Source organism: Halobacillus sp. ABD4_316, assembly GCF_056161385.1.
Map to the genome: position 1 here is coordinate 403402 of NZ_JBSWZA010000002.1, position 710648 is coordinate 1114049.

The following is a 710648-nucleotide window of genomic DNA, read 5'->3' on the forward strand; positions in this document are numbered from 1 at the left end:
GGAGTCGTTTTTTCCTTCCTTTATTCCGAAGGTCAATTTGAAGATCAACTACCGTAACCATAGGAAACTGGCAATCATTGATGGGAAGATCGGTTATACCGGTGGTTTTAATATTGGGGATGAATACCTTGGCTTTAATAAGCGGTTCGGCTACTGGCGCGATACTCATCTCCGTGTCGAGGGGGATGCGGTGAACAATATGCAGACGCGTTTCATTCTCGATTGGAACCATGCCTCCCGCAGAGACATCGTATATGAAGAGCGTTATTACAAAGCGGAGCCAAAGGGCGACGTCGCGATGCAGATTGTTTCAAGTGGACCGGATTCTGAATGGGAACAGATCAAACATGGTTATCTGAAGATGATTCTGTCTGCAAAAAAACATGTGTATATCCAGACACCGTATTTCATTCCCGATGACAGTCTTCTTGATGCTCTCCGTGTAGCTGTTCTTTCAGGTGTCGATGTTCGGATTATGATTCCGAATAAGCCGGATCACCCTTTTGTTTACTGGGCGACTTATTCCAATATCGGCGACATGCTGAAGGCCGGGGCAACGGTTTATATTTACCAGAAAGGATTCCTTCATGCCAAGACGATTGTCGTGGACGATACTATCGCTTCCGTCGGAACGGCCAATATCGATGTACGCAGCTTCCGGCTCAATTTTGAAGTCAATGCCTTTCTTTATCATCCGGATGCAGCGAAAGAGCTGTCTGACCGTTTTCATGAAGATATCGTAGATTCGACTGAGCTCACTCTGCCGCTTTATCAATCAAGGTCAACGTGGATCCGTTTCAAAGAAGCGATCTCCCGGCTGCTGTCGCCGATCTTATAACGTAAAAACCCCTGCCTGTCATAGGCAGGGGTTTTTGGACTGTAAATATAGGATTTGGAGATCCCCATATGTCTTATGAATGGTCACGTTCCGCTTATCGATGGATGCTTGCCGCGGGCACGGCCTCAGCTGACTTGGTCAAGAAGATTACTTGACCAAGTGGATCTTCAGCTCGTGCTGTTCCCGCAGGCGTCACCACCGAACGTTCCTTGTGAGCTCCATACATGACGAGGTGGGCATCGGGCTTTTAATCAAGATAAGGTTATCTCCCTTCGTATGGAAAAATCATAGACGGGAAAGAGCATGTTCACTATAAGATTTTTGATGGTTTTCTAATGGTGCTTGAAAAACACGATGCTTCTTCTCCTTTATATCTGAAAAAAACCCCTGCACACCGTGTGCAGGGGTTTTTTGAGAGAGGTTGATTTGGTTTTACTTCGATCATAGAAAGGACGGAGCGGCAGGCATCAAACAAACAGGATAGGAGGGGGGGATCTCAGCTGTTTGGTGACACCGGCCGGCCTGTCGTTTCTGTACCTGCCTCTGTTCTGAAAAAGGAGGTTAGTCTTTTTCGGAAGCAGAGGCTCCACTTTACTTTGGCTGGCTGCTGAAACGGCCGTGCCTGCTCATCGGCATAGGGGTTGGGTTCCGATGGACAAGGCCTGACTGTTCCGTGTTTTCTGTTCGTATCCGTATTCTTCATATCTGTTCAATACTTACTGAGAGGTCAGTGTGAGCTGGACGGTGGTTGGGGTCCCGTCCCGATACACTTCAAGCTCTACAGTATCTCCGTTCTGTGCTTGGCTGTAGAGATACTGCCGTAGACGGATGAGCGAGTCTACTTTATTCCCGTCGATGGCGGTGATGACATCGTAGCGTTCCAGTCCTGCTTTTTGAGCAGGGGAACCTTGCTCGACGCCCTGGACAAGGACGCCGTGGGTGATATCAGTTGGTAAACCCAGTTCGCTTTCCAGAACAGGATTTGGAATCTGGCTTACATCCTGCAGGGAAACACCCATATAGGGGCGCTGTACTTCCCCGTTGGTCTCTAAGTCTTCAATGACAGGTTTGGCGGCGTCCATAGGAATCGAAAAGCCAATGCCTTCGACTTCGGCCTGGGCGATCTTCATAGAATTGATACCAATGACTTCACCTTGTAGGTTAATCAGCGCACCACCACTGTTGCCCGGGTTAATGGCTGCATCTGTTTGTATGACTTCGGTCTGCCAGTCGGCCTGGTCGTCACCATTGATGTCCACCGGAATATTCCGGTTCAATCCACTGATGATTCCTTTAGTGGCCGACCCTGCGAATTCCATGCCCAGTGGGTTGCCGATGGCTATGGCTGTCTGGCCGATCTCTACGTCACCGGCATTTCCTAAATCGGCAACTTTCTCGACATGTTCGCTATCTATTTGTAAAACGGCCAGGTCTGTCAATGGGTCGCTGCCTTTTAATTCGGCTTCTGCTTTGGTCCCATCACTAAGGATGACCTCAAGGGCTGAAGCATTCTCAATAACATGATGGTTGGTGACGACAAATGCCTGATCACCTTCTTCTTTGTAAATGACCCCGGAACCTGTGCCGGCCTGTTGTGTTCCCTGAGCTGAACTTTGAATGTTGCTTATACCAACGACTGCCGGAGAAACCTCATTCACTGCTTGAGTGACATCTTCTTCGTTCTGTCCGATATTCACTTCATCAGCCTGTGCTGTCGGCTCTTCGGTGTTGATTTCAATAGAAATTCCTTTCCATTGAAAGACCGTCGTTACGATAAAAACAGCGATAATGGCACCGAGGACGCTGAAGGCCATCCCCGAACGTTTATACTGCTTTCTGCTTACATTCTTATCATCATCCAACATAGAGTAACGGCTGCCCCTTTCGTGAAGATCTGCTGGAATGTCTTTGGTGTTTCCCTCTGACAATTCTTATTATAGGCATGACTTATGGAATGACTTTGGAGAAAATGTGTAAAAAGTGTGTAATGGAAGAGGAAGTTCTGAAAATGTGAGAGAATAAAAGAAAAAACCAGGAGGAAACGTGATGAACCGACTTATTGGATTGGTGGAAGATGATCCAAACATCAGGGATATAGTAGAAGCCTACTTAAAGAAAGAAGGCTATCAAGTGATCAGCGTGGAAACGGCAGAAGAGGCCTGGGGAATATTCGAAGCGTCGTCTCCGGACCTCTGGGTGCTGGATATCATGCTGCCAGGCATGGATGGGTATGAATTCTGCAAGAAAATCCGACTGACTTCAGAAGTTCCGATTATCATCATTTCTGCCAAAGATGACGAAATCGATAAAATTCTCGGCCTTGAGCTCGGTGGTGACGATTATTTGACGAAACCCTTCAGTCCTCGGGAACTGGTCGCGAGGGTGAAACGACACTTGAAGCGGTGGGAAGCCATGAAGCCTCTTTCAGAAGAAAGGCTCGATGTGATCAAGGCCGGCGAGCTTGAACTGAGTGAAGCCGAAAGGCGGGCCTATTTCAAGGGAATGGAAGTGGAAGTCACGACAAAGGAGTTTGAAATGCTCCGCATTCTGGCTTCCCAGGAAAACCGGGCGTTCTCAAGAGAAGAGCTTCTTATTAAAGTATGGGGCGATGATTATTACGGCAGCGACAGAGCCGTCGATGATCTGGTCAAACGACTGCGGAAGAAGATGAAGGAACTGCCGATTGAAACCGTTTGGGGTCATGGCTACAGGTTGAGGGATCAGTCCTCATGAAGCTGCTCTATCAATTGAATGCAGCCTTCACTGCGTTAATCATCATCGTTATGTCCATTACAGCTTTTTTCGTTTATTCCTTATTAATGGATATGCTTATTCAGGATGAACAGCGCCAGTTGAAAGGCAGGGCGGAGCTCTTAATTGATTTGATTAATGACCAGGATGAAGACCGTACCCCGGAGTTATCCCAGTTGATTCAGGACCGCAATTATCCCATTTTATTGTTCGACAGCGACAATGGAGAAATCCTGTTCCGCACGATGCCGGCCGCTATTGCTGCTTCCTGGATGGAGCGGTATGAGGGAGAATTGGAAGGGGAGGAAGTGTGGGAGAGTGAAGGGGAGAAGTATGTGGTCTATGATTTCCCGGTCAATGCTGGAAACAGTCAGATTCTTGTGATGGCGACCCCGCTGAATGATCTCCAGGCGGTCCAGTCCGTATTTGCGATCCGGATGATCATGGTCTTTCTGATCGGCCTCCTTCTCGCCTTGATTGTCAGCTACATTTTAACGTGGAGGCTCGTTACACCGTTGACGAAGCTGAAGCAGGAAGTGAAAAAAATCGAGAAACGACGGTTCGATGATGTTAAACAGGTCCAGGCTTCCGGGGAGATCAAAGAAGTCGAGCAGAGCGTCCGGCACATGGCTGCGGAGCTTGCGCGTTACATCCATTCCCAGAAACAGTTTTTCCAGAATGCCTCCCATGAGCTGAAAACACCTCTCATGTCGATTCAAGGCTATGCAGAAGGAATACGGGACGGTATTTTCCAGGGAGAAGCGGCGGAAAAAGGATTGAACGTCATAGTCAGTGAAACGGAACGGCTGAAAAAGATCGTCAATGAAATGATTCTGCTTGCTAAGCTCGACAGCAGTGAAGATGTCTACCATCCTGAACAGACAAACATCACTGATGTAGTCATACAAGCGAAAGACAGACTCATTCCGCTTGCGAACGATAAGGATATGACCATTGACTTGAAAGGCGGCGATTCGTTTTATTCGTTTGTAGATCGAGAGCGTATACTCCAAGCAGTCATCAACATATTAAGTAATGCTGTCCGTCACGGAACCCATCATGTAACTGTAGAAATCGAAACGCAAGCCGAACAGATGCACGTTAAAATCAAAGATGATGGCACAGGGATTCCAGAGGCACTTCTCCCGCAGATGTTTGAGCGGTTCATCAAAGGGAAAGAAGGGGAAACAGGACTCGGTCTTGCTATCGCCCGGGCTATCATCGAGAGGAGCGGAGGGACCATCAAGGCCTATAACCGCGATGATCAACCAGGAGCCGTTTTTGAAATCCGTTTTCAAAGGAAAGACGAGCTTCTCTAACATGATATAATGTATCTCAGAGAACGATTCCACATGAAGGTGAGGAAAAAGATATGGATGCAAAACCTTGTATAGATTCACTGACCGTTAAAAATTCACATGTACTTCCTCCGGATACGAATACCCACGGAACCCTTTTCGGTGGAAAACTGATGGCTTACATTGATGATGTGGCTGCAATAGCTGCCGTCCGGCACTGCCGCAAACCGGTGGTCACCGCTTCCACTGACTCTGTCGACTTTCTTCAGCCGGTATTTGAAGGTGATACGATCTGCCTTGAAGCCTTTGTGACATGGGCGCATAATACATCCATGGAAGTATTCGTGAAAGCAACGACAGAAAACCTGCTGACAGGAGAACGGAAAGTATGCACTACCGCTTTTCTATCCATGGTGGCTGTTGATGAAAACAATGATCCGACACCAGTACCGCCGGTGTACCCGGAGACAGAGGAAGAACAGTGGCTTCATGATCACGCCCAGAAGCGTCATGAGCACCGGAAAAGCCGTCGGAAGGAATCCAAGGAACTTGCTGAGAAATTCGGCACGAGTCTTCCGTGGCTAAGGAATTCCTAATACTAGACCAGGAGAGGCAGCGCTTCTCCTGGTTTTTTAATACCCGCATATCCATAACTTCGGCGGCTCCTGAAAGATACCGGACTTTCGAAACAGAAACATCCTGCTGCGGGAGGGGATCCTTTCATCGGAAAGGCAGTAGTGGTGAAATCCAATTGTATGATAAAATAAAAAAGTTGAACTTATTCATGTTTTTTTCCTTTATGATAAGGGAATACGTGTGTTAAAACAGGAAAACATTTACATTTTATAGGAGTGATCAGTGTGCAGGAAGTCTTATCCTTTTTGAATGACTGGATGTGGGGGACCATTCTTGTCGCCGCCTTACTGGGTGTGGGCTTATGGTTTTCAATACGTCTGAAATTCGCACAGTTTCGTTACATACCCGAGATGTTCCGTGTCTTGTTCGATAAACGGTCGATCTCGGCAGAAGGAAAGAAAGGAACTTCTCCTTTCCAGGCCTTCGCTATTAGTACGGCATCCCGTGTCGGTACAGGAAACCTGGCAGGTGTCGCTGCGGCTATTACTGTCGGAGGACCTGGTGCGGTCTTCTGGATGTGGATTGTAGCTATCCTCGGAGGAGCTTCAAGCTTTATTGAAAGCACCCTGGCTCAGGTCTATAAGGTTCCGGATAAAAACCAATACCGAGGCGGACCGGCTTATTATATTGAAAAAGGATTAAAAAACCGGACGCTGGGGATTGTCTTTGCCGTTACCATCACTTTTACATACGGTCTTGTATTCAGTTCTGTGCAGTCCAATACGATCAGGCTTGCCTTTGAAAACTCCTTTGATGTTGATAAATGGCTGATTGGGGCCATCCTGACCGTTTTCGTAGCTTTAATTATCTTTGGTGGACTCAAGCGTATCGCCCAGGTGACGCAGTACATCATTCCGATAATGGCGATCTTCTATATCATTCTTGCCACCTACGTCCTGTTCGGCAATATTGCTCAAGTACCGGAAATGATCGGCCAGATTTTCGCAGGGGCGTTCGGCTTCCGTGAAATCGCTGGTGGAACCTTCGGCGGTATGATTCTGATTGGAATTAAGCGCGGCCTGTTTTCCAACGAAGCCGGTATGGGTAGTGCGCCGAACGCAGCGGCTACGTCAGAAGTGACCCACCCGGTCAAGCAGGGACTGATTCAGACCCTTGGTGTGTTCACGGATACGCTGCTTATCTGTAGTGCTACAGCTGTCATCATCTTGTTTGCCGGGGGTTATGAAAACACCTCCCTTGATGGCATCCAGCTGACTCAGGAAGCTTTCGAATCCCAGCTTGGATCATGGGCAGCGGTATTTATCGCTATTGCCATTCTTCTATTTGCCTTTAGTTCGATTGTTGGAAACTATTATTATGGAGAAACAAACATCGAATTTATTAAAACGAGTAAAAGCACCATTTTCATCTATCGTCTTGCGGTACTGGCTATGGTTATGTTCGGTGCTGTCGCTGAATTTGACCTTGTCTGGTCACTGGCGGATCTAACGATGGGAATCATGGCCTTAATCAACCTGTATGCCATTTTCCGGTTGTCATCGGTGGCCTATGCAGCTCTCAATGACTATGTGAAACAGAAAAAAGCTGGGAAAGACCCTGTCTTTTATCAGGATCACCTGCCTGGTGTAGACGGAATGGAATACTGGAGAAGAGACCAGTCCTCTGAGAAGGAAGACGCATAAATTGATACAAAAGCTGTGGACGGGCGATGCCCTGTCGACAGCTTTTTTCTTCCCTTCCCAGACCCTGTCCTCCACAGCAGAAGCGGCCGGTGTGATATGATGGGAGCAGATTCTTATTAAAGGAATGAGCGTAATGAGTGTAGTATCAGTCAATCAACTGAGTAAAAGTTATGGAGATAAAGATTTATTTGATGACCTATCCTTTACGATATCCAGCCAGCAGAGAATCGGCTTGATCGGTGTGAACGGGACCGGAAAATCGACCCTGCTGAAAATTCTGGCCGGTATGGAAACAGGGGATCAGGGCGATATGGATCATGCGAAGGATTTCACAGTGGAGTATCTGCCACAGGACCCTGAATTCAACCAAAGCCAGACGGTTCTGGAACATATTTATGACGGGGAAGCTGAAATTATGGTGCTGATGCGCAGGTACGAGCAGGTCATGCTGGAACTTGCTGAAAATCCGGAGGACACCGGCGTCCAGGAGCGGATGCTCGACCTGCAGCAGAGAATGGATGAAAAAGGGGCCTGGGAAGCGAGCACTGTAGCCAAGACCGTCCTTTCCAAGCTCGGCGTCACGTACTTTGATAAAAAAGTATCGGAGTTGTCGGGCGGTCAGAAAAAGCGGGTGGCCATCGCCAAGGCGCTTATTCAGCCGGCGGATCTTCTGCTGCTTGATGAACCGACCAACCATTTGGATAATGAAACGATCGAGTGGCTGGAGGAGCACCTTTCCTCCTACAAAGGGGCTCTTATGGTTGTGACGCACGACAGGTACTTCTTGAATAGAGTAACGAACCTGATCTATGAACTCGATCAAAGCAGTCTGTATACGTATGAGGGAAACTATGAAACCTTCCTTGAGAAAAAGGCTGAACGCGAAGCGTGGGAACTGCAGGCTGAACAAAAGCATAAAAATACCATGCGTAAGGAACTTGCCTGGCTGAAAGCTGGAGTGAAAGCGAGATCTACAAAGCAGAAAGCGCGTATTCAGCGGGTGGAAGCGATGAAAGAAGAGACCTTCCACACGAAAAAAGAAAATGTTGATATGGCTATCGGCTCATCAAGGCTTGGGAATCAGGTCATCGAACTACAGGGGGTCACCCACAGTTACGGCGGCCATAAACTGCTGGAGGACGTCGATTACTTAGTCGTCCCCGGAGAGCGGCTTGGGATCATCGGTCCCAACGGATCTGGAAAAACAACCCTCCTGAATATTATGGCGGAACGGATTACACCGGACGCAGGAAATGTTCACACAGGCCAAACCGTGAAGATCGGATATTACACACAGGATCACGGAGAGCTCGATGAAAGCTTGAAAGTGATTGAATACATTAAAGAAGTGGCAGAAGTCATTCGGACTGAAGACGGAACAGAGATTACCGCCGAGCAGATGCTCGAACGTTTCCTATTTCCACGACCGCAGCAGTGGACCTACATTAAGAGGCTCTCCGGTGGAGAACGCCGGCGCCTTTATTTGCTGCGCGTCCTGATGAGTGAACCGAACGTTTTGTTTCTTGATGAGCCGACGAACGATTTGGATACAGAAACCCTTGGCGTTTTGGAAGACTATCTGGAGCAGTTCCCCGGTGTCGTCATTACGGTTTCCCACGATCGTTATTTCCTTGACCGCGTCGTAAACCAGCTGCTTGCGTTTGAACAGCGTGGAAAACTGCGTCGTTTCTATGGAAATTATTCCGAGTACCTGGAAGCTGTCAAAGAGGAGCAGACGGTTTTGAAGGAAAATAAACAGCCGTCCGCCCAGGAGGAAACGAGAAGAGGGAACCGTAAGCGGAAACTTTCCTATAAGGAAAAACAGGAATGGGAGACCATTGAAGACGATATTGCCGCTTTGGAAGAGAAGATCGAAGAGTTAAATGACCAGCTGGCTCAAGAGGCTTCCAATTATGACAAGGTCAGGGAGCTTACCGCTCAACAGGAAGAAGCGGAGGCGGAGCTGGAGCAGAAAATGGAACGCTGGGAAGAGCTCTCCCTCATAGTTGAAGGGCTTGAATAATGTTCAGAGAAAAAGGATGGCACCTTGAAAGAACGTGCGCCTTCTTTTCCATATATGCAGGGCAGTGGTCCATCCGACCCTGTCCCGCTTCCTTTCATATGTTTTGTAGTCATCGTTTTTTTGTGGAATAATGAATACGGATACACTGTTTAAATATAGGAGGTAGACAGATGAAAATGCCAAGTATGGATAAACTCGAAAAATATGCAGAATTGGCGCTTCGTACAGGCGTCAATCTTCAAAACGATCAGCTTTTAATGATCAATTCCACCATTGAAGGGGCGGAATTCACTCGTATTGTCGCCCGTAAAGCGTTTGAAATGGGAGCCAAGGATGTACATATTAACTGGGGAGACGATGAGCTGACACGCATGGCTTATGAGCACGCGGATCAAGAAACACTCTCCCACGTACCGGAATGGCAGCAGGAAAAATACACGTATTTTGCAGAGCAGGGAGCAGCCATCCTATCCATCCGTTCCACGGACCCGGATCTTTTGAAAGGGATTGATGCTGGGAAAGTAGCTTCTGCTGCTAAAGCACGCTCAGAGGCGATGTCCACATTCCGTAACTACACGATGAACGACCGGATCCAATGGTCGATCATCAGTATTCCTCTTCCAAAGTGGGCGAAGAAGATTTTCCCAGGGGAAGAGGAAGATACAGCTGTGGAGAAATTGTGGGAGCAGATTTTCAGCATCGTCCGTGTGGATCAGGAAGATCCGGTGGACGCTTGGAAAAAGCATAATGATACGCTTATCACCGCCCGTGAATATTTGAATAAGAAACAGTATCAGAAGCTGATTTATAAAGCGCCGGGCACTGATCTTGAAGTGGCGCTTCCAAAAGGACATGTCTGGAAAGGCGGACCGGCCAAAACGGCAGAAGGTGATATTTCATTTAACCCGAACATGCCGACAGAGGAAGTTTTCACAGCTCCTCACAAATACGGTGTCGATGGGAAAGTGGCGAGCACGAAGCCGTTGAACTACGGTGGGAACGTCATCAATAACTTCTCTCTCACTTTCAAAGAAGGAAAAGTGGTGGACTTTACGGCGGAAGAAGGAAGCGAAACCCTTCAACACCTGCTGGATACGGACGAAGGCTCCCGTCACCTTGGTGAACTCGCTCTCGTGCCTCATGAGTCACCGATTTCTCAATCCGGACTGATTTTCTATAACACCCTTTATGATGAAAACGCATCTTGTCACCTTGCGCTTGGAAAAGCGTATCCGAATAACGTGCAGGGCGGTTCCGACATGAATGAGGAAGAATTAGATCAGAATGGTGTCAACCACAGCCTCACCCACGTGGACTTCATGATGGGATCCGGGGAACTGGATATCGACGGTGTGCTTGAAGACGGTACGACCGAAGCCGTCATGAGAAAAGGCAGCTGGGCGATTACGTTTGAATAATGAATAGGAAGACAGCCGGGGACGTCCCGGCTGTCTTTTTTTGTTTCTTCCTGTTCACAAATACCATCCATAATGTGTAAAAAGATTATCTTAGAATAACTTCTGATTCGGTAGTGATATTGAATCGGCTGCTTTCTTTTTAAACATCGGCCGATTAGGGGAATGAATAAAAAAAGGAGGTGGCCGATTTGATCTATGATGCTGCTGTTGTGGGTGCTGGTTTCGGGGGACTGGCAGCCGCTGCGGATTTAACCTATAGAGGGTATAAGGTCGTCGTATTTGAAGCGTCCAACGAACTGGGCGGAAGCGCGGGTAAATTCGAGAGGAACGGTTATCGTTTTCAATCCGGTGCTACCGTTGGGATGGGGTTTGAGCCCGGAGGTTTACTGGACAGCTTATTTGAACGGCTGGGGATTGAGAAACCGTCAATGAAAAAGCTGGATATTATTATGGATGTCCACCTTCCGGATCGCATCATTCATTATTACCGTGACCGGCATGACTGGTATAAAGAGATGGCCCGGGTTTTTGAAGGACCCGGGAGCACGTTTGAGAATTTCTATGATGAAGTGTTCAAAGTAGGACATCTGGTGGATCAGCTGACAGACAAGCTTCCGGTGTTTCCTCCAAGAACATGGGGAGACTATGCACAGCTTCTGACGCTTGTGAATGAAAATTCTCTCCGGCTGCTTCCCTATATGACACAAACCGTGGAGAACCGGCTTAAAAAACATGGGCTGGATCAGCATCGCATGTTTAGGACGTTTTTAAATGGTGAATTAATGGACAGTGTACAGACGAGTGTAGAAAAATGTCCTGCCTTTTTAGGTTTTGCTGCTCTTCAAACGTTTCATAAAGGTGCTTTTGCCGTCCACGGTGGTCTTGCTGAAGCTGCTGATAAACTGGCTGCCTATATTCGGGAGCATGACGGGTCCATTCTCATGAGGCATCCGGTTCACTCCATAGAAAAAGGAGAGGCAGGGTTTATCCTTCATTCCAAAAGGAATTCCACCTTTCAAGCCCGTCAGGTCATCCTGAACAATTCTGTTCACAACCTTCATGACACGTTAACAGAGGACCTCAGCTCACAGTCCTATATTCGTCCCCGGAAAGAAACAGCAAAGAAAGCCTGGGGGGCGTATATTATTCACGGCGGTGTAGACGCAGACGTATTCCAAAATACGGATGTGCTGTACCATCAGTTTATCGATCCCGATCATCCGGATGACCTCCATAATGGCGGACAGTTCTTATTGTCATTATCGGACCCGGAGGATCCTTTGATGGCCCCCGAAGGGAAGCGTTCGTTCACCCTGTCCACCCATACCGACATTTCTCCCTGGTGGGAGTCCGGCCATTATGAAGCCGAAAAGCGTTGGATGAAGGAGAAACTCATACGGACCGTGGAGCACTATTTTGAAGGGTTCACTGATCAGCTTGACCTTGTCCTGCCGGGTACACCCGTCACTTTTCAAAAATGGCTGCGCCGTAAAGATGGGAAGGTAGGCGGTTATGCACCTGCTGGAAAATACAGCTGGCTGTCCAGTTACTCGATAAGAACCGGCATCCCTGATTTGTATCAGTGCGGGGATACCGTTTTTCCGGGTGCCGGAACACTCGGCGTAACGCTTTCAGGGTTAATGGCAGCAAAACAGGCCGCAAAAGGACTAAAATGAAAAACGTTGGGAATACAAAGAACAGCATACGAAAAAGGAGAGGGTCCTATGGTGGGCGACGGATATGAGATGAACATCTTTGGAGCAAACCCCAACCGTCACGATGAATGCTCACGCTGTGGAAAGCCGCTCGTTTCCGGGGCAGAGGAAGACATCAATCTTTGCAGGGAATGTCAGCGCCGGCAGGAAGACCACAAAGTGGAGGTACGGGATTGAAAGGTCACAATAGTGACCTTTTCATCGGCCGGATAAAAGATTTTTCTTTACACCATAATAGGGGTAATGTTAGAGTCAGTTATTGTGCTTTCCTCCGAGAAAGTAACACCATTATCAAAAGGAGATCAAAATGGATAAACAATCGAAAGGCCGGATAGACTGGCCTGTATTTGCAATCAGTGGAGGTTTATTGACACTCTTCGTGATTATTGCTCTTATCGACATTTCGTTTATAGAAACAGTTGTAAGTGAAAGTTTTGCCTGGTCAGCCACTTATTTTGGTGCGTTCTGGCAGGTATTGATGCTGGCGACCTTCTTCGTCGGTATATGGCTTGGATTTTCTAAATATGGAAAAATAAAAATGGGTAATATGGATAAACCGGAAATCGGTTTGTATAAATGGCTTTCAATTATCATGGCTACACTACTGGCCGGCGGAGGCGTCTTCTGGGCTGCTGCTGAGCCGATGTGGCACTTCCTTACTGCACCGCCGTCTCAGTCCGGAGTAGAAGCGGGTACAGAAGCGGCAATTGATCCTGCTCTTGCTCAGAGCTTCATGCACTGGGGCTTTCTTGCTTGGGCGATTTTAGGTACGATCAGTGCTGTCGTTATGATGTACGGACACTATCAAAAAGGGATGCCTATGAAGCCGAGGACCCTGCTTTATCCAATCTTTGGTGAAAAGCTTCGGAGCAGCTTCTTCGGAACGATGATTGATGCGTTTGCTGTTATTGCCGTGGCAGCAGGAACAATCGGTCCGATCGGATTCCTTGGTCTGCAGGCCAGCTATGGACTGCAGGAAATCTTCGGAATTCCTAATACATTCAGTACGCAGTTTACAATCATCCTGGTTGTCGTTCTTGTCTCTACGATTTCAGCTGTGTCCGGACTTTATAAAGGGATTCAGATGCTGAGTAGTTTCAACGTCCGTCTTGCTCTTGGACTAATGATTTTCATCGTCATCTTTGGTCCCGGCGGCTTTATTATCAACCATTTCCTATCTGGATTTGGTTATTATGTGGATCAGTTCATTCCTATGAGTACGTACCGCGGGGATGAAGGCTGGTTATCTCTATGGACCGTCTTCTTCTGGGGCTGGTTTATCGGGTATGGTCCAATGATGGCCATTCTTGTCAGCCGGATTTCCAGAGGTCGTACGATCCGTGAAATTATCATAGCGGTGTCTGTATTCGCTCCGGTTATTTCAACGTTCTGGTTTACTGTCCTTGGTGGATCTGGAATATTCTTCGAAATGGAGAATCCGGGATCGGTTTCAAACGCTTTGAATGAGGCAGGAAACCCGGCAGCGATGTTTGCGATTACCGGACAGTTCCCACTGGCGGAAATCGTATCACCGCTCTTCTTGATTCTGACGATTCTATTCGTTGTGACAACGTCTGACTCCATGTCCTACACCATTGCTATGGCCGTGACAGGAGAAGGTAACCCGCAGACATGGCTCCGTGTATTCTGGGCTGTGCTTATGGGAGCGATTGCTGTCATTCTTCTGATTACAGGAGACAGCGGAATTACACAGCTGCAGAACTTTATTGTGGTGACTGCCGTTCCTGTGTCACTCCTTCTGCTTCCTATGATCTGGCTGGCGCCGAAAGTGGCGAAGATCATGGCTGTGGAACAACGGATTTCAAAAAAATAAAGATAAAAAAGGTGGACGTCTTTTGACGTCCACCTTTTTTACTGCAACATTACAGGTTTCTCAGCACCGCACGTACCGGACTGCCGTCTGCTTGAGTCATTTTCAACGGGAAGGCCATAAGCTCATAGATGCCCGGCTGGATGTTTTCCAGGACGAGACCCTCAAGAATGAGCAGATCATGGGCGCAGAGACTGTGATGGGCAGGGAGGTCTTTGCTCGTTTCTGGATCAACAGAAGGAGTATCGACGCCGATTAGATCAATGCCTTGTTCAGCAAGATAAGCAGCCAGGTCACTTCCGATCACTGAGTAGGAAGCAGGAAAAGCGGACCGATCAGGCCAGCTGTTTGTACGAAAGAGGATTTTATCCACTTCTGTCAAATCGATATCCATCACTTGTTCTTTATGAATGACTTCCGGTCGGTCCAAATGAACGACCACCGCTTTTCCTGCGAAACGGTCGACAGGCAGATCTGCTATCCGGGCCCCTGAGGGATCATAATGGAAAGGGGCATCGACATGTGTTCCGATGTGACAACTGCCTTTAAACTGCCCCACGTTGACAGATCCGGTGTCTTCCATTGCATAAGTGATTTCATACGTAAAAGGTTCATCCCCCGGCCATGGCGGGGTGCCTGCATCCAGTTTCATACTGATATCCATCCACTTCATCGGTATCCTCCTAAGCGATAATATCCCGCTCATTTTTAAATGATTTATGCTTTTCTTCCTGTACGATTTGTTTGATGGTCATGACAACCTTAAACACATCCTCGTAGGAAGTGTAGAAAGCGACAGGGGCGAGCCGTATGACATTCGGGGATCGATAATCGGGAATGACCCCTTCGCTTTTCAGTGCTTTACAGAGACTGGCCGCTTCTTCATGGACGAGGCAGACGTGACCGCCCCGGCGCTCCTTCTCCACAGGGTTACCCAGGGTGAACCCGAGGCCTTTCAATTCCTGATGAACTAAATCCATGAACAATTGGGTGAGGGCCAGTGACTTCTTTCTGATTCCCTCGATGCCTGCTTCCAAAAACATTTCCAGAGATCCGAGAAGCGGAGCAGAACTTAAAATATGCGGGGTTCCAATCTGGAAAGCACCGGCACTGGAAGAGGGAGTCAGATCGTGATCCATATCAAACTGCTTGTCTTTATCAGAACTGAACCAGCCGGCAAGTCCGGGATGAGTCCCGAGATGCCGGCGGTTTACGTACAATCCACCTGTACCACCGGGGCCGCTGTTCAAGTATTTGTACGTACACCATACAGCGAAATCCACCTCCCATTCATCCAGCTGATGCGGAACAGCGCCGATGGAATGGGCAAGATCAAACAATACAAGAATTCCATGCTTGTGAGCCTCGTGGGTGAGGGTTTTCATATCAAGAAGCTGCCCGCTTCTGTACAGAACGGAAGGCAGCAGGAGAAGAGCTACGTCATCCTTCATCTGGGCGATAATGTCCTCTTCTTTCAGTGTATACCCATCAGCGCTGGCGATTTGTATAAAATGCTCCTCAGGGTCAAGGTGGTGCAGAGCCATCTGACTTTTGACAGCATAAATATCGGAGGGGAAGTTTAGTTCGTCCCCGATAATTTTTGTCCGCCCTTTTTCCGGATTGTAAAAGGTCGCAAGCAGTTGATGGAGATTTGTCGTAATGGATCCTGTGTTGATGACCTGTTCCGGAGAAGCCCCAAGGAGAGGAGCCGTCATCCGTCCGAGTTTTTCCGACATGTAGTACCACGGTTCGTCAGCTTGTGTCCATCCTTCGATGCCGTGCGCTTTCCAGTCATTAAGAGATTGCTGCAGAGCAGATTCGGAACGCCTGGACAACAGTCCAAGAGAGTTGCCGTCCATGTAAATGCTGTCTTCTTTTAAAAAGAATTCCGATTTATATTCATTCAGTTCATCATCTGCGTCCCATTTTCTTACATCATCCAGGGTAATCATCCCATTCCTCCTTTTATCTGTTCAGGTAACGGTGTTTGATTAATACAGCTTTTATCATGGAATACGTAAACGTGTCCGGAAGCTCTTCTTTCAACGGCTTCAGCTTTTTCTCCTCGAGCTTGTGATAATGTTGAAGGACCTGCTCCTCTTGTTCTTCATCAAACCAGTAGTCCCACGAAATATCTTCTCCTTCCTGCACACAGCGGAACAGGTGGTTTTCAATCGTCTGCGGACTCATGCCGCGCTGATCTGCAATGTCCCGGATAGAGTGACTGCCGCTTTTCCACAGCTCAAACGTTACGATGTGGCTGGGCCTGTCATCAAAGGGATCTCTCGGTTCCGGCCGGCGTGACGGGATTGGGGCTGATTCGGTTTGTTCGGACCACGGCCGGATCACTTCCAGGAATGTCTCGCCGTACTGCTCGTACTTCCGCTCTCCCACCCCTTTCATCTGAAGCATCTCTTCTTTCGTCCGGGGCAGGTGATTGGAAAATTCTTTCAAGGTGGCATCAGAAAAGATGACGTATGGCGGAAGTCCGGCTTCATCAGCCAGCTGCTTCCTTAAGTGCCGCAGTTCTTCAAAATACTGCATATGATATTCACCTGACTGTTGGACGGCGGCAGTTTCCACGAGCATTTCTACAGGTTTATCCCCTTTGAGGACAGCTGCTGCTTCTGAGGTGAGCTGGAGGGAAGGGTATTTCCCTGATCCGGCCGTTAAATAACCTTCAGCCGTCAGGAAGTGAATAAACTGGGTTAATTCCTTCTCCGTAATTTTCGGCATGATCCCATAGGTGGAAAGCTCGTGAAAACCGAACTGCTTCACCTTTTGGTCGCGGGAGCCCTTCAGCACTTTGGCTGTCAGACCTGCCCCGAATCCGCCTCCCATGCGTTTCACACAGGACAGCACCATCTGGGCTTCTTTCGTGCGGTCTTCCACTTCTCCATTATGTGTACAGTTGGAGCACTTTCCGCAGCGTTCATAGGGGACAGGGTCGTTGAAGTACTCCAGAATATACTTCTGCAGGCACGTATGGGTGTGGCAGTAATTCGTCATCGCCTGCAGTTTGGCGTACTCTTCTTTCTTCTTTTCCTCAGAAGGCGACTGGTCGATCAGGAACTTCTGCAGATTAATGTCTTTACTCGCAAAAAGAAGGATACAGTCACCGGGTTCGCCATCCCTTCCTGCACGTCCCGCTTCCTGATAATAGGATTCTATATTCATCGGCATAGCGTAATGGATGACATAGCGGACGTTGGATTTATCGATGCCCATCCCGAACGCATTCGTGGCCACCATCACTTTGGTCTCGTCCTGTACAAAATCCATCTGTGCCTGTTTCCGCTGATGCTCTGTCATACCGGCATGGTACCTGCCTGCTGCGTAGCCCTTTTTCTCGAGAATATAGTGCAGCTGGTCGGCTTCTTTCCGGGTGGCGGTATAGATGATACCGGACTCATTGGGGAGCTGGCTCATGTATTCTGTAATAAACTCACGCTTATCTCTTCCTTTAACGATACGAAAAGCAAGGTTTTCCCTTGCGAACCCTGTGTTGATCACATGACCGTTTTCAACATGGATCAGCTGTTTGATGTCGGCCACGACTTCCTGGGTGGCTGTCGCTGTCAAAGCCATGAGTACAGGGAGGTTCGGAATTTTATTAAGCGTCGGGACGATGGAACGGTAGCTCGGTCGGAAATCGTGTCCCCACTGGGATATACAATGGGCCTCATCGAAAGCAATTAGAGAAAGAGGGATCCTGCTTACAGCGGAGAGAAAGGAAGGAGTCTCAAATCGTTCCGGTGCGACGTAAATAAAGGAGTAGCGCCCTTTTTCCATATCTCTCAGTCGTGTCCGCTGCTCTTCTGCCGTAAGGGAGCTGTTTATGTAGGTGGCAGCCACCCCGTAGGAAAGCAGGGCATCGACCTGATCTTTCATTAACGAAATCAATGGCGATATGACGACAGCCGTTCCTTCAAGCGCAAGTCCCGGGATCTGATAGCACAGCGACTTTCCGCCCCCGGTCGGCATGACGGCGAGGGTGTTCTGCCCGTTCATCACCTGTTCAATCGCTTCTTCCTGTCCCGGCCGGAAGGAAGAATATCCGTAATACTGCATTAAAATTTTTTCGGCCTGTTCCATCATGTGAATCATCCTTTAATGTAATCGTTCTCCTCACATCTTACCATGTTTCACGTGAAAATATAGGGGAAAACTAACCTGGATCAATCTTCAAAAAAGGAGTCGGTTTTATCATGAAAGCTGTCATCATTGAACAGTACGGAGGTCGGGAGCAGCTCGTTGAGAAAGAAGTTCCAAACCCTGTACCTGAGAACAAGCAGGTGGTCGTGGATGTCCGGGCGACCTCCATTAACCCGATTGATTGGAAATTGCGTGAAGGGTACTTGAAAGATGCGGTTCCTTTCGAATTTCCGATTATTCTTGGATGGGATGCCGCAGGGGTCATTACCGAAGTAGGAGAGGATGTGAAGGATTTTTCACCGGGGGACCGGGTATTCGCAAGACCGGATACGACAAGATTCGGAACATATGCCCAGTACACAACTGTGGATGAACATCTGCTGGCACCGCTGCCTGAGGGAGTGACTTTCGAAGAAGCGGCCGCTGTTCCTCTGGCCGGTCTTACAGCATGGCAGTGCCTCGTCGACTTTTCGGATATTAAAGAAGGGGATCGTGTACTTATCCATGCGGGATCAGGCGGAGTGGGCCATTACGCTGTCCAAATTGCCAAACATCTCGGAGCATATGTTGCGGCCACTGCGAGCGGCAAAAACCGGGAATGGGTAGAGAAGCTGGGAGTGGACCGCTTCATTGATTATAAAGAAGAGGATTTCTCTGAGGTCCTGCAGGATTTTGACATCGTTGTCGACACCCTTGGCGGAGACATTCAGGAAAAAAGCTTTCAGGTTCTGAAAGAAGGAGGGAAGCTTCCGTCAATCGTCCAGCCCCCTGATGAAACGAAGGCGGCCGAGAAAAACATCAAGACTGGTTTTGTCTGGCTGGAACCGAACGGAGAACAGCTCTCCAAGCTGGGTAAGATGATGGAAGAAGGCACATTGAAGTCTGTGATCGGCCATGAGCTGCCGTTCTCCCAGGAAGGACTTCGTAAAGCTCATGAAATCAGTGAAAGCCACCATGCCAAAGGTAAAATCGTCATTACAATGAAATAAGAGTGTGTCCCCAGGAAACCTCGAATTTTGAGGAATTCTGGGGCTTTTTGTTAAATGTACTAATTTTCTTACAATTTCGGCCTAATCTTTGTTAACTTAGGGTAAAGGATAGTGATTACATAGGAAACGGAGGAGAGGTCGTGTTAACCAATTATAAAACGGGTGTCTACTTTGATGAAATGATGAAGGAAGATGGACAGCCCAAAAGTCATTACCAATGGTTTTATCAATTGGTCCATCAATTTAATGAACGAGAGCTGATGAATAAACATGAAACCGCTCAGTTGAATTTTCTCAGGCAGGGGATCACCTTTACGGTTTACAGTCATACCGGAGGGACGGAACGAACGATGCCCTTTGACTTTGTGCCGATTATTATCCCGCGCGGAGATTGGGAAAAGATCGAGAAAGGCATGAAGCAGCGGATGACGGCGCTCAACCACTTTCTCGATGATATTTATCATGAACAGCGTATCGTGGAAGCCGGTGTGATTCCGAGGGATCTGATTGAAAACAACCCGTACTATTATGATAAGCAGATCGGCGGGGTGCGCGTGCCGCTGAACAATCATATCTTCCTTGCCGGGGTGGACCTGATCCGGGATGAGCATGGAGAGTACCGGGTGCTGGAGGATAACCTGCGCAATCCATCAGGCATGTCCTATGTTTTTCAAAACCGGTATGTCATGAGGCAGGTCTATCCGGAATTGTTCAATCAGCATTCTATTGAGACACTGGAACATCAATTATCTGAACTTCACCAGTCCTTGATCACACAGGTGCCGTTGAATGCCGAGCCCGGGAAGAAACCGACAGCTGTTCTGCTGACCCCGGGCATCTATAATTCTGCGTATTATGATCATGTCTTTCTTGCCCAGCAGATGGGGATCGAGCTTGTGGAAGGACGTGACCTGGTGGTGAAGGATGATATGGTGTATATGAAAACGACCCGCGGTCTGCAGAGAGTGGATATCATCTACCGCCGGATTGATGACGATTTTCTCGATCCTGAAGCCTTTCGCCCTGACTCCATGCTCGGTGTGAGCGGATTATTGAGAGCGTATAAGAAAGGGAATGTGTCGATTTTGAACGGGATCGGCAACGGCGTGGCTGATGATAAGGCCATGTATGTGTATGTTCCGGACATGATCCGCTTCTATCTCGATGAGGATCCGATCATTCCCAATGTGGAAACATATTTTCTCAGTGATCCGGAGCGTCTCGATTATGTACTGGAGAATATCGACCAGCTGGTGATTAAAAATGTCGGTGCTTCCGGTGGATACGATATGCTTATCGGTCCACAGTCCGATGAAAGCGAACAGGAAATCTTCAGGAAAAAGATCGTGGAGAATCCGAGCCGGTATATTGCCCAGCCGACCATTAAATTATCCAGAGCTCCTGCGTATCAGGAAGGACGCTTCTATCCCTGTCATGTGGACCTCCGCGTCTTTGTCATGAGTGGTGAGCAGATGAACGTCCTTCCAGGCGGACTTTCCAGAGTAGCCTTGAAGGAAGGATCGCTCGTCGTGAACTCTTCCCAGGGTGGAGGCGGCAAGGATACATGGATTCTTTCAGAAAGTGGTGATCAACATGCTTAGCCGGGTAGCGGATTCGCTGTATTGGATGTCAAGAAATATTGAGAGGGCTGAGAACAATGCCCGGGTATTGAAAGTACAGCTGATTCATATGCTGGAGGCTTCCAGCAAAGATGCGCTGGACAAGGAATGGGAGGAAATTCTGGAAGTCTGTGCTTCTACAGCGGATTACTACAGTTTTTATGAACGGATGGATCGGGAAACGATGATCCAGTATTTGACGATCAGTCCGCTCAACGTCAATTCCCTGATGCACACGATGAATTATGCCCGGGAAAACGCAAGGGCGACAAGGGACATCCTTCCCGAAGAATTATGGGAAGTGCTGAATCAGTTCCACCTCGATCAAAAAGACTGGCAGGAGCTTCCGAACACCAGGGATCATACCCAGCAGTATTTAAACCGGGTAATCCAGACATCCATGACCTCCCAGGGAGTGATTGAATCAAGCATGAGCCGTGGTACGCCTTATTCATTCATCAAAATCGGAAAATGGCTGGAGCGGGCTGAAAAAATGGCGCGCATCCTGAACGTTACCTGTGAGAAAAACCGTAAGGAAACCGACGGGGGCACTCATCATTATTACCACTGGCTGACGGCTCTCCATTTTCTGAATGGGTATGATGCCTATATTAAAGAACATCCACCGACGATGGAGCCGAAAAATGTGTTGAGCTTCCTTATTAAGGAACGGAATTTCCCGCGCTCGATTCAGTACTGTATGGATCATGTCCTTGAGGCTGTGACTAATTTGGAGGATGGGAAAGTCTCACACTACTCGGAAAACCTGTTTCAAATGCTGGAAGTGATTCAAAATGAAATCGAAGAATCATCGATTGAAGATATGGGCATGGAAGAACTGATGCAGTTCCTTGACCACTTCCAGGACCGCTGTATGACATTAAGCCGGATGTTTTCGGAAACCTACTACTTAATCGAACCTGTTCGGGTGAAATAGAAAACAATCAGGAGGAATACCCAGTGAAGTTTCAAATCGAACATACCAATACCTTCTATTATGATAATTTCGTGGACCAGAGCATGAATCACATCCGGCTTAAACCGAGAACCGATGAATGTCAGCGTCTGCTTGCCTACCGGACGGAAATTACGCCGTCCTCCATGACAAAGGAACATATCGATTTATGGGGAAACCATGTGGAAACATTTTTTATTCCGGAAAAACATGAACACCTTACTCTTAAAACGATTTCCACCGTCAGTATTCAAAAAAGTCCATTCATCCGTATGATTGAATGTTCGGATGAGATGCAGTCGATTTTCCATTCAGAATTGTTCCGGAATCATTACCTGGCTTATATTAATGAGACGCCCTATACTTTTTTATATAAAGAACAGATTGAAGAATTCAAGGATATTCTTGGGCCGATGCAGGACCCTGTCCGGTATTCCCTGCGGTTGATGGAGTACATTCACGAGTCGTTCCGTTATGATACAAGTACGACCCAGGTGAGTACGAAAGCGTATGAGTCCTGGCCGTTTCGTGCAGGTGTCTGCCAGGATTATGCCCATATTATGATTGGCGTCCTCCGTTCCCAGGGAATACCCGCCCGTTACGTAAGTGGGTATTTATACGTAGGGGAAGACTCTGCCTTAGTCGGAGATGCCGCTACACATGCCTGGGTGGAAGTCATGATTCCGGGTATCGGCTGGGTCGGTCTTGACCCGACCAATAATGTAGAAGCCCTTGAGCAGCATATCCGTATCGGTACGGGGAGGGACTATGCAGATGTCAGCCCGCTGCAGGGGGTTTATCGCGGGGGCGGACAGAACCTGGACGTGAAAGTCAGCGTCACGCTCATTGATCAGTAATAAAAAAAATCCCTCTTTCATGAAAGAGGGATTTTCTAATACTTAAGATTTCTGGTAACTCTCTGTCGTTCTCGTCTGCCCTTTGAAGGTTTGATACAGCCAGCCGGCAAGACCACCGATAATGGCCGGGAACAACCAGCTCAGGTTCAGCTCATAAAAGGGAAGGCGGCTGATAAGCGGGGTAATCGCGGAAACATCGGCTCCGAATGCTGCCAGTCCATCATAGAGCCCGATGAAAGCTGTCAGAATGATGGCTCCACGGTACACATAGGAAGAGTGGTTGAACAGCCGGCTCATGAATGTCAGACCAACAAGGACGATCGTAATAGGGTAGACGAACACTAAGACGGGTACAGAATAGGAAATGATCTGGTTTAACCCGATGTTGGAAATAGCGAGACTGACGATGGTCACGAGTACAATGACGGAATGATACGACAGCTTCCGGACACGCTTCGAGAAAAACTGTCCACAGGCGACGGTCAGTCCAACACAGGTGGTCAGACAGGCCAAACCGACAATAACACCGAGAAGGACGGTACCGGTATCTCCAAACATGATCTGGGCGGCCCCGGATAAGATCGCACTTCCGTTATCATACGTACCTTCTACCGCCATTTTAGCTCCAATCCAGCCGATAGCCACATAAACGGAAGTCAGACCGGCGGCTGTGACAAGCCCCGCTTTTAATGTGGAGAGCGTCACCTGCCTGGGCTCTGTAACACCGCGGTCCCTGAATGATGATACGACAAGGATTCCGAAAGCAAGGGATGCGATGGCATCCATGGTCAGGTACCCTTCCACAAAGCCGGTAAAGAATGGCTGGGCCGCATACTTTTCACCTGCCGGCTGTATGGGACCGTCAAGGGCGAAGAAGCTGCCGATTACAAGGGCGACAATAGCCAGAAACAGAGCAGGTGTTAAAAATTGACCGATACGATCCACTAATTTGGAAGGGTTGCGGCTCAATAAATACACGAGCAGGAAAAAGACGATGGTAAAGATAAAGAGCGTCAGGGATTCTCCGTTCACAAAAGGAGCTACGCCTGTTTCAAAGGCAACGTTGGCTGCCCTTGGTATGGCGAAGAAAGGTCCGATCACTAAATACACCATGGAAGTAAAAAGAATTCCGAACAGAGGGTGCACGCGTCCGGCCAGCTGGACCGCGCCGTTTTGAACAAGGGATATGGCAGCCACTGTGATGATGGGAATACCGACTCCCGTTATGACGAACCCTAGAATAGCAGGTGTATAAGACGTTCCTGATTCAATTCCTAATGTAACAGGGTAGATTAAATTGCCGGCGCCGAAAAATAAGGCAAATAGTGTAAATCCGATAAACAGCGTATCTCTGGCTCTCATAAAGCAGCTTCCTCCTCAAGGGTGTCTATATATTCTGCGTAAAAAAAATCGCTCCTATCCAGACATGAACACAGCTTGTCTGGAAGTGACGATAGGCGTGGGATCCATCAAAAATTTTAAGAAATTTCAATTAGCACCGGAGTAATGTTATCAGGGTGGGAATACCATGTCAACCCTTTTGTCTGAAAATTTAAACGGTTAAGATTACCAGGGAAAGAATGTCATGATATTTTTATAAAACTGATAAGATAAGTTAGTTTACAGAAGGAAAACCGGGTTATAGAATATGGCTATACATCAATCACGGCTGTTGATAAACATAGAAGATAAGGAGACTACTACATGATCGATTCGCTGTTACTGCAATTGACCCTGGTTGGCTTTCTCGGCGTCGGCTCTCAATGGGTGGCATGGCGCTTCCGTCTGCCGGCTATCGTAGTCATGTCCATAGCCGGACTGCTGGCTGGACCTGTATTTAACTTAATGAATCCGGAACAGGACTTTGGGGATCTTTATAAACCGATTATTTCCCTGGCTGTTGCGGTGATCTTGTTTGAGGGCAGTTTGAATCTTGACTTTAAGGAAGTTCGGGGACTGGGGAGGCCGGTGTTCCGGATTGTTACGTTCGGCGCATTCTTCAGCTGGATTCTCGGTTCCTTTGCTGCCCATTATGTTGCCGGGCTGTCCTGGGCAGTCGCCTTTACGATCGGCGGTTTATTTATTGTAACCGGACCAACCGTAATCCTCCCGCTGCTCAGGCAGGCGAAACTGAAACCCAGACCCGCCAAGATTCTTAAATGGGAAGGGATTATCGTCGATCCGATCGGAGCGCTTCTTGCGGTTTTCGCATTTGAAATCATTGTGTTTTTAACTGTCAATGACCCATCGGCCCTGCTTATGTTCTTTTTAGCTTCAGCTTTCGCAGTCTTTCTTGGCTGGCTGTGCGGAAAAGGCGTAGGGTGGATGTTCGAAACCGGCTACGTGCCGGAGTTTCTAAAGTCGCCTGTCGTATTCGCAGTGGTCATCGCCTGCTTTACAGGAGCGGATGAAGTCATGCATGAGACAGGTCTTCTCTCTGTTACTGCGATGGGGATGACCCTTGCCAACATGCATATTTCATCCATTGCGGACATGAGGCACTTTAAGGAAAATATCTCCCTGCTGTTAATTTCAACAATCTTTATCATGCTGACAGCTTCCTTAACGGTGGATACACTGGTGGAGATCTTTAATATCCGGATTATCGGTTTTGTCCTTCTGATGTTATTTATCGTTCGTCCGTTGTCGATCTTCCTGTCGACAATCGGGACCGATTTGTCAAAATCAGAAAAACTGCTCGTAGGCTGGATTGCTCCAAGGGGAATTGTGGCCCTTACGGTTGCCAGTTACTTTGCGAGTATCCTTCTTGAAGGTGGATATGAAGATGCATCCATACTGATCTCCCTCACCTTTGCCCTTGTCTTTACGACAGTTGTGGCTCATGGATTTTCCATCGGCTGGCTCGCTAAAAAACTGGGCTTGTCTATGGAAGGTCCGCCTGGGGTGTTGATTGCAGGAGGAAGTGCCTTCACAACAGGCCTGGCAAAAACGCTGGAAGACTTGAAAATCCCGGTACTTCTTACGGACTCTTCCTGGCAGCGCCTGTCACGGGCGCGTTCCAGAGGCATTGCCTCCTATCACGGGGAGATCCTTTCTGAACAGACGGAATATTATCTCGACATGACGCCTTATGAATACCTCGTGGCGGCAACAGAACTGGATTCCTACAATGCACTGGTCTGTACGACATTCGTGCCGGAATTTGGCCGGAACAACTCTTTCCAATTGAGCCTCTCCAATAAGGAAGGGGATAATTTGGAAGATCTTGTTCATACAATTGGAGGCCGTGTTCTGTTTGAAGAAGGAGCTTCGTGGGAAGAACTGAACGCCCGGGTTGAAAATGGGTATGTGTTCAGAAAAACAACCCTGACGGCTCAATATTCTTTTGAAGATTATCGGAAGAATATGGATGAACATGCGATGCTGCTATTCGCCAAACGGACCTCCGGTAAAGTTGAATTCTTTACACCGGGGATGGAATTCCGCCCTGAAAATGGAGATGTGATCGTTTCCTTAATGCCTCCGAGCAAGGAATTCGAAAAAATTCAGGAAAAGCTCGAAGGCCAGAGGAAGAACCAGGAAGAGAAAAAATCATAAAGCAGCAAACGAAAAGGAGAAGCCGGTACCGGCTTCTCCTTTGACTATGGAAAAAGTGGATGTAAGGTCGTGGAGAAAACAGCATTCCGCTTATCGGTGGATGCTTGCCGCGGGCACGGCCTCAGCTAACTTGGTCAAGGAAACCACTTGACCAAGTGGATCTTCGGCTCGTGCTGTTCCCGCAGGCGTCACCACCGAACGCTCCTCGCCGCCGGCATGGTCCGGTTCGGAATTATAAGCAGAAAACGATCTTAACAGTTATTAAAATGGTCCAAAAACCGTTCATGCACAGGTAATGGAGACCCTGCCAGGATACGAAAACTTTTATGGTTGCTTAAGTGAAGGTTCGTATTTTCGATTATGAAAGAACATTCCTCCGGAAAAACGGACGTCCATGAACCCGCATGGAGTTTTTTCTTGGGAGACTTAGACGTTCCTCCGGGAAACGGAATGGTCAGAATTTCTGAAGACAAGAGGATGCACTGGGATTCTATACAAAACAAGGAGAAGCCGGTACCGGCTTCTCCTTTTTATTATGCTTCTGCAAGCTTCTTATTTAATACTTTTAATTCTTCTTCCATCCGTGCGAGCTGCTGTTCAGCATTTTGGATGTTTCCACCGGCGGCTTCCAGTTTATCCAGATCGCCTTGGATTCGGACATAGTCTGATTTTAAGAAGGCGATTTGGTCACGAATTTCCTGTTCAGTCACAGGATCACTCCTTTTCATCTTGTTCTCCATTTATTGACAACGTATAATGGAAAAACGATCTTATATTCAGAATTTTAACAAAAAATAGTTTAGAGTTAAAGGGGAAGGGGAAAGAATTGATGATCATTCATAATGACGAAAGTCCTAAAGAGTTCTTGTCCAAGGTGGAACCACTCCTCTTGCAAAGAGAAGCTGAAAATAATCTGCCTTTAGGTGTACTGGAGCGTTTCGTGCTTGGCAGGGAAGAGGGCCCCTGTTACACCCTCCGCATCACGAAGGGGGAAAAGACGGAATACATGGCTTTACGCACACCCCCTCATCTGTGGATTCTGCCGAGCGTACGAGGAGATGCCACTCCTTACATTAAAGCAGCAGCCCGTCATCTATATAACCAGGAATGCGAAGTGCCGGGTGTCATCGGAGATGAAAAATCCACCGCCGCATTTGTAGAAGAATGGACGCAGCTGACTTCTGTCATCCCCCGGGTCCATGTGCAGCAGGGCGTCCATCGCCTCGATGAATTGAATGACATTCCTCAGAGCAGCGGTAAGCTCCAGGGCGCAGACATGTCCCACCACTCCATGGTGGTGGAATGGATGATCCAGTACGGAAAAGAAACAGATGAACCCCTTGTTGTTGAAAGGGCCGCGGAGCTTACAGAGAGTCTCATCCGGGATCAGCGCTTATTTCTATGGCTGGTGGATGGAATCCCGGTTTCGATGGCAGGTCGGGCCAGGACAACAAAAAACGGGGCAACCATCAACGCGGTTTTCACACCGGACTCCTTTAAAAAAAGGGGTTATGCCACCCAGGCGGTCTGGCACTTAACGAAGAATCTTCTTCAACAGGGATACACCTTCTGCTCGTTATACACAGATCTCGCCAATCCCACCTCAAACTCCATTTATAAAAAAATCGGTTATAAGAAAATCAGTGACTCCATCGTTTATCATTTTCATAAAAATTAGAAAATAAATCTGTTATATTTTGTAAATGTAAGCGGTAAACTGAAGGATTCTTTATCTAGAACGAGCTATCGGCACCATAATGGACTCTCACCCATCCATTTCCATCTGGCGGCTCCATTTGGTTAATTAGTACAAAATATTCTGTTCATACTGATTTGAGTGAATTTCGTGGTTCCGGTATGATGTTTAGTAATTGGCCTGAAAACTACTACATTCGATCTATTTAGGAGGATTACATACTTGAAGGTTTTTAAGGCAGTAGACAAAATCATATTAAAAATTGAAGAGTTTATATTAAGCTACGCGGTTATTATTATTGCTTTAATGGTCGTTGGAAAGGCGCTGAGCCGGGCGCTTTTCAGCTATTCGCCTCCGTTTGCTGATGAAGTCAGCCAGATTGCCATTGTCGTAGCAACCTTTATGGGGATCAGCTATGCCGCACGTAAAGGAAGACATATCAGCATGTCCGCCTTTTATGATCTGGCTCCCTTTAAGGTGAGGAAATTCCTTTCTATTCTCATTCCCTTTGGCACAGCAGCCGTGCTGTTTGTCCTGGCCTATTATTCGAGTCTTTATGTACAGGACGTGTATGAGTCAGGAAGAGTGACTTCAGCACTGGAAATGCCGGCCTATTACCTCTACATCTTCATTCCAATCGGTTTTTTGCTGGGAGGCATCCAGTTCCTTAGAAACATGTGGATCAACATTACGAACCGGGATGAAGTGTACTTGGGAACCGATGTCAAGGACTACAACGACGAAGATACAAATGATCTGGAAGGAACGCATTTATAAAAATCGGATACAAGAAAGGATAACGATATGATCGCGACTATGCTCATTATCATGGTGGTGCTTTTATTCTTAAACTTTCCCATGATGATTCCACTGATGGCAGCTCCATTAGTCATCATGTTTATCTATTTCCCAACATTGGACCCCATGATCCTCATGCAGCAATTCTCTACAGGAATCGAACCTTACGTATTACTAGCTGTACCTTTATTCATTTTCGCTGCCGATATTATGACTACAGGGAAGACATCAAACCGCCTGTTGGACTTCATCGGATCGTTCATCGGTCATATCCGGGGAGGCTACGCTGTAACAACAGCCGCTGCCTGTACGCTTTTTGGCGCGATATCAGGTTCAACCCAGGCTACAGTAGTCGCCATCGGTAAGCCGATGAGAGAGCGTCTTCTGAAAATCGGTTATAAAGATCCATCAGCCATCGCTTTAATTATCAATTCCAGTGACGTCGCACTCCTTGTGCCGCCAAGTATTGGAATGATCATATACGGCCTCGTTTCCGGCACCTCTGTCGGTGACTTGTTCATTGCTGGTATCATTCCCGGGATCATCGTATTCATCAGCTTTGCGGTCTACAGCATCATTTACGCTAAAATGGCCGATATTCCGCTGGCAGGAAAAGCGAGCTGGAGCGAACGGTGGACGATGACAAGAAAAGCGATTCTGCCACTCGGATTTCCAATTGTCGTTATCGGGGGTATTTATACAGGACTCTTCAGTCCTACGGAAGCAGCGGGGGTTTCAGTGCTCTATGCCTTTATTCTTGAGGTGTTCATCTATCGCTCCGTACATATTAAAGAGCTCCCGAAAATCGCCAGGTCTACAGGGCTTGTTACATCAGCCGTTTTTGTCCTTGTCGCCGGCGGGCAGGCTTTTACATGGGTCATTTCCTTTGCACGGATTCCTCAGATGATTACGGAAACTGTCCTTGGAACCGATCCTAGTGCCATTTACGTACTCTTGATGGTCACCATCTTCTTCTTTATCGGTTGTATGTTTGTAGACCCGATCGTCGTCATTCTTATCCTGACGCCGATTTTCTACCCGGCTGCGATGAGTGCTGGTATAGATCCGGTCCACCTCGGAGTCGTCATCACATTCCAGGCGGCTCTGGGATCAGCTACGCCGCCGTTTGGAGTAGATATCTTTACAGCCAGTGCGGTCTTCAATAAACCGTACCTGGAGGTTATCAAGGGCACACCGCCGTATATTCTCATTTTGTTTGCCATCTCAGGCTTACTCATATTTTTTGACGAACTGTCACTTTTCCTTCTTTAGGAAAAGGAGAGTTTAAATACAAAGGGAGGTCATTCTCATTCGAAAAAAGAATGGATTAGCAGTTCTTATTCTAGGGTTAATCAGTTTGGTGCTGGCTGCCTGTGGAGGCAGTGACGACAGCAGTGGTGACAGCGGGGGAGACGGACAGACGTATAATTGGAAGTTCGTAACAGAGGAAGTGGAAGGACAGGTCCAGTATGAATACGCCCAGGAGTTTGCCAAGCGTATGAATGAAAAATCCGACGGTGCTGTTAATATCGACGTGTATGAATTCGGAGGGCTCGGTAGTGAAACAAACCAGGTCGAGCAGCTGCAGAGCGGTACCGTGGAAATGGCTGTCATGTCTCCAGGGTTCACAGGGAATATGGTGAAAGAAGGACAAATCTTTGCGCTCCAATTCCTTTTTCCTGAAAGTGTAGAAAAGACACAGAATATCCTGAACGACAGCGAAGCTTTGAATACAGACCTTCGTAAGCTTTACGAGGAACACAGCATTTCGCCGCTTTCTTTCTGGTCTGAAGGCGCGATGCAGTGGACATCCAGTAAGGAGATTTCCGAACCTGCGGATTTCGAAAACTTCAAGATGCGTACACAGACGTCTCCGTTGATCCTGAAGTCCTATGAAGCATATGGAGCTGATCCGACACCAATGAGCTGGTCTGAGCTTTACACAGCCCTGGACCGTGGCACAGTGGAAGGACAGGAGAACCCGATCTTCTTCATCGGAGATGCTTCTTTCAACGAAGTACAGGACTACATGACAATGTCGAATCATAACAATTACGTGGCAATGACTACTGTGAACACTGACTGGTATGATGGCCTTGACGAAGAAATGAAAACGATGGTGGATGAAACCGTAACGGAGATGCAGGACTGGGTATTTGAAGAACAGAAGAAGCAGAACGAAGAATATTTAGAAACGATTAAGAACGATACGGAAAACCCGACAGAGATTGTAGAGCTGTCTGACGAACAGCGTGAAGCTTTTAAAGAAAAGGCTGAACCTGTCCGCGACTTCTACCGCAACGAAGTATCCACGGTAGATGGTGAAGTTCTTGATAAGCTGATTGAAGAAATCAATGCAGCCGAATAACGAAAAAGCCCCGCAGAGATGCGGGGCTTTTATTATTGAGGCGACTGCCACGGTTCGGTCTGCCTTTTTAAGTCGATGATCGTCAGCACCATGACGACTAAAAAGAGAAAACTGGATAGTTTAAACAGGGCAGCTGTGTTCACAAATTGATAGATAAACCCAAGGATGAGGGCACTCGCACCGATGCCGAGGTCAATAGAGGAGTAGTACATCCCGTTGGCAATCCCGCTTCGCTCGATGGAGGTCTTGGAGATGACCCAGGCCTGGAGTGCCGGCATCATGGATCCATAGCCGGCTCCGAATAAAGCTCCTGCGATAATAAGGTCCAGATTCGAATCCGCTGTTGCCAGCACCCACATGGCAATGAAAGATATGACGGAACAGACGATTATTAAGTTCCATGGTCCCCGCTTATCAAAGTACCGTCCTGTTATGGGACGTGACACAGTAGCAAGGACGGCATTAAAGAAATAAAAAAGAAACGTTCCGTCCAGTCCTTGTTCATTACCGAAGATGACAATGTAGGTAACAACCGCTCCGTAACCAAACGTGTTGAGAATCGTGACGAGAGCCGGGTACCAGCTTCTCTTTTCGATTAATGCATCCTTGAAGGAGAAGCGAGGCGGATTTTTTTGGTTTTCATACACCTGCTCAGGCGTGGTGAAGCGGGTGACAGAAAATAAAAGAAGCGCAATGATTCCGAGTGCTGCGGAAATCCATATGAGTAGAGAGAATGAATAGTTCTGATACAAGTAGATACCGAGACTTGGAGCCATAATCATTCCGACGGTAACGGATAAACCGAAATAGCCCATCCCCTCCCCTACACGGCGTCTTGGGACGATGTCAACAGCGGCGGTTCCGTTGACCGTCGTCGACCATCCCCACGCAAGGCCGTGGATGAAGCGGATGACCAGCAGGAAGAAGACCACCTGTGTCACAGGATACATCATCGTCAGGAGGAGCAGGGCCCCGGCACCGATGAGGATGAGCAGTTTCCGTGCCCGGGTCATCAGGAGGTGACCAATAAACGGACGAATCACGATCGCTGCAAAAGCGAAGGTGGTCGTAATCAATCCGACTTCAAGGGTGCTGCCGCCAATCGACTCGATATACGGAGGCAGGTTGGGAAGCAGCATCTGGAAGCTCATAAACGTAAATAAGTTGGCAAGAATGAGAAAGATAAAAGGCCGGGTCCATAATCTTGGTTTATGCATAAAAAATCCCTCGCTTCGGTGATATAGAATGAAAAAAGCAGACCCCCTATTGTAAACAATAGCGGGTCAGAGCGTTTGTATAATCAGCTGTGATCAGCTGTTCTCCGTTCAAGCCACTCCTGATAGAAGTGACGGACAATTGTCTTGATAACCGCATAGGTGGGAATAGCAAACAATAATCCGAGGAAGCCGGCAAGGCTTCCAGCTGCGAGAATCAAGGTAATGATGGTAAGCGGATGGATGCTCAATGCTTTACCCATGACGTTTGGCGAAACAAAATTCCCTTCCAGCTGCTGAGCGATAATGGTAATGACGGCCACCCACACAGCCAGGATGGGGTCTTCGAACAATCCGACAAGGATGGCTGGTACCACGGCCAGGAAGGGGCCGACGAATGGGATAACATTCATCACCATGGCAAATAAAGACAAGGTCAGAGCGTATGGAAGATCGATGATTAAATACCCGACAAGCAGCAGCAGACCGACAACGATACTGACCGTCAGCTGACCGAGAATGAAGGAATGAAGCGTATGATCGATATCGTGAGCCAGTTTAGCAAAGCTTTTTCCCGCTCTTTTTCCTAAGAACTGCCTGATGAACGGGATCAGTTTGTCACCATCCTTCAGCATGAAGAAAAGGAAAAACGGGATCAGGACAAGAGCGAACACAAAACTGATCAACTGGCTGACGACGTTGATGACCACCGTGGAGGCATCCTGAAGATATGTTTCCAGATTGTTGGCCACATTATCGATGGTCGCATTGAACTGACTTGGTATAATGTCCTGATTCTGCTGCCAGTATGTTACGCCTTCGCCAATCATTTCAGCCATATCCGGAATGTTATCTACGAGCCGGGTGAACTGCTCCTGGGCGATTGGAGCAATGAACTGGGTGATGATGTAACCGAGAACAATGAACAATAGGAAGATGATGACAATTCCGAGAATTCTCGGCACTTTGTAGTGTTCCAGAAGTTTTAGTAAGGGACGGGATAAATAAAACAGAATCCCACCACCGATTAAAGGAAAGGCGATGGCTCCGACATAGGTCATGATCGGATCGAAGAAAAACTGAATTTGATGCAGCAGTAAAATCAACAGAGCAAGTAGGATGGCAGTTACGATGGCTTGAAACCATTTTTTTTGGACCACAGATAAGACACACCTTTTTATGTAGAATGAAGAAAAGCTGGATGCTCCAGCTTTCAGACGTTCGTGCATATTCGTTATAATAAGGATACCAAATTTCGGGGGGGAAGCAATAGATTTACTTTTCCTGTATGAAAGTTTACCCGAAAGAGACATGGGAGGAGCATCAATGATGAAAAAAGAATTGTTGGAACGTTTAGTTTCCTATGCAAAAATGAATACTCAATCCGATGAAACTACCGGCCGTACCCCTTCAACGGAAGGGCAGTGGGAGCTTGCTCATAAGCTTGTCGAAGAACTTGAAGCTATCGGGATGAGTGAAGTCAGTGTGGATGACCATGCTTATGTGATGGCATCCCTTCCTGCAAATACGGAAAAAGAGGTGCCGGTAATCGGCTTTCTCGCTCATCTGGATACAGCCACCGATTTTACCGGCGAACATGTAAACCCTCAAATTGTTGAAAACTATGACGGAGGGGTGCTGCCTTTGAATGAAGAGGTGGAGCTTCGCCCGGAAGATTTCCCTGAACTTACCGCCTATAAAGGGCAGACGTTGATCACAACGGATGGAACGACCCTGCTCGGGGCCGATAATAAAGCAGGTATTGCTGAAATTATGACGGCTCTGAATCATCTTATTCAACATCCCGAAATCAAGCACGGAAAAATCCGTGTGGCGTTTACACCGGATGAAGAAATCGGCAGAGGCCCCCACAAATTTGACGTCGACCGTTTTGGTGCTTCCTACGCCTACACCGTTGATGGAGGTCCGCTCGGTGAACTTCAGTATGAAAGTTTTAATGCAGCAGGCGCCAAGCTCACCTTTAACGGAAACAGTGTGCATCCGGGGACGGCAAAAAATAAACTTGTCAACGCGGTAAAGCTTGCTCTGGAATTCCAAAATCAGCTTCCAGCCGAAGAAGCGCCTGAACATACAGAAGGGTATGAAGGTTTTTACCATCTCCTTGGCCTGCAAGGGAATGTGGATCGGGCTGAGCTTTCCTATATTGTGAGGGATCACGATAAAGAAAAATTTGAGGAGAAAAAGCAGCGGTTACATGGTCTGGCTGCTGACATGAATGAACGCCTTGGAGAAAAGCGGGTGGCTGTAGAAATGGAGGATCAGTACTACAACATGGGGGACAAAATCAAACCGGTCCGTCATATTGTTGATATCGTTGAAGAAGCGATGCAGAACAAAGGTGTGAAGCCCATCATTCAACCGATCCGCGGAGGAACGGATGGGTCACAGCTTTCCTACATGGGACTTCCTACGCCGAATATTTTCACCGGGGGAGAAAACTTCCACGGAAAGTATGAGTACATATCTCTGGAGAGTATGGAAAAAGCGGCTGAGGTCATCGTCGAAACCACCCGTTTATTTGAAGAGAAAGCCTGATGGACGCGTGTTATCCCGAATGGATCAAACGATTGATGAACGACGTATAAGGATTCCGTCCCGTCCCCATACTAAAGTGATTCCATAATGTGGGCGGGAATGATTGACAAAAAAAGGCTTCATGCTATGATTAAGAAAGATATAGCATTCCTAAAGGGGAGTAGCTGGTACAATAAAGTCGTCATTTCGGGAGTCATCCCCGGCTTTATTGGCAACGTACGTTGTTAGCGAGACCTTTACCCACAGTGGTAAAGGTCTATGTAATGGCCCGGACCACTTTGGTCGGGGCCATTTTTTAATGGCAGCTTGTATAAATGAGGAGAGTGAAACTGTGGATGTTCAATTGTTGATTGAGTATGGCTGGGTTTTGATTGTACTTGTCGGTCTGGAAGGTATTCTAGCCGCAGACAACGCTCTTGTTCTGGCCATTATGGTAAAGCACCTGCCGGAAGAAAAGCGTAAGAAAGCCCTGTTTTATGGACTGCTTGGTGCGTTCATTTTACGATTTGGTTCTTTATTCATTATATCTTTCCTTGTCGATGTCTGGCAGGTGCAGGCCCTTGGTGCCGCCTACCTCTTATTCATCTCGATCAAGCACCTCATTGATAAATGGAGGTCCGGCGGAGAGGAAGAGGAGGAAGAGGAAGATACCGGCTCCGAGCGGGGGAAAGGCTTCTGGATGACTGTGTTGAAAGTCGAACTTGCCGACCTCGCCTTTGCTGTCGACTCCATCTTAGCTGCTGTAGCTCTTGCTGTTGCTCTTCCAGAAACGGATCTTCCCAACGTCGGAAGTCTGGATGGAGGACAGTTCGGTGTCATCCTGGCAGGGGGGATGATCGGAATTATCATCATGCGTTTTGCGGCCAATGTGTTCGTCAATCTGCTTCAATCCCGTCCGGGTCTTGAAATCGCCGCCTTTGTCATTGTGGGATGGGTCGGTATCAAGCTTGTCGTATCCACGCTAGCCCACCCGAATATTCAAATTCTTGATGAACACTTTGCTCATTCGACAGTGTGGAAAATTATATTCTATTCTGTCCTTGTTTTAATTGCAGTGCTGGGCTGGTTCCTTTCCGGTAAAAAGGAAGAAAAGCAAGCCTGATTTTAAAGGGCAGAGCCCGGCATTGAGGAGAAAACCCGTACTATGATCGCACGTAGTACGGGTTTTCTTGTATCACTCAGCTGAAGCACGGCACATTCCGCACCCGTTCATGGCGCGTGAAAGTGCCGTTTGGTTTATTGAAAATAAAAGAAACGATACAATAGAGAAAAGGGGGAATGTACGGTGGGAAAAGCTGTAGAAAATACGTCCGATCAATTCCGTTATGTGAAAAACCGGATTGATATGCTGCATCAGGTTGTTGAGAGCATGGATCCAGAAGAACTCGATCGGGAAGATTTTCAGCGTGTCCATCAAATGGTGGAGCAGCTGCATATAAAAATGGACCGCTTCAAGAAAGACTGGGATGCGCGGGAGTCATAATGTCCATCACTTTTTCCCGGATGACCCAGCAGGAAGCCGAGGAAATGGCGGCGTGGCATTATCCTCCGCCGTATGATTTTTACGATATGACCGCCGATGAAGAAGATTATCGTGAGTTTATCGATCCTCATCGGAGAAGTCCGCATACGTACAGCGCCTATAGGGAAGGCGCGCTGATCGGTTTCTTCACCTTTCATCCGACTGTTGAAGAAACGGTGGATGTAGGTCTTGGACTCCGCCCGGATCTAACGGGAAAGGGGAAGGGAGATTCCTTTATGGAAGCTGGTTTGAGTTTTGCAGAGCGCCACTATGGGGCCCGTTTTTTTACATTGAGTGTTGCTGAGTTCAATCAGCGGGCGGTCGAAGTATACCGAAGAGCTGGATTTAAAGAAACCCACCGGTTTATGCAGAAGACCAATGGAGGTACGTATCCATTCATTGCTATGAAAAAATAAAAAGGAGGTTGTTCTGCTTTGGCATTACATCATTTTCATTTAAAGGCAGACTGGCCGGGCGGCCGCAACGAAGTCGGCCGGATCGAATCAGATAAATTGAAAACAGAAATCTCCATCCCTAAAGAAATGGATGGACCGGATGTAGGAACAAACCCGGATGAAATGCTTCTGGGGGCGGCGGCGACCTGTTACATCATTACGCTGGCCGCTATGATCGAAAGAGCGGATCTGCCGCTTCAGGAAATGGATATGACCTCGGAAGGTCAGGTCGATGTGACCGACGGAGTCTTCACCTATAAGAAAATCATTCACCGTCCCCGTGTCGTGTTGAAAAGTGAGGCAGAAGAGAAGGAGTTGGAAAAACTCCAGCGTCTTGTTGAAAAGGCGGAAAAGTCCTGCATGATCTCACGAGCAATTGCAGGAAATGTAGCGTTGGAGCTGGACTCAGATGTAACTATTGCTTCCTGACAGAAAGGGAAGAAAAAAGCGGCCTGTATGGCATGGCATACAGGCCGCTTTTCGTTTTTAAAGGACTCCGCCTTGGCAGGAAGAGAGAACCACTATAAACCAACCATGGTTTTACAAGCTTTCTTCGTTTACGTCTCCATAAGGTAAACGCGCGCTTCATAAGGCTTCAACGAGAAGCTGGATACGTTCTTATGATGGTTTACAATCGAATTGGACAACATCAGCTGACTGGAGCTGAGTGGCTCCTCCGACTGAAAGTCAGCTGCTTGATCGGTCAGATTGACGATGACGATGGCTTTTTTACTGTCCAGCGTCCTCGTATAAGCATAAATCTGCTCATCTTCCGGAAGAAGAAGATTATAGATGCCATACGTAAACACATCCTGCTCCTTTTTCATGGCAATCATTTTTTTGTAGTAGTTCAAGATGGAATGGGGGTCCTGTTCTTGATCAGCCACATTGATGGACGTATAGTTCGGGTTGATTTTCATCCACGGGTTTCCGGTTGTAAAACCAGCTTGTGCTTCACGGCTCCACTGCATCGGCGTACGGCTGTTGTCCCTGGATGTGTTCCAGAGAATGTTCATAATGTCCTTATGAGCCATGCCTTTTGCTTTTTTGTTCTGATATAAATTTTTCGCAGCCACATCATCATAATCTTCAATGGAAGGGAAGGCCATATTCGTCATGCCGATTTCCTGACCTTGATAAATGTAAGGCGTCCCCTGCATAAAGAAATACATCGTTGCAATCGCCGTCGCACTTTCGCGCCAGTAGACTTGATCATCCCCCCACGTCGAAACGACACGGGCCTTGTCATGGTTTTCTACAAACAAAGCGTTCCATCCATCCCCTTCAAGAGCTTTCTGCCATCGGGTCAGTACTTTTTTCAAACCCTTAATGTCAAGCTGCTGTTCAGCATCCTGATCCCAAAGGTCCAGGTGCTCGAATTGGAAGATCATATCCATTTTTCCGTTGTCGCCGACCCATTGATCCGCTTCATCGGCACTTACCCCGTTCGCTTCTCCGACCGTCATCACGTCATAATTATCGTATGTGCGGTCTTTGAATTCCTGAAGGTGGGTGTGGATCCCTTTTTGGTTCATATGCATATCAAAAGAGGACACATACGTTTCTTTTTCAGGGTTCGGCATATCTGGAAAGCCCGGCCGCTTTTTGATATGGCTGATGGCATCTATGCGGAAACCGTCGATTCCTTTATCCAGCCACCAGTTGACCATGCTGTATAGAGCTTCGCGGACGTCTTCGTTCTCCCAGTTCAAGTCCGGCTGCTTTCTGGAGAACACATGAAGGTAATACTGCCTTGTTTCCTCGTCATATTCCCATGCCGATCCTTCAAAGATACTCTCCCAGTTGTTCGGTTCGCGGCCGCCTCTGCCATCGCGCCAGATATACCAGTCCCTCTTGGGATTGTCCTTGGATTTCCGGGATTCCAAAAACCATGGATGTTCATCACTTGTATGGTTGAGGACGAGGTCGATGATCAACTTCATGTCACGTTTATGCACTTCCTTAAGCAGCTCGTCGAAATCCTCCATCGTTCCGAATTCATCCAGGATGTCCTGATAATCGGAAATGTCATAACCGTTATCATCCTTCGGGGATTTGTACATTGGGCAGATCCAAATGAAATCAATGCCCATATCCTTCAAATAGTCCAGACGGCTGATCATTCCCTGCAGATCGCCGATCCCATCTCCATTTGAATCCTGAAAACTTCTAGGGTAAACTTGATATCCTACCGCTTCTTTCCACCATACCCGTTCCATATACAGCCCCTCTTTCCTAATAAAATCATTCGTGATATGCAAACGTTTTCTCAGTGAGAATGATTGAATAAACAGCTTGTTTATTCAATAACCATAACCATGAAAATCTAAAAATATATCTTATTATGCAAACGTTTTCCTGATAAATCTATACTAGCTGATTTTCTTCTGCTTTACAATAGGAGGTTCGTGAAAAGAGCAGGCTTACACATCATTGGATTGTTAAAATCAGGTGGTGCATCTTCTGTTGAGGATGTTGAAAGGCTGTCATGAATCCTGTTGATTTCACAACAAAGCGGCGTGAATCCGGTGGACAGTTATCCGTGTGCCCATCATAAGGGCGGTCAGTTTTATGAGTACATAGCCTTAATGGGTGCTGTTTAAACCTTAAGGATTGCGGCAGATGGGGATTTCATATATATTTAAAGTAATTCAACTGAATATGGAAACCTTCGGGGTCGGGTGAAAGTCCCAGCCGGCGGTAATGAGCTTATGCTCTCAGCCCGCGACGGAGAATCAGTGTTAAGCACGGTTCTCCCTGATTTGGTGAAATTCCAAAGCCGACAGTTAAAGTCTGGATGGGAGAAGGTTGTGGAAACGTATCGGTACCGTTCATGCAACACGTGTACCCTTTGTTTGCTGTACGCAAAAAAATGACGTTTAAGACCCTGGAGAAGTATGTCTTCTTCAGGGTTATTTTTATGGAAAAAGAGCAGGTGATGAAGATGGAGCGTGATGAGCAGTACATGGCAATGGCTGTACAGATGGCCAGGGAAACGGTCGGCCAGACGAGTCCCAACCCTTCAGTAGCCGCCATTGTGGTCAAAGATAATCAAGTCGTCGGTATAGGCGTGCATGTGAAGGCTGGTGAACCTCATGCGGAAGTGCACGCACTACGGATGGCAGGAGAAAAAGCGGAAGGCGCGGACATCTATGTCACTCTTGAACCGTGCAGCCATCATGGACGGACACCTCCGTGTGCCGAAGCTGTCGTGAAGGCAGGCATCCGCCGGGCCGTTACGGCTTCATCGGATCCGAACCCTAAAGTTTCCGGCCGGGGCATTGAAATGATGAAGCGGCAGGGCGTGGAGGTCCGGACGGGTGTTTTGAAAGACGAGGCAGATGAACTGAATCGTGCCTTCTTTCATTACATTCAAACAGGTGAACCTTATGTCCGTTTAAAGACAGCGATGAGCCTTGACGGGAAGATTGCCACCGCCAGTGGAGAGAGTCAATGGATCACAGGAGAAGAGGCGCGGCAGGACGGACACCGCTATCGTCATCAATCGGACGCGATTCTAGTCGGGATCAATACGGTCATGATGGATAATCCGACATTGACGACAAGAATTCCGGGTGGCGGAAAGCATCCGATCCGTCTTGTCCTCGATACGCATCTTCGTATTCCGACTGCTTCGAATCTGATACAAAATAATGAATCTCCAACGTGGATTTTCACGTCAGCGGATATACCGGATGAAAAGCGTCTGATTCTTGAAGAGCATGCCCATGTCCACGTCATTCCGCTTGGCCGCACCATCGATCCTGGAGAAGTCCTGCGCTATTTAGGAAAGCACAAGGTCACCTCTCTCCTTGTTGAAGGAGGGGCCACCATTGCCGACGCTTTTGTCAGATCAGGAAAGGTGAATGAGACGATTACGTATATTGCTCCCAAATTGATCGGTGGAAAAGAAGCACTGACCCCGGTTGCCGGCCGCGGCATCCAACAGTTGAAACAGGTGACATCTTTTGAGTTTGTATCGACCGAACAGCTTGGAGAAGATATTAAAATTGTTTCGATAAGAAAAGGGGAATCCTAATGTTTACAGGAATTGTAGAAGAAATAGGAACACTGCAGTCCGTTAAAAGTAAAACGGAAGCTTTGGAGATAAAGATTGCTGCATCCAAAATTCTGGAAGATATCAAGCTTGGGGACAGTATTTCCATTAACGGTGTCTGTCTGACCGTGACAGATTATACGAAGGATACCGCATCCTTTGATGTGATGCCGGAAACATACCGCGCCACCAACATCCATGAATTAAAGCAGGGCAGCGATGTCAATCTTGAACGCGCGATGGCGGCAGATGGGCGGTTCGGCGGTCACCTTGTATCGGGTCATATTGACGGTACGGGCAGCATTGTATCAAAAAGGCCGGAGTCCAACGCCGTCTATTACGACATACAGCTTCCGTCCGACTTGGTTCCTTATTTTGTCTATAAAGGCTCGATAGCTGTTGATGGTACATCCCTGACTGTATTCGGAGTAGAAGAGGATCGTGTCACCATTTCTTTGATTCCGCACACGATGGAACATACCGTTCTCGGCAGGAAAGGTCCGGGAGACAAAGTTAATATCGAATGTGACATGATTGGAAAATATGTCGCTCACTTCCTGAGTGGGCAGAATCAAGAGCACCCGCAAACAGCCATCTCCAAAAAGATGCTGGCTGATAACGGGTTTGCATGAAGAGGGGGAAAGCATATGTTTGATTCGGTTGAAAAAGCGATTGATGTATTGAAGCAGGGAAAGCTTGTCATCGTTTGTGATGACGAGGACAGGGAAAATGAAGGGGACTTTATTGGAATTGCGGAGCATGCTTCCACGGAGATGATCAATTTTATGATCAAGCATGGGCGTGGGCTGGTTTGTGCCCCGATTACGAATGAAACAGCTGGAGCGCTCGAGCTGATGCCTATGGTCAATGATAATTCAGACCCTAATCAGACAGCGTTTACGGTCAGTGTGGATCATAAAGAGACAACAACTGGAATTTCAGCGGACGAACGGGCCCTGACCATCAGGGAAATGCTGAACCCGGAAAGTAAAGCTTCCGATTTCCAGCGGCCCGGTCATATTTTCCCGTTGATTGCCAAGGAAGGCGGTGTCCTGCGCAGAGCGGGTCATACGGAAGCGGCTGTCGACCTGGCACGTCTTGCGGGAGCCCGGCCGGCAGGTGTCATCTGTGAAATCATTAAAGATGATGGAACGATGGCCCGTGTGCCTGACCTGAAAGAAATGGCCGAGGCGTTTGACATTCCGATGATCACCATTGCGGATTTGATTTCATACCGCCATGAGCAGGAAAACCATGTGACCCGGGAAATCGAGGTGCAGATGCCTACAGAATACGGCGAATTCCGAGCGGTAGGCTTCAAGAATGATATCGATTTTAAAGATCACATCGCTCTTGTAAAAGGAGACATCAATCCGGAGGAGCCGACCCTTGTGCGGGTACACTCCGAATGTCTGACAGGGGATGTCTTCGGCTCCTACCGCTGTGACTGCGGTCCTCAGCTGCACAACGCTTTACGGCAGATTTCCGAAAATGGCAGCGGTGTTCTGCTGTACATGCGACAGGAAGGCCGCGGGATCGGGTTAATGAATAAATTGAAAGCCTATAAGCTTCAGGAAGAAGGCTATGACACGGTGGAAGCGAATGAGAAACTCGGCTTCGGGCCTGATTTAAGAGATTACGGTGTCGGTGCTCAAATCCTGAAGGACCTGGGCATTACAAAACTTCGTCTGCTGACGAATAACCCGAAGAAAATTTCCGGACTTGGTGGTTTTGGTCTTGAGGTTGTAGAGAGGGTGGCTATTCAGATGCCTTCCCGCAAAGAAAATGAAAGCTACTTGAAAACGAAACAGTCTAAAATGGGGCACTTATTCCACTACTAGAAAGGAAGAGACTTATGGTTAAAACATTTGAAGGTAATCTTGTAGGAACAGGACTGAAAATCGGTATTGTAACAGGAAGGTTCAACGATTTTATTACGAGTAAGCTGTATGAAGGAGCCGTAGATGCGCTGAAGCGTCACGGCGTCGATCTGAACGATGTAGAGGCTGCTTATGTGCCTGGAGCTTTTGAAATTCCACTGGCCGCTCAGAAGATGGCGGAAACCGGGAAGTACGATGCGGTTATCACCCTGGGAGCTGTCATCCGCGGCTCCACGCCGCATTTCGACTATGTTTGCGGCGAAGCAGCTAAAGGGGTTTCTCAGGCTTCCCAGAAGACTGGTATTCCAGTGATCTTTGGCGTCATTACCACAGACACCATTGAACAGGCCATCGAGCGTGCAGGTACGAAGGCCGGTAACAAAGGCTGGGAGGCAGCCACAGCAGCCATTGAAATGGCGACACTGATGAACGCGTTCAAATAAAAGAACCTATTTGGAAAAGTACGGTTTTACAGAGGTGGTATGTGCGGTCATCTTCCGCTTATCGGTGGATGCCTGCCGTGGGCCCGGTTTCAGCTGACCTGGGTTCGGTCCCGTAGGCCCCACCACCGAACACTTCTCGTAACTTCGCCAAAATAGTACAAAAAAGAGGGGTTCTGCTTAGCAGAACCCCTCTTTTGGCTGTAGAAAAAGCCTGTGTTAACCAGTTAGAGTTTTCCATTTGTCGTGGGAAGGGTCACTTTCCGCTTATCGGTGGATGAATGCCGCGGGTACGCCCTCCGCTGACTTGGTCAGGAAGGCCGCCTGCCCAAGTGGATCTTCGGCCCGTGCTGTTCCCGCGGGCATCACCACCGAACGCTCCTTGTGCCGACGTTAGAATATGAAGGAGAGAGATTGTGCATTACGCAGGTACGCAGATTCAAAAGAAAGGCATGGGCTGCGCTATTGCCGCTTGCGTGGAAAAGAGGAAGGGAAAGAACAGGTGCTGATGACGGCTGCCTGCCGGAAGATTTTCCTCCATCCAGCAAGAGTGAGCGGGGTGGAGGAGAGTCTTTGTCGATGTTAAAGAACCCCCAAGGAGCAGTGCCCCTTCCACTCCTGCGGAAGAACGAGTGGTCCGAGACCGCCCAGCTCGGGCGCTCGTCCGCGGAAAGGGAAGGGGCTCTGGTTTTTCGTGGAGCCTGTCCCCCCGGTTGGACAGGGTTTAAGTGAAGTAGGAAAAAGGAAGGATAAAGGGAAAGGGGGAACGGTGATGACAACAAGAGCCGTCTGGTTTAGAAGAGATTTACGGTTGAATGATCATACAGCACTTGCAAAAGCTGTTGAACATACAAAAGATGAGGACAGCCTCGTTTTGTTTTTTCATATTCACCCGGATTTGAACAAGTCATTCACAATGAGGCATGATTACTATTTTCAAACCCTTCAGGACTTCGTTTCACGTGCCGGGGATATGGGTGCGCCTGTCCATGTTATTGAAGGAGAAACCGAAGAGTCCTTTCAGACATTTGTAAAGGAACTGGATGTGGACATGGTCTACTTCAACCGGGATGAAACAGGATTTGGTAAGAAGCGGGATGATCATATGGTGGAGTATCTGGACTCGATTGATGTGGAAGTCTACCATTACATGGATCACCACCTGCACGGGGCGGAGGAAATCAAAAAACAGGATGGCGGCCATTATAAAGTATTCTCCCCATACTTAAAGAAGTGGAAGCAGCAGCAGAAACCCGGTATTCAACGGGTGAACCACGATAAACTGAAAAATGCGGCCGTGGATAAACGTTCTTCCTTTAAAGAAGGAGAAAAAGCGTACCAGTCGCTGATGGAAAAAATAGAAGCTGATTTTCCCGGGACAGGGGAAGAAGCTGCCGGTGAAAGGTTCAGCCTGTTTCTTGATGGAGCCATCTATGATTATGATGAGGAGCGGGATTTCCCGGCCGTTGATGGGACAAGTCTGATGTCCAGGTATCTGCGTACTGGTGCGGTTTCCGTCCGGACGCTGTATCATAGAATTCAGGACGAAGTAAACTTCAAAAAGGATACATCCGGAGTGGAAACCTATATTTCCGAGCTTGCGTGGCGCGATTTTTACAACATGATCTATTACTATTATCCTGAATCAGACGATAAAGAGCTTGTTGAAAAATACAGAGGTATTCCGTGGAATAATGATGAGGATCTTCTGGAAAAATGGAAGCAGGGGCAGACTGGTTTTCCGTTGATTGATGCAGCGATGAGACAGCTGAATGAAACCGGCTGGATGCATAACCGGCTCCGTATGGCTGTGGCCTCTTTTTTGACGAAGGATCTGCTGATGGATTGGCGCGAAGGAGAACGGTACTTTGCTGAGAGGCTGGTGGACTATGACCCTGCCTCGAATATCGGTGGCTGGCAGTGGGCGGCTTCCACCGGTACAGATCCTGTTCCTTATTTCCGCGTATTTAATCCAGTCAGGCAGTCCGAGCGCTTCGATCCTCACGGCCGTTTCATTAAGGAATGGGTGCCGGAGCTTGAAAATGTGGAGAAGAAGTATATCCATGATCCTTCGAAGATGCCGGAGAACGAACAGGAAAAGGCTGGATGTATGATCGGTGAAGACTATCCTGAGCCTGTGGTGGACCATAAAAAGATGCGGAAGCGGGCGATTGAAGTTTTTAAAGACAAAACATAAAAAGAGGGGTAACCATGACAATAAAGCGAAATGATTTAGAGAAGTATGCAGATCTGGCTTTGAAAAACGGAGTGAACCTGCAGCACAGGCAGGGGCTGATCATCAACGCCCCCATTGAAGCTGCCGATTTCGTCCGGATCGTAACCGCAAAGGCCTACGGGATGGGGGCGAAAAACGTTCATGTCGAATGGAACGACGAAATGCTCAGTTATATGAAAATGAAGCATGCACCGATGGCCGTCCTTAAGGATTTCCCTAAATGGAAAGCGGAAGGTCTTGAAGAAATGGTGGCGGACGGGTATGGGCTGTTAACCATTTACGGTCCGGACCCGGATTTAATGAAGAATGTAGATCAGGAACGGGTGGCTGCGGCCACGAAAGCGAGTGGCGAGGCTCTTTCCGGATACCGGGACTATTTAATGAATGATAAGACGACCTGGACCATTGTTGCCTATCCGCAGAAAGCATGGGCGCAGAAAGTGTTTCCGGATGCTTCTCCGGAAGAGGCACAGGAACAGCTGTGGAAGGAGATCTTCAGAATCACACGGGTGGACAAGGAAGATCCCGTTCAGGCATGGGAAGAGCATAATGAAGCTCTTCGGCAGGCGAGGGAATATTTGAACCAAAAGCAGTATAAAAAACTCCATTATTCCGGGCCAGGGACAAAGCTGACCATTGAGCTCGTTTCGAATCACATCTGGCATGGAGGAGCGGCGGAATCAGAAAAAGGAAGCACGTTCAACCCCAACATTCCGACCGAAGAAGTCTTTACTATGCCTCATAAGTACGGTGTGAATGGGAAGGTCTCCAGCACAAAGCCGTTGAGTTACGCGGGGAACTTGATTGAGAACTTCACCTTAACATTCAAGGATGGAAAAGTGGTGGATTACGCCGCGGAATCCGGGGAGGATATACTGAAGCATCTGGTTGAATCGGATGATGGCTCAGCCAGACTTGGAGAAGTCGCCCTCGTACCGCACGCTTCCCCGGTTTCCCAATCCGGTCACATCTTTTTCAACACGTTATATGATGAAAATGCTTCCTGTCACTTAGCTTTAGGAAAAGCATATCCCACCAACATAAAAGGCGGATCCTCCTTTAATAAGGAGCAGATGGAATCACACGGTGTCAATGATAGTCTCGTCCATGAAGACTTCATGATGGGGTCGGATGAATTGAACATCGACGGAGAAACGAAGGAAGGTCTGTATGAACCTATTTTCCGGAACGGTATGTGGGCCGTGGATTTTGAGGAAAGCGAAGAGACACCCTGATCCAGGGTGTCTTTTTGGCTTTAGAAAAAGCCTGTGTAAACCAGTTAGAGTTTACATTTGTCGTGGGCAGGGTCACTTTCCGCTTATCGGTGGATAAATGCCGCGGGCATCAACACCGAACGCTCCTTGTGCCAACGTTAGAATATAGAGGAGAGAGGTTGTGCACTAAGCAGGTTCGCATTTTCAAAAGAACGGCATGGGCTGCGCTGATGACGGCTGCCTGCCGGAATATGAAAAAGCCTCTCCTCCATCCAGCAGGGATGAGCTGGGTGAAGGAGAGGGTTTTTCGATGTTATAGAACTCCCAAGGAGCGGTGCCCCTTCCACTCCTGCGGAAGAACGAGTGGGCCGAGATCGCCGTGCGTGGGTGTTGCGAGGAAGCTCGTCCGCGGAAAGGGAAGGGGCTTTCGCTCCTGGCGGTAAGAAAGAAAAAGAGGTTTCTCTACAAGCTGAAAGACACCCTGATCCATGGTGTCTTTGTTCGTGGAAAGGTGACATTGTATCTTCTGAATTACATTATCATTACAGACGATTTAAATCTTCAAAAACCTGTCTACAATAAGGATAGATTGTGGTACATATGAAGTAGAATAGATTATCTTGAATCGAAGAAGGGTGATCCCATGAAGCGTGATGCTTTTTTTGATAATGCCAAAGTAGTCCTTATCTTTCTCGTCGTTTTCGGTCATATGATCCAGCCGTTTACCGATGGTTCCAAACCGATGTACACACTTTATACGTGGATTTATACCTTTCACATGCCGGCGTTCATTTTCCTTGCCGGGTTCTTTGCCAAAGGATCGGGGGAGAAGGATTACTTGATCCAGCTGGCTAAAAAGTTGATTCTGCCATACTTGATTTTTCAGCTCGTCTATACCGGGTATTACTTCTTCATCGGGAAAGGTGAAGGGTTTGACGGGATTTTTTATCCGCACTGGTCGTTATGGTTCTTGTTCAGTTTGTTCTGCTGGCACATTCTGTTGTACTGGTTTAAGAAAATCCCGCCGATGCTCGGTGTCGCCATCGCTGTTCAGATCGGTGTGCTCGTCGGATATTTCACAGATATCGGCCACCATTTCAGTCTATCCCGCACATTCGTTTTCTTCCCGTTTTTCCTTGCCGGGTACTGGCTGACGAAGGAGCATGTGCATAAGTGGAGAACACGCCGTGTCCGGGAAATCAGTATGGTCATTATGGCTGCAGCCGCAGGTGTGATTGCTGTCCTCCCTGAAATCAACTCCGGCTGGCTGCTCGGTTCGAAATCCTATGAGGTTCTCGGCAGTCCGGAAATGGGAGGACTGTTCCGACTGGCGGTATACGCTCTCGCGGGGATCATGGTTGTCAGTGTCCTTTCATGGATTCCGAATACAGAATATAAAATCACGTACCTTGGCGGAAAGACCTTGTACGTTTATCTGCTGCACGGCTTTTTCATCCAGTTCTTCCGGCAGGCCGACTTGTTCAAAGTGGATAACCTGTTTGATGTCATCGGGCTTGCGATCATCTCTGCCGCTATTGTCTACTTGTTATCGAGCAGCTTGATCCGCACGCTGACACAGCCGTTCATTGAGGGGCGTATCCAGCTCATCAAACGTTGGTGGCAGCGGACCTTTGACAAAGATTCCACGCTTCAATCATAAATAAATCCGCCTTTCCTGGTGGATGGAATAGAGCCTCCTTGTGAATAATACGTAAGAGATTCGCAAGGAGGTTTTTGTATGTCTAAAAAAATCTTGATGATTGTCACGAATGCTGATCACATGGATGGACATGAAACGGGGCTCTGGCTGTCTGAGTTTGTCGAACCGTCCGTGGAGTTCGGGGAAGCCGGTTATGAGGTGACCGCCGCAAGCCCGCGGGGAGGGCGCCCGCCGATTGATGAAAACAGTTACAGCAACCAGCTTCCTGATGTATGGGACGGGGTGATGGAGCCGATCAGCCGGACGGTGGCACTCGCAGAAGTGGATCCGACGTCGTATGACGCTGTCTTTTTATGCGGCGGGCACGGAACCATGGTCGATTTTCCTGAAAATGAACAGTTGGAAGAGCTTCTCCGTCACTTTCTTACCGAAGGAAAAGTCATGGCTTCCGTCTGTCACGGCCCCGCCGGATTCATTGGTGTCACGGATCACAATAAGCAGTCTCTTGTAAGTGGGAAAAAGCTGACAGGCTTTTCGAATGAAGAGGAAACGAAGGTTGGTCTTGAGGGACGTGTCCCGTTTTCACTGGAAGATCGTTTAATCGAAGAAGGGGCGGAATTCAGCAAAGGAAAGCCGGATGAAAGTCACGTCGTCGTTGATTTTCCCTTTGTGACCGGTCAGAATCCTTCGTCCAGTCTGGAAACCGCGCAAAAAGTGCTGGAACAATTAAAAGACCGCTGAGCCAAAGGCCCGGCGGTCTTTCTTTATGCATTCAGAACAATAGATGTGCCATCAGTGTAATGACTGGAAGGGTTATGATCGTACGCTCAAGGAAGATGATGAACAGGTCCTTCAGGTTAACCGGAACCTTGGAACCGAGCAGAAGACCACCGACTTCCGACATGTAAATCAACTGGGTTACAGAAAGAGCGGCAATAATGAACCGTGTCATTTCACTCTCGATAGAAGCTCCGATGATTGCAGGCAGGAACATGTCCGCAAACCCTACAAGAATGGTTTCAGAGGCTTCCGCAGCATAGGGCACCTGCATGAGTTCAAGAAGTGGAATGAACGGCATACCGATCCACGTGAAGAAAGGGGTGAATTCCGCAATGATTAGAGCAATCGTCCCGAGGGCCATGACAATCGGAGCAACCCCCATCCACATATCAAGGATATTCTGGGCGCCCTGCTTCATAAAGGCTCCGGGACCTATCGATTTGCTGCCGCGCTCAACCGCTTGGGCATATCCGTAGGTAAACACATTGTGGCCTTCGGGAATATCTTCATTCTGTTCTCCTGCTTCATCGGTTACATAGGTATCAGGCTTTCTGGACAGCGGCGGAATCCGCGGCATGATCAATGCTGCAACAAATCCGGCGAGCGCTACAGTTAGATAAAACGGCACGAACATATGGCCGAGCCCGACTTCCTGTATGACGACAAGACTGAAGGTAATGGAGACGATGGAGAAGGTGGTTCCGATTACGGCTGCTTCTCTTTTCGTGTAGTACCCTTCTTCATACTGCTTACTCGTCAAAAGGACTCCGATCGTTCCGTCCCCGAGCCAGGAAGCAAGGGAGTCAATAGACGAGCGTCCCGGCAGTTTGAAGAGCGGACGCATAATTTTCGTAAGGATGACTCCGAACAATTCCAACAGGCCGTAGTTCAACAGCAGGGGAAGGAACAGCCCTGCAAATAAAAAGACGGCGAACAGGACATGCAGCAGGGAATCCAGCAGCAGTCCGCCTGTATTTTCGGAAATGACCGCCTCCGGTCCAATCTGGAAGTAGACCATGATGGCGAAAATCATACCGAGAACACGGGTAACGACCCATACCGCGGGTACATTAAATAATGAATGGAAAAACGGAGATTTGGAACCATCCGATCTCAGCAGTTTAGCGGCAACAGTGGCAAGCGCTGTTATCGTAATAATGATGGTCATGATGAGAGACAGGGAGCCGGCCAGTCGTTCCTCGACCTCTCCTGCCAAAACGGCGATTGGAATGGTGACGGCTCCGTCATCACCACTGATAGGGAACATAAATAAGAAAATACCGATGAGGGACGGTATGATAAAACGCAGATGCGAAGAAGGTTTAAAATCTTTCGCTTTCATCCAAAATCTCTCCTGACTAATCTGTTTTATTTATAAACATCTCAGAATAAATATACAACATTATTTATTCTATTACGATTACTGCCAAAAACCAATAGGAAATTTGTAGAGAATCACAGACCCCGGGGTTTATCACAAAAGGACAACGGGGAACCTTTTGTATACATTGGAAACTGGAAATGGGGGAAAGGGAATGCAGTCATATGCGAAGCCTAGAGTCGTCGTAAGCCGGTGCCTTGAATTTGCAGAGGTGCGGTATAACGGAGCGGTCATACCAGATAAAGCAGTCGAACGAATGAAAGCGCATGTAGAATTTATTCCTGTCTGCCCGGAAGTGGAAATCGGACTGGGTGTACCAAGAGATGTCATCCGTCTCGTGGATGATGAGGAAAAACGTCTCGTTCAACCGAAAACGGGGGAAGATCTTACTGATAAAATGACTGGTTTTTCCAATACTTTTCTTGATCATCTTGATGATGTTGATGGATTTCTTTTGAAGAACCGTTCTCCGACCTGTGGGATGCATGATGTGAAGGTGTATCAGAGTGCGGAGAATTCCCAGGTGATCGGAAAGACATCCGGGGTGTTTGCCGCAGAGGTACTCAAGCGTCACAGCGGGCTGGCTGTGGAGGAGGAAGGGCGGTTGAAAAACTTCACCCTGCGCCATCATTTTTTGACGAAACTATTCACCCTGGCCTCCTTCCGGGAGATGAAGAAGGAAAGAAAGATGAAGGAGCTGCAGCAGTTTCATGCCCGGCATAAATATCTGTTTATGGCCTACCACCCGGGCCTGTTGAAGAAAATGGGGCAGACGACAGCCAACCATGACCATCGTGGAATCGGTGAGGTGCTTGAAACGTACGAAAATCTGCTTCATGAGCTGATGCGGGAGCCTGCGAAAACAAGCGCCCACGTCAACGTCTGTCAGCACATTGCCGGGTATTTTAAGAAGCAGCTGACGAGCGGAGAAAAACAAAGTTTTGCTGATCTTCTTCATCAATATAAAGAAGAAAAAATCCCCTTAAGTGCTGTTCTCAGTGTATTGAGTTCCTGGACCGCCCGTTTTCAAAGCGGGTATTTGAAGCAGCAGAGTTATTTCCAGCCCTACCCGGTCGATCTGGTGGAAATATCCGACTCAGGGAAGGGCCGGGCCTATTCCTGATGATCATTCTGCATAATGCTTAAGAATGCGGTCCACAGCGGGACCATAGCTTTCCCCGAACATGTTGAGATGGGCAAGCAGGTAAAAGAGCTGATACAGAGGTTTGATTTCCTCGTAATGTTCAGGCAGAGGGAGGACCTCTTGATAATGATTGTAAAAATCAGCTGGGAAGCCGCCGAAGACTTCTGTAAAGGCCAGTTCAAAAGCGTGATCCCCATAAAGAATGGAAGGGTCAATCAAAACCGGCTGTCCGTGCTCATCCATCATGTAATTGCCGCCCCATAGATCACCGTGGAGCAGAGAGGCTTCGGGATGAGCGGGGAGGTATTGGTCCAGTCTGTTCATCAATGCTTCCATCCGCTTTCTTCGTTTGTTCGTTATCCGTTTTTTGGAGATCCCAATATCAAGCTGTGCGCCCAGGCGGCACGTACGGTAATAGTCCACCCAGGAAGGGGCCCACGTATTTGGCTGATCGAGCTGTCCGACAAACGTCGGAGCCCCGTATCCATACGAATCCCTTGTGTGCTTGTGCATATGAGCAAGCTGACGGCCGAGGGCTGCATGATCGTTCCGGCTCCCGGGTTCAATCCATTCCATCACAAGCGCGGCAGGCTCCCTGTTTTCAGGCATGTCGTAATGATAGACGTTCGGGACACGGATGGTCTTTGTCTGTTGAATCGTCTGCAGCCCCTCGGCTTCCGCCTGGAAAAAGTGGGAGGGGACACCGGCGTTCGTCTTTATAAAGTACGCCTGTCTTTCGGTCTGTACGTAAAATGCCTGGTTGATGTCACCACCACTGACGGCGGTCTGCTTCTGTATCCGGCTTTCATCTCCAATGGTGCTCAATGTTTTTTCGATGATATCCATCAAAGGTCTCCTTTCCATTAATGAAGCGGAGCAGGTGGGGTCGGTGTGAAAATCTTCTGGTACGCATGTATTTCGTTCAGCTCCTGAAAACCGATGGCTTTGTATAACTGTTCAGCCTGAGGATTCAAGGAGCGGACAGATAGGGTGACCGCCTGCAGTTCGAGGGCGTAAAACGCATATTGCAGGGCATGTTCCATCAACTCTGTGCCGATGCCGGTGTTTTGATAGGAAGGATGAACATTCACAAAGCAGATTTCACCCTCTTCCCCTTCCGCGATCGTTTCAAAGTAGAGGTACCCGGCGAGCTCTCCCTCCTTCTCATATCCCCATAGATCGTTCCCCTGCTGTCGTGAAAGGTAAAACATTTCTTCTGTCGTATAATACGCCGCATCTGGATGCAGCTTGTCCAATCTTTCTTTATCCTGTTCCTGCAGCCGGAAGATTGACGGGGTCTTTGTGGACTCCGCAGCCTTGTAATGGGCTTGGAAGAGGACCAGTGTTTTTTCAACGTTATACAGTTCGAACGCATGGGTTTTAGCGAAAGCTTTCAACTCTTCGTTCGCCCCGTAGCAGGCTACTTTAACCGCATCAAAATGAAGCTGGGCAGTCAGAGAAGCTTTGTCCCATAAGCGTTCAATGACGTCGGATTCCTCTTTTACCGCAAAAGGCCCGAGGAGGCGGCAGAATTTCTGCTCGAAAAAAGGGACCATGCCTAAAAATCCTACGATTTCGGAACCTTCCCAAGCGACATAAGCTAAAGGCTCTGTGAACTGGGTTAACGTCCAGATCTGCTCGAAGATTTCATTTTTCTCAGAAGCCATCCAGGCCACATAATGGCGGTCCTGGCCATTCATCTGATACAGCCACTCGGCTGCCGTATGTAATTCCCTGACTTCCAGCTCGCGAATCTGAATCATGGCACTCATCCTTTCGTTATACATGAATTTTCACACAATAGTAGAGAAAAGTGCAAGCGCTGCCTTTCTGCGGGGCGGCTGTAAGTAGCTGAAGTCTGTGCGGGATCGTCGATTGACAGGGTTGACCTGTGGATTTGCGGGGAAAAGTAAGATACAGAAGTATGGAAAGGAGGCGGGACGCATGCATCAGCGGTTGAAATACATAGCCATTTACCGGATCACAGTTATTGTCTGGATGTCCGTCCGTTTTCTGCTCCGCATTTTCTGGTTCGAAAAGAGACACCGGATCTGGGATGAGCAGACGAAAAGGAAATGGGAGATGATGCTGGCAGATATGGCGGAAGAGTATCGGAGGAAGGCGGTCGCCCTCGGCGGGCTGCTGATAAAGTTCGGACAATTTCTCAGCTCCCGTGGGGATCTTCTTCCGCCGTCCTTCATTAAAGAACTGGAGGGACTTGTCGACCGTGTGAAGCCCGTCCCGTTTTCCTATTCCAGAGCAACGATTGAAGAAGACTGGAACGCCTCACTGGATGATCACCTGAATTCCATTGATGAAAAAGCGGTGGCCTCTGCATCCATTGGAGAAGTGTACAAAGCGTACCTGAAGGATGGGACGCCGGTGGCGGTTAAAGTGCAGCGCTACAGAGTCCGTGATACATTCCGGATGGACTTCAAGGCTTTGAAAATTGTATTCTGGCTCGTCAACCGGTTCACCGTTTATGGAAAAAAAGCGGATCTCCAGGCCCTTTATACGGAAGTCGTCCGGGTCATCAGCAACGAACTTGATTTTACGATGGAGCTGGAGAACGGACGGGCGTTTCAAAAGCGGTTCCGTGATTTTCAGGATGTAAGGGTGCCGCATTATTACGAAGACCTATCGACCAGACGCGTGCTCGTCATGGAGTGGGTGGAGGGGCACAAAATTACGGATGTCTCCTTTATGGACAGGCAGGGGATCGACCGGAGCCGTATTGCCTATATTTTGTTTGAACTGTGTATCGAACAATTTTTATATGCCGGGATGTTCCACTCTGATCCACACCCGGGCAACTTGATGATTAAAGAAGACGGTACAGTGGTCATTCTCGATTTCGGAATGGTCGGGGAAATCCGGAAAGAGGATGCCGATTCCATACGTAAAATGATTCAAGGGTTCATTCTGGACGACTACGACAGAGTAATTGAAGCCTTGCAGGAAATGAATTTCCTTCTGCCGGAAGCGGATACGGAAAAAGTGAAGAAACTGTTGAAGCAGACGACAGACATGTACCTGGAAGGGAACTTTGACAAGCTGGATGCACATATGATGAATGACATGCTGGAGGATCTGCAGCAGTTTGTCAAAGAACAGCCGATTCAGCTGCCTGCTGACTATGCGTTTCTTGGACGTGCGGCATCCATTGTCGTAGGTGTCCTGAGCACAATCTATCCTCAAGTGGATCTGATTGCCTGGGGACGGCCGGTCATTAAGGAGTGGGTATCCGGGAAGGATTCCACTTCATCCCTTTACACGGACGTGTTGAAGGAGACAGCGAGGCCGCTGCTCTCCCTCCCGCGGGCTTTGGTCGAATATTTGGAGGACGGGGACAAGGAAAGAGAGTGGAAAACGACTCAGCAGAAAAATCAGTTGTTCCACCAATATTATTTATTTATGACACTGCTTTCGTTTATCATCATGCTGATCGGAACCGCTGCTTTTTTTTATACAGGCGTTATTGAAGTCCTTCCCAGCTGGTGGATCGGTGGGGTCATCTTCGGGACTGGTGCAGCCGGATTTATTTTCAGCTCCATCAATCACGTGCATATGCTGCGGAAGCTTACTCATAATAGGAGGAATCGAACATGAATGACTTATTGAAAAAAGGGTTTCATTTAGGTCTTGGAGCCGCAGTCAGTGGAAAACAAAAGTTCGAGAAGCTTGTGAATGACATGGTCAGGCGCGGAGAGATCAGTCCTTCGCAGGCGAAGAGCATGGTGAATGAGCGGATGCAGGCGTGGATGGCCAAAGGTCAAACAAAGGATCAGCAGTGGAATGAACAGGTGAAGGCGAAATTCCAGGACCAAATGAACGAACTTGGCTTCGTTTCCCGTGAGGAATACGAGAGACTGGAAGCACGGATCCAGCGTCTTGAAAAAGAACGTGGGTACTAAAATAACAGCCCTGCTTCATGAGAGTGAAGCAGGGCTGTTTTATGTATGTCCGGGCCGGCCGGATATGCTATGCTTTTACCACATCATGGTAGAAAGGAAGGGTTTCTTTGAAGAAGATCAACTGTTTTCGGTGCCGGCACTTTCGCACGACATGGAACCCCGCTTTTCCGAGAGCCTGCAGTGCCTACGATTTCAAATCGAAGGAAATGCCCTCTCAGGTGGTGCTGCATTCCTCTGGCTCATCCTGTATGAAATTTGAAGAAAAACATCAGGAAAACGCTTCTCATGTCCAAGCGAAGCATACAAAGATCGATTTCAGGCTGTAAATTTTATGAAATTTCTGATTTTATATTATCTTTTCCCGAATCTATGATATTATGATGAATATTTATCAGAACATCATAGAAAGAGATGGAGAGGAGTTGAGGAAGAATGGTAAGAGAAAAGTGGGGGACGAAGCTTGGGTTTATGCTGGCGGCCATGGGTTCGGCCGTGGGCCTCGGGAACATTTGGAGGTTCTCCTTTGTAGCGGGAAATAATGGTGGAGGAGCCTTTCTGCTGTTGTACCTGGCCTTTGTCATTTTACTGGGGGTCCCGCTGCTGCTTGCTGAGGTGAGTATCGGTAGAAAAGCAGAGAGTGATGTTGTCGGTTCCTTTAAAAAGCTGGCACCAAATACACCATGGTATTTGACGGGATTTTTCGGCATTGCCAGTTCCTTTTTAATTTTGAGCTTTTACGCTGTCGTAGCCGGCTGGGCGATCTTTTATTTCTGGAATTATTTAAATGGATCTTATTTTACATCTCCGGAGGTCGGTTACGAAGGGGCATTCGGTCAGTTTATCAGTCATTCCTGGCATCCGATTGCCTGGACAGCCTTATTTATGATTCTTACGATTGTTATTGTTTTGAGCGGGGTGAAAAAAGGCATTGAGGCAGCCAACAAGGTCTTTATGCCGCTGCTTGCCCTCATTCTCATTGGACTCGCTTTCTTCAGCTTGTCCCTGGATGGGGCGTATGAAGGGGTGAAGTTCTTATTTCAGCCGGACTGGACCGCTCTAAGTGATCCGTCCATTTACATCGCCGCCCTCGGGCAGGCGTTCTTCTCTCTCAGTCTTGGTATGGGAGCGATGCTCACGTACGGAAGCTATTTGAGAAAAGAAAACAAACTGCCGAGTGCAGCCCTCGGCATTGGGATTATGGATACTTTCTTTGCAGTGATTTCAGGGCTCGTCATTTTCCCGGCGGTTTTTGCCTTCGGGATCGATCCAAGTTCAGGTCCGCCGCTCGTATTCATTACACTGCCGAGTATTTTTGAACAGATGCCGATGGGGGGAATTGTAGGGCTTGTCTTCTTCTTTGCCTTGATTCTTGCTTCTCTGTCTTCTTCGGTTTCTATACTGGAAGTGCCGACGGCCTATTTCATGAGAATTCTCGGATGGACACGGTTTGCTACAAGTGTTGTCATGGGAGCGGTCATGTTTGTCATGGGAATCGGGGTTTCTCTCGGTTTCGGAATCTGGTCAGGCGTCACCCCGATCGGTGACTTGAACATTCTGGATTCCATGGATTACATTGCATCCAACATTCTTCTGCCGCTGGGCGGTCTTTCCATGGCCCTTCTGATCGGATGGTATTTCTCTAAATCAGAAGCTCTGGAAGCTACAGACTTCACAGGATCCGGTATCGGGCAGATCTGGTACTACCTCGTGAAGTTCGTCGCACCGGTCATGATCCTCCTTATCTTCCTAAACAAATTAGGGGTTATTTGATCATCCTGACTAGAAACTGTTCTTCCGTTGTGTTTCCGGTCACGTTCCGCTTATCGGTGGATGCTTGCCGCGGGCACGACCTCAGCTGACTTGGTCAAGTGATCACTTGACCAAGTGGATCTTCGGCTCGCGCTGTTCCCGCAGGCGTCACCACTGAACGCTTCTCGTGACCGAACCAAGTCATGTGCAAAAAAAGAGGACTGCCTTTTGTTTAACAAAAGGCAGTCCTCTTTTATATACCGTCATGATGTGCGGGAGACCTTTCTTCATACAGCTATTCGGGCTAGGCGCGGACACCCTTTATCCATGGCTGTTCATCAACGTCTTTTTCTTGAGAAGGACTTAGATTCACAGAAGCAGCATCCCCCTTAATCGAGTTTGGATGGGAAAGGTTTTGAGGACGAGCGTATACATCTTTATGCATTTTAGTAAGAGAGGTTTGTATAGAAACGTTTTGGAACTTTGTTTGAACATTGGAAAGGGGATGGGACAGGAGGGGAAGAGACGTGTTAAACTACGACAGAGTCCCATTTTTATGTAAGTAAAGGAGTTTATAAAATGGCAGTAACCAACCATAGTGTTCTAAAAAGAATGGCCAATGAAATACAGGAAGCGATGCTTCAGCATGGAAATGAGCCGAAAGTAAGGGAGCATGTCCGTTCTGTGAAGCTTCTGGCGGAACTTCTGTTGGAGGAAGAGGACCGGGGAGGTCGTCCGGAACCTTCGGTGAATGAACCGACCGCAGAAGAAATAAGGAAAATGATGGGGGCGGACAAGGCACCTGTGAAACAGTCCCAGCCTGATACGGCCGTCGATCATGAAGAGGCCAACGGGCCGTCTATATTTGACTTCTAGGAAGGAAGGATCGATATGAAATTTTTACTGATCGCCGCAGTTATCAATGGTTTTTTGTCTGTAGCTCTGGGAGCATTCGGAGCTCATGGTCTGGAAGGGAAAGTATCGGAAAAAGGATTGGATCAGTGGGGCAAAGCCGTGGATTATCAAATGTTCCATACGATGGCTTTGTTTGGTACAGCATTATTGATGGGCAGAATCCAGGCTGGAATGATGACAGGCGCCGGCTGGTTCTTTTTGATCGGCATTCTCCTGTTCTCCGGCAGTCTCTATATCTATGCCGTTACAGAAATCAAGACGTTTGCCATGATTACGCCGCTCGGTGGTTTATCATTCCTGATTGGCTGGATTCTGCTTGGGTATGCCATCATTAAGCACCTGTAATCGTCAGAAATAAAGAATGGTTGCAAACACAAAAACGATAAAGGCACGCAGCAGCTGGATGATCATTTCGATCTGCAGCTGCTTTTTCATGGCTACAAGTCCTTCTAATACAAAACCGGCTGTCAGCACGTAGAATAAAAGAAGAACGAGCCACTGATGTTCCAGCTGAAACAAGGCCAGGACTGCCAGGACGACCGCAAGAAGGAGGGTTCCCAGCAAGGCCCGCTGGTAGTTCTCATAAGGAGGTCTCATCCGCTCACCTTTTCCTTTCATAGTGAAAAACCCGCTATCGAAATAGCGAGTTCAGGCTTAAGGGCGGGACTGGTAGTTGGCCATCCCCTGATTGGATCCGGAGCCGTATGGGTAGTTGTAGTTAATTTCCTCATCAAAGGTAATGTAGTCGAGGTAGACCATAAGCAGTAGATAACGTTTCCCAGTCTGTGGATCACTTAGAATGATGTGATCCCTGCCGGCGGCTTCAATGACTCCTTTGAAGATTTTTGCATTCCACTGGTCGTTGTTTTCAAAGGTCATGTACACTGTTGCCGGTTTGCCGGCATTGAGCCTGAGAATATTTTCAATATAGGATTCCTCAGAAGGAAGCATGTTCGGCGGATTCACTCCACCTTTGAACGTTCCCTGCTGCATAGGCGGAACCTGGAGACCGCCTCCTTGTTGTCCTTGAGGCATCCCCTGGTTGGAATAGGGGGCGCTGGGATACTGGTACATATAAGGGCTCTGACCATAATAAGGGGAGGACATCTGCCCGTACATCGGCTGTCCCTGGCCTCCGGATTGTGGTTTTTGTGCCAATTGAATCACTCCTTACAGGAATTTAATACACACTTGGACAGTCGGACCGGGTCGGAGAGTAGAAACAGTGCGATTTATAGCGGCCTGTATTCCACTGTCCGAACCATTGTTCAGGGCAGTCGCCGGAAGGCTTGAAAAACCAGAGGGAGTTGGAGGCAGGGTGGTAGCGCGTCCCTTTGATTGTTTTCCTGGCCAGGCGGATATCCTTTTCGCGCGCCCTCTGGTAAAAATAACCTTTCTGGGTGGCTTCGAATCCTCCTGGACTTTGATAGACCATATCGCGGATCGTGTTGATATCCGTGAAATCAATACAATCTCCGCGCACGCGGTTCACTCCTGTGTTCCCAACCATCAGCATCCCCAGCTCTCCGTCACCCTCGGCTTCCGCCCGCATCAGCCGTGCCAGTAACTTCACGTCAGCCTCAGTGGAAGGAATAACAGCCACGCTGTCACCTCGCTTTACGAAAGGCATGCTTGCATGCTCTTTATCACTATATGTACGGACCCTCCCTGGATATGAAAAAAATAAACCATGGTGCATTCATCGAACCTTAACACATCCGAAAAATCCGCTTCATAAAACAGAGGTACAATAAATGGGGGATATCATGGGAAATAAAAAAACTGCCCGGGTTTCCCCGGACAGTTTCTTGGATCTTAGATTTTCAGGAATTGATCAACAGCTTCCGGCTTCAGAAGGTTTCCGATATAGAAAGAGCCGAAGTCGCCGTAGCGTGATGTGACTTCATCGAATCTCATTTCATACACGAGTTTCTTGAATTGAAGGACATCGTGAGCAAACAAGGTGACGCCCCATTCCCAGTCATCAAAACCGATGGAACCGGTGATGATCTGGCGGATTTTTCCGGCATACTGCCGGCCGGTCATGCCGTGAGCATACATCAGCTTCGCACGCTCATCTTTTTCAAGTACGTACCAGTTGTCGTTTCCTTGTCTGCGCTTATCCATCGGATAGAAGCAGATGTGGTTCCACTTCGGAAGCTTCGGACGAAGGCGGGCCTGGATTTCAGGATCCTCTTCATTGGCGCTTCCCATATAATTGGAGAGCTCGACAACAGAAACGTAGGAATAGGCCGGAGTGGTGAATTCAGCCAGTTTCGTTTTGTTGAAGGCTGTTTCAATTTCGTTTAATTCTTCCATCGTCGGGCGGAGAATCATCATCATGAAATCAGCTTTCTGACCGACGATTGTGTAGAGGGCATGGCTGCCTTCCTTGTTTTCTTCCGTGTGTTCCCATTGTCCGATCAGCTCACGGAATTCGGAGACGGCCTGTCCACGCTCCTCCTCGGAGGCGTACTTCCAGGCTGTCCAGTCCAATGTGCGGAAATCATGAAGGCAATACCATCCATCCATCGTTACTACTGCTTCTGGCATAGGATCATTCGCTCCTTTGTATAGCAAGTCGTTAGTTAAAAAAATCACATTCCCAATATAACATATTTTGATCATTCGGCATTACGAAGGGCACCGATATCCTGTGACAATTAAATGAAGGAATGATGGATGACGTTTCCGGGTACAGATAAATGGGATAGAACCGTAGGGAAGGAGAAAATTTGAAGGGAATTCCTTTCATTTATACACAAAAGACTTTATCATATATAACAGAAATGAAAATTGGAGGGTTAAGCATGAGTAACCTATTTGATACTATGAAAGCTAAAATTGATGGAAAAGGTACGAAAATCGTACTTCCGGAAGCGATGGACGAGCGTATTCTGACAGCTGCCGGCCAATTAACTGCGGATGGTATGGTGACACCTGTACTAGTCGGAGATAAAGAAAAAGTAGAACAGAAAGCGAAAGAACTGGGTGTGGACATTTCCGGCGCTGAAGTGTTGAACCCGGCGGACTATCCTGAATATGATGACATGGTAGCAAGCTTCGTCGAACGCCGTAAAGGCAAGGCGACAGAGGAAAAAGCCCGTGAAATCCTCCAGGACGAAAACTACTTCGGTACAATGCTTGTTTATATGGGCAAAGCAGATGGTCTTGTCAGCGGTGCCGCTCATTCAACAGCGGATACGGTACGTCCAGCTCTTCAAATCATCAAAACGAAGCCGGGTATTAAGAAAACCTCCGGTGTTTTCGTCATGGTCCGTGAAGACGAGAAATATGTGTTTGCTGACTGTGCCATCAACATCAGCCCGGACAGCCAGGACCTTGCAGAAATTGCGCTGGCGAGTGCGGACACGGCTGCCTTATTCGATGTAGATCCAAAAGTAGCGATGCTCAGCTTCTCCACGAAAGGTTCTGCGAAATCCCCGGAAACGGAAAAAGTAGCTGAAGCACTGACGATTGCCAAAGAACAGAACCCTGATCTTGTCATCGACGGTGAATTCCAGTTCGACGCTGCTTTCGTTCCATCCGTAGCTGAGAAAAAAGCGCCGGATTCCCCGCTGAAAGGCGAAGCGAATACATTCGTATTCCCTAGTCTTGAAGCAGGTAACATCGGGTACAAAATTGCCCAGCGTCTTGGCGGTTTTGATGCGGTAGGTCCGGTTCTTCAAGGTCTGAACCAGCCGGTCAACGACCTTTCCCGCGGCTGCAGTGCAGATGATGTGTACAAGCTGGCCATTATTACAGCAGCTCAATCTCTATAATAGAATCGCAGAAAAGAGTGTCGGCCTGAAGGCCGGCAGTCTTTTTTTATAATGTTGGAGTAAAGCGTTTGCATTTGGAAATAGGAATAGGCTGAAAACGCTTGACTTTAGGCTGAATTCCATTAAAATAATAGCTGGAATGAAAATCATTATCATTTAAAATTTACATACAGGGGTGGACATGATGAGGAACAAATGGTTGATGTTAGGTTTAACGCTTCTTCTATCCGTATTCGTACTGGCTGCATGCGGAGGGGACGAACAGGAGGAAGGTACATCTTCTGATCAGGAAGCGGCAGACACAGAAGAAACAAGTGGAGAGAACGCTTCCGAGAAAACGGGTGGAGAAGTAAATCTTTACACCGGTCGTCATTACGATACAGATCAGGAGCTCTATGATACGTTTACAGAAGAAACGGGAATCGAGGTCAATGTCATTGAAGGGGATGATGACGAATTGATCGCCCGTCTTGATCGCGAGGGAGAGGCTTCTGAAGCCGACCTGCTGATCACCGCTGATGCCGGTCGTCTGCACCGTGCGAAATCGCAGGATCTGCTGCAATCATTGGAAAGTGACACGTTGAATGAAAACATCCCGGAGAAATTCCGTGATCCGGATAACAACTGGTTTGGTCTGACAAAACGTGCACGTGTCATTGCGTATCACAAAGAGCGTGTGGATGAAGAAACCCTTCAAACGTATATGGATTTAACAAACGAGGAGTTCCAGGACAAAGTCTTGATTCGTTCGTCCTCCAACATTTATAACCAGTCTCTTGTTGCTTCTATGATTGCCACAGATGGTGAAGATGCTGCCAAGGAATGGGCACAGGGAGTCGTAGATAACATGGCTCGTGATCCTCAAGGAGGAGATCGTGACCAGGCGAAAGCTGTCGCTGCCGGTGAAGGTGATGTGGCGGTTATGAACACGTACTACCTTGGAAAAATGCTGAACTCTGAAGATGAGGAAGAAGTGAAAGTGGCTGAACAGCTGGGAATCATCTTCCCGAACCAGGATTCTACAGGGACCCACGTGAACATCAGCGGTATTGGTGTGACAGCGAGCAGCCAGAACACTGAAAACGCTCAGAAATTCATTGAATTCCTGTCTGGAGAAGAAGCGCAGAAACAATTTGCTGAAGCGAATTACGAGTATCCGGTAAACCCTGATGTCGAAGCTTCTGAACTGCTTCAAAGCTGGGGTGAGTTCAAAGAGCAGGACATCTCTCTTAATGAACTTGGAGAAAACAACGATCGTGCCATTCAAATTATGAATGAAGTTGGCTGGAAATAAGCAAAAACCGCATCATGCCCGTCATGATGCGGTTTTTTTCTATACAAAACAGATGAGAACTGTTATCATTATTACGGACTCAACCTTGAATGAAGCAAGTCTTCAGGCTTTTTTCATTCAAGGCTGAGGGACTGGTAGAAAAGGACGTGTCCTCTTTGAATGTACGGCGAAGACTGCCTGCTTATAGAAATAGCTGGTCAATACTCAGTTTAATCATTGTCATCTTAATTCTCGTCCCCAACGTGACGATCTTATATAACTTCTTTACGAAAAAAGCAGAAAATTGGGAGCATATTACAGAATATATACTTCCGGATTTATTGAAAAACACATCCCTGCTTATCGTTTTCACCGGGCTGTTAACCATTATCATAGGCACAAGCCTCGCCTGGTTGATTTCTGCTTATGATTTCCCGTTGAAAAAGTTTTTTAAGTGGGCGCTTATCTTACCGCTCGCGATTCCTCCTTACATTGCCGGATACACGTACAATGGGATCTTGAATTACACAGGAGTGATCCAGACGACTTTGCGGAACACGTGGGGGATCGAAGTGGACCAGAAATACTTCGATATTCTGAATCTTCCGGGTGCTGTTTTTATTTTCACTCTTTTTCTATATCCGTACGTGTATACGATTACAAGAGCATTTCTCGCCAATCAGTCTGCATCTTTAATTGAAAATGCCCGGCTGCTTGGAGGATCGCCGCTGGAAGTGTTTTTCCGGGTGGTCCTGCCGATCTCCCGTGGAGCTGTCGTCGGGGGTGTCAGCCTTGTTCTCCTTGAGGTTCTGAATGATTACGGGGTGGTGCAGTACTTTGGTGTTCCTACATTCAGTACGGCCATCTTCCAAACATGGTTTGGTATGAATGACTTGAATTCAGCCATTAAATTATCAGCGACCCTGATGTTTATCGTCTTTTCTATTTTGATTTTGGAAAAATTGCTGCGCGGCCGGAAGAAATACGCGGCTACGACGGCAAAAGCCCGTCCGCTGCGTGCTGTTCAACTAAGCAGAGGACGTGGCTGGGCCGCCTTCAGTTATTGTCTGGCCATCTTCATGCTCGGGTTTCTTATCCCGTTGATCCAGCTTTTGGACTGGATGTTGTTAACCTTTGAAAAAGTAGCATCTCCTGAATTTTTAACGTTGATCTGGAATTCCCTGTTCGTATCCCTGGTTGGAGCTCTGTTGATTGTTCTTTTTGCTGTGATTATCGGCAACTTCGCCCGCACGCATCAGAGCCGGCTGTCGAAATCTGCAGCCAAAGTGACGATTCTCGGCTATTCCATTCCTGGAGCCGTCATTGCTGTCGGTATCAGCACGGTCTTTATTGAACTGGACAGTGGCCTCTCCCGTTTCTATGAATCCACAGGGATGGAAAGCCGGCTGTTTTTGAGCACAAGTTTAGTCATTCTGATTTCGTCCTATATCATTCGTTTTTTGGCGATTGGGTACAATTCCATCGAGTCCGGATTCGATAAAATCGGAAACAAGTATACGGAAGCCTCACGAATGCTTGGTATGAATATGACGAAGACCTTTTTCAAAGTGGATGTAAAAATGCTGCGGGCACCGCTGATCAGCGGGTTTCTACTTGCCTTTATTGAGATCATTAAAGAACTGCCGCTGACGTTGATTCTGCGTCCATTTAACTTCGGAACGCTTTCGACCAATGCTTTTAAATATGCCAGTGATGAGCAGATTCATGAAGCGGCGTTGTCTTCTCTCATCATAGTCGTCATTAGTGCAGCGGCTGTCTTTATTTTTCATCAGGTCTTAGAAAAGGAGTCGAATTGATATGTATGTTGAAATCAAAGATCTCTGTTTTGGGTATGCCAATTCCAAAGAACGAACCGTCCATGGTTTTAACCTGGATATTGAGCAGGGCGAAATCATTTCCATCCTGGGCGAGAGTGGCAGTGGGAAAAGTACCGTCCTCCGTCTCCTGTGCGGTTTGGAAATCCCTGAAAAAGGGACGATCCACATCGCAGGCCGTACGATGACAGATGACCGGACATTTGTAGCTCCTGAAAAAAGAGGCATCGGCATTGTCTTTCAGGATTATGCGCTGTTTCCGCATATGACGGTGTATGAGAATGTGAAGTTCGGGTTGAAAAAATGGAAGAGGAAGGACCGCAGCCGCAGAGTGCAGGAAGTGCTGGAGCTTGTGAACATGGGGGACTTTTCAAAACGGTACCCCCATGAACTGAGTGGAGGACAGCAGCAACGGATCGCTTTGGCCCGCTCTCTGGCACCCGCGCCGGAGCTGCTGTTGTTGGATGAACCATTCAGTAACCTTGATGCGGATCTGCAGGTAAAAATAAGAAATGAGCTCAAAGCCATCCTTAAGCAAACGGATACGACCTGCATCTTTGTGACGCACGACCGGGAGGATTCCCGCGCCCTTGCCGATCGTATGGTTACGATGAGAGACGGGGCATCTTATGACTGGGACTCCTTATGTACGACACGTGAAGAAGAAAGTCAGAAGCCTGAGCTGGTTCGGCTGAAATAGGTAAAAAGCGCTCGACATCCTCAGCGGAGGTGGTCGAGCGCTTTTTCATTGCGTTTGACGATTTGATCGAACCGTTTCTGGAACCATTCGATTTCCGTGTCATTCAGTGGATCGGTCACAATGTGGCCGGAAAGTTCGTACAGCTTCGTCAAGATCCTGTCCCGGACATCCGCTACAGTAAGGGGGGTGTCGAGCAGTTCGTTAAGAGAAGCCATGACAGACGGATCGATATCCGGGTAGGTGAATCGTGTTTCTTCATTCTTTTTTCCGATTTCATAAAAGTTCTTCAACAGGGAGGCTCTTTCAGCTCCGCTCCCCGTGACGTCCAGATAGATCTGCACAGCGGAACCGTTTTTTACCCGGCGTTGGGAAATGCCGGCAAATTTCTTCCCGTTGATGCTGAGGTCATAGGTGCCCGGACAGTAGGACCGCGTGATTTCATACGCTTCAATCTCATCGGTCACATCCTGGAACAGGTAGTGGATAAATGAAACCATCGCATCGTAGCCTTCATGGATGTTTACTTCCTTTGAGTCTGGGAAAATGAAGGAGAGGTTCATGACACCTTCATCCAACACGACGGCAAGGCCGCCGGAGTTACGGACGACAACCTGGTAGCCGCCGGCTTTCAAATATTCGATGGCTTCATCGATGTAGGGCAGACGGGCATCGGGAATCCCGAGGACGACGGTATGATGATGCACCCATAAGCGGGCCGTCGTCGGACTGATGCGCTCTCCGACGGAGATGGACAGAGTGTCGTCCATGGCGAACGACTGAAGAGCTGAAAACGAAGGTCCAAGACTGCTTTGATCGATGAAGCGGTAGGTATTGGTTTTTAATAAGGTATGGATTGTACTCATGCACATTCGAACTCCTTTACATACAGCACCATCTATTATAGCAAATATCGGTTGTTGCATGAATAAGTGAACCGTTGTAAAATCTCCGATGGGTTAAAAAAAGTCGTCGGTCAAAAGGGATAGGGACAGGGAAGAGACCTCACCCCTGTCATTTTTTGTCTGTCAAGACGTTTTTTTGTCGGATATAAAGGTATATAATAGTTAAAAATGTCGTCAGGAAAGGACAAGCGGATGGCTTATCGTGATGAGAAACTAAGTGAAGAAAAAGTATTTAAAGACCCGGTTCACCGTTATGTCCATGTACGGGAGCGGGTCATATGGGATTTGATCGGAACGTCTGAATTCCAGCGGCTGCGACGTGTGAAGCAGCTGGGAACTTCCTATTTGACGTTCCATGGAGCGGAGCACAGCCGCTTCAACCACTCGCTCGGTGTGTATGAAATCGTGAGACGGATCATTGAGAACTTCAAGGACCGGCCGCATTGGAACCAGGAGGAGCGGCTGCTTTGTCTTTGTGCGGCGCTTCTGCATGACCTCGGCCACGGCCCGTTTTCCCATTCCTTTGAGAAGGTGTACAAGCTGGATCATGAGGAATTCACCCAGGCCATTCTGCTTGGGGATACCGAGGTTAATCAGGTCCTCAGACGTGTAGAAAAAGGATTTCCGAAAAAGGTTGCCGATGTCATTAACAAAACGTATGAAAATAAGCTGGTCGTCAGTTTGATTTCCAGCCAGATTGACGCCGACCGGATGGATTACCTGCAGCGTGATGCTTACTTCACGGGGGTCAGCTATGGTCATTTCGATATGGAGCGGATTCTCAGAGTCATGCGTCCGATGGAAGATCAGGTCGTAGTGAAGGAAAGCGGCATGCATGCGGTTGAAGACTACATTATGAGCCGGTACCAGATGTACTGGCAGGTTTATTTCCACCCGGTCACCCGCAGTGCGGAAGTCATTTTGACAAAGATTCTGCACCGGGCAAAAGAGCTGTATGACGATGGCTATACATTCAAGCTGGAACCGGTCCATTTCCTTTCCTTTTTTGAAGGGAAACCGAGCTTGAAGGAGTATTTAGCTTTAGATGAAGCCGTTGTGCTTTATTATTTCCAGATGTGGATGGAAGAAGAGGACGATGTATTGAGTGATCTCTGCCAGCGGTTTGTGAACCGGCGGCTGTTCAAATACATCGAATTCAATCCGAATGCCCAGATGAATGAATGGATGGAGCTGTATAAGCTGTTCACCAAAGCGGGATTGAACCCGGATTATTACCTTGTCGTGGATTCCAGTTCCGACCTGCCTTATGATTTCTACCGCCCCGGCGAAGAGGGGGAGCGCCTGCCGATTCATCTGCTGCAGCCGAGCGGTGAATTGAAGGAGCTGTCCAGACTATCGGATATTGTCGAGTCGATTTCCGGGAAGAAACGGACGGATCATAAGCTGTATATTCCTCTCGACCGCCTTGAGGAAATGTCCAATCGAAGTAAAACGAAGAAGCGGATTATGGAAATATTGTTTGGATAAGGAGTGAACCTCCATGTTGGAGAATCATGCGAAGTTGATGCAGTTTTTTTCAAGCACGGAAGAAATCGTCGGAAGGAAGAAACTGCAGAAGATGATCTATATCTTGAAAAAGTGTGAAATCCCATTTGAGGAACGGTACCAATTCCATTTTTACGGCCCCTATTCAGAGGAACTGACGCTCCGGGTAGAGGAAATGTGCAACCTGGGATTTGTAACGGAAACGAGAGAAGAGAAGAAGAATTATTACCAGTACCGCTATCAGCTGACCGACAGCGGCCGCGATTTTCTCAAGCATTATGAAATGGACCTGCCGCCTCTGAATCAGCACATTGATCTGATGAATGAACGGAGCTCAAGGTTTTTAGAGCTCGTTTCAACGATGCTTTTCTTTGAGGACCTGCCGAAAGAAGAGGTCGCCGAAAAAGTGTTTACAGTCAAGAGTGCCCAGAAGTATTCAGACGAAGACATTGAAGAAGGCTGGACCTTCATCGAAACGATCCGCGGTATGCATTAGATAGGAATAAAAAGTACGTGTCCGTTGGAGTTGTCTTGTATGTCGTGTGGATGGTCACGCTCCGCATAGACGACGTGCGAAGGAAAATGGATGTATGGTTCGAGAAAAGAAAAAATAGAGCGCAGTTTCTCAGATTGGGAAGAACGATGTGGACTGCGTTACTGCCGTTAGATTGTCCTCCACCTGGCCCGAGCGTATGTGTGAAGGGCAATCTTTTTTATGCTCCTGGAGGAAAAGGCTTGCACAGAAGAACAGGACTGCCTGGGAAAGGATGAGAAAATGGCCATACCGTCGTTACATACCGAGCATTATCGTCTTCGGGGTCTGCGTGAAGGAGACGCCGTTTCTTTGTTCCCGTTCATGGGGGACGGCGGAACGATGAAGTATATCACGGCCCATCCGGTTCAGAATATCGAGGAGATGAGAAAACAAGTTGGAGCGTACTTGACGGTTTATGAGGAGAAGCGCGAAATCCCCTGGGTGATCGAAGACCCGAGTGGAGACGTTATTGGATTTTTCCGGTTTCATAAGCTTCATCACTGGCACAGGAAAGCGGAGATGGGAGTAGTCATCTCTCCCGGGTATCAGCGTTCAGGCGTCATGTCTGAATTGATGGCCGCCATTCTCCGGTATGGGTTTGAGGAGCTGCAGCTGAACAGAATCGTCGGAGATATATTTGCAGAAAATCAGGGGTCGAGGAAACTTCTTGAACGATATGGATTTCAGGAGGAAGGGACACTTCGTCAGACGGATTTTGATGGGGAGAGGTTTCAGGATACGGTTGTCTTCTCTATGCTGAAGGAAGAATACCTGGCCTTGAACAAACGTTTGACCAATAAGGAAGAGTGACCGCTGGCCTTTCACTCCACCATCCCGGTGGTTCTATGTTAAAATAGGGGCAAAACGTACGGGCTTGTAAAGGAGGTTCGCTGAATCATGAAAGAATTCGATCAGTTTAAGAAAAATAGTGACAGCAGTGATAAGAAGAAAAATCAATTTACGATCATCAAAGATGATGCGACAGACGGGCACGGCGGCTACGGGGTAGGCTCCATTAGTCTTGAGAATATGACCCCGGTCATCGTCGATCCCAATGAAGAAGAAGCTTATGTGGACATGGGGGCGCTTCATGCCCGCAGTAAAGTAGAGAAGCGGATCAAATTCATCACAGATAAAGACGTGGTGGCCAATGGCCTTCATTACTGGATTGCCTGGGTGACGGTGGATTACCGTGGAGGGAATCCCTGCTACTACGGAGTGGCTGCCAGTGAAATCATCGTCGATCGTTCCATCAAGCGAGGGTATAAGCTGATGCCGGAGCACGTGAATCATATGGACAAATCGTTAAAAGGACGCTTTGTTGTCGAGCATGTGGATGAAAAGAGCAGAAAAATCCTTGGAGAATATCTTCGTGAATTCAAACCGGAGCTCTGGGAAAATACGGCTCAGGAATTGAAGGCTGCGTTAGGCGTTTCATAAGAGGGAAGCCTGCCGGGACAACCGGCGGCTTTTTTTATGCCTCGTTTTTTCAGGTATTCTGGAGAAAGGGATCTTTTTTTCACTTCTCCTGTAACTTCCAGTTTACGCTGTCCTTTTTTATGATAGAATAAGAACAAATGTTCGTGATTGAGGAGGGGCATGATGGATAATCGTAATCGGGATCGAGGAACCATTAAGTGGACGTCTTTGATGCTGCCGGAACATGTGGAGATGGTGAAAAAGCTGTGGAAAGAGGATCAGCGCGTGGAAAAAGGCATCATTGATGAACAGAAGGCGGTCGAAATCGACTTTTTGCTGCAGAGGGCGGTGAAGGATGATTTAACCGTCCGTCTGAGGGTCCATAATGGATTTGATTATGAAGAATGTCTGCTGAAGGTCCAGGAGGTAAGCCGGTGGGAAAGAGTTGTCAAAGGGATCCACTGGGAAACGAAGGAACAGGTCCGCTTTCCCTTGGAGGATATCATTGATTTAACGATCGCCTGAGCTTGATTTACCGGAATGTTCATAAAATACGGATAGATCTCTGTGATTCGTATTGACGAACCTTTGACGTGGTAATATATTAAGTAATACATGGATCGTACATGTTTGACTAGGACAGAGAAAACGACCGGCTTGTGACCGGTCGTTTTCTCTGTCTTTTTTATTATCGCTCCAAATCCGACCATTCCTTTTTGCGAATGAACGTGATCATGGAGCAGACTGCATTATCTTAGAATCAAGGATCCCCTTCCGTTTCACAAAAGGTCAATCTTTTGTCCATCTCTCCATAGGGTAGGTCACGAGAAGCGTTCGGTGGTGACGCCTGCGGGAACAGCGCGAGCCGAAGATCCACTTGGGCAGGTGATTTTCCTACCCAAGTTAGCTGAGGCCGTGCCCGCGGCAAGCATCCACCGATAAGCGGAACGTGACCTCAGACACAACGTGCGTACAAGTACTGTGTGACAAGAGCTTTCTCCGTGCTTTTCTATTGCTGGTTGAAGATCGGACTTTTTTGGTTAGAAGAACCAGTCCACGACATCTTTAAACCATGGGTCGTCCTCGAATTCATCATTGATATCCTTTTCTTCACTGCCTCCGCATACTTTTTTCGGTATGTCCGCTTTTTCCATGTAGACGAGCCGCTCCTGAGGGCAGTCAGGTCCGGCAAGGTAGCCGGTATCAGGGTCAATGTAGACCCCCTTCACACCTGGTGGAGGTACGAAAGCCGCTGAAGGGAGAGCTTCGTGAATGCCCTCCATCGTATCCGCCCAGATGGACTTGGCATATCGGTGATCATTGAACGTTTCCAAAGGGCGCCCTCCTTCATCGTAGCCGATCCATACACCTGTAACGTATTGCGGACTGAAACCGATCATCCAGCTGTCCGTATCTGTAGTTCCTGATTTGCCTCCATACATCCGGGTCAGTTTTCCGTTAACAGGTGTGCCTGTCACAGAAGCGTAAGAGGCATCAAGGGCCGGATCGAACATCCCTGTCATCATATGGGTGACGGTAAAGGCCGTTTCCTGATTGACAGGGTCATCTTTCAAAAGGACCGGTTCATATTCATATAACACATGTTCATGCCGGTCGGTAATTTTTTCAATCGTATGCCCTTCGAGAGAGTCAGATCCTTTGACCATCTTTCCGTACGCCGTGATCATGTCGTACAAGGATATGGATGAATAGCCTAGGGCAAGAGAGGGGTGGGGTTCAAAAGCCCCCTCTAGACCAAACGTTTTCATCGTTTCGACAAGCTTTTCCGGACCGATATCCATATGGGTGGATACGGCATAAATGTTATCGGATACAGCAAGAGCTTGAGCCATTGTTATCGGCTTATCCGCATACTGATCGTTGAAATTGGCTGGAACATACGGGTCGCTCTTTCCTTCGACGGGGAATTCCACCGGCTTGCTTTCGCGCATCGTGACCGGCGATTCTCCGGCCTCCAGTGCACTGTAATAAAGCAGCGGCTTAATGGTGGATCCGATCGGCCGTTTTGCCTGAACCGCCCTGTTGAACGGACTTTCCTCATAATTTTTGCCCCCGATCAGTGCGGTGACAGCGCCGGTGCGGCTGTCCATAACGACTGCGGCCGTTTGGACGTCATGGCCGTCTGGAAGGTGCCGGGCGGCCATTTCTTCCAGTGTGTCCTGATGTTCTTCATTAAGAGTCGTATGGATGTGGTACCCACCAGTCTGGATGCTTTCTCTGTCCACGCCCAGCAGCCGGGCTGCTTCGGAAATGACCTCATCCTGAAAATAGGGAGCGGTTTCCTGTATCTTTTCATTCTGACCATCCGCATAATTCAAGCTGGCTTCCACAGCTTCCTCTTTTTCTGTCGAAGTAATATAGCCGTGGCGCTCCATCTCCGTTAAAATTTGCCCCTGCCTGGATACGGCTTTCTCTTCATTGTTCAGAGGAGAATAGTAGCTGGGCCCTTTCGGTATGCCGGCAAGCATGGAGGCTTCTGTGAGGGAAAGTTCCCCGGCATGCTTACTGAAATAGTGGCGGCTCGCTGCTTCAATGCCATAAGCCCCGTGGCCGTAATAAATAGTGTTCAGGTACCCCTCTAAAATTTCGTCTTTGTTATAGAAGATTTCCAGTCGCAGGGCATACATCGCCTCATAGAGTTTGCGTTTCCATGTTTTATCGTGCGAAAGATATAGGTTGCGGGCATACTGCTGGGTAATCGTGCTTGCTCCCTGGGCCATGCGCATCTGCTTTAAATCGGTTAAGGCAGCAGCGGCAATCCGTTTGAAATCGAAGCCGAAATGGTTGTAAAACCGCCGGTCTTCAATGGCAAGGGTTGCGTCCTTAATCGACTGGGGCATATCCTCAATCGCGATCCAATACCTTTCCTCGGCCCCTTTGTCCTCCCCGATCACCTCTCCACTGCTGCCGTAGATGAGTGTATTCTGTTCCGTCGTCAAGGACGGGGGGCCCTGGATAATCGCTGTCATGACTACAGCAATGACAGCGATCACGCCGAGGATGGCACCGGCTCCCGTCAGTTTAAGGCTGATGATCAGCCATTTGTAAGAAGTTTTGATAAATGACCACATCTTGTTTATACTCCCAACTATAAAGAGAAAATTTTGTGTTCACCGAATCGAAAGACTGCTATTATTATGGGAGAATTCGTAGTAAAATAAACTTCTTGTTTGCTTTTTAAATACCGGTATGGAGGGGGATCCCCGTCACCGGCGGATGTATAGATGAAAAGGAGAAATGCTTCATGGGTACATGGTTTACAGAAAAACAGACCGATCATTTCGGGATTACAGCGAAAGTGAATCGATCGCTTCATAAAGAGAAAACAGATTTTCAAGAGTTGGAAATGCTGGAGACAGAAGAATGGGGAAACATGCTCGTGCTTGATGATATGGTCATGACGACGGAGAAGGATGAATTCGTATATCACGAAATGATCGCCCATGTCCCTTTATTCACCCATCCCCGTCCTGAGAATGTGCTGGTTGTCGGCGGCGGAGACGGCGGTGTGATTAGAGAAGTCCTGAAGCATGAAAGTGTGAAGAAAGCCACTCTTGTGGAAATTGACGGGAAGGTCATCGAGTATTCGAAAAAGTACCTGCCATCCATCGCAGGAACGCTTGGAGACGAACGGGTCGAGGTCAAAGTGGATGATGGATTCATGCATATTGCACAAAGCCGGGACGAATACGATGTGATCATGGTTGATTCCACAGAACCGGTCGGACCTGCTGTGAATCTTTTTTCCAAGGGCTTTTACGAGGGCATTGCCAAAGCACTGAAGGCGGATGGCATCTTTGTCGCGCAAACAGACAACCCGTGGTTCAAAGCAGATCTGATCCGTCAGGTGTACGGGGATGTGAAAGAGACATTTCCGATTACCCACGTGTATACGGCCAATATTCCAACGTATCCAAGCGGACTATGGACATTCACGATGGGAAGCAAGACGCATCATCCCCTTCAGGTTCCTGAAGACCGTTTCACGGAACTGGATACGAAATACTATACCGAAGAAATCCATCAGGCCTGCTTTGCGCTGCCGAAATTTGTGAAAGACTTGACGAAGGAGTGACATTCATGAGGTTTGATGAAGCCTACTCTGGAAAAGTATTCATTATGAGCCGAGCTTCAGAAGAAGAAGCGGACGCTGTGATTTACGGCATGCCGATGGACTGGACGGTCAGCTTCCGTCCGGGCTCCCGATTTGGTCCGAACCGGATCAGGGAAGCTTCCATCGGCCTTGAGGAATACAGTCCTTATCTGGACCGTCATTTGGAAGAGGTCAGCTATCATGATGCAGGCGATCTGCTGCTGCCATTCGGAAATGCAGCCCGAAGCCTTGCTATTATTGAGGATTATATGGATGAACTGATGGAGAAAGGCAAGTTCCCGCTCGGGATGGGCGGGGAGCACCTTGTCTCCTGGCCGGTCATTCAGTCCGTTTACAAAAAATACCCGGACCTTGCCGTCATTCATATTGATGCCCATGCGGATCTTCGGGAGGAATACGAGGGAGAGGTGCTTTCCCATTCGACGCCGATCCGGAAGACGTGTGAGCTCATCGGAGCGGAAAATGTCTACTCCTTCGGTATCCGTTCCGGTATGAGGGAAGAGTTCCAATATGCTGCTGAATCCGGTATGCATTTGTACAAGTTCGATGTACTGGAGCCTTTGCAGAAGGTTCTTCCTGAACTGGCCGGTCGCCCGGTTTACGTCACGATTGATATTGATGTGCTGGACCCCGCCGGTGCACCAGGAACGGGGACGGCTGAAGCGGGCGGCATTTCTTCTAAGGAACTGCTTGCGGCCATTCATGCCATGGCAGGAAGTGAGATGAATATTGTAGGGGCTGACCTGGTGGAAGTAGCGCCGGCCTATGATCATTCGGAAAAAACGCAGATTGCTGCCAGCAAACTGATGCGTGAAATGCTTTTAGGGTTTGTTCAATAAATGATAGAATAGGAAAAGCCGCTGTGATGATCACGGTGGCTTTTCTATTTTCAGGCCCGGGGCCTGAAATCATGAATAAAGGAGCGTTTCATTTTGACGAAGAAAGGGATCGGTCTCATTTCGGCCTATGCATTGGTGATGGTGGCTCTCTTCACCGCCACTTTTGCAGGGGAATGGAACCCATCAAATTACAGCTATACATTGAATGAAAACACCCTGACGATTGAAGAAGGATTATGGAATAAAGAAGAAATGGAAGTGGAGAGGGAAGGGAACATCAACAATATCCTGCTCTTCCAGCTGGCGGTTTCTGAAGAAAGACAGCAATGGAGCGTGGACCTTGGTGTGATCGCTGTTCTTCTGCCTCTCTTGTTGTTTATCGCTGCTCCTGCACAGCGTCCGTTTAAGAAACATCTAGCCTTTAAGTGGTACGCGGCGGTTGTTTTGGCCATCCTTGTGGTATATACCGCATGGTCCGTTCCGGCACACGTTTCCTATGTGGATGATATAGAGAGGTATGTTCGTCTGCTGACAAGTTCCTGATACCAGCGCTTGCGTTTTTAAACTGAAATTTTTATAATGGATTAGTTATAACTCGTTCGTAAAACTGTTAAAGAAAAGGTGGAGAAACATGCCTGCAAATGCAAAAGACATCCAGGTCCAGCTTGTTACCGAAATCCAGGATCAAGATCGCAGAGAGACCATGGAAATCGAAGAGACCGGCCGTTTTTTAGTCCGCGGCAGTACGCAGGTGCTGACCTTTACGGAGCACCCGGAAGACGGTGAGCCTGTCCATACAATGGTGACGATCAAACCGGAGCATGTAAGCATCAAGCGTACCGGCGGTGTGGAAATGCGCCAGGTTTTTAAACCTTTGATGGAAACAGAGAATCTCTATCACCACACCTATGGTGATTTTCATATGAAAACCTACACGAAAGAATTGGACTACACCCCGCTGGAAGAATCCGTGCAGGGACGACTGTTTTTAAACTATACGATGACGTTAAATCACGAGGTGACGCAGAAGCACAGCCTGACGTTGACGTTTGAGGAGGAGAGCGATTCATGAATATCGTTGAACAAATGGAACAGAACCTGAAAGAAGAGATTGTGCGTTCTGTGCTGGCAGCGGGGCTTGCCGGAGAAGGAGAAATGCCGGAAGTGGTGCTTGAACAGCCGAAGGATAAAGCTCATGGGGACTATGCCACCAATATGGCCATGCAGCTGGCGCGTGTAGCGAAAAAGAACCCGCGTGCGATTGCAACTGAACTGGTGGAGCAGTTCGACCATTCGAAAGCATCCATTGAAAAAATTGAAATCGCAGGCCCGGGCTTCATTAACTTTTACATGAACAATCAGTATTTGACGGAGCTTGTGCCTTCTGTACTGTCAGCCGGCAGTGAATATGGGCGCACCAACAGCGCAGACGGTCATAAAATCCAGATTGAGTTCGTTTCGGCCAATCCGACGGGAACCCTTCACCTGGGACACGCCCGTGGAGCAGCTGTCGGTGATTCCTTGTGCAACGTATTGGATGCAGCCGGCTATGACGTCTCCCGTGAATACTACATCAATGATGCAGGGAACCAGATGATGAATCTGGCGAAGTCTCTCGAAGCCCGTTACATGCAGGCGCTCGGCCGTGACTGGGACATGCCGGAAGATGGCTATCACGGGAAAGATATTATCCAGCTGGGAGAAAATCTCGCGGAAGAGACCGGTGAAAAATGGGCGGAAGCCGAGCAGGAAGAGCGTCTTCAGTTCTGCCGTGAATATGGTTTGAAGTTCCTTTTAAACCGAATCAAGACCGATCTGGAAGAATTCCGTGTGCCATTTGATGAATGGTTCTCTGAAACCTCCCTGTATCAGGGTGACCAGATTACAGATGCCTTGAAAGTCCTTAAGGATCAAGGATACGTGTACGATAAAGATGATGCCACATGGTTTGAAACAACACAGTTCGGCGATGATAAAGATCGTGTCCTTATTAAAAACGACGGCACATACACGTACTTGACGCCGGATATTGCCTATCATAAAAACAAGCTGGACCGCGGCTTTGATACGCTCATCAACATTTGGGGAGCGGATCACCACGGCTACATCCCGCGTATGAAAGCAGCCATCCAGGCACTGGGTTATGAAAAAGATACGATGGAAGTGGAAATCATCCAGATGGTCAATTTGTTCCAGGACGGCGAAAAGGTGAAAATGAGTAAGCGTACCGGAAAAGCAGTCACACTTAGAGAACTGATGGAGGAAGTCGGTGTCGATGCGATGCGCTATTTCTTCTCCATGCGTTCCAGTGACTCCCACCTGGACTTTGATATGGATCTTGCCCGTTCTGAGTCCAATGAAAACCCTGTGTACTATGTGCAGTATGCGCACGCAAGAATCTGTACGATGTTGAAGCAGGCGGAAGAGAAAGGACTCATGAAAGAGAACTACGATAACAGCTGGTTAACGGCTGAGAAGGAAGAAGACCTGCTGAAGAAGCTTGGGGAATTCCCGCAGGTTGTAGCGGATGCGGCCGACAAACGTACCCCGCACCGGGTGACCCAGTATGCCTTTGATCTGGCTTCTGCCCTCCACAGCTTCTACAATGCGGTGAAAGTATTGGATGGCGACAATCCGGAGCGCACAGCGGCGAGGATTGCCTTAATGAAGGCTGTACGGATCACATTGAACAATGCGCTGAAACTTGTTGGTGTATCTGCACCAAATCAAATGTAATCTCATAGAGTAGGAAAAGGGCGTCTCTGCATAATCAGGCAGAGGCGTTCTTTTTTTATGGGCGCAGTCATAAGGAAAAGGGAATGATGAATGGAGTGGAGAAAGAAGTACATGATATACGAAAAGGACGGAAGAAGGAGGAATCCATGTGGGAAAAGAAGTGGTGCTGGCATTACTGACCGGTTTCGTTGTCGGGTTGTTATTTGCTGCTGTAAAACTGCCGATACCGGCGCCGCCCGCCTTTGCGGGAGTGGCCGGTATCATTGGCATTTATCTTGGGTTTAAAGTGTATGGATGGATCGGGCCAGTGTTCACAGAGCTGTTCAAATGACGTCTATAAAAACGGGCGGAGCAGAACAGCAATCTTTTGATTGATTCTCGTTCCGAGCGAGCGTTTTTTCAGCCAGCGGTCATCGAAAGGAACAGCGTCCGCGACATCCTCAAAATAGACATCTCTCAAGTCCTGAATGAAAGCTTCGTCATACACGTAGGTATTCACTTCCTTATTCAGGAAAAAGCTGCGCCGGTCAAAGTTCGCCGTTCCAATGTCGGCGAACTGACCGTCAATCATAATGACCTTTGAATGATAAAAGCCTGCATCAAAGAAACGTATGTCAGCACCAGCCTGCTTCAGTTCTTTTAAATATGGCACCGCTGCTTCCTTTACAAAGGCATGGTCCGCTTTCATCGGAATCATAATGTGCAGCGAGACGTCCCGCTTCAATGCTTTTTTCAAAGCCTCCTGAAGCGTAGGCGTAGGGATGAAGTAAGGCGAACCGATTAAAATTTCCTGCTCAGCCGAATCAATCATTTTCCTGAATTCCTTCTCAAGCTCTACGCCGTCACTCGCTACAACCCTCATTCGATACGGATGCTCGGTTTCTGAAGGAGGGAAGGGGGTATCTTGTTCCCCTGTTGCCAGATACCAGTCATCAAGAAAAATCGTATGGAGCTGATGAACGACCGGACCGTATGCTCGGATGTGGTAGTCCCGCCAATCCCCGAATTTTGACGATTCTCCAATGTACGCCTTTCCGACATTAAAGCCGCCAACATAGCCGATCTTTCCATCGATGACAGTGATTTTCCTATGGTTTCTTCGTTGAAGGCGGTAGAAGAAGTAAGGAAAGCCGGGTACTTCCGCAAAAGCGAAGCGCACCCCGGCCTCTTCAAGTTCGCTGCGGCGCTTTTTCGTTATTTTAAAGCTGGCCACACGGTCGCCCATCAGGCGGACAGGGACACCTTCGGCCGCTTTGTTTTTGAGCACCTGAAGGAAATTATCCGCGATATAATCATTTTCAATAAGAAAAAAATGCACATCCACCTGTTTTTCTGCTTCTGATATATCCCGGAAAAGCTGCTCATACAGCCTGGAACCGTTCTTAAATAAGTGATAGCTGCCCGTCGTTTCCTCCAATGGTATCGTACGGGCCTGTTTATGATGCCGGACTCTTCCTAATTTAAAATCTATATAAAGCAGGAAAATAAGAGCGGCTGCTAGTAATAGAATGATATAGAACATGATAGTATAGCCTCCTAAAAAACTCTTCCACATAGTTTCCCCGTTTTCGACTTTTTCAAAAGGAAAAATACAGAAAAAATGTTGACTGAATGCTCATTCATAATTTATAGTTAAGCTATAAGATTCAGAAAATTTCAAGTTTCTGATCGGAGAAAAGGGAAATCGCTTCGTGCGATGATAACAAAGAGGGGGAAAACCTATGAATCCACTGCTGGTCGCAAACTGGATTTTGTTCCTTGGTGTCCTGATCTATGGACTTTATTTATTTGTCCGTGTGGTTCAGACTCGTATCGCTTATATCAAACTGGGGAAAAAATTCGAGTATGACAAACAGCTGAAGTCACGGTTACGCAAAATCTGGATTTATGTATTCGGGCAGAAGAAACTGCTCAAGGATAAGAAATCCGGAATCATTCACGTTATGATGTTTTATGGATTTATTCTCGTGCAATTCGGAGCGATTGATTTTATCTATAAAGGACTTGTGCCGGATGCCCATCTTCCGCTCGGCCCTTTTTACGCCGGCTTTACGTTTTTCCAGGAGCTGGTGACGTTAACTATTCTGACCGCCGTTATCTGGGCGTTTCACCGCCGCTACATCGAAAAGCTTGTTCGTTTGAAGCGCGGATTTAAAGCCGGGCTTGTCCTGATTTTCATTGGAACACTGATGGTAACCGTCCTCGTTGGAAACGGCATGAGTATGATCTGGCATGCCCATGAAGGAGCATGGACAGAACCTGTTGCGAGCGTTATTGCAAGCGCTTTCGGATGGGTGCCGGAACCTGTAGCTGTTACGGTATTCTTTGTCATGTGGTGGATTCACCTATTGATCCTGCTTACCTTCCTTGTCTACGTGCCGCAGTCCAAGCACGCCCACCTTCTTGCTGCACCTGTGAACGTCTTTTTGAGTCGTGAGGAGCCGCCGGGGAAATTGAAGTCCATTGATTTTGAAATGGATGAAGATGCCGATGAAGATGACGTATCCTTCGGGGTAGGGAAGATCGAGGACTTCAATCAGCTTCAAATGATTGATTTTTACGCATGCGTTGAATGTGGACGGTGTACCAATGTATGTCCGGCGTCCGGTTCCGGAAAAATGCTGTCGCCGATGGATCTGATTGTGAAACTCCGCGACCACCTTACCGAAAAAGGAGCCGCTGTTACAGGAAAGTCCCCGTGGGTCCCAGCCTACGCTTTTTCCGGGACAGAAGGGAATACACTCGCTCAAATGGCCCGGAGCCATGGGACAGATGAGGCCGCAGCAACGCTCGAAGCGGTCCAGAACAAAAGCCTGATCGGGGATGTCATTACAGAAGAAGAACTGTGGGCTTGTACGACCTGCCGGAACTGTGAGGATGCCTGCCCGGTTATGAACGAGCATGTTGATAAAATCATCGACCTGCGCCGCTACCTCGTACTGACCGAAGGAAAAATGGATGCCGACGGCCAGCGTGCCATGATGAACATTGAGCGCCAGGGGAACCCATGGGGTCTTTCCAAGAAGGAAAGAGAAGACTGGAGAGAGCTGGATGAAGATGTTCATATTCCTACAGTGAAAGAGTTGAAGAAATCAGGGGAAGAGTTCGAATACTTATTCTGGGTCAGCTCTATGGGCTCTTACGATAACCGGAGCCAGAAAATCGCCATGGCGTTTGCGAAACTGATGAATGAAGCAGGCATCAAGTTTGCCATCCTGGGAAACAAAGAACAGAATTCCGGAGACACCGCCCGACGGATGGGGAATGAATTCCTTTTCCAGGAGCTGGCGGAGAAGAACATGAAGGAATTCGAGAAAAATGATGTGAAGAAGATCATTACCATTGATCCACATGCCTATAACATCTTTAAGAATGAGTATCCGGATTTCGGATTGGAAGCCGAAGTGTACCACCATACCGAGCTGCTGGCGGAATGGTTGAAAGAAGGACGCTTGAAACCGCAGGGAGTGGTGAAAGAAAAAATCACCTATCACGACAGCTGCTATCTTGGCCGCTACAACGAAGTCTATCAGCCGCCGCGAGAAGTTCTGGAGATGATTCCAGGTGTCGAGGTCGTGGAAATGAAGCGGAACCGTTCCAACGGAATGTGCTGTGGAGCCGGCGGAGGCATGATGTGGATGGAAGAAAAGTCAGGGAATCGTGTGAACGTAGCCAGGACCGAGCAGGCGCTGGAAGTGGAGCCGACAATGATTTCCAGCGGATGTCCATTCTGTCTGACGATGCTGTCAGACGGAACAAAAGCGAAGGAAGTGGAAGAAGAGGTCAGCACGATGGATATTGCAGAAATTCTGGCGAAGTCCATTTTTGAGAGCACAGAGGAGAAAACGGCTTAATTAAACGTTTGTTTAAAAAACGGAAAAATGACAGAATGATTGAAAAATTGTGGAAAGTGTACAGTATTTTATGTACACTTTCCTTATGGGACGATATTGAGCGAGCGTTCAATCGTCAATTTTGTAAGCGTTATCAAAAAAAGAGGAGGAATGACAATGCGTAAAACAGTCATCGTGGATGGAGCACGCACACCATTTGGGAAATTCGGAGGGGCTTTAGCACCACTGACGGCGGCACAGCTTGGTGGTATGGCGATTAAAGCAGCGTTGAAGAAGGCGAAGGTCCATGTGGAGGATGTGAACGAAGTGATTATGGGAAGCGTTCTTCAGGGAGGACAAGGGCAGCTCCCTTCCAGACAGGCAGCTCGTGAAGCTGGAATCCCCTGGGATGTGAAAACAGAAACCGTCAATAAAGTGTGTGCCTCCGGCATGCGCAGTGTCACGATGGGAGATCAGTTCATCCGCCTTGGAGAAGAAGAAATCATCGTCGCCGGCGGTATGGAAAGCATGAGCAATGCGCCATATTTCATGCCGAAAGCGCGCTGGGGTCTCCGGATGGGGGATGCGTCTGTGAAAGACATGATGGTGCATGACGGATTGACCTGTTCATTCGAGAACGTCCATATGGGCAATTACGGCAACCGGACAGCCGAACAGTATGAACTGACACGTGAAGCTCAGGATGAGTGGGCGTACCGCAGTCATCAGCGTGCCGTCCAGGCCACGGAAGAGGGAAAGCTGGGAGAAGAAATTACGCCAGTGGAAATTTCCCAGCGCAAAGGGGACCCTGTCATCGTGGATCAGGATGAAGCTCCTCGAAAGAGCACAACAATCGAAGCGTTGTCTAAACTGCGGCCGGTGTTCGACCAGACAGGAACGATTACGGCCGGAAATGCACCGGGTGTCAATGACGGGGCCTGTGCCATGGTTTTAATGTCGGAGGAAAAGGCTGAAGAAACCGGAGCATCTGTGCTGGCAGCAATTCTCGCCCATGATGAGATTGCTGTGGAGGCGCAGGATTTCCCGCAGACACCGGGACTTGTTATCAATAAGCTGTTGAAAAAATCCGGAAAAACCATCGATGAGATCGATCTGTTTGAAGTAAACGAGGCATTTGCCGCTGTATCCCTGGCCAGTGGGAAAATCGCCGGTCTGGATCCGGAAAAAGTGAATGTCAACGGTGGAGCCGTTGCTCTTGGCCATCCGATCGGGGCCAGCGGAGCCCGTATCCTTTTGACATTGGCTTATGAACTGAAACGCCGGGGCGGCGGCACAGGGATTGCAGCCATCTGCTCAGGCGGCGGCCAGGGGGATGCCGTTCTCATCGAAGTACCAAAACAATAAGGAGGACACAGGAATGTCAATAAATAAAGTCATGGTCATCGGCGCAGGCCAGATGGGCGCAGGGATTGCTCAAGTTTTTGCCCAGGCTGGTCTTCATGTGAAATTGAATGATCGAGAGAAGGAAGCATTGAATAAAGGGCAGGCCGGGATCGAAAAGCGCCTGGAAAGAGCTGTTGAGAAGGGTCGTATGACCGATGGCAAGCGTGAGGAGATGTTGGAGCGTCTGACAATTACGACCGATCTGCAGGAGGCCTCTGACTGCGATCTCGTCATTGAAGCCGTCGTGGAAAGTATGAAAGTGAAGGTCTATGTATTCCAGCAGCTGGATGAAATTACACCCCCTCATGCAATTTTGGCGACCAATACCTCTTCTCTTCCGATAACGGAAATCGCTGCAGCGACGAAGCGTCCGGACCAAGTAATCGGCATGCATTTTATGAATCCGGTCCCGGTCATGACGCTGGTGGAAATCATCAGAGCTATCCAAACGAGCGATGACACGTATGCGTCTGTGAAGGAAATGGCTGAAAAACTGCAGAAGACACCGGTAGAGGTAGAGGATTTTCCGGGATTTGTTTCCAATCGGATTTTGATGCCGATGATCAATGAAGCGATTTATACCGTCCATGAAGGCGTCGCCTCACCCGAAGATGTCGATGCGGTCATGAAACTTGGGATGAACCATCCGATGGGACCACTGACACTCGCTGATTTTATCGGACTGGATACATGCCTTTCTATCATGGAGGTCCTTCATGAAGGATTCGGCGACAGCAAATACCGGCCTTGCCCGCTTCTCCGTAAATACGTCAAAGCCGGATGGCTCGGGAAGAAATCCGGCCGCGGTTTTTACATCTATGAATAACTGATGAAAAGGGGAGATGACCGTGGAGCTTCAATGGACAGATGAACAGAAAATGATGCGCCGGATGGTACAGGATTTCGCGCAGAATGAGGTGGCACCGGCCGTTGAACGTATGGAGAAGGAAGACCGCTTCCCGGAAGAACTGATTCCTAAAATGGGGGAGCTCGGTTTAATGGGGATCCCGATCCCTGAAGCATACGGGGGAGCCGAGATGGATTATACCTCCTATATCATTGCGATTCATGAACTATCTAAAGTAAGTGCGACCCTTGGTGTCATATTATCTGTACACACATCAGTGGGGACCCACCCGATTTTATATTTCGGATCGGAAGAACAGAAATCCAAATACATCCCGAAACTCGCATCGGGTGAATATTTAGGTGCCTTCGCTTTGACGGAACCGAGCGCGGGCAGTGATGCCAGCAGCCTGAAGACGCGTGCTGAGAAAAAGGGAGATCGATACATCCTTAACGGCTCCAAGGTGTTCATTACGAATGGAGGCAGTGCAGATACCTTCATCGTTTTCGCGCGGACGAATCCCGAAGTGTCTCCGAGTAAAGGCTTGAGCGCTTTTATTGTGGAGCGCGGCACACCTGGGTTCTCGATTGGAAAAGCGGAAAGGAAAATGGGCATGCATGGGTCGAGTACGGTTTCTTTGAACTTTGATGCCTGTGAGCTACCAGCTTCCCAGCTCCTTGGTAAAGAAGGAGAAGGTTATAAAATCGCCCTCTCCAATTTGAATATCGGAAGAATCGGCATCGCCGCCCAGTCACTTGGTATTGCGGAAGCCGCTTTGGAGCATGCCGCCGCCTATGCAAAAGAGCGGGAGCAGTTCGGGCGCCCGATTGCCCATCTGCAGGGGGTTTCCTTCAAATTGGCAGACATGGCCACGGAAGTCGAAGCTTCCAAACTGCTGGTCTACAATGCAGCATCGATGCAGGCATTAGGAAAACCGTGTAGTAAAGAGGCATCGATCGCTAAGCTGATCGCTTCCCGTACAGCAGTTAAAGCAGCCATTGAAGCGGTTCAGGTCCATGGAGGCTACGGATACACAGAAGACTATGCGGTGGAACGGTTTTTCAGAGATGCAAAAGTGTGTGAAATCTACGAAGGAACAAGCGAAGTCCAGCGTGTCGTCATCGGCAATCATCTGGTGAGAGATTAGGAGGATGGAGAAATGAATTTCACATTAACAGAAGAGCAGGAAATGCTTAGAAAAATGGTTCGGGACTTTTCCAAGAATGAGGTGGAACCAACAGCGGCAGAGCGGGATGAAGAGGAGCGTTTTGATCGTGAAATTTTCGACAAAATGGCTGAACTCGGGCTGACGGGAATACCATGGCCGGAAGAATATGGCGGCATCGGTTCGGATTTCATCAGTTACGTGATTGCTGTGGAGGAGCTTTCCAGAGTGTGTGCTTCCACAGGCGTCACCCTTTCTGCGCATATTTCTCTGGCCAGCTGGCCGATTTATACATTTGGAACGGAAGAGCAGAAGAAGAAGTTTCTGGCTCCACTGGCTGCGGGTGAAAAGCTTGGCGCCTACGCTTTATCCGAACCGGGGGCAGGGAGTGATGTGTCTTCCATGCGCACACAGGCAAAGCTTGACGGTGACAGCTATGTACTGAATGGAAACAAAGTGTGGATCACCAATGGTGGTGTCGCTGATACGTATGTCGTCTTTGCTAAGACGAATCCGGATGAAGGGAACCGCGGCATCAGCGCCTTCATCGTAGAAAAAGACACACCGGGATTCTCCACAGGGAAAAAAGAGAAAAAACTCGGTATCCGCTCTTCTCCGACGACAGAGTTAATCTTTGAAGACTGCCGGATTCCTAAGGAAAACCTGCTTGGTGGAGAAGGCCAGGGCTTTAAAATCGCGATGATGACGCTGGACGGTGGTAGAAACGGCATCGCTGCCCAGGCTGTAGGAATTGCGCAGGGGGCGCTTGATGAGTCTGTCGCCTACGCCAAGGAGCGGGAGCAGTTCGGCAAGCCGATCGCTGCTTTACAGGGGATATCTTTCAAACTCGCGGATATGGCAGCTGAAATCGAAGCTTCCCGTCTGCTTACGTATCAAGCGGCCTATTTGGAATCTGAAGGTCTTCCGTATTCCAAGGCGTCGGCCATGGCGAAGTTGTTTGCCGGTGATACGGCGATGAAGGTAACCACAGAAGCGGTTCAAGTTCACGGCGGATATGGATATACGAAGGATTACCCGGTGGAACGGTACATGCGGGATGCGAAGATCACTCAGATCTATGAAGGGACCCAGGAGATTCAACGTCTCGTTATCGGCCGGATGGTAACGAAGTAGGAAGGTGATGGATGATGCACCCGCTGGCGGAACGAATACAAAATCAGGATATGAGGGCGCTTGCCCGTGCCATCACGCTCGTTGAAAATGAAGATCCGGAAAAGCTTCCACTGATGAGTGATATCTTTTCGATACAGAAAAAGGCACACTATATCGGCATCACAGGCTCCCCGGGGGCAGGGAAGAGCTCCTTGATCAACCACCTGCTGACGTTTTTAAGAAAGCAGGAGCTTACGGTCGCTGTTATTGCTGTCGATCCTACAAGTCCATTCAGTGGAGGGGCTCTCCTTGGGGATCGCACAAGAATGAACCAGCACTTTCTTGATCCTGGAATCTTCATCCGCAGTATGGCGACGAGAGGCAGTCTGGGAGGTTTGGCAAGAGCGACGAAGGACAGCATCCGGGTCTGTGATGCTTACGGATTTGATGTCGTACTTGTGGAAACCGTCGGGGTCGGTCAGTCGGAGCTGGATGTGATGAAGGTGGTGGATACCACAGGTCTTGTCCTGACACCGAACAGTGGCGATGTCCTTCAGATTTTCAAAGCCGGGATCATGGAAATTGCCGATCTCTTTCTTATTAATAAAGCAGACCTCCCCGGCGTGCGGAAGCTGAAATCGACCCTCGAGGAATATTTGATGATCATTCAGCCGGAAGGGTGGCAGCCGCCTATTGTTGAGACGGTGGCCACGGAATCCAAAGGAATGGCAGACGTCTGGGAAAAGGTGCAGGATCATCGTACGTATTTATACGAAACCGAGGCAGGGATGAAGCGGAGAAAAGACCAGCTGCAGCTGGAAGTCTATGATCTGATCCGTGAAGAAATATGGCGGAACGTAAAATCTTCGGTAGAGAAGGACCCGGAGAAAACACAGGCCTTCCAAAATCCCGACGCCGACCCCTATCAGCTGGCCCGATCATGGTTTCAGGAATGGGCTGGGAAGGATGAATGATGTGACAGATCAGCAGGTACCATCCACCATCAAAGACGAAGCATTGATTGTGAAGCGGCGGAATCAGATGATCAAGGGTGCCGTCACGCTGTTTATGGAAAAGGGATTTCATAAAACGACGACACGGGAGATCGCCAAAGCTTCCGGTTTCAGTATTGGAACCTTATACGAGTACATCCGCAAGAAGGAGGATGTATTGTTTCTTGTCTGTGATTCTATTTATCAGCGTGTAAAAGAAAGAATGGAAGCTTCGATCGACCCGGAACAGACAACCGTCAAAAGTCTGATTCAGGCGGTCCGATCGTATTTTCAATTGATGGACGATATGCAGGATGAGGTTCTGGTGATGTATCAGGAAGTGAAATCGCTGTCACGGGAAGCTCAGGAATATGTCCTGCAGAAAGAGCGTGACATGGTCGCCATGCTGGAGCAGGTCATCATCAACAGTCTCCCGGGCGAGTACGCGGAAGCGGAAGTACGCTTAATGGCCAACAATATTTTTGTGCAGGGACAGATGTGGGGATTCAGGCGTTGGATTCTGCAGCGTAATTTTACGATTGAAACGTATACCGATACCCAGATCCATCTGCTTCTAAGAGGACTGGGGAAAGAGACAGAAGGAATTACAGCCGGCTGACAGCGCGGGACATGCGTAGCAGCAGCTGAAAAAGAAAGGAAGAGCGGAAATGGAACAACCGATAATCTATAAGCCGAAAAATCCTGTTCGATTCGTAACGGCTTCCAGTCTTTTTGATGGTCATGATGCTTCCATAAATATCATGAGGAGAATTCTTCAATCGACCGGTGCGGAAGTGATCCATCTCGGTCATAACCGTTCTGTCGAAGATGTAGTCAACGCCGCCATCCAGGAAGACGCCCAGGGCATTGCCATCTCATCCTATCAAGGCGGACATGTAGAATATTTCAAATATATGGTCGACCTTTTGAATGAAAAAGGGGCGGGACACATCCGTGTCTATGGCGGAGGAGGCGGTGTGATTATTCCGAGAGAGATCAAGGAGCTTCACGAGTATGGTGTGGCCCGGGTATTTTCTCCAGAAGACGGCCGTTCACTCGGCCTGCAGGGGATGATCAATAAGATGATGGAGGAATGTGATTTTCTCCCGCCACTGGATGTGGAAAAAGGGGTGGCCGATTTATCTGAAGGGAGCCACCAGGCGATCGCCCGCTTCATTACCTACGTAGAAAACACATCCAAGGAAGAACGCGAGGCCGTAGCTGCCTTTGAAACAGCAGTTGAGAAAACGCAGGATAAAACGATCCCGGTTCTTGGAATCACCGGTACAGGGGGAGCAGGAAAAAGTTCGTTAACCGATGAACTGATCCGCCGCTTTATTCATGAAGTCCCGGAGAAGAAAATCGCTGTTCTGTCGGTCGACCCGACGAAGAAGAAAACAGGCGGCGCTCTGCTTGGGGACCGGATCCGGATGAATGCGATTTTCCATCCCCGTGTCTATATGAGGTCCATGGCGACAAGGGAGGCCCGTTCAGAATTGTCTACGGCAGTGGAAGAAGCCATCCAGGTCGTTAAAGCCGCTGGTGTAGACTTCATTATTGTCGAAACGAGCGGGATCGGACAGGGGGATGCCGCTGTAACAGATATTACGGACTTGTCCATGTATGTAATGACCGCGGAGTTCGGGGCACCTTCCCAGCTCGAAAAAATCGACATGATTGATTTTGCTGACTTCATCGTCATTAATAAGTTCGAGCAGAAGGGTTCGGAAGATGCTTTTAATCAGGTGAAAAAGCAGTATCAGCGCAGCCATATGCTGTTTCATGAAGATGACAGCCGCTTTCCTGTCTTTGGGACCATTGCCAGCCAGTTCAATGACCCGGGCACCAATACATTGTTCGCCGCTCTCCTTGAGACGTTGAACGAAACCTATGCCTGGGAGGATGAGACTTCTTATTCTTCACTGAACCAAAAAGCGGAAAAGCAGAATGTGATTATACCGAATGAAAGAAAGCAGTATCTGCGGGATATTTCCATGGCAGTCCGCCATTATCATAAGCGCACCGATACACAGGCGGAAGCGGCGAGTAAGCTTTATCAGCTTCAGGGAACCCTCGATATGGTGGAGGATGAGGGTGTGAGAGAGAACCTCCGCCGCTTAATGGAAGATTATGAACGGACCATCGACCGTCATGACCTCGGCAAACTGGAAGATTGGGATGGTCTTCATGAACGTTACAGCGGGGATACCTATACATTTAAAGTGAGAAACAAAGACATTACAATGGACCTCACAACCGAAAGTCTGAGCGGAACGAAAATCCCGAAAGTCGCCCTGCCGCACTACAAAGACTGGGGAGACCGGTTAACGTGGCTTCTTCAGGAAAATGTTCCAGGAGCTTTCCCATTTACAGCCGGCGTTTTCCCGTTCAAGCGGAAGGGAGAGGATCCGAAGCGCCAGTTTGCCGGAGAAGGAACGCCGGAGCGGACGAACCGCCGCTTTCATTATTTATCCGAAGGTGATGATGCGAAACGGCTGAGTACGGCCTTTGATTCTGTCACCCTTTACGGGGAGGACCCCGATGAACGGCCGGATATATACGGGAAAGTCGGCGAGAGCGGAGTGAATATCTGCACGCTTCAAGATATGAAAAAGCTTTATGACGGGTTTGACCTTGTCGATCCAACGACGTCGGTATCGATGACGATTAACGGACCGGCTCCGATTATTCTGGCGATGTTCTTCAACACAGCCGTTGACCAGCAGCTTGCCAAGTTTAAGAAGGAAGAAGAACGGGAGCCGACAGCTGAAGAAGCACAAAAGATAAAAGAGGAAACGATCCATGTCGTCCGCGGCACCGTGCAGGCAGATATTCTGAAAGAGGACCAGGGACAGAATACATGCATTTTCTCTACAGAATTTGCCTTGCGGATGATGGGGGATATTCAGCAGTATTTCATTGACCATCAAGTCCGCAACTATTATTCCGTTTCCATATCCGGCTATCATATTGCCGAAGCAGGGGCCAATCCGATTACACAGCTGGCCTTCACTCTTGCGAACGGCTTTACTTATGTGGAATATTATTTGAGCCGGGGGATGGACATCAACAAGTTCGCACCCAATTTATCCTTTTTCTTCTCCAATGGACTGGATCCGGAGTACACCGTACTTGGACGCGTAGCGAGACGGATCTGGGCAGTGGTGATGCGGGATAAATACGGTGCTGATGAGCGGAGTCAGAAGCTGAAGTATCACATTCAGACATCCGGACGCTCGCTCCATGCCCAGGAAATAGACTTTAATGACATCCGGACGACGCTACAGGCATTAATTGCGATTCAGGATAATTGTAATTCCCTGCACACCAACTCCTATGATGAAGCCATTACAACACCGACCGAAGAGTCGGTGAGAAGGGCCATGGCGATTCAAATGATCATCAGCAAGGAGTTCGGTCTCACGAAAAATGAAAACTCCCTGCAGGGGGCGTACATTATAAGGGAATTGACTGACCTTGTGGAAGAAGCAGTTCTCCAGGAGTTCGAACGGATCAACGACCGTGGTGGTGTGCTGGGTGCGATGGAGCGCCAGTATCAACGAGGGAAAATTCAGGAAGAGTCGTTGTATTATGAAGGGAAGAAGCATTCAGGTGAACTGCCGATCATCGGAGTGAACACGTACTTGAATCCAAATCCTCCTTCTGAAGAAGAAATCGATTCGATGGAGCTCGCCCGTGCTTCGAAAGAAGAGAAGAATCATCAGATTACAGAACTGCGCCGTTTCCAGCAGTCGAATGAACGGACGGCTGCTGAGGCTCTGCATCGGCTGAAGCAGACGGCCGCCGGCGGTGGAAACATTTTTGCTGAGCTGATGGAAACCGTCAAAGTGGCCAGCCTCGGCCAGATTACGAACGCCCTCTATGAAGTAGGGGGGCAGTATAGAAGGAACATGTAGGCCGTTCTGAAAGATAAAACCCGTCCTGTGATTTGGAAATCTCCTCACAGGACGGGTTTTACATAAGTTTAGACGCATCGTTTTAGTGGCCGCCCACCTGATCGTCATCGTGGGCCTGGTTCACTTCTGTCACATACGGTTTTTTCATGCCGTACCATTCATACGTAATGTTGTAGGTTCCTCCTTCTTCAAGGAGCATCCAAGTGCTCGTATCCTTGACAGATACTTTCTTCTCATCAATCGTGACATAATAGCCTTCATCATTATGGACTTTCTTCGTCACTTCTGCTTCCTCGAGGTGTTCGGAGTGGATGATTCCGAAGCTTGAGTAGAGCCAGACTCCAACAGCGGCAGCAGTCAGAATGATGGCTGTCCAGTTAAAAGGGCGGTTTTCCATTGATCGTCTCTCCTTATATAGAGCATTCTCGTTTTTATTTTAAAGGATATCTCCAGGAACACAAAGGCTTATGTTTGTTTTCTATTTTTCAGCACAAGGTTTACTTTCATGCAGCTTTGGCTAGAAAAGTAAAGAAGAGGCAGACTCTATTTGATTTTTGTACAGGCACCTCATATAATGGATGGTATGATTAAATGTGATTCGTATGCCCATGAAGTCATTAATTCTATTTTGTCTAGATAAAGGAGTGCTGAATCGTGAGCGTAAAAGAACTCAGCCCACAGAAGATTGAAGAAATTTCCATGATCGAACTGGCGACCATGATATTGGAAGAGGAGCGCGAAGCCATTGATTTCAATGAAATCTTTAACCGGATTTCAAAAATGAAAGGTTTCACAAAAGCGCAGAATGAAGAGTACATTTCCCAGTTCTACACAGATATGAACATTGACGGCCGTTTCATGACGATCGGGACGAACCGTTGGGGCTTGAAAAAGTGGTACCCTGTAGAGCAGATGGAAGAAGAAATCGCCAACCTGCCTCAGAAACGCAAAAAGAAGAAGAAAAAGAAAAAACCTTCCAAGGTGCTTGAAGATGAGCTTGGGCAGGATGGATACAACGATGAAGATGAGAATCTCGAGGATGATCTTGAGCTTACTGATGAAGACCTTGACCTTGATGATGACGATGATTACGATGGTGATTATGAAGAGGATGACCTGGATGAAGAAGAGGAAGAAATTGTGGAAGATGACCTCAGCTTCGTTGGAGATGACGATGAAGATAAATAAGGAGGTTGACTTTCAAAAGTCATATCAGTAAAATCTTATTTGGGCTCTTTAATTTCCTTGAACGGAATCCAAACGCTCCCCGGCAATGACGGGGAGCGTTTTTTGTTTTTACATCCCCTTATCAAATTGAAGCTTTAGTAAATAACTAATTAATACAAATAGAGAAAGAGGGATTTGACGTGGCAACAAAATACATTTTTGTAACAGGCGGAGTGGTGTCATCTCTAGGAAAAGGGATTACAGCTGCTTCATTAGGACGATTATTGAAAAACAGAGGCTTGAAAGTAACCATTCAGAAATTTGATCCATACATCAACGTAGACCCGGGTACGATGAGCCCGTACCAGCACGGGGAAGTTTTCGTTACAGATGACGGCGCTGAAACCGATTTGGACCTTGGTCACTACGAGCGCTTCATCGATATCAATTTGAATAAATTCAGTAACGTGACAACAGGGAAAGTCTACTCCACCGTTATTAAAAAAGAACGCCGCGGCGACTACCTCGGCGGAACCGTTCAGGTTATTCCGCACATTACGAATGAAATCAAAGACCGTGTATTCCGTGCCGGTCATGAGACGAATGCAGATGTCGTCATCACAGAAATCGGCGGAACCGTCGGGGATATCGAATCCCTGCCATTCCTTGAGGCGATCCGCCAGATCAAGAGCGATATCGGACGCGAGCACGTCATGTACCTGCATTGTACATTGGTACCCTACTTGAAAGCGGCCGGTGAAATGAAGACAAAACCGACCCAGCACAGTGTGAAAGAGCTGCGCTCTCTCGGCATTCAGCCGGATGCGATTGTCCTTCGTACAGAGATGGAAATTTCCGAAGATATGAAGGAGAAAATTGCCCTGTTCTGTGACATCAACAAGGAAGCGGTCATTGAAATGGCGGATGCTGATACGCTTTACAATGTTCCGATCAACCTTCAGGAGCAGAAACTTGACCAGCTGACATGCGACCACTTCGGTCTGGACTGTGCACCGGCCGATATGACCGAATGGAATAAGCTCATTGATCGTGTGAAAAACCTGCAGCACAAGACGACAATTGCGCTTGTCGGTAAGTATGTAGAACTTCCGGATGCGTATATTTCCGTTGTAGAGGCCCTGAAACACGCAGGATACAGCTACGATTCCGATGTCGAAGTGAAATGGGTCAATTCAGAAGGGCTGAATGCGGCCAACGTGGAAGCTGAACTGAACGGTGTAGACGGCATCCTTGTTCCAGGCGGATTCGGGGACCGTGGCATCGAAGGGAAAATTGATGCCATCCGGTATGCACGCGAAAACCGCATCCCATTCCTCGGCATTTGTCTGGGGATGCAGCTGGCAACGGTTGAATTTGCCCGTAACGTCCTCGGTCTTGAAGGAGCGCATTCGGCAGAAATCGATCCATCTACCGCGCATCCGATCATTGATCTTCTTCCTGAGCAGAAAGAGGTATCTGATCTTGGCGGGACGCTGAGACTGGGCATTTACCCGTCCCGCCTCAAAGAAGGGTCCAAAGCATTGGAAGCCTACGGGGAAGAAGTCGTCTATGAGCGTCACCGCCATCGTTTTGAGTTTAACAACCATTACCGTGAACAGATGGAAGCAGCCGGCTTCAAGTTCTCAGGAACAAGCCCTGACGGCCGTCTTGTTGAGATTATCGAAGTGGAAGATCATCCTTGGTTCGTGGCGAGCCAGTTCCACCCGGAATTCAAATCACGCCCGACTCGTCCGCAGGAGTTGTTCTACGGCTTTATCGGAGCAGCTATGAAAACTTACCAATAAAAGAGCTGGAAAGAAAGGCTGGAGCGGAGGACCGCGCCAGCCTTTCTTGTTCAAAAAACTTCTGACAGAAGAGGCTTTTTCATGTCAGGGAGAAGAATGATGTCGAATTCCAGTTTGATTCCAGAAAATATGACAACGCATCCATTTGTAGGCAGGAAATGACAGGGGGCGCCTCGAAACTAAAGGAATGAGAGAAAAAGTACACGATCATGGAAAGGGAGGGAGAAAGAATGACGAATAAAATCCTGATTGTCGATGATCAGCCGGGGATCCGGTTACTGCTTGAAGAAATCCTGAAAGCAGAAGGCCATGAGACCATTTCGGCTAAAACAGGTAAAGAAGCGTGCCAGGTGGTGAAGGAAGAGAACCTTGACCTTATCATCATGGATTATAATCTTCCTGTCATGCATGGAAGAGACGTTCTCCAATTTCTTGAGGAAATGAACGATTCTTCTCCAGTTATGATTATCACAGGGGATTCGGAGGAATCAGTAAGAAAGGACATCGATTTCCATTTTGTCACGCATATCATAACAAAACCTTTTGATATCCATAACTTGAAGGAAATGGTAAATGGGACGCTTGTTCACAGCCGTTCATGACTTTTTTCTTAATGTAAGCGTTATATAATCCTCCTATTGTTGCACCATAAGAAGGGTATTGGTATTCTATTACTGTAACCAAACTTGCATGGTGTGTTTTCGTATGGAAACAGACTTGTAAATAGGGAAAGCACGTTATTCAAAGGAGGATATCTTTCATGCCACTAGTATCAATGAAAGAAATGCTGGAAAAAGCGAAGGAAGAACGCTACGGTGTAGGTCAGTTCAACCTTAATAACCTAGAATATGCCCAGGCCATCCTGCAGGCTGCAGAAGAAGAGCAGTCTCCGGTCATCCTTGGTGTTTCTGAAGGTGCCGGACGTTACATGGGCGGCTTCAACGTAGTCGTTGACATGGTGAAGGCCCTTATGAAAGCCTACGGTACAACTGTACCGGTTGCGATTCACCTTGACCACGGTTCCAGCTTCGAAAAATGTGCAGAAGCGATCCACGCCGGATTTACTTCTGTCATGATCGATGCTTCTCACGATCCATTGGAAGAGAACATCGCTGTAACGCAAAAAGTTGTTGAGCTTGCTCACATCCACGGCGTATCTGTTGAAGCAGAACTTGGCCGTGTAGGTGGTCAGGAAGATGACTTGATCGTAGACGATGCTGAAGCTGCCTACGCGATCCCTTCTGAGTGTAAGCAATTGGTAGACGAAACAAATGTTGACGTATTTGCGCCGGCACTTGGTTCTGTCCACGGCCCTTACAAAGGTGAACCGAACCTTGGCTTTGACCGCATGGAAGAAATCATGGGACTTGTAGACAAGCCGCTTGTTCTTCACGGTGGTACAGGAATCCCGACGGCTGACATTAAGAAAGCTATTTCTTTCGGTACAGCTAAAATTAACGTGAACACTGAAAACCAGATCGCACAAGGGAAAGCCGTACGTCAAGTTCTTGCTGACCAGCCTGAACAGTACGACCCTCGTAAATATCTTGGACCAGGCCGTGACGCAATCAAAGAAACGGTTATCGGCAAGATGCGCGAATTCGGTTCTTCCAACAAAGCGTAAGAACCTCTGTATTAAGGAAGCCGCTACCCCTGTAGCGGTTTCCTTTTAAGCATGAATGAAAACGCAATCATTCGACATTTTTCATGGTTGAGCATCCAACACAAAGGGAAGAGGAGTGGAGATTATGAAATTTTTCATCGATACAGCCAATATTGAGGATATCCGCGAAGCCAATGCTCTCGGCATTCTTGCAGGTGTGACGACAAACCCGAGTCTCGTCGCCAAGGAAGGCGTTTCTTTTCACGACCGCTTAAGAGAGATTACGGCAGAAGTAGCCGGATCTGTCAGCGCGGAGGTCATTTCTGAAGACGCAGAAGGAATGATTGGGGAAGGGAAGGAACTTGCAGCCATTGCGCCGAATATTACCGTAAAGGTTCCCATGACAATGGAAGGGTTAAAAGCTGTAAAAGCATTCAGTGACTTGAATATCAAGACAAACGTCACGCTTGTGTTTTCAGCGAATCAGGCGCTGATGGCAGCCAGAGCAGGCGCTTCCTACGTTTCACCATTCCTCGGCCGTCTTGATGATATTGGCCAGAACGGCATGGAATTAGTCGCTCAAATCTCAGAAATCTTCGATCGTCATGCGATTGATACAGAAATCATCGCTGCTTCGGTCCGCCATCCGGTTCATATCACGGAAGCGGCCCTGCATGGTGCACACATTGCAACGGTTCCTTTTAAGGTTCTGAATCAAATCGTAAAGCATCCTTTGACGGATCAGGGAATCGAAAAATTCCTGAATGACTGGAACAACCAAAAATAATGTGTGATTTGGTAAAAATTGCACATAATAAGTGAAAATCTTGACCTTTAAAGCGAGGAGTTTTCCATGCGTAAACTATTAGTAAAAGGCGGGGCCCCGCTGCGGGGACAGGTAAGGGTGAGCGGCGCCAAAAACAGTGCGGTTGCTCTTCTTCCAGCTGCGATTTTAGCTGAATCCCCTGTAACGATTGAAGGCCTGCCGGATATATCGGATGTTGGTATTTTGGCTGATCTTCTGGAAGAGATCGGTGGCACGGTGGCAAAGGAAGGCAGAACCGTACATATCGATCCGTCCAATATGGTGGACATGCCGCTCCCGAACGGGAAGGTGAAAAAACTTCGGGCTTCCTATTATTTCATGGGAGCTATGCTCGGCCGTTTCAATAAAGCGGTCATCGGGCTTCCCGGCGGCTGTCACCTGGGCCCGCGTCCGATCGACCAGCACATCAAGGGTTTCGAGGCTCTTGGGGCGGAAGTGACGAACGAACAGGGCGCCATTTATCTAAGAGCGAAAGAACTTCGAGGCGCACGTATTTATCTCGATGTAGTCAGTGTTGGAGCGACTATCAATATTATGCTTGCTGCCGTCAGGGCAAAAGGGAAAACCGTCATTGAAAATGCCGCAAAAGAGCCGGAAATCATTGATGTGGCCACCCTGTTGACGAGCATGGGCGCCAAAATCAAAGGTGCGGGTACAGACGTCATCCGCATCGAAGGGGTGCAGGAACTGCAGGGATGTCTGCATACGATTATCCCCGACCGGATTGAGGCCGGTACCTACACCATTATGGCAGCAGCCCAGGGAGACGGGATGGTCATTGATAACGTCATTCCCCAGCATCTCGAGTCCCTGCTTGCCAAGCTCAGGGAAATGGGCGTGACCATTGAAGAAAATGATGAGCAGCTGTATGTACGTCCCGGGAAACAACTAAGAAGTGTGGATATCAAGACACTCGTTTATCCAGGGTTTGCGACAGACCTTCAACAGCCGTTCACTTCCCTGCTTACACAGACACAAGGGACGGGTGTTGTCACCGATACGATCTATCAGGCCCGCTTCAAGCACGTGGATGAGCTCAGACGAATGAATGCCTCCATAAAAGTGGAGGGGGGATCAGCGATTGTGACCGGTCCTTCCAAGCTTCAGGGCGCGAAGGTGAAAGCCACCGATCTAAGAGCTGGTGCCGCTCTAGTGATTGCCGGTTTAATGGCAGATGGAATTACAGAAATCACCGGAGTAGATCATATCGAACGAGGGTATGAAAATATAACCAATAAGCTGATTGATCTGGGCGCCGACGTTTGGTATGAGGAAATGTCGGAAGAGGAAATCGAACAGTTCCAAAACTCTTAAGTTTTCACCTGGGGCGTTATTCTCCAGAGGGACTGCAGGAGAACCGCCTCCCGTGTGTCGTACGCGCTGTGGGTGGGAAGGAGAGGAAGAGGGAGCCGGAAATGGCGGCTTCCTTTTCCTTTTCCTATCCTCACAGCATCTTCTGAAAAAATAACATTGAAACTCTTGAGTGACAGGAGTACAATGAATGTTGTTTATGAGTTAGAAGGATCATGTCACTTGCTTCTTTAGGCTTCTTTTTTTTACTTCACTTAACTTCTCCTTTTTCTTCTTTGCAAGTATTCACTTTGAGAAGTCGTTGACTCCGTTCACATTTAATTCCAAGAACCTATAAATTGGGTCCATCCATACCTTGATTGGGTTCAGGGTCGGAAAGGGCCTATTGATGCAGATGGTGACCCATGAACGCCCGGTCCTTTAGTGGGACAGGTACGTGTATCCAAGCGATAAGAAATGAAAAGAGTGGTGATTACGTGGCAGATTTAACAATCTCCAATTTAGAAACATTGACCTTAAAGGACCTTTATACAAAAGCCAGGCAGTATAAAGTTTCTTATTATGCAAAGCTGACGAAGCGTGAATTGATTTTTGCCATTCTGAAAGCTCAGGCAGAAAAAGACGGCTTTTTGTTTATGGATGGCATTCTGGAAATCATTCCTTCTGAAGGCTTCGGTTTCCTGCGTCCGATTAATTATTCTCCAAGTGCAGAGGACATTTATATTTCTGCCTCCCAGATCCGTCGTTTTGACCTGCGTAATGGGGATAAGGTGTCCGGAAAAGTCCGTCCGCCGAAAGAAAACGAAAGATATTATGGGCTGCTTCACGTAGATGCGGTCAACGGAGAGGACCCGGATTCCGCCAAGGAGCGTGTCCACTTCCCGGCATTGACACCGCTTTATCCTGACAGACATATGAAACTGGAGACGGAAACGAAAAAGCTTTCCACAAGAATTATGGATTTGATGGCTCCCGTAGGATATGGACAGCGTGGCTTAATTGTCGCTCCTCCTAAAGCAGGGAAAACGATGCTGCTGAAGCAGATGGCAAACAGTATTTCCACCAATCACCCCGATGCAAAGCTGATTATTCTGTTAGTCGATGAGCGTCCGGAAGAGGTGACGGATATCGAACGGTCCGTTGCCCCGGATGTGGATGTCGTCAGTTCGACCTTTGATGAAGTCCCGGAAAACCATATCAAAGTGTCGGAGCTGGTACTGGAAAGGGCGATGCGCCTTGTGGAACACAAGCGTGATGTGATTGTGCTGATGGACAGCATCACCCGTCTTGCCCGGGCGTACAACCTGGTCATCCCGCCAAGTGGCCGGACATTATCCGGTGGTATTGACCCGGCTGCCTTCCATCGTCCGAAGCGTTTCTTCGGCGCTGCCCGGAATATTGAAGAAGGTGGAAGTCTGACGATTCTAGCCACGGCGCTTGTTGATACAGGCTCCCGGATGGATGATGTCATTTATGAAGAGTTCAAGGGCACAGGGAACATGGAGCTGCATCTTGACCGCAGTCTGGCAGAACGCCGGATCTTCCCTGCCATTGATATTGTAAGGTCCGGTACGAGGAAAGAAGAGCTTCTTCTTCCGCAGACCCAGCTGGATAAAGTCTGGGCCATCCGGAAAACGATGTCTGATTCCCATGATTTTGCTGACCGGTTCCTCCGTCGACTTCGTGCGTCGAAAAACAACGACGAATTTTTCGATCTGATGGACAAGGATATGAAAGGCAAAGCTTCACCGGCGCGCCGCTGATCCCTCCGCCGGGCTTTTGGCGGGACTGTGGGTGGAAACAACACCTTCTCTGACCATTCATAAAAACTGGTTGTTGCATTGGGGTCTCCCCCCTGTTATAATCTTTCTATGTGAGTTTCAGTACAAGGTGTATGTTGAACCTTCGACGGCTCTTACAATAACTCTGTCTCTCAAGGATTCAGGGCAAAAAGGAGTGGAAGAACATGAAAGCAGGAATTCATCCAGAATACCGTAAAGTCGTATTCCTAGACACAAGTTCTAATTTCAAGTTTCTAACAGGATCTACTAAGACTTCTGAAGAAACGATCGAGTGGGAAGATGGAAACACTTACCCATTGATCCGTGTAGAGATTAGTTCTGCGTCTCACCCGTTCTACACAGGTAAGCAGAAAGCTGACAAAGCTGGCGGCCGTGTGGATCGCTTCAAGAAGAAATATAACCTTTCATAATTATGATCCACCTTCTACGGAAGGGGACATCATCATTTTGAACAAAAACAGGCAAATTGTCTCAAAGGTTTGCCTGTTTTTTTGTCAAAAAAATGCGGGAAAAGAGGTTCAAAAGACTGAACAGCTGATTCCCGGGGAAGTATGAATATTAGGGAGCTGTCCTTGGTGTTTGAGCCGCGGTGGGATCCGGGTCTGCCGAGGAAGCTCTTTTTTGATGAGATACAGGATAAACGAAACAATTTTGCTGGATTGAGCTTGATTGATGGAGAAGGGAGCGACAGTGGACGTGTATGTGATGAAACAGAGCGGATGGGTTGAACTGATCTGCGGAAGCATGTTCAGTGGAAAATCAGAAGAGCTGATCCGCAGGGTAAGACGGGCAACCTTTGGAAACTTGAATGTGCGCGTGTACAAACCTGCGATCGATGACCGTTATAAGGAAGATGCTGTAGTTTCCCATAATGGGACTTCAGTGACGGCGCGGCCGGTAAAAAACTCTTTGGATATTCTGCAGCAGGTCACGGATGAGATGGATGTTGTAGGAATTGACGAAGTACAGTTTTTTGACGAACATATCGTAGAAGTAGTCGAATGCCTCGCAGACAAAGGCATACGCGTCATCGTCGCTGGTTTGGATACGGACTTCAGGGGAGAACCTTTCGGTAAGATGCCTGAGCTGATGGCTCTGAGTGAAAGTGTGACAAAATTGAACGCGATCTGCCCGGTCTGCGGATCGCCCGCAAGCCGTACGCAGCGTTTGATTGATGGGGAACCGGCCTCATATGACGATCCGGTTATTCTGGTGGGAGCGTCAGAATCCTACGAGCCGCGCTGCCGTCATCATCATGAAGTGCCGAACAAACCCAGGCAGAAGGAAATAAAAGCCGCTTATGCGGAGTAACCTGTTTTAAAAACAGCCGGTCTTGGTGCCGGCTGTTTTTTTATGCTTGGCTCTGTTATTGCTTGGTGTTGTTATGTAACATGTGAGCTCAGATCACCCCTTTCTGTCATGGGATTTGTAGGAGGCGGCCTTGGGAATGACTCCCTTTCCACGGGGTACGTGAGCTTCCTCAAACTTCGTTCCCCGCGGAAAGCGGACTGTTTTCCCTGCCATCCCATGCTCTGAGTAAATAGCGGACCGGACCCCTGATTCCAGACGGAAACGATTTAGTAATCGATTAAAATATCAACAAAAGACTTTAACAGAGCTTTATGCTTAAAACGGACTGGGTGTGCTTCGATGTGCTGATGAAGGTTTTTCATCGGCGTGGATGTGGTATTCTATGGAAAAGCAGAGGATTCTTATCTTCTTTATCCCTCGGAAAAGGAGTGGAAAAAATGAAAACAAGCGCATATCTTATGGAGAAATCCAATTTGTTGGAAGAATCCATGAACGCCTATAAATATGCGGTGGAAGTGGTTCGAAAAAACAGTCCTTTGAGCCGCGATTTAGCTCAATCGTGTGCGGAAGTGTGCCGTTCCTGTGCCGACGAGTGTCTGAAACTCGGGGACAGCCGATCCGGCAGGACATATAAGATGTGCCTTGATTATGCGGAATTGTGTGAAGAGCTGGAATATCACATTCAGGAGGACCCCCGCCGGTTAAGGAAACTTGTGTAACAGCAGGCCATCGAGGTCCTGCTTGTTTCAGCATGTTGAAAGCTGCACGGAACCTTATTACATACCCTCACCTCTTCTGGTCATACTAGGCCTAAAAGGATAAGAGGTGATACCTTGAAACAGCACGTATTGATACCAGCCGCTGTGCTGTGCCTGCTTGCTGCCGGCTGTGGGACACAAGTGGAAAAATATCAGGGGCAGACGAGCCGTGACGATGTAGAGAATATGGGAATGAACAATGAAGTGACCATGGAAGATGAGAACCCGCGATCCGTAAATAAAGTCGGTCACACATGGGGACTGAAACAGGATCGCGAGTTGATCAAGACAGCCGCCCAGCAGCTGGAAGGGGTGGCGGTTAAACGTGTCATCATGGAGGCGGACCAGGTTTGGGTGACCGTTGATATAGCTGGTGAAGAGGACATGTCAGAGGAAGAACGGGAAGAGTGGAAAGACCAGGTTGGTGAAGCGGTTTACAAAGCAGTCCCCCGTTATGATATCCATGTCAAAATAAAGTGACGTCTGTGGACCGGCCCCGTATTGGTGCCGGTTTTGTTTGGTGGTTTTCCGGGGTTGTTGTATCTCCAGGCGCTCTATAATATAATTAGACTGTTATGGAGAAAGAGGTGCATACCATTGATCGAACGTTTACAAACATTAGAAGATCGTTATGAAAAATTGAATGAATTACTTAGTGATCCCGAAATAATTTCTGATACGAATAAACTGCGCGAGTATTCCAAAGAACAGTCCGGATTGCAGGATACCGTGACTGCCTATCGTGAATATAAAGAAGTGACCGAGCAGCTGGATGATGCAAAAGCGATGCTTGACGACAAAATGGATGCGGATATGGTGGAAATGGTCAAAGAAGAAATTCATGAACTTTCCACACGCAAACAAGATCTTGAAGAGCGCTTGAAAGTCCTTATGCTTCCGAAAGACCCGAACGATGACAAGAACGTTATCATGGAAGTGCGCGGCGCAGCCGGTGGGGATGAAGCGGCTCTATTTGCTGGTGACCTTTACCGCATGTACGCACGCTATGCAGAGGCTCAGGGGTGGAAGACAGAAGTCATTGAAGCAAATGCAAGTGATGTCGGCGGTTATAAAGAAATTATCTTTATGGTGTCCGGAAACATGGCCTTTTCAAAGCTGAAGTTCGAGAACGGCGCTCACCGCGTGCAGCGTGTACCTGAAACGGAATCAGGGGGACGTATTCATACTTCTACCGCGACTGTCGTAGTTATGCCTGAAGCAGAAGAAGTCGAAGTAGAGTTGCACGATAAAGATATCCGAGTCGATACGTTTGCTTCAAGTGGTCCAGGGGGGCAAAGTGTCAACACGACCATGTCCGCCGTACGTCTGACACACGAACCAACAGGAACTGTTGTATCTTGTCAGGATGAAAAATCACAAATCAAGAACAAAGAGAAGGCGATGAAGGTTCTTCGTGCTCGTGTTTATGATAAATTCCAACAGGAAGCACAAGCAGAATACGATGAAAACCGTAAATCTGCTGTAGGTACAGGAGACCGCTCCGAGCGTATCCGTACGTATAACTTCCCGCAAACACGTGTGACGGATCACCGCATCGGTTTGACGTTACAGAAGCTTGACCAGATTCTTCAGGGAAACATGGATGAAATCATTGATGCCCTGTTGATCGAAGAGCAGACGAAAAAAATGGAACAGCTTGGTGAATAGTATGCAGCCTACTTTTACGACGATTCGGGAAGCCCGCCGCTGGGCTTCTCTTTTTTTGCAGGAGCATGACAGAGAGACCCAGGCCGCGCAGCTTTTACTCGAAGGATATCTGGGATGGAGCTTTTCGAAAATGCTTGCCTATGAAGATGAACCACTGAATGAGGAAGTGAAAAAGAACTTCATCAATGCTGTCCGGGCGCATGCGGAGACCGGAGAGCCCGTTCAGCATCTGCTTGGTTCTGCTTCCTTTTTTGGCCGGGAGTTCCACGTGACGCCGGATGTTCTCATCCCACGCCCGGAAACGGAAGAACTTGTCCTTGGTGTCATGGAATGGGCACGTGCCGAAAAAATAGCATCGCCAAAGATTGTGGATCTTGGAACAGGAAGCGGGATCATTGCCATTACAGCTTCATTGGAAATACCGGGAAGTGATGTGACTGCTGTGGATATTTCCGAGGCAGCCCTGAGAGTGGCAGCAGCCAATGCGCGTCGCCACGAGGTGGATATCCAGTTTTACCAGGGTGATTTCCTATCCCCTGTACAGCATGAACCATTTGATATTCTCATTTCAAACCCTCCTTATATTTCTGAAGAAGAAAAAGCGTTGATGGATGATACCGTTCTTGATTTTGATCCTTCTCTGGCGTTATTTGCAGAAGAAGAAGGCCTGGCCGCCTACAAGCGTATTCTCACTCAGGTCGCGCATGCGGAACAGAAGCCTCTTCTCCTCGCCTTTGAAATTGGATGGCTTCAGGGAGAACAGGTCTCGTCTATGATTGAACAACTGCTGCCCGGCTTCCAGGCCGAGGTCAGAACAGATATCAACGGACGGGACCGGATGGTTTTTGCAAGCCGGAGGAAAACAGAATAAAAATCTGGTTTTTTTAATAGATTCATAGGTCAATGGTTTAAGATATTTCCTCCCTGCCCATACTAGCAACTAGTAAGGGACAGGGAGGAAGAGGACGATGAAAAACAGTGTACTGCTATTATTCAGTTTAATTATTCTTATGACCGTTCTGCCGTGGGGGCAGCGCTCAGAAGCCGGCATAGATTATCAAGTCATCCCGGATGAAGCGATTCGTCTCCGGATTCTTGCAGACAGCAATGACGGGGAGGATCAGCGTATCAAACGGAAGGTGCGCGACCAAGTGAATGCTGAAATTACTGAATGGGTGAAGGACCTCACATCTGTAGAATCCGCCAGGCAGTTAATTGAAGCTCGGCTGCCTGAATTGGAAGTCATCGTTGAAGAGACGTTGAAAGCCGAAGGGGAACGTTCCTCCTATACGGTGGATTACGGGGAAAACGTCCAGTTTCCAACAAAGCTTTACGGGTCTTATATTTATCCAGCCGGAGAGTATGAAGCGGTGTTGATTACGCTTGGAAGAGGGACTGGCGACAACTGGTGGTGTGTTTTGTTTCCTCCTTTATGCTTCCTTGATTTTTCAAACGGCACAAGTGTAGCTGAAGCTGAAGAAACACCTTCGGACAATGAGGAAGATGTGAAGGAAGAGAAGGAAGAGAAGGAAGAAAAAGAAGTGAAGTTTTTCGTTGTAGAGATATGGGAAAGTCTATTTTCCTAGCATAGAATCCACCCCTTTTTTCATAGAGTGAATCAAAGGGGTGGATTCTATCATGTTTATTAAACAAATAGACGATCAAAACTTCCAGTTGGTTAAGGAGAATAAGGTTGTAGGCTCTTTTTGTCTGACGCCTGTGTCCGCCGGTCGGAAAATGGAGAAACTGCATGTGCAGGCTGCGGTGACGCCTGGGACAATCCTGCAGATTTTTGAGCTGATCCAGGTTTATGTGCAAGATAAGAACCTGGGACCGCTTCACGTGGAGAGTCATTCCCAAACGCTGGACCTTCTTTTACAGCATCAGGGTTTCCGTCTGGAGGATGTCGAAAAAAGATTGTGGATATATGAAGGGTCACATGCGAAATTGTGAATAACTAAGGAACTTATTCACAATTGGCCTTTTTGTTGTTGATAACCTGTGCACAGTGGTGGATTTATCTTCCAAGTTACTAACGGATTCTTTGGATATGTGGGTATTTTTGTGGATAACTTGAGGACATCTTGTGAATAATGTCTAAATTTGCGATATATTGTAGAATTCATCATAATATATGTAGATATTTACCTAGAACAAAGGAGTACGGACCATGTGTATGCAAACGAAGATGTGGAAAAGATTGAATCATCCACAAAAAAACGATGAAGCTGTCAAGGAAGCGGCGGAGCTGCTTCTGAATCAGCAGGTGGTAGCTTTTCCGACGGAAACGGTATATGGACTGGGTGCTGATGCAACCAACAAAAAAGCCGTCCAGAAAATTTTTGAAGCCAAAGGACGTCCTTCAGATAATCCTTTGATTGTCCATGTATCGGACCGCGCCCAGGTGGAAAGTCTGGCCGTGGAAATTCCTCCGGTAGCAGCTGAACTTATGGATGCTTTCTGGCCGGGACCGCTCACCTTGATTGTTCAAAGCAATGGATCCGCAGCGGAAAATGTGACGGCTGGATTGTCGACGGTCGCTGTCCGTATGCCGGATCATCCATTGGCCCTGGCTCTTTTGGAGGCGGCCGATACACCGCTGGCCGCTCCGAGTGCCAATCGCTCCGGCCGTCCGAGCCCTACGACCGCTGCCCACGTCTATCAGGATCTGAATGAGCGGATTGCCGGTATCCTTGATGGCGGACCGACAGGAGTCGGTCTGGAATCAACGGTGCTGGATATTACTGCCGGGATTCCGGTCATTTTACGCCCCGGGGGAGTGACGAAGGAAGATTTAGAGACCGTGCTTCCACGCGTTGCCGTGGACCCGGCTTTGGCCGGCAGCGCCGAAGCTCCTAAGTCTCCCGGTATGAAATATAAGCATTATGCACCGGAAGCGCCACTCTGGCTTGTGGAAGGGGACGATTCCTTTTTTGCTGAAACGCTGGCTGCGTGTAAATCCCGTGGAGAACGGATCGGGATTATTGCAAGCCGGGAACTGGCGGATTCCCTGGATCACGACCGCATCATCCGCTGTGGATCCCGCCGCCGCCTTTCAGAAGTGGCGGAAGGTTTGTATGGTGCTCTTCGTGAATTCAAGGAAGCAGATGTTGATGTTATTTTGTGCGAATCCTTCCCTGAAACCGGGGTGGGTGCTGCTGTGATGAACCGTTTGAATAAAGCTGCTGAGAAAAAGGTCAAAGACCAATGACATAGCTCCCCCTCCCCGTGCATACGATGATACAGCATGTCCGGGGAGGGGGTTTTTCGTTGGAACAATTATCTTCACTGCTGCTGCTTTCCATCGCTTTGGGGCTGGATGCTTTCTCTGTGTCGTTAGGAATAGGGATGCAGGCGGTGCGTATGAGATATGTCCTGCTGACAGGGATCGCCATCGGGCTTTTTCATATTTTCATGCCTGGACTGGGAATGCTTCTCGGACAGTGGTTGTCTGCCGGCGCGAGCGAGTGGGCTGAAATGGCTGGAGGTTTTATGTTGTTCGGTCTTGGTGCCTACACTGTGTTTGCCTCGTTTACGGAAAAACACGCGGTCTCCTATCGTCTCAGCGGGGTCGGTTTCTGGCTGTTTGCATTAAGTGTCAGTATCGACAGCTTTCCTGTGGGCTTCAGTCTGGGGCTGCGGGAGGCGGATGTGGTGATGACGATTGCCTCTTTCGGCCTGTTCAGTATGCTGTTGACGTGGACGGGCTTTCTTATAGGAAGAAGGGCTGGAGCTTTCCTGGGGATTTACAGCGAGCTCCTGGGAGGCAGTATCCTGTGTGCCCTCGGCCTCTATGCTATATTTTGAGCATTCTTTCAGGAAGAGAATCCTCTGTGATATGATGGAATAAAACGGATTCTATATGAGGAGAAATTGGAAATGAATATCTTATTTGTATGTACAGGTAATACATGCCGAAGTCCGATGGCAGAAGCGCTTCTCAAATCAAAATACGATCAGGACAAGGTGCGTTCTGCCGGTATTTTTGCCGGAAAAGGAGAACCGCTCGCGGAAAACTCCAGCCTCGTTCTACGTGAAATCGACCTGTCACTGAACCACCAGACAAGCCCCGTTTCAGCTGAAACCCTTGAATGGGCAGACCTTGTTCTGACAATGACAGACCGCCATAAGCAGACGCTTGCGATTCAGTATCCTGACCATCAGGAGAAGTTCTTCACCCTGAAGGAGTACGTGCTCATTGATGAAAATCAGTGGGGGGAATTGAAGGAACTGTACAGCCATTTTGAAGAAAAGCGGACAAGCCTGCTCGCCAAATACCATCACCTCAATGATGAAGAACTCGAATCCAGACTCCGTGAAGAGCTGGACGATGAAATCAGCCGGATTGAACGGTTGGAAAAACAGCTCCCGGATGTGAATATTACGGATCCGTTCGGAGGAAGCCTGAATGTCTATCGGAGGACCAGGGATGAACTCAGCCGACACATCGATGTTCTCGTGGACAAGCTGAAGGATGAGCAGTCATAAAAAACGGACCCCTTCGGGGGGCGTGTGTACATAAGGATTTCCCTTCTTTCTATTCATTGACAGTCCTATAGGAAACTGGCACGATATAGTGGAATGTAGAAGAGGGGAGTGTGCGTAAATGAAAGTCATTCTTGCCTCCGATCACGGCGGTGTGAATTTGCGTAGAGAAGTAGCAGAGGTCCTGACAGAACTGGACGTGGCGTTTGAGGATGCCGGATGTGATTGTGAAGGATCGGTGGATTATCCGGATTATGCGATACCGGCAGCGGAGCGCGTAGCAGCCGGTGAATTTGATAAAGCCATTTTAATCTGCGGGACGGGTATCGGGATGTCCATTTCCGCAAACAAAGTGAAAGGTATCCGAGCTGCCCTGGTACATGATTTATTTACGGCAAAGGTCACACGTGAACATAATGACTCTAATGTCCTGTGCATGGGAGAGCGCGTCATCGGACCCGGCCTGGCGAGGGAAATTGCCAGAACGTGGGTATCTACAGATTTCGAGGCTGGTCGTCACGAAAGACGTGTAAGTAAGATTGCCGAATATGAAAATAAGTAATACAATGGGATATAGAAATGCGGAGGTCTTACAGCTTTCGCTGCGATAAAAAGGAGGAGCAGAATCAGCTTCTCCTTTTTTATCATAAAGCCTGTGTTACCGGTGTTCCGGGTACTTAACAAAGGAGGTGCGGGGAAATGGCGCAATGGAATCATGTGGAGAATGATATGAAGCAGCTGATAGATGAACTGCTTGAATCCGATATTCTGCAGAAGGGATTGTTTGTAGTCGGTTGTTCGACCAGTGAAATTGCCGGGGAACGTATCGGCACATCCGGCAGCGAGGCGATCGCTGAATCTGTTTTTCATGCTTTGCTGGACATTCAGTCTGTCGACGGTGTCGACCTGGCTTTTCAATGTTGTGAACATTTGAACAGGGCTCTGGTGGTGGAACGCTCCGTGCTTGAGCGTGAACGGCTGCAGGAAGTAGCGGCTGTTCCTGTTCCGAAGGCGGGAGGATCGATGGCTTCCTATGCCTTTAAGCATTTGAAGGATCCAGTCCTTGTTGAAGCTGTACAGGCAGCGGGAGGTCTCGATATCGGAGACACCCTGATCGGCATGCATTTGAAGCGGGTGGCTGTTCCTGTCCGATTGAAGCAGAAAACAGTGGGGCATGCCCATATGACAGCAGCTAAAACCCGTCCTCCGCTCATCGGGGGAGCACGGGCGGTGTATGAAAGGGATACAGAAGGAGCGTTTTGTGACTAAGAGCCATGAAAGGGGAACGAAATACGATGAATCATGTAAAAACAGCAGATGCAGAAATCTTTGCCGCGATGGAGAATGAAAGACAACGCCAACAGGATAATATTGAGCTGATTGCCTCTGAAAACTTTGTTTCTGAAGCCGTAATGGAAGCCATGGGTTCTGTACTCACCAACAAATATGCAGAAGGGTACCCAGGGCGCCGGTACTACGGCGGCTGTGAGCACGTAGACGTCGTGGAAAATCTTGCGCGCGATCGTGCCAAGGAATTGTTTGGAGCGGAGCACGTAAACGTACAGCCTCACTCCGGAGCCCAGGCAAATATGGCTGTTTACTTTACAGTATTGGACCACGGCGATACTGTACTCGGCATGAACCTCAGCCATGGCGGTCACTTAACACACGGCAGTCCAGTGAACTTCAGTGGGAAACTGTACAACTTTGAGGAGTACGGCGTTGATGAAAACGATCAGAAAATTGATTATGACGCTGTGCTCGCGAAAGCCAAAGAAGTGCAGCCGAAGCTGATTGTTGCGGGTGCCAGTGCCTATCCGAGAGAAATCGATTTTGCAAAATTCCGGGAGATTGCTGATGAAGTGGGTGCCTACCTGATGGTGGATATGGCTCACATTGCAGGACTTGTAGCATCCGGCCTTCATCCAAACCCTGTCCCTCATGCCCAGTTTGTAACAACAACGACCCACAAGACACTCCGTGGTCCTCGTGGTGGAATGATCCTCTGTGAAAAAGAGTTTGCGAAGAAAATTGATAAGAACGTCTTCCCTGGTATGCAGGGCGGCCCGCTTATGCACATCATCGCAGCGAAGGCGGTCTCCTTTAAAGAAGCGCTGCAGCCTGAATTCAAACAGTATTCCCGCCAGGTGATCGCTAATGCGAAGCATCTTGGAGAGGCTCTTGTAAATAAAGGAGTGGATATTGTTTCCGGCGGAACGGACAATCATCTGCTGTTACTGGACTTAAGAAGCAAGGAGTTAACCGGGAAAGTCGTTGAGAAATCCTTGGACGCCATCGGACTGACAACGAACAAAAATGCCATTCCGTTTGACCCCGAGAGTCCTTTCGTTACGAGCGGCATCCGGATTGGGACAGCTGCCGTTACAAGCCGCGGCTTCCAGGAAGCGGAAATGGAAGAAATCGCAGATCTGATTGCCTTCACGCTTGACCACCATGAAGACGAAGAGAAAATGAAAGAAGCAGAGAAGCGCGTTCGTGCTCTTACTTCCCGCTTCCCTCTATACCAGACGTTAAATTATTCATCCATCTGACACAAAAAGCCTTCCAATATAGAGTTGTCCATTAGTCGTGTGAAGGGCCACTTTCCGCATATCGATGGATGAATGCCGCGGGCATCGCCACCGATAAGCTCCTCGTCTGCGGAAAGGGAAGGGGCTTTCGCTCCTGGCGGCAAGAAAGAAAAAAGCTTATAAAGAAAGAGCTGCCTGTAGACAGGGAGCTCTTTCTTTATGGATTCTTTTCCTTTTCCATCCATCTGTGAATGATTCTTTTCTGCTGTTCATGAAGGAAATTAACATTTTGTAAGGAAATCGAAATGAAATCCGGGTTGCAGGAGAGAGGCTTTTTCAGTACAATTTAAAGGATGTAAATTTTGAGAAGGAGTGAATGGCAATGGCAAACGTTTATGTACTGGATCACCCTTTGATTCAACATAAGTTGACCTACATACGTAAAAAAGAGACGGGGACGAAAGACTTTCGTGAGCTCGTGGATGAAGTAGCTGCTCTTATGGCTTTTGAAATCACGCGTGATCTTCCATTGGAAGAAGTGGAAATCGATACGCCTGTCGTGGAACAGGCCAGAGCGAAAGTGCTGACAGGGAAGAAAATCGGCCTTGTTCCTATTTTACGTGCAGGCTTGGGTATGGTGGATGGAATTATACAACTGATTCCAGCTGCGAAAATCGGTCACGTTGGACTTTATCGTGATCCTGAGACGCTGAAGCCGGTGGAGTATTATGTCAAACTTCCAAGTGATATCGAAGAACGTGAACTGATTGTCATCGATCCGATGCTGGCCACAGGCGGATCTGCCAATGAAGCAATCCACTCCTTGAAGAAACGTGGAGCACGCCAAATCCGCCTGATGTGCCTTGTAGCGGCGCCTGAAGGTGTAGAAGCTGTTCAGGCAGAGCACCCGGATGTTGATATCTACCTGGCAGCCCTTGATGAAAAACTGAATGAAAAAGGCTATATTGTCCCTGGTCTCGGAGATGCCGGTGACCGCCTATATGGCACTAAGTAAACGTACGGCTACTATTCCTCAACAGAAGGAGGCAGCACCATGGCAGAGCGAATTAAAGTAATGACCATTTTTGGTACAAGGCCGGAAGCCATCAAAATGGCTCCGCTTGTATTGGAATTGAAAAAACGCAGTGACCAGTTTGAGCCGATTGTAACAGTCACCGCTCAGCACCGTGAAATGCTGGATCAGGTGCTCACGATTTTTGATATCACTCCTGATTTTGATCTGGATATTATGAAAGATCGACAGACACTGGCCCAGGTAACGACGAGGGCGCTGGAAGGTCTGGACAACGTCATGAAGGAGACGAAGCCGGATGTTGTTTTGGTGCACGGAGATACGACCACGACATTCGCTGCTTCCCTTGCGGCCTATTACAACCAGATTCCTGTCGGGCACGTGGAGGCTGGACTCCGCACGTGGAATAAGTACTCTCCGTTCCCGGAAGAAATGAACAGGCAGCTGACAGGGGTCATGGCAGATCTTCATTTTGCTCCGACGAACAAGTCCAGGGATAACCTGATCGCTGAGAATAAATCAGAGGACCATATTTTCGTAACCGGAAATACGGCCATCGATGCCCTGCAGACGACTGTCCGGGGTGATTATCAATCGGCTGTACTGGATGAAGTGGGTTCCAAGCGTCTTGTGTTAATGACGGCGCACCGCAGGGAAAACCTCGGTAACAATATGGAACAGATGTTCAGAGCGATTAAGCGCCTCGTTCAGGAACACGACGATATTGAAGTTGTCTATCCAGTTCACCTGAATCCAGTGGTTAAAGAAACGGCGGACAGCATTCTTGGTAATGATGACCGGATTAAATTGATCGATCCTCTCGACGTCATCGACTTTCATAACTTTGCTTCCCGTGCGCATTTGATTCTGACTGATTCCGGCGGCGTGCAGGAAGAGGCACCGTCTCTCGGTGTACCTGTCCTTGTTCTGCGTGATACGACCGAACGTCCAGAGGGGATTGAAGCAGGTACGTTAAAACTCGCCGGGACAGATGAAGACCACATTTTCCACCTTGCTCATGAGCTTCTATCTGAGGATGAGAAGCATGAACAGATGGCGAAGGCGTCCAACCCTTATGGAGATGGACAAGCATCTGCGCGCATTGCAGAAGCCATCCAATATTATTTCGGCCGCAGGCAGGAAAAGCCGGCAGCTTTTGAAATTGACGAATAAAAAGGAAGCTGAGCTCATTCGAGCTCAGCTTTCAGTCTGTAGAAAAAGTTCATCATAACCAGTTAGAGTTGTCCGTATGTCATGTTGAGAGGGCACGTTCCGCTTATCGGTGGATGCTTGCCGCGGGCACGGCCTCAGCTGACTTGGTCAAGAAAACCATGGGACCAAGTGGATCTTCGGCTCGCGCTGTTCCCGCAGGCGTCACCACCGAACGCTCCTCGTGCCGATGCCTGTGGGGAGACAGGATCCTATCCATAACCAAGTATTGGTGATCGATCCTTTGGAGTCACTAGAAAAAAGGTTTCTCTAAAAGCTGAGCTCATTCGAGCTCAGCTTTTTTTATGGAAGTATAATCGTTCTCTACTGGCAGAAGCTATCCTAAAAAGGAGCGCACCGTTATGAAACTTTTGGTTCCCATAATATCTGTCTTTCTGATGGTTTCAGGCTTTCGTGCTCCCGAGCCGGATGAAGAGGTCACCATCATCATAGAAGTGGAACAGCCTGTGGCAGAGTTTGTTGATGAGCTGGAGCGGAGGTTTCCGAGGCTTGAAGTGGTCGCCCGATATGACACGCTGTTGAATGCCGCAGCCGTGAAGGGCCGGGTGAATGAACTTGAACAAGCAGCGAGGATGGAAACGGTCAGGAATCAGCACGCTGTTACCCAGTATCAGGCCCTCGCCACAGATGAAATCCCCTACTCCACCCACACGCTCCGTAACGAGATGCAGAGTTCCTATACAGGGAAGGGCGTGAAAGTGGGGGTGATTGATACCGGTGTGGACTACACCCACCCTGATTTAACGAAAAATTATCAGGGAGGCTGCGACACCGTGGACTTTGATGATGACCCAATGGAAACAGAAGGAGAGGGTGCGACGATCCACGGCACGCATGTTGCCGGAGTCATTGCTGCGGATGGGGAGATGAAGGGGATGGCCCCTGATGCTGATTTGTATGCGTATCGAGCACTCGGTCCAGGGGGAATGGGGACATCGGTCCAGGTCATCGCCGCACTGGAAGAAGCTGTGGAAGATGGCATGGACGTCATCAACCTTTCACTGGGGAATGATGTGAACGGGCCGGATTGGCCAACGACGCATGCTGTCAACAAAGCCGTGGAAATGGGAGTTGTCGTAGTAGCTGCCGCAGGGAATTCAGGTCCGGATGCGTGGACAGTCGGTTCACCGGCCACTTCCAGCCTTGCCGTAACCGTCGGGGCCTCCTCTATGAAAACGAAAGTCCCAGCCCTGAAGATCCCTGGTGAAAAAGAGCGCATACACATCCAGACACTTTCAGGCTCTGTTCCCTGGTCGTTGGAAAAAAAGTACCCGGTCGTTTTTGCAGGGACAGGGGAGACAGAGGTTTCTGATGCCCGCGGGCATATCGTCTTGTTTGAGCGTGGAGGGCTGCCTTTTTTCGAAAAAGCCTTAAAGGCGTATCAAGCGGGAGCGGAGGCTGTGCTCATCTACAATCATGAAGAGGGTTCATTCAGTGGCGGGCTGAATGGAAGCAGGATTCCGATTCCGGCAGCCTCGCTGACGAAGAAGGAAGGGCTGTGGCTGAAGGAAAAGGCCGTCGAGCAGAATCAATGGGTCGAAACCGTCATGCTTGCGGAGGATGAGCAGGTGGCGCCATTCAGTTCACGGGGACCTGTCACAACAAACTGGGAGGTCAAACCTGATCTCCTGGCACCCGGTGTAGCCGTGTGGAGTACAGTCCCGGGCGGCTACACACCCCTGCAGGGCACGAGTATGGCTGCCCCGCACATTGCCGGTGCGGCGGCCTTGTTGAAAGAAGCACATCCGGACTGGACGCCGAAAGAGATCAAAAGTGCGTTGGTTAGTACAGCGGATGTGATGGAGGGAAAAGGAGAGACATTTCTCCCGACGGAACAGGGAGCCGGGGTATTCAATATGACGGAAGCTCTTCAACCACCCCTTCTTTTTCATCAGGAGGACATGGTTATTGGAAAAGTTGAGGGACGGCTGGAGCGGAAAAACCTTGCATTAACCTTGGAAAACCGAACTGACGAATCCGTAGAGGTCCGGTTTCAACAACCGGAAAGAAAACAGGGGGAGACATGGGAACTGCCACTGCCGTTCCGCCTTGAAGGAAATGAAACAAAGGAAGTAAGCATAGGACTTGGGTTGAATGGATCCTTCCTGGACGAGGGTGTGCAGGAAGGGTACGTGTCCTTTCAAGCAGGCGGTGTGTCTTACAATGTTCCTTATATGTACGTGAATCAGAAATCGACCTATGAATGGGTTTCCGGATTTGAGTTCACCCAAAGGTGGCCGGCTGGGGAAAAGGCCGACTACCGTTTTCACCTTTCTGATCCTGTGGATAGTATTGTTATTGACCTGTATCGTGCGGGGACGATGATGTGGACAGCCACCCTTGTGGAGCTGGAGGAACAGGAAGCCGGCATGGTGGAAGGTGAAGTCTCTGTCCGTAATCAGGAACTGGCAGGGATGTATACAGCAGTGGTGGAAATTGTGCATGGAAGGGAGAAGGCCAGCTATGCCTTTCCTGTATATATAGAAGGGAACCGATAAAAAAGCACCACAGAACGAGGTTCTGTGGTGCTTATCCGTGGCCTTGGAATCATGGTTATTTTTATGCAGGAAGATTGTGTCACAATTGTGACGGAAATGTGATCGAACGGTGTCAATCCTTTGTATTTTTAATCACAAACACATTGACATGAAACCACCCCTATTGTATTCTTACATAGTGTGGAATGATAAGGTTTTCATAGGTGACTTGCAGATGCCATCCTGAAAGTGGAAGGGAAGGAAATGATTGAAAAAATACGACCCTCCTTTTAAAGCGATGGCGCTGACCAGCAGTATCCTTTCCCAGCTTGCAGGCGGTCCGCTCGCAGGTGTTTTTTTAGGGAAATGGGTGGACAGTCACTATTCCACTGAACCCACATTCTTAATCATTGGATTATTCCTTGGGTTAGGTGCAGGTACATATGGAACCATTCATTTAGTACGGACGTATACGGGAGACGATTAACATGCAAGGATATCATCAGATGATTACCCGTCAGCGAAAATGGATGTTCTACCTTCTGGCATTATTTGTACTTGGTTGGGGGATTACCCCTTGGCAGCCAATTTTCCTTGGACTTCTGCTTGGAAGTGCATTGAGCTACTACAACCTCTGGCTCATGCAGAGAAAGATCCGCAAATTAGGAGAAGCTTCCTCAGACAACCGCTCCGTAAGAGGGATTGGCACATTTACGCGACTGGCTTCCGGCGCTTTAGCTGCAGTCATCGCCCTTCAATATGAAGAATATTTCCATTTAATTTCTGTAGTTCTGGGCTTAATGACAGCCTACATTGTCATTTTGATAGATTATCTGTTCAATAAATCAACAGTATAGCATGATGGAAGGCAGGTGAACAGTTTGAATCATGAAGCACCGATTTATGAGGATGCGTTTGGTATTGGTTGGCTGGATTTTAACTTATCAAACGTTCTGATGATGTTTGTCGCATCATTGATTGTTTTTATCCTCGGCGTAGCGGCAACACGTAACATGAAGCGTTATCCTAAAGGTTACCAAAACTTCATGGAATGGCTCATCGATTTCATTAAAGGGATCATAGGGTCCAACATGGACTGGAGGACAGGTAGGTTATTCCTGCCGCTTGGGTTGACATTATTTGCCTACATATTTGTGGCCAACATGCTTGGGGTCGTCACGAATGGTGTAGTAGGACACACTCTCTGGTGGAAATCTCCGACAGCCGATCCGGGTATCACATTAACCCTGGCTACGCTCGTCGTCGTATTGTCCCACTATTATGGCGTGAAATTGAGAGGCGGGAAGGAATATGCCAAAGGCTTTGTCCGTCCGCTGCCATTCTTATTGCCATTTAAGATTATTGAGGAGTTCTCCAACACGCTGACACTTGGTCTGCGTCTTTACGGGAACATCTATGCTGGTGAAATTCTGTTGAGCTTATTGGTTGGATTGGCAACAACAGGCGTCGGCGGTTTCCTTGGTGCCACGGTACCAATGGTTGCGTGGATGGGCTTTAGTACGTTTATTGGTTTCATCCAGGCGTTTATTTTCGTTATGTTAACGATGGTCTACTTGTCTCACAAAGTGAGCGAAGATCATTGATATAAAGCATCATAAACAAATTTTTTTAAAATATTGAGGAGGATTTTCATTATGGGTCTTTTAGCAGCTGCAATTGCAGTAGGTTTAGCAGCACTGGGTGCTGGTATTGGTAACGGTCTAATCGTAAGTCGTACAGTCGAAGGTATCGCGCGTCAGCCGGAACTCCGCAGTGCTCTTCAAACAACGATGTTTATCGGTGTTGCACTAGTCGAGGCGATTCCTATCATCGGCGTAGTTATTGCATTCATCGTAATGGGACAATAATCAGGACGAGTATATACGCTTATGGCGAAGTTCAACTCAATCGATCTTCGCCTTTCCTTTATACTTTATGAAAACTTTATACCCGCAAGTCACAGGAGGAAAACTTCGACGGAAGCTGTACAGCCAGCGGAAGCCGGGTTTTTCGCTTGTCTAGCCTCAGCCGGACTGGATGGGGACAGGCAGCGTTCGTGATGATTTGGTGTGGAGAGGAGTGAAAACTGTGCAAGGATTCGCAGCCAATCTGGTCCTCGGTGCTGAGGGAGGACTGTTAATCGGTGATATGATCGTTCAGCTTGTTTTCTTCCTTGGTCTTCTTGCCCTATTAGGGAAGTTTGCGTGGGGACCATTGATGAAAATGATGAAAGATCGTGAAGATTATGTAGCCAATGAAATAAATACGGCTGAAAAAAGCCGTGAAGAAGCTCACCGTATGCAGCGTGAAGCTTCAGATGAACTGAAGGCCACTCGTCAGGATGCACAGAAGATTATCGAAGATGCCCGCAAAACGGCGGGAGAGCAGGAACGTGATATTCTCGATTCTGCACGTTCGGAAGCTGAGCGCCTGAAAGAATCAGCGCGTCAGGAAATCGAGCAGGAGAAAGAAAAAGCCGTACAGGCTCTTAAAGATCAGGTGGCAGGCATGTCTGTCATGATCGCCTCCAAAGTGATTGAAAAAGAACTTTCTGAAAAAGATCAGGAAGCTTTGATCAACCAGTATATCGATGAGGCAGGCGAGAAGCGATGAGTCAGTCGATCATTGCCCACCGTTATGCCGATGCTCTTTTTCAGCTGGGACAGGAAAGATCCAAGCTGGAGAAGTTTGAAACGGAACTGCAGACGCTGAAAGAAGTATTCCGAAGCAGTGAAGAGATCATCTCTTTTCTTAAGCACCCTCGTTTCTCCATCGATCAAAAGAAAACAATGATTGCCGAGTCTTTTCAGTCCTTCTCTGAAGAGATCGTGAACTTATTGAAACTTTTGGTAGAGAGACACCGTGAGGATATTATTCTGGATATGATCCAGGATTACATTCGGATGATGAATGATGCCAAAGGAATTGCAGATGCGGATGTCTATTCTGTTCGTCAGCTTTCCGAAGCTGAAAAGCAGCGTATATCTGAATCTTTTGCACCGAAAGTCGGGAAGCAATCCTTGAACCTGACAAATATCGTAGACCCTTCCATTATCGGCGGCATACGCCTGCGTGTAGGGAATCGCATTTTTGATGGTTCTGTCAGTGGAAAACTGCGCCGTATAGAACGGAAGCTTCTTTCCACGAACAATAGATGATAGGGGTGAAATCGCATGAGCATCAAAGCTGAAGAAATCAGTGCGCTGATTAAACAGCAGATTGAAAACTATGAATCAGATATAGAAGTCAATGATGTGGGGACTGTTATCGAAGTGGGTGACGGTATTGCCCGTGCACATGGCCTTGATAATGTCATGGCTGGTGAGCTCGTTGAATTCTCAAACGGTGTCATGGGACTGGCACAGAACTTGGAAGAAAGTAACGTTGGTCTTGTCATTCTTGGACCATATACAGATATTAAAGAGGGCGATGAAGTACGCCGTACCGGTCGTATCATGCAGGTTCCAGTAGGTGAGGAACTGCTTGGCCGTGTCGTCAACCCGCTTGGCCAGCCGGTCGATGGTCTGGGTCCGATTGAAACTGGCAAAACCCGTCCAATCGAATCTCCTGCACCAGGAGTTATGGATCGTAAATCCGTAGATGAGCCGCTTCAAACAGGAATCAAGGCGATTGACGCCCTTGTACCTATTGGACGTGGCCAGCGTGAGTTGATCATCGGAGACCGTCAGACAGGTAAAACATCTGTAGCGATCGACGCGATCATTAACCAGCACGACCAGGATATGGTTTGTATTTATGTAGCCATCGGACAAAAAGAATCCACTGTCCGCGGAACAGTAGAAACACTGCGCCGCCATGGTGCTCTTGATTACACGATTGTCGTTACAGCAAGTGCTTCCCAGCCTGCACCACTCTTGTACCTTGCTCCTTATGCTGGTGTATCGATGGGTGAGGACTTCATGTACAACGGCAAGCACGTTCTTGTTGTTTATGATGACCTGTCCAAGCAGGCAGCCGCTTATCGTGAACTTTCCCTGCTTCTTCGCCGCCCGCCGGGTCGTGAAGCATTCCCGGGAGACGTTTTCTATCTGCACTCCCGTCTGCTTGAGCGTGCAGCTAAGCTTAGTGATGCCAAAGGCGGCGGCTCTTTGACAGCCCTTCCTTTCGTTGAAACTCAAGCCGGTGATATTTCGGCGTATATCCCGACGAACGTTATCTCCATCACGGATGGCCAGATTTTCCTTCAGTCGGACTTGTTCTTCTCAGGTGTACGTCCAGCCATCAACGCTGGTTTGTCCGTATCCCGTGTAGGTGGTTCAGCACAGATCAAAGCGATGAAGAAAGTAGCCGGTACCTTAAGGCTTGACCTTGCTTCCTTCCGTGAACTTGAGGCCTTCGCCCAGTTCGGATCTGATCTGGATAAATCCACACAGGCGAAGCTGAACCGCGGTGCCCGTACGGTAGAAGTTCTCAAACAGGGTCTTCACCAGCCACTGGCAGTTGAAAAGCAGGTTATGATCATTTATGCCCTGACAAAAGGTTTCTTGGATGAAATTCCAACCGAAGACATCACACGTTTTGAAGCGGAATTCCACAACTGGCTGGATAACAACCGCAAAGAACTGCTGAATCAGATCCGTGAAACAGGTAAGCTTGCGGAAGACGATGATATGAGCGGTGCTGTGAATGAATTCAAGAAAACATTCGTCGTTTCTGAATAAATGAATCATAGCAGGAAAGGGTGGTGAAACAGCGTGGCGTCCCTTAGAGATATTAAAGGCCGGATTACGTCTACCAAAAAGACGAAACAAATCACAAAGGCGATGGAAATGGTCTCTGCCTCTAAAATGAACCGTGCGGAACAGAATGCTAGAAATTATGTTCCGTACAGCGAAAAAATTGAGGAAGTTGTATCAAGCATCGCCCAGGGTGGTGGAGACGCAAGTCATCCAATGCTTGAAGCGCGTGATGTGAAGAAGACCGGTTACCTTGTCATCACATCGGACCGGGGACTCGCAGGTGCTTTTAACAGCAGCATTCTGCGCCGTGTCTACCAGCAGATCCGCAGTAAGCATACATCCGCTGATGAATATACGTTGATTACAATCGGACGTATTGGACGTGATTTCTTCCGTAAGCGTAATATGCCTGTCGATATGGATATTACAGGCGTGTCCGATCAGCCGGACTTTGCCGACATTAAGGACATTGCATCCAATACCGTTCAATTGTATACCGACGAACGGATTGATCAGCTCTACATCTTCTATAATCACTACGTCAGTGCGATCACTCAGGAAGTGACAGAGAAGAAAATTCTTCCATTGACGGATTTGAATACAGAAGGAAAAGCAGGCCGCAGCTCTTATGAATATGAGCCGAATCAGGAAGAAATTCTTGAAGTACTGCTTCCTCAGTATGCTGAGAGTTTAATTTACGGGGCTCTTCTTGATAGTAAAGCAAGTGAGCACGCAGCCCGTATGACAGCCATGAAGAGTGCGACAGACAATGCCGATGAGCTCATCGGGGATCTGACGCTCTCCTATAACCGTGCCCGTCAGGCTGCGATAACCCAGGAAATTACCGAGATAGTCGGCGGAGCCGCAGCCCTCGAGTAGGAACTCTCGGATTTTTAAAAGTAAGTTAGGAGGGAAAACGATGAGTAATGGACGCGTAACCCAGATTATGGGACCCGTTGTTGACGTAACGTTCGATGATGGACATCTCCCAGATATTAATAACGCGCTTCACGTTCGCTACGAAGCGAAAAATGAAAACGAAAAAAGCGTCGACCTTACTTTAGAGGTTGCCTTGCACTTAGGTGACAATACGGTTCGTACCGTTGCTATGTCATCAACGGATGGTGTCATGCGTGGAACGTCAGTAACAGATGCCGGTAAGCCGATTTCTGTACCTGTCGGAGAAGTAACTCTCGGTCGTGTATTTAACGTAGAGGGCGGAACTATCGATTTAGATGAGCCGCTTCCAGCTGATGTACGCCGTGATCCGATCCACCGTGAAGCTCCTAAGTTTGAAAACCTTGCCACTGAGACTGAGATTCTGGAAACAGGAATTAAAGTCGTTGACCTTCTTGCCCCTTACGTAAAAGGTGGTAAGATCGGCTTGTTTGGTGGAGCTGGTGTAGGGAAAACCGTATTGATTCAGGAACTGATCAACAACATCGCTCAAGAGCACGGCGGTATCTCCGTTTTCGCTGGTGTTGGAGAGCGTACCCGTGAAGGAAACGACCTTTACTGGGAAATGACAGATTCCGGAGTTATTAAGAAAACAGCCATGGTATTCGGACAGATGAACGAGCCGCCTGGTGCACGTATGCGTGTAGCCCTTTCCGGACTGACAATGGCCGAGTACTTCCGTGATGAGCAGGGACAGGACGTCTTGTTCTTCATTGATAATATCTTCCGCTTCACACAAGGTGGTCTTGAAGTGTCTGCCCTTCTTGGCCGTATGCCTTCAGCCGTAGGTTACCAGCCGACGCTGGCAACGGAAATGGGACAGCTTCAGGAGCGTATCACATCAACGGATAAAGGTTCTGTAACGTCCATCCAGGCGATTTATGTTCCTGCCGATGACTATACAGACCCGGCCCCTGCGACAACATTCGCCCACCTTGATGCGACGACGAACCTTGAGCGTAAGCTTTCCGAGCAGGGAATCTACCCGGCGGTGGATCCGCTTGCTTCTACTTCCCGCGCCCTTGATGCGGATATTGTGGGAGAAGAGCACTACAATGTAGCCCGTGAAGTTCAGCGTACGCTTCAGCGTTACAAAGAGCTTCAGGATATCATTGCGATCCTCGGTATGGATGAGCTTTCTGATGAAGATAAACAGACCGTGTCCCGTGCACGTCGTGTCCAGTTCTTCCTTTCTCAGAACTTCCACGTAGCCGAGCAGTTCACCGGACAGCAGGGGTCTTATGTCCCTGTTGCTGAAACGGTGAAAGGCTTCCAGGAAATCCTCGACGGTAAGTATGATGATATTCCTGAGGATGCCTTCCGACTAGTTGGACGCATCGAAGAAGTCGTTGAGAAATCAAAACAAATGCAATAAACAACTCTGAAGGTTAAGATGCTCCCCATGGAGCATCTTACACCCCTTCATGAGATCGCCAAGGAGGAATACGTATGAGCACACTAACGGTGAGTGTAGTCACTCCTGACGGCCCGGTGTTGGAAGATGCATTTGAAATGGTAAGCTGTAAGGCAGAGAGCGGCGAACTTGGAGTCCTTCCGGGACATATTCCAATGGTGGCGCCTTTGACCATCAGTGCTGTCCGTCTAAAAGGCGAAGGAAGATCTGAACGAATTGCTGTCAGCGGCGGTTTTTTAGAAGTGCGCCCGGATAAAGTGACCATCCTTGCGCAGTCTGCTGAAAAACCAACGGATATAGATGCCGATCGTGCCCGTATGGCTAAAGAACGTGCAGAACGACGCCTTCAGGATAAGCAGGCCGATATTGATTTCCAACGGGCTGAAATGGCCCTTAAGCGAGCCATTAATCGTTTAGACGTTATTGAAAACAATTTCTAACTGCTTTCATTATGAGAGCAGTTTTTTTGTGAAAAGCTTGAGGCAGTCAGATGAATTGTCATTCCCCTGTAACTATGATGGAATATAGGGGATATTCTCGATATTCCCCGGGAAATACAAAGGCTGCGGCTTTTTTGTCGTTATGCCCGTATGATTAAAGGACTGGTAGATGAAGGAGGGTGAACAGACATGGAACAATATTTTGCCGAAGAAGCACTGATGAGCATGACCTCCCATTTGATTTTCATCATTATTACATGGCGTGCTCTGCAGTCGGTTAACTTTGATGCGTTCTTCCGAAAAAACCGCGTCTTTGAAGCAAGAGCTCTCCTTATTATAATCACGATTGCCCTTGGGACGACTGTCAGTAATTTTTTCCTCGACTTTCTATCGTGGTCAAACAGTCTTGTGTACTTGTTTTAATGTCTAATGCTGTTAGGAATTGTATCGTATGATTGTGCCTGTCCCTGGTCAAACTGAAAGTAAGACGATGCTTGGGGAGGCATAAACATGTGGAAGAATATTTTGGCCGGTGTGCTGGCAGCTGCCATTGTAGGAACAGGTGCTTATCCACAGGAAATGACACAGGAGCAGGAACCACTGATGATGTTTGCGTCATTTGCTGAGGATAAGCAGCTCAACGTAGAAGAATGGACCATGATGATGAAACGGAAGGTTTCCGCAGAACGATCCGGAGAAATCATGGAAAGGATTTTAGAGCAGGGGCAGCATCAGGATGTTTCCCATGAGGAAACGGCACAGGCGGAAAAATGGATTGTCACAAACCGTCAAAAAAATAAAAAGATCGTCGAAACATATAGTATGATTTCTCCCAGAAATATGAAGAACAAGGTAGAATTGGTTTATTCTATTCAGGGAGAGGGAACATCTTCTCTGACACAGGACTTGTTTCTTAGTGTGGAAGATGTAAAAAGTCGATATTTCTCTAAATCTGCTACAATTTTCTCTTGTCTTAAGGCCGTAAGCAATGGTATTATAGACGATGTTTTAGTGTATGAAAAATTCAAAGAAACTTTCGACGTAGCAACAATAGATGAAATCGACGAGAATGGCTGGACGAGCAGATCCGGCTGGACAGAGAAATGGGCTCAGTCAATACCCTCAGGTAAACAATCAATGAATGTTCAATTCGCCACAAGAACTTTGGGCGGGGAGACAAACATCACTATTGGCACACCCATTATTACTGCTGAATATTAATAATAGTGAATATGGACGCGGAGGAGAATGAACCTTGGAAAAAATCATCGTCCGTGGTGGGAGGCAGCTGAATGGTACCGTTAAAGCTGAAGGTGCTAAGAATGCCGTACTGCCTGTCATCGCAGCAAGTATTATCGCAAGTGAAGGAAAAAGCGTACTACACGAAGTACCTACTCTAGCTGATGTATATACGATCAACGAAGTGATTCGACATATGAACGCAGATGTCAATATGGTGGGGAACACTGTCACTGTAGACGCCTCAGGTGAGCTGCTGACAGAAGCTCCGATCGAGTATGTAAGGAAAATGCGTGCTTCTGTTCTTGTACTGGGACCACTTTTGGCCCGCTATGGCCATGCTAAGGTAGCCATGCCTGGCGGCTGTGCTATCGGATCACGTCCTATCGACCAGCACCTCAAAGGCTTTGAAGCCATGGGAGCTGATGTTACTGTAGGAAACGGGTATGTCGAAGCGGAAGTAAAAGGCCGTCTCAAAGGTGCAAAAATCTATTTTGATGTTCCAAGTGTAGGGGCGACAGAAAACGTCATGATGGCGGCAGCTCTTGCAGAAGGAACGACTACTTTGGAAAACTGTGCCAAAGAACCTGAAATCGTTGACCTTGCCAACTACTTGAACAAAATGGGCGCCCACATTGTAGGCGCAGGTACGGAAACCATCCGTATCGAAGGTGTGGAAAAGCTTTACGGAGCCGAACACACCATTATTCCGGACCGTATCGAAGCAGGAACCTTCATGGTAGCTGCAGCGATTACCGGCGGAAACGTTCTAGTACAAGGTGCTATGCATGAACACCTGAGATCCCTTGTCGCCAAGATGGAGGAAATGGGTGTTATCATCGAAGAAGAGGATGAAGGTCTGCGTGTGATCGGCCCTGATATTTTGAAGGCGACGGATATCAAGACGATGCCGCACCCTGGATTCCCGACAGATATGCAGTCTCAAATGATGGCTTTAATGCTGAATGCTACTGGAACGAGTGTCATTACAGAAACTGTTTTTGAGAACCGTTTTATGCACGTGGAGGAATTCCGCCGCATGAACGCAAGTATCAAAATCGAAGGACGCAGTGTAATTATTGAAGGACCATCCTCACTGCAGGGCGCAGAAGTAGCTGCGACAGACCTGCGTGCAGGTGCAGCCCTGATTCTTGCGGGTCTTGTTTCTGAAGGATACACAAGAGTGACAGAGCTTAAGCACCTGGACCGTGGATATGTAGACTTCGCAGAAAAATTAGCTCAACTCGGCGCTGACATCGAACGCGTGAAAGAAGAAGATGCCTACAGCGAAGAGCACGAACCAAGTGAATCTGTATCGACCTTATAATATACATTTTTACAGCCTGCCTGTTTCAATATATTTGAAATAGGCAGGCATTTTTTGTTCTATCATCTTTCATTTCTGGATACATTTTTAGTAGAAGATTTTACTATGTGTACAGCCAGGAGGGTGCGGATGAAAAAAAACAATCGAACAGGTCTGATGGTTGTTCTCGGCTTAATGATCACCATACTTGTCCTACCGACTTTAATCGTTATCCCCTTCACGAGTCCTGCGGATACATCAGAGGTGGAAGAAGCAGAACCGAAGGAGAAACAGGGAGAGGAGGAGTCTCCATTCCTTGTGAAGGTTCTGCGTTCCCAGACAGACCAGGTGGAAGAAGTCCCATTGGAGACGTATGTAGCGAGGGTGGTGGCTTCAGAAATGCCGGTCAACTTTGAATTGGAAGCCTTGAAGGCTCAAGCGCTGGCAGCAAGGACGTACATCACCCGTCATATGATTGAAGGAGCTCAGGTGTCAGAAGCAGCCGATGTTACAGACACGGTCACCCACCAGGTATATAAGAATGAGGATGAGCTCAGAGGCCAGTGGCAGGATGCGTTTAACAGCAACATGGAAAAGATTGAACAGGCGGTAAAAGCCACTCAGGGGGAAATCATCACCTATGATCACAAACCGATTACGGCTTCTTTTTTTTCCACGAGTAATGGCTACACCGAAAATGCAGGCGATTACTGGGAGCACGACATCCCTTACCTGCAGAGCGTAGAAAGTCCGTGGGATGAAGATTCTCCGAAATTCGCTGATCAGAAAATTGTTTCCACAGCGGAACTGGAGCAGACGCTCGGCATAGCCATGGATGGATCGATTCAGACGTCCACGATGACCAAAACAGAAGGCAATCGGGTGGATGAAGTTCATTTCGGCAGCCAGACTTTCTCAGGAAGGGAAATCCGCGAGAAATTCGGCTTGTCTTCAAGTGATTTCACAATCGAACAAAAAGGCGATCATGTCATTTTCACAACCAAAGGATACGGTCACGGAGTGGGGATGAGTCAATACGGAGCCAACGGTATGGCGAAAACAGGGAAGAATTATAAAGACATCATCCACCATTATTACCAGGATACTGAAATCAGCCCCTTAAGCACCCAGACCGCCCTCCTCAGCTCAGCAGCCGAATAAGGATGAAGCAAAAAGCCGGATCCCCGGCTTTTTTTCTTTTTAAACTAAGCTCTGTTAAAGTCTGTTGCTGATATTTCAAACGATTACTAAATCGTCTCCGTCTGAATTTAGGGGTCCGGCCCGTTGTTTACTCAGAGCATGGGATGGCAGGGAAAACCGTCCGCTTTCCGCGGGGAATGATGAGCCCCACGGAAAGCGACTCCTTCCCAAACGCCCCTCATATACATCCAATTCTCGAAATCAGATATTCATGGACCGTCCTGTACAGTAAATCATCACCATGGTGGTTTTGCCTTCATCTGTAAAATTTTTCATCACCGATGTATAGATTGGACAAGATCTGTTCAGAATGGTTTTTGAGGTGATAAACATGAAAGATGAAGGTAAAAAAAGCGTAACTAAATTAAAGTTCAAACGCTTGATGCGCAAGAAGTGGTTGTATCCAGCTTTGTATTTGTCCGTAGCTGCTTTAGTCCTTGTCGGCGTATTCTGGTATCAACAGAGTGCCAATGATGTAGAAAACCAGATTGCTGACCAGCAGAAATCGCAGAGTCAGGATGAATTCCTTGTCAATGAAGATGGAGAGTCTGTACCCGTTATGGACCACCAGGAAAATCTGCAGATGCCTGTGGCTGACGAAAAGACAGCTTCCATCGTAACAAAATTCTACGACTACGAAGCTTCTGAGCAAGATCAAGAAAGTGCACTGGTCCTATACAACAATAAATACTACCAAAGTGAAGGCGTAGATATTACAAGAGAAGATGGAGAAGCCTTTGAAGTAACGGCTGCTCTATCAGGAACAGTGACTGAAGTGAAAGAAGATCCGCTGTACGGCAATGTTATTGAAGTTCAGCACGACGAGAATCTCTCTACCGTGTATGCTAGTTTAGAAAGTGTCGATGTACTGGCTGGATCGGATATCGCTCAAGGAGATGTCATTGGATCAGCAGGACGTAATTCCTTCGGACAGGCAAGCGGTGTCCATGTGCATTTCGAAGTCCGTAATGACGGTCAGCCGGTGAACCCGGAAGCATTCTTCGGTCAGCCGGTCAGCCAGATTGTGGAAAATGCAGAAAAAGAGCCCGCTGAAGCTGAGCAGACTGAAGAAGGAACTCCTTCCGACAGCCCTGAAGAAGAAAACGGGGAACCATCGGATGAACAACTGAATAATGAGGAAGACCCGGCAGAAACAGAAGGCGGAGAACAGGCGCCTGATGAAGAAAGCGCATCTTCCATCTCTACAACACAGGCATAACAGATAAGGCTGACAAGAACATTCTTGTCAGCCTTATTTTTTTATTTTTTCGGGCATAAAATTAAGAAATCCGAACATCATGCGCATGCGAAGGCATATCGGGGCGGTTTTATTAATACAATGAGATAACCGAGCACTCGGTAACATCCAGGGTGAAACACCATGAATAGACATCCAGAAGCAAGTACCCCCTCATGTTATAACGGACGCTTTCCTAAACGCCCTATCTCCTTGGATAGTCAATCACAGGAGGCGAGTGGAGTGCATGATTACATCAAAGAGAGGACCATCAAGATCGGAGAGCACATTATTGAAACGAAAAAAACGGTGAGAGTGATCGCCAAAGAGTTTGGCGTTTCAAAAAGTACGGTTCACAAGGATTTAACGGAGCGGCTCCCTGAGGTCAATCCGGAGCTGGCGAAGGAAGTCAAAAAAATCCTGGATCATCATAAGGAAATCCGACATCTCCGTGGTGGGGAAGCAACAAGGCGTAAGTATAAAACGCAGATCATTGAAGAGCAGCCGGTTCAGCCTCAATTGTGAACAGTCCCTCCTATTGTCAAAATCCCTCAAGACTTGGTAACTTTTTTCAACTCCCATGAGACGAATGTCGTAATTTTGTGATAGAATATAGAATTAGATGTGTGATCATTTCAACAAAATAGACTGACTCAAATAGGGAAAACATAAGTTATCGAGTATTTGTATGGCATTGCCTGACAGCATAACGGATAACGGCCATCCGTTATGTGTTTTGTGGTGAGGTAATGATGTTTTTACAATAGGGAGGATCTACAGGACATGTTTGCGAGAGATATAGGTATAGACCTGGGTACAGCCAATGTACTTATCCACGTAAAAGGTAAAGGTATCGTTTTGAATGAGCCATCGGTCGTTGCGATGGACCGGAATACAGGCAAAGTATTGGAAGTTGGAGAAGAAGCACGGCGGATGGTCGGACGGACACCGGGGAACATTGAAGCGATCCGTCCTCTTAAAGACGGCGTGATTGCTGATTTCGATGTGACAGAAGCGATGCTGAAGCATTTTATACAAAAAACGAATGTGAAAGGTTTCCTTTCGAAGCCGAGGATGTTGATCTGCTGCCCGACGAATATTACGAAAGTGGAGCAGAAAGCCATCAAGGAAGCAGCGGAAAAATCCGGTGGGAAGAAAGTATATCTTGAGGAAGAGCCTAAAGTAGCGGCGATTGGTGCCGGCATGGATATCTTCCAGCCGAGCGGTAATATGGTCGTTGATATCGGTGGCGGAACAACCGACGTTGCGGTGCTCTCCATGGGGGATATTGTAACAGCTTCCTCCATCAAGATGGCCGGTGATAAATTCGACCACGAAATCCTTCAGTATATTAAGAAGGAATACAAACTGTTGATTGGTGAACGGACAGCTGAAGATATTAAAATCAGTGTAGCCACGGTGTTCCCGGGTTCCAGAAGTGAGGAAATCGAAATCCGCGGACGCGATATGGTTTCCGGGCTTCCTAGAACCATTACGGTCAATTCCGAAGAAATCGAAAAATCTCTTCGTGAATCTGTCCAGATGATTGTTCAGGCTGCAAAGCAGGTGCTTGAACGCACACCACCTGAATTATCCGCAGACATTATTGACCGAGGGATCATCATGACCGGCGGCGGAGCCCTCCTTCATGGTATTGATCAGCTCCTTGCAGAAGAATTGAAGGTTCCTGTTCTTGTAGCCGAGTCCCCGATGGACTGTGTGGCTACAGGAACGGGAATTATGCTTGAAAACATAGACAAGCGTATCTCTACAAAGTTATAAAAGGCTGAGATATCCGGGAGGAGTGAACGGACGTTGTTAAGAGGTTTTTATACCGCTGCATCGGGGATGATGGCCAACCAGCGGATGCAGGAAATGTTATCGAACAACATATCGAACGTAGAAACGCCGGGGTATAAACAGACCCAGGGAAGTTTACGGGCTTTTCCCGAGCTGCTTTTGCAGCAGATGGGATCGAAAACACAGCCGACGTCAACGGCTCCTGTCGTTCCGGATCAAGGTGAGGTCGGATCTCTTCACACAGGTGTATATCTTCAGGAGACCACGCCTGACTTTTCCCAGGGGGCTCTTAAAGAAACCGGAGTCTCTACAGATATGGCACTTGTCGCAGATGAGCTGCCTGATGAAGACGGTGCTGTTCTTTTTCAAGTGGAGAACACCGATGGTGAAGCCCGTTACACGAGGAATGGGAGCTTTACGGTGGATGTGGAAGGATTTCTGACCACGAATACAGGGTACAGACTTCTTGATGAAAGCGGCAATCCAATCAATACCGCAGGACAAGCGTTTCTTGTGTCCAAAACCGGTATGCTCACGACAGACAATGGCAGCACTCAGCTGGCCGTTTCCTATACACCAGATGCCAATGGGCTTGTCCCGGAAGGCAGCGACCTTTACGGCCCCGGAGAAAATGCCCAGCCTTTAGGGAACGCTCTGGAAAACGAAGGTGTGAATTTTTCCGTGCACCAGAACTACATTGAACGGTCGAATGTAGATATGAACCAGACGATGACAGAAATGATGAACACCTATCGTTCGTTTGAAATGAACCAGCGTGTCCTGAAAGCTTATGATCAAAGTATGCAGCAGGCCGTATCTGAAATCGGCCGCATCCGCTGAGGGAGAGGATCTATATGATTAATCGGTCCATGATTCAGTCAGCTGCAACGATGGGGCAGCTGCAGCAGAAACTGGATATCATCGGGAACAATATGGCCAACAGCCAGACGACAGGATACAAAAGTACCGGAGCGGATTTTGCCTCCCTCCTCGTTCAACAGTTGAACAACCAATCCAATGGACAAGCCGAAACAGGGCGTTTGACTCCTGAAGGCATCCGGGTCGGGACAGGTGCTGTACTCGGAAGTACGCGCGTGGATAGCAGCGGGGGGAGCCTGAAGGAGACAGACAGAGCTCTGGATGCTGCCCTGCTGGAAGAAAATCAGTTGTTTGTCCTCGATGTCTCTGATCAGAATGGCGGCTCAGAAACCCAGTATACAAGAGCTGGTCACTTTTATCTGAACCCTTTGGGGAACAATCAAGTGATGCTTACAAACGCTGATGGGCATGCGGTCATCGGTGAAGATGGTAATCCAATCATGATCAAAGATACCTTTGACGGAATATCCATCGCTGATGATGGATCGCTGCTTGTCCAGCGAAACGGCACCCAGGAAGTGGAAGGACAGATCCAGGTTGTGGAAGCGTCCCGCCCTCACTTACTGGAGTCCGCAGGTGGAAGCCGGTTCCGGATCCCTGAGGGAAGCGGGGAGGCTGGACTCATCGAGGCGCTTGAAGCAGGAAACATCAAGCTGCAAGGAGGAGCATTGGAACAATCCAACGTGGATATCGGTGCTCAAATGACGGAAATGATGACAGCTCAAAGAGCCTATCAATTGAATGCTCAGTCTATTTCAACAGGAGACCAGATGATGGGACTGGTAAACCAGCTGAGATCATAAACGTAAGGAGTAGAACGACCATGGCGACAGATCCAAAATCAAAAGGTAAAAAACTGAATAAAAAACAAGAGAAAGAACCCAAACGCACAGAAACGGGTGAAAAAGCAGGAGCTCAAGCAGATAAGAAAGAAAAAAATCTCCAGGGGCGCCGGCGTATTCTGCCGATCTGGCTGCGTATTATTCTTGTTGTGCTGTTCAGTGCGGCCGCTTTGATCATTGGGTTGATGGTCGGTTACGGCGTTCTCGGAGATGGAAATCCTATGGATGCTCTTAAGCTGGATACATGGAAGCACATCCTGGATATTGTAATGAAAACTGAATAAAAGAAAGCTTGTACTCTAATCTTTATGCTTTCTTTCAGTAAAAAAGAACGGGCGCTGCAGCTCGTTCTTTTTTTATATTCCTTCCAGCTTTCCGGCCGATGAAAGATTTCTCCACCGGTTATGGGACGGACGCACTGCCCGGATTTGGATACCATGTTCTGGAATATCGTTGTCGTTTGAAAGGTTTTCAAGTTCCGAATTAGGGAAAGAAAACCATACGGACATGAATCACAACGGGGAGGGTGACAGGTGAAAGCAGAAGTGTTTATCGCAGGTGGCGGTGTCGGCGGACTGGCTCTTGCTGCCAAGCTCGCTTCAAGAGGTGTACACGTCGTTATCGCAGAACAATTAAAAAAAGAATCTCCTGCTTATAAAGGAGAACTTCTGCAGCCAAAGACGCTGGCGATACTGGAACGCCTCGGGGTGCTCGATGAAATAGAGGCGAACGGCCATGCTTTGGATGAACTTCGATTCCAGGAAGTCCACCGCCGGGAAGGGCAGCCTCCGGAAGAAATCAATCTGACTGAGCTGAGTTACAGTCGTGTGGCAACGACCTATGACCATTCCTTGATGGTCCCTCACGAAAAGACGAAGGAGATTCTCCGCAATAAGGGAATGGAATATGAAGAGTATTTTCATTATCTTCCGGGCGCACGCTTCTTAGGGTTTGAGAATGGGATGGCTAAAGTCAAACAGAAGAAGGAAATCCTCTACATCCAAGCCGGTGTGTACATAGGAGCTGAAGGCAGGAGCTCTCCTACACGGGATGCGATGAACGTGGAAGTGAACCGGAAAGACTATAACCATCACTTTCTCACAGTCACCATCCCCCGGCCGGAAAGCTTCACAAAAGGGAAAATCATCACGACCTCCAGCTGTTTCCTCGGCTTATTCCCACTTCCTGACCGCGAAGTCAGAACAGTGTTCCTGATTAAGGCGGGAGACTACAAAAAAATAAAAGAGCTGGGGCTTGAACATCTGTACAAAGCTTACAGTGAACTGGAGCCTGAACTTGCTGAAGGTGTCAGGGCCATTAAAGACTGGAAGACGGTCCAATTGATGATCCCTTTTACGTATCACGTGGACAAATACTACTCAGGCAACCTGGCGATCTTAGGTGATGCCGCTCACACGGTTCATCCGATGGCAGGAGAAGGAATGAACCTGGCTGTTCAGGACGCCGATGTGCTTGGTGAACTTTTGGCGTGGTGCTGGGAGGAAGGGAAATCCTACGCGGATCATCTGCATTATTACGAAGAGGTTCGAAAGCCGAGAGTCGAATTCCTGTTGAACCTCAGCCATATGTCCGCCCTCGTTTATTCATTTAGATATGAGTGGTGGAGGCGTTTCCGCATGAAGGCCGTCCAGCGGATTTTCGATGATGACCCTCTTCATGTCAAGCAAATGCTGAATATATCAGGATTGGGGAAATGGGATTTCACTTTCATTGACCGGGGCATCCAGGGAAATGTCCTGCCCGTGAGAAAGAAGAAAGTATCGGATCAGGAACAGCAGCGCTTCTTGTTTTCTGAAGCTGAGGATTATCCTTGGAAAAGACCAAAGAAAGGGAGATGACAATGAATGAGTGGGTCACAGCTATGCAGGCAAGAAAATGGATGAAGAATAATGAATCCTTTTTACCGGGCTGGCATGCGTATGTTGGAGCGGAGCTCGGGTTGTTCGATGAGTTCAGGACGGCAAGGACGGTGGAAGCGATCAGCGAGAAAACCGGCTATCCTTATGACCTGCTCTCATCCTGGGTGAAAGTCGGTGTCGCCGTCAAACATTTAAAAAAACGGCCGAACAACCGATTCAGGACTTCCAAACGGAAGTGTGGTGCTCTTATGGGAGATGATGCTTCTCCAGGTGTCAAAGCCCTGCTGAAAGAAATGATGGAGCTGCATATCCCGACGATGCTGAGGTATCCCGATATCATCAAATCTCAGGAGCGGGCGGAATTCGATCATGAACGTCACGGAGGAGTAGTGGCTGAGACTTCAGCCCTTCTTGAACATTTTGCGATTAAGAAAATCAAGAAGATGATCCGTGAAAAACAGGTCCATTCCATTGTCGACTTAGGCTGCGGCCATGGAGGATATTTGAGGAAGCTGGCTGCTGAATTTCCGGATGTGCAGATGATTGGTGTCGATATTAACCAGAAGGTCATTGATAAAGCCCGGGAAATGTCCGGCGATTATTCGAATGTCACCTTTCAAGTCGGAGACATCAATAGCTGGACTCCGGAGGATGAACACGTGGATGTGATTCTCCTTCACAATATTTTTCATTACATTCACCAGGATGACCGTCCGCCGCTGTTGGACCACCTTTACTCGTACGTGCGCGCCGAGGGGCTGATATCGGTCATTACGCCGATCAATGAAACCGAGCATGGAGAAGCCTTTTCCTCCGCATTCAACAGTTTCTTTGTGGCTCACTCCAACCTTTTCGCCCTTCCGACGAAAAAAGAACTGCAGGAAGTATCGCAGACATGTAAATTTGATCTATTCGACCTGAGTCCAATCGTTAAAGAAGGCTCGTGGTATACGTTCTGGCTGAGCCCGGCGAGCCCGGTAGAGGAAATCCACCAGACCGGATATTCAGGCGAATCGTCACGATCCCTGAAATCAAACGCCCGCAGCGCCGAATTGACCAGAAGTTCATAACCACCTTTTCAATGACAGAATCGTACAATTTCCGAAAAAATTTTGTTCCAGAGAGCTCCTGCCCTTATAATTAGAAAAGAACGCAGGAAAGGAGCTTTTAACATGTTGGACATTAACCAAATTAAAGAAATCATTCCCCACCGCTATCCCTTTCTTCTTATCGATCAAGTAGAAGAGCTTGTGGAGGGGGAGCGCGCGGTAGGCTATAAAAACGTAACGATGAACGAACCCTTCTTTCAAGGGCACTTTCCGGATTACCCGGTGATGCCGGGTGTTCTGATCACTGAAGCCCTGGCCCAGATGGGGGCAGTGGCGATGTTGAAGAAAGAAGAAAACCAGGGAAAACTGGCCTTTTTCACAGGTATTGACAAGTGCCGTTTCAAACGCCAGGTCAAACCAGGGGACCGTTTGAAGCTTGAAGTGGAAATTGTCCGCCTGAAAGGCCCTGTAGGTAAAGGGAAAGCGAAAGCCACCGTCGATGGTGAGCTTGCCTGCGAAGCGGAAATTATGTTCGCTTTAAAATAACTGATGAAAGACCCGTCTGAATGCGGGTCTTTTTTTATGGAAAAAGCTCTGTTAAAGCCTGGTGTTGATATTTTAAACGATTACTAAATCGTCTCCGTCTGGAATTAGGGGTCTGGTCCGTTGTTTACTCAGAGCATGGGATAGCAGGGAAAACCGTCCGCTTTCCGCGGCTCACGGTAGCCCACGGAAAGGGAGTCATTCCCAAGGCCGCCTCCTACAAATCCCATGACAGAAAGGAGTGATCTGAGCTCACATGTTAAACAACAACACCAAGCAATAACAGGGCCATGGAAAAAAAGCAGGGAGCATGGATGGATCTCCACCCGCTGGACATACTAACACTCAAGATGAGAAAAGGAGGAAATGAAATGAAATCCTTATTACTTAAGCTTATGACAGCTCTATTTGCCATCACATTACTCGGCGCTTGCGCTTCTGAAGAGGAGCCCGCAGAAGAGGAAAACGACACAGAAGAAAACATGCAGGAAGAAGAAGAGAATATGGACGAAGAAGAAAATATGGATGAAGAAATGAAAGAGGAAGAGAAGGAACAGGAAGACATGACAGACGAAAATGCTCCTGAAGATGAAGAAAATAACGAATAACCGAAAGCAGGGAGAGTTCTCTCCCTGCTTGAACTTTATCCTCTTAAATCTACACGATTACCAAGATCAGGGTGGGAAACCGACTGGTTCAGCATTTCCACCATCTGACTCCCTTTTGCCTCGGACTCATCTTTCACTTTGTCCATTAATGCAAGGTTGGTCTGCTGTTTGAGCTGCGTCTGACCAAGGACCATCGATAAAGCGGCAGTATCCATAATATCCCTCCTTTCGTATTACCATCGGCGCCTCCGGAGCAAAATGAAGAGAAAACAGGAGGAAGCCGTCTATCAATCGTTGAAAACCTTTGGAAAAAGCATGCGTGTTATGTAAAATGGAAGTATAAACGTTCATACAGACTTTACAAATACGTGTTTCCACGTTTGGGTTGTGTGGAATAAGCGAATTGAGGTGATTAATGATGAAGTATAGAACGGCGAACGACTTAAAAGACCTGCTGTTGGAAGACTATGAAAAAGTAGTGAACAACATCCCGCTCGAAAAACTGGATGTTTATGTTTACCTTCAAACCGTCTTCCATGATACTTATGTGCCGGACGACACCTTGTACCAATTCATCTTCCGCCATTTCTTCCGGCTCGATAATCCAAGCTTAACGAAGGAATTCGAGATTTTCTATTTTAAACTGATGGAAGAACAAAGGGGATATGAACGGCCGAATATCGTCCAGATCACCAGGGATTTATATGAAGTGAAGAATCATAAGGGAAACCCTACGATGCAGTTTCCTCTGGCGGCTTCCATGCTTCATACCATCAATCCGGGCTTTCCTTCCTATGACAGTGATATTGTGAAAGCCTTTGATTTCTCCTCTACTTATCACCTGTCCGGATTTGAGAAGAAAATGAAACGGTATATCGGACAGTATCAGCATACATTCAAAACGTATGAAGAGCTGATCCAGGATGAAGCCCTTGAACCGATGTTCAATCATTTCGATGAACGGTTCCCTGAATACGACCTGCCTAAGATTAAAAAATTGGATCTTATGGTTGCCCAGCTCGGCAACCTGCTTCAATGAAAAAAAGAACCTCCTGAAAAGGAAGGTTTCCGGCTGTCGAGAACAATCTCGGCAGCCTTTTTTTGATTTCTCTAAGGGAGAGGATGGAGCAGTTCCGACCGGTGTCAGTTGGAAAAAAGAACCCCTTTTTTTGAAGTCACCCCGGGGATGTCACGAGGAGTTTCCGATGGTGACGCCTGAGGCAGGCATCCACCGGTAAGCGGAACGCTGCCATTCCCAGCACTTATGGATGACCCCGGTGTATCACAAAGTCCCCTCTAATAGTGCTTGGACCTTTCACAATATTGTCATTTTCGCTAAAACACTACAAGTTGCAATACATTTCACACTTTAGTAACATAATTCATAATTGTGACTATTTGGTCACTCCCACAAAAACAGTGGGATTTTGTCGTATGTTTGCGGAAGGTATTAGGGAAAATATAGATAGGAAAATGATGGGATCTCGGAGTCTTACTACGGAAGGGAAGTCTTTAATGAAACGGTTGTTGCTACTACTTATACTACTTTTCTTTGTAACCGCTTGTATGCAGGAGGAAAGCTCGAAAGAGACAGAAGAACGGGTGACTCCGGTGAAGGTGGATGGTGTTCAAAACGAGGATTTCGTTATTGAACGAAAAATTACAGGACGCGCGGCCTCGCCTGATTCCTCCCCGGTGATGCCCGAGACGCCAGGGGAAGTGGCCACCTTGAATATCGCTAAAGGGGACCGTGTAGAAAAAGGGGAGACGATAGCCGTCGTCCGCCCCGGTGGGAATGTGGGGGATCAGGTAGAACTGCAGGAGATTGCTGTCCGACAGGCAGAAAAACAGCTTGAGAATGCCAGGATTTCTGAAGAGCAGGCGCAGCTTGGCGTTGAGAACGCAAAAGACCAGGTGGAATTGGCAGAACAGGCCTCTCAGTCGGAAGCCGGTCAGACTGCTCAAGCGGCAGAGGCGGCAGGTCAGCAGTATGAGCAGGCGCAGCAGATTGCCGATGAAACGAAAAAATTGGTGGATGAAGGCACCATTCCAGAAGCTCTCTACAGTCAGGCGCAGAGTAGAGCTGATCAAGCCCAGGCTCAGTATCAGCAGCTTCAAGGACAGAAGTCCCAGTCTTCTTCAGCCGTCGCTCAGGCGGAAGCTCAAGTCGATCAGGCGCAGCAGCAGCTCGATCAGGCAGAGGTGGCTGTCGATCAGGCGGAACTTCAAGTAGAACAGGCGAATGTGCAGCTGAACCAGGCGGAAGAACAGGCAGCGAATGAGGCGATTACAGCTCCTGTGACAGGTGAAGTCGCAAGTCTGAGTGCAGAAGAAGGGGACACGGTGACAAATCAGCAGCCCTTTGCAACAATCGTTCGTTTGAACCCGATGACTATTTCCGCTTCCATCACTCCTGAACAGCTGGATCTTTTTGAAAAGGGGCAGGAGCTCCAAGTCGATCTCCCTGCTTTGGAAAAAGAAGCAGCAGCAGTTATCGGTTACATCTCTTCTGTTCCCGACGATACCGGCCTTTATCCAGTTGAAGCGACGGTCGACAATGCCGGAGAGGAAATCAAGCCGGGGATGATGGCCTCCTTCCTGCTCCCCGAAAATGTCGTTGAGGACACGTTGATTATTCCTACGGACGGTCTTGTTGAACAAAATGATGAGACATTCATATATAAAGTCGAGGAAGAGAAGGCTGTCCGTGTGGATGTGGAAGTGATCGAATCACAGAGTGACTTCTCTGCCGTTTCTGGTGATCTTACGGCAGAGGATGAGGTTATTACTACAGGACAGCTGACCCTCTCAGATGGTGCGCAGGTGACCATCATGAAGGAGGATTCTGATGAAGCTCGTTAATCTGTCCGTCAAAAGACCTGTGGGTGTCATTATGATTGTGGCCGCCATCTTAGGCCTTGGATTCGTTTCATTAAGAAGTTTAACCATCGACTTATATCCTGAAATTGAGCTTCCGATTGCGGTCGTATCCACTTCATACGAGGGAGCGGCCCCCCAGGAGGTGGAGAAGCTGGTCAGCCGGCCGGTGGAATCGTCTGTCAGCAGTATTGAAGGATTGGAGGTGCTTCAGTCTCAATCACAGGCTGGAGCGTCTCTTGTCCTTCTTCAGTTTAATACAGGAGTCAATCTGGACAGCACGCTTTTACAGGTAAGAGAAAATGTGGATCAAATCACCGGGGTCCTTCCGGAAGGAGCCTCGGATCCAAGTGTGCTGCGATTTGATCCACAGCAGCTTCCTATTATGACCATCGGCCTTTCGGGAGATACCCCGGATGAATTACAGCAGGCAGCGGAAAACCGGATTGTTCCGTTTCTGGAAAGGCAGGAAGGGGTTGCTTCCGTCAGTATTGAAGGCGGTCAGATGAGTGAAATCCAGGTGCTTGTCGACCGTGCGCAGATGGCCCAGTATGGACTCGATTCACAAACGGTCATCCAGGCGCTCAATGCCTCCAACCAGTCCGCCTCTGCAGGAACGATCGAAAAAGGACAGAAGGACCTCCAGATCAGGGTGGACGGGGAGTTCAGCTCGATTGACGACGTGAAGAATACGAGAATTCAATCACAGACAGGTGCCCAGGTTACCCTTGATCAAATCGCAGATGTCAGTGAAACACTGACGAACTCTGATACGGTGAGTAAAGTAAACGGGGATTCATCGGTCGTTCTTTCTATTTTGAAAAAGTCGGAAGCCAACACAGTGGAAACGGCGGACAATGTCAGGGAAGCCCTTGATGAAGTGCAGGGAGACCTTCCAGAAGAAGTCGGCACGAATATCGTTCTGGATACATCGGAGTTTATTAAAATATCCATTAACAGTGTCGTTTTAAACATCATTCTCGGAGGAATCTTCTCCGTGCTCGTCCTGCTGCTATTTTTGAAAAGTATCCGGGCGACGCTTGTCATTGGTCTGTCCATTCCGATCGCCATCATTTCGACCTTCACATTAATGTACTTCACAGGAGAGACACTGAACGTGCTGACGATGGGAGGACTGGCTCTTGGGATCGGTATGATGGTGGACAGTTCCATTGTTATTTTGGAGAATATCGTCAGCTACCGTCAGCGGGGATACTCAATGGTGGAAGCAGCTAAACAGGGAGCTTCAGAGCTTGCTCCTGCTGTTGTTGCTTCGGCTACGACAACACTTGTTGTCTTTCTGCCGATCATTTTTGTAGAAGGGATTGCCTCGGAACTCTTTACTCCGCTTGCGCTGACAATCATGTTTGCTTTGATTGCCTCGCTGGCTGTATCGGTCACGTTAATTCCGATGCTGTCGTCGAAGCTGTTAACAAAGTCCTTGAAAGAAAGCGGACGACGGTATTGGTTCGACCGATTCCTCGATAAAGTGAACAATGGGTACCGATCGATGCTGCGCTGGGTATTGAAGTTCCGGAAAACGACGATCGCAATTACAGGAGCTCTAATCGTCGGAAGTGCTGCTCTGGTGCCTCTGATCGGCACGGAATTCATCCCTCCGTCTGACCAGGGTCAGGTGGAAATAAGGGTCAACATGCCGGCAGGGACCTCGCTGGATGAAACAGAGTCCGTGACCGCTCAGGTGGACGAGCAGCTGGATACTTTTGAAAATCTCGTGGATGTTCGTTACCTGTCTATCGGAGGAGGTAATATGGGCGGATTTGGAGCAAGCACCTCTGACTTTGCTTCCTACACCATTCAACTGGTCGAACCTGATCAACGGGAGAAAACGACCCAGACGGTGATGAAGGAAATGGACGAAGCCGTGTCTGATATTCCGGGAGCTGAAATCGAAGTCAGTGAACTGGATGCAGGACTGGGCACAGGAGCACCTCTTCAAGTACAGTTGAACGGTCCTGAATATGAAGTGCTTGATGAACTCGGCGGTCAGGTCGCCTACTTGATGAATGAAGTGGATGGTGTTCAGAACGCCGCTTCTTCGACCGATGAAGGACGCCCGCAGATGAATATTACCGTCAATGAAGCGAAAGCGTCTCAATATGGGCTGACCGAGCAGCAGGTGATCAGCCAGGTGCAGCTTGGATTCAATGGACAAGTCGCTACCCGGTACCGGGATGGTACGGATGAAAAAGACGTACGCTTCCTGCTTCCGGAGGAGGAGCGGCAGACGATTGCGGACTTAGAGGGCATGTCGGTTCAAACACCGAACGGAGCTATGGTTCCACTTGCGACGATTGCCGAGTTGAAGCAGGTCCAGGGACCGGTCTCACTGTTGAGAGAAAATCAGCAGCCTCAGGTGAACGTTGAAGCGGAAATCTCAGACATTGATCTGGGAACAGCGACCGAGGAGGTCCGGGCGGAATTGGATGCCTTGAATTTCCCGGATGGATACTCCTACACGATTGGCGGCCAGGCGCAGGATATGCAGGAAGCTTTCGGTGATTTATCCCTGGCCCTGCTATTCTCTGTGTTTCTCGTTTATGCGGTCATGGCTGTGCAGTTTGAGAACTTCCTTTTCCCATTCATCATCATGTTCTCTCTCCCTGCTACTATTATCGGGATCAGCGGTGGATTGTTCATGACAGGACTTCCATTCAGTCTGCCGGCCTTTGTCGGTATAATCATGCTGGCGGGGATTGTCGTGAACAACGCCATTGTTCTAGTGGATTATATAAATATACTCCGCAGGAAATCCTATGACAGGTATGAAGCCATTCTGGAGGCTGGACCAAGCCGCCTGCGTCCAATTCTAATGACGACGCTGACAACGGTTCTAGGCATGGTCCCTCTGGCCATCGGTATCGGACGTGGAGCTGAAGCCCAGCAGCCACTGGCCGTCACGATTATATTCGGACTTACCGTCTCCAGTTTCTTCACATTGGTCTTGATTCCGGTTGTCTATACGTATTTTGATGACCTGTCTGCAAAAATCACAGGATTCTTCCGAAAACGATCGGCGAAAGAATAAATGAAAAAGGGTCTTCTCTACGCAGGGAAGACCCTTTTTCATTGTATGATAACAGCCTGAATTCAAGTGATAAGAATAGGACTGGCACGTACAGAGTAGCGGCAGCGTTGGACTCCCGCTTTAGAAGGGACGAGGCGGGAGTCTGAAGGTCCTGACGGTTCCACCAGAGGAAAGCGGGCCGTTTTCCCCCACCCCTGCTGCCGCGTGTGCGCAGCCCACCGGATCTTTCCTGGATTTTTGAAAGGGGTGATGGAAAAAGGCGCATATAAAAAGCCTCCTTGTTAAGGAGACTTTGATTCTATTTGAGTCTTTTGATGTTCTGCCAGGGAATCTCCAAGCTTTTGAATGTTATTCTTCAAACGGTCCGGGTAATCAAAGACATGTAAACCACACGTTGTTTTCTCTTCATTGGTTTTCAGCCAGATGATCCGGCCTTCAAAGGTGAAGGTTTCCCCGTCCATCATAAACGAAATAATCACTTCATCTCTCATCGACAAATGAGGCTGCGGGGAGGAGGTAAAGCGCATGCCGTTCAGGCTGATGTCATTGACCTCAAGCGGCCCGGACACCTGTGGGCTGAATTTCTTGTTATAAAAACCAGGGAGAGGTGATTGGAATGGATATCTGAAAGGTTCTTGTCTTCTTTCGTGCAACGTCGGCCACCTCTTTCTTATATGGTCAGTTAAGTCCATCATATACTCCTGAATACATGGATTCAATCTTTAATCAGTTAAAATTCCGAATTACGAAATATCCTGTTCCCGCCTATCAACTTTAATCAAATCCCACGTGGTAACGATTCCCATAGGAAGGTCATCCGGTTGTCCTGTTTTCGTAAGAATGACCGCTTTCAGTTTCTTATCTTCATTCAGACTCTTCTCAAACCTTTCCTCTAAGTCGAATACTGAGGCGGTCGTGGAAAGAAATTGAACATTGGCATGTTTCTCATAGCCAAGAACATCGGCGGCCTGTGCGTGAAGGGCGGGAGGGTCTCCATGTTCAGCTGTCTGTGCAAGGAAACGGACAATGCCGTCATTAGTCAGGAGTCCGGCAAAGCGATGGCTGTCATCATAGATGGGGAACTGGGAAATCCCGTGCTTGCTGAATGCCTCCATAATATGAAGCAGATCCGTGCTCATCTTAAAGAACAGGACAGGACGCGTAGCGAAGGTCAGAGCTTCAGGTGGCTGCTCAAGAACCTTTTTAATGCTCTTCAAATGATGGACGACATCTTCATGCGGCGTGGCGATATAATAATCACCGCTGATCCGTTCATGGACAATGGCGTTTCTTAATTTGGCATATTGTTTAAGCTGGTCAAAATGAACACGGACGACACTGTGCTTCAGTTTGGAATGCTGAAGCAGCTCTACGAAATTGTCGTTTTTAGGATATCCGTTCAGTTCCTTCAGGTGCTGGTGGATTTGATTGAAGGTTATTTCAAACTCTTCTACAATATCATGCATGCAAATCACCTTTTTTTTGATTTGTTTATAGTATTTCTGTTTTTGATGGTATCAATTCCTGATCTGATGAAGAACAAAAAATTAAAGAATTTTTTGTCGAAGCCGATAATAATAGGTAGAATAAAAAACGGGGGAATGCGGCTTACTACTTTCGACACGTTTCAAAGTAAAAACGTGCTTTAAATAGAACGAAAACCGTAAGTATGCTATACTCGTAGTACATAGAAAGAAGGTGAAAATATGATCGGTGAACGCATACAGAAAATACGTAAAGACCGACATATGTCGCTGTCAGAACTGGCGGATAGAGCAGGGGTCGCAAAGTCTTATTTGAGCTCGATCGAGCGGAACATCCAGACGAATCCATCGATACAATTCCTGACAAAAATTTCTCAGGAACTTGATGTTTCCATTAATTTTCTCCTTCACGGCGAATCAGAGCCGATGGATGAAACACTGGATCAGGACTGGATGACACTTGTCCAGGAAGCCATGAATTCAGGGGTATCCAAAGAGCAGTTCCGTGAATTTTTAGAATTTAACAAATGGAGAATTCATCAGAATAAATAAGAACCTGACTGGATGCGCTCAGTCAGGTTTTTTTCTGGGAACACTCAGTTTGTTAGTAAAGATGGGAATTTATTTTTGACGTAGGACATGCTGATTTCAAGACTTTCCATCGGGGTCCGGCGGCTTTCGTCCTGCTCCACCACCCACCATTTCACACCGTTTTTCTCCCCGAGGGTGAAAATGGTATCCAGATCGACGCCTCCTGTACCCAGTTCCGCAAAAAACTGCTCCTCATCCAGTGTCATATCCTTTAAGTGGATGAGCGGTGTACGCCCCTGGTAACGGTCGATCCAGGCCGCAGGATCCCCACCAGCCTTTTGAATCCAGTAGATATCAAATTCCGCCTGTACGTCCTCTTCACCGGTTTCCTGAAAGATTTTTTCCAAAGGAACGGCTCCATCAGGAAGCGGAGTCAATTCAAAGTCGTGATTATGGTAGCACAATGTCAGGCCGTGGTCACGGCAGATAGCGCCGATGTTTTTCAAATCTTCAATCAGAACCTCGTAATCCCCGGGCTCCCTGTCCTCAATATAAGGACACACGATGTAAGGACTTCCGATGATTTTATGGTTTTCAATCACCTGGGTCAAATTTCCCCTCAGTTCTTCAAGAGGAACGTGACTGGAAGCTGCTTTCAGTCCCAGCTCGTCCAGAAGTGCGCTTACTTTCTCAGGGGAGAGTCCACCGAAACCGGCAAACTCAACGCCTTGGAAGCCTAATTCTGCTACTTTCCTTAACGTTCCTTCAAAATCCTTCTCTGTTTCGTTCCTTAATGTATAAAGCTGGACAGCGAATGGTATGGTGGTCATGATTTCATTCCCCTTTCTTTTTATATAGACACTTTTGCGTTTTACACTCCAAAATCCTTCCAAAAATGAAAAAACGATAAGCCAAAGGAAAAAAAGTAAACCGAATCTCCGTTGAATGACGATGAATCGGCGTTCGTCATCGTTGAAAAAATCCCCTATACTACAACCAACAGAAAGGAGTGATCCGGGTGACGACGGTTGAACATACTTTGAAAACCCTGAATGGATTCCGTTCCCTTTGCTGGAGCTGCAAGCAGGAACTGTTGGAAGAGGAAGTGGTCTTCAAGCAGGACGTTCACGTTTCTATACCCTTATGTTTCGATTGTTATAACATGGAGGTCGATGATTTCGGGGAGTGACACATTCCAGTGACGGGGGAATAGGATAGTCTAGAAAAGGTGAGGTGAATAGAAATGCCTGTATCCGTCGTCTTTAATCAGATTGCTGTTAATTCACTAAGCGAGAATGGCCTGATATCCACTGGTCAGAATAATCAGCCGGACTGGTCGTGGCAGGGCAAGAACAATAATGCAGCTGGTATTCCTGTCGGTTTTTTCATTGCCACCAATAATGTGAATACGATTTTTGATAATGACTTCACAGATACTCCGATCAATAACCCTACGGTGAATAACCCTCAACCGAACGTTCAAGTGTAGGAGGGACGCATATCGACATTCGTTTCGATTCTATTTATGTTAATCAGATTGTCGAGAACTCGGGCATCTTCGTCGGACCCAATACCCAGTCAAACTGGAGCAGTCATGAAAAACTAAATGCAGCGCTCGGCAGCGTGATTGGAGACGGCAACATTCTTTCGTGCAACATCAATGTGGTGTATGACAATGATCTGATCGATATGCCTGTCACCAGTTACAGTTCAGAGCATAAGAAAAAAGAGAAGCCCGGGAACTATTCAGCTTCCTGAGCCTCTCTCATTTTTTCTTCCATCATGTTTTGAATCCATTCCGGCAGTTCCGTGTCTTCTTGTTTGGACATGAAATCCAGCAGCGCCGAGTCGCTGAGGATGGATTTTAGTTCTTCCAATGTGTTTCCGTCCCCGTGAATGGTTCCGAACCCTTGGTTGAGTTTCTGATGTCCTTCAAAACCTGTGGGTACGTTATTCCCCATGTTCAGGCAGGAAGCATTTTCGATCGTTCCGATCCGGATACTTCCGATGAAGAAATTCGGTGATAAATAAGCCATCTTACTCCTCCTTGGAAGGGAAGGTGAATTTTAAGCCGTCATTGGTTTGTCTAAGCTTGGGTGCGGGGGAGGCCTTGGGTTTTACATGGACCCCGAAGTTATTCCCCATGTTCAATGCACCGCTCAGTTCCTCAATATCGAGTTGATCAAGCTGGAAGGTCAGCTGTTCCAGAGAAGGTTCCTTGATTGTTACATGGTCGATATGGATGTGGTATTCGATCGGACGTCCCTTGACCTGCTGCAGAGCTGCTTTTAATTCTTCAATCTGTTTTTCCAAGTCACCTGTTTTTTTATTGGAATCCCGCCGCTTTCGTGAAAAAAACATAGCGGTTAATCCCCATCGGCAGAAGGGCGTTTCATTATTAAGTGTTTATTATGGAGGAGGGAGTTGCGATGCCCGACGACTTTTCCATTCCCTTCATACACACGGGCGTGTGCCTTGAAGCCGGACTGGAAATTCGTACCTGAAAACACTCCTGAGGATTTGGAAACCTGGTGGATCGACAGCTGACCAAAATGGATGCGGCTCATGAAATCACCTCCTATGACTAATGTATGAAAGGGAAAGATAAGCATGATGGACTTTATGAAATGGTTCAATCCGGTTGGTGGTGAAGATGGCAGCTGGAACGGTCCCGTTCCCAACTGGATGAATGGCGATAAAATGAATGACTTTCTCCAACAGTCGATGAAGGAAGCTTTGTCTTCTACTCCTTTTCACCATGAATCACACCTGAGGAAAGAACAGGAGCTGGATCAGGTGAAGGTCGTGGAACTGATGAATGAAGTTGTGGTTACAGTATCCCTCAGTCATCCGGTGGATCCGGATATGATCAGACTGAGTGTCGGCAGCGGATATTTGTATGTGGAGGGAGTGGAAGCCGGCCGGATGACCATTAAACTTCCGGCGGCAACCAGCAGAAGAAACGTCTACGCCCAATATCGGGAAGGCCGGATTGAGATACGTCTGCAGAAAAAACAAACCGATGAAAAAGAAATTTTTCTGCATTATTAATCTTCAAAAATGACCTTCATCTCCTGACGATGCGGACGTTTGAAAATAGTAATAATCAACAGGCCCTCTTTATAGGAAGTGACAACATCCTCGAATGCAAAATGAAAAGGGATCGGAATGACTCTTTTGAACTTCCCTTTCATTCGTTCATTGTGATGGAGCTCTTCTACAGGTACTGGATAATGAGGTGTGATTTCGCCTTGAATAATGAGGTGTGTCCCTTGCTGGGAAAGATGGAGTGGATCATTTTTACTGAACCCGGGGAGTTCAACGACAACGACCCCCTGATCCTTTGTTTCGAATAAATCATACGATGGTCCGCGTTTCGGAATGACGTGATGCATATCATTCCAGAAGTCTTCTCCCAGAACTTTTTCAACATTTTCAGAGAAAGCTTCCCAGTTGATGGAATTGTTCTTTTTCTTCATATCGATCACCTCATTTCATTAGTTTATGTTGGGGACGGGCTTCCCATAACCGTGAAGGAAACGGTCTTTTGAAAGCGCTGCCCGTTTCAGGAATTATTTGAAAAATGGTGTTGTGTTTAAGACAGGCACATGTTATGATTTAATCAACTCAAGTGGTCATTGAATTTTATGCAAACGTATTCACATGAATATCAAGCACTCTTCTTTATATTCAATGGACAAGCCGGCGAGCTTTTTTTTAATATCATTTGTGCAAACGTATGCACGATTCGTTGCACAACACCGCCGGAATGGTTCTCTTTTTTTCATGTGATATGAAAGCGGATTCAATGATTAATAGAAAATAGGGGTGGATGTAATGAAAAAGAACAAACTTTATTCGGGTTTTGCTACTGCTGTACTCGCTTCAACTGTTGCTCTTGCAGGCTGTTCCTTCGGTTCTGACAGCAGCGGAGATTCAGGCTCCTCTGATAGTGCATCCGGCGATCAGACAACTGTAGATATTTTCCAGTTCAAAGTAGAATTCAAGGATCAATTTGAAGAGCTTGTTTCCATGTATGAAGAAGAAAACCCTGATGTAAATATCAACGTAAAAACAGTGGGTGGAGGAAATGATTACGGAGCTTCCTTGAAAACATCCTTCTCCTCCGGGGAAGAGCCTGACATCTTTAACGTAGGCGGACCAACAGATGTAGATGAATACGAGCAGTACCTTGCTGACTTATCTGATACAGAAGCCGCTGGAGCTGCATTGGAAGGAACCTTGACAGGCGTATCCCGCGATGATCAGGTTCTGGGACTTCCATTCAACCAGGAAGGCTACGGCATGCTTTATAACAAGGAAGTTTTTGAAGAAGCCGGAATCAACGCGGAAGAAATTACAACCTTTGATGCCTTTGAAGAAGCTTTGGAAACCCTTGATTCCAAGAAGGATGAGCTTGGCATCGAAGCACCGATCGCCTTCGCAGCAAAAGAGAAGTGGGTACTTGGGAACCACCTTTCCAACGCATACTTGGCGGATGAGTTCAATCACAGTGTGACGGAAGCCTATGAAGCCGATACAGTCGAATTCCAAATGGGTGATCAGATGAAACGTTTCACCGATCTCCAGAAAGAATATTCCGTCCAGCCTGTTTTGAGCCTTGATTATTCCCAGCAGGTGGAAGAAAACTTCTCCCTTGGAAAAGTAGCTATGATCCAGCAGGGGAACTGGGTATACAATACCGTTGAATCCATGGATGAAGAATTCGCTCAAAACAACGTAGGCATCCTGCCTATTCCGGTGGAAGGTTATGAAGGCAGCATTCCTGTCGGTGTGCCAAACTACTGGGTTGTGAACAAAGAGTCTGAAGATGAAGTGGTTCAAGCAAGTAAAGACTTCCTTGATTGGATGTACACATCTGAAGAAGGTAAGAAATTCGTAACGGAAGAGTTCAAATTCATTCCTGCTTACGAAGGGTACGAGGATCTTGAAATTGCCGATCCGATTTCCCAGCAGATCTACGAGTACGCAAGTGAAGGCAATACACTTGGATGGGTCTTCCTCGGCGCTCCTACAGGCTGGACAGAAGACGCGATGGGTGTAGCGATGCAGGAATACATTGCCGGCGATATCACTTGGGAAGAAGTGGAGCAGAGAGCAACAGAAGCCTGGGAGAAAGCCCGTCAGTAAATGGATGTTGGTGACCGGCGGCGGCCATGCCGCTGCCGGAACTATAAAACTCTCCTCTATTAGGATATTTGCTGAAGTAAGTATCCTAATAGATGGGATGTTTTGATCCTATTCTTTTATGAAATCGATACCATAACCAGCGGCATCTACCGCATCATGTATTGGAGGAGTTGTACATGCAGAACCGCAGCTTATCATTCTGGCTGTTTTTGACACCGGTTATTCTTGGTTTGGGGATTGTCGTCGTCATCCCATTCTTCTACGGTCTTTTCTATTCATTTACAGACTGGAATGGAATTACGGCTACAGCTTTTATCGGGTTTGAGAACTACATCAACCTGTTTCAGGAAAGTGAATTTGTGGATTCCATATGGTTCACTGTGAAATTTGCCCTCATTACGGTCGTCCTGCTTAATGTGATGGGACTGGGCCTGGCCCTGCTTGTGACACGGAATATTAAATCAAGCAGTCTTCTGCGGACCGTCTTCTTTATGCCGAACTTGATCGGTGGATTGATCCTCGGGTTTATCTGGCAGTTCATTTTCATCAGTGTGTTCGGTGATATTGCCGGAATTACAGGAATCGAAGGTTTTGAAGGCTGGTTGTCCACCACAAATACCGGCTTCTGGGGTCTTGTCATTCTGACAGCGTGGCAGATGGCTGGTTACATCATGATCATCTACATTGCTTACCTTGAAAACATTCCGAAAGAACTGATTGAAGCGGCGAAAATTGATGGAGCAAGCAGTTTCCAACGCTTCAAAAATATTACGTTCCCCCTGGTCGCACCAGCGTTTACGGTTAGTATGTTCCTTACATTGTCCATGGCTTTCAAGATCTACGACCAGAACTTGTCCCTGACCAACGGTGGACCATTCAACTCCACGCAGATGGTAGCGATGGAAATCGTACGTACAGCGTTCTCTGACAACGATATGGCCTATGCCCAGGCAAAAGCGGTTATTTTCTTCCTGATCGTTGCTGTGATTGCATTGACTCAGGTGTATTACAACAAGAAGCGGGAGGTTGAGATGTAATGAAGAAGAACAAAGAGAGAAGAAATTTACTATCGATAGAAATCCTCGGCCTTCTGCTTGGGTTGATCTGGATCTCGCCATTTTACCTGATGATTGTCAATGCGTTCAAAACGAAGCGGGACATTTTCAGCGGGGTACTCGGATTTCCGAGTGAACCGGTTTTTGAAAACTTCGTCGAAGCGTTTGTTGATCTTGAATTCCTGAAGTCTCTTTTCAACTCGCTCATGATTACAGGGTTCAGTATTGCGATCATCATCCTGTTTTCATCCATGGCCGGTTATGCGCTGGCGAGAAATAAAAGTAAGCTGAGCAGTGTGATTTTCTTCATCTTTGTGGCCGCGATGCTTATTCCGTTCCAGTCGGTCATGATTCCGCTTGTATCGATCTTTGGACAGGCTGACATGCTGAATGCCGGCGGATTGATTTTCATGTATCTCGGATTCGGCTGCAGTCTTTCCATCTTCCTTTATCACGGAGCGATGACAGGAGTATCGAAATCCCTGGATGAAGCGGCTATCATCGATGGAGCGAACCGCTTCCAGACATTCTGGTACATCATTTTCCCGCTGCTTAAACCGATTTCCGTTACGGTAGCTATATTGAATGTCATCTGGATCTGGAACGACTACCTGCTTCCATCCCTTGTTCTTAACGAATCCAACGCAACCATACCGTTGAAGATGTTTTATTTCTTCGGGCAATATACGAAACAGTGGCACCTGGCGCTGGCTGGACTTACCATTGCCATCCTGCCGGTCATCATCGGATACTTCTTCGCACAGAAGCAGATCATCAATGGTGTATCAGAGGGTGCTGTTAAATAAACGAAGAAGGGAGGTAGATGAACGTGTCCGTAACAATCAAGGATGTGGCCAAAAAGGCCGGCGTCGCGCCATCTACCGTATCCCGTGTCATCTCGGATAGTCCGAGAATCAGTGAAAAAACGAAGCGGAAAGTCCGGAAAGTCATGGATGAGCTTGGCTATCACCTGAACTACAACGGCCGTGTCCTTGTCAGCCAGTCCACGCAGACCATCGGCATCGTAACGAAAGTTTCTTCTGATCACTTTTTCGAAAATCCGTTTTTCTCCGAATTGTTACGGGGAATCAGTGATGCCTGCCATGAACGGGACTACAGCATGTACCTGACAACAGGGAATACAGAGGAAGCGATTTTTCAGGAAGTCGTCAAGATGGTCCAGGGAAAACGTGTGGACGGTGTGCTCGTGCTTTACTCCAGGGAAGACGATCAAGTCGTTCCGTTTTTAAGAGAATCCAGCTTTCCTTTTGTTGTGCTTGGAAAGCCTGTCGATCGACCGGGAGAGACGATGTATGTAGACAACGATAACGTAGAGGCCAGTAAGGAAATGACCCGGTACTTGATTGGACTTGGTCACGAAAGAATCGGATATGTCGGAGGCAACTCCCAATTTGAAGTCGCCCGCGACCGGTTGGAAGGATATCGCGCCGCCATGAAGGATCAGGGGCTGCCGGTTGATGAAAAATGGCTGAAAAATGATCCATCAGACAAACAGGATCCCGATCAGGTTGCTGAACAGCTCCTGGTCCTTGAAAAGATACCGACAGCTTTAATCTTCACTGACGAATACAATGCGCTCACAGTTATGCGGTCCTTGTCCCGCAGAGGAGTGTCTATTCCGGAACAGATGAGTATCGCCGCCTTTAACAATACGGTGGTGTCAAGACTCGCTGATCCCCCGCTGACGACGGTGGATACGCAGGCGATCCAGCTTGGACATGAGTCAGCCTCCAGCTTGATCGACCTGCTCAAACGTCCGGATATGGTCAAGAAAAGCATGATCATCCCTACAAGAATCGTGGAACGGGAGTCGTCCTGCAGGCCGGAGCGTAGCAGACAGAAAAAAGCATGATCCATAGAAAAATCAAACAGAGATAAAGGAAAAGGAGATGGAAAGAATGAATGTACTAGTATGGAACGAATATCGACATGAAAAAGAAAACCAGGTCGTTGCTGATGTTTATCCCGACGGCATTCACGGCGCAATTGCAGAATTTCTGGGCGAAGATCATGCCCAGGTGAAAACAGCCACCCTCGATGAAGAGGAGCATGGATTGACAGATGAAGTCCTTGCCGAAACAGATGTCCTCGTCTGGTGGGGCCATAAAGCCCACGACGAAGTCCAGGATGAGATTGCTGAGAAGGTGAAGCAGCGTGTCCTTGACGGGATGGGACTTGTCGTTCTTCATTCCGGCCATTTTTCCAAACCGTTTAAGAAATTGATGGGGACTTCCTGTGATCTGAAATGGCGGGAAGCCGATGAGAAAGAACGTCTATGGGTCGTCGATCCCACCCACCCGATCGCTGAAGGGATCGGGGAATACATCGAACTGGAAAAAGAAGAGATGTACGGAGAGCATTTTGATATTCCTGCGCCGGATGAGCTTGTCTTCCTCAGCTGGTTTGAAGGCGGCGAAGTGTTCCGCAGTGGTGCCACGTTCAAACGCGGACGCGGAAAGATTTTCTATTTCCGTCCAGGTCATGAAACGTATCCAACCTATTACAACAAAGAAATACAAAAAGTCATCCGCAACGGTGTGAACTACGTCCGTAACGCAGACACGCCGAAGCCGGTTTATGGAAATGCCCAGCCTTTAGAAAACATTACGAGTAAATCATAAAGGAGCTGTAACGATGACAATGCTGAAAGTTGCTGTAATCGGATGCGGAAGCATCGCCCAGAACCGTCACTTGCTGGAATATGAAGCGAATGAACATGTGGAAATCAAGGCGGTTTGTGATATCGCTGAGGAACGGGCCCGGAAAGTAGGGCAGCTGTATGGAGCTACAATCTATACGGATTATGAAGATCTTTTAGAAAAAGAAGATATAGATGCGGTGAGCGTCTGCCTGCCGAACTACCTGCACGCTCCTGTGTCCATCGCCGCTTTGAACAAGGGAGCGCACGTGCTCTGTGAAAAGCCGATGGCTACTTCAAGAGAGGAAGCGGAGGACATGATCGCTGCGGCAGAAAAGAATGGAAAGAAATTGATGATTGCCCACAACCAGCGTTTTGTGCCGTCCCATCAGAAAGCCAGGGAGCTGATTGAGTCCGGCAGCATCGGAAAAGTGTACAGCTTCCGTACGACTTTCGGGCACGGCGGTCCGGAAGGCTGGAGTGCCGAAGGGGAAGACAGCTGGTTCTTTAAGAAAGATCAGGCTTTCATCGGTGCCATGGGGGATTTAGGTGTACATAAAGCCGATCTGCTCCGCTACATCCTCGGACAGGAATTTGTCGAAGCGGCCGGCTTTGTCGAGAACAATGCGAAAAAAGATATCACGGTGGACGATAATGCGGTCTGTATCCTCCGCTCAGAAAACGGCATCGTCGGAACAATGACAGCAAGCTGGGCTTACAATACCCACGAGGATAACAGCACAGTCATATATGGAGAGAAGGGAACGCTGCGTCTGGAGGACGATCCTGTGTACTCCCTGATTGCCCAGTATACGAACGGGGACATCGTGAATTATCAGCTTGGGAAAATCCAGTCGAATGACGAAGGCGGTCAGACGAATACGCAGGTGATTGATCATTTTGTCGACAGCATCCTCAATGACACGGAACCACTCATTACTGGGGAAGAAGGTCTGAAATCACTTGAACTGATCCTTGCTGCGGTCCGTTCAGGGGAAACGAAGGAAATCAGTCGTATCGAGCGTGCTCTTCAATGACTCGGTTGAAAATGGGAATCATTGGAGCGGGGGGAATTGCCCAGGGGAGGCATATTCCCTCTTTCCTTGAATTAAGCGGAAAAGTAGAATTAACCGCCGTTCAGGATGTGAACCGTGACCGGGCGGAAGAGGCAGCGGAGACGTTCGATATCCCCTACGTCTTTTCTTATTATAAAGATATGTTCCAGGAAGTGGATGCTGTAACGATCTGTACGCCGAACAAGTTCCATGCAGAGATTGCGGTTGCAGCTCTGGAAGCCGGGGTCCATGTGCTCTGTGAGAAACCGATGGCCATGACAACGGCAGAGGGAGAGGCGATGATCGAGGCGGCAGAGCGGAATAACTGCATCCTTGACATTGCCTACCACTACCGGTTTACTCCAGAGGCGCAGCTGGCGAAGAAAGTTTTGTTGAACAATGAAATCGGGGAGGCCTTCGTGACGAGAGTCCAGGCTATGCGCCGCCGTAAAGTTCCCGGCTGGGGTGTATTCACAAATAAGGACCTCCAGGGTGGAGGAAGTCTGATCGACTTCGGCTGTCATCTCCTTGATCTTGCTCTCTGGCTTCTGGATGATCCGGAACCGGTTGAAGTGACGGGCCGGACTTATGACCGGCTGAGCAGGACACCGGGACTTGTCAATGACTGGGGCAGCTTTGATCATGAAACCTTTAACGTAGATGATCATGTAACAAGCTATATCACGTTTGAAAATGGCGAGTCGCTCCAGTTTGAGTGTTCATGGGCAGCGAACATTAAGGAAGACCATACAACCTTGACCATTTCAGGCACGGAAGGCGGCTTGAGTGTCTATCCGTTTGAATTATACCAGGCGAAATACGGTGCCTTGTTTGACAGCTCAGCGAAAATCCGTGAAGGAGAGCCGGAAGTCGGGGTTCTTCAAGCGGAGAATTTTATTGATGCGTGTCTCGGCCAGGCAGAGCTTGTCGTAAAACCGGAGCAGGCACTGAAAGTCACCAGGCTGATGGAAGCCATTTATGAAAGCAGTCAAACCGGAACAAGTGTTAAACTAAACCATAGAGCGGAGGATGCTGAATGAAACTAGGGGTATTTACCGTCCTTTTTTCTGATAAATCGTTTGAAGACATGCTCGATCATGCGAAAGAATCCGGCTTGAAGGCCGTTGAAATCGGGACAGGAGGCTATCCAGGCGATGCTCACTGCAACCTGGATGAACTGCTGGAAAGTGAAGACAAGCGTAAAGAATACCTTCAAAAAGTCCATGACAGAGGTTTGACGATCAGTGCCTTCAGCTGTCACGGCAACCCCATTTCTCCTGACAAAGCGTTTGCAGAGGAATGTCATGACACCTTTGTTAAAACCGTCAAACTGGCAGGCCTGATGGACGTACCTGTCGTCAATACGTTTTCCGGAACACCGGGAGGACACGAAAATGACACCGCTCCGAACTGGCCGGTGACTCCGTGGCCGCCGGAATATTCTGATATTCTTGAATGGCAGTGGGAGAAGAAGCTGATTCCATACTGGAAAGAGCAGGCTCGGCTCGCTGAGGAGCATGGCGTGAAAATCGGCCTGGAACTGCATGCCGGTTTTCTCGTCCACACGCCATACACGATGCTGAAGCTCCGCGAAGCTGCAGGAGAAGCCATTGGTGCAAACCTGGATCCGAGTCATTTGTGGTGGCAGGGCATCGACCCGGTCGCAGCGATAAAGATTCTGGGTCGTGAACAGGCGATTCACCACTTCCACGCCAAAGATACGTACATCGATCAGGAAAACGTGAACATGTATGGCCTGACGGATATGCAGAATTACGCAGCCGTGCAAACAAGAGCATGGAGCTTCCGTTCTGTCGGATACGGCCATGGGACGAAAGAATGGTCTGATATCATCAGTGCTCTAAGGACGTTCGGATATGACCATGTGGTGAGTATTGAACACGAAGATCCGATCATGTCCATTCAGGAAGGGTTCCAAGCTGCGGTGAAGAACTTAAAAGATGTGATGATAGAGGAACCGGCAACGGACATGTGGTGGGCCTGACGGCTGGCTGACATGGACAAATAAAGCCGCTGGAAAGGGGAAAAAACGATGGAACAGACATCAGGAGTAAGAGGAGGACTATATGCCGTAAGTGAATGGATCAGCCGGCTGGCCCTGGCCAATCTGTCCTGGACATTCTTCAACCTTCCCGTTGGACTGCTGCTGCTGAGTTTGCTGTACAGCTCGGGGTTGCAGGATCTATGGTATCTGCTTCCACCACTGGTGATTCTGCTTCCCGTCGTTTTTTTTCCGGCAACGACTGCGTTGTTTGCCCAGGCACGCGAGTGGGTCCGTAAAGATGAAGAGAAAGCATCCCGGCGTTCTTATTGGAGCTATTATAAGGAAAACTATAAAACCAGTGCGGCGGTTGGAACGTTCCTTACGGTTTTATGGGGACTGCTTGTGGCGGATCTGTACTATTTCTCTGCTGTGAACCAGCTTCTGATGAACGTTTTCCTTGTTCTCGGCATTCTCTTATTCGTGTATACCATCAACTGTTTTTCTGTGATGGTTCACTATGATATGAAAGCCCGGCACGTCATGAAGCAGGCGCTGCTGATTACCATTACAAGTCCTGTTCTGTTTGTGGCTGTTGCGGTAAGTGCAGGGTTTATGCTGATGGTCAGCTTGTATATTTTCCCGCTGATCATCCCGATTTTTACAGGTTCCATCATTGCGTTTCTATCATTTTCCGCCTTTTACCGGGTGTACAGGAAACTAAATACAGAGGACTGACCCGGATGACGCCATCCGGGTTTTCTTTTTTTTTCTGTAAGGTAAAATGGAGGAAGTAATACAAGGGTTCATATCAAACCATAAAGCGGAGGGATAGCATGAAGATTAGGAAACTGGAAAGCTCCGAATATGACCGGGTCCTTTCACACACGCACCAAATGATTTATGAAGGGACCATGCGTACGGTCAAGGTGGGGCAGGAGCAGGCGAAAACTTTCGTCCGGCCGGTTCTTGATGAAGGGGGAACGTACATCATCGCAGAGAACGATCAGGGACAGCTGCTTGGCTGGCTGCTGTCGGGAGAGAAAAGCGATACCTTTTCCGGAGAGAAGTTCGGGTTCATCTATGAGTTGTTTGTTCTTCCGGAATTCAGAGGCCGGGATGTCGGCCGGGCTCTTATGGAAGAAGGGATCAGCCGTCTTCAGCAGCAGTACCGGGAAATCCGCTTGAGCGTCTATGCGGGGAATGACGCATCTAAACTTTATGAATCGCTCGGTTTTCAGAAGAAGACCATAACGATGAGTCTTACGAAAGAAGAGAAAGGAAATGGGTAAGCCGATTTTCTTCCGTTCCATGACAGCTCAGGAGAAAAAAGGATGGAACAAAGGCATTTATGTCGGTTTTTATACGTACCTGATTGTTCTGTTCATCAACTTCTCTTACGAAACCTTTACTTCCGGATCTCTGTTTTCCGCTCAGATATTATTCTGGTCGGGAATCGCCGCCGCTTTCCTAACCGAACTGATCTATGTGTTTGTGCAGAAGCGGAGACACTCACAGGCCGACCATACATAAAAAATGATCCAGGAAATCGAAAGCGACTTCCTGGATTAGGATTGTATCTTTATAAGAAAACGGTTACAATTTATGCAGTGACTAGTGAATAGACGGAGATTGAAGAAAGGCGGTGATTTAGTGTGCCGCAACAGATTAAGATTGGTAAACTGGCTGTCCTGGCCGCCTCTTTGACAGAAGAAGAACGGTCTGTGTTTGCCGACAGTTTCAATCATGTCCGTTACTGTCAGGGAAAAGCCGGTTCCATGGATGTTCAGAAAATCATCGCTGCTGTAGAAACGGCGGCGAAGCGCAACGGCATCATCAAGGAACATGTCTACAGGGAAACCCATGCGTTGTATCATGCAATCCTTGAAGCACTGCACGGTGTCACCCGGGGGCAGATCGGCGTAGGTATGATGATGCGCACAGTAGGGCTCCGCTTTTCAGTCGTCCGCGGCCGCCCTTATGACCATCCTGGAGAAGGGGAATGGCTGGCCGTTGCGTTTTACGGGACGATCGGCGCTCCTGTAAAAGGTTTGGAGCATGAGACATGTGGACTTGGAATCAATCATATATAAAAGAATAGGTGGCCTGTAGTCATTAGATATGAGAAGGCGGCAATGGTAGGGATTTCGTGCCATTGCCGCCTTTTTTTAAGCCGATCCACCTGAACGATGGGAGAAGTCTGAAAGGGGGATGGCCATGGTCGAATTGGACGGAGATCATTTGACGCTGGAGGAAATGGAGAGGATCTGTGTACACAACGAGCAGGTTCGTGTGGCCCAGGCCAGTCTGATCCGTGTACGTGTGGGAAGAGAGACGGTGGAGAAGATTGTAGCGGACGGACATACGGTTTACGGAATCAATACTGGATTTGGCAAGCTGAGTGACGTCAGGATTGCCGCTGAAGACGTCGATACTTTGCAGCGGCATTTAATCCGGTCGCACGCCTGCGGGGTGGGAGAGCCCTTTCCTGAAGTGATCAGCCGGGCAATGCTTGTACTCAGGCTGAATACGCTTTTGAAAGGGTTCTCAGGGGTCCGGGAGGTCGTAGTTCAACGACTGCAGTTGTTGATTAATGAGGGGATTCATCCCGTTATTCCTTCGCAGGGATCTCTTGGCGCGTCGGGAGATCTCGCCCCTCTCGCCCATTTAGCGCTGGTGATCATGGGTGAAGGTGAAGTGTTTATTCGCGGCAAACCACGTGCGGCGGCGGATGTTTATACCGAGTTATCGATTCCACCGCTGTCATTAAAAGCGAAGGAAGGGCTGGCGTTGATCAACGGGACCCAGGCCATGACGGCTGTCGGCGTCACAGCCTGGCTTCGGGCGAGAAAATTAGCCGTACAGTGTGACTGGACTGCGGCCGTAACGCTGCAGGCGCTGGAAGGGGTCCGTGATGCCTTTCATCCGAGTATTCATGCTGCACGGGGCTATCCGGAGCAGGAGGCTGTCGCCAAGCGTATCCGGCACCTGACAGATGGAAGTCAGCTGATGACCTACCAAGGCGAAAAGCGGGTACAGGACGCTTATTCGTTACGGTGTATCCCACAGGTTCATGGAGCGACCTGGCAGACGCTTCACTACGTGAAAGAAAAACTGACCATCGAAATGAACGCAGCTACAGACAATCCGCTCCTTCTTGAAGGCGGGAGCGTCGTAGTATCCGGAGGGAATTTTCATGGACAGCCAATTGCCCTGGCGATGGACTTTTTGAAAATTGCGCTCAGTGAACTGGCTTCGATTTCCGAGCGGAGAATTGAAAGGCTCGTCAACCCGCAGTTGAATGATCTTCCCGCCTTTTTAAGTCCAGATCCAGGACTGCAGTCGGGGTTCATGATTGTTCAGTATGCGGCAGCCTCTCTTGTCTCAGAAAATAAAACGCTCGCTCATCCAGCCAGTGTGGATTCCATCCCCTCCTCGGCCAACCAGGAAGATCACGTCAGCATGGGAACGACAGCGGCCCGCCATGCCGCTCTTATTCTTGAGAATGTGGAGAAAGTTGCGGCCATCGAACTGATCTGCGGTCTGCAGGCACTCGAATGGCGCGGCATTGACCGGGCATCTCCACGGATCCGGAAGCTGTGGGAGAAAGCCCGGACCGTGGTTGCACCGCTGACGGAGGACAGAATTCTTTCTACAGATATTGAAAAAATGACGGCATGGATGAAAAGTGATTCGTTTGACTGGGAGGAGTGGCGGTCGATTCACGAAGGAGGAGATGCTTATGTCGACAAGCCGTAACATAAAAGCTGCAACTGGACAGACGCTTGAATGTAAGGGGTGGGAGCAGGAAGCTGTCCTGCGTATGCTCTCCAACAATCTTGATCCGGCGGTGGCCGAAAAGCCGGAGGAATTGGTCGTTTACGGTGGAATTGGGAAGGCAGCGAGGAACTGGGAGGCGTTTGATGCCATCGTCCGTGTGTTGAAACGGTTGGAAAATGACGAGACGCTCCTTATCCAATCCGGCAAACCGGTCGGTGTTTTCCGTACCCACCCGGCTGCCCCGCGTGTGCTGCTTTCTAATTCTGTTCTCGTTCCGAAGTGGGCGGACTGGCCCCATTTTCACGACTTGGACAAAAAAGGATTGATGATGTACGGCCAGATGACGGCTGGGAGCTGGATCTATATCGGCTCACAGGGAATTCTACAGGGCACTTACGAAACGTTCGCTTCCTTGGCAGAGAAGCATTTTGATGGCTCCTTAAAGGGAACCATCACCTTGACCGCAGGACTTGGCGGAATGGGAGGCGCGCAGCCGCTGGCCGTGACGATGAACGGCGGCGTCGTCATTGTTGTTGAAGTCGATCAGGACCGCATAGCGAAAAGGCTCTCATCCGGTTACTGTGACAGACGGGCATCAAGCCTCGAAGAAGCCCTTCATTGGGCAGAGGAGGCAAAGCATCAGGGGGAAGCGTTGTCCATCGCCTGCCTCGGCCATGCGGAAGACATTCATAAACAGATCATGGATCAAGGATTTCCGATTGATATTGTGACCGACCAAACATCCGCCCATGATCCGCTGAATGGGTACGTGCCAACAGATCTCTCCATGGACGAAGCGGATAAACTGAGAAAGCAGAACCCGGAATTATATGTGGAAAAGGCTTCCCATTCCATGGCGGAGCACGTCCGGATCTTGCTGGAGTTTCAGAAGCATGGAAGCATTGTTTTTGATTATGGCAACAACCTGCGCCAGGTGGCTTATGATGCCGGCGTCACCGAAGCCTTTGACTACCCGGGCTTTGTCCCCGCGTATATCCGGCCGTTATTCTGCGAAGGAAAAGGACCGTTCCGCTGGGCTGCCTTATCGGGGGATCCGGAAGATATTTACCGCACCGATCAGCTCGTACGCGACCTATTCCCGGATCAGGCCCCGCTCCTCCGCTGGATTGACAAGGCTCAGAAAAGAATCAAATTTCAGGGGCTTCCTTCAAGAATCTGCTGGCTCGGTTACGGGGACCGGTTGAAAATGGGGCTTGGCATCAATGAACTGGTACGGAAGGGAGAATTAAAAGCACCGGTCGTCATCGGCCGGGATCATCTGGACTGTGGTTCGGTAGCCTCTCCCAACCGTGAGACAGAAGCGATGAAGGACGGCAGTGATGCTGTCGGAGACTGGGCGGTATTGAACGCGCTGATCAACACGGCCGCCGGTGGTTCGTGGGTTTCCTTCCATCACGGCGGCGGGGTCGGCATGGGCTATTCGCTTCACGCTGGGATGGTTGCTGTGGCCGATGGGACGGATCTCGCAGAGGAACGTCTGAAACGGGTATTGACGACGGACCCCGGCATGGGCATCTTGCGCCATGCAGACGCCGGCTATGAAAAGGCCGAGCAGGAAGCACGAAGACACAATCTGGATATTCCGATGCTGGGGAGGGATAAGCATGATGGATGATCAAATCATTGAAAACATCGGTACCCTCCTCCTTCCAAGCGCAGGACCTTTGAAGGGGAAGGCGATGAAGGAGCTGCCTGTCCGTCATCAGGCGGCTATCGCCATAAGGGGAGAGAAAGTCGTCTGGATCGGTTCTTCGGAAGAGGCCCGTGCACGGCAGGCCCGTCAGCGTTTCAATGCTGAAGGCAGAGTCGTATCACCGGGGTTGGTGGACCCACACACCCACCTCGTTTTTGGAGGATCAAGAGAAGAAGAACTGGCGCTTAAACAAGCAGGTACAACGTATCTGGATATTTTGAAAAGTGGTGGAGGCATCCTTTCGACGGTACGTGCAACGCGGCAGGCGGATGAAAGTTCCTTGTATAGAAAAGCTCGTAGGTTTGCCAGTGGTATGGCGGCTTATGGAGTGACTTCGCTGGAAGCGAAAAGCGGCTACGGATTGGATGAGGAAACAGAGTTGAAGCAGCTGGCTGTCATTGACCGGCTGAACGACGAGGGGCTGCTTGATATCGCAGCCACCTTTCTCGGCCCTCATGCCATACCTCCCGAGTATAAAGGGCGGGAAGACGCTTTTCTTGACCAGATGATGGACCTGCTTCCGGTCATTAAACAAAAAACATCGGCGGTTTTTACGGATATATTCTGTGAGACAGGGGTGTTTACGACCGAACAGGGAGCCCGGTTCATGGAGGCTTCGCTGAGCCACGGGTTCCAGGTGAAAATCCATGCGGATGAAATCGACCCGCTGGGCGGCACAGAGCTGGCTGTTCAATACGGTGCGGTATCGGCCGACCACCTGGTGGCGGCATCATCCGAAGGCATCAAACGACTGGCAGCCTCTGACACGATTGCGGTCCTTCTTCCGGGTACAACCTTTTATTTAGGCAAAGACACCTATGCGGATGCAGGAAAGATGATACAAGAAGGGGCGGCCGTAGCCCTGGCGACGGATTTCAACCCGGGCAGCTGTGTTACCCATAATCTGCAGATGATCATGGCACTGGCCGCTTTGAAAATGAAAATGACGCCGGAAGAAATCTGGAACGCTGTGACCGTCAATGCGGCCCATGCGATCGGCATGGAGAAAGTGGCTGGAAGAATCACAGTGGGCGGGCAGGCTGACCTTGTCTTCTGGGACATTCCGAATTACAAGTACCTTCCTTATCATTACGGCGTGAATCATGCCCGTTCGGTATGGAAGCGGGGGCGGTTAATCTGGGAAAGGAGGGAGGCGGATGTCTTTCCAACACCTTAATCCCGGTCCGGCACGGGGGTTCAAAGACAGGTTCACGACGAAAGTGGAGGAAACGAAGCAGTGGTATGAAAAAGGAAAATCCGGAGATATCGGCCTGCTCGGTCTGCCTTACTCGAAATCATCCATCTCTGCCTCCCAGGCATCGGAAGCCCCGCAGAGCATCCGCCGGGCTCTGGGATTTTATACGACGTATTCCCATGAAAAAGAACAGGACTATACGGATGTGACGATGCTCGACTTCGGAGACGCTCCCGTCCATCCGACAGCTACGGAAAAAACGAACGATTTATTGAAGAAGAGTGTGAAGGAAATGCTTGAGGAAGAAGCCTGTACCCGTTACATCCTCCTCGGAGGAGATCACGGGGTCAGTTTTCCTTCTATCACTGCTTTTCATGAGCGTTGGGGCCGTGTCGGTGTGCTTCAATGGGACGCCCATCATGACGTAAGGAACACAGAGGACGGCGGACGGACGAACGGCACCCCCTTTCGCAGCCTGCTCGAATCCAGCATTGTAAGGGGAGAGGATTTGGTCCAGATCGGCATCCGGGACTATTCCAATGCTGAAGCCTATGCGGACTATTGTGCACGCCATGGGGTGGCTGTCTACACGATGGCAGATGTAGTGACGGAGGGCATTGTATCGATCGTGAAAAAAGAGATTCAGCGATTGAAGCAGCAGGTGGATATGATCTATTTATCTGTGGATATGGATGCCGTGGATCAGGCCGATGCTCCCGGATGTCCTGCCATCGGCCCTGGTGGATTGACGTCACGGGAACTGCTGATGAGTGTACAGGCGGCTTCCAAGGATCCTATCGTTACCGCCATGGATATTGTCGAGGTCGATCCATCCAAGGATTTCCGGGATATGACAAGCCGCCTCGCCGCGCACGTTATGATGCGGTACATGTATCAATAAAAGAGGATCATGAATAAGCAGGACCTGCCCCGGTCCTGTTTTTGATCTGTCCATAGTTCAGGGAAATGGTCACCTTCCGACCGAGGGCTTCTCGCGACCTGCCAAATGACGAGTTGGAAACAAGGAGGATATATATAAGACGGAGAACCCTCAAATGTTTACATACTGAAATAGGGAAGTCCCCTCCCGCAGTCAGTTTGCGGGAATGAGTGGAGGAGGGAGACAGGGGTTAAAAGAGTCGCTCAGCCCGTCTCACTTCTGCTGAAATGCGGACGCTGCGTGGAGCCCTGGTCTTTGTTTGTTAACCAATAATCATTTGTTCTTTTGGATAGCGGTATACATCTTGAATGTTCCGGCGTCTTAGAATGAACAGGAAGGAGAAGATGCCGATACGTCCGATGAACATCAATCCGATGATGATCAGCTTGCCGGCTGTGCCAAGCTCCGGGGTGATGCCCATGGACAAGCCGGTAGTCCCAAAGGCCGAGCAGGCTTCAAAAATCACTTCCATCAAAGTAAACTGCGGTTCGTAATAATTCAAAAGCACAATCGCCGCACCTGTAATGGCGATGGCGGTTGTAATCACGATAAAAGAGCGGAAAACATCGTCCTCGTGAATTTCCCTGCGGAACACACGTACATGATTTTTCCCACGGGCAAAGGAAAAGATGGTCAGCACCATAATGGCAAAGGTCGTCGTCCGGATCCCTCCACCTACACTGCTTGGAGAAGCTCCGATGAACATCAACAGACAGATCACCAACAAAGTCGGCGTGGAAAAATCAGCCACATCCATCGTTGCCAGTCCCCCGTTCCGTGTCGTGACGGATTGGAACAAAGCATAAAAGAGAGACTCGTGCCAGCTTTTCCCTGCAAAGAAGTGATTTCGGTCAAACCAATAGATAAGCAGAGTACCAGCAAGAACGAGGTGTCCGAACGTGACAGATGTCAATTTCGTAAACAAGGAAAAGTGAAACAATTCTTTCCTCCGATTGGTTACATAATCTTTGATTTCAATCAAAACAGGAAAACCGATGGCTCCGAGAGTCAGCAGCAGCATTGTGACGACCTGGACAAAATAGTCGTCCTGGAACATGACGAGGGAAGACCCGGTTATATCGAACCCGGCATTTGTCGTGGCACTCACGGAAGCGAAGGCCCCTTGGATGAAAGCTTCCTCCCAGCTGGGGAAATAACGGATATAATAGATACCGAGAACGACGGCCCCAACTCCTTCAATAAGCAGGATGATCAGGAGGATCTGTCGGATCAGCCGGACCATTCCGGAGAATGTGGAACGGTTTTGATCGGTTTTGATCAATTCGCGGCGCTTTAATCCGATTTTCTGACCGAGCAGAATCCAGATGAATGTGCCGAGCGTCATAACGCCGATGCCTCCGAACTGGAGGATAAACATCAGCGCAACGTACCCCGCTGTGTTGAAAGTATCCGGTGTGGAAACGACTCCCAGTCCTGTCACACTCACAGCGCTGACGGCAGTAAATAAGCTGTCGATCAAGCTTACGTTAACGCCTTTTTTATGAAGAAAAGGAAGACTGATCAGCAATGTAGCGATGAGGGAGGCGGAAAAGTAGAAGAAAACGATGATCTGAAAGGGGGAAAGGCGGTTGAAAAATCGATTGAATCGTGTCTGTTTCATCGTGTCATCCCTTTCTACTTCCTTTGATCAATGGTCTTATAATGGATTTTATAGCGGAACCGCGGAGGAAGCAATACTGGAATCAAAAGGGACTTACTGGAAAACAGCGGGTGTGATATAGTGAGAAAGAACTGAACCATTGATTTTTACAGGATAGGAGAAACATATGCCATGAAAGAAATCATTCTCTTGTTAGCAGAAGTCGTCAACCTATGGCATGACGTCATCGCAAAATTTTCCAGAATGATGGGATGGGAACTCTCAGATAAGGATCTGCATTTCTGGGTAATTGGAATTCTAGGAATCATCGGTCTTATTTTTATAGATGTTCTGTTTCATGCTCTTGCAAAATGGAGTATTACGGTTATTTCCTTTCTTTTCACATTTGCTATGGTGCTTGTCTTCGTTTTTGCGGTGGAAATCCAGCAGAAGATCACAGGCCGTGGCAACATGGAATTTGCGGACGCACTCGTCAGTGTGCTCGGCTTCTTTTTCTTTTGCAGCCTCTACATGATTTTCCGTTTGATTACCAAGGGAATCCAGCGGTACAGGAAGAATAAAGAAGATGAAACCGCCGCTTGAGCGTGCGGTTTTTTTACTCGATTAAAAACGCTGCAGCAGCGTCGTCAGGATGGAGTGGAGGAAGATGCTGAAACGCTTTTTCAGTTATTATCGTCCGCATAGAAAACTGTTTTTCATCGATTTTTTCTGTGCGGTTTTTGTTGGACTGCTTGAACTTGGGTTTCCGATCGCTGTTTCCTGGTTTATTGATGATCTGCTTCCCGAGGGGAACTGGGGAACGATTGTGGCGGTCAGTACCGGGCTGCTGCTTTTATATATGCTGAGTTCAAGTATGCAGTTTGTCGTCAACTACTGGGGGCATAAGCTTGGAATCAATATCGAGACAGATCTTCGCAGAGATTTGTTTCTGCACGTGCAGCGGCAGTCCTTCGGTTTCTTTGATAATACGAAGACCGGAAATATTATGAGCCGGATCACCAACGATCTCATGGACATCGGGGAACTTGCCCATCATGGTCCAGAGGACTTTTTTATAGCCATCATGACCTTTGTCGGTGCTTTCTGGATCATGCTGACCATCAATGTGAAGCTTGCGCTTGTCGCCATCATTATCGTCCCATTCCTCATCTGGCTCATCTATTTTTCCAACATCAAAATGAATGCAGCCTGGACGAAAATGTTCGGCAATATTGCAGAAGTGAATGCACGGGTCGAAGATAGTGTATCCGGGGCCCGTGTCGTGCAGTCATTTACAAATGAAGCGTATGAAATCAAACGCTTCAACACGAACAACCAAATGTTCCGAAAAGCGAAGCTGACCGCCTACAAGGTGATGAGTCTGAATTTGACGGGCATTTATCTGACAACGAGACTGATGACCATCACCATTCTCGTGTACGGCGCCTGGCTCAGTTTTTCCGGTGCTTTAAGCTACGGAGAGCTTGTGGCATTCATTTTGTATTTGAATATTTTATTTAAACCGATCGAAAAAATCAGTGCGCTGCTGGAGTTGTATCCAAAAGGGATGGCCGGCTTCAAGCGGTTTACCCAGTTGATGGATACCATTCCTGATATCCAAAACCGGAGGGGAGCCGTCGACGTTCCTCACCTGCACGGTGACATCCGTTTCCAGAAGGTCACGTTTGGCTATGACGAAAACCGGGAGATTCTAAAGGACTTGAGCTTGTCCGTAAAGACCGGCGAGACAATTGCTTTTGTCGGACCTTCCGGAGCTGGGAAATCGACGATCTGCTCGTTGATTCCTCGTTTTTATGACGTCAAGGATGGCGCGGTTACCATAGACGGCATCGATGTGCGTGACATGACGAAAGAATCGCTCCGTTCCCAGATCGGCATTGTCCAGCAGGATGTCTTTTTGTTCACCGGAACGATAAGGGAAAACATTGCGTACGGACGACTGGATGCCAGCCAGGAAGAAATTGAAGACGCTGTGGAGAAGGCCCATCTGAAAGAGATGATTGAAAACCTGGCCGATGGATATGATACGCAGATTGGAGAGCGGGGATTGAAGCTGTCCGGCGGTCAGAAGCAGCGGCTTGCCATCGCACGGATGTTCTTGAAAAACCCTTCCATTCTCATTTTGGATGAGGCAACATCCGCGCTGGATACTGAAACTGAAACCCAGATCCAAAAGGCGCTCACCGAGCTTTCCAAAGATCGGACGACCTTGATCATCGCCCACCGTCTTGGGACGATAAAAAAAGCCGACCGTATTCTCGTGATTACGGAAGAGGGAGTGGCTGAAGAAGGAAGTCATGAAGAGCTTCTCGGGCGGGAAGCCGGCCTCTTTGCCAAGCTGCACGCCCTCCAGCACTAAAGAAACCGTTCTAGTTAACTAGAACGGTTTTTTTCTTGCCGTCAGGAGCGGAAATCCCTTGAACTGGATATCACCGACTTTTACTGCGCCGCTTTTTCCTGATCCTCCCTGGAAGGACGTTTTTTTTCCGGCGAAACTTCCTGCTTATCCTTTTTCTCTCTCTGTTTCTTCGTTTCTTGTTTCCTGGCTGTTTCCGTTTCCTGATCTGTATCCGCATCTTTATAGCGCTGCTGCTGGCGGTAGCCGTAGGTGGAGGACAGCACGACTTCTTCATTTTCAAGGGCTGAGCCGAGCGCGCCGATAATGATGGATATGCTGGTAGCCGTCCAGGCGATGTAGAAATAATTATCGTAACCGACAGCGCCGGAAACTTCCGACTCCAACAGCCCCATTGGGATGAAGACGACAACGGCAACCGAAAACATTACAAAGAGGATGAAGTAATAGATGACAACGGTTACCCCGAGCGTAAGCAGCGTGGTCATATTGTACAGTTTCCGGAGATAGGGGGCCCGGTCTTTCCGTTGCTTTTCCCATAAATTGTGAGCAAGGATGATCCAGCCGACCATTAACGAAATGGACAGGATGGTAAGCAGAAGCATCCGCCAAGAACTGTAATTATTGCTCAACCGCCATAACGTCGGGAACACAAGGGCGTAGGAACCGGTGGCAAAGGCGAAGATGATGACCTTCATAAAGGCGGGGAAAATCGCCCATGGGCGGTTGGCCCGCACCATCCCGGTCAATACTCTTAACGCACCACTGATTCGGGACTGGACGATGAACCGCACGTCCATATACGTATCCTCTTCATCCGGTGTCACCCGTTTAATGGGGGAGAATCGGTCTATTCCACGTTTTTCCACAAGCCGTCGGGAGCCTTTTTTCTTTAAATTTTTATGTTCGCCATCTTCTTTTGACTGCAGCCTCTCCTGCGCCTTTTCTCTGTCTTCTTCACCGCTTCCATAGTACATTTCATTGACGAGCTGCAGAATCGACTGCCGGACACGTTTTAATAGAGGTGTGGATCCGAGCCCGGGGAGGGTAATGATGGCAATTTTGTCATTGGTTGATGCTTCAGCCATAATCGGCTTCCGATCATGAAAGAAAGGAAGATCGGTCAGACAGACGATATAATCCCAGTCTTCTTCTTCTTTCTTTTTTAAGCCGGCTTCAAATACTTCCTCCGGGTCTTCCGTGACGCCGGTCAAAGGATCGATTAAGGCTTCGACCTGCCATTCACAGTCGTCTTTCACGTAATATTTGAGCATGTCTGGAAGCTGTTCGCTGATTGTTTTACTGAGCTCCTTGGGGTAACCAGGCGGTGTGACAATCCCAAGCGATCGCTGATGTTCACTCATATATGGTCATCTCCTGTTTGTAGGTTGGGTTTGTACAATATGAAATACCCTTTGGATCCGCTTCCTATGCAGGATTTTCCTATAAATTATATAAAAATAATAAATAAAACGCGCGGACAAACGAACGTTAAAGGTGAAAATGAAACTCCCGTGAACGTACGTCCACGGGAGACTGGTGTGAAGATAGTGGTGATATGTATCTGCATAAGGATAAAAGGGGGATCTCCTTAAAAGGTATACCCCTCCCTTTAGAGCATAAACATCCAATTTTCATATAGGAACATAATAGAGAGAGTGAATGAACATGCTTTGAACTTTTTTCAAACGCACGCCAACCAATCGTCGTAAGTTGAACAATCACACCAATGACTGTGAATGCGAGGAGAGATTCAAAAGATTTTCAATGGATGTAAACATAATTAGGAAGGACCCGGAAGATTTCCCTCTCCGATATAAGCGGAAACGAGGTTTTCCAGAACGCCTGTTTCAGCCGGCGAAGGTATCCAGTAAAAAACCTCCGCCCCTATGGGCGGAGGTTTTAAGATTCAAAAGATTCCACAACAATTTTTCCGATGGCTTTCCCGGATTCAAGCTTCTCATGAGCTTTTTTCATGTTTGCGGCATGGATGGGAGAAAGGGTTTCATTCAACGTCGTCTGTATGTTCCCTTCATCAATAAGACCGGAAATCTCATTGAGGAGTTCATGCTGTTTGATCATATCATCGGTTTGATACATCGGACGTGTAAACATCAACTCCCACACAAATGTTGCACTTTTACTCTGCAGCATGGTTAAATCAACGGGTTCCGGCATCTCTACGATGGAACAGATTTTCCCTTGAGGAGCGATGGATTCTGCCATGTTACTCCAGTGCTGCTCTGTTGCATTCAGGCAGAAAATAAAGTCCACCGTTTCGATTTGGATTTCCTTCAGCTGAGAAGAAAAGTCGTGATAGTGATTGATTGTGAAATCAGCTCCCCGCTTCTTCGCCCATTCCTCTGTTTCCGGACGTGAGGCTGTGCCGACAACCGTAAGCCCGGCCCGCTTCGCCAGCTGGGTGGCAATGGATCCGACACCACCGGATGCACCGATAATCAGAATAGACTTCCCTTTATTATCTTCTGGATGATGACTGACTTTTAAACGATGAAACAGGGCTTCGTAGGCTGTAATCGTTGTTAATGGAAGAGCGGCGCTTTCTGCAAAGGATAAGGAAGCCGGTTTCTTTCCGACAATGCGTTCGTCTATGAGGTGGAATTCACTGTTCCCGCCTTGCCGGGTAATATCTCCGGCATAGTAGACGTGGTCGCCTTTTTTGAAGAGGCTGGTTTCAGCTCCGGTTTCCACGACAACGCCGGCAACGTCCCATCCGAGGACCTTGGCTTCTGTTTCCGTGTCACCATTCGCTCTTACTTTGTAGTCGACAGGGTTGACTCCGACGGCTTCCACGCGTACGAGTAAATCACGACCTTCGGCTTTCGGTTTGTCCAGTTCCAAGTCGATCAGGCTTTCCTCATGGTCGACAGGCAGATGTTTATATAATCCAACAGCTTTCATTTTACTCATCACTCCCACATCCTTTCTCAACATCCATAGCTTTCGGTGTTAGAGTTCCTGTTTTGATCGTAAAGGATTCTTTATATTTTTTGAAGTACGCACATTTTTGTGGGAAAGTATCAAAAAGGATACCTGCTGGGAAAGACTTCTGCTCCTCTTCACACATGAACTTATGGTATAGTGACAGTATATAAAAAGGGATTACAATTGAAATGTTTCCTATAGAACAGGGGAGGGGCCTCTATGAGTGCAGAAAAAAAAGATCAGACGGTTGGGAAACCTTTCTTGAACCAATATTCCTGTCCCGTAGAAGGAACGGTCCACGTCATCGGCGGGAAATGGAAAAGTGTCATCATTTTTCATCTGCTGGATGGAACGAAGCGGTTCAATGAGCTCAAAAGGCTGAACAGCGGCATTACCCAGCGGATGCTGACGCTGCAGTTGAGAGAGCTGGAGGCAGACGGGATTGTGCACAGAGAAGTGTATCCAGTTGTTCCTCCGAAAGTAGAATATTCCTTGACGGAGTTTGGTTTCTCCTTGAAGCCGATCGTCGTCATGATGCGGGAGTGGGGAACGGAGAACATGGAGAAGGTCCTTTCCCACAGGGAATCGTATCAGGAAATGGAAAAGAGGAATGGATGAAGATCCATTCCTCTTTTTCTATCCGTCCCCTCAAGTCCATACACCTGTTTTAACGGTCAGGAGCCGGCCGATCTGTTCAGCTGTCTCCGCCAGATTGTCCCGGGCTGTGTCCGGATTCAAAGCGTCCTGTAAGGAGGAAGGTCCTCTCATGATCGAAAAGCAGGCATCGATTCCTGCACCATGAAGTCCTTTTTCAACACCTGCAATGTCCCCGGCAAGAGCGATGACGGCTCTGCCCTGCTGTTTAGCACGTTCCGCTATGCCGGATGGAGCTTTTCCCATTGAACTCTGGGCATCAAGTTTTCCTTCTCCGGTAATGATGAGATCGGCTCCGGCTATGCGCTCATCCATCTTTATCTCATCGAGAATGAACTGGACACCAGACTGCAGGGAAGACTGGAGAAATCCTGAGAAGGCGGCTCCAAGTCCACCCGCCGCACCACTTCCTGCGGTGTCCTGAAGATCCAGCCCCAGCTGTTTTTGTACAATGTCAGCGAAATGCTTCAGCCCTTCATCAAGGAGAGAGACTTCCTCGGGGGATGCTCCTTTCTGCGGAGCAAAAATGTGAGCGGCCCCGTTCGGTCCATAAAGTGGATTGGAGACATCGCACATCGTGTGAATGACAACATCCTTCAGCCGGGGATGGACATGAGTCGTATCGATGTGAGCCAGTCGTGATAAATGACGGCCCCCATCACCGATACTCCGGCCATTCGCGTCCAGAAATTGAAAACCGAGGGCCCGGAGATCCCGGTGCCTCCGTCTGTCACTGCGCTTCCTCCAAGCCCGACGATCATTTCCCGGCAGCCCTTTTCAAGAGCTTCGACCATGAGCTCTCCGACGCCGTAGGAGGTAGCGGATAAGGCATTTCTTTCTTCTTCGTTGACAAGCGGAAGTCCGCACGCTTCCGCTACCTCAATGACAGCGGTGGTGTCCTGGTGGATGATTCCATAGGCTGCTTTGACCGGACGTCTGAGAGGACCGCAGACGTTTTTATAAACGACTTTTCCTCCTAGAGCAGATACAAGTGCATCCATAGTGCCTTCACCTCCATCTGCTACAGCGATGGTATCAACGCTGAATGAATCGGATGCGTTGATCAGTCCTTTCTGGACCGCTGCATTCGCTTCCCTTGAGGATAAGCTACCTTTAAAAGAATCCAAGGCTACTAAAATATTCATGGGGGATCCCTCCGATAGAATGATTAAAAAAACACGGTTTATGTCTGCTATAATAGATGCAACAAAATGAGGTGAACTGACATGAGATTTGAAGAACGTGTTCATAAATATGAATATAAGCTGAATGATACCGATGACCAGATCATTGACTACATCCTTCAATATAAAGAAGATGTGACCGGCGGATCCATCCAACTGCTTGCTTCACAGGCCTATACTGTCCCCAATACCATTACAAGGCTTTCGAAAAAACTCGGCTACGACGGATTCTCTCATATGAAGAACAGTCTGAAAGTAGAACTCGAAGAACCGTATGAAGTCCCGGATGACGATTCCTATTCCTTAATCCAGAAAACCTTTGAAATCCTTGATCAGGACCGGATGATGGAAGCGGCTCGTCAGCTTGCAGAGTCCAAACAGGTGCTTCTTTTCGGGCTTGGAGATTCTTCGGACCTCTGCGAAATGATGGCCAGAAACCTCCGGGTGGTCGGCAAGCCGACGAGCCATCACATTCACCGGCACGAAATCCTCCACAGTCTGGACCAGGCCAATCAGCAGAGCGTCCTTTTCTTAATCAGCCTTTCCGGAGAAACGCCGCTTGTCCTGGAGGCGGCCGAAAAAGCCTTAGAGAAAAAGATTCCTATTATATCCTTGACTCATTTTACGAAGAACCCGCTGCAGGCGATGGCGGCCATCAATCTCTATTGTTATGCACCGAAAAAAACGAAAAACGGCTACAACATAACGGGACGGACGCCGGTCATGGTTGTTTTAGAAACATTATCCCAGTATTTTTGGAAATCTTACTGAAGTTGTTTCCGCATACACAAGAAAACGCTTTAATAAGAAAAAGATGTGTAAAAATAAGAAGAATCCATCTTCTTATTTTTTTTTTGCTAAGATAAAGCCAAGTGATGAAAACACTTACAAAGCGGAGGTGGAACAGAATGGAATTAAGAAAATTGACCTCACCCCATTTGATAAGTACGAAAATACATCTTGCTTCGAAGCAGGAAGCCATTGAGTATTTAGTCAAACAGCTGGATGAGGAGGGAAAGCTTCATTCCAAGGACGAATTTTTGAAAGCGGTTCAAGACAGAGAAGAGCTGTCCCCGACTGGATTTGAAGGAGGCCTCGCAATCCCGCACGGGAAATCGACGGCCGTGAAGGAAGCGGCTTTCGCTGTAGCGACGGTTGAAAAACCACTGACGGACTGGGAGAGCATCGACCCTTCCAATCAGGTCGAACTCATTATCTTGTTAGCGATCCCGGATCAGGAAGCAGGATCCACGCACTTATCTTTATTATCTGAATTTGTCACCCGTTTATCAGACGACGCGTATAAACAAGGGCTTCTGAACGCTTCTTCAAGCGAAGAGCTATTTGAACGGCTTGATGCGGTAGGAGAGGAAGCAGAGGAAGCAGAGGAATCAGAGGAATCAGAGGAGAACGCAGAACAATCAGCGGAAAGCCGTCTCATTCTAGCCGTCACCGCCTGTCCAGCCGGAATTGCCCATACGTATATGGCCGCGGAAGCGTTGACGAAGGCAGGAAAAGAGATGGGTTATAGAGTTCTCGTAGAAAAACAGGGAGCCAACGGTATTGAAGACCGTCACACGAAACAGAACTTAAGAAAAGCGGATGCGGTCATTTTTGCTAATGACGTTGCTGTCAAAGATGAAGAGCGCTTTGCTCACCTGCCGAAAGTGAAAACGTCGGTAGCAGCGCCACTCCGGGATGCCCGCGGAATATTGGAAAAGGCGGAAGCAAAAGCAGCCGGTTATGTGAAGGATGAACAGGTTTCCGAAGCGGCTGCGGCTGATGATACGGAAGAGGAACAGGATGGAAAAGGGTTTAAAGCAGAAATCAAGGATTCCATCCTTACCGGGATTTCCTACATCATTCCGATCATCGTTGCCGGTGGGATGACGCTCGCTGCGGCTGTGTTAATCTCGCAGGCTTTCGATCTGCAAACGCTCTATGATACGGAAGGTTCATGGCTCTGGATGCTCCGTCAGCTCGGCGGTGGCCTTCTCGGTCAGCTGATGGTGCCGATTCTGGCCGCCTATATGGCCTACTCGATTGCAGATAAACCGGCGCTTGGACCTGGTTTTGCTGCTGGTGTAGCTGCCAACTTGATCGGCTCCGGGTTTCTCGGCGGGATGCTCGGTGGTTTCCTAGCCGGATTCTTCCTGAAATTCTTGAAAAACAAAATCAAGCCCAAAGGTACATTTGCCGGGTTCATCAGCTTCTGGGTCTATCCCGTCCTTGGTACGCTTGTGGTTGGATCGATTATGCTGTTCGTCATCGGAGAACCACTGGCCTGGATCAATAACGGTCTGATCAACTGGCTTGGAAGCTTATCGGGAGCCAACGCCCTGATTCTTGGAGCGATCCTTGGCGCTATGGTTTCCTTCGATCTGGGAGGACCTGTCAACAAAGCCGCCTATACGTTCTGTATCGGAGCGATGGCGAGCGGTAACTTTATTCCTTATGCAGCCTTTGCTTCGGTTAAAATGGTGTCCGCTTTTGCTGTCACTGGAGCTACGATTCTCGGGAAGAAATATTTCTCCCTTCAGGAACAGGAAATTGGAAAACAGACGTGGCTGCTCGGCCTTGCCGGCATTACGGAGGGAGCGATTCCATTTATGATCAATGATCCGCTTCGTGTCATTCCTTCCCTGGTAGCCGGTTCTGCGGTGACGGGAGCCATTGTCGCCTACTTTGACCTTGGATTGAATGTACCGGGCGCCGGCATCTTCTCCCTCGCTCTCCTTCAGGGACAGCCGATTCTGCTCGCTGCAAGTCTCTGGTTTGGCGCGGCTCTGCTCGGCGCATTGATTTCTATGGTTCTATTGATCGCAACAAGAAAAAGGAAAATAACGAAAGAAGCGGCTGCTGCCGCCTGATAGAGAAGTACGAATGAATAAGGAGGATATCGAAATGAAGCAGGCCCACATTGTACCGCATATGCACTGGGACAGAGAATGGTATTTTACAACAGAGGAGTCCCGTATCCTCTTGGTGAACAACATGGAAGAAATTATGGATAAGCTTGAGAACGATCCTGACTATCCCTATTATGTGCTCGATGGACAGACATCCATTTTGGAAGATTACTTTGCTGTAAAGCCGGAAAATAAAGAGCGGGTCCGAAAGCTCGTCCAGGAAGGGAAGCTGATCATCGGACCGTGGTATACGCAGACCGATGAAATGGTGGTCGGAGCTGAATCCATCGTCCGCAACCTGTTGTATGGCCATAAGGATTCAGAAGCCTTCGGGGCGCCGATGAAAATCGGCTACCTGCCGGATTCGTTCGGTCAGTCGGCTCAGATGCCTCAGATTTTCAACGGCTTTGACATCCAATATTCAATTTTCTGGCGCGGTACATCGGAGCGTCACGGCACGGATAAAACAGAATTCCACTGGGAAAGTGAGGACGGATCCAGCGTCCTCGTCCAGCTCTTCCCACTCGGCTATGCCATCGGGAAGTACCTGCCGGAGGATGAAGAAGCGCTCCAGAAGCGGATGGATAAGTATTTCCGTGTACTCGACCGCGGGGCTACGACCGATCACATCATCCTTCCCAATGGACATGACCAGATGCCGATTCAGGAAAACATTCACACGATCATTGAAAAGCTGCAGCGGCTTTACCCTGACCGGGAATTTTTCTTAAGCCGCTATGAAAATGTATTTGAGGAACTGGAGAAGAACGACGACCTGCCGTTGTTATCCGGAGAGTTTCTTGATGGAAAATATATGCGTGTACACCGCAGCATCTACTCCACAAGAAATGATATCAAAGCAGCGAATACACGCGTGGAAAATAAGCTGACCAACGTGTTGGAGCCGCTGGCGTCCATGGCCTATTCGCTCGGCTTCGAATACCATCACGGACTGATTGAATTGATCTGGAAGGAAATGATGAAAAACCATGCCCATGACAGTATCGGATGCTGCTGCTCTGATAAGGTGCACAGGGAAATCCTCAACCGCCTGTTTCTGGCTGAGGAAAAAACGGATCAGCTGATCGAATTTTATAAGCGTAAAATTACGGATGCGGTCCAAGCGGAGCATGATGTCGTTTCCGCCTTCAACTTCCTCCCTTATGAGCGCGGGGAAGTCATTACAGATAAAGTCGTGACGAAGCTGGAATCCTTCGTCATGGAGGGTCATGACGGCCGGGAAGTTCCTTTCGAAGTCCTGGAGAAAAACATTCTTGATCCAGGTCTCATTGACCGTCAGATTGTCCACTATGGCAACTATGATCCGTTTTATGAATATACCATTCAATGGAAGGACACCCTCCCTTCCATGGGGTACAAGACGTATGAAATCAAACCGGAAGAAGGAGCGCTTGCTGCTGCCGGCCCGCATCAATCAGATAAACGGGAAATCGAGACCGATCACTACCGGATTCAAGTGAACAGCAACGGTACACTCACCATTTACGACAAAAGGAACAACGTCGAAATCCAGGATGTTCTGCTTCTGGAAAACGGCGGTGATGATGGGGATGAATATGACTATTCCCCGCTTGAGAATGAGACGTTGATCTATAGTCGTTCGATGGAAGCAGACGTTCAAGTGTATGAAAATGATTACAGTGCCAGGCTGGATATCGCGTTGCAATTACCTGTACCCGCCAACTTGGAAAGCCGGAAAGCTGGGAAAATCGACAGCTTCGTATCTGTTCAATGGCACTTACACATTGCGAAGCATAAGCCGGTCATTGAGGTGAAAGCAGACATTAACAACCAGGCCGGGGATCACCGTCTGCGCGCCCTCATTCCAACACAGATTGCCTCCGCTTTCTCATGGTCGGATAATCAATTCGGCATGATCAAACGCGATGTCGTCGACAGCGCGATGGATTATTGGGAAGAGGAAGACTGGGATGAACGCCCGGATTCCATTTATCCGATGCTGTCCTATGTCGGTTTATCAGACGACAAACGCGGGGTCACGCTGCTTACGAACAGCGTTCGTGAATATGAAATCATCGGAGATTCCTTTGATACGATCGCAGTCACGCTGTTCAGGAGTGTCGGCGTATTAGGAAAAGAAGAGCTGGTGAGGCGTCCGGGACGTCCATCAGGAATAAAACTTCCGACACCGGACTCCCAGATGATCGGCCGTCTGGAACTTGACTTTGCACTGGTGCTTCATGAAGGATCACTCTCAGATGCCGGGGCAGGGAGAATCGCGAAAGAGTATACAACCCCTGTGGAGATTTATAATAGAATTCCTTACAATGCAATGAAACTGAATGAATCCGGCCTCGTGACCCCGGGATCGTATTCACTGCTGAAGGAAGGAAATGAAGGAGCCGTTCTAAGTACGCTCAAAAAAGCAGAAGATGAGGAACGTCTGCTGCTGCGCTTTTTCAATCCGAAAGAAGAGGAGCAGGAAGCAGAATTTCACCTTTCCTCCCATTCGGAGAACATCCAGGAGGCGAAATTGAACGAGGTGCCTCAGGAAACGTTGCTGCACCAACAAGGAAGAGTCTCTCTATCCTTGAAGCCGAATCAGGTGACATCCATCTTGTTTTAACATAAAGAAAGCCCCGTCTTCGTAAAGACGGGGCTTTCTTTATGGTTGATCAGGAACCGAAGTTCACAATCATATCATGGGTTTTCTGAATTTCAGCATCAGACATGAAAATCAGGTACATGCCGTTCACCATCTGTCCATCTCCGGACATTTGGTAGGTGGACGTGTTTTTACGGGCGCTGCTGTAGTTCGTCGCCAGACGCCTCATATCAGAGAACTGCATGTTCGTACTCACATTATCTCCAAGCACATCCATCACATTTCCCACCTTATTCACCGCATCAAGGCTTGCTCCTTTATCAATAATACCAGTGATAACCTCGCGCTGCCGCTCGTTACGGCCGAGGTCTCCATTTGGATCGTCTTTCCGCATCCGGACATAGGACAGAGCTTCCTGTCCATCAAGCTCAAGCTCGCCTTCTTCAAAGGTGTAATTGCCGGACGTAAAGGTCATATCGTTCTGAACCGTTACACCGTTGACAGCATCCACAACCTGGGACAGGCCTTCCATGTTCACACGAATATAATAGTCCAGGTCGATATCAAGGAAATTTTCCACCGTATTGACCGCCATGTCACTTCCGCCATAGGCGTAGGCATGGTTGATTCTCGTCACGCGGCCGTCATTGGCGATTTCCGCCCGTGTATCACGGGGAATGCTGACCATCTGCATCTGGTCATTGTTCGGATCAAGCGTCATCACAATCATCGTATCGGAACGACCGACGTCATTTTCGCGTTCGTCGACGCCCAGCAGAAGGATATTGATCGGGTCTTTATTGTCTACTTTCGCTTTCGTTTCGTCATTATCAATGGAAGCCACACTTTCGTGTAAATCTTCATTCACTGTTGTGCGGACATCCTGCAGGATCATATATGCATAAACTCCTCCTGCGACAAGGATCAGTGCCAGTGCAGCCAGGAGGATTCTCCAGCGTTTTTTCTTTCTGCGCTTTTTCTTCTTGGAACGTCTGCGCTCTTCCATACCCCCACCTCTTTCATTCAAACTACTTCTATTATACGATTTTTGTAGAACCTTGTAAAAATAATCCTGCATTTTGTCTTGGGAGAAAAGTCATTCTGATCATTCGTGGAAATGGGAAATTCATTTGTAGAGAAGGAAAATGGTGTCGCATAACGAAATGGTACCGTGGGTCTTTATCTACCAACCAAAGGAGGATTTGATGTTAAAACGAGCCATTCATGTATCCAACACACTCATGCAGCGTTACCTGCCCGATCCCTTTCTTTTCGTCATTCTATTAACGATGGTGGTCTTCGGGTTAGGGTTGATTTTTACACCAAGCACGCCTGTCCAGATGGTGCAGTACTGGGGGGAAGGGTTTTGGAACCTTTTATCGTTCTCCATGCAGATGGTGCTCGTACTTGTCACCGGCTTTGTTCTGGCGAGCAGCCCGGTGTTTAAAAGGGCGCTCGGACGACTGGCATCTACAGCCCGCACGCCGGGCCAGGCTGTTGTCATTGTGACGGTTGTTTCCCTGGCAGCCAGCTGGATCAACTGGGGGTTCGGACTTGTCATCGGAGCCTTATTCGCAAGAGAGCTTGCCAAAAGAGTGGAGCGGGTGGATTACCGGCTTTTAATTGCAAGCGCTTACTCAGGGTTCCTTGTCTGGCATGGGGGACTGGCCGGGTCTATACCACTGACGATCGCCACACCTGATCATTTCACAGCAGATTCCATCGGGATCATCCCCGCTTCAGAGACGATATTTGCCGGATTCAACCTTGCGATAACAGCGGCGTTATTCATCGCTGTACCACTTTTGAACAGGAGGATGTCACCAGCAGAGGAAGAAAGGTTTGTCATCGACCGGTCCCTGCTTGAGCAGCCTCGTCATCAGGAGGCAGCCGGGCTGGAGGCGGACGCCCTGACACCGGCCGTCCGCATGGAAAACAGCCGGATTCTTTCCATGATCATCGGAGGACTTGGCGTTGGATTTCTCGTGTACTATTTTGTTACGACCGGTTTTCAATTGAATCTGAACATCGTCAACTTTGCTTTCTTATTTATGGGGATCCTTTTCCACGGCACGCCCAGGCATTTTTTGGACGCTGTGAGCGATGCGGTGAAAGGGGCGGGAGGCATTATCATCCAATTTCCGTTTTATGCAGGAATTATGGGGATGATGGTCGCATCCGGATTGGCAGCGCTTATGTCAGAAGCGTTTGTGTCCATCTCCACCCCCTTTACGTTTCCCTTCTTTGCCTTTTTAAGTGCAGGGATCGTGAACTTTTTCGTTCCGTCCGGTGGAGGACAGTGGGCAGTGCAGGCACCCATTATGCTGGATGCCGCCCAGCACCTCGGAGTATCGATACCAAAAACAGCCATGGCAGTCGCCTGGGGAGACGCATGGACCAATATGATTCAACCCTTCTGGGCCCTGCCGGCACTTGCGATTGCAGGCTTGAAGGCGAAGGATATTATGGGCTTCTGTCTCATCGTCCTTTTTGTAAGCGGTATCATAATTTCACTCGGGTTACTGTTCTTATAAATAAAAAAGCTCTGCCGAAAAGGCAGAGCTTTTTTATGGTGCCTCCAGGAGAATAGCCCCTTTTCTTTGGGTGGACGAACCTCCGAGTGTCCACGGGTAAACTACCTTGTGGGGCCTGGACCATCTGCTTTCCGCAGGTGTGGAACGATCTGAGCTCCTTTCAAGAGAAGGTTAATGCCATAGTCAGTACCTGCATACGAATGGTACTGAATTCTCTTATAAGATATAAAGCTTGTTGTTCTAGATATATGAGCTTTAAGAAAACGCCTATTTTTTAGATCATCATTCGGTGAAGTCACGAGGAGCGTTCGGTGGTGACGCCTGCGGCAAGCATCCACCGATAAGCGGAACGTGACCACTCACACAACATACAGATAACTCTAATGGAACGTTTTTTACAGCCTGGCAGGGTGTGAAAGACAAAGCATTTTGTGAATTTACATCAAGTAAGTCCGGTGATCAGCCTGAACGAATCCACCGGCGGTGAAAGAGACAACACGATTCCGCCCCAGCTGTTTCGCCTGATATAACGACTGATCGGTCAAATCAATGATCTCCTGCCTGTCTTCCGTTGTAGATGGATACGTGCTCGCCCCGATGGAAACCGTTATCGGAATATGCGATGTGGCATTGATCCAGAAGGTATGGGCCATCACTTCGCTCCGGATCCGTTCGGCAATGGCACAGGCACAGGAATTGGAGCAGTCCGGAAGAATGACAGAAAACTCTTCCCCACCGTTCCTGGAAACGATATCTGAGTTTCTTGTATGTTCCTGAAGAAGACGTCCGAGCTGCTTGAGTACCTGATCTCCAGCCGGATGACCATACGTATCATTCACATCCTTGAAGTGGTCCACATCAATGATAAGAAGGGACAACTCCTTCTTTTTCTTTTCGCTCTCCTCAAGCTGCTGGTTCCAGTGGAAATCGAACTGCCTCACATTGTTCAATCCTGTCAGATGGTCGATGGAAGCTTTTTGCTCATAGCTCTTAAAAAGAGAGTGGGACCGGTCGAGGTATTGAATGAGATAAATGATCCCCACACCGCCAAGACAGCTGATCACCCAGTATACAGGGAGCAGAGTTTCAAGAAGATTCCAATCCCTTACGACCACAGAAAGCACAATGGAAAAGACGAGGTTGGAATAAAAAATCATGTAAAAGCCTGAAATATAGCGGGGCTGATGACTTTTTCTCATTCGATCAATCACGATGATGCCGGCAAGGGTCACGATCATGAAAATAATGGCCGCCAACGATGAAAGGTTGAAGCCATGAAGGAAACGTCCGGCAATAATGAGGATAGTGCCGATAACGGCCGGCCGGACACCGCTGATTAACAGAATCATAAGGACGGGAACATGCCGCAGGTCCACAATCGTCAAATCAGTCACCTGAATGGAATAATACATCATCAAGTTTCCCATTATACCGGCCGCGACTCCATCAATCAGGCAGATCACCTTTAGTGGCAGATGTTTTTCAAGGGTGTGCCATCTTAATTGAAGATAGGAGAAAAACAAAGCGGTCAGGATGCAGATATTGACAAAAAAATCGGATACCATGGAACATCAACTCCCCATTGTACAAAAAAATGTGAACGTTCGTTTAGTCGCATTGCGTCGAATAAAATACAGTAATCTTCCCTCTCATATTACCATGATATTCCTTTGCGAAGAGCGTCCGATGCGCTAAATAGGTCTTTACACCTATATAAAATCTATGTAGAATTATGGTAAATAATATAAAAGGGATCATTCGATGGAGGAGGCAGACAGATGAGAGAGAACTTAGATCACAAATGGCTGGATCTTGTTGAGAAAGCAATGGATGGACCGTGTTCCAAAGAGGAATTCCGCCGTTACCTGAACGAACAGAAAATCCTGAAGGCCGGACGTGAATATGGAGAAAAGAATGCCAGAGAGAGAAATGGGCATTTGACTTTAGTTACGCGCGGACAGTAGTTACCGAACGTTTAGTTACCTTCCTTTATTTTCTAAATACATGTGGATGACAACCGCTCATCCTCTGAAAGGGAAACAAAATGAATACGAAACAAACCATTCTTGAAAATGCCCTGCAATACTTTGCTTCCTATGGATATGACGGGGCTTCGATGTCATTGATTGCCCGCGAGACACAGATTACAAAAGCGGGGATTTATAGTTATTTCAAAAACAAGGAAGATCTGTACATAGCTGTACTCGACCATTTAGTAGTGTTTCACAAAGAATACTGGATGCAGAAAAAACAGCGGATGAAATCGGCGTCCAGCGAAAAAAAGTTGAGGGACAGCTTTATTATGTCGATCCAGACAGCCGTCAAAGAACCCGCATTGATTGCGTTCTGGCAGATGGCTCAGATTTCTCCGCCAAGGTCACTGGAACAGGTGGTAAGCGAAAAGATATCAGCATCCAGAAACTTTCTACTCGCCTATTTCGAAGAGATGTTCGAGGCTGGAAAAGCTGCCGGGGAAATTGAGACGCACCATTCGTCCCTGACCCTGGCTCATTCGTTCTACTGTCTGATGGAAGGGGCTTCCTTAAAGCATGTGAATGCAAATTTCCCTGATTACGAAGCAACGCTTCTTGCGATATTTGAATTGTTCTGGGACGGGTTGGAAGCTCGGGAAGCCGACGAATGGAAGATTGTTTGAACCGAAAACGAAATTCAGTTTAAAAAAAGTGCCCAAACCTCCGGAATGGAAGGTTTGGGCACTTCGTTTATGCGGCGCTTGTATCTTTCTGTTTTTCACTGCCGCGTTTTTTTGCGGCCAGTGCAAACGGTAGAGCCAGCAGCGCCAGGATGATGCCGACAACAACCACATTGGATTCTACAAGGTTGATCAAGTTGCCGAGGACGATCCCGACAACTCCGAAGTCCCCGTCACCAAATGTTGTTCCCTGGAAGCCTAAGGTTCCGAGAACAGGGAGAAGCAGCGCAGGAAGGAAGCTGATCATGACACCGTTGGCCATCGAACCGAAGATCGCACCTTTGCGTCCACCGGTCGCATTCCCGAACACGCCGGCGGCTGCTCCTGTAAAGAAGTGGGGGACGAGACCGGGAACGATGACTTTCAACCCGAGAAGGGGAAGGAACAGCATACTGATCAACCCGGCGGCAAAGCTGAAGAGAAATCCGATGATGACCGCATTTCCTGCAAACGGGAAAATAGCAGGACAGTCGAGCGCCGGTTTGGCGTTTGGTACGATCTTATCCGCAATCCCTTTGAACGCCGGCACAATTTCTCCAAGCAGCATACGCACACCAGCAAGAATGATGTAGACACCGGCAGCAAAAGTCAGTCCCTGCATGAAGGAAAACACCAGGAAGTTCTGACCTCCGCTTAACTCAGATTCTACAAAGCCGGGCCCCGCGGCTCCAGCGACGACGAAAAAGAGAATAACCATCGTCAGTGAGACAGACACAGAAGTATCTCTTAGGAAACTGAGGGATTTGGGGACTTTGATTTCTTCGGTGGACCTGGAGTCTTTGCCAACCACTTTTCCGATTGAAGCGGCAACAAGGTAGCCGACGGAACCGAAGTGTCCGACAGCAAAATCATCAGACCCCGTGACTTTTCTCGTATAGGGCTGAAGCATGGCTGGGAATAACACCATGATAGCTCCAAGGATGATGGAACCGAGAAGGATCATGCCTGCACCGGAAAAGCCCCCGGTCGTCAGAATGACAGAGATGAGACAGGCCATGAACATGGTGTGGTGCCCGGTTAAGAAGATATATTTAAAAGGGCTGATGCGGGCCAGGATAATGTTGACGACCATCCCGAACAGCATAATCATAGCCGTTTCTGTACCGAAGCTTTCCTGCGCCAGTGCAACGATCGCTTCGTTGTTGGGGATGACCCCTTCGACAGCAAAGGCTTCATCAAACATGCTGCTGAAGTTCCCGAGAGACTGGACGAGCACATTCGCCCCGGCTCCCAGGATGACAAATCCCATCACGGTCTTCAGCGTACCGGAGACGACATCTCCGGAATTTTTCTTTTGTACAAGGAGCCCGATGAGAGCGAATAATCCAACGAGGATGGCAGGGGTTCCCAAAATATCTTTCATGATCAAATCAACCATATAAGTCGCTCCTTTGTTTGATGGAATGGGTTAGGTTACAGGTTTTGTTCCAACGCGCTTCTCAACTCGTTCTTGTCCATCAGGTTCTGCAGTTTTACGACGTTCTTCTGCCCATCTTCCAGACTTTCTACAATATCCTCAGATCCGAGGAAGAGGTCGGCCTGCTCGGTTTTGGCCGTCGTCAAATCGGTGTGGGAGACTTCTGCTTCCTTCCCCATGTCCTGAAGGGCTGATTTCACATTCATTTCAACAATCATACTGCTTCCAAGTCCATTTCCACATACAACTAATACTTTTTTCATTTGAATACCTCCTCGTAATTTTACACTTCTATCGTTTGGTTGATCAGGTGAAGAATTTCGTCATGAGATGACGCTTCAATCATTCGATCGACGGCCTCTTCGTCAGAAAGCAGTTCCGTCAGCTGGGCAAGCGCTTTTAAATGGGTTTGATTATCAATGGCTGCCAGAATAATGATCAATTGCGCTCGATGCTTTTCCTTTTCAGAAAAAGCGACCGGTTCATTCAGTTTTAGGAGACTCATCCCGAGCTGCTCCACGCCACTTTCCGGACGGGCGTGAGGGATGGCGATCCTTGGGGCGATCACGATGTAAGGTCCCAGCTCTTTGACATTTGTAATCATAGCTTCAACGTATTCAGGGTGGATGGAAGATTTGTCGATTAACGGCTGGGCAGCCGTGCGGATCGCTTCTTCCCAATCCGGAGCCTGTTCTTGAAGCTGAATCGTATCCTTCGTCAATAACTCGTTAAGCATTGGCTTTCTCAGCTCCTTTCTATCGGTATGAAGGCGGTCCAACATCATAGTCATCTCTTTTTGAAGCCGTTCCTGCTGGTGGACGGTCGCATACTTTTGAATTGTTTCCATCAATGCGGCCGGCAGGCTTCTGTCTGCGGGTTCTGTTTCCAATTGTTGATTCATGATTTGGATGACCCGTTCTTTTTCAAAATTGTTCAAGATGGCCGGCACGTGGATCACCGGTACCTCGTCCGACTTCACATAATTGGTGGAGAATACGACGTCGGTGTCATGCTTGTTTTTCTGATACTCCCGTTTGGAAAGAATGGCAGTGATCCGAAGTCCGGCAATCAACTCTTCCAGCTGGGAACGAAGCATGTTGGATGTACCGATGCCGTTTTCACAGACGATGATGCCTCTGTACTTCGTTTCGACGGCTTTTTTTTCTTTGTTCAACCATCCCCCGAAATGAAGGGTGATATAAGCCGTTTCCTCCTCAGGCACCGGCCTGCCGATGAACAGCTCCAGGTGCTTCATGACGCGTTGGGTCAGATGATAAAGGTCGGCATAGGTTTCCTGAATGTTTTGAGACAGCTCGTTGGTGACTTTGACTCCATATTTAATCCGGTAATAGGCGGGTTTGATATGGGACAGCAGGTTCTCTTCCAGCCCTTTTCTGTCATCGAAGACGACAAATGAATAAATCTGAAAATCTTCGATCATCTGGTGGATCACCCGTCGCAGTCCTTCACTTTCCCTTTCTGAATACCGGCTGATGTCGTCGTGCTGCACTTTGGAACTAAGCAGGTTCATCGTCATAAAGCAGATTTCATCTTCCGGAAAAACCAGAGGCCATACGTTTTCCAGTTCCTTTGTAAGAACGGAAGCGGAACGATAGGCGTCGGTCTGTTTCAAAACTTCCTTTTCTTCCGGCTGTACGTGGACGAATTGGTTCATGTCGATCCGTTTGACCATCATCAGCATCTGAAGGGCCAGCAGATCGGCCATTTCGTCGGTAAATGTGGCCCCGAGCTGTTCCTCAACATCAAACAGGAGCCGTTTGATGATCCGGCTGCTTTCTCCGGACGGAAGGAAAGAGGGCAGGGCCATGTGTTGGATGTTGTTTTGAACCGTCACCCACTCAGGATGGGAATAGGCATCAACGACCAGGTTCAAGAGCATCAGCCTCTGGACACCCTCCGGTCCCTCCACCTGGTAGCCTGCTCCTTTTTGGTAATGGAGTCTCAACCCCGTCTGGTCAAATTCCTGTTTGAGTGATGCAATTGCTTTGGCGACCGTTCCTCTGCTCATATGGGTGAGATCCATAAAGGTATTCATCGATGCATGGGGCTGTAAAAGAATGTTTGCTTTAATCAACAGGGTGCGTTCTTTTATTGAAAGCTGGTAATGCCAGCCGTCAAAATGAAGGGAAGCCCCTTCCAGGTGATGTCTGGATGATTCAGGCAAGCAGAGTCCCTCTCCGTGTCTGGTCTCGAGCCGTTCCAGCTGCTGGCCGGCCAGCCAGTCGTTGATCTGTTCGACATCATAGTACACGGTGCGTGGAGAGACATTCATTTGGAAAGCGAGCTCTTGAACAGGGACAGGAGTTGTCGACTGATTCAAAATAGATATCAGGTGTGCACGCCTTTTATCTAAAACCATGGAGGGGCCCTCCTTTGTTTTTCTAGGAAATTCATGCAAGATTGTACGTTGTGATTGGGATGATCATCTTATGTTATGAGTATAGCCGTTTAATGACGGATATGTAAGGGGTTTCAATGTTCATAGTTTTTCATATGTAAATTTGCAAAATTATACGCATGGAAGGCTGATGAAGGGTTTCTGTGAAAATTTGAATGTCGGCCGTAGAAACGGGGGATATTTTCTATGGTCCTGCATATAGTGGTATAAGCTTTATAATGGAGGAATGGAAACGTGAGAAAGTGGCTGGGAACCTTCTTTGTTTTCCTAATCGTAGCCGGCTGCGGCGCAGGATCTTCGCAGCGGGCCATTCAGGAACTGACATCCACGATGGAACATGAACTTCATATCGTTTACTTTTATGAACAGGAACGTCCTACAGAAAAGCTGGAGGCTCAGCTGACGGGGATGAAAGTGTTTCTGGCGAGAAAAAATATACCAGCTTCCATCAGTTACAGGAAGATCAAGGACGATAAGGATTATGAAGAACTACTGGGAGTCAAAGACGGGCAGATCATTGTATTCGATTATAAAGGCATCCGCTTTAACGCCCGTAATATACACGTGCTGGAAGGCATGATCTTACAGCTTTCCAACCCATAAGCAGACAGAGACTTAGAAAAGTCTCTTTTATTTTTCTGTTTTTTCCAAATTTAGAAAAACCTCTTCCACGATATCCATGGATATGCTACCTTATACATAATAGATAATTGGAAGCGTTACCATTGAAGGTGGACCAGAAATGAACGCTTGGAAAACCAGGAGACAGTGATGGAGGAGGATGAATCATGATCGATGTATCGACCTGTCAAAAGACGACATTTAAAGGACTGAAAGCGGTTGTACTGGAGAATGAGTATGTACGCTCTGTCATCCTTCCTGACTACGGAGGAAAGATGGTCAGTTTTTATGACAAGACCATTCAATATGAGTGGCTGTATCAGGCACGGGAAGAGTCCCTCCGGATACCGCCGTACGGGGCGGATTTTTCGGCGTATGATTCCAGTGGGTTTGATGAAATGTTCCCCGGTATCGATCAGGGCCCTCATCCTGTAACGATGGACGAAATTCCCGATCACGGGGAAGTATGGGCCATGCCTTGGACATGGAAGGCCACCTGCGATGGAATGGAATTGACGGTGGAGAGTGATCGGTTTCCGTATCGGTTGATGAAACGGGTCAAGCTCGGGAAGAACGATGTGGAAATCACCTACAAGGCAGTCAATAAGGGATCGGTTCCATTTCCTTTTATATGGACACCACATGCGCTGCTCAATTATAACGACCAGACGGAAATCCAAGTACCAGAAGCGATGAAGGAAGTGATGAGTGTAGAAGCTTCCTCCACCCACTTAGGTGGTTGGGGCACAACGCACACCTATCCGGAAACCTCATCCGTTTCTACGGGGGAGCGGCTCGACCTGGCTAAGCTCGAGCCGTTGGAGGACGGCACGGCTGAAAAGTTTTATTTCACAAAGCCTCTCAGTGAAGGCTGGTGCGCCCTTGTACAACCGGACCTTGGAAGGAAATTGACTTACCATTTCCCTGAAGAAAAAGTTCCATACCTTGGCGTATGGAAAACCCGCGGGGGCTATAGAGGCGAGCATAACATCGCCCTTGAACCGTGTACTGGTGTCTATGATGATGTGTATGTAGCGGACAAAATCGGCCGGGCATCCTACATTCCCGCAAACGGCTCCTACACATGGAAGTTTAAGATGGAAACAGGCAGCAGTTTTTAAAAAAGATGAGAAGCCTGCGAATCATTACAATCCTGGAATGTCAGGAAAGAATGGGAGCTAGCATGTGGTCTCTGGTCACGTTCCGCATATCGGTGGATGCTTGCCGAGGGCACGGCCTCAGCTAACTTGGGCAGGAAAACCACCTGTCCAAGTGGATCTTCGGCTCGTGCTGTTCCCGCAGGTGTCACCACCGAACGCTCCTCGTGACCTTCCCTGATGATGCTCTATAAAAGGAAGATTTTCTGTTTAACAGAAGATCTTCCTTTTTTATGTCCAAATCATAGAAAAAAGCATGTGCCTTCTCTTTATCAATCTGTATGACGAAACCAAAAGACGTACAACTCATAATCGGTTGTCTGCTCGGGTGCTGTCCATGTCCTGAATCCTTCTCCCCTTATCCAACAGATAAAAGAATGGTCGGAACTTCTGGAGGGGGCTGGAAAGCAGAAGGTTTTATAATTTGTTGAGACTCCGACCATTCATCGGACTCTTTTTGTGTAAAAGATAAAACAGCAAAAAAGTGCAGAATTATGATGATTTTTGGAAATTCATGGTGAAGAGGCAGGAAGGTCAAGGCTTCTCCCGTCTCTAATCTGTCATAAAGATTCTCCTATTGTAAGCAAAAAAAGACAGAAAACGGCAGAATTTTTACCATTGAAACGCTTTCAGAAAGACCGCTAATATAGGAGTTACATAAAAAAGCGCATACATACATTTGGTTCCGCTTACACAAAGGAGAGGCATCTATGAATGCATTTACAGTCGTATCATTCTTATTTTTTACAGGTTTCGTTGCTCTCGTAGCCTGGTGGTTTACTAGAAAGGAAAAACTCGATACACAGGACGGCTATTTCCTTGGCGGGCGTAACTTGAGCGCCTGGGTCATTGCTGGTTCCCTGATGCTCACGAACCTATCAACCGAGCAGCTGGTCGGCCTGAACGCGCAGGGCTACTCGGATACCCTTGCCGTCATGGGCTGGGAAGTTGGATCGGCCATTTCATTGGTCATTGTAGCTTTCTTCCTGATGCCTCGCTATATGAAAGGCGGCATCACGACGATTCCCGATTTTCTGGAGGATCGTTATGATTTTAATACAAAACAGATTGTGACGATTCTTTTCTTATTCGGGTATGTATTCAACCTGCTGCCTCCTATTCTTTATTCCGGAGCTGTAGCGATCAACGGTTTGTTTGATATTCCGGGCGCACTCGGTGTAAGCCGTACGGTCGGAATATGGATCACCGTCTTTGCAATTGGTATTGTCGGTTCGATCTACGCGGTTTTCGGAGGATTGAAAGCGGTCGCCGTATCCGACACGATCAACGGCGTCGGTCTGTTGATCGGTGGTTTGATGATTCCGATTTTAGGTCTTTTCGCTCTTGGGGATGGATCGATGACAAATGGAATCCAGACAATTGTGCAGGATTCTCCGGAAAAATTGAATTCTGTCGGCGGACCGGACAGCCCTGTACCATTTGGAACGATGTTTACAGGGATGCTGCTTGTGAACCTGTTCTATTGGGGTACGGCCCAGCACATCATGCAGCGGGCGATTGCTGCCAAAAACTTAAAAGAGGGCCAGAAGGGTGTTTTAATTGCTGCATTTCTGAAGCTGCTCGGTCCTGTATTCCTGATCGTACCGGGAATCATCGCCTTCAATATGTTCGGTCCGGGTCTTGAACCGACCGACGCCTACCCCCGCCTCGTCGCGGAAGTGCTTCCGGCACCACTTGTGGGCTTCTTTGCGGCAGTCTTGTTCGGAGCAATTTTATCCTCCTTCAACTCAGCCCTGAACTCTTCGGTTACCTTGATTGCCTTGAACATTTACAAGCCGTATTTCAACCCGGATGCTCCGGATAAGGTAGTCGTAAGAAAAGGGAAATCTGTCGGTATCATTCTTGCTGTATTTGCGATGTGTATCGCTCCGCTTATCGATAAAGTGCCGCAGGGATTTTTCCAATACCTGCAGATCGTTAATGGGTTTTATAACGTACCAATCTTCACCATTCTCATTGTCGGGTATTTAACGAAACGGGTGCCGTCCATTGCAGCGAAAATATCATTGTTCGTCTTTATTTCCATCTACGCAACGACTCAGCTGGTCTGGGATACAGGCCTTCACTTCCTGCACATTCTCGGCATCCTGTTTGTCCTATGTACTGGATTGATGCTTTTGATCGGGAAGCTTCGTCCGAGGGATACCGACTTTGTACTGGAAGAAAAAGCGAAAGTGGATATGACGCCGTGGAAGCTCGTCTATCCTGTCGGCCTGGCCGCCACAGCTGCGATGGTCGTCATCTACCTGCTGCTCTCCCCAATCGGCATCTTATCCTGACTGATGTTCCCGCCTTCTTTTTGATATAATGAGAGTATTGTCAAAAGGAGTGAAAGGCGGGAAAAAGAATGGGAAAAGCCAGTCAGCCGATTGAGTCTTTTTATCATAAAGTGTACGAGAACGTGGATGCGTTCCATGAAGAAGCGCAGGAGCTTCAACGAGCAGAGTCCGGTGGCGATCCAGTGGATGACGAAAAGCTGGAGCGGACAGAATTTGCGCTCCAGCTGGCTAAGGACGTCCTCGAGAACTTCGTCGACGATGGCAAGAGCATGACCATCAACTACGATAAACGTTCGGTCACCATTGAAGTACCAAAACGCTGAAAAAGAGCTTGTCGAGAAACTCCGTGTTTCTCGACAAGCTCTTTCCATGTGTTCAGGCTTCCCTGCCATTTCCTTTCCCCACAAATGTCTATTCTTCACTGGAACTTGCACGAAGGAGACGTGACAGGTTGTTACTTCTCAGGGCTGGAATGCTTCTGCTTCAGTGGCTTTTCCTTAACTCAGCTACCTTTAAGGCTTTTAAAATCATCATTTGGTGAGGTCACGAGGAGCGTTCGGTGGTGACGCCTGCGGGAACAGCGCGAGCCGAAGATCCACTTGGACAGGTGGTTTTCCTGTCCAAGTTAGCTGAGGCCGTGCCCGCGGCAAGCATCCACCGATAAGCGGAGCGTGACCTCAAGAAAGGTGTTCCGACCATTCCGCTCCTGCGGAAAAACGGGCGGCCGAGACCCCGCAGGGCGTTCTCTCTGAGGAGGCTTGGACGTTCGTCCGCGGAAAGGGGCTTCTGGAGGCGCTGGTTCAACATAGAGCTGCTGGAAGCGTTGAAAGGACTGCCCTGACCGGGGCCGTCCTTTCTTATGTCTGATTCTACTGTTACAAATGTTTGTGAGATTCGCGGAATCTGCCGGGAGTGAGGCCGGCCTGCTTTTTAAAAACCTTCGTAAAATAATTGGCGTTTTTATAGCCGGCAAGGACGGCGATTTCCTCAGCCGAGTATTTCGTATTCGCCAGCAGTTCCTTCGCTTTGTTGATCCTGATCGACGTTAAGTACTGAATCGGCGTCTGACCGGTGGCGGCTTTGAACTGCCTCGTAAAATGATAGCGCGACATGCCGGAGGCTTCCGCCATATCATCCGGGCTGATTTCCTCGGTGTAGTGGTTTTTGGCATACATGCTTGCGGCGATGATGGCATCCGGCCACTGGACGAGTCCTTTTTCCAAGGTGGAGCAGTAATGAAACAGCTCCATCGTGAATTGATAAGCGTAGCCGGAAGCCTGATGGGCATTGGCGATCTCTTTATTGGCCGCTGATTCGAGCAACTGGTGGACGTAGGAGACGGGCGGCGCATCCGGAGGCATATGGAGGATTGCTCCGACATTCTCCTGAATCTGGTTCCAATAGGACTCCACCACATTTCCATACAGCGTCAAAAACATGAATTCCCATTTATCACTGTGATCGGGGAGATAATACCGGTAGTCCCCGGGGATGTTAACGATGAACGCCTGTCCCGGCGTCAGCTCATAGGTCGTTCCTTCAATATCGATGGCTCCTTTTCCTGCGGTCGTGTACTGGAAAATATACTTCCCGCGGTCGCGCCGGTTCTTTCCGTCCCAGTCATACAGCGTGGTCGTCTGTTCGTCCCAGCCGAGGGACCAGATCTGGGCAAGCTGCTGCAGGTCCGGATCGGAAAACCGGTAGCCGTAGGAGCCGTGTGTCAAAGAAGAAGGGGTCAAAGCAATTCTCCTTTCCTGGAAAAGCAAATATAAGCAGAATTTCATAATGGTTAAGTTTCTGTTTTCCCTCCATATCATAACAGCTAACCTGATCTGGTGGAATATCGATAAGCAAAAATGTGCAGAATGCGTCTTTTTATTTACCATTGATTGAAAAGGGGTTCATTTTTACAATAAAGCTAACAACTACTTGGAAGCGTTTGCGGAAAAGATTGGAGGAGGAAACATCTTGGCGATTCACATCACGGAAGACAGCCGGCAGTTTCACTTACAAGGAAAAAACATCAGTTACATTATACATGTCCTTAAAAACGGTCAGATCGGCCATCTTTATTATGGAAAGAAAGTAAGGGACAGGGACGATTTCAGTCATTTGTCCAAGGAGGAGTTCCGCGTCACTTCTTCCTATGTCTATGAGGAAGATCCAGCGTTTTCTCTGGATATGATTCCCCAGGACTACCCTGGGTATGGGACATCGGATTACCGGGAGCCGGCTTTTCACATCCGGCAGCCGGACGGTTCGAGAATATCGAACTTCGCTTACTCCTCCCACCGTGTCGCCCCGGGAAAGCCTTCGCTTGATGGGCTTCCAGCGACCTATGTGGAGGACGACGCAGAGGCGGAAACGCTGACCATCACTCTCTTGGACGACCATACCGGTATGAAGCTTGATTTAGTGTATACCGTCTATCATGACAAAGACGTTATCGTCCGCTCGGCAAGATTTACAAATGAAGGACCGGAACCGTACCAGCTGGACAGGGCGCTGAGTGCTTCCATGGACTTCCCGGACAGCGATTTTGAGTGGGTCCAGCTTTCCGGCGGATGGTCAAGGGAACGTCACATGCATACACAGCCGCTTCATCCGGGCATCCAGAAAATCCAGAGCACCCGGGGGACAAGCAGTGCCCAGCACAACCCTTTCATCGCTGTCCAGCGGCCGGGGACGACGGAGCATTCTGGAGAAGTCTATGGATTCAGTCTCGTATACAGTGGCAACTTCTTAGGGCAGATTGAAGTCGATCAATATGAGCAGGCACGGATCAGTATGGGGATCAATCCATTCGATTTCAGCTGGAAGCTGGAGCCGGGCGGATCGTTCCAGACACCGGAACTCGTCTCCGCTTTTTCATCGCATGGACGCAACGGTTTAAGCCATTTGTATCATGATTTGTATCAGAAGCGGCTTGCCCGCGGGCGCTGGAGGGATCAGGAGCGTCCGGTGCTCATCAACAACTGGGAAGCCACCTATTTCGACTTCGATGAACAGAAGCTTCAATCGATTGCCGAACAGTCCAGCCGGCTGGGTGTCGAGCTGTTCGTCCTCGATGACGGCTGGTTCGGCCAAAGGAATGACGATACAACGTCGCTTGGCGATTGGTTTGTAGATGAAGCGAAACTGCCGAATGGATTGAAACCGCTCGTTGAAAAAGTGAATGAGACAGGGATGACGTTCGGCCTATGGTTTGAACCGGAGATGGTATCCAAGCAAAGTGAGCTTTATGAAGCGCGTCCCGACTGGATTATCCAGGTGGCAGGAAGACACCCTTCTACAGGCAGGCATCAGCTGGTGCTCGATTTCTCCAACCCGGAAGTGGTGGACTACATCTATGATCGGATGAAAACCATTTTGTCAGAGGCCAACATCGAATATGTGAAATGGGATATGAACCGCTATATGACAGAAATCGGATCGGCACGTCTGGCTTCTGATCAGCAGATGGAAGTGCCTCACCGGTATATCCTCGGGGTTTATGATTTGTATGAGCGTCTTACCACAGCGTTTCCACACATTCTATTTGAATCGTGTGCAAGCGGAGGGGCGAGATTCGATCCGGGTATGCTGTATTACGCACCTCAAGGCTGGACGAGTGATGATACCGATGCCGTCGAGCGTCTGGCGATTCAATACGGAACCTCGATGGTGTATCCATTGAGCAGCATGGGCGCCCATATTTCCGCCGTTCCCAACCATCAGGTGAAACGGGTGACGAGTCTGAAAACGCGCGGCGATGTCGCCTTCTTCGGAGCGTTCGGTTATGAGCTGGATGTAACGAAAATGAACGAAGAAGAAAAAGAACGGATGAGTGAACAAATCACTTTTTATAAAAAGCATCGGGCTTTGTTCCAGTTCGGTACCTTTTACCGGCTGACGAGCCCGTTTGAAAAGGGCGGGAATGAAACGGCATGGATGGTCGTATCCGAGGACGGACAGCGGGCGGTCGCTGCCAGTTATCAAGTGCTGGCCCGCCCTAATCCAGGCTTCCGCCGGATCCAGCTGACCGGGCTGAATCCGGAGACGGAGTATAGGATTGAAGGCTTGGAGCGCACGTATTATGGAGATGAACTGATGCATGCCGGCCTGCAGCTGGAAAGCGGCTACGACGGATCACAGACAGGCGGACTGGAGGAGTCCGGCGACTTTACTTCCCAGTTGTTCGTCCTGACAGCCGTTACGAATTCTACAACAATGGATGAGGTGGAAAAATGAAGCAGATGATCAAGGCATTTCATGAACAGTTTGGAAACGGGGGAGACATTCACTCGTTTTTTGCGCCGGGGAGGGTAAACTTGATCGGCGAGCACACCGATTATAACGGAGGACACGTTTTTCCCTGCGCGCTGAGTGTCGGCACGTATGCGGCGGCCAGAAAGCGCAGCGATGCGAAGTTACGACTGTATTCGATGAATTTTCCTGAACTTGGTATGATAGAAGCGGACATGACTGCGCTCGTTTATGAAAAAGAGCAGGAGTGGGCCAATTACCCTAAAGGTGTCGCAGCGAAAATCCGGGAAGCGGGTTATCCGCTTTCCGAAGGGGCGGATATCGTCTATTACGGAAACATCCCGAACGGTGCCGGTCTTTCTTCATCAGCCTCCATTGAACTAGTCACAGGTGTCGTACTGGATGCCTTTGCCGGACTTGACATCGACCGGGTGGAGCTTGTGAAGCTTGCTCAAGCGGCGGAGAATGAGTTTGTCGGAGTCAACTGCGGCATCATGGATCAGTTTGCCATTGGCAAAGGCGAGAAGGATCATGCGCTCCTGTTGAACTGCCAGACGCTGGAGTATCAGAAAACACCGATCCACCTGGAAGACGAAACGCTTGTCATCGCCAATACGAACAAGCGCCGAGGACTGGCGGATTCAAAATACAACGAACGACGCCGGGAATGTGAAGAAGCTTTGGAGCAGTTGAAAACCGAACTGGAAGCCGACTTCCTCGGGGACATTTCTGTAGAAGATTTTGAGGCCTGTAAACACGTGATTGATGATCCTGTTACGCGAAAACGCGCCAAACACGTCATATATGAAAATGCACGTACGATTGAAGCGGTGGAAAAGCTGAATGCCGGGGATATCAGAGGTTTCGGCCGGCTGATGAATGATTCGCACCGTTCACTGCGGGAGGATTATGAAGTAACAGGAAAAGAACTGGATGCTTTAGTGGAAGCCGCCTGGGAAGAAGGAGCCGTTGGGTCGCGAATGACAGGCGCCGGGTTCGGAGGCTGCACCATCAGCATCGTTCCTAAAGCGGACATTGATACTTTTAAGGAAAACGTAGGAGAACAGTATTATAAGAAAACCGGTCTTGAAGCGGACTTCTACGTGGTGGAAATCGGCGACGGGGCGAAACGGTTGGAGGAGGAAGAGGAATGAGTGTACTAGTATGTGGAGGTGCCGGATACATCGGCAGCCACGCCGCAGCCCAGCTGCTGGACAGAGGCGAAAAAGTAATCATTGCAGACAACCTGCAGAAAGGTCATGAACAGGCCATTCTTGAGGGAGCGGTTTTATACAACGGGGACCTGAGAGATGAAGCATTCATGAACCGTGTGTTCGAGGAAAATGAGATTGATTCTGTCATTCATTTTGCGGCGGATTCCCTTGTAGGGGAAAGTGTCGAGGAGCCACTGAAATATTACGACAACAACGTATACGGAGCGGTCTGCCTGTTGAAGGCGATGGCTGCTCATAACGTGAACCGGATTGTCTTTTCCTCCACGGCGGCGGTTTACGGGGAACCGGATCAGGTGCCGATCCAGGAAGACGACCGCACCTTCCCGACCAACCCTTACGGAGAAACGAAGCTTGCCATTGAAAAGATGCTCAAATGGGCCGAACAGGCGCACGGCATCAAGCACGTGGTGCTCCGCTACTTTAACGTAGCCGGTGCTGATCCGGACGGACGCATCGGGGAAGATCACCGTCCAGAGACGCATCTCATCCCGATCGTGCTGCAGGTAGCTCAGGAGAAGCGTGAAAAGATCATGATCTTCGGCGATGACTATCCGACCGCAGATGGCACCTGCATCCGTGACTACATCCATGTGACAGACCTTGTGGATGCCCATCTGCTGGCGATCGACAAGCTGAAACGCACGGAAGAAAGCGGCATTTATAACCTTGGGAACGGACAGGGCTTCAGTGTCAAAGAAGTCATCGATACCGCCCGCCGTGTGACCGGACGGGAGATTCCTGCCGAAGTGGCTCCGCGCCGCGCCGGTGATCCTGCTCAACTCGTCGCATCCTCCGGGAAAGCGATGGAGGAGCTTGGCTGGACGCCGCAGTATGCTGAACTGGAAACGATGATTCAAACCGCATGGGACTGGTTCCAAAACCACCCTGCCGGTTACAACCAATAAATTGAAGGGCTGGTGACAGACGTGTCCATTTATCACACCATTGAACGACTGCTTCAATACGGATTAGCCAAAAAGATGATCTCCGTGTGGGATGTCGATTACACCCGCAACCGCCTGTTCCATTTGTTTCAACTGGAAGGGAAAAATCCAGAAGAAACACCGGAAGATCCGGTGCCGGGTACACCTGTAGACCTTTTGGAACCGATGCTTGATTATGCAGTGGAGCAGGGACTGATCGAAGACAACACAACGACAGAACGGGACTTGTTCGACCCGAAGATTATGGACTGTCTCGTTCCACGCCCGTCGGAAGTCATTCGTGATTTCTATCATGCCTTTGAAAAGCAGGGGCCGGAAGCGGCGACGGAAAAATTCTATCAGCTTTCCAAGGATGCGCATTACATCCGCACGGACAGGATCGCCAAAAACAAACACTGGTACAGCGAAACGGAATACGGCGACCTTGAAATTACGATCAACCTGTCCAAGCCGGAAAAAGACCCGAAGGCGATTGCCGCGGCGAAAAATAAAAAAGCCGACAGCTATCCGGACTGTCTGCTCTGTAAGGAGAATGTCGGCTATGCCGGACGTCTCGACCATCCAGCACGGGACAACCACCGGGTGATTCCTGTCGATTTGGAAGGCGAGCATTGGTTCCTGCAGTATTCCCCATATGTGTACTACAACGAACATGCCATCGTTTTATCAAGGGAACACCGTCCAATGAGCATCTCCAAAGAAGGGTTCGACCGGCTGCTTGATTTCGTCGATCAGCTGCCCCACTATTTCGTCGGCTCCAATGCGGATCTGCCGATTGTCGGCGGCTCGATTTTGAGCCATGACCACTTCCAGGGCGGACATCATGAATTCCCGATGGCGAAAGCGCCTGTGGAAGAAAGCATCCATATTCCGGGATATCAGGATGTGGAAGCTGGAATCGTCCGGTGGCCGATGTCAGTGCTGCGTCTCAAGAGCACCGACCGCACACGACTGGCTGAGCTTTCCGACCGCATTTTGACGAAGTGGCGCGCGTATAGTGATGCGTCGGCGGATATTTATGCCGAAACAAACGGAGAGCCGCATAACACGATTACTCCCATTGCCCGCTATCGAGACGGGGCGTTTGAAATGGATCTCGTTTTCCGCAACAACCGTACGAGTGACGAGCATCCGATGGGAATTTTCCATCCACATGAGGAAGTGCATCACATTAAGAAAGAAAACATCGGTCTCATCGAAGTGATGGGACTGGCTGTCCTGCCGGGACGCCTTATTGATGAGATGGAGGCGCTGGCGGGATACATCCAAGGCGGAGAGCTTCAAGGAAAAGCCCTTAAGGATGAAAAAACAGCCAAGCATGTCCCGTGGGCGGAAAGCATCCGCTGGGAAAAGGATGATGTATGGCCGCAGCTGCAGGATGAAATCGGCCGCCGTTTTTCAGTCGTGCTGGAGCACGCAGGCGTATTCAAGCGCACGGCAGAAGGACAGGACGCATTCCGCCGTTTTCTACAAACGATATAGATTGGAATCAGGAGGACCGCTATGACGTACTTAGGTGTAGATTATTACCCGGAGCACTGGCCGGAGGAAAAGATCGACGAAGATTTGGAAGGCATCAAACAGCTGGGGGCCAACATCGTACGAATCGGTGAATTCGCCTGGCATCTGATGGAACCCGAGGAAGGAAGATTTGATTTTTCCTACTTCGATCAAGTCATTGAAAAGCTGAAGCAGAAGGATTTCCATATCATGTTCGGCACGCCGACCGCGACGTTCCCGGCGTGGCTGGCGGACCAATACCCTGAGATTCTATCGGCCGATGAATACGGCCATCCGCGCGTTTTCGGAGGACGCCGGCAGTACTGCTTCAATTCCGACGTCTATCGTTCGTATGCGGCAGAGATTACAAGGAAGGTTGTCGAGCATTATAAGGATGAGCCGGCCATCATCGCCTGGCAGATTGATAACGAATTCGGTCATGAAGGCAGCGATATGTGCTGGTGTGGGTTGTGTGAAAAGAAATTCCAGACCTATCTGGCCGAGAAGTATGACAGCATCGCCCAGCTGAACGAGGAGTGGGGAACGATTTTCTGGGGCCAGACGTACAACGCCTTCTCAGAAATTCCTGCACCGAAACCGACGATTACAACGCATAACCCGAGCTTAAAGCTCGAGTGGGCGCGCTTCCGCTCTGACTCCCTGAACGGGTTTGCTCATGAAATGACGGAGATTGTAAAGGAAACAAAAGGCGCGCACCAGCAGGTCACGACGAACGTTTCCGGCGGGTTTTTCTCGAAATGGTTCGATCACGCAGAAAACCTCCGCCCGATGGACTTTGTCTCCTATGACAACTATCCGGTCTGGGGTGGACTGGAAGAGCCGATCGCACCGGAAGCGATTGCGATGATGCATGATTTCAACCGGGGGCTGCTGGATCAGAACTATTGGATCGTGGAAGAGCTGATGGGAGCGCAGGGCCATGATGTCATCGGATACCTGCCGCGTCCGAATCAGGCGAAAATGTGGTCGTACCAGGCTTTCGCCCACGGCTGCTCCAATCTGCTCTACTTCCGCTGGCGCGGGATGACGAAAGGGGCAGAGCAGTTCTGCTATGGTGTCGTCGATCATGATAATGTGTATGGCCGCAAATACAAAGAGGTCCAGTCGCTGTTCAGCGAAATGAAAGATTACGGCGAGCTGCTTGATGCACCCATCCAGGCAGATATAGCCGTTCTCTATGATTATGACAACATTTGGGCGTGGCGTTCCCAGATTCAGAGCCGCGACTTTGATTTTACCGATGAACTTGTCCGCCTCTACCGCCCATTTTACAACCAGAATGCAGCCATTGATGTCATACCGGCGGACCGTGATTTATCCAGCTATAAGGTTGTGGTCGTACCTGTGATGCACGTGATGGACGCGGCGCTTGCCGAGCGGCTGAGAGCGTTTGTACAGAACGGAGGGACCGTTCTCTTTTCCTACCGTACAGGGTTGAAAGGCAAAGACAACAACCTTCGTCTCGGTGAAGTTCAGCCGGGACTCGTCCGCGATCTTGTCGGCGCCCGGGTGGAGGAAGTCGAATCGCTCACCAAGGATCACCATCTCGAGCTGGAGGGTGAAGGACGCTTCTCAGAAGTTCCCGGCACCGTCAGCATCTGGCGTGATCTGCTCGTACCGGAAACAGCGGAAGCTCTGTACCAGTACACGGATGCGTTCTATGACAGCTACACAGCTGTCACGAAAAACAGCTTCGGAGAGGGGCATGTGTACTACATCGGCGGCGGGCTCAATGAAGAAGCTCTCGATCGGATTGGTGAGGAGATTACGGAACATCATCAGATTGAAACGATTTCTTCGGACCGCGGAGTTGAAGAGTACCGCCGCAGAAGTGGGAAGGACTCCTACTTGTTCGTGATGAACCACACCAGTGAAGAGCAGCGGTTCCAAGGAGAGTCGCTGGCACCATTTGAAAGCCGATTGATCCAGGAATAATATCGAAGGCCCTTCCATGTCCGGAAGGGCCTTTTTTTTGTATTTTCTGCGTGAGAGTAAAGATGGGAAAATGTCCTTCCATACATTCTTTTCAAAGGTGTACAGGGGACGTGCATGTTTCCTTGAAAAGAAAAGTTAGCTGAAAAATTCCCGGCACGGCGGTGTTTTTGTCGAAATGCGCAGTAAATCTGATCATTCTCCCAAAAAATAACTTTGATTTTAATATTCAGAACATTATAATGATTGGTATATTTATTTTCATTAAGGGGGAGAGGTATGAAACAAGAGCTTACGAATTTATGGAAAGACTGGCGTTTACATACGATTGTGCTCGCCATCGTCCTCCTGACAGAGGCGATCGGTACGCATTCCTTTACGGTCGGTCCCGGCGTAGTACTGCTGCTGCCGATGCTTTATGCCATCATCATTGGTCTTGGATTATTTTTTACACCGCTCATTAAGGACAAACAGTCGAAAAACGCCGAGCCGCTCATCGTTCTTGGTGTCACGCTGCTGATTGCCAAAATCGGCGTGATCATCGGTCCATCGCTTCCACAGATTATTGAAGCAGGTCCAGCTCTATTGCTGCAGGAATTCGGGAACCTTGGGACGATCTTCATCGCCCTGCCTGTCGCGATTATGCTCGGGCTGAAGCGGGAGAGTATCGGCATGACCCACTCGGTCGCCCGTGAGCCGAACGTCGGTCTCATTATGGACAAGTACGGGTTCAACTCACCGGAAGGACGCGGCGTCATGGCCATCTACATATTCGGTACGGTATTCGGTGCGGTTTTCATGGGCTTGATATCCGGTTTTCTGGCCACACTGACGCCGCTCAATCCGCTGTCCTTTGCCATGGCTTCGGGTATCGGAAGTGGAAGCATGATGGCTGCTGCCAGCGGCTCGCTCGTCGCCGCTTTCCCACAGATGGAGAACGATATCCTCGCTTTCGCCGGGGCAAGCAACCTGCTCTCCTTATCGACAGGTCTGTATATGAGTATTTTCATCGGTCTGCCGCTTACAGAGAAGCTTTATGAAATCATGACGCGCAGAAAGAGCACCAGCTCTCGCGTAGAAAAGGGGGCGTAAGCGATGCTGAAAAATATACAGGAATGGCTTCTCATGCTTGCGATTTTCGGAGTGACCGCCCTTTTGGGGAACTGGATCGGTTATGAGGTCATCGTCTGGGAGGCGGTGCCGGGCATGCTTGTGCTTATCGGCATCTGTCTCGTCGGTTTGATACTGGGAAAAGTGCTCCCGGGAAGCATCCCGAGTGTCGCTTATGTTGCGCTCGTCGGTGTGCTCGTGTCGATGCCGTGGATTCCGGGTTCCTCGTTTATCGTGGAGACGACGAGTGAAGTGAACCTGCTTGCGTTGACAACACCGATTCTTGCCTACGCCGGTATTGCCATCGGCCGCTCATGGGCGGATTTCGTCAAGCTTGGCTGGCGCAGCATCGTTGTTGCGATGTGTGTCATGCTCGGGACGTATATCGGTTCGGCATTGATCGCCGAAGTGATTTTACGCTTCCAGGGGATCATTTAAGGAAAAAGGCTGCAGCTCACTGGAGATGGTGACCGGCTGTTTATCGGTCCAAGTGGAACACCTATCAGTCTTTCCGCGCGGATATCGGTCGAAATGCTGATATATCGGTCAATCGAGCGTTTTATCGGTCAAAAAGCGGATAAATCGGTCTCCTGCTGGTTTCACACCTGAAATAAAAAAAGCTGCAGGATCATGTCCTGCAGCTTTTTCGTTATTCTTTTCCGGAAGGGACTTCACAGCCGTCTTCGGTGCAGGCCGCACCATTGTCTGTGGAAAGGTCTTCAAATGCTGGTTTGTTTTCTTCATCAAAGGCTTTCTGAAGGCCGTTGACGAATACTTCCGTCGGCTGCGCGCCGGACACAGCATACTTACGGTTGATAACGAAGAAAGGAACGCCCTGCACACCGATTTCATGCGCTTCTCGTTCTTCCATGCGTACCGCTTCTGTGTAAGCGTCACTGTTCAGGACGTCTTCCACTTCGCTGCGCTCGAGACCAGCATCAACAGCGAGGCGTGTAATCGTCCCATAATCACCGATATCCTCAGAATCCGTCAGCACGGCTTTGAAGAAGCGCTCCGCTGTTTCCTTGCCGAGGCCTTTTTCGTTGGCCAGCTGAGCCACACGGTGGGCGGCGAACGTGTTCGTTGGAATCATCGTATCAAAATGGAAATCAAGACCAACGCTTTTCGCCTGCTCGGTCATATTGGCTGTCATGCCGCGCGCCTCTTCCAGAGAGCGGCCGTATTTATGAGCCAGGTGCTCATGCATGACTGGTTCTGTGTTGCGCCCGGCATTCGGATCAAGCTCAAAACTCTTATATTCGACTTCTACCGTTTCGTTGGGGAACTGCTTCAACGCTTCCTCGAGACGGGCCTTTCCGATGTAGCAGAAAGGACAGACGAAATCGGACCATACTTCTATTTTCACAGGGATCACCTCTACTAATAATTTCTCTTCCCATTGTACGAGTGTTGGAGAACGAATGCCATTATTCTGTTTGTCAGGCATTTGGTTGATATATTCGGAATTTCGTTGATATATCTGAGAAATAATCGATATATCGAGAAAATAATGGATATATCCGCAAATAAATCGATATATGCGGAAAATCATTGATATCGCCTGTCCGCCCCATCTGTGAACAAAAAGTGAAAGCCGCCGCGGGTGATTGCATCTCCTTTCCAGAACCATTAAGATAGAACTAGTGAAAGCGCCATCCCAGGGCGGCGCCGCTGATTTTTTGCGATAAAGGAGACAGCGCATGCTTAAAACACCCATTGGTAAATTGCGAGTGATGGGATTCCTTGAGGGAATGTCCTTCCTGGTTCTGTTATTCATTTCAATGCCGCTGAAGTATATGTTTGATTATCCGGAGGCCGTTTCTGTCAACGGCGCCATCCACGGCGGGTTGTTCGTCATCTATATGGCTGCCGTCGCGTATGTGACCTTCACCGTCCGCTGGCCGCTCAAATGGGCCGCAGGGGCGTTTGTGGTTGCGTTTATTCCGTTCGGGAACTTCATCCTGGATCACCAGCTGAAGAAGAACTTCACAAGTCAGCCGGACAGTCTGACCGCTTAATAAGCCGATAGACACCGAATCCCTTTCTGCTTCGATTATAAAAGCAGGGAGGGATTTTTTTATGATTACATTGGAAACGTTAAAATCGCGGAGCAGGAACAATATGGGGAACGTCCATCCGGAAGTGCAGAAGAAAGTGGAGAAGCTGTTAACGGAAGCGTACGAGCGGAGACTGTTCGTCCAGATCTCCTCCGGCTACCGGACGTATGAGGAGCAGGCGGCTTTATATGGAAAAGGACGTCCCGGCTACACGTATAAAGGGAAAACGTATGGCAGAAGCGGGACGATCGTGACATATGCCGAACCGGGAGAGAGCAACCATCACAGCGGCCGCGCCGTCGATTTCTTTTTAGTCACCCCGGATGGACGGACAGCCCTTTGGACGGTTGATCATAACTGGCGCTGGGTGGCGGAACGGGCGAAGGAAATGGGTTTTTCCTGGGGAGGCGACTGGTCAAGCTTCAAGGATTATGCCCATCTTGAGCTGCCGATCGTCCATTACGTCCGGCGCGGCAGTCAGGGGAGCCTCGTCAATGACGTCCAGAAGAAGCTCCGGAACCTCGGCTATTACACGGGGGAGATCGACGGAAGCTTCGGCCCGCTGACAGAGGAGGCCGTCTTCACCTTTCAGAAAAAAGAAAGTCTCCATGTTGATGGGAGTGCCGGTCCGGAAACGCTGCAGCGGCTGGATATCCGGACGTACCCGGGTACACCGCTTAGAAAAGGGTCACGCGGGGAGGAAGTGAAGGCTGTTCAGAAAAAGACAGGCGCAGAAGCGGATGGGATTTTCGGAAGCCGGACAGAAACTGCTGTCCGCGCTTACCAGGACTCCCGCGGTCTTGAGGTCGATGGAATTGTAGGTCCGAAGACATGGAGGTCGCTGTTCGGGAGGTAAAGCACCCATTGCGGGTGCTTTTTTCGTTATGGTTCTTTTTGACTGGTTGACATTATTTGATATTTTTAGAATAATACAGGGTATAATATTCAGTTTTTTCTAATTATTAAAAATTTTTACAGCGTTATGGTAACGCTTACACAAGGAGGAGGTGACATCCAGGTGCTCATTCCGCTGCTTCTTGCATTCATAACCATCGTTTCTGTTGTGGCTGCGGTAAGAAAGAGAAAACCGGTGCTGTTTGCCCTGCCACTGGCCGCTTTATTTGCCGCCGCGCTGATCAAGGTGATCATGGTTCCGCTGCCGTTCTGGGAGACGGTCGTTTTTATTTTCAACTTAAAAGGATAGGGAGGAAAATACATGAAGAAGATGGATCCAGAGCAGGCGAGGGCGTATTTCCGGCTGAGAACGACACTGATTATGATTTACCTCGGTATTGGTCTGCTGGTGTCCTTTGGCATCGTTTTGTTTGCAGAAAGTCTTTCGTCCTTTACAGTGATGGGGATTCCGCTGCCCTACTACATGGGGTCCCAGGGAGCCATTTTAACGTTTATCGTCCTTCTTTTTTTCAATGCCGTCATCAGCGATTATGTGGATAAAAAATTCGGCCTCGTTCCAAAGGACAGCTCCAAGGAATCGGACCAGGCTGCCAATCAATAAGACAGGGGGAAAAGTATGGATGCTCAGTTTCTCGTTTCATTAGGATTAATTGTTGTGACGTTTGCCCTCTACATCGGCATCGCCATCTACAATAAGGCGAAAGAGACGTCGGACTTCTACGTCGCCGGCCGAGGGGTGCCGCCGGTGTTCAACGGCATGGCGATCGGTGCTGACTGGATGAGTGCCGCTTCCTTTATCGGTCTAGCCGGAACCGTGATGATTTTAGGCTATGATGGGCTTGCGTACATTATGGGATGGACGGGTGGTTATCTGCTGCTTACATTCCTGCTTGCCCCGCAGCTCCGGAAATACGGGCGTTACACAGTACCCGAATTTATCGGTGACCGCTATCGCAGCAACACCGCCCGGCTGATTGCCGCTGTTGCGACGATCATCATCAGCTTTACATACTCTGTCGGACAGCTGTCAGGTTCAGGAGTCGTCATCGGCCGGCTGCTTGAAGTGGATACGATGATCGGGACCCTCATCGGTGTCGTCCTGATCGCTTTTTATTCGGCGATGGGAGGCATGAAGGGGATTACGTGGACACAGGTGGCGCAGTACCTCGTCTTAATTGTTGCCTATTTAATACCTGTGATCTTCATGTCGATGCAGCTCACACAGAACCCTGTTCCTTGGCTCTCCTACGGGGAAGTCATATCGGAAATGCGCTCCATCGATCAGGAGCTCGGGATATCGGAATACATCGTTCCGTTCACAGAAGCCTCCAAATGGCAGTTCATGGCACTCATGTTTACGCTCATGGCCGGAACCGCCGGTCTGCCGCATGTGATTGTCCGCTTTTATACCGTAAAAACGATGAAAGCCGCCCGTTGGAGCGGAGCGTGGGCTCTATTGTTCATCGGCCTGCTGTATTTATCTGCTCCCGCCTATGCTGCTTTCTCCCGGTTCATTTTAATGACGGAAGTTGCCGGTTCCTCGCTCGGGAACCTGCCGGCGTGGACGCAGCCGTGGGTCGATACAGGCAAGCTGTCCCTTGCGGATGGCAATAGTGACGGCGTGCTCCAATGGGCCGAGCTTGCCATCAGTAATGATATCGTCGTCATGGCCACACCGGAAATCGCCAACCTCGGGATTTTCGTCATCGGTTTGATGGCGGCCGGTGCGATGGCAGCGGCCTTATCGACGGCCGGCGGTCTGATGATTGCCATATCGGCTGCCCTCTCACATGATATTTACTACCGGTCCATCAACCCGAACGCCAGTGAGAAGAAACGGCTGTCTGTCGGACGCTGGTCCATTGTCCTCGCAACGGTGGTGGCTGGTCTGATCGCCTTGAATCCGCCGGGGGCGATTACTCAGATTGTCGCCTGGGCCTTTGCGCTCGCTTCCGGCTCCTTCTTTCCGGCTCTGCTCCTTGGGGTATGGTGGCGCCGTGCCAACGGTCCAGGTGTCATCGCCGGTATGATCACAGGCCTCTCGGTTACGCTTGGTTATATTTTCGCAGCCAAGTACGGCGGGTTTACGATCCTTGGAATCATCGACACAGGGGCAGGCGTCTTCGGAGCCGCTGCCGCCATTATCGCCAACATCACCGTTTCACTGCTGACGGCTCCGCCGAGCAAACAGACGCAGGATGAAGTCACGGACCTCCGTTATCCGGAGCAGATCCAATACAAGAACGGCGAATATTATAAAAAGGATGCCCAGTAAAGGAACCTGATGGAAAAACGGAGGACAGACAAGAAAGAAACGCCTGCGGTATGGAGCGTCTCCACTGCCGCAGGCGTTTCTTTTCCCCGTAGGAGAGGAAACATGTTCCGTTTATGAAAATTCCCGGGTCCATCCGCCTTTGATTTTCGTGTCCCCTTCAAAGTACTGGACCGTAATCCGGCCGTCAGAAAATGAAAATTCGTCTTGAAGAAAATCGGCAAAGGCTTCGAAAATCTCTTCATCCCCATCCTCCGGTTCCCGGTTCAGATCGAGATAAATCGATGGAGCGGCCTCCACCTCACCGACACTCGGCGTATCTTCCGGCGTGTAGCGGTGCTGACTGCTCGTTGATTTTTCAAACTGGATATCGAGGTTTTCGAATCCTCCCAGCTGTTCGTCCAGATACGTCATGGACGTCTGTTTGACTTCGTCCTCCCATTTGGAGGACACATACGTATCGACCAGCTGGTTATCTTCATTCCGATAGACGAGAAATTCAATCCCGTCCTCCACATGCCTGACCTCGGCGGCGGCTTTGAACGGCTGATTGCCCATCGAATCATACATCACACCATATACTTCGGTTTCACCAGTAAATCGGTCCTCTGTATAGGCTTCGGCGTCTTCTTTTACCGCATCCTCATTGTTGCCGCTGGTGGCGATGAAAACCACCAGTACAGCGAGCAGGCCGACGGCAGCAAAAATCCCGGCACCGATGAGAAAGCGTCGCAGCGTTTTATTCATACGTCTAGCTCCTGTCCTTCGTATTCTTTTGTTATTATTTCAAAAAACCCCGTCGAGGGCAATGATGAGCTCCCGCTGACAGCCGTTTTAGAGCAGAAGCAGGACAACCTTCCCACATTTCTGATAGACTATTGAAGTTAACAGAAATGCTCGATAAAGGAGGGAGAGTATGGCGATATTCTTCCAAGTCGTTCTTCCGGTCATCCTCGTCTTCGTGGCCGGATATATCCTGCAGAAAAGTCTGCATCTGGAGATTAAATCACTGTCTACGGTTACGTTGTACTTGATGCTGCCCTGCCTTGTGTTCAAAACTTTCTATGAAGCGGATTTCAACCGGGATTACTATATGATGATCCTCTTTTCCCTGACGCTTTTACTAAGTATTCTGATTCTGAATAAAATCGGTGCCCGCCTGTTCCGTTACGGGACACCGACGGAAAGCGGCCTGATCTTGTCCACCGCTTTCATGAATGCCGGCAATTACGGAACTCCGATCGTGCTGTTCGCCTTCGGGGAGCAGGGGTTCGTCTATGCGGTGACATTCATGGTGCTTCAGCAGATCGTCATGAACTTTTTCGGTGTTTATTATGCCGCCAAAGGCACCGCCGGGTTCAGCATGGCTGTCCGCACGATTTTGAAAATGCCGCCGACCCACGCCGTCTGGATGGCCTTGTTGTTTAAAGCGGCCGACGTGAACATCCCGGATAATCTGTATTCCAGTATTGAACTCGTCGGCGATGCGACCGTTCCAAGCATCATGATTCTGCTCGGAATGCAGTTGGCGAACATTACCATCAAAAATCTCGACTGGAGCAAGGTTTCCTTTGCGGCATCCATCCGACTGGTCGCTTCTCCTCTGATCGCCTGGGGGCTGACGACTGTTCTTCCGATGAACGACCTGATGGCTTCGGTCCTTATTGTAGCAGCGGCGATGCCGTCCGCCGCAACGACGACGATGTACGCTGTCCAGTTCGACGCCAAGCCCGACCTCGTTTCCAGCATCACGCTGGTGACAACCATCCTGAGTGTGGTTACGCTTCCGCTTCTCCTGACTCTATTGACGTAGAATAAGTCCGCCGTTCGCCGAGGGACTTTAGATATTCATTGTTTCTGGGATGAAAAGGAGGGCACGAGCCGCTTATCGGTGGATGCTTGCCGCGGGCACGGCCTCAGCTAACTTGGACAGGAAGACCACCTGCCCAAGTGGATCTTCGGCTCTTGCTGTTCCCGCAGGCTTCACCACCGAACGCTCTTCGTGACGCGAACAGACTATTCCTGCCTTCATTTGCTTTGAAAGAAGGACTTCCCCTGTTGAGTAGCTGGCTTTTAGGAGAAAGGAGCGTTCCTCCGGGAGTGGTCATTCAGTAATTTATGACCTATTTCTCAAGTGAATCTTCGGTATTCCCAGGATGAAAAAGCAGAAGTTCCACTTTCAAAGGAAGAACAAAAAAGGCTGTCGGGAAAAGTTATCGACAGCCTGAGGCTCCGCCAGTTCCGGCGGAGCTTTTTTATTCACTTTTTGAAGCATTACGTTTTTCACGCCAGAACAAATAAAGATTCCCAAAGAAAAAAGCGACACTCAAAACGCCGCCGACTGCTGACATTTCCACCGTGTCGGTGAACCATCCAAGCAGCACATAAATGAGAAAAAATCCGGCAAATGCAAGATAAAGCATAATCTCTTCCTTTCCAAGTCAAACGTCCAACGTCAGTATAACATTCCTGGAAAGGTTATGCGGGGGGATACATATGGAAGCGGTAGACGGTGAATTGTTCCCCCATCTCGATGCTGTAGGATTCGATCGGGATGGCTTCGTAAAAAGTGCCGTCGATCTGCTCAATCGATATAGAAAGAACGTATTCCTTATTTTCCATAATCGGTATAGGGAAGGGGTTCACGATTTCAATCATCCATTCATACGCGAGCCGTTCCACAAAGGCGTGGGTGTAGGTCGTCGGTGCCTCGTCGAGCCAGATGCTGGCAAGGGGAGTCAGGGAGCGGGATGTCTCTTCCAAGGCAATTCCTCCGTTTAGTTGATATGATAGTCGTTTTCCCTGTATTTTACATGTATAAACGCGCAAGCTTCGTTCTTAAGATCCTGCGCCGCCGGTAAAAGGTCGAGGAGCTGATGTTCATCCGGGCCGCAATCTCCACATTTTTATAACCGTTAAGAAGGTCGGAGAGGAGGCGCTTTTCAAAAGGAGATAGAGTGGAGGTCGGAGCAGGATCTGCCGCTGGGAGGGGTTTTTCAAAGGAGGCGAACGTATACAGCCGGCTCTGGGCCGCTGTTCTTTTTAGGTCGTTGGAGACGAGGGTTTGGTAGTGATGTCGGAGTTTGGTGTGGAAATAGGTGGAGAACTGACTTTTCGCAGGATCATAGCGTGCCTTGGCCGCGTGATAGACGAGGTAGCTTTCCTGGAAATAATCATCGTACGGGGGTGGGAGGTGCAGGGTGTGCATCACCTTGTAAATGAGTTTTTCCAATTCGTGAAATTCCTGAATCTTTGACATGAGTCACTCCTTTCTACTTTTCTATTGTCCTACATTTGCCGCCGGCTTCCCAGCAGAAATTCCATTTTTCCTGATGGAAATTATATTTTTTGAAAAAAGATGACACGAAAACTTCCATTTTCTTCGATTATAGAGTGAAGGCAGAAAATGAGAAGGAGTGAAGTCATGGATACGGAACAAGATTTTGAACAGCTGCTGGCCGAATGGGAAAGGAGCATCCATTACCACATCCGTAAGCTGCACATCATCGATGCGAACGGTGACTTTTATGCCGAAGGATTGTTTGCCTTATGGCAGGCCCACCGCACGTACAATCCCGAGGCTGGAGAATTTTCCACCTATGCCCACTGGAAGATCCGCAACGCGCTCATTGACCAGATCCGCCGCGAAAACAACCGTCAGGACAGGGAAAACCGGTTTGTAGAAGAACTCATCCACAGCGAAGATTACATATGGGAGGACGAACCGGTTGATACATACTTCTGGGACCAGGTGAAGAACCTGCTGACACCCAACCAGTGGAAATGGGTATCCCACCGTGTGAAGCAGGGCCGTTCTGTTGCGGAAACGGCCCTGATCGAAGGCGTGACCCAGGATGCTGTGAAAAACTGGGGACGTCATGCCCGAAATAAACTGAAGTCCTGCAGACACCTTCTTTAATCCCCACTCTTCCATCCCCATAAAAAAGTCCGGCGCCTTCCAGAAAAGCGCCGGATGTTCCTCATCGATCGATGGTTATGTTAATTTTCGTCAGTCCCATAGCCCGGGCAGCCTTGATCATCTTGGCTGCTTCCTGTTCGGCATTCTGGATATGGATTTCGTTCCTGGATATACTCAAGGTTGTCCCGCCAGACAACACGGTTGGTTCTTCCGGAGTCTCCTGGGCCAAGGCCAGCAGGGACTGGGGCTGCTGCTGTTCCGCCTGGATTTCTTCCTGACGCATACGATTGACGCGTCCACGGATTTTACGACCATGATAAACGACACTAGCATAAGGGCATCCCGTTTCGGCCGCGATTTCGCGATAGTTTTTATCAGTCTCACCGATCAGACGCTTCACTTCGCCAAGGTCATAATCGTACTGCTTACTTTTCTTTGCCACTCTCGAATCCCCCTTTTTTTCTTTCCATAAGCAATTGTATACAAGATTACAATATTTTAATAGTAGGTCCTATGAATTTATGAAATTTTTTTTAATTCCTGATATTTATAGTAGACTATTCATATGTCTTTCAGCTATTTTATTTAGAAAGTGTGAATGATTTGTATAAAAGGTTAATCTTTACTATCCTCCCATTTGCAGTGATGGGCCTGATTTTTTACTTTTCCTCCCAGCCCTATGGAGAACAGGATATGCGTCCATCGTTATCGATGTATCTTCCGCTCGATCTGCTTCGGCCGCTGCTGGCGCCGGTTTCGTTTACCTACCACGGGGAAGAGGTCAGTCTGGCCAGCCACGGCATCGACGGCATGGTCGAATTTTTCATTCGGAAAGGGGCTCATATCAGCATCTTTTTCGTATTGATGATTACCGCGTATGGAGCTTTCCTTGTGAACACACCCTGGAAAAAAAGGACAGCAGCCGTCAGCGCTCTGGTTGTAACGGTGCTGTATGCATGTCTGGATGAATACCATCAATCCCTGACGCCGGACCGTACCCCGTACATCGGGGATATCGGACTCGACAGTGTGGGGGCCCTGATCGGCCTGATCCTTATTTTGGCAGGAAACAGAAGAAGAAAATAAAAGAACCAGCGGGAATGAGCCCGCTGGTTCTTCGTTATTCAGGATTCGGCAGCTGGAACTTCGTTTTTCTGGATGGTTGTGACTCCATCCAGTTCAACAGCAAGCGCTTCGACCGTGTAGGAGGAAAGCTTATTTTGAAGCCGTCGTTCCTTCTCCTTCGTCCATTCATCAAAAACAGCCACCATCGTCGGTCCGGCACCGCTGATGTAATACCCGAGCGACTGCTCCCCTTCAAGGACCTCCGTAACAGCATCGAAACCAGGAATCAGCATTTTCCGGTACGGCTGATGCCACTGGTCGTTCTTCATCATTTTTCCAGCGAGCGCCCAGTCTTTAGAGGCAAGAGCAGCCACAAGGACATTGGCTCTCGAACTGCTTCGGACGCCCTCCTTATAATCGATCTCCAATGGAAGAATGCTCCGCGCCTTTTCGGTTTCCAAATGATAATCAGGAACGACCGAAAGCCACGTCAAGGAATCCAGGTCCTCTGTAAAATGGACATAGTCAAGGTGCTCGCCGTCATAGTTCGAGACCATGATTCCTCCATAGACGGCAGGTCCGACGTTGTCGGGGTGTCCTTCGATATCACAGGCGATCTTGAACTTCTCGTACCGTGTCAGCTCTAGATCCAGCAGCTGATCGGCGAGTTCAATGCCACCGACAACCGCCGTCGAGGAGCTCCCCAGCCCGCGGGCGACCGGAACATCGTTCGTCAACGTCACATGGGTGGGAGGCAGAGAATCAAAGCCGCGCGTCTGAGCGGCGGCCAGTGCTGTTTGATAAATCAAGTTGCGCTTATCCGAAGGGATATGCGCCTGATCTTCTGCCGGAACAGAAAAATGCCACTCGTCCGCCGGCTCACAATCCAAGGTCACATATTTGGAAAGCGCAATGCCGACCGAATCAAATCCTGGTCCTAAATTGGCGGATGTTGCAGGCACCCGGATCTGGAACCGGCTCATGACTGTACTCCTGTGACGGCGGAAGCGAACACTTCATAGTTGTTTTCAATCCGTGCCGGTTTGACAGGGCTCGTTTCAATCGCTGTCGTTGGATCTTTCAACCCGTTACCAGTCAGGACGTGGACGACTTTGGAGCCTTGAGGAATCGTACCTTCCTTCACTTTTTTAATCATGCCGGCAAGCGAGGCGCAGGAAGCAGGCTCGGCAAAGATGCCCTCCTTCTGGGCCAGCAGTTGATAAGCTTCGACGATTTCTTCATCGGTCACTTCATCAATCAACCCTTCCGACTCGTCGCGGGCCTGGATGGCTTTATCCCAGCTCGCGGGGTTTCCAATACGGATGGCTGTCGCCAGTGTTTCCGGATCTTCAATGACTTGATTACGGACAATCGCCGCAGAACCGCTGGCTTCAAAGCCCATCATTTTCGGCAGGCCGGACTGGAAGCGGTCATGGTATTCCTTGAACCCTTTCCAGTAGGCTGTGATGTTCCCGGCATTTCCGACAGGGATGCTGAGGATGTCTGGTGCGGAACCGAGCGCGTCCACTACTTCAAAAGCGGCCGTTTTCTGGCCTTCAATCCGGTAAGGGTTCACAGAGTTCACCAATGTCACCGGTTCTGTTTTTGAAATTTTACGGACCATCTTCAACGCATCATCGAAGTTCCCTTTGATCGCAAAAATTTCAGCGCCGTACATGACGGCCTGGGCAAGCTTGCCTTCTGCGATTTTACCGTCCGGAATGACGACGATACAGCGGATGCCTGCACGTGCGGCAAAGGCGGCTGCGGCGGCGGACGTATTCCCTGTGGAAGCACAGATGACCGCTTCGGACCCTTCTTCAATCGCTTTGGCCATGGCCATCACCATGCCGCGGTCCTTAAAGGAACCGGTCGGATTGGCTCCTTCGAATTTCACATAGCCTTCGATTCCGAGGTCCTGGGAAATCGCCGGAATCGGAAGCAGCGGGGTGTTTCCTTCGTGTAGCGTCAGTTTTGGTGTACGTTCATTGATGGGAAGAAATTCCGCATATTCATGGATTAATCCTTGCCACATGGTCATTCTCCTCCTTCGACACGGAAAACGCTGTCGATTTTTCTGACGGAATCCAAGGTTTTCAGCTCTTGAAGTGCTTTTTCGAAGTCTTCTTCACTGACTTTATGTGTCACCATCATCAATTCACGCTCGCCTTCCTGATCGGTGGCTTTCTGGGTGAATTGATCGAAGGAAATCGAATACTCGGCAAAAATATTCGTCAATTCCTTCAGCATGCCGGATTGATCATCCACATGAAGACGGATGTACTTTTTCGTCAGTTTCTCGCTCTGGGCGCGCACCTGTTTCGGGAACTGTGGCTGGACGTAAGCGGTTCCCGTCGTGCCGAGTCGTATATTCTTCAAGACGGCAATCAAATCAGAAACAACGGCTGTGGCTGTCGGAAGTTTTCCGGCTCCAGGTCCGTAGAACATCGTTTCGCCGACTGCATCACCGTACACATACACCGCATTGAATTCATCGTTGACAGAAGATAATGGATGTTCAACCGGCAGCAGCGTCGGTTCGACACTGACGGATACACCGTTGGCATCGTTCTCTGCAATCCCGATCAGTTTGATGCGGTACCCGAGTTCTTCGGCATACGTAATGTCGTCAGAGGAAATGCCGCGGATGCCTTTCACATCAACATCCTCCAGACTGTACGGCATGGAGAAGCCGAGAATGGACAAAATCGTCATTTTACGAGCCGCATCAAGGCCATCCACATCAGCGGTCGGATCGGCTTCGGCAAAACCGAGGTCCTGCGCTTCTTTCAGCACGCTGTCGAAATCGACGCCGTCCTGGGCCATCTTCGTCATGATGTAGTTGGTCGTTCCGTTCACGATTCCCATCATTTTCGTAATGCGGTCGGAAGAAAGGCCGTCCATGATCGAGCGGATGATCGGGATACCACCAGCTACACTGGCTTCATAATAAAGGTCGCAGTTGTGCTTCTGGCAGGCTTCGAAAAGCTGCTCCCCGTGCTGGGCGACAAGGTCCTTGTTCGCCGTTACGATATGTTTGCCGTGCTCAATGGCTTCCAGCATGATCGTCAAGGTGTGATCGATCCCACCCATCACTTCCACGATGACATCAATGTCCGGATCTCTCGTAATGTCCTCGTAGCGGTCCGTCAGTTCCGTTTCAGCCGGAACCTCACGTTCTTTCGCCATGTCACTGACAAGCACCGATTTAATCGTGACATCGCACCCCGTTTTATGTTCAATGCGTTCTTTATGATCGCGCAGAATTTCAATGACACCTGATCCGACTGTTCCCAGACCGAGCAGTCCTACCGTAATGGATTTGTTCATTCTTCACACTCCTTCTCTCTGTCTCCTATATATACACAGAATTCTTTGTATAAAGGACATTGTAACGGAAAGGAAATTGAAGTACAAGAGTGAATTATCCGACGATTACAAAGGGCGGACTCCAAGGTTTACAGGAAATTAACAATCGTGTGAAAAAGCCCTTTTAATTGTCTTGGAAACCCGCTTTTTCCAAAAGGCTTATTAATATAGTAGAAAAACAGGTTTTTCAGAAAGAAAAGAGAAAAAACACAAACCTGGAATGCATAATGGGGCAGTTGACGTTTTCCAGAAGGTGGATTATAACTAAGTGTGAAAAAAGAACTAGGAGGTGAGAACTATGTATCGTGGAGGTCTGTTTTTCTCTGGACTTATGATTAAGTATGAAAAGTACTACAAGATTCTGCTGCTCGATCTTGGATTAAGCGGCAAAGAACATGAATTCGTTCAAGATGCGCAGGAAGTGGTTCAGGATATTCAGAGGAAACTTGAGACGGCAGCAAGCGATCAGGAGAAGTGCGCCCTGTTTTACTCGGCGCTGAGGAAACGGCTGGTCGACATCTATGGCGGAAATGGAAGCACCCCCGTTTAACACTGCATCCATTGAAAGGAATTCCCCCCTCATTTGAAAGGCCTCACGCATACAATCACCTCATCAATAGAAGAATCAGGCAGGGAAAATGGGAAAGTCACATAGAAAAAAAGACAGGGATTCGGAAGCGGAGAAATTCCATAAAAAACCTTGCCCGCTTCCCGTTCTGTCTGCAGGACTTATGATACAATACAGATAGAATCACTGGGAAATCAAGGAACTGATTCAATTTCTTTATCCGGATACATACACAAATTTTTGTCGTCTTGACAGGAACTTTCCCCGTTCATGACGAATGAAACGTTTAAGGCTTGACCAGTGAGCCGGAACTCTACATAACAGCGCGGAGCGGCCCGGCCGATCCGCCAAAAGACAAAGGAGTGTTGGACATGTGGAAAGACGAATACAAACGCTGGAAAGACTTTTCTGATCTTGATGAGAATCTGTCCGTCGAATTAGAAAAGATCGTAGAAGACGAGGCATCTTTAGAGGATGCTTTCTACAAGAACCTTGAGTTCGGTACTGGCGGTATGCGCGGGAAAATCGGTCCCGGTACAAACCGGATGAATATTTACACCGTTCGGAAAGCCGCTGAAGGTCTGGCTTCCTATGTCAATGACCAGGGGATGTCCAAGCGCGGCGTTGCCATTGCGTACGATTCCCGGTATATGTCGAAGGAATTCGCAGTTGAAACAGCGAAGGTTCTTGGACGCCACGGCATTCCTTCCTATGTATTTACATCCTTGCGGCCGACACCGGAGCTGTCTTTTGCGGTCCGTCACTTGAAGGCGGCGGCAGGTGTTGTCGTCACCGCCAGCCACAACCCTCCGGAATACAATGGCTTCAAAGCTTACAATGAAGACGGCGGACAGCTGCCTCCAGCCCAGGCGGAAGTGATGATCGACTTCGTCAACAAGGTCGAAAATGAGCTGAACGTAGAAGCAGCGGACCAAAAGCAGCTGGAACAGGACGGTCTGCTCCGCTGGGTGGACGAGGACGTCGATACCGCTTATATGGAAGCTTTGAAAACCGTAAGTGTTCGCGGCGACCTGCCGAAAGATCTTTCGGTCGTGTTCACACCGCTGCACGGAACTGCCCGCCACCTCGTGGAGCAGGGCTTGAAGCAGAACGGCTTCAACTCTGTGCACATCGTCGAAGAGCAGGCCACGCCGGATCCGGAATTTTCAACGGTGGCTTCACCGAACCCGGAAGAACACCAGGCCTTTGAAATGGCGATCGATCAAGGGAAAGCAGTGGGCGCGGACATCCTGATGGCTACAGATCCGGACGCAGACCGTCTCGGCGTTGCCGTGCCGGATGAGAACGGGGAGTACAAAGTGCTGACTGGTAACCAGACAGGGGCCCTGCTTCTTGATTATATTCTCGGCCAGAGCGCTTCCATTCCGGAAAACGGCCTGCTTGTGAAAACGATCGTAACGTCTGAATTCGGCCGTGTGATCGCTGATTCCTACGGGATTTCCTCTCTGGATACATTGACAGGCTTCAAATTTATCGGAGAGAAAATCCGCGAGTACGAACAGTCCGGCGAGTACAAGTTCCTCTTCGGCTACGAGGAAAGCTACGGCTATTTAGTGAAGGATTTCGCCCGTGATAAAGATGCCGTCCAGGCTGCTGTACTTGCCGCAGAGGCGGCGGCTTACTGGAAGAGCCAGGGGAAAACACTGGTGGAAGCCCTGGATACGCTGTATCAGAAGCACGGCTATTTCCTTGAAGACTTGAAGTCGGTCACATTGGAAGGAAAATCAGGAGCGGATACGATCGAGAAAATCATGAACGATTTCCGTGAGGCGGACATTCAGGAAGCCGGTGGAAAGAAAGTCATGGCGGTGGAGGATTACTCCACAACGGTCCGCCAGCTGGTACAGGAAGGAACCACAGAGGAAATCGATCTTCCGACCTCCAATGTCGTGAAGTTCATTCTTGAGGATGACTGCTGGTTCTGCCTGCGTCCATCCGGAACAGAGCCTAAAATCAAATTCTATTACGGAGTGAAGTCCACTACACGCCGTGAAAGTGAAGAACTGCTTGCGTCCGTCAAAGCTGCGGTCGACGAGCGTCTCCACGCCATCATCTAATCAAATGAAATCCGGTCTCCTTCTCAGGGGACCGGATTTTTAATTTCCTTCTTCCTCTCATAGAGGCGCCCCCCCCTTTTTGTAGGTGGGTGGTCACGTTCCGCTTATCGGTGGATGCTTGCCGCGGGCACGGCCTCAGCTAACTTGGACAGGAAGACCACCTGTCCAAGTGGATCTTCGGCTCGCGCTGTTCCCGCAGGCGTCACCACCGAACGCTCCACGAGACCTTACCCAGTAAGGATCGGAAAATCCTTTTCAATTCCGAAAGGAGCGCAGACCATTCAACTCCTGCGGAAAAACGGACGGCCGAGGCCCCGCAGGGCGGTCTCCCCGAGGAGACTTGGCCGTTCGTCCGCGGAAAGAGAATGGTTTGCGCTCCTGGAGGGCCTGGAGGATATCGGTTATGCCTGCATTCTGAAAATCCGGTCTCCTTATTCAAGGGTCCGGATTTGTTCCGCCTAACTTTGCGGATCCATCTAGAAAGGGCTTTCAATTGATTGACAAATGAGCGATAATAGAATAAAATACTGAAAATTCAGATATAACATAAAAAGGGGTGGGCCCATGTTGAACATAAAGATGTTGAAGCCATATTATGTTAAAGAAGATAAACGTTTTATTCGCATCGTCTTAGCCTACCAGTACTTTTCATTGTTTATTGATGACGAACTTTATCAGTTTATTCCAATGGAAGCAAGAGAAATAATCATCGACCGCAATCGTCAGAAGGTGCACAATGTCTTCGATATTTTCGTGTTTCAGCGCGGTAAAAATATGGTGTATGTATCCGTAGCGGATTTGCTGCAGCTGCCGGAATTTCTGACACACCTTCATTCGATTGTGTCGCCGTATTATGAAGAGGGGATTGACATCAGCCAGCAATCATCTAAAGAAGTGAGAGCCATTATCCGTGAATTGGAAAAAGAAAACCTCCGGCGCCTGATCGATCAGGCCATTGATGAGGACGATCAGGAAGCTTTCCAAGTGCTGACCGAGAAATGGAAAGCGATGCATTCATAGGTGCCGGGCTGATTATTTTGGCCCGGTTCTTTTTGTCTGATATACTATTCTACATAAAACCACAACGATTTTCCTAAAAATACTGAAATATAAGTGATAAATGTTAAAAACATATGAATTTTTTTCAAATGTGGTGGCGTATAATCCATTATAATAGGTTTATACTTACAGGATTAGGAAAAGAAGAACCGGGAAACGGGGAGGTTAACAAGATGAAAGCGATGCCTAAAGATCGTCTGCTGGATGATGAGTGGATCGACTTGATACAGGAAGCGAAAGCTTTAGGCCTGAGTAAGGAAGAAGTAGAAAATTTCCTGCGCGGCGGAACGGAACTGTATAAACTAGTATAACACCCTTTATTTTTTTCAAGGGTGTCTTTTTTTATGCCTCCCATTATAATGAGTATATAGTAGTAGTTGGAAGGAGGGTCGGCATGAAAAACTTTGAAATGATCAATCTGCTCAAAGATTGTGCCATTGCATTCAATATACCAGTCCATTTAATCGATCGAAAGAACACAGCCATCTTTCAATATCCTGACACTTTTCTTAAACCACCGGAAGAAATTCTGGAAACCCGCCATCCTTATCTTCAGGAAGCAAGGAAGATGCCCGGCACCCTGCACCTGTTAAAGGATCCTTTTAACCAGTATGCTTTTTTTTATGCGTATGAAAATCCACAGAAGGAAACCGTGGTCGCCCTGCTCGGTCCATTCCTCCATGAAATATCGGACTATAAAGAGGTCCAGCTGAGTTTGATTATGAATGATCTTTCCTCCTCTCTTGCAGAGGAATTTGCCGGATACCTGGATCATCTGCCGGTAAGGACGCCGAAGGAACTGGCATCCATCCAGCGCGTCTTACAGCATGTGCTGCCAGGGAAAAAGGAAAAAGCGAAGAAAGATCCAACAGAGCCTGATCTTCTGCACCATTATGAAGAATATGCGGCATCGCTTGAATCCTACCCGGATACGGTGGCGTCGAAGCAGGAATTCATGGAACGTTTCAAACGTGGGGAAAAACAGGCAGTGGAAGCGTATTATGCATTGATGGACAATAACCTCTCTCATATAAAAAATCATGTGCGTTCCTTTAAAAACCATCTGATCCGTCTGGTTACGGAATTGAGCCTTCTTTGTGTAGAAAAAGGAGCGCAGCCGGATGAAACAGGGTCATTAAGTGATTTCCATATCAGTTTTCTGGAGACGAAAGAGACCGTCGAGGAACTGGAAGGATTGGAATCTATCATTCTTCGTTCGTTCCTGGAAAGAATCCAGGGGGTGGGGAGGCAGTCCTTTTCTCCGTTGGTGGAGCGCGCACAGAAATATATTTTCCAAAACCTGACGAAAGATTTGACGTTAAAGGAAATTGCGGAAACATTGAACGTCAATCCGAATTATTTATCCGGCGTCTTCACAAAAGAAACCGGCGTATCGATCACCCAGTTCATCAATCAGCAGCGGATTACCGAAGCGAAAGAGCTCTTATGCATCACAGAGCATTCGCTTATGGATATCAGTATGCTGCTCGGCTACAACAGCCAGAGTTATTTCACAAGGGTTTTCAAAAGTGTGGAAGGGATCGGTCCGAAAGAATTCCGGCAGAAATATCGAATAAAGGAAAAGTAATCAGCTGATCCAGGTTCAGCTGATTTTTTGTGAGGAATTGTTCTTAAAAACGGACTATTTGTGAGTATACAGAAGATACAGGCAGGAATATGCGGGATATATGTTCTTTATAATGAAAAATGGTTGTTTATTTCCAATGGAACAGCGTTTATAATATTCTTAATAACGAACAAAAAGATAGGTTAATTATGTCAGGAGTCATCTGACGATGGAAGGTGAGGTAGGTGGAAGTGACGCCGATTGGTGAAAAAATCCGTATCCTGCGCACCGGCAGAGGTTTATCTGTCAACGAGTTTGCCAAACGTTCTGGTGTATCCAAATCGTATATCAGCAACATTGAAAGAGGGGTGCAGAAGAACCCTTCCTTAATCGTGATGGGAAAACTTGCCCGGACGCTGGAGGTACCGCTGGAAGAGTTATTAACGCATAAGTATGCCGAAGAAACGGGGAATGGACAGAGCCGATAGCGGACGAAAGGAGACGATCATATGGTGAAACAGGAGGAATACAGAGAATGGGTGACTCTGATCAAAGAAGCCAGACAGCTCGGTCTGAGTCTGGAGGAGGTCAAGGATTTCCTGGAGAATCCCCGGGTGCCGGAACTTCTCACCGAAGGGACGGGGGACTGTGAAGGGTAAAACCGTCTTCACGAGAGAAGCAGGCTGGCGCAATGTCACAGCGGTTTCCCCGCGTGTCACGGACAAACGCAGAGCCTGCACACTCTCTTCCATAGTGGATCAGTATTCCCAGCTGCTCATCAAGCCTGGATGGGATATCTTTGTGATCAACGGCAGGATAGGAGGGAGAAAGAAAGAAACGGTTCTATGGGAAGAATCGTTCATGAAGGCTGTGACGGGGGATGAGTCCCCGCTTTCCTACCTGCAGGCGTCCCTCTGTTATCACCATCTGCTGGAATATACGAACGAGACGTCCGGAGTCATCCCCCAGGCCGTCCTCGACGATAGGTATGCCCGTACACTTGATCTGTTCGGTGCTTGGCCGTTTGGAAAGCAGCTCCGCAGCTTCAATCCACTGTTCTTCTATGATTCTCTTTATCATCCGGCTGTCGTCTTTTTTACGTACCATCGTGAAGGTGGTGCGGTCATACAGAAACATGTCCATCGTTTCGCTCATGTAAGCTATGAGCTGAAGACATTGACGCGCAGGTGGGCAGCCATTTCTTAACCGGCCTTTATAAAAGGGCCGGTTTTTTTGCGATGTCGAAAGATCAACGGCCTTTTCTACCATTTTCTTCTTTTCATTCTGACAAAAATAGATTATGATGTAACAAAGTATTTTGAATTTTATTGACAGATCATTACGAGAAACGTAGAAAATACGGGGACGCTTATTCCAAGACGGCATACAGCAGGAAGGGTCCTTACATAATGACCGTCGGAAAAAGGCGTTTGATACCGAACCGTTAAGTAAATAGGAATATATAGGAACATCATGAATGAAAAGGTGGGTCGTATGGAGAATCTTAAAGAAGTGCTGGAGAACATCATCCAGCGGACGGAGAATTCCGAACTGTTATCATCTCAGGAAGTCATCAACCAGCTGATTCAGCAGCTGCAGGAATAGATCGTGTGGAGCATCGCTGAGGACTATGGCGGTGTTTTTCCATGTTCCGGGTTTTACATAAGCTGAGAAAAAAGGCTCACGGGAAAGATAACGGAATCTTCGCGTGCCTGTGATATACTAATACCGACAAGAGTAAACTTACCAAGTAAGCGAGGATTTCTATGAACATTACTGTTGAAATTATCGTAGCGCTGCTGCTGTCGATGGCGGTCAGCTATGCGCTTGTATTCCCTGTTATGAAGCTAGCTGTTAAATGGAAAATGATGGATTATCCGGAATTGCGGAAGATCCATAAAGAAATCACTCCGCGTATGGGCGGGCTGGCAATCTTTGGAGGAGCAGCCGCCGGCATGCTGTTTATCCGCCCGGATATGCCGTATATAGGACCGATCATCATCGGAGCGTTCATCATCGTCTTGACCGGATTATTGGACGACCGCTATCAGATCCGGCCGATCTTCAAGCTTGGCGGCCAGGTGGCTGCTGCGGCTGTTTTGATCTTTTCCGGTTTGAAAGTGGACGTGCTTAGTATTCCGTTCATCGGAATGGTCTCCCTGAGTGATCCGATCAGCATCATCTTTACGTTTCTATGGATCATCGGTATTACCAATGCCATCAACCTGATTGACGGCCTGGATGGACTGGCGGCCGGTGTATCGACTATATCCCTGATCAGCATCGCGGTGATGGCGCTTGCCATTGAACCGCAGATTTCCATTGTCTATTTATGTATAGTTCTGATCGGAAGCAACATCGGGTTCTTGTTCCACAACTTCAACCCTGCCTCGATTTACATGGGGGACACAGGATCCCTGTTTTTAGGTTATTCCATGGCCGTCATTTCCATGGTCGGTCTGTTCAAGAACGTGACATTGTTCAGCTTTGTCATTCCGATCATCGTCCTTGCTGTGCCGGTGTTTGATACGTTGTTCTCGATTTTGCGGAGAATGATCAACAAGCAGAAGATTATGATGCCGGATAACAAACACATCCATTATCAAATTCTTGCCGCCGGCTTCAGCCACAGAGCAACGGTTCTGATCATTTATGCCTTCAGTGCCTTATTCGGCCTGCTGGCGCTCTTATTTTCGCTGACATCCTTCGGGATATCGCTGATCATCACGTTCGTCCTTTTGTTTCTGCTTCATCTTTTTGCAGAAATGACAGGCGTCGTCTACCGCGGCAAGCGGCCGATCATCGGTTTGTTTTCGAAAAAGGAACGCGAAAAAAACAAAGAAAAAGAAAAAGCATAATAAAAAACAAGGCTGTCGAGACTTTATCGACAGCCTTGTTTTTTTCTGATTTCTTTTTTTTTTCACCTTGTTCATTTGTTATCCTATAAAAATTGTAATTATAGAAGAGCTTGTCCCGGAAAATCACTTACTCCGTCATAGGTTTCTCTTTTACCTCCCGAAAAAGTACGGCCCTGCTATTCTGAAGACAATGGACGTCCTTCCCTGGATCCTCTTGTATGATTCAAAATGATGTGCATCGGGTTATTTTATGGCATCCGTTCCGAACGTGAGTTTCAACGGCAGATTCAAAAAAACGGCTGCTTATGGATGATTCTTAAGGTTGAACTTCACGGACTCCTTCCACAATATGAAAGAATTTTTCCTCCATCCAGCAGAGGTGAGCGGGGTGAAGGAGAGTCTTTTTCGATGATAAAGAATTCCTAAGGAGCGGTGCCCCTTTCACTCCTGCGGAAGAACGAGTGGGCCGAGATCGCCGAGCGTGGGTTTTGCGAGGAAGCTCGGTCGCTCGTCCGCGGAAAGGGAAGGGGCTTTCGCTCCTGGCGGTAAGAAAAAAAGCTTGTAAAGAAACAGAGGTTTCTCTACAAGCTGAGGAGCAGCGGCTTCCCTTGCTTTCTTTAATAGGAATCGACATCTCCGGGTGTGATGAACCATTTATCCGGGTCATTCATGTCGGTATTGTCCGATTCGATTTCTTTTCCGACGAGCGGCATCGGACTGTCTTTATGGACGAATCCATTCTTTTTCATCAGGTGCGCCGGCATCATCGACGGCAGAGCCCATGACTGGACGACATCCGCTTCCCTCAGGACGTTGAGCGCTTCTTCAAGGAGAGCCCGCCAGGCGTCGTCATCGACCGCCAGCCAGTCGACGATCATCCCGTTACGGAAGCGTCCTTCTTTTTCATGCGTAATGACGAACCCTTGCAGCTGTCCATGCTTATAGAGGGCGGTCATCTTATAGGGATGGACAGGATGGTCGAAGTAGCGCCAGTTCAAGTACGCGGCATCACGGACGACGAGTCCGTCCGCCGTATGTTTCGTCTCTTCAGCCAGGTTATCGAACGCTTCGTCGCACCGGGTTATCCGTTTCACTTCATAGCCGTGCGGTGCTTTTTTCGACTGCCGGATCTTTCCGTACACACGATCCAGCGGCTTGAGGACTTTCAGTGGGGACAGCTTGGAAGCGAGCAGGCTGACAGGCTTCTGCACATACATCCAGCGTGGCATATCCGTCAGATGGCTCGCGCCGGTGTAGCGCAGGAATAATTCCTTCGCTTTCGGGGCAGGAAAACCATACAGGTATGTGATGCCGGCTTTGCGCCCTTCTTCGATCAAGGCGTCATTCAAGTGCTTGTAGATCCCCTTGCCGCGGGCATCGGGATCCACCATCGTGTCGACACGGACACCGACCGTTTCGACGCATCCTTTGATGTAGGCACTCATCAGCCATAAGCTGATGTGGCCGAGAATCTTTCCGTTTTCCTCGAAGACGAGGATGAAGGGTTCTTTATGTTTAGGGTTTTGTTTGAATTTCCATTCCCAGGCGTCAAGAGGACGCTCCTGGTGGAAGGTTTTTTGGAAAAGGGTCTGAATCTGGGATTCATCGCCTGGTTGATAACGGCGGACTGCCATAATGCTTCTTTCCTTTCCGTATAAAAAAATACTTCCCAAAGTATAACAAAGAACGCCCATGGTTGGCAGAAGGTCTCTGTTACAAGTTCGTGACGTTTCATTAAATCCCGATGGCATTCAAGCGACATTTTTATCTCAAGATAGAACTCTGTCATAAAATCAGCTATAATGGAAGGTAATGTCATGGAACGTTTGACCGTGTACGGCTGACGGGTATTAGATGATGTCGAAAGCATTGCATAAACAGGTTCTCACCCCTCTCCATCACCGGCAGACGTCATAAAGATAGGAAGTTGTCGAATGATATAAGGAGAAGGGCTGCGGAATCATTCAAAAAATACATGATAAAACAATAGATCTAAGGAACCGCATCTTGATTATGGATGGGCCAGAGAAAGGGAGTATTGTTGTATGAAGAAGTCACTATGTGTAGTCGGATTAGGATATATTGGTCTTCCTACATCCGTCATGTTCGCCATTCACGGGCACAAAGTGCATGGAGTTGATGTGAATCAGAAAGCTGTCGACATGATTAATGCCAAGCAGCTTCATATAGAAGAGAACGGTCTGCAGGAACGCCTGGAGGAAGCGGTTGACGCCGGTAACTTCAAAGCGGCGGTGGAGCCGGAAGAGGCCGATGTTTTCATCATCGCCGTCCCTTCCCCGATCCGCGAAGATAAAACCGCCAACCTCGATTATGTACGTAAAGCGACAGAGGCGATTGTCCCTTACGTACGCGAAGGCAACCTTGTCATTTTGGAATCCACCGTTCCTCCACGTACCGTCGAAGACGTGATGCTTCCGGTCCTTAAGGACACCGGTCTTGAAATCGGAACTGATTTGTTCGTTTCCCATTCCCCGGAGCGCGTCATTCCAGGGAAGGTCTTCCAGGAGCTGGTCGAAAACGACCGGATCGTCGGCGGAATCAATGAAAAATCCTCCGAAATGACGAAGGATCTTTACCGTTCTTTCGTTAAAGCGAATATCCACTTGACGGATGCGACAACAGCGGAAATGGCCAAGGTCATTGAAAATACGTACCGCGATGTGAACATTGCATTTGCCAATGAGCTCGCCTTGATCAGCGACCAGATCGGTGTCAACGCATGGGAAGCGATCAAGCTTGCCAACTATCACCCGCGTGTGAACATCCATACACCCGGCCCGGGTGTCGGCGGTCACTGTATAGCTGTGGATCCTTGGTTCCTTGCTGAAATCCAGCCGGATCTTTCCCAGATGATCCAGCTGTCCCGGAATACGAACGATAACATGCCGGTGTACACAGCCAATCAGATCGAGAAGCTGATGAAGGACCAGTTCATTCAGGATCCGAAAGTGGCCCTGTTCGGCTTGTCCTTTAAAGCGAACATCGATGACCAGCGTGAAAGTCCGTCCTTGAAAGTGATTCTTGAGCTCGTTGAAAAAGGAATCAGCTTCAAGACGTTCGATCCGCATATTAAAGAAAACGTCGCCTCCAACCAGACACAGGATATGGATGAAGCGCTTGAAGGAGCGGACATCCTTGTGATTCTGACGGATCACGATGAATTCAAGAAGCTCGACCCAGCCTACATCAAGAGTAAGATGAACAACCGCGTCGTTTATGATACGAAGAACGCCCTGAACCTCGATAACTGGACAGAAGCCGGTTTTATCGCCAAGCGTCTGGGTGACTCCAAAAACGGATAAAGATCAGGTGAAATCATGAAGGAAAAGTTCTTAGGTGTAGACGTCAGCAGCCACTCGTACGAGCAGCTGAAGCAGAATGTATTGGATGATATCAATGAAAAGCGCCAGTCTTTCATTGTGGCGATCAATCCGGAAAAGATTTTGAAAGCCCAGGAAGATCAGGATTTAAAGGCGCTTTTGAACAAAGCGACGTACCAGATTCCCGACGGTGTCGGCGTTCTTCTGGCTTCCAAGCTGAACAAAGGCGGCATCAAGGAACGTGTAACCGGGATTGATATGCTGCTTACCCTTTGCGAGCAGGCTGCAGACAACGAAAAGTCCGTCTTTCTTTACGGGGCGAAACCCGGCGTTGCAGCGGAAGCGAAGGAAAAGCTCATCGATCAGTATCCGAACCTCCACGTTGCCGGTGTACTGGACGGTTATGAAAAAGATGAACAGAAGGTCATCCAGACGATCAATGAGTCTGGTGCCGATATTCTATTTGTAGCCCTCGGCAGCCCCCGTCAGGAGTATTGGATCGTCGATCATATGAAAGAGCTCAATGTCAGCATTTTCCAAGGTGTCGGCGGCTCCTTCGATGTCATTTCCGGCCGCGTCAAGCGCGCCCCGGCGCTTTTCCAGCGTTTCGGTGTGGAATGGCTCTACCGGCTGATTTCTGAGCCGTGGCGGATTAAACGCCAGATCCGCCTTCCATTGTTTCTGCTGAAGGTATGGAGAGATAAGTAAAAAGAAAAAGCAGCGGTGCTTGCACCGCTGCTTTTTTATGTGGACGGATTTCGTGATGATGGAAGCTGGGGGCTTTCATCACCGTTAGAAAAAAGGGGAGGTGGAAGTAGTTCGATCCTTCTACGTGATTTCTGTTACTTTTGAACTTAAAAAGTTAAAATTGCGCAAAGATACGCCGAGGTATGTTGTTTGCCGTCGAATCCTCTTATATAATGAACATATTATTCTCGTAGAGGCTTATTTTGGAAATACATAGAGAATCATGTAGAAATTATTCGGAATTTCTTCCCGAATATTTAACCCTTTCGACAAATAAGCCGATATACAAACTACCGGCACGTATTCATCCATCGGATCGAATGACCATGAAAGTTTGCATCATTAGACACACTACTACCCTATTGACTATATACCCGACTAAACAAACCAGCAAACCTACCATTATATACGATTGAATCACACTTTTTATGGGATCAGAGCCAAAACAAAAGGAGGGGACTGCTCCGCTAAAATCGCTGCATGAAACCATATATCACTGTCCGTCCACTTTAGACTCTAGCTATCTATGATTCATATTATGCAGGAGGTTCATATGAAAAAAACACATATAGGCGGCTTCTTTTTGCTGTTCGCACTTTTTGTCATTTACCCGGCCCAGGCACAGGCTGAAAAAATAGTTATCCTTGATCCGGGTCATGGAGGAAGGTTCTCCGGAACGACCGGATATTCCGGTATATCCACGGGTTATTATGAGAAGCACTTCAATTTGGAAATGTCCAAAGAAATTAAGGAAGAGCTCGAGGATGCCGGCTACGACGTACATATGACACGCACAGATGACAGCCATTTTGCCTGGAATCTGCACGATGATCTGCAGGCGCGTCTGGATATCGCCCACGACGCGGTGAATGGAAACAATGATAACTCAATCTTTTTGTCTGTGCACTCGAATGCACTTCCATCCAACCCGTATATGAGAGGGTATGAAACCTATTTCTTTGATATTGATGAAGGGATTAACAAGACCTATCCGCCATCCGAGGAGCAGATCGAATATTCACCGGAAAGTAAGCGGCTGGCTTACACCGTCCATGAAAACATTCTTGATGGAGCCCCGTTGAAAGAAGGGCGCGGCCTTGTCCCATCCGACTTGTATGTTACACGGAACGCCCACATGCCGGCAGCTCTTTTAGAGTTCGGTTACATGTCCAACCCGGATGAAGAAGCCCTGATTAAAACATCGTCCTTCCAGCAGAAAGCAGCGGAGGCTGTCGTTGACGGTGTCAATGCCTATTTCCAAGTGTATGAAGTGTACGACATGGACGGCGAACGGCTTGAAATCTTTTATGATCAACAGGACGCGATCGATTACGCCAAAGACGAAGCCAACGTCTATGTTCTTGATAAGTACACGCAGGAAAAAGTCTATGATAATACGAAAAAACGGTATGGCGCTTATCATTCCAACCAGTCTTCTGTAACGAAGCTGTTCGTGAAAAAAGAAGACGCCATCGACTATGCCGATGACTGGAAGAATATGCGCGTCGTTGATAACGAAGAAGGCGAAGTCGTCTGGAGCAACTACTTGGACAAAAACTATGTCGTCGAGCATTCCAACAAAGGGGCCCTGTACGAATCCTACAACCTTGATGATGCTGTCACTTATGCGGTGAAGTGGAAAAACACATCTGTTTTGGATCAAGCCCAGGACGAAGTGATCTGGAGCAACTATCTGGATAAAGACTACACGGTTTCCCATTCTGACAAAGGTGATCTGAAATCCTTCTACCGCGAACAGGAAGCGGTCGCCTATGCCGAGCAGTGGAAGAACACGAAGGTAATGAACGATGGAGATGTGGTCTGGTCCAATATGGATGACAGCTACAACTATTCGTTTGAAACGACTGTACTTGCCGGTAAAGACCGGATGAAGACAGCGATTGAAGTGTCCAAGCAGCTGTATCCGAATGGGCTGGACGGAGAAAAAACGGTCGTCCTTGCGACAGCGTTTGAGTTCGCCGATGCCTTGTCTGCCGGTCCGCTCGCTGCTCAGTATGACAACGCTCCGATTCTGTTGAACCGTGACGATGAACTCAGTGACGATGTGAAACAGGAACTGCAGCGGCTGAATACGAAAAACGTCGTTATTCTGGGCGGGACGAACGCCATCTCTGAAGGCATTGAAAAAGAGCTGAAGCAGAGCTATAACGTCGACCGCATCTCAGGATCCACGCGTATCGAAACGAATCTTGAAATCAATGAAAATCTGAAAGGCGCAGAAGGTGTGTTTGTTGCATCAAGCACCAGCTTCCCCGATGCCCTGGAAGCCTCTTCTGTCGCAGCAGCCAATGGCTGGTCCATCGTTTTGACAGGAGAAGATGAAATCAGCAGCGACAGCTTGAAGTACTTGACCGGGAAAGAAGTCGTGATTCTCGGCGGAACCGCTGTAGTTTCGGAAGATGTTGAAAAACAGCTTGTCGAGGCGAACGGAGCGGATCGTGTGGAGCGTCTGTCCGGAGCGACCCGTTATGAAACCGTTGCGGCTACACTCAAGTACTTCCAGGATGACATGAATTCCGATACCGTCCTTGCGGCGACAGGTAAGAACTACCCGGATGCGTTAACAGCTTCGGCGCTGTCCGCGAGAACGTCCGCACCCCTCGTACTCGTTGGGGACAAGCTGAACCCTGAGCTTGAAAAACAACTCGATTTATACGGCGGGGAAAACGTCGTCGAACAGCTTCAAGTCATCGGAGCTGTCGTGGATGAGGACAGCCAGAAACAAATCGCTGACCACTTAAACTAAATCAATCAGTACTTTTTTGAACAAAGGAGAGGGATTGGATGAAGAAACTAAGCTTTATCGCCCTGTTCTTTGTTCTTCTGCTTTCAGCCTGTTCCGGCACCGATGTCGACCAGGCTGAACAGCTGGAAGAACCAGAGAACAGTGAAACGGAACCAACGGAAGAAGAGACACCATCAGAAGACACCTCGTCAGAAGAAACGCCTTCAGAAGATACGGAGGAAGAAGCAGAACCTTCTGAAAAGGAACAGATGGAAGAGGCTCCTGAGGAAGAAGCGCCTGCAAAGGAAGAAGCGCCGACCGAAGAGGAACCTGAAGTAGAAGAAGAGGATCCATCAGAGGAAACCGCTGCAGAGGAACCGACAGAAGAAGAACAGCCGGAAGAAACGACGGATGAAGACGAAGATACTGTCTCTTCCGCATCCGATGACTCGGAAGAAACTGAGGAAGCAGGCTCCTCCGCCGGTCTGAAGGCGTACATGCCGAAAGGGCCGATGACGAAAACATTCACACAGAACGAAGATTACAAAGTGAAACATGAAGTGGTGGATGTGAACGACCGCTTCGTCCAGCAGATTGTGACGTTCGGAGACATGGTGACCCTGCAGATTCTTGAATTCACAGAAGGCAGAATTGCTGTTGTCTACCAGGAGTCCAACCCGGAAGATACGTCCAGTCAGCTTGATTCATTTGAAGCGCATGAAACGATTGATGTTCTTGTTGATGCCACCGGCAGCTCCGAGAACTTCCAGATTCTTGATGAAGCTCAGACGACCGCTACACCCTATGGAGAATTTGAAAATGTGTTCGTTGTTCAACGAACGTCCGGTTCCAAGGTGACATCGATGTACCACTATGCCCCTGAGTACGGCCTGATCCGTGAAAAGGTCGAGGACAAAGGGGACAACGGCTATACGATGACATCAGAACTGACGGAGATTCAGGAATAAAAAACGATAAAAGGACGGATGAGTGTGAAGAGACTATTAACTTGCATTTCTGCTTTTCTATTGGCATACCTGACCGCCCCAGCCTTTGTTAGTGCAGAAGATTCCAACACATGGATCGTCGAGGAGAGCGAAGCTTCCTTTGAAATCAATGACTCTGTGACCGCTGACGTTGAAAACAAAGAACTTGAAACGAACCTTTCTGTAACCAAAGAAGGGAAAGAACTGCTTGAAGAAACGACACAGCTCAGCACGATTACGGATCTTATTCTTGTTGAAGAAACGCTCGTTGTCGTTTATCGCGCCGACGGGTCAGCTCAAAGTTTGTTCTTTGATGCGTACAACTTGTCTAATGGAAAGAAAGTGTTCGAATCCGAAGCCTATGACCGCTCGACATTCGAACTGTCCGGAGAAGAACTTATGATACAATATCCGATTCTTGATGAAGACAGCATCGATACAGAGCCGGAAGCCCTGGCGGAAGATGCGTTCACGATTGCCGGCGGTGACGTGACGAAAGGGAAAACAGAGGAAAAAATGTCTCTGCAGAACACGGTCACATCTCAAGCCGCGGTCAATGAAAAATATAAGAATCCGAGCTATGCCGAAATCAACCGCATCTTGACCGAAGAAGCCGAAAATTTCGATATTCCCCCGGAAATAGTCAAAGCGATTGCCTATCAGGAAAGTGGCTGGCAGCAGTACTGGGATCCGGGCCGCACGCCTGTCACCCATTATCAAAATTCCTGTACGCCTTCAAAAACACGAGGAATTGCCTGGGACGGAACGAACCTGAAGCTTGGTTATGACTGTATCGGAATCGGCATCATGCAGGTGTCCGACTACCGCTTCATTGAGAACGACCAGGAAAGAAAAGAAGAAGTGTACAAGCTTTCCACTGATATCCGCTACAACATTCGTGAAGGGCTGAAGATTCTTGAGTCCAAGTGGAACTATGCCAACTACGATCTTATTCCTACGGTCAATGACGGCGACCGTGATGTGATTGAAAACTGGTATTTCGCTATTTTAGCTTATAACGGCATTTCCGAGCGTAACAACCCGATTACGAACGGGTATATTGCCTATCAGGAAAAGATTTATGACCGCATGCGCAACTATGGATTGTTTAACGTCACCCCATTCCCGACGCACAAGCTGAACCCTTATCAAGACGGCATCATGCGTTTTGAAGAAAGCAACGTGGAAACAACCGGACCTCTTCATACGACGAAGCATGATTTCGGTACGGGGGAAAAAGTATACGTAACCGCAGGAAGTCTAAATGTGCGCAAAGCACCAAACAGTACAGTTGTCACAAGCCTGAAACGCGGCGAGCAGGTCACAGTGACCGGCGCCCCGGTCGGCTATGACAGCAACACCCAGCACTGGGCATGGTACCCGGTGAAAACGACAAGCGGGAAAACCGGCTATGTCGCCTCCAGCTACCTGTCTGCTACACAGGAGCCGGACAGCTACCGTCTTTCCGGGATCAACCGTTATGAAACAAGTACCGCCCTGTCCAATTACGGCTGGCACTGGAACGAACCGAATGTCGCAGTGATCGGACGCGGGGATCTGCCGATCGACTCCCTGACTGGAAGTGTACTGGCCGCTTATCACAACTCTCCGCTTCTTTTGACACAGACGGACCAGCTTCCAGCAACCGTGGAAAAAGAACTGGAACGTATGGACCCGACGAAGATTTACCTTCTTGGCAGTGAAGGAGCGGTTTCCGCTTCTGTTGAAAACCAGCTGAAGCAGAAATACGGCTCTTCGAATGTCGAGCGCTTGTCCGGAGCCAACCGCTTCGAAACCGCTTATGAAGTTGCCGACGAAGTAGCGGATGAAGTGAACGTCGATGAAATCTTCATCACAACCTCTGATGAAACATCAACGGACGCCCTTTCCATCGCCCCATATGCCGGCGATGAGAACACACCGATCCTTCTGACACTTCCGTACAAGCTTGAAGACAACGTCATCAATTTCATCCGTGAAAACGGCGTGGAAAAAGCGACGATTGTCGGCGGAACAGGGGCTGTCCACCAGACCGTTGAGAACCAGCTGAAAGGTATCGTCGACACGGTCGAGCGTGTGAGCGGACCTGACCGCTACAGCACAAGCGTGCAGATTGCCGAGAAGTACTTCAACGACCACCGCCTGGAAGAGGTGTTCTTCGCCCAAGGGGAGGAAGTCGTCGATGCTCTTGCCGGCTCACCGCTCGCCGCTTCCTACGAAGCACCGATTCTGTTGACGAGAAAAGACAACGTACCATCAACCGTGAAGAATTACTTGAACCATCTGCCGATCAGCCCGGAGAACTACTACCTGGGCGGAAATGCTGCCATTTCCGAAGAGGCCGAGGTGGAGCTGGAAAGTATCCGCCGCTGATATAATAGAAGAAAACCGGCTGTTCTCTTGAGGAGCAGCCGGTTTTTTTGCGTTGATGGTCAAGTTTGCGGCCGGATATCGGTCGGAGCGGTGGGTTTATCAGTCTTTCTGCGCGGATATCGGTCGAACCGCGGATACATCAGTCAAATCCGCATTATATCGGTCTTATTGCGAATATATCGGTCGCCACCCCTGCGCAGCCACCGCCCTTCATAGCACATATCAACGAAAATTCGCCGATATCAATGATTCTGCGGATATATCAATTATTCTCCGCATTTATCAATGATTATCCGCGTATATCGATTATTCCGCTCATATATCAACGAATCCCACAAAAGATCAACAACCCCCACATCCCCGCCAATCCACCCCAACCCCCACCCCACTCAGGTCGCATGAGCTTCTGCCCATATATGGAAAAGATATGACTAGACGATTACGATTCGTTTAAGGTTATGGTAAAATCAACAAGTATGGATTATAGTGTTACATAGCGAAATTTGTTTGATTTTAGCAAACGTGAAAGAGGTATTTGTGTGAAATCTAAATTAGGCTTAGCGAGCATACTGTTTATCGGCGCCACCCTGATCCTGAAGGTCTCCGGACTGATCCGGGACATGGTCATCGCCTACTACTTCGGGGCAAGCTACGTGGCGGATGCGTACCTGGCTGCCTTCATTATTCCGAATATGCTGATTTTATTCATGCAGAACGGGATGAAGAATGCGCTCGTTCCGAGTTATATCCAGGCGGCGGAGGAACAACGCGGCCGCTCCCATCTGGGACAGGTCTTCAAAGGAACGGCCGGACTTGCTCTTGTTCTTTCGATTATCGGAATGGCCATCGCACCAGTGCTGATTCCGCTCCTGTATCCGGATTTCAGTCCGGAAGCGAGTCAGATCGCCATCTGGGTGACGGTCATCTTCTTTGCGTGTATATCGTTCGTCGGCATGAACTCGGTGCTGGAGGCGTTCTTTGACGCGGAAAACAAGTTCTCCCTGTCGATCGTTTCTCAAATCATCGTCATTTTAAGCTCGATTGCCGGTGCATTCCTATTTGCCAACCAGATCGGGGTGTACTCGCTGGCGATCGGTTATGCGGTAGGTACCGTCCTATCCCTCATCTTCAAGGCGTTCATCGTCGTTCCTCAGAAGTCGTTGACGCTGAAGGAGAAGTTCGACTGGCCGGAAGTGCGCCAGTTTTACTGGATCTTCCTGCCTGTAGGACTGACGGTTATGGTCGGCCAGGTGAACCTGCTTGTCGGCTCGGTCTTTGCCAGCTACCAGGGCGAGGGAGCGGTCATGTACATCAATACGGCGAAGAACTTCGTGCACATGCCGCAGGCGATCTTCGGGGTGACGATTGCGACGATTATCTTCCCGTTATTATCTAAAGCGATTACAACGAACGATACCGGGCAGTTTAAAAAGGGTATCGAAAAAGGGCTCACAACGATGTACCTCGTGTTGATGCCGTCGATCATCGGCATGATGCTCTTGATGCCGAACTTGATCGAGCTGTTGTATGAAGGCGGGGCCTTTGATAACAAGGCGACTGAAGCCACGACTCAGGTTGCGTATTTCTACTTCGGTTCCGTCCTGTTCTTCAGTCTAAACAACATTATCAACAAAGGCTTTTATACTATGAAAAAGGGCCACCTGATCCTCATGATCAGTGTCGGTTCCATCTTATTGAACGTCGTCTTTAACTTCGTATTTGCCGAATGGCTCGGCTACCTCGGCATCCCGCTTGCGGCATCTGTGATGGCGCTCTTCTATACAGGGGCATGCCTCATCGTTTTCACAAAGCTTGTCGGAGGACTCAACTTCAAGTCCATCCTCATCGATTATTCGAAAATCACAGCCGCAGCCGCGCTTATGACGGGAGCCGTCCTGGCGGTCAAACCGCTGATTTCAGGACTGCCGAACCTGTTCATTATTATCATCGTCGCCGTTGTCGGCGCGGTTGTCTTTGTCGGAGCCGCTTTTGTTATGAAGTCGGACGCCTTTATGTTTCTACTCCATAATGTTACGAAACGGAAAAAGAAAGGAGCAACGTCATGAGTCGTAAAGAATTGTTCATGAACGCGGTGCGTCCGGTCAACGCACCGATGACGAAATTCATCCTCGGCCGTCACTATAACGCAGACCTGATGGCGCTGAAAAATGAACCGGTCCAGAAGGTGCTCGTCCTCGCCCCCCATATGGACGACGAAACGATCGGGCCGGGCGGTACCCTCCGCCAGCACGCCGATCAGGGAGCGGAGGTCCATTGTGTGTTCATCACGGATGGAGCGAGCAGCGTCTCGGAGATGAGTGCGGAGGAGCTGAATGCCAAGCGCCGCCAGGAAATTGACAAGGTCAAAGGCATCCTCGGACTGACGGACGTCGCCTACTTGAATCTTCCGGACGGCGGTGTATCAAGCACCCCGGATGCGATTCAATACTTGAAGGAAAGGATCGAAACCCTGAGCCCGGACATCATCTACACGACCCCGTTTATTGATGCGCATACCGATCACAGTGCCACCGCCAAACTGCTCAGCGATACGCTGAAGCGGATGGATAACGTACGCTCGAAAATCCGCATGTATGAAATCAACTGTGCCTTCCCGCCGGATTCGATCAACTGCCTCGTCGACACGTCCGAGCAGCATGAGAGGAAAGTGGAGGCGACGGAAGTGTTCGATTCCCAGGCCATCGCTTTTGACGGCTTCCTGGAGCTGAACCATTACAAAGGAAAACTGGCGTCTGATCCTGTAGAGACTGCGGAGGCGTTCATCGAATGGGACAAATCCAACTTCGTGAAACACGTCGATGTGCTCGATCAGATGGGCTATGATTTCCCGGAGAAGTTCAAGCAGGTCAACCGCACCGATACACTGCTGTGGGCGATTTTCAAAAACTACGCCATGAAGAAGGATTTGTACCGCAAAACCATCAACTAATCATCATAGAAAAGAGGTGTCCCCCATGCCTATCCCATGGAGAAAACTATACTTCGTGTTCGTCGCGCTTGCGCTTTTCTTCATCGGCGCAGCTCTCGATAACACGGTGATCGATCTACTGATCATGCTGTTCTTCGCCGGCTACGCGCTCTTCAAGCCGAAGAACTCGCTGCTGATCTTATTTACGTATTTCCCGATCCGCCCGTTTCTGCTGGAATTCAACCCGGCATTAAAAGGGATCGGCGACATCATCATCTTTGCGCTTTTATTCCGTGTCCTACTCATGTACCGCAAGGATTTAAAAAAGCTGTTCCAGTTCTACTGGTTTGAATACGCCTTTTTCGGCTTCCTTATTGTCGGAGCGGTATCGGCGTACCTGACCGGTGTATCCCTGACAGCGATCATCTTCCAGATCCGCGGCTTCCTGCTGTTTTACCTCGTGTTCTACATAGCAAGAAGGCTGCACATCACGAAGGAAGACATCAACAAGTTTATTCTCACGACGCTGATCATGACCTTCCTGATCTGTATCCACGGCATGGTTGAAAAGCTGTCCCTACGCGGCGTCTTTCTCCCGCAGAGCTGGCAGGATATGCCGCTGTCCGCAACGAATCGGATCCGTATTTACGGAATGACAGGAAACCCGAACGTGCTGGCGTATTACCTGTCCTTTTCCATCATCATCATCATGTACTTCCGCAACCGTTTTACAGGCAAATGGCTGTGGCTCACCTACGTTTCCCTTGCCTGTCTGTTCGGCGTCTGGAGTCTCACGTATTCACGTGGAACATGGATCGCGTTCGCGCTTGCGCTTGCGATTTACGTTGTTGTAGCAAGAAAGTGGAACTTCCTGAAGCCGCTGCTCATATCGCTCGCCGCCGGTGTAATTCTTATCGCTGTGCCGGTCAGTATCGGAACGTCGATCGTCGAGAACACCGACTTCGGAAAAGAGAAGAAAGAGAAGCAGTCGCAGTATGACGACAGTGAAGGAAGCTTCAAAGACCGACTCGGCTCAACGATCGATAAAGAAACACGTGAGCAGTCGAGCCAGTCCGGACGTATTTGGATTGTCAGCAAAGGCTTTGAAATTTATCTCGATCATCCGATCATCGGGACCGGCTTTGCTACGTTCGGGGACGGGGCGACATTGAGCTATGATTCACCGATCTACGATGACTACGGCATTGAACGGGAGTTCTTCTCGGACAACCAGTACATCCAGATCATCACCCAGACAGGGGCCGTCGGTGTCATTTTATTCGCCATCTTCCTGCTGAACATGCTGTACCACATTTGGAAAAAGCGGAACGAAACGCTGCTCGGTCCGGTGCTCCTCGCTGTTCTGCTTGCGGCCTATGCCGCCGGGATGGTGTACAACATCTGGGAAGGCGATTCGTTCACGATCTTCTACTTCGCCATGCTCGGCTACCTTTTGAATATGCGGCCGGAGCATGAATATGACCTCTAATCGAGGAGGGCGCTTATGAGTAAACGTGTGCTCGTCATCAGCAACATGTATCCGAGTCACCGCACACCGACGTACGGCATTTTTGTGAAAAATCAGGTGGAGGCCCTGAAGGAAAAAGGGATCTCCGTTGATACCGCCGTCAACCGTGATAACCGCGGAGGGAAAGGCAGCCTCATCCGCAAGTATGTGATTTGGCTTTTGAAAATCCTTGCCCGCTTCATTACGAAAGGGCGGTCGTATGATGTCGTGCATGCGCACTACATCTTCCCGAGCGGCCTGCCCGGACTGTTGTTCAAGAAGCTGTTCAAAACGAAGCTGATCGTCACCTCCCACGGCGGTGATCTCGATCAGATGGCGAAAAAAAGCGGCCTGATCAAGAAGCTGACGAAAAAGATCCTTCATGAAGCTGATCACGTCATCGTTGTGGGCAAGGCATTGAAATCGGAAGTGATCGACGGCTTTGGGGTCGCGGAAAACAAGGTGTCCCTCATTAATATGGGGGTCGACCGCCGTGTCTTCCAGCCGGTCGACAGTACCGAAGCGAAAAAAGAACTCGGGCTGAACCCGGATCATTTTCACATCCTGTTTGTCGGCAACCATATTAAGGCGAAAGGGCTCACCGAGCTTCTGGAAGCCGTACAGAACATCCAGAAGCAGAATAAACAAGTAGAGCTCCACCTCGTTGGAAGCGTCAAAGAAGAACGTTACCTCCAGGAATTGAAAGAGAGCGTCCAGCAGGAAAACAGCTCCCTCGTTCATTTTCACGGACCGAAAGACCAGCAGACGGTCGCCACATGGATGGCAGCGGCGGATGTGTTCACCCTGCCGTCCTACATCGAAGGCTTCGGTCTCGTCGCTCTTGAGGCGATGTCGTGCCACACCCCTGTGGTCGGGTCCGATGTCGGTGGTCTTTCCTACCTGCTGGCGGATGATCACGGTGTGCTCGTTGAGCCGAAGAGTGTGTCTTCCTTACAGGCCGGCCTGCAGCGGGTGATGGAGGATGAGCTCTTGCGTAAGCGGCTGATCGAGAACGGCGAACAGGCAGCCGAGGAAAGCGATACGGAGCGGCTGCTAAATGAAATCATTGATCTTTACAACCGTGCATAGCCTGCCGGTTTAGATGAACCATAAGGAAGGGAAGCGGACGACGGCTTCCCTTTTCTTTCACCTCGTTTAAGGTGGATTACTTACATAATCCTCTGACATGTTTTATACTATAGGCGGTGTAAATGAATCGTACAGAGAAACAGGAGGTAACAGGAAAATGGACGAACAAAGCAACCAAAGTCAGCTTGGAATCGATTCCGCTCAGCTTATGGATGATATGACTTTCGTATTATTCGGAGCCAGCGGCGATCTTGCCAAACGTAAAATCTATCCGGCTTTATACAATTTATATGTCGAAGGAAAAATGCCGTCCTCTCTATCTGTCGTAGGCTTAGGCCGCCGGCCGTATTCCCAGGAGGACTTCCGTGAAATCATCAAGGAGTCGCTGTCTACGTTCTCCCGTAGAGAAGCGGATCCCTCCCATATGGAAGAGTTTCTGGAAAGCTTCCGCTACTTCATCTTTGACGCAATGGAACCACAGTCGTACGCCGACTTGAAGGCTTTCATTGAAGAGCGTGAAACAGAGAAATCCATTCCACAGAACCGTCTGTTCTACTTATCTGTGGCGCCGAGCCTTGTCGAGCCGATTACGGCATCGCTTCAGAAGAGCGGCATCACAGAAACCGACGGCTGGAAAAAGCTGATCGTGGAGAAGCCGTTCGGCAGTGACCTGCATACCGCCCGTCACCTGAATGCTGAATTGAGAAAAGCGTTCGATGAAGAAGAAATCTTCCGCATCGACCACTACTTAGGCAAGCCGATGGTGCAGAACCTGGAATCGTTGATCCGTCCGAACCCGATTCTGAAATCCTTGTGGAACCATGACCAGATTGCCAACGTACAGATTACCGCCAGTGAAACCGTCGGTGTCGGTACACGTGCGGGTTATTACGATAAATCCGGAGCGATCCGCGATATGGTGCAGAACCATTTGTTACAATTAGTGATGATGACCGCTCTTCACCACCCGGAAAAGCTGTCCGCCAAGCAGATCGAAGAGAAGAAATCGGCGATCATGCAGGCACTGCGTCCGGTTGATGAGGGCAATATCCAGCAGGATATCGTCCGCGGTCAGTATGAAGCAGGCGAAGTGGACGCTCAGTCCGTTGTCGGCTATCACGAGGAAGATGGTGTCGAAGAAGGATCCAACAACGACACGTACTTCGCTGCCCGTCTGTACATCGATAACGAATACTGGAAAGGCATTCCATTCTACATTCGTACCGGAAAGCGTCTTAGCCAGAAATCGACCCGCATCATCATCGAGTTCAAGAACGAAGTCGAGGATGAGCCGGATTCCGAAGGCGCTACATCCAACCTGCTTCTTATTGAAATCAACCCGAACGAAAGCATCGGTCTGCGCGTCAACCTGAAGGATGACGGCAACGAGAAATTCGAACCAGCCTACGTCAACTTCACGAAAAACCTGGATGAGCAGCCGGAAGCGTATGAAAACCTGTTGAATGACGCCATGGCAGGAAACGCGACGTACTTTGCGCACTGGAACGAAGTGGAGCTTTCCTGGCAGTGGATTCAGCCGATTCTTGAGGCCTTCGAAGCCGACGAGCTTCCGCTTCACACGTACAACGCTGGATCCCACGGACCTGAAGCAGCCGAGAAACTGCTGAACGAAGACGGCTATACCTGGTGGGAAGTATAAATTACGGATAGAGAAGGGGACTGATTGAAACATGGAGAAACAGAACATCGGTGTCATTGGTTTAGGAGTCATGGGTGCGAACCTTGCCCTGAACATTCAAGATAACGGATATAAAGTATCAGTGTATGACTACTGGACAGACCGTGTCGATGAGCTCGTCCAAAACAAAGAAAACACCGGCAACGTCAGCGGAGCCTACAGTGCCGAGGAATTCGTGGCTTCTTTGGAATCCCCACGCAAAATCCTTATGATGGTCAAAGCCGGTGAAACGACCGACAAAGTGATCGAAAGCCTTGTGCCTCACCTTGATGAAGGCGACATGCTGATCGACGGCGGAAACACGTATTACGAAGATACCGAGCGCCGTGCCGCCTACTTAGAAGAAAAAGGCATCCACTTCATCGGAACCGGTTTCTCCGGCGGGGAGGAAGGCGCGCGCCGCGGTCCTTCCATCATGCCTGGCGGACCAATCGAAGCGTACAAAGAAGTGCAGCCGATCTTTGATGCGATTGCAGCGAACGTTGAAGGTACAGCATGTGCGGCCTACATGGGACTCGGCGGTGCCGGTCACTATGTGAAAATGGTGCACAACGGTATCGAGTACGGCGATATGCAGCTGATCTGTGAAGCGTACTTCATTATGAAGAACGTCCTCGGCCTGTCTGCTCAGGAGCTTCACGAAGTATTCAAGGAGTGGAACGAAGGCGAGCTGGACAGCTACCTGATCGAAATCACGGCCGACATCTTCACCAAAGTGGACGAAGAAACAGGCAAGCCGTTGGTTGAAGTGATCCTCGATACCGCCGGCCAAAAAGGAACCGGAAAATGGACGAGTAAGAGTGCCCTTGATTTAGGTGTACCACTTCCGATCATTACCGAGTCTGTATTCGCCCGCTTCATCTCTGCAATGAAGGAAGAGCGTGCGAAGGCAAGCAAGTACTTGACCGGTCCTGAAGTGAACTTCACCGGCAACAAGGAAGAAGCGATCGAATCGATCCGCAAAGCGTTGTACATGAGTAAAATCTGCTCCTACGCGCAAGGATTCGCTCAGATGCAGTCCATGAGTGAAGAAAAGGGCTGGGATCTTCAGTACGGCGATATCGCCATGAACTTCCGCGGCGGCTGCATCATCCGTGCGCAGTTCCTGCAGAAGATCAAGGAAGCGTATGACCGTGAAGACCACCTGTCCAACCTGCTGTTGGACCCGTACTTCACAGACATCGCAACAACGTATCAAAAAGAACTCCGCGAAACGATCGCACTTGCGATCCAGAACGGTGTTCCAGTACCGGCGTTCTCCAGTGCGCTTGCTTACTACGACAGCTACCGCACAGAGAAACTCCCTGCGAACCTGCTTCAGGCGCAGCGTGACTACTTCGGTGCCCACACGTACAAGCGTGTCGACAAAGAAGGAACGTTCCATACGGATTGGATGAATATCTAATAAACGAAAACCCAGGCCAAGCGCCTGGGTTTTTTTATGCTGTCGAGAAACTATTAGCAGTTTACGGCCACGTACCGCTTATCGGTGGGTGCCTGCCGCGGGCCCGGCCTCAGCTAACTTGGTCAGGAATCCCACCTGTCCAAGTGGATCTTCGGCTCGTGCTGTTCCCGCAGGCGTCACCACCGAAAGCTCAGCGTAGCATCAACGGCGCCCCATTTAAAAAGAGTGGTTTTCTTTTACTATGAAAAGAATACATAAAAGTGAGGGCTTCCATGTTAGACCGTCAATGATCCATACCTTTCACATATCCTTAGTTTTCAGTGCCCCGCCCGTCGTCGGGGTTTTGGTGTGTAAATGTGTAAAAATGCCATTTTGTGGTATAGAAGAACTATATAAACGTTGGGAGATGAGAGTATGAATGAAAAGATGCCTGCAGGGTTCGGGGTGAGGTTGGGTGCATTGGTTATTGACGGACTTTTAGTAGGTATTGTCATTGCTGCCCTGAATTTTATCGTTTTTCAAGGTTTTAGTCAGGACAATACTGCTTTTAACTCTATTGCAACCGTCTACTACGTCGTTCTGCCTGCGCTATGGGTCGGATACACAGTAGGCAAAAAGGCCGTCGGTATAAGGATTGTGAAAAAGGATGGCACAGATGTAGGATTCGGACGGATGATATTGAGAGAGTTTGTCGGTGGAATTGTCTACGCCGTGACTTTCGGCATTGGAGTCATTGTCAGTGCGTTCATGGTCGGAATCCGTGAAGACAAGCGCGCCATCCATGATCTCATCGGTGGCACGTATGTGACGCATCGTGAACCGGAAACATCAAGTGCAGGTCAGGCGGTTGAAAGCTCAAATATCTGAACATAAAAAAAGGAGACGACCTGAGGTCGTCTCCTTCTACTGTGGAAAAGTGTTATCTTATACGTGTTTTTATCATTATTCACGTTCCGCTTATCGATGGGTGCTTGCCGCGGGCACGGCCTCAGCTAACTTGGTCAGGAAGACCATCTGCCCAAGTGGATCTTCGGTCCGTGCTGTTCCCGCAGGCGTCACCACCGAACGCTCCTCGTGACTTCAACAGCCTGAGGTTCGTTCTAAAGCTGTTTTTTATTCCGATTCTGTTTCTGTGCTTTCGGATTCCTCAGCTTTCTTTGCAAACACGGCACTGACCTGTTTGTTGCGGTTCATCGTTACGGACGTGCTGGCGCTCGATCCTGTGACATCCCCTTCCCAGCGGACGAAGGTGTAGCCTTCATCTGGTACGGCCGTGACAGAAATGGACTGTCCCGCCTTCACCGTTTTATTGGACGCCTGAATCGTTCCTTCACCGATGACCGACATTGTCAAAGAGTATCTCTCTGGCTCAGGTTCCGGTTTTGGCTCCGGCTCAGGTTCAGGTTCAGGTGTTGGTTCGGGATCAGGTTCGGGTTCCGGCTGAGGCGCGGATTTTCTTTCAAAGTTCGCTGCCACAACCTTGTTGCGGTTCATCTTCAACGTGATGGAGGATGAGGAGGAACTGGCATCCCCGCTCCAGCCGGTGAAACGCCAGCCATCCGCTGGGATTGCAGATAAGCTTACGTTCGTTCCGTCTTCGAACTGGCTGCCAGACGCACTTTTCTGGATACGCCCCTGGCCGTTGATCGCCACATTCAAGGAATAGGTTTCTACAGCTTCTGTCTGTTCTTCTTCCTCTTCCTCGGGTTCCTCTTCGTCTGTTTCTTCATCCACTTGTGTAAAAACAGCACGGAGCGTTTTGTCTTCATTCATCGATACAACGATATCGGAGGTTTCTGCAGTGAGTGATCCTTCCCAGTGATCGAATTCCCAGCCGTCAGCGGCACGGGCACGAAGCGACACTTTAGCGAGGTGTTCAAAATCTGTTTCCAACGTGTCCCGGACGATTTCGCCTTCTCCGGTCTTAGCCAGCGTCAAGGTGTGTTTGACAGGCTCAAAGACAGCTGTCACATTCATATGGTCTTCCACTGTCAGGTTCACTGGATTCACTGCACCATCAAGATCATTTTCCCAGCGGACGAATTCATATCCTTGAGCCGGGTGAGCCTCTATCGTAATGTCTTCGCCGACACTATAGCTTTCCTGATCAGGATAGACCGTAACGGTTCCCTGACCCTGGGATTTTGTTTGAATGATTTTAGATGACCCTTCGACAAAAATGTCGATTTGTTCTTCAAAATCTTCGAAGCGGAAGGTCAGTACATCCTGACCTTCTTCTACTGCAGTCAAAGTGGCTGTCTGATCCTGCTGCACATCCAGTTCAAACAGCTGCTTTTCGATCGACCATTCGGGTTGGATGTTCATTTCTTCTCCGGCCGCATCATACCCGGTCACCGATAAGTCGAGGGTTTCTCCAACCGCGAGTGGTTCGATTTCTTCCGGTGTCACTTCAACCCGATCCAACAGTTGATCTACGACTTCCACTTCCATATCTTCCGTGTAGGATTCCCACTCGGCAGTAACCACTACCTTACCGAGTTCTTCTGCAGAAAAAGTCGTCCCTGTGACGCCTTCAACTGTGACCAGTTCACCAAGGCTGTCTTCTTCCTTCGTCCACTGCGCCTCAAGAGGAATGAACTTTCCTTCTTCACTCTTCCACGCTAACTGCAGATCACGTTCATAGCCTTTCTGGACACGGGGTCTTTCCGTTTGTATGGAAATTTGAGATTCCAACGTTTCCATGGCTTGTTTGACAGCATCTGCATCGTTTTCACTGTATTTGATACCTTTTTCTAACAAGCTGTACGCTTTTTCTACATCTTGCAGCTGAAGCTGGATGTCGGAGGATTTTGTATACAGCTTTCCTTCTTCCGGTGTTTCATAGATCCCGTCCGACAAAGTCTTTACAGCTTTTGAGGATTTCTTTACTGCGACAAAAGCATCCGCAAGTCCCAGTCTTGCATCTACAAATGCCGGGTCTTTCTCTAATACAGATTGATATAAGTCAATGGCTTCTTCATAGTTTTCCTCTTCCAGAGCCGCCTTGGCTTTTTCATATGTACTGTCCACAGAGTTTGCGCCAACGCCGTTCATAGTAAAAAAGACTCCCGCACCAACAGCGAGCACTGCGATGACAGCAATGATGAGCACTTTCTTGTTCAAATGGTTCCCCGCCTTTCCTTCATACATAGGTTAAATGTCTCTTCATTATACAGGAACAGATGAAAGATTTGGTAAATGTCCCGTTAATTTGTCTAATAGAGCAGAATAATAAACATTCAAATTAAGTGATTTGAACTAATTTCGACAAAATTCTAAATAATGGATAGCGTCATGCCGATACTTTAACAAGATGTGGTACAAGAGGTTTGTTAACATTTTGAAAAAATACGCAATCCTCCCTCTTTGAAAGAATAAGAGTGTGCTATAATGTTCCTATCTGTAAATTCGACAAATATTGGAGGTTTATTAATGGAAGAGACCATTTCCTTGAAAGAAATTTTCGAGGTGATCAAAAAAAGAGTGTGGCTGATTGTCGGCTTAGCAGCTGGAGCAGCGGTCATCAGTGCCTTAATTACATTGTTTGTTCTGACACCAACGTATGAATCATCGTCCCAGTTTATTGTGAACCAGTCCAGCAATCAAGACCAGAGTGCTGCTTACGATATCAATGAGATACGCTCGAACGTCGAACTTATCAATACATACAACGTTATCATTCAAAGTCCGAGAATTCTCGACCAGGTGGCCGATGAATTGAATCTTGATATGACAGCATCAACTCTATCTAACAAGATTTCTGTTTCAAATGCGGAACAGTCCCAGGTTGTGAACGTTACCGCTACGGATGAAAATGCGTTGTTGGCGGCTGATATTGCTAATACGACCGTAGAAGTATTTAAGCAGGAGATTCCGCAGTTGATGAACGGAGTAGATAACATTAATGTTCTGTCTACAGCTGAGGTGGGATCGAATCCAACACCGGTAAGCCCGAATACAGCTTTGAACATTGCGATTGCTTTAGTGGTTGGGTTAATGATTGGTGTCGGCCTTGCCTTCTTACTGGAGTACCTCGACAACTCGATCAAGTCTGAAACGGATATCGAAGATGCACTAGGCCTTCCGGTTATGGGTGTCGTTTCCACGATCACATCCGATGATACGGTGGATCTAGGGAAAGCACGGAAGTCAAAGAACCGCGTATCTGAAATGAGGGGTGAATCTGTTGGCACGTAAGAAGAAAGCAGCAACAGCGACAAATACAAGAGCGAAGAATCTAGTTACAAAGAACAATCCGAAATCTCCAATTGCCGAACAGTTCCGGACCATCCGGACGAACCTTCAGTTCACTTCTGTCGATAAAGACTTGGAAACAATGGTTGTCACATCAGCCAACCCTTCAGAAGGGAAGTCAGTCACAACAGCCAACGTGGCTGTTGTCTTTGCCCAGCAGGGGAAAAGGGTGCTATTGGTAGATGCAGATTTACGAAAACCTACCATTCACTATACGTTCCGTGTACCGAATACGATTGGTTTGAGCAACTATTTGATTGGTGCTCAGAAAGTATCTGAAATTGCGAGTCATACAGACTTAAATAAGCTTGATGTCATTACATGCGGCCCGATTCCACCAAACCCATCTGAACTGCTTGGTTCCAACAAAATGAGAGTATTCATTGAAGAAGCCAAACAGACATATGACATGATCATTTTTGATACACCACCGGTTCATGCCGTCACCGATTCCCAGGTGCTTGGAAACTTTGTTGATGGAGTCCTTCTCGTTGTACGCAGTAAACAGACAGAGAAAGATTCTGCGTTGAAGGCAAAAGAACAATTGGAACAGTCCCAGGCCAATATCCTCGGTGTTGTATTGAACGACCAGGATATTAAGTCGAGCAACTACTACTATTATTATGGGCAATAAAAAAGGGAGGGTCTAAGACCTTCTTTTTTTATTAGTCTCACCAGATATAACTTCAGTCACATAAATCTACAAAATTATAACAATTGTCATTACCTTGTTCTTCATATCCATGCTTATTCTTGATATAATCGGCGTTAGTTTATAAAAAACTAGTTTGATAGGTTGGAATAAGAAAGGGGAGTTTACCATGATTGATATTCACAGTCATATTCTGCCTGGTGTAGATGATGGTGCTCAAACGATAGAAGAAAGTATACAGATGGCCGAAGCAGCAGTCGCCGATGGAATTACAACGATTGTAGCGACGCCACACCATAAAAATGGTGCGTATGATAATTATAAACATGATATTTTGATTCAAGTGGCTGAACTGAACCGAACATTTCAGGAGCAGGGCATTGATTTAGAAGTGCTTCCCGGTCAGGAAAACCGTATCTATGGTGAAATGGTCCAAGGACTAGAAGCTGATGAAATCCTAGCTATAGATGATAAGACAAAGTACGTCCTGGTAGAATTCCCATCCAGTTCTGTTCCGCGTTATGCTGAACAGCTTTTCTTTGATCTTCAGGTAGCCGGGTACAGCCCTGTCATCGTCCATCCGGAGCGTAATAAACAGCTCATAGAAAATCCAGATCTTTTGTATTCTTTTGTGAAAAAGGGTGCCTATACTCAAGTCACCGCCGGCAGTCTCTGTGGAAATTTTGGGAAGAAAATCAAGAAGTTTTCAGAGCAGCTTCTGGAAGCTAATCTCGCTCATCTAATAGCCTCAGATGCTCATAATACAAAGACCCGGGGTTTCTGTATGAAAGAGGCGTATGAAGCGATTAATAAAAAGTTTGGAAATGATATGGTTTATTTATTAATGGAAAATGCAGAAGATGTGCTTGAAGGGAAAGTGTTAGCATCTGAGCCACCTAAGCATATTAAAAAATCTAAATTTTTAGGTGTATTTAACCGTTGATATAATGCAAAAAGGGCACATTGAACTATCTTACTTGTGTCCTTTTTCTTCTTTTGAATTATATCGAAAGCGCATTCATAACAAACTTTTACATTTTATATAAAAGTTATGTAAAAATCTGCGTCACAGGTCTTCTTTTGAATGGTGGAAAATGGTACAATCAAGTTTGTTACAAAAGAGTTACATTTGTGGGAATTATCAGGGTTGTATAACATTTATTAAAAAGATGGCCTTTGTTGAAAAAGCTTCTAATATCGATTAGGAAGACCATTTGGTATACCAAATATGAAACTAAAAAAAGTTATACAGCTTACATAGAGAACATGAAAAAGCCCTGACTCAAAGACAATTTAAAAAGGAGGAAGTTCATTGACCACAGCATATAAAAGAAGGCTTCTTTTATTGATATTGATAGATTCACTCATTGTTTCCTTCTCCATCTATATGTCCCATTTTTTCCTTAATCCATATGTGGCCGTTTTTGATGGAATTATGTTGGTGTTATCCTTATCGCTGTTAGTAAGTCATCATTTATTTTCCAGTATTTTTGGTATGTATAAGAAGAAATGGCGTTATGCAAGTACAGAGGAACTTATAGGTATTATATCTGTTGTTACTTTATCAATAATTACTGCTGCTTTCATTCAGCTAATTTCCTTCGGTGCTATTTATGAAAGAGCCCTTGTTGTTACTTGGATGTTACATATCTTACTTATTGGTGGAGTCCGGTTCGCGTGGCAATATTATAAGACCTACGGGTTTACAATCAATCCCAAATTTAAAAAGGCGCGAATTATTAAAAAGGACCCTAACCATCAACGGACTTTAATTATTGGAGCAGGCTCTGCGGGCAGAATGCTTGCTAGGCAGATGATGAATTCCAATGAAGTGGAAAATGAACTTGTAGGGTTTGTAGATGATGATTTCACGATGCATCACTTGACAGTTGCTACTCTTCCTGTGTTAGGGAGTACAAATGCAATCAAACAAATCTCAAGTGATTATCAAGTAAACCATATTGTCCTTGCTATGCCTTCTGTTGATAATAATCGAATTAAAGAAATCATTACGGAGTCAAAACAAGTGGTGAAGAATGTACAAACTTTACCGATGATTGAAGATATTGCCATGGGTAATGTGTCTGTTAATCAAATCCGAGACGTGCAGATCGAAGACCTTCTAGGTCGTGAGCCTGTCGAACTCGATATAAATTCCATCGAATCAGAAGTCAAAGGGCAGACCGTAATGGTCACAGGTGCCGGAGGTAGTATAGGTTCTGAAATATGTCGACAGCTTATTAAATTCGGGCCGGAACGCCTTATTTTACTCGGTCACGGTGAAAACAGCATTTATACAATCCATATGGAATTAAAACAGTACGATATTGATACAGAACTTGAGACCGTTATTGCAGATGTTCAGGATCGAGAGCGTATTTTCCAAATCGTACAAGACTACGCTCCATCTTATATTTATCACGCAGCCGCTCATAAACATGTACCACTAATGGAAGCTAACCCGAAAGAAGCGGTGAAGAACAACGTTATTGGCACAAAGAATGTTGCTGAAGCTGCTCATCAGGCAGGGGTGAAATCTTTTGTTCTCGTTTCCACAGACAAAGCAGTTAATCCGCCAAACGTGATGGGATCTACGAAGCGTATTGCAGAAATGGTTGTTCAGAACCTTGGAAGAAAAAGTAAGACAAAATTTGTTGCTGTACGATTCGGAAATGTACTTGGAAGTCGTGGAAGCGTTATTCCTCTCTTTAAAAAACAAATTGCTGCTGGGGGACCCGTCACTGTCACTCATCCTGATATGACCAGATATTTTATGACGATTCCAGAAGCATCAAGGTTAGTCCTGCAAGCAGGCGCTCTTGCTCGAGGTGGAGAAGTGTTTGTGCTCGACATGGGGGAACCCGTAAAAATTGTAGACCTTGCAAAAAATTTAATTCAGCTCTCCGGTTTCTCTGAGGGTCAGATTCCGGTTCAGTTTAATGGCATTCGTCCTGGCGAGAAGATGTATGAAGAGCTTTTGAGTGATAAGGAAGTTAATAAGAAACCGGTGTTTCCGAAAATCTTCATCGGAAAGACAGTCGAATTTGATTACCAGCTCGTTGAGTATTTGGTTGAGCACCATCTTGATAGCAGCGTTGAAGATTTAAAAGAATATGTGATTGACTTGGCTAATAATAAAATTCCAGCTAGTAAGAAAATTACGGAAGAAGTGTTATAAGGGGGAGTTTGGTATGAAGAAAGTAAAAAAAGCAATCATTCCAGCAGCAGGATTAGGTACTAGGTTTCTACCAGCAACCAAAGCTATGCCAAAAGAGATGTTGCCGATTGTCGATAAGCCTACAATACAATACATAGTGGAAGAGGCAATTGAATCTGGGATTGAGGATATTATCATTGTTACGGGAAAAGGGAAACGTGCTATTGAGGATCACTTTGATAAAAATTTTGAGCTTGAAGATAATTTAATGCAGAAAGAGAAGTTTGACCTACTTGAAAAGGTTAATGCGACATCCAATGTAGAAATTCATTTTATTCGCCAAAAAGAACCAAAAGGGCTCGGTCACGCAGTTTGGTGTGCTAGGAAATTTATTGGTGATGAACCGTTTGCTGTATTACTAGGTGATGACATCGTTCAAGCAGAAAAGCCCTGTCTAAGACAATTAATGGATCAATATGAAGATACTCTTTCTTCAGTTATTGGTGTGCAATCTGTTCCAGATGAGGAGACTCATAGATATGGAATTATTGATCCGCAAGAAAAGGAAGGTCGGCGTTATCAAGTAAATAAATTTGTTGAAAAGCCTAAGCAAGGAACAGCTCCCTCTAATTTAGCTATCATGGGTCGTTATATTCTAACACCCGAAATTTTTATGTTCCTTGATAAACAGGAAAAAGGAGCAGGTGGGGAAGTCCAACTGACTGATGCAATCCAAAACTTAAACCAGATACAACGCGTATTTTCATATGACTTTGAAGGTAAAAGATATGATGTTGGTGAAAAACTAGGTTTTGTCAAAACAACTTTAGAACTAGCACTTGACCGTGAGGACTTGAGAGATGACGTACTTGAATATATGAAAGAGCTAGTAGATGGTTCTATAGTTAAAAATTAAGAGTATTTGTGTAGCTTAATGCACTTATGTCACATATGACCTTATTTATTGTAGGGGCATCTCTTTAAAAAAACGAGATGCCTCTATAGTATACATTACCTTTTAAATTGAATGAAAAAAGGCCTTAATTACTTTACCTTGTATTAGTAAGATAGCTATTTAAGCCTTAAATGAAAATTATTATAACATTTCATTGTTATTCTATCTTACTATTTTAGAATTTAATTCAAGATAAAGGTTTAGCGTGAATTAAATCCTAAAATAGTAAACGATATATAAGGAGCACTCTAATTATGTATTTAAAAATAAAGAGATTAATTGATGTTTTTCTTTCACTAACTGGTCTTATTTTATTGTCTCCAATTCTAGTAATCCTTATTTTAAGTATAAAAATTGATTCTAGAGGGCCTGTATTATTTAAACAAAAACGTGTCGGCTTGAGTAAGAATCATTTTCATATTTTGAAATTTAGAACTATGAAAATAGATACACCTAAAGATACACCTACACATTTACTAAATGATCCAGAACAATACATAACTACGGTTGGAAAATTTCTCAGGAAGACCTCTTTGGATGAACTACCTCAAATATGGAACATATTAATAGGTCAAATGAGTATTATTGGTCCAAGACCCGCCCTATGGAATCAAGATGATTTAATATATGAACGGGATAAATATGGTGCAAATAATGTTCCTGCTGGTTTAACTGGTTGGGCCCAGATTAAAGGAAGAGATGAAATTTCTATTGAAGAAAAAGCCATGTTAGATGGTGAATACGCTAAGAATATAAGTTTTTCCATGGATGTAAAATGTTTTTTTGGAACTTTTATTAGTGTGGCAAAAAGTGAAGGCGTCAGAGAAGGAAGCATAAGTAACGAAAAGAAAACTGACGAAAAAAACTCTGGATCATAATAATTGAACCTTATTTAAATGGGGGAAAGATATGCTATTAGTTACTGGAATAACAGGTCACACAGGGGAATTTTTCCTAAGAGAACTTAAAAAAAATAATTATGAAGGGAAAATCCGTTGTATTGTTAGAGAAAATTCGAAGACTTCACTTTTAGATAATAGCGGACTAAACGTTGAAAAGGTTGTTGGAGATTTAGAAGACGAAGGATTTTTGGATAAATGTATGAAAGGAGTAGACACAATTGTCCACATCGTTAATATTAGATACACACTACATATATTAAATGCAGCTATTAGCAACAATGTCTCAAGAGCAATTTGTGTACATACGACAGGGATATATTCAAAGTTCAGAATAGCATCTGAAGAATACGAGATTATTGAAGAGAAAATCAGAGACATAGTATCCGAAAATAATATACAAATGACAATTTTGCGTCCTACCATGATATATGGAGATATATATGATAAGAATATGAGTAAATTCATAAAAATGGTAGATACGTTTAGAATTTTTCCTGTCATAAATCAAGGAAAGAGCCTTATACAACCTGTTAATGCTAGAGATCTTGGTAAAGCATACTATAAAATTCTGATGCTCCCCTCTGATAAAGCTAAAAACGAGTATATTTTATCAGGTGAAAAACCTATACAAATGATAGATGCCTTTAGGTTAATAAGTAAATTATTAAATAAGAAAACAAAATTTATTAGTTTCCCGTTAACGTTTGGTATATTACTTGCGAAAATTATAAAAGTAATCACTTTTGGTAAAATTGATTATGTTGAAAGGGTACAACGGATGAGTGAAGACCGTAGCTTTTCTCATAGTGAAGCAAGTTCGGATATTGATTTCACTCCAGAACCTTTTGAGCAAGGTATAGCAAGAGAAGTAACAGAATATCTTAACAAGCAGTAGGTGAATGTGAATTGGGGAAAAGAATACTGATACTTTCAAATCACTTTATTACCCTCTATAACTTTAGGAAAGAACTCATAAAAACCTTGATTTCAGATGGTAATGAAGTTATTATATCCATGCCAAAATCGAAAGATAATGTTTATTTTAGTAATATGGGATGTAAGATTATAGAGACACATGTTGATAGGCGCGGGATTAACCCTGTTAGCGACTCGAAATTACTGATAAAGTATGTAAAAATAATGAAGGAAGTGGATCCGGATTATGTTTTCTCGTATACGATAAAACCCAACATATATGGTTCTATTGCTTCCAATATAACTAGTAATAAACAGGTTAGTAATGTAACTGGTACGGGTGCTACATTTATGAAAGAAACCTTTTTAAGTATGATAGCTAAAATATTGTATAAGATATCTTTGAAAAGATCTTATAAAGTTTTTTTCCAAAATAAAGGTGATAGGGATTTCTTCGTTAATAATAAAATGGTGAAAGATAATTATTCCATGCTCCCTGGATCAGGTGTTAATTTAGACCAATATGAAGTGCATAACCTTCCTAGTGATGAAACAGTTAACTTTATATTTATTGGAAGAATCATGACATTAAAAGGTATAGATGAGTACTTGCAATGTGCTAAAAATATAAAGGCAATATATCCAAACACAAATTTTTATATAGCTGGTTTTATTGAAGAGGAAAAATATAAAGGAATCATAAATCATTACCATTCAAGTGGACTAATAAGGTATTTAGGGTTTCAGAAAGACATCCAGTCGTGGGTACAGAAGTGTCATTGTACTGTACTACCTTCTCACGGTGGTGAAGGAATTCCTAATGTTCTTTTAGAATCCGCAGCTACAGGAAGAATATGTTTAGCCTCAAATATAAACGGATCTAACGATGTGATTATAGAGAGTGAGACTGGTTATTTATTCGAGACAGGAAATGCTGATAATTTAACTGAAAAAGCTATGAAAGTAATAAATTTAAGCTTCGAAGAAAAACGATTAATGGGATTAGCTGGGAGAACCAGGGTAGCAAACAAATTTAATAGACAAATAGTTATTAAAGAGTATATGAATTTAATCCATGAGTAAAAAGGTGATCACAGGTGAATTACAAAAAGATATTCCAAAGTGAAAAACTTAGAATGAATATATTAGGTTTAACAGAATTTATTCCGGATAAGATGATGATTTATATCCAGTATTGGATTAAAACGGGTAGAAACTTAAAATTGAAAGAACCGAAAAGATTTAATGAGAAAATACAATGGTATAAATTATACTACCGGGATCCCTTAATGACTAAATGTGCGGATAAGTATGAGGTTAGAGATTACGTGGCTTCAAAAAATTTACAACATATATTAATCCCTTTACATGGAGTATATGAAAGTGCTGCAGAAATAAACTTCAAGGATTTACCGAATAAATTTATATTTAAAACTAATAATGGAAGTCATACGAATATTATATGCCATGATAAAAGTGCGCTTCAATTAGAAGATACAAAGAAAACATTGGATCACTGGATTACTAAACGAACCGCCAAAGCTGGAAGAGAATGGGCTTATTATGATATTAAGCCAAAAATAATCTGTGAAGAGTTTTTGGATGTACCTGACGGTAATGGTCTCATTGATTACAAATTTTATTGTTTTGATGGGAAGTGCTCATATATCAAAGTGGCTACGGATACATCATCCGGAGACCCTAAAAATGGAATTTTCAACATGAAGTTTGAGCAGCTTCCCTACTGCAGGAATGATGTAAATAAGATAACCACTGAAATAGAGAGGCCTGAAAATTTTGAATTAATGTGTGAAATAGCAGAAAAACTGTCTGCCGATTTCCCGCATGTGAGAGTGGACTTGTATAATATAAATGGGCAAATTTACTTTGGTGAGCTTACATTCTATGATACATCAGGCTACCAAGTGTTCGAGCCAGACGAATTTGATTATATTTTAGGTGAATTATTCCCTGTCAACAAAATGGTAGTATAGAGGAGTTAAGAAATGAGAGTTTTATTTTGCCATGATGGTCCTTTAAGAGTAGATAGCGATGAAAATTATTATGGGATAGCCCATAATGATGAAATGTTTAAAAGATATTATGCTATTGCTAATGAATTATCAGTAGCTATACGAACTAAAGGAGTTTCTATAAACCAAGCTGGGACAAAATTGTCTAAAATATCAATTTCTCCATTTCATGTTATAGATATCCCTAATATGTCAAGTGTTAAAGGAGCTATATTTAAAAAAAAAGAAAGTAGAAAAAAAATAAAAGAAGCAGTTGAAGTTTCAGATTTTATTGTTGTTAGATTTCCAAGTTTAATTGGTTTTATTGCATACGATGAAGCGAAAAAGCAAAATAAACCCTGTTTAGTAGAAGTTGTAGCATGCCCTTGGGATGCTTTTTGGAATCATAGTATCCTGGGTAAGTTTGTTGCACCTTTAATGTATTGGTCAACAAAAAAAAGAGTTTGGAATGCTAAGTATGTAGTATATGTTACAAATAACTTTTTACAGGATAGGTATCCTACTAAAGGTGAAAATGTGAATTGTTCTAATGTGGCATTAACAAAATTTGATGATGATATTCTTAAAAAAAGAAGAGAAAAAATACAAAGGAGAAGTAAAAACAGCAAACTCATAATCGGAACTACCGCATCTGTAAATATAAGATATAAAGGTCAACAATATATAATTAAAGCATTAGGTAAACTAAAGAAACAAGGGATTACAAACATTGAGTATCAACTTGTAGGAGCAGGAGATCAAACATATTTAAAATCCATCGCAAAAGAACATGATGTGCTTGATCAGGTTAAATTCTTAGGTCCAATGGTACATAAAGATGTATTCGGGTGGTTAGAAAAAATTGATTTGTATACTCAACCAAGTCGTCAAGAAGGCTTACCACGTGCACTAATTGAAGCGATGAGTAGAGGTGTGCCTGCTTTTGGGGCAAGGACGGCGGGGATACCTGAATTGTTAGAAGAAGGTTTTATATTTAGTAACACAAGTAATAATGTTTATGAAATATGCGAAATAATAAATAGTTTCACCGGAAAAACTATGGAATATCAATCTAAGCGAAATTATGAAGAAGCAAAAAAATACGATAAAACTATTATTGATGAGCGGAGAAGGTATTTCTTTCAAAGGTTTAAAGAAAATTCATAAAGACATAAACAGCAATCCATATCTTGTGGCGGATTACATTTATGTTTTTGAAATAAGGTGATAAATTGAATAAAAAAAAGATTATGATATTTATGTATTCGTTAGGTGGAGGTGGAGTACAAAGGTTTATTATTAATCTACTAAGTAAGTTGGATAGTGGTAAATTTGATATTTGTATAGCACTTGTTAACAAAAAAGGAATATACTTAAATGATTTGCCATCATATATTAAAGTAATTGATTTAAATGCTAAGAAAATACACTTTTCACTAACCCCATTAATTAAAGAAATTAGAAAAGAAAAACCTGATATTTTATTTTCCATTGATACTACTATAAATATAGTAGCGATATTAGCTAAGTTAATATGCAATAAAAACTTTAAGTTAGTAATAAGACAAGCCGTAGAAATAAATGAAAAGTCTACGGGGAAATTTAAGATTTTACTAGCAAAAAAATTATATCCTTTAACTGATAAATGTATAGTATTGACCAATGTTATGAAAGAAAATATCATTAATAAAATCAATATTCCAGAATATAAAGTGCAAGTCGTTTATAATTCAGTAGATTTAAATTTAATATCTAGAAAAAAAGTAGAAGAAATTAATGATAATTTTTCAAGTATTAAAGGACCGAAATTAATTGCAGTTGGCCGATTGACAAGACAGAAAAATCAACTTTTATTATTGGATTCATTTGAGCTTGTATTAAAAAGAAATGATGCAAATTTAATTTTAGTAGGTGATGGTGAGGACAGAGGTAAAATTGAAGCGAAAATCAAGGAAAAAAAATTGGAGAAAAAAGTAATGTTCCTTGGTTATCAAGATAATCCATATAAATATATTTATAATTCAGATATTTTCATACTTCCTTCTCTATATGAGGGGCTTAGTAATGCTTTATTAGAAGCTCTAGCTTGCGATATACCTATAATAACTACAGATAATCCTGATAATATTATAGAGGATAGAGTGAACGGCTTTTATGCCAGGCTTAATAAAGAAGATTTAGCCGAAAAGATCGATCATCTTATTTTTGACAGCGATTTACGTAAGGATATCATTATGAATAATAGGGAGTATGTAAAAACATTTGATTTAGTAGAAATGAAGAAAAAATATGAAAATATATTTAGTGAAATGTGATAGTAATATCAAGTATAATATGGGGTGAATTTTAGTAATGTTGAAAATTATAAAAAAAAACAAGGTTGCTTTAAATCTTTTTAAGCAAATAAGGTACCATTATTTTAAAAGGTTATCGAATAGGCAACTTATAGAGAAACGATTTAAATCTAGTTTAGGTAGGAGTGTTAACCTAGATTCACCTGTATTGTTTAATGATAAATTGCAGTGGTTAAAACTATATTGGCATGATTCTCATGCAGCATCTTGTGCAGATAAATATGAAGTTAGAGAATTTGTTAAGGATCGAATAGGTGAAGAATATCTTAATGAACTTTACGGTGTTTATGAATCTGTTGATGATATTGATATTAATGCTCTTCCAAAGTCATTTGTCTTAAAGGGAACCAATGGTTCGGGTGATAATATACTGTGTTCAGATAAAAATCAAGTTAATTGGTCCCGAACATCAAAAATAATGAAAAAGTGGTTTAAGCGAAATTTATATTGGACAACTCGAGAATGGGTATATAAAGATTTACAACCTAGGATTATATGTGAAAAATTTATGGTTGATGAAAAAGGGATCCCCCCTATGGATTACAAATTATTCTGTTTTAATGGGGAACCTAAATTAATACAGGTAGACATAGATAGATTCAAGGAGCATAAACAAAATTTTTATAGTGTTGATTGGGAACTTCAAGATATTACTATTGATGATATTCCAACTTCTAATAAGAATTGTCATATTGAAAAACCACAAACTTTAGAAAAAATGCTTGAATTAAGTAGAGAACTATCTAAGGGTTTTCCGCATGTTAGAGTAGATTTTTACAATGTCAAAAACCAAATTATTTTTGGTGAATTAACCTTCTTTCATAGAAGCGGATTGGGTAAATTCTCCTCACGAGGAGTAGAAAAAAAACTGGGTGACTATTTGAAACTACCATATGAATCCTAGTTCCCTTTTTTAATAAATATTATGACAAATAAGCATTAGTTATTGGATAAATATACTCTTTATATCCAAATGTGATTATTTAAGGGGAAGTGAAATGGGGATAATTCAAACTTATTTCTTGTATTTTTTTGTTTTAATTCTTACTACTGCATTAGTTTTCGTATCTGAAAAAGTAAGACCGAATTTACATAGCAAGTTTATTTTTTTTGGAGCTATTGTTATTCCAGTTGTAGTATCAGGGTGGAGATATGGAGTTGGAACTGATTATTTTGCATATGAGAACATATACTACAACTTAACAGGATTTAGTAGTATTCAAGAGGCTATTTTTGATACTAGATTCGAACCAGGGTGGGTATTACTTAATTACTTTATTAAATATACTTTTGATGATGTTAGATTTTTATTTGTTATATCCTCACTGCTAATATGGATTATAACTTTTAAGGCAGTATATAATTTCAAAGAGAAAATTAATTTAACCATAGCGGTTTTTATTTTAATGAGTACGATGTTTAACCCTAGTTTTAATATCATTAGACAATCTGTAGCGGTCGCGCTAGTTCTTTTATCGATTAGATCAATATATGATCGAAAACTTTTGAAGTTTATATTTACTGTATTACTTGCGAGTTGTTTTCATTACACAGCATTAGTGTTCATGCCAGTTTATTGGTTGTTAAACAGTAGATATAAAAGTATTGGTTTTCTTAAAAAATCGTTAGCTATTATTTTAACTTTACTATTAGTTATCAATGCAAATTATTTTCTTGGACTAATTACAAATCTTGAACTATTTTCAGCATATAGTCAATATGATTTGAATATAGGAAGCTTAGGCATAGGGAACTTAGTTATTAAACTCCCTATTATAATAATTATAGGGTATAATTTGCGAAGATTAAAATATAAATCTAACTTTGTATACCAAATGTCAATAGTGTATTATATGGGATTAATACTTGAATTTTATGGATATTTAGCAGATTATGTTGGTCGTATAGCACTATACTATGAGATTATACAAATTTTTATCCTTGCCACAATAATTGATTTACATGTTTCTAAAAATAATAAACTCTTTTACAATTTAATTATTATTATATACTTTTCAGGGTGGTTTGTTTATTATTACTTTATACAAAATAACCATGAAACGATCCCATATATGTGGTCTTAGACGCATAGCAAATAAACATCATAATTAATTAATTTCAAAATTAAATACAATATAAGTATACAAGGGAGTTGATATATTGGATGAATTAGTAAGTGTTGTAATTACAACTTATAAAAGGCCATTCAAATTACTAGAAAGAGCTATCCTTAGTGTTTTAAATCAAAGTTATAAAAACTTAGAGGTAATTGTGGTTAATGATAGTCCAAAAGAATACCTTTACAAAAAAGATATCGAACAAAATATTAATTTAATACGAGATAATCGTATTAAGTACATAGTCCATGAAGACAATATGGGAGCTTGCAAAGCAAGAAATACTGGAATAGAAAATTCTAGTGGAGGATATATAGCTTTTCTTGATGATGATGATGAATGGTTAACTAACAAAGTTGAATTACAAATGACAAGATTCACAGATGTTAATGTGGGGTTAGTATATTGTGATTCCTATACTGTTAGTCCAAAAGATGATAAATCTGAAAGTAAAGTTATAAGACAAAATAGAATAAAAGGTAGTGTCTATGATCGTTTAATTGAGCGAAACTTTATAGGATCTACATCTTTTGTAATGGTAAGAAAAGCAGCTTTGGACAATTGTGGTGTATTCAATAATAATATTAAATCATCTCAAGATTATGAGTTATGGCTAAGGATAGCGAAGAAATACAAGGTGGATTATGTTGATTCTCCCTTGGTAAATTATTATTTACATGAAGGGGAGAGGATTTCGGCAAATACTAGCAATAAAATACAAGGCATGGAAAAAGTTATAGATTTAAATATAGATTATTTAAGAGCAAATCCGAGGGTGTTTTGTAAACGAAGGTTAGATATTGTTCCTTTCTATCAATCTAGGGATGGTTTGAGAAAAGCCCTAGAAAAATGGTTTGAGGCTTTTAAAATACATCCTTTATATAGTAGAAATCTAAAATTTTTAGGTAAGATTATCAGGAATCAAATTCGGTACAGAATATGAAGAAAATTAGATATTTGTTGGCTAAGTGGAATAGTGGGGAGCCTAAATGAAATTGAATTTGAGAAAAGCTTTCCAATCATCATTTGTAAAAAATGTACTTATCATGGCTACTGGTGTGGCTGGCGCACAGGCAGTAACTGTTGCTTTATCACCAATAATAACAAGATTATATGGGCCAGAAGCATTTGGCATTATGGGAACATTTAATGCTATCACTAAAATTATTATACCGATAGCAGCACTTTCATACCCTGTAGCAATAGTGCTCCCGAAAAATGATAATAATGCTAAGGGTTTATTGAAATTATCATTGTATATAACTTTAATTATAGCAAGTATTTTCACAGTGATACTATTTTTATTCGATGAATCATTAGTATCTCTATTCAAATTGGAAGAGATTGCTCCCTTCTTATATCTAATTCCACTTGTAATTTTGTTTGCAGGTCTTATGCAAGTTTTACAACAATGGTTTATTAGAACTAAACAATTTAAAATAACTGCTAAAGTTAATTTTTATCAATCCATTATCACAAATTTTAGTAAAGTAGGGATAGGGCTGTTTTACCCTTTTGCCTCCGTTTTAGTAATTTTGCAAGTGACAGCGAACGGTCTTAAGGCTCTAATGATGATACTTCAGGCAAAGAAATCTAATCACAAAGCCACTGTTGTTTCTGAGGATAAATATAAAAAGGTTTCCATAAAGACCCTTGCTAAAACACATAGAGACTTTCCTTTGTACAGGGCTCCAGAAGAGTTTCTCAGTGCATTATCCCAAAGCTTACCTATCCTGTTATTAACTTCATTCTTTGGTCCTGCTGCAGCAGGTTTCTATAATATTGGCCGCACAGTATTAGCTTTGCCTTCTACTTTAATAGGTCAATCGATCGGGGACGTCTTTTATCCCCATATTACTGAAGCAGCGAATAAAGGAGAAGAAATAAAAAGTAAAGTATTAAAAGCTACATTAGTCTTAGCAGGTATTGGATTAGTTCCTTTTGGTATGGTTATCATTTTTGGGCCAACACTCTTTGAGTTTATTTTTGGTTCCGGCTGGAATGTTGCTGGTGAATACGCAAGATGGATTGCTTTAACTTCTTTCTCTACTTTTATTAATAAGCCTAGCGTAAGAACAATACCAGTATTATCTGCTCAAAGGTTTTACCTAATTTTCACCATAATTAGAATGTTACTGCTTACAACAGCACTTGTTCTAGGATTTGTAGTATTCAATTCTGATGTTGTAGCGATTGCATTGTTCGGAATTACAGGAGCATTATTAAATTTAATGTTAATTTGTATAGTTTTAACATTGAGTGGTAAATATCAAAAATGGAATTTACAGTGATATTCAAAACTGTATTACTTTAATTTAAATAAATAGTAGAAGGGAATAAATAATATGTACAAAATAGCAGTAGCTGGAACGGGATATGTTGGTTTAGTGGCAGGAGTTTGTTTTGCAGAGATGGGACATCATGTCACTTGCGTAGATATTGATGAGGAGAAAGTTAACCATATGAAAGCCGGTGTATCTCCTATATATGAAAAAGGTTTAGAAGAATTAATGCAGAAAAATTATGCTAACGGAAGAATTGATTACACGACTGATTACAAAGAAGCTTACAAAAATGCAGATGCTGTGTTTTTAGGAGTTGGAACACCCGAAAAACCTGATGGGTCAGCTGACTTATCTTATATTGCAACAGTTGCTAGACAAGTTGCAGAATCAGTTGAAAAAGATTGCTTAGTCGTTGTTAAATCAACAGTTCCTGTTGGAACAAATGATAAAGTTGAGCAATTTATTCAGGATTTCCTCGTAAATGATGTAAATGTTGAAGTTGCATCCAATCCAGAATTTCTTGCACAAGGGTCGGCTGTACACGATACGCTTCATGCTGAAAGAATCATTATAGGTACAGAGACCACTTGGGCAGAACAAATTCTTCAAGGAATATACAAGCCGTTCAATCTGCCAGTAGTCTCGGTAAACCGTAGATCAGCAGAAATGATAAAATACGCTTCTAATGATTTCTTAGCTTTAAAAATATCATATATGAACGATATAGCTAATCTTTGTGAGTTAGTAGGTGCAGATATTAAAGATGTGGCCGAAGGCATGAGTTATGATGGGCGTATTGGTTCCAAATTCTTAAATGCTGGGATTGGGTTTGGTGGTTCCTGTTTTCCAAAGGACACGCAAGCGCTTGATTATTTAGCCCAACAAAATGGATATGAGCTTAAGACCGTAAAAGCAGCCATTGATGTAAATAAGAGTCAGAAAACTTCTTTATATAAAAAAGCAAGTAATCGATTGATTACATTTAGTGGATTAAAGGTAGCTGTATTAGGTTTAACATTCAAACCAGGAACTGATGATCTGCGTGAAGCACCTTCATTAGATAACGTTCCACTACTATTAGACCAAGGCGCAGACATCTATGCATATGATCCTGTAGGGGTGGAAAACTTTTCAAAAATCTATCCGGAAGGTCCTAACCGACAAGGATCTATAACGTATGTTAATAACGTAGAGGAAGCATTAAACAATGCTAACGTTTGCTTTGTATTTACAGAATGGGGGGAGGTTAAAGCTGTTACTCCTGAGCTTTACCGTGGCTTAATGCGTACTCCGTTAGTTTATGATGGTAGAAATATATATGACATTGAAGAAATGAAAAAAGCTAAAGTAGAATACCACTCTGTCGGTCGAGAACCAGGGAGAGTAGAGGTAATGAGAGGAGAAGCATATGAGCTACAATCCAATTGACACTAGTAAAAAATATTTAATCACTGGCGCAGCTGGATTTATTGGCTACTATCTTTCCAAAAAGCTCTTGGGTCAAGGGTGTACAGTTATTGGATTAGATAATATAAATGAATATTATGATGTAGGACTAAAGGAAACTCGATTGAGCGGTCTTAAACCTTATAATAATTTCACCTTTCTTAAGGAAGATTTATCAAATCAAGATGCTATTAGTTCAATTTTCAAAGAGTTCAAACCAGATATTGTTGTGAATTTAGCTGCTCAAGCTGGTGTTCGATATTCTATTGAAAATCCAGGCGCGTATATGGAGAGTAATGTAGTAGGGTTTTATAATATATTAGAAGCTTGCCGGCATAATCCTGTTGATCATTTAGTATATGCATCTTCAAGTTCTGTCTATGGCGCAAATAAGAAAGTTCCATTCGAGGAAAAGGATTTTGTGGATACACCAGTTTCTTTATATGCGGCTACTAAAAAGACTAATGAACTAATGGCACATACTTATAGCCACTTGTATAACATTCCATCAACAGGTTTAAGGTTTTTTACAGTTTATGGTCCATTGGGGCGTCCTGATATGGCATACTTTGGTTTTACAGATAAATATTTCTCAGGTGAACCTATTAAGATATATAACAATGGCGACTTTCAGAACGATTTGTATCGTGATTTTACTTACATAGATGACATTGTAAGTGGTATTGAACGATTACTTAGTAATGAGCCTGGCACTGATCAAGGTGCTCCACACAAAGTATACAATATAGGAAACAACAGCCCTGAGAAATTAATGACTTTTATTGAAGCTTTAGAAAATGCATTAGGTAATGCCCTTGGTAAAGATATTGAGTTTAACAAGATTTATGAACCAATTAAACCAGGTGATGTACCTGCTACATATGCTTCCACTGATCAACTCCAAGAAGCGGTGGGTTTCAAGCCGGAAACGACTATTCAAGAGGGGCTTCAGAAATTTGCTGATTGGTATGTGAATTATTATCAATTAAAATAATTTTCTATTAGTAAAACTCCTTAAACATCTGAAAGTTTAAGGAGTTTTATGCTTACGCTGATGTTGGATTTAGCTGTAAGGAAATTTAGTTCATAGACCTAGAAGGCGGCTTAAAGTATGAAACTACACGATCTAGAAGTTATGTACACATATGTTAATGGAGAAAGAGTATATCAATCTGGACATAATTAAAAAGTAAATTTAGCAAAACAATAGAGGGAGATTGAATAATGGAGGAAAGACAAACTTTAAAGAAATCATTAAAGCCTCATTGGGTATGGGCAATCGCACTTGGTTCATCAATAGGGTGGGGGGCTTTTGTACAACCTACTAATTGGATTGAAACCGCTGGTCCTCTGGGAGCAATACTTGGATTTGCTATCGGTGGACTATTAATGATGTTAATTGCGGTTAGTTATGGTTTTCTTATTAAGAGCTTCCCAGTATCGGGAGGAGAATTCGCTTATGCATATATTAGTCTAGGGCGAACGCATGCATTTATCTGCGGATGGTTTTTAACTCTTGGATATATTTGTATTGTCGCATTGAATGCTTCAGCCTTCGCATTAATGTTTAAGTTTGTATTTCCACAGTTCATTGAAAGGCTTTATCTTTACCAAATTGCTGGTTGGAATATTTATGGTGTAGAAGTTATTTTGGCTACATTGGTATTATTGTTATTCGGTTGGTTCAATGTTAGAGGCGCTGCTTTATCAGGGAGGTTGCAATTCTATTTCTGTACAGTAATGGTATTAAGTGTTGTAGTTCTATCAATTTTAGTAGGTGGGCAACCAGATACTGGTTTATCCAATGTTCAGCCATTTTTCCCTATGGAAACAACAGCTTTTGCTGCAGTCATCGCAATTGTTGCAATTGCACCATGGGCTTATGTAGGGTTTGATAACGTTCCTCAACTTGCAGAGGAGTTCAATTTTTCATCTAAAAAAGCATTTAAATTAATTATCAGCGCACTTTTTTTTACTGCAATGCTATATATATTGATGATATTAGCTACGGCTATGGCTCGCCCTTGGGAAAGTTTGGTTTCCCAGAATTTCTTGTGGGGGACGGGAACTGTTGTGAAAAATCTATTAGGTACATTTGGTTTAGCCATATTAGTTATTGCAGTTTCTATGGGTGTCTTCACAGGTCTAAATGGATTTATGGTTTCTTCAAGCCGTCTATTATTTGCAATGTCTCGAGCTAAAATTATACCTGATATCTTTTCTAAATTACATCCCAAATACAACACGCCATATATTGGCTTTATTTTTACAGTCGCTATAGCCTTATTAGCACCATGGTTTGGGCGCCAAGTACTAATATGGGTAGTGGATATGTCTTCTATTGGTGTCACAATTGCCTATTTTTACACATGTTACACAGCATATAGTTTATTCAAATGGAACTTGAATTCGGATTTTAACCCTTCAATCAATGTGGTCTCTCCTTTGAAAAAAATTCTAGCTGGATTAGGTGTATTAACGAGTATTACATTTTTATCATTATTATTAATTCCTAGTTCCCCTGCATTTTTAGGTATAGAATCAAGGATAGCGCTCATAGTGTGGATAATATTAGGTGTTAGTTTTTATTTTGTTAAGCGTAAAGATCTTAATGAAATATCAGATAGTGAGATGAACTACTTAATATTAGGTACTGAAGAAGTCGTTGCGAATAATAAAAACGATAAAATCGGTGCTTAATACTGAATTCTAAAGTTGCTAAATAATTTTATATTTGCATTAAACAGTAACGTTTAAAAGTCTGCCAAATAGAACGGCAGACTTTTACTTTTGTATTATTCGTGCATGAGTTTTCATTTTTGTCGCTTGTCCTTCTCTCCCTTCATCCGTATTATCTTCAGTAGGTATTCAGTAGTAAGATAAAACAGCATGACAACCGTAGAACATATTGAAATATCGTAACGGGAATAGGTGGATTTCTGACCTAAAGAACTAATTCCATAATCCGTCAACTTATGGAGTCGGTTGTAGTGATTATTCGTAAGAGAGATATTTAGTATAGTCATATGGGACCGTTAATCATTTATTAGCGTGCCTGTGCCACCGATTGAAGAGATGAAAATGATAAGATTATGCAGGTTGATCTAGTTGCTGATATGTGGAGATCTTACTCAAATGCATCAATTGGCTTGCTCTAGTATTTCTCGACTGTTTTGGTTAGACCTAGTGAATATTAGAGGGTAGTGTGCAGGATAATATTATCCTCTTTAAAATTTACAAAATTAAATGCAGATTTATTTAGCAAATCCTGAATTCAAAATATATAAGGATCATTTTTAAGCATAGATAATATCTCTTGAATGGCTTCTGATTTCGTAGGGGCTTCCGCTTTAATATGGGTCTGTTTCCAAGTGGTCATGGCCATAATAGGATTTTGGCCGAGGAATTCAATACAGATGGAAGAAGTTGAGGTGGGGAGGAGTAGATACTCTTTCTTTATAGAATCAGTCATCGTTTTCCTCCCCTTTGTTGTCTAATGGAATGGATGGGATCAGTTGTTTAGGATGGACGTCCAACGCATGAGCTAAATAGTAGAAGTTCGTAATGGACGGGTTTCTTCGTCCACGTTCTATGCCGCTGATATACGTCGGGTGCATGCCAGCCCGGTACGCCAGCTCTTCCTGGGAAAGCCCCTGCGCTAACCGTAGATCCCTTAAGTGTTTTCCGACTGCTTTTTGGATGAGTGTATGAGGTATTGGTTTCATAAGAAAATCATCGTATGGATTGGAAGGAACAACCATAGACGATGAGTCAAGTTGCCGCTTTCTTCTAAGAAAGACTTATTTTTTAAGGTGAAAGTAGGAGAACGTGAAGACTCCGGTCAGGTTCAGTGAGAATGATGATGTCTTTCTTTACCTCATGAGTATTTAACATGAAAAGAAGCGTATCACCTTGGGATTCTACCAGAAGTGATACGCTTCTTTTATGGATTTTTTTCTTATATATGGAAGATTAACCGGATTTCTCCAGCACCAGATTCTCTTCTTTCGCTTTACCAGTCAGCACGCTCACAACCCCCATAATGATAAAGGCTGCAGCGGCACTGAAGAACATGGCAATAAAGATATTTCCGAATACGTTCAGCGTTGTAAAGGCGACATATAAGGAAGCACCCGTTACCACAGCGGCGATTGCGCCGTAGTGATTCGCCCGGTTCCAGAAATACCCGAGGGTGATCGGTGCGATGATCCCGGATATGATTGCGGAGAAGCTGAACTGGATCAGGAAGGCCAGCGACTCTGGTCGTTCCAGTGAGAAATAGAGGGACAGCAGTCCGACGACGATCAGGGAACCTTTGGCCACTTTCAATGACTTGTTGTCCAGCTCCTGGGCGGACATTTTCTTCGAGGACAGGATTGGTGCGACGACGTGGTACAAGTCGTTCCCGATGCTTGTCGTAATGCCTAGGTACAGGCTGTCTGTGCTCGATAAGATCGCGGAGATGATGCCGACGATCATGATGGCTGCGATGACACTCGGGAAGGCCTCGATGACATAGGTCGGAATCGCTGCATCGGCACTCTGCAGGCTCGGGAACAGGACGCGGGCGGCGAGTCCGCCGAGGACCATGAGCGTGGATATGATGCACAGCACCAGTCCTGCGGATAAGGTGAACGGAGCCAGGTCTTCCTCTTTTTCAATCGAGAGCACTTTGTTTAACAGGTGCGGCATTAATACGAAACTGAAAAGCAGGAACTGGACGGCCATGATGGCGAGCGCACTGTTATAGGGGCCGCTGTCGGCAATGGCGGCGGTCAGGTTCGGATCGATGCTGTGCAGGCGGTCGGTCAGCACACCGAAGACGTTCCACCCTCCACCGATTGTCCAGAAAAAGGATACGACGATGAAGGTGGAAGTGACGGCCATCAGAATGCCCTGGATGCCGTCGGTAATGATCTGTGCGAAGGCGCCGCCAAGGCCGATGTACAGAATCGTGATGGCGACACCGATGATGATGCCCCAGGAGTAGGGGATGCCGATGACGGTTTCAAAGATGGTCGCAAGCCCGACATTCTGCCCGACGATATAATACACATTGAATAAGATCAGTAAAGAGACGATCGCCTGCAGGGCTTTCGAGTTATAACGCTTCCCAAGCCACTCGGGAAGGGTCGACACGTGACCGAATTTTTTCCCGTACCGCCAGAACGTTTTGGCAAAGAGCAGCAGTCCCACCCAGCTGACGCCAAAGCAGCCGAGGGTGTACCAAAGGACGGCGGTGCCGTGTTCGTAGGCGAGTCCCGGCACACCGATGAACAGGTTGGCGCTGGCGTAACTGGTGGCGAAACTAGCTCCGACAAGCCAGGGGCTCACTTTTCCGCGGGCCGTTGCAAAGCCGGCCATCGACTGGCTGTGCGCCCGCCCTTTTTTACCGACCCACGTCACAGCGGCAAAGTATACAGCTAGTAAAATAATGACGGTCCATAGCAATACGCTGGAGCTTGTAAGCATCGGTTAACGTTCTCCTTTCTTCGTCGTGTAGAAATTCTTCCATAGGATTAATCCGAGCAGCCAGAATAGGGCTACTGCGATGAAGTACGTAAGGATCATGTGGTTACCTCCTGTTTTTTAAAGAATGGCAAGGGGTGCGGACCGACGTCCGTGATGTCGATTTCGACGTTCAGGTTATGAGTTAAGGCGTCTTCTTCTACCAAGACGTGCGTCAACAGCGAAGGTCCTTCCTCAAGGGCGACGACGCCGACGACATAAGGCGTGTGTTCCTGCCAGGCGGGATGCCCCGCGCGGTGGATGACGCTCCAAGTTTTCAATTTGCCTCGTCCGGATGCTTTTTTCCATGTTAACGAACCATGAAAACAGTGGGGACAGTGTGCGCGGGGATAGAAGACCCACTGCTCACACTTGTCACACTGCTGAAGGCTGAGATGTCCGTCCTGGATGCTCTCCCAAAAAGGCTGGCTGATGGGGGTGATCGTTGGACCGGGTAGTGAAATGTTTGGCTGCTGGCTCATTGTTCTCCTCCTAACACGAGGGCTGTTGTTTCGCTTAATGTAGCGCCGTTTCCTGTCACCAAGGCCTGTGCGGCATCCGGGATTTGACGGTTCCCGGCTTCGCCTCGCAATTGATGGACGGCTTCTACGACATGGGACATGCCGCCGGCCAGGTCGGCCTGGCCGAAGCCCAGCTGGCCTCCGTGGGTGTTTAATGGATAATCCCCGTCATGTCCGAAGCTGTGGTTTTTGACAAACTCTCCGAACTCCCCGGGCTTACACAATCCTGCACTCTCCAGGGTGATGGCGACGACGCTCGTATAGCAGTCGTACAGGGAGAAAAGGTCGATCTCTTCCACGTTGGTCCCGGCTTGTTCCAGCGCTCTTGGAATGGAAGCGTTGAACGGCAGGGCGTCCAGGGATGGTGCCTGGCTGACCGCACGGTGGGTGATTTTTTCCCCCGCTCCTTTCAAATAGACCGGCTTATGCTTCCCGTTCGCTGCTTTTTCCGGAGAAGTGACGACAACAGCTGCTCCCCCGGCCACCGGCATGACGATTTCCAGCATGTGAAGCGGATCGGAAATCATCGGAGAGGCGGAAATATCTTCAAGGTCGAGCGGTTTATTATAAAAAATGGCATCCGGGTTCAGCTGGGCATTTTTTCTGTGCCACCAAGCGATTCTTGCAAAGTCTTCCTGAGTGGATTCGTATTCTTCCATATGCTGACGTTTTAACAGGGCATAGGACGTATTCGCTCCGGAAGCCCCAAAAGGTACATCAAATTCACGGATCGGATTGCGGTTGGGGGAGCGTAGTGTTTCCCCTTTTTCATTTTTGTTCGCCAAAACACAGACGACGGTTTCACACATGCCTGCCTGGATGGCTGCGGCTGCTCTCCAGATCATCCCCGGTCCGGTCGCACCGCCGAGATCGACGGTGTTGGACATCGTGGGATCGATTCCTAAGTATTCGGAAACCGTCGCCGGCACATGCTGCGGCGTCTCCCCGACTTGAGGTCCGACGAGGAGGCCGTCGATGTCATCCTTGGAAAGGCCGGCATCCTGGACGGCGAGACGGACGGATTCTGCGATCAAGCTTAAGGTGGTTTTTCCTTCTGAGTAACGGACGGGCTTCAATTCACCGATGCCGGTGATCGCCCCTTTTATGAAGGTGGTCATTACACGAACGTCCTTTCTGAGAGCTGGCGGAAGGCCTGCAGACTGGATGGGTTGCGCAGAGAAGCTTCATTCTTCACTTCTTCTCCCAAAGCGGCTGTTTTCGCTGCTCCTTCGACTCTTTTTCCATTGATGGTATGGGGGATTTCCTCCACTTGATAAATCCGCTTCGGTACATGGCGTGGAGAAGCTTTCTTCCTGATCTGTCCGCGGATGTCTTTCGCCAAGTCTTCCGTCAGCTGCTCGGTCACGATGCAGAGGACGATTTCTTCATCATGATCCTTCAGGGATCCGAATACGACGCTGTCTTGAATGGCCTTGATATGATCCACGACCCCGTAGATTTCTGCCGTTCCGATCCGGACGCCGCCGGGATTCAAGGTCGTATCCGCCCGTCCGTAAATGATGAAGGACTGATCGATGGTTTGTTCAGCTAAGTCCCCGTGTGTCCAAATCCCCGGCCGCTTGGAGAAGTAACTCTTCCTGTAGCGTTCTTCGCCGCCTTCACCGAAGAAGGTGAGTGGCATACTTGGGAATGGTTTCGTACACACAAGGTCGCCTTTTTCTTCGTAGACCGATGCGCCGCGCTCATCCAAGACATCCACCGCCATCCCTAACGCTTTGCAGGCGATTTCGCCCTGCTTCAGAGGGTGGACCGGAGAGCCCATCACGAAACAGCCGATGATTTCCGTTCCGCCGGAAATGGAAGCGAGGAACAGATCCTCTTTGATGGTTTGATAGATCCAGGTGTACTGCTCGGGTGCCAGGGGAGCTCCGCACGACTGCACACTTTTCAAGGAGTGAAGCGAATGACTGCTTTTCAAATCCACTTCTTCTTTCATCAGTGTGTCTAAATATTTCGGGCTTGTGCCGAAATGGGTGATACCGGCTTCATCCGCAATGTCCCACAAATGGGTGAGGGAATCCTTTCTTACGGGAGAGCCGTCATACAACAGGATGGCCGCTTCACTGGCGAGTCCGGAAACGAGCCACGGATACATCATCCAGGCGGTGTTGGTGTACCAGAACAACACATCATCCTGCTGAACATCACAGTGGAGCTGGTGTTCTTTTACATGCTGCAGGAGGGTGCCTCCGACAGAATGGACGATCGCTTTCGGAAGACCCGTCGTTCCGGATGTATATAAAATATACAGGGGATGGTTAAAAGAAACGGGTTGAAACACTGGCTCTTCGGCTTCATTGCGGCACAATTCGTCCCAGGATAGAGTATGGATGTCTTCAATCGACGTTTCTCCTCCGAACGTGACGACCGCGGATAGTCCTTCCAGATGCTCGGTCGTCTGCTTAATTTTATCTTCGATATCGAAGGGCTTCTGCTTATATTGATAGGAGAGTGCCGCGATCAATACTTTCGGTTTCACCTGACCAATGCGGTCGACGATTCCTTTTGTTCCGAAGTCCGGGGAGCACGACGTCCAGGTGGCGCCTAAGGATGTCGTGGCAAGCAGGGCGACGAGTCCCTGGATATCGTTCGTCGTGATGCCGGCGACACAGTCACCTTCCTGGACACCTAATTGTTTTAACCCTTCCTGGGCTTTGGCAACGGATTGTTTCAGTTCCTGCAGCGTGATGCTTCGGGTGAGGCCTTCCTCATTCGCTTCATAGGCCGCGATCCGGTCAAGCGAACCGCGCAGCAGGTTTTCAGCGAAATTCAAGCGGGCCTCCGGAAACCATGCACTATCCGGCATCGAAGGACCGGGAACAAACACACGGTCTCCCTTTTCTCCAATGATCCCTGCGTAATCCCATACGGCTGACCAAAACTCGGAAAGGTGGGAAACGGACCAGCGGTGGAACCGTTCATAAGGGAAAAGCGCCTGATTGGTATAGTCAGCAAAAGCTTTGATATGCGACTGTTCGATGCGTTCGTTTGATGGTTCCCACAGGTAAGGGGAACGCTGAGCGGTAATGGGTGTATTCATGGGACTTGTCTCCTTTCGAATTATGAATGGGGAACGTCGATCAACAGGGCCATCCCCTGGCCGCCACCGCCGCAAAGGGAAGCGATGCCTTTCCCTCCGCCGCGTCGTTTCAGTTCATGGGCAAGCGTCAGAACGAGCCGGAATCCTGTCCCGCCTAAAGGGTGGCCGAGAGCGATCGCGCCGCCGTTCACATTGACGCGGTCATAATCAATTCCAAGTTCCTGGCAGCTGGCAATCACGACACTGGCAAAGGCTTCATTGATTTCAAACAAATCGATATCGTCCGTGGTCAACTGGTGTTTGTCTAACAGCTTCTGAATGGCCTGTGATGGTTTGGTTTGTAAGCTCGGATCCGGTCCGGCAATCTCTGACCAGTCGATGATTTCCGCCAGAGGCTGTTGACCGAGGGCTTCCGCTTTTTCCTTCGTGGTAACGATCCCAACGCTCGCGCCATCCGTCATTTGAGAGGCATTGCCTGCGGTGATCGTGCCTTCGCGTGAAAAGGCGGGAGAGAGATTTGATAATTTTTCGGTTGTCGTCCCTTTACGGATGCCTTCATCTTCTGCGAGTCGTTCAGTAAAAGGAGCGATTTCCGGATCCAGCCAGCCATTTTCCTGAGCGTCTGATGCCCGCTGCTGGGAAAGGGCGGCGTATTCATCTTGTTCCTCCCGGCTGATGTCGAAGGAGCGGTTTTTCTCATCGGTGAGAGCTCCCATCGATACATCGCTCAAGGCGCACCATAACCCGTCGTTCAGTAAGGTGTCCTTCAGCAGGCTGTGACCAAGTCCGGAGGAAGCTCGGACAGGAGCGGTATGAGGAGCGTTCGTCATCGAGTCGAATCCGCCGACAATGTACAGCTCTCCTTCCTTCAATTGCAGCCTGCGAGAGGCGTCGGTAACTGTAGCGATGCCTCCCAAACAGACATTGTTCAGTGTGATAGCGGGCGTACCGATATCCACCCCCGCCTGATAAGCGGCCTGTCTCGCAGGATTTTGGCCGCCTCCCGCCTGAATCACTAGGGCGAGCAGGACACCATCGGCTTGTTTCGCGATCGGATTTCTCTCTAATAGAGCGCTCAGCGCATGAGACCCAAGTTCTCCTGCGGATTTCTTTTTTAAAGCCCCTTTCCACTTACCGAAAGGGGTGCGGATGCCGTCTAGAAGTACTGTCGTCATATATGGAACAACTCCTGTTTTTATAATAGTAAGAGCCCTCTTCACAAAAATAAGAAGAGGGCTCTCGGCTCTTCTTATCTTCCAGGATCATCTCCTGCAGGAATTAGCACCTTTTCAAGCGTCTGCTTGCTGGTTGCCGGGCGTCAACGGGCCAGTCCCTCTGCCTCTCTGGATAAGAAATCGGTATTCAATTGGAAACATATAAAACCTCTCTATCAAAGATAGAGAGGTTAGAGATTGTAAGCATCTCTTATCTTCCTGAGCATTCACTCAGTAGGATTTGGCACCTTGCTATGCACATAGCGGTTGCCGGGTTTCACAGGGCCAGTCCCTCCACCTCTCTGGATAAGATGTTCTTCCTTTATTTGGTTAAGTGCCATGTTAGCAGGGGAAAGGATAGGTGTCAATGGATTTGATAGAAAAGTTAGAAAATTCATTTTGTTCTGTGACTGGTGGTGAACGTGTGAACCGCTTTAACATTAGGGCTTGCCGATTCTTTCAATTATGCGGGGCACTTCACGAGAAAAATGAAGGCATCTATCAATTCGTCCATCATCCATTCTCCGATGGTTCCTGCGGCTACATAACGTTTCACTGATTAGATGATACCTTACAGGTAGAGCTGCTTTTAGATCTATGAGCAGAGATTTTAATAACTTTCGATATTCATAAATGGATAATGATTCAGCCTCTTTTGTCTTTATGAGATAATGGGTATGGTAATTACTGATACTATTCAATAAAGGAGTTTTACTATGCCGGAATATGTTGGTTACATCGGTACGTACACCAAACAGGAAAGTAAAGGCGTCTATCAGTTCACCCTTGATACAGATGCTAAGGAACTGAAAAACGTTCAGTTGGCTGCAGAACTGCAGAACCCTACGTACGTTACAGTAAGTGACGATCAAAAAAATCTTTATGCGGTTTCTAAAGACGGGGAAAGCGGCGGCGTCACGTCCTTTTCCATCAATAAAGAAACGAGAGAACTCACAAAATTAAACGCTCAGACAGCTGCGGGCTCTCCGCCGTGTCACGTGAGCGTGGATCATTTGAATAACAATGTTGTCACGGCTAACTATCATACAAAAGAAGTGGTCTCCTACCTGACGAATGAAGATGGATCGTTGAATCCTGCAGTTTCAATCGTGGAGCATGAAGGTACCGGCCCTCATGAGCGTCAGGAAAAGCCGCACATGCACTATGCAGGCTTTACCCCTGATGAAAAATACGTGATAGCGATTGACCTTGGCAGCGATCGTGTTATTACTTACGCCGTAGACAATGGCGAGTTGAGCCAGGTGCAGGTGTTCAACACGAAACCGGGTTCCGGTCCGCGTCACATTACTTTCCACCCGAACAAAAAGTATGCCTACGTGATGACGGAGCTCAGCTCAGAAGTGCTTGTCCTTCATTATGATGAAAAGGACGGCAGCTTCACCGAGCAGCAGGCCATTGCGGCGATCCCTAAGGACTTTGATGAAACCAATGATGGCAGTGCCATTCATATTTCCTCGGATGGACAGTTTGTTTATGCCGGCAACCGCGGGCATAATTCCATCGCTGTTTATGAAGTTAACCAGGATACAGGGAAACTTACTTTTGTAGAGTGGACCTCGACAGAAGGGAACTGGCCGCGTGATTTCGTGATGGATCCTTCCGAGGAGTTCCTGATTGCGACGAACCAGAAGTCCAATACGATGACGTTGTTCGAGCGGGACAAATCAACCGGCAGGCTGACGCTTGTTCAGTCCGATGTATTCGTACCCGAGCCGGTCTGCGTGAAGTTTATAAAGTAAATAGACAAATAGGAAGAAGATGGCGTCCCATAGAGGGAAGTCCTCTTCTTTTTTATGGAAAAAGGGACAGTCATACACCCCCGGCCGTTTGAGTATAGTTAATTACTCCCCATTATATGGAACTAAATCAGGTGAAGGGAGGAAGGTACATAGCAGGCGGGGAAACACCTTCAAGGGCGAGGGAGGTCGCTGGATGGAAGTATGTAAACACTGCGATCATGAGATGGGCGGGGAAGAAACTTTCTGTACCGAATGTGGTGCACCCAAGGATGCTCCGCTGACCCGGTCGGAAGCAAAAGCGCCAAGACCACCGATGCCGCGGAAAAAGAAAATCACGCTGATCTCGATAGGGGCGGTTTTTGTTGTGCTGCTGACTGCTCATTTGATTTTGTCATCGATGCTTGACCCGACGACGAAGATTCGGGCGATGGATCGTGCGGTCACGAATAATGATGCGGCGGCTTTTGTAAGCGAGTTGTCCCTGGATGAAAAAGCATGGCTGAATGAGAAGGAATACCTGCAGTATTTGAAGGAAAACGACTGGGAGACCATCCGTGAGCAGATGCTGGATGCCGTCAGCGGACAACAGCGGTTCGATACCATCATCCGCGATGAATACGGCAGCCCGATTTTGTCTGTCAAAAAGACAGCCGTAATCCCTGGGATGTACAAGACGTATGAAATTGAAGCGGTTCCGACGGAGATCAGATTCTTAACGAACATGGACGAGGCTTCCTTTACAGTCGGCAAAGAAAAAATCACCGTGGAGAATGCTGGCGAGGACGAAGTCACGGTCAAAGCCTACCCTGGTCTGTATAAGGTGAAGGGGGAGGCATCGAACGTATATGGAAGTTCCAAAGAAACGTGGGAATACCAGGTGCTGGCGGAGGAATCGGATTATTATATGGAACTATATTTTGCAGGGACTACGTACGATGTCGATACCAACCAGCCGGAAGCGATTCTTTTTGTAAACGGAAAGAGTACGAAGAAGTCGCTGGATGAGCTTGGAGTCATCGGTCCTGTGCCGGACGGAAACAAGCTGGTCCTTCATGCGGAGTGGACAAACGATAAGAAAGAGGTGGTCAAGTCCGGACAGATCCGTACGGAGGATGGCGATTACTGGGGTGAGCTGAGTTTTTATTTTGAGGAAGAACTGGAGGAACCGGTCTTTGAATACGTACCGGAATCGGATGACTCTGAAGCGGCCGAGGCTCACGTGCTCGATTTCCGGGAGGTCTATGAAGAAGCGTTGAATGCGGAGGACTTCTCGATGATTGCTCCTTTCCTCGAGGATGGCAGTCAGGCTTCCGCTGAGTTTAAGGACTATTTGGACGGGATCTCCGGCAAAGGCTTCACCTATGCGTTCACGGAAAATAACATTGTGAAATCCACGGCCTATGGAGTGGATGGCTATGTGGTGACGACGGATGAAGCGTTCATCTTTACCGACTCGGAAGGAGAAAAAACGCACTACGAGCGGACGAAGGATTATACCGTAATCAAAGACGGGGACAGCTGGAAAATCGAAGAGGTAGCCATCAATGAGACCAATCGTTCAGACGGGTGACTTCTAATGAAGGGGATGGGATGTTATGCATTGTGCGACATGCGGAAATCCATTGAATGAAGACAGTAAATTCTGCGGAAAATGCGGGGCCTCTGTTCTTGCGGAGCATGCATCGCCATCGACGGTGGAAGCGGCTGCATCACCTCCGCAGAAGGATTATACAGAAACGGCTAAACAGACAGGGCGTCAGTTTTACCGTTTTGCCCTTCAAGCGCTGCAGGAACCGTTTCGGGCCAGTCAGCGGGCGGATGCTTCCCACCGGACCAATGGTCTGATTGCTCTGCTGCTGCTCGCTTTTCTCATGCCGTTCTTTTCGTACTTAGCGGCGAGAAACGCGGCGAGCGGCCTGTGGGCCTTCGGGGAGTCCGTACCGGATGTATTCTTTGGTGTGCTCGTTCTGCAGCCCTTTTTATATCAACTGCTCTTTTTAGCGGTGTTTATCGCGGTCAACCTTGGTGTAGGCAAATGGATGCGGGTGGAGATCACTTATATGAGCGTTCTGGCAAAATACGGATCGCTCGTCATCCTTCCTGTGACCGGACTTCTTGCCGCCAATCTGTTTATGCTGCTATCGATGAATACGGTTGGGACGTTTTTCTTTTTTGTCAGTATTGCGTTATACGTAACGGCAAGTACGGCCCTTTTATTCTCGATTTATTCGGGTGGGGAAGCTAAAGGATTGGATGTGTTTTACGGCGTCATAATGACGAATGTGGCGATGGCGTTTTTCTTTTTGATCGTGATGATGAGTATGATTGACCGGATGATAGGGGAAATGGGTGTGCCGTATGGATGGTAATAATCTTATTGTTCTTTTTAAAGTGGACTTGTTAAAACTCTAATAGATGTGTATTTTTTCGTTTTTCTTACTTTCATGTTATAAGTCATCTCTAAATGGCAAATAGTTTGCATGATGTTTCATTTTGAATAAGAAAAGAAAGCTATTGCTCACTCTATTAATGTTAGCTGTTTAATAATTGTTAACAAATATGATTAGCATAGTTGTGTTTATTCACGAAACATAAAAATATCACTAAATTAAAACAAGCACCCTCCTCAATTGTTAAGAAAGGATGGTGCTTGTTTTATGGGAAAGTCCCTATTAGTTTTTTAACTATTAGTGACTTTCGTTATGTAAGGGAGATAATTATTTACGCTTTGTAATCTGGATTTGATTGTTCGTATCCGGCATAAGTGTCTATATCTGTATTTCCATCCCCATCTCTCCAGTATCCCTCTATCCATTGGCCATCTCTCCAATGCCCTTCTACATAATGAGCATCTACATGATGAGTGTTCGGGTTTTCTATCGATGTCTTTTCTGTTGGATCGTATTCATTTGGGGTGCTGTCGAGAGAACTTACTTGATTGCTATGTATTCCACTTTCGCTGCCATTTATATCAATCACGTCTCCCGCATCAAGTATGCTAACACCTAAAACTCCAACAGCGGCAGTAGTAGTGACATTTTTCAAACCCTCCTTCCATCTTTTTTCATCACCCTCCACAACACCATTCGCTACTTCAGAAATATTAGTAGCTGTATGTTTGATAGTGTTTCCAACTCCTTGGAAGGTCTTTCCCACCCCGTCATTTAAATCTTTAAATGCATTAGCTTGATGTTTAGAATCTTGCTTTATTGTACTTTCAGCTAGTCCGTAAATGCCACTGGCCGTTTCCCCTATTCTCTCGCCTGCAAATTTTGTAGAGGTTTGGATCCCTTTTCCAACTCCACTAATCCACTCTCCAGCTTCTTTATTCCCTTTTTCAGATATTTTCTTACCAACCCACTTAACTGGCTCCCCTGTAACAGTACCTACAATGTCTCCAAGCCCTTTTCCAAGTTCTTTTAAAAATCCCATATAACTACCCCCCTTTTATGATTCTTTATGACTAAGTCTATAATACTATATAGGGGATGGCAACCTATTATGAGAAAATATTCTCATGTATATTTTTTATTCCCCTGTCTTTTTTACCGATATATATATTGTGGTTGTTAATTATGAGTAAATTATAAAAATATATATGTTTAATGAAAAACATTATAGGAGGATGTAATGAAGTTATTATCAGTTCTAATAAGTGTGATTTTATTCTTTATGATGCTAGTATCACCTAGGGTACATGCAGAAGAAAAAGACCGTCTGGCCGGATCCAACCGCTTCGAAACAGCTGTAGAAATCTCCAAGTCAGGCTGGAAAACAGCGGATACTGTGATCCTATCCACGGCATACAACTTTCCCGATGCGCTTGCAGGCGGACCTCTGGCAAAAGAAATCGACGCTCCCATTCTTTTGGTACAAAAAGATCGGCTGACTGACACGACCCGCGCTGAAATGGAGCGCTTGAAGGCATCCGAAGTTATCATTCTTGGAGGCAGGGGTGTCATTTCTGAATTAGTTGTAACAGAAGTAAAAGCAATGGGACTTACTATTGAGCGGATTGGCGGAAAAGACCGCTATGAAACAGCAGCAAAGATTGCAGAACGGATGGAGAAATCGGATACAGCATTTGTTGTCTACGGCGATAATTTTCCCGATGCTCTCTCCATTGCTCCCTATGCCGGCCAGGAAGGACACCCGATTTTGTTGACGCGTACCGCTTCCCTGCCGGAGGTTACCAGGGAAGCTCTCCGTTCTGTTGATCATTCCTTTGTGATCGGAGGTTCGTCGGTGGTCAGTGATGAAGTGATGAACGAATTGCCTGATGCCACGCGTGTCTCTGGAAATAACCGTTTTCGCACATCGGCTGAAATTATCCGAAGGTTTCAAATGGACGCAGACAATGTCTACATCGCCACCGGTTACAGCTTTCCGGATGCATTAACAGGATCGGTGCTCGCCGCAAAAAACAACGGGGCGGTCATTTTAACAAAAACAGACAGTCTTCCTGTAGAAATGAGCTATCTGCTGAATCAGAAGGTATTTGAAAGAGGGGTTGCCCTTGGAGGGACGAAGGCTGTTTCGGAGGAAGTCATATCTTTGGTAAAGATCATGATTGCAAGGCTGAATTTTTACAGTTGTCCAGTTTAGATTGATTAAAATTCAATTATATCCAGTTACCTGGAGGTATGGATGACTTAAATAGTTTATGAAGATCATGCGTTTTTCCTAATTTGGAAGACGCATTTTTTGCTGTTTTTCTAACTTCTAAATGAATGTGAATCAATGGTGGATTTAGTCTTATTAAGGGGATAATGTAGGTAGTTTTATCGAAATGATGTATTATACCATTCTATATAAAGAACGCACAAACATGAAAAATGTCCCTTTTATATGGTAAAAGGAGTAATTTATTGAAAAAATATGATTTGATGTTCTTTATCAAGAAATTAAGCCTTTTTCAGGGATTTCCATTTAGTATGTAAGGGCTATATAATCAGGTTACAAATTCTTTATAAAGAACGAAGCGTAGCTCGAAAGAACGACACGCTTCCAAAAAGGGGTGAAATCCTCTGCAGTCTAAAAGGGCTAAATTTAAAGAACAATGGAGAATGAAAGCATTGAAAAAAACGAAGCAGTTGACAGTAGGTGTGGCCGTCAGTTCTTTAATTGTTGGAGCAAGTTCTCATTTGGTGGGAAGTACCTTCGGAGCTTTTAACAGTAAAGATACATCTACCTCAGAAATTCAGGCATGCGAGGTGTTCCCTGCATACATAAATGAGCAGTTGCAGGAATTGAAAAAACTTGTAGATGAATATAATATCCATTTCGATGAAATTCCGAAAGTAAACAGTTATTCCGGTGACTTCAAGGATATCGATAATATTGATCAATATTCGGTCGATGAATTGCTTAATGAAAAAAAACGCATGAATAACTTTGTTGAAGATGTAGATAAAGCCATGGATGACCTTAAAAATTTAGAAAAAGAACTGGGAGATTCACGGAAAATTCTAGAAGCAGACAGTATGGCTGTATATGAGAGTTTAAAGGTGATTTCCAGCCTTCCTGAAAAAACGATATCTTCCTGCTTGCAAGGCTCTTACCCATCTGCAGGTCAGAATTTAGTAGAAGCTTTTAATGAACATGGTTTAGACGATAGACAAGTAAACGACCTCCTGAATTACTTTTCTCATAATCAATTTACACAGTCCGATACGCCGGTTATAGGGGAGTCGACACTTACAAACATGGAAAGTTCCTTTCAAGATAAGATTATTAGTTCTGAGGAAAAGATAGAAACCAGCAAAAAGGAAATGAATGCAAAAAAACAAGAAGTGAAGTCCTCTTTGGAGAATGTTGAAAAGGCAATTGAAAAATTGAAGAAAGAGGAAGAGGCTGAAGAAGCTGCCGCTAAAGCAGCTGAGGCAAAGGAAAAAGAATCTGAAGCAGCAGAAAAAGAACGTAAAGCCAATACAGAAACAGATGATCAAAAAGGGTCTTCTCAAAAAAAATCCGAGAAACCCCCTGAGGATAACCAGGAACCAACAGATACTCAATCAGAACCTAAGGATAATCAGCAAAATTCCAAGTCTTCAGAAACAGATATAAAAGAAGAAGATGACAATACCGCAACTTCAGAAGGAACCTCGAATCAATCAGTAGATTCTTCCACACCTGAAGAGAAAAAAAAGAAAAATGAAAAAGAAAGTGATTCAGAAGCTTCTGTGACGAGCCAGGAGCAGGAAACTGAAGAGAAGAAAAAGGCAAGTGATGTGGATGCAGCCGTGACCAAGGAAGATGTAGAAAAGTCCAGTCAAGACAGCGAAAAAGGGGATGCACATGAAAAGGATACTAAGTAATCTGGTGACTTTTGTACTCTATGGTGTACTAATTTTCATGGTGGTTATTGTCGGAATATCTAAGGTTTCCGGCGGCGAATCGACGTTTATGGGATATCAGTTGAAAACTGTTCTTTCCGGATCAATGGAACCTACTTTTCAAACGGGGTCCATCATCGCTGTTGAACCAACAGAAGATGGCACAGCTTATAAAGAAGGAGATATCATCACTTTCTTACGTGAGGAAAATGTCTTGGTTACTCACAGGGTTATGGAAGTGAAAGGATCCGGGGAAAACGTTTCTTATATAACTAAAGGCGACAACAACGACGGGGTCGATTTAGAACCTGTCCTGGCGCCAAATGTGATGGGTAAATATACAGGATTCACCATTCCTTATATCGGCTACATGATGGATTTTGCGAATTCAAAACTTGGATCACTGCTTCTACTGGTTGTACCGGGCATTGGGTTGTTTGGTTATGGCTGCATCTCAATCTGGCGTGAGCTTTCGAAGATTGAAGAAAAGAAGGAAGAATCAGAAGAAAAATCTGCAAAAGTTTGATCAATGGTTGTACTCCTTGTACATAAGCAAGGATTCAATATATCACATATTTTTCAAAGGGAGGAAGTTTGTATGGGTTTGAAAAAGAAATTAGGGTTGGGTGTAGCATCAGCAGCTTTGGGATTGTCTTTGGTCGGAGGGGGAACATTTGCCTACTTCAGTGATTCAGCAGAGGCTAGCGGATCCTTCGCGGCTGGTACATTGGATTTATCCGCTCAACCTACAACTGTCATTTCCGTAGATAATCTTAAGCCGGGAGACACGATGTTACGTTCATTTGATTTGGTGAACGGTGGAAGCTTGGATATCGGTTCTATTGAACTGGCTACAGATTATACAGTTAAGGGTGCTGGAAACAATAATGGAGATGATTTTGGTGATCATATTCGTGTTAACTTCCTGTTTAACGCGGACAAGCTGGACACTCCAATTTACTCTACCACTCTATCGGAGTTAAAGTCTATGAGTCCTGATGTTATTGAAGGTAACATCCTTGGAGCATGGCTTGCAGAACGTGGTGGGAAACTGGCTGCTAATACTTCTGACACGCTCTACGTTCAGTATGAGTTTGTAGATAATGGAGAAGACCAAAACCACTTCCAAGGGGACTCTCTATCTCTAGAATGGACATTCAATGGTATGCAATCTGAAGGCGAAGCACGCTAATACAATAGTCGGGGGATTTCCTCCCCCGGCTTTTATATTTTAAATTTAAGGAGAATACATATGAAAAATCCAAGTCTCTTCTTAAAAATCATTTCCATTTATAGTATCTTCATCTTACTCTTTGTCCTCTTTAACCCCGTGGGATCCACACAAGCTTTGGAGAATCAGTCCAGAATTAATATTTCTACTTCACAAGATCGAATGTTAAATATAAAAAACTTCAAACCCGGTGACTATGCCGTCCGGTCGTTCTCTTTAGCTAATGAAGGGACGGAGGCTGTACAGTATGCTATGACTTCTTATCTTAAACAAGGATCCGAAAAATTTTATGAGCAGCTGCAATTCATCCTGGAGATAAATGGTGAACAGACCTATGCCGGGCGTTTGTCGGATTTTCAAGACGTAACTTTAAAGAGTCTGGATGCCAATCACTTGGATGAAATGAAAGTTCGGATTGAATTTCCTTATGAATCAGGGAACGAATTTCAAGGATTGAAATCCGATGTCGTTTTCCAATTTTATGCTGAATCTTTCCTTCCATCACCAAACAGTGGAGAGGGTGGTGGATTACAGGAACCATTCATTGATAGATGGAAGGAAGAACTCCTTCCTCAAACAGGAGAGAATTCTCCTTGGGCGTATTATATAACAGGCGCAATCCTTATGATAACGGGAACTGTTTATTATATGTTGAGTCGAAAACGTAGACAGAACCATGAAGTTATGGGAGCAGAATCTTCTTAAGGTTTTGCTCTTTTTTTATAGGAGGGATTAAAGTGGCACGTGGTGCGGTGGTGCTTATCGTAATAGGTTTGAGTATTATGGTTTATCCGTGGTTGGAGGATCGTGCAGCCATTGTTAGGACAGACCGGTATGTACAACAGCTTGAAAATGGAGAATGGCCCCGGAAAGTCCATGCTCAACAGGAATATGAGTTAGAGGATGTAAGTGAGATGTTAGAGGTTGGCTTGAAAGAGGGGATTCCCGCTGGTGATGAGGATGGAGACATTATTGCACTTATTGAAATTCCTTCCATTGATTTGAAACTGCCTGTGTTCACGGGTGTCAGCGAATATAATTTAAACTACGGCGTCGGTTATATGAATGGGGAAAGAGAGTTTGACCATAATGGTAATGCGGCTTTAGCTGCTCATCGCGGATATGCTCACGGGAAATTATTCAACCGCTTAGATGAAGTGGAAAAAGGTGATCATATCCAAGTTAAAACAGAGAATAAGGACTATATTTATGAAGTACAACGTACTTTCCTAGTGGGACCTGATTACTTAGAGGTGTTGGAACCTATTGAAGGAGAAAGTTGGATTACCTTAATCACGTGTGATCCCATTCCAGATCCTACACATAGACTGATTGTACAAGGTGAATGGGTCAAATAAAACGAGAAGGAGTGGTTGAAATTGAAGAAGTGGAAGACGGGGCTGATCCTGGTCAGTGGAGTAACAGCGATCATTCTGCTTAATGAAACGACATCTTTTGGAGCGAAGATTCTGAGTAGTGGATCTGAGCCGGCAGTAGAAGTCAACGAAGAGGTGCCTTCTGGTAAACAGCTGATAGACAAGTCTTTGGGAGCCATGAGCAGCGTAGAAAGCTTCCATTTTCTAAGTGAAGAGTTGAAAGATTCAGGAGAAGTGGAAGTCATGATGGAAGGGTATTACTTAGCGGGTGATACGCCGAAGATTTACACGAAAACCACATCCATGCAAGGAAAAGAGCCACTTGAAATGTATGTGGAAGGGGAGCACCATTATATTCAAGCGGGAAGCGAATGGATCCAGCTTCCTTCAACTAGTAATAAAACTCTTTCTTTGAATAACCTTACAACCGATCCATTTGATGGATGGACTGATATGGAAAGTTTTGTTGTGAATATGGACAAAAATCATTATGTTTTATCCAAGGAAACAGATGTCTCCACTCATGAAAAGAAGAAGGAAGAAAATCCGAGTGATTTCAAAAGCGAATATCCTGTGGAAATGGTAATTGATAAGGATACTTATTTAGTAAAGGAATACAAAGTGGAAACAAGCGATGGGACGTTTATTCATACGCTTAGTTCTGTGAATCAAGTTGAGGAAAGTATTTTTCCTCAGGTAAAGGCTGAAGGTTCATATGATAGAAACGATGTTCAAAAATAAACAGAGGCTGCTGAAGTAAGGTTGGTTTTTACTTAGTTGGAAAAAGGTCTGGGTGCATACACCCAGACCTTTTTTTAGAAATTAAGCTTGTTGGACAGAAGGGGCAATGATGTCCTGCTGCTCAAGAATTTCACGGTCTCTCTGGTTCTTTGGTAGATAGCCTTTTTCAAGGAGTCCCTTGATGTAAATCTTATTATATACGAAAGAAAAAATGATACCTGGTATCCAAGCTCCAAATCCAAGAGTGAAAATACCTGCCAGTAAGGCTGTGATAAACATGATTGCAGACCATTTCAAGTCTCCTCTGATCAAGGCAGGGATGAATCCGAAAAAGAATGTCGTCCAACTGAACCCTACTTTGACTTCTTTTACAACCCCCGCATTGTTTTGTAAGCTGACTTCCATTATGTAACCCCCCTAAAATCGATTAGGTGACTATTATACTATAAAACTCATCTTTGTAACCATTAATTTGAAAAAATGCATGCGTAATGGAGGTGGTATATGGATGTTTATCAGATGGGAGAACAAAGTATAAGTTGTCGATAACATAGAATAAGTGTGTGAAATATAAAAAAGCCCATTTGATATTTATCAAATGGGCTTAGGTTAGTCTCACTATCACGATGCTTCGATTTCCTGTGATTTCCTCTCCTTTTTTCTAATCCATACATAAAGAACAAAAGCGAATAAGAAACCTAATGGGAACAGTCCAAGCCCGATGTAATAAATCGTTCGTAGCACAACGGAAAACGTCCCTTCTCCAGACTGATCCGTAATAAAGGCTGTCGAAACGCCATTAATGACCGTCTCCCCCCGCCTCTTGTCATCGCCGATCTCCATTTCCCAAAGCGGGTTGGGTGACTCGCGGAACAAGAGCGTTTTGCTTTCATTGGCATCATTGTCGAAGGTGAAGGTGCGTTTCATCGTATCCACCCGCTCCCAGGCGGTTGTATCTGTTTCACCTTGATCGGGAAGAAAGCTCGCCATAGAAGATCCTTCATATAAGAACAGCTGATCCACCAGCGTTAAATCGGAGTAGCGAACAATGGAGTAGTCCTCAAGTTCGAGGCTTCCTTCTTCCTCTTTATTGCCGCGTGCCCAGATGTGAAACTGCATGCGTACCGCTTCCTCGGGAGCCTGGACGATCTGTTCGTAATCGGTCCACTGATCCTTGTCCTTTTCCTCCACATCCTGGATAAAGGCAGTATCGATGATCCGGTCTTCTTCATCCAGGAAGAAAACCTTCATATGGCGTTTGACGACAGATTCAGATCGAGCCCTGATTCGGACAAGGTATTCGCCGTACGCCTCTACGTCGGTTTTTTTCGAAGCGTAAATGTACCAGTCACACGAGCAGGTCGGCTCGTAGGAAATGTCCATGCCGCCGTCATTTTTCACGCCGTTGTACATGCTCGGATTGATCGAGAGGCAGTCGGTACAGTCGTCATTGTAAGGGTCCGGAATTTCCTCTTCGATATTGACTTCATTCGGGTCGAACTTATGCAGGTCGTCTACGGTGCTGAGAAGCGGCGCTTCACTTTCAACATCAATGTTCAGCGTGTAGGTGCCCTCTGTAAGATTTATTTCCGGTGTGTTCAACGTGTGAAGGTTGTCATAATAGCCCTCCAGGTCCCGGTAAACGTAAGGGTGCTCGTTGAACTGCATGTAGTCAATGACGACATCGCTCCCTGTATCTGTGGACGTAAAGTCCTCATTACCGAATGTAAACGTCTGGACTTCGTTTTGTGAGTCTTCTGGTGTCAGCGTGATGGTCACGTCTCCGCCCTGCTCGGGAATGGCGTTGGCCGCAAGGGAAAAGGAGTAGGTGCCTGATTTTAAGATGTCTACCGTTTTTGAGAGCGTGCCTTCCGCGAGGCTGATGCCTTTTCCACTGCTCAATTCCGGGAAGGAGCGTTCTGTCTGGACATGTCCATCGACTTCAAAGTCCCGTTCACCTTCAAGGTTCATGAAGACCTTCGGTTCCTTCAGCGTTTCGGAAAGCTGCTCTTCCGTTTCGTTCAGGACGTCTTCCGGGACGAGTGCGAATACATTCACGGCATTGAAGCCGGACCGGTTGGTTACGTCGATGTCATAGGAGCCGCTTTCTAAGGAATACGTTCCGACTTTCATCCATTGGAACTGATTGAGAGAGGAGACAGAGGAGAGCGTCGCTGCTTCTCCATCCAGTTCAATTTCCAGGTCTCCACCTGTTTCACCGGTGAACGTCCGCATGTATAACGCATATTCTCCGGATTCCTGTACGTCTTTTGTCATTGTGAACGTATTTTCCTTGGTGTAGGCTTCATAACTGTGTATCTCGACATCATGAATCCACCAGTACGTTTTCTCTTCCGGCTGCTGATAGGTCAATAAATCAAGGCGCACTTGTTCCGTACCAGGCGGGGAGACGTATTCACCGGTGAAATTCAGCGCATCGAAGGATTCCTGATTTTCAGGAGAGACGACGTAGCTTACACCGATTTCCTCCCCTTGATCGTCATAGAAGCGCGCCTTTAAGTGAAGACGGTCGACCCCGCGTCCGGATATGAGCATGTTGAACGTGTACGGGGTGTTTTCTTCGGCGTCAATCATGCCGCTTTTGGCGACCTGCCAAATATTCTTTGGATCTGCAGCCGTGACATCTCCGGAAACGACAGGAAGGTTATTGTATTCATTCGTCGGGTTGGCCTGCACTTCAAACAGCTCTGGATTATCAGGGGTGAAAAAGATCTCTTTTCGAAGCAGACTGTCGAAGTCCTCGATCAGTTCGCCTTCCACCTGATCCTTTTCATAAGGAAGGATATCCAGCTCTGCCGAGGCAAAGGTGACACCGACGCCTGTGTCATAGGCAAAATCTCTCGAGTCGTCACGGATATCCTGGGATTGAAGGAACCAGTTCCATTCCGAGTTCTCGACAAGTGTTTTCCCCCATTTCATAAAGGCATTGGCCTGATCAATCGCATCGAATGGGTACAGGTAATACTCCTCAGGAATCTCTGATAGGAGAAGGTCTTCCTTTTTGTTCACTTCTACATAATCGTCCGCTGTGGCCTCAGATAGATGACTGTCCTGATTCAAGGATGTAAACAGGACCCCGTAATCTCTGAAATGAAAGGCATCAAATCCGTGATAGCTTTCGAGACGCGACAGGCCGTAAGGGGTGTAGATTCTGGATGGCACTTCATACAGATAGGGAAGCTGAAGCTCCTGCTTGAGTTCATAGAGTGTGAAAATGTCCCCTGTATGATGGGGATCTATCCCGTCCTGTATAGACAAAATCTTTTCGTTAAAGTTCTGCCTTTCCTCCTGGGACAGGTATTCCTTGTGATAGGCGAGCTCGTTGAGGCCAAACGTGCTGTATAAGCTGGACAGGTTGGAGGATCGGCCTGTATCTAAAAGATCCTGATAATAGTTCAAGGTCTGGGTTATGCTTTTTTTATTGCCTTCGTGGTGGAACAATGTATTCTTCGGTGATGAATAGACGTGGATATCCCCCGTTGCTTTCGGCATCGCCCCGTCCGCAGAGGCATCATTCCAGTAAGGTGTAGCAATTCCGGCATAGGGCTGGGTCATCTGGTCTGCGACAGGGATGTATAACACCCGGCTGTCAAACGCATCCGGTTCGATTAACTCTTCCTCCAGAGCGGCATATTCTTCCGGCTCTTCAACAGGGGAATAGTATCCTTCTACAAAATAATGACGCATCGGATCGGCATACAAGATCAGGCAGACCGTCACAGCAGCAAGAGAGAGGAACTGGACAATATACGATTTCCGTCCTTCCTGAGCTTTCATGAACTGCATCCACTGAATGACTCCTACAGATAGAAAGACAGAGAAGTTGACCGCCAAGAGGCCGATGAATTTGTTGGGGTCCCGGAAGACGCTTCCGATGACCGGTGTTTTGGTTACGAGCAGGACGAAGGATTCGGCAAACCATGAATAGTACACACCGGTGGCTCCCACAAGAAAGAACACAGTCAAAACGAAAAGATACAGGATGATGGCGTTCCTGTACGCCCGTGTCAGAATGGCGAATAGAATGAACAGGAATAAGAAGCCGCCGCCGGCATAAAACGTCCATGGAAGTTCGGTGAGCGGGAACATCGGCCACCAGTAGCTGATGAAATACAGGACGTTGACGAGACTGCTGTTTCTGCTGAACAGGGACAGCGTGTCTACAACGTTGATGTTGTGCTGACTGGCCTGGGCATCAAGCAGGATGCTGCCGCCGTACATGCTCAGCCAATAGAAGCTGAAGAAAAAGAACAGGAATCCGAACAGCAGGATCCGCAGAATGAAATGTGTCGTAATCGATCCCAGAATACGAAAGCCTGCGCTCCGGTGTTTCCAGTACGCTTTTACCAATAAAAGCACGCCGATGATGCCGAGATAGATCGCTCCGAAGAAAAAGTAATGAATCGCCGCTGCGGCTACCGAGAAGGTGAGGGCAAGCAGCACCGCATCAATGACGTTGCGCGTATACAGCCGCTTTTTCGTCACATCATACCCTGGAATCAGCTGGATCTGGAACTTTGGATCAAACAAGTTGAAAAACAGCATGATGATCAGAGGGAAGAGGCTGTATCCACAGAGCAGATAGATGTGCTGGACCCGGAAAAGCACCCACGGGTTGACCGCATAAAAGAGGGCACCCATGGATAAGCCCATGATCATAAAGAATGTAAAGTGTTTCGTAAAGTAAATACTGACGACACGTTTAATGAACAGGTACATTGTGACGGCAGACAGAAGGAGAAGGACGGTAATGAACCCTTTGATCAACAAAGGACCGCTCCCCTCAAAAACCTGGGCAAGTATGTAAAGCGGGAGGATGAACATCAGTCTTGGTACGTTGAATAAGGTGGACGTACTCCATCGTTCGTTCCAGCCACCGAAAATCTCTGACAAATACCGCTCTGCTGAAAAGCCGAAGGCAAGATCGCTGAAGACGACGTGCCCCGGGCCGTAGACCGGAAGCAGGTACAGAATGATAAAGGCGGTCATAAACGTGACAGCGATGGCATCATAACGATAAACCCAGAGAAGTTCCTTCATTCGTCTCCAGAAGCGTGCGGCTTTTTCTTTCATGCTTCTCCCCCCTTTTGTAACGTCTAAGGTGATGGAAAACTTACTTGAGCTGGTGGGACGGCGTGGTTCTCATAATGCAGCGCTCCTCGATTTCCGCCCATGTGTGGAAGTACATATCGATGTCGTCTGAGGACGTTGACTCTCCCAGCTGAACCTCGATGATTTCCATGTCCGTTTCTGCTTTGAGTGCGTGTTTTTTCTCTGGTGGAATCGTCAGCACGTCACCGGGCTTCACCTCCGTAATGATTTCATCCTGAGCGACCCAGCCGGTCCCCTGCACGATCGTCCAGATTTCTGTACGGAAGCGGTGGGCGTGATAGCTCAAGTTCTTCTGTTTATGAAGCCACAATTTGCTCGTAAGGACTTCCTGATTCTCCTCGTTCTTCCGAAAATCAAGAATGCGCTGGTGTCCCCATTGTCCTTCTTCGTACATCGGCCGGTGGCTCGTATCTTCGATTAAGCTCTTGATTTCTGCACTTTTTTCCTTATCTGCCACGAGCACTCCATCAGCCCCGATGGCAACGATGGCATCGTCTATGCCGTGGACGAAGACGGGAAGGTCGAGTTCGTTGAAGATATGGGTGTTGTGGCATTCGGAGGACAATGTGCCGCGTCCGACAATCTGGCTGCCGGATTCCTCTGTAAGCGTATTCCAAGTTCCAAGGTCTTTCCAGAAGCCGTCGAATTCCTCGACGATCATGGAGCTTTCCTGTTCCACGACGGCATAGTCGAAACTCGTTTTCGGTAGGGTATCGTACGTATCACGCAGTTCAAAGTAGTCAACGGGACAGCCGTGGTTTCTCAAATGGTCGATGAGGTAGCCGAGTTTAAAAACAAAGACACCGCCATTCCAGTATGCTCCGTCTTCGATCAACGCTTCGGCTCGTTCTGTTTCCGGTTTTTCTACGAAATGATCGACCCACGATACACCGTTCTCTTCCTTTGGAACGATGTAGCCGTACTTATTGGTCGGGTGGGAGGGCACAAGACCCAGCAGCCCGAGGCTGGCGTTCTGCTTTTCACATGTTTCAGCCAGTGTCGTTAGTTTATGGAAAAAGTCGGTGGAGGTAAACGAGTCACACGGGGTGACACCGACCCACGTATCCTCCGGACACCCTTCGACCGAGTAAAGATAGCTGCAGGCAAGCGCGATGGCCGGGTACGTATCTCGTCTTGAGGGTTCGAGAATCGTCGGGACATCGGCACCAAGCTGGCTTTTGATTAAATCTTTCTGCAGCCGGTTGGTAATGATGAAGGAATCTTCTCCGAAAGGGGTATCCTGCAGCTGGCGGTAGACCCGCTGAAGCATGGAAATCCGTCCGCGCTCCTCATCCGGAAGGACTTTCAAGAACTGTTTGGATCTTGAATCGTTGGATAACGGCCAGAGTCGTTTTCCAGAACCTCCGGACATCAGCATAAGCTTCATATTGTTTACCATAGAAACCGCTCCCTTATTTAAAAATTCAAACTTTTTCAGAGTGCTGTGTTACAATGGCCTCATTACAGCCTAAGGTGAGGTGACCGATATGGAAGGAACCATTTTGTTCGTGGATGACGATCCACTGGTTTTATCAATTATTAAACGTTCGCTTAAAGATACTCCTTATAAAGGGGTGTTTACCTCATCGTCCACCGCTGCTCTCGACATTCTGAACGAACAAGAGGTCGATGTCATTGTGACGAACCTCCGGATGCCGAAAGTAGACGGTGTCGAACTCTTGAAAAGTGTACGCGCGGCGTTCCCCTTTGTCACGCGCGTGGTTTTGACCGGCTATCTTCAGGTCCATTCCATCATGGCGGCCATCAACCACGGCGAGGTTTTCCGCTTTCTTACCAAGCCGCTGCCTGTGCATGGACACTTCATGAAGGTGCTTGAGGACGCGGTCCAGTACTCCAAAACACTGAAAGAGAAGTATAGTGTCATGCTGTCCATCATCCAGGACGTGTTCAGCTCCATTCAATATGAGTTCATCTGTGTGGATGAACACTACAATGTCTTAGAAAAAAGTCCAACGATAACGGAATATGAAAAAGGAGAAAACCTCTACTCAGACGTTGTTTTTCTGGACGATGATGAGGCGGTGGACCGAAAGAAAACGGTTCATCTAGCCGCCCTCGGTCCAATGACGTCCATCGGGAACACCAATCATTACGGGCAAATTTATTTCTTTTTCAGAGAGCTGTCATTTCGACAAGTTCTTCAGTAACTGGACACCGCCGCCGACACTTAAAGATACATACATAAACACAAGACCACCGGCTAAGTGTGGGCGGGCGGCGTACTTCTTCAGATTCTCCCTCTTGTACAAAATCGGACGGAAGAAATACCATCGCTGCAGCGCTTTTTTAATACCTTGATCCTCCGATTCCAGCGTTTTCGGCATGACCTCAAAGTAGTACATTTTTTTCTTCATCAACTCTTTATAACTGACATATTTTTCATCATGATAGACGGCTGTGAACACGGCTCGTTCTACACGTCCCCCCATGTCCATGTAGCGGATCGTCGGCTGGATTTCCTCGAAAGAGATCTGATTCACATTCATTCCACCGGTTTTCAAGTATTCCTCCACCTTCCAGAACCGGGCGGCTTCAATCGAGTTGCGGCCGATATCCGGGTCTGACACATGATAGAGGTTCCGCTCAAACACTTTCACACGGGAAAACAGATTCTTATGGCGGGAGTAGGCGACTTCAGGGATGACGAGGGCGCCGGTATCTCCTTGTTCCAGGTAGGCAGTACATTTCGACACGAGGGTTTTCTCGAGCATCATGTCGGAATCGATGATAAATAAGTAGTCCACGCCAAGTTCAAGGGCGTGATCGATGGCTGTTTTCCTGGCAATGCCGCGTTCCCCGTGGGGGAGCTGGATGAAATGGACGCGGCTGCTTAATGCCGCATACTTTTTTATGACCGCGGCCGTGTCATCTTCAGAGCCGTCGTCAACGACGACGATTTCGACATCCGGATGATCCTGGTAAATACAGCTTACCAGGCATTCTTTCACGTACGCTGCGCTGTTATAGGTGGAGAAAACGATTCCTGTTTTTCCGCTCATTTTTGGACCTCCTTTTGTTCAAGAAAAGCTGCAAAGGATTCCCCTGTGTGATCCCAGTGAAACCGGCCGGCAAATTCGTACGCCCGTTTCTGCATGAGGGCATAATGGACAGGGTCGTCGGTAACGAGCCGCATTTTTTCGAACAGTTGTCCCGGGGTGTTCTTCTTCACCATGTATCCTGCGTTTCCTTCATTAACGGCGTCCCGGATTCCTGGAGAGTTGTAGACGATACTCGGTGTGCCGACAGCGGCTGCTTCGGTCACAATCAATCCCCATCCTTCACGCAGGGACGGAAACATCAGGGCATGGGCCCGGCTCATCCGCTTCAGCTTTTCCTCTTCTGATACAAAGCCGAAGAATGTGACAGGCGCTTGATCCTCCTGATCACTCCAGGAGATGCCGGCCTTTTGTAAAAGCGGATAGATGTCCTTCTTCAGGTAGTCTTCGTTCTTCTTCCCGATGATCCAGAGTCTGCCGGATGGATGGGTTCTACGATACTGGATAAAGGCTTTCACAGCGGCGTCAATGCCTTTGTAATTGGCCATTCTTCCGACATAAATGAAGGTTTTCTCCGGCTCTTTCGGTCTCCATTCATCCTTCGACCACGGGTCAAAATCAATCCCTTCCGGCAGCACCCATACTTGATCTTCGGAGAACCCGGCTTTCACGAGATCCTGCTTGGTCGAAGAGGATACAGTGATCGTGGGATCCTTTTTATGAAGCTTGAGAAGAGGGGTCTCTGACAGATACCCGAAAAAGCTGTAAGGAAGGGAAAGGTTCCGAAACCAGATTTCCCTTGTCAGCTGATGGATGAAAAAAATCCGTTTGCCGCGTTCCACCCATAAAGGAGAAAAGAACTGGTGAGTATTGCACTGGTCGATCACGTAGGAGATTTCCTGTCTGTGCGTCCGGTAGAACCGGCGGGCATGGGAAATGACGGTTCGGATGTCTCCTTTTCGAACATACTGGACCCCGTCGATGTACTCTTCCGGTGCAAGACCTTCGTACTGCGGAGAAAAATGAATGATCCTCCAGCCTTTTTTAACGGCGCGTTTCGCCATTTCGTGCGTAAAGATTTCTGCACCCCCGCGTTTGGGGGAGTGTATATCCCTCCAGGATAAGAAAAACAGGACAGGGGCATTGGTTTCATTCGTTTTGATCAAAAGGCATCCTCCTCAATGAGCGTAGTGTATCGATGAAAATGAGTAGAAAAACAGCGGAATAGCAGATGAACTCAATCCAGAGAATCTGAGTGAGCGATGTATGGAACTGATTTAGTAAGGCTGCGAGAGTTATGGCGCCGCCTCCCATGTAAATCATGTACCGGTACCGTTCAAGGGCGATGTTGATATTCACAAAAACCATGATGAGGACAAAAATACAGTAGACGAGTGCACCAAGTCCGAGATACTGACCGGCTTCTATGTATTCATCTCCAAAGAACAAAGCGACGGTCTCGTCCAGAAATGTAAAATAAACAACAAGGGCGATTACCTCTACTGCAGCAATGAGGCCGACGAGCCGGGCTCCCATCTTGATGAACCCCTGACGGCTTTTCACACGCTCATTCAAGTAGGGAATAAACAGTGTAATCAGACTGAGAGCTACAAAAAGCAGCAGCTGGCTGTATTTCAAGACGACTGCAAAAGCCCCGGAAATCTCCGGCAGATGATAGTTGACGATAATCATATCAAAAGATGTAAAGAAGTAGAAAAAGAAATTGGCGCCCAGGATGAAAATATACACATTCCAGAAGGCGGGCTGAGTCTGGCGGTCGGCGTGTTCCGACGGTTTACGGTAAAGATGAAACGCCTGCCATACTGCTGTTCCGAGCGATAACAGCATGCCGGCCAGCACGCAGATGAGTGTCATGACAACGCTTGGGTATTTCGGAATGAATAGAAGAACAATCAATAGTTTCGTGAGGTTTTCGACATAGAGGCTGATATTGATGTAATAGAATTTCTTTCTTCCCTGGAAGATCCCTCTCAAGTAGGAGACGGCAATATGAATAAAGAAGATAGCGAGCAGCAGACTCCATTCCAGCAAGGACATGCGGAGAAGGTCGGTCATCCATGGTGAAAGAAAGGTTAATAGAATAAGAGAAAGGGTGCTGAGAGCAAGGATGTTCCCTCCACTCCAATTTCTCATCGCTCTCGTCCACTCCCGTTCAGACACCCGCTTGGCGACGAACGTCTGGATCGACATGCCGAGTACAAATAATACAGCAAGAATGGAGAGCGCAGCACTGAGACGGCCATAGTCCTGGGCGGCCAGGTACCAGCTCATGAAAATGTGGAAAAAATAGTTGGCCCCATTCAGTAATAGATCCAGAGAAAGGAAAAGGATTGACTGATAGCGGAGCATGAGATTCTTCAAAGGCACCACTCCTCTGATGGATGAGATAGGCAGATTTACCAATTACTTTTTGAGTTTTCCGACTTTTGGGAGTATAATATTGGTAACTATTATAATGAACACTTTGAGGGAGGTCCATAGATGCCATGGAAAAAATAGCCGTCTTCTCCACAACCAATCGCAGGATTCCTTTTAATGACATTATCCCTTATTTTTCTGTCGAGAGCAAAACAATTGAAGAGATTCCTACCATTTCTTCTCATAAACTCGTCATTCTGGATTTCAGAGACTGGCAGAAATGTCTGGACGTCAGTATTCAAATCAGGGAACAGCATGAAAGAATCCCACTTCTTCTGATTGCCTGTCCGACCGCAAGTGTCAATTACAGTCGCTTGAAGGAAATTCCGGGCTCCGGTCCTGTGAAAATTCTCCGTTGGCGCGGGAAATTTGAGGATGAATTATGGGAAGGCATCCAGTCGATTCTCCATCCGGAATACCCCTCCAAGCCGAAGAACATCGTTTTCGTCCTGCCTATTTTTAACGAAAGCGAGCGGTTCAATCATGTGAAGGACTTTCTTGGCCAGCTCCACCTTCTCCTTGAACTGGGCTACACGAACACGAGCGTCCATTTAATCAATGACGGCAGTGTCGACAACTCCCAGGAACTCATCCAGCAGTACTACGACTACTTCAATGAATCTTCAACCATCATTCCATCCGTACAGCTCGTGTCCTCCTCTGATCTGGATCGTAATACAAGAAAAGCCGGTACGTACATCGAAGGCATGAGAAAGATCGATGCCGAATACTACATCTTTGTTGATGCGGATAACAGTTTTAAAGTAGAGGACATCGTCCGGATGATCAACATTCTCCAGACAGGGTATTATGATATGGTCCTCGGTTCCAAGGACTTTTCTTCAGAAAAGCGCAGTCCTGTACGCCATCTCCTCAGCTTCGGCAAAAGAACACTGACACGGACCTTTTTACCAAATAAAGTGTACGATTCCCAAACCGGCTTGAAGATGCTGAACCGGACAGCGGTCGATACGCTGCTTCCCCACCTTCACATCGAGACTGGTCTTGCGATTGACTTGGAAATGCTTTACCTCGCTAAGAAAAAGCAGCTGCGCGTCCTGCAGATGCCTGTCGAATGCATTGACCGTGAGGGGTCACACATCAACGTGTGGAAGGATTCCCTTCAGTTCGTGAAGTCGATGGGAATGATCCTTCAGTTTCACAGGAAGGTATAGGAAAATAGATAGACAGGCGGATGGAACAACTTCAGCGTTCCATCCGCCTGTTTTTCTTCTTATTTAATAGGGAGGTTTTTGCTAGCTTGTGAATGTCCGTTTATATACACCGACCGTTACCATAAGTGTAACCACCGTCCAAATCGCAATAATGCCGGCCGGTACCCATGAGATACGCTGACCGAGGTCCTCAATAAACAGCTGGATTTGATAGTTTGGCAGGTACTCAAGAAACGAAAGGAATTCATAACTCGTCATCAACGGTTCAAAAGTAATGTTCATCCCAAACAAAAGTAAAATCGGCATAAGAACGACAGAGGTTTCAATTAACGTACGGGTCAGCAGGCCGATCAGTGTTCCGAGGGTAATGTAGAAAACAAGCAGCAGGAGAAGCATGCCGGTCATCCACACAGGTTCTTGAATGGAATAGCCGACGATCAACAAGCTGACAATCAGTGTGGCAAGCGTCATGACAAACGTGACGAGGCTTTTGCCGGCTAGAATATCCAAGGTGGAAGCGGGCGACATCATTAAACTTCTTAGTGTATTCTTCTCTTTTTCTTCCGCAATCATCGCAGACTGGACAAAGGTCCCAACAGCCGCAAAGCTCAGCGTAATCACTAAGGTGACGCTGGCTGTTGTGACACCTTCCGCCTGACTCATCATGAAAGCCATCATAATCGGAAGAATGATCGTGGAGGATACAAAGAGGTTCCGGTATAATTCCTTCAAATCTTTTTGGAAAATCGCATAAATCCGTTTCATTGAAAATGTCATACAAGATTCCTCCCTGTGACCTCTACGAAAATATCGCCGAGGGTTGGTGTATTCATCTCAATCGTTTCCACTTCGCTGTTCTTCATCCATTGGTAGATCTCCTCTGCACTTGCGGGTTCGTTCGGAAGCATGATTTCCCGGCCGTCTGTCAGTCCCACCATCAGATGTCCGTCACCGAACTGCTTTCTAAGCTTTTTCGGGCAGTCGAGCAGTTGGATACTTCCTTTATCCAGAAATGCGACGGTGCTGCAGAGCGTTTCCGCTTCATTCATATCGTGCGTCGTTAAGAAAATGGTCGTCCCCCGCTCATTTAAAGTCCGTAGACCGTGATGAATGTGCTGAGCGTTGGCCGGATCAAGAGCTCCTGTCGGCTCATCGAGGAAAAGGAGATCGGGCTGATGCAGAAGAGCACGGGCGAGCATCGTGCGCTGCTTCATCCCTTTGGAAAGCTTCGATACCCGCTTATTCTTTTCCGCTGTCAGATGAACGATTTCAAGGACCTCTTCGACTTGTGTAGAAGGCTGATCGTACAATTCGCAGAAAAGAAGGAGGTTGTCACGAATCGATAAGCGCTCGTATAAACCGCTCGAATCCGACATCACACCGATCCGCTTCAAATAATGGGGATGGTGCATATCTTTGGAAGGCACGCCAAAGACACGGGCTTCACCGGAAGTCGGGACCTGCTGGCCGGTCAGAATCTCAATGGTTGTCGTTTTTCCAGCTCCGCTTGGTCCGAGAAACCCAAAAATGTCTCCCTTTTTTACTGCGAAGGTTAAATCCCTCAAGGCCTGTTCTTTTCCGAATGTTTTTTGGACATGATTGACTTCAATAATGTGATCCATTTTCATTCCCCCGTTTCGCTTTGTTCTCCTTCAGATTACGGGAGATCAACGAAGCGCACAGCTGTTTTTGCGTAAACGGAGTCACCTGGGGCTGAACGGAGCTATTTGAGGCCCAGCAGTTCCTTTAGTTCAGCCATTTTACCTTTGGAAAGCGGGACTTCGGTTTTTTCTGCGTTATCGAGCTGGAGGCTGTAGCTGTTTTTGGTCCACGTAATGACTTTTCGGACCTTCTGAAGGTTCACGATATAAGACCGGTGGCAGCGGAAGAATCCGAACAGCTTCAATCTGGCTTCCAAATCATTCAGGGTGAACATTCCCTGGAAGGCTTCCCCGCGGATATGGACATATGACTGCCCCTGAATGCTTTCGATGTAATCGACTTCAGGCGGGTCAAATAAAATCATGTTTTCCTGCACTTTAGTCGGGATTTTATGGAAGGTGACGGTTGCACCATCTGCTTCAGGCTCAGCGGACTCTTCGTGCTCTCTTTCCACTTTATGTATACCGTCCTGATGGAGACGGTGGGTGTGATCGCCCATCATAATGGCGCTCTCCAGGTTACTGGTCAAGATCATCACAGTTTTACCTTCTTCTTTCAGTCGTTGTAAGATCTTCATCAACATCTGTTTCGTTTCGAGGTCTACATTTTGATCGGGTTCCTCCATGAGAAAGAATGGAGGGTCCTGTAAAATGAGACAGCCCAGCTGTACCCGTTTTTTCTCAGAGAAGGTCAGTTTTTTCACCTGGTGGTGCTTAAGGTCAGTCAGGTGCGTCCAATCCATGACTGATTCCAAGGAAACGCTGGATTGGTAAAGGTCTCTGTGAAAACGGAACAGCTCCTTCACCTTCAAGCGTTCATAAAGAGGGGCATACAGGCTGAGCAGTCCTAAAGGAATAGGAGAAGGGCGCCCATGGAAGGAAATACAGCCTCCAGATAACGTCTCGTCTCCAGTAAGAATATCAATCAGCCAGTGTCGGAGATCTGTATGAACGTAAACAGACACGACCTGTCCTGGTTCAATACGTAAATCAAATGGGGAAAAGATCGTCGTGCCGCCGCGGCTCTTTTCCGCCTGCGTAATCGTGAGACCGTCCATAATCAGTGCTCTCCTTTCTATGTAAGCCCTTTATTAGACATGATACAGCATATGGAAAAATTTAAGTAGGAAATTTCCCGGGAAATGATGGAGCTTGTCAAAATAGTGTTGATCCTAAGAAGATATAGAAGAGGAAATCCAGTGACAGGGGTCACTGGATTTTTCATGTTGAATGAAATCATTAGTTCAATGAACGAAAACATATCCATGTCACTGTTTCGTATGAGGTCCGTTTGATCTGCAGGTATAGGGATTGAGGGATATGCTTCTATTCCACAGGAGGGCTTACAACTTGTATCCTTTCCTGCTTTTAAATCGTTTCAGAATAATTGAACTATCCACTCGGGTGATGCCTTCTACGGAGTAGAGCTCATCATTGATAAAGGCTTCCAGCATTTTGAAATCCTCCACAAGCACGTGCATATGAAGGGTGCTCGGTCCGGTCATTTGGTAGATACTTGCCACACTCGGATTGTCTGCCAGATTCTGGGCCACTGCCTGTAGATTCATTGGCTCGACATCGACTTCGAAAAAGGCGGAAATGTTTTGACCGAACCGCTCAGAATTAATGACGGCTGTAAAGTTTTCAATGACGCCTTTATTGATCAGGCTGTTGATACGATCTTTGACGGCGACTCGGGAAATGCCGACTTTTTCAGCTAATTCCACATACGAAATTCGACCGTCCCTTACTAGTTCATCGACAATGGTACGATCCGTTTGATCAAACTCGTTACTTTTCATAGCAAACTCCTTCCACACTCATTATAGCAAACCACCAAGATGGAACAAACAGGTAATCATTTACTTTATGTAAGTTAATATAATCTAATTCAATCTTTTTGTAAGCAATTACACGGATTTATCTTTATTTTTGTTTGAAATTGTATTGACATAGGGACATGCTTTATCTAGTATATTATTTAATTCGAAATTATTTGAAAAATTAAAAATCAGAGGAGGAAGAGGAATGAAAAAAATGATGGGGGCACTTATTCTTGGCGGCAGCTTAGTTTTATCTGCGTGTAGTTCAGCAGGGGGTTCGACGGAAGCAGAAGGAGAAAGCTATCCGGAACAGCCGGTTCAGATTGTTGTTCCGTGGGATGCCGGGGGAGATACCGATGCCATTAACCGTGTCATCGCTGAGGAGCTGGAAAAGGAACTGGACCAGGATGTCATTGTTAAAAACATCTCAGGTGGGAGTGGTGTCATTGGAGCTCAGCAGACGCTTGATGCCAAGCCGGATGGTTATACGCTTCTTGCGATTCATGATTCCATGGCCATGTCCGAATTGATGGGGCAGGCAGATTTCGGCTATTTTGACTTCCAGCCTGTATCGCTTATGACATCGACCTATGATCTTGTCGCTACGCACCCGGAAAACCCGTGGGACAATATGGAAGACGTCGTAGCTGATGCAGAAGGAGATCCGGAAAGCATTACATATGCTGCTTCCATCGGCTCTACTTCCCAGCTTGAGCCGGCGTTGATCCAAACCGCTGCAGATATTCAATTCAACATTGTCGGGTATGAAGGAACAGCCAAACGGATGAAAGCGATTGTTGCTAATGATGTGCACTTAGGCAGTGTATCGATTGCTGCTGGTAAGGAGTATATGGCGGATGACCGGATGAAGCTGCTTGGGTACACAGGTGAAGAGCGCAGTGCTGAATTCCCGGATGTACCAACATTGAAAGAACAAGGCATTGACGTCACCTCTGCAGTAAGCCGTGGGATTGCAGCACCGAAAGATACGCCGGAGGCTATTGTAGAGAAGTTGAGTGATGCTCTTCAAAACGTAGCAGAAAGTGAGTCATTCCAGGAAAGAATGGAAGAGCTCGGAAGTGAAGTCTCCTACAAAAACACAGAAGAATACGTTCAGTTCCTGGAAGAAAATGAAGTGGAAATGAAAGAGTCCCTGGAAACAAGCGGGCTGCTTGAATAAGAGGAGGCGTCTGACATGATGACCGTTAAAAGAGATGCCATGAACGCTGTAATCCTCTTAGCCTTTTGCGGACTGGCTTTTTACGGATCCACATTAATCCCGGAAAGAAGCCTCGGCAAAACCGAAGGAGACTTCTTTCCAAATATAATCATTGGTATCCTTGCCGTCCTGAGCCTTCTTTTGCTCGTGAAAAGTGTGTATGCGTATGTAACATCAGAAAAACAGCAGCGCACAGAACCAAAGACAAGTTTGAAAGAGCGGTGGGCGGAAGGGAAGAAAGTGTGGTACACGTTCGCTTTGTTTGGTGCCTACATCTTTATCATGCCCTCAGCCGGGTACTTTCTATCTTCAGTTGCGTTTCTGTTCACGCTCTATCTGCTTCTATCATCCAACAGAAAGCGTCTCTGGCTTGTGCTGATCATTTCTATCGTTGTGACGTATGTCTTGAGTTATATCTTCCAAAAGTTCCTGCTAGTCTTTCTGCCATCAGGAGTTCTTTTTTAAAAAGGGGTTTGAATAATGGATAGTATTTTATTAAGTTTCGAATCCATATTGAATATACAGACGATCCTCATCCTGCTTGCGGGCGTCGTTGCCGGGATCATTGTAGGAAGCATCCCGGGCTTTACTATAACAATGGGGGTAGCCTTGACGCTGCCATTCAGCTTCAGCATGGATCCGGTCAACGGAATTGCGTTAATGATGGGCGTACAGGTAGGGGGAAGCGCCGGAGGTTTGATTACCTCCTGCCTGTTCGGGATTCCAGGGACTCCTTCGTCCGTCGCAACAACGTTCGACGGCTATCCGATGGTGAAAAACGGAGAAGCTGGAAAAGCGCTGGCCATTGGGTTGTGGTCATCGTTCATCGGTACAATCATCTCCGGTATCATACTTATTTTCACCGCTCCGATTCTTGCGGAATGGGCGCTGGAGTTTGGTCCTTGGGAAATGTTCGCTTTGATGCTGTTTGGCATCAGTGCCATTGCCAGCTTGAGTGATGGATCCTTAATTAAGGGATTGATTTCCGGAATGCTTGGTATATTGTTCGCCCTTGTCGGCTCTGATCCGCTGACCGCGATTCCACGTTTTACATTCGGAATGTCTGAGCTCATGTCAGGTTTCAACTTCCTGCCGGTGCTGATCGGATTGTTTGCCTTTTCCCAGCTGATGAGTGATATCAAAAGACCCCCTGCTCCTGTTCCGTTCAGTGAGGCGTCCAACGTCAGCTACCCACTCCCGAAGCTTTTAAAGGATATGTGGTCGTCCGGAACGAATGTGATAAGGTCGAGCTTTATCGGGACACTTGTCGGTATTCTCCCGGCAGCCGGCGGGAGTATTGCGAATATCTTAAGCTATGATATTGCGAAGAAGTTTTCCAGGAAGTCTCACGAATTTGGAAAAGGGACAAAGGAAGGGATTATTGCAGCAGAATCTGCGAATAACTCGTCCATTGGAGGGTCCTTCGTCCCGATGCTCGCCTTTGGGATCCCCGGCGATGCGGTGACGGCGATGATGCTTGGAGCCCTGCTGATTCACGGCATTCAGCCTGGACCGTTATTGATGGAAAACCAGCCGGTTCTTGTCTATGGAATCTTTATTTCTTTCTTCCTGGCGGCGTTCCTGATGCTGATTGTTCAGAGCCTTGGGATTAAAGTGTTTTTGAAGATCAATAACATTCCCCAGCATGTGTTGATCCCTGTGATTCTAATGCTTTGCGTGCTCGGAAGCTTTGCTGTGAACAACAGGATGTTTGATGTGTGGGTGCTGCTTGCCTTTGGTTTGATCGGGTATTGGATGAAAGCCAATCTATTTCCTCTGGCCCCCTTCATTCTTGGCATCATCCTTGGTCCGATGATTGAAGAAAACCTGCGTCAGGCGATTTCCGTAAGTCCCGATTTGACAACCTTCTTTACCAGACCGATTTCGGCTGTGCTTCTGGTGATGGCCGCCGCGTCCTTAACGTACGGGATCATCAGCAGTATGAAACAGAACAAACCGAATGAATATGAACAAGAGAATAAGGAGAGTGCTTGATTATGATATCATTTAACCACCATGCCCAGCCCTATCCGGTCTCACGCAAGGCCGTCTATGCCAAAAATGGAATGGTCTCAACATCCCAGCCGCTGGCGGCGCAGGCGGGCCTCGACATTTTAAAGAAAGGAGGCAACGCCATTGATGCGGCGATTGCTACGGCCGCCTGTCTCACGGTTGTCGAACCGACCTCCAACGGCATTGGCGGAGATGCCTTTGCGCTGGTTTGGACGAAAGGAAAGCTGCACGGACTGAATGCGAGCGGGCGCTCGCCGCAGTCGATTTCCATTGACCAGGTGAAGGCGGATGGTCATGAGGAGATTCCGAAATACGGCTGGGTGCCTGTCACTGTACCTGGAGCACCGAGTGCCTGGGCGGAACTCAGTGAAACGTTCGGAAAACTTCCATTAGAAGAGGTGCTTGCACCCGCTGTACAATACGCGGAAGAAGGCTTCCCTGTTTCACCGACCCTTGCGAAATATTGGAACAAGGCTGTCCAGACGTTTGAAAAGGAACTGGAGGAAGACGTATTTTCAGAATGGTTCCATACGTTCACACCAAAAGGACGGGCGCCGAAAGCAGGGGAGATCTGGTCGTCCCACGATCATGCAGAAACACTGCGCTCGATTGGTAAAACGAAGGCCGCCTCTTTTTATGAAGGAGAACTGGCGGAGAAGATCGCTGCTTTTTCAGAGAAGCACGGCGGATACATAACGAAGGAAGATTTGGCTCAGCACCGCTGTGAGTGGGTCGATCCGATCCACGTCAACTACCGCGGCTATGATGTGTGGGAAATCCCGCCGAACGGCCAGGGGCTGATAGCGCTGCAGGCGTTGAATATTTTGAAGGGCTTCGAGTTTCCGGCCAAGGATTCGGTGGATACGTATCATAAGCAGATGGAAGCGATGAAGCTTGCTTTTGCGGATGGACAGAAACATATTACCGAAACTTCCTATATGAGGCATACGGCAGAAGATCTGCTGAGTGAATCCTACGGGGAGGAGCGCCGGCAGCTCATCGGAGAAGAAGCGCGTCAGCCGGAAGCGGGTGAACCATCTTTGAGCGGGACCGTTTATTTAGCGGCCGCGGACGGGGAAGGTAATATGGTTTCCTTCATTCAAAGCAACTATATGGGCTTCGGTTCAGGTTTGGTCGTCCCGGGCACAGGCATTGCCCTGCAGAACCGCGGGCATAATTTTTCCATGGACCCTGACCATGTGAATGCTCTTGAGGGTGGAAAGCGGACGTATCATACAATCATTCCAGGATTTTTAACAAAAGGAAACACCCCCGTCGGCCCATTCGGTGTGATGGGTGGCTTCATGCAGCCGCAGGGACATGTGCAGGTCGTCATGAATACCATCGATTTCGGGTTGAATCCACAGGCGGCCCTTGATGCGCCGCGTTGGCAGTGGCTGAAGGATAAGCAGGTGGAAGTGGAACAGACCTTCCCCTCCCACATCGCCCAGCAGCTCGTGGATAAAGGCCATAACATCATGGTTCAGGTCGAGCCGAACAGCTTCGGCCGCGGGCAGATGATCTGGAGAGATCCGGAAAGCGGCGTCCTCGTCGGAGGCACGGAATCGCGTACAGATGGGATAACCGCGGGGTGGTAATTGAGGAGAAGGAGTTCTAAATCATGAGAACCTATTGGGATATCTTTATCGCCTTTTTCCGAGTCGGTATGCTCGGTTATGGCGGCGGCCCCGGGTCGATTCCATTGATTCATAAAGAAGTGGTGGACAAATACAAATGGGTAACCGCAGAGGAGTTCGGAGACATCCTGGCGCTCGGCAATACGCTCCCGGGCCCTATTGCAACAAAGCTCGCCGGCTATATCGGCCATCAGGTGAAGGGGATGACAGGGATGCTGATCGGGGTTCTGGCGACGATTATTCCGACCATCCTGCTGATCATCATTCTCTTAACCTCCCTGTCATCCATCAAGCAGTTTGACTGGGTGCAGGGGATGACAGCCGCCGTCATTCCCGTCGTTGGCGTAATGCTGGCGGTATTGACGTGGCAGTTCCTGGAGAAAGCAGGAAAAGGATTGGGGTGGCGGAACACGGTTATCGCTGCTGTAGTGCTGGTCATCCTGATGGAAGTGCTCTCGATCCACCCGGGCATCATTATCGGAGCCCTGTTAGTATTTGCCCTTGTGAAAAAAGATAAGCAGAAAGCGAAGGAGGCGGGAGCTTCATGATGATTTACTGGCAGCTTTTTCTCGCCTTCTTCATTCCCGGCATCCTCGGTTACGGCGGGGGTCCGGCTTCGATTCCGCTTGTGGAAAATGAAGTGGTCCAGAACTATGAGTGGATGGATGTGCAGGAGTTCAGTGAAGTACTTGCACTCGGGAATTCACTTCCCGGTCCGATTGCAACGAAGATGGCCGGTTATATCGGCTATGAAGTGGCCGGTGTGCCGGGTGCCTTTGTTGCGGTCTTTGCTACGGTGGCCCCGTCCTTGATTTTAATGATCATGCTGCTCGGCCTGTTGTTCAAGTATAAGGATTCACCAAAAGTGAAGCGGATGACGATGTATGTCCGTCCCGTGATTGCCGTACTGCTCGGCGTTATGGCGTGGAGCTTTTTCAAGGAGTCGTTTGAAGGTATCGGCTGGCTGCAGACGGCCATTCTGATCGTGGCCGGCTACGTGCTGATGGAGCGGGTAAAGGTGCATCCCGCTTTCGTGATCGCCGGAGCTTTAGCCTATGGAGGATTTTTCCTTTGAATAGCAATAGAGAGGCCCCTTTTAAGGGGCTTCTTTTCGTGTGCATAAATAAGTTGTCACGAGGAGCGTTCGGTGGTGACGCCTGCGGGAACAGCGCGAGCCGAAGATCCACTTGGGAAGGTGATTTTCCTGACCAAGTTAGCTGAGGCCGTGCCCGCGGCAAGCACCCACCGATAAGCGGAACGCGACCCAAACCACAAGGAAGCTCGGGGGCTCGTCCGCGGAAAAGATGGGGATTTCGCTCCCGGCGGTAAGAAAGAAAAAAGCTTGTAAAGAAACAGAGGTTTCTCTACAAGCTGAGAGGTCCTTTAGTAAGGAGCTCTCTTTTTTTATTTTGCCGTTGTTGTCAATTTAACTTCAATATTGTTGCGAGTCGCACGGGAGTACGGGCAGACCTGGTGGGCTTTTTCAACAAGCTCTTCTGCTTCTTCCTGGGAAACGCCTTCGATTTCCACTGCAAGTTCAACAGCAAGACCGAAGCCTTCTCCTTCTTTCCCGATGCTTACGTTGGCTGTAATCGCAGATGTGATTTTTTTCTTCGCCTGAGAGGCAACGAGTTGAAGAGCGCTGTCAAAGCATGCAGAGTAACCGGCTGCAAATAGCTGCTCGGGGTTCGTCGCTCCTTCTTTTCCTGAGCCGCCAAGTTCTTTAGGCATGGATAGATCAAGGTTCAAGGTACCATCACTGGACGTGACCGTACCTTGACGTCCTCCCTGTGCTGTTGCTGCTGCTGTATATAAAGCTTTTTCCATTTTTCTTCACTCCTCATTTGAATTGTGTATAATTAAGTTGTGCACAATTTAATTTATAGCAAAGAGATTAGTTTGTCAACCAGCGGAACTCAAAAACTGGTTTTGTTGTGACAAATGGATGGATTCGCTACACTGAGGGTATAAAGGAGAGATCGATATGGCTGAAGAGCATTTGAAATTGGAAAACCAGATTTGTTTTTCCATTTATGCAGCGGCGCGTGAAATGACGAAAATGTATAAACCCCTGCTTCAAAAGTTGGATGTCACCTATCCGCAGTACTTGGTGCTGCTTGTACTATGGGAAGAGGACAGCATGACGGTGAATGAGCTTGGCAGACGTCTGTATCTGGATTCCGGAACGCTCACACCGATGCTGAAGCGGATGGAAACATCAGGTCTGCTTGAACGGAAACGGTCGCCGGAGGATGAGCGACGGGTGATCGTCACGTTGACTGAGCAGGGAAGAAACGCGGAAAAGGATGCCCGTGACATCCCGTTTCAGGTGGTCGACCACCTCGCTATGGAGGAAGAAGAGCTGAAGCAGTTCAAAGCTTCGCTCGTGAAGGCTCTTGAACATCTGCATGAAAGAAATGAAACGTCATAAGAAAATCCCCGCTTTCTTAAAGAAGAGCGGGGATTTCTTTTTATACACCAATGAGGGACAAAATGTATGTCGTTACACAGACAACCACCAGTAGAATGAAGCTGTATTTCAGCGTCATCTTGAATAACGTGGACTCCTGGCCGGTCTGCTTAACCGCTGCTGTCGCAATTGCAATGGACTGTGGAGAGATTAGCTTGGCCATTACACCGCCGGCTGTATTCGCTGCCAGAAGCAGTGCCGGGTTCGCGGTGATCTGGTCAGCGGTGACTGCCTGTAAGTGACCGAATAAGGCGTTGTTGCTGACGACAGAACCCGTAATGAAAACGCCGATCCAGCCGAGCACAGGACTGACGAGTGGGAACAGGCTTCCCGTTTTGGATAAGGCGAGTCCGATGGTGGAGCTCAGCCCGGCAAAATTGGATAAGTTGGCAAAGCCCATGACGAAGCAGATGGTCAGGATAGGGATCCACAATTCCTGGATCGTCGCTTTCAAGTTTTTCATCCCTTCCGGAAGGGTGATCGCAGAGCTGAACCATCCAGTCAGAAGAACAGCCACCAATATCGCTGTGCCGGTCGCAGAAATAAAATCAAGTTTAAAAATGGCATCAAGCGCGGTTGTTTCCGGCGCAATCGGCGGGGCTTTCTGAATCTGCTGGTGCAGGTATGGAATCGATACCAACCGGGTCGTACCAGCAAGCAAGCCTCCATCATTGAACAGGGCTTTAAATGCAGGAAGACTCCAGATCGTAATGACGGCCGTTAAGATGTAGAACGGAGACCAGGCTTTAACTATTTCCTTCAGGCTGTACGTTTCGCCGGTCTGAACAGCGGGAGCATCCGCTTCTCTGTGGATCGTTTTTGGCTGCCATTTTCTTAAGAACAGCGCAAGACCAGCCATACTTAAGAGCGCAGCAAGGATGTTGGCAAGTTCAGGTCCGAGAAAAAGAATCGTAAACAGCTGGGTACCTGTGTAAATGCCGCTGACGACGAGCAGGGCAGGCAGGGTTTCTTTCACACCTTTCCATCCATTCAGCAAAAAGACGAGCACAAACGGAATGGCAAAGGAGATGGCAGGAAGCAGGTAAGCCAGTGTCCGGGAAAGCTCCATCGTTTCCAGGTTTCCCATCTGGGCACCGACGATGACAGGAATGCCGATCGCTCCGAAGGCACCGGAAGCAGCATTGGCGATCAAGCATAACGCTGCGGCTTTCAACGGGCGGAAGCCTAGTTCCACAAGCAGGGCGGCACTGATGGCAATCGGTACACCGAATCCTGCGGCCCCTTCAAGGAAAGCGTTGAAGCTGAAGCCGATCAGCAGAAGCTGCAGCCGCTGATCCTGGGAGATGTTCGCGATACTGGAACGGATGACCGTGAATTTCCCGGTATGTACAGCAATTTTGTATAACCAGACGGCCATAATGACGATGTAACCGATCGGCCATAGACCGTTCGCTATGCCGTGGAGGGCTGCGGCAAGCGCATTGCCCCATGGCATATCAAACAAGAACACAGCGATACCCAGACTCATGATGAGCGTGAGAAAGGCAGCAAGAATCCCTTTCATACGGAGTCGGGTTAATGCCAAAAAGAAGAAAAAGATGGGGAGAGCGGCTAAAAGCGCGCTCACGCCCAGATTACCAAAAGGATCATACTGTTGGAACCACATGGCAGATCATCTCTTTTCAAAAGAAGTTTAGTTCGTCTGTTTCACATCGAATTGTTCGCTTAGAATATCTTTCAAAACAGTGGCACTGTGATTCAGTTTCCCTTGTTCTTCTTCATTCAGGTTGATTTCCATCACATTACGGATCCCCGTGCGGTTGAGGACAGCTGGAACACCGATATACACGTCATCCACATTGTATTCCCCGTTCAAGTATGCACTGACGGTCATGATGCTGTTTTCGTTGTATAGGATCGCTTTCGTAATGCGGGTCAGACCCATCGCTATGCCGTAATAGGTGGCTCCTTTTTTCTCAATGATCTGATAGGCGGCATCGCGGACATTCACGAAAATTTCGTCGAGATCTTCTTTTGTATAGTTTTCGTGACGTTCGATCAATTCAAGGACTGGAACACCGCCGATGGTCGCGTGGCTCCATACAGGAAGTTCTGTATCGCCGTGTTCGCCGATAATGTTTGCGTGCACGCTGGATGGAGAAACATCGAAGTACTCTCCAAGCAGGTAACGGAACCGGCCGGAATCCAGGATCGTCCCACTTCCAATCACTCGTTCTTTAGGGAGGCCGCTGAATTTCCATGTGGCATAGGTGAGCACATCCACCGGATTGGTGGCCACAAGGAAAATGCCGTCAAATCCGTTGGCCATCACGTCATCTACGATGGATTTGAAAATGACCAGGTTCTTTTTGACGAGGTCGAGACGTGTTTCGCCAGGCTTTTGGTTCGCGCCTGCACAGATGCAGACGATGTCGGCATCACGGCAGTCTTCATACGTTCCATACCATGTTTTCGTCGGATTCGGGGCAAATACTTTTCCGTGGTTCAAATCCATCGCATCGCCCATCGCTTTGTCTTCATTCAGGTCAATGATCACGAATTCCTCGGCTACCGCCTGGTTCAACATCGCAAAAGCGTAGCTGCTTCCGACGGATCCTGCTCCAATTAAAGCGACACGGTTTACATTTTGTTTTGGCATATGAATTCCTCCCTAAAGATAATGAACAAGTTATTGTGAATCATTTCACATTTATATTGTCCAATATTTCCAACATGAAATCAATGAGTTTTGTGAAATAATTCACAATAGGCTTGCCCGGTTTTCATTAAAGCGTTTTCCTGTTCAAAAGTTGGACATATTTGTGTGAGGTCTTGGAGGGAAAGGGAGAGATGTTCCACCCTGCTTCCTATTATAAATGGAAGCAGGGTGGAAAACTATTGAATGGGTGTAAAATGGGCAGATGTGGTCAGTTCGATTTCGTCGCCTTCCAACGCCTCAAAGATATATTCGCTCTCATAGAAGCTTCCACTTCCAATCATGATATTGACTTTAGCTCCTTCATTCACAAAGAAGTTGCCGTTCCCATTCGGGGTTACTTTGTAGCGGGCGGCAGGAATGTCTTTCCCTACAGTGAAGAATCCGGCGGAGAGCGTTTTCGGTTCTTCTTTTAATTCAATGATTTTTCCGGTTACGATGGCCAGTTCTTCCTTCTTCGTATCTATTTCCGCTTCAACAGCATCCAATTCACTGTCCTTGGATTTCTTTGATTCTTCCAGCTTCTTGAGATCTGCCTGAAGTGTATCTTTTTCCGCCACCAGAGCTTCAGCCTCACTTAAATCCTTTTCCAATGCCTTGACCTGTTCATTTATTTCCTCTTTTTTTTCGTCGAGGAGCTCAACATCCTTCTCTAAATCCTTCTGGTCGCCTTGTTTTTGGATGAACCTTTTTTCAACTTTTTCTATTTCCATTGTTACTTCTTCGTACTTCAGCTTTTCTTCATTTAAAGAAATGGTACGGGTGTAGGAACCGATGAAAAATGCAGTAAAGAATATCACCAACGCAGCAGCCGTATGGATCCAGAACATTTTCCTCTTGAAAAATACCGGTTTTTGATCTTCTGTCATTCCATCATTCCTCCCAGAGTATCGTAAGACCACTATATAGGCCGAAAGAGGGGAATATGACCATCTCCTTCCTGGAATCTGTGCTAGGATGAATAATAAGAAGAACGACGGAGAGGGGAATGGGAATGCTGATCCCAAGAGAGGTAGCTCAATCGATTGTTCAGGAAACCGAACCGATCATGAACAAAAATATCAACTTTATGGATGAAAAGGCGAAAATCATCGCCAGTCTTGATAAAAAGCGGATCGGTGATTTTCACGAGGGGGCAGCCAAAGTGCTGGAAACCGGCCATACGTTAGTCATATCGTCGAAAGAAACGTATGAAGGAGCGAAAGCCGGGATCAATCTTCCTGTCCGTCTGCATAAACAGATCGTCGGGGTGATCGGGATCACCGGTGAACCGGAGGAGCTCAGTCAGCAGGGCGCGCTGCTTCAAAAAATGACGGAAATCCTCATTAAGGAAGCGTATCTTGATGAGCAGGTGGAGCTGGAGACGCAGGCAAGGGAAACGTTTGTGAACGAATGGATCCGCAATCAGTATCAGGATGAAAAGCTGTTTGCGACAAGGGGATGGATGTTCGGCATCAACATTTATAAACCCCGGGTGGCTGTGCTGCTGGAGCTCAGCGGTTTTCAGGATTACTGGTATGACAAATTGGGATCCCCTCTCGGAGATGTCAATGATGAAGTGCAGATGCAGCGGTACCGGAGAAACGTAGAAAAGCTGATCCACCGCCACTTTCCGGACTACAATGAACATGTACTGATCCCGGATGGCAGTTCCCGCTATATGATCCTGCTGTCTGTGAACGAACATAAAGATCCGCTCTACCAAAAATCAAGAGTCAGTGCACGGGTACGGGAAATCCAGGAAGCGCTGCTGAAGACGTATGAACAGGAGAGCTCTGGCGGTGTCGGCAGCCTGTGCCGGACCCCCGGTGCGATGTGGAAATCGGTGGAAGAGGCCGACCGTGCGCTCCGCTATGCATCTGATCACCATCAACCGCTTTATTTCTATGAAGATTTAGGCGTGGAGTCACTCATGTATGATGTGCCTGAATCCGTACGGCGTGATTTCATTATAAGAAAGCTCCAGCCCGAAGACCTCGGGTCCATTCCAGACTGGCAGCATACCCTGGAGACATTTTATCAACAAAAGGGTTCGATTAAAGCGACCTCAGAGGTACTTCACATTCATAAAAACACGCTTCAGTACCGGTTGAAGAAAATTAAGGATGTGACCGGTTACGATCCCCGTGATATCAATGATTCGACATTACTGCAGATGGCGCTTGCCTTCCATAAAATCACCTGAAAGAGAAGCGGATTGAGCTTCTCTTTTGTTCTATATACCAAAATAAATCTGTGAAAACGTTTGTATTATTGGTGTTTGTAACATGGAAAGCATCCCTTATTTCCCTTATGATAGCGTTAACATCATTTTTGGAGGGGACAAAATGACTCAAACGGCTGTCGATCAAATTAAACAGAACCTTTATGACGTATATGGAAAGGAAAAAGGAGAGCGTCTTTACAGGAAAACCCTTGATATTATAGATAATTATAAGCAGAAGCCCCAGGCGAAGGACTGGGTGGATGAACGCGATGTGATGTTGATTACGTACGGAGACTCCATCAAGCAGAAGGGGGAAAATCCGCTCACAACGCTGAAACAGTTTCTGCAGGAGTATGTCGGGCAGACCATCAATTCCGTACACATTCTCCCGTTTTACCCGTTCACATCGGATGACGGTTTTTCTGTCCAGGATTATCTGGAGGTCAACCCGGAGCTTGGTGACTGGGATAATGTGCACGAATTGTCCGAGGATTACGACTTGATGTTTGATGCGGTCATCAACCACATTTCAAGAAAAAGTAATTGGTTCCAAAATTACCTAAAAGGGGAAGAGGAATACCAGGATTACTTTGTGGAATCCGATCCTTCGCTTGATTATAGTTCGGTTGTCCGTCCGCGGGCTCTACCACTCTTAACAAAAGTGGAGCACGCCGAAGGGGCAAAATATGTCTGGACCACGTTCAGTGATGATCAGATCGATTTGAATTATGAGAGTGAGGCGTTATTCGCAGAAGTGCTTCAAATTCTTGCCGCATACGTCCAGCATGGCGCGCGCTATCTGCGTCTGGATGCGATCGGCTTTTTGTGGAAGCAGCTTGGCACAACGAGCATCCACCTTGAGGAAACGCACAAAATCGTTCAAGTGATGCGCCACGTCCTGGAGGAAATTTCCCCGGGTACGATCGTGATTACGGAAACCAATGTGCCGCACAAAGATAACATCAGCTACTTCGGGAGCGGACACAATGAAGCGCACATGGTCTATCAATTCCCACTGCCGCCATTGACGCTGCACTCGTTTGTTTCCGGAAATGCCCGCCATCTTTCCGAGTGGGCTGATGCGTTGGAAGACACGAGCGATCATACGTCATTCTTCAATTTCCTGGCTTCCCACGACGGCGTCGGACTTCGTCCTGTGGAAGGGATTTTAAATGATGGGGAAGTACAGAGTCTTGCTGATCGTGCGAAGGAACAGGGAGGATTCGTTTCCTACAAAGATAATGGAGACGGTACAAAGAGTCCATATGAACTGAATATCAACTATTTAAGTGCATTGACGAAGCCGGAAGAGACGCCTCACGATGCGGTCGACCGTTTCCTTGCTGCGCAGACGATCCTTCTTTCTGTCAAAGGTGTTCCCGGCATTTACGTGCACAGTCTGCTCGGGTCACTGAATGACTTGGCAGGAGTCGAAGCGACAGGAAGGAACCGTTCCATTAATCGTGAGAAGCTCGAGGCAGACAAGCTTAAGAAAGACCTCGATACGGAAGGGACTTTGCGAAACCGGGTATTCACGACGTTTATGGACAGAATCGAACTTCGCAAACAGCAGAAAGCCTTCCACCCGAACGCCAAGCAGGAAGTGCTGTTCCTGGATGACCGGTTGTTTACCATCATCCGCGGTGGTGAACTTGTTTCGATTGTGAACGTCTCTGAAGAAGCTGTTGAAGTGGATACGGAAGAGTTTCAGGCTCCATTGCAGTCAGAAGCGTTTGTTGATGCTTTAAGCGGAGTGTCCTACACGACGGAAGAAAAAATAACGGTCCAGCCTTACGGAGCGCTGTGGCTGAAGGCGGGAGGACAATGAAAATCATTGTAGCGCCGGATTCTTTTAAAGGATCGATGAGCAGTGCAGAAGCCTGCGAAGCGGTGAAGCAGGGACTTAAAGCAAGTGACTCTACGGTTGATGTTCAGTCCATTCCGATGGCGGACGGTGGTGAAGGGACCGTTGAAGCTTTGATGCAGATGTTTGACGGGGAACTGATTGAAGAGACGGTTCATGATCCATTAGGAAGAAAAATAACCGCCTCTTATGGATGGATTCCGGAGGAGCGGATGGCTGTGATTGAAACAGCTTCCGCTTCCGGTCTTCCTCTTTTGAATGACGAAGAAAAGAACCCTCTTCAAGCGTCCACCTACGGGACCGGGGAACTGGCGAAGGCGGCGATTGAAAAAGGAGCAGAAACGATCATCCTCGGCCTTGGCGGCAGTGCCACCGTTGATGCCGGAAGCGGATTTTTCCAGGCGTTAGGCGTTCAGTATGTCGATGAGGACGGAAATGAGCTGGACATGAATGGCAGGGAGCTTGGAAAAGTAGCGGACGTCAAGACAGACGCCTTCAAGCAGAGGGTGAAAGGTGTGGAATGGCGGATTGCCTCAGATGTCTCCAACCCGCTGCTTGGAAAAGAAGGAGCGGTGATGATTTTCGGCCCGCAGAAAGGTGCAGACGAATCGTGCCTGGCCGAACTCGAGGACAGCATGACGAGGTATGCAGCTGTGATCGAACAGCACACCGGAAGGATCGTCCGTGAAAAGGATGGGAGCGGTGCGGCCGGAGGCTTCGGTTTTTCTTTATTCAGTCTGTTGGATGATTACCATGTGGAGAGCGGATTTGAAATGATTGCAGAACTCGGAAAGCTGGAAGAGCAGATTGCCGGAGCGGATCTTGTCATCACCGGAGAAGGGAAAGTCGATGCCCAATCGCTGTACGGCAAAGGGCCGATCGGTCTTTCGAGACTGGCGAAAAAGCATCATGTGCCGTGTGTCGCTTTTGCGGGCATGATGGAAGGAGACTTGTCCGAAGCAGAGAAGGAAGGGCTTCTGGCCGTGCTTCCGATCGTCGACAAACCGATGACACTAAAGGACGCTGTTGGACAGGGACCTGAACTGTTGAAGCAGGCGGCCCGCCGGTTTATGGATGTCTATACGATAGATCAACGAAATGGGGAGAGGACAAAATGAGCAGTTTTACAGTCATTGATTACATCATTTTTGTCGTATATGTACTTGGAACCGCTTTTATTGGGGCGGCCTTCGGAAAAAACCAGAAGTCGACAAAAGATTATTTTCTTGGTGGGAGAAGCATCCCGTGGTGGGCGATCGGTCTGTCGGTCATGGCGACTCAGGCCAGTGCCATCACGTTTATCGGGGCCCCGGGATGGGGCTATGACGGAGGGCTGACGCGGATCATCACGTTCATCAACGTGCCGCTTGCCATGGCCTTCCTCATTGCGACGATCGTTCCGTTCTTCTATAAAACGGAAGTCTATACGGCTTATGAATATCTGGAACGCCGGTTTGATGTGAAAACGCGTACATTAACAGCTGGATTGTTCCTGATTGCCCGCGGTCTTGCTACAGGGGTCGTCCTATATGCGCCGGCGCTTGTGTTGTCGGTCATTACTGGTGTTGACGTCAACATCATGATCATCCTCATGGCCGTAATTGCTGTTTCCTATACCGTCCTTGGCGGTATCAGCGCCGTCATCTGGACGGACGTCATTCAGATGGTCGTTCTCTGGATCGGTGCCGGGCTGAGTGTCTTCATCATCTTCCAGGATGTTCCCGGAGGATGGGGAGAAGTCATGTCGACAGCGTCCCAGACGGGCATGCTGGAGTCGATCGATTTCTCTACAGATTTGAGTGTGGAATACAGCATATGGGCCGGAGTGATCGGTGGTTTCTTCCTGCATGCGGCCTACTTTGGTACCGATCAAAGTCAGATCCAGCGTGTGCTGACGAGTAAATCGATTCGTGAAAGTAAGCTGTCTCTTGTACTTAGTGGTGTCCTGTTGATTCCACAGATGCTGTTGTTCCTGCTCATTGGTGTACTGTTGTACATTTTCTATCAATATGCTGGAGATCCGAACATCAATAACTTGAACGAATTGTTCCCGCGTTTTGTTGTGAACGAGCTTCCGGTCGGGATTTCCGGATTGATCATTGCCGGTGTATTCGCTGCAGCGATGTCCAGTCTGGACTCTGCGCTGAATTCCTTGTCTGCTGTATCTGTGCGTGACTTTTACAGCAAATTCATGAAGAAAAACCAGTCCGAAGAACATTACTTGAAAGCGTCCCGTTATGCAACGGTATTCTGGGGCATTTATGCAACGATCTTCGCCTTCTTTGCCGGCAACCTCGGACCGGTAATTGAAGCGGTCAACCAGATTGGTTCCTACTTCTACGGAGCCCTGCTCGGTGTGTTCATCCTTGCGATCTTTACGAAGCGTGTCAATGGAACAGGCGCCTTTGCCGGTGTCATTGCCGGAATGCTTGCCGTCTGGGCCGTGAACGCTTTTGCGGAAATTTCCTGGCTGTACAATAACCTTGTCGGTGCGGTAATCGCAGTTGCGGCCGGTTATGCCGTCAGCCTGTTATCGAAAGCGCCTCCAAAGGAAAAGCTGGAAGGACTGACGATCGATCGGACAAAGAAAAACGTCCAGGAAACCCTGCAGGGACGGGCGGAAGCAGCCGCAGCCGTCGAGGAAATCGAGGAAGAGAAGAAAACGAAAAAATGGCCGATCTATCTTGTGGTATATTTCTTCGTCGTCTTTGCCTTCCTGATGTATCTGCAGAATTTATAAGGAGGACAATCCATGACTCACTACCTTCAACCTGTCATTGAAAAAGAGGAAGCCGTCAAAAAAATGGCCGGGCAGCTTCACACCGGTATATGGAAGAAACTCAGAAACACGAAACAGCTGACATCCATGGAGCAGGTATACATCCCCTTTTACTGCTTTGATTATAAGGCGGTCACTCACTCGCTTCCAGACGGTCTGGAAGGACGGATGGCAATCGAACCGTTAAGCCGCATGAGTGCTATTCTGCCTGTTGATCTTCCAGTGGAAGAAAGCAGCCAAAGCTTCTGGCGAGTGCAGGGGGATGTGTCGAAGCAGGAAGCACGTGAAGTGCTGTACTGGGAAATGTTCTCGAAAGAAAAGCGCCGTGAGAAAATTCATGTGGAAATCGTGAACCGCTTTGTCGTCTACGTGCCGTACTGGCTCGGTTATGTCAAAGATGGAAAAGGCTACGATGTGCTGGCTCTGGATGGGTTGAACGGGAAAGTGGATGTTCCGATTAAAGATACAGTGTTGAGCTATGTGTGTGGACAAGATGAAGTGAATTTGGGGTGAAGGAAAGGCAGCTCATGCAGAGCTGCCTTTTGTTTTCATTCTTTGGTTTGGATGTACTCTTGGACAACTTCATAGACGTAGTCCTGGTTGGATGCGGCGGTTTCTGGATTGTATTCGCCGCCGTTGGTTTTATTGTTGGAAAGGATGCGGATGCCGAGGTACGGGGTATCATACGCTTTGGCGATCTGTGCACCGGCGGCTCCTTCCATTTCTTCTACGCTGGATTCGAAGTTTTCGTGGAACCATTGAATGCGGTCGACTTCATTGTTCCAGACATCTGCGGAACCAATGGTACCTTCCACGACTTTCCCTTCCGTGTGCGTTTCCTTGACTGCTTTGGCTGCTTCCAGGAGGCCTTTGTCTCCTTCAAAGTAGCGGATGTTTTCGGCATCCGGATCTTCCCCGGCACTTCCTTCAGATGCCATCAAGTCCATCGGAATCCATTCCTTCGGTGCGATGCCTTCTCCTTCTGCACGGTTCCCTGTCTTCAAGGAACCGAGGTTGACCGTGCGCTCTCCAAGCACGATATCAAAAACATTCAATTCCGGATCGTGCCCGCCGGATGTGCCCTGATTGATGATGGCTGCCGGGTTGAACTTTTCGATGGCCAAGGCCGTTGCAGCCGCTGTATTTTCCATGCCTTTGCCTGTTTTCATGACAATGACAGGATAGTCATCCACCGTTCCTTTATAAAAAACAAACGTACCGGATTCTTCCTCTTCTACGTTTTCAAGGCGTTCCGCAAAGTTCTCCGCTTCTATCGGCATCGGCCCCTGGATAAGGATGGGCTGCTGTGTTTCTTCTTCTGCGCTGGTTTCTGCATCTGATTCATTGCTGCTGCACCCTGCTAATAAAAGGATGGAAAGAAGTGCAAATGTAAGTGTGCGTGCGAGATAAGACATATGTGAAAGCTCCTTTGATGTTGTTATCCACCTTAACGCCGCCTCAATATAAAAATGCCTGAAAGTAGAAAATGGGTCCTATCTTCAGACATTAAAGTTCACATATACAACAGGACTGTGCCAATGGGGACACAGATGTACACATGTAACTCGTAGTCCGGTTCTTAAATGGGAACCAGGTAGAGACGCTCAGACCGTATTACTGAAAATATACGAGTACGCTATGAAGTTGGATACGGGTTTACTATAACAGAGGACATCTTCTTGCACAACCTAATAAACGAACATTATTTTAATCATATTAAAAATTGTTCGTTTATTCATTCGTTTAAGTAGTATTACAGCTTTATTGGGATTTGTAATGATTTTTTTATTGGTTTGAAGGTTTTTATATGAAGATAGAGGGAAAACTTTAATGTGGATAATATTACCTTTTATAAAGTTATTCTGAACGAAAGGGGATGGAAATGTGCCGACACTTTTACTTACTGGTTTCGAACCGTTTCTCAACTTTCCAATCAATCCAACTGAACAAATCGTAAATCAGCTTCATGGCCGCCGGATCAACGGATATCACGTTGAGGGACGTATTCTCTCTGTCGATTATCATACGTCCGGAGAGGAAGTTCTATATCATGTCGAAGGTGTCCAGCCGGATCTGGTCATATCCCTCGGACTGGCAGCAGGAAGGCATACCATCACTCCGGAGCGGATTGCAGTCAACTGTAATGAGAGCAGGGAAAGAGATAATAAAGGAAACATGCCGGACGGGGAACCGATTCATGAGGGAGGACCTGATGGCCTGTTTTCATCGCTGCCGATTCATAGATTTGTGGAAGTTCTCCATGATAGCGGATATCCCGCGGAAATTTCGAACACGGCTGGGACGTATCTATGTAATCATGTGATGTATCAGGTGCTCTATCATTTTCAAAAGAAAGAAGAACAGGTTCCTGCCGGGTTCATTCACCTCCCTGCCTCACACGAACTGGCTGTACAGCACGGGAAGCTTCCGAGCTGGCCGCAGCGGGATTTAACGGAAGCGGTCGAATGCGTCATTCAATCGATAGACTCCTAGTTGAAAAGAGGGGGATGCTTCTTTCCTGCCAAAGAAGCATCCCCCTTTTAGAGGAAAAAAAGAAGGTTCAGATCCTTTTTTGTCAGGTATGGTTTATGTGAAATCAATACAGGAGATAGACAAGTACTGTTGATGACAGGAGGGAAGGGAAATGACGCTGCGGCGTTCTTTATTTTTCGTATTGTGGATGCTTTTTATCTTATACGCCGTCTTCATAGCTCCGGATGGGAACGAAGGTTATCTTACCCAGCTGATCCAAATGAATGATCCTGATCCGATGCTCCTTATGGTGTTCAGCTTTTTAGGGATTTACCCGATAACTTTTGCGGCTTTTCTACTTGGGGAGGATGACGACCGCGTACCTGTATGGCCTTTCGTCATCGGCTCCTTTATGCTGGGGGCTTTTGCTTTGATGCCTTATTTTTTCTTAGCCGGAAGGGGATCAGATCGAAAGGTAAGAACGCCCGCCTGGGTGGTAAAGGTGCTTCGTTCAAAGGTTCTCCTCGTAGTAATGACTCTTGGAACAGCAGCTCTTTTCTTCTACGGAGTTATTCTGGGCAGTCCGGCTGCATACGGAAACGCCTTTCAAGTGTCACAGTTTGTTCATGTGATGACGGTTGATTTCTTCGTCTTGACCGCACTGGCTGTGTACGTTATCTACCGGCGGGAGCGGAAGTATGGCAGGGAGAATCAGAGACATTGGATGGGATGTATTCCTATTATAGGGTTGCTGGCTTATTTGGTAAGCGTCCGTTTATATGAAAAATAAAGCTGTTCCTCTATTAAGAGGGACAGCTTTATTATTGAATTTTCTAATAATTATTGATATGAAGGAAAAAGTACGGTAGATTAATAGAAACGAAGGAAAAACTTCACACATTCTTAGAAAGGAGGAGGAAGATGGAGGAACCGATCCTTCAGACCATTAAGACGTATTATCCCTCTTTATCTCAGGGCCAGAAAAAAGTGGCTTCTTATTTGATTGAGCATAAAGAGGAAGGAGCCATTATAACTGCTTCACAGCTGGGGCGGAATGTCGGCGTCAGCGAAACGACGGTCATCCGTCTGGCCAATGTGCTTGGGTTCCGCGGGTATTCCCATATGCAGGACGCCATCCGCTCCAACTGGCTTCAGTCCTCTCAGTCTTCTCCGATGTCAGGGCAGGTAAAGGAAGAAGACCGGTTTTATCAAGTGGCGGAACAGGAAAAGAAAGTGTTTGCTCATATGATGGATCAGCTGAATCCGGAGGAAATCCTGCATGCAGCGGAGGTCATGATGAAAGCGGACCGGGTATTCATCGGGGGCTTCGGAGGTTCTTATGCAGCCGGGTATTGGTTTTACTATGCGCTGAGACAGCTGAGAGACCGCGTGTCCCTTTTCAGCGCTGAGGGACTGCTCCCTGAGGAAATGATAGATATCGATCAACGGTCCGCGGTCGTCATTTTTTCTTTCCCGAGGTATCGGATAGAAGGAAAAGAGCTGTCAGACGCTGCCGGGAAAGCAGGCGCATCCATCATCGCCTTCACAGATAAGCCTTTGTCACCGGTTGGCAGGGAAGCGGATGTGACGATTACGACAGAAGAGCGGATGGAGACGGACTATCATTCTATTGCGGGGGCCGTCAGCGTTTCTGAAATGGTTATCCAGACGGCAGCGGACAAGTACTCGGAACAGGTGAAAGCGAGGCAGCAGAAAATTGAACTGATGTATGCAGAGCGGGGGATGTTTTTAGAGTAGGGACCTATAAAAAAAGGAGTGGGGATTATGCAGGGAGAGTTTCAGACGTCGAATGTTACAGAGAAAACCTATACGAAGAAGGATTACTGGAAATTTATACTGCCGTCATTATTCGGTCTTTTATTTTTTATCGTTCCTATTCGTACAGAATCAGGCATGACTGTTCCAGTAGCCTATTTTGCCAACAGCATCAACGGTGCTCTTGGTGCATATATACCAGATTTTACCGTAGCGGTCATCACGCTTTCTGTTTTAGGTTCCATCCTGGCCAGAGGAATGAAGCCTGGCTGGATCATGAATTCTGCGTATATGAAAAATCTCTTCTATGTAAGTAACAACTGGCTCGTCACCCGGACAGCCGGGATGGTCTTCGGGTGGATGGTGCTGTTTGCTTTCGGTCCTGATTTTCTTGTATCGGATGTGACCGGTGGACTGCTCCTGAATGATCTGCTGCCTGTGTTGTTCACAACGTTTCTTCTGGCAGGATTCCTTCTGCCACTGCTTCTCAATTTTGGCCTGCTTGAATTCGTCGGGGCTCTGTTGATGAAAGTGATGCGCCCGTCTTTTACACTTCCGGGACGATCCTCGCTGGACTGTCTGGCTTCATGGGTGGGGGATGGAACGATCGGAGTGCTGCTGACTTCTAAACAGTACGAAGAAGGCTATTACACGAAGCGGGAGTCCGCCGTTGTAGCGACTACGTTTTCGATTGTTTCCATCACGTTTACGATTGTGGTCATCACTTATTTGAACATGGAGGCGTACTTCCTGCCTTATTATGCAACGATTATCATTGCCGGTCTGGCCGCTGCAATTATTATGCCGCGGATTCCACCGCTTTCAAGAAAATCGGATGATACGTACGAAGGCGCCGAACGAAGAACAGAGGAGCTGATTCCGTCCGGCGTATCTGTTGTCACATGGGGGAAAGGACAGGCCCTTGAAAAAGCACGCCACAGTGGCGGAACTAAGGCAACGATGAAAGAAGGGCTGCAAAACGTGCTGGATATGTGGATCGGTGTCATGCCGGTCGTCATGGCTATCGGTACGGCAGCTGTTGTCATTGCCGAATTCACCTCTTTCTTCACGATCATCGGCAAGCCGTTTGAATGGCTGCTTGTAGCGATGCAGGTGCCGGAAGCGTCGGCAGCCGGCCAGACGATGGTCGTTGGATTTGCTGATATGTTCCTTCCGGCTGTTATTGGAAGCGGCATCGAAAGTGAAATGACCCGGTTCATCATCGCTTCTGTTTCTGTCACCCAGCTTGTCTACATGTCGGAAATGGGCGGACTTCTGCTTGGGTCGAAGCTTCCGGTAAGCTTCAAAGATCTTGTTTTCATTTTTTTATTGCGTACCATCATTACACTGCCGATTGTTGTCGGTATAGCCCATCTCATTTTCTAAGGGGGAATGCATCGTGAATCAGCACCAGGATGACCTGATACAAACATACGAAGCGCTCCACGCGCTTGCGGAACCGAGCGGAAAAGAAGAAAAAACCTCCCATTATTTACAGAGCCGTCTGAAGGATGCCGGCTATCAAGTGCACAGCTTCGCCCGCCACTATGGATTTTACGTGGATTATCCGGGGGAGACAGAGGAAGTCATTGCGTTGAGGGCGGATATGGATGCGCTCGTTCAGGAGGTGGACGGGGAAGTGCGTCCGAATCACTCGTGTGGTCATGACGGCCATAGTACGATGGTGCTCCATACCGCATTAAAGCTTATGGAATCCGGTGAAAAGCCACATCATACGGTCCGATTCATCTTCCAGCCCGCGGAAGAAACGGCAGCCGGGGCGTTGCAGATGATGGAAAGCGGAGCCCTTGCGAATGTGAAATTCTTAGGCGGTATCCATCTGCGTCCGGAACAGGAAGTACCTGACGGCAAGGCCGCACCCGTGATTCTGCACGGGGCGATTATTACATTGAAGCTGACGATTAAAGGAGTACCCGCTCATGCTGCCCGTCCGGAACTCGCCAGAAACCCGATCGAAGCTGCGGGCCGCTTGATGGCTTCGCTAAAAGCTGTACATGTGGATACCGGCTATTCCTTGAAGCCGACAGAACTGCATTCCGGCGAAGCAGCGAACCTCATTCCGGAAACGGCGAGAATGACGTTCGATATCCGCTCCGTGTCCAACGACGGGCTGCAGCAGCTCATCGACCAGACGAAGGAAATCATCCAACAGATCGAGCAGGAAACAGGAACAGCAATCGGGAGCGAATGGGTGGAATTCTCGCCTGCCGCTGTCCCAAACGATAAGGCTGCAGGGCTGGCTGAACATGCGGTGGTGGAAGCCTGTTCCAAGGATGCCTTGGCACCGCCGTGTGTTTCACCGGGAGCGGAGGACTTTCATTTTTATACCTTCCACAACAGTGGACTGTCTGCGACGATGATCGGACTTGGGTGCGGGCTTACTCCAGGACTGCATCATCCAGCGATGAACTTTAACAAAAAGGCTCTGATTACCGGCCGGGATATTTTATATGAAATGCTGCGTCTGGCCGATCAAGTAGACTGGAAGGAGGGAACTCCGTGAATATCGAAAAAGTGATTCTCCGTCAGATTAAGATGGATCTTCTGCATCCATTTACGACCAGTGTCGGTACTGAATATGATAAGGACGTCATTCTTGTGGAAGTCCAGTCTGCCAACGGTCATTCCGGCTGGGCGGAGTCCGTATCCATCAACGAGCCGATTTATAATGAAGAAACGATTGATACCAACTGGCCGATGCTTCGGAAGTTTCTCCTGCCCGAACTGCTGAAAGCACCGATCGGTCATCCGAGTGAAGTTTCAGAGCGCTTTCAGTCCATACGGGGCCAATTCAACGCAAAAGCTGCTGTGGAGCAGGCGGTCTGGGACTTATACGCGAAGGAACAGGGACGTCCACTGGCCGAAGTGCTCGGTGGAACGAAAACGTCCATTGATGTGGGCGTCAGCATCGGAATTACGGAAAGTAAAGACGCCCTGCTTGAAAAAATAGCCGGCTATGTGAAGGAAGGATACAAGCGGATCAAAGTGAAAATCAAGCCCGGCTGGGATGTAGAGCTGCTTCGCGCCGTCCGCCGCCGGTTTCCTGATCTTGAAATGATGGCGGACGCCAACTGCGCCTACACGCTCGATGACATTCCCCGTCTGAAGCAGCTGGATGATCTGAACCTGATGATGATTGAACAGCCGCTGGCTCATGACGATATCATTGATCATGCGGAACTGCAGAAGCATTTGAATACACCGGTCTGTCTCGATGAGAGCCTGCACTCCTATGATGATGTCCGGAAAGCGATTGAGCTTGGCAGCTGCAGGATCGTCAATTTGAAGATCGGCCGTGTTGGAGGCCTGCAGGAAACGCTGAAGATTCATAAGCTCTGCCAGGACCACCATATTCCGATGTGGTGCGGCGGCATGCTGGAAACCGGCATCGGCCGGGCGCATAACATTGCTGTCACAGCCCTGCCTCAGTTCCTTTATCCAGGAGATACAGCTCCTTCCAGTCATTATTGGGAGCGTGACATCATTCATCCGGAAGTGCGGATGGACCGCGGTGAAATGAAAGTTCCGGACCAGCCGGGCATCGGTTTTGAGCCCGATATCGACTATATTGAACAATTAACGAGCCATAAAGAAACGTTTACACCAAAGGAAATGACTGCCGACAGCACGATTGGAAAGCAGGGATAGAATGATTGCCGAAGGGATATTACAGCATCAACCAACAGGACAGGAAAGGAAGTACAGCGTCCATGTTCTTTCTTTGGATGCCCTGAAAGAACTGCAGAGGATGCAGAAGGAAGTGGAGCAGCATGTTGATGATTCATCGACGCTGCAGCCGCTGAGCGAAGAAGAGTTCACGACTATTTTAACAGGCGGAGGGCTGCTGATCGGGGTTTATGTGCGGGATACCCTGGCTGCCTTCCGGGCATTATGGTATCCAGGAAAGCACATAGAGAATCTCGGCCGCGACGTCGGTCTTCCGGAAGCCGAGTGGGAGAAGGTCGTCCATCAGGAGATTTCATGCGTGCTTCCTGAATACAGAGGGAACCGTCTGCAGAAAAGCATGGGTGTTTGGATTATGGAGGCTTTCCACGCAGCTGACCACGGCAGGACTCATCTCTTTTGTACGGTTCACCCTGAAAATCCCGGAAGTTTAAAGGATAAGTTCTCTCAAGGGATGGTCATTGCTGCCGTCAAAGAAAAGTATGCCGGTATGCTCCGCTATATTTTCTATCGTCCGATTTCCAGCCCTGTGCTGTGGGATGAGTCTACCATTGTAACCGTTCAGCAGAAGGATTACGCTGAACAAAAATCTTTGATTGAACATGGGTACGTAGGCGTGCAGTGGCAGCCTTCCACGCTTCTCTTCGCTAAAAAACGATAAATAACAGAGAGGTGATAACGTTGTAGGCGTTGTCACCTTTTTGAGCTTTAGGATTGAAAAAAGTTCCATTCCTCTATAGGATGAGATCATTGGATACGCTACCATAGTGAGGAGAATACCTGTGCGCCATTGGTCGAATTATCTCTATTTATTCTACTCGTTTGTCTTTTTACTGAATATCCTTCATACGTTCTGGGCACATGAAACGCTGTACATAATCATTGGGGTCCTGGGGATGGTGATGACGGCCGTCAGTTTCCCCAGATCGGACCGCGTCTTTAAAATTTTAGGAACCGTGCTGCTGACAGCCGGCGGATTTTTCTACTTTTCCAGTGATGCGGTCCTCTCTGATATCCCTCAATTTTTTGCCGGGAATATCAGTCTGCTGCTGCTCATTTCCATGCTTCCGTGGATGAACAGTGTTGTGAAGGCCGGCAGATATAACAAGCTCCTCCAGTCGCTTATCGGAGGCGGGGATCAGAGCTTAAGCGGCTTGTATACGCGCAGTGAGGTTACGATGGTCTCTCTGGCGGCTTTCTTGAACCTTTCTTCCGCTGCGGTCTCTCAGGATCTGCTGAAGGAAAAATTGAAGCAGATGAACACGAAGATGAAGAATAACTTCATTCTGATGGTCACCCTGCGGGGCTATTCGCTCGCTCTTCTTTGGAGCCCGCTGGAGATTCTGCTGGCCACATCCATCTTTATTACGGGAGCCGACTACCTCCAAGTGCTGCCATGGATGCTTGCGATTTCCGTGATCGGCATTGCTCTTGATTCGTTTGCGGCAACATTCACGTACAGGGGTGAATCGATTCCAGAAAACGACCGCACAGGAGCAGCTCCATTGAACAAACGGAAGTTCATGCAGTTTATTGCTGCCCTGGTTTTATTTTTGTGCTTCGTTGTTTTTCTTGGAAATGTCGTCCAGCTTGATTTTCTATTTTCCGTGACGATTGCCATTTTTCCGTTTGCTTTTGTCTGGTCGCTGCTGATCAAGCGCAGGCGCAGTTTTATGAATATTGGGTGGCCGACATGGAAGTGGAAAACAAACCGGCTTGATAACTTTATCGTCCTGCTTCTGACCCTTTCGTTCTTAACGAAAACGCTGAATGCATCCCCTTATCTCCAATACTTACAGGATCCTCTCATCGCAATGGAAGGGCAGCCGATTTTCATCATGTTGTTCATCCAGGCCGCGTTTTTAGTGATGACCCTGCTCGGGGTCCATCCGATTGCTACGATGGGAATCTTTGGAGGGGTGAGCGGACTGTTGACCAGCGCCTTCCCGCCGGTGACCCTTACCATTCTGCTTTCGGTCTGTGCGATAGCCACCGTCCCGTCGGCGCCGTATGGATTGATTGTGACTTTAACGTCTGTGGCATTGAAGGTAAATCCTTACCAGATTGTGCTGCGGAATTTACCATACAGCATCGGGCTTGGTTTTGTAGGCATCGGAGTCGCTCTATTTTCGATGTGGATCTATTGATATTGTAAAAAACCTCCAAAAATTGGAGGTTTTTTACATGGTTCATTTCTGCAGCAATGGGGTATTTATCTTTTGTTGAAAGATTATAGTTGCAAAATTCGTCATTATTTAACATAATTTTTACAAAGTAACGTTTCTAGTAGTAGTTTGAGTCGACTGGTAAACAACTGAAAAGAAAGAGGGGACATTCTATGAGAGAAGATATGATCCGTGTGTTAGACCAAAGAGATATTCTTGTGAAGGAAAATGAGAAATTGCAGCAGCAGCTGGAAGAAGAGCGTGAGAAAGTATCCATGCTTCAGGAAAAGCTGCAGCAGGAGCAGCTGCTTTCTAAAAGTGGTGCTTAATGATCGTTGAGGAAAGAAAATCCCCGGGATGTTGTTAAACCCCCGGGGATTTTCTTCTTTACTTCATGATGGTAGAACCGCGCAGCAGCTCTGGTTTAGCCCCGAGAATGAGGAGGAAGAGCTTGGCATCTCCGACTTCCCTGTGCTTGTCGAGAAACGCCTGCACGACCGGGAAGTCCTCGTGGTTTTTCAAGCGGTTCACTTCCCTTTGGTAGACGGAGAGAATCGATCCTTTGATAAATTCAGGATGGCAGGATTCCAAGTCTTCCTCCATCAGGAGGGCTCCCATGTATCCGTACTTGATCTGGAGCTGACGTGTGAAGCTGACTACATGATTGAGAATGGCGTACACATCCGGGTAGCGGGTTCGGATGTCCTGGATATCTTCTTTTGCCTCATAGAGCTCACCCAAGCTTGCTAATTTGATCATGTTCATCCACTCCTTTTTCCCATGGTTTTTCTAATCCGATGATCCGTGTTAACTCAGCACTATGGTCGCGGCGGAATCGCCTGCGCTTGGCGCGTTCCTCCCCGGACTTATAAAGGAATTTCTCTTCTTCGGTTTCAGGGATGACGTTTGGAACTTTCACGGCACGTTTGTTTTCGTCCAGAGCTACAAACGTCAAGAAGGCGGTGGCAGCCATCCGCCGCTCCCCGGTAATCATATCCTCGGCAATCACCTTGCAGAAAATCTCCATCGATTTCGTTCCTGTATACGAAACAAAGGATTCCACACAAACCGAATCCGTCTGATGAATCGGGTGAAGGAAGTCGATAGAGTCTGTCGACGCTGTCACACATTCCTTGACTCTGGCGTGCCTTCTTGCAGAAAGGGTGGCATTGTTATCCAGCTTCTTCATCAACACCCCTCCGAACAATGTATTGTAGTTGTTCAAATCGTTTATCATCACTTGGTCTGTATTAATTACAAGGCTTTCTCTGGATCGTTTATCTGTCATTTTTCCGACTTCCTTTCTGTAAATAAAATCATTTCGAAGCGCTTATTCGTAAAGACATGTCCCTACAAAAAGGAGAACACCATCAGTGTAAGCCTGAAAAAAGAGAAAGTGAAATAGCAATCCGGCATTCCTACGATAGACAATATCTATGGAAATGCTTACAACCAGTAAAAAATGGCATGAAAAAATCAGCTTGGAAGTCCAAGCTGATTAATATTCAATGCTGTGCATGCGGTTTTGGGTGTATGCCAGCCACTCTTTGGCGGCAAAGGAGATGTATTGATCTTTCGGCCAGATGATAGCCAGTTCCCACGCCATGGAAGGCTGGGTCACTTTGATTCTGCGGACGTTGTCATTCAGTAGTTGGGAGACGCTTTTAGGAAGCAGGGAAATCCCGAAATTGGAAGCGACCATTTTGCCTATAAAGTTCCATTGAGAGCTCTCCGATACAATTTTCGGCAGGAATCCAGCTTCCTGACAGGCCGTCGAGATCCGGTCATTCAAGACGAAGTCCTTGTTGAATAATATAAAGGATTCCTCTTTCAGTTCCGTCAACTGGATTTCTTCCCGGCCGGCCAGCGGATGTTCCGGATGGAGGACGACTTCCAGTTCTTCCTTTAAGAGGAAAAAGTAATGGAATCGTGCTTCATCCGTCGGCAGTACAGTGATCCCCACATCCAGTTCCTCCTGGAGAATCTGTTCCTCGATCTTTTTTGCCCCGCTTTCGACCAGTTGGAAAGTAATGTGCGGATATTTTTTGTGAAAGCTTCCAAGTGTCTGGATAAACTCCTCGGCATCCATGATCGGCGGCAGGCCGATACGCAGGTGGCCTTTCTGCAGACCGAGCAGGTCATCCAGCTGAGTCGTCAGATTTTGAAAGGCTTTATCGATGGTTTTCGCCTGGGTAAGGATGAGCCGCCCCGCGTCTGTCAGGACGACCTTTTTCCTCCGCCGCTCGAAAAGCTCGACACCGAGGTCGTTTTCGAGGTTTTTAATCATTTTACTGATGGTTGGCTGGGAGATATAGAGGTGTTCAGCTGCTTTCGTGAAGCTTTGGAAGTGTGCGACTTCAATGAAATACTGCAGGTGGCGGATGTCCATGAATGAAATCTCCTTTGACGTTTTTTTCTCATCATAAAGGAGCAGGTTCGAGACATCAATCATGGACCGGATGCAGCAATCACTTGTTTTTGGACACCCGGATTGTGGTAAACACCGAAAAAGGATGAATTTTAGAAGGAGATGAGAAGATGGATAACAAAACAAAACTCGGTAAATCAGATTTGTATGTCAATCCCATTGGTCTTGGTACAAATGCCGTCGGAGGACACAACCTTTACCCGAACCTGGATGAGGAAGCCGGGAAGGACGTCGTCCGGACAGCACTGAACCACGGCATGAATTTTCTCGATACGGCCTTTATTTACGGACCGAAACGTTCTGAGGAACTTGTCGGACAAGTGATGAGCGAATATAAGCGTGATGATATCATCCTTGCGACTAAAGGTGCTCATGAATTCAAGGGTGAAGAGGTTGTGTTCAACAACTCCCCTGCTTTTTTAAAGCAGTCTGTTGAAGACAGTTTGAACCGTCTTCAAACCGATTATATCGACCTGTTTTATATCCACTTCCCTGATGAGGATACGCCGAAAGACGAAGCGGTCGGTGCCCTTAAAGAACTGAGAGACCAAGGGAAAATACGATCCATTGGTGTTTCCAACTTCTCTGTCGACCAGTTGAAAGAAGCCAACAAGGACGGATATGTGGATGTGATTCAAAGTGAATACAATCTGTTCAAACGTGGGGCGGAAGAAGATATGCTTCCTTACACAGCGGACAACCAAATCAGCTTTGTTCCATATTTCCCGTTTGCTTCCGGGCTGTTGGCTGGTAAGTATGATAAAAATACGACGTTCAACGATCTGCGTGCAGAAAACCCATTGTTCCAAGGGGAAGAGTTCAAGAAGAATCTGGATAAAGTTGAAAAACTGCGTCCAATCGCTGAACAAAAAGGCGTGGACATTCCTCATATTGTCCTGGCGTGGTATTTGAATCAGCCATCTATTGATGCGGTTATTCCCGGCGCAAAACGCACCGAGCAGGTCGTCGATAATCTGAAAACGCTGGATGTGAAGTTGAGCGATGATGAAATCTCCAAAATCGATCAAATCTTTTCCTGAAAGCCTGCCTTTGTGCAGGCTTTTTTTTCTGTGGCTAGAATAAGAAAGGTGGAAGGGGCCATCCTGGAAATAGAAAAGGAAAGAGGTGGAGGATGAAAATTCTTGGATACAGGTATGTTGATGTTTCTGAACACAGCGAGGCGATGGTGGATTTTTTTCAGAACAAACTGGGCATCGAGAATGCGTGGGAGGATACGGAGGAATACCGCGGTGGTATTTTTAAGACAGGAGACAGCTGGCTTGAATTCTGGCACAAAAATGAGTGTATGATGCCTGTGAAAATGCTGCAGCTGGTCGTGGATGATGCGGATGCTTTTGCGTCTCACGCTAAACAGCAGGGGGTTGAGGTTCACGGCCCCATTGAAGAACATGGGGAAAAGATGTATTCGACAACCGCTCCTGACGGGATGCCTGTGACCATCTTATCCTCTTTATAAAAACAAAAGCCCGGCAAATCAGCCGGGCTTTTGTTGTGGGCAGATGTCTATTCTTTTGATTGTAAACGGATACATATTATTTGTCTAATATTAATACTATTTACACAAATCAAACAACTATTGCTTTATAATGGGGGATGTTGGTGTATCGTGTCAATAAATATCGGGGAGGACCACAAATGAAAAAAAAAGGCCTCGTCAAAGGGGTAAGTTCAGTTGTTGTAAGTTCTATGGTGCTGGGGATGTTTGCCGGACCCGCTTATAATGTCAAAGCGGAAGCACCCACAGCAGATACGCTGTTGTTTTCGGAATATGTGGAAGGCGGTTCCTTTAATAAAGCGCTGGAACTGTTCAATGGGACAGAAAAGGATATAGACCTTAGTCAGTTTACGCTTGATCACCATAATGGGGGGAGCGGGGAACCTACCTATTCCTTCGAGCTTAAAGGCACACTGGCCGCCGGGGAAACGCATGTGATTGCGAATGAGAAAGCGTCACCGGATATTCTCGACGTAGCGGATGAAATAACCAAGGATCAGACGATGGGCTTCAATGGAAATGACACACTTGTTCTTAAAAAAGATGGAGTGGTCGTTGACTCCATCGGGCAGGTCGGGTTGAGTGATGATTTTGCTAAAGACGTTACACTCACCCGGAAAATGGATCAGCTTACTGGAGATACCGATCTATCAGACAGTTTTGATGTAGACGCTTCGTACAATACTTACCCGAAAGATACCTTGTCTTATTTAGGACAATATCCAGAAGATGTTGAACCGGAACCGGATGAGCCGGTGGAATTACAAACAATTGAAGCTGCGAGAAGTGTGGATGATGGGTCGACGGTCAAAGTTCAGGGGATTGTGACAGCATCGTTTGTAGAAGGCGGACAAACCAACATATACATACAGGATGATACGGCAGGCATTGTCGTCCGCGCCGCTGGTCTGGATGCTTCTATTGGGGATGAAGTAACTGCACAGGGATCTTTGACTGATTATTATGGCCTGCAACAGATTGAAACAAGTGCTGAACAGGTATCTGTGACAACTGAAAACAAAGGAATTCCGGATCCTCAGCTCGTGAAAAGTAAAGATTTCTCCTCTGATGAGGGAGAGAACTTCGAAGGTGAATATGTAAAGGTCAATAATATTACCGTTACAGAGAAGAATCAATACGGTGACTATATTGCTGAAGATGAAAAGGGCACTTTCCTGATCTCTCCTAAAACAGAAGTGGAAATGGAAGCCGGTAAAACGTATGAGTTGGTTGAAGGCGTTGTTACGTATGATTTTAATCAATACCGCCTTGTTCCAAGAGAAGAAGCCGATGTCGTTGAAACCATTTTCTCAGTAGCTGCCAGCCCGTCATCAGGCAGCGTAGTGAAAGGGTCCGAAATCAAACTTCGTACCGCCCAGCCGGATGCGTCGATCTACTACACGATGGATGGAAGTGACCCGACAAAAGAAAGTACTGCCTACACAGGTCCTATCACACTGAATGAAGATACAACGATCAAAGCTGTTGTTATCAAAGACAGTGGAGAGGTCAGTGAAACGGCGAGTTTCTCATATGAAGTCATGGCGCCGCTTGATCATGTAGATATTCATGACATTCAGGGTGCAGCTCACGAATCCCCTTATAAGGATATGAACGTGGAGAATGTAGACGGAGTGGTAACCGCCTTGGATGGGAGCAGCGGTTTCTATATGCAGGACCAGGATCCTGACAGCGAAGTGGCCACTTCTGAAGGTATTTATGTCTATTCCAGAAATTCAGGTGTGGCAGTCGGAGATGTCGTTAATGTCAATGGCCAGGTGAACGAATGGAGAGAAGACGGCTATGATGATGCGGACGATCTCTTGACAACGCAGATTAGTGCGGCTGCTGTGGAAGTGACTTCTTCTGATGAGACGCTGCCGGATACGACGATCATCGGTGAGGACCGCATCCAGCCGACCGAAAATATTGAGGATGACGGTCTGACCAGCTTTGATGCAGAGGAGGACGCCATCGACTTTTATGAAAGTCTGGAAGGAATGCGCGTGGAACTGAAAGATGCCACGGTTACAGGACCTCCAAAGTACGATGAAGTAGCCGTTTATGTAGATAAAAGTGAAAACCAGCGGATGACAAATGCCGGCGGGCTGCTCATTTCCCCTGATGACTACAACCCGGAGCGGGTTCTTGTGGATATCGATGGGTACGATGTTGATGTCACCGTAGGCGATCAGATGGACGGATCAATCACAGGTGTCGTCGGATATGATTACAGTAATTTTAAAATCCGGACAACCGGGGATTTCCCAACGGTTGAAGGTGGCGGGACGGAACGCGAAACGTCTGACCTGCAGGTGGAAGAAGATAAACTGAATGTGGCCACGTACAACATGGAGAACTTCTCTGCGGATACTCCTCAGGAAAAAGTGGACCGCATTGCCGAATCTATGGTAAACAACCTGAACCAGCCTGACATTATCGGACTTGTCGAAGTCCAGGACAATAACGGCCCGACGGATGACGGCACCGTAGAGGCTGATGAGTCCTACAAGAAGCTTATCCAAGCGATTGAGGATGCCGGCGGACCGTCGTATCAGTTCACAGATGTCGCTCCGCTGGATAAGACCGATGGCGGCCAGCCGGGAGGGAACATCCGTGTCGGATTTATCTACAACCCGGAGCGGGTTTCTCTTCCTGACAAAGAAAAAGGGGACGCTGTGACAGCGGTGGATGTGGATGAAAACGGCCTTACGCTGAACCCCGGACGGATTGACCCTGAAAATGAAGCGTTTGATGATTCCCGTAAGCCTTTAGCTGCTGAATTTGAGTTCAACGGGGAGAAAATCGTTGTCGTTACAAGTCATTTTAACTCCAAAGGCGGAGATGATGCCTTGTTTGGAGCCAGCCATCCGATTGAACTGGGCAGCGAAGTCCAGCGGATGAAGCAGGCGGAAGTCGTCAATGAATTCGTCCAGAAAGTCGTGGATCGTGTCAGTGATGCAAACGTCGTCGTGATGGGCGACTTGAATGATTTTGAATTCTCCAACCCGATTCATGCCCTTGAAGGCGATGTGATGACAAATATGGTGGAGAAGCTTCCGGTAGAAGAGCGTTATTCCTATAACTATCAAGGGAACTCCCAGGTGCTCGATCACATTTTAGTGACCAACAATCTTTCCGAACGCACGTCGATCGACAGTGTCAATATCAATGCTGACTTCTCAGAAGAAGCCGGACGCGCCAGTGACCATGACCCGATGCTTGCGCAGATTGATTTCGCGGATACCGCCGAGAGGATCTCCGGTTCAGACCGCTATCAAACAGCCATTGAAGTATCTAAAAAAGGCTGGGATCAGTCGGAAACGGTGGTCATTGCACGCGGGGATTCATTCCCAGACGCCCTGGCCGGAGCCCCGCTTGCGTATAAGCTGGATGCCCCGATTCTTTTGACGAAATCTAATAAACTATCATCCGAAGTGAAAACAGAGTTGAAACGTCTTGGTGCGGAAAAAGCGGTCATTCTGGGCGGCGACGGTGCGGTATCCGATTATGTCCGCTACCAGCTTGAGGGTCAGGGTCTTTCTGTTGAACGTATTGACGGAAAAGACCGCTATGAGACGGCTGCCAACATTGCCGCTCGTCTCGACGGCAGCCCGGAAAAAGCGATCGTAGCAGACGGAAGAAATTATCCGGACGCTCTGTCTGCGGCTTCCTTTGCTGCACAAAACGGCTATCCGATTCTATTGACCAAAACGAACGAACTGCCGTCTGAAACCGAGCGTGCCTTAAAGAATATGGAGAGCACGATTGTTACAGGTGGAACGAAAGCGGTCAGTGATGAAGTTTTGAATCAGCTTCCTGACGCTGTGCGCATCAGTGGAGCAGACCGCTACGCAACAGCAGCGAAGATTGCCGGCGAACTCTCCGGAAATTCTAAAGCCGCTTTCGTTTCTACAGGGCGTGACTTTGCCGACGCTCTGACCGGATCTGTCCTTGCTGCAAAATACGATGCGCCTATGCTTTTAGTGAAGCCGGACGATATTCCGGACAGCATTGATGATGTCATCGAAAGGAAGGACTACCGTAACTTTCATGTACTTGGTGGAACAAAAGCCGTAAGCGATGATGTGCTGAATGGTTTGCAGGACTGAAACGTTCCATCTATTCCTCCAGCATCGGATCTGCCCTTTCCCAGCAGAGGCGGGACAGAACTGATGCCGGAGACTTATAAAAGGGGAGAATGAAGAAAATGAAAAATCTGAATTTGAAAGTGTTGGCAACAGCCGCTGTCACAAGCGCCATTGCATTGGGGACTCTGGCCATTCCTGGAGGAGAAGTAAAAGCCGCTGAGGGCGATTTTGACTTGACGATTATGCACACGAACGATACGCATGCACACTTAGAGAACGTTCCCCGACGTGTGACCATCATTGATCAGATCCGTGCTGACCGTGACCATTCAATCCTTCTTGATGCCGGGGACGTGTTCTCAGGTACGCTTTTCTACAATCAGTACAAAGGACTTGCCGACGTCCAGTTCATGAATATGCTCGATTATGATGCGATGGTTCCAGGAAACCATGAATTTGATGACGGGCCGTCAGTGTTCGCTGATTTTATTGATCAAGCTGAATTCCCGATCGTCAGTGCCAACATTGACTACAGTCAGGATGAGCGCTTGAACGGATTGTTCAACGATGAAATCGGCATGCCTGGGGACAATGGAAATATCTATCCTGCTTCCGTCATCGATGTCGATGGTGAAAAAGTCGGGGTATTCGGTTTGACGACAGAAGAAACGAAGTTCCTTGCCAATCCCGGGGATACCATTGATTTCGAAAACTATCTCCAAAAGGCTGAAGATACAGTGAAGAGGCTTGAAGGAGAAGGCGTCGATAAGATTGTCGCTCTGACCCACCTTGGCGTTAACTATGACAAAACGCTTGCTCAGGAAGTGGAAGGGGTGGACGTTGTCGTTGGATCTCACAGCCATACAAAGCTGGAGGAGCCGCTTGTCTATAACGAAGAGGCTGAGCCGACACTTGTTGTCCAGGCATCAGAATATGGAGAGTACCTTGGAGACCTTCAAGTATCTTTTGATGGTGAAGGTGTACTTACGGAATGGGATGGAAAGTTAATCAATGTAGAAGAAAGTGATGTAGCACCTAATGCAGAAGCAGCCGAACTGCTTGCTGAACTGGAGAAGCCTCTTGATGAATTGAAGAAAGAAGTCGTTGGAGAAACGACGGTTGCCTTGAACGGAGAACGTAATGATGTAAGAAGTGGAGAAACGAATCTTGGAAACTTAATCACAGACAGTATGCTTGCCAAAGCTAAAGACAAAGTGCCGTCTACTTCAATTGCGATTCAGAATGGTGGGGGCATTCGTGCTTCCATTGATCAAGGACCAATCACGATGGGAGAAGTCCTTACAACGATGCCATTTGGTAACACCCTTGTCACTCTGGACCTAACAGGGCAGCAGGTGTGGGAGGCTCTTGAAAATGCAGTGAGCGACATTGAGAATACCGGCGGCCGTTTTGCTCATGTATCGGGAATGCAATATACGTTCGATCGCTCAAATGAAGCAGGAGACCGTATCGTTAATGTCAAAGTGAAAACAGACCATGGATATGAAGCGCTTGATCTGGACAAAGAATACACGGTGGCTACGAACGCCTTTATCGCCGCAGGTGGCGATGGATATGAAACATTCAAGGAAGCCAAGGATGCCGGTAAGATGACAGAATTATTCTTTGTAGACTATGAAGTATTCAATGAATATCTGGATGAACAGGGCACGGTTTCTCCTGATGAAGAATCCCGTATTGTTGAAAAAACGACAGAACGTGTGAGCGGAGAGGATCGTTACCAAACAGCCGTTGAGATTTCTAAAAAAGGCTGGGATTCTGCTGACACAGTCGTCATTGCCCGGGGAGATGAGTTTGCGGATGCTCTTGCCGGTGCTCCTCTTGCCTACAAGGAAGATGCGCCGATCCTTTTGACAAAGTCCGGAAACTTGAACAGTGAAGTAGCTGCGGAAATCAAGCGCCTGGGTGCTGAAAAAGCGATTATTCTTGGAGGGACCGGTGCCGTTTCTGAATATGTGAAGTACAAATTATCAGGAATGGGTGTCGACGTAGATCGCATCTCTGGGAAAACGCGCTTTGACACGGCAGCCAATATTGCCGCCCGCCTTGACGGAAACCCTGAGAATGTAGTTGTAGCAGATGGATTCAACTATCCGGATGCTCTGGCTGTGGCTCCTTATGCGGCGAAGGAAGGCTACCCGATTCTCCTTTCTAAAACAGATGAGCTGCCATCCATCACCAAAACAGCTCTTGCTGACTTTGAACAGAGCATTGTTGTAGGTGGAACGAATGCCATTTCTGAAGAGGTCGAAGCGATGCTTCCTGACGCTTCCCGTTACAGCGGTAAGACTCGTTATGAAACAGCCTCTACCATTGCAGAACAGCTGGGTGTGCAGGAAGGGAAGACATTCGTAGCGAATGGTCAGAACTTCGCTGACGCTTTAGCGGGCTCTGTTCTGGCTGCGAAGGAAGAAGCATCCATGCTCCTTGTTAAGCTGGATCAGCTTCCGGAATCCACAAAAGAGACGATTGGAAAGCTTGAAATCAACAACTTCCAGGTGCTCGGCGGTACAAATGCTGTCAGCGATGAAGTGGCAGAGCAATTGGAACAGAAATAAGCATATGAGTATGAGTGAAAAGCCTCTGGTTATGAACCAGGGGCTTTTCATTTGGATGGTATGAAGGATAGAATATTGAAAATAAATTGACAATTATGATTAAGACTAGTAGAGTTATAAAAAAATATCTTATCCAGAGAGGTGGAGGGACTGGCCCTTGGAAGCCTCAGCAGCAGGTCTTTGAGATACTGTGCTAATTCCAGCGGGTGAACAATCCTGATCGATAAGAGACTTCCATCTATTATTTGTCAGTTGACGCACTCATTCAAGGGTGCGTTTTTTAATTGTTTGCCCACCATCACAAGGGGGGAGACAAATGGAATATCAATTTAAGAGAGAAATGAAAACAAGACACCTGGTGATGCTTTCACTGGGAGGAGTTATCGGTACGGGACTGTTTTTAAGCTCAGGGTACACCATCCAGCAGGCCGGTCCGTTCGGGACAATCCTAGCCTATTTGATTGGTGCTTTGGTCGTGTATCTGGTGATGCTCTGTTTAGGAGAGCTGGCCGTTCATAACCCTGAAACAGGGGCTTTTCATACATACGCTCATAACTACATAGGGCCGGGGACAGGCTTTACTGTAGCATGGCTGTACTGGCTGACGTGGACGGTAGCTCTCGGGTCAGAATTTACAGCTGCCGGGCTCTTGATGCAGCGGTGGTTTCCCGATGTAAGTGTGTGGATTTGGAGTGCGTTGTTCGCCGCTCTTATTTTCGGATTCAATGCCTTTAGTGTGAAATTTTTTGCGGAGGCAGAATTTTGGTTTTCCTCTGTCAAAGTGGCAGCCATTGTCCTTTTTATCATTATCGGATTTGGGGCCGCCTTTGGGTGGATACAGCTGTCGGGGTCAGAACCGGCTCCATTCTTTTCAAATCTTACGAGTGAGGGCTTGTTTCCAAATGGTATAACGGCAATCTTCATGACGATGCTTGCTGTCAATTTTGCTTTTTCCGGTACAGAATTGATTGGGATTGCCGCAGGGGAAACGCAGGATCCAGCGAGAACCATCCCGACGGCAATTCGGACAACGGTGGCACGGTTGATCATTTTCTTCATTGGGACCATTGTCATTTTATCCATCTTTCTTCCAAGTGAGGCGGCAGGGGTTGTGGAAAGTCCGTTTGTCGCAGTCCTTGACCGCATCGGTATTCCTTATGCGGCCGATGTTATGAACTTTGTCATATTAACAGCCATCCTTTCCGCAGCCAACTCCGGATTATACGCGTCGGCCCGTATGCTGTGGTCACTGGCGGACAAGGATACCATCTCCCCGGTGTTTGCGAAGCTGACAAAAAAGGGAGTTCCTTTGACAGCGATCATCTTTAGTATGCTTGGCGGCGGTCTGGCGCTGCTATCCAGTATCATCGCCCCGGATACCGTTTACATCATTCTGGTATCGATCTCAGGGCTGGCTGTAGTCGTCGTCTGGATGAGCATCAGCGCTTCCCACTTCCTTTTCCGGCGGGCACACCGGCGGGCAGAAGGAAATGATAGTGGTTTATCCTACAAAGCCCCGTGGTACCCGGTGGTCCCGATTGCGGCTTTTCTTCTATGCCTGGCATCCTGTATCGGCATTGCCTTTGATCCGACACAGCGGATCGCCTTGTACTGTGGGGGTCCGTTCATTGCATTCTGCTATGCGGCTTATTATGTGAGAGAATCTATGAAAAAGAAAAGGGGAGTAAAACATGTCCAACAAACAAAATCTATCTAATCCCATTGAATCTCTTTTGGAAAAACAATCGATGGTTCTCCTGGACGGGGCTTTGGCAACGGAACTGGAATCATACGGATGCGATCTTGATGATCCTTTATGGTCCGCAAAAGTGCTGTTGGAAAAACCTGAAGCGATCAAAGATGTGCATGCCTCCTACTACAGAGCGGGAGCAGACATCAGCATCACCGCAAGCTACCAGGCGACGACTGATGGTTTTGCCCAAAGGGGCTTATCAGAAGAAGAGGCTGTCACTCTTATTAAAAAAACGGTCACGCTTGCCGGGGAAGCACGGGACGAAGTGTGGAGGGAAAATCTTGAGCGGCCAAGGCCGCTTACAGCTGCTTCTGTCGGACCCTATGGTGCCTATTTAGCGGATGGCTCGGAGTATTCCGGTCATTACGGCGTCACGGATCAGGTTTTATTTGATTTTCACCAACCACGTATTCAAGCACTTGTTGAAGCGGGTGCTGACGTTTTAGCGGTTGAAACGCTGCCTTCTCTGCAGGAAGCAAAGGTGATCGGTTCAATTTTACAGGAGTATCCATCTGCGTCTGCATGGATTTCATTTACGTTAAAAGATGGTCAATCGATCAGTGAGGGTACTCCGCTCAAGGAGGTCGCTTCAGCGTTGGAGGGTAATACACATGTGGCTGCTATAGGTGTGAACTGTGCGCCTCTGGAACATGCGGCGGAAGCTTTACAAGAGTTGAACCGCTGTTCGAGCAAGCCGCTGATCGTCTATCCAAACTCCGGGGAAGATTATGATCCGGAAACGAAGACGTGGCATGGGTCTGCCAGCCGGCTTGACTTTCATGAGCAGTCCAAACTCTGGTACGAGCATGGAGCAAGGATCATCGGTGGCTGCTGCAGAACGACGCCCGCCCATATAAAAAAGCTCGCAGACATGTGGAAATCAGAGTGAATAACAGAATCTTTTCAAGCGCTTTTTGAAGCCATGCTGATGAAGCGGCCTTATTCTATCTTATTTACATTAAGTTTACATAAACTTTACATTTGGGTAGAATAATAGAGAGGTGTTTATATGAAAGATTCGATGAAACGTTTACTAACCAGTTATTTCTTTTACTTTTTTATTATGATTTCCTTGAAGTTTATAATTTTGCGTTATCTGCTTCTTCAAGATACGAGTATTTGGGCAGGAATTTGGTATGATGCTTCGTTTATCTTGATTTTTATGGCTCTCATTGAGCTTGTCTTTAAGCGGGGCAAAGCGGCTGCCTATCTTGTTCTGGATTTGTTTTTGTCTCTTTTGTTTATTGGCATGTTGATTTACGAGCGTTACTTCGGAACCGTTCCTACATACTATGACCTATCCCAGCTTAATCAAGTTGGCAGTGTGAATGAAAGCATGTGGCTGCTCGTCAATGGCACAGACTTTCTGTTTCTCGCAGATCTGCTTCTGCTTGTTGTCATTTGGATTGTGGGCAGGACATGGACGTATCCAACGAAACAGACGTCCAATTTCGCTATGTCTGTCTTCCTTATTGCGGGTCTTGTAATCGCCATTTTCAATTTTCAAATGAATAAAGGAGAGCCCATTCTCGACAGCGCTCTTTTTGCTAAGGAAAACGGCTTATTCAATACGCAGTTTGTTCAGTATTACCAGGACCAGACAAACAGTGAAAAAGCCTTCGCTTTTTCCGGTGAAGATCAAAATGTCACGCAGCAGAAAATAGAAGAGCTGAAAGGCAATTCCTATACGCCGATGAGTGAGCATAATCATTTCGGAGTGGCGGAAGATCGGAACTTGATCGTCGTCCAGATTGAATCGCTTCAGGACTTCGTTATCGGTGAATCGATCGATGGCCAGGAAATCACACCGAACATAAATGAATGGCTGAACGATAGTATGTATTTCACGGATGTCTACCAACAGATCGGTTCAGGCAATACATCAGACGCAGAGTTCCTCATGAATACGTCAATTTATCCATTAGGGAAAAAAGCGACCACCGATCAAGTCGGCGGCATGGAACTTCCCTCTCTGCCGAGAATGCTTGATGAAAAGTCGTACCATAACGTGACCATGCATGCCGATGAGGTGGAGTACTGGAACAGGGACGAACTTTATCCAGCTCTTGGTTTTGATGATTATTATGATGATAAGTTTTACGGAGAGAAAGATACGGTCGGCTTCGGACCATCGGATGGATGGTTTTACCATCGCTCGATGGGTGCGATTGATGAAATCGACGAAGAGTATGACAAGTTCTATGCCCATGTGCTGTCGTTAACGAGTCATACACCGTTTGAAATGCCTGCAGACAAAGAAGGCCTGGAGCTTCCTCCTGAATACGAAGGAACTTTAACAGGGAACTATCTCCAGTCTGTTCATTATGCGGATCAGGCGCTTGGGGAGTTCTTCCAGGACTTGAAAGACCGCGGCCTCTGGGAGGAATCAGTCATTGCCCTCTACGGCGACCATTCCGGTCTTCACGGCAAACTGCTTAAAGACGAGGATCAGGATCTTCTTGCTGACTTTTTAGGGGAGCGGTATTCCTTGTTGAACCGTTTTAACATCCCGTTTATTGTAGGTGTCCCCGGTGAAGAGGAGCTGACAGGAACGAATGATCATACCGGCGGGCAGATTGATATGATGCCGACGCTCCTGAATCTGCTGGGTGTGGAACCGGAGTCCCTGTACTTTGGACATAACCTGCTTCATTATGAGAACAACCTGCTCGGTATGCGTTACTATGTTCCGACCAGCTCGTTCCTGAACAATGGAACGTTCTATATTGCACAGAACAGCCGCTTCGATGCACGTATATTGAATATGCAAACAAACGAGCGGATTGAAGATACGTATAAAGACCCGAATCATGCTTTTAAAGAGGAAAGAGAAGACATTCTACAATTGCTCCAATGGTCGGATGCCTACTTCGAAAGCCTGCGTTAAAATAAGAACTATACAGAACCTTGTCCTATATTGGGTAAGGTTCTTTTTTTCTGTCGGGAAATGATAGAATTATGAATTTTTAATGGAATGGTGTCCTTCTGTTTACAAATTGGAAGGATTTTGGTAGTTTATGAGTTGTGTCTTCTATGATTAGGTACATAGGACTATTGTGAACAAAAATTGTAAATCTACTATTATATTTTCCGCTGTCCATTATAAAAGTATTGTCGAACGATGAGGCTTATTCTATAATTATCTAGTCTATTGAAGAAATATGTTTAAGAGGAAGTGAGCTCATATGCTACTGATCCCTATTGTGCTGATCATCGTTCTAGCTGCTGGTATTTATGAATGGCAGCGTCATAAAAAGAACATCGATGCTCTGCCGATACGCGTCAACATCAACGGGGTACGTGGGAAATCCACGGTTACACGTCTTGTTACGGGGATTGTAAAAGAAGCGGGTTACAAAACAATTGGAAAGACAACAGGAACGTCTGCCCGGATGATTTTCTGGGATACACCGGAAGAACAGCCGATCAAACGGCGTCCGGAAGGTCCGAACATCAGGGAGCAGAGAATGGTTGTGAAGGAAGCCGTCGATCGTGGTGCAGAAGCCCTCATCAGTGAGTGCATGGCAGTGAATCCTGACTACCAGATCACGTTCCAGGAAAAGATGCTCCAGGCCAATATCGGAGTCATCGTAAACGTCCTGGAAGACCATATGGATGTTCTGGGTCCGACATTGGAAGAGGTGGCTGAATCCTTTACGGCTACGATTCCATACAACGGTCATTTAATTGTTTCAGAAAGTCCTTATGTAGAAATGTTTAAAGAGATTGCAGCGAAACGAAACACCGAGGTGATTGTTGCGGATAACAGCGGAATTTCCGATTCGTTTTTACTGCAATTTGAATATATGGTATTTCCTGAAAACGCTTCGTTAGCATTAGGCGTCGCTCAGGCCCTCGGTATCGATGAGGAAACAGCATACAGAGGAATGCTGAACGCTCAGCCGGACCCGGGAGCGATGAGGATCCTCCCGATGGGAGACCAAGAGAAACCATCTTACTTCGTGAACGGTTTTGCTGCGAATGATGCCGTTTCTACAATTAATATATGGAAACGTGTGGAGTTCCTCGGATATCCGACAGAGAATCCGATTGTGGTCATGAACTGCCGGGAAGACCGTGTGGATCGTACGGAACAGTTCGCCCGTGACGTTCTTCCTTACATTCCAACGGATACGCTTGTGTTAATCGGGGAAACGACCGAACCGATTGTCACGGCGGTTGACGAAGGAAAGATCAAAGTGGAAACGCTGCTTGATTTAGAAGGGAAGACGACGGATCAGATTATGGATGTCCTTTCAGAGATGTTCACGGACCGCGTCATTTATGGAGTTGGAAACATTCACGGAGCTGCAGAACCGATGATTGAACGAATGCAGGATTATAAGATTCAAACAAGCGTCAGCTGACGAGGGGGAAATGAAAGAAATGTTTGGTTCGGATTTATATATATCCCTTGTATTAGGGATCATTCTAAGCTTGATTTTTGCTGAGAAAACGGGTGTCCTGCCCGCAGGCCTCGTTGTACCCGGATATCTGGCTCTGGTCTTTGACCAGCCGATTTTTATTGCGGTTGTCTTTTTTATTAGTCTACTCACTTATGTCATTGTTACATTTGGAGTTTCAAAGTTTACAATTTTGTACGGACGCAGAAAGTTTGCAGCGATGCTGAGTGTAGGGATTGTACTCAAGCTGCTGTTTGATTTCCTCTACCCGGTTGTTCCATTTGAGATTATGGAATTCCGCGGCATCGGGGTTATTGTACCAGGGTTGATCGCTAATACGATGCAGAAGCAGGGCTTGGTTGTCACAACAGCAAGTACATTGCTGCTCAGCGGTCTGACTTTCTTGATCATGACGGTTTATTACCTGATTTAAGGTGGATATCACATGTCTAAACAATTAGATTTCAAAGAGAAACTGCTGAAGAGGATTAAACGTGATAAAAAGGCCACCCCAAAGCATGTATTCATCGCTTTGATTGTGACCTTCCTGTTTATCGCGGGATTTGAAATGTTTTATACCCAGCCTGTCCCGGAAGCTGAATCCAAGGAAGATTCTGAGTTCAGTGCCACATTCGTAGGCGATATGATGTTTGGGCGGCACGTGCTGGAGGTTACAGAGAATAAAGGGACCGACTTTCTTTTTGAAAATGTGGCCCCGTACTTCCAGAGTTCTGATTATGTGACAGGTAACTTTGAGAATGCGGTCACCCTTCAAGACGAAGAGAGTTACCAGAAGCTTGAAAAATCGATTCATTTAAGTTCAGATGCTTCACCTGTCCAATCACTGGCGAGGATGAACTTCACGAACATCAACCTTGCCAACAACCACACGATGGACTTCGGGGAGCAGGGGATGATTGAAACGATGGCATCCCTTACCGAAGCAGGACTTCCTTATGTGGGGGCAGGGGAAAACATTGAAGAAGCTCAGGAGATTGATTATCAGGAGATCAACGGTTTGAACGTTGCGACTCTTGGGTTTTCTGATGTTCCTGTAGCCGGTTCCGAGGCCCTGCAGTTCCGTGCAGGTGTGGCAGATGCCGATCCTGAACAGTTCCTGCCTTTAGTACAGGAAGCGAGTGAGAACTCGGATATGGTCTTTGTCCATATCCACTGGGGAGCCGAGTACGACAACGAACCGCACCCGAGACAGCGGAAACTGGCCGAGGCGATTGTGGATGCAGGAGCAGATGTCATCATCGGGCACCACCCACACGTCTTGTCACCGGTGGAAGTGTATAAGGATTCTGTAATCTTTTACAGTCTTGGAAACTTTATTTTTGACCAGGGATGGTCCAGAACACGCGATAGTGCTCTGGTCAATTACAACTTGATGGATGACGGGACAGGCCGTTTCGAAATCCTCCCGATGAGGATCAGGGAAGCGAGACCATCCTTGACGACCAATCCTTATAACCAGAAGAAAATCTTTCTGCAGTTGACTCGTGGAGAGCCACAGGAAAACTTCACAGAGGAGAACGGCAGATTAACGATAGAAGTCGATCATTCATCCATTTTAGAGCAGAAAAACAACAGCCAGTAATTGTATACCGGCGTTCTACATTAAAAAAGGAGTGCGTATGAAGATGAAAGTAGTTAAATCGGTGTTTCCATTTGTTTTGTTGTTCGGAGCTATGTTTTTTATGACGCAGTATAAGCAGCTGGAAACATTGTCTGCTACAGAGGCGTACCAAATTGATGTATTCCAGCAGGAAGCGGAGGCAGCAGCTGAGGAGCAGTCAGAACCTTTGACGGCATCAGCAGAAACGAGTGCCGGCATGGAGAGTGTCCAGTCCGAGCAGCCTCAGACGGAAGCTGCTGTAGAAAATGATTATGCTGTCACAAGTGATGGAAGTATTGTCCGTGTTTATAACAACTCCGGTGAGCAGGTCTATCAAACGACATTGACCGACTGGGAGCAGAACCGCGAACAGTACTATGAAAAGTATAAGCTTGGGTCATAATGTTGGAGCACATTCTTAGGAATGTGCTCTTTTTCAAAAGCATAGAGTATTTGTTGTTTGAAAGTTTTTATCATATAATAGAAATCGTTCTGAAAATACTAAAATTACATGGGAAATGTTATAGAGACATAAAGGACCAAAGATTTACGAAAGCTGTAATTCTTAAATCAATCATTTAAAAAGATGAAAGGTGCGTCGGGATGGATGGAGAATAAAGGGTTGTTTATTAGCCTCTTTATCATTGTGGTTGTAGGCGTCGGTATTGTGTACTACAGTCAAGGGAAGTTTCAAAGTGATGAAGTGGATTACGAAGTGGAGACGACGGATCCGATTGAAACGACGAATGGTTACGGGGTCAGTTCCACACACCCGCTTGCCGTTCAAGTAGGGATGGAAGTTTTGGAAAACGGGGGAAATGCTGTTGATGCAGCTGTAGCGGTTACATATACCCTTGGTGTGGTAGAGCCCTATGGCTCCGGAATCGGGGGCGGAGGGGAAATGCTGGTTCTTCCAAGTGACGCAGACACCCCGAAAAGTTACAACTACAAAGAGACCGCACCACTTTCCGGTGGCGATCCACAGTATAATTTCGCCATTCCAGGCATTGTTAAAGGAATGGAAGCCATTCATGAAGACTACGGTACGACAGATATAGCCGAGTTGATCGATCCTGCTGTCACTTATGCAGAGGAAGGTTTTACAACGGACAAGCATTTGACAGATCGTCTGCAGGGAGCGGCCTACCGGATGAACATGAGCCAGCTTCAAAACTTTTATCCACAAGGGCAGCCGGTTGAGCCGAACCAGACATTGAAGCAGCCGGAACTGGCTGAAACGCTCCGCAAAATCCAGGAGCAGGGATCTTCCGTTCTTTACTCCGGTGAAATTGCGGAACAGATTGCCGGAGAAGTCAACGGAGTGGAAGTCAGCGACTTCGGCGCTTATGAAGTTGTCGAGAGCGAACCGGTCCAAGGGGAATTTGCCGGCTTCGATGTGTATGCGTCTCCGCCGCCGCTTGCAGGGGCAACGACCATTCAGTCGCTGCAGATGGCTGAAATGCTTGATATTAAAAGTTCAGAGGGAACCTCTTCGGATTTCATCCATTTGATCGGGGAGATTTCTAAGCGGACCTATGATGATCGTCTGAGTGAAATCGCTGATCCTGATTTCCATAAGATCGAAACGGATAAAATCATGACGAAGGAATACTCTGAGGAAATGGCTTCTACGATTTCCATGGATAAACTATCGGAGAACTATGAAGTCGATGATTCGATTGCTGATATCGAAGATGATGATAATACGACCCACTTCGTCATTGTAGATAAAGACGGGATGATGGTGACAGCGACTCACTCCTTGAGTAACTTCTTCGGCTCTGGTAAGAATGTCGCCGGAATCTTCCTGAATGATACGATGAGAAACTTCAGTATGAATGGGTTGAAACCGAATGATAAGGAGCCTGGAAAACGCCCGCGCAGTTTTACTTCACCGACAATTTTAACGAGTGACGAGAAAAAGATTGGCATCGGTACACCGGGTGGGAAAAGGATCCCGCAGGTGCTGACACAGGTGTTGACCCGTAATCTCCTGTTTGATGAACCGATTGAAGAGGCTATCGCTGCTCCACGTTTTTACATCGAGGATGACAACATCTTTGTAGAAGAAGATTTTGACCCTGCGGTAAGGCAGGAACTGGAAGAACGAGGGTATACCGTATACCTGGAAGACTCTGCTTTCTACTACGGCGGAGTGCAGGCGCTTGTTGTTGATGAAGTCAACAGCACGATGTACGGCGGTAAGGATGACCGCCGCGATGGAGCCTGGCAGGTGAAAGACAGCGAATAATGTAAACAAATGAAGACTGCCGTCCGATATTAGGACTGCAGTCTTATTTTTTTGAGCTTATTTATAAAGCAGAGGAGAAGTGATGGTGAAACGATTTTTTTACGGGGTCTTGACGTTGATGGTTTGTACGGTTTTATTGTTGGATGAAAAGCTTGTGGATGCCGCTCTGACGTCCGTTGTGGAGGAAGCTGAGAAGCATGTAGGTGTTCCTTATCAATACGGTGGTGAATCTCCTGCAGAAGGATTCGACAGCTCAGGGTTCAGCCAGTATGTATACGAGGAAGGAGCCGGCATCGATCTGCCGCGGACCGTTCGCGATCAGGCGGCGTTTGGAGCTTCTGTACAGAACAATGAGCTTCAATCCGGGGATCTGCTCTTCTTTAGTAAAGATGAGACGAGCGGTGTGACCCATGTCGGTATCTATGCAGGGAATCAAACGATGATTCATGCTTCAGCATCCAAAGGCATTGAACTCATCAATTATGAAAACAGCAGCTATTGGTCTTCCCGTTATACGAAAGCCGTGCGGGTGAATGAAGAACCGGCCGGATCATCTGTTTCAACTTCCCACCCGATTGCCATGGAAGCCTTAACCCATGTAGGCGCGCCTTATGTCTACGGTGGAGAGCAGCCGGATGGTTTTGACAGCTCGGGATTTGTGCAGTATGTCATTCAGCAGGTCCTGAATTTTGATATGCCTCGGACGTTGGCCCAACAGATTGGTATGGGAGAGCCGGTGTCCAGGGAATCGATCCAGGAAGGGGACATCCTTTTCTTCAGCAAGGATGGAAGTAAGCCTACCCATACGGCTGTATATGCTGGCAGTGATCAAATCGTCCATCCTACTTTATCGAGCGGTGTAGAAGTGACCGCATTTGAAGGAAGCAGCTATTGGAGTGGGAGCTTTATGGAAGCCCGCAGAATCACAGAAGGTCCTCAAATCGCTGAAGATCATGATCTCGTAGCAGAGGCAATGAAATACTTAGGGGTCCCTTATGTCTTTGGTGGTGAATCACCGGAAACAGGCTTTGACTGTTCCGCCTTCACGCGGCATGTTTTTGAAAAGGCCGGGCAGATCTTCCTGCCTCGTTCCACGGATCAGCAATGGCAGGTAGGCGAAGATGTGGACCTTGCTGATATCCAGCCGGGGGACGTCGTCTTTTTCAGTGACACGTACAGAGAAGGGATTTCTCACAACGGGATTTATGTCGGAGACGGGCAGTTTATTCACGCCTCCCGCTCAGAACAGGTGACCATTTCCTACTTGAGCGAATCGTACTGGCAGAAGAAGTTCACCGGTGTAAAACGATTTGACGGTCTACAAATCCCGAAGGAGCATCCGGTCGTCTCAGCAGCGACCCAGTTCATCGGAGAAGTCCCTTATCAGTCCGGAGGCACGACACCGGAAGGATTTGATACGGCAGGATTCGTTCAATACGCGTTCCAGCAGGGAGCGGGGATTTCTCTGCCGCGTTATGCAGATGACCAGTGGAATACAGGGTCAGAAGTAGCGAAGGAAGACTTACAGCCTGGAGATATCGTCTTCTTTCAGGGAAGCTACTTGAACCCTGCAATTTATATCGGGAACGGCCAGGTGGTCCATGTGACGTTATCGGATGGGGTGAGAGTCACGAACATGCATACCAACAGTTACTGGGCTCCTAAATATTACGGCGCTAAAAGGATCAACTGAATGCTAGGAGGACCGCGCTTCCCTGGAGGCCACTGAAAATTCCTTCCTATCAAGAGAAGTGGTTGGAGGTGGTTGTTGTTTCTCACGAATCTCTTGTCGATGGATGCTTGCCGGGGGCACGGCCTCAGCTAACTTGGTCAAGAAGATCACTTGACCAAGTGGATCTTCGGCTCGCGCTGTTCCCGCAGGCGTCACCATCGAACGCTCATCGTGGAATCAACGGTGTCTTATCTAAAAGGCTCTGTTATTGCTTGGTGTTGTTATTTAACATATCAGCTCCTATCACCCCTTTCTGTCATGGAATTTGTAGGAGGCGGCCTTTGGAATGACTCCCTTTCCGTGGAGTACCGTGAGCCTCCTCAGGCAGTGCCTTCAGGGGTCTCACGATGTACCTTCATGCCACAGGGGTCCCGCCATTCCCAAGGCCGCCTCTTCAAAGAAGGGTAGTTAGAAAGGACATAACCGAAGTCCGAGGAGGCTTATCGTTCCTCGCGGAAAGCGGACGGTTTTCCCTGCCATCCCATGCTCTGAGTAACCAACGGACCGGACCCCTAATTCCAGACGGAGACGATTTAGTAATCGTTTAAAATATCAACAACAGACTTTAACAGAGCTATCTAAAAAAAGTGATTTTCTTTGATTTATAAAAGAAAATCACTCTTTTTTTCTTTTGAAACAGTAAGAATATCAAACAAAGGCCTAAAAAAAGGTATAAAATTGAAGCGGAGCATAGTGAATTAAAGCTCAGACACAAAGATGAGGTTGCCTCATCTTACATGGAATATTTTATCCATGCAATCCGCATTTTTACTTTACCTTTGACAAACCCTCAGTTTTTAAGAGGCCTTCTTCCCGGCGCGGTCTTTTTTTTATGGAACGTGAACTTCCGCAGCTTCCAGTGGACCACGGCCATCATGACAAGGACGCCGGTCCAGTCTTTAGCGATGTCGATCACGGAGAACGACCGGCCGGGGGTGAACCATTGGTGACACTCATCCACGACCCCGTACGTCATACTGAATATCCCGGCGGCGATGCTTGTCCATTGGGTCAATCTCCCATAAACACACAGGGCCGTGATGATCCATGCATATAATAGAGCGAACTCTATTACATGCATGGCTTCAAGAAGTGTCCCTAAGGTTACAGCCATGATAGGATCCATCCTTTCACAACGGATATCGAATAGCTGGACTGAATCCAAATAGCAGCCATATAGAGAATAGGAAGCAGGACGACGGTTATTTTTTTCAACAAGTAATCAACTCCTCCCTGCTAGCAGTTTCGGGGGAAAACAGGAGTTTTATACAAAAAGCAATTGTCATAATTGGTAGATTTTTTATATAATGGTTGTTAGATTGCTTGAAAAAATTGGAGGAACGAGAATGAGCCGCGTACAAGAAAAAAAGAAAAAGAGAGGCCGTTGGTGGAAAATCCCCCTGCTGTTTGTCAGTATCCTTATTGTAGCTGGAGGGGTTTATCTATTTACGGTCTATAATGGGGCCAAAGCGACGGTCGATAAAAAAATGAATGAAGAGGTCGCATCGATTGATCATGAATTGACGGAAAAGAAAGTCCAGGATAAAGAGCCGTTGAATATCCTTCTGCTCGGAGTAGATGAACGCTCTAATGATTCCGGTCGGTCCGACGCTTTAATGGTTCTTTCTCTTGATCCTGATAACAACCGAAGCCAGATTGTCAGTATTCCAAGAGATACACGGACAGAGATGGTCGGGGACTCCAGCCATAATGGAGAGCAGGATAAAATCAACCACGCCTACGCTTTTGGCGGGACGGATATGGCCATTCAGACGGTAGAGAATTTCCTCGACATCGATTTGGATTATTATGTTCGGATGAATATGGAAGGCCTTGCTGAAATGGTCGATGCTGTGGGCGGCATCACTGTCCAGAATTCCCTCGACTGGCAGGGGAGCAACGGTTACCATTATAAAAAAGGAGAGCTGAACCTGGACGGGGAGGAAACCCTCGGATATGTCCGCATGAGATATGAAGATCCACAAGGGGACGCCGGCCGTAACGAACGCCAGCGTGAAGTCATCCAGGGTGTGATTGAAAAAGGAGCAAGCTTTGGCTCTGTCAATAAAATCGGGGACATGCTTGATGTTCTTGGTGGGAATGTTACGACCAATATGGACTTTACGGTTATGAAGGATCTGATGTTGAATTACGGCAGCGCCCGCAAAAACATGACAACCTATCAGATGACCGGAAGTGGTACAAGAATAGACGGCATCTATTATCTGCTGGTTTCAGAGGATGAAGTGGATAAAGTCCGTTCACAGATTCAGGGATATCAATCCTAAATAAAAAAGCGCCCCTTTCCGGGGGCGCTTTTTTGCCTGTGAAAACAGGACCTGTCATTTAGTAAGTCTGTCCGATTTCAGGGTGGTCACATGCCGCATACACGCTGAAAAAGTTTATCCCTCGATACGCAGCTGCTGGCGGGCGAAGTCCTGATAAAGAGCATGTGTGGCGAAGAGCTCTTCGTGAGTGCCGACACCTGTAACTTCACCTTTTTCCAGAAAGACAATCCGGTCGGCATCAACAATGGTCGATAACCGGTGTGCAATCACAAGCGTTGTCCGGCCCTTCATCAAGTTTTTCAATGCGTGCTGCACCACGACTTCAGACTGACTGTCCAGGCTGGAGGTGGCTTCATCAAGCATTAAAATCTCCGGATCTCTCAGCAGGGCACGGGCAATGGCAATCCGTTGACGCTGGCCTCCGGATAATTTGATCCCACGCTCTCCGACTTCTGTATCATATCCATGGGCGAGTTCGTTGATAAAGGGATGGGCATAAGCCATTTCAGCGGCCTGGATCACTTTCTCCCGTGTCACTTCCTCCTCCAATCCGTAGGTGAGGTTCTCCATAATGGTTCCTGCATAAATCGGACTGTCCTGGGATACATAGCCGAGTTTTTTTCTCCACGATTTTAGTGCATAATGGCTGATCGATTCCCTTCCGTACAGGATTTCCCCGGACGCTGGCTTGTAAAATTGCTCAATCAGCGAAAACATCGTTGTTTTTCCACTCCCACTTGGACCCACGACTGCCGTTACTTGTCCTTTTTCAGCAGTGAAGGAGACCTCTTTTAAAATCGGTTCATCCGGCTGGTAGTGAAACGATACATGCCGGACAGCCAGGTTCTGGTGGTCAGGTACGTTACAAGTTCCTTTTTCCAGCTCTTCTTCATCCAGTTCAAGAATGGTCAGCACTTTCTCTGTCGCTCCAATCGTTTTCTGGAACTGGGTCACAAACACGACCATCTGGGTGATCGGCATAATAATCTGAAACAGGTAGATGAAAAAGGCAGCCAGTTCACCAGCTGTCATCGCTCCGGAACTCACTCTTATGCCGCCAAATCCGATAATCAAAACAAGCACGACAATAATTAACGAGGACACAAGAGGGGACATCAGAGCCTGGATAACGCCCTCGCGAACGCCGAGACGGTACAGCTTTCGAATATCCCTCCGGCCGTTGTTCCATTCCATCGTCTCTGCGTTCGATGCTTTCACAAGTCTGATTTCAGAAATCACCCGCGTGAGGTGGGCGGAAAATCCGGCGGTTTCTGCCTGCAGGTTCCGTGATATCTCGGCCATTTTCCGTCCGACAGGGATCAGAAACAGCAGGGATAAGGGAATAATGGAAAACATCACAAGGGTCAGAGGCCAGTCCAGGTAAAACAAAATTATGACAGCGCCAACGACTGAAATCACACCTGTAATAAAGCCGGTGAAATGCTCGGTAATCAGATTTTTTATGACACCGGTATCGTTGGTCATCCGGCTGACCGCATCCCCGGTTTCATGTTCATCATAATAACTGACGGGGAGCACAAGCAGTTTCTTCCACAATCGCTCCCGGAGCGAAGCAATGATGTGCTGCCCTACTTTTGCCAGTACATAAACAGAGACGCCGCCGGCCAGAGCCTGAATGAAGAAAGCAGCAATGATGCCGATGATGACGCCTGTACTCAGCTGACTGACATCAAAGTTGTCGATCAGCCGGCTGGCGAGCAGGGGAATGGCGAGGCTGGCCATCGTAGTCAGCAGACTGAGCCCTATTCCGATGCTGAATAACAGCCTTGGGGGCTGGGTGGTGCGGATGAGGGTGATGAGTTGTTTCCATTTTGGTTTCATATAAGAGAGTCCTTTCAAAACGTAGTCAGGCTTGTTTCATTATAAACGAAAGATCCCTTCTTTATAAAAAGGATGTCATGAATTTAAAGGAATTTTATTCCTGAAACGAGAATTATCGAATAATGGATAATAGTTCTGTCCGGAGGAGGAGTCATTTGAATAAGAAAACGGTTCTTATGGTTGTCGGTCTTTCATTTATTACAACGGTTGTCGTTTATTTGGCGATGATGTACATATTCTCCGGCTCTGCGGATCATGAAAGAAAAGGGTTCGTAAATGCAGCAGATTTTGGAGCGGTCGCCGGGGATGAAAAGGATGATGCCGGGTCTATTCAAAAAGCTGTGGATTACAGTGCTGAGCATAACATCAGCACGGTAAAAATCACAGGTGCAGAGCGTTACAGGGTAGAGAGTGGGATCACCATCAAACAAGGAGTCGAAATAGAGTTTGACCATCATACCATAGTGGAAGTGGCCGGCGATTATACGGTTTTCACGTTGGAGAAAAATGCTTCCATCACTAATGGGGTCATAGAAATTTCAGACCCTGCCTTCCGCTCGGATGTCCTTGCTCTGGATGGAAAAGAACAGTTTTGGTCCTGGGAGACGACAAAGGTCCAGGGGCTCACCCTGATCAATACAAGTGGTGAAAACTTAGGGACAGGGATCAACGTCACGGCGGATCAAACGGATGAATATGTGAGCTTTGTTGATTTTGATTCTGTGACCATTATAGGGTTTAACAGGGGTATTTACTTAAGAGCTGAGCCTTCGGATGAGGAACCCAACTTTGTAAACGGAAACCGGTTTACGGATATGACCCTGGAAGATTGTGTGGAATGTATCGTTATGGAAGGAGCTGTAACCGTTCCTAATGAGGTATCCGGCAACCAGTTCACCAATATGCAGATCCAGCCGACAGAGAAAACGGAGTCTATCATGATTGTGTCGGGAACGAACAACTATTTTCAAGGCATGATTTGGGATGTTCAACTGCTTTCCAGCAATCAACCGTTAACCCTTACCGATCAATCGAGCGGGAATACAATCAAGACGAATTTAGATGCCCCATATATCCTGGATGATGGCACGGAAAACATCTATGAATAATGAATCAAACGCTAAGAGAACGCCTGGTCCTCCCTTAATGGGATGAGCAGGTGTTTTTTTGTTCTCATTAAAGAACAAAAACAGAGATAATGGAAGATATAAACAGTAAAGAGCAGGTATATCCGTTTAAGTAGGAAATTTTAAAAGAATTTGCCGATTTATAAATTATAAAGAATGAATTATAATCAAGCCAAGTATTCTTAATAGAGAACAAAAAGTTCGTTATCGAATGAAAACAGGAAAAAAGGCAGGATGGGACGCGGTGTTTCTGAGACCACGAGGGTGAAGGAGGGGAAATCAGAGGGATAAAGGATAGGGAATAAAGCGACACATCTTTTTCTGGTGGAGGTCATTATGGAAGAAAACATGGATATTAAACGTTTCCTTGCTGTTCTTAAACGACGGATCGTGACGATTATTCTGGTAAGCAGCTGTTTGTTTCTTTTAGCCTGTGCGGTTACATTTTTCGTTATGAAGCCTACGTATGAATCGGTGGAAAACCTTGTTGTAGGGAAATTGAATAAGGAAGACTCGGAATACGGAGAATCCAAGGATTTGAGCATGCTTCTTGCTTCGACGATCGACATCGTCCAAAGTCCGAATGTTCTGAATGCGGTCAGTCGGGAATTCAATATTCCGTATGATGAATTGAAGGAACAGATTGTTGTGAAGAATTCCCAGGACTCTCAGGTTGTCAGTATTCTAGTGAGAGGCGAGGATCCGGAAGAGGTTAGTAAAATAGCTAACTATACGGCCTTGACCACCGTACAGAAAATGAATGATTTGTTTGAAGTGAAAGATATCCTCGTCCTCAATGAATCCTCCGGTGAAAACCGCGGGGAAGAGGTCGGAAGCCAGCTTGTTAATTTAGCTATCGGGCTTGTCGTTGGTTTGTTAGCAGGTATTGGAGGAGCGGTTGTGAAAGACCATCTGGATGGATCGATACAATCGGCTGCTCAAATAGAGAAGGAGATAGGCGTCAGGAGTCTCGGCGAGGTTAATCTCAGGAAAAAGATGCCGGGAAGAAAAATTCATAAGAAAAGAAGAGGGAAAGAGCCGCTGAGAGTCGTGGATGAAGAGAAAGCGAATAGAGGTGAAATGAGTGTTTAAAGCAGGTGAAAAAAACGCCAAGAACCTCTCAAAGGCTGTGTTGGAGGAGCGCTATGTCAGTACCGAACAGATTCGGATGATCCAGCTGCGTGTTCAACACTTCATGGGGAAAGACACCGTCAACATCATGGTGACTTCGGCTGATGATAAAGTGGAAAAATCACTGCTTGCCGTCAAATTGTCCATGGCGATGGCAGAGCAGGGGAAAAAGGTTCTCCTTGTCGATATGGATACGGGAAAACCGAGTATTCACCGATGGTTTGGGGAAAGCAACCGCTCCGGTTGGGCCGAGGCTGTCTACGGTGGTAAAAAAGCTGGCGGGTTGATACAGGATACTATCCAGCCCGGCCTTTACACCCTGATGGCAGGGAACGGCAGATACGCTCTGCAGGATGTGCTGCTCCTTGAAGAGGTGAAACGGACAGCAGCTGAATGCCGGAAGAATTTCGATTTAGTCATTTACCATGCGCCGTCGTACAGGTCCTCTGCGGATGCCCAGCTGGTCGTTCACGAGTGTGATGGTGTGATTGTTACGGCGAAGACCGGTAAAACGAAAGCGGCAGACCTCCTGTTAACGAGGAAGGAAATAGAGAAAGCAGGGAATCAGGTGTTTGGTGTTATTTTACAGACAGGCCGATAAATCGGAGAGGGGGATGGGCAGTGAATACAAAGAAAAATTCCATTATGACCAACATTGCGCACCTCTTTTACAGTACGATCCTGTCGAGTCTGTTGAATGCCGGAGCCCTTATAGTCCTTGCCTCCTATCTCCAATCCTATCATTATGGATTATTCAGTGTGACGCTGGCTTTCGCCATGATCATGGGATACTTCACGGATGCAGGTTTAAGCGGTGTTGTCCTTCGTGAAGGAGCAAAAGAAAAAGTGGATCAGAATGTTCTGGTGACCTCTTTTATCAAGCTGCGGATCCTTCTGTTGTTCCTTACTTTCCTGCTGGGGCTGACGATAGTCTACCTTATGAACAGGGATCATTCGGAGCTGCTGCTTACAGCAGTCGTTTTGATTCTGCCCATGGTGAGCGGTTTAGCCATGCAGAGTATCGGAACGACATTCTTCCAAATGAGAGAGAAAATGCATATGAGCGGTATGATCCGGATGACATCTGCCTTCTGCCTGGTGACCTCCATGAGCATCGGCATTTTGCTGGAACTTCCGCCTCTCTGGATGACGGCTCTTTACGGCAGCTCTTATTTAACGGCTGGACTGCTGAGTATCATTCTTGTCTTAAGGCATGTACGTATTCGATTTACCCTTCCCTTTCATAAAGGGTTGATGAAGAACTTAGGGGCCTTTACTTTGGGAGGATTGTTGTTCGTCATGCTTCCTCACCTGGGGCCGATCCTTTTGGAAAAGACGATTCCGCTCGCTGCCGTCGGCTTGTTTGCCGTCGCCTACCGGATTCCACAGGCTCTGCAGCAGGTGCCGTTTATCGTAGCGGGGGCCTATTATCCGGTGTTATTTAAAGCGTATCAAAGGAATAACGCGGGGGAACACCTGCATCTGCATGTGACGCAGATTAAAATTATGAGTCTCGCTGGAATGATGATGACGATCCCTTTCTTCTATCTATCTCCTTTTATCGTAGAGCTTTTGTTTGGTTCGCAATGGGCCGGCGCTGCGCTGCCGTTGAAGATTATGTCGTTGATGCTCACGGTGCAGGCGGTGAATATAGCTGTTGCCGATGGCTTGACGACGATGGAAAAACAGACCTCAAGGACCATTGTACAATTGATTGCCGTCCTCATTGGGGCAGGCTTATATACGGGTTTAAGCTTGTCCTTTGGTGTGACAGGAGCAGCCTGGGCCGGCGTCAGTATTGAAGTGGTGGCGTTGACGGGATTTTGGATTTGTTCACCGGTACGCGCTGTTATATTGAAAAAGTCTATTTTTCCGTATCTTTCCTACTTCATCGTCACGCTGGTGGTGCTTGAACGGCTGGCTTTACCTTCATTTTTCAACGCAGCCATTCATCTTCTTCTGGTCATGGCACTGCCTGTTATGGATGGCGATCTTCGCTCAAAGCTGGTCAAGATGGGCGGAAAGGTATGGAGTGGGTATACAAAAAGAAGGATGAAAGAGGAAGTGAATCATGGATCATAATCTGACGGAACCTTCCAAGGGGCATGTGAAGACCATATTCTTCCTCATTCTCTTTGTTACTTTTGCAAACTTTTATTTGTATATAGGTTTCGCCTTGAAACCTTATATGCTTTTCTGTTTTTTATATTTGGTTTTTTTCTTGAAATTCTTCCGTTTGTACCCGGTGCAGCTTTTTGAAAGTGCCCTCTTCTGTTTTTATCTGTGCTATGCCTTTTCTGGAGTGTTTGCATTATATCCGATGTCCAGCGTAAGAATATCTGTCGGCATATTCATCTATCTTGTATGCTATTTCATTATGAAATCCGTTCTGGGACGGGCGCAGACAGGGGCGGTCCATAAAGGATTGGCTTGGACCGGTGTCATCTTCAACCTATGCAGCCTTCTCTTCTATGTGGCCGGCATGCAGAAAGCAGGGTTCAATTTTGACAGGGAAGGAGAGAGGATTACCGCCTATGGCTTAATGATTGATCGGGACTACCCTCGTTTGATCGGTCTGCTGCAGGATCCCAATTTCTTTGTCTTTTATAATACGCTCTTTTTTGCTTTCTATTTGTGTAACCCCAGAGGGCTGCTCAATAAAACGGGTTTGCTATTGTGTATTACGGCCAACATTCTCACATTTTCGCGCGGGGGCCTGCTGGTTATGCTTGTCCTGTTCCTGATTTACGGGGTCATCCATCATCCGCTGAAGCAGTTGAAGATGATCCTCGGTGCGGGATTGTCCATGGCATTTCTCTCCTACGTGCTCGTTATTTACTTCAAATTCGATTTGTATGGAATCCTGGAATCCCGCATGGAAGATTTCGGCGAAGATGGCGGAAGCGGACGTTTTGAATTATGGGGTAAAGCGTGGGGGTATTTTGAGAATCATATCGTGACAGGGGTCGGCGCCTTTAATTTCCCGGACTACAATGCGTACGAGTACGGGGAAGCCTTATCTGTCCATAATACATTTCTGGATATAATATCAGAGTCCGGGCTGCCGGGCATCTTCCTGTATCTCCTGTTTATCCTTTTGCTGTTTTATCAACTCGTGCAGAAAAAGGTGTACAAAGACCGCCCCTATCTATTCCTGACGTTTATAGGACTGCTGCTTCAAATGGCCTTTTTATCCGTAATTATTAATGACATGTTCTTCTTATACCTGGCTTTGGTTTCCACTTATCTGCACAAAAGGACAAATGCAGCTGTAAATGAGCGAGGCGAGAGCCCTGTAAATCGGAGAGCTTCCTAAATGGAGGGATGGAAATGAACGTATTGTTGCTGACGGACAAGTTGATCGTTGGTGGAGCAGAAACCTACTTTTGTAAGCTGGAAAATCATTTAACTCACAGGAATCTGACCTTCTATTACGGAGCTGCGGGGGGAGAGCTTCAAAGCCGCCTCCTTCATCAAGATAAGTATGTAAAGTTGACAAGATACTCTCACAGGCGGAATTATAGGATACTTTCGCGCTTCATTAAGAAGCATTCGATCAAGGTCATCCACGCGAACAGTCTGCGCATGCTGGGATACGGGATCTTATTGAAGCATTTCTGTAAGTGGGATATCCAATTGATCTATACGAAACACAATGTCACCATTCTCGAAAAAAAGATGCCATTTCTTTTCAGAAAACTTTTAAACGCGTATGTAAAACGGATCATTACAGTAAGTCAGTTTGAAAGGGATTCGCTGGTTATGCTCGGGGTCAACCCTCAACGGATTCAGACGATCCATAACGGAGTTGATCTTCAACAGTTCCCTTTTAAAAAAGCCGGACAAGCATCCCCCATCCATGTAGGCATTCTTGCACGTCTATCAGATGAAAAGAACCACGAACTGTTCATTGAAATAGCAGAAAAAATGAAGGATGAAAAGCAGTTCCGTTTTTTCATCGGAGGTGACGGGCCTGGGAAGGACCATCTGCAGCAGTTGATTACCCGGAAACGTTTAGATGATCAGGTGGTCATGTGTGGAGAAATCGAGCATCCGGAAGCCTTCATTAAGGAGATGGATGTGATGCTGGTCACTTCGAAAAGAGAAGTCTTTCCAATGGTTGTGATTGAGTCGATGGCTGTCGGTACCCCGGTGGTATCCATCGACCGCGGTGGAATCAAGGAAGCGGTGACCGATGGTGTGACAGGTTACTTGATCCCACGGCACTCGGCGGACTTGTTCAAGGAAAAAATTACGCAGTTGTTTTCCAATCCCAGGCTGCAGAATCACATCGTAAAAAACTCAAGGGAGCGGGTGGAACAGGATTTTTCCCTTGACCAAATGGTTGAAAAAACACTCCGGGAATACTTGTTCATCACAGAAGGAACAAAAAAATTTTCGCCTGTCGTTCTTAATAAAGAATAAAAATTCTCTAAGGTGAAGGTGGGTAAAGCATGGATATCATGACTCAATATGGATGGTTCGTTACAGCGGTTTGCTTTAGTGCTGCCCTTCTCGTTTTCGGACTGGTGTTGTATATCAAGTCAGCGGTTTTCCAGGTGCCTCATGTCTTAAGGACTCTTCCTTTGAAGCCCATAGGACTGATCATGGGGGCTGTCGTTCTCTTCCTGTTAAATATAAGCGTATTAACGGAAGCTCCTTCTCTGTCGAACGTTCAACTCGTGCTGTTTACGCTCGTGCTCCAGACAGGTGTGCTTCTCCTGCTTCTTCCTGTTTTTGGATCGACAGGAAAGCCGAGAAAGCACACCCGTGTCCTCTTTATTGGCGAGGATCCCTTTTCAGCTGGACATTTCTTTCATGAAAACACCAGGAACGAACTGATTTATTTTTTGAAAGATGCTGATGAATCCTTTTTCAACCGTCAGAAGGACGGCTTTGACCGAGTGGTCATCGATCATATGATTCCCTCGAATCAGAAGGTGGCACTGACCAACCTTGCTTTGAAGTATGACAAAGATATTTTTATCATTCCTGAGCTTTATGACCTTGGCGTTCATCAGGCGAAGACAGGATATGCCGGTGATTTACTGGTTTTTACGATTAAACCCTTTCATATGACAACGCTCCAGAAGCTCTTGAAAAGGGGGATGGATCTCTTATTATCTGCATCCTTCCTTCTAATGACAAGCCCTGTCCTTGCGGTGTTGACCATCCTCATCCCGATCACTTCCAAAGGACCTGCTTTTTATAAGCAGGAAAGGCTGGGGATGAATGAAAGACCTTTTTCCATATATAAGTTCAGAAGTATGGTGGTGGATGCCGAGAAGCACAGCGGCCCGGTGCTTGCCCAGGATAAGGATCCACGGATTACACCAGTGGGGGCCTTTTTACGGGCGACCCGGCTGGATGAACTGCCTCAGCTTTTCAATGTGCTCAAAGGAGATATGAGTCTTATTGGTCCAAGGCCGGAGCGGGATTATTTCGTCAAACAGTTCAAGAAAGAAAACGAGGAGTATGGTTACCGTTTTAAAGTGAAGCCGGGAATAACCGGGCTGGCACAAGTGTATGGGAAGTACACGACCTCTCCTCTTAATAAGCTGCGCTTTGATCTGACCTACGTGAGGAAATACAGTATTCTGCTGGACATCAAGGTATTACTCCTGACAATCAGAGTCATTTTCCAGCGTGATCAAGCTCGAGGTGTGGAAGTCACAGACGCGAAAATGAAGCGCATTGAAAAAAAGCAAGCGATCCATTAATAGGAGGTTGAGACATGATGAGCAAGGATAGGGTTAGTATCATTACGCCTGCCTACCATGCTGCAGGGCATATTATGGAGACCATTCGAACGGTTCAGAAACAGACCTATACCGATTGGGAAATGATTATCGTCGATGACTGCTCCAAAGATGAGACTGTATCCATAGTGAAAAGAGAGCAGGAAAAAGACGATCGAATCCGGTTGATCTGCCTGCATGAAAACAAAGGCCCTGCCTACGCCAGGAATCGGGCGATTGAATCAGCCCGGGGAAGATATCTCGCTTTCTTAGACAGCGATGATTTATGGATGCCCGAGAAGTTGGAAAAGCAGCTTTCTTTTATGAAAGCCAAGCATGCCGCTTTTACCTTTACCGCCTATAAAATGATGAAGGAAAGCGGGGAAAAGACAAACCTTATTTTCAAGGCACCAATGGAAGTCCGCTACAAAGATCTTTTGAAAAACACTTCCATTGGAACACTGACGGTGATGCTGGACCGCCGCAGGTTCGGATCGATCCGTATGCCTCTTTACAGAGATTGCTCAGAAGATTACGGCTTATGGCTGATGCTGTTATCCTCAGGAGCAACGGCTTATGGATTCGATGAGCCACTCGCCTTCTACAGGAAGTGCAGCGATTCTTTGTCCAGCAACAAATGGAAGTCTGCAAAAAAGACGTGGAATACGTACAGGAAAGTGAAAGGGATCGATAGTGTGCGTTCACTCTGGTATTTTATAAATTATACGGTTCATGGAGTGAAAAAGCACTTTCGTCCTGTGTAAGCAGGCACCTCAGAGTAGGGAGATGGCAGACATGAAAAATCAAAGCAGACACAGACTGGGTTCTATATAGTTTTCCCGTGTCGCTGCCATTCTTTTTGTTGTCATCGGTCCCAGCACCCATTTTTTTATTCAGAGGCGGGATAGCAGTGGATGAATGGGGCTCTGTGGGAGCGGACAGGAGGAGTTGATTTCTTCTTTGTGGTTACAAGGTTTATGATCGAATACTTATATCATCGTAAAGCCGGCGGGATTTCGCAGGCCTGCATCTTTCTCATGAAAAGGCGGATCCGAGTTTTTCTGTTTTACGGGATATTTACAGCGACGGCTGTCATCTTTGCTTATTTTTTTCCTGGTTTCGACGTGGTTTATTCTTCAAAAGAAATCTCCTTTTCCTTCTCTTTACTCCCTTCCTTTATAATCCTGAATTTTTGAAGCTTCTTTTGATCCTGTATGTTTTCTTTACTTGTTCTTTAAGTTCCATGTGCTCCATCACACTCGAATGATCATGGTTATGACCTTCAGTATCCTCTCCTCCTGTATCGTATACAAATGGATGCAGTGGCCATTTTCCATAGTATGGAAGAATTATGTGCTGGACAGGAACAAGTCCACGTTTCCAGCAGTACCTGCTCATGTAGAAAGGGTGTCGAGAAAGTTCTCGACACCCTTTTTCCATCCTTGGTATTCCGAATGTCTACCGTTGAGTGACAATCAACACGACATACGTACAGCTTTACTCGTAAACGAATAGATAACAACTATCTGCGGTATAGGGGCTTGTCCGCCTTAAAGCCATCCGGTATGCTTAAGTTTTTCAACAGCCAGTAAAGGAACGAGGTTATCAAAAATGTGTGTGTTTCCATCATGAATGGAGTATCCCCCGCGGTAACTCACATGATTGGAACGGAACGCTGTCATACGATCATACGCCTGCATGGCTAATTCTTTGTCTTTCAATTCGATGGCGTACATGATTAAAAAGCCGTACACAGCTGGAGATTCATAGTCGACTACGGGCTCATAATCAGAAGGGTTGTATCTTCCATAAAGAACACCGTCCTGTTCCATTTCTTCCTTAATAAAAGAAATCAAGGTATTGGAAGGAATCCCCAGCTGCAGCCGGTTATTGGCGGTAATCATCTGGTCGATCATGTTGATTTCTTCATCATAGGCAAAAGACCCCTTCGCAATGTCGTAGGTCTTAGGGTAGAAGGAGTTCTTCGTTTCTGCCTTTTCAAGTACGTCGATGGTCGTATCATAGACGTCCTGAGTGATATGCCCTTGCTGCCGGAGAAGTTCTATCCCTTCCACATCAATATAAGAAAGCGTGAGGGAGTGGGCTGTTCCTCCGCTGGACTGATCTGAATAATCGACAAGGGTGGACTGATACGTTAAGGACCGGCTGACATAGTTTCCTGCCTGTGCTGCGGCTTCTATATATTTCGGTTTGTTCCATTGTTCTCCTGCAGCATAGAGGGCCTTTACGATTCTTAAATCATCCACTAGAGCATTCACAGGTACTTCAGGTTGTCCGGAAGAGTCAATCTTCCAATAGATCAACCCTTCCTCATCCATAAAGTAATCCAGAAGTAATTGAAACTGCTCTTCAAACAACGACTCATCCTCAGCTTCTACCGCATAGAGGAGAAGAAAACCCATCGACTCTGATAAGCTCTCCCTTCCCTGCACTTCGTCAGAATCAAGAGCTGTTTCCGGTTTCATATACGTGGCAGGTGTGTTGTTCTCGTTCGTTAAGGACGTCTTTAAAAAGGCAAGGGTATCCTGGTTGTCTTCATTTCCGTAAATGATTCTCCCTCCGATCATGACTAAGAGGATAACCAGCAGCCATACCGCTGCCTTTTTTCCTCCTGCTTTAAGATGCTGAACGGTTTTCATTGGTCTGCTTACCTTGGAATCGCTGTGTTTTATACCATTTCACTTCCTGTTTGAACAGAATACGTTTCGCCTCAAGGAAGGAGGCGTAGACGACGAGAATGATCCAGAGCTGGGAGTAGGTGAAATACATAAACAGGACGACCGCAAAGTTTTTCCACGTGAGCTGCTCTCTTTCAAAGCTGAGGCTGAGTGTCACCTCTGTGACAAAAAGGAGGAAGCCCAGGATGAGAAGGACATAAGAAACCATTCCCATAGACAAGTTCAAATCCCAGAAAAGATTCAAAATGAAAATCGAGTGGGAAATCATCACCCCTCCGAAGAATAATAGATAGGTGAACAGGAAATAGACGAGGTCAATCACAATCTTCTTTTTCTCCAGCTTGTGAAGCGAGAACAGGTATTTGAAAATGACATACTCATTGCCACGCGCCCAGCGTGTCCGCTGTTTCCACCATACTTTCAATACTTCCGGCTCCTGTTCCCAGGTGATCGCCGCTGGGAAGAAGCGGATGTGGTAGCCCAGATTGTAGACCCGGAAACTCAGCTCGGTATCTTCGGATAAGGCTTTCTCATCCCATCCGCCAAGTTTTTCAAGGATCGACCTGCGGATCGCAAAGTTTGTTCCGGGGATGGTGGCCATTTTGAACCAGAACCATCTTCCGGCCTGCGCCAGCCATTGGAAGGTAATGGTCTCAATATTGATCAGGCGGGTAAGCAGGTTTTTGTTTCCGTTCGTGACCCGGAACTTACCGACGACGGCCCCGGCTTTGGCATCGTTCTCAATGCCGAGCGCCAGGTAGCGGACCGCGTCCGGCTCGGGGGTATTATCGGCATCATACACGACAATCACATCGCCGGTCGATTTCTTTAAACCCTGGTTCAACGCACCGGATTTACCTTTGCCGGCGTGCGGGGGTTTCGTATGAACCGCCTTGATTCTCGGGTATTTTTTGACGTAGGTATCAACGATTTCCCCTGTGGCATCACTGGAATTATCATTGATGACGATGACTTCAATTTTGTCTTCTGGATAATTGAGGTTCAGCATCGCCTTCATCGTTTCTTCAATCACCATTTCTTCATTGTGAGCCGGAATCAGAACACTCACAGAAGGATAGTGGAAGGGTTTCTTTTCCCACCGCTCTTTTGTACGGCGGTATTCAATGGAATGCCTGTAGCCTCCCTGCATAAGGAACATATGGTAGAACAACATGGCCCATATGAGGAAAAGGGACGTGTAGAGAAGAATGTCAGCCAACTTGATCACTCCGTTCGTTTCGTATTAAGCGTCTGTAGGAAATGAAAGTGTAAAAACAAAACAGCAGGACACTGACAGAACTGACTCCGACCATCGCCCACGTCACTTTATCCGCGGTATTCTGCACAAAATAGTTAAACAGCGTTTTGGAGTCTCTGAATAATTGGAACGTATTCTTATCTACATGCACTTGTCCGTCAACAGTGGTGATGACTACTTCATCTGACTGGACCGTTGTGTCTTGTTCTTTCAAGTCAATCCAATCAATAGGCATTTCCTTCAGTCCACCCACCACTTCTTCCAGGCGCTCAGCTCCGAGGTAAGGGTGATAGAAGAAGGAGACCATGCCGTCTCTTACCAACAACTGCTGCTTTGCCTTCTGAACAATCTCTTCTGCTGCATGGTTGTTATCAGGTTCCACATAGCCTAATGTTTCGGGCAGAACCGTCATTCCATGAGTGAATGACGGGGAGGTGGTGTATGGAGCGCTGTCCATAACCTGCCAATTCTCGTCGGATAGCTGCATCTGCCCTACATACGTGGAAAAGAATTGGGAGGCTATTTCATATCCGTGCTGCGACATCGTGTAGTGAGGGGCCTCAAACGCAAGGGGGTACAGGCCGAATCCGGTGAGTTCCTGTATCCCTTTATTCAACTTAGTTTCTGTATACTCTTTTTCAAAAGCTTTCAGTTCTGCCATATAGTCTTGATAAGCTTCTCTTGTATGAAAATCATCTGGTCTTTTTATCGGGGTTGGATCACTGCCTTCTTTATAGACGGGGGTATTGTTCTCTACATCCCAAAATTCAAATCCTTCCCCTGTTTCAGAGGTACGGTACTGGTGGGTATACCCGTGAAGAACAACCGACCCACCATTCTCCTGCAGGTCTTTAATGACCTCAAGCGTTTCGGGATAATCTGAGAAGTGTGACCTTTTGCCTGTATCAGGATCCGTATATACAGGGATGACTGCCATCATAAAAGGAATATCGTTTTCAATGAGAACCTCGCCTGTTTCTTTTAATTTTTCAGGATCCACCAGCGGGTGAATATCTTCGAGGCGGATGTACCCTGGATGCTGTTCCTCGTAGGAGCTGTGATAGATTTCATGAAGGAGATCTCCGAACAGTGTAGAAACAGGGGAGATGACGTCAGGAGACGCCACAAAATAAGATCCATGCTCCTCCACTATTAATGGATGAGTTTTCTTTCCACCTTTTCCCCAGGCGAGCACCTGCATGTCTTTGGTCTCTGGAACGGTGAATAACGATTGAAGAGGGATCTTTATTTTATCTTTCTTATCTCCATCAAGGTACATATAGTTGAAGTTGGATAACTTCTTCGACGCTTCAAAGCTGAAATGATTGTTGAATTGCTTTTGATTATGACCGATCACAGTAAGGGTGCCATCGTAGGTGCCGATGGATTCCAGGAAGGAATCGGGAAGCTGTTCGCTCCGGCTGCCATAATAGAAGACGTGAGTGGTATCCTTCGTATCTTCCGGCTGGAAATCAGACACATGAACGAAATCGATGTTTTCTGTGAAATGACTCAAAAGCATGTCCAATTTGCGTTCGTCTTCGTCAATCTGACGGTTCAAGGATGAATAAACAACCAGTGTTTTTGTATCTTCTGCTTCAGCAGAAACCAGGCCTTTACTGGTGAACACCATCAGGAAAGCACATAAGACGATCAGGTATTTCTTCATGTTTGCACCTCTTTAAAGAATGTTTGTTTTTTATAAAGAACGAAAGGGTATATTAAAACTCATCTTCCCGTCGTTTTCTGATCGATATCATATACGACATACCGATGACTATACTTGAAAGACTGATCCCGGTAATAATGGGTAACCATTCCATAGTAAATGTAACCTCCCGTTTATTTAATGCAGGTGTTTCTGCGGGTTTTTCCACTTGCGGTTCTTTTTTGTCTTCCCCCAGCCACTCCTCTTCTTTTTGAGGATTCACCGGAAGCCCCTGCCACACGAGTCCAGGAATTGTGTTCAATTCCTGGATCATCTCCTTCAATCCGTCGACTCCCATATAAGGGTGGTAAAAAGCACTCATCACACTGTCTCTCGTAAACTGAAGGCGGGACGCCCGTTCCATCATATCGTCTATAGAAGAAGTGTTACCATCTTCCTGATATCGAAGAGTCTCTGGAATAAATGTCATGTTATTCAGCATATCAGGCTTGGTCAGTACCGGTGACTCTTCCATTACCATCCAATTGGAATCAGATAGCTGCACCTGTCCAATGTATATAGGGAAATAACGGGAAACCGTCCGATATCCCTCCTTCGTGAGGCTGTAGTGGGACGACTCAAATCCATAAGGGACCAGGTTGTGTGCAGCGAGTTGATGGATGCCTTTCTGCAGTTTATTGTTCAGCGTCTGTATGAGATTTTCTTCATTCATCTGCTCGTTTTCTTCTGGTGAAAACTCAAACCCGTCTCCGGACACTCCTTCCCCGTGTTGATCGGTATACCCATGCAGGACGATGACAGCTCCTTTATTCTGAATGGTCTGCAGAGCTTCAATAAGCTGGGGAGCATCCTCAAGGTAATAGGTTTCCCCTGCCTCCGGGTTTTTGTAAACGGGTGTGACCGATACCATAAAAGGGATATCCTGAGAGAATAAAAAATCGGCACAATCTATAAGCAGGGATGGATCGAGGGTCGGGTTAACATCTTCCAATCGTAGAAAACCAGGGTGGATCTCTGAATGGGGCATGCCGAAAATTTCATGAAACACTTCACTCAGTGCAATGGAATCTGAATAGGAGATATCGGTATCCCCGTAATAATAATGGGAGGATGCTTGAATGAGCAGGGGAAATGACGCCCCCTTGTATTCCCCATACAACCAGATTTTCTCGGCATCTGAAACCTCGATATCCAATACCTGCTGAGCTTCTGTAAGAGGGAGTTTCTCTTCTGTGAAGGGACCGGATAATTCGGTTGCCAACCGCTTACCCCCGGTATATTGATAAAAATCAAACCCTTCCAGCTGATCAGCATTATAGCCAAAAGCTGTCTTGATCCCATTGAATTGATCAATGGCTCTTCGAGTGGAGTTGGAAAGAGAACGCTGAACAGCTCCGAAATATAAAAGATGCGTTGTTTTTTCAAGATCTTCCGGTTTTAATTCTCCGGCATCCATCCATTCCTGCTTGGTTGTAAAATGACTGATGAGAAAATCAAGCTTCTGGATGTTCGGATCAGATTCCCCCTGATCTGACGAATAGACGACGGTTACAAAAGGCGGTTCTTTTATTCCTTGTTCCTCCTGGGCAGAGACAGCGAATGGAAATGCCAGGACTATCCATAGGAACAGGAGGATTTTTTGAGGCAATTCGACCTCCTCCCTCAGACATATTCTTTATAAAGAACGTACAACAAATTACAAAAGATTACAAGAAGTATATCTGAAGATGGAAGATACTCTGGAATAATGAACATTTAGACTCATATTATATGGCTGCAGGTTCGCTCGTCCACACTCCACAGGGAATTTGAAAGCTATGGGAGCAGTTTAATCCTTATTATATGTCGTTTTTTCTGTATAGATAATATCTCATATGTTCTCGATTGAGAAATAGGGATAAGAATACAGAACATATCTTTTTTTTGGAAATTCTATGAAATTTATCATTTCTACATTAAAACAAAAATGGAAGATATATAAAGTAATATAGAGATATAGACCTCTATAGTGGGGAAGATCCATAATTTAAGGAGAATGACGTTTAAAATAAAGCAAAATCCCCCTTTATTCCAGGAGGACGTCTGTATTATACTGGATATAGTTCTCAATAATGAACGTCCGGGGAAGCCTTCAGCTTCTTTTATTTTTTATCCATTTGTTTCCTTTAAAGAAGGATTCTTCTATAAAACGCAGAGAGGTGAGAGGTATGATTGATTTGAACTGCAAAATCCTTCCGGGTACTGGTGATGGACCGGAGTCGATGCAGGGGAGCCTGGCGATGGCCCAAAAAGCTGCTGAACAGGGTGTAGAAACAATTGTAGCCGCTCCAAGATTCCATCCTGAGCAGAGTCCAAGAGCAGTTAAAAACCAATGCGAAGAGTTAAACAGGGAATTGTTCGATCAAGGGATTGAACTCCATATACTCCCAGGACATGAGGTGAAGATCTACGGTGAACTTGTCGATGATCTTAAAAATGGTTCCATTCTCCCGATGAATGAAAAGACCCCATACATTTACGTGGTGTTCTCTAACAAGGACGTCCCACATTATGCCAAGCAGGTTCTGTATGATATGCAGATGGAAGGGTTTATTCCTGTCATCGTTCATCCTGAACAGAATCAGGTGTTCCAGCAGCAGCCGGATCTGCTGTACCAATTTGTGAAAAATGGTGCCGTGACCCAAATTTCAGCGGCAAGCTTAGCGAATAAACGGGGAAAACCTTCCCAGAAGCTTGCGATGCAGATGATCCGTCATAATTTGGCGCATGTGGTTGCTTCCCATGCTGTAGATGATAAGAAAAGAGGCTCTTTCTTAAGGCAGGCGTATGATAAGGTTCAGAAATCATTTGGTTCTGATGTGATGTATCAGTTTATGGAGAATGCGCATGTACTCCTTGATGGGGAGATGGTTTATACTGATCCACCGGAACGGATGAAAACGAAAAAGACACTTGGGATTTTCCCATTTCAATCGTAAACGCTGGGTATTTCAAATCCAGCGTTTTCTTTATGCCTGATCAACGTCAAGGTCCATAAGGATGGGTACAAAGTCAATATTTAAAAAAACTGCAGCCCCATGTAAACTAAAAGGAGGATACGGGCATCCGACTAGAACCAGTCCCGTATTCTCTACTACATAAAAAGGAGTACATATATGAACGGGAACTTCGTACGATCGATTATTGCAGCCGCAGTCTTCTTTATGATGTTCAGTTTAATGATTCCAGCGATCCATGCCGAGGAGGGAGAACAGGTTCACCTGATCGTAAAATATAAAGATAACGTCACCTCACAGTCAGGGGGGCAGTCTTTCCCGGTGGATGTAGTACCAGTTGATAAAGAACAAGTCGCTGAGAAACAAAAGGAACTGGCGAAGGATCCTGATGTGGAATACATTGAAACAGATGTAAAAGTGTATGCCCAGGGAGACATTCCTGACGATCCCTATTACCTTAATCAGAAAGAGACTTTTGATGCTGTGAATGCGGAAGAAGCCTGGACGACTTATGCAAAGGTAAGAGGAAAGGACCCGGTCGTTGCGGTCATTGATTCCGGAGTGAGCCTCAAGCACCCGGATCTAAAGGGCAGATTAGTCGAGGGGACGAATATCCTCGAACCATCAGAGGACCCGGAAGATACCTTCGGCCATGGAACCCATGTTGCCGGTTTGATCGGTGCGGCTACAAATAATAATCTCGGCGTTTCATCCTTATCCACGGGAGATGTACAGATGATGCCTGTGAAAGTGATGGAGGCTAAGTCCGGGAATTTGTCCGACGTAATTGAAGGAATTGACTACGCTGTAGAACAAGGCGTAGATATCATCAACCTAAGCCTTGGAACGTATGTCTACCGGACGGCACTGGCCGATGCCATTGCATTTGCTCAACAGGAAGGCGTCCTCGTCGTGGCTGCCGCTGGGAACGATGATCGCGAAAAAGCGTTGTACCCCGCGGCTTTGGATCCGGTGATTTCTGTCGGAAGTTATGACCTCGAAGAAAAAGAAAAAGCTTCTTTTTCCAATTATGGCCCTGAAGTTGATGTCATCACTCCGGGAACAGACCTTTATAGTACCTACCTGGACAATGGGTATACGAGCATGGGGGGAACAAGCATGTCCTCCGGTCATGTGAGTGGTCTTGCGGCCTTAGTTGAAAACCACGCTCCTTATTTAAAGGCTGGACAGGTGCAGCGGTTGATTGTCAATGCAGCAGAACCTGCTTCCAGTACGTACGAGCTTGGAGAAGGGATGATTGATGCCGGGAAAACGCTTGACCAGGTTCGGGATTATCGACGGATATCTGGAGCGACTTCCGTTGAAACGTCGACAGCCATTTCTGAAAAAGGATGGGACGCTCTACAAGAAGAGACGTTGACCATCGACGGAAAAAAGGAGCAGGGGAAATTCGTGATTCTCGCTACAGGAAAGGATTTTCCTGATAGTCTGGCTGCATCACCGCTTGCTTCTTATCTGGACAGCCCTGTTCTCTTAGAACGCCGCAGTGAACTCTCCCTGTCGATTAAAGATGAATTGAAGCGGTTGGACGCGACCGACGTCATCATTATCGGAGGAGAAGTGGCCGTTCCTTCTGGAGTGGAGGACGATGTTGAAAAATCAGGCTATGACGTCCACAGGATTAAGGGAGCGGACAGGTATGAGACGGCTGTAGCTGTCAATGAATCCATTCCTTATGATACAAACAAAGGTTTCGTTGTTTCAGGTCAGGAATTCCCTGATGCTTTATCGGCATCGGCGTACAGCGGAATAAAGCAGTATCCGATTTTATATGTGAAGCAGGGTGAAATTCCAGAGGCTGTCCAAACATATATGGAAGAAGAAGGCATTACAAAGAATTATATTGTCGGTGGGACCCAGCCAATTTCTGAAAAGGTCGCCACAGCCCTTCCCGATGCCAATCCACTAAGGGTTTCAGGAAAAAATCGATATGAGACGAACAAGGCGATGCATCAGACCTTTGGCTCTCCTTCTGCCGGTACGCTCTATTTTACAACTGGACAGAACTTCCCGGACGCGATGGCAGCTGCTCCTCTGGCCGTGAAAACGGAAAGTCCGGTTATTTTGACGAACGAGAGGTATGCACCTGTAACAGCTGAAAGCATCCGGAGGTTCGATGAACGTTCCAGTTATTACATGATTGGAGGGACGCAGCCTGTACCTGCAGAGCATGCGTGGGAAATCGATGATATTTTTCACCGGTAATTTATAATAGGAAGAAAGTCGGTTTTTCTTTGGAGGAATAAGTTCCTCCTGCAGTTTCTTTCGTAGGACAAAGGTACGGGAGGGAATTCGGAAATCTTCAGGAAAGGAGGTTTTGTATGGAAATCTCCTATGCTTCAACGACAGGGAACATCACCCGGGATGATCTGCAGACGTTATTCACCTCTGTGGAATGGGACTCAGGCAGCTATCCTGATGAACTGTTACAAGCGATTCAGGGATCACATTCCGTGATGACAGCCTGGGACGGCAGGCGGTTGATTGGTTTGGTGAATGCGTTGTCTGATGGTGCATTGACGGTTTATTTTCATTACATGCTGATCCATCCGGAGTACCAGGGCAGAGGTATTGGGAAAGTCATGATGGACCACATGCTGGGTCGATACCAAACATGCCGGACGAAGGTGCTGATTGCCTACCCGGACGTGATGGAGTTTTATGGAAAACTTGGTTTTCAAAAAGAAGAGGGAACCACCCCTCTGTTCATCTCGGACCTTATTTGACATGACTCGTTCATGTGCATGATTTTTCATAGGAAGAATGGCCGAACCCGGTGAAATCACCGGGTTTTTTATTTGTCACAAATATTCTAAATTGAGCGAATATTCATTGACGATATTCGGAGGATAACGTACAATCTAATTTGTAATATTTTGAAATATTTATGAAAAAAAAAGGAGGCATAGAAATTCTTATTGTTGGACCAATATCATAGGGAGGTCATTTACTTTGGTGGCTGAGAAAAACAAAAAGAACGTGAAGAAGAAAGCATTATCGGTGTTAGCCAGTGCAGCTATCGTTGCGTCTTCGTTTGCCGGGATTGGTACATATGGAACAACAGGGGTTCAGGCAGAAACAAAAGCTGCGAAATCTTTTAACACGTTAATGAATTATGATGAAGTCGTTTCCCTCGCTAACAGCTCGGAATCAAAACAAGAGCTGGTCATAATCGGTGACGGGAAAACGGATGCGACAAAACAGTTGGAGAAGCTGGGCGTCAAAGTCATCCAAAACCATAAAAACTATGGCTATCTGGCTGAAGTGCCGACCAATAAAATTCTGGATATCGTAAAGCTTGATTCGGTTCGTACGGTTGGGGAGAACCAAGAGCTTGAACTTGCACCGGTCAATCCTGATGAATTGAATACGGACGGCCAGGACCAGGTGGATAAAGATGCAGTTGTTGACCCGGATCAGCTGGAGACCCATCCATCTACAGGCGTTGATAGTTTCCACGATAAATTCAGCGGTGAAGGTGTCCGTATTGGAATCATCGACTCTGGTCCAGATCCAGGACACGAATCCTTCACAGATCTTCCGGAAGTTGATGAAGAGTCGGATGAAACTTCTGAGGAAGTATTTGAGGAAACGAGAAAATATGGGGATTCCCACATTACAGACGTCAGAGACTATACGATTTCCAACGAATTCATAGACCGTCCTTACGCCGCTGAGGAGCGTTATTCCAGCTACAAGGAATATACGGGTCAGAACGCCAATTATCTGGCGGAAGGGGATGTTCCTTTCTTTGATGAGTTTGAAGAAGGAGACACGATCTACGAAGGTATTTTCAAGACCGAGGGAATCGACTCTTCCGATGATAAGTTGTATTACGGAGAAACCTGGTTCGAAGCCAAGGCCGACCTTAACGGCGATGGTGAGTCTGGAGAAACCTTCGGCGACTGGTTCCCTGTCCTTCTAGCAGGGGATGAAGTCTATGTGGATACAGACTTTGACTTTGATTTTACAGATGAGACGGCCTATAAAGAAGGCGAAACGGGTACTTTTGATATCGACCCTACGGATGATGTAGCCGGTGCCAACTTCCGTGTGAACAATTTGGAAGAGCAAAAACTATTAAACAATGAAACTCAGGAATTCGATGCTGTGAAGAAGGTCAACTTGTTTACAGACTTCAACGGTCACGGTTCCCACGTTGCCGGAATTTCTGCAGCTAATGGGCCTCTGAAATCCAACGCTACAGGAGCGATCGCCGGTGAAGGTGTGGCTCCGGAAGCTGAGCTTGTCGGTCTTCGTGTGTTCAAAGAAGAAGGCGGAGCTTATACGTGGAGTATTCAACGCGCGATGATTGATGCTGCCCTGCCTGAATCAAAAGGTGGATACGGTGTCGATGTTGCCAACTTAAGCCTTGGCTCTCTGCCGGACTTGAATGATGGCGGCGGAAGTTACGGCGAGTTGATGACACTGCTCAGCGACCAATACGATATCGTTTTTGTTACATCTGCGGGGAACAGCGGACCTGGAATTGATACGGTCGGTTCACCTGGGGACGTAGCCAGCGTCATTTCTGTTGGTGCACATATTGATGAGCAGATGTGGGCGAAGGAATATGGTGCCTATCCTTATGGTAAAGATGAAGACGGCAATCCGCTTGAAGGGGATGGCCTCTGGTACTTCTCCTCTGTAGGACCGAATGAAGCCGGAGATCAGAAGCCGGATATCGTAGCGCCTGGTTCTGCCTATGCGGCTCAGCCTGTCCACCAATTCCCGGAAGGCCATGCTTATGATGTCCTCCAGGGAACGAGTATGTCAGCACCGCATGTAGCCGGGGCTGTAGCATTGCTGAAATCAGCTGCACAAAAAGACCGTCTGCCATTTGATTATGAACTGGCCCGCGAAGCACTCGTACAGACAGCGGATAAACTGGACGGTTACAACCGTGCTCAGGAAGGTCAGGGACTGATCAATGTTCCAGCTGCCTACGAGTACATGAGAGATAACTTTGTCAATGATGTGGAAAATGTCGATGTAACGGTCTTCCACGGGGAGAAAATCTCCGGCGGACCTGGATTGTATGTGCGCAACAAGGACATTCCAGAAACCGTGGAAGTGTTGATTGAAAACACTTCTGATCAAGCCAAGACTCTTGATGTTTCCGCCTCCCATGACTGGTTTACGCCATCGGTTGATGAAGTCAAACTCGGTGCAGGCGAATATGAGTATATCGATGTCGAGTACGATGCATCCAAGCTTGAAACGGGTGTGAACGCAGGGAACTTAATCATTGATGATGCTTCCACACCTTATGTCGAAGCTAGAAGTGCCCAGACGATCATCACGGGCTATGAGTTCACGAAAGAAAACAAACACCGCTTCAGAACGACAGACGAAGTGCAGTCTTCCCAGACGAAAGGCTACACCTTTGACGTTGATTCCGGTGTCAGTGAACTACGCTTCTCCTTGAACGCTCTGAAGGAAAGTGGAGAATTCCAGGGTCGTGTCCGTATGCTTGTGTTCAATCCAGATGGCACACAGGTGAATGATTATGTCGGATATGCCGGATACGGTGGGCTGGATGTGGAAGATGTGGTTGTTCCATCTCCGAAAGCCGGCGTATGGGAAGTCCATGTTTATGGAACGATTGCTCCTGAAGAAGGTAAGGAAATGAACAAGTATACCTTAGACGCTGTCGCCCAGGATGTTGTCAGCGAGCCGGGAAGCATCGATCTTGGTAAAGTCGGTTCTTCTGAAACCTTCGAAAAAGAAGTATCCTTTACCAACTACATGAAAGAAGCGGCTAACGTGAAGTTTGAAACGGTCGGCTTCAGCGGCCCTATTAACAAAACCATCGAAGGAACCGTCACTCAGGAAGTCGACGAAATCCCGAATGATGGTGATTTGATTGATGTTGAAATCAAAAACAATGTCTCCTTGAGCGTAGATGTGGCTCCTGCTGAGCCGGTGGATCTGGATCTGTTCCTATTCAATGAAGAAGGCGATGAGGTCGCATCCAGTGCTTCCAGCTCCAATGATGAAGCTTTCACGGTAACAGGTCTTCCTGATGGAAACTACCAGATTGCTGTGGATTACTTCGGTACAGGTTCTGCTTCTGTTGATTACACATTGAACATGACGGAAGAGAAACTTCTATCCTATAATTCTGATGAAAAAGGAGAGGGATCCGTTACAACAGATGCCAAAGCTACTAAACTAGGCGTCGGCGAAACGGTGGACGTTCCTCTTTCCATCACGACTCCAGAGCAGCCAATCAAAGGCTATGCCGGCTTGTACATGGTTGATGCCGATACAGATGAAGTGCTTGACCTTGTACCAGTTACAACGGATGCGGACGTCGTCAATGTCCTTTCCGGTAAAACACGTGAAGGTACAGCGCTTGATATTTCCCAGGACCTCTATCCGGATGGCGGTGCAGATACTGTTGTCGTAACGACCGCTTATAACTTCCCGGATGCCTTGTCTGCCGGACCGATGGCTTCTGCTGCAGAAGCACCGGTTATCCCTGTCAACAGAGATGGGAAGCTGAGCAAGGAAGCGCTGAAAGAAATTGAGCGCCTTGGTGCGGAAAACGTTTATCTTGTCGGTGGTGAAGGCGTCGTTTCCCCTGATGTCTTCGCTCAGTTGAATACGATCAGCATTGCTTCTGATCAAATTGAGCGGGTTTCCGGTGATACACGTTACAGCACAAACCTTGAGATTGTAGAAAAACTGCAGAACGACTTTGATTTTGAAGGAAACGGTGTATTCCTTGCCACAGGTAAAAACTATGCGGATGCTTTGAGTGCTGCTTCCATCGCAGGTGCTGAGGGCATGCCGATTGTACTGACGAACGGCAAGGGTCTATCCGACGAAGCTCTGGCTGTCCTTGAAAATGAAGACGTTTATGTAGTCGGTGGAACAGGCGTCATTTCTGATGAGGTCGCTGATCAGGCGAAGGAAGTCGCTGTTTCCGTGGAGCGCCTGTCCGGTGCGAACCGTTACGGCACCCTCGTCAGCATTTTGAAAGAGTTCGAGCCGAATGCAACCAATCTATTTGCCGCAAGCGGACGTAACTATCCGGATGCCCTTGCATCTGCACCGCTTGTAACAGGTAAAGATGGGATGCTCCTGCTTGTTCAGCCTGATGATCTTCCAAAAGAGGTGGATGCGTACTTAACGAAGTATGTGTACACTCATGATATCTCTTCTGTTACTGTTCTCGGCGGCGATGCTGCTGTAGGACCAGAAGCGAAGGAAGAACTTCAGAACAAAGTCACCAAATAAGCTGTTTTAAAAGAACCCTCCATACTGGAGGGTTCTTTTAATGGAAAAGCTCTGTTAAAGTCTGTTGTTTACATTCTAAATGATTACTAAATCGTCTCCGTCTGGAATCAGGGGTCCGGTCCGTTATTTACTCAGGGGATGGGATGGCAGGGAAAACCGTCCGCTTTCCGCGGGGAACGATGAGCCTCCTCGAACTTCGTTCTCCGGGGTCTCCCCTTGTTCCTTTTTCCCGCAGGAGTCTACCTGTTTTCCCTGCCACCCCTTTTGTAGTGGTGTAACGGACTTCGGTTATGTCCTTTCTAACTACCCTACTTTGAAGAGGAGTCATTCCCAAGGCCGCCTCATCCAAATCCCATGACAGAAAGGGGTGATCTGAGCTCACATGCTAAATAACAACACCAAGCAATAACAGAGCTAATGGAAAAAACTCCCGCGGACCTGCTTCGGCTGCGCGTAAAGGGTCACATTGCGCTTATCGGCGGATCTTCAGCTCGTGCAGGCGGTTCCTACGCGGAATGGCAAGGGGTGGAGCTCCTGAAGGTACGGAAAATCATGTAGTTTCTATCTATGAGGGAAGCATCTTTTATACCGGCATTAACTTCATTATATTTCCATGGTAAAAATTTGTAGTACCATTTTCCTGGTTCCTCCGACCAAAATCCTATCAATCTATGTTGTTTTTTGTGAATATATGTTGACAGCGTTTTCAGAAAGCGCTATAGTATTAGTAACAAGTTAAGCATGTGGCGGAGATATGGAGACCCACACTATTTTGCATACAGCCTCATTCGTATGCACCTTAGTGCGGGTCTTTTTTTGGACACATGCCCCTTGAAAAATGAGAAAGAAGAGGTGAACAACATGTCCGAATTCTTAGCTGAACTGATTGGAACGATGATTCTGATCATCTTTGGTGGTGGTGTTGTTGGAGGGGTCGTTCTTAAAAATTCAAAAGCAGAAGGAGCCGGCTGGGTCGTTATCACCATTGGGTGGGGACTTGCTGTTGCGATGGGTGTGTACGCTGTGGGAAGCTTCACGGGTGCTCACATCAATCCGGCTGTAACGATAAGTTTTGCTGCAATTGGAGAATTTCCATGGGCGAAGGTGCCCCTTTACGTAACTGCTCAGATGATTGGTGCGGCGATCGGTGGAGTTATCGTATTCTTAAATTATCTGCCGCACTGGAGAGAAACGAAAGATCAGGGAGCCAAACTGGCGGTGTTTGCTACTGATCCAGCCGTACGCAGCCCTTTTTCCAACCTTGTCAGTGAAATCATTGGAACATTCGTCCTTATTATGGGGCTGCTGTTTATCGGTGCCAACGAATTTACAGAAGGATTGAATCCACTGATTGTGGGTGCGTTGATCATCGCGATCGGTATGTCGCTTGGCGGAGCGACTGGGTATGCGATCAACCCTGCCCGTGACCTTGGCCCCCGTATTGCCCATGCACTGCTTCCGATTCCTGGAAAAGGCGGATCAGACTGGGGTTACTCCTGGATACCGGTTGTGGGACCGATTTTAGGCGGTATCTATGGTGCACTATTCTACCGGGCCATGTTTATGTCTGAGTTCTCTGCAGGCTTCTGGGTAATGTCTGTCGTGATGGCGGTTATCCTGATTGGAGCAGCTAATGCAGAGATCAAAAAGGGGAAGACATTAGGTAATCAAGTAGAAGAAAAAATCAGCTGAAACGAAAAGGAGAGGGTTTGAATGTCAGAACAGTATATCTTATCCATTGATCAGGGAACGACAAGCTCAAGAGCCATTCTTTTTAACAAAGCGGGTAACATCGTTGAAACCGGCCAGAAGGAATTTGAACAATTCTTCCCGAAGCCGGGCTGGGTGGAACATGATGCGAACGAAATCTGGACATCCGTTCTTGCCTGTATTGCGGATGTATTAAGAAAAGCGGATGTAGAGCCGTCCCAAATTGCCGGAATCGGCATTACCAACCAGCGTGAAACGGCAGTGGTGTGGGACCGGAATACCGGGAAACCGATCTATCATGCGGTCGTCTGGCAGTCCCGTCAGACCGAAGACATCTGTAAAGAGCTTCGTGCCGCCGGTCATAATGAGCTGTTCCGCAGTAAAACAGGTCTTCTGCTTGACCCGTACTTCTCGGGAACGAAAGTGAAGTGGATTCTTGATCATGTCGACGGAGCGAGAGAAAAAGCGGAGAATGGCGATCTTATGTTTGGAACGATCGACACATGGCTGGTTTATAAGCTTTCCGGTGGCAAAACGCACATTACCGATTATTCCAACGCTTCCCGTACATTGATGTACAACATCTATGACCTGCAGTGGGATGACGAACTGCTGGACATCCTTGGCGTACCAAAATCCATGCTGCCGGAAGTGAAGCCTTCTTCCGAAGTGTATGCGCAGACGGTTGATTATCATTTCTTCGGTCACGAAGTTCCGATCGCCGGTATAGCTGGAGATCAGCAGGCCGCTTTATTCGGACAAGCCTGCTTTGAAAAAGGCATGGCCAAAAATACTTATGGTACAGGCTGCTTTATGCTGATGAACACAGGTGAGGAAGGCGTCGCTTCTGAGCACGGTCTATTGACAACGCTTGCCTGGGGCTTGGACGGTAAAGTGGAATACGCGCTTGAAGGAAGTATTTTCGTTGCTGGTTCTGCCATTCAGTGGCTTCGCGACGGTCTGAAAATGATTGAAAGCGCACCGGAATCCGAAGGGTATGCCACGTCTGTAGAGTCTTCCGACGGTGTTTATCTTGTACCTGCCTTCGTTGGTCTTGGGACACCATACTGGGATAGTGATGCGCGTGGTGCGATGTTCGGATTGACACGTGGCACAACAAAAGCCCACTTCATCCGTGCCACACTTGAGTCCCTCGCTTATCAGACGAAAGATGTCCTGGACGCGATGATTGCTGACTCCGGCATTGATTTGAAATCCCTGCGCGTCGATGGGGGAGCCGTGAAGAACGATTTCCTTATGCAGTTCCAAAGTGACATCCTTGGTGTGCCTGTTGAGCGTCCAATTGTACAGGAAACAACAGCCCTTGGTGCTGCCTTCCTGGCAGGACTGGCTGTCGGCTACTGGAAAGACAAAGAGGAAATCAAACAGCACTCTGATAATGACCGTACATTTACAGGTCAGATGGGTGCTGATGAGCAGGAAGAGCTTTACAGCGGATGGAAGAAAGCTGTGGAAGCGACACGTAAATTCAAGTAATCAAATGAAGGGTACCTCTGATTATCAGAGGTGCCCATTCTTATAAAGTGAGGGGATAATCGATGAAAAAATTAGTCAACGATCCAAATCTTGTGATTACAGAAATGCTTGATGGGTTTGTCGCTGCTCATGCTTCGACCGTGAAGAGAGTGGAGGATACAACCGTTGTGGCGAGGAAAAATGCACCCGTGTCCGGAAAAGTCGGTATCGTCAGTGGGGGCGGAAGCGGTCATGAACCGGCCCACGCCGGTTATGTCGGGGAAGGCATGCTGGATGCTGCTGTTTCCGGTGAAGTATTCACATCGCCCACCCCTGACCAGGTCTTCGAAGCGATCAAAGCTGTGGACAGCGGAAAAGGCGTGCTGCTCGTTATTAAAAACTACAGCGGTGATGTGATGAACTTTGAAATGGCTGCTGAACTCGCCGAAGCCGAAGGGATTCAAGTGGATCAAGTCGTCGTTAATGACGATGTTGCCGTCGAAGACAGTTCTTTTACAACGGGCCGGCGTGGAGTCGCAGGAACGGTTTTCGTTCATAAACTGGCAGGCGCATTGGCTGAGACGGGAGCATCCCTTGAAGAAGTGAAGCAGACGGCTGAAAAAGTGGTTCAACACGTACGCACGATGGGTGTCGCACTACGTCCATGCATCATGCCGTCTTCGGGGGAAGAAAGCTTTGAACTTGGCGATAAGGAAATCGAAATGGGAATCGGCATCCACGGCGAACCGGGCATTGAGAAAAAGCCGCTCGTCACCGCAGACGAGATCACATCCGAGATGGTTGAACGCATTCTTCCTGAACTCAAATTGAACGAAAACGACGAAGTCGCCGTCATGGTGAACGGCATGGGAGCGACACCGGAAATGGAACTTTACATCGTGAACCGTAAAGTACATGAACTTCTGGCCGAGAAGAATGTCACCGTTTCTCATACGTTCGTAGGGGAATATATGACATCTCTTGAAATGGCCGGATGTTCGATTACGGTTCTGAAAGTGGACGACCAATTGAAAGAACTGCTGGATGCCCCTAGTCAAGCACCGGCTTTCCGTATATAAAGGAGTGTTTCAGATGAATGTCAATCAAACGGCAGCATGGATTACACACTACAATCAGCATCTCCAGGATCAAAAAGACTACCTAACTTCCCTGGACAGGAAGATTGGTGACGGTGATCACGGAATCAATATGGCAAGAGGATTCGCTGAAGCTGCCAAGGCAGTGGAGGCAGAAACGTTTGAGACATCAGCAGACGTGTTGAAAAAGGCCGCTGTGACGGTGATGTCCAAGGTTGGCGGAGCTTCGGGCCCGTTATATGGGACAGCCTTATTGAAAATGTCCATGGCGGCTAAAGGGAAAGACATCGAAGGCAATGTTTTTGCGGACATGTTTGAAGCCGCGATTGACGGAATCAAACAGCGGGGAAAAGCAGAAACCGGAGAAAAAACGATGCTCGATGTGTGGGTTCCTGTTCTTGAGGAAGTGAAGAGCCGCGGATTTGATGCAGCGAATGTGGAAGAAGCCGCTCAGAAGGCCATGGAAGCGACGAAGGATTTAACCGCTACAAAAGGGAGAGCCTCCTACTTGAAAGAGCGCTCCAAAGGGCATCTGGACCCTGGTGCTGTATCCTCCTATTACTTATTTGCGAGCCTTTCTGAGGCGCTGAAGGAGGAAGGCTGATGACTGTAGGAATTCTATTAGTCTCACACAGTGAGAAGGTTGCGGAAGGTGTGAAAGATCTTATTCATCAGGTTGTCGGTGATCTTCCAATCGAAGCCGCCGGGGGCACGGATGAGGGAGAACTTGGGACAAGCTTTGAAAAGATACAGACCGCTTTGGAAAAGGTCACAGAAAAAGCTGAAAGCACCATCGTTTTTTATGATCTCGGCAGTGCGCGGATGAATGCCGAAATGGCTATTGAAGTCACAGAGTCCGATCAGATCAAACTTGTCTCCCACCCGATTTTGGAAGGGGCTTATCTTGCCGCTGTTGAAGCAAGTATAGATAAAAGTCTGGAAGAGATTCTGGACTCGCTTGAAAAAGAATTTGGAAAATCGTAATCAAAAAACCACGCCGGTTCGGCGTGGTTTTTTTGTATGGATGAAAATGGTGGATGGACTTGGTCTTCCTGATCACTTTGGAAACTCCAAAAACCGGCGATGAGCAGCACGTGATACGGCTCCCATTTGACTTCTTATCATATCCATAGATGTATAGGCAGCGATATAGTTTTGCTTACTTCAATTTAATTTGTACCGGCTTGCTTTTTTGTTTATCTTTTGAATCAATTGTTTTCCTGTTTTCCTTTTGCAGGGCCGTTCGTTTTATTGAACTTGTGACATCGTGTATCATATCACCCATATCGTGAACGGAATCAATTAAGGGATCAACGGCTTCCATTTTCCCTTTTACATCAGTTGAAATTTTGTTAGCTTCATGGATCAGTTCTTCAGCCTCATCTGTAATGCTGTTGACTGATTTTCGAGCGTCAGACAGCGTCTCTTTAGTTTCCGTAAGTGTTGCCATAAGTTTTCGTAAAGTGAAAATTAAAAAGATGACGAGACAAATAAACCCGACCGCTGCAATGGTAACACTCCACTCAATCATTAAAACCACCTCCCTTCTTCTCTCTAAATCTATGGAAGGGAAGGCTCGGACATTCCAGTGAACGGGAAGGTAGCTGCAATTGCTGATACACCATTATAAACTGGATACGCACCAACAGCAGGCAGCCATGTTCGTTTGTATAGTCGCGCAGCATCATGGCATATAGTGATAGGAAGGGAGTGGATTCAATGGCCGTAATGTTTGATAAAGACCACTTTGTCGATGATCGTTTGCTGAGTGTTAGTGTGAAGAATAAAGGTTTGAATTATGGCCTGGGTTGTATAGATGGTATCCGAGCTTTTTGGAATTCCGGCCAAGAACAATTATTATTATTCCGACTAAACGATCATTTAAAGAGATTTGAGCAGTCTGGTGAGAGTTTGTTTATTAAAATCCCCTATTCCATAGAAGAATTATCGTACATCATAAAAAAGATGCTGATCATCAACCGGGTGACTCAGGATGTTTATATACGTCCGATTTGTTTTAAAGACAGCAATACCTTACGTCCCGACCTGAGAGATCCGTTTAATCATCTGGCTGTCTACATGGATGAATCAGAATACAAGTCTGAACCTTCCTTTAAGGTGGCGGTTTCTTCCTGGACGAGAATAGGAGGCAATATGATTCCTCCTCAAGCGAAGACGACCGCTGGTTATATGAATTCGGGATTAGCGATACTTGAAGCATCTTTGAATGGATATGATGAGGCCGTCTTTTTAACAAAAGAAGGAAATGTGAGCGAAGGGGCTACGGAAAATATTTTCATCGTTAAAGGAAATGAAGTCTTCACTCCCCCTTTATCTGATGACATTCTTCCGGGAGTCACTCGTAATACAGTAGCGGAAATACTGGAGAGAGAGTTGAAGTTACCGCTGTATGAAAAGAGTTTGGCAAGATTTCAATTATACGATGCGGATGAAATTTTCTTAACGGGAACGGCTGTTGGAATTAAGCCGGTAGTTGAAGTTGATCGAAGAGTCATAGGGCAAGGGAAGCCGGGAAAGGTTACGTTGGAAATTCAGCACGTATACAATCGGATGGTCCGGGGAGAACTGCCGTCTTATCTTCATTACTGTACTTCTGTCTATTAAATTCGGGAAAACGTAGTCTACATGAAAAATATCGCTCAGGATCCTGTAGTCCCCTTTGATGATTTTACTACATCTTCATTTTAGAGTTGGTGTTAAATAACAAGATAATCAATGAGCTTCTATTCTCCTAAGTCTCCGATGAAAGTATCACGTCCTCTTTTTTTCCTTCGTTTACTCTTATTTAACGTTCTTCTCTATCTTCCGTGACAGCGATAAGAGGCTTCTGGTTTCAAGGGGGGGAAGTAAGGATATGGAAAAGGAGGGAGGGCATTTTTATATGAAAGTATTGGCGATTGCCTCCGTCATGCTTGGCATCTTAGTCGTCCAGACTATCAGTTTCTTCTATCCAAGTTGGAAAGAGTTAAAAGAAGCCCCCTTTTCCGATGGGAAAAATAGAGGGTTTGGTTGGCTGGGATTCGGCATACTGCTTCTTATGATTATCTTAAGCCAGCTTATTCTTCCAATATAGTTACCCGCTTTATAACAGTCACCCAGAACCTAAACTCCGGGGGCTGTATTTTCTCTCCTCGTTTGAAAATGAACGCCTCTGGCTGGGCTCTCCCTCCTCTTCACCTATATGCTCCCTGCCTTGAAGGAAGCAGTCTTATTCTACTACGATAAGTATGTTTTCCTGCTCCTCTGTTTTACCAAAACAACTAGTCAAAACCCCATGTACATAAATGAAGAAATATCCTTCAATCGTATTGTTAGTCTCCAGGTAAGGAACGATTCCGACAGGTTGGCAAGGTGTCATTTTTGTGTCATGACACCTTGCCGCTGTATTTCTATCTTATTTTTGGAAGTTGAGGATGATGTTCTTTAAGAGCGGAGCCTTCTGCCGGTCTCGTGATCCGGCGCCTCCGTCTCAGCCCCTTTAGACTTCATAAACGACAACGAATATTGGTTGAACGTGTGGGGAGCATCCAGGTTTACGACGTGTCCGGATCCCTTCACTTTAATAAAGTCAGCGTTAGGGAGCCCTGAGATATCCTCCAGCACATGATCGATGAACATATGATCTCCTTCGCCCATCATGTAAAGCTTCGGGACATGAGCGGATGGCTCGACGGCTTCTGTGAACGTCCCTCTGACGGTCGGAGCGATGTCATACCAGCCGAGGAATTCGTTTCTTTTCATTTGGGCCGCCTCTTTAATAAACGAATTTCTGGATTCCTGATGATTTTTACGTGGCATAAGGATGTGAGCAAATATCGTATACAGCCACATGTGCGGCACAAACTTTTTGACCATGCTGCCGATCAGCAGCAACAGCTTGGGAAGTGGTGTAATTTTCGTAATCACTCCGCCAAGGACAGCCGTTTCGACACGATTGGGAGCAATGGCAAGGATTTGATGGACAACGACGGCCCCCAATGATATTCCCACCATATGGGCTTTGTGAATACCGATATCATCGAGGACATCGACAACATCCCGGGCTCCCCGCGTAAATGAAAAATCGTCAACGTCAAGAACGCTTGGAGATTTTTTATGTCCTCTTAAATGCACGGCGACCACATTAAAATGATTTCGATAGCTTTTAATCTGAGGGAAGAAGATATTTGCACTTCCCCCGATACCGTGAATTAAAAATACGTACTCTTTATTTGGGTCATTACCGAAAATCTTATATTCTAACAAATATTTTTCTCCTGTCTATAAAAAAATTCCTTTAGAATATTTATAACATATTGAGTACCATTATTGTTTAAATCTCTGAATTCTTCAGCACATTCCTTGGACCCTGTCATCCTAAGCTTTTATCCCTGGTGGAGAAGGAGAGGGGTCTGCCTTTGTATGGATAATTTTTGCAGTAATTTTCGGAAAGGTGTTGTATTTTGAGAAAATTTAAAATAATATAAAAAGTAACATACCCACCGGTAGGTATGTGGACTCTCAGTGAGGAAAGAGGTTGATCACATGCATTTACGCTTGACCGATGAACAGGAAATGGTAAGAAAAACCATTCGTAAATTTGTGGAAAAGGAACTAATACCTCTGGAAAACGATGTGCTTCGTAATGAACGGGAAGGAAAGCCGAGCCTTCCGGAAGGGAAGATGGAAGAACTTCAACAGAAGGCGAAGGAAGCGGGATTCTGGGGGATCAATACCCCGGCTGACTATGGCGGCGCAGATTTAGGGCAGATGATGCTGGCCATCGTTCAAATGGAAGTCGCACGAACGTTTGTGCCTTTCCAGTTTGGCGGTTCTGCCGACAATATTCTCTATTACGGAAATGAGAAACAGAAGGAAACGTACTTAATCCCGACGATTCAGGGAGAGAAGAAATCCTGTTTTGCGATGACAGAACCGGGAGCCGGGTCGGATACGAGGAACCTTCGGACAACAGCGGTGAAGGATGGCAGTGAGTGGGTGATCAATGGAGAGAAAACATTCATCACCGGTGGAAATGAAGCAGACTTTGTCATGGTCATTGCGGTAACCAACAAAGAGCTTCATCAAGAATCGAATGGACGAAAAGGGGTGACCTGTTTCATTGCAGATCGTTCGATGGGCTGGGAATCTGAGTACATCCATACGATGGGCGAATGGGGTCCGGCGGCTCTCATTTTTGATAACGTCCGGGTTCCGGAGGAAAATATCCTTGGTGAGATCGATCATGGGTATGATCTCGGCCTTGAATGGATCGGGTTTGCCCGCTGGATCGTCGGAGCACGCGCGGTTGGTGCAGCAGAGCGTCTGCTGAATATGGCCATCGATTATGCGAACGAACGCGAAACCTTCGGAAAGCCGATTGGGGAGCGGCAGGCGATTCAATGGCAGATTGCGGATTCCGCTGTGGAGGTGGAAGCAGCGAAGTGGCTCGTATTAAACGCGGCCTTTACGTTGGACCAGGGAGAGGATAACCGGCACTACGCATCGATGGCGAAGCTGTACGGAGCGAACATGGGCAACAATGTGATCGACCGTGTTCTACAGATTCACGGCGGTATGGGCTATACGCGGGAACTGCCGATTGAACGGTGGTACAGGGAAGCAAGGCTGTGGCGGATTTATGACGGGACAGACGAGATTCAACGGTTGATCATATCCAGAAATCTATTAAAAGGCCATGTGAAGATTGGTTGATGGAGGAGGTATACGATGAGGGAGAGATTTAAAGACAGGACAGCCTTTATCACCGGTGGGAGCCGTGGTATCGGAAAAGGTATAGCCCGCCATTTCGCAGAAAACGGAGCGAAGGTGGCCGTTATTGACGTCAATGAGGAAGCGCTTCAGGAACTGGAGGCAGAATTCCGTGACGAAGGCTTTGAAGTCTTCTGCCAAAAAGCGGATGTGACACAGTACAAAGAAGTCGAAAAGGCTGTAAAGGAGACCCACGAGCGGTTTGGATCGGTCGATATTCTGATTAACAACGCCGGTGTCATCCGTGACAATATGCTCTACAAAATGACGGATGAGGACTGGGATACCGTAATGGATGTCCATTTAAAAGGGTCCTTTCATGCAGCCAGGGCTGTTCAATCGTACATGGTGGAACAGAAGTATGGGCGGATTGTGAACATTTCTTCGACTTCTGCGCTCGGAAACCGCGGTCAGGCGAATTATGCCACCGCTAAAGCCGGTCTGCAGGGATTTACGAAGACGCTGGCGATTGAGCTTGGGAAATACGGCGTGACCGCCAACGCGGTAGCCCCCGGATTCATTGAAACCGATATGACGAAAGCGACAGCTGCCCGGATCGGGATTACTTTTGATGAGCTTGTCCAGGCCAGTGTGGCTCAGATTCCTGTCGGCCGCAGCGGAAAGCCGGAGGATATAGCAAATACGGCAGCTTTCTTTGCGGATGAAGCGTCATCTTTTGTCAACGGCCAGGTCATCTACGTCGCAGGTGGACCAAGAACGTAACAAAAAGGAGAGGTGTCCGTGTTTAAAGAAACGGTAGGAAAAAAATCGACGCCGGTAAAGAACGTCGTTGAACGTGGGGCAGTGAAGAAGTTCGCAGAAGCCATCGGGGATCCGCATCCGTTGTTTATCGATGAAGAAGCGGTGCAGCGAAATATTGCTCCGCCTACCTTTCCGCGGGTGTTTGAATATGGGGGGATCGAAGGGCTCCACCTCCCTGAAAAAGGATTGATTCACGGGGAGCAGCATTATCACTACAGCCGGCCTCTTTATGTGGGGGAAGATGTTTATTGTTACGCCCAGGTGGACGATTATTATGAGCGGAGCGGACGGAGCGGCGAGATGGGGTTTCTTAAAGTGAAGCGGTATGGCGAAGATATCGACGGCCGGCTCATTTTTTCAGAAGAACAGGTTGTGATCATTACGGAAGCGGTCAGAAAGGGGATGAACGTATGAACCCAATGGACGGCGTCCAGCCCGGAGATAAGCTGAAGACGGTGACGCTTCCGGCTGTAACAAGACTCGATTTAATCAAATATGCCGGGGCATCCGGGGATTATAATCCGATTCATACGGTTGATGAAGAAGCAGAAAAAGCCGGGCTCCCCGGCGTGATTGCGCATGGGATGTGGACGATGGGAAGTCTTGCCAAGCTGTTCACTCCTTTTTATGAAGATGGATTTATCCAGGATTATTCTATCCGCTTTCAGGGGATGGTGTTTGTCGGCGACGTCCTGACCCTGCATGCGGATGTCGTCAGTCACGAGGAATCCATGATTACATTTGATGTCTATGCGAGAAACCAGCAGGAAAAAGATGTGATTCGTGGAAGTGTGGTATTCAGGAAGCATTTAGAAACTTCAGCTACATAAAGGGGGAAGAGCGATGTATTTTGAGCATTCTGAGAAAGTGATAAAGCTGCAGGAAAAGCTGACGACGTTCATGGAAACATATGTTTACCCGAATGAAGCCTTGTATGAGGAGCAGTTGAAAAAGGAAGACCGCTTTTCTGAAGTTCCACCGATCATGGAGGAATTGAAAACGAGGGCAAAAGAAGAGGGATTGTGGAACTTATTTCTCCCCGAAAGTGAATACGGGGCCGGCCTTACAAACATGAAATACGCGCCGCTGTGCGAGATCATGGGGCGTTCGGCCATTGCACCGGAAGTCTTCAACTGCGCCGCACCGGATACAGGCAATATGGAAGTACTCGTCCGCTATGGGACAGAGGAACAGAAAAAGCAGTGGCTGGAGCCTTTGCTGCGCGGGGAAATCCGTTCCTGCTTTTCAATGACAGAGCCGGATGTCGCTTCTTCCGATGCTACAAACGTGCAGACGAGCATCACGAAAGTCGGAGATGAATACGTCATTAATGGGACGAAATGGTGGTCGTCAGGTGCCGGTGATCCCCGCTGTAAAATCAGTATCGTGATGGGGAAAAACGATCCGGATGCGGCAAGGCATGAACAGCAGTCGATGATCCTTGTACCACTGGATTCCGAAGGCGTTACGATAAAGCGTTTACTTCCCGTCTTCGGCTATGATCATGCCCCACATGGGCACGCGGAAATTGAATTCAAGGATGTCCGTGTACCGGCCTCCAACCTTCTGTGGGACGAAGGTAAAGGATTTGCTATCGCCCAGGGCCGGCTTGGACCGGGGCGGATTCATCACTGCATGCGTACGATCGGCGCAGCAGAACGGGCGCTCGAGCTGATGTGCGAACGTGTGAAAAGCAGGCAGGCTTTTGGAAAACCGCTGGCTGACCAAGGGGTGGTCCGTGAATGGATTGCAGATTCCCGGATTGATATTGAACAAGCCCGCCTGCTTACATTAAAAGCGGCCTACATGATGGATACGGTCGGCAACAAGGAAGCTAAATCTGAAATCGCCATGATTAAGGTGGTGGCCCCGAACATGGCGTTGAAAGTCATTGACCGCGCCATCCAGGCCTTCGGAGCGGCTGGTGTGAGCGGAGATTTTGAACTGGCGGCCAACTGGGCCAACATTCGTACGTTACGGCTGGCGGACGGGCCTGATGAAGTCCACCGCCGGGCAATCGCCAAGTATGAGCTGGCGAAAGACTATGCAAGGAGCATGGTCCATGCACGCCAGTGAGCTGTTTAATCTCACGGGTCAGGTAGCGGTCGTTACAGGTGGTGGGCGCGGTCTTGGCAGACAGATGGCTCAAGGCCTGGCAGAGTCAGGCGCGCATGTGGTCATCTGCTCCAGAAAGTATGAGCCCTGCCTGGAGGTGAGTGAGCAGCTGAAGGAGCACGGTGTGGATGCTCTTGCATTCGCTTGTGATGTCACCGACCCGGATTCCATCCAGGACGTCGTAGACAAAACCGTCGACCACTTCGGAAAAATCGATATTCTCGTCAACAACAGTGGAGCCACTTGGGGCGCTCCTGTCGAGGACATGCCGCTGAGTGCGTGGCAGAAGGTATTCCAAGTGAATGTGACCGGCACCTTTCTCATGTCCCAGGCGGTCGGCCGTGTGATGCTGAAGCAGGGAGAAGGAGCAATCATTAATATCTCTTCTGTGGCAGGCATGAAAGGATCGGATCCGGAGTATATGGATACGATCGGCTACAATTCCAGCAAGGGTGCCGTTTTAACCTTTACTAAGGATCTGGCGGTGAAATGGGGGCCGAGGGGCATCCGCGTCAATGCCATTGCGCCGGGATTTTTCCCGACGAAAATGTCGGAAGTGCTTATGGAGCGGAGCGGTGAGGCGTTCTTGAAGAATACCCCGCTCCGGAAGTTCGGCAGTGAAGATGACTTGAAAGGTGCGGTGATTTTCCTAAGTTCGAAAGCATCAAAGCATATCACAGGGGATGTGATTATCATTGATGGTGGATCACATGCGATGTGAAAAGGAGGAAGAATATGAGTGATCGAGAGGCTGTCATCGTTTCAGCCGTCCGGACAGCGATAGGCAGGCAGGGCGGAGCACTGGCTTCTGTTCCTGCCCACTTTCTTGGGGCCGAAGTCATCAAAGAAGCGGTGAAGCGTTCGGGTGTACAGGCAGACAGCATTGAAGATGTCATTTTTGGTAACGTGCTGAGTGGTGGCGGGAACATTGCGAGACTGTCAGCCCTGCAGTCCGGGTTATCGATGGAGCTTCCCGGCCTGACGGTGGACCGGCAGTGTGGATCAGGCTTGAATGCCATCCATCTGGCTGCCCAGGCCATTGAAGCGGGACATGGAGAAGTGTATGTCGCAGGAGGAACGGAAAGTATGAGCCGGGCGCCGTACTTGATGGACAAGCCTGAGCGTGCCTACCATCCGGCTCCACCGAAATTCAGAGCATCGCAGCTTTCACCTGAGGAAATCGGGGATCCGCCGATGGGAATGACAGCCGAAAACCTGGCGGAAAACTACCAGATCTCCAGAGAGGCCCAGGATCAGTTCGCCCAGGCGAGTCAGGAACGGATGGCGGCTGCTGTGGAAGCCGGACGTTTTACCGAGCAGATCGTTCCCCTTCACATTCCGGTGAAAAAAGGAGAGCCGGTCGTATTTGATAAAGATGAGCACCCGCGTCCGAACTCTACGCTTGAGGGCATGGCGAAGCTTCCACCGGCTTTTCGGAAAGAAGGGTCCGTAACGGCAGCCAACAGCTCGGGCTTGAATGATGCGGCCTCAGCTCTCACAATCATGTCGCGGGCCAAAGCGGAGGAAATGGGAGCTTCTCCTATGGCTGAAGTCCTCGGCTGTACGGTCGCAGGTGTAGATCCGAACATGATGGGAATCGGCCCGGTGCCGGCTGTGAAGAAGGTCCTGAAGAAAACGGGATTATCCTTGGAAGATATGGACGTGATTGAAATCAATGAGGCGTTCGCGGCCCAGGTATTAGCCTGCCAGGCGGAACTGGACATGGATATGGATAAGGTGAATGTGAACGGCGGAGCCATAGCCCACGGTCATCCGCTCGGCGCTACCGGGGCGATCCTTGCAGTGAAAGCCATTTATGAACTGCAGCGGCAGAAAGCCTCTTACGCGCTGGTGACGGCTTGTATCGGCGGCGGGCAGGGGATCGCTATGATTCTGGAACGTTCGAAATAAGGTCTCTTTCATAAAAAATGGGGATGTTATAATAAAATCACTTCCCAACATGAAAGGACACGGTATCTATGAAACAGGAAATCATTCAAACAAGTATTCATTTATTTGATAAAAAAGGCTTCACCGAAACGTCTCTTCAGGAAATCGTCGAGGAGATCGGCGTGACAAAAGGAACATTTTATTACTACTTTAAAAATAAACAGGAGCTGCTGACGGATATCCATCTGGATTTCATTGAATTCCTGCTCGGAAACCAACAGAAAATCTTAAACGACACCAACCAGGATTCCAAGGACAAACTGCGTTCGATGATTTTCATGGTGCTGGACAGCATCAAGTACAGGAAAAAGAGCGCACGGATCTTTTTCCGTGAAATACGCAACCTCGGCCCTGATTATTTAGAACAGATTGTAGAAAAAAGGGACCAGTTCCGCGTCAACCTCCAACAGCTGGTGGAAGAAGGAATCGAAAAGGGGGATTTCCAAAGCAGTCTGGATCCGAATATGGTGACAAGAGGCATTCTTGGGATGACGAACTGGAGCTATTACTGGTTTGACCCGGACCGGGAAGTGTCGGCCGAAGAACTGACGAACATTTACTTGTCGATGATCTTGAATGGAATCAGCTCCAAGGAATGACAAGCCTTTTTCATAAGGCTTCGACATTCACATACTGACTGGTAGGAATGGATGGTGTGAGATGATTTATAAAAGCGTGGTAGGAATCAGGTTTTCTGAAACGGATATGGCCGGTCACGTGAATAACACGAGTTATTTCATCTATTTGGAGGAAGCGCGGGGGAAGTTTTTTCGCGACTTGTTTCAAGAGCAGGAGGATACGCTCGGCCGGTTTATCCTCGCGTCAACGAAGTGTGACTTCATCAGTCAGGCCTACTTCGGACAGCACCTGCTTATAGAAACGACGATCTCAAAAATTGGAACTTCCAGCTTTACATTTGCCCACCGCGTTTATGTAGAAGGCACCGACCAGCTTGTAGCTGCATCGGAAGCGGTGGTTGTCCATTTCAATTATGAAAGGCAGAAAAGCGAAGCCCTCCCGCCGGAATGGCGGATGATGCTTGAGGATTACGTAAAAAAGGGGGTGAACCTTTGAGTCGTTTTACAAACAAAGTGGCCGTTGTAACAGGAGCGGGCAGTGGGATCGGGGAGCAGACAGCCAAAAAACTTGCCCTTGAAGGAGCGTCTGTCGTCCTTGTCGGGCGTACAAAGGAAAAACTGGAGCGGGTGGCCGCTGACATTCTGGAAAACGAAGGGGCAGAGGTCTTTGTTTTCCAAGCGGATGTGAAAAACGAGAATCAAGTAGCCGGACTTGCTTCCTTCGTCGAAGAAACGTTTGGGGATCTGCATATCCTTGTGAACAATGCGGGAACATCGGGCAATGCGACGATTATGGAACTGGGTGCTGATGAATGGGACAGGATTCAGGAAACGAATATCAAAAGTGTGTTTCTGACCTCCAAGGCGCTTGGGAAAATTATGATGGAAGGTTCGGATGGTGCACGGGCCATCATCAATGTGGCATCCCTGTCCGGCCATAAGGCAGGAGCAAAAATCCCGCACTACAGCTCATCGAAAGCGGCGGTGATTCATTTCACACGTTCTCTTGCTCTTGAATTTGCTGAAAAAGGGATCCGCGTCAATTCCGTATCACCGGGATTCGCTGAAACCCCGATGACGGCGGATGGTCTGAAGAACAAACGCTTTGAAGAGGCTGTCAATCGCAATACAGCGCTTGGAAGAGTCGGACAGCCGGAGGAAATCGCCAGCGTCATCTGTTTTGCTGCGTCCGATGAAGCCTCATACATGACAGGTTCAGATCTTCTTGTTGATGGAGGCTGGCTCATAAAGTAGTCTGTCTGAATTTTTGGTAACGCTTACATTAAAGAGGAGTGATCTCATGCTGACCAAGCATTATGATTTCTGGCCGACGTTAACGAAGACACTCACGATTCCTGAAACGACACTCTACGATAACCTGCGTATATCCGCCGAGCGCTATCCAACCCATGAAGCGATCCGCTATTATGGAACGGGTCTTTCCTACGGGGAATTGAAGGAACAGGTAGACAGCCTGGCCGGATACCTTCAGGTCCATTTGGACGTGGACAAGGGAGATAAAGTCTTGTTGTTCATGCAGAATTCTCCGCAGTTCATTATCGGGTATTATGCCATTTTACGAGCGGGAGCGGTCGTTGTACCGATCAATCCGATGCTGAAGACGAACGAACTGGAGTTTTATGTGAAAGACGGGGCCATCAAACATGCCCTTGCTGGACAGGAACTGATGGATGTCGTCGAACCGCTCTTGGAATCGTCGTCCCTGTCATCCATTGTAGCCGCGGCCTACTCTGATTATGTGAAGGAATCCGGCAGCGTGGAGCTACCGCCGGAAGTGTCGGCTGCTAAACAAGTGTATACCGAGGAGGCCGTTCACGTATGGTCGGAAGCTCTTGCTCTGCATGTGCCTGCCAGAGACGTCGCTGCGAGTGTCGATGATCTCGCTGTCATGCCGTATACGTCAGGGACGACCGGACTTCCAAAAGGCTGTATGCATACGCACCGGACCGTCCAGGCGAATACACTCGGTGCCTATTACTGGTCACGCGTGACGATGGATGCCCGCTCCCTCGGGACGCTTCCCCTGTTCCACGTCACTGGTATGGTCCACAGCATGCATATGCCGATTTACAGTGGAAGCACGATGGTGCTTATGACACGTTGGAACAGGGAAACCGCCCGGCAGCTGCTGAGCAGCGAGCAGTGTACTCACTGGGTGACGATCAGTACGATGCTTGTGGATTTTCTGGCGAACCCTGAACTGCAGGCGGAGGACATGGCTTCTCTTCATGGCATATCCGGAGGCGGTGCTGCTTTTCCGAAGGCACTTGGCGAAAAATTGTACAAGCTGACAGGTCTTGAATTTGTGGAAGGATACGGGCTTTCAGAAACGATTGCCCAGACCCACTTCAATCCACAGGAGCGGCCGAAAATGCAGTGCCTCGGCATTCCTTCCTTTGATGTCGATGCGAGAATCATCGACCCCGGGACTCTTGAGGAAATGGGCGCCGGGGAGATTGGTGAAATTGTCGTGCATGGCCCCCAGGTGATGACCGGCTATTACAACCGGGAGGATGAAAACGAGCATGCGTTTATCCATATCGATGGGAAATCCTTTTTCAGAACGGGAGATATTGGACGCTTTGACGAAGAGGGCTACTTTTTCATGGTCGATCGTTTGAAGCGGATGATCAACGCTTCCGGCTACAACGTATGGCCGACAGAAGTCGAGTCTGCGCTCTACGATCATCCAGCAGTCCAGCAGGCGTGTGTCGTCGGGGTTCCTGATCCAAGAAAAGGAGAGGAAATCAAAGCTTTTGTCATTTTGAATGACGGCTTTGAGGGAGAGATCACGGAAGATGCGATCATTTCCTGGGCCAAAGAAAAGATGGCTGCCTATAAGTATCCACGCAAGGTGGAATTTGTCGAGGCATTCCCGATGACCAACAGCGGGAAAATCCTCTGGCGCAAGCTTCAGGAACAGGAAAGGCAGAAGGCAGAAACCGGACCACTGGAATAATAACACCCGGTCCCGGTAAATCCGGGGCCGGCCGCTTTTAAATTGAAGGTAAAGGGGACGTTCCATGGATATCTTCATTCAGCAGGTGTTTAATGGTTTGACGATTGGAAGTGTCTACAGTCTGGTGGCGCTTGGTCTGACACTTGTGTACGGCATCCTTCACATTCCGAACTTTGCCCATGGCGCATTATACATGCTGGGTGCGTACATAACCTTGACGATGATGCTTTTGTGGGGGATCCATTACTGGATTGCGATGGCTGTTTCGGTTCTTGTTGTCGGTCTGCTTGGAGTGTTAATGGACAGACTGGTGTTTCATCCCCTTCGTAATGCACCGCCGATCCATGACAAAATTGCGGCCATCGGTATTTTATTGTTTCTTGAAGCCTTTGCCCAGCTGATCTGGGGAGCGGACTACCGTACAATGGAAACGCCATATGGTCAGGTCGTCAACCTTTTCGGAATGACCGCAACGACGCAGCGTGTCCTGATTAATATCGGAGCTGTCGTCGTCATGATTCTGCTTTACTTGTTTTTGAAAAAGACGTACACAGGCTCCACGATCATTGCTATGGCACAGAACCGCGAAGGGGCCAGTTTAGTGGGCATCAACACAAGCCGGGTCGCCATGCTGACGTTCATGCTGTCCGGGGGCCTCGCCGCTGTTGCTGCTTCTTTATCCGCACCCATCAACCTTGTGTTTCCCGGTATGGGGCATCTCGTCATTCTGAAAGCTTTCGTCATTATTATCCTTGGGGGGATGGGCAGCGTACCCGGAGCTATTTTAGGCGGGTACATTCTAGGGTTTACCGAAAGCCTTGGAGCCACGTACATCTCGAATGACTACAAGGATATCATTGCCTTCTTAATGCTTGTGATCATTCTGTCGATCAAGCCTAAAGGATTGTTTTCAAGGGAGGGCTTTTAATTGGTCTCACTTCTGAAAAACAGAGGATGGATCATGGGGTTTATCGCTGCCGGCGTTCTATTTCCCTTTGTTCTGCCCAACGCTTATTTTCTGCATATTTTAACGCTCGCCTTTATTTGGATGATTGCCGTATACGGTCTGAATCTACTGGCCGGCTACACCGGTTATTTGTCCCTGGCCCATGCTGGATTTTTTGCCGTCGGTGCGTACGGGTTGGGATTGTTGACGGTCAAGACAGGTATGAACTACTGGTTCGCGCTCCTCCTGGCCTGCCTGATCACTAGTGCGGTCGGTTTGATCGTCGGTCTCGTAGCTCTAAGAACGAGAGAGCACTTCTTTGCCATCTATACGCTTTGTGTCGGATACATCATCTACCTCATCATCGACAAATGGGACAGCCTTACCGGCGGTGTGCGCGGGTTGATCGGCATCCCTGAACCTTCCAATATCGGACCCATATCCTTCCAGACGCCGATTTCTCAATACTATTTAATTTTTGCTTTTCTTCTGTTCACGATTCTGGTTATGTACCGGATCGTCCATTCCTTGACCGGCCGGACGTTTATAGCGATCCGCAACAGTGAAGACCTGGCACGCACGCTCGGCATATCCACGATGAAAAATAAGCTGATGGCTTTTGTCCTCTCGGCGTTTTTCGCCGGCCTTGCCGGGGCTCTGTATGCTTCGTTCATCCGCTTCATTGGTCCGGACATTGGTTACATTACGATTATTTTTGATCTGCTGACCTATCTGCTGGTCGGCGGTATCGGAACACTCGCAGGTCCCATCGTAGGAACCTTCCTCATTGTCGCCTTGTCTCAGTCGCTGCAGTTTCTTCAGGATTACCGGATGCTCATCTTCGGCCCGCTCTTAACCTTATTGATTATTTTTTATCCGCGGGGAATTGTTGGAGCCTATCATGACTGGCGTTTGAAACGGAATCCTGCTCAGCGGAGGCGTCCGCAGAAAGAGCAGGAGTACTTTGAGACAGAAGAATCGGAGAAACAGGTGAAGGAGGGATGAGCATGTTGATGGAGACAAAAAAGCTGACGAAGCAGTTTGGTGGTCTCACGGCTGTCAATGACGTGGATTTTACGATTGAAAAAGGGAAGATCAATGCGATCATCGGACCGAACGGTGCTGGAAAGTCCACCTTTTTCAATCTGCTGAGTGGTACGTACACCCCTTCCGCTGGTCAGGTGTTTTATAAAGGACAGGAGATTACGAAACGGCCGCCGGAAAGAATCGCAAGGCTTGGCGTTGCCCGGACGTTTCAGACGACGCATTTGTTTGAAGAATCCACCGTGCTCGATAACGTGATTGTCGGTCACCGCCTCCGGACGTCATCAAATTTATGGGATGCCGTTTTCCGCACGAAGCGTTTCAAATTTGAAGAAAAGAAATGCCGGGATAAAGCGATGGAAGTGCTGGATTTCGTCGAGCTCACCCATGTCATGGACGAGCCGGCCGGAAGCATCACCCAGGAGGAGAAGAAGCGGGTGGCCTTTGCCCTTGCTCTGGCCACTAATCCCGAAGTCGTCTTCCTGGATGAACCGACAGCAGGTATCAACCCCGGGGAAACCGCAGGGCTGGCCTCACTGATGGAAAAAATGGTGCAGCGGGGCATTACCGTCTGCTTGATTGAGCACAAAATGAAAATGATCATGAAGCTGGCGGACAAAATCATGGTTTTGAATTATGGTGAGAAAATTGCTGAAGGGACGGCCGAGGAAATCATGAATAACCAAGCGGTCATCGAAGCTTACTTAGGGGGCGGTGCGAGTGCTTGAGTTAACCGATGTGTCGATACGATATGGATCCTTTACCGCTGTAGAAAACATCAATATTCACGTAGGAAAGGGAGAACTCGTCGTTCTGCTCGGTTCCAACGGTGCAGGAAAAAGTTCGACGTTTAACACGATCAGCGGACTGCAGAAACCGAGTGACGGAACCATTCTTTTCGAGGACCGCCCGATTCAAGGGGCTGGACCTGATAAAATCGTCCGTTCAGGCATAGTCCAGTGCGCTGAAGACCGGAAGCTCTTTCCGCAGATGACGGTCAAGGAAAACCTTGTAATGGGAGGCTATGTGCACCGGAGGAAGCGGAAGCAGGTGAATCAGTCTTTGCAGGATGTTTTTGAACTGTTCCCGATATTACAGGAGAAAAAAGATCAGCCCGCCGGCTCCTTAAGCGGAGGCCAGCAGCAGATGCTTGCCATCGGGCGGGCACTCATGGCTCAACCGAAGCTGCTGCTGCTGGATGAGCCATCCATCGGCCTCGCTCCGCTGATTGTCGAGCAGATGTTCGAAGTGATTCAGAAAATTAATCAAGACGGGACGACGGTCCTGCTTGCCGAGCAGAATGCGTTTGCGGCCTTGAAGATTGCCCACCGAGGCTATGTCTTTGAAAGTGGATCGGTCGTTGTAGAAGGGACAGCGGAAGAACTGCTGGCAAATGATACGGTCCGGAAAGCTTATATCGGGGCCTGATGGCAGCGTTCCGCTTTTGTCCGGTCTGCACCAAACATTTCATATCTAGGGGGATCTTTTATGAAAATGATCAAAGATTCAGCTGTTTTCCTATTGGCCGTCCTGCTTCTGCTTCTCGCTGGCTGTATTGATAACCCATCGAACCAGTCCGCAAGCGGGGGAGGCAGTGAAGCTGAATCCGAAGCACCGGAAGTCGAAGAGGGAGAAGAAGTCGTCAGTATCGGATACAGTGGTCCATTGAGCGGTCCCGCTGCCTATTACGGCGAGCGTACATTAAACGGACTCAAGCTTGCTGTTGATGAAATCAACAATAATGGCGGCTTTGACATTGATGAGCAGACATACAAGTTCAACCTCGTGTCGCTGGATGACAAGTATCTGCCGAATGAAACCGCAGCGAATGCGAAACGTCTGATTCAGGAAAACGACACACCGGTCGTATTTTCCCCCCACAGCGGCGGAATCAAGGCGATGCAGGTATTTAATGAACAGGAGAACTTCTTGATTGGGGCGTATACGAGTGAACCTGCCGTTACCGCTGAAGGAAACAAGTTAACCGTACGGGTACCTCCAAGCTATGATGGTTACCTTAAACCATTTACATCCTATGCGATGGAAAACCACGGCATGAAGCTTGCGGCCCTGCCAACAGCCTCCCAGTATGGGAAGGACTGGACAGAAGCGATTGTACCTTACTGGGAAGAACAAGGCGGAGAAGTGGTGTACAATTCTTCGATCGATTTTTCCAAGGATACCGACTTTTTCACGCTTGTGACCAACGCCTTGAAGGAAGATCCCGACGTTTTGTTCATTGGAGGCCCATCTGAACCGACTGCTAAAGTAGCGAAGCAGGCACGGGAGCTTGGTTTCGAAGGCGGGTTTATGATTATGGACCAGGCTAAACTGGATGAGATGGAGGCGGTTACCGGATCGTATGAATCACTGGAAGGGTCCGTCGGGGTTCTGCCACTGGCCAATTCCGAATACCCGGGAACGCCCGCTTTTATCGAAAAATATAAAGAGGAGCACAATGAAGTGCCGGGATCTGAAGCAGGGTACCATTATGTAGCGATGAACATTTTGATGGAAGCGATGAAGGCGGCAGGCAGCGTCGATGATCCGAAAGCCATCCGTGACCATATACAGGACGGCCTTGATGCCCTGCCGGAAGAAAAAGAAGTGTACACCATTGAAGAAATCGGGGAAGATGGCGGTTTTGCTACGGATTTAAGCATTGCTGCTGTGGAAAATGGTGAAATCGTAACGATTGAAGTCAACGATTGATGGTACCGGACAACCTGGCGGTGATTCCTACAGCATCGCCGGGTTTCTTTTTTCAAGGAGGAAGGAGAGGCGAAAGATGGACTTTCAACTGGACGATCAGACGACAGCGTTGAAAAAGAGTGTCAGAGCTTTTGTACAGTCAGAAGTGGAAGCGGCTGCCGCCGTCATTGAAAAGGAAGACCATATTCCTGAAGCGATTATGAAAATGTCCCGAGACCTCGGATTGTTCGGATTAAGCATCCCGGAGGAATACGGCGGATTAGGCATTTCAATGGTCGGAAAATGTGCCTTGTATGAGGAAATCGGAGCGACCCACAACGGATATACAACAGTGATCGGCGCACATACAGGCATTGGCAGCGTAGGGATTGTCGAGCTTGGAACCCAGGAGCAGAAAGCCAAGTATCTGCGCCGGATGGCAGCGGGGACAACGCTGGGCGCTTTTGCCCTGACCGAGCCTGGAGCAGGATCCAATGCCAGTGCTTTAAAGACGACGGCGGTGAAACAAGGCGACCGCTATATTCTAAACGGAACGAAGCATTACATTACGAATGCGACGGTTGCGGATGTGTTTACAGTTATGGCCGTTACCGATCCGGAAAAAGGGGCGAAGGGGATCACCTCGTTCATTGTAGAAAAGGATTTTCCCGGCTTCAAGGTCGGAGCTGTGGAACCGAAAATGGGCCTGCACGGCTCCCAATCAGCCGAAATCATTCTCGAAGATTGTGAAGTTCCGGAAGAAAATGTGCTCGGAAAAGAAGGGGAAGGGTATTTGAATGCCTTGAAGATTCTTGCCAACGGCAGGGCAGGTCTTGCTGCAAGGAACCTGGGCTCCTGTCAGAAACTGCTCGACATGTCGATGCAGTATGTGGAGGAGCGGCAGCAGTTCGAGGTCCCGATTATCGAGCACCAGGCGGTCGCCCATATGATATCGGAAATGGCAGTGGAAATCGAAGCGCTCCGTTCCTTTACGTACCGGGTGGCATGGATGGTGGATCAAGGAAAAAAGGTCATTAAAGAAGCCGCCATGCTGAAGCTTTATGGATCGGAAGTGTATAACCGCGTGGCGGATAAGGCGGTTCAGGTGCACGGAGGGATCGGCTATATCTCAGATTATCCGGTAGAACGCTTTTACAGAGATGCGAGGATTACAAGGATTTATGAAGGGACTTCAGAGATTCAAAAAAATATCATAGCCGGGCAGCTGCGGAAGGAATATGCCCGTTGATGGAAGGAGGGCGCTCATGAACGAAGAAATCGTTATCGTCAGTGCTGTGCGGACGCCTGTCGGCCGGTATGGCGGTTCGCTGAGGAATGAATCTTCCGGGCATCTCGCATCTCACGCGATCAAAGGGGCCATATCCGCGGCCGGGCTGAAGGGCGACGATATAAGCGAAGTGATTCTTGGAGAAGTCCGGCAGACGACAGAAGCTTCGAACGTGGCCCGTGTGGCTTCTTTGAGAGCAGGAATTCCTGAATCATCCCCGGCATATACGATCAATCGGTTGTGTGCATCCGGTCTGGAAGCGATCGCTTCTGGTGTTCAGCAGATTGCTTTTCAACAGGCAGATATTGTAGTAGCCGGCGGCACAGAGAGTATGAGCCGCGCACCCCTGTATTTAAGACAGGCAAGGTTTGGGGAAGGAGACCCTGTCTTAGTAGACTCCCATAAGGAAGCCGGTCAGCAGCCAAAAGAAATGTATGGGCCTGACCTCGGGATGGGTATAACCGCTGAAAATGTCGCCGAACGCTATGGCATCTCAAGAGAAGATCAGGATGTATTTGCGCTTGAGAGCCAGCGGCGTGCTGCTGCTGCGTTGGAGGCAGGGTTTTTTTCAGGCGAAGTAATCCCTTATGAAGTGAAAGGTAGAAAAGGGAATCAAACGATCAAGATTGATGAGCACCTACGTCCGGAAACGACAAAGGAAAAGCTGGCTTCTCTACGTCCGGTATTTAAGGAGAATGGGACGGTGACAGCCGGGAATGCCTGCGGCCGCAATGACGGAGCGGCTGCTGTGGTCATGATGACGAGGCGGAAAGCAGAGGAAATGGGATGTGTCCCCCTTGTCAAAATCACGGACTGGGCGGTGGCCGGTGTCTCCCCGGAAGTCATGGGAATTGGTCCTGTACCCGCTGTCCAAAAGCTGATGGACCGCACAGCCTTGAGTCTGAAGGATATCAGGTTGATAGAGTTGAATGAAGCTTTTGCTGCTCAGGCACTTGCCGTTATCCGGGAGCTGGAAGTGGATTCCGATATCGTGAACGTCAATGGCGGAGCGATTGCCCTCGGTCACCCGGTCGGGGCAAGTGGGACGCGGATCGTGACAACGCTGATTCATGAAATGAAGCGGAGAAAGGAAAGATATGGACTTGCCACGTTGTGCGCGGGTGGCGGTCAGGGCATGGCGATGCTGTTGGAACGTGCTTAAGGAAGGAATCTAAGAAAGGGAGCGGTGTTGTGGAATATCAAAACATAGCGTATGTGAAAGAAGATCGTCTCGCTTATATTGTTATTAATCGTCCTGAGGTCCGGAATGCCTTAAGTCAGGCCGTGCTCGATGAAATGGAGGACGCGCTGGGCCGGGCAGAGGGAGATGATGACGTAGGCGTCGTCACTTTCACTGGACAGGGAGAAAAAGCATTTGCCGCCGGCGCTGATATTCAGCAGCTGACCGAAGCGGAAGCGGTGGATGCATTGAAGAACGGCGATATGCAGCAGTTGTACGATAAGATCGAAGCTTACCAAAAGCCGACGATAGCCATGGTCAATGGCTTTGCGCTCGGTGGCGGCTGTGAACTGGCGATGTGCTGTGACATCCGTATCGCCTCCATCCACGCTTCCTTCGGTCTTCCTGAGTTGTCGTTATCCATCATCCCGGGCGCCGGAGGTACCCAGCGCCTGACCCGTTTAGTGGGCAAAGGAAAGGCTCTGGAAATGATTTTGACAGGGAAAAGGATATCCGCAGAAGAAGCTCTGGCGATCGGGCTTGTCACGAAAGTGGTTACGCCGGAACGACTGCGCACAGAGGTTGAGGAAACAAGTGCGAGCATTCTGGCTAAAGGTCCGCTCGCCGTCCAGCTCGCAAAACTTTCAGTTCATATGGGGGCGGAAACTGATATGAAAACCGCACTAATGCTTGAACGCCTCTCTCAGGCGGTCCTGTTCAACTCTGAGGACAAAAATGAAGGGGCGCGGGCTTTTCTCGAAAAAAGGAAGCCTTCTTTTGAAGGCAGATAACAGGAAAAGGGCGGATTTCCGCCCTTTTTGTGATTTCCGGAGGATTTCCCGGGAAATATGGATCAGGCATTAGTGGTGATTTAGTGATTGGTTGATATAGTTCCGATTTAATCGAAATATTTCAAATTTGGCTGATATATTCCGAATTTAATTGATATATTCAAAAACTAATTGATATATGGACAAAAAAATGGATATCCATCTACCTCTAACCCTAAGTTCCTCATCCTTTCTGCCGGTTTACAATACTCCTCACATCCTTTAAGATAGTCTGTATGCAAAATACTTACCTAAGTAAATAATCAAGAGGTGATAGGATGGAACGCTCCGATCATAATATTCTCCACCTGTTAAACCAGCAGGTGCGGCGGTTGAACCAAAGGATGAACGAAAAGCTGAAGGAATACGACTTGTACATGTCCCAATGGGCGGTCATATATACCCTCCATAGGATGGGGCCGATGACGCAGAAAGAAATCTGGCAGTATTTGAATGTGGAAGCTCCGACGGTTACAAGGACCATTACCCGTTTGGAAGAAAAGGGATGGCTTGTCCGTAAGCAGGGGTCCGATAAGCGGCAGCGCATCATCCATATTTCTCCTGAGGCGGAACAACGAAGAGATGAAATAGCCGCAAGTATTCGGAAGTATGAAGATGAACAGCTGCTTCAACTTACAGAAGCAGAAGAAAAGCAGCTCCGTGGTCTCCTGGAAAGAATGATCATAGAGGAGGGGAATGACAATGCAGAAGACTAACCAGCCGATTTGGACAAAAAACTTTATCAGCGTATCACTCACGCATTTCTTTGTCTTTGTAACCTTTTATGCGCTGCTAACCACTCTCCCTATTTACGTGATCGATGAACTTGGCGGTAATGAGGCCCAGGGAGGTCTTGTCGTCACCGCCATTATGGTGGCCGCCATTTTGATCCGGCCGTTTTCCGGTAAGTTTTTAGAAAAGACAGGTAAGAAAAAAGGGCTTATTGCAGCAGCCTCCCTTTATTTGCTTACGATGATCTTTTATCTGACGGTCTCTCAGTTTGAAGGATTGATTGCTCTGAGGTTTATTCACGGTCTTTCCTTCGCCGTTGTAACGACAGCAACAGGAGCTATCGCAGCGGACGTCGTTCCCGCACAAAGGCGTGGAGAAGGACTTGGGTATTTTGCGATGTCCATGAATGTGGCGGTCGTTGTCGGACCGTTTGTTGGTCTTTCGATTCTCCAGGCGGCTCCTTTTGAGACCTTGTTTATCGTTTTAAGTGTGTTTATGCTGCTTGGTGTGATCAGTTCATTGATGATCCGTTCTTCAAGTGAAAAAGCCGCACCGAAGACAGAACAGAAAACAGCGAAGGTATCTTTCCATGATTTATTTGAAACAAGAGCCTTGCCGACAGCCTTGATTGCAAGCCTTGTTGCTTTTTCCTATTCCAGTATTGTGTCGTTTATATCCGTATACGCGAATACCCTGGGGCTCGGAGGCGTATCCAGTTACTTCTTTGTCGTCTTCGCTGTTGTGATGATTGTTTCACGCCCTTCTCTCGGCCGGGCATTTGATAATAAAGGACCGAGTATTGTCATTCTTCCGAGTCTGCTTATTTTTGCAGGAGGCTTGATCCTGCTTGGGTATATCGATTCCTTATGGGGAATGCTGCTCGCCGGAGCCATCATCGGCCTTGGTTATGGATCACTGCTGCCGAGTTTCCAAACAATGGCTGTCCAGTCTGCTCCAGAGCATCGGAGCGGCCATGCCACGGCCACCTTTTTCATGATGTATGACACCGGAATCGCAGCAGGCTCCTATGTTTTAGGTTTGCTCGTTTCCATGACAAGCTTTCGTGTGACCTATCAGATCAGTGGGATTCTCGTTCTTCTCGTACTCGGAATCTTTTATTATGCTTATACACGCCAACAGAAAACGCGGATGGTAAAAGAGAGAGCTGAAGAAATCTGATGGGACAGCTTTTTCTATAAAAAGCAGCTCATTTGGCTACACTGGTGACAAAGAGGTGGTCAAATGGTGAAAGAGGAAGGAAACTTTATGAAGGGGCTGCTCTGGGCGGTTTTATTATCGGTTCCTTTGTGGGGATTGATTTTGACAGCAGTCTATATGTTTTTAAAAATAAATTGATTTTAAGGCAGGGTCCCTGAGGGGGATCCTGCCTTTTTCGTAATTATGAACGCTGATCAAGTTCCTTTCTATTTGTCTGATCCATCTTTATTTACCAAATATTTTAAAAATTATACTTGCTTTTCTGTATGCGCTTCCATTAGAATGGATAACAACGAAAGGTACCTATGTATTTTAAAAGGTAGTTATCTTTTAACGGGGAGGAACAATATGTTAAAGACTATTCAGAAGTGTAATGAAGGTATGGAAATCCACCATATTGATGAGGAGTCCTTCCACTTGTTTGGAAGAGTGCATGAAAATTTTCCAAAAGGTCCTTTACTAGAAAAAATGAAAGATGTCTCTATTCCAGCGGAAGGAAATGTCTACGAACCTGCTAATCTAAGGTTGGAAACAGCAGGGGTTAAAGAAAAAATTGAGAACTTTTATTATGGTGGGATGCCTGTCCAGATTGGTTTTTGTGTAGGTAAGAACTCACATTTAGGAGGGTTGGAATTCCACAAGGGAAGCGAATTCAACATAGCTGTCACTGATATGGTTCTCTTAATAGGTCATTTTAATGATATAAAAGATCATACGTTTTCAACAGAGCATTTAAGGGCGTTTTATGTGCCGGAGGGTTATGTAGTCGAATTGTTTCAAACCACCTTACACTTAGCTCCTTGTAAAGTATCTGAAGAAGGGTTTAAAACGATTGTTATTCTTCCAGAAGGCACAAACACCCCTCTAAATCAGTCAGCTGTCGAGCAGGATCTCCTTCTATTTAAGAAAAATAAGTGGCTGCTATCCCATAAGGATCATCAGCGTTTTGTATCTGAAGGAGCGCATGTTGGTATAAAAGGTCCTAACGTTTTTGTGAATTATTCAATGGAGCGAGAGGGAGGAAAGCAGCAATGAATCTCTTTTTTACACTGGTTACATGTGTCTTGTTCATGGGTTTGGTGGGCTGGGTGTCTTATCGGAAATCCAAGGGACAGGTGAATGATTCCGACGGATACTTTCTGGCGGGAAGAGGGTTGACAGGCGGATTTATTGCAGGGAGTCTACTGCTGACAAACTTGTCTGCTGAACAATTAATAGGCCTGAATGGCCAGGCCTATCGTACAAACCTTTCAAATATGGCCTGGGAAGTGACCGCTCCCATCGCAGTCATCATTATGGCTTTGGTCTTACTTCCCAAATATCTGGGTGGTGCATTTTCAACGCTTCCTGAATTTTTAAGTACCCGCTTTGATGATGGGGTGAGAAGATACATCGTTGTTCTGTTTATGCTGGGGTATGCGTTCGTGACGATCCCTTCTGTTCTTTATTCAGGTGCACTGGCTGTTTTAAAACTGTTTGATGTTCCTTCCCTGCTGGGGATATCTTTTGAGTCTTCGGTATGGCTGGTCATATGGGTCATTGGTATTATCGGAGCTGTTTATGCTATCTTTGGTGGCTTAAGAGCCGTAGCTGTATCTGACACATTAAACGGAATCGGCCTTTTGCTGATCGGTTTGATGATTCCTGTTATCGGATTGTTTGCCCTTGGAGATGGAAACTTCTTTAGAGGATTTGAAACGATGGCAACAGATAATGCTGATAAGCTGAATGCTATTGGTGGAAAGGAAGACTCTGTACCATTTTCAGCGATTTTTACAGGAATGATTTTCATGAATATGTTTTACTGGGGAACAAACCAGTATGTAATTCAACGGGCTCTTGGAGCTAAAAACCTCGCTGAAGGTCAAAAAGGCGTTCTGTTTTCAGGTTTTTACAAGCTCCTCGTTCCAATCTTAATGATGATTCCAGGTGTTATTGCTTTTCATTTGTATGGCTCCGGATTTAAGACGGTAGATTTAGCTTATCCAACTATGGTTACGAATTTGATGCCGACCATTTTTTCCGGGTTGTTTCTTGCAGTGCTGCTCGGCGCGGTCTTCTCCAGCTTTAACTCCTTGTTGAACTCAGCTGCGACCATGTTCGCTCTGGATGTTTACAAGCCAGGATTTAAACCGGATGCATCGGATGAGCAGTTGATTCGTGTAAGTAAATATTTTGGAACCATTCTGGCTCTGGTGTCCTTTTTTATTTCACCGATGCTGATGAGTGCACCGGATGGTCTTTGGGACATCATCCGTAAGTTTACTGGTTTCTTCAACATTCCAATCATTGCTATTGTCCTTGTAGGGATTGCATCGAAATTTGTCCCCCCTCTGGGAGCAAAAATAGCTGTCATCTTTCATGTAGTGACCTACTATATGCTGGTATGGGGGTTAAATCAGTTGTTCGGTATTGAAATTACCATGAACTTTATCCATATCTCTGCTATTCTTTTCTTCATCGAAGTAGGGATTATGCTGGGTGTGGGATATATACGGCCTCTTTCAGAACCGTATTCTTTCAAACATGCACCAAAAGTGAGCATGGTACCATGGAAGTACGCGATCCCTACAGCTATTATTCTCTTAAGTTTAATTGTATTCGTTTACATTACATTCTCTCCAATAGGATTGGCATACCCGGATGCGGTCGTTTCGTCATGGTTCTGGGCAGCGTCAGGCGGTTTAATTGGATTGACAACTGTAACCTTAGTATTTGCTCTGAAAAAGTGGGACAAGAAATATGATCAAGTTTTAGAAAATCAAACCAAAAAAGCAGCAAATTTATAGGAGGTACCAATTATGCAGACTAAACGAAAGCAAGGATTGGACATTCACACTAATGGGAGAACCTTTGAGGTAACATTGGACGGTACAACGATTTTCAAGCATTCCCCTGCTTCTCCATGTTTATATGTCGGAAGCGGGGAAGAGGCTATTGAGATGTATCGAGGGAATTATCATATTGAAGATTATGTTGTGGAAAGGTTTGGGTTGAAGACCTACGAAATAAGTCGAAAAAAAGATGATGGTTTTCAAATTGACTTTAAACGAACGCCTGCAGACACAGAAGTGTTAACAGTGGATTTCCTTTACGAAGATCAAAATTTAACACTGACGTTTTCAGGTGATCGTGAGGCGTACAGCCGTTTTTGGATTCGTATTGCTGCTGATTCTGATGAGAAAATCTATGGATGTGGGGAGCAGATGTCCCATTTGAACCTGCGTGGAAAAAACTTCCCGTTATGGACTTCAGAACCTGGCGTAGGAAGAAATAAAAAGACGTATACGACATTTCTTGCGGATGTTCATGACAAAGCAGGCGGCGATTATTACCATACGAATTTTCCGCAGCCAACGTATCTTTCCTCTAAGAAATACTTCTGCCATGTCGATACGACAGCTTACGCAGATTTTGATTTCCGTAAAGATCAATATCATGAGCTGCAGATGTGGGAAGTTCCTGAACACATCATGTTTGAAACAGGAGCGGATTTTAAAGAGTTGGTTTCTCGTTTAACGAAGCATCTTGGAAGGCAGCCGGAGCTTCCTGAATGGACGTATGATGGAATATGGCTGGGGATGCAGGGAGGAACGGATGCTGTTCAGAAAAAAATAGATGAAGCCCGGGAAAAAGGATTGAAGGTGGGCGCTGTATGGGCGCAGGACTGGCAGGGGAAACGATTCACTTCCTTTGGACGTCGGTTGAACTGGAACTGGCAGTGGGATGCGAATGAATATCCTGGTCTGGATCAAAAGCTTAAAGAATGGAAAGAGCAGGGCATTCGTTTTCTGGGCTACATCAACCCATATTTAATTCTTGATGGACCGCTGTATCAAGAAGCTGCTGCGAAAAACTACTTTGTGCTGAATCAAAAAGATGACATTTACCTAGTCGATTTTGGAGAGTTTGACTGTGGAATTGTAGACTTGACCAACCCGGACGCTTTCGAATGGTATAAACGTGTCATTCAAATCTATATGATTGATTTCGGGTTAGATGGATGGATGGCGGACTTTGGAGAATACCTTCCCACAGATGCCAAACTCTACAACGGTGAGCCTGCCATGCTGATGCATAATGCCTGGCCTGCGTTATGGGCCAGAGTTAATTTTGAAGCTGTCGATGAGGCTGGTAAAACAGATGAAATTGTCTACTTTATGCGTGCGGGCTATACAGGAAGTCAAAAATACTGCCGTCTACTGTGGGCCGGTGATCAAAGTGTTAACTGGGATCTTGATGATGGAATTGCTTCTGTGATTCCTGCAGCTCTCTCAGCGGGGTTAACGGGGAACGGTCTTCATCATAGTGACATAGGCGGGTACACAAGTTTACACGGGAATAAACGCTCGAAAGAGTTACTATTGCGATGGCTTGAACTTGCTGCTTTCACCCCGGTCATGAGAAGTCATGAAGGTAACCGTCCAACAGACAGCCACCAGTATGATCGTGATGAAGAAACGATGGATGCTTTCGTACGTATGACAGATATTCATACCGCATTAGCTCCCTACCTTAAAGAAATTGTGAAGGAAAATGCAGAAAAAGGGATTCCTGTCCAACGTCCTTTATTTATGGAGTTTGAATCTGATGAAAATACTTATGATATCCAATACCAATACATGTTGGGGAGCGACATCCTTGTGGCTCCAGTTTATGAGGAATCTGTAAGTCAGTGGCGTGTGTATCTCCCGGATGAGGCGTGGGTTCATTTATGGACGGGAGAGGAATTTACAGGAGGGAATGTTGAAGTGGAGGCGCCGCTGGGACAGCCGCCTGTATTTTATAGAAACGGATCGGAATATGCTGATCTCTATAAGAAAATAAGGGCAGAGTATACAATCGAAAAATAAAGGTAATAACCTTTGTATAAAGGTAGGTACGTATGTTATGATGTTTTCAAACAGAGATAAAGGTGGGACGGATCAATGACTATGAAAGTGTTATACCTTCCAATTGGAAGAAAGACGTTTGATCTAGAAGCAGGAGAAATTCAAAGGGGAAAAAGTTCAGAAATGTTGAATGGTCTTGGGATTGAAGTAATTGAACCGGAGGGTATTCTTACTTCACCGGATGATTTGAATGATTTTTTGAAAGCGATTCCTGAAGAAGAGATTGGAGTATCAATCTATCAAAGTGTCACATTCGCTGATGGAGAATTTGTAGAAACGTTGATCAAGCAGGTTCAGGCGCCGGTAATGGTATGGTCGATCCGCGAACCAAGCATCAATGGCCGGCTTCGATTGAATTCTTTAACAGGTGGTAACAGTACCAGTCACGTCCTGAAATGTGCGGGACATCCGTACTCCTTTCTTTTTGGTAATCCCGAAGAAGCACAAATCTGTGCGCGTTTAACCAAATACTTAAAAGTGCAGCAGATGATTCAGGATTTAAGAGATTTCAAGATTGGTGTCATTGGAGAACATCCTCCAGGTTTCTTTTTCTCTGGAACAGACGAAGACATGCTTCATAAACAATTAGGAGTGGAAGTGAAGCAGGTTGATTTAATGAAAGCCTTTGAAGAATCTAAGAAACTAACAGAAGGAGAATGGGAGCATGCTGTCGACCGGGCGCAGCAGCAAGTCATTGGTTTAAATAGAAATGACGAAACAGTCCAAAGGTTTGCTCAGTTCACAACGTATGTAGAATCAATCGTTGATAAGGAGCAGCTATCAGGATTAGCTATTCGCTGCTGGCCTGAATTCTTTAATGAACTGGGAGCGGCTGCATGTTCCACTCTTTCACAGTTCACAGAAGATGGGATTGTCTCTTCCTGCGAATCCGATATACATGGATCGGTTTCGATGTTCATCCTTCAGCAATTGAGCGGCGGAAAATCTCCGTACCTGGGCGACATGGTTCATGTGAATGAAGCTAGTCATTCGGTGGTTTTCTGGCATTGTGGGGCAGGAGCCTATTCGCTTGCCCACCCGGATCAAGGAGCGAGACCCGGGGTTCATCCGAATCGCAAACTTGGATTTACAATGGAGTTCGGTTTGAAGCCGGGTCAAGTGACTATGTTCCGTGTCAGCTACACCCCGGAAGGTTATCGACTGCTAATTATGCGTGGTAAAGCATTGGATACCCCTAAGCGTTTCAACGGTACATCGGTGGAAGTCGAATTAGAGACAGATATCAACAGTACCCTTTACAGTTTAATGGAAGAAGGGTTTGAGCCTCATTATGCTCTTGTTTATGAAGATGTCGTAGAAGAGCTTGAGGAACTGGGGCGTCAACTGGGTCTTGAAACGATCGTATATACAAAAGAATAAGGAGGACACCAGATGAAACACGTCGCAGTAGGACAGGCAGGTGGCCCTACAGCTGTTATTAATGCCACTCTGGCTGGTTTTGTGGACAGTATAAAAGAGCGATGTCGATTAACCTTCATTGAAGGAGGATACCAGGGACTGGTGGAAGAAAAATTCCTGGATGGAGACGAAGAAATGGTGGAATGGATTAAAGAAAATCGCTATGTTCCAGGAGCCTGCCTGCAATCAGGGCGGTACCCATTTGAAAAGAAAGAAATTTGTGAAGCTGTTCGGTCTCTTAAGAAGAACCATATCGATACGCTCGTGTTTATTGGAGGAAATGGCACAATGGAAGCCCTTTTCAAAGTGAAAAAAGAAGCGGAGCGGCAGGGCTGGCCGCTTCAAGTCATTGGGCTTCCCAAAACAGTGGACAATGACCTGGGTGGGACGGATCATGCACCGGGATTTGCCAGTGCAGCGAAGTACATTGCTAAAACGACCAAAGATTTAAGCAGGGATTTGTACTCTATGAAAAATTTCGAGCAGGTACGAGTGCTTGAAACGATGGGACGGAATGCGGGCTGGCTGGCTGCTGCGGCCGGGGCTTGGAAGGAATATGAAGAAGAGGGGCCTCATTTTACTGCTCTTCCAGAACAACCATTGAATCGTCATCAGCTGCTGAAGACCGTTCAACGGTCACTGGACGACTTTGGATATGCTCTTATCGTTGTCAGTGAAGGTGTTCAATGGGAAGAAGGCAGCCAGATTGAACTCAATCATGTAGATGGTAGGGCAGTTCTTGGTGGCATTTCCAAGCAGATCAGTGAGTTTATTGGTAAGGAATTGAATGTGAATACCAGAGCTGAACTGCTGGGCATGAATCAACGGGCCGATACTTCTGCGTTATCCACCATAGATTCAAATGAAGCTTATCGGATTGGAAAAGAAGGTGGGGATTGGGTACTTCAGGATTTTGATGAAGTAATGGCTGCTGTTGGGCGCAGATCAGATGTTTGTTATACAATAGAGATTATACCTGTGAAACTTGAAACAGTCATAGCTGAGGGTGAACGATTGCTGCCGGCAGCGTTCATTAAAGACAGGAATGCCTATTATGAATGGCTGGCCCCTCTGATGGGAGGTGACCGCCCTACTTACCCTCCGCTTTCAAAAAGGAGAGTCCATTATAGTGAATACTAAAATTAACCCGAACAAAGATCTGGCCCTATATTTACAATTGAAAGAATTATTTATTGACCGAATTCAGAATGGTCAGTGGGAAGCCGATAAACTCATCCCTACCGAACAAGAACTTATGAAAGAATTTGATGTCAGCCGCACAACCATTCGCCAGGCCGTATCCATCCTGGTCCAGGAAGGATTGGTGGAAAAGAAACAAGGACGCGGTACTATAGTCAAACCTCGGAAATTGAGTGGGAATCTCAGTCAGTTGAAAGGTTTTGCAGAAGAGGTGCTGGAACGGGGGCAAACGCCTCGCAGTAAGCTGATCCGCGCAGAATTCAAATCTAATCTGCATCACGAAACATCCATGTTGGAGATTAAAGATGATGAACCTATCCTGCTTATCGAACGAATACGGCTGGCCGATGAGATTCCTGTAGCACTGGAACGTACATGCTGGCCAAAGGAAATTGGTGAAATTCTTATCAAGCACAACCTTGATGAAGCGCGGTACTATGAAATTCTTGAAAACTATAATATTTATTTAAATAGAGCTAGTGAAAAAATAGCAGCGATTAATGCAACCATTGATGAAGCGGATGCCCTCGGAATAAGGGGTGGAGAAGCTTTACTTGAAATGACACGATTAAGTTTTGGTGTGAACGAACGGCCTATCGAGTATACGAAAACGAAATACCGCAATGATCAATATCATTACAGCCTTGAGCTGAAAAGATAAAAGGAGTGGTCTTCTGTGCCATTTGTAGATGGAAAAACTTTATTGACCCATGCCTATGAGAACCAATACGGAATCGGTGCCTTCAGTGCTCATAACGCGGAAACAATTCTAGCCATATTAGATGCAGCTGAAGAAAAGCAGTCCCCGGTGATGATTCAAATTGGACAGAAAGTGATCCAAACATTAGGACTAAAACCTATGAAAGAAATGGTAGATGCGTTTGCCAGGAATGTTTCTGTGCCGGTCTGCATCCACCTCGATCACAGCCGGCAGTATGAACAGACAATGGAAGCTGTTCAAGCAGGATTTCAATCTGTCATGTTTGATGGATCCGGGTTAACATTCCAGGAAAATACGAGGATCACGAAGCAGGTCGTTGAAACATCACGGGCGCTGGGTATAGGCAGCGAAGGGGAAATTGGGAAAATTGGCGGAACTGAGGATGACATTACGGTAGATGAAAAGGATGCGTTGATCACAACGACAGAAGAAGCTCTGAATTTTGTAAATGAAACGGATGTTGATTATTTAGCGGTATCGATTGGGACAGCTCATGGGATTTATAAACAAACGCCGAATCTACGGTTTGAACGGTTGAAAGAAATATCCCAGGCCGTCAAACGTCCGATTGTTCTTCACGGAGGTTCAGATGTACCTGATGAACAAGTCCAGAGAGCCATTACGATGGGGATCGCTAAAATAAATGTGGACACTGAGCTGCGTCAAGCCTTTACTAGGGGCGTGAAAAGGTACTTGCAAGATCATCCTGAGGATATTGTACTGGCTGATTCGCTTGGTGCTGGTCGTGAGCATATGAAAGAAAAAGTGAAAGAAAAGATCGATGTATTCGGTAGTGCGGGTAAAGCCAATGAATTTTCCATAAAAGAAAAGGTCGTAACGTTATAACATATAAGGAGGTTGTTGTGATGAATAGCATCGCTACAAGTTATTCGTTCGGATTATTTATTGATGGAGAGTGGCGTGGGACAGAACAAACATTGAATGTATGGAACAAATACAACCAAGCAAAGGTAGGGGAAACGGCAGTCAGTACAGAAGCTGATGTGAACAAGGCTGTCGCTGCAGCGAAACAGGCTCAAGGTGTTCCTTTCTCTCTATACGACCGCTATGAAGTGTTGTTAAAGGTTGCTCAGTTACTGAGAGAGCATACAGAGGAATTTGCAGAAATCATAGCTAAAGAAGTAGGGAAGCCAATCAATGAAGCAAGAGGAGAAGTCGGCCGTTCAGCCCTGACTTTAGAAAATTCTGCCGAAGAAGCAAAGCGGATTCATGGCGAGGAAATTCCAGTTGAAGCTGCTCCGGGATCAGAGAATCGCAAAGCCTTTACAAGAAGATATCCTGTCGGTGTTGTGGCAGCCATTACGCCCTTTAATGTTCCTTTAAACCTTGTCTGCCATAAAGTTGGCCCTGCTATTGCAGCTGGGAACAGTGTCGTTTTGAAACCCGCAGAAGAAACGCCATTATCTGCATTATTACTTACTAAACTCTTTGAGGAAGCCGGGCTGCCAAAAGGAAGACTAAATGTTCTCACTGGTGAAGGACGTGAAGTGGGGCCATTGCTTACCGCTAATCAGGACGTAAACCTGTTTACGTTTACAGGCAGTCCACAGGTGGGGGAACAGATCCGCAGGGAAGCCGGACTTAGAGATACGGCTCTTGAGCTTGGCAATAACTCGGCTACTATCGTGCATAACGATGCCGATGTCAATCAAGCGGCTCAACTTGTGGCACAGAAAAGTTTTAACAATGCCGGTCAGGTGTGTATCTCTGTTCAACGTGTCTATGTGCATAGGGATGTCTATGAGGTGTTTATGGAGAAAGTGAAAGAAGCAACTTCCCGGATCAAATTAGGAGACCCGTTGGATTCCGCCACCCAAATGGGGCCGATGATTGCAGAAGAAGAAGCCATTCGTGTTGAAAACTGGGTGAAAGAAGCGGTTGCAGAAGGAGCTGTTGTTGAAACCGGCGGAAAGCGTGAGGGCGTTTTTTATCACCCAACTGTTCTCTCTCATGTTCATGCTGATATGAAGGTTTGCAGACAGGAGGTATTTGGTCCTGTTGTGGCGGTTCAGCCTTATACAAACGAAGATGAAGTCATCTCTCTTGTTAATGATTCTGAATATGGTCTTCAAGCAGGCCTGTTCACAAATAATTTAGCTTTTGCGATGTATGCAGCTGATCGTATTCATGTAGGCGGACTGATCATCAATGACACGTCAGGGTACCGGGTTGATCATATGCCCTATGGCGGAGTCAAAAAAAGCGGGACTGGAAAAGAAGGTCCACGCTACGCTATTGAAGAAATGACAGAAGAAAAAATCGTCGTATTTAACTTGTAAAAGGAAAGGGAGTCATGGTGACTCCCTTTCTTAATTTTAATTATAGGAGAAAGATGATGGAATTTATTACAATTCTGCTGCCCATTTTCCTCGTTTTCGGCATTGGTTTTGCAGCTCAGAAGATTCTGCAGTTTGATACGTCAGCCTTCTCCAAATTAGCGCTTTATATCCTAGTCCCTTTTCTCGTGTTCCAGACTTTTTATGAAGAAACCATTACATTCTCCTATGTTTATATTTCCATTTATATGCTCGGGCTTTGTGTAACGATCATTGCTATTGTAACCATTTTATCAAAAGTCAGAGGATACTCGGAAAAAGAAAGATGTGGGTTGGTGCTATCCTGTGCATTTACGAACAATGGAAACTATGGAACGCCGTTGGTTTTATTTTTATTCGGAACTACAGGGATGGATACAGCTATTGTCCTCATGGTTCTGCAACAGCTGCTTATGAGTACTTTAGGAGTTTATTATGCAGCTAAAGGGGGAGAGGGTGGAAGTGGTGTAAAAGCCGCACTCCGTTCCGTCCGCCGTATGCCAATGGTTTATGGGGCGTTGATCGGATATCTCTTTCAAGCCTTTGACCTCAGCATCGGTGGACTGGAGGGTGGTGTGGATTTAATTGCAGGTGCGGCCATCCCTTTAATCATGCTGACTTTGGGAATGCAGCTGGCCAATATAAAAGTAACAGGCTTGGAATATCGAAAAGTATCAACAGCTTTAATTATCAAGCTTATCGCAGCTCCAGCTATTGCAGCTGTCCTCGTATGGGGAATGCCTGTTGATCCTTTAATGAAACAGATCATGATCATTATGGCTGCTACTCCAACTGCTGCCAATACAACGATGTACGCCATTCAATTCCAGACCGAGCCACAAACGGTTACAAGTTCAACTCTTTTCACAACCCTTGTCAGCATCCTTACAATTCCTATAGTTATATATTTGGTCACATAACACCTCTATAGAAAGATCGGTGTAGATGGAGTCGTTTGTTTATGATATTTACATGTTGACAGAAAATTGTAAAAGATATAACCTTAGAAATAGAAAGCAGACCTCAAAAAAGGTAACCCCTTTTCCAATCGGTCTGCCATGAACGTTGTAGCGATATCAAACTGTTAAAACTGCTCCGTCTCCATGACCCGGAGATCATCCGCAGTTCAAAGCCAGTTTTCCTCCTATGGGGAAGACTGGCTTTTTTCGTATCCAGGCCTGGATGGAAGATCAATTCTATCAAAAAAAGGAGAATGTTTATGTGTGCTGTAGACGTTAGAAAAGAACAATTACCGGTGTTTTCAGGGAATGGATATAAGATTCAACCTCATGAAAAGCATGAACGTTTGTATACGATTGAACTGGATACAAAAGCGGTTCACAAGTTCTTGGAAGACGTGAAGGATATCAGTGATGAGCAGCTGGAGTATATTCCTTACCAGCGGCTGTTGACGGCTCAAGCGTTAGTGAACGTGTTGGACGAAGATTTCCAAAAGCATGTGACGTCTATTCTGAATGATAGACGATCCGGCGGTTTTACCACAGGTGTCCAGGGAACGACGATGGATGCTCAGGATTATGTGAAATTTTCTACTGCGTTTTCTCACCTGGCAGGTATTCCGAATTTTGATGCGATGTCGAAAAAATATTACGCCCGTTTCTCTGTCCAGCATACGGATGACAGTGATTCCTACCTCCGACAGGCTTACCGGAGATTCACCCTTCATACGGACGGGACGTATGTCGATGAGCCGACGGACTGGCTGCTGATGATGAAGATGGAAGAGGAGAATGCCACCGGTGGAAATTCACGCCTTCTTCATTTGGATGAGTGGGAGGACCTGGATTACTACAGAAGTCATGCGCTGGCGGATTATCCGTTTACGTACAAGGCACCTGCAAGTAAAAATGTAAGTGAGGACGTGCAGAGGGAGACCTTTTATACGTGGAACAACGAGCCGTGCATCTGCTTTATTGACCAATTTGTCTATCCAGAAACGATCACACAGGCCCAGTATTTAAAGGATCTATCCCATTCAATGGAGAACTCGGAAAACTTAGTGGAGCTTGAACTTCCGACAGGAGATCTGGTGATGCTGAACAACCGCTTCTGGCTGCATGGACGCGGAGCTTTTGAGAAGAATACCGATCTCCACAGAGAGCTGCTCCGTCAGCGGGGACGATTTTTCAAGTAAAAGGCAGGGGGCTTCTATATGTATGATTATGTGATTATCGGGGCTGGTATTGTCGGTCTCTCGACAGCGTACGCATTACAAAACAAAGAACCGCATGCTTCTATCGCGATTGTTGAAAAAGAGGCGGAAATTGCGGCTCATCAAACTGGCCGGAACAGCGGTGTGATCCATTCGGGTGTCTATTATAAACCCGGCAGTCTCAAAGCTAGAATGGCCGTTCAAGGCAGAAATTCCATGGTGAGGTTCTGCGAGGAGCATGAGATTCCCCACGATGTCTGTGGGAAAGTGCTTGTGGCCACAGAGCCCGAGGAACTGCCGCGGATGGAAGCTCTATATGAAAGGGTGGGGCAGAATGGGCTGCATGTGACAAGACTCTCGCAGGAGGAGCTTCATGATATAGAGCCTCATGTGAATGGGCTGTCTGGATTGAAGGTGCCGACGACAGGCATTGTCGATTATAAAGAGGTCAGCAGGAAGCTTATGGAACAATTGAAAAAAGGAGGAGCTGATGTTTTTCTCGGTTCTCCTGTCCAGGATATTGTAGAAAAAAAGGATGCGGTTATCATCGAGACACCCGGACGTACCATTCATTCCCGGTATATGGTCAACTGTGCGGGGTTATTCAGTGATCGGATGACAGCGATGAGCGGCATTCATACGGATGTGAAGATTGTTCCGTTCCGCGGGGAATATTTCGAATTGGTGCCGGAAAAACGCCACCTCGTTAAAGGCTTAATCTATCCGATTCCCAACCCGGATTTCCCTTTCCTAGGGGTTCATTTAACGAAAATGATGGATGGAGGCGTTCATGCCGGACCGAATGCGGTGCTGAGTCTCAAACGGGAAGGTTATCGCAAAGTGGATATGGACTGGAAGGACATGAAAGAGGTTTTAACGTTCCCTGGTTTTTGGAAGCTTGCAGGAGCCAATATGAAGGAGGGGATGAAAGAGATGGTCCGATCCTTCCATAAGGAAAGCTTTGTGAAGAGCCTGCAGCGTCTCGTTCCCGAAATCAATGCGGATGATATTGTACCGACGGATGCCGGTGTACGCGCACAGGCGATGTTGAAAAATGGAAAGCTCGTGGACGATTTTTATATTATTCCAGGGAAACGGACGGTTCACGTATGCAACGCCCCTTCCCCGGCAGCCACTGCTTCATTGGAAATCGGGAAGGAAATTGCTGAAAACCTGCCCGGTCTGGGACGGGAACATGTGTCGATCAGCTGATTAAAGAATCATCGTGTAAGGTGGTTATCCATTTCTTGAAAGGATTACCCTGTGGACGCATCTCTAAGGAAAGCGGAGGTCGTGCACGCTCCAATAAAAAAACCCCGTACAATGATTGAATCATTGTACGGGGTTTTACATAGTAAACCATTATTGATGGAGAAGGTACTGCTTATGTGCGTCTTTAAGGGAGGCTTCGAGAGCGTTCCCTGCTTTACCCAGATATCCTGTTTTTAATTCAGCTGCAGGCTCTTCCACACCGTCCTGTAAACTGTAGCCTTTCAGTAACGCTTTGACGAAACTTCGTCCGTGTTCTGTAGCAAGTGTACAGGAAGCATCGACGATGACGCCATACTTTCTGTCCACTTCAAGCGTCAGTGTTAAAGATTCCGAGATATGATTGGCGGCCATCCCTGCTGGGAGTTTGGCGTGGCCGGCTACGAAAATTGTTTTCATTGGTATGCCTCCTTCACTGGTCGGTGATTTGATCAAGTTCCTGCATCAATTCTCTGCCCACGAATGTTTCTGTTTCTATGTAGACGGGTTCGAGCGCCTGCCGCCATACGTCCTGCTGCTCCTGGTTTAAATAATGGATGCTGATCGAGTCCGTGCGCTTTAATTCTCTGAGGTGGGCATCGTTCGTTTCAATAGAATGACGGCGGATCCAATCCGTAGCCTCCTCCATGGACGTATCAATGCTTTCTCGTTGTTCCTCGGAGAGGTTCTTCCAGAAGGTTTCATTTGTAAGGACGATATAGCCGAGATAGCCATGGCTGCTGATGGTTAAGTGATCCTGTGTCTCGTAGAGCTTTTTCGTATAAATGTTGGACGTGGTATTTTCCTGACCATTGATAAATTCCACATCCAGGTTTTCGTAGGTTTTATTAAAGGGCAGCAGGCTGGTACTGGCGTCCAGGGCTTGAAACTGCCTTTCGATCACCGGACTCGGCATTCTGCGGAAATGCATCCGTTTAAAGTCGCTCGGGTGTAGGAGAGGCTCGCTGGTACTCGTCATCTGTTTGAAGCCGTTATACCAGAATCCCATCCCTCTCATTTCTGATTTGTTCAATTCACCAAGCAGCGTCCGCCCGATTGTACCTTCATAAGCTTTTCTAACTTCTTCATAGGAAGAGAAAGCATAAGGAAGGTCCAGAATTTGAAAAACGGGATACTCTGAAGTGAGTTTAGATGTAGCGGGAGCAATCATCTGTACCCGGTTTTCTTTAAGAGCCTGCTGTTCATCCTGATCGTTATACAACGCCCCATTGGCATAGATTTCTACTGACACGGTGCCATTTGTCCGTGCTTCCACGAGCTCCGCAAACTTACGCGCGGCCAAACCCTTAGGGGTGTGTTCAGACGCGACATGGCTGAATTTGATGACGACCTGATCTTCCAGGCCTTCCTGTTCATCATCATATTCCAGCGTTTGTACAGTATCTCTGAGGTCAAAACCGAAAACGAAAGCCGCCAGCACTCCGCTGAAAATAAAGAGTGAAATGAGTGCGAACGTTCTCAATGACAGCACTCCTCTGAAATCGTTTACACAAGTGTACCATAATCTGTCTGGAAGATGATACACTGGAAGGACAAAAGGGGAAAGGAGCAGATTCATGTCATTGAAACGCATGCCGATACGCTGGAAGATTACCATTCTATCGTTTGGTATGGTCCTTTTCTCATTATTGATCGGTGGAATTCTCATTGTCGGTCATACGGTCGAAACAAAAGAAGAAGAACTGGGAGAACGGGCGCTCCTGACCGGACAGACCATCGCAAGCCTTCCTGAAATCCAGAGCCATCTCAAAGAATCGAGGGGATGGGAGAACATTCAACCCCTGGTCGAACAGATGCGTACCGTCTACCAGTCGAATTACATCGTTGTTTTGAACATGAACCGGATCCGCTACTCCCACCCTGTCGAGGAAAATCTGGGCACGCTGTCTTCCGGGAGGGATGAAGGGCCGGCCTTTGCTGAACACAGCTACACCTCCAAAGCCAAAGGGGAATCCGGGACAGCCGTGCGCGGGTTCGTCCCTGTAATGGATGAGGATCATGAGCAGATCGGTGTTGTAGTGGTCGGTGAAATTCTTCCCTCTATGGGGGAAATCATCTGGGAGATGAAAAGCGATATCGGAATTGTTCTTCTTCTCACCTCTCTATTCGGGATGGCCGGATCCTGGCTGCTTGCGCGTCATTTAAAGGAGCAGATGTTTGCTTTGGAGCCTCACGAAATTGTTCAGCTTTATGAAGAACGGACCGCAGCTTTCGAAGCCATGAATGAAGGAATCGTGACTGTAAATGCAGCTGGGAAAGTGACATTAATCAACCAAAGGGCAGGATCCCTGCTGGATGTTACGGACTCACCCGCAGGGCATTCTGTACATACTATCGTCCCTGGTCTGAAACTCGGAGATGTCCTTGCTGGTGGAGAGCCTGTGTTGAATCGTGAGATCCGGGCTGGGATGAAGCTTCTTCTTGTTACATGTATTCCGATCCAAGTGGAGGATCGATATGAAGGAGCCGTTTTGATCTTTCAGGATCGGACCGAAGTGACCCGGCTCGCTGAAGAACTGACAGGTGTGAAAGCTTTTGTGGATGCCCTGCGGGTACAAAACCACGAACATCGCAATAAGCTTCATACCATCGCCGGTATGATTCAGCTGGAACAGAACGATGCAGCCCTGCAGTATGTATTTGACACCTCAGAAAAACAGGAGAAGCTGTCACGTTCCCTTCTGGCCACCTTCCAGGATTACAGCATCGCCGGCCTCCTTCTGAGTAAAATTTCCAGAGGCAGGGAATTAGGGGTTGATGTTTCGGTAGAGGAAGAAAGCGGATTGATGGTATTTCCGCCGCTCTGGGACCATCATGATCTGGTGCTTATATTGGGAAATCTGATTGAAAATGCCTTTCACTCCTTTGAAGGGATCCAACAGGATGAAAAAACGATCCGGGTATCAGTTATACAGGACGACGAAACGTGCTCCATCATCGTTGAAGATAACGGGATGGGGATGAGTCCCTCGGTCAGCCGGCAGATGTATAAAAAAGGCTTTTCCACGAAAGGAGATCAAGGGTCCGGCATAGGATTGTATCTTGTTAAAAATCTCGTGGATCAGGCCATGGGTAAAATAACGGTGAAATCGGCGGAGGGACAGGGAACAACCATCATCATTGATGTACCACTTATCATCGAGGAGGGACAGGATGAGCAGACCGTTAGAAACGCTTGAAGTTCTTTTAATTGAAGATGACCCAATGGTTCAGGAAGTCAACCGGCAGTTCATTGAAAGGGTGCCTTCTTACAAGGTGCAGGCCATTGCTTCCAATGGAAGAGAGGGAGTTGAACTGGCCTCCCGGCATACCCCTCAGCTGATTGTCATCGATGTGTACATGCCCGAACTGGACGGAGTAGAGACGTTGAAAAAGCTCCGTGCGAACGGTGTTCAAGCGGATGTGATTGCTATTACGGCTTCCAAAGAGAAAGAAACCATCCGCACGATGTATCAGTACGGAGTGATTGACTACATCATCAAGCCATTCAAATTCGAACGGCTGCAGCACGCACTGGAAAAGTACAGAACGTACCGGACGGCTGTGATTGGAAATGGGGAGCTCAGCCAGACTCAGCTGGATGAGCTGTTTGGATCGGCTGTCCCAGCAGAGAATAAGGTGCTTCCTAAAGGATTGAATGAGCAGACACTGAAACAAGTGGTCCATGTATTGACATCCTCCCCGCACCCTCTGTCGGCAGAGGAAGCGGCTGAAGCGATCGGGGCAGCCCGTGTCACGGCAAGAAGGTATCTGGAATATCTTCAGAAAGAAGGCTCGGTCATCATTGATATTCAATATGGAACGGTAGGCCGTCCGGTAAACCGCTATCGGATAAGATCTTGACTCTCTCCTCATAGGCAGGGGAGTTTTTTTATGAACAAAAAGACCAAAATGTTCATTATGTCCGTAATGTTCTCAATCCGATTTGTAAGCGTTATCATTATTTTTAGAATATTACGAATTGGAGGCAATTCTATGATGAAGCGTGTTTTTCTTATATCTGTACTGATTCTTACGGCATTTTTAGCGGCCTGCGGAGGCAGCGGAGATTCTGAAGAGGCATCCGGGTCCGGTGAATCAGGTTCAGAATCGATTGTATTAGGTACAGGTGGTACATCAGGAACTTATTATCCCATTGGCGGAGCGGTCAAACCCGTATTTGAGGAAAGTGAAAATGTGGACAATGTCACCGTGGAATCAACTGGGGCTTCTGTCGCGAACATCCAGAATATTAAAGATGGTTTGAATCAGATGGCCATCATTATGAGTGATGTCGGTTATGATGCAATAGAAGGGCAGGGACAGTTTGATGGAAATGCGGTTGACGTTCAAGCGATGGCAGGAATGTACCAGAATGTTGTCCAGATTGTCGCTTTAAAAGACAGTGGGATTACGTCTGTGGCTGATTTGAAAGGCAAGAAAGTCGGAGTTGGAAAAGTCGGTTCCGGCGTAGAGCAGAGTGCGAAGAAAGTGCTGGAGGCAGAGGATATTACCTATGATGATCTTTCCAAAGTGACGCATACCGGCTATGCCGACAGCGTGCAGGAAATGAAGAATGGAAACCTGGATGCTGCCTTCTTCACATCAGGGGTACCGAACAGTAATATTACCGATTTGATGCAGCAGTCAGATATCCAGTTTGTCGAAATCAGCGGGGAGACAGCCAAGACGCTGATGGACAAGTATCCGTTCTATAAGGCGAATACGATAGAGGCCGGTAATGAAGCGGCGTATGATCTTGATGAAGCAGTGGAAACGGTTGGTATTCAGAACATGATTATCGTGTCCAAAGATTTGAGTGAAGACGTCGTTTACGACACGACCAAACGGTATTACGAGTATTTAGGAACAGAAGAAGTTTCCGTTGGAGCGTTAAAACAGCTGGACAGAGATGACATTGCGAAAGGCCTGATTGCTCCGCTGCATCCAGGTGCGGAGAAATTCTATGAGGAACAGGGAATTTTAGAGTAAAGGAGAGGGGCATCGTTGATCCGGTGCCCTTTACTACGATGAGAATTTTCTATATGTTTCTAATCGGTTTATCAGCCGTTTCTCTTTTTACAGTCTTTTTTTCTATGGAAGCGCTGACTTTAAAGAAAGAAGGAAAGATCACAGCTGTACACCTTACAGATTCGGAGCAGACGTTACGCATCCGCTGGGAGCATTCGGTTGAAAAAGAAGATTGGGAAGAAGTATTTATTGTCCAGGATGGGAAGATCACCCTGACAGAAACACGCTTTAAAACTTTTGGGGCAGGCGTCCCCCACAATACAGGGGAAGATACGTATGTCCAGGACGGGTGGGTGTATATGACAGGCATTCACCAGCCGGTCGGAAGCGAGCTGGTCGTCCGTACAGGGGAAGCAACCGAACACCGCCTTTTCTATGGAAAGGATATCACGTACCAGCTGGCTGAAAAGAAGGCATATCAGGTTGCTGTCCGTCGTATGCCCGTATGGAAGTATATTGTTTTGAAAGGACAGGGGTGGAAGGGAGAGGAATGATGATGAACAAACAGAACAGTGAAACGGCAGAAAAGTATGACAGGGAAAGTACAACGAGAACGGACTTTGTAAAGCCGATGGCGCTTGCGATTTCTGTCCTTGCGATTTCATTATCCTTATTTCATTTGTACACGTCCTATGCTGGTTCCCTTGTGGATGTAAAACAGAGGAGCATCCACTTGTATACATTAATGACGCTCGGATTTCTGCTGTATCCTCTGGTTAGAAAAAGGGGAAGCAGTAAAGTTCCGGTTTATGATTACATCACGGCCGGTCTCTCGGTATTTGCCGGCTTGTATATGTTTGTGACGGCCGAACGGATTATCCAATCCGGAGGGCAGATCAATGACATGGATTTCTACGCAGGGATTCTCATTCTGCTTCTTTTATTTGATATTACGAGAAGGGTGACGGGGTGGGGGCTTACCCTTCTGGGACTCGGCTTTTTGGTTTATGGCTTTTATGTGAAATTGTCTGTCTATCCAGATCTGAACGGTGTCATTGTTACGAGTGTGGCGAAGCAGATCATTGCCCAGCTCGTTTTCATTACCGAAGGGGTGCTCGGAACAGCCATCGGTGTATCGGCCAGCTACATTATCCTGTTCATCTTATTCGGCGCTTTTCTAGCCCGGTCCGGTATGGGGCAGTTGTTTAATGATCTGGCCCTTGCCGTAGCCGGTCATACGAAAGGCGGCCCTGCCAAAGTGGCGGTCATCGCCAGTGGTTTTTTAGGATCCATTAATGGATCTGCGATTGCCAACGTCGTCACAACAGGAACGTTTACCATTCCTCTGATGAAAAAAATCGGCTATAAAAAGAACTTTGCCGGTGCCGTGGAATCCGCGGCCAGTGTAGGTGGACAGATCCTTCCTCCGATCATGGGGGCTGCTGCTTTTATTATGGCGGAGAATTTGAACGTTCCCTACACAAAAATCATTCTTGCAGGAATCATTCCTGCCCTCTTGTTCTATGTAGGGATTTTACTTCAGGTTCATTTCCGGGCGGCAAAACGGGGGCTGCAAGGGCTGCCTAAAAGTGAACTGCCGTCTGTGAAGGAAGTCATCGCTGAACGCGGACACTTAATCATTCCGATGCTCACTCTGCTTTATTTGTTGTTTTCCGGGAAAACCCCGTTTTATGCAGCGTTTTGGTCGATCATTGCCACTGTCGTCATTGCCGGGACGAGCCGAATGATTCCTATTATCCTTGGAATCTCTATGTTTCTCATCTTCCAGCCGCAGCTGTCTGCGGTTCTGTCCGGAAGCGCCGTACCGAATGTGCGGAGTGATTGGTGGGAGCTGCTGCTTATTGTAGCCGTTCCACTTGGTATTAATCTATGGAGGAAGAGTCTCCGGATCAAAGGGGATGAAGTGGGTGTTGTCGATTGCTTGAAAGCTTTGGAGGAAGGCGCGAAAACAACGGTGCCTGTTGCAATAGCCTGTGGAGCGGTAGGAATCGTTGTAGGGATTGCCTCTTTAACAGGGGTAGCCCTGGAAATTGCCAACAGTATCGTAAGTATCGGAAGTGCGGTGAACAGTCCGCTGATCCAGCTGATCATTACGCTGGTGCTTACGATGATCACGTCGATTATTTTAGGTATGGGACTTCCAAGTATTCCGACGTATATCATTACAAGTACGATGGCTGCGCCTATTCTTCTCCAGCTGCCGCTTTACAGAGACCTGGCAGGATCGACGGAAACGGCGACATTTGTTGCCCATATGTTCGTATTTTATTTCGGTATCTTTGCCAACATTACTCCACCTGTCGCTCTGGCGGCCTTTGCCGGAGCCGGAGTCGCAGGCGGTGATCCGAACAAAACCGGTTTCCAAGCGATGAAGCTGGCGATTGCCGGGTTTATCGTGCCCTTCATGTTTGTATTTTCGCACGAAATGCTGATGATCGATGCGACGATCATGAACATCATGACGATTACTGTTACGTCACTCATCGGCGTTTTCCTCCTGTCCATCATGACAGAGGGATACTTGAAGACGAAGGTTTCCACCGGCTATCGTTTTCTTGCCGGAGCAGGCGCTCTGCTGCTGATTTATCCGGGGTTATGGACCGACTTTATTGGACTGGCAGCCTTTGTGGTCATCCTTCTATTCAACCTTAGACAGACGAATGGAGTCAGTGAGCAGAGGTCTGCTCTTTAAAAATTGGCTCTGTTATCGCTTGGTGTTGTTATGTAACATGTGAGCTCAGATCACCCTTTTCTGTCATGGGATTTGTAGGAGGCGGCCTTGGGAATGACTCCCTTTCCGTGGGGTACCGTGAGCCCCCGGAGAACGAAGTTCGAGGAGGCTCATCGTTCCCCGCGGAAAGCGGACGGTTTTCCCTGCCATCCCACGCTCTGAGTAATAACGGACCGGACCCCTGATTCCAGACGGAGACGATTTAGTAATCGTTTAAAATATCAACAACAGACTTTAACAGAGCTGAAAAATTAAAGCATTTCGACCCCTGGCGAGATTCAAAAATCACGTCAGGGGATTTTGTTTTAAAGGCCTCTTCCAGACAAATCAATTGACTGTCCGGTTATAGAGGAGTAGTTTAGACAGCACGCTCATCTGGTTAGGTGAGTCCAAGGAATTGGGCCGCAGACGGTCCCGGCGTTTCACCGTTTCCTGGACAGGGAAAAGCCGGGGCATAACAGCCTGTACAAGAAGGTCGTTTGACTGCTCAACATTCAAAAGGAGACGTTTATGATGGAAAACTATCAAGAACTGGTACAGAAGCAGAAATCCTTTTTCCGTAGTGGAAAGACGAAGGAAACGGCTTTTCGTAAAGAAGCTTTAACAACAATCAAAGAATATATGATCTCTCACCAACAGGATATCATCGATGCAGTGAAGGCGGATTTGAATAAGCCGGAGGAAGAGACTAACCGTGCAGAAATCGGTCTTGTACTGGCAGAGATTGATTTTATGCTTGAGAATCTGGATACATGGTCGGCCACGCAGGAAGTTCCGACTCCTGAAACTCATGGCGAAGCCAAAAGCTTTATCCAGCCTGAGCCTTATGGTTCCACCCTGGTGATCTCTCCGTGGAACTACCCCGTACAGCTGGCTGTGGCCCCACTTGTCGGAGCCATTGCAGCAGGAAACACGGCTGTATTGAAGCCGTCTGAGTTAACGCCGAACACATCCAGCCTGCTGGCCGGCATGATTAATGAAAACTTCAAGGAAGAATACATCCATGTAGTCGAAGGGGAAGTAGAGACAAGCACGGCCCTGCTCAAAGAAAATTTCGACTACATCTTCTTCACGGGTAGTACAGGCGTCGGTCGTATCGTAGCCGAAGCTGCCGCGAAGACCTTAACACCAACGACCCTTGAGCTGGGAGGTAAGAGTCCAGCGATTGTTCACAAGGACGCTGACCTGGATCAGGCAGCTGCCCGTATTGCTGGAGGTAAATTCATGAACGCCGGGCAAACCTGTGTAGCTCCCGATTATGTTCTAGCCCACAGCGATGTAAAAGAGGCATTGATGCAGAAAATCAAAGAAGCGAAAACGAACACGTATGGCGATGTGGTTCCGGCTGATGCGTATCCTCACGTAGTTAGCGGAAAGCACTTCGATCGTCTCAAAAACTTCTTGGATAACGGCGAACTTTACATGGGCGGACGTACGGATAAGGAGAACTTATTTATTGAGCCGACGCTTCTTGATCAAATTACTTGGGAGGACGATGTGATGCAGGACGAAATATTTGGTCCGATTCTTCCTGTGCTCACATTTGATGAAGTATCTGAAGCTGTTGAAGCGGTCATGGACCGTCCGAAACCGCTGGCCCTCTATTTGTTTACAGAAGACGAGGAAGTCCAGAACGAGGTCTTCACGAACATCTCCTTTGGTGGAGGTGCGATTAACGATACGATCAACCATATGACAACCCACTACCTCCCATTTGGTGGTGTAGGAAACAGTGGGATGGGAGCTTATCACGGCAAAGCAAGCTTTGATACTTTCACACACTTCAAGAGTGTTTTGAAACGATGAAAAAATATTCCTCTACGAAAAGAGCTGCTCCGGTTTACTTCCGGAAGCAGCTCTTTTTTTATTCAATAGAGATGGAATAGGCTTCAAGCACCGTGTGTGGTACAAAGAAGCGGGCGGTTTTCAGCGGATCCACGACCTGACTGACCTGTACCTGCCCGGCAGCACTCATCAGCATCGTCAGTTCTGATAAAGAAAGGTCTGTCTGCGGCTGGAGGAAATCAATCATCAGCTCAACCGCAGTGTCTACAGCTTCATCCAGCGTGTCTTTAGAGACAAGAATACTCAGTCCATCCTCATTTTTCAGGAAAGGGAAAGGAAGTGGCCGGCTTTTGATAACCGCTACATGGATCGAAACTTCGGCCGGAATTTCCACACCGGAGACACTGATTTCTCCGTCTCCCATGGCTGCGTGAAGATCCCCCAGAGAAAGAAGGGCCCCTTTATGAAAAACAGGGAAGTAGAGAGAAGATCCTGTCGTCACTTCTTTTGTATCCATATTTCCTCCGTGGGCGCCTGGTGTGCCACAGGACACGGCATCACCCTCAGGTGCCACTCCAATCACCCCGATCATAGGGTTAAGCGGAAGAGATACATCCTTATTGAAAACAGCTTTTCCGTCTTCGACAGGAATGATTTTTGCCTGGAATGTCTCCATTCGGTGCCCCATCACTCCAAGGTCGGGACCAGTGACCATCACTCCGCTGTCTCCTAATTGAATATCCTGAATCGTGACTTTCAATGTATCTCCGGGCTCTGCTTCTTCAATGTAGACAGGACCTGTAGCGGGGTTGATCCGGTTCCAGTCCACCGCATCGATTTCGGTATCCTCCGACTGGATCTGACCTTCGAAGCAGTCGTGTGTATGCACCTGAATCGTTGTGCCTGATGAAACGTGTAAGGCAGGCGGATGCTCCTTGTCCATCGCATAGATGAAATGTTCCTTGGATAAAGTGACTGTCATAGGCTTTTCCTCCTTTTGTTGCCGTACATCAATAGATTATGACTCTTCAGTATCGAAGACTTGGACCCCTCTCTTCTGATGAGAGCTCCCGCCTATTCTTATGAAAGAGGCTCCCTTAATGGGAGCCTCAGGCTGTAGAAAAATCCGTGTTATCCAATTAGAGTTGTCTGCATGTCGTGTTGAGGGGGCACGTTCCGCTTATCGGTGGATGCTTGCCGCGGGCACGGCCTCAGCTGACTTGGTCAAGAAAACCATTAGACCAAGTCGATCTTCGGCTCGCGCTGTTCCCGCAGGCGTCACCACCGTACGCTCCTCGTGCCGATGCCTGTGGGAAAATAGCTTTCCCCTCTGATAAAAGAGAAAGGTGATCATAGTTCCTCGCCGTTTTCAAAGAACAGTACAGGTTGCGTTACTTCCGCTTACATGGGAAAAATCCTATCCATGACCAAGTATTGATGACCGTTCCTTTGGAATCACTAGAAAAAAGATTTCTCTCCAATCGGAGCCTCCGATTGGTCAGCCTGTGATTCCTACTTCGTCCAGTCCATAAGCAGCAGCTGCTGCTTCAGGGCTGTCTTCCCCGTATAGATCGACCGCTGATTGAATGATCACTTCACGTGCATGGTCAAAGTCCGAATCAGGCATCAGGTATACTGTAAGCGCTCGGTAATAAATATGGCCGAGTTTATCTTTACCGATCTTTTCACCTGTCAGGTAGGCGGCATGGTTGATGATGGAGGAGTTGATGTGAACGCCGCCATTGTCCAGTTCGATAGGCAGGTCATAATACTCGTCCATATGGGAAGGGTACATGCCGTTTCCATCTCCGTAAGAGACATAATCTGCCCCGACAGGAAACTTACTCGGATTGCTCAAACTGCGTAGGGCTGTCCGGCCTTCTGATTTCGCCCCGGCTCCCATAATATCTTCACCCATTTCCCAGTCCTCTTCATCAACCAAGGCTCCGAAAATGTCGGAGAAGGCTTCATTCAAAGCACCAGATTGGAAGCGGTACTTCAACCCTGCTGAGAACGTCGTCACTCCGTGGGTCATTTCGTGGGCAGCAACGTCAAGACCTGCGGATAGTGGGATGAAGAAATCCCCGTCGCCGTCCCCGTAGGTCATCTGCTGACCATTCCAGAAGGCATTGTTGTAATCCTCTCCAAAGTGGACGGTGGACACAATCGGCATGCCTTCCCCGTCAATAGAGTTCCGGTCGTGTTCATCCTTGAAGTATTTATAGACTTCTTCAGAATTGTAATGCGCATCTGCTGCCGGACGTTCATAGCTTGTCCGGAAAGCAGCATCAGAGGATGAGAAGAGCTTTCCTGGAAGCACATATTGATTTTCAGCATCGAGCGTATAGATGCCGTCCAGGTCCTTATGGGACTGATCAAGCAGGTAGTAATCGCGCCCCTGGGTGCTCATGTCCTTGGAAATGTGAAGTGTCTTGTAATCGCCAAGCACCCCGATACCGAAGCCGCGGGATGTTTTATAGCTGGCATGCATGATCGTATTGTACTGATCGATGACTTTCCCCGTTTCTGCATCCACATAGACAAACCAGTTGCCCGGCGTTTCTCCGAGGAAGTTGACGTTTACTTTATAAGCCAGGTGATTTTCGCCGTTGAATGGATAAATGACAAGCTCTGAAGTTGGGGATTCCACTAGTTCATCAGGTGCCGTAACCGCTTTCTTAGCGGTGGTGATACTTTTTGATTTTGTTATGGATGGCTTTGTCGACATGGTGGACTTTTCTATAGAAGTGTTGAACTGTCCATTCACAGCTTCCACTTTCTCGTCTTCGCTGTAATGCACCTTAACGAGATGTCCCTCGACCGGAACACCGTTTTTTGTCTGCTGCAGGGTAACGTGGGTCATTCCGAGATCATCGGTTTTCAAATCGGTCTGTTTGAGGCTCTTGTCCGGATTGGAAATGTTATACGTCTTTTTGTTTTTCTTCAAGTGCTCCTGGGCGGACTTTTCCGTGGCACTTGAGGACGTCTGTGTCTTTTCTTTGTTGAAAAAAGGCTTGTTCTGCTGGTTATGTACAATCTGCTGTTGAACCTGTGTCTGGTCTGATGTACTGACGGCATGCGTCTGGGGTGCTGATGTTCCCATAAACAAGGCGGACGATAAGACGGCTACTGGAATGACGTACTTCTTTTTCATAATCAACCTCCTATCAAGAATACAACCAATTATAGGAAAAAATAGGTAAAAAAGACAGAGTCGTTTGAACTGTTTATCTTTTCTGAAAATTATGCAGAAATAACAAGAATCGTGACTATTTACGCAGGTAAGAAGTGAAGGGGGCTGGTCATTTGAGGCGGTGGTTTCACGAATAAAGAGTGGGGGAAAAGTCCGCTGCTCCTTATAGGAACGAGCGGTGCATTTGTAAAAGGAGACATTGTAAAACCCGTGCTGTGTTCCCAGCACGGGTTTATGGTTAGCATTTATTGTCTTTTCTTAGGCGTGGGCAATTTCTCTTAAAGCTTCCAGCACAGGTGTGTAGGAGTAGCCGAGATCACGAGCAACCGCTTCGTACGTCAAATGACCGTTCGCTGTGTTGACACCCTCTTCGATGGCTTTGTTGTCACTGACTGCGGCGGTAACTCCTTTGTTCGCAATCTGCAGCGCGTAAGGAATGGTGACATTCGTCAAACCGATGGTTGCCGTGCGAGGGACAGCTCCCGGAATGTTGGCAACAGCATAGTGAAGAACCCCGTGTTTTTCATAAATCGGATCATCGTGAGTCGTAATGTGATCCACTGTTTCAAAGTTTCCTCCTTGATCGATGGCGACGTCAACGATGACGGAACCTTCTTTCATGGATTTCACCATATCTTCAGAAACGAGTTTCGGTGCTTTAGCTCCTGGGATAAGAACCGCGCCGATGACAAGGTCTGCATCTTTCACAGATTCAGCAATGTTATACGGGTTGGACATCAATGTCTGGATATCGGAACCGAACTGATCATCCAGTTCGCGCAGGCGTGTCGGGTTAAGGTCAAGAATCGTCACCTGAGCACCAAGGCCGATCGCAATCTTCGCAGCATTCGTACCAACGATTCCGCCGCCGATGATCACTACTTTACCTCGGGAAACGCCTGGAACACCGCTCAATAGAATGCCCATGCCGCCGTAGGATTTCTCCAGATACTGAGCACCGATCTGGGTAGCCATCCGACCGGCTACTTCACTCATTGGTGTAAGCAGAGGAAGTTTCTGATCAGCAGAAACGGTTTCGTAAGCGATCGCCGTTACTTCATTTTCCACAAGCGCTTTCGTCAATTCAGGCTCTGCCGCCAGGTGAAGGTAGGTGAAAAGGACCAACCCTTTACGGAAATACGGATATTCTGAAGCTAGAGGTTCTTTAACTTTCATAACCATTTCAGAAGCAGCCCACAGTTCTGAAGCGCTTTCAATAAGCTCAGCACCAGAAGCTTGATATTCTTCGTTCGTGAAGTTACTGCCAAGACCGGCATCGGCTTCAATGTATACTTTATGTCCTGCTTTTGTAAGGTTTACAACCCCTGATGGTGTAATAGCTACACGGTTTTCATTGTTTTTAATTTCTTTCGGTACTCCGATAATCATAAGAAAATGACCACCTTTCAGAACAATTTGTAAGAAAAGTATAGCCTGGGAAATGAGTTTTTTGTTTAGCAGAAAGTGAGAAAATAAAGAAGAGGATTTGTGAAAAATCACAAATCCTCTTTTTCTTTTTCATCGATTAACAAATCTATGAACAGCATCATTTTCTGACTGGCATTTTTAAAGTCGATACCACCGATTTCCCGGATCCTTTTCAGCCGGTAATTCAACGTGTTGGTGTGAATATGCATGTTTTCGGCTGCTTTATGGACATTGCTGTTATGAGCAAGGAACACCTTCAATGTTTCGAGCAGGGCCGCCCGGTTATCTTCATCATACGCCTTGATTTTACGGAGGGCATCATTATGGTAATGTTCCTTCCTCTGCAGATCGGCAATTTCGTTAATGAACTGATAGATGCCGAGGTCCTGGTAGTGATCCACTTCCGCAAGGGCTTTCGGGAATTGATCCTTCAACTCAAGCACTTTAAGGGCCTGTTTGTAACTCGAGTGGATCAGCGACGGTGTATGGTAGACGAGGCCGACAGCTCCCTTTAAATCATCGAAGTTCAGCCGTTCTTTCATTTTCTGGGTGAAGTCGTTCAGAAAAGCACGGCTCAAGTGGTCCGCCTCTTCTTTAGGATCTGTCCGTACAAGCAGGATCAGCTGATGATCGTCAAAAATCCGGCTGACAATCCTAGTCTGGTACAGTGTTTCTGATAAATAATAGGCCTGACGTTCGACAGACTGACTGAGGTCTTCCGTGAATTCGAAGACAGCTACACAAAGCTGGCCCTGAAGATTCATTTGATGTTTTTTTCCCAGTCGTTTGATATCGGAGGAGTTTTCCAAAGAGCCGGTTAACAGCTGCCAGAAAAACTCTTTTTGGTTTTCTTCGGATTTCTTTTTCTTCGCCTGCTGGCGGAGCAGATGCTGACTTACGATACGGGCGGCATCTTCAATCGTCTGAAGATGTTCTTCCGTGATCGTCAATTCCGCGGTCTGTGCCCAGATGAAGCCGAGGATGTCCTCTTTATGCCTGACGGATACGGCAAGCCTGCGGCCGAGGCCGATGTCTTCAATCGGAGGGACGATGACCGGGCGTCCGCTTTCAAAAAGCCTTGCCATAATGCCGTGCTTCCATAAGCCGTTGACAACACTTTCCGGCACTTTCCGGCGCATGATTGTAGCCGTTCTGGCATCATCCACACGTTCTTCATGTTTGCTGTAGGAAACAATCTGGTGATTGGCATCTTCGATTGTAACGGGGCAGCCAAGGCTTTCGGCGATTCGATCGGCTAATCCTTCGGGAGAATCAATCAGATCGTTCAATGTTTTAGGGATACGTGGTGATGGACTCATAGACGTTCTCCTTCTTTCAATCATTACCTCTATTCTATCATGGTTTTTCGTATGCAGACATGACCATTTTCTCTTGCTTATCTTGTGTATTTATACGAAGATGGAAAGGTATGTTTGTGTAAAACCACAAAAGTTGGAGGGCGGATTATAAAAACAACAAGAATTTTTACATAAGGAGGAGCAGGATGAGTAGAATTTTTAAGATGGCCAGTGCATTTATCGGAATTATTGTAGGAGCAGGTTTTGCTTCCGGCCAGGAAGTGTTGTTGTATTTCACCAGTTACGGACATATGGGTACCGCAGGAGCCGTACTGGCCACAGCCTTCTTCGCCTACATGGGCATGATGCTGACAAAGCTCGGCACCCGGATGAAAGCCGAATCTCATAAAGAAGCCATCCACCGTGTGAGCGGCTGGCGCTGGCTGGGATGGACCGTCGACGCGGTTATCATTTTCACGTTATTCGGCGTAGGCGTTGTCATGATTGCCGGTGCAGGTTCGATTCCAAGTCAGCAGTTCGGAATCCCAGCGATTACAGGTATCATTTTCATGTGCGTCATCGTGACGGCGGCCCTATTGCTGAATGTCGACAAAGTGGTAAAGATTATTGGCAGTATCACTCCGTTTTTAATACTGACTGTCGTGCTCATTTCCATCTATAGTGTGGTGTCGATGGATAAAAGCTTTGCTGTATTGGAAGCGACCGCCCTGAAGCAGCCGAGTGACTTTTCCTATTGGTTCATTTCTGCCATGAATTATGTGTCCTTTAATATCGCTGTCGGTGCTTCGATGGCGCTGTTGATGGGTGGGAATGAAACAGATGAAAAAACCTCTGCGCTTGGCGGATTTTTTGGCGGACTCGGTCTCGGTCTGATGATCGTGCTCAGCCATCTTGCCATTTTTTCGAGAGTCGATTCCATTGCGGGGTACGACATGCCGCTACTGGCTTTAGTGGACGAATTGTCGCCGGTGCTCGGGGCTTTTTATTCCATTGTTTTATTTGGAATGGTATTCAACACCGCGGTCAGCATGTTCTTCTCTTTCGCTGCACGATTTACAACATTGGGGACAGCCCGGCATAAAAAGTTCGTTCTAATCATGATTGCGGCTGCTTTCGGATTGAGCTTCCTCGGATTTACCGATCTCGTTTCCTTGTTCTATCCTCTCATTGGAAATATGGGCCTCTTTTTAATTGCGGCCCTCCTTGTTGCTCCGTTCCGGTTGAGGGCGGAAGAAAGGAAGAACAGTAAACGCGCAGCATAACAAAGGCAGCCCGGACTACAAACAGTCCGGGTTTTTCTTTTTCTTGAAATATAATTACGAATTTTCTAACATTTTATTGACATGAAAATTCATACGCTCTATAATGAGTTCAACAAGGTTTGGGAGGAAGCCCATGACGTACATCATAGGTATTGACGGTGGAGGAACCAAGACGACCTGTCTGTTCTTGAAAGCGGACGAAAAGGCGTATCCCGAGCGGCCGCTGATCGTGAAAGGGCCGGGGACAAACCCACACGTCGTTGGTTTTGAGGAAGCCGGCAGAAGACTGGAGAACCTGATCCGGCACGGAATGAAGACGTTCTCCCTTGCACCGGACGAAATATCCGGAGCAGGAATGGGGCTGGCAGGCGTCGGCAGGCGGGATGAGGTCGAACAGATGGCTGGTACGGTGCGTACAATTTTTTTTAACCTAAATTTTTCAGAAAATTTAAACTTGTGTATCACATCCGATGTGCATGCGGCGTTGAAGGGATCGCTGGCCCCAGGCGTAGAAGAGGGGATGCTGCTGATTTCCGGTACGGGATCCAATGCTGTTGGAATAACAGCGGCGGGGAAAGTTGTGACATGCGGGGGATGGGGACATCTAATTGGAGATGAAGGCAGCGGTTATCACCTTTCTTTGAAAGCGTTATCAAAAGTGGCCAAAGCAGCAGATGGGCGCGGGGAACCTACACAAATGACTTCTTATATTCTGCGTGCTTGCGGTTTAGAGCGACCGGAACAGTTGATTCGGTATATGTATGATCGTCCTTTTGAGAAGAAGGAAGTCGCTGCCTTTGCTCCTTGCATCATCGAAGCCTCTGAACAGGGCGATAAGGCAGCGGTGGATCTGCTGAAGGAAGCGGCGGAAGAGCTGGTGCTTCATATTGAAAGTCTCGTTAAGCAGGGAGTGGATCCGGAAGCGCCTGTTTCAGCAGCGGGTTCCATCCTTACATACTCCCAGGTTCTACGAAATCATGTTGGAAAACTGTTGGAAGACAGGCAGTTCGGTCCCTTGACCGATCCTTACGCTCCACCGGAATATGGAGCGGCTTTACTTGGCAGAGCAGCCGGAATGGAAAAAGAAAGGTGATGGACTCATGACAGATTCCCTTACATTTTTAACGACGGAACAGAGGAACGCACGGACGATACATATGGACGAGATGACAACAATAGAAATGCTGACGGTGATGAATGACGAAGATCATAAAGCAGCGGAGGCTGTGAAAAACGTACTGCCGGCGATTACAAAAGCTGTCAATCACATCGCAGAAGCCTTGAAAAACGGAGGCCGCTTATTTTACGTCGGCGCAGGAACGAGTGGCAGACTCGGCGTACTTGATGCATCGGAGTGTCCGCCGACATTTATGGTCGACCCCTCGCTTGTGCAGGCAGTGATGGCCGGAGGCGGCCGGGCGTTTACAGAAGCAAAGGAAAACTCCGAAGATAACGAGAATCAGGGCCGGGAAGATTTGAAGGCCCGCGGGTTCAGCAAAAAAGATGTCGTTGTCGGGATTACCGCCAGCGGCCGGACCCCTTATCCTATCGGAGCGCTGACTTATGCCGGGGAGATCGGCGCTTTTACAATCTCTCTCTCCTGTAATGATAAGTCCGAAATCAGTGGGAAGGCCGAATGCCCGATCGAAGTCATCGTCGGACCAGAAGTATTGACAGGCTCCACCCGTTTGAAGTCAGCGACGGCCCATAAGATGGTGTTGAACATGCTGAGCACAGCGGTGATGGTCAAGCTTGGAAAGGTGTATGAAAACCTGATGGTGGATGTGCATGCAAACAACTACAAACTGCGGGAGCGGGCCAAAAGCATTTTAATGGAAGCGGCCGGAACTTCCTATGAGGAAGCGGAAGAAGCTCTGCAGAAAGCGCAGCATCAGGTGAAACCTGCCATTGTTATGTTGAAAAAGAAGGTGTCCTTTCAGGAAGCCAAACGTCTCCTCGATACTTGTGACGGGCAGCTCCGGGATGCGGTGAAAGCGAAAACTTAATTTGAAGACCACACGTTGGTTTCAAATACATGATTTCAATCAAAAAAGGGGGAGCTTATGTTGAGTTTATGGAGGAAAACATCAGCTTGGTTGATTGCCGCCGTTTTATTTGGTTTTCTTTTGCTCGTCGGTTGTGCGCCCGGAGCAGGAACAGAAGAGACAGATAGTGAGGGCACCGAAGAGGAGTCTTCTTCAGAGAACAGCGGAGAAGAATCCGGAGAGGTTTCAGGAGAACTTGAAATTCAGTATTTTGTCGGTGGTTACGGAGATTCCTGGTGGAAAGAGGTTATCGGTGATTTCCAGGAGGAGTATCCGGATGTCACGATTACGGAGCATGCCGGTCCGAATATTAACGAAGAAATGCGTTCCCGCTGGGTCTCGGACGATCCGCCTGATGTCGTTTACATCGATGGAGCAGGATCCAGTGAAACTCAAATGGTGGAAGACGGACAGTTGATGGACTTGACCGACTGGATGGAAGGTGTCGAGCTTGAGGATGGTACGGCTTTGAGCGAGAGCTTTATCGTCGATCCGGCTGATTACGATGGCAGCGTATACAGCCTGCCGCTTGTTTTTGATACATGGGGCACGTGGTATGACAATGCCTGGTTTGAAGAAAAAGGCTGGGAAGTTCCAAAAGATTTTCCTGGATTTATGGACACGATGGGGCAGATCAAGGACGAAGAGGGCATCGCTCCTTTTGTCACCACTGGTCAATACCCGTATTACTTCCTGCGCGGTGTGCTGTATCCCGCCTTTGGTGCAGCCGGCGGGGATGAGCTTTTGACGGATGTGATTAAAGGTAAGGAAGGAGCCTGGACGAGCGATCCGGTTCTTGAGGTTATGAAAAAAGTCGAGCAGATGCAGGCAGAAGGCATGATTGATGACGGGTTCGGTGCTTTGAACCATACGCAGTCCCAGATGAACTTCCTTCTTCATGACAATGCGTTCATTCCTGTCGGGTTCTGGCTGCCTAACGAAATGGCCAACGATACACCGGATGACTTCGAGTATGGATTCGTTCCATCACCGATGCAGGATGAAGGAGAGCCTTATGCCATCGTTCCTGATCTTCGTCCGCTGGCGATTGCTGAAAAAGCAGAAAACAAGGAAGCAGCAAAAGCGTTCGTCGAGTTTGTTTTCACGAAAGAGTATGCGAAGAGCTTCTCTGAACATACCGGAGCGATCATGAACCTGCAGGGTGTTGATCTGTCTTCCAGTGAAGAAGTACCTTCCTTCTTGATCGAAGCGAATGAAATGATCAATGATCCGGAACAGGTGCAGATTCATCAGAAGCCCCACCCAATGAGTTCAGAGCTGGAAACGCCGATCAGCAACTCTCTCGTTTCCCTCATGCTTGGAAACATTACAGCAGAGGAATTTGTGGAGGAGGCTGAAAAAGCCGCAGCTGAATACCGCAGCAGTTTAAAGTAGGCTTACATGGAAGGAGGAATGGGAAGGCTCTTGTCTTCACATTCCTTTTTTCATAACCATACAGAAAGAGAGGGAAGTATGATGGTCCAATCGCGCAGGCAGAGGAATCTATTTCTTGCATTTTGTCTTGTTCCTACGTTTATCCTGTTTTCTGTTTTCACCCTTTATCCGTTGTTCAACGGCCTTTATTATTCATTCTTTGAGTGGTCCGGTGCGTCGTCGCTGGCGAAATTTGTCGGGTTTGATAACTACCGCCGGCTGTTCAGTGACGAGATCATCCCCAGAACCATCCTTCACGATTATTTCCTTGTTGTGACCAAAGTGGTCGGGATCATGATTTTGTCGACATTTTTTGCCGTCGCTTTGACACAGCTGAAAATTAAAGAAGCCCCTTTCTACCGCATCGTCTTCTTCTTTCCCAACATTATGTCGGTGGTGGTCATCGGTATCTTATGGATGTTCATCTATAATCCGAGTCTTGGTCTTGTCAACTCCGGTCTTGAGCTGATCGGCTTGGAAAGCTGGACGAAGCCGTGGCTCGGCAGTGAGGACTGGGCGCTTCCAAGCCTTGTACTTCCTTCTGTCTGGGCAGGGATCGGTTTGTTCATGCTCATGCTGATGGGCGGGATTTCCAACATTTCGAAAAGCTATTATGAAGCCGCTGAGATCGACGGTGCGACAGAGTGGCAGCAGTTTTGGAAAGTGACCCTGCCGCTCATCTGGCCGCAGATTAAGATCAGCATTCTGTACATCATCATTACGACATTGAATGGTTCCTTCATCATTGTCCAGGTTATGACAAAGGGTGGGCCGAACAATTCGACCCATGTGATGGGATCGTATTTATATGAACAGGCGTTTGTGAAGTACAATTTCGGCTATGGCGCAACGATTGGTGTGATGATTTTAATTCTATCGTTGGTCACGGTTCTTATTATGCAGTTTTTCATGAGAAGGGAAAAAGTGGAATATTAACAGACAGGAGGGGAATGGAGTGCAGACAGGAAAATTCTTTTCACGTACCATCGTTCGAATTCCTTTGATCATCTGGACACTCGCTGTCCTGTATCCGATCGTCTGGATGGTTCTGGGCGCGTTTAAATCGAACGCGGAAATTTACGCCAACCCGTGGGGGCTGCCGGAATCGTTCAGCTTTGCTAATTTTGTGGATGCCTGGAGCAACTACAATATCGACACGAGTGTTTTCAACAGCTTCATTGTGACAGGTCTCGGTGCCACGTTAACGCTGATGATGGCGATTCCTACATCCTACGCCCTGGAGCGTATGCGTTTCCGCGGCAACCGTCTGTTGTTTACGCTGTACATTTCTGCGATGATGATTCCAATGGTTCTCGGCTGGATCCCGCTCTTCTTTTTATTGATGCAGCTGAACCTACTGGATAACATTTTCGGATTGAGCATCGTCTATGCGGTAAGCCAGCTGCCTTTCAGCATTTTCGTACTGACGAGCTTTATGGCTACGATACCGAAGTCCCTGGAAGAAGCCGCAGCCATTGATGGAATGTCCCCGTATGGGATTCTATGGAAGGTGATTACTCCGCTCTCGACAACGGGTATCATTACCGTAACGATCATGAACATGATCCAGTTCTGGAATGAGTATTTTATGGCTTTGATCTTCCTTCAGACGGAAGAAAACTATACGCTGGCCCTGGCGATCGATTACATAAGCAATGAGACCCAGTACACCAATGCGTGGGGAACCTTATTTGCAAGCTTAGTGATTGCCATCGTTCCTGTCATCATCCTGTATGCGATTTTCCAGCGGCGCATCGTCAAAGGAATGACAGAAGGAGCTATTAAAGGATAAGAGTGGTGGAAGATATGAAAAATTCATTGAAAGGCGGGCTTGTCATTCTGAATGAAATGAAGGACAAGCTGCCCCCGTCAGAAAGAAAGATTGCCGAATTTATACTGGATCAGCCTCATGAAGCGATCCATTGTACGGCTACACAGCTCGGTGAACTGAGTTCCACCAGCAGTGCGGCTGTCATCCGTTTGTGTAAGTCCCTCGGGTTGAAGGGTCTGCAGGAGCTGAAGCTGCGCATTTCCGGAGACCTGCAGAAAAAGCCGGAGGCCCGCTTCCGGGATATCCAGCCAGGGGAACCCTCCGATTCGATTGTTGAAAAAGTGACCAACAACAGCCTGCAGGCGATCAAGGAAACGACGGAAATGGTCGATTACCGGACCCTGGAAAAAGCGGTGGACGTCTTGAAAAAAGCGGATACCATCCACTTCTTCGGTGTCGGGGCCTCCGGGATCATCGCCCAGGATGCCCAGCAGAAGTTCCTTCGGATGAACAAGGCGACGTCCGCATTTACGGATATGCACAATGCGGCGATGAACATTGCGAACGTAAAGGAAAATGATGTCGTCTTCGGCATTTCTTTTTCCGGTGAGACGTATGAAACGGCGAAAATCATGGAGATTGCCAAATACAAAGGGGCTAAAACGATCAGTCTCACCCGCTACGGGCATTCCCCTGTGACGGCCCATGCAGATGTGTCGCTGTATATTTCAGCCTCCAGGGAAATTCCCGCCCCATTCCGGAGCGGGGCGACCTCTTCAAGGCTGGCACAACTGCATATGATCGACATTCTGTTCGTTAATCTTGTCACAGACCAGTGGAATGAAGCGTCCGATTACTTTAATGAAATTACCGACGTCATGGATGTGTTGAAAGGAAAACCGCTTCGTCAGAAAAAAGCCCAATCTTAATAAGGAGCTGAGTATATGGACGAATGGATCGAGGAACTCCGCCGCATTATCCCTGAAAAAAGGGTGCTGACCGATCTCGCCGACCGGCACAGCTACAGCTTTGATGCCTCGTTCGGCGAGCATCTGCCCGATGTTGTGGTCCAGCCGAAAACCAAGCAGGAAACCGCTGATGTTTTGAAACTGGCCAACCGGCATAACATCCCCGTCCACCCGAGAGGATCGGGCACCTGTCTGAGTGGGGGCCCGCTTCCCGTACACGGAGGAATTGTGCTGGACATGTCTCAATATCCCGCTGAAATCCATCTGAGCCCCCGGGATCTCACCGTGGACGTCACTCCGAGTGTACTTACGGCTAATATCAATAAGGCCGCTGAGGAGCACGGCCTCATGTACGCGCCGGATCCAAGCAGTGCCCATGTTGCTACGATCGGCGGCAATCTTGCAGAGAATTCCGGAGGCCCGCGCGGCTTGAAGTATGGGGTAACAAAAGATCATGTGCTTGGTCTTGAGGTCGTTACTCCGCAAGGGGAAATCATCCGCACCGGCGGACGGACGATCAAAAATGTCACCGGCATTGACTTAACGAAGCTGATTGTAGGATCAGAGGGTATTTTGGGTGTCATCGTCGGGGCGACGCTGAAACTGATGCCGAAGCCGCCGGCTGTTCAGACGCTGATGGTCACGTTCGATGAAGTGCGAAAAGCGGGAGAGGCAATTTCCCAGACCCTTACCTCCGGGATCCTTCCGTCCAAAATGGAATTTATGGATCAGGCTTGTGTTGTGGCTGTAGAAAAATTTCAACCGGCCGGTCTGCCTGTCGATGCTGCTGCCGTCATTATTATTGAACTGGACGGTCATCCGGAGACGTTGAAGGTCGAGCGCCGGCTCATTGAAGAAATTATGGAGGATATGGGTGCGCTGGATGTGATCATCCCTAAGTCAGACGAAGAAGCGGCTAAGCTTTGGCATGCAAGGAAACAAGTATCACCTGCGATTGCGAAAATCAAGCCGACAAAGGTTTCCGAAGATGCGACGGTGCCCCGCAGTAAAATTCCCGATTTTATGGACTGGCTTCAGGTCATTAAAGAGAAGTATGACGTGGAAGTGGTCGCCTTCGGTCATGCCGGGGACGGCAACCTGCATCCGAATGTTCTTTGTGATAAACGTGATGTCGAAGAAATGAAGCGGGTGGAAAAAGCTGTGGAAGAAATGTTTGAAGCAGCTCTGGAACTCGGCGGCACTTTATCCGGCGAACATGGAATCGGAACGATGAAAGCTCCGTTCATGGAGATGGAGCTCGGTGAAGTCGGGCTGGATATGATGAAGCGGATCAAGGACAGCTGGGACCCCAACGGCATCCTGAACCCTGGCAAGGTCTTCCCGGAAAAAGGACAGAAGCTGGTGCTGCATCATGAATAGTCTGCTGCAGGAAAAGCTCAGCTATGATAAGACGTTTGACTGTGTACAGTGCGGCTACTGTCTTCCTGCCTGTCCGACGTATGAGACGATGGAAAGAGAAACCCACTCGCCGCGCGGCCGGATCAACCTCGTGAAAATGGTCGCTGAAGGCAAAGCATCCGTCGAGGATTTGAAAGAGCCGATCGAAAAATGTCTCGGCTGCATGGCGTGTACAACCGTATGCCCGACCAACGTCCAGTATGGAGAAATCCTTGAGAGTGCCAAGCACGTCATTGATGAACACGAGGAAAAAAGCAGACCACGGAAACTGGTCGAAAACTTCATGTTCCAACGCTTCTTTCCTTCCACGGCGTGGATGGATTCGCTTGGACATGCGACTTGGCTCTATCAATCCAGTGGTCTGAAAAAAGTGTCCCAGCGGTTCGGTCTGACGAAGCGGGCGCCGCTGCACATCCATGAATTTGAAGCGGTCCTTCCCGAGATGCCTTCCCCGAAGCGGCGGAAATCCAGGGCGGGCCGATACGTCCGTAAACGTCCGGCCACAGCTAAAGTTGCTTTTTTCAAGGGCTGCATCATGGATAGTGTGTTTTATGAAACGAACCAAAACACGATGGAACTGCTGTTGCGAAGCGGCGCGGAAGTTGTTTTTCCAGACCAGCAGACGTGCTGTGGGGCTCTTCACGCGCACTCCGGCAAAGTCGATGCATCTGTTGAGCTGGCCAAACGGAACATTGAAGCCTTTGAAGAGGAAAGTTTTGATTACATTGTCAATAACGCAGGCGGATGCGGCGCTCGTCTGATTGAATATCCGCACCTGTTTGAAGAGGGGACAGAATGGCACAGCCGTGCTTCTGCCTTTGCGGCAAACGTGAAGGACATCTCAGAAGTGCTGATCGATCTGGACGGCCTCCAGTTTGAGCAGTCCGTTCCGCGAACCGTCACCTATCAGCCTTCCTGCCACCTGCGAAACGTCCAGAAGGTCACCGAAGCGCCTGTCGCGCTGTTGGAAAAAGTGCCCGGCCTGACGCTGAAACAGATGGACCGTCCGGAATTCTGCTGCGGCTCTGCAGGGATTTACAACATCGTGAACTACGAAGAGGCGATGGACATCCTCGATGTTAAAATGCAGGACGTCTGCGGCGTTGATCCCGATGGCATCGTCACTTCCAACCCGGGCTGCCTGCTGCAGATGAAGCTCGGCGTCGTCCGCGAAGGTGCCGGAGACCGGATGGAAGCCGTGCATTTGGTGGATGTGTTGATGGAAGCGGATCCTCAGCCGAAAATGTAAGGCGTCCCCTTTTGTGGGGCGCTTTTTTTCTTTAAGCGGGGGGCGTGTGCGCGGATATCGATTATTTCTTGTGTATATCAATTAAAATGGCGATATATCAATTATTTTCCGCAGATATCAATTAATTCAGCAACTTATCAACGAATTATCCAATATATCAATTTAAACACTCATTCCAATACATATATTCTTCCTTTATTCCTGCCTACTGTTTTAATCTTCATCGCTTTTAGCAGGATATTAGCAGCTGAGGGAGAGGGAACATGCAAAAAATCTCTGGCCTGTTTGTTTGAGATGGTTTTTCCAATTAAGAGCGAATAGTCTTCCAAGGCAGCCAAATGAGCGGATTTACTGATATGAGCGCAGTTCAAGCACTTCCATCTGCCGTGCATACGTTTCATTGGAAGTGAGGAACATTCCGGACAGAATACTCCCTTCTTGAAATCTTCTTTTTCCAGTTTGAAAAATTTCACATAGTCATAAAAGTAGCTTTCGTGATTGGTGAGCAAGTGGGTGGATAAGCGGTTCATGTGGGAGGCATTCAAAATGGAGGTTCGATCTTCCGTCAGATCCGCCACCTTTTCGGGAAGTGTTTCGATCCGGATGACGTTCTCAAGGTCAGCATCATCTGTATCAATCCTTGCCGCAGGGTGGCTGTTGACGACCAGACCGTAAATCGGAACATTAGGAATCTGCCAGAGCTTCAGCAGCTTCTGAAGCTGGCGGGTATGACGGCCTACCTGAATGACTGGGTCGGCAAACGTCGAATGATCTTTTTCCCATTTTCGTTCAAGGTAGTGGAAGCGCTGGTTGAAAAACAGCTCCCCTCCAATATTTTTCACTTCAAGAATGATTAGGAGAGCAGCGGTTACGACAAGGCAGTCGATTTGAAAATGGTGGGTGCCGTCATACAGACGCAGGTCATGGAAAATATCATGGTCCGAGGGGAGAAAAGTAAGAGGATAATTCAAGGAGAGTTCGCCTTTGTAGCCGGTTAATCGGAGCTTCAACTGTTCGTTTACAGCTGCGGATTGAGGGTGATGGTCCATCAGTCTCCGCTTCAAAGCCTGCAGAACTTTGATATCGCTGGGGAAAGTGCGTTCTTTCATAATCATGGCATCCATCCTTTCGCTCTTTCCTTATTCGACACGGAGATCGGTATTCCTATGGCGGATATCGATTTTATTTTCGATATATCAATTTTTTCTGCGATATATCAATTAAATTCGAGATATATCAATTAAATTCGAGATATATCAACTAAACCTCAGGTATATCAACTAAATTGAGACGGGACATAAATAAATGAAAGCAGGAGAGCCGGCGCTCTCCTGCTTTTTTTAAAACAACTGATACGATGCTGCAAAATAAATGACGATCATAAGCAGCGACGGTACCGCATAACGGAAGCTGTTTTCCTTCGGCTTGCGATTCACCATGAATACGGTCAGGAAAAGCATCGCTGTACTTAAAAGCGCCACAGGCAGATGGGTGGAGCTGAGCGACTGCAGTATCGCGCCTTTCTGGTAAAACACATCCGTCACAGCAAGCAGCTGCAGGTTGAACAGGTTACTTCCGAGGATAGAACCGAGCGCCATGCCGTAGTTGGACATCTTCATGGCCACAAGGACGGTTACGAGTTCCGGAAGCGAGGTGGAAGCGGCAATGAGGAAGCTTCCGACAAAGCTTGAACTCATCCCTGTCTGCTGGGCGAGCTGATCACCGGAAATCGATAAGGCGCTCCCTGAGGCGAACACGATGAGTGCTGCAACAATGAAACCGATGACCGCTGCTTTTAACGTATAATCTTTGCCTGCGGCGGCTGCTTCATCCATCTCCTCTTCTTCCCCTTGATTCATAAATCGGGTGGCCAATATATACAACCCGACGAGGATGAACATCTCTACCCCAATGTTAAACAAGGAAAAATCGAACGGCAGGATGAGGGCGGCGACTACAATCAGGGTGAATACGATACCGGCCACTGCTGTTGGCATGTGCTGCTTCTCATCGATGGCGTTAAACATTTTCCGTTTTCGGTAAATCATGTCCACAACAGCAATGATGAGCAGGTTGAACACATTACTGCCGAGCATGTTCCCGACAGCGATGTCAGGGTTGTCGATATAGACGGCTGTTAAACTGGTCGTCAACTCCGGCAGAGAGGTCGCCCCGGCGATGAGAAAGGTGCCGACGACAGCACCGCTCAGCGTGGATTTCCGGCTGATCACATCGCCGAACCGGTTCAGCTGGACAGCCGCAAATACAACGATGACGGCGGATAATAGAAAAATAAAGTAAACCATCATTCCAATCTCCTTTCTATACACAGGGCTCTGCTCAAAAAAAAGAGACTCCGGCCCTGTGGAGGGCCAAAGTCTCGCGTCCTATCTATATAGTTTGATGAACCAGGTGAGTGGATCACCGAAATGACGATTCATCAGCCGCGGATATGCGGTCGCTACTCCCTTTGGTAGTTTTACTATAGCGAAAGATTCGTCCGGGAGTCAACCGATAAGAAAAGAGGAAGGCGCATGCAGGCGCCTTCCTCTTTTTCTACTTAATAGTTCACCGCGTCGTAGGAATTGATCAATCCGTGCTCAAAGTAGGAACCTGTTCCGCTGATTGGATCAGCTGTCTGTTCAATGGCTGCACGGATATTGCTGTTGGAACGGCCCTGGGAGGCGAGCAGTCCGGCAAGACCGGCTACGTGAGGGGCTGCCATGGATGTTCCGGACATGTAGGCATACCCTCCGTTCGGCATCGTAGACGCAATACTCACGCCTGGCGCTGTTACATCCACCCACGTGCCGTAGTTGGAGAAGGAGGCTTTTCTATCATAGCGGTCGACGGCTCCTACGGCGATGACGTTGTCATAGGAAGCAGGCTCGAAAGTTGTGGAAACTCCGTCATTTCCTGCCGCTGCAATGACGACGGATCCTTTGTTCCAAGCGTAATTGACCGCATTTTCCAATGTCTGTGTATCACAGTTGCAGCCAAGGGAAAGGTTAATGACCTCTGCGCCTTGATCAGCGGAGTAGCGGATGGCATCTGCTATGTCGTTCAGGGAGCCGCTGCCATTCGCGTCGAGGGCGCGGACGGCAAGGATTTTTGTATTCGGAGCCATTCCGGCGACACCTCTGGCGTTGTTGGTTTCAGCGGCGGCGGTTCCGGCTACGTGCGTGCCGTGATCATTGAGATCCATTGGATTGTTATCATTATCGACGAAGTCATAGCCTTTGATCGTTTTTCCATCAAGGTCCGGGTGGTTGTAGTCGACACCGGAGTCGATGATGGCGATTTCCTGACTGCTGCTTCCGCGTGTTACGTCCCATGCCCTTGGTGTATCTGTGTTCTGCGGTCCATATTGATAGCCGCTGTAGTACGTATCATTTGGTGTCCAGGTGGCTTGGAATAGATAGTTCGGCTCTGCGTATTCCACATTCGGATTTTTGTTTAAGGCTTCGACGACTTTTTCAACGTTTTTTACCTTCAACACTTTCTCCTCAGCTTCGACGACTTCCTGTTGTTCCTCCAGGACAACAGCGTCTATCTGGTTCATCTCTTTTTTGTTTGGAGAGAAGCCTTCTTTATATTTTACGACGACTTCACCCGGCACGTACTTTCCTTTTTCGAGATAAGTATCAATTTTGTTTGTCCGTTCTGATGATGTTTTGTCGGAAAGGGAATCGGCCAGGACACCTCCAGTGGACGGCATAAGGACAAGGGCGGCGGCAAGGGACAGGGAAGCAAGCTTTTTAAACTTCAAACGATTTCCTCCTTTAAAAGATATACTCTAGTAATTCGGAGAAATCGTAAGGATTCCTGCGATATCGGGGTTGGGATAGAGGTGTGGAAAAAAGCCCCCTTAAGCGTGGTTTCGACATAGGGGTTGGGCAACTTTATGTTGTAACCAAATCCATCATGATGATCCTTCTCATAGAATGGGAGTTTCCCGGGGTTTCAGAAACGTCCAATTGGGAAGTGAAAAGATAAACGATGGCTCGATGAGAGGTGTAATGATCCCGTAAAATAGATTGATGCCGATCCCGTTCAATATCCAGTCAGGAAGGAAGATCCTTGATGGGTCATGGGCTGAGAAAATTTGTGAAAGCAGCTGATAGGGAAGATTTTTCCCTGGACATGACGTTAAACATTAACGGAGCTTTGGTGACAGGGACAACGGTTTCGGCTGAAAAATACTTCCACTCTTTAAGCGGTACCCTTGCTGAAGGCAGTGAAACGGCTCAGTCCCTAACTAAAAAGTATGAAAAAGCCAGTCAGATGAATGATTCGCAGGAGGAAATTCAATACATTCATCTCGAAAATGCCCAGGTCTACAATGGCGATGCCCCGGCCACTCCGGTGAAAGGGACGTCTCGACAGAATCGATGGCTTTTTCCTCGGTCGTATTGATGCGAATAGGAATAAAATGTAATTTATATTACGACAGTTCAATAATTTCATGAATAATCGGCTACAATGCGAAAGCAGACCATGATTTCATGGTAAAATGGCTCACGCACCATTAAGTCGAACCATTAAAGGAATGATTCCATGAAAAAAGAAAGAATTGAGTCCATCTACTTTCTACGCATCTTTGCCATGGTCATGGTCGTCCTCGTACACGTCAGCGCGGCCTATGTGAAGGTTCTTACGGAAGGCACGGGCATGTATGAGGCCTATCATTTTATCAACCGGATCATCCGGATTGAAGCCGGTATCTTCATTATGCTTACGGCGATGGTCTTTTTCTATAAGTATATCGATCAGAAAATGGATAAACAGGAACTCTTCTCTTATTTCAGGAAGAGAGCTCTCTATATTGTCGTTCCCTATTTCCTGTGGGCGCTTTTCTATGAAGCTTTCTCTATTTATCTCGGAGTGGTGTCGACGACGCCGGAAAACATTCTGACCCGGGTGTTTACAGGGGATTCGTTTTATCATCTGCACTTTATTTTCTTAATCGTCCAGTTTTATTTGTTTTTCCCTGTCGTCCTCTATGCCGCACAGAAATCGGCTTTCTTCAGAAAGTACATGTGGCTGTTCGGAATGATCCTGCAGGTCGGGTACTACTTCTTCAACCGGGAATTTCAAGTGTTTTCATTCAACCTGTTTATGACGAGTATGGGACCTTACCTGCTCGGTGCGTGGATCGGCGCCTATTATAAACAGCAGAAGACGGCCGCTTTTTCAAGAACAACACCTATATGGGCAGTCGGAGGCCTGTTTGCAGGTCTGACGACTGTTTACCTGCACGGTAGCGGGTATCAGATCTTTGGCGCACAGCTGCCGACGTGGGGCTATTTGATTATTAATATGCTCTTTCTCGTTGTCGGAAGCTATGCCATGTTCCGTATTGCGGAACGGTTGGTCGTCAAGTGGCCGGTGGCGCTGTCCTACGTGAAGAATATTGCGGTCTATTCGTTTGGCTTTTATCTTCTTCACCCATTCGTATTGAAGATCTATGAATTTACCATTCCCATTCCGGCTGGAAACATGTTCCACGCAGCTATCATTGTCCGGCTCGCTGCCACCCTGCTTTCATGTTATGTGATCATCTGGCTGTCCCACAGGTACCTTCCTTTTGCTGGTTTGTTCTTCGGAAAACTGCCGAATAAAAAACCGGGCTTTTTCGAGGGAAACCGATCGAAGGGGAACAAGTCGCAGCAGGAAACAGGAAAAGCCATCTTATAATCGTCATGAGAAAACCGCTCCAACCGGACTGCCGAAAGGAGCGGTTTTTTTATGGCTTCTATTTTCTGATAAATCTGTAAATTTCATTGAAACGATGGCGAATGGTGAGATATAATAACCATAATGTGTAAGCGCATACATAAAAGGAGGGTTTTTGTGAGTGGGATTTGGCTGGCCGTTGTTGGTATGCTTGTCTTTTTTCTAGGGTATCGGTATTATTCTAAGTTTATTGCCGAAAAGATTTATAAGCTTGATCCGAATTACGTAACGCCCGCCCATCAGTTTAAGGATGGTGTCGATTTCGTACCTACGAACAAGTTCGTCCTCTGGGGGCACCACTTTACGTCGGTGGCTGGAGCAGCTCCCATTGTAGGGCCGGCCATCGCGGTGTACTGGGGATGGCTTCCGGCTGTGCTCTGGGTGCTGCTTGGCACGGTGTTCGCTGCAGGGGTCCATGATTTCGGTACACTCGTTTTATCCGTGCGAAACAAAGGACAGTCGATCGGGACGCTGGCGAGTAAGTTGATCGGCGAGAAAGCGAAGGTGTTGTTTTTGTTCATTATCCTTCTGCTTGTTCTTATGGTCAATGCAGTGTTCGCCTGGGTTATTGCCAACTTGTTCATCTCGTTTCCTGCGAGTGTATTATCGGTCTTTATTCAAATTCCACTCGCTGTCTGGATTGGTTACAGTGTCTACAAGAGACAGGGCAGTATGCTTCTGCCATCGCTAGTAGCTCTTGCTGTCATGTATCTCTCTGCTGTCGTTGCAAGTTATGTCCCTGCCCTGCAGATAGACCTTGTCCGCTATTTCGGAGGCGAAGGAGCGGAAGCAGCCTTTGGATTGAGTGCGACATCCATGGCGTTTTTCGTCTGGATCATCGTACTCATGATCTATGTGTATATTGCATCGACGCTTCCTGTGTGGAAACTGCTTCAGCCAAGGGATTATATCAACTCCCATCAGCTGATTGTCGGACTGGGCCTTCTCTATCTCGGGCTGCTGTTTTCCAACCCTGAAATTACAGCACCGGTAACCAATGCGTCGGCGGATACATCCTGGTTCCCGCTTTTGTTCATTACCATCGCCTGTGGAGCGATTTCCGGATTCCACGGTCTCGTATCTTCCGGGACTTCTTCGAAACAGTTGAACAATGAAACAGAAGCGCGGTTTGTCGGCTATCTTGGTTCCGTCGGAGAAGGAGCTCTCGCCTTAGTCGCGATCATCGCTGTTGTCACCTTCTTCCCAACAGCGGCGGAGTTCACAGCCACCTACAGCGGTTTTGCGGCGGCCAGTAATGCCGGACTTGGTGTCTTCATCCAAGGGGCCGGCCAGCTGGCGGCGGGACTCGGGATTCCCGCCTCTGTCGCGGCTACGATTGTGAGTGTGATTGTCGTCAGTTTCGCTGCGACAACACTGGATTCTTCGGTTCGTTTGATGCGGTATATTATCGCAGAGCTCGGTACTGAATATAAGATCACACCACTGACGAAAATGCATGTCGCAACTACGCTGGCGGTTGTTTCAAGCGCTGCACTGACCCTGATTCCGCAGGGGCCGAAGGGATTCGGATCCGGAGGTTATCTGCTTTGGCCGTTATTTGGAACATCCAATCAGCTCCTGGCAGGCATTAGTCTCCTGCTCGTATCGATCTGGCTGAAGCGTCAGGGGAGAAATTACCTTCCGACAATTATTCCAATGGTCTTTCTCATGTTCATGACGCTGTGGGCGATGATTTCACAGGTGCTGACAGAATGGGCGCCTTGGAATGAGAATAGTGACTGGATGCTGTTTGCTTTTGGTGCAGTCATCCTCGTTTTCACCTTCTGGATTTTACTGACGGCCTTTTCAGCGATTACGAAGGACCATAAAAATTCCATCGAACGAAGTGCTTAAAAAGAAGAAGCCGTGCCGATGTACGGCTTTTTCCATTCAGTAAGGAGGAAAAAGGCATGATCGATGTCATGATGATGCGGGCGGAGAAGGAAATCGGGATGGGGTGCTGTGGCGGCATCTGCTCCGATCCGGATGGTTTGATTAACATGGAGGACGAATTTTCGCACCATGACGAAGAACGAAAAAATCTGCAGCAGCTTTATCTTATGACACTGGAGATCGATCCTGATATCAACATGCAATTCATCGACCCAAGGAACCTGCTGGCTGCAGCCGCTTATTTCTGTCAGCAGCAGCGCCGGGGACGTATTACACGCCGCCGGGCACTGGCTTCCTTTCTGCTGCACAGCACGTACGGGGCGGTGTTTGTAAATGGAGAATATACAGCTTCAGCCGGACGCTATGAAGAGCGGCTGTTGGAATGGACAAAATCCTGAGGAGGGAGACGGATGGAAAAGAAGCTTTCCCTGAAACGGATGGTGGAACTGTATGATGAAGTATTGAGTCTGCCACATAAGCAGGAGGTGGCCCGGGAGTTGAGGGATGAAGAAGATCTTTTTCTTCTGCTGCTTTATTCCGATCTGCTCGGCATCCCCAACCCCGCGTTTTATTACACGCTTGAATTGTACCCACATATTGTTGAAAAATTTCATGACTGGCATTTGCGGATGGGCATGGAGAAATCCCCGCTCGATGGCATCCGCTGCTGTTAAGGAGGGTTATCTATGAAACATATCCAGCATCACTCTATCATTTTTGCGGGAGGAAAAGGCGGTGTCGGAAAATCGACCTCATCAGCGGCCCTTGCGCTCTCCTTTGCTGAACAGGGATATGAAACGCTTGTCGTTTCGACAGATCCTGCTCATAATCTCGGCGATGTTTTTCATACGTCTTTATCCCATACGAAAACGAAGCTCGCCAAGCGTTTATACGGGATGGAAATTGATCCCGGTTATGAATCGAAGGGGTATATTGAAGGGGTGAAGGAAAACCTGGAAGGGCTTGTGAAGTCTAAAATGGTCGAGGAGGTGCACCGGCAGATCGATATGGCATCCGCCTCGCCCGGGGCAGATGAGGCCGCCTTATTTGACCGCCTCGTGTCCATCATCCTGGAAGAGTCCGGCCGGTTCGATAAAATTGTGTTTGACACCGCTCCGACCGGACATACGATCCGCCTGCTTACACTCCCGGAAATCATGAACGTGTGGATTGACGGCATGCTGGAGCGCCGGGGGCGGATGAATGAGACGTACACACAGCTGCTTCATGATGGAGAGCCTGTAGATGATCCGATTTTCAACGTGCTGCAGAGGCGCCGCGAAAAATTCGACACCGTACGGAAAATCATATTAGACGAAAAGAAGACCGCCTTTGTGTTTGTTCTCATTCCTGAGCGCCTCCCGATTCTTGAAACGAAGAAAGCCGTGGAGCAGCTGGGCAGACATGGACTTGATGTGCAGACACTGATCGTGAATAAAGTTCTGCCTGACTACGCTGATGGTGCCTTTCTCGCTAAAAGGAGAAAACAGGAGCGTGTTTACCTTGAGGAGATCAAGCGGACGTTTAGAGACAAAGAGCTGGTATATGTGCCTCTTTTTGAAGAAGATGTCTCCGATATGGAAAAGCTGCATACGTTTGCGGGCTCTTTTCAATCATCGGTCCCTGTTTCTGACTAGAAGATTACCTTCAATCGATGAAAAAGTTCGACTCATCATTCACCGGAATCCGTGTAGCCGTACACGGATTTTTTTGTGCTTAATTTTCTGATTAAATAGGAATTTATAACTAAATCAGGCGTACGGACCTGTATGAACTCCGAGGGCGGCCGATATATAAGGAGTCGAGCACAAATAAGTTGAAATTGCACGCTCAGGAGGGAATTTATGCTGATTATTGATGAACAAACGGTGTCCCCTATCCTAGTACAAACGGCCCTGACTCATCATTTGCCTATCTATTATAAGGACGATGAAAGAGCCCTGGATATGAAGGAACATTCTAAACTACTAACCAATTCGGAAAGCTGTCTGCAGATGCTGCAGCACCACCATCCGGAGCACATACATACGAAAGTATCCCAGATGGTCAAAAACAAAGCCCGGTTCCGGGAGCTGATTGCCGATCTGGATGAAGACTATTATTTCAAGCTTGTCACGCTTGATGAATTGATGAGTTCAAACAAGGAAGATCTCCCATTCCCGGTCGTTATCAAGCCGAACAAAGGCTATTCCAGTGTCGGTGTTTATATCGTGAAGGAAAAAGCGGAGTGGGACCAGGCGGTACAAGGATTGTATTCCGACCTGCTTCTCTCCCGGTCGATGTATTCGGATGCCGTTTTGGACAGTGAACAGATCATTATTGAAGGATATATTGAAGGACAGGAGTATGCGCTTGACTGCTACTATGACGAAGCGGGTGAGCCGGTGATTTTGAATATCCTGAAACGCCGGTTTGCCCACGATCAGGATACGTCCGACCGCATTTATTACACGTCCAGCCGTATTCTTGAGGAAGTACGTGAGCAGGCGCTGGATTACCTGCGTCTTTTAAATGACCGCCTTCAGCTCCGAAACTATCCTTTTCACATAGAAATGAGACAAAACGACGGCGGCATCGTTCCCATTGAGATGAATCCGCTCCGCTTTGCCGGGGCAGGTACGACAGATGTGAGTCATTACGCCTATGATATCAACTCGGCCTCAGCCTACTTCAAGGGCGTAAAGCCGGATTGGAAAACGATTGTGAAGCGGGCCGACGAGTCCTTTTACGGATTTTTCTGTGCGGAAGTGCCGGGGCATATCAGCGTGAATCTTATTCAATCCATTCAGCATGAGGAGCTGAAAAAAGAGTTCAGTCACATCCTGGAGTATCGGATCATCCAGTCAGCCAGTGACCGGACGTTTGCCGTCGTCTTTTTCAAAACGAACCAGCTGAATGAACTGGACCGGTTACTTACCCTTGATTTAGAGCCCTTCCTTACAATGAAACCAGCAAAGGAGGCTGTCCGATGAATTGGCAGGCCTTGAACCCGAAGAAGTCGTTAAAAACCCAGTTGTTCGTTAATTTCATCATTCCGATCCTTATTCTTGGTGGACTGACCTTCGGCTTCGTGAAATATATAACTGGTAATATGATTGATGATCATATTCTCCCGCAGTTTGAACAGGTTCTTTTGACAAATGGTCAGGAGCTTGTCCGCTCGATTGAACCGAATGCCGTCCGTGAAGCAATGGAAAACCCATCAGAGAACCATGCCAGCTTGATCAACACGCTGGACAGCTTCATTGAAGGACAGGAGCGTCTGGAATATGCCTATATATTGACAAAGCAGGGAGAGCAGGAATACATCGTCGCCTTGAACGGTTCTGAGGATGTAATGGTGGAGTCTCCTTTTACAGATAAGCAGAGGGAGGCGTTCCAGACAGGGGATACCGTTGTGACCTCCATTTATGAAGATGAATGGGGCGTCCATAAGTCGGTCTTCATGCAGATTGGTGACATGGATGCGATTGTCGGCGTCGATATGAGTACCTCCTTTGTTGGAAGCCTCCAGAAGGAAATCAATAGCTTCCTTGCTATCTTTTTAGCGGTCGCTGTTCTGCTTGGTGCCGGGTTTGCTTATATCTTCGGCACCCGTCTGACGAAAGCTGTCCGCTCCCTGCTGTCGTCGGTGAACCGGATTAGTGATGGAGATTTGACAGAGGACATCGAAACGAAGCGGGCCGATGAAATTGGTCAGCTGTCTGTGGCGATGAATGAAATGGTGGAGAGCTTGAGGAGCCTTGTTCAGAGGGTGACGACAGCGTCGAGTGAAGTGTCGGCGCAGAGTGAGGAACTCACGCAGTCGGCCAACGAAGTGAAAGAAGGAAGCGAGCAGGTCGCTTCTACGATGCAGGAACTGTCCTCTGGTGCAGAGTCCCAGGCAGACAGCTCCAGCAGCCTTTCCGAAGGGATGGACAACTTCGTCCGACGTCTGGATGAAGCCAACAAAAGTGGAAAAGCAGTAGCTGGAACATCGAAGGAAGTGCTGTCGATGACCGAAGAAGGGCGGGGGTTGATGGAGACGTCCGTCCAACAGATGAACACCATCAACGGCATCGTCAAGGAGTCTGTAGAGCGTGTGCACGGACTGGATAAGCAGTCCAAGGAAATTAATAAACTCGTCCAGGTCATTCAGGATATTGCCGAACAGACCAACCTGTTATCCTTGAACGCGGCTATAGAGGCGGCGAGAGCCGGGGAGCATGGCAAAGGATTTGCCGTCGTGGCTGATGAAGTCCGCAAGCTTGCCGAGCAGGTTTCAACGTCCATCATTGATATCACATCCATTGTGGAAAGTATCCAATCCGAGTCAAACCGGGTCGCTCAATCGCTTGAATCCGGCTATCAGGAAGTGGACAAAGGAACGAAACAGATAGAGGTGACCGGGGAAACCTTCCACCGTATCCATACATCGGTCAGTGACATGTCCGGACGGATCGGGGAAATTTCCGAGCACCTTTCGGATATTGCAGAAAACAGCCAGCAGATGAACCAGTCGATTGAAGAGATTGCTTCTGTTTCCGAGGAGTCGGCGGCAGGGGTGGAGCAGGTGGCCGCTTCCTCGCAGCAGACGACAAGTTCAATGGAAGAAGTTTCTCACAGTGCCCGTCAGCTGTCTGAGCTTTCTGAGCAGTTGAACGAGGAGATCCAGCAATTTAAACTGTAGGACCACTCGTGTAGAAGGTCATGTGGGAAGGTGGCGTCAGCGCCGCTTGCGACGATTGATGAGCTGAAAAGAGGAAGATCTTCTGTTTATTAGAAGGTCTTCTTTTTTTATCCTTCACGTCCGGGCGGGGAAGATCTTTGTCTCCTGGAAAAAGGTGCGGGAAGCGAATTCTGAAACGTTCATGTGGATGCACGTTTAGCCGGAAGGAAAGGGGGGGCAGGTCTCTCATTCTGGAGGACACGTTTTCTTCCTGGCCACCTAAATACTCATTCCTCCCTTGGAACGGGGAGTGTTATGATGGAGGCAGTATATGAATAGAAGGTGATTGTTTTGGACGTAACCATTAAGGATGTAGCCAGAGCGGCAGGTGTAGCGCCCTCGACGGTTTCCCGTGTGATTGCAGACAATCCGCGGATCAGTCCGGCTACGAAAAGGAAAGTGAAGCAGGCGATGGAGGAGATGGGATATCACCCGAATGTGACCGCCCGTAATTTAGCAAGCCGGACGACGAAATCTCTCGGTGTTGTTCTGCCTTTCAGTGCAGATAAAGCGCTGCAGAATCCATTTTTTCCGGAGGTGCTTCGGGGCATCAGTTCCATCGCCCATGAGATGGAGTATTCCCTTGTTCTCTGCACGGGAGAAACGGATGAGGAAATGCTGGAGGCTGTGAAACGGATGGTGTACAGCAGTCAGACAGATGGGATTCTTCTCCTCTATTCGCAGGTCCGTGACCCGATTCAATCCTTTCTGCTGGAGCAGAAGTTTCCTTTTGTCGTCGTCGGCCGTCCGGCAGAAAACGGAAACTACGTGACGCACGTTGATAACGATAACATTCAGGCTTCCAAGGATATGACAAAGCATCTGATCGATCTCGGTCATGAGCGGGTGGCGTTTATCGGGGGTTCTCCTGAGCTCGTGGTGACGCTCGACCGCCTTCAAGGGTATGAGGAGGCGTTAAAAGAGGCCGGAATCTCCCTTGAAGACAATTATAAAGTCCATACAGAGTTCTTGAAATCGGGCGGACGCTCAGCTGTTCGTGCACTCATGTCTCTCACTCATCCGCCGACCGGGCTTGTTGTCGCCGATGATCTGATGACGATTGGCGTCATATCCACTTTGGAGGAAGCAGGCATTCACGTACCGGAGGATTTATCAATCGTCAGTTTCAACAATGTCTACCTTGCTCAGGTGTCCCGTCCGGCCCTGACGACGGTGGACGTCCACATCCAGGCCTTAGGGACAGAGGCAGCCGCCTGCCTCATTGAGAACGTGCAGCGGCGGGAGCAGCCGCCGAAGCGTATCATCATTCCGCACAAAATTGAATATCGTTCGTCGGCGATCTCCCGCTCCGCTCCGTCTGAAGGGTAACCTTCAGACGGTTTTTTATGAAGATGGCATCTGTTCCATAAACTTCCTATATCCGCCTTTTTTTACAGAAAACTGCATAGATGTGGAAAATTTTTTGCATGTTTGCGCAATTTTCGGTACCCTAGTAGAGTTGACCTTTAAACAATTAGGAGAGGGATTTATATGAGTAAGACAAAAAGGAATGATCCCTGCTTTTGTGGAAGCGGGAAAAAATATAAAAAATGCTGCATGGTGAAAGATGATCAGGCTGTCGGATCCAGCAGCCTTCATGAGGAACTGCAGAGTAACTACAGCCACTTTATGGCTTATGTGAACCGTAATTATCCGAACGTTACGCCATCTGAGTCGAGAGAAACACAGGAAGAAGAAGTGGAAGCGGCGTTCCAGATGGTGCAGCGTGTCCTGATCGACAAACAGGAGGATGGCTCCACCCTGTATGAGGAATTTTTTGCGAAGAAACAGGATAAAATCATCCGTCCGGCAACGATGGCAACGATGGAAGCCTGGAAATCTCCGCACGTGAGCTTATTCAAAATCAACGGTTCAGCCTCTGAATCCACCGCTTCTGTAGAAGACGTGTGGAGCGGAGAATCGTTTGAAGTGAAAAAGGACGGCATTCCTTTGAAAGAAGAGAATTATGAGCACATGCCATACTGTATCGGCGTTCTCTTGAAGTGGGGACCCGTCCATAACTTCGTACCCCTGGCGATCCCGAACTACGAGTCTTCTTACGTGACGTTCCGCAAACAGCTGGAAGAGGCGTTTGAAGCGAGCGGTGCTGCGACGATTTATGACTATATGCAGGCAACAATTATAGAACAGCTGCGCAGCTGGATGTATATGACTTCTACAGATGAAACGGAAGAGGCCCCAGCTGAACATCCCGTCGAGGCCCCTGCTGAAGGTGATGACGTGCTTGACTTGTTCGATGAAAGCTTGAAGCAGGAAGAAGGATTTGAACTGTTGAAGCAGCGCTGGGAAATGTACAAGCAGGCGGAAAATCCGACATTCCGTAAGCCGGAAGTCGTAACCGCAGCCCTTGAGCATATGTACCGCAGCACGTCTGCTTTCCGTACGGAACCGGAAAAAGTAACGAAAAAAGCGGTAGCTGAAAAGTATGAAGTCAGTCCGGGCAGCATGAGCAAACGCATCACTCAGCTGTCGGATTATCTTCTTCCATCATAAGTACTTCAACGTCCAGGATCTTCCTGGGCGTTTTTTTTAGGATCAAAAGGTTGATGGAAAAGATGGAATAAAAAACCGGATGCCTGCAGAAACTCTCCTTGTAGATAGTCAATGACAGGAGGGAACCATATGGACAACTATAAAGAACAGGGACCCGGCGGTGCGGACGACCATCGTTTTGCCGAAGGAGAAGGCGAAAAAACGCTGACGACGAGGCAGGGGCACCCGGTCCGGACGAACCAGAATTTAAGGACGATCGGGAACCGGGGACCGGCCACGCTGGAGAACTACGATTATATCGAAAAGATTTCCCACTTCGACCGGGAACGTGTACCTGAGCGGGTGGTCCACGCCCGGGGAACAGGGGCACACGGCTACTTTGAAACTTACGGGAAAGCCGGCGATGAACCGGTGGAGAAATATACACGGGCGAAAGTTTTTTCTGGAGCAGGGAAGAAAACACCGGTGCTCGTCCGGTTTTCGACGGTGACCCATTCGGCTGGTTCTCCGGAGACGCTGAGGGACCCGCGCGGATTTGCCGTCAAATTTTACACAGAGGATGGCAACTGGGACCTGGTCGGAAACAATTTGAAGGTATTCTTCATTCGTGACGCAATGAAATTCCCGGATTTGATCCATTCGTTCAAGCCTGATCCAGTGACCAACATCCAGGACAGCGAGCGGATTTTTGATTTTCTCAGCCAGACGCCCGAATCAATGCACATGGTCACCTTCCTGTTTTCCCCGTGGGGCATCCCGGCTAACTACCGCCAGATGCAGGGATCCGGTGTGAACACATACCGGTGGGTCAACGACGAAGGAAAAGCAGTCCTCGTGAAGTATCACTGGGAGCCTCTCAAGCAGGGGATCAAAAACCTGACCCAGGAGGAAGCAAACCAGATCCAGGCAGAAAACTTCAACCATGCGACACAGGATTTGTACGAAGCCATCGAGAGCGGCGATTATCCTGAATGGGAGCTCTGCGTCCAGATTATGGAGGACCACGAGCATCCTGAGCTTGATTTTGATCCACTTGATGATACGAAGCTGTGGCCGGAGGATCAGTTCCCGTTTTTGAAAGTCGGAAAAATGGTGCTGAACAAAAATCCGGACAACTATTTCAACGAAATCGAGCAAGCGGCATTTGGTACAGGTGTGCTTGTCGACGGTCTCGATTTCTCTGATGATAAGATGCTTCAGGGACGGACATTTTCCTATTCTGATACGCAGCGCTACCGGGTCGGAGCAAACTACCAGCAGCTTCCGGCCAACGCACCGAAAAAACATGCCGCCACCAACTATGAAGGAGGAAGCATGTCTTATTTTGTGGATCGGCCGGAAGGGTCCAACCCGCACGTGAACTATGAGCCTTCCTCCTTGAATGGTCTGGAGGAATCCCCTCCGAAAAAGGCACCTCACCAGCCGTACGTGGAAGGGAAATTGAAGAAAGAGCCGATTGACAGGGAAAACAATTTCAAGCAGGCAGGAGAACGGTACCGGATGCTGAAGGACTGGGAACGGGATGATTTAATCAACAACCTCGTCGTATCGCTCAAGCCGTGCCACACCCATATCCAGAAGAAGATGGTATCCTTGCTGACCCAGTGCGATGAGGATTATGGAAGCCGAGTGGCAGAGGGACTTGGAATGAATACAGCAGCGGGACAGATGAACGAGGAATTTGCGGATGACATCACTCCTTCCAAAGGGAGACTTCCAAAGCGGGGTGGCTCTCCGATAGGCAGCGATGGGGCTGCGGATGCGGTCGAGCAGGCCGAGGAAAAAGGACACGAAGCAGATCCGTATTGATTGAAAGGCGGTCTTCCAATGGTGGAAGGCCGGCTTTTCTTTTTTCACCTGTTTCCGCATAAGGTGATAAAGGGAGGCGATGGAATGAAGAAGAAAGGTTCTGGTGGGAAATTCCTTGTCATCACGGCCCTCATCCTTCTGGCTGCTGCTGTGACGGCTGCCGGCCTGTTCATCACATCCCGCCCGGGTTATCAGGCGGAAAAGACAGTGGAGACGTTTTACAGCTACGAACAGAAAGGTCAGTACGCGGATTCCTGGTTACTGCTTCATTCCCGGATGAAGGATAAATTCGGAAAGGGTCATTACATACAGGACAGGGCTCATGTGTTTATGAATCATTTCGGCGTGGAAACGTTCACTTTCACAACGGGAGAGGTCAATCATCTGGACACCTGGTCGATGGAAAAAGGGACGGATCCGTTTAAGAACGTGTTCGTAGTGTCGGTTGAGCAGACGTTCAAAGGGAAATACGGTCGATTCCGCCTTCATCAGGATGTATATGTGGCTGAGGAAAAGGGCGGTTGGAAGATACTCTGGGATTACAATAAATAAAAAAAGGCCTCCGCCTTTATAGGGGAGGCCATTCGATTAAGATGCTTTTGAAGAAGGAACCTGATCGACCTTGACGGCATGCTCCTGCTGTGGATCGAAGTGGAAGATATAGTCTCCACTCGATTCCGGAGTAAACGTCAGATTTTCTCCTTCCAGCCATTCGCCGTCACGGATGAATTTATACTCGACAGTTTCACCTGCTTTCAAAGCGACAGGGGCACTGCTCCAGACGCCTGCTTGTTCATTGTACGTCAGGGCGTGCTTATCCGTTTCCCAGTCCAGAGGAGCAGAACCGCGGAGGACCACTTTGTTGTACTTTTTCTCTTCGGAAGGCTCTTCGTATGTCAATGTGCCTTTGACATCGTACACCTGGGCGGAATGGGCGTCTGCTTTGACGTACAAGTCATCCCGGCGGCTCAGCGTGCGGCTGTCATCAATCACAGACTGCAGCATAACTTTATTCCGCGTCTTTTGGTTGTACAGCTCTTTGATGTTTAATGTGCGGCTGTTTTCCCCTTTATTGATGACGGTAAGCACATGATCCTGAGGCATTCTCCGTTCAAATACGAGGACGTCATCATCCGAATAAATCACCTTCATATCTCCGTAGGCTAGGGACGGTTGATCTTTTCTCGCCTGAATCAATTCTTCATAGTGGGCTTTTATATCAAGGTTCTGTTTACTTTCATCCCACGGCATCATTTCCCGGTAGTAGCGGTCTTTCCATTCTTCCACTTTCGTATGATCACCGCTCTGGGACAAACCGACTTCATCTCCGTAATAGATGATCGGAGCCCCCGGCAGAGCGAACTGGAGGGTTGCTGCGTTTTTCATCGTGGTTCCATTTTCATCTGCTTCATAGATGAAACGCGGCATATCATGGCTGTCCAGGAATGTGGCAGGTACGAATTCGTCATCATAGGTTTCATGAATCGTTATCAAGGAATCAGCTAAGCTGTTCATCGATCCATCGTTAATGTACGTATTGAAAATCGCGGACTGGGTTTCAAAATCAATCGCTCCATCCAGCTTCCCGGCATAGGAATCAATCGTTTCCAGGCTGTCCCATACTTCGCCGAAAATGAAGGCGTCGGAATCTATGGATTTCACCTGGTGGCGGAAATCGACCCAGAAACTGTGACTCGGTCCTTTCGCATAATCGAGACGGAAGCCGTCAACACCGATGTCCTCCATCCAGAATGGAACCACTTCCTCAAGCATATAGGCCCTCGTTTCCGGATGGTCGTTGTTCAGTTCCGGAAGCTCCTGGACATCATAAAACGTTTCATATTCATCCGGCCATTTCAAAAAGGTGTACCATTCGTAATACGTACTGGCTTCTCCTTTTTCAACGGCGTCCTGGAAAAATGGATGCTGGTTGGATGTATGGTTCGGAACAAGATCATAGACGACTTTCATATCGCGGTCATGAGCTTCATCGACAAGTTCCTTCATCAGCTGGTTGCTGCCGAAGCGGGGGTCGATGTTCATGAAATCTGTTGGATGATAGCCGTGGGAATACGGACCTTCGTAAATCGGTGAGATCCATAGTGTGTTCACCCCAAGCTCGTCGAGGTAATCGATTTTTTCCAACACGCCTTGCAGGTCACCGCCCATCCAACCTTTCAACTGCTCATCTATCGGAAGTTCCGGATCGACGGATGTGTTGTTCTCCTCACTGCCATCGCGGAAACGGTCTACGAAAATCTGATAGATCACAGATTCTTTAGCCCAGTCGGGAGATTGATAGTCTTCGACGTAATAGGCAAACTCGGTGGCTTCCTCAGGGTCCAGGACGTTGTTGTCGGCAAACTGGGAGCCCTGCGATCCAGTGTTCCAAACATCGATGTTGTATTTCACACGCGTTTCATTCTTTTGAGCAGGAATCGTGCCCTTTAAGGTTGAAGTTTTTAAGCCGTCGGCTGATCCGCTCGTTTCGACGACACGTAGAGCAGCGATCGTCCCATTTTCAGTCTCTCCGCGCTTACCAGAAGGGGAGGATCCATCCGTCGTATAATAAACAGCTCCTGTATCAATGGGACCAAAGTGCTCGACCTCCACCGTTACGTCCACCTCATCTTTTTTCGTGGGGGTGTAAGGCTCGTGGTTGAAATCATGGGTGACTGACTGGGCTACAGGAATCGTCCGCCATTGCTCCACCGTATCGTTCTGGACGGTTGGATCCTTTGTCAAAGTGACCGTGCGCCGCTCGCTGCGGACTTCCTCATAGGCTTTCCCCGCAAGGCTGTACGTATAGGAAACGTTCTGTCCGTCATTACCTACAAGCGTGAACGTATACGTATCTTCCCCCGTCTTTGTCATCGGGGCAGCCGTGTAATGAAAATCGTTCGTGCTTGAGGCAACGGTCGGTTTCACCCATTCAGGTGTATGTTCCGGCACAGTCAGTTCGAGTGTGGCGGATGCTTCATGCGTTCCGGCAGGACGGATATCCACCGTCCGCTCCTCCTCGGGGTGAAAGGCGAAGATATACGCTGCATCCTGAGGAGCAGTGACGGTCAGGTTGGAACCAGTCATCCATGTCCCGTCGTACACAAACTTGTATTCTGTTGTTTTACCGCCTTCCAGGGTCACCGGCTCACTGAGCCATACCCCTTCCTCTTCGTCATACTGCAGTGGATGACGATCAGAACTCCAGTCAAGCGCCTCGGCACTGCCGCGCAGAACGACGCTGTCGTACGTTTTGGCATCGGCTTGAACCTTTTGTGCAACCGGTTGCACAAAAGGTAAAAATAAAAGGATAAGCCCAATCATCCAGATCCATGATTTCTTCATGCGTTTTCATTCCTTCCTTTTTCCATTTTTATGAAATCGATTTCATTGTATCGGATAGACATACGCCTGTCCATAGGACTATCCTAGTGATTGTTTCAGGCGCATGGATACTGCATATAAAAAGTCAGTCAAAGATCAGACGGATCGAGTAAAAGATCATTTTCGTATATTCGCTGAAGGTTGTCTTTTTTTCCATTTCCGTCAAACCGTCAGCGGGATTGTACGAGGAGGAGGTAAAGGCATAGCTTAACGTATAGTCTTTTCCGAAAATATCATCGAACGTCATTTTCGTCCTCCGCGAGTGGAATTCACTCGTAACGACGATGGCTGAGGAAAGGTTCTGCTCCTCCATAATGTCCTTGGCGTACAGGGCATTGTCATATGTACTCGTCGCTTTTGTGTCTTCTAAAAGATCGGCTTCGGATATCCCCAGGGAAACCGCCCGGTCCGGCGTCGTCCCGTTTTCTTCGGCATTCGTTAAAATGACCGTATCTGATGCTCCCATGGTGTACAATTCCGCTCCGCGTTCCAGTCTTTCTGCACTACCGCTCAAGACGATGATGGCATCCGCCTCCGGATCCTCCTCCACGGTATCCTCCAGGATAAGAAAATCCGTACCAAGTTGGTAGAGTGTGAAAAGGAAAGCTGCCGCAGCGATGAGAAAAACCCCGAACAAGATCAGGATGGTCCGCTTTATTTTATAAACGGCTACAGACAAAAAAGATCATCCTCTCCATTTTTTTCTATTTCTACTATATACCGCCTGAGTGATTTGTGAAACCATAAGTATTTTACTTGTATACTTTTGTCGAATTTAGTAACATATATTGTAAAAGTTTTGTTTGAATTGTTTGTTTATTTCATGTAAACTTTTTTGAAACCAATAATGTTGATTCGGAAAGGATAGAGAGATATGATACAACCTGATGATCGTATTGCAACACCTGGTCAAATTGTTACCTTTGAACGAAATGATATCACATTTAAAGGAAGAGTTATTCCAAGTCAATGCCAGCAGTCTGTCATCGTTGATTTAACCATTATGGATAATCTGAATGACATCGATTTCGAATATGACAGGACGGTTGTAGCTCATACAAACTATCGCATTATCGAAGAATAACATGAACAGGCCTTCTCCACTCCGGTGGGGAAGGTTTTTTTATGGAGACGATCAGCCGGTTTAGGGGATGGAAGTAATTGGATCGACTGAAAAGGGGTACGAAGGGATCCTTCCATATGATCTATGAGTTTCGGATGGCTCAATGGCTGGAAAAAGACCTTCAATCCCGCGGGAATAAGGATTTAGGGTGGAAGGAGTGATATGGGAAGAACGAAATTCAAAGATTAATGAAAGAGGCTTTCTAACCAACTAGGAATATCTGCCGTTTCCAATTTATTCTCCTTTTCTTATAATATGGGTAGAGCACCCTTCAAAAGGAAGGGCTCTTTGTCATTTTATACAGAGAGGATGTCAGGGGTAGTGCATGTAACCAAGCTTTTACTGGACCAGACAGAACTGCCGGTGAGCGGCCGGTGCAGCGTGCGGATTGACAAAACGATTGTCGTGGAACCTTTCAGACATTTAACAGAAGATACGTTCCGCCGGATATTGAAAGAGAAAGCCTTGATACAGCGGATTAAACTCGAAAGTGATGAAGAGGGATTTCCACAGGAGTACGAAGGTCCCTACACATCGAAACGGACCAACGGAATCTTGATTTTTACCAGGACAGCTTAAGGATACATAAAAAAACTGACCACACCGGAGTATGGTCAGTTTTGCTGTGTTTATTCACTTGAATCATCCGTAGTGTTCCCGTAGGATCCGGAAGGCGTAATATCGAGAGCCTGCTGCAGTTTCTGCTTCGTTTCCTCTAGAGCCCCTTCGTCCGGGACGAAATAATACAACCCGTCTTCCAGACGCATGTCCTGTCCTTCAATCGTATAGGTTGTCGTCGAAGGATTTTCGGAAGACAGCGTTTTTTGGATGGCGTATAGTTCGGAGATCGTCAGGTTCGTACTGACACTGTCACCGAGGATATCCGCAAATTCACCGGCTTTGAGCAGATTGTCGGCAGAAAGGGCCTCATCAATGCTTGCCTGGATGAATTGACGCTGTCGCTCGTCCCGTGGATAGGATACGGCAACATCACGCTTTCTCATCCTCACAAAAGCGAGAGCTTCCTCCCCGTTCATCGTTGTTTCACCAGCTTCAAATTCAATCTTCTTATCATAATCCAGGCTGCTTCGTTCCCAGAAGCCTTCCTTTACATCGATCGTGACGCCGCCCATCAGGTCGACAATTTCCATGAACCCTTCGAAATTGACGGATGCGAACTTATCAATCGGAATACCGAGGTAGTCCTCAACGGTTTCAATCGTCAGCTTTTCAGCCCCGTATCCGGAAACTTCCCCGAGCGAGTAGGCTGCGTTCAATTTGTGGGAGCCTGCATATTGATCGCCGACTTTATAGGCCGGGATGTCCACCTGCGTATCCCGTGGAATACTTGTCATCGTAATGTCCTTCGTATCAGGATCAAGGGTCATTACAATCTGGGTATCCGCACGGCCGGCGCCGCCTTCTGTCGAATAATCCTCAACACCCATCAGTAAAATTGAAATCGGATCATCGCCGATGTCCACAGCTTCATCCCGCAGGTCTGATTTTTCTCCTCTATCCAGATCTTCGTAAGAGGCGGTGTAGACTTTATTCACGTAATAAAAGCCACCACCGATCAGCAGCGACAGGACAAATAAAAAAACGACCCATCTTCTTATTCTTCTTTTTTTCCTGCGTCTGCGGACGCGGACGAGTTTTTTCGCCATTTGTTCCACCTCTGTTTTCTAACCTCTCAAATTCCCATTCTATCATAGATGAAAACGGGGGGAAGGCGTTCTTTTTGAGGATTGGGAAATTGTTAACTGGCTGTCATACAACGTCGTTTTTTGTAGTGATTTTGTCGAAAAAGAAAACTCCCCGAAACATTTCCGGGGAGTTTTCCTATTATAATTCTTCTTTTTCTAAAATCAGATAGTTCATTTCCTTACGGCTGATTTCGTTGTAGCGTTTCGCATTCAATAGATAGAAGACGATGCCGATGATGATCCATACACCAAGAGCGATGTAGGATTCCTTCCCTAAGGCTGCCGGTGACCATGGCAGCAGAAGGAGAACGAGAAAGCCGATGGAACTGATCATTCCGACCAGGGAAAGAAGCTTGCGTCCAGGGGAAACCGTGCTGGCTTTTTTCTCCGCCTTGGAATTCTCTGACCAGCGGAAAAACTTGTACGCCGTTGCGGTACAGAAAAAGTACGCGATGGCGACGCCGGTGGATGACATATCGACGACCCATAGCAGGGCTTCTCTGCCGAACCACGGAGCGACGAGACAGATCGTCATCGTAAACAGGATGCCGACATAGGGGGTTTTATATTTCGGGTGCAGCCTGCGGAAGATGTCCGGCAGAATGCGGGCACGTCCCATAGCAAATGTCAGACGGCTGGCAGAAATGTAAAACCCGTTCAATCCTGTGAAAATACCCATACAGACAGCAACAGCAATGATGAAGACGCCGGCGCGTCCGAGGTAGCTTTCAATCGCGTCACCGGTACCCCAGACCGACTGGGTGTCGTTGATCATCGCAAGCAGCTGCTGCCAAGGCATCGTACTGGCTGTAATCAGAATCATGGCGCTGTAGGCAACTCCTGCAGCGAGCAGCGACCAGATGATCAGGCTGAAGGCCTTTTTCGGTTCGAATTCAAATTCCTCCGCTGTCTGAGGAATGTTGTCAAACCCGACGTACGCGAACGGGGCAATGGCAAGAATCGTTAAAATGGATGCCATTGCGGTCTGATCCGGTGTAAATCCAGGGGAGATATTGGATACGCTTGGTCCGTCGGTCATGATGGCACCGATTCCAAGCAGGACGATTCCCGCAATCAAGATCAGGCTGAAAACAAATTGTGTCTGTCCGGAAAAGCTGGCACCGCGGATATTCAATAGAGCAAATACGATAAGGGCTAGAGATGCAATCGCGATCTGGATCATGGAAACATCATATCCAGCTACGGTATACATATTCCCTGTCTGAACAAAATCAGGGAAGAGGAATTTTGCCAGCAGTGCGAGGGCTGAGGCATTTAATGCAACAATACAGATATAGCCGAGCGTTAAAAACCATCCCGCCATAAAAGCGAACCGCCGGCCGAATCCTATATAGGCATAAGCGAATTCACCACCCGTAACAGGGAATTTTTCAATCAAAAATCCATAGCTGACGCCGATAATCATCATAAGAGCGGCGCCGAGTAAAAGGCCGAGAACTACACCGGCGGGGCCTGCCTGGCCGATCCAGTCTGTGGGGAGTACAAAAGCGCCCCAGCCAATCGCTGAACCGAAGGCAATCGCCCAGACCCAGTGGGGTTTTAACGTCTTTTCTAATTTTCTTCGTTCTCTAGTTGCCATAAACGAATAAGTCCTCCTAGTTAGATGTCAAAGATAACTTCCCTATTTTAGACAAACCAAAACGAAGGTGTAAACAAAAAAACCTCTATAAAGAAAAAGTCAGAAAAACGCAAAAAATGAAATGGGATTGTTAACAACCAGTTATTCCACTGACATAATCTGCTGATATAGTGGGGTTTGTGATGAAACCGGTCTAAATAGGTTTGAGGTGTGAAAAAATAGGCTAACGGAAATTTAGGAAATCGTTACATTGCCCCCCATATTCCTGTGATATAATTTTCTCGATTACAAACCTTAGTATGAACACAACAGATGGAAATTATCGATCCGCTTACAACGGACCGGAGAGGATATAATAAACCTGAGGAGGGTCTTTATGGAGTATAAGGCCTTGCTGTTCTGCCTGATCATTTCGCTGGCGATTACGCCGCTGGTCAAGCGGGCAGCAATAAAAATAGGTGCGACGGATCAGCCGAACCACCGGAAAGTCCACAAAAATGTGATGCCGCGTCTCGGCGGTTTAGCGATATATTTAAGCTTTGCGCTGGGAATCGTCTTCTTTTTTCCGGAAAGTGAATTAACATGGCCTGTCCTTCTCGGTGGAACGATCATTATCGTGACCGGCGTGCTGGATGACTTGAAAGAACTGTCCGCGAAAATGAAACTCGCCGGACAGCTGCTTGCCGCAGGAGTCGTCGTCATCGGCGGTGTCCAGGTGGAATTCATCAACCTGCCCTTCGGCGGGGAGCTGGAGCTTGGATATCTCAGTATTCCGCTTACGATCGTCTGGATCATTGCCATTACAAATGCCATCAACTTGATTGACGGTCTGGACGGCCTTGCCGCAGGAGTATCAGCCATTGCGCTGTTAACCATTTCCGGCATGGCCATCACGATGGGGAATGTATTTGTCGTCTTCGCAGGCTTGATGATGCTTGGAAGCACCCTCGGCTTCCTCGTCTACAATTTTTACCCTGCTAAGATTTTCATGGGGGATACAGGTGCCCTGTTTTTAGGATTTATGATCAGTGTTCTTTCTTTACTCGGATTTAAAAATGTGACGTTATTCTCCCTTGTCATTCCTGTCATTATTTTAGGTGTGCCGATTTCGGACACGCTCTTTGCGATCGTCCGCCGGGTCATCCAGCGGAAACCGCTGTCGGCACCGGATAAGTCGCACCTTCATCATTGTCTGTTAAATCTCGGCTACAGCCATCCGGAATCTGTCCTGATGATTTATGCGGTCAGTGCCCTGTTCAGTCTCGCTGCCGTCATATTCTCACAGGCGACGATGTATGGAGCGGTTCTTGTCATAGCTCTTCTAGCGCTGATGATTGAATTGATTGTTGAAATCACCGGTTTGATTGGAAAAGATTACAAACCGATTTTGAATATGATCCGCGGGGTCCGAACCCGTCGATAAAAAAAGCAGAAGGCTGGATGAACAGCCTTCTGCTTTTTTTTTACATGGAATTGTTGTTTTCGTCTCCGTTGGAAAAGCTGTCCACCTCATCGTCTTTAACGAGAGGGTTGGATAGGTTCAAGTGATCTTTGAGCGTTTGAGTGACGGCGGTGAGATCTTCTTCATTCACCTGGTAGTACCAGCCGTTACCAGTGAATCCGCCTTCTCCTGACAGCTGCATTTTATCAAACGTAAAGCCGTCCTTCTGCAGGAAATAATCTTTAAAGGAAATCATTTCATCAAAGGTCAGGTTCGTTTTCATGTTGCTGCTCACAGAGGCGAGGATATCGTCGAAGTTGTTCAACCCTTTTGTGGACATCGTTTCACTGAAAATTTCCTGGATGAGCTTCATCTGGCGCTCCCCACGGGCAAGGTCACTGTCATACTTCCTTGTTCGTGCAAGAGCCAGAGCTTCTTCGCCGGTAATCGTCTGGTAGCCTTCCTGCAGCTCTACGGCTCCCGCTGTATCGGAACTGTTCTGCTCTGTCATATCAAATGGAACGTCGTAGTTGATGCCGCCGATGGCATCAACAACTTCCACAAATGAATTGAAGTTCAATCGGACATAATAATCGACAGGAACATCAAGCAGCTGCTCCACCGTCTTGACGGTAGCATCCACACCGCCGAAGGCATGGGCGTGGGCAATCTTATCCTCATAGCCGACTTCAGGGATATAGGTGAGTGAGTCCCGGGGGATGTTCAGCATCTTAATCGAACGATCATCCTGATTGAAGGTGGCCAGAACGAGGGCATCGGAACGGGCCGGCAGTCCTTCATCACCTGTACGCTTCTCACTGTCATCAATGCCGATGAATAACACAGACGTGTGATCTTTGGCAGGGTTCACTTCTTCCACGCGTTTATCCGACATGCCGCCTCGGTCCAGCTCTTTGTGGGATTCGGTGGCGGTTTCTTTCACCTGATCGGTTAAATAAACCGCATACCCCGCCGCTGCTCCGATGCCGGCAAGCAAGAGGAAAGCCGCTGCCCAGAGGAAGATGGTCAGCTTTTTCAGCTTCATACGTCAGTAAGCTCCTTTACTCCGGTGTGACGTCAAATTCTACGTAGGAGGTTCCGCCTCTTGTGATGTCCGCCTGACCACTCGTCAAATCGACCATCCAAGCTTCGAATTCCTCTTCCAGTCCGCTTTCTACGTATATTATTAATTCCACATTTTCCAGGTAATTAACCGTTTCTAGCGTATACGTCGAATTCCGCACTTCATTTTCCACTTTTCCGAGCAGGGTATAATCGATTTTCACCTTGATTTCCTGCATCAGCTGCCGTTGGACGACACCGGTCGTCGTAATGGCTTCAGAAGCAGTGGATCCGTAAGCGCGGATGAGACCGCCGGCCCCCAGCTTAATGCCGCCGAAGTAACGGGTAACAACGACAGCGGTATCCTTTAACCCGCGTTTTTTCAGTACTTCCAGCATCGGTACACCGGCGGTTCCACTCGGCTCCCCGTCGTCATTCGCCTTTTGGATCAAATCGTGTTCGCCGATCATGTAAGCGGAGCAGTTATGGGTGGCATCGCTGTGTTTCTTTTTGATTTCCTGAATAAAGGCCTGTGCTTCTTCTTCTGTTTCACAACGCTTCACATAACCGATGAAGCGGGATTTTTGTATGGTAACTTCTTCAGAACCCTCAGGTTTTACGGTATAATATCTTTCCAGCATCGTTGAAAACCTCCTAAGCTTTTATTATATCGAGGGGGGTTGAAATGGGCAAACCATACAAATAGTAGGGTTGCGGCTGAAAAGTTGTACATAACCCCCATAAATGGACATGGGTCTTACGAATGATTATGTGAATATTGATGGAGGGACTTGTGATGAGCGAACAGAAAACGGGGGATATCGCCCTTGACCATATTATCGATGAGATGGTGGATACAGTCACCAACAGCAAGGATGAAATTTTTGAGATCGGCGAGGGATCCCGTCAGGAATATGAAAAGCTGTACGATGAACTGCAGGAAACGAAACGACAGGTGATTGCTTATATTGAAGAAGGCGATCAACTCGATCAGAAAGTTCGTTTTTCCCGCAAGCGTTTGTCCGAAGTAAGCAGTCAGTTCCAGAAATATTCAGAGGAAGAAATCCGCGAAGTCTATGAGAAAACCCATGCCCTGCAGATGGAACTCTCGATGAAAAGAGAAAAAGAGAAACAGCTGCGCTGCCGCAGGGACGACCTTGAACTCAGACTTCGTAAGCTTGAGGAAACGATTGGACGTGCGGAAGCGTTAGGCGGGAAAATTTCCGTCGTTTTGAATTACTTAACCGAAGATTTCAAACAGGTCAGCGATGCTTTGGAAACAGCGAAGGAAAAGCAGCAGTTCGGCCTGCAGATCATTGAAGCGCAGGAAGAAGAACGCCGCCGGCTCTCCAGGGAAATTCATGACGGTCCGGCACAGATGCTGGCCAACGTGATGCTCCGCTCCGACCTTGTAGAAAGGACCTATAAGAAACGCGGCATCGAGGATGCGATGCAGGAAGTGAAAAGTGTCCGCTCGCTCGTCCGGTCTGCCCTCTATGAAGTACGGAGGATCATTTACGACCTCCGTCCAATGGCCCTTGATGATCTTGGTTTACTTCCTACATTGAAAAAATACCTGGCGACCGTCCAGGATTACAATGATGGACTGACCATCACCTTCGCCACGTTTGGTAAGGAAGACAGGCTGGAATCCAAATACGAAGTAGCTCTGTTCCGCCTTGTGCAGGAGGCCGTCCAAAATGCGGTCAAGCACGCCGAAGCGCAGGAAATCAAAGTGAAAGTCGAAATCATGTCCACCAGTGCGATGATCATCGTGAAGGATGACGGAAAAGGTTTTGATACGAACGGGAAGAAGGAAAAATCGTTCGGCCTGATGGGCATGCGGGAACGTGTAGAAATGCTCGAAGGCGAACTGAACATCGATTCCAGCATCGGTGAAGGGACGATAGTCACAATCCATCTGCCATTAAATTGATAATTTTGTGAAAAACTATGTAAATGGACTTAAATCGTTTATAATAGAAAGCAGGATTAGGGTGTCATTTACAAACAAAACAAAAACAGAGATAGAGAGAGAACAAAGAATAGGTTAGGGGAACAAAAAACCATTCTATGTAAGAGAAACAGGAGGAAATGACCATGACGACCAGAATCGTACTGATTGACGACCATAAATTGTTCAGGGAGGGCGTAAAGAGAATCCTCGACTTCGAATCCAGTTTTGAAGTTGTAGCCGAAGGTGATGACGGGGATGCAGCACTGCGAATCGTCGAGGAACACCTGCCGGATGTAGTGTTAATGGACATTAACATGCCAAGCATGAACGGCGTAGAAGCGACAGCAGAAATTACGAAGCGGTATCCTGAAATGAAGGTCATCATCCTGTCCATTCACGATGACGAGAACTATGTCACCCACGCCTTGAAAACAGGGGCGCAGGGGTATCTGTTGAAGGAAATGGACTCTGATGCGCTCATCGATGCCATCAAAGTCGTCGGTGCTGGAGGCTCTTATCTGCATCCGAAGGTTACGCACAATCTAGTAGCGGAATACCGCCGTTTGTCAGAAAGCAAAGGAAGCAGCAGCTATCGTACGATCGAGTACCGCAAACCGCTTCATCTGCTTACCCGCCGCGAATGCGAAGTGCTGCAGCTGTTGGCGGACGGTAACAGCAACCGCGGTGTAGCAGAGGCCTTATACATCAGTGAAAAGACCGTTAAAAACCATGTCAGCAATATTTTACAGAAGATGAATGTGAATGACCGTACGCAGGCGGTTGTCACGGCCATTAAAAATGGCTGGGTGGAAGTCATTTAACGGTAGATTTGCTCCTTACTCAAGCTGTCCGGAACCTCCGGGCAGCTTTTTTCTTTGTCTGCATGACCGGGCCTGGTATTTCATTAAACAGGATGAGAAGGCTCTCATTCAGCAGGGTTCGAAGGGGGACGGGGAGACTCCTGCGGGATGAGCATGCAGGGTGAGGCCCCGCAAGGCGGAGCCTGAGGAGACTCAGCGCATGTCCGCGGAAAGCGACCTGTCCCCCGCAGAACCTGACTCCGACTTCGTTGATACAACAGGAATGGGAGTGTCTGACATCGGACAGCTGCACAGTTTGTTGGTGCAATGGCAGCGGCCTTCATGTAAAATAGGGAAGGAGAAAAAAGAAAACTATCGTACATATAAGCATAGAGGAATTTTTTTATAAGGAGCTGGGTCGGATGAAAACAGCAATCATAACGGACAGTACGGCTTACCTTCCGAAGCAAGTAAGACAAGCCCATCATATACATATGGTCCCCTTAAACGTCATCTTTGGGGAAGAATCCTATCAAGAAGAGATTGATATCAACGCCGATGATTTTTATGACATGGTCAGGGAAGGCGGGAAGCTTCCGAAAACCTCCCAGCCGTCGATCGGCATCATGACACAAAAGCTCGAGGAACTGGCGCACAACTATGACGCCGTCATTTCCATCCACTTATCCAGCGGAATCTCCGGCACCTATCAGGCGATGATGACCGCCGGGGAAATGGTGGATGATATCGACGTCCACGTGTTTGACTCGGAAATCAGCTGCCACATGCAGGGCTTTTATGCGCTTGAGGCTTCGGATATGGCCGAGCGCGGAGCAGGTCCTGACGAAATTTTGTCCCGTCTGAAGAAAATGAAGGAAACGATGCATGCCTACTTCATGGTAGATGATTTGTCCCACCTGCAGCGCGGCGGCCGTCTGAACGGAGCGCAGGCATTTGTCGGCAGTCTGCTTCAGGTGAAGCCGGTGCTGCACTTTGTGGATACGAAAATCGTTCCGTTTGAAAAAATCCGTACGCGTAAAAAAGCACTGAAACGGATCCTTTCCCTGCTCGCAGAAAAAGTGGAGGACGGGGGGGAATACGAAGCAACCCTGATTCACGCCAACCGTCCGGATGAAGCTGCGGAATTGAAGAAAGAAATAGAATCCCGGCACCCCAATGTCCACGTGACCTTAAGCTACTTTGGTCCGGTTATCGGCACCCACCTCGGTGAAGGGGCGATCGGCCTTGGCTGGTACCGTCAGTCCTGAGAATACGAGCCTGTCTGTGAGACTCAGGCAGGCTCTATTTTTCTAAGGAAGGTGACGCTGTGCTCCCGTATTTCCAACGAAAGAAACCTCAGGACTTCTCCTGGATCCCCTCCAATCCCGTTCCTCATCCACATCTCGATCTTGCCGGTAAACTCCTCCTCCCACATGAAATCCCCTACAGTCAAAAAGTAATATTAACGTTGGTTTCGAAACGATTTTTAACGAAAACAGAGAGTATGGAGCAGCACCTGTTTCAAAAACGCTGCCGCCGCTGCGGGAACACGCAGGCCCATTTGTTTGCCGAACTCCCCCATACAACCTGTGGAAAGTCGTGCGTCTACTGCCGCAACTGCATCCAAATGGGACGTGTATTGGAATGTGAGCCATTGTATATAGGAAGCGCAAACGTCCAGTGGCCTCTCTATGAGGATCCATGTGTATGGGAGGGAACGCTGACTCCCGGCCAGCAGCGGGCGGCCGATGATTTGACCGCATTGGTTCAAAGCGGCTCCGGGGAACACCTCATCTGGGCTGTCTGCGGAGCTGGGAAAACAGAAGTGCTTTTTCCTGCGATTACAAAAGCATTGGAAACCGGCAAAAGAATCTGCCTTGCCACACCGAGGACCGACGTTGTCCGTGAGCTGCAGCCTCGGCTGCAGAAGGCTTTTCCTGCAGTCGATACAGCGGCTTTGTACGGGGACAGTCCGGACAAAAACGGGCGGGCTCCATTTGTCATTGCCACCACCCACCAGCTTTTCCGATTTGCACATGCTTTTGACGTGCTCATTATCGATGAAGTCGATGCCTTTCCCTTTCACAACGATCCCACGCTGCATTTTGCAGCCAAAAGAGCGGCCAAGCCGGAGGCTGCGATCATTTATTTAACCGCAACGCCACGAAAAGAACAAAAGCGAAGGCTCCGCCAAAAATCCCTCCCCGTCACTTTCATCCCGAAACGATTCCACGGTCACCCGCTCCCTGTACCTGTGTTGAAGCTGACTCCGATGCTTCACCGCTCTTTGAACCGAGGAAAGCTTCCGCAGCATCTATCGAAAACCATCTCTGAACAGCAGACCACAGCCAGGCAGCTGCTGCTTTTTCTTCCTTCCATTAAAAAGGCAGAGGAAATCGCTGCTTTCTTAAAGGAAGAAGGGTTTGAAGTAAAGTCGGTCCACGCCGAAGATCATCACCGGGCAGAGAAAATTCAAAGCTTCCGCAATAGAGAGTACCGCATTCTCGTTACGACAACGATTCTAGAGCGTGGCGTGACCTTCCCGTCGGTCGATGTATACGTCATCGATGCCGGTCATGTTGTCTTCGATGAAGCGGCTCTCGTTCAGATTGCCGGCCGGGCTGGAAGAAGCGCTGACGATCCGGATGGGGATGTGCGTTTTTACCACATCGGTAAAACCGATGAGATGCTGGACGCGGTGGAAGCGATCAAAAAGATGAACAAGCTGGGGCAGAAGCTGTGAACTGTTATCTCTGCTTTTCACCCATCGTACCGGAAGTGAACTGGACAAATTTCCTGCTGCCGGTAATCAATAAGAAAATCTGCCGGACGTGTGAAGAAGAGCTTGCGAAGCTTCCTGCTGAACGCTGTCCGATGTGTTCAAGAGCAGAAGAGGGTCTCTGCGGTGACTGCTCGCGCTGGGAAGAGACGCTTCCTGGTGTCCTTGATCAAAACGATTCGGTGTTTACGTACAATGCTTTTGCCAAAGAGCTTGTCGCCAAATGGAAATACCGCGGCGATTACGTGGCTGTGGAAGCTCTTGAAGTGATGGTGAAGGAAAAGTGGAAGGGGCTGAACCTGGATGATGATCTGACTGTCTGCGTTCCTTTGAGTTCGGAGCGGGAAAAGGAGCGCGGCTTTAATCAATCCGGGAAGATCATTGAAATGGTCGGAAAAGAACCCGCGCATCTTTTTAAACGCATTCACGGGGAAAAGCAGTCGAAGCGGAATAGACGGGCGAGGCTGGAAGCGGACAACCCCTTCTCTCTTGTGAAACCGGTAAATCAGCCGGTTATCATCGTGGATGACATTTATACAACGGGAAGAACGATCCGTCATATGGCCTCGCTGTTGAAAGAAAGCGGCTGTCCCGAGGTGCGGTCATTTACAATTTTTCGATGAATCTGTCTATGAGACTTTTGAATCTTATTTTCTAACCGATATAATAAGAAAGAGAGTATAAGGGGGACCATCGGCATGGGAGAATTAGCGAACTGTCCGCGCTGTAATGCCATATTCATAAAAGGAGCGGCCGTCATCTGTCAGGCATGCGTAAAAAAAGAGGAGCAGGACTTTCAGACGGTGTATACGTTTCTAAAGAAAAAATCCAATCGGACGGCTACGGTCAATGAAATTGAAGCAAAAACCGGCGTTTCCAAGAAGCAGATCCGGGAATTCGTAAAGCAGAAAAGGCTGCACCCTTCGCAGTTTCCTTCCTTGGAATACGGATGTGAGAAGTGCGGATCCCCCATTCAGGAAGGACGCATCTGTTCCAGCTGCAGCAGAGAACTCGGAGAAGAGCTGGAGCAGGTAACGCGCAACGAGCAGTTTGCTGATCGGATCAAGGAAAAAGTGTCTCGTAAGACTTATTACTCAGTGGGAAATGATTAATTTGGATGATGGATGGAGCGATTCCTTTTCCGATATATAGAGTATAACGAAACGGACACGTAAGTGAGGTGTATCTAATGAAAATCAATCGACCGCATCATACTCAGATGAACCCTTATCAAAAACAGTTGAATCAGCAGGCAGATGTCAAAACTCATCAGGCGAAGGATAAGCTGGAAATCTCTCCGCAGGCGAAGCAGATGCAGGAGAATGATTCGGTATCTCCGATGCGACAGAAACTCGTGGAACAGATCAAGCATGATGTGGATACGGGCAATTATCAGGTGGATGCCCAGGCATCAGCGAAAAAGATGATCGATTTCTTTTCAAACAAAGAATAAAGGAGCATCACCATGACGATCGGTACCATCATAACTCTCATGAACAAACTGACTCAGCTGCATAAAAGCCTGCTTACGGTATCGCACACCAAAACAGAGGCGTTGAAGCATAATGAAACGGACAAAATGCAGAAACTGCTGCAGCAGGAGCGTAAGCATGTGCAGGCTGTGAAACAGATGGAAAAGCAGCGGACGGAAGCGGCGGCCGAGTGGTTTAAGGAGAAGGGGCATACGGGACAGGACGAGACCGTTTCCGCAATGCTCCAGCTTCTTTCAGGTGAGGAAAAAGAGGAGCTGCAGCGTGCGTATGAAGCGCTCATCTTCGTTCTCTCTGATTTGAAACAGCAGGAGGCTTTGAATGCGGAGCTCATCCAACAGTCGATGCAGTTTATCAGCCTGTCACTGAATACACTGGAGCCGTCCATCCAGTCGTTGAATTACGGAAAACAAAAGCAGGAAGCGCCGAAGCGCTCCCTGTTTGATTCGAAAGCTTAAATAGAGGAGCAGCACATATGACATCTACGTTTCACGGGCTTGAAGTAGCCAAACGCGGCTTGTTTACCCAGCAGGCTGCCTTATACACAACCTCTCATAATATCGCCAACGCCAACACCGAAGGATATACGAGACAGCGCGTCAATTTCGAGCAGACCGGTCCATATCCTGCCGCTTCGAGAAACCGTCCGGAAATTCCCGGTCAGATGGGAAGCGGTGTGCAGGCAGCTTCCATTGAGCGCGTGCGTGTCGGTTTTCTTGATCAACAGTACCGCGGGGAAGCCAGTAAAGCGGGCTATTATGATTCACGCTCGGACGCTCTTGCGCGTCTGGAAAGCGTCATGAACGAACCTTCCGAGGATGGTTTATCCAGCACGATGGACCGTTTCTGGGGAGCCCTTCAGGATTTGTCCGTGAACCCGGAGGATTCAGGCGCCCGTTCTGTCGTCCGGCAGCGCGGCCAGGCGGTGGCCGAAACGTTCAACTATCTTTCCAACACGATCCAGACGATGCAGAAGGATGTGAAAACGGAAGTGGGCGTCACGGAAAAGTCGATCCATTCCATCGCCAACCAGATTCATAATATCAATGAGCAGATCAGTGAAGTCGAGCCCCACGGAATGGTTCCGAATGATTTGTATGATGAGCGTGACCGCTTGATCGATCAGCTTTCCGAGCACGTCAACGTACAAGTGAGCTATGAGGAGGCGTCCGCATCTGCCAGTCCACTGGCTATGGGGAGAGCGACGATTTCCTTAGTCAATCAAGATGGTAAAGCAATGAACCCGCCGGCCACCCTTGTAGACGGAACCATCGGTGGCGGCGTGAATGAACTGGATGTCACCTATGGCGCAGACAGCGCTCTCGCTACAGGAATGACAATAGGGGGAAACACGTACACGATTGAAGAATTTTCTTCCCCCGGAAAATTGAAAGGCTTAATCGAATCCGGTGGGTATGTGGAGGCCGGAGAGAAAAAGGGCAGCTACGAAAACATGCTCTCGGATCTGGACCGGATGGCCACAGGCTTTGCGGAGGCATTCAATACCGTTCATCAAAACGGGGAGTCTTTGAACAGCATCAATAATGGAACGGCTGTACCGAAGTTTTTCGATATCGATATGTCACAGGCAAACGATGACGGCGTCGTGGAAGGCATTGCAGGGACGTTGGATTTAACGGATGAAATCAAAGCCGACGGCGACAACATCGCAGCAGCGGTGACGAATGAGTCGGGGAACGGTGAAAACGCTCGGAATCTTGCTGAAGTGAAGAACGATAATAACGCCCTTTTCGGTGAGGAAGCGTCCTTTTCCAACTTTTATGAATCCATCATTGGTACGATGGCCGTGGAAACGCAGGAAGCGGAGCGGATGTCGAAAAATGCCGGCACACTGCAGGCTTCTGTGGAGGAGCAGCGGCAGTCGGTCAGCTCTGTCTCCCTCGATGAGGAAATGGCCAATATGATCAAATATCAGCACGCCTATAATGCGGCCGCCCGTAACATTACGGTCATTGATGAAATGCTGGATACCATCATCAACCGGATGGGCGTGTAAGGAGGGAGGATAACCTATGCGCGTAACTCAATCGATGTTAGCCGGCAATATGCTGCGTAATTTAAGCAGCAGCTATGAAAACATGGGCACCTATCAGGATCAGCTGGCGACCGGGAAGAAGATCACCCGTGCCTCCCAGGACCCTGTTGTTGCGATGAAGGGCATGAATTACCGCTCCCAGCTTTCCGGCGTGGAACAGTATAAGCGGAACATCAGCGAAGTGCATAATTGGATGGACAGCAGTGATTCTTCTATGAATGAAGCCACACAGGCGATGCAGCGTGTGCGAGAGCTGACGGTTCAGGCAAGTAACGGCACGTATGAAGGAGAACAACTCGCCAACATTGCAAAAGAAATCCGCCAGTTGAAGGAGCATGTCGGAAGCATCGCCAACACGAAGGTGAACGATAAATACATCTTTAACGGAACCAATACGACAGCCGCACCGGTCAATATGGACAATGCCGCTTTTACGATCAATCAAAGCGCAAGTCCGGTCATGATCGAAGTGTCGGACGGTGTCCGGATTCAGACGAACGTGAACGCCGGTAACGTGTTCAACGAAGATTTGTTCAACGACCTTGAAAGCTTCGCCAATGCTTTGGAAAGTGGGACAGACCTTGATGAATTTCTTGGTAAATTCGATGGTCATATCAACAATATCGTCAATGAGCGGGCCGATCTCGGCGCACGGATGAACCGGGTCGAGTTGATTGAGGACCGTCTGGCGACTCAGGAGGTATCGGCCTCCAAGCTCGTCTCCGATAATGAAGATGCCGACATTGAAAAAGTCATCATGGATTTGAAAACACAGGAAACAATCCACAGGGCCGCCCTCGGTGCCGGATCGCGCATCATCCAGCCGACGCTGATGGACTTCCTAAGATAGGCTGCCCCCTGAAGGGACAGCCTGCTTTTTTATGAAAAGGAGAGCATCCTTATGAACATACCTAAGCTCCAGGTGCAGACGACTCAAGCACGGCTCGGTCATCAGGTGGAAGGATCAAAGCAGACGATCCGTCAGCCGAAAGCGGAATTGTCCATCCAGCAGCCGGCAGCGGAAATGAATATCCGTCAGCGTCCTGGAAAACTGACGATCGATCAGACAAAGGCTTGGAACAATATTGATTTGAAAAGCGTGGCGAAGCGGAGTGATGAGCTTGCCGCTGATGGCCGGCAGTTGTTACTGGAAGGCATTGCCCGAATGGCGCGTGAAGGCGATGAGCTGATGAAAATCGAAAGCGGCGGCAATCCAATCGCCTCACATGGAGAGGAAAATGCCAAGCTGGACTTTACGTTTGCACCGGGAGGGCTGCCTGCGTATGATCTTGTTGACGTATCGTATAAGGCCGCTTCTGTTGAAATAGACGTAGAGCCTAAGAAGCCGGTGCTTCAGGTGCAGCCGCAGAAACCACAGCATACGTATCAGCCTGGAAAAGTGAGCTTTCAGTTAGAACAGCATCCGGACGTACAGATCGACTGGAAAGTGTAAAAGGAGAATAAATATGAATATCAATACAAAGCATTTCGGTGAACTTGCTGTCGAGGAAAAGGATCTTCTCACCTTCAAGCACGGGCTGCCGGGATTTGAAGATGACCATACATATGTGCTGCTGCCTGTGGATGAAAATGGTGTTTATTACGCGCTGCAGTCCGTGGATGAAGCCGAGGTAGCACTCATCGTCACCAACCCGTACCTGTTTTTTGCGGATTACGAGTTCCATATTGAAGACGCGGTCGTTGAAGAGCTTAGCCTGAACGGCCCGGAAGATGTAGCCGTCTACAGCGTGTTGACGTTAAAAGAGCCTTTCAAAGCCTCTACGATCAACTTGAAAGCTCCAATCGTTGTTAACGTCCATAAAAACAAGGCCAAGCAGGTCATCCTTAAAGAAGAAAGCTACCAGAGACGGCAGCTTCTTTTGACAGAGGATAAAGGCGGTGAAGCTGATGCTCGTCCTTAATCGTAAGTCCGGAGAATCGATCAAAATCGGTGATGACATCGAAATTAAAGTCGTTTCCATTGAAGGCGGACAGGTGAAGCTCGGCATCGAGGCTCCCCGTCATATCGATATCCACCGCAAAGAAGTGTATGTCAGCATTGAAGAGGAGAACAAGGAAGCCTCCGCGCTTTCAAAAAATTTACTGGATCTGCTGAAAAAATGAAAATAATCGTTAACAGTGGGAAAAGTCGTCCGATATAAGTAATGTAAAACATTACAAGAGTCGGCCGACTTTTTGTATGTATTCTAATGGGTTTCACAAGGACGTGGAATCAACCATTTCAAGGAGGAATTTGTAACATGAGAATTAATCACAATATCGCGGCTTTGAATACTTATCGTCAATTGGGCTCTGCTAACAATGCGCAGTCCAACTCTATGGAGAAACTATCTTCTGGTCTTCGTATTAACAACGCATCTGATGATGCAGCGGGTCTAGCGATTTCTGAGAAGATGCGTGGACAGATTCGTGGATTGGATCAAGCTTCTTCAAACGCACAAGATGGAATTTCTATGATTCAAACAGCTGAAGGAGCACTAAATGAAACCCATGACATCCTTCAGCGTATGCGAGAGCTAGCGGTACAAGCATCAAACGATACTAATACGACTTCAGACCGAGATGAAATTCAAAAAGAAATTAATCAAATGACATCTGAAATTAACCGTATCGGTAACACTACAGAGTTTAACACTCAGAAACTATTAAATGGAGAAAAGACTACTGGTACAGCTGCTACTGCGGCTAGTTTAACAGGATCCAGTGCAGCTAGTGCAGTAACAACTGGCGGGACACTGAATTTAAAGATAGATGGTACTGATGTTGGAGTAACTATAAATGACGGAGATGCAGCTAGTGATATTGTTACTGCAATTAACACTGCTGCAAACACTAACCTCGGTACGATTAGTGAAACATATGCTTCACTTGATAGTGATGGAGCACTTAAACTGGATTCAGTCACAACGGGTTCTAGTTCGTCAGTGGAGGTAGTTGGGGTGTCTGCTGGTACTGCTTTAGCGGACTTAAATATCTCAGCTGGTAGTGATAATGGAACTGACGCAGGTGCGGGGATCCAGTTTCAAATAGGGGCTAACGAAAACCAAAGCTTAACACTTGAGATATCAGATATGCGTGCAAACTCTCTTGGGCTAACAGGAACGGGCACTGGATATACTTCAGGCCCAGGAGTAAGTAACGGTACTGATTCTGCAGGTGTTGAGTCAGGGTTAGATGTTTCAACTGCTGAAAGTGCTGCAAATGCAATAACAAAAATCCAAGGAGCAATAGACAATGTTTCTGCTGAACGTTCAAAACTTGGTGCTAACCAAAACCGTCTTGACCATACTATTAATAACTTAAGTACATCTTCTGAAAACCTAACTGCTGCGGAATCTCGTATCCGCGACGTAGATTATGTTTTAGCTGCCTAAGCAGTGACAAGCACAGTCGTCCTAGCTGGTAACGGCTAGAGATAATAATCGGGTGAATTGCTGGAAACCCCTGAGAACTTTTCTTACCACAACGTAATTGGAAACGATAAGCGTGAAGGTTAACAAAAGAAAAGATTGGGCAATCAGCAGCCAAGCTCCTGTCTCGAAAGAGTGGAGAAGGTTCAACGACTAGGATAAACCATCTAAAGCAAAAGCTATGGTGATGAAATCCATAGGTGAAACAATGTATCATCAGCATTGTGAATCCGAAGTGCCCGACCCCTTTTGATGAAAAAGGGTGAAGATATAGTCTGGTCATTTGTGAAAGCAAATGTTCGCACGATGGCGAAAGAAATGATGAACCAAACCAAGAACTCTATCCTTTCTCAAGCTGCACAGGCGATGCTTGCACAAGCAAACCAACAGCCACAGGGAGTTCTTCAACTTCTACGTTAATTTTTATTCTCAAGAGACTTCAGTTTACTGGAGTCTCTTTTCTATTTCCTCTTCAACTTCCTTAAAACGCTCCGATATAAAAAGAAAACCGTATAGGAGTTGTTGAAGGTGCATCTGTCCACACGCATCACCCCCTCACAACCCCTGCAGAGCACCTATAAGCCACATAACCCAACGACATCTGTTCAGGACATACAGGAGAAGAGAGAAGCGTACTCTTTTCCTGCTGGTGAAAAAGAAAAGCTGACGCAGTTGACGGACAGCTTGAATGATATTTTCCAATCGTTACAAACATCCCTGCGCTTTCAGTTCCACGATAAGCTCGGGGAATATTATGTAACCGTCGTCAATAATGAAACCGACGAAGTGATTAAGGAAATTCCGCCGAAGAAGATGTTGGATCTGTATGCATCGATTGCGGAATCAATCGGCATCATTGTCGACCATAAAATATAAGAAGGTGAAAGCATGAGTGATATGCGGATCGGAGGCCTGGCTTCCGGAATGGATATTGACGGTATCGTCAAGGACCTGATGAATGCGGAGAAACAGCCGTTAAACAAAATGGAGCAGGATAAGGAATGGCTCACATGGCAGCGGGATTCGTACCGTGATGTGAACAAGCAGTTGAAGGAACTGGATGATATGGCCTTTAACATGAAACTGCAGTCAACGTTCAATTCCAAAACAGCAACCTCTTCGAGTTCGGCCGTTTCTGCAACAGCCAATGCTTCCGCTGGAAACGGCGATTATACGCTGAGCGTGGAACAGCTGGCGACGGCTGCCTACAACTATAGTGAAGAAAAGATTACAAAAGATGGTTCGTCATTTGATCCGAGTGCTTCGTTAAGCAGCCAGCAGAACAGTTTCAAAAATGGTCTGACGCTTGGCGAGACATTTTCGATAACGACGTATAATGAAGACGGCTCAAAAAATAAGAAGTCGTTCGAAGTGACCGGAGACAAGTCACTGAATGACGTTCTCTCTGAAATCAGCAAGTCTGATCTCGGTGTCCGTGCGTTTTATGATAAAAGTGCGGATAAAGTGATGCTTGAACGAACCGTAACCGGAAACTTCAATCAGGATGATAATGAATTCTTAGGTGCGGAAATTGGTTTTGATGGAAGTGCTTCGTTTCTGTCTACGACCCTTGGCATTAAGAATGGGGATAACTCCTCCGGCTCGTGGAAGCTAAATGAAAAAGGCGGACAGGATGCGAAATTCACCTATAACAACGGGCTGGAAATTTCGTCGAAGACCAACAACTACACGTTGAATGGTGTGAACTTTACCTTCAACGAAGTGACCGATGGCAACGTCAAGGTCAATGTGACCAACAATGTGGATGACGCGTTTGATAAGATTGTCAAATTCGTCGATAAATACAATCAGATCATTGAGGACTTGAACGGGAAGGTACAGGAAAAGAAGAACCGTGACTATCCACCACTGACAGCCGAACAGAAAGAGGATATGGAAGAGAAGGAAATCGAGCTGTGGGAAGAGCAGGCGAAGAGCGGGATGCTCCGGAATGATGCCGCTGTTTCTGGAGCGCTCAGCAAAATGCGGGAAAACTGGTACACACCTGTTCAGACAGATGGAGCGTTTTCCATGCTGTCGCAGATCGGCATCACATCCTCCTCCAACTACCGTGACGGCGGTAAGCTCATCGTCGACGAGGACGATTTGAAGAATGCCCTTCGCAACGATCCGGAATCGGTCTATCAGCTGTTTACGGGTACAGAGGAGAATCCTGGTATTGCACGGCGTCTGGAAACGACGATCGACAGCACCGTGAAATCGATCGAGCAGAAGGCAGGAAAAGCGACGACGCTGGATAACAATTTCCTGCTCGGCCGGCAGATTGAAGATTTAGATGATGAAATGGACAGCTTCCAGGACCGCTTGAATCAAATTGAAGACCGCTACTGGAGAGAGTTTACCGCGATGGAGAAGGCCATTTCACAGATGAACTCCCAGTCAGCTTTTATTATGCAGAACTTTGGCTAAACGTTATAAAAAAAGGAGTGTTGAATAGATGTCTATTCAAGCCTATCAAAACAACTCAGTGGAAACAGCCTCCCCTGGCGAACTGACACTCATGCTCTACAACGGCTGCATCAAATTCATCAAGGCAGCGGGAAAAGCGATGGAGCAGAAAGATATAGAAAGTAAAAATACGAATATCCAAAAAGCCCAGCGCATCATCCAGGAACTGATGGTGACGATGGACCAGAATACAGACATCAGCGCACAGGTGCTTCCGCTGTATGACTATATGAACCGCCGTCTGATCGAAGCGAATACGAAAAATGATGGAGCCATCCTTGATGAAGTGGAAGGGCTCGTTGTCGAGTTCCGCGACACGTGGAAGCAGGTTATCCTGCAGACGAGAAAATCCCAGTATGCCCAGGGCGGAAACGCGTAACGATGGTGTGGCAGACATTTTTAACGCTGACGAAAGAACTGGAGGAAATGGTTCACCAGCCCTCCTCTCAGACTCGCTCTCAGCGGATGGAACGTATCAATGACCTGTTAAAAAAACGCCAAGAACTGTTATCCAAGCTGCCGCAGCCTTCGACGGATGAAGAAAAAGCGATTGTCCAGGAAGTGAAGAAGCGGGACTTGATGATCAATCAGAAGATGGAGTTCCTGCTTATGGATTTGAAGAATCAGATGCGGAATAATAAAAAGCAGAAATCCAGTAAACAGCGCTATATCAATCCGTACCAAAACGTATCGACCTATGATGGCATGTATCTGGATCACAAAAAATAGACAGAGGGATTCCCCTGTCTATTATAACCTGTGAACAGCACACAATGCTTCGTGCTTATCATGAGCTTATCCACACCACTCAGGAGGGCCTGGACTATTTAACAGACCTTTCCATCGCCACAGGCTCCTGATGTTTTTCAGGATGTGCTGATGGCTTTCCAACAGTTGAACGTCACTCATGGGAAAATGGGTGGGCTGATGGAAGGTGATTTGCTGAAGGATTTTCTACATATCGTTGAAATGCTCGAAGGCTGGTTTGACATTTCCTCTCAGGAGAAGTCCATTCATCTGTCTGAAGTAGTCCCGCCTGCCTACGCGGCATGGTCAGAAAAAATCTAGTCCGCCCTGGACCCTTATATCGTGCACTAGTAAAGAAGTATCAGGATCCTGATGCTTCTTTTGTTTTGGTTAGAAGGTAGATTTCATGACTAATCTCCTATATAATCCCATGGTGGAACCATACATAAAAAGGGGAGAGGTTATATGAAGAAATGGTTAGGACTGGCAGCCACCGCTTTGGCAGCGGCAGGATTGTTTCAAGCATCAACCGTCGAGGCAGCGCAAGATCCCATCGAGGTAGAGAAAGTCGAAGCACAGAATACATATGAAGAAAAGGAACCAAACGATGGACGGGAAAATGCCACGCAAGTTCCGTTGAATTCCTACATTTCCGGAGAATTTACGGACGAGGATGTGGATTACTACCGTGTAGAGGTGAATGGGGATGCAACGGTTCAATTTACCTTTCATCTATTTGAGTATGTAGAGGAAAAAACGGATATGAAGTTTCAAGGCAGACTCCTGACCGAACAGGGAGAGGTTTTGCCACCTTATAGCATGAATGGAAATGAATATGGTTACATAGAGTCCCATCTTTTAGATCCGGGCGTCTACTATATGAAAGTATGGGATAAGGCGGACCTTGCGGATGGCAGCACCTACTATCTAGGTACTGGAGCAGAACTTTTAGACGCATCCGCAGAAAGAATCTGGGGAGTCGACCGCTACTGGACAGCCGCCAACATTGCAAGATATGGCGATGCGGACCGTTACCCATCTGAAAATGTTGTGCTGGCAACCGGAGAGGATTTTCCTGACGCACTGGCAGGAGCTCCATTAGCAGAGCACCTCGATGCACCGATCCTGTTGACGCGGGAGGACGAAGTTCCTGGAATCACAGAACAAGTGATGAACAGCTTAGATACCGAAAAAGTGACGATTCTTGGCGGAACAGGCGCTGTTTCCGCTGATGTAGAAACGTATTTGGAAAATGTTCTTGGAATGGAAGTCGACCGCATTTCCGGAAAAAACCGCTATGAAACCGCCGCAGCGATTGCGGACCGTCTCCCTGAAAGTGATCAAGCGGTCGTCGCCTACGGACGCAATTTCCCGGATGCGCTTTCTATCGCCCCGATCGCGGCTGGAAAAGGGATGCCGATTCTCTTAACCGAGCAGGATGAACTTCCGGAAGCAACAGAGCAAAGTCTGAAAAACTATGGTGAAAGCATCGCGGTCGGAGGGACAGGAGTAATCAGCTCTGATGTACTCGCTGACATGCCGAAAGCAGAGCGAATATCTGGGAAGAACCGTTACCTGACGTCGCTTGCCGTCGTGGAACACTTCAACGTCGGAGGAGTGAAAGCGAGCTTTGCGACAGGGTCCCATTTTGCTGATGCCCTTGCCGGCTCTGTGAACGATGTCGACCAGCCGCTTCTTCTGACACCGAAAGATGAACTGAACGAAGAGATCAAAGCGTACGTAAAAGAAAAGGAGATGTTCCGTTTCAACATTTTCGGCGGTAAAGCCGCTGTCGAAAAGAGCGTGGAACAGGAACTGGAAGCTCTCTATGAATAAAAGTGAATGTGTATGGTGCTTTCTACACGAAAGACTTACGGTCACGTTCCGCTTATCGATGGATGCTTGCCGGGGCACGTCCACAGCTAACTAGGACAGGAAAAATGCCTGTCCAAGCGGATCTTCGGCTCGCGCTTTTCCCGCAGGCGTCACCACCGAACGCTCCTCGTGATTTCCCTAAGTAATCTCTTAAAATCAGGGGGTATCGAGACCACGCTGGGAGGTCTTCATGAGTAGGATTGGATGTTCGTCCGTGGAATAGGAAGGTTCTTTCTTCCGCAGGCATTGGAAAACACGGTTTTGTAAAAGTGAAAGTCAGCCTGACCCAGGCTGACTTTTTTTATCTTAATCTTTTTGTAAGGTTATGACGGAAACGGCGGTTCATCTATCATTTTGACAAAATCCATCCCTGTTTCATCCACGTTTTCATTGTCATGGGACAAATTCCAGCAAATACCGACATAAAAATGACACAATTTTAAGAAAGTTTATGCAGGAAAGGCCGTGGGTATGATAGAATATATATCACATAAGGATGAAAGGAGGACACTTCTAATGCTACAGTACAACATTCGTGGTGAGAACCTTGAAGTGACGGATTCTATTAAAGAATATGTGGAGAAAAAGGTGGGCAAGCTTGAACGCTACTTTGACACTCCCCCGTCCTCTGAGGTGCACGTAAATTTAAGTGTCTATAATGATGAGCAGACAATCGAGGTCACAATCCCGATGAAAAATCTACTACTCCGAGCGGAGGAGCATAATACAGATTTATACGCTGCCATCGACCTTGTGGTTGATAAATTAGAACGACAGATCCGTAAGCATAAAACGAAGGTAAACCGCCGATTCCGTCAGGAGGGTGCACCAAAATACGTATTTGCCGAATTAGAGCGTGAAGCCAACCAGGAGCAGATGCAGTCGGATGATGAATTCGATGTGGAAATCGTGAAAACGAAACGCTTTGACCTGAAACCGATGGATAGTGAAGAAGCGGCCCTTCAAATGGATATGCTCGGCCACAACTTCTTCGTCTTTACAAATGCGAATACTGATGAAACAAATATCGTATACAAACGACGTGACGGCCGCTACGGTTTAATTGAAACGTAATCTATGAATGAAAAGAAAAAGCATTCCTGTTTTGACAGGGATGCTTTTCTTTTTGGGAAAATTCCAGAAAACCAAAAAAGGAGAATCGTTCCCTTTCAAAACCCGCATTTTCCACTGAGAAAACCTCCATTTTTAACCAGCTCTTCCTGCTGAAACCTCCATTTTATATATGTGCATGCTTCCTCTTGCTGTAGTATAACTAAAGCAACAGGGAGGTGATGAGATGACCTGCAGAAACTGTCATGACGTGGATCAACGTTTGAAGCAGCAGGAAGATACAATCGTCCAGCTTGTCCACATCATCGGCTCCACCAATAAGCGTGTAAAAGAACTGAACGAAAGACAGCTCCAGCTTCAGCCGCTTTTCCTAAATGAACCCGCCCCAGCCACTACTTCAACAACATAAATCCCCGGTGACTAAAGCCCCGCTCTTGAATTGTCAGGCCGCTTCTCTTAGTGTTATGATAAGAGATGGACTGAACTACACAACCGAAGATTGGAAATCAATAGAGGAGCGGTTGCAATGCTTGGAACTTTAAAGAAAATCTTTGGCGACGGCAATACTCGTCAACTGAAACGATTAGAAAAGATCGCTGATGATATTGATGCAATGGAATCAGACATCGAGAAATTGTCAGAGGAAGATTTAAAGAATAAGACGGCAGAATTCAAAGAACGCTATCAAAATGGCGAGAAATTAGATGATATGTTAGTCGAAGCCTTCGCGGTTGTCCGTGAAGCTTCGAAACGTGTGTTGAATATGCGCCCGTTCCGCGTCCAGCTCATGGGTGCGATCGCCCTTCACGAAGGGAACATTGCAGAGATGAAGACAGGGGAAGGTAAAACCCTTGCCTCTACCATGCCTGCGTACTTGAACGCCCTCACAGGCAAAGGCGTCCACATCATTACTGTGAACGACTACCTGGCGAGCCGTGACTCGACGGATATGGGTGAGCTTTATCAGTATCTAGGGCTGACGGTCGGATTGAACTCCAACGGCATGTCCAAGGATGAGAAAAGAGAAGCCTACAACGCTGACATCACGTACGGAACGAACAATGAGTTCGGCTTTGACTACCTGCGTGACAACATGGTGCTCTATAAAGAGCAGATGGTCCAGCGTCCGCTGCATTATGCCATCATTGACGAAGTTGACTCGATTTTAATTGATGAGGCGCGTACACCGCTGATCATATCCGGATCTGCTTCAAAATCCGCCGACCTTTATGTTGGTGCCAATTCGTTTGTTCGTCTGCTTGCCCGTGAAGAGGACTTTACGTACGATGAAAAAACGAAAAACGTCCAGCTTACAGAAGAAGGGATTAACAAAGCGGAGCGTTTCTTCAAGATTGAAAACCTGTTCGATCTTTCCAACGTATCGCTCATTCACCACATCAACCAGGGCCTGAAGGCGCACACGTCGATGCAGCGTGATACCGATTATGTGGTGGAAGAAGGAGAAGTGGTCATCGTCGACCAGTTCACCGGACGTTTAATGAAAGGCCGCCGCTACAGCGATGGCCTCCACCAGGCGATTGAAGCGAAGGAAGGTCTTGAAATCCAGAACGAAAGCCAGACGCTCGCTTCCATCACATTCCAGAACCTTTTCCGTATGTACGAAAAGCTTTCCGGTATGACCGGTACTGCGAAAACCGAGGAAGAGGAATTCATGAATATCTACAACATGCGTGTTGTCGTGATTCCGACGAACCGTGATATTCAGCGTGATGATAAAGCCGACCTCGTTTACAAAACGATGGACGGGAAGTTCAAGGCGGTTGTCGAGGATATTAAAAACCGTCATGAAAACGGCCAGCCCGTGCTTGTCGGTACGGTAGCAGTGGAAACGTCTGAAATCATCTCCCGCTATCTGACAAAAGCAGGCGTGCCGCATAATGTCCTGAACGCAAAAAACCACTTCCGTGAAGCGGAAATCATCGAAAACGCCGGACAGAAGGGTGCCGTAACGATTGCGACGAACATGGCCGGTCGTGGTACAGATATCAAGCTCGGCGACGGCGTAACAGAAGCCGGTGGCCTGGCGGTCATTGGTACTGAGCGTCACGAATCACGCCGGATCGATAACCAGCTGCGTGGTCGTGCCGGACGTCAGGGGGACCCGGGGATGTCCCAGTTCTACCTGGCGACAGATGATGAACTGATGCGCCGCTTCGCCTCCGACAACATCCGCAACATGATGGACCGTCTCGGTATGGACGATTCCCAGCCGATTGAGAGTAAAATGATCTCCCGTGCAGTGGAATCGGCGCAGAAACGTGTGGAAGGGAACAACTTCGATGCTCGTAAGACGATCCTTTCCTACGATGATGTGCTCCGTCAGCAGCGTGAAGTAATCTACAAGCAGCGTTATGAAGTGCTCACATCTGAAAATCTTCGTGAAATCATCGAAGGGATGATCGATCGTACGGTGGCTCAAACCGTTGATGTCCACACGAGTGAAGAGGAAGATGAAAACTGGGAGCTTGAGAGCGTTGTCGATTATCTTCGTGCCAACCTGCTCTTTGAAGGTGACGTCACCGTTGAAGACTTGAAAGGAAAAGATCCGGAAGAAATGAAGGAGCTTATCCTGGCTAAAGTGAAGGAACGTTATGACGAGAAGGAAGAAGAGCTGACACCGGAGCAGATGCGTGAGTTCGAAAAAGTCATCCTGCTTCGCACGGTCGACCAGAAATGGATGGACCACATCGATCAGATGGACCAGCTTCGCCAGGGGATTCACCTGCGTGCATACGGGCAGAACGATCCGCTTCGGGAATATAACTTCGAAGGCTTCCGTATGTTTGAACAGATGGTGGCAAGCATCGATGAGGAAGTGGCCCGTTATGTCATGAAGGCGCAGATCCGCAGCAACCTGCAGCGCCAGGAAGTGGCGAAAGGTGCAACAGCCGTTTCCGGCGGGGAAGAAAGCAAGGAACCGAAAAAGAAAAATCCTTACGTAAGAAAAGACACCGTCGGCCGCAATGACCCTTGTCCTTGCGGAAGCGGCAAGAAGTATAAAAATTGCCATGGTAAATAACCAGTGGGACACTCTCTTTTTACAGAGAGTGTCTTCCCTTGTGTTTAGAATAATAGAGGAGTGATTCAACATGGATATGGCAGAAATCCGTCATGAATTAGATAAAACAGCTGAGAAATTAGCGGACTTCAGGGGGTCTCTTTGACGTCGATCAAAGAAAAACCCGCATTGCTGAACTAGAAGAACAGATGACAGAGCCGGGCTTCTGGGATGACCAGAGTACCGCGCAGAAGGTCATTGATGAAGTGAACGGCCTGAAAGGTCTCGTTCACACATTGGAAGAGCATGAGGAAACACATGAGAATCTGGAAGTTTCCTATGAGCTTGTCAAAGAAGAAGAGGACGAAGAGCTTCTGGAGGACCTCGTTCAGGAAGTGCAGAAGCTGTCGAACGACTTGAACCAGTTTGAGCTGAACATCCTGCTCAGTGAGCCGTACGACAAGAACAACGCGATTCTCGAACTGCACCCGGGTGCCGGTGGTACAGAGTCTCAGGACTGGGCGAGCATGCTGCTTCGTATGTATACACGCTGGGCAGAGAAGAAAGGTTTCTCTGTGCAGACGATGGATTACCTACCCGGCGATGAAGCGGGCGTGAAGAGTGTGACCCTGCTTATTAAAGGTCACAACGCCTACGGCTACCTGAAAGCGGAAAAAGGCGTGCACCGTCTCGTCCGTATTTCCCCGTTCGACTCTTCCGGCCGTCGTCACACGTCATTCGTATCGTGTGAAGTGATGCCTGAGTTCAACGATGAAATTGAGATTGATGTACGCACAGAAGATCTGAAAATCGATACGTATCGTGCCAGTGGTGCCGGTGGTCAGCACGTCAACACCACAGACTCCGCGGTTCGTATTACGCACACCCCGACAAACACGGTTGTAACGTGTCAGTCGGAGCGTTCTCAGATTAAGAACCGTGACCAGGCGATGAAGATGTTGAAGGCGAAGCTGTACCAGCTTGAAATCGAGCGTCAGCAGCAGGAACTTGACGACATCCGCGGCGAGCAGAAGGAAATCGGCTGGGGAAGCCAGATCCGCTCCTATGTGTTCCACCCGTACTCCATGGTCAAAGACCACCGTACGAGTGAAGAAGTCGGAAACACGCAGGGCGTCATGGACGGCGGCCTTGATAAATTTATCGATGCCTACCTGCGCTCGCAGATGGACGGTTAATAACAAAGACTCTCACTTTGCTGTGAGGGTCTTTTTTTGTGTGGGGAACAGCTGTCCAATCGATGCCGTTTCTGCTAGTATAAAAGGGCATACATAATTTGGAGGAGGCGTCACGACATGAAGGTGAAAAAAGCGATCATTCCCGCCGCCGGTCTTGGAACGAGGTTCCTTCCGGCTACAAAGGCGATGCCGAAGGAAATGCTTCCGATTGTTGATAAGCCGACCATACAGTACATTGTCGAAGAAGCGATCCAGTCGGGGATCGAAGATATTATCATCGTTACCGGGAAAGGGAAACGGGCGATTGAAGACCATTTTGACCATGCTTTTGAGCTGGAGGATAACCTTTATAAAAAAGGGAAGATTGATCTGCTTGAAGAAGTACAGCAGTCCGCAGAAGTGGATATCCACTACATCCGTCAGAAAGAGCCGAAGGGCCTCGGCCATGCCGTCTGGTGTGCCCGGAAGTTTATTGGCCATGAACCTTTTGCGGTCCTCCTCGGGGATGATATCGTCCGCTCCGATGAACCGTGTCTGAAACAGCTGATCGATCAGTATGAAGAGACGCAGTCGTCTGTGATCGGTGTGAAGCAGGTGCCGGAAGATGAGACAGACCGCTACGGCATTATCGCTCCGAAGGATCAGCAGGGCCGCCGCTATGAAGTCGAACATTTTGTCGAAAAGCCGGCGGTAGAGGACGCTCCGTCCAACCTGGCCATCATCGGCCGCTACGTATTCACGCCGGAAATTATGGACCTGTTGGAAACACAGGAGACAGGAGCCGGTGGGGAAATCCAGCTGACCGATGCGATTGAACGCCTCAACCTCGATCAGCCGGTGTACGGCTATGAGTTCAAGGGAGACCGCTATGATGTCGGAGATCAGCTTGGATTTATCAAAACGACGCTTGCCATTGCGATGGAAAGAGACAACATGCGCGAGGATGTGCTCGAACTGCTTGCGGAAGTGATGGAAAAGCAGGAATCCAGATAAGAGATATGAAGAGAGCCTAATCCAGGGCTCTCTTCTTTTCTGCTCCTGCATAGATCGTATCATCAGGTGAACACTAAAAAAGGCGTCAGGCCGCTCCTTTACCGTGTTAATACGTTATTCCGCTCTTATTTACACCCTCTGAATGGAATGGTATACTCCATACGGTTTTAGAAGTACGTATACATAGGGAGAGTTGAACATCATGATGATGGCTAAAAAATACCGCAGGGAGCCGGTGCCGCCGGCCCTTCGTCATACGATGGATTACGGTCTCGTCATTCTCGGGTCCTTTTTTGTAGCAATCGCTTTTAACTTGTTTTTACTTCCCAATAACGTTGCTTCCGGAGGCGTTGCGGGGATCAGTACGATCACCAAAGGCGTCTTCGGTTGGGAGCCTGGCGTCGTCCAGTGGGTGCTGAACATTCCCCTGTTTATTATGGGCTGGCTGATCCTTGGGAAAAATTTCGGCTTCAAATCGTTAGTGGGGACGGTCGTTCTTCCGTTTTTCGTTCTTTTAACGAGCTCGATGGATGCGGCAACCCCTGATCCGCTTCTCGGGGCTATTTTTGGAGGGATGGGTGTCGGCCTCGGTCTCGGCATTGTATTCCGTGGACGGGCGTCTACGGGGGGCATCGATCTTGCCGCTCAGGTCATCCATAAGTTCACGCATCTTCCGCTCGGCATCTGCGTGGCGATGCTGGACGGCCTGATCGTGATCACGTCCGCGTTCGTATTTTCCCTTGAGGAAGGATTGTACGCCTTGATCGGTCTTTTCGTCACAAGCCGTACCATCGATTTTGTCCAGGTCGGATTGAATACATCGAAAAACGTGATGATCATCACAGAAGAAGTGGACGAGGTCCGTGATGAGATTTTCCGGCAGATCGACCGCGGCGTAACCGTTCTTAGCGGTGCCGGCGGGTATACCGAACGCGAGCGGCGCGTCGTAATGTGTGTCGTTCAGCAGAATGAATTCATCAAATTGACACAAACGGTCAAGACCGTCGATCCGGGGGCTTTTGTCGTCGCAATGAATGCCACAGAGGTGCTCGGAGAGGGTTTCAAAACGACTTGACTCGGTTATACTTACATTATATTTCTATAAAATACCAGGGGGGATGACATGTGAAAAAACTTTGGCTGGCTATGATGCTGGGACTTATCCTTATTCTCGCTGCCTGCGGAGGCGGGGAAGAATCATCCGATGAAGGTACGAACGAAGAAACGACAGAAGAATCATCCGACAGCAGCTCGGAAGATACGGTCGATGCAGCAGCGGCAGAGGAAGTTTACCAGAGTAACTGTGCGACCTGCCATGGCGGAGATCTTGAAGGTGCAATGGGGCCGGCGTTAACGGAAGTCGGCGGTAAATATTCTGCAGATGAAATCGTAAATATCATCAAAAACGGGAAAGGCCAGATGCCTTCCCAAGGCGTCTCTGATGAAGACGCCCAGCTTGTTGCCGGTTGGCTGGCAGCTAAAAAATAATCCGAGAAACGTCCGGTGTATTCAGCCGGGCGTTTTGTTTTGATAAAGAAATGTAATAATTTCTTAGCTAAAAAGACGGCTGTTTAATGTTATAATGATGGTGTTTGTAACAAGATCTGGCTAATAATAATAAAGATTAAGGTGATACATGTATGATACAGATGCAAGGGGTTTATAAAACCTATCGGAACGGAGTGACCGCACTGAACGGTCTTGACGTGCAGATTGATCAGGGTGAATTCGTTTATATCGTCGGGCCGAGCGGAGCAGGAAAATCGACGTTCACCAAATTGATTTACCGTGAGGAAAAACCGACGAACGGAACGGTTTTGATCAACGATATCAACACGTCCACGATGAAGCAGCGCCGCATTCCGATGCTGCGCCGTAAGATTGGTGTCGTTTATCAGGACTTCCGCCTGCTTCCGACCTTGACCGTATATGAAAATGTGGCCTTTGCGCTCGAGGTCATCGAAGAAGATACGGCCAACATCCGCCGCCGTGTTATGGACGTTCTTGACCAGGTGCATTTGAAAAATAAAGCCCGTTTTCTTCCGGATGAGCTTTCCGGCGGGGAGCAGCAGCGTGTTTCCATCGCACGGGCGATGGTGAACCATCCGAAAATTCTGATCGCTGACGAGCCGACCGGTAACCTTGACCCGGATACGTCATGGGAGATCATGCACATTCTTGAGGAAATCAATACAGGCGGTACGACCGTCCTGATGGCAACGCACAGCAGAGAGATTGTCAACACGATTCGTAAGCGTGTCATTGCCATTGAAGACGGCATGATTGTCCGCGATCAGGCGCAGGGCGACTACGGCTACGAAATGTAATGAAAAGAGACTGTCTCACGAGCGGGGCAGTCTTTTGTTTTTCTATTCTGATAGACCGATAGATTTCCCACCATGAAATAGACATGCAGAAAGATTGGCGTGCATACGTTAATATCAGGCTGTATGACATTTACGTTGCAGGAGCTTTTTTGCTAGTATAGAAGCAATAAGGAAATCCATTATAGAAGGGTGAATGCGATGAATATAAAACCGCGGTACGTAGTGCTTTTTCTAGCGCTTGCGGTACTTTTGGGAGCTGCCGGCTCTTATGTTGGCCTAGAGTATTTCGGAAGCGGCTCCAAGGAACAATCGCAGTCGGAGCAGTACGCCAATACCGAAGCGGAGAACTTTGGTAGTTTAACAGAGGAACAGCAGAAAGAAGTCATAGAAAACATGGGTGGCGACGCTGACCTGAAGAAGGTCGAACAGGCGTATTCTGTCATTGAGGAGAACTACTTGGAGGACGTGGACAAGCAGACCCTCGTGGAAGGCGCCATTCAAGGCATGCTGGATACACTGGAAGATCCGTACAGTGTCTACATGGACCAGGAAACGATGGAGCAGTTCAACCAGACCATTGAATCCAGCTTCCAGGGCATCGGAGCTGAAGTGAGCATGGTGAACGATAAAGTGACCATCGTAGCGCCTATTAAGGGCTCACCTGCCGAGGAGGCTGGCTTGAAGCCGAACGATCAGATTTTAACCGTTGATGGGGAAAGTGTCGAAGGGCTTGACTTGTACGAAGCTGTCCTGAAAATCCGCGGTGAGAAAGGGACGGAAGTGACACTTGAAGTGGAACGTCCCGGCGTCAGCGAACCGCTCAACATCGACATCACCCGTGATGATATTCCGCTGGAGACCGTCTATTCTGATATGAAAACGGTCGACGGTAAAAAAGCAGGCGTGATTGAAATTACATCCTTCTCAGAGAAGACCTCTGATGAATTCCATAATGCGCTTGAGAAACTGGAAAGTGACGGCATGGAAGGACTCGTCATTGATGTCCGCGGAAACCCGGGCGGATTGTTTACCGACGTCCAGGAAATCCTGAAGGAATTCATTCCGAAGGACAAGCCGATCGTGCAGGTGGAAGACCGCAGCGGTGAGAAAACGGAGTATTATTCAGAAATTACCGAGAAAAAAGAGTATCCGGTCACGGTCTTGATGGATGAAGGAAGTGCATCAGCTTCTGAAATTCTGGCCGCTACGATGAATGAAGCCGGCGGTTATGATCTTGTCGGAACGAAAAGTTTCGGAAAAGGAACCGTCCAGCAGGCCATCCCGATGGGCGATGGCAGCACGATCAAGCTGACGCTGTTCAAGTGGCTCACACCGGAAGGCAACTGGATTCATGAAAAAGGGATAGAGCCGACGGTTGAAGTGAAGCAGCCGCAGTACTTCTATACGAACCCTGTGGATATTGAAGATACGCTCACTTATAACGACAACAATGAAAAAGTGAAAAACGTACAGGAAATGCTGAAAGGTCTTGGACATGATCCCGGCCGTACGGATGGCTACTTCAGTAAAGAGACCGAAAAAGCTGTGAAAGCTTTCCAGAAAGATGCCGACCTTGAATCCACGGGAGAAGTGGATGAAAAAACCGGTGGGAAGCTGGAAGAAGCAATCATTGAACAAGTGAGAGACGAAGCCAACGATAAGCAGATGGACAAAGCGGTGGAGGTCTTGTTTGAATAAGCAGGATTCTGCCGATTCATGACGAAATATATCCGTAGTCGATGACTGCGGATTTTTTCGTACGATCAGACCTGTTGGTGAAGTGTTGGAAAGGAGAATCGTGTTGGGCGCTTGGTTTATGGAAATTCTTCAAGGAACGGGCAGACTGTTTTTGCTGCCTTTTTTATACATTGCTCTCATCATGAGTGTGATAGTATCAGCAAATCGAATCAAAAAAGAGAGGCGCATGTTCGGAACACGGGTATTCGACCGTTTTTCTGAATGGAAAGGGACGTGGAGTGTGTCGCTTCTCACAGGACTCGTCATCAGTATCATCGGTGTAGGGGCTGGGCTGACCGTCTCCTACCCGTTTCTTTTTCTCACAGCAGCCATTCTGCTGTTTGTGAGTCTGACTGGACGGCTGTTGTGGTATTCTCCCGCCTACACGCTGGGGGTACCAGGGCTTGTCCTTTTACTGCTGCCGTTGCTGCCGGAAAACTGGAAATCCCACCCTTGGATGGAGACATTGTTCGATACTTCCCTACCGATGGTGGCGCTGCTGTTGAGCCTCCTGCTGGTCAGAGAGGGGTTACTGCTGCTGAAAACTTCCCCTTCTCATACGTACCCGGAGCGGACAAAAGGACGGAGGGGCCTGTGGATCGGGCAGCATAGAGGAAAACGAGTGACCGTTGTTCCGTTCTTTTCCCTTATTCCGGGAGGCTTGATTGAACCGTTCGCTTCCTGGTGGCCGGTCATTCCTGTTGGTGGCGACACGTACGGGGTCATTCTCATTCCTTTCGTTCTCGGGGCGGAGTGGCTCGTACGCGGCCAGTCCCCGGAAATGGCGTCCAAAACGATCGGTCGTCATACGTTCTTATTGGCTTTCTTCCTTACTATACTGGCTGTAGGGAGCTTTTTCTTAGAAATTCTTTCGATTGTCGTATTTGCGCTTGCCTTGATCGGGCGGGAATGGATTTATCTCCGCCACCGGTCAAGAGAGGATAAGCCCCCGTTCTTCACATCGACGCCAAAAGGGGTTCGGATCCTTGGCGTGATTCCTGAGAGCCCGGCTGATCAGATGGGCCTGTTCCCTGGTGAGCTTATTGAACGGGTGAACAGCATCCCGGTCCGTACCGAGAATCAATTTTATGAAGCCCTTCAAAACACAGGCGCGTTCACGAAAATTGAAGTGCGCGATGAATGGGGCGAAAACCGTTATGTGCAGCGGGCGATGTATGAAGGAGAGCATTATGAGCTCGGTCTTGTATTCGTAGAACCGCCGACACATGAAAGTTCGGTCGGGTTCTTTTGATACGAAATAAGAAACGTTGGTATGATTGATTGTGTTTGAAAAAAAGAAGTGGTACGATGGAAAAAACAGAAAGGACTGATGATGCCAAATGATTAACTAATCTATATTTTATTAAAGTGTATGATTTCGAATACCACTAAAATATAGGATTAGTCTATTCATTTATAAAAATCAGTCGTGACCTCCATGTGCTGTTTTCTATTGGCATATTTGTTGGTTTATCATGATGTACGTTGACTAATCCTTCCAATTATTATTGGGAGGATTTTTTATTCCTCTCATAGTTGGTTACCTTTCATCATCTATTTCCCTCGTCTGTACGGAAGTAGATGTGTGTTTGAATATGTAAAGGAGGAATAAAGATGTCGATGATTCAAGTGCAGAACCTGACCTTTTCCTATCCAAGCAGCTTTGACAATATTTTTGAGAATGTAAGCTTTCAAATCGATACCGATTGGAAACTCGGCTTTATTGGTCGCAACGGAAGAGGGAAGACAACCTTCATGAACCTCCTGTTAGGCAATTACGAGTATAGCGGTCAAATCATTTCTTCTGTGGAATTTAATTATTTTCCTACGCCGGTTCCTGATAAAAGGAAAGCCACCCATGAAGTATTGGAAGAGATTTGTCCACAAGCAGAAGACTGGGAGTTCTTTCGCGAGATCTCGTTGTTGGATGTGGACGCCGGGGTTATGTACCGTTCGTTTGATACGTTATCCAACGGGGAGCAGACGAAGGTGCTGCTTGCGGCGCTTTTCCTGAATGAGGGGCAGTTTTTATTAATTGATGAGCCGACCAACCACTTGGATATAGAGGGAAGAAAAATGGTTGCTCATTATCTGAATAAGAAAAAAGGCTTTATTTTAATTTCCCATGATCGAAACTTTGTCGATGGATGTGTGGATCATATCTTATCGATCAACAAAGCGGACATCGAGGTTCAGAACGGGAATTACTCTTCATGGAAGCTGAACTTTGACCGTCAGCAGGAACTGGAGGACGCGGTCAATGAACGGCTTAAGAAAGATATAAGCAGGCTGAGAAAATCATCAAAGCGCTCAGCCGGCTGGTCTCATAAAAAAGAAGCTTCCAAAAATGGCACGACCAACTCTGGTTCTAAAATTGATAAAGGATATGTCGGCCATAAAGCAGCTAAAATGATGAAGCGTTCAAAAAACATAGAAGCCAGGCAGCAGAAAGCCTTGGAAGAGAAGGAAACACTCCTGAAAAATGTGGAGTCCAGCGAGTCATTAAAATTAGAGCCGTTGAAATTTAAGTCGAAGGAACTTCTTCGTGTTGAAGAGCTAACCGTGATGTATAACGATGCCAAAGTCAATCAACCGGTTAGTTTCACTGTTGAGCAGGGGGACCGAGTCGTGTTCGATGGTAAAAATGGTACAGGGAAAAGCAGTATTTTAAAGCTGATCTTAGGAGAACCCATCCATCACTCGGGAACCATCACATCAAATGCAGGACTGATCATCTCCTATGTGAAGCAGGATGCTTCTGATTTAAAGGGGAGTTTATCCAGTTTTATAGAAGAAAACCATATCAACGAGCCGTTATTTAAGGCCATTTTACGTAAGATGGATTTTGAACGGGTGCAATTTGAAAAAGATCTATCCACTTATTCGGAAGGTCAAAAAAAGAAACTGCTCGTAGCCAGAAGTTTGTGTGAAAGAGCTCATGTATACATCTGGGACGAGCCCTTGAATTTTATTGATATGTATTCCCGTGTGCAGATTGAGGATCTTATTGAAAGGTTTCAACCTACCATGCTTTTTGTGGAGCATGATCAAGCATTTAAGGAGAGAGTGGCGACAAAAGCCATCTCTTTATAGCTGTACACATGATTTCATTAATTACCCCTTTTTGGAAACGACTGTTGAAGTTAGGAATGAGGAAATGAAACAATCATTAAATACATTAGGTTCCATGATTCTTTTTATCGGAGTCGTGCTGTTTATCCTTAGGTTTCAACCAGGTATGGATCTTTTTTTTACACCTTGGCTCTTTTCTATTACAGGGCTGGGTTTCCTGGCTTTTTCTGCGATTTCAGCTAAAGAAGAAGCGAGTCTTTTCTGCAGGGTAGGCTTGCACAAGTATGAGAAGATCGGCTGGATGATGAAATAAAGTCCAGAGCTGTATATCAGTGTCAAAGGTGTGGAAAGAAGAAGAAAGTGTTCAGGGCTTTCTAAAGCTGTGTTAAGTCAGTAAATGATAATTAACGCCTGCCTCAACATCAGCGGAGGCAGGCGTTATTATGTTCGTTAGAAGGTTGCTGTTAATTCTTTACCACCGCACGTCAATTCCTTCAAACTGCAGCTCTTCATATTCTGGTACGACGGCGGGATCGACCCTGACGATGGTCAGGGATTTTAATTTCAGAATATCTTCAGCTGTCCCTTGGAAGGAAGAATTAATTAAATTCAAATACTGGACATTCTGCATGCCTTCAGACACCTGGCTTAAATCATTGACTGTGGAACCAATGAAAGTGACCTGCTCTAACGTTGGAACCTCCTTCAACAATTCACCGGGGATAAGAGCCTGGTTCAGTTTCAATACTTTTAAGGATTTCATGGCCTTGAAGTATTCAGTGTCAGCGTCGACATGAAACGTTTCGGTCAAATGAGAGGCATTGATGGTTAATTCCTCAAGATCCAGTAAGTCCCCTTTTTTAAGAGTATCTGGTTCTTTATCCAGTGAACGTGCAATGGACCGTAATAGAAGGTCCTGCATAGAAACAGGTTCATCAGCTCCCGCAACTTTTACAAAGTCTCTTTGTGTCCTATTGATGTCGTATTTTTCTTTCGTTAAGGATTTCCTATCCTCGGATAAGTAAATCAGTTCAGCTGATGTGAAAATGTTGTATTCTTCACTCCATTGAACAACGAGAAACAAATCAAGCTCATTGTTTTGATAGGCTTCTATAGACGGAGGCGTGTGACTGGGGTCAGCTGTGTCCGGCACTTCAGAATCAGATGAGAAAATGAAGGATATTCTTTCCGTTTCCTCTTCTTGAGAAGCTTTTATTTCCTTTCCATTGAAGTCTTGAACAAGTTCCCTTATTTTTTGTTCCTTCGTCTGGTTGATTACGACCTCTTTTATTCTTTCAATCTTTGTGTCAAGATCCAGTGTGGTTTCTTTTACTTCCTCCTCCTCTTCCTTTCCCTCTTTTTTATCTGGTCCTTCTATGAACTTATCTTCATTAGGAGAAGCAGGGGACTGAAGCGGATTTTCTGAAGTGAAGAAGTATAGGGACCCGGTCAGCATGAGTAATGCCGTCATCACTGTCAACAATTTAGGGAAGGCCTGGTGCAGCCAAAGGAAACGACTATTTTGTTTGTTGGCGTAAAAGCGTCGGCGATCTTCATTCGTGAATAGGGGTTTATCGCTGATCTGATCATCTATCGCTTTTTTTATCCTCTTTTTATTCAAGAGTCAGTCCCTCCTCGTTGACTTGTTGTTTTAACAATTGACGAGCCCGCTGCATGCGTGTTTTAACTGTGGACAAGGCCGTATTGGTAACATCCGCGATTTCCCTCTGCGTCATATTCTGTTGGAAGGTTAAAATCATCACTTCCCGATATTTCACGGGCAGATTCAGGATAGCTTCCGCAATTTCGTCCCATTCTTCTTTTTGTATAACCGTCTCTTCCAGATGTTCAGGATCTTTTTTATCCAGCCATTGATCTTTTACAATTTTGATCCGGTGTATAGGAGAGCGTAAATAGTCTTTGCACCGATTGATAGTAATCCTCATGACCCAGGTCTTTAACTGGGACTGCCCGTGGAATTGATCCCACTTCCGATAAATGAGAATGAGCACGTCTTGAAAAATGTCGTCGGTGGTGTGGTGATTTTTCACATAGGTATAAATGGTTCGTTTCATCACTTCTCCATAGTGAGTCATAATGTATTCGATGACTTCATCACGTGAGAAGTGTACTTGTGTCTGACCGGTCACTAGCCTCTCTCCCTTCTCATAGATTAGACGTTCGGTAATCTGTGAGGGTCTCACAATACAGGAATATTTTTGCAGGGTAAATCTATGGAAGAAAGGAAGGAAATCAAATCATGAATTTAGACATACCAAATTGGACAATCATTCTCTCCGTCGTGTTCCTCTGCCTCTGTTTTTACTTCACTCTATCATTTATTGAAAGCATACAGGACGGGGAGAATCGTGTAGTCAAACAATCAAAATCAGCGGCTGTCCTTTGTTTTGCTGCAGCATTTTTAATCCCTGTATGTGTGAGTTTTATTAACGGGTGATATTTTCCTCGTCAGAATTGAAACCAAGCCCTCACTTCTCCCAAAGGTGAGGGCTGTTTTTTTATGTCCAATGATTTACACTCTGACATCCTCCTGACACATTCAAGACTTATAGTGTAATCAGTTCAAAGGAAATGAGGGAGCGGAATGAGTGAACCGAAGACATCACTTTTAAAAGTAACCGGCATCGCCTTATCCTCAGGGATTTTAGGGGCAGCACTTACATTAGGAACCGTGTCTCAAATGGAAGAACTGCCGAATACATCTGAAACGGCCAGCGCGCCTCAAGAGGCAGTGGAGGCTGAGACAGAACCATTATCCACAACGTCTGCGTCTACAGCGGATGTTGCAGAACAGGCCTCGGAAGCGATTGTCGGTGTCGTAAACTTGACGAACCAGCAGACGCCGTTTGCTTCGGGAGAGGATGTGACAGAGGCGGATACAGGCTCCGGTGTCATTTATAAGGTGGAGGACGATGCCGCCTATATTGTGACGAACAACCATGTGATTGAAGGGGCATCGGAAGTGGACATCTCCCTTTTTGACGGGGAGACCACCTCCGCGGAAGTCATTGGCGCCGATGCGCTTACGGATATTGCCGTTTTGAAAATAGAAGGAAGCTTTGATATCGAACCACTGGCCTTCGGCGACTCCGATTCCATCCGTGCAGGCGAGGATGTCCTTGCCATCGGGAACCCGCTTGGCCTGGACTTATCCCGGACGGTCACCCAGGGGATTGTCAGTGCGGTCGACCGGACGATTTCTGTAACGACGTCTGCTGGAGAGTGGGATCTTGATGTCATACAGACCGATGCCGCCATCAGTCCGGGGAACAGCGGGGGTGCGTTAATCAATGCCTCAGGTGAGTTGATCGGAATCAACAGCTTGAAAATGGCGGATGCCGATGCGGAAGGGCTTGGCTTTGCAATTCCAAGTAATGATGTGGAAACACTGATTGCGGACATGAGTGAAGATGGTCAGGTGGACCGCTCCTACCTCGGCGTGGGTGTCGTCGGCGTCAATGAGGCGCCTGCCCAGTACCGGACGTCACTGCCGGAAGGAACCGAAGAAGGCGTCATTGTCGCCTCTGTCGATGAAACATCAGCCGCTGCTAAAGCAGGCCTGCAGGTTGACGATGTGATGACTTCTATCGATGGAGTGGCAGTCTCAGACAGCACGGACCTGAGAAAATATTTATATACAGAAACAAACGCAGGCGACACCGTCGTCGTGGAATTTTACCGAAATGGAACTTCGCAGACGGTGAATGTGACCCTTACGGAACAAATCAATGAGTAGAATAGGAGTTTTGAAAAGATGAATAAAAAAATGCTGCTGGGAGGAGTGGTGGCGGTTTCCGCTGTCCTCCTGATTATTTTGAGCCTGAGTATGGATCCGAAGGAAAGTGTAGCTTCCGTGAACGGAGAAGAAATTGAAAAGGAGGAGCTGTACGATACGCTGGTGGAACAGTACGGTCAGGAAACGCTGGATACGCTGATTACCAACAAAATCGTTGAACTGGAAACAGAAGACAATGACATTACGGTGAGCCAGGACGCTGTGGAGGAAGAACTGGCTATGTACTATGATCAGTACGGTGGTGAGGAAGCCTTCCAGTCCACTCTTGAAGCAAGCGGGATGACGATTGCGGACGTAGAGAAGGATATTGAAGATTACTTAGCTGTTGATCTGCTGCTTGCTGAGAGGATTTCCATCACTGATGAAGAGAAGGAAACGTATTTTGAAGAAAACAAGGAAAGCTACAATCAGCCTGAGCAGGTAAGTGCGAGACACATCCTGACTGAGACCGAGGAAGAAGCGGAGGAAGTATTATCAAAACTGGACGATGGCGAGGCGTTTGAGGATCTGGTGGCCGAATATTCCATCGATGATACGACAGTGGCCTCCGGAGGCGATCTAGGGGCGTTCAGTGAAGGTGAAATGGTCGAAGCCTTTGAGGAGGCCGCTTTTTCCATGGAAGTTGGGGACATCAGTGATATCGTTGAGACGGAGTACGGCTATCACATCATTGAAGTGACCGACCATACCGAAGCGCAGGATGCAGTTTATGATGAAGTCGAAGAGGAAATTGGTGAGACGTTATACCAATCCAAAGTCAGTGAAGAGTACGACCTTTGGATGCAGGAAAAAATGGAGGAGTACGATATTGAAAACACTCTGGAGTAAATAAGAAAAGGCCAGCCGTTTATAGGCTGGCCTTTTCAGTTTCTTGAACATGTATTTGTCCATTGTGTTTTTTATGAGGGTCACGGTCACGGCCTCGGCTAAAGCCACCTGCCCAGGATCTTCGGCTCGCGCTGTTCCCGCAGGCGTCACCACCCAACGCTTCTCGAACCTATTCATCTAATAACTCCTGACAATCATAAACACGGGAGGGATGTCTCTACAACCTGAAAAGGTCAGCCATTTACGGGCTGACCTTTTTTCGATGATTGATGGAGGAGCGCGTCTCCAGATAGGAAAGCAGCGCTCCGATGATTTGATCCTTATCGTAGTCCATCGAGGCGACGTGGTAGGAATTCTCCAAGACGTATTTCGATACATTGTGGGAAGAGACTTTTCTAAGGATGTAATCGGTATTCTCCGGTGGAACGACGTTGTCAACGCTGGACACCAAACAGGTGAGTGGACATCGAATGCCGGATAATTTTCTTCTGACGACCTTCATATACTTCAACAGTTCCTGGTAAGCGGTCAACGGTGTCTGGGTATAGGTGATCTCCACCGCACCGGGGTCTTTGATGTCAGGCTTTCCTTCCTCTATATAAAAGGGTTCGGACGCTTGTTCCAGGTGGGAGAACGCCGGGATATACATAGCTGGGTTGATTAACGCTATGCCGGAAATGCCGGGATATTGAGCAGCGAGGTCCAGGGTCAGCGTGCCTCCCATCGACTGACCGATGACGAATACTTCCCTGCACCGGGAGTACAACTGCAGATAAGCGGCTTCGATTTCCATATACCAATCGGAGAACGAGCAGGAAGCCAGATCTTTATAGTGCGTTCCGTGACCTGGAAGTCGTGGCACCGATACGGTATAACCTTGATCCGCCAGCCCTTCTGCCACCTCTCTCAGACTCTGGGGCGTTCCTAAAAAGCCATGACAGAGCAGTACCCCTGTATCATTTCCTTCAAAAAACAACGATTCCGCACCATCAATAACCGGATAGGCTTCCTTCATCATGTTTCCCTCCATCTTCATTCACTGGTCGTTCGATAAAAATCTATTAGTGCTATTAAAATACAATAATTCCGATAAGTCAACTATGTTATATAAGCTGATCCATTCGATCAACGCTTTCCTTCCATGTGAAATGGATTTTTCAAGGGCCATCCAGGAATGCTAGAATAGCAGAGAAAGTGTAAAAGGGGGCTTGCTATTGAAGGGAATCCTATTGGTGCTTTTATCTGTTTTAATCCTGACAGCGTGTCAAAGTGAAAGGGAATGGTCCTTCTCTGAAATTGGGAAAAAGGATCTTCCAGGGGACGCGTTGTCCTATTTTCAAACGGTAAAAAATAGACATGGAAATTATATGTTCCAAGACGGAGATCAGAATACGGTGTATATCTATTTGAACGGAACAAAACAGGGCGAAGGGGCGGAATATTATACATCCTTCGAGGTCCGGGCAGAAGAAGATACGCTGAACCTGTTATACAAGACAGAGGCCGGCGCTGGTGATTCGGTTAAATCCGAACGCTTCTACAGAGTCGACGGTTATCAAAGTTATGAGATCCTGAGGATTTATGAAAACGGAAAAGAAGCCGCCTTTGAGACCATATCTCTGGGTGGATAATTTTCTCTATCCCTATAGAAAAAGGACTCTCCTCCTCTCATTGCCTTACCCTGATCCATAGGCGTCGCCAACGCCTATACTGCAATCTGGTCATGTGGTGAGGTCTTGAGGAAGTTAAAGCCTGCGGGAACAGAACAGACCCACCCAAAACCGGAACCTGCGCTTCTTTTACCTACATAAATAAAACAACATGAAAGTGAGCTTGTACGATGCGGAAAATTCTTGCTGCCTTAATCAGCAGTTTTGTAACAGCTTTATTGGTTTCTATTTATCTCACATCGGATTACAGCAATCTGGTCGGAAACTTATATTTTAATTTAGTCAACATCTATTTGGGGCATGCTGTGTTTGCCCTCCCCCTGTCTTTCATAGCCGATCGTTTAAGCAGGCAGCTGTCGTTGGGACGCTTTTTTATTGAGTGGGGCCTGTATCTTTTAATTGGACCACTTCTAGCTGTGTTATTGGCTGTCTTTACGATGTTCTTAAGCTTGTATCTCATACCGATCAGTTTCATTTTTCCAATCACCTACACGCTCGTTAAAAAAATCCCTGCTGCTTCCCTAAAGAAGAGTCTGACAGCGGCTGTCCTCTTATCCGTTACGGTGATCACGGTTATGTATTACAGTATCCGTTAGTTTCAGGGTCATAAATAAGCTGTTTGGGTCTTCCTTGTAGCCGGCGAAAGGACCACAGAAAACAAACCCGAAGTTCTTATACAGCTGGACAGCCGGATGGAACGCCTCTTGAGACCCGGTTTCAATAAAGAGCTGTGTATACCCTCGGGCGCTGGATTCATTTATGATGTGTTGGAGCAATCTGTGGGCGACGCCTCGTCTTAAATGGGAAGAGGCCGTTCTCATCGACTTGATTTCTCCGTGCGCCGGATGGAGTTCTTTCAACGCTCCCATTCCTGCCAGCTCTCCCTTTTCCCAGGCTGTCCAAAAGGTCACGCCGGGCTGTTTTAATTTTTCTATATCCAATGCGTGGATGCTTTCTGGCGGGGAGTGCAGGGTCATATTGAAAAGGTGTTCCTTTATGAATGCTTGTACTTCATCGCTTGTTAAATCATCGTTTTTGATGTCCATCCATGGCCCCCTGTTTTATACGTCCTCCATCTACATTTCGCGTTTAAACGGGACTTGTCCTTTCCGGCCCCCTGTGTTGTAATGAAAATAACAGTTTTATAGCATGTTTCACTAGGGGAGCCCTGTTGACCGGGCTGAGAAAAGCAGAAGCTTTGACCCTTACAACCTGATCTGGCTCATACCAGCGGAGGGAAGTGAAGCGGTCGATGATTGATCTTTTCTTACATGATGATCAAGCCCGCTCCTTCTCTCGAAGGGGCGGGCTTTTTATATGGAAGGAGAGAGTACGATGATTCAGTTAGAGGAATTGCTGCAGAGAGTAGAGGAAAAGGAAGAGCAGATGCACCAGCTTCTGGGGGACTTGGTCGCCTTTCCGACGTTAAGCCCTCCAGCCCGAAATGCGTCGGAAGCACAACAGTACATAGAAAAGTATTTAAGCCGGATGGATTTTGAAATAGACACGTGGGAACTGTACCCCGGCGATCCGATTGTCGTCGGAACGAAAAAAGGAACCGACCGGGAACACAGCAGAAGTCTCATCTTAAACGGTCATATTGATGTGGCCGCTCTGGATGACGGCGAAAAGTGGGAGCATGATCCTTTCACGCTCACGATTCAAGGCGACCGGCTTTATGGCCGAGGGACAGCGGATATGAAAGGTGGAATGGCCGCAGTTCTATTTGCACTCAAGCTTCTTCATGAAGCGGGCATTCAACCAGCCGGCGACCTTCATGTGCAGTCCGTCGTCGGTGAAGAGGTCGGAGAAGCAGGAACAAAATCCTGTGGAGAAAGAGGGTATTATGCCGATTTAGCCATCGTATCCGATACAAGTAACTGCGCCATTCAAGGGCAGGGGGGCGTTATTACCGGATGGATAATGGTTGAAAGCCCGGAAACCTTCCACGATGCGGAACGCCGTTCGCTCATTCACGCCGGTGGAGGAAGATACGGAGCGGGGGCGATTGAAAAAATGATGAAAATCATCCAGTCGCTGCAGGAATTGGAGCAGCACTGGGCGGTGACGAAATCGAGTCCAGGCTTTCCACCTGGATCGACGACAATCAATCCGGCTGTCATTGAAGGTGGAAGGCATGCCGCTTTTATCGCCGACCGCTGTGCTTTATGGATTACCGTGCACTATTATCCAGAAGAGCATTATGAAGATGTGATCGAAGAAATTGAAGCACATGTCCGTGCTGCCGCTCAGGCCGATCCATGGCTGAAAAACCATGCCCCTCAATTCAAATGGGGAGGAACGTCCATGATCGAGGAGCGCGGAGAAATCTTCCCCGCCTTTTCTGTCGATCCTGCCCATCCAGGGGTACAGCAGCTTCAACAGGCCCATAAAATCATCCATGGTACGCCGGCGGAAATGTCCATGTCTCCGACTGTGACGGATGGAGGATGGCTCTCAGAAGCAGGCATCCCGACCATTCTCTACGGTCCCGGCACGCTGGATCAGGCGCATGCGGTGAATGAGTCGCTGGACCGGGGACAGCTGTTGGATTATACGAAAACAATGATGGCTTTTTTATACAATTGGTTTCAACAAGCAGATGACAAGGAGGAAGCGTAATGTTTACAGGCCGTTTATACGAAAGTGCCCGTCCGATTTGGGAGGCCTACCTCGATCATCCATTCGTCAAAGGGATTGGGGACGGCACGCTCGAGCTTGAGAAATTCCAATTTTTCATGCGCCAGGATTATTTGTACTTGATTGATTACTGCCGCGTGTTTGCTCTTGGTTCCGTTAAGGCGAAAAGCCTGGATACGATGACGATGTTCTCTGAACTGCTTCATTCCACTTTAAGTGAGGAAATGGAGCTGCACCGGAACTATGCGGAACGGATCGGCATCAGCCGGGAGGAGCTGGAGGAAACGAAACCTTCTGCCACCCTCCTCGCCTATACGAGCTATATGCTGAACAAGGCAAATCAAGGATCAGAGGCTGAGGTGGCGGCCTGTGTGCTGGCCTGCACATGGAGCTACAACGTGATCGGCCTTCACCTTGCCGAACAAAATCAAGGAGAAAAGCACGAGTTTTACGGCGATTGGATTGAGATGTATGCGTCCGAAGAATTTTCTGAGCTTGCTTCCACACTGAAAAAATTAATCAACGAGCTGGCTGACGGACTTCCTGAAAGGGAAAAAGCTCACCTCGAAGAGATCTTTATTCATACGAGTAAGCTGGAGTATATGTTCTGGGAGATGGCGTGGAAACAAAAAATGTGGGTCGAGGAAGAGAGCTTTTTGAATACCTGAACACCCCTCTCCTCTTTTGAAAAGAGTTTAGACGCACTCAACTGCCTATCTGCCATGTGGATGACCACGATCCGCTTATCGGTGGATGCTTGCCGTGGGCCCGGCCTCAGCTAACTTGGACAGGAAGATCACCTGTCCAAGTGGATCTTCGGCTCTTGCTGATCCCACAGGCGTCACCACCGAACGCTCCTCGTGACATCCGCAGATTTCCTCTGACAAGAGAAGTTATCCAACTTGGAATAAGGTTAATCAAGAGTAAAACGTTCCAGGACTTAAAGAGGTATATGATAACGCTGTTCTTTGGATAAAAGGCTGTTCACCAAGTATTTGTCTTCAAATCCCCGATGGATTTTCAATGGAACAAGATAAATGGTTACCTTTCATACATCCATTAAAAAAATGCGGATCATCTTTTCCGAAGACCACCCTCTCCTAAATGGAGAGGGTTTTGTCATTAATGTCGAAAGTAGTCAAAATGTCACGAACGAGGTAGAATGAAAGGTAGACGATCCCTTTCAATCCATTTGAAAAAAGAGGCAAAGGAGAACATACCTATGAAGGAAATCCAACAGCAGATCCTCCACTATTTTACCGGGATGCCGAACACGTTCATCCCGACAGGTAAGATTGCGGAGTCTCTCGGATACTCAGATAAAGCCATTCGGAATCATCTGCCGGCCGTTCAGGATTATTTGGACGAGCAGGGACGGACGGGTGTCATTGAGAAAAAAGCCGGCCGCGGGGTGCGGCTTGCGATTAAAGAAGCTGACAACGCCCTGTTGATCGACCATCTCCATCATTCCTTTCCTCAAAATGAAGCGCAGGATCGTTCCCTCCGGACGAAAATCGCCTTTGCCCTGTTGTCCGCCCCACGCCCGGTCACCATCCAGAAGCTGCGGAAAGACTACTACCTTTCCCATACCGGTGTCCGAAATATTCTGGATGAAATCGAAACATGGCTGCACCCTTATCATCTGGAAATGGTCCGCAAGCAGAAAATCGGCGTATATATTTCCGGAGAGGAAAAACAGATCCGTCAGGCCGTGACAGGACTTTCTTCACTGGAAGGCCCCGCTGAAGATGTAACAAAGGTTCTTTTTGATTCCTTCTTCATACGGACGATTCAGCACGAATTGGCAGCCCTTCAGGAAAAACATCAGGTCGACTTCACTGATGCAGCCCTCGAATCCCTGCTTCTCCATACCGCTTTTATGATTAAGAGGGTTCAGCTTGGTCAGATCATTTCGCTGCCGGAAGAAGATGTCCAGTCGATCCGGACCCACGAAGAATTTCCGTGGGCGGAAGAAATGTGTAATCGTCTGGAGCGTGTTTTTGCGATGACGTTCCCAAGGGAGGAAGTCCTCTATTTGACCATGCATCTGAGAAGTGCGAAAACTCATGCGGCATCCAGGGAAGGTCTTACACCGGAGCTTCCCGAAGAAATTTCCAACATTATCGACTGGCTGGTGACAGAAGCATCGGCCCAGACCGGGTACCGTTTTGAAGAAGACGAAGTCCTGCGTGATCATTTATTTGTACATCTGAAAACGACGCTGGCCCGCCTTTCCTACGGGTTGTCCATCTCCAATCCCTTACTGATGACCATCAAGAAAAAGTATCCATACCTTTTTGATACGCTTGTCTGGATTTTAGACCAGCACAAGGAAGAGCTTCTCTACCCGATTCCGGAAGAGGAGGCCGCCTATTTAGTGCTGCATTTCCAGGCGGCTCTGGAAAGGAAGGCAACCGTGAAAAAGGAAAAAGTGGAAGTGGTGATCGTCTGTCATATGGGGATGGGACTTTCTCAGCTGCTGGCAGCACGGATGGAAAAGCTGTTTCCAGATATCCATATTCACGGCAGTATTGCGGCGCACCGGCTGCGCTCGTTCACAAAAGAGCATCGTGTAGACGGGATTATCTCTACAGTACCGATTGAAGAATTGGACATTCCTGCTGTCGTCGTTTCGCCGTTATTTGAAGCGGACGATCAGTCGCATGTAAAAAGTCTCATCAAGCAGCTGGAGCAGGGGAGAACCTCTGATAGAAAAAGGGGAAAAGAATCCGTTCTCCTTCAGAACATGTCGCCTTTTCTCATTCAAACGGGGCAGTCCGGGGTGTCTAAATATGAAGTGATCGAGGAACTCTCCCGCCTGCTTATGAAAAAAGGGTATGTGAAAGAAGGTTATCCTCAATCCTGTCTGCACCGGGAATATTTGTCTTCTACAGCCATTGGCGGCGGAATCGCCATCCCTCATGGCCGGGCGGAAGATGTGCACAGCTCCGCCATAGCAGTGGCCGCCTTTCCTGAACCTGTGGAGTGGGATGGTGAGCTGGTGCATGTCGTCCTGCTTCTTGCGATGAACTATGAAAACACACAGGAAGCCCGGCAGTTGTTCAGGGAAATCCACACGTTAACGTCAAACCCTTCATTCGTAAAACAGCTGGCTGAACAGCAAGATGCCGCAACATTTATGAATGCGCTTTACAATAATCCATAAGTACCACAGCCTGTGGAAGATATAAAAATTATTCCTCCCTTATTGTTTGCTACAGTATAAGTAAGCGATAACAAGAGGAGGAAGCTTATGAAGATTCTAGCGATTACATCATGTCCCAACGGCATCGCCCATACGTACATGGCGGCAGAAAACCTGCAGAAGGCGGCCGATGCGATGGGCATCGATATAAAGATTGAAACCCAGGGGTCCATCGGGGTGGAAAATGAATTTACGCAGGCAGACATCGATGCAGCTGACGGGGTGATTATTGCGGCTGATAAAACAGTCAATAAAGAGCGGTTTGTCGGCAAGCCACTTGTAGCTGTCGGTGTCCAGCAGGGGATTAACACTCCTGAAAGATTGATTCAGCGGATTATTGATGGTCAGGCATCCGTCCATGAAGAAAGCGGTCAACGCTCCAATGAAGATGCTGGAAACGCATCCGGTGGGAAAGGGCAGAATGCCTTTTACCGCCACTTGATGAACGGGGTTTCCTACATGATTCCGTTTATTGTCATCGGAGGACTGTTGATTGCCATTTCGCTCACGCTTGGCGGCACATCTACACCGGAAGGCATTCAAATTCCGGAAGATTCCTTCTGGAAGACGATTGAAAACATTGGTGCTGCATCGTTCAGCTTCATGGTACCGATCCTGGCTGGTTTTATCGCCATGAGTATTGCAGACCGTCCGGGTCTTGCGCCGGGGATGGTTGGCGGGTACATTGCCATGAACGGAAGCTTTTACGGCAGTGAAGCCGGAGCTGGCTTCCTTGGAGGAATCATAGCTGGTTTCCTTGCAGGTTACATTGCCCTGTGGATTAAGAAAATCAAAGTCCCGAGTGTCGTCCAGCCGATTATGCCGATCATTGTCATCCCGGTGCTTGCTTCCCTTGCCGTTGGATTGATTTTCGTAACGATCGTAGGTGCACCGGTCGCCCAGATTTTTGAGTCGTTGACAACGTGGCTGCAGGATATGCAGGGAACAAGCTCCATTCTGCTTGCTTTAATCTTAGGCGGCATGATTGCCTTTGATATGGGGGGACCTGTCAACAAGGTCGCCTTCCTGTTCGGATCAGCCATGATTGCAGAAGGAAACTATGAAATTATGGGTCCGATTGCCGTCGCGATCGCCGTTCCGCCGATCGGTATGGGGATCGCTACCTTCTTGAACCGCCGGAAGTTTGCGGCAACGGAAGTGGAAACAGGAAAGGCATCCTTTACGATGGGGCTTTTTGGAATTACAGAAGGAGCCATCCCATTTGCTGCGCAGGATCCCTTCCGTGTCATCCCGAGTAACATGATCGGTGCCATGGTCGGAGCTGTTATCGCCATGATGAGCGGAGTAGGTGACCGTGTTGCCCATGGCGGACCGATTGTCGGTGTGCTTGGAGCTGTGGATAACGTCCTCATGTTCTTCGTCGCCATTATCGTTGGTAGTTTTGTAACAGCGATTACCGTGAACCTTTTGAAAAAAGAAGCAGCTGTAGAACCTGCATTGGCGGGAGTGCAGACGCAGCCAGCAGCAGAGGAAACGGTGAAAGAGGAAAAACCGGCCGTGAAAGAACAGCCGCAGCCGGAAGAGGAAAACGCAGACCTTCATTCGCTCACGAATAAAAACCTGATCCAAGTGAACGTAAAGGCAGAATCAAAGGAACAGACCATTGATGAGTTGATTGATCTTCTAGCAGCAGAGAATGTCTTGACGTCCCGCACCGATGTTAAAGAGGCGATTTTACAACGCGAAGCGGAAGGATCCACAGGCATCGGAATGAACATAGCCATTCCGCATGCCAAATCGACCGCTGTGAAAGAACCACGAGTCGCCTTCGGAGTGAAAAGGGATGGTGTCGACTGGAACAGCCTTGATGGCACAGAAGCCAAGCTGATTTTCATGATTGTTGTACCGAAGGAAAGTGAAGGAACGCAGCACCTGAAAATTCTACAGATGCTGTCCAGAAAATTAATGGATGATCATTACAGGGAACAGCTTTTACAGGTCACATCAACCGATGAAGCCTATCAGTTATTAAAAGAAGTCAAATAAAAATCAGAGGGCCTGAGGCCCTCTGATTTTTATTTTGGATAAGAAACAATGGCTTTTGCCGTTCCTTCCAGTTTGAAGTTTTCCAACCCGTAAGGAAGAATAACATGATCGCCTTTTTTCAGGAGCTGTGTGTCTGTTCCTGTGAAAGTCACTTCGCCCTCCAGGATGGTAGCCAGCAGATAATCGGCCGGTTTACTGCTTTCATAGGCACCATTGAGATCGAGATGGAAGACTGTGAAAAAATCATTTTCCGTCAGAGTGGTAATCGAAAGGTCCTGGTCCTGCTTATAAGAAAAATCATTTTCCTGTTTTTCATCTGGAATTGTTGTGACCTCGACGGCTTTATCTAAATGAAGCTCACGCGTCTGATTCTGGTCATCCCGGCGGTCATAATCGTACACGCGGTAGGTGGTATCGGAGTTCTGCTGGGTTTCAAGAATCACAATACCTTCTCCAATGGCGTGAATCGTGCCGGCGGGGACGAAGAAGAAATCGCCTGGTTTGACAGGTACGCGGCGCAGAAGCCCATCCCAGTCTCCTTTTTCAATATAATCCTCAAGCTCCCCGCGCGTTTTTGCATGGTGACCGAGAACGATTTCAGAGTCTTCCTTACAGTCCACAATGTACCAGCACTCTGTTTTTCCATAGGCTTCATTATCTTCAAGCACATGGGCCTGGGCGTCATTGGGGTGCACCTGCACAGATAGATCATCATTGGCATCCAGAAGCTTAATCAAGAGCGGGAAGGCCTTCTCATCGTTGTCCTCATTGAACAATTCTTTTTTATGTTCCTTCCAGGCGTCCATCAGTGTCCAGCCTGCCAACGGTCCGTTCGTAATCGTGGAGGATCCGCTCGGATGGGAGGCGATTCCCCAGCATTCACCTGTGTGGTCACTTGGAATATCGTAATCAAAATTCGTATGTAGAGAACTGCCGCCCCACACTTTTTCCTTAAAGATCGGGGATAGTCGTATTAAATCTGTATACATAGCCAAACTCCTTTATCTGTGTGATAGAGTAAACCGCTTACGTAAATCGACTAAATTATATCAAATATTTCCTTGTAGAGACAGGCTTTTGAAAAAGAGTGAAACGAAACAGAGTCTTCATCGTATAGGAAGATAAAGGAAAATAGTGAAGGAGTGTCTGCCTTATGGAAGTGACGATGGAACCCCCATTACAGCGGTTATCCAAGGACAGTATAAAAGTGTGGATATGGAAGGAAATTATTGAGAATATCATCGGAACAGTTGTGCTGGTTCTCTTGTTTATTCTGGACCGCGTGTTTTCCTGGCCGGTCTGGACCGGGTGGGTTCTGTACGGTCTTGTTGGTTTAACAGCAGCAGGGGTGATCTGGGCTTTTTTTAAAGTGAACTTATTACATAAGCACTGGCGGTACGGAATGAATGAAGACTTCCTTTATATAAAGTCAGGGGCCTTAAAAGAAGAATACAAGGTCATTCCGATGACGAAGATCCAGTCTGTTTCTACGAATGAAGGACCTCTGCTGAAAAAATATGACCTCTCTTCTGTGGAAGTCAGTACCATTGGACGCATGCACGTCATTCCTGCTCTACCTAAGGCAGAGGCAGAAAAACTGCGGCAGCAGATTGCTCTATACTCCAATGTAGAGGAGGAAGATGAATGATAGGGAAAGGTAGAAGCAGATATCATCCGAAGGCCATGCTTCATGATTACATCCATCTGATCAAGACGAGTGTCCCTTTGTTTTTTCTGTTTTTTGTATTAAAGGTGGATTCAAGCGCATGGTTGTTCACCTATGGCCGGTATGTCCTGCCAGCAGCTGTTACCTTTTCCGCTCTCTATATTCCGGTCAAGTGGTATGCAAAAACGTATGAGATTCTCCCTTCGGCAATTGTTGTATCATCGAAACTTCTTACAACATCGACAAGTACGATTCCTTATTCAAAAATTCAGCAGGTGAAAAGAAAGACGACATGGGTGCATCGGTTGACCGGAATGACCTCCCTTACTTTGGAAACAAGTTCAGAAGGTCGTGACGGCACCATCCGATTTGATGTTTTAAGACCATCGGAGGCGTTATCCATTGAACAGCACGTACAGCAGGAACAAACAGCTGTTGAATTTGAAACGTCCCAAGGAGAGGGGGTTTTTTCCGAGGATCTCAGTCATCAGGAGGAAATAGAGCGAGTGGAATCGGAAGAACCCGCTGGGCAACCGGTGCCGAGGGGATCGACTGGGGAGAAAACAATTCATTATACACCGACGAAGAAGGATATCATGAAGGCCTCCCTTGTGTCTCTCAGTTTTCTTACGGTTGTGCCGTTTGCAGGGTCGTGGCTTTCCAATGCGGAGGATCTGCATTTTGAAAACCAGGTGAACGGGCTGTTCGAGAGCATTTTATCGTCGATCTGGATGATTACAGGAGCGCTTGCCTTCCTGGCCGCTGCAGGATTTGTAATTGGAATCGTACGTACATATAAGAAGTATGGGAAGTTTGAATTGGCTTCAACATCAGAAAGGATCTTGATAACAAAAGGAGCCTGGGAGCAGGATTACCTTTCTGTGGAGAAGGAAAACGTGCAGGCCGTCTTAATTGAGCAGTCCCTCATGAAACGGCTTCTCGGTTTTGCTTCATTAAAACTGGTCATTGCCGGTGAAAAGGAAGGGGAGGAAGTAACATCCCTGTATCCATTTCTACCACTGAAGCGTGCCTATAGTCTCGTTCATGAAATGCTTCCGAAATATCGTGTGCTCAAGAATATGGAAAAGCTGCCCCGTCAGTCCCTTTATATCCGTCTGCTTCGTCCCAGCTGGTTATGGATAGCAGCAACGGCGGGGTTGTATATCTTTAAACCAGCGCCTTTTCATATCGATCTGCCGTGGTGGGCGTTCTCAACAGGTCTTTTCATTGTCATTATCCTGTCCCGCATCCAAGGGTATCTTCACACCCGTTTCCAAATGGATGACACGTTCATCCAAACCCAGACAGGCGGATTCACAAAGACGCTGTATCTTTCTAAGCGAAGTAAAGTGATCGAAGTGGAAGTATCCCGGGACTATTTCCAGCAGAAATCAGGGCTCGCTTCGCTTACCTTAATCAACCGTGCTGCCCCTGTGCGTGAAACGGTCGTGCAAGATGTGCCGGCAGCATTCGCTGAACGTTTGAAGGTATGGTATACCCATAGAGATCATAAAAGAAGAGCTTCTTAAAAAAAGCCCCCTGCTTTTATAACAGGGGGCTTGTCCTTATTTGCGTGTTCTACGCGCGTAGGGATAAATTGGATCCTTCAATTGGAATTCATAGGTCTCACCATCGACGATACCGACGACTTTGTCGCTGTCATACAGGTCGAGCATGAACTGGGCCATTTCTTTTGCTGTGTGGAACTGTGGAATATTTCCTTCATAGTCGAAGTTTTCGGTGTCCATGGAACGGTCGGCGAATTCGGTTTCTGTTGCAGCCGGTGCAAGGACTTTTGCCTGCATCTTCGCTCCTTTGTCCTCAAGCTCCTGCGCCATACCTTCTGTGAAGGCACTTACGAAGAATTTCGTTGCACAATAGGTCACAGCATCCGCTACAATCGTATAGCCTCCGCCGGAAGAAACGTTGATCAGCTGCGTTCCTTCGACATCTGCATAATCCCGGGCATACAAGGATGAAAGAATCGTAAGGGCTTCGTTGTTCAAGCGGAGCATGGATTCAATTTTAGGAAGCTTCTGTTCTCCAACCGCTGCAAAGTTTCCAAAGCCGGCATTGTTGATGAAGGTCTCAATGTCGAGGTCTTTCAGGCTTTCATAAAAGCTGTAAACATTTTCTGAAATGGATAAGTCAACTTCACGGATAATCACATCCAAATCCGGGTTGATGTCATGGACTTCTTTTTTCAACTGTTCCAGCTGCTCTGTTCTGCGGGCGGCGATGACGAGGTTTTTTCCTCGTCCTGCGAAAACCAGTGCCGATTCATAACCAATACCTGAGCTTGCTCCTGTAATGACCGTATATTTCATGATTGATCCCTCCAATAATTTTAGTACACTGTTATTGTAGACCTTAGAGAGAACTCTAAGTCAAATCATAACTGTAAAGGTGGAGGAAGCCGATGTATACCATCAGTGAAACGGCCGAAAAACTCGGCATGAGTGCTCATACTCTACGCTACTATGAAAAAGAAGGCATTATTGCCCCGCATCGAAATGAAGCAGGAGTCAGGGAATTCGATGAGCAGCACATCCTATGGCTGCAGTTCGTAAAAAAAATGCGTGAAACACAGATGCCTGTGACGCAGATCAAAGAATATACCAAGCTGTTTCAGGAAGGTGAGCACACAGCCGGAGACAGGCTGAAGCTTCTTGAAGAACATCAGCAGTACATTAAGAGCCAGATTGAAACCTTAAAGGCGACGGATGACATGCTGACGAAAAAGGTTGCCGCTTATAAGGAAGCGATGAAAGGTGTATTGAATTAATGTTGTAAGCAGGTCCGGCAAATGCCGGATTTTTTTAATCACTATTGTAAAGGTTCCTTGACGTTAAGTTCCCTTTACAATAAAATGGGGATAATTGGAGGTGGAGGTGTGGAAAACCGGCTGGCTGAATTTAGAAAAAAACATGGATGGTCACAGGACAAACTCGCAGAAAAGCTTCATGTGTCGAGACAGACGATTATTTCCATAGAAAAAAACAGGTATTCTCCTTCCCTCCCTCTCGCTTTTGAGATCTCGCGAACGTTTGGTGTTTCTATTGAAGATATTTTTATTTACCGCGAAGGAGGACGAGAATAATGGATCATTATCCAAGGACATTCATCGTTTTAGGATCACTGCTCGGGGCTATGGGACTTTCTTTACTGATCATTGGACTGCTGGCTGACGGGGCTGTACAGGGGCATTCTTTTTCGATGCTCTCTTTATCGGTGCTTGCCTTCTGCATGAGTTATTTGTACCCACAGTTTAAACAGAAGGATGAACGGATGAAGTCCATTCGTCAGAAAGCTGTTTCTTATGCCTTTACGGCCGGCATCGGGTATATGTTAGTCTTTTCCCTTTTAGCTGAGCTGAATGTCCTGACGATGGACGTGTCCAGCGTTCTTTCGCTGATCATTGCCTTGAGTATGACGACCTTGTTCCTGCTGCTTGTTTTCCTGGCACGTAAATATTGAAGCAAAAGGAGAGGATCTCATGAGCTGGTTTTTTCCTGTTGTGTTTTTAATCACATTTGGCATCAGCTATTATATTTTGAAAAAGGAAACGACGAATGGATCTCTATCAAAAAAAGGCTTCTACCAAATCACAGTTTTCCTGCTTTTTATCTTCCTCTTGGCGTTCAGTGTCGCTGCCTGGGGAGCATGATCATTTTTCCCGGACCGGCACACGGGGATTCCGCTTTTTTTTGTGTAAGACAGCTTACACTTCTGAGCGCAGTGGTAGTGGATCGATCTCTCCCGTGTTACATTGGATTTGTCTTCAAGAGAAGACCCAAGACCACGAAAGAGGTGTTGGTATGATCAAGTGGATGTTATCCAAGGTCACGAAGAAAGCCCATGCTTCGCAAAAGCTGACTCAGAGAGAATCGGAGAAAGAAGACCAGCTCCAGGCTTCTCTAAAAGTAGAAGGCTGTGTTCGTGGCTGTGATCCAGGCTGGTGCTGCCCCAGATAAACCAGGAAAGTGTAAGCTGTCTTATGAATGTGAAGCAGGAATGTTGCAAAGATATGATACAACTGATATATTTTTTCTGTACCAACCGGTTGGTCTAACTATCACTTATAAAAAAAGAAAGATTCGAGAGGAGAATGATCCATGGCTAAAATGAACGAAAAAATCACAGCAGTATCTAAAGGTATGAAAACAGAAGGTGTTTCCGGAGAGCATAAGGTTTTCATTGATGAACCTGAAAAAATGGGAGGAACCGACGAAGGTGCCAACCCACTTGCAACCCTTCTTGTATCTCTTGCAGGGTGTGAAAACGCGATTGCAAACTTCGTAGCCAAAGAAATGGAGTTCGATCTTCAAGGCATCGATTTCGAAATTGACGGAGAACTGGATCCCCGCGGTATGATGGGAGAAGAAGGCGTCCGCCCTTACTTCCAGAAAATCACCGTAAACGCGACTGTTCACACAAGTGAATCAGAAGAGCGTCTGGCTCAATTCCAAGAAACGATTGATTCCCGCTGCCCTGTGTATACAACACTAAAAGCGGCTGACGTTGAAATGATCCCGAACTGGGTTAAAGCATAAATATTTTTCCAACACCCTTTAAGTGTCATCTTAAAGGGTGTTTATTTTTGTAAGGCGGGTTACAGGTGGAGACAGACCGTCCCTGTATACTGAAGGCTTGGGAGAAAGGGACATACCTTTTCAAGAAAGGCATTTTTATTGAATGCATCGGAAAGTCCTGTTACTGTTTAAAGGCTTATTCAGAATGAAAAAGGAGGGACAAGTGTATGAAGCAGTTGTTCTTATATGTGTTCGGTATACTCATCTCGAGCCTGGGCATTGCGTTTTTCATTAAAGCGGATGTTGGGGTTGGCACGACAGACAGTGTCGCGGTAGGCTTGTCCTCCCATATACCAATTAGTGTAGGGGTAGGAATGATGACAGTCCATGTAACGGTAATTCTTTTAAATAGTATTCTTGGAAAGACGATCCCATCCTTATTTGTATTTATTCCAATTGTTCTGAGAGGGGTAACCCTCGACTTGTGGAATTTCCTTCTTATAGATTTCCAGCTGGAGTCGCTCGCCTTAAGATGGGGACTCTTATTCGTTGGAATTGCTTTCATGGGAATTGGCATTGGCTCATATCTGCACACGAATCTCCCTAAAATCCCTGTTGATGAACTTATGCAAACATTGATGAAGAAAGATGGACTCTCTCTTAAAGTAAACCGAAATCTCTATGAATTTTCCTTGCTTGTCATCGGGTTCCTGCTTGGGGGGCCAATTGGAATCGGAACGTTCGTTATCTCGTTCTTACTAGGTCCATCCATTCAATTCTTCTATGAACGATGGAATGATCTGCTATCACCTACAAATGAACGACAATACGCAAGTACTTCCTAACTGCTGAAGAGTCAATTCTAATGAGAATTGACTTTTTCTTTAGAAACAGAACGGACTCCATTTCAAAGGGATAAGAGTGTTAAGGCAATTATACCTCCATGGAGAGTGTAGTTCTTCATGGAAGTCCTACCTATGCTTCAAGACAAGAGGGGCGTTCGTTATTTAAAATCCCAACACACAAAAAAGCTTCCATTAAATTGGAAGCTTTTTGCTATGCATATCATTATGAACTTAGCAGGGGGATTTTTTAAATCTAGTTTTCCAGTCATATACCGCATTCATTTTCTTTTAATGTTATAGATTTCAACGAAGAAAAGATCCGAATTTTTCTATGATCTGTCATGGCGGAAGTCTGCTCTAGGCTGTCCGTAAAGAAGATCCTGCGATAGAGATAGCTCCAAATACTGCGAACGTCACAGCATAACCAACCCATTCAATCATACTGCCTGCAAGGATAGACCCTATCACTTGGCCAAAGGAAAGCATAATGAAAGGTAAACCTATACCTAAAGAAGCATTACTCTCAAATACACGGATTCCCCAGACGATAAGCAAGCCACATATAAACAAGTTAGAGGTGCCGAATAACGCAGCTGCTCCTAATATCATAGGAATGCTGTCAGATGCCCAGGTGAGTAGAAACGAAGCTCCTCCCATCATCATAGCAAATAGGGTATAACTGGATTGGAGCCCGATCCGTTCGATAACGGTGCCGCCTAAACCACTGGTTATACCGAAGAGTCCGATCGTGACCCAGAATAGAGATAATACGAGGGTACTGAATTCACCGCTGCTTTCTATGAAACTCCTGGAGAAAGTCCAAAAACATGCACTTGAAATCCCCATTAGAACAGCCGCGGTGATGATCGATGTAGCTCCTTTTAATCCTTTTGCCGATAATATCCCGCGTTGAACCTTTAAGGAATCGTCAGGTTTTGGGATAATCCGATAATTCCACCATAAAACGAGTAAAGCAATAAGAGCATAGAGTAAGTAAGTGTATCGCCAATGAAGCGGCAGCAGAAGGGCGCCAACTCCTGTGGCGACGATACCTAGACTAGTACCGGAGTTTATCCATGTATTGGCTTTTCCTTGTAAGGGTACCTTTATCCAATGAGCAATAGCTGATCCGTACGGAGGAGACACGAGCCCTGTACTTCCCCCGGCCAGGAGAACGCCTGCCGCAAGCATCCATTCGTTTAAGGAAGCGCTGATCATCAGCATACCACTAACAGCAAAACCACCCGCCAGCATAATCATAGGTTTAGGCCCTTTATTAGTTGTCAGGACAGTAGAATAAACAATGGTAAAACAAAAGGCAAGGTAAAATAGAGAAGAAATGATACCGGAAAGTGTATCGGACATTTGAAAGGAATGGGAAATGTTGGGGAGCAACAATCCGAAACTGTACCTTGCTAATCCATAAGTTACTGCAATCATAGTTACGCCTGGAAAGACGAGTCTCGTGAAATTCATAAGCTGTGATACTCCTTTGTTTCTATACTTTAGATAGAACGTTCTTTCTATCTAAGTTACAAGTATTGATCCAGACAAGCTGTATGTTTTTACCATGGACTCTTCTTTATGGGGCAAGGATTTACTTATAGAAAAAACGGTATCCGAAAGGATGCCGTTTACGTTAGGAAATGGGATTGAAGAGCTTTTGTCATGGTAACTGCATGATCAGTGGCTTGTGTAGGATCTGTAATCTGGGCCATGGATGTAGCCCCTTCAATAATAAGAAGAAATTCATAAGCAAAGTTCTTCTCATCTTTGATATTGCTGCGAATGGCAAGTGTCTCGAAATACTCAAGGACTTTTGATTTATGCTTTTTGGCAATATCTGCTATGTTCTTGTCTGTATCCTGATATACTTCAATGGCACGCAGGAACATACAACCTTGAGGGGATACTTCTTTTAAGAATGCTCCATGTAATTGGGCAATCCGTACAAATGTATCGTTAGAATAGTCCTCGGATGCAGAACAAATGTATGCCCAGTACCGCTCTTCACGGTTTTTGACAGCCTCTTCTACAAGCTTGTTCTTAGAGGAAAAGTGATTATACAACGTCATCGTCGCAACATTTGCTTCATCAACAATTTGTTTTAAACCAACTCCATGAAATCCATAAGTATAGAAGAGGTGTTCGGCAGTATTTAATACTTGTTTGCGCTTCTCACTCAATGGTTAAGCAAACCTCCTTTAGATAGAACGTTCATTCTATTGTCAACGTAGCATCTATAATAGTAGAAGTCAAAGTAAACAGGAGTGGTTTCCTGATTTCTATGGGTTTCTATTTAGAATTAAGCGATCAGAGCTGGCTCTATATCTAAAAAGGCAAGGTAAGAATGCTTCAATGTAAAAACTAACCATTCCTCCATCCTTTTCTAATACATCCACATTTTCGAAGCCGATTGTAACAGTCTGTAGAAACAGTTCGTCATAGTATGTCATGTTGAGAGGGCACGTTCCGCTTATCGGTGGATGCCTGCCGCGGGAACGGCCTCTGCTGACTTGGTCAAGAAGACCACTGGACCAAGTGGATCTTCGGCTCGCGCTGTGTCACCACCAAACGCTCCTCGTGACGACGTTAGAATATAGAGGAGAGAGATTGTGCCCTATGCAGATTCGCAGATTCAAAAGAACGGCACGGGCTGCGTTACTGTCGCTTGCGCGGAAAAGAGAATGTGCGCGAACAAGCGTTACTGACGGCGGCCTGCCAAAACATGAAAAAGATTGCCCTTCACCTATCCAGGGTGAGATAGGTGAAGGAGAGTCTTTTTCGGTGAAGGGCGGGCGAATACCAGGAGACTCCTGCGGAAAAACGGGCGACCCGAGACCCCGCAGTGTGGGTTTTCACGAGGAGGCTCGGGCGTTCGTCCGCGGAAAGCGAGTGGTATTCGACCGCACGAACTGCACAAAAAAACTTGCAGAAAAACATGGGGTTTCTCTACAAGCTGACGACAGCCATAGGGCTGTTGTTTTTATTTTACTTATCCTCTAAATCTACTTTCAGGGCTTCTGCCATAATTTTAGGAAGATCGGTGTTGTCGATCAGGCCGCTGAAGGAATTGGACTGAGGTCCGTAGGCATAAACTGGAATGTCTACACCTGTATGTCCAGTACTGGTCCATCCGACAAGGGCTTTATCACTCACATATTGGTTAATGGCAAGTTTTGGATCTTCAGATTCCTGGATTTTTTGAACATCTTCTTCGGACAAGTCAAATGGTGTTTGACTCTCTACGACTTCTTCAACGTTGGAACGATTTTCGTTTAATTCTTCAGCCATGAATGCACCTGTTGCTGTAACCTCTTTTACAAGCTCCGGCCTGGTGTCATACTCGCCATTAGATCCAACGGTCATACCGCCGGTTTCATGGTCACCGGCTATGACTACGAGAGTGTTTCCATCTTCTTCAGCAAATTCCATGGCCTTTTCCACTGCTTGTTCAAATGCTGCTGTATCCTTGAATGCCCAAGTGGGATCATTATCGTGGCCTGCCCAGTCAATTTGGCTGCCTTCAACCATTAGGAAGAACCCATCCTTGTCTTTTTCAAGGAGGTCAATTGCACGTTCGGTCATTTCTGAGAGACTTGGCTGTTCTGTATTTTCACGCTCCAGTTCGGGTTTTAAGGGGCCGTCTGCAAATAAACCTAGAAGCTTTTCCCCTTCTTCTACATCAATATCCTTGCCTTCCATTAAATCGCTGCGCGTTTCCACGTTTTTATAACCTGCTTCCTCCGCTTGCTCTAATAGATTCTCATCTTGCTGTTCGCCGCCTTCAGACGCTGGGAGGAAGAAATCTTTACCTCCACCAAGCATAACATCGACATCGTTATCCAGCATTTGCCTGGCGATTTCAGGCTGATGATCACGTGACTTTACATGGGAGGCAAATGCAGCGGGGGTCGCATGGGTAATCGTAGATGTTGCAACTAACCCTGTTGATTTCCCTTTGTCTTCTGAAGCCTCTAGGATTGTTTTCACTTTATTTCCGTCCTTATCTAAACCTATCGTACCATTGTTCGTTTTAACACTAGCTGCCATTGCTGTTCCGGCAGCAGCGGAGTCGGTTACCCTGGAATCATCTGAATAGGTTTTGTGCAGACCTTTCAAATGTTTATCCCAAACGGCATCTTCCCCCTTATACCATCGGTAGCTTGTAGCGTAATCCGTGTTAAAACCATCAGGAATCATAAAAATCACGTTGTCGACTTTTTCCTGGGGAGGACCCGCTTGGTCGGGGGTTTCTTTTCCGTCCCCTTCCTGCGCATCAGGTTGTTGAACACAGCCAACTCCTGCGCCCAAAATCAAACTTGCACTCATGATAAAAACACCGGCTTTTTTAAACATATGTACACGCCCTTTACTGATGTGATGCATCAACAGTATACCAAGTCCATCCTTCGTTAATTTTAACGAAGGATGAAATTCATTTAAAAATTTCATGTGATGTGTAAATATCAGACAGCTTTTGCGCAGGGATTAATCCCTGCACAAAATGTTTTTCTTCCTTTTAGCAGTTCTTATTGTTAGTAATATCAAGACTGAACTTTACCTAGGTGCAGACTTTGGAAGGAATGCTATAGGAGGAAGTAGTGGAGGGATTTTGTAAGTATTACAGGGTAATCTCCATGAGCAGCGCATTCATACAAGCGCATGGGCCTCTTGCAGATTTTTTACAAGGCAGGAGAAAAATAAAACACTCTTAGGAGGAGCGCCCGGTTGTTTATTTTGTTTACGGATAGATGCTATCCTGTGTTTGAATAGTTCCTGAACGTGTCTTAGTAACCCTTCTATAATGTTTCAAGATGAATGAGATACTTATCGGAGATTTGGTTGCAATTTCTAGTTGGGCATAGGTTTGATATGATTGAATGACTATTTATTGTTCATGAGCCATTGGTCAGATAAAGGTACTCGCTAAACTAAGGATTAAATGGAAGAAGTGTTCCAATGAAGAGTTCTTGTAAATACCCCTTGATCATCATTTACATGTTTTTGTTTAGTTATCCAGCAAGTATTTTTGAAGTTCCAAAGAATATCTATTTCATACTCATCGGGTTTCCATTACTATTGGGAGGTGTTTTGTTCATACATTTTTTATTTGAAAGGAACTCCTGACTCCATATACATAGGTTGAACATGTTTTTTTCTGTCCTGAGGGGGGGTTTTTAAATGTGGATCCTATTTGCCGTTATATCGATAGTGGCAACAATCATCAACGTATACCTGTATATAGCAGGAAAGGAATATAAGTTTGCTATGGCAGTTGGGTTGTCTTTCACTTCACTAACCCTCTGCGCTGAATACAGTCTTGTATCCCGGTGGGTGGCAGCGGAAGACTGGGCTGCTTTATTAGATGTCGTGCCCGGGATGAAAGAGGCGTTGTGGTCTTTGACAATTGTTTCTATCATACTGAATACAGCACCTGTACTGTTGGAAATGAAAAGGAAAACATAACCACTTTCCTATCCCTCTTTTAGATGGAAATAGGAAACATTAGTGGCATCTGCCCGATATGAAAAGAGGAACTTCCGAATGGGGGAGTTCCTCTTTTTATTTGAACATCCGCACCGAATGGAATAAAAGGGAATTATTCAGCTTCAAGAGTTTCCATGCAGCAATTCTTCTGTTTTATCCGCATCGATGGAAAGATAGCGGACTTTTTTTATATACCCGTCTTTTTTCAATTGACTCATCATCGCACTGGTCGTCTCTCTGGTGGCTCCGATCATGTTGGCGAGATCCTGGTGGGTGAGTTTCATTTCGATGGTCTGCCAGTTTTTCTTCCGGCGGCCGGTTTTCTGACTCAGCATGAGCAGCAGGTAAAGGAGCCGCTGCTTCACATCACTGAGGGCGATTTTTTCACTCAGGCTGTAAACATCCTTCAATCGGGAGGAGAGAATGTCAATCAGTTTCAGGGCTACGTGCGGATTCTCCTTGATGAAGCTTTCATAGTCCTCATGGCTGAGCGTACAGAGATACGTGTCGGTCATAGCTTCTGCATAGGTTTGATCATCCGTCAGACTGATGGTGGAGGTTTCTCCGAAAATGTTGCCGTCTACTAATATATCCACCGTAAACTGGCGGCCGTCTTCGTTCATGCGGTACAAGCGCACCTGTCCCTTCTTCAAAAGGAAAAGCACGTCCATAGGGTGATCAGGAGAAACAATCACCGTTCCTTTTTTTACGGGGCTCATTTCACTCATTTGATCAATACTCATTAATTCATCCTTGGATAGTTCTTCAAACAAACTGATCTGGGAAAGCAGGGTCAGCTTATCCATTCGTGTTCACCTCATATCTTCCCTGAAATTGAATCATGGTTAAGACAGGGAAATCTTTCTCTATGATAGCAGGATGGCAGAGACCTGGGCAATGTGCGGATCAGAGCATTGTCTGTTGTCCTGCAGGCGTGTTATTATTATACAACTTGACCAACTGGTTGGTATAACTGCAGGAAGGTGAGGCAGATGAGTGAAAAAAAACAACAAATCATAGGGGCAGCCGCTAAGCTGATTCATGCGAAAGGCTATGAGTCGACAAAGCTGAGTGACATTTTGGCAGCGTGCGGGATCGGCAAAGGCCAGTTTTATCATTATTTTACTTCGAAAAGAGAGCTTGGGCTGGCCATAGTCGATCATTATGCGCAGATGTGGCAGGACGAGCTGATTGAAGGCATTCTAAAATCCGGCCGATCCCCAGCGAGGAAAATGGAAGAAATGCTTCAGTGGGCGATTCAGTTTCATGAAACGCCGGAAAAGCTTCACGGTTGTCCGTTTGGAAATCTTGCGCTCGAGATGAGTGAGCATGATGAAGATTTCCGTGTGAAAATCAACCGTATTTTCTCTGACTGGATTGAAGAGCTGACACAGGTGATTGAAGCTCTTCAAGGTGAAAAGCAGGCAAGACAGAAAGCGCGGATGGTTGTCGCTCAGATTGAAGGGGCGATTCTTCTTATGAAGAACAATCAGGACTCCGAGGTTCTCCTTGATATTATTGAAGGCATCCGGCAGGAATATATCAGCAGCTCATAGAGGCTGCGGGTCTCTTTTTAATACATGGAAAATGGGAAACGCCCCCCTCCATGGTTCTTTCGCGATGGAAAAAGGCATACACTTTTCCATGAACCAGATGACAATGATTCTCAAATTCATTGACACACTATACGTAAGCCCATACACTAGATAGTAGGAAAATGATAGTTTTCTAAAAAATTCAACATCTATATATATGAATGAACACGAAGACCTATCTGAACGTTGAATGAGGTCTTTAGATAAAGTAGACGGTGTAAAGGTTTAGTGAGAAAAAAAGGAGAGGTCAGGTCATGGATACCTTATTGGCAAACAATCTCACACTTGGATATGGGGACTCGGTCATTATTGACTCTCTTGATGTGAAAATACCGAAAGGGAAAGTGACGGTCCTGATCGGAGGGAATGGTTGTGGCAAATCGACACTTCTCCGTTCGATGGCACGGCTGTTAAAGCCGAAATCCGGTCAGGTGGTACTCGATCAGAAGGATATTTCCAAAATGAGGACGAAGGACGTGGCCAAGAAGATGGCCATTCTTCCACAAAGTCCAACGACCCCTGAAGGATTAACTGTGTACCAGCTTGTGAAGCAGGGGCGTTATCCTTATCAGGGATTTGCTAAGCGCTGGTCGGATGATGACGAAGAAGCGGTTACGCGTGCGCTCAACGACACGAATCTTATGGAATTGAAGGACCGCTCTGTGGACTCCTTATCCGGAGGACAGCGGCAGCGTGCCTGGATTGCCATGACACTAGCTCAGGATACGGATACGCTCCTTCTTGATGAACCGACGACCTATCTGGATATGACCCATCAGATTGAAATTCTGGATCTTCTTTTCGATTTGAACCAGGATAATGGCCGGACGATTGTGATGGTTCTGCACGATATTAACCTGGCATGCCGGTATGCGGATCATATTATTGCAGTTAAGGATAAGACGGTTTATACACAGGGGCGTCCCGAGGATGTCGTGACCTGTGATATGATGCAGCATGTATTTGAAATGGTCTGTGATGTGAGGGAAGACCCTCTTTTCGGCACCCCGATGTGTATTCCACACGGAAAGGGACGTTGTCTGATTAAACAGGCACAGGCGGAAGCGCAGGCCCAGCAGAAACAAACCGTATAGATTTTAAAGCAGCCGGACGTTCGGCTGCTTTTTTTTGTGGCTGTTTTTTCTTTGGAACAAGGGGATTGGTTCATTTGAATAGAAGTGTACAGAAGAGACAGTAAAACCTTAGATATATGGAAGATTCATGTATAGGAAACAGGGAGGAATTAGGTGAAACAGATAGAAGAAGCAGAAGGTATGGGAACTATGGAGGGCATCAGCGGTCAGATTCCCTATGATGATCTGCTTCCCATGTTGATGAACGGGATTTCTGATTTTATATTTTTAATGGACGTAGAAGGCCCTCGTCGTTTCAAATACCGGTATATGAACAAGTCAGCTGTAAAGGGTTCCCTGGCCGGTGGCGCAGTGTGGAAAGGAAAATACATAGAAGAAGTACTGGATGAGAATGCAGCACCATCACTTATTGACGCGTACGAAGAAGCCGTTCAGAAAAAGGGTCCGGTTACGTACGAAGATCAGATCATGGTGAACGGGAAGGTGTTCCGGAGTCATTCGGTTTTGACACCAACGCTGAACGAAGAGGGGGACGTGACACATATTCTGGCGGTGACGCGAAACCTTACTGAGGTGATGGAAAAGGAAGAGGCGCTTGGAAGTATGAATGCGGTATACAAATCGTTGATGACAAATACGACGGATGCCGTTATCATCCTGGGTACAGATGGGAGCGTACTGGATGTGAACAAGGCTTTTACGGAGCTTTACGGTTTTTCGAAAGAAGATCTATCTGGAAGCTCCTATCCGTTTGTGCCGGAAGAATTGAGTGATGAAGCATGTGAACTCGTCCAGCAGGCATTGGCAGGACGTGGAACATCGGCCTGGACAACAACCCGGAAATCACGGGATGGTTCGCTGCTGGATGTGGCTGTCAGTGTTTCCCGCATCCAGAATGAAGAAGGGGAAACCATCGGGGTCAGTTCGATCATCCGGAATGTGACAGAGGAGAAGAATGAGGAGCTGAGACGGGAAAGCAGTCGATCACGCTACCGTTCCTTGTTTGAACACAATCCTCAGGCCATTTTAACACTGACCTTCCGCGGTACCATAACCAAAGCGAATCCGGCCAGCCTTGAAATGCTTGAAAAAGAAGGACATGAGGTGCTGCATACGTCCTTTATGGAATTGATTTCCAAAGAACAGGAAGGCGCTGTGCGAAAGGAAATTCATGGTTCATTCTTCGACACCGGCGGTCAGTTCCGGACAGTTGTGGATGTAGGAGGAGAGGAGAAAATCCTCCAGATCTCTTTAGTCCCGATTATCATTCAGAACAAGAAAGAAGGCATCTATGCCATCTTGGATGACATTACGGAAAAAGAAAAAGCTTATGAAGGAATGCGCCAGAGTCAGGAAAGTTTCCGCTTGATCGCTAATTACTCCAATGATTTGATTTCTGTCTTCTCTCCCAAAGGCGCTCTGATCTACGCCTCGCCTTCCCAACAGGAGTTTTTCGGGGAAGATCCTATGAGCTGGTCCAGAGAAAGCCTGATGCAGAAGGTTGAACGTGGAGATCTGAGCCGTCTGACGGACCGTTTTATCAAGAGCTGCCGAACCAAAGAAGGATTCACCATTACAGTGAAGTTGACAAGCTTCAACGGTGAACCTGTCTGGTTTGAGTGCCGCGCAACCCCTGTCATTGATGATGATCATGAAGTCAGTCACATCGTCGTAGTGGCCCGGGACATATCGGAACAGAAAAGTTATGAAGAGAAGCTGGAGAGGTTCGCCTATTATGATTATTTAACCGGTCTTCCCAACCGTCTTCTTTTTGAGGAGAACGTATGGAAAGCTGTTGAAAAGGGGCAGCGGACAGGACAGGCGTTTGCGATTTTATATTTGGATGGTGACGGCTTCAAAGGCATCAACGATCAATATGGCCACGACATGGGTGATGAATTTTTACGGGAGGTTGGAAAACGGCTCCGTTCCTGTATTCGAGGAGGCGACTCTGTGGCGAGAATCGGCGGGGATGAGTTTTCCGTCCTGGTTGAAGAGCTGAAGGACCGCCGTCTGATTCGTGATGTATCGAATAGATTGTTAAATGAGCTTCGTGAACCTTACTATGTCAGAGGAATGGAAATCCGGACGTCTTTTTCCATCGGTGTGGCCTGCTTTCCGGAGGACGGAGAAACGCATGAAGGGTTGTTCCGAGCTGCTGATACAGCCTTATACAAAGGTAAAAAGAAAGGGAAAAACCAAGTGCTGTTTTTTGAAGATCTATAGGAAAAGGAGTCCGTAATGGACTCCTTTATTGTGGGATATTTGTCAGGTTATCAATGATATAAGTGGGTTCGATGCCGAGTTCCGGCCACTTTTGTTCCTTCCGGTTCACCCAGGCGGTATGGAACCCGTAGGAAGTGGCTCCAGTGATGTCCCATGGATTGCTGGAGAAGAATAGAATTTCTTCTTTTTTCAGTCCGAGTTTTTCCTGAGCATACGCGTAAGCTTCCGGATGCGGTTTGTACACCTGGACATCATCGGCACTCAGCAGCTGGAAGGTATCGGACAGCTGGTTATTTTCAAGGAGCGGTTCAAGCATGGATGTCGTTCCATTTGAAAAGATGGTGAACGTCTTGTCCGGATGCTTTTCGCTCATAGAAGCAACTTCTTCATAAGGGGAAAGGTGCTGATATTCCTCCATCAGCTCACTCACGACCTCTTCTTTCACTTCCACACCACTTGTGGACAGGGCATCAAGAAGCGCCCATCTTGTAATATCCGTAAAAGGACGGTAATCTTGAATCAGTTGACGGACAAGGAAATAATGAATCTGGTTACTGCGCCATTTCTGACTGATGGCTTCTCCTTTTTCCGGATAGAACTGATGAATTTTTTCCATCACGCTGTGCACGTCAAAGACTGTGCCGTACGCGTCAAAAACGTAAGCTTTATACATAACTTCGACTCCTTTCCATGTTGTATGTTTCCCTCGCGGCTGAAAGGATAAACAATGGTCGAGAGAAGATAAGGGAGATGAACGCATGAACACGTTACACCATGGATACTGGACCTTTTTCGCCACCCGGAAAAAGAAATATACCGGGTGGTTCGTGTTCGGGAGTATCCTTCCAGACATCGTTTATTATGTCATGTTTTTATATTTGAGCGTAAGTAGAAGGGCCTGGGAGGTAGCGGATGATGAGAACCCGATGCGCTCGCTGTTCCGTCTGGTCTACGATCTATTTGAACACCCGGTCGTCTTTATCCTGCGCCAGGCCGGTCATTCTGTTTTCGTCTGGGCAGTGGTTTTTATCGTGCTGCTCGTTTGGAAAGGGAGGAAATTGAACGCATGGACAGCCCTCGCCTATGGGTGGCTCGGGCATATCGTTCTGGACCTGCTCACCCATGTGGAGGATGCTGTGCCGATGTTTTACCCAGTGAGCAGCTACACGTTCCGTGGACCTGTTTCCTATTGGGACGATGACTACCATGCCGCGGCTTTTTCCCTTGTTAATACGACGCTCATCGTCCTCTCACTTCTCTATATGTTCGTGAAAAAAGTGAAGGACAAACGTTCGTTCACAAAAAGTTCATGAGAGTTGGGTGCGCTTTCCTTTATCGAATCCACTGTTTTCATGATATGATTTACATGTAATTCTTCTGTTACATGTCATGATCTAAATAGAGAAAGGGTAAGACGATGAAGAAATTTTCTATTCTTACAACGTTTGTCACGTTCCTCGCCCTTATCCTGGGAAATCTTGTCGTTGCGACAGACTCCGGGGATGCGTGTGGAACGTCATGGCCGTTTTGTAATGACCGGATCATTCCTGATTTCACGGATTATCACGTCATTATCGAATATTCCCACCGGTTGATGGTGCCGCTGCTTATTGTACTGACGGGCCTCAATGCGATAGGAGCCATTTATAAGTACCGAAAAAATAAATCTGTATTTGTTCTCGCTGTTCTCAGCCTGGCGCTGCTCGTTCTTCAGTCCATTATTGGCGGATTGAACGTGCTGCTTGGAACACCGCCTGGATTTACGACCTTTGATGTCACATTCAGCCAGCTTCTTTTAGTCGTCCTTGTGCTGCTGAGCTACAGTCTGCATGAGACGAAAATTGAGCTGGACAGGAGCCGCTGGTCCTCCATTGCGATGAGTTACCGGACGTTTCTGATCGGTTATGGGCTGTATGTCCTGCAGGTGATTTTAGGCGCCTTCTTCAAACACAGCCGTGCCAGCAATGTGATGATGGACATTCCTGCTGTGGAGTATTTGATTACGAGTGAATCCATGGCGAATGCTGTCTACTCGCTTCACTGGGTGGCGACGGTCGTCATTATTGTAGCCGCTGTTTATTTTGTCATTTACGCATCCAGGTTCAAATATCACATCTCGCTGTCGTGGTTGTATTTGATTTCAATCCTGATGAATGCGGCCGTTGGATTCATTATTGTAGTGACAGGGAATGTCGTACTGGCATCCTCCATCCATATGATCATCTCCACGATAACGATGACCATTGGCGCCTGTATCCTTGGCGGGTACTGGTTCAAACTTCAGAAAAAGTCCTTAACGGTAGAATAAAAGCACGAGCGGATGCGTCCGCTCGTGCTTTTTTGTGAGGATTTATTGAAACAGCTGCTGGATTTCTTCTTCGCTCAGCGATGTAAGCATCGATTCTCCAGGCTGGATGATCTGATCGACGAGGTCGCGTTTTTTCTGTTGAAGCTGATAAATCCGCTCCTCGATCGTTCCTTCGGATATCATCCGGATCACCTGGACGACTTTTTCCTGACCGATCCGATGGGCCCGGCCGGCTGCCTGTTCTTCAATAGCCGGGTTCCACCAAAGATCATAAAGGATGACCGTATCGGCGCCGGTCAGATTGAGTCCGGTCCCACCGGCTTTCAAGGAGATAAAGAAAGCGTCTTTTTCTCCGTTGTTGAAGGCTTCGACCATGTCCATCCGTTTTTCTGATTTTGTACTTCCATCTAAATAGAAGGCATCCAGGCCGTTGTCAGTCAGCTCTTTGTGCATCAGGGTCAGCATGCTGGAAAACTGCGAGAAAATCAGCATCCGGTGGCCGCCGGCTTTCATTTCCTCCGCCAGTTCTTTCAATTGTTCCAGCTTTCCGGACTGTCCTTCGTAATTTTCAAGAAACAGGGCGGGATGACAGCAGATCTGTCTGAGACGTGTAAGACCTGCAAGGATTTCCAGTTTTCCGCGCTGAATTCCTTTCGTTGCGATGGTTTCCTGGATATCGTTTTGGATTCGTTCTAAATAAGCCAGGTACACCTCTTTTTGTTCACGGGTCAGCTCGGAGTATTGAACCGAATCAATTTTGTCCGGAAGTTCATCAAGCACTTCGGTTTTCATCCGTCTCAGAATAAACGGGCGTGTCATTTGTGAGATTTTTGCCGGTTTCAGCTGCGTGAACTTCTTCTTACTCGTAAAGAATCCGGGCATAATGGCGCGGAACAGCGACCACAGTTCCTGCAGCGAGTTTTCGATCGGCGTTCCGCTCAAGGCAAACCGGTGTCTCGCACGCAAGGACCGGACGGAAGAGGCTGTTTTCGTTGATTCGTTTTTGATGGCCTGGGACTCATCAAGGACCATGACATGAAAGTCCTTATCTTCGTAGTGCTTAATATCCTGACGGAGCAGGGGATAAGAGGTGATCCACACATCTTTACCCTCCGCCTGTTCAAAGGCGGCCTGGCGTTCTGAAGGGTCACCGGTCATCACCTGCACCGTGAGGGACGGGGCGAATTTTTCGAGCTCCTTTTTCCAGTTGTAAACAAGGGAGGCTGGAGCGACGATAACAGCTGGAGCGGTTAAGGATCCCTCCTGCTTTTCATCGAGAATGTAAGAGATCGTCTGCAGCGTCTTGCCAAGCCCCATATCGTCAGCGAGGACGCCGCCGAGTCCGTAATGACTGAGCATCTTCATCCACCGGAAACCCGTCAGCTGATACGACCGAAGATCTGCCTGCAGATTCTCGGGTGGATCAATCTCAAAGGACTGGGGGGACCGGAGCCGGGTGACCAGTTCTTCATAACGGTTGCTGCGGTCGGAAAGGTTCGTGTCCAGCGTTTCATCCACCTGCAGGCTTCGTGCAGCGGCAACTTGAAAATGGTTGTCCTCCACATCTCCGGTGGTTAAGTTCAAGTCCTCCACAAGTCGTTGGAAACGCTCAAATGAATCAGAGGTCAAGGACATCAGCGCCCCATCGGATAATCGGTAGTACTTTTTCCGTTCAATGACCGCCTTTAAAGCTTCTGTTACATCGTCCGTACTGATGCCTTCGATGGCAAAGCTGATATCGAGCCAGCTGCCATCGGATTCAAGGTCAATGGACGCCTGCAGTTCATGCTGCTGATCATCAAACAGTGACCGGACCGCTCCGGATAAGAATACGTCACTGTATTTCTTTAAAGAAGGCAGGTATTGATAGAGGAACGTTTCCAATCGATCCTCGTCTTCTAAATACACCATCTCCCCGTCGAATTTAAATTCGGCGGATTCAATAATCTGCATGATGTTCTGTTCCGTCTCAAAGTCGCGTTGAACAATGGTCTGTCCGGGGCGTTCCTTATCATTAAAAGGGTCAATGACAAGGTCGCCGTAATGAAATTTCACATCGATCGTTAATGTCCACTGTTGGAAATCAAGATACACTTCAGCCCTGAGATCTTCCTGGTTGATTTTCTGCTGGGCGGACGTGTCCAGATTCACATCCGCAATCGTTGCCAGTTCCGGCAGGACGTACGAAACGATCCCTTCCATATCATTATGGCTGATCGTATGGCTGCCGTTGGAGTTGTAGGGAAGGATGGAATACAGCGTCCGGATCACTTCCTCCTTTTCCTGAGCGACGGGATAGAAGTTTCCTTCCTTATAAAGCAGGTGGTAATCAGATAAATAATCATAATCCTTTAAATGGTTCATATGCATGTGGAAATGTCCGCGCTCTTCCGATACATAAAACGTTAAATCAGGAAAAGACTCTTCGTAATGGAGTGGACCCGCCTGGCTGCCGCGTTCGATGACCTCCGTCTCCTGCTTTTCAAGCAGGGGCAGAAGCTGGTGGACGAGGGCGGGGGAGATTTTCAAGATTTTCTGTTCAGCGGTATTCCACTGCTGCTCAAAAAACTGCTCCTGCTCATACGCCCTTTGAAGCAGCTGGAATATGGCCTGATCCTCTTCCGAAAACGTATGTTCAGCAGGATCGTACGTAAACGATTTGGTCAGGCGGTAGGGCTGCTGCTTTCGGATGTACTCCAGCAGTTCACGGATATTTTTAATAACGTAGGGGTATTTCTCTCCAAGCTTTAATTCAATCCCGAGGCTGCGTGTGCCGAGAATGGATTGAATATGCAGGGAATATTGAATGCGCAGCGGCTTTTTCGTGTCCATCCCTGTACGGCTTTCCTGTTTTTGACGGAAGGCTTCGAATAGACTGACCGCAAACATCCGGTCCTGGCTTGTCGTCCTGGGCGAACGGTTCCGGCCTTTGTCAGCCAGTTTCGGAGCAAGCTCCTCCAGGGCTCTTTCGCGGATGGCAATCAGTACCGCAGCAATGTGCTTGCACGTATAATAGGTGGAGTAGGCGGCACACTCACACGTGGCCTCCACATCATCATCCTCAAAAAAGAAGACGCGCACCTCATAATCATGAGTGCCCGCAACAACAGCGCGCCAGGAATGGATAGCGCTGTTATGGGAAAGTCCGTACACTTTGCCGGATTCAAAATATTGTTTTCCTCGTGAATAAAAGGCTTCACCGGTAATTTTCTTTATATCTTTCGGTTGTAATAAGTAGCTCTGCATACTTGGCATCCTTACTCTCAGTTTTAGTTTCATTATAACAGGTTTAAGCGGTCCAGGAGAACGCCCCTGCCTTTGGAATCCTGTCCGGGTGATTGATTTTAATGGTTGGTTATGCTAACTTTCAATGTATCATATAAAAAATACGAGGAAGGCGCTTATAAGTCTGAGCGCTTTTTTTATGGAGTGAATCAGATCATGTAGGACGTATATCCTTTCCACCCCATTCATATAGAAATTTTTAATACGACGGAGGATATCACGATGAATGATATACAAAATGAAATGAAAAAACGCCGCACGTTTGCTATTATCTCCCACCCGGACGCCGGTAAAACGACGATGACGGAGAAAATGCTTTTACTGGGTAACTTGATCCGTTCTGCGGGTACAGTCAAAGGGAAAAAAACCGGAAAATTCGCCACATCCGACTGGATGGAAATTGAGAAACAGCGTGGAATTTCCGTAACTTCCAGTGTGATGAACTTCCCTTATAAAGACTATCAAGTCAATATCCTCGACACACCTGGTCACGAAGACTTCAGTGAGGATACGTACCGGACGCTGACAGCCGTAGACAGTGTGGTCATGGTTATTGACGGAACAAAAGGAATCGAAGCGCAGACCTTGAAGCTGTTTAAAGTGTGTAAGATGCGTGGGATTCCGATCTTCACTTTCATTAACAAAATGGACCGGGAAGGCCGCGAGCCGTTTGAACTGATGGAAGAAATCGAAGAAACGCTGAATATCGAAACCTATCCCATGACATGGCCGGCCGGAATGGGCAAGCGTTTCCTTGGTGTGTTTGACCGCCAGAACGAGCAGTTTGTCCAGTACACAGGGAATGAGGAAGAAGAATATATTCCTTATGCTGAACTTGATCAGCATCCTGAGCTGACCGAAAACGCGACGTATAAGGAAGCGGAAGAAGAAATGATGCTTGTGGATGAAGCCGGGGAAGATTTCGATATGGATAAAGTCATGCGCGGTGAACAGACCCCTGTCTTCTTCGGGAGTGCCCTGGCCCCGTTCGGTGTGGAAACATTCTTCAACAGCTTCATTGATATGGCACCGGAGCCTGCGCCAAGGAAGTCGACAGAAGGCGTCGTTTCACCGGATCATGAAGAGTTCTCCGGATTCATCTTTAAAATCCAGGCCAATATGAACCCGCAGCACCGTGACCGTGTAGCTTTCGTGCGTATCTGCTCAGGCAAGTTCGAGCGTGGGATGAACGTGACACTCTCCCGGACAGGGAAAACCTTTAAACTTGCCCAGTCCCAGCAGTTTGTTGCTTCCTCAAGAGGAACGGTTGAAGAGGGCTACGCCGGAGATATCATCGGCATTTATGATCCGAACGTCTACCGGATCGGTGACACGATCGTTACAGGGAAATCCAGGTTCCAGTATGATGAACTGCCGCAGTTCCCGCCTGAAATCTTTAAAAAGGTGACCGCAAAAAACGTCATGAAGTCCAAACAGTTCCGTAAAGGGCTCGAGCAGCTCGTGCAGGAAGGAGCGATCCAGCTGTTCAAACGCTATCGCTTTGAGGATTACATCATCGGAGCGGTCGGTGAACTTCAATACGAAGTGTTCGAATACCGCATGAAAAATGAGTACAATGTGGATATTGAATTGACACAGCTCGGGGAAAGGATCCCACGCTGGTTGAATGAGGATCAGGTGGATGAATCATTGTTCGATGAACGGAACATGCTTGCCGAAGACCGGGAAGGCAATCCGCTTGTCCTGTTCAAAAATGACTTCTCCCTCCGTTGGTTCAAAGATAAGAATCCGGATATTGAACTGACCGATTTATTTGAAGTGAACCAGTACAACCAGACATTCGAAAATTAATCAATGAGCACTCTGCGCTGAGCAGAGTGCTTTTTATATGACTGAACATGGGTATAATGAATGGTTAGAAAGATCTTTCGAGCATCCGGAACCGAATGTTTGTTCGATGGATGTTAGAATGATAAACTGATGTGGTAAACTAATGTGTAACTAGTAAGGAACGGAGGTTTTCGTCGTGGATGAGAAGTTTGAGTTAGTTTCGAAATTTTCCCCACAGGGAGATCAGCCGAAAGCCATTGAAAAAATGGTCGAGGGGATCCAGAACGGGAAAAAGCACCAGACACTTCTGGGCGCAACAGGTACCGGAAAAACGTTTACGATGTCCAATGTCATTGCACAGGTGAACAAACCGACCTTAATTATTGCCCATAACAAAACATTGGCTGGACAGCTGTACAGTGAATTCAAGGAATTCTTTCCCAACAATGCTGTCGAGTACTTTGTCAGCTATTATGATTACTATCAGCCGGAAGCGTATGTTCCCTCTTCCGATACCTTCATAGAAAAAGACGCCAGCATCAATGATGAGATTGATAAGCTTCGACACTCGGCTACCTCATCGTTGTTCGAACGCAATGATGTCATCATCGTTGCCAGTGTCTCCTGCATTTACGGCCTCGGTTCTCCAGAAGAATACCGGAGCCAGGTGCTTTCCGTCCGTTCCGGTATGGAAAAGGACAGAGATCAGCTTCTCCGCGAGCTTGTAGATATTCAATATGCCCGTAACGACATCGATTTCCAACGCGGAACGTTCCGTGTCCGCGGAGATTCTGTAGAAATCATCCCCGCCTCCAGAGAAGAGCATGCCATTCGTGTGGAGTTTTTCGGAGATGAGATCGACCGGATTCGTGAGGTGGATGTGTTGACGGGTGAAGTGACAGGTGAACGAGAGCATGTCGCCATCTTCCCGGCTTCCCACTTCGTCACACGTGAAGCAAAATTGAAAAAAGCCATTGCCAACATTGAAGCAGAAATGGAAGCGCGTGTAAAAGAACTGCGTGACCAGGAAAAGCTGCTGGAAGCCCAGCGTCTTGAGCAGCGGACGAACTATGATCTGGAAATGATGAGAGAGATGGGATTCTGTTCCGGTATCGAGAACTACTCCCGTCACTTGACGTTCCGCGAAGAAGGCGCGACACCTTATACGCTGCTTGACTTCTTTCCCGACGATTTCTTAATTATGGTTGATGAGTCGCACGTGACCCTTCCCCAGGTAAGAGGGATGTACAACGGGGACCGTGCCCGTAAGCAGGTGCTGGTTGATCACGGGTTCCGACTTCCATCGGCTCTTGATAACCGGCCGCTCATGTTCCCTGAATTTGAGGAGCATATCAACCGGATCGCTTATGTATCGGCAACACCTGGACCTTATGAGATTGAACATACCCCTGAAATGATCGAACAGATCATCCGGCCGACAGGACTGCTTGATCCTGAAATTGAAGTACGCCCGATCCACGGTCAGATTGATGATCTTGTCGGGGAGATTAATAAGCGGAAAGATGAGGGCGAGCGCGTCCTTGTTACGACCCTGACGAAGAAAATGTCCGAGGATCTGACGGCGTACTTGAAGGACCTCGGGATTAAGGTGGCGTATCTTCACTCGGAGATTAAAACACTGGAGCGTATTGAAATCATCCGTGATCTGCGGGTCGGTAAATACGATGTCATTGTAGGAATCAACCTGCTGCGTGAAGGTCTGGACATTCCTGAAGTGTCACTCGTTACCATTTTGGACGCGGATAAGGAAGGCTTCCTGCGTTCCGACCGCTCTCTGATTCAGACGATCGGCCGTGCTGCACGTAACGAAAAAGGCAGAGTCATCATGTACGCGGATAAGATGACGAAATCCATGCAGTATGCTATCGATGAAACCTACCGCCGTCGTGAAAAACAGATGGCTTACAATGAAGAGCACGGCATTACACCACAGACCATTAAGAAAGAGGTCCGTGATGTGATTAAGGCAACCGCCGTCGCTGAAGAAGATATCAGCTATGAGACAGGCAAGAAGCCTTCAGAAATGACGAAGAAGGAACGTCAGGAAATGATCGACAATATGGAAACAGAAATGAAGCAGGCTGCGCGTGACCTCGACTTTGAACGGGCCGCTGAGCTGCGCGACATTCTGCTGGAATTAAAAGCGGAGGGATGATGGAGTATGCCCAGTAAACATATCAGCGTTCGGGGAGCCCGTGCCCACAATTTAAAAAATATAGATATTGATATCCCGAAGAATAAACTCGTCGTCATGACGGGTTTATCCGGGTCCGGAAAATCATCACTGGCTTTTGATACGATTTATGCGGAAGGACAGCGTCGTTATGTAGAGTCCTTAAGTGCTTATGCCCGTCAGTTTCTCGGACAGATGGACAAGCCGGATGTAGACTCGATTGAAGGTCTGTCGCCGGCCATTTCCATCGATCAGAAAACGACAAGCCGAAATCCGCGTTCCACGGTCGGAACGGTAACGGAGATCTACGACTATCTCCGTCTGTTATTTGCCAGGATCGGACGCCCGACCTGTCCGAACCACGGCATTGAAATCAGTTCCCAGACCGTCCAGCAGATGGTGGATCGTTTGATGGAATATCCGGAGCGCACGAAAATGCAGATTCTTGCCCCGGTCGTTTCCGGTCGTAAGGGTGAGCATGTGAAAGTGTTTGAGCAGCTCCAGAAGGAAGGGTATATCCGCCTTCGTGTCGATGGGGAAATGCGGGAAATTTCCGAGGAAATAAAACTCGAAAAAAACAAAAAGCATTCCATTGAAGTGGTCATCGACCGGATTGTCATTAAAGACAGTGTCGAAGGACGTCTGTCAGATTCGTTGGAAACAGCGTTGAATCTTGGGAATGGGAACACGATTGTCGATGTCATCGGAGAAGAAGAACTTACATTCAGCGAGCATCATGCCTGCCCGATCTGTGGATTCTCCGTCAGTGAACTGGAGCCGAGGATGTTCTCCTTCAACAGTCCGTATGGTGCCTGCAGCCGCTGTGATGGACTCGGCACTCAGCTGGAAGTGGACATTGATCTTGTCATTCCGGACTGGGGACGCTCCCTGAATGAACATGCGATTGCTGCATGGGAACCTCAGAGCTCCCAGTATTACCCGCAGCTTCTGAAAAGCGTAGCGGACCATTACGGCATTGATATGGACAAACCGTTCCGTGATCTTCCAGAAGAGCATAAAGAACGTATTCTTTATGGTAGTGGCGATGAAAAAGTCTACTTCCGCTATGAAAATGACTTCGGCAAAGTACGTGAGAACGAAATTTTCTTCGAGGGTGTCATTCCGAACATTTCCCGCCGGTACAGAGAAACGAGTTCCGATTATATCCGTGAACAGATGGAGAAATACATGGCGCAGAAGCCGTGTCCGAAATGTAAAGGCAACCGCTTGAATGAAGAGGCTCTGTCTGTCTTGATCAACGGCAGCCATATTGGTACAACCACTGATTTTTCCGTAACAGAGGCCAAAGAATTTTTTGAGTCTGTGGAACTGACGGAAAAAGAAGAAACGATCGCCCGGATGATTTTGAAGGAAATCTGTGAACGACTCAGCTTCCTTGCCAATGTCGGCCTGGACTATTTAACGCTGTCCCGTTCTGCGGGTACGCTGTCTGGCGGTGAAGCCCAGCGGATCAGGCTGGCGACTCAGATCGGTTCCGCCCTCACCGGCGTTCTTTATGTTCTGGATGAGCCTTCCATCGGTCTGCATCAGCGGGATAATGATCGTCTGATCAATACGCTGAAGCGGATGCGCGACCTGGACAATACTCTGATTGTCGTGGAACACGATGAAGATACCATGCTCGCTGCGGACTACTTGATCGATATCGGACCAGGTGCAGGTGCCCACGGCGGAAATATCGTCACTCAGGGGACACCGAAACAGGTCATGAAAAACCGCAAGTCCCTGACAGGCCAGTATTTATCCGGCCGGCAGTTTATTCCCCTGCCTTCTGAACGGCGGAAATCCGACGGGCGCTCCTTGAAAGTGAAAGGAGCGGAAGAAAACAACCTGAAAAAAGTGAATGCCGATATTCCGCTCGGGGTCTTCACGGCTGTGACAGGAGTTTCCGGGTCGGGGAAAAGTACACTCATCAACGAAATCCTCTATAAGACGCTGTCTATGAAGCTTCATAACGGAAAGCAGAAACCTGGACAGCATAAAGCTGTCGAAGGCATAGAGCACCTGGACAAGGTGATTGATATCGACCAGTCACCAATTGGAAGAACACCAAGATCCAATCCAGCGACCTATACAGGCGTCTTTGATGATATCCGTGATGTGTTTGCACAGACGAATGAAGCGAAAATCCGCGGGTACAAAAAAGGCCGCTTCAGTTTCAACGTCAAGGGTGGACGATGTGAAGCCTGCCGCGGAGACGGAATCATTAAAATTGAAATGCACTTCCTTCCCGATGTCTATGTTCCCTGTGAAGTCTGTGACGGTAAACGGTACAACAGAGAAACGCTGGAAGTGAAGTATAAAAACAAGAGCATCGCCGATGTTCTGGCAATGACGATTGAAGAAGCGCTGGAGTTCTTCGCCAACATTCCGAAAATTAAGCGCAAACTGCAGACGGTTGCCGATGTCGGTCTGGAATATATTAAACTCGGCCAGCCGGCTACCACATTGTCCGGCGGGGAAGCCCAGCGTGTGAAACTGGCGAGTGAACTGCACCGCCGGTCCAACGGAAAATCCTTCTACATTTTGGATGAGCCGACGACCGGTCTTCATGTCGATGATATTTCCCGTCTCCTGAAAGTTCTCCAGCGTCTCGTTGATAATGGGGATTCGGTGCTTGTCATTGAACACAACCTTGATGTCATCAAAGAAGCAGATCACATTATTGATCTAGGACCGGAAGGCGGCGGAAATGGCGGACGGATTATTGCAAGTGGCACGCCTGAACACGTCGCTGAGCAGGAGGATTCCTACACAGGGCGGTATTTGAAGCCCGTTCTGGAGAGAGACCGTGAGCGTATGGAAAAGCAGATGGACAGTCGCGAACAAGTGGCCGGCAAGTAGATGTTTTGACGCCCGCCGCCAAATTAAGTATCGTTAACCAAGAATGGTTGGACGGGAGGAATATGAGTGGAATCAATACAACCGAACAAAGTTCAGGATAAAATCAACCAGTTAGCCAATAAAACGGTATACGTGCATTTGGAAACAACCAATGGTGCGTACGCCAGTCACTTCGATGAGAATGCCTATAACGTGGGAGCTTTCATCCGTAATGCGGAAGTTTCTTATCAACACGGAAAAATCGTCAGCACAGGCGGCAGCTACCGTGTAGGTCTTAAACTTGATCTCGGATGGGTGTACGCCGAAGGGCTGAGCGATTATGAAATCGATGAAAAAGGCCGTCTTCTGATGGCGGGGCATGACCGTGAAGGCCGCTTGATGGTCGCTTTGGAAATCAGCGAGACCCCATTTTCACACGGAGCGGATCCTGATGAGTAAAGGGCATGTGGTCGTCATTTTCCCACATCCGGATGATGAGTCCTTTGGTGCTTCCGGCACCATCTCTAAATTCAGGGATGAAGGAGTTCCAGTCACATACCTTTGTGGAACACTGGGGGAAATGGGACGGAATATGGGAAGCCCGGTTTTTGCTAACAGAGAGACGTTGTCCACATTCCGCAGACAGGAATTGAAGGAAGCAGCCAGACAACTCGATATAAAAGTGGAGTTTCTCGGCTACCGCGATAAGACACTTGAATTTGAACCGCGTGATCAGGTAGCGTCTCATTTGAAGAAGAGACTGGAAGAGCTGGAGGCGACGGTGGTCATCACCCATTATCCGGGGTACGCGGTCCATCCGGATCATGATGCTCTCGGAGCCGCAGCGGTCGAGGCCGTCAAATCGATGAAAGAGGCCTCGCGCCCGGATGTATGGATGCACGCCATTTCCAACGGCCATGCGGATGTATTAGGGGAACCGGATATCGTTTATGATATCCGCCCTTATTGGGAAAAGAAGCTTGCAGCCATTCAGGCCCACCTTTCCCAGGCGGACGGAATGATGAGTTTGATCGAAAATCATGATCAGGCCGCTGAACAGCTGGAACGATTGAAAACAGAGCGGTTTTACCGCTGGCACTTTTAAGATAGCAGCCATGGATCAGACCTTACGTCCGATCCATGGTTTTTTGTTTTTGAATCTTTTTTTATGGGAACAACGTACATAGATAGGTAAAGGAGAGTGAATATATGCCGGTAAATGAAGAACGTATGAAAATATTGGAGATGATTGAAAAGGGTACGATCAATGCAGAAGAAGGAGCGAAGCTTTTAAGTGCTCTTGAACGTGAAGGAGAGGAACCGCCGGAGAAGAAAAAGTATGGCATTGTGAACTTTCTTGATGACGCGGTGGATAAAATCAAGAACGCCGACTTTGATCTTGCTTTTGGAGAATCGGTGGAGATTAAAGAGGATTCCCTGCTTGATGCCGGAGACTTGAAGGAAGTGGATCTAATGATTGCCAACGGTTCCCTCCATGTCTACTCCTGGGAGGAGGATCAGGTGAAGGCATCCTCCAGAATGAAAGTGTATCAGGCGGCCACAGAGGAAGAGGCGAAGGAACGTGTGTACGGAGATGTTCAATTCGACATCAAATATGGCCTGCTGCGTTTGGCCAGTCCTTCCAAGAAAATCAAAATGCATACAGATCTTTACTTACCGAAACGCTCCTATGAATTTATTAAAGCTCAGCTTCAGAACGGCTCCCTGCACGCGGAAGGCCTGGAAGGAGAGCATTTCCATTTGAAAACCTCCAACGGTCCTGTGAAAGGGGCCCGCCTGAAAGGGAGAAGCTGCAAAATTTATACAGCCAACGGATTGATCAAGCTTGAAGAAGGCGTGTTCGATCAGTTGGAAGCAGATACGATCAACGGGCCGGTGACCCTCGAAGGGACATTCGGTAAAATTGATGGGTCCTCTGTGAGCGGAGGGATCACCGTAGACCATAAAGGAAGCACAGCGCATACCGCCTTTTTGAAAACGACCGCAGGGGCCATTCAGGTCTCTCTTCCTGTGGAACGTAAAATCGACGGGATTCTGAAAACGAAATTCGGTTCCCTTCAGTGCAGCCTTGATAATTATAAAATCCTGAAAGACCGGAAAGACGTAATGAATAAGACGCTGGAATTCGAAGCGTATGAACAATTTGAAGATGTTTATCATATAGAAGCAGAGACGAAGACTGGTTCAGTGAAGATACAGCCCCCTGTCCAGCTTTAAAACAGTGGGAAAATGAGGTGAATGTTATGAAAAACTGGCTGCTGCATATTCTAGTGAATGCTGTTGCCATTATTGCTGTCGGAGCCCTGCTCGACAGTGTCCAGATTGACGGTGTCGGCGGTGCTTTGCTTGCCGCTTTTATCCTTTCGATCCTTAATGCGGTCGTCCGTCCATTTCTTGTCATTTTGACTCTTCCGATTACGATTGTCTCGCTCGGACTGTTCCTGTTTGTGATCAACGCCATCACACTGGCTCTGACCGACTTGTTCCTTGGAAGTACATTCGATATTGATGGATTTGGCATGACCATCCTTGCCGCGGTCATCATTTCTTTCTTGAACCTGGTACTAAACAGTCTTTTGAAAGATATGAAGACATCCTGATGCAGCCGTACGGAGAAATCCGTACGGTTTTTTTATGCGCAGGACGTATTTTATGTCTATACTGATAGGGACCCCTGGTTGATACAGACCTATCCAAGATTTCAGCAAAACATGCTACAATAGGGGACAGTGATTGATGAATGGAGGTTGTTGGAAAGATGAGCAAGGTCCGCACAGAAGATTTACTGGAACAGTTTCAGCTTGAATTAGTAACCGGAAAAGATGGAGTTCACCGTGAAATACATATGAGTGATATTTCCCGCCCCGGTGTAGAAATGACCGGGTATTTCAAGTTTTACCCGAAAGACAGACTGCAGCTTCTCGGGAAGACAGAGCTGTCCTATTTCAATGAACTGACAAAGGAACAGCGTCAGGAGCGGGCGCAAAAGCTCTGCACCGATGTTACCCCGGGGATCGTTATAACGAGGGGTATGGATATTCCGGAAGAGTTGTTTGAAGCCGCTGAAGAAGCTGGCGTCCCGCTGATGATCTCTCCATATAAGACAACGAGAGTCATCAGCCGGCTGACCAATTTCCTGGAGTCCAAGTTTGCCCCGTTTACAGCTATACACGGTGTCCTTGTAGATATTTACGGTATTGGTGTACTGATCACCGGTCAGAGTGGCGTGGGTAAAAGTGAAACAGCGCTTGAACTGGTGAAGCGTGGTCACCGCCTCGTTGCTGATGACAGCGTGGAAATCCGGCAGGAAGATTACGATACGCTGATCGGAAACAGTCCGCCTCTGATTGAACATCTTCTTGAAATCCGGGGTCTCGGTATTATAAATGTGATGACGCTGTTCGGCGCTGGTGCTGTCCGCAGCTTCAAACGCATCACCCTTGTCATCAACCTGGAAATTTGGGATAAGAACAAGCAGTATGACCGCCTGGGCCTCGAGGAAGAGACGATGAAAATTATGGACGTTCATGTGCCGAAAGCGACGATCCCTGTCCGTCCGGGGCGTAACCTTGCCGTCATTATTGAAGTGGCAGCGATGAACTTCCGCCTGAAGCGGATGGGCGTTAATGCCGCAGAAGAGTTTTCCGAGCGGTTAACCAAAGTGATCGATCAGGATCAAACGGGAAAATAAGGAGGAAACAAGATGCAGACATGTGAAGCACAGCCTCTTGATCCCGTCTTTCTTCAGCTGGGTCCACTTTCTGTTTACTGGTATGGCTTGATTATTGCTACAGGAGCCTTTTTAGGATTATGGATTGCGACAAGAGAAACAGAAAGACTGGGATTGAAAAAGGACTATATGGTGGACATTGTGGTCTTCGCCATCCCTGCGGCCATTTTATGTGCCCGCCTTTATTATGTGATTTTTGAATGGGAGCGGTATGCCGGCGGCCCGTTGTGGAAGGTTTTTGCTGTCTGGGAAGGCGGAATCGCCATCCACGGAGCTTTGATCGGTTCGGTGCTGACCGCCTATATTTATACAAAAGTAAAAGGCATCTCCTTCTGGATGATGGCAGATATCGCTGCCCCGAGTATTATTCTTGGTCAGGCGATCGGGCGCTGGGGGAACTTCATGAACCAGGAAGCCCACGGTGGACCTGTCTCACAGGCTTTTTACGAGAATTTCATGCAGTATCTGCCCGCGTTTATCAACCAGCAGATGTGCATTGACGGAACGGTGTATCACCCGACGTTTCTTTATGAATCTGTCTGGAATATCATCGGTTTCGCTCTTCTGCTCGTTCTCCGCCACCGATTCAACCCGCGTCGTGGGGAAGTTTTCTTAAGCTATGTCATATGGTATTCTGTCGGCCGTTTCTTCGTGGAAGGACTGCGTACGGACAGTCTCTACTTGTTCGGAGATATTCGTATGGCTCAATTTATTTCCATTGTCCTGGTGATCGGTAGTGCCGTACTCATGTATTACCGCAGAAAGAGCGGAATGGCAGATAAATATTATAACGGAAAGAAAGTAAAATAAGGGAGCCGATAGCATGAAAGGAACGTGGCTGCGTGGTGGGAAAAAGGGCCTGGATTTAACATGGACACTGGGGAAAGTCATTTTTCCCGTAACACTGATTGTGACGATTCTCCAGTATACGCCTGTCCTGCCATGGGTGATGGACAAACTGGAACCTCTGATGGGGTGGCTCGGTCTTCCAGGCCAGGCGGCTGTCCCTTTAGTGGTTGGGAATTTTTTGAACCTGTATGCCGGCATCGCTGCGATTCTCTCCTTTGATTTTACGGTGAAAGAAGTATTTATTTTAGCTGTCATGCTGTCGTTCTCCCATAACCTGCTGATTGAATCGACCGTTGCTAAAAAAGTGGGGGTCAGCTGGTGGATCGTTATCGGTGTCCGCCTTACCCTTGCCTTCTTTTCCGCATTTGTCATCCATTTGTTCTGGGACGGGGGAGGGGAACAGGCGAAGTACGGCCTTGCCCCCTCTAATCCTGTGGAACCGGAGGGATGGACGGAAATCATCATCCAGGGGGTGCAGACGGCCGGCATGGGGATTATCCAGCTTGCCTTCATTGTCATCCCATTGATGGTCGTTATGCAGTTTATGAGAGAAAAAGGATGGCTCGACAAATTTTCGGAATGGGTCGCTCCCTGCACCAGGTTTTTAGGTATGGAGCGGAATACATCCATGACGCTGGCCGCCGGCTTGACGATCGGTCTTGCCTACGGCGCCGGTTTGATGATTCAGGCCGTGGAAGAGGACGGTGTATCGAAAAAGGATATGTATCTGGCCGTCATTTTCCTTGTCGCCTGTCATGCTGTTGTCGAAGATACGCTCGTATTCATTCCACTCGGCATCCCTGTCTGGCCGCTTCTCATCATCCGGTTAACGACAGCTGTGCTGTTAACAGCGGCCGTAGGGTTTGTTTGGAACAAATTACAACATAATAGAAAGGATACATCACATGAGCATACGTACCATTCTCTTTGATTTAGACGGCACACTGATTGATACGAATGAACTGATTATCGCATCCTTCACTCACACCATCGCCCAATATGGGGACAGAGACTATACGCGTGAAGAGATCTTGGATTTTATCGGCCCCCCTCTTGTGGAAAGCCTGGCTGAGATCAACCCGGACAAAGTGGAGGAGATGGTGGAAACCTACCGCGAACATAATGTGGAAAACCATGACCGTTATGTGACTGCCTATGAAGGGGTTGTCGAAACGATGCATACCTTGAAGAAGCAGGGATTCCGTCTTGGTGTTGTGACGACAAAGATGAAGAACACCGTTCATATGGGGCTGGAACTCACGAATCTGGACGGCTTGTTTGAAACGGTTGTCACTCTTGATGATGTGACCAATGCCAAACCTCACCCGGAGCCGATCGTGCGGGCGCTTCAAGAACTGGATACGCCGGCATCAGAAGCTCTCATGGTCGGTGATAATACCCACGATATTGAAGCAGGAAAAAATGCCGGAACGAAAACAGCCGGGGTTGTGTGGACTGTCAAGGGCAGAAATGTACTGGACGAATTAAGTCCGGATTACATGCTGGATAACATGCGTGACCTGCTGCAGATTACCGGGAGATAATCGATGAGAAAGACAGACCGCTATCCCGTCGAGGGTGCGAATTCCCTGTGGCATATTTATAAAACCGTGCCGTTTTTTAAAGTCGTAAAAAATTTCATCGTTATTCAGATGGCACGTTACACCCCTTTTCTCGGAATGAAAAATTGGCTGTACCGCACGTTTTTGAACATGAAGGTGGGTGACCAGACAGCCTTTGCCTTGATGGTCATGGTTGATATTATGTTTCCCGAAAAGATCAAAGTTGGGTATAATACGGTAATTGGGTACAATACAACCATCCTAGCTCATGAATATTTGATCGATGAATACCGGCTGGGTGAGGTGATCATCGGAGATGAAGTTCTGATCGGAGCCAATACGACAATCCTCCCGGGAATCACGATTGGGGACAGGGCGGTCGTATCGGCCGGAACGTTGGTGAATAAAGATGTTCCACCCGGCAGTTTTGTCGGGGGAAACCCGATGAAGGTCATTTATACGAAAGAGCAGATGGCTCAGCGGGAGGCGGAAGAATGAGTTTTACACAGACGGTTTTACCGGCAGTAAAGAAAATCAAGGATTTTGAAACCCTGCTGGAATCGGATACGGAGTATATCATCCTTCTTGAAAGCCGTCTCGGACTGCTTCGAAAGCTCGTCCGTCTCGGGCAGAAGGCGGGGAAAAAAGTCCTCGTCCACGTGGATTTGATCCAAGGCTTGAAAGCGGATGATTACGGTATGGAATACCTCGGTCAGGAAGTGAAACCCGACGGAGTGATTTCAACAAGAGGACATGTCATTCATCAGGCGAAAAAATACAATATCCTATCTGTGCAGCGGTTGTTTCTGATTGACAGTCAGGCCATTGAGCATAATGTGAAGCTCATTCAAAGAACGGAGCCTGATTACGTCGAAGTTTTGCCTGGTGTCCTGCCGGGAATGATAAAAGAGATTAAAGAGCGGATCGGGGTACCTGTCATCGCTGGAGGACTCGTCCGTACGGAAGAAGACGTAGAGCAGGCACTGGCCTCCGGGGCTTCTGCCGTTTCTACTTCTCGTACCGACTTATGGAAGTTTTCCAAATAGATGATCCAGACGCCCTTTGTAAAAAAGGAGCCTGAAAACGCACAGAGATTAGAAGAGACGCTAATAGTTGTGCGTTTTTGGCAGGGATCCGCTGAAGATCGGAAAGGAGCGGGCACATGACGGAATTTATGGGTGAACTGATCGGTACGATGATCTTAATCATTTTTGGAGGCGGTGTCATAGCCGGAGCGAACTTGAAAGCTACAAAAGCGGAAGGGAACTGGGTGCTTATTACAATTGCCTGGGGCCTTGCTGTTGCCATGGGCGTGTACGCGGTTGGAAGCGTTACAGGCGCTCATATCAATCCGGCAGTAACACTTGGGTTTGCTGTTGTCGGAGATTTCCCGTGGGCGAAAGTCCCACTATATATCACCGCGCAGATGATGGGGGCTTTTATCGGAGCAGCCATCGTGTTTTTCCATTACCTGCCTCATTTCAAAGATACGGAGGATCAGCTGGCTATCAAATCCATCTTTTGTACGGATCCGGCCATACGCAGTCCTATTTCCAATCTGGTAAGTGAAATGATCGGTACTTTTGTACTCGTGATGGGGTTATTATTTATTGGGGCCAATGATTTCACAGACGGCTTGAATCCGTTGATCGTCGGCTTGTTGATTGTGGCCATCGGGATGTCCCTTGGTTCTACAACCGGTTATGCGATCAACCCTGCGAGGGACCTTGGGCCGAGAGTGGCGCATGCGGTTCTTCCTATCCCCGGTAAGGGAGGATCTGATTGGGGGTACTCCTGGATTCCTGTGGCCGGCCCGGCTATCGGCGGAATGTATGGCGGATTATTTTATCAAGCCATTTTCCAGGCGGAGTATACCATATGGTTTTGGATAGGATCCGCGGTTGTTGCCGCTGTCCTTCTCAGTTCCATGAACATAGAATTAAAAAAAGTGAAACAAGCATAAAGGGAGAGATTTACCATGGGAAACTATATTTTATCAATTGATCAGGGTACAACGAGCTCGCGGGCCATCCTGTTCAACCGCGATGGAGAAATTGTTGAAACCGCACAGAAGGAATTTCAACAATACTTTCCAAAAAGAGGATGGGTGGAGCATGATGCCAATGAAATCTGGACATCTGTGCTTGCCTGTATTTCCGATGTGCTCCGCCTTGCGGATGTAGACGCCGGGGACATTGCTGGAATCGGTATCACAAACCAGCGGGAAACGACCGTCGTGTGGGATAAACATACAGGAAAACCGATCTACAAAGCCGTCGTCTGGCAGTCCAGACAGACGCAGGGCATTTGTAACGAATTGAAGGAGAAGGGACTGGAAGATACCTTCCGTGAAAAGACAGGTCTTCTCCTTGATCCTTACTTCGCAGGAACGAAAGTGAAATGGATTTTGGACAATGTGGACGGAGCAAGAGAAAAAGCCGAAAACGGGGACCTGCTGTTCGGAACGATCGATACGTGGCTCGTATATAAGCTGTCCGGCCAGAAGGCCCATGTTACGGATTATTCCAACGCTTCCCGTACGCTTATGTACAACATTTATGATTTGGAATGGGACAAGGAGCTCCTGGAACTGCTGAACGTTCCAGAAAGCATGCTTCCTGAAGTGAAAGAGTCCTCTGATGTCTATGCTCATACCATTGATTATCATTTCTACGGAAAAGAAGTACCGATCGCAGGGATTGCCGGGGACCAGCATGCGGCTCTGTTCGGACAGGCCTGCTTTGAAAAAGGAATGGCTAAAAATACTTATGGCACCGGTGGGTTCATGTTAATGAATACCGGGGAAGAACCTGTCAAGTCCAATCACGGTCTGCTTACAACACTGGCCTGGGGGCTGGATGGTAAAGTCGAATATGCTCTGGAAGGCAGTATCTTCGTTTCTGGTTCAGCCATCCAGTGGCTCCGTGACGGTCTGCAGATGATCGAATCTTCTCCTCAAAGTGAAGAGGTTGCAGGAGAAGTGAATTCTGCTGACGGTGTGTATGTGGTGCCGGCCTTTGTTGGTCTTGGAACACCGTATTGGGACAGTGAAGCGCGCGGAGCTGTCTTCGGTCTGACACGGGGAACAACCAAAGCCCACTTTGTAAGAGCAACGCTCGACTCGCTGGCCTATCAAACGAAAGATGTGGTCAATGCTATGGTGGAAGACTCCGGTCTTGAATTGAAAACGCTCCGGGTGGACGGCGGTGCTGTGAAAAATAATATGCTGATGCAGTTCCAGAGTGACCTGCTTGATGTGAACGTGGAACGTCCGGAAATCAATGAAACGACAGCGCTTGGAGCTGCCTACCTTGCCGGTCTTGCAGTTGGTTTCTGGGAAGACCGCCGTGAAATCGAAAATCAATGGAAGGTGGAGCGTGAATTCCAGCCAAGTATGGAGGAAAAGAAAACGCAGACACTATATAAAGGATGGCAGAAAGCTGTGGAAGCTACCCGGGTCTTCAAGCCTGAAGAATAAATCTTTGACACGTGTCCGCTCTCTGATATAATAAAAGTACAAGTTGATGGACACGGTCGGAGACGCGGAGAGACCACGAAGCTTTATGCACAGCATAAGGAGTTTCGTGGTCTCTTTTTTTATGCCACAGTGTCTAAAGAACATTCCCACACATAACTTTCGACATTTTCGGGAATATCCGTACCAGACCATTAAATGAAGACAACGGAAGAAGGAGAGATCGATATGCAATCATTTTCAAGCTTGGAAAGACAACGTCAATTTGAACGCTTGACTCAGGAAGAGTGGGACGTACTCGTCATCGGGGGAGGAATTACCGGCTCTGGAATCGCACTGGATGCGGCCAGCCGCGGCATGAAAACAGCGGTTGTTGAAATGCAGGACTATGCAGCCGGAACATCCAGCCGCTCCACGAAGCTCGTACACGGCGGCCTGCGTTACTTGAAGCAGTTTGAAGTTAAAATGGTGGCAGAAGTAGGAAAAGAGCGGGAGATCGTATATGAAAACGGCCCGCACGTAACCACTCCAGAATGGATGCTGCTTCCATTCCACCAGGGCGGAAACTTCGGCCCGTTCTCTACGAACATCGGCCTGCGCGTCTATGATTATCTTGCTGGTGTTAAGAAATCCGAACGCCGCTCCATGATGAGTGCGGAAGAAGCCCTTAAGCGTGAACCTCTCATTAAACAGGACGGCTTAAAAGGTGCTGGGTATTACGTAGAGTACAAGACAGATGATGCCCGTCTGACTCTTGAAGTCATGAAAAAAGCAGTCGAATATGGTGCCAACTCTTCCAACTACTCCAAAGTCGTGGACTTTATCTATAGTGATGAAGGCAGAATCGTTGGAGCAGTAGTGGAGGATTTAATCACAGGAGAACAGTATAACGTGAAAGCGAAGAAAATCATCAATGCGGGCGGTCCATGGGTGGATGAGCTTCGTGAAATCGATGGCTCCAAGAAAGGGAAAACCCTGCAGCTGACCAAAGGTGTTCACCTTGTATTCGATCAGTCTGTATTCCCGCTGAAACAGGCGATTTACTTCGACAGTCCGGACGGTCGTATGATTTTCGCTATCCCGAGAAACGGTAAAACGTATATCGGTACAACGGATACGGTGTACGATCAGGATATTTCCCACCCGACGATGACGGAAGAAGACCGCGATTATATTATCAAAGCAATGAACTATATGTTCCCGACCGTCAAAGCGACGAAAGAAGATGTGGAATCCAGCTGGGCCGGCCTTCGTCCTCTTATTCATGAGGAAGGCAAAGATCCATCTGAGATTTCCCGTAAAGATGAAATTTTTGTTTCTGATTCCGGTCTGATTTCCATGGCTGGTGGGAAGCTGACAGGTTACCGTAAGATGGCTGTGACTGCCGTGGATCTTGTCCGCGATCAGTTGATGGAAGAAACCGGCGTCCGCTATTCTGATTCCGAGACGAAGCGCATGGCTATTTCCGGAGGAGAAGTTGGCGGTTCTAAAGGATTCAAGCAGTTCAAGGAAGAACGCTTGAAAATCGCTGAATCCATTGGTATCGATAAAGAGGAAGCAGATAAACTGATCCAGCTTTATGGTGCCAACGTGGATAAAGTGTTCAATAACTTCCAAAACCGTAAGCAGGAAGCGGAGAACGAAGGCATCGATCCAATCGTCTTTGCTCAGCTTGCTTACGCGCTTGAAGAGGAAATGACCTTCAAACCGGTGGACTTCTTCGTCCGTCGTACCGCGGCCCTGTTCTTCAACATCCAATGGGTACGCGATCATAAGGACAGCGTTATTGACTACATGGCTGAATCCTTAAACTATACAGATGAGCAGAAGAAAGAATATACCGAGCAGCTTGATCAGCTTCTAAAAGAAGCCGTTACGCCTATTGAATATGTATAAGTAATCAAACCCGTCCTCTCCGGAGGACGGGTTTTCAAGTTCTCGGGGAAATCGGTGCTGCGAATTTATCAACCGACAAATGCACGGCCTCGGAATGGCCTTATTTTCATAAGCTAACAAGCAAACGGATTCTATGGTACATTCTCCGCCAAATGTCACGCAGGATTTTTCCATTGGATTCAAAAATCTTCCTGTATTGTTTGATAGATGGGGAGGAGGATGCATACTCCTTTCTTCTTCCTGTCCTCTTATAAGACCAGTTTTTTCTGAAACTTTTTCCTTGTTTGCTGCGTAGAACATAGAAAAGGGGGAAAAGGTATGATGGACATTCGGTCATTGATATTGAAAGATGCGGGAAGACAGTTGATCACGGGTGGGGTTCTGCTGGTTTTGGGTATGTTCTTTCTTTTTTCCATCCTATTATACCAGGAGGCATCCTTTATCCTTTCTCTTTTTTACTTCCCCTTGTTCTTTGTAACGGGAGCAGGATTGTTTGCAACGGGTATACAGGATTTCAAAAAATTACGGCATACGACAATCCAGACTGCGGAGTTCGGTCCTGAATACACTTATCCCCTTTTTCCGAAGCGCATGTACCTTGGGCAGCAGGATATTAGAAATGATCAAGCTGGTCTTTATGATATGAATGGGGAACGATATGCACGGGCGGAGGAAGAACACCATTGGAAGTATAAACCGGCCGCTGTCATTTCAAGCTGGCTTTCTTTTCCTTCTATTAAATCAGGTTCTTTTGTTTGTAAAGATGATTATGATGCGTCCCAGTACCGCCTTGAGAAAAAGGGCGGCTTCCAATGGCGCGGTTATATTCAGAACGAAGCCGGCAGGTATACGGCTTATACGAAAGAGTGGAAAGGGACGGATGGAAAGCGGATCATCGGTTTTATTGAAGGACCTAACCTCCGGTGGCAGCTTAAAGGAGACCGTTACCTCGGCTGGTACAAGGTGACAGATGAAAACGGCAGGATCTGGGCGGAGATTAAGCAGGGAGCTATTCCGACCGAAGCGGCCGACCGTTTCGGGAACATGCCGGGTTTTATCATAGAATGGTCTGTAAGGGAGCAGGTTCCTTCCTCCCTTGTTGCTTTTCTATTTTTATTTCAATACGGGAATTATTAAACACCAGCCAACGCTGGTGTTTTTAATTTCCAAAATTTTATAGTTGAAGGTGACGTTAACGTAAATGGTATAGTGTAATTGTTGGAAAATTCATTCAATGAGAGGCGCTGCAGATGAGAGACGGACTGTCGATTAAGGATGTAGCTGAGACGTTTGATGTAACGAAGCGGACGATCCGGTATTACGAAGAGATCGGCTTAATCAGGCCGGAACGGAACCTCCAGGGACGGAGGGTCTTCTCCACGGGGGACCTCACAAGAATCCGACTCATATTCCGTGGCAAAAAGTATGGCTTTCATCTGGAAGAAATCAAGGAAATGATCGAACTATTTGATCAAGACCCTTCCGGAGTGAGCCAGTTGGAAAGGACCATGTCTTACGGGAGGGAAAAGATGGAGGAAGTGGACATCAGGATCCGTGAATTATCGGAATTAAAGAAGGAAATGGACACTTGGATGGCAAGGTTTGAGCAGGAATTGAGGGAGCGGAGAGGAGAATCGCTGTGAATGTATCAGAAATGCTGGCTTATCAGGCAAGAAAATACCCGGATAAAGATGGATTGATTTCACCCGATCGACGGTTGAGCTATAAGGAATGGGATGAACAGGTGAATCAGTTGGCCCGCGCCTTTATGAGACTTGGTGTAGAACGGGGGGATAAAATTGTCATTCACATGCCGAACACAATCGAGTTTATCGTGAGCTACTTTGCAGCTCACCGGGCGGGAGCGGTGGTCGTTCCCATTCATGCCCGGCTGATAGAGAAGGAAGTTTCCTATATTTATGATCACAGTGATGCAGTCGTCCTGCTTGCACATGAACAGACGTGGCCACAAGTCAAAGGGCTTGCAGAAGACAAAATGGGAACCTTTATTAAAACCGGGGTGTCCCGGGGGAACTGGCTCTCCTACTCCGCTCTCCTGGCTCAGGAAGAGGGGGTGGAAGTCGTGAATGATGCTTCTGAAGAGGAGGAGGCTTCCATTTTGTATACGTCAGGAACAACCGGGACGCCAAAAGGAGTAGTATTTACGCACAAAAACATAGTAAGCGTTTCCATTATGATGGCCATCGAAATGGAGATGAAAGCTTCGAGCCGGATTCTTCATATGATGCCACTCAGCCATTCCGCTCCGCTTCACTTGTTTTTAACCGCAGGTACCTATGTCGGAGCTGCTCATGTTACAGCCCCATCATTTACGCCTGATCTTTTGCTGGAACTCGTATCCAGAGAGAAAACGACGCATTTCTTCGGGGCGCCTGTCGCCTATTTAATGACAGCGAGACATCCGGATGTTGCTGATACAGACATGAGCTGGATGAAACACTGGGTTTATGGAGGGGCGCCGCTTTCCCGTACGGAGGTGGATTTCATACAAGAACAGTTGGACACAGAGAGCCTGTACTGTGTATATGGATTAACAGAAGCCGGTCCCAACGGTACTCTTCTGCTTCCGTCAGAGCATGAAAGAAAAGCAGGCAGTATCGGACAGCGTGCGGCTCTCAACTGTGAAATGAAAATCGCCCGTGACGATGGGCAGGAAACCGAAGCGGGAGAGGTGGGCGAAATCTGTCTGCGGGGAGATGGGGTTATGAAAGCCTACTACAAAGACCCGGAGCTCACCAGAAAAGTCATTCAGGACGGATGGTTGAAAACCGGTGATCTCGCAGTGCGGGATGAGGAGGGGTATGTGTGGGTGGTCGATCGTAAGAAAGATATGATCATCTCGGGAGGTGTCAATATCTATCCGCGGGAAATTGAAACCATCCTCTTACAGCATCCCCTCATTGAGGATGCGGCGGTGACGGGCGTCCCTCATCCCGACTGGGGTGAAACGGTGAAGGCTTTTATCGTTTCGCACGGGAGGATCGATGAATTGGAAGAGGAATGCCGGGGGTTTCTTGAAGACCACTTGGCAGGGTATAAAATCCCGCGGTTGTATGAAGAAGTGCAGGAGCTGCCCCGGAATGCCACAGGCAAGCTGTTGAAGCACAAGCTTCGAGAAGAAAATCAACAGGTTCAGGGGGACCGGTCATGAATTTTTTTGTAAATGACGAAAATCTTCAGCATGTACTAAAGCAATCCTGGAATGAACCTTTTCAGGAATGGGCCTTCCCTAAGCTGGAAAATTACGGCGCGTTGTGTGCTCACGACATTGATGAGCGCGCGGCGTACACGGACAGAGATGGGCAGCCTGTTTTGATTAAGTATGACAAGATGGGGCGGGACATTTCCTATGTGCGTCTCAACGAAGGGTACTTGAAGACTGTTCAGGATACCTACAACACGGGTATTGTGGGTTTTGTTCATAAACAGATTCCGGAACTGGGTGTGCCGGGGGATTACACGTATTCCTTTGCACTCGGTTACCTGCTCTCCCAGGCAGAGCCCGGCTTTTATTGTCCGGTCACCCTTACAATGGCTACTGCCTATTTAATCGATCATTACGCTGATGACCAATTGAAAGCTGAGTATCTGCCTCACGTCCTATCCACAGGAGAGGTGGACCTTTTTGAAGGAGCGACTTTCTTAACCGAGCGCCAGGGAGGGTCGGATGTTGGGGCGAATGAAGTCAAGGCCGTGAAGGAGGGGGACGTCTACCACCTTTATGGAGAAAAGTATTTTGCCAGTAATGCCGGTGCCTGTGGCGTCGCTATGGTTCTGGCCAGGATGGAAGGTGCACCGAAGGGCACGAAAGGATTGAGTCTGTTTCTCGTGCCCTGGCGGGGCGGGGATGGACAGTTGAACGGCATTCAAATCCGCCGTTTGAAAGACAAACTCGGAGTCCGGGCTGTTCCATCAGCCGAGGTGGAATTTGCAGGAGCCGAGGCTTACTTAGTAGGAGAGGCGGATAGAGGGTTTTATTACATGATGGAAGCCTTGAACCTTTCCCGGATATGCAATGCTGTGGCTTCGATTGGAATTATGCGCCGCTCAGTCACCGAATCCCTTGCCTATGCGAAAGAACGGGAGGCGTTCGGGGGCAGGCTGATTGACTACCCGATGATTCAGGACACCCTTTCCACTATGACAGTGAAACAGGAAGTAGAAACGCGGGCGGTGTTTCACATGATCCGTGCCTTTGACCGCATGGTTCATGCTCCAGAACACCGTCCGGAAGAAGCGGTGCTGAACCGGCTTCGGATTGCTGTATTAAAAAAGGAATCAGCAGAACAGGCGGTTCACTTTGCCCAGGAAGCCATTGAACTTCATGGAGGCAATGGATATATCGAAGATTTTGTCACTCCACGGCTGCTCCGCGACGCCCAGGTGCTTACAGTCTGGGAGGGGACGGCGAACATCCTCGGCCTTGAGGTTCTCCGGCTGTTCCATAAGTATCAGGCCCACCAGCTGTTTTACGACGAGCTTAAAGCACGAATGGATGTCTTGGTAGAAGATGAGGATGTCCGGGCGGTCGACGGATACTTGGAAGATTTTCATGAAGAAGCCATCCGGATGATGCAGATGAAGGAACGGGAGCAGACCCTTTACAGCAAACGCCTCGCCAAAAGGATGGCTCTGCTCTATGAAGGGGTCACCGCGCTGGAGATGAAAAGAGAAGGCGGACGCACAGAAAAGGCCGCCGGCTTGTATCTCCATCTGCATTTTCACCGCGAATCAAACGTGGAACATCCATTGGTCCTTCAGTATGCAGATGATCTGTTATACCGGACGGCCGTCAAACCTTAAACAGACAGTCCCCTCTTACAGGGGGCTGTTTTTCGTTGGGCGGCTGAACCGGTTTTTTTCAAAAGATTCTGTTATGATAGGGAAGAATGTATTCGGGTAGGAATTCTTGTTTGACGCGCAATCTTTATCATGTTAGCATATTAGCAAGCTAAAGGATTTAATGAAAGGATGGGTTCCATTGGTCAAACGTCTGATGTTTGAAAAACCTTTGGGAATGCGGGACACGCTTCCCTTTTTTTATAAACAAAAATCAAAAGCAAGAAGAAATTTATCGGAAACGATCCTATCTTACGGCTATTCGTTTATGGATACGCCGATTATGGAATATCACGATACCGTCGGTCAGGTGAGTGCCACACTTGATCAGCAGCTGTTCAAGCTGCTGGACCAGCAGGGGCATACCCTTGTGCTCCGTCCGGATTTGACGGCTCCCATTGCGCGTGTGGCAGCTTCTCAGCTGAAAAACAGCGAGTTCCCTCTCCGTCTGGCCTATGACGGTCCGGTCTTCCGTGCTCAGCAGGCAGAAGGAGGAAAGCCTGCTCAGTTTGAACAAGTGGGAACAGAACTCATTGGCGATCATTCTTCCTATGGAGACGCAGAAGTAATTGCTCTTCTTGTTGAATCCTTAAAGCAGACGGGGCTGGACGACTTTGTCATTACGGTCGGACACATCGGGTACGTCAAAGCCTTTTTCAACGATCTGCTTGGAGATGATCAGGAAACGATTGATGAGCTGCTGAACTACCTTTACCGAAAAAATTATGTCGGCTATAAAGAAGCCGTCAAATCCCTGGATGCCCAGGCGGATAAAAAACAATCCCTTCTCCAGCTGCTCACGCTGAAAGGCGGAGAAGAAATCTTTGAATACAGCCGCTCGCTTGCTCGCAATCAGTCCTGCATGCAGGCAGTGAATGAATTAAAACAGCTCCACAAGCTTCTGGAGCAGTACGGGGTGCAGCAGTACATTCAGTTTGATTTGAATCTGATCAGTCATATGGATTATTACACCGGGGTCCTGTTTGAAGGCTATGCCCCTCACCTGGGAGCGATGCTCTGCAATGGCGGGCGCTACGATACTCTCCTGCCTTCTTTCCAGCTCAATGCATCGGCAACAGGGTTCGCCATTCATTTGGAGCGTTTAGTGGAAGCCTTGGATGACCAGGAGGACGAAGATGAGCGCATGGCTGTCATTGTGGACGATGACTCACACAGCCGCGGCATTGAAGAAGCGAAGAAATACCGACGGGAAGGGTACGCGGTTCTGCTGCAGCACGTGGATCAGATCCCTGATATCCGAGCTTTCCAGCAGGAGCTTTCCAAAACGGTTGATTTAACGAAAAAAGGAGGGAAATCAGAATGAGTAAGCCTTTGACAATTGCCATGCCGAAAGGACGAATCTATAAAGAAGCAGCGGCTCTTATGGAAAAGGCCGGCTATGAACTTGGAGCCGACCTCGATGATTCCCGTAAATTGATCCTTGAGTTTCCGGACCAGAACATCCGGGTCATGATGGCTAAACCGATGGATGTTGTCACGTATGTAGAATACGGAGCGGCTGATATCGGCATTGCCGGTAAGGACGTCCTTTTGGAACAGGACCGGGATGTCTATGAAGTGCTGGACTTGAAAATCAGCCCATGCTACGTAGCGGTTGCCGGTCTTCCGGATCAGCCGCTGAGCCGGATTGCACCTAAAATTGCAACCAAATATCCGAAGGTCGCCTCCGATTATTTCCGTGAACAGGGGGAGCAGATTGAAATCATTCCCTTGAATGGATCGATTGAGCTTGCGCCATTAATCGGACTTGCGGATCGTATTGTCGATATCGTATCCACCGGACGGACATTGAAGGAAAACGGCCTTGTCGAGTATGAAAAGATTGCCGATATTACTTCGCGTCTGATCGTGAACCCTGTCAGCTACCGGCTGAAAAGTACAGAGATTGAACAGATGGTTACCAATTTAAGTGAAGTGATGGAGGGCATCCGGACATGAGAATCATCAATAGAACGGACCTGCCTTCGTTAAAGCGCAGTGTTGACCAGGGGACAGAAGAGCAGCGGAAATCTGTCCAAAACATTATTGCCCGCGTGAAACAAGAGGGAGACAAGGCTGTACATGCCTTTACAGAACAGTTCGACAGAGTCACGCTTGAGAAAATGAAAGTGACAAAAGAAGAGTTTGAACAAGCCTATGAATCCGTCGATGGAGAGTTTATCAGCATCCTGGAAGAAGCGGCGGCTAACATCCGCTCCTTCCATGAGAAACAAAAAACCTCCTCATGGTTCGATACGAATCCAGATGGAACGCTGCTCGGGCAGAAGATTACACCGATCGATGCTGCCGGCGTTTACGTGCCGGGGGGAACAGCAGCTTATCCATCTTCAGTATTCATGAACGTCATTCCTGCTCAAGCAGCCGGCGTGGAAAAGATCGTCATGGTAACCCCGCCCGGGAGAGACGGGCAGGTGCCTGCCGGTGTGCTGCTTGCAGCCCACATCCTCGGCGTGGAACATGTGTATAAAGTGGGGGGAGCCCAGGCGGTTGCCGCTCTTGCCTATGGTACGGAAACGATTCCGGCTGTCGATAAAATCACAGGACCGGGGAATGTTTTTGTAGCCCTTGCCAAGCGGGAGGTGTTCGGGGATGTCGATATCGATATGATTGCCGGACCGAGTGAAATCGCAGTGCTCGCTGATGAGACAGCGAAAGCAGAAGAAATTGCTGCTGATCTGTTGTCCCAGGCGGAACACGACGCCCGCTCCTCCAGTGTCCTTGTAACGACAAGCTCGAGACTTGCAGAGGACGTCAAAGAAGCGGTGCTGGAACAGGTAGAGAAGCTTCCACGGAAAGAAATTGCAGGAAAGAGCGTCGAAGACTACGGGATGATCGTTTTGTGCAGGGATCATGAAGAAGCGGTTGCGGCCGTCAATGAAATGGCGCCGGAGCACCTTGAAGTGATGACCGCATCGCCTTTTGATGACCTCGGGAAGATTAAGCATGCGGGAGCGATCTTCCTCGGTCCCTACAGCAGTGAGCCGGTGGGGGATTATTTCGCTGGACCGAACCATGTCCTCCCGACCAACGGGACAGCCCGTTTTTCCAGCCCGCTGAATGTCGATGATTTTGTGAAAAAATCGAGTATCATTTCCTACAGTGAACAGGCCTTGAAGACGAATGCAGACAAAATTGCCCGCTTCGCCAGACTGGAAGGCCTTGAAGGCCACGCCCGGGCCGTCGAAATCAGAAAGGAGCGCTGGACATGACAGAACAACGCAATGCCAGCATTGAACGAAAAACAAGAGAAACAGATATCAGCCTCGATTTCACGATCGACGGACAAGGGAAGGCGGATTTGGACGTACAGGTTCCCTTTCTTTCCCACATGCTGGAGCTGTTCACTAAGCACGGCCTCTTTGATCTGACGGTCAGAGGTTATGGAGATGTGGAGGTGGACGACCACCATTTAACCGAGGATATCGGCATCTGCCTCGGCCAGACGCTGCGGGAGGCGGTAGGCGATAAATTCGGAATGAAACGCTATGGATCGATGACTCTTCCGATGGATGAAACGCTCGTCACGGTAGCCGTTGACTTAAGTGACCGCCCTCATCTGGAATGGCGTGCAGAACTTCCCAAAGACCGGGTAGGGACCTTTGATACCGAAAATGTCCATGAATTTTTCTGGAAGCTTGCGGTAGAAGCAAGAATGAATCTGCATATCGTCCTTCACCACGGACACAATACCCACCACATTATTGAAGCCATGTTCAAAGCCTTGGCACGTGCGCTGGATGAAGCTACACAGATTGATCCACGGGTACAGGGAGTGCCGAGTACGAAGGGGAGTTTGTAAACATGATCGGTGTGATTGATTACGGCATGGGAAACCTCTTCAGTGTTTCGAAAGCACTGGAGCGTTTGAATATTGAATACAAAATCGGGGACCGACCTGATCAGCTTCACGGATGTGACGGCTATATCCTGCCTGGAGTGGGAGCTTTCCCTGATGCAATGAAAGCCTTGGCAGAGCACCAGTTTATCGGTTTCATCCACCAGAAAGTGGACGAAGGAGTGCCGTTGTACGGCATCTGTCTTGGCATGCAGCTGCTTTTTGAAAGCAGTGAGGAAGGCGGCTGGACAGATGGACTGGGTATTTTCCCAGGGACCATCCGCCGCTTTTCGGGAATCGATGAAAACGGCCGGGCCTACAAAGTACCTCACATGGGATGGAACCAGATGAACATCCGCCGTCCGGAAAAAGAGCTGTTGACCGATGTGGAGAACGAGTACGTCTATTTCGTTCACTCCTATGCGGCCGTCACAGAGGACGAGGATATTTTATATGCCACGGCGGATTATCACACCGACGTACCGGCCATAGTGGGACGGGACCACGTCGTGGCCAGTCAGTTCCACCCGGAAAAAAGCGGTCGTGCAGGGATGCAGCTGTTGGAAAACTTCTGCCGGATGATGTGCAGACAATAAGGAGGGGCACGAGATGAGTTTTACGATTTATCCTGCTATCGATATGCGCGGCGGAAAATGTGTGCGGTTGGAGCAGGGAGACTTTGATAAAGAGACCATTTATGGGGAAAATCCCTTTGAGATTGCCGAACAGTTCGCAGAAGCCGGAGCATCATGGATCCATATGGTGGATCTGGATGGAGCGAAAGAAGGATCCAGACAGAATGCTGAATTTGTGCTCCAGGCAGCCGGAAAACTGAACAGCCGCATTCAAATTGGCGGCGGTATTCGTTCTGAAGCAGATGTGAAATATTATCTGGACCAGGGTGTCGACCGCGTCATTATAGGTTCCCTTGCTGTCAGTGATATTGAAACAACGAAAAAGCTGCTGGCCGAATACGGCAGCCGCATCGCCATCGGGCTTGATGCAAGAGATGGGTATGTCTCCACAGCCGGATGGCTGGAGCAGTCGGAAATCAAGGCGGTCGATCTGGCGAAAGAGCTTGTGGAAGCCGGCGCCCGCACATTCATCTATACAGATATAGCTAAAGACGGAATGCTGGCAGGACCGAATACAAAGGAAATCGTCCGTCTGGCTGAGGAAGCCGGGGTGGATGTCATCGCTTCCGGAGGCATCAAGGACCTTGGTGATCTTCAGGAATTAAAACAGTACCGTGATCGGAATGTAGCAGGATCGATCGTAGGGAAGGCGCTTTATACGAACCAGTTCACCTTGGAAGATGCCCTCGATTTGGAGGTGGAGTAATGCTTTCCAAACGAATTATTCCATGTCTTGATGTAAAAGAAGGGCGGGTCGTCAAAGGGATCCAGTTTGTCGATATCAGAGACGCCGGGGATCCAGTTGAACTCGCCAAAGTCTATGATGAGCAGGGAGCCGATGAGCTCGTTTTCCTTGATATATCGGCCAGTCACGAAGGGAAGAAAACGATGATTGATGTCGTCCGCTCGGTCGCCTCCGAGCTTGCCATTCCTTTTACTGTCGGTGGTGGTATCCGTACACTTGAGGATATTAAAGAGACATTGAGAAACGGAGCCGATAAAGTGTCCTTGAATTCATCTGCCGTCCAGCGTCCTGAATTAATTACCGAAGGTGCCGATTATTTTGGCAGCCAGTGCATCGTCGTCGCGATTGATGCGAGATATGACGAACCATCCGATAACTGGGTCGTTTATACCCACGGAGGCCGGACGCCGACCGAGTGGTCTCTCACCGATTGGGCGCAGGAAGCGGTGAAGCGTGGAGCGGGTGAAATTCTGCTCACTTCCATGAACAAGGATGGAGAGAAGACTGGTTTTGACCTGCCGATGCTGGAAGCTGTTCAAAACGTCGTAAGCGTACCGGTCATTGCTTCCGGTGGTGCCGGCTCCAGTGAGCATTTTTATGATGTGTTTACAAAGGTGGATGCGGATGCGGCCCTCGCGGCTTCCATTTTCCACTATAAAGAAACTTCTGTAGGAAACGTGAAACGTTACTTAAAAGATAAAGGGGTGCCGATCCGATGAACATCAATGAAGTGAAATTTGACGAGCAGGGCCTGGTACCGGCGATTGTCCAGGACGAGCGCTCAAAAGAAGTATTGACCCTCGCTTATATGAATAAGGAATCTCTCGAAAAAACACTGGAGATTGGAGAAACGGTCTTTTACAGCCGTTCCAGAAAAGAACTGTGGCACAAAGGGGAGACGTCCGGAAATACGCAGCAGGTGAGACAGATCAAGTATGACTGTGATCAGGACGCTCTGCTCGTGCAGGTGATTCCGGCCGGACCAGCCTGTCATACGGGAAGCTACAGCTGTTTTTCTGAAACACTGACCGGTGACCAGACAGAAGCAAAAGAAAACCGCTACGCCATTCTTGATGAGCTCCAGTCGGTACTTGCCGAGCGGAAATCTCTTCTACCAGAAGGCTCTTACACGTCCAAGCTTTTCCAGGAAGGTGTGGACCGGATTGCCAAGAAGATCGGGGAAGAAGCCGGAGAAGTGATCATAGCGGCTAAAAACGATGACCCGGCTGAGATGGCACTGGAATCTGCCGATCTGATTTTCCACCTGCTTATGATTCTGACAGACCGAGGTGTACCGCTAGATGATGTCCTGCGTGTGCTGGAGGAAAGACATTCCTAAGAGGGATTCCTTTTTTCTCCTATTTCTATCTTCCTATTTATGTTATACTGCATAATTAGTGAGATTTGATACGTATTAGGGGGACAGTCATGACAACATCAGTAAAAGGGACAGCGGCACGACAGAATACGAATGTTATCCCATTTCTGCCTTCAGGTAAGTTTTATTTTACCCATGGGATCCAGGCTTTCCAAAAGCGTCGTTTCAATGCCGCTGTCAAGTGGCTGAAGAAAGCTATCGAAGCCTCTCCCGAAGAACCTCTATACCCATGCCAGCTTTCAGTGGTCTACACGGAAGTTGGCTCTTATCATGCGGCCAACCAGGTGTTGACGGAAGTGCTCGCCAATTTCGGTAAGGAATACGTCGACTGCTATTACTTGATGGCGAACAATTACGCTCATCTTGGTCTGCTCAGTGATGCGAAAAAATACGTGGACACGTACCTCGAACAACCAGGTGATGGGGAATTTGAGGAAGCAGCTGAACAGTTAAAGGAAATGCTGGATTCGCTTGAGGAAGAAGAGGATGAGGACGAGTGGGCTTTCGAAGATGAAGATGAGCTTTTGATTTATCAGGAAACCGCCTTTTATCATTTGGAACAGGAAGAGTGGGAGCAGGCGCTTCAGCTTCTTGAAGAAATGATGGACATGTTCCCTGAGTTTACGATGGCGAAGCATAAATATGCCTTCGCTCTTTATATGAACGGCAGCGAGGAAGAAGCGGTGAACCTCGAGCGCTCGATTTTAGCTGAGGACCCCTCTGACATTCACAGCCACGTGAATCTTGCCGTATTCCATTTGAAAAATGGGCAGCAGGAAGAAGCGATGCATCATATCCATCAGCTGCGCAACGTCTTTCCTATGCACGATCAGCAGAAGCTGGCCGTAGCCGAGACACTGGCGCGCGCAGGGTTTTATCAGGAATCCATCGAACGGTTCCGGGCACTGAAGGATAGACAGGTTGTGAGAAGACGGGTGTACTACAAATGGTACAGCATCGCACTTTATCATACGGGGCAGCCGGCGAAGGCTCTTCAAATGTGGGAAAAGGGCTGCAGGCAGTTCCCTTCCATGGCTGAGGAAGGCGGGCCCTGGTCGGATCAGGTATAACAACCACGGGTAGAGGAAACAGCAGGGTCTTTCTCTCTGACCGGAAACGCTGAAGCAGATCTTTGCTGAAGAGGAGAAACTTTTCTTCGAAGGTCTGTTTTCGTATGTATGTGCTGCCATGATAGGATGCGGTCTGTCCCTGTCCTGCTGCGGCTTAAGAGCCTCCCGCTCCTCTTATAAGCACATTAATGGACGGTTTTCGTATGATTTACTATGATATGTACAGGAAACAACAAGTGATTTGGAATCATAAGGAGTTGAAGATAGATGAGTGAAGAACGTATTTATGATGTAATTATCGCTGGCGCCGGTCCCGCTGGTATGACAGCAGCCGTTTATACATCTCGTGCGAATCTGGATACGCTCATGATCGAGCGCGGAATTCCGGGCGGACAGATGGCCAATACAGAAGATGTAGAAAACTACCCGGGCTATGAAAGCATTCTAGGACCGGACCTTTCTAATAAAATGTTCGACCATGCGAAGAAGTTCGGGGCAGAATATGCCTATGGCGATATTAAAGAAGTGATCGACGGGAAAGAATATAAAACAGTGAAGGCAGGCAATAAAGAGTACAAAGCCCGTGCGGTCATCGTAACGACAGGTGCCCAGTACAAAGAACTCGGCGTCCCTGGTGAAAAAGAGCTTGGTGGACGCGGTGTATCCTACTGCGCCGTATGTGATGGGGCTTTCTTCCGGGATAAAGAGCTTGTCGTGGTCGGCGGCGGAGACTCTGCCGTTGAAGAAGGCGTGTACTTGACCCGCTTTGCGAGCAAGGTAACGATTGTGCACCGCCGTGACGAACTGCGCGCTCAGAAAATTCTTCAGGATCGTGCCTTTGATAATGACAAAATTGATTTCATCTGGGATACAGTTGTCAAGACCATCAATGATCAAGATGGGAAGGTCGGCAGTGTCACGCTTCATAACAGAAAAACGGATGAAGAATATGATTTCGATACCAACGGAGCTTTCATCTATATCGGAATGATCCCGTTGAGCCAGCCGTTCACAAGCCTTGGTATTACAAACGAGCAGGGCTACATTGAAACGGACGAAACTATGGAAACGAAAGTGCCGGGCGTCTTCGCAGCTGGAGACATCCGTGAAAAAGAACTGCGTCAGATTGTCACAGCAACAGGTGACGGCAGTATTGCAGCCCAGTCTGCACAGCACTATATTGAGAATCTTCTAGAGGAATTAAAAGTCGTCAATTAAAGATATTATATTTTAACGCTGATGTAACATCTGTGAAACATTCTTTTGTTACGCTGAAGATAATTAATTGACCCCCTTTTAATAGAGTTCGCTCTATAAGACACAGGTGCTCCTCATCTGTGTCTTTTTTTTATGATCAAGTCTTGAACGTTGTCTTTCTCACAAAGAGGTCCTTTCGGAAAATCAGCTCATAATATTGTTGCCTTGTGTGTATTCATTGTATAATGGGGAGAGATGCCCTCCTGACAGAAAATGAGGTGACGACGAACGATGCAGCGTGTAGCTAATTGTGTTTTACGTTCAAAAGACAAAGTATTGATGCTTAAAAAACCGCGCAGAGGCTGGTATGTAGCTCCTGGAGGAAAGATGGAACCAGGAGAAAACATTAAGGATTCAGCTGTGCGTGAGTTTAAAGAAGAAACAGGACTTGATATTGAAAACCCTGAACTGAGGGGGTCTTTTACATTTATTATGAGGGAAGAGGAAAAGACGGCTCAGGAATGGATGATGTTCACCTTTTATACAACGAGTTATACAGGTGAACTGCTTGAGGAAAGTGAAGAAGGTGAACTGGAATGGGTCCCTGTCGATGAAGTGCTGAACAAGCCCATGGCTGAGGGTGACCGTGAGATATTCAGACATATTCTAAGCAGTGATCACCAACTTTATGGAACATTTGTATATACGACGGATTTCAAACTGATCGATCAGGATCTGGATCCGTCATGACCTGACGAATGGGGAGCGATGGAGATGCATGTAGATGCAAACGAAACTCAGCTGGTAATTATTACTGGAATGTCAGGGGCAGGGAAAACCGTGGCTGTTCAAAGCTTTGAAGATCTCGGTTTTTTTTGTGTGGACAACCTGCCGCCTGCCCTACTGCCTAAATTCCTGGAATTGATGAAGGACTCGAGCAACAACATACAGAATGTGGCGCTTGTCATGGATTTGAGAGGGCGGGAATTTTTCGATGCGCTTTTTGATTCCCTGGACAAACTGGGGAAAGAAAACTGGCTGCAGGAGCATATTCTTTTCCTTGATGCAGAGGATCAATCCCTCGTTTCAAGGTATAAAGAAACACGCCGCTCCCACCCGCTTGCCAAAGAAGGGCTTCCTCTTGAGGGAATCCGTAAAGAACGAAAAATGCTTGATGAGCTGAGGGGACGTTCCCAGACGATCATTGATACCACTTCATTGAAACCGAAGGAACTGCGGGAGCGCATTATTGAAAGCTACCGACAGAAAGAGCAGCAGGTGTTTTCGGTTCAGATGGTGTCCTTCGGCTTCAAATACGGGGTGCCGATTGACGCGGATTTAATGTTTGACGTGCGTTTCCTTCCAAATCCCCATTACGTGGAGCAGATGCGTCCGATGACAGGTCTGAATTCAGAGGTGTCCTCTTATGTGTTCAAATGGAGCGATACACAGAAGTTTCTGGAAAAGCTGAAGGATCTGCTTCAGTTCATGCTTCCCCAGTATAAACGGGAAGGCAAAAGTCAGCTTGTTGTCGCCATCGGCTGTACCGGAGGCCAGCACCGTTCTGTAGCTTTGGCGGAGCATCTATCCGAATATTTTTCAAGCGATTTCGTGACCCACGTAACCCACAGGGATATCGAAAAAAGGAAGGGTTTGTAATAGATGGATTCAAAGACGAAACCGCGTGTCGTCGTCATCGGAGGCGGCACCGGAATGCCCGTGCTCCTGCGGGGACTGAAAAAATTACCTGTTGATCTTTCAGCCATCGTAACGGTTGCTGATGACGGGGGGAGTTCAGGAAGACTCCGAACGGAAATGGCCATCCCTGCTCCGGGAGATATCCGAAATGTGGTAGCTGCTCTGTCAGATGCAGAGCCTATGCTGCTCGACTTGTTTCAGCACCGCTTCTCCAACGGCAACGGTCTTTCCGGCCATTCTATGGGAAATCTCCTTCTGGCAGCCATGGCGTCCATGACAGGGGATTTTTATAAAGGGATTAAGGAAATCTCCCGGGTGTTGAATGTCCGTGGAAATATCTATCCCATTGCCAACCACAGCATGAACCTTCACGCGGAAATGGAGGACGGGACGATCGTAACCGGCGAATCAAGCATACCCAAACAAGGAAAACGAATAAAACGGGTGTTTGTCAGTCCTACACCGGTCCAGCCGCTTCCGGAAGCCGTGGAAGCCATCCAATCGGCGGATTTAATTGTCATCGCTCCGGGCAGTCTATATACGAGCATCCTGCCGAACATTATCATTCCTGAAATCGGTCATGCGCTGAAAGAAACGAAGGCAAAAGTAACGTATATCTGCAACGTTATGACCCAGGAAGGCGAAACATCCGGCTATTCTGCAGGTGATCATATCCAGGCACTGGTTGATCATATCGGCCGTGACGTGGTACAGTCAGTAATTGTGCACAACAGACCGATTGATCAGCACGTCCGTAAAAAGTATGCCGAAGAAAATGCTGAACCGGTGATTTATGATATTGACCGGATCAAATCGATGGGTGTCCAAGTGATTGAAGAAGATATTATTGATCATGATAAAGTGATGCTGCGCCATGATACAGCTAAATTGGCGCGTCTTTTACATTCCATGCTCTAAGAAAGAGATTGTTGTTAGGAAAGGGGGGATCGGAATGTCCTTTGCATCAGAAATTAAGAAAGAGCTGACCAACGTAGAAGCAGATATGGGATCGATGGAAGCGGAACTGGCTGCGCTCGTACGGATGAATGGAACGTTCTCCTTATCGAACCGCCAGTACATTCTGGATGTGCAGACGGAAAACGCGGCTATTGCCCGCAGGATCTATACACTGATCAAGAAGATTTACCCATACCCTGTTGAACTTCTTGTGCGTAAAAAAATGCGTTTGAAGAAGAATAATGTATATATTGTAAGACTTGCGGAAAAGGCGGATGTTGTTTTGGAGGACCTTGAAATACTAAAAGGACCGTTATCCATAAACCCCAATATTCCCCAGAAGTATTTGAAAGATACGAGTTGTAAACGGGCGTATTTGAGAGGGGCCTTTCTTGCCGGAGGTTCTGTCAATAATCCGGAAACTTCTTCTTATCATCTGGAAATTTATTCTGCTGATGAGGAACACAACGAGGCGTTGTGTAAGCTGATGAACAGCTTTGACCTGCATGCCCGCACGCTGAGCAGGAAAAAAGGATACATCACTTACTTGAAAGAAGCCGATAAGATCACAGAGCTGATCAGCAACATCGGCGCCCATCAGGCGTTATTCAAGTTTGAAGATGTCCGGATTGTAAGAGACATGAGAAATTCCGTAAACCGTCTGGTGAACTGCGAGACGGCCAATCTGAATAAAACCATTGGGGCGGCTTTCCGCCAGGTGGAGAATATAAAATTCATCAAACGGACAGTAGGACTGGAGGCTCTTCCGGATAAGCTTCAGGAGATTGCTTCCCTTCGTCTTGAGTACCAGGAAGTTTCACTGAAGGAACTAGGGGAATACGTTTCAGGCGGAACAATCAGTAAATCCGGCATTAACCACAGACTGAGAAAAATTGATGAATTCGCTGACCGGGTTAGAAAAGGTGAAGTCACAGAAAAGTCCAGAAACTGATTCATCTTCGGATTCATTCGTGCTATAATAAAAGACAATTATAACGCTTTCGTAAGGAGAGCGTTCTTTTTTCACCCATTTGATAACGCTTACAAAAGTGGTGTGAACAAGAAAGGAGAATGACCAGTGTTGGAAAAAACGATTAAAATCGAATTGGAAACCGGCCTTCAGGCAAGACCTGCTGCCTTGTTTGTTCAGGAAGCTAATAAATTTTCTGCGGACATCTTCATTGAAAAAGAGGAAAAACGTGTGAATGCAAAAAGTATCATGGGGTTAATGAGTCTTGCGGTAGGCACCGACGAAGAAGTGAAAATTATCGCAGACGGGTCTGATGAAGAACAGGCCATTCAAATGTTAACGGCATTTGTGCAGCCTGCGTAAGCTTCATTATGTGAATCAATGAACGTGTCGAATAAGAGAACGTTCTCATATAAAACATAAAAAATCCGCTGGAACTCCAGCGGATTTTCAAGAGATGTCATTAAACGTTCTTTTCCATCACTTTGTCGATTAGTCCGTACTCAACAGCTTCGTGTGCAGACATGAAGTTGTCACGGTCTGTATCGCGTTCGATGACCTCATACGGCTGACCTGTGCGTTCGGCAAGAATCTGGTTCAGTTTCTCGCGCATTTTGATGATACGCTTTGCGTGGATTTCAATGTCAGAGGCCTGACCCTGTGTACCGCCTAGTGGCTGGTGGATCATGACTTCACTGTTTGGAAGAGCGTAACGCTTCCCAGGCTCACCAGCGTTCAGAAGGAAGGCACCCATAGATGCTGCCATACCTGTGCAGATGGTAGATACGTTCGGCTTGATGAACTGCATCGTATCGTAGATCGCCATTCCTGCAGTAATGGAACCACCTGGTGAGTTAATGTATAGGGAAATATCTTTTTCAGGGTCATCTGCTGCAAGGAACAACAGCTGAGCTACAACAGAGTTCGAGATGTTGTCATCGATCGGGCTGCCGAGCATAATGATCCGGTCTTTAAGTAAGCGGGAGTAGATGTCATAAGCACGCTCTCCCCGGTTTGTTTGTTCAATAACTGTAGGGACTAAATTCATTGTAAGTTCCTCCTTATCATCACTTGATTATCTTTGAGATACATTCATCATACCTTTAAGGTCAATAAAGGTCAAACAAAAACAATCGACGATATCCGCAGCCGTTAAATCAGACGGAAGAGACGGATTCCTTCTACCATCATACCCTTAATTGTCTGTAATAAACGTAGGATATAAAAATCCGTGGAACATCCGATGACCTTCTATGTACATGTTTAAAGATCTCATTTCCTGGTCACTGTGCAGGAAGGGCCCGTGGAGTTCCAGGGCCCCGGCGGATCGTTTTATCATAAGTATACGTACTAAAAGAAATTATTTTTCAAAAACGGGTTGCGTAATCAGTGGTCATTCATTATAATAGTATTTGCATGTCGCTTCTGCGCCTGTAGCTCAGTCGGATAGAGCGGTAGATTCCGGTTCTACGTCAGTCGGGGGTTCGAATCCTCTCAGGCGCGCTGTCTAAAATAGACCTTCCTTTTGGAAGGTCTATTTTTTTATTCCCTGTATTATTATGGTACAATAATAGTAGGATAAAGCAGACAGTTACATGCATGTTATTTAAACATCTTATGAACAGTAATCTTACGGCAGTTATACGAACGTTTATTTGGGTAAGTTATTCCGATGTAGTTTCTAAATGAGGCGTCGTATGTTATGATTATCTTATGTACTGTAGGACTTTTCGCTTTATTTAGAAGAGGGGTATCTATGACAAACCTAATCCGTTACAAAATCTTGGCGACCGAACAAGTGTCTGAAGACCGGCGGATTCACGTGTTTGATATGCAGAAGCAGCAGAAGTTGTCGTTTAATTACGAGTTACTGAAAAGAACTCCGGAAAACTATGTAGGCGAAGGGTTGGCGGAATTTTTACATCGCAGAAAACTCAAAATCGATAATGGCTTTTATGATAAAAAAGGGCACGCATCTTGAATGTGTGTCCTTTTTATTGTGAGATAGGAACAAGTCCTGTACAAAAAAGATAGGATAAGGGGAGGGGATGGCATGCAGACAGTCGTTCTGTATAGGAAGAACGGATGCACGTTGTGTGATGAAGTGAGGGCCCTGTTGTCTTTGTTTTCTGTGGAAGTGTCAGAAGTAGATATCGAAACAGACCCGGAGCTCCATGAGAAGTATTTTCTCGAAATACCAGTCGTGAGGATCAATGAAGAGGAACTGGACTATCGGACCATTGATTACTTTGAGCTGCAAAAGCGTTTACAATAAAAAACCATGGGTTTTCTGCTTGCACCCGTACCCCCTCACTGTTAAGATAAAAAATGTAATGAGATATTTTTTTGCTCCTAGCGGGACATAATATGACTACCTGGGACGTAATTCATCCCAGTCGGCAGTTTTTTCAAAGAAGGGGCTTTTTCCATGCGAGCGTTCATCGATCTACAAAAAAAATTATTCCCTGATGTCCTGGACGTTATTCAGAGGCGCTATCAGCTGCTTCATTACATCCAGATCATGCAGCCCGTTGGAAGAAGAGCATTGGCTGAAAACGTCAATCTTGCCGAACGGACGGTACGCAGCGAGGTGGACTTCTTAAATCAGCAGGGAGCTGTTGAAATTACATCAAGAGGCATGCATCTCAGCTATGAGGGGCAGAACATCCTTGAGCAGCTGGCTGAATTTATAAAGGAAGTTACAGGCATTAAGGTTTTGGAGCAACAGTTAAAGGATAAATTAAATCTGGATTACGTTGTTGTTGTTCCTGGTGATAGTGATGAGCTCAATTGGGTAAAACAAGAGATGGGAAAAGCTTGTGTCCAGTATTTGAAAGACCATATGAGTCCTGAACAGGCCATTGCCATTACAGGTGGAACAACGATGGCATCCGTTGCCCAGATGATGACCTCATTCAAGGGCGCCGATCAATGCCTGTACGTACCTGCCAGAGGCGGGCTGGGTGAAAGAGTGGAAAATCAGGCCAATACGATTTGTGCGGAGATGGCAAAAAAAGCAAAGGGCGACTACCGTTTGTTATATGTACCCGACCCGCTGAGCGAGGAATCCTATAAAACGATAAAAGAAGAGCCTTCCATCAAAGAAGTTCTCGACATTATCCGTCATGCCGACATCGTTATCCATGGTGTTGGAGATGCAATGACCATGGCACAACGGAGAAAGACATCTCCGGAGCAGCTGGAGCTGATCCAGCAGTATGAAGCCGTGGGAGAAGCATTTGGATACTATTTCAATCGTATGGGTGAAATCGTTCATAAGGTTCGCACCGTTGGTCTGCAGCTTGAGGATCTGAACAGATCCCGGCATGTCATTGCCGTTGCCGGAGGCCGGTCAAAGGCTCAGGCAATCGCTTCTTATTTCCAGCCCGGACAGAGTAATGTCCTCATCACAGATGAAGGGGCTGCACAAGAGTTAATAAGGGATTTTTCCCTTTAAATAAAATGATTTTTATCATTCAAGGAGGAATTTTGCATGACAGTAAGAATTGGTATTAATGGTTTTGGACGTATTGGACGTAACGTATTCCGTGCTGCACTTAACAACAATGATGTAGAAGTAGTGGCGGTTAACGATCTAACAGATGCGAATATGCTTGCACACCTTCTTCAGTATGACACTGTACACGGTGCTCTTTCTGAAAAAGTAACAACAAACGGTGACAACCTGATTGTTGGCGGCAAAGAAATCAAAGTACTATCTGAAAAAGATCCAGCACAACTTGGCTGGGGCGATCTTGGAGTAGATGTTGTGATCGAATCTACAGGACGATTCACTCAGCGCGAAGATGCGAAGAAACACATCGACGCCGGTGCTAAGAAGGTCATTATCTCTGCTCCAGCGAAGCAGGAAGACCTTACAATCGTTATGGGTGTTAACGAAGATCAGTATGATAAGGATTCCCATCACGTTATTTCCAACGCTTCCTGCACAACGAACTGCCTGTCTCCAGCAGCGAAAGTTCTTGATGAGAAGTTCGGTCTTAAGCGTGGTATGATGACAACGATCCACTCTTACACAAACGACCAGCAAATCCTTGACCTTCCACACAAAGACTACCGTCGTGCGCGTGCTGCAGGTCAAAACATTATCCCAACAACTACTGGTGCGGCACAAGCTGTTGCAAAAGTACTTCCACACCTTGATGGTAAACTAAGCGGAATGGCGATGCGTGTACCAACAATGAACGTATCTATCGTTGACTTCGTTGCGGAACTTGAAAAAGACGTAACAGCTGAAGAAGTAAACGAAGCACTTCGTGAAGCTGCTGAAGGCGACCTTAAAGGTGTTCTTGCTTACAGCGACGAGCCACTTGTATCTTCTGACTACAATGGCAACACGAACTCTTCCATCATTGATGGTCTTTCTACAGCAACTCTTGAAAACAACATGGTTAAAGTTGTCACTTGGTACGACAACGAAACTGGTTACTCCAACCGTTGCGTAGACTTGGCTGTATACCTTAAAAACCAAGGCTTGTAATATCTGAGTCTTTTTAGAAAATACTAGGAAAAGAAGGAAAGGAGGAGGTCTCATGTCCTCCTCCTTTATCCTTGTTTTTCTGTTTTCTGCTTGTCTGCGTTTCTGTTCCTTCAAGGTGTGGAAACGTACATAAGGGCAGATGTTTAACGACCAAAACCAAGGAGGTTGTCATTCTATGAATAAACAAACGATTCGCGACGTTGAAGTGAATGGAAAAACGGTCTTCTGCCGCGTAGACTTCAACGTACCAATGAGCGATGGAGAGGTAACAGATGACACAAGAATTAAAGCTGCTCTTCCGACAATCCAGCACCTGACTGGAAACGGAGCGAAAGTCATTCTTGCCAGTCACCTGGGACGACCTAAAGGAGAAGCGGTACAGGAGCTTCGTCTTGATCCTGTAGCTGACCGTCTAAGTGATCTTCTTGGACAGACGGTTATTAAAACAGATGAAGTATTCGGTAATGAAGTCAATCAGGCCATTTCAGAATTGAACAATGGTGATGTGCTTCTTATTGAAAACGTACGCTTCCATCCTGGTGAAGAAAAGAACGATGCTGAACTTGCGAAGGCTTTCGCAGACATGGCTGATCTTTTCGTTAACGATGCCTTCGGTGCTGCCCACCGTGCCCATGCGTCAACAGCGGGTGTAGCTGAACATATCCCGGCCGTTGCCGGTTTCCTTATGGAAAAGGAAATCAATGTACTCGGCAAAGCTTTATCCAACCCTGAGCGCCCTTTCACAGCCATTGTTGGTGGAGCGAAAGTGAAAGACAAAATCGGCGTGATTGATAACCTGATTGATAAAGTGGACAATCTGATCATCGGCGGTGGACTGGCTTATACATTCGTAAAAGCCCTCGGCCACGAAATCGGTAAATCCCTTCTTGAAGAAGACAAAATGGATCTTGCCAGAGAGTACATGAAGAAGGCAGAAGAAAAAGGCGTGAACTTCTACATGCCGGAAGACGTTATCGTTGCTGATGACTTCTCTGATTCTGCCAATAAAAAAGAAGTAGCGATTGACAGCATCCCTGCAGACTGGGAAGCGCTTGATATCGGTCCGAAAACGAGAGAAAAATACGCCAACGTCATCAAGGAATCCAACCTGATCATCTGGAACGGACCTATGGGCGTATTTGAAATTGAATCCTTTGCCAATGGTACGAAAGCCGTTGCTGAAGCTCTGTCCCAGACAGAAGGCTACAGCGTGATCGGCGGTGGAGATTCAGCAGCAGCTGTTGAGAAATTCGGCTATGCATCTGATATGAACCACGTATCCACCGGCGGCGGTGCTTCCCTTGAATTTATGGAAGGTAAAGAACTTCCAGGGGTTGCTCTACTAAACGATAAGTAAAAAGGAGAGGTGAAGCAGTCATGCGTAAACAAGTAATCGCAGGTAACTGGAAAATGAACAAAACGCACCGTGAAGCGGAAGATTTCATTCAGACAGCTAAAAACGAAGTGCCATCTGCCGAACAGGTGGAATCCATCGTTGTAGCTCCATTCCCTTTTCTACAAAAGCTTGTAGAGGAAACAGAAGGAACGAGTCTGAAAATCGGTGCACAGAACATGCACTTTGAAGAAAACGGCGCTTTCACAGGTGAAGTCAGCCCTGTTATGTTGAAAGAGCTGGGAGTGTCCCACGTTGTTCTCGGCCACTCTGAACGCCGTGAAATCTTCAAGGAAACAGATGAAGATGTCAACAAAAAAGTCCACGCCGCTTTCAAGCACGGCCTGACTCCAATCATCTGTGTCGGTGAATCCCTTGAACAGCGTGAAGCCAATGAGACGATGGATGTTGTAGAAGGTCAAGTGAAAAAAGCACTTGAAGGACTTACAAACGAGCAGTGTGCAGAAACGATCATTGCCTATGAGCCGATCTGGGCGATTGGTACAGGCCGCACAGCAACTTCTGAGCAGGCCAATGAAGTGTGCACACACATCCGTAAAGTTGTCAGCGAGTACGTGAATGCCGATGCTGCTGATGCGGTCCGCATCCAGTACGGCGGAAGTGTAAAACCTGCAAACGTGGATGAGCTGCTTTCCCAGTCTGACATTGACGGAGCTCTTGTGGGAGGCGCAAGCCTTGAAGCAGATTCTTTCCTAAAACTTGTGGAGGCAGGTAAGCATGAGTAATCAGAACTTAGCTGCGTTAATCATTCTTGACGGCTATGCCATCCGTGATGAAGAATTCGGAAATGCCGTGAAGCAGGCCAACACGCCAAATTTTGACCGTTACTGGAACCAGTTCCCTCATTCTCAGCTCACGGCGAGTGGAGAGGCTGTTGGACTTCCTGCAGGCCAGATGGGGAACTCTGAAGTAGGTCACTTGAACATTGGTGCCGGCCGTGTGGTTTATCAAAGCTTAACCCGTATTAATCTTGCGATCCGTGAAGGCGACTTCTTTGATAATGAAGTTCTCAAGGATGCTGTTAAAAAAGCAAAGGAAAAAGGTAAGGCCCTTCACATCTTCGGCTTGTTGTCTGATGGTGGAATTCACAGCCATATCGAGCATATGAAAGGCACGCTGAAACTGGCCGAACAGGAAGGATTGGAACAAGTATTCCTCCACGCTTTCCTTGATGGACGTGACGTTGGTCAGCAATCTGCCAAAACCTATGTGAAGCAGGCACAGGAAGCTATGGAGGAAATCGGCATCGGCCGTATGGCTACGATTTCCGGCCGCTATTACGCTATGGACCGCGACAATCGCTGGGAACGCGTACAGAAGGCCTATGATGCGATCGCTTACGGAGAAGGTCTAACGTATCAGGACCCGATTCAGGCGATTGATGATTCCTACAAACAGGAAGTCTATGATGAATTCGTAGAACCTGTCGTTCTTACGGATGATGACGGTCAGCCGATCGGTAAAGTGGAGGACGAGGATAGTATCATCTTCTTCAACTTCCGTCCTGACCGTGCCATCCAGCTGTCCCGCACATTTGCCAATGATGATTTTGATGGGTATGACCGTGGGGAGAACGCTCCGAAAAACCTTCACTTTGTGAGCATGACACAGTACAGCGATCAAGTGAAAAGCCATATCGCGTTCCCACCGAACGATCTGAAAAATACGATCGGGGAAGTGCTGGCCGATAACGATATGAAACAGCTTCGTATCGCAGAAACGGAAAAATACCCGCACGTAACCTTCTTTATGAGCGGCGGCCGCGAAGCTGAATTCGACGGGGAAGAGCGCATCCTTATCGATTCACCTAAAGTGGCAACGTACGATTTACAACCGGAAATGAGTGCTTATGAAGTGACAGATGCTCTCCTTGCAGAGCTTGATGCGGATAAGCACAATGCGATTCTCCTGAACTTCGCCAATCCGGATATGGTCGGTCACTCAGGCATGCTTGAGCCGACAATCAAAGCGATTGAAGCTGTCGACGAATGTCTTGGTAAAATCGTTGATAAAATTCATGAAAAAGGCGGACACGCCATTATTACAGCGGACCACGGGAACTCTGACGAAGTGACGACTTTGGATGGAGATGCCATGACCGCACACACGACAAACCCTGTGCCTGTCATTGTGACAAAAGAGGGCGTCGATCTCCGCGAAGGCGGAATTCTTGGTGATCTTTCACCAACCCTGCTGGAACTGCTGAATGTAGAGCAGCCGCAGGAAATGACTGGACAATCATTAATTAAAAAATAAGGGAGAGATATTAATGCCATATATTACTGACGTATATGCACGTGAAGTCCTTGACTCTCGTGGTAACCCAACAGTTGAAGTTGAAGTTTATACTGAATCCGGAGCTTTCGGTACAGCTCTAGTCCCAAGTGGAGCATCTACAGGTGAGTATGAAGCTGTAGAACTTCGTGATGGTGACAAAAACCGTTACCTTGGAAAAGGTGTTCAAAACGCCGTTGACAACGTAAACGAAAAAATTGCTCCAAAACTTCTTGGTATGGATGCAACCCAGCAGGTGATCATCGACCAAATGATGAGAGAGCTTGATGGTACAGAAAACAAAGGAAACCTTGGTGCCAACGCAATCCTTGGTGTTTCCATGGCCGTTGCCCACGCAGCAGCTGAAGTGGTTGGACAGCCTCTTTACAAATATCTTGGAGGATTCACAGCGAATACTCTTCCAACACCAATGATGAACATCCTTAACGGTGGAGAGCACGCGGACAACAACGTGGACATCCAGGAGTTCATGGTTATGCCTGTAGGAGCTCCTACTTTCAAGGAAGCTCTACGCATGGGTGCGGAAATTTTCCACTCCCTTAAGAAAGTACTAAGCAGCAAAGGCTACAACACTGGTGTCGGTGATGAAGGTGGATTTGCTCCTGACTTAGGTTCTAACGAAGAAGCTCTTTCTACAATCATCGAAGCGATTGAAGCAGCTGGCTACAAGCCGGATGCTGAAGTGAAGCTTGCGATGGACGTTGCCTCTTCTGAAATTTACGAAGATGGTAAGTACAACCTGAAAGGTGAAGGCGTTGTACGTACTTCTGAAGAAATGGTGGACTGGTACGAAGAGCTTGTGAACAAGTATCCAATCGTTTCTATCGAAGATGGTCTTGACGAGAACGACTGGGAAGGTACGAAACTTCTTACAGACCGTATCGGCGACCGCGTACAGCTTGTAGGGGACGACTTGTTCGTAACCAACACAGAAAAGCTTTCCCGTGCGATTGAAGAGGGTGTAGGAAACTCCATCCTTATCAAAGTGAACCAGATCGGTACACTTACTGAAACATTCGAAGCCATTGAAATGGCGAAGCGCGCCGGCTACACAGCCGTCATCTCCCACCGTTCTGGTGAAACAGAAGATGCTACGATCGCTGACATCGCTGTTGCGACAAACGCCGGTCAAATTAAAACAGGTGCTCCGTCCCGTACGGACCGCGTAGCGAAATACAACCAGCTTCTTCGTATCGAAGATCAGCTGCTTGGTACAGCCGTTTACGCTGGTGAGAAAGCTTTCTACAACCTGAATAAGTAATTCTGCTCAAAAGCCTCTCTGATGGATTCAGAGAGGCTTTTTTATGTGATAAACTAGATACATACGTTAATGGAGTAGGAGAACGATCACGAATGAAGAAGTTCATTGTAATGGGAATGATCATCACTCTGTTGTACAGCGCGTACACGGCTTATTCGGTATGGACCTTCGGGGAAGGCAGCCAGCCGCCTGAGGCGGATGCCGCCATCGTGCTGGGAGCTGCTCAGTGGAATGGTAAACCGAGCCCGGTATTTGAAGGGCGCTTGAAGCAGGGAATTGAGCTGTATGAGAAAGGGCATGTGGACTACCTGATCTTTACAGGCGGAAAAAGTGAACAGGCTGCTTCCTCTGAAGCGGAAGTAGGACGGGAGTATGCTTTGGAAAAAGGAGTCCCTGAAGAAGATATCCTTTATGAAGACAGCTCTTTGATGACAGAAGACAATATCATCAATGCAAAGGAAGTAACAGAGGAAAAAAACTTAGAAACGTTTTTAATTGTCAGCGATCAGTTTCATTTAAAGCGGGCAGTCGCTATGGCAGAGAGTTATGGGATGTCTGCCAAAGGTGTACCGACCCAGTATTCAGCTTATCAATCGCTGGATACAAAGCTGCCTTTCTTTCTCCGGGAGTGGGGTTTCTGGATGGGGCACCAGCTGACCAATCTGCTGATTGTTTGAGGTGAGGAAGATGGAATTAGTGGAAGCGGTGAAAAAACGCCGTTCGATTCACGAATATGAACCGAAACTTGTGGATGAAGAGGTGTTGAAAAATATTTTCCGTACAGCGGCATGGGCGCCGACCCATCGGATGAAAGAGCCGTGGAATGTTCACCTTTACCAGGAACAGGGAAAAGAACGTTACGCAGAGGCTGTGCTCGACAGCTATGAGCGTCAAGGGTTCTTTGAAGGCTATGATGAAGAGAAATCCCGGCAGTTGAAAAAGGGGATTGGTGATTTTCTTCTGCAGATTCCACACCACGCTCTCATTTACATGCCGAAGGACGAAGATGAGCGCAAGTTCGAAGAAGACTATGCAGCCGTATGTGCGTATATTCAAAATGTCCAGCTGCTTGCCTGGGAAGCTGGTGTAGGCGTACTCTGGACGACCAGTCCTTACCTTCACGATCCAGAGTTTGCAAAGGGAGTAGGTGTGGATCCATCTTTCTATAAACTGGTCTCTGTGCTTCAGATCGGCTATCCAAAGCGGATCCCTAAAGCGAAACAGCGCACAGATATTGGAGATAAAATGAAGGTTATTCGAACATAAAAAAGCTGACACCCTAGCGGGTGTCAGCTTTTTTTGCTGGGTGTACAGCTTCTTTATCCTCAGGCAGAGGGTCGATGGTATGGTTATATTCATAACCTTTATGAACAGCCATTCCGAACAATGCGGCAATGCCTAAGACAATACCAATACAGACAATCATAATGACTGCGAAAGTCAAAAGCTTCACCACTTTCTTCTTTGTCATGGCAGGGTCATTCACAACTGGTCGGTTTTATTGTCCCCCATCCTTTGAGGAAAATTACTTCATCTGTGTTTTTTCTTTAATGAAGGCAACGACTTCTTCGGCGGTACCCATAGAAAGAATTTCGTCTTTATAAGCAGCGAGTTCTTTCTTGGACAGATCCTTGATCTGTGTACGGGCAGGAAGGATGGACGTGGCACTCATGCTGAACTCATCCAGGCCTAGCCCAAGCAGGATCGGGATGGCAATCTCATCGCCGGCCATCTCTCCGCACATACCGGCCCATTTGCCTTCTGCGTGCGCAGCTTCGATGACGTTGTTGATCAGATTCAGAATCGCCGGGTTGTATGGCTGGTACAAGTAGGACACGCGTTCGTTCATACGGTCGGCAGCCATTGTATATTGAATCAGGTCATTGGTTCCAATACTGAAGAAATCCACTTCTTTAGCGAACTGACGGGCAATGACAGCTGTCGCTGGAATTTCCACCATCATACCGATTTCAATGCCATCAGCAATGTCATACCCTTCGCTTGTTAGATTGGCACGCTCTTCTTCAAGGATCGCTTTAGCTTGACGGAACTCATCAAGAGTAGCGATCATTGGGAACATGATCTTCAAGTTTCCGTGGACACTCGCACGCAGCAATGCACGCAGTTGAACACGGAAGATATCATCACGCTCCAGGCACAGACGGATTGCGCGGTACCCAAGGAACGGGTTCATTTCTTCAGGAAGATCAAGGTAGGAAAGCTCCTTATCTCCACCGATATCAAGCGTACGGACGACAACAGGCTGGTCACCCATTTGCTTCAGTACTGAGGAGTAGGCTTCAAACTGCTCTTCTTCCGTAGGGAGCTGGCTCTTGCCCATGTATAGGAATTCTGTACGGTAAAGGCCGACACCTTCCCCGCCGTTGTTCAGGACACCTTCAACGTCTTCCGGCGTACCAATGTTGGCTACAAGCTCCACGTGCTCTCCTTCAGAGGTGAGGGTAGGCTCGTCTTTCAGCTTCGCCCACTCCTGTTTCTGCTTCTCGAAGTCTTCCTGCTTCTGTTGGTAAGTAGAAATCTGTTCTTCAGATGGATCAACGATGACGTCGCCGTTGATGCCGTCTACAATAATCATGATATCCTTCCCAGCTTTGGCCGTGATCTCTTTTGTACCGACAACGGCCGGGATTTCAAGAGAGCGGGCCATAATGGCTGAGTGGGATGTACGTCCACCAATATCTGTTGTGAACCCTTTAACGAACTGTTTGTTCAACTGAGCGGTATCGGAAGGTGTCAGATCATCCGCTACAATGACAACTTCTTCATTGATAAGTGCAGGATCCGGGAACGTAACGCCAAGCAGGTGAGCCATTACACGTTTCGTTACATCATTGATGTCCGCAGCGCGTTCGCGCATATACTCATTGTCCATGTTCTTGAACATGTCGATGAACATATTCGCTGTTTCGGAAAGAGCTGCTTCTGCGTTAACGTTATCATTTTTAATTTTGTCTTCAATCGGCTGGATCAATTCTGGATCACTAAGAACGAGCAGGTGGGCTGAGAAAATTTCTGCATGCTCATCACCAAGTGATTTTTTTGTATGGGCCTTGATTTTTTCAAGTTCTGTTTTTGAGATCTCAAGCGCATCTTGAAGACGGGAGATCTCTTGTTCCGGATCTTCTACTTTCTTTTTATCGAAAGAAAGGTCCGGAGCTTCCAGACGGTAGACTTTTGCGATGGCAATACCGCTGGAAGCTGCAATACCTTGAAGCTGTGTCATGCTGTTATTCCCCCAAGCTTTCATTCTTCATTGTTGTTTCCAAGTGATCGATCGCTTCCTGTTCGTCACTGCCTTCTGCCGTGATTTTCACTTCGGCATTAGCTGGAATCCCAAGACTCATGATGCCCATGATGGACTTCAGATTAACGGATTTTTCTTTGTAGTGAAGATTAATATCAGACTCGTACTTCCCGGCGTTCTGGACTAGAACGGTCGCAGGACGAGCGTGTACACCATCAGCAGATGTAATTGTAAAAGTTTTTTCTACCATAGTAGATATCCTCCTTATAAAAATTGGTTGTTATTGAATTACCCTAACTTTCTTATTTTAAGCCTTTTGGAGGTCTTTTTTCAAGAATCCTACGACAATTGCAGAAAGAATTGACCCGGCAATAATAGCCAGCAGATAAAGAAGGATTTGTCCGATTCCACCTTCAACAAGTGGAGCTACGATAATACCGCCGTGCGGGGCGCGGAGACCGATACCGAACAACATTGTCAGCATACCAGTGAGCGCACTTCCGGCTACCATGGATGGAATGACACGAGCCGGATCGGCAGCTGCGAACGGAATCGCTCCTTCTGTAATGAAGAAAGCACCGAGTGGATAAGCGGCCTTACCTGTTTCGCGTTCTTCTTTCGTGAATTTATTTTTGAAGAATGTTGTGGCAAGTCCCATAGCAAGTGGTGGAACCATTCCACCAGCCATTGCAGCAGCAATAAACGTATAGTTCCCTGCATCAAGCGCTGCAATGCCGAATGTGTAGGCCGCTTTGTTGACAGGGCCGCCCATATCGACCGCCATCATGCCGCCGACAATCAATCCGAGCAGAGCGAGGTTGGAACCGCTCATGGAATCCAGAAGATCAAACAACCACGTGTAAACGCTTGTTAAAGCCGGGTTGATCAAAAGCATAATCATACCTGTACCGAAGATGGCGAACACAGGGTAAAGCAGGACTGTTTTCAAGCCGTCCATAACAGCAGGCAGGCCTTCAAGCATTTTCTTCACGCCAAGTGTTAAATAACCAGCAAGGAAACCAGCAATAAGTCCACCTAAGAAACCGGAGCCATTTCCTGCACCTTCGACGGTCTGTGTAATGGCAATCAAACCACCGACCATACCAGGAGCAAAACCAGGTCTGTCCGCAATACTGGATGCGATAAAGCCGGCCAGTACAGGGACGAGCAGGAAGAAGGCATTGCCGCCGCCGATAATGCTGAGCATTTCAGCGAATCGGTTGTATTCAGCACTGTTCGGGTCGGCTGAGTTGATTCCCCAGAAGAAGGAGATCGCAATCAGGATTCCCCCTCCGACAACGAATGGGAGCATGTTGGAAACACCATTCATCAGATGCTTGTAAAAGCCAGTCCGCTGGCCTTTTTCACTGGAGGCTTCCTTGGAGCTGCCTCCACTTCCCTGAAACACAGGAGCATCCTGATTCAAGGCTTTATTGATCAGTTCCTTCGGCTCGTGAATCGCTTTGGCTACAGGCACTTCAATGACATGCTTCCCATGGAAATCTTCCATATCCACCTTTGTATCAGCAGCTACAATAATAGCTGCAGCGTCAGCGATGTCTTCTTTCGTCAAACGGTTTTTTACACCGCTGGATCCGTTCGTCTGTACTTTAATCGGTACGCCCATTTCCTTCGCTGTAGCTTTCAGCTTATCAGCAGCCATGTACGTGTGGGCAATTCCAGTCGGACACGCGGTGACGGCCAGGATTTTTCCGGAAGGCTGATCGTTGGTCTCCTCTTCAGGCTCCTCGTCCTCGGCTTCTTTCGCATTAATCGCTGCAATGATTTCCTCTTTCGTCTGAGCGGCTTCCAACTGCTCACGGAATGTATTATCCATCAGGAAAGAGGATAGACGGGAGAGTGTTTCCAAGTGCGTGTTGTTTGCCCCCTCGGATGCAGCAATCATAAAGAATAAATGTGTCGGCTGGCCATCAAGGGACTCATAATCAAGGCCTTCCTGTGAGCGTCCGAATGCAATGGCGGGATTCTGGACAGCACTTGTTTTCGCATGGGGGATGGCGATTCCATCTCCGATTCCCGTTGTGCTTTGGCCTTCTCTATCTTCGATCGCTTTCTTAAAGCCATTCCGGTCGTTTAGACGGCCGGCTTCATCCAGCTTATCGACTAATTCATCGATCGCTTCCGGCTTTGAAGAAGCGGACATGTTCAGTACAATCGTCTCTTCTGTTAACAAGTCAGTAATTCTCATTTCGAATCACTCCTTTATTGAATTGGTGATACGTTGATTTGCTCAAGCAGGTGAAGAACATCCTCCTGCTCACAAAGGTCATCCTGAAACGCTGTAGCACTCCCAGATGCGACTCCGAATCGGAAGGCCTCTGCCAAGGACTTTCCTTCTGAATAGGCAGCGAGGAATCCCGCAACGACGGAATCACCGGCTCCTACCGAGTTTTTGACCGTCCCTTCAGGCACATTGGCATACCATTGTTCTTCGCGGCTCACATATACGGCTCCCTGGCCGCCCATGGAAACGATCACGTTTTCGACTCCTTGATCTACGAGTTTCTTCCCATAAAATGCAGCATCTTCAGGCGTGTGGATTTCTACATTATATAGATCTCCCAGTTCATGATGGTTCGGCTTCATGAGGAACAAGGGCTGGCCGAGAATCTGTGTCAGCGCTTTTCCTGATGTATCAAGAACCACTTTTGTATGATTTCTTCTGCAGATATTCGTGATCTGCTCATAATAATCACCCGGAAGAGAAGAAGGAACACTGCCAGCGAGGACTAAGATGTCTTCATTGGTCAATTGCTGAACCTGATCCAGCAGTGCCTGCTGCATGTCTTCGGACAAGGCAGGCCCCGGGCCGTTGATTTCTGTTTCGTCTCCAGATTTCAGTTTTACGTTTACCCTTGTTTTTTGACCGGTGTTCATAAACTGGTGCTGGACCCCTTCTTCGTCAAGGAAATCACGGATGAAGTCACCGCTGAAACCACCGATGAAACCGAGAGCCCTGGATTGGACACCCATCCGGTTGACGACCCTGGAGACATTAATGCCTTTTCCTCCAGGGTAGAAAAATGTCTGCCCGGCTCGGTTTAATCCACCAGCTTCAAATGAATCCACATGCATGATGTAATCAATGGATGGATTCAGCGTGCAGGTATAAATCATGTTGTCACAACCTTTATATTCGTTTTTTCGGCATAGTCCGTGTATGTCATGCCATTATCATTTGTAATAATATCTGCCTCATGTATGGCTGCGAACTGGGTGAAGGACGTTTCCCCGAACTTGGTATGATCGGCTAATATAAATCGTTCGCTCGAGAGCTGCAGTGTCCGCTGCTTAATCGCTGCTTCCTCTGGGTCCGGGGTTGTGAAACCATCCTCCAGCGTAATGCCGTTCACGCCCATGAAGCAGTTGTCAAAGCGGTACTGTTTGAGGTTCTGTAAAGCTCCTGCTCCTACAACAGCCCCCGTACGGGATTTCACCAGTCCACCGAGTACATACGTTCGAATGCCATGGTCCGTAAGAGCCAGCAGGTGATCCAGACCATTGGTTACCACGATAATATCCTTCTGTTTTAGAAAAGGAATCATTTCGTAAGTTGTCGAACCAGCATCAACAAAAACCGAATCACCATCTTTGACAAAAGAAGCGGCATAGGAAGCGATGGCCCGCTTTTCCTCTTGGAATTTCGTCTGCTTGTCCTTCATGGCCGGTTCATCGGCAGCAGACTGCTTGATCGATGCCCCGCCGTGGACGCGCCGCAGGTGACCTTGTCTTTCCAATTCATCAAGGTCGCGGCGGATGGTTGACTCTGACGCCTGAGTAACTTCGACGAGCTGTTTAATGGATGCGGTCTGATTGTTTTTGACTGTTTCTAATATCCGCTCGTGTCTTTCAGGTGTAAGCATTGGAGTCATCTCCTTGATCTTTATACTTGTATTATAAAGAAAGCCCTTTCAAAAAACAAGCATATTCTTTCAAAAACAATCAAAAAATATCAACACCAATCATGAGCCTTCTAGTAAAGGAAACGGGATGTTCTTGCCGGCTTCCGGCTTTTATGCTACATTTAAAATAGTTATTTGTACGTCTTTAGGAGGTGTTCGAACATCATGGAAACACTTGTTATCACTTTGCTGACCATAGATACAATCGCACTTATCGTTTTAGTACTTTTACAATCCGGAAAGAGTGCAGGGTTGTCCGGAGCTATTTCCGGTGGAGCTGAGCAGTTGTTCGGAAAGCAGAAAGCCCGCGGAATCGACGCTGTTCTGCATAGATCGACCGTTGTAACCGGAGTCCTGTTCTTCGTTTTGGCTTTCCTTACAGGCTATATCGTTTAATGGATGACAGCTGAACGTTAAAAACCACGCGTTTATACAATGCGTGGTTTTTCTTTTTTTAAGGGAAAATATACGGATGCAGCTGTTTTTTTTCTGCAATGATGCCCTGGAAGGTTTACGTGGGTTTTTCTGCTCATCGTTGCTTGAATCCTGTTATGAAATGCAGAGGTTTGTTGAGGGAACCAGATGGGAAGTCTGAATATAGGTTTAACCCTTCCGGCAGACGGATACGCAGAATGTGCCAGGGCGGTGTAATTTTGGTAAAATAGAATACATTGCTGAAAAGAATGAAATTTATCAATATAGGACATAGATGAAGTAAGGAGAGAATGAACATGAAGATCAAACAACCTCAGCCATTTACGTTTGAGGGAGGAGACCGTGCGGTATTATTATTACATGGATTCACCGGCCACTCTGCCGATGTGCGCATGCTGGGCCGGTTTTTACAGAAGCACGGGTACACCACCCATGCCCCTATTTATGCCGGTCATGGCAGAGAGTTTGAAGCTCTGCTTGATGCAAGACCTGAAGACTGGTGGAGCGATGTACAGGAAGCATTGAATCACTTGAGGGAACTCGGATATAAGGAAATCGCTGTGGCAGGATTGTCCCTTGGTGGTGTTCTGGGACTGAAAACCGCTTATTCCGCTCCAGTCAAAGGTCTGATCACGATGTGTTCCCCTGTTTTCTTCGATAACGAGAAACAGCTGACGAAAACGTTCGAATTCAAAGCACGTCAGTATAAGCAGCTGGAAGGAAAAGATGAAGAGACCATTGAAAAGGAAATCCAGGACCTGCTTGATGAATCGAAGGAAATGTTCACAGAACTTGGCGGACTAATCAATGAAGTACATGATAACATTGATCAAATTTATACGCCGACCTTCGTAGTACAGGGAACACAGGATGATATGATCAATACAAGCAGTGCCGATTATATATACGAAGAGGTAGAAACAGACGATAAACAAATCAAATGGTACGAAAATTCCGGACATGTCATTACGATGGACAAGGAAAAAGAAGAACTGCATGAAGATATCCTGCAGTTCCTGAATTCCCTTGACTGGTCCTGACGCGTCTGGTCCTTCACTCAAAAGGAGGTAAGGCAATTGACGACTGAATTAAAACAGCAGATTTTAAACTTATTTAAAGAAACCGCTTCGAAGCCTCTATCTGTGCAGGAATTGCAGGATACGATGGAACTTGGAAGCTCTGAGGAATTTAAAGTATTGATGAAATCCTTAAATGAATTGGAAGAAGAAGGAGAGCTTGTCCAAACGAGGAAGAACCGTTTTGGACTTCCGGAAAAAATGAACCTGATCCGCGGCCGCATTCAAATGCATGCGAAGGGGTTCGCTTTTCTGATTCCTGATGATGAAGACAGCGACGACGTTTATATTCACCATTCCGACCTTCATTCAGCGATGAACAATGATAAAGTCTTCGTCCGTATTGAAAAACGGAAGGAAGACGGATCGCGCCCTGAAGGTGCCGTCATCCGTATATTGGAAAGGGCGACGACAAGAGTCGTGGGTACGTATGAGTCCAGCCGCAACTTTGGCTTTGTCATCGCGGATGATAAGCGGATTCCCAATGATATCTTCATTCCTAAATCCCAGAACAACGGAGCTGTAGACGGTCACAAGGTTATTGTGAATATTACCAAGTTTCCTGAAGACCGGATGAGCGCCGAAGGAGAGGTTGTAGAAATCCTCGGTCACAAAAATGATCCGGGAATCGACATTCTTTCAATCATTCATAAACACGGGATAAAAATTGATTTTCCAAACGAAGTCCTGGAACAGGCAGCAGAAACGCCTGACCAGATCAGCGAGGATGAAATCAAGAACCGCAGAGATCTGCGGGACGAGACGATTGTAACGATTGACGGGGCCGATGCGAAAGATCTGGATGATGCTGTTGCGGTGAAACAGCTGGACAACGGGAATTATCACCTTGGCGTCCACATTGCTGATGTCACCTATTACGTCGGTGAAGGCTCTGCGATCGATCAGGAAGCCAGACAGCGGGCTACAAGTGTGTACCTTGTTGACCGGGTTATTCCGATGATCCCTCACAGGCTTTCCAACGGCATCTGCTCACTCAACCCTCAGGTGGACCGTCTCACTCTTTCCTGTGAAATGGAAATCAGTCCAAAAGGGGAAGTTGTTTCCCATGAGATTTTCCAAAGCGTAATCAAAACAAACGAGCGTATGACTTATAAAGATGTCAACGAAATCTTAACGAACGAAGATCCTGCCTTGATGGAAAAGTATAAAGATCTTGTTCCGATGTTCCAGAACATGGAAAACCTTGCTTCGATTCTCCGTGGTAAACGGATGGACCGCGGCGCGATTGATTTTGACTTCAAAGAAGCGGGGGTTGTCGTAGATGAGGAAGGAAAAGCCGTTGATGTGCGCCTGCGTGAGCGTTCAGTAGCAGAACGTCTCATTGAGGAATTCATGCTTGCAGCGAACGAAACGGTTGCTGAACACTTCCACTGGATGGAAGTCCCATTCATCCACCGTATCCACCAGGAGCCGGCTGAGGATAAGCTGCAGACGTTCTTCGACTTTGTAGCCAATATGGGCTACGTCGTAAAAGGAACGGCGGACAGTGTCCACCCTCAAGCGCTGCAGAAGGTGCTGGAAGAAGTGAAGGGGACGCAGGAGGATATGATCATATCCAAACTAATGCTCCGCTCCATGCAGCAGGCGAAATATGATCCGCAGGGACTTGGACACTTTGGACTTGCTACGGATTATTATACGCACTTCACGTCCCCGATCCGCCGTTATCCTGACTTGATCGTTCACCGGTTAATCCGGACGTATCTGGTAGAAAATAAGGTGGATTACAAAACGCGGAAGCATTGGAAAGACCAGATGCCGGAAATCGCCCGCCACTCCTCGGAAATGGAGCGTGCAGCAGTTGATGCCGAGCGTGAAACCGATGACCTGAAGAAAGCCGAATACATGCAGGATAAAGTCGGTGAGGAGTATGAAGGTGTCATCAGTTCTGTCACCAGCTTCGGCATGTTCGTCGAGCTGCCGAACACGGTGGAGGGTCTTGTTCATGTCAGTACTCTGACTGATGACTATTACCACTTCCATGAGAAGCAGTATGCGATGATCGGGGAACGGACTGGAAATGTGTTCCGGATCGGTGATGAGGTCACCATACGTGTAACCAACGTCAATATTGAGGAAAGAGTCGTTGACTTTGAAATTGACGGGATGAAGCCGCGTAAAGAGCGGAAGCGTCCGGAACGCCCGAAGAAAATTGAATCCAAAGGCCCCGACCGGAAGAAAGAAAAAGAGAAAAAGAAAAACAAACAGAAAGGGAACAAACCTTTCTATAGAAACAAAGGCGTTCCTAAAAAAGGAAGTAAGAAAAAGAAATAGAGTACAAAAGACGCGCCGGAAGGCGCGTCTTTTCAGTATGTAAAATAGTCTGTGTCATCCAGTTGGAATCGGCCGGATGTTGTGGGGAGGGGGGCTCGTTCCGCTTATCGGTGGATGCTTGTCCCGCGCATAGCTGAAGTTCCCACAGGTGTCACAACCGAACATTTTTTTTTCACAAGACCGGGATGGGCTGCGCTGTTGCCGCTTGCGTGGGAAAAGGTGAAGGAGCAGGCGCTGATGACGGCTGCCTCCGGAATATGAAAAAGACTCTCCTCCATCCAGCAAAGGTGAGCGGGTGAAGGAGAGTCTTTTTTGATGTTAAAGAATTCCCAAAGGGGCTTTCGATCCTGGCGGTAAGAAAGAAAAAAAGCTTGTAAAGAAACAGAGGCTTCTCTACAAGCTGAAAAGACGAGTCTTTAGTTTAGGCACTTAACGTGTGCTGAACATTGGCAACATCTTTTTCGTTTAAGTGGCGGGCAGACTCTTCAAGGTCCAGATCCACATAGGTGGACCATTGAGAGAGTTCCTCTTGCGGAACAATATGGTTGTTCAAAATGTGGCCTTCCTTTTCAGAACGGATGTGGTAGGAAATGAACAATTTCCCTTCCATCAATTCTCGATCGTGGGAAACAGAAACAATCATCCAGTTATCTTTTACAGATGATTCCCAATCAGATGCCAGCGCATCTTCAGCCGTAAGCTGATACACAGATGGTTCGTTATGATCAAAAAAGACAATGACGCCTTCTTTATCTTTTGTAATATATCCAGGGTTCTTCCAGGAATGACGTTTCAAAGCATGACCTTCATCTAACATTTGTGCGGCTTTCATAAAGTCCATTGCAATAAGTCCTTTCTCGTGGAAATTTTCACCTTATGGATTTTATAGACTGCAAACGCTTCCTGTCAACCGTTAGAATGAAGTTTTCACCCATTGTCCATATAAGATCCAAGGATCCTGTACATCATAGGGAGTCAGGTCAGGGATACTTTTAAATCCCAAGGGTGAAAAGTCGATCCAGCATCCCGTATTACCGGGGTTTTGTTCCCAGTGTTTAAGGACCGTTTCGAAAAAGCCGGGCTGTTCATAATGATCATCCCAGAAATATTTAACGTGGGAGTAATCGTATTTCTTTGTGTCATTTTTGATGATGATGAACCGCTGGTGGTCGGGACTGATATAGAAAGAAGAGTCACCGAGGTATTGATCAGTGAAAAAGGCTTCATCATAAGGGAAGGGATAATAACATTCATAAGGGAAAGTGCCGAGAGCGTTGCTTTTTAACGTCTGAAGGAGCTTCCGCTTATCTTCCAGATTATGGACCGTCCTCCACGCTCTCCCTTTGGTGTGTCCAGTGAGAAAATCCGGCCGCTTTAAAGTAAGGTAATGACTTACAGGACCTTGGTCAAGCCCGAGCTTTCCAAGGACCCTCCTTGCTGGAAGGTTTCCGATGTGTGTGTTCGCACCAAGCCACCGGATGCCGGGGGAGGTGGTTAATTCGTTAATGATGGCGGAGAGAAGGTGGGTGGCGTGTCCTTTAGCCAAGTACCGCTGGTCACTGCGGAGCCTCCCCAGCATAGCAAACTGCTTCTTTCCAAATAAGCTGTAGCCGGCTACAGAGAGCATCCGTCTATCTTGGAATAAGCCGAACAGTCTATGCTCTTCAGAGGTAACAAGGCGCTCAAAAATCCGGACGACGTAATCGTCCTCAATGCCTGTTTCCATCGCCTGAAGGCTGTATATATCATCCACGGTCAGCGTTTTGACCTGGAGCACCTGATTCATCGATTCTGCCCCTTTCTTCTTCTTTTTCCACCTTTATATTCTCATAATTCGAATAAGGAAGTCTATGGAGAGGCATCCGCTTTCATCAATAGGTTATCCGTTGGAATCAACGAAGTCGGCGTGGTACAATAAAGGGACGTAACAGAGGAGGAAGTCACTATGCCTAGAGGAAATGGAAAGACATTGGCTCAGAATAAAAAAGCCCGCCATGACTACACGATCGAAGAAACATTTGAAGCAGGTGTGGTTCTGCAGGGCACAGAAATCAAATCGATCCGTAACGGACGGTTGAACTTAAAGGACAGCTTCGCCCGTATTCATAAAGGAGAAGTATATCTGCATAACATGCACATTTCACCATATGAACAGGGCAATATTTTCAACCATGATCCTACACGGGCGCGTAAGCTTCTGCTGCACCGTAAGGAAATCAACCAGTTGATTGGACAGACCCAGCAGAAAGGGTATTCCCTTGTCCCTTTGAAGGTCTATATTAAAAACGGCGTCGCTAAAGTTTTAATCGGCCTTGGTAAAGGGAAGAAGAAATATGATAAGCGTGAAGATTTGAAGCAGAAACAGCAGAAGCGGGAGATCGACCGCGCAATCAAGGAAAGCTTGAAGTAAGCACGCCCCTTGAAAAAATATTTTAATATGCTATAATAGTTATTGTCGTTAATTCGACAAGCAAGACGACAGCTTGGCTGTTCTCTTTAATCCTAACGGGGACGTTACGGATTCGACGGGGATAGGTCGAGCCCGGGTCGCGAGTCGAGTGACGTCTCGTAAACCGTCATTTGCCTAAATATAACTGGCGAATCTAACGAAAACCTAGCTGTAGCTGCGTAAGTAGTCTATAGCTGATCCTTCCCGGCATCGCCCATGTGCTGGATGAAGGGTCTCAAACTGAAGTGGGCTACGCGTTTTTCCACCGCCTGAGGAAAAACGAAGAGACTAAACAGGCTAGCTGCTTGGAAGCCTGTTGATAGGCCGAAGAGACAGTGAACTATAAATATATCAACTACGCTCGTAGAAGCCCGGGTGCCGATATCTCCGGACGTGGGTTCGACTCCCACCGTCTCCACCAATACATATATTGGTGGTTTTTTTTTATGGGTAAAAAAGAAAGCGCATCCAGTGTGCTTCCTGATTTTTAACAAAAGTTCTTATGTGTCATCTGCTATAACGGTTCAATAACGTTTTGATCCCTGTGTCTCTAACCGGGAATCCTTTTAGTACCGGGGAACCTTGAGAGCGCGGAGGCTTCATTTAGAATTCCGGGTGGTGCTTATGCCTGTGCTGAAGTTGCGGATGTATAATTATACGCATTTTATAAATGACAGGGTGACCGATCAGTCAAAACGGTATTCTTTTACTGGTGGGGCACTATCTGTTGACTACCTGGTCACTTGTGTGTATGATAGAGTCATAATCATATAACGTCCTTCTAAGGGGAGTAGCTTTTACGGTAACGTCGTCATTACAGAGACTTGTCTCTCGGCTTTATCGGCAGCAGACGCTGTTAGCAAGACCTTACCACTATGGTACAGGTCCCTTATTGTCTGAAACGATCTGTACCTTGTACAGGTCGTTTTTTATTTCTTTAAAAGGAGAGGAACAGAGTGAACTTACAATCCATGAAAGTTTCCATGCCAACGTATATGTCTAAGGAATTCGAGAAAATGGAGAAAATAACAGAACCAAAAACGAAAAAAATGCGGAGGTATTCGCTTGTTTCTCTATTTATGCTGCCGATGGCTGTGTTTAATATCATCAGCCTCGTCTTCTTCACTGAGACGATGGCGGTCGTCCCGGTTCTTCTGTTTAGTGCCGCGGGGGCTGTGGCTTTAGCCCTTCAAAAAGAGGTGAAGGTTCTCTTGAAAGAAGTGCAGGAAATGATGGTCAGTTATATGAAAGAGCGGATGGATAAGGCAGCAGGGATGAATCCGATCCGGCTCAACCGATTCAAAACACAACTGGAAGAAAATCCGAACCAATCCGTTAAAGTATTCGCAGAATTTCTCGAAGCAGAAAGAGAGTGGTCAGGGAATGAATAAGGAAGAGGTCGTAGAAATGACAAAGCTGCACATAGGAGAGTGGAAGGACCTTTTAATCTTGTATAAATTTGGTCTGGATGAAATCAACACAAAGTTGAAAATTCTTAACGAAGAATTTAAATACTTGTATAACCATAACCCTATTGAGCATTTAAAATCGAGAGTGAAGGACCCTGCCGGCATTGCAGAAAAGTTGAAAAGAAAAGGCTGTGATCCTACTAAGGAAAATGCACGGGAATATGTTCAGGATATCGCAGGGATAAGGATCATCTGCTCTTTTGTTTCTGATATCTATAAGATTTATGACATGCTTGATCAGCAGGATGATATCCATGTGATCGAGGTGAAAGACTACATCGAAAAACCAAAACCGAACGGCTATAAAAGCCTCCATCTTACTTTGGAAGTCCCTGTGTTTTTATCCAATCGAACGGAGATGGTCAAAGTTGAAGTTCAGATCAGAACGGTAGCGATGGATTTCTGGGCAGGTATTGAGCATAAGCTGTACTACAAATATGAAAAAAGCGTCCCCGATCATCTCGCTGGAGAGCTGTTGAAGGCTGCGGAAACTGTCCATGCGCTGGATGACAAGATGAGCGGTTTGAAGAAAGAAGTCGATATGTTGGAAGCGTCACACGTTTAACCAATGAAAAAGGTGAGGTGGGCAAAGATGGAAAAGCACACGGTCGATAAGAAGCGGGACACGTTTATCAGCCGTCTTAGAAGTCAGGGTGTGAACATACAAGTGACGTCAAAAAAGAAAAAAGAGGTAAAGCCGCTGCTGGACCTGGATGTACCGAAATGGAAAAATGCCTTTCATTGATAAGAAAAAGCCGCCTTCAACGGCGGCTTCCTTTTCTACATATAATGGGCGCGGATTTGTGTGGACAGGTCTATATATTCATCATATCTTTCCAGGTTAAAGACCATTCCTTTTATAACGGCTGGTCTCGGTGCTTCGGATTTCAACTCCTGAAGAAGAATGTCTGCTGTATCTTTCAAATCCACATCATCCCTCTGGGCATAAATTTCTTGAAGCTGGAAGACAATGTCTTCCAGCTGGTTGAACTGGTAATTTTCAGGGATAACCCGTTTAATGACTTCGTCTGTTATGACGGGGCAGTCATGGCCGTTTTCAAACCCTTCCATAATAGCATCCATTTTGTTGGCTATTGACTCCGCGACCTTCAAAAGACTGAACTCCATTTTATCCATAATCATAAGGTCCATGTACGTTTTGAATAAGCTCTGGACGGTCAGGCTCGCTTCCCAGGCGTAGGGTTCTGCCTTGGTCCCGTAAATGGCAAGGATGTGGTTACGGTAGAACAACACGGAATGATACCGCATCCGTCTGATTAAATTCTCGATCATATCATTGAACGGGATCACCTGCTCGCGTACCTGCATGATGATGAATTCGCGGTGGTCCGCCACTTCCTCCATGGACACCTTCAATTGATGGATGAATTTCTCCTTTGGCGGCATAGGGGTGGAAGATACTTCGTTGATTCTCTTCTGCATCCGCCTCCAGTAATGTTCGAACAATTCGTAAAGAAGGTCATCCTTTGTATCAAAGTGAAGATAAAAAGCTCCCTTGGAAATATTGGCTGCTTTGGCGATTTCCTGAACGGATGTAGAGCTGAATCCTTTTCTAGCGAATAATTTTATAGAAGTCTCGATGATATTGAGTTTTTTCTGATCCATATAGATAGCACCTTTCAAATAGTGTAACACTTGACTGGTGACTGACCGGTCATGTATATTGTAGAACGTGATGACCGATTAGTCAATTAGAGGGGGAGAATATAAAGTGAAGAAGATCATTGATTTTTCAATGAACAATAAGTTTGCTGTCTGGTTAATGACTATTATTATAACAGCAGCAGGGCTCTATTCGGGCTTGAATATGAAATTGGAAACCATACCTGATATTGAACCGCCGATTATAACCGTAACAACGGTCTACCCAGGTGCTACTCCAGCCGAAGTAGCCGGAGAAGTTTCGGAACCGTTGGAACAGCAGGTTCAAAATTTAAGTGGAGTAAAAACGGTAAGTTCGAGTTCTTTCCAAAACGCTTCAAATATCCAGTTGGAGTATGGATACAGCAAGGATTTAGATGAAGCTGAGGATGAACTGCAGGAAGCTGTGGATTCGGCTGCGCTTCCGGATGATGTGCAGGAACCGGACGTGTCCCGCATCAACTTCAATGCTTTTCCAGTCTTAAGTATGAGTGTGATCAGCGAAGGACAGAGCCTTGAAGAACTGACCGCTGAGGTTGAAGATTCGATTAAACCACAGCTGGAAGGTCTGGAAGGTGTTGCAGATGTACAGATATCCGGACAGCAGGTCCAGGAAGTGCAGATGTCCTTTGATGAGGAAGCTCTTGCTGAAAGAGGCATGGATCAGGAAACTGTGCAGAATATCATCCAAGGGTCGAACGTGACGTTCCCGCTCGGGCTTTATAACTTTGATGATACACAGAAGTCTGTCATGATTGATGGCAATGTGTCTTCCCTTGAAGATTTGAAACAGCTTGAAATTCCTGCGATCCCATCCCAGAGTGATTCGTCCTCTGCTCAAAGTCAGCAGGCGGCAGGAGCAGCGCAGGGGCAGCAGGGCGATGCCGCTGCAGCTCAGCAAGGGGCAGCCGATGCTCAGGCACAGCAGGCCGAGGGGGTTCCAACTGTTCAGCTTCAGGACATTGCGGATCTTGAGATTGTTGGACAGACGGAATCGATTTCAAGAACCAATGGGGAGGAATCCATCTCCATTCAAATTGTAAAATCACAGGAAGCAAACACCGTGGACGTGGTGAATCTTGTGAAGGAAACGACCGAAGATCTTGAAAGTGATTTAGATGGTCTTGAGTTTATCTATTCCTTTGACCAGGGAGAACCGATTGAAGAATCTGTAAGTACGATGCTGAACAAAGCGTTGTTCGGCGGATTGTTCGCTATTCTTGTCATTCTGTTGTTCCTCCGTAACTTTAGAACAACACTGATTTCTGTTGTGTCCATTCCATTATCACTGCTGATCGCGATTCTTATATTGAATCAGATGGACATTACCTTGAACATTATGACGCTCGGAGCCATGACTGTGGCTATCGGCCGGGTTGTGGATGATTCCATTGTTGTCGTGGAGAACATCTACAGGCGGATGGCGCTTAAAGACGAAGAACTTGAAGGGAAGGCTTTAGTTCGAGCGGCTACGAAAGAAATGTTTATGCCGATTCTTTCTTCAACCATTGTAACGATAGCGGTATTCCTTCCGCTTGGATTAGTTGAAGGTGTCGTCGGTCAGGTATTCCTGCCGTTCGCGTTAACGGTCGTCTTTGCACTCCTTGCTTCCTTAGTGGTTGCTGTTACGATCGTACCGATGATGTCTCATTCCCTTCTTACGAAAGAAAGAGCTCAAAAGGGACACCAGGAAGGCCCGGGTAAAATTGCGAAATGGTACCGCTCAGTATTAAACCGTGTGTTAAACCATAAGATTATTACTTCTCTAGTAGCTGTAGCTATTCTCGTTGGAAGTATCGCTCTTATCCCTCTTGTAGGGGTCAGCTTCCTTCCTTCAGAAGAGCAGAAGATGGTCATGCCGACGTACAGCCCGGCACCGGGTCAGACGATTGAAGATGTTGAAGAGATTGCTTCCGAAGCCCATGAATACTTTGACGGGCGGGACAATGTGCAGACGATTCAATATTCTGTCGGTGGAGAAAATCCGATGAGCCCGGGAGCATCCAATCAGGCAGCCTTTTTCGTTGAATATGACAGCGAAACAGAAAACTTTGAATCAGAAAAAGAGCAGGTGCTCGAAGACTTGAAAGCGATGACGGATGAAGGGGAATGGGCAAGTCAGGACTTCTCCTCCACAGGGTCCAGCAATGAAATTGAAGTTCAAGTCTTTGGTGACAATACGGATGAAATCAAGCCATATGTAGAAGAAGTACAAACACTGCTCGAAGATCAGGATGAATTGAAAGACGCTTCCTCCTCTCTTTCCGAATCGTATGAGGAATATACACTGGTTGCCGACCAGGAAAAAATGAGCCAGCTCGGTTTGACAGCGGGTCAATTGGGAATGGAGCTCAGTTCCAATGGTGAACGTACAGAAATCACCACCATTCAGGAAGATGGAGAAGAACTTCAGGTGTACCTGGAAGTAGAGCAGGACAATTACAGTAATATTGATGATTTAACCGATAACGAAATCCAGTCACCACTAGGTACATCTGTACCGATCAGTGAAGTCGTAGAAGTTGAAGAAGGCACGACTGAAGATACGATCAGCCGCCGGAACGGCCAGGTGTATGCAAGTGTCAGTGCCAAGACGACAACGGATGATATCGGATCTGTATCTGCAAGTGTTCAGGAAGAGCTGGATCAGATTGATCACCCGGCTTCCATTGACCTATCCATCGGTGGTGTGACGGAGGATATTAACGAGTCCTTCAGTCAGCTTGGATTAGCCATGCTGGCAGCCATCGCCATTGTGTATGTTGTGCTGGTCATCTTCTTTGAAGGTGCACTCGCGCCATTTGCGATCCTGTTTTCTCTTCCGTTTACGATCATCGGAGCAGTAGTCGGCTTACTGATTGGCGGAGAAACGTTAAGTATCTCGGCTATGATCGGGGCTCTTATGCTCATTGGTATCGTCGTAACGAACGGTATTGTATTGATTGACCGAGTCATTCAAAGAGAAAAAGATGGTTTCTCTACGCGTGAAGCGCTGCTTGACGCAGGAATGACACGTATCCGCCCAATATTGATGACAGCTCTGGCAACAATCGGAGCACTGCTTCCATTAGCCCTCGGCTTTGAAGGCGGCTCGATCATCAGTAAAGGACTGGGAATTACTGTCATCGGTGGTCTTGCAAGTTCCACATTGTTAACACTGCTGATTGTACCGGTTGTGTATGAGATGCTCAGTAAAATTGGTAAAAAGAAAAAAGCATAAAGGATTGTAATGAGGAAGACTCCACGGGGAATCGTGGAGTCTTCTTTTATGATTTAAATCGGAAAAAATCATCTTCTTTCCACCGGCAGCGTCATGCAGCGGATGCCTCCGCCGCCATTTTCCAATTCGTCCACATCGATACGGATGATGTTTTTCTTTTTCAACTTTTCATGATGAAGCACTTTCTTATGGGCTTTCGTACTTACCAACAGAGTGTCCGGGTTCAGATTCAGAAAATTAATATCGGCTACGGTGTGCGTTATCTCATCTGTCCAAAAAATGTCATATCCGTGACGAGGAATGAAGTCGTCCATCATCATATAGGATCTCTCTTTAGCTGTGAAAACGTGAACGGGGAAGTACTTCATATAACTTTTGGCGATAAGAAGATCGTGGGCCGCTACATTACAGTTCATATCCATGTGCATCGTATCCCCCCGTCTTGGAAGATCGATGACACCCACTTCAGAAAACCCTTCCTCCCATAGGCGCGGAAGCAGCTTCAGGACACTTTCAAAGCTCGTCCGAAGTCCTGTGTTAATAAAAACCGCCTCTTTACTTAGAACGAGGACATCACCAAACTCAAGAGCGTTGGTCTCATTATTGGCTTGAAGTGAGAAACGGTCTTCAGGGAACCAGTTTTCAAAAAGTTTGTGGGCATACAGGTATTCCGGTCTTCTCATGGATATGCCGGCTTCACCGGGAACGACGAGCGTACCAAAAACACAGGCGAGATCCCTTGCAAAAACCCGATTGATCAATCGGGCATGAAAGGCTTGATCAGGCTCAGGGAGATGGCCGGAATAATCAATGACCTCCACACCTTCCCGAGTCATGGCTTCTGTCATCTCTTGAAAAGCCGCAGCCGTTTTCTCAGGGTTCACCGGCTTTTCCCACTGCACATCATCGGCTGCTGCCTGGGTGGGAATCCTGGTCGTAGAAGGTGAACACATAATCACTTTTTTTAATTCGTCATATTCATTACAACAAAAGGGGTGTATGAGCATCATGATCACGTTCCTTCCTCATTCATTCCTTATTACTTTTTCCGAAATGGTGAAAGACATTCCCGGAACGATTTACATAAAACCTCCGCTTCACATCAAACTAGATATAAAGGAGGGAAGCGGCTGTGAAGAAGGAAAGTACCCAGGGAACACTAACATGGTGGCAGATGTCGTTTATAGGAATTGGATGCATTATTGGAACAGGTTTTTTTCTAGGTTCCAGCATAGCCATCTCGAAAGCAGGCCCCCCCGTTATTTTCGTCTACCTTGCGGCTGGTACCGGAACGTATATCGTTTTCCGCTGCCTTGCTGCCCTGACGGCGGCACACCCTGAAAAAGGATCGTTTCGTACGTACGCCAAACAGGCCTTCGGATCATGGGCGGGGTTCAGCAACGGGTGGGTGTACTGGTCGTGTGAAATGTTGATTATGGGCAGTCAGCTCACAGCTCTGGCCATCTTTGCCCAATTTTGGTTTCCGAAGCTTCCATTGTGGGTGTTTGCTCTTGTGTTCGCCCTTTTAGGTCTCCTTGTCATCTGGCTTGGTGTGCGCAAAGTGGAGCAGATGGAAAACATGTTCGGAATCATTAAAATATCCGCTGTTCTTATGTTTATTATCATTGCCGCTTTAGCCTTGACAGGGGTGATTGACCGTTCGGCTGGTACCGCCGATGCGGCCGGTGTATTCCATAATTTTTTTGAAAAAGGCTGGACCGGTTTGTGGGTGGCCCTGCTTTATGCGTTTTACGCCTTTGGGGGGATTGAAGTGATGGGATTGATGGCGGGGGAGTTGAAAGATCCAAAGGATGCCCCTAAATCAGGCACGTTGATGCTCATCGTATTAACCGTGGTGTATATGGCGGCTTTTTACTTCGTGGTTACGTTGACGTCGATTGAAAAAATAACGACCGATGAAAGTCCGTTTCTAACCGCTCTTACCGGCTATTCACTCCCCTTGGTACCGCATGTTTTCAACGCTGTCCTTATTATTGCCGGCTTTTCCACGATGGCAGCTTCTCTGTATGCGGTCACTACAATGATCATGGCTTTAAGTGAAGAAGGGGATGCACCTGGTATCTTCATCCAGAAGGAAGAAGGAAAGGTATCTAAACCAGCTTTCGTTCTTACAATTTTTGTTGTCGTCCTGTCCATTATTCTGGCTGTTCTATTACCGGACAGGCTGTTCGAATACGTGACGACAGCAGCGGGTTTGATGCTTTTATATAACTGGGCGTTTATCCTGCTTTCCTACCGTAAACTCATGGGAAAAGGGTTCAGGGATGGTTTGTTCGTGTGGACGGGACTGCTGTTTTTAGGTCTGGCCGTGAGTGGAACACTGATGGATTCTATGACAAGGATCGGTTTTTTTGTAAGCCTTGCTTTTTTAGCCGTCATTGCCCTTGCGACGTGGATCAAATTGAAGAAAGCCCCTGAATCAGGGGCGTAGGCTCCTGGTTTTAGCCAGGAAAGGACATTGGGGTAAAGAAGTATCATCATCACGTAGAAAATACTGTTCCCATTCATGGTTATCTTCCTGACCATACCATTTTAAGGCTGGATGGGCGGGAAGGTCGTCGTAGTCAACGAGTCGCTTCCGGATGACATTTTTAAGGCGTCGTCCGTAAGTGGTCGAATCATTGATATCTTCAAACACCCATCTTGGCTGAAAAGCAAGCAGCAAGGAAGGAAAACACCGGCTGTTTCTTTTTGTATGGGCGGGAGTGGCACAAAAGGCGAAATAAGGCTCTCCGTGAAAACAGAATTCCCAGGAAGGATCTTCGGGATCCTGCGAAATATCCTCGGGCCATTCTTTCTCGTCAAGAGCATGGGTTTGATTGAGCAGGGTCCAGAACACCTTCTCGTAATCCTTGATTTCAAGCTGATCTTTCAACAGCGCCCTTGTGTCACAGAAAACGACAAGGGATGTATAGCTGCCTGTCTGCCGGGAAACTTCACCGTAGATTTTCAGGAGTTTCCCCAGTTGCTCAGAAGCGGAAGAACTACGTGGGTCTTCTAGAAAACCAAAACGCAGCATCCCGTTGGTGTACCCCTGGATGCCCGGGACGCAGGGGTAGGCATGGTCCCTGCTTGTCAACATGTCACCAAACGCGGTAAAGGAACGCTCCTGCCAGGTTTCCAGTGCAGTCTTCGGGTTTTCTATCTCTTCTTTTGTGTAAAGCATCAAAATCTCCCTCCTGTAGTTACATCCATATCCTATGGAGGAGGGAGAGAATGGGTGACTGTCTATCCCATCAACATCTGTACAGCCTGAACACCGAAGTAAAGACCGAATCCTATTAAAATGATCCCTGAAAGGATTGAGATGGAAGAAAGAAGGCGGGTGGTCAGCCATTTTCGTGCTCCCGAAGCGGCCGAGGCCATCGTGATATCCCAGATCATGATACCGATAAAGATCCCTCCACTATAAATAAGGAGCTGGGTCTCCTCGTACGTGGAGGATATTTCTGCGAGGATGGAGCCGTAAATGCCAACCCAGAATAAAATGTTCAAGGGATTGGATAAAGCCATGAAAAAGCCTGTCCGGAATGATCTCCCCCGGGAGCCTTTTGAAGGGGCAGACCGTTGGGCAGCCGTATTCTTCGCTCCTGCGATACTTTCTACACCTGTATAAATAAGGACAAAAGCGCCGAACGACCACAAAAAGGTTTTGATGAGCGGAATCTGTACGTAATCAGCGAGACCAAAATAAATGAGCAGCATAAACAATCCGTCTGCAGCCATGGCTCCGACGCCGACGAGCCAGGCATGAAAGAATCCATAGCGGATACCTTTATCCAATTGAGCCGCATTGATAGGACCGACGGGGGCGGATAACGACAGGCCCAGCAGAATATAACTAAAAAACATAAATGCCTCCTTGTATGTAGAACTTGTCTCTATACTACATAAATATGAACATTGTGGAAGGACCTTGACTGAAAATCGATGATGGATAGAAAAAAACAGGCCGCCGGATCGGCCGCCTGTTTTTCTGTTAATGGGGCATGTTTCCGTCAGGCACCGTTGTGTAGCTTTGCAGCATCAGGTTCATATCCTGCTGCTGAAGCTGAGGTACCTGGTAATAGCCGTGTTTGTTTTGATAAAGGAAAACCTCATAGCTCATCTCAATAAAATTCGGTACACTGTCTGCGATGACGCGCCGGAGAACCGGGTTGGTCATTTCCAGGGCGGTCATAGCCAGAAGTGTGGCAAGTCCCTTTGTCTGTCCAAGCATATAGGCAGACAGACCTTTGTCCGCCAGCTCGCTGACGGACTGGTTCGGTTTTTTCGGCTGACCAGGCTTCACGCCGTAAACCACTTCATTGCTCTGCTGCATTTTATACTGCTGCGTCGCCTGTGCAGGGTCCTGGCCACTACTGAAACTCTGGACAATTGTATTATACATCTGGGTGACAAAAGCGTGCTGACGCTGTTGAATGGATTGGAGTTCCGGGTCCTGAATATGCTGACTGTACATTTGATACTGGTCGAGCAGGTTGATTAAGCCTGCAATGACCTCATGGGCATCAAAAAGTTCATGACCGCCGTGATTCGGGTTCATGTGAGTCGGCGGCATCTGCGCCCCCTGCTGCTGATTCATATTTTGTTGTTTCATCCTTATTCCTCCTCGTAGCTTCGTACATCTTAAGGTTGCCCGGATCTTCTCTCCTCATGTATTTCAAAAGATGGAATGTAACAAGGGATTTCCCCCCCTGACTGCCTTCATTACTATTTCATTACGGGGAGTGTGAGGTCGTGGATTTTGAAGGAAATCGTGATACAATAAAGACAGCATATAAACAAGGGAGACCGACAGAATGAAGCCACTTATGAGAAGGATATTTGTCGTACTTATTTCTGTATTAACACTCGGTCTGTACGTGCCGCCGGCCCATGTGGATACAGAAGCCGCTGAAAAGAAGGAGATCACGGACGCCGGTCACCTGAATGAACATTCCGTGGCGGAGGATGACCAGCAGATTCTGCCGGATGTTCTTACAGAAGACGAAGAAGATCCTTTCCGTTCAATAACGGAAGAGGCCTTTGCCCGGACAGAGGCCAAAATGGGACCGAGGATTATGGGAAAAGTGGACGATGAGTTGTCGGAAGTGATTTTTCCTGAAATGGAAAACGTCATGGTCGACCTCTTATCCAACACGGACGAAGCGCACGTTCCCTATATGAAAATCACAGAAGACCCTGCCCCTGGATATGGGGAGAGAATGTTCAATTTATATAATGGACACACGGATGAAGAAATTGCCCGCTTCCATGTGCGGAGAGATAAACGTCCCGGGGAAGGGTACTGGTTCAATTTCCATTACCATTTAAAAGAAGACGCGTATACGAAACACCATGAAATCGGCGAGATCTACTGGGAGAAGAACACTCCTCCAAAGTGGATGTCCTGAACAGAAGACAGTCATCTAAGACTGTCTTTTTTGTTGTCCGGTTTTACGTAGTTACTAAGAGGTAAGTATGTTACTAAAAAGTACCTTCTTGTCACAGGAGGTTTCTCTCATTAATATGGACAATAAAGATTTGGATAAAAAAGGAGAGGGAAATCATGAAAGCATTGCTTTTACATGAAAAGCGTGATTGGCAGGAAATGCAGGTAGAGGAAATCGAAAAACCAACAGCAGGAAAAGGCGGAATTGTCGTGGAGGTGCATGCGGCAGGGCTGAACCCCGTGGATTACAAAACAGCAGGGAATGGGAATCCCAGCTGGGAGTATCCCCATATCCTCGGTCTTGATACAGCAGGGATTGTAACAGATAAGGGTTCGGATGTTTCCTCATTTGAAATCGGCGACCGTGTCGTGTATCACGGGGACTTGACCAAAAAGGGCGGATTTGCAGAGTATGCGGTCATTCAGGCTCATACTGCATCAAAAATCCCTGACGAAGTAAGCTTTACCGAAGCGGCTGCTCTTCCTACGGCGGGATATACAGCTTATCAAGCCATTCACCGTAAGCTTCCACTGGATCAGGTTCAAACGATCCTCATCCACGCTGGTGCCGGCGGGGTAGGCGGATTTGGTATCCAGCTGGCTAAAGCAGCCGGGAAAACGGTCTTAACGACAGCTTCCTCTTCCAACCACGATTATGTATTATCCCTGGGAGCGGATTATGCCATCAACTATAGGAATGAAGATGTGTATGAGAGAGTCATGGAAATTACCGATGGCCGGGGGGTTGATGCTGTTGTCGATGCGGTGAGCAGCGAAAATGCAACAGCCTCTCTCGATTATATTGCGTTTATGGGACATCTTGTTTACATTGCAGGAGCTCCTGACTTTAAAAAGGTCAAACCATTCACAACGGTCGTCTCTTATCATGAAATTGCTCTGGCAGCCGCCCATAAGGCAGACTTCCAATCCCAGAAAGATCTTGCCGTTATCGGAGATGACTTGCTGAAACTGGTGAAAGAGGGGAAAGTCTCTCCACTTGTGGAGGAAACCATTTCGCTTGAAGAAGTACCGGAGGCCCTCGTCCGGCTTTCAGAACGGCATGTGAAAGGCAAGATAGTAGCTGTATTGAAATAAAAGAAAGCCTGCGCGGATACCGCGCAGGCTTTTCGTTATTCTTTATCTTCACCAATAATGCGGACCTCACGCTCGAGGTCTACACCAAACTTCTCTTTGACAGTCTTCTGCACATGCTCGATCAGTGAAATGTAGTCAGTAGTCGTGGCATTATCCTTGTTCACAATAAAGCCGGCGTGTTTGGTGGAAACTTCCGCTCCGCCGATACTCGTGCCCTGCAGGTTGCTGTCCTGAATCAATTTTCCTGCGAAATATCCAGGCGGTCGTTTGAATACACTGCCGCAGGAAGGGTACTCCAGCGGCTGTTTGGATTCTCTTTTGAAGGTCAGGTCATCCATAATTTCTTTAATTTCCTGACGGGTTCCCGGGGTCAGGCGGAAACAAGCCTCCACAACAATATCGCCGCGATCAGGGATATTACTGGTACGGTAATCAAGATCGAGCTCGGAAGCCATACGCTTGACGAGTCTGCCTTCTTTGTCGACCACATAAGCGTGGTCAAGAACATCTTTGATTTCTCCGCCATAGGCACCAGCGTTCATATACAACGCGCCCCCTACAGTCCCGGGAATGCCACAGGCGAATTCCAGTCCGGCTAACTGCTTTTCAAGAGCAAAACGGGAAGCATCGATGATTCGTGCTCCACTTTGAGCCGTCACCATTTCCTCGTCTGCATTGATGGAGTTCAAGTGTTTTAAGTTAATGACGATCCCGCGGATTCCCCCGTCCTTAATGATAAGGTTGGATCCATTGCCAAGGAGTGTAAAGGGGATTTCATCCTCGTTGGACAGCTTGACGACATTTTGAATTTCCTTATAAGACGTCGGTGTGATAAAAAAGTCCGCTCGGCCGCCCAGTTTTGTGTAGAGGTGGTCCTTTAATGGTTCATCGACTTTGACGTTTTCCTCTTTGACAAGGTTTAACAGTTTATTATAAATCATGTGCTTTTTTTCCATAAACATCCGTCCTATTTTTTGGTTTCCTCTAAGCAGTTACGTACATCATGTAGATTCAGCCCGGCTTGTTTGTAACAGTTTATGATACGTGCGCCGGTAGAGTGCGTTTTCCATTTTTCACAGTCACGTTTATTATTTTATCACAAAACAAAAGGAACATTGAGTAGGAATTTCCTCATGGAGACCATGGATACAGGATAAAGGACCGGCATTTGTAAAACCTAAGTCTATAGGAGGTGTAGGAAATGGCACTTGACGTCCGTTGTGAGGTTAAAAACTGTGTATATAATAAGAATGGCTCGGCTTGTGGTGCTGATGAAATTTTCGTTGTCAGCCATAAGGGAACCAAAGCCACCAACAGTGAAGAAACCGATTGTAAAACGTTTAAACCGGCAAATGTGTAACTTCCTATAGAAGAAGGCCTGTGTAGCTGCAGGCCTTTTTTTCTTATTTTTCCCTCCTGGAAAGCGCTTTAATTATGCGGAAGGTTCCCTATATTCAGAAAAGTCATTGCCAAGAGGGCCTCTTGTTAGTATCATCATGATAAGTTGTTTCCTAACGACAGAATAGATAAAAAGCAATGAGAGGTGTAAGGGATGGACAAGACTAAAAAAGATTTGAGAATCAGAAGTAAAGTCATCAGTGAGGGTGTCAACCGGGTCCCGAACCGTTCGATGTTGAGAGCTGTTGGGTTTAAGGATGAGGATTTTAAAAAGCCGATGATCGGCATCGCCAGCACATGGAGTGAAGTAACCCCATGTAATGTACATATTGATAAACTGGCTGAGCAGGCCAAGGGTGGAGCTTCAGACAATGGCGGAGCCCCTATGATTTTTAATACCATTACAGTAGCTGACGGCATTGCAATGGGGCATGAAGGAATGTTTTATTCCCTTCCAAGCCGTGAAGTCATTGCGGATTCCATCGAAACCGTTACAAATGCGGAGCGTCTTGATGGCATTGTAGCGATCGGAGGCTGTGATAAAACAACACCTGGATGCCTGATCTCACTCGGCCGCCTGAACGTTCCATCGGTCTATGTTTATGGAGGTACCATCCAGCCGGGTAAACTGGATGGAGAAGATATTGACATTGTTTCCTCTTTTGAAGCCGTTGGTCAGTATCATGAAGGCAGTATTGATGAGGAACAGCTGCACAGAGTGGAATGCCACGCCTGTCCAGGCGCAGGTGCGTGTGGAGGAATGTACACAGCCAATACGATGGCATCTGCGGTAGAGGCTCTTGGAATGAGTATCCCTGGATCTTCCTCTACGCCTGCCGTTCATGACTATAAGGAAAACGAATGCCGCCAGGCAGGAGAGCTTGTTGTTGAACTGCTTGAGAAAGAAATCTATCCTCGTGATATCATGACAAAAGAAGCGTTCGAAAATGCGATTACGGTTGTCATGGCCCTTGGAGGTTCGACCAACGCGTTCCTCCACCTTCTGGCAATGGCACATTCAGCAGGTGTCGATCTTGATCTGGATGACTTTGAGCGCATCCGTCAGGAAGTTCCTCACATTGCCGACATGAAGCCGAGCGGGAAATATGTGATGCAGGACCTGTATGAAAGCGGCGGTGTGCCCGCAGTTATGAAGCTGCTATTGGAAGAAGGCCTGCTTCACGGAGACTGCTTGACGGTTACCGGGAAAACAGTAGCGGAAAACCTGGCAGAAGTTCCATCATTGAAAGAAGGCCAGAAAGTTATTGTTCCGTTTGATAAGCCGATCAAGCCGAAAGGTCCTCTTGTCGTTTTGAAAGGGAATCTGGCTCCGGAGGGCGCTGTAGCCAAAATGTCTGGTCAGAAGATCAGCCGTTTTGAAGGTCCTGCTAAAGTGTATAACAGTGAAGAAGAAGCAACGAATGCCATCGTCGGTGATGACGTACAGGAAGGCGATGTCGTTGTCATCCGTAATGTAGGTCCGAAAGGGGGACCTGGAATGCCGGAGATGCTTTCCATAACAGCTATGATTGTAGGGAAAGGCCTGGGAGGAAAAGTGGCCTTGATTACCGACGGTCGTTTCTCAGGGGGCTCCCACGGGTTCGTCATCGGCCACGTCGCTCCAGAAGCCTTTGTCGGTGGACCGATCGGCCTTCTGGAAACCGGAGATACCATCACTATAGATAGTGATACCCAGCAGATCAATTTTGATGTCAGTGATGAAGAATACGAACGACGTAAGCAGGCATGGGTAAAACCTGAACCGAAGCATAAAACAGGTGTCCTGGCTAAATATGCCCGGCTTGTATCTTCCTCTGCCAAAGGGGCTGTTACTGACCTGGATTTAGACAATTAACATCCCATCCCACTCTCTCAGAGAGTGGGATTCTTTGATCCATCAGGATAAGGAACTCGACATGTATAATGAGCAGAGCATCAAAATACATAAAGGTAAGGGGAGTGAAGGATGAAAATAGTATGGATCAGACATGGAAGTACAGCATGGAATAAAGAAAAACGGGCTCAGGGCGGCTCGGATATCCCGTTGGATGACGAAGGGAATGAGCAGGCAGCCCTTCTTTCCGCACGGCTTGGGAAAGAGAACTGGGATGTGTTGTACAGCAGCCCGTTGAAGAGAGCCGTCCAGACAGCCCGGGTCGCTGCACACGAGCTGGATGTTGCTGTTCATCTGGATGAACGTCTGCAGGAAGTCGGAGGCGGACAAATCGAAGGGACGACAGAAGCAGAAAGAATTGAAAAATGGGGGGAGGGGTGGCGTGACCTTGATCTGGGAAGAGAATCGGAAGAAGATGTGCTCAAGCGCTGTCGATCTTTCATCGCTGATCTGAGGGCAGAGCATCAAGGGAAACAGATATTAGTAGTGAGTCACGGCGGCATCATCAGCCGAATGCTGCACATGCTGGATCCGTCCCATGTAAACGAAGAAACAATGAAAAACACGTCCATATCAGAAGTGGTGCTTCGTGACAACCAATGGTCGTGTGAACGTTTCAACTGTACAAGGCACTTGGATATGTAACGAAAAGAGTATGTGTGGACATTCATGGTGAAAAGGGATTGAACCGGCTGACAAGATCGTACTCGTCAGCCGGTTTTTTATTTTTTCGTATAGTTCAAATCCCAAGTAATTCCGTAGTAGTCTCTCACTTTAGCGAACGTGGCCCCCCAGAACGTATCCTGCAGTTCCATGATGACCGTCCCTTTGTCTTTCAATCGGTTGTAAATCATGTCAATCTCTTCCGGACTGTCCATTTCCAAAGCCATCGATATGTTGTTTCCCACTTCAACCTGTTGATCGAGAAAAGAGTCAGAGACCATGAAAAGAAGAGGCCCTTTTTTAAAACGGGCATGCATGAGACGGTCATCCATTTCAGGTGGCGTTTCAAAATCGGCCTCTCCAAACGTCTGCTTGTCTGTAATCTCACCTTCGAATATTTTTTTGTAATCATTCAATGCTTCTTCCGCCTGACCATTAAAAGTAAAATACGGGGTAGCCTGATGTTTCATTGTGAACACTCCTTTTCTATTTGAGTCTACGAACAGTATAACGGTTCCCTTCTGACAAAACAAGAACGTTTGTTCTTGTTTTAAACTGTAATAGTACAGGTCATTCAATAAGAAACGGATACCGCTTACAAAGGAAGTATAGCATGCTCCGTATTCCGACGCAGGAAGTAAATATATATTTTACAACCCTTTAAACTCTCGTATAATGGCGGTTTACATAGGCTGACACACAAATATAAAAAATTTTCAAAAAACGGTTGCAATTTCCTGCCTGCCAAAGTAAACTGTACCATAACAGATAAACAAAATAATTTCTGTTATAACAAAGGAGGAGAAATAATGAATCATCCGAAAACTGTTTCCATCCCATGTCCGCAATGTGGTTCTGAAGTTGAAAATCATCATTACACGTATATGTTGGAATGTGATCACTGTCTATCTAAAAGAGAAGAATAATTTTTGCAGCATCTGTTATATATCAGATTGTTAATTTAGTTTTTATTATGCAACAGAAAGATGATTGAAAGGGGATGGAGAAATGAACGAACGTGTTGAAAAACTGAAAAAAAGCTGGAAAGAGGATAAGCGGTGGAATGGCATTGAAAGACCTTACGAAGCGGAAGAAGTCATTCGATTAAGAGGTTCGATTGACATCACACATACGTTGGCAGAGAGCGGTGCCCGTAAACTTTGGAACCTTCTTCATGAGGAAGAGTATGTGCATGCGCTGGGAGCTTTAACGGGAAATCAAGCGATGCAGCAGGTGAAAGCCGGGTTGAAGGCTATATACTTAAGTGGATGGCAGGTCGCTGCCGATGCGAACCTTTCGGGGCAGATGTATCCGGATCAGAGCCTGTATCCTGCCAACAGCGTTCCCCAGGTCGTTAAGCGGATCAACCAGGCCCTCCAGAGAGCGGATCAGATTCATTATATGGAAGGCCGGGAGGAGATTGATTGGTTTGCGCCGATCGTTGCGGATGCGGAAGCAGGTTTTGGGGGACAGCTGAATGTATTTGAGTTAATGAAAGGGATGATTGAGGCTGGAGCGGCCGGTGTCCATTTTGAGGATCAGCTGTCCTCAGAGAAAAAATGCGGGCACCTTGGTGGAAAGGTGCTGCTCCCGACGCAGACGGCTGTCCGTAATTTGATTTCCGCGAGGTTTGCCGCTGATGTGATGGGAGTGCCTGCCTTGATCATAGCCAGAACGGATGCCAACGCTGCTGATCTCATTACCAGTGATATTGATGATCAGGATGCGCCTTTCTTAACAGGGGAGAGGACTGCAGAAGGCTTTTATAAAACAACCGCCGGGCTGGATCAGGCCATTGCCAGAGGGCTTGCGTATGCTCCTTATGCTGATCTGGTCTGGTGTGAAACTTCCGAGCCGGATCTGGAAGAAGCGCGGCGTTTTGCTGAAGCCATTCATGAAAAGTTCCCTGGCAAACTGCTCGCCTACAATTGCTCTCCTTCGTTTAACTGGAAGAAGAAGCTGAACGATGAAACGATTGCCTCGTTCCAGAGGGAGCTCGCGGCTATGGGGTATAAATTCCAATTTGTCACTCTTGCCGGCTTCCATGCCTTGAACCACAGTATGTTTGAGCTGGCCCGCCAATACAAAACTCATGGAATGGCCGCCTATTCACAATTGCAGCAGGCAGAGTTTGCAAGTGAAACACATGGATACTCAGCTACGCGCCACCAGAGGGAAGTCGGGACAGGGTATTTTGATGAAGTGGCTCAAGTCATTACTGGAGGTACCTCCTCCACAACCGCTTTGAAAGGATCGACCGAGACGGAACAGTTTTCCCAGACGATCCGTTCTTAGTTAAGCGCCCGCCAATTTAATTGGCGGGTTTTTATGTGGGACGACGTACAAAATCCGCCCAATATAATAGGGTATGTTATCAAGCCTTTTCAGTGCTCTAAGAAACGGGAGTGATGACGTGCCGGTAATTACAGGAAAAGAATACATTAAACGAGTAAATGCCCTGCAGTCCGAAGTATGGCTGCGCGGAAAACGGGTGGAAGGAAACATCTCCGAGCATGAAGCCTTTGAAGGAGTCATTAAAAGCCAGGCCGCCCTTTATGATTTACAGAATTCCCCATCCTTGGAAGAACAGATGGTGTATGCGTCAGAAACGACGGGACACAAAATCGGTCTTTCCTATCTCATACCAAAAACACGGGCGGATTTAGAGAAACGAAGAACGATGATCCAGCATTGGGCCCGTTTCTCCGGAGGTGTGATGGGGAGAAGTCCTGATTACATGAATACGGTGCTCGCCTCCTTCGCCGCGTCCGTAGACGTGCTGGATAATGAGCCCGGATGTTTTCCTGACCGGCTGTTGTCTTTTTATGAATATGCGCGTGAGAATGATCTTTCCTTTACCCACACCTTCGTCAACCCCCAGACCAACCGCTCCAGTCTCGCCTTTCTGGAAAAAGATGTGACAAACGCAGCCGTTGTCGATCATACAGATGAGGGAATCATCATTGACGGGGCAAAGCTTCTGGCTACACAAGGAGGCATGACAGATGAACTTCTCGTGTTTTCAGCCCCCGGTGCACAGGACAGCTCACAGGCCTATGGTTTTTCCATTCCTAGTAATACGGCTGGTGTGTCTTTTGTCTGTCGGGAATCTTTTGCCCAAAATGGTTCGCGTTTTGATTATCCGCTGGCCTCTCAATTTGAAGAAATGGACACCATTGTCTTGTTTGACCATGTAGTTGTACCATGGGAGCGTGTCTTCCTCCATGAAAATCTCCGCGCTGCGACCAACCTTTATGTCCATGGTAAGTTTGTTCCTTTTACCCTTCATCAAATTACTTCCAGGCAGATTGTGAAGACAGAGTTCATCCTCGGTCTTGCTCAATCCATCGTAGAGATGATCAATATCAGTGATTATCAGCATGTACAGAGTAAAGTGGTGGAAATCATGAAAGGTCTGGAGACGATGAAGGCACTGGTGCTGAAGGCCGAGTTGGAAGGTGAAGTAGATGAAACGGGGGTTTTTGTTCCAAATAAAGTCCCTCTTTATATAGCGGTCAATCAATTTCAAGAGCTCTATCCGCGTTTTACAGAAATCATTCAGATTCTGGGCGCAAGTGGGATGATGACCATACCTGCAGAAGCAGATTTTCAAGGAGAACGGGGAGGGGATCTTGATCATTATCTCAGGGGAGCCGAAAAAGCAGGGAAGGAACGTGTCGCCTTATTCCGACTGGCGTGGGATATGACAATGAGCAGCTTTGGGGCTCGGCAGACATTGTATGAACGGTTCTTTTTCGGTGATCCTGTCCGCCTTTCCCAGACCATTTACCGGCTGTACGATGATACGGACATGGTAAGCTGGATCGAGCAGTGTATAAAAAAAGCTGACTAACAGTCAGCTTTTTTGGCTGTAGAAAAAGCCTGTGCTAACCAGTTATTGGTGTCCATTTGTCGTGGGAAGGGTCACGTTCCGCTTATCGGTGGATGAATGGGCACTCCCTCCGCTGACTTGGTCAGGAAGGTCGTCTGCCCAAGTGGATCTTCGGCCCGTGCTGTTCCCGCAGGCATCACCACCGAACGCCCCTCGTGCCGAAGTTAGAGTATAGAGGAGAGAGACTGTGCACGAAGCAGGTTCACAAATTTGCGCTATTGCCACATGCGTGGAAAAGAAAAAGGGCTGATGACGGCTTGCTGCCGGGATGTGAAAAAGATGGTCCTCCATCCATCAAGGGTGAGCAGGGTGAAGGAGAGTCTTTTTCGATATTAAAGAGCTCCCAAGGAGCGGTGCCCCTTCCACTCCTGCTAAAAGCTCGGGCGCTCGTCCGCGGAAAGGGAAGGGGATTTGGCTCCTGGCGGTAAGAAAGAAGAAAGCTTGTAAAGAGACCGGGGTTTCTCTACAAGCTGAGCTGACGAACAGCCGGATTTTACCTTTTAGCATTGCTTTTTTTGGCTTTCTGCTCGAGCTGGGAATCCGGCTGCTGATCAGCGGCATCCTCCGTTAACCCCTGCGGGTTGACGGAAGTTTTTCCTCTTCCTTTAAATGCATTGCTTTTTTTACTCATACTCTCCACCTCCTCTTCTGTAGGTTGTGACAGGTGGAGGTATTTCATCCTGAAAGGTTCTGGATGGAATGCTCCGTTCTGGATACGAGCATTCTAAAAGAGAAGGAGGGATGATGAATGAAAGGAAAACGTAAAACACCATCTTATGCTGAGGAGTTTTCTGCTGAGGGGTTAGCGGTAACGAGAGAGCAGGTGTCGGATACCCTTACAGAAGGTACGTACGATGCAAAAATCGATCAGCAGAACGATGAAGGCCATAGGATCACAGACGATGGCATTGAAATCAGGAAGCCGGGAAAAAAGAAGAAGTAGAGACTTGATAAACAGCAGAAAAGGGAAGCGTTTCATACGCTTCCCTTTATTATGCTTTCATAAATCCTGGATGCAGCTGTTTGAATCGGTCCAGAGCGCTTTTGCTCTCATGGAAGGAACCTTCGTCTTTGCTGACCAGGCTTTGATCTATTTTAAACTCGTAATAATTGATGGCCAGGTCCAGGTCCATTTCGGTGAAGAGCAGACCTTGGTCGTAACAGTCATCCATATAAGGGATAGATAGGGAAAAAGGAGCGTCTTCATTTTTTTGAACTTCAACGAACCATCCCATCTGATCGACGTAAAGGGGGAGACCTGTGACATGCAGGATGTCTCCATGGGCAAAGCTCTTCACGTCCGCTTGGGCATCTTCAGAGGTTTCAGGACGATATTCAAAAGGTTCGACAACATAAAAAAATTGTTCCATGATCATGCTCCTTTCAACTGAGTAAACTCAGTATAGTTGATAATGATTATCACAGTCAAATAACAAGAGTTATTTTTACTTTAATTTTTAAAAAATTTGATATAATTATAAAAACAAAGGTTTTCGCAAAGGAGAATCTTTCTATGAATGTCCAAACCCTTGTGAAGGAAGTTGTGTTCCATGACTCCCAGATTATCAACATCCCCCCATCCTTCGAGCTGATTGGAAAGGGAAGGAGTGCTTCTGTTTTCCGCATAAGAGAAACAGGAATCGCTGTGAAAGTGTTTTATCCCGGTTATGAGAAGCTCGCCGAAGTGGAGGCCGGAGTGTATGAGAAGCTGGACAATCATGAATTTTTCCCGGCCTTTTATGGAAAAGGCGACGATTTCATCGTTATGGAATATGTGGAAGGGATCACATTTTATGATTGCCTTGTGAAAGGAATTCCGATTACGGAAGACATGATCAACCGGGTGGATGCGGCTCTTGCTTTCGCCTTTCAAATCGGATTGAATCCTTCAGATACACATTTGAAAAATATTATGCTGACACCAGATGGGCAGGTCAAAGTTATAGATGTCGTAAGGTTCACACAGGATTTTGAATGCCCGCAGTGGCAGGATTTGAAAAAAGCCTACCGTACGCTGTACCGGCGGAAGTTTGTGCCGAAAAAGTATCCGGTTTTCTTCATTGAATTCATTATCCGTCTGTACCGGAGAAAACTGCTGCCGATTTAAGTGGAGGAAAGGGTTTTGTCCACCCAGGTTCTGGGAAACGCTCTATAAATACCAGGAAAGGTGGAATGAATCGTGACAGAATATCGATTAAGTGATGTGGAAGTAGGAAAAAACTACAAGGCGAAAGAACTGGACAGTTTTGTTTCAACAACAGACGTCGTTGTTCTATCCAATAACGAATCCCAGCTTTTTACAGAACCTGAGCGGGAATATAAGGTTGTGGATGCTTTTGAAGGCTTCTTTGAACATTCATCCAATGATGGGGAGAAGTATTTCCGTAATAAGAAAACATACATTGTAGAAAAAGTATAAACGAAAAGACTGTCGATTGATCGACAGTCTTTTTTTTGCGGTCAAGTGGCAGCGGCCATCATATGTGAACGTGACACGCTGCATGCGGCAGAACTTCTTTAATAGCGGAGTTTCATTAATATGGAAGTAATGGCATCATCTTTTTTTAATGTTTCCTGGTGTTTTTTAGTAATTTCCAAAAGGGCGACATCGTGATAGAAGAATTCAGTGAAAAACTTTACGAGAGGTTTGGAAAACGTATGCACCCCCTGGAATTGATCCCTTTCCATTCCAGCGAACAGCACTTCCCTTCCATCGACGATCAGGAGTTTATGCCGTTCTAGTCCTTGATGTTTTTCATCCGGGACAAGGGTGTGGGGATCCAGTTCTCCGACAGGAATTTCCCCGACAGATAACAATTCCACATGAATACCTTCTGCCTGCTTTCTTTCAAGGAGGTCCAAGAACGGAGTCAGTTCATCGTTCCAGCCTGTCAGCAGTATTTCATTGGCAGCCTTCTCCATCAAATTTTCCATAAGGACGTGAATGCTGTGGTTATTCTTCAAGGTCCAGACGCGTTCATCAGCGTCTGGAATCTCTGATTTGTGATTTCGCAGTTGTTCAATGTGATCATCAAATTCAGCCGTCAGTTTTTTTATCGTCATTTCAATAGGAAGGGCTGTGTACATCTTCTTTTTTTCATGAAAAGACGTTAGGATCAATCCTTTTTCTTCGAGCCGCTGCAGGACTTCATACACTTTGGATTTAGGAACATGGGAAAATTTAACGACCGTTGCGGCATCCAGCGCTTGATCACTGGAGGACAGGACTTCATAGACTTGACTTTCATACTGGGTAAAACCGAAATTCTGTAACATGGGCTTCCTCTTTTCTTCTTATTGTCCTCAGGATACACGATGACCCCTTCGAGCGTAAATATTCCCTCTTGTTTTTCTAAGTCTGTGTAGTTACCATTGTAGTGGTAACCAAATGAAGAGAGGGTTCATGTGATGAATAAAAAAGTATACCTGCTGGCGCTCGTCGCTTTTGTCGTCGGAACTGTTGAGTTGATTATTGGTGGGATTCTGGACCTGGTCGCGGAAGATCTGAATGTCTCCCTTGGAAAAGCGGGACTTCTCATTTCTGTTTTTTCCTTAGTCTTCGCTGTATCCTCCCCGGTCCTTTTAACAGTGACGGCCCGCGTAGAACGTAAAAAATTGATGATGACCACCTTAGTAATATTCTTTATCGGCAATCTGCTTGCCTTTTGGAGTCCTACTTATTCCATTATTATGGCAGCAAGAGTCCTGACTGCAGCAACAGGGTCACTTCTTGTAGTGCTGGCTGTAACAATGGCATCTTCAGTCGTTGACAAGAAGTACAGAGGTCGAGCGATCGGCACCATTTTCATGGGCATCTCCGGGTCGCTCGTGCTCGGTGTCCCCATCGGTCTGACGATAGGAAATGCGTTTGGATGGCGCGCTCCATTTCTACTCATCAGCATCCTGACACTCTTATCCATGGCAGCGGTCATGCTTCTACTTGAGAGCGTAGCCCCTAAACCTGTCTTATCCGTGAGGAGACAGCTTCAGACGTTGAAAAATAAGAAAATATGGAGTGCTCAAATGACCTCCTTTTTATTTTTAACCGGGCATTTGACCCTCTATGCTTATTTAACGCCTTATTTGAAAACGGTCATGGGAATGAACGGTACATGGGTCAGTGTGATTTATTTCGTATTTGGAACGGCAGCGGTGATCGGCGGGGGAATCGGAGGTGTGCTCTCTGATAAATTCGGCTCGGAAAAGAGTATCATCGGAATTATCCTTGTGTTTGCAGCAGCTATTTTTACGATTCCCTTCACGACATCTGTACTGCCGGTCTTCCTTGTTGTCCTCGTCGTTTGGAGTGCGCTCAGCTGGGCTGTAACACCTGCGCAGCAGAATTATTTGATTTCTTCAGCACCAGAATCGGCAGACATACAGCAGAGTTTAAATAATTCAGCTCTTCATTTCGGAATCGCTTTTGGATCATTGATTGGCGGTTTCGTCATTGAACAGGGGACGGTTTCTCTTAACCCGACAGTAGGTGGATTCTTTATTCTTGCAGCACTGCTGACGGCTGGCTTCTCTATCACTCGTAAAACCGAATCGAAGGAAGAAAAAGCAGCCTGACAAAAAAACAGGACATCTGAATGCAGATGTCCTGTTTTTTCGATTCGTTGCTTGTTACTGCTGTCCTTTTTTCATCGTTTGAGCGATTTGAACCGTCCGGGCGGCCTGATGCTTGGCAGCAGCTTCTACATCCTCGACCATGTTCCCTTCCTGATCGACAGAAACACTCGTTCCATATGGGTTCCCACCGGCACCGAAAATTACCGGGTCCGTGTATCCGGGAGCCGCAATGATTGCTCCCCAATGCATCATGGAGGTGTAGAGGGAAAGAAGAGTCGCTTCCTGACCGCCATGAGGGTTCTGGGCAGAAGTCATGCCGCTGACCACTTTATTAATCGTTCTGCCGTTTGCCCAGAGCCCTCCCTGCATATCGATGAACTGCTTCATTTGAGAAGGAAGGTTTCCGAAGCGCGTCGGCATACTGAAGATGATGACATCAGCCCATTCAATATCTTCAGATGTGGCGGTCGGGATATCCTTGATTTTTTCTACGGTCGCTTTCCATCCTTCGTTCGCTTCAATCACGGATTGAGGTGCGAGTTCATCCACCTTCAGCAATTTAACTTCAGCTCCGGCTTCTTCTGCTCCTTTGGCCGCCCATTGAGCCATTGTATAGTTGGTTCCACCCATTGTATAAAAAATCACAGCTGCTTTTACGTTTGACATATGCTCCATCTCCTTTGGTTGATTATTGAATAACTTTTTCATAAATCCCATTTTGTTCACCTTCCTGCTGAATGACTTGCGCATCTTTTTATCCATACTCTCGAATTCGAGATATATGGGCAAAAAAAATGTGCGGTTATTTATCTTGAATTCGAGATTAATTATATATCGAGTCTTCCGGGGTGTCAACACAAAAAGAAATGATTTTGGAAAAAGGGAAAAATTTTGGCTGGCATCCTTAAGAATAGGTACCTTGGAGCGGCGCATAATAAGATTGTTCCACATGTGAGGAGGCGATTGAGATGGGCAGAGATGAACATCACAAAGGAAAAGGGAAGCAGAAACGAAAGCTTCCGCAGACTCCTAAAAGTCAAAAACATGCGAACATCGATGTTGAGTTTTCTGAAGAACTGGCTGACAGGGAAGATAAGATCGCTCAAGAACGAGCGAAAGCGGCCGACCGCAGAGCTCATAAACGTATGTAAGAAAAACAACAGTCTTCAGGTTTCATCCTGGAGACTGTTTTTGTATATATTTTTTATACAGAATAAATTGTTTGAACTTAATTATGTTTATGGTATAATTCGAAATTGTGAGTGAAACGCATAAGAAATGGATGAATGTTTTAAAGGAGGCGTTCGTATGAAACAGTGGAAAAGATGGCTGCCCGTTTTTCTGATGGCCGGTTTGATCGTATTGACGGCCTGTGGAGAATCCACAGAGGAAAGCAGCACAGACGCAGGCAGTGATGGTGATAAAGGCACGATACATATTGGAATGAACAACTGGGCTGAGAATGTGGCTGTATCGAACATGTGGAAGCTTATTCTTGAAGATCAAGGATATTCGGTGGAGCTGGAACAGGTTGAAAAAGGGTTTCTATATGAAGCACTAGCGAGTGGTGACCTCGATATCGGAACAGAAATCTGGCTTCCGAATACAGACCAGCCTTTTTATGAAAAATATAAAGATGAGATCGATTGGCGCGAGACATGGTATGAGGGAACAGAACTTGGTTTGGCCGTTCCGTCTTATATGGAAGATATCAATACGATCGAGGACCTGAAAAATACAGATCAGTTTTCCGACAATCAAATTGTAGGGATTTCTGCCGGAGCAAGCATTATGAATTTGACAGAGGAAGCCATTAAAGAATACGACTTGGACTATTCCCTGCTTTCTTCTGGAGAGCCGACAATGATTACAGAACTGAAAAATGCCATGGCTGATGAAGAGCCGATTGTAGCGACACTTTGGAAGCCGCACTGGGTCTTTGCAGAAATGGATGTGAAGATTCTGGAAGATACGAAAAATGTTTATGGGGATTCTGAAAATATTTCCTATGCAGCAAGACTTGGATTGAAAGAGGATCACCCGGAAGTGGTGAAGTGGTGGGACAGCTTCAAGCTTGATGACAATCAGCTTGGGAGTCTCATGGCTTCCATAAATGAAGCGGATTCTGAGGAAGAAGGTGCCCGCCAATGGCTGGATGAGCATCAGGATCTTGTAGATGAATGGACAAAAGAATAACTTTGAAACGATCTGCCCCTGGTGGATCTCCGAGCTGCCGATGATCCTATCGGCAGCTTTTCTTATATCCGGCATGAAGATCGGATTATGCCGGATATAAGAAAAGGACAGTCAGACCGAGGGGAGAAACAGAAATCTTCTCTTTGGCAGGTCCGGTTTTCCGTTAAAAAATTCAGTGCAGTTCCACCGATTCGAGAAGGAAGCAGAAAAGATTGGGTTCCCCAGGCATACCTGTGAATCCGCAGGAGCGTGGTTCCGGAGGCTGGAGCTCTCCTATCCTGTCGTTGAGATCTATGAAAAAGCCCGTTACGGAAGAATGAACCTCACCGAGCAGGAGTCAAAACAGTTCGCAGACCAGCTGGATGGATTGAAGAAGCAGCTTGCCTGTAGAAAAGAAGTTTAAGCGATCATCTTTCAGGAAACATAGACAATATAGCTAGTTGAACTATTGAAAGGAGTCGCTGAATTATGGATTTAAACAAAGAATTAGAGAAACTAGAGCATATTCACTTAGAAAAGCCACAAAAAGTATTTACGATGTATTTGAATACAGATCCATCCGACCCTGATCAACAAGGCGGCGAATGGAAAATCCATTTGAAGAATGGGTTGAACAACTTTGAGTCCTACCTGCAGGAAGATGGGGACTCAGATGAGAAAAGAAACTACTGGGCAGTGAAAGAAAAAGTTGAAACTTTCATAGAAGAAAACGAGCAGCATTTTGCAAAAAGTGTCGTATTGTTTGCTACAGGTGATGATACGGTCTGGTTTGCTGAAAGGTTCCAGATGCCGGTTAAGACTGAATTCTACTGGGAGGAAGCTCCAGTGTTGGATCAGCTGAAGGAAATGCAGCAGAAATTCCCGAAAACCGGTGTCGTCCTGACTCAGAAAAACCAGATTAAGCTGCTGGATGCTGAACTGGGAACGTTGAAGGATACACAATTGTTTGAGCTTGACCTGAATACAGAGGATTGGCGCATGCACCAGGGTCCTGACAGAGCCCAGGCGTCCATGGGTTCAGGCGGAGCGAAGAATTCGAAGCAGGATCAATTTGAAGAGCGCTTCGAAGCCAACCGTTACCGCTGGTATAAGAGCGTAGCTCCAAAGATTGACCGGGCCGCTAAACAATATGGCTGGGAGCGCTTCTACCTCGTTGGTGACAAGGAAGAATTGAAAGACCTTCAGGACCATATGAATAAGGAAGCGGAAGACATGATTAACAAAAACCTTCTGGACCATGAAGAGATGCATGTGCTCGATGAGGTTGTCCAATAATTTATTAGAAAAGCACCGGGGAACCGGTGCTTTTTCATGTGTCATTTTATACATACCATCCAAACTGGATATGGACCGGCACAGGCCCGTTTAATCTTTCCATTATACAGATTTTCAGAGGCTATGGTAAAATAGTATACAGCGAAAATAAATGAGATTGGGGAAATGGACATGTTTGTTGTAGACTCCACTGTAGTGGTCCCGGAACACAAAGCTGATGATCTCATACAGATTTATCGGAATCGCTCCCGCCTCGTAGATGAAGCAGAGGGATTCTTATCTTTTCAGCTTCTCCAGAACGATCGGAAGCGGGGAGAGTTGACGGTTCACTTGGAGTGGGAATCTAAACAAGCTTATTTGAATTGGGCAAGAAGTGAGCAGTTCAAGAAAATTCATGAGCTTGAAAAACATTACCCTGACGAAGAGTTGAAGGGAATTGTTCCAATAGTGAAGAAGTATGAGGTGGTGGCAACATGAATAACACGGAACAGGCCCACCTTGTCCGGATCGTAACAGAAGAAATCTATGAAGCCTATCCCTATCTTTGGGAGAAATTCGGCCAGAATGGGAGAGACCGGACCGAAGAAGACAATCATCATCATTTGGACCATCTGGCTGCGGCCTACGAGATGAGAAGTGTAGACTTTTTTATGGACTATACGGACTGGCTCAACAACGTATTGACGTCCAGAAACGTGCCGACCGGACTGATTATTGATAATTTTCAGCGGCTCGTCCGCCTGCTGGATGGACAGTCTCTTGTGGATGAGGACGAGAAGCGGATGTTCATCGTCTATTTAGACCAGGCTCTCAAACGACTTCATACTCTGAACGAGAGGTGACTATTTTGGATCTGGATCATGAACAACTTGCTCAAGTTTTTTTGAGTGGAGATGAAGAGAAAGCATTGAACTACACGTATCGTCTCCTGGAGAACCATCCAAGGGCCTACGTGTTTGAAAATCTGATCACCCCGGCAATGTACCATGTGGGAAAGCTGTGGGAGAACAATGAAATATCGGTTGCGGATGAGCATCTGGCTACAGCCATATGTGATTTTGTTCTTTCAAAAATCGAGTCTGACCACCGGGCTCCTAAACGCCGTCAGCAGCAAAGTTATAAAGTCCTTCTCTTCGGAGTGGAAGAGGAGCAGCATTATATCGGGCTGAAAATGGTCGCCGACACTTTCAAAGAGCATGGCTGGCGCGTCCGTTATTTAGGGCCGGATCTTCCAATGGAACATTCCATGTTACAAATTAAAAAATTCCAGCCTGATGTAATAGGAATATCAGCGGCTTTGTCCTATCGTATTCCTGCCATAAAGAAATCCATCGAGGCCTTCACCCAGCTGGATTGGAAGCCGACCATCATGATCGGCGGCCGTCTTGCTTATAAGTTTGACTTGTCGGAGTTTGAATCCGAGAAGGTTATGGTAATTAAAAATATCGGCCATCTGACGCATTGGTTCAAAGAAGGAAGGGAAGAATCCATCAATGAAACGAGTTGACCATTCTTTTCCTCTGCCCGTTTTTACAATCAACAAAAACTTCATCCTGCAATCTTATTCCAAGGAAGCAGAAGACAGCTTTGTCATCACGCAGAATTTCCTGGACTTATTTGATGAAGGCAGTATTTCCAAGCTGAAAAAGTGGATCAATCCGGAAGTGAAAAAGGTAACATTGGAAGTCCAGCTGAAGCCTTTTGGAAACGCAAGGAACCCTGTAACGTGTGATCTGCACGTCAAATGGAGTAATGACCTTCATGCAGAAGTTCTGCTCATATTGAAGGATGACCAGATGGAGCGTGTCACCACGATGATGAATCAACTGCGCGCCCGCTTGAATGATACGAATTTTCAACTTCTTGAGGAAAAAGAAAAACTGGAGGAAGCGTTGGAGTTGAACAACCGTCTTTCGGCTCCTTTTATTACTCTTACAGAGGAAACGGCGTTGATCCCTTTGTTTGGTGATTTATCCCTGGATAAAATTGATGTCGTCGAAGAACCGCTGCTCCAACGTGTCAATCAAGGTGGTATTGAACGGGTGCTGCTGGATTTCACTGCCGTTGGAGATATTCCGAAAGATGGGGCTCAGGCTTTGAAAAGTCTGACCGCTTCTTTATTTTATATGGGAGCCGCTGTGGTCATTACAGGAGTACGGCCTGAACAGGTTCCAAAACTCCAGCATATCCGTTTTCCTATTGAAGTTTCTTATCTTCATTCTCTTCAGCAAGCCATTTACAAATACTGTGTGCAGTAAAGCGCTGCTTTCTGCTGATTTTCGGTTTATTCCCCTCTTCCAATGTGGAATAGGTAAAGTAAACGAGAAAATAGAAAGGGTGTTTTGTAATGGAAATGACGCTTGAAGTGAACGGTATGACATGTGAGCACTGCCAGAAAACGGTTAAAGATACAGTAGAAAAACTTGAAGGTGTGCACGGAGCAGAGGTTCATCTCGACAGTGGTAAGGTCAATGTGGTGTACGACGAAGCCTATGTCGGTAAAAATCTAATTAAAGAATCCATCCATGCCCAAGGGTATGAGGTCGTTGGATAAGGATAAAGGGCCTGGCTTTCCAGGCCTGTTCAGGCTGTCGGGAAGGATCCCGACAGCTTTTTTAATGGGATGCAGAGCAGGATAGGGAACCGGGATGATGGACGCAAGCCACCTTAATCACATACTTAACAATAAGAAAAGCCCGGGGCCCCGGGCTTTTTTTACTGCACTGTATAAGGAAGCTGTGATTGATAACCGGAAAATTTCTGATAGGCCTGGTCAAGCTTTTGGTTCTCTTCCTGCTCCAGAGCATACCATCCGTGTTTGAACATGAGGTTATACAGGTTTCTCTGACAGTCTTGTGTTTCCTTGAAGATGGTTGCCAGATCCTGATAAATCGCTTGGTTACTCGCCTCATTCAATGCTGTACTGTACGACGATGTCATGTACTTCTCCGTAGCCAGTAGATCGTTGACGAAATCCCGCTCATTCATCTGCGGTGTCTGTGGTACAGTCGTTTCAGGATTTTGAATTTTTTGTGGTTGGTTCGGATTCATAACGGCCCTCCTCAATTCGGTTTACTGGCCTGTGTATTCAGGTGCTCCAGTATTCTATTGTAGTGACGCTGGTGCATTTGGCCGGCTTCGTCCAACGCCGCCTGGATTTCAGGGGTTTGACAATTTTGAGCGAAAAAATGAGCTTTTTTACAAGCGTTTAAATTCCAGGAAAGCATGTCCGCAAGGTATAGTTGATCTTTTATGGTCACAACATCAGGGGCCTGAGCCATCGGCTGTGCGCCCTGCATGGACCCAGTTGCCGGGTTCTGCTGCATGGAACTCCCTCCTTTATGTTTTCCCTGTTAGTATGGCTGTTTAAGGATGAAGTATAAATGAAAGATGGGTTTTATTTGTCGAATATCAGATGAAAATATTCACCCTTTATTAAGAAAAATGATAAGATAGAATCACAAACGTTTACATTTCTGAAAATTATAAAAAACACACCCACCACCAGTCAGGGGGCTTCATGATGGAAAAGGTGATGCGCAATTTCTTTCTTTTTTTATCGAAAAACCGTTTCTTTACAAAGCTTGCGAAAAAATATGGACTCCGTTTTGGTGCCGGTAAGTTTGTCGCTGGTGTTTCTGTACCTGATGCTGTGAGAACCATCCGGCTTTTGAATGACCAGGGTATGGCAGTCACGATTGACCACCTTGGCGAGTTCATTGACAGTGAGGTAGAAGCCAGAGAAGCAGCGGAAGGATGTATCGCCGCGATTGAAGCCATAGCAGAACATCATCTCGATTCACAACTTTCCCTTAAACTGACGTCCATGGGGCTGGATATTTCCGAATCGCTTGTGATGGAGAACATGAGGAAGATCCTTGATGCGGCAGAAAAAAATGATGTGTTTGTGACCATTGATATGGAAGATTACGAACGCTGCGGCAGAACCCTGGAGATTTTCAAGCAGTTGAGGGAGGAATATGATCATATCGGAACCGTCCTCCAGTCGTATTTATACCGGACGGTTGAAGATATAGAATCGCTCGATGAGTATTCCCCGAACCTGAGACTTGTGAAAGGAGCCTATAAGGAATCTGCCAAAGTGGCCTTCCCGGATAAGAAAGACGTGGATGACAACTTAAAGAAAATTATCCGGATCCACTTGATGAACGGCCATTATACAGCAGTAGCTACACATGATGATGAAATGATCGAGTATACAAAGAAATTGGTGGAGAGTGAAGGCCTATCAAAAGATCAGTTTGAATTTCAAATGCTGTACGGGATTCGAGTGGAACGTCAGAAAGAATTGGTGGAGGAAGGGTATAAAATGCGTGTGTACGTACCTTATGGGAATGATTGGTATGGATACTTTATGCGTCGTCTCGCAGAACGGCCGGCAAACGTCGCTTTCGTGCTAAAAGGAGTATTTGGAAGATGAGGAAGGGCTGTCCCGCATGGTCTTTCCTTTTTTTAATCAAAACCGGCCGGACGCTCATACACTAACATAACGAAATGGACTTGGAAGAATTTTTAAGATTTATGGAGAAAAGGATTGCGAAATGTCTGAATATATTTTATATTAGACGTAGATACCGGTTTAGCACTATATTTTTTTGACCGTAAAATGAATGAGTATTCATTCAAAGAGATAGGGGGAGAAATGATGAAACAAAAAATTAAACGGGCTGCAGTTTTAGGCTCAGGGGTGATGGGGGCCGGCATTGCTGCCCACCTGGCCAACACAGGAATCCCTGTGCTGATGATGGACATTGCACCCCGGGAATTATCCGAGCAGGAAAAGAGTAAAGGGTTGACGGTTGAACACCCAGCGGTGCGGAATCGTATAGCCGTTGAGAATAAGAAAGCTCTCCTAAAGCAGAAGCCGTCTCCACTGACAAGTAAAAAAAATCTTGATTTGATTGAAACGGGCAACTTTACCGACGATATGAGCCGTCTGGGCGAGGTCGACTGGATTATAGAAGTCGTCGTCGAAAACCTGGATATCAAAAAGAAAGTACTTGCCCAGGTGGATCAATACCGTAAGCCCGGTTCGATCGTTAGCTCCAATACATCCGGCATCTCCATTGAGGCCATGTCCGCCGACTGCAGCGATGATTTTAAGAAGCATTTTCTCGGAACGCATTTCTTCAACCCGCCGCGATACTTGAAGCTTCTGGAAGTGATTCCGACGGCTGCGACAGATCCGGAAGTCCTCTCGTTTATGAAAACATTTGGAGAGGATGTGCTTGGTAAAGGTGTGGTGGAAGCCAAGGATACACCGAACTTTATTGCCAACCGTATCGGTACGTACGGCCTCCTCATCACCGTGCAGAAGATGCTTGAAAAAGGATACTCCGTCGGTGAGGTGGATTCTGTAACCGGCCCGTTGATCGGCCGTCCGAAAAGCGCAACCTTCCGTACGCTTGATGTTGTAGGCCTGGATACCTTTATCCATGTCGCCAACAATGTCTATGAACAGGTGGAAGGAGACGAGAAGAAAGCTTTTGAAGTTCCAGGTTTTATGACGGCGATGCTTGAAAAAGGATGGCTCGGATCGAAAAGCGGTCAAGGGTTCTTCCTGAAAAATAAAACAGCAGAAGGCAGTGAGATTCTTCAGTTGAATCCTGAAACGCTTGATTATGAGCCGCGTGGAAAATTAAAAACAAAAGCAACAGAGGCGGCCAAACAAGAGAAAGGGCTGCACCGCAAGCTCAAAACCCTCGTTCAGGCAGAAGGAGATCGTGCCGGTGACTTGATCTGGTCCATCATCAAACCGGTTCTGCTGTATTCAGGAGAATTGGCAGGAGAAATCGCTGATGATATTTCTGCTATTGACGATGCCATGAAGTGGGGGTTCGGCTGGGAAGCAGGTCCATTCGAGATATGGGACGCTGTTGGTGTTGAATCTTCCGTTGAACGGATGAAGGCCGAAGGGGAAACGGTTCCTTCATGGGTGGAGCAGCTGGTCGATCATAAGAATCCATCCTTTTATAAACACGAAAATGGAAACGTTTACTACTACCACAATGGGGAGTACAAAGAGAAGGTCTTTAATAAAAAACAAATCAATCTGAAGCGTCTGAAAGAGAAAAGAGATGTGATTAAGAAAAATGCAGGTGCGAGCCTCATTGACTTAGGTGATGGAGTGGCTGCTCTCGAATTTCATTCCCGAAGTAATGCGATAGGGCTGGATATTGTACAGATGATGAACTTCGCTGTGGATTATGTAGATGAGAATGACTGGCACGGTCTCGTCGTCGGCAATCAGGCCAAGAACTTCTGTGTGGGTGCCAACCTCGGCATGATGCTGATGGAAGCTCAGGATTACAACTTCTTTGAAATTGAAATGGTCGTAAAGAACTTCCAGGACAGCATGATGAAATTGAAGTATTCCGATAAGCCGGTTGTTGCAGCACCATTCGGAATGACGCTTGGCGGAGGAGCGGAGGTCTGCCTTCCGTCTGCTGCGATTCAAGCTTCTCCAGAGACGTACATGGGTCTTGTCGAAACAGGAGTCGGGCTGATCCCCGGCGGTGGTGGAAACAAGGAGCTGTATATCAAACACCTGCGGAATATCCCTGAGGGTGTGGAGGTTGACCTTCAAAAGGCGGCCGTCAGTGTCTTTGAAAAGATTGCGATGGCGAAAGTATCTACTTCTGGAGAAGAAGCTCTTGAAAACGGATTTTTGGATCAAAGAGATGCAGTAAGTACAAACGGAGATCATCTGCTGCATGATGCCAAGCAGAAGGTTCTTGGTCTGGCCGGTTCCGGATACAAAGCACCAAAGCGGACGAAGGTCCCCGTCACAGGAGAACAAGGGCTGGCTACAATGATTCTTGGAGCGAAGTCTCTCGTTTTAAGCGGATACGCAAGTGAGCATGACATGAAAATTGCTGAAAAGCTGGCCTTTGTACTGGCTGGCGGACGACTGAAACAAGGGACACTCGTCGATGAGCAGTATTTGCTGGACTTGGAGAGAGAGGCATTCCTCAGCCTGATTGGTGAGCCGAAATCGCAGGCTCGTATGCAGCACATGCTTATGAAAGGAAAGCCGCTCCGTAACTAAAAGGAGAGGACATAGAGGAGGGGACATACATTGAAAGAAGCAGTTATTGTAGCGGGAGCAAGAACACCGGTGGGACGCGCTAAAAAAGGCGCACTCGCTCATACAAGACCGGATGATCTGGCCGCTTTAACGATAAAAGAAACTTTAAAAAGAGCCGGAGGTTATGAAGGGAATATTGATGATGTCATTATCGGATGCGCCATGCCTGAAGCTGAGCAGGGAATGAACATGGCCCGCAATATTTCCGGGCTGGCAGGGCTGCATCATAAAGTTCCTGCGATTACGATAAACCGATACTGTTCTTCAGGTCTTCAGAGTATCGCCTACGCCGCTGAAAAAATCATGCTTGGACACAGTGACACCGCACTTGCGGGAGGAGCCGAATCGATGAGCCTGATCCCTATGGGTGGACACGTGATCAAGCCGAATATTGAATTGGTGGAGCAGGCCCCTGAGTATTACATGTCCATGGGTCATACAGCTGAAGAGGTTGCCGGGCGCTTCGGGATCTCGCGAGAAGACCAGGATGCTTTTGCTGTTCAGAGTCATGAACGTGCGGCACGTGCGATTCAGGAAGGGAAATTCGAGGACGAAATCGTACCGGTGGAAGTGACAAACCGAGAACTTGGTGCTGATCACAAAGTGAGGGAAACGAAAACGATGTTTACAGTCGATGAAGGAGTCCGTCCCGGCACAAGACAGGAAATACTCGCAAAGCTGAAGCCGGCATTTTCTACCAGAGGTTCCGTGACAGCAGGAAACTCTTCACAGATGAGCGACGGCGCTGCATCCGTTCTGGTGATGGATCATGAGAAAGCGAAGTCAGAGGGGCTCGAGCCACTCGTGAAATTCCGATCTTTTGCTGTCGCAGGTGTAGAACCAGAAATTATGGGGGTCGGCCCCATTGAAGCGGTGCCTAAAGCATTGAAAATGGCAGGGTTGTCCATTCAGGATATTGGTCTATTTGAACTGAATGAAGCGTTTGCTTCTCAGTCGCTGCGCGTCATACGTGAGCTGGGTCTTGATCCTGAGAAAGTCAATGTCAATGGAGGAGCGATTGCCCTTGGCCATCCGCTGGGCTGTACAGGGACGAAATTGACGCTGAGTCTTATCCATGAAATGAAGAGAAGAAACGAGCAATTTGGTGTCGTAACGATGTGTATCGGCGGCGGTATGGGTGCTGCCGGGGTATTTGAATTAATCTAATGGGGAGGCTCAACCAATGAGTGAATTAAAAGAGATGATTAAAGGTGGCGGATTTATTGTCGAGGATGTAACGGCCGATCAGGTCATTACCCCGGAGGACTTTACAGATGAACATTTGATGATTGCCAAGACGGCTGAAGACTTTGTTCTTGGTGAAGTTGTTCCAAAGATTGAGAATCTGGAAAACCATGAGTTTGAACATTCTGTCGCTCTTTTGAAGAAAGCGGGCGATCTTGGACTGCTCGGTGCCGATGTACCTGAAGAATATGGCGGTCTCCAGCTGGATAAAATCAGTTCATCCTTAATTACGGAGAAGTTCTCCCGTGCCGGCGGGTTTTCCGTCACTCATGGTGCGCACGTGGGGATCGGGTCTCTTCCTATTGTGTTCTTCGGGAATCATGATCAGAAAAATAAATACCTCCCTGTACTCGCTACAGGTGAAAAGATTGCCGCTTATGCCCTGACAGAGCCGGGATCAGGGTCTGATGCACTTGGAGCTAAAACGACAGCGAAGCTTAATGAAGCTGGCACCCACTACATTTTGAACGGGGAAAAACAGTGGATTACCAACTCCGCCTTTGCTGATGTATTTGTTGTGTATGCCAAGATTGATGGAGACAAATTCACAGCATTTATTGTAGAGAGAGAGTATCCAGGTGTATCTACCGGTCCGGAAGAGAAGAAAATGGGAATTAAGAGTTCTTCCACCCGTACATTGATTCTTGAAGATGCAGAAGTTCCGGTGGAAAACGTCCTTGGGGACATCGGAAAAGGCCATGTTATTGCCTTTAACATACTGAATGTTGGTCGCTACAAGCTGGCCATCGGTGGTGTTGGCGGAGCGAAACGGGCGATTGAACTGTCTGTGAAATACGCCAAAGAAAGAAAACAGTTTAAAACTCCGATTGCACAGTTCCCATTGATCCAGGAGAAAATTGGTTCGGTTGCCGCAAACACGTATGCCAATGAAAGTTCCGTTTACCGGACCGTCGGGCTGTTTGAACAGAGCATGGGCAAACTTACTGATGAAGAGCTGAAAGACGGGGCAGCTGTTGCGAAGGTTATTGCTGAATATGCGATTGAATGCTCCTTGAATAAAGTGTTCGGTACCGAACTGCTCGACTTTGCTTCCGATGAAGCCGTACAAATCCACGGGGGTTATGGTTTCATGGCGGAGTACGAAGTTGAAAGGATGTACCGCGATTCCCGGATCAACCGTATTTTTGAAGGAACGAATGAAATCAACCGGATGATCGTCCCGGGTACACTGCTTAAGAAAGCGATGAAAGGGGAACTTCCTCTCCTCCAAAAAGCTCAGACACTCCAGGAGGAAATCATGATGATGATGCCGGAAGAACCTGGTTTGGAGCCATTGGAGCAGGAGAAGTATTTAGTTAAAAATGCCAAGAAAATCGGACTTCTTGCCGCCGGCCTTGCCGCTCAGAAGTACGGAGAAAAGCTCGATAAAGAACAGGAAGTGCTCGTCAATATCGCTGATATGGTCGGTGAAATCTATAACATGGAATCAGCCCTGCTTCGTACGGAGAAAGCCATCCATCGTTCTGGTGAAGAAAAGAATAAGCAGAAGCTCCTCTACACGCAGGTGTATGTACAGGAAGCCTTTAACAGAATCGAGGCCCATGCGAAAGAAACGTTGATTGCGTCTGAAACCGGCGACTCCCTGCGTATGATGCTTGGTGCTCTTCGTAAACTGACACGTCATACACCGACGAACGTCATTCCGAAGAAGCGGGAAATTGCCCAGGGATTAATTGAGTCCGAAAGATATTACGTATAAATCAGTGACCAGCCCGCACTTGAAAGTGCGGGCTTTTGGCATGTAGAGAGGAAGGGATCCTCTCCTCACAGGGACATTCAATTTTCCCGGGAAAAAGTGTTTTTGGAGGCATTTGAATAAAGAGAAGGAAGGATGTAAAAGAATGAAAAAGGAATTGGAGGGAAAAGTAATTTTCAATGAAAAGATTGTCTCCATTGTGATAAAATAAGACGTAACAAGTTGGAAGGAGGAGGAGCATATGCCTGTTACCTTCTACTGGTACCCAAACTGCGGTACTTGTAAAAAAGCGAAAAAATGGCTGGATGATGAAGGGGTTCCTTACGAATCTGTACATATTGTTGAACATCCCCCTTCACAGGAAGAGTTGAAGGACCTCACGGCCAGGAGTGAACGACCGGTTAAGAAATTTTTCAACACCAGTGGGAAGAAGTATCGGGAGTTAAACCTGAAGGAAAAGCTGAAAGATGCAGATGAAGAAGAAATGCTGCGCCTGCTCGCTTCAGACGGGATGCTCATCAAACGGCCCATCGTCACTGATGGAACAAATGTCACTGTTGGTTTCAAAGCCGATGAATTTGAAAACGTCTGGGGCCGATGAGCAGAACATTGGAAATAAAAGCAGAAGGCTTTTATGTTTATAACTGTCATTAAACAAAAACAAGAACTGTGGAGGTAATCGAATATGAGCTTACCAAAAGATCTACGTTATTCTCAGGAACACGAATGGGTGAAAGAAGAAGGAGAAAAAGTCAGAGTCGGAATCACGGATTTTGCTCAATCTGAACTTGGCGACATCGTTTTTGTTGAGCTTCCTGAAGTGGGAGAAGAACTAAAAACAGACGAGCCTTTCGGAAGTGTGGAATCTGTAAAAACCGTTTCCGAATTATATGCACCGATCAGCGGTAAAGTTGTAGAAGTGAATGAAGATTTGGAAGACAGCCCTGAGTTTGTGAATGAGTCTCCTTATGATAAAGCCTGGATGGTTGTTGTTGAACCAAGCGATTCTTCAGAAGTTGAGCAGCTGATGTCTTCTGAAGAATATGAAGCGATGATTGATGAAGATTAATCAAAACAAGTAAGCCCGTTGTACAGGCAGGACTGATGATTCCTTGTCTGACATGATCGTGCTTGATCTTAATCATGTTCAGACCATGCCATATGGCATGGTCTGTTTCTATATAGTAGGTGATGAAGATGGATGGAGAACGGATTTTGATTGTTGAAGGGATTACAGATAAGAAGAAATTGAACAAAGTACTGGATGAGAAAATCGAAATCATCTGTACCCATGGGACGCTCGGTATTGAGCGAATGGAAGAAATGATCTTTGAACATAACCTGGATGAACGATCGGTCTATATCCTTGTGGATGAAGATGATTCCGGTTTTAAACTACGGAAGATGCTGACAGAGGAACTTCCGCACGCAGAGCATATTTATATTGATAAAGCCTTTAGAGAAGTGGCGGCTACTCCCGAGCCGGAACTCGCCCGTGCCCTGTTAAGCCGTCATTTCAGCGTGAAGTCGATGTATTTAATTTAGGAGGAAGCTTTGCAGAATTTAATACAAAATGAGGCAGCCTGGGTGCTGTCCTCGGATGAAAAAACGATGACATTTATTCACAGCCCTTTTTGCGGGACGTGCCACCTTGCCCGCAAGATGCTGATAACGTTGGAAGAGATGTATAAAAAAACACTATTCTCGGAAATGAACGCCTCTCTGCATCCTGCATTGATGGAACAATATCGAGTGGAAAGTGTTCCATGCCTCTTGATTACCCATAAAGGAGAAGTTCTTGAAAAGGTCTATGCTTTTCAATCCGTCCCACACATGTATGAAAAGATCATTCCCTATCTATAACCCGCCTTTATTCCCCGGGAAATGACAAGATAAAAACGGTAAAAAACCCGTCCTGCATAAACAGGGCGGGTTTTATTCATCGGCCGTATGACCAGTGATAAGCGGGTGGGAGGCCTTCCGCTGTTTTGATGATTAAACAATTTCCCCCAGGGACTGGACGATATCGAGAAAGGAAGCTTTATCACCGAACGATTCGTGGACCCTGCCTTCCTGATCTATGATAATAGTGGAAGGGACGCCCTTGCAGCCGAACGTATCGTATAAGCTTCGCCCATCATCAATCAAGGTAGGCTGGTTAAGAAATTTTTCAGCATATTCCTTTCCGGCATCAGGGCTGCGTTCACGACCGGGAACGTTAATCGTAACCAGCTCCACTTTTTCTTTGTCCATCGTTTCAAAGAGCTGCTCTTTTTTAGGTAAGTCTCTCCCGCAGTCAGGACACCAGGATGCCCAGAAAGTCAGGACGATCACCTTTCCGAAATGGTCGCTCAGACGATAGGTGGAGGGCTGATTTATATAAGAAAGCTCAAATTGAGGAGCACGTTCCTTCATGATTTCATCTCCTTACTGTAAAAATATACCTGATTATTATCTTTGACGTCCGTATAGACTCCATGCTAACATAACATATAATTTCACAGCGACATCATAACTTATCCAGAGTGGTGGAGGGACTGGCCCTTTGAAACCCGGCAACCGGCAAAAGCACGGTGCTAAATCCTGCGGAGCGTAAAGCTTTGATAGATGAGATCCACTAAAGTCTCTTCTATTTTAGGAGAGACTTTTTTGCATATCCAGATGTTCTTCTTTTCTGAAAAGTGGCTCATTTATGTTGACACGCTGGTGGCAGAGTGCTAAAATCCACTTTGTAGTTATGAAATGAATTAAAGCAGTAATAATTTAATAAGCTAAAATCTCTTATCCAGAGTGGCGGAGGGACTGGCCCTACGATGCCCGGCAACCAGCAGGTGTAACCGACCTGTCAAGGTGCCAAATCCTGCAGAGCATAACAGCTCTGACAGATGAGAGAACAGAAGATACATTGTTATTGAAACGCCATTCTGTTCTCGAACAGAATGGCGTTTTTTGAATGGGAGGGAACACATCATGATTACAATTAAGGATCTTTCTAAAGTTTTTCAAACGAAGGATCGGGAAGTGAAAGCTGTTGATGGCTTAAGCCTTACAATAAATAAAGGGGAAATCTACGGTGTCATTGGTTATAGTGGAGCGGGTAAAAGTACTTTTATCCGGCTGTTGAACCGACTGGAGGATCCAACAGAGGGCAGCATCCACGTCGGTGATCAGGATTTAACGGGCCTCAGTAAGAATAAACTGCGTATCGCCCGCCAGGATATCGGAATGATTTTTCAGCACTTCAACCTGCTTTGGTCCAGAACGGTTTATGATAACATCGCTTTTCCGTTGGAAATTGCCGGTGTACCAAAGGAAGAACGGAGCAAAAGAGTGAACGAACTGATCGATCTGGTCGGTTTATCCGGCAGAGGAAACTCCTACCCATCCCAGTTGAGTGGTGGACAGAAACAGCGTGTAGGAATTGCCAGGGCGCTGGCCAACAACCCGAAAGTCCTCCTTTGTGATGAAGCGACATCCGCTCTGGATCCGGAAACGACAGACTCCATATTGGATCTTCTTGTAGACATCAATGAAAAACTCGGACTGACCATAGTTTTGATTACTCACGAAATGCATGTCATTCGTAAGATCTGTCATCAGGTGGCAGTCATGGAGCAGGGGAAAATCGTTGAAAAGGGAGATGTTCTGGACGTATTTCTTCATCCAGATCAGCCAGTGACGAAGAAATTCGTCGATCAGGTGATGGGTGATCAGGAAAAAGAGCACTCTCTGAAATTGATCAAAGATAAGTACCAGTCCGGAAAAATTGTCCGGCTGCATTTTGTAGGAGAGAGTACCAACCAAGCGCTGATCAGTGAGGTCTCCAGGAAGTTCGTCCTGGATGTGAATATTCTTCACGGGAAGATCACGCAGACGCAAAAAGGAGCTTACGGAACGATGTTTGTTCAGTTTGAAGGAGACGATGAGGAAGCAGCCCGGGCAATCGAATATATACGCTCGACTTCTGTGGAAGTGGAGGTGAACCCGGATGCTTAATGGATTACTGCCAAACGTACGCATGGAAGACATGATTACAGCAACAAATGAAACGTTGTATATGACTCTGATTTCCGTAGCCGGCACATTTATCCTCGGGATTCTGCTCGGCCTGCTGCTTTATTTATCTGGTCCGGGAGGGCTCTGGCAGAACAAAGTGGTCAATGCAGTGACAGCTTCTGTCGTAAACATTTTCCGTGCCATTCCTTTTATTATATTGATCCTGCTTCTGTTCCCGTTTACAGACTTCTTGATTGGAACGATCCGCGGTCCGAACGCAGCCCTTCCGGCGTTAATTATCGGAGGAGCTCCGTTTTACGCGAGACTTGTTGAGATTGCATTGAAGGAAGTGGAAAAAGGTGTCGTAGAGGCAGCGAAGGCGATGGGGGCTAAATCATCAACGATCATCTTCAAAGTCCTGCTGCCTGAATCCATGCCTGCCCTTATTTCAGGAATTACGGTGACCGCCATTGCACTGATTGGTTATACCGCCGTGGCGGGTGCGATTGGTGCCGGTGGTCTTGGAGACTTTGCTTATTTCTACGGTTTCCAGCGTAGTAATTTTGATGTGGTCTTCATTTGCACGGTGCTTATCATTATTATTGTGTTTATTTTCCAATTCATCGGTGATTATGCTTCCCGTAAATTGGACAAAAGATAAAAAACAAAAGGGAGAGATTATTCATGAAAAAAATCTGGACAACAGCGGTTGCGCTGTTATTCGTTCTTGTTCTTGCCGCCTGCGGTTCTTCTGAGGAAGATTCCTCCAGCGGTGAAGGAAATACGGAAATTACAGTAGGAGCAACAAGTGTTCCTCACGCTGAAGTTCTTGAAGAAGCAAAGCCGCTTCTTGAAGAAGAAGGGATCACGTTAAATATCGAGGAATACCAGGATTACATCCTTCCAAACCAGGATTTGGCCGAAGGACGTATTGATGCAAACTATTTCCAGACGATTCCTTATATGGAACTTCAAGAGCAGGATAATGATGATTACGATTTTGCCAATCTCGGCGGGATTCACATTGAGCCGATCGGTGTGTACTCCCAAAAGTATGACAACCTTGAAGACGTAGAAGAAGGTACCGAGTTCGTCATGAGCCGTTCTGTATCCACCCACGGCCGTGTATTGACACTTCTTGAAAAAGAAGGGTTGATCAAACTGGATGAGAGTGTAGAAAAAGTGGATGCCACGGTCAATGATATTGTCGAGAACCCTAAAAACCTTCAGTTTGATACCGGCGTGGACGCAGCCGGCCTTCCTGAAGTGTACAACAAAGAGGAAGAAGTCCTTGTAGCGATTAACACGAACTACGCGATTGAAGCGGACCTTGTACCAAAAGATGATGCGATCATCCTTGAAGGGACAAACTCCCCTTATGTGAACGTCATCGCTGCTCAAAGCAAAGACGAGGACAACGAGGCACTGAACACGCTAGTGGAAGTCCTTCGTTCTGAAGACATTCAAACCTTTATTGAAGAGGAATACGAAGGAGCAGTTATCCCTGTTTCCGACGATTCTGAATAACGGATAAAATAAGTGACTGCGGTTGATACTAACCGCAGTCACTTATTATTTATGGGAGGTTTTAACATGCAGGATCAGAATATGACGTGGACGCAGACATATTTACATGATTATAAAGAAGGAATGGGTGTCTTTGCGGAACACATGCCTGAAGTCGCCCACCAGTTCAGTCAATTTTCCCAGGAATGTTTTAAAGCCGGAGAGCTTTCACAAAAAGATAAGCAGCTGATGGCTCTCGGAATCAGTATCGTGGCCCAGGATGAATACTGTATGATCTACCACACCAAAGGCTGTGTCGATCAGGGAGCTTCGGAAAGAGAGATCATGGAAGCTTGTGGAGTCGCCGCAGCTTTTGGAGGCGGAGCAGCTCTCAGTCAAGCTGTTACCCTTGTCCAGGACGCCTACAGTGATTTAACGAACAACGTTAACTAATTGAATTATTAGAAAATTAAAGAAAAACAAATGTATTAAATGGAAATGCAATTATTAAACGCTTACATCGGTCCGCGGGTTCGCATATGAATGAAAATGCGGTTTCAGAAGATTTTATACAGGGTAAAGGTTTGTGGTAACCTAAATTGTGTAAATAATCTGAAAGGGTTGATTCGTTATTAATGACCATCTGCAGTTGAATTTCACCGCTGAAATGGAAAAGGCAATGCATCAGTCTCACAATACGAGTTATGCGGAGTACAGCCGTAGACTGGACACTCGGCTGGAAGTAGAACAAAAGCGTCAGCGTGAATTCGAACAAACTCAGAAAATGCATGCCCAGGTGGACCGTCAATTGCATAGATAATGTTTAGGAACGAATCAATCAGGTGGCTTTAGTCACCTGATTTTTTCATGTTATACTAATGTAGGAAAGTGAGAATGAACATGTATCAATGTCCAGGTTTCCCTCTCCTTTTACCAGTGGGAAAAAGTTGATTACAAATAAAAAATGATTTAAGATTATAATGAGAATAAATTGAGAATGAATGTTTGTTTTCAGTCTGACTGGACATTCGATAATAATAGATACTGGAGGTATACATTATGGCAGGATCAACATTAGAAATTAAAGATCTTCACGTAGAGATTGAAGGTCAGGAAATCCTTAAAGGTGTAAACTTAACAATCAACGGCGGTGAATTCCACGCAGTTATGGGACCAAACGGAACAGGTAAGTCCACGTTGTCCTCTGCAATCATGGGTCATCCGAAGTATGAAGTAACCAAAGGTGAAATCATCCTTGATGGTGAAAACGTACTGGAGATGGAAGTAGACGAGCGTGCGAAAGCCGGCTTGTTCCTGGCCATGCAGTACCCGAGTGAAATCAGCGGTGTAACCAACTCCGACTTCCTGCGTTCTTCCATTAACGCTCACCGTGAAGAAGGTGATGAAATCTCTCTTATGAAATTCATTAAAGAGATGGACAACACGATGGATACACTTGAAATGGATAAGAACATGGCTCAGCGTTACTTGAACGAAGGTTTCTCCGGTGGTGAGAAAAAACGTAACGAAATTCTGCAGCTGATGATGATTCAACCGGCGATTGCCATCCTGGATGAGATTGATTCCGGCCTGGATATTGATGCTCTTAAAGTCGTTTCCAAAGGGATCAACGAAATGCGCAACGACTCCTTCGGCTGCCTGATCATCACTCACTACCAGCGTCTATTGAACTACATCACTCCTGATAAAGTACACGTGATGATGCAGGGTCGTATTGTGAAGTCCGGTGGTCCGGAGCTTTCCCAGCGCCTTGAAGAAGAAGGATACGACTGGATCAAGCAGGAGCTTGGCATCGAAGACGAAACGGTCAACGCGTAATAAGATAGGAGGGTAACCATGACAGTAGAAGTCACACTACCATACGACAAAGAGTATGTTACAAACTTTTCCCAGGGTCTTCAGGAACCTGAATGGATGAAGAACCTTCGTCTAAGTGCTCTGGAGAAATCAGAATCTCTTCCATTACCAAAACCAGATAAAACCAATATATCCAAATGGAACTTCACGGAATTCGATCATCACGTAACGAGTGATAAGATTGAAAATCTTGACGATCTTCCAGTTGAAATCAAGGACTTTTTAGATCAGGAAAAAGAACAGCAGAACCTTGTAATTCAGCGTAACCATACCGTTGCCTATGCAGCGATTGAACAGCAGCTGAAGGACAAGGGTGTCATCTTTACAGACATGCTGACAGCTGTCCGTGAGCACAGCGATCTCGTTGAAAAGTATTTCATGAATGATGCGGTGCACGTGGACGAACACCGTTTGACTGCGCTGCATGCGGCTCTAGTGAACGGCGGGATTTTCCTTTATGTTCCAAAGAACGTTCAGATCGAAGAACCGATTCAGGCGATTTTCTGGCAGGAGGATCCTAAAGCCTCTCTCGTTAACCACATTCTTGTTGTGGCAGAGGAAAACAGTTCTGTTACGTATGTGGAGAACTATATTTCCCACAATAAAGAAGAAAAAACTTCTTCCAACATTGTGGCAGAAGTGATCGCTAAAGACGGAGCGAAGGTTTCCTTCGGTGCGGTGGATAACTTCGAAGCCGGAACGACAGTTTATGCGAACCGCCGCGGTGTAGCCTATCGTGATGCAGTGATCGAATGGGCTCTCGGCCAGATGAATGAAGGAGATACCGTCTCTGAAAACATCACGCATTTGATCGGTGACAACTCCCATTCCAATGCGAAAACAGTAGCCATCGGCCGTGGAGCGCAGAAGCAGAACTTTACAGCGAATATCACCCATTTCGGAAAAGGGTCGGATGGATATATCCTTCAGCACGGAGTTATGAAGGACAAAGCCTCTGCAATCTTTAACGGAATCGGAAAAATCGAACACGGCGCCAGTAAATCCAATGCCGAGCAGGAGTCCCGTGTACTGATGCTCAGCAAAGATGCACGTGGTGATGCGAACCCGATCCTTCTTATTGATGAAGATGACGTTACCGCTGGTCACGCTGCTTCTGTCGGCCGTGTGGATCCAATCCAGCTTTATTATCTAATGAGCCGTGGAATCTCTCGCTTTGAAGCGGAGCGTTTGATTATTCACGGATTCCTGGCACCTGTGGTAAATCAATTGCCTGTAGAGGCGGTAAAACGCCAGCTTAGACAGGTAATTGAAAGGAAAGTCTATTAATGGATGTAAAAGCTGTACGCGAACAGTTCCCAATCCTTCAACAGGAAGTGAATGGGCATCCGCTCGTGTACCTGGATTCCTCCGCGACTTCCCAAAAACCCCTTCAGGTGATTGAGAAGCTTGATGAATACTACCGCGGATACAATTCCAACGTTCACAGAGGTGTTCATACACTGGGAACGAAAGCAACAGACGAATATGAAGGTGCCCGCGAAAAAGTCCGCCGCTTCATAAATGCTTCCAGTACACAGGAAGTCATTTTCACACGTGGTACAACGACAGCGATCAATACGGTAGCATCAAGCTACGGCCGTGCGAACCTTTCTGAAGGTGACGAAGTCGTCATTACTCAGATGGAGCACCACAGCAACATCATCCCGTGGCAGCAGGTCGTCAAAGAAACAGGCGCTGTCCTCAAGTATATTCCGATGCAGCCCGATGGAACCGTTCGTTTGGAAGATGCAGAAGCAGCGATTACCGACAAAACGAAAATTGTAGCAATGATGCATGTATCCAACGTACTTGGTACGATCAACCCGGTGAAGGAAGTGGCTGAAATCGCCCACCGTAAAGGTGCAGTCATGCTCGTGGACGGAGCTCAGAGTGTCCCTCATATGAGCATCGACGTCCAGGACCTGGATGCTGACTTTTACGCCTTCAGCGGCCACAAAATGTGCGGTCCGACCGGCATTGGTGTTCTCTACGGTAAGAAAGCCTTGTTGAATGATATGGAGCCGGTTGAATTCGGTGGTGAGATGATCGATTTTGTTAACCTGTATGATTCCACGTGGAAAGAGCTTCCGTGGAAATTTGAAGGGGGTACGCCGATCATTGCAGGCGCTGTTGGTCTTGGCGCAGCGATCGACTTCCTTTCAGACATCGGACTGGATAACATTCGCAGGCATGAAGAAAAACTGGCTGCCTATGCGGTTCAGGAAATGAACAAGATGGACGATATGAAGATTTTCGGTCCTGAACATCGTGCCGGTCTTGTAACGTTCAATCTCGGCGATGTCCACCCTCACGATCTCGCAACCGTGCTTGACGCTGAAGGGGTGGCTGTACGTGCGGGACATCACTGTGCCCAGCCGCTGATGCGCTGGCTGAACGTTTCAGCTACGGCCAGAGCAAGTTTTTATCTCTACAACACAGAAGAAGATATAGACCGACTTGTCGCTGGATTACAAACAACAAAGGAGTATTTTGGCGATGTCTTTTAATAACCTAGATACCCTTTACCGTCAAGTCATTATGGATCATTATAAAAACCCGCGCAATCGTGGCTCCATTGAAGGAAATCCAATGGTCGTAGATATGAACAATCCGACCTGCGGGGACCGGATACAGGTTTACCTGCAAGTGGAGGACGGATTGGTCCAGGAAGCGAAGTTTGACGGAGAAGGCTGTTCCATCAGCCTTTCCTCCGCATCCATGATGACGCAGGCGATTAAAGGCAGACCCGTTGATGAAGCATTAAAAATGTCCGAGCTGTTTTCCGACCTTATGCAGGGGAAAGACATTGATGAAGACGGCCTTGACCTTGGCGACATTGAAGCCCTTCAGGGAGTAGCCAAGTTCCCGGCGCGCATCAAATGTGCGACACTGGCATGGAAAGCCATGGAAAAAGGTGTCGGAGAAGAGAAGCAGGACTAAAGCTTTTGCCAATACCAAAAGGAGGTATGTACCATGGCCAAAAAAGCGCCAGAAGTGGGAGAGTACCAATATGGTTTCCACGAAAAAGACGTATCCATTTTCCGTACACAGAAAGGTTTGACGAAGGAAGTCGTTGAACAAATTTCTAATTATAAAGAAGAGCCGAAGTGGATGCTTGATTTCCGCCTGAAGTCTCTTGAGCAGTTTTATAAAATGCCGATGCCACAGTGGGGTGGCGACCTCCAGGAACTGAACTTTGATGATATTACGTATTACGTAAAACCATCTGAACGTTCCGAGCGTTCGTGGGATGAAGTTCCGGAAGAAATCAAGAATACGTTCGACCGTCTTGGAATTCCGGAAGCGGAGCAGAAATACCTTGCCGGTGTATCTGCCCAGTATGAATCCGAAGTGGTTTATCACAACATGGAGAAAGACCTGGAAGATATGGGTGTAATCTTTAAGGATACCGATTCAGCTCTTAAAGAAAACGAGGACCTTTTCAAAGAATATTTCGGTAAAGTCATTCCTCCATCCGACAACAAATTCTCAGCGTTGAACTCTGCGGTCTGGTCCGGTGGTTCCTTCATCTATGTTCCGAAAAATACGAAGGTGGAAACGCCGCTTCAAGCCTATTTCCGTATCAACTCTGAAAACATGGGACAGTTCGAGCGTACGCTGATCATTGCTGACGAAGGTTCTTCTGTCCACTATGTAGAAGGCTGTACAGCTCCAACGTATTCGTCCAGTTCCCTGCACAGTGCGGTCGTTGAAATTTTCGTTAAGGATAATGCGTACTGCCGTTATACAACGATCCAGAACTGGGCCAACAACGTCTACAACCTTGTTACAAAGCGTGCGGTTGCTGAGTCCAATGCAACGATGGAATGGGTCGACGGTAACCTCGGTTCCAAGTTGACGATGAAATATCCAGCTGTCCTTCTTAAAGGAGAAGGAGCCCGCGGTATGACGTTGTCCATCGCTCTTGCTGGTAAAGGCCAGCACCAGGATGCCGGTGCGAAAATGCACCACCTGGCGCCGAATACGTCATCGACCATCGTTTCCAAATCCATCTCCAAGCATGGTGGTAAAGTAACCTACCGCGGAATCGTGCAGTTCGGCCGTAAAGCCGAAGGCGCTCGTTCCAACGTTGAGTGTGATACGCTCATTATGGATAACGAATCTACGTCAGATACGATTCCATACAACGAAATCATGAACGAGAACATCTCTCTTGAGCACGAAGCGAAAGTTTCCAAAGTTTCTGAAGAGCAGCTGTTCTACTTGATGAGCCGTGGTGTTTCTGAAGAGGAAGCAACAGAAATGATCGTGATGGGCTTCATCGAGCCATTCACGAAAGAACTTCCAATGGAATATGCCGTTGAGATGAACCGCCTGATCAAATTTGAAATGGAAGGTTCCATCGGTTAATCGAATACAGAAGCCGCACAGATCCCGTTCTGTGCGGCTTTTTTTTGTGGGCAGACACAGAATGGAGAAGCAGAAGCGGGCAGGATGTTTTATGAATAGAAAACATGATACTATAATATTATCTATAATGAGTTGAGGAAGGTCCCTTATGTTTCTTTTAATGTTTTTGATTGGTGTTGTGACGGCTTTAGTGGGGAGCATCGCCGGCCTCGGCGGCGGTGTTATTTTAGTGCCTGTGCTCCTCTTTTTGGCCGATCATCTTCCAGCCTTTGACTGGGTGAGCCCCCAGTCCATCGTTGGAGTTTCACTGGTCGTTATGATTTTCACCGGTATGTCGTCGACGATTTCGTATATCCGGCATAACCGGGTGGATAAAAAAATCGGCTTTATCTTTTTATATGGAAGTATTCCTGGAGGCATCTTCGGTTCCTGGCTGAATCAATTTTTTAAAACAGACGGGTTCTCTTTGTTTTTTGGGATTGTAATGATACTCGTTTCTCTCTTGTTTTTTATTCCGAGGAGACCACCGGGCACACCGTTGTTCACAAGCGGGATTAAAAGAGAGAGAACAATAAATGGACAAACGTACACTTATCAAATGCCTGTATGGCTCGGGCTGTCCTTGTCTTTTGCTGTTGGCATGCTCTCGGGTCTGCTCGGCATCGGCGGCGGTTCTTTGATGGTGCCTGCGATGATTCTGCTGTTGAATATTCCCCCGCATATCGCGACGGCTACATCGATGTTTATGATTTTCTTTGCCAGCATCACGAGTTCAGCCACCCACGTTGCAATGGGGCATGTGGACTGGGGCGTCACGCTCTGGTTTATTCCAGGGGCCTATGCAGGAGGGATGCTTGGAGCTGAAATCAACCGTCACCTGAACGGGAAAGCAGTGGAATGGTTCTTAAGGATTCTGCTGATTATGATAGGGATACGCTTAATCTGGCAAGGGTTAGGGTGAGGAGACTGATGATGAAGGAAAAACTGCACGTATACTATACAAGTGATCTTCATAGTCACTTTGAGAATTGGCCCCAGATTGTCGGCTATTTTCGAGAGAAGAAAAAAATCCATGATCAAAAAGGGGAAGACTACTGGCTGTTGGATAACGGCGATCACGTCGACCGTTTTCATCCTATAACCGAAGGATTGATGGGCAAGGGAAACGTTGACCTATTGAATCAGGCTGGTTATTCCGTAGCGACCCTTGGAAATAACGAAGGGATTACACTTGCCAAAGAGGACCTTCATAAACTCTATGACGAAGCGGACTTTCACGTGGTCTGTGCCAACCTGGAGTGTTTGGAATCTCCTGCACCGGAATGGCTCAAACCGTATCATATCCTCCACTCCAGCCGAGGCACGAAGGTAGCCGTCATTGGTTTGACGGCCCCTTTCCAAGCCTTTTATCAGAAACTTGGCTGGGACGTCCATTCACCATATGACTGGCTGGATAAGCTGCTGCCGGAAGTGAAGGAAAAAGCAGACATCGTCGTTCTATTATCCCACCTCGGGATCAATGAAGATGAAGAGATCGCACGAAGGTACAATGGAATTGATCTCATTATCGGAGGCCACACGCATCACCTTTTTCAAAACGGCGAGCATGTAGAAGGTACGCTGTTGACAGCCGCTGGGAAGCACGGCACCCATCTCGGGGAGGTGCTGTTGGAATGGGATTGCGAGGGCGGTGAAATCACCAGGAAAGAAGCTTATGCGGTCCCTACAGAGCAGATGAGAAAAGACGATCAGGTGACCGAATACTTAAGGTGGATCCGCGGGGAGGCTGTACGCCGTCTGGAAACCCCTGTAGCCTATTTGAAAGAGCCGATGCATATTGCCTGGTTCCAGGACAGTCCGCTTATGTCCAGACTTACGGAGCAGCTCCGCACATGGACTTCATCTGATATAGCCATGTTGAATGCTGGCGTTCTTCTGGACCATCTGCCGGCCGGGGATATTACGTATGAGGACGTTCACCGGATCTGTCCGCATCCGATGAATCCATGCAGGGTGGAGTTAAGAGGAGATGAACTTCTTGAAGTCATCCGGGCGGCTCATACGAAGAAGCTGACGGAAATCCGTCTGAAAGGGTTCGGTTTCAGAGGAGAAGTTATAGGCAGAATGGTTTTTGCCGGCGTTGATATTGAACGACGGCAGGATGAGGACGGAGAAGAGCGTGTCGTTCAAGTGCTGTACAAAGGCAAGCCTGTGGAATACGATCAGACGTACAGCTTTGCTACAGCAGACACATTTACGTTCGGTCGTTTCTTCCCGGAAATTGCTTATGCAGAAACGAAGCAGTATTTTATGCCGGAACTCTTAAGGGATTTACTGAAAAAAGAACTGAAAAAATAAAATGATCCCCCTGCCGGGAAAGAAAGCGGCAGGGGGATTATTTTATTGTCTCCCTGTGCTGTATGAGATGTATAAAGATATCCTGTATTTCTGCGAAAGGGACTATCTTTGGTGATTAGAGAAAGGGCGCTCCTCATATATATAGAGGGGGAGGGTGCCTGTATGCCTAAAAACCGAGTGACTAAACGATCCACCATAGGCAGGCGGATTGTCATCAGCCTGTTGTTTTTCGCCCTTTTCACGGTGCTGAGTCTCTGGTATATCAACAGAGGGGTGACGCCGGCGCTGGTCGAGATTGCTGAAACAAAAGCCCAGCAGCTGGCAAGAGATGCCATTAATGAAGCTGTAAGCAAACAGATTGCAGAAGACCTGCAATTTAATGACTTGGTTAAGATGGAAAAAGATGATCAGGGAAATGTCGTTTATATGGGATGGAACTCTGTGCTTGTCAACCGAGCTCTCCGGGATACAACCATCAGGGTCCAAAATTTCCTGAAGCGGATGGAGCTTGGTGAACTGCCGATGGAAGATACGACACTGGAACCGGACCTCGACCCGGATCGGACTCCGGAAGAGCAGGGGGAACAGCCCGCAACACTCATTGAACTTCCGATTGGGATGGCTACCAACAACAGTCTGCTTGCCAACCTTGGACCCAAGGTGCCTGTACAGCTGCGTGTCATTGGAGATGTTCAGTCTGAAGTAGATATTGAAATGACGGAATACGGAATCAATGCCGCCTTGTTTGAATTGACCATCCACTTTGAGGTAAATGTTCGAATCGTCATCCCTTTTTCCACAGAAACGACGGTCGTCACCAACAATATTCCAATCGACCAGGCTACGATTCTCGGGGAAGTACCGGAATATTTCGGAGGCATGTCCGGAGGTGACGGCGGGAACCCTTCGTTCTCCCTTCCTATGGAGCCCTTGCAATAATGGCCGGTCACTGATACAATACCAAAGAACTGAATATGCGTGACCTTATCAGATCGGTGAGGTAGAGGCGCAGGCATCATGAGTAGCTGATGGGAGTTTGACAAGCCGGGATCATTAGTGAAAGGGAAGGCCTGCCGAAGTGTGGCTGAACACGTCAAGTTTTGACACGCTGGTGTATACCTGAAGAAGGCATACACTGTCATGCATGCTTTTGGGTGCATGGGGCGCTACTGATCGAAATGGAGGATAATCAAGTTGTCTGCAGACAGTGATGGATTATTTTCTGTCATTGTTTTTTTATTTTATTCCTCATTTTATACCCACCAGTAGCCTTCCATTCCCGTAACATCAAGATATACGGAGGGGAAACACATGGAAGGAACCATCTTTTCTTTAGTTCCAGCAATACTTATGCTTATCCTTGTCTTAGTCACAAGGCGCGTCATCTTGTCCCTTGGGATAGGGATTATCGTCGGAGCATTCATGCTCACACAAATGGATATTGGAGCAGGTCTGGGCTTGATCTGGTCTATATTTGCCGGTATTTTCGTCAGCGAAGGGGCGTTAAACACAGGGAATCTGTATCTCTTGTCCTTTTTATTTCTGCTCGGAGTCGCCACAGCCTTTATGACGGCCTCCGGAGGCAGCCGCGCTTTCGGTAAATGGGCTGTTGAAAGGATCCGGACGAGAAAAGGGGCCAAGCTCGTTCCGTCCATTCTAGGTATCATCATTTTTATTGATGACTACTTTAATGCTCTTGCAGTCGGACAGGTCGCACGTCCTGTAACAGACCGCTATAAAGTATCCAGAGCCAAACTGGCCTACTATATAGACTCCACTTCAGCGCCGATTACGGTCATATCACCGATATCCAGCTGGGGAGCTTATATTATCGGAACGATTGGAAGCATTCTTGCAGCCAATGAGATTTCGAACTATCAGGCTTTTGAAGCTTTTGTTCTTATGATCCCGGCAAACTTCTATGTATTTGCAGCACTGCTTCTTGTATTTTTGACGATTTATCTGCGTCTGGATATTGGTCCGATGAAAAAGCACGAAAACAGAGCCAAGGATACAGGCGAGCTTCACAACCCGGATAGAGGGGATGTGCCCGGCGACTTGAACAATGAATTCAAGGAGCATGACAACGGGAAGATTTCCCACTTAATCTGGCCGATTGTAACGTTGATCATCGGTACAGTAGGAATGATGGTTTATACAGGAATTCAAAGTTCAGAAGGAACCGCGGATATCCTTTCCATCTTTGCTAACACAAACGTAAACATTTCCTTGTTTGCCGGAGGGATCATTTCCGTAGTCACAGCCCTGCTTTTATATGTCGGGCAGCCGTCACCGAAATCCGGTTTGCTGCACGTATTTCTACAAGGGTTTAAAGCGATGCTGCCGGCGATCTACATTCTGATTGCTGCCTGGATGATCGGCGACATTATCAGCCGCCTGCAGACAGGGGAATATCTCGCCCAGCAGTTCAGTCAGGCGGATGTGAACATCGCCTATCTTCCGCTGATCATCTTCCTGTTATCCGGTTTTATGGCCTTATCTACAGGAACGTCCTGGGGAACTTTCGGAATTATGCTTCCGATCGCTGGAGAAATTGCTGCTGTCACCGATCCAGCATTCCTTCTTCCAGCCCTTTCAGCCGTTCTCGCTGGTTCTGTGTTCGGTGATCACTGTTCACCGATTTCCGATACGACGATCCTTTCGTCCACAGGAGCGGGAGCCAACCACATTGATCACGTATTGACCCAGCTGCCATATGCCATCATTGCAGCTGTGGCTGCCTCGGTCGGTTATGTTGTGCTGGGCCTTACAGGACAGGTTTGGGTGCCGCTGCTGCTGTCCCTTATCATTGTTCTCATCACAGCTCTGGTCATTCACAAACTGAATCCCGAAAAAAGATAGAAAAAATGATGAGTTGAAAAGAGGGGGAACTTCTGTTAAACAGGAGTTCCTCCTCTTTATTTATTATCTCTTTACAAGCTGTAAGGCAGAGAAAGCATGCCTCTGTCTATTTCATTCCTAAGTCCTAAGACTTCCTGATCCGGTATTTTCTGAAAATTTTAAAAATATTTTGACAAGCCTATGCGCTGCCGTTATAATTTAAAACAGAATAATCAGAAAAATAAAAAATGAGGGACATTTATCACCGTTCCTCTCAGGGAGGTCTTTCACATGGAAAATCGCGCACAATGGGGTACACGTGCCGGATTTATCCTGGCAGCCGTAGGTTCTGCCATTGGTTTGGGGAACATTTGGCGTTTTCCAGCTGTTGCTTATGAAAATGGAGGAGGAGCATTTTTTATTCCTTACTTGTTCGCTCTTCTAACCGCAGGTATTCCTCTATTGATCATGGAGTTTACCATCGGTCATAAGTACCGTGGATCTGCACCGTTGTCCTTTTTCCGGATGAGCAGAAAAGCAGAGTGGATCGGCTGGTGGGGTGTGCTGGTCGCGTTTGTTATTTCCACTTATTATGCGGTCATTATCGGCTGGGCCATTTCATACAGTGTGTTTTCGTTCAATTTATCATGGGGTGATGATACCGAAGGCTTTTTGTTCAGTGACTACCTTCAGTTATCTGTGAATCCCGGCGAGACCGGAAGCCTCGTCCCCGGTGTACTGATTCCTCTGCTTATTGTGTGGGCGATTACACTTGGAGTTCTATTCAAGGGAGTTAAAAAAGGAATTGAGACTGCGAACAAAATCTTCATTCCTACACTTGTCGTCCTTTTCATGATCATTGTTATACGTGCCCTTACACTTCCGGGAGCAGCACAGGGGCTGCAGGCTTTCTTCGAACCGAATTTCTCAGCGATTATGGACAGTTCGGTATGGGTCGCCGCCTATGGACAGATTTTCTTCAGTCTTTCTATTGCTTTTGCTATTATGATTACTTATTCCAGTTACCTTCCGAAAAAATCGGATATTACAAATAACGCGTTTATTGCCGGTTTCAGTAATTCAGGTTTTGAACTGCTTGCTGGTATCGGAGTATTCGCTGCCCTCGGCTTCATGGCTTCCCAGAGTGGAGTGCCTGTAAACGAAGTCGTTAGCGGCGGGGTGGGACTTGCCTTTGTTGTCTTCCCACAGATCATTAATGAATTTCCAGCATTGAATGGATTGTTCGGATTTTTGTTCTTCCTTTCACTCGTGCTGGCCGGATTGTCTTCCTTGATTTCCATTTCGGAGACATACGTAGCCGGGATCAGCGAGAAATTTGGAATTTCCAGAACGAAGGCAGTCGCTTTCGGCGGCGGAACAGCAGCCGTTATCTCTCTGTTGTTTGCTACGCAGGGCGGATTGTTCTTCCTGGATGCTGCTGACTATTTCATCAACCAGTTTGGTGTCGCTTTCGTCGGGCTTGTCGAAGTCGTAGTCATTGCCTGGTTCCTTCGTAAGCTCAATGATTTTCAGTCGCACGCTAATGAAATATCCGATATCCGTCTCGGAACATGGTGGAAAGTGTCCCTTGGACTTATTACACCACTCGTACTTGGATATATGATGTTCGACCTGTTTAAAACGAACCTGGCGAAAGAATTCGACACAGAAACAGGAAACTACGAAGGATACGCAGATGGGTTCATTCTTTTCGGTGGCTGGTTTGTGGCAGCGTTCGCCCTCATTGTCGGAGTGTTGATGATGTTTAAACGCTGGAACGCCAAAGCTTTCGAAGAGGAAAAAAAGGAGGTAAGCTGACATGACAGCAGGTGCAGTAATTACCATGGTTATCGGAATGGTTGTCATCTGGGGAGGTCTGGCAGCGAGCATTACGAACGCTGTGAAAAAAGCTAAATAATCAAAGGCGCCGCATCTGCGGCGCCTTTTAGTTTGTGCCATGATCGAGCGTTTCACTTGCCCTTTCAAGAAGTGTGATCATTCCCTTTCCGCAGATAAAGGTATCCAAGTTTTTTTTCGTTATGCTGCCTGGCTCCCTATTAACTAATGTTTGCGCTTTTCTGATTTTTCTTTTAAAATAATATCGCATTTGATTATAACTTTTGTAGGGGGGGTCATATTGAATAAGATTGAGCGAATAATGAAGCCCATTCATATAGGGTTCACAACACTATGTTTAATTTATTTACTTTTAGTATTTATCACTGATATAGTTTTATCTCCACCAATTCTTTTTGCCTTTTTCATTGTCATTCCGTTGGGTAGGGCAAGTTTCCGACAAAGTGAAGGCCATAAAATTGATGCTATTGCCTCTCTTGGTTTGAGTTTGTTTTTCTTGGCAGCACTCGTTATTTATTTAATTTGAAAAGAACGCCCTTCCATTGAATGAAGGACGTTCTTCTTTTCAGCTCATCATTTGATCAGATGAAGTGGAGTGTTCGGTGGTGTTAGCTGAGGCTGTGCCCGCGGCAAGCATCCACCGATAAACGGAACATGGTCATCCACAAGATGGGCTTTTTTTATTCTGCCATCCGTTCCCATCGTCTTAGGAACGGATAGGGATCGAAGGACCATTCATTCTTCCCATTATCCTGGTACATCCCGTAGTGCAGATGCGGTGGAAACTTACCGGACGTGCCCGGCGGCCCGTAACCCGAAGCACCAACGGCTCCGATAACATCGCCAGGCTGAACGACGTCGCCGACTTTAATCTCTTTGGAAAAGTTCTGCAGGTGGGCGTAATAGTGATAAATGTTGTAAATATCACGGATTCCAATGCGCCAGCCTCCATACGTATTCCATCCCTTCATTTCGACGACGCCGTACGTCGTGGATTTGACAGGAACTCCGTAGCCGGCAAAGATATCGGTTCCTTCATGAATCCTCCGTCCACCAAATCCCCGCGCATCTCCCCATGTACTCCGGTAACTGTAGTTGTACTGTTTAGGAAGAGGGAAATCACGGTTCGTTAAATGCACCGTTTTGAACGTGCGGAATACTTCGGCGGAATGCATAATCGTCTGAACGGTTAAATCCCGCTTGTAGTATTGAAATAATGCAATCTTGATATCATCTTCTGTGGTTCCGAACGATTTTATATACCGGCCGAGCGACCATAGTACGTCCTCATCGTTATGGATGTCTGCTTTTTCATCTCCATTGCCGTCTGACCCCCATCCATCAGGGGAAACGGCAGAAGGGAAAGCGTCAGTGGTGCCTGTCCAGAACAGGGGATCAAATTCGATAGCTGTAACCCGGCCTTCATCAGGATCATCGTGTACCTGACGTTCATACTGGTCGACAGCCGCGAGATATTCCCACGGGATATCGGTAACGGCTGAAGTTTTTTTATAAAGGGCCATCCGCTCCTGGCTTTCTTTTTCATCTGGTTCTGCATGGACAGCTCCAGTTGAAAAAGAGAGAACGGCCATCAAGATTCCTGTCACGAGTGCTGTACCTTTCATATTCTCACCTACAACAAATTGATACTCTTAGGATGAACAAAGAATCTTCAGGTATGAATGGTAAATTCGGGAGGCTAATTTTCCATCTCGGTCTCTGCTTCTGTATTCGTATTTGGCCCTACATTCGGCTGATTTGGATTGGTTTCATCCACTTTTCCTTGAGGGGACTGCTTCATTTTTTTAATGATACTGCTGATGGTACTGTTATATCCTTCATCATAGACGGTGGAGTTGCTCAGACTTTGGACATCTCCAAAGGAAGCTGGATTATCGGACACATAAACGTGGTAAAAACTCGGGACAAGGGAATAGGCGGTTTTCTGAACCATGTCGGCGGCTGTTTGTCTATCGGTGTCATCCGCACGCTTATAGGCAACAAGCACTTCGTTGTCCGTTACAGCTGTGGCTACGTCATCAAACTGCTCGTATCGTAAAATCATGCGGGAAATCATATCCGCCATTTGTTCTCTGTTCACTTTAATCTGACGGTTTCTTTCCTCGTCCTGGTCCAGCTGGTTTTTCTCGAAGCGCACATAGCCGACCTGGCCGTCTTTCGGTTCGGTATTGTATCCGTCCATAGCATTTCCGCTGAGCGTATCACCGTCCATCAACTGTTGAGCTTCTTCTTCCTTCGTCTCCTGGCATCCGGCTAGAAGACCGCAGAGGAGAAGAGTGGCAGCCATTTGTTTAAGCTTCATCATAGATCCTCCTTGCCATATGGGTGTATTTTTATAGTGGGCACTTTTGTTGGAAACATACCTGTTCATTTTTTCAGGACGTTTCCTTCCTGTTGGAAAAATGTGATACACTAATGGGTAGATAGAGGTGATGGATGTGATTGAAATTTCAGGTAAAACGTTTGATATTCTGGAGGATCACCAGGAGGGCTTTCAGCAGGAAGAAGTGGAAGGCCGCTTCAGCGACATATTGAATAAATATGATTTTATCGTAGGGGACTGGGGGTATGGTCAGCTCCGTCTGAAGGGATTTTACGACGATCAGAATTCCAAGGCGACCTTCGATACGAAAATCAGCACTTTGGAAGATTACTTATATGAATACTGCAATTTTGGCTGTGCTTATTTTGTTCTTAAGCGGATCCGACAGTAAAACCGGCGTGTTTACAAAACACACGCCGGTTTTTTTAATGATCTTCCTGGGAGGGTTTAATATCAGCGTTTGATTCGTCGTGCAGGGGATGGGCTCCATCCTCCTGACGGGGCAGATCTTCATGAAGGGACTTGTACTCGTAATTAAACGCACTGTAATACCTCTGCTTATTTGTCCATGGGGAACTTTTCTCATTGGAAACTGGCTCATGCTTATTCCGGGGGGATCCATAGGCTCCTTCCGGAAGCTGTTCCGGGACCAGATAGTTCCGCTGGGCTTCCACGTTGGCAAAATCGGAATAATCTTTCTTTTTCTTGTCATTCATCCTATTCGACCTCCTTAGGCTTAGAGTGAGCGTAAGGAACGGATTTATGCTACAGGAGATATGGAAGATAGTTTCTGAGCTCTTCGGCTTCCATCGCACTCAGCTGGAATAAATGCTCCAGGTATCCGTCCCTGTTGATGTTCTCTTCATCCAAAAGCCCCTGCCTGTTTTTAGGCAGGTTGATGACGAGAGATTGGTCTTGGAAATACTCTGCCTTCATAATAGCAAGCTCGAATCGATGACTGCCTGCGGTAAATGAAACGAATCGTGTGCTTGTATCCTGGGTAACATCTTCTAATAGTGGACGTTGGTACATCTTTTACACTCCTTTTGTTCGTGCTCTTCTGCATAGTTATCAGGTAGTATATCCATTACGCTGGAATTTATCGACCGAAAATAGTTGTGGTATGATAACGGTAGCATGGACTTTAACAGTCAGGAGGATTTTACATGTATTTTGTGGATCGGGAGAAAATCGAAAAGATCTTATCTTATATGGCAACGATACAAGCAGAAGTGAGAAAGCAGGGGTTTTCCTCATTCCGGGAGAAGCTTGTACTGGAGCGTTTGACACACCTTACTGTCGAGGCTGTACTAGATGTCGGCAATATGATGATTGATGGTTTTATTATGCGTGATCCGGGCAGTTATGATGATATTATCGATATTTTGTTGGATGAAAAGGTTCTTCCTGCTGAACATGAGGAAGCATTTAAACAGTTCATTCAGTTAAGGAAGATGATCGTCCACGAGTATACAGAGGTGGATCATGAGGCTGTCGAACGTGCGTGGGCGACGCATCAACATGCACTGGAAGCTTTCCCGGAGCGGATCCGCATGTACCTCGATCACGAACTGGGTCCTGTATCCGCTTTTTCAAAAAACACTACGAAAGGGGAAGCCTGATGAAACATTATCAGGGATACCTGGTGGATTTGGATGGGACGATGTATAAAGGGGAAGCGGCCGTGGACGGGGCTTCGCACTTTATTGACCATCTGATCGGTCTTCAGGTCCCTTTTTTATTTTTGACTAATAATTCCTCCCGTACGCAGGATCAGATTGCAGCGAAATTAAACAAGCTTGGTGTGAAAGCCCGGCCTGATCAAGTGTATACAAGCAGTTTAGCAACGGCTGACTTCATCAAGGAGAAGAAGGAGCAGGCACGAGTGTATGTAATCGGGGAGGAAGGTCTTCATAAGGCTCTTACAGACCGGGGCCATATCCTTGTGGAGGAGGAGGCAGATTTTGTAGTCATCGGCATCGACCGGGAAATTTCCTATTCCAAGCTTGCCAGGGCCTGCCTCGAAGTGAGGAAGGGAGCCGGTTTTGTGAGTACGAACAGCGACACAGCCATTCCGACGGATAAGGGGATGCTGCCTGGAAACGGAGCCATGACAAGTGTTGTTGCTGTTAGTACAGGTGTGGATCCCGTCTTTGTCGGTAAGCCGGAGCCGATCATTATGGAGCGGGCTTTAAAGGAGCTGCAGCTTCAGGCGGATCACGTATTGATGGTGGGCGACAACTATCACACCGATATCCTCGCCGGGATGAAAGCAGGGGTGGACACGTTGATGGTGGAAACCGGACTGAGCTCATTCCATGAGATAGAAGCTCATACCCATCAGCCTACCTATAAAAAGCTGAACTTACACGAGTGGTTAGTTGAACTTAAAGAATAAATAATAATCACCACCTGCCTCATGGGGCAGGTGGTGATTTTTTTATAAGCTCTGTTAAAGTCTGTTGTTGATATTTTAAATGATTACTAAATCGTCTCCGTCTGGAATTAGGGTCCGGTCCGTTGTTTACTCAGAGCATGGGATGGCAGGGAAAACCGTCCGCTTTCCGCGGGGAACGATGAGCCTCCTCGAACTTCGTTCTCCGGGGTCTCACCTTGTTCCTTTTTCCCGCAGGAGTCTACCTGTTTTCCCTGCCATCCCTTTCGTAGTGGTGTAACGGACTTCGGTTATGTCCTTTCTAATTCCCCTTCTTTGAAGAGGCGGCCTTGGGAATGGCGAGACTCCTGTGGGATGAAGGTACATCGTGAGACCCCGGAAGGCGCAGCCTGAGGAGGCTCACGGTACCCCACGGAAAGGGAGTCATTCCCAAGGCCGCCTCATGCAAATCCCATGACAGAAAGGGGTGATAGGAGCTCATATGTTAAATAACAACACCAAGCAATAACAGAGCCTTTTTATAAAACGTAAGGGCCGAAGAAAATAGTGATCAATGCGACGTGAACACTGATGAAGTAGGTGATCTGAACAGGGATTGACCAATCTCTCTGTTTCGCACCGGTTTTCAGAATTCCAAAGGCGATCAGGGCAAAACCAAGGATGAAAAGGATAGGACTGCCGGGGAAGCTTAAATAATCAGGGGCTCTGGCAAGGAGCTTTTCTGAGAATAAGGGACTGCGCACAAGAATGGCGGCTGCCAGGTAAATGGCGATACCCGTGAGCAGAATCCATGTACGATCCTGGTCCAGCGCGTCTCTTTTAACAAACATAAGAATGACAAGGAACAAAAGCGGCCATATATACCAGAAGGTCATAATGAGGAGTCCGAAAAAGCTGTAGGAAAGCATCCCCATTGTTTTTCCCAGTGCTCCTAAAAGGACACGGGAGTTCCATGTGTCAGCTTTCTCGATGATTTCAGGGTTCTGGGAAGATAAGAGAAGCTTGTGACTGTCCCCGCCTTTATCGACCCAGACTACACTGTCCTCTTGAATTTGGACCGGGTGGGTGGACAGATCCGGTGTGTTGCTGATCCGTGTGATTTCTTCAACCCCGGAAGTACCGAGCGGGGCTTTATAAATGTTAAACTGGCTGTTTTCACCGAATCTTGTATTGGTGTCCCCGACCGCTTTAAACAGCAGGGAGGTTCCCTCTTTCTGAGGATGCAGACTCATATCCGATATTTCTTTGAGAGGCTTCGAAGAGACGGGATCAATAAAAGAAAGGCTGGTGGTCTTTAAAGGTTCTTGAAAGGAAGTGGTTCCGTAATAATAATGGTTTTCCATCTGACCGGAAGCGGACTGTTTCTGGACTGTCGATATAAGAACAGTGGCTTCCTTGTTCTGTATTGTAAACTGGATGTCCTTAATACTTTCAGAACCGGACGGTAGAAAAGCGGCTTCTCCGATCTTTTTCACCTCATTGTCCACGTGTTCAAAGAAGTGCAGGTGACGGCCTTCCTCGTCTGTGTACTCTTCCATAAGGTAAGTGCCTTCATCCGTCTCTGACGTTCTCACCTTGGAATCACTGGAGGTGAGTGTCATCAGTTGCCTGCTTTCATAATTGGCTGGATCTATGGTGTAAAGGGCGTTCTCCTTTTGGTAAAGCGCAGCCGAGGATGTGGGGATAAAGCCGTCAATATCCGTTAGTTTTTCTTCTGTATCCCCGCGGTATAAGCTGTAGTAATCAGAATAGAGGAGTTTGTCATTTTCTATGTAAAAGCTTGTGAACTTATCCACGGGAATCGTGTACTGCTTCTCATCCATTTCAGTGTAGTTGTCATCATAGGTATGCCGGGTAATACCGCTTTCCGTGAGATAAGAGATTTGTATGCCATCGTCTGTCTTCTGGATATGGGGCTGCTTAACAGCGGTTGTTTCTCCAATCTCCCAATCTCTGCTCCAGTCCTGATCGGCAGGCTCCGTAACTTCCTGATAGTTTTCAAAGAATAAAAGCACAACTCCTGCTGCAATGATGATCAACGGCAGGATCCATACAAGTTTTAAACGCAGCGTCTTCACGTTATCCGCCTCCTTTTCCTATGTATACGTGATGGAGGGCAGAGAAGTTTCATTGGATTAAAAAAACACCAGGCAGCTGCCTGGTGTGGGTACGTTCTATTCGTCATCTTCGTTGTCGCCTACGATGCTGTGGGCCAGCCGGCTGGAAGCAGCTGCTGCAATGGCTCCTACAATATCATCGAGGAATGTATGGCATTCGCCGGAAGATTTATCATTCAGTTTCTGGAGAATTCCAGGTTTCTGCTTATCAATATAGCCGTAGTTGGTAAATCCGATCGATCCGTATACATTGACGATGGAAAAAGCAATGATTTCATCGATTCCATACAGGCTTTCGTCCACTTCGATGGTGGATTGAAGCGGCTCTGTAAGCATTTTCTTTTCAGCCAGGCGGTCCATCTCGATCCCTGTGATCACAGCGTTCTGGACTTCCCGTTTGGTGAGGACTTTGTTTACATTGAACCGGCATTCATCCATCGATAGGTCATCATGGTATTTCGACTGCAGATAATAGACAAGATCGGCGATATCGTCGATGGTGACGCCTCTTTCTGTCAGCCATTCCCGTGCTGTTTTTTCAAGACTGGATACTTTCTTCTCATTTGCCATAGCGAACTACCTCCCTGCTCTCTCTTTGGTCGCGATGTTACTATACCCGCGTTTATTGTTTCACAAACGACTGGTGTTATGTTCATTATATCAAAAGTCCGGGTTCTCCGTGAAAAAACGTGCCCTTTTTCTTATGTGTTACACTGGAAGAAAAAGGAGTGGAGATGCTGTTATGGGGAAACCGTCAATTTTTATTACCCGCCGTCTGCCGGCAGAAGTTGTTGAACCTTATCAGGAGCAGTTGGATATTGAGATGTGGCCGGAAGAGGATGAAGCTGTCGACAGGGAGACGCTTTTAGCTAAGTCGGGTCGCGTGGACGGGCTCGTAACGATGCTGACCGACCAGGTGGACGAGGAGCTTCTGGGCGCTGGAAATTCTCTTGGGATTGTTGCCAATATGGCGGTTGGCTACGATAATGTGGATGTGAAAGCTGCAGAGAACATGGGGACGGCCATCACGAACACCCCGGATGTTTTGACAGAAACGACGGCCGATCTTACGTTCAGTCTGCTCATGGCCGCTGCCCGCCGGATTGTGGAGGCAGGGAACTATATTAAGGAGGACGCTTGGAACCATTGGTCTCCTTTACTGCTTGCCGGAACGGATGTGCATCATAAAACAATCGGAATCGTAGGGATGGGGCGTATAGGAGAAGCCGTGGCACGGAGAGCCAGAGGTTTTCAAATGGACATTCTTTATCACAACCGCTCCAGAAAAAAGGATGTAGAAAGTGAAATCGGCGCAAGGTATACATCGTTTGATGAGCTTTTGGAGAATGCGGATTATGTGGTCAGCCTGGCTCCGCTGACGGATGAAACCCGGCATATGTTCAATGCGGAGGCTTTTCAAAAGATGAAGGACACCGCAATCTTTATCAATGCATCCCGGGGGGCACTGATGGATGAAAAAGCACTCGAAAAAGCGCTCAGAGAAGAGCAGATCGCCGGTGCCGGTCTTGATGTGTTTGAACAAGAGCCGATCAGAGCCGACCACCCGCTCGTTTCCATGCCCGGCGTTGTCTGTCTTCCTCATATCGGCTCGGCAACGAAAGAGACCCGTTATAAGATGATGCGTCTCTGTCTGGATAATGTTGTCCGTTACTTCGAGGAGAAGCCGCTGCTCAGTCCGGTTTCCAGATAAAAGAAGCCCGTACACGACAACGTGTACGGGCTTCTGATTATCTGTTTTAGAAAACCTGCTCCACTTCATAAATGCCAGGGACTTCCTGAGAAAGCGCACGCTCAATACCTGCTTTCAAAGTGATGGTTGAACTTGGGCAGTTCCCGCAGGCACCCATAAGACGCAGACGTACAATACCATCCTCTACATCCACCAGCTCAACGTCTCCACCGTCACGAAGTAAAAATGGGCGAAGTTTGTTCAGTACTTCTTGAACCTGTTCATGCATGTTCAATCTTCCCCTTTCTTATAGTATCATTATAAAACGAAGTGACGAAAAAATCTATGGTCTCTGCTTATGTTCCTTTGGATTGAGAACTATTATCATTTTATCTTTTTCCACTTCTTTTGTAAAATGAAAGTACGTATAAAAAAGGGGAGAGGGCCTCATGAATCAACCGGTTGTTCGCGTTTATGTATACGGGGCGGAAGTGAAATGTGCAAGCTGTGTGAACGCTCCCGGCTCAAAAGAGACCTATGAGTGGCTGGAGGCCGCTTTAACAAGAAAATATGGGGAGAAGAGCCTGCAGTTTCACTATTTTGATATCCATACAGAAAACCAGGAAGGTGTGGATATGGAAATCGTCCAGCAGCTGTTGAATGATGACTTGTTTTACCCGCTGGTGCTGGTGGAAGACCGAATCGTGGCGGAAGGAAATCCAAGGTTGAAGACGATTTGCAAATCTCTGGAAGAACATGGTCTTCAACAGGTCAGTAACTCCTAACGCAGAACCACCAGCGTATGATAAAATCGTAAGGCACAGGGTTCTTCCGAAAAAGAGGTGACGTGGATGAATCCATTGATCGAATTTTGTATCAATAATTTAGCCGAAGGCTCCCAGAAAGCTAAGGATGAACTGGAAAAAGATCCGGATCTTGATGTGATGGATTACGGCTGTTTGAGAAACTGCGGTCTTTGTTCGCAGAGCAATTATGCCCTTGTTGAAGGAGAACGTGTCATTGCCGATTCGCCTGAAGAATTAGTCGATAAAATTTATCAACACTTGGACGAAACCCTGTAACAAGTGAAAAGGCATGACTATTTCAATACAATGAGAGGCACCCGGTAAAGGGTGTCTTTTTACTTGGATGAGCAGGTGCTGCTGTTTGATAAAAAGCAGGCCGGTTTAGTATACTGAAAAGAAGAAGAGAAAGGAGAGGCTTGGTATGATTCTGAACATTACAGAAGCTGCGGGTCATCAGATCAAAGAGATGATGAAGGAAGAGGGTGGAGATGTCCGTCTCCGCTTCGGTGTAAAAGGCGGCGGCTGCAGTGGATTGTCATATGCGATGGGCTTCGAGGATGAGATTAATGAAGAACTTGATCTTCTTGAAGATTCCAGCGGTATTCCTGTTGTCATCAACCGTCAGGATGCGGCGATTGTAGAAGGTACGACCATTGATTATAAACAAAATATGATGGGCGGAGGCTTCACGATCGATAATCCGAATGCCATCGTTTCTTGTGGCTGCGGGTCTTCCTTTAAAACGGCGGCGAACGCTGGAACACCAGACCCGAACTGCTGATAGATTCCAACCTTCCGGCTCACGGAAGGTTTTTTTATGGGAACAACCACTCTCAATCACAACCGGAAGTGGGAGGGCATCAGAACTTTTTTCAGTTTTGACTGGATGAAAAAAAGGCTGCAGAAAAACACAGGGTTTCTCTGCAGCTTTAGTTCTTTAGGAAAACATGCTCGTCGAATGTTTCGGCTGCACACGCGCTCCTGGATCGATATAGGCTTTCGCATTGTTGACAGCTGTCGGTCCTTCACCAAAACCGGATGCAATCAGTTTTACTTTACCCGGATAGGTGCAGATATCGCCGGCTGCATAGATGCCTTTGATGTTCGTTTCCATTTTGGAGTTTACAACGATGCTGTTTTTGTCGATTTCAAGCTCCCAGTCTTTGATGGGGCCAAGGGAGGAAATGAACCCGTAGTTGACGATGACATCATCAACGTCAATCGTCTCTGTACGTTCGCCTTTAACTTCTTGAAGCTCGACCTTTTCAATGCGCTCCTCCCCGATAAACTGCTCAGGAGTGAAGGGGGTCATGACGTTGACGTTGGATTCGTTCAACTGGGACACACTGTGTTCGTGAGCTCTGAATTTATCTCTTCTATGGACAAGAGTGACCTGTTTGGCAATCGGCTCCAGCATGAGTGCCCAGTCGACAGCAGAATCACCGCCGCCGGCAATCATTACGTTCTTGTCACGGAAGTTGTCCATGTTACTGACGTGATAATGCAGGTTGGTATCTTCAAACCGTTCGGAATCGTCCACTTTAAGTTTCCGTGGCTGGAATGCTCCGTTACCAGCTGTGACAATCACGGTTTTCGTGTAGTGGACATCTTTGTTCGTGGTCAGTTTTAAAGACTCGTCTTCCATCCGTTCTATATGGATGACTTCCTCCTCAAGCGCAATGGTCGGATTGAATGCCATGGCCTGCTCTTCCAGGTTGTCAATCAGCTCCTGTGCACGGACTTTAGGAAAGCCGGCCACGTCAAAAATGTATTTTTCCGGATAAAGGGCGGTCAGCTGCCCTCCGAGGTGCGGGAGGCTTTCGATGATTTTGACACTCGCTTCACGCATTCCACCGTAAAAAGCTGTGAACAGACCGACGGGGCCGCCGCCAATGACTGTAATATCGTATATTTTATCGCTCATAATAAACCTCCTGAAAAAAATTTCACTAAAATTTATTCTATCATAAAAAAATTTGCAATGGGAACACTGAACATATGTAAACCTTTCCAAAGGCGGCAATTGTTCAATAATTTTGATAACTTGATTTTGGGTTGAAAATAAGGGGAAAAAGGTCTAAGATGATGATAGACCATATAGTTATGATTTGTGACACTTTTCGCCTGATTTCAACAGGTTTTTTTAATGTCTTTTTGTGTGAAACAGGTCACAATGATATAGGTGACGGATGGAAAAAAATACGAGATGGAAGTGATTATTCATGAAGAATCCGAACATTGTCATTATCGGTGCCGGTTACGGGGGCATCATGACAGCTGTCAAACTTCAGAAGAGCCTTGGGGCGAACGATGCCAACATCACACTTGTGAACAAGCACAGCTACCACTATCAAACAACTTGGCTGCATGAAAACGCAGCAGGTACGCTTCACCATGACCGCACACGTATCGCAATCAAAGATGTTGTGGATACAAGCAAAGTCAACTTCATTCAGGATACAGTGACAGATATTAAAGCGGCCGATAAAAAGGTGATCCTTGAAGACGGCGAACTTTCTTATGACTACCTTGTCATTGGGCTTGGATTCGAAGCGGCTACGTTCGGTATCCCTGGACTTAAAGAGCATGCGTACACAATCAACAGCATCAACAGCTCTCGTCTGATCCGCCAGCATATCGAATACAACTTTGCGAAGTACAACAACGAACCTGAAAAACAGCAGAAGCGCTTGAACATTGTTGTCGGCGGTGCCGGGTTTACAGGAATTGAATTTGTTGGTGAACTGGCGAACCGTATCCCTGAACTATGCAAGGAATACGATGTTCCACGTGACAAAGTGCGTATTGTCAACGTAGAAGCTGCCCCGACAGCTCTTCCAGGTTTCGATCCTGAACTTGTTGAATATGCGATGAACTCTTTGGAAGCGCGCGGTGTCGAGTTCAAAATCGGTGCGATGATCAAAGAAGTAACCGAAAATAAATTGGTTTTCGAAAAAGACGAACAGCGTGAAGAAATCGATACGAACACCGTCGTATGGGCGGCCGGTGTACGCGGAAACTCACTGGTTGAAGAAGCCGGTTTCGAAGCGAACCGCGGACGTATCCCGGTTCGTGATGATCTTCGTCCAGAAGGATATGATGATGTATTCATTGTAGGGGACTGTGCTCTCATTATGAATGAGGAAACGGAGCGCCCTTATCCTCCGACAGCGCAGATTGCCATCCAGGAAGCGGAGCATACAGCGAAAAACCTTACCCGTCTCGTGAAAGGTGACGATCACCTTGAGCCATTCAAGCCTAACATTCAAGGTACGGTTGCTTCCCTTGGGCACAATGATGCCATCGGTGTTGTCTTTGATGATAAGAAACTCTTCGGCTGGTCAGCGACTGCCATGAAGAAAGTCATCGACAACCGCTATCTGCTAAAATTAGGCGGCCTTCCGCTCGTTCTGAAGAAAGGGAAGTTGAACTTCTTTAACTTCTAAAAGATATAGGAAACGCGAAAGCAGTTCATGCTTTCGCGTTTTTCGTACATCCGGATATGCTTGCGCTTTCATAGGAAGCGGTTTAAAATGAATAATGGATTTGCACGTCCCTTTTAAGGGGAGTAGGGGGAAGCGACGTTGAATATTGTCCAATTTGCTGTATCCATTCTTTTGTTTTTTGTACTGTTTTTCGGGATATCCTTTCTATTAAATATGATTCTGCGCTCATCCTGGATCATGTCCATCGTGTATCCTGTCATCGTGTTGTTTATCGTGGATAACTTTCCGTGGACGGAGTATTTCTCACAGCCTGGCACAGCCTTTCCAACTGTGTTTAAACAGCTCGGCCGTCTAGGTGTCGTGGACGTTGTGATCCTGACCAGCGGTTTTGCCGGGACCATTGCAGCCGGCATTGTCATAAAGAAATTGAGGAAAAGCGGTTATCAAATGTTCTGAGAAGAGAAGAAGGGGCATCGATCTTTGGATCGATGCCCCTTCTTTTGATTCAATTATTTGAATAAAATGACCGGTCTTGGACATGCTTACATCTAGAGGTGATGACATGTTTTCAGGACGTACGAAAAGACTGTTTCTTCCTTTCTTATTCGCAGGGGCTGTGGTGAGTACGGCTTCTTATGTAACAAATCTATCTTTAGTTGATTTGGGGAAATGGATGACAGCTGAAATAAAAGACAGGAACACAACTGCAGATCCAGATCCACAGGTGAAAAGCGCGGCTGTTGAGGCGGTCCAGACGCTGGAGCAGTCGATTGATTTGTCCCAGTATCAAAGCCGTCAGGTTACCGCTACGGGCTATACAGCCGGGTTTGAATCGACGGGGAAAACGCCTGAACATCCGGCCTATGGCATTACGTTCTCCGGGGTGAATGTAACGAGGGACCTGTATTCCACGATTGCTGCTGATTTGAACGTGTTTCCTTTAGGGACCATCCTTTTTATTCCCGGGTACGGGTATGGAGTGGTGGCTGATATTGGAGGGGCTATTAAAGGGGAGGAACTGGATCTTTATTTCTCAAGCGTGGAGGATGTGTATGACCAATGGGGAAAGAAAACCTTGGACGTGTACGTGATCAAAGAAGGAGAAGGCCAGCTGACGGAAGAAGAACTGGCCACTTTGAATGAAAATGAAGCTCAGCAGGTATTCCGGTCTGCAATCAAACCATAAAAAAACACTTCCGTTTTGATGGCGGAAGTGTTTTTGTTATTTAATAGATCAGAGAATGAAGCAGGAATGTAAGCAGGATACCGGTCAGGCCCCCGAAGAACACTTCAATGGGCTGGTGTCCGAGCAGCTCTTTCAATTCCTCTTTTTTCTGATACCCTTCTTTCTGCTGCCAGCTTTTCGCTTCACTGACGAAGCGGTTAAAATCATTCAATAAGATGTTTAACATGATGGCCTGCTCCCCTGTCTGCCGTCGGACACCTGTACTGTCGAACATGACGATGATGGAGAAAACGCAGGCGACAGCGAAAATGGATGAACCGAAGCCCTGCTCAATCCCTACGCCCGTAGCCAGAGCTGTTACAGCGGCAGAGTGGCTGCTCGGCATACCTCCTGTACTGAAGGCAAGGGTGGCATTGAACTGTCTGGAAGCAATAAATTGTATGGGGACTTTTACCGCCTGGGCAAAAACGATTGCAGCGATGGAGGCCCAGAGGGGGAAGTTCTGCAGTAAATCTAACAGCATTGTAACATCCTTTCTCATCCGGCAGGGTATCGAGATGATTGATCTTTATGTAAGTCATTTGTTGCTTATAAACAAAAACATTATATCATACATTCTGATAGAACGTCCCTTCATAAGGAAGGACGGATGCAGATCTTGTATACTGGAGAAGGAGGTGGCGTTATGTTGACAATAACACAGAAGTGGAAACCCATAGACCCCCTTGTCGTCGGGGTGTTCGCGGATGAGGATCAAAGCATTCTGGCAGAGAAGATAAAAGATGCAGCAGGATTACATACAGCGGATTATTTAAAAAGTGGTCTCGTTCAACCCCCGCCGGGCCGAGTGGACCATTTGATTGTTCCCTATGAGAATCAAATGATCCGGGTCTTATGTATCGGTCTTGGGTCCAGAAAGATGATGACAAAAGCCGACAGGAGAAACTTGTGGGGGCAGGCTTTTCAGCAGATTGAGGCGCAAGGGGTGGAGCAGTGCTCCCTTTTGCTGGAGACCCTAATTCCTGATCGTCAGAAATATAAAGAGTGGACGGCGTTGTTAGCAGAAGCGATCGGCTTATCAACTTATAAGCAGGAAAATTATAAAACCGGATCGGATGAAGTCAAACGGCTGAAGAGCCTGTCTGTTTTTTCTGCTCTGTTTGATCAAAATACGATGGAAGCAGCGATTGTGGAAGGGATGGCTTATGCAGAAGGGGCCAATACAGCAAGAAAGCTGGTTCATCTTCCCTCCAACATTCTTACAGCATCCGAACTCGCCGCACAAGCCTTGAAAATGGCAGAGCGGTTTGGTTTCGATGCCCAAATCCTAGAGAAAGAGGATATGGAAAATCTGGGGATGGGAGCGCTCCTCGCTGTAAACCAGGGTTCCGTAGAGCCGCCAAAGCTGATTGTTCTAAAGTATCAAGGATTGGAGGAGTGGAAGGATGTGACCGCTCTTGTAGGAAAAGGCATAACGTATGATACAGGAGGCTATTCCATTAAATCGAAAACAGGCATGCCTGGTATGAAAGGGGATATGGGAGGCGCTGCTGCTGTTCTCGGAGCTTTGGAAACCATAGGGCGCATCAAGCCTGAGAAGAACGTCATGGCCGTGATTCCATCTACCGATAACATGATATCCGGTGGAGCATTTAAACCTGATGATGTGATTACTTCCATGAGTGGTCAAACCATTGAAGTACTGAATACAGATGCCGAAGGGCGTCTGGCCCTGGGCGATGCTGTAACGTATGCCCGCTCAGAAGGGGCAGACAGGGTTATTGATGTGGCTACGCTTACCGGAGGAGTAGTCACGGCCCTCGGATCATGGATGACAGGGGCAATGACGAATGACGAGTCCTTTTATAAACAAATCGAAAAGGCGGGTCAGGAGACGGGAGAATGGATCTGGCTTCTGCCGTATAACGAAGATTATAAAGCTCAGGTAAGGAAAAGCAGGATTGCTGACTTGAATAATTCTCCAACACGCAAAGCTCACGCGATCATGGGAGGTGCGTTCGTCGGAGCATTTGCAGAGGGGATTCCGTGGGTGCATCTCGATATTGCCGGAACGTCTGTAGCAGAATCCGGGCACGCCCTTGGGCCTGAAGGACCTACAGGAGTCATGGCGAGGACACTGGCTTATTATGTGAATCATTAAAAAAGGGGCCTGTTCATGTTAGCTGAGGCCGTTCCCGCGGCAGGCACTATCGATAAGCGCAGCGGGATCGTGTGAACGAAATACGGGCAGCAACTCTAAATCAAAGGTTGAAGTCTGGGCTGAAGCCCAGACTTTTTTTGTGCGGATGGATATTGTATAGGAAGCGGTTTTTCAAGGAGGGCTTCCTATCTCTATTGCTGTATCAATAAGAAACAAGACCCGGCAGCTGATGCAGATCGTCCGAACGCCTCTGCTGCTGTCCAAAGTGGATAAGCATATAGGTACGATGCTGCTGCTTTATACAGCCTCCCATGTATACTACGGGAAGGTGGACAGGGTGCAGGGGCGGGAAATCTATATGACCATCGGTGACCGTGTCCTGATCATCGACGGCCGAACCCTTGTTCATGTTTGTTCCACGTGAAGAATTTCTCGTCCACATCTCAACTGTGGATATAAAAAAAGCACATACGCTTGGAAGCGCATGTGCTTTTTTTATTAATCCTGGATGGCTGCTTCAAGAGCCACTTCAATCATTTCGTTAAAGGTGGTCTGACGTTCCTCGGCCGTCGTTTCTTCTCCGGTAAGGATATGATCACTGACAGTAAGAACGGACAGCGCCTGTCGGTTGTATTTCGCAGCAAGCGTATAAAGAGCGGTTGTTTCCATTTCTACAGCAAGCACGTTGTACTCAGCGAGCAGATTGAATAGATCCATCGCATTGTCACGGTAGAAACTGTCACTTGTAAAGACGTTTCCGACTTTCAAGTCCAACCCTTTTGCTGTTCCTGCATCATAGGCATTCTTCAACAAATTGAAGTCCGCTGTCGGTGCATAATCAATGCCGCCGAATACCATACGGTTCATCTGGGAGTCCGTTGTCGATGTGGAAGCAAGAATCACGTCACGCACGTTTACATCGTTCTGCAGTGCTCCGCATGAGCCGACGCGGATCAATTTCTGCACGCCGTAGCTATCCATCAGTTCATTGACGTAGATGGAGATGGAAGGTACCCCCATCCCTGTTCCCTGAACAGAAATGCGCTCTCCTTTATATGTACCTGTGTATCCGTACATGCCACGTACTTCGTTATAGCAGACGGCATCCTCCAGAAAGTTTTCAGCAATATATTTGGCGCGGAGCGGGTCTCCTGGCAGCAGGATCTTATCCGCGATATCTCCCTGTTGTGCTCCAATATGTGTTGTCATAGGTTTTTCCTCCTTCATTTCTTTCAACATTTTAAAATTACCACACCACGAAAGCGAATACAAATGTGGCTGATTTTACCCGAAATACTGTTTTTCGAGATCACTCAGCTGATCTGCGGCATGGCTGTTAAAATCGGTATCCCGCCGATTTAACTTTTGTTTCAGCTTTTCAACGGATTGTTTGAGAGAATCATTATAATCCGGTATTTCTGTCTCTTCATAAGGGTGGACCGCTTCTTTCTGAACGTTGGCTTTTTCAAGATAACTCAACGCTTTCCGCTGATGGAAAAAAACATTTTCTGTTTGACCAGGATTGTGAAGATCGCCCTGCATCGGGTGTTTGTCAACGGCGAGCATTTGAACCAGATAAAAATTCCCCCGGTCCTCTTTCACTTCTCCGATGTATATGCCTGTTTTATAATGCGCTCTCACTATAGAGCCGATTTGAATATCAGACATCTTATTCCCTCCTAAATTCATCTCCTTTTCCATTGTAACAAAAATTATGAAGATCTTATGAAAACGGATGCGGATTTCCAAATGTTTGATATACTTAGGGAAGAAGGGTGGGGTCCACCATGATGGAATTTCTGTACTTCCCAGAAGATAAGTCTGAATATATTCCTGCTGTCCTGATGCTTCTGCTGTTCATTGTGGCTGCAGCGGTTACTATGATCTGGATTATTAAAGCCTCTCAAAAAGAAGAGCATACATTTGATCAGAATTACTCTATAAATGAAAAGGAAGATCGCGAATCGAAAGAGCCGCATTAGGTGCCTGCCTGATGCGGCTTTATTATATTTTCAGCAGCATGGGGGACACTAGAAAAAGCAGATTTCATCAAATGGAGGTTTTGGACCCATGAAGCGTGCCTTTATGTGTGCCGGGACGATCGCTGTTGTTTTGACGGCGTGTTCCGGAGAGGAACGATCGCCGCTGGAAACATCAATCTATAACAAAGATAATGACAAAATCGGGACAGCTGTATTGACCGAACAGCCTGAAGGCGTACAAGTGAAATTGAAAGTAGAAGGGATTGAACCAGGGATGCACGGGATAGCTGTTCATGAATTTCCAAAATGTGATGCGCCTGAGTTCAAGAGTGCCGGGAATCATTTCAATCCCTTGTCCAAGGAGCATGGTCTCATGAATCCAAAAGGGGCGCATGTGGGGGATATGCCGAATGTGGAGGCTGACCAGAGCGGTATGATTGATGTTGAGGTCATGCTGCCGGAGGCGAAGCTGAAAGAAGACCAGAAGTCGCTTCTGAGGGATGAAGGGACCTCCTTGATCATCCAGAGCGGACCAGATGACGGGATGACCCAGCCGGCAGGAGATGCCGGGGAACGTGTGGCCTGTGGTGTGATTACCATAGACGCAGACAAAGATGAAACGAGTGATCCTGCCGAACCGGATAAACAGCAGGAATAACCGAACCTTCGATAACTGGACGGGACGGCCATCCTGGTGTTTTCAGATACCTCTATGCAGACAGAAGGAATGATGGAATAAAAAAAGGCTGCCGTTTTTTAAGGCAGCCTTAGTTTTCATTCGATTTAAGATTGTTCAAAGGTCTGGACAGCTTTGATGATGCGTGTGACACCTTCTTCAAGTGTAGACATCGGAGCAGCCAGGTTGAGGCGCATAAAGCCGCGGCCTTCTTCTCCGAAGGACGCACCGTCGTTTAAGCCGACACGGGCCTCTTTCTGCATGAACTTCTTCAATTCCGTCTGGGAAAGTCCCATGTGTGTACAGTCCAGCCATAACAAATACGTTCCTTCGATCGGTAGCGCACGCACCGATTTTGTTTCGTTCTCCAGCCGCTGAATCACATAGTCGCGATGGTCCTTCAGCACTTCTGTCAATGTGTCAACCCAGTCGGATCCATGGTTATACGCAGCTTCCATCGCTGTAATACCAAGGGTGTTCAACATCATCATGCCTTGATTTTTAAAATGTTTATCCAGCTTTTTCTTGTCTTCCTTGTTTGCAGTAATAACATAGGAAGCCTGAAGACCGGCAAGGTTGAATGTTTTCGTAGGAGAAAGGCATGTGACCGTCTGCTGGTTCGTTTCTTCAGAAAGAGAAGCCATGGGTATATGCTTGTTCGGTGGCAGAATCAAATCGGCATGAATTTCATCCGCTGCGATTTTCACACCGTGCTTCCGGCAGATCCGGCTCATTTCTTCCAGTTCCTGCTTCGTCCATACCCTCCCGACAGGATTGTGAGGGTTGCATAGGATAAACATGGTAACCTGATTGTCTTTGATTTTGTTCTCGAAATCTTCAAAGTCTATTTCGTACCTGTCCTCTTTATGAAGGAGTGGGTTTTTTACGATATGTCTGCCATGGTCTTTGACAACACTGTAGAACGGAGGATAAACCGGTGTCTGGATAAGAACGTTGTCGCCGATTTCCGTCAACGATTGAATAATCATGTGCAGAGATGGAATGACACCCGGGCTGAACGTGATCCAGTCCGTTTCTGTTTCCCATCCGTGACGATTACGAAGCCATCCTGTAATGGACTCCTTCACATCCTGATCCGGGATGGTGTATCCGAAGATGCCGTGTTCGACCCTTGAGGTCAGTGCGTCTGTGACAGCCTGTGGTGTCTTGAAATCCATATCGGCCACCCACATCGGCAGGACATCTTTATCTTGATAAAAGTCTTCAATGAGATCCCATTTGACCGAGCGTGTCCCGGTTCTTGGGGTGTATTTTTGAAATTCTTCCAAAGTACTCGCCTCCATCAGCCATTTTTCCTTATCATAACCGAAACCAGGTCCTTCATGAAACTAACTTGTTCGGGAAGGAATTTTGGCCGAAAAAAAAGCAAAGCGAACGTTCGCTTTGCTTACACAGGGGGAATACGAGAAAGTCTTACGTTATTTAATATAACCCTGTTTCATAGTTTATAAACCTCTTTTTTAATTTTTCTGCTGATTCAGGTCATAAAGCAGATTCATAGCCCGAAGTACGTCCTGTTCTGAAAAGTCACGGGCTTTCCTTAAGATCAGTTTAGAGCTTTTGACGCCGATGTCCTGAACCAGCTGTGTAAGTTCTTCGTCAAAAGGAGATTCATCTTCATCGTGGAATTCCATCAGTTCGGAAGCGGGAATATCCAGAACCGTCGAAATTTTCAAGACGGTATCAAGTTCTGGTGTGCGCTCATTAGATTCATAACTTTCCAGTGTGTGAACGCCCATCCGGGCTTTGAGAGCCAGTTCCTCTTTCGTGAATTTCTTCATTTCCCTGTACTTTCGGATATTGTTTCCTACGGACATACGCTGAACCCTCCTTTATTCTTTTTTCTAGTATATCACGCTGCGGACAAATGATGTCTGAACGATTCGTGAACATAGACGGGATATTGCTTATTTCGCGTCTTTGTGGTAAAATCATTTATTGCGTGAAAAGAAGCGAATATTTAATGAATCAGGAGTTGTATAGCATGTCAGAGAAGTTCCAAGAAGGTCAAGTATTAGAAGGTAAAGTCACAGGCATTCAGCCCTACGGCGCGTTTGTAGCATTGGATGAGCAGGTTCAAGGTCTTGTACACATTTCCGAGGTTACTCACGGTTATGTGAAAGATATTAATGAGCACCTTTCTGAAGGAGATGAAGTTCAGGTTAAAATTCTGAACATCGATGAGAAGAGCAACAAATATTCTCTATCCATCCGTGCGACTCAGGAAGCACCTAAACAGCAGGAGCGTCGTCCACGTAAACAAGCGGCTCCAAAACAGCAGGAAGAAGCTGCAGGCTTCAACACGCTGAAAGACAAGCTTGAAGACTGGATCAAACAGTCTGATGACCGCGAAAAATTCCGCAAATAAGGAATGAAGAAGAGACCAGGGCCTTCCCTGGTCTCTTTTTTTATTCCTGTTCAACAGCTGTGTCAGCCGGTACATCACTATTTTGTGCTGCGGGGATGAAATAAAGGGAAATGGCAATAAGTCCGCTGATCCCTACAGCCGTATAAATGAGACGCGCAAGGAATGCACGCTGCTCACCACCGCCAAACAGCCCGGCAACGAGATCATACTGGAAAAGTCCGATGAGTCCCCAGTTGATGGCGCCGATGATGATCAGCAGGAGAGCCGTCCGTTGTATCCAGCTCATATACAGACCTCCTTTTCTTCTATTGGAATTAGTATGGATCTCAAAGCCGATGTTCATTCCAGACAGCATTTCTTTTGAGATTCTTCAAATTATCGGGGATAATAGGAAAGCACGTTAAGAACAGAAAGGAGCTTCCAATCCATGGATACATTTACATTTCATAACCCAACCAAACTGATCTTTGGTAAAGATCAAATTGAACAACTGCCCGGCCAGCTGCCGGAAGGGACGAAAAAAGTCCTTGTTGTTTATGGTGGGGGCAGTATCAAGAAAAACGGCGTTTATGACCAGGTCATGGACCAGCTGAAAAAAGCTGAGGTTGAAGTTCTTGAGCTTTCCGGAGTTGAACCCAACCCTAAACTGACAACGGTCGAAAAAGGGGTGGAGATTTCCAAACAGGAAAATGTTGATTTTCTTCTTGCTGTCGGTGGCGGTAGTGTGATTGATGCTACGAAAACCATCGCTGCAGGTGCTAAATATGAAGGTGCCCCTTGGGATCTCGTCACCCGCCAGGCGACACCTGAAGATGCTCTTCCATTCGGTACAGTGCTGACGCTTGCAGCGACAGGCTCTGAAATGAATGCGGGCGCTGTTATTACCAACTGGGAAACGAATGAGAAATACGGATGGGGTGCGGCTCCATTGACCAACCCGGCCTTCTCTATTCTTGATCCGGCCTACACAGCAACGGTTCCTGAAGATCAGACGGTATATGGCATTGTCGATATGATGACACACTTGTTCGAACAGTATTTCCACAATCCGACACCGTCTCCTGTACAGGATGAGATGATTGAAGGTGTCCTTCGCTCTGTCATTGAAACAGGTCCGAAGCTGCTTCAAAACCTTGAATCCCTGGAGCATCGTGAAACGATCCTTTATGCAGGTACGCTTGCACTGAACGGGATGATGCAGATGGGTTACCGCGGAGACTGGGCAAGCCATAACATCGAGCACGCGGTATCAGCGGTTTATGATATCCCGCATGCCGGTGGACTGGCGATTCTGTTCCCGAACTGGATGAAGCATAACCTTGAGGTTAATGTTTCCCGTTTTGCCCGTCTTGGTGAAAAAGTGTTTGGTGTAGAAACAGAAGGGAAATCAGAGCGTGAAGTGGCTGAAGAAGGTATTCAGGAACTTCGTAAGTTCTGGACATCTCTTGGTGCCCCCCAAACGCTTGCTGACTATGACATCGGCGATGATAAGTTTGACGTAATCGTTGACCGTGCGATGAAACGCGGACCATTCGGTAACTTTAACAAGCTTCACGAAAAAGATGTTCAAGAAATCCTTGAAATGTCTAAATAAGGGGTAAAGAAAAAAGGCGCGGAGATCCGTGCCTTTTTCTTTTCCAAAACATTTTCCTTATGTATCCGTTTACAAATGGAGCTTTGCTTGATTTGCTATGGAGGTTTCGATAAAGTGAAATTGGTCAGGTATAAAATTGACAATCTGGAGGCTATCATATGACACATATTCGTTTTGATTATGAAAAAGCGCTGCCATTCTTTGGCGAACATGAATTGGAATATATGCAGGGAGCTGTATCGACAGCACACCAGGCACTCCATGAAAAAACTGGCGCAGGTAATGATTTTCTAGGGTGGGTCGATCTTCCCGAGGACTATGACAAGGAAGAGTTCGCCCGCATTAAAAAATCCGCAGAAAAGATTAAATCCGACTCAGACGTGCTTCTTGTCATCGGTATCGGCGGTTCATACTTAGGGGCGAGAGCAGCTCTTGAAATGCTCAACCACAGCTTCTACAACACGTTGGCGAAGGAAGACCGTGACACCCCTCAGGTCTTCTTCGTAGGAAACAGCATCAGTGCTCCATACATGAATGAGCTGTTTGACGTTCTTAAAAATAAAGATGTTTCCATTAACGTCATTTCTAAAAGCGGAACGACGACAGAGCCGGCGATTGCGTTCCGTATCTTCCGTAAGTTCCTGGAGGACAAATATGGGCAGGAAGAAGCTCAGAAACGCATTTATGCTACGACAGATGCCAACAAAGGGGCATTGAAGACACTTGCTGATGAGCAGGGATATGAATCCTTTGTCGTCCCTGATGATGTGGGCGGTCGTTATTCTGTCCTTACTGCTGTTGGACTGCTTCCAATCGCAGCGAGCGGCATTGATATTGATGCCATGATGGAAGGGGCGCAGAAGGCCCGCCAGGAGCTGAGTGCCGAAAAGCTTTCCGAGAACCCGGCCTATCAATATGCGGCGGTGCGTAACGTCCTTTACAACAAAGGCAAAACGATTGAAATGCTGATCAACTATGAGCCATCCCTTCAGTACTTCTCTGAATGGTGGAAGCAGCTGTTTGGTGAAAGTGAAGGAAAAGACCAGAAGGGGATCTTCCCGGCTTCTGCCAACTTCTCTACAGATCTTCACTCTCTTGGACAATATGTTCAGGAAGGGCGCAGAGACTTGTTTGAGACGGTTCTTCACGTGGAGACGCCAAGCTCTGACATGACCATTGAAGAAGATGATCAGAACCTTGACGGGTTGAACTACCTGGCTGGAAGCACCGTGGACAAGGTCAATGAAAAAGCCTACCTTGGTACAATGCTGGCGCATACAGATGGGGACGTTCCGAACTTGATTGTCCACCTTCCGAAGCGTGATGCCTACACGTTTGGTTATCTCGTTTACTTCTTCGAGAAAGCCTGTGCCATCAGCGGCTATCTTCTCGGTGTCAATCCGTTTGACCAGCCTGGAGTGGAAGCATATAAGAAGAATATGTTCGCCCTTCTTGGCAAGCCGGGATTTGAAGAAGAAAAAGAAAAACTCGAAAAACGCCTGTAAAGCAAAAAAAGCGCGGTTCATCCATGAATTGGATGAGCCGCGCTTTTTTTTATTGGGCATAGTAAAACATAAAGGAGGAATGACAATGATACCTTTAACCTCTTCATTGACGGGACAGGTCTTTTCTTTTCAGGATGCAGAAGCAGCTTTGAAAACAATCGGATTTAAACTGGCGGACAACTGGGATTATGAACACGGCTATTTTGATTATAAAATTGACGACCGCGTCGGCTATCAATTTATCCGCCTGCCTTTTGTAGTGACGTCCGGATCCCTTGATGCCCCTTCCGATTACGCCATGATCGAAATGACGGAACCGTTTCTGCTTTCTCATAAATACAATCCCGGCCTTGACGACAATGTAAAAGAAGGAAACATACGGGCCATTTTTGACCAGTTCCAGGAGCCCGTGGATAAAGATGCCTCTTTTCCGGAAGAACACATCCAATCAGGTCAAGAACTTCTTCAGGCCGCGGAAGAGGTGCTACTTTCTCAGAGGTGAGAACAATATGAGCTCATCTCCCTTTTCCAATTCGATGCTTTCGTCAAGGTGAAACGACAGCTCTCCATTTTTTCGGATGCCGATAATCTGGCATCCTTTTTTCAAGAAAAACTCGTATGCCGTTAATATCGGGTGGCCTGCGAGTGTTTCGGGAACTTTCTCTTCGTGAAATTGACGCTCGGTCAACAGGGAAAGGAGGAGCTCAAATGGTTTGACTGGATCATTGCGGTAAAGCTCCTGGTAAAACAGGCTGCTCATAAAGTCATTGGAGCGGATGATCGTACTGGCGCCGGCCCGCTGCGCGTTAATTTTCTGGCGGTCCGTCAGTACTTCCGCAATAATGAACAATTCCGGGTGATGCCCTTTCAAGGCGACGATCTGATGGATCACGGCCTGATCCGACTGCTGTTCTTCCATGGATGGGTCGGCCGTAATGATGGCCATTCGGGCTTCTTTAATATTGGCATGCTCCAGCGTGTCTTCATTTGTCGCACTGCCGCTGATAAAGTGGACGCTTGGCAGGCGCTGATAAAACTGGTTCATAGTCTGGTCAATCATAACGATCCGTTCGTGAAGGTTCTGGTCCTGCAGCATATCAATCAAATGGCGGGTCCGCTCGTTCCAGCCGATCAGGACAATGTGATCGGCTCCCTTATACGCAACACGACCTTCGGACAAACTCGTTTCATGCTTCACCGTAGAAGCAGACAATGTGGCCATATAAAAGGTGACGAGCCCTCCTCCAGAGAGGATTAATAGAATAGCCACAGCTTTCCCGGCAGGACTTAAAGGCACATAGTCCCCGTACCCAACAGTGGCACCTGTTACGAATGCCCACCATAATCCGTCAAAAAAGGTGGGGAAGTTCTCAGGTTCTATGATATGGATAATGATGCCGAATAACGTCATCGTGAAGAAAACCGTACTTAACAGGCGGACAAATAAAGGCAGTTGAAAGTAAAGGCGGATGAGGTGCTGCATAACCCGGCCCCCTTTTTTACCTACAGTATGGCTTTAATCCGGGCAAAACAAACGTAAAAAGAACCTGCTTCAAGGAGAAAGCAGGTTTTGCTTTATCGGGATTTGATGGTCTGTTTCATATCTTCATAGACGTACTGCCATAGCTCCTGGTTATCGCGGAAGGCTTTTGTAACGAAAAGCAGGACTTCCCTGCGCTTTTCTTCATAATCCGGTGCTTCTTTATCGGGGAGGCTTGTCAGAGAATCGGCTACGTACTGTTCCAGCTCCGGTGCCCGAGGACCCCAGACGGCTGATTCTTTCCCTTCTGGATCGATCAGAATAATTTTTGGAATCGATCGGGATGTGCCATTTGTTAAATAGCGGTCCATCAGCTCCGGGTTATCATCCCGGAGGAAAAAGCGCGTATCGATCTGACCGGCTTCTGCAATTCTGAGGAAAATAGGCAGGTTCAGCATTGCATCGCCGCACCAGTCTTCGGTCAGTATCAAAGCTCTCCACTGTTTGTTCTGTACGTTTTCAAAAAGGGGTACATCCTCCACTTGTGTAGAGAAGTGTTCATATATGTACAAAAAATCATTTTGGTGGGACTGCATCTGATCCACATATTCCTGAGGATGCATGCCTTCGTAAAACTGCTGGTTCAAGTCCATAAGAAATTCTCCTTTCTATTGCCTACCCATTCCTTTTCCCTAAAAAGAACAGAAGTATGCATCCGTATGAAGTCCGTCTGGTTTTTTGTTAAGATAATTACGAAGGAGGGTGTTTACCTGTGGAAAAAGAACGTCTGGACTTTCTATTGGAATTGTTAAATACCCCGTCTCCGTCAAGTATGGAGATGGAAATACAAAAACGCTGGATCGCAGAAATGCGTCCGTATGCAGATGAGATTCGAACCGATCATGCCGGCAATGCGATTGCTGTGCTCAACCCGGAAGCGGATTTCAAAATCATGCTGGCCGGTCACTGTGATGAAATTGCTCTTGTCGTCAATCGGATCGATGAGGACGGGTATGTGTATGTCGATAAGATGGGCGGCATTAACCCTAAAGCAGCCGTTGGGATGAAAGTGAGTATTCAAGGTCATGGCGGGACGTTAACAGGCGTCATTGGAGTCAATGCCCAGCACCATGGTGGACTGAAGGGAGACTTCGGACTTGAAGAACTGTTTATCGACTGCGGGGCCAAGTCCAAGGAGGAAGTCGAAAAGTTCGTACAGATTGGCGATCTGGCCGTTTATAAAAGGGAACCGGAAGTCCTGATGGACCGTTACATAGCCGGCCGTGGTCTTGATAACCGGACCGGCCAGTTCGTTGTCGGAGAAGTGCTGCGCCGCTTATCTGAGAAAACATTGAATGTCGGTGTATATGCAGCGAGCACGGTAAATGAAGAAACGAATATGGGCGGCGCTTATTTTGCCGCAGCCGGCGTAGAACCTACGATGGCCATTGCCTGTGACGTGACGTTCGCTACTGATTATCCGGGTGTAGACAAGCGGAAACACGGGGACGTCCGTCTTGAAAAGGGGCCGGTACTTGCTAAAGGAGCTCCAATTAACCGCAAGATTAATCAACTGCTGGAAAAGACAGCCGCCTCTCTCGATATGGATGTTCAATATGAACTGACTCCCAGAGCGACAGGTACGGATGCTGACAAGATGCGGTTGACAGGGAAAGGGGTGCCGGTCAGTCTTGTCTCCCTGCCGCTTCGGTATATGCATTCCCCTGTAGAAACAGCGAGCATCGAGGATATAGAAGAGGAAATCACCCTTCTTGTCGATATGATTGCCGGCATGACGGGAAAAGAAAGCTTAAATCCACTGGATGATTAAAGAGATTGAAACCTGTTTTTCCTTCAATAAGTCAGGGATTTTGTGAACCGCTTATCGGTGGATGCTTACTGCGGGCACGGACTCAGCGGTTCCTGCAGGCGTTATCACCGGGCACTCATCGTTCATTCACCTGAAGTAATAGGGAAGAGAGAAATTGGCACCTGTTTGACAATCCTCTTTTTGTCCAAACCATCGTGTCCAGTACTCATAGATCCATCCAGCTGTTGAGCTCCATGTTTAACAGCTGAATGGATCTTACATGAAAAACAATGGCTCTCACAAAGTCCGATATCACCAACCATCTATCTGTAAAGTGTTTTATACGAGCCACTCCCTTAATGTCCTATAGTATGTTGTTTATTTTTATGCATATTTGGAGACACTAGCCGATATAATCTTCTATAGTGTTAAGGAGTGATCGGCATGGACCGTGAAGCACTGCATCAGCAGATTGTAATGTTGAAAGGAAGAATCAATGCCGGCCAAATTCACGTTCAGGGGTATGATGACTACATTATGCTTCAGTTAGGAAAAGTAAAAGACAGTGAAGACGGCCTCGTAGACGTCTCAACGGTGTCTGCAACACTGAGGCTGCTGTTGGACGCGACGGATAAAGTGGATGGTCCTGCTCATTAGGAGCGGGATTTTTTTATGCATTTTTTTACATGATCCCGGTTCATTTTCAAGACTTTTCAGGAACCGCCTCTGTTATACTGAAATCAAGACGATTGGATTTAAAAACTTTGCAATTTCTGGAGGCGGAGGAATTTGGATTGGGATGTCGTAGAAAAAGAAACGACCCATGTCGAATTGTTTAAAGCGGTGGAAGATCATCTGGCCCTCATATTTTTTGGGAAGGACCGCAGGGTATCCTATGCGAACGATATTTTTGCACAGACGATGAACTATCGGAAGAGCCGTGATTTGATAGGCAGGCACCATAAGGAGTTCTGCTTCAGTGATTTCACGGAAAGCAACGCCTATGAACAATTCTGGCGTGCGTTGTGGAATGGGAAAAGCTTTCAGGATAAGATCAAGCGCAAAGATGCATCAGGTCATGAAGTGTGGCTGGAAGCTACTTATATGCCTGTATATAAGAATGGGAGCATAACAGGGATAATGAAGGTGGCTTCTGACATCACAGCGAGGCAGAATGAATTAAATGGAACGGTGGAAAAGCTTCAGAGTGTATCCTTGGACTTGAACACCAGGGCTGAGGAAGGGATGGAGGAGCATGAGGCTTTGAACAGTCAGATTGCTCTCATTAATGAGACTTCCAAAGAGAACACGAAAACACTGGAAGGTTTGAAAATACAGGCGCAGAACATCCAGGGGGTCGTGAAGACCATTAAGGATATTGCCTCCCAGACGAATCTTTTGTCATTGAATGCTGCTATAGAAGCCGCAAGGGCCGGGGAGCACGGTCGAGGATTTGATGTGGTTGCGAAGGAAGTCCGGAAGCTCTCCAACAAAGTGGAGCATTCCATTGGAGAAGTCCGGGAAAATGTGGACCAGATTACGCAGGAGATTTCTCGTATCAATCAAGGAACCGAGATGATTCAGAAGGAACTGATGAAAGCACTGAATAAACTTGATGGTGCATCCCGTGGCTACCAGCAGGTTGTCGAAGCAGGAGAAGCCGTTAACAAAGAAGCGCAGTCCTTGAAGGAAATGATATAGCATGTCAGAAAAATAAGGGGGCCTATCACCTGATAGGCCCCCTTATTAATTATAGGATCCCTGTATCATCTGGAGCTGGGAAGGTGAAGGATGGAGGTGTCATGCTGTTTTGGCACCGGTCCTTGTTTAAGTCGCAAACATTGCCGTGGGCATCCCGGATAACCGGGCGGGTGACGGTAATGGTTGTTTTAAGGATGATTTTCACAAGGATTCCATCGACAAGACTCAATCCAGCTAAATCTACTACAGGAACTCCTTCCTGAGTGAAGATTCCTTCAACTTCAAGCGGTGATTCCTGCAGGGTGTCCTGCGGGCATGCACCAGGGAAATCTGTGTGTTCCTGGAACGGAATGGTTGTCGAAAGGGTAACTAATTCCAACCCTAGAATGTTTGTACGGATGTTGATTGTAGCGGGGATCAGTCCGATGTTAACGACTTTATTTTTGATGATTCTTGCATTCATTGTGATGTTATTCAAGTCAGGAACGACTTCAATTGATAAGATTCCGGCAATAGTAATTGCACCAAAAAGGGATAGAGGAAGCGTTGTTTCAGCAACCTTCTGCACTTCTTTTGTACCGACCAGAGCATTTTCTACAAAGCAGTCGCTGTTTAGTTTAGCCGGCTTCATTTCAGGTTTTTTGAAGCTGCACTTACATCCGGACGGACAATACTGTTTTTTCTCGCCTTTCTCTTTTTTCTTAGGAAACTTCATCGGCAGTTTCCCGGGCACGGAAATTTTCCTGCAGTGCGCCATATTTCTTCCACCTTTATCAATAAATTTGTGTTGTACATAGGTATACTATTCCTGAAGAGATGGACGGTGTAGGCCGGTGTGATAGATTTACTGGAATAGGCTGTAAGATTCGTTTAGATGCTGCTGAAAGAACTTCCTGATCACGGACGCGGCTGTCTGCAGCAAACCGGTTTATCGGTCATGGACTCCGCACAGAAGGGCATTTGTTTTAAGGAATGATAGGTAATGGAATGATAAAAGAGAGCTTATCGATAAGCTCTCTTTCCTTCCAAATGAAAAATTTAGTCGTCTTCGGATCCGGAGAAAGTGAAGGATGAAGTTTCTGTGTCCTGCCTGCAGCGGTTGGGGTTCAAATCACAAACGTTGCCGTGCGCGTCACGAATGACAGGTCTTGTAACCGTAATGGTGGTTTGAAGAATGATTTTCACAATGATCCCGTCTACCAGCCCTAATCCAGCCAGATCGACAACGGGAACTCCCTCCTGCGTAAAAATCCCTTCGACTTCGAGTGGTGTTTCTGTCAGGGTATCTTCCGGACATGCCCCGGGGAAATCCGTGTGGGCTTGGAATGGGACGGAAGTATTCAATACACCGGCTCCCAAGGCACCATCGTTATCAAGGAAACTGACAGTCACTACAGCCGGAATTAAGCCAATGTTGACGACTTTGTTTTTAATGATCCGGGCGTTCATAGTGATATTCTCCAGATTAGGAACGACTTCTACAGACACCAGGCTGCCAATTGTAATTCCAGTAGCTGCGAATAAACCGAGTGGCAGGGTGGATTCAGCTACTTTTTGTACCTGTTTTGTCCCAACCAGAGCATTTTCTACGAAGCAGTCACTGTTTAGTTTGGCGGGCTTACGTTCAGGCTTTTTAAAATGACACTTACATCCGGATGGACAGTCATGTTTTGTCTCGCCTTTCTCTTTTTTCTTAGGAAACTTTATCGGCAGTTTCCCTGGAACGGAAACTTTCCTGCAATTCGCCATGTTTTTCCACCTTTATCCATAATATTGTGTGGTACATTGGTATCGTATTCATCCCCGGATAGCCGGTGTAGGCCAATGATAGATTTAACAGATCTGCTTTTTGATCAAAACAGAGGAGGGAAACGGCCGTCAGAACTTCCTGCTTGCACAGAGTACAGGTTTTGTATAAAATAAAGATACAAAATTATATTGATTCCATCTTCGGGGCAGGGTGAAATTCCCGACCGACGGTAAGAAGGCATAGTGACCTTTAAGTCCGTGACCCGTGCAGTTCTTCTGCATGGCTGACCTGGTGAGAGTCCGGGACCGACAGTTACAGTCTGGATGGGAGAAGATGTCGAGCGGAACAGGCAGCGCATGCTAGATATGCTGCCTCTATTTAGCCGTGGACCAAGACCATCCCTAAGCCCAATGCTTCAGGGGTTTTTTTATTGGTCAGGCTCAGCCGCTCACCTTCATCTGGGATGTGAATCAATGTGTAAAGATGAAGGGGGAGATCGATGATGAACCGTTATCCGGCTCAGTCATCAAGAAAATTATTTACATTGATTACGATTGCTTTGTTTGGGACCATTTCCATGGTTCTGATGCTGCTGAACTTTCCGCTGCCGCTGCTTCCGCAGTACTTGAAAGTGGATTTCAGTGATGTTCCTGCCCTGCTTGCAGGCATCATGTTTACACCCGCAGCAGGCATCCTTGTTGAAGCGTTAAAAAATGGTCTTTATTTTATATATACCGGTGCAGGAGATCCGGTGGGAGTGGTCGCAAACTTTGCCGCAGGCCTCTTGTTTATCCTTCCGGTTACGATGATCTATCATAAATTCAAGAGTGTTAAATCGCTTGTATCAGGACTTGTGACGAGTTCTCTGATTATGGCGTTCGGCATGGGTGTACTGAACTACTTTGTCATCCTTCCGGCTTACAGCTGGTTCATGGGATGGGAAACGATGAGTGCACAAGTGAAATGGATAACAGTAGTAGCAGGGATTCTGCCATTCAATGCTCTTAAAGGAATCATTGTGAGTGCACTGTTCACCCTGCTCTTTGTACGGATGAAACCTTGGATCGAACAGAAAAGTCCGCGGTCCTCATCCGCAGCGTAAAGGGAGAGCCGGCGAGTTATGAACTCGCCGGCTCTCTTTATATCGAAAAGGAAAATGATATAGAGGAAAGAATATCCTTCACTTATAGAAAAACATAAGGTTTTTTTTCAAGATGCTGGCTGGGGTGTCAGGGTCTTTATCTATGAGCTGGAAAACCAGTGCGTTCTCCTATGTGTAAAAGCATCGTAAAAGGAGAAAGTAAACATGCTCTTACTATTTTGAAAGAGGTGTTTATGGATGAAAAAAATCATGGGAGCTGCTTTGCTGGTGATGGTTACATTAAGTGGCTGCGGAATGAACGGGAACGAGGATGGGCCGGAGGATATCAATTATGAGCCTGCCCGTTATGAACGTACAGATAGGAATGAAATGCCGGAGGAACAGCGTTTCCGCAACAACCGGGAGCACCAGGACATCGATGAAATGAGACGGGATTATGAAAGGGATGTGCGTCAGAACGGGGAACGGGATACGCCGTTCAATATGGACGAAGAAGAGCCGGATTTAGATGAAGAACCTTCCGAACAGCTTCGGGAGATGGATTGACAAAAAAAGGATGCCGTTTTGATGACGGCATCCTTTTTATCAGGCATCCTTTTCTATTTCCCGTTCTTCTTCAACGGTGTAGCGGGCGGTTGGAAGAGCTTCAAGTCTTTCGACAGGGATTGGGTCCCCTGATTTCTCACTGACGCCGTAACGGCCTTCCTCGATTCGTTTCAGGGCATCTTCCGCTGCCATGTGCTTCTCCCTTGCCTGTTCATAAAACGTCTGGCGTTTTTCCCGTTCGTGCTGATCTGTACCAAGGTTTCCCGGGTGGTCCGCGACGCTGGAAATTTCCCCTGTCCGGTCATTCGGATAAAGCTCCTTGGCATCATCCTCTTTGTACTTTTCCATTTCCTGTTCAGCTTCTTCTTTCATTTCTATGATCTGTTGTTTGAATTGTTGAATCTGCTTGTCTGATAACATGCTTCATGTCTCCTTCCTTTTTATAAGGATGGCTTACTTTTTTAAAGGAACAACCCCGAGGGTGCATCTGGAAATACAGAGCAGCGTGCCGGATTCATGGACGATACGGATTTCCCACACCATTGTCGTTTTACCGATATGGGAAGGGACCGCTGTTGCTGTCACCCAGCCTTCTCTTGCGCTCTTTATATGGTTGGCGTTGATTTCAATACCGAAGACCTGCTGCTCGTTGGTATCGATGTTTAAAAATCCGCCGATACTTGCGGCGCTTTCAGCCAGGGCAACGTTCGCACCGCCGTGGAGGAACCCCATCGGCTGATGAGTACGGGCATCCACTGGCATGCGCATTTCCACTTCATCCGGTTCTGCTTTCATGACTTCCATTCCCAGGGCTTCCATCAATGTATTCTTCATCATCATCTCATTCATAGTCATCCCATCCTTTATGTAATATTCCCATTGATCCAATGGTCAAACCTATAGAAAAGAAGGATGGTTCTCCATCCTTCTTTCAGACAATGGTGTAATGTGTTTACGCCGTTTCCCTTTTATATCAAAGAGGGAAGTACAGTTGTATAAGCAGCGACAATCCGAGTAGGAATCCATACAGGGTATTCGTCTGCGCTGTTGCTTTCATAGCCGGCATCATTTCCAGGGGTTCTTTTTTTCCTATAAATCCCTGAATGGCCTTTCTGGCTTTTCCTAAACTAATGAGAGTCACCAGCGACCACCATGGCAGGAGGCCGATCATCATTAGGACAGCCGTCCAAAGATAAGCGATGGCAAAGAGAGCTGTCAAAAAGCGGATGGATCCTTTATGGCCGAAAAGGATCGCTAACGTTTTCCTGCCGTTTTCAGCGTCGTTTTCCCTGTCGCGGATATTGTTCGCTAACAGGATGCAGCCGACGAAGATGGCGACGGGAACAGAAACGATCAGCACATCTGCGGTTAGCGTCATCGTTTGGATATAGTAGCTGATCGCTATTATGATGGTGCCCATAAAGAAGCCTGCTGTCAGTTCACCGAGCGGTGTATAGGCGATGGGAAACGGTCCGCCGGTGTAAAGATAACCGAACAACATGGATACCAGTCCGACAGCAGCCACCCACCAGCTGGAGGAGGCACATATATAGACACCGAGCAGTCCGGCAGCAGCGAAAAAGCTGAGAGCCAGCAGCAATACCATCTGCGGACGGATCCCGTCACGGACAATGGTCCCTCCAATGCCGACGGAGTTCTCATTATCCAGCCCCCTGACATAATCGTAGTATTCGTTAAACATGTTCGTAGCCGCTTGAATGAGAATGGAAGCCAGCAGCATGGCTGCGAACAACCAGAAATTAAAGGACTGTTCGATGGCGGCCAGCATCGTCCCGACGAAAACGGGGACAAAAGCAGCCGTCAAGGTGTGGGGGCGCAGCAGTCTCCACCACACCTGAAAACCTTCACGTTCATTCAAGGAAGCTTTTATATTTTGGTTTTGTATGGAACTCATGGATGTTCTCTCCCTTGTCATTCTACAATTTTTATGATAACAATTTAAGTTTAGGGAAAGAGTCCCGGGGTGTCAATCATTCGGTGAAAATGCTCCTGGAAGGTAAGATTTCTTGAGTCAATAGAAAAAAGAGAATAAAATAGAGAGTGGTGCATGCAGTTCCATTTAACTGTGTAGTAAATATGGATTACTCAACGTCCCTTAAGGAATGGGAGGAATGAATATGCTTCATACGAAGGCCCCTCATATAGAAGAAATAGCAGGGGAAGCCCTTCAGAGAGCGCATCTTCTTGGGGAACCTCAATGTATAAGTATCGTTGAACATATAGATGATATGGATGCTTTTCAGTTTTTTCATACCGGTGAGGCGGTTGATCTTCACCGGACGTTCTGGCAGAGTGCGGATAATGACTTGACGATGGTCGGCATCGGACGGGCCAGCCAGCTTTACGCCGAACGTGCTGATCGTTTTCAGGAAGTGCAGAGATTGTGGCAGAAGCTTATGGACAATGCTGTTGTCTATGACGATTATCAGAAAAAGGGTACAGGATTAACCGCCTTGGGGGGGTTCAGCTTTGATCCCGGAGAAGCGGAGGAACGTCTGTGGGAAAGCTTCCCCGACAGTCAGATGACAATTCCGGCTTTTCTGCTCACGAAAGTGGACGGGGCTTCTTACTTAACGATGAATGTTCTCATTTTCCCCGAAGACCATTTGAAGCAGATGGTCCATCAGCTTTTGGAGCAGCGCGGAATGCTGCTTCAATCCGAAACTTTTGAACCATTATTTCCCGTAGTGACTGGCAGGGAGGAAATAGAGCCTGCCCAATGGAAAGAAACGGTGAAGAAAGCAACAGAAGATATCAGACAGGGAAAAATCAGCAAAGTTGTCCTGGCCAGGGAACTGCGTCTGAAGTTTCAGGATGCTGTTCAGGCCGCTTCTGTGATTAAGGAGCTCGCTGATTCACAGCCGAACAGCTATATTTTCGCCTTTGAGAGCCAGGGGGATTACTTTGTCGGCGCTACTCCTGAGCGGCTTGCCAAGCTTGAAAGCCGCACGCTTGTATCTACCTGTCTGGCAGGAACAATACCGCGGGGAGCTACGTCTGAAGAGGACGAGGCACTCGGGCTGGAGCTGTTGAACGATTCAAAAAACCGCCAGGAACATCAATTTGTCGTAGATATGATTAAAGAGGCGGTGGAAGCCTGTTCCAGCGCAGTCTCGATTCCGGAAGCTCCTGTGCTGTACCCGTTGAAAAATCTTCAGCACTTGTATACGCCTGTAACGGCCGTACTGGATGAAGGGTATACGCTTCTGGATGTTGTTGAAAAACTTCACCCGACACCAGCCTTAGGCGGGATGCCGCAGAAGGAAGCCGTTTCCTATATCCGTCAGTATGAGCGTTTGAACAGAGGGTGGTATGCCGGACCTGTAGGCTGGTTTGATGCAAAGAATAACGGCGAGTTCGCGGTGGCCATCCGCTCCGCGCTTATTCAACAGGATAAGGCGTCCTTATTTGCGGGATGTGGTGTGGTGGAAGATTCCGACCCACAGGCGGAATATGAGGAAACGGCTGTTAAACTTAAGCCGATGCTGACAGTTTTAGGAGGCTTGTAATGGGACATGTGGAAGCTTTAACGAAGTATGTGACACATTTTGTCGACCAGCTTGCATTTTCAGGAGTGAGACAGGTTGTTATTTCTCCGGGGTCCCGGTCTACGCCGCTGGCCCTGACATTTGCTGAGCATTCAGAGGTGAAACACTGGGTTCACCTTGATGAACGCTCAGCTGCTTTTTTTGCCTTGGGGATAGCCAGGCAGACCAATGAGCCGGTGGCTCTTGTCTGTACGTCCGGGACAGCCGCCGCCAACTATTATCCCGCTGTCGTGGAAGCGTACTACAGCCGTGTTCCACTCGTAGTTCTGACAGCGGACAGGCCGCACGAGCTGCGTGAAACCGGTGCTCCTCAGGCCATCAATCAGCTCCAGATGTATGGCAGTTACGCAAAATTCCATGTGGATTTAGCGCTTCCCGAGGAAAATAACTTCATGTATGCACGAAGACAGGCGGCAAGAGCTGTAGGGGAGGCCGTCACTGGACAGCAGGGTCCGGTTCACTTAAACCTTCCTTTCAGGGAGCCGCTCATCCCTGACTTTTCCCTGGAAGGGGCCTGGCGCGGGGACACGCCTCCCGTTCCGGTTCCTTCAGCAGGGAAAAAACAGCTCGATTCACAGGCGCTCAGTCATCTGTTGGAGCAGCTTGGACGTTTGGATAAAGGACTGATCGTCGTAGGTCCTCAAATTGATGAGGAGCTCGCGGAAGCTGTCACGGACCTGGCTGCCCGCCTCGGCATTCCGGTTTTTGCTGATCCTTTATCCCAGCTCAGGGCCGGGGATCACGATAAACGGCATGTTATTGAAAGTTACGGGGCCCTGCTGAAATCCTCCTGGGTAAAAGAGAACATGAAGCCGGACTACATTCTCCGTTTTGGAGCCATGCCTGTATCCAAAACGTACTTGAAGTGGGTTCAGCACCATAAGGAGGCCGTCGAACATTTTGTTGTCGATGATGAACCCGGATACCGGGAGCCGGCAGGGCTTGCTGTCCAGTATATCTGGGCAGAATCCGTGGAACTCTGCCGCCGGTTAGCTGCTGAACTTCCGGAGGGGAATGTTCAGACACCGTGGCTTGCAGAGTGGCAGCAGATGAACACGATTGCCAAAACTGAAATGATGAAAGACCCGGGTAAAGCGTTGAACGAAGGGCATGCGGTGGCTTACCTCGCTGAGGCTCTTCCGGATCAGTCCACCTTTTTTATTGGAAACAGTATGCCGATCCGGGATGTTGACAGTTTCTTCATGTCGACGCCGAAGCGGGTGACCATGATGGCCAACCGGGGAGCCAACGGGATTGACGGTGTCATTAGTACAGCGCTCGGTACGGCGGCGGCCGGACAGAAAACAACACTGCTTCTTGGGGATATTTCTTTCTTCCATGATATGAACGGTCTTTGGATGGCGAAAAGTCAGGGGCTTCCTTTGACCATTGTCGTCATCAATAATGATGGGGGAGGCATTTTTTCTTATCTGCCTCAGTCTAAGGATCCGAAGCATTTTGAGGAACTGTTTGGGACGCCGCTTGGACTCGACTTGAAGCCGGCGGTTGAAATGTATGGAGGCCGCCACTTACGCGTGCAGACGTGGGAGGAGTACCGGCAGGCGGTGTCCGAAAGCGCCTCGTCCCAACAGCTGACGGTGATTGAAGCAATGGTCAGCCGTAAGGACCATGTCGACTTTCATAATACACGTTGGAATGATGTGCATGATGCAGTGATACGGTGGAGGGGAAACGATGAACAGTAATATAAACGGCCGCGAATACGGAGTGGAGCGGACAGGAAGAGGAGAGCCTCTCCTCCTTCTTCACGGATTTACCGGTACGTCCGGGACCTTTGACGAGGTATTGTCGTATGTAACAGGATCTTATGATATTGTTAAAGTCGACCTGCCCGGCCATGGGAGCACAGGTCCGATGGGGGCGATTTCCATGGAGCGCTTCTGCAGGGATCTTCATGAACTACTTGATCGTTTGGAGATCGAACAGGTTCATCTGCTTGGATATTCACTGGGCGGCAGGGCTGCGCTTTCCTTCGCTATGCTTTACCCAGATAAAGTGAAAAGTATCCTGCTGGAAAGTGCTTCTCCGGGTCTTGCTTCAACGGAAGAACAGCTGGCGAGACAGGCAAAGGATAAAGCGCTGGCTGATATGCTTCTGCGGGAAGGTCTGAATGCTTTCGTTGATTACTGGGAGCAGATGCCTCTCTTCCGTACGCAGGACCGCCTTCCGGAAGAGAGGAAGCAGCAGATCCGGAGTGAGCGCCTCAGCCAGCAGGGCCGGGGTCTTGCGGAATCACTTTCGGGAATGGGGACGGGCCATCAACCGTCGTGGTGGGAACAGTTAACCACTTTAACCGTTCCTGTCTGTCTTATTACAGGGGCAGAGGATGAGAAGTTCCAAAACATCAATAAACAGATGTCTGAACTGCTGCCTGAAGTCCATTGGAAAGAGGTGGAAGGGGCCGGACATGCCGTACACCTTGAGAAACCGCGAATTTTTGCTAAAATTGTAGATAGCTTCATGTTAAAATAGTCAATGAAAGCGTTTTTCATGAGGGTATATAGATGAAATATAATGAAGGAGGAAATGATATGTCTTTTGATTGGATTCAAGATCGCGAGTACGAAGATATTATGTACGAGCGTTTCGAAGGGATTGCTAAAATTACGATAAATCGTCCGGAGGTCCGCAACGCGTTCCGTCCACAGACGGTTTCCGAACTGATCGACGCATTTGCCTATGCCCGTGACGATTCCAGAATTGGTGTGATTGTTCTTGCCGGAGCCGGTGATGATGCATTTTGTGCCGGAGGTGACCAGAAAGTACGTGGGCACGGTGGATATGTCGGCAACGACCAGATCCCACGCTTGAACGTCCTGGATCTTCAACGTTTGATCCGTGTTATTCCTAAACCGGTCGTAGCTATGGTTTCCGGTTATGCTATTGGTGGAGGTCACGTCCTACATATTGTCTGTGACCTGACGATTGCTGCTGATAATGCGATCTTCGGCCAGACTGGACCGAAAGTCGGCAGCTTTGACGCCGGTTACGGCGCTGGTCTTCTTGCGCGTATCGTCGGCCATAAGAAAGCCCGTGAAATCTGGTACCTGTGCCGTCAATACAGTGCAAAAGAAGCGGAAGACATGGGACTTGTCAACACGGTCGTTCCTTTGGAGGAGCTTGAAGCAGAAACGGTTCAATGGTGCCGAGAAATGCTGGATAAATCCCCGACAGCTCTGCGTTTCTTGAAGGCTTCCTTCAACGCAGATACAGATGGTCTTGCCGGTCTGCAGCAAATGGGTGGAGACGCAACACTTCTTTACTACACAACCGATGAAGCAAAAGAAGGCCGCGACGCCTTTAAGGAAAAGAGAAAACCTGATTTCGATCAGTTCCCTCGTTTCCCTTAATACGTGGACATCATAAACGAAGGGGCATTCCAAAGAAGGGAATGCCCCTTTTCCAATGAACGAAAGGAGAGAACGATATGGGGGAAAAGATTCCTCACTGGCTGGATAAACAAGCCTTTTTAAATCCGGAAAAAACAGCACTGGAAACACCAGAAGGAGACGTTTGGACATTTTCTGAACTTCAGGAAAGAAGCCGGCAGACGGCCCATTACTTGAAACGTATGGGAGTGGAGGAAGGTGATCATATTGCTTTTCTTTCAGGAAACGATATTCATTTTCCTGTGTTCATCCATGCGGTCAGTTATATAGGAGCTGTCGTCGTCTTGTTGAATACAAGGCTGACAGTCCCTGAAATCTCTTATCAGCTTCAGGATGCCGATGTCTCCCGAATGTTTTTCGCAGCCTCTTTAAGAGAGAAAGCACACCAAGTTGTTGAACAAACAGGGGTGAAGGCTGTGGAGTGCAGGAATGAACCTTCCGGGAGCAGGGAGGAAGGGGAATTGAAAAAAGAGATTGATTTTGATGCTCCCTATACGATGATGTACACATCCGGAACGACAGGAAATCCAAAAGCCGTGATTCACACCTATGGCAACCATTGGTATAGTGCGGCTGCTTCCGCTTTCAACCTTGGTTTGACGCCTGATGACAAGTGGCTCACCTGCCTGCCGCTTTTTCACGTCGGCGGTTTTTCTGTATTGATCAAGAGTGTGGTTTACGGAATGTCCGTGTACCTTATGGCTAAATTCGATCAAGAGCAGGTCCATGAAGCTGTGATGAATAAGGGCGTGACCCATGCGTCTGTCGTTACGGTGATGCTCCAGCATCTTGTGAAACGGGCGGGTTCATCCGGCTATCCGGATACGTTCCGCTGCATGCTGCTCGGAGGCGGCCCCGTTCCGAACGTGCTGTTAAAGAACTGCTCTCAAAAGGGAATCCCTGTTTTCCAGACCTATGGGATGACGGAAACCTCCTCACAAATTGCGACATTGAGCCCTGCTTCCGCTTTTGATAAAGCGGGATCTGCAGGAAAAGCATTGAGCCTTGCCGAGCTGTGGATCGACAGTCCGGTTCCCGGGGAGATTGGAGAAATCATTGTCCAAGGTCCGATGGTTTCGAAAGGCTATTATAACCGCCCTGCACGGCAGGAACCTTATATTCATACCGGGGATCTTGGGTATCAGGATGAGGACGGCTTTTTATATGTCGTCGACCGTGTGAAGGATATGATTATTTCCGGCGGTGAAAACGTGTACCCTGCTGAAATAGAAAGCGTGCTTACAGAAATCCCTGGTATTAAAGAGGCCGGCGTTACGGGGCGTCCGGACGATCGCTGGGGGGAAGTGCCGGCAGCTTTCCTTGTGGCGGAGGATGAGACGATCAGGGATGAGGACATCTACCGTTATGTCCATGAAAGGCTGGCGAAATATAAGCAGCCGGCTGATATATACTGGGTTCAGGAGCTGCCGCGAAACGCCTCCAACAAGTTACTGAGAAGGGAATTGTTTTCCCTGACAGAGGGCGGGGACCGATGAAAATCGAGAAAATCATCCTCAAAAAAATTGAGCTGAAGATGAAACATCCCTTCCGTACGAAAAGGGGAAGTCTAACGTCACGTCCGCTTATTATCGTTGAAGCTCACGATCGCTCAGGCTTGACCGGATATGGAGAGGTGACGGCATTTCCAGAGCCTTTTTATACGTATGAAACGACAGCCACGGCATGGCATGTCCTCGAGGGTTTTCTTATCCCTTTGTTGGCGGGAAACGCCCTTTCCCACCCAGCGCAGTTTCAGGAAATCGCAGCTTCCGTGCAGGGCCACCCGATGGCCAAAGCAGGATTGGAAGGCGCTGTCTGGGATCTTTATGCCAAACAGAAGGAAACAAGCCTTGCCTCTTTGATCGGTGGAACGAGGAAGATGGTACAGGCGGGAGCTGTCCTTAGTCTGAGTGACCACCTTGAGCAGGATATTGCTGAACTGCAGATGGAGGGCTATGAAAGGTATAAGCTTAAAATCATCAAAGGGAAGGAACGGGAAATGATTGAATCGGTTCGGGCTGCTTCTCCGGATCTGCCCATTATGATCGACGGGAACGGGCAGTATGATGAAGCGGATATGGAGAATTTGACCGCTTTGGATCGTTATGGCCTGCTGATGATAGAGCAGCCTTTCCGTTCCGGCGATTTTTATCTGCACCAGCAGCTACAGAAACAGATGCAGACACCGATCTGCCTGGATGAATCGGTGACCTCATTTCAAGATGCTGTACAGGCGGTTGAATTGGGAAGCTGCCGGATTATCAATGTGAAAATCAGCCGTGTAGGAGGATTGGCGGCCGCCAAAGAAATCCATGATTTCTGTGCCGCATCCGGAGTACCGGTGTGGTGCGGGGGTATGGTGGAATCAGGGATATCCAAAGCCCATAACCTTGCCCTTGCCTCTCTGCCTAATTTCACCATACCGGGAGACTTGTCCGGGTCGACGCGTTATTTTGAAGCTGATATTGTAAAGCCTCCCTTGAAAGTGCAGAAAGGCGCCTTACCTGTGCCTCAAGGTCATGGGATCGGCATAGAAGTCGATGAGGAAAAGCTGGCAGAGGCAACACAGCTGTCTTCCACCCATCTCCTTTCCTAAATGGACTCATAACCTTTCCCTTCATGGTTCACACTAAGGGAAAGGAGGGTGAAGATGGAACGAGATCAGTATTACATTAACATCGGTACGCGGGAGATTTCAGTAAATCATGATGCTAATAATGATGATTTTATTATCTACGCCACCCCTGAAGAAGTGACGGCTCTGCGTGAAGTGTTTGATGAGATTGCCCAGGCAGACGGCCGGTCCTTTTACAGGGCTCATATTCCATTTATGCCTTACCATCAGGATCAGGATAACGATGATACCGATGAGGATATGCATAAGGCTTTCCAGCAGATCTATGATCTGGGTGATGAAATGACGAAGAAGCATATTGAGGAAATGGGCGTATTGAAAAATTGAGAGAAGGGCCGCTTCCCCTTTTGAAGCGGTTCTTTCGTACATAATCGGGGGATTTTGTGTCGGTACGGACCGGAAATCCTACAAGTAGAGAGGGACTGGTTTGTATTTGCGGCTGCTTATGGTACGATTTAAACAGGAAAGCGAACGTATAACAAGGATTAAAGGCAGTTGAAGAGACATGAAAACTTTTTATGATTTTTATCAAAATCCTGTCCGGTTATCCTTCGAGGATCACCCTTTTTCTGAAGAGCCGAAACATGTGTGGATCATCTGCCGCTTTCGTGATCAGTGGCTGTTAACCCGGCACAAAGACAGAGGGCTCGAATTCCCTGGTGGGAAAGTAGAAGAAGGGGAGACGGCGGAACAGGCAGCAGTAAGAGAAGTGAAAGAAGAAACAGGAGCCGATATTGATGATCTGACTTATCTTGGGCAGTATCATGTCGATGGAAAAGGCGGAACTGTCATCAAGAATGTCTATTTTGCTACAATATCTGAGCTGGCTGATCAGGATCATTATTTTGAAACGCATGGTCCTGTCCTTTTCCGGCATCTGCCGGGAAACTTGAAAAATAACGACCGGTTCAGCTTCATGATGAAGGATGAGGTTCTGCCGGAATGTTTAAAGCGTCTGGAACACCGCTGAACAGAAAAAATCCGCCGTTTGGATAACGGCGGATTTTTTTCTGTTTAGTTTGTGTGGTGGGTCGGGCCGGCCTGTTTGATTTTATCACTGGCATACGTGAACTTTTTGAAGTTGGCATGAAACTTTTCAGCAAGTTCTTTGGCACTTTCATCATAAGCGGCAGGATTGTTCCACGTTTTTCTCGGGAATAAGACTTCGTCCGGTACTCCCGGGCAGTGGGTCGGGATGTGAAGGCCGAACACAGGGTCTTTATAAGTTTCGGCAGAACTCAGTTCACCTTCCAGAGCGGCATGGATCATGGAACGCGTGTAACTCAGTTTGATACGCTCGCCTTCTCCGTAGGCTCCCCCTGACCAGCCTGTATTGACAAGGAAGACGTCCGTATTGAACTGGTCTATTTTCTCTCCGAGCATTTCAGCATATGCTGATGGAGCAAGCGGAAGGAAAGGGGAGCCGAAGCAGGCGGAGAAAGTCGCTTCCGGCTTGGTAATCCCTCTCTCTGTTCCAGCCAGTTTACTCGTATAGCCGCTTAGAAAATGGTACATCGCCTGTTCTTTTGTTAAACGGCTGATTGGTGGGAGGACTCCCGTGGCATCAGCTGTCAAGAAAATGATGGCATTTGGGTGGCCGGCAATACTTGGCTGGACTGTATTATCAATGTGATCCAGTGGGTAGGCGGCCCGTGTATTTTCCGTCAGGCTCGTATCGTCATAATCCGGCGCGTGCGAATCCGGCTGAAGGACGACGTTTTCCAAAACCGAGCCGAAATGAATGGCATCATAGATCTGCGGTTCTTTTTCTTTGGACAGGTTGATGCACTTCGCATAGCATCCCCCTTCAATGTTAAAGACACCGTAGGGGGACCAGGCGTGCTCATCGTCCCCGATCAGGCGGCGCTGAGGATCAGCGGACAGAGTCGTTTTTCCTGTGCCCGACAGACCGAAGAACAGAGCAACGTCGCCTTCTTTGCCGATGTTGGCCGAGCAGTGCATCGGAAGGACGTTCTTTTCCGGAAGCAGGTAGTTCATGACGGAGAAGATGGACTTCTTGATTTCCCCTGCGTATTCTGTTCCTCCGATGAGGACAACGCGGTGTTTAAACGAAACCATGATGAACGCTTCGGAATTCGTACCATCCACGTCAGGATCTGCTTTGAAGGTTGGAGCAGATATGACAGTGAACTCTGTGTCATGCTCCTCCAATTCGGATGCCTCCGGCCGGATGAACATTTGGCGGGCGAATAAGTTGTGCCAGGCGAATTCTGTAAGAACCTGCATAGGAAGGCGGTAGCGCTCATCCGCTCCTGCAAAACCTTTGAAGACGAATAACTCCCTGCGGTCTTTCAAATAATCGAGCACTTTATGGTATAATTTCACAAACGTATCATCGTCAATAGGCTGGTTCACAGCACCCCATTCGACTTTATCTTCGGTTACGTCGTCACGGACAATGAATTTGTCCTTTGGTGAGCGTCCCGTATAGGTACCTGTCGTAGCCTGAACGGCCCCTTTTTCCGTTAGTGTACCTTCATTGCGGTATAAAATCTTTTCCACTAAATGTGGAACAGATAATTGGTGGTGGACATGGTCCTGGGAAAGTAGAAGATTAAGTTCTGACAGTTGGTTTATTGTACTCATATGCATCGTCCCGCCTTTGCAGTTTAATAATGTGAGATTAGTATAACACATTTATTTTAATCGTCCATACTATTCAGTGGATTGTGGGAAAGTTTTCAACACTGCCATATTTCATGGCTGTTATTATCCTATGATGGTTTGAACAGAACGTTTATCCAGGTTGAATCTGGATGGAAGGGGTGCGTCGAAACCCGATGAATCCAATTGACATTAAACACGCTTTTCGATACGATAGCTGAGAACGGAAACTCTCTTATCCAGAGTTGGTGGAGGGACAGGCCCTTTGAAACCCAGCAACCGTCCGCAGGGACATGGTGCTAACCTGAAGCAAGGAGTCAGCTCCTTGGACGATAAGAGCGAAAGGAAGCAGCCCCTTTCCTCGGTATAGGAAGGGTTTTTTCTTTTTATAAGAAGGAAATGTCCATGACCAGGCCTTGCCGCCTGTTTATTATTTCTGACTGAGAACGTGCACGAAAACGTTTTCGGATCCAGGATGACACTATGAAATGAACTTATGTTTTTCTACACATACTGGTAAAGAGTTCCGTCTAATACTTTGTACTTACAGAAGGAGGAGTTTTTAGAATGCCAGCGAACCGCCGGTTATTCACATCAGAATCCGTGACAGAAGGTCATCCGGACAAAATCTGTGACGCTATTTCTGATGCTATTTTAGATGAAATTTTAAAAAACGACCCGAATGCAAGGGTGGCATGTGAGACAACAGTAACTACGGGACTTGTCCTGGTTTCCGGTGAAATCAGTACGAATACCTATGTTGATATTCCATCGATCGTGCGCCAGACGATTAAAGATATTGGATATACACGAGCAAAATACGGCTTTGATGCAGATACATGTGCCGTTTTGACGGCTATTGATGAGCAGTCCCCGGATATCGCAGGGGGAGTGGATGTTGCGCTTGAATCCCGTGAAGGGAAAATGAGCGATGATGAAATAGAAGCCATCGGTGCCGGTGACCAGGGACTGATGTTCGGCTTTGCCAACAATGAAACGCCCGAATTGATGCCGCTGCCTATTTCTCTTGCCCACAAACTTTCCAAGCGTCTTTCTGATGTCCGCAAAGACGGAACACTCGATTACCTTCGTCCTGACGGCAAGACGCAGGTAACGATTGAATATGATGAAAATGATCAGCCGGTCCGCGTGGATACGATTGTTATTTCGACGCAGCACGCTGAAGAAGTCACGCTCGAACAGATCCAGAAGGATTTGAAAGAGCAGGTGATCGGGCCCGTTGTACCGGAAGGCTATATTGATGATGAAACCAAATACTTTATCAATCCGACCGGGCGTTTTGTAATCGGAGGTCCTCAAGGGGACGCCGGTTTAACAGGACGTAAGATCATCGTAGATACGTACGGTGGATATGCGCGTCACGGTGGTGGTGCCTTCAGTGGGAAGGATGCGACCAAAGTGGACCGTTCTGCTGCATACGCGGCTCGTTATGTTGCGAAAAACATCGTAGCTGCAGGTCTTGCGGATACAGTGGAAGTCCAGCTCGCCTATGCAATCGGGGTGGCCCAGCCGGTTTCCATTTCCATCAATACCAGCGGGTCCGGCAAAGTGTCGGAAGAAAAGCTGGTGGACGCTGTGCGTGACTTGTTTGACCTCCGTCCTGCTGGAATCATTAAAATGCTCGATCTTCGTAAACCTATTTACCGTGATACGTCTGCCTACGGCCATTTTGGACGGACAGATGTTGAGTTTCCATGGGAACGTACGGATAAAGCGGAAGAGCTCAGCGGTCGTTTTCAATAAAAAAAAGCTGTTTCCTTGTTGGAGGAAACAGCTTTTTTTATTTTCACGAGTTGCACTAACGGCAGAGTACGCATTGATTTGATACGGCTATCCACTTCCCTCTGTATGTCTTCTGATCATGCAGGCATCGAGCTGAAAAGCATTTCAGCCCCGAAGGTTCTTATAGTACTGCCCTTTTGCGACATACGATTTCCGGATCCGGTCCATTTCCTTGTAATCCTCTTCTGTTAAGGAACGGATCACCTTGGCCGGCCGTCCGAAGGCCAGTGTATCCGGAGGGATTTCTTTTCCGGGCGGAACAAGGCTTCCTGCTCCGATAAAGGCCCGCTCCCCTATGACAGCGCCATCCAGAATCATGGATCCCATGCCGATCAAAGCGTCCTGTTTAATGTGTGCAGAATGCAGGGTAACCTGGTGCCCGACCGTAACGCCGTCTTCCAGTATGAGAGGCTGGTCAGGGCTTTGGTGCAGCATGCTCAGATCCTGGACATTTGTGTTCTTACCGATATGTACCGATGAGACATCGCCGCGGATGACCGTCTTAAACCAGATGCTTGCGTTCTCTTCTATGACAACATCCCCGGTAATGACGGCATCTTCTGCTGTAAAAGCTGATGGGTGGATGAGAGGTCGTTTTCCTTTATATTCGCAAATCATACGAAGCCCCCTTATAATATGAGTAACATCAGTATATCAAATGAAAAGAGGGATCGGCTGTGGAAAAACTGGAATCGGCCCGTGATCGTGCAACCATCATTCTCGTCCATGGCGCTTTTGAGCATATGGGAAGGTATAAGGAACTTGCTGATCGTTTCCGTCAGGACGGTTTTTCGGTGATTTATGGAGACCTGCCGGGGCAGGGGTTGTCTGATGGGAAGAAAGGTCATATCCGTTCGTTTGGTGATTACGTTGAAACCATTCAAAGCTGGTATGAGCAGGCGGATCCGGATAAAAAAATTTTCCTTCTCGGCCACAGCATGGGGGGGTTGGCTGTGATTCGTTTTATGGAGGAAAAGCAGCCGCAGCTGGATGGTGTGATTTTATCTTCTCCTGCTGTACAGATCCGGAATAAAACGGCCCGCCCGCTGGAGGCTTTTTCCTATCTATTGAATGTTTTTACCCCTTCGCTGCGTATGAAAGCGGGACAGAATCCCGAAAATGTAACTAGAAACCAAATCAAGGTTGAAGAATTCCGTCAGGATCCGCTTGTCATTGATAAAGTATCGGTGCGGTGGTACCGTGAGTTTCAAAAGGCGGGAATCCGGGCGTTTCAACAAGTCAGCCGTTTTCCTGATGTGCCTCTTTTAGTGATGCAGGCAGAGGAAGACCTTTTAGTGGATCCGGCACGCACAAAAGAATGGTTCAATCATGTCGATACCAGTGAAAAAAGTTATAAGCTGTGGCCGGGTCTTTACCATGAGATTTTTAATGAACCGGAAAATGACCAGGTCTATCACCATACACGATCTTTTTTGAGCAACATAATAAATGAACGTTAGGAGTGTCCACCCTTGAAGGAGTCCGTTCCAAGCAATGCTGTCCATCTGCTTTACGAAGTGTATCGGAATGTGTTTCCGCGAGTACATAAAGAACTAGCCTATTGGAAAGATGCTGCCTCCCGAATCCCTGATGAAGAATTAAGAACGCAGGCCCAGGCCAGTATCAAGGATAAAACGTTCCATTGCGAAGGTGGGGCGGTTTATTCCGTGCTTTCCGGTGACCGCCCGGATCTTGCTGTCCGCTTTATTGTCGCTTATCAGACGATCAGTGATTATCTCGATAATTTATGTGATCGGAGCACCTCCATGGATCCTGATGATTTTGAAAGGCTCCACTTGTCGATGGCCGATGCATTAACCCCTGGGAATCCGTGCCGCGACTATTATAAATACAGGGAAGAGAAGGATGACGGCGGGTACCTTCATGAGCTTGTGAAAACCTGCCAGGATGTGCTGAGTCAGGCTGACAATTATCAGATTGTCCATGAGCGGGCACTGAAGCTTGGGCGTTTGTACTGCGACCTTCAAGTACATAAGCACGTGATCGAAGAGGAAAGGATTCCGAGACTGCAGCAGTGGTTCGAACATCACCAGACCGACTGGCCGGAATTGAAATGGTATGAATTTTCCGCCTGCACCGGATCCACCTTGGGCATATTCTGCCTCGTTTCCTATGCGCTGGGGAACAAAATGGATGAGGACCTGGCCCGTAATGTGGAGGACAGTTATTTTCCGTTTATGCAGGGGCTTCATATTCTTCTTGACTATTATATTGATCAGGAAGAGGATGAACGGGAAGGAGATCTCAACTTCTGTTCCTATTATGACCATCAGGAACAGATGAAAGGGAGATTTGAATACTTTGTGCGCAGGACAGATGAAGAGGTTCAGAAGCTTCCGGACCGGTCCTTTCATCAAATGATCCACAAAGGCCTCGTTGGGATGTATCTGGCCGACAGGAAAGTCAGGCGGTTGTCCAATGGAAGAAGCTTTGTGAAGGATATGCTGAAAATCAGCGGCCGGAAAACGGCGTTCTTTTATTTCAATACGAAAATGTACCATAAATTAAAGCCTGGCAGAAGTTAAAACTGCCAGGCTTGTTTTATACGTTTTTCTCGATGGCGATAATAAAGGGAGGGGTCCGATCCTTGTTAATGAAGCTGTAGTTAAGAACTTCATAGTCCTTATGATCCAGTGAGGAGACATAACGGAGGACGGCTTCCTTTTCCTCTTTTCCTCCCGGGTGTCCGTGATAGACAACAAGGACGACAAGGCCGCCTTTCTTTAACGATTTCAAAACGTTTTCGATGGATGTAATGGTGTCATTCGGTTTTGTGATGATGCGTTTATCACTGCCAGGCAGGTATCCTAGATTATAGATAGCCGCCTGGATCATGCCTTTATGCTCCTCCTGCAGGTGCTCCTCAATGTGGGTATGAGAGTCATGAATGACCGTGGCCCTTTCCAGTACTTCGTGCTCTTTCAAACGTGCCCTGGTGTTTTCGACGGCCTGTTCCTGGATGTCAAAAGCGTAGACGTGACCATCGTTGCCGACGAGGTTGGATAAGAATAAGGTGTCGTGACCGTTGCCGCACGTCCCGTCAATGACAGCGCCGCCTTCATGGACGGCCTTTTTCATAAGAGCGTGAGCCTGGTCCAGTATTTTATTTAAAATCATGCTGTGCCTCCAAACAATAGATTCCATTCTATTGTAGCATGAATGGCAGGGGTGAACAGAGAAGCGCTTGACAAAGGTCTGCCCTTTCATTAAGATACGAATATATATGATGACGTGGAAAAGGAGTAGTAAGGTTCTGATTAAGTACCAGAGAGGCAGCGGCTGGTGAAAGCTGTCCTTAATTGTCCTGAACTCGCCTTGGATGTCGCAGAAGTGAACGTAAAGTAGTTTCTGCCGGTTTCATCGCCGTTACAGATGTCGAGTTGAACACATAAGTTGTGTTAATTTGGGTGGTACCGCGGGAATCAAGCCTCTCGTCCCATTTGGGATGAGGGGCTTTTTTATATTTTTTTCGAGAGAGATAAAGGAGGAAATGAAGTGGCTTTTGATCATAAAACGATAGAGAAAAAGTGGCAGAATCACTGGTTGAACGAAAAAACGTTCAAAACAGACAGTCAATCAGACAAACAGAAATTTTACGCATTGGATATGTTCCCGTATCCGTCCGGAGCAGGTCTGCACGTGGGACACCCGGAAGGTTACACAGCAACAGATATCCTTTCCCGTATGAAGCGGATGCAGGGATATGAAGTTCTTCATCCGATCGGCTGGGATGCCTTTGGTCTTCCGGCAGAACAGTATGCACTGGATACAGGAAATGATCCGGAAGAATTCACAAAGCAGAATATTGATAACTTCCGTCGTCAAATCCAGGAGCTGGGTTTTTCCTATGACTGGGACCGTGAAGTCAATACGACGGACCCGGATTACTACAAGTGGACACAGTGGATCTTCCTGAAGCTTTATGAAAAAGGGCTCGCGTATATCGATGAAGTCGCTGTAAACTGGTGCCCTGCGCTGGGTACGGTTCTGGCCAATGAAGAAGTCATTGATGGAAAGAGTGAGCGCGGAGGTCACCCTGTTGAGCGCCGGCCGATGAAACAATGGATGCTCAAAATCACGGCATATGCGGATCGTCTTCTGGATGATCTGGAAGAGCTGGACTGGCCGGAAAGTATTAAAGATATGCAGCGCAACTGGATCGGTAAATCCGAAGGGGCGGAAGTCACCTTTGCCCTGGACGGTACAGAGCTTACCTTTGATGTATTTACAACGCGTCCGGACACATTGTTCGGGGCTACTTACGCTGTTCTTGCCCCTGAGCACCCATTAGTCGATGAAATCGTGACAGGGGAACAAAAAGAAGCGGCAGCCGCTTATATTGAAAAAGCGAAAAACAAGAGCGACCTTGAGCGGACAGATCTAGCGAAGGATAAAACCGGAGTATTTACCGGAGCCTATGCCGTCAACCCGATCAATGGTGAAAAACTTCCGGTATGGGTGGCTGACTACGTACTTATGAGCTATGGAAGCGGAGCAATCATGGCGGTACCGGCTCATGATGAGCGGGATTATGAATTCGCCCAGGCTTTCGGTCTGCCTATCATCCCCGTTGTTGAAGGCGGGAATGTAGAGGAAGCGGCTTATACAGAAGATGGACCTCACATCAATTCCGACTTCCTTGATGGCCTTCAAAAAGAAGAAGCCATTCAAAAAGCCATTCAATGGCTTGAGGAAAACGGCCGTGGTAAGAAGCAGACGACATACCGCCTGCGTGACTGGTTGTTCAGCCGCCAGCGTTACTGGGGTGAGCCGATCCCTGTCATCCACTGGGAAGACGGATCCATCACACCGGTAAAAGAAGCGGATCTTCCTATTGAACTGCCGAAAACAACAGAAATCAAACCGTCGGGGACCGGGGAATCCCCGCTGGCTAATATTGATGACTGGGTAAACGTTGTGGATCCTGAAACAGGGATGAAGGGCCGCAGAGAAACAAATACTATGCCGCAGTGGGCAGGAAGCTGCTGGTATTACCTTCGTTATATTGATCCCACCAATTCAGAAACATTTGCAGATTATGAAGCCTTGAAGAAGTGGCTTCCTGTCGACGTATACATCGGTGGGGCTGAACATGCCGTTCTTCACCTTCTTTATGCTCGTTTCTGGCACAAGGTTCTATATGATGCAGGTGTCGTCCCAACAAAAGAACCGTTCCAAAAACTGTTCAACCAGGGGATGATTCTTGGAGAGAATAACGAGAAAATGAGTAAATCCAAAGGGAACGTTGTGAACCCTGATGATATCGTCTATTCACACGGGGCGGATACACTGCGCCTTTATGAAATGTTCATGGGACCATTGGAAGCATCTATTGCCTGGTCGACAAACGGTCTTGACGGTGCCCGTCGTTTCCTTGATCGTGTATGGAGATTGTTCATGCCGGACGGTGAGCTGACAAGTTCTATTCAACCGGAACAATCCGGCCATCCTTTAGAGAAGGTCTACCATGAGACAGTGAAAAAAGTGACGGAAAACTTTGAGGAACTGCGTTTCAATACAGGCATTTCACAGATGATGGTGTTCATTAATGAAGCCTATAAGGCCGATACGATTCCTAAAGCCTATGCTGAAGGATTCGTCCAGCTGCTTTCCCCTGTTGCTCCTCACATTGCAGAAGAACTATGGGAAAAGCTTGGACATGAGGAAACCATTACTTATCAGCCCTGGCCTTCTTTCGATGAATCCAAACTTGTCGAAGATGAAGTAGAGATTGTCGTTCAGGTCATGGGTAAAGTAAGAGCGAAAATGATGGTACCTGCGGAGGCCTCCAAAGAGGATCTTGAAAAGCAGGCGCTGGAAAATGAGGACGTTCAGGAGTGGTTGAACGGAAAAACAGTGCGTAAAGTCATTGCAGTGCCTGGGAAACTTGTGAATATTGTAGCCAACTGATTGTTTTAGAAAGAGTGCCGCTGGGTAAAATGCCTGTGGCGCTCTTTTTATGTAGGAAACCACCTCTTGAACAGATGTCTTGACTTTGAAATATGATGGATTAAAATGAACATGGATCAATACAATTGGAGGGGTTATCGTGAACCAAATTAAAGAAATAACACCACAAGAAGTCGAAAACAAACTGAACAATAATGAAGATATTAAAGTCATAGATGTCAGGGAAGATGATGAAGTGGCTCAAGGTATGATTCCTGGGGCCAGACACATTAAACTAAGCGACATCCCGCAGTCCGTAGATCAGCTTCCAAAAGATGAATCCTATGTGATGGTCTGCCGCTCCGGCCGCAGAAGCATGAACGCATCAGAATTTATGAAGGAAAAAGGCTTCTCCAATGTATCGAATATGGAAGGCGGCATGTTGAAATGGGACGGAGAACTCGTCTTTTAATCCTGAAAGGGTTGTGAGAACAATGGAATTCGTATATGGATCGGCCATAATAATATTCCTGACCACCCTGTTCTACTATAAACGGAGATCATCTCTGAAGTCTTATTTCGAACAGTCTTATTCAGAGGATAACGTCTGTGTGATTGATATCAGGGATTACATCATCGCCCACCGTTCCCCTTATCCTGGAGCTGAGAACATTCCGTTAAATTATTTGTCCCGGGCTTTAAAGGAACGATTTGACTGCACAAAAGATATCCTGGTCATTTCCGACAATAAACGGGCCGCACGGATGGCCGCACGTATGATCAGAAAGAAAAAAGGAAAGGCCGTCTATTACTTGCAGCCTGAATGAGTCTCTTCGACACTAGAAGAGACTCATTTTTTTAACTGTCGGGATCATATCCATACAGGAAAACCATGATAATAGTTGAATATAAAAAGTTGATAAAGATATCTATCATTCTATTGACGTAACGGTGTATAACATGTAATATAGTAAACGTTGCTTCAGAGAAACCAGCAGCAACGTAAAAAAATCAACAAAATCTAGTAAATGCTATTGACGAAATAAGAGTAGTTATGCTAGAATTTGATTACTGTCGGATGGGCAGTATTTGATCTTTGAAAACTGAACGAACCAACCAGTACGTCAAAACGTTTCTTCTTTAATGAAGAAATTTGAAAGAAGCACATTCGGTGTGCAGATGAGCAAGTCAAACTACTTTTATGGAGAGTTTGATCCTGGCTCAGGACGAACGCTGGCGGCGTGCCTAATACATGCAAGTCGAGCGCGGAAAGCGAGTGGATCCCTTCGGGGTGAAGCTCGTGGAACGAGCGGCGGACGGGTGAGTAACACGTGGGCAACCTGCCTGTAAGATCGGAATAACCCCGGGAAACCGGGGCTAATGCCGGGT

At 47.5% G+C, this 710648-nt stretch carries 673 protein-coding genes, 1 tRNA gene, 1 rRNA gene, 1 other RNA gene, 4 pseudogenes, 11 riboswitches and 1 other annotated feature (1 of these 692 running past the window's edge); of the genes and pseudogenes, 521 read left to right on the plus strand and 159 right to left on the minus strand.

Translation table 11 applies throughout. From position 1 onward, the window contains the following. Nucleotides 1–838: the 3' portion of a cardiolipin synthase gene (gene cls, locus ACXAJH_RS09085; protein ID WP_474970450.1), read on the plus strand. The gene continues 605 nt to the left of window position 1, outside the view; 838 of the gene's 1443 nt are visible here — the last part of the coding sequence; its start codon lies beyond the left edge, outside the window; its stop codon occupies nt 836–838. Between the two features lie 716 nt (nt 839–1554). On the opposite strand, the gene ACXAJH_RS09090 is transcribed toward cls (ACXAJH_RS09085), so the two are convergent. Continuing rightward, nucleotides 1555–2703 (minus strand): S1C family serine protease, encoded by a 1149-nt coding sequence (locus tag ACXAJH_RS09090; protein ID WP_474970819.1) that lies wholly within the window; start codon nt 2701–2703, stop codon nt 1555–1557. A 181-nt stretch (nt 2704–2884) separates the two neighbouring features. On the opposite strand from ACXAJH_RS09090, the gene ACXAJH_RS09095 reads away from it, so the two are divergent. The 9 genes from ACXAJH_RS09095 to ACXAJH_RS09135 all read left to right on the plus strand — a co-directional run bounded on the left by ACXAJH_RS09095 (nt 2885) and on the right by ACXAJH_RS09135 (nt 14156). Then, on the plus strand, nt 2885–3571 hold the full coding sequence (locus ACXAJH_RS09095; protein ID WP_474969834.1) for a response regulator transcription factor: 687 nt from the start codon (nt 2885–2887) through the stop codon (nt 3569–3571). Continuing rightward, entirely contained in the window at nt 3568–4908 is a 1341-nt protein-coding gene (locus ACXAJH_RS09100; protein WP_474993704.1) for a sensor histidine kinase, read from the plus strand. The genes ACXAJH_RS09095 and ACXAJH_RS09100 overlap by 4 nt, the downstream gene beginning before the upstream one ends. Nucleotides 4909–4961: 53 nt before the next feature. Further along, nucleotides 4962–5483 carry an acyl-CoA thioesterase gene (locus ACXAJH_RS09105; protein ID WP_027953351.1) on the plus strand — a complete coding sequence of 174 codons (522 nt, stop codon included), beginning with the start codon at nt 4962–4964 and terminating at the stop codon, nt 5481–5483. Between the two features lie 297 nt (nt 5484–5780). Next, nucleotides 5781–7166, plus strand: a complete 1386-nt coding sequence (locus ACXAJH_RS09110; RefSeq protein WP_474994123.1) for an alanine/glycine:cation symporter family protein — start codon at nt 5781–5783, stop codon at nt 7164–7166. 133 nt (nt 7167–7299) lie between these two features. Next, entirely contained in the window at nt 7300–9189 is a 1890-nt protein-coding gene (locus ACXAJH_RS09115) for an ABC-F family ATP-binding cassette domain-containing protein (RefSeq protein WP_474993705.1), read from the plus strand. Between the two features lie 170 nt (nt 9190–9359). Continuing rightward, nucleotides 9360–10607: an aminopeptidase gene (locus ACXAJH_RS09120; RefSeq protein WP_474969831.1), complete on the plus strand. Its 1248-nt coding sequence runs from the start codon at nt 9360–9362 to the stop codon at nt 10605–10607. A 188-nt stretch (nt 10608–10795) separates the two neighbouring features. Further along, nucleotides 10796–12283, plus strand: a complete 1488-nt coding sequence (locus tag ACXAJH_RS09125; protein ID WP_474993706.1) for a phytoene desaturase family protein — start codon at nt 10796–10798, stop codon at nt 12281–12283. Between the two features lie 48 nt (nt 12284–12331). Next, a complete protein-coding gene (locus ACXAJH_RS09130) occupies nt 12332–12499 on the plus strand; it encodes a hypothetical protein (protein WP_474969829.1) in 168 nt (55 codons plus the stop codon). A 130-nt stretch (nt 12500–12629) separates the two neighbouring features. Continuing rightward, nucleotides 12630–14156 (plus strand): BCCT family transporter, encoded by a 1527-nt coding sequence (locus tag ACXAJH_RS09135; protein ID WP_474969828.1) that lies wholly within the window; start codon nt 12630–12632, stop codon nt 14154–14156. Nucleotides 14157–14205: 49 nt separating this feature from the next. Here ACXAJH_RS09135 and kynB read toward each other — a convergent pair whose 3' ends face one another. The 3 genes from kynB to recQ are packed head-to-tail and all read right to left on the minus strand — an operon-like array spanning nt 14206 to nt 18251. Further along, the gene (kynB, locus tag ACXAJH_RS09140; protein ID WP_474993708.1) at nt 14206–14826 is read right to left on the minus strand and encodes an arylformamidase; all 621 of its coding nucleotides are present in this window, start codon (nt 14824–14826) and stop codon (nt 14206–14208) included. 10 nt (nt 14827–14836) lie between these two features. Next, a complete protein-coding gene (gene kynU, locus ACXAJH_RS09145) occupies nt 14837–16105 on the minus strand; it encodes a kynureninase (protein ID WP_474969826.1) in 1269 nt (422 codons plus the stop codon). A gap of 13 nt (nt 16106–16118) precedes the next feature. Beyond that, entirely contained in the window at nt 16119–18251 is a 2133-nt protein-coding gene (gene recQ / locus ACXAJH_RS09150; protein WP_474993710.1) for a DNA helicase RecQ, read from the minus strand. A 110-nt stretch (nt 18252–18361) separates the two neighbouring features. On the opposite strand from recQ, the gene ACXAJH_RS09155 reads away from it, so the two are divergent. From ACXAJH_RS09155 to ACXAJH_RS09170, 4 genes are all read left to right on the plus strand, one after another. Beyond that, nucleotides 18362–19297 (plus strand): NADP-dependent oxidoreductase, encoded by a 936-nt coding sequence (locus ACXAJH_RS09155; protein ID WP_474969824.1) that lies wholly within the window; start codon nt 18362–18364, stop codon nt 19295–19297. A gap of 140 nt (nt 19298–19437) precedes the next feature. Next, entirely contained in the window at nt 19438–20898 is a 1461-nt protein-coding gene (locus ACXAJH_RS09160) for a circularly permuted type 2 ATP-grasp protein (RefSeq protein WP_474990235.1), read from the plus strand. Next, on the plus strand, nt 20891–21853 hold the full coding sequence (locus tag ACXAJH_RS09165) for an alpha-E domain-containing protein (protein ID WP_474969822.1): 963 nt from the start codon (nt 20891–20893) through the stop codon (nt 21851–21853). The genes ACXAJH_RS09160 and ACXAJH_RS09165 overlap by 8 nt, the downstream gene beginning before the upstream one ends. A 23-nt stretch (nt 21854–21876) precedes the next feature. Beyond that, nucleotides 21877–22728, plus strand: coding sequence for a transglutaminase family protein (locus ACXAJH_RS09170; protein WP_474969821.1), 852 nt, complete (start codon nt 21877–21879; stop codon nt 22726–22728). 42 nt (nt 22729–22770) lie between these two features. On the opposite strand, the gene brnQ is transcribed toward ACXAJH_RS09170, so the two are convergent. Then, a complete protein-coding gene (gene brnQ, locus ACXAJH_RS09175) occupies nt 22771–24090 on the minus strand; it encodes a branched-chain amino acid transport system II carrier protein (RefSeq protein WP_474969820.1) in 1320 nt (439 codons plus the stop codon). A gap of 342 nt (nt 24091–24432) precedes the next feature. Here brnQ and ACXAJH_RS09180 point away from each other — a divergent pair, with 342 nt between their 5' ends. Continuing rightward, nucleotides 24433–26286 (plus strand): cation:proton antiporter, encoded by a 1854-nt coding sequence (locus ACXAJH_RS09180; protein WP_474970825.1) that lies wholly within the window; start codon nt 24433–24435, stop codon nt 26284–26286. A gap of 533 nt (nt 26287–26819) precedes the next feature. Here ACXAJH_RS09180 and ACXAJH_RS09185 read toward each other — a convergent pair. After that, nucleotides 26820–26996 carry an SE1832 family protein gene (locus tag ACXAJH_RS09185; RefSeq protein ID WP_281658913.1) on the minus strand — a complete coding sequence of 59 codons (177 nt, stop codon included), beginning with the start codon at nt 26994–26996 and terminating at the stop codon, nt 26820–26822. 119 nt (nt 26997–27115) lie between these two features. Here ACXAJH_RS09185 and ACXAJH_RS09190 point away from each other — a divergent pair, with 119 nt between their 5' ends. The 4 genes from ACXAJH_RS09190 to ACXAJH_RS09205 all read left to right on the plus strand — a co-directional run bounded on the left by ACXAJH_RS09190 (nt 27116) and on the right by ACXAJH_RS09205 (nt 31148). Next, complete coding sequence (locus ACXAJH_RS09190; RefSeq protein WP_474969818.1) at nt 27116–27964, plus strand: GNAT family N-acetyltransferase; 849 nt, start codon at nt 27116–27118, stop codon at nt 27962–27964. Nucleotides 27965–28204: 240 nt separating this feature from the next. Then, nucleotides 28205–28759, plus strand: a complete 555-nt coding sequence (locus ACXAJH_RS09195) for a TRAP transporter small permease (RefSeq protein WP_027953335.1) — start codon at nt 28205–28207, stop codon at nt 28757–28759. 27 nt (nt 28760–28786) lie between these two features. Next, nucleotides 28787–30052 carry a TRAP transporter large permease gene (locus tag ACXAJH_RS09200; RefSeq protein WP_224869181.1) on the plus strand — a complete coding sequence of 422 codons (1266 nt, stop codon included), beginning with the start codon at nt 28787–28789 and terminating at the stop codon, nt 30050–30052. Between the two features lie 85 nt (nt 30053–30137). After that, entirely contained in the window at nt 30138–31148 is a 1011-nt protein-coding gene (locus ACXAJH_RS09205; protein ID WP_474990228.1) for a DctP family TRAP transporter solute-binding subunit, read from the plus strand. Nucleotides 31149–31180: 32 nt separating this feature from the next. Here the strand turns inward: ACXAJH_RS09205 and ACXAJH_RS09210 are convergent, their stop codons facing one another. Further along, a complete protein-coding gene (locus tag ACXAJH_RS09210; RefSeq protein ID WP_474993712.1) occupies nt 31181–32365 on the minus strand; it encodes an MFS transporter in 1185 nt (394 codons plus the stop codon). A gap of 83 nt (nt 32366–32448) precedes the next feature. Next, the gene (locus ACXAJH_RS09215) at nt 32449–33522 is read right to left on the minus strand and encodes an AI-2E family transporter (protein WP_474969815.1); all 1074 of its coding nucleotides are present in this window, start codon (nt 33520–33522) and stop codon (nt 32449–32451) included. Nucleotides 33523–33691: 169 nt separating this feature from the next. On the opposite strand from ACXAJH_RS09215, the gene pepT reads away from it, so the two are divergent. The 5 genes from pepT to ACXAJH_RS09240 all read left to right on the plus strand — a co-directional run bounded on the left by pepT (nt 33692) and on the right by ACXAJH_RS09240 (nt 37324). Then, entirely contained in the window at nt 33692–34918 is a 1227-nt protein-coding gene (pepT, locus tag ACXAJH_RS09220) for a peptidase T (protein WP_474994125.1), read from the plus strand. 331 nt (nt 34919–35249) lie between these two features. Beyond that, nucleotides 35250–36020 carry a TerC family protein gene (locus ACXAJH_RS09225; RefSeq protein WP_474969814.1) on the plus strand — a complete coding sequence of 257 codons (771 nt, stop codon included), beginning with the start codon at nt 35250–35252 and terminating at the stop codon, nt 36018–36020. A 183-nt stretch (nt 36021–36203) separates the two neighbouring features. Beyond that, entirely contained in the window at nt 36204–36401 is a 198-nt protein-coding gene (locus tag ACXAJH_RS09230; protein WP_027953328.1) for an SE1561 family protein, read from the plus strand. After that, complete coding sequence (locus ACXAJH_RS09235) at nt 36401–36856, plus strand: GNAT family N-acetyltransferase (RefSeq protein WP_474969813.1); 456 nt, start codon at nt 36401–36403, stop codon at nt 36854–36856. The genes ACXAJH_RS09230 and ACXAJH_RS09235 overlap by 1 nt, the downstream gene beginning before the upstream one ends. Nucleotides 36857–36874: 18 nt before the next feature. Continuing rightward, nucleotides 36875–37324, plus strand: a complete 450-nt coding sequence (locus ACXAJH_RS09240) for an OsmC family protein (RefSeq protein WP_474969812.1) — start codon at nt 36875–36877, stop codon at nt 37322–37324. A gap of 128 nt (nt 37325–37452) precedes the next feature. Here ACXAJH_RS09240 and ACXAJH_RS09245 read toward each other — a convergent pair whose 3' ends face one another. After that, a complete protein-coding gene (locus ACXAJH_RS09245; RefSeq protein WP_474993714.1) occupies nt 37453–39114 on the minus strand; it encodes a glycoside hydrolase family 13 protein in 1662 nt (553 codons plus the stop codon). A gap of 444 nt (nt 39115–39558) precedes the next feature. Then, nucleotides 39559–39708: riboswitch (FMN riboswitch) on the plus strand. Nucleotides 39709–39839: 131 nt separating this feature from the next. On the opposite strand from ACXAJH_RS09245, the gene ribD reads away from it, so the two are divergent. The 8 genes from ribD (at nt 39840) to ACXAJH_RS09285 (ending at nt 49123) form a co-directional block, all read left to right on the plus strand. Next, a complete protein-coding gene (gene ribD, locus ACXAJH_RS09250) occupies nt 39840–40934 on the plus strand; it encodes a bifunctional diaminohydroxyphosphoribosylaminopyrimidine deaminase/5-amino-6-(5-phosphoribosylamino)uracil reductase RibD (protein WP_474970447.1) in 1095 nt (364 codons plus the stop codon). Then, nucleotides 40934–41584: a riboflavin synthase gene (gene ribE, locus ACXAJH_RS09255; RefSeq protein ID WP_474969810.1), complete on the plus strand. Its 651-nt coding sequence runs from the start codon at nt 40934–40936 to the stop codon at nt 41582–41584. Before ribD ends, ribE begins: the two co-directional genes overlap by 1 nt. A 15-nt stretch (nt 41585–41599) precedes the next feature. Then, on the plus strand, nt 41600–42793 hold the full coding sequence (locus tag ACXAJH_RS09260; protein WP_474970830.1) for a bifunctional 3,4-dihydroxy-2-butanone-4-phosphate synthase/GTP cyclohydrolase II: 1194 nt from the start codon (nt 41600–41602) through the stop codon (nt 42791–42793). Nucleotides 42794–42807: 14 nt separating this feature from the next. Continuing rightward, nucleotides 42808–43275, plus strand: a complete 468-nt coding sequence (gene ribH, locus ACXAJH_RS09265) for a 6,7-dimethyl-8-ribityllumazine synthase (protein ID WP_027953321.1) — start codon at nt 42808–42810, stop codon at nt 43273–43275. Nucleotides 43276–44044: 769 nt separating this feature from the next. Then, nucleotides 44045–45469 carry a cryptochrome/photolyase family protein gene (locus ACXAJH_RS09270; protein ID WP_474969808.1) on the plus strand — a complete coding sequence of 475 codons (1425 nt, stop codon included), beginning with the start codon at nt 44045–44047 and terminating at the stop codon, nt 45467–45469. A 14-nt stretch (nt 45470–45483) separates the two neighbouring features. Continuing rightward, nucleotides 45484–46743, plus strand: coding sequence for an aminopeptidase (locus ACXAJH_RS09275; protein WP_474993716.1), 1260 nt, complete (start codon nt 45484–45486; stop codon nt 46741–46743). Nucleotides 46744–47365: 622 nt separating this feature from the next. Then, nucleotides 47366–48382 carry an acyltransferase family protein gene (locus ACXAJH_RS09280; RefSeq protein ID WP_474969806.1) on the plus strand — a complete coding sequence of 339 codons (1017 nt, stop codon included), beginning with the start codon at nt 47366–47368 and terminating at the stop codon, nt 48380–48382. 78 nt (nt 48383–48460) lie between these two features. Beyond that, nucleotides 48461–49123 carry a type 1 glutamine amidotransferase domain-containing protein gene (locus tag ACXAJH_RS09285; RefSeq protein ID WP_474969805.1) on the plus strand — a complete coding sequence of 221 codons (663 nt, stop codon included), beginning with the start codon at nt 48461–48463 and terminating at the stop codon, nt 49121–49123. Nucleotides 49124–49154: 31 nt separating this feature from the next. Here the strand turns inward: ACXAJH_RS09285 and ACXAJH_RS09290 are convergent, their stop codons facing one another. After that, nucleotides 49155–50504 (minus strand): YjiH family protein, encoded by a 1350-nt coding sequence (locus ACXAJH_RS09290; RefSeq protein WP_474969804.1) that lies wholly within the window; start codon nt 50502–50504, stop codon nt 49155–49157. Between the two features lie 193 nt (nt 50505–50697). On the opposite strand from ACXAJH_RS09290, the gene ACXAJH_RS09295 reads away from it, so the two are divergent. Beyond that, on the plus strand, nt 50698–51666 hold the full coding sequence (locus ACXAJH_RS09295) for a YbgA family protein (RefSeq protein WP_474969803.1): 969 nt from the start codon (nt 50698–50700) through the stop codon (nt 51664–51666). A 3-nt stretch (nt 51667–51669) separates the two neighbouring features. Here ACXAJH_RS09295 and ACXAJH_RS09300 read toward each other — a convergent pair whose 3' ends face one another. Beyond that, nucleotides 51670–52533: a fructosamine kinase family protein gene (locus ACXAJH_RS09300; RefSeq protein WP_474969802.1), complete on the minus strand. Its 864-nt coding sequence runs from the start codon at nt 52531–52533 to the stop codon at nt 51670–51672. Between the two features lie 17 nt (nt 52534–52550). Beyond that, the gene (locus ACXAJH_RS09305; RefSeq protein ID WP_474993718.1) at nt 52551–53450 is read right to left on the minus strand and encodes a GNAT family N-acetyltransferase; all 900 of its coding nucleotides are present in this window, start codon (nt 53448–53450) and stop codon (nt 52551–52553) included. 181 nt (nt 53451–53631) lie between these two features. Here ACXAJH_RS09305 and ACXAJH_RS09310 point away from each other — a divergent pair, with 181 nt between their 5' ends. From ACXAJH_RS09310 to ACXAJH_RS09330, 5 genes are all read left to right on the plus strand, one after another. Next, nucleotides 53632–55296 (plus strand): ABC1 kinase family protein, encoded by a 1665-nt coding sequence (locus tag ACXAJH_RS09310; RefSeq protein WP_474969800.1) that lies wholly within the window; start codon nt 53632–53634, stop codon nt 55294–55296. After that, nucleotides 55293–55601: a phasin family protein gene (locus ACXAJH_RS09315; protein ID WP_474969799.1), complete on the plus strand. Its 309-nt coding sequence runs from the start codon at nt 55293–55295 to the stop codon at nt 55599–55601. Before ACXAJH_RS09310 ends, ACXAJH_RS09315 begins: the two co-directional genes overlap by 4 nt. A 432-nt stretch (nt 55602–56033) precedes the next feature. Then, entirely contained in the window at nt 56034–57371 is a 1338-nt protein-coding gene (locus ACXAJH_RS09320; RefSeq protein ID WP_474993720.1) for a sodium-dependent transporter, read from the plus strand. Between the two features lie 558 nt (nt 57372–57929). After that, entirely contained in the window at nt 57930–58226 is a 297-nt protein-coding gene (locus tag ACXAJH_RS09325; RefSeq protein WP_474969796.1) for a DUF5327 family protein, read from the plus strand. Nucleotides 58227–58241: 15 nt separating this feature from the next. Continuing rightward, nucleotides 58242–58610: a DUF423 domain-containing protein gene (locus ACXAJH_RS09330; RefSeq protein ID WP_224869219.1), complete on the plus strand. Its 369-nt coding sequence runs from the start codon at nt 58242–58244 to the stop codon at nt 58608–58610. A 3-nt stretch (nt 58611–58613) separates the two neighbouring features. Here ACXAJH_RS09330 and ACXAJH_RS09335 read toward each other — a convergent pair whose 3' ends face one another. From ACXAJH_RS09335 to hemQ, 4 genes are all read right to left on the minus strand, one after another. Next, nucleotides 58614–58883 (minus strand): hypothetical protein, encoded by a 270-nt coding sequence (locus ACXAJH_RS09335; protein WP_474969795.1) that lies wholly within the window; start codon nt 58881–58883, stop codon nt 58614–58616. Nucleotides 58884–58919: 36 nt separating this feature from the next. Beyond that, nucleotides 58920–59423 (minus strand): spore coat protein GerQ, encoded by a 504-nt coding sequence (gene gerQ, locus ACXAJH_RS09340; protein ID WP_474969794.1) that lies wholly within the window; start codon nt 59421–59423, stop codon nt 58920–58922. 22 nt (nt 59424–59445) lie between these two features. Continuing rightward, on the minus strand, nt 59446–59868 hold the full coding sequence (locus ACXAJH_RS09345; RefSeq protein ID WP_027954676.1) for a cell wall hydrolase: 423 nt from the start codon (nt 59866–59868) through the stop codon (nt 59446–59448). A gap of 212 nt (nt 59869–60080) precedes the next feature. Then, nucleotides 60081–60818: a hydrogen peroxide-dependent heme synthase gene (gene hemQ, locus ACXAJH_RS09350; protein ID WP_474969793.1), complete on the minus strand. Its 738-nt coding sequence runs from the start codon at nt 60816–60818 to the stop codon at nt 60081–60083. A gap of 257 nt (nt 60819–61075) precedes the next feature. Between hemQ and pta the strand changes: the two genes are divergently transcribed. The 4 genes from pta to ACXAJH_RS09370 all read left to right on the plus strand — a co-directional run bounded on the left by pta (nt 61076) and on the right by ACXAJH_RS09370 (nt 65855). Continuing rightward, complete coding sequence (gene pta, locus ACXAJH_RS09355) at nt 61076–62047, plus strand: phosphate acetyltransferase (protein WP_474969792.1); 972 nt, start codon at nt 61076–61078, stop codon at nt 62045–62047. A 184-nt stretch (nt 62048–62231) separates the two neighbouring features. Further along, nucleotides 62232–63341: a Fe(3+) ABC transporter substrate-binding protein gene (locus ACXAJH_RS09360; RefSeq protein ID WP_474993722.1), complete on the plus strand. Its 1110-nt coding sequence runs from the start codon at nt 62232–62234 to the stop codon at nt 63339–63341. Nucleotides 63342–63496: 155 nt separating this feature from the next. Continuing rightward, nucleotides 63497–65137: an ABC transporter permease gene (locus tag ACXAJH_RS09365; RefSeq protein ID WP_474969790.1), complete on the plus strand. Its 1641-nt coding sequence runs from the start codon at nt 63497–63499 to the stop codon at nt 65135–65137. Nucleotide 65138: 1 nt separating this feature from the next. After that, nucleotides 65139–65855 (plus strand): ABC transporter ATP-binding protein, encoded by a 717-nt coding sequence (locus ACXAJH_RS09370; protein WP_474993724.1) that lies wholly within the window; start codon nt 65139–65141, stop codon nt 65853–65855. Nucleotides 65856–65875: 20 nt separating this feature from the next. Here the strand turns inward: ACXAJH_RS09370 and lipL are convergent, their stop codons facing one another. Beyond that, the gene (gene lipL / locus ACXAJH_RS09375) at nt 65876–66718 is read right to left on the minus strand and encodes an octanoyl-[GcvH]:protein N-octanoyltransferase (protein WP_474969788.1); all 843 of its coding nucleotides are present in this window, start codon (nt 66716–66718) and stop codon (nt 65876–65878) included. A 231-nt stretch (nt 66719–66949) separates the two neighbouring features. Here lipL and ACXAJH_RS09380 point away from each other — a divergent pair, with 231 nt between their 5' ends. The 5 genes from ACXAJH_RS09380 (at nt 66950) to ACXAJH_RS09400 (ending at nt 70742) form a co-directional block, all read left to right on the plus strand. Further along, entirely contained in the window at nt 66950–68245 is a 1296-nt protein-coding gene (locus ACXAJH_RS09380) for an HD domain-containing protein (protein ID WP_027954683.1), read from the plus strand. Nucleotides 68246–68258: 13 nt separating this feature from the next. Next, a complete protein-coding gene (locus ACXAJH_RS09385; protein ID WP_474969787.1) occupies nt 68259–68759 on the plus strand; it encodes a YwgA family protein in 501 nt (166 codons plus the stop codon). Nucleotides 68760–69038: 279 nt separating this feature from the next. Beyond that, on the plus strand, nt 69039–69608 hold the full coding sequence (locus ACXAJH_RS09390; RefSeq protein ID WP_474993726.1) for a GNAT family N-acetyltransferase: 570 nt from the start codon (nt 69039–69041) through the stop codon (nt 69606–69608). 87 nt (nt 69609–69695) lie between these two features. Then, complete coding sequence (locus tag ACXAJH_RS09395; RefSeq protein WP_027954686.1) at nt 69696–70238, plus strand: YwhD family protein; 543 nt, start codon at nt 69696–69698, stop codon at nt 70236–70238. Nucleotides 70239–70400: 162 nt separating this feature from the next. After that, nucleotides 70401–70742, plus strand: coding sequence for a YolD-like family protein (locus ACXAJH_RS09400; RefSeq protein WP_027954687.1), 342 nt, complete (start codon nt 70401–70403; stop codon nt 70740–70742). Between the two features lie 515 nt (nt 70743–71257). Here ACXAJH_RS09400 and ACXAJH_RS09405 read toward each other — a convergent pair. Further along, entirely contained in the window at nt 71258–73309 is a 2052-nt protein-coding gene (locus tag ACXAJH_RS09405) for a transglycosylase domain-containing protein (RefSeq protein WP_474993728.1), read from the minus strand. Nucleotides 73310–73482: 173 nt separating this feature from the next. Here ACXAJH_RS09405 and speE point away from each other — a divergent pair, with 173 nt between their 5' ends. From speE to ACXAJH_RS09435, 6 genes are all read left to right on the plus strand, one after another. Next, a complete protein-coding gene (gene speE, locus ACXAJH_RS09410; RefSeq protein ID WP_474993730.1) occupies nt 73483–74313 on the plus strand; it encodes a polyamine aminopropyltransferase in 831 nt (276 codons plus the stop codon). 5 nt (nt 74314–74318) lie between these two features. Further along, nucleotides 74319–75191 carry an agmatinase gene (gene speB, locus ACXAJH_RS09415; protein ID WP_474969783.1) on the plus strand — a complete coding sequence of 291 codons (873 nt, stop codon included), beginning with the start codon at nt 74319–74321 and terminating at the stop codon, nt 75189–75191. 93 nt (nt 75192–75284) lie between these two features. Further along, nucleotides 75285–75734, plus strand: a complete 450-nt coding sequence (locus tag ACXAJH_RS09420) for a hypothetical protein (protein WP_474970842.1) — start codon at nt 75285–75287, stop codon at nt 75732–75734. 88 nt (nt 75735–75822) lie between these two features. Then, nucleotides 75823–76263, plus strand: coding sequence for a YwiB family protein (locus ACXAJH_RS09425; protein WP_474969781.1), 441 nt, complete (start codon nt 75823–75825; stop codon nt 76261–76263). Next, nucleotides 76260–77927 carry an arginine--tRNA ligase gene (gene argS / locus ACXAJH_RS09430; RefSeq protein ID WP_474969779.1) on the plus strand — a complete coding sequence of 556 codons (1668 nt, stop codon included), beginning with the start codon at nt 76260–76262 and terminating at the stop codon, nt 77925–77927. Before ACXAJH_RS09425 ends, argS begins: the two co-directional genes overlap by 4 nt. Before the next feature lie 148 nt (nt 77928–78075). Next, complete coding sequence (locus ACXAJH_RS09435; protein WP_474969778.1) at nt 78076–78258, plus strand: XapX domain-containing protein; 183 nt, start codon at nt 78076–78078, stop codon at nt 78256–78258. Nucleotides 78259–78261: 3 nt separating this feature from the next. Here the strand turns inward: ACXAJH_RS09435 and cls (ACXAJH_RS09440) are convergent, their stop codons facing one another. Further along, nucleotides 78262–79449, minus strand: a complete 1188-nt coding sequence (cls, locus tag ACXAJH_RS09440; RefSeq protein ID WP_474969777.1) for a cardiolipin synthase — start codon at nt 79447–79449, stop codon at nt 78262–78264. Nucleotides 79450–79648: 199 nt separating this feature from the next. Here cls (ACXAJH_RS09440) and ACXAJH_RS09445 point away from each other — a divergent pair, with 199 nt between their 5' ends. From ACXAJH_RS09445 to icmF, 8 genes are all read left to right on the plus strand, one after another. Beyond that, nucleotides 79649–81781: a heterodisulfide reductase-related iron-sulfur binding cluster gene (locus ACXAJH_RS09445; RefSeq protein ID WP_474969776.1), complete on the plus strand. Its 2133-nt coding sequence runs from the start codon at nt 79649–79651 to the stop codon at nt 81779–81781. Between the two features lie 156 nt (nt 81782–81937). Then, nucleotides 81938–83125: an acetyl-CoA C-acetyltransferase gene (locus ACXAJH_RS09450; RefSeq protein ID WP_474993732.1), complete on the plus strand. Its 1188-nt coding sequence runs from the start codon at nt 81938–81940 to the stop codon at nt 83123–83125. Between the two features lie 13 nt (nt 83126–83138). Beyond that, nucleotides 83139–83990, plus strand: a complete 852-nt coding sequence (locus ACXAJH_RS09455) for a 3-hydroxybutyryl-CoA dehydrogenase (RefSeq protein WP_474993733.1) — start codon at nt 83139–83141, stop codon at nt 83988–83990. 22 nt (nt 83991–84012) lie between these two features. Further along, nucleotides 84013–85158, plus strand: a complete 1146-nt coding sequence (locus ACXAJH_RS09460) for an acyl-CoA dehydrogenase (RefSeq protein ID WP_474969773.1) — start codon at nt 84013–84015, stop codon at nt 85156–85158. Between the two features lie 12 nt (nt 85159–85170). Then, on the plus strand, nt 85171–86310 hold the full coding sequence (locus tag ACXAJH_RS09465; protein WP_027954700.1) for an acyl-CoA dehydrogenase: 1140 nt from the start codon (nt 85171–85173) through the stop codon (nt 86308–86310). Nucleotides 86311–86324: 14 nt separating this feature from the next. After that, a complete protein-coding gene (gene meaB, locus ACXAJH_RS09470; RefSeq protein ID WP_474972289.1) occupies nt 86325–87263 on the plus strand; it encodes a methylmalonyl Co-A mutase-associated GTPase MeaB in 939 nt (312 codons plus the stop codon). Nucleotide 87264: 1 nt separating this feature from the next. Continuing rightward, nucleotides 87265–87900 (plus strand): TetR/AcrR family transcriptional regulator, encoded by a 636-nt coding sequence (locus tag ACXAJH_RS09475; protein WP_474969772.1) that lies wholly within the window; start codon nt 87265–87267, stop codon nt 87898–87900. A gap of 49 nt (nt 87901–87949) precedes the next feature. Next, nucleotides 87950–91198 carry a fused isobutyryl-CoA mutase/GTPase IcmF gene (gene icmF, locus ACXAJH_RS09480; protein WP_474969771.1) on the plus strand — a complete coding sequence of 1083 codons (3249 nt, stop codon included), beginning with the start codon at nt 87950–87952 and terminating at the stop codon, nt 91196–91198. 82 nt (nt 91199–91280) lie between these two features. Here icmF and ACXAJH_RS09485 read toward each other — a convergent pair whose 3' ends face one another. Continuing rightward, nucleotides 91281–91595, minus strand: coding sequence for a hypothetical protein (locus tag ACXAJH_RS09485; RefSeq protein WP_474969770.1), 315 nt, complete (start codon nt 91593–91595; stop codon nt 91281–91283). Nucleotides 91596–91852: 257 nt separating this feature from the next. Here ACXAJH_RS09485 and rpoE point away from each other — a divergent pair, with 257 nt between their 5' ends. The 48 genes from rpoE (at nt 91853) to ACXAJH_RS09725 (ending at nt 135299) form a co-directional block, all read left to right on the plus strand. Then, nucleotides 91853–92386, plus strand: a complete 534-nt coding sequence (gene rpoE, locus ACXAJH_RS09490) for a DNA-directed RNA polymerase subunit delta (protein WP_474969769.1) — start codon at nt 91853–91855, stop codon at nt 92384–92386. Between the two features lie 179 nt (nt 92387–92565). Beyond that, nucleotides 92566–94170, plus strand: a complete 1605-nt coding sequence (locus tag ACXAJH_RS09495) for a CTP synthase (RefSeq protein ID WP_474969768.1) — start codon at nt 92566–92568, stop codon at nt 94168–94170. Between the two features lie 230 nt (nt 94171–94400). Further along, nucleotides 94401–94772, plus strand: a complete 372-nt coding sequence (locus ACXAJH_RS09500) for a response regulator (RefSeq protein WP_474969767.1) — start codon at nt 94401–94403, stop codon at nt 94770–94772. 158 nt (nt 94773–94930) lie between these two features. Next, nucleotides 94931–95794 (plus strand): class II fructose-1,6-bisphosphate aldolase, encoded by an 864-nt coding sequence (fba, locus tag ACXAJH_RS09505; RefSeq protein ID WP_474969766.1) that lies wholly within the window; start codon nt 94931–94933, stop codon nt 95792–95794. A gap of 124 nt (nt 95795–95918) precedes the next feature. After that, a complete protein-coding gene (fsa, locus tag ACXAJH_RS09510; RefSeq protein WP_027954708.1) occupies nt 95919–96560 on the plus strand; it encodes a fructose-6-phosphate aldolase in 642 nt (213 codons plus the stop codon). A gap of 66 nt (nt 96561–96626) precedes the next feature. Further along, nucleotides 96627–97913, plus strand: a complete 1287-nt coding sequence (locus tag ACXAJH_RS09515) for a UDP-N-acetylglucosamine 1-carboxyvinyltransferase (protein ID WP_027954709.1) — start codon at nt 96627–96629, stop codon at nt 97911–97913. Between the two features lie 473 nt (nt 97914–98386). Further along, nucleotides 98387–99673, plus strand: coding sequence for a transcription termination factor Rho (gene rho / locus ACXAJH_RS09520; RefSeq protein ID WP_474969765.1), 1287 nt, complete (start codon nt 98387–98389; stop codon nt 99671–99673). Between the two features lie 203 nt (nt 99674–99876). After that, nucleotides 99877–100122 carry a type B 50S ribosomal protein L31 gene (locus tag ACXAJH_RS09525; protein WP_008632303.1) on the plus strand — a complete coding sequence of 82 codons (246 nt, stop codon included), beginning with the start codon at nt 99877–99879 and terminating at the stop codon, nt 100120–100122. Nucleotides 100123–100408: 286 nt separating this feature from the next. Next, entirely contained in the window at nt 100409–101023 is a 615-nt protein-coding gene (locus ACXAJH_RS09530) for a thymidine kinase (protein WP_474970445.1), read from the plus strand. Between the two features lie 437 nt (nt 101024–101460). Continuing rightward, the gene (locus tag ACXAJH_RS09535; RefSeq protein ID WP_474969764.1) at nt 101461–101742 is read left to right on the plus strand and encodes a four-helix bundle copper-binding protein; all 282 of its coding nucleotides are present in this window, start codon (nt 101461–101463) and stop codon (nt 101740–101742) included. A gap of 114 nt (nt 101743–101856) precedes the next feature. Then, on the plus strand, nt 101857–102261 hold the full coding sequence (locus ACXAJH_RS09540; RefSeq protein WP_474969763.1) for a hypothetical protein: 405 nt from the start codon (nt 101857–101859) through the stop codon (nt 102259–102261). 117 nt (nt 102262–102378) lie between these two features. After that, nucleotides 102379–103449: a peptide chain release factor 1 gene (gene prfA, locus ACXAJH_RS09545; protein WP_027954715.1), complete on the plus strand. Its 1071-nt coding sequence runs from the start codon at nt 102379–102381 to the stop codon at nt 103447–103449. 1 nt (nt 103450) lies between these two features. Further along, nucleotides 103451–104320: a peptide chain release factor N(5)-glutamine methyltransferase gene (prmC, locus tag ACXAJH_RS09550; RefSeq protein ID WP_474993735.1), complete on the plus strand. Its 870-nt coding sequence runs from the start codon at nt 103451–103453 to the stop codon at nt 104318–104320. A 97-nt stretch (nt 104321–104417) separates the two neighbouring features. Further along, the gene (gene spoIIR / locus ACXAJH_RS09555) at nt 104418–105035 is read left to right on the plus strand and encodes a stage II sporulation protein R (RefSeq protein ID WP_474993736.1); all 618 of its coding nucleotides are present in this window, start codon (nt 104418–104420) and stop codon (nt 105033–105035) included. A gap of 52 nt (nt 105036–105087) precedes the next feature. Next, on the plus strand, nt 105088–105402 hold the full coding sequence (locus ACXAJH_RS09560; RefSeq protein WP_474969760.1) for a hypothetical protein: 315 nt from the start codon (nt 105088–105090) through the stop codon (nt 105400–105402). Nucleotides 105403–105625: 223 nt separating this feature from the next. Further along, nucleotides 105626–106660, plus strand: a complete 1035-nt coding sequence (locus ACXAJH_RS09565) for an L-threonylcarbamoyladenylate synthase (protein ID WP_474970444.1) — start codon at nt 105626–105628, stop codon at nt 106658–106660. 59 nt (nt 106661–106719) lie between these two features. Beyond that, complete coding sequence (locus ACXAJH_RS09570; protein WP_474969759.1) at nt 106720–107256, plus strand: manganese efflux pump MntP; 537 nt, start codon at nt 106720–106722, stop codon at nt 107254–107256. A gap of 72 nt (nt 107257–107328) precedes the next feature. Then, nucleotides 107329–107937, plus strand: coding sequence for a low molecular weight protein arginine phosphatase (locus ACXAJH_RS09575; RefSeq protein WP_474969758.1), 609 nt, complete (start codon nt 107329–107331; stop codon nt 107935–107937). A 118-nt stretch (nt 107938–108055) separates the two neighbouring features. Then, entirely contained in the window at nt 108056–108496 is a 441-nt protein-coding gene (rpiB, locus tag ACXAJH_RS09580) for a ribose 5-phosphate isomerase B (protein WP_474969757.1), read from the plus strand. 137 nt (nt 108497–108633) lie between these two features. Continuing rightward, on the plus strand, nt 108634–109203 hold the full coding sequence (locus ACXAJH_RS09585; protein ID WP_474993737.1) for a TIGR01440 family protein: 570 nt from the start codon (nt 108634–108636) through the stop codon (nt 109201–109203). Between the two features lie 26 nt (nt 109204–109229). After that, nucleotides 109230–110486 (plus strand): serine hydroxymethyltransferase, encoded by a 1257-nt coding sequence (gene glyA, locus ACXAJH_RS09590; RefSeq protein WP_474969755.1) that lies wholly within the window; start codon nt 109230–109232, stop codon nt 110484–110486. Nucleotides 110487–110847: 361 nt separating this feature from the next. Further along, entirely contained in the window at nt 110848–111480 is a 633-nt protein-coding gene (upp, locus tag ACXAJH_RS09595; protein WP_027954725.1) for a uracil phosphoribosyltransferase, read from the plus strand. 39 nt (nt 111481–111519) lie between these two features. Continuing rightward, on the plus strand, nt 111520–112671 hold the full coding sequence (gene wecB, locus ACXAJH_RS09600; RefSeq protein ID WP_474970852.1) for a non-hydrolyzing UDP-N-acetylglucosamine 2-epimerase: 1152 nt from the start codon (nt 111520–111522) through the stop codon (nt 112669–112671). 398 nt (nt 112672–113069) lie between these two features. After that, a complete protein-coding gene (locus tag ACXAJH_RS09605) occupies nt 113070–115226 on the plus strand; it encodes a S8 family serine peptidase (protein WP_474993739.1) in 2157 nt (718 codons plus the stop codon). A gap of 247 nt (nt 115227–115473) precedes the next feature. Beyond that, nucleotides 115474–115692 carry an AtpZ/AtpI family protein gene (locus tag ACXAJH_RS09610; protein WP_027954728.1) on the plus strand — a complete coding sequence of 73 codons (219 nt, stop codon included), beginning with the start codon at nt 115474–115476 and terminating at the stop codon, nt 115690–115692. 1 nt (nt 115693) lies between these two features. Beyond that, nucleotides 115694–116062, plus strand: a complete 369-nt coding sequence (locus tag ACXAJH_RS09615) for an ATP synthase subunit I (RefSeq protein WP_027954729.1) — start codon at nt 115694–115696, stop codon at nt 116060–116062. A gap of 24 nt (nt 116063–116086) precedes the next feature. Beyond that, nucleotides 116087–116809 (plus strand): F0F1 ATP synthase subunit A, encoded by a 723-nt coding sequence (atpB, locus tag ACXAJH_RS09620; RefSeq protein WP_474970443.1) that lies wholly within the window; start codon nt 116087–116089, stop codon nt 116807–116809. Between the two features lie 51 nt (nt 116810–116860). Continuing rightward, the gene (gene atpE / locus ACXAJH_RS09625) at nt 116861–117073 is read left to right on the plus strand and encodes a F0F1 ATP synthase subunit C (RefSeq protein ID WP_014644824.1); all 213 of its coding nucleotides are present in this window, start codon (nt 116861–116863) and stop codon (nt 117071–117073) included. Nucleotides 117074–117293: 220 nt separating this feature from the next. After that, nucleotides 117294–117818: a F0F1 ATP synthase subunit B gene (atpF, locus tag ACXAJH_RS09630; protein WP_474969752.1), complete on the plus strand. Its 525-nt coding sequence runs from the start codon at nt 117294–117296 to the stop codon at nt 117816–117818. Beyond that, nucleotides 117815–118363: a F0F1 ATP synthase subunit delta gene (locus ACXAJH_RS09635; protein ID WP_027954732.1), complete on the plus strand. Its 549-nt coding sequence runs from the start codon at nt 117815–117817 to the stop codon at nt 118361–118363. The genes atpF and ACXAJH_RS09635 overlap by 4 nt, the downstream gene beginning before the upstream one ends. A 15-nt stretch (nt 118364–118378) precedes the next feature. Then, nucleotides 118379–119887, plus strand: a complete 1509-nt coding sequence (gene atpA, locus ACXAJH_RS09640) for a F0F1 ATP synthase subunit alpha (protein WP_474969751.1) — start codon at nt 118379–118381, stop codon at nt 119885–119887. Nucleotides 119888–119920: 33 nt separating this feature from the next. After that, the gene (locus ACXAJH_RS09645; RefSeq protein ID WP_027954734.1) at nt 119921–120784 is read left to right on the plus strand and encodes a F0F1 ATP synthase subunit gamma; all 864 of its coding nucleotides are present in this window, start codon (nt 119921–119923) and stop codon (nt 120782–120784) included. 40 nt (nt 120785–120824) lie between these two features. Further along, nucleotides 120825–122237, plus strand: coding sequence for a F0F1 ATP synthase subunit beta (gene atpD / locus ACXAJH_RS09650; RefSeq protein WP_474969750.1), 1413 nt, complete (start codon nt 120825–120827; stop codon nt 122235–122237). Nucleotides 122238–122311: 74 nt separating this feature from the next. Further along, entirely contained in the window at nt 122312–122716 is a 405-nt protein-coding gene (locus tag ACXAJH_RS09655) for a F0F1 ATP synthase subunit epsilon (RefSeq protein WP_027954736.1), read from the plus strand. A 189-nt stretch (nt 122717–122905) separates the two neighbouring features. Beyond that, nucleotides 122906–123139: a DUF1146 family protein gene (locus tag ACXAJH_RS09660; RefSeq protein WP_027954737.1), complete on the plus strand. Its 234-nt coding sequence runs from the start codon at nt 122906–122908 to the stop codon at nt 123137–123139. 87 nt (nt 123140–123226) lie between these two features. Next, complete coding sequence (locus ACXAJH_RS09665) at nt 123227–123937, plus strand: YwmB family TATA-box binding protein (RefSeq protein ID WP_474970854.1); 711 nt, start codon at nt 123227–123229, stop codon at nt 123935–123937. Nucleotides 123938–123971: 34 nt separating this feature from the next. Beyond that, a complete protein-coding gene (gene murA / locus ACXAJH_RS09670) occupies nt 123972–125282 on the plus strand; it encodes a UDP-N-acetylglucosamine 1-carboxyvinyltransferase (RefSeq protein ID WP_027954739.1) in 1311 nt (436 codons plus the stop codon). Nucleotides 125283–125411: 129 nt separating this feature from the next. Further along, nucleotides 125412–126422, plus strand: coding sequence for a stage II sporulation protein D (spoIID, locus tag ACXAJH_RS09675; protein ID WP_474969748.1), 1011 nt, complete (start codon nt 125412–125414; stop codon nt 126420–126422). Nucleotides 126423–126792: 370 nt separating this feature from the next. Then, the gene (locus ACXAJH_RS09680; RefSeq protein ID WP_474993740.1) at nt 126793–127680 is read left to right on the plus strand and encodes a peptidoglycan DD-metalloendopeptidase family protein; all 888 of its coding nucleotides are present in this window, start codon (nt 126793–126795) and stop codon (nt 127678–127680) included. A 261-nt stretch (nt 127681–127941) separates the two neighbouring features. Continuing rightward, nucleotides 127942–128223 (plus strand): sporulation transcriptional regulator SpoIIID, encoded by a 282-nt coding sequence (gene spoIIID, locus ACXAJH_RS09685; RefSeq protein WP_027954742.1) that lies wholly within the window; start codon nt 127942–127944, stop codon nt 128221–128223. A gap of 258 nt (nt 128224–128481) precedes the next feature. Further along, the gene (gene mreB, locus ACXAJH_RS09690; protein ID WP_027954743.1) at nt 128482–129480 is read left to right on the plus strand and encodes a rod shape-determining protein; all 999 of its coding nucleotides are present in this window, start codon (nt 128482–128484) and stop codon (nt 129478–129480) included. Nucleotides 129481–129513: 33 nt separating this feature from the next. After that, the gene (locus tag ACXAJH_RS09695) at nt 129514–130338 is read left to right on the plus strand and encodes a flagellar hook-basal body protein (RefSeq protein WP_474993742.1); all 825 of its coding nucleotides are present in this window, start codon (nt 129514–129516) and stop codon (nt 130336–130338) included. A 14-nt stretch (nt 130339–130352) separates the two neighbouring features. After that, nucleotides 130353–131180 carry a flagellar hook-basal body protein gene (locus ACXAJH_RS09700; RefSeq protein WP_474993744.1) on the plus strand — a complete coding sequence of 276 codons (828 nt, stop codon included), beginning with the start codon at nt 130353–130355 and terminating at the stop codon, nt 131178–131180. 20 nt (nt 131181–131200) lie between these two features. Further along, on the plus strand, nt 131201–131503 hold the full coding sequence (locus ACXAJH_RS09705) for a DNA-directed RNA polymerase subunit beta (protein WP_474969744.1): 303 nt from the start codon (nt 131201–131203) through the stop codon (nt 131501–131503). Nucleotides 131504–131752: 249 nt separating this feature from the next. Next, nucleotides 131753–133078, plus strand: a complete 1326-nt coding sequence (locus ACXAJH_RS09710) for an FAD-dependent oxidoreductase (protein ID WP_474970857.1) — start codon at nt 131753–131755, stop codon at nt 133076–133078. A gap of 2 nt (nt 133079–133080) precedes the next feature. Continuing rightward, on the plus strand, nt 133081–134169 hold the full coding sequence (locus ACXAJH_RS09715) for a class I SAM-dependent methyltransferase (protein ID WP_474993745.1): 1089 nt from the start codon (nt 133081–133083) through the stop codon (nt 134167–134169). 102 nt (nt 134170–134271) lie between these two features. Beyond that, on the plus strand, nt 134272–134694 hold the full coding sequence (gene fabZ / locus ACXAJH_RS09720) for a 3-hydroxyacyl-ACP dehydratase FabZ (protein WP_027954748.1): 423 nt from the start codon (nt 134272–134274) through the stop codon (nt 134692–134694). A 368-nt stretch (nt 134695–135062) separates the two neighbouring features. After that, nucleotides 135063–135299 (plus strand): hypothetical protein, encoded by a 237-nt coding sequence (locus ACXAJH_RS09725; protein WP_474993746.1) that lies wholly within the window; start codon nt 135063–135065, stop codon nt 135297–135299. Between the two features lie 35 nt (nt 135300–135334). On the opposite strand, the gene ACXAJH_RS09730 is transcribed toward ACXAJH_RS09725, so the two are convergent. After that, nucleotides 135335–135514: a YjfB family protein gene (locus tag ACXAJH_RS09730; RefSeq protein WP_474969739.1), complete on the minus strand. Its 180-nt coding sequence runs from the start codon at nt 135512–135514 to the stop codon at nt 135335–135337. A 203-nt stretch (nt 135515–135717) separates the two neighbouring features. Between ACXAJH_RS09730 and ACXAJH_RS09735 the strand changes: the two genes are divergently transcribed. From ACXAJH_RS09735 to ACXAJH_RS09745, 3 genes are all read left to right on the plus strand, one after another. Beyond that, a complete protein-coding gene (locus ACXAJH_RS09735; RefSeq protein WP_474969738.1) occupies nt 135718–136338 on the plus strand; it encodes a hypothetical protein in 621 nt (206 codons plus the stop codon). A gap of 476 nt (nt 136339–136814) precedes the next feature. Beyond that, nucleotides 136815–138161 (plus strand): efflux RND transporter periplasmic adaptor subunit, encoded by a 1347-nt coding sequence (locus ACXAJH_RS09740; RefSeq protein ID WP_474993747.1) that lies wholly within the window; start codon nt 136815–136817, stop codon nt 138159–138161. Further along, nucleotides 138148–141225, plus strand: a complete 3078-nt coding sequence (locus tag ACXAJH_RS09745; protein ID WP_474993748.1) for an efflux RND transporter permease subunit — start codon at nt 138148–138150, stop codon at nt 141223–141225. The genes ACXAJH_RS09740 and ACXAJH_RS09745 overlap by 14 nt, the downstream gene beginning before the upstream one ends. Nucleotides 141226–141506: 281 nt before the next feature. Here ACXAJH_RS09745 and ACXAJH_RS09750 read toward each other — a convergent pair whose 3' ends face one another. Together ACXAJH_RS09750 and ACXAJH_RS09755 are read right to left on the minus strand one after the other, a co-directional pair. After that, nucleotides 141507–141878 carry a PilZ domain-containing protein gene (locus ACXAJH_RS09750; RefSeq protein ID WP_474970860.1) on the minus strand — a complete coding sequence of 124 codons (372 nt, stop codon included), beginning with the start codon at nt 141876–141878 and terminating at the stop codon, nt 141507–141509. 90 nt (nt 141879–141968) lie between these two features. After that, nucleotides 141969–142691, minus strand: coding sequence for a CBS domain-containing protein (locus tag ACXAJH_RS09755; protein WP_474969734.1), 723 nt, complete (start codon nt 142689–142691; stop codon nt 141969–141971). Nucleotides 142692–142931: 240 nt separating this feature from the next. Between ACXAJH_RS09755 and ACXAJH_RS09760 the strand changes: the two genes are divergently transcribed. Then, nucleotides 142932–143261: a helix-turn-helix domain-containing protein gene (locus ACXAJH_RS09760; protein ID WP_474969733.1), complete on the plus strand. Its 330-nt coding sequence runs from the start codon at nt 142932–142934 to the stop codon at nt 143259–143261. Nucleotides 143262–143305: 44 nt separating this feature from the next. On the opposite strand, the gene ACXAJH_RS09765 is transcribed toward ACXAJH_RS09760, so the two are convergent. Further along, nucleotides 143306–144070, minus strand: coding sequence for a sugar phosphate isomerase/epimerase family protein (locus ACXAJH_RS09765; RefSeq protein ID WP_474993749.1), 765 nt, complete (start codon nt 144068–144070; stop codon nt 143306–143308). A 155-nt stretch (nt 144071–144225) separates the two neighbouring features. Further along, a complete protein-coding gene (locus ACXAJH_RS09770) occupies nt 144226–144369 on the minus strand; it encodes a hypothetical protein (RefSeq protein WP_474993750.1) in 144 nt (47 codons plus the stop codon). Between the two features lie 114 nt (nt 144370–144483). Here ACXAJH_RS09770 and ACXAJH_RS09775 point away from each other — a divergent pair, with 114 nt between their 5' ends. Continuing rightward, entirely contained in the window at nt 144484–144729 is a 246-nt protein-coding gene (locus ACXAJH_RS09775; RefSeq protein ID WP_027954760.1) for a hypothetical protein, read from the plus strand. Between the two features lie 253 nt (nt 144730–144982). On the opposite strand, the gene ACXAJH_RS09780 is transcribed toward ACXAJH_RS09775, so the two are convergent. From ACXAJH_RS09780 to ACXAJH_RS09790, 3 genes are read right to left on the minus strand one after another with little or no spacing between them, the layout of a single operon-like run. Continuing rightward, nucleotides 144983–145276: a hypothetical protein gene (locus ACXAJH_RS09780; protein ID WP_474969730.1), complete on the minus strand. Its 294-nt coding sequence runs from the start codon at nt 145274–145276 to the stop codon at nt 144983–144985. Between the two features lies 1 nt (nt 145277). Then, nucleotides 145278–145601, minus strand: a complete 324-nt coding sequence (locus ACXAJH_RS09785; RefSeq protein ID WP_474993751.1) for a hypothetical protein — start codon at nt 145599–145601, stop codon at nt 145278–145280. Nucleotides 145602–145606: 5 nt separating this feature from the next. After that, nucleotides 145607–145807: a hypothetical protein gene (locus ACXAJH_RS09790; protein ID WP_281658960.1), complete on the minus strand. Its 201-nt coding sequence runs from the start codon at nt 145805–145807 to the stop codon at nt 145607–145609. Nucleotides 145808–145850: 43 nt separating this feature from the next. Here ACXAJH_RS09790 and ACXAJH_RS09795 point away from each other — a divergent pair, with 43 nt between their 5' ends. Next, complete coding sequence (locus ACXAJH_RS09795; protein ID WP_474970862.1) at nt 145851–146291, plus strand: Hsp20/alpha crystallin family protein; 441 nt, start codon at nt 145851–145853, stop codon at nt 146289–146291. Here ACXAJH_RS09795 and ACXAJH_RS09800 read toward each other — a convergent pair. Next, complete coding sequence (locus tag ACXAJH_RS09800; protein ID WP_474969727.1) at nt 146288–146719, minus strand: Hsp20/alpha crystallin family protein; 432 nt, start codon at nt 146717–146719, stop codon at nt 146288–146290. The genes ACXAJH_RS09795 and ACXAJH_RS09800 overlap by 4 nt on opposite strands. A 358-nt stretch (nt 146720–147077) precedes the next feature. On the opposite strand from ACXAJH_RS09800, the gene ACXAJH_RS09805 reads away from it, so the two are divergent. The 16 genes from ACXAJH_RS09805 to hutG all read left to right on the plus strand — a co-directional run bounded on the left by ACXAJH_RS09805 (nt 147078) and on the right by hutG (nt 162752). Next, complete coding sequence (locus tag ACXAJH_RS09805) at nt 147078–148391, plus strand: ABC transporter substrate-binding protein (RefSeq protein ID WP_474993752.1); 1314 nt, start codon at nt 147078–147080, stop codon at nt 148389–148391. 176 nt (nt 148392–148567) lie between these two features. After that, nucleotides 148568–149428, plus strand: coding sequence for a carbohydrate ABC transporter permease (locus tag ACXAJH_RS09810; RefSeq protein WP_474970865.1), 861 nt, complete (start codon nt 148568–148570; stop codon nt 149426–149428). Then, nucleotides 149428–150252 carry a carbohydrate ABC transporter permease gene (locus ACXAJH_RS09815; RefSeq protein ID WP_474969724.1) on the plus strand — a complete coding sequence of 275 codons (825 nt, stop codon included), beginning with the start codon at nt 149428–149430 and terminating at the stop codon, nt 150250–150252. The genes ACXAJH_RS09810 and ACXAJH_RS09815 overlap by 1 nt, the downstream gene beginning before the upstream one ends. 23 nt (nt 150253–150275) lie before the next feature. Beyond that, a complete protein-coding gene (locus ACXAJH_RS09820; RefSeq protein WP_474970442.1) occupies nt 150276–151319 on the plus strand; it encodes a LacI family DNA-binding transcriptional regulator in 1044 nt (347 codons plus the stop codon). Between the two features lie 46 nt (nt 151320–151365). After that, nucleotides 151366–152088 (plus strand): ThuA domain-containing protein, encoded by a 723-nt coding sequence (locus tag ACXAJH_RS09825; RefSeq protein ID WP_474969723.1) that lies wholly within the window; start codon nt 151366–151368, stop codon nt 152086–152088. Between the two features lie 13 nt (nt 152089–152101). Next, nucleotides 152102–153142 (plus strand): Gfo/Idh/MocA family protein, encoded by a 1041-nt coding sequence (locus ACXAJH_RS09830; RefSeq protein ID WP_474969722.1) that lies wholly within the window; start codon nt 152102–152104, stop codon nt 153140–153142. After that, the gene (locus ACXAJH_RS09835; RefSeq protein ID WP_474970866.1) at nt 153139–154200 is read left to right on the plus strand and encodes a Gfo/Idh/MocA family protein; all 1062 of its coding nucleotides are present in this window, start codon (nt 153139–153141) and stop codon (nt 154198–154200) included. The genes ACXAJH_RS09830 and ACXAJH_RS09835 overlap by 4 nt, the downstream gene beginning before the upstream one ends. Continuing rightward, a complete protein-coding gene (locus ACXAJH_RS09840; RefSeq protein WP_474969720.1) occupies nt 154197–155165 on the plus strand; it encodes a sugar phosphate isomerase/epimerase family protein in 969 nt (322 codons plus the stop codon). The genes ACXAJH_RS09835 and ACXAJH_RS09840 overlap by 4 nt, the downstream gene beginning before the upstream one ends. Before the next feature lie 48 nt (nt 155166–155213). Further along, on the plus strand, nt 155214–155900 hold the full coding sequence (locus ACXAJH_RS09845) for a YesL family protein (protein WP_474969719.1): 687 nt from the start codon (nt 155214–155216) through the stop codon (nt 155898–155900). 98 nt (nt 155901–155998) lie between these two features. After that, a complete protein-coding gene (locus tag ACXAJH_RS09850) occupies nt 155999–156454 on the plus strand; it encodes an N-acetyltransferase family protein (RefSeq protein ID WP_474969718.1) in 456 nt (151 codons plus the stop codon). Then, a complete protein-coding gene (locus tag ACXAJH_RS09855; protein ID WP_474993753.1) occupies nt 156447–156695 on the plus strand; it encodes a hypothetical protein in 249 nt (82 codons plus the stop codon). Before ACXAJH_RS09850 ends, ACXAJH_RS09855 begins: the two co-directional genes overlap by 8 nt. A 122-nt stretch (nt 156696–156817) precedes the next feature. Beyond that, on the plus strand, nt 156818–157255 hold the full coding sequence (gene hutP / locus ACXAJH_RS09860; RefSeq protein WP_474990167.1) for a hut operon transcriptional regulator HutP: 438 nt from the start codon (nt 156818–156820) through the stop codon (nt 157253–157255). Between the two features lie 124 nt (nt 157256–157379). Then, nucleotides 157380–158921, plus strand: a complete 1542-nt coding sequence (gene hutH / locus ACXAJH_RS09865) for a histidine ammonia-lyase (protein ID WP_474993754.1) — start codon at nt 157380–157382, stop codon at nt 158919–158921. Then, nucleotides 158905–160578: a urocanate hydratase gene (gene hutU / locus ACXAJH_RS09870; protein WP_474993756.1), complete on the plus strand. Its 1674-nt coding sequence runs from the start codon at nt 158905–158907 to the stop codon at nt 160576–160578. Before hutH ends, hutU begins: the two co-directional genes overlap by 17 nt. Continuing rightward, a complete protein-coding gene (gene hutI / locus ACXAJH_RS09875; protein ID WP_474994127.1) occupies nt 160571–161833 on the plus strand; it encodes an imidazolonepropionase in 1263 nt (420 codons plus the stop codon). The genes hutU and hutI overlap by 8 nt, the downstream gene beginning before the upstream one ends. Then, a complete protein-coding gene (gene hutG / locus ACXAJH_RS09880) occupies nt 161814–162752 on the plus strand; it encodes a formimidoylglutamase (RefSeq protein ID WP_474993758.1) in 939 nt (312 codons plus the stop codon). Before hutI ends, hutG begins: the two co-directional genes overlap by 20 nt. Nucleotides 162753–163053: 301 nt before the next feature. Here the strand turns inward: hutG and ACXAJH_RS09885 are convergent, their stop codons facing one another. Further along, a complete protein-coding gene (locus tag ACXAJH_RS09885; protein WP_474969711.1) occupies nt 163054–164412 on the minus strand; it encodes a TrkH family potassium uptake protein in 1359 nt (452 codons plus the stop codon). A gap of 171 nt (nt 164413–164583) precedes the next feature. Here ACXAJH_RS09885 and ACXAJH_RS09890 point away from each other — a divergent pair, with 171 nt between their 5' ends. Both ACXAJH_RS09890 and ACXAJH_RS09895 read left to right on the plus strand, forming a co-directional pair. Beyond that, nucleotides 164584–164994: a hypothetical protein gene (locus tag ACXAJH_RS09890; RefSeq protein WP_474969710.1), complete on the plus strand. Its 411-nt coding sequence runs from the start codon at nt 164584–164586 to the stop codon at nt 164992–164994. 64 nt (nt 164995–165058) lie between these two features. Continuing rightward, complete coding sequence (locus tag ACXAJH_RS09895) at nt 165059–166771, plus strand: ABC transporter ATP-binding protein (protein WP_474990159.1); 1713 nt, start codon at nt 165059–165061, stop codon at nt 166769–166771. An 80-nt stretch (nt 166772–166851) separates the two neighbouring features. Here ACXAJH_RS09895 and ACXAJH_RS09900 read toward each other — a convergent pair whose 3' ends face one another. Both ACXAJH_RS09900 and ACXAJH_RS09905 read right to left on the minus strand, forming a co-directional pair. Next, nucleotides 166852–168132: a hypothetical protein gene (locus tag ACXAJH_RS09900; RefSeq protein WP_474969708.1), complete on the minus strand. Its 1281-nt coding sequence runs from the start codon at nt 168130–168132 to the stop codon at nt 166852–166854. A 538-nt stretch (nt 168133–168670) separates the two neighbouring features. Then, nucleotides 168671–169699, minus strand: coding sequence for a zinc-binding alcohol dehydrogenase family protein (locus ACXAJH_RS09905; RefSeq protein WP_474969707.1), 1029 nt, complete (start codon nt 169697–169699; stop codon nt 168671–168673). 234 nt (nt 169700–169933) lie between these two features. On the opposite strand from ACXAJH_RS09905, the gene ACXAJH_RS09910 reads away from it, so the two are divergent. Further along, complete coding sequence (locus ACXAJH_RS09910; protein ID WP_474969705.1) at nt 169934–170332, plus strand: winged helix-turn-helix transcriptional regulator; 399 nt, start codon at nt 169934–169936, stop codon at nt 170330–170332. 30 nt (nt 170333–170362) lie between these two features. Here the strand turns inward: ACXAJH_RS09910 and ACXAJH_RS09915 are convergent. Next, nucleotides 170363–171618 (minus strand): annotated as a pseudogene (locus tag ACXAJH_RS09915) (glycerate kinase family protein). On the opposite strand from ACXAJH_RS09915, the gene ACXAJH_RS09920 reads away from it, so the two are divergent. From ACXAJH_RS09920 to mngB, 3 genes are all read left to right on the plus strand, one after another. Continuing rightward, the gene (locus ACXAJH_RS09920; RefSeq protein ID WP_474993760.1) at nt 171595–172323 is read left to right on the plus strand and encodes a MurR/RpiR family transcriptional regulator; all 729 of its coding nucleotides are present in this window, start codon (nt 171595–171597) and stop codon (nt 172321–172323) included. The pseudogene ACXAJH_RS09915 and the gene ACXAJH_RS09920 sit on opposite strands and share 24 nt — an antisense overlap. Before the next feature lie 137 nt (nt 172324–172460). After that, nucleotides 172461–174422 (plus strand): PTS 2-O-a-mannosyl-D-glycerate transporter subunit IIABC, encoded by a 1962-nt coding sequence (mngA, locus tag ACXAJH_RS09925; protein WP_474993761.1) that lies wholly within the window; start codon nt 172461–172463, stop codon nt 174420–174422. Nucleotides 174423–174456: 34 nt separating this feature from the next. Then, nucleotides 174457–177069, plus strand: coding sequence for a mannosylglycerate hydrolase (mngB, locus tag ACXAJH_RS09930; protein ID WP_474990149.1), 2613 nt, complete (start codon nt 174457–174459; stop codon nt 177067–177069). A gap of 49 nt (nt 177070–177118) precedes the next feature. On the opposite strand, the gene ACXAJH_RS09935 is transcribed toward mngB, so the two are convergent. After that, the gene (locus ACXAJH_RS09935; RefSeq protein WP_474969700.1) at nt 177119–178054 is read right to left on the minus strand and encodes an LCP family glycopolymer transferase; all 936 of its coding nucleotides are present in this window, start codon (nt 178052–178054) and stop codon (nt 177119–177121) included. Nucleotides 178055–178253: 199 nt separating this feature from the next. Between ACXAJH_RS09935 and ACXAJH_RS09940 the strand changes: the two genes are divergently transcribed. Then, nucleotides 178254–179582: a short-chain fatty acid transporter gene (locus ACXAJH_RS09940; protein ID WP_474990147.1), complete on the plus strand. Its 1329-nt coding sequence runs from the start codon at nt 178254–178256 to the stop codon at nt 179580–179582. A 437-nt stretch (nt 179583–180019) separates the two neighbouring features. Here ACXAJH_RS09940 and ACXAJH_RS09945 read toward each other — a convergent pair whose 3' ends face one another. Further along, nucleotides 180020–181147, minus strand: coding sequence for a GGDEF domain-containing protein (locus ACXAJH_RS09945; RefSeq protein WP_474993763.1), 1128 nt, complete (start codon nt 181145–181147; stop codon nt 180020–180022). A gap of 213 nt (nt 181148–181360) precedes the next feature. Here ACXAJH_RS09945 and ACXAJH_RS09950 point away from each other — a divergent pair, with 213 nt between their 5' ends. Further along, nucleotides 181361–181546, plus strand: a complete 186-nt coding sequence (locus ACXAJH_RS09950; RefSeq protein WP_474970878.1) for a hypothetical protein — start codon at nt 181361–181363, stop codon at nt 181544–181546. Nucleotides 181547–181626: 80 nt separating this feature from the next. Beyond that, complete coding sequence (locus ACXAJH_RS09955) at nt 181627–182238, plus strand: TetR/AcrR family transcriptional regulator (RefSeq protein WP_474993765.1); 612 nt, start codon at nt 181627–181629, stop codon at nt 182236–182238. 67 nt (nt 182239–182305) lie between these two features. Here ACXAJH_RS09955 and ACXAJH_RS09960 read toward each other — a convergent pair whose 3' ends face one another. From ACXAJH_RS09960 to ACXAJH_RS09970, 3 genes are read right to left on the minus strand one after another with little or no spacing between them, the layout of a single operon-like run. Further along, nucleotides 182306–183673 (minus strand): PTS ascorbate transporter subunit IIC, encoded by a 1368-nt coding sequence (locus tag ACXAJH_RS09960; protein WP_474969695.1) that lies wholly within the window; start codon nt 183671–183673, stop codon nt 182306–182308. 35 nt (nt 183674–183708) lie between these two features. After that, complete coding sequence (locus ACXAJH_RS09965) at nt 183709–183975, minus strand: PTS sugar transporter subunit IIB (protein WP_474969694.1); 267 nt, start codon at nt 183973–183975, stop codon at nt 183709–183711. A 20-nt stretch (nt 183976–183995) separates the two neighbouring features. After that, entirely contained in the window at nt 183996–186092 is a 2097-nt protein-coding gene (locus tag ACXAJH_RS09970; protein WP_474970880.1) for a BglG family transcription antiterminator, read from the minus strand. 273 nt (nt 186093–186365) lie between these two features. Between ACXAJH_RS09970 and ACXAJH_RS09975 the strand changes: the two genes are divergently transcribed. The 4 genes from ACXAJH_RS09975 to ACXAJH_RS09990 all read left to right on the plus strand — a co-directional run bounded on the left by ACXAJH_RS09975 (nt 186366) and on the right by ACXAJH_RS09990 (nt 190532). After that, nucleotides 186366–186734, plus strand: a complete 369-nt coding sequence (locus tag ACXAJH_RS09975) for a hypothetical protein (RefSeq protein WP_474990139.1) — start codon at nt 186366–186368, stop codon at nt 186732–186734. Nucleotides 186735–186919: 185 nt separating this feature from the next. Next, on the plus strand, nt 186920–187873 hold the full coding sequence (locus tag ACXAJH_RS09980) for an aldose epimerase family protein (RefSeq protein ID WP_474990137.1): 954 nt from the start codon (nt 186920–186922) through the stop codon (nt 187871–187873). Between the two features lie 746 nt (nt 187874–188619). Continuing rightward, nucleotides 188620–190209: a solute:sodium symporter family transporter gene (locus tag ACXAJH_RS09985; protein ID WP_474993767.1), complete on the plus strand. Its 1590-nt coding sequence runs from the start codon at nt 188620–188622 to the stop codon at nt 190207–190209. A gap of 68 nt (nt 190210–190277) precedes the next feature. Further along, on the plus strand, nt 190278–190532 hold the full coding sequence (locus ACXAJH_RS09990; protein ID WP_474990135.1) for a hypothetical protein: 255 nt from the start codon (nt 190278–190280) through the stop codon (nt 190530–190532). A 552-nt stretch (nt 190533–191084) separates the two neighbouring features. Here the strand turns inward: ACXAJH_RS09990 and ACXAJH_RS09995 are convergent. Then, nucleotides 191085–191948 (minus strand): helix-turn-helix domain-containing protein, encoded by an 864-nt coding sequence (locus tag ACXAJH_RS09995; protein WP_474969688.1) that lies wholly within the window; start codon nt 191946–191948, stop codon nt 191085–191087. A gap of 229 nt (nt 191949–192177) precedes the next feature. Here ACXAJH_RS09995 and ACXAJH_RS10000 point away from each other — a divergent pair, with 229 nt between their 5' ends. From ACXAJH_RS10000 to ACXAJH_RS10030, 7 genes are all read left to right on the plus strand, one after another. After that, entirely contained in the window at nt 192178–194439 is a 2262-nt protein-coding gene (locus ACXAJH_RS10000) for an alpha-galactosidase (protein WP_474993768.1), read from the plus strand. Then, nucleotides 194436–195608 (plus strand): galactokinase, encoded by a 1173-nt coding sequence (locus ACXAJH_RS10005; RefSeq protein WP_474990131.1) that lies wholly within the window; start codon nt 194436–194438, stop codon nt 195606–195608. The genes ACXAJH_RS10000 and ACXAJH_RS10005 overlap by 4 nt, the downstream gene beginning before the upstream one ends. After that, nucleotides 195605–196594 (plus strand): UDP-glucose 4-epimerase GalE, encoded by a 990-nt coding sequence (gene galE, locus ACXAJH_RS10010; protein ID WP_474969684.1) that lies wholly within the window; start codon nt 195605–195607, stop codon nt 196592–196594. Before ACXAJH_RS10005 ends, galE begins: the two co-directional genes overlap by 4 nt. Before the next feature lie 21 nt (nt 196595–196615). Beyond that, complete coding sequence (gene galT / locus ACXAJH_RS10015) at nt 196616–198115, plus strand: UDP-glucose--hexose-1-phosphate uridylyltransferase (RefSeq protein ID WP_474993770.1); 1500 nt, start codon at nt 196616–196618, stop codon at nt 198113–198115. Between the two features lie 21 nt (nt 198116–198136). Continuing rightward, on the plus strand, nt 198137–200089 hold the full coding sequence (locus tag ACXAJH_RS10020; RefSeq protein WP_474993772.1) for a beta-galactosidase: 1953 nt from the start codon (nt 198137–198139) through the stop codon (nt 200087–200089). Between the two features lie 276 nt (nt 200090–200365). Next, nucleotides 200366–201178: a DUF3100 domain-containing protein gene (locus tag ACXAJH_RS10025; RefSeq protein ID WP_474990123.1), complete on the plus strand. Its 813-nt coding sequence runs from the start codon at nt 200366–200368 to the stop codon at nt 201176–201178. A gap of 3 nt (nt 201179–201181) precedes the next feature. Further along, on the plus strand, nt 201182–201634 hold the full coding sequence (locus tag ACXAJH_RS10030; protein WP_474969680.1) for a hypothetical protein: 453 nt from the start codon (nt 201182–201184) through the stop codon (nt 201632–201634). Between the two features lie 211 nt (nt 201635–201845). On the opposite strand, the gene ACXAJH_RS10035 is transcribed toward ACXAJH_RS10030, so the two are convergent. Next, the gene (locus tag ACXAJH_RS10035; protein WP_474970891.1) at nt 201846–202562 is read right to left on the minus strand and encodes a DsbA family oxidoreductase; all 717 of its coding nucleotides are present in this window, start codon (nt 202560–202562) and stop codon (nt 201846–201848) included. A gap of 334 nt (nt 202563–202896) precedes the next feature. Here ACXAJH_RS10035 and ACXAJH_RS10040 point away from each other — a divergent pair, with 334 nt between their 5' ends. The 5 genes from ACXAJH_RS10040 to ACXAJH_RS10060 all read left to right on the plus strand — a co-directional run bounded on the left by ACXAJH_RS10040 (nt 202897) and on the right by ACXAJH_RS10060 (nt 206443). Then, complete coding sequence (locus ACXAJH_RS10040) at nt 202897–203214, plus strand: DUF3817 domain-containing protein (protein WP_474969679.1); 318 nt, start codon at nt 202897–202899, stop codon at nt 203212–203214. Between the two features lie 61 nt (nt 203215–203275). After that, nucleotides 203276–204109, plus strand: a complete 834-nt coding sequence (locus ACXAJH_RS10045; RefSeq protein WP_474993774.1) for a peptidoglycan-binding protein — start codon at nt 203276–203278, stop codon at nt 204107–204109. A gap of 162 nt (nt 204110–204271) precedes the next feature. Continuing rightward, a complete protein-coding gene (locus ACXAJH_RS10050) occupies nt 204272–204457 on the plus strand; it encodes a hypothetical protein (RefSeq protein WP_474993775.1) in 186 nt (61 codons plus the stop codon). A 12-nt stretch (nt 204458–204469) separates the two neighbouring features. Beyond that, nucleotides 204470–204769, plus strand: a complete 300-nt coding sequence (locus ACXAJH_RS10055; RefSeq protein WP_474970894.1) for a DUF4212 domain-containing protein — start codon at nt 204470–204472, stop codon at nt 204767–204769. Between the two features lie 15 nt (nt 204770–204784). Then, nucleotides 204785–206443 carry a sodium:solute symporter family protein gene (locus ACXAJH_RS10060; protein ID WP_474993777.1) on the plus strand — a complete coding sequence of 553 codons (1659 nt, stop codon included), beginning with the start codon at nt 204785–204787 and terminating at the stop codon, nt 206441–206443. A gap of 111 nt (nt 206444–206554) precedes the next feature. On the opposite strand, the gene ACXAJH_RS10065 is transcribed toward ACXAJH_RS10060, so the two are convergent. Beyond that, nucleotides 206555–207187, minus strand: coding sequence for a hypothetical protein (locus ACXAJH_RS10065; protein WP_474993779.1), 633 nt, complete (start codon nt 207185–207187; stop codon nt 206555–206557). A gap of 169 nt (nt 207188–207356) precedes the next feature. Between ACXAJH_RS10065 and ACXAJH_RS10070 the strand changes: the two genes are divergently transcribed. Further along, nucleotides 207357–208253, plus strand: a complete 897-nt coding sequence (locus tag ACXAJH_RS10070) for an AEC family transporter (protein ID WP_474969673.1) — start codon at nt 207357–207359, stop codon at nt 208251–208253. A gap of 442 nt (nt 208254–208695) precedes the next feature. Here the strand turns inward: ACXAJH_RS10070 and ACXAJH_RS10075 are convergent, their stop codons facing one another. Genes ACXAJH_RS10075 through ACXAJH_RS10085 form a run of 3 tightly spaced genes read right to left on the minus strand, consistent with a single transcriptional unit; the run spans nt 208696 to nt 209699 of the window. Beyond that, complete coding sequence (locus ACXAJH_RS10075; protein ID WP_206933208.1) at nt 208696–208863, minus strand: hypothetical protein; 168 nt, start codon at nt 208861–208863, stop codon at nt 208696–208698. 55 nt (nt 208864–208918) lie between these two features. After that, nucleotides 208919–209203, minus strand: a complete 285-nt coding sequence (locus tag ACXAJH_RS10080) for a hypothetical protein (protein ID WP_474906408.1) — start codon at nt 209201–209203, stop codon at nt 208919–208921. 46 nt (nt 209204–209249) lie between these two features. Beyond that, nucleotides 209250–209699 (minus strand): helix-turn-helix transcriptional regulator, encoded by a 450-nt coding sequence (locus ACXAJH_RS10085; protein ID WP_474906410.1) that lies wholly within the window; start codon nt 209697–209699, stop codon nt 209250–209252. Nucleotides 209700–209864: 165 nt separating this feature from the next. On the opposite strand from ACXAJH_RS10085, the gene ACXAJH_RS10090 reads away from it, so the two are divergent. Further along, complete coding sequence (locus ACXAJH_RS10090; protein ID WP_474970896.1) at nt 209865–210359, plus strand: sigma-70 family RNA polymerase sigma factor; 495 nt, start codon at nt 209865–209867, stop codon at nt 210357–210359. Nucleotides 210360–210420: 61 nt separating this feature from the next. Here ACXAJH_RS10090 and ACXAJH_RS10095 read toward each other — a convergent pair whose 3' ends face one another. Continuing rightward, the gene (locus ACXAJH_RS10095) at nt 210421–210801 is read right to left on the minus strand and encodes a hypothetical protein (RefSeq protein WP_027954827.1); all 381 of its coding nucleotides are present in this window, start codon (nt 210799–210801) and stop codon (nt 210421–210423) included. Between the two features lie 152 nt (nt 210802–210953). On the opposite strand from ACXAJH_RS10095, the gene ACXAJH_RS10100 reads away from it, so the two are divergent. Then, nucleotides 210954–211445: a VanZ family protein gene (locus ACXAJH_RS10100; RefSeq protein ID WP_474969671.1), complete on the plus strand. Its 492-nt coding sequence runs from the start codon at nt 210954–210956 to the stop codon at nt 211443–211445. A gap of 38 nt (nt 211446–211483) precedes the next feature. On the opposite strand, the gene thrB is transcribed toward ACXAJH_RS10100, so the two are convergent. From thrB to ACXAJH_RS10115, 3 genes are read right to left on the minus strand one after another with little or no spacing between them, the layout of a single operon-like run. Further along, a complete protein-coding gene (gene thrB / locus ACXAJH_RS10105; protein ID WP_474993781.1) occupies nt 211484–212407 on the minus strand; it encodes a homoserine kinase in 924 nt (307 codons plus the stop codon). Further along, nucleotides 212404–213459 (minus strand): threonine synthase, encoded by a 1056-nt coding sequence (gene thrC / locus ACXAJH_RS10110; RefSeq protein WP_474993783.1) that lies wholly within the window; start codon nt 213457–213459, stop codon nt 212404–212406. The genes thrB and thrC overlap by 4 nt, the downstream gene beginning before the upstream one ends. A gap of 2 nt (nt 213460–213461) precedes the next feature. Beyond that, nucleotides 213462–214754 (minus strand): homoserine dehydrogenase, encoded by a 1293-nt coding sequence (locus ACXAJH_RS10115; protein ID WP_474969668.1) that lies wholly within the window; start codon nt 214752–214754, stop codon nt 213462–213464. A 337-nt stretch (nt 214755–215091) separates the two neighbouring features. Here ACXAJH_RS10115 and ACXAJH_RS10120 point away from each other — a divergent pair, with 337 nt between their 5' ends. From ACXAJH_RS10120 to ACXAJH_RS10160, 9 genes are all read left to right on the plus strand, one after another. Then, nucleotides 215092–215343 (plus strand): hypothetical protein, encoded by a 252-nt coding sequence (locus tag ACXAJH_RS10120; RefSeq protein ID WP_027954832.1) that lies wholly within the window; start codon nt 215092–215094, stop codon nt 215341–215343. Nucleotides 215344–215732: 389 nt separating this feature from the next. Continuing rightward, nucleotides 215733–217439 (plus strand): phospho-sugar mutase, encoded by a 1707-nt coding sequence (locus tag ACXAJH_RS10125; RefSeq protein ID WP_474993784.1) that lies wholly within the window; start codon nt 215733–215735, stop codon nt 217437–217439. A gap of 564 nt (nt 217440–218003) precedes the next feature. Beyond that, nucleotides 218004–218459: an IDEAL domain-containing protein gene (locus tag ACXAJH_RS10130; protein ID WP_474969666.1), complete on the plus strand. Its 456-nt coding sequence runs from the start codon at nt 218004–218006 to the stop codon at nt 218457–218459. Between the two features lie 212 nt (nt 218460–218671). Next, nucleotides 218672–218809: an anti-repressor SinI family protein gene (locus ACXAJH_RS10135; RefSeq protein ID WP_474969665.1), complete on the plus strand. Its 138-nt coding sequence runs from the start codon at nt 218672–218674 to the stop codon at nt 218807–218809. Between the two features lie 83 nt (nt 218810–218892). Then, nucleotides 218893–220086, plus strand: a complete 1194-nt coding sequence (locus ACXAJH_RS10140) for an AraC family transcriptional regulator (protein WP_474970899.1) — start codon at nt 218893–218895, stop codon at nt 220084–220086. A gap of 224 nt (nt 220087–220310) precedes the next feature. Then, nucleotides 220311–220553 (plus strand): helix-turn-helix domain-containing protein, encoded by a 243-nt coding sequence (locus tag ACXAJH_RS10145; RefSeq protein WP_474969663.1) that lies wholly within the window; start codon nt 220311–220313, stop codon nt 220551–220553. Between the two features lie 21 nt (nt 220554–220574). Beyond that, complete coding sequence (locus ACXAJH_RS10150; protein ID WP_474969662.1) at nt 220575–220724, plus strand: anti-repressor SinI family protein; 150 nt, start codon at nt 220575–220577, stop codon at nt 220722–220724. Beyond that, complete coding sequence (locus ACXAJH_RS10155) at nt 220714–221271, plus strand: hypothetical protein (RefSeq protein WP_474993785.1); 558 nt, start codon at nt 220714–220716, stop codon at nt 221269–221271. The genes ACXAJH_RS10150 and ACXAJH_RS10155 overlap by 11 nt, the downstream gene beginning before the upstream one ends. A 560-nt stretch (nt 221272–221831) precedes the next feature. Next, nucleotides 221832–222923, plus strand: a complete 1092-nt coding sequence (locus tag ACXAJH_RS10160) for an MraY family glycosyltransferase (RefSeq protein WP_474969660.1) — start codon at nt 221832–221834, stop codon at nt 222921–222923. A 617-nt stretch (nt 222924–223540) separates the two neighbouring features. On the opposite strand, the gene ACXAJH_RS10165 is transcribed toward ACXAJH_RS10160, so the two are convergent. Continuing rightward, a complete protein-coding gene (locus ACXAJH_RS10165; protein ID WP_474970901.1) occupies nt 223541–224557 on the minus strand; it encodes a GNAT family N-acetyltransferase in 1017 nt (338 codons plus the stop codon). Between the two features lie 411 nt (nt 224558–224968). Here ACXAJH_RS10165 and ACXAJH_RS10170 point away from each other — a divergent pair, with 411 nt between their 5' ends. From ACXAJH_RS10170 to ACXAJH_RS10225, 12 genes are all read left to right on the plus strand, one after another. Next, a complete protein-coding gene (locus ACXAJH_RS10170; RefSeq protein ID WP_474969658.1) occupies nt 224969–226246 on the plus strand; it encodes a nucleotide sugar dehydrogenase in 1278 nt (425 codons plus the stop codon). A 15-nt stretch (nt 226247–226261) separates the two neighbouring features. Next, a complete protein-coding gene (locus ACXAJH_RS10175; protein WP_474969657.1) occupies nt 226262–226972 on the plus strand; it encodes a WecB/TagA/CpsF family glycosyltransferase in 711 nt (236 codons plus the stop codon). A gap of 592 nt (nt 226973–227564) precedes the next feature. After that, complete coding sequence (locus tag ACXAJH_RS10180) at nt 227565–229778, plus strand: cell wall-binding repeat-containing protein (RefSeq protein ID WP_474993786.1); 2214 nt, start codon at nt 227565–227567, stop codon at nt 229776–229778. A gap of 38 nt (nt 229779–229816) precedes the next feature. Next, the gene (locus tag ACXAJH_RS10185; protein WP_474993787.1) at nt 229817–230725 is read left to right on the plus strand and encodes a hypothetical protein; all 909 of its coding nucleotides are present in this window, start codon (nt 229817–229819) and stop codon (nt 230723–230725) included. Between the two features lie 24 nt (nt 230726–230749). After that, on the plus strand, nt 230750–233116 hold the full coding sequence (locus ACXAJH_RS10190) for a cell wall-binding repeat-containing protein (RefSeq protein WP_474993788.1): 2367 nt from the start codon (nt 230750–230752) through the stop codon (nt 233114–233116). Between the two features lie 539 nt (nt 233117–233655). Then, nucleotides 233656–235182, plus strand: a complete 1527-nt coding sequence (gene murJ / locus ACXAJH_RS10195) for a murein biosynthesis integral membrane protein MurJ (RefSeq protein WP_474993789.1) — start codon at nt 233656–233658, stop codon at nt 235180–235182. Further along, the gene (locus ACXAJH_RS10200) at nt 235179–236066 is read left to right on the plus strand and encodes a PIG-L deacetylase family protein (protein WP_474993791.1); all 888 of its coding nucleotides are present in this window, start codon (nt 235179–235181) and stop codon (nt 236064–236066) included. The genes murJ and ACXAJH_RS10200 overlap by 4 nt, the downstream gene beginning before the upstream one ends. Before the next feature lie 25 nt (nt 236067–236091). Continuing rightward, complete coding sequence (locus ACXAJH_RS10205) at nt 236092–237534, plus strand: O-antigen ligase family protein (protein WP_474969651.1); 1443 nt, start codon at nt 236092–236094, stop codon at nt 237532–237534. Nucleotides 237535–237549: 15 nt separating this feature from the next. Further along, nucleotides 237550–238641, plus strand: coding sequence for a glycosyltransferase (locus ACXAJH_RS10210; RefSeq protein WP_474993793.1), 1092 nt, complete (start codon nt 237550–237552; stop codon nt 238639–238641). A gap of 208 nt (nt 238642–238849) precedes the next feature. After that, a complete protein-coding gene (gene zwf / locus ACXAJH_RS10215; RefSeq protein WP_474994128.1) occupies nt 238850–240301 on the plus strand; it encodes a glucose-6-phosphate dehydrogenase in 1452 nt (483 codons plus the stop codon). Nucleotides 240302–240332: 31 nt separating this feature from the next. Further along, nucleotides 240333–241745, plus strand: coding sequence for an NADP-dependent phosphogluconate dehydrogenase (gene gndA, locus ACXAJH_RS10220; protein WP_160836548.1), 1413 nt, complete (start codon nt 240333–240335; stop codon nt 241743–241745). 414 nt (nt 241746–242159) lie between these two features. Further along, on the plus strand, nt 242160–242612 hold the full coding sequence (locus tag ACXAJH_RS10225) for an RDD family protein (protein ID WP_474993795.1): 453 nt from the start codon (nt 242160–242162) through the stop codon (nt 242610–242612). 246 nt (nt 242613–242858) lie between these two features. Here ACXAJH_RS10225 and ACXAJH_RS10230 read toward each other — a convergent pair whose 3' ends face one another. Next, a complete protein-coding gene (locus tag ACXAJH_RS10230; protein ID WP_474993797.1) occupies nt 242859–244895 on the minus strand; it encodes an InlB B-repeat-containing protein in 2037 nt (678 codons plus the stop codon). Between the two features lie 282 nt (nt 244896–245177). On the opposite strand from ACXAJH_RS10230, the gene ACXAJH_RS10235 reads away from it, so the two are divergent. The 18 genes from ACXAJH_RS10235 (at nt 245178) to ACXAJH_RS10320 (ending at nt 265494) form a co-directional block, all read left to right on the plus strand. Then, on the plus strand, nt 245178–245942 hold the full coding sequence (locus ACXAJH_RS10235; protein ID WP_474993798.1) for a YveK family protein: 765 nt from the start codon (nt 245178–245180) through the stop codon (nt 245940–245942). Continuing rightward, a complete protein-coding gene (locus ACXAJH_RS10240) occupies nt 245932–246633 on the plus strand; it encodes a CpsD/CapB family tyrosine-protein kinase (RefSeq protein ID WP_474993800.1) in 702 nt (233 codons plus the stop codon). The genes ACXAJH_RS10235 and ACXAJH_RS10240 overlap by 11 nt, the downstream gene beginning before the upstream one ends. A gap of 187 nt (nt 246634–246820) precedes the next feature. Next, a complete protein-coding gene (locus tag ACXAJH_RS10245) occupies nt 246821–247594 on the plus strand; it encodes a tyrosine-protein phosphatase (RefSeq protein ID WP_474993802.1) in 774 nt (257 codons plus the stop codon). A 369-nt stretch (nt 247595–247963) separates the two neighbouring features. Next, nucleotides 247964–249829 (plus strand): polysaccharide biosynthesis protein, encoded by a 1866-nt coding sequence (locus ACXAJH_RS10250; protein ID WP_474993804.1) that lies wholly within the window; start codon nt 247964–247966, stop codon nt 249827–249829. Between the two features lie 13 nt (nt 249830–249842). Beyond that, entirely contained in the window at nt 249843–250724 is an 882-nt protein-coding gene (gene galU / locus ACXAJH_RS10255) for a UTP--glucose-1-phosphate uridylyltransferase GalU (protein ID WP_474993806.1), read from the plus strand. Between the two features lie 293 nt (nt 250725–251017). Next, nucleotides 251018–251641, plus strand: a complete 624-nt coding sequence (locus tag ACXAJH_RS10260) for a sugar transferase (RefSeq protein WP_474993808.1) — start codon at nt 251018–251020, stop codon at nt 251639–251641. 31 nt (nt 251642–251672) lie between these two features. After that, nucleotides 251673–252560, plus strand: a complete 888-nt coding sequence (locus tag ACXAJH_RS10265) for an NAD-dependent epimerase/dehydratase family protein (RefSeq protein ID WP_474993810.1) — start codon at nt 251673–251675, stop codon at nt 252558–252560. 11 nt (nt 252561–252571) lie between these two features. Further along, the gene (locus tag ACXAJH_RS10270; protein WP_474993812.1) at nt 252572–253663 is read left to right on the plus strand and encodes a glycosyltransferase family 4 protein; all 1092 of its coding nucleotides are present in this window, start codon (nt 252572–252574) and stop codon (nt 253661–253663) included. A 14-nt stretch (nt 253664–253677) separates the two neighbouring features. Then, nucleotides 253678–254574, plus strand: coding sequence for an ATP-grasp fold amidoligase family protein (locus ACXAJH_RS10275; protein WP_474993814.1), 897 nt, complete (start codon nt 253678–253680; stop codon nt 254572–254574). Nucleotides 254575–254586: 12 nt separating this feature from the next. Further along, nucleotides 254587–255759, plus strand: coding sequence for a glycosyltransferase family 4 protein (locus ACXAJH_RS10280; RefSeq protein WP_474993815.1), 1173 nt, complete (start codon nt 254587–254589; stop codon nt 255757–255759). Nucleotides 255760–255824: 65 nt separating this feature from the next. After that, complete coding sequence (locus ACXAJH_RS10285) at nt 255825–256907, plus strand: glycosyltransferase (RefSeq protein ID WP_474993817.1); 1083 nt, start codon at nt 255825–255827, stop codon at nt 256905–256907. 37 nt (nt 256908–256944) lie between these two features. Next, on the plus strand, nt 256945–257850 hold the full coding sequence (locus ACXAJH_RS10290) for an ATP-grasp fold amidoligase family protein (protein ID WP_474993819.1): 906 nt from the start codon (nt 256945–256947) through the stop codon (nt 257848–257850). A 94-nt stretch (nt 257851–257944) separates the two neighbouring features. Next, the gene (locus ACXAJH_RS10295; RefSeq protein ID WP_474993821.1) at nt 257945–259030 is read left to right on the plus strand and encodes an EpsG family protein; all 1086 of its coding nucleotides are present in this window, start codon (nt 257945–257947) and stop codon (nt 259028–259030) included. A gap of 76 nt (nt 259031–259106) precedes the next feature. Further along, a complete protein-coding gene (locus tag ACXAJH_RS10300; RefSeq protein WP_474993823.1) occupies nt 259107–260006 on the plus strand; it encodes a glycosyltransferase family 2 protein in 900 nt (299 codons plus the stop codon). 46 nt (nt 260007–260052) lie between these two features. Beyond that, on the plus strand, nt 260053–261354 hold the full coding sequence (locus ACXAJH_RS10305) for a lipopolysaccharide biosynthesis protein (protein WP_474993824.1): 1302 nt from the start codon (nt 260053–260055) through the stop codon (nt 261352–261354). 54 nt (nt 261355–261408) lie between these two features. After that, nucleotides 261409–262776, plus strand: coding sequence for a UDP-glucose dehydrogenase family protein (locus ACXAJH_RS10310; RefSeq protein ID WP_474993826.1), 1368 nt, complete (start codon nt 261409–261411; stop codon nt 262774–262776). Further along, on the plus strand, nt 262757–263788 hold the full coding sequence (locus tag ACXAJH_RS10315) for a GDP-mannose 4,6-dehydratase (RefSeq protein ID WP_474993828.1): 1032 nt from the start codon (nt 262757–262759) through the stop codon (nt 263786–263788). Before ACXAJH_RS10310 ends, ACXAJH_RS10315 begins: the two co-directional genes overlap by 20 nt. 230 nt (nt 263789–264018) lie before the next feature. Next, complete coding sequence (locus ACXAJH_RS10320) at nt 264019–265494, plus strand: APC family permease (RefSeq protein WP_474993830.1); 1476 nt, start codon at nt 264019–264021, stop codon at nt 265492–265494. Nucleotides 265495–266068: 574 nt separating this feature from the next. Here ACXAJH_RS10320 and ACXAJH_RS10325 read toward each other — a convergent pair. The 7 genes from ACXAJH_RS10325 to ACXAJH_RS10355 form a co-directional block, all read right to left on the minus strand. Beyond that, complete coding sequence (locus ACXAJH_RS10325; protein WP_474993832.1) at nt 266069–266266, minus strand: hypothetical protein; 198 nt, start codon at nt 266264–266266, stop codon at nt 266069–266071. Further along, a complete protein-coding gene (locus ACXAJH_RS10330) occupies nt 266259–266519 on the minus strand; it encodes a helix-turn-helix domain-containing protein (RefSeq protein ID WP_474969628.1) in 261 nt (86 codons plus the stop codon). The genes ACXAJH_RS10325 and ACXAJH_RS10330 overlap by 8 nt, the downstream gene beginning before the upstream one ends. Before the next feature lie 247 nt (nt 266520–266766). Next, entirely contained in the window at nt 266767–268266 is a 1500-nt protein-coding gene (locus ACXAJH_RS10335; protein ID WP_474993834.1) for a sodium:solute symporter family transporter, read from the minus strand. Nucleotides 268267–268361: 95 nt separating this feature from the next. Continuing rightward, nucleotides 268362–268784, minus strand: coding sequence for a Zn-ribbon domain-containing OB-fold protein (locus ACXAJH_RS10340; RefSeq protein WP_474993835.1), 423 nt, complete (start codon nt 268782–268784; stop codon nt 268362–268364). Further along, nucleotides 268781–269941: a thiolase family protein gene (locus ACXAJH_RS10345; protein WP_474993837.1), complete on the minus strand. Its 1161-nt coding sequence runs from the start codon at nt 269939–269941 to the stop codon at nt 268781–268783. The genes ACXAJH_RS10340 and ACXAJH_RS10345 overlap by 4 nt, the downstream gene beginning before the upstream one ends. After that, entirely contained in the window at nt 269941–271884 is a 1944-nt protein-coding gene (locus ACXAJH_RS10350) for an acetoacetate--CoA ligase (RefSeq protein ID WP_474993839.1), read from the minus strand. The genes ACXAJH_RS10345 and ACXAJH_RS10350 overlap by 1 nt, the downstream gene beginning before the upstream one ends. A gap of 20 nt (nt 271885–271904) precedes the next feature. Continuing rightward, nucleotides 271905–273059: an acetyl-CoA C-acyltransferase gene (locus tag ACXAJH_RS10355; protein WP_474993841.1), complete on the minus strand. Its 1155-nt coding sequence runs from the start codon at nt 273057–273059 to the stop codon at nt 271905–271907. A 71-nt stretch (nt 273060–273130) separates the two neighbouring features. Beyond that, a riboswitch (SAM riboswitch) is annotated at nt 273131–273238 on the minus strand. 68 nt (nt 273239–273306) lie between these two features. Next, nucleotides 273307–273411, minus strand: a riboswitch (SAM riboswitch). Between the two features lie 403 nt (nt 273412–273814). Here ACXAJH_RS10355 and ACXAJH_RS10360 point away from each other — a divergent pair. The 3 genes from ACXAJH_RS10360 (at nt 273815) to ACXAJH_RS10370 (ending at nt 277227) form a co-directional block, all read left to right on the plus strand. Further along, entirely contained in the window at nt 273815–274858 is a 1044-nt protein-coding gene (locus tag ACXAJH_RS10360) for a lactonase family protein (RefSeq protein WP_474993842.1), read from the plus strand. A 193-nt stretch (nt 274859–275051) separates the two neighbouring features. After that, nucleotides 275052–276428 carry a TcaA NTF2-like domain-containing protein gene (locus ACXAJH_RS10365; RefSeq protein WP_474993844.1) on the plus strand — a complete coding sequence of 459 codons (1377 nt, stop codon included), beginning with the start codon at nt 275052–275054 and terminating at the stop codon, nt 276426–276428. 25 nt (nt 276429–276453) lie between these two features. Continuing rightward, nucleotides 276454–277227 carry a zinc-ribbon domain-containing protein gene (locus tag ACXAJH_RS10370; RefSeq protein WP_474993846.1) on the plus strand — a complete coding sequence of 258 codons (774 nt, stop codon included), beginning with the start codon at nt 276454–276456 and terminating at the stop codon, nt 277225–277227. 352 nt (nt 277228–277579) lie between these two features. Here the strand turns inward: ACXAJH_RS10370 and ACXAJH_RS10375 are convergent, their stop codons facing one another. After that, the gene (locus ACXAJH_RS10375) at nt 277580–278290 is read right to left on the minus strand and encodes a hypothetical protein (RefSeq protein WP_474989989.1); all 711 of its coding nucleotides are present in this window, start codon (nt 278288–278290) and stop codon (nt 277580–277582) included. 198 nt (nt 278291–278488) lie between these two features. Between ACXAJH_RS10375 and ACXAJH_RS10380 the strand changes: the two genes are divergently transcribed. The 7 genes from ACXAJH_RS10380 to ACXAJH_RS10410 all read left to right on the plus strand — a co-directional run bounded on the left by ACXAJH_RS10380 (nt 278489) and on the right by ACXAJH_RS10410 (nt 284541). Then, nucleotides 278489–279463: a cell wall-binding repeat-containing protein gene (locus tag ACXAJH_RS10380; protein WP_474989987.1), complete on the plus strand. Its 975-nt coding sequence runs from the start codon at nt 278489–278491 to the stop codon at nt 279461–279463. A 461-nt stretch (nt 279464–279924) separates the two neighbouring features. Continuing rightward, nucleotides 279925–281175, plus strand: coding sequence for a hypothetical protein (locus ACXAJH_RS10385; protein WP_474993848.1), 1251 nt, complete (start codon nt 279925–279927; stop codon nt 281173–281175). Further along, nucleotides 281156–281719 carry a signal peptidase I SipW gene (sipW, locus tag ACXAJH_RS10390; protein WP_281658649.1) on the plus strand — a complete coding sequence of 188 codons (564 nt, stop codon included), beginning with the start codon at nt 281156–281158 and terminating at the stop codon, nt 281717–281719. Before ACXAJH_RS10385 ends, sipW begins: the two co-directional genes overlap by 20 nt. Nucleotides 281720–281791: 72 nt before the next feature. Beyond that, nucleotides 281792–282385 (plus strand): CalY family protein, encoded by a 594-nt coding sequence (locus tag ACXAJH_RS10395; protein WP_474993850.1) that lies wholly within the window; start codon nt 281792–281794, stop codon nt 282383–282385. Between the two features lie 60 nt (nt 282386–282445). Further along, a complete protein-coding gene (locus ACXAJH_RS10400; protein WP_474993852.1) occupies nt 282446–283129 on the plus strand; it encodes a TasA family protein in 684 nt (227 codons plus the stop codon). 32 nt (nt 283130–283161) lie between these two features. Then, entirely contained in the window at nt 283162–283782 is a 621-nt protein-coding gene (locus tag ACXAJH_RS10405; protein ID WP_474993854.1) for a class D sortase, read from the plus strand. Nucleotides 283783–283803: 21 nt separating this feature from the next. Then, entirely contained in the window at nt 283804–284541 is a 738-nt protein-coding gene (locus ACXAJH_RS10410; protein WP_474993856.1) for a hypothetical protein, read from the plus strand. 81 nt (nt 284542–284622) lie between these two features. Here the strand turns inward: ACXAJH_RS10410 and ACXAJH_RS10415 are convergent, their stop codons facing one another. The 3 genes from ACXAJH_RS10415 to ACXAJH_RS10425 all read right to left on the minus strand — a co-directional run bounded on the left by ACXAJH_RS10415 (nt 284623) and on the right by ACXAJH_RS10425 (nt 291061). Then, on the minus strand, nt 284623–284946 hold the full coding sequence (locus ACXAJH_RS10415; RefSeq protein ID WP_281658644.1) for a DUF2628 domain-containing protein: 324 nt from the start codon (nt 284944–284946) through the stop codon (nt 284623–284625). A 216-nt stretch (nt 284947–285162) separates the two neighbouring features. Further along, nucleotides 285163–289635, minus strand: coding sequence for an MFS transporter (locus tag ACXAJH_RS10420; protein WP_474993858.1), 4473 nt, complete (start codon nt 289633–289635; stop codon nt 285163–285165). A 40-nt stretch (nt 289636–289675) separates the two neighbouring features. Beyond that, nucleotides 289676–291061: a sugar phosphate nucleotidyltransferase gene (locus ACXAJH_RS10425; RefSeq protein WP_474994129.1), complete on the minus strand. Its 1386-nt coding sequence runs from the start codon at nt 291059–291061 to the stop codon at nt 289676–289678. A 100-nt stretch (nt 291062–291161) separates the two neighbouring features. Here ACXAJH_RS10425 and ACXAJH_RS10430 point away from each other — a divergent pair, with 100 nt between their 5' ends. Next, nucleotides 291162–291842: a response regulator gene (locus tag ACXAJH_RS10430; protein ID WP_474989971.1), complete on the plus strand. Its 681-nt coding sequence runs from the start codon at nt 291162–291164 to the stop codon at nt 291840–291842. On the opposite strand, the gene ACXAJH_RS10435 is transcribed toward ACXAJH_RS10430, so the two are convergent. Genes ACXAJH_RS10435 through ACXAJH_RS10445 form a run of 3 tightly spaced genes read right to left on the minus strand, consistent with a single transcriptional unit; the run spans nt 291819 to nt 295073 of the window. Further along, the gene (locus ACXAJH_RS10435) at nt 291819–292694 is read right to left on the minus strand and encodes a glycosyltransferase family 2 protein (RefSeq protein WP_474993860.1); all 876 of its coding nucleotides are present in this window, start codon (nt 292692–292694) and stop codon (nt 291819–291821) included. The genes ACXAJH_RS10430 and ACXAJH_RS10435 overlap by 24 nt on opposite strands. Beyond that, complete coding sequence (locus ACXAJH_RS10440; RefSeq protein ID WP_474993862.1) at nt 292691–293857, minus strand: glycosyltransferase family 4 protein; 1167 nt, start codon at nt 293855–293857, stop codon at nt 292691–292693. The genes ACXAJH_RS10435 and ACXAJH_RS10440 overlap by 4 nt, the downstream gene beginning before the upstream one ends. Next, the gene (locus ACXAJH_RS10445; RefSeq protein WP_474993864.1) at nt 293841–295073 is read right to left on the minus strand and encodes an MATE family efflux transporter; all 1233 of its coding nucleotides are present in this window, start codon (nt 295071–295073) and stop codon (nt 293841–293843) included. The genes ACXAJH_RS10440 and ACXAJH_RS10445 overlap by 17 nt, the downstream gene beginning before the upstream one ends. A gap of 125 nt (nt 295074–295198) precedes the next feature. Here ACXAJH_RS10445 and ACXAJH_RS10450 point away from each other — a divergent pair, with 125 nt between their 5' ends. Next, nucleotides 295199–296305: a glycosyltransferase gene (locus ACXAJH_RS10450; protein ID WP_474989963.1), complete on the plus strand. Its 1107-nt coding sequence runs from the start codon at nt 295199–295201 to the stop codon at nt 296303–296305. Between the two features lie 81 nt (nt 296306–296386). On the opposite strand, the gene ACXAJH_RS10455 is transcribed toward ACXAJH_RS10450, so the two are convergent. From ACXAJH_RS10455 to ACXAJH_RS10470, 4 genes are all read right to left on the minus strand, one after another. Beyond that, entirely contained in the window at nt 296387–297082 is a 696-nt protein-coding gene (locus ACXAJH_RS10455; protein ID WP_474993866.1) for an ABC transporter permease, read from the minus strand. Continuing rightward, nucleotides 297079–297927: an ABC transporter ATP-binding protein gene (locus ACXAJH_RS10460; protein ID WP_474970942.1), complete on the minus strand. Its 849-nt coding sequence runs from the start codon at nt 297925–297927 to the stop codon at nt 297079–297081. The genes ACXAJH_RS10455 and ACXAJH_RS10460 overlap by 4 nt, the downstream gene beginning before the upstream one ends. Before the next feature lie 101 nt (nt 297928–298028). Further along, nucleotides 298029–299024, minus strand: a complete 996-nt coding sequence (locus tag ACXAJH_RS10465) for a LytTR family transcriptional regulator DNA-binding domain-containing protein (RefSeq protein ID WP_474993868.1) — start codon at nt 299022–299024, stop codon at nt 298029–298031. A 285-nt stretch (nt 299025–299309) separates the two neighbouring features. Further along, complete coding sequence (locus tag ACXAJH_RS10470) at nt 299310–299768, minus strand: Lrp/AsnC family transcriptional regulator (RefSeq protein WP_474969603.1); 459 nt, start codon at nt 299766–299768, stop codon at nt 299310–299312. Between the two features lie 226 nt (nt 299769–299994). Between ACXAJH_RS10470 and ACXAJH_RS10475 the strand changes: the two genes are divergently transcribed. The 6 genes from ACXAJH_RS10475 to ACXAJH_RS10500 are packed head-to-tail and all read left to right on the plus strand — an operon-like array spanning nt 299995 to nt 305733. Continuing rightward, nucleotides 299995–300969: a tripartite tricarboxylate transporter substrate binding protein gene (locus tag ACXAJH_RS10475; protein ID WP_027954903.1), complete on the plus strand. Its 975-nt coding sequence runs from the start codon at nt 299995–299997 to the stop codon at nt 300967–300969. Nucleotides 300970–300984: 15 nt separating this feature from the next. After that, nucleotides 300985–301473: a tripartite tricarboxylate transporter TctB family protein gene (locus tag ACXAJH_RS10480; protein ID WP_474993870.1), complete on the plus strand. Its 489-nt coding sequence runs from the start codon at nt 300985–300987 to the stop codon at nt 301471–301473. Between the two features lie 15 nt (nt 301474–301488). Beyond that, complete coding sequence (locus tag ACXAJH_RS10485; protein WP_474993872.1) at nt 301489–303003, plus strand: tripartite tricarboxylate transporter permease; 1515 nt, start codon at nt 301489–301491, stop codon at nt 303001–303003. 2 nt (nt 303004–303005) lie between these two features. Further along, a complete protein-coding gene (gene ggt / locus ACXAJH_RS10490; protein WP_474993874.1) occupies nt 303006–304619 on the plus strand; it encodes a gamma-glutamyltransferase in 1614 nt (537 codons plus the stop codon). A 23-nt stretch (nt 304620–304642) separates the two neighbouring features. Then, nucleotides 304643–305206 carry a chromate transporter gene (locus ACXAJH_RS10495; protein ID WP_160837893.1) on the plus strand — a complete coding sequence of 188 codons (564 nt, stop codon included), beginning with the start codon at nt 304643–304645 and terminating at the stop codon, nt 305204–305206. After that, on the plus strand, nt 305206–305733 hold the full coding sequence (locus tag ACXAJH_RS10500; protein WP_027954907.1) for a chromate transporter: 528 nt from the start codon (nt 305206–305208) through the stop codon (nt 305731–305733). Before ACXAJH_RS10495 ends, ACXAJH_RS10500 begins: the two co-directional genes overlap by 1 nt. Nucleotides 305734–306062: 329 nt before the next feature. Here ACXAJH_RS10500 and ACXAJH_RS10505 read toward each other — a convergent pair whose 3' ends face one another. Continuing rightward, the gene (locus tag ACXAJH_RS10505; protein ID WP_027954908.1) at nt 306063–306485 is read right to left on the minus strand and encodes an organic hydroperoxide resistance protein; all 423 of its coding nucleotides are present in this window, start codon (nt 306483–306485) and stop codon (nt 306063–306065) included. A 157-nt stretch (nt 306486–306642) separates the two neighbouring features. Here ACXAJH_RS10505 and ACXAJH_RS10510 point away from each other — a divergent pair, with 157 nt between their 5' ends. Continuing rightward, complete coding sequence (locus tag ACXAJH_RS10510) at nt 306643–307089, plus strand: MarR family winged helix-turn-helix transcriptional regulator (protein ID WP_474993876.1); 447 nt, start codon at nt 306643–306645, stop codon at nt 307087–307089. A gap of 40 nt (nt 307090–307129) precedes the next feature. Here the strand turns inward: ACXAJH_RS10510 and ACXAJH_RS10515 are convergent, their stop codons facing one another. The 3 genes from ACXAJH_RS10515 to ACXAJH_RS10525 all read right to left on the minus strand — a co-directional run bounded on the left by ACXAJH_RS10515 (nt 307130) and on the right by ACXAJH_RS10525 (nt 310674). Further along, nucleotides 307130–308755 (minus strand): L-lactate permease, encoded by a 1626-nt coding sequence (locus ACXAJH_RS10515; protein ID WP_474969597.1) that lies wholly within the window; start codon nt 308753–308755, stop codon nt 307130–307132. Between the two features lie 27 nt (nt 308756–308782). Then, the gene (locus ACXAJH_RS10520; RefSeq protein ID WP_474969596.1) at nt 308783–309748 is read right to left on the minus strand and encodes an L-lactate dehydrogenase; all 966 of its coding nucleotides are present in this window, start codon (nt 309746–309748) and stop codon (nt 308783–308785) included. 236 nt (nt 309749–309984) lie between these two features. Continuing rightward, complete coding sequence (locus ACXAJH_RS10525; RefSeq protein WP_160837903.1) at nt 309985–310674, minus strand: hypothetical protein; 690 nt, start codon at nt 310672–310674, stop codon at nt 309985–309987. 125 nt (nt 310675–310799) lie between these two features. Here ACXAJH_RS10525 and ACXAJH_RS10530 point away from each other — a divergent pair, with 125 nt between their 5' ends. The 5 genes from ACXAJH_RS10530 (at nt 310800) to ACXAJH_RS10550 (ending at nt 317167) form a co-directional block, all read left to right on the plus strand. After that, nucleotides 310800–311990: a CdaR family transcriptional regulator gene (locus ACXAJH_RS10530; RefSeq protein WP_474972657.1), complete on the plus strand. Its 1191-nt coding sequence runs from the start codon at nt 310800–310802 to the stop codon at nt 311988–311990. A gap of 142 nt (nt 311991–312132) precedes the next feature. Further along, complete coding sequence (locus tag ACXAJH_RS10535) at nt 312133–313839, plus strand: sugar phosphorylase (protein ID WP_474993878.1); 1707 nt, start codon at nt 312133–312135, stop codon at nt 313837–313839. After that, the gene (locus ACXAJH_RS10540; RefSeq protein WP_474993880.1) at nt 313836–314993 is read left to right on the plus strand and encodes a glycerate kinase; all 1158 of its coding nucleotides are present in this window, start codon (nt 313836–313838) and stop codon (nt 314991–314993) included. The genes ACXAJH_RS10535 and ACXAJH_RS10540 overlap by 4 nt, the downstream gene beginning before the upstream one ends. Next, the gene (locus ACXAJH_RS10545) at nt 314990–316615 is read left to right on the plus strand and encodes a sodium:solute symporter family protein (protein WP_474989943.1); all 1626 of its coding nucleotides are present in this window, start codon (nt 314990–314992) and stop codon (nt 316613–316615) included. The genes ACXAJH_RS10540 and ACXAJH_RS10545 overlap by 4 nt, the downstream gene beginning before the upstream one ends. A 12-nt stretch (nt 316616–316627) precedes the next feature. Then, entirely contained in the window at nt 316628–317167 is a 540-nt protein-coding gene (locus ACXAJH_RS10550; protein ID WP_474993882.1) for a hypothetical protein, read from the plus strand. Between the two features lie 35 nt (nt 317168–317202). Here ACXAJH_RS10550 and ACXAJH_RS10555 read toward each other — a convergent pair whose 3' ends face one another. Continuing rightward, on the minus strand, nt 317203–318069 hold the full coding sequence (locus ACXAJH_RS10555) for a 5'-methylthioadenosine/S-adenosylhomocysteine nucleosidase (protein WP_474989941.1): 867 nt from the start codon (nt 318067–318069) through the stop codon (nt 317203–317205). A 133-nt stretch (nt 318070–318202) separates the two neighbouring features. After that, nucleotides 318203–318305: riboswitch (purine riboswitch) on the minus strand. Nucleotides 318306–318538: 233 nt separating this feature from the next. Between ACXAJH_RS10555 and ACXAJH_RS10560 the strand changes: the two genes are divergently transcribed. The 9 genes from ACXAJH_RS10560 (at nt 318539) to ACXAJH_RS10600 (ending at nt 327101) form a co-directional block, all read left to right on the plus strand. Beyond that, nucleotides 318539–319147 carry a pyroglutamyl-peptidase I gene (locus ACXAJH_RS10560; protein ID WP_474989939.1) on the plus strand — a complete coding sequence of 203 codons (609 nt, stop codon included), beginning with the start codon at nt 318539–318541 and terminating at the stop codon, nt 319145–319147. Between the two features lie 151 nt (nt 319148–319298). Further along, nucleotides 319299–319916 carry a hypothetical protein gene (locus tag ACXAJH_RS10565; RefSeq protein ID WP_474989937.1) on the plus strand — a complete coding sequence of 206 codons (618 nt, stop codon included), beginning with the start codon at nt 319299–319301 and terminating at the stop codon, nt 319914–319916. A gap of 131 nt (nt 319917–320047) precedes the next feature. After that, a complete protein-coding gene (locus ACXAJH_RS10570) occupies nt 320048–320884 on the plus strand; it encodes a MurR/RpiR family transcriptional regulator (RefSeq protein WP_474969587.1) in 837 nt (278 codons plus the stop codon). Between the two features lie 27 nt (nt 320885–320911). Beyond that, entirely contained in the window at nt 320912–322288 is a 1377-nt protein-coding gene (locus ACXAJH_RS10575; RefSeq protein ID WP_474993884.1) for a YjiH family protein, read from the plus strand. 13 nt (nt 322289–322301) lie between these two features. After that, nucleotides 322302–323426 (plus strand): amidohydrolase, encoded by a 1125-nt coding sequence (locus tag ACXAJH_RS10580; RefSeq protein ID WP_474969585.1) that lies wholly within the window; start codon nt 322302–322304, stop codon nt 323424–323426. Further along, a complete protein-coding gene (menC, locus tag ACXAJH_RS10585) occupies nt 323423–324571 on the plus strand; it encodes an o-succinylbenzoate synthase (RefSeq protein WP_474989933.1) in 1149 nt (382 codons plus the stop codon). Before ACXAJH_RS10580 ends, menC (ACXAJH_RS10585) begins: the two co-directional genes overlap by 4 nt. A 1-nt stretch (nt 324572) precedes the next feature. Further along, nucleotides 324573–325268 carry a GNAT family N-acetyltransferase gene (locus tag ACXAJH_RS10590; protein WP_474969583.1) on the plus strand — a complete coding sequence of 232 codons (696 nt, stop codon included), beginning with the start codon at nt 324573–324575 and terminating at the stop codon, nt 325266–325268. A 121-nt stretch (nt 325269–325389) separates the two neighbouring features. Then, nucleotides 325390–326754 (plus strand): hypothetical protein, encoded by a 1365-nt coding sequence (locus ACXAJH_RS10595; protein ID WP_474993886.1) that lies wholly within the window; start codon nt 325390–325392, stop codon nt 326752–326754. Between the two features lie 191 nt (nt 326755–326945). Further along, the gene (locus tag ACXAJH_RS10600; RefSeq protein ID WP_474969581.1) at nt 326946–327101 is read left to right on the plus strand and encodes a hypothetical protein; all 156 of its coding nucleotides are present in this window, start codon (nt 326946–326948) and stop codon (nt 327099–327101) included. 58 nt (nt 327102–327159) lie between these two features. On the opposite strand, the gene ACXAJH_RS10605 is transcribed toward ACXAJH_RS10600, so the two are convergent. From ACXAJH_RS10605 to cidR, 3 genes are all read right to left on the minus strand, one after another. Beyond that, nucleotides 327160–327531, minus strand: a complete 372-nt coding sequence (locus ACXAJH_RS10605) for a hypothetical protein (protein ID WP_474970959.1) — start codon at nt 327529–327531, stop codon at nt 327160–327162. Next, complete coding sequence (locus tag ACXAJH_RS10610; protein ID WP_474969579.1) at nt 327506–328060, minus strand: acyl-CoA thioesterase; 555 nt, start codon at nt 328058–328060, stop codon at nt 327506–327508. The genes ACXAJH_RS10605 and ACXAJH_RS10610 overlap by 26 nt, the downstream gene beginning before the upstream one ends. Before the next feature lie 210 nt (nt 328061–328270). Next, on the minus strand, nt 328271–329161 hold the full coding sequence (gene cidR, locus ACXAJH_RS10615) for a cidABC operon transcriptional activator CidR (protein ID WP_474969578.1): 891 nt from the start codon (nt 329159–329161) through the stop codon (nt 328271–328273). A gap of 149 nt (nt 329162–329310) precedes the next feature. Between cidR and ACXAJH_RS10620 the strand changes: the two genes are divergently transcribed. The 13 genes from ACXAJH_RS10620 (at nt 329311) to ACXAJH_RS10680 (ending at nt 349107) form a co-directional block, all read left to right on the plus strand. Beyond that, nucleotides 329311–330240 (plus strand): aldo/keto reductase, encoded by a 930-nt coding sequence (locus ACXAJH_RS10620; RefSeq protein ID WP_474969577.1) that lies wholly within the window; start codon nt 329311–329313, stop codon nt 330238–330240. Nucleotides 330241–330332: 92 nt separating this feature from the next. Then, the gene (locus ACXAJH_RS10625; protein WP_474969576.1) at nt 330333–330677 is read left to right on the plus strand and encodes a VOC family protein; all 345 of its coding nucleotides are present in this window, start codon (nt 330333–330335) and stop codon (nt 330675–330677) included. 179 nt (nt 330678–330856) lie between these two features. Then, on the plus strand, nt 330857–334828 hold the full coding sequence (locus ACXAJH_RS10630) for a cell wall-binding repeat-containing protein (protein WP_474993888.1): 3972 nt from the start codon (nt 330857–330859) through the stop codon (nt 334826–334828). Nucleotides 334829–334926: 98 nt separating this feature from the next. Continuing rightward, a complete protein-coding gene (locus ACXAJH_RS10635) occupies nt 334927–337386 on the plus strand; it encodes a cell wall-binding repeat-containing protein (RefSeq protein WP_474993890.1) in 2460 nt (819 codons plus the stop codon). Nucleotides 337387–337512: 126 nt separating this feature from the next. Next, nucleotides 337513–337616, plus strand: a riboswitch (SAM riboswitch). A gap of 86 nt (nt 337617–337702) precedes the next feature. After that, on the plus strand, nt 337703–339103 hold the full coding sequence (gene mmuP, locus ACXAJH_RS10640; RefSeq protein ID WP_474993892.1) for an S-methylmethionine permease: 1401 nt from the start codon (nt 337703–337705) through the stop codon (nt 339101–339103). Continuing rightward, on the plus strand, nt 339078–340028 hold the full coding sequence (gene mmuM, locus ACXAJH_RS10645; protein WP_474993894.1) for a homocysteine S-methyltransferase: 951 nt from the start codon (nt 339078–339080) through the stop codon (nt 340026–340028). The genes mmuP and mmuM overlap by 26 nt, the downstream gene beginning before the upstream one ends. 120 nt (nt 340029–340148) lie before the next feature. Beyond that, entirely contained in the window at nt 340149–342026 is a 1878-nt protein-coding gene (locus ACXAJH_RS10650; protein WP_474993896.1) for an LTA synthase family protein, read from the plus strand. Between the two features lie 298 nt (nt 342027–342324). Further along, complete coding sequence (gene pgsB / locus ACXAJH_RS10655; protein ID WP_474993898.1) at nt 342325–343506, plus strand: poly-gamma-glutamate synthase PgsB; 1182 nt, start codon at nt 342325–342327, stop codon at nt 343504–343506. 19 nt (nt 343507–343525) lie between these two features. After that, the gene (pgsC, locus tag ACXAJH_RS10660) at nt 343526–343975 is read left to right on the plus strand and encodes a poly-gamma-glutamate biosynthesis protein PgsC (protein ID WP_160837953.1); all 450 of its coding nucleotides are present in this window, start codon (nt 343526–343528) and stop codon (nt 343973–343975) included. A 12-nt stretch (nt 343976–343987) separates the two neighbouring features. Continuing rightward, nucleotides 343988–345145 carry a CapA family protein gene (locus ACXAJH_RS10665; protein ID WP_474969569.1) on the plus strand — a complete coding sequence of 386 codons (1158 nt, stop codon included), beginning with the start codon at nt 343988–343990 and terminating at the stop codon, nt 345143–345145. A gap of 43 nt (nt 345146–345188) precedes the next feature. Further along, nucleotides 345189–345566 (plus strand): hypothetical protein, encoded by a 378-nt coding sequence (locus ACXAJH_RS10670; RefSeq protein ID WP_474969568.1) that lies wholly within the window; start codon nt 345189–345191, stop codon nt 345564–345566. A gap of 204 nt (nt 345567–345770) precedes the next feature. Beyond that, nucleotides 345771–347414: a gamma-glutamyltransferase family protein gene (locus tag ACXAJH_RS10675; RefSeq protein WP_474989915.1), complete on the plus strand. Its 1644-nt coding sequence runs from the start codon at nt 345771–345773 to the stop codon at nt 347412–347414. Between the two features lie 85 nt (nt 347415–347499). Continuing rightward, nucleotides 347500–349107, plus strand: coding sequence for a C40 family peptidase (locus ACXAJH_RS10680; RefSeq protein ID WP_474993900.1), 1608 nt, complete (start codon nt 347500–347502; stop codon nt 349105–349107). 3 nt (nt 349108–349110) lie between these two features. On the opposite strand, the gene ACXAJH_RS10685 is transcribed toward ACXAJH_RS10680, so the two are convergent. Together ACXAJH_RS10685 and ACXAJH_RS10690 are read right to left on the minus strand one after the other, a co-directional pair. Next, on the minus strand, nt 349111–349305 hold the full coding sequence (locus ACXAJH_RS10685) for a hypothetical protein (RefSeq protein WP_474993902.1): 195 nt from the start codon (nt 349303–349305) through the stop codon (nt 349111–349113). Between the two features lie 631 nt (nt 349306–349936). Further along, entirely contained in the window at nt 349937–350260 is a 324-nt protein-coding gene (locus tag ACXAJH_RS10690) for a VanZ family protein (RefSeq protein WP_474993904.1), read from the minus strand. A 232-nt stretch (nt 350261–350492) separates the two neighbouring features. On the opposite strand from ACXAJH_RS10690, the gene ACXAJH_RS10695 reads away from it, so the two are divergent. Further along, on the plus strand, nt 350493–351434 hold the full coding sequence (locus ACXAJH_RS10695) for an LCP family glycopolymer transferase (RefSeq protein WP_474969564.1): 942 nt from the start codon (nt 350493–350495) through the stop codon (nt 351432–351434). A 114-nt stretch (nt 351435–351548) separates the two neighbouring features. Here ACXAJH_RS10695 and ACXAJH_RS10700 read toward each other — a convergent pair whose 3' ends face one another. Further along, nucleotides 351549–353276, minus strand: a complete 1728-nt coding sequence (locus ACXAJH_RS10700; protein ID WP_474993906.1) for an ABC transporter ATP-binding protein — start codon at nt 353274–353276, stop codon at nt 351549–351551. A gap of 155 nt (nt 353277–353431) precedes the next feature. On the opposite strand from ACXAJH_RS10700, the gene ACXAJH_RS10705 reads away from it, so the two are divergent. The 8 genes from ACXAJH_RS10705 (at nt 353432) to ACXAJH_RS10740 (ending at nt 362036) form a co-directional block, all read left to right on the plus strand. Further along, a complete protein-coding gene (locus tag ACXAJH_RS10705) occupies nt 353432–354385 on the plus strand; it encodes a hypothetical protein (protein ID WP_474969562.1) in 954 nt (317 codons plus the stop codon). A gap of 354 nt (nt 354386–354739) precedes the next feature. Further along, complete coding sequence (locus ACXAJH_RS10710; protein WP_474969561.1) at nt 354740–355495, plus strand: YveK family protein; 756 nt, start codon at nt 354740–354742, stop codon at nt 355493–355495. After that, nucleotides 355488–356135, plus strand: a complete 648-nt coding sequence (locus ACXAJH_RS10715) for a CpsD/CapB family tyrosine-protein kinase (RefSeq protein ID WP_474989903.1) — start codon at nt 355488–355490, stop codon at nt 356133–356135. Before ACXAJH_RS10710 ends, ACXAJH_RS10715 begins: the two co-directional genes overlap by 8 nt. Nucleotides 356136–356155: 20 nt before the next feature. Continuing rightward, nucleotides 356156–357616 carry an oligosaccharide flippase family protein gene (locus ACXAJH_RS10720; protein ID WP_474993908.1) on the plus strand — a complete coding sequence of 487 codons (1461 nt, stop codon included), beginning with the start codon at nt 356156–356158 and terminating at the stop codon, nt 357614–357616. A gap of 295 nt (nt 357617–357911) precedes the next feature. Next, nucleotides 357912–358850, plus strand: a complete 939-nt coding sequence (locus ACXAJH_RS10725; RefSeq protein WP_474993910.1) for an O-antigen ligase family protein — start codon at nt 357912–357914, stop codon at nt 358848–358850. Nucleotides 358851–358864: 14 nt separating this feature from the next. Next, nucleotides 358865–359959, plus strand: a complete 1095-nt coding sequence (locus ACXAJH_RS10730) for a glycosyltransferase family 4 protein (protein ID WP_474969557.1) — start codon at nt 358865–358867, stop codon at nt 359957–359959. Nucleotides 359960–359988: 29 nt separating this feature from the next. Then, on the plus strand, nt 359989–361254 hold the full coding sequence (locus ACXAJH_RS10735; RefSeq protein ID WP_474969556.1) for a sugar transferase: 1266 nt from the start codon (nt 359989–359991) through the stop codon (nt 361252–361254). Between the two features lie 14 nt (nt 361255–361268). Then, complete coding sequence (locus tag ACXAJH_RS10740; protein ID WP_474993912.1) at nt 361269–362036, plus strand: glycosyltransferase family 2 protein; 768 nt, start codon at nt 361269–361271, stop codon at nt 362034–362036. A 786-nt stretch (nt 362037–362822) separates the two neighbouring features. On the opposite strand, the gene ACXAJH_RS10745 is transcribed toward ACXAJH_RS10740, so the two are convergent. From ACXAJH_RS10745 to ACXAJH_RS10760, 4 genes are read right to left on the minus strand one after another with little or no spacing between them, the layout of a single operon-like run. Continuing rightward, nucleotides 362823–363932: a glycosyl hydrolase family 8 gene (locus ACXAJH_RS10745; RefSeq protein WP_474993914.1), complete on the minus strand. Its 1110-nt coding sequence runs from the start codon at nt 363930–363932 to the stop codon at nt 362823–362825. Next, nucleotides 363910–365190, minus strand: coding sequence for a glycosyltransferase family 2 protein (locus tag ACXAJH_RS10750; protein ID WP_474989889.1), 1281 nt, complete (start codon nt 365188–365190; stop codon nt 363910–363912). The genes ACXAJH_RS10745 and ACXAJH_RS10750 overlap by 23 nt, the downstream gene beginning before the upstream one ends. Further along, nucleotides 365183–366898: a DUF2334 domain-containing protein gene (locus ACXAJH_RS10755; RefSeq protein ID WP_474993916.1), complete on the minus strand. Its 1716-nt coding sequence runs from the start codon at nt 366896–366898 to the stop codon at nt 365183–365185. The genes ACXAJH_RS10750 and ACXAJH_RS10755 overlap by 8 nt, the downstream gene beginning before the upstream one ends. A 52-nt stretch (nt 366899–366950) precedes the next feature. Further along, nucleotides 366951–368546, minus strand: a complete 1596-nt coding sequence (locus ACXAJH_RS10760; RefSeq protein ID WP_474993918.1) for a DUF2334 domain-containing protein — start codon at nt 368544–368546, stop codon at nt 366951–366953. A 559-nt stretch (nt 368547–369105) separates the two neighbouring features. Here ACXAJH_RS10760 and ACXAJH_RS10765 point away from each other — a divergent pair. The 9 genes from ACXAJH_RS10765 to dhaM all read left to right on the plus strand — a co-directional run bounded on the left by ACXAJH_RS10765 (nt 369106) and on the right by dhaM (nt 382427). Then, on the plus strand, nt 369106–369876 hold the full coding sequence (locus ACXAJH_RS10765; protein WP_474970974.1) for a tyrosine-protein phosphatase: 771 nt from the start codon (nt 369106–369108) through the stop codon (nt 369874–369876). 177 nt (nt 369877–370053) lie between these two features. After that, nucleotides 370054–372120: a S8 family serine peptidase gene (locus ACXAJH_RS10770; protein WP_474993920.1), complete on the plus strand. Its 2067-nt coding sequence runs from the start codon at nt 370054–370056 to the stop codon at nt 372118–372120. A gap of 116 nt (nt 372121–372236) precedes the next feature. Next, nucleotides 372237–372641, plus strand: a complete 405-nt coding sequence (locus ACXAJH_RS10775) for a GNAT family N-acetyltransferase (protein ID WP_474969549.1) — start codon at nt 372237–372239, stop codon at nt 372639–372641. A 229-nt stretch (nt 372642–372870) separates the two neighbouring features. Then, a complete protein-coding gene (locus ACXAJH_RS10780; RefSeq protein ID WP_474993922.1) occupies nt 372871–377160 on the plus strand; it encodes a cell wall-binding repeat-containing protein in 4290 nt (1429 codons plus the stop codon). A gap of 792 nt (nt 377161–377952) precedes the next feature. Beyond that, a complete protein-coding gene (locus tag ACXAJH_RS10785; RefSeq protein WP_474970978.1) occupies nt 377953–378852 on the plus strand; it encodes an MIP/aquaporin family protein in 900 nt (299 codons plus the stop codon). A 21-nt stretch (nt 378853–378873) separates the two neighbouring features. Next, nucleotides 378874–380367, plus strand: a complete 1494-nt coding sequence (gene glpK, locus ACXAJH_RS10790; protein ID WP_474970979.1) for a glycerol kinase GlpK — start codon at nt 378874–378876, stop codon at nt 380365–380367. 62 nt (nt 380368–380429) lie between these two features. Further along, nucleotides 380430–381425, plus strand: a complete 996-nt coding sequence (gene dhaK / locus ACXAJH_RS10795; RefSeq protein WP_474970980.1) for a dihydroxyacetone kinase subunit DhaK — start codon at nt 380430–380432, stop codon at nt 381423–381425. Between the two features lie 13 nt (nt 381426–381438). Further along, nucleotides 381439–382047, plus strand: a complete 609-nt coding sequence (dhaL, locus tag ACXAJH_RS10800; RefSeq protein ID WP_474969544.1) for a dihydroxyacetone kinase subunit DhaL — start codon at nt 381439–381441, stop codon at nt 382045–382047. After that, entirely contained in the window at nt 382047–382427 is a 381-nt protein-coding gene (gene dhaM, locus ACXAJH_RS10805) for a dihydroxyacetone kinase phosphoryl donor subunit DhaM (protein WP_474993924.1), read from the plus strand. The genes dhaL and dhaM overlap by 1 nt, the downstream gene beginning before the upstream one ends. Nucleotides 382428–382602: 175 nt before the next feature. Here the strand turns inward: dhaM and ACXAJH_RS10810 are convergent, their stop codons facing one another. Next, nucleotides 382603–382974: a DUF948 domain-containing protein gene (locus tag ACXAJH_RS10810; RefSeq protein ID WP_474993926.1), complete on the minus strand. Its 372-nt coding sequence runs from the start codon at nt 382972–382974 to the stop codon at nt 382603–382605. A 197-nt stretch (nt 382975–383171) separates the two neighbouring features. Between ACXAJH_RS10810 and ilvE the strand changes: the two genes are divergently transcribed. Together ilvE and ACXAJH_RS10820 are read left to right on the plus strand one after the other, a co-directional pair. Next, a complete protein-coding gene (gene ilvE, locus ACXAJH_RS10815) occupies nt 383172–384068 on the plus strand; it encodes a branched-chain-amino-acid transaminase (protein ID WP_474993928.1) in 897 nt (298 codons plus the stop codon). A gap of 277 nt (nt 384069–384345) precedes the next feature. After that, nucleotides 384346–384537: a hypothetical protein gene (locus tag ACXAJH_RS10820; protein WP_474993930.1), complete on the plus strand. Its 192-nt coding sequence runs from the start codon at nt 384346–384348 to the stop codon at nt 384535–384537. Between the two features lie 350 nt (nt 384538–384887). Here ACXAJH_RS10820 and ACXAJH_RS10825 read toward each other — a convergent pair whose 3' ends face one another. Continuing rightward, nucleotides 384888–385709 (minus strand): alpha/beta fold hydrolase, encoded by an 822-nt coding sequence (locus tag ACXAJH_RS10825; RefSeq protein ID WP_474993932.1) that lies wholly within the window; start codon nt 385707–385709, stop codon nt 384888–384890. A gap of 279 nt (nt 385710–385988) precedes the next feature. Between ACXAJH_RS10825 and ACXAJH_RS10830 the strand changes: the two genes are divergently transcribed. From ACXAJH_RS10830 to lhgO, 32 genes are all read left to right on the plus strand, one after another. Continuing rightward, nucleotides 385989–387158, plus strand: coding sequence for an acyl-CoA dehydrogenase family protein (locus tag ACXAJH_RS10830; RefSeq protein WP_474993934.1), 1170 nt, complete (start codon nt 385989–385991; stop codon nt 387156–387158). 15 nt (nt 387159–387173) lie between these two features. Beyond that, nucleotides 387174–387938 (plus strand): 3-oxoacyl-ACP reductase FabG, encoded by a 765-nt coding sequence (gene fabG, locus ACXAJH_RS10835; RefSeq protein ID WP_474989868.1) that lies wholly within the window; start codon nt 387174–387176, stop codon nt 387936–387938. An 18-nt stretch (nt 387939–387956) separates the two neighbouring features. Further along, entirely contained in the window at nt 387957–388391 is a 435-nt protein-coding gene (locus ACXAJH_RS10840; RefSeq protein WP_474969537.1) for a MaoC family dehydratase N-terminal domain-containing protein, read from the plus strand. Then, nucleotides 388388–388807 (plus strand): MaoC/PaaZ C-terminal domain-containing protein, encoded by a 420-nt coding sequence (locus ACXAJH_RS10845; RefSeq protein ID WP_474993936.1) that lies wholly within the window; start codon nt 388388–388390, stop codon nt 388805–388807. Before ACXAJH_RS10840 ends, ACXAJH_RS10845 begins: the two co-directional genes overlap by 4 nt. A 13-nt stretch (nt 388808–388820) precedes the next feature. Continuing rightward, on the plus strand, nt 388821–390053 hold the full coding sequence (locus tag ACXAJH_RS10850; protein WP_474993938.1) for an acyl-CoA dehydrogenase: 1233 nt from the start codon (nt 388821–388823) through the stop codon (nt 390051–390053). After that, nucleotides 390040–390813, plus strand: a complete 774-nt coding sequence (locus tag ACXAJH_RS10855; protein ID WP_474969534.1) for an SDR family oxidoreductase — start codon at nt 390040–390042, stop codon at nt 390811–390813. Before ACXAJH_RS10850 ends, ACXAJH_RS10855 begins: the two co-directional genes overlap by 14 nt. 14 nt (nt 390814–390827) lie before the next feature. Next, entirely contained in the window at nt 390828–392003 is a 1176-nt protein-coding gene (locus tag ACXAJH_RS10860) for a thiolase family protein (RefSeq protein ID WP_474969533.1), read from the plus strand. Between the two features lie 68 nt (nt 392004–392071). Next, on the plus strand, nt 392072–392641 hold the full coding sequence (locus ACXAJH_RS10865) for a TetR/AcrR family transcriptional regulator (protein WP_474969532.1): 570 nt from the start codon (nt 392072–392074) through the stop codon (nt 392639–392641). 61 nt (nt 392642–392702) lie between these two features. Beyond that, nucleotides 392703–393116, plus strand: a complete 414-nt coding sequence (locus ACXAJH_RS10870) for an acyl-CoA thioesterase (RefSeq protein ID WP_474969531.1) — start codon at nt 392703–392705, stop codon at nt 393114–393116. Next, a complete protein-coding gene (locus tag ACXAJH_RS10875; protein ID WP_474969530.1) occupies nt 393113–393874 on the plus strand; it encodes an SDR family NAD(P)-dependent oxidoreductase in 762 nt (253 codons plus the stop codon). Before ACXAJH_RS10870 ends, ACXAJH_RS10875 begins: the two co-directional genes overlap by 4 nt. Nucleotides 393875–393920: 46 nt before the next feature. Beyond that, nucleotides 393921–395600, plus strand: coding sequence for a long-chain fatty acid--CoA ligase (locus ACXAJH_RS10880; protein ID WP_474969529.1), 1680 nt, complete (start codon nt 393921–393923; stop codon nt 395598–395600). Nucleotides 395601–395664: 64 nt separating this feature from the next. After that, entirely contained in the window at nt 395665–396528 is an 864-nt protein-coding gene (locus ACXAJH_RS10885; RefSeq protein ID WP_206933365.1) for a branched-chain amino acid ABC transporter permease, read from the plus strand. Further along, nucleotides 396529–397551, plus strand: coding sequence for a branched-chain amino acid ABC transporter permease (locus ACXAJH_RS10890; RefSeq protein ID WP_474969528.1), 1023 nt, complete (start codon nt 396529–396531; stop codon nt 397549–397551). 2 nt (nt 397552–397553) lie between these two features. After that, nucleotides 397554–398318 carry an ABC transporter ATP-binding protein gene (locus ACXAJH_RS10895; protein ID WP_474969527.1) on the plus strand — a complete coding sequence of 255 codons (765 nt, stop codon included), beginning with the start codon at nt 397554–397556 and terminating at the stop codon, nt 398316–398318. Beyond that, nucleotides 398311–399018 carry an ABC transporter ATP-binding protein gene (locus ACXAJH_RS10900; protein WP_474969526.1) on the plus strand — a complete coding sequence of 236 codons (708 nt, stop codon included), beginning with the start codon at nt 398311–398313 and terminating at the stop codon, nt 399016–399018. Before ACXAJH_RS10895 ends, ACXAJH_RS10900 begins: the two co-directional genes overlap by 8 nt. Nucleotides 399019–399078: 60 nt before the next feature. Continuing rightward, entirely contained in the window at nt 399079–400302 is a 1224-nt protein-coding gene (locus ACXAJH_RS10905; protein ID WP_474970993.1) for an ABC transporter substrate-binding protein, read from the plus strand. A gap of 76 nt (nt 400303–400378) precedes the next feature. Beyond that, complete coding sequence (locus ACXAJH_RS10910; protein WP_474993940.1) at nt 400379–401530, plus strand: acyl-CoA dehydrogenase family protein; 1152 nt, start codon at nt 400379–400381, stop codon at nt 401528–401530. A gap of 16 nt (nt 401531–401546) precedes the next feature. After that, the gene (locus tag ACXAJH_RS10915; RefSeq protein WP_474993942.1) at nt 401547–402731 is read left to right on the plus strand and encodes a thiolase family protein; all 1185 of its coding nucleotides are present in this window, start codon (nt 401547–401549) and stop codon (nt 402729–402731) included. 29 nt (nt 402732–402760) lie between these two features. Further along, a complete protein-coding gene (locus tag ACXAJH_RS10920; protein WP_474970996.1) occupies nt 402761–403540 on the plus strand; it encodes an enoyl-CoA hydratase/isomerase family protein in 780 nt (259 codons plus the stop codon). A 317-nt stretch (nt 403541–403857) separates the two neighbouring features. Beyond that, the gene (locus ACXAJH_RS10925) at nt 403858–404295 is read left to right on the plus strand and encodes a MarR family winged helix-turn-helix transcriptional regulator (protein WP_474969522.1); all 438 of its coding nucleotides are present in this window, start codon (nt 403858–403860) and stop codon (nt 404293–404295) included. Next, on the plus strand, nt 404282–405490 hold the full coding sequence (locus tag ACXAJH_RS10930) for an MFS transporter (RefSeq protein ID WP_474969521.1): 1209 nt from the start codon (nt 404282–404284) through the stop codon (nt 405488–405490). The genes ACXAJH_RS10925 and ACXAJH_RS10930 overlap by 14 nt, the downstream gene beginning before the upstream one ends. A 387-nt stretch (nt 405491–405877) precedes the next feature. Beyond that, nucleotides 405878–406564 carry a DUF4867 family protein gene (locus tag ACXAJH_RS10935; RefSeq protein WP_474969520.1) on the plus strand — a complete coding sequence of 229 codons (687 nt, stop codon included), beginning with the start codon at nt 405878–405880 and terminating at the stop codon, nt 406562–406564. Continuing rightward, on the plus strand, nt 406561–408318 hold the full coding sequence (locus tag ACXAJH_RS10940) for a solute:sodium symporter family transporter (RefSeq protein ID WP_474989850.1): 1758 nt from the start codon (nt 406561–406563) through the stop codon (nt 408316–408318). The genes ACXAJH_RS10935 and ACXAJH_RS10940 overlap by 4 nt, the downstream gene beginning before the upstream one ends. 12 nt (nt 408319–408330) lie before the next feature. Next, entirely contained in the window at nt 408331–410382 is a 2052-nt protein-coding gene (locus tag ACXAJH_RS10945) for an alpha-glucosidase (protein WP_474993944.1), read from the plus strand. Between the two features lie 75 nt (nt 410383–410457). After that, nucleotides 410458–411801, plus strand: coding sequence for a sulfoquinovose isomerase (gene sftI / locus ACXAJH_RS10950; RefSeq protein WP_474993946.1), 1344 nt, complete (start codon nt 410458–410460; stop codon nt 411799–411801). 12 nt (nt 411802–411813) lie between these two features. Next, nucleotides 411814–412980, plus strand: a complete 1167-nt coding sequence (locus tag ACXAJH_RS10955) for a diphosphate--fructose-6-phosphate 1-phosphotransferase (RefSeq protein WP_474969515.1) — start codon at nt 411814–411816, stop codon at nt 412978–412980. Then, nucleotides 412970–413701, plus strand: a complete 732-nt coding sequence (locus tag ACXAJH_RS10960) for a GntR family transcriptional regulator (protein WP_474969514.1) — start codon at nt 412970–412972, stop codon at nt 413699–413701. Before ACXAJH_RS10955 ends, ACXAJH_RS10960 begins: the two co-directional genes overlap by 11 nt. A gap of 15 nt (nt 413702–413716) precedes the next feature. After that, nucleotides 413717–414607 carry a class II fructose-bisphosphate aldolase gene (locus tag ACXAJH_RS10965; RefSeq protein WP_474989846.1) on the plus strand — a complete coding sequence of 297 codons (891 nt, stop codon included), beginning with the start codon at nt 413717–413719 and terminating at the stop codon, nt 414605–414607. A 20-nt stretch (nt 414608–414627) separates the two neighbouring features. Further along, nucleotides 414628–416061, plus strand: a complete 1434-nt coding sequence (locus ACXAJH_RS10970; RefSeq protein WP_474993948.1) for an aldehyde dehydrogenase family protein — start codon at nt 414628–414630, stop codon at nt 416059–416061. Nucleotides 416062–416117: 56 nt separating this feature from the next. Further along, nucleotides 416118–417017 carry an AEC family transporter gene (locus ACXAJH_RS10975; protein WP_474969511.1) on the plus strand — a complete coding sequence of 300 codons (900 nt, stop codon included), beginning with the start codon at nt 416118–416120 and terminating at the stop codon, nt 417015–417017. Between the two features lie 299 nt (nt 417018–417316). After that, nucleotides 417317–418252, plus strand: a complete 936-nt coding sequence (gene glaH, locus ACXAJH_RS10980; protein WP_474993950.1) for a glutarate dioxygenase GlaH — start codon at nt 417317–417319, stop codon at nt 418250–418252. 18 nt (nt 418253–418270) lie between these two features. Then, nucleotides 418271–419482: an L-2-hydroxyglutarate oxidase gene (gene lhgO / locus ACXAJH_RS10985; protein ID WP_474993952.1), complete on the plus strand. Its 1212-nt coding sequence runs from the start codon at nt 418271–418273 to the stop codon at nt 419480–419482. Nucleotides 419483–419632: 150 nt separating this feature from the next. Here the strand turns inward: lhgO and ACXAJH_RS10990 are convergent, their stop codons facing one another. Then, nucleotides 419633–419938, minus strand: coding sequence for a DUF3870 domain-containing protein (locus tag ACXAJH_RS10990; RefSeq protein ID WP_027954985.1), 306 nt, complete (start codon nt 419936–419938; stop codon nt 419633–419635). 13 nt (nt 419939–419951) lie between these two features. After that, a complete protein-coding gene (locus ACXAJH_RS10995; RefSeq protein WP_474993953.1) occupies nt 419952–421010 on the minus strand; it encodes a DctP family TRAP transporter solute-binding subunit in 1059 nt (352 codons plus the stop codon). An 85-nt stretch (nt 421011–421095) separates the two neighbouring features. On the opposite strand from ACXAJH_RS10995, the gene ACXAJH_RS11000 reads away from it, so the two are divergent. The 6 genes from ACXAJH_RS11000 to ACXAJH_RS11025 all read left to right on the plus strand — a co-directional run bounded on the left by ACXAJH_RS11000 (nt 421096) and on the right by ACXAJH_RS11025 (nt 429047). Next, nucleotides 421096–422718, plus strand: coding sequence for an ATP-binding protein (locus ACXAJH_RS11000; protein WP_474993955.1), 1623 nt, complete (start codon nt 421096–421098; stop codon nt 422716–422718). Next, nucleotides 422693–423382 (plus strand): response regulator, encoded by a 690-nt coding sequence (locus ACXAJH_RS11005; protein ID WP_474969505.1) that lies wholly within the window; start codon nt 422693–422695, stop codon nt 423380–423382. The genes ACXAJH_RS11000 and ACXAJH_RS11005 overlap by 26 nt, the downstream gene beginning before the upstream one ends. A 132-nt stretch (nt 423383–423514) precedes the next feature. Continuing rightward, nucleotides 423515–424510 (plus strand): TAXI family TRAP transporter solute-binding subunit, encoded by a 996-nt coding sequence (locus tag ACXAJH_RS11010; RefSeq protein ID WP_474993957.1) that lies wholly within the window; start codon nt 423515–423517, stop codon nt 424508–424510. Between the two features lie 53 nt (nt 424511–424563). Next, complete coding sequence (locus ACXAJH_RS11015; RefSeq protein WP_474993959.1) at nt 424564–425043, plus strand: DUF1850 domain-containing protein; 480 nt, start codon at nt 424564–424566, stop codon at nt 425041–425043. After that, nucleotides 425043–427202, plus strand: a complete 2160-nt coding sequence (locus tag ACXAJH_RS11020; RefSeq protein ID WP_474993961.1) for a TRAP transporter permease — start codon at nt 425043–425045, stop codon at nt 427200–427202. The genes ACXAJH_RS11015 and ACXAJH_RS11020 overlap by 1 nt, the downstream gene beginning before the upstream one ends. Before the next feature lie 552 nt (nt 427203–427754). Next, nucleotides 427755–429047, plus strand: coding sequence for an aldehyde dehydrogenase (locus tag ACXAJH_RS11025; protein ID WP_474993963.1), 1293 nt, complete (start codon nt 427755–427757; stop codon nt 429045–429047). Between the two features lie 58 nt (nt 429048–429105). Here the strand turns inward: ACXAJH_RS11025 and ACXAJH_RS11030 are convergent, their stop codons facing one another. The 4 genes from ACXAJH_RS11030 to ACXAJH_RS11045 all read right to left on the minus strand — a co-directional run bounded on the left by ACXAJH_RS11030 (nt 429106) and on the right by ACXAJH_RS11045 (nt 434966). After that, nucleotides 429106–430008 (minus strand): acetamidase/formamidase family protein, encoded by a 903-nt coding sequence (locus tag ACXAJH_RS11030; RefSeq protein WP_474993964.1) that lies wholly within the window; start codon nt 430006–430008, stop codon nt 429106–429108. A gap of 516 nt (nt 430009–430524) precedes the next feature. Then, nucleotides 430525–432180, minus strand: a complete 1656-nt coding sequence (locus ACXAJH_RS11035) for a M4 family metallopeptidase (protein WP_474969499.1) — start codon at nt 432178–432180, stop codon at nt 430525–430527. Between the two features lie 297 nt (nt 432181–432477). Further along, nucleotides 432478–433608, minus strand: coding sequence for an alanine dehydrogenase (gene ald, locus ACXAJH_RS11040; protein WP_474969498.1), 1131 nt, complete (start codon nt 433606–433608; stop codon nt 432478–432480). 107 nt (nt 433609–433715) lie between these two features. Further along, nucleotides 433716–434966: a PucR family transcriptional regulator gene (locus tag ACXAJH_RS11045; protein WP_474993965.1), complete on the minus strand. Its 1251-nt coding sequence runs from the start codon at nt 434964–434966 to the stop codon at nt 433716–433718. 185 nt (nt 434967–435151) lie between these two features. Between ACXAJH_RS11045 and ACXAJH_RS11050 the strand changes: the two genes are divergently transcribed. The 9 genes from ACXAJH_RS11050 (at nt 435152) to ACXAJH_RS11090 (ending at nt 445114) form a co-directional block, all read left to right on the plus strand. Further along, nucleotides 435152–436228: a YkvI family membrane protein gene (locus tag ACXAJH_RS11050; RefSeq protein ID WP_474993966.1), complete on the plus strand. Its 1077-nt coding sequence runs from the start codon at nt 435152–435154 to the stop codon at nt 436226–436228. A gap of 133 nt (nt 436229–436361) precedes the next feature. Then, nucleotides 436362–437321: an N-acetylglucosamine kinase gene (locus ACXAJH_RS11055; RefSeq protein ID WP_474969495.1), complete on the plus strand. Its 960-nt coding sequence runs from the start codon at nt 436362–436364 to the stop codon at nt 437319–437321. Nucleotides 437322–437328: 7 nt separating this feature from the next. Continuing rightward, complete coding sequence (murQ, locus tag ACXAJH_RS11060; RefSeq protein WP_474969494.1) at nt 437329–438234, plus strand: N-acetylmuramic acid 6-phosphate etherase; 906 nt, start codon at nt 437329–437331, stop codon at nt 438232–438234. A gap of 57 nt (nt 438235–438291) precedes the next feature. Beyond that, nucleotides 438292–439668 (plus strand): extracellular solute-binding protein, encoded by a 1377-nt coding sequence (locus ACXAJH_RS11065; RefSeq protein WP_474993968.1) that lies wholly within the window; start codon nt 438292–438294, stop codon nt 439666–439668. A gap of 81 nt (nt 439669–439749) precedes the next feature. Then, on the plus strand, nt 439750–440643 hold the full coding sequence (locus ACXAJH_RS11070; protein ID WP_474970434.1) for a carbohydrate ABC transporter permease: 894 nt from the start codon (nt 439750–439752) through the stop codon (nt 440641–440643). 19 nt (nt 440644–440662) lie between these two features. After that, nucleotides 440663–441499, plus strand: coding sequence for a carbohydrate ABC transporter permease (locus ACXAJH_RS11075; protein ID WP_474969492.1), 837 nt, complete (start codon nt 440663–440665; stop codon nt 441497–441499). A 14-nt stretch (nt 441500–441513) separates the two neighbouring features. Beyond that, nucleotides 441514–442407: a MurR/RpiR family transcriptional regulator gene (locus ACXAJH_RS11080; RefSeq protein ID WP_474969491.1), complete on the plus strand. Its 894-nt coding sequence runs from the start codon at nt 441514–441516 to the stop codon at nt 442405–442407. 15 nt (nt 442408–442422) lie between these two features. Further along, complete coding sequence (locus ACXAJH_RS11085; RefSeq protein ID WP_474993969.1) at nt 442423–443826, plus strand: FAD-binding oxidoreductase; 1404 nt, start codon at nt 442423–442425, stop codon at nt 443824–443826. After that, on the plus strand, nt 443819–445114 hold the full coding sequence (locus ACXAJH_RS11090) for a (Fe-S)-binding protein (protein ID WP_474969489.1): 1296 nt from the start codon (nt 443819–443821) through the stop codon (nt 445112–445114). The genes ACXAJH_RS11085 and ACXAJH_RS11090 overlap by 8 nt, the downstream gene beginning before the upstream one ends. Before the next feature lie 170 nt (nt 445115–445284). Here ACXAJH_RS11090 and ACXAJH_RS11095 read toward each other — a convergent pair whose 3' ends face one another. The 3 genes from ACXAJH_RS11095 to ACXAJH_RS11105 form a co-directional block, all read right to left on the minus strand. Then, nucleotides 445285–446229: a nuclease-related domain-containing protein gene (locus ACXAJH_RS11095; RefSeq protein ID WP_474993970.1), complete on the minus strand. Its 945-nt coding sequence runs from the start codon at nt 446227–446229 to the stop codon at nt 445285–445287. A gap of 225 nt (nt 446230–446454) precedes the next feature. Then, nucleotides 446455–447420 (minus strand): sodium:calcium antiporter, encoded by a 966-nt coding sequence (locus ACXAJH_RS11100; RefSeq protein WP_474969487.1) that lies wholly within the window; start codon nt 447418–447420, stop codon nt 446455–446457. A gap of 254 nt (nt 447421–447674) precedes the next feature. Then, nucleotides 447675–448883, minus strand: a complete 1209-nt coding sequence (locus ACXAJH_RS11105) for a S8 family peptidase (protein ID WP_474989806.1) — start codon at nt 448881–448883, stop codon at nt 447675–447677. Nucleotides 448884–449197: 314 nt separating this feature from the next. On the opposite strand from ACXAJH_RS11105, the gene gvpU reads away from it, so the two are divergent. From gvpU to ACXAJH_RS11165, 12 genes are all read left to right on the plus strand, one after another. Beyond that, nucleotides 449198–449530 (plus strand): gas vesicle accessory protein GvpU, encoded by a 333-nt coding sequence (gene gvpU, locus ACXAJH_RS11110; protein ID WP_474993972.1) that lies wholly within the window; start codon nt 449198–449200, stop codon nt 449528–449530. A 141-nt stretch (nt 449531–449671) separates the two neighbouring features. Then, the gene (locus ACXAJH_RS11115; RefSeq protein ID WP_474989802.1) at nt 449672–450811 is read left to right on the plus strand and encodes an acyltransferase; all 1140 of its coding nucleotides are present in this window, start codon (nt 449672–449674) and stop codon (nt 450809–450811) included. Between the two features lie 156 nt (nt 450812–450967). After that, a complete protein-coding gene (locus ACXAJH_RS11120) occupies nt 450968–452704 on the plus strand; it encodes a carbon starvation CstA family protein (RefSeq protein WP_474989800.1) in 1737 nt (578 codons plus the stop codon). A gap of 56 nt (nt 452705–452760) precedes the next feature. Beyond that, on the plus strand, nt 452761–453141 hold the full coding sequence (locus tag ACXAJH_RS11125; RefSeq protein ID WP_474969482.1) for a hypothetical protein: 381 nt from the start codon (nt 452761–452763) through the stop codon (nt 453139–453141). 12 nt (nt 453142–453153) lie between these two features. Beyond that, complete coding sequence (locus tag ACXAJH_RS11130) at nt 453154–453417, plus strand: cory-CC-star protein (protein WP_474969481.1); 264 nt, start codon at nt 453154–453156, stop codon at nt 453415–453417. A gap of 12 nt (nt 453418–453429) precedes the next feature. Continuing rightward, nucleotides 453430–454380, plus strand: coding sequence for an ArsA family ATPase (locus ACXAJH_RS11135; RefSeq protein WP_474993974.1), 951 nt, complete (start codon nt 453430–453432; stop codon nt 454378–454380). 207 nt (nt 454381–454587) lie between these two features. Further along, nucleotides 454588–455715 (plus strand): ATP-grasp domain-containing protein, encoded by a 1128-nt coding sequence (locus ACXAJH_RS11140; RefSeq protein WP_474969479.1) that lies wholly within the window; start codon nt 454588–454590, stop codon nt 455713–455715. Next, nucleotides 455712–457412, plus strand: coding sequence for a methyl-accepting chemotaxis protein (locus ACXAJH_RS11145; RefSeq protein WP_474989794.1), 1701 nt, complete (start codon nt 455712–455714; stop codon nt 457410–457412). Before ACXAJH_RS11140 ends, ACXAJH_RS11145 begins: the two co-directional genes overlap by 4 nt. Nucleotides 457413–457742: 330 nt before the next feature. Beyond that, nucleotides 457743–458780 carry a LacI family DNA-binding transcriptional regulator gene (locus ACXAJH_RS11150; RefSeq protein WP_474993975.1) on the plus strand — a complete coding sequence of 346 codons (1038 nt, stop codon included), beginning with the start codon at nt 457743–457745 and terminating at the stop codon, nt 458778–458780. Nucleotides 458781–458942: 162 nt separating this feature from the next. Continuing rightward, nucleotides 458943–459965, plus strand: coding sequence for an SEC-C domain-containing protein (locus tag ACXAJH_RS11155; protein WP_474993976.1), 1023 nt, complete (start codon nt 458943–458945; stop codon nt 459963–459965). Between the two features lie 129 nt (nt 459966–460094). Then, nucleotides 460095–461774 (plus strand): catalase, encoded by a 1680-nt coding sequence (locus tag ACXAJH_RS11160; protein ID WP_474971017.1) that lies wholly within the window; start codon nt 460095–460097, stop codon nt 461772–461774. A gap of 84 nt (nt 461775–461858) precedes the next feature. Then, nucleotides 461859–462326 (plus strand): hypothetical protein, encoded by a 468-nt coding sequence (locus ACXAJH_RS11165; RefSeq protein WP_474971018.1) that lies wholly within the window; start codon nt 461859–461861, stop codon nt 462324–462326. A gap of 36 nt (nt 462327–462362) precedes the next feature. Here ACXAJH_RS11165 and ACXAJH_RS11170 read toward each other — a convergent pair whose 3' ends face one another. Further along, entirely contained in the window at nt 462363–465119 is a 2757-nt protein-coding gene (locus tag ACXAJH_RS11170) for an alpha-amylase family glycosyl hydrolase (protein ID WP_474993978.1), read from the minus strand. A gap of 124 nt (nt 465120–465243) precedes the next feature. Next, nucleotides 465244–465837 (minus strand): YdcF family protein, encoded by a 594-nt coding sequence (locus ACXAJH_RS11175; RefSeq protein WP_474993980.1) that lies wholly within the window; start codon nt 465835–465837, stop codon nt 465244–465246. A 195-nt stretch (nt 465838–466032) separates the two neighbouring features. Here ACXAJH_RS11175 and ACXAJH_RS11180 point away from each other — a divergent pair, with 195 nt between their 5' ends. Together ACXAJH_RS11180 and ACXAJH_RS11185 are read left to right on the plus strand one after the other, a co-directional pair. Then, nucleotides 466033–466242 carry a YkvS family protein gene (locus ACXAJH_RS11180; protein ID WP_027955031.1) on the plus strand — a complete coding sequence of 70 codons (210 nt, stop codon included), beginning with the start codon at nt 466033–466035 and terminating at the stop codon, nt 466240–466242. A gap of 360 nt (nt 466243–466602) precedes the next feature. Next, complete coding sequence (locus ACXAJH_RS11185; protein ID WP_027955033.1) at nt 466603–466860, plus strand: hypothetical protein; 258 nt, start codon at nt 466603–466605, stop codon at nt 466858–466860. A gap of 50 nt (nt 466861–466910) precedes the next feature. Here ACXAJH_RS11185 and ACXAJH_RS11190 read toward each other — a convergent pair whose 3' ends face one another. Next, nucleotides 466911–467948 carry an LCP family protein gene (locus ACXAJH_RS11190; RefSeq protein ID WP_474993982.1) on the minus strand — a complete coding sequence of 346 codons (1038 nt, stop codon included), beginning with the start codon at nt 467946–467948 and terminating at the stop codon, nt 466911–466913. Between the two features lie 178 nt (nt 467949–468126). Next, nucleotides 468127–469587 carry an APC family permease gene (locus ACXAJH_RS11195; protein WP_474969468.1) on the minus strand — a complete coding sequence of 487 codons (1461 nt, stop codon included), beginning with the start codon at nt 469585–469587 and terminating at the stop codon, nt 468127–468129. A 376-nt stretch (nt 469588–469963) separates the two neighbouring features. Between ACXAJH_RS11195 and ACXAJH_RS11200 the strand changes: the two genes are divergently transcribed. Further along, the gene (locus ACXAJH_RS11200) at nt 469964–471010 is read left to right on the plus strand and encodes a glycosyltransferase family 4 protein (protein ID WP_474971022.1); all 1047 of its coding nucleotides are present in this window, start codon (nt 469964–469966) and stop codon (nt 471008–471010) included. Between the two features lie 40 nt (nt 471011–471050). Here ACXAJH_RS11200 and ACXAJH_RS11205 read toward each other — a convergent pair whose 3' ends face one another. Then, entirely contained in the window at nt 471051–472073 is a 1023-nt protein-coding gene (locus ACXAJH_RS11205) for an LCP family protein (RefSeq protein WP_474969466.1), read from the minus strand. A 16-nt stretch (nt 472074–472089) separates the two neighbouring features. Then, a complete protein-coding gene (locus ACXAJH_RS11210; RefSeq protein WP_474969465.1) occupies nt 472090–472731 on the minus strand; it encodes a YigZ family protein in 642 nt (213 codons plus the stop codon). A gap of 155 nt (nt 472732–472886) precedes the next feature. Between ACXAJH_RS11210 and ACXAJH_RS11215 the strand changes: the two genes are divergently transcribed. From ACXAJH_RS11215 to ACXAJH_RS11375, 33 genes and pseudogenes are all read left to right on the plus strand, one after another. Next, on the plus strand, nt 472887–474026 hold the full coding sequence (locus tag ACXAJH_RS11215; protein ID WP_474969464.1) for a sensor histidine kinase: 1140 nt from the start codon (nt 472887–472889) through the stop codon (nt 474024–474026). Nucleotides 474027–474190: 164 nt separating this feature from the next. Continuing rightward, nucleotides 474191–474868: a response regulator gene (locus ACXAJH_RS11220; RefSeq protein WP_027955040.1), complete on the plus strand. Its 678-nt coding sequence runs from the start codon at nt 474191–474193 to the stop codon at nt 474866–474868. 401 nt (nt 474869–475269) lie between these two features. Further along, nucleotides 475270–476115, plus strand: coding sequence for a DegV family protein (locus ACXAJH_RS11225; RefSeq protein ID WP_474969463.1), 846 nt, complete (start codon nt 475270–475272; stop codon nt 476113–476115). Between the two features lie 59 nt (nt 476116–476174). Next, nucleotides 476175–477590 carry an ATP-dependent helicase ComFA gene (locus ACXAJH_RS11230; protein WP_474993983.1) on the plus strand — a complete coding sequence of 472 codons (1416 nt, stop codon included), beginning with the start codon at nt 476175–476177 and terminating at the stop codon, nt 477588–477590. Further along, on the plus strand, nt 477587–478249 hold the full coding sequence (locus tag ACXAJH_RS11235) for a ComF family protein (protein WP_474993985.1): 663 nt from the start codon (nt 477587–477589) through the stop codon (nt 478247–478249). The genes ACXAJH_RS11230 and ACXAJH_RS11235 overlap by 4 nt, the downstream gene beginning before the upstream one ends. Before the next feature lie 75 nt (nt 478250–478324). Next, nucleotides 478325–478738, plus strand: a complete 414-nt coding sequence (locus ACXAJH_RS11240) for a TIGR03826 family flagellar region protein (RefSeq protein WP_474993986.1) — start codon at nt 478325–478327, stop codon at nt 478736–478738. A 77-nt stretch (nt 478739–478815) separates the two neighbouring features. Continuing rightward, a complete protein-coding gene (gene flgM / locus ACXAJH_RS11245; protein WP_474969459.1) occupies nt 478816–479079 on the plus strand; it encodes a flagellar biosynthesis anti-sigma factor FlgM in 264 nt (87 codons plus the stop codon). Between the two features lie 12 nt (nt 479080–479091). After that, the gene (locus ACXAJH_RS11250) at nt 479092–479574 is read left to right on the plus strand and encodes a flagellar protein FlgN (protein ID WP_474969458.1); all 483 of its coding nucleotides are present in this window, start codon (nt 479092–479094) and stop codon (nt 479572–479574) included. Nucleotides 479575–479591: 17 nt separating this feature from the next. After that, a complete protein-coding gene (gene flgK, locus ACXAJH_RS11255; RefSeq protein WP_474993987.1) occupies nt 479592–481133 on the plus strand; it encodes a flagellar hook-associated protein FlgK in 1542 nt (513 codons plus the stop codon). Between the two features lie 16 nt (nt 481134–481149). Then, nucleotides 481150–482022, plus strand: coding sequence for a flagellar hook-associated protein FlgL (gene flgL / locus ACXAJH_RS11260; RefSeq protein WP_027955049.1), 873 nt, complete (start codon nt 481150–481152; stop codon nt 482020–482022). Between the two features lie 51 nt (nt 482023–482073). Then, nucleotides 482074–482625 carry a DUF6470 family protein gene (locus ACXAJH_RS11265; RefSeq protein WP_474993989.1) on the plus strand — a complete coding sequence of 184 codons (552 nt, stop codon included), beginning with the start codon at nt 482074–482076 and terminating at the stop codon, nt 482623–482625. 13 nt (nt 482626–482638) lie between these two features. Next, nucleotides 482639–483094, plus strand: coding sequence for a flagellar assembly protein FliW (gene fliW, locus ACXAJH_RS11270; RefSeq protein WP_474993991.1), 456 nt, complete (start codon nt 482639–482641; stop codon nt 483092–483094). Beyond that, a complete protein-coding gene (csrA, locus tag ACXAJH_RS11275) occupies nt 483081–483296 on the plus strand; it encodes a carbon storage regulator CsrA (RefSeq protein WP_027955052.1) in 216 nt (71 codons plus the stop codon). Before fliW ends, csrA begins: the two co-directional genes overlap by 14 nt. Nucleotides 483297–483433: 137 nt before the next feature. Next, the gene (locus ACXAJH_RS11280; RefSeq protein WP_474993993.1) at nt 483434–484567 is read left to right on the plus strand and encodes a flagellin N-terminal helical domain-containing protein; all 1134 of its coding nucleotides are present in this window, start codon (nt 483434–483436) and stop codon (nt 484565–484567) included. A 342-nt stretch (nt 484568–484909) separates the two neighbouring features. Further along, nucleotides 484910–485023 (plus strand): annotated as a pseudogene (locus ACXAJH_RS11285) (flagellin); the annotation flags it as partial. Nucleotides 485024–485131: 108 nt separating this feature from the next. Beyond that, a complete protein-coding gene (gene flaG / locus ACXAJH_RS11290) occupies nt 485132–485479 on the plus strand; it encodes a flagellar protein FlaG (protein WP_474993995.1) in 348 nt (115 codons plus the stop codon). A 12-nt stretch (nt 485480–485491) separates the two neighbouring features. After that, nucleotides 485492–487033, plus strand: a complete 1542-nt coding sequence (locus tag ACXAJH_RS11295; RefSeq protein WP_474993997.1) for a flagellar hook-associated protein 2 — start codon at nt 485492–485494, stop codon at nt 487031–487033. Between the two features lie 28 nt (nt 487034–487061). Next, the gene (fliS, locus tag ACXAJH_RS11300) at nt 487062–487451 is read left to right on the plus strand and encodes a flagellar export chaperone FliS (protein ID WP_474969451.1); all 390 of its coding nucleotides are present in this window, start codon (nt 487062–487064) and stop codon (nt 487449–487451) included. A 2-nt stretch (nt 487452–487453) separates the two neighbouring features. Beyond that, nucleotides 487454–487801: a flagellar protein FliT gene (fliT, locus tag ACXAJH_RS11305; RefSeq protein ID WP_474993999.1), complete on the plus strand. Its 348-nt coding sequence runs from the start codon at nt 487454–487456 to the stop codon at nt 487799–487801. Between the two features lie 150 nt (nt 487802–487951). Next, nucleotides 487952–488140, plus strand: a complete 189-nt coding sequence (locus tag ACXAJH_RS11310; RefSeq protein WP_474994001.1) for a hypothetical protein — start codon at nt 487952–487954, stop codon at nt 488138–488140. A 144-nt stretch (nt 488141–488284) separates the two neighbouring features. Then, nucleotides 488285–489655, plus strand: a complete 1371-nt coding sequence (locus ACXAJH_RS11315) for a cell wall-binding repeat-containing protein (RefSeq protein ID WP_474994003.1) — start codon at nt 488285–488287, stop codon at nt 489653–489655. A 555-nt stretch (nt 489656–490210) separates the two neighbouring features. Further along, nucleotides 490211–490768 (plus strand): ribosome hibernation-promoting factor, HPF/YfiA family, encoded by a 558-nt coding sequence (gene hpf, locus ACXAJH_RS11320; protein WP_027955061.1) that lies wholly within the window; start codon nt 490211–490213, stop codon nt 490766–490768. A 223-nt stretch (nt 490769–490991) separates the two neighbouring features. After that, nucleotides 490992–491174: a hypothetical protein gene (locus tag ACXAJH_RS11325; RefSeq protein ID WP_474969447.1), complete on the plus strand. Its 183-nt coding sequence runs from the start codon at nt 490992–490994 to the stop codon at nt 491172–491174. A 117-nt stretch (nt 491175–491291) separates the two neighbouring features. Then, entirely contained in the window at nt 491292–493805 is a 2514-nt protein-coding gene (gene secA, locus ACXAJH_RS11330) for a preprotein translocase subunit SecA (protein ID WP_474994004.1), read from the plus strand. A 70-nt stretch (nt 493806–493875) separates the two neighbouring features. Beyond that, a protein-coding gene (gene prfB / locus ACXAJH_RS11335; protein WP_474994006.1) for a peptide chain release factor 2 occupies nt 493876–494980 on the plus strand; the annotation gives its coding sequence in 2 pieces (ribosomal slippage) (nt 493876–493947 and nt 493949–494980; 1104 coding nt in all). Between the two features lie 117 nt (nt 494981–495097). Next, on the plus strand, nt 495098–495973 hold the full coding sequence (galU, locus tag ACXAJH_RS11340; RefSeq protein ID WP_474969444.1) for a UTP--glucose-1-phosphate uridylyltransferase GalU: 876 nt from the start codon (nt 495098–495100) through the stop codon (nt 495971–495973). Between the two features lie 259 nt (nt 495974–496232). Then, nucleotides 496233–497048 carry a YitT family protein gene (locus tag ACXAJH_RS11345; protein WP_474970433.1) on the plus strand — a complete coding sequence of 272 codons (816 nt, stop codon included), beginning with the start codon at nt 496233–496235 and terminating at the stop codon, nt 497046–497048. Between the two features lie 50 nt (nt 497049–497098). Then, nucleotides 497099–497461 (plus strand): cytochrome c551, encoded by a 363-nt coding sequence (gene cccB, locus ACXAJH_RS11350; protein WP_474969443.1) that lies wholly within the window; start codon nt 497099–497101, stop codon nt 497459–497461. Nucleotides 497462–497613: 152 nt separating this feature from the next. Then, nucleotides 497614–498300 carry a cell division ATP-binding protein FtsE gene (ftsE, locus tag ACXAJH_RS11355; protein WP_474969442.1) on the plus strand — a complete coding sequence of 229 codons (687 nt, stop codon included), beginning with the start codon at nt 497614–497616 and terminating at the stop codon, nt 498298–498300. A 198-nt stretch (nt 498301–498498) separates the two neighbouring features. After that, nucleotides 498499–499998: a S41 family peptidase gene (locus ACXAJH_RS11360; protein ID WP_474994008.1), complete on the plus strand. Its 1500-nt coding sequence runs from the start codon at nt 498499–498501 to the stop codon at nt 499996–499998. Between the two features lie 100 nt (nt 499999–500098). Then, entirely contained in the window at nt 500099–501289 is a 1191-nt protein-coding gene (locus ACXAJH_RS11365) for a PDZ domain-containing protein (protein ID WP_474994010.1), read from the plus strand. Nucleotides 501290–501651: 362 nt separating this feature from the next. Then, nucleotides 501652–503130 carry an Lsa family ABC-F type ribosomal protection protein gene (locus ACXAJH_RS11370; RefSeq protein ID WP_474989744.1) on the plus strand — a complete coding sequence of 493 codons (1479 nt, stop codon included), beginning with the start codon at nt 501652–501654 and terminating at the stop codon, nt 503128–503130. A 64-nt stretch (nt 503131–503194) separates the two neighbouring features. After that, entirely contained in the window at nt 503195–503422 is a 228-nt protein-coding gene (locus tag ACXAJH_RS11375) for a hypothetical protein (protein ID WP_474994012.1), read from the plus strand. Nucleotides 503423–503581: 159 nt separating this feature from the next. Here ACXAJH_RS11375 and ACXAJH_RS11380 read toward each other — a convergent pair whose 3' ends face one another. Next, nucleotides 503582–504730, minus strand: coding sequence for a hypothetical protein (locus ACXAJH_RS11380; RefSeq protein ID WP_474994014.1), 1149 nt, complete (start codon nt 504728–504730; stop codon nt 503582–503584). Then, a complete protein-coding gene (locus ACXAJH_RS11385; RefSeq protein ID WP_474994016.1) occupies nt 504723–505259 on the minus strand; it encodes a sigma-70 family RNA polymerase sigma factor in 537 nt (178 codons plus the stop codon). The genes ACXAJH_RS11380 and ACXAJH_RS11385 overlap by 8 nt, the downstream gene beginning before the upstream one ends. A gap of 455 nt (nt 505260–505714) precedes the next feature. On the opposite strand from ACXAJH_RS11385, the gene ACXAJH_RS11390 reads away from it, so the two are divergent. Continuing rightward, a complete protein-coding gene (locus ACXAJH_RS11390) occupies nt 505715–506866 on the plus strand; it encodes a S1C family serine protease (protein ID WP_474994018.1) in 1152 nt (383 codons plus the stop codon). 18 nt (nt 506867–506884) lie between these two features. Beyond that, nucleotides 506885–507754, plus strand: coding sequence for a peptidylprolyl isomerase (locus tag ACXAJH_RS11395; RefSeq protein WP_474994020.1), 870 nt, complete (start codon nt 506885–506887; stop codon nt 507752–507754). A gap of 241 nt (nt 507755–507995) precedes the next feature. On the opposite strand, the gene ACXAJH_RS11400 is transcribed toward ACXAJH_RS11395, so the two are convergent. Then, nucleotides 507996–508769 (minus strand): alpha/beta hydrolase, encoded by a 774-nt coding sequence (locus ACXAJH_RS11400; protein WP_474971046.1) that lies wholly within the window; start codon nt 508767–508769, stop codon nt 507996–507998. A gap of 199 nt (nt 508770–508968) precedes the next feature. On the opposite strand from ACXAJH_RS11400, the gene ACXAJH_RS11405 reads away from it, so the two are divergent. Both ACXAJH_RS11405 and ACXAJH_RS11410 read left to right on the plus strand, forming a co-directional pair. Then, nucleotides 508969–509385, plus strand: coding sequence for a hypothetical protein (locus ACXAJH_RS11405; RefSeq protein WP_474994022.1), 417 nt, complete (start codon nt 508969–508971; stop codon nt 509383–509385). Between the two features lie 209 nt (nt 509386–509594). Then, a complete protein-coding gene (locus ACXAJH_RS11410; protein WP_474994024.1) occupies nt 509595–510020 on the plus strand; it encodes a hypothetical protein in 426 nt (141 codons plus the stop codon). Here ACXAJH_RS11410 and ACXAJH_RS11415 read toward each other — a convergent pair. After that, entirely contained in the window at nt 509976–510470 is a 495-nt protein-coding gene (locus ACXAJH_RS11415; protein ID WP_474994026.1) for a GNAT family N-acetyltransferase, read from the minus strand. The two genes, ACXAJH_RS11410 and ACXAJH_RS11415, sit on opposite strands and share 45 nt — an antisense overlap. A gap of 103 nt (nt 510471–510573) precedes the next feature. Continuing rightward, a riboswitch (TPP riboswitch) is annotated at nt 510574–510680 on the plus strand. Between the two features lie 79 nt (nt 510681–510759). Between ACXAJH_RS11415 and ACXAJH_RS11420 the strand changes: the two genes are divergently transcribed. From ACXAJH_RS11420 to ACXAJH_RS11435, 4 genes are all read left to right on the plus strand, one after another. Further along, nucleotides 510760–512046: an acetylornithine deacetylase gene (locus ACXAJH_RS11420; protein ID WP_474994028.1), complete on the plus strand. Its 1287-nt coding sequence runs from the start codon at nt 510760–510762 to the stop codon at nt 512044–512046. After that, nucleotides 512046–512732 carry a thiaminase II gene (gene tenA, locus ACXAJH_RS11425; RefSeq protein WP_474994030.1) on the plus strand — a complete coding sequence of 229 codons (687 nt, stop codon included), beginning with the start codon at nt 512046–512048 and terminating at the stop codon, nt 512730–512732. The genes ACXAJH_RS11420 and tenA overlap by 1 nt, the downstream gene beginning before the upstream one ends. Nucleotides 512733–513286: 554 nt before the next feature. After that, nucleotides 513287–515230 carry a BglG family transcription antiterminator gene (locus ACXAJH_RS11430; RefSeq protein ID WP_474969424.1) on the plus strand — a complete coding sequence of 648 codons (1944 nt, stop codon included), beginning with the start codon at nt 513287–513289 and terminating at the stop codon, nt 515228–515230. Nucleotides 515231–515317: 87 nt separating this feature from the next. Continuing rightward, on the plus strand, nt 515318–517276 hold the full coding sequence (locus ACXAJH_RS11435; protein ID WP_474994032.1) for a fructose-specific PTS transporter subunit EIIC: 1959 nt from the start codon (nt 515318–515320) through the stop codon (nt 517274–517276). A gap of 29 nt (nt 517277–517305) precedes the next feature. Here ACXAJH_RS11435 and manA read toward each other — a convergent pair whose 3' ends face one another. After that, a complete protein-coding gene (gene manA, locus ACXAJH_RS11440; protein ID WP_474969421.1) occupies nt 517306–518265 on the minus strand; it encodes a mannose-6-phosphate isomerase, class I in 960 nt (319 codons plus the stop codon). Nucleotides 518266–518429: 164 nt separating this feature from the next. Between manA and ACXAJH_RS11445 the strand changes: the two genes are divergently transcribed. Together ACXAJH_RS11445 and ACXAJH_RS11450 are read left to right on the plus strand one after the other, a co-directional pair. Beyond that, a complete protein-coding gene (locus ACXAJH_RS11445) occupies nt 518430–518924 on the plus strand; it encodes a PH domain-containing protein (RefSeq protein ID WP_474971052.1) in 495 nt (164 codons plus the stop codon). After that, the gene (locus ACXAJH_RS11450; RefSeq protein WP_474994034.1) at nt 518921–520471 is read left to right on the plus strand and encodes a PH domain-containing protein; all 1551 of its coding nucleotides are present in this window, start codon (nt 518921–518923) and stop codon (nt 520469–520471) included. The genes ACXAJH_RS11445 and ACXAJH_RS11450 overlap by 4 nt, the downstream gene beginning before the upstream one ends. A 36-nt stretch (nt 520472–520507) precedes the next feature. Here ACXAJH_RS11450 and ACXAJH_RS11455 read toward each other — a convergent pair whose 3' ends face one another. Next, entirely contained in the window at nt 520508–521269 is a 762-nt protein-coding gene (locus tag ACXAJH_RS11455) for an SDR family NAD(P)-dependent oxidoreductase (RefSeq protein WP_474969418.1), read from the minus strand. Nucleotides 521270–521361: 92 nt separating this feature from the next. Between ACXAJH_RS11455 and ACXAJH_RS11460 the strand changes: the two genes are divergently transcribed. From ACXAJH_RS11460 to ACXAJH_RS11490, 7 genes are all read left to right on the plus strand, one after another. Beyond that, nucleotides 521362–521727 (plus strand): MerR family transcriptional regulator, encoded by a 366-nt coding sequence (locus tag ACXAJH_RS11460; RefSeq protein WP_474969417.1) that lies wholly within the window; start codon nt 521362–521364, stop codon nt 521725–521727. A gap of 108 nt (nt 521728–521835) precedes the next feature. Beyond that, complete coding sequence (locus ACXAJH_RS11465; RefSeq protein WP_027956271.1) at nt 521836–522042, plus strand: helix-turn-helix transcriptional regulator; 207 nt, start codon at nt 521836–521838, stop codon at nt 522040–522042. Continuing rightward, on the plus strand, nt 522042–522419 hold the full coding sequence (locus tag ACXAJH_RS11470) for a permease (protein WP_474989716.1): 378 nt from the start codon (nt 522042–522044) through the stop codon (nt 522417–522419). The genes ACXAJH_RS11465 and ACXAJH_RS11470 overlap by 1 nt, the downstream gene beginning before the upstream one ends. Before the next feature lie 19 nt (nt 522420–522438). Continuing rightward, nucleotides 522439–522609, plus strand: a complete 171-nt coding sequence (locus ACXAJH_RS11475) for a hypothetical protein (RefSeq protein WP_474969415.1) — start codon at nt 522439–522441, stop codon at nt 522607–522609. A 151-nt stretch (nt 522610–522760) separates the two neighbouring features. Beyond that, complete coding sequence (locus ACXAJH_RS11480) at nt 522761–522916, plus strand: hypothetical protein (RefSeq protein WP_474994036.1); 156 nt, start codon at nt 522761–522763, stop codon at nt 522914–522916. A 141-nt stretch (nt 522917–523057) separates the two neighbouring features. After that, nucleotides 523058–523495 (plus strand): OsmC family protein, encoded by a 438-nt coding sequence (locus tag ACXAJH_RS11485; RefSeq protein ID WP_474994038.1) that lies wholly within the window; start codon nt 523058–523060, stop codon nt 523493–523495. A 206-nt stretch (nt 523496–523701) separates the two neighbouring features. Further along, a complete protein-coding gene (locus ACXAJH_RS11490) occupies nt 523702–524319 on the plus strand; it encodes a YczE/YyaS/YitT family protein (protein WP_474994040.1) in 618 nt (205 codons plus the stop codon). Between the two features lie 357 nt (nt 524320–524676). On the opposite strand, the gene ACXAJH_RS11495 is transcribed toward ACXAJH_RS11490, so the two are convergent. Further along, entirely contained in the window at nt 524677–525795 is a 1119-nt protein-coding gene (locus ACXAJH_RS11495) for an MFS transporter (protein WP_474971055.1), read from the minus strand. A 158-nt stretch (nt 525796–525953) separates the two neighbouring features. Continuing rightward, entirely contained in the window at nt 525954–526505 is a 552-nt protein-coding gene (locus ACXAJH_RS11500) for a TetR/AcrR family transcriptional regulator (RefSeq protein WP_474971056.1), read from the minus strand. Between the two features lie 443 nt (nt 526506–526948). On the opposite strand from ACXAJH_RS11500, the pseudogene ACXAJH_RS11505 reads away from it, so the two are divergent. Continuing rightward, nucleotides 526949–527086 (plus strand): annotated as a pseudogene (locus tag ACXAJH_RS11505) (transposase); the annotation flags it as partial. Nucleotides 527087–527310: 224 nt separating this feature from the next. Here ACXAJH_RS11505 and ACXAJH_RS11510 read toward each other — a convergent pair. After that, nucleotides 527311–528678, minus strand: a complete 1368-nt coding sequence (locus ACXAJH_RS11510; protein WP_474994042.1) for an alkaline phosphatase — start codon at nt 528676–528678, stop codon at nt 527311–527313. 825 nt (nt 528679–529503) lie between these two features. Here ACXAJH_RS11510 and ACXAJH_RS11515 point away from each other — a divergent pair. Continuing rightward, the gene (locus ACXAJH_RS11515) at nt 529504–529788 is read left to right on the plus strand and encodes a hypothetical protein (RefSeq protein WP_474969409.1); all 285 of its coding nucleotides are present in this window, start codon (nt 529504–529506) and stop codon (nt 529786–529788) included. Nucleotides 529789–529931: 143 nt separating this feature from the next. On the opposite strand, the gene ACXAJH_RS11520 is transcribed toward ACXAJH_RS11515, so the two are convergent. Then, nucleotides 529932–530615 (minus strand): Crp/Fnr family transcriptional regulator, encoded by a 684-nt coding sequence (locus tag ACXAJH_RS11520; protein WP_474969408.1) that lies wholly within the window; start codon nt 530613–530615, stop codon nt 529932–529934. A 186-nt stretch (nt 530616–530801) separates the two neighbouring features. Here ACXAJH_RS11520 and ACXAJH_RS11525 point away from each other — a divergent pair, with 186 nt between their 5' ends. The 3 genes from ACXAJH_RS11525 (at nt 530802) to ACXAJH_RS11535 (ending at nt 534724) form a co-directional block, all read left to right on the plus strand. Next, nucleotides 530802–531365: a TetR/AcrR family transcriptional regulator gene (locus ACXAJH_RS11525; RefSeq protein WP_474994044.1), complete on the plus strand. Its 564-nt coding sequence runs from the start codon at nt 530802–530804 to the stop codon at nt 531363–531365. 293 nt (nt 531366–531658) lie between these two features. After that, a complete protein-coding gene (locus ACXAJH_RS11530; protein ID WP_027956280.1) occupies nt 531659–532498 on the plus strand; it encodes an ABC transporter ATP-binding protein in 840 nt (279 codons plus the stop codon). 153 nt (nt 532499–532651) lie between these two features. Next, nucleotides 532652–534724, plus strand: a complete 2073-nt coding sequence (locus ACXAJH_RS11535; protein WP_474994046.1) for a PAS domain S-box protein — start codon at nt 532652–532654, stop codon at nt 534722–534724. A 25-nt stretch (nt 534725–534749) separates the two neighbouring features. Here ACXAJH_RS11535 and ACXAJH_RS11540 read toward each other — a convergent pair whose 3' ends face one another. Next, complete coding sequence (locus ACXAJH_RS11540) at nt 534750–535397, minus strand: haloacid dehalogenase type II (RefSeq protein WP_027956282.1); 648 nt, start codon at nt 535395–535397, stop codon at nt 534750–534752. A gap of 85 nt (nt 535398–535482) precedes the next feature. On the opposite strand from ACXAJH_RS11540, the gene ACXAJH_RS11545 reads away from it, so the two are divergent. Both ACXAJH_RS11545 and ACXAJH_RS11550 read left to right on the plus strand, forming a co-directional pair. After that, the gene (locus ACXAJH_RS11545; RefSeq protein ID WP_474969405.1) at nt 535483–536037 is read left to right on the plus strand and encodes a metal-dependent hydrolase; all 555 of its coding nucleotides are present in this window, start codon (nt 535483–535485) and stop codon (nt 536035–536037) included. A gap of 104 nt (nt 536038–536141) precedes the next feature. Continuing rightward, nucleotides 536142–537032 (plus strand): COX15/CtaA family protein, encoded by an 891-nt coding sequence (locus tag ACXAJH_RS11550; protein ID WP_027956284.1) that lies wholly within the window; start codon nt 536142–536144, stop codon nt 537030–537032. 42 nt (nt 537033–537074) lie between these two features. Here ACXAJH_RS11550 and ACXAJH_RS11555 read toward each other — a convergent pair whose 3' ends face one another. Further along, nucleotides 537075–540278, minus strand: coding sequence for a DEAD/DEAH box helicase (locus ACXAJH_RS11555; RefSeq protein WP_474969404.1), 3204 nt, complete (start codon nt 540276–540278; stop codon nt 537075–537077). A gap of 261 nt (nt 540279–540539) precedes the next feature. Between ACXAJH_RS11555 and ACXAJH_RS11560 the strand changes: the two genes are divergently transcribed. From ACXAJH_RS11560 to ACXAJH_RS11730, 35 genes are all read left to right on the plus strand, one after another. Beyond that, a complete protein-coding gene (locus ACXAJH_RS11560; RefSeq protein ID WP_474969403.1) occupies nt 540540–542129 on the plus strand; it encodes a peptide chain release factor 3 in 1590 nt (529 codons plus the stop codon). A gap of 175 nt (nt 542130–542304) precedes the next feature. Beyond that, entirely contained in the window at nt 542305–544284 is a 1980-nt protein-coding gene (gene uvrB, locus ACXAJH_RS11565; protein WP_474969402.1) for an excinuclease ABC subunit UvrB, read from the plus strand. Nucleotides 544285–544290: 6 nt separating this feature from the next. After that, nucleotides 544291–547167, plus strand: coding sequence for an excinuclease ABC subunit UvrA (gene uvrA, locus ACXAJH_RS11570; RefSeq protein WP_474994048.1), 2877 nt, complete (start codon nt 544291–544293; stop codon nt 547165–547167). A 66-nt stretch (nt 547168–547233) separates the two neighbouring features. Then, nucleotides 547234–547605, plus strand: a complete 372-nt coding sequence (locus ACXAJH_RS11575; protein ID WP_027956289.1) for a YojF family protein — start codon at nt 547234–547236, stop codon at nt 547603–547605. After that, entirely contained in the window at nt 547598–548251 is a 654-nt protein-coding gene (gene bshB2, locus ACXAJH_RS11580) for a bacillithiol biosynthesis deacetylase BshB2 (RefSeq protein ID WP_474971061.1), read from the plus strand. The genes ACXAJH_RS11575 and bshB2 overlap by 8 nt, the downstream gene beginning before the upstream one ends. Before the next feature lie 104 nt (nt 548252–548355). Further along, nucleotides 548356–549384, plus strand: a complete 1029-nt coding sequence (locus ACXAJH_RS11585; protein WP_474969399.1) for a DUF4097 family beta strand repeat-containing protein — start codon at nt 548356–548358, stop codon at nt 549382–549384. Between the two features lie 26 nt (nt 549385–549410). Next, nucleotides 549411–549767 (plus strand): phage holin family protein, encoded by a 357-nt coding sequence (locus tag ACXAJH_RS11590; RefSeq protein ID WP_474969398.1) that lies wholly within the window; start codon nt 549411–549413, stop codon nt 549765–549767. A 158-nt stretch (nt 549768–549925) separates the two neighbouring features. Beyond that, the gene (hprK, locus tag ACXAJH_RS11595; protein WP_474969397.1) at nt 549926–550858 is read left to right on the plus strand and encodes an HPr(Ser) kinase/phosphatase; all 933 of its coding nucleotides are present in this window, start codon (nt 549926–549928) and stop codon (nt 550856–550858) included. Between the two features lie 12 nt (nt 550859–550870). Beyond that, nucleotides 550871–551707 (plus strand): prolipoprotein diacylglyceryl transferase, encoded by an 837-nt coding sequence (gene lgt, locus ACXAJH_RS11600; RefSeq protein WP_474969396.1) that lies wholly within the window; start codon nt 550871–550873, stop codon nt 551705–551707. A gap of 13 nt (nt 551708–551720) precedes the next feature. Then, nucleotides 551721–552677: a nucleoside recognition domain-containing protein gene (locus tag ACXAJH_RS11605; protein WP_474989688.1), complete on the plus strand. Its 957-nt coding sequence runs from the start codon at nt 551721–551723 to the stop codon at nt 552675–552677. Further along, a complete protein-coding gene (gene ppaX, locus ACXAJH_RS11610; protein ID WP_474969394.1) occupies nt 552652–553290 on the plus strand; it encodes a pyrophosphatase PpaX in 639 nt (212 codons plus the stop codon). The genes ACXAJH_RS11605 and ppaX overlap by 26 nt, the downstream gene beginning before the upstream one ends. Nucleotides 553291–553293: 3 nt before the next feature. After that, nucleotides 553294–553806, plus strand: a complete 513-nt coding sequence (locus ACXAJH_RS11615; RefSeq protein ID WP_474969393.1) for an acyltransferase — start codon at nt 553294–553296, stop codon at nt 553804–553806. Beyond that, nucleotides 553803–554354: a glycerol-3-phosphate responsive antiterminator gene (locus ACXAJH_RS11620; RefSeq protein ID WP_474969392.1), complete on the plus strand. Its 552-nt coding sequence runs from the start codon at nt 553803–553805 to the stop codon at nt 554352–554354. The genes ACXAJH_RS11615 and ACXAJH_RS11620 overlap by 4 nt, the downstream gene beginning before the upstream one ends. 116 nt (nt 554355–554470) lie before the next feature. Further along, complete coding sequence (locus ACXAJH_RS11625) at nt 554471–555271, plus strand: MIP/aquaporin family protein (RefSeq protein WP_474969391.1); 801 nt, start codon at nt 554471–554473, stop codon at nt 555269–555271. A gap of 15 nt (nt 555272–555286) precedes the next feature. Beyond that, a complete protein-coding gene (glpK, locus tag ACXAJH_RS11630) occupies nt 555287–556786 on the plus strand; it encodes a glycerol kinase GlpK (RefSeq protein WP_474969390.1) in 1500 nt (499 codons plus the stop codon). Nucleotides 556787–557011: 225 nt separating this feature from the next. Next, nucleotides 557012–558679: a glycerol-3-phosphate dehydrogenase/oxidase gene (locus ACXAJH_RS11635; protein ID WP_474970432.1), complete on the plus strand. Its 1668-nt coding sequence runs from the start codon at nt 557012–557014 to the stop codon at nt 558677–558679. Nucleotides 558680–558997: 318 nt separating this feature from the next. Further along, on the plus strand, nt 558998–559816 hold the full coding sequence (locus ACXAJH_RS11640; RefSeq protein WP_474971064.1) for a hypothetical protein: 819 nt from the start codon (nt 558998–559000) through the stop codon (nt 559814–559816). A 113-nt stretch (nt 559817–559929) separates the two neighbouring features. After that, nucleotides 559930–560322, plus strand: a complete 393-nt coding sequence (locus ACXAJH_RS11645; RefSeq protein WP_474994050.1) for a MerR family transcriptional regulator — start codon at nt 559930–559932, stop codon at nt 560320–560322. Further along, nucleotides 560319–561851 (plus strand): class I adenylate-forming enzyme family protein, encoded by a 1533-nt coding sequence (locus ACXAJH_RS11650; protein WP_474994052.1) that lies wholly within the window; start codon nt 560319–560321, stop codon nt 561849–561851. Before ACXAJH_RS11645 ends, ACXAJH_RS11650 begins: the two co-directional genes overlap by 4 nt. Then, entirely contained in the window at nt 561848–563503 is a 1656-nt protein-coding gene (locus tag ACXAJH_RS11655; protein WP_474969386.1) for an acyl-CoA dehydrogenase family protein, read from the plus strand. Before ACXAJH_RS11650 ends, ACXAJH_RS11655 begins: the two co-directional genes overlap by 4 nt. A 178-nt stretch (nt 563504–563681) precedes the next feature. Next, on the plus strand, nt 563682–564863 hold the full coding sequence (locus ACXAJH_RS11660; RefSeq protein ID WP_474971066.1) for an ATP phosphoribosyltransferase regulatory subunit: 1182 nt from the start codon (nt 563682–563684) through the stop codon (nt 564861–564863). After that, nucleotides 564860–565498 (plus strand): ATP phosphoribosyltransferase, encoded by a 639-nt coding sequence (hisG, locus tag ACXAJH_RS11665; RefSeq protein ID WP_027956307.1) that lies wholly within the window; start codon nt 564860–564862, stop codon nt 565496–565498. The genes ACXAJH_RS11660 and hisG overlap by 4 nt, the downstream gene beginning before the upstream one ends. Further along, the gene (gene hisD / locus ACXAJH_RS11670; protein WP_474994054.1) at nt 565495–566769 is read left to right on the plus strand and encodes a histidinol dehydrogenase; all 1275 of its coding nucleotides are present in this window, start codon (nt 565495–565497) and stop codon (nt 566767–566769) included. Before hisG ends, hisD begins: the two co-directional genes overlap by 4 nt. After that, complete coding sequence (gene hisB, locus ACXAJH_RS11675; protein WP_474969383.1) at nt 566766–567359, plus strand: imidazoleglycerol-phosphate dehydratase HisB; 594 nt, start codon at nt 566766–566768, stop codon at nt 567357–567359. Before hisD ends, hisB begins: the two co-directional genes overlap by 4 nt. Before the next feature lie 2 nt (nt 567360–567361). Further along, the gene (hisH, locus tag ACXAJH_RS11680; RefSeq protein WP_474969382.1) at nt 567362–567991 is read left to right on the plus strand and encodes an imidazole glycerol phosphate synthase subunit HisH; all 630 of its coding nucleotides are present in this window, start codon (nt 567362–567364) and stop codon (nt 567989–567991) included. 13 nt (nt 567992–568004) lie between these two features. Further along, on the plus strand, nt 568005–568736 hold the full coding sequence (hisA, locus tag ACXAJH_RS11685) for a 1-(5-phosphoribosyl)-5-[(5-phosphoribosylamino)methylideneamino]imidazole-4-carboxamide isomerase (protein ID WP_474994056.1): 732 nt from the start codon (nt 568005–568007) through the stop codon (nt 568734–568736). Then, nucleotides 568736–569494: an imidazole glycerol phosphate synthase subunit HisF gene (gene hisF / locus ACXAJH_RS11690; RefSeq protein WP_474971068.1), complete on the plus strand. Its 759-nt coding sequence runs from the start codon at nt 568736–568738 to the stop codon at nt 569492–569494. The genes hisA and hisF overlap by 1 nt, the downstream gene beginning before the upstream one ends. Next, the gene (gene hisIE, locus ACXAJH_RS11695; RefSeq protein ID WP_474969379.1) at nt 569491–570114 is read left to right on the plus strand and encodes a bifunctional phosphoribosyl-AMP cyclohydrolase/phosphoribosyl-ATP diphosphatase HisIE; all 624 of its coding nucleotides are present in this window, start codon (nt 569491–569493) and stop codon (nt 570112–570114) included. The genes hisF and hisIE overlap by 4 nt, the downstream gene beginning before the upstream one ends. Nucleotides 570115–570203: 89 nt before the next feature. Continuing rightward, nucleotides 570204–571223 carry a tetratricopeptide repeat protein gene (locus ACXAJH_RS11700; protein ID WP_474969378.1) on the plus strand — a complete coding sequence of 340 codons (1020 nt, stop codon included), beginning with the start codon at nt 570204–570206 and terminating at the stop codon, nt 571221–571223. A gap of 267 nt (nt 571224–571490) precedes the next feature. After that, on the plus strand, nt 571491–572441 hold the full coding sequence (trxB, locus tag ACXAJH_RS11705; RefSeq protein ID WP_474969377.1) for a thioredoxin-disulfide reductase: 951 nt from the start codon (nt 571491–571493) through the stop codon (nt 572439–572441). 270 nt (nt 572442–572711) lie between these two features. After that, nucleotides 572712–573170 carry an NUDIX domain-containing protein gene (locus ACXAJH_RS11710; protein ID WP_474969376.1) on the plus strand — a complete coding sequence of 153 codons (459 nt, stop codon included), beginning with the start codon at nt 572712–572714 and terminating at the stop codon, nt 573168–573170. Nucleotides 573171–573194: 24 nt separating this feature from the next. Next, on the plus strand, nt 573195–574079 hold the full coding sequence (rapZ, locus tag ACXAJH_RS11715; RefSeq protein ID WP_474971071.1) for an RNase adapter RapZ: 885 nt from the start codon (nt 573195–573197) through the stop codon (nt 574077–574079). A 3-nt stretch (nt 574080–574082) separates the two neighbouring features. After that, on the plus strand, nt 574083–575036 hold the full coding sequence (locus tag ACXAJH_RS11720; RefSeq protein ID WP_474969374.1) for a gluconeogenesis factor YvcK family protein: 954 nt from the start codon (nt 574083–574085) through the stop codon (nt 575034–575036). A gap of 34 nt (nt 575037–575070) precedes the next feature. Continuing rightward, complete coding sequence (whiA, locus tag ACXAJH_RS11725; RefSeq protein ID WP_474971072.1) at nt 575071–576027, plus strand: DNA-binding protein WhiA; 957 nt, start codon at nt 575071–575073, stop codon at nt 576025–576027. Nucleotides 576028–576153: 126 nt separating this feature from the next. Continuing rightward, nucleotides 576154–576408: an HPr family phosphocarrier protein gene (locus ACXAJH_RS11730; protein WP_281658455.1), complete on the plus strand. Its 255-nt coding sequence runs from the start codon at nt 576154–576156 to the stop codon at nt 576406–576408. 100 nt (nt 576409–576508) lie between these two features. Here ACXAJH_RS11730 and clpP read toward each other — a convergent pair. Next, nucleotides 576509–577096 (minus strand): annotated as a pseudogene (gene clpP, locus ACXAJH_RS11735) (ATP-dependent Clp endopeptidase proteolytic subunit ClpP); the annotation flags it as partial. Nucleotides 577097–577472: 376 nt separating this feature from the next. Here clpP and ACXAJH_RS11740 point away from each other — a divergent pair. From ACXAJH_RS11740 to ACXAJH_RS11790, 11 genes are all read left to right on the plus strand, one after another. Continuing rightward, nucleotides 577473–577548 (plus strand) — tRNA-Arg (locus tag ACXAJH_RS11740). A 253-nt stretch (nt 577549–577801) separates the two neighbouring features. Next, entirely contained in the window at nt 577802–578026 is a 225-nt protein-coding gene (locus ACXAJH_RS11745; RefSeq protein ID WP_474969372.1) for a hypothetical protein, read from the plus strand. A gap of 72 nt (nt 578027–578098) precedes the next feature. Beyond that, nucleotides 578099–578320: a glutaredoxin family protein gene (locus ACXAJH_RS11750; protein ID WP_474969371.1), complete on the plus strand. Its 222-nt coding sequence runs from the start codon at nt 578099–578101 to the stop codon at nt 578318–578320. Nucleotides 578321–578473: 153 nt separating this feature from the next. Next, nucleotides 578474–579502 (plus strand): sugar-binding transcriptional regulator, encoded by a 1029-nt coding sequence (locus ACXAJH_RS11755; RefSeq protein ID WP_474989674.1) that lies wholly within the window; start codon nt 578474–578476, stop codon nt 579500–579502. 36 nt (nt 579503–579538) lie between these two features. Then, nucleotides 579539–580546 carry a type I glyceraldehyde-3-phosphate dehydrogenase gene (gene gap / locus ACXAJH_RS11760; RefSeq protein WP_474969369.1) on the plus strand — a complete coding sequence of 336 codons (1008 nt, stop codon included), beginning with the start codon at nt 579539–579541 and terminating at the stop codon, nt 580544–580546. A gap of 175 nt (nt 580547–580721) precedes the next feature. Continuing rightward, entirely contained in the window at nt 580722–581903 is a 1182-nt protein-coding gene (locus ACXAJH_RS11765) for a phosphoglycerate kinase (RefSeq protein WP_474969368.1), read from the plus strand. A gap of 20 nt (nt 581904–581923) precedes the next feature. Further along, nucleotides 581924–582685 (plus strand): triose-phosphate isomerase, encoded by a 762-nt coding sequence (gene tpiA, locus ACXAJH_RS11770; RefSeq protein WP_474969367.1) that lies wholly within the window; start codon nt 581924–581926, stop codon nt 582683–582685. After that, nucleotides 582678–584216, plus strand: coding sequence for a 2,3-bisphosphoglycerate-independent phosphoglycerate mutase (gene gpmI / locus ACXAJH_RS11775; RefSeq protein ID WP_474969366.1), 1539 nt, complete (start codon nt 582678–582680; stop codon nt 584214–584216). Before tpiA ends, gpmI begins: the two co-directional genes overlap by 8 nt. Before the next feature lie 13 nt (nt 584217–584229). Continuing rightward, on the plus strand, nt 584230–585516 hold the full coding sequence (gene eno / locus ACXAJH_RS11780) for a phosphopyruvate hydratase (RefSeq protein WP_474969365.1): 1287 nt from the start codon (nt 584230–584232) through the stop codon (nt 585514–585516). Nucleotides 585517–585608: 92 nt separating this feature from the next. Continuing rightward, complete coding sequence (locus ACXAJH_RS11785) at nt 585609–586193, plus strand: YdcF family protein (protein WP_206933510.1); 585 nt, start codon at nt 585609–585611, stop codon at nt 586191–586193. 10 nt (nt 586194–586203) lie between these two features. Continuing rightward, on the plus strand, nt 586204–586782 hold the full coding sequence (locus ACXAJH_RS11790; RefSeq protein ID WP_474969364.1) for a nitroreductase family protein: 579 nt from the start codon (nt 586204–586206) through the stop codon (nt 586780–586782). A 13-nt stretch (nt 586783–586795) separates the two neighbouring features. Here ACXAJH_RS11790 and ytzI read toward each other — a convergent pair whose 3' ends face one another. From ytzI to ACXAJH_RS11820, 6 genes are read right to left on the minus strand one after another with little or no spacing between them, the layout of a single operon-like run. Next, nucleotides 586796–586987, minus strand: coding sequence for a YtzI protein (gene ytzI / locus ACXAJH_RS11795; RefSeq protein ID WP_474971075.1), 192 nt, complete (start codon nt 586985–586987; stop codon nt 586796–586798). A 54-nt stretch (nt 586988–587041) separates the two neighbouring features. After that, complete coding sequence (gene ptsP, locus ACXAJH_RS11800; protein ID WP_474969362.1) at nt 587042–588760, minus strand: phosphoenolpyruvate--protein phosphotransferase; 1719 nt, start codon at nt 588758–588760, stop codon at nt 587042–587044. A 4-nt stretch (nt 588761–588764) separates the two neighbouring features. Next, nucleotides 588765–589031: a phosphocarrier protein HPr gene (locus ACXAJH_RS11805; RefSeq protein WP_027956353.1), complete on the minus strand. Its 267-nt coding sequence runs from the start codon at nt 589029–589031 to the stop codon at nt 588765–588767. 57 nt (nt 589032–589088) lie between these two features. Further along, nucleotides 589089–590990, minus strand: a complete 1902-nt coding sequence (locus ACXAJH_RS11810; protein ID WP_474989666.1) for a PTS fructose transporter subunit IIABC — start codon at nt 590988–590990, stop codon at nt 589089–589091. A gap of 14 nt (nt 590991–591004) precedes the next feature. Next, a complete protein-coding gene (gene pfkB, locus ACXAJH_RS11815) occupies nt 591005–591919 on the minus strand; it encodes a 1-phosphofructokinase (protein ID WP_474971078.1) in 915 nt (304 codons plus the stop codon). Further along, nucleotides 591916–592665, minus strand: a complete 750-nt coding sequence (locus ACXAJH_RS11820) for a DeoR/GlpR family DNA-binding transcription regulator (protein WP_474969359.1) — start codon at nt 592663–592665, stop codon at nt 591916–591918. Before ACXAJH_RS11820 ends, pfkB begins: the two co-directional genes overlap by 4 nt. Nucleotides 592666–592869: 204 nt before the next feature. Between ACXAJH_RS11820 and secG the strand changes: the two genes are divergently transcribed. From secG to rnr, 3 genes are all read left to right on the plus strand, one after another. After that, nucleotides 592870–593100, plus strand: a complete 231-nt coding sequence (gene secG, locus ACXAJH_RS11825) for a preprotein translocase subunit SecG (protein ID WP_027956357.1) — start codon at nt 592870–592872, stop codon at nt 593098–593100. A gap of 335 nt (nt 593101–593435) precedes the next feature. Next, nucleotides 593436–594179 carry an alpha/beta hydrolase gene (locus ACXAJH_RS11830; protein WP_474969358.1) on the plus strand — a complete coding sequence of 248 codons (744 nt, stop codon included), beginning with the start codon at nt 593436–593438 and terminating at the stop codon, nt 594177–594179. 36 nt (nt 594180–594215) lie between these two features. Next, on the plus strand, nt 594216–596510 hold the full coding sequence (gene rnr, locus ACXAJH_RS11835) for a ribonuclease R (RefSeq protein WP_474989662.1): 2295 nt from the start codon (nt 594216–594218) through the stop codon (nt 596508–596510). A 421-nt stretch (nt 596511–596931) separates the two neighbouring features. Here the strand turns inward: rnr and ACXAJH_RS11840 are convergent, their stop codons facing one another. Then, nucleotides 596932–597351, minus strand: a complete 420-nt coding sequence (locus ACXAJH_RS11840; protein ID WP_474994058.1) for a Thoeris anti-defense Tad2 family protein — start codon at nt 597349–597351, stop codon at nt 596932–596934. A 72-nt stretch (nt 597352–597423) separates the two neighbouring features. Then, nucleotides 597424–598296, minus strand: a complete 873-nt coding sequence (locus ACXAJH_RS11845) for a GNAT family N-acetyltransferase (protein ID WP_474969355.1) — start codon at nt 598294–598296, stop codon at nt 597424–597426. 159 nt (nt 598297–598455) lie between these two features. Between ACXAJH_RS11845 and smpB the strand changes: the two genes are divergently transcribed. From smpB to ACXAJH_RS11870, 5 genes are all read left to right on the plus strand, one after another. After that, the gene (gene smpB / locus ACXAJH_RS11850) at nt 598456–598920 is read left to right on the plus strand and encodes an SsrA-binding protein SmpB (protein WP_027956362.1); all 465 of its coding nucleotides are present in this window, start codon (nt 598456–598458) and stop codon (nt 598918–598920) included. Nucleotides 598921–599017: 97 nt separating this feature from the next. After that, nucleotides 599018–599380, plus strand: a transfer-messenger RNA (tmRNA) gene (gene ssrA / locus ACXAJH_RS11855). Between the two features lie 535 nt (nt 599381–599915). Next, complete coding sequence (locus ACXAJH_RS11860; protein WP_474969354.1) at nt 599916–600350, plus strand: DUF5392 family protein; 435 nt, start codon at nt 599916–599918, stop codon at nt 600348–600350. Next, entirely contained in the window at nt 600343–600993 is a 651-nt protein-coding gene (locus ACXAJH_RS11865) for a GTP pyrophosphokinase (protein ID WP_474994059.1), read from the plus strand. The genes ACXAJH_RS11860 and ACXAJH_RS11865 overlap by 8 nt, the downstream gene beginning before the upstream one ends. Before the next feature lie 27 nt (nt 600994–601020). Continuing rightward, on the plus strand, nt 601021–601173 hold the full coding sequence (locus ACXAJH_RS11870) for a hypothetical protein (RefSeq protein WP_474969352.1): 153 nt from the start codon (nt 601021–601023) through the stop codon (nt 601171–601173). A 35-nt stretch (nt 601174–601208) separates the two neighbouring features. Here ACXAJH_RS11870 and ACXAJH_RS11875 read toward each other — a convergent pair whose 3' ends face one another. Next, nucleotides 601209–602054: a TetR/AcrR family transcriptional regulator gene (locus ACXAJH_RS11875; RefSeq protein ID WP_474971082.1), complete on the minus strand. Its 846-nt coding sequence runs from the start codon at nt 602052–602054 to the stop codon at nt 601209–601211. Nucleotides 602055–602160: 106 nt separating this feature from the next. Between ACXAJH_RS11875 and ACXAJH_RS11880 the strand changes: the two genes are divergently transcribed. Continuing rightward, nucleotides 602161–605310 carry an efflux RND transporter permease subunit gene (locus ACXAJH_RS11880; protein WP_474989660.1) on the plus strand — a complete coding sequence of 1050 codons (3150 nt, stop codon included), beginning with the start codon at nt 602161–602163 and terminating at the stop codon, nt 605308–605310. Between the two features lie 68 nt (nt 605311–605378). On the opposite strand, the gene ACXAJH_RS11885 is transcribed toward ACXAJH_RS11880, so the two are convergent. Further along, on the minus strand, nt 605379–606320 hold the full coding sequence (locus ACXAJH_RS11885; RefSeq protein WP_474969348.1) for an arginine deiminase family protein: 942 nt from the start codon (nt 606318–606320) through the stop codon (nt 605379–605381). Nucleotides 606321–606442: 122 nt separating this feature from the next. On the opposite strand from ACXAJH_RS11885, the gene ACXAJH_RS11890 reads away from it, so the two are divergent. Then, on the plus strand, nt 606443–607762 hold the full coding sequence (locus tag ACXAJH_RS11890; RefSeq protein WP_474969347.1) for an amino acid permease: 1320 nt from the start codon (nt 606443–606445) through the stop codon (nt 607760–607762). Here the strand turns inward: ACXAJH_RS11890 and ACXAJH_RS11895 are convergent. The 3 genes from ACXAJH_RS11895 to ACXAJH_RS11905 all read right to left on the minus strand — a co-directional run bounded on the left by ACXAJH_RS11895 (nt 607751) and on the right by ACXAJH_RS11905 (nt 609931). After that, nucleotides 607751–608497: a YqcI/YcgG family protein gene (locus tag ACXAJH_RS11895; protein WP_474994061.1), complete on the minus strand. Its 747-nt coding sequence runs from the start codon at nt 608495–608497 to the stop codon at nt 607751–607753. The genes ACXAJH_RS11890 and ACXAJH_RS11895 overlap by 12 nt on opposite strands. A gap of 62 nt (nt 608498–608559) precedes the next feature. Then, a complete protein-coding gene (locus tag ACXAJH_RS11900; RefSeq protein WP_474989656.1) occupies nt 608560–609183 on the minus strand; it encodes a LysE family transporter in 624 nt (207 codons plus the stop codon). 127 nt (nt 609184–609310) lie between these two features. Next, on the minus strand, nt 609311–609931 hold the full coding sequence (locus ACXAJH_RS11905) for a spore coat protein (RefSeq protein ID WP_474994063.1): 621 nt from the start codon (nt 609929–609931) through the stop codon (nt 609311–609313). A 202-nt stretch (nt 609932–610133) separates the two neighbouring features. On the opposite strand from ACXAJH_RS11905, the gene ACXAJH_RS11910 reads away from it, so the two are divergent. After that, nucleotides 610134–610727 (plus strand): YpjP family protein, encoded by a 594-nt coding sequence (locus ACXAJH_RS11910; RefSeq protein ID WP_474969343.1) that lies wholly within the window; start codon nt 610134–610136, stop codon nt 610725–610727. A gap of 155 nt (nt 610728–610882) precedes the next feature. Beyond that, entirely contained in the window at nt 610883–611860 is a 978-nt protein-coding gene (locus ACXAJH_RS11915) for a zinc-binding dehydrogenase (protein ID WP_474994065.1), read from the plus strand. A gap of 35 nt (nt 611861–611895) precedes the next feature. Here ACXAJH_RS11915 and murB read toward each other — a convergent pair whose 3' ends face one another. Next, on the minus strand, nt 611896–612816 hold the full coding sequence (gene murB, locus ACXAJH_RS11920) for a UDP-N-acetylmuramate dehydrogenase (protein ID WP_474971088.1): 921 nt from the start codon (nt 612814–612816) through the stop codon (nt 611896–611898). A 245-nt stretch (nt 612817–613061) separates the two neighbouring features. Here murB and ACXAJH_RS11925 point away from each other — a divergent pair, with 245 nt between their 5' ends. From ACXAJH_RS11925 to ACXAJH_RS11935, 3 genes are all read left to right on the plus strand, one after another. Next, nucleotides 613062–613220, plus strand: coding sequence for a DUF1540 domain-containing protein (locus ACXAJH_RS11925; RefSeq protein ID WP_084163208.1), 159 nt, complete (start codon nt 613062–613064; stop codon nt 613218–613220). A 192-nt stretch (nt 613221–613412) separates the two neighbouring features. Further along, entirely contained in the window at nt 613413–615113 is a 1701-nt protein-coding gene (ilvD, locus tag ACXAJH_RS11930; RefSeq protein WP_474969340.1) for a dihydroxy-acid dehydratase, read from the plus strand. 111 nt (nt 615114–615224) lie between these two features. Then, nucleotides 615225–615797: a histidine phosphatase family protein gene (locus ACXAJH_RS11935; protein ID WP_474994067.1), complete on the plus strand. Its 573-nt coding sequence runs from the start codon at nt 615225–615227 to the stop codon at nt 615795–615797. A 77-nt stretch (nt 615798–615874) separates the two neighbouring features. On the opposite strand, the gene ACXAJH_RS11940 is transcribed toward ACXAJH_RS11935, so the two are convergent. Next, complete coding sequence (locus ACXAJH_RS11940) at nt 615875–616285, minus strand: VOC family protein (protein ID WP_474994068.1); 411 nt, start codon at nt 616283–616285, stop codon at nt 615875–615877. Nucleotides 616286–616823: 538 nt separating this feature from the next. Between ACXAJH_RS11940 and aceA the strand changes: the two genes are divergently transcribed. Together aceA and hpaB are read left to right on the plus strand one after the other, a co-directional pair. After that, on the plus strand, nt 616824–618110 hold the full coding sequence (aceA, locus tag ACXAJH_RS11945; protein WP_474989650.1) for an isocitrate lyase: 1287 nt from the start codon (nt 616824–616826) through the stop codon (nt 618108–618110). Nucleotides 618111–618228: 118 nt separating this feature from the next. Continuing rightward, entirely contained in the window at nt 618229–619668 is a 1440-nt protein-coding gene (hpaB, locus tag ACXAJH_RS11950) for a 4-hydroxyphenylacetate 3-monooxygenase, oxygenase component (RefSeq protein WP_474989648.1), read from the plus strand. Between the two features lie 532 nt (nt 619669–620200). Here hpaB and ACXAJH_RS11955 read toward each other — a convergent pair. After that, on the minus strand, nt 620201–620338 hold the full coding sequence (locus ACXAJH_RS11955; RefSeq protein ID WP_474969334.1) for a hypothetical protein: 138 nt from the start codon (nt 620336–620338) through the stop codon (nt 620201–620203). Nucleotides 620339–620455: 117 nt separating this feature from the next. Between ACXAJH_RS11955 and ACXAJH_RS11960 the strand changes: the two genes are divergently transcribed. Beyond that, nucleotides 620456–620650: a YozQ family protein gene (locus ACXAJH_RS11960; protein ID WP_474969333.1), complete on the plus strand. Its 195-nt coding sequence runs from the start codon at nt 620456–620458 to the stop codon at nt 620648–620650. 49 nt (nt 620651–620699) lie between these two features. On the opposite strand, the gene ACXAJH_RS11965 is transcribed toward ACXAJH_RS11960, so the two are convergent. Beyond that, a complete protein-coding gene (locus ACXAJH_RS11965) occupies nt 620700–621077 on the minus strand; it encodes a hypothetical protein (protein ID WP_474969332.1) in 378 nt (125 codons plus the stop codon). 143 nt (nt 621078–621220) lie between these two features. On the opposite strand from ACXAJH_RS11965, the gene ACXAJH_RS11970 reads away from it, so the two are divergent. Both ACXAJH_RS11970 and ACXAJH_RS11975 read left to right on the plus strand, forming a co-directional pair. Continuing rightward, nucleotides 621221–621814 carry a serine/threonine protein kinase gene (locus tag ACXAJH_RS11970; RefSeq protein ID WP_474969331.1) on the plus strand — a complete coding sequence of 198 codons (594 nt, stop codon included), beginning with the start codon at nt 621221–621223 and terminating at the stop codon, nt 621812–621814. 72 nt (nt 621815–621886) lie between these two features. Further along, on the plus strand, nt 621887–622126 hold the full coding sequence (locus ACXAJH_RS11975) for a hypothetical protein (RefSeq protein WP_206933550.1): 240 nt from the start codon (nt 621887–621889) through the stop codon (nt 622124–622126). Nucleotides 622127–622224: 98 nt separating this feature from the next. On the opposite strand, the gene ACXAJH_RS11980 is transcribed toward ACXAJH_RS11975, so the two are convergent. Continuing rightward, nucleotides 622225–622983 carry a TrmB family transcriptional regulator gene (locus tag ACXAJH_RS11980; protein WP_474971092.1) on the minus strand — a complete coding sequence of 253 codons (759 nt, stop codon included), beginning with the start codon at nt 622981–622983 and terminating at the stop codon, nt 622225–622227. Between the two features lie 132 nt (nt 622984–623115). Here ACXAJH_RS11980 and ACXAJH_RS11985 point away from each other — a divergent pair, with 132 nt between their 5' ends. Continuing rightward, the gene (locus tag ACXAJH_RS11985) at nt 623116–624279 is read left to right on the plus strand and encodes an MFS transporter (RefSeq protein ID WP_474994070.1); all 1164 of its coding nucleotides are present in this window, start codon (nt 623116–623118) and stop codon (nt 624277–624279) included. A 54-nt stretch (nt 624280–624333) separates the two neighbouring features. Here the strand turns inward: ACXAJH_RS11985 and wrbA are convergent, their stop codons facing one another. Continuing rightward, on the minus strand, nt 624334–624945 hold the full coding sequence (gene wrbA, locus ACXAJH_RS11990; protein ID WP_474969328.1) for an NAD(P)H:quinone oxidoreductase: 612 nt from the start codon (nt 624943–624945) through the stop codon (nt 624334–624336). 302 nt (nt 624946–625247) lie between these two features. Between wrbA and ACXAJH_RS11995 the strand changes: the two genes are divergently transcribed. From ACXAJH_RS11995 to ACXAJH_RS12030, 8 genes are all read left to right on the plus strand, one after another. After that, a complete protein-coding gene (locus ACXAJH_RS11995; RefSeq protein ID WP_027956393.1) occupies nt 625248–625430 on the plus strand; it encodes a YfhD family protein in 183 nt (60 codons plus the stop codon). 157 nt (nt 625431–625587) lie between these two features. After that, nucleotides 625588–626475, plus strand: coding sequence for a glycine betaine ABC transporter substrate-binding protein (locus tag ACXAJH_RS12000; RefSeq protein ID WP_474994072.1), 888 nt, complete (start codon nt 625588–625590; stop codon nt 626473–626475). A 468-nt stretch (nt 626476–626943) separates the two neighbouring features. Beyond that, on the plus strand, nt 626944–627750 hold the full coding sequence (locus ACXAJH_RS12005; RefSeq protein WP_027956395.1) for a VLRF1 family aeRF1-type release factor: 807 nt from the start codon (nt 626944–626946) through the stop codon (nt 627748–627750). 171 nt (nt 627751–627921) lie between these two features. Next, nucleotides 627922–628227 carry an antibiotic biosynthesis monooxygenase family protein gene (locus tag ACXAJH_RS12010; RefSeq protein WP_474969325.1) on the plus strand — a complete coding sequence of 102 codons (306 nt, stop codon included), beginning with the start codon at nt 627922–627924 and terminating at the stop codon, nt 628225–628227. Then, a complete protein-coding gene (locus tag ACXAJH_RS12015; RefSeq protein WP_474994074.1) occupies nt 628224–628592 on the plus strand; it encodes a hypothetical protein in 369 nt (122 codons plus the stop codon). The genes ACXAJH_RS12010 and ACXAJH_RS12015 overlap by 4 nt, the downstream gene beginning before the upstream one ends. Then, nucleotides 628589–629257, plus strand: coding sequence for a cobalamin B12-binding domain-containing protein (locus ACXAJH_RS12020; protein ID WP_474994076.1), 669 nt, complete (start codon nt 628589–628591; stop codon nt 629255–629257). The genes ACXAJH_RS12015 and ACXAJH_RS12020 overlap by 4 nt, the downstream gene beginning before the upstream one ends. Beyond that, nucleotides 629244–630008, plus strand: coding sequence for an STAS domain-containing protein (locus ACXAJH_RS12025; RefSeq protein WP_474994078.1), 765 nt, complete (start codon nt 629244–629246; stop codon nt 630006–630008). The genes ACXAJH_RS12020 and ACXAJH_RS12025 overlap by 14 nt, the downstream gene beginning before the upstream one ends. A gap of 89 nt (nt 630009–630097) precedes the next feature. Continuing rightward, on the plus strand, nt 630098–630304 hold the full coding sequence (locus tag ACXAJH_RS12030) for a copper ion binding protein (protein ID WP_474969321.1): 207 nt from the start codon (nt 630098–630100) through the stop codon (nt 630302–630304). Nucleotides 630305–630465: 161 nt separating this feature from the next. Here the strand turns inward: ACXAJH_RS12030 and ACXAJH_RS12035 are convergent, their stop codons facing one another. Both ACXAJH_RS12035 and ACXAJH_RS12040 read right to left on the minus strand, forming a co-directional pair. Continuing rightward, a complete protein-coding gene (locus ACXAJH_RS12035; protein WP_474969320.1) occupies nt 630466–630801 on the minus strand; it encodes a spore coat protein in 336 nt (111 codons plus the stop codon). A gap of 11 nt (nt 630802–630812) precedes the next feature. After that, nucleotides 630813–631076 carry a hypothetical protein gene (locus ACXAJH_RS12040; protein ID WP_474969319.1) on the minus strand — a complete coding sequence of 88 codons (264 nt, stop codon included), beginning with the start codon at nt 631074–631076 and terminating at the stop codon, nt 630813–630815. A 197-nt stretch (nt 631077–631273) separates the two neighbouring features. Here ACXAJH_RS12040 and ACXAJH_RS12045 point away from each other — a divergent pair, with 197 nt between their 5' ends. From ACXAJH_RS12045 to ACXAJH_RS12080, 8 genes are all read left to right on the plus strand, one after another. Next, nucleotides 631274–632191 (plus strand): proline dehydrogenase family protein, encoded by a 918-nt coding sequence (locus ACXAJH_RS12045; protein WP_474969318.1) that lies wholly within the window; start codon nt 631274–631276, stop codon nt 632189–632191. 225 nt (nt 632192–632416) lie between these two features. Then, nucleotides 632417–634819 carry a 3-hydroxyacyl-CoA dehydrogenase/enoyl-CoA hydratase family protein gene (locus tag ACXAJH_RS12050; protein WP_474994080.1) on the plus strand — a complete coding sequence of 801 codons (2403 nt, stop codon included), beginning with the start codon at nt 632417–632419 and terminating at the stop codon, nt 634817–634819. Between the two features lie 30 nt (nt 634820–634849). Further along, entirely contained in the window at nt 634850–636025 is a 1176-nt protein-coding gene (locus ACXAJH_RS12055) for an acetyl-CoA C-acetyltransferase (protein WP_474994082.1), read from the plus strand. Between the two features lie 16 nt (nt 636026–636041). Continuing rightward, the gene (locus tag ACXAJH_RS12060) at nt 636042–637823 is read left to right on the plus strand and encodes an acyl-CoA dehydrogenase family protein (RefSeq protein WP_474989642.1); all 1782 of its coding nucleotides are present in this window, start codon (nt 636042–636044) and stop codon (nt 637821–637823) included. A gap of 238 nt (nt 637824–638061) precedes the next feature. Next, nucleotides 638062–638421 (plus strand): arsenate reductase family protein, encoded by a 360-nt coding sequence (locus ACXAJH_RS12065; protein ID WP_474969314.1) that lies wholly within the window; start codon nt 638062–638064, stop codon nt 638419–638421. An 84-nt stretch (nt 638422–638505) separates the two neighbouring features. Next, on the plus strand, nt 638506–638889 hold the full coding sequence (gcvH, locus tag ACXAJH_RS12070) for a glycine cleavage system protein GcvH (protein ID WP_027956409.1): 384 nt from the start codon (nt 638506–638508) through the stop codon (nt 638887–638889). Between the two features lie 128 nt (nt 638890–639017). Continuing rightward, a complete protein-coding gene (locus tag ACXAJH_RS12075; protein ID WP_027956410.1) occupies nt 639018–639365 on the plus strand; it encodes a toprim domain-containing protein in 348 nt (115 codons plus the stop codon). A 9-nt stretch (nt 639366–639374) separates the two neighbouring features. Next, nucleotides 639375–639683: a thioredoxin family protein gene (locus ACXAJH_RS12080; RefSeq protein ID WP_474969313.1), complete on the plus strand. Its 309-nt coding sequence runs from the start codon at nt 639375–639377 to the stop codon at nt 639681–639683. 132 nt (nt 639684–639815) lie between these two features. On the opposite strand, the gene ACXAJH_RS12085 is transcribed toward ACXAJH_RS12080, so the two are convergent. After that, a complete protein-coding gene (locus ACXAJH_RS12085; protein ID WP_474971098.1) occupies nt 639816–640235 on the minus strand; it encodes a TlpA family protein disulfide reductase in 420 nt (139 codons plus the stop codon). A 98-nt stretch (nt 640236–640333) separates the two neighbouring features. After that, nucleotides 640334–640434: riboswitch (SAM riboswitch) on the plus strand. Between the two features lie 164 nt (nt 640435–640598). After that, a riboswitch (SAM riboswitch) is annotated at nt 640599–640712 on the plus strand. Between the two features lie 78 nt (nt 640713–640790). On the opposite strand from ACXAJH_RS12085, the gene ACXAJH_RS12090 reads away from it, so the two are divergent. From ACXAJH_RS12090 to ACXAJH_RS12170, 17 genes are all read left to right on the plus strand, one after another. Further along, nucleotides 640791–641816 carry a methionine ABC transporter ATP-binding protein gene (locus ACXAJH_RS12090; RefSeq protein ID WP_474969311.1) on the plus strand — a complete coding sequence of 342 codons (1026 nt, stop codon included), beginning with the start codon at nt 640791–640793 and terminating at the stop codon, nt 641814–641816. Beyond that, entirely contained in the window at nt 641809–642477 is a 669-nt protein-coding gene (locus ACXAJH_RS12095) for a methionine ABC transporter permease (RefSeq protein ID WP_160838465.1), read from the plus strand. Before ACXAJH_RS12090 ends, ACXAJH_RS12095 begins: the two co-directional genes overlap by 8 nt. Before the next feature lie 23 nt (nt 642478–642500). Further along, a complete protein-coding gene (locus ACXAJH_RS12100) occupies nt 642501–643343 on the plus strand; it encodes a MetQ/NlpA family ABC transporter substrate-binding protein (RefSeq protein WP_474969310.1) in 843 nt (280 codons plus the stop codon). 66 nt (nt 643344–643409) lie between these two features. Then, nucleotides 643410–643775: a carboxymuconolactone decarboxylase family protein gene (locus ACXAJH_RS12105; protein ID WP_474969309.1), complete on the plus strand. Its 366-nt coding sequence runs from the start codon at nt 643410–643412 to the stop codon at nt 643773–643775. 226 nt (nt 643776–644001) lie between these two features. Further along, nucleotides 644002–644142 (plus strand): YuzK family famiily protein, encoded by a 141-nt coding sequence (locus ACXAJH_RS12110; protein WP_474994084.1) that lies wholly within the window; start codon nt 644002–644004, stop codon nt 644140–644142. A gap of 239 nt (nt 644143–644381) precedes the next feature. Then, nucleotides 644382–645161, plus strand: a complete 780-nt coding sequence (sufC, locus tag ACXAJH_RS12115; protein ID WP_027956417.1) for a Fe-S cluster assembly ATPase SufC — start codon at nt 644382–644384, stop codon at nt 645159–645161. 18 nt (nt 645162–645179) lie between these two features. After that, complete coding sequence (gene sufD, locus ACXAJH_RS12120) at nt 645180–646487, plus strand: Fe-S cluster assembly protein SufD (protein WP_474969307.1); 1308 nt, start codon at nt 645180–645182, stop codon at nt 646485–646487. Further along, nucleotides 646487–647707 (plus strand): cysteine desulfurase, encoded by a 1221-nt coding sequence (locus ACXAJH_RS12125; RefSeq protein WP_474969306.1) that lies wholly within the window; start codon nt 646487–646489, stop codon nt 647705–647707. The genes sufD and ACXAJH_RS12125 overlap by 1 nt, the downstream gene beginning before the upstream one ends. Beyond that, nucleotides 647697–648140, plus strand: coding sequence for a Fe-S cluster assembly sulfur transfer protein SufU (sufU, locus tag ACXAJH_RS12130; protein WP_206933576.1), 444 nt, complete (start codon nt 647697–647699; stop codon nt 648138–648140). The genes ACXAJH_RS12125 and sufU overlap by 11 nt, the downstream gene beginning before the upstream one ends. Before the next feature lie 33 nt (nt 648141–648173). Continuing rightward, complete coding sequence (gene sufB / locus ACXAJH_RS12135; protein ID WP_474969305.1) at nt 648174–649571, plus strand: Fe-S cluster assembly protein SufB; 1398 nt, start codon at nt 648174–648176, stop codon at nt 649569–649571. Between the two features lie 148 nt (nt 649572–649719). Next, nucleotides 649720–650532, plus strand: a complete 813-nt coding sequence (locus ACXAJH_RS12140) for a sulfite exporter TauE/SafE family protein (RefSeq protein ID WP_474971100.1) — start codon at nt 649720–649722, stop codon at nt 650530–650532. Nucleotides 650533–650543: 11 nt separating this feature from the next. Continuing rightward, nucleotides 650544–651929, plus strand: a complete 1386-nt coding sequence (locus ACXAJH_RS12145) for a bifunctional metallophosphatase/5'-nucleotidase (protein WP_474994086.1) — start codon at nt 650544–650546, stop codon at nt 651927–651929. 162 nt (nt 651930–652091) lie between these two features. Continuing rightward, nucleotides 652092–652868 (plus strand): sporulation protein YunB, encoded by a 777-nt coding sequence (yunB, locus tag ACXAJH_RS12150; RefSeq protein ID WP_027956424.1) that lies wholly within the window; start codon nt 652092–652094, stop codon nt 652866–652868. 54 nt (nt 652869–652922) lie between these two features. Beyond that, a riboswitch (Lysine riboswitch) is annotated at nt 652923–653106 on the plus strand. Nucleotides 653107–653240: 134 nt separating this feature from the next. Further along, the gene (locus ACXAJH_RS12155) at nt 653241–654791 is read left to right on the plus strand and encodes a Na+/H+ antiporter NhaC family protein (RefSeq protein ID WP_474994088.1); all 1551 of its coding nucleotides are present in this window, start codon (nt 653241–653243) and stop codon (nt 654789–654791) included. A gap of 270 nt (nt 654792–655061) precedes the next feature. After that, nucleotides 655062–656588: a sodium-dependent transporter gene (locus ACXAJH_RS12160; RefSeq protein ID WP_474969301.1), complete on the plus strand. Its 1527-nt coding sequence runs from the start codon at nt 655062–655064 to the stop codon at nt 656586–656588. A 1-nt stretch (nt 656589) separates the two neighbouring features. After that, nucleotides 656590–656688 (plus strand): MetS family NSS transporter small subunit, encoded by a 99-nt coding sequence (locus ACXAJH_RS12165; RefSeq protein ID WP_156896525.1) that lies wholly within the window; start codon nt 656590–656592, stop codon nt 656686–656688. A gap of 219 nt (nt 656689–656907) precedes the next feature. After that, the gene (locus tag ACXAJH_RS12170; protein WP_474969300.1) at nt 656908–657153 is read left to right on the plus strand and encodes a hypothetical protein; all 246 of its coding nucleotides are present in this window, start codon (nt 656908–656910) and stop codon (nt 657151–657153) included. A gap of 154 nt (nt 657154–657307) precedes the next feature. Here the strand turns inward: ACXAJH_RS12170 and ACXAJH_RS12175 are convergent, their stop codons facing one another. After that, complete coding sequence (locus ACXAJH_RS12175; protein ID WP_474994131.1) at nt 657308–658219, minus strand: M23 family metallopeptidase; 912 nt, start codon at nt 658217–658219, stop codon at nt 657308–657310. Nucleotides 658220–658326: 107 nt separating this feature from the next. Next, nucleotides 658327–658950 carry a YhcN/YlaJ family sporulation lipoprotein gene (locus ACXAJH_RS12180; RefSeq protein ID WP_474994090.1) on the minus strand — a complete coding sequence of 208 codons (624 nt, stop codon included), beginning with the start codon at nt 658948–658950 and terminating at the stop codon, nt 658327–658329. 136 nt (nt 658951–659086) lie between these two features. On the opposite strand from ACXAJH_RS12180, the gene ACXAJH_RS12185 reads away from it, so the two are divergent. Then, nucleotides 659087–659362: a YutD family protein gene (locus ACXAJH_RS12185; RefSeq protein WP_474994092.1), complete on the plus strand. Its 276-nt coding sequence runs from the start codon at nt 659087–659089 to the stop codon at nt 659360–659362. 34 nt (nt 659363–659396) lie between these two features. On the opposite strand, the gene ACXAJH_RS12190 is transcribed toward ACXAJH_RS12185, so the two are convergent. Both ACXAJH_RS12190 and ACXAJH_RS12195 read right to left on the minus strand, forming a co-directional pair. Next, nucleotides 659397–659687: a cytosolic protein gene (locus tag ACXAJH_RS12190; protein ID WP_474969298.1), complete on the minus strand. Its 291-nt coding sequence runs from the start codon at nt 659685–659687 to the stop codon at nt 659397–659399. 49 nt (nt 659688–659736) lie between these two features. Further along, entirely contained in the window at nt 659737–660003 is a 267-nt protein-coding gene (locus ACXAJH_RS12195; RefSeq protein ID WP_474969297.1) for a DUF3055 domain-containing protein, read from the minus strand. A gap of 134 nt (nt 660004–660137) precedes the next feature. Here ACXAJH_RS12195 and hepT point away from each other — a divergent pair, with 134 nt between their 5' ends. Both hepT and ACXAJH_RS12205 read left to right on the plus strand, forming a co-directional pair. Next, entirely contained in the window at nt 660138–660593 is a 456-nt protein-coding gene (gene hepT, locus ACXAJH_RS12200; protein WP_474971105.1) for a type VII toxin-antitoxin system HepT family RNase toxin, read from the plus strand. After that, a complete protein-coding gene (locus ACXAJH_RS12205) occupies nt 660593–661369 on the plus strand; it encodes a TIGR01457 family HAD-type hydrolase (RefSeq protein ID WP_474971106.1) in 777 nt (258 codons plus the stop codon). The genes hepT and ACXAJH_RS12205 overlap by 1 nt, the downstream gene beginning before the upstream one ends. A gap of 515 nt (nt 661370–661884) precedes the next feature. Here the strand turns inward: ACXAJH_RS12205 and ACXAJH_RS12210 are convergent. Both ACXAJH_RS12210 and ACXAJH_RS12215 read right to left on the minus strand, forming a co-directional pair. Continuing rightward, nucleotides 661885–663444 carry a hypothetical protein gene (locus tag ACXAJH_RS12210; protein WP_474994094.1) on the minus strand — a complete coding sequence of 520 codons (1560 nt, stop codon included), beginning with the start codon at nt 663442–663444 and terminating at the stop codon, nt 661885–661887. A gap of 96 nt (nt 663445–663540) precedes the next feature. Continuing rightward, entirely contained in the window at nt 663541–664053 is a 513-nt protein-coding gene (locus ACXAJH_RS12215; RefSeq protein ID WP_474969293.1) for a phosphatidylglycerophosphatase A family protein, read from the minus strand. A gap of 172 nt (nt 664054–664225) precedes the next feature. Between ACXAJH_RS12215 and ACXAJH_RS12220 the strand changes: the two genes are divergently transcribed. Then, nucleotides 664226–665194 carry a 2-hydroxyacid dehydrogenase gene (locus ACXAJH_RS12220; RefSeq protein ID WP_474971108.1) on the plus strand — a complete coding sequence of 323 codons (969 nt, stop codon included), beginning with the start codon at nt 664226–664228 and terminating at the stop codon, nt 665192–665194. 46 nt (nt 665195–665240) lie between these two features. On the opposite strand, the gene ACXAJH_RS12225 is transcribed toward ACXAJH_RS12220, so the two are convergent. After that, nucleotides 665241–665462 carry a NifU family protein gene (locus tag ACXAJH_RS12225; protein ID WP_244713039.1) on the minus strand — a complete coding sequence of 74 codons (222 nt, stop codon included), beginning with the start codon at nt 665460–665462 and terminating at the stop codon, nt 665241–665243. A gap of 160 nt (nt 665463–665622) precedes the next feature. Between ACXAJH_RS12225 and ACXAJH_RS12230 the strand changes: the two genes are divergently transcribed. The 3 genes from ACXAJH_RS12230 to ACXAJH_RS12240 all read left to right on the plus strand — a co-directional run bounded on the left by ACXAJH_RS12230 (nt 665623) and on the right by ACXAJH_RS12240 (nt 666760). Further along, nucleotides 665623–665958 carry a YuzD family protein gene (locus ACXAJH_RS12230; protein ID WP_474971109.1) on the plus strand — a complete coding sequence of 112 codons (336 nt, stop codon included), beginning with the start codon at nt 665623–665625 and terminating at the stop codon, nt 665956–665958. A 66-nt stretch (nt 665959–666024) separates the two neighbouring features. Continuing rightward, a complete protein-coding gene (locus ACXAJH_RS12235; protein ID WP_027956440.1) occupies nt 666025–666255 on the plus strand; it encodes a YuzB family protein in 231 nt (76 codons plus the stop codon). Nucleotides 666256–666400: 145 nt separating this feature from the next. Beyond that, nucleotides 666401–666760, plus strand: a complete 360-nt coding sequence (locus ACXAJH_RS12240; RefSeq protein WP_474969290.1) for a HesB/IscA family protein — start codon at nt 666401–666403, stop codon at nt 666758–666760. A gap of 156 nt (nt 666761–666916) precedes the next feature. On the opposite strand, the gene ACXAJH_RS12245 is transcribed toward ACXAJH_RS12240, so the two are convergent. Further along, nucleotides 666917–667903, minus strand: a complete 987-nt coding sequence (locus ACXAJH_RS12245) for an NAD(P)/FAD-dependent oxidoreductase (RefSeq protein WP_474969289.1) — start codon at nt 667901–667903, stop codon at nt 666917–666919. 298 nt (nt 667904–668201) lie between these two features. Between ACXAJH_RS12245 and ACXAJH_RS12250 the strand changes: the two genes are divergently transcribed. The 3 genes from ACXAJH_RS12250 (at nt 668202) to ACXAJH_RS12260 (ending at nt 670611) form a co-directional block, all read left to right on the plus strand. Further along, the gene (locus ACXAJH_RS12250) at nt 668202–669425 is read left to right on the plus strand and encodes an NAD(P)/FAD-dependent oxidoreductase (protein ID WP_474969288.1); all 1224 of its coding nucleotides are present in this window, start codon (nt 668202–668204) and stop codon (nt 669423–669425) included. A gap of 138 nt (nt 669426–669563) precedes the next feature. Continuing rightward, complete coding sequence (locus ACXAJH_RS12255; RefSeq protein WP_474969287.1) at nt 669564–669881, plus strand: YuiB family protein; 318 nt, start codon at nt 669564–669566, stop codon at nt 669879–669881. Nucleotides 669882–669987: 106 nt separating this feature from the next. Beyond that, complete coding sequence (locus ACXAJH_RS12260; protein WP_474971110.1) at nt 669988–670611, plus strand: 3D domain-containing protein; 624 nt, start codon at nt 669988–669990, stop codon at nt 670609–670611. A gap of 40 nt (nt 670612–670651) precedes the next feature. Here ACXAJH_RS12260 and ACXAJH_RS12265 read toward each other — a convergent pair whose 3' ends face one another. Continuing rightward, entirely contained in the window at nt 670652–671134 is a 483-nt protein-coding gene (locus ACXAJH_RS12265) for a divergent PAP2 family protein (RefSeq protein ID WP_027956446.1), read from the minus strand. A 162-nt stretch (nt 671135–671296) separates the two neighbouring features. Between ACXAJH_RS12265 and ACXAJH_RS12270 the strand changes: the two genes are divergently transcribed. Both ACXAJH_RS12270 and ACXAJH_RS12275 read left to right on the plus strand, forming a co-directional pair. Further along, nucleotides 671297–672772: a leucyl aminopeptidase gene (locus ACXAJH_RS12270; protein WP_474994096.1), complete on the plus strand. Its 1476-nt coding sequence runs from the start codon at nt 671297–671299 to the stop codon at nt 672770–672772. Between the two features lie 229 nt (nt 672773–673001). Then, on the plus strand, nt 673002–673196 hold the full coding sequence (locus ACXAJH_RS12275) for a hypothetical protein (RefSeq protein WP_474969284.1): 195 nt from the start codon (nt 673002–673004) through the stop codon (nt 673194–673196). Between the two features lie 74 nt (nt 673197–673270). Here the strand turns inward: ACXAJH_RS12275 and deoD are convergent, their stop codons facing one another. Further along, nucleotides 673271–673981 carry a purine-nucleoside phosphorylase gene (deoD, locus tag ACXAJH_RS12280; protein WP_027956449.1) on the minus strand — a complete coding sequence of 237 codons (711 nt, stop codon included), beginning with the start codon at nt 673979–673981 and terminating at the stop codon, nt 673271–673273. Nucleotides 673982–674056: 75 nt separating this feature from the next. Continuing rightward, a complete protein-coding gene (kapB, locus tag ACXAJH_RS12285) occupies nt 674057–674440 on the minus strand; it encodes a kinase-associated lipoprotein KapB (RefSeq protein ID WP_474994098.1) in 384 nt (127 codons plus the stop codon). Between the two features lie 119 nt (nt 674441–674559). Between kapB and ACXAJH_RS12290 the strand changes: the two genes are divergently transcribed. Continuing rightward, entirely contained in the window at nt 674560–674754 is a 195-nt protein-coding gene (locus ACXAJH_RS12290) for a hypothetical protein (protein ID WP_474969282.1), read from the plus strand. A gap of 88 nt (nt 674755–674842) precedes the next feature. Beyond that, nucleotides 674843–675412 carry a superoxide dismutase family protein gene (locus ACXAJH_RS12295; protein ID WP_474969281.1) on the plus strand — a complete coding sequence of 190 codons (570 nt, stop codon included), beginning with the start codon at nt 674843–674845 and terminating at the stop codon, nt 675410–675412. Nucleotides 675413–675537: 125 nt separating this feature from the next. Here ACXAJH_RS12295 and ACXAJH_RS12300 read toward each other — a convergent pair whose 3' ends face one another. Both ACXAJH_RS12300 and ACXAJH_RS12305 read right to left on the minus strand, forming a co-directional pair. Continuing rightward, a complete protein-coding gene (locus tag ACXAJH_RS12300) occupies nt 675538–676719 on the minus strand; it encodes a MalY/PatB family protein (protein ID WP_474971114.1) in 1182 nt (393 codons plus the stop codon). 192 nt (nt 676720–676911) lie between these two features. Then, nucleotides 676912–677268: a helix-turn-helix domain-containing protein gene (locus ACXAJH_RS12305; protein ID WP_027956454.1), complete on the minus strand. Its 357-nt coding sequence runs from the start codon at nt 677266–677268 to the stop codon at nt 676912–676914. Between the two features lie 167 nt (nt 677269–677435). Here ACXAJH_RS12305 and yugI point away from each other — a divergent pair, with 167 nt between their 5' ends. Continuing rightward, nucleotides 677436–677819: a S1 domain-containing post-transcriptional regulator GSP13 gene (gene yugI / locus ACXAJH_RS12310; protein ID WP_027956455.1), complete on the plus strand. Its 384-nt coding sequence runs from the start codon at nt 677436–677438 to the stop codon at nt 677817–677819. A gap of 40 nt (nt 677820–677859) precedes the next feature. Here yugI and ACXAJH_RS12315 read toward each other — a convergent pair whose 3' ends face one another. Beyond that, nucleotides 677860–678105 (minus strand): DUF378 domain-containing protein, encoded by a 246-nt coding sequence (locus tag ACXAJH_RS12315; RefSeq protein ID WP_474969279.1) that lies wholly within the window; start codon nt 678103–678105, stop codon nt 677860–677862. A gap of 141 nt (nt 678106–678246) precedes the next feature. Here ACXAJH_RS12315 and ACXAJH_RS12320 point away from each other — a divergent pair, with 141 nt between their 5' ends. From ACXAJH_RS12320 to ACXAJH_RS12330, 3 genes are all read left to right on the plus strand, one after another. Continuing rightward, the gene (locus tag ACXAJH_RS12320; protein ID WP_474969278.1) at nt 678247–679413 is read left to right on the plus strand and encodes an iron-containing alcohol dehydrogenase; all 1167 of its coding nucleotides are present in this window, start codon (nt 678247–678249) and stop codon (nt 679411–679413) included. Between the two features lie 158 nt (nt 679414–679571). Next, nucleotides 679572–680918 carry a glucose-6-phosphate isomerase gene (locus ACXAJH_RS12325; protein WP_474969277.1) on the plus strand — a complete coding sequence of 449 codons (1347 nt, stop codon included), beginning with the start codon at nt 679572–679574 and terminating at the stop codon, nt 680916–680918. A gap of 85 nt (nt 680919–681003) precedes the next feature. Further along, nucleotides 681004–681420: a YugN-like family protein gene (locus ACXAJH_RS12330; protein WP_474969276.1), complete on the plus strand. Its 417-nt coding sequence runs from the start codon at nt 681004–681006 to the stop codon at nt 681418–681420. Here ACXAJH_RS12330 and ACXAJH_RS12335 read toward each other — a convergent pair. Then, entirely contained in the window at nt 681403–682401 is a 999-nt protein-coding gene (locus ACXAJH_RS12335) for a potassium channel family protein (protein ID WP_474969275.1), read from the minus strand. The genes ACXAJH_RS12330 and ACXAJH_RS12335 overlap by 18 nt on opposite strands. Before the next feature lie 92 nt (nt 682402–682493). Continuing rightward, entirely contained in the window at nt 682494–683051 is a 558-nt protein-coding gene (locus ACXAJH_RS12340; protein ID WP_474971117.1) for a thioredoxin family protein, read from the minus strand. Between the two features lie 179 nt (nt 683052–683230). On the opposite strand from ACXAJH_RS12340, the gene ACXAJH_RS12345 reads away from it, so the two are divergent. The 3 genes from ACXAJH_RS12345 (at nt 683231) to ACXAJH_RS12355 (ending at nt 685909) form a co-directional block, all read left to right on the plus strand. Beyond that, a complete protein-coding gene (locus ACXAJH_RS12345; protein WP_474994132.1) occupies nt 683231–684229 on the plus strand; it encodes a M20/M25/M40 family metallo-hydrolase in 999 nt (332 codons plus the stop codon). Nucleotides 684230–684652: 423 nt separating this feature from the next. After that, nucleotides 684653–684865: a hypothetical protein gene (locus ACXAJH_RS12350; protein ID WP_474969272.1), complete on the plus strand. Its 213-nt coding sequence runs from the start codon at nt 684653–684655 to the stop codon at nt 684863–684865. A 132-nt stretch (nt 684866–684997) separates the two neighbouring features. After that, nucleotides 684998–685909 carry a methyl-accepting chemotaxis protein gene (locus ACXAJH_RS12355; RefSeq protein WP_474994100.1) on the plus strand — a complete coding sequence of 304 codons (912 nt, stop codon included), beginning with the start codon at nt 684998–685000 and terminating at the stop codon, nt 685907–685909. 49 nt (nt 685910–685958) lie between these two features. On the opposite strand, the gene ACXAJH_RS12360 is transcribed toward ACXAJH_RS12355, so the two are convergent. Continuing rightward, nucleotides 685959–686666 carry a hypothetical protein gene (locus ACXAJH_RS12360; RefSeq protein WP_474969270.1) on the minus strand — a complete coding sequence of 236 codons (708 nt, stop codon included), beginning with the start codon at nt 686664–686666 and terminating at the stop codon, nt 685959–685961. Between the two features lie 281 nt (nt 686667–686947). Next, on the minus strand, nt 686948–687658 hold the full coding sequence (locus ACXAJH_RS12365) for a hypothetical protein (RefSeq protein WP_474994102.1): 711 nt from the start codon (nt 687656–687658) through the stop codon (nt 686948–686950). A gap of 193 nt (nt 687659–687851) precedes the next feature. Next, nucleotides 687852–687998: riboswitch (FMN riboswitch) on the plus strand. Nucleotides 687999–688158: 160 nt separating this feature from the next. On the opposite strand from ACXAJH_RS12365, the gene ACXAJH_RS12370 reads away from it, so the two are divergent. Both ACXAJH_RS12370 and ACXAJH_RS12375 read left to right on the plus strand, forming a co-directional pair. After that, complete coding sequence (locus tag ACXAJH_RS12370) at nt 688159–688761, plus strand: ECF transporter S component (protein ID WP_027956467.1); 603 nt, start codon at nt 688159–688161, stop codon at nt 688759–688761. Between the two features lie 237 nt (nt 688762–688998). Beyond that, complete coding sequence (locus tag ACXAJH_RS12375) at nt 688999–689307, plus strand: hypothetical protein (protein ID WP_474971120.1); 309 nt, start codon at nt 688999–689001, stop codon at nt 689305–689307. 39 nt (nt 689308–689346) lie between these two features. On the opposite strand, the gene ACXAJH_RS12380 is transcribed toward ACXAJH_RS12375, so the two are convergent. From ACXAJH_RS12380 to ACXAJH_RS12390, 3 genes are all read right to left on the minus strand, one after another. Further along, on the minus strand, nt 689347–689727 hold the full coding sequence (locus ACXAJH_RS12380) for a TraR/DksA C4-type zinc finger protein (protein WP_474969267.1): 381 nt from the start codon (nt 689725–689727) through the stop codon (nt 689347–689349). A 33-nt stretch (nt 689728–689760) separates the two neighbouring features. After that, nucleotides 689761–690147, minus strand: coding sequence for a hotdog fold thioesterase (locus tag ACXAJH_RS12385; RefSeq protein ID WP_474970430.1), 387 nt, complete (start codon nt 690145–690147; stop codon nt 689761–689763). Between the two features lie 133 nt (nt 690148–690280). Further along, entirely contained in the window at nt 690281–691222 is a 942-nt protein-coding gene (locus ACXAJH_RS12390; RefSeq protein WP_474969266.1) for a 1,4-dihydroxy-2-naphthoate polyprenyltransferase, read from the minus strand. A 223-nt stretch (nt 691223–691445) separates the two neighbouring features. Here ACXAJH_RS12390 and ACXAJH_RS12395 point away from each other — a divergent pair, with 223 nt between their 5' ends. From ACXAJH_RS12395 to ytkD, 8 genes are all read left to right on the plus strand, one after another. Then, the gene (locus ACXAJH_RS12395; protein ID WP_474989607.1) at nt 691446–692837 is read left to right on the plus strand and encodes an isochorismate synthase; all 1392 of its coding nucleotides are present in this window, start codon (nt 691446–691448) and stop codon (nt 692835–692837) included. Next, complete coding sequence (gene menD, locus ACXAJH_RS12400; RefSeq protein WP_474994104.1) at nt 692837–694582, plus strand: 2-succinyl-5-enolpyruvyl-6-hydroxy-3-cyclohexene-1-carboxylic-acid synthase; 1746 nt, start codon at nt 692837–692839, stop codon at nt 694580–694582. Before ACXAJH_RS12395 ends, menD begins: the two co-directional genes overlap by 1 nt. Continuing rightward, complete coding sequence (menH, locus tag ACXAJH_RS12405) at nt 694572–695369, plus strand: 2-succinyl-6-hydroxy-2,4-cyclohexadiene-1-carboxylate synthase (protein ID WP_474994106.1); 798 nt, start codon at nt 694572–694574, stop codon at nt 695367–695369. Before menD ends, menH begins: the two co-directional genes overlap by 11 nt. Before the next feature lie 59 nt (nt 695370–695428). Continuing rightward, entirely contained in the window at nt 695429–696247 is an 819-nt protein-coding gene (gene menB / locus ACXAJH_RS12410; RefSeq protein WP_206933628.1) for a 1,4-dihydroxy-2-naphthoyl-CoA synthase, read from the plus strand. A gap of 77 nt (nt 696248–696324) precedes the next feature. Continuing rightward, nucleotides 696325–697782: an o-succinylbenzoate--CoA ligase gene (locus ACXAJH_RS12415; protein ID WP_474989603.1), complete on the plus strand. Its 1458-nt coding sequence runs from the start codon at nt 696325–696327 to the stop codon at nt 697780–697782. Then, nucleotides 697779–698882 carry an o-succinylbenzoate synthase gene (menC, locus tag ACXAJH_RS12420; RefSeq protein ID WP_474969261.1) on the plus strand — a complete coding sequence of 368 codons (1104 nt, stop codon included), beginning with the start codon at nt 697779–697781 and terminating at the stop codon, nt 698880–698882. The genes ACXAJH_RS12415 and menC (ACXAJH_RS12420) overlap by 4 nt, the downstream gene beginning before the upstream one ends. A gap of 54 nt (nt 698883–698936) precedes the next feature. Beyond that, complete coding sequence (locus ACXAJH_RS12425; RefSeq protein ID WP_474969260.1) at nt 698937–699248, plus strand: hydrolase; 312 nt, start codon at nt 698937–698939, stop codon at nt 699246–699248. A gap of 178 nt (nt 699249–699426) precedes the next feature. Continuing rightward, entirely contained in the window at nt 699427–699891 is a 465-nt protein-coding gene (gene ytkD / locus ACXAJH_RS12430; protein ID WP_027956479.1) for an RNA deprotection pyrophosphohydrolase, read from the plus strand. A gap of 44 nt (nt 699892–699935) precedes the next feature. Here ytkD and pckA read toward each other — a convergent pair whose 3' ends face one another. After that, nucleotides 699936–701528: a phosphoenolpyruvate carboxykinase (ATP) gene (gene pckA, locus ACXAJH_RS12435; RefSeq protein ID WP_281658393.1), complete on the minus strand. Its 1593-nt coding sequence runs from the start codon at nt 701526–701528 to the stop codon at nt 699936–699938. A gap of 250 nt (nt 701529–701778) precedes the next feature. After that, nucleotides 701779–701885, plus strand: a riboswitch (SAM riboswitch). 228 nt (nt 701886–702113) lie between these two features. On the opposite strand from pckA, the gene metK reads away from it, so the two are divergent. After that, nucleotides 702114–703310 (plus strand): methionine adenosyltransferase, encoded by a 1197-nt coding sequence (gene metK / locus ACXAJH_RS12440; RefSeq protein WP_474969258.1) that lies wholly within the window; start codon nt 702114–702116, stop codon nt 703308–703310. Nucleotides 703311–703454: 144 nt separating this feature from the next. Here metK and ACXAJH_RS12445 read toward each other — a convergent pair whose 3' ends face one another. Next, entirely contained in the window at nt 703455–703967 is a 513-nt protein-coding gene (locus tag ACXAJH_RS12445) for a gamma carbonic anhydrase (RefSeq protein WP_474969257.1), read from the minus strand. A 59-nt stretch (nt 703968–704026) separates the two neighbouring features. Here ACXAJH_RS12445 and ACXAJH_RS12450 point away from each other — a divergent pair, with 59 nt between their 5' ends. Further along, nucleotides 704027–704809 carry a lysophospholipase gene (locus ACXAJH_RS12450; protein ID WP_474969256.1) on the plus strand — a complete coding sequence of 261 codons (783 nt, stop codon included), beginning with the start codon at nt 704027–704029 and terminating at the stop codon, nt 704807–704809. A gap of 12 nt (nt 704810–704821) precedes the next feature. Beyond that, nucleotides 704822–705895 carry a tetraprenyl-beta-curcumene synthase family protein gene (locus tag ACXAJH_RS12455; protein WP_474994108.1) on the plus strand — a complete coding sequence of 358 codons (1074 nt, stop codon included), beginning with the start codon at nt 704822–704824 and terminating at the stop codon, nt 705893–705895. A 16-nt stretch (nt 705896–705911) separates the two neighbouring features. On the opposite strand, the gene mnmM is transcribed toward ACXAJH_RS12455, so the two are convergent. Beyond that, entirely contained in the window at nt 705912–706577 is a 666-nt protein-coding gene (mnmM, locus tag ACXAJH_RS12460) for a tRNA 5-(aminomethyl)-2-thiouridylate-methyltransferase MnmM (protein WP_474971123.1), read from the minus strand. Between the two features lie 16 nt (nt 706578–706593). Beyond that, nucleotides 706594–706812: a binding site (T-box leader), on the plus strand. A 53-nt stretch (nt 706813–706865) separates the two neighbouring features. Here mnmM and leuS point away from each other — a divergent pair. The 4 genes from leuS to ACXAJH_RS12480 form a co-directional block, all read left to right on the plus strand. Continuing rightward, on the plus strand, nt 706866–709280 hold the full coding sequence (gene leuS / locus ACXAJH_RS12465) for a leucine--tRNA ligase (protein WP_474994110.1): 2415 nt from the start codon (nt 706866–706868) through the stop codon (nt 709278–709280). Between the two features lie 139 nt (nt 709281–709419). Next, complete coding sequence (locus ACXAJH_RS12470; protein WP_474969252.1) at nt 709420–709731, plus strand: rhodanese-like domain-containing protein; 312 nt, start codon at nt 709420–709422, stop codon at nt 709729–709731. Between the two features lie 22 nt (nt 709732–709753). Next, entirely contained in the window at nt 709754–710086 is a 333-nt protein-coding gene (locus ACXAJH_RS12475) for a rhodanese-like domain-containing protein (protein ID WP_474969251.1), read from the plus strand. Nucleotides 710087–710457: 371 nt separating this feature from the next. Continuing rightward, nucleotides 710458–710648: ribosomal RNA gene (locus ACXAJH_RS12480) — 16S ribosomal RNA — on the plus strand; the annotation flags it as partial.

Excerpts from the sequence above, each read along its gene's own strand:
- ACXAJH_RS10710 (WP_474969561.1), top strand. The coding sequence starts at position 354,740 with ATGGAAGAAAACATGGATATTAAACGTTTCCTTGCTGTTCTTAAACGA.
- ACXAJH_RS12075 (WP_027956410.1), top strand. The coding sequence starts at position 639,018 with ATGGATGGAGAACGGATTTTGATTGTTGAAGGGATTACAGATAAGAAG.
- mmuM (WP_474993894.1), top strand. The coding sequence starts at position 339,078 with ATGTCCAACAAACAAAATCTATCTAATCCCATTGAATCTCTTTTGGAA.
- ACXAJH_RS10860 (WP_474969533.1), top strand. The coding sequence starts at position 390,828 with ATGAGTGATCGAGAGGCTGTCATCGTTTCAGCCGTCCGGACAGCGATA.
- mngB (WP_474990149.1), top strand. The coding sequence starts at position 174,457 with ATGAAGCAGGCCCACATTGTACCGCATATGCACTGGGACAGAGAATGG.
- ACXAJH_RS11170 (WP_474993978.1), bottom strand. The coding sequence starts at position 465,119 with ATGAAGAAATCATGGATCTGGATGATTGGGCTTATCCTTTTATTTTTA.
- ACXAJH_RS11250 (WP_474969458.1), top strand. The coding sequence starts at position 479,092 with ATGACGATCGGTACCATCATAACTCTCATGAACAAACTGACTCAGCTG.
- ACXAJH_RS10060 (WP_474993777.1), top strand. The coding sequence starts at position 204,785 with ATGGATGCTCAGTTTCTCGTTTCATTAGGATTAATTGTTGTGACGTTT.
- ACXAJH_RS11620 (WP_474969392.1), top strand. The coding sequence starts at position 553,803 with ATGAGTTTTACACAGACGGTTTTACCGGCAGTAAAGAAAATCAAGGAT.
- ACXAJH_RS10125 (WP_474993784.1), top strand. The coding sequence starts at position 215,733 with ATGTGGAAAGACGAATACAAACGCTGGAAAGACTTTTCTGATCTTGAT.
- ACXAJH_RS10590 (WP_474969583.1), top strand. The coding sequence starts at position 324,573 with ATGATTGCCGAAGGGATATTACAGCATCAACCAACAGGACAGGAAAGG.
- ACXAJH_RS09380 (WP_027954683.1), top strand. The coding sequence starts at position 66,950 with ATGGCTTATCGTGATGAGAAACTAAGTGAAGAAAAAGTATTTAAAGAC.
- ACXAJH_RS11485 (WP_474994038.1), top strand. The coding sequence starts at position 523,058 with ATGGCTAAAATGAACGAAAAAATCACAGCAGTATCTAAAGGTATGAAA.
- ACXAJH_RS10630 (WP_474993888.1), top strand. The coding sequence starts at position 330,857 with ATGAAAAAAAAAGGCCTCGTCAAAGGGGTAAGTTCAGTTGTTGTAAGT.
- ACXAJH_RS10810 (WP_474993926.1), bottom strand. The coding sequence starts at position 382,974 with ATGATTGAGTGGAGTGTTACCATTGCAGCGGTCGGGTTTATTTGTCTC.
- ACXAJH_RS11470 (WP_474989716.1), top strand. The coding sequence starts at position 522,042 with ATGGATCATTATCCAAGGACATTCATCGTTTTAGGATCACTGCTCGGG.
- galU (WP_474969444.1), top strand. The coding sequence starts at position 495,098 with ATGAAGGTGAAAAAAGCGATCATTCCCGCCGCCGGTCTTGGAACGAGG.
- ACXAJH_RS09100 (WP_474993704.1), top strand. The coding sequence starts at position 3,568 with ATGAAGCTGCTCTATCAATTGAATGCAGCCTTCACTGCGTTAATCATC.
- ACXAJH_RS10510 (WP_474993876.1), top strand. The coding sequence starts at position 306,643 with ATGGCTGAAGAGCATTTGAAATTGGAAAACCAGATTTGTTTTTCCATT.
- ACXAJH_RS10695 (WP_474969564.1), top strand. The coding sequence starts at position 350,493 with ATGAGCCGCGTACAAGAAAAAAAGAAAAAGAGAGGCCGTTGGTGGAAA.
- ACXAJH_RS11870 (WP_474969352.1), top strand. The coding sequence starts at position 601,021 with ATGGAAAAGCACACGGTCGATAAGAAGCGGGACACGTTTATCAGCCGT.
- ACXAJH_RS11615 (WP_474969393.1), top strand. The coding sequence starts at position 553,294 with ATGAGAAAGACAGACCGCTATCCCGTCGAGGGTGCGAATTCCCTGTGG.
- ytzI (WP_474971075.1), bottom strand. The coding sequence starts at position 586,987 with ATGACAAAGAAGAAAGTGGTGAAGCTTTTGACTTTCGCAGTCATTATG.
- ACXAJH_RS09235 (WP_474969813.1), top strand. The coding sequence starts at position 36,401 with ATGTCCATCACTTTTTCCCGGATGACCCAGCAGGAAGCCGAGGAAATG.
- ACXAJH_RS10020 (WP_474993772.1), top strand. The coding sequence starts at position 198,137 with ATGACGTACTTAGGTGTAGATTATTACCCGGAGCACTGGCCGGAGGAA.
- glyA (WP_474969755.1), top strand. The coding sequence starts at position 109,230 with ATGAATCATGTAAAAACAGCAGATGCAGAAATCTTTGCCGCGATGGAG.
- ACXAJH_RS12180 (WP_474994090.1), bottom strand. The coding sequence starts at position 658,950 with ATGAAGCTTAAACAAATGGCTGCCACTCTTCTCCTCTGCGGTCTTCTA.
- ACXAJH_RS11935 (WP_474994067.1), top strand. The coding sequence starts at position 615,225 with ATGAAAATAGTATGGATCAGACATGGAAGTACAGCATGGAATAAAGAA.
- ACXAJH_RS11215 (WP_474969464.1), top strand. The coding sequence starts at position 472,887 with ATGAGCGAACAGAAAACGGGGGATATCGCCCTTGACCATATTATCGAT.
- ACXAJH_RS09295 (WP_474969803.1), top strand. The coding sequence starts at position 50,698 with ATGCAGTCATATGCGAAGCCTAGAGTCGTCGTAAGCCGGTGCCTTGAA.
- yunB (WP_027956424.1), top strand. The coding sequence starts at position 652,092 with ATGCCTAAAAACCGAGTGACTAAACGATCCACCATAGGCAGGCGGATT.
- ACXAJH_RS11190 (WP_474993982.1), bottom strand. The coding sequence starts at position 467,948 with ATGGCGAAAAAACTCGTCCGCGTCCGCAGACGCAGGAAAAAAAGAAGA.
- ACXAJH_RS09130 (WP_474969829.1), top strand. The coding sequence starts at position 12,332 with ATGGTGGGCGACGGATATGAGATGAACATCTTTGGAGCAAACCCCAAC.
- ACXAJH_RS09725 (WP_474993746.1), top strand. The coding sequence starts at position 135,063 with ATGAAATCCTTATTACTTAAGCTTATGACAGCTCTATTTGCCATCACA.
- ACXAJH_RS11180 (WP_027955031.1), top strand. The coding sequence starts at position 466,033 with ATGATACAACCTGATGATCGTATTGCAACACCTGGTCAAATTGTTACC.
- ACXAJH_RS09700 (WP_474993744.1), top strand. The coding sequence starts at position 130,353 with ATGATTAATCGGTCCATGATTCAGTCAGCTGCAACGATGGGGCAGCTG.
- ACXAJH_RS10635 (WP_474993890.1), top strand. The coding sequence starts at position 334,927 with ATGAAAAATCTGAATTTGAAAGTGTTGGCAACAGCCGCTGTCACAAGC.
- ACXAJH_RS09425 (WP_474969781.1), top strand. The coding sequence starts at position 75,823 with ATGCCTGCAAATGCAAAAGACATCCAGGTCCAGCTTGTTACCGAAATC.
- ACXAJH_RS10650 (WP_474993896.1), top strand. The coding sequence starts at position 340,149 with ATGAAAGATTCGATGAAACGTTTACTAACCAGTTATTTCTTTTACTTT.
- ACXAJH_RS09305 (WP_474993718.1), bottom strand. The coding sequence starts at position 53,450 with ATGATTCAGATTCGCGAGCTGGAAGTCAGGGAATTACATACGGCAGCC.
- ACXAJH_RS10870 (WP_474969531.1), top strand. The coding sequence starts at position 392,703 with ATGATTTATAAAAGCGTGGTAGGAATCAGGTTTTCTGAAACGGATATG.
- ACXAJH_RS10555 (WP_474989941.1), bottom strand. The coding sequence starts at position 318,069 with ATGTCTTATCTCGCACGCACACTTACATTTGCACTTCTTTCCATCCTT.
- ACXAJH_RS09455 (WP_474993733.1), top strand. The coding sequence starts at position 83,139 with ATGTCAATAAATAAAGTCATGGTCATCGGCGCAGGCCAGATGGGCGCA.
- ACXAJH_RS09485 (WP_474969770.1), bottom strand. The coding sequence starts at position 91,595 with ATGGAAAACCGCCCTTTTAACTGGACAGCCATCATTCTGACTGCTGCC.
- ACXAJH_RS10075 (WP_206933208.1), bottom strand. The coding sequence starts at position 208,863 with ATGCTTTATCTTGCATTTGCCGGATTTTTTCTCATTTATGTGCTGCTT.
- aceA (WP_474989650.1), top strand. The coding sequence starts at position 616,824 with ATGAACGAACGTGTTGAAAAACTGAAAAAAAGCTGGAAAGAGGATAAG.
- dhaM (WP_474993924.1), top strand. The coding sequence starts at position 382,047 with ATGACTGTAGGAATTCTATTAGTCTCACACAGTGAGAAGGTTGCGGAA.
- ACXAJH_RS12445 (WP_474969257.1), bottom strand. The coding sequence starts at position 703,967 with ATGATTTGCGAATATAAAGGAAAACGACCTCTCATCCACCCATCAGCT.
- ACXAJH_RS10420 (WP_474993858.1), bottom strand. The coding sequence starts at position 289,635 with ATGAAAGAAAAAGCCGCACGCTTCTGGAGACGAATGAAGGAACTTCTC.
- fliT (WP_474993999.1), top strand. The coding sequence starts at position 487,454 with ATGGTGTGGCAGACATTTTTAACGCTGACGAAAGAACTGGAGGAAATG.
- gap (WP_474969369.1), top strand. The coding sequence starts at position 579,539 with ATGACAGTAAGAATTGGTATTAATGGTTTTGGACGTATTGGACGTAAC.
- ACXAJH_RS12225 (WP_244713039.1), bottom strand. The coding sequence starts at position 665,462 with ATGCATGAACAGGTTCAAGAAGTACTGAACAAACTTCGCCCATTTTTA.
- ACXAJH_RS11525 (WP_474994044.1), top strand. The coding sequence starts at position 530,802 with ATGAGTGAAAAAAAACAACAAATCATAGGGGCAGCCGCTAAGCTGATT.
- ACXAJH_RS11165 (WP_474971018.1), top strand. The coding sequence starts at position 461,859 with ATGAAGAAGAAAGGTTCTGGTGGGAAATTCCTTGTCATCACGGCCCTC.
- ACXAJH_RS09840 (WP_474969720.1), top strand. The coding sequence starts at position 154,197 with ATGAAACTAGGGGTATTTACCGTCCTTTTTTCTGATAAATCGTTTGAA.
- ACXAJH_RS11640 (WP_474971064.1), top strand. The coding sequence starts at position 558,998 with ATGATGGACATTCGGTCATTGATATTGAAAGATGCGGGAAGACAGTTG.
- menC (WP_474969261.1), top strand. The coding sequence starts at position 697,779 with ATGAAAATCGAGAAAATCATCCTCAAAAAAATTGAGCTGAAGATGAAA.
- ACXAJH_RS12235 (WP_027956440.1), top strand. The coding sequence starts at position 666,025 with ATGAATCCATTGATCGAATTTTGTATCAATAATTTAGCCGAAGGCTCC.
- ACXAJH_RS10955 (WP_474969515.1), top strand. The coding sequence starts at position 411,814 with ATGAAACACGTCGCAGTAGGACAGGCAGGTGGCCCTACAGCTGTTATT.
- ACXAJH_RS09655 (WP_027954736.1), top strand. The coding sequence starts at position 122,312 with ATGAGCACACTAACGGTGAGTGTAGTCACTCCTGACGGCCCGGTGTTG.
- ACXAJH_RS10905 (WP_474970993.1), top strand. The coding sequence starts at position 399,079 with ATGAAAATGATCAAAGATTCAGCTGTTTTCCTATTGGCCGTCCTGCTT.
- ACXAJH_RS10170 (WP_474969658.1), top strand. The coding sequence starts at position 224,969 with ATGAAGAAGTCACTATGTGTAGTCGGATTAGGATATATTGGTCTTCCT.
- speB (WP_474969783.1), top strand. The coding sequence starts at position 74,319 with ATGAGGTTTGATGAAGCCTACTCTGGAAAAGTATTCATTATGAGCCGA.
- ACXAJH_RS11520 (WP_474969408.1), bottom strand. The coding sequence starts at position 530,615 with ATGGATAAGCTGACCCTGCTTTCCCAGATCAGTTTGTTTGAAGAACTA.
- ACXAJH_RS11750 (WP_474969371.1), top strand. The coding sequence starts at position 578,099 with ATGCAGACAGTCGTTCTGTATAGGAAGAACGGATGCACGTTGTGTGAT.
- kynB (WP_474993708.1), bottom strand. The coding sequence starts at position 14,826 with ATGAAGTGGATGGATATCAGTATGAAACTGGATGCAGGCACCCCGCCA.
- ACXAJH_RS09780 (WP_474969730.1), bottom strand. The coding sequence starts at position 145,276 with ATGGCTTATTTATCACCGAATTTCTTCATCGGAAGTATCCGGATCGGA.
- ACXAJH_RS11625 (WP_474969391.1), top strand. The coding sequence starts at position 554,471 with ATGACGGAATTTATGGGTGAACTGATCGGTACGATGATCTTAATCATT.
- ACXAJH_RS12205 (WP_474971106.1), top strand. The coding sequence starts at position 660,593 with ATGAAACATTATCAGGGATACCTGGTGGATTTGGATGGGACGATGTAT.
- ACXAJH_RS10610 (WP_474969579.1), bottom strand. The coding sequence starts at position 328,060 with ATGACAGATAAACGATCCAGAGAAAGCCTTGTAATTAATACAGACCAA.
- dhaL (WP_474969544.1), top strand. The coding sequence starts at position 381,439 with ATGAATGTCAATCAAACGGCAGCATGGATTACACACTACAATCAGCAT.
- ACXAJH_RS09445 (WP_474969776.1), top strand. The coding sequence starts at position 79,649 with ATGAATCCACTGCTGGTCGCAAACTGGATTTTGTTCCTTGGTGTCCTG.
- ACXAJH_RS12415 (WP_474989603.1), top strand. The coding sequence starts at position 696,325 with ATGGGGGAAAAGATTCCTCACTGGCTGGATAAACAAGCCTTTTTAAAT.
- ACXAJH_RS12265 (WP_027956446.1), bottom strand. The coding sequence starts at position 671,134 with ATGCTGTTAGATTTACTGCAGAACTTCCCCCTCTGGGCCTCCATCGCT.
- ACXAJH_RS11220 (WP_027955040.1), top strand. The coding sequence starts at position 474,191 with ATGACGACCAGAATCGTACTGATTGACGACCATAAATTGTTCAGGGAG.
- ACXAJH_RS10625 (WP_474969576.1), top strand. The coding sequence starts at position 330,333 with ATGAAAATTCTTGGATACAGGTATGTTGATGTTTCTGAACACAGCGAG.
- ACXAJH_RS10755 (WP_474993916.1), bottom strand. The coding sequence starts at position 366,898 with ATGAAGAAATACCTGATCGTCTTATGTGCTTTCCTGATGGTGTTCACC.
- flgM (WP_474969459.1), top strand. The coding sequence starts at position 478,816 with ATGAAAATCAATCGACCGCATCATACTCAGATGAACCCTTATCAAAAA.
- ACXAJH_RS11635 (WP_474970432.1), top strand. The coding sequence starts at position 557,012 with ATGCAATCATTTTCAAGCTTGGAAAGACAACGTCAATTTGAACGCTTG.
- brnQ (WP_474969820.1), bottom strand. The coding sequence starts at position 24,090 with ATGAGAGCCAGAGATACGCTGTTTATCGGATTTACACTATTTGCCTTA.
- ACXAJH_RS11900 (WP_474989656.1), bottom strand. The coding sequence starts at position 609,183 with ATGTTTTTTAGTTATATTCTGCTGGGCCTGTCGTTATCCGCCCCCGTC.
- ACXAJH_RS10600 (WP_474969581.1), top strand. The coding sequence starts at position 326,946 with ATGAGAGAAGATATGATCCGTGTGTTAGACCAAAGAGATATTCTTGTG.
- ACXAJH_RS11790 (WP_474969364.1), top strand. The coding sequence starts at position 586,204 with ATGGAATTAGTGGAAGCGGTGAAAAAACGCCGTTCGATTCACGAATAT.
- ACXAJH_RS09560 (WP_474969760.1), top strand. The coding sequence starts at position 105,088 with ATGTTTATTAAACAAATAGACGATCAAAACTTCCAGTTGGTTAAGGAG.
- ACXAJH_RS10850 (WP_474993938.1), top strand. The coding sequence starts at position 388,821 with ATGTATTTTGAGCATTCTGAGAAAGTGATAAAGCTGCAGGAAAAGCTG.
- ACXAJH_RS11820 (WP_474969359.1), bottom strand. The coding sequence starts at position 592,665 with ATGCTTACACCTGAAAGACACGAGCGGATATTAGAAACAGTCAAAAAC.
- ACXAJH_RS10880 (WP_474969529.1), top strand. The coding sequence starts at position 393,921 with ATGCTGACCAAGCATTATGATTTCTGGCCGACGTTAACGAAGACACTC.
- ACXAJH_RS12360 (WP_474969270.1), bottom strand. The coding sequence starts at position 686,666 with ATGGCGCACTGCAGGAAAATTTCCGTGCCCGGGAAACTGCCGATGAAG.
- ACXAJH_RS11925 (WP_084163208.1), top strand. The coding sequence starts at position 613,062 with ATGGCACTTGACGTCCGTTGTGAGGTTAAAAACTGTGTATATAATAAG.
- sufB (WP_474969305.1), top strand. The coding sequence starts at position 648,174 with ATGGCCAAAAAAGCGCCAGAAGTGGGAGAGTACCAATATGGTTTCCAC.
- ACXAJH_RS12375 (WP_474971120.1), top strand. The coding sequence starts at position 688,999 with ATGAAAAAAATCATGGGAGCTGCTTTGCTGGTGATGGTTACATTAAGT.
- ACXAJH_RS10135 (WP_474969665.1), top strand. The coding sequence starts at position 218,672 with ATGAAAGCGATGCCTAAAGATCGTCTGCTGGATGATGAGTGGATCGAC.
- hprK (WP_474969397.1), top strand. The coding sequence starts at position 549,926 with ATGAGCAAGGTCCGCACAGAAGATTTACTGGAACAGTTTCAGCTTGAA.
- ACXAJH_RS09900 (WP_474969708.1), bottom strand. The coding sequence starts at position 168,132 with ATGAGTGAACATCAGCGATCGCTTGGGATTGTCACACCGCCTGGTTAC.
- ACXAJH_RS11035 (WP_474969499.1), bottom strand. The coding sequence starts at position 432,180 with ATGAAAAAGAAGTACGTCATTCCAGTAGCCGTCTTATCGTCCGCCTTG.
- ACXAJH_RS09775 (WP_027954760.1), top strand. The coding sequence starts at position 144,484 with ATGCCTGTATCCGTCGTCTTTAATCAGATTGCTGTTAATTCACTAAGC.
- ACXAJH_RS10045 (WP_474993774.1), top strand. The coding sequence starts at position 203,276 with ATGATTACATTGGAAACGTTAAAATCGCGGAGCAGGAACAATATGGGG.
- ACXAJH_RS11530 (WP_027956280.1), top strand. The coding sequence starts at position 531,659 with ATGGATACCTTATTGGCAAACAATCTCACACTTGGATATGGGGACTCG.
- ACXAJH_RS10675 (WP_474989915.1), top strand. The coding sequence starts at position 345,771 with ATGGAGAATAAAGGGTTGTTTATTAGCCTCTTTATCATTGTGGTTGTA.
- ACXAJH_RS12390 (WP_474969266.1), bottom strand. The coding sequence starts at position 691,222 with ATGAGTTCCATACAAAACCAAAATATAAAAGCTTCCTTGAATGAACGT.
- ACXAJH_RS10975 (WP_474969511.1), top strand. The coding sequence starts at position 416,118 with ATGGAATTTATTACAATTCTGCTGCCCATTTTCCTCGTTTTCGGCATT.
- ptsP (WP_474969362.1), bottom strand. The coding sequence starts at position 588,760 with ATGACACAGCTTCAAGGTATTGCAGCTTCCAGCGGTATTGCCATCGCA.
- ACXAJH_RS12340 (WP_474971117.1), bottom strand. The coding sequence starts at position 683,051 with ATGGACTTGAACCAGCAGTTTTACGAAGGCATGCATCCTCAGGAATAT.
- ACXAJH_RS09785 (WP_474993751.1), bottom strand. The coding sequence starts at position 145,601 with ATGTTTTTTTCACGAAAGCGGCGGGATTCCAATAAAAAAACAGGTGAC.
- ACXAJH_RS10365 (WP_474993844.1), top strand. The coding sequence starts at position 275,052 with ATGGAAGTATGTAAACACTGCGATCATGAGATGGGCGGGGAAGAAACT.
- ACXAJH_RS12315 (WP_474969279.1), bottom strand. The coding sequence starts at position 678,105 with ATGAGCTGGATACAACGGACGGCTCTCCTGCTGATCATCATCGGCGCC.
- ACXAJH_RS11400 (WP_474971046.1), bottom strand. The coding sequence starts at position 508,769 with ATGAAGGAAGCCTATCCGGTTATTGATGGTGCGGAATCGTTGTTTTTT.
- ACXAJH_RS12230 (WP_474971109.1), top strand. The coding sequence starts at position 665,623 with ATGAATCAACCGGTTGTTCGCGTTTATGTATACGGGGCGGAAGTGAAA.
- ACXAJH_RS11545 (WP_474969405.1), top strand. The coding sequence starts at position 535,483 with ATGAACACGTTACACCATGGATACTGGACCTTTTTCGCCACCCGGAAA.
- hisA (WP_474994056.1), top strand. The coding sequence starts at position 568,005 with ATGAGTTTTACGATTTATCCTGCTATCGATATGCGCGGCGGAAAATGT.
- ACXAJH_RS09730 (WP_474969739.1), bottom strand. The coding sequence starts at position 135,514 with ATGGATACTGCCGCTTTATCGATGGTCCTTGGTCAGACGCAGCTCAAA.
- ACXAJH_RS10245 (WP_474993802.1), top strand. The coding sequence starts at position 246,821 with ATGATTGATATTCACAGTCATATTCTGCCTGGTGTAGATGATGGTGCT.
- ACXAJH_RS09315 (WP_474969799.1), top strand. The coding sequence starts at position 55,293 with ATGAATGACTTATTGAAAAAAGGGTTTCATTTAGGTCTTGGAGCCGCA.
- ACXAJH_RS10505 (WP_027954908.1), bottom strand. The coding sequence starts at position 306,485 with ATGGAAAAAGCTTTATATACAGCAGCAGCAACAGCACAGGGAGGACGT.
- ACXAJH_RS10910 (WP_474993940.1), top strand. The coding sequence starts at position 400,379 with ATGGACTTTCAACTGGACGATCAGACGACAGCGTTGAAAAAGAGTGTC.
- ACXAJH_RS09405 (WP_474993728.1), bottom strand. The coding sequence starts at position 73,309 with ATGTGGTCATTTATCAAAACTTCTTACAAATGGCTGATCATCAGCCTT.
- ACXAJH_RS09615 (WP_027954729.1), top strand. The coding sequence starts at position 115,694 with ATGCAAGGATATCATCAGATGATTACCCGTCAGCGAAAATGGATGTTC.
- ACXAJH_RS09120 (WP_474969831.1), top strand. The coding sequence starts at position 9,360 with ATGAAAATGCCAAGTATGGATAAACTCGAAAAATATGCAGAATTGGCG.
- ACXAJH_RS09400 (WP_027954687.1), top strand. The coding sequence starts at position 70,401 with ATGGATAATCGTAATCGGGATCGAGGAACCATTAAGTGGACGTCTTTG.
- ACXAJH_RS09825 (WP_474969723.1), top strand. The coding sequence starts at position 151,366 with ATGAATGTACTAGTATGGAACGAATATCGACATGAAAAAGAAAACCAG.
- murB (WP_474971088.1), bottom strand. The coding sequence starts at position 612,816 with ATGGAAAAAAAGCACATGATTTATAATAAACTGTTAAACCTTGTCAAA.
- ACXAJH_RS09335 (WP_474969795.1), bottom strand. The coding sequence starts at position 58,883 with ATGAAAGGAAAAGGTGAGCGGATGAGACCTCCTTATGAGAACTACCAG.
- ACXAJH_RS11135 (WP_474993974.1), top strand. The coding sequence starts at position 453,430 with ATGAAACATATCCAGCATCACTCTATCATTTTTGCGGGAGGAAAAGGC.
- ACXAJH_RS09905 (WP_474969707.1), bottom strand. The coding sequence starts at position 169,699 with ATGAGTAAAATGAAAGCTGTTGGATTATATAAACATCTGCCTGTCGAC.
- ACXAJH_RS10160 (WP_474969660.1), top strand. The coding sequence starts at position 221,832 with ATGAACATTACTGTTGAAATTATCGTAGCGCTGCTGCTGTCGATGGCG.
- ACXAJH_RS09270 (WP_474969808.1), top strand. The coding sequence starts at position 44,045 with ATGACAACAAGAGCCGTCTGGTTTAGAAGAGATTTACGGTTGAATGAT.
- sftI (WP_474993946.1), top strand. The coding sequence starts at position 410,458 with ATGACTATGAAAGTGTTATACCTTCCAATTGGAAGAAAGACGTTTGAT.
- ACXAJH_RS11200 (WP_474971022.1), top strand. The coding sequence starts at position 469,964 with ATGGAGTATAAGGCCTTGCTGTTCTGCCTGATCATTTCGCTGGCGATT.
- ACXAJH_RS10140 (WP_474970899.1), top strand. The coding sequence starts at position 218,893 with ATGAAAAACTTTGAAATGATCAATCTGCTCAAAGATTGTGCCATTGCA.
- ytkD (WP_027956479.1), top strand. The coding sequence starts at position 699,427 with ATGAAAACTTTTTATGATTTTTATCAAAATCCTGTCCGGTTATCCTTC.
- hisG (WP_027956307.1), top strand. The coding sequence starts at position 564,860 with ATGAGTAAGCCTTTGACAATTGCCATGCCGAAAGGACGAATCTATAAA.
- ACXAJH_RS11055 (WP_474969495.1), top strand. The coding sequence starts at position 436,362 with ATGACGTACATCATAGGTATTGACGGTGGAGGAACCAAGACGACCTGT.
- ACXAJH_RS10310 (WP_474993826.1), top strand. The coding sequence starts at position 261,409 with ATGTACAAAATAGCAGTAGCTGGAACGGGATATGTTGGTTTAGTGGCA.
- pckA (WP_281658393.1), bottom strand. The coding sequence starts at position 701,528 with ATGAGTACAATAAACCAACTGTCAGAACTTAATCTTCTACTTTCCCAG.
- ACXAJH_RS11030 (WP_474993964.1), bottom strand. The coding sequence starts at position 430,008 with ATGACAGTCACTTTATCCAAGGAACATTTCATCTATGCGATGGACAAG.
- ACXAJH_RS09790 (WP_281658960.1), bottom strand. The coding sequence starts at position 145,807 with ATGAGCCGCATCCATTTTGGTCAGCTGTCGATCCACCAGGTTTCCAAA.
- ACXAJH_RS10550 (WP_474993882.1), top strand. The coding sequence starts at position 316,628 with ATGACTCACTACCTTCAACCTGTCATTGAAAAAGAGGAAGCCGTCAAA.
- sufD (WP_474969307.1), top strand. The coding sequence starts at position 645,180 with ATGACAGTAGAAGTCACACTACCATACGACAAAGAGTATGTTACAAAC.
- ACXAJH_RS10785 (WP_474970978.1), top strand. The coding sequence starts at position 377,953 with ATGCACCTTAGTGCGGGTCTTTTTTTGGACACATGCCCCTTGAAAAAT.
- ACXAJH_RS10945 (WP_474993944.1), top strand. The coding sequence starts at position 408,331 with ATGCAGACTAAACGAAAGCAAGGATTGGACATTCACACTAATGGGAGA.
- ACXAJH_RS10730 (WP_474969557.1), top strand. The coding sequence starts at position 358,865 with ATGAACGTATTGTTGCTGACGGACAAGTTGATCGTTGGTGGAGCAGAA.
- ACXAJH_RS09110 (WP_474994123.1), top strand. The coding sequence starts at position 5,781 with ATGTGGGGGACCATTCTTGTCGCCGCCTTACTGGGTGTGGGCTTATGG.
- ACXAJH_RS09575 (WP_474969758.1), top strand. The coding sequence starts at position 107,329 with ATGAATATCTTATTTGTATGTACAGGTAATACATGCCGAAGTCCGATG.
- rapZ (WP_474971071.1), top strand. The coding sequence starts at position 573,195 with ATGCATGTAGATGCAAACGAAACTCAGCTGGTAATTATTACTGGAATG.
- ACXAJH_RS10520 (WP_474969596.1), bottom strand. The coding sequence starts at position 309,748 with ATGCCAAAACAAAATGTAAACCGTGTCGCTTTAATTGGAGCAGGATCC.
- ald (WP_474969498.1), bottom strand. The coding sequence starts at position 433,608 with ATGATTATCGGAGTACCGAAAGAAATTAAAAACAATGAAAACCGTGTA.
- ACXAJH_RS12350 (WP_474969272.1), top strand. The coding sequence starts at position 684,653 with ATGGACCGTGAAGCACTGCATCAGCAGATTGTAATGTTGAAAGGAAGA.
- ACXAJH_RS12145 (WP_474994086.1), top strand. The coding sequence starts at position 650,544 with ATGAAGGAAAAACTGCACGTATACTATACAAGTGATCTTCATAGTCAC.
- ACXAJH_RS12175 (WP_474994131.1), bottom strand. The coding sequence starts at position 658,219 with ATGGCCGTTCTCTCTTTTTCAACTGGAGCTGTCCATGCAGAACCAGAT.
- ACXAJH_RS09955 (WP_474993765.1), top strand. The coding sequence starts at position 181,627 with ATGAATACGAAACAAACCATTCTTGAAAATGCCCTGCAATACTTTGCT.
- ACXAJH_RS10725 (WP_474993910.1), top strand. The coding sequence starts at position 357,912 with ATGAAATCCGTTCTGGGACGGGCGCAGACAGGGGCGGTCCATAAAGGA.
- ACXAJH_RS09920 (WP_474993760.1), top strand. The coding sequence starts at position 171,595 with ATGAGATTTGAAGAACGTGTTCATAAATATGAATATAAGCTGAATGAT.
- ACXAJH_RS12110 (WP_474994084.1), top strand. The coding sequence starts at position 644,002 with ATGCATCAGTCTCACAATACGAGTTATGCGGAGTACAGCCGTAGACTG.
- ACXAJH_RS12240 (WP_474969290.1), top strand. The coding sequence starts at position 666,401 with ATGATTCTGAACATTACAGAAGCTGCGGGTCATCAGATCAAAGAGATG.
- ACXAJH_RS09990 (WP_474990135.1), top strand. The coding sequence starts at position 190,278 with ATGGGAAAAGCCAGTCAGCCGATTGAGTCTTTTTATCATAAAGTGTAC.
- upp (WP_027954725.1), top strand. The coding sequence starts at position 110,848 with ATGGCAAACGTTTATGTACTGGATCACCCTTTGATTCAACATAAGTTG.
- ACXAJH_RS11805 (WP_027956353.1), bottom strand. The coding sequence starts at position 589,031 with ATGGTAGAAAAAACTTTTACAATTACATCTGCTGATGGTGTACACGCT.
- ACXAJH_RS11265 (WP_474993989.1), top strand. The coding sequence starts at position 482,074 with ATGAACATACCTAAGCTCCAGGTGCAGACGACTCAAGCACGGCTCGGT.
- deoD (WP_027956449.1), bottom strand. The coding sequence starts at position 673,981 with ATGACAACACATATTGGAGCACAACAGGGAGATATCGCGGATAAGATC.
- hepT (WP_474971105.1), top strand. The coding sequence starts at position 660,138 with ATGTATTTTGTGGATCGGGAGAAAATCGAAAAGATCTTATCTTATATG.
- ACXAJH_RS12385 (WP_474970430.1), bottom strand. The coding sequence starts at position 690,147 with ATGATGATGAAGAATACATTGATGGAAGCCCTGGGAATGGAAGTCATG.
- ACXAJH_RS09525 (WP_008632303.1), top strand. The coding sequence starts at position 99,877 with ATGAAAGCAGGAATTCATCCAGAATACCGTAAAGTCGTATTCCTAGAC.
- ACXAJH_RS11700 (WP_474969378.1), top strand. The coding sequence starts at position 570,204 with ATGACAACATCAGTAAAAGGGACAGCGGCACGACAGAATACGAATGTT.
- ACXAJH_RS10990 (WP_027954985.1), bottom strand. The coding sequence starts at position 419,938 with ATGAAAACAATTTTCGTAGCCGGCCACGCCAAACTCCCAGCAGGGATG.
- ACXAJH_RS12380 (WP_474969267.1), bottom strand. The coding sequence starts at position 689,727 with ATGTTATCAGACAAGCAGATTCAACAATTCAAACAACAGATCATAGAA.
- ACXAJH_RS10225 (WP_474993795.1), top strand. The coding sequence starts at position 242,160 with ATGAATGAAAAGATGCCTGCAGGGTTCGGGGTGAGGTTGGGTGCATTG.
- ACXAJH_RS10575 (WP_474993884.1), top strand. The coding sequence starts at position 320,912 with ATGCAGGGAGAGTTTCAGACGTCGAATGTTACAGAGAAAACCTATACG.
- ACXAJH_RS09850 (WP_474969718.1), top strand. The coding sequence starts at position 155,999 with ATGAAGATTAGGAAACTGGAAAGCTCCGAATATGACCGGGTCCTTTCA.
- ACXAJH_RS12000 (WP_474994072.1), top strand. The coding sequence starts at position 625,588 with ATGAAACAGTGGAAAAGATGGCTGCCCGTTTTTCTGATGGCCGGTTTG.
- lipL (WP_474969788.1), bottom strand. The coding sequence starts at position 66,718 with ATGAGTACAATCCATACCTTATTAAAAACCAATACCTACCGCTTCATC.
- ACXAJH_RS10005 (WP_474990131.1), top strand. The coding sequence starts at position 194,436 with ATGAAGCAGATGATCAAGGCATTTCATGAACAGTTTGGAAACGGGGGA.
- spoIIR (WP_474993736.1), top strand. The coding sequence starts at position 104,418 with ATGAAAAACAGTGTACTGCTATTATTCAGTTTAATTATTCTTATGACC.
- ACXAJH_RS09385 (WP_474969787.1), top strand. The coding sequence starts at position 68,259 with ATGTTGGAGAATCATGCGAAGTTGATGCAGTTTTTTTCAAGCACGGAA.
- mngA (WP_474993761.1), top strand. The coding sequence starts at position 172,461 with ATGGAATTAAGAAAATTGACCTCACCCCATTTGATAAGTACGAAAATA.
- ACXAJH_RS09835 (WP_474970866.1), top strand. The coding sequence starts at position 153,139 with ATGACTCGGTTGAAAATGGGAATCATTGGAGCGGGGGGAATTGCCCAG.
- ACXAJH_RS11155 (WP_474993976.1), top strand. The coding sequence starts at position 458,943 with ATGAGTAAGACAAAAAGGAATGATCCCTGCTTTTGTGGAAGCGGGAAA.
- ACXAJH_RS12335 (WP_474969275.1), bottom strand. The coding sequence starts at position 682,401 with ATGCAGCACCTCATCCGCCTTTACTTTCAACTGCCTTTATTTGTCCGC.
- ACXAJH_RS10120 (WP_027954832.1), top strand. The coding sequence starts at position 215,092 with ATGTATCGTGGAGGTCTGTTTTTCTCTGGACTTATGATTAAGTATGAA.
- ACXAJH_RS12030 (WP_474969321.1), top strand. The coding sequence starts at position 630,098 with ATGGAAATGACGCTTGAAGTGAACGGTATGACATGTGAGCACTGCCAG.
- ACXAJH_RS11980 (WP_474971092.1), bottom strand. The coding sequence starts at position 622,983 with ATGTTACAGAATTTCGGTTTTACCCAGTATGAAAGTCAAGTCTATGAA.
- fliS (WP_474969451.1), top strand. The coding sequence starts at position 487,062 with ATGTCTATTCAAGCCTATCAAAACAACTCAGTGGAAACAGCCTCCCCT.
- pepT (WP_474994125.1), top strand. The coding sequence starts at position 33,692 with ATGAAAAAAGAATTGTTGGAACGTTTAGTTTCCTATGCAAAAATGAAT.
- ACXAJH_RS09815 (WP_474969724.1), top strand. The coding sequence starts at position 149,428 with ATGAAGAAGAACAAAGAGAGAAGAAATTTACTATCGATAGAAATCCTC.
- ACXAJH_RS10065 (WP_474993779.1), bottom strand. The coding sequence starts at position 207,187 with ATGAATAAAACGCTGCGACGCTTTCTCATCGGTGCCGGGATTTTTGCT.
- hisB (WP_474969383.1), top strand. The coding sequence starts at position 566,766 with ATGACAGAACAACGCAATGCCAGCATTGAACGAAAAACAAGAGAAACA.
- ACXAJH_RS10280 (WP_474993815.1), top strand. The coding sequence starts at position 254,587 with ATGAGAGTTTTATTTTGCCATGATGGTCCTTTAAGAGTAGATAGCGAT.
- gpmI (WP_474969366.1), top strand. The coding sequence starts at position 582,678 with ATGAGTAATCAGAACTTAGCTGCGTTAATCATTCTTGACGGCTATGCC.
- ACXAJH_RS09605 (WP_474993739.1), top strand. The coding sequence starts at position 113,070 with ATGAAACTTTTGGTTCCCATAATATCTGTCTTTCTGATGGTTTCAGGC.
- ACXAJH_RS09535 (WP_474969764.1), top strand. The coding sequence starts at position 101,461 with ATGAAAACAAGCGCATATCTTATGGAGAAATCCAATTTGTTGGAAGAA.
- ACXAJH_RS11915 (WP_474994065.1), top strand. The coding sequence starts at position 610,883 with ATGAAAGCATTGCTTTTACATGAAAAGCGTGATTGGCAGGAAATGCAG.
- ACXAJH_RS12220 (WP_474971108.1), top strand. The coding sequence starts at position 664,226 with ATGGGGAAACCGTCAATTTTTATTACCCGCCGTCTGCCGGCAGAAGTT.
- ACXAJH_RS11310 (WP_474994001.1), top strand. The coding sequence starts at position 487,952 with ATGGCTTTCCAACAGTTGAACGTCACTCATGGGAAAATGGGTGGGCTG.
- ACXAJH_RS12100 (WP_474969310.1), top strand. The coding sequence starts at position 642,501 with ATGAAAAAAATCTGGACAACAGCGGTTGCGCTGTTATTCGTTCTTGTT.
- ACXAJH_RS11315 (WP_474994003.1), top strand. The coding sequence starts at position 488,285 with ATGAAGAAATGGTTAGGACTGGCAGCCACCGCTTTGGCAGCGGCAGGA.
- ACXAJH_RS11885 (WP_474969348.1), bottom strand. The coding sequence starts at position 606,320 with ATGATGCTCATACACCCCTTTTGTTGTAATGAATATGACGAATTAAAA.
- ACXAJH_RS10180 (WP_474993786.1), top strand. The coding sequence starts at position 227,565 with ATGAAAAAAACACATATAGGCGGCTTCTTTTTGCTGTTCGCACTTTTT.
- spoIID (WP_474969748.1), top strand. The coding sequence starts at position 125,412 with ATGAAAAAAAACAATCGAACAGGTCTGATGGTTGTTCTCGGCTTAATG.
- ACXAJH_RS12320 (WP_474969278.1), top strand. The coding sequence starts at position 678,247 with ATGGATACATTTACATTTCATAACCCAACCAAACTGATCTTTGGTAAA.
- fsa (WP_027954708.1), top strand. The coding sequence starts at position 95,919 with ATGAAATTTTTCATCGATACAGCCAATATTGAGGATATCCGCGAAGCC.
- ACXAJH_RS10495 (WP_160837893.1), top strand. The coding sequence starts at position 304,643 with ATGAGAACCTATTGGGATATCTTTATCGCCTTTTTCCGAGTCGGTATG.
- kynU (WP_474969826.1), bottom strand. The coding sequence starts at position 16,105 with ATGATTACCCTGGATGATGTAAGAAAATGGGACGCAGATGATGAACTG.
- ftsE (WP_474969442.1), top strand. The coding sequence starts at position 497,614 with ATGATACAGATGCAAGGGGTTTATAAAACCTATCGGAACGGAGTGACC.
- ACXAJH_RS11395 (WP_474994020.1), top strand. The coding sequence starts at position 506,885 with ATGAATAAAAAAATGCTGCTGGGAGGAGTGGTGGCGGTTTCCGCTGTC.
- ACXAJH_RS11785 (WP_206933510.1), top strand. The coding sequence starts at position 585,609 with ATGAAGAAGTTCATTGTAATGGGAATGATCATCACTCTGTTGTACAGC.
- ACXAJH_RS12250 (WP_474969288.1), top strand. The coding sequence starts at position 668,202 with ATGAAGAATCCGAACATTGTCATTATCGGTGCCGGTTACGGGGGCATC.
- glaH (WP_474993950.1), top strand. The coding sequence starts at position 417,317 with ATGTGTGCTGTAGACGTTAGAAAAGAACAATTACCGGTGTTTTCAGGG.
- ACXAJH_RS10500 (WP_027954907.1), top strand. The coding sequence starts at position 305,206 with ATGATTTACTGGCAGCTTTTTCTCGCCTTCTTCATTCCCGGCATCCTC.
- ACXAJH_RS09715 (WP_474993745.1), top strand. The coding sequence starts at position 133,081 with ATGAATGAGTGGGTCACAGCTATGCAGGCAAGAAAATGGATGAAGAAT.
- ACXAJH_RS10350 (WP_474993839.1), bottom strand. The coding sequence starts at position 271,884 with ATGAATACACCCATTACCGCTCAGCGTTCCCCTTACCTGTGGGAACCA.
- ACXAJH_RS09810 (WP_474970865.1), top strand. The coding sequence starts at position 148,568 with ATGCAGAACCGCAGCTTATCATTCTGGCTGTTTTTGACACCGGTTATT.
- hpf (WP_027955061.1), top strand. The coding sequence starts at position 490,211 with ATGCTACAGTACAACATTCGTGGTGAGAACCTTGAAGTGACGGATTCT.
- ACXAJH_RS09395 (WP_027954686.1), top strand. The coding sequence starts at position 69,696 with ATGAAAGAATTCGATCAGTTTAAGAAAAATAGTGACAGCAGTGATAAG.
- ACXAJH_RS10535 (WP_474993878.1), top strand. The coding sequence starts at position 312,133 with ATGACTCAAACGGCTGTCGATCAAATTAAACAGAACCTTTATGACGTA.
- fba (WP_474969766.1), top strand. The coding sequence starts at position 94,931 with ATGCCACTAGTATCAATGAAAGAAATGCTGGAAAAAGCGAAGGAAGAA.
- ACXAJH_RS09360 (WP_474993722.1), top strand. The coding sequence starts at position 62,232 with ATGAGGAACAAATGGTTGATGTTAGGTTTAACGCTTCTTCTATCCGTA.
- ACXAJH_RS09760 (WP_474969733.1), top strand. The coding sequence starts at position 142,932 with ATGATCGGTGAACGCATACAGAAAATACGTAAAGACCGACATATGTCG.
- ACXAJH_RS11095 (WP_474993970.1), bottom strand. The coding sequence starts at position 446,229 with ATGATTATGAAAGAACGCACTTTCCCCAGCGATATCAAAGTTCTGCAG.
- wrbA (WP_474969328.1), bottom strand. The coding sequence starts at position 624,945 with ATGTCAAACGTAAAAGCAGCTGTGATTTTTTATACAATGGGTGGAACC.
- ACXAJH_RS12195 (WP_474969297.1), bottom strand. The coding sequence starts at position 660,003 with ATGTACCAACGTCCACTATTAGAAGATGTTACCCAGGATACAAGCACA.
- ACXAJH_RS11375 (WP_474994012.1), top strand. The coding sequence starts at position 503,195 with ATGAAACAATCATTAAATACATTAGGTTCCATGATTCTTTTTATCGGA.
- ACXAJH_RS09500 (WP_474969767.1), top strand. The coding sequence starts at position 94,401 with ATGACGAATAAAATCCTGATTGTCGATGATCAGCCGGGGATCCGGTTA.
- mmuP (WP_474993892.1), top strand. The coding sequence starts at position 337,703 with ATGGAATATCAATTTAAGAGAGAAATGAAAACAAGACACCTGGTGATG.
- ggt (WP_474993874.1), top strand. The coding sequence starts at position 303,006 with ATGATATCATTTAACCACCATGCCCAGCCCTATCCGGTCTCACGCAAG.
- galE (WP_474969684.1), top strand. The coding sequence starts at position 195,605 with ATGAGTGTACTAGTATGTGGAGGTGCCGGATACATCGGCAGCCACGCC.
- ACXAJH_RS09095 (WP_474969834.1), top strand. The coding sequence starts at position 2,885 with ATGAACCGACTTATTGGATTGGTGGAAGATGATCCAAACATCAGGGAT.
- ACXAJH_RS10735 (WP_474969556.1), top strand. The coding sequence starts at position 359,989 with ATGGATATCATGACTCAATATGGATGGTTCGTTACAGCGGTTTGCTTT.
- ACXAJH_RS09320 (WP_474993720.1), top strand. The coding sequence starts at position 56,034 with ATGGTAAGAGAAAAGTGGGGGACGAAGCTTGGGTTTATGCTGGCGGCC.
- mreB (WP_027954743.1), top strand. The coding sequence starts at position 128,482 with ATGTTTGCGAGAGATATAGGTATAGACCTGGGTACAGCCAATGTACTT.
- ACXAJH_RS11415 (WP_474994026.1), bottom strand. The coding sequence starts at position 510,470 with ATGGACATCAAAAACGATGATTTAACAAGCGATGAAGTACAAGCATTC.
- ACXAJH_RS10070 (WP_474969673.1), top strand. The coding sequence starts at position 207,357 with ATGGCGATATTCTTCCAAGTCGTTCTTCCGGTCATCCTCGTCTTCGTG.
- ACXAJH_RS12025 (WP_474994078.1), top strand. The coding sequence starts at position 629,244 with ATGAAACGAGTTGACCATTCTTTTCCTCTGCCCGTTTTTACAATCAAC.
- dhaK (WP_474970980.1), top strand. The coding sequence starts at position 380,430 with ATGAAAAAATTAGTCAACGATCCAAATCTTGTGATTACAGAAATGCTT.
- ACXAJH_RS11390 (WP_474994018.1), top strand. The coding sequence starts at position 505,715 with ATGAGTGAACCGAAGACATCACTTTTAAAAGTAACCGGCATCGCCTTA.
- menH (WP_474994106.1), top strand. The coding sequence starts at position 694,572 with ATGAACAGTAATATAAACGGCCGCGAATACGGAGTGGAGCGGACAGGA.
- ACXAJH_RS10465 (WP_474993868.1), bottom strand. The coding sequence starts at position 299,024 with ATGGACGGTCTCACGATTACGCAGGCGGAAAAGAGCCGCGGCGGCACG.
- ACXAJH_RS10055 (WP_474970894.1), top strand. The coding sequence starts at position 204,470 with ATGAAGAAGATGGATCCAGAGCAGGCGAGGGCGTATTTCCGGCTGAGA.
- ACXAJH_RS09515 (WP_027954709.1), top strand. The coding sequence starts at position 96,627 with ATGCGTAAACTATTAGTAAAAGGCGGGGCCCCGCTGCGGGGACAGGTA.
- bshB2 (WP_474971061.1), top strand. The coding sequence starts at position 547,598 with ATGAGTAAAGGGCATGTGGTCGTCATTTTCCCACATCCGGATGATGAG.
- sufC (WP_027956417.1), top strand. The coding sequence starts at position 644,382 with ATGGCAGGATCAACATTAGAAATTAAAGATCTTCACGTAGAGATTGAA.
- tpiA (WP_474969367.1), top strand. The coding sequence starts at position 581,924 with ATGCGTAAACAAGTAATCGCAGGTAACTGGAAAATGAACAAAACGCAC.
- ACXAJH_RS09940 (WP_474990147.1), top strand. The coding sequence starts at position 178,254 with ATGTTAAAACGAGCCATTCATGTATCCAACACACTCATGCAGCGTTAC.
- ACXAJH_RS10820 (WP_474993930.1), top strand. The coding sequence starts at position 384,346 with ATGAAAGTATTGGCGATTGCCTCCGTCATGCTTGGCATCTTAGTCGTC.
- ACXAJH_RS10150 (WP_474969662.1), top strand. The coding sequence starts at position 220,575 with ATGGTGAAACAGGAGGAATACAGAGAATGGGTGACTCTGATCAAAGAA.
- ACXAJH_RS11430 (WP_474969424.1), top strand. The coding sequence starts at position 513,287 with ATGAAGGAAATCCAACAGCAGATCCTCCACTATTTTACCGGGATGCCG.
- ACXAJH_RS10165 (WP_474970901.1), bottom strand. The coding sequence starts at position 224,557 with ATGGCAGTCCGCCGTTATCAACCAGGCGATGAATCCCAGATTCAGACC.
- ACXAJH_RS10700 (WP_474993906.1), bottom strand. The coding sequence starts at position 353,276 with ATGAAACCAAAATGGAAACAACTCATCACCCTCATCCGCACCACCCAG.
- ACXAJH_RS11295 (WP_474993997.1), top strand. The coding sequence starts at position 485,492 with ATGAGTGATATGCGGATCGGAGGCCTGGCTTCCGGAATGGATATTGAC.
- hutG (WP_474993758.1), top strand. The coding sequence starts at position 161,814 with ATGTCTTTCCAACACCTTAATCCCGGTCCGGCACGGGGGTTCAAAGAC.
- ACXAJH_RS11960 (WP_474969333.1), top strand. The coding sequence starts at position 620,456 with ATGAAAGGAAAACGTAAAACACCATCTTATGCTGAGGAGTTTTCTGCT.
- gvpU (WP_474993972.1), top strand. The coding sequence starts at position 449,198 with ATGGGTCATGGGCTGAGAAAATTTGTGAAAGCAGCTGATAGGGAAGAT.
- ACXAJH_RS11605 (WP_474989688.1), top strand. The coding sequence starts at position 551,721 with ATGAAAGGAACGTGGCTGCGTGGTGGGAAAAAGGGCCTGGATTTAACA.
- menD (WP_474994104.1), top strand. The coding sequence starts at position 692,837 with ATGGGACATGTGGAAGCTTTAACGAAGTATGTGACACATTTTGTCGAC.
- ACXAJH_RS11560 (WP_474969403.1), top strand. The coding sequence starts at position 540,540 with ATGAATGATATACAAAATGAAATGAAAAAACGCCGCACGTTTGCTATT.
- flgK (WP_474993987.1), top strand. The coding sequence starts at position 479,592 with ATGACATCTACGTTTCACGGGCTTGAAGTAGCCAAACGCGGCTTGTTT.
- hisIE (WP_474969379.1), top strand. The coding sequence starts at position 569,491 with ATGAACATCAATGAAGTGAAATTTGACGAGCAGGGCCTGGTACCGGCG.
- ACXAJH_RS10685 (WP_474993902.1), bottom strand. The coding sequence starts at position 349,305 with ATGGTGACGCCTGCGGGAACAGCGCGAGCCGAAGATCCACTTGGTCAA.
- ACXAJH_RS10355 (WP_474993841.1), bottom strand. The coding sequence starts at position 273,059 with ATGACGACAGTACTTCTAGACGGCATCCGCACCCCTTTCGGTAAGTGG.
- ACXAJH_RS09910 (WP_474969705.1), top strand. The coding sequence starts at position 169,934 with ATGAGTGCAGAAAAAAAAGATCAGACGGTTGGGAAACCTTTCTTGAAC.
- gcvH (WP_027956409.1), top strand. The coding sequence starts at position 638,506 with ATGAGCTTACCAAAAGATCTACGTTATTCTCAGGAACACGAATGGGTG.
- ACXAJH_RS11510 (WP_474994042.1), bottom strand. The coding sequence starts at position 528,678 with ATGTTTAAAAAAGCCGGTGTTTTTATCATGAGTGCAAGTTTGATTTTG.
- ACXAJH_RS12045 (WP_474969318.1), top strand. The coding sequence starts at position 631,274 with ATGGAAAAGGTGATGCGCAATTTCTTTCTTTTTTTATCGAAAAACCGT.
- ACXAJH_RS11345 (WP_474970433.1), top strand. The coding sequence starts at position 496,233 with ATGGATTACGGTCTCGTCATTCTCGGGTCCTTTTTTGTAGCAATCGCT.
- ACXAJH_RS10865 (WP_474969532.1), top strand. The coding sequence starts at position 392,072 with ATGAAACAGGAAATCATTCAAACAAGTATTCATTTATTTGATAAAAAA.
- thrC (WP_474993783.1), bottom strand. The coding sequence starts at position 213,459 with ATGTGGCAAGGATTAATCCATGAATATGCGGAATTTCTTCCCATCAAT.
- ACXAJH_RS11995 (WP_027956393.1), top strand. The coding sequence starts at position 625,248 with ATGGGCAGAGATGAACATCACAAAGGAAAAGGGAAGCAGAAACGAAAG.
- recQ (WP_474993710.1), bottom strand. The coding sequence starts at position 18,251 with ATGATGGAACAGGCCGAAAAAATTTTAATGCAGTATTACGGATATTCT.
- ACXAJH_RS12245 (WP_474969289.1), bottom strand. The coding sequence starts at position 667,903 with ATGAGCGATAAAATATACGATATTACAGTCATTGGCGGCGGCCCCGTC.
- ACXAJH_RS09740 (WP_474993747.1), top strand. The coding sequence starts at position 136,815 with ATGAAACGGTTGTTGCTACTACTTATACTACTTTTCTTTGTAACCGCT.
- ACXAJH_RS09755 (WP_474969734.1), bottom strand. The coding sequence starts at position 142,691 with ATGCATGATATTGTAGAAGAGTTTGAAATAACCTTCAATCAAATCCAC.
- thrB (WP_474993781.1), bottom strand. The coding sequence starts at position 212,407 with ATGAGCCGGTTCCAGATCCGGGTGCCTGCAACATCCGCCAATTTAGGA.
- ACXAJH_RS11585 (WP_474969399.1), top strand. The coding sequence starts at position 548,356 with ATGCCGGTAAATGAAGAACGTATGAAAATATTGGAGATGATTGAAAAG.
- ACXAJH_RS11720 (WP_474969374.1), top strand. The coding sequence starts at position 574,083 with ATGGATTCAAAGACGAAACCGCGTGTCGTCGTCATCGGAGGCGGCACC.
- ACXAJH_RS12290 (WP_474969282.1), top strand. The coding sequence starts at position 674,560 with ATGATGGAATTTCTGTACTTCCCAGAAGATAAGTCTGAATATATTCCT.
- ACXAJH_RS12345 (WP_474994132.1), top strand. The coding sequence starts at position 683,231 with ATGGAGATGGAAATACAAAAACGCTGGATCGCAGAAATGCGTCCGTAT.
- ACXAJH_RS11460 (WP_474969417.1), top strand. The coding sequence starts at position 521,362 with ATGTATACCATCAGTGAAACGGCCGAAAAACTCGGCATGAGTGCTCAT.
- ACXAJH_RS10485 (WP_474993872.1), top strand. The coding sequence starts at position 301,489 with ATGGATAGTATTTTATTAAGTTTCGAATCCATATTGAATATACAGACG.
- ACXAJH_RS12295 (WP_474969281.1), top strand. The coding sequence starts at position 674,843 with ATGAAGCGTGCCTTTATGTGTGCCGGGACGATCGCTGTTGTTTTGACG.
- ACXAJH_RS11000 (WP_474993955.1), top strand. The coding sequence starts at position 421,096 with ATGTCATTGAAACGCATGCCGATACGCTGGAAGATTACCATTCTATCG.
- ACXAJH_RS11455 (WP_474969418.1), bottom strand. The coding sequence starts at position 521,269 with ATGAAATATACGGTCATTACAGGAGCAAGCTCAGGTATTGGTTATGAA.
- ACXAJH_RS10330 (WP_474969628.1), bottom strand. The coding sequence starts at position 266,519 with ATGAAACCAATACCTCATACACTCATCCAAAAAGCAGTCGGAAAACAC.
- ACXAJH_RS11145 (WP_474989794.1), top strand. The coding sequence starts at position 455,712 with ATGAATTGGCAGGCCTTGAACCCGAAGAAGTCGTTAAAAACCCAGTTG.
- ACXAJH_RS10290 (WP_474993819.1), top strand. The coding sequence starts at position 256,945 with ATGTTGAAAATTATAAAAAAAAACAAGGTTGCTTTAAATCTTTTTAAG.
- ACXAJH_RS11140 (WP_474969479.1), top strand. The coding sequence starts at position 454,588 with ATGCTGATTATTGATGAACAAACGGTGTCCCCTATCCTAGTACAAACG.
- ACXAJH_RS10025 (WP_474990123.1), top strand. The coding sequence starts at position 200,366 with ATGAAACAAGAGCTTACGAATTTATGGAAAGACTGGCGTTTACATACG.
- ACXAJH_RS11985 (WP_474994070.1), top strand. The coding sequence starts at position 623,116 with ATGAATAAAAAAGTATACCTGCTGGCGCTCGTCGCTTTTGTCGTCGGA.
- ACXAJH_RS12140 (WP_474971100.1), top strand. The coding sequence starts at position 649,720 with ATGTTTCTTTTAATGTTTTTGATTGGTGTTGTGACGGCTTTAGTGGGG.
- ACXAJH_RS11745 (WP_474969372.1), top strand. The coding sequence starts at position 577,802 with ATGACAAACCTAATCCGTTACAAAATCTTGGCGACCGAACAAGTGTCT.
- uvrA (WP_474994048.1), top strand. The coding sequence starts at position 544,291 with ATGCCCAGTAAACATATCAGCGTTCGGGGAGCCCGTGCCCACAATTTA.
- ACXAJH_RS09585 (WP_474993737.1), top strand. The coding sequence starts at position 108,634 with ATGGCGCAATGGAATCATGTGGAGAATGATATGAAGCAGCTGATAGAT.
- ACXAJH_RS12095 (WP_160838465.1), top strand. The coding sequence starts at position 641,809 with ATGCTTAATGGATTACTGCCAAACGTACGCATGGAAGACATGATTACA.
- ACXAJH_RS10325 (WP_474993832.1), bottom strand. The coding sequence starts at position 266,266 with ATGACTGATTCTATAAAGAAAGAGTATCTACTCCTCCCCACCTCAACT.
- ACXAJH_RS10570 (WP_474969587.1), top strand. The coding sequence starts at position 320,048 with ATGGAGGAACCGATCCTTCAGACCATTAAGACGTATTATCCCTCTTTA.
- atpD (WP_474969750.1), top strand. The coding sequence starts at position 120,825 with ATGAGTAATGGACGCGTAACCCAGATTATGGGACCCGTTGTTGACGTA.
- ACXAJH_RS10400 (WP_474993852.1), top strand. The coding sequence starts at position 282,446 with ATGAAAAATCCAAGTCTCTTCTTAAAAATCATTTCCATTTATAGTATC.
- ACXAJH_RS09855 (WP_474993753.1), top strand. The coding sequence starts at position 156,447 with ATGGGTAAGCCGATTTTCTTCCGTTCCATGACAGCTCAGGAGAAAAAA.
- ACXAJH_RS12090 (WP_474969311.1), top strand. The coding sequence starts at position 640,791 with ATGATTACAATTAAGGATCTTTCTAAAGTTTTTCAAACGAAGGATCGG.
- ACXAJH_RS10425 (WP_474994129.1), bottom strand. The coding sequence starts at position 291,061 with ATGAAGCTTATGCTGATGTCCGGAGGTTCTGGAAAACGACTCTGGCCG.
- ACXAJH_RS09275 (WP_474993716.1), top strand. The coding sequence starts at position 45,484 with ATGACAATAAAGCGAAATGATTTAGAGAAGTATGCAGATCTGGCTTTG.
- ACXAJH_RS10295 (WP_474993821.1), top strand. The coding sequence starts at position 257,945 with ATGGGGATAATTCAAACTTATTTCTTGTATTTTTTTGTTTTAATTCTT.
- ACXAJH_RS10175 (WP_474969657.1), top strand. The coding sequence starts at position 226,262 with ATGAAGGAAAAGTTCTTAGGTGTAGACGTCAGCAGCCACTCGTACGAG.
- ACXAJH_RS12160 (WP_474969301.1), top strand. The coding sequence starts at position 655,062 with ATGGAAAATCGCGCACAATGGGGTACACGTGCCGGATTTATCCTGGCA.
- ACXAJH_RS10925 (WP_474969522.1), top strand. The coding sequence starts at position 403,858 with ATGGAACGCTCCGATCATAATATTCTCCACCTGTTAAACCAGCAGGTG.
- manA (WP_474969421.1), bottom strand. The coding sequence starts at position 518,265 with ATGTATACAGATTTAATACGACTATCCCCGATCTTTAAGGAAAAAGTG.
- ACXAJH_RS11590 (WP_474969398.1), top strand. The coding sequence starts at position 549,411 with ATGAAAAACTGGCTGCTGCATATTCTAGTGAATGCTGTTGCCATTATT.
- menB (WP_206933628.1), top strand. The coding sequence starts at position 695,429 with ATGTCTTTTGATTGGATTCAAGATCGCGAGTACGAAGATATTATGTAC.
- ACXAJH_RS09800 (WP_474969727.1), bottom strand. The coding sequence starts at position 146,719 with ATGAAGAAAAAGAACAATTCCATCAACTGGGAAGCTTTCTCTGAAAAT.
- ACXAJH_RS12275 (WP_474969284.1), top strand. The coding sequence starts at position 673,002 with ATGCAGATCGTCCGAACGCCTCTGCTGCTGTCCAAAGTGGATAAGCAT.
- ACXAJH_RS09135 (WP_474969828.1), top strand. The coding sequence starts at position 12,630 with ATGGATAAACAATCGAAAGGCCGGATAGACTGGCCTGTATTTGCAATC.
- ACXAJH_RS09105 (WP_027953351.1), top strand. The coding sequence starts at position 4,962 with ATGGATGCAAAACCTTGTATAGATTCACTGACCGTTAAAAATTCACAT.
- lhgO (WP_474993952.1), top strand. The coding sequence starts at position 418,271 with ATGTATGATTATGTGATTATCGGGGCTGGTATTGTCGGTCTCTCGACA.
- ACXAJH_RS10375 (WP_474989989.1), bottom strand. The coding sequence starts at position 278,290 with ATGGGATTTTTAAAAGAACTTGGAAAAGGGCTTGGAGACATTGTAGGT.
- ACXAJH_RS11765 (WP_474969368.1), top strand. The coding sequence starts at position 580,722 with ATGAATAAACAAACGATTCGCGACGTTGAAGTGAATGGAAAAACGGTC.
- csrA (WP_027955052.1), top strand. The coding sequence starts at position 483,081 with ATGCTCGTCCTTAATCGTAAGTCCGGAGAATCGATCAAAATCGGTGAT.
- ACXAJH_RS09805 (WP_474993752.1), top strand. The coding sequence starts at position 147,078 with ATGAAAAAGAACAAACTTTATTCGGGTTTTGCTACTGCTGTACTCGCT.
- ACXAJH_RS10305 (WP_474993824.1), top strand. The coding sequence starts at position 260,053 with ATGAAATTGAATTTGAGAAAAGCTTTCCAATCATCATTTGTAAAAAAT.
- ACXAJH_RS09985 (WP_474993767.1), top strand. The coding sequence starts at position 188,620 with ATGAATGCATTTACAGTCGTATCATTCTTATTTTTTACAGGTTTCGTT.
- ACXAJH_RS09960 (WP_474969695.1), bottom strand. The coding sequence starts at position 183,673 with ATGGTTGATTTGATCATGAAAGATATTTTGGGAACCCCTGCCATCCTC.
- ribH (WP_027953321.1), top strand. The coding sequence starts at position 42,808 with ATGGTTAAAACATTTGAAGGTAATCTTGTAGGAACAGGACTGAAAATC.
- ACXAJH_RS11830 (WP_474969358.1), top strand. The coding sequence starts at position 593,436 with ATGAAGATCAAACAACCTCAGCCATTTACGTTTGAGGGAGGAGACCGT.
- ACXAJH_RS09180 (WP_474970825.1), top strand. The coding sequence starts at position 24,433 with ATGATCGATTCGCTGTTACTGCAATTGACCCTGGTTGGCTTTCTCGGC.
- ACXAJH_RS11910 (WP_474969343.1), top strand. The coding sequence starts at position 610,134 with ATGAAGCCACTTATGAGAAGGATATTTGTCGTACTTATTTCTGTATTA.
- ACXAJH_RS09635 (WP_027954732.1), top strand. The coding sequence starts at position 117,815 with ATGAGTCAGTCGATCATTGCCCACCGTTATGCCGATGCTCTTTTTCAG.
- ACXAJH_RS10690 (WP_474993904.1), bottom strand. The coding sequence starts at position 350,260 with ATGGCTGTAACCTTAGGGACACTTCTTGAAGCCATGCATGTAATAGAG.
- ACXAJH_RS11325 (WP_474969447.1), top strand. The coding sequence starts at position 490,992 with ATGACCTGCAGAAACTGTCATGACGTGGATCAACGTTTGAAGCAGCAG.
- ACXAJH_RS09660 (WP_027954737.1), top strand. The coding sequence starts at position 122,906 with ATGGAACAATATTTTGCCGAAGAAGCACTGATGAGCATGACCTCCCAT.
- ACXAJH_RS11810 (WP_474989666.1), bottom strand. The coding sequence starts at position 590,990 with ATGAGAATTACTGACTTGTTAACAGAAGAGACGATTGTACTGAACATG.
- ACXAJH_RS09370 (WP_474993724.1), top strand. The coding sequence starts at position 65,139 with ATGTATGTTGAAATCAAAGATCTCTGTTTTGGGTATGCCAATTCCAAA.
- ACXAJH_RS09200 (WP_224869181.1), top strand. The coding sequence starts at position 28,787 with ATGATCGCGACTATGCTCATTATCATGGTGGTGCTTTTATTCTTAAAC.
- secA (WP_474994004.1), top strand. The coding sequence starts at position 491,292 with ATGCTTGGAACTTTAAAGAAAATCTTTGGCGACGGCAATACTCGTCAA.
- ACXAJH_RS09330 (WP_224869219.1), top strand. The coding sequence starts at position 58,242 with ATGAAATTTTTACTGATCGCCGCAGTTATCAATGGTTTTTTGTCTGTA.
- ACXAJH_RS10545 (WP_474989943.1), top strand. The coding sequence starts at position 314,990 with ATGAGCAGTTTTACAGTCATTGATTACATCATTTTTGTCGTATATGTA.
- ACXAJH_RS11410 (WP_474994024.1), top strand. The coding sequence starts at position 509,595 with ATGCGGAAAATTCTTGCTGCCTTAATCAGCAGTTTTGTAACAGCTTTA.
- ACXAJH_RS09280 (WP_474969806.1), top strand. The coding sequence starts at position 47,366 with ATGAAGCGTGATGCTTTTTTTGATAATGCCAAAGTAGTCCTTATCTTT.
- ACXAJH_RS10030 (WP_474969680.1), top strand. The coding sequence starts at position 201,182 with ATGCTGAAAAATATACAGGAATGGCTTCTCATGCTTGCGATTTTCGGA.
- ACXAJH_RS11555 (WP_474969404.1), bottom strand. The coding sequence starts at position 540,278 with ATGCAGAGCTACTTATTACAACCGAAAGATATAAAGAAAATTACCGGT.
- ACXAJH_RS09680 (WP_474993740.1), top strand. The coding sequence starts at position 126,793 with ATGAAAGATGAAGGTAAAAAAAGCGTAACTAAATTAAAGTTCAAACGC.
- ACXAJH_RS10775 (WP_474969549.1), top strand. The coding sequence starts at position 372,237 with ATGGAAATCTCCTATGCTTCAACGACAGGGAACATCACCCGGGATGAT.
- hisD (WP_474994054.1), top strand. The coding sequence starts at position 565,495 with ATGAGAATCATCAATAGAACGGACCTGCCTTCGTTAAAGCGCAGTGTT.
- ACXAJH_RS11045 (WP_474993965.1), bottom strand. The coding sequence starts at position 434,966 with ATGAGTCCATCACCACGTATCCCTAAAACATTGAACGATCTGATTGAT.
- pgsB (WP_474993898.1), top strand. The coding sequence starts at position 342,325 with ATGCTACTGATCCCTATTGTGCTGATCATCGTTCTAGCTGCTGGTATT.
- ACXAJH_RS09795 (WP_474970862.1), top strand. The coding sequence starts at position 145,851 with ATGATGGACTTTATGAAATGGTTCAATCCGGTTGGTGGTGAAGATGGC.
- ACXAJH_RS11070 (WP_474970434.1), top strand. The coding sequence starts at position 439,750 with ATGGTCCAATCGCGCAGGCAGAGGAATCTATTTCTTGCATTTTGTCTT.
- ACXAJH_RS11100 (WP_474969487.1), bottom strand. The coding sequence starts at position 447,420 with ATGGTTTACTTTATTTTTCTATTATCCGCCGTCATCGTTGTATTTGCG.
- ilvD (WP_474969340.1), top strand. The coding sequence starts at position 613,413 with ATGGACAAGACTAAAAAAGATTTGAGAATCAGAAGTAAAGTCATCAGT.
- ACXAJH_RS11965 (WP_474969332.1), bottom strand. The coding sequence starts at position 621,077 with ATGGAACAATTTTTTTATGTTGTCGAACCTTTTGAATATCGTCCTGAA.
- ACXAJH_RS10395 (WP_474993850.1), top strand. The coding sequence starts at position 281,792 with ATGGGTTTGAAAAAGAAATTAGGGTTGGGTGTAGCATCAGCAGCTTTG.
- fabZ (WP_027954748.1), top strand. The coding sequence starts at position 134,272 with ATGTTGGACATTAACCAAATTAAAGAAATCATTCCCCACCGCTATCCC.
- lgt (WP_474969396.1), top strand. The coding sequence starts at position 550,871 with ATGCAGACATGTGAAGCACAGCCTCTTGATCCCGTCTTTCTTCAGCTG.
- ACXAJH_RS10040 (WP_474969679.1), top strand. The coding sequence starts at position 202,897 with ATGCTTAAAACACCCATTGGTAAATTGCGAGTGATGGGATTCCTTGAG.
- ACXAJH_RS11025 (WP_474993963.1), top strand. The coding sequence starts at position 427,755 with ATGGAAAACTATCAAGAACTGGTACAGAAGCAGAAATCCTTTTTCCGT.
- ACXAJH_RS11515 (WP_474969409.1), top strand. The coding sequence starts at position 529,504 with ATGTGGATCCTATTTGCCGTTATATCGATAGTGGCAACAATCATCAAC.
- ACXAJH_RS12155 (WP_474994088.1), top strand. The coding sequence starts at position 653,241 with ATGGAAGGAACCATCTTTTCTTTAGTTCCAGCAATACTTATGCTTATC.
- ACXAJH_RS10830 (WP_474993934.1), top strand. The coding sequence starts at position 385,989 with ATGCATTTACGCTTGACCGATGAACAGGAAATGGTAAGAAAAACCATT.
- ACXAJH_RS11655 (WP_474969386.1), top strand. The coding sequence starts at position 561,848 with ATGAATTTTTTTGTAAATGACGAAAATCTTCAGCATGTACTAAAGCAA.
- ACXAJH_RS11550 (WP_027956284.1), top strand. The coding sequence starts at position 536,142 with ATGAAGAAATTTTCTATTCTTACAACGTTTGTCACGTTCCTCGCCCTT.
- ACXAJH_RS10940 (WP_474989850.1), top strand. The coding sequence starts at position 406,561 with ATGAATCTCTTTTTTACACTGGTTACATGTGTCTTGTTCATGGGTTTG.
- fabG (WP_474989868.1), top strand. The coding sequence starts at position 387,174 with ATGAGGGAGAGATTTAAAGACAGGACAGCCTTTATCACCGGTGGGAGC.
- cidR (WP_474969578.1), bottom strand. The coding sequence starts at position 329,161 with ATGGACATCCGCCACCTGCAGTATTTCATTGAAGTCGCACACTTCCAA.
- ACXAJH_RS09965 (WP_474969694.1), bottom strand. The coding sequence starts at position 183,975 with ATGAAAAAAGTATTAGTTGTATGTGGAAATGGACTTGGAAGCAGTATG.
- kapB (WP_474994098.1), bottom strand. The coding sequence starts at position 674,440 with ATGTCTGATATTCAAATCGGCTCTATAGTGAGAGCGCATTATAAAACA.
- ACXAJH_RS09950 (WP_474970878.1), top strand. The coding sequence starts at position 181,361 with ATGAGAGAGAACTTAGATCACAAATGGCTGGATCTTGTTGAGAAAGCA.
- ACXAJH_RS10475 (WP_027954903.1), top strand. The coding sequence starts at position 299,995 with ATGAAAAAAATGATGGGGGCACTTATTCTTGGCGGCAGCTTAGTTTTA.
- ribD (WP_474970447.1), top strand. The coding sequence starts at position 39,840 with ATGGAGCGTGATGAGCAGTACATGGCAATGGCTGTACAGATGGCCAGG.
- ACXAJH_RS09300 (WP_474969802.1), bottom strand. The coding sequence starts at position 52,533 with ATGGATATCATCGAAAAAACATTGAGCACCATTGGAGATGAAAGCCGG.
- ACXAJH_RS11875 (WP_474971082.1), bottom strand. The coding sequence starts at position 602,054 with ATGGATCAGAAAAAACTCAATATCATCGAGACTTCTATAAAATTATTC.
- trxB (WP_474969377.1), top strand. The coding sequence starts at position 571,491 with ATGAGTGAAGAACGTATTTATGATGTAATTATCGCTGGCGCCGGTCCC.
- ACXAJH_RS11360 (WP_474994008.1), top strand. The coding sequence starts at position 498,499 with ATGAATATAAAACCGCGGTACGTAGTGCTTTTTCTAGCGCTTGCGGTA.
- ACXAJH_RS12085 (WP_474971098.1), bottom strand. The coding sequence starts at position 640,235 with ATGAAGGAACGTGCTCCTCAATTTGAGCTTTCTTATATAAATCAGCCC.
- ACXAJH_RS09895 (WP_474990159.1), top strand. The coding sequence starts at position 165,059 with ATGCTGAAACGCTTTTTCAGTTATTATCGTCCGCATAGAAAACTGTTT.
- ACXAJH_RS10115 (WP_474969668.1), bottom strand. The coding sequence starts at position 214,754 with ATGAACAAATCCATTACGGTAGGACTGCTCGGTCTGGGAACAGTCGGA.
- ACXAJH_RS12060 (WP_474989642.1), top strand. The coding sequence starts at position 636,042 with ATGAGTGAATTAAAAGAGATGATTAAAGGTGGCGGATTTATTGTCGAG.
- ACXAJH_RS12105 (WP_474969309.1), top strand. The coding sequence starts at position 643,410 with ATGCAGGATCAGAATATGACGTGGACGCAGACATATTTACATGATTAT.
- ACXAJH_RS10915 (WP_474993942.1), top strand. The coding sequence starts at position 401,547 with ATGAACGAAGAAATCGTTATCGTCAGTGCTGTGCGGACGCCTGTCGGC.
- ACXAJH_RS11195 (WP_474969468.1), bottom strand. The coding sequence starts at position 469,587 with ATGGCAACTAGAGAACGAAGAAAATTAGAAAAGACGTTAAAACCCCAC.
- hutU (WP_474993756.1), top strand. The coding sequence starts at position 158,905 with ATGTCGACAAGCCGTAACATAAAAGCTGCAACTGGACAGACGCTTGAA.
- icmF (WP_474969771.1), top strand. The coding sequence starts at position 87,950 with ATGGAACAACCGATAATCTATAAGCCGAAAAATCCTGTTCGATTCGTA.
- ACXAJH_RS09830 (WP_474969722.1), top strand. The coding sequence starts at position 152,102 with ATGACAATGCTGAAAGTTGCTGTAATCGGATGCGGAAGCATCGCCCAG.
- whiA (WP_474971072.1), top strand. The coding sequence starts at position 575,071 with ATGTCCTTTGCATCAGAAATTAAGAAAGAGCTGACCAACGTAGAAGCA.
- ACXAJH_RS10770 (WP_474993920.1), top strand. The coding sequence starts at position 370,054 with ATGAACGGGAACTTCGTACGATCGATTATTGCAGCCGCAGTCTTCTTT.
- ACXAJH_RS10470 (WP_474969603.1), bottom strand. The coding sequence starts at position 299,768 with ATGAAAAGTAACGAGTTTGATCAAACGGATCGTACCATTGTCGATGAA.
- ACXAJH_RS09260 (WP_474970830.1), top strand. The coding sequence starts at position 41,600 with ATGTTTGATTCGGTTGAAAAAGCGATTGATGTATTGAAGCAGGGAAAG.
- ACXAJH_RS11840 (WP_474994058.1), bottom strand. The coding sequence starts at position 597,351 with ATGGACTTTATGAAAGCCGCACAAATGTTAGATGAAGGTCATGCTTTG.
- ACXAJH_RS10230 (WP_474993797.1), bottom strand. The coding sequence starts at position 244,895 with ATGTATGAAGGAAAGGCGGGGAACCATTTGAACAAGAAAGTGCTCATC.
- ACXAJH_RS09290 (WP_474969804.1), bottom strand. The coding sequence starts at position 50,504 with ATGAAAGCGAAAGATTTTAAACCTTCTTCGCATCTGCGTTTTATCATA.
- ACXAJH_RS09735 (WP_474969738.1), top strand. The coding sequence starts at position 135,718 with ATGAAGTATAGAACGGCGAACGACTTAAAAGACCTGCTGTTGGAAGAC.
- ACXAJH_RS11495 (WP_474971055.1), bottom strand. The coding sequence starts at position 525,795 with ATGAATTTCACGAGACTCGTCTTTCCAGGCGTAACTATGATTGCAGTA.
- metK (WP_474969258.1), top strand. The coding sequence starts at position 702,114 with ATGCCAGCGAACCGCCGGTTATTCACATCAGAATCCGTGACAGAAGGT.
- eno (WP_474969365.1), top strand. The coding sequence starts at position 584,230 with ATGCCATATATTACTGACGTATATGCACGTGAAGTCCTTGACTCTCGT.
- ACXAJH_RS09390 (WP_474993726.1), top strand. The coding sequence starts at position 69,039 with ATGGCCATACCGTCGTTACATACCGAGCATTATCGTCTTCGGGGTCTG.
- ilvE (WP_474993928.1), top strand. The coding sequence starts at position 383,172 with ATGTTTGATAAAGACCACTTTGTCGATGATCGTTTGCTGAGTGTTAGT.
- ACXAJH_RS12325 (WP_474969277.1), top strand. The coding sequence starts at position 679,572 with ATGACACATATTCGTTTTGATTATGAAAAAGCGCTGCCATTCTTTGGC.
- ACXAJH_RS12475 (WP_474969251.1), top strand. The coding sequence starts at position 709,754 with ATGGAATTCGTATATGGATCGGCCATAATAATATTCCTGACCACCCTG.
- ACXAJH_RS10525 (WP_160837903.1), bottom strand. The coding sequence starts at position 310,674 with ATGACAGAAGATCAAAAACCGGTATTTTTCAAGAGGAAAATGTTCTGG.
- ACXAJH_RS10765 (WP_474970974.1), top strand. The coding sequence starts at position 369,106 with ATGATTGATTTGAACTGCAAAATCCTTCCGGGTACTGGTGATGGACCG.
- ACXAJH_RS11005 (WP_474969505.1), top strand. The coding sequence starts at position 422,693 with ATGAGCAGACCGTTAGAAACGCTTGAAGTTCTTTTAATTGAAGATGAC.
- atpA (WP_474969751.1), top strand. The coding sequence starts at position 118,379 with ATGAGCATCAAAGCTGAAGAAATCAGTGCGCTGATTAAACAGCAGATT.
- ACXAJH_RS12330 (WP_474969276.1), top strand. The coding sequence starts at position 681,004 with ATGATACCTTTAACCTCTTCATTGACGGGACAGGTCTTTTCTTTTCAG.
- ACXAJH_RS12260 (WP_474971110.1), top strand. The coding sequence starts at position 669,988 with ATGTTTTCAGGACGTACGAAAAGACTGTTTCTTCCTTTCTTATTCGCA.
- flgL (WP_027955049.1), top strand. The coding sequence starts at position 481,150 with ATGCGCGTAACTCAATCGATGTTAGCCGGCAATATGCTGCGTAATTTA.
- ACXAJH_RS12425 (WP_474969260.1), top strand. The coding sequence starts at position 698,937 with ATGGAACGAGATCAGTATTACATTAACATCGGTACGCGGGAGATTTCA.
- ACXAJH_RS11490 (WP_474994040.1), top strand. The coding sequence starts at position 523,702 with ATGAAGCAGTTGTTCTTATATGTGTTCGGTATACTCATCTCGAGCCTG.
- ACXAJH_RS12270 (WP_474994096.1), top strand. The coding sequence starts at position 671,297 with ATGTTGACAATAACACAGAAGTGGAAACCCATAGACCCCCTTGTCGTC.
- ACXAJH_RS10335 (WP_474993834.1), bottom strand. The coding sequence starts at position 268,266 with ATGCTTACAAGCTCCAGCGTATTGCTATGGACCGTCATTATTTTACTA.
- ACXAJH_RS11010 (WP_474993957.1), top strand. The coding sequence starts at position 423,515 with ATGATGAAGCGTGTTTTTCTTATATCTGTACTGATTCTTACGGCATTT.
- ACXAJH_RS11065 (WP_474993968.1), top strand. The coding sequence starts at position 438,292 with ATGTTGAGTTTATGGAGGAAAACATCAGCTTGGTTGATTGCCGCCGTT.
- ACXAJH_RS11125 (WP_474969482.1), top strand. The coding sequence starts at position 452,761 with ATGATCGATGTCATGATGATGCGGGCGGAGAAGGAAATCGGGATGGGG.
- ACXAJH_RS09115 (WP_474993705.1), top strand. The coding sequence starts at position 7,300 with ATGAGTGTAGTATCAGTCAATCAACTGAGTAAAAGTTATGGAGATAAA.
- smpB (WP_027956362.1), top strand. The coding sequence starts at position 598,456 with ATGCCTAGAGGAAATGGAAAGACATTGGCTCAGAATAAAAAAGCCCGC.
- ACXAJH_RS11090 (WP_474969489.1), top strand. The coding sequence starts at position 443,819 with ATGAATAGTCTGCTGCAGGAAAAGCTCAGCTATGATAAGACGTTTGAC.
- ACXAJH_RS10315 (WP_474993828.1), top strand. The coding sequence starts at position 262,757 with ATGAGCTACAATCCAATTGACACTAGTAAAAAATATTTAATCACTGGC.
- ACXAJH_RS11080 (WP_474969491.1), top strand. The coding sequence starts at position 441,514 with ATGAAAAATTCATTGAAAGGCGGGCTTGTCATTCTGAATGAAATGAAG.
- ACXAJH_RS10855 (WP_474969534.1), top strand. The coding sequence starts at position 390,040 with ATGCACGCCAGTGAGCTGTTTAATCTCACGGGTCAGGTAGCGGTCGTT.
- sufU (WP_206933576.1), top strand. The coding sequence starts at position 647,697 with ATGTCTTTTAATAACCTAGATACCCTTTACCGTCAAGTCATTATGGAT.
- hisH (WP_474969382.1), top strand. The coding sequence starts at position 567,362 with ATGATCGGTGTGATTGATTACGGCATGGGAAACCTCTTCAGTGTTTCG.
- ACXAJH_RS10210 (WP_474993793.1), top strand. The coding sequence starts at position 237,550 with ATGAGTAAACGTGTGCTCGTCATCAGCAACATGTATCCGAGTCACCGC.
- ACXAJH_RS12215 (WP_474969293.1), bottom strand. The coding sequence starts at position 664,053 with ATGGCAAATGAGAAGAAAGTATCCAGTCTTGAAAAAACAGCACGGGAA.
- ACXAJH_RS12065 (WP_474969314.1), top strand. The coding sequence starts at position 638,062 with ATGCCTGTTACCTTCTACTGGTACCCAAACTGCGGTACTTGTAAAAAA.
- ACXAJH_RS10930 (WP_474969521.1), top strand. The coding sequence starts at position 404,282 with ATGCAGAAGACTAACCAGCCGATTTGGACAAAAAACTTTATCAGCGTA.
- ACXAJH_RS10530 (WP_474972657.1), top strand. The coding sequence starts at position 310,800 with ATGCTGATCCCAAGAGAGGTAGCTCAATCGATTGTTCAGGAAACCGAA.
- sipW (WP_281658649.1), top strand. The coding sequence starts at position 281,156 with ATGAAAAGGATACTAAGTAATCTGGTGACTTTTGTACTCTATGGTGTA.
- gndA (WP_160836548.1), top strand. The coding sequence starts at position 240,333 with ATGGAGAAACAGAACATCGGTGTCATTGGTTTAGGAGTCATGGGTGCG.
- ACXAJH_RS09155 (WP_474969824.1), top strand. The coding sequence starts at position 18,362 with ATGAAAGCTGTCATCATTGAACAGTACGGAGGTCGGGAGCAGCTCGTT.
- ACXAJH_RS11955 (WP_474969334.1), bottom strand. The coding sequence starts at position 620,338 with ATGAGTAAAAAAAGCAATGCATTTAAAGGAAGAGGAAAAACTTCCGTC.
- ACXAJH_RS10205 (WP_474969651.1), top strand. The coding sequence starts at position 236,092 with ATGCCTATCCCATGGAGAAAACTATACTTCGTGTTCGTCGCGCTTGCG.
- ACXAJH_RS11420 (WP_474994028.1), top strand. The coding sequence starts at position 510,760 with ATGATTCAGTTAGAGGAATTGCTGCAGAGAGTAGAGGAAAAGGAAGAG.
- murQ (WP_474969494.1), top strand. The coding sequence starts at position 437,329 with ATGACAGATTCCCTTACATTTTTAACGACGGAACAGAGGAACGCACGG.
- ACXAJH_RS12050 (WP_474994080.1), top strand. The coding sequence starts at position 632,417 with ATGAAACAAAAAATTAAACGGGCTGCAGTTTTAGGCTCAGGGGTGATG.
- ACXAJH_RS11895 (WP_474994061.1), bottom strand. The coding sequence starts at position 608,497 with ATGCTTTACACAAAAGAAGAGATAGAAAACCCGAAGACTGCACTGGAA.
- ACXAJH_RS12395 (WP_474989607.1), top strand. The coding sequence starts at position 691,446 with ATGCTTCATACGAAGGCCCCTCATATAGAAGAAATAGCAGGGGAAGCC.
- ACXAJH_RS11905 (WP_474994063.1), bottom strand. The coding sequence starts at position 609,931 with ATGAAACAACAAAATATGAATCAGCAGCAGGGGGCGCAGATGCCGCCG.
- ACXAJH_RS11940 (WP_474994068.1), bottom strand. The coding sequence starts at position 616,285 with ATGAAACATCAGGCTACCCCGTATTTTACTTTTAATGGTCAGGCGGAA.
- ACXAJH_RS11445 (WP_474971052.1), top strand. The coding sequence starts at position 518,430 with ATGGAAGTGACGATGGAACCCCCATTACAGCGGTTATCCAAGGACAGT.
- ACXAJH_RS11845 (WP_474969355.1), bottom strand. The coding sequence starts at position 598,296 with ATGAATCAGGTGCTCCAGGTCAAAACGCTGACCGTGGATGATATATAC.
- speE (WP_474993730.1), top strand. The coding sequence starts at position 73,483 with ATGGGTACATGGTTTACAGAAAAACAGACCGATCATTTCGGGATTACA.
- ACXAJH_RS10620 (WP_474969577.1), top strand. The coding sequence starts at position 329,311 with ATGGATAACAAAACAAAACTCGGTAAATCAGATTTGTATGTCAATCCC.
- ACXAJH_RS10415 (WP_281658644.1), bottom strand. The coding sequence starts at position 284,946 with ATGGAAGTCAGCTTACAAAACAATGCGGGGGTTGTAAAAGAAGTCAAA.
- ACXAJH_RS09210 (WP_474993712.1), bottom strand. The coding sequence starts at position 32,365 with ATGCATAAACCAAGATTATGGACCCGGCCTTTTATCTTTCTCATTCTT.
- yugI (WP_027956455.1), top strand. The coding sequence starts at position 677,436 with ATGTCAGAGAAGTTCCAAGAAGGTCAAGTATTAGAAGGTAAAGTCACA.
- ACXAJH_RS10360 (WP_474993842.1), top strand. The coding sequence starts at position 273,815 with ATGCCGGAATATGTTGGTTACATCGGTACGTACACCAAACAGGAAAGT.
- ACXAJH_RS11480 (WP_474994036.1), top strand. The coding sequence starts at position 522,761 with ATGATCAAGTGGATGTTATCCAAGGTCACGAAGAAAGCCCATGCTTCG.
- ACXAJH_RS12125 (WP_474969306.1), top strand. The coding sequence starts at position 646,487 with ATGGATGTAAAAGCTGTACGCGAACAGTTCCCAATCCTTCAACAGGAA.
- ACXAJH_RS10185 (WP_474993787.1), top strand. The coding sequence starts at position 229,817 with ATGAAGAAACTAAGCTTTATCGCCCTGTTCTTTGTTCTTCTGCTTTCA.
- ACXAJH_RS09465 (WP_027954700.1), top strand. The coding sequence starts at position 85,171 with ATGAATTTCACATTAACAGAAGAGCAGGAAATGCTTAGAAAAATGGTT.
- ACXAJH_RS09450 (WP_474993732.1), top strand. The coding sequence starts at position 81,938 with ATGCGTAAAACAGTCATCGTGGATGGAGCACGCACACCATTTGGGAAA.
- ACXAJH_RS09885 (WP_474969711.1), bottom strand. The coding sequence starts at position 164,412 with ATGAAACAGACACGATTCAATCGATTTTTCAACCGCCTTTCCCCCTTT.
- atpE (WP_014644824.1), top strand. The coding sequence starts at position 116,861 with ATGGGTCTTTTAGCAGCTGCAATTGCAGTAGGTTTAGCAGCACTGGGT.
- ACXAJH_RS10745 (WP_474993914.1), bottom strand. The coding sequence starts at position 363,932 with ATGAAAACCGTTCAGCATCTTAAAGCAGGAGGAAAAAAGGCAGCGGTA.
- ACXAJH_RS09325 (WP_474969796.1), top strand. The coding sequence starts at position 57,930 with ATGGCAGTAACCAACCATAGTGTTCTAAAAAGAATGGCCAATGAAATA.
- ACXAJH_RS10370 (WP_474993846.1), top strand. The coding sequence starts at position 276,454 with ATGCATTGTGCGACATGCGGAAATCCATTGAATGAAGACAGTAAATTC.
- ACXAJH_RS09190 (WP_474969818.1), top strand. The coding sequence starts at position 27,116 with ATGATCATTCATAATGACGAAAGTCCTAAAGAGTTCTTGTCCAAGGTG.
- ACXAJH_RS12015 (WP_474994074.1), top strand. The coding sequence starts at position 628,224 with ATGAATAACACGGAACAGGCCCACCTTGTCCGGATCGTAACAGAAGAA.
- ACXAJH_RS11160 (WP_474971017.1), top strand. The coding sequence starts at position 460,095 with ATGGACAACTATAAAGAACAGGGACCCGGCGGTGCGGACGACCATCGT.
- ACXAJH_RS10670 (WP_474969568.1), top strand. The coding sequence starts at position 345,189 with ATGAAAGTAGTTAAATCGGTGTTTCCATTTGTTTTGTTGTTCGGAGCT.
- ACXAJH_RS09845 (WP_474969719.1), top strand. The coding sequence starts at position 155,214 with ATGGAACAGACATCAGGAGTAAGAGGAGGACTATATGCCGTAAGTGAA.
- ACXAJH_RS10090 (WP_474970896.1), top strand. The coding sequence starts at position 209,865 with ATGGATACGGAACAAGATTTTGAACAGCTGCTGGCCGAATGGGAAAGG.
- ACXAJH_RS09980 (WP_474990137.1), top strand. The coding sequence starts at position 186,920 with ATGATCGATGTATCGACCTGTCAAAAGACGACATTTAAAGGACTGAAA.
- ACXAJH_RS11435 (WP_474994032.1), top strand. The coding sequence starts at position 515,318 with ATGAAGATTCTAGCGATTACATCATGTCCCAACGGCATCGCCCATACG.
- ACXAJH_RS10970 (WP_474993948.1), top strand. The coding sequence starts at position 414,628 with ATGAATAGCATCGCTACAAGTTATTCGTTCGGATTATTTATTGATGGA.
- ACXAJH_RS11240 (WP_474993986.1), top strand. The coding sequence starts at position 478,325 with ATGGGAGAATTAGCGAACTGTCCGCGCTGTAATGCCATATTCATAAAA.
- ACXAJH_RS10455 (WP_474993866.1), bottom strand. The coding sequence starts at position 297,082 with ATGACATTTTCAATGAAACGGATTTATGCGATTTTCCAAAAAGATTTG.
- ACXAJH_RS11130 (WP_474969481.1), top strand. The coding sequence starts at position 453,154 with ATGGAAAAGAAGCTTTCCCTGAAACGGATGGTGGAACTGTATGATGAA.
- ACXAJH_RS11865 (WP_474994059.1), top strand. The coding sequence starts at position 600,343 with ATGAATAAGGAAGAGGTCGTAGAAATGACAAAGCTGCACATAGGAGAG.
- ACXAJH_RS11970 (WP_474969331.1), top strand. The coding sequence starts at position 621,221 with ATGAATGTCCAAACCCTTGTGAAGGAAGTTGTGTTCCATGACTCCCAG.
- ACXAJH_RS10320 (WP_474993830.1), top strand. The coding sequence starts at position 264,019 with ATGGAGGAAAGACAAACTTTAAAGAAATCATTAAAGCCTCATTGGGTA.
- ACXAJH_RS12305 (WP_027956454.1), bottom strand. The coding sequence starts at position 677,268 with ATGTCCGTAGGAAACAATATCCGAAAGTACAGGGAAATGAAGAAATTC.
- ACXAJH_RS09285 (WP_474969805.1), top strand. The coding sequence starts at position 48,461 with ATGTCTAAAAAAATCTTGATGATTGTCACGAATGCTGATCACATGGAT.
- ACXAJH_RS09745 (WP_474993748.1), top strand. The coding sequence starts at position 138,148 with ATGAAGCTCGTTAATCTGTCCGTCAAAAGACCTGTGGGTGTCATTATG.
- ACXAJH_RS10450 (WP_474989963.1), top strand. The coding sequence starts at position 295,199 with ATGGAAAAAATAGCCGTCTTCTCCACAACCAATCGCAGGATTCCTTTT.
- pfkB (WP_474971078.1), bottom strand. The coding sequence starts at position 591,919 with ATGATTTATACCTGCACGCTGAATCCATCCATTGATTACATCATGCAT.
- ACXAJH_RS11115 (WP_474989802.1), top strand. The coding sequence starts at position 449,672 with ATGAAAAAAGAAAGAATTGAGTCCATCTACTTTCTACGCATCTTTGCC.
- ACXAJH_RS09945 (WP_474993763.1), bottom strand. The coding sequence starts at position 181,147 with ATGGTATCCGATTTTTTTGTCAATATCTGCATCCTGACCGCTTTGTTT.
- ACXAJH_RS10265 (WP_474993810.1), top strand. The coding sequence starts at position 251,673 with ATGCTATTAGTTACTGGAATAACAGGTCACACAGGGGAATTTTTCCTA.
- ACXAJH_RS11645 (WP_474994050.1), top strand. The coding sequence starts at position 559,930 with ATGAGAGACGGACTGTCGATTAAGGATGTAGCTGAGACGTTTGATGTA.
- ppaX (WP_474969394.1), top strand. The coding sequence starts at position 552,652 with ATGAGCATACGTACCATTCTCTTTGATTTAGACGGCACACTGATTGAT.
- ACXAJH_RS11370 (WP_474989744.1), top strand. The coding sequence starts at position 501,652 with ATGTCGATGATTCAAGTGCAGAACCTGACCTTTTCCTATCCAAGCAGC.
- ACXAJH_RS11085 (WP_474993969.1), top strand. The coding sequence starts at position 442,423 with ATGGACGAATGGATCGAGGAACTCCGCCGCATTATCCCTGAAAAAAGG.
- ACXAJH_RS09090 (WP_474970819.1), bottom strand. The coding sequence starts at position 2,703 with ATGTTGGATGATGATAAGAATGTAAGCAGAAAGCAGTATAAACGTTCG.
- ACXAJH_RS10430 (WP_474989971.1), top strand. The coding sequence starts at position 291,162 with ATGGAAGGAACCATTTTGTTCGTGGATGACGATCCACTGGTTTTATCA.
- ACXAJH_RS10435 (WP_474993860.1), bottom strand. The coding sequence starts at position 292,694 with ATGAGCGGAAAAACAGGAATCGTTTTCTCCACCTATAACAGCGCAGCG.
- ACXAJH_RS10515 (WP_474969597.1), bottom strand. The coding sequence starts at position 308,755 with ATGTGGTTCCAACAGTATGATCCTTTTGGTAATCTGGGCGTGAGCGCG.
- meaB (WP_474972289.1), top strand. The coding sequence starts at position 86,325 with ATGCACCCGCTGGCGGAACGAATACAAAATCAGGATATGAGGGCGCTT.
- ACXAJH_RS10460 (WP_474970942.1), bottom strand. The coding sequence starts at position 297,927 with ATGGATCACATTATTGAAGTCAATCATGTCCAAAAAACATTCGGAAAA.
- secG (WP_027956357.1), top strand. The coding sequence starts at position 592,870 with ATGGAAACACTTGTTATCACTTTGCTGACCATAGATACAATCGCACTT.
- mnmM (WP_474971123.1), bottom strand. The coding sequence starts at position 706,577 with ATGAAAGGGCAGACCTTTGTCAAGCGCTTCTCTGTTCACCCCTGCCAT.
- ACXAJH_RS10845 (WP_474993936.1), top strand. The coding sequence starts at position 388,388 with ATGAACCCAATGGACGGCGTCCAGCCCGGAGATAAGCTGAAGACGGTG.
- ACXAJH_RS10605 (WP_474970959.1), bottom strand. The coding sequence starts at position 327,531 with ATGATCAAATTAGCAAGCTTGGGTGAGCTCTATGAGGCAAAAGAAGAT.
- ACXAJH_RS09565 (WP_474970444.1), top strand. The coding sequence starts at position 105,626 with ATGCAAACGAAGATGTGGAAAAGATTGAATCATCCACAAAAAAACGAT.
- galU (WP_474993806.1), top strand. The coding sequence starts at position 249,843 with ATGAAGAAAGTAAAAAAAGCAATCATTCCAGCAGCAGGATTAGGTACT.
- ACXAJH_RS09245 (WP_474993714.1), bottom strand. The coding sequence starts at position 39,114 with ATGGAACGGGTATGGTGGAAAGAAGCGGTAGGATATCAAGTTTACCCT.
- hutH (WP_474993754.1), top strand. The coding sequence starts at position 157,380 with ATGGTCGAATTGGACGGAGATCATTTGACGCTGGAGGAAATGGAGAGG.
- ACXAJH_RS11475 (WP_474969415.1), top strand. The coding sequence starts at position 522,439 with ATGAGCTGGTTTTTTCCTGTTGTGTTTTTAATCACATTTGGCATCAGC.
- ACXAJH_RS10340 (WP_474993835.1), bottom strand. The coding sequence starts at position 268,784 with ATGAGCCAGCAGCCAAACATTTCACTACCCGGTCCAACGATCACCCCC.
- ACXAJH_RS11020 (WP_474993961.1), top strand. The coding sequence starts at position 425,043 with ATGATGAACAAACAGAACAGTGAAACGGCAGAAAAGTATGACAGGGAA.
- ACXAJH_RS09935 (WP_474969700.1), bottom strand. The coding sequence starts at position 178,054 with ATGGAAGAGCGCAGACGTTCCAAGAAGAAAAAGCGCAGAAAGAAAAAA.
- ACXAJH_RS12365 (WP_474994102.1), bottom strand. The coding sequence starts at position 687,658 with ATGGCGAATTGCAGGAAAGTTTCCGTTCCAGGGAAACTGCCGATAAAG.
- ACXAJH_RS10235 (WP_474993798.1), top strand. The coding sequence starts at position 245,178 with ATGGAAGAGACCATTTCCTTGAAAGAAATTTTCGAGGTGATCAAAAAA.
- ACXAJH_RS10895 (WP_474969527.1), top strand. The coding sequence starts at position 397,554 with ATGTTGATGGAGACAAAAAAGCTGACGAAGCAGTTTGGTGGTCTCACG.
- ACXAJH_RS12370 (WP_027956467.1), top strand. The coding sequence starts at position 688,159 with ATGATGAACCGTTATCCGGCTCAGTCATCAAGAAAATTATTTACATTG.
- ACXAJH_RS09970 (WP_474970880.1), bottom strand. The coding sequence starts at position 186,092 with ATGGTTTTAGATAAAAGGCGTGCACACCTGATATCTATTTTGAATCAG.
- ACXAJH_RS11450 (WP_474994034.1), top strand. The coding sequence starts at position 518,921 with ATGATAGGGAAAGGTAGAAGCAGATATCATCCGAAGGCCATGCTTCAT.
- ACXAJH_RS10385 (WP_474993848.1), top strand. The coding sequence starts at position 279,925 with ATGAAAGCATTGAAAAAAACGAAGCAGTTGACAGTAGGTGTGGCCGTC.
- ACXAJH_RS12165 (WP_156896525.1), top strand. The coding sequence starts at position 656,590 with ATGACAGCAGGTGCAGTAATTACCATGGTTATCGGAATGGTTGTCATC.
- ACXAJH_RS09705 (WP_474969744.1), top strand. The coding sequence starts at position 131,201 with ATGGCGACAGATCCAAAATCAAAAGGTAAAAAACTGAATAAAAAACAA.
- rpiB (WP_474969757.1), top strand. The coding sequence starts at position 108,056 with ATGAAAGTCATTCTTGCCTCCGATCACGGCGGTGTGAATTTGCGTAGA.
- ACXAJH_RS12035 (WP_474969320.1), bottom strand. The coding sequence starts at position 630,801 with ATGAATCCGAACCAACCACAAAAAATTCAAAATCCTGAAACGACTGTA.
- ACXAJH_RS09665 (WP_474970854.1), top strand. The coding sequence starts at position 123,227 with ATGTGGAAGAATATTTTGGCCGGTGTGCTGGCAGCTGCCATTGTAGGA.
- ACXAJH_RS12190 (WP_474969298.1), bottom strand. The coding sequence starts at position 659,687 with ATGAATGACAAGAAAAAGAAAGATTATTCCGATTTTGCCAACGTGGAA.
- ACXAJH_RS11205 (WP_474969466.1), bottom strand. The coding sequence starts at position 472,073 with ATGAAGCTGAAAAAGCTGACCATCTTCCTCTGGGCAGCGGCTTTCCTC.
- ribE (WP_474969810.1), top strand. The coding sequence starts at position 40,934 with ATGTTTACAGGAATTGTAGAAGAAATAGGAACACTGCAGTCCGTTAAA.
- ACXAJH_RS09890 (WP_474969710.1), top strand. The coding sequence starts at position 164,584 with ATGAAAGAAATCATTCTCTTGTTAGCAGAAGTCGTCAACCTATGGCAT.
- ACXAJH_RS11225 (WP_474969463.1), top strand. The coding sequence starts at position 475,270 with ATGAAAACAGCAATCATAACGGACAGTACGGCTTACCTTCCGAAGCAA.
- ACXAJH_RS09310 (WP_474969800.1), top strand. The coding sequence starts at position 53,632 with ATGCATCAGCGGTTGAAATACATAGCCATTTACCGGATCACAGTTATT.
- argS (WP_474969779.1), top strand. The coding sequence starts at position 76,260 with ATGAATATCGTTGAACAAATGGAACAGAACCTGAAAGAAGAGATTGTG.
- tenA (WP_474994030.1), top strand. The coding sequence starts at position 512,046 with ATGTTTACAGGCCGTTTATACGAAAGTGCCCGTCCGATTTGGGAGGCC.
- ACXAJH_RS12010 (WP_474969325.1), top strand. The coding sequence starts at position 627,922 with ATGTTTGTTGTAGACTCCACTGTAGTGGTCCCGGAACACAAAGCTGAT.
- cls (WP_474969777.1), bottom strand. The coding sequence starts at position 79,449 with ATGTTCTATATCATTCTATTACTAGCAGCCGCTCTTATTTTCCTGCTT.
- ACXAJH_RS11210 (WP_474969465.1), bottom strand. The coding sequence starts at position 472,731 with ATGCTGGAAAGATATTATACCGTAAAACCTGAGGGTTCTGAAGAAGTT.
- fliW (WP_474993991.1), top strand. The coding sequence starts at position 482,639 with ATGAATATCAATACAAAGCATTTCGGTGAACTTGCTGTCGAGGAAAAG.
- ACXAJH_RS10345 (WP_474993837.1), bottom strand. The coding sequence starts at position 269,941 with ATGACCACCTTCATAAAAGGGGCGATCACCGGCATCGGTGAATTGAAG.
- zwf (WP_474994128.1), top strand. The coding sequence starts at position 238,850 with ATGGATGATATGACTTTCGTATTATTCGGAGCCAGCGGCGATCTTGCC.
- ACXAJH_RS10260 (WP_474993808.1), top strand. The coding sequence starts at position 251,018 with ATGTATTTAAAAATAAAGAGATTAATTGATGTTTTTCTTTCACTAACT.
- pta (WP_474969792.1), top strand. The coding sequence starts at position 61,076 with ATGAGTAACCTATTTGATACTATGAAAGCTAAAATTGATGGAAAAGGT.
- ACXAJH_RS10085 (WP_474906410.1), bottom strand. The coding sequence starts at position 209,699 with ATGTCAAAGATTCAGGAATTTCACGAATTGGAAAAACTCATTTACAAG.
- ACXAJH_RS11050 (WP_474993966.1), top strand. The coding sequence starts at position 435,152 with ATGAGTAGAATTTTTAAGATGGCCAGTGCATTTATCGGAATTATTGTA.
- ACXAJH_RS09165 (WP_474969822.1), top strand. The coding sequence starts at position 20,891 with ATGCTTAGCCGGGTAGCGGATTCGCTGTATTGGATGTCAAGAAATATT.
- ACXAJH_RS10200 (WP_474993791.1), top strand. The coding sequence starts at position 235,179 with ATGAGTCGTAAAGAATTGTTCATGAACGCGGTGCGTCCGGTCAACGCA.
- ACXAJH_RS09765 (WP_474993749.1), bottom strand. The coding sequence starts at position 144,070 with ATGACCACCATACCATTCGCTGTCCAGCTTTATACATTAAGGAACGAA.
- ACXAJH_RS10380 (WP_474989987.1), top strand. The coding sequence starts at position 278,489 with ATGAAGTTATTATCAGTTCTAATAAGTGTGATTTTATTCTTTATGATG.
- ACXAJH_RS10885 (WP_206933365.1), top strand. The coding sequence starts at position 395,665 with ATGGATATCTTCATTCAGCAGGTGTTTAATGGTTTGACGATTGGAAGT.
- ACXAJH_RS11755 (WP_474989674.1), top strand. The coding sequence starts at position 578,474 with ATGCGAGCGTTCATCGATCTACAAAAAAAATTATTCCCTGATGTCCTG.
- hemQ (WP_474969793.1), bottom strand. The coding sequence starts at position 60,818 with ATGCCAGAAGCAGTAGTAACGATGGATGGATGGTATTGCCTTCATGAT.
- wecB (WP_474970852.1), top strand. The coding sequence starts at position 111,520 with ATGGCAGAGCGAATTAAAGTAATGACCATTTTTGGTACAAGGCCGGAA.
- ACXAJH_RS10665 (WP_474969569.1), top strand. The coding sequence starts at position 343,988 with ATGTCTAAACAATTAGATTTCAAAGAGAAACTGCTGAAGAGGATTAAA.
- glpK (WP_474969390.1), top strand. The coding sequence starts at position 555,287 with ATGGGAAACTATATTTTATCAATTGATCAGGGTACAACGAGCTCGCGG.
- ACXAJH_RS10565 (WP_474989937.1), top strand. The coding sequence starts at position 319,299 with ATGACGCTGCGGCGTTCTTTATTTTTCGTATTGTGGATGCTTTTTATC.
- ACXAJH_RS11015 (WP_474993959.1), top strand. The coding sequence starts at position 424,564 with ATGTTTCTAATCGGTTTATCAGCCGTTTCTCTTTTTACAGTCTTTTTT.
- hutI (WP_474994127.1), top strand. The coding sequence starts at position 160,571 with ATGGATGATCAAATCATTGAAAACATCGGTACCCTCCTCCTTCCAAGC.
- ACXAJH_RS10480 (WP_474993870.1), top strand. The coding sequence starts at position 300,985 with ATGATGACCGTTAAAAGAGATGCCATGAACGCTGTAATCCTCTTAGCC.
- ACXAJH_RS11540 (WP_027956282.1), bottom strand. The coding sequence starts at position 535,397 with ATGTATAAAGCTTACGTTTTTGACGCGTACGGCACAGTCTTTGACGTG.
- ACXAJH_RS10540 (WP_474993880.1), top strand. The coding sequence starts at position 313,836 with ATGAAAATCATTGTAGCGCCGGATTCTTTTAAAGGATCGATGAGCAGT.
- ACXAJH_RS10130 (WP_474969666.1), top strand. The coding sequence starts at position 218,004 with ATGTTGAACATAAAGATGTTGAAGCCATATTATGTTAAAGAAGATAAA.
- pgsC (WP_160837953.1), top strand. The coding sequence starts at position 343,526 with ATGTTTGGTTCGGATTTATATATATCCCTTGTATTAGGGATCATTCTA.
- ACXAJH_RS10740 (WP_474993912.1), top strand. The coding sequence starts at position 361,269 with ATGATGAGCAAGGATAGGGTTAGTATCATTACGCCTGCCTACCATGCT.
- ACXAJH_RS12005 (WP_027956395.1), top strand. The coding sequence starts at position 626,944 with ATGGATTTAAACAAAGAATTAGAGAAACTAGAGCATATTCACTTAGAA.
- prmC (WP_474993735.1), top strand. The coding sequence starts at position 103,451 with ATGCAGCCTACTTTTACGACGATTCGGGAAGCCCGCCGCTGGGCTTCT.
- ACXAJH_RS11710 (WP_474969376.1), top strand. The coding sequence starts at position 572,712 with ATGCAGCGTGTAGCTAATTGTGTTTTACGTTCAAAAGACAAAGTATTG.
- ACXAJH_RS11280 (WP_474993993.1), top strand. The coding sequence starts at position 483,434 with ATGAGAATTAATCACAATATCGCGGCTTTGAATACTTATCGTCAATTG.
- hisF (WP_474971068.1), top strand. The coding sequence starts at position 568,736 with ATGCTTTCCAAACGAATTATTCCATGTCTTGATGTAAAAGAAGGGCGG.
- glpK (WP_474970979.1), top strand. The coding sequence starts at position 378,874 with ATGTCAGAACAGTATATCTTATCCATTGATCAGGGAACGACAAGCTCA.
- ACXAJH_RS10935 (WP_474969520.1), top strand. The coding sequence starts at position 405,878 with ATGTTAAAGACTATTCAGAAGTGTAATGAAGGTATGGAAATCCACCAT.
- ACXAJH_RS12040 (WP_474969319.1), bottom strand. The coding sequence starts at position 631,076 with ATGCAGCAGAACCCGGCAACTGGGTCCATGCAGGGCGCACAGCCGATG.